At 68.9% G+C, this 888905-nt stretch carries 850 protein-coding genes, 15 tRNA genes, 6 rRNA genes, 1 other RNA gene and 2 riboswitches (2 of these 874 running past the window's edge); of the genes, 540 read left to right on the top strand and 332 right to left on the bottom strand.

Going from position 1 to position 888905, the window contains the following annotated elements; translation table 11 throughout:
- Positions 1-55 carry the beginning of a PspC domain-containing protein gene (locus MRBLWH10_RS01195; RefSeq protein WP_223585913.1) on the bottom strand. It extends 125 nt beyond the left edge of the window, so only the first 55 of its 180 coding nucleotides appear in the window; it begins with the start codon at positions 53-55; the stop codon falls past the left edge of the window.
- A 78-nt stretch (positions 56-133) separates the two neighbouring features.
- Between MRBLWH10_RS01195 and MRBLWH10_RS01200 the strand changes: the two genes are divergently transcribed.
- A complete protein-coding gene (locus MRBLWH10_RS01200) occupies positions 134-544 on the top strand; it encodes a DUF6157 family protein (protein ID WP_341941347.1) in 411 nt (136 codons plus the stop codon).
- A 27-nt stretch (positions 545-571) separates the two neighbouring features.
- Here MRBLWH10_RS01200 and MRBLWH10_RS01205 read toward each other — a convergent pair whose 3' ends face one another.
- From MRBLWH10_RS01205 to MRBLWH10_RS01220, 4 genes are read right to left on the bottom strand one after another with little or no spacing between them, the layout of a single operon-like run.
- The gene (locus MRBLWH10_RS01205) at positions 572-1906 is read right to left on the bottom strand and encodes a CHAT domain-containing protein (protein ID WP_341941348.1); all 1335 of its coding nucleotides are present in this window, start codon (positions 1904-1906) and stop codon (positions 572-574) included.
- Positions 1903-3534 (bottom strand): tetratricopeptide repeat protein, encoded by a 1632-nt coding sequence (locus MRBLWH10_RS01210; protein ID WP_341941349.1) that lies wholly within the window; start codon positions 3532-3534, stop codon positions 1903-1905. The genes MRBLWH10_RS01205 and MRBLWH10_RS01210 overlap by 4 nt, the downstream gene beginning before the upstream one ends.
- Entirely contained in the window at positions 3531-4619 is a 1089-nt protein-coding gene (locus MRBLWH10_RS01215; protein ID WP_341941350.1) for a hypothetical protein, read from the bottom strand. The genes MRBLWH10_RS01210 and MRBLWH10_RS01215 overlap by 4 nt, the downstream gene beginning before the upstream one ends.
- The gene (locus MRBLWH10_RS01220; protein ID WP_341941351.1) at positions 4616-5947 is read right to left on the bottom strand and encodes a hypothetical protein; all 1332 of its coding nucleotides are present in this window, start codon (positions 5945-5947) and stop codon (positions 4616-4618) included. Before MRBLWH10_RS01220 ends, MRBLWH10_RS01215 begins: the two co-directional genes overlap by 4 nt.
- An 81-nt stretch (positions 5948-6028) precedes the next feature.
- Between MRBLWH10_RS01220 and MRBLWH10_RS01225 the strand changes: the two genes are divergently transcribed.
- From MRBLWH10_RS01225 to MRBLWH10_RS01240, 4 genes are all read left to right on the top strand, one after another.
- Entirely contained in the window at positions 6029-7324 is a 1296-nt protein-coding gene (locus MRBLWH10_RS01225; protein WP_341941352.1) for a PA2928 family protein, read from the top strand.
- 100 nt (positions 7325-7424) lie between these two features.
- Positions 7425-8174, top strand: a complete 750-nt coding sequence (locus MRBLWH10_RS01230) for a DUF998 domain-containing protein (RefSeq protein WP_341941353.1) — start codon at positions 7425-7427, stop codon at positions 8172-8174.
- A 25-nt stretch (positions 8175-8199) separates the two neighbouring features.
- Positions 8200-9471 (top strand): sensor histidine kinase, encoded by a 1272-nt coding sequence (locus tag MRBLWH10_RS01235; RefSeq protein ID WP_341941354.1) that lies wholly within the window; start codon positions 8200-8202, stop codon positions 9469-9471.
- A complete protein-coding gene (locus MRBLWH10_RS01240; protein WP_223585922.1) occupies positions 9468-10127 on the top strand; it encodes a response regulator transcription factor in 660 nt (219 codons plus the stop codon). Before MRBLWH10_RS01235 ends, MRBLWH10_RS01240 begins: the two co-directional genes overlap by 4 nt.
- A 242-nt stretch (positions 10128-10369) precedes the next feature.
- On the opposite strand, the gene MRBLWH10_RS01245 is transcribed toward MRBLWH10_RS01240, so the two are convergent.
- Complete coding sequence (locus MRBLWH10_RS01245) at positions 10370-12055, bottom strand: ABC-F family ATP-binding cassette domain-containing protein (RefSeq protein WP_341941355.1); 1686 nt, start codon at positions 12053-12055, stop codon at positions 10370-10372.
- A 287-nt stretch (positions 12056-12342) separates the two neighbouring features.
- Between MRBLWH10_RS01245 and MRBLWH10_RS01250 the strand changes: the two genes are divergently transcribed.
- A complete protein-coding gene (locus MRBLWH10_RS01250) occupies positions 12343-12678 on the top strand; it encodes a hypothetical protein (RefSeq protein ID WP_341941356.1) in 336 nt (111 codons plus the stop codon).
- 19 nt (positions 12679-12697) lie between these two features.
- On the opposite strand, the gene MRBLWH10_RS01255 is transcribed toward MRBLWH10_RS01250, so the two are convergent.
- A complete protein-coding gene (locus MRBLWH10_RS01255; RefSeq protein WP_341941357.1) occupies positions 12698-13342 on the bottom strand; it encodes an alpha/beta fold hydrolase in 645 nt (214 codons plus the stop codon).
- Between the two features lie 29 nt (positions 13343-13371).
- Between MRBLWH10_RS01255 and MRBLWH10_RS01260 the strand changes: the two genes are divergently transcribed.
- Complete coding sequence (locus MRBLWH10_RS01260; RefSeq protein ID WP_105672819.1) at positions 13372-13974, top strand: NUDIX hydrolase family protein; 603 nt, start codon at positions 13372-13374, stop codon at positions 13972-13974.
- A 177-nt stretch (positions 13975-14151) separates the two neighbouring features.
- Here MRBLWH10_RS01260 and MRBLWH10_RS01265 read toward each other — a convergent pair whose 3' ends face one another.
- Positions 14152-15219, bottom strand: a complete 1068-nt coding sequence (locus tag MRBLWH10_RS01265; protein WP_341941358.1) for a low specificity L-threonine aldolase — start codon at positions 15217-15219, stop codon at positions 14152-14154.
- A 72-nt stretch (positions 15220-15291) separates the two neighbouring features.
- Here MRBLWH10_RS01265 and MRBLWH10_RS01270 point away from each other — a divergent pair, with 72 nt between their 5' ends.
- Both MRBLWH10_RS01270 and MRBLWH10_RS01275 read left to right on the top strand, forming a co-directional pair.
- On the top strand, positions 15292-16809 hold the full coding sequence (locus MRBLWH10_RS01270) for an MFS transporter (protein WP_341941359.1): 1518 nt from the start codon (positions 15292-15294) through the stop codon (positions 16807-16809).
- Positions 16806-17417: a GNAT family N-acetyltransferase gene (locus tag MRBLWH10_RS01275; RefSeq protein ID WP_341941360.1), complete on the top strand. Its 612-nt coding sequence runs from the start codon at positions 16806-16808 to the stop codon at positions 17415-17417. Before MRBLWH10_RS01270 ends, MRBLWH10_RS01275 begins: the two co-directional genes overlap by 4 nt.
- A 44-nt stretch (positions 17418-17461) precedes the next feature.
- On the opposite strand, the gene MRBLWH10_RS01280 is transcribed toward MRBLWH10_RS01275, so the two are convergent.
- Together MRBLWH10_RS01280 and MRBLWH10_RS01285 are read right to left on the bottom strand one after the other, a co-directional pair.
- Complete coding sequence (locus tag MRBLWH10_RS01280) at positions 17462-18103, bottom strand: SDR family oxidoreductase (RefSeq protein ID WP_223585928.1); 642 nt, start codon at positions 18101-18103, stop codon at positions 17462-17464.
- A 111-nt stretch (positions 18104-18214) separates the two neighbouring features.
- Positions 18215-19654, bottom strand: a complete 1440-nt coding sequence (locus tag MRBLWH10_RS01285) for a DUF6421 family protein (RefSeq protein WP_341941361.1) — start codon at positions 19652-19654, stop codon at positions 18215-18217.
- Positions 19655-19726: 72 nt separating this feature from the next.
- On the opposite strand from MRBLWH10_RS01285, the gene MRBLWH10_RS01290 reads away from it, so the two are divergent.
- Positions 19727-20185 carry an Lrp/AsnC family transcriptional regulator gene (locus MRBLWH10_RS01290; protein ID WP_105672814.1) on the top strand — a complete coding sequence of 153 codons (459 nt, stop codon included), beginning with the start codon at positions 19727-19729 and terminating at the stop codon, positions 20183-20185.
- 15 nt (positions 20186-20200) lie between these two features.
- On the opposite strand, the gene MRBLWH10_RS01295 is transcribed toward MRBLWH10_RS01290, so the two are convergent.
- The gene (locus MRBLWH10_RS01295) at positions 20201-21226 is read right to left on the bottom strand and encodes a DUF5937 family protein (RefSeq protein ID WP_341941362.1); all 1026 of its coding nucleotides are present in this window, start codon (positions 21224-21226) and stop codon (positions 20201-20203) included.
- 45 nt (positions 21227-21271) lie between these two features.
- On the opposite strand from MRBLWH10_RS01295, the gene MRBLWH10_RS01300 reads away from it, so the two are divergent.
- The 4 genes from MRBLWH10_RS01300 to MRBLWH10_RS01315 all read left to right on the top strand — a co-directional run bounded on the left by MRBLWH10_RS01300 (position 21272) and on the right by MRBLWH10_RS01315 (position 24312).
- Positions 21272-21634: a cupin domain-containing protein gene (locus tag MRBLWH10_RS01300; RefSeq protein WP_341941363.1), complete on the top strand. Its 363-nt coding sequence runs from the start codon at positions 21272-21274 to the stop codon at positions 21632-21634.
- A gap of 15 nt (positions 21635-21649) precedes the next feature.
- Positions 21650-21940 carry a DUF4287 domain-containing protein gene (locus MRBLWH10_RS01305; protein WP_105672811.1) on the top strand — a complete coding sequence of 97 codons (291 nt, stop codon included), beginning with the start codon at positions 21650-21652 and terminating at the stop codon, positions 21938-21940.
- Between the two features lie 22 nt (positions 21941-21962).
- A complete protein-coding gene (locus tag MRBLWH10_RS01310; RefSeq protein WP_341941364.1) occupies positions 21963-22607 on the top strand; it encodes a dihydrofolate reductase family protein in 645 nt (214 codons plus the stop codon).
- 739 nt (positions 22608-23346) lie between these two features.
- A complete protein-coding gene (locus MRBLWH10_RS01315) occupies positions 23347-24312 on the top strand; it encodes a 1,4-dihydroxy-2-naphthoate polyprenyltransferase (protein ID WP_341941365.1) in 966 nt (321 codons plus the stop codon).
- Positions 24313-24520: 208 nt separating this feature from the next.
- Here MRBLWH10_RS01315 and MRBLWH10_RS01320 read toward each other — a convergent pair whose 3' ends face one another.
- From MRBLWH10_RS01320 to MRBLWH10_RS01330, 3 genes are read right to left on the bottom strand one after another with little or no spacing between them, the layout of a single operon-like run.
- Positions 24521-25702, bottom strand: a complete 1182-nt coding sequence (locus MRBLWH10_RS01320; protein ID WP_341941366.1) for a hypothetical protein — start codon at positions 25700-25702, stop codon at positions 24521-24523.
- Between the two features lie 49 nt (positions 25703-25751).
- On the bottom strand, positions 25752-26027 hold the full coding sequence (locus MRBLWH10_RS01325) for a DUF4229 domain-containing protein (protein ID WP_341941367.1): 276 nt from the start codon (positions 26025-26027) through the stop codon (positions 25752-25754).
- Complete coding sequence (locus MRBLWH10_RS01330) at positions 26024-26941, bottom strand: hypothetical protein (RefSeq protein ID WP_341941368.1); 918 nt, start codon at positions 26939-26941, stop codon at positions 26024-26026. Before MRBLWH10_RS01330 ends, MRBLWH10_RS01325 begins: the two co-directional genes overlap by 4 nt.
- A 104-nt stretch (positions 26942-27045) precedes the next feature.
- Between MRBLWH10_RS01330 and MRBLWH10_RS01335 the strand changes: the two genes are divergently transcribed.
- The 5 genes from MRBLWH10_RS01335 (at position 27046) to MRBLWH10_RS01355 (ending at position 32846) form a co-directional block, all read left to right on the top strand.
- The gene (locus MRBLWH10_RS01335; RefSeq protein WP_341941370.1) at positions 27046-28026 is read left to right on the top strand and encodes a glycosyltransferase family 2 protein; all 981 of its coding nucleotides are present in this window, start codon (positions 27046-27048) and stop codon (positions 28024-28026) included.
- Positions 28023-29372, top strand: coding sequence for a polysialyltransferase family glycosyltransferase (locus tag MRBLWH10_RS01340; protein WP_341941371.1), 1350 nt, complete (start codon positions 28023-28025; stop codon positions 29370-29372). The genes MRBLWH10_RS01335 and MRBLWH10_RS01340 overlap by 4 nt, the downstream gene beginning before the upstream one ends.
- Entirely contained in the window at positions 29369-30517 is a 1149-nt protein-coding gene (locus tag MRBLWH10_RS01345) for an acylneuraminate cytidylyltransferase (protein ID WP_341941372.1), read from the top strand. Before MRBLWH10_RS01340 ends, MRBLWH10_RS01345 begins: the two co-directional genes overlap by 4 nt.
- Positions 30518-30600: 83 nt before the next feature.
- The gene (locus MRBLWH10_RS01350; RefSeq protein ID WP_341941373.1) at positions 30601-31473 is read left to right on the top strand and encodes an N-acetylneuraminate synthase family protein; all 873 of its coding nucleotides are present in this window, start codon (positions 30601-30603) and stop codon (positions 31471-31473) included.
- A complete protein-coding gene (locus tag MRBLWH10_RS01355) occupies positions 31470-32846 on the top strand; it encodes a DUF6716 putative glycosyltransferase (RefSeq protein ID WP_341941374.1) in 1377 nt (458 codons plus the stop codon). Before MRBLWH10_RS01350 ends, MRBLWH10_RS01355 begins: the two co-directional genes overlap by 4 nt.
- Before the next feature lie 21 nt (positions 32847-32867).
- Here MRBLWH10_RS01355 and MRBLWH10_RS01360 read toward each other — a convergent pair whose 3' ends face one another.
- Positions 32868-33470: a TetR/AcrR family transcriptional regulator gene (locus MRBLWH10_RS01360; RefSeq protein WP_341941375.1), complete on the bottom strand. Its 603-nt coding sequence runs from the start codon at positions 33468-33470 to the stop codon at positions 32868-32870.
- Between the two features lie 104 nt (positions 33471-33574).
- Here MRBLWH10_RS01360 and MRBLWH10_RS01365 point away from each other — a divergent pair, with 104 nt between their 5' ends.
- Together MRBLWH10_RS01365 and MRBLWH10_RS01370 are read left to right on the top strand one after the other, a co-directional pair.
- Entirely contained in the window at positions 33575-34288 is a 714-nt protein-coding gene (locus MRBLWH10_RS01365; protein ID WP_341941376.1) for an SDR family oxidoreductase, read from the top strand.
- A 37-nt stretch (positions 34289-34325) separates the two neighbouring features.
- A complete protein-coding gene (locus MRBLWH10_RS01370; RefSeq protein WP_341941377.1) occupies positions 34326-35324 on the top strand; it encodes an NADP-dependent oxidoreductase in 999 nt (332 codons plus the stop codon).
- Positions 35325-35328: 4 nt separating this feature from the next.
- On the opposite strand, the gene MRBLWH10_RS01375 is transcribed toward MRBLWH10_RS01370, so the two are convergent.
- Both MRBLWH10_RS01375 and MRBLWH10_RS01380 read right to left on the bottom strand, forming a co-directional pair.
- Positions 35329-36378, bottom strand: coding sequence for a hypothetical protein (locus tag MRBLWH10_RS01375; RefSeq protein WP_341941378.1), 1050 nt, complete (start codon positions 36376-36378; stop codon positions 35329-35331).
- Between the two features lie 118 nt (positions 36379-36496).
- The gene (locus MRBLWH10_RS01380; RefSeq protein ID WP_105672797.1) at positions 36497-36850 is read right to left on the bottom strand and encodes a metalloregulator ArsR/SmtB family transcription factor; all 354 of its coding nucleotides are present in this window, start codon (positions 36848-36850) and stop codon (positions 36497-36499) included.
- An 83-nt stretch (positions 36851-36933) separates the two neighbouring features.
- Here MRBLWH10_RS01380 and MRBLWH10_RS01385 point away from each other — a divergent pair, with 83 nt between their 5' ends.
- Together MRBLWH10_RS01385 and MRBLWH10_RS01390 are read left to right on the top strand one after the other, a co-directional pair.
- Positions 36934-38253: an FAD-dependent oxidoreductase gene (locus MRBLWH10_RS01385; RefSeq protein ID WP_341941379.1), complete on the top strand. Its 1320-nt coding sequence runs from the start codon at positions 36934-36936 to the stop codon at positions 38251-38253.
- Positions 38250-38378, top strand: a complete 129-nt coding sequence (locus tag MRBLWH10_RS01390; RefSeq protein WP_341941380.1) for a hypothetical protein — start codon at positions 38250-38252, stop codon at positions 38376-38378. The genes MRBLWH10_RS01385 and MRBLWH10_RS01390 overlap by 4 nt, the downstream gene beginning before the upstream one ends.
- A 70-nt stretch (positions 38379-38448) precedes the next feature.
- Here the strand turns inward: MRBLWH10_RS01390 and MRBLWH10_RS01395 are convergent, their stop codons facing one another.
- Entirely contained in the window at positions 38449-39228 is a 780-nt protein-coding gene (locus MRBLWH10_RS01395) for an ABC transporter permease (RefSeq protein ID WP_105672796.1), read from the bottom strand.
- A complete protein-coding gene (locus MRBLWH10_RS01400; protein ID WP_341941381.1) occupies positions 39225-40259 on the bottom strand; it encodes an ATP-binding cassette domain-containing protein in 1035 nt (344 codons plus the stop codon). The genes MRBLWH10_RS01395 and MRBLWH10_RS01400 overlap by 4 nt, the downstream gene beginning before the upstream one ends.
- Before the next feature lie 61 nt (positions 40260-40320).
- On the opposite strand from MRBLWH10_RS01400, the gene MRBLWH10_RS01405 reads away from it, so the two are divergent.
- Positions 40321-41304, top strand: coding sequence for a WYL domain-containing protein (locus tag MRBLWH10_RS01405; protein WP_341941382.1), 984 nt, complete (start codon positions 40321-40323; stop codon positions 41302-41304).
- A gap of 92 nt (positions 41305-41396) precedes the next feature.
- Positions 41397-41472, top strand: a tRNA-Met gene (locus MRBLWH10_RS01410).
- A 31-nt stretch (positions 41473-41503) separates the two neighbouring features.
- Here MRBLWH10_RS01410 and MRBLWH10_RS01415 read toward each other — a convergent pair.
- From MRBLWH10_RS01415 to MRBLWH10_RS01460, 10 genes are all read right to left on the bottom strand, one after another.
- Complete coding sequence (locus MRBLWH10_RS01415) at positions 41504-42394, bottom strand: siderophore-interacting protein (protein WP_341941383.1); 891 nt, start codon at positions 42392-42394, stop codon at positions 41504-41506.
- The gene (locus MRBLWH10_RS01420; protein ID WP_341941384.1) at positions 42391-44199 is read right to left on the bottom strand and encodes an ABC transporter ATP-binding protein; all 1809 of its coding nucleotides are present in this window, start codon (positions 44197-44199) and stop codon (positions 42391-42393) included. Before MRBLWH10_RS01420 ends, MRBLWH10_RS01415 begins: the two co-directional genes overlap by 4 nt.
- Positions 44192-45832 (bottom strand): ABC transporter ATP-binding protein, encoded by a 1641-nt coding sequence (locus MRBLWH10_RS01425; protein ID WP_341941385.1) that lies wholly within the window; start codon positions 45830-45832, stop codon positions 44192-44194. Before MRBLWH10_RS01425 ends, MRBLWH10_RS01420 begins: the two co-directional genes overlap by 8 nt.
- Positions 45829-46617 (bottom strand): ABC transporter ATP-binding protein, encoded by a 789-nt coding sequence (locus MRBLWH10_RS01430; RefSeq protein ID WP_341941386.1) that lies wholly within the window; start codon positions 46615-46617, stop codon positions 45829-45831. Before MRBLWH10_RS01430 ends, MRBLWH10_RS01425 begins: the two co-directional genes overlap by 4 nt.
- 10 nt (positions 46618-46627) lie before the next feature.
- Complete coding sequence (locus MRBLWH10_RS01435; protein WP_341941387.1) at positions 46628-47722, bottom strand: iron chelate uptake ABC transporter family permease subunit; 1095 nt, start codon at positions 47720-47722, stop codon at positions 46628-46630.
- Entirely contained in the window at positions 47719-48792 is a 1074-nt protein-coding gene (locus MRBLWH10_RS01440) for an iron chelate uptake ABC transporter family permease subunit (RefSeq protein WP_341941388.1), read from the bottom strand. Before MRBLWH10_RS01440 ends, MRBLWH10_RS01435 begins: the two co-directional genes overlap by 4 nt.
- Positions 48793-48800: 8 nt before the next feature.
- Positions 48801-48935, bottom strand: a complete 135-nt coding sequence (locus MRBLWH10_RS01445) for a hypothetical protein (RefSeq protein ID WP_341941389.1) — start codon at positions 48933-48935, stop codon at positions 48801-48803.
- Complete coding sequence (locus tag MRBLWH10_RS01450; RefSeq protein WP_341941390.1) at positions 48932-49867, bottom strand: ABC transporter substrate-binding protein; 936 nt, start codon at positions 49865-49867, stop codon at positions 48932-48934. The genes MRBLWH10_RS01445 and MRBLWH10_RS01450 overlap by 4 nt, the downstream gene beginning before the upstream one ends.
- 167 nt (positions 49868-50034) lie before the next feature.
- On the bottom strand, positions 50035-50877 hold the full coding sequence (locus MRBLWH10_RS01455) for an AraC family transcriptional regulator (RefSeq protein ID WP_341941391.1): 843 nt from the start codon (positions 50875-50877) through the stop codon (positions 50035-50037).
- The gene (locus tag MRBLWH10_RS01460) at positions 50874-51497 is read right to left on the bottom strand and encodes a TetR/AcrR family transcriptional regulator (RefSeq protein ID WP_105677310.1); all 624 of its coding nucleotides are present in this window, start codon (positions 51495-51497) and stop codon (positions 50874-50876) included. Before MRBLWH10_RS01460 ends, MRBLWH10_RS01455 begins: the two co-directional genes overlap by 4 nt.
- A 71-nt stretch (positions 51498-51568) precedes the next feature.
- On the opposite strand from MRBLWH10_RS01460, the gene MRBLWH10_RS01465 reads away from it, so the two are divergent.
- Entirely contained in the window at positions 51569-52876 is a 1308-nt protein-coding gene (locus tag MRBLWH10_RS01465) for an MFS transporter (RefSeq protein WP_341941392.1), read from the top strand.
- Positions 52877-53033: 157 nt separating this feature from the next.
- On the top strand, positions 53034-53474 hold the full coding sequence (arfB, locus tag MRBLWH10_RS01470; RefSeq protein WP_341941393.1) for an alternative ribosome rescue aminoacyl-tRNA hydrolase ArfB: 441 nt from the start codon (positions 53034-53036) through the stop codon (positions 53472-53474).
- A 6-nt stretch (positions 53475-53480) separates the two neighbouring features.
- Here arfB and MRBLWH10_RS01475 read toward each other — a convergent pair whose 3' ends face one another.
- Entirely contained in the window at positions 53481-55556 is a 2076-nt protein-coding gene (locus MRBLWH10_RS01475) for a DUF2156 domain-containing protein (protein ID WP_341941394.1), read from the bottom strand.
- Positions 55557-55653: 97 nt separating this feature from the next.
- Between MRBLWH10_RS01475 and MRBLWH10_RS01480 the strand changes: the two genes are divergently transcribed.
- A complete protein-coding gene (locus MRBLWH10_RS01480) occupies positions 55654-56691 on the top strand; it encodes a PQQ-dependent sugar dehydrogenase (RefSeq protein ID WP_341941395.1) in 1038 nt (345 codons plus the stop codon).
- A 4-nt stretch (positions 56692-56695) separates the two neighbouring features.
- Here MRBLWH10_RS01480 and MRBLWH10_RS01485 read toward each other — a convergent pair whose 3' ends face one another.
- On the bottom strand, positions 56696-57802 hold the full coding sequence (locus MRBLWH10_RS01485) for an LLM class flavin-dependent oxidoreductase (protein ID WP_341941396.1): 1107 nt from the start codon (positions 57800-57802) through the stop codon (positions 56696-56698).
- Between the two features lie 226 nt (positions 57803-58028).
- On the opposite strand from MRBLWH10_RS01485, the gene MRBLWH10_RS01490 reads away from it, so the two are divergent.
- From MRBLWH10_RS01490 to MRBLWH10_RS01515, 6 genes are all read left to right on the top strand, one after another.
- Positions 58029-59351 carry a M20/M25/M40 family metallo-hydrolase gene (locus MRBLWH10_RS01490; RefSeq protein WP_341941397.1) on the top strand — a complete coding sequence of 441 codons (1323 nt, stop codon included), beginning with the start codon at positions 58029-58031 and terminating at the stop codon, positions 59349-59351.
- Positions 59352-59524: 173 nt separating this feature from the next.
- Entirely contained in the window at positions 59525-60568 is a 1044-nt protein-coding gene (locus tag MRBLWH10_RS01495; RefSeq protein WP_341941398.1) for an amino acid ABC transporter permease, read from the top strand.
- Positions 60565-61356, top strand: a complete 792-nt coding sequence (locus MRBLWH10_RS01500) for an amino acid ABC transporter ATP-binding protein (RefSeq protein ID WP_223585958.1) — start codon at positions 60565-60567, stop codon at positions 61354-61356. Before MRBLWH10_RS01495 ends, MRBLWH10_RS01500 begins: the two co-directional genes overlap by 4 nt.
- Before the next feature lie 51 nt (positions 61357-61407).
- A complete protein-coding gene (locus MRBLWH10_RS01505; protein ID WP_341941399.1) occupies positions 61408-62406 on the top strand; it encodes an ABC transporter substrate-binding protein in 999 nt (332 codons plus the stop codon).
- Between the two features lie 78 nt (positions 62407-62484).
- Positions 62485-63636, top strand: a complete 1152-nt coding sequence (locus MRBLWH10_RS01510) for an LLM class flavin-dependent oxidoreductase (RefSeq protein WP_341941400.1) — start codon at positions 62485-62487, stop codon at positions 63634-63636.
- On the top strand, positions 63633-64175 hold the full coding sequence (locus MRBLWH10_RS01515) for a GNAT family N-acetyltransferase (protein ID WP_223585961.1): 543 nt from the start codon (positions 63633-63635) through the stop codon (positions 64173-64175). The genes MRBLWH10_RS01510 and MRBLWH10_RS01515 overlap by 4 nt, the downstream gene beginning before the upstream one ends.
- 60 nt (positions 64176-64235) lie before the next feature.
- Here the strand turns inward: MRBLWH10_RS01515 and MRBLWH10_RS01520 are convergent, their stop codons facing one another.
- The 4 genes from MRBLWH10_RS01520 to MRBLWH10_RS01535 are packed head-to-tail and all read right to left on the bottom strand — an operon-like array spanning position 64236 to position 68753.
- Entirely contained in the window at positions 64236-65096 is an 861-nt protein-coding gene (locus MRBLWH10_RS01520; RefSeq protein ID WP_341941401.1) for a DUF1684 domain-containing protein, read from the bottom strand.
- Positions 65093-66478 (bottom strand): NtaA/DmoA family FMN-dependent monooxygenase, encoded by a 1386-nt coding sequence (locus tag MRBLWH10_RS01525; RefSeq protein WP_341941402.1) that lies wholly within the window; start codon positions 66476-66478, stop codon positions 65093-65095. The genes MRBLWH10_RS01520 and MRBLWH10_RS01525 overlap by 4 nt, the downstream gene beginning before the upstream one ends.
- Positions 66479-66496: 18 nt before the next feature.
- A complete protein-coding gene (locus MRBLWH10_RS01530) occupies positions 66497-67693 on the bottom strand; it encodes an LLM class flavin-dependent oxidoreductase (protein ID WP_341941403.1) in 1197 nt (398 codons plus the stop codon).
- Positions 67694-67724: 31 nt separating this feature from the next.
- Positions 67725-68753 carry an LLM class flavin-dependent oxidoreductase gene (locus MRBLWH10_RS01535; protein ID WP_341941404.1) on the bottom strand — a complete coding sequence of 343 codons (1029 nt, stop codon included), beginning with the start codon at positions 68751-68753 and terminating at the stop codon, positions 67725-67727.
- A 242-nt stretch (positions 68754-68995) separates the two neighbouring features.
- Here MRBLWH10_RS01535 and MRBLWH10_RS01540 point away from each other — a divergent pair, with 242 nt between their 5' ends.
- Positions 68996-69721: a GNAT family N-acetyltransferase gene (locus tag MRBLWH10_RS01540; RefSeq protein ID WP_341941405.1), complete on the top strand. Its 726-nt coding sequence runs from the start codon at positions 68996-68998 to the stop codon at positions 69719-69721.
- On the opposite strand, the gene MRBLWH10_RS01545 is transcribed toward MRBLWH10_RS01540, so the two are convergent.
- Entirely contained in the window at positions 69718-70359 is a 642-nt protein-coding gene (locus MRBLWH10_RS01545) for a thioredoxin domain-containing protein (protein WP_341941406.1), read from the bottom strand. The genes MRBLWH10_RS01540 and MRBLWH10_RS01545 overlap by 4 nt on opposite strands.
- A gap of 66 nt (positions 70360-70425) precedes the next feature.
- Entirely contained in the window at positions 70426-70830 is a 405-nt protein-coding gene (locus MRBLWH10_RS01550) for a hypothetical protein (protein WP_341941407.1), read from the bottom strand.
- A gap of 72 nt (positions 70831-70902) precedes the next feature.
- On the opposite strand from MRBLWH10_RS01550, the gene MRBLWH10_RS01555 reads away from it, so the two are divergent.
- Genes MRBLWH10_RS01555 through MRBLWH10_RS01565 form a run of 3 tightly spaced genes read left to right on the top strand, consistent with a single transcriptional unit; the run spans position 70903 to position 73767 of the window.
- On the top strand, positions 70903-71247 hold the full coding sequence (locus tag MRBLWH10_RS01555; protein ID WP_341941408.1) for a PLD nuclease N-terminal domain-containing protein: 345 nt from the start codon (positions 70903-70905) through the stop codon (positions 71245-71247).
- Entirely contained in the window at positions 71244-72908 is a 1665-nt protein-coding gene (gene menD, locus MRBLWH10_RS01560) for a 2-succinyl-5-enolpyruvyl-6-hydroxy-3-cyclohexene-1-carboxylic-acid synthase (protein WP_341941409.1), read from the top strand. Before MRBLWH10_RS01555 ends, menD begins: the two co-directional genes overlap by 4 nt.
- A 16-nt stretch (positions 72909-72924) precedes the next feature.
- On the top strand, positions 72925-73767 hold the full coding sequence (locus MRBLWH10_RS01565) for a PPK2 family polyphosphate kinase (protein WP_341941410.1): 843 nt from the start codon (positions 72925-72927) through the stop codon (positions 73765-73767).
- 125 nt (positions 73768-73892) lie between these two features.
- On the opposite strand, the gene MRBLWH10_RS01570 is transcribed toward MRBLWH10_RS01565, so the two are convergent.
- Positions 73893-75146, bottom strand: coding sequence for an isochorismate synthase (locus MRBLWH10_RS01570; protein ID WP_105673766.1), 1254 nt, complete (start codon positions 75144-75146; stop codon positions 73893-73895).
- Between the two features lie 163 nt (positions 75147-75309).
- Between MRBLWH10_RS01570 and MRBLWH10_RS01575 the strand changes: the two genes are divergently transcribed.
- Genes MRBLWH10_RS01575 through MRBLWH10_RS01595 form a run of 5 tightly spaced genes read left to right on the top strand, consistent with a single transcriptional unit; the run spans position 75310 to position 80186 of the window.
- Positions 75310-75897, top strand: coding sequence for a hypothetical protein (locus MRBLWH10_RS01575; RefSeq protein ID WP_341941411.1), 588 nt, complete (start codon positions 75310-75312; stop codon positions 75895-75897).
- A gap of 9 nt (positions 75898-75906) precedes the next feature.
- Positions 75907-76626, top strand: a complete 720-nt coding sequence (locus tag MRBLWH10_RS01580) for a class I SAM-dependent methyltransferase (RefSeq protein WP_105673762.1) — start codon at positions 75907-75909, stop codon at positions 76624-76626.
- A gap of 34 nt (positions 76627-76660) precedes the next feature.
- Positions 76661-77722, top strand: a complete 1062-nt coding sequence (locus tag MRBLWH10_RS01585) for a polyprenyl synthetase family protein (RefSeq protein WP_105673760.1) — start codon at positions 76661-76663, stop codon at positions 77720-77722.
- Positions 77723-77778: 56 nt separating this feature from the next.
- Positions 77779-79152 (top strand): FAD-dependent oxidoreductase, encoded by a 1374-nt coding sequence (locus MRBLWH10_RS01590; protein WP_105673758.1) that lies wholly within the window; start codon positions 77779-77781, stop codon positions 79150-79152.
- 23 nt (positions 79153-79175) lie between these two features.
- Positions 79176-80186, top strand: coding sequence for an alpha/beta hydrolase (locus MRBLWH10_RS01595; RefSeq protein ID WP_223585973.1), 1011 nt, complete (start codon positions 79176-79178; stop codon positions 80184-80186).
- On the opposite strand, the gene MRBLWH10_RS01600 is transcribed toward MRBLWH10_RS01595, so the two are convergent.
- Entirely contained in the window at positions 80177-80809 is a 633-nt protein-coding gene (locus MRBLWH10_RS01600; RefSeq protein ID WP_105673752.1) for a GntR family transcriptional regulator, read from the bottom strand. The two genes, MRBLWH10_RS01595 and MRBLWH10_RS01600, sit on opposite strands and share 10 nt — an antisense overlap.
- A gap of 480 nt (positions 80810-81289) precedes the next feature.
- The gene (locus MRBLWH10_RS01605) at positions 81290-81778 is read right to left on the bottom strand and encodes a YajQ family cyclic di-GMP-binding protein (RefSeq protein WP_341941412.1); all 489 of its coding nucleotides are present in this window, start codon (positions 81776-81778) and stop codon (positions 81290-81292) included.
- Between the two features lie 186 nt (positions 81779-81964).
- Between MRBLWH10_RS01605 and MRBLWH10_RS01610 the strand changes: the two genes are divergently transcribed.
- The 3 genes from MRBLWH10_RS01610 (at position 81965) to MRBLWH10_RS01620 (ending at position 85743) form a co-directional block, all read left to right on the top strand.
- Positions 81965-83179: a maltose ABC transporter substrate-binding protein gene (locus tag MRBLWH10_RS01610; RefSeq protein ID WP_223585975.1), complete on the top strand. Its 1215-nt coding sequence runs from the start codon at positions 81965-81967 to the stop codon at positions 83177-83179.
- A gap of 70 nt (positions 83180-83249) precedes the next feature.
- Complete coding sequence (locus MRBLWH10_RS01615; RefSeq protein ID WP_223585976.1) at positions 83250-84854, top strand: ABC transporter permease subunit; 1605 nt, start codon at positions 83250-83252, stop codon at positions 84852-84854.
- 1 nt (position 84855) lies between these two features.
- Positions 84856-85743, top strand: coding sequence for a sugar ABC transporter permease (locus tag MRBLWH10_RS01620; protein WP_105673732.1), 888 nt, complete (start codon positions 84856-84858; stop codon positions 85741-85743).
- A gap of 9 nt (positions 85744-85752) precedes the next feature.
- Here the strand turns inward: MRBLWH10_RS01620 and MRBLWH10_RS01625 are convergent, their stop codons facing one another.
- Positions 85753-86964 (bottom strand): ROK family transcriptional regulator, encoded by a 1212-nt coding sequence (locus MRBLWH10_RS01625; protein ID WP_341941413.1) that lies wholly within the window; start codon positions 86962-86964, stop codon positions 85753-85755.
- A 186-nt stretch (positions 86965-87150) separates the two neighbouring features.
- On the opposite strand from MRBLWH10_RS01625, the gene MRBLWH10_RS01630 reads away from it, so the two are divergent.
- From MRBLWH10_RS01630 to rplQ, 46 genes are all read left to right on the top strand, one after another.
- Positions 87151-89766 carry a chitosanase gene (locus MRBLWH10_RS01630; protein ID WP_341941414.1) on the top strand — a complete coding sequence of 872 codons (2616 nt, stop codon included), beginning with the start codon at positions 87151-87153 and terminating at the stop codon, positions 89764-89766.
- Between the two features lie 5 nt (positions 89767-89771).
- A complete protein-coding gene (locus tag MRBLWH10_RS01635) occupies positions 89772-91040 on the top strand; it encodes an MFS transporter (RefSeq protein WP_341941415.1) in 1269 nt (422 codons plus the stop codon).
- On the top strand, positions 91037-91993 hold the full coding sequence (locus MRBLWH10_RS01640; RefSeq protein ID WP_223585980.1) for a hypothetical protein: 957 nt from the start codon (positions 91037-91039) through the stop codon (positions 91991-91993). Before MRBLWH10_RS01635 ends, MRBLWH10_RS01640 begins: the two co-directional genes overlap by 4 nt.
- Before the next feature lie 56 nt (positions 91994-92049).
- Positions 92050-92202, top strand: coding sequence for a hypothetical protein (locus tag MRBLWH10_RS01645; protein WP_181155858.1), 153 nt, complete (start codon positions 92050-92052; stop codon positions 92200-92202).
- 115 nt (positions 92203-92317) lie between these two features.
- Positions 92318-93295 (top strand): ABC transporter, encoded by a 978-nt coding sequence (locus MRBLWH10_RS01650; protein ID WP_105673725.1) that lies wholly within the window; start codon positions 92318-92320, stop codon positions 93293-93295.
- 8 nt (positions 93296-93303) lie between these two features.
- A complete protein-coding gene (locus MRBLWH10_RS01655; RefSeq protein WP_341941416.1) occupies positions 93304-93795 on the top strand; it encodes a hypothetical protein in 492 nt (163 codons plus the stop codon).
- 54 nt (positions 93796-93849) lie between these two features.
- Positions 93850-94497, top strand: a complete 648-nt coding sequence (locus tag MRBLWH10_RS01660) for a spermidine/putrescine ABC transporter substrate-binding protein (protein WP_181155857.1) — start codon at positions 93850-93852, stop codon at positions 94495-94497.
- A 121-nt stretch (positions 94498-94618) separates the two neighbouring features.
- Positions 94619-95095: a DUF2975 domain-containing protein gene (locus MRBLWH10_RS01665; protein ID WP_105673716.1), complete on the top strand. Its 477-nt coding sequence runs from the start codon at positions 94619-94621 to the stop codon at positions 95093-95095.
- Positions 95095-95316: a helix-turn-helix transcriptional regulator gene (locus MRBLWH10_RS01670; protein WP_341941417.1), complete on the top strand. Its 222-nt coding sequence runs from the start codon at positions 95095-95097 to the stop codon at positions 95314-95316. The genes MRBLWH10_RS01665 and MRBLWH10_RS01670 overlap by 1 nt, the downstream gene beginning before the upstream one ends.
- Positions 95313-99014, top strand: coding sequence for a hypothetical protein (locus tag MRBLWH10_RS01675; protein WP_341941418.1), 3702 nt, complete (start codon positions 95313-95315; stop codon positions 99012-99014). The genes MRBLWH10_RS01670 and MRBLWH10_RS01675 overlap by 4 nt, the downstream gene beginning before the upstream one ends.
- Positions 99015-99223: 209 nt before the next feature.
- Positions 99224-99592, top strand: a complete 369-nt coding sequence (gene rpsL / locus MRBLWH10_RS01680; protein ID WP_013584051.1) for a 30S ribosomal protein S12 — start codon at positions 99224-99226, stop codon at positions 99590-99592.
- A 5-nt stretch (positions 99593-99597) separates the two neighbouring features.
- On the top strand, positions 99598-100071 hold the full coding sequence (gene rpsG, locus MRBLWH10_RS01685) for a 30S ribosomal protein S7 (protein WP_045256225.1): 474 nt from the start codon (positions 99598-99600) through the stop codon (positions 100069-100071).
- 84 nt (positions 100072-100155) lie between these two features.
- Entirely contained in the window at positions 100156-102273 is a 2118-nt protein-coding gene (fusA, locus tag MRBLWH10_RS01690) for an elongation factor G (protein WP_308116172.1), read from the top strand.
- A gap of 148 nt (positions 102274-102421) precedes the next feature.
- Positions 102422-103612 (top strand): elongation factor Tu, encoded by a 1191-nt coding sequence (gene tuf / locus MRBLWH10_RS01695; RefSeq protein WP_105673709.1) that lies wholly within the window; start codon positions 102422-102424, stop codon positions 103610-103612.
- 179 nt (positions 103613-103791) lie between these two features.
- A complete protein-coding gene (locus MRBLWH10_RS01700; RefSeq protein WP_105673707.1) occupies positions 103792-104004 on the top strand; it encodes a hypothetical protein in 213 nt (70 codons plus the stop codon).
- An 867-nt stretch (positions 104005-104871) separates the two neighbouring features.
- Positions 104872-105180, top strand: a complete 309-nt coding sequence (gene rpsJ, locus MRBLWH10_RS01705; protein WP_017201594.1) for a 30S ribosomal protein S10 — start codon at positions 104872-104874, stop codon at positions 105178-105180.
- An 8-nt stretch (positions 105181-105188) separates the two neighbouring features.
- Positions 105189-105848 (top strand): 50S ribosomal protein L3, encoded by a 660-nt coding sequence (gene rplC / locus MRBLWH10_RS01710; RefSeq protein ID WP_341941419.1) that lies wholly within the window; start codon positions 105189-105191, stop codon positions 105846-105848.
- A 2-nt stretch (positions 105849-105850) separates the two neighbouring features.
- Positions 105851-106513: a 50S ribosomal protein L4 gene (gene rplD / locus MRBLWH10_RS01715; RefSeq protein WP_105673703.1), complete on the top strand. Its 663-nt coding sequence runs from the start codon at positions 105851-105853 to the stop codon at positions 106511-106513.
- A complete protein-coding gene (gene rplW / locus MRBLWH10_RS01720; protein ID WP_017201591.1) occupies positions 106510-106833 on the top strand; it encodes a 50S ribosomal protein L23 in 324 nt (107 codons plus the stop codon). The genes rplD and rplW overlap by 4 nt, the downstream gene beginning before the upstream one ends.
- Positions 106834-106853: 20 nt before the next feature.
- On the top strand, positions 106854-107693 hold the full coding sequence (rplB, locus tag MRBLWH10_RS01725; RefSeq protein WP_105673701.1) for a 50S ribosomal protein L2: 840 nt from the start codon (positions 106854-106856) through the stop codon (positions 107691-107693).
- Positions 107694-107705: 12 nt separating this feature from the next.
- The gene (gene rpsS, locus MRBLWH10_RS01730; protein ID WP_017201589.1) at positions 107706-107987 is read left to right on the top strand and encodes a 30S ribosomal protein S19; all 282 of its coding nucleotides are present in this window, start codon (positions 107706-107708) and stop codon (positions 107985-107987) included.
- Positions 107987-108385 carry a 50S ribosomal protein L22 gene (rplV, locus tag MRBLWH10_RS01735; RefSeq protein WP_105673698.1) on the top strand — a complete coding sequence of 133 codons (399 nt, stop codon included), beginning with the start codon at positions 107987-107989 and terminating at the stop codon, positions 108383-108385. The genes rpsS and rplV overlap by 1 nt, the downstream gene beginning before the upstream one ends.
- Positions 108385-109140: a 30S ribosomal protein S3 gene (rpsC, locus tag MRBLWH10_RS01740; protein ID WP_105673696.1), complete on the top strand. Its 756-nt coding sequence runs from the start codon at positions 108385-108387 to the stop codon at positions 109138-109140. Before rplV ends, rpsC begins: the two co-directional genes overlap by 1 nt.
- On the top strand, positions 109140-109559 hold the full coding sequence (rplP, locus tag MRBLWH10_RS01745; protein WP_105673694.1) for a 50S ribosomal protein L16: 420 nt from the start codon (positions 109140-109142) through the stop codon (positions 109557-109559). The genes rpsC and rplP overlap by 1 nt, the downstream gene beginning before the upstream one ends.
- Positions 109559-109876 (top strand): 50S ribosomal protein L29, encoded by a 318-nt coding sequence (gene rpmC / locus MRBLWH10_RS01750; RefSeq protein WP_017829202.1) that lies wholly within the window; start codon positions 109559-109561, stop codon positions 109874-109876. The genes rplP and rpmC overlap by 1 nt, the downstream gene beginning before the upstream one ends.
- A complete protein-coding gene (gene rpsQ / locus MRBLWH10_RS01755) occupies positions 109876-110193 on the top strand; it encodes a 30S ribosomal protein S17 (RefSeq protein WP_105673692.1) in 318 nt (105 codons plus the stop codon). The genes rpmC and rpsQ overlap by 1 nt, the downstream gene beginning before the upstream one ends.
- Entirely contained in the window at positions 110190-110558 is a 369-nt protein-coding gene (gene rplN / locus MRBLWH10_RS01760; RefSeq protein ID WP_017201583.1) for a 50S ribosomal protein L14, read from the top strand. The genes rpsQ and rplN overlap by 4 nt, the downstream gene beginning before the upstream one ends.
- 2 nt (positions 110559-110560) lie before the next feature.
- Complete coding sequence (rplX, locus tag MRBLWH10_RS01765; RefSeq protein WP_105673690.1) at positions 110561-110920, top strand: 50S ribosomal protein L24; 360 nt, start codon at positions 110561-110563, stop codon at positions 110918-110920.
- Positions 110920-111510 (top strand): 50S ribosomal protein L5, encoded by a 591-nt coding sequence (gene rplE / locus MRBLWH10_RS01770; RefSeq protein ID WP_105673689.1) that lies wholly within the window; start codon positions 110920-110922, stop codon positions 111508-111510. Before rplX ends, rplE begins: the two co-directional genes overlap by 1 nt.
- A gap of 141 nt (positions 111511-111651) precedes the next feature.
- Positions 111652-112050, top strand: a complete 399-nt coding sequence (rpsH, locus tag MRBLWH10_RS01775; RefSeq protein ID WP_105673687.1) for a 30S ribosomal protein S8 — start codon at positions 111652-111654, stop codon at positions 112048-112050.
- Positions 112051-112056: 6 nt separating this feature from the next.
- Positions 112057-112593, top strand: a complete 537-nt coding sequence (gene rplF, locus MRBLWH10_RS01780) for a 50S ribosomal protein L6 (RefSeq protein WP_105673685.1) — start codon at positions 112057-112059, stop codon at positions 112591-112593.
- Positions 112594-112595: 2 nt separating this feature from the next.
- Positions 112596-112955 (top strand): 50S ribosomal protein L18, encoded by a 360-nt coding sequence (rplR, locus tag MRBLWH10_RS01785; RefSeq protein WP_105673683.1) that lies wholly within the window; start codon positions 112596-112598, stop codon positions 112953-112955.
- 20 nt (positions 112956-112975) lie between these two features.
- Positions 112976-113650: a 30S ribosomal protein S5 gene (rpsE, locus tag MRBLWH10_RS01790; RefSeq protein WP_258132516.1), complete on the top strand. Its 675-nt coding sequence runs from the start codon at positions 112976-112978 to the stop codon at positions 113648-113650.
- Complete coding sequence (gene rpmD, locus MRBLWH10_RS01795) at positions 113650-113835, top strand: 50S ribosomal protein L30 (protein WP_067121122.1); 186 nt, start codon at positions 113650-113652, stop codon at positions 113833-113835. Before rpsE ends, rpmD begins: the two co-directional genes overlap by 1 nt.
- Complete coding sequence (gene rplO, locus MRBLWH10_RS01800) at positions 113835-114467, top strand: 50S ribosomal protein L15 (protein WP_341941420.1); 633 nt, start codon at positions 113835-113837, stop codon at positions 114465-114467. Before rpmD ends, rplO begins: the two co-directional genes overlap by 1 nt.
- Before the next feature lie 103 nt (positions 114468-114570).
- A complete protein-coding gene (gene secY, locus MRBLWH10_RS01805; protein ID WP_105673677.1) occupies positions 114571-115893 on the top strand; it encodes a preprotein translocase subunit SecY in 1323 nt (440 codons plus the stop codon).
- A complete protein-coding gene (locus tag MRBLWH10_RS01810; protein WP_105673675.1) occupies positions 115890-116486 on the top strand; it encodes an adenylate kinase in 597 nt (198 codons plus the stop codon). Before secY ends, MRBLWH10_RS01810 begins: the two co-directional genes overlap by 4 nt.
- A 1-nt stretch (position 116487) precedes the next feature.
- A complete protein-coding gene (map, locus tag MRBLWH10_RS01815) occupies positions 116488-117336 on the top strand; it encodes a type I methionyl aminopeptidase (RefSeq protein WP_341941421.1) in 849 nt (282 codons plus the stop codon).
- Between the two features lie 125 nt (positions 117337-117461).
- Positions 117462-118130 (top strand): thioredoxin domain-containing protein, encoded by a 669-nt coding sequence (locus MRBLWH10_RS01820; protein ID WP_341941422.1) that lies wholly within the window; start codon positions 117462-117464, stop codon positions 118128-118130.
- 161 nt (positions 118131-118291) lie between these two features.
- A complete protein-coding gene (locus MRBLWH10_RS01825) occupies positions 118292-119809 on the top strand; it encodes a choice-of-anchor A family protein (protein ID WP_341941423.1) in 1518 nt (505 codons plus the stop codon).
- A 161-nt stretch (positions 119810-119970) separates the two neighbouring features.
- Positions 119971-120192 (top strand): translation initiation factor IF-1, encoded by a 222-nt coding sequence (gene infA, locus MRBLWH10_RS01830; protein WP_005050493.1) that lies wholly within the window; start codon positions 119971-119973, stop codon positions 120190-120192.
- 64 nt (positions 120193-120256) lie between these two features.
- Positions 120257-120373: a 50S ribosomal protein L36 gene (rpmJ, locus tag MRBLWH10_RS01835; RefSeq protein WP_005050492.1), complete on the top strand. Its 117-nt coding sequence runs from the start codon at positions 120257-120259 to the stop codon at positions 120371-120373.
- Positions 120374-120559: 186 nt separating this feature from the next.
- Positions 120560-120934: a 30S ribosomal protein S13 gene (rpsM, locus tag MRBLWH10_RS01840; RefSeq protein ID WP_047524098.1), complete on the top strand. Its 375-nt coding sequence runs from the start codon at positions 120560-120562 to the stop codon at positions 120932-120934.
- Positions 120935-120965: 31 nt separating this feature from the next.
- Entirely contained in the window at positions 120966-121364 is a 399-nt protein-coding gene (gene rpsK / locus MRBLWH10_RS01845) for a 30S ribosomal protein S11 (protein WP_050722515.1), read from the top strand.
- A gap of 124 nt (positions 121365-121488) precedes the next feature.
- Positions 121489-122478: a DNA-directed RNA polymerase subunit alpha gene (locus MRBLWH10_RS01850; protein ID WP_017201565.1), complete on the top strand. Its 990-nt coding sequence runs from the start codon at positions 121489-121491 to the stop codon at positions 122476-122478.
- Between the two features lie 63 nt (positions 122479-122541).
- Positions 122542-123093: a 50S ribosomal protein L17 gene (rplQ, locus tag MRBLWH10_RS01855; RefSeq protein ID WP_341941424.1), complete on the top strand. Its 552-nt coding sequence runs from the start codon at positions 122542-122544 to the stop codon at positions 123091-123093.
- Positions 123094-123252: 159 nt separating this feature from the next.
- Here the strand turns inward: rplQ and MRBLWH10_RS01860 are convergent, their stop codons facing one another.
- Together MRBLWH10_RS01860 and MRBLWH10_RS01865 are read right to left on the bottom strand one after the other, a co-directional pair.
- Positions 123253-124830 (bottom strand): AMP-binding protein, encoded by a 1578-nt coding sequence (locus MRBLWH10_RS01860; protein ID WP_341941425.1) that lies wholly within the window; start codon positions 124828-124830, stop codon positions 123253-123255.
- A gap of 82 nt (positions 124831-124912) precedes the next feature.
- On the bottom strand, positions 124913-126133 hold the full coding sequence (locus tag MRBLWH10_RS01865; RefSeq protein WP_105673663.1) for a PAS domain-containing protein: 1221 nt from the start codon (positions 126131-126133) through the stop codon (positions 124913-124915).
- Positions 126134-126294: 161 nt separating this feature from the next.
- Between MRBLWH10_RS01865 and MRBLWH10_RS01870 the strand changes: the two genes are divergently transcribed.
- From MRBLWH10_RS01870 to MRBLWH10_RS01905, 8 genes are all read left to right on the top strand, one after another.
- Positions 126295-127323, top strand: coding sequence for a tripartite tricarboxylate transporter substrate-binding protein (locus tag MRBLWH10_RS01870; protein WP_341941426.1), 1029 nt, complete (start codon positions 126295-126297; stop codon positions 127321-127323).
- A 1-nt stretch (position 127324) separates the two neighbouring features.
- Positions 127325-127888, top strand: a complete 564-nt coding sequence (locus MRBLWH10_RS01875) for a tripartite tricarboxylate transporter TctB family protein (RefSeq protein ID WP_341941427.1) — start codon at positions 127325-127327, stop codon at positions 127886-127888.
- Complete coding sequence (locus MRBLWH10_RS01880) at positions 127888-129435, top strand: tripartite tricarboxylate transporter permease (RefSeq protein ID WP_341941428.1); 1548 nt, start codon at positions 127888-127890, stop codon at positions 129433-129435. Before MRBLWH10_RS01875 ends, MRBLWH10_RS01880 begins: the two co-directional genes overlap by 1 nt.
- Positions 129436-129558: 123 nt before the next feature.
- Positions 129559-130356: a sulfite exporter TauE/SafE family protein gene (locus tag MRBLWH10_RS01885; protein WP_341941429.1), complete on the top strand. Its 798-nt coding sequence runs from the start codon at positions 129559-129561 to the stop codon at positions 130354-130356.
- 26 nt (positions 130357-130382) lie between these two features.
- Complete coding sequence (locus MRBLWH10_RS01890; protein WP_105673653.1) at positions 130383-130838, top strand: MaoC family dehydratase N-terminal domain-containing protein; 456 nt, start codon at positions 130383-130385, stop codon at positions 130836-130838.
- Positions 130838-131236, top strand: a complete 399-nt coding sequence (locus tag MRBLWH10_RS01895; RefSeq protein WP_341941430.1) for a MaoC/PaaZ C-terminal domain-containing protein — start codon at positions 130838-130840, stop codon at positions 131234-131236. Before MRBLWH10_RS01890 ends, MRBLWH10_RS01895 begins: the two co-directional genes overlap by 1 nt.
- On the top strand, positions 131236-132366 hold the full coding sequence (locus MRBLWH10_RS01900; RefSeq protein ID WP_341941431.1) for a UDP-N-acetylmuramate dehydrogenase: 1131 nt from the start codon (positions 131236-131238) through the stop codon (positions 132364-132366). The genes MRBLWH10_RS01895 and MRBLWH10_RS01900 overlap by 1 nt, the downstream gene beginning before the upstream one ends.
- Before the next feature lie 32 nt (positions 132367-132398).
- Positions 132399-132800 (top strand): VOC family protein, encoded by a 402-nt coding sequence (locus tag MRBLWH10_RS01905; RefSeq protein ID WP_341941432.1) that lies wholly within the window; start codon positions 132399-132401, stop codon positions 132798-132800.
- Positions 132801-132892: 92 nt separating this feature from the next.
- Here MRBLWH10_RS01905 and MRBLWH10_RS01910 read toward each other — a convergent pair whose 3' ends face one another.
- On the bottom strand, positions 132893-134092 hold the full coding sequence (locus MRBLWH10_RS01910) for a pyridoxal phosphate-dependent aminotransferase (protein WP_341941433.1): 1200 nt from the start codon (positions 134090-134092) through the stop codon (positions 132893-132895).
- Positions 134093-134274: 182 nt separating this feature from the next.
- Positions 134275-135360, bottom strand: a complete 1086-nt coding sequence (gene ald, locus MRBLWH10_RS01915) for an alanine dehydrogenase (RefSeq protein ID WP_341941434.1) — start codon at positions 135358-135360, stop codon at positions 134275-134277.
- Between the two features lie 121 nt (positions 135361-135481).
- Here ald and MRBLWH10_RS01920 point away from each other — a divergent pair, with 121 nt between their 5' ends.
- Positions 135482-135991: an Lrp/AsnC family transcriptional regulator gene (locus MRBLWH10_RS01920; RefSeq protein WP_341941435.1), complete on the top strand. Its 510-nt coding sequence runs from the start codon at positions 135482-135484 to the stop codon at positions 135989-135991.
- 136 nt (positions 135992-136127) lie between these two features.
- Here the strand turns inward: MRBLWH10_RS01920 and MRBLWH10_RS01925 are convergent, their stop codons facing one another.
- Together MRBLWH10_RS01925 and MRBLWH10_RS01930 are read right to left on the bottom strand one after the other, a co-directional pair.
- Positions 136128-136403 carry a hypothetical protein gene (locus MRBLWH10_RS01925; RefSeq protein ID WP_341941436.1) on the bottom strand — a complete coding sequence of 92 codons (276 nt, stop codon included), beginning with the start codon at positions 136401-136403 and terminating at the stop codon, positions 136128-136130.
- Positions 136404-136414: 11 nt separating this feature from the next.
- Entirely contained in the window at positions 136415-137095 is a 681-nt protein-coding gene (locus MRBLWH10_RS01930) for a hypothetical protein (protein ID WP_341941437.1), read from the bottom strand.
- A gap of 238 nt (positions 137096-137333) precedes the next feature.
- Here MRBLWH10_RS01930 and MRBLWH10_RS01935 point away from each other — a divergent pair, with 238 nt between their 5' ends.
- Positions 137334-137585, top strand: a complete 252-nt coding sequence (locus MRBLWH10_RS01935; RefSeq protein ID WP_341941438.1) for a hypothetical protein — start codon at positions 137334-137336, stop codon at positions 137583-137585.
- Between the two features lie 189 nt (positions 137586-137774).
- Here the strand turns inward: MRBLWH10_RS01935 and MRBLWH10_RS01940 are convergent, their stop codons facing one another.
- The 3 genes from MRBLWH10_RS01940 to aceB form a co-directional block, all read right to left on the bottom strand.
- Positions 137775-138206 carry a hypothetical protein gene (locus tag MRBLWH10_RS01940; RefSeq protein ID WP_341941439.1) on the bottom strand — a complete coding sequence of 144 codons (432 nt, stop codon included), beginning with the start codon at positions 138204-138206 and terminating at the stop codon, positions 137775-137777.
- 105 nt (positions 138207-138311) lie between these two features.
- Positions 138312-139907 (bottom strand): isocitrate lyase, encoded by a 1596-nt coding sequence (locus MRBLWH10_RS01945; protein WP_341941440.1) that lies wholly within the window; start codon positions 139905-139907, stop codon positions 138312-138314.
- 32 nt (positions 139908-139939) lie between these two features.
- Positions 139940-141586 carry a malate synthase A gene (gene aceB, locus MRBLWH10_RS01950; protein WP_341941441.1) on the bottom strand — a complete coding sequence of 549 codons (1647 nt, stop codon included), beginning with the start codon at positions 141584-141586 and terminating at the stop codon, positions 139940-139942.
- Positions 141587-141726: 140 nt separating this feature from the next.
- Between aceB and MRBLWH10_RS01955 the strand changes: the two genes are divergently transcribed.
- From MRBLWH10_RS01955 to MRBLWH10_RS01980, 6 genes are all read left to right on the top strand, one after another.
- Complete coding sequence (locus MRBLWH10_RS01955) at positions 141727-143178, top strand: helix-turn-helix domain-containing protein (RefSeq protein ID WP_105673617.1); 1452 nt, start codon at positions 141727-141729, stop codon at positions 143176-143178.
- A gap of 177 nt (positions 143179-143355) precedes the next feature.
- Entirely contained in the window at positions 143356-144462 is a 1107-nt protein-coding gene (locus MRBLWH10_RS01960; protein ID WP_341941442.1) for an ABC transporter substrate-binding protein, read from the top strand.
- Positions 144462-145259 carry an ABC transporter ATP-binding protein gene (locus MRBLWH10_RS01965; protein ID WP_105673613.1) on the top strand — a complete coding sequence of 266 codons (798 nt, stop codon included), beginning with the start codon at positions 144462-144464 and terminating at the stop codon, positions 145257-145259. Before MRBLWH10_RS01960 ends, MRBLWH10_RS01965 begins: the two co-directional genes overlap by 1 nt.
- A complete protein-coding gene (locus MRBLWH10_RS01970) occupies positions 145252-146100 on the top strand; it encodes an ABC transporter permease (RefSeq protein ID WP_341941443.1) in 849 nt (282 codons plus the stop codon). The genes MRBLWH10_RS01965 and MRBLWH10_RS01970 overlap by 8 nt, the downstream gene beginning before the upstream one ends.
- A gap of 93 nt (positions 146101-146193) precedes the next feature.
- Positions 146194-147561, top strand: coding sequence for an NtaA/DmoA family FMN-dependent monooxygenase (locus MRBLWH10_RS01975; protein ID WP_341941444.1), 1368 nt, complete (start codon positions 146194-146196; stop codon positions 147559-147561).
- A complete protein-coding gene (locus tag MRBLWH10_RS01980; RefSeq protein ID WP_341941445.1) occupies positions 147554-148438 on the top strand; it encodes a ribokinase in 885 nt (294 codons plus the stop codon). The genes MRBLWH10_RS01975 and MRBLWH10_RS01980 overlap by 8 nt, the downstream gene beginning before the upstream one ends.
- A gap of 29 nt (positions 148439-148467) precedes the next feature.
- On the opposite strand, the gene MRBLWH10_RS01985 is transcribed toward MRBLWH10_RS01980, so the two are convergent.
- Positions 148468-149055, bottom strand: a complete 588-nt coding sequence (locus tag MRBLWH10_RS01985) for a PadR family transcriptional regulator (RefSeq protein ID WP_341941446.1) — start codon at positions 149053-149055, stop codon at positions 148468-148470.
- A gap of 104 nt (positions 149056-149159) precedes the next feature.
- On the opposite strand from MRBLWH10_RS01985, the gene MRBLWH10_RS01990 reads away from it, so the two are divergent.
- Together MRBLWH10_RS01990 and MRBLWH10_RS01995 are read left to right on the top strand one after the other, a co-directional pair.
- Complete coding sequence (locus MRBLWH10_RS01990; protein WP_341941447.1) at positions 149160-149672, top strand: flavin reductase family protein; 513 nt, start codon at positions 149160-149162, stop codon at positions 149670-149672.
- On the top strand, positions 149669-150064 hold the full coding sequence (locus MRBLWH10_RS01995; RefSeq protein WP_341941448.1) for a riboflavin kinase: 396 nt from the start codon (positions 149669-149671) through the stop codon (positions 150062-150064). Before MRBLWH10_RS01990 ends, MRBLWH10_RS01995 begins: the two co-directional genes overlap by 4 nt.
- Positions 150065-150084: 20 nt before the next feature.
- Here the strand turns inward: MRBLWH10_RS01995 and MRBLWH10_RS02000 are convergent, their stop codons facing one another.
- Complete coding sequence (locus MRBLWH10_RS02000; RefSeq protein ID WP_341941449.1) at positions 150085-150642, bottom strand: TetR/AcrR family transcriptional regulator; 558 nt, start codon at positions 150640-150642, stop codon at positions 150085-150087.
- Positions 150643-150697: 55 nt separating this feature from the next.
- Here MRBLWH10_RS02000 and MRBLWH10_RS02005 point away from each other — a divergent pair, with 55 nt between their 5' ends.
- The gene (locus MRBLWH10_RS02005) at positions 150698-151402 is read left to right on the top strand and encodes an MBL fold metallo-hydrolase (RefSeq protein ID WP_341941450.1); all 705 of its coding nucleotides are present in this window, start codon (positions 150698-150700) and stop codon (positions 151400-151402) included.
- Between the two features lie 2 nt (positions 151403-151404).
- Here the strand turns inward: MRBLWH10_RS02005 and MRBLWH10_RS02010 are convergent, their stop codons facing one another.
- Complete coding sequence (locus MRBLWH10_RS02010) at positions 151405-152916, bottom strand: PucR family transcriptional regulator ligand-binding domain-containing protein (protein WP_341941451.1); 1512 nt, start codon at positions 152914-152916, stop codon at positions 151405-151407.
- A gap of 94 nt (positions 152917-153010) precedes the next feature.
- Here MRBLWH10_RS02010 and gabT point away from each other — a divergent pair, with 94 nt between their 5' ends.
- The 7 genes from gabT (at position 153011) to MRBLWH10_RS02045 (ending at position 162571) form a co-directional block, all read left to right on the top strand.
- Positions 153011-154378: a 4-aminobutyrate--2-oxoglutarate transaminase gene (gabT, locus tag MRBLWH10_RS02015; RefSeq protein ID WP_105673593.1), complete on the top strand. Its 1368-nt coding sequence runs from the start codon at positions 153011-153013 to the stop codon at positions 154376-154378.
- Between the two features lie 145 nt (positions 154379-154523).
- The gene (locus MRBLWH10_RS02020) at positions 154524-155888 is read left to right on the top strand and encodes an NAD(P)/FAD-dependent oxidoreductase (protein ID WP_105673591.1); all 1365 of its coding nucleotides are present in this window, start codon (positions 154524-154526) and stop codon (positions 155886-155888) included.
- Positions 155888-156766, top strand: a complete 879-nt coding sequence (locus MRBLWH10_RS02025; protein WP_105673589.1) for a universal stress protein — start codon at positions 155888-155890, stop codon at positions 156764-156766. The genes MRBLWH10_RS02020 and MRBLWH10_RS02025 overlap by 1 nt, the downstream gene beginning before the upstream one ends.
- Before the next feature lie 3 nt (positions 156767-156769).
- The gene (locus MRBLWH10_RS02030) at positions 156770-158380 is read left to right on the top strand and encodes an APC family permease (RefSeq protein ID WP_341941452.1); all 1611 of its coding nucleotides are present in this window, start codon (positions 156770-156772) and stop codon (positions 158378-158380) included.
- 35 nt (positions 158381-158415) lie between these two features.
- Positions 158416-159882 carry an NAD-dependent succinate-semialdehyde dehydrogenase gene (locus tag MRBLWH10_RS02035; protein WP_341941453.1) on the top strand — a complete coding sequence of 489 codons (1467 nt, stop codon included), beginning with the start codon at positions 158416-158418 and terminating at the stop codon, positions 159880-159882.
- Positions 159883-159907: 25 nt separating this feature from the next.
- The gene (locus tag MRBLWH10_RS02040) at positions 159908-161272 is read left to right on the top strand and encodes an NAD-dependent succinate-semialdehyde dehydrogenase (RefSeq protein WP_341941454.1); all 1365 of its coding nucleotides are present in this window, start codon (positions 159908-159910) and stop codon (positions 161270-161272) included.
- A 687-nt stretch (positions 161273-161959) separates the two neighbouring features.
- On the top strand, positions 161960-162571 hold the full coding sequence (locus MRBLWH10_RS02045) for a DUF559 domain-containing protein (RefSeq protein WP_341941455.1): 612 nt from the start codon (positions 161960-161962) through the stop codon (positions 162569-162571).
- Positions 162572-162738: 167 nt separating this feature from the next.
- Here MRBLWH10_RS02045 and MRBLWH10_RS02050 read toward each other — a convergent pair whose 3' ends face one another.
- Positions 162739-165534 carry a hypothetical protein gene (locus tag MRBLWH10_RS02050; RefSeq protein ID WP_341941456.1) on the bottom strand — a complete coding sequence of 932 codons (2796 nt, stop codon included), beginning with the start codon at positions 165532-165534 and terminating at the stop codon, positions 162739-162741.
- A 49-nt stretch (positions 165535-165583) separates the two neighbouring features.
- Positions 165584-167398: an HSP90 family protein gene (locus MRBLWH10_RS02055; RefSeq protein ID WP_341941457.1), complete on the bottom strand. Its 1815-nt coding sequence runs from the start codon at positions 167396-167398 to the stop codon at positions 165584-165586.
- 193 nt (positions 167399-167591) lie between these two features.
- On the opposite strand from MRBLWH10_RS02055, the gene MRBLWH10_RS02060 reads away from it, so the two are divergent.
- The 8 genes from MRBLWH10_RS02060 (at position 167592) to MRBLWH10_RS02095 (ending at position 172874) form a co-directional block, all read left to right on the top strand.
- Positions 167592-167664, top strand: a tRNA-Trp gene (locus tag MRBLWH10_RS02060).
- Positions 167665-167704: 40 nt separating this feature from the next.
- A complete protein-coding gene (secE, locus tag MRBLWH10_RS02065; protein WP_105673576.1) occupies positions 167705-167980 on the top strand; it encodes a preprotein translocase subunit SecE in 276 nt (91 codons plus the stop codon).
- Between the two features lie 40 nt (positions 167981-168020).
- On the top strand, positions 168021-169046 hold the full coding sequence (gene nusG / locus MRBLWH10_RS02070) for a transcription termination/antitermination protein NusG (protein WP_341941458.1): 1026 nt from the start codon (positions 168021-168023) through the stop codon (positions 169044-169046).
- A gap of 249 nt (positions 169047-169295) precedes the next feature.
- On the top strand, positions 169296-169727 hold the full coding sequence (rplK, locus tag MRBLWH10_RS02075; protein WP_105673572.1) for a 50S ribosomal protein L11: 432 nt from the start codon (positions 169296-169298) through the stop codon (positions 169725-169727).
- Positions 169728-169738: 11 nt separating this feature from the next.
- A complete protein-coding gene (gene rplA / locus MRBLWH10_RS02080) occupies positions 169739-170428 on the top strand; it encodes a 50S ribosomal protein L1 (protein ID WP_105673570.1) in 690 nt (229 codons plus the stop codon).
- A 183-nt stretch (positions 170429-170611) separates the two neighbouring features.
- Entirely contained in the window at positions 170612-171427 is an 816-nt protein-coding gene (locus tag MRBLWH10_RS02085) for an amino acid ABC transporter substrate-binding protein (protein ID WP_223586006.1), read from the top strand.
- 3 nt (positions 171428-171430) lie between these two features.
- Complete coding sequence (locus MRBLWH10_RS02090) at positions 171431-172105, top strand: amino acid ABC transporter permease (RefSeq protein ID WP_181155856.1); 675 nt, start codon at positions 171431-171433, stop codon at positions 172103-172105.
- A complete protein-coding gene (locus MRBLWH10_RS02095; protein WP_105673567.1) occupies positions 172092-172874 on the top strand; it encodes an amino acid ABC transporter ATP-binding protein in 783 nt (260 codons plus the stop codon). Before MRBLWH10_RS02090 ends, MRBLWH10_RS02095 begins: the two co-directional genes overlap by 14 nt.
- A gap of 20 nt (positions 172875-172894) precedes the next feature.
- Here MRBLWH10_RS02095 and MRBLWH10_RS02100 read toward each other — a convergent pair whose 3' ends face one another.
- Positions 172895-173542 (bottom strand): LysE/ArgO family amino acid transporter, encoded by a 648-nt coding sequence (locus MRBLWH10_RS02100; protein ID WP_341941459.1) that lies wholly within the window; start codon positions 173540-173542, stop codon positions 172895-172897.
- 71 nt (positions 173543-173613) lie between these two features.
- On the opposite strand from MRBLWH10_RS02100, the gene MRBLWH10_RS02105 reads away from it, so the two are divergent.
- A complete protein-coding gene (locus MRBLWH10_RS02105; protein WP_341941460.1) occupies positions 173614-174483 on the top strand; it encodes a LysR family transcriptional regulator ArgP in 870 nt (289 codons plus the stop codon).
- On the opposite strand, the gene MRBLWH10_RS02110 is transcribed toward MRBLWH10_RS02105, so the two are convergent.
- From MRBLWH10_RS02110 to MRBLWH10_RS02135, 6 genes are all read right to left on the bottom strand, one after another.
- On the bottom strand, positions 174480-174944 hold the full coding sequence (locus tag MRBLWH10_RS02110) for a MarR family transcriptional regulator (RefSeq protein ID WP_105673562.1): 465 nt from the start codon (positions 174942-174944) through the stop codon (positions 174480-174482). The genes MRBLWH10_RS02105 and MRBLWH10_RS02110 overlap by 4 nt on opposite strands.
- Positions 174931-176640, bottom strand: coding sequence for an MDR family MFS transporter (locus tag MRBLWH10_RS02115; protein WP_341941461.1), 1710 nt, complete (start codon positions 176638-176640; stop codon positions 174931-174933). The genes MRBLWH10_RS02110 and MRBLWH10_RS02115 overlap by 14 nt, the downstream gene beginning before the upstream one ends.
- A 271-nt stretch (positions 176641-176911) precedes the next feature.
- Entirely contained in the window at positions 176912-178687 is a 1776-nt protein-coding gene (locus MRBLWH10_RS02120; protein ID WP_341941462.1) for a choice-of-anchor G family protein, read from the bottom strand.
- Positions 178684-179439 carry a hypothetical protein gene (locus MRBLWH10_RS02125; RefSeq protein ID WP_341941463.1) on the bottom strand — a complete coding sequence of 252 codons (756 nt, stop codon included), beginning with the start codon at positions 179437-179439 and terminating at the stop codon, positions 178684-178686. Before MRBLWH10_RS02125 ends, MRBLWH10_RS02120 begins: the two co-directional genes overlap by 4 nt.
- Before the next feature lie 5 nt (positions 179440-179444).
- A complete protein-coding gene (locus MRBLWH10_RS02130; protein WP_341941464.1) occupies positions 179445-180017 on the bottom strand; it encodes a signal peptidase I in 573 nt (190 codons plus the stop codon).
- 11 nt (positions 180018-180028) lie between these two features.
- The gene (locus MRBLWH10_RS02135) at positions 180029-180748 is read right to left on the bottom strand and encodes an acyl-CoA dehydrogenase (protein WP_341941465.1); all 720 of its coding nucleotides are present in this window, start codon (positions 180746-180748) and stop codon (positions 180029-180031) included.
- A gap of 272 nt (positions 180749-181020) precedes the next feature.
- Between MRBLWH10_RS02135 and MRBLWH10_RS02140 the strand changes: the two genes are divergently transcribed.
- Genes MRBLWH10_RS02140 through MRBLWH10_RS02160 form a run of 5 tightly spaced genes read left to right on the top strand, consistent with a single transcriptional unit; the run spans position 181021 to position 184007 of the window.
- Entirely contained in the window at positions 181021-181638 is a 618-nt protein-coding gene (locus tag MRBLWH10_RS02140; RefSeq protein WP_223586007.1) for a SipW-dependent-type signal peptide-containing protein, read from the top strand.
- Between the two features lie 7 nt (positions 181639-181645).
- Positions 181646-182263 carry a SipW-dependent-type signal peptide-containing protein gene (locus MRBLWH10_RS02145; protein ID WP_341941466.1) on the top strand — a complete coding sequence of 206 codons (618 nt, stop codon included), beginning with the start codon at positions 181646-181648 and terminating at the stop codon, positions 182261-182263.
- Between the two features lie 39 nt (positions 182264-182302).
- Complete coding sequence (locus MRBLWH10_RS02150) at positions 182303-182893, top strand: signal peptidase I (RefSeq protein ID WP_341941467.1); 591 nt, start codon at positions 182303-182305, stop codon at positions 182891-182893.
- The gene (locus tag MRBLWH10_RS02155) at positions 182890-183522 is read left to right on the top strand and encodes a hypothetical protein (RefSeq protein WP_341941468.1); all 633 of its coding nucleotides are present in this window, start codon (positions 182890-182892) and stop codon (positions 183520-183522) included. The genes MRBLWH10_RS02150 and MRBLWH10_RS02155 overlap by 4 nt, the downstream gene beginning before the upstream one ends.
- Positions 183519-184007 carry a hypothetical protein gene (locus tag MRBLWH10_RS02160; RefSeq protein WP_341941469.1) on the top strand — a complete coding sequence of 163 codons (489 nt, stop codon included), beginning with the start codon at positions 183519-183521 and terminating at the stop codon, positions 184005-184007. Before MRBLWH10_RS02155 ends, MRBLWH10_RS02160 begins: the two co-directional genes overlap by 4 nt.
- Before the next feature lie 137 nt (positions 184008-184144).
- On the opposite strand, the gene MRBLWH10_RS02165 is transcribed toward MRBLWH10_RS02160, so the two are convergent.
- A complete protein-coding gene (locus MRBLWH10_RS02165) occupies positions 184145-184825 on the bottom strand; it encodes a YqaJ viral recombinase family protein (RefSeq protein WP_105673543.1) in 681 nt (226 codons plus the stop codon).
- A gap of 377 nt (positions 184826-185202) precedes the next feature.
- Here MRBLWH10_RS02165 and rplJ point away from each other — a divergent pair, with 377 nt between their 5' ends.
- Positions 185203-185691, top strand: a complete 489-nt coding sequence (gene rplJ / locus MRBLWH10_RS02170) for a 50S ribosomal protein L10 (protein WP_105674161.1) — start codon at positions 185203-185205, stop codon at positions 185689-185691.
- A gap of 49 nt (positions 185692-185740) precedes the next feature.
- Entirely contained in the window at positions 185741-186124 is a 384-nt protein-coding gene (gene rplL, locus MRBLWH10_RS02175) for a 50S ribosomal protein L7/L12 (RefSeq protein ID WP_105674159.1), read from the top strand.
- Between the two features lie 114 nt (positions 186125-186238).
- On the opposite strand, the gene MRBLWH10_RS02180 is transcribed toward rplL, so the two are convergent.
- Positions 186239-187246, bottom strand: a complete 1008-nt coding sequence (locus MRBLWH10_RS02180) for a LacI family DNA-binding transcriptional regulator (protein WP_341941470.1) — start codon at positions 187244-187246, stop codon at positions 186239-186241.
- Between the two features lie 266 nt (positions 187247-187512).
- Between MRBLWH10_RS02180 and MRBLWH10_RS02185 the strand changes: the two genes are divergently transcribed.
- The 4 genes from MRBLWH10_RS02185 (at position 187513) to MRBLWH10_RS02200 (ending at position 192240) form a co-directional block, all read left to right on the top strand.
- A complete protein-coding gene (locus MRBLWH10_RS02185; protein ID WP_341941471.1) occupies positions 187513-188829 on the top strand; it encodes an ABC transporter substrate-binding protein in 1317 nt (438 codons plus the stop codon).
- A 91-nt stretch (positions 188830-188920) separates the two neighbouring features.
- The gene (locus MRBLWH10_RS02190) at positions 188921-190060 is read left to right on the top strand and encodes a sugar ABC transporter permease (RefSeq protein WP_341941472.1); all 1140 of its coding nucleotides are present in this window, start codon (positions 188921-188923) and stop codon (positions 190058-190060) included.
- Positions 190057-191031, top strand: coding sequence for a carbohydrate ABC transporter permease (locus MRBLWH10_RS02195; protein ID WP_341941473.1), 975 nt, complete (start codon positions 190057-190059; stop codon positions 191029-191031). Before MRBLWH10_RS02190 ends, MRBLWH10_RS02195 begins: the two co-directional genes overlap by 4 nt.
- 54 nt (positions 191032-191085) lie before the next feature.
- Complete coding sequence (locus tag MRBLWH10_RS02200; protein ID WP_341941474.1) at positions 191086-192240, top strand: cystathionine gamma-synthase; 1155 nt, start codon at positions 191086-191088, stop codon at positions 192238-192240.
- 38 nt (positions 192241-192278) lie between these two features.
- Here the strand turns inward: MRBLWH10_RS02200 and MRBLWH10_RS02205 are convergent, their stop codons facing one another.
- The gene (locus MRBLWH10_RS02205; RefSeq protein WP_341941475.1) at positions 192279-192785 is read right to left on the bottom strand and encodes a hypothetical protein; all 507 of its coding nucleotides are present in this window, start codon (positions 192783-192785) and stop codon (positions 192279-192281) included.
- Positions 192786-193089: 304 nt separating this feature from the next.
- Here MRBLWH10_RS02205 and MRBLWH10_RS02210 point away from each other — a divergent pair, with 304 nt between their 5' ends.
- From MRBLWH10_RS02210 to MRBLWH10_RS02225, 4 genes are all read left to right on the top strand, one after another.
- On the top strand, positions 193090-194319 hold the full coding sequence (locus MRBLWH10_RS02210; protein ID WP_341942617.1) for a multidrug effflux MFS transporter: 1230 nt from the start codon (positions 193090-193092) through the stop codon (positions 194317-194319).
- Positions 194320-194343: 24 nt separating this feature from the next.
- On the top strand, positions 194344-194976 hold the full coding sequence (locus tag MRBLWH10_RS02215; protein WP_341941476.1) for a phosphatase PAP2 family protein: 633 nt from the start codon (positions 194344-194346) through the stop codon (positions 194974-194976).
- Between the two features lie 26 nt (positions 194977-195002).
- Positions 195003-195602 carry a GNAT family N-acetyltransferase gene (locus tag MRBLWH10_RS02220; RefSeq protein ID WP_341941477.1) on the top strand — a complete coding sequence of 200 codons (600 nt, stop codon included), beginning with the start codon at positions 195003-195005 and terminating at the stop codon, positions 195600-195602.
- A gap of 90 nt (positions 195603-195692) precedes the next feature.
- A complete protein-coding gene (locus MRBLWH10_RS02225) occupies positions 195693-195920 on the top strand; it encodes a hypothetical protein (protein WP_341941478.1) in 228 nt (75 codons plus the stop codon).
- A gap of 116 nt (positions 195921-196036) precedes the next feature.
- On the opposite strand, the gene MRBLWH10_RS02230 is transcribed toward MRBLWH10_RS02225, so the two are convergent.
- Positions 196037-196124, bottom strand: a tRNA-Ser gene (locus tag MRBLWH10_RS02230).
- A 59-nt stretch (positions 196125-196183) separates the two neighbouring features.
- Entirely contained in the window at positions 196184-196540 is a 357-nt protein-coding gene (locus tag MRBLWH10_RS02235; protein ID WP_223586017.1) for a DUF4406 domain-containing protein, read from the bottom strand.
- 56 nt (positions 196541-196596) lie between these two features.
- Here MRBLWH10_RS02235 and MRBLWH10_RS02240 point away from each other — a divergent pair, with 56 nt between their 5' ends.
- The 14 genes from MRBLWH10_RS02240 to MRBLWH10_RS02305 all read left to right on the top strand — a co-directional run bounded on the left by MRBLWH10_RS02240 (position 196597) and on the right by MRBLWH10_RS02305 (position 208031).
- Positions 196597-197325 (top strand): DeoR/GlpR family DNA-binding transcription regulator, encoded by a 729-nt coding sequence (locus MRBLWH10_RS02240; protein ID WP_341941479.1) that lies wholly within the window; start codon positions 196597-196599, stop codon positions 197323-197325.
- A 152-nt stretch (positions 197326-197477) separates the two neighbouring features.
- A complete protein-coding gene (mpaB, locus tag MRBLWH10_RS02245) occupies positions 197478-198536 on the top strand; it encodes a daptide biosynthesis RiPP recognition protein (protein WP_341941480.1) in 1059 nt (352 codons plus the stop codon).
- Complete coding sequence (mpaD, locus tag MRBLWH10_RS02250; protein ID WP_341941481.1) at positions 198533-199786, top strand: daptide-type RiPP biosynthesis aminotransferase; 1254 nt, start codon at positions 198533-198535, stop codon at positions 199784-199786. The genes mpaB and mpaD overlap by 4 nt, the downstream gene beginning before the upstream one ends.
- Complete coding sequence (locus MRBLWH10_RS02255; RefSeq protein ID WP_341941482.1) at positions 199783-200982, top strand: iron-containing alcohol dehydrogenase; 1200 nt, start codon at positions 199783-199785, stop codon at positions 200980-200982. The genes mpaD and MRBLWH10_RS02255 overlap by 4 nt, the downstream gene beginning before the upstream one ends.
- A complete protein-coding gene (locus tag MRBLWH10_RS02260; protein WP_341941483.1) occupies positions 200979-201107 on the top strand; it encodes a daptide-type RiPP in 129 nt (42 codons plus the stop codon). The genes MRBLWH10_RS02255 and MRBLWH10_RS02260 overlap by 4 nt, the downstream gene beginning before the upstream one ends.
- A 41-nt stretch (positions 201108-201148) precedes the next feature.
- The gene (locus MRBLWH10_RS02265; RefSeq protein WP_258132543.1) at positions 201149-201274 is read left to right on the top strand and encodes a daptide-type RiPP; all 126 of its coding nucleotides are present in this window, start codon (positions 201149-201151) and stop codon (positions 201272-201274) included.
- A gap of 36 nt (positions 201275-201310) precedes the next feature.
- The gene (locus MRBLWH10_RS02270) at positions 201311-201418 is read left to right on the top strand and encodes a daptide-type RiPP (RefSeq protein WP_341941484.1); all 108 of its coding nucleotides are present in this window, start codon (positions 201311-201313) and stop codon (positions 201416-201418) included.
- A gap of 125 nt (positions 201419-201543) precedes the next feature.
- Positions 201544-202329 (top strand): daptide-type RiPP biosynthesis methyltransferase, encoded by a 786-nt coding sequence (gene mpaM, locus MRBLWH10_RS02275; protein WP_341941485.1) that lies wholly within the window; start codon positions 201544-201546, stop codon positions 202327-202329.
- Complete coding sequence (gene mpaP, locus MRBLWH10_RS02280) at positions 202326-204038, top strand: daptide biosynthesis intramembrane metalloprotease (protein WP_341941486.1); 1713 nt, start codon at positions 202326-202328, stop codon at positions 204036-204038. The genes mpaM and mpaP overlap by 4 nt, the downstream gene beginning before the upstream one ends.
- Positions 204035-204913 carry a hypothetical protein gene (locus MRBLWH10_RS02285; protein ID WP_341941487.1) on the top strand — a complete coding sequence of 293 codons (879 nt, stop codon included), beginning with the start codon at positions 204035-204037 and terminating at the stop codon, positions 204911-204913. The genes mpaP and MRBLWH10_RS02285 overlap by 4 nt, the downstream gene beginning before the upstream one ends.
- Positions 204910-205638, top strand: a complete 729-nt coding sequence (locus tag MRBLWH10_RS02290) for an ATP-binding cassette domain-containing protein (protein ID WP_341941488.1) — start codon at positions 204910-204912, stop codon at positions 205636-205638. The genes MRBLWH10_RS02285 and MRBLWH10_RS02290 overlap by 4 nt, the downstream gene beginning before the upstream one ends.
- A complete protein-coding gene (locus MRBLWH10_RS02295) occupies positions 205631-206356 on the top strand; it encodes a hypothetical protein (RefSeq protein WP_105674129.1) in 726 nt (241 codons plus the stop codon). Before MRBLWH10_RS02290 ends, MRBLWH10_RS02295 begins: the two co-directional genes overlap by 8 nt.
- A gap of 32 nt (positions 206357-206388) precedes the next feature.
- On the top strand, positions 206389-207108 hold the full coding sequence (locus MRBLWH10_RS02300; RefSeq protein WP_341941489.1) for a hypothetical protein: 720 nt from the start codon (positions 206389-206391) through the stop codon (positions 207106-207108).
- 29 nt (positions 207109-207137) lie between these two features.
- On the top strand, positions 207138-208031 hold the full coding sequence (locus MRBLWH10_RS02305) for a rhodanese-related sulfurtransferase (protein ID WP_341941490.1): 894 nt from the start codon (positions 207138-207140) through the stop codon (positions 208029-208031).
- Between the two features lie 18 nt (positions 208032-208049).
- Here the strand turns inward: MRBLWH10_RS02305 and MRBLWH10_RS02310 are convergent, their stop codons facing one another.
- Genes MRBLWH10_RS02310 through MRBLWH10_RS02320 form a run of 3 tightly spaced genes read right to left on the bottom strand, consistent with a single transcriptional unit; the run spans position 208050 to position 212469 of the window.
- Positions 208050-210290 (bottom strand): DUF3488 and transglutaminase-like domain-containing protein, encoded by a 2241-nt coding sequence (locus MRBLWH10_RS02310; RefSeq protein WP_341941491.1) that lies wholly within the window; start codon positions 210288-210290, stop codon positions 208050-208052.
- Positions 210277-211467, bottom strand: coding sequence for a DUF58 domain-containing protein (locus MRBLWH10_RS02315; RefSeq protein WP_341941492.1), 1191 nt, complete (start codon positions 211465-211467; stop codon positions 210277-210279). The genes MRBLWH10_RS02310 and MRBLWH10_RS02315 overlap by 14 nt, the downstream gene beginning before the upstream one ends.
- 12 nt (positions 211468-211479) lie before the next feature.
- Complete coding sequence (locus tag MRBLWH10_RS02320; protein WP_341941493.1) at positions 211480-212469, bottom strand: MoxR family ATPase; 990 nt, start codon at positions 212467-212469, stop codon at positions 211480-211482.
- 107 nt (positions 212470-212576) lie between these two features.
- Between MRBLWH10_RS02320 and ffs the strand changes: the two genes are divergently transcribed.
- From ffs to MRBLWH10_RS02405, 17 genes are all read left to right on the top strand, one after another.
- Positions 212577-212673: signal recognition particle sRNA small type (ffs, locus tag MRBLWH10_RS02325), an RNA gene on the top strand.
- A gap of 42 nt (positions 212674-212715) precedes the next feature.
- A complete protein-coding gene (locus MRBLWH10_RS02330) occupies positions 212716-213309 on the top strand; it encodes a rhomboid family intramembrane serine protease (protein WP_341941494.1) in 594 nt (197 codons plus the stop codon).
- A gap of 116 nt (positions 213310-213425) precedes the next feature.
- Positions 213426-214025: a hypothetical protein gene (locus MRBLWH10_RS02335; RefSeq protein WP_105674120.1), complete on the top strand. Its 600-nt coding sequence runs from the start codon at positions 213426-213428 to the stop codon at positions 214023-214025.
- 4 nt (positions 214026-214029) lie between these two features.
- Positions 214030-216147, top strand: coding sequence for a phosphate acetyltransferase (pta, locus tag MRBLWH10_RS02340; RefSeq protein WP_341941495.1), 2118 nt, complete (start codon positions 214030-214032; stop codon positions 216145-216147).
- Positions 216144-217364, top strand: a complete 1221-nt coding sequence (locus tag MRBLWH10_RS02345; protein ID WP_341941496.1) for an acetate kinase — start codon at positions 216144-216146, stop codon at positions 217362-217364. The genes pta and MRBLWH10_RS02345 overlap by 4 nt, the downstream gene beginning before the upstream one ends.
- 131 nt (positions 217365-217495) lie before the next feature.
- On the top strand, positions 217496-218242 hold the full coding sequence (locus tag MRBLWH10_RS02350; RefSeq protein ID WP_341942553.1) for a beta-phosphoglucomutase family hydrolase: 747 nt from the start codon (positions 217496-217498) through the stop codon (positions 218240-218242).
- Complete coding sequence (locus tag MRBLWH10_RS02355; protein ID WP_341941497.1) at positions 218239-220719, top strand: glycosyl hydrolase family 65 protein; 2481 nt, start codon at positions 218239-218241, stop codon at positions 220717-220719. The genes MRBLWH10_RS02350 and MRBLWH10_RS02355 overlap by 4 nt, the downstream gene beginning before the upstream one ends.
- Positions 220720-220931: 212 nt before the next feature.
- Positions 220932-223352 (top strand): DNA polymerase III subunit gamma and tau, encoded by a 2421-nt coding sequence (locus tag MRBLWH10_RS02360; protein WP_341941498.1) that lies wholly within the window; start codon positions 220932-220934, stop codon positions 223350-223352.
- A complete protein-coding gene (gene recR, locus MRBLWH10_RS02365) occupies positions 223352-223945 on the top strand; it encodes a recombination mediator RecR (RefSeq protein ID WP_341941499.1) in 594 nt (197 codons plus the stop codon). Before MRBLWH10_RS02360 ends, recR begins: the two co-directional genes overlap by 1 nt.
- Positions 223942-224865 carry a DMT family transporter gene (locus MRBLWH10_RS02370; RefSeq protein ID WP_341941500.1) on the top strand — a complete coding sequence of 308 codons (924 nt, stop codon included), beginning with the start codon at positions 223942-223944 and terminating at the stop codon, positions 224863-224865. The genes recR and MRBLWH10_RS02370 overlap by 4 nt, the downstream gene beginning before the upstream one ends.
- Before the next feature lie 115 nt (positions 224866-224980).
- Positions 224981-226261, top strand: coding sequence for an aspartate kinase (locus MRBLWH10_RS02375; protein WP_341941501.1), 1281 nt, complete (start codon positions 224981-224983; stop codon positions 226259-226261).
- A gap of 1 nt (position 226262) precedes the next feature.
- A complete protein-coding gene (locus MRBLWH10_RS02380) occupies positions 226263-226715 on the top strand; it encodes a GNAT family N-acetyltransferase (RefSeq protein WP_341941502.1) in 453 nt (150 codons plus the stop codon).
- A gap of 153 nt (positions 226716-226868) precedes the next feature.
- Complete coding sequence (locus tag MRBLWH10_RS02385) at positions 226869-227942, top strand: aspartate-semialdehyde dehydrogenase (protein WP_341941503.1); 1074 nt, start codon at positions 226869-226871, stop codon at positions 227940-227942.
- Between the two features lie 87 nt (positions 227943-228029).
- Complete coding sequence (locus tag MRBLWH10_RS02390) at positions 228030-229502, top strand: malate:quinone oxidoreductase (RefSeq protein WP_105674103.1); 1473 nt, start codon at positions 228030-228032, stop codon at positions 229500-229502.
- Between the two features lie 7 nt (positions 229503-229509).
- Positions 229510-230121 (top strand): thymidine kinase, encoded by a 612-nt coding sequence (locus MRBLWH10_RS02395; protein ID WP_341941504.1) that lies wholly within the window; start codon positions 229510-229512, stop codon positions 230119-230121.
- A 318-nt stretch (positions 230122-230439) separates the two neighbouring features.
- Positions 230440-231138, top strand: a complete 699-nt coding sequence (locus MRBLWH10_RS02400) for an FCD domain-containing protein (protein ID WP_341941505.1) — start codon at positions 230440-230442, stop codon at positions 231136-231138.
- A 22-nt stretch (positions 231139-231160) separates the two neighbouring features.
- On the top strand, positions 231161-232420 hold the full coding sequence (locus MRBLWH10_RS02405; protein WP_341941506.1) for an alpha-hydroxy acid oxidase: 1260 nt from the start codon (positions 231161-231163) through the stop codon (positions 232418-232420).
- Between the two features lie 60 nt (positions 232421-232480).
- Here the strand turns inward: MRBLWH10_RS02405 and MRBLWH10_RS02410 are convergent, their stop codons facing one another.
- The 6 genes from MRBLWH10_RS02410 to MRBLWH10_RS02435 all read right to left on the bottom strand — a co-directional run bounded on the left by MRBLWH10_RS02410 (position 232481) and on the right by MRBLWH10_RS02435 (position 239323).
- The gene (locus MRBLWH10_RS02410) at positions 232481-233236 is read right to left on the bottom strand and encodes an HAD-IIB family hydrolase (protein WP_341941507.1); all 756 of its coding nucleotides are present in this window, start codon (positions 233234-233236) and stop codon (positions 232481-232483) included.
- Complete coding sequence (locus tag MRBLWH10_RS02415) at positions 233233-233697, bottom strand: VanZ family protein (RefSeq protein ID WP_223586029.1); 465 nt, start codon at positions 233695-233697, stop codon at positions 233233-233235. Before MRBLWH10_RS02415 ends, MRBLWH10_RS02410 begins: the two co-directional genes overlap by 4 nt.
- Before the next feature lie 67 nt (positions 233698-233764).
- Positions 233765-233841: transfer RNA gene (locus MRBLWH10_RS02420), tRNA-Pro, on the bottom strand.
- Positions 233842-233967: 126 nt separating this feature from the next.
- Positions 233968-234345, bottom strand: a complete 378-nt coding sequence (locus MRBLWH10_RS02425) for a hypothetical protein (RefSeq protein ID WP_341941508.1) — start codon at positions 234343-234345, stop codon at positions 233968-233970.
- Between the two features lie 179 nt (positions 234346-234524).
- Entirely contained in the window at positions 234525-235049 is a 525-nt protein-coding gene (locus MRBLWH10_RS02430) for a hypothetical protein (RefSeq protein ID WP_341941509.1), read from the bottom strand.
- Entirely contained in the window at positions 235046-239323 is a 4278-nt protein-coding gene (locus tag MRBLWH10_RS02435) for a GDSL-type esterase/lipase family protein (protein ID WP_341941510.1), read from the bottom strand. The genes MRBLWH10_RS02430 and MRBLWH10_RS02435 overlap by 4 nt, the downstream gene beginning before the upstream one ends.
- A gap of 353 nt (positions 239324-239676) precedes the next feature.
- Here MRBLWH10_RS02435 and MRBLWH10_RS02440 point away from each other — a divergent pair, with 353 nt between their 5' ends.
- Entirely contained in the window at positions 239677-240084 is a 408-nt protein-coding gene (locus MRBLWH10_RS02440) for a hypothetical protein (RefSeq protein ID WP_341941511.1), read from the top strand.
- A 39-nt stretch (positions 240085-240123) separates the two neighbouring features.
- Positions 240124-240744, top strand: coding sequence for a hypothetical protein (locus MRBLWH10_RS02445; RefSeq protein ID WP_341941512.1), 621 nt, complete (start codon positions 240124-240126; stop codon positions 240742-240744).
- A 64-nt stretch (positions 240745-240808) separates the two neighbouring features.
- Here the strand turns inward: MRBLWH10_RS02445 and MRBLWH10_RS02450 are convergent, their stop codons facing one another.
- Both MRBLWH10_RS02450 and MRBLWH10_RS02455 read right to left on the bottom strand, forming a co-directional pair.
- A complete protein-coding gene (locus MRBLWH10_RS02450) occupies positions 240809-241741 on the bottom strand; it encodes a metallophosphoesterase (RefSeq protein WP_341941513.1) in 933 nt (310 codons plus the stop codon).
- Entirely contained in the window at positions 241738-244302 is a 2565-nt protein-coding gene (locus MRBLWH10_RS02455; protein ID WP_341941514.1) for a transglycosylase domain-containing protein, read from the bottom strand. Before MRBLWH10_RS02455 ends, MRBLWH10_RS02450 begins: the two co-directional genes overlap by 4 nt.
- A gap of 78 nt (positions 244303-244380) precedes the next feature.
- Between MRBLWH10_RS02455 and MRBLWH10_RS02460 the strand changes: the two genes are divergently transcribed.
- Both MRBLWH10_RS02460 and MRBLWH10_RS02465 read left to right on the top strand, forming a co-directional pair.
- Positions 244381-244605, top strand: coding sequence for a hypothetical protein (locus MRBLWH10_RS02460; RefSeq protein WP_105674089.1), 225 nt, complete (start codon positions 244381-244383; stop codon positions 244603-244605).
- On the top strand, positions 244602-245060 hold the full coding sequence (locus MRBLWH10_RS02465; protein WP_341941515.1) for a RidA family protein: 459 nt from the start codon (positions 244602-244604) through the stop codon (positions 245058-245060). The genes MRBLWH10_RS02460 and MRBLWH10_RS02465 overlap by 4 nt, the downstream gene beginning before the upstream one ends.
- 74 nt (positions 245061-245134) lie before the next feature.
- Here MRBLWH10_RS02465 and acs read toward each other — a convergent pair whose 3' ends face one another.
- On the bottom strand, positions 245135-247102 hold the full coding sequence (acs, locus tag MRBLWH10_RS02470) for an acetate--CoA ligase (RefSeq protein WP_341941516.1): 1968 nt from the start codon (positions 247100-247102) through the stop codon (positions 245135-245137).
- 391 nt (positions 247103-247493) lie between these two features.
- Here acs and MRBLWH10_RS02475 point away from each other — a divergent pair, with 391 nt between their 5' ends.
- The 12 genes from MRBLWH10_RS02475 (at position 247494) to MRBLWH10_RS02530 (ending at position 257915) form a co-directional block, all read left to right on the top strand.
- Positions 247494-248507, top strand: a complete 1014-nt coding sequence (locus tag MRBLWH10_RS02475) for a TadA family conjugal transfer-associated ATPase (protein ID WP_341941517.1) — start codon at positions 247494-247496, stop codon at positions 248505-248507.
- Positions 248501-249397: a type II secretion system F family protein gene (locus MRBLWH10_RS02480; RefSeq protein WP_341941518.1), complete on the top strand. Its 897-nt coding sequence runs from the start codon at positions 248501-248503 to the stop codon at positions 249395-249397. Before MRBLWH10_RS02475 ends, MRBLWH10_RS02480 begins: the two co-directional genes overlap by 7 nt.
- A 33-nt stretch (positions 249398-249430) precedes the next feature.
- Positions 249431-249628 (top strand): DUF4244 domain-containing protein, encoded by a 198-nt coding sequence (locus tag MRBLWH10_RS02485; protein ID WP_105674079.1) that lies wholly within the window; start codon positions 249431-249433, stop codon positions 249626-249628.
- Entirely contained in the window at positions 249628-249978 is a 351-nt protein-coding gene (locus MRBLWH10_RS02490) for a TadE family type IV pilus minor pilin (protein ID WP_341941519.1), read from the top strand. Before MRBLWH10_RS02485 ends, MRBLWH10_RS02490 begins: the two co-directional genes overlap by 1 nt.
- The gene (locus MRBLWH10_RS02495) at positions 249978-250307 is read left to right on the top strand and encodes a helicase (protein ID WP_341941520.1); all 330 of its coding nucleotides are present in this window, start codon (positions 249978-249980) and stop codon (positions 250305-250307) included. Before MRBLWH10_RS02490 ends, MRBLWH10_RS02495 begins: the two co-directional genes overlap by 1 nt.
- A gap of 78 nt (positions 250308-250385) precedes the next feature.
- Positions 250386-253220, top strand: coding sequence for a type I DNA topoisomerase (topA, locus tag MRBLWH10_RS02500; RefSeq protein WP_341941521.1), 2835 nt, complete (start codon positions 250386-250388; stop codon positions 253218-253220).
- Entirely contained in the window at positions 253217-253846 is a 630-nt protein-coding gene (gene tmk / locus MRBLWH10_RS02505; RefSeq protein ID WP_341941522.1) for a dTMP kinase, read from the top strand. Before topA ends, tmk begins: the two co-directional genes overlap by 4 nt.
- Before the next feature lie 49 nt (positions 253847-253895).
- Positions 253896-255053, top strand: coding sequence for a DNA polymerase III subunit delta' (locus tag MRBLWH10_RS02510; RefSeq protein ID WP_341941523.1), 1158 nt, complete (start codon positions 253896-253898; stop codon positions 255051-255053).
- 35 nt (positions 255054-255088) lie between these two features.
- Entirely contained in the window at positions 255089-256606 is a 1518-nt protein-coding gene (locus MRBLWH10_RS02515) for an alpha/beta hydrolase (RefSeq protein ID WP_341942554.1), read from the top strand.
- A 51-nt stretch (positions 256607-256657) separates the two neighbouring features.
- A tRNA-Thr gene (locus tag MRBLWH10_RS02520) sits at positions 256658-256733 on the top strand.
- A 61-nt stretch (positions 256734-256794) separates the two neighbouring features.
- Positions 256795-257376 carry an isochorismatase family protein gene (locus MRBLWH10_RS02525; RefSeq protein WP_341941524.1) on the top strand — a complete coding sequence of 194 codons (582 nt, stop codon included), beginning with the start codon at positions 256795-256797 and terminating at the stop codon, positions 257374-257376.
- Complete coding sequence (locus MRBLWH10_RS02530) at positions 257373-257915, top strand: DUF1697 domain-containing protein (RefSeq protein WP_341941525.1); 543 nt, start codon at positions 257373-257375, stop codon at positions 257913-257915. Before MRBLWH10_RS02525 ends, MRBLWH10_RS02530 begins: the two co-directional genes overlap by 4 nt.
- Here the strand turns inward: MRBLWH10_RS02530 and MRBLWH10_RS02535 are convergent.
- The gene (locus MRBLWH10_RS02535; RefSeq protein ID WP_105674063.1) at positions 257905-258105 is read right to left on the bottom strand and encodes a hypothetical protein; all 201 of its coding nucleotides are present in this window, start codon (positions 258103-258105) and stop codon (positions 257905-257907) included. The two genes, MRBLWH10_RS02530 and MRBLWH10_RS02535, sit on opposite strands and share 11 nt — an antisense overlap.
- Before the next feature lie 25 nt (positions 258106-258130).
- On the opposite strand from MRBLWH10_RS02535, the gene MRBLWH10_RS02540 reads away from it, so the two are divergent.
- A complete protein-coding gene (locus MRBLWH10_RS02540) occupies positions 258131-258652 on the top strand; it encodes a CGNR zinc finger domain-containing protein (protein WP_341941526.1) in 522 nt (173 codons plus the stop codon).
- 30 nt (positions 258653-258682) lie between these two features.
- Here the strand turns inward: MRBLWH10_RS02540 and MRBLWH10_RS02545 are convergent.
- Together MRBLWH10_RS02545 and MRBLWH10_RS02550 are read right to left on the bottom strand one after the other, a co-directional pair.
- Positions 258683-258755, bottom strand: a tRNA-Lys gene (locus tag MRBLWH10_RS02545).
- 130 nt (positions 258756-258885) lie between these two features.
- Positions 258886-259545, bottom strand: coding sequence for a fasciclin domain-containing protein (locus MRBLWH10_RS02550; protein ID WP_105674057.1), 660 nt, complete (start codon positions 259543-259545; stop codon positions 258886-258888).
- A gap of 144 nt (positions 259546-259689) precedes the next feature.
- Here MRBLWH10_RS02550 and MRBLWH10_RS02555 point away from each other — a divergent pair, with 144 nt between their 5' ends.
- From MRBLWH10_RS02555 to MRBLWH10_RS02575, 5 genes are all read left to right on the top strand, one after another.
- Complete coding sequence (locus MRBLWH10_RS02555; protein WP_341941527.1) at positions 259690-261402, top strand: cytochrome c biogenesis protein DipZ; 1713 nt, start codon at positions 259690-259692, stop codon at positions 261400-261402.
- Positions 261403-261432: 30 nt separating this feature from the next.
- Positions 261433-262032, top strand: coding sequence for an ECF RNA polymerase sigma factor SigK (gene sigK, locus MRBLWH10_RS02560; protein WP_223586041.1), 600 nt, complete (start codon positions 261433-261435; stop codon positions 262030-262032).
- Positions 262029-262880, top strand: coding sequence for an anti-sigma factor (locus tag MRBLWH10_RS02565; protein WP_341941528.1), 852 nt, complete (start codon positions 262029-262031; stop codon positions 262878-262880). The genes sigK and MRBLWH10_RS02565 overlap by 4 nt, the downstream gene beginning before the upstream one ends.
- Positions 262881-262909: 29 nt before the next feature.
- Positions 262910-263539 (top strand): DNA-directed RNA polymerase subunit beta, encoded by a 630-nt coding sequence (locus MRBLWH10_RS02570; RefSeq protein WP_341941529.1) that lies wholly within the window; start codon positions 262910-262912, stop codon positions 263537-263539.
- A gap of 181 nt (positions 263540-263720) precedes the next feature.
- Entirely contained in the window at positions 263721-264605 is an 885-nt protein-coding gene (locus tag MRBLWH10_RS02575; RefSeq protein ID WP_341941530.1) for an aminodeoxychorismate lyase, read from the top strand.
- 178 nt (positions 264606-264783) lie between these two features.
- Here the strand turns inward: MRBLWH10_RS02575 and MRBLWH10_RS02580 are convergent, their stop codons facing one another.
- From MRBLWH10_RS02580 to MRBLWH10_RS02615, 8 genes are all read right to left on the bottom strand, one after another.
- Entirely contained in the window at positions 264784-265200 is a 417-nt protein-coding gene (locus MRBLWH10_RS02580; RefSeq protein ID WP_341941531.1) for a hypothetical protein, read from the bottom strand.
- A gap of 708 nt (positions 265201-265908) precedes the next feature.
- Positions 265909-266688 carry a phosphate ABC transporter ATP-binding protein PstB gene (gene pstB, locus MRBLWH10_RS02585; protein WP_105674047.1) on the bottom strand — a complete coding sequence of 260 codons (780 nt, stop codon included), beginning with the start codon at positions 266686-266688 and terminating at the stop codon, positions 265909-265911.
- Positions 266689-266711: 23 nt separating this feature from the next.
- Positions 266712-267809, bottom strand: coding sequence for a phosphate ABC transporter permease PstA (gene pstA / locus MRBLWH10_RS02590; RefSeq protein ID WP_341941532.1), 1098 nt, complete (start codon positions 267807-267809; stop codon positions 266712-266714).
- 1 nt (position 267810) lies between these two features.
- Positions 267811-268761, bottom strand: a complete 951-nt coding sequence (pstC, locus tag MRBLWH10_RS02595; protein ID WP_105674043.1) for a phosphate ABC transporter permease subunit PstC — start codon at positions 268759-268761, stop codon at positions 267811-267813.
- A gap of 91 nt (positions 268762-268852) precedes the next feature.
- Entirely contained in the window at positions 268853-269962 is a 1110-nt protein-coding gene (gene pstS, locus MRBLWH10_RS02600; RefSeq protein ID WP_223586044.1) for a phosphate ABC transporter substrate-binding protein PstS, read from the bottom strand.
- 162 nt (positions 269963-270124) lie between these two features.
- Positions 270125-271105: an NUDIX hydrolase gene (locus MRBLWH10_RS02605; RefSeq protein ID WP_341941533.1), complete on the bottom strand. Its 981-nt coding sequence runs from the start codon at positions 271103-271105 to the stop codon at positions 270125-270127.
- A complete protein-coding gene (locus MRBLWH10_RS02610; RefSeq protein ID WP_341941534.1) occupies positions 271102-273267 on the bottom strand; it encodes an RNA degradosome polyphosphate kinase in 2166 nt (721 codons plus the stop codon). Before MRBLWH10_RS02610 ends, MRBLWH10_RS02605 begins: the two co-directional genes overlap by 4 nt.
- 52 nt (positions 273268-273319) lie before the next feature.
- Positions 273320-274003, bottom strand: coding sequence for a response regulator transcription factor (locus tag MRBLWH10_RS02615; RefSeq protein ID WP_341941535.1), 684 nt, complete (start codon positions 274001-274003; stop codon positions 273320-273322).
- Between the two features lie 96 nt (positions 274004-274099).
- On the opposite strand from MRBLWH10_RS02615, the gene MRBLWH10_RS02620 reads away from it, so the two are divergent.
- From MRBLWH10_RS02620 to MRBLWH10_RS02630, 3 genes are all read left to right on the top strand, one after another.
- A complete protein-coding gene (locus MRBLWH10_RS02620; RefSeq protein WP_105674035.1) occupies positions 274100-274390 on the top strand; it encodes a hypothetical protein in 291 nt (96 codons plus the stop codon).
- A gap of 146 nt (positions 274391-274536) precedes the next feature.
- Positions 274537-275139: an FABP family protein gene (locus tag MRBLWH10_RS02625; RefSeq protein WP_105674033.1), complete on the top strand. Its 603-nt coding sequence runs from the start codon at positions 274537-274539 to the stop codon at positions 275137-275139.
- Between the two features lies 1 nt (position 275140).
- A complete protein-coding gene (locus tag MRBLWH10_RS02630) occupies positions 275141-276259 on the top strand; it encodes a folate-binding protein (RefSeq protein ID WP_341941536.1) in 1119 nt (372 codons plus the stop codon).
- Positions 276260-276485: 226 nt separating this feature from the next.
- Here the strand turns inward: MRBLWH10_RS02630 and MRBLWH10_RS02635 are convergent, their stop codons facing one another.
- Positions 276486-277316, bottom strand: coding sequence for a class I SAM-dependent methyltransferase (locus MRBLWH10_RS02635; RefSeq protein WP_341941537.1), 831 nt, complete (start codon positions 277314-277316; stop codon positions 276486-276488).
- Between the two features lie 37 nt (positions 277317-277353).
- Between MRBLWH10_RS02635 and MRBLWH10_RS02640 the strand changes: the two genes are divergently transcribed.
- Positions 277354-278103: a phosphoglyceromutase gene (locus MRBLWH10_RS02640; RefSeq protein WP_105674027.1), complete on the top strand. Its 750-nt coding sequence runs from the start codon at positions 277354-277356 to the stop codon at positions 278101-278103.
- Positions 278104-278186: 83 nt separating this feature from the next.
- On the opposite strand, the gene phoU is transcribed toward MRBLWH10_RS02640, so the two are convergent.
- On the bottom strand, positions 278187-278897 hold the full coding sequence (gene phoU, locus MRBLWH10_RS02645; RefSeq protein ID WP_105674025.1) for a phosphate signaling complex protein PhoU: 711 nt from the start codon (positions 278895-278897) through the stop codon (positions 278187-278189).
- Positions 278898-279096: 199 nt separating this feature from the next.
- On the opposite strand from phoU, the gene MRBLWH10_RS02650 reads away from it, so the two are divergent.
- A complete protein-coding gene (locus MRBLWH10_RS02650) occupies positions 279097-280326 on the top strand; it encodes an ATP-binding protein (RefSeq protein WP_105674163.1) in 1230 nt (409 codons plus the stop codon).
- The gene (locus MRBLWH10_RS02655) at positions 280323-281006 is read left to right on the top strand and encodes a response regulator transcription factor (RefSeq protein WP_105674023.1); all 684 of its coding nucleotides are present in this window, start codon (positions 280323-280325) and stop codon (positions 281004-281006) included. Before MRBLWH10_RS02650 ends, MRBLWH10_RS02655 begins: the two co-directional genes overlap by 4 nt.
- Positions 281007-281073: 67 nt before the next feature.
- Here the strand turns inward: MRBLWH10_RS02655 and MRBLWH10_RS02660 are convergent, their stop codons facing one another.
- Complete coding sequence (locus MRBLWH10_RS02660) at positions 281074-281610, bottom strand: DNA modification methylase (RefSeq protein WP_223586050.1); 537 nt, start codon at positions 281608-281610, stop codon at positions 281074-281076.
- 135 nt (positions 281611-281745) lie between these two features.
- Between MRBLWH10_RS02660 and MRBLWH10_RS02665 the strand changes: the two genes are divergently transcribed.
- The 7 genes from MRBLWH10_RS02665 (at position 281746) to MRBLWH10_RS02695 (ending at position 289375) form a co-directional block, all read left to right on the top strand.
- The gene (locus MRBLWH10_RS02665) at positions 281746-282228 is read left to right on the top strand and encodes a CarD family transcriptional regulator (RefSeq protein WP_045255828.1); all 483 of its coding nucleotides are present in this window, start codon (positions 281746-281748) and stop codon (positions 282226-282228) included.
- Positions 282229-282286: 58 nt separating this feature from the next.
- A complete protein-coding gene (gene ispD / locus MRBLWH10_RS02670; protein WP_341941538.1) occupies positions 282287-283471 on the top strand; it encodes a 2-C-methyl-D-erythritol 4-phosphate cytidylyltransferase in 1185 nt (394 codons plus the stop codon).
- 82 nt (positions 283472-283553) lie between these two features.
- A complete protein-coding gene (locus tag MRBLWH10_RS02675; RefSeq protein WP_341941539.1) occupies positions 283554-284144 on the top strand; it encodes a short chain dehydrogenase in 591 nt (196 codons plus the stop codon).
- Between the two features lie 72 nt (positions 284145-284216).
- Positions 284217-285617 (top strand): cysteine--tRNA ligase, encoded by a 1401-nt coding sequence (gene cysS, locus MRBLWH10_RS02680; protein WP_341941540.1) that lies wholly within the window; start codon positions 284217-284219, stop codon positions 285615-285617.
- A complete protein-coding gene (gene rlmB, locus MRBLWH10_RS02685; protein WP_105674013.1) occupies positions 285610-286617 on the top strand; it encodes a 23S rRNA (guanosine(2251)-2'-O)-methyltransferase RlmB in 1008 nt (335 codons plus the stop codon). Before cysS ends, rlmB begins: the two co-directional genes overlap by 8 nt.
- A gap of 11 nt (positions 286618-286628) precedes the next feature.
- Complete coding sequence (locus tag MRBLWH10_RS02690) at positions 286629-287270, top strand: NAD(P)H-binding protein (RefSeq protein ID WP_105674011.1); 642 nt, start codon at positions 286629-286631, stop codon at positions 287268-287270.
- Positions 287271-287473: 203 nt separating this feature from the next.
- Positions 287474-289375, top strand: a complete 1902-nt coding sequence (locus tag MRBLWH10_RS02695) for a VaFE repeat-containing surface-anchored protein (RefSeq protein WP_341941541.1) — start codon at positions 287474-287476, stop codon at positions 289373-289375.
- Between the two features lie 69 nt (positions 289376-289444).
- On the opposite strand, the gene MRBLWH10_RS02700 is transcribed toward MRBLWH10_RS02695, so the two are convergent.
- Both MRBLWH10_RS02700 and ugpC read right to left on the bottom strand, forming a co-directional pair.
- A complete protein-coding gene (locus MRBLWH10_RS02700) occupies positions 289445-290752 on the bottom strand; it encodes a DUF4032 domain-containing protein (RefSeq protein WP_105674007.1) in 1308 nt (435 codons plus the stop codon).
- A gap of 86 nt (positions 290753-290838) precedes the next feature.
- Positions 290839-291945 carry a sn-glycerol-3-phosphate ABC transporter ATP-binding protein UgpC gene (ugpC, locus tag MRBLWH10_RS02705; protein WP_105674005.1) on the bottom strand — a complete coding sequence of 369 codons (1107 nt, stop codon included), beginning with the start codon at positions 291943-291945 and terminating at the stop codon, positions 290839-290841.
- Positions 291946-292174: 229 nt separating this feature from the next.
- Between ugpC and MRBLWH10_RS02710 the strand changes: the two genes are divergently transcribed.
- The 3 genes from MRBLWH10_RS02710 to MRBLWH10_RS02720 all read left to right on the top strand — a co-directional run bounded on the left by MRBLWH10_RS02710 (position 292175) and on the right by MRBLWH10_RS02720 (position 294264).
- Positions 292175-293128 carry a thioredoxin domain-containing protein gene (locus tag MRBLWH10_RS02710; RefSeq protein ID WP_341942555.1) on the top strand — a complete coding sequence of 318 codons (954 nt, stop codon included), beginning with the start codon at positions 292175-292177 and terminating at the stop codon, positions 293126-293128.
- A gap of 40 nt (positions 293129-293168) precedes the next feature.
- Positions 293169-293241 (top strand) — tRNA-Thr (locus MRBLWH10_RS02715).
- Between the two features lie 69 nt (positions 293242-293310).
- Entirely contained in the window at positions 293311-294264 is a 954-nt protein-coding gene (locus tag MRBLWH10_RS02720; RefSeq protein ID WP_341941542.1) for an aldo/keto reductase, read from the top strand.
- On the opposite strand, the gene MRBLWH10_RS02725 is transcribed toward MRBLWH10_RS02720, so the two are convergent.
- From MRBLWH10_RS02725 to MRBLWH10_RS02760, 8 genes are all read right to left on the bottom strand, one after another.
- Positions 294261-294956, bottom strand: coding sequence for a response regulator transcription factor (locus MRBLWH10_RS02725; RefSeq protein ID WP_341941543.1), 696 nt, complete (start codon positions 294954-294956; stop codon positions 294261-294263). The two genes, MRBLWH10_RS02720 and MRBLWH10_RS02725, sit on opposite strands and share 4 nt — an antisense overlap.
- The gene (locus tag MRBLWH10_RS02730; RefSeq protein WP_341941544.1) at positions 294956-296215 is read right to left on the bottom strand and encodes a histidine kinase; all 1260 of its coding nucleotides are present in this window, start codon (positions 296213-296215) and stop codon (positions 294956-294958) included. Before MRBLWH10_RS02730 ends, MRBLWH10_RS02725 begins: the two co-directional genes overlap by 1 nt.
- Before the next feature lie 9 nt (positions 296216-296224).
- Positions 296225-297037 carry an ABC transporter permease gene (locus MRBLWH10_RS02735; RefSeq protein WP_341941545.1) on the bottom strand — a complete coding sequence of 271 codons (813 nt, stop codon included), beginning with the start codon at positions 297035-297037 and terminating at the stop codon, positions 296225-296227.
- A complete protein-coding gene (locus MRBLWH10_RS02740) occupies positions 297034-297945 on the bottom strand; it encodes an ATP-binding cassette domain-containing protein (protein ID WP_105675701.1) in 912 nt (303 codons plus the stop codon). The genes MRBLWH10_RS02735 and MRBLWH10_RS02740 overlap by 4 nt, the downstream gene beginning before the upstream one ends.
- Positions 297946-298028: 83 nt before the next feature.
- Complete coding sequence (locus MRBLWH10_RS02745; protein ID WP_341941546.1) at positions 298029-299822, bottom strand: sigma-70 family RNA polymerase sigma factor; 1794 nt, start codon at positions 299820-299822, stop codon at positions 298029-298031.
- 275 nt (positions 299823-300097) lie between these two features.
- Entirely contained in the window at positions 300098-300814 is a 717-nt protein-coding gene (locus MRBLWH10_RS02750) for a hypothetical protein (protein WP_341941547.1), read from the bottom strand.
- Positions 300815-300969: 155 nt separating this feature from the next.
- Entirely contained in the window at positions 300970-301353 is a 384-nt protein-coding gene (locus MRBLWH10_RS02755) for an MmcQ/YjbR family DNA-binding protein (protein ID WP_341941548.1), read from the bottom strand.
- A gap of 1 nt (position 301354) precedes the next feature.
- A complete protein-coding gene (locus MRBLWH10_RS02760; RefSeq protein WP_341941549.1) occupies positions 301355-302011 on the bottom strand; it encodes an SOS response-associated peptidase family protein in 657 nt (218 codons plus the stop codon).
- An 80-nt stretch (positions 302012-302091) separates the two neighbouring features.
- On the opposite strand from MRBLWH10_RS02760, the gene MRBLWH10_RS02765 reads away from it, so the two are divergent.
- The gene (locus tag MRBLWH10_RS02765) at positions 302092-303003 is read left to right on the top strand and encodes a DMT family transporter (protein ID WP_341942556.1); all 912 of its coding nucleotides are present in this window, start codon (positions 302092-302094) and stop codon (positions 303001-303003) included.
- Here the strand turns inward: MRBLWH10_RS02765 and MRBLWH10_RS02770 are convergent, their stop codons facing one another.
- Positions 303004-303558 carry a nitroreductase family protein gene (locus tag MRBLWH10_RS02770; RefSeq protein WP_223586058.1) on the bottom strand — a complete coding sequence of 185 codons (555 nt, stop codon included), beginning with the start codon at positions 303556-303558 and terminating at the stop codon, positions 303004-303006.
- Positions 303555-303959 carry a peptide-methionine (R)-S-oxide reductase MsrB gene (msrB, locus tag MRBLWH10_RS02775; protein WP_223586059.1) on the bottom strand — a complete coding sequence of 135 codons (405 nt, stop codon included), beginning with the start codon at positions 303957-303959 and terminating at the stop codon, positions 303555-303557. Before msrB ends, MRBLWH10_RS02770 begins: the two co-directional genes overlap by 4 nt.
- A gap of 56 nt (positions 303960-304015) precedes the next feature.
- Here msrB and MRBLWH10_RS02780 point away from each other — a divergent pair, with 56 nt between their 5' ends.
- The 4 genes from MRBLWH10_RS02780 to groL all read left to right on the top strand — a co-directional run bounded on the left by MRBLWH10_RS02780 (position 304016) and on the right by groL (position 307666).
- Positions 304016-305008 carry a DUF2332 domain-containing protein gene (locus MRBLWH10_RS02780; RefSeq protein ID WP_341941550.1) on the top strand — a complete coding sequence of 331 codons (993 nt, stop codon included), beginning with the start codon at positions 304016-304018 and terminating at the stop codon, positions 305006-305008.
- A gap of 9 nt (positions 305009-305017) precedes the next feature.
- Positions 305018-305275 carry a DUF3263 domain-containing protein gene (locus MRBLWH10_RS02785; RefSeq protein WP_223586061.1) on the top strand — a complete coding sequence of 86 codons (258 nt, stop codon included), beginning with the start codon at positions 305018-305020 and terminating at the stop codon, positions 305273-305275.
- A gap of 68 nt (positions 305276-305343) precedes the next feature.
- Positions 305344-305922 (top strand): LytR C-terminal domain-containing protein, encoded by a 579-nt coding sequence (locus MRBLWH10_RS02790; RefSeq protein WP_308116175.1) that lies wholly within the window; start codon positions 305344-305346, stop codon positions 305920-305922.
- Positions 305923-306046: 124 nt separating this feature from the next.
- Positions 306047-307666, top strand: coding sequence for a chaperonin GroEL (gene groL / locus MRBLWH10_RS02795; RefSeq protein WP_105675629.1), 1620 nt, complete (start codon positions 306047-306049; stop codon positions 307664-307666).
- A gap of 163 nt (positions 307667-307829) precedes the next feature.
- Here the strand turns inward: groL and MRBLWH10_RS02800 are convergent, their stop codons facing one another.
- The 6 genes from MRBLWH10_RS02800 to MRBLWH10_RS02825 all read right to left on the bottom strand — a co-directional run bounded on the left by MRBLWH10_RS02800 (position 307830) and on the right by MRBLWH10_RS02825 (position 314398).
- Complete coding sequence (locus MRBLWH10_RS02800) at positions 307830-308117, bottom strand: WXG100 family type VII secretion target (RefSeq protein ID WP_105675631.1); 288 nt, start codon at positions 308115-308117, stop codon at positions 307830-307832.
- 125 nt (positions 308118-308242) lie between these two features.
- On the bottom strand, positions 308243-309943 hold the full coding sequence (locus tag MRBLWH10_RS02805; RefSeq protein ID WP_341941551.1) for a HAMP domain-containing sensor histidine kinase: 1701 nt from the start codon (positions 309941-309943) through the stop codon (positions 308243-308245).
- A 39-nt stretch (positions 309944-309982) separates the two neighbouring features.
- Positions 309983-310669: a response regulator transcription factor gene (locus MRBLWH10_RS02810; RefSeq protein WP_105675635.1), complete on the bottom strand. Its 687-nt coding sequence runs from the start codon at positions 310667-310669 to the stop codon at positions 309983-309985.
- Between the two features lie 79 nt (positions 310670-310748).
- Entirely contained in the window at positions 310749-312389 is a 1641-nt protein-coding gene (locus MRBLWH10_RS02815; RefSeq protein ID WP_105675636.1) for a DNA repair helicase XPB, read from the bottom strand.
- A gap of 28 nt (positions 312390-312417) precedes the next feature.
- Positions 312418-314121, bottom strand: a complete 1704-nt coding sequence (locus MRBLWH10_RS02820) for a helicase-associated domain-containing protein (RefSeq protein ID WP_341941552.1) — start codon at positions 314119-314121, stop codon at positions 312418-312420.
- A 7-nt stretch (positions 314122-314128) separates the two neighbouring features.
- Positions 314129-314398: a multidrug ABC transporter ATPase gene (locus MRBLWH10_RS02825; RefSeq protein ID WP_341941553.1), complete on the bottom strand. Its 270-nt coding sequence runs from the start codon at positions 314396-314398 to the stop codon at positions 314129-314131.
- Positions 314399-314489: 91 nt separating this feature from the next.
- Between MRBLWH10_RS02825 and MRBLWH10_RS02830 the strand changes: the two genes are divergently transcribed.
- A complete protein-coding gene (locus tag MRBLWH10_RS02830) occupies positions 314490-314870 on the top strand; it encodes a cold shock domain-containing protein (RefSeq protein WP_105675642.1) in 381 nt (126 codons plus the stop codon).
- Complete coding sequence (locus tag MRBLWH10_RS02835) at positions 314854-315555, top strand: DUF3027 domain-containing protein (RefSeq protein ID WP_341941554.1); 702 nt, start codon at positions 314854-314856, stop codon at positions 315553-315555. The genes MRBLWH10_RS02830 and MRBLWH10_RS02835 overlap by 17 nt, the downstream gene beginning before the upstream one ends.
- Positions 315556-315627: 72 nt before the next feature.
- On the opposite strand, the gene serC is transcribed toward MRBLWH10_RS02835, so the two are convergent.
- Complete coding sequence (gene serC, locus MRBLWH10_RS02840) at positions 315628-316740, bottom strand: phosphoserine transaminase (protein ID WP_341941555.1); 1113 nt, start codon at positions 316738-316740, stop codon at positions 315628-315630.
- Positions 316741-316839: 99 nt separating this feature from the next.
- Here serC and MRBLWH10_RS02845 point away from each other — a divergent pair, with 99 nt between their 5' ends.
- From MRBLWH10_RS02845 to MRBLWH10_RS02860, 4 genes are all read left to right on the top strand, one after another.
- Complete coding sequence (locus tag MRBLWH10_RS02845; protein WP_105675648.1) at positions 316840-317541, top strand: metal-dependent transcriptional regulator; 702 nt, start codon at positions 316840-316842, stop codon at positions 317539-317541.
- 257 nt (positions 317542-317798) lie between these two features.
- The gene (locus MRBLWH10_RS02850; RefSeq protein ID WP_105675650.1) at positions 317799-318611 is read left to right on the top strand and encodes a M23 family metallopeptidase; all 813 of its coding nucleotides are present in this window, start codon (positions 317799-317801) and stop codon (positions 318609-318611) included.
- 318 nt (positions 318612-318929) lie between these two features.
- Positions 318930-319427 (top strand): HNH endonuclease, encoded by a 498-nt coding sequence (locus tag MRBLWH10_RS02855; RefSeq protein WP_105675652.1) that lies wholly within the window; start codon positions 318930-318932, stop codon positions 319425-319427.
- 34 nt (positions 319428-319461) lie between these two features.
- Positions 319462-319538: transfer RNA gene (locus tag MRBLWH10_RS02860), tRNA-Arg, on the top strand.
- A gap of 28 nt (positions 319539-319566) precedes the next feature.
- On the opposite strand, the gene MRBLWH10_RS02865 is transcribed toward MRBLWH10_RS02860, so the two are convergent.
- The gene (locus tag MRBLWH10_RS02865; RefSeq protein WP_341941556.1) at positions 319567-321318 is read right to left on the bottom strand and encodes a 2-isopropylmalate synthase; all 1752 of its coding nucleotides are present in this window, start codon (positions 321316-321318) and stop codon (positions 319567-319569) included.
- Between the two features lie 52 nt (positions 321319-321370).
- Here MRBLWH10_RS02865 and MRBLWH10_RS02870 point away from each other — a divergent pair, with 52 nt between their 5' ends.
- Together MRBLWH10_RS02870 and MRBLWH10_RS02875 are read left to right on the top strand one after the other, a co-directional pair.
- Positions 321371-322039 (top strand): FCD domain-containing protein, encoded by a 669-nt coding sequence (locus tag MRBLWH10_RS02870; RefSeq protein ID WP_105675656.1) that lies wholly within the window; start codon positions 321371-321373, stop codon positions 322037-322039.
- Positions 322036-322833 (top strand): ATP-binding cassette domain-containing protein, encoded by a 798-nt coding sequence (locus tag MRBLWH10_RS02875; protein WP_341941557.1) that lies wholly within the window; start codon positions 322036-322038, stop codon positions 322831-322833. The genes MRBLWH10_RS02870 and MRBLWH10_RS02875 overlap by 4 nt, the downstream gene beginning before the upstream one ends.
- 1 nt (position 322834) lies before the next feature.
- On the opposite strand, the gene MRBLWH10_RS02880 is transcribed toward MRBLWH10_RS02875, so the two are convergent.
- Genes MRBLWH10_RS02880 through idi form a run of 8 tightly spaced genes read right to left on the bottom strand, consistent with a single transcriptional unit; the run spans position 322835 to position 330726 of the window.
- Complete coding sequence (locus tag MRBLWH10_RS02880) at positions 322835-325021, bottom strand: MMPL family transporter (RefSeq protein ID WP_341941558.1); 2187 nt, start codon at positions 325019-325021, stop codon at positions 322835-322837.
- Positions 325022-325044: 23 nt separating this feature from the next.
- On the bottom strand, positions 325045-325935 hold the full coding sequence (locus MRBLWH10_RS02885; RefSeq protein ID WP_341941559.1) for a prenyltransferase: 891 nt from the start codon (positions 325933-325935) through the stop codon (positions 325045-325047).
- On the bottom strand, positions 325932-326264 hold the full coding sequence (locus MRBLWH10_RS02890; protein ID WP_341941560.1) for a lycopene cyclase domain-containing protein: 333 nt from the start codon (positions 326262-326264) through the stop codon (positions 325932-325934). The genes MRBLWH10_RS02885 and MRBLWH10_RS02890 overlap by 4 nt, the downstream gene beginning before the upstream one ends.
- Positions 326261-326608 (bottom strand): lycopene cyclase domain-containing protein, encoded by a 348-nt coding sequence (locus MRBLWH10_RS02895; RefSeq protein WP_341941561.1) that lies wholly within the window; start codon positions 326606-326608, stop codon positions 326261-326263. Before MRBLWH10_RS02895 ends, MRBLWH10_RS02890 begins: the two co-directional genes overlap by 4 nt.
- Entirely contained in the window at positions 326605-328200 is a 1596-nt protein-coding gene (gene crtI / locus MRBLWH10_RS02900) for a phytoene desaturase family protein (RefSeq protein ID WP_341941562.1), read from the bottom strand. Before crtI ends, MRBLWH10_RS02895 begins: the two co-directional genes overlap by 4 nt.
- Complete coding sequence (locus MRBLWH10_RS02905) at positions 328197-329108, bottom strand: squalene/phytoene synthase family protein (protein WP_341941563.1); 912 nt, start codon at positions 329106-329108, stop codon at positions 328197-328199. Before MRBLWH10_RS02905 ends, crtI begins: the two co-directional genes overlap by 4 nt.
- The gene (locus tag MRBLWH10_RS02910; RefSeq protein ID WP_341941564.1) at positions 329105-330190 is read right to left on the bottom strand and encodes a polyprenyl synthetase family protein; all 1086 of its coding nucleotides are present in this window, start codon (positions 330188-330190) and stop codon (positions 329105-329107) included. Before MRBLWH10_RS02910 ends, MRBLWH10_RS02905 begins: the two co-directional genes overlap by 4 nt.
- Entirely contained in the window at positions 330187-330726 is a 540-nt protein-coding gene (idi, locus tag MRBLWH10_RS02915) for an isopentenyl-diphosphate Delta-isomerase (RefSeq protein WP_341941565.1), read from the bottom strand. Before idi ends, MRBLWH10_RS02910 begins: the two co-directional genes overlap by 4 nt.
- 71 nt (positions 330727-330797) lie before the next feature.
- Between idi and MRBLWH10_RS02920 the strand changes: the two genes are divergently transcribed.
- Positions 330798-331472: a MarR family transcriptional regulator gene (locus tag MRBLWH10_RS02920; protein WP_341941566.1), complete on the top strand. Its 675-nt coding sequence runs from the start codon at positions 330798-330800 to the stop codon at positions 331470-331472.
- Position 331473: 1 nt separating this feature from the next.
- Here the strand turns inward: MRBLWH10_RS02920 and MRBLWH10_RS02925 are convergent, their stop codons facing one another.
- The 4 genes from MRBLWH10_RS02925 to MRBLWH10_RS02940 all read right to left on the bottom strand — a co-directional run bounded on the left by MRBLWH10_RS02925 (position 331474) and on the right by MRBLWH10_RS02940 (position 333797).
- Complete coding sequence (locus MRBLWH10_RS02925) at positions 331474-331821, bottom strand: Lsr2 family protein (RefSeq protein ID WP_341941567.1); 348 nt, start codon at positions 331819-331821, stop codon at positions 331474-331476.
- Between the two features lie 40 nt (positions 331822-331861).
- Positions 331862-332188: a multidrug efflux SMR transporter gene (locus MRBLWH10_RS02930; RefSeq protein WP_105675679.1), complete on the bottom strand. Its 327-nt coding sequence runs from the start codon at positions 332186-332188 to the stop codon at positions 331862-331864.
- A gap of 10 nt (positions 332189-332198) precedes the next feature.
- Positions 332199-332266: riboswitch (guanidine-III (ykkC-III) riboswitch) on the bottom strand.
- A 38-nt stretch (positions 332267-332304) separates the two neighbouring features.
- On the bottom strand, positions 332305-333159 hold the full coding sequence (locus MRBLWH10_RS02935) for a LuxR C-terminal-related transcriptional regulator (RefSeq protein WP_341941568.1): 855 nt from the start codon (positions 333157-333159) through the stop codon (positions 332305-332307).
- A gap of 119 nt (positions 333160-333278) precedes the next feature.
- The gene (locus MRBLWH10_RS02940; protein ID WP_341941569.1) at positions 333279-333797 is read right to left on the bottom strand and encodes a methylated-DNA--[protein]-cysteine S-methyltransferase; all 519 of its coding nucleotides are present in this window, start codon (positions 333795-333797) and stop codon (positions 333279-333281) included.
- Between the two features lie 241 nt (positions 333798-334038).
- Here MRBLWH10_RS02940 and MRBLWH10_RS02945 point away from each other — a divergent pair, with 241 nt between their 5' ends.
- Complete coding sequence (locus MRBLWH10_RS02945; RefSeq protein WP_341941570.1) at positions 334039-337707, top strand: AAA family ATPase; 3669 nt, start codon at positions 334039-334041, stop codon at positions 337705-337707.
- On the top strand, positions 337700-337891 hold the full coding sequence (locus MRBLWH10_RS02950; RefSeq protein ID WP_341941571.1) for a hypothetical protein: 192 nt from the start codon (positions 337700-337702) through the stop codon (positions 337889-337891). Before MRBLWH10_RS02945 ends, MRBLWH10_RS02950 begins: the two co-directional genes overlap by 8 nt.
- A 169-nt stretch (positions 337892-338060) precedes the next feature.
- Here the strand turns inward: MRBLWH10_RS02950 and mscL are convergent, their stop codons facing one another.
- From mscL to MRBLWH10_RS02965, 3 genes are read right to left on the bottom strand one after another with little or no spacing between them, the layout of a single operon-like run.
- Positions 338061-338468 carry a large conductance mechanosensitive channel protein MscL gene (gene mscL / locus MRBLWH10_RS02955; RefSeq protein ID WP_341941572.1) on the bottom strand — a complete coding sequence of 136 codons (408 nt, stop codon included), beginning with the start codon at positions 338466-338468 and terminating at the stop codon, positions 338061-338063.
- Positions 338469-338496: 28 nt separating this feature from the next.
- Complete coding sequence (locus MRBLWH10_RS02960; RefSeq protein WP_105675689.1) at positions 338497-338769, bottom strand: FmdB family zinc ribbon protein; 273 nt, start codon at positions 338767-338769, stop codon at positions 338497-338499.
- 15 nt (positions 338770-338784) lie between these two features.
- Positions 338785-339381, bottom strand: a complete 597-nt coding sequence (locus tag MRBLWH10_RS02965; protein WP_105675691.1) for a 5-formyltetrahydrofolate cyclo-ligase — start codon at positions 339379-339381, stop codon at positions 338785-338787.
- A 41-nt stretch (positions 339382-339422) separates the two neighbouring features.
- On the opposite strand from MRBLWH10_RS02965, the gene galU reads away from it, so the two are divergent.
- The 10 genes from galU (at position 339423) to rrf (MRBLWH10_RS03015) (ending at position 353546) form a co-directional block, all read left to right on the top strand.
- Entirely contained in the window at positions 339423-340310 is an 888-nt protein-coding gene (gene galU, locus MRBLWH10_RS02970) for a UTP--glucose-1-phosphate uridylyltransferase GalU (RefSeq protein ID WP_341941573.1), read from the top strand.
- A 26-nt stretch (positions 340311-340336) separates the two neighbouring features.
- Complete coding sequence (locus MRBLWH10_RS02975) at positions 340337-340966, top strand: GNAT family protein (RefSeq protein WP_341941574.1); 630 nt, start codon at positions 340337-340339, stop codon at positions 340964-340966.
- Positions 340967-341039: 73 nt separating this feature from the next.
- The gene (locus MRBLWH10_RS02980) at positions 341040-341891 is read left to right on the top strand and encodes a hypothetical protein (RefSeq protein ID WP_341941575.1); all 852 of its coding nucleotides are present in this window, start codon (positions 341040-341042) and stop codon (positions 341889-341891) included.
- A gap of 50 nt (positions 341892-341941) precedes the next feature.
- Positions 341942-342014 (top strand) — tRNA-Ala (locus MRBLWH10_RS02985).
- Positions 342015-342254: 240 nt separating this feature from the next.
- Complete coding sequence (locus MRBLWH10_RS02990; protein WP_341941576.1) at positions 342255-342968, top strand: GntR family transcriptional regulator; 714 nt, start codon at positions 342255-342257, stop codon at positions 342966-342968.
- A 151-nt stretch (positions 342969-343119) separates the two neighbouring features.
- A complete protein-coding gene (locus tag MRBLWH10_RS02995) occupies positions 343120-346245 on the top strand; it encodes a LamG-like jellyroll fold domain-containing protein (RefSeq protein ID WP_341941577.1) in 3126 nt (1041 codons plus the stop codon).
- Positions 346242-347636, top strand: a complete 1395-nt coding sequence (locus MRBLWH10_RS03000; RefSeq protein ID WP_341941578.1) for a HupE/UreJ family protein — start codon at positions 346242-346244, stop codon at positions 347634-347636. Before MRBLWH10_RS02995 ends, MRBLWH10_RS03000 begins: the two co-directional genes overlap by 4 nt.
- A 631-nt stretch (positions 347637-348267) precedes the next feature.
- Positions 348268-349790 (top strand): 16S ribosomal RNA (locus tag MRBLWH10_RS03005).
- Between the two features lie 416 nt (positions 349791-350206).
- A 23S ribosomal RNA gene (locus MRBLWH10_RS03010) occupies positions 350207-353310 on the top strand.
- A gap of 119 nt (positions 353311-353429) precedes the next feature.
- A 5S ribosomal RNA gene (gene rrf, locus MRBLWH10_RS03015) occupies positions 353430-353546 on the top strand.
- The 16S, 23S and 5S rRNA genes sit together here, the layout of an rRNA operon.
- A 174-nt stretch (positions 353547-353720) precedes the next feature.
- Here rrf (MRBLWH10_RS03015) and MRBLWH10_RS03020 read toward each other — a convergent pair.
- The 5 genes from MRBLWH10_RS03020 to MRBLWH10_RS03040 form a co-directional block, all read right to left on the bottom strand.
- Positions 353721-354650 carry a HAMP domain-containing sensor histidine kinase gene (locus MRBLWH10_RS03020; RefSeq protein ID WP_341941579.1) on the bottom strand — a complete coding sequence of 310 codons (930 nt, stop codon included), beginning with the start codon at positions 354648-354650 and terminating at the stop codon, positions 353721-353723.
- Complete coding sequence (locus tag MRBLWH10_RS03025) at positions 354647-355354, bottom strand: response regulator transcription factor (RefSeq protein ID WP_105672369.1); 708 nt, start codon at positions 355352-355354, stop codon at positions 354647-354649. Before MRBLWH10_RS03025 ends, MRBLWH10_RS03020 begins: the two co-directional genes overlap by 4 nt.
- Before the next feature lie 2 nt (positions 355355-355356).
- On the bottom strand, positions 355357-355866 hold the full coding sequence (locus MRBLWH10_RS03030) for a hypothetical protein (protein WP_341941580.1): 510 nt from the start codon (positions 355864-355866) through the stop codon (positions 355357-355359).
- A 20-nt stretch (positions 355867-355886) separates the two neighbouring features.
- Positions 355887-357077: an OmpA family protein gene (locus tag MRBLWH10_RS03035; RefSeq protein ID WP_341941581.1), complete on the bottom strand. Its 1191-nt coding sequence runs from the start codon at positions 357075-357077 to the stop codon at positions 355887-355889.
- A gap of 70 nt (positions 357078-357147) precedes the next feature.
- Positions 357148-357927, bottom strand: coding sequence for an IclR family transcriptional regulator (locus tag MRBLWH10_RS03040; RefSeq protein WP_223586084.1), 780 nt, complete (start codon positions 357925-357927; stop codon positions 357148-357150).
- 52 nt (positions 357928-357979) lie between these two features.
- Between MRBLWH10_RS03040 and hutH the strand changes: the two genes are divergently transcribed.
- From hutH to hutI, 3 genes are all read left to right on the top strand, one after another.
- Positions 357980-359518: a histidine ammonia-lyase gene (gene hutH / locus MRBLWH10_RS03045; protein ID WP_341941582.1), complete on the top strand. Its 1539-nt coding sequence runs from the start codon at positions 357980-357982 to the stop codon at positions 359516-359518.
- Positions 359515-361167 (top strand): urocanate hydratase, encoded by a 1653-nt coding sequence (gene hutU / locus MRBLWH10_RS03050; protein ID WP_341941583.1) that lies wholly within the window; start codon positions 359515-359517, stop codon positions 361165-361167. Before hutH ends, hutU begins: the two co-directional genes overlap by 4 nt.
- Before the next feature lie 88 nt (positions 361168-361255).
- Positions 361256-362422 carry an imidazolonepropionase gene (gene hutI, locus MRBLWH10_RS03055; protein ID WP_105672363.1) on the top strand — a complete coding sequence of 389 codons (1167 nt, stop codon included), beginning with the start codon at positions 361256-361258 and terminating at the stop codon, positions 362420-362422.
- An 18-nt stretch (positions 362423-362440) separates the two neighbouring features.
- On the opposite strand, the gene MRBLWH10_RS03060 is transcribed toward hutI, so the two are convergent.
- From MRBLWH10_RS03060 to MRBLWH10_RS03075, 4 genes are read right to left on the bottom strand one after another with little or no spacing between them, the layout of a single operon-like run.
- Positions 362441-364306, bottom strand: a complete 1866-nt coding sequence (locus tag MRBLWH10_RS03060) for a glycogen debranching N-terminal domain-containing protein (RefSeq protein ID WP_341941584.1) — start codon at positions 364304-364306, stop codon at positions 362441-362443.
- Positions 364303-365142, bottom strand: coding sequence for a carbohydrate ABC transporter permease (locus MRBLWH10_RS03065; protein WP_258132419.1), 840 nt, complete (start codon positions 365140-365142; stop codon positions 364303-364305). Before MRBLWH10_RS03065 ends, MRBLWH10_RS03060 begins: the two co-directional genes overlap by 4 nt.
- Positions 365139-366224: a sugar ABC transporter permease gene (locus MRBLWH10_RS03070; RefSeq protein ID WP_341941585.1), complete on the bottom strand. Its 1086-nt coding sequence runs from the start codon at positions 366222-366224 to the stop codon at positions 365139-365141. Before MRBLWH10_RS03070 ends, MRBLWH10_RS03065 begins: the two co-directional genes overlap by 4 nt.
- Positions 366225-366226: 2 nt before the next feature.
- Positions 366227-367477, bottom strand: coding sequence for an extracellular solute-binding protein (locus tag MRBLWH10_RS03075; protein WP_341941586.1), 1251 nt, complete (start codon positions 367475-367477; stop codon positions 366227-366229).
- A 169-nt stretch (positions 367478-367646) separates the two neighbouring features.
- On the opposite strand from MRBLWH10_RS03075, the gene MRBLWH10_RS03080 reads away from it, so the two are divergent.
- On the top strand, positions 367647-368651 hold the full coding sequence (locus tag MRBLWH10_RS03080) for a LacI family DNA-binding transcriptional regulator (RefSeq protein ID WP_341941587.1): 1005 nt from the start codon (positions 367647-367649) through the stop codon (positions 368649-368651).
- Here MRBLWH10_RS03080 and MRBLWH10_RS03085 read toward each other — a convergent pair.
- Genes MRBLWH10_RS03085 through MRBLWH10_RS03095 form a run of 3 tightly spaced genes read right to left on the bottom strand, consistent with a single transcriptional unit; the run spans position 368626 to position 371369 of the window.
- On the bottom strand, positions 368626-369174 hold the full coding sequence (locus tag MRBLWH10_RS03085) for an AAA family ATPase (protein WP_341941588.1): 549 nt from the start codon (positions 369172-369174) through the stop codon (positions 368626-368628). The genes MRBLWH10_RS03080 and MRBLWH10_RS03085 overlap by 26 nt on opposite strands.
- A complete protein-coding gene (locus tag MRBLWH10_RS03090) occupies positions 369171-370088 on the bottom strand; it encodes an arginase family protein (RefSeq protein ID WP_341941589.1) in 918 nt (305 codons plus the stop codon). Before MRBLWH10_RS03090 ends, MRBLWH10_RS03085 begins: the two co-directional genes overlap by 4 nt.
- A gap of 3 nt (positions 370089-370091) precedes the next feature.
- The gene (locus MRBLWH10_RS03095; protein ID WP_341941590.1) at positions 370092-371369 is read right to left on the bottom strand and encodes a DUF445 family protein; all 1278 of its coding nucleotides are present in this window, start codon (positions 371367-371369) and stop codon (positions 370092-370094) included.
- Positions 371370-371495: 126 nt separating this feature from the next.
- Here MRBLWH10_RS03095 and MRBLWH10_RS03100 point away from each other — a divergent pair, with 126 nt between their 5' ends.
- The 7 genes from MRBLWH10_RS03100 (at position 371496) to MRBLWH10_RS03130 (ending at position 376648) form a co-directional block, all read left to right on the top strand.
- Positions 371496-371771 (top strand): type II toxin-antitoxin system prevent-host-death family antitoxin, encoded by a 276-nt coding sequence (locus MRBLWH10_RS03100; protein ID WP_341941591.1) that lies wholly within the window; start codon positions 371496-371498, stop codon positions 371769-371771.
- Between the two features lie 3 nt (positions 371772-371774).
- Positions 371775-372185 carry a type II toxin-antitoxin system VapC family toxin gene (locus MRBLWH10_RS03105; protein WP_341941592.1) on the top strand — a complete coding sequence of 137 codons (411 nt, stop codon included), beginning with the start codon at positions 371775-371777 and terminating at the stop codon, positions 372183-372185.
- A 38-nt stretch (positions 372186-372223) separates the two neighbouring features.
- Entirely contained in the window at positions 372224-372496 is a 273-nt protein-coding gene (locus MRBLWH10_RS03110) for a metal-sensitive transcriptional regulator (RefSeq protein ID WP_105672353.1), read from the top strand.
- Positions 372497-372632: 136 nt separating this feature from the next.
- Positions 372633-373751 (top strand): ABC transporter ATP-binding protein, encoded by a 1119-nt coding sequence (locus MRBLWH10_RS03115; RefSeq protein ID WP_341941593.1) that lies wholly within the window; start codon positions 372633-372635, stop codon positions 373749-373751.
- Positions 373748-374926, top strand: coding sequence for a spermidine/putrescine ABC transporter substrate-binding protein (locus tag MRBLWH10_RS03120; protein WP_341941594.1), 1179 nt, complete (start codon positions 373748-373750; stop codon positions 374924-374926). Before MRBLWH10_RS03115 ends, MRBLWH10_RS03120 begins: the two co-directional genes overlap by 4 nt.
- Positions 374919-375809: an ABC transporter permease gene (locus MRBLWH10_RS03125; RefSeq protein WP_105672350.1), complete on the top strand. Its 891-nt coding sequence runs from the start codon at positions 374919-374921 to the stop codon at positions 375807-375809. Before MRBLWH10_RS03120 ends, MRBLWH10_RS03125 begins: the two co-directional genes overlap by 8 nt.
- The gene (locus tag MRBLWH10_RS03130) at positions 375806-376648 is read left to right on the top strand and encodes an ABC transporter permease (RefSeq protein WP_105672349.1); all 843 of its coding nucleotides are present in this window, start codon (positions 375806-375808) and stop codon (positions 376646-376648) included. The genes MRBLWH10_RS03125 and MRBLWH10_RS03130 overlap by 4 nt, the downstream gene beginning before the upstream one ends.
- Before the next feature lie 69 nt (positions 376649-376717).
- On the opposite strand, the gene MRBLWH10_RS03135 is transcribed toward MRBLWH10_RS03130, so the two are convergent.
- Positions 376718-378106: an aspartate aminotransferase family protein gene (locus tag MRBLWH10_RS03135; protein WP_341941595.1), complete on the bottom strand. Its 1389-nt coding sequence runs from the start codon at positions 378104-378106 to the stop codon at positions 376718-376720.
- Positions 378107-378134: 28 nt separating this feature from the next.
- A complete protein-coding gene (locus tag MRBLWH10_RS03140) occupies positions 378135-379619 on the bottom strand; it encodes a CoA-acylating methylmalonate-semialdehyde dehydrogenase (RefSeq protein ID WP_105672347.1) in 1485 nt (494 codons plus the stop codon).
- Positions 379620-379716: 97 nt separating this feature from the next.
- Between MRBLWH10_RS03140 and MRBLWH10_RS03145 the strand changes: the two genes are divergently transcribed.
- A complete protein-coding gene (locus tag MRBLWH10_RS03145) occupies positions 379717-381255 on the top strand; it encodes a PucR family transcriptional regulator ligand-binding domain-containing protein (RefSeq protein ID WP_341941596.1) in 1539 nt (512 codons plus the stop codon).
- Here MRBLWH10_RS03145 and MRBLWH10_RS03150 read toward each other — a convergent pair.
- The 5 genes from MRBLWH10_RS03150 to MRBLWH10_RS03170 form a co-directional block, all read right to left on the bottom strand.
- A complete protein-coding gene (locus MRBLWH10_RS03150; RefSeq protein ID WP_105672345.1) occupies positions 381252-382637 on the bottom strand; it encodes an aspartate aminotransferase family protein in 1386 nt (461 codons plus the stop codon). The two genes, MRBLWH10_RS03145 and MRBLWH10_RS03150, sit on opposite strands and share 4 nt — an antisense overlap.
- Positions 382634-383101 carry an Lrp/AsnC family transcriptional regulator gene (locus MRBLWH10_RS03155; protein ID WP_105672344.1) on the bottom strand — a complete coding sequence of 156 codons (468 nt, stop codon included), beginning with the start codon at positions 383099-383101 and terminating at the stop codon, positions 382634-382636. The genes MRBLWH10_RS03150 and MRBLWH10_RS03155 overlap by 4 nt, the downstream gene beginning before the upstream one ends.
- 80 nt (positions 383102-383181) lie before the next feature.
- The gene (locus tag MRBLWH10_RS03160) at positions 383182-384342 is read right to left on the bottom strand and encodes an acyl-CoA dehydrogenase family protein (protein ID WP_341941598.1); all 1161 of its coding nucleotides are present in this window, start codon (positions 384340-384342) and stop codon (positions 383182-383184) included.
- Positions 384339-385097, bottom strand: a complete 759-nt coding sequence (locus MRBLWH10_RS03165) for an alpha/beta hydrolase (RefSeq protein ID WP_341941599.1) — start codon at positions 385095-385097, stop codon at positions 384339-384341. The genes MRBLWH10_RS03160 and MRBLWH10_RS03165 overlap by 4 nt, the downstream gene beginning before the upstream one ends.
- Before the next feature lie 20 nt (positions 385098-385117).
- Positions 385118-386326 carry an MFS transporter gene (locus tag MRBLWH10_RS03170; RefSeq protein WP_223586101.1) on the bottom strand — a complete coding sequence of 403 codons (1209 nt, stop codon included), beginning with the start codon at positions 386324-386326 and terminating at the stop codon, positions 385118-385120.
- A 168-nt stretch (positions 386327-386494) separates the two neighbouring features.
- On the opposite strand from MRBLWH10_RS03170, the gene MRBLWH10_RS03175 reads away from it, so the two are divergent.
- The 5 genes from MRBLWH10_RS03175 to nrdF all read left to right on the top strand — a co-directional run bounded on the left by MRBLWH10_RS03175 (position 386495) and on the right by nrdF (position 391531).
- The gene (locus MRBLWH10_RS03175) at positions 386495-387355 is read left to right on the top strand and encodes a GNAT family N-acetyltransferase (RefSeq protein ID WP_341941600.1); all 861 of its coding nucleotides are present in this window, start codon (positions 386495-386497) and stop codon (positions 387353-387355) included.
- Between the two features lie 330 nt (positions 387356-387685).
- Entirely contained in the window at positions 387686-387919 is a 234-nt protein-coding gene (gene nrdH, locus MRBLWH10_RS03180) for a glutaredoxin-like protein NrdH (RefSeq protein WP_067118559.1), read from the top strand.
- A 6-nt stretch (positions 387920-387925) separates the two neighbouring features.
- Entirely contained in the window at positions 387926-388378 is a 453-nt protein-coding gene (nrdI, locus tag MRBLWH10_RS03185; RefSeq protein ID WP_341941601.1) for a class Ib ribonucleoside-diphosphate reductase assembly flavoprotein NrdI, read from the top strand.
- Positions 388375-390519: a class 1b ribonucleoside-diphosphate reductase subunit alpha gene (gene nrdE, locus MRBLWH10_RS03190; RefSeq protein ID WP_223586103.1), complete on the top strand. Its 2145-nt coding sequence runs from the start codon at positions 388375-388377 to the stop codon at positions 390517-390519. The genes nrdI and nrdE overlap by 4 nt, the downstream gene beginning before the upstream one ends.
- 31 nt (positions 390520-390550) lie before the next feature.
- Positions 390551-391531 carry a class 1b ribonucleoside-diphosphate reductase subunit beta gene (gene nrdF, locus MRBLWH10_RS03195; protein ID WP_105672337.1) on the top strand — a complete coding sequence of 327 codons (981 nt, stop codon included), beginning with the start codon at positions 390551-390553 and terminating at the stop codon, positions 391529-391531.
- A 105-nt stretch (positions 391532-391636) separates the two neighbouring features.
- Here nrdF and MRBLWH10_RS03200 read toward each other — a convergent pair whose 3' ends face one another.
- Positions 391637-392332 carry a helix-turn-helix domain-containing protein gene (locus MRBLWH10_RS03200; RefSeq protein WP_341941602.1) on the bottom strand — a complete coding sequence of 232 codons (696 nt, stop codon included), beginning with the start codon at positions 392330-392332 and terminating at the stop codon, positions 391637-391639.
- A 236-nt stretch (positions 392333-392568) separates the two neighbouring features.
- Between MRBLWH10_RS03200 and MRBLWH10_RS03205 the strand changes: the two genes are divergently transcribed.
- On the top strand, positions 392569-393960 hold the full coding sequence (locus MRBLWH10_RS03205) for an NAD(P)/FAD-dependent oxidoreductase (RefSeq protein WP_341941603.1): 1392 nt from the start codon (positions 392569-392571) through the stop codon (positions 393958-393960).
- Positions 393961-394026: 66 nt separating this feature from the next.
- Here MRBLWH10_RS03205 and MRBLWH10_RS03210 read toward each other — a convergent pair whose 3' ends face one another.
- From MRBLWH10_RS03210 to MRBLWH10_RS03220, 3 genes are read right to left on the bottom strand one after another with little or no spacing between them, the layout of a single operon-like run.
- On the bottom strand, positions 394027-395475 hold the full coding sequence (locus tag MRBLWH10_RS03210) for an aldehyde dehydrogenase (NADP(+)) (protein ID WP_341941604.1): 1449 nt from the start codon (positions 395473-395475) through the stop codon (positions 394027-394029).
- A 1-nt stretch (position 395476) separates the two neighbouring features.
- A complete protein-coding gene (locus MRBLWH10_RS03215; protein WP_341941605.1) occupies positions 395477-396667 on the bottom strand; it encodes an acyl-CoA dehydrogenase family protein in 1191 nt (396 codons plus the stop codon).
- Complete coding sequence (locus MRBLWH10_RS03220; protein ID WP_341941606.1) at positions 396664-397821, bottom strand: CoA transferase; 1158 nt, start codon at positions 397819-397821, stop codon at positions 396664-396666. Before MRBLWH10_RS03220 ends, MRBLWH10_RS03215 begins: the two co-directional genes overlap by 4 nt.
- A 111-nt stretch (positions 397822-397932) precedes the next feature.
- Here MRBLWH10_RS03220 and MRBLWH10_RS03225 point away from each other — a divergent pair, with 111 nt between their 5' ends.
- From MRBLWH10_RS03225 to MRBLWH10_RS03245, 5 genes are all read left to right on the top strand, one after another.
- Complete coding sequence (locus MRBLWH10_RS03225) at positions 397933-398700, top strand: GntR family transcriptional regulator (protein WP_341941607.1); 768 nt, start codon at positions 397933-397935, stop codon at positions 398698-398700.
- Entirely contained in the window at positions 398684-399418 is a 735-nt protein-coding gene (locus MRBLWH10_RS03230) for a cache domain-containing protein (RefSeq protein ID WP_105672331.1), read from the top strand. Before MRBLWH10_RS03225 ends, MRBLWH10_RS03230 begins: the two co-directional genes overlap by 17 nt.
- Before the next feature lie 95 nt (positions 399419-399513).
- Positions 399514-400878, top strand: coding sequence for an NAD-dependent succinate-semialdehyde dehydrogenase (locus tag MRBLWH10_RS03235; RefSeq protein ID WP_341941608.1), 1365 nt, complete (start codon positions 399514-399516; stop codon positions 400876-400878).
- A 94-nt stretch (positions 400879-400972) separates the two neighbouring features.
- The gene (locus MRBLWH10_RS03240) at positions 400973-401938 is read left to right on the top strand and encodes an acyltransferase (protein WP_341941609.1); all 966 of its coding nucleotides are present in this window, start codon (positions 400973-400975) and stop codon (positions 401936-401938) included.
- Complete coding sequence (locus MRBLWH10_RS03245) at positions 401935-402300, top strand: cupin domain-containing protein (RefSeq protein WP_105672328.1); 366 nt, start codon at positions 401935-401937, stop codon at positions 402298-402300. Before MRBLWH10_RS03240 ends, MRBLWH10_RS03245 begins: the two co-directional genes overlap by 4 nt.
- Before the next feature lie 31 nt (positions 402301-402331).
- Here the strand turns inward: MRBLWH10_RS03245 and pgi are convergent, their stop codons facing one another.
- Positions 402332-404011 (bottom strand): glucose-6-phosphate isomerase, encoded by a 1680-nt coding sequence (gene pgi / locus MRBLWH10_RS03250; protein ID WP_341941610.1) that lies wholly within the window; start codon positions 404009-404011, stop codon positions 402332-402334.
- A 23-nt stretch (positions 404012-404034) separates the two neighbouring features.
- On the opposite strand from pgi, the gene MRBLWH10_RS03255 reads away from it, so the two are divergent.
- Both MRBLWH10_RS03255 and MRBLWH10_RS03260 read left to right on the top strand, forming a co-directional pair.
- Positions 404035-405039 (top strand): hypothetical protein, encoded by a 1005-nt coding sequence (locus tag MRBLWH10_RS03255; protein ID WP_341941611.1) that lies wholly within the window; start codon positions 404035-404037, stop codon positions 405037-405039.
- Positions 405040-405092: 53 nt separating this feature from the next.
- Complete coding sequence (locus MRBLWH10_RS03260) at positions 405093-405296, top strand: hypothetical protein (RefSeq protein ID WP_341941612.1); 204 nt, start codon at positions 405093-405095, stop codon at positions 405294-405296.
- Positions 405297-405306: 10 nt separating this feature from the next.
- Here MRBLWH10_RS03260 and MRBLWH10_RS03265 read toward each other — a convergent pair whose 3' ends face one another.
- Genes MRBLWH10_RS03265 through MRBLWH10_RS03275 form a run of 3 tightly spaced genes read right to left on the bottom strand, consistent with a single transcriptional unit; the run spans position 405307 to position 406719 of the window.
- A complete protein-coding gene (locus tag MRBLWH10_RS03265; protein ID WP_105672325.1) occupies positions 405307-405909 on the bottom strand; it encodes a GNAT family protein in 603 nt (200 codons plus the stop codon).
- A 34-nt stretch (positions 405910-405943) separates the two neighbouring features.
- Positions 405944-406327 (bottom strand): ImmA/IrrE family metallo-endopeptidase, encoded by a 384-nt coding sequence (locus tag MRBLWH10_RS03270; RefSeq protein WP_105672324.1) that lies wholly within the window; start codon positions 406325-406327, stop codon positions 405944-405946.
- Between the two features lie 8 nt (positions 406328-406335).
- Entirely contained in the window at positions 406336-406719 is a 384-nt protein-coding gene (locus MRBLWH10_RS03275; protein WP_341941613.1) for a helix-turn-helix transcriptional regulator, read from the bottom strand.
- A gap of 93 nt (positions 406720-406812) precedes the next feature.
- Between MRBLWH10_RS03275 and MRBLWH10_RS03280 the strand changes: the two genes are divergently transcribed.
- The 3 genes from MRBLWH10_RS03280 (at position 406813) to MRBLWH10_RS03290 (ending at position 408509) form a co-directional block, all read left to right on the top strand.
- Positions 406813-407064 carry a hypothetical protein gene (locus MRBLWH10_RS03280; RefSeq protein ID WP_341941614.1) on the top strand — a complete coding sequence of 84 codons (252 nt, stop codon included), beginning with the start codon at positions 406813-406815 and terminating at the stop codon, positions 407062-407064.
- 96 nt (positions 407065-407160) lie between these two features.
- Positions 407161-408090, top strand: a complete 930-nt coding sequence (locus tag MRBLWH10_RS03285) for an aldo/keto reductase (RefSeq protein WP_341941615.1) — start codon at positions 407161-407163, stop codon at positions 408088-408090.
- A gap of 44 nt (positions 408091-408134) precedes the next feature.
- Complete coding sequence (locus MRBLWH10_RS03290; RefSeq protein WP_341941616.1) at positions 408135-408509, top strand: PLDc N-terminal domain-containing protein; 375 nt, start codon at positions 408135-408137, stop codon at positions 408507-408509.
- On the opposite strand, the gene MRBLWH10_RS03295 is transcribed toward MRBLWH10_RS03290, so the two are convergent.
- From MRBLWH10_RS03295 to MRBLWH10_RS03305, 3 genes are read right to left on the bottom strand one after another with little or no spacing between them, the layout of a single operon-like run.
- Positions 408506-409465: a DUF1731 domain-containing protein gene (locus tag MRBLWH10_RS03295; RefSeq protein ID WP_341941617.1), complete on the bottom strand. Its 960-nt coding sequence runs from the start codon at positions 409463-409465 to the stop codon at positions 408506-408508. The genes MRBLWH10_RS03290 and MRBLWH10_RS03295 overlap by 4 nt on opposite strands.
- Positions 409462-410082, bottom strand: a complete 621-nt coding sequence (locus MRBLWH10_RS03300) for a DUF4166 domain-containing protein (protein WP_341941618.1) — start codon at positions 410080-410082, stop codon at positions 409462-409464. Before MRBLWH10_RS03300 ends, MRBLWH10_RS03295 begins: the two co-directional genes overlap by 4 nt.
- A gap of 9 nt (positions 410083-410091) precedes the next feature.
- Complete coding sequence (locus tag MRBLWH10_RS03305; protein ID WP_341941619.1) at positions 410092-410718, bottom strand: helix-turn-helix domain-containing protein; 627 nt, start codon at positions 410716-410718, stop codon at positions 410092-410094.
- A gap of 112 nt (positions 410719-410830) precedes the next feature.
- Between MRBLWH10_RS03305 and MRBLWH10_RS03310 the strand changes: the two genes are divergently transcribed.
- Both MRBLWH10_RS03310 and MRBLWH10_RS03315 read left to right on the top strand, forming a co-directional pair.
- Complete coding sequence (locus MRBLWH10_RS03310) at positions 410831-411637, top strand: sugar phosphate isomerase/epimerase (protein WP_341941620.1); 807 nt, start codon at positions 410831-410833, stop codon at positions 411635-411637.
- Positions 411637-412776 (top strand): Gfo/Idh/MocA family oxidoreductase, encoded by a 1140-nt coding sequence (locus MRBLWH10_RS03315; RefSeq protein WP_341941621.1) that lies wholly within the window; start codon positions 411637-411639, stop codon positions 412774-412776. The genes MRBLWH10_RS03310 and MRBLWH10_RS03315 overlap by 1 nt, the downstream gene beginning before the upstream one ends.
- Positions 412777-412789: 13 nt before the next feature.
- Here the strand turns inward: MRBLWH10_RS03315 and MRBLWH10_RS03320 are convergent, their stop codons facing one another.
- From MRBLWH10_RS03320 to MRBLWH10_RS03330, 3 genes are read right to left on the bottom strand one after another with little or no spacing between them, the layout of a single operon-like run.
- Complete coding sequence (locus tag MRBLWH10_RS03320) at positions 412790-413749, bottom strand: NYN domain-containing protein (RefSeq protein WP_341941622.1); 960 nt, start codon at positions 413747-413749, stop codon at positions 412790-412792.
- Entirely contained in the window at positions 413742-414752 is a 1011-nt protein-coding gene (locus MRBLWH10_RS03325; RefSeq protein WP_341941623.1) for a Gfo/Idh/MocA family oxidoreductase, read from the bottom strand. The genes MRBLWH10_RS03320 and MRBLWH10_RS03325 overlap by 8 nt, the downstream gene beginning before the upstream one ends.
- 29 nt (positions 414753-414781) lie before the next feature.
- Positions 414782-416074, bottom strand: coding sequence for an O-acetylhomoserine aminocarboxypropyltransferase/cysteine synthase family protein (locus MRBLWH10_RS03330; protein ID WP_341941624.1), 1293 nt, complete (start codon positions 416072-416074; stop codon positions 414782-414784).
- Between the two features lie 117 nt (positions 416075-416191).
- On the opposite strand from MRBLWH10_RS03330, the gene MRBLWH10_RS03335 reads away from it, so the two are divergent.
- The 8 genes from MRBLWH10_RS03335 (at position 416192) to MRBLWH10_RS03370 (ending at position 425016) form a co-directional block, all read left to right on the top strand.
- Complete coding sequence (locus MRBLWH10_RS03335; RefSeq protein WP_341941625.1) at positions 416192-417562, top strand: NtaA/DmoA family FMN-dependent monooxygenase; 1371 nt, start codon at positions 416192-416194, stop codon at positions 417560-417562.
- A 110-nt stretch (positions 417563-417672) separates the two neighbouring features.
- Entirely contained in the window at positions 417673-419307 is a 1635-nt protein-coding gene (locus MRBLWH10_RS03340; RefSeq protein ID WP_341941626.1) for a TIGR04028 family ABC transporter substrate-binding protein, read from the top strand.
- Entirely contained in the window at positions 419307-420254 is a 948-nt protein-coding gene (locus MRBLWH10_RS03345) for an ABC transporter permease (protein WP_341941627.1), read from the top strand. Before MRBLWH10_RS03340 ends, MRBLWH10_RS03345 begins: the two co-directional genes overlap by 1 nt.
- Positions 420251-421129, top strand: coding sequence for an ABC transporter permease (locus tag MRBLWH10_RS03350; protein ID WP_223586106.1), 879 nt, complete (start codon positions 420251-420253; stop codon positions 421127-421129). The genes MRBLWH10_RS03345 and MRBLWH10_RS03350 overlap by 4 nt, the downstream gene beginning before the upstream one ends.
- A complete protein-coding gene (locus tag MRBLWH10_RS03355; RefSeq protein ID WP_105672308.1) occupies positions 421126-422817 on the top strand; it encodes an ABC transporter ATP-binding protein in 1692 nt (563 codons plus the stop codon). The genes MRBLWH10_RS03350 and MRBLWH10_RS03355 overlap by 4 nt, the downstream gene beginning before the upstream one ends.
- A complete protein-coding gene (locus tag MRBLWH10_RS03360) occupies positions 422814-423830 on the top strand; it encodes a putative FMN-dependent luciferase-like monooxygenase (RefSeq protein WP_105672307.1) in 1017 nt (338 codons plus the stop codon). Before MRBLWH10_RS03355 ends, MRBLWH10_RS03360 begins: the two co-directional genes overlap by 4 nt.
- Positions 423827-424411 (top strand): CMD domain protein, encoded by a 585-nt coding sequence (locus MRBLWH10_RS03365; protein ID WP_341941628.1) that lies wholly within the window; start codon positions 423827-423829, stop codon positions 424409-424411. The genes MRBLWH10_RS03360 and MRBLWH10_RS03365 overlap by 4 nt, the downstream gene beginning before the upstream one ends.
- A complete protein-coding gene (locus MRBLWH10_RS03370; RefSeq protein ID WP_105672305.1) occupies positions 424408-425016 on the top strand; it encodes an alkylhydroperoxidase domain protein in 609 nt (202 codons plus the stop codon). Before MRBLWH10_RS03365 ends, MRBLWH10_RS03370 begins: the two co-directional genes overlap by 4 nt.
- A gap of 3 nt (positions 425017-425019) precedes the next feature.
- Here the strand turns inward: MRBLWH10_RS03370 and MRBLWH10_RS03375 are convergent, their stop codons facing one another.
- The 3 genes from MRBLWH10_RS03375 to hrpA are packed head-to-tail and all read right to left on the bottom strand — an operon-like array spanning position 425020 to position 430648.
- A complete protein-coding gene (locus tag MRBLWH10_RS03375; protein ID WP_341941629.1) occupies positions 425020-425823 on the bottom strand; it encodes an alpha/beta hydrolase in 804 nt (267 codons plus the stop codon).
- Positions 425820-426764, bottom strand: coding sequence for an NADP-dependent oxidoreductase (locus tag MRBLWH10_RS03380; protein ID WP_341941630.1), 945 nt, complete (start codon positions 426762-426764; stop codon positions 425820-425822). Before MRBLWH10_RS03380 ends, MRBLWH10_RS03375 begins: the two co-directional genes overlap by 4 nt.
- Before the next feature lie 53 nt (positions 426765-426817).
- On the bottom strand, positions 426818-430648 hold the full coding sequence (hrpA, locus tag MRBLWH10_RS03385) for an ATP-dependent RNA helicase HrpA (protein ID WP_341941631.1): 3831 nt from the start codon (positions 430646-430648) through the stop codon (positions 426818-426820).
- Positions 430649-430691: 43 nt separating this feature from the next.
- On the opposite strand from hrpA, the gene MRBLWH10_RS03390 reads away from it, so the two are divergent.
- A complete protein-coding gene (locus MRBLWH10_RS03390; RefSeq protein ID WP_105672423.1) occupies positions 430692-431828 on the top strand; it encodes a heparan-alpha-glucosaminide N-acetyltransferase domain-containing protein in 1137 nt (378 codons plus the stop codon).
- Between the two features lie 5 nt (positions 431829-431833).
- Here MRBLWH10_RS03390 and MRBLWH10_RS03395 read toward each other — a convergent pair whose 3' ends face one another.
- A complete protein-coding gene (locus MRBLWH10_RS03395) occupies positions 431834-432619 on the bottom strand; it encodes an SDR family oxidoreductase (RefSeq protein ID WP_105672301.1) in 786 nt (261 codons plus the stop codon).
- Positions 432620-432698: 79 nt separating this feature from the next.
- Here MRBLWH10_RS03395 and MRBLWH10_RS03400 point away from each other — a divergent pair, with 79 nt between their 5' ends.
- The 4 genes from MRBLWH10_RS03400 (at position 432699) to MRBLWH10_RS03415 (ending at position 436614) form a co-directional block, all read left to right on the top strand.
- A complete protein-coding gene (locus MRBLWH10_RS03400) occupies positions 432699-433286 on the top strand; it encodes a TetR/AcrR family transcriptional regulator (protein WP_223586110.1) in 588 nt (195 codons plus the stop codon).
- Positions 433287-433306: 20 nt separating this feature from the next.
- Entirely contained in the window at positions 433307-434143 is an 837-nt protein-coding gene (locus MRBLWH10_RS03405; RefSeq protein ID WP_341941632.1) for an aldo/keto reductase, read from the top strand.
- A 76-nt stretch (positions 434144-434219) separates the two neighbouring features.
- Positions 434220-434789: an FMN reductase gene (msuE, locus tag MRBLWH10_RS03410; RefSeq protein WP_105672420.1), complete on the top strand. Its 570-nt coding sequence runs from the start codon at positions 434220-434222 to the stop codon at positions 434787-434789.
- Between the two features lie 25 nt (positions 434790-434814).
- Positions 434815-436614 (top strand): DUF255 domain-containing protein, encoded by a 1800-nt coding sequence (locus tag MRBLWH10_RS03415; protein ID WP_341941633.1) that lies wholly within the window; start codon positions 434815-434817, stop codon positions 436612-436614.
- A gap of 1 nt (position 436615) precedes the next feature.
- Here the strand turns inward: MRBLWH10_RS03415 and MRBLWH10_RS03420 are convergent, their stop codons facing one another.
- Together MRBLWH10_RS03420 and trpS (MRBLWH10_RS03425) are read right to left on the bottom strand one after the other, a co-directional pair.
- The gene (locus MRBLWH10_RS03420; protein ID WP_341941634.1) at positions 436616-436834 is read right to left on the bottom strand and encodes a hypothetical protein; all 219 of its coding nucleotides are present in this window, start codon (positions 436832-436834) and stop codon (positions 436616-436618) included.
- A 22-nt stretch (positions 436835-436856) separates the two neighbouring features.
- Positions 436857-437906, bottom strand: coding sequence for a tryptophan--tRNA ligase (trpS, locus tag MRBLWH10_RS03425; RefSeq protein ID WP_341941635.1), 1050 nt, complete (start codon positions 437904-437906; stop codon positions 436857-436859).
- Positions 437907-438216: 310 nt separating this feature from the next.
- Here trpS (MRBLWH10_RS03425) and MRBLWH10_RS03430 point away from each other — a divergent pair, with 310 nt between their 5' ends.
- From MRBLWH10_RS03430 to MRBLWH10_RS03440, 3 genes are read left to right on the top strand one after another with little or no spacing between them, the layout of a single operon-like run.
- Positions 438217-439278: a histidinol-phosphate transaminase gene (locus MRBLWH10_RS03430; protein WP_341941636.1), complete on the top strand. Its 1062-nt coding sequence runs from the start codon at positions 438217-438219 to the stop codon at positions 439276-439278.
- Positions 439275-440663, top strand: a complete 1389-nt coding sequence (locus MRBLWH10_RS03435; protein WP_341941637.1) for an amino acid permease — start codon at positions 439275-439277, stop codon at positions 440661-440663. The genes MRBLWH10_RS03430 and MRBLWH10_RS03435 overlap by 4 nt, the downstream gene beginning before the upstream one ends.
- A 3-nt stretch (positions 440664-440666) precedes the next feature.
- Complete coding sequence (locus tag MRBLWH10_RS03440; RefSeq protein ID WP_105672295.1) at positions 440667-441149, top strand: Lrp/AsnC family transcriptional regulator; 483 nt, start codon at positions 440667-440669, stop codon at positions 441147-441149.
- Here the strand turns inward: MRBLWH10_RS03440 and MRBLWH10_RS03445 are convergent.
- Together MRBLWH10_RS03445 and MRBLWH10_RS03450 are read right to left on the bottom strand one after the other, a co-directional pair.
- Entirely contained in the window at positions 441146-442036 is an 891-nt protein-coding gene (locus MRBLWH10_RS03445) for a DUF2262 domain-containing protein (protein ID WP_341941638.1), read from the bottom strand. The genes MRBLWH10_RS03440 and MRBLWH10_RS03445 overlap by 4 nt on opposite strands.
- Positions 442036-443589 (bottom strand): phospholipid carrier-dependent glycosyltransferase, encoded by a 1554-nt coding sequence (locus tag MRBLWH10_RS03450; RefSeq protein WP_341941639.1) that lies wholly within the window; start codon positions 443587-443589, stop codon positions 442036-442038. The genes MRBLWH10_RS03445 and MRBLWH10_RS03450 overlap by 1 nt, the downstream gene beginning before the upstream one ends.
- A gap of 35 nt (positions 443590-443624) precedes the next feature.
- On the opposite strand from MRBLWH10_RS03450, the gene rsmI reads away from it, so the two are divergent.
- The 5 genes from rsmI to MRBLWH10_RS03475 are packed head-to-tail and all read left to right on the top strand — an operon-like array spanning position 443625 to position 449109.
- Positions 443625-444446: a 16S rRNA (cytidine(1402)-2'-O)-methyltransferase gene (gene rsmI, locus MRBLWH10_RS03455; RefSeq protein ID WP_341941640.1), complete on the top strand. Its 822-nt coding sequence runs from the start codon at positions 443625-443627 to the stop codon at positions 444444-444446.
- Positions 444443-445075 carry a methyltransferase domain-containing protein gene (locus tag MRBLWH10_RS03460; protein ID WP_341941641.1) on the top strand — a complete coding sequence of 211 codons (633 nt, stop codon included), beginning with the start codon at positions 444443-444445 and terminating at the stop codon, positions 445073-445075. Before rsmI ends, MRBLWH10_RS03460 begins: the two co-directional genes overlap by 4 nt.
- Positions 445076-445092: 17 nt before the next feature.
- The gene (locus MRBLWH10_RS03465) at positions 445093-446610 is read left to right on the top strand and encodes a molybdopterin-dependent oxidoreductase (protein WP_341941642.1); all 1518 of its coding nucleotides are present in this window, start codon (positions 445093-445095) and stop codon (positions 446608-446610) included.
- A gap of 42 nt (positions 446611-446652) precedes the next feature.
- On the top strand, positions 446653-448230 hold the full coding sequence (gene metG / locus MRBLWH10_RS03470; RefSeq protein WP_341941643.1) for a methionine--tRNA ligase: 1578 nt from the start codon (positions 446653-446655) through the stop codon (positions 448228-448230).
- A 3-nt stretch (positions 448231-448233) separates the two neighbouring features.
- Positions 448234-449109: a TatD family hydrolase gene (locus MRBLWH10_RS03475; RefSeq protein WP_105672288.1), complete on the top strand. Its 876-nt coding sequence runs from the start codon at positions 448234-448236 to the stop codon at positions 449107-449109.
- Here MRBLWH10_RS03475 and MRBLWH10_RS03480 read toward each other — a convergent pair.
- The gene (locus MRBLWH10_RS03480; protein WP_341941644.1) at positions 449091-450317 is read right to left on the bottom strand and encodes an MFS transporter; all 1227 of its coding nucleotides are present in this window, start codon (positions 450315-450317) and stop codon (positions 449091-449093) included. The two genes, MRBLWH10_RS03475 and MRBLWH10_RS03480, sit on opposite strands and share 19 nt — an antisense overlap.
- A 36-nt stretch (positions 450318-450353) precedes the next feature.
- Here MRBLWH10_RS03480 and rsmA point away from each other — a divergent pair, with 36 nt between their 5' ends.
- The 5 genes from rsmA (at position 450354) to MRBLWH10_RS03505 (ending at position 454746) form a co-directional block, all read left to right on the top strand.
- Positions 450354-451211 (top strand): 16S rRNA (adenine(1518)-N(6)/adenine(1519)-N(6))-dimethyltransferase RsmA, encoded by an 858-nt coding sequence (gene rsmA, locus MRBLWH10_RS03485; RefSeq protein ID WP_105672286.1) that lies wholly within the window; start codon positions 450354-450356, stop codon positions 451209-451211.
- A 9-nt stretch (positions 451212-451220) separates the two neighbouring features.
- Positions 451221-452288, top strand: coding sequence for an L-glyceraldehyde 3-phosphate reductase (gene mgrA / locus MRBLWH10_RS03490; protein ID WP_105672285.1), 1068 nt, complete (start codon positions 451221-451223; stop codon positions 452286-452288).
- A 7-nt stretch (positions 452289-452295) separates the two neighbouring features.
- The gene (locus MRBLWH10_RS03495; RefSeq protein ID WP_341941645.1) at positions 452296-453228 is read left to right on the top strand and encodes a 4-(cytidine 5'-diphospho)-2-C-methyl-D-erythritol kinase; all 933 of its coding nucleotides are present in this window, start codon (positions 452296-452298) and stop codon (positions 453226-453228) included.
- 141 nt (positions 453229-453369) lie between these two features.
- Entirely contained in the window at positions 453370-454215 is an 846-nt protein-coding gene (locus tag MRBLWH10_RS03500) for a universal stress protein (RefSeq protein WP_341941646.1), read from the top strand.
- A gap of 111 nt (positions 454216-454326) precedes the next feature.
- Complete coding sequence (locus tag MRBLWH10_RS03505) at positions 454327-454746, top strand: hypothetical protein (protein WP_105672283.1); 420 nt, start codon at positions 454327-454329, stop codon at positions 454744-454746.
- Between the two features lie 197 nt (positions 454747-454943).
- Here MRBLWH10_RS03505 and MRBLWH10_RS03510 read toward each other — a convergent pair whose 3' ends face one another.
- From MRBLWH10_RS03510 to MRBLWH10_RS03570, 13 genes are all read right to left on the bottom strand, one after another.
- On the bottom strand, positions 454944-456566 hold the full coding sequence (locus tag MRBLWH10_RS03510; protein WP_341941647.1) for a helix-turn-helix domain-containing protein: 1623 nt from the start codon (positions 456564-456566) through the stop codon (positions 454944-454946).
- 148 nt (positions 456567-456714) lie between these two features.
- Complete coding sequence (gene menC, locus MRBLWH10_RS03515; RefSeq protein WP_341941648.1) at positions 456715-457821, bottom strand: o-succinylbenzoate synthase; 1107 nt, start codon at positions 457819-457821, stop codon at positions 456715-456717.
- Entirely contained in the window at positions 457818-458693 is an 876-nt protein-coding gene (locus MRBLWH10_RS03520; protein WP_341941649.1) for a GNAT family N-acetyltransferase, read from the bottom strand. Before MRBLWH10_RS03520 ends, menC begins: the two co-directional genes overlap by 4 nt.
- Positions 458690-459805: a M20 family metallopeptidase gene (locus MRBLWH10_RS03525; RefSeq protein ID WP_341941650.1), complete on the bottom strand. Its 1116-nt coding sequence runs from the start codon at positions 459803-459805 to the stop codon at positions 458690-458692. The genes MRBLWH10_RS03520 and MRBLWH10_RS03525 overlap by 4 nt, the downstream gene beginning before the upstream one ends.
- Positions 459805-463137: a serine hydrolase gene (locus MRBLWH10_RS03530; RefSeq protein WP_341941651.1), complete on the bottom strand. Its 3333-nt coding sequence runs from the start codon at positions 463135-463137 to the stop codon at positions 459805-459807. The genes MRBLWH10_RS03525 and MRBLWH10_RS03530 overlap by 1 nt, the downstream gene beginning before the upstream one ends.
- A gap of 20 nt (positions 463138-463157) precedes the next feature.
- The gene (locus tag MRBLWH10_RS03535) at positions 463158-464201 is read right to left on the bottom strand and encodes an ABC transporter ATP-binding protein (protein WP_105672280.1); all 1044 of its coding nucleotides are present in this window, start codon (positions 464199-464201) and stop codon (positions 463158-463160) included.
- A complete protein-coding gene (locus tag MRBLWH10_RS03540; RefSeq protein WP_341941652.1) occupies positions 464198-466108 on the bottom strand; it encodes a dipeptide/oligopeptide/nickel ABC transporter permease/ATP-binding protein in 1911 nt (636 codons plus the stop codon). Before MRBLWH10_RS03540 ends, MRBLWH10_RS03535 begins: the two co-directional genes overlap by 4 nt.
- A complete protein-coding gene (locus tag MRBLWH10_RS03545; protein WP_105672278.1) occupies positions 466108-467106 on the bottom strand; it encodes an ABC transporter permease in 999 nt (332 codons plus the stop codon). The genes MRBLWH10_RS03540 and MRBLWH10_RS03545 overlap by 1 nt, the downstream gene beginning before the upstream one ends.
- 16 nt (positions 467107-467122) lie before the next feature.
- Positions 467123-468715: an ABC transporter substrate-binding protein gene (locus tag MRBLWH10_RS03550; RefSeq protein WP_223586128.1), complete on the bottom strand. Its 1593-nt coding sequence runs from the start codon at positions 468713-468715 to the stop codon at positions 467123-467125.
- 55 nt (positions 468716-468770) lie between these two features.
- Positions 468771-469694, bottom strand: coding sequence for a serine hydrolase (locus MRBLWH10_RS03555; protein ID WP_341941653.1), 924 nt, complete (start codon positions 469692-469694; stop codon positions 468771-468773).
- Entirely contained in the window at positions 469691-471079 is a 1389-nt protein-coding gene (locus MRBLWH10_RS03560; protein ID WP_341941654.1) for a serine hydrolase domain-containing protein, read from the bottom strand. Before MRBLWH10_RS03560 ends, MRBLWH10_RS03555 begins: the two co-directional genes overlap by 4 nt.
- A gap of 141 nt (positions 471080-471220) precedes the next feature.
- Positions 471221-472549 (bottom strand): serine hydrolase domain-containing protein, encoded by a 1329-nt coding sequence (locus MRBLWH10_RS03565; protein WP_341941655.1) that lies wholly within the window; start codon positions 472547-472549, stop codon positions 471221-471223.
- Entirely contained in the window at positions 472549-474036 is a 1488-nt protein-coding gene (locus MRBLWH10_RS03570; protein WP_341941656.1) for an amidohydrolase family protein, read from the bottom strand. The genes MRBLWH10_RS03565 and MRBLWH10_RS03570 overlap by 1 nt, the downstream gene beginning before the upstream one ends.
- 179 nt (positions 474037-474215) lie before the next feature.
- On the opposite strand from MRBLWH10_RS03570, the gene MRBLWH10_RS03575 reads away from it, so the two are divergent.
- The 4 genes from MRBLWH10_RS03575 (at position 474216) to MRBLWH10_RS03590 (ending at position 479429) form a co-directional block, all read left to right on the top strand.
- Positions 474216-475229, top strand: coding sequence for a LacI family DNA-binding transcriptional regulator (locus tag MRBLWH10_RS03575; RefSeq protein WP_105672272.1), 1014 nt, complete (start codon positions 474216-474218; stop codon positions 475227-475229).
- Positions 475230-475383: 154 nt separating this feature from the next.
- Positions 475384-476904, top strand: a complete 1521-nt coding sequence (mmsA, locus tag MRBLWH10_RS03580) for a multiple monosaccharide ABC transporter ATP-binding protein (RefSeq protein ID WP_263294988.1) — start codon at positions 475384-475386, stop codon at positions 476902-476904.
- On the top strand, positions 476901-478250 hold the full coding sequence (gene mmsB, locus MRBLWH10_RS03585) for a multiple monosaccharide ABC transporter permease (RefSeq protein ID WP_105672270.1): 1350 nt from the start codon (positions 476901-476903) through the stop codon (positions 478248-478250). Before mmsA ends, mmsB begins: the two co-directional genes overlap by 4 nt.
- A 60-nt stretch (positions 478251-478310) precedes the next feature.
- A complete protein-coding gene (locus MRBLWH10_RS03590; RefSeq protein ID WP_341941657.1) occupies positions 478311-479429 on the top strand; it encodes a sugar-binding protein in 1119 nt (372 codons plus the stop codon).
- Between the two features lie 89 nt (positions 479430-479518).
- Here the strand turns inward: MRBLWH10_RS03590 and MRBLWH10_RS03595 are convergent, their stop codons facing one another.
- From MRBLWH10_RS03595 to MRBLWH10_RS03605, 3 genes are all read right to left on the bottom strand, one after another.
- Entirely contained in the window at positions 479519-479989 is a 471-nt protein-coding gene (locus MRBLWH10_RS03595; protein WP_105672268.1) for a hypothetical protein, read from the bottom strand.
- A gap of 317 nt (positions 479990-480306) precedes the next feature.
- Positions 480307-480846 (bottom strand): hypothetical protein, encoded by a 540-nt coding sequence (locus MRBLWH10_RS03600; RefSeq protein ID WP_341941658.1) that lies wholly within the window; start codon positions 480844-480846, stop codon positions 480307-480309.
- 106 nt (positions 480847-480952) lie between these two features.
- Complete coding sequence (locus MRBLWH10_RS03605; RefSeq protein WP_341941659.1) at positions 480953-482338, bottom strand: DUF222 domain-containing protein; 1386 nt, start codon at positions 482336-482338, stop codon at positions 480953-480955.
- Between the two features lie 101 nt (positions 482339-482439).
- On the opposite strand from MRBLWH10_RS03605, the gene MRBLWH10_RS03610 reads away from it, so the two are divergent.
- The 6 genes from MRBLWH10_RS03610 to MRBLWH10_RS03635 all read left to right on the top strand — a co-directional run bounded on the left by MRBLWH10_RS03610 (position 482440) and on the right by MRBLWH10_RS03635 (position 489580).
- Positions 482440-483198: an alpha/beta hydrolase family protein gene (locus MRBLWH10_RS03610; RefSeq protein WP_341941660.1), complete on the top strand. Its 759-nt coding sequence runs from the start codon at positions 482440-482442 to the stop codon at positions 483196-483198.
- A gap of 27 nt (positions 483199-483225) precedes the next feature.
- Positions 483226-485019, top strand: a complete 1794-nt coding sequence (locus MRBLWH10_RS03615; protein WP_105672264.1) for an ABC-F family ATP-binding cassette domain-containing protein — start codon at positions 483226-483228, stop codon at positions 485017-485019.
- A 53-nt stretch (positions 485020-485072) separates the two neighbouring features.
- Positions 485073-486800: a Na+/H+ antiporter gene (locus tag MRBLWH10_RS03620; protein ID WP_341941661.1), complete on the top strand. Its 1728-nt coding sequence runs from the start codon at positions 485073-485075 to the stop codon at positions 486798-486800.
- Between the two features lie 91 nt (positions 486801-486891).
- Positions 486892-487803: a MetQ/NlpA family ABC transporter substrate-binding protein gene (locus MRBLWH10_RS03625; RefSeq protein WP_341941662.1), complete on the top strand. Its 912-nt coding sequence runs from the start codon at positions 486892-486894 to the stop codon at positions 487801-487803.
- 74 nt (positions 487804-487877) lie between these two features.
- Complete coding sequence (locus MRBLWH10_RS03630) at positions 487878-488921, top strand: methionine ABC transporter ATP-binding protein (protein ID WP_341941663.1); 1044 nt, start codon at positions 487878-487880, stop codon at positions 488919-488921.
- Complete coding sequence (locus tag MRBLWH10_RS03635) at positions 488921-489580, top strand: methionine ABC transporter permease (RefSeq protein WP_105672260.1); 660 nt, start codon at positions 488921-488923, stop codon at positions 489578-489580. Before MRBLWH10_RS03630 ends, MRBLWH10_RS03635 begins: the two co-directional genes overlap by 1 nt.
- On the opposite strand, the gene MRBLWH10_RS03640 is transcribed toward MRBLWH10_RS03635, so the two are convergent.
- Both MRBLWH10_RS03640 and MRBLWH10_RS03645 read right to left on the bottom strand, forming a co-directional pair.
- Positions 489567-490487, bottom strand: a complete 921-nt coding sequence (locus MRBLWH10_RS03640; RefSeq protein ID WP_341942557.1) for a pseudouridine synthase — start codon at positions 490485-490487, stop codon at positions 489567-489569. The two genes, MRBLWH10_RS03635 and MRBLWH10_RS03640, sit on opposite strands and share 14 nt — an antisense overlap.
- Before the next feature lie 16 nt (positions 490488-490503).
- Positions 490504-491442 (bottom strand): helix-turn-helix domain-containing protein, encoded by a 939-nt coding sequence (locus MRBLWH10_RS03645; RefSeq protein ID WP_341941664.1) that lies wholly within the window; start codon positions 491440-491442, stop codon positions 490504-490506.
- Positions 491443-491549: 107 nt separating this feature from the next.
- Between MRBLWH10_RS03645 and MRBLWH10_RS03650 the strand changes: the two genes are divergently transcribed.
- Positions 491550-492491 carry an NADP-dependent oxidoreductase gene (locus tag MRBLWH10_RS03650; RefSeq protein ID WP_341941665.1) on the top strand — a complete coding sequence of 314 codons (942 nt, stop codon included), beginning with the start codon at positions 491550-491552 and terminating at the stop codon, positions 492489-492491.
- Between the two features lie 18 nt (positions 492492-492509).
- Here the strand turns inward: MRBLWH10_RS03650 and MRBLWH10_RS03655 are convergent, their stop codons facing one another.
- Entirely contained in the window at positions 492510-493259 is a 750-nt protein-coding gene (locus tag MRBLWH10_RS03655; RefSeq protein WP_341941666.1) for an NAD(P)H-binding protein, read from the bottom strand.
- A 61-nt stretch (positions 493260-493320) separates the two neighbouring features.
- On the opposite strand from MRBLWH10_RS03655, the gene MRBLWH10_RS03660 reads away from it, so the two are divergent.
- Complete coding sequence (locus tag MRBLWH10_RS03660; RefSeq protein ID WP_341941667.1) at positions 493321-493785, top strand: Rrf2 family transcriptional regulator; 465 nt, start codon at positions 493321-493323, stop codon at positions 493783-493785.
- Between the two features lie 6 nt (positions 493786-493791).
- On the opposite strand, the gene MRBLWH10_RS03665 is transcribed toward MRBLWH10_RS03660, so the two are convergent.
- A complete protein-coding gene (locus MRBLWH10_RS03665; protein WP_105672254.1) occupies positions 493792-494286 on the bottom strand; it encodes a MarR family transcriptional regulator in 495 nt (164 codons plus the stop codon).
- A gap of 73 nt (positions 494287-494359) precedes the next feature.
- Between MRBLWH10_RS03665 and MRBLWH10_RS03670 the strand changes: the two genes are divergently transcribed.
- The 6 genes from MRBLWH10_RS03670 to MRBLWH10_RS03695 all read left to right on the top strand — a co-directional run bounded on the left by MRBLWH10_RS03670 (position 494360) and on the right by MRBLWH10_RS03695 (position 499904).
- Positions 494360-494431 (top strand) — tRNA-Gln (locus tag MRBLWH10_RS03670).
- A 1-nt stretch (position 494432) separates the two neighbouring features.
- Entirely contained in the window at positions 494433-495863 is a 1431-nt protein-coding gene (gene glmU, locus MRBLWH10_RS03675) for a bifunctional UDP-N-acetylglucosamine diphosphorylase/glucosamine-1-phosphate N-acetyltransferase GlmU (RefSeq protein ID WP_341941668.1), read from the top strand.
- A 6-nt stretch (positions 495864-495869) separates the two neighbouring features.
- Positions 495870-496904 carry a ribose-phosphate diphosphokinase gene (locus MRBLWH10_RS03680; RefSeq protein ID WP_105672252.1) on the top strand — a complete coding sequence of 345 codons (1035 nt, stop codon included), beginning with the start codon at positions 495870-495872 and terminating at the stop codon, positions 496902-496904.
- An 86-nt stretch (positions 496905-496990) separates the two neighbouring features.
- On the top strand, positions 496991-497461 hold the full coding sequence (locus MRBLWH10_RS03685; protein ID WP_341941669.1) for an FMN-binding protein: 471 nt from the start codon (positions 496991-496993) through the stop codon (positions 497459-497461).
- A gap of 15 nt (positions 497462-497476) precedes the next feature.
- Positions 497477-498328: an FAD:protein FMN transferase gene (locus MRBLWH10_RS03690; protein ID WP_341941670.1), complete on the top strand. Its 852-nt coding sequence runs from the start codon at positions 497477-497479 to the stop codon at positions 498326-498328.
- Positions 498329-498356: 28 nt separating this feature from the next.
- Positions 498357-499904: a flavodoxin reductase gene (locus tag MRBLWH10_RS03695; protein ID WP_341941671.1), complete on the top strand. Its 1548-nt coding sequence runs from the start codon at positions 498357-498359 to the stop codon at positions 499902-499904.
- A gap of 31 nt (positions 499905-499935) precedes the next feature.
- Here MRBLWH10_RS03695 and MRBLWH10_RS03700 read toward each other — a convergent pair whose 3' ends face one another.
- From MRBLWH10_RS03700 to MRBLWH10_RS03710, 3 genes are read right to left on the bottom strand one after another with little or no spacing between them, the layout of a single operon-like run.
- Entirely contained in the window at positions 499936-501399 is a 1464-nt protein-coding gene (locus tag MRBLWH10_RS03700) for an ATP-binding protein (RefSeq protein WP_223586144.1), read from the bottom strand.
- 26 nt (positions 501400-501425) lie between these two features.
- Positions 501426-502154 (bottom strand): response regulator transcription factor, encoded by a 729-nt coding sequence (locus MRBLWH10_RS03705; RefSeq protein WP_105672248.1) that lies wholly within the window; start codon positions 502152-502154, stop codon positions 501426-501428.
- Between the two features lie 44 nt (positions 502155-502198).
- Entirely contained in the window at positions 502199-503185 is a 987-nt protein-coding gene (locus MRBLWH10_RS03710; protein WP_341941672.1) for an acetylxylan esterase, read from the bottom strand.
- A 101-nt stretch (positions 503186-503286) separates the two neighbouring features.
- Here MRBLWH10_RS03710 and MRBLWH10_RS03715 point away from each other — a divergent pair, with 101 nt between their 5' ends.
- A complete protein-coding gene (locus MRBLWH10_RS03715) occupies positions 503287-507309 on the top strand; it encodes a hypothetical protein (protein WP_341941673.1) in 4023 nt (1340 codons plus the stop codon).
- Between the two features lie 66 nt (positions 507310-507375).
- Here MRBLWH10_RS03715 and MRBLWH10_RS03720 read toward each other — a convergent pair whose 3' ends face one another.
- Positions 507376-508536, bottom strand: coding sequence for a mandelate racemase/muconate lactonizing enzyme family protein (locus MRBLWH10_RS03720; protein ID WP_341941674.1), 1161 nt, complete (start codon positions 508534-508536; stop codon positions 507376-507378).
- Between the two features lie 91 nt (positions 508537-508627).
- Positions 508628-509431, bottom strand: a complete 804-nt coding sequence (locus MRBLWH10_RS03725) for an IclR family transcriptional regulator (protein WP_105672244.1) — start codon at positions 509429-509431, stop codon at positions 508628-508630.
- Positions 509432-509762: 331 nt separating this feature from the next.
- Between MRBLWH10_RS03725 and MRBLWH10_RS03730 the strand changes: the two genes are divergently transcribed.
- From MRBLWH10_RS03730 to MRBLWH10_RS03740, 3 genes are read left to right on the top strand one after another with little or no spacing between them, the layout of a single operon-like run.
- Complete coding sequence (locus tag MRBLWH10_RS03730; RefSeq protein WP_223586148.1) at positions 509763-510593, top strand: sugar ABC transporter permease; 831 nt, start codon at positions 509763-509765, stop codon at positions 510591-510593.
- On the top strand, positions 510593-511450 hold the full coding sequence (locus tag MRBLWH10_RS03735; protein ID WP_105672242.1) for a carbohydrate ABC transporter permease: 858 nt from the start codon (positions 510593-510595) through the stop codon (positions 511448-511450). The genes MRBLWH10_RS03730 and MRBLWH10_RS03735 overlap by 1 nt, the downstream gene beginning before the upstream one ends.
- Before the next feature lie 50 nt (positions 511451-511500).
- Complete coding sequence (locus MRBLWH10_RS03740) at positions 511501-512808, top strand: hypothetical protein (protein WP_105672241.1); 1308 nt, start codon at positions 511501-511503, stop codon at positions 512806-512808.
- Positions 512809-512881: 73 nt separating this feature from the next.
- Here the strand turns inward: MRBLWH10_RS03740 and MRBLWH10_RS03745 are convergent, their stop codons facing one another.
- Positions 512882-513601, bottom strand: coding sequence for an SDR family oxidoreductase (locus tag MRBLWH10_RS03745; RefSeq protein WP_341941675.1), 720 nt, complete (start codon positions 513599-513601; stop codon positions 512882-512884).
- Positions 513598-514515 carry a dihydrodipicolinate synthase family protein gene (locus MRBLWH10_RS03750; RefSeq protein ID WP_105672239.1) on the bottom strand — a complete coding sequence of 306 codons (918 nt, stop codon included), beginning with the start codon at positions 514513-514515 and terminating at the stop codon, positions 513598-513600. Before MRBLWH10_RS03750 ends, MRBLWH10_RS03745 begins: the two co-directional genes overlap by 4 nt.
- Positions 514516-514627: 112 nt before the next feature.
- Between MRBLWH10_RS03750 and MRBLWH10_RS03755 the strand changes: the two genes are divergently transcribed.
- From MRBLWH10_RS03755 to MRBLWH10_RS03765, 3 genes are all read left to right on the top strand, one after another.
- On the top strand, positions 514628-515512 hold the full coding sequence (locus tag MRBLWH10_RS03755; protein ID WP_341941676.1) for an SMP-30/gluconolactonase/LRE family protein: 885 nt from the start codon (positions 514628-514630) through the stop codon (positions 515510-515512).
- An 87-nt stretch (positions 515513-515599) separates the two neighbouring features.
- Positions 515600-517054 carry an FtsX-like permease family protein gene (locus tag MRBLWH10_RS03760; protein WP_341941677.1) on the top strand — a complete coding sequence of 485 codons (1455 nt, stop codon included), beginning with the start codon at positions 515600-515602 and terminating at the stop codon, positions 517052-517054.
- A gap of 29 nt (positions 517055-517083) precedes the next feature.
- Complete coding sequence (locus MRBLWH10_RS03765) at positions 517084-517809, top strand: ABC transporter ATP-binding protein (protein ID WP_341941678.1); 726 nt, start codon at positions 517084-517086, stop codon at positions 517807-517809.
- A 57-nt stretch (positions 517810-517866) separates the two neighbouring features.
- On the opposite strand, the gene gndA is transcribed toward MRBLWH10_RS03765, so the two are convergent.
- Both gndA and MRBLWH10_RS03775 read right to left on the bottom strand, forming a co-directional pair.
- Positions 517867-519315 carry an NADP-dependent phosphogluconate dehydrogenase gene (gene gndA, locus MRBLWH10_RS03770; RefSeq protein ID WP_105672235.1) on the bottom strand — a complete coding sequence of 483 codons (1449 nt, stop codon included), beginning with the start codon at positions 519313-519315 and terminating at the stop codon, positions 517867-517869.
- A gap of 119 nt (positions 519316-519434) precedes the next feature.
- Entirely contained in the window at positions 519435-519560 is a 126-nt protein-coding gene (locus tag MRBLWH10_RS03775) for a hypothetical protein (protein WP_341941679.1), read from the bottom strand.
- Positions 519561-519783: 223 nt separating this feature from the next.
- Between MRBLWH10_RS03775 and MRBLWH10_RS03780 the strand changes: the two genes are divergently transcribed.
- On the top strand, positions 519784-520386 hold the full coding sequence (locus tag MRBLWH10_RS03780) for a 50S ribosomal protein L25/general stress protein Ctc (RefSeq protein ID WP_105672234.1): 603 nt from the start codon (positions 519784-519786) through the stop codon (positions 520384-520386).
- Between the two features lie 99 nt (positions 520387-520485).
- Positions 520486-521067, top strand: coding sequence for an aminoacyl-tRNA hydrolase (pth, locus tag MRBLWH10_RS03785; RefSeq protein ID WP_105672233.1), 582 nt, complete (start codon positions 520486-520488; stop codon positions 521065-521067).
- Positions 521068-521079: 12 nt separating this feature from the next.
- On the opposite strand, the gene MRBLWH10_RS03790 is transcribed toward pth, so the two are convergent.
- A complete protein-coding gene (locus MRBLWH10_RS03790) occupies positions 521080-521832 on the bottom strand; it encodes a hypothetical protein (RefSeq protein WP_341941680.1) in 753 nt (250 codons plus the stop codon).
- 24 nt (positions 521833-521856) lie between these two features.
- On the bottom strand, positions 521857-522861 hold the full coding sequence (gene trpS, locus MRBLWH10_RS03795) for a tryptophan--tRNA ligase (RefSeq protein ID WP_341941681.1): 1005 nt from the start codon (positions 522859-522861) through the stop codon (positions 521857-521859).
- 60 nt (positions 522862-522921) lie between these two features.
- Between trpS (MRBLWH10_RS03795) and MRBLWH10_RS03800 the strand changes: the two genes are divergently transcribed.
- Genes MRBLWH10_RS03800 through MRBLWH10_RS03810 form a run of 3 tightly spaced genes read left to right on the top strand, consistent with a single transcriptional unit; the run spans position 522922 to position 524914 of the window.
- On the top strand, positions 522922-523557 hold the full coding sequence (locus tag MRBLWH10_RS03800; RefSeq protein WP_341941682.1) for an SRPBCC family protein: 636 nt from the start codon (positions 522922-522924) through the stop codon (positions 523555-523557).
- Positions 523554-524237 (top strand): DUF4166 domain-containing protein, encoded by a 684-nt coding sequence (locus tag MRBLWH10_RS03805; RefSeq protein WP_341941683.1) that lies wholly within the window; start codon positions 523554-523556, stop codon positions 524235-524237. Before MRBLWH10_RS03800 ends, MRBLWH10_RS03805 begins: the two co-directional genes overlap by 4 nt.
- Positions 524238-524239: 2 nt before the next feature.
- Complete coding sequence (locus MRBLWH10_RS03810; protein ID WP_341942558.1) at positions 524240-524914, top strand: DUF4166 domain-containing protein; 675 nt, start codon at positions 524240-524242, stop codon at positions 524912-524914.
- Here the strand turns inward: MRBLWH10_RS03810 and MRBLWH10_RS03815 are convergent.
- Genes MRBLWH10_RS03815 through sdhC form a run of 6 tightly spaced genes read right to left on the bottom strand, consistent with a single transcriptional unit; the run spans position 524908 to position 530516 of the window.
- Complete coding sequence (locus tag MRBLWH10_RS03815) at positions 524908-525747, bottom strand: exodeoxyribonuclease III (protein ID WP_341941684.1); 840 nt, start codon at positions 525745-525747, stop codon at positions 524908-524910. The genes MRBLWH10_RS03810 and MRBLWH10_RS03815 overlap by 7 nt on opposite strands.
- Before the next feature lie 10 nt (positions 525748-525757).
- Entirely contained in the window at positions 525758-526972 is a 1215-nt protein-coding gene (locus MRBLWH10_RS03820) for a YihY/virulence factor BrkB family protein (protein WP_341941685.1), read from the bottom strand.
- A 49-nt stretch (positions 526973-527021) separates the two neighbouring features.
- Positions 527022-527789 carry a succinate dehydrogenase iron-sulfur subunit gene (locus MRBLWH10_RS03825; RefSeq protein ID WP_105675371.1) on the bottom strand — a complete coding sequence of 256 codons (768 nt, stop codon included), beginning with the start codon at positions 527787-527789 and terminating at the stop codon, positions 527022-527024.
- A gap of 2 nt (positions 527790-527791) precedes the next feature.
- Positions 527792-529618, bottom strand: a complete 1827-nt coding sequence (sdhA, locus tag MRBLWH10_RS03830) for a succinate dehydrogenase flavoprotein subunit (RefSeq protein WP_341941686.1) — start codon at positions 529616-529618, stop codon at positions 527792-527794.
- A 20-nt stretch (positions 529619-529638) separates the two neighbouring features.
- Positions 529639-530082: a succinate dehydrogenase hydrophobic membrane anchor subunit gene (locus MRBLWH10_RS03835; protein WP_105675367.1), complete on the bottom strand. Its 444-nt coding sequence runs from the start codon at positions 530080-530082 to the stop codon at positions 529639-529641.
- On the bottom strand, positions 530082-530516 hold the full coding sequence (gene sdhC, locus MRBLWH10_RS03840; protein WP_105675364.1) for a succinate dehydrogenase, cytochrome b556 subunit: 435 nt from the start codon (positions 530514-530516) through the stop codon (positions 530082-530084). Before sdhC ends, MRBLWH10_RS03835 begins: the two co-directional genes overlap by 1 nt.
- A 215-nt stretch (positions 530517-530731) precedes the next feature.
- On the opposite strand from sdhC, the gene MRBLWH10_RS03845 reads away from it, so the two are divergent.
- From MRBLWH10_RS03845 to MRBLWH10_RS03890, 10 genes are all read left to right on the top strand, one after another.
- Positions 530732-531847, top strand: a complete 1116-nt coding sequence (locus MRBLWH10_RS03845) for a mannose-1-phosphate guanylyltransferase (RefSeq protein ID WP_105675399.1) — start codon at positions 530732-530734, stop codon at positions 531845-531847.
- A 148-nt stretch (positions 531848-531995) separates the two neighbouring features.
- The gene (locus MRBLWH10_RS03850) at positions 531996-533078 is read left to right on the top strand and encodes a BMP family ABC transporter substrate-binding protein (protein ID WP_341941687.1); all 1083 of its coding nucleotides are present in this window, start codon (positions 531996-531998) and stop codon (positions 533076-533078) included.
- A gap of 104 nt (positions 533079-533182) precedes the next feature.
- Entirely contained in the window at positions 533183-534697 is a 1515-nt protein-coding gene (locus MRBLWH10_RS03855; RefSeq protein WP_341941688.1) for an ABC transporter ATP-binding protein, read from the top strand.
- Positions 534694-535956 (top strand): ABC transporter permease, encoded by a 1263-nt coding sequence (locus tag MRBLWH10_RS03860; RefSeq protein ID WP_341941689.1) that lies wholly within the window; start codon positions 534694-534696, stop codon positions 535954-535956. Before MRBLWH10_RS03855 ends, MRBLWH10_RS03860 begins: the two co-directional genes overlap by 4 nt.
- On the top strand, positions 535953-537227 hold the full coding sequence (locus tag MRBLWH10_RS03865; protein ID WP_341941690.1) for an ABC transporter permease: 1275 nt from the start codon (positions 535953-535955) through the stop codon (positions 537225-537227). Before MRBLWH10_RS03860 ends, MRBLWH10_RS03865 begins: the two co-directional genes overlap by 4 nt.
- 7 nt (positions 537228-537234) lie before the next feature.
- Complete coding sequence (locus tag MRBLWH10_RS03870; RefSeq protein WP_341941691.1) at positions 537235-537633, top strand: cytidine deaminase; 399 nt, start codon at positions 537235-537237, stop codon at positions 537631-537633.
- Complete coding sequence (locus MRBLWH10_RS03875; RefSeq protein ID WP_341941692.1) at positions 537633-538925, top strand: thymidine phosphorylase; 1293 nt, start codon at positions 537633-537635, stop codon at positions 538923-538925. The genes MRBLWH10_RS03870 and MRBLWH10_RS03875 overlap by 1 nt, the downstream gene beginning before the upstream one ends.
- 51 nt (positions 538926-538976) lie before the next feature.
- Positions 538977-540092 carry an adenosine deaminase gene (locus tag MRBLWH10_RS03880; protein WP_105675350.1) on the top strand — a complete coding sequence of 372 codons (1116 nt, stop codon included), beginning with the start codon at positions 538977-538979 and terminating at the stop codon, positions 540090-540092.
- Positions 540093-540098: 6 nt separating this feature from the next.
- Complete coding sequence (locus MRBLWH10_RS03885; RefSeq protein ID WP_341941693.1) at positions 540099-541202, top strand: polysaccharide deacetylase family protein; 1104 nt, start codon at positions 540099-540101, stop codon at positions 541200-541202.
- Positions 541203-541229: 27 nt separating this feature from the next.
- Complete coding sequence (locus tag MRBLWH10_RS03890; protein ID WP_341941694.1) at positions 541230-542087, top strand: carbohydrate kinase family protein; 858 nt, start codon at positions 541230-541232, stop codon at positions 542085-542087.
- Positions 542088-542095: 8 nt separating this feature from the next.
- Here MRBLWH10_RS03890 and MRBLWH10_RS03895 read toward each other — a convergent pair whose 3' ends face one another.
- The 9 genes from MRBLWH10_RS03895 to MRBLWH10_RS03935 form a co-directional block, all read right to left on the bottom strand.
- Positions 542096-543046, bottom strand: a complete 951-nt coding sequence (locus MRBLWH10_RS03895; RefSeq protein ID WP_341941695.1) for an SDR family oxidoreductase — start codon at positions 543044-543046, stop codon at positions 542096-542098.
- Positions 543043-543984: a bile acid:sodium symporter family protein gene (locus tag MRBLWH10_RS03900; RefSeq protein WP_341941696.1), complete on the bottom strand. Its 942-nt coding sequence runs from the start codon at positions 543982-543984 to the stop codon at positions 543043-543045. The genes MRBLWH10_RS03895 and MRBLWH10_RS03900 overlap by 4 nt, the downstream gene beginning before the upstream one ends.
- The gene (locus MRBLWH10_RS03905) at positions 543981-545273 is read right to left on the bottom strand and encodes an NAD(P)/FAD-dependent oxidoreductase (protein ID WP_341941697.1); all 1293 of its coding nucleotides are present in this window, start codon (positions 545271-545273) and stop codon (positions 543981-543983) included. The genes MRBLWH10_RS03900 and MRBLWH10_RS03905 overlap by 4 nt, the downstream gene beginning before the upstream one ends.
- A gap of 93 nt (positions 545274-545366) precedes the next feature.
- Positions 545367-546524: a mannitol-1-phosphate 5-dehydrogenase gene (locus MRBLWH10_RS03910; protein WP_341941698.1), complete on the bottom strand. Its 1158-nt coding sequence runs from the start codon at positions 546522-546524 to the stop codon at positions 545367-545369.
- The gene (locus MRBLWH10_RS03915) at positions 546524-546955 is read right to left on the bottom strand and encodes a PTS sugar transporter subunit IIA (RefSeq protein ID WP_341941699.1); all 432 of its coding nucleotides are present in this window, start codon (positions 546953-546955) and stop codon (positions 546524-546526) included. The genes MRBLWH10_RS03910 and MRBLWH10_RS03915 overlap by 1 nt, the downstream gene beginning before the upstream one ends.
- Before the next feature lie 61 nt (positions 546956-547016).
- Positions 547017-548624 (bottom strand): PTS mannitol transporter subunit IICB, encoded by a 1608-nt coding sequence (locus MRBLWH10_RS03920; protein ID WP_341941700.1) that lies wholly within the window; start codon positions 548622-548624, stop codon positions 547017-547019.
- An 11-nt stretch (positions 548625-548635) separates the two neighbouring features.
- Positions 548636-550303 (bottom strand): phosphoenolpyruvate--protein phosphotransferase, encoded by a 1668-nt coding sequence (gene ptsP / locus MRBLWH10_RS03925; RefSeq protein ID WP_341941701.1) that lies wholly within the window; start codon positions 550301-550303, stop codon positions 548636-548638.
- A complete protein-coding gene (locus tag MRBLWH10_RS03930) occupies positions 550300-550581 on the bottom strand; it encodes an HPr family phosphocarrier protein (RefSeq protein ID WP_341941702.1) in 282 nt (93 codons plus the stop codon). The genes ptsP and MRBLWH10_RS03930 overlap by 4 nt, the downstream gene beginning before the upstream one ends.
- Positions 550578-550895 (bottom strand): hypothetical protein, encoded by a 318-nt coding sequence (locus MRBLWH10_RS03935; RefSeq protein WP_341941703.1) that lies wholly within the window; start codon positions 550893-550895, stop codon positions 550578-550580. The genes MRBLWH10_RS03930 and MRBLWH10_RS03935 overlap by 4 nt, the downstream gene beginning before the upstream one ends.
- A gap of 165 nt (positions 550896-551060) precedes the next feature.
- On the opposite strand from MRBLWH10_RS03935, the gene MRBLWH10_RS03940 reads away from it, so the two are divergent.
- Positions 551061-552983 carry a PTS sugar transporter subunit IIA gene (locus tag MRBLWH10_RS03940; protein ID WP_223586165.1) on the top strand — a complete coding sequence of 641 codons (1923 nt, stop codon included), beginning with the start codon at positions 551061-551063 and terminating at the stop codon, positions 552981-552983.
- A 3-nt stretch (positions 552984-552986) separates the two neighbouring features.
- On the opposite strand, the gene MRBLWH10_RS03945 is transcribed toward MRBLWH10_RS03940, so the two are convergent.
- From MRBLWH10_RS03945 to MRBLWH10_RS03955, 3 genes are read right to left on the bottom strand one after another with little or no spacing between them, the layout of a single operon-like run.
- Positions 552987-553253 carry an HPr family phosphocarrier protein gene (locus MRBLWH10_RS03945; RefSeq protein ID WP_146114333.1) on the bottom strand — a complete coding sequence of 89 codons (267 nt, stop codon included), beginning with the start codon at positions 553251-553253 and terminating at the stop codon, positions 552987-552989.
- 19 nt (positions 553254-553272) lie between these two features.
- On the bottom strand, positions 553273-554943 hold the full coding sequence (locus MRBLWH10_RS03950) for a phospho-sugar mutase (protein ID WP_341941704.1): 1671 nt from the start codon (positions 554941-554943) through the stop codon (positions 553273-553275).
- On the bottom strand, positions 554940-555773 hold the full coding sequence (locus MRBLWH10_RS03955; RefSeq protein WP_105675320.1) for a purine-nucleoside phosphorylase: 834 nt from the start codon (positions 555771-555773) through the stop codon (positions 554940-554942). The genes MRBLWH10_RS03950 and MRBLWH10_RS03955 overlap by 4 nt, the downstream gene beginning before the upstream one ends.
- 48 nt (positions 555774-555821) lie before the next feature.
- Between MRBLWH10_RS03955 and MRBLWH10_RS03960 the strand changes: the two genes are divergently transcribed.
- Positions 555822-557276, top strand: coding sequence for an NAD(P)H-quinone dehydrogenase (locus tag MRBLWH10_RS03960; RefSeq protein WP_181155917.1), 1455 nt, complete (start codon positions 555822-555824; stop codon positions 557274-557276).
- 65 nt (positions 557277-557341) lie between these two features.
- Here MRBLWH10_RS03960 and MRBLWH10_RS03965 read toward each other — a convergent pair whose 3' ends face one another.
- Both MRBLWH10_RS03965 and MRBLWH10_RS03970 read right to left on the bottom strand, forming a co-directional pair.
- Positions 557342-559108 carry a biotin carboxylase N-terminal domain-containing protein gene (locus MRBLWH10_RS03965; RefSeq protein WP_341941705.1) on the bottom strand — a complete coding sequence of 589 codons (1767 nt, stop codon included), beginning with the start codon at positions 559106-559108 and terminating at the stop codon, positions 557342-557344.
- 77 nt (positions 559109-559185) lie between these two features.
- Entirely contained in the window at positions 559186-559824 is a 639-nt protein-coding gene (locus MRBLWH10_RS03970; RefSeq protein WP_341942559.1) for a Maf family protein, read from the bottom strand.
- Positions 559825-559847: 23 nt separating this feature from the next.
- On the opposite strand from MRBLWH10_RS03970, the gene MRBLWH10_RS03975 reads away from it, so the two are divergent.
- The 5 genes from MRBLWH10_RS03975 to MRBLWH10_RS03995 all read left to right on the top strand — a co-directional run bounded on the left by MRBLWH10_RS03975 (position 559848) and on the right by MRBLWH10_RS03995 (position 565515).
- A complete protein-coding gene (locus tag MRBLWH10_RS03975) occupies positions 559848-561074 on the top strand; it encodes a TRAM domain-containing protein (RefSeq protein ID WP_341941706.1) in 1227 nt (408 codons plus the stop codon).
- 44 nt (positions 561075-561118) lie between these two features.
- Positions 561119-561781 (top strand): response regulator transcription factor, encoded by a 663-nt coding sequence (locus MRBLWH10_RS03980; RefSeq protein ID WP_341941707.1) that lies wholly within the window; start codon positions 561119-561121, stop codon positions 561779-561781.
- Positions 561771-563006: an ATP-binding protein gene (locus MRBLWH10_RS03985; RefSeq protein WP_341941708.1), complete on the top strand. Its 1236-nt coding sequence runs from the start codon at positions 561771-561773 to the stop codon at positions 563004-563006. Before MRBLWH10_RS03980 ends, MRBLWH10_RS03985 begins: the two co-directional genes overlap by 11 nt.
- Complete coding sequence (locus MRBLWH10_RS03990) at positions 563003-564013, top strand: hypothetical protein (protein WP_223586168.1); 1011 nt, start codon at positions 563003-563005, stop codon at positions 564011-564013. Before MRBLWH10_RS03985 ends, MRBLWH10_RS03990 begins: the two co-directional genes overlap by 4 nt.
- Positions 564014-564315: 302 nt before the next feature.
- The gene (locus MRBLWH10_RS03995) at positions 564316-565515 is read left to right on the top strand and encodes an ROK family transcriptional regulator (protein ID WP_341941709.1); all 1200 of its coding nucleotides are present in this window, start codon (positions 564316-564318) and stop codon (positions 565513-565515) included.
- Positions 565516-565748: 233 nt separating this feature from the next.
- Here the strand turns inward: MRBLWH10_RS03995 and MRBLWH10_RS04000 are convergent, their stop codons facing one another.
- From MRBLWH10_RS04000 to MRBLWH10_RS04025, 6 genes are all read right to left on the bottom strand, one after another.
- Complete coding sequence (locus MRBLWH10_RS04000) at positions 565749-565970, bottom strand: acyl-CoA carboxylase subunit epsilon (RefSeq protein WP_341941710.1); 222 nt, start codon at positions 565968-565970, stop codon at positions 565749-565751.
- Entirely contained in the window at positions 565970-567559 is a 1590-nt protein-coding gene (locus MRBLWH10_RS04005; RefSeq protein WP_181155916.1) for an acyl-CoA carboxylase subunit beta, read from the bottom strand. Before MRBLWH10_RS04005 ends, MRBLWH10_RS04000 begins: the two co-directional genes overlap by 1 nt.
- Positions 567560-567653: 94 nt before the next feature.
- Entirely contained in the window at positions 567654-569042 is a 1389-nt protein-coding gene (locus MRBLWH10_RS04010) for a sugar porter family MFS transporter (RefSeq protein ID WP_341941711.1), read from the bottom strand.
- A 119-nt stretch (positions 569043-569161) separates the two neighbouring features.
- Positions 569162-569464 (bottom strand): hypothetical protein, encoded by a 303-nt coding sequence (locus MRBLWH10_RS04015; protein WP_341941712.1) that lies wholly within the window; start codon positions 569462-569464, stop codon positions 569162-569164.
- Between the two features lie 77 nt (positions 569465-569541).
- The gene (locus MRBLWH10_RS04020) at positions 569542-570531 is read right to left on the bottom strand and encodes a hypothetical protein (RefSeq protein ID WP_341941713.1); all 990 of its coding nucleotides are present in this window, start codon (positions 570529-570531) and stop codon (positions 569542-569544) included.
- A gap of 84 nt (positions 570532-570615) precedes the next feature.
- Positions 570616-571308 carry a phosphocholine cytidylyltransferase family protein gene (locus MRBLWH10_RS04025; protein ID WP_105675295.1) on the bottom strand — a complete coding sequence of 231 codons (693 nt, stop codon included), beginning with the start codon at positions 571306-571308 and terminating at the stop codon, positions 570616-570618.
- Between the two features lie 251 nt (positions 571309-571559).
- On the opposite strand from MRBLWH10_RS04025, the gene MRBLWH10_RS04030 reads away from it, so the two are divergent.
- Genes MRBLWH10_RS04030 through MRBLWH10_RS04040 form a run of 3 tightly spaced genes read left to right on the top strand, consistent with a single transcriptional unit; the run spans position 571560 to position 575087 of the window.
- The gene (locus MRBLWH10_RS04030) at positions 571560-573239 is read left to right on the top strand and encodes an ABC transporter ATP-binding protein (RefSeq protein ID WP_341941714.1); all 1680 of its coding nucleotides are present in this window, start codon (positions 571560-571562) and stop codon (positions 573237-573239) included.
- The gene (locus tag MRBLWH10_RS04035) at positions 573215-574780 is read left to right on the top strand and encodes a hypothetical protein (RefSeq protein ID WP_341941715.1); all 1566 of its coding nucleotides are present in this window, start codon (positions 573215-573217) and stop codon (positions 574778-574780) included. Before MRBLWH10_RS04030 ends, MRBLWH10_RS04035 begins: the two co-directional genes overlap by 25 nt.
- Positions 574781-574820: 40 nt before the next feature.
- Positions 574821-575087, top strand: coding sequence for a DUF3039 domain-containing protein (locus tag MRBLWH10_RS04040; protein WP_028503536.1), 267 nt, complete (start codon positions 574821-574823; stop codon positions 575085-575087).
- A gap of 6 nt (positions 575088-575093) precedes the next feature.
- Here MRBLWH10_RS04040 and MRBLWH10_RS04045 read toward each other — a convergent pair whose 3' ends face one another.
- Positions 575094-576419: a nicotinate phosphoribosyltransferase gene (locus MRBLWH10_RS04045; protein WP_341941716.1), complete on the bottom strand. Its 1326-nt coding sequence runs from the start codon at positions 576417-576419 to the stop codon at positions 575094-575096.
- Positions 576420-576482: 63 nt separating this feature from the next.
- On the opposite strand from MRBLWH10_RS04045, the gene murI reads away from it, so the two are divergent.
- From murI to MRBLWH10_RS04065, 4 genes are all read left to right on the top strand, one after another.
- Positions 576483-577319 (top strand): glutamate racemase, encoded by an 837-nt coding sequence (gene murI, locus MRBLWH10_RS04050; RefSeq protein ID WP_105675289.1) that lies wholly within the window; start codon positions 576483-576485, stop codon positions 577317-577319.
- A 30-nt stretch (positions 577320-577349) separates the two neighbouring features.
- Positions 577350-578084 (top strand): ribonuclease PH, encoded by a 735-nt coding sequence (gene rph / locus MRBLWH10_RS04055; protein WP_341941717.1) that lies wholly within the window; start codon positions 577350-577352, stop codon positions 578082-578084.
- The gene (rdgB, locus tag MRBLWH10_RS04060; RefSeq protein ID WP_223586174.1) at positions 578084-578677 is read left to right on the top strand and encodes an RdgB/HAM1 family non-canonical purine NTP pyrophosphatase; all 594 of its coding nucleotides are present in this window, start codon (positions 578084-578086) and stop codon (positions 578675-578677) included. The genes rph and rdgB overlap by 1 nt, the downstream gene beginning before the upstream one ends.
- Before the next feature lie 88 nt (positions 578678-578765).
- Positions 578766-579686, top strand: coding sequence for a cation diffusion facilitator family transporter (locus tag MRBLWH10_RS04065; RefSeq protein ID WP_223586175.1), 921 nt, complete (start codon positions 578766-578768; stop codon positions 579684-579686).
- Here the strand turns inward: MRBLWH10_RS04065 and MRBLWH10_RS04070 are convergent.
- Positions 579683-580039 carry a DUF805 domain-containing protein gene (locus tag MRBLWH10_RS04070; protein WP_223586176.1) on the bottom strand — a complete coding sequence of 119 codons (357 nt, stop codon included), beginning with the start codon at positions 580037-580039 and terminating at the stop codon, positions 579683-579685. The genes MRBLWH10_RS04065 and MRBLWH10_RS04070 overlap by 4 nt on opposite strands.
- Before the next feature lie 60 nt (positions 580040-580099).
- Positions 580100-582049, bottom strand: a complete 1950-nt coding sequence (ligD, locus tag MRBLWH10_RS04075; protein ID WP_341941718.1) for a non-homologous end-joining DNA ligase — start codon at positions 582047-582049, stop codon at positions 580100-580102.
- A 58-nt stretch (positions 582050-582107) separates the two neighbouring features.
- Between ligD and MRBLWH10_RS04080 the strand changes: the two genes are divergently transcribed.
- On the top strand, positions 582108-582956 hold the full coding sequence (locus MRBLWH10_RS04080) for a Ku protein (protein ID WP_341941719.1): 849 nt from the start codon (positions 582108-582110) through the stop codon (positions 582954-582956).
- Positions 582957-582967: 11 nt separating this feature from the next.
- Here MRBLWH10_RS04080 and MRBLWH10_RS04085 read toward each other — a convergent pair whose 3' ends face one another.
- Complete coding sequence (locus MRBLWH10_RS04085; RefSeq protein ID WP_341941720.1) at positions 582968-583711, bottom strand: DedA family protein; 744 nt, start codon at positions 583709-583711, stop codon at positions 582968-582970.
- 75 nt (positions 583712-583786) lie between these two features.
- Positions 583787-583868: transfer RNA gene (locus MRBLWH10_RS04090), tRNA-Leu, on the bottom strand.
- A 150-nt stretch (positions 583869-584018) separates the two neighbouring features.
- Here MRBLWH10_RS04090 and MRBLWH10_RS04095 point away from each other — a divergent pair.
- The 4 genes from MRBLWH10_RS04095 to MRBLWH10_RS04110 all read left to right on the top strand — a co-directional run bounded on the left by MRBLWH10_RS04095 (position 584019) and on the right by MRBLWH10_RS04110 (position 587585).
- Positions 584019-585173, top strand: coding sequence for an ATPase, T2SS/T4P/T4SS family (locus MRBLWH10_RS04095; protein WP_341942560.1), 1155 nt, complete (start codon positions 584019-584021; stop codon positions 585171-585173).
- Positions 585170-586027 (top strand): type II secretion system F family protein, encoded by an 858-nt coding sequence (locus tag MRBLWH10_RS04100; RefSeq protein ID WP_341941721.1) that lies wholly within the window; start codon positions 585170-585172, stop codon positions 586025-586027. Before MRBLWH10_RS04095 ends, MRBLWH10_RS04100 begins: the two co-directional genes overlap by 4 nt.
- Positions 586024-586983, top strand: a complete 960-nt coding sequence (locus MRBLWH10_RS04105; RefSeq protein WP_341941722.1) for a type II secretion system F family protein — start codon at positions 586024-586026, stop codon at positions 586981-586983. Before MRBLWH10_RS04100 ends, MRBLWH10_RS04105 begins: the two co-directional genes overlap by 4 nt.
- 398 nt (positions 586984-587381) lie before the next feature.
- A complete protein-coding gene (locus MRBLWH10_RS04110; protein WP_341941723.1) occupies positions 587382-587585 on the top strand; it encodes a YegP family protein in 204 nt (67 codons plus the stop codon).
- A 61-nt stretch (positions 587586-587646) separates the two neighbouring features.
- Here MRBLWH10_RS04110 and MRBLWH10_RS04115 read toward each other — a convergent pair whose 3' ends face one another.
- The 13 genes from MRBLWH10_RS04115 to MRBLWH10_RS04175 form a co-directional block, all read right to left on the bottom strand.
- The gene (locus MRBLWH10_RS04115; protein ID WP_341941724.1) at positions 587647-588438 is read right to left on the bottom strand and encodes a fibronectin type III domain-containing protein; all 792 of its coding nucleotides are present in this window, start codon (positions 588436-588438) and stop codon (positions 587647-587649) included.
- Entirely contained in the window at positions 588439-588639 is a 201-nt protein-coding gene (locus MRBLWH10_RS04120; protein WP_341941725.1) for a hypothetical protein, read from the bottom strand.
- Between the two features lie 11 nt (positions 588640-588650).
- On the bottom strand, positions 588651-590795 hold the full coding sequence (locus tag MRBLWH10_RS04125; protein ID WP_341941726.1) for a carbohydrate binding domain-containing protein: 2145 nt from the start codon (positions 590793-590795) through the stop codon (positions 588651-588653).
- On the bottom strand, positions 590796-591155 hold the full coding sequence (locus MRBLWH10_RS04130; protein ID WP_341941727.1) for a hypothetical protein: 360 nt from the start codon (positions 591153-591155) through the stop codon (positions 590796-590798). It lies immediately after the preceding gene.
- The gene (locus MRBLWH10_RS04135; RefSeq protein WP_341941728.1) at positions 591148-592818 is read right to left on the bottom strand and encodes a hypothetical protein; all 1671 of its coding nucleotides are present in this window, start codon (positions 592816-592818) and stop codon (positions 591148-591150) included. Before MRBLWH10_RS04135 ends, MRBLWH10_RS04130 begins: the two co-directional genes overlap by 8 nt.
- Positions 592818-593114 (bottom strand): hypothetical protein, encoded by a 297-nt coding sequence (locus MRBLWH10_RS04140; RefSeq protein WP_341941729.1) that lies wholly within the window; start codon positions 593112-593114, stop codon positions 592818-592820. The genes MRBLWH10_RS04135 and MRBLWH10_RS04140 overlap by 1 nt, the downstream gene beginning before the upstream one ends.
- A gap of 219 nt (positions 593115-593333) precedes the next feature.
- Positions 593334-593729 (bottom strand): hypothetical protein, encoded by a 396-nt coding sequence (locus MRBLWH10_RS04145; RefSeq protein WP_341941730.1) that lies wholly within the window; start codon positions 593727-593729, stop codon positions 593334-593336.
- Between the two features lie 12 nt (positions 593730-593741).
- Complete coding sequence (locus tag MRBLWH10_RS04150) at positions 593742-594161, bottom strand: hypothetical protein (protein ID WP_341941731.1); 420 nt, start codon at positions 594159-594161, stop codon at positions 593742-593744.
- A complete protein-coding gene (locus MRBLWH10_RS04155) occupies positions 594151-594519 on the bottom strand; it encodes a hypothetical protein (RefSeq protein WP_341941732.1) in 369 nt (122 codons plus the stop codon). Before MRBLWH10_RS04155 ends, MRBLWH10_RS04150 begins: the two co-directional genes overlap by 11 nt.
- Before the next feature lie 18 nt (positions 594520-594537).
- Positions 594538-596268 (bottom strand): hypothetical protein, encoded by a 1731-nt coding sequence (locus MRBLWH10_RS04160; protein WP_341941733.1) that lies wholly within the window; start codon positions 596266-596268, stop codon positions 594538-594540.
- Between the two features lie 5 nt (positions 596269-596273).
- The gene (locus tag MRBLWH10_RS04165; RefSeq protein WP_341941734.1) at positions 596274-597278 is read right to left on the bottom strand and encodes a hypothetical protein; all 1005 of its coding nucleotides are present in this window, start codon (positions 597276-597278) and stop codon (positions 596274-596276) included.
- A 296-nt stretch (positions 597279-597574) separates the two neighbouring features.
- The gene (locus tag MRBLWH10_RS04170) at positions 597575-598885 is read right to left on the bottom strand and encodes a hypothetical protein (protein WP_341941735.1); all 1311 of its coding nucleotides are present in this window, start codon (positions 598883-598885) and stop codon (positions 597575-597577) included.
- Positions 598886-599501: 616 nt separating this feature from the next.
- Complete coding sequence (locus MRBLWH10_RS04175; protein WP_341941736.1) at positions 599502-599714, bottom strand: hypothetical protein; 213 nt, start codon at positions 599712-599714, stop codon at positions 599502-599504.
- A 1612-nt stretch (positions 599715-601326) separates the two neighbouring features.
- Here MRBLWH10_RS04175 and MRBLWH10_RS04180 point away from each other — a divergent pair.
- The 4 genes from MRBLWH10_RS04180 to MRBLWH10_RS04195 all read left to right on the top strand — a co-directional run bounded on the left by MRBLWH10_RS04180 (position 601327) and on the right by MRBLWH10_RS04195 (position 603550).
- Positions 601327-602745 (top strand): phage/plasmid primase, P4 family, encoded by a 1419-nt coding sequence (locus MRBLWH10_RS04180; protein WP_341941737.1) that lies wholly within the window; start codon positions 601327-601329, stop codon positions 602743-602745.
- Positions 602742-602909, top strand: coding sequence for a hypothetical protein (locus MRBLWH10_RS04185; RefSeq protein WP_341941738.1), 168 nt, complete (start codon positions 602742-602744; stop codon positions 602907-602909). The genes MRBLWH10_RS04180 and MRBLWH10_RS04185 overlap by 4 nt, the downstream gene beginning before the upstream one ends.
- A 226-nt stretch (positions 602910-603135) precedes the next feature.
- Positions 603136-603351: a hypothetical protein gene (locus MRBLWH10_RS04190; RefSeq protein WP_341941739.1), complete on the top strand. Its 216-nt coding sequence runs from the start codon at positions 603136-603138 to the stop codon at positions 603349-603351.
- Positions 603352-603364: 13 nt separating this feature from the next.
- The gene (locus tag MRBLWH10_RS04195) at positions 603365-603550 is read left to right on the top strand and encodes a hypothetical protein (protein ID WP_341941740.1); all 186 of its coding nucleotides are present in this window, start codon (positions 603365-603367) and stop codon (positions 603548-603550) included.
- 51 nt (positions 603551-603601) lie between these two features.
- On the opposite strand, the gene MRBLWH10_RS04200 is transcribed toward MRBLWH10_RS04195, so the two are convergent.
- Positions 603602-605101 carry a recombinase family protein gene (locus tag MRBLWH10_RS04200; protein WP_341941741.1) on the bottom strand — a complete coding sequence of 500 codons (1500 nt, stop codon included), beginning with the start codon at positions 605099-605101 and terminating at the stop codon, positions 603602-603604.
- Between the two features lie 12 nt (positions 605102-605113).
- On the opposite strand from MRBLWH10_RS04200, the gene MRBLWH10_RS04205 reads away from it, so the two are divergent.
- Genes MRBLWH10_RS04205 through MRBLWH10_RS04220 form a run of 4 tightly spaced genes read left to right on the top strand, consistent with a single transcriptional unit; the run spans position 605114 to position 606545 of the window.
- A complete protein-coding gene (locus MRBLWH10_RS04205) occupies positions 605114-605311 on the top strand; it encodes a hypothetical protein (RefSeq protein ID WP_341941742.1) in 198 nt (65 codons plus the stop codon).
- Positions 605312-605318: 7 nt separating this feature from the next.
- A complete protein-coding gene (locus tag MRBLWH10_RS04210) occupies positions 605319-605702 on the top strand; it encodes a TadE/TadG family type IV pilus assembly protein (protein ID WP_341942561.1) in 384 nt (127 codons plus the stop codon).
- Positions 605692-606126 (top strand): TadE family protein, encoded by a 435-nt coding sequence (locus tag MRBLWH10_RS04215; RefSeq protein ID WP_341941743.1) that lies wholly within the window; start codon positions 605692-605694, stop codon positions 606124-606126. The genes MRBLWH10_RS04210 and MRBLWH10_RS04215 overlap by 11 nt, the downstream gene beginning before the upstream one ends.
- Complete coding sequence (locus MRBLWH10_RS04220; RefSeq protein ID WP_341941744.1) at positions 606126-606545, top strand: pilus assembly protein TadG-related protein; 420 nt, start codon at positions 606126-606128, stop codon at positions 606543-606545. The genes MRBLWH10_RS04215 and MRBLWH10_RS04220 overlap by 1 nt, the downstream gene beginning before the upstream one ends.
- 20 nt (positions 606546-606565) lie before the next feature.
- Here MRBLWH10_RS04220 and MRBLWH10_RS04225 read toward each other — a convergent pair whose 3' ends face one another.
- Positions 606566-607828, bottom strand: coding sequence for an MFS transporter (locus MRBLWH10_RS04225; protein ID WP_341941745.1), 1263 nt, complete (start codon positions 607826-607828; stop codon positions 606566-606568).
- Between the two features lie 38 nt (positions 607829-607866).
- On the opposite strand from MRBLWH10_RS04225, the gene prfB reads away from it, so the two are divergent.
- On the top strand, positions 607867-608976 hold the full coding sequence (gene prfB / locus MRBLWH10_RS04230) for a peptide chain release factor 2 (protein WP_105672410.1): 1110 nt from the start codon (positions 607867-607869) through the stop codon (positions 608974-608976).
- Positions 608977-608982: 6 nt separating this feature from the next.
- Here prfB and MRBLWH10_RS04235 read toward each other — a convergent pair whose 3' ends face one another.
- Complete coding sequence (locus MRBLWH10_RS04235; protein WP_341941746.1) at positions 608983-610053, bottom strand: DUF2510 domain-containing protein; 1071 nt, start codon at positions 610051-610053, stop codon at positions 608983-608985.
- Positions 610054-610072: 19 nt separating this feature from the next.
- Positions 610073-611572: a DUF2510 domain-containing protein gene (locus MRBLWH10_RS04240; RefSeq protein WP_341941747.1), complete on the bottom strand. Its 1500-nt coding sequence runs from the start codon at positions 611570-611572 to the stop codon at positions 610073-610075.
- Between the two features lie 139 nt (positions 611573-611711).
- Between MRBLWH10_RS04240 and ftsE the strand changes: the two genes are divergently transcribed.
- The 3 genes from ftsE to smpB are packed head-to-tail and all read left to right on the top strand — an operon-like array spanning position 611712 to position 614221.
- Positions 611712-612779, top strand: a complete 1068-nt coding sequence (gene ftsE / locus MRBLWH10_RS04245; protein WP_341941748.1) for a cell division ATP-binding protein FtsE — start codon at positions 611712-611714, stop codon at positions 612777-612779.
- Positions 612776-613693, top strand: coding sequence for a permease-like cell division protein FtsX (gene ftsX / locus MRBLWH10_RS04250; RefSeq protein ID WP_341941749.1), 918 nt, complete (start codon positions 612776-612778; stop codon positions 613691-613693). The genes ftsE and ftsX overlap by 4 nt, the downstream gene beginning before the upstream one ends.
- Before the next feature lie 51 nt (positions 613694-613744).
- Positions 613745-614221, top strand: a complete 477-nt coding sequence (gene smpB / locus MRBLWH10_RS04255; RefSeq protein WP_060927199.1) for an SsrA-binding protein SmpB — start codon at positions 613745-613747, stop codon at positions 614219-614221.
- On the opposite strand, the gene MRBLWH10_RS04260 is transcribed toward smpB, so the two are convergent.
- Positions 614222-616057 carry a prolyl oligopeptidase family serine peptidase gene (locus MRBLWH10_RS04260; protein WP_341941750.1) on the bottom strand — a complete coding sequence of 612 codons (1836 nt, stop codon included), beginning with the start codon at positions 616055-616057 and terminating at the stop codon, positions 614222-614224.
- 194 nt (positions 616058-616251) lie between these two features.
- On the opposite strand from MRBLWH10_RS04260, the gene MRBLWH10_RS04265 reads away from it, so the two are divergent.
- Together MRBLWH10_RS04265 and metE are read left to right on the top strand one after the other, a co-directional pair.
- On the top strand, positions 616252-617193 hold the full coding sequence (locus MRBLWH10_RS04265; RefSeq protein WP_105672405.1) for a methylenetetrahydrofolate reductase: 942 nt from the start codon (positions 616252-616254) through the stop codon (positions 617191-617193).
- Between the two features lie 29 nt (positions 617194-617222).
- A complete protein-coding gene (gene metE / locus MRBLWH10_RS04270) occupies positions 617223-619535 on the top strand; it encodes a 5-methyltetrahydropteroyltriglutamate--homocysteine S-methyltransferase (protein WP_341941751.1) in 2313 nt (770 codons plus the stop codon).
- A gap of 73 nt (positions 619536-619608) precedes the next feature.
- Here metE and lexA read toward each other — a convergent pair whose 3' ends face one another.
- A complete protein-coding gene (lexA, locus tag MRBLWH10_RS04275; RefSeq protein ID WP_105672403.1) occupies positions 619609-620295 on the bottom strand; it encodes a transcriptional repressor LexA in 687 nt (228 codons plus the stop codon).
- 291 nt (positions 620296-620586) lie between these two features.
- Between lexA and MRBLWH10_RS04280 the strand changes: the two genes are divergently transcribed.
- From MRBLWH10_RS04280 to MRBLWH10_RS04305, 6 genes are all read left to right on the top strand, one after another.
- A complete protein-coding gene (locus tag MRBLWH10_RS04280; protein ID WP_341941752.1) occupies positions 620587-620949 on the top strand; it encodes a LysM peptidoglycan-binding domain-containing protein in 363 nt (120 codons plus the stop codon).
- A 93-nt stretch (positions 620950-621042) separates the two neighbouring features.
- The gene (locus MRBLWH10_RS04285) at positions 621043-622137 is read left to right on the top strand and encodes a histidinol-phosphate transaminase (protein ID WP_341941753.1); all 1095 of its coding nucleotides are present in this window, start codon (positions 621043-621045) and stop codon (positions 622135-622137) included.
- A complete protein-coding gene (hisB, locus tag MRBLWH10_RS04290) occupies positions 622134-622745 on the top strand; it encodes an imidazoleglycerol-phosphate dehydratase HisB (RefSeq protein ID WP_105672400.1) in 612 nt (203 codons plus the stop codon). Before MRBLWH10_RS04285 ends, hisB begins: the two co-directional genes overlap by 4 nt.
- A complete protein-coding gene (gene hisH / locus MRBLWH10_RS04295; protein WP_105672399.1) occupies positions 622742-623377 on the top strand; it encodes an imidazole glycerol phosphate synthase subunit HisH in 636 nt (211 codons plus the stop codon). Before hisB ends, hisH begins: the two co-directional genes overlap by 4 nt.
- 100 nt (positions 623378-623477) lie before the next feature.
- Positions 623478-624224, top strand: coding sequence for a bifunctional 1-(5-phosphoribosyl)-5-((5-phosphoribosylamino)methylideneamino)imidazole-4-carboxamide isomerase/phosphoribosylanthranilate isomerase PriA (priA, locus tag MRBLWH10_RS04300; protein ID WP_105672398.1), 747 nt, complete (start codon positions 623478-623480; stop codon positions 624222-624224).
- Positions 624208-625005 (top strand): SseB family protein, encoded by a 798-nt coding sequence (locus MRBLWH10_RS04305; RefSeq protein WP_341941754.1) that lies wholly within the window; start codon positions 624208-624210, stop codon positions 625003-625005. Before priA ends, MRBLWH10_RS04305 begins: the two co-directional genes overlap by 17 nt.
- A 292-nt stretch (positions 625006-625297) precedes the next feature.
- On the opposite strand, the gene MRBLWH10_RS04310 is transcribed toward MRBLWH10_RS04305, so the two are convergent.
- Positions 625298-625696, bottom strand: a complete 399-nt coding sequence (locus tag MRBLWH10_RS04310) for a DUF1844 domain-containing protein (RefSeq protein ID WP_223586190.1) — start codon at positions 625694-625696, stop codon at positions 625298-625300.
- A 218-nt stretch (positions 625697-625914) separates the two neighbouring features.
- Between MRBLWH10_RS04310 and infC the strand changes: the two genes are divergently transcribed.
- The 3 genes from infC to rplT all read left to right on the top strand — a co-directional run bounded on the left by infC (position 625915) and on the right by rplT (position 627262).
- On the top strand, positions 625915-626574 hold the full coding sequence (gene infC, locus MRBLWH10_RS04315) for a translation initiation factor IF-3 (protein ID WP_308116191.1): 660 nt from the start codon (positions 625915-625917) through the stop codon (positions 626572-626574).
- Between the two features lie 73 nt (positions 626575-626647).
- A complete protein-coding gene (gene rpmI / locus MRBLWH10_RS04320; protein WP_060927878.1) occupies positions 626648-626842 on the top strand; it encodes a 50S ribosomal protein L35 in 195 nt (64 codons plus the stop codon).
- Between the two features lie 33 nt (positions 626843-626875).
- Positions 626876-627262 (top strand): 50S ribosomal protein L20, encoded by a 387-nt coding sequence (gene rplT / locus MRBLWH10_RS04325; RefSeq protein ID WP_017202428.1) that lies wholly within the window; start codon positions 626876-626878, stop codon positions 627260-627262.
- A gap of 8 nt (positions 627263-627270) precedes the next feature.
- Here rplT and MRBLWH10_RS04330 read toward each other — a convergent pair whose 3' ends face one another.
- Positions 627271-627723, bottom strand: coding sequence for a DUF2809 domain-containing protein (locus tag MRBLWH10_RS04330; RefSeq protein ID WP_341941755.1), 453 nt, complete (start codon positions 627721-627723; stop codon positions 627271-627273).
- Between the two features lie 57 nt (positions 627724-627780).
- Between MRBLWH10_RS04330 and MRBLWH10_RS04335 the strand changes: the two genes are divergently transcribed.
- The 20 genes from MRBLWH10_RS04335 to argH all read left to right on the top strand — a co-directional run bounded on the left by MRBLWH10_RS04335 (position 627781) and on the right by argH (position 650624).
- Positions 627781-628593, top strand: coding sequence for an RNA methyltransferase (locus tag MRBLWH10_RS04335; protein WP_105672429.1), 813 nt, complete (start codon positions 627781-627783; stop codon positions 628591-628593).
- Between the two features lie 53 nt (positions 628594-628646).
- Positions 628647-629315, top strand: a complete 669-nt coding sequence (locus MRBLWH10_RS04340) for a response regulator transcription factor (RefSeq protein WP_105672394.1) — start codon at positions 628647-628649, stop codon at positions 629313-629315.
- Between the two features lie 3 nt (positions 629316-629318).
- Positions 629319-630695 carry a HAMP domain-containing sensor histidine kinase gene (locus tag MRBLWH10_RS04345; protein WP_341941756.1) on the top strand — a complete coding sequence of 459 codons (1377 nt, stop codon included), beginning with the start codon at positions 629319-629321 and terminating at the stop codon, positions 630693-630695.
- Positions 630692-631654, top strand: a complete 963-nt coding sequence (locus MRBLWH10_RS04350) for a TAXI family TRAP transporter solute-binding subunit (protein ID WP_341941757.1) — start codon at positions 630692-630694, stop codon at positions 631652-631654. The genes MRBLWH10_RS04345 and MRBLWH10_RS04350 overlap by 4 nt, the downstream gene beginning before the upstream one ends.
- Positions 631655-631890: 236 nt before the next feature.
- Positions 631891-632637: an amino acid ABC transporter ATP-binding protein gene (locus MRBLWH10_RS04355; RefSeq protein WP_105672391.1), complete on the top strand. Its 747-nt coding sequence runs from the start codon at positions 631891-631893 to the stop codon at positions 632635-632637.
- Between the two features lie 40 nt (positions 632638-632677).
- Positions 632678-633595, top strand: coding sequence for a glutamate ABC transporter substrate-binding protein (locus MRBLWH10_RS04360; RefSeq protein WP_341941758.1), 918 nt, complete (start codon positions 632678-632680; stop codon positions 633593-633595).
- Positions 633596-633675: 80 nt separating this feature from the next.
- Positions 633676-634323, top strand: coding sequence for an amino acid ABC transporter permease (locus MRBLWH10_RS04365; RefSeq protein WP_341941759.1), 648 nt, complete (start codon positions 633676-633678; stop codon positions 634321-634323).
- A complete protein-coding gene (locus MRBLWH10_RS04370) occupies positions 634320-635237 on the top strand; it encodes an amino acid ABC transporter permease (RefSeq protein ID WP_341941760.1) in 918 nt (305 codons plus the stop codon). The genes MRBLWH10_RS04365 and MRBLWH10_RS04370 overlap by 4 nt, the downstream gene beginning before the upstream one ends.
- A gap of 37 nt (positions 635238-635274) precedes the next feature.
- Entirely contained in the window at positions 635275-636315 is a 1041-nt protein-coding gene (gene pheS / locus MRBLWH10_RS04375; RefSeq protein WP_341941761.1) for a phenylalanine--tRNA ligase subunit alpha, read from the top strand.
- Positions 636315-638819, top strand: coding sequence for a phenylalanine--tRNA ligase subunit beta (pheT, locus tag MRBLWH10_RS04380; protein ID WP_341941762.1), 2505 nt, complete (start codon positions 636315-636317; stop codon positions 638817-638819). The genes pheS and pheT overlap by 1 nt, the downstream gene beginning before the upstream one ends.
- Before the next feature lie 37 nt (positions 638820-638856).
- A complete protein-coding gene (locus tag MRBLWH10_RS04385) occupies positions 638857-639573 on the top strand; it encodes a DUF402 domain-containing protein (RefSeq protein ID WP_341941763.1) in 717 nt (238 codons plus the stop codon).
- Positions 639574-639655: 82 nt separating this feature from the next.
- On the top strand, positions 639656-640621 hold the full coding sequence (locus tag MRBLWH10_RS04390) for an NAD-dependent epimerase/dehydratase family protein (protein ID WP_341941764.1): 966 nt from the start codon (positions 639656-639658) through the stop codon (positions 640619-640621).
- A gap of 23 nt (positions 640622-640644) precedes the next feature.
- Positions 640645-640739: riboswitch (TPP riboswitch) on the top strand.
- The gene (gene thiM / locus MRBLWH10_RS04395; RefSeq protein ID WP_341941765.1) at positions 640729-641577 is read left to right on the top strand and encodes a hydroxyethylthiazole kinase; all 849 of its coding nucleotides are present in this window, start codon (positions 640729-640731) and stop codon (positions 641575-641577) included. (Overlaps the previous riboswitch by 11 nt.)
- A complete protein-coding gene (locus MRBLWH10_RS04400) occupies positions 641574-643712 on the top strand; it encodes a bifunctional hydroxymethylpyrimidine kinase/phosphomethylpyrimidine kinase (protein WP_341941766.1) in 2139 nt (712 codons plus the stop codon). Before thiM ends, MRBLWH10_RS04400 begins: the two co-directional genes overlap by 4 nt.
- A 221-nt stretch (positions 643713-643933) precedes the next feature.
- Complete coding sequence (gene argC / locus MRBLWH10_RS04405) at positions 643934-644986, top strand: N-acetyl-gamma-glutamyl-phosphate reductase (RefSeq protein WP_341941767.1); 1053 nt, start codon at positions 643934-643936, stop codon at positions 644984-644986.
- Positions 644983-646140: a bifunctional glutamate N-acetyltransferase/amino-acid acetyltransferase ArgJ gene (argJ, locus tag MRBLWH10_RS04410; protein ID WP_341941768.1), complete on the top strand. Its 1158-nt coding sequence runs from the start codon at positions 644983-644985 to the stop codon at positions 646138-646140. Before argC ends, argJ begins: the two co-directional genes overlap by 4 nt.
- Positions 646137-647054, top strand: coding sequence for an acetylglutamate kinase (argB, locus tag MRBLWH10_RS04415; RefSeq protein ID WP_105672379.1), 918 nt, complete (start codon positions 646137-646139; stop codon positions 647052-647054). Before argJ ends, argB begins: the two co-directional genes overlap by 4 nt.
- Positions 647051-648262 carry an acetylornithine transaminase gene (locus MRBLWH10_RS04420; protein ID WP_341941769.1) on the top strand — a complete coding sequence of 404 codons (1212 nt, stop codon included), beginning with the start codon at positions 647051-647053 and terminating at the stop codon, positions 648260-648262. The genes argB and MRBLWH10_RS04420 overlap by 4 nt, the downstream gene beginning before the upstream one ends.
- Positions 648259-649194 (top strand): ornithine carbamoyltransferase, encoded by a 936-nt coding sequence (gene argF / locus MRBLWH10_RS04425; RefSeq protein ID WP_341941770.1) that lies wholly within the window; start codon positions 648259-648261, stop codon positions 649192-649194. Before MRBLWH10_RS04420 ends, argF begins: the two co-directional genes overlap by 4 nt.
- Positions 649194-650624: an argininosuccinate lyase gene (gene argH, locus MRBLWH10_RS04430; RefSeq protein ID WP_105672376.1), complete on the top strand. Its 1431-nt coding sequence runs from the start codon at positions 649194-649196 to the stop codon at positions 650622-650624. Before argF ends, argH begins: the two co-directional genes overlap by 1 nt.
- A 21-nt stretch (positions 650625-650645) precedes the next feature.
- Here the strand turns inward: argH and MRBLWH10_RS04435 are convergent, their stop codons facing one another.
- On the bottom strand, positions 650646-651242 hold the full coding sequence (locus MRBLWH10_RS04435; protein ID WP_341941771.1) for a DUF1349 domain-containing protein: 597 nt from the start codon (positions 651240-651242) through the stop codon (positions 650646-650648).
- A gap of 60 nt (positions 651243-651302) precedes the next feature.
- On the opposite strand from MRBLWH10_RS04435, the gene MRBLWH10_RS04440 reads away from it, so the two are divergent.
- From MRBLWH10_RS04440 to MRBLWH10_RS04455, 4 genes are read left to right on the top strand one after another with little or no spacing between them, the layout of a single operon-like run.
- Positions 651303-651947 (top strand): SatD family protein, encoded by a 645-nt coding sequence (locus MRBLWH10_RS04440; RefSeq protein ID WP_105672374.1) that lies wholly within the window; start codon positions 651303-651305, stop codon positions 651945-651947.
- Entirely contained in the window at positions 651944-652756 is an 813-nt protein-coding gene (locus MRBLWH10_RS04445) for a hypothetical protein (RefSeq protein ID WP_341941772.1), read from the top strand. Before MRBLWH10_RS04440 ends, MRBLWH10_RS04445 begins: the two co-directional genes overlap by 4 nt.
- A gap of 28 nt (positions 652757-652784) precedes the next feature.
- On the top strand, positions 652785-654086 hold the full coding sequence (tyrS, locus tag MRBLWH10_RS04450; RefSeq protein WP_105672372.1) for a tyrosine--tRNA ligase: 1302 nt from the start codon (positions 652785-652787) through the stop codon (positions 654084-654086).
- A gap of 25 nt (positions 654087-654111) precedes the next feature.
- Complete coding sequence (locus MRBLWH10_RS04455) at positions 654112-654906, top strand: DUF4184 family protein (protein ID WP_341941774.1); 795 nt, start codon at positions 654112-654114, stop codon at positions 654904-654906.
- On the opposite strand, the gene MRBLWH10_RS04460 is transcribed toward MRBLWH10_RS04455, so the two are convergent.
- Positions 654891-656213, bottom strand: a complete 1323-nt coding sequence (locus tag MRBLWH10_RS04460) for a CoA transferase (RefSeq protein WP_341941775.1) — start codon at positions 656211-656213, stop codon at positions 654891-654893. The genes MRBLWH10_RS04455 and MRBLWH10_RS04460 overlap by 16 nt on opposite strands.
- Positions 656214-656907: 694 nt before the next feature.
- Between MRBLWH10_RS04460 and MRBLWH10_RS04465 the strand changes: the two genes are divergently transcribed.
- From MRBLWH10_RS04465 to MRBLWH10_RS04615, 31 genes are all read left to right on the top strand, one after another.
- A 16S ribosomal RNA gene (locus tag MRBLWH10_RS04465) occupies positions 656908-658430 on the top strand.
- 416 nt (positions 658431-658846) lie between these two features.
- Positions 658847-661950 (top strand): 23S ribosomal RNA (locus MRBLWH10_RS04470).
- Positions 661951-662069: 119 nt separating this feature from the next.
- Positions 662070-662186 (top strand): 5S ribosomal RNA (gene rrf / locus MRBLWH10_RS04475).
- 163 nt (positions 662187-662349) lie between these two features.
- Positions 662350-663552 (top strand): hypothetical protein, encoded by a 1203-nt coding sequence (locus tag MRBLWH10_RS04480; protein WP_341941776.1) that lies wholly within the window; start codon positions 662350-662352, stop codon positions 663550-663552.
- A complete protein-coding gene (locus MRBLWH10_RS04485; RefSeq protein ID WP_341941777.1) occupies positions 663489-664556 on the top strand; it encodes a hypothetical protein in 1068 nt (355 codons plus the stop codon). The genes MRBLWH10_RS04480 and MRBLWH10_RS04485 overlap by 64 nt, the downstream gene beginning before the upstream one ends.
- A complete protein-coding gene (locus MRBLWH10_RS04490; RefSeq protein ID WP_341941778.1) occupies positions 664556-665593 on the top strand; it encodes an HAD-IIA family hydrolase in 1038 nt (345 codons plus the stop codon). The genes MRBLWH10_RS04485 and MRBLWH10_RS04490 overlap by 1 nt, the downstream gene beginning before the upstream one ends.
- Positions 665594-665637: 44 nt before the next feature.
- Positions 665638-665811: a hypothetical protein gene (locus MRBLWH10_RS04495; protein ID WP_181155975.1), complete on the top strand. Its 174-nt coding sequence runs from the start codon at positions 665638-665640 to the stop codon at positions 665809-665811.
- Complete coding sequence (locus MRBLWH10_RS04500; RefSeq protein WP_341941779.1) at positions 665808-666605, top strand: TlyA family RNA methyltransferase; 798 nt, start codon at positions 665808-665810, stop codon at positions 666603-666605. The genes MRBLWH10_RS04495 and MRBLWH10_RS04500 overlap by 4 nt, the downstream gene beginning before the upstream one ends.
- Positions 666602-667522 (top strand): NAD kinase, encoded by a 921-nt coding sequence (locus MRBLWH10_RS04505; protein WP_341941780.1) that lies wholly within the window; start codon positions 666602-666604, stop codon positions 667520-667522. The genes MRBLWH10_RS04500 and MRBLWH10_RS04505 overlap by 4 nt, the downstream gene beginning before the upstream one ends.
- A complete protein-coding gene (recN, locus tag MRBLWH10_RS04510) occupies positions 667519-669210 on the top strand; it encodes a DNA repair protein RecN (RefSeq protein WP_341941781.1) in 1692 nt (563 codons plus the stop codon). The genes MRBLWH10_RS04505 and recN overlap by 4 nt, the downstream gene beginning before the upstream one ends.
- 17 nt (positions 669211-669227) lie before the next feature.
- Positions 669228-670922 (top strand): CTP synthase, encoded by a 1695-nt coding sequence (locus MRBLWH10_RS04515; protein WP_105676878.1) that lies wholly within the window; start codon positions 669228-669230, stop codon positions 670920-670922.
- Positions 670915-671508: an NUDIX hydrolase gene (locus MRBLWH10_RS04520; RefSeq protein WP_341941782.1), complete on the top strand. Its 594-nt coding sequence runs from the start codon at positions 670915-670917 to the stop codon at positions 671506-671508. Before MRBLWH10_RS04515 ends, MRBLWH10_RS04520 begins: the two co-directional genes overlap by 8 nt.
- Before the next feature lie 2 nt (positions 671509-671510).
- A complete protein-coding gene (xerD, locus tag MRBLWH10_RS04525; protein ID WP_341941783.1) occupies positions 671511-672413 on the top strand; it encodes a site-specific tyrosine recombinase XerD in 903 nt (300 codons plus the stop codon).
- A gap of 114 nt (positions 672414-672527) precedes the next feature.
- Entirely contained in the window at positions 672528-673544 is a 1017-nt protein-coding gene (locus MRBLWH10_RS04530; RefSeq protein ID WP_341941784.1) for a hypothetical protein, read from the top strand.
- A gap of 3 nt (positions 673545-673547) precedes the next feature.
- Positions 673548-675158, top strand: coding sequence for a hypothetical protein (locus tag MRBLWH10_RS04535; RefSeq protein WP_341941785.1), 1611 nt, complete (start codon positions 673548-673550; stop codon positions 675156-675158).
- 35 nt (positions 675159-675193) lie between these two features.
- On the top strand, positions 675194-675916 hold the full coding sequence (locus MRBLWH10_RS04540; RefSeq protein WP_105676889.1) for an ABC transporter ATP-binding protein: 723 nt from the start codon (positions 675194-675196) through the stop codon (positions 675914-675916).
- Positions 675916-677235 (top strand): ABC transporter permease, encoded by a 1320-nt coding sequence (locus MRBLWH10_RS04545; RefSeq protein ID WP_341941786.1) that lies wholly within the window; start codon positions 675916-675918, stop codon positions 677233-677235. Before MRBLWH10_RS04540 ends, MRBLWH10_RS04545 begins: the two co-directional genes overlap by 1 nt.
- A gap of 369 nt (positions 677236-677604) precedes the next feature.
- Positions 677605-679149, top strand: coding sequence for an amino acid permease (locus MRBLWH10_RS04550; RefSeq protein ID WP_341941787.1), 1545 nt, complete (start codon positions 677605-677607; stop codon positions 679147-679149).
- Positions 679150-679158: 9 nt separating this feature from the next.
- On the top strand, positions 679159-679881 hold the full coding sequence (locus MRBLWH10_RS04555; RefSeq protein ID WP_105676869.1) for an FCD domain-containing protein: 723 nt from the start codon (positions 679159-679161) through the stop codon (positions 679879-679881).
- 26 nt (positions 679882-679907) lie between these two features.
- Positions 679908-681290, top strand: coding sequence for a glutamine synthetase family protein (locus MRBLWH10_RS04560; RefSeq protein WP_341941788.1), 1383 nt, complete (start codon positions 679908-679910; stop codon positions 681288-681290).
- Between the two features lie 280 nt (positions 681291-681570).
- Positions 681571-682971: an aldehyde dehydrogenase family protein gene (locus MRBLWH10_RS04565; RefSeq protein WP_341941789.1), complete on the top strand. Its 1401-nt coding sequence runs from the start codon at positions 681571-681573 to the stop codon at positions 682969-682971.
- Positions 682972-683017: 46 nt separating this feature from the next.
- Entirely contained in the window at positions 683018-683797 is a 780-nt protein-coding gene (locus MRBLWH10_RS04570) for a 3-oxoacyl-ACP reductase (RefSeq protein ID WP_105676864.1), read from the top strand.
- Positions 683790-684524: a gamma-glutamyl-gamma-aminobutyrate hydrolase family protein gene (locus MRBLWH10_RS04575; protein WP_341941790.1), complete on the top strand. Its 735-nt coding sequence runs from the start codon at positions 683790-683792 to the stop codon at positions 684522-684524. The genes MRBLWH10_RS04570 and MRBLWH10_RS04575 overlap by 8 nt, the downstream gene beginning before the upstream one ends.
- A gap of 44 nt (positions 684525-684568) precedes the next feature.
- Complete coding sequence (locus tag MRBLWH10_RS04580) at positions 684569-685459, top strand: ParA family protein (protein WP_105676861.1); 891 nt, start codon at positions 684569-684571, stop codon at positions 685457-685459.
- A 112-nt stretch (positions 685460-685571) separates the two neighbouring features.
- Positions 685572-686333 (top strand): ScpA family protein, encoded by a 762-nt coding sequence (locus MRBLWH10_RS04585; RefSeq protein ID WP_341942563.1) that lies wholly within the window; start codon positions 685572-685574, stop codon positions 686331-686333.
- Positions 686323-686904, top strand: coding sequence for an SMC-Scp complex subunit ScpB (gene scpB, locus MRBLWH10_RS04590; RefSeq protein ID WP_341941791.1), 582 nt, complete (start codon positions 686323-686325; stop codon positions 686902-686904). Before MRBLWH10_RS04585 ends, scpB begins: the two co-directional genes overlap by 11 nt.
- A 272-nt stretch (positions 686905-687176) precedes the next feature.
- Positions 687177-687965, top strand: a complete 789-nt coding sequence (locus tag MRBLWH10_RS04595; RefSeq protein WP_105676858.1) for a pseudouridine synthase — start codon at positions 687177-687179, stop codon at positions 687963-687965.
- The gene (locus MRBLWH10_RS04600; RefSeq protein ID WP_223586215.1) at positions 687962-689101 is read left to right on the top strand and encodes a prephenate dehydrogenase; all 1140 of its coding nucleotides are present in this window, start codon (positions 687962-687964) and stop codon (positions 689099-689101) included. Before MRBLWH10_RS04595 ends, MRBLWH10_RS04600 begins: the two co-directional genes overlap by 4 nt.
- Complete coding sequence (gene cmk, locus MRBLWH10_RS04605) at positions 689094-689801, top strand: (d)CMP kinase (RefSeq protein WP_341941792.1); 708 nt, start codon at positions 689094-689096, stop codon at positions 689799-689801. The genes MRBLWH10_RS04600 and cmk overlap by 8 nt, the downstream gene beginning before the upstream one ends.
- Before the next feature lie 40 nt (positions 689802-689841).
- On the top strand, positions 689842-691314 hold the full coding sequence (gene der, locus MRBLWH10_RS04610) for a ribosome biogenesis GTPase Der (RefSeq protein WP_223587458.1): 1473 nt from the start codon (positions 689842-689844) through the stop codon (positions 691312-691314).
- Positions 691315-691426: 112 nt separating this feature from the next.
- On the top strand, positions 691427-692323 hold the full coding sequence (locus tag MRBLWH10_RS04615) for an NUDIX domain-containing protein (RefSeq protein WP_341941793.1): 897 nt from the start codon (positions 691427-691429) through the stop codon (positions 692321-692323).
- Positions 692324-692595: 272 nt separating this feature from the next.
- Here the strand turns inward: MRBLWH10_RS04615 and MRBLWH10_RS04620 are convergent, their stop codons facing one another.
- Genes MRBLWH10_RS04620 through MRBLWH10_RS04640 form a run of 5 tightly spaced genes read right to left on the bottom strand, consistent with a single transcriptional unit; the run spans position 692596 to position 696297 of the window.
- The gene (locus tag MRBLWH10_RS04620) at positions 692596-694161 is read right to left on the bottom strand and encodes a DUF222 domain-containing protein (protein WP_341941794.1); all 1566 of its coding nucleotides are present in this window, start codon (positions 694159-694161) and stop codon (positions 692596-692598) included.
- Positions 694162-694199: 38 nt separating this feature from the next.
- Positions 694200-694583, bottom strand: a complete 384-nt coding sequence (locus tag MRBLWH10_RS04625) for an RNA-binding S4 domain-containing protein (protein WP_223586219.1) — start codon at positions 694581-694583, stop codon at positions 694200-694202.
- Positions 694583-695242 carry a lysoplasmalogenase family protein gene (locus MRBLWH10_RS04630; RefSeq protein WP_341941795.1) on the bottom strand — a complete coding sequence of 220 codons (660 nt, stop codon included), beginning with the start codon at positions 695240-695242 and terminating at the stop codon, positions 694583-694585. Before MRBLWH10_RS04630 ends, MRBLWH10_RS04625 begins: the two co-directional genes overlap by 1 nt.
- Positions 695242-695697 (bottom strand): hypothetical protein, encoded by a 456-nt coding sequence (locus MRBLWH10_RS04635; RefSeq protein ID WP_341941796.1) that lies wholly within the window; start codon positions 695695-695697, stop codon positions 695242-695244. Before MRBLWH10_RS04635 ends, MRBLWH10_RS04630 begins: the two co-directional genes overlap by 1 nt.
- 9 nt (positions 695698-695706) lie before the next feature.
- The gene (locus MRBLWH10_RS04640) at positions 695707-696297 is read right to left on the bottom strand and encodes a GNAT family N-acetyltransferase (protein ID WP_341941797.1); all 591 of its coding nucleotides are present in this window, start codon (positions 696295-696297) and stop codon (positions 695707-695709) included.
- Positions 696298-696407: 110 nt separating this feature from the next.
- Between MRBLWH10_RS04640 and MRBLWH10_RS04645 the strand changes: the two genes are divergently transcribed.
- Positions 696408-696478: transfer RNA gene (locus MRBLWH10_RS04645), tRNA-Pro, on the top strand.
- Between the two features lie 20 nt (positions 696479-696498).
- A tRNA-Pro gene (locus MRBLWH10_RS04650) sits at positions 696499-696572 on the top strand.
- A 209-nt stretch (positions 696573-696781) separates the two neighbouring features.
- Here MRBLWH10_RS04650 and MRBLWH10_RS04655 read toward each other — a convergent pair.
- From MRBLWH10_RS04655 to MRBLWH10_RS04800, 30 genes are all read right to left on the bottom strand, one after another.
- Positions 696782-697948: a site-specific integrase gene (locus MRBLWH10_RS04655; RefSeq protein WP_341941798.1), complete on the bottom strand. Its 1167-nt coding sequence runs from the start codon at positions 697946-697948 to the stop codon at positions 696782-696784.
- Between the two features lie 43 nt (positions 697949-697991).
- Positions 697992-698207, bottom strand: coding sequence for a helix-turn-helix domain-containing protein (locus MRBLWH10_RS04660; RefSeq protein WP_341941799.1), 216 nt, complete (start codon positions 698205-698207; stop codon positions 697992-697994).
- Positions 698204-698776, bottom strand: coding sequence for a hypothetical protein (locus MRBLWH10_RS04665; RefSeq protein ID WP_341941800.1), 573 nt, complete (start codon positions 698774-698776; stop codon positions 698204-698206). The genes MRBLWH10_RS04660 and MRBLWH10_RS04665 overlap by 4 nt, the downstream gene beginning before the upstream one ends.
- Positions 698777-698791: 15 nt before the next feature.
- Complete coding sequence (locus MRBLWH10_RS04670; RefSeq protein ID WP_341941801.1) at positions 698792-699247, bottom strand: single-stranded DNA-binding protein; 456 nt, start codon at positions 699245-699247, stop codon at positions 698792-698794.
- 57 nt (positions 699248-699304) lie between these two features.
- Positions 699305-701101, bottom strand: coding sequence for a TraM recognition domain-containing protein (locus MRBLWH10_RS04675; protein ID WP_341941802.1), 1797 nt, complete (start codon positions 701099-701101; stop codon positions 699305-699307).
- Positions 701098-701655 carry a hypothetical protein gene (locus MRBLWH10_RS04680; RefSeq protein WP_341941803.1) on the bottom strand — a complete coding sequence of 186 codons (558 nt, stop codon included), beginning with the start codon at positions 701653-701655 and terminating at the stop codon, positions 701098-701100. Before MRBLWH10_RS04680 ends, MRBLWH10_RS04675 begins: the two co-directional genes overlap by 4 nt.
- On the bottom strand, positions 701655-703202 hold the full coding sequence (locus tag MRBLWH10_RS04685; RefSeq protein ID WP_341941804.1) for an ATP-binding protein: 1548 nt from the start codon (positions 703200-703202) through the stop codon (positions 701655-701657). Before MRBLWH10_RS04685 ends, MRBLWH10_RS04680 begins: the two co-directional genes overlap by 1 nt.
- Positions 703199-704035, bottom strand: a complete 837-nt coding sequence (locus MRBLWH10_RS04690; protein WP_341941805.1) for a hypothetical protein — start codon at positions 704033-704035, stop codon at positions 703199-703201. Before MRBLWH10_RS04690 ends, MRBLWH10_RS04685 begins: the two co-directional genes overlap by 4 nt.
- Before the next feature lie 52 nt (positions 704036-704087).
- On the bottom strand, positions 704088-705548 hold the full coding sequence (locus tag MRBLWH10_RS04695) for an SCO6880 family protein (protein ID WP_341941806.1): 1461 nt from the start codon (positions 705546-705548) through the stop codon (positions 704088-704090).
- Between the two features lie 3 nt (positions 705549-705551).
- Complete coding sequence (locus MRBLWH10_RS04700) at positions 705552-707030, bottom strand: conjugal transfer protein TrbL (RefSeq protein WP_341941807.1); 1479 nt, start codon at positions 707028-707030, stop codon at positions 705552-705554.
- Positions 707031-707070: 40 nt separating this feature from the next.
- A complete protein-coding gene (locus MRBLWH10_RS04705) occupies positions 707071-707340 on the bottom strand; it encodes a DUF6112 family protein (RefSeq protein ID WP_020627604.1) in 270 nt (89 codons plus the stop codon).
- Positions 707341-707421: 81 nt separating this feature from the next.
- Positions 707422-707688 (bottom strand): DUF6112 family protein, encoded by a 267-nt coding sequence (locus MRBLWH10_RS04710; RefSeq protein ID WP_341941808.1) that lies wholly within the window; start codon positions 707686-707688, stop codon positions 707422-707424.
- Entirely contained in the window at positions 707688-708863 is a 1176-nt protein-coding gene (locus MRBLWH10_RS04715; protein ID WP_341941809.1) for a M23 family metallopeptidase, read from the bottom strand. Before MRBLWH10_RS04715 ends, MRBLWH10_RS04710 begins: the two co-directional genes overlap by 1 nt.
- A gap of 15 nt (positions 708864-708878) precedes the next feature.
- Positions 708879-709574, bottom strand: coding sequence for a hypothetical protein (locus MRBLWH10_RS04720; RefSeq protein WP_341941810.1), 696 nt, complete (start codon positions 709572-709574; stop codon positions 708879-708881).
- 74 nt (positions 709575-709648) lie between these two features.
- The gene (locus MRBLWH10_RS04725) at positions 709649-710722 is read right to left on the bottom strand and encodes a ParB/RepB/Spo0J family partition protein (protein WP_341941812.1); all 1074 of its coding nucleotides are present in this window, start codon (positions 710720-710722) and stop codon (positions 709649-709651) included.
- Positions 710719-711570 carry a hypothetical protein gene (locus MRBLWH10_RS04730; RefSeq protein ID WP_341941813.1) on the bottom strand — a complete coding sequence of 284 codons (852 nt, stop codon included), beginning with the start codon at positions 711568-711570 and terminating at the stop codon, positions 710719-710721. The genes MRBLWH10_RS04725 and MRBLWH10_RS04730 overlap by 4 nt, the downstream gene beginning before the upstream one ends.
- Positions 711571-711650: 80 nt before the next feature.
- The gene (locus MRBLWH10_RS04735; RefSeq protein ID WP_341941814.1) at positions 711651-712082 is read right to left on the bottom strand and encodes a hypothetical protein; all 432 of its coding nucleotides are present in this window, start codon (positions 712080-712082) and stop codon (positions 711651-711653) included.
- On the bottom strand, positions 712079-712726 hold the full coding sequence (locus MRBLWH10_RS04740; RefSeq protein WP_341941815.1) for a DUF2637 domain-containing protein: 648 nt from the start codon (positions 712724-712726) through the stop codon (positions 712079-712081). Before MRBLWH10_RS04740 ends, MRBLWH10_RS04735 begins: the two co-directional genes overlap by 4 nt.
- Entirely contained in the window at positions 712723-713637 is a 915-nt protein-coding gene (locus MRBLWH10_RS04745; protein ID WP_341941816.1) for a bifunctional DNA primase/polymerase, read from the bottom strand. The genes MRBLWH10_RS04740 and MRBLWH10_RS04745 overlap by 4 nt, the downstream gene beginning before the upstream one ends.
- Complete coding sequence (locus MRBLWH10_RS04750) at positions 713637-714725, bottom strand: ImmA/IrrE family metallo-endopeptidase (protein WP_341941817.1); 1089 nt, start codon at positions 714723-714725, stop codon at positions 713637-713639. Before MRBLWH10_RS04750 ends, MRBLWH10_RS04745 begins: the two co-directional genes overlap by 1 nt.
- 397 nt (positions 714726-715122) lie before the next feature.
- On the bottom strand, positions 715123-715794 hold the full coding sequence (locus MRBLWH10_RS04755) for a TetR family transcriptional regulator (protein WP_341941818.1): 672 nt from the start codon (positions 715792-715794) through the stop codon (positions 715123-715125).
- Between the two features lie 78 nt (positions 715795-715872).
- Positions 715873-716688 (bottom strand): oxidoreductase, encoded by an 816-nt coding sequence (locus tag MRBLWH10_RS04760; protein ID WP_341941819.1) that lies wholly within the window; start codon positions 716686-716688, stop codon positions 715873-715875.
- 30 nt (positions 716689-716718) lie between these two features.
- Positions 716719-717471, bottom strand: a complete 753-nt coding sequence (locus tag MRBLWH10_RS04765) for an SDR family NAD(P)-dependent oxidoreductase (RefSeq protein WP_341941820.1) — start codon at positions 717469-717471, stop codon at positions 716719-716721.
- Positions 717468-718523 (bottom strand): aldo/keto reductase, encoded by a 1056-nt coding sequence (locus MRBLWH10_RS04770; protein ID WP_341941821.1) that lies wholly within the window; start codon positions 718521-718523, stop codon positions 717468-717470. The genes MRBLWH10_RS04765 and MRBLWH10_RS04770 overlap by 4 nt, the downstream gene beginning before the upstream one ends.
- A gap of 203 nt (positions 718524-718726) precedes the next feature.
- Positions 718727-719689: a helix-turn-helix transcriptional regulator gene (locus MRBLWH10_RS04775; RefSeq protein ID WP_341941822.1), complete on the bottom strand. Its 963-nt coding sequence runs from the start codon at positions 719687-719689 to the stop codon at positions 718727-718729.
- A gap of 5 nt (positions 719690-719694) precedes the next feature.
- On the bottom strand, positions 719695-721302 hold the full coding sequence (locus MRBLWH10_RS04780) for an ABC-F family ATP-binding cassette domain-containing protein (RefSeq protein ID WP_341941823.1): 1608 nt from the start codon (positions 721300-721302) through the stop codon (positions 719695-719697).
- A 24-nt stretch (positions 721303-721326) separates the two neighbouring features.
- Positions 721327-722412, bottom strand: coding sequence for a radical SAM protein (locus tag MRBLWH10_RS04785; RefSeq protein ID WP_341941824.1), 1086 nt, complete (start codon positions 722410-722412; stop codon positions 721327-721329).
- Positions 722413-722441: 29 nt separating this feature from the next.
- A complete protein-coding gene (gene rpmF / locus MRBLWH10_RS04790; protein WP_341941825.1) occupies positions 722442-722759 on the bottom strand; it encodes a 50S ribosomal protein L32 in 318 nt (105 codons plus the stop codon).
- A 352-nt stretch (positions 722760-723111) separates the two neighbouring features.
- Entirely contained in the window at positions 723112-723537 is a 426-nt protein-coding gene (locus MRBLWH10_RS04795; RefSeq protein WP_341941826.1) for a hypothetical protein, read from the bottom strand.
- Positions 723538-723664: 127 nt separating this feature from the next.
- Entirely contained in the window at positions 723665-724216 is a 552-nt protein-coding gene (locus MRBLWH10_RS04800) for an ABATE domain-containing protein (RefSeq protein ID WP_341941827.1), read from the bottom strand.
- Between the two features lie 152 nt (positions 724217-724368).
- Here MRBLWH10_RS04800 and MRBLWH10_RS04805 point away from each other — a divergent pair, with 152 nt between their 5' ends.
- The 5 genes from MRBLWH10_RS04805 to mobF all read left to right on the top strand — a co-directional run bounded on the left by MRBLWH10_RS04805 (position 724369) and on the right by mobF (position 731824).
- Positions 724369-724812, top strand: a complete 444-nt coding sequence (locus MRBLWH10_RS04805) for a VOC family protein (protein ID WP_341941828.1) — start codon at positions 724369-724371, stop codon at positions 724810-724812.
- 33 nt (positions 724813-724845) lie between these two features.
- A complete protein-coding gene (locus tag MRBLWH10_RS04810; protein ID WP_341941829.1) occupies positions 724846-725208 on the top strand; it encodes a hypothetical protein in 363 nt (120 codons plus the stop codon).
- 25 nt (positions 725209-725233) lie between these two features.
- The gene (locus tag MRBLWH10_RS04815; protein WP_341941830.1) at positions 725234-726532 is read left to right on the top strand and encodes a cytochrome c biogenesis protein/redoxin; all 1299 of its coding nucleotides are present in this window, start codon (positions 725234-725236) and stop codon (positions 726530-726532) included.
- An 83-nt stretch (positions 726533-726615) separates the two neighbouring features.
- On the top strand, positions 726616-728043 hold the full coding sequence (locus tag MRBLWH10_RS04820) for an NAD(P)/FAD-dependent oxidoreductase (protein WP_341941831.1): 1428 nt from the start codon (positions 726616-726618) through the stop codon (positions 728041-728043).
- Between the two features lie 235 nt (positions 728044-728278).
- Positions 728279-731824, top strand: a complete 3546-nt coding sequence (gene mobF / locus MRBLWH10_RS04825) for a MobF family relaxase (protein WP_341942564.1) — start codon at positions 728279-728281, stop codon at positions 731822-731824.
- Positions 731825-731832: 8 nt separating this feature from the next.
- Here mobF and MRBLWH10_RS04830 read toward each other — a convergent pair whose 3' ends face one another.
- Positions 731833-733080, bottom strand: coding sequence for an ATP-binding protein (locus tag MRBLWH10_RS04830; RefSeq protein ID WP_341941832.1), 1248 nt, complete (start codon positions 733078-733080; stop codon positions 731833-731835).
- A gap of 56 nt (positions 733081-733136) precedes the next feature.
- Positions 733137-734132 (bottom strand): DNA-processing protein DprA, encoded by a 996-nt coding sequence (gene dprA / locus MRBLWH10_RS04835; protein ID WP_341941833.1) that lies wholly within the window; start codon positions 734130-734132, stop codon positions 733137-733139.
- A gap of 199 nt (positions 734133-734331) precedes the next feature.
- On the opposite strand from dprA, the gene MRBLWH10_RS04840 reads away from it, so the two are divergent.
- The 5 genes from MRBLWH10_RS04840 to MRBLWH10_RS04860 all read left to right on the top strand — a co-directional run bounded on the left by MRBLWH10_RS04840 (position 734332) and on the right by MRBLWH10_RS04860 (position 738486).
- Positions 734332-734763, top strand: a complete 432-nt coding sequence (locus tag MRBLWH10_RS04840) for a sulfate permease (protein ID WP_341941834.1) — start codon at positions 734332-734334, stop codon at positions 734761-734763.
- 526 nt (positions 734764-735289) lie between these two features.
- On the top strand, positions 735290-736129 hold the full coding sequence (locus tag MRBLWH10_RS04845; protein ID WP_341941835.1) for a hypothetical protein: 840 nt from the start codon (positions 735290-735292) through the stop codon (positions 736127-736129).
- On the top strand, positions 736126-736773 hold the full coding sequence (locus MRBLWH10_RS04850) for a hypothetical protein (RefSeq protein ID WP_341941836.1): 648 nt from the start codon (positions 736126-736128) through the stop codon (positions 736771-736773). Before MRBLWH10_RS04845 ends, MRBLWH10_RS04850 begins: the two co-directional genes overlap by 4 nt.
- 278 nt (positions 736774-737051) lie before the next feature.
- On the top strand, positions 737052-737312 hold the full coding sequence (locus tag MRBLWH10_RS04855) for a helix-turn-helix domain-containing protein (RefSeq protein WP_341941837.1): 261 nt from the start codon (positions 737052-737054) through the stop codon (positions 737310-737312).
- Positions 737305-738486 (top strand): tyrosine-type recombinase/integrase, encoded by a 1182-nt coding sequence (locus tag MRBLWH10_RS04860; protein WP_341941838.1) that lies wholly within the window; start codon positions 737305-737307, stop codon positions 738484-738486. Before MRBLWH10_RS04855 ends, MRBLWH10_RS04860 begins: the two co-directional genes overlap by 8 nt.
- 90 nt (positions 738487-738576) lie before the next feature.
- On the opposite strand, the gene MRBLWH10_RS04865 is transcribed toward MRBLWH10_RS04860, so the two are convergent.
- The 3 genes from MRBLWH10_RS04865 to dcm form a co-directional block, all read right to left on the bottom strand.
- The gene (locus MRBLWH10_RS04865; RefSeq protein WP_341941839.1) at positions 738577-743904 is read right to left on the bottom strand and encodes a DEAD/DEAH box helicase; all 5328 of its coding nucleotides are present in this window, start codon (positions 743902-743904) and stop codon (positions 738577-738579) included.
- A 23-nt stretch (positions 743905-743927) separates the two neighbouring features.
- A complete protein-coding gene (locus MRBLWH10_RS04870; RefSeq protein ID WP_341941840.1) occupies positions 743928-746891 on the bottom strand; it encodes a hypothetical protein in 2964 nt (987 codons plus the stop codon).
- A gap of 94 nt (positions 746892-746985) precedes the next feature.
- The gene (dcm, locus tag MRBLWH10_RS04875) at positions 746986-748359 is read right to left on the bottom strand and encodes a DNA (cytosine-5-)-methyltransferase (protein WP_341941841.1); all 1374 of its coding nucleotides are present in this window, start codon (positions 748357-748359) and stop codon (positions 746986-746988) included.
- A gap of 354 nt (positions 748360-748713) precedes the next feature.
- Between dcm and MRBLWH10_RS04880 the strand changes: the two genes are divergently transcribed.
- Together MRBLWH10_RS04880 and MRBLWH10_RS04885 are read left to right on the top strand one after the other, a co-directional pair.
- On the top strand, positions 748714-750327 hold the full coding sequence (locus MRBLWH10_RS04880) for a hypothetical protein (RefSeq protein ID WP_341941842.1): 1614 nt from the start codon (positions 748714-748716) through the stop codon (positions 750325-750327).
- 297 nt (positions 750328-750624) lie between these two features.
- Positions 750625-752055 carry a hypothetical protein gene (locus MRBLWH10_RS04885; RefSeq protein ID WP_341941843.1) on the top strand — a complete coding sequence of 477 codons (1431 nt, stop codon included), beginning with the start codon at positions 750625-750627 and terminating at the stop codon, positions 752053-752055.
- A gap of 507 nt (positions 752056-752562) precedes the next feature.
- Here the strand turns inward: MRBLWH10_RS04885 and MRBLWH10_RS04890 are convergent.
- On the bottom strand, positions 752563-752982 hold the full coding sequence (locus MRBLWH10_RS04890; protein WP_341941844.1) for a GNAT family N-acetyltransferase: 420 nt from the start codon (positions 752980-752982) through the stop codon (positions 752563-752565).
- 66 nt (positions 752983-753048) lie between these two features.
- Between MRBLWH10_RS04890 and MRBLWH10_RS04895 the strand changes: the two genes are divergently transcribed.
- The 4 genes from MRBLWH10_RS04895 (at position 753049) to MRBLWH10_RS04910 (ending at position 756861) form a co-directional block, all read left to right on the top strand.
- A complete protein-coding gene (locus tag MRBLWH10_RS04895; protein ID WP_341941845.1) occupies positions 753049-753615 on the top strand; it encodes a nitroreductase family protein in 567 nt (188 codons plus the stop codon).
- A gap of 119 nt (positions 753616-753734) precedes the next feature.
- A complete protein-coding gene (locus MRBLWH10_RS04900) occupies positions 753735-754334 on the top strand; it encodes a TetR/AcrR family transcriptional regulator (RefSeq protein WP_341941846.1) in 600 nt (199 codons plus the stop codon).
- Positions 754331-756190, top strand: a complete 1860-nt coding sequence (locus MRBLWH10_RS04905; protein WP_341941847.1) for an alpha/beta fold hydrolase — start codon at positions 754331-754333, stop codon at positions 756188-756190. The genes MRBLWH10_RS04900 and MRBLWH10_RS04905 overlap by 4 nt, the downstream gene beginning before the upstream one ends.
- Entirely contained in the window at positions 756187-756861 is a 675-nt protein-coding gene (locus tag MRBLWH10_RS04910; RefSeq protein ID WP_341941848.1) for a GNAT family N-acetyltransferase, read from the top strand. The genes MRBLWH10_RS04905 and MRBLWH10_RS04910 overlap by 4 nt, the downstream gene beginning before the upstream one ends.
- 61 nt (positions 756862-756922) lie before the next feature.
- Here the strand turns inward: MRBLWH10_RS04910 and MRBLWH10_RS04915 are convergent, their stop codons facing one another.
- Positions 756923-757273, bottom strand: coding sequence for a VOC family protein (locus MRBLWH10_RS04915; RefSeq protein ID WP_341941849.1), 351 nt, complete (start codon positions 757271-757273; stop codon positions 756923-756925).
- 169 nt (positions 757274-757442) lie between these two features.
- Between MRBLWH10_RS04915 and MRBLWH10_RS04920 the strand changes: the two genes are divergently transcribed.
- Together MRBLWH10_RS04920 and MRBLWH10_RS04925 are read left to right on the top strand one after the other, a co-directional pair.
- Positions 757443-759452 (top strand): MDR family MFS transporter, encoded by a 2010-nt coding sequence (locus tag MRBLWH10_RS04920; protein ID WP_341941850.1) that lies wholly within the window; start codon positions 757443-757445, stop codon positions 759450-759452.
- Position 759453: 1 nt separating this feature from the next.
- Positions 759454-760050, top strand: a complete 597-nt coding sequence (locus MRBLWH10_RS04925; RefSeq protein ID WP_105676964.1) for a TetR/AcrR family transcriptional regulator — start codon at positions 759454-759456, stop codon at positions 760048-760050.
- Positions 760051-760062: 12 nt separating this feature from the next.
- On the opposite strand, the gene MRBLWH10_RS04930 is transcribed toward MRBLWH10_RS04925, so the two are convergent.
- On the bottom strand, positions 760063-760296 hold the full coding sequence (locus MRBLWH10_RS04930; protein WP_341942565.1) for an HPP family protein: 234 nt from the start codon (positions 760294-760296) through the stop codon (positions 760063-760065).
- Positions 760297-760474: 178 nt separating this feature from the next.
- Positions 760475-761650: an NAD-dependent formate dehydrogenase gene (locus MRBLWH10_RS04935; RefSeq protein WP_341941851.1), complete on the bottom strand. Its 1176-nt coding sequence runs from the start codon at positions 761648-761650 to the stop codon at positions 760475-760477.
- A gap of 129 nt (positions 761651-761779) precedes the next feature.
- On the opposite strand from MRBLWH10_RS04935, the gene MRBLWH10_RS04940 reads away from it, so the two are divergent.
- A complete protein-coding gene (locus MRBLWH10_RS04940; protein ID WP_341941852.1) occupies positions 761780-762703 on the top strand; it encodes a LysR family transcriptional regulator in 924 nt (307 codons plus the stop codon).
- A 16-nt stretch (positions 762704-762719) separates the two neighbouring features.
- On the opposite strand, the gene MRBLWH10_RS04945 is transcribed toward MRBLWH10_RS04940, so the two are convergent.
- Positions 762720-763502: an alpha/beta hydrolase gene (locus tag MRBLWH10_RS04945; protein ID WP_341941853.1), complete on the bottom strand. Its 783-nt coding sequence runs from the start codon at positions 763500-763502 to the stop codon at positions 762720-762722.
- 119 nt (positions 763503-763621) lie between these two features.
- On the opposite strand from MRBLWH10_RS04945, the gene MRBLWH10_RS04950 reads away from it, so the two are divergent.
- Complete coding sequence (locus MRBLWH10_RS04950) at positions 763622-764269, top strand: TetR/AcrR family transcriptional regulator (RefSeq protein WP_341941854.1); 648 nt, start codon at positions 763622-763624, stop codon at positions 764267-764269.
- A gap of 5 nt (positions 764270-764274) precedes the next feature.
- Here MRBLWH10_RS04950 and MRBLWH10_RS04955 read toward each other — a convergent pair whose 3' ends face one another.
- Positions 764275-764643, bottom strand: a complete 369-nt coding sequence (locus MRBLWH10_RS04955) for a VOC family protein (RefSeq protein WP_341941855.1) — start codon at positions 764641-764643, stop codon at positions 764275-764277.
- A gap of 96 nt (positions 764644-764739) precedes the next feature.
- Between MRBLWH10_RS04955 and MRBLWH10_RS04960 the strand changes: the two genes are divergently transcribed.
- Together MRBLWH10_RS04960 and MRBLWH10_RS04965 are read left to right on the top strand one after the other, a co-directional pair.
- The gene (locus MRBLWH10_RS04960) at positions 764740-765324 is read left to right on the top strand and encodes an NADPH-dependent FMN reductase (protein WP_341941856.1); all 585 of its coding nucleotides are present in this window, start codon (positions 764740-764742) and stop codon (positions 765322-765324) included.
- 276 nt (positions 765325-765600) lie between these two features.
- The gene (locus MRBLWH10_RS04965) at positions 765601-765981 is read left to right on the top strand and encodes a hypothetical protein (RefSeq protein WP_105676952.1); all 381 of its coding nucleotides are present in this window, start codon (positions 765601-765603) and stop codon (positions 765979-765981) included.
- Positions 765982-766000: 19 nt separating this feature from the next.
- Here MRBLWH10_RS04965 and MRBLWH10_RS04970 read toward each other — a convergent pair whose 3' ends face one another.
- From MRBLWH10_RS04970 to MRBLWH10_RS04980, 3 genes are read right to left on the bottom strand one after another with little or no spacing between them, the layout of a single operon-like run.
- Positions 766001-769462: an error-prone DNA polymerase gene (locus MRBLWH10_RS04970; protein ID WP_341941857.1), complete on the bottom strand. Its 3462-nt coding sequence runs from the start codon at positions 769460-769462 to the stop codon at positions 766001-766003.
- Entirely contained in the window at positions 769462-771000 is a 1539-nt protein-coding gene (locus tag MRBLWH10_RS04975) for a DNA polymerase Y family protein (protein WP_341941858.1), read from the bottom strand. The genes MRBLWH10_RS04970 and MRBLWH10_RS04975 overlap by 1 nt, the downstream gene beginning before the upstream one ends.
- The gene (locus tag MRBLWH10_RS04980; protein ID WP_341941859.1) at positions 770997-771746 is read right to left on the bottom strand and encodes a hypothetical protein; all 750 of its coding nucleotides are present in this window, start codon (positions 771744-771746) and stop codon (positions 770997-770999) included. The genes MRBLWH10_RS04975 and MRBLWH10_RS04980 overlap by 4 nt, the downstream gene beginning before the upstream one ends.
- 154 nt (positions 771747-771900) lie before the next feature.
- Between MRBLWH10_RS04980 and MRBLWH10_RS04985 the strand changes: the two genes are divergently transcribed.
- From MRBLWH10_RS04985 to MRBLWH10_RS05010, 6 genes are read left to right on the top strand one after another with little or no spacing between them, the layout of a single operon-like run.
- Positions 771901-772404: an A24 family peptidase gene (locus MRBLWH10_RS04985; RefSeq protein WP_341941860.1), complete on the top strand. Its 504-nt coding sequence runs from the start codon at positions 771901-771903 to the stop codon at positions 772402-772404.
- A gap of 4 nt (positions 772405-772408) precedes the next feature.
- Complete coding sequence (locus MRBLWH10_RS04990) at positions 772409-772621, top strand: response regulator (RefSeq protein ID WP_105676946.1); 213 nt, start codon at positions 772409-772411, stop codon at positions 772619-772621.
- The gene (locus MRBLWH10_RS04995; protein WP_341941861.1) at positions 772614-773246 is read left to right on the top strand and encodes a CYTH domain-containing protein; all 633 of its coding nucleotides are present in this window, start codon (positions 772614-772616) and stop codon (positions 773244-773246) included. Before MRBLWH10_RS04990 ends, MRBLWH10_RS04995 begins: the two co-directional genes overlap by 8 nt.
- Before the next feature lie 52 nt (positions 773247-773298).
- On the top strand, positions 773299-774459 hold the full coding sequence (locus tag MRBLWH10_RS05000; RefSeq protein WP_341941862.1) for a type III polyketide synthase: 1161 nt from the start codon (positions 773299-773301) through the stop codon (positions 774457-774459).
- Entirely contained in the window at positions 774456-775172 is a 717-nt protein-coding gene (locus MRBLWH10_RS05005) for a methyltransferase domain-containing protein (protein WP_341941863.1), read from the top strand. The genes MRBLWH10_RS05000 and MRBLWH10_RS05005 overlap by 4 nt, the downstream gene beginning before the upstream one ends.
- Complete coding sequence (locus tag MRBLWH10_RS05010) at positions 775165-776271, top strand: NAD(P)/FAD-dependent oxidoreductase (protein WP_341941864.1); 1107 nt, start codon at positions 775165-775167, stop codon at positions 776269-776271. The genes MRBLWH10_RS05005 and MRBLWH10_RS05010 overlap by 8 nt, the downstream gene beginning before the upstream one ends.
- Before the next feature lie 57 nt (positions 776272-776328).
- Here MRBLWH10_RS05010 and lpdA read toward each other — a convergent pair whose 3' ends face one another.
- Together lpdA and MRBLWH10_RS05020 are read right to left on the bottom strand one after the other, a co-directional pair.
- Positions 776329-777726, bottom strand: a complete 1398-nt coding sequence (gene lpdA / locus MRBLWH10_RS05015) for a dihydrolipoyl dehydrogenase (RefSeq protein ID WP_341941865.1) — start codon at positions 777724-777726, stop codon at positions 776329-776331.
- A gap of 9 nt (positions 777727-777735) precedes the next feature.
- Complete coding sequence (locus tag MRBLWH10_RS05020; RefSeq protein ID WP_341941866.1) at positions 777736-778368, bottom strand: copper resistance CopC family protein; 633 nt, start codon at positions 778366-778368, stop codon at positions 777736-777738.
- Between the two features lie 99 nt (positions 778369-778467).
- On the opposite strand from MRBLWH10_RS05020, the gene MRBLWH10_RS05025 reads away from it, so the two are divergent.
- The 3 genes from MRBLWH10_RS05025 to MRBLWH10_RS05035 all read left to right on the top strand — a co-directional run bounded on the left by MRBLWH10_RS05025 (position 778468) and on the right by MRBLWH10_RS05035 (position 780284).
- Entirely contained in the window at positions 778468-778953 is a 486-nt protein-coding gene (locus MRBLWH10_RS05025) for an FHA domain-containing protein (protein ID WP_105676937.1), read from the top strand.
- A complete protein-coding gene (locus MRBLWH10_RS05030) occupies positions 778953-779639 on the top strand; it encodes a MerR family transcriptional regulator (RefSeq protein WP_223586247.1) in 687 nt (228 codons plus the stop codon). Before MRBLWH10_RS05025 ends, MRBLWH10_RS05030 begins: the two co-directional genes overlap by 1 nt.
- A 99-nt stretch (positions 779640-779738) precedes the next feature.
- Positions 779739-780284, top strand: coding sequence for a MerR family transcriptional regulator (locus MRBLWH10_RS05035; protein WP_105677517.1), 546 nt, complete (start codon positions 779739-779741; stop codon positions 780282-780284).
- Between the two features lie 60 nt (positions 780285-780344).
- On the opposite strand, the gene MRBLWH10_RS05040 is transcribed toward MRBLWH10_RS05035, so the two are convergent.
- Positions 780345-781157, bottom strand: coding sequence for a ParA family protein (locus MRBLWH10_RS05040; RefSeq protein ID WP_105677519.1), 813 nt, complete (start codon positions 781155-781157; stop codon positions 780345-780347).
- Between the two features lie 93 nt (positions 781158-781250).
- Between MRBLWH10_RS05040 and MRBLWH10_RS05045 the strand changes: the two genes are divergently transcribed.
- The 3 genes from MRBLWH10_RS05045 (at position 781251) to MRBLWH10_RS05055 (ending at position 787164) form a co-directional block, all read left to right on the top strand.
- Positions 781251-784658 carry a pyruvate carboxylase gene (locus MRBLWH10_RS05045; RefSeq protein WP_341941867.1) on the top strand — a complete coding sequence of 1136 codons (3408 nt, stop codon included), beginning with the start codon at positions 781251-781253 and terminating at the stop codon, positions 784656-784658.
- Between the two features lie 68 nt (positions 784659-784726).
- Entirely contained in the window at positions 784727-786673 is a 1947-nt protein-coding gene (locus MRBLWH10_RS05050) for an AAA family ATPase (RefSeq protein WP_341941868.1), read from the top strand.
- Positions 786673-787164 (top strand): peptide deformylase, encoded by a 492-nt coding sequence (locus tag MRBLWH10_RS05055; RefSeq protein ID WP_341941869.1) that lies wholly within the window; start codon positions 786673-786675, stop codon positions 787162-787164. Before MRBLWH10_RS05050 ends, MRBLWH10_RS05055 begins: the two co-directional genes overlap by 1 nt.
- Positions 787165-787227: 63 nt before the next feature.
- Here the strand turns inward: MRBLWH10_RS05055 and MRBLWH10_RS05060 are convergent, their stop codons facing one another.
- A complete protein-coding gene (locus tag MRBLWH10_RS05060) occupies positions 787228-789060 on the bottom strand; it encodes a long-chain fatty acid--CoA ligase (protein WP_341941870.1) in 1833 nt (610 codons plus the stop codon).
- A 128-nt stretch (positions 789061-789188) separates the two neighbouring features.
- Between MRBLWH10_RS05060 and MRBLWH10_RS05065 the strand changes: the two genes are divergently transcribed.
- Both MRBLWH10_RS05065 and MRBLWH10_RS05070 read left to right on the top strand, forming a co-directional pair.
- Positions 789189-789887, top strand: a complete 699-nt coding sequence (locus MRBLWH10_RS05065) for a lysophospholipid acyltransferase family protein (RefSeq protein ID WP_341941871.1) — start codon at positions 789189-789191, stop codon at positions 789885-789887.
- Between the two features lie 26 nt (positions 789888-789913).
- Positions 789914-791254: a 3-deoxy-7-phosphoheptulonate synthase class II gene (locus MRBLWH10_RS05070; RefSeq protein ID WP_105676486.1), complete on the top strand. Its 1341-nt coding sequence runs from the start codon at positions 789914-789916 to the stop codon at positions 791252-791254.
- 66 nt (positions 791255-791320) lie between these two features.
- Here MRBLWH10_RS05070 and MRBLWH10_RS05075 read toward each other — a convergent pair whose 3' ends face one another.
- The 3 genes from MRBLWH10_RS05075 to MRBLWH10_RS05085 all read right to left on the bottom strand — a co-directional run bounded on the left by MRBLWH10_RS05075 (position 791321) and on the right by MRBLWH10_RS05085 (position 797393).
- A complete protein-coding gene (locus MRBLWH10_RS05075; protein ID WP_341941872.1) occupies positions 791321-794083 on the bottom strand; it encodes an esterase-like activity of phytase family protein in 2763 nt (920 codons plus the stop codon).
- A gap of 126 nt (positions 794084-794209) precedes the next feature.
- On the bottom strand, positions 794210-796165 hold the full coding sequence (gene pknB / locus MRBLWH10_RS05080) for a Stk1 family PASTA domain-containing Ser/Thr kinase (protein ID WP_341941873.1): 1956 nt from the start codon (positions 796163-796165) through the stop codon (positions 794210-794212).
- A 76-nt stretch (positions 796166-796241) separates the two neighbouring features.
- Entirely contained in the window at positions 796242-797393 is a 1152-nt protein-coding gene (locus MRBLWH10_RS05085; RefSeq protein ID WP_341941874.1) for a LysM peptidoglycan-binding domain-containing protein, read from the bottom strand.
- A 131-nt stretch (positions 797394-797524) separates the two neighbouring features.
- On the opposite strand from MRBLWH10_RS05085, the gene MRBLWH10_RS05090 reads away from it, so the two are divergent.
- Positions 797525-797875: an Rv2175c family DNA-binding protein gene (locus MRBLWH10_RS05090; protein ID WP_341941876.1), complete on the top strand. Its 351-nt coding sequence runs from the start codon at positions 797525-797527 to the stop codon at positions 797873-797875.
- Here the strand turns inward: MRBLWH10_RS05090 and MRBLWH10_RS05095 are convergent, their stop codons facing one another.
- Positions 797876-798964, bottom strand: coding sequence for a polyprenyl synthetase family protein (locus tag MRBLWH10_RS05095; protein WP_341941877.1), 1089 nt, complete (start codon positions 798962-798964; stop codon positions 797876-797878).
- 97 nt (positions 798965-799061) lie between these two features.
- On the opposite strand from MRBLWH10_RS05095, the gene MRBLWH10_RS05100 reads away from it, so the two are divergent.
- The 19 genes from MRBLWH10_RS05100 (at position 799062) to MRBLWH10_RS05190 (ending at position 817377) form a co-directional block, all read left to right on the top strand.
- Entirely contained in the window at positions 799062-799436 is a 375-nt protein-coding gene (locus tag MRBLWH10_RS05100) for a DUF3040 domain-containing protein (RefSeq protein ID WP_105676479.1), read from the top strand.
- A gap of 259 nt (positions 799437-799695) precedes the next feature.
- The gene (mraZ, locus tag MRBLWH10_RS05105; protein ID WP_105676477.1) at positions 799696-800127 is read left to right on the top strand and encodes a division/cell wall cluster transcriptional repressor MraZ; all 432 of its coding nucleotides are present in this window, start codon (positions 799696-799698) and stop codon (positions 800125-800127) included.
- 102 nt (positions 800128-800229) lie between these two features.
- On the top strand, positions 800230-801168 hold the full coding sequence (rsmH, locus tag MRBLWH10_RS05110; RefSeq protein WP_341941878.1) for a 16S rRNA (cytosine(1402)-N(4))-methyltransferase RsmH: 939 nt from the start codon (positions 800230-800232) through the stop codon (positions 801166-801168).
- Positions 801165-801731: a hypothetical protein gene (locus MRBLWH10_RS05115; RefSeq protein ID WP_105676475.1), complete on the top strand. Its 567-nt coding sequence runs from the start codon at positions 801165-801167 to the stop codon at positions 801729-801731. The genes rsmH and MRBLWH10_RS05115 overlap by 4 nt, the downstream gene beginning before the upstream one ends.
- 32 nt (positions 801732-801763) lie before the next feature.
- Positions 801764-803542, top strand: a complete 1779-nt coding sequence (locus tag MRBLWH10_RS05120) for a penicillin-binding protein 2 (RefSeq protein ID WP_341941879.1) — start codon at positions 801764-801766, stop codon at positions 803540-803542.
- A 31-nt stretch (positions 803543-803573) separates the two neighbouring features.
- Complete coding sequence (murF, locus tag MRBLWH10_RS05125; protein WP_341941880.1) at positions 803574-804986, top strand: UDP-N-acetylmuramoyl-tripeptide--D-alanyl-D-alanine ligase; 1413 nt, start codon at positions 803574-803576, stop codon at positions 804984-804986.
- The gene (gene mraY, locus MRBLWH10_RS05130) at positions 804983-806095 is read left to right on the top strand and encodes a phospho-N-acetylmuramoyl-pentapeptide-transferase (protein ID WP_105676471.1); all 1113 of its coding nucleotides are present in this window, start codon (positions 804983-804985) and stop codon (positions 806093-806095) included. The genes murF and mraY overlap by 4 nt, the downstream gene beginning before the upstream one ends.
- A complete protein-coding gene (gene murD / locus MRBLWH10_RS05135) occupies positions 806085-807617 on the top strand; it encodes a UDP-N-acetylmuramoyl-L-alanine--D-glutamate ligase (protein ID WP_341941881.1) in 1533 nt (510 codons plus the stop codon). The genes mraY and murD overlap by 11 nt, the downstream gene beginning before the upstream one ends.
- The gene (gene ftsW, locus MRBLWH10_RS05140) at positions 807586-808791 is read left to right on the top strand and encodes a putative lipid II flippase FtsW (protein WP_105676468.1); all 1206 of its coding nucleotides are present in this window, start codon (positions 807586-807588) and stop codon (positions 808789-808791) included. The genes murD and ftsW overlap by 32 nt, the downstream gene beginning before the upstream one ends.
- On the top strand, positions 808788-809867 hold the full coding sequence (locus MRBLWH10_RS05145; RefSeq protein WP_341941882.1) for a UDP-N-acetylglucosamine--N-acetylmuramyl-(pentapeptide) pyrophosphoryl-undecaprenol N-acetylglucosamine transferase: 1080 nt from the start codon (positions 808788-808790) through the stop codon (positions 809865-809867). Before ftsW ends, MRBLWH10_RS05145 begins: the two co-directional genes overlap by 4 nt.
- Positions 809868-809879: 12 nt before the next feature.
- A complete protein-coding gene (gene murC, locus MRBLWH10_RS05150; protein ID WP_341941883.1) occupies positions 809880-811280 on the top strand; it encodes a UDP-N-acetylmuramate--L-alanine ligase in 1401 nt (466 codons plus the stop codon).
- A gap of 4 nt (positions 811281-811284) precedes the next feature.
- Complete coding sequence (locus tag MRBLWH10_RS05155) at positions 811285-812205, top strand: FtsQ-type POTRA domain-containing protein (RefSeq protein WP_341941884.1); 921 nt, start codon at positions 811285-811287, stop codon at positions 812203-812205.
- A 202-nt stretch (positions 812206-812407) separates the two neighbouring features.
- Positions 812408-813550 carry a cell division protein FtsZ gene (ftsZ, locus tag MRBLWH10_RS05160; protein WP_341941885.1) on the top strand — a complete coding sequence of 381 codons (1143 nt, stop codon included), beginning with the start codon at positions 812408-812410 and terminating at the stop codon, positions 813548-813550.
- Entirely contained in the window at positions 813547-814230 is a 684-nt protein-coding gene (locus MRBLWH10_RS05165) for a YggS family pyridoxal phosphate-dependent enzyme (protein ID WP_341941886.1), read from the top strand. The genes ftsZ and MRBLWH10_RS05165 overlap by 4 nt, the downstream gene beginning before the upstream one ends.
- Before the next feature lie 43 nt (positions 814231-814273).
- Complete coding sequence (gene sepF, locus MRBLWH10_RS05170) at positions 814274-814747, top strand: cell division protein SepF (RefSeq protein WP_105676460.1); 474 nt, start codon at positions 814274-814276, stop codon at positions 814745-814747.
- Positions 814748-814750: 3 nt separating this feature from the next.
- Positions 814751-815047 carry a YggT family protein gene (locus tag MRBLWH10_RS05175; RefSeq protein WP_341941887.1) on the top strand — a complete coding sequence of 99 codons (297 nt, stop codon included), beginning with the start codon at positions 814751-814753 and terminating at the stop codon, positions 815045-815047.
- Between the two features lie 153 nt (positions 815048-815200).
- Positions 815201-815803 (top strand): DivIVA domain-containing protein, encoded by a 603-nt coding sequence (locus MRBLWH10_RS05180; protein WP_105676458.1) that lies wholly within the window; start codon positions 815201-815203, stop codon positions 815801-815803.
- Positions 815804-815854: 51 nt separating this feature from the next.
- On the top strand, positions 815855-816445 hold the full coding sequence (gene lspA, locus MRBLWH10_RS05185; RefSeq protein ID WP_341942566.1) for a signal peptidase II: 591 nt from the start codon (positions 815855-815857) through the stop codon (positions 816443-816445).
- Between the two features lie 2 nt (positions 816446-816447).
- Positions 816448-817377, top strand: coding sequence for an RluA family pseudouridine synthase (locus MRBLWH10_RS05190; RefSeq protein WP_341941888.1), 930 nt, complete (start codon positions 816448-816450; stop codon positions 817375-817377).
- Here MRBLWH10_RS05190 and MRBLWH10_RS05195 read toward each other — a convergent pair.
- Complete coding sequence (locus MRBLWH10_RS05195; protein WP_341941889.1) at positions 817374-817973, bottom strand: TetR/AcrR family transcriptional regulator; 600 nt, start codon at positions 817971-817973, stop codon at positions 817374-817376. The two genes, MRBLWH10_RS05190 and MRBLWH10_RS05195, sit on opposite strands and share 4 nt — an antisense overlap.
- Before the next feature lie 98 nt (positions 817974-818071).
- On the opposite strand from MRBLWH10_RS05195, the gene MRBLWH10_RS05200 reads away from it, so the two are divergent.
- The 9 genes from MRBLWH10_RS05200 to MRBLWH10_RS05240 all read left to right on the top strand — a co-directional run bounded on the left by MRBLWH10_RS05200 (position 818072) and on the right by MRBLWH10_RS05240 (position 828324).
- Entirely contained in the window at positions 818072-818689 is a 618-nt protein-coding gene (locus MRBLWH10_RS05200; protein WP_105676452.1) for a DUF6230 family protein, read from the top strand.
- Entirely contained in the window at positions 818680-819129 is a 450-nt protein-coding gene (locus MRBLWH10_RS05205) for a DUF6114 domain-containing protein (RefSeq protein ID WP_341941890.1), read from the top strand. Before MRBLWH10_RS05200 ends, MRBLWH10_RS05205 begins: the two co-directional genes overlap by 10 nt.
- Positions 819126-819848: a hypothetical protein gene (locus MRBLWH10_RS05210; RefSeq protein WP_341941891.1), complete on the top strand. Its 723-nt coding sequence runs from the start codon at positions 819126-819128 to the stop codon at positions 819846-819848. Before MRBLWH10_RS05205 ends, MRBLWH10_RS05210 begins: the two co-directional genes overlap by 4 nt.
- 34 nt (positions 819849-819882) lie before the next feature.
- Positions 819883-820455, top strand: coding sequence for a GNAT family N-acetyltransferase (locus tag MRBLWH10_RS05215; RefSeq protein ID WP_341941892.1), 573 nt, complete (start codon positions 819883-819885; stop codon positions 820453-820455).
- A 178-nt stretch (positions 820456-820633) separates the two neighbouring features.
- Positions 820634-824152, top strand: a complete 3519-nt coding sequence (dnaE, locus tag MRBLWH10_RS05220; protein ID WP_341941893.1) for a DNA polymerase III subunit alpha — start codon at positions 820634-820636, stop codon at positions 824150-824152.
- A 67-nt stretch (positions 824153-824219) separates the two neighbouring features.
- Positions 824220-825488 carry a hypothetical protein gene (locus tag MRBLWH10_RS05225; RefSeq protein WP_341941894.1) on the top strand — a complete coding sequence of 423 codons (1269 nt, stop codon included), beginning with the start codon at positions 824220-824222 and terminating at the stop codon, positions 825486-825488.
- Between the two features lie 2 nt (positions 825489-825490).
- On the top strand, positions 825491-826795 hold the full coding sequence (gene hisD, locus MRBLWH10_RS05230; RefSeq protein ID WP_341941895.1) for a histidinol dehydrogenase: 1305 nt from the start codon (positions 825491-825493) through the stop codon (positions 826793-826795).
- Between the two features lie 9 nt (positions 826796-826804).
- The gene (gene nrdR / locus MRBLWH10_RS05235) at positions 826805-827257 is read left to right on the top strand and encodes a transcriptional regulator NrdR (protein ID WP_105676437.1); all 453 of its coding nucleotides are present in this window, start codon (positions 826805-826807) and stop codon (positions 827255-827257) included.
- A 29-nt stretch (positions 827258-827286) separates the two neighbouring features.
- The gene (locus MRBLWH10_RS05240) at positions 827287-828324 is read left to right on the top strand and encodes a quinone-dependent dihydroorotate dehydrogenase (protein WP_341941896.1); all 1038 of its coding nucleotides are present in this window, start codon (positions 827287-827289) and stop codon (positions 828322-828324) included.
- Positions 828325-828333: 9 nt separating this feature from the next.
- On the opposite strand, the gene MRBLWH10_RS05245 is transcribed toward MRBLWH10_RS05240, so the two are convergent.
- The gene (locus tag MRBLWH10_RS05245; RefSeq protein ID WP_105676433.1) at positions 828334-828903 is read right to left on the bottom strand and encodes a DUF3043 domain-containing protein; all 570 of its coding nucleotides are present in this window, start codon (positions 828901-828903) and stop codon (positions 828334-828336) included.
- 46 nt (positions 828904-828949) lie between these two features.
- Here MRBLWH10_RS05245 and MRBLWH10_RS05250 point away from each other — a divergent pair, with 46 nt between their 5' ends.
- The 5 genes from MRBLWH10_RS05250 to MRBLWH10_RS05270 all read left to right on the top strand — a co-directional run bounded on the left by MRBLWH10_RS05250 (position 828950) and on the right by MRBLWH10_RS05270 (position 833966).
- Positions 828950-830353 carry a dipeptidase gene (locus MRBLWH10_RS05250; RefSeq protein ID WP_341941897.1) on the top strand — a complete coding sequence of 468 codons (1404 nt, stop codon included), beginning with the start codon at positions 828950-828952 and terminating at the stop codon, positions 830351-830353.
- 75 nt (positions 830354-830428) lie between these two features.
- Positions 830429-830794 (top strand): iron-sulfur cluster insertion protein ErpA, encoded by a 366-nt coding sequence (erpA, locus tag MRBLWH10_RS05255; RefSeq protein ID WP_105676429.1) that lies wholly within the window; start codon positions 830429-830431, stop codon positions 830792-830794.
- 97 nt (positions 830795-830891) lie between these two features.
- Complete coding sequence (gene coxB, locus MRBLWH10_RS05260; RefSeq protein WP_341941898.1) at positions 830892-831794, top strand: cytochrome c oxidase subunit II; 903 nt, start codon at positions 830892-830894, stop codon at positions 831792-831794.
- A gap of 3 nt (positions 831795-831797) precedes the next feature.
- Positions 831798-833528 (top strand): cytochrome c oxidase subunit I, encoded by a 1731-nt coding sequence (ctaD, locus tag MRBLWH10_RS05265; RefSeq protein WP_181155957.1) that lies wholly within the window; start codon positions 831798-831800, stop codon positions 833526-833528.
- A gap of 3 nt (positions 833529-833531) precedes the next feature.
- Complete coding sequence (locus tag MRBLWH10_RS05270; protein ID WP_105676426.1) at positions 833532-833966, top strand: cytochrome c oxidase subunit 4; 435 nt, start codon at positions 833532-833534, stop codon at positions 833964-833966.
- 70 nt (positions 833967-834036) lie between these two features.
- Here MRBLWH10_RS05270 and MRBLWH10_RS05275 read toward each other — a convergent pair whose 3' ends face one another.
- The 7 genes from MRBLWH10_RS05275 to MRBLWH10_RS05305 all read right to left on the bottom strand — a co-directional run bounded on the left by MRBLWH10_RS05275 (position 834037) and on the right by MRBLWH10_RS05305 (position 839942).
- Positions 834037-834456 carry a rhodanese-like domain-containing protein gene (locus MRBLWH10_RS05275; protein WP_341941899.1) on the bottom strand — a complete coding sequence of 140 codons (420 nt, stop codon included), beginning with the start codon at positions 834454-834456 and terminating at the stop codon, positions 834037-834039.
- 41 nt (positions 834457-834497) lie between these two features.
- A complete protein-coding gene (locus MRBLWH10_RS05280) occupies positions 834498-835034 on the bottom strand; it encodes a GNAT family N-acetyltransferase (protein WP_341941900.1) in 537 nt (178 codons plus the stop codon).
- Positions 835031-835444, bottom strand: a complete 414-nt coding sequence (locus MRBLWH10_RS05285; RefSeq protein WP_341941901.1) for a RidA family protein — start codon at positions 835442-835444, stop codon at positions 835031-835033. The genes MRBLWH10_RS05280 and MRBLWH10_RS05285 overlap by 4 nt, the downstream gene beginning before the upstream one ends.
- 93 nt (positions 835445-835537) lie before the next feature.
- Positions 835538-837352 carry a cytochrome bc complex cytochrome b subunit gene (locus MRBLWH10_RS05290; RefSeq protein ID WP_341941902.1) on the bottom strand — a complete coding sequence of 605 codons (1815 nt, stop codon included), beginning with the start codon at positions 837350-837352 and terminating at the stop codon, positions 835538-835540.
- Positions 837349-838425: a Rieske 2Fe-2S domain-containing protein gene (locus MRBLWH10_RS05295; protein WP_105674384.1), complete on the bottom strand. Its 1077-nt coding sequence runs from the start codon at positions 838423-838425 to the stop codon at positions 837349-837351. Before MRBLWH10_RS05295 ends, MRBLWH10_RS05290 begins: the two co-directional genes overlap by 4 nt.
- 36 nt (positions 838426-838461) lie before the next feature.
- Positions 838462-839265 (bottom strand): cytochrome c, encoded by an 804-nt coding sequence (locus tag MRBLWH10_RS05300; protein WP_105674386.1) that lies wholly within the window; start codon positions 839263-839265, stop codon positions 838462-838464.
- A gap of 20 nt (positions 839266-839285) precedes the next feature.
- Positions 839286-839942, bottom strand: a complete 657-nt coding sequence (locus tag MRBLWH10_RS05305; protein ID WP_341941903.1) for a heme-copper oxidase subunit III — start codon at positions 839940-839942, stop codon at positions 839286-839288.
- Positions 839943-840131: 189 nt separating this feature from the next.
- Here MRBLWH10_RS05305 and trpD point away from each other — a divergent pair, with 189 nt between their 5' ends.
- The gene (gene trpD, locus MRBLWH10_RS05310; RefSeq protein WP_105674390.1) at positions 840132-841196 is read left to right on the top strand and encodes an anthranilate phosphoribosyltransferase; all 1065 of its coding nucleotides are present in this window, start codon (positions 840132-840134) and stop codon (positions 841194-841196) included.
- A gap of 8 nt (positions 841197-841204) precedes the next feature.
- On the top strand, positions 841205-842191 hold the full coding sequence (locus MRBLWH10_RS05315) for a PHP domain-containing protein (RefSeq protein WP_341941904.1): 987 nt from the start codon (positions 841205-841207) through the stop codon (positions 842189-842191).
- A gap of 1 nt (position 842192) precedes the next feature.
- Here MRBLWH10_RS05315 and MRBLWH10_RS05320 read toward each other — a convergent pair whose 3' ends face one another.
- The gene (locus MRBLWH10_RS05320) at positions 842193-843122 is read right to left on the bottom strand and encodes a 5'-3' exonuclease (RefSeq protein ID WP_341941905.1); all 930 of its coding nucleotides are present in this window, start codon (positions 843120-843122) and stop codon (positions 842193-842195) included.
- A 70-nt stretch (positions 843123-843192) separates the two neighbouring features.
- On the opposite strand from MRBLWH10_RS05320, the gene MRBLWH10_RS05325 reads away from it, so the two are divergent.
- From MRBLWH10_RS05325 to MRBLWH10_RS05345, 5 genes are all read left to right on the top strand, one after another.
- Positions 843193-843921, top strand: coding sequence for a hypothetical protein (locus tag MRBLWH10_RS05325; protein WP_341941906.1), 729 nt, complete (start codon positions 843193-843195; stop codon positions 843919-843921).
- A 189-nt stretch (positions 843922-844110) separates the two neighbouring features.
- Entirely contained in the window at positions 844111-845565 is a 1455-nt protein-coding gene (rpsA, locus tag MRBLWH10_RS05330; protein ID WP_105674396.1) for a 30S ribosomal protein S1, read from the top strand.
- 114 nt (positions 845566-845679) lie between these two features.
- Positions 845680-846279 carry a dephospho-CoA kinase gene (gene coaE / locus MRBLWH10_RS05335; RefSeq protein ID WP_105674398.1) on the top strand — a complete coding sequence of 200 codons (600 nt, stop codon included), beginning with the start codon at positions 845680-845682 and terminating at the stop codon, positions 846277-846279.
- Entirely contained in the window at positions 846276-847487 is a 1212-nt protein-coding gene (locus tag MRBLWH10_RS05340) for an MFS transporter (protein ID WP_105674400.1), read from the top strand. The genes coaE and MRBLWH10_RS05340 overlap by 4 nt, the downstream gene beginning before the upstream one ends.
- Before the next feature lie 26 nt (positions 847488-847513).
- Positions 847514-848305 (top strand): GNAT family N-acetyltransferase, encoded by a 792-nt coding sequence (locus MRBLWH10_RS05345; protein ID WP_341941907.1) that lies wholly within the window; start codon positions 847514-847516, stop codon positions 848303-848305.
- Here the strand turns inward: MRBLWH10_RS05345 and MRBLWH10_RS05350 are convergent.
- On the bottom strand, positions 848278-848895 hold the full coding sequence (locus MRBLWH10_RS05350; protein WP_341941908.1) for a DUF4126 domain-containing protein: 618 nt from the start codon (positions 848893-848895) through the stop codon (positions 848278-848280). The two genes, MRBLWH10_RS05345 and MRBLWH10_RS05350, sit on opposite strands and share 28 nt — an antisense overlap.
- A 57-nt stretch (positions 848896-848952) precedes the next feature.
- Between MRBLWH10_RS05350 and uvrB the strand changes: the two genes are divergently transcribed.
- Together uvrB and MRBLWH10_RS05360 are read left to right on the top strand one after the other, a co-directional pair.
- The gene (gene uvrB / locus MRBLWH10_RS05355; RefSeq protein ID WP_223586271.1) at positions 848953-851025 is read left to right on the top strand and encodes an excinuclease ABC subunit UvrB; all 2073 of its coding nucleotides are present in this window, start codon (positions 848953-848955) and stop codon (positions 851023-851025) included.
- A gap of 68 nt (positions 851026-851093) precedes the next feature.
- The gene (locus MRBLWH10_RS05360) at positions 851094-851426 is read left to right on the top strand and encodes a TfoX/Sxy family protein (RefSeq protein WP_341941909.1); all 333 of its coding nucleotides are present in this window, start codon (positions 851094-851096) and stop codon (positions 851424-851426) included.
- 30 nt (positions 851427-851456) lie between these two features.
- On the opposite strand, the gene MRBLWH10_RS05365 is transcribed toward MRBLWH10_RS05360, so the two are convergent.
- Entirely contained in the window at positions 851457-851705 is a 249-nt protein-coding gene (locus tag MRBLWH10_RS05365) for a hypothetical protein (RefSeq protein WP_341941910.1), read from the bottom strand.
- Positions 851706-851744: 39 nt separating this feature from the next.
- Between MRBLWH10_RS05365 and MRBLWH10_RS05370 the strand changes: the two genes are divergently transcribed.
- The 11 genes from MRBLWH10_RS05370 (at position 851745) to MRBLWH10_RS05420 (ending at position 863626) form a co-directional block, all read left to right on the top strand.
- Positions 851745-852197 (top strand): MarR family transcriptional regulator, encoded by a 453-nt coding sequence (locus MRBLWH10_RS05370; RefSeq protein WP_105674407.1) that lies wholly within the window; start codon positions 851745-851747, stop codon positions 852195-852197.
- Positions 852198-852282: 85 nt separating this feature from the next.
- Positions 852283-855171: an excinuclease ABC subunit UvrA gene (gene uvrA, locus MRBLWH10_RS05375; RefSeq protein WP_341941911.1), complete on the top strand. Its 2889-nt coding sequence runs from the start codon at positions 852283-852285 to the stop codon at positions 855169-855171.
- Positions 855171-857045, top strand: a complete 1875-nt coding sequence (gene uvrC / locus MRBLWH10_RS05380; protein WP_341941912.1) for an excinuclease ABC subunit UvrC — start codon at positions 855171-855173, stop codon at positions 857043-857045. Before uvrA ends, uvrC begins: the two co-directional genes overlap by 1 nt.
- A 30-nt stretch (positions 857046-857075) precedes the next feature.
- On the top strand, positions 857076-857948 hold the full coding sequence (rapZ, locus tag MRBLWH10_RS05385) for an RNase adapter RapZ (RefSeq protein ID WP_341941913.1): 873 nt from the start codon (positions 857076-857078) through the stop codon (positions 857946-857948).
- Between the two features lie 68 nt (positions 857949-858016).
- A complete protein-coding gene (gene whiA, locus MRBLWH10_RS05390) occupies positions 858017-858994 on the top strand; it encodes a DNA-binding protein WhiA (protein ID WP_105674413.1) in 978 nt (325 codons plus the stop codon).
- 184 nt (positions 858995-859178) lie between these two features.
- Positions 859179-859805 (top strand): superoxide dismutase, encoded by a 627-nt coding sequence (locus tag MRBLWH10_RS05395; RefSeq protein WP_105674415.1) that lies wholly within the window; start codon positions 859179-859181, stop codon positions 859803-859805.
- 104 nt (positions 859806-859909) lie between these two features.
- Positions 859910-860920, top strand: coding sequence for a type I glyceraldehyde-3-phosphate dehydrogenase (gap, locus tag MRBLWH10_RS05400; RefSeq protein ID WP_105674417.1), 1011 nt, complete (start codon positions 859910-859912; stop codon positions 860918-860920).
- Between the two features lie 11 nt (positions 860921-860931).
- A complete protein-coding gene (locus tag MRBLWH10_RS05405) occupies positions 860932-862146 on the top strand; it encodes a phosphoglycerate kinase (RefSeq protein ID WP_105674419.1) in 1215 nt (404 codons plus the stop codon).
- A 4-nt stretch (positions 862147-862150) separates the two neighbouring features.
- Positions 862151-862942, top strand: a complete 792-nt coding sequence (gene tpiA, locus MRBLWH10_RS05410; protein ID WP_341941914.1) for a triose-phosphate isomerase — start codon at positions 862151-862153, stop codon at positions 862940-862942.
- Positions 862943-863024: 82 nt separating this feature from the next.
- Positions 863025-863273 (top strand): preprotein translocase subunit SecG, encoded by a 249-nt coding sequence (gene secG / locus MRBLWH10_RS05415; protein WP_067352826.1) that lies wholly within the window; start codon positions 863025-863027, stop codon positions 863271-863273.
- Positions 863273-863626, top strand: a complete 354-nt coding sequence (locus MRBLWH10_RS05420; protein ID WP_105674423.1) for an RNA polymerase-binding protein RbpA — start codon at positions 863273-863275, stop codon at positions 863624-863626. Before secG ends, MRBLWH10_RS05420 begins: the two co-directional genes overlap by 1 nt.
- A 91-nt stretch (positions 863627-863717) precedes the next feature.
- Here the strand turns inward: MRBLWH10_RS05420 and MRBLWH10_RS05425 are convergent, their stop codons facing one another.
- Positions 863718-864914 carry a hypothetical protein gene (locus MRBLWH10_RS05425; protein WP_341941915.1) on the bottom strand — a complete coding sequence of 399 codons (1197 nt, stop codon included), beginning with the start codon at positions 864912-864914 and terminating at the stop codon, positions 863718-863720.
- 55 nt (positions 864915-864969) lie between these two features.
- Positions 864970-865040: transfer RNA gene (locus MRBLWH10_RS05430), tRNA-Gly, on the bottom strand.
- A 106-nt stretch (positions 865041-865146) separates the two neighbouring features.
- On the opposite strand from MRBLWH10_RS05430, the gene MRBLWH10_RS05435 reads away from it, so the two are divergent.
- The 10 genes from MRBLWH10_RS05435 (at position 865147) to clpX (ending at position 874495) form a co-directional block, all read left to right on the top strand.
- Positions 865147-865220 (top strand) — tRNA-Pro (locus MRBLWH10_RS05435).
- Between the two features lie 63 nt (positions 865221-865283).
- On the top strand, positions 865284-866747 hold the full coding sequence (gene tig, locus MRBLWH10_RS05440; RefSeq protein WP_341941916.1) for a trigger factor: 1464 nt from the start codon (positions 865284-865286) through the stop codon (positions 866745-866747).
- Positions 866748-866815: 68 nt separating this feature from the next.
- Positions 866816-867310 carry a tetratricopeptide repeat protein gene (locus MRBLWH10_RS05445; protein ID WP_341941917.1) on the top strand — a complete coding sequence of 165 codons (495 nt, stop codon included), beginning with the start codon at positions 866816-866818 and terminating at the stop codon, positions 867308-867310.
- 82 nt (positions 867311-867392) lie between these two features.
- Entirely contained in the window at positions 867393-867989 is a 597-nt protein-coding gene (locus MRBLWH10_RS05450) for an ATP-dependent Clp protease proteolytic subunit (RefSeq protein ID WP_105674431.1), read from the top strand.
- 20 nt (positions 867990-868009) lie between these two features.
- A complete protein-coding gene (locus MRBLWH10_RS05455; RefSeq protein ID WP_105674433.1) occupies positions 868010-868651 on the top strand; it encodes an ATP-dependent Clp protease proteolytic subunit in 642 nt (213 codons plus the stop codon).
- A 141-nt stretch (positions 868652-868792) separates the two neighbouring features.
- Positions 868793-869728: a sugar-binding domain-containing protein gene (locus MRBLWH10_RS05460; RefSeq protein ID WP_105674435.1), complete on the top strand. Its 936-nt coding sequence runs from the start codon at positions 868793-868795 to the stop codon at positions 869726-869728.
- Positions 869725-870726, top strand: coding sequence for a deoxyribose-phosphate aldolase (deoC, locus tag MRBLWH10_RS05465; RefSeq protein ID WP_341941918.1), 1002 nt, complete (start codon positions 869725-869727; stop codon positions 870724-870726). Before MRBLWH10_RS05460 ends, deoC begins: the two co-directional genes overlap by 4 nt.
- Positions 870727-870738: 12 nt before the next feature.
- Positions 870739-872181, top strand: coding sequence for an aldehyde dehydrogenase family protein (locus MRBLWH10_RS05470; RefSeq protein WP_341941919.1), 1443 nt, complete (start codon positions 870739-870741; stop codon positions 872179-872181).
- Complete coding sequence (locus tag MRBLWH10_RS05475; RefSeq protein WP_341941920.1) at positions 872178-873029, top strand: aldehyde dehydrogenase family protein; 852 nt, start codon at positions 872178-872180, stop codon at positions 873027-873029. The genes MRBLWH10_RS05470 and MRBLWH10_RS05475 overlap by 4 nt, the downstream gene beginning before the upstream one ends.
- Positions 873030-873226: 197 nt before the next feature.
- A complete protein-coding gene (gene clpX / locus MRBLWH10_RS05480; protein WP_105674442.1) occupies positions 873227-874495 on the top strand; it encodes an ATP-dependent Clp protease ATP-binding subunit ClpX in 1269 nt (422 codons plus the stop codon).
- Positions 874496-874547: 52 nt separating this feature from the next.
- On the opposite strand, the gene MRBLWH10_RS05485 is transcribed toward clpX, so the two are convergent.
- The 4 genes from MRBLWH10_RS05485 to MRBLWH10_RS05500 are packed head-to-tail and all read right to left on the bottom strand — an operon-like array spanning position 874548 to position 878608.
- On the bottom strand, positions 874548-875042 hold the full coding sequence (locus MRBLWH10_RS05485) for a GyrI-like domain-containing protein (protein WP_341941921.1): 495 nt from the start codon (positions 875040-875042) through the stop codon (positions 874548-874550).
- Positions 875039-875659, bottom strand: a complete 621-nt coding sequence (locus MRBLWH10_RS05490; protein ID WP_341941922.1) for a methyltransferase domain-containing protein — start codon at positions 875657-875659, stop codon at positions 875039-875041. The genes MRBLWH10_RS05485 and MRBLWH10_RS05490 overlap by 4 nt, the downstream gene beginning before the upstream one ends.
- Positions 875652-877703: a M3 family metallopeptidase gene (locus MRBLWH10_RS05495; protein ID WP_341941923.1), complete on the bottom strand. Its 2052-nt coding sequence runs from the start codon at positions 877701-877703 to the stop codon at positions 875652-875654. The genes MRBLWH10_RS05490 and MRBLWH10_RS05495 overlap by 8 nt, the downstream gene beginning before the upstream one ends.
- On the bottom strand, positions 877700-878608 hold the full coding sequence (locus tag MRBLWH10_RS05500) for a LysR family transcriptional regulator (protein WP_341941924.1): 909 nt from the start codon (positions 878606-878608) through the stop codon (positions 877700-877702). Before MRBLWH10_RS05500 ends, MRBLWH10_RS05495 begins: the two co-directional genes overlap by 4 nt.
- An 81-nt stretch (positions 878609-878689) precedes the next feature.
- On the opposite strand from MRBLWH10_RS05500, the gene tdh reads away from it, so the two are divergent.
- The 4 genes from tdh to MRBLWH10_RS05520 all read left to right on the top strand — a co-directional run bounded on the left by tdh (position 878690) and on the right by MRBLWH10_RS05520 (position 881801).
- Positions 878690-879733, top strand: a complete 1044-nt coding sequence (tdh, locus tag MRBLWH10_RS05505) for an L-threonine 3-dehydrogenase (RefSeq protein ID WP_341941925.1) — start codon at positions 878690-878692, stop codon at positions 879731-879733.
- 16 nt (positions 879734-879749) lie between these two features.
- Positions 879750-880928 carry a glycine C-acetyltransferase gene (locus tag MRBLWH10_RS05510; RefSeq protein ID WP_341941926.1) on the top strand — a complete coding sequence of 393 codons (1179 nt, stop codon included), beginning with the start codon at positions 879750-879752 and terminating at the stop codon, positions 880926-880928.
- Positions 880929-880989: 61 nt separating this feature from the next.
- Positions 880990-881586 (top strand): helix-turn-helix domain-containing protein, encoded by a 597-nt coding sequence (locus MRBLWH10_RS05515; protein ID WP_341941927.1) that lies wholly within the window; start codon positions 880990-880992, stop codon positions 881584-881586.
- Complete coding sequence (locus tag MRBLWH10_RS05520) at positions 881583-881801, top strand: hypothetical protein (protein ID WP_105674455.1); 219 nt, start codon at positions 881583-881585, stop codon at positions 881799-881801. Before MRBLWH10_RS05515 ends, MRBLWH10_RS05520 begins: the two co-directional genes overlap by 4 nt.
- A 115-nt stretch (positions 881802-881916) precedes the next feature.
- Here MRBLWH10_RS05520 and MRBLWH10_RS05525 read toward each other — a convergent pair whose 3' ends face one another.
- Together MRBLWH10_RS05525 and valS are read right to left on the bottom strand one after the other, a co-directional pair.
- The gene (locus tag MRBLWH10_RS05525) at positions 881917-882132 is read right to left on the bottom strand and encodes a hypothetical protein (protein ID WP_341941928.1); all 216 of its coding nucleotides are present in this window, start codon (positions 882130-882132) and stop codon (positions 881917-881919) included.
- Positions 882132-884726 (bottom strand): valine--tRNA ligase, encoded by a 2595-nt coding sequence (gene valS / locus MRBLWH10_RS05530; RefSeq protein WP_341941929.1) that lies wholly within the window; start codon positions 884724-884726, stop codon positions 882132-882134. Before valS ends, MRBLWH10_RS05525 begins: the two co-directional genes overlap by 1 nt.
- A gap of 164 nt (positions 884727-884890) precedes the next feature.
- Between valS and MRBLWH10_RS05535 the strand changes: the two genes are divergently transcribed.
- The 4 genes from MRBLWH10_RS05535 to MRBLWH10_RS05550 all read left to right on the top strand — a co-directional run.
- Entirely contained in the window at positions 884891-886501 is a 1611-nt protein-coding gene (locus MRBLWH10_RS05535) for an ABC transporter substrate-binding protein (RefSeq protein ID WP_341941930.1), read from the top strand.
- 61 nt (positions 886502-886562) lie between these two features.
- On the top strand, positions 886563-887516 hold the full coding sequence (locus MRBLWH10_RS05540) for an ABC transporter permease (protein WP_341941931.1): 954 nt from the start codon (positions 886563-886565) through the stop codon (positions 887514-887516).
- Positions 887513-888316 (top strand): ABC transporter permease, encoded by an 804-nt coding sequence (locus tag MRBLWH10_RS05545; RefSeq protein ID WP_341941932.1) that lies wholly within the window; start codon positions 887513-887515, stop codon positions 888314-888316. Before MRBLWH10_RS05540 ends, MRBLWH10_RS05545 begins: the two co-directional genes overlap by 4 nt.
- Positions 888313-888905, top strand: the 5' end (the start) of a protein-coding gene (locus tag MRBLWH10_RS05550; protein WP_341941933.1) for an ABC transporter ATP-binding protein. 898 nt of this gene lie beyond the right edge of the window; 593 of the gene's 1491 nt are visible here — the first part of the coding sequence; the start codon lies at positions 888313-888315; its stop codon lies off the right edge, out of view. The genes MRBLWH10_RS05545 and MRBLWH10_RS05550 overlap by 4 nt, the downstream gene beginning before the upstream one ends.

Consider the following 888905-nt stretch of genomic DNA (forward strand, 5'->3'; position numbering starts at 1 on the left):
CGGCGCAGACGCCGGCGAGCATGCGGTCGTCCCGGGGGCGCACGAGAGGGTTCATGGGTCCCATACTGCCCTTGCGTCGTCGTTCATGACAGATGCTCGTGCTGATGTCGGCGGGACGCGCGAGGATGGGCGCATGGGTCTCCACACGACGAACTACGTCTCGACGTTCATCGAGGTCGCCGACGACTGCCCTGCAGACGGCGCCACCGAGCCGCCGACGACCGAGAAGCCGACGATCGCCGCGCTCCACTACCGGCTGATCACCGAACAGCCCTACGCACGCACCTCGGACGACGTGGTCTTCGAGACGTTCGCGCTCCGCGCCGGCATCGCATCGGACGACGACGACGCCAGGGCGGCGTTCTTCTCGAAGGGCCAGCCCTGCTTGAGATCGTCGCCGCTGGGCAAGCGCTACGGCTGGGGCATCCTCCACGACGCCGACGGCAGGGTCGCCCTCGTGCCCCGGGAGTCCGAGGAGTACGCAGCCCTCGCCGCGGATCCCTCGCTCGCGCACACGCGGGCGATGCGGAGCCGTCGCGCATGAGTGAGGGACGCCCTCTGCGCCGATCCGTCAGACTCGCGACGGCGCCTGCACCGGCTCCGGGGCCCAAGCGGTCGCGAAGGCGCCCCACATGATCGGGGAGTGACGAGGATCCCCGGTGGAGGTCCACAGTCGGCGCTGCTCCCGCTGCCAGGCACCCAGGGCGCCGACCGGGTCGTGCGACTCGTGCGCGGCGTTCACGGCGATGACCGCGTCGGTCAGCATCCCCTCCGCACGGTCGCCGAGCGCGGGGACGAGACGGCGCAGACCCGCCTCGGTGGGCAGGGTCCACCGGGTCGCGGTCACGTACTCCGCGCCGCGGTGCAAGAACGCGGCCACGAGACCGGTCGGCTCGGCGAAGCGCAGGTCGGTGCCGGAGTCGCACGCGATGAGTGCCACGCGGTTCGGCGCGGTCAACGGCGGGAGCCCTACTCCGCCGCCCAGGGCGATCTCGGCGGCGGAGTAGGGCCGATGCGCCCCGATCGGCGGGGTGTCACCGGGGGCGTCTGCGCCGTCGGACAGGTGGAGGCGGGCGTCGAGCGCGTGCGTCGATGCGGTGACGTGCCCGACGTAGAGGAGCCGTCCTGCCCCGTCGAGGGCATTCGCCAACGCGGTTCGGTCGATGTCCGCACGGCGGAACGCGTCTCCCTGCGGCATCCGTCGCCGTCCGAGCGCGTCGATGGCCAGCGCCAGCGGGGAGTCGGGCGAGACCGGGCCGAGCACGCTCCCCAGCTCGCTCGTGTCGGAGAACCCGGGGACCACCGGATCCAGCACCGCCGCGACGGGGGAGGAGGGCGACCAGGGTGACACCGACCTGGACGGATCGTTGCGCAGAGTGGCGGGCAGCAGGACGGACGCATCGGCCATGTCGACGCCGCGTTCGCGACCGGAGGTGCTCAGCAGCTCCCACGGCAGCTGCGCGGTGGAGGGAGACAGCTGGATCCGCAGATGAGGGCGCAGCCCGGCCTCTTCGAGGGCGTCGAGCTCGGCGCCCAGCCACTGCGGGATCAGCGCGGCGGTGAGCATCCCGGCGAGCTCCTGCTCGCGCTCCGGGTCCAGGAGGTCGCCGTGGGTGAGTGCTCTGGTCAGCGCATCGACCCCGCTCTCTCCCGGCAGGGGGGAGGGCAGGGCCCGCGCGAGGCGGTCGAGCACCGGGGCGACGAGATCCCGGGCTATGAGGGTCATCCGGGGCGAGCTGCGCTGGTGCTCCCACACCCAGCTCACGAACAGATCGTCGCCGTCGACGAAGCGCAGACGGGCCGTCGGCCGCTCGCCGTCTGGCAGATCGAGGAGCACGGCGGCGCCCTCGGTGCGGGCGAGGGGCAGTGGGGCGCCGAGGTCGGGGAGCTGTCTCCAGTTGCTCACCACGCCGGCACCACAGCCTCCGAGCGCAGCGGGACGCCGTACTCGGCCTCCGCCTTCCGGATCCACGCGTCGAGCACCGGCGCGGCGCCGGGTACGGCGATGACCCGCGGCGGCGGCGCGAAGCGGAAGGATGCCGTGCCCTCTCCGCCGAGCAGGCCCGCGGCGGCCGCAGGGAGCTCGTCGCGCTCCCGCTCGTCGCGCTCCCACTCGACGGCGGAGGCCCGCGGCCGCTCGAAGGGGACGGGCGCGGTGATCTTGACCGCGGCATCCGCCTGCAGCGTCACGGACGCGGCCGCGTTCTCGACGAGCTCGAACAGCAGCGCGGAGTCGCCGAGCGTGCGGGCCAGGCGAAACGCCAGCTCGCGTGCGGGTGCGGCGACCTGCAGGCTCCAGCGCTCCCTGGTGCCACCGGGTGCGAACCCGTCGCGCAGCGCCTCGGTGAGCAGAAGGACGGGGATCGCGAGGTCGCGCGCCTTCTCCAGCCGGGCGAGGCGAGAGCGCGGGGTGATCGACATCGCCGCCCACTCGGCGTGCATCTCGGCGCGTCGCAGGTCGATCCTGCCGCGATCGTGGGGTGATCGCGCGAGCTCCCGTGCGGCGCGGTAGGCGTCGTCGGCCGCCGGATACCGATTGCGTGCCGACTCCGCGTCGCCGAGGAACGAGTAGGCCTCCAGCCGCTCGTGCACGGCGGCATCCTGGTCGAGCTCATCGAGCAGCACGCGCAGCGCCTTGGCGGCCGCCCCCGTCCGCCCCGACTGCAGCAGCACAGCGGCGAGTCCCGTCCTGCTGGCAGCCAGCCGTGTCGTGAGGCCGATCCGTCTGGCGAGCTCGGCGGCCTGACGGAAGCCCTCCTCCGCCTCACGGAGCCGTCCCTCCTGCATCGCCACGCGGGCGAGGTTCTCGACGGCATGCTGGCGGCTCGTCGCGTCGCCGGAGAGCTCCTGGGCCTGATGCGTGAGCTGCAGATACTCCCGTGCGGCGGTGTCGTCGCCGGTGCGCTGAGCGATCACGCCGAGGTTCGCGTACGCGTGTCCGGAGAGCTCGGGGCCGACGCCCAGAGCGACGGACAGGGCGCGCTGCGCCTCGTCCTGCGCCTCCTGCAGCCGGCCGGTGGTGATCAGCACCACGGTGCGCGCGTTGTGCACGGAGAACGCGAGGAGCTCGCGCTGATCGAGGTCGTCCGCGTCCAGCTGGGCCTCGGCCTCCGCGATGCCGGAGAGGGCGTCGTCGAGACGGTCCAGCTGCGTGAGGGTCTGCGCCCTCGACAGCAAGCCGTTGATCAGCACGGTGCGCGTCGCGCGTTCGTCTCCGATCAGGCCGAGCGCGTCGGATGCCGCGGCCAGGCCCTCGTCGGCCGTGCGCAGCGCCTCGGCCAGGTCGCCGCGGAACTCGTGCGCGGCCGCGAGGTTCAGCAGCGCCCTGGCGCGCATGTCCAGGCCCTCACCGTCGACGTCGGCCACACGGGTGAGGGCCACCACCTCGCGCAGCGCGACCGCGGCCTCGTCCACGCGCCCCTCGTGCAGCATCATCGCCGCCTCGTTGTTCCTGTCGCGTCCCGGCTTCCACCGAGGAGTCGCCGGGATGCGGCCGAGCACGGCGCTCGGCGGGCGCTCCTCGGGGGAGGTCATCGGCTCGACCCCGCGGCCCGTTCGGCGAGGGAGGCGTCGGGGGAGAGTATCCGCGCGGCCGCGACGGAGAGCACCCGTTCGCGGTCCGCCGCCGAGTCGGGCGCATCGGCGTCAGCGGGACTCAGCAGAGGGTCCCGCACCCAGAGCAGCCGTTCGCCTGCGGGGAGGAAGAGCGCGGACGCCGGAACCTCCGCCTCTCCGCGGAAGAGCGCCCCGTCGCGGCGGAGGGCGACGTCGACGCCGAGCTCCGCCGGTCCGAAGCGCGCGGCCAGCGTGCGCCCGGAGGACGGGGCGTCGACGGCGGGCACCTCCACCCGCAGCGTCGCGACACCGGCGCTCTGCCGCAGCGTCCACCGCGCCTCGGCCTCCGCGTCGACCGTCTGCGCCGGTACGTCGCCCCACCGCACCGCCGCCGAACCGGAGGCGACCTCGATGCCGTCGGACGCATCCCGCGCTCCACCCGCGGCGAGCGCCCACTCCTGACGGACCTGCGCGGCGTCCGCCGCAGCGGTCTCTGCCGGATCGAGGGCCACGCCGTAGTCCTCGGACAGCGCCGTCAGCGCGGAGAGGAGTCGTTCCCCCTCCGCGGCGAGCGCCGGAGGGAGCGCGGCCAGGGCGGATGCGATGCCGGCGGCGTCGGCGAGGGCCCTCTCGGTCGCCAGGTCGTCGTCGAGGAGGTGCTCCACGGCGTGCGCGGCGAGCGCGATCTCGGCGGCGAGCAGCACCGGGTCGACGGCGGGCACCCGAGCTCCGGCCGGCCACCACGCCCTCGTCCAGGTGAGGCGAGCGAGACGGAGCACGGCGTCGATGACCGTCTGATCGCCCGGTTCGATGCGGGTCGCACCGTGGACGCCGCGGATGACGGCATCCGCTGTCTCCGGCCCGTACACGTCTGCGAGCCAGGCGCTCGCCGCGTCGACGTCGTCGATGTCGGCATCCGGAAGGGCGGCAGGCCCGGTCGGGTCCCCGTGCAGCAGCCCGCCCCTGACCTCGACCACCGCGGTGAGACAGGGCGCCCGATCGAACGCTCCGTCGGCCGAGGAGAGGTGCGCGAGATCGCCCTGCACCCTGATCCGCAGGGTCATGCCGCCTCCGTCGCTTCCCGCTCGTCCGCGCCGCGGACCATCATCGTCTTCAACCGCTGGCGCTGATCCATCACGACCGAGCGCAGCACGCCGTCGAGGAGATCCCACACGTCCCGCGGATCGAGGGGCTGCTCGCGCAGCTCCCTGCCGTGCAGACGCACCCACAGCCGCCGCAGGTATCCGCGCCGCACGGTGCGGATGTCGTCGACGACGGATGCCGGCACTCCGCTCGTCCCCTCGGGAAGCCGCAGCGCCCGGCGCACGTAGGCCTCGCGGTGCCAGCGCGCCGCGAGCAGACGGTGGGCCGCGGTCGGCTGCGCAGCGCGTCCCGCGTCGAGGGCGGTGCTCGCCTCGGCGCCGAGCAGCATGGCGACCCTGCTGTCCTCCTCGCCGAGCTGCCAGGCGCTCGTCGAGCGGACGATCTCCGCGGCGATCAGCTCCTCCGCGTCGATGCCGAGATCCACGCGCGCGCCGCCCGAGAGCGCGGCGAAGAGGCGCTCGAAGATCGAGCGGTCGAAGGGCAGCGGCAGGTCGCGCTTCGACGCCGTCTCACCGAGCCGGGGTGCGGGAGGGAGCGGATGCCGGGTCAGCCCGAGCTGCTGCGCGGCTCCGTCGTCGGCGAACCGAGCTCCCGCTGCGGAACCCGCGGAGCCGTCCACGAGAAGGGAGAGGTGCGTCGACCCGTCCCCGGTCGGGCAGGCGTCGAGGGCCGCGGTGACCGTCTCCGTGGACGCGGACGCCGCCGCTGGCGCGGGCCCGGAGCCGGGGCGCCGTGCCCATGCGTCGCCGAGCTCCTGGCCGAGACGCGTCGCGGCCGTCTCGTCTCTGAGCAGCTCCCGCACCTGAGCGAGCAGCGAGTCGCCCGAGGCCTCGGCGATCTCCGTCACGACCTCTGCGGCGACGGCATCCGCATCGGCCGCCGGCGGCCCCGAGGTGCGGGCCAGCTCGAAGCAGCGCTGGAAGTACTTCTCCTGCGGGTTGCCGTCGGTGATCCGCAGTCGTCGCCGAGCGGCCTTCAGCTCCAGGAACCAGGCTGCCGCAGCGGTCAGATCGCCGCCGGCGGCCCGGATGCGGTCGTGCAGCTCGGCCGCGGCATCCGACGTCAGAGTCCCCCCGGCGAGTCCGGGATTCTGCACCGGGCGGATCACCAGCGGATCGAGGATCAGCTTCAGCGTGCGGGCGAGCGGACGACCCGAGCCGTTGCTCAGCGCAGCGACACCCGGACCGAGCTCCCGCCACGCCTCGGCGATCACGAGCGCGCGCGGGCGCCGTCCCTCTGCGGACTCCGCAGCGGGGGCCGAGGGGGAGAGCTTCAGGGGCGCGCTCATGACCGCCAGCCTATAGAGCCGACACGACGGCGCGTCGAAACCCGTGATCGGGAGACCGAGGGCGACGGGCATCCTGACGGCATGAACACGAACGAGTCGCGAGGGTATGTGCTCAACGGCAGCACGGTCGTCCCGCTGGGTTCCTCGGCGGTGCCGCCGCCGAGGTCCCACGATCCGAAGCGGGTGCGCCGCCGCCTCCGGCTCCGCTTCCTCGGCTTCCTCCTCGCGCCCGTGCTCATCGGCGGGCTGATCTTCATCGCGACGGCGCTGTTCAGTCCGTCGTCGCGCGACGTGGAGATCCTCCCCGGTGCCGCGGCGATCAGCATCGACGAGCAGGACGTGGCGCTCGTCGTCTACGCCGACGACTCCCGTCCCGGTATCGGCGAGCCGATGTTCCAGACCCGCGCGGCGGCGATCCGGCTGTCCGACGGCGCGACGCTCTGGGACCAGCGCCTGAACGAGGAACTCGGCAGCGAGGCCGCGGCGCTCGCCGGCGACTCGTCGCTCGTCTACGTCGCCACCGATGAGGGACTCGTGATCCTGGATGCCACGACCGGTGCGATCCGCGCCGAGGGGCACGGCATCGACGGCATCGGGGCGGATGCGGTGTTCTCGGCATCCGCGTACGGCTACGACGTCGAGACGAACGCGGTCGTGGCGCTCACCGGAACCGGCGCGGTCGTGCAGATCCCCGTCGGCGCCCTCGCGGCATCCCCGGCGGAGGCATCCGTCGCGAGGCGCTGGCAGGGCACGCTCAGCGCCTCGGCCTTCCTGGACACCGCCGCCCTCACCAGGCTCGTCGACACGGCGACGGCGACGGACGGCACGACCGTGGGGATCGAGACGGTGGCCGAGGCCGTGAGTCGGGACGCCCTGGTGATCACGTCGCCGGACGGTGCACTCATCCGCCGCACGGAACTCGTCGACGCCGAGATCATCCCGCTCACCGGGGCGCAGACCCGACTCGGGGTCATGCTCCCGACCGGGCAGTTCCTTGAGGGCGACTTCAGCGACATCGACCAGGACGACATCGAGGCTCTGCTCGAGGCCGCGAGTGCGCAGGCATCAGCGGGGGGTGCGCTCTCATCGCCCGCGGGGTTCGCCTCGGGATACGTGCTCGTGCAGCACCGCGAGTCGGTCAACGCCGAGCGGATGCTGCTGAGCAGCGTGTCCGTCGCCACGGGGGAGCTCGTCGACACGGTCGAGATGGGGGCCGACGCGATGAGGGCGATCGCCGGTCCGTCGGGGACGACGGCGGTCATCGCGGCTGATCCGGACGCCTGGCAGCCTGACACCCTCCGCGTGCTCGACGCCGACGGATCCCTGCGCCGCATCGAGGTCGGGTCGGTGCCGTGGTGGGTGATCTCGTTCGGATGACGCGGCTTCGTGGACGGTGTCGTACCCAGGTACGACACCGTCCACGAAGGGGCACTCCGGGGCGACGCGGCGGGTCGACCCCGAAATCTACGGTCGATTCATGCCCACGAATCCCCACCGCCCCACCGCACCAGGAGTCCCCCTCAGAGTCGTCGCCGCACTCGCGGGAAGCGTCCTGGTCGGCATCGCCCTGACGATCATCTGGATCGCGCGACTGAGCACCGACCGCACGCTGTACGTGAGCGGTCTGGGGGCTGACGGCGAGCCGACGGCGGGGTGGTTCGAGATGGCGCTGCTGCTGCTCGTCGCGGGAGGATTCTCCGTCGCGTGGGCGGCCCGTGGCCTCCGCGCGGCTGTTCCGATCCTGAGCATCGGCACGCCGTCGCTCTCCGTCGCACTGTCCTCGTCGCTGTTCCTCGTGGCCTCTCAGGTGCCCTGCACCTCGGGATGCCCGCTGCCCGTCGGGCCCACGTTCACCTGGCAGGACCTGATCCACACCAGCGTCGCGGTGCTCGCCTTCGCCCTGGCTGCGGTGGCGATGCTCCAGGCGTCTTTCGTGCAGGGCCGGCCGGTGCTGCGTGCGCTCTCGCTGGGCTCGGGGATCGCCACCGCTCTCATCGCTGCGGCGGGTGGGATCCTCTCCCTCCTGCAGTACCGCACCGACATCGGCAGCATGCTGGAGCTCGTCGCGACCACGGTCGGGATGGGGTGGCTCATGATCCTCGGGGTCTTGACGGCGCACACGCAGCGGAGCCTCCGCTCGGCCTCCGCGAGTCGGGAGGGGAAAGGCGCCCACGGCGGAGCACATCTCGGGACGGCGCGCGCCGAGGCGTTCGCGGCATCCGCGTGAGGGGCGCGGTGCGTAGAGTCGTCCCATGGCCGAGTCTCCCGTCTCCCCGCAGGCGCCGGTCCGCGAGGACGAGCTGCCACGGCCGCCCGGCGCCGTCCGCCGGTTCTGGAGCGGACACCCGCTCCTCGTCGATGCCGTGCTCGCCGGCGTCTACCTCCTCTTCGCCACGCTCTGGGCGACCGTCACCCCGCTCTCCTCTGGAGTGTGGTCGCCGCTCGGCCCGATCCTCGTGCCCCTGGTCGGCGGCATCGTGGCGACGGCATCCCTCTTCGTGCGGAGACGCCGCCCGTGGGTCACGTTCGCGGTCTTCGGAGCGGTCGCGGCCCTGTGCCTCGTCGTGGATGCGCCCGCCGAGCCGTTCGGCATCGCCATCGCCCTGTACGCGGTGTTCGTCTACCGGTCCAACCGCAGCGGATGGATCGGCTTCGGCATCGCGGCGATCGCCGGCTGCATCCTCTTCCCCGCGATCGATGCCGCGCTCCGGGGGCGTCAGGAGAGCCCGCTCTCCTCGGCGCCGACCGGGCTGCTGCTCCTCGTCGTGCTGCTCGTCTCCGCGCTGCTCGGGGTGACGGTGGGCGACCGGCGCCGCTACATCGGGGCGATCCTCGACCGTGCCAACCAGCTGGCGCGGGAGCGGGATCAGCAGGCGCGGCTGGCGACCCTGGCCGAGCGCGCGAGGATCACGAGGGAGATCCACGACGTCGTGGCCCACAGCGTGTCGGTCATGGTCTCGCTCGCCGACGGCGCCGCCGCGCTGGCGGAGAAGGACCCGACCCGCGCGCGGAGCGCCGTGCAGGAGATCGGCGCGGTGGGGCGGCAGTCCCTCCTCGAGATGCGACAGCTGCTCGGCGCGCTGGGCGATGAGGGCACCGACGGCGAGGAGCGGTCGCCGCTGCAGCCCAACCCTGGCGTCGGCGACCTCGCCGCGCTGATCGAGACCTTCCGCACCGCCGGACTGCCCGTCGTGACGCGCACGCACGGCGAGCCGCCGGCATCCCCTGCGCTCCAGAACGCGGTGTTCCGGATCGTCCAGGAGGCGCTCACGAACGTCCTCCGCTATGCCGCCGAGCCCCGTACGGTCTCTGTGACCCTCGACTTCAGGGAGGGTGCGGTCGTCGTCGACGTCATGGACGACGGGCGGGCGGGTCCCCCGGCGGAGTCGGTCGGCTCCGGGCGCGGGCTCGTCGGCATCCGAGAGCGGGTCCGCCTGTACGGGGGAACGGCGGATGCCGGTCCGATCGAGGGCGGAGGATGGCGCGTGCACGTGGAGATGCCGGAACAGGAGGCGCAGCGATGAGCGGCGAACGGATACGGGTGCTGATCGTCGACGACCACGAGCTGATCAGACGCGGCATGAGGATGGTCCTCGACGCCGAGGACGATCTGGATGTCGTCGGCGAGGCCGTGTCGGGGACGGACGCGGTGCATCAGGCGGAGCAGCTCGCCCCCGATGTGGTCCTCATGGACATCAGGATGCCGGAGATGGACGGCATCGAGGCGACCAGGCGCATCGTCAGGAGCGCGCCGTCGACCAGGGTCCTCGTGCTCACGACCTTCGACCTCGACGAGTACGCGTTCGGCAGTCTGCGCGCGGGGGCCAGCGGATTCCTGCTGAAGAACACGCCACCGGCGACGCTGACCGCGGCGATCCGCTCGATCGCCGCCGGCGATGCCCTCGTCTCCCCCCGCGTGACGAGAGCGATGCTGGACCTGTTCGCGACACGGCTGCCGCGGCAGGCCGGCGACATCGATCAGCGCGTCGGCGCTCTCACGGAGCGCGAGCGGGAGGTGTTCCTCGCCATCGCGAAGGGGCTCAACAACGCGGAGATCGGCGAGCGGCTGTTCGTCACGGAGTCGACGGTCAAGACGCACGTCGGCAGGGTCCTGCAGAAGCTCGACCTCCGCGACCGCGTGCAGGCCGTGATCATGGCCTACGAGGCCGGTCTGGTCTGACGACGAGGCCGGTCTGGTCTGACGACGAGGCCGGTCTGGTCTGACGACGCGGCGGGTCTGGTGCGGCGGCGTGAGCGGGTTGGTGCGGCTGAGGTCCCGGCTGGTGCGGCGGCGTGACCGGTCTGACGACGCGGCCGGTCTGGTGCGGCGCGTGACCGGGTAGGCGTGGCGGAGTATCGGGCTGGTTCGACGGCGCGGCCGGCCAGGGAGGCGATGCCCCCGGACCGGCCGCGTCGCTCGGGTCAGCCGACCTCGCGCAGCATCCCCTCCGCATCGATCTCGAGCGTGAGATCGAGATCGAGCCGGGCGAGGAACGCGTCGTCGTGGCTGACGATGAGCACGGCGCCGCGGTACGCGCGCAGTGCCTCGACGAGCTGGTCGACCGTGTCGAGGTCGAGGTTGTTCGTCGGCTCGTCCAGCACCACGAGTTGAGGTGCGGGGTCGGTGAGCAGCAGCGCGGCCAGCGCCACGCGGAAGCGCTCGCCTCCCGACAGCGCGGCGACAGGGCGCTCCGCTGTGGCTCCGCGGATGAGGAACCGTGCGAGCCGGTTGCGCAGCTCCTTCTCGGGCACCTGAGGCGCGGCATCCGCGATGTTCTCGAAGACCGATCGGGTCTCGTCGAGGCCGTCCACGCGCTGCGGCAGGTAGCCGATCCGGTCGGTGTGGGCCGTGGCCTCGAGCTCCGGGCGTTCACAACTCCTCAAGATTTCGCCGGAATCGTCCGAGTTCGCCGATTCTGTCTCCGACTGATCAGTTTTTGAGGAGTTATGAACATCGGCGGCGCTCGCCACCAGCCGCTCCAGCAGCGTGGTCTTGCCCGCTCCGTTGCGCCCGATCAGCGCGACGCGCTCCGGACCCTGCAGGATCCACGAGCGCTCGCCGTCGCCGATCTCGGCGATCCGGCGCGCCCGCGAGACCTCGGGGTCGGGCAGCTCGATCTTCATCGACGAGTCCGAACGCACGCGGCGCCCCGCCTCGTCGAGGGAGGCGCGCGCGGCATCCTCCTTCGCTCCGACCTCGGTGCGCAGCTTTCCCGCCGAGACCTCCGCGGCCATCTTCCGGCCGTGCGCGACGATCTTCGGCACGCGCTTCTCGACCTCGGCCTTGTTCGCCATCTTCGCGCGCGTCGCGAGCTTGGACTCGGCCTCGATCCGCTGGCGCTTCTCCTTGCGGAGCACCTGCTTGGCGGTGACCTCGGCCTGCTTCGCGGCATCCTGCTCGGCGTCCAGCCAGGCGCGCCACGCGGAGTACGGTCCGCCGAACACGCTCAGCGTCTGCGCGTACAGCTCGGCGGTGTCGTCCATCAGCTCCAGCAGCGAGATGTCGTGGCTGACCACGATGAGCGTGCCCTTCCACGACCTCACCATCGCCGCCAGCTTCGCGCGGGCGTCGCGGTCGAGGTTGTTCGTGGGCTCGTCGAGGAGCGTGATCGGCGCTCGCCGCAGGCGGATGCCGGCGATCGCGACCAGCACGGCCTCGCCGCCCGACAGCTCTCCGACGCGGCGGTCGAGGAAGTCGGGCGAGAGGCCGGCCTCGGCGAGGGACGCCTCCGCCCTGGCCTCGATGTCCCAGTCGTCGCCGACCGCGTCGAAGTGCGCCGGGTCGACGTCGCCGGCGCCGATCGCGCGGACGGCGTCGAGCGCCTCGGCCACGCCGAGCAGTTCGGCGACGCGCCGGTCGACGTCGAGGGTCAGCTGCTGCGGGAGGTAGGCGACCTCTCCGGAGGCTGAGACGACACCCGAGGTGGGCGCCAGCTCTCCGGCCATCAGGCGCAGCAGCGTGGACTTGCCGGCGCCGTTGCGTCCGACCAGTCCGGTGCGGGCCGATCCGAAGGCGCCGGACACGGCGTCGAGCGCCGTCTGCCCGTCGGGCCAGGTGAAGGTGAGGCGGTCGAGGGTGACCGATGCATGAAGGGTGGGGGTTGACATGGTGTCTCCTGTCGAGTGCGAGGGTGCACTGACACCGAGCCCTCGGGGAGTCGTCGGAAGACGACCTCGCAAGGAGGGAGATGGGCCGTGGATCAGCCGTCGTCGGGTCAGCGCGCGGAAAGAAGAGCGCGGAGGCGACGGATCAGATCAAAGGACTTCCAGACACGGCGGACAGGACTCCACGACGATACCCCCGCCTCCGCGGTGCGCGCAACCCGGGCGTGTCGCGCCGGGATGTCCACCGCGCGGGGGATGCCGCGGAGCCTCCGGACTCGTAGCGTGGAGGCATGGCACAAGACAACCCGAGCCCGGCGGAGACCATGCAGCGTGCGGGCATGGGCGCCGGCCTCGCAATAGGCATGGGAGTGGGCGTCGCGCTGGGAGTCTCTCTCGGCAACATGGCGCTGGGCCTCGGGATCGGCATCGCGATCGGTGTGGCCGTGATGGCGGGCTTCGCCACCGGCGCCTCCCGACTGCGCGCTCAGGAGCACACGGATGCGGATGCCGGCGAGGAAGGTCAGGCGGACGCGGCTGACAACGACAGCCCCGTGGCATCCACCGGGACCAGCGACCCGGCATCCGACGACGACACCGAGACCGGCCCCGGGAGTGCGCGACCCTGAGCTCGTGCGCGGCTGGCGGTCAGCCGTCGAGCCACTTCGCGATGAAGTGCCGCACGTCGCCGAGCTCCTCCTCGGAGATGCTGTGGGTGAGTCCCGTGTAGACGCGGCCGGAGAGGTCGGAGTGGCCGGGCAGCCACTCGGCGGTGTGCGCGACGAGATGCGCCGGGATGACGTCGTCGTGCGTCCCGCGCCCCCAGAACACCGGCGGGCGCAGCTCTGCGAGCTCCTCGTCGCCTGCGACGTCCCCGGGGGTCGCGTATCCGCTCAACGCCACGACGGCGCCGAAGCGCTCCGGCGCGAGCCGCATGGCCTGCAGAGAGACCGCCGCGCCCTGCGAGAATCCGAGCAGGGCGACCTTCGGAGCATCGGATGCCGCGGCGTCGAGCCAGCGGAGGAAGGCCTCCGCCGCAGCTGTGACGTGGGAGGCATCGCGTCCGTCGAGGCCGTCGATCGGGTACCAGGACCGGCCGGGCATCGGCCACGGCGGGGTCAGGGGAGCGGCGACGGATGCCACGGCGATGCCCTCGGGCAGATACGGCACCAGACCGAACAGGTCGTGCTCGTCGGCGCCGTAGCCGTGGAGCAGCACCAGCAGCGGCATCCCCTCCCGGTCGCCGGCGGACCACCGGGTCGCGGCGTCGTCGATCGTCAGGTTCTCGGTCACGCTCCTATCCTGCCTGGTAGAAAGGACACATGGCGGTTCGCACACCTGATCCCGATCCGGAACCCGAAGACTCGGGGCTCGGCTCCTTCGACGGCGCCGCGCCGGCGTCGGGGGCGAATCCCGGCTGGCTGACCGACGTCGAGCTCGAAGAGGCTCGTCGTCGCATGCCGATGCTCTACGTGGAGGCGATCCCCGTGCGCACCGACGGCTCGGGGGTGGTGACCGAGATCGGCATCCTGCTGCGATCCACGCCTCTGGGTGAGATGACCCGCACGATCGTGTCGGGCCGGGTGCGCTTCGGCGAGACGATCCGCGACGCGCTGTTCCGGCACGTCGAGAACGACCTCGGGCCGATGGCCTTCCCGCTGCTGCCGCCGCAGCCGCTGCCGTTCACGGTGGCCGAGTACTTCCCGATCCCGGGCGTGAGCGCCTATCACGACGACCGTCAGCACGCGGTGTCGCTCGCGTTCGTGGTGCCGGTGACCGGCACCTGCGAGCCCCGTCAGGACGCGCTGGAGGTGACCTGGTTCACTCCCGAGGAGGCGGGCTCAGACGCCGTCGCCGCCGAGATGGAGGGCGGCCGTGGCACGCTCATCCGGCAGGCCCTCGCGAACCTCGGCCTGCTCCGGTAGCGCGCGCCCGCGCTCCGGCTCCGTCGAGTGCGTCGAGTCCGTTGAGCGCGTCGAGCGTCGAGTGCACGGGAAGTCGCCGAGTGCACGGGAAGCAGGCGTGAACAAGCCGTGCAGTCGGCGAATTCGTGTGCGCTCGGCGGCAGGATGCGCCGCGGCGAGTGAGCGGGTGGCGGTGCGTCAGGCCTGCGTCAGGCGCGCGAGCTCCGCGACGAAGGCGTCGACGTCGTCTTCGTGCGTGTCGAAGCCGCACATCCAGCGGACCTCGTTGCGTGCGGCGTCCCAGTCGTAGAAGCGGAACGACTCGCGCAGTGCGTCGGCGACGCCGTCGGGCAGCGTCGCGAAGACGCCGTTCGACTGGGTCGGCTGCGTGAACGAGACACCCGTGATCGTGCCGTCGGCGATGCCGGCGTCGATCGCCCCGCGGAGGCGCTGGGCCATGGCGTTCGCGTGCTGTGCGTTGCGCAGCCACAGGTCGCCCTCGAGCAGCGCGATGAGCTGAGCCGAGACGAAGCGCATCTTCGAGGAGAGCTGCATGTTGAACTTGCGCGAGTAGCTCAGGCCGTCGGACGCCTCGGGGTTCAGCACCACGATCGCCTCACCCAGCATCGCGCCGTTCTTCGTGCCGCCGAAGCTGAGCACGTCGACGCCGACGTCGCGCGTGAAGGCCCGCAGCGGCAGGTCGAGCGCCGCGGCCGCGTTCGAGATGCGCGCGCCGTCGACGTGCAGCTTCATGCCGCGCTCATGCGCGTGATCGGCGAGGGCCTTGATCTCCTCGGCCGTGTAGAGCGTGCCGAGCTCGGTCGACTGCGTGATCGAGACCACGAGCGGCTGCGCGCGATGCTCGTCGCCCCAGCCCCAGGCCTCGCGGTCGACGAGCTCGGGGGTGAGCTTGCCGTCGTCGGTCGGGACGGTGAGCAGCTTGAAGCCGCCGATCTTCTCGGGGGCCCCGCCCTCGTCGACGTTGATGTGGGCGGTGGATGCCGCGATCACGGCACCCCAGCGCGGCAGCATCGACTGCAGGCCGGTGACGTTGGCTCCGGTGCCGTTGAACACCGGGAACGCCTGCACGCCTTCGCCGAAGTGCGACCGGAAGACCTCCTGCAGGCGCGCCGTGTAGGCGTCTTCGCCGTAGGCCACCTGGTGGCCGCCGTTGGCCGCGGCGATGGCGGCGAGGACGTCGGGGTGGATGCCGGAGTAGTTGTCGCTGGCGAATCCCCGGATCGCGGGGTCATGCTGAATGCTCACCGACCCAGTCTATTTGCGCGGGGGAGCGCGACAGGCCTACCGGATGTCCGTACCCCCGCCTACCCTCTTAGCATGCAGAGAACCGCGGCGAAGACGGCCTTCGCGAACGTCCTCGTCAACACGCTGATCGCCAACGTGACGACGAGCTTCCTCTGGTTCGCGCTGACGTTCTGGGTGTACATCGAGACGCAGTCCGTGCTCGCCACCGGCATCATCGGCGGCGCCTACATGCTCTTCATCGCCTTCTTCGCGATGATCTTCGGCACGATCGTCGATCGTCACCGCAAGCACACCGTGATGCTGCTGTCGAGCGTCGTCTCGGCCGCGGCCTTCCTGGTCGCCGGCATCCTCTACGTCTGGCAGGGCGAATCGGCGCTGCTCGACCTCGGCGGTCCGTGGTTCTGGGCGTTCTCGCTGGTGATCCTCTTCGGCGGGGTCATCGAGCAGCTCCGCAACATCGCCCTGTCGACGACCGTCACCCTGCTGGTCGACGAAGACAAGCGCGCCAACGCGAACGGCCTCGTCGGCACCGTGCAGGGCCTGGCCTTCCTCGTCACCAGCGTCTTCTCCGGGCTCTCGATCGGCTTCCTCGGCATGGGCTGGACCCTGGTGATCGCGATCGCCGCGATGGCGCTGACCTTCGTGCACCTGATGTTCATCCGCATCCCCGAGGGCACACCGGAGCCCGACCCGAACGCATCGAGCGCGCTCGACTTCCGCGGCAGCGTGCAGGCGATCAGGCTCGCACCCGGCCTGTTCGCGCTGATCATCTTCTCGACGTTCAACAACCTCATCGGCGGCGTCTACATGGCGCTCATGGATCCCTACGGCCTCACCCTCTTCGACGCGCAGACGTGGGGCTTCGCGCTGGCGTTCGCCTCGACGGGCTTCCTGGTCGGCGGAGGTCTCGTCGCGAAGTTCGGACTCGGACCGAAACCGATGCGCACCCTCCTGCTCATCGTCATCGCGATGGGTCTGCTCGGGGCCGTGTTCATGCTGCGGGAGTGGTGGCCGCTGTACGTCGTGGGCATGTGGGTCTACATGGCTATGGTGCCGCCGGCCGAGGCCGCGGAGCAGACCGTGATCCAGAAGGTCGTGCCGTTCGAGCGGCAGGGGCGGGTGTTCGGCGTCGCGGCGGCGATGGAGGCGGCCGCCGCCCCGATCACGGCCTTCCTCATCGCGCCGATCGCGGAGTTCCTGATCATCCCGTACATGAAGACCCCGGCCGGCGACGCGCAGTGGGGCTGGCTGCTCGGGCAGGGCGAGGCCCGCGGCATCGCCCTGATCTGCCTCTTCGCCGGGCTCATCATGGTCGTCGTGGGCGGTCTGGCCTTCCTCACGAAGTCCTACCGGCAGTTGACCGAGCTGTACGCCAACGCGCCGGCGCAGGAGATCCCCGGCGGAGAGGGCGACAGGGCGGCGGATGCCGACGACGACGCCTCGTCGACGGCTACTGACGTGACGGAGGATGCCGAATCGCGCGGGGTTCCCCGTTCGTCCGGGCCCGCGCTGATCGACCCGGTATCAGCTCGCGGTGGACGAGCAGGGGCGGACGGCAGGGAGGCGGCCGACGAGGGGCGCGATCGGTGAGCCCGCAGCACGCCGCGGGGCCGGGGGAGATCAGGATCGTCCCGGCGAATCAGGCCGGGTGGGATGACCTGCAGTCGATCCTCACGGGGTCGGCGGCGCGGTGCCAGTGCGAACGGCAACGCCTCGGTGACGGCGACTGGTGGAACATGCCCGTGGAGGAGCGGCGCGATCTGCTGAGGAGCGAGACGCACTGCGGGGATCCGCGTGCGACGGAGACGATCGGCCTCGTCGCCTACCTCGGCGACGAGGCGGTCGGCTGGTGCGCGGTCGATCGGCGCAGCGTCTACGGGCGACTCCGTGGATCGTCGGTGCCGTGGAAGGGCCGCGACGAGGACAAGAACGACGACGGCGTCTGGGCGATCGCGCGCCTCATCGTGCGACCGGGCTTCCGCCGCCGGGGTCTCACGTACCCCATGGTGGTCGCGGCGGTCGACCACGCCCGCGCGCAGGGCGCCACGGCGATCGAGGGATACCCCCTGCTCACAGGAGGCTCCACGGTCTCGTGGGGCGAGATGAACGTCGGCGCGGTCGGCCCATTCGCCGCGGCCGGATTCACCGAGGTCAGCCACCCGACGACCCGACGCGTCGTGATGCGGCTCGATCTCTGAGCGGCCGGATTCCACCCGCCGAGCGCCCGCGTCCGCAGCCGCCGTCAGGCGAGGTCGATCACGCGGTCGTTGAGCTCTGCGGCATCCGCATCCCACAGTGCGAGGACGGCGGTTGCGAGAGCGGCAGGGTCGAGCGCCTTGGCGCGGAACACGACGGATGCCGCACGCAGCGGCTCTTCGGCGTCGCGAGCCGCCTTCGCGAAGCCCTGCGCGACCGCCCGCGCCCACGCTTCACTTGCCGCCTTCACGGCCGCGTAGTTCGCCCCTCCGGCGAGCGGCCTGGCGACGGCCGTCGACGAGACGACGGCGAAGCGTCCGGCATCCGAGGTGCGCAGCGCGGCATCGAAGGCGCGGCTCGTGGCCCGCACCGCGAGCAGGGCGGGGAGAAGGGCGTCGAAGTCCTCATCGGACTGTCCTGCGAGCCCGCCGCCGCCGCGCCATCCGCCGACCAGCGGGAGCACCCCGTCGACGACGTCGAGGCGTGCGGCCAGCGAGGTCATCTCCTCCACGGAGGTCGCATCGGCGACCTCGACCTCGGCGCCGGCATCGGCGAGCGGCGCCAACCGCGACGCCGAGCGCCCGGTGGCGACGACCCGAGCTCCCGCCGTCAGGAGTGCGCGCGCGACGACGAGCCCCGCGTCGCTGGTGGCTCCGGCGAGGACGATGGTGCGACCGCTGACGCTCATGACGGGTTCCCCTTTCGACGGCATCCGATTCTCGGACGAACGCGCCCTTCTCGGACGATCCTCCCCGAATCATCCGATAAACGGGAGGGCGTCCGAGAAGGGCGCGTGTGATCAGTCGTCGGTGCCGCGGATGCCGACGGTCGACTCGATGACCGGCTTCATCTTCTTGTCGAGAGTCTCGAAGAACATCGACAGCGGGAACTCGTCGTCCATCACGGCGTCCGTGTAGCCCTTGGGGGCGCCGGCGAGGATCTCGTCGGAGAGCCCACGGGCCCACTGCGACGCCGGGTGCGGCGTGAGCGTGCCCCGGACGAGTTCGTACGCGGCCAGCCAGTGCGCGACCTTCGGGCGGTCGATCGAGTGCCAGTACAGGTCGTCGATCGCATCGCCCAGCGCCACGACGGCGTCGGGGACGTTGTCCCAGTCGAACGCGAGAGCGGTGTCGGTCCAGTGCAGCACGCCCCGCTGGTGCAGCCACGCGAACAGCAGCTGGCCGCCGACCGCGTCGTAGTTGCGGGTGCGGTTGCCGGTGATCGAGAAGCGGAAGATCCGGTCGAAGATCACGGCGTACTGCACGAGCCCGGCGTGGTCGTGCATCTCCCGCTCGGCCTCGGTCAGCTCCTCGCCGGCGGCGATGCGGGCCGCGAGGGCGCGCTCGATCTTCACCGACTCGCGGAACGCGGTCATGTCGCACCGCATCTCCTCCAGCGAGTAGAGGAAGAACGGCATCCGCTGCTTGATCATGAACGGATCGAACGGAAGGTCGCCCCGCATGTGCGTGCGGTCGTGGATGATGTCCCACATCACGAACGCGCGCTCGGTCAGCGCCTGGTCGTCGAGCATCGCCGCAGCGCGCTCCGGCAGGTCGAGGTTGGTGATCTCGGAGGCGGCGCGGGTGACCCGGCGGTAGCGGGCGGCCTCGCGGTCCTGGAAGATCGCACCCCACGTGAAGGAGGGGATCTCGCGCATCGCGACGGTCTCGGGGAACAGCACGGCCGAGTTCGTGTCGTAGCCGGGCGTGAAGTCGACGAGACGCAGCGAGACGAACAGCTTGTTGCCGTAGTCGCCCGCTTCGAGCGCCGCGATGAACTCCGGCCAGATCGTCTCGACGATGAGCGCCTCGACGAGGCGATCGCTCGACCCGTTCTGCGTGTACATCGGGAAGATCACGAGGTGGCGGATGCCGTCGACGCGGTGCTGCTGCGGCTGGAAGGCCACGAGCGAGTCGAGGAAGTCCGGCACGCCGAAGTCCTCGGAGGCCCAGCGGTCGAAGTCGACGATCGAGGCCGCGAGGTAGTCGGCGTCGTGCGGGAAGGCGGGAGCCAGGGCGCGGATGCCGGCGGTGATCGCGGCGACGAGCTCGCGTGCGACGCCGTGGTGCGCGGCATCCGGAATGGAGCCGTCCTTGATCTGGAGCGCGCGGATGGCGATCGCGGCGTCCTTGAGCTGCGCCCAGGCGGCGCTCTGCTCGGCGATCGTGGCGTCCTCGACGACCTCGGGTTCGCCGACGATGGCCTGTGCAGCGGAGCTGGTGGCGGAAATGATGGACATCGGGACCTCCGATCGGAGAATGTGGCGGAAAGATTCCGGCATATACGGAATCCTGACGATAATCTTACATCCATGGATGACTCTGTCGACCGCGCGATCCTCGCCGAGGTCTCTCGAGACGGCCGCGCCACGCTCTCCCAGCTGTCGGATGCCGTGGGCCTCTCGGTGTCGGCCGTGCAGTCGCGCCTGAAGCGCCTCGAGACGCGTGGCGTCATCACCGGCTACCGCGCGATCCTCGACCCGGAGCAGGCGGGCACGCCGCTCTCGGCCTTCATCGAGATCACCCCGCTCGACCCCGCGCAGCCCGACAACGCCCCCGAGCTGCTGGAGCACCTCGACGCGATCGAGGCCTGCCACTCCATCGCCGGAGACGCGAGCTACATGCTGTTCGTCCGGGTGGCCTCCCCCCGGGCGCTGGAAGGACTGGTCCGCGACATCCGCCTCGCCGCGAACGTGAGCACGCGCACCACGGTCGTGCTGCAGACCTACTACGAGCACCGGCCGATCATCCCCGTCGGCTCCGCGGACTGACCCGGTCGCCGCGGATCAGATCGCCGCGCCGATCATCGCCTCCCCGAGGGGCGTCCGCAGGTGCAGCATCCGGTTGCCCTCGCGCTCGCTGCCGATGAGCCCGGCGCCCCGGAGCACGGTGAGGTGGTGGGATGCCGTCGACACCGCGATGCCGGCACCCCTCGCCACCTGCGAGGTGGTGCGCGCGACTCCCGCGTGGAGCAGGATGTCGGCGCGCGCAGGACCCAGCAGGGCGCCGAGCGCGTCGGCCACCTCCGCCGCGTCGCGCGCCCAGCCCGCGGTGACGCCTCGCGCGGGGTAGTAGAGGGTCGGCTGGGCCGGCGGTTCGGTGAGCACCATGCAGCCCCACGACGACATCACCGATGGCACGAGCACGAGTCCGCCTCCGCGGCAGTCGACGTGCTCGCTGTGCCGTCGTAGCTGCACGCGCACGGCCCCTTCTCCCCAGCTCACCCGCGGGTGCAGATCTTCGGCCATGGCGGCGATGCCCGACGATGCGATGGTCCGCGACCGCACCGCGATGTCGGCGCGCAGCAGCCGCTCCAGCTGAGACCACACCGGCGCGAGCACGGCATCCCACACCTCCGGCCAGGCGTCGGCGATCATCGCCCGCGCCCGCGCTGGACGCTCCTGCATGTCTCTGAGCGCTCGCTGACGCGCCCCTGTCGACCGGTCGACCATCTTGCCGAAGTCCACGCGCATGCCGTCGAGGGGCGTCTGCCGCAGCGCCTCCCGCTCGGCGTCGGGCGTCAGATCCCACGCCGCGGCCGTCGTGAGGAAGTCGGGGAGGTAGCCGTCCTCGCCGATGACGACGGCGAGCAGTTCGAAGCTCCGGCGGGGGAGGCGCTCGCGCACCGCTCGGAGCCATCCCCACTGCAGCGGATGCTGCGCCGGGCGCAGCAGCACGCGCACGGCGTGGGCCAGCTCGTGCCCGGGGGAGATCCCGAAGCGCACGGCCTGGATGTCGCCGGGGCTCAGGTGGAACTCCACCCGGTGATCCGGATGCTCGACGCCTTCGATCGGAGCGGAGTTTCGATCCACATCGAAACTCTAGGCCGTGTCGGTGGGGGTGTCGAGACTGGACCCATGAACAGCGCACCGACGTCCGCAGGAATCGTCGCCGCGGCGGACATCCGCATCGGCACAGGTCGCAGCCGTCGCTTCGAGGGCGGCGAGCACGGCGCGGCCGTCTCGTACTTCTACGTGGAGAATCAGCCAGGACAGGGGCCGGGGCTGCACTGGCACCCCTACCCTGAGACCTGGGTGGTGCTCGAGGGCACCGCGCAGATCACCGTCGGCCACGAGACGCTGCTGGCGGTGGCGGGAGACACGGCCACCGGGCCCGCGTTCGTCCCGCACCGCTTCACCAACGTCGGCGAAGGAGTGCTGCGCATCATCGGCATCCACGCCTCGGCCACCATCATCCAGACGTTCCTCGACGAGGACTGACACACAGGAGAGCACATGTCGTTCCAGGCATACCTCGACAACATCGAGACCAAGACCGGCCTCACCCCCCGGCAGTTCATCGAACTGGCCACGGAGAAGGGATTCGGCCCCGAGACCAAGGCCACCCCGATCGTCGCCTGGCTGAAGGAGGAGTATCAGCTCGGCCAGGGTCACGCGATGGCCCTCGTGCACGTCATCACCAAGGGACCGCAGATCAGCGACAAGCACGTCGGCAAGGGCGGGGCCCACGGCGATGCGTCGGACACGCTGTGGCTCGACGGCAAGGACAGCAAGCCCGCACTCTGACCCCTCTACAAGGAGCACCGACATGGCCGTTCGCGCCGATCTGAACATCTCCCTCGACGGTTTCGCGACCACCACAGACCAGACGCCGGAGAACCCCTTCGGCGAGGACTGGGGTCGGCTCGTCGCCGCCTACACCGCCACCCGCACCTTCCGCGCCCGCGTGCTCGGCGACACCTCCGGGGAGGGCACGACAGGACTCGACGAGGACTACGCCGCCGCGTACTTCGAAGAGGTCGGCGCCGAGATCATGGGCGCCGGCATGTTCGGCCTGCACCAGCACGGCGACGACCCCGACTGGCGCGGATGGTGGGGAGACGAACCGCCGTTCCACGTGCCCGTGTTCGTGCTCACCCACACCCCGCGCGCCTCGATCGAGTTCGCGAACGGCACGGTCTTCCACTTCATCGAGGCGACCCCGCAGGAGGCGCTGGCGCGCGCGACCGAGGCCGCGGGCGACGGCGACGTCCGCATCGGCGGCGGCGCAGACGTGGTGCGGCAGTTCCTGCGGGCGGGGCTCATCGACCGGCTGCACGTGGCCGTCGCGCCCCTCGTGATCGGCAGTGGCGAACGCATCTGGGACGGCCTGCGCGGCATCGAGAACGACTACGCCGTCCGCAGCGAGGTCGCGGAGAGCGGCGTCACGCACGTCACCTTCACCCGTCGCTGAGCATCCGATCCTCCTCCGTGCGATCGCGCGGGCGAGGTCGCGCCGTCGCGGGCTCGCGTCGCGTCGCGTCTGTGCGGGCGCGGGTGCGGGCGGGGTCGCGTGGGCGCGGGCGGGGTCGCGTGTGCTCTCGTTCGGGAGGAGATATCACGTTCGGGAGGAGGATTCCGCGCGGATCCTCCTCCCGAACGTGAGTTCTCCTCCCGTCGGGAGTTTCCCCCCCTCGAACGTGAGTTCGCGTCGCGTCGCGTCGGGTCTGCGCGGGCAGGCACGTGGTCTCTGTGCGCGTGCTCGCGTGGTCGCGTGGTCGCGTGGTCGCGTGGTCGCGTGGTCGCGTCGCGTCTGCGCGGGCGCGGGCGTGGGCGTGGGCACGGGCGTGGGCGCGTGTGCTCGCGTTCGGGAGGAGATATCACGTTCGGGAGGAGGATTCCGCCCGGATTCTCCTCCCGAACGTGAGTTCTCCTCCCGTGGGGAGTCCCCCCCCGGTGGGGAGTTCTCCTCCCGAACGTGCGTTGTCCTCCCGTGGGGAGTCTCCCCCGGTGGGGAGTTCTCCTCCCGAACGTGAGTTCTCCTCCCGTGGGGAGTTCTCCTCCCGAACGTGAGTTCTCCTCCCGAACGTGAGTTCTCCTCCCGTGGGGGTTCTCCTCCCGAGGTGGCGCCGGCTCCTCGCCGGGGTGCGGCTTCGCGTCGTGTCTCGTCTCGCTCGACGGCGGGAAAAGGAGTGACCAGTAGGATTCCCTCCGTGGCAGCATCCTCGAATCGCAAGAAGAAGTCCCGTCGCGCTCCCGTCCGCACGAGCGGGAACCCGGCGAAGAAGCCCGTCGTCGAGCTCGGCCCGGTGACGGCATCCGACTGGATCGGCGCAGCCCGTCTGCGCACGCTGCCGCTCGCGATCGCGCCGGTCGTCATCGGCACCGGAGCTGCGCGCAGCACAGGACCGGAGTTCCACTGGGTCATCGCGCTGGCGTGCCTCGCGGTCGCGGTCTTCCTGCAGATCGGCGTGAACTTCACGAACGACTACAGCGACGGCATCCGCGGCACCGACGCGCACCGTGTCGGACCCGCACGCCTGACCGCCTCGGGCCGGGTGTCACCGCGCACCGTGCTGATCATCGGCCTCGTCTTCTTCGCTCTCGCGGCGGTCGTGGGTCTCGCGATCGTCATCCGCACGCAGCAGTGGTGGATGCTCGCCGTCGGAGCGGTCTGCATCGTCGCCGCGTGGTTCTACACCGGAGGAAAGCGCCCCTACGGCTACTTCGGCCTCGGCGAGGTGTTCGTGTTCGTGTTCTTCGGGCTCGTCGCCACACTCGGCACGACCTGGGTGCAGATCTTCGCGCTGCCGCAGCAGGCGTGGCTGGGTGCGGTGGCCGCTGGACTGTTCGCGTGCGCCGTGCTGCTCGCCAACAACCTCCGCGACATCGACCAGGATCGCCTCGTGGGCAAGCGCACCCTCACGGTGCTGATCGGCGCGCGGGCGACCCAGGTGCTCTACACCTTGTTCGTGCTCGCGCCGTTCGGCATCTCGACCTTCCTCGCGCTGCTCTTCCCGATCGCGTGGATCGCGCTGCTGGCACTGCTCGCCGCACTCCCGGCGCTCGTGATCGTGTGGACCTACCGCAAGCCCGGCGAACTCGTCATCGCCCTCGCCCTGACGTCGCTCGCGGCGCTCCTGTACGCGGGGGCGCTGTTCTGGGCCTTCGTCGGCTGACGCGCGTCTCAGCGGGGAGATCTCGCGTCTCAGTCGGGGAGACGTCGCGTCTCAGTCGGGGAGACGTCGCGTCTCAGCCGGGAGACCTCGCGTCTCAGTCGGGGAGACCTCGCGTCTCAGCGGGGAGACGACCTCGCGTTTCAACCGGGAGACCGGGCGTTTCAGCCACGAGACCGCGCGTCTCAGTCGGGAAGACCGCGCGTGTCACTCAGGAGACGAGGTTTCCTCCTCCTCCGTCGCTCGGATGCTCGACGGGGAGACGGTAGCCGAACTCCTCGCGGAGCGACGGCGCAGCGGCCCCGAGGCGCATCGCGAGAGAGAAGAGCGCGGCGAGCCCGAGCAGCAGGATGGCGGCCGTCACGACAGCAGGGGTGAGGTCCGGAGCGGTCAGGCCCAGCACGCCGGCGCCGATCAGCACCCACACCGCGGTGGCCGTGCGGAGGTCCGCGGCGAGCGCCGTCGTCGCTGCGGATGCTCGCCCCTGATCGGCGGCCGTCGCGACCCTGCCGGCGCGAACCCGCTGGAGGACACGACGCAACTGATCGATGCGAAGGGCTCCGAGGACGAGAAGCGCGAGCACGCAGAGCGGACCCACAGCGGCTCCGACGACCTGCGCCTGTGCGGAGACTCCCGTCGGCGGACGGAGCGAGAGGACGGCGCAGGCGAGGGCTGCCGGTGTCAGCACCATGAGGAGGGGCGTCGCAGCGCGATCCAGCGCGGAGCGCTCTCGGCGCTCCTGGGCGTCCACCCGCTTCTGAACGTCATCGTCGGCCACGCGCACTCTGGCTGGTCCCTGCTCGCCGAGCGCTGCGGTCGGGAGCCGGTCGGCCGCGACGCGGGCCCAGCGGCGGTCGGCGGCGAGCAGGACGAGCACGACAGGGATGCAGAGCGCGCCGATCACCAGCGAGACGGCGGCGATGAGGGGGAGTGCGTCGGCGGCGAGGAGGATGCCGCCCGTGCCGAGGGCGATCACGCCGATGGACGTGGTCGTGGCGACGGCGGCGACCCGCGGATCGCGCCCGATCGGTCCGCGCACTTCGACGGCGTTGCGCAGCTCGCGCGGGTCGGCTGTCCGCGCGTACATCCGGACGAGGGCGAGCTGTCGTGCGGTGGACGCGTAGCCCCACGTGATGAGAGACAGGGCGCCGCCCAGAACCGCGGCGAGGAGTGGGCCGCCGAACACCTCGATGAAGTCGGTCGGGGAGTCGGGGAAGACGAACCTGCCGAGGAGAGCCAGGAGCAGGAGCGTGCACAGGAGCAGGCCGCATCCGACGGCGGCGGCAGCGGAGAGGCCGACAAGAGCGTCGCCGATCAGCACGCCCGGGGTGGGTGGCAGCTCGCGGCCACGTCGGCGTCGTCCGTCTCCGAGAGGTCTGCGGCGTGAGGTCACGAGACCAGGCTCTCATGTGCGGACGCCGCACGAACCACGGGAAGCGGGCTCAGGACTCGGAGTCGAGTGCGTCGTCCTCGGCGTTCGCATCCGACTCGGCGCCGGTGGTGCGGGCCTGACGACGCTCGTGGAGGCGCGTCGAGGCGTCGGTGAGCGGCGTGCGCAGGAACAGCAGTGAGATGCTCACCCCGATGAGGGCGGAGAAGATCGCGGCGAGCCACCAGAACTCCCGGAAGATCGGGAAGAAGAACCAGAGGATCGCGAGCGGGACGAGGAACGCCAGCAGCCGCAGCACGGTGTAGACGATGATCGGTGCGGGCTTCACCCGTCCAGTCTACGTTCGCCGCGGGGGTGCTCGATCCCCAGGCGGGCGAAGGGGATGCCGCGCACCACGCGCCGCCAGGGGTGCTCGCCCAGCGACCACAGCATCCGCGCGTCCGGGTCGAGTGCGAGGTCCTGGCATCCCGCGGGCAGGGGCTGGGCGGCGCGGCGGAGTGCTCCGGCCGGTCCCGTCCACAGGGCACCGGGGCGCAGCTGGTCGGACTGCGACGCGAAGTAGGTGGCACCCCAGCGCACGGCTCCCTGGAGGTGCGGGATGCCGGGGGCGATGAGCCCGCCCTCGACGGCGGCGAAGCCGTCTCCCTCCTGCGCGGGCATGAGGAACTCGCCGATCCGGCCGTCTCCGCCGGTGCGGTACTCGCCGATGAGCACCCTCGGCAGCGGCTCGCCGTCGGCGTCGAACACGCGACCGAGGAACGAGCACCGCAGCGCCACAGGGTGGATCCTCGTGCGCACCGCGACGAGCGCGCTCCGCCGCAGAGACCCGGTCAGGCGTCGGGCGTCGGCGCCGCGCACGGTGCGGAGACGGGCGAGATCGAACTCCCAGATCCCCTGCATGGTGGCCGCGGCGAAGAGGCGGTCGCCGAACCACGCGAGACCGCCGACGTGGATGCGCGCGGGTTCCAGCTCTCCATCCGGACCCTCGATCACGAGGGCGACGTCGCGGTGCCGCGAGCGTTCGAGGTCGATGAAGGAGACGCGCGAGGCGAGGTGATGCCTGTCCCTGTCCTGACGGAACCAGCTGACCGCGAGGGTCCGTCGACCGTCCAGGATGCCGAGATCGACGCCCTGCGGATACCACCGGTTCGTCCACGCCCGCGCGGTGAGCCAGCGGAGATCCAACGTCTCGAGGGATCTCCGGCGCAGGGGTCTCCCCGAGGATCCGAGTGGTCGCGGCATCCCCCTATCGTGAGGGATCGACCTGGGAGCGGGCGGGCAGGACACCCCGTGTTCACCTCGACGTCGCCGGGCGGCAACGCTCGCGTGCCAGCATCCGTGGCACCATGCGCGCTCCCCTCGTCACCGTCATCCTCCCCGCCAAGGACGCCGGCCCGTACATCGCGACCACGCTGGAGACCCTCACGCGCCAGTTCGACGACCTCGCCGCGCTCAAGCTGGTCATGATCGACGACGGCTCCCGCGACGACACCGGGCAGCTCATGCGCCGCTACGCCGAGCGCTTCCCGCACTCCGCGGTGCTCACGAACCCGCGGCCGCAGGGTCTCGCGAGCGCGCGGAACCAGGGCCTCGCGCACGTCGAGGGCGAGGCCTTCTGCTTCGTCGACGGAGACGACTGGATGCAGCCGCACCGCCTCTCCGTGCTGGCGGAGCGGCTGAGGGAGCTGGACTGCGACTTCGTCCGCACCGACCACGTCACCGTCACCGGCGCCAAGCGGGCCCTGCACCGCGCCCCGCAGCCCTGGCGCGAGCGGGTGCTCTCGCCGCGCGACGCGATCCTCCCCGAGAACGAGCCGACCATGGTCGACTACCCCTTCGCGTGGGCGGGCATGTTCCACCGGCGCGTGCTCGATGCCGGCCTCGCCGCCTTCTCTCCCGGACTCTTCACGGCCGAGGACCGGCCGTGGATCTGGCGTCTGCACCTCGAAGCGGAGTCGTTCGCGGTGGTCGACGCTCCGGCGCTGCTGTACCGCCGCGGGGTCGCGACCTCCCTCACACAGATCCGCGATCGCCGCCAGCTCGACTTCGTGCGCGCGATGACGGAGGTGCTCGACGTGGTGGCGTCGGACCGGGATGCCGAGCGCTTCCTGCCCAAGGCGACGTGGACCGTGCTGGCGCTGAGCTCGCGGCATCTCGTGCGGTCACGGCGGATGACGAGTTCGCTGCGTGCGGAGATGCGCAGCGGCATCCTCGGTCTGCTGGAACGTCTTCCCGCCGACGACGTGGCGGGAGTGATCGGGCGGCTCGACGGGCCGCGGCGGCGGGTGCTGGCGCCCCTGCTGCGTCGGGTGGGGAGCGACGCATGACGCAGATCTTCGCGCTGCACAGCGCCTACGGGCTCGCCACCGCGGTCGCCGCGATCGACGCCGGACTGCTCGACGCGGATGGCCGGGCCGAACGGGTCCTCGTGCCGTTCACGTCGTCGCGGGTGCCCGAGACGATGGTCGGCATCGCCGCTGACCCCGCGCTGCGCTCGCTGCGGGAGCGGTTCGACCGCGTGGAGGACCTGGACGTGCTGCTCGGGGCCGCTCACCCCAGCGCGTGGAAGCCGAGGGAGGGCGACCTCCCGATGCTGGAGCGGCTGCTGCGTCGCGCCTGGAACCTCGATCCGCGCGGGCTCGAGCTGTTCGTGCAGAGCCCCCAGGTCGCGCCCGCGCGCACGCTGATGACGCTCTTCCCCGGCGCACGGATCACGATCATCGGCGACGGGCTCATGACCTACTCGCCGATGCGGGTCGCGCTGGGGCACACGGTGTCGGCGCGCATCGAGCGCGTGGTGCACGCCGATGTCGTGCAGGGGGTGCGGCCGCTCGTCGGGGCGCCGCACGCGGAGTTCGTCCCCGTGCCGGCGGCGCGGTTCCGCACGGTCTTCGAGGAGACCGCGGCGGGCGACGCCGCGGGACTCGACGACGGGATGCCGACCGTGCTCGTGCTCGGGCAGTACCTCTCCGCCCTCGGCCTCATGACGGCCGAGGAGGAGGTCGCGCTGCAGGCCGAGCTGATCGATCGTGCAGCGGCCTGGTCGCCCGAGCGGATCGTGTTCAAGCCGCATCCGTCGGCGCCACCCCTGCACACCGACGCGCTGCGGGCCCGCGCGGCATCCCTCGGCATCGCGTTCGCCGAGTACCGGGGGGCGCTCGCGGCCGAGATGCTCGCGGAGCGCCTCGACGTCCTCGCCGTCGTGGCCGGGTTCTCCACCGCCCTGCCGACCGTGCGCGCCCTGTTCGACCGGGAGATCGGCGCGGCCGGCACCGGCACCGTGCTGGCGAGGCTGACGCCGTTCGAGAACAGCAACCGCATCCCGGCGACCATCGTCGACGCCCTCACCCGGCCCGCATCGGGCTACGCCGATCCCGAGCGGCTGCAGCTGCTCATCGACGCCGTCGGGTACGCGATGCAGCCGGAGATCGCCGGTCACCTCCGCCCGCGCGCGGAGGAGCTGCTGCGGGGCATGGATGCCGTCGAACGCGACAGGTACTTCTCCGCCCAGCGGCTCACGGAGCTCCGGCTGCCGGGAGCCCCCGACGAGGGGACGCTGCGGCGGGTGCTGCGACCGGCCGGCGGGATCGGGCGCATGGAGGAATGGCGGTTGACGGCTCTCGGCGCGAGGCGGAGGGCCGGCAGGGCATGGAAGGCGATACGAGGACGATGACATCGACGGTGGCGATCATCCCCGCGCGGGGCGGATCGAAGCAGGTGCCGCGCAAGAACGTACAGCGCGTGGGCGGTGTCCCACTCGTGGCCAGGGCGGTGCATGCCGCGCTCGCGGCGGACAGCATCGACCTCGTCGTGGTGTCGACCGACGACGAGGAGATCGCGGCGATCGGCGCAGCGGCCGGTGCGCGGATCGTGCGCCGCCCCGCCGAGCTCTCCGGTGACACGGCGACCTCCGAGAGCGCGATCCTGCACGCGCTCGACGAACTCGCGGCGGACGGGATCGAGACGGGGGTCGTCGCGTTCCTGCAGGCGACGTCGCCGTTCATCCCCGCCGAGGCCCTCTCCGACGCCGTCGCGCAGGTCGCCGAAGGGCGCGCAGACAGCATGTTCTCGGCCTACGAGACCTACGGCTTCCTCTGGAGGAGGGATGCCGACGGCAGTGCTGCCGCGATCAATCACGACGCCGCGCGCCGACCCCTCAGGCAGGACCGGGAGCCGCACTACCTCGAGACCGGGGCCTTCTACGTGTTCTCGGCCGCGGGCTTCCGCGAGAGCCGGCACCGCTTCTTCGGCCGCACCGCGATCGCAGAGGTTCCGGAGTGGACCGCGATCGAGATCGACGACGAGCAGCAGCTGCGCATCGCGCGCTCTCTGGCGGCGCTGCACGAGCAGCGGCATCCGATCCCGGTGAAGGCCGTCGTCACCGACTTCGACGGCGTGCACACCGACGACACCGCGATCATCGACGCCGACGGCGGGGAGCGCGTGCAGGTGAGTCGCGAGGACGGCATGGGCGTCGCTCTCCTGCGAGCCGCGGGGGTGCCGATGCTGATCCTCTCCACCGAGGTGAACCCCGTCGTGCGGGCACGCGCCGAGAAGCTGCGCGTGCCGGTGCTGCACGGCATCGACGACAAGGAGACGGCGCTGCGCGGCTGGGCCGCGGAACAGGGCCTCGATCTCGCGGACGTCGCCTACCTCGGCAACGACGTGAACGACCTCCCCGCACTGCGCATCGTCGGGTGGCCCGTCGCGGTCGCGAACGCGCACCCGCTCGTCATCGAGGCGGCGCGGGTGGTGCTGTCGCGCGAGGGCGGACGGGGAGCTGTTCGCGAACTGGTCGAACGCGTGTTGTCCAGCTGACGTGCGCCGGTAACCCGGGTGTTGGGCGCAGTTCACCGTCGGCGCGTACCCAGGAGAGAAGGCATTCGCAGACCGGAGGAATCATGACTGTCAGCATCGGATCGCACGTCATCGGAGGCGGTCGTCCCGCCTACGTCATCGCGGAGATCGGCCTGAACCACAACGGCGACGTCGACATCGCGAAGAAGCTCATCGACGTGGCGGCGCGCGCGGGGGCGGATGCCGTGAAGTTCCAGAAGCGCACGCCCGAGATCTCCACCCCCGAGCACATGCGTGACGTGCCGCGCGAGACGCCGTGGGGCACCATGAGCTACCTCGACTACCGCCGCCGGGTCGAGTTCGGCCGCGACGAGTACATCGAGATCGGCGACCACGCCACGATGCTGGGTCTCGACTGGTTCGCCTCGCCGTGGGATGTGCCCAGCGTCGCGTTCCTCGAAGACCTGGGCGTCGTCGCCCACAAGGTCGCCTCGGCCAGCCTCACCGACACCGAGCTGCTGATCGCGCTGCGCGAGACCGGCAAGCCCGTCATCCTCTCCACCGGCATGTCGACGATCGAGCAGATCGACCGCGCCCTGGACACGCTCGGCACCGACCGGGTCGTGCTCATGCACGCGACCTCGACGTATCCCCTCGAGCCGGAGGAGGCGAACCTGCGGGTGATCTCGACCCTCCGCGACCGCTACGCCGGCGTGCCGGTCGGATACTCGGGCCACGAGCGCGGCCTGCAGATCTCCCTCGCCGCCGTCGCCCTCGGCGCCGTCGCGGTCGAACGCCACATCACGCTGGACCGCACCATGTGGGGCTCCGACCACGCGGCATCCCTCGAACCCACGGGTCTCGAGCACCTGGTGCGCGACATCCGCGTGATCGAGAAGGCCCTCGGCGACGGCGTCAAGCGCGTCTTCGACAGCGAGCGCGCGCCCATGGCGAAGCTGCGTCGCATCCCGGCATGAGCACCGGGCTGCGGGTCGTCGCGATCGCGGACGCCGACTCGTTCGTGAAGTGGTCGGCGTCGCTGCTCGGCGCCGTCCCCGGCATTCGACCGCATCTGCTGCTGGTGAAGACCCCGCTGACCGCGAGCGCCGCCCAGGAGCGCACGGCGCTCGCGGGCGCAGGGCTCGATCCGAGCGCCGTGTCGCGGGTGATGTTCCGCGAGACGGCGCCGTGGCTCGAGGCGCAGCGCCCCGACGTCGTGCTGCTCGCCGGCCGGGGTCCGTTCGTGCGGCTGATGGGGCGGATGATCGACGGCCTGCGGCACCGCCCCGTGACGGTGGCGGGTCTTCCGGGGATGGCGATCCCCGCGCAGCGCGGAGCCCTGGACTATCGCCGCCACGTCGACCTCCTGGTGGTGCACTCGCATCGGGAGGAGCGGGCGTTCGCCGAACTGGGCGGCCGCATCGGCGTCGACGTGCCGACCGCGCTCGCGACGCTCCCCTTCGCGAGGACGCGGGCGCGGATGCTGTCGCCCGCCGTCGCGCGCGCCAGGGCGGAGCGCGGGGTCCTGGTCGACGAGAAGCCGACGTCTTCGGCGCCCGCTCTCGCGAAGGCCGCGGCGACCGACATCGTCTTCGCGGCGCAGGCGCTCGTGCCGGCGGATCGGGAGGAGCGCGCCGAGATCGCCGCGACGCTGGTGCGGGCGGCGAAGGCCGATCCCGGTCGACGCGTGGTCGTGAAGCTGCGGTCGCGGCCGGGCGAGGTGGAGACGCACCTGGAGCGCGACGCGTACACCGAGCTGCTCGGCGAGCGCCGCCCCGACAACCTCGTGTTCTCGTACGACTCCATGGCCGCCGCGCTCTCGACCGCCGCGGGGCTCGTCACGGTGAGCTCCACCGCCGCGATCGAGGCCGTGGCCCAGGGCGTCCCGGTCATCGCTCTCGACAGCTTCGGGGTGAGCAAGTCGCTGCTGAACACCGTGTTCGTCGGCAGCGGGCTGCTCGGCGGGCGGAGCGAGGTCGTCGCAGGGCGGTTCCGGCATCCGCATCCCGACTGGCTGCGCGACAACTACTTCCATCCCGAGATCGAGTCCACGTGGTGGGAGCGGGTCGAGGAGCTCGTCGTGCGGCGTCGAGAGGGCTCGCTCCCCGCGCGACGTGTCCCTGCGGCGCGCGGTGGTGCGCTGCACGAGGCCTGGCACCGGGCGAGCGTGCTGGGCCGCGACGACCGCACTCTCGCCGGACGGGTCGCGCTGGCGGTCGGAGTGCCCGCCACACGAGCGCTCGCCGCGGTGCGCCGACGTCGTCAGCCTGCGGGTCTGGGCACGTGGGGCGATGCGGGCACCGACTTCACGCTCGAGCCGAACCCGTTCCACGACTCGATCCGTCGGTAGCGGATCGACTTCCGCGACCGGTCAACGGCCGATGACGGCGGCGATCTGTCGTCTGATGTCGTCGGCGAGGTCGTCGATGCTGCGTGTCGCGTTCACCGTGGCGGCCATCGTGAGGAACATGATCGCCGACACGACTCGCGCCTGGGTCGTCGCCCGCGCCTCCGCATCGACCATGCCCCGGCTGAGGATGCGGGCGACCGCGTCTTCCGTTGATCCCACGATCGCGAGGGCCTCGGCGTGGCGTTCGTCGTCCACGCTTCCGAAGACCATTTCGCGGAGGTAGGTTCGTCCGTTGTCGATCTGGACGCGGTTGCATTCGATGATCGGTCGAAGGAGCGCCATCACCGCATCGAGCGCATCTGTCATCGCCTCGGCGGCGTGCCGGCCCTTCTCGAGCGCCTCGGCGTAGTGCGCGTTCTGCACGAGCAGCAGCAGCTCGCCTTTCGTCTTCGCGTAGAGGAACACGGTGCCGGTGCCGACGTCCGCCTTCTCGGCGATCTGCTGGGTGGTCACGTCGTCGACGCCGTACTCGGCGAAGAGCGCAGCGGCGGCCGCCGTGATCCGCTCCAGCTTCTGCTGCTTGTTGCGCTCACGACGCCCTGCGGATGCGAGCTGGGCCGACATGTGATCCTCTCGGAATAGAAACTGAGTGCACTCAGTTATGAGTGGAGTCGCTCACGCGCACTCACCATCATCACCCATTGTCCCCACAGAAGAGAGATCTGCTCATGCCCACACTCAACGGCGCCGTCGTCCTCATCACCGGAGCGAACGGCGGGATCGGCACCCGTTTCGTCGAACAGGCGCTCGCGCGTGGGGCGGCCAAGGTGTACGCCACCGCCCGCACCCCGCGGGAGTGGACGGATCCCCGCGTGGTTCCTCTGGTCCTCGATGTGACCGATCCCGCATCGATCCGTGCGGTCGTCGAGGCGGCGCCCGACGTGACCGTGCTCGTCAACAACGCCGGTGCATCCGTGCCCACCGCCGGCATCCTCTCCCATTCCGATGAGGACATCCGCCGCAACGTCGAGACGAACTTCCTCGGCCCGCTCTTCCTCGCTCGTGCGTATGCGCCCCTCCTCTCCGGACGGCCCGGTGCTGCGATCATCGACATCCACTCGGCACTCGCGTGGTACGCGGTCGGAGGCATCTACAGCGCCACCAAGGCCGCGCTGTGGTCGGCGACCAACTCCCTTCGACTGGAACTCGCTCCGGCCGGTGTCCACGTCGTGGGGGTGCACGTCGGGTACGTCGACACGGCGATGGCCGCTCACGTCTCCGACCCGAAGACGGACCCCGCCGCGCTCGTGGCCGCGGTTCTCGATGCCACCGAGCGCGACGAGTACGAGGTTCTCGCCGACGACACCTCCGTGCAGCTGAAGGCGGGTCTCAGCGCGCCGCTCGAAGCGGTGTACCCGCAGCTTCGCACCACGACGATCTGACCCGGCTCAGACGGTCACGAGAAGACAGGAGAAGAACATGCGCGCATTCGTCGTCAAGAAGTACAGGCGACCACTGGAGCTTCAGGACGTCGCCGAGCCGGAGGTCGGCGACACCGACGTGCTGGTGCGGGTCGAAGCGGCGGGCGTCAACCAGCTCGACGAGAAGATCCGCAGCGGAGAGTTCGCGCAGATCCTTCCCTACGCGCTCCCCCTCGTGCTCGGCAACGACGTCGCGGGTACGGTGATCCGCGTCGGACGGCTGGTGCGGGGATTCCGTCCCGGCGATGAGGTGTACGCGCGACCGGACGCGGCGCGGATCGGGACGTTCGCCGAGCGCATCGCGGTCGACGAAGCCGATCTGGCTGCGAAACCGGCGAACATCTCGATGGCCGAGGCGGGGTCGTTGCCCCTCGTCGCTCTCACCGCCTGGCAGGCGCTGGTGGAGAGGGGGCGGCTCGCTCCGGGGCAGAAGGTCCTCATCCACGCCGGCGCCGGCGGAGTGGGGTCCATCGCGATCCAGCTCGCCAGGCACCTCGGGGCGCACGTGGCCACCACAGCGAGCGGCGCCAATGCCGATTTCGTCCGTGACCTCGGCGCCGACGTCGTGATCGACTACCGCCGAGAGGACTTCGCGGAGGTCCTCTCGGGGTACGACCTGGTGCTGGACAGCCTCGGAGGCGAGAACCTCGAGAAGTCGCTGCGTGTGCTGAAGCCGGGCGGGCGGGCGATCGGCATCTCGGGGCCGCCGGATCCGGCTTTCGCCAGAGCTGCGGGGCTCAACCCGCTCCTCGTCCTCGCGATCACCGCTCTCAGCCGCAGGATCCGTCGTCAGGCGAAAAGGCTCGGGGTGGCGTACGAGTTCCTCTTCATGCACGCCGATGGTGAGCAGCTCCGGGAGATCACCGATCTCGTGGAGCGGCGGATGATCCGCCCCATCGTCGCGCGGACCTATCCGTTCGCTCAGGTGCCGGAGGCTCTCGCCGATGTCGCCGCAGGGGTGAGCCGCGGCAAAGTGGTGATCACGGTGTCGACGTGACGTCTCACCGTGGGAGCGCGCCCTCGGCGGGGCCGGGCGGCGGCGCATCGGGGTCGACGAGGTAGGGCGCGTACTCGTCGTCCCACCTCTGCAGGGTCTGCACCCACCAGAACACGGCGAAGAGAGACAGCGCGAACGCCTCCCCGATCAGGACGAGCGGGAAGCCGTTCAGGTGATCGCGGATCGCGAAGGCCACGATGAGGACGACGAGGTCTCCGGCCATGCAGCGGCTGACCCAGCGGTAGAGGGTCCTCTGCCAGGGCGCGGGCGCCGTCTGCTCGTCGCTCTCGTCCTCGCGGGCATGCAGGAGGGGAACGGCCGCGAACGTGCCGAAGAACAGCAGGGTCGCCGCGAAGTGGATGCTGGAGGGGAACGGCCAGAAGTTGAACGGGAACCCGTCGCTGAGACCGGGGGCGAACGCGAGGGCGAGCATCACGACCGCGGTGGCGGCGGCGACCCACGACACGATCGCCGCTGACTTCCGGCTCCGCGCGGCATCCTCCCGCAGCAGTGTCTGCTCGGCGTGCTCCTCGGGGCTGAGCGCCGGACGGGTGCTCCGCTCGCGTCGGAGTCGGTCGTGTCTGCGGACCAGGGCCATGACGATGATCGTGGTGAACACGACCACCGCGTAGACGGTGATGCCCGCCCGTGCGCCGTCCAGGTACTCGTCCGGCACGCAGTCGCCGCTCTCGGGGCAGATCTGCTCCGGCGTGCGCTGAGACGGAGCGATGCCCGTGGGCACGAGGGCGATCAGCGGAGCGAAGAGCGCCGAGATGTCGAGGAGGGTGACGGCGCGCGAGCGGCCGGAGAGCGCGAGGAGAGCGAGGGATGCCGCGATCAGCGCTCCGACGAACACGGTGCGGACGGGCGTGTAGAAGTAGTGGCTGATCGACGGCAGCATGTTCCAGCCGAACTCCAGCGGACGCCAGGAGACCACGGCCGTCTGGATCAGCACGCTCGCCAGGATCGCGAAGACGACGAAGACCAGGGAGAGCCGCAGGTAGCGGTGGGTCTTCAGCACCGTGGAAGGCGGGCGTACCGGGTTCTCCATCATCGTCGTCCCCTCAGGGCGTCACGGGATGCGGCGGCGCTGCCGGCATCGTCGAACGGCCGCGTATGGAGGGGACGCTACACCCGGACGGGCGGCCGGAACAGGGGCGTCGCGGCGGGAGTCACGCGTCGACGAGCACCGCGGACACCGAGGTCAGAGCATCCGGCACGAGACGGTAGTACGCCCAGGTGCCCCGCTGGGAGCGAGTCAGGAACCCGGCGGTGGTGAGCACCTTGAGGTGATGGGAGACCGTCGGCTGGGACAGGCCGACCGGGTCGATGAGGTCGCAGACGCACGCCTCCTGGTCGGTGCTGGAGGCGACGATCGACAGCAGCCGCAGTCGGGCCGGATCTGCGAGGGCCTTCAGGCGGGCGGCGAGATGCTCCGCGTCATGCTGTCCGAGCGGTTCCTTCACGAGCGGAGCGCAGCAGGTGGTGCCGGCGGAGACATCGGTGACCTCGAGCAGCTGGACCATGTATCGATACTAATCGATATTGACAGTCATCGATAGATACGCCCATACTTGCATCGACATTCATCGATATATGGAGGATCCTGATGGTGACGCTGCTCGATCTCACTCCCCGGACGGTCGCTTCCGACCGGCTCTCGACGTTGCCGGTCGTGGTCATCGGCGCCGGCCCGATCGGCCTCGCGGCCGCGGCGAACCTCGCCGAGCGCGGCATCGACTTCATGATCCTCGAGGCAGGGGAGCGGGTGGCCGCGTCCGTCCAGCGCTGGGGGCACACCCGCCTGTTCTCCCCGTGGCGCCACCTGGTCGATCCCGCGTCGCGGCGACTGCTGGAGGCATCGGGATGGGCGATGCCCACGGAGGGGCGCGCGCCGACCGGGCAGGAGCTCGTCGACGACTACCTGGTACCTCTCGCGGGGCTTCCCGAGATCGGATCGCGGATCCGGTTCGCCTCCCGTGTGATCGCGGTGTCGAGGGAGGGCATGGACCGCACCCGGACGGCCGGGCGCGCGCAGGCCCCGTTCCTGCTGCGCATCCAGCGTGCAGACGGTCAGGTCGAGGAGCAGACGGCGCGGGCGGTGATCGATGCGTCCGGCACCTACTCGACCCCGAACCCCCTCGCCTCCTCCGGCCTCATCCCGCTCGGGTTCGACAGGGTCGCCGACCGGGTGCTGCATGCCCTGCCGGATGTCCTCGGGGCGGATCGGGAGCGGTTCGCCGGTCGGCATACGGTGGTCGTCGGGGCCGGGCATTCGGCGGCGAACACCCTCATCGCCCTCGGCAAGCTGGTTCGCGATGAGCCGGGGACGCAGGCGACGTGGGTGATCCGGAACCCTTCCGCGATCAGGGTGTCGTCCTCGCCGGATGACGAGCTGCCCGATCGTGCGAAGCTCGGCACCCGTACCGACCGACTTGTCGCGTCCGGAGCCGTCGCGGTGGTCGACTCGTTCGAGATCTCCGGTCTCGAACCCTCCGGTGACGGGATCCGAATCGTCGGCACGCGCCGCGGAGAGCCGGGGATGGTGGAGGCGGATCTGGTCGTCAACGCGACCGGGTTCCGTCCCGACCTGGACATGCTCCGCGAGATCCGCCTCGAGCTGGATGACATCGTCGAGGCGCCGAAGCGGCTGGCCCCGCTGATCGATCCGAACGTCCACTCCTGCGGGACGGTCGAACCGCACGGGTTCCGAGAGCTCACGCATCCCGAGCCGGGGTTCTTCGTCGTCGGGATGAAGTCCTACGGGCGGGCGCCGACGTTCCTCCTCGCCACCGGTTACGAGCAGGTCCGCTCCGTCACCGCATGGCTGGATGGAGACCTCCCCTCGGCGGCGCAGGTCGTTCTCTCGCTGCCGGCGACCGGGGTCTGCTCCACGGGAGACGCGACCGGATCGTCCTGCTGCTCATGACGATCGGCATCCGCCCGATGAGCCAGGGCGACGGAGGACGGATCTCGCGCCTCCTGCGCGGACCGAACGACGGCGCCCGGCGGCATGCGGTGCTCATCGAAGGGCTTTCCGCCTGCAGCGGCTGATCGGCGCGATCGCCGGCGGGTCGGCGGACCAGAGGCCTCCCTCATCAGAGGGAGGCCTCTGACCGATCGATCAGCTGCTGCGGCGGATCGACCGGATGCCGACAGCGAGTCCGACCACCGCGACCGCGGCCGCCGCGACCCAGCCCCACAGCACAGTGATGTCGCCGAGGTCTCCGGCGAACAGCGCGCGCTCGGCCTGCACGACCCAGTTCACGGGGTTCACCGAGGCCACGGCGCGCATCCATGCGGGTCCGTCGTCGAGCGGCAGGAGCATGCCCGACAGGATCAGCAGCGGGAAGATCAGGGCCTGCTGCACACCCCAGAACAGCCACTCTCGATCCTTCGTGGCCAGAGCCAGCGAGTAGGAGAGCGAGCCGAGCCCCACGCCGAACACCGCGAGCAGGGCCAGCCCGATGAGGAGGCCGGGCAGGTCGATCGCGAATCCGAAGGGCCAGGCGATCAGGACGATCACGATCGACTGCACGACGATCGGGGCGACCTCCTTGAGCGCACGGCCGATCAACAGCGACGACCGGGCGAGAGGGGCGACGAGAGTGCGCTCGTGCGAGCCGGTCATCATCTCGTACTGCAGATTCGAGCCGGTCGCGCCGGTGCCGAACAGGACGATCATGACGAGCACGCCAGGCACGAACCACGCCAGCGTCTCGCCGGCAGGTCGACCGGAGCCGCCGATCAGCAGCGGCGCGAACAGCCCGAGGAACACGAGCGGCTGGAGCAGGCTGAAGATCAGCGTGAACGGATCTCGTACGACGGGCCTGAGCTCGCGAGCGAGGACGTTCTTCGTGTCCCTGGCGAGGTTCGGGCGCACGAGGGTCTCGATGGTGGTCATGAGAGGACTCCCGTCCGGGTGGTTTCGCTGGGGGCTTCGGAATCGGATGCCGCGTCTGCGGCTCCCTCGCCCGCGTCCCGCAGGGTGCGGCCGGTCAGGGCGAGGAACACGTCGTCGAGCGTGGGCGGCACGCCGGTCGCCCTGCGCACCTGGATGCCGGCGGCATCCAGCTCGCGGACGATCACGGGGAGCAGGAGGTCCCCGTCCGGAACGGCGAGAGACACGGAGTCCGCGTCGACCGTGACCTCGGCGGGGCTGAGCCGGGAGATCACGGCACGAGCGCTCGCGGCATCCGCGTCATCGGCGAAGCCGAAGGTGAGGACATCCCCGGCCAGCGTCGCCTTGAGCGCGGCGGCGTCGTCGTCGGCGATGATGCGGCCCTTGTCCATCACCATGACGCGCTCGGCGTAGCGATCAGCCTCTTCGAGATAGTGCGTGGTGAGGAACACCGTCGTGCCGTGCTGGGTGCGGAGGTCGAGGATGTGCTCCCAGAGGTTGGCCCTGCTCTGCGGGTCGAGGCCTGTCGACGGCTCGTCGAGGAAGATCAGCGGCGGGGCGTGCATGAGTCCGAGGGCGATGTCGAGGCGGCGCTTCTGCCCGCCGCTGAGCTGCTGCACGGTGCGGGCGGCGAAGGAGCCGAGATCGAGGGAGTCGATGAGCTCGTCGGCCCGGCGCGCGCTGTCGCGCTTCGACATCCCGTAGAACGCTCCCTGACTGAGGAGCTCATCGCGCACCCGCTGCGAGAAGCTCCCGCTCGTGAGCTGGCCGACGTAGCCGATCCGGGCGCGGACGCCGGCGGCATCCGTGCGGATGTCGTGACCGACCACCCGTGCCGTGCCGGACGTCGGCGGGATCAGCGTCGTGAGCATCCGCAGGCTCGTGGACTTCCCGGCTCCGTTCGGTCCGAGGAACGCGACGAGTTCTCCGCGCGCCGCGGTGAAGGAGAGGTCGGTGACCGCGTCGACCGACGTCTTCTTGACGGTGAAGACCTTGGTCAGGCCCTCGGTTTCGATGATGGGTTCAGTTGCCATACCTCGAAGGTAGAAACCAACCAGGACAGATTCTGTCCGCAATATCTGCGAATCTTGAGACATGTCCGATACGACCTCCCGCGCACTCGCCCTGCTCAATCTGCTGCAGACGCACCGGCACTGGCCGGGCACCGAGCTTGCGAGCAGGCTCGGCGTCACCCAGCGCACCGTGCGGCGCGACGTCGACAGGCTGAGGGAGCTCGGCTACCGCGTGGAGTCGACGCCCGGCGCTGCGGGCGGGTACCGGCTGGAGGCGGGGAGCGCCGTGCCACCGCTGCTGCTCACGGATGACGAGGCGGTGACGATGGCGATCGGTCTGCGGGTCGCCGCGACGCAGCAGCTCGTCGGAGGAGCCGAGGTCACTCTCACCGCACTGGCCAAGCTCGAGCAGGTGCTGCCGTCGGCGCTGCGCCGAAGGGTGAACGCGCTCGCCGAGTCCGTGCAGCCTCCGCGCATCGGAGACGCGCCGGTCGTGTCGCCAGAGGTGCTCGGCGAGATCGCGCTCGCCACCAGGGATACAGAGCGGCTCCGGCTGCGGTACATCGACGGGGCCGGCGCCGAGAGCATCCGTCGGGTCGAGCCGCACGCGCTGGCGCCGTCCGGCCGCAAGTGGTTCCTGCTGTGCTGGGATCTCGACCGAGACGACTGGCGCACCTTCCGCGTCGACCGCATCGAGACGGTCGATCACACGCGCGTGCTGTTCGCCAGGAGGCTGATCACCCGCGAGGAGATCGAGGAACGCATCCTCGTGGCATCGTCGTGGTCTCCGCAGAGGGTCGAGGCCGATGCCGTCATGGAACTCCCTCTCGCCGAGATGCAGGAGCGCTTCGGCGTCTGGTCTCAGGGGGCGACGGCGGAGGGCGCCGACCGCACTCGCTGGCCGTTCGGCGGCGGCGACTGGCGCGATGCCATGTACGCGCTGCTGTGGATCCCGGAGGGCGTCGAGTACGCGACCACGTTCCCCGAGCCGGGGCGTGCAGAACTGCGCGAGGCGCTGGAACGGATGCTGCGCGCCCTCGACGCTCCGGTCCCTGGCATCGCCTGACGCCCGTCGCCGTCATCGCCGGACTCATAGCGTTATCCCAGGCAACGAGCCTGGTCATCCGCGGATCCGCCGGGTAGCGTCGAGGTCATCATCGCGGCGATCCGGGCGGTCCCGGGCTCCGGCTCATAACCGGCAGCGTGGCGGGTTCGACTCCCGCCGTCGCGTCCACGTCGCACGTCCCGCTCATCGAGAGCGGACGTCAGAGCCCGAGCTGGTCGAGCCTCTCCTCGAACCGCACCTGCACGTCCTCCGGCTCATCGTCGTCGATCTCGGCCCAGATCGCGTCGAGCTCCTTCTGCACCGACTCGGGCAGCGCGGCGAACTTCTCGTCCCACGCGGCGATCGGGGTCCAGTAGCCGACGACCTTGAAGCGCGTCGCGGGCAGCCCGAGCTCCTTGCGCAGGTACTTGCGCACATCGCGCAGTGCGACCGTCTCGCCGGCCACCCAGACGTATCCCTCGTCGAGGGCGAGGCGGTCGTCGACGATGCCGCGCACCAGCTGACCGAGCGCGCTGGGCCCGTGGCCGTTGCCGCCGACGACCCAGGTGACCTCGACGTCGGCGCCGACCTCGAACGCGACCTGATCGTGCGCGGTGGGCACCTCGAGCACGACCCGGGTGCGCACGCCCTCGGGCGCCGCAGCGGCGATGCGGGCGACGGCGGGCAGACCGGTGAGGTCGGCCACGAGCACCTGCCAGGTGATGTCGGCCGGGGTTGCGTACAGGCCGGTCGGCGCGTTCAGCCCGAGCACGTGGCCGGGTTCGGCGCGCGCCGCCCAGGGCCCGGCGACCCCCGCCTCGTGGATGACGAAGTCGATGTCGAGCTCGCCGGCCTCCGGGCGCACACCGCTGATCGTGTACGTGCGCATCGGAGCCTCCGGCGCTCCCTCCGGCGTCTCCCACCAGTCGCCCGCAGGCACGGGCAGCGAGACGTCGGTGGGGTCTTCGCCGTGCGGGAAGAACACGCGCACGTACTCGTCGCCGATGCCGGTGCTGAGGAAGTCGGCGACGCCGTCGCCGCCGAGGGTGATGCGCACCAGGTTCGGGGTGAGGGTGGCCGTGCTGCTGACGATGCCGCGGTGGATGTTCACGGAGTCTCCGTCTCTTCGTTCGGGGTGGGGGAGTGGGTGGGGGCGGTCGGGGCGTGCGCGGTCTGGGCGAGCCAGGAGTCGCGGTAGAGGCCGTCGGCGGCGAGGAGCTCCTCGTGCGTGCCGCGCTGGGTCGTTCGTCCGTCGGCGAACACGACGATCTGCTCGGCCGTGACGGCCTGCTGCAGTCGATGCGCGATGAGCAGGGCCGTACGGCCCGTGCGCAGTGCGGCGATGGCGTCCTCCACCGCGTCGCGGTGATGCAGACCGACGTCGGCGGTCGCCTCGTCGAGGATCACGATGGAGGGGTCGGCCAGGAACGCCCGCGCGACGGCGAGCTGCTGGATGCGCCCCTCGTCCATCGGCACGACGGGCCCATCCGACGGGTCCGCGTCGTCCGGCTCCCGGTTCAGTTCGTCGACCGCCCACTCCGCCCCGACCGCCCGCAGTGCGGCGACCATCTGGTCAGGAGTCGCGTCCGGGGCGACCAGCGTGAGGTTGTCGGCGATCGTGCCGCGGAACCGGTGCAGCTCCTGCGACAGGTAGTACGGCTCATCCGTGGTCGAGGCCAGGTGCACGCTGCCCGAGGTCGGCGGGTGGTGCCCGGCGATCACCCGGGCGAGGGTGCTCTTGCCCGACCCTGAGGTGCCGACCAGTGCGGCGGTCGTGCCCGGTGAGACGTGCAGGGTCACGTCGCTGATGCCGCGACCGGTGGTGGGGTAGAGGAACGTCACGTCGCGCACCTCGATGCCGGCGGATGCCGTCGGCACCGCGGTCGATTCCTCGACCCGCACACCCGAGGCCGCAGGGGTGAGGTCGATGACACCCACGAGGCGCGCGAGCCCGATCGCCGCGCGCTGGATGTCGTCGAGACCGAAGATCAACTGACCGACCGGGCCGAACAGGCGGTGGAAGAGCAGCGCGGCGGTGGTCACCATGCCGACGGTGATCGCGCCGCCGGAGTGCAGCAGGAAGCCGGTGCCGAGGATCGCGGCCAGGCCGACGAGCTCCCCTCCGTTGATCCACCGGAACAGGCGGTTCGTCACGCGCACCCCCTCGATCTGCATCCTGATCGACGCCTCGGCCCGCTCCGACACGCGGGCGAGAGCGTGCTCCTGCTCGTTGAACGCCGTGAGCGTGTCGATGCCCTCGACCGCGTCGAGCACGGCCTGGCTGCGCGCGGCCTCGCGCACGCGCACCTCACGGAACACGACGCGCGACCTGCGCAGGAACGCCAGGGTGCCGAGCACGTAGAACGGTGCGGAGGCGATGCCCGCGAGCGCGAGCCAGGGGTCGAGCGCGGTCAGAGCGGCCACCGAGACGGCGATCGCGAAGGCGGCGGACAGCAGGGTCGGAGCGACGTTCCCGCCGGCCTCCGCCACGGCGTCCACGTCGCCGGTGACGCGCGAGAGCAGGTCGGCGCTCTCGCCGTCGTCCACAGCGCCCACCGGCAGGCGCATGGCCGAGGTGAACACGTCTTCACGAAGGCTGGCCAGCATGTCCTGCACCAGTCCGGTGAGCACCCGCACCGCCCACAGCATCACGAGGGCGGCGCCGATCGCGCCGGCGCCGGCTCCGACGACCCAGCCCGCGATGGTCGCGACGCCCGCGTCGGATGACACGGCGTCGACGATGCGCCCGAGACACGCGGGCATCACGATGCCCAGAGCGGACGCCGCGAGGAACAGCACGGCGACGCCCGCCGTCCTGGCCGAATGCTGTCGCAGCAGCGCTCCGACCGCGGCGCGCACGCGGGTGCCGGAGGCGATCGGAAGCAGGGGGGTGGTGGTGTCGATGGCGTCACTCATGCGGTGCATCCGATCCGTGTGAGGGGACGTCGATGACTCTGTCGCAGGCGCCGAGCAGCACGGGGGACGTGCTGATCACGATGACGGTGTCCGTGTGCGCCGCGAGGGAGCGAGCGATGTGCGCCTCGGTGACGGCATCCACCGCAGAGGTCGGCTCGTCCAGCACGAGCACGTCGGCCTCCGCGTGCAGCGCCCGCGCGATCCCGATGCGCTGCCGCTGTCCGCCGGAGAGCCGTCGACCGGCCTCGCCCACCTGCGACTCCCAGCCGCCGACCTGAGCGACGGTGTCCTGCAATGCCGCCATGTCGACGAGCACGGGATGCGGTGACCCGTCGATGCCGTGTCCGCGCACGGCCTCGCGCAGGGTGCCGCTCACGATCGTCTGCCCGTGCGGTGGGGCGACGACGCGGCGGCGGTACTCGACAGGGTCCCACTCCGTCAGGTCGCGCCGCTCGCCGTCGACGGCGAGCTGCACCCGTCCGGGCTCGGGCGGGGTGCGCAGACCGAGGAGACGCGAGAGCGAGCGAGCGGTGTCGCTGTCGGCAGGGCGGATGCCGAGCAGCTCGCCCTCCCTCACCTCCACGAGCGAGTCCGGGGAGGTGCCGGGGCGGAAGGCCAGCACGACGTCATCCGCCGAACCCCGACGGCCCTCTCGCACGATCGGGGCCCCGAGCAGGTCGTCGGCGTCGATGACCTCGGCGAGCCTCTTGGCCGAGGCGAGCTTGTGGATCCAGTTCGAGGGGAACGACCCGGCGTACGCGAGGTAGCCGCTGATGAACTGGGCGAGGCCGAGCACGGTGACCAGCTCGCCGATGCTGATGCGGCCCTCGGCAGCGAACCACGCCGACATGCCCGCGAGCGCGGTCGTCGCGACCGCGGCCAGCGTGGTGCCGACGGCTTCATACGAGGCGAGGGACCGACCGGCGGCGGTCGCCGCACGTCGGGAGGCGTCGCTCGCGGCGACGTAGCGTCGCACGGCCTCCTCGCGGGCGCCGATGCCCACGAGCACGCGGAAACCGCTCATGAAGTCGGCGGCGACGGCCCCGGCCTCGGTGGCCGCGTGCTGCTCGGCGAAGCCGCGGCGCTCGAGCGGACGCGACACGACCTGCATCACGAACATCATCGCGATCGTGGAGCCGAACACGACGAGGGTCGCGACCGGCGAGATCCCCAGCATCGCCAGCCCCGCGCCGAGGATCGCGGCGATCGTGGACCACTGCTGCGCCACCGACCAGGCCACACCGGCCACGCGATACGTGTCGGAGGTCACGAAGGTCAGCGCCTCGCCCGGCGTCACCGCGCGGCGGGAGAGGCGGGGGCGCAGCATCCGCGACAGGGTGAGGTGACGCAGCGCCTGCTCGCCGTAGCCGTAGATCGAGACCATCAGACGGGATGCCGACTGGTAGCTCGCGGTCAGCACCAGGAACGTCGCGACCAGCACGCCGATCCAGAGCGCGAGCGCGACCGGATCGGCGGGGAGCACGGCCCGGTCGATGGTCGCGCCGATGATGACGGGGATCGTGGCCTCCGCCAGCGCGTGCACGATGAGCAGCGCCGTCGCGGCGGCGAGGGCGATCCCGCGCCCCTCCGCCCACAGCGCGATCCCGAAGAGTCTCCGCGGAGTGTTCGTCACGGCGTCCGCCGACCGAGCGGGAGCACCAGCGGGGTGCCCGAGACCGGATCGGTGATCACCCTGCAGGGCAGGTCGTACACGGCCTGCACGAGCTCGGCGGTGATGATCTCGCGCGGGTCGCCCTGCGCCACGATGGCTCCGTCGCGCATCGCCACGAGGTGGGTCGCATAGCGCGCGGCGTGATTGAGGTCGTGCAGCACGGCCACGAGGGTGGTACCGCTGCGGTGCAGATCGGCGAACAGCTCCATCAGATCGATCTGGTGCGCGATGTCGAGGAAGGTCGTCGGCTCGTCGAGCAGCAGGTGCTTCGTCTGCTGGGCGAGAGCCATCGCCACCCACACGCGCTGCCGCTGGCCGCCCGAGAGCTCGTCGACCAGTCGGCGGGACAGATCGATCACCCCTGTCGCCGCCATCGCCTCGGAGACGGCGCGCTCGTCGGCGCTGCTCCAGGTGCGCAGGGCGCTCTGGTGCGGGAATCGTCCTCGTCCGACGAGGTCGGCCACGGTGATCCCGTCGGGGGCGATGGACGACTGAGGCAGGAGCCCCAGCTTGCGCGCCGCCTCCTTCGGCGTGAGGGAGCGCAGTTCGGCGCCGTCGAGCAGCACGGCGCCGGTGGTCGGACGCAGCAGCCGGGCGAACCCGCGGAGCAGGGTCGACTTGCCGCACGCGTTCGGGCCGATGATGATCGTGAACGAGTCGTCCGGCACCTCCAGCGACAGCGCGGAGATGATCGGGGTCTCCCCGTAGCCCAGCGTGATGTCGCGGGCCAGCAGCGAAGCGGTCATGGTGTTCCTTTCAGGTGCGGCGCGCGTACTGGGCGGCCAGCAGCCAGGCGAGATAGAGTCCGCCGATCGAGACCGTCACGACGCCCACGGGGACGGCGACGAGCTGGGCGACCGCGTCGGAGACCACGACGAGAGCGGCGCCGGTGAGCATCACGGGCGCGGCGCCCATCGGGGTGTTCGAGCGGGTGAGGCGCTGCGAGATCTGAGGAGCCGCGAGCGCGATGAACGAGATGGGGCCGGCGGCCGCGGTGACCAGGGCGACGAGGGCGACGCCGCACACCATCGCCGCGAGCCGGGTGCGACCAGGGCTGATGCCCAGCGCGGTGGCTGCGTCGTCGCCCATCTCGAGCACCGGCAGCGTGCGGTTCAGCGGCAGCGACAGCAGGGTGACGATCGCGAACACGATCGCGGCGGGGATCAGCTGGTCGAACCCGAGCGAGGCGAGCGAGCCGGCCCCCCAGGTCGCGGCCATCATCGCCTTCTCGACGCTGACCGAGATCAGGATCCAGGAGGTGAGCGATCCGAGCCCGGCCGAGACGCCGATGCCGACGATGATCAGGCGGAACGACGACAGGGTGTTCTTGTTCGCCAGCACGTACACGAGCAGCGCGGTGATCAGGCCGCCGACGAGCGCGCCGACCGCCTTGAACATGTAGGTGTTGAGCTCCAGCACCACCATCATGAGCGTCACGCCGAACTGCGCGCCGATGCCGAAGCCGATGATGTCGGGGGAGCCGAGCGGGTTGCGGGTGAGCGACTGGAAGATGCCGCCGGCGAGGGCGAGAGCCGCACCGCAGAGCACCGCGAACAGCACGCGCGGCAGCCGCCACTCGAAGACGACCTGGCGGATGTCGGGGTCGGAGGACGGGTCGACGATGGCGCGGACGATCGAGCCGAAGTCCACCTCGTAGGCGCCGATCGTCATGGACGCGAGGCCCGCGGCGATGATCACGACGGCCAGCACCGCGCAGACCACGATCGAGCGCACCGGGATGAGCGTCGCGACGCGCGCGGTCTCGATCCGGACCTGCCGGCGTCCGTGGTCGACGGGGGCGAACTCCGTGCTGTCCTGCGCGGCGGCGGTGGGTCGCTGGTCGATGCTCACAGTCCGCTCACCCGCTTGCGGCGCACGAGCGCGATCAGGAGCGGGGCGCCCAACAGCGCGGTGACGATCCCGACGCGGAGCTCGCCACTGGGGAGCACGATGCGGCCGAGGATGTCGGCGAACAGCAGGAAGGACGGACCGATGATCATCGAGTAGGTCAGCACCCAGCGCTGATCCGGGCCCGTGAACCAGCGGACGATGTGGGGGATCATCAGCCCGACGAAGGCGATGGGGCCGGCGGCGGCGACGCTCGTTCCGGCGAGCAGGGTGACGGCGATGATCACTAGCACGCGGGTGACCTGCACGCGGGCGCCGAGCGCCTGTGCCAGGTCATCGCCGAGCGCCAGGGCGTTCAGGGAACGGGCGCAGAGCAGCCCGATCAGGAGACCCGCGACGATGAGGGGCGCCGCCCAGGCGAGCTGGTCGATGGTGCGTCCGCCGATCGAGCCGACACCCCAGAAGCGCATGACCTGGAGAGTGCTCAGATCGCGCAGCACGATCGCGGTCGTGAGGCCCGTGAACGCCGCGCCGAGCGCGACCCCGGCGAGCGTCAGCTTCATGGGCGTCGCGCCGGACGCTCCGAAAGAGCCCAGTGCGTACACGAGGACGGTGAGCACGAAGGCGCCGGCCAGCGCGAAGGGCACGTAGGCGCCGGGCGTGGTCAGGCCGAGCACGCCGACCGCGAAGGTGACGGCGAAGGACGCGCCCGCGTTCACGCCCAGGATGCCGGGGTCGGCCAGGGGGTTGCGGGTGAAGGCCTGGATGAGTCCGCCGCACACGGCCAGGGCGGCGCCGACGACGATGCCCAGCAACGTGCGGGGGACCCGCAGCTCCCTGACCATGAGGTGCAGCGCGTCGGCGTCGTCGTAGGCGAACAGGGCGTGCAGAACGGTGAGGGGGTCGATCGCTCGGTTGCCGACCGCGAGCGACGCGATGGCGGCGATCACCAGCACCACCGCCGAGACGATCAGCCCCAGCACGAGCGTCGCGGTGCGGTGCGGGGAGCCGTCTGCACGACCCCCCGCGCCTGAGTTCGAGACGTCCGTGCCGTCTTCCGTCGCCAGGGACATCTCGCGCGTCACTCTCCTGCGATGGTCGGCTCACCCTGCAGCGCGGCTGCGAGGTCGTCGACGTACTTCGGGAGGATGTACTTCAGTGACAGCACGGTCGGAGCGCTGATCGCGGAGGCCTCGGCGGCATCCGCGTAGATCACGTAGGAGCCGTTCGCGATCGGCCCCAGCGCGAGACGACCTTGTTCTCGACCGTGTACTCGCCCTCGGCCGCGCTGCCGCCCCACGCGGCGAACAGGTCGGCCTGCACGTCGTAGAGCTTCTCCAGGCTGACGCCGGTGTACCAGTTGTCGCCCTCGGCGCTCGCGAGGAAGCTGTCCATGGCCGAGGTGGAGGTGAAGCCGAGCGCCTCGGTGATGCGCACGCGGGGGTCGTATTCCAGGTAGACGCCGAGGTCGGTGCCGCCCTCGTTCAGGGTCAGGCCCCAGACGAAGGTCTTGTCCTGGAACTCGGGGTGCTCGCCGGCGAGCGTGCTGATCTGCTCCTCGGTCTCGGCGATCAGCTCCTCGGCCTTGGCGTCCTCCGACAGCGCCTTGCCGACGGTGCGGGTCATTCCCTCCCAGGTGCCGGGGTTCCAGGGGCCTTCGACGTAGGGCACGGTGGGCGCGATCTCGCTCAGCCGCTCGTACTCGATGTCGCTCACGCCCGAGTACAGGCTGAGGATCAGGTCGGGCTTGAGAGCCTTGATCGCCTCGTAGTTGGGGCCGTCCTCGGTGAACGGGATGATCTCGGGGGTCTCGCCGTACTCCTCGGTGACGAACTCCTCGAACCAGGGCTGGTAGCCGCTCTCGCCGGCGCCCCACACCTCTTCGATGCCGACCGGGTTGGTGCCGAGTGCGGCGACGATGTCGGGCGTCATCCATCCGAGGGCGACCACGCGCTGGGGCTTCTCGGGGATCACGGTCTTGCCGTGTCCGTGCTCGATGACCACGCCGTCGGTGGACGTCGACGACGAGGCGGACTCCGCGCCTTCTCCGGTGGTCGAGCACCCGGCCAGGGTGAGGGCGGCGGCGATGGCCGCGGCGACGAGCGCGGAGCCTCGCCGGATCTTCGGGCGCGCGAGAGCGTGCGACATGGTTCTCCTTCAGAGAGATGGGGAGGGGAGCGCCGCGTCAACGCGGCAAGAAGTTAGGTAAGCATGCCCTAACAGAACGATGCTAGAACGCCGAGAACGCGGCCAGTGTCGATCGATGGGCGACTTGTATCGCTATACGGACAGAACGCGTCGGATGGGCGCGAGGGTCAGCGCCAGTAGAGGTGGTGCGCCGAGTCGGCCTGCACGCGGGCGACGTGCTGACGCGGGGTGAGTCCGAACCGCTCCTTGAAGCTCGCGGAGAAGGCGCTCGTCGTGGCATAGCCGCACCGGTGGGCCGCGGCGCCGATGGGGGTGCCATCGACGATCAGGCGGGCGCCGAGGGTCATCCGCACGCCGGTGCGCCATCGGCCGAACGTCATGCCGACGTCGTTCTGGAAGATGCGCAGGACCGTGCGCTCGTGCAGGCCGTGCGCGAGGAACAGCTCGCCCGCGCTGCGCGGGTCGCCCGGATCGTCCAGCACCGCCTGCACCAGGGCGCGCACGCGCTCGTCGGCGGGCAGCGGGACCTCGCCCCAGCCGTCGAGTGCCTCAGGCGCCGGCTGCTGCAGCATCTCGATGAGCGTGCCCTGGATGCGGACCCGCAGATCGGTGGGCATGTCGCTGATGCCGAGGTGCAGCAGCATCTCCTGGACGGCACGCGGCACGAGCACCCGGGTGACGTCGTCGATCGGCGCGATCGCGGATGTCGCGGGCAGGTAGGTGTAGCACCCGACGGAGTCCCGCTCGTGGTGCGCCGTGTGCGGCGTCCGCGCGGGGATCCACACGCCCTGACCAGGGGCGAGGCGCCACATCGCGTCCTGCAGGTGCACCCACACGGTGCCGCGGTAGCACCACGCGAGCATCGCGTCGGCGTGGGAGTGCGGAGGGGAGAGCGGGCGGGTTCCGGTGTCCTCTCCGGTGACGACCCCCGTCCCCATCAGGTACGGCGCGACGACGGTCGACGGAAGCTCAGGGCTCGCCTCCCAGTCGTCCCGCCGATAGGAGTTCATCGTGCGTCGGTGCGCGCGCTGGCCAACCGCGCCTCGACCGGCGACCATCCGCTCTCCAGGATCGCGAATCCGGCGTCGAGCGTGCCGAGCTGATCGTCGGCGTCGTTGACGAGCAGCAGCATCTGCAGGACGAAGCGGGAGTAGACCCTGATCTCGGCGGTCGGCGCGTCGAGTCCGAGCTCGTCGGCGATCGCGTCCGACAGGGCGTCCTCGTGGCGGAGCCACATCCGAGCCGCGTACTCGCGAAGCACAGGTGTCTCGTTCAGGAACGCCATGAAGATCCGGGTGACGTCGTCGCCGTGCTCATCGACGTTGGTGCGGACGTCGGTGGAGTAGAAGTCATGGAGCGCCCGGTTGATCGAGATGCCGTCTGCGCGTCCGCGCACGGCGCTGACGAGCCGGTCGCGCTGCTCGTCGTCTTCGTCGAAGACCAGCGCCTCCTTCTGCGGGAAGTGCGCGAAGACGGTGGTGGGGGAGACATCGGCGGCGTCGGCGATCTCGCGGATGCTGACGTTGTCGAAGCCGCGATCGAGGAACATCTTCGTCGCGACGTCGGAGATGTTCTTGCGGGTCGCCGCCTTCTTCCGCTCGCGTCGACCCATCGGCTCGGTGCTCGTCACGCCGACCACTCTATCGCGGACCGGATTCATAAGTGGCTTGACACCGAAACTGGTATCGATACACTTTCGGTATGACTTCACTCAATTCGACCGGTCGCGTCGGCAACCGCGCCTGGGTCATGCTCGTCGTCCTGACGATGCTGACCGTCATCGGGATGACCGTCGTCCTCCCCGTCCTGCCCTTCGTGGTGCTGGAGTACGTCTCGAACGAGAAGGACCTTGCGATCTGGGTCGGCGTCCTCGAGGCGATCAACGGACTCTGCGCCTTCCTCGTCGCCCCCTTCCTCGGGCGCCTCTCCGACCGCTTCGGCCGACGCCCCGTGATCATCGCGGCCGCGTTCGGCGCCGCCTTCTCGATGACCCTGTTCGGCATCGGCGGAGCGATCTGGGTGCTCGTGCTCGCCCGTGTCATCCAGGGGCTGACCGCCGGCGACATGCCCGCGCTCTTCGCCTATCTCGCCGACATCACGCCGCCCGAGAAGCGCGCCCAGCGCTTCGGCCTGCTGGGCGCCCTCTCCGGCATCGGCATGATGATCGGGCCGGCCATCGGTGGCCTCCTCGCCGCGATCGACCTGCGCCTCCCCGTCTTCCTCACCGCGGCGGTCGCCCTCACCATCGCGATCCTCAGCATCTTCCTGCTCCCCGAGAGCCTCAAACCGGAGAACCGGATCTCCGCGATCTCCGCCAAGGACGTCCAGCCGTTCGCGGTGTTCACGGACGCGTTCGGCCGCAAGGAGCTCCGCGGACTCATGATCGGCTTCGGCATCCTCGCCCTGCCGTTCGGGTTCTTCGTCAACAACTTCAGCGTGCTCGCGCTCGACTCGATCCAGTGGGGCCCCACCCAGATCGGTCTGCTGACGGCCGCGGTCGGCATCATCGACATCCTCATCCAGGGCGTGCTGCTCGGCATCCTGCTGCCGCGGATGGGCGAGCGCGGGGTGATCGTCAGCGGCATCGTGGCGCAGGCTGTCGGTCTCGCCGCCCTCGCGATCGTGGCCTCCGTGCTCGCGCAGCCGTGGGTGTTCATCGTCGGTGCGCTCCTCCTCGCCGCCGGTCAGGGCGCATCGCAGGCCGCGATGGACGGCGCGATGTCGAACGCCGTGGGTGACGACGAGCAGGGCTGGCTGGGCGGGGCGACGCAGTCGCTGAACGCCGCGATGAGCACGGTCGCGCCCCTCATCGCCGCCGCCCTCTACGCCGGTGTCAGCCATGCGGCCCCGTACTGGCTGGGCGTCGTGCTCATGATCGTCGCCGCGATCGTCCTCGGACGCGCCCACATCGCGAACACCGCGAAGACACCCCCGAAGGGCGCCGTCGGGGCCGGGGATCCCGTCGCCGTTCCGCCCGCCGCGGATGCGGCCGTCGACGCCGCGGTCTGACTTCGCCATAGGAGCCCCGCGGGCCGGAGCCATCGGTTCACAACTCCTCAAGAATCGGCGTCGAACGGGGTGATCCGGCCGGAGCCCGGCCGGATCACCCCCGTTCGTGAGGAGTTGTGAACCGCGAGCCGGACACAGGGCGCGAGATGATGGATGCATGCCCTCTCCCTATCGCCCCGGACTGCGGGTCACCGCGGGCGTCACGATCCCCGAGTCCGAGCTGTCGTGGCGGTTCTCGCGGTCGTCGGGGCCCGGCGGCCAGGGCGTGAACACCGCCGACTCCCGCGTGGAGCTGGTGTGGGATGCCGCGGCTTCCGCTGCGCTGTCGCCGGTCCAGCGGGAACGCGTGCTCGACCGGCTCAGCGGTCGACTGGTCGGAGGGGTGCTGACGATCGCGGCATCCGAGCACCGCGCCCAGCTGCGCAACCGGGATGCCGCGCGCGAGCGTCTCGCGTCGGTCGTCGCCGAGGCCCTGCGCCCGCCCGCCCCGCCGCGTCGACCCACGAAGCCGAGTCGCGGCGCGAAGGAGCGCCGGCTGAAGGAGAAGCAGCGCCGCACCGACGTGAAGCAGCTGCGTCGGCCGCCTCGCGACGGCTGAGCGCGTTCAGTCGCGGGGCCCGCGCACGAGCTCCAGACCGGCTCCGGCGAACTGCCGCAGCGTCGCGTCGGGCAGGAACGCCCTCGTCAGCGCCCCGCCGATCGCGGCGAGGTCGCTCTCGTCGCGGAACAGCAGGTACATCGTCTCGTAGCGCGGGTGGAACTTCTGCTTGAAGCGGTGCAGCGACCCGAAGCCGTAGACCGGCTCGAGCGCCTCGGCGAGGCGGTCGCTCAGCGCCGCGATCATGCCGGCGTCCGGCGGGTAGTCGTGGGCGAGCGGGGCCCCGGAGAGCGACATGATCTCGCAGCCCTCCTCGGAGAACTGCTTCGCGGACGAGCCGATCAGGTACTCCATGACGGGGCCGAATCCGCCCTCCCTGCGCCGCATGAGATCGAGCGTCCACCCACGCACGACGCCGCCCTCGCCGTAGATCGGCAGCCAGGAGAGGAAGCCGTCGACGTCTCCGTTCGGCGCGACGGCGAGCGCGAGCCGCACCTCGTGCGCCTCCGCCTCGTCCAGGGTGCCGAGGGTGAAGCGCATCTCGGGGAGGTCCTTGTCGCCGACCCACGCCTCGGAGATCGCACGGAGCTGCTGCTGCACGCCCCACGGCTCCGACTTCAGGTGCGTGAGGCGGAAGGTCATCTCCTCGCGGCCGGCCTTGTTGAGGGAGGTGCGCACGGAGTTCCAGCGCTTGCCGGTGAACGACAGGCCGGGCAGGTCGACGATCGTGTCGTCGGCGACGACCAGGCTGCGCCAGGTGTCGGGCACGGCAGCGCGGGTCGCGTCGTCGGCGCTGAAGAAGCACGGCACGAGCCCCGCGTTCTCGGCGGTGTGGATGAACTCCTCCACCGCCGTGGCGCGCGTCTCGGCGGGGCCGATCGGATCGGCGAGCGCCAGGGCCACTCCGCCCCGTCGTTGATAGGCGACGATGCCGCCGGTCGTCCCGGCGTAGCTGTTGCCCTCCCACGTCGTCATCCAGGAGAGGGTGCCGCCGCCGTGGGCGCGCAGGGTCCGCAGCAGGTCGGCGAGGGTCGGGGCGGGCTGGATGCCGAGCTTCGACGACCTCTTCGCCCGGAACGCGCGCCGCACGACGATCAGGTAGATCAGCACCAACAGCCAGAGGAACGCGCTCGCGAGCGACAGCTCGGTCTCGCCGTAGATGACGGACTCGAGCTCCGCGGCGCTGGTGAGCATGATGAGCGTCAGGACGAGGACCCCGCCCAGCACGTTGAGCGCACCGAGGATGATCGCGAGCACCCAGCTCCAGCGGCGACCCCGGCGGAGCCCACGCACGATGAGGAGGACGACCGCGACATCGATCGCCACGTCGACGACACCGCCGGACACCGGTTCGGTCGGGCCGAACGGGCCGTCGGTGGGGAGGAGGATCGTGATGATCTCGGCCGCGGTGAGCGCGATCACGGCGATCACGGCGATCAGGCGCTGCTCCCGCACGGTCGTCCTGCGGACCCGCAGCGAACGGTCCGTGACGAGGATCAGCAGCACGGCGAGCAGGTGCTCCAGATCGTCGACCGCACCCCAGAACAGCATCATGACGAAGACGAAGCCCAGGAGCACGAGCCAGCCGCGCACGCGCCACGGCGCCCGGAACAGGCCCACAGCGGCGGCGATGCAGGCCATCGTGCCGCCGGACGCCCCGACATCGAGCGACTGGGCCTGCGTCTGCGCCCAGGCCCAGGGGACCTGCGACAGGAGCAGCAGCGTCAGGGCCGTGGCGAGGACGGCGAAGAGCTGGCCGACCCAGAAGTAGGCGAGGGCCACGCGCGAGCCTCGACGGAACTCGAGGTAGCCCATGCCCCAGAAGCTGGCGATCGTGATCGCATAGACCCAGGGCTGGCCGATGAAGAACGTTCCGGTGACCGGCGTCCACCACCTGCCGTCGGAGAGGTTCGGCAGCCCGTAGGCGACGGCCTCGAAGAGATCCGCATCCTCGAACGGCATCCACAGCCCTCGGGATGCGACGCCGACGAGGAGGATCAGCCCCACCATGGTCAGTGTGGCGGGGATCCTCCGCAGCGCGGAGACCGCCTGGCTCGGTGTGATGCGTCGCGACCGGGTCATGTGCTCAGCGTAACGATGCGGGCGGCGGGGCTTCCCTCGGCGCGGCGCGGGGCGTTGGATGGGACGCATGGTCGGGACGAGCGGACAGAGAACGGCGATGCTGCGTCGCACGGTCGCGTGCTGCGCGACGGCATCCGTCTTCGCGCTCGCCGCGTGCACGTCGTCGAATGGGCAGCCTGTGGCATCCGCACCGGCTCCGATCGTGTTCGCCGACGACCTCGATGCGCCCTGGTCGATGGTCCTCCACGGCGAGGCGCTCCTGATCAGCGAGCGCGACAGCGGCCGGGTGCTGGAGTTCGACGAGAGCGGAGCCCGGCACGAGGTCGGAGTGATCGGCGGCGTCGTCGCAGGCGGGGAGGGCGGGCTCCTCGGGCTCGCGGTGCGCGACGGGGACCTGTACGCCTATCTCACCGCCGACGACGGGAACCGGGTCGAACGCCGGACGCTCGTCGGCGAGCCCGGCGCCCTCTCGCTCGGCCCTCCGGCGACGGTGATCGACGGCATCCCCTCCGCGTCGAACCACAACGGCGGGCGCCTCGCCTTCGGGCCGGACGGGATGCTCTACGTCACCACGGGCGATGCGGGAGACCGCGACAGCGCGCAGGACCTCGACGCCCTCTCCGGCAAGATCCTCAGACTCACGCCCGAGGGAGGCATCCCCGACGACAACCCGTTCCCCGGGTCGCCCGTGTACAGCTACGGCCATCGCAACCCGCAGGGCATCGGGTGGGATGCCGACGGCACGATGTACGCGACCGAGTTCGGGCAGGACACCTGGGACGAGCTCAACGTCATCGAGGCAGGGGGGAACTACGGCTGGCCGGAGGTCGAGGGCGCCGCCGATGACACGGACTACATCGACCCCGTGCAGCAGTGGCGTCCGGCGGAGGCGAGCCCCAGTGGCCTCGCGGTGACGAACGGCGACATCCTCATCGCGAACCTGCGCGGTGAACGATTGCGCAGCGTGCCGCTCGACGACCTGTCCACGAGCACCGAGAGCGTCGTCGGAGAGTACGGACGGCTCCGCGACGTCGTGGTCACGACGGGGGCGATCTGGCTGCTGACGAACAACACCGACGGCCGCGGCGACCCCGCGGAGGGCGACGACCGGGTCCTCCTGTTCCCGATGGACTGAGGGCTCAGTCGAGCAGGCCCTTCTCCGTGAGCAGTGGTCGGACCCCTTCGGCGAACCAGTACGCCTCCTCGAGGTGGGGGTAGCCCGACAGCACGAACTCCGTGAAGCCGTGACCGTGGTACTCGGCGACGAGATCGGCGACCTCCTCGTAGCTGCCGACGAGCGCCGTGCCCGCCCCGCCGCGCACCAGCGACACCCCGGCCCAGAGCCCCGGGTGCACCTCCAGCTCGCTGCGGGTGAGCCCGCCGCTGCTGAGCGCGTTCTGACGCTGCTGGCCGACCGACTGCGAGCGGGAGAGCGTGGCTCTCCGCCGCGCCAGGACCTCCGGGTCGAGGCCGTCGATCAGCGAGTCCGCGATCGACCACGCCTCCTCAGAGGTCGGACGGGCGATCACGTGCAGGCGGACGCCGTAGTCGAGCCTGCGCCCGAGCGCCGCAGCCCTCGTCTGCACGCGACGGATCTTCTCGGCCGCCTGCGCCGGGGGCTCGCCCCAGGTGAGGAACACGTCGGCGTGCGCGGCGGCGACCTCGATCGCGGCATCCGATGAGCCCCCGAGGTAGATCGGCGGCGCCGGCACGGCCGTCCGGAGCTGCGCATCCTCGATCCGGAAGAACTCGCCGTCGTGGGTGACGTTCTCTCCCGCCCAGAGGCGGCGCAGGATGCCGAGGTACTCTGCTGCCCTGCGGTACCGATCGTCCTTGCCGATGGTGTCGCCGAAGCGGCGCTGCTCTGCGTCCTCGCCGCCGACGACGATGTTGACCCGCAGTCGCCCGCCGCTGATGCTCTGGAATGTCGCGGCGGTCTGCGCCTGCAGCGTCGGGGAGACGAGTCCCGGCCGGACCGCGATGAGGTAGTCGAGTGCGCGGGTGTGCTGGGTGAGAGCCGAGGCGATCGTCCAGCTCTCCTCGTTGCCGCCGCCGGAGGGCACGAGCACCGCCTCGTAGTCCAGCTGCTCGGCGGCACGCGCGATCTGCGCGAGGTAGTCCACGGTGGGCTCGCGCTGAGCCGCCACCCGACCGGCCGGGTCGTAGGCGGTCGCGCTGCCGAGGCCGATGTCGGTGCGGGAGTCCCCGGTGAGCGGCAGGAACCAGTCCAGCGAGATCGCACTCATGCCGACGCGCCTTCCGGACGGGGGAGGATGCCGCGCACGATGCCTCCGTCGTTCACAGATGCCATGCGTCGAGTGTCGCCCGTCCGCCACCTCGCCCGCACGCCGAGCGACGCTGTGAGACGCTCGATGACGTACTGCGTCGGCGTGCGGCATCCGCCCTGTGCGCCGCGGGTAGCGTGAGGCGACGCCGGGCGGGCGCCCGGGTGGACCCCGAGGAGATACGCAGATGACCGCACCCAGCCCGCTCGAGACCGAGGCGCTCGAATTCATCCGCGCGCTCATCCGCATCGACAGCGTCAACACGGGGGATGCCGCGACGATCGGCGACGGCGAGACACGAGCCGCGCTGTTCGTGAAGGAGAGGCTCGAAGAGGTGGGCTATCGGGTCGACCTCGTCGAGCCGCAGCCCGGACGCGCCAGCGTCGTCGCGCGACTCGAGGGTTCCGACCCCGATGCGGGGGCGCTGGTCGTGCACGCGCACCTCGATGTCGTGCCCGTCGAGGAGGCCGACTGGACCCACCCGCCCTTCGGGGCCGAGATCCACGACGGCATCCTGTACGGCCGCGGAGCGGTGGACATGAAGAACTACGCGGGCACGATCCTCGCGATCGCCCGCGCGTTCCGTCGTGACGGCGTCGTTCCCCGCCGCGACCTCATCTTCGCCTTCTTCGCCGACGAGGAGGCCGGTGGCGTGTGGGGAGCGCGCTGGATCGTCCGACACCGGCCGGAGCTGTTCGCCGGCGCCACCGAGGCGATCAGCGAGGTGGGCGGCTTCTCCGTGCCCCTCGCCGACGATCGCCGCGCGTATCTCGTCGCCACCGCCGAGAAGGGCGTGACCTGGGCGACGCTCACGGCGCGCGGCCACGCGGCCCACGGCTCCCGCCCGACAGCCGACAACGCGGTCGTGCGTCTCGCCCGCGCCGTCGCCGCCGTCGGCGCGCACCGGTTCCCGGTCGTCCGGACGCCCGCCCTCGACCGGTTCCTCCAGGTGTTCGAGGAGCACCGCGGCCTCCGCGTATCCGGCGCCGACAGCGAGCTCGACGAGCAGCTCGCCGAGCTCGGGTTCGTGTCCTCCCTCGTCGGAGCGTCGGCGCGCAACACGGTGTCGCCCACCGTGCTCGCCGCCGGCGGCAAGACGAACGTGATCCCCGCGGAGGCATCAGCGCGCCTCGACATCAGGGTCCTGCCCGGAGCGGATGCCGCGCTGCGCGACGAACTGGCGGCCGTGGTCGGCGAGGGGGTCGACATCTCGTGGGGCCATGCGGTCCCCGCGATCGAGGCGCCGCTGGATGCGCCGCTGATCGACGTCCTGCAGGGGGCGATCGCCGCAGAGGACCCGGGGGCGCTGGTGGTGCCGTACCTCCTCCCGGCGAGCACCGACAACAAGCACCTCGCTCAGCTCGGCATCCGCGGCTACGGCTTCGTGCCGCTGCGCGTGCCCGCCGACTTCGACGTGTTCGGCGAGTTCCACGCGGCCGACGAGCGGATCCCCGTCGACGCCCTGCACTTCTCGACGAGGGTGACAGAGCAGATCCTCCGCAGGGCCTGATCCGCCGCTTCCCGTGTTACCGGCGGAGCCGTCCGGTTACGCGACGAGCCCCTCGGTTACGGCGTGCGTCTGCCGGTTGCGACGTGTGAAACCCGGCTGTGATCAGCGATTGCGATGCCCCTACCTTGGCTTCACGCGGCACACCCGGTGCCGCTCGGAGCACGAGGATCACCATGACTGACACAGCCGCCCCACCCGTCGGCACCGCGGTCGATCTCGAGATCGACCGCCCCCAGGATGCGCGGGGGAAGGTGGATCTCGGCGCCGTCACCGTGGTGCATCCGCGCCACTGGTGGCGATGGACGATCGCCGCGATCATCATCTTCGTCCTGGCCCAGTTCGTCTGGAGCCTCTTCACGAACGACCGCTACATGTGGGACTCGTTCGCCGAGTACTTCTTCTCCGGTCCCGTGCTCATCGGCATCGGCTACACGCTCTCGATCACCGCGGTGTCGGCGGTCGTCGGCTTCGTGCTCGGCACGATCATCGCCCTCGGCCGGCTCTCGACGTCGACGCTGCTGAGCTCCGCGGCGTGGGGGTACATCTGGTTCTTCCGCTCGGTGCCGCTCGTCGTGCAGATCATCGTCTGGTACAACCTGGGCTACCTCTACCCGACCCTCGGGCTCGGCACCCCGTTCACCACCGACTTCTGGATCGTCGAGTTCCCGACCGTGCAGCTCATCAGCGCGTTCGCCGCGGCGATCCTCGGGCTCGGGCTGCATCAGGCCGCGTACTCGGCGGAGATCATCCGGGGCGGCCTCATCTCGGTCGATCAGGGGCAGCAGGAGGCCGCGGCCGCTCTCGGCATCCCGGCCAGCAGACGGCTCTTCCGCATCATCCTCCCGCAGGCGATGCGCTCGATCATCCCCAACGCGACCAACGAGGTGATCGGCCTCGTCAAGGGCGCCTCCGTCGTGTTCGTGATCGCGATCCCCGAGCTCTTCTACGCCGTGCAGGTGATCTACAACCGCAACAGCCGGGTCATCCCGCTCCTGCTCGTCGCCGTGGTCTGGTACACGATCATCACCACGATCCTCAGCATCGCCCAGTTCTACATCGAACGGCACTTCGCCCGCGGCTCCGTGCGCACCCTGCCGCCCACCCCGCTCCAGCGGGCGCGCCGTTGGGCGAACGCACAGTGGACGCGACTGGGGGATGCTCCACCCGAGGCGCCGGTCGCGTCTGCGCTCGCCGCATCCGGAGGGGGCGTCCGATGACCGCCGTCGCCGCGGAGACCGCGACCAGGGGGCTCGTCGAGATCCACAACGTCCACAAGAGCTACGGCGGCGTCGAGGTGCTCTCCGGCATCGACCTGACGGTGCAGCCGGGGGAGGTGGTCGCACTGCTCGGCCCCAGCGGTTCCGGCAAGTCCACGCTGCTGCGCACGATCAACCACCTCGAGAGCGTCGACCGCGGATCGGTCACGGTCGACGGCGAGCTGATCGGCTACGAGCTGCGCGGAGAGAAGCTGCACGAGCTGCGCGAGCGCGAGATCCTGCGGCGCCGCACGCAGGTGGGCATCGTGTTCCAGAACTTCAACCTGTTCCCGCATCTCACCGCGCTCGAGAACGTCACCGAGGCGCCCATCGCGCTGAAGCGGCTGAGCACGGACGATGCGCGGGAGCTGGCGCTGGGTCTGCTCGACCGCGTGGGTCTCGCCGACAAGGCCGACGCCTACCCGCGGCAGCTCTCCGGCGGCCAGCAGCAGCGCGTCGCGATCGCCCGCGCCCTCGCGCTGAAACCGAAGGTGCTCCTGTTCGACGAGCCGACCAGCGCCCTGGATCCCGAGCTCGTCGGGGAGGTGCTCGACGTCATCCGCGACCTCGCGCAGCTCGGCACGACGTTGATCATCGTCACGCACGAGATCGGCTTCGCCCGGGAGGTGGCCGACCGCGTGGTGTTCCTCGACGCCGGCGTCGTGGTCGAGCAGGGGCCTCCGGCCGACGTGCTCAGCAACCCCCAGAACCCCCGCACCAGGGACTTCCTGTCCAAGGTGCTGGGCTGACCTGCACGACCCGAACGCGGCCCGTCCGCAGCATCCAAGGAGAACACAGAAATGGCACTCAGCAAGAAGCAGGGCGTCGCGATCGGAGTGGCCGCCGCAGCGGTGCTCGCGATCGCCGGCGTCGTGACCGCCGTCACCCTCAACCGGCCGACGGAGGCGGCCGCCGACTACGCGACCCCCGCCCCGAAGGAGACCTCGGCCAACGTGTCGGCCGACGACATCGAATGGGTCACCGGCGAGGTCGTCCCCGAGGCCGTCGCCGCGCTGAAGGAGAGCGGCTTCGAACCGATCGAGAAGGGCAAGCTCACCGTCGCCGTCGGCGCCTTCGTGCCGCCGCTCAGCTACGTCCCCGACGGGGAGACCCTCCCTGCGGGCACCGAGCCGAACATCGGCAGCCTGATCGCGGAGGGGCTCGGGCTGGAGTACAACCCCGTCGTCGTCGCCTGGGCGGACTGGCCCCTCGGCGTGCAGTCGGGGAAGTACGACCTCATCACCTCCAACGTGACCGTCACCGAGGAGCGCAAGGAGCTCTTCGACTTCGCGAGCTACCGGCAGGACCTGCTCGGCTTCTACGTGAAGGCGGACAGCACGATCGACAAGATCGAGGAGGCGGCGGACATCTCCGGCCTCAAGATCGTCGTCGGCTCCGGCACCAACCAGGAGCAGGTGCTGCTCAAGTGGAACGAGGAGCTCGAAGCCGACGGCAAGGCCCCGGCCGAGCTGCAGTACTACGACGACAACGCCGCTGCGACGCTCGCGCTGCAGTCCGGCCGTGTCGACGCGAGCTTCGGCCCGAACGCCACGGCGGCCTGGGCGGCGCGGGAGACCGGCGACACCAGGCTCGTGGGGATCGTCCCCGGCGGCTGGCCGCTCGCGGCGACGATCGCCGCAGGGACCGCGAAGGGCAACGGCCTGATCGAACCCGTCGGCATCGTGCTGAACGAGCTCATCGCGAACGGGAAGTACGCCGAGGTCCTGAAGGCCTGGGGGCTCGATTCCGAGGGCATCGACGCGTCCGAGATCAACCCGCAGGGGCTTCCGAAGTCCTGACCCAGAGGTGCGGGCCGTGCGCGAGAGCGCCGGCCCGCACGCCTCCGCCGCACCTCCGCACCGAGAAGGACGAAGACCATGACCGACCGCGCACCACTCAGCATCCTCGACCTCTCGCCGTTCGGCGCCGGGTCGACTCCGGCGCAGGGGCTGCGCGACACGATCGCGCTCGCGAGGACGGCGGAGCGCCTCGGCTACCGCCGGTATTGGCTCGCCGAGCACCACCTGAACCCCGGTGTGGCCGGCGCCGCGCCGCATGTGCTGCTCGCCGCGGTCGCCGCGGCTACCGAGCGCATCCGCATCGGCACCTCCGCGACGATCATCGGCAACTACTCGGCGCTCCAAGTGGTCGAGGCCGCCGGCGTCGTCGCGGCCCTGCATCCAGGACGCTTCGACCTCGGCATCGGCCGCTCCGGCTCGACGACCCAGCCGACCGGCCGTGCGTCGGAGCCGGCGCCGCCGCAGGCCAGGATCGTCGACGGACTGCTCCTCCCCGCCGCGCGGCCGTTCGCCTTCGACGCCGTGCGGTTCGCCGCGCAGGCACGGCTGCTGAGACGGACCGCGGGCGACGCCGACCGCTTCGAGCAGGACGTGCTCGACATCCTCGCCCTGATCGAGGGCTCCTACGTCGCACCCGAGGGCGTCCCGATCCATGCGACGCCCGCCGAGGGGCAGCCGATCGAGGTCTGGCTGCACGGCAGCACGGCCGGACCCAGCGCCGAGCTCGCGGGCCGGCTCGGACTGCCGTTCGGTGCGAACTACCACGTCGCCGGCAGCTTCGTGCTCGACGCGGTCGATGCGTACCGTCGCGCGTTCCGCCCCGGCGTGCTGGATGCGCCGCACGTGATCGTGTCGGCCGATGTGCTGGTCGCCGACACCGCCGCCGACGCCGAGCGCGTGGGCCGCGGCTACGCTGAATGGGTGCACAGCATCCGCGCCGGTCAGGGCGCCATCGCCTATCCACGCCCCGAAGACGCTCTCGTCGAGCCGTTCGAACCCGACCTCCTGGATGCCGTCGGGGACCGCCTCGACACCCGGTTCGTCGGCGATCCCGATCACGTCTCCGAGCGGCTGGAGACCCTGCAGCGGGTCACCCGCGCCGACGAGCTGCTGGTCACCACGATCACCCACGACCCCGCGGACCGTGCGCGCTCCTACGAGCTCCTCGCCGCAGCGTGGGGGCTCGGCTCTCCCGCCGAGCGCGCCCTCGCCACGGCGGTGCGGGCGTGACGGCATCCGCATCCGGCACGCGGGCGCCCGCCCTCGTCATCCGTCTCATCGCGCCGGCCGAGCACGCTCTCGTCGGGCGCCTCACCGAAGAGGCGTACCTCTCCAGCTACACCGGTCTCTCACCCGCGTACGTCGAGTCCCTGCGTGACGTCGACGCCCGTGTCGCCCTCGGCGACGTGTGGGTCGCGGAGGACGCAGGCGGCGTCATCGTCGGCAGCGTGTGGGTGCCGCGCCCCGGGGAGCAGCTCTCCGAGCTGGCGGAGGAGGGCGAGCTCGACTTCCGGCAGCTCGCCGTGTCTCCGTCGGCGCGAGGCCGCGGCATCGGCGAGGCGCTGACGAGGCACGTGATCGCCCTGGCCGTCGAGCGCGGCGCCCAGCGCGTCGTGATGAACAGCGGTCCCGAGATGCTCGGCGCGCACGCGCTCTACGCGAAGCTCGGCTTCCGCCGCCTCCTCGAGCGCGAGCACCGCATCGAGGTGGAGCCGGGGCTCTTCCTCGACCTGCTGGCTTTCGGCCTGGACCTCGATCCGCGCAGCTGACGGGGGACGACGTGGAAGGAGGACCTGCCCCGCGGGGCAGGTCCTCCTCTCCGTTCTCCGTCAGAGTCGACCGGACGGCACGATCCCCGTGGCGGAGAAGACACCCTCCACCCGGTCGCTCGGCGTCTTCTCGCCGGCCTCGACCGCGATGCGCAGACGGTTCTCCGCCGGCGGCAGCGGGCAGGTCGCGAAGTCCGTGTAGGCGCACGGGAGGTTCACGGCCCGGTTGAAGTCGATCACCGTGTCGTCGGAGTCGTCCGCCACGTCGATCGTCACCGTGCGGTTCGCCGCGTAGGTGGTCACGCCGCTCGTCGCATCCGTGAAGAGGATGAACAGCTCGCCCGGCCGATGTCCGGGGAAGGCGAGCAGACGGAAGACCTCCCCGTCGATCGCGAACTCCGCATAGCCGGGGGAGTCGTACACGTGGCTCAGACCGTCGACCGCGGCTCCCACCTCGATCGATCGCGGCGCGATGAAGCGCACGAACCGTGCGGGAACGCGCCAGCCGGGGTCGGCCGGATAGACGGGGGTCCCCGCGTACGCGCGCAGGAATGCGACGTCCGACCGCCGGGGGCGGAGGATGCCGCGGCCGCCGCGCGTGGCGACCTCCACGACGCCTCCGGAGAAGCCGACCGTGACGCCGTCCCGCTCGGCGATCGGGCCGAAGCGGTGCGTGCCTCCCACGGTCGCGCCCTCGACGATCAGTTCCTCGTCGTGCGCGAGCTCGACCGCGGGGCCGTCGGCGCCGGTGCTCCACAGCCCGGGAAGACCCGGCACCGCGGTCGGCTCCTCCGACAGCCAGAACAGCCCGGTCACGGCGAGGAAACCGTGCGGATCGGCGCGCCGGCGCTCATGCGCGGCGTGCCAGTCCTCCCACTCCCGGGTGAAGGCCGCGGCATCGATCGTCGCGGGGATGCTCATCGCGCGCTCTCCGTCCCCGCCGAGAGCAGCTGCCCCGTGCGCTCCGGCACCGGAAGGCCGAGGTTGTCCCGCAGGGTCGTGCCCTCGTAGTCGGCGCGCAGCGATCCGCGCTCCTGCAGCAGCGGGACCACCTGGTCGACGAACTCGTCGAGCCCCGACGGCACCAGGTGCGAGCCGAGGACGACGCCGTCGCCTCCGCCCTCCTGCACGAACGTGTCGAGCTGGTCGGCGACCTGCGCGGCCGTGCCCACGTACCCGGCCCTGCCGGCGATCTCGTGGGCGAGCCCGCGCAGGGTCAGCCCCTTCGCCTCGGCGAGCTCACGCCACGCGCGCACCGTCTCGATGCGGTCCTGGAACACGAACGCACGGCCCTGGATGATGGCGGGCGCCTGGGGGTCGGGGTCGACGTCGGGCAGGGGGCCGTCGGGGTCGTACGCCGAGAGGTCGCGATTCCACACCTGCTCGAACGTGACCTGGATGGTCTTGTCCGTCAGCTGCTGCTCGCGGATGTGACGCTCTTTCTCCTCGGCATCCGCCTGCGAATCGCCCAGGACGAACCCCGCGGCGGGCAGGATCTTGATCTCGTCCGGCCCGCGGCCGAAGCGTGCGGCGCGCTCCCTGATGTCGGCGGAGAACGCCTTGCCCTCCGCGAGCGTCGCATAGGGGGAGAAGATCGCATCGGCCGTGGATGCCGCGAAGTCCCGCCCCTGCGGGGAGACGCCCGCCTGCACGATGACCGGGCGGCCCTGCGGGCTGCGCGGCACCGTGAACCGCCCGGAGATGTCGAACTGCGTGCCGCTCTGCGCGAAGGCGCCGGCATCCGCATCCGCGAGGAACACACCGGACTCCTTGTCTGCGACGATCGCGTCCTGCGCCCACGAGTCCCACAGGCGTCGGACCGCGGCGACGGTCTCCTCCGCCCTGACGTAGCGTTCGCTGTGCGGGAGGAATCCGCCGCGACGGAAGTTGGCTCCGGTGAACGCGTCGAACGACGTGACGACGTTCCACCCCGCCCTGCCCCCGGAGAGGTGGTCGAGGCTGGCGATCTGCCTGGCCAGCTCGTAGGGCTCGTTGAACGTCGTGTTCAGCGTGCCGACGAGGCCGATGTGCTCGGTGACCGCGGCCAGGGCGGCCAGCACGGGGAGCGTGTCGGGGCGCCCGGCGATGTCGTGGTCGAAGATGCGCCCGGCGCGGGCGCGCAGGGCGAGGCCCTCCGCGAGGAAGAAGTAGTCGAAGCGGCCGCGCTCGGCGGTCTGGGCGACGTGTCGGAACGTCGCGAAGTCGATCTGGCTCCCGGCATCCGGGTGCTCCCACAGCGTGTGCTCGTTCACACCGCCGACGTAGGCGGCGAGGATGATCTGCGTGCGCGGTCTGGTGGTCATGTCGTGTCCTCCGGGTTCTCAGGCGATGGCGTAGCGGTTGGGGACGGTCTCGGCGAGCCCGAGCAGCCCCCGCAGGGTGTCGGCCTCGTAGGACTCGTGGAACAGCCCGCGCGACCGCAGCTCCTCTGCGAGATCTCCCGCGATGCGCGGGAGATCGTCGGTGAGCACGCCGGGGCGCAGTCGCACGCCGTCGTAGCCGATGGCGCCGAGCTGCGCGATGAGCTCGGCGAGCTCGGCGGCCGAGCCCGTGAAGATCCGCGCATCGCTCGTGAGGGGCCGGCCGAGGGCGTCGAGCCTGCGCAGTCGATCGGCGGCGCGCTCGCCACCCGGCTCGTCGAGGAGCACGACGATGTCGGCGAAGATCCGCAGGCGCTCGCCCGTCCGCCCCTCGGCCTCCTCGGCCGCGGCGACCTCGTCGAGGATCGACCGGGCGTGCGCGGCATCCGCGGGGGTCACGAAGACCGCATCGGCCGACCGTGCCGCCAGGCGATACGGCACCTCCGCATGGGCGAGGGCCACGACGACGGGCTGCCCCTGCGGCGGGCGCGGCGTGATCGACGGCCCGCGGACGCTGAACCAGCGCCCCTCGAAGTCGACCTCGTGCACTCTGTCGGCGTCGAGGAAGCGGTCGGTGGCGACGTCGCGGATCTCGGCGTCGTCCTCCCAGCTGTCCCAGAGCCGGCGGACGACCTCGACGGAATCGGCGGCCTCGTCGAAGAGCTCGGCGACGAGCGCGTCGAACGCCGGCTCGCCCCACGCCGCATCGGCGCCGGGGTGCGATCGTCGGCCGAAGTGCGCCGCCTCGTCGTGGCGACCGGACACCTTCACCTGCCACCCCGCGCGCCCCTCGCTGGTGTAGTCCAGGGTTGCGACCCCCTTCGAGACGTGGAAGGGCTCGGTGTGGGTGGTGGTGATCGTGGGGATGAGCCCGATGCGCGAGGTCGCCGGCGACACCCGCGATGCGATCAGCAGGGCGTCCAGGCGCCCGCGCACCTCGTCGGTGCGGTCGTCCGGTCGGCCCTGCTCGGAGGACTGCAGCGCGAGCGAGTCCTCGATGGTCGCGAAATCGAGGAGGCCCTCCTCGGCGAGGCGGACGAGGTCGACCCAGTACGCGGGTGTGAACAGCTCGGCCGGGCGGGACGAGGGCTCGCGCCAGGCGGAGGGATGCCAGCCGGCGCCCTCGAGGGCGACGCCGATGCGCAGTCGTGAACTCATTGTGTGTGCTCCAGTTCTCAGGCGGTGGATGTCAGGAGGAGGGGACGAGGGCGGATGCCGCCGGCACCCAGCCGAGGCGGGGGAGGACGGCGTGGCGGATGTCGGAGAGGATCTGCCGGTAGTCGTCGAGGGCGAGCGCATAGGGCAGCGCGATGCGCAGCTCGGTGCGTCCGTCGATCGCAGGGTCGGCGAGCAGGCGCTCGACGATGTCGTCGGCGGTGCCGAACAGATCGCGCTGGAAGACGTGGCCGCCGACCGGCGCCTCGGTGCGCGCCTGGCGGCTCTCGGCGAACGCCGTGTACCGCGCGCGCTGCGAGGAGGTGGCGCTGTCGAGCGGCAGGATCACCCGCTCGACCCCCACCGACGGCGCGCCGGGACCGGAGTGATGCGCGTAGTAGTCGTCGATGTGCGCGCGCTGGGCGGTCTCGAAGTCGTCTCCGGATGCGCTCGCCGTGATGTTGCCGAGCAGGAGCTTGAGTCCGCGCTGGGCGGCCCAGTGCACCGAGCGGGCGGAGCCGCCGCCGAGCCAGACGCGGTCGCGCAGATCCGCGATGTGCGGCTGCACGCGGGGTGTCTGCGGCCCGTACGGCGTGGGGATGTCCGGACCCAGTGCGCGACCCTCCACGGCCTCCAGGAATCGGGAGATCAGCTCGTACGGATCCACGGCCTCGTCCTCGCCGCGGCCGAGGTGGCGGAGCAGGTCGCCGTGCGGCGCCGAGGAGCTGATGCCCACGTTGAGCCGGCCGCCCGACAGCGCGTCCACGGTCGCGAAGTCCTCGGCGAGCCGGAACGGCGTCTCGTAGCCGAGCGGCACCACCGCCGTCTCCAGGCGGATGGTGTCGGTGCGCTGCGTCGCGGCGGCGAGGAAGGTCAGCGCCGAGGAGACCCCGCGTTCGAGGTGCCGCTGGCGGATGCCGGCCACCTGGAACCCGATCTCCTCGGCGAACTCGAACAGCCGCAGGGTCTCCTCGAGACCTCCGGACGGATCCGCCTCCGGATAATTGCCGGCGAGCGTGAACCCGGCCTCGGAGATGGTGTGGCCGTGCGGGTGTGCGGTCATCGGTGCGGGTCCTTCCCTGCGACGTGGAGTGCCGATGGGCGATGTTCTCACCGCGCCGCGGAGCCGCCAACGCGACGGTCACGCGCTGTCGCCCACGGTCACCGCCCGACCCCGACGGTTAAGCGGTGACGCGAGACGTCACCGGGCGACACAGGACGGAGGCAATACGACGGAGCCGACCCGTGTTGCTCCTAACGTGGGTGCACGCCACCCCGAGAGCCCCTCACGAACGGACCGGTCCCATGACGCACGCACCCACCGACGACCACGTCCTCGACAACCCCGCGTGGCACGCCCTCACGGGGCCGCACGCCTCGTTCGCCGTCGGCGGCGACCTGGTGCGCCGCTACCCGGCCGACGTCGCTCCGTTCGTCGCGGTGCGGACCTGGGAGCATCCGCACGTCTGGCAGGAGCTCACCGAGCTGGTGGGTCCAGGACAGGAGGTGGGCATCTCCGCCGCCGACCCCGAACTGCCGGAGGGGTGGGAGGAGCTCGGACGCGGTGCGGGCGTGCAGCTGGTGGAGACGGATGCGCTGCGCCCCCGCCCCGATGAGGAAGCGGTGCTGCTCGGCGCCGCGGACGTCCCCGAGATGCTCGCGCTCGTCGAACGCAACCAGCCGGGGCCCTTCCGTCCGCGCACCCACGAGCTGGGCCGGTACGTCGGCATCCGCCGCGACGGCAGGCTGATCGCGATGGCGGGTGAGCGGCTGCATCCGGAGGGGTGGACCGAGATCAGCGCCGTCGCCACCGACGCGGAGCACCGCGGACAGGGCCTGGCCTCGCGGCTGGTGCTCGACGTGGCGTTCCACATCCAGGAACGAGGCGACCGGGCGCTCCTGCACGCGGCGGCGACGAACACGGGGGCGATCCGCGTCTACGAGCGTCTGGGTTTCACGCTCCGACGGCGCACCACCTTCCTCTCGGTCCGCACCCCCGTGGACGCGGACGACCGGGCCCTCGCCGGTTAGCCGTTCACGGCCTTCTCGATCGCGGCCTCCAGGTCGCCCCAGGCGGTCAGCTCGAGCTGCGTCCCGTCGAGGAAGAACGACGGGGTGCTCTGCACGCCGAGCGCGACGCCGTCCGCTTTGTCGGCCTCGATGCGCGCGAGCGTCGCCGGATCTGCGACCGCCTCGTCGTACGCGGCCAGGTCGAGACCGAGCTGCTCGGCGAACCCGCGGAACACCTCGGGGGTCTCGACGGGCTTCTCGCCCCACTCTGCCTGGGTCTCGAAGAGCATCGTGTACATGTCCTCGAAGCGGTCCTGCTGCGCCGCGGCCTCGGCGGCCAGCGCCGCCTGGGTCGAGTTGATGTGACCTGGCAGCGGGAAGTAGCGCACGACGTAGGTGATCTCGCCGTCGTACTTCTCGCGGAGGTCTTCGACGATCGGGTGGAAGGCGCCGCACGCCTCGCACTCGAAGTCGAGGAACTCGACGAGGGTCACGGCGCCCTCTCCGGCGTCGTCGAGGACGTGCGAGTCGGTGCGGACGGTCTCGCCGTCTCCCGACGGGGTGGACGCGCGCTGATTGAGGGCGAACACGATGGCGCCGATCGCGACGAGGACGATGACGGCGAGGGTGATGATGAGGGCTTTGAACGAGGTCTTCATGGGGTCTCCGAACACAGGACGAACAGGGGTGAGCACAGCGGATGCCGCAGAGAGCGGCGGCGCGGCTCAGGTTCGCGAGACGGAGAGCTGGGTGAGGGTGAGGGCGGGGACGTGCAGACGGGGGCCGGCTCTGCTCGGCAGCAGCGCGCGCACGGCCACGCCGGTGGTGACGACCAGCCTGTCGGCCGCCACGCGCAGGACCAGGAGCACCAGCAGGAAGCAGCAGATCACCGCGACGACGCCGAGGCCGGCATCCGAGGTGAGGACGTCCGCCGTCGTCGGGCCGTGGTGATCGGCCGCGGCGGTCCCCGCCGGTGCGTCCGCCGCGACGCACAGCGTCGCGTGGGCGTCGCTCTCGCCGTGCGACGACGACCAGGCCCCGACGACGAGCAGCAGTGCGAGCCCGAGCGCGCTGGCGATCCTGACGATCAGCATTCGCTCGGTCCGGGGCGGCGACGACAGACGGGGCATCGCCGGGCAGTCTAGCAACGCCGCCTCTGCGGACAGGGGCCGGTGCTCAGCCGACGCGCCTACACTGAAGACGTGGCGAGATTGTTGATCGTCGGCGGCTTCCTGGCCGCCGTCTTCTGGGTGTTCAGCATCGTCGACTGCGCAGTGCAGCCGGCGACGCGGCACCGCGGTGTGCCCAAGTCGGGGTGGATCGCCATCGTCGTCCTCATCCCCGTCGTCGGAGGCGTGCTGTGGTTCGCGCTCGGCCGGCGCCGTGGTGATGATCGCTCCGCGAGGGTGTTCGCTCCCGACGACGACCCCGCCTTCCTGCGCAGCATCGACAAGAAGGAGCAGGACGCCCGCATCGCCGAGCTCGAGGCGGAGCTCGCACGCCTCGAGGACGAGGGCGACGGGACTGCGACGGACGCGCGTCCGTGACGTCGTCTCCTGCGACGGATGCCGCGGCGTCCCTGATCTCAGACCTCATCGCGCACGGCGTGCGCGATCTCGTGCTCTCACCGGGCTCCCGCTCTCAGGCGCTCGCGCTCGCCGCGGTGGCCGCCGCCGGACGCGGGGTGCTCCGCGTTCATGTGCGCATCGACGAGCGCGTCGCCGGGTTCACGGCACTCGGGCTGTCGCGGGAGACCCGCGTGCCCACCGCTGTCGTCTGCACCTCAGGCACGGCCGTCGCGAATCTGCTGCCTGCGGTCATGGAGGCCTTCCACTCCGGCGTGCCGATGCTCCTGCTCACGGCCGACCGGCCCCCGGAGCTCCGCGGAGTCGGTGCCAACCAGGCGACGATCCAGCCGGGGATCTTCGGGCCGTTCGTGCGTGCGCAGCTCGATGCGCCGGTGCCGGGAGACGGTGACTGGACCGGGCTCGCCTCCGCGGCCGTCGCGACCGCCCTGGGCGGGGATGCCGCGCACGGACTCCCCGGCGTCGCCGGCCCCGTGCACCTGAACCTCCCCACCCGCGAGCCGCTGTCGAGCGGGTCCCCGGTCATCGACGTCGACCCCGGTGAGGCCCCGCGCCACGGCGAGGGCACGCCGATCGTCCTCGAACGCGGTCCGCGGACGGTCGTCATCGCCGGCGCCGACGCCGGGCCGCGCGCCGAGGAGATCGCCCACGAGGGCTCCTGGCCGCTCATCGCCGAGATCGTCAGCGGCGCCCGCTTCGGCAGGCGGCTCGTGCACGGCTACCGAGCGCTTCTCGGCGAGCCGGAGCTCGGCGGGCGCATCGAGCGCGCCGTGGTGCTCGGCCACCCCACGCTCAGCCGAGAGGTGTCGCGCCTGCTCTCCCGCACCGACGTCGACGTCGTCGCCGTGCGGCACGGGGGAGAGGATCTGGACCTCAACGGACGCACGCGCCCCGCGGCATCCGTCGTCGTCGCCCCGGGGGAGCCGGATCGCGACTGGCTCGGCGCGTGGCTCACGGCATCCGCCTCCCTCGCGATCGACCTCAGCGAGCGGGCCCCCGATGCCGACGGACTCGCCTCGACCGACGTCGCGGCGCGGAGGGACGCGGTGCGGGCCGAGCTCGCCGCCGTGCGTCGCCCGCTCGATCGCGAGCTGCTCGCCGACGCCGTGTGGCGCGCGACCTGGCCGCACGACCGGCTCGTGTTCGGGTCGTCGCGGCTCGTGCGCGTCGCCGACGCCGTGCTGGGCGGCAAGAAGGTGCCCGTGCACGCCAACCGCGGGCTCGCGGGCATCGACGGAACGATCGCCACCGCCACGGGCATCGCCGTGGCCAGTCAGGCCGAGGGCGCGCACGGTGTGACCCGCGTGCTGCTCGGCGACCTGGCCTTCCTGCACGACGTGGGGGCGCTGCTGCTGCCACCGGACGAGACCGCGCCCCGGCTGCAGGTCATCGTCGGCAACGACGGCGGCGGCACGATCTTCGACGGACTGGAGGTCGCGGCATCCGCACCTGCCGCCGACCTCGACCGCGCCTTCTACACGCCGCACGCCGTGCAGCTCGAGCAGCTCGCCCTCGCGTACGGCTGGGAACACCACCGCGTCACGACGCGCTCCGCGCTCGACCAGGTGCTCACCGCCCCGTCGGGAGGGCGTCAGCTCATCGAGGTGCCGCTGCCGCGCTGACTGGCATGATGTGTGCATGAACGCACACGCCTGGACACGCGAGCTGCAGGTCGGCGAGGGGTTCCGCCTCTCTGACGTCGACCCCGACGGCAAGCCCGGATTCTCCGGTGGCAAGACCGAGGGGGCGCACGCCCTGGTATCCGGACTCGACGACCTCAACCACCTGCAGGAACGGCTGTTCGCGGAGAGCCGTGCGGGGGTCGCGAAGGATGCCGTGCTGCTGGTGCTGCAGGCGATGGACTCCGCGGGCAAGGGCGGCATCGTGCGGCACGTCGTCGGCGGGGTCGACCCGCAGGGCGTCTCGCTGGCCGCGTTCAAGGCGCCGACCGCGGAGGAGCGGGAGCACGACTTCCTGTGGCGTATCGAGAAGCGCCTGCCCGAACCCGGCTTCATCGGGGTGTTCGACCGCTCGCACTACGAGGACGTGCTGATCGGACGCGTGCGCGCGCTGGCGGAGCCGGACGAGATCGAGCGCAGGTACGGGGCGATCAACGACTTCGAGGCGGAGGCCGCGGCCTCCGGCATCCGCATCGTCAAGGTCATGCTGCACATCTCGCGCGACGAGCAGAAGGCGCGGCTCATGGAGCGGCTGGAGCGCCCGGACAAGCACTGGAAGTACAACCCGGGCGACGTCGACGAGCGGCTTCGGTGGGACGACTACATGGCCGCGTATCAGACCGTGTTCGAGCGCACGTCGACCGAGGTCGCCCCGTGGCACGTGGTTCCGGCGAACGCCAAGTGGTACGCCCGGCTCGCCGTGCAGGAGCTGCTGCTCGCGGCGCTGGAGGACATCGATCCGCAGTGGCCGGCCGCCGAGTTCGACGTCGAGGCCGAGAAGAAGCGCCTCGCCGCGAGCTGATTCCGGGCGTGCCCGGAGCGGCCGGCGCGCACGCGGTGCACAACTCCTCAAGAATCCTCCTCAGAGGGCCGGATCCGGTCCGGTCGGGCGGTTTCCCCGCGTTCTGTGAGGAGTTGTGAACGCGCTCAGGCGAGGGCATCGACCAGAGGGCGGAACTTCACCCTGGTCTCCAATAGCTCGGATTCCGGGTCGGAACCGGCGACGATGCCCGCACCCGCGTACGCCGTGACGGCGATGTCGTCGGGGCCGGTCTCGAACTGGGCGCAGCGCAACGCGATCGCCCACTCGCCGTTGCCTGCGGCATCCACCCAGCCGACCGGTCCGGCGTAGCGGCCGCGGTCGAAGGGTTCGAGCTCGCGGATCGCGGCGATGGCGTCGGGGGTCGGCGTGCCGGCGACGGCGGCGGTCGGATGCAGCGCGCCGATGAGGTCGAGCGCGGACTCGCCGTCTGCCAGCTCCCCCTCGACGTCGGTCGCGAGGTGGAACAGATTGGGGAGCTTCAGCAGGAACGGCTGTTCGCTCGCAGCCAGCGCCCTGGTGTGTGGTCGGAGAGACGCGAGCACGCTCTGCACGGCGTACTCGTGCTCGTCGAGGTCCTTGGTGCTGGACGCCAGCGATGCGGCGGCAGCGGTGTCGGCATCCGCATCGGCGCCGCGCCCGATGGTGCCGGCCAGAACCCGTGCGGTCACCGTGCGGCTCCGCACGGTCACGAGGGTTTCCGGGCTCGCACCGATCAGCCCGTCGACGGCGAACGCCCAGGTGTCGGGGTATCCACTCGACAGTGCACGCACGAGGCGGCGCAGGTCGGATCCGGCGGGGATGCTGCCGGTGAGGTCGCGCGCCAGCACGACCTTGCTCAGCTCGCCGTCGGCGATGCGGCCGAGCGCCTGCCGCACGGAGTCCTGGTATCCCTGGGGGCTCTGCGCGCCCGGTCCGACCGTTCCCGCCCAGTGCGGCCCGTACTCCCGGGGCTCGGGGTCCGCGGACGTCGCCGGGTCGGACGAGCTGCGGATGCGGGTCAGCCAGGTGCGGCCGCGGTGACGGCCGATGACGGCGGAGGGCACGACGAGGATGCTGTCGACGGCGGAGTCCTCATCGAAGGAGAGGGCGCCGAAGGCGACCAGTCCGGTACCGGGGAGGCCGAGGGGATCGTCGATCTCGGCATCCTGCACCAGATCGCGCCAGAGTCGAGCGGCGATCGCCGACCGGAGCGGGCCACGGCCGGCCGGGATGCGGATGCTCTCCACGACACCGGATCCGACGGCGACGATCCCGTCGCCGCGGCGCAGCCACGCGAGCGGGTCCGCGGGGTCGGCGTACGCCAGGGGGTCTTCGACCGGGTCGATCTCGCGGGTCTCCACGACCAGCCTCGTGCTCACCCCTCCAGCCTAGTTCGTCGGTCCGGGCGGTCTCCCCGCCCGCGCCACGTCTCCGCGTCTGTCCGCTTCGTCCTCCAGGTGTCTTCGCCCAACTCCACGGGCACGAGAGCACGGCGGGGGGCGCAGCGGCGGGCGTGGGGGTGGGGGCGCATACGCTGAGGGCATGAGCGATGCACGCCCCGCACCCGGCACCGAGATGATCATGCAGTGGCGCAAGTGGGACGGCTCCCCGCACTGGCGGCACGAGTGCGTGTACCTCGGCTCCGACCGATGGGGCGACTGGATCGGACAGCCGGTCGGCTGGCGGAGTGCTCGTCCGGGTCGCGAGTTCACGGCGGACGGGCTCAATGTCACTCTCGTCCCCGCCGGTCGAGAGGACTTCGCGCTCACGGTGAATCGCGACCACCCCAAGGGCATGCGGATCTACATCGATCTGGGCTGGGACGTGCACTGGTCCGACGACCCGCTTCTCGTGACCGGGATCGACATGGACCTCGATGTCGTGCGGGTGACGGGGGAGCGCGGCACCTGGGTCGACGATCGTGACGAGTGGGCCGAGCACAGCGCCGAGTACGGCTATCCGCCCGCGGTCATGGCCCACCTCGAGGCGCTCGCGCTCGATCTCGAGGAGGGGGTGCGGGCGCAGCATCCGCCCTTCGACGACGCCACGGCGGATGCCTGGCTCGACCGCCTCGCCGCGCTCGACCTCGGGCCTGGTGGGCAGGGCGGGCGCTCAGCCGGGCGCGCCTAGACTGAACCCGTGACCCCGAACGAGCCCAACCGCGCAGATCTCGGCAAGGACCCCGCCCGCGTCAGCGGCATGTTCGACCAGGTCGCGGCGGGATACGACCGCACGAACACGGCCATGACGGTCGGCAACGACGCACTCTGGCGCGCCGCGACGACGCGCGCCGTCGCCCCGAAGCCGGGGGAGCGCATCCTCGACCTCGGCGCGGGCACCGCCTCGTCGTCGGCCTCCCTCGCCCGCAGCGGCGCCGAGGTCGTCGCCGCTGACTTCTCTCCCGGCATGCTGGCCGAGGGCAAGCGTCGGCACGGCGGCATGCGCAACCTGTCGTTCGTCGAGGCGGACGCCACCGACCTGCCCTTCGCGGATGCCGAGTTCGACGCCGTCACGATGTCGTACTCGCTGCGCAACGTGAACGACCCGAAGAAGGCGCTGCGCGAACTGTTCCGCGTGACGAAACCCGGCGGGAGGCTCGTGATCAACGAGTTCTCCACCCCGCCACGGAAGCTGTTCCGGGGTGCGTACCGCTTCTACAACGCGCAGGTGCTCCCGCGGGTGGCGCGCGTCGCCGGCACCAACGGCGACGCCTACGACTACCTGAACGAGTCCATCCGCGAGTGGCCAGACCAGCGCAGGCTCTCCGCCTGGATCCGCGAGGCGGGCTGGACGGATGTCGCGTACCGCAATCTCTCCTTCGGCATCGTGGCCCTGCACCGTGCCCGCAAGCCCGAATGATCGAGGGGTCGCGCCGCGCAGGTAGGCTGGGTTCGTGACTTCGAGCCCCATCGCCCCGGGTTCGCGACTGGCGAGCCGTCTCGGCTTCAGCGACCGCGTCTTCATCGGACCCGCCGCTCGCCGTGTCGCGCGCGCCATCGAAGACGGACTCGAGCTCGTCGAGACCGGACTGGCCGAGGACGTGCGCGTCGCCGACCCGCTCGCCGACGCGACCAGCCGCTACCTGTACGAGGCCGGGGGCAAGCGCATCCGCCCTGTGCTCACCCTCCTCGCCGCCCAGCTCGGCGACGGCAGCACGGAGGCCGTGATCGACATCGCCAAGGCGCTGGAGATCACCCACCTCGGCTCGCTGTATCACGACGACGTCATGGACGGCGCCGACCGGCGCCGTGGAGTGCCCGCGGCGCAGACCGTGTGGGGCAACAACATCGCCATCCTCACCGGCGACATCCTGTTCTCCCGCGCCAGCCAGCTCATGGCCCGCCACGGCGACCGTGCGATCCGTCTGCAGGCCGACACCTTCGAGAGGCTCGTGCTCGGCCAGATGCACGAGACGATCGGCGCCCAGCCCGGCGACGACCCCATCGAGTTCTACATCCAGGTGCTCGCCGACAAGACCGGATCCCTCATCGCCGCCGCCACGCAGGCCGGCGTCATCTTCTCGAACGCCTCCGCGGAGTACGAGGAGCCGATGCGCGTGTACGGCGAGAAGATCGGCGTGGCGTTCCAGCTCCTCGACGATGTGATCGATCTCTCGGCCAAGCCCGAAGACACCGGCAAGGTGCCGGGGACCGACCTCCGCGCGGGCGTCCCCACCATGCCGTACCTGCTGCTGAAGGCCGAGCCCGACGCGGCATCCGCCGACCTCGCCGCCCGGATCGACGAGGGGGTCGCCCTCATCGCCGACGGCGCCGACCCCTCGATCCTCGACGGACCTCTGGCCGAGCTGCGCGACCACGCCTCGACGCAGAAGACCCTCGAGCTCGCACTCTCCTGGACGCAGGACGCCATCGACGCGCTCGCGCCGCTGCCGAAGGGCACGGTCCGCGACGCGCTCACGCGCTTCGCCGAGTCGCTGGCCGAACGCTCCAGCTGACCCTCGCCGCTCCGCGCGGCCGCACCCGGATCGCCGGGCGTGACGAAAGGACACCCATGACCAAGCTCAGACTCGCCATCGTCGGTGCCGGCCCCGCGGGCATCTACGCCGCCGACATCCTGCTGAAGGCGGAGCGCAAGTTCGACGTCTCGATCGACCTGTTCGAGCAGCTCCCCGCGCCGTACGGCCTGGTCCGCTACGGCGTCGCCCCGGATCATCCCCGCATCAAGGGCATCATCACGGCGCTGCGCGATGTGCTCGACCGCGGCGACATCCGACTGTTCGGCAACGTCCGATTCGGCGAGGACATCACCCTCGAGGATCTCAAGAAGCACTACAACGCCGTGATCTTCGCCACGGGTGCGATCCGCGACACCTCGCTCGACATCCCCGGCAGCGACGCGGTGGCGTCCTACGGCGCGGCGGACTACGTGAGCTGGTTCGACGGACACCCCGACGTGCCGCGCGAGTGGCCGCTGGACGCGGCATCCGTCGGCGTCCTCGGCAACGGCAACGTCGCGCTCGACGTCGCCCGCATGCTCGCCAAGCACGCGGAGGACCTGCTCGTCACCGAGGTTCCGGAGAACGTCTACGAGGGCCTCAAGGCCAGCGAGATCACCGACGTGCACGTGTTCGGTCGCCGCGGTCCCGCTCAGGTGAAGTTCACGCCGCTGGAGCTCCGCGAGCTCGGGGAGCTGCGCGACGTCGACATGGTCGTCTACGACGAGGACTTCGACTACGACGAGGCGTCGAAGGACGCGATCGCCAGCAACAAGCAGGTCATGGTCATCGATCGCGTGCTGCAGTCGTGGCGCAAGCGCGACTCGGTCAACAACGCCGGCGGCACGGCATCCCGCCGCCTGCACCTGCACTTCTGGGCCCGCCCCGTCGAGGTCCGCACCGACGAGAACGGCCGCGTCGCCGCTCTCGTCTACGAGCGCACCGAGCCCGACGGTCAGGGCGGCGCGGTCGGCACCGGAGAGCTCCGCGAGGTCCCGATGCAGGCGCTGTACCGTGCGATCGGCTACTTCGGCTCGCCGCTGCCCGGCGTGCCGTTCGACAAGAAGCACGGCGTGATCCCGAACCGCGAGGGCCAGGTGCTCGCGAAGGACTCCAACCAGCGCGTGCCGGGCATCTACGCCACCGGCTGGATCAAGCGCGGACCCGTCGGCCTCATCGGCCACACGAAGTCCGACGCCATGGAGACCGTGCGCCACATCATCAACGACCAGGGCTCATGGTGGCAGCCGGAGGATCCATCTGAGGAAGCGATCACGGCGCTGCTCTCCGAGCGCGGCGTGAAGTGGACGGACCTCGAGGGCTGGCACCGCCTCGACGAGCACGAGATCGCCCTGGGCGCCCCGCAGGAGCGCGCCCGTGTCAAGGTCGTGCCGCGCGACGAGATGGTGCGGGTCTCCCGGGGCGAGTGAACCGCGTCGGCTAGCCTGGCGGCATGGCTGACTGGATTCCCGACGTCCTCGGAGAGGAGTTCGCGCAGCTGACGCTCGAACTCGGCGACGACGACGAGGGGCCGGTCGTCGCGACCCTGGTGAGGGCGCTGCCGATCGAGGCGGGGTGGTGGGAGCGGATGCTCGGACGCCGCCGTCCGCTGGAGGACGTGGATGTGCTCTACGTGCACGGGTGGTCGGACTACTTCTTCCAGAAGCGCCTCGCGCGGTTCTGGACGGCGCGGGGTGCGCGGTTCTACGCGCTCGACCTGCGCAAGTACGGCCGCAGTCTGCGACCCGGACAGACGCCCGGATACATCACCGATCTCGCGACCTACGACGAGGACATCGCCGCCGCTCTCGACGCGATGGGTCGCGGGGCGGATGGCGCGGCATCCGCACGTCGCCTGGTGCTGTTCGGGCACTCGACGGGTGGGCTGACGCTGAGCCTGTGGGCCTCACGTCACCAGGGGAGTGCGGACGCCGTCATCCTGAACAGTCCCTGGCTGGAGTTCCAGGTGGCCTCCGTGCGCCCGCTGATCGCCCCTGTGGCGGAGCTGCAGGCGCGGTGGGCTCCCCGCGAGGTGGCTCCCCAGGTCGACCTCGGCTTCTACACCCGTGCCCAGCAGGAGGTCGCCGATCCCGACGACCCGGTCGAGGTGAACCTCGACTGGCGCCCCGTGCAGACCATGGCGGTGCACGCGGGGTGGTTCCACGCGATCCTCCGGGGGCACACGACCGTGGCCGCCGGCCTGACGATCGCGGAGCCGGTCTGCGTGCTGCTCTCGGCGCGGTCCGCGACTCCGACCAGGTGGTCGGACGACCTCACGCGGGCCGATACGGTGCTCGTCGTCGACGACATCGCCCGCGCGGCGCTGAAGCTCGGACCGTCGGTCACCGTCGAGCGCATCGACGGCGCCCTGCACGACGTCTTCCTCTCGCGTCATGAGGCGCGCGAGGACGCGTACCGGCGTCTCGGCCGCTGGGTCAGCGGGTGGGCAGCGGCTCAGACGTAGTGCATCGCGCGGGTGAGCTGCTCGGCTCTGTCGCCGTCGGCGCTCAGCACGGCGTCGCGGAAGTCGCGGTAGACCTGCTGCATCCGCTCCTCGTCCTCCTGGGGGATCTGCCAGTCCCGGAGGTTGCGGAACAGTGCCATGCCCGTGTCCTGGATCAGCGCGCGGTGCTGAGCGTTGGCACTGCGATCGCTGAGGTAGGAGAACACCGCCCACCGCGACTCGGAGATGCTGCGCGGCTCCTGCGCCTCGTACATCTTCTCGATGAGGCCGGCCACGTGCTCGCGCTCCACCTCGGTCATGCGCGCGACGCCCATGCGCGCCGCGACGCCCGCCTGGTACCCGGCGAACTCGAGGGTCTGCGCCACGATCTCGGGTGTGACCGCGGTGACCTCCGTGTACCTGCTCGGGTACATCGTCACCAGGCCTAGGCGCTCGAGGCGCTGCAGCGCTTCACGCACGGGTGTGCGCGACACGTGGAGCTCGTCGGCGACCTCCACGTCGCGGATGCGGTGCCCCGGTGCCAGATCGCCGTTGACGATCTGCGTTGCGATGTATTGGAACACCTCTTCAGCGAGCAGCTGCTTGCTCTCGCCGATGGTGCTGTTCGAACGCTTTCCGTTCATGGATTGCCCCCAGTTGCATGTCCAGATCCCGGACGCCCCCATGATGTGCCCGGAGGGCAACTACATCACGAACTGCGGCCGGATGCCAACACTCCACGCGCAGGCGCTCGGATTACGTCTGCGCGCGGGTTTTCCCCTGATATTTCGTAAAAATCATTTCTGTGGTCGGCGGGCGTTCGGGACGCCCGCCGACCACAGGCGATGGGCATGCACGGAGCTGTCGGGTGCCCGGTCCCCACAGGGCAGGATCCGCGATCCCGAGAACGCGAATCCGAGATCGGCAGCGCGTCGTGCACGCGAACATCGTTCGTCGCTTCCGGATGCGACAGCTTCCAGTCTTGAGCAACTAAACCCGTATATCAGTATGCGATCGCTGGGATCCCTCCATAGGCGCAGCGGAGCCAGCTGTTCCCTCCTGTAGACGACGTCGGCCGGATGCCGGGGCTCACCCCTCGGCATCCGGCCGGTGTCGTCTGCGCGTCAGCGGTAGTTGATGAACTGCAGGTCGAGGTCGAGGTCGGCGCCCTTGAGGAGCGCGATCACCGACTGGAGGTCGTCGCGGCTCTTGGACTGCACGCGCAGCTCGTCGCCCTGGATCTGGCTCTTGACGCCCTTGGGGCCCTCGTCGCGGATGATCTTGTTGATCTTCTTCGCGTTCTCCGAGGAGATGCCGTCCTTGAGGGAGGAGACGATGCGGAACTCCTTGCCGCTGGCGAAGGGCTCGCCCGACTCCAGGCTCTTCAGCGAGATGCCGCGCTTGATGAGCTTCGACTGGAACACGTCGAGCACGGCCTTGGCGCGCTCTTCGGTGTTCGCGATGATCAGCACCTGCTCGCCGCTCCACGCGATCGATGCTCCGGTGCCCTTGAAGTCGTAGCGCTGTTCGATCTCCCTGTGAGCCTGGTTGAGCGCGTTCTGCGCCTCCTGGTGATCCACTTTCGAGACGATGTCAAAGGAACTGTCAGCCATAGGGAGAAGTCTACCGACACCCTCATTTCCAGGGGAGTTGGAAGCGCTTTCATCTTGATCAGCGCGCAACGACACGGTCACAGGTTGGTATCGACGCACTTTTTCATTGCGGATCACGACGATCCCGGTGCATACTGTAAGCGCTTGCAGTACCGCAGGCCACAGCACTGAGAGAGGCTCACACCAATGAAGGTGAACAAGAGGAGCATCGCTGCCGTCGGCGCGATCGCCATCGTTTCGACCCTGACGCTCGCCGGTTGCTCGACCGGTACCAGCGGCGACTCGTCCAAGGGCGAAGACGCAGGCAGCACCCTGACCGTGTGGGTCGACTCCGAGCGCGTCGACGCGCTGCAGGGCGCGGCCGACTCCTACGAGGAGAAGACCGGCGTCAAGGTCAAGCTCGTCGGCAAGTCCGTCGACGACATGAAGGACGACTTCATCCAGCAGGTGCCGACGGGCAAGGGCCCCGACGTCGTCATGGGCGCGCACGACTGGCTGGGCGAGCTCTCCACCAACGGCGTCATCGCCCCGCTGGAGCTCGGCGACTCGGCATCCGACTACCTGCCCGTCGCCCTCCAGGCAGCGACCTACGACGGCACCGTCTACATGCTCCCGTACGCGGTCGAGAACATCGCCGTGCTGCGCAACGCCGACCTCGTCCCCACGGCTCCGACGAGCTTCGACGACATGCTCTCCAAGGGCACTTTCGTCGTCGAGCAGGGCGCCGAGGGCAACCCGTACCACCTCTACCCGTTCCAGACGGCGTTCGGCGCCCCGGTCTTCGGCACCGACGACTCCGGCAGCTACGACCCGACCGACCTCCAGCTCGGCAGCGAGGGCGGCTTCGCCTTCGCCGACTGGCTCGCGGCCAAGGGCAAGAACGGCACCGGCACGCTGAACACCGACATCGACGGCGAGATCGCCAAGCAGCAGTTCCTCGACGGCACCGCCGCCTTCTGGCTCACCGGCCCGTGGAACGTCGGCGCGGCTGTCGACGCCGGCATCAACGTCGCGATCGACCCCGTCCCCAGCCCCACCGGCGAGACCGCGTCGCCGTTCGCCGGCGTCAAGGGCTTCTTCGTCAGCGCCGAGTCCAAGAACAAGGTCGCGGCCAACGACTTCCTCGTCAACTACCTCGGCACCAAGGACGTCCAGCTCGAGCTCTTCAAGGCCGGCAACGTGCTGCCCGCGCTCACCGCTGCGGCCGACGAGGCGGCATCCGACCCGATCATCGCCGGCTTCCAGGCCGTCGGCGCCGACGCCGTCCCGATGCCGGCCATCCCGGCCATGGGCTCGGTGTGGCAGTTCTGGGGCGTCGCCGAGGCGGCCATCATCAACGGCGCAGACCCGAAGACGACGTGGCAGAAGCTCGTCGACGACGTGACCGCGGCCATCAAGTAAGACACACCCAGCACCATCCTGCCGGGGCGGACGTCACCGTCCGCCCCGGCAGCTCCACGACGGGGACGAGATGACAGACACTGCCGAGCCCACGGCTCCTCCGACCAAGCGCCAGCGTCAGGCCGCGAAGATCGCCGAAGCGGCGTCCACGCCGATCGGCTGGATGCTGCTGAAGATCCTGCTGCTGGCCATCGTCGACGCGATCGCGCTCTACGCGGCCTACGTGCTCTTCACGCACCAGGAATGGCTGATCCTCGGCATCGTGGTCGTGGTCGCCGTCCTCGTCAACTGGATCTACTTCTCCCGCAAGCGGATCCCCGCGAAGTACCTCACGCCCGGCATCATCTTCCTGATCATCTTCCAGGTGTTCACGCTGCTCTACACCGGGTACATCGGCTTCACGAACTACGGCACCGGTCACAACGGCACCAAGGACCAGGCGATCTCCTCGCTGCTCGCCTCCGCGCAGGAGCGCGTCGAGGACTCGCCCACCTACCCCGTGACCGTCGTCGAACAGTTCGGCACCTACGGCCTCCTGGTCACCGACCCCGACTCCGGCGATGCGCTCCTCGGCACCGCCGAGCAGCCGCTGCAGGAGGTCGACGCGGAGTTCGACGGCGACAGGGCCGTCTCGGTCGACGGCTGGACCACGCTCCCTCTCGCCAAGGTCTTCACGCTCTCGAGCGTCCTGGAGAAGCTCTCGGTGCCGTTCAGCGACGACCCCAACGACGGGAGCCTCCGGGCGCCAGACGGGCAGAAGGGGTATCTGTACGTCTCGACGCTCGCGTACGACGCGGATGCCGACACCATCACCGACACCGACACCGACACGGTCTACTCCGACGTCGGCACCGGCGCGTTCACCTCCGACAGCGGCGAGGAGCTGCTCCCCGGATGGCAGACGACGGTCGGCTTCGACAACTTCGTGCGCGCCGTCGCCGACGAGTCCATCCGCGGCCCGCTGATCTCCGTCACGATCTGGACGTTCGTGTTCGCCCTCGTCTCCGTGGCGTCGACGTTCTTCCTCGGTCTTCTTCTCGCGCTCGTGTTCAACAACACCCGGATGCGGTTCCGCAACGGCTACCGGATCATCCTGATCCTCCCGTACGCGTTCCCCGCGTTCCTCTCCGCCCTGGTCTGGGCGGGCATGATGAACGAGAGCTTCGGCTTCATCAACCAGGTCATCTTCGGGGGCGCGGAGATCCCGTGGCTCACCGACCCGAACCTCGCCAAGGTGTCGGTGCTGATCGTCAACCTCTGGCTCGGCTTCCCCTACATGTTCCTCGTCTGCATGGGCGCTCTGCAGGGCATCCCCGAAGACGTGAACGAGGCGGCGGTGATGGACGGCGCGAACCCGTGGCAGGTCTTCCGGCGCATCAAGCTGCCACTGCTGCTCGTGACGGTGGCGCCGCTGCTGATCTCGTCCTTCGCGTTCAACTTCAACAACTTCAACCTGATCTACATGCTCACCAAGGGCGGTCCCCGCTTCGACGACGTGAGCATCCCGGTCGGGCACACCGACATCCTCATCTCGATGGTCTACAAGGTGGCCTTCACCGGTCAGAACCGCGACTACGGTCTGGCCTCCGCCTTCACCATCCTCATCTTCATCGTGGTGGCGACGATCTCGATCATCAGCTTCCGCAAGACCAAGGCACTCGAGGAGCTGAACTGACATGAGCACCGACATCCTCGCTCCGCGCAAGCGCAGCCTCGGCGCGTGGTTCGCCGACACCGGATGGCGCCACGTCGTCGCCATCGTGGTGAGCGCCTTCGCCCTGTTCCCGCTGCTCTACGTGTTCTCCGCATCGCTGAACCCGAAGGGCACGCTGACCGGATCCAACCAGCTGTTCTCCGCGATCGGCATCGACAGCTACGTGCGCATCCTCAGCGATCCGCAGAACCCCTACGGCCTGTGGTTCCTGAACACCCTCGTCATCGCCGTGGTGACGGGCGCATCGACCGTGTTCATCGGCGCCCTGGCGGCATATGCCTTCTCGCGCATGCGATTCGCCGGGCGCCGCATCGGCCTCGTCACGATCGTCGTGGTGCAGATGTTCCCGCAGCTGCTCGCGGTCGTCGCGATCTTCCTGCTGATGTCCACGCTGGGGGACTGGTTCCCCGCGATCGGCCTGAACACGCACACCGGCCTGATCCTCGTGTACCTCGGCGGCGCTCTCGGCGTGAACACCTACCTGATGTACGGGTTCTTCAACACGCTGCCGATGGAGCTCGACGAGGCCGCGCGCATCGACGGCGCCGGGCACGCGCGCATCTTCTTCACGATGATCCTCCCGCTGGTGGCGCCGATCCTCGCGGTGGTCGCCCTGCTGTCGTTCATCGGCACGGTGAACGAGTACGTGATCGCGAGCATCATGCTCGTCGACGTCGACAAGCAGACGCTCGTCGTCGGTCTCACGAAGCTCGTCGCGAACCCCCGTTACGCGGACTGGTCGGCCTTCTCCGCCGGCGCCGTGATGGCGGCCGTGCCGGTGATGATCCTGTTCCTGTTCCTGCAGAGGTACATCGTCGGCGGCTTGACCGCCGGAGCGACCAAGGGCTGACGCGGCGGGTCAGTCGTCGTCGCCCGCAGGCTTCGACTGGCCGCCGCTCACGGTGCTCAGCACCTCGTCCTGCACCCGCTCGAGCGCCAGGCGCAGGGCGCCGTCGAGAACCGGGTTCTCGTCCAGCGCCGAGAGCAGCACGGGAGGCCGTGCGACGACGGCGGCATGCAGATGGTGCTGCACCAGGCTGCGCAGGCGTTCCCCGCCCGCGAGGGCGAAGTCGCCGGCCAGGACGATGAGGTCGGGGTCGACGATCGCGACCACCGCAGACAGGCCGAGCGCCAGTCGGCTGGCGATCTCGTCGAGGGCCGCTGACGCCGCGTCGCCGTCTGCGGCGACGGCATCCGCCACCGCATCCACCGGTGTGGCCGCGTCGAAGCCGTGCTCCGCGAGCACGCGGCCGAGCGCGGGTGCGCCGGCGAGAGCCTGCATGCCGCTCGCGCCGAACTCGTTGGTCAGGCTGCCGACCGGCGCTCCGGGGAGCGGCAGGTCGGAGATCTCGCCCGCGCCTCCCGTGAGGCCACGGTGCACGCGTCCGCCGAACATCAGACCCATGCCGATGCCGTCCGAGACCCAGAGCACCGCGAAGCTGTCGTTCTCCGTCGCGACGCCGTGGGCGCGCTCGGCGATCGTGACGAGGTTCACGTCGTTCTCGATGTCGACGGGGGCGCCGATGCGCTCCTGCAGGGCGGCGGTGAGACCGGCGCGCTGCCATCCAGGGAGGTGCGACGCGAAGCGGAGGCGGTCGGAGGTCGGGTCGATCGCGCCCTGGATGCCGATGACGACGCGGCGCAGGTCGGACGGATCCACGCCGATCGGGGCGCACGCGCCGCTGAGCGCCTCGTGCACCTGCAGGGTCGGGTCGCTGACGTCGCCCTCGGGGGTCGGCAGCGCGAACTCTCCGACCTTCCTGCCGGTGAGGTCGACCACGACGGTCGCGATGCGCTCGGGCGTCACGTCGACGGCGGCGGTGTAGGCGGCCTTCTCGTTGACGCTGAAGAGCTCGGCGGCGCGTCCGATGGCGCCGTCGCGGTTGCCCTCGCTCTTGACCAGGCCGCTGTCGCGCAGCTGCATGAGCAGGTGGGATGCCGTGGGCTTCGACACGGCGAGATGGGCGGCGATCTCGGGGCGGCTCAGCGGGCCGAGATCGAGCAGGAGCCGCAGCGCCGCGCGCGCGTTGATCGCTCTGACGACGCTGGTTCCGGTCGGGGCAGTGGGCACGGAGTCCTCGATGTTCGTGGTCGGGTACTCCGAATCGTACAGACCTTGACGACCAATGAACGCGAGAAGAAGTAATCATCCGACCATTGCGCACGGCAGGCGACTGGGGTATAACTCTTCGTAAAGAATGTTTCCTAACTTTCTGAACCGACCCCCATCGGAGGAACCATGCGTCAACGTCGACCAATGCTCGCGCTGCTGGCAGCCGCGATCGTCATACCCCTCACCGGGCTCGTGGCGACCTCGGCGCAGGCAGCGACCCCCCTCTCGCTGCGCGACCCCGTCAAGCGGGAGATCGCGCAGGAGATCATCACCTCCGCCGAGAACTCGCACCTGAACTGGTACGACTACTACGACTACATCGAGGACATCGACGACGGACGTGGATACACGGGCGGCATCGTGGGCTTCACCTCGGGCACGCACGACATGCTCGTGCTCGTCGAGAACTACACGAAGAAGTACCCGAACAACCCCCTCGCCAAGTACATCCCCGCTCTGCGCAACGTCGACGGCACCGAATCGCACGCCGGACTCGGCACCGCGTTCGAGACCGCCTGGAAGGCGGAGGGCAAGAAGCCCGAGTTCCAGCGGGCGCAGCGCGACGAGACCAAGGTCCAGTACTTCGACCCGTCCGTCAACCTCGCGATCTCCGACAAGCTCGGCCCGCTCGGGCAGTTCGCCTACTACGACGCGGCGGTCGTGCACGGCTTCGACGGCCTGGAGGACATCCGCACCCAGGCGAAGAAGAAGGCGACGACCCCCGCATCCGGCGGCAACGAGACCACGTATCTCAACGCCTTCCTCGACGCCCGCGTGGTCGAGATGAAGAAGGAGGCCGCGCACGAGGACGTCAGCCGCATCGAGAACGCGCAGCGCGTCTGGCTCAACGCCGGCAACCTCAACCTCAACACCCCGCTGAGCTGGTCCGTCTACGGCGACCCCTTCAGCATCCCGACCGACCCGACACCCCGCTGGCCCAACGACGACGGCACCACGCCGACGCCGACGCCGACGCCGACGAGCACTCCGACGTCGACGCCGACGCAGAACCCCGGCACCGCGACGCTGATCTCGAAGAACAAGCCCGTGACGACCTCGTCGTCTGAGGGGTCGGGCTTCGAGGGCGCGAAGGCGGTCGACGGCAACGCGACCAGCCGCTGGTCGAGCGTCGAAGGCGTGGACCCGCAGTGGATCCGCATCGACCTCGGCGCAGGGTCCAAGGTCGACAAGGTCGTCCTGAAGTGGGAAGCCGCATACGCATCCAAGTACCGCGTCGAGGTCTCCGCCGACGGCACCACCTGGACCACCCTCGCCACGGAGGCTGCGGGCAACGGCGGCACCGACGAGTTCACGAACCTCAACGGCACCGGCCGCTACCTGCGCATCTACGGCACCGCACGCGGCACCTCCTACGGGTACTCCCTGTTCGAGGTCGAGGCCTACACCCTCACCAGCGGCGGCACCCCCACGGCGACGCCCACGCCGACCCCGACGCCGACGCAGACATCCACGCCGACGCCGACCCCGACACCGACCAGCACGGCGAACCCGGCGGCCACCCTCATCTCGAAGAACAAGCCCGCGACGACCTCCTCGGTCGAGAGCGCGGAGTTCGACGGGGCGAAGGCGGTCGACGGGAACGCGACCAGCCGCTGGTCAAGCGTCGAAGGCGTGGATCCGCAGTGGATCCGCATCGACCTCGGTGACGGCGCGAAGGTCAACAAGGTCGTCCTGAAGTGGGAGGCCGCGTACGCGTCCAAGTACCGCATCGAGCTCTCCGCCGACGGCACCACGTGGACCACTCTCGCCACCGAGGCCGCGGGCAACGGCGCCACCGACGAGTTCACCGGACTCAACGGCACCGGCCGGTACCTCCGCATCTACGGCACCGCACGAGGAACCGCCTACGGCTACTCGCTGTTCGAGGTCGAGGCCTACGGCACCGCGGGCAGCACCCCCAACCCCGGCACGGGCTTCACCGTGGTCGCCGCCGGCGACATCGCCGGCCAGGGCTGCACGACCCGAGGCAAGAAGGTGACGGGGGAGTTCCCCTCCGACTGCAAGCACTTCGAGACGTTCGACCGTGCGCAGGCGATCAACCCGGTGTTCTACATCACCCTCGGCGACATGCAGTACGACGACGCGAAGGCGAGCGATTTCTCGACCGTCTACGCCAAGTCCTGGGGCACGGTCAAGGGCAACACCTGGCCGATCCCCGGCAACCACGAGACGTACGACGACTACGACAACCTCGACCCGAAGGCCTACCGGGACTACTTCGGCAACCGTGCGACGCCCCAGGGCAAGATGTACTACAGCTACGACTACTCGAACTGGCACTTCATCGCCCTGGACTCGAACACCTTCACCGACCAGGCGCAGCTCAACTGGCTCGCGGCCGACCTCGCGTCGAACACCAAGCAGTGCGTCGTGGCGTACATGCACCACCCGGCGTTCAGCTCGGGCGATCACGGCAACGAGCCGGCGAGCCAGCCGGTGTGGAAGATGCTCGCGAACGCGAACGTCGAACTCGTGCTCAGCGGGCACGACCACGACTACGAGCGCTTCAACGCCATGAACGCCTCTGGTGCGGCATCCTCGTCGGGCACGGTCCAGATCGTCAGCGGTCTGGGCGGTCATGAGATGCGCGACTTCGGCAACACCAAGGCGAACAGCGCCAAGCGCATCAACACGGCGTACGGGGTGTCGAAGCTCGACTTCACCGACACGTCGGTCACGCACTCGTTCGTCGACATCGGCGGCACCGTGCTCGACACCAACACGATCACCTGCCACTGACGATCATGTACCTCGCCGGCAGCAAATCGCGGCAGGACGACGGAAGCACGGCGGTCCACCCTCAGGTGGGCCGCCGTGCGGCCGGAGTCGGCAGCACCGCGATCGCACTGGGGGCGGTGAGCCTGCTCACCGACCTCTCCTCCGAGATGGTCACGGCGGTCCTTCCGCTGTACCTCGTCATCGGGCTGGGCATGACCCCGCTCGCCTTCGGCTTCCTCGACGGCGTCTACAACGGCGTCACCGCCTTCGTCCGCCTTCTCGGAGGTCACATCGCCGACCGCTGGTCGCAGCACAAGCTCGTGGCGGGCATCGGCTATGCGCTGTCCGCCATCTGCAAGCCGTTCCTGCTGCTGTCGGGGACGTCGACCGTGGCGCTGTCGGCGACGCTCGCCGTCGACCGCATCGGCAAGGGCATCCGCACGGCGCCGCGTGACGCCCTGATCTCGCTCTCGGTGGACGACGCCCATCAGGGGCGCGCGTTCGGCGTGCACAGGGCGATGGACACGGCCGGCGCACTGCTGGGCCCCCTGGCCGCGTTCGGGCTGCTGTGGATGCTGGCCGACGCCTTCGACGCCGTCTTCATCGTGAGCTTCTGCGTCGCCACGCTCGGGGTCCTCGTCCTCATCGCCTTCGTCCCTGGCCGGGGAAACGTCCCCGTCGGGGCCCCGCGCCCGACGCTGCGGGAGACGGTGAAGATCCTCGGTGATCCGGCGTTCCGTCGTCTCCTCATCGCGGCGACGATCCTCGGTCTGGCCACGATCGGCGACGGCTTCCTCTACCTGGGTCTGCAGGACCGGATGCAGTTGGATGCCGTGTTCTTCCCGCTGCTGCCGCTGGGCAGCGCGCTCGTCTATCTGACGCTCGCCGTGCCGATGGGGCGTCTCGCCGATCGGATCGGACGTCGGCTGCCGTTCCTGCTGGGAAACCTCGCCCTGCTCGGCGCCTACTCGACCCTGCTGCTCCCGATCGACGGCCCCGTGCTGCTGGTGCTCCTGCTCCTGCTCCTCGGCGTCTTCTATGCGGCGACCGACGGCGTGCTGATGGCGCTGGCCGGTCCCGGCATCCCGCGCGACCGCCGCGCCGGCGGCATGGCGCTGCTGCAGACCGGGCAGGCCACCGGTCGGCTGTTCGCCGCTGTCCTGTTCGGCGCCGCCTGGACGTTCTGGGGCGTGACGGCGGCGTTCGCCGCGGCATCCGTCGTGCTCCTGGTCGTGCTCCTCGCCGCGGCCGTGCTGATCCGCCCCGAGCGCTCCACTGCGGAGGAGGTCGCGTGACCCCGATGACGAAGCGGATCGCGCTCGTGGGGTCTGCGGCGCTGGTCCTCGCGGTCGTCGGCGTCGGCTACTCGCTGTTCGCCGTGAACCGCGACGGCGCGCCCTCGCACGCCGAGGCCGCCGTCGCTCCGGCGACCGATGCGGGGCTCTACGTGCGCGGCACCGACGGATACGTCGTGCAGCAGGACGGACAGGACAGGAGCGGCACCGGTCTGGAGTGCAGCCGGTTCTACGCGGCCGCGGACACCGCCGTGTGCGTGAGCATCGAGGGCAGCCTGAAGCCGACGACCACCGTGTCGGTGAGGGATGCCGACCTCACGGAGGAGCAGACATTCACCTACAGCGGGGTGCCCTCGCGCGCACGGGTATCGCCATCGGGGCGGATGGTCGCGTGGACGGTGTTCGTGACGGGCGACAACTACGCCGGGACGAACTTCTCCACCAGGACCGGGATGTACGACCGCGAGAAGGACTTCCTCGTCGACTCGATCGAGGGGCTCCAGCTCTTCATCGACGGGCAGCGCGTGCACCGCGTCGACGCGAACTACTGGGGAGTGACCTTCACCGACGACGACAACACCTTCTACGCCACGGTCTCGACCGGCGGCAAGACCTACCTCGTCCAGGGCGACTACGAGAAGTGGACCGCGCACACCGTGCGGGAGAACCTCGAGTGCCCCTCGCTGTCTCCCGACGGGACGCGACTGGTGTTCAAGAAGCGCGTGAACGACAGCGTCGACGACCCGTGGCGACTGTACGTCCTCGATCTGGCGACCATGGAGGAGGAGCCGCTCGCCGAGGACCGCAACGTCGACGATCAGGCCGCCTGGCTCGACGACGATACGGTCGCCTATGCGGTCGGCGACGACGTCTGGTCCGTGCCGGCCGACGGCAGCGGGAAGCCCGTGCGCATCGCCGAGAACGCGTCGTCGCCGGTGATGGTGAGCCGCTGATCGTGATGTCGGCGTTGCGCCGCTCACCGGCGCATCAGCGGTCGTAGCGTGGAGTCATGGCGAAAGTGGGGGGACGCAACCTGGCGATCAGCTGGATCGCCGGGCTCCTGTGCACCGGGGTGATCGCCGTGCTCGTGTGGTTCGCGATCCCGATCGTCCCGGCGATGGCCTCGTTCGTCGGCGACAGCCTCCGCAGCGTCCTGCCCTGAGGTCCTGTCCCGGTACCGCGGAACCCCGGGTCGGCGACACGTCGGCACGCCTCCGGCAGCGCGTGAACACGCGGAGGTACCCTCGCACTGACCACATCCTATGAGAGGCGCCCCCATGAGTGACCCCGAGGTTCCCCGGCCCGAGCAGCCGAACGACGTCGATGACGTCGTCGACAGCGCGAACGCCGGTCTCGACGCCGCCGCAGCAGCGGGTGCGGATGTCCCCGGAGCGGCGTCCGACGCCGCGGAGACGACGGATGCAGCGGCCGACGCCGCCCCCGTCGCCGACCCTGATCTCGCCGCCTTCGAAGAGGCAGAGCGCGACCACCCCGGAACGTTCTCCACTCCTGCGCTGAACGACGTCTACGCCGCCGACGCGGATGAGACCGCGGTGTACACCGCGCCCGTCGCGCACGAGGAGTCGACGATCGCCGATTCCGCCTACGCGTCTGCGGACGACACCGAGACGCGCATCGTCCCGTCCGAGCCCGTGCTCGCCGAGGCGCCGGTCGTCGCCGCCTTCGCGCAGCAGCCCATCTTCGTGCAGGCCCCGGAGCCTCCTCGTGAGCGGGGCAACCGCGGCACGGCCGGCGCGATCGGCCTGCTCGCCACCCTCGCCTTCGCGATCCTCTACCTCGGGGCCACTCTGGGGCTCGGCGCGCTCTCCGGAGACGTCACGGGGAAGAACATCGGCGAGGCCGCCCTCGCCCCGCTGACGACCTTCGGCTTCTGGATCCCCGTCGTGGTCTTCTTCCTCGGCTTCTGGCTGCTGGGAGCGATCATCAACCGCGGTCGCTGGGGTCGCTGGGTGATCTTCGGCATCATCGTCGGCGCGATCGCGTACGGCGGGCACATCCTCGGCCAGCTCGTCGAGGAGCCGTTCTGGCGCCTCACGGCCTCAGAGGGCGCGGAGTTCGTCAACGGCCAGCTCCTGACCCCGCTGGCGATCGCCGCCTTCGTGTTCGCACGCGAGCTGACCATCTGGTTCGGCGCCTGGGTCGCCCGCAGCGGCGCCCGCAAGACCGAGCTCAACGCCGAGGCGCAGCGCGAGTACGAGCGCACGCTCGAGGCGGGCCCGACACTCTCCCGCTAGGACACGAGATGTCATCGTCAGACCCCCGCAGGCCTCCGTCTGCGGGGGTCTCGGCCGTCCTGGCCCTGGTCATGGCCGTGATCAGCTTCTTCGCGCTCGCCGTGTTCGGGCTCGGGGCGCTGAGCATCACGACGGATGCCGACATCATCTCCATCCAGGGTCTCGGCCAGGCACCCGGAGCGGTGGGGATGCTGTTCGGCGTGATCGCGTTCGCCGCGACACTCGGCCTCGCGCTGCGGGCTGGGCATCCGTCCTTCCTCTCCGTGCCCGTGGTCGCTCTGAGCACCGCTCTCGTCCACCTGCTCGCGGTGTGGGTCGCCGTGCTCCTCTCGACGAACGATCTGATCGTCGCGACGGCGGTCGTCGGCGATCTGGTGCGCGGCGGCCCGAGCCTCGTGCTCCTCGCCGCCGCGGCCGTGGCCGCATGGGGTGGCATCGCCCTGCGGCGCACGAGGGCGCAGCATCCGCACTGGCCGTGGGAGGGCGACGACGCGGAGTGACGCCACGGCCCGCGAATCTGGTCCGACACGCCCGGCGCGCCGTACGCTTGTGGTGTGGAGCGCTCGCTGGAGACGCAGGTCGACCAGGCCGTCGAGGCCTGGCTGCGCTGGGTGCCGCGCTGGGAGCCGGCCACCCACCGCGGACGCGTCGCGCCCTGTCGCCGGTGCCTCGGATCGCCGGTGCTCTCCGCCGCCGGGATCGCGGCGAACGCCCCGCACGGCGTGCAGCACGGCCTCTCCACCCGCATCAAGGCGATCGTCGACGCGGCGGTGGCCGAGTACACGGCACGCAACCTCCCGATGCTGCAGCGCGAGCTCGACCAGCAGTCCGCACGCAACAGGGCCCGCAGCTACCGGCCGTCGGAGGACCTCGATCCGGAGTTCGACGGACTGCCGCTCGACCCGGAGCCCGTGCCGGGTGCGCCGTTCCTGTTCACGATCGCCGGCATGGCCGATGACGCCGCCGAGGAGCTCCCTCCGCTGCCGCCGCTGAGCGACGAGGCCAAGGCCGCCCTCCGGCAGGAGGTGTCGCTGGCCGACGAGTACGCGAACATGGTCGGGCGGGAGATCTGCGGCATGCTCCTGCGTCACCGCCTGCACATCCAGGCCGCGATCTCTCAGCACGTCGAGCCGCAGATCGAGGCGATGCTCGCCGAGCTCACGCAGTCGCTGGACTCGCCCTTCGGCCCCGACACCGTCTGACCACGGCCGGTCGCGCCGGATCCTGCGCATCCCCTGGGAGAAGCGCGGCGCGAGTGGAGCGTCGAGACGGCGATGGCTATCGTTTTTCGATAGATATCCATTGCTGATCGATAGGATCGTCATGCAGCCTCACGTCACTCGCATCCTCAAGGCGTTGATCGTCCTCCTGCTCGGGCTCCTGCTCGCCAGTCAGATCCTGGTGATCCCGGAGGTCGCACGCATCACCGCGATCCGCAACCCCGACGTGGCCCAGCTGGAGGTGCCGGGCATCATCGGCGCTGTGCTGTTCCTCGGACTCGTCGAGGTGACGCTGGTGTGCATCTGGTTCCTGCTCTCCCTCGTGCAGGCCGAGCGCATCTTCCGCGTGGAGGCCTTCCGGTACGTCGACGTGATCCTCGCCGCCCTCGTCTCGGCCGGAGCCCTGATCCTCGCCTCGTTCATCGTGATCGTCGCGAGCCGCGCCGTGTCGCTCTCGCTCGTGCTCCTCGCCGTGCTCGGCATCGTGGTGAGCGCGGCGCTCGCCCTGCTCGTCGTCGTGCTGCGCGGGCTCCTCCGCAAGGCGCTGGAGCTCGAGCAGGACCTGTCAGAGGTCGTCTGATGCCCATCGTCATCGACCTCGACGTGCAGCTCGCCCGCAAGAAGATGAGCGTGCAGGAGTTCGCCGACGCGATCGGCATCACCCCCGCCAACGTCGCCGTGCTCAAGAACGGCAGGGCCAAGGCCGTGCGGTTCACCACCCTCGACGCGATCTGCCGCGTCCTCGACTGCCAGCCGGGAGAGATCCTGCGCTGGATCCCCGAAGAGGAGGAGCAGCGATGACCACGACCGGCACCATGCCGCTGTCGACCTGGGGCGAGTCCGTCGCCAGACACCTGCTCGACGACTCCAGCTGCCCCATCTGCCAGTGGACGCTGTCCGGCGGAACCTGCGCACGCTGCGGCGCCGATCTGCGCGGGCCCATCTCGGGAGACGTGTGGAAGGCGTCGCAGTCCGCGGCCGCGGCGATGCGCGCCCGCGACGAGCTCCTCCGTCAGGTCCCTGTCCTCTCACTCGCGCCGGTCGGCGCGATGCCGCGCCCAGCGGAGGATGCTCCGACCCCGGTCGTGGCCACGGACCTCTCCCCGGCATCCGCTCCCGATCCGCAGAGCAGCGCGACGCTGCAATCGGTGCTGGCGACGGCCGGGGCCGGTCTGTTCGCCGTCGCGGCGATCGTCTTCACCTACTTCAACCCCGACCTCGCCGACCGTGCGCTGCGCGGGGTGATCGTCGGTCTGGTGACCCTGCTCTTCCTCGGGGGAGCGTGGATGCTCTCCCGTCGCTCGCTGCGCTTCTCGGCGGAGGCGGTCGGCGGCCTCGGCCTGGTGTTCGCGGGGCTCGACATCCACGCCTTCGCGCAGCTCGCCGCCCCCGCGGTGGATCCGTGGTTCACGGCCGCCGCCGTGACCGCCGCCGCCGGTGCGGTGATGCTCTTCGCGGGGCGTCGCCGCGGCATCCGGATCTGGGAATGGACCGCGGTCACCGCGCTCGCGCTCACCCCGGCGATGCTGGGCGTCGCCGGGGGCACTCCGCTGTCGTCCGTGCTCGGTGCGATCGGCGTCGCAGGTGCCGGAGCAGCGCTGATCGAGTGGGTGCGACCGCCTCTGGTCGAGCAGATCACCCTCACCGCGGTGCAGCTCATCGCCTCCCTGAGCGCCCTCGCCCTCATGTGGCGGGTGGATGCCGGGAGCGACACCGCGTTCTTCCTCACGATCAGCGGGCTGCTGCTGCTCGTCGCGGTGCACGCCGTCATCGCCGCACGGCGGATGCTCGCCGGTCTCTGGGCGTACGGCGCCGGCGGCACGGGAGCGGCGGCCGTGGTCGTCGCCGTCTTCGCGCTCACCGGGGAGGCGCTGCAGAGCACGCCGTGGCTGTTCGCGATCGTCCCCGCTGCGGCATCCGTCGCGCTCGTGCTGATCGGGGCGCTCGTCCCGCAGCCCCGTGCGGTGCCCCGAGGTCTCGTGGCGGCAGGAGCCCTCACGGTCCTCGCCGTGCCCTCCGCCGTGCTGCTCGGCTTCTCCGCCATGGCAGGCGTCGCCACGGTGGGCGAGTTCGTGCGGGGCGGCGACTCCGGCTACGCGCTGGGAGACACCGCGTGGGGCGTCGTCGTCGGACTCGCCGCAGTGTGCGCAGGGCTGGCCGTCTTCAGCGGGCTCGCACGCGACCGCGACGGGCTCCGCGGGCTCTCGGTGCCCGCCGCGCGGCTGTCGCTCGTCGCCGCTGCCGTCGCGGTGCTCGTGCTGGGCTGCGCGAAGCTGGTGCCGCTTCCGGTCTCCGTCGCGGTGCTCGCCGCGGCCGTGGTGCTCGTCGCCGCCGCGCTCCGGATGCTCCCGACCGTCGTGTCCGCCCCGGGGGCCAGGCTCATCCTGCTGATCGCGGCGCATCTGGCGCTCGTCGCCGCGGTGATGGTCGCGTGGCGCGAGACCGCGGCGGTCCCGCTCGCAGGGGCGGGGGCCCTGGTCGCGCTGGCCGCGCTCGCCTCCGCGCGTCCGCAGCGGTTCCGCTTCCTCTACGTGGGCGCCGGTTTCGCGTACGCCCTGGTCCTCGTCGCCATCGCGCTCGGGCAGGGCGGCGTCTCCGGGATCGCGCAGCTGTGCCTGACGGCATCCGCCGGCCTCGGCGCCGCGATCGTCTGCACCTACCTCCCGCGGGTCGGAGCGCGCGCCTGGCAGGCCGTGCTGGTCGTCGCGACCGTGCCCTTCGGCATCGGCATCCTGCAGGTGGTCGTCGAGCGCAGCGGTTGGACGGCGCTGTCCACCGGTCTGATGTTCGCCCTCGCGATGTCTCTGCTCCTGACACGGCGTCCAGGGCTCACCCTCACCGTGCGCACCGCGGCCGCGGCGATGCTCGTGCCCGCGCTCGCCGTCGTCGTGGTGTGCCTCGGCGCGCAGCTGCTGACGTCGAGCGGATCCCCGGTGACGCTGCCGATCATCGCCGTGCTCGTCGCCCTGGTGCTGCCGTCGACGCCGATCGTGAGAGCCGCGCTCGTGACCAGGGGGCACCCGGTCGGAACGGCGGATGCCGCGCGCATCGCGATCGAGGCGTCCGCCTTGCTCACCGGGGTGATCGCGGTCGGGCTCGCGCTCTGGCGCGACGCCGCGGGGCTCGGGACGACGTTCCTCGTGCTGCTGATCCTCGGCATCGGCGCGACCGCCGGCGCGATCGTCGCCGGCCGTCGCCTGCTGTGGTGGGTCGCGGCCGCGTCCTTCACCGGGGCGCTGTGGTGCGTGTGGGGGATGACCGGTGTCGACCTGCTCGAGGCGTACCTGCTGCCGCCGAGCCTCGGCGCCGCGGCCGTCGCGACGGTGCTGACCCTACGGGGCCGGCCGGCGACCGGTCTCTACGCCGCGGGTCTCGCGCTCGCGATCGGCCCGCTGCTCGCCATCGTCGCCGTGGTGGAGCCGGATGCCGCCGGCCAGGTCTCCCTGCCCTGGCGGGTCGGCGGTCTGCTGCTCGCCGCCTGGGCGCTGCTCGGGCTCGCGGCTCTGCTCGGCCGCGAGGGCGCCGGGGTGCGGATGCGGCGGCTGCGGAGACTGCGCATCCCGACGCTCCTCGCCGCGGGCCTGGCATCCACGGTCGGCACGATCCAGGCCATCCGGATCGGGCTCGGTCAGGACGTCCCGACGCTGCACGGCGCCGCTCTCCTCCTCTCGTGCCTCGGCGTGAGCGTGCTCGGCGCCGCCGTGCTGCTGCTCGCCGCCCGCGGCATCCGACGGGCTGTCCCCGCGGAGTCCGCTGTTCGATCGAGCCGCTGGCTCGGGGCCCCGTCTGCGCTCGCGCTCGCCGCGGGGACGTGGTTCGCGATCGAGCGCGACTGGTTCTCGATCTGGGCGATGTGGTCGCTGATGCTCGTCTGGCTGCTCGCCGTGGTGGTCGCCGCATCCCGTGCGCGACGCGGGGGGACACTTCTCCCGCCGGTCTGGTTCCTCTTCGCGATCGCGTTCGTCACGGCCGTGGTCGCGTGGAGCCCGCGCGACCTGCGCGTGGAGTGGTTCTCGCTCCCGCTCGGCGCCTTCCTGCTCCTCGCCGGAGTGCTCGGCGGCTCCTCGACGCCGCCGAGCGACGGTGAGGGGGAGGCCTCCACGAGGAGCCGGCCGACGCTGAACAGCTGGCCAGGGCGGTGGAGCGGATCCTGGGCGCTCCTCGCCCCGGGGATCGTCGTGATGATGATCGCGTCCATCGTCTCGACCTTCACCGATCCGCTCACCTGGCGGGCGATCCTGGTGATGGTGCTGGCTCTCGCCGCGATCCTCGTCGGATCCCGTGGGCGGCTCGCCGCGCCCTTCCTCATCGGACTGATCGTGCTGCCGATCGAGAACGTGTTCGTGTTCTCGGTGCAGATCGGGCGCGGCATCGAGTCCATGCCGTGGTGGATCACGCTGGCGGTCATGGGGGCGGTGCTGCTCATCATCGCGGTCACGGCCGAGCGCAGGACGGGGGAGGGCGGTTCGGTGGCCGCGCGTATCAGAGACCTGCGGTGAGCGCACCTTCCATTTGACCGCCAGGTTACGCGGCATTACACTTGGTCAGGTGTGTGCACGTCTTGACGTGCGCGCTGGGCGTCGGCTCCATAGCCGGTCCGCCCCCACGGCATACCCACCACCACACAAGCACGCCGGTTCCGGCGTGCCGGTGGGTCATGATGTGAAACCCATCACGCTGTCACCGTGCAGCATTATGAGGAGAGAACGTGCCAACCATTCAGCAGTTGGTTCGCAAGGGTCGCTCGCCCAAGGTCTCGAAGACCAAGGCGCCCGCACTGAAGTCGAACCCCCAGCAGGCCGGTGTCTGCACCCGTGTGTACACCACCACCCCGAAGAAGCCGAACTCGGCGATGCGCAAGGTCGCCCGTGTGAAGCTCCGCAACGGCACCGAGGTCACCGCGTACATCCCCGGTGAGGGCCACAACCTCCAGGAGCACTCCCTGGTCCTGGTCCGCGGCGGTCGTGTCAAGGACCTCCCCGGTGTGCGTTACAAGATCGTCCGCGGCGCCCTGGACACCCAGGCCGTCAAGAACCGTAAGCAGGCTCGCAGCCGCTACGGCGCGAAGAAGGGTTGAGTTAGATGCCTCGTAAGGGTCCCGCACCTAAGCGTCCCGTCGTCAACGACCCGGTATACGGTGCTCCGATCGTCAGCCAGCTGGTCAACAAGATCCTCGTCGACGGCAAGAAGTCCCTCGCCGAGTCGATCGTCTACAACGCCCTCAAGGGCGTCGAGGCGAAGAACGGCGGCCAGGATGCCGTCGCCACGCTGAAGAAGGCGCTCGACAACGTCCGCCCCACCCTCGAGGTCAAGAGCCGCCGCGTCGGTGGCTCGACCTACCAGGTGCCGGTCGAGGTCAAGCCGCACCGCGCGAACACCCTCGCGCTGCGCTGGCTCGTCAGCTACGCCAAGGGTCGTCGTGAGAAGACGATGACCGAGCGTCTCCAGAACGAGATCCTGGACGCATCGAACGGCCTCGGTGCCGCGGTCAAGCGCCGCGAGGACACCCACAAGATGGCCGAGTCGAACCGCGCGTTCGCTCACTACCGCTGGTAACAGCTTCGCCCGCCCCCGGCCGCCCGCCGGGGGCGGGCACCCCCCTCTTCGCAGTTCGACTGCCAAAAAGATAAGGACACTCCTGTGGCACAAGACGTGCTCACCGACCTGAGCAAGGTTCGGAACATCGGCATCATGGCTCACATCGATGCTGGCAAGACCACCACGACCGAGCGCATCCTGTTCTACACGGGCGTCAACCACAAGCTCGGCGAGACGCACGACGGTGCGTCGACCACCGACTGGATGGAGCAGGAGAAGGAGCGCGGCATCACGATCACGTCTGCCGCCGTGACCTGCTACTGGAACAAGAACCAGATCAACATCATCGACACCCCCGGTCACGTGGACTTCACGGTCGAGGTGGAGCGCTCGCTCCGCGTCCTCGACGGCGCGGTCGCCGTGTTCGACGGCAAGGAGGGCGTCGAGCCCCAGTCCGAGACCGTGTGGCGTCAGGCCGACAAGTACAACGTCCCCCGCATCTGCTTCGTCAACAAGATGGACAAGCTCGGCGCGGACTTCTACTTCACCGTCGACACCATCATCAACCGCCTCGGCGCCAAGCCGCTCGTCATCCAGCTGCCGATCGGCGCGGAGAACGACTTCATCGGCGTCGTCGACCTCGTCGAGATGCGTGCGCTGGTCTGGGCCGGCGACTCCAAGGGTGACGTCACCATGGGCGCCTCCTACGAGATCCAGGAGATCCCGGCCGACCTCAAGGAGAAGGCGGACGAGTACCGTCAGCAGCTCCTCGAGACCGTCGCCGAGACCGACGACGCGCTGCTCGAGAAGTTCTTCGGTGGCGAGGAGCTCACGGTCGCCGAGATCAAGGGCGCCATCCGCAAGCTCACCGTCGCGTCCGAGATCTACCCGGTCCTCTGCGGTTCGGCGTTCAAGAACCGCGGTGTCCAGCCGATGCTGGACGCTGTCGTCGACTACCTCCCGAACCCGCTCGACGTGGGCTCGATCGAGGCGCACGACCCCAAGGACTACGACACGATCATCGAGCGTCACCCCGACGCCAACGACCCGTTCGCAGCTCTCGCGTTCAAGGTCGCCGTGCACCCGTTCTTCGGTCGCCTGACCTACGTGCGCGTGTACTCCGGCCAGCTCGACTCCGGCGCTCAGGTCATCAACTCGACCAAGGGCAAGAAGGAGCGCATCGGGAAGATCTTCCAGATGCACGCCAACAAGGAGATCCCGGTCCCCTCGGTCACCGCCGGCAACATCTACGCGGTCATCGGTCTGAAGGACACCACCACGGGTGACACCCTCACCGACCCCGCAGCGCCGGTCGTCCTCGAGTCGATGACGTTCCCGGAGCCGGTCATCGAGGTCGCCATCGAGCCGAAGACCAAGGCCGACCAGGAGAAGCTGGGTGTCGCCATCCAGAAGCTCGCTGAGGAGGACCCGACCTTCCGCACGGAGCTCAACCCCGAGACCGGTCAGACGACCATCAAGGGCATGGGCGAGCTGCACCTCGACATCCTCGTCGACCGCATGAAGCGCGAGTTCAACGTCGAGGCGAACGTCGGCAAGCCGCAGGTCGCGTACCGCGAGACGATCCGCAAGGCCGTCGAGAAGCACGACTACACGCACAAGAAGCAGACCGGTGGTTCGGGTCAGTTCGCGAAGATCCAGTTCAACATCGAGCCGCTCGAGCTCGACAACGACAAGACCTACGAGTTCGTCAACGCCGTCACCGGTGGACGCATCCCGCGTGAGTACATCGGCTCGATCGACGCCGGTTTCCAGGATGCGATGAACGTCGGCGTCCTCGCCGGCTACCCGATCGTCGGCGTCAAGGCGACGATCGTCGATGGTGCGGCTCACGATGTCGACTCCTCGGAGATGGCGTTCAAGATCGCAGGCTCGATGGGTCTCAAGGAGGCTCTCCGCCGGGCGAGCCCGGTGCTGCTCGAGCCGCTGATGGCCGTCGAGGTCCGCACTCCGGAGGAGTACATGGGCGACGTCATCGGCGACCTGAACTCGCGTCGTGGCCAGATCCAGTCGATGGAGGATGCCGCAGGCGTCAAGGTCGTCCGTGCACACGTCCCGCTGTCCGAGATGTTCGGCTACATCGGCGACCTGCGCTCGAAGACCTCGGGTCGCGCCGTCTACTCCATGGAGTTCAACAGCTACGCTGAGGTTCCCCGTGCAGTGGCCGACGAGATCGTCCAGAAGCACCAGGGCGGCGAGTAACACTTCTGGGAGCCGGGTTCCGACCCGGCTCCCAGGTCACCTACAACTTCACATTCCCTCTCTACTAAACTGAGAAACAAAACCCGTAGAGAACCGGTCGCAAACCAGTGCCCGGTCACCTCTACAACGACGTCCTGAGGAGGACCCAGTGGCTAAGGCCAAGTTCGAGCGGACCAAGCCGCACGTCAACATCGGAACCATCGGTCACGTTGACCACGGCAAGACCACGCTCTCCGCAGCGATCTCGAAGGTGCTTGCTGACAAGTTCCCGTCTGACACCAACGTGCAGCGCGACTTCGCTTCCATCGACTCGGCGCCGGAAGAGCGCCAGCGTGGTATCACCATCAACATCTCGCACATCGAGTACGAGACCCCGAAGCGCCACTACGCGCACGTCGACGCTCCCGGCCACGCCGACTACGTCAAGAACATGATCACCGGTGCGGCTCAGATGGACGGCGCGATCCTCGTGGTCGCCGCCACCGACGGCCCGATGGCTCAGACGCGTGAGCACGTGCTGCTCGCCAAGCAGGTCGGCGTTCCCTACCTGCTCGTCGCGCTGAACAAGTCCGACGCGGTCGACGACGAGGAGATCCTGGAGCTCGTCGAGCTCGAGGTTCGCGAGCTGCTCGCCGCTCAGGGCTTCGACGAGGACGCGCCGGTCGTGCGCGTCTCCGCTCTGAAGGCCCTCGAGGGTGACGAGAAGTGGACCCAGGCCATCCTCGACCTGATGCAGGCCGTCGACGACAGCGTTCCGGAGCCGGAGCGCGACCGCGACAAGCCCTTCCTGATGCCCGTCGAGGACGTCTTCACGATCACCGGTCGTGGAACCGTCGTCACCGGCCGCGCCGAGCGTGGCACGCTGGCCATCAACTCCGAGGTCGAGATCGTCGGACTCCGTCCGACCGTCAAGACCACGGTCACGGGTATCGAGATGTTCCACAAGCAGCTCGACGAGGCATGGGCCGGCGAGAACTGCGGTCTCCTGCTCCGTGGCACCAAGCGTGAGGACGTCGAGCGCGGCCAGGTCATCGTGAAGCCGGGTTCGGTCACGCCGCACACCAACTTCGAGGGCACCGCCTACATCCTCTCGAAGGAAGAGGGCGGCCGTCACAACCCGTTCTACACGAACTACCGCCCGCAGTTCTACTTCCGCACCACCGACGTCACCGGCGTCATCTCGCTGCCCGAGGGCACCGAGATGGTCATGCCCGGCGACACCACCGACATGACGGTCGAGCTGATCCAGCCGATCGCCATGGAGGACGGCCTCGGCTTCGCCATCCGTGAGGGTGGACGCACCGTCGGCGCCGGTACGGTCACGAAGATCATCAAGTAAGCATCCGCTTCCTTCGCACAGGGGTCGAGCCTTCGGGCTCGGCCCCTTTGTGTTTCCCGATTCGATGACACTCGGTGTCTCAATCGGTGCACGGGGTTCCGTATACCGGCGCCGACATGCAGAATGAGTGGGTCGGCCTGATCGGTCGGCGCAGAGCACACCTCAGAAGGGGATTCACCATGGGTATCGAGGACGCCGTCAACAAGGGCAAGGAACTCTTCGAGCAGAACAAGGACAAGATCGAAGAGGCGGTCAAGAGCGAGCAGGCCGAGGACATCAGCGACAAGGTCCTCGACGGTGTCGCCGACTTCGCCAAGAAGATCGCCCCCGGCGCGGCTGACAAGATCGACGAGATCCGCGACGGCGCCGACAAGGCCGTCGGCAACGAGTAACCCTCGCGCAGACTCGGAGCGGCGGTCCTTCCTGAGGGGAGGGCCGCCGCTTCTCTGCGTCCAGATGAGATCGGGGAGGAACCCAGTATTCCGGTCTCCGGTATCGCGTTCCTGTCGAGTCATCCCGTACAATGACATCTGACCGTCTGGGGAACTTGCGGTCTGGGACGTCGAAGGGGTTCGACCTCCCGCATCCACGCGGCTCGCCGCGTTCGAACTGGGGAACGATCTTGGGGATCATCGTGCGACGCGCGCACTCTGTGCGCCACAGCGTCTCCCTGCCTGCGCGGCAGGTTATCTGCCGCGCCCTCGGTCGGGGAGCACGGCGTCCCTTCACGCCGGGCTCCTCGCGTTCGGTGTGCCCCCTCGCACTGGACGCCCTCCCCAAGCGGGGCGAGGCATGGGGATGCCTCGCCCCGCTCTCCTGATCCGCCCGCGTCGCGGGCTGCAGAGGCCTGAAGAACGCCGTTGCGACGGCTGCGACGGAAGCGCGACACGCCCGGGTTTGCAGAAGTGAAATCCGGCATGGCAGAATAGTCAGGTTCGACATTTCGGCGTGCTTCGCGTGCGCTGGATCACCATCACGAGTGTGCATAGGCGGCGTCGTCCCGAATGGGATGGGGCGCAGGGACCTAGGCCGCGTATGGCAGAACACCCCCGACACTCCTCATCGAGGCTTCATCATGCGTGGTGGAGGTCGGCATCCGCACGTCGCGAGGCGTGCGGGATGACAGCAGAACAGTGGTGCAGCAGATCGACTCGCAAGAGCCGTTCTCGTGCCGAGGCGCAACCAGCGCCATCGTGCGTCCAATGCCCCAGGATCATCCGGTCCCGGACGGTACGACGCCTAAAGAGAGAGAGCAGACAATGGCGGGACAGAAGATCCGCATTCGCCTGAAGTCGTATGACCACGAGGTCATCGACACGTCCGCACGCAAGATCGTCGACACCGTGACCCGTGCGGGCGCGACCGTCGTCGGACCCGTGCCCCTTCCGACCGAGAAGAACGTCGTGTGCGTCATCCGGTCGCCCCACAAGTACAAGGACAGCCGCGAGCACTTCGAGATGCGCACCCACAAGCGTCTGATCGACATCGTCGACCCGACGCCCAAGGCCGTCGACTCGCTGATGCGCCTTGACCTGCCGGCCGATGTCAACATCGAGATCAAGCTCTGAGGTTCGACATGGCTGACATCAACGCAAAGATTTCCAAGGGCATGCTGGGCACGAAGCTCGGCATGACCCAGGTGTGGAACGAGAATGGCAAGCTCATTCCCGTCACCGTCATCGAGCTCGCGCCGAACGTGGTCACCCAGATCCGTACCCCCGAGAAGGACGGCTACAACGCCGTGCAGATCGCGTACGGTCAGATCGACCCGCGCAAGGTGAACAAGCCGCTCTCCGCCCACTTCGAGGCTGCAGGCGTCACGCCGCGTCGTCACGTCACCGAGATCCGCACCGCGGATGCCGGCGACTACACCCTGGGCCAGGAGCTCACGGTCGACGCCACCTTCGAGGCCGGCCAGCTCGTCGACGTCGTCGGCACGAGCAAGGGCAAGGGCTTCGCCGGTGTCATGAAGCGTCACAACTTCAAGGGCGTCTCGGCATCGCACGGTTCGCACCGCAACCACCGCAAGCCCGGCTCCATCGGCGCATCGTCGACCCCGAGCCGCGTCTTCAAGGGCATGCGCATGGCCGGCCGTATGGGTGGCGAGCGCGTGACCGTCCTCAACCTCACGGTGCACGCCGTCGACATCGAGAAGGGTCTGCTGCTCGTCAAGGGCGCCGTCCCCGGTGCTCGCGGTCGCATCGTCTACGTCCGCAACGCAGTGAAGGGTGCCTGATCATGGCTGACTCGACTCTCGCGCTCGACGTCCTCAAGGCAGACGGCAAGAAGGCAGGCTCGATCGAGCTTCCCGCCGCGCTGTTCGACGTCAAGACGAACATCCCGCTGATCCACCAGGTCGTCGTCGCGCAGCTCGCTGCCGCACGTCAGGGCACCCACTCGACCAAGCGTCGCGGTGAGGTCTCCGGTGCCGGCCGCAAGCCCTTCAAGCAGAAGGGCACGGGTAACGCCCGTCAGGGCTCGATCCGCGCGCCGCACATGACCGGCGGTGGCATCGTGCACGGCCCGAAGCCGCGCGACTACTCGCAGCGCACGCCCAAGAAGATGATCGCCGCCGCCCTCCTGGGCGCGCTGAGCGACCGTTTCCGCGGCGACCGCATCCACGCCATCGAGTCCTTCGGCATCGACGGCACGCCTTCGACCAAGACCGCGGTGAGCTTCCTCACCAACGTCGTCTCGTCGAAGAACGTGCTCGTGGTGATCGAGCGCAACGACGACGTGACGCTGAAGAGCATTCGCAACCTGTCGAACCTGCACGTGCTGACGTTCGACCAGCTCAACGCCTACGACGTGCTCGTCTCCGACGACATCGTCTTCACCCAGGCCGCTCTCGAGGGCTTCATCGCCTCGAAGACCGGCGCCAACCAGGAGGTCTCCGCATGAGCGAGCAGGCATCTGTTCTCCAGACGGCCCTGAACAAGGACCCGCGCGACATCATCCTGAAGCCGGTCGTGTCCGAGAAGAGCTACGGGCTCATCGATGAGGGCAAGTACACCTTCCTCGTCGACCCCCGTGCCTCGAAGACCGAGATCAAGCTCGCCATCGAGAAGATCTTCGGCGTCAAGGTCGCGAGCGTCAACACTCTCAACCGCGTCGGCAAGGCTCGCCGCACCCGCTTCGGCACCGGCAAGCGCAAGGACACCAAGCGCGCCATCGTGACCCTGAAGTCGGGCACCATCGACATCTTCACGGCAATCGGCTGATCCGGGGGATAAGGACAATCATGGCTATTCGCAAGTACAAGCCCACGACCCCGGGCCGCCGCGGCTCGTCGGTGGCTGACTTCGCCGAGATCACTCGATCGACGCCGGAGAAGTCGCTGCTGCGCCCGCTCTCGAAGACCGGTGGTCGCAACAACCAGGGCCGCATCACGACCCGTCACATCGGTGGTGGCCACAAGCGCCAGTACCGTGTCATCGACTTCCGTCGCAATGACAAGGACGGCGTGAACGCCAAGGTCGCTCACATCGAGTACGACCCCAACCGCACCGCACGCATCGCGCTGCTGCACTACTTCGACGGCGAGAAGCGCTACATCATCGCGCCGAACAAGCTGAAGCAGGGCGACATCGTCGAGTCGGGTGCATCGGCCGACATCAAGCCGGGCAACAACCTCCCGCTGAAGAACATCCCCACGGGTACGGTCATCCACGCCATCGAGCTCCGCCCCGGCGGCGGCGCGAAGCTGGCACGTTCGGCCGGCGTGTCCGTCCGTCTCGTCGCCAAGGACGGCCCCTACGCCCAGCTGCGTCTGCCCTCGGGCGAGATCCGCAACGTCGATGCGCGCTGCCGCGCGACCATCGGCGAGGTGGGCAACGCCGAGCAGTCGAACATCAACTGGGGCAAGGCCGGCCGCATGCGCTGGAAGGGCGTCCGCCCGACCGTGCGTGGTGTCGCGATGAACCCGGTCGACCACCCCCACGGTGGTGGTGAGGGTAAGACCTCCGGTGGTCGTCACCCGGTCTCCCCCTGGGGTCAGGCTGAGGGTCGCACCCGTCACGCCAACAAGGAAAGCGACAAGTACATCGTGCGCCGTCGCAACGCCGGCAAGAAGCGCAAGTAGGAGTAAGAGAAGATGCCTCGCAGTCTTAAGAAGGGCCCCTTCGTCGACGAGCACCTGCTTCGCAAGGTGGTCGTGCAGAACGAAGCCGGCACGAAGAACGTCATCAAGACCTGGTCTCGCCGGTCCATGATCATCCCGGCCATGCTGGGTCACACGATCGCGGTCCACGACGGTCGCAAGCACATCCCTGTGTTCGTGTCCGAGACCATGGTCGGTCACAAGCTGGGCGAGTTCGCGCCCACCCGCACCTTCCGCGGCCACGAGAAGGACGACAAGAAGGGGCGGCGCCGCTAATGGTCGAATCCATCGCACGCGTGCGACACATCCGCGTGACCCCGCAGAAGGCTCGTCGTGTCGTTGCGCTCATCAAGGGCAAGCAGGCCCAGGAGGCTCTCGCGATCCTGAAGTTCGCGCAGCAGAGCGCCAGCGAGCCGATCTACAAGCTTGTCGCGTCGGCCATGGCCAACGCGCAGGTGAAGGCGGATCGCGACGGGGAGTTCCTCGACGAGCAGGACCTGTACGTGGCTAACGCCTACGTCGACGAGGGCACGACGCTCAAGCGTTTCCAGCCCCGTGCACAGGGTCGCGCTTTCCAGATCAAGAAGCGCACGAGCCACATCACGGTCGTGCTCTCGACGCCCCAGACGGCTCCGGCCGCCTCGGGCGACAGCAACAAGAAGGCGAGCAAGTAATGGGACAGAAGGTAAACCCGTACGGCTTCCGTCTCGGCATCACCACGGACCACGTGTCGCGCTGGTTCTCCGACTCGACGAAGCCGGGTCAGCGCTACGCCGACTACGTCGCCGAGGACATCAAGATCCGCAACCTGCTCAAGACGCAGCTCGACCGCGCCGGTGTCTCGAACATCGAGATCGAGCGCACCCGTGACCGCGTCCGCGTCGACATCCACACCGCCCGTCCGGGCATCGTGATCGGTCGTCGTGGAGCCGAGGCCGAGCGCATCCGCGGCGACCTCGAGAAGCTCTCGGGCAAGCAGATCCAGCTGAACATCCTCGAGGTCAAGAACCCCGAGGCCGACGCTCAGCTCGTCGCACAGGGCATCGCCGAGCAGCTCTCTGCTCGCGTGGCGTTCCGTCGTGCGATGCGCAAGGGTCTCCAGGGCGCGCAGCGCGCTGGCGCCAAGGGCATCCGCATCCAGGTCTCCGGCCGTCTCGGCGGCGCCGAGATGAGCCGGTCGGAGTTCTACCGCGAGGGTCGTGTGCCGCTGCACACGCTTCGTGCGAACATCGACTACGGCTTCTACGAGGCCAAGACCACCTTCGGCCGCATCGGCGTGAAGGTCTGGATCTACAAGGGCGACCTCACCGCCAAGGAGCTTGCCCGCGAGCAGGCCAACGCACCGAAGTCCCGTCGTGACGACCGTGGTGGCGACCGCCGCCGCGCGCCGCGCAACGAGGCACCCGTCGCAGAAGGAGCGTCTGCCTGATGCTTATCCCTCGTAAGGTCAAGTACCGCAAGCAGCACCACCCGGGCCGCTCGGGCCAGGCCACCGGTGGCACCAAGGTGTCGTTCGGTGAGTTCGGCATCCAGGCGCTCACCCCGGCGTATGTGACCAACCGTCAGATCGAGTCCGCTCGTATCGCGATGACGCGTCACATCAAGCGTGGCGGAAAGGTGTGGATCAACATCTACCCCGACCGTCCGCTCACGAAGAAGCCGGCCGAAACCCGCATGGGTTCCGGTAAGGGTTCTCCCGAGTGGTGGGTTGCCAATGTCAAGCCGGGTCGCGTCCTCTTCGAGGTCGCCGGCGTGAGCGAGGAACTCGCTCGCGAGGCACTGACCCGTGCCATTCACAAGCTGCCGCTCAAGGCACGCATCATCAAGCGCGAGGAGGGCGACGCGTAATGGCGATCGGCACCAAGGAGCTCGCTCCGGCAGAGCTCGACACGTTCGAAGACCAGCGCCTCGTTGAGGAGCTGCGCAAGGCCAAGGAGGAGCTGTTCAACCTCCGTTTCCAGTCGGCCACCGGCCAGCTGGAGAGCCACGGCCGCATCCGCGCCGTCAAGCGCGACATCGCGCGTCTCTACACCGTGATCCGCGAGCGCGAGCTGGGCATCCGTGCGACGCCCGCTCCCGTCGAGGCTCCGGCCAAGAAGGCGACCAAGTCGAAGGCGAAGAAGGCGGACTCCGCTGACGACGCCGTGAAGGAAGAGGCTGAGTGATGGCCACCAAGAAGGAAGCCGCCGTCGAGGCTGAGCACGCCGCTCACGACGTCCGCGACGAGGATGCCCGTGGGTATCGCAAGTCGCGTCGTGGCTACGTCGTCAGCGACAAGATGGACAAGACCATCGTGGTCGAGGTCGAGGACCGCGTGAAGCACCCGCTTTACGGCAAGGTCATCCGCCGCACCTCGAAGGTCAAGGCGCACGATGAGACCAACTCCGCCGGCATCGGCGACCTGGTCCTCATCAACGAGACCCGCCCGCTGAGCGCCACGAAGCGCTGGCGTCTGGTGGAGATTCTGGAGAAGGCCAAGTGATTCAGCAGGAATCCCGACTCAAGGTCGCCGACAACACCGGCGCCAAGGAGCTGCTCACCATCCGCGTGCTCGGTGGCTCCAAGCGTCGTTACGCCGGCCTGGGCGACACCATCGTCGCGACCGTCAAGGACGCGATCCCCGGTGGGAACGTCAAGAAGGGCGACGTCGTCAAGGCGGTCATCGTCCGCACCAAGAAGGAGGTCCGTCGTCCGGACGGCTCCTACATCAAGTTCGACGAGAACGCCGCCGTCATCCTGAAGAACGACGGGGAGCCCCGCGGCACCCGCATCTTCGGGCCGGTCGGTCGTGAGCTTCGTGACAAGAAGTTCATGAAGATCGTGTCGCTGGCGCCGGAGGTCATCTAATCATGGCGAAGATCAAGAAGGGCGACCTGGTTCAGGTCATCAGCGGTCGCAAGCAGGAGAAGGGCGGCGACCGCGGCAAGCAGGGCAAGGTCCTCGAGATCTTGTCCGGCCAGAACCGCGTCATCGTCGAAGGCGTGAACTACGTCACCAAGCACACCCGCGTCGGCCAGACGCAGCGTGGCACCAAGACGGGCGGCCTCGAGACTGTCGAGGCCCCCATCCACATCTCGAACGTCGCAGTCGTCGACCCCTCGACCAAGAAGCCGACCAAGGTCGGCCACCGGGTCGAGGAGCAGACCAAGGACGGCGTCAAGCGCACCGTCCGCGTGCGTTACGCGAAGAAGAGCGGTAAGGACCTCTGATGAGCAACGCCACTGCCGCGCCGGCTGGCAAGATCCAGCCGCGCCTGAAGCAGAAGTACAACGCCGAGATCAAGAAGGCTCTGCAGGACGAGTTCGGCTACTCGAACGTCATGCAGATCCCCGGTCTGGTCAAGGTCGTCGTGAACACCGGTGTCGGTGAGGCGGCTCGCGACAGCAAGGTGATCGATGGTGCGGTCGACGACCTCACCAAGATCACCGGCCAGAAGCCGATCGTCACGAAGGCCCGCAAGTCCATCGCGCAGTTCAAGCTGCGCGAGGGTCAGGCCATCGGCGCGCACGTCACCCTCCGTGGTGACCGCGCGTGGGAGTTCGTGGACCGCCTGGTCTCGCTCGCACTGCCCCGCATCCGCGACTTCCGCGGTCTGTCGGCCAAGCAGTTCGACGGCAACGGCAACTACACCTTCGGTCTCCAGGAGCAGAGCGTGTTCCACGAGATCGACCAGGACAAGATCGACCGGGTTCGCGGTTTCGACATCACCGTCGTCACCACCGCGAAGACGGATGACGAGGGCCGGGCACTGCTCCGTCACCTCGGCTTCCCGTTCCGGTCGGACGACGCCCAGGCGTAAGCCCGGCATGTGAGAGCCGGATGCTGTGTTCACCCGCAGCATCCGGCTCCCGGCATGCCGTACAATTGAAGATTGCGTGTTCATCGCAGGCCGTCTGTCGTGTAACGGCAGCCGGAACCTCATGACCAAAGGAAAACAACAATGACAATGACAGACCCGGTCGCAGATCTGCTGACCCGTCTGCGCAACGCGAACTCGGCGCATCACGACTCCGTGACCCTGCCGTCGAGCAAGCTCAAGACGCACATCGCCGAGATCCTCCAGCAGGAGGGCTACATCGCCGGCTGGGAGACTTCTGACGCTCGCGTCGGCAAGAACCTCACCCTCCAGCTGAAGTACGGCCCCAACCGTGAGCGTTCGATCGCGGGCATCAAGCGCGTGTCGAAGCCCGGCCTCCGCGTGTACGCGAAGTCCACCGAGCTCCCCAAGGTCCTCGGCGGCCTCGGCGTGGCCATCCTGTCCACCTCCTCCGGTCTTCTCACCGACCGTCAGGCTGAGCAGAAGGGCGTGGGCGGAGAAGTTCTCGCCTACGTGTGGTAATCCGAAATGTCGCGTATTGGACGACTTCCCATCGAGGTTCCCGCGGGCGTGACCGTTTCGGTCGACGGCCGTGAGGTCGCGGTGAAGGGCCCCAAGGGTGAGCTCACCCTGACGGTGGCCAGCCCCATCGAGGTCGCGGTCGAGGAGAACCAGGTTCTCGTCACTCGTCCCGACGACGAGCGCGCGTCGCGGTCGCTTCACGGCCTGACCCGCACGCTCATCAACAACAACATCATCGGCGTGACCCAGGGCTACACCAAGGGTCTCGAGGTCGTCGGAACCGGTTACCGCGTGGCTCAGAAGGGCAGCTCGGTCGAGTTCGCCCTCGGCTTCTCGCACCCGGTCCTCATCGACCCGCCCGCCGGCATCACCCTGACGGTCGAGGGCACCAACAAGCTCACCGTCAGCGGCATCGACAAGCAGGCTGTCGGCGAGGCAGCTGCGAACATCCGCAAGATCCGCAAGCCTGAGCCGTACAAGGGCAAGGGTGTCCGCTACGCGGGCGAGGTCGTGCGTCGCAAGGCCGGAAAGAGTGGTAAGTAACCATGGCTCTCAAGTCAAAGTCTGACGCCCGCGCGCGTCGTCACGCCCGCCTTCGCAAGAAGGTCGTCGGCACCGAGGCGCGTCCGCGTCTCGTCGTCAACCGTTCGGCTCGCCACGTCTTCGTGCAGCTCGTCGACGACAGCAAGGGTCACACCGTGGCGTCGGCTTCGACGCTCGAGACCGACCTGCGCACGCTCGAGGGTGACAAGACCGCCAAGGCCCGCAAGGTCGGCGAGCTCCTCGCCGAGCGCGCGAAGGCCGCAGGCGTTTCCGAGGCAGTGTTCGACCGTGGCGGCAACCGCTACGCCGGTCGTGTCGCCGCCATCGCCGATGGCGCTCGCGAAGGGGGCCTGGCACTGTGAGTGACAACAAGGAGAACGAAGTGACCGAAGCGGCTGCTGCCACTTCCGAGACGGCCACCGGCACCACGCAGGCAGAGCCGTCTCAGCGCGACAACCGCCGCGGCGGTGGCCGTGGTGACCGCAACCAGGGTGGCCGTGACCGCAACTCGCGCGACCGTGGTGACAACCAGTTCCTCGAGCGCGTCGTCACGATCAACCGCGTGTCGAAGGTCGTGAAGGGTGGTCGTCGCTTCAGCTTCACCGCTCTCGTGGTCGTCGGCGACGGCAACGGTCTGGTCGGCGTCGGCTACGGCAAGGCCCGCGAGGTGCCCCTGGCCATCTCGAAGGGTGTCGAAGAGGCCAAGCGCAACTTCTTCCGCGTTCCGCGCGTCGGCAGCACCATCCCGCACCCGGTGCAGGGCGAGGCGGCCGCCGGTGTGGTCCTGCTTCGTCCGGCCGCTGCCGGTACCGGTGTCATCGCCGGTGGTCCGGTCCGCGCCGTGCTCGAGTGCGCCGGCATCCACGACGTGCTGTCGAAGTCGCTCGGCTCGTCGAACACGATCAACATCGTGCACGCGACGGTCGCGGCCCTGAAGCAGCTCGAGGAGCCCCGTGCGGTCGCCGCGCGTCGTGGCCTCGAGTTCGACCAGGTCGCACCTGCGCGTCTCGTCCGCGCCGAGGCTGAGGCCATCGCCGCACAGAAGGTAGGTGCCTGATGGCCGCCCGGCTCAAGGTCACGCAGATCAAGTCCAAGGTGAGCGAGAAGCAGAACCAGCGTGACACGCTGCGCAGCCTCGGTCTGAAGCGCATCGGTGACAGCACCGTTCGCCCCGACGACGCGCAGACGCGCGGCTACGTCAAGACCGTCGCCCACCTCGTGAAGGTTGAGGAGATCGACTAATGGCTGAGAAGAACGAAGCCGTCGAGGCTGAGAAGGCCCCGAAGAAGGCAGCGGCCCCCAAGGCTGCCGCCGCGAAGAAGCCCGCTGCGGCCAAGGCTCCGGCGAAGGCCGCGGCCGACGCCAAGGCCGAGGCTCCTGCGAAGAAGCCCGCCGCCAAGAAGGCTGCGCCGAAGAAGGATGCTCCGGCATCCCGCCCCGGCGTCCTGAAGGTGCACCACCTGCGTCCGGTCCCCGGATCCAACACCGCGAAGACCCGTGTCGGTCGCGGTGAGGGCTCCAAGGGCAAGACGGCCGGTCGCGGCACCAAGGGCACCAAGGCCCGCAACACCGTTCGCGTCGGCTTCGAGGGTGGGCAGATGCCTCTGCACATGCGCACCCCGAAGCTGCGCGGGTTCAAGAACCCGTTCCGCGTGGAGTACCAGGTCGTGAATCTGGAGAAGCTCGCGGAGCTGTACCCGGCCGGTGGCGACGTCACCGTCAGCGACCTGGTCGCCAAGGGTGCCGTTCGCAAGAACGAGAAGGTCAAGGTTCTGGGCAACGGCGACATCGCCGTGAAGCTCACCGTCGCGGTCGACAAGGTCTCGGGTTCTGCCGAGCAGAAGATCGTGGCTGCGGGCGGATCCGTCAAGTAACCACTGCAAGAGAGGGGTCGGAGAAATCTCCGGCCCCTCTTTTGAGTTACCCTGGTCTTTCAGCCATCCCTCAGGGATAGGCAACCTTTTCAGGAGGACGTCCTTGTTTAGCGCCATCGCGCGGATCTTCCGCACGCCCGACCTGCGTCGGAAGATCGGTTTCACTCTGGCGATCGTCGCCATCTACCGGCTCGGGTCCAACATCCCCGCTCCGTTCGTGCACTTCCCGAACGTCGAGGCGTGTCTCGCGCAGAACTCCGGTACGGAAGGCCTTCTGGGTCTCGTCAATCTCTTCTCCGGCGGTGCACTGCTGCAGCTGTCGATCTTCGCCCTCGGCGTCATGCCGTACATCACCGCGACGATCATCACGCAGCTGCTCCGTGTGGTGATCCCGCACTTCGAGGCGCTGCACAAGGAGGGTCAGGCAGGGCAGTCCAAGCTGACCCAGTACACGCGCTACCTCACCATCGCTCTCGCGCTGCTGCAGTCGACCACGCTGGTCACCGTCGCGCGCAGCGGGCAGCTCTTCGGCAACACCGACGTCGCCGCATGCCAGAACCTGCTGACGAACGACGTGTGGTGGGCGCAGCTGCTCATCATCGTGGCGATGACCGCAGGCACCGGACTCATCATGTGGTTCGCCGAGCTCGTCACCGAGCGTGGCATCGGCAACGGCATGTCGCTGCTCATCTTCACCTCGATCGCCGCGACCTTCCCCGGCGCCATGGCGCTCATCTGGGAGACCAAGGGCTTCGAGATCTTCCTCATGGTGCTCGTCGTCGGCGTGATCGTGATGGGACTCGTCGTCTTCGTCGAGCAGTCCCAGCGCCGCATCCCGGTCCAGTACGCCAAGCGCATGGTCGGGCGCCGCACCTACGGCGGCACGAACACGTACATCCCGATCAAGGTGAACATGGCCGGCGTGATCCCCGTGATCTTCGCCTCGTCACTGCTGTACATCCCGGCGCTGATCGCGCAGTTCAACACTCCGCAGGACGGTTCGACGCCTGCAGCCTGGGTGACCTGGATCACGGCGAACTTCACCAAGGGCGACCACCCGATCTACATGCTGGTGTACTTCCTGCTGATCATCGGCTTCACGTACTTCTACGTCGCGATCACGTTCAACCCGGTCGAGGTCGCCGACAACATGAAGAAGTACGGCGGCTTCATCCCCGGCATCCGCGCGGGGCGTCCGACCGCCGAGTACCTCGACTACGTGCTCACGCGCATCACGCTGCCGGGCTCGATCTACCTCGGTCTGATCGCGCTCATCCCGCTCATCGCCCTGGCCGTCGTCAACGCCAACCAGAACTTCCCGTTCGGCGGCGCCTCGATCCTCATCATCGTCGGTGTGGGTCTCGAGACGGTCAAGCAGATCGACGCGCAGCTGCAGCAGCGACACTACGAAGGGCTCCTCCGATGACCGCATCCGCTCGTCTCCTGATCGTCGGCCCTCAGGGCTCCGGCAAGGGCACGCAGGGTGTGCGCATCGCCGAGTCGTTCGGCATCCCCGTGGTGTCGACCGGAGACATCTTCCGTGCGAACATCAAGGCCGGCACCGAGCTGGGCCAGCAGGTGACCGCGATCCTCGACGCCGGCGACCTCGTGCCCGATGAGCTGACCAGCGAGATCGTCCGCGATCGACTCGCGCAGGACGACGCCGCCGCAGGCTTCCTGCTCGACGGCTACCCGCGCAACACGCACCAGGTCGAGCACCTCGACGAGTTCCTCGCTGGCCGTGGCGAGAGCCTCGACGCGGTGATCCTGCTCGACGTGCCGCGAGACGAGAGCATCTCGCGTCTGGCGCTGCGTGCGACCGAGCAGGGCCGCACCGACGACACCCCCGAGGCCATCGCGCACCGGCTGGACATCTACGAGCACGAGACCGCTCCGATCCTGTCCGTGTACGGTCCTCGCGGCATCGTGGACACGATCGACGGCGTGGGCTCGCTCGACGAGATCACCGAGCGCATCTTCGCGGCGCTCGACGCCCGCGGCCTCCGCGTCGCGGTCTGAGATGTTCCGTCGCTCGATTTACAAGACCCCCGCGCAGCTGCGGTCGATGGTCGAGCCGGGGCTCATCACGGCCGCGGCGCTCGATGCCGTCGCTCCGCTGATCCGTCCGGGCGTCACGACTCTCGAGCTCGACACCGCCGCGAACAGGACGATCCTGGATCGCGGTGCGGAGTCGAACTTCCAGCTCGTCCGCGGCTATCGCCATACGCTGTGCGTGTCGGTCAACGAGGAGGTCGTGCACGGCATCCCCGGTGATCGCGTGCTGGAGGCGGGAGACATCGTCTCGGTCGACGGCGGCGCGCAGTACCAGGGGTGGAACGGCGACAGCGCGCGCACGTTCATCGTGCCCGGCGACGCGGATGCCGAGCTCGTCGCCCGCCGCACCGAGCTGTCCCGGGTGACCGAGGGCTCGATGTGGGCGGGTATCGCCGCCATGGCGTCGGTCTCGCACATCGGCGACATCGGCGCGGCCATCCAGGGGTACATCGAAGGCCAGGGGCCCTCGGCCGTCTCCGGAGACACCTACGGCATCCTTCGCGAGTACGTGGGCCACGGCATCGGCCGGAAGATGCACGAGGCGCCCAGCGTCTTCAACTACCGGACGCCCGACCCCGGCGCCGAGATCAAGCCCGGCCTGGTGCTCGCGATCGAGCCGATGGTGACCGCGGGTGGAGAGGCGACCTTCGTCGAGGACGACGACTGGACCGTCTCGACGGTCGACGGCTCGGATGGCTCGCACTGGGAGCACAGCGTCGCTGTGCATGACGGCGGCATCTGGGTTCTCACCGCAGCCGACGGGGGAGCGGCGGGTCTCGCTGCCTTCGGCGTGACGCCGACGCCGATCGCCTAGGCGCCCCGGATGCGGTCACAACAGCCGCATAGGTTTCTCCAGGCAGAATAGAGTCGTGTGGCGCATCTGCGCCCGAGGACTTCAAGGCGGACTCACGACAGTGGGCCTCGACAGATCGGAAAGCAATGGCAGTCGCGAAGAAGAACACCAACTGGTTCGCGGTCGGCGTGTCCGCGGCCGTGGTCGTCGTGCTGATCGCGCTCGGTGGCGTCGTGTGGTTCATGAACAACCAGGCGACCAGCCCGGGCGCGACTCCCACCAGCAACCAGACGTTCGACGCCAAGACCGGCGCGATCTCGTTCGGCGAGGGCAAGGACGAGATCGCGGTCTTCGCGGACTTCCAGTGCCCGATCTGCAAGAGCTTCGAAGACCAGTTCGGCGCCGACCTCGAGGCGGCAGCCGCCGACGGGCGCATCACGCTCTCGTACCACCCCATCGCGATCCTGGACCGTTTCTCGCAGGGCACCGAGTACTCGTCGCGCTCGGCAGGAGCCGCGGTCTGCGTCGCGGAGTCGAACCCCGACAAGTACCTCGACTTCGCCAAGGCGCTGTTCGAGAACCAGCCCGCGGAGAACAGCACCGGCCTCACGAACGAGCAGCTCGTCGACATCGCGAAGCAGGTCGGCGCGGATGATGCTGCCTCGTGCATCACCGACGAGACCTACCGCAAGTTCGGCGCCGCCCAGGCCCAGGCGCACGACATCAAGGGGACGCCGACCGTCGAGGTCAACGGCAAGCGCCTCAACCTCCAGGATGCCGCGGACATGAAGACGTTCACCGACCTGATCAGCTGACCGTCGTCCGGGCGCTCCGACGCCTGAACACACACGTCCCGAAGCGGGCCCGCGAGTTATCGCAGGCCCGCTTCGTCGTGTGCAGGAGCGGCTCCGCCCAGGCGCCGCTCAGATTAGTTAGCTAAGGTAACAAAAGTCCATCATGAACCGGGGAGGGAGACATGATGAAGAGCAATTTCGCGCGCCCGAAGCGCGCTGGAGGAGCGGCCGCCGTTGCCGCCGTGGGAATCGCGATGATCGCCGGAGGCGCCGCCCCCGCGGCGTACGCCGCTCCGCTGCCTGGAGGCATCGGAGCACCGCTGGGGATGTGCACGCCGGACGGCGGGTTCCCGTGGATCGACGGGAGCGCCCCGTGGCAGCCGCAGGTGCATGACGCGGGCATCAACACCTACGTCGGCGGCGATCTCACCGTGACCGGATCGGCCGAGGCCGAAGGGCTGGTCGTGGTCGGCGGTGACATGCACATCGACCGCAGCTTCATCGTCGGCATCGCGATCGGATCCGACATCCGCCCCGCGCCGGGAGAGACCCAGCTCCAGGTCGGCGGAGACGTGACGACGGCCGACGGCGCCGTCCTGCATGTCGGCGACACGTCGAACCCCGGTGGAGCCGTCAGGATCGGCGGCTCTGCGGCTCCTGGCAGCATCCAGAACAGCGGAGCGTCCCTGGAGACGGGACTGACCGCCCCGGTGGCGCTGGACCCCCACGGCTCCTTCCAGAGCCGTGTCGAGGGGTGGTCCTCCGCGCTGAGCGACGAGACCGCCAACGGCGTCGTCACCGTGCAGGGGGCCGGCTGGGTCGACATGGAGCTCAGGGGCACCGGCACCGACGAGCTGCAGGTGTTCGACGTCACCGCGGAGCAGCTCGGATCCGCGAACGCGATCTACTTCCGCAACATCCGTCCGCACGCGCCGATCGTGGTGAATGTGAGCGGCGGCGCCGTCAGCCTGAAGGCCAACGCGTACGACTACAACGATCTGCGGGCACCGTTCGGCATCGCGATGACGTCGCCGGGAGACGGCGACATCGCCGCATCCATCCTCTGGAACCTCGAGGACGCGACGACGGCGACGATCGGGGGATCCACGCAGATCCCCGGATCGTTCCTGGCTCCCCATGCCGACGCAGAGGTGATCGCCAACACCAACGGGCGCATGTACGTCGGCGGCGACCTCCTCGCCAGCGGCGGCGGCAACGAGATGCACGCTTACCCCTGGTCGGGGACATGCGGCGATGACCCCGATCCCGGTGTGGACGCGGGCGCCGACGCTGATGCGAACGGCGCGGATGCGGGCGCGGATGCGAATGGTGCGGATGCCGGTGCGGATGCGAACGGTGCGGCTGCGGGCGCGGATGCGAATGGTGCGGATGCCGGTGCGGATGCGAACGGTGTGGCTGCGGGCGCGGATGCCGGCGCGGATGCGAACGGCGTGCACGCCGACGCGGGGGCGGACGGGGCGTCTGCGGGCGTGAGTACCGCTGCCGACGCGAACGCGGCTGCCAGCGCCGCGGCCTCAGCCACGGCGGCAGCGACCGGCGATGCGAGCGGCGCCCACGACGGAGCGCTCGCGACCACCGGCGGCCAGGCGTCGACCTGGCTGATCGGGGGAGGCGCGGTGGTGCTCCTCAGCGGTGTCGTCTTCTTCCTCGCCGCACGCGCTCGGCGCGTCGCGGAGTGATGCATCGACGGCGGGGGCGCCAGCTTGCCGGAACCCCCGCCGTCGGATACCATAGATCTTTGGTGCCTTGCGCCTTGATTCGGCGTGTCTGAATCGGTGCAGCACCGCAATCCAAATCACCCACCGCAGATCGACCGGTCTGCAGAAGCGTCAGCGAGGCTATGGCTAAGAAAGACGGTGTCATCGAGATCGAGGGCGTCGTGTCCGAGGCGCTGCCCAACGCGATGTTCCGCGTTGAGCTCACCAACGGACACAAGGTTCTGGCAACGATCTCAGGCAAGATGCGGCAGAACTACATCCGCATCATCCCCGAGGACCGCGTGGTCGTGGAGCTCAGCCCCTACGACCTCACGCGCGGGCGCATCGTCTACCGCTACCGCTGATCGGTCGAGAAGTAACACCCCAGGCATCGTGCCTGCCCGGTGAAGACAGCGAACAGGAAAAATCATGAAGGTCAACCCCAGCGTCAAGCCCATCTGCGATCACTGCAAGGTGATCCGCCGCCACGGCCGCGTCATGGTGATCTGCAAGAGCAACCCGCGCCACAAGCAGCGCCAGGGCTGATCCCTAGAGATCTGACACACAACTCAATACAGGTCGCGCGAGCGATGAGGCGTCTCGTCTCTCTTCGCTCGCTCACCGACCGCGACTAACAGGCAGGATCAGATCCCACTCCGGTGGGGGACACCTCGGGGCGGAGGCCCGGGCACCGATCCTGTTCCACACCTCCACAACACCCAGGAGAACCGCATGGCACGTCTTGCCGGCGTTGACATCCCGCGCGACAAGCGCGTGGTGATCGCCCTTACCTACATCTACGGCGTCGGCCGTACCCGCTCGGTCGAGATCCTCAAGGCTACGGAGATCGACGAGAGCATCCGCGTGAAGGACCTCAGCGACGACCAGCTGATCGCCCTCCGCGACTACATCGAAGGCAACTACAAGGTGGAGGGTGACCTGCGCCGCGAGGTTGCAGCAGACATCCGCCGCAAGGTCGAGATCGGCTCCTACGAGGGCATCCGCCACCGTCGTGGTCTCCCGGTCCGTGGTCAGCGCACCAAGACCAACGCCCGTACCCGCAAGGGCCCGAAGCGCACCGTCGCAGGCAAGAAGAAGGCCCGCTAAGCGCGGCCCCAGGGACTAGGAGAACATTTTCATGGCTGCACCCAAGGCCGCCGCGCGCAAGCCGCGCCGCAAGGAAAAGAAGAACATCGCGCTGGGCCAGGCCCACATCAAGTCGACGTTCAACAACACGATCGTCTCGATCACCGACCCGTCCGGCGCTGTCATCGCGTGGGCGTCGTCGGGTGGCGTGGGCTTCAAGGGCTCCCGCAAGTCGACCCCGTACGCCGCCGGTATGGCTGCCGAGTCCGCTGCCCGTCAGGCTGCGGAGCACGGCGTCAAGAAGGTCGACGTCCTCGTGAAGGGTCCGGGCTCCGGCCGCGAGACCGCGATCCGCTCGCTCCAGGCCGCTGGCCTCGAGGTCGGCTCGATCTCGGACGTCACCCCGCAGGCGCACAACGGCTGCCGCCCGCCGAAGCGTCGCCGCGTCTGATCCGGCTCATGCGAGGGGTGCCACGGCATCCCTCGCATGCCCGCGTGCGGGCATGACTTCCACAACTCAAGACCTCACCACACCACATGTCATATAGCGGGCATGTGATCGAAAGGAACACAGAGTGCTTATTGCACAGCGTCCCACACTGACCGAGGAAAAGATCGTCGAGAACCGGAGCCGGTTCATCATCGAGCCTCTGGAGCCCGGCTTCGGATACACGATCGGCAACGCGCTGCGTCGCAGCCTGCTGTCGTCGATCCCCGGCGCCGCGGTCACCAGCGTTCGCATCGACGGCGTGCTGCACGAGTTCAGCACCATCCCCGGCGTGAAGGAGGATGTCACCGAGATCATCCTCAACATCAAGCAGCTCGTCGTCTCGTCCGAGCGCGACGAGCCGATCACGGCGTACCTGCGCAAGACCGGTGCGGGCGAAGTGACCGCCGCCGACATCTCGGCTCCGGCCGGTGTCGAGGTGCACAACCCCGAGCTCGTCATCGCGACGCTGAACGACACGGCGAAGTTCGAGCTGGAGCTCACCATCGAGCGCGGCCGCGGCTACGTCTCGGCGACGCAGAACCGCAACGAGTACGCAGAGGCCGGTCAGATCCCGATCGACTCGATCTACTCGCCGGTCCTCAAGGTCAGCTACCGCGTCGACGCCACCCGTGCGGGTGAGCGCACCGACTTCGACAAGCTCGTCCTCGACGTCGAGACCAAGTCGGCGATCAGCCCCCGCGACGCCGTCGCTTCGGCTGCGAAGACGCTCACCGAGCTGTTCGGCCTCGCCCGCGAGCTGAACGTCGAGGCCGAGGGCATCGAGATCGGCCCGGCGCCGGTGGAGGCTGTGAACTCCAGCGAGCTGTCGATGCCGATCGAGGACCTCGACCTGTCCGTGCGCTCGTACAACTGCCTGAAGCGTGAGGGCATCAACACTGTTTCCGAGCTCGTCGCCCTGTCGGAGACGCAGCTCATGAACATCCGCAATTTCGGCCAGAAGTCGGTCGACGAGGTGCGCGACAAGCTCATCTCGCTCGGTCTGTCGCTCAAGGATTCGGTGCCCGGTTTCGACGGCGCCCACTTCTACGGCGGCAGCGAAGACGAGTCCTTCTGACCCACCCGGATTGTCATCTGGCAGAGGCCAGCTGACCCGACCTTTCCTGACCAGGAGTTAGATATGCCCAAGCCCACCAAGGGTCCCCGCCTCGGAGGCGGCCCCGCACACGAGCGCCTGCTGCTTGCCAACCTCGCGGCCCAGCTCTTCACCCACAAGTCGATCACCACGACCGAGACCAAGGCGAAGCGCCTGCGTCCGCTCGCGGAGCGTCTCGTGACGCTCGGCAAGCGCGGCGACCTGCACGCGCGCCGTCGTGCGCTCACGGTGCTGCGTTCCAACAAGGACGCCGCGCACATCCTCTTCAACGAGATCGCGCCGCTGGTCGCCGACCGTGAGGGTGGCTACACCCGCATCACGAAGATCGGCAACCGCAAGGGCGACAACGCTCCCATGGCCGTGATCGAGCTCGTCCTCGAGCCCGTCACCCCCAAGGCGAAGTCGACGAAGAAGGCTGCCCCGAAGGCTGAGAAGCCGGCCGAGGTCGTCGAGGAGGCTCCCGTCGAGGAGGCTCCCGTCGTCGACGAGGCCGCCGAGGCAGGCGCCGAGTCGCAGGCCGAGGGCGAGGCCGCCGAGGCTGCTGCCGCGGACGCCGTCGAGGAGAAGTCCGAGTAAGCACCCGCTTGCGGAAAGAAGCCCGCCGTCCCCTTCCGGGGCGGCGGGCTTCTTCGTGTTCCCGGGGGGAACTGCTCCCCTCGCGGATCCGCCGTATGGAGACTGGGGATCGACGGAATCAGCGAGGGGAGCGGGGGGACCGGGCCTGGGGGACCCGTCTCAGGTGCGGATGCGGAGGTCCTTCCGGAGGATCTTGCCGGACGCGGACTTCGGGATGACGTCGATGAACTCCACCTGGCGCACCTTCTCGTGCGGGGCGACGTGGGAGGCGACATGGGCCATGACGGCATCCGCATCCAGCTCCGCGCCCGGCTGCACGACGACGAACGCCTTCGGCACCTCCTGGCCGTCTTCGTCGAACGCGCCGATGACGGCGGCGTCGGCGATGGACGGATGCTCCAGCAGCACGGCCTCGAGCACGGCGGGAGCGACCTGATAGCCCTTGTACTTGATGAGCTCCTTGAGGCGGTCGACGATCCGGTAGATGCCGTCGTGCGTCACGGTCGCGACGTCTCCGGTGTGCAGCCAGCCGTCGGCATCCAGCATCTCGGCGGTCGCATCCGGGCGGTTCAGGTAGCCGACCATGACCTGCGGCCCGCGGACCCACAGCTCACCCGGTTCGCTCACGCCCTCGGCGGGGACCTCGACGTCGGCGCCGGACTCCGGGTCTACCAGCCGAGCCTCGGTGTTGGGCACGAGCGGACCGATGCTGGAGCGGTCGATGTCGTCTCGCGTCTCCGAGATCAGGTTCACGGCGGGGCTGGTCTCCGTCATGCCGTAGCCCTGCGTGACCGTGCAGCCCAGTCGGGAGGCGACCGCGGAGGCGAGGGCGCCGTCGAGCGGCGCCGCGCCCGAGAACACCACCTTGATCGAGGACAGGTCGTACTGGTCGACGATCGGATGCTTGGCCAGCGCCACCGCGATGGGCGGGGCCACGAACACCCAGGTCGTGCGGTGCTCGGCGATGATGCGCAGGAACTCGGCGAGGTCGAACCGGGGCATCGTCACGAGTCCGGCGCGCTGATGCAGCGCGAAGTTGAGCAGCACGGTCATGCCGTAGATGTGGAAGAAGGGCAGCACCGCGAGCACGCGGTCGGTCTCGTCGACGCCGAGCACGGGCTGGCACTGCGACACGTTGGCGACCAGGTTGCGGTGCGTGAGCATGACGCCCTTGGGTCGACCTGTGGTGCCGGACGAGTAGGGGAGCACCGCGAGGTGCGTCGCGGGGTCGAACGACACCTCGGGGGCCGGATGCCCTTCGCCGAGGAGAGCGGGCAGCGAGGGGTGGCCGTCGGCGCCGTCGAGGACGATCACGTGGTCGGCGTCGATGCCCAGCTTCTCCGCGGCCGCCTGGGCGCCGGGCAGCAGGGGTGACACCGTGACGAGCCAGGTGGCACCGGCATCCGTCAGCTGATTCGCGATCTCGTCGGCCGTGTAGAGGGAGTTGATGGTCGTCGCGGTGGCTCCGGCGTGCAGGATGCCGTGGAACACCGTCGCGAAGGCGGGGACGTTCGGGCACAGCACGCCGACGACGGTGCCGACCCCGACCCCGCGGGCGGCGAGGGCGCCGGCGAACAGGTCGATCTGACCGACGAGCTGACGGTACGTCGTCGTCGCTCCGCTCACCCCGTCGACGAGGGCGACCGCGTCCAGCCGAGGCTCGTCGAGACCTCCGAAGAGGAAGTCGTAGATCGAGACCTCGGGGATCTCGACATCGGGGTAGGTACTGCGAACCATGAGATCTCCTTCGATCCGGGTCTGCCGGTGGCGCCGTCTGATGCGATCCAGTGTCGCACATTACGGGACCGAGTCCCAGGGGTCAGTTGTTCTCGATGGTCCGGTACCGCGTGCTCGGACGCCCCTTCGTCGAGTAGTCGAGCGCCCTGACCGCCCTGCCGGAGCTCGCGAGATGCTCCAGATAGCGTCGCGCGCTGACGCGGGAGATCTGCAGGGCCTCGCCGATCTCGCTCGCCGACGCGTCGACTCGTGACCCCAGGGCACCCGCGACGCGATCGAGCGTCTCGGCGCTCAGGCCCTTGGGCAGGCCGAAGCGCTGACGGAAGGCGATGATGGCGTCGGCGGCCTCCACGCGGCGCACGACATCGTGCAGCTCGGTGTGGTCGCGCAGCAGCAGCGTCGCCTCGACGCCGGCGCCGTCGACCTCACCGCCCGTGCTGCGGGCGACGAGCACGTGCGAGCCCACGATCACCGGGCGTCCCGTCGCCTCTCCCTCGCGCAGCACCGTGTACAGCTCGTCCCCGAGCATCTCCGCGGCGTCGGCGCCGTCGAGCTCTTCGGCATCCCTCCCGAGGAACCGTGCGGCGGCGTCGTTGGCCAGGGTGATGCGTCCGGCGCCGTTCACCGAGACGACCCCCTCGCTGAGCCGGTGCAGCGTCGTCTCCTGGTTCTTCACGAGCGCCGCGATCTGGTGGGGCTCCAGACGGTAGATGCGCCGGCGGATGACGGACGTCACCCACGCCGAGCCGAAGACGCCGAGCACGGCCGCCGCGAGCATCGCGGAGATCAGCCATGCCAGCCCGCCGAGGAAGTCGGCGCTCAGATCCTCCTCCAGGATGCCGACCGACACCGTGCCGATGACCTCGCCGTCGTCGTCGCGGATCGGCACCTTCACCCGCCAGGACGGGCCGAGGGTCCCGGTCTGCGTCCCGACGTAGATCTTGCCGGAGAGGGGGATCGACGGATCGGTCGAGACGGGCTCTCCGATCAGGTCGGGATGCGGGTGGGAGTACCGGATGCCCTCCGCATTGGCCACGACGATGTACGCGAGGTCGGAGGCCTTGCGGATCACCTCCGCGACCGGCTGGATGGTCGCAGACGGGTCCTCGTCGTCGAAGGCATCGAGCACGGTGGGCAGCTGCGCGACGGACTGGGCGACGGCCTGCATCCTGTCCTTGTACGACTCCCGCAGCGCGTTCTCCTGGAACGCCCCCGCGATGATGCCCGTGGCCAGGGTCACCAGGAACACGATCAGCGCCTGCAGCGCGAGCAGCTGCATCCGGAGCGTCATCTTCGAGGCCACCCGACCATTCTCCTCGCTGCCCGCGTGCGGGGCGACACGGGGGAGGCGCCGCTCGCGACCAATAGTTTCAGAACCGCGACCAATGGTTTCCGAAGCTTGAGCGGCGGCATCCGTCCTTCGAAGGTGGACGGACAGCACCCGACGCTCAAGGAGGAGCGAAGATGAAGAAGACCCGTATCGGCACCCTGACGGCCCTGGCCGCCGCAGCCACCCTGGCCCTCACCTCGTGCGCCGGAGGTGGCGGCTCGACGGGAACCGGATCGGACGACGCCGGAGCAGACGAGGCCGTGACGATCGGCGACCTGAACATCGTCGTCCCCGCCGACCCCGGCGGAGGGTGGGATCAGACAGGGCGCGCCCTGTCGCAGCTGCTCACGGAGGAGAAGGTCGTGGACTCCGCGCCCGTCACGAACGTCGGCGGAGCGGGCGGCACCGTGGGTCTCGCCCAGCTCGCGAACGAGAAGGACGCGAACACCCTGATGGTCATGGGGCTCGTGATGGTCGGCGCAGTGGAGACCAACGCCTCCGCCGTCCGCATCGAGGACATGACCCCGATCGCCCGCCTCACCGACGAGCCGCTGGTCGTCGTCGTGCCGGCGGACTCGAAGTACGACACCCTCGAGGACCTCGTGGAGGACGTCGTCGACAACGGGCAGGCAGTGACCATCACGGGCGGCTCGGCCGGCGGCGCGGACCACATCCTCGCGGGGCTCATGCTCGAAGAAGCGGGGCTCGACGGCTCCGAGATCGCGCAGAAGCTCAACTACACGCCCAACTCCGGCGGCGGCGAGGCGACCTCGCTGATCCTCGGCGGCAAGGTCTCCGCGGGCATCTCCGGTGTGGGCGAGTTCCTGCAGCACATCGACGCAGGCACCATGAAGGCGCTCGCCGTGTCGTCGGAGGAGCCGGTCGAGCAGCTTCCCGACGTGCCGACCATCACGGATGCCGGCTACGACGTGGTGCTCACGAACTGGCGCGGCGTGATCGCCCCCGGAGGCATCTCCGACGGCGACAGGGACGAGCTCGTGCGCATCGTCACCGAGCTGCACGACTCGCAGGCGTGGACGGATGAGCTGGAGACGAGGGGCTGGGCCGACGCCTTCCTCACGGGCGCCGAGTTCGACGACTTCCTCACCGGCAACATCACGGAGGTCACCGCGACGCTGAAGAACATCGGGCTGGTGCAGTGACATGACCCCCTCCGGTTCTCTGGGGACGGGAGGGGACGCCGTGCGGGCGGGCGTGAGCCCGTCCGCACGGTCGTCGTCGCTCCCCGTCGGCGAGCTGGTGTTCGCCGTGCTCATGGTCGGACTCGGCATGTTCGCCGTCGCCGGCGTCTTCGCCATCCACGTGCCCCTCGGTGCGACCGTGGGCCCGAGGGTCTTCCCGATCTTCGTGTCGGCGATCCTGCTGGCCTCGGCCGTCGCGGTGCTCGTCGGCGTGCTCCGCGGCAAGAGGGGCGCCGCCGAGGAGGGCGAGGACATCGACACCAGCCTCCCGACCGACTGGCTCACCCTCGCGAAGCTCGCCGGCCTGATCGTGGCACACCTGCTGCTGATCGAACCGCTGGGCTGGGCTCCGGCCGCCGCCGTCCTGTTCGGCGGCGTCGCGTGGTCTCTCGGGGCGAAGAAGTGGTGGATGGCGTTCCTCGTCGGCATCCTCCTCGCGCTCGTCGTGCAGATCGTGTTCGGCGGACTCCTCGGGCTCTCGCTGCCGTGGGGCCCCGCGCTCGGCTGGCTCGGAAGGATGTTCTGATGGACAGCTGGTCCCTGCTCATGGAGGGGTTCGCGACCGCGTTGCAGCCCCAGTACCTCGTCTTCGCCTTCTTCGGCGTCTTCATCGGCACCGCCGTCGGCGTCCTGCCCGGCATCGGTCCGGCCATGACGGTCGCGCTGCTGCTGCCGCTCACGTACAGCCTCGACCCCGCCGCCGCGCTGATCACCTTCGCCGGCATCTACTACGGCGGCATGTACGGAGGGTCGACGACGAGCATCCTGCTCAACACCCCGGGGGAGTCGGCCTCGATCGTCACGGCGATCGAGGGCAACAAGATGGCGAAGCTCGGACGAGGCGCTGCCGCGCTCGCCACGGCCGCACTCGGGTCCTTCGTCGCCGGCACGCTCGCGACGGTCGGGCTCACCCTGCTGGCGCCGGTGCTCGCGCAGTTCGCCGTGAACCTCGGGCCGTCCGACTACGTCGCGCTCATCGTGATCGCGTTCGTGACGGTCGGCGCGCTGATCGGCAGCTCGATCTCGCGCGGGATGCTGTCGCTCGGCGTCGGTCTGTTCCTCGGACTCGTCGGCACCGATCTGCTCTCCGGACAGCAGCGCTACACGCTGGGGCTGCTGCCGCTGTCGGACGGCGTCGACATCGTGCTCGTCGCGGTCGGGCTGTTCGCGGTGGGGGAGACGCTGTACATCGCGGCGCGGCTGCGGCACGGCGGCGTGGAGGTCATCCCCGTCGCCAGAGGATGGCGCAGCTGGATGACCAAGGAGGACTGGCGCCGGTCGTGGAAGCCGTGGCTGCGAGGCACGGCCATCGGGTTCCCGATCGGCACGATCCCCGCCGGCGGCGCGGACGTCGCGACCTTCCTGTCGTACGCGACCGAGCGCAAGCTCTCGCGGCACCGGAACGAGTTCGGCCGGGGTGCGATCGAGGGCGTCGCGGGGCCGGAGTCGGCGAACAACGCGGCGGCGGCCGGTGTGCTCGTGCCGCTGCTGACGCTGGGACTGCCGACGACGGCGACCGCGGCCATCATCCTCACCGCCTTCCAGTCCTACGGGCTCCAGCCGGGTCCGCTGCTGTTCCAGAGCCAGTCGAGCCTGGTGTGGGCGCTGATCGCGAGCCTGTACATCGGCAACGTGATCCTGATCGTGCTGAACCTGCCGCTGGTGGGCATGTGGGTGAAGCTGCTGCAGATCCCGCGGCCGTACCTCTACGCCGGCATCCTGCTGTTCGCCGTGTTCGGGGCGTACGCGCTGCACTACTCGCCCGTCGACATCCTCATCCTGCTCGTGGTGGGCGTGCTCGGCTACTTCATGCGGCGCTTCGGCTACCCGGTCGCCCCGCTCGTCGTCGGCATGATCCTGGGGCCGATGGGAGAGGAGCAGCTGCGCAAGGCGCTGCAGCTGAGCCAGGGCGATCTCACGACGCTCGTCGCGCAGCCCTTCGCGGCGATCGCGTACGGCGTGCTGGCGCTGCTGATCATCGGCGGGCTGTGGCTGCGCCGTCGGCAGCAGCGCTATGAGCAGGCGCTCACCGAGTCGATCGCCGTGCCGGTCAGAGCGGATTCGGAGATCTGACCGCCCAGGACGCCGCGTCCCTCCCTCGCCGATGCGCGATGCGCGTTGCACGGGAGGGACGCGGCGTCCGTCCGGCGCGGGGGCGGCGTCAGGCGGAGCAGGGCCCGAGAGTAGGCTGGAACGGTGAACGACGTCCTGGCCCCGAACCGCGGGCCTCGCGCCTACGCATCCTTCATCGGCATCGGCCTCATCGCCGGGCTCCTGTCCGGCCTCTTCGGCGTCGGCGGCGGCACCGTGATCGTGCCCCTGCTCGTGCTGCTGCTGCACTTCAATCAGCGGCTCGCCGCGGGGACGTCCCTGGCGGCCATCATCCCGACCGCGACCGTCGGCGTGATCTCCTATGCCGTGCACGACTCGGTGGCCTGGATCCCCGCGATCATCCTCGCGGCCGGATCTGTCCTCGGTGCGCAGATCGGCACCAGGCTGCTCCCCAAGATCTCGCAGACGACGCTGCGATGGGCCTTCGTCTCCTTCCTCATCGTCGTGATCGTGACGCTGTTCCTCGTGATCCCCTCCAGGGATGCCGTCTTCGACCTGAACTGGCTCAGCGGCGTCTCGCTCGTCGCCCTCGGCGTCGCGACCGGCATCATCGCCGGCCTCATCGGCGTCGGCGGCGGGGTGATCGTGGTGCCGGCGATGATGATCGCCTTCGGCACCAGCGACCTCGTGGCCAAGGGCACCTCGCTGCTGATGATGATCCCCACCGCGATCTCCGGGACGATCGGCAATCTCCGCAACCGCAACGTCGACCTCGTCGCGGCGGGCCTGGTCGGCGTCTCGGCCTGCACGACGACCGCGCTCGGCGCCTGGCTGGCGACGCTGATCGACCCGCTGACGGCCAACATCCTGTTCGCCGCCTACCTCGTCGTCATCGCGGCGCAGATGGCGCTCAAGGCGATCCGGGGTCGCAAGAAGAGCTGAGCACCCCCGAGAAGTAGGATCGAAGGGTGGCAGTGAACCAAGAACTCGTCGGACGGGACTTCCCGCCGACCACCCCGTACCTCGTCGGCCGTGAGAAGATCCGCGAGTTCGCGCGCGCCGTCTTCGCGGATGCTCCGCAGCACACCGATGTCGAGGCCGCGCGCGCCGCGGGCTTCGCCGACGTCGTCGCACCGCCGACCTTCGCGATGGTCGTGCAGGATCACACGCTGCAGCAGCTGCTGAACCAGACCGACTCCGGCATCGTGCTCGCGCGCACGATCCACGCCGAGCAGCGCTTCACCTACTCGCGTCCGATCGTGGCCGGAGACGAGCTCACGGGCCAGCTGCGCGTGACCGGCATCCGCATGATGGGCGGCAACGCCATGATCACGAGCGAGGCCGAGATCACGGATGCCGATGGCGCCCACGTCGTGACCGCCACCAGCATGCTGCTCGTGGGGTCGGAAGAAGGAGCCGAGTGATGTCGTTCACCGTCGGAGACGTGATCGCCGAGCGCACCGTGCACCTGACCCGCGAGTCGCTCGTGCGGTACGCCGGAGCGTCAGGGGACTTCAACCCCATCCACTACCGCGACGACGTCGCCGCGGCCGTCGGCCTCCCCGGAGTGCTCGCGCACGGCATGCTCACGATGGGTGTGGCCTCCTCCGTCGTGGTCGCCGCCCTCGACCCCGCCGCGCTCATCCTCGACTACGGCGTGCGCTTCACGAAGCCCGTCGTCGTCGACCCGCAGGACGGCGCCGATGTGCACGTGCTGGCCACGGTCGGCGCTGTCGACGACGAGGCCGTGCGCATCGACCTGAAGGTCACGTTCGGCGAGACGACCGTGCTGGTCAAGGCGCAGCTGCGCGTCGCGATCTGATGCGCGAGGTCGAGCCGATCCGCCTGTCCGCCCTCACCACGCTGCGCACGGGCGCCGCCCCGGAGCGGATGCTGGAGGCGTCGACAGCCGACGAACTCGTCGGGGCGCTCCGCGACGTGTGGTCCCGAGGAGACGACTGGTTCGTCCTCGGAGGCGGGTCGAACCTCTTCGTCGGAGACGCTCCGTTCGAGGGCACGGTCATCCGCATCCTCACGCAGGGCATCGAGGAGCTCCCGTCGCCGCACGCCGGGCGCCTCCGCCTCCGCGCCCAGGCCGGTCATGCGTGGGACGACCTCGTCGCCTACGCGGTCGAGCACGGCTACGCGGGGCTGGAGGCCATGAGCGGCATCCCCGGCACCGTCGGCGCCGCCCCCGTGCAGAACATCGGGGCGTACGGCCAGGAGGTGCAGGAGACGCTGGTCGCGGTCGAGCTGCTCGACGAGCACGCCGACGAGATCGTCACGGTCCCGGCCTCCGAGCTCGGCCTCGGATTCCGCACCTCGGTGTTCAAGCACCACTACGGCAGCGAACCCCACCGCAGGGCGGTCATCCTCTCCATCACGGTCGACCTGCTCGTGGCGGGGGAGCGCGTCGTGCGGGGCGAGCAGCTGCGTCGGGCGCTCGCGCTCGAGGGCGACGAGCCGGTGCCGCTGCGCTGGGTGCGCGAGCGCATCCTCGCGACCCGCGCCTCGAAGGGCATGCTGCTCGACGAGGACGACCCCGACACGCACGGAGTCGGCTCCTTCTTCCAGAACGCGATCGTGCCGGAGAGCGTCGCCCGAGCGCTCCCGCCGGAGTGCCCTCGCTGGCCCGTCTCGCCCGACCTCGACGCCGTGACCGTGATCCCGCTGGCCTCCTACGACGGGCTGGTCCCGCCGTCGAAGCCGGAGCGCGCGGAGGTCAAGGTGAGCGCCGCGTGGCTGATCGAGCAGGCCGGCATCCGCAAGGGATTCAAGCTGCCGCGGTCGCGGGCCTCCGTGTCGACCAAGCACGCCCTCGCCCTCACCAACCGCGGTGGGGCGACCGCCGCCGAGGTCTCGGAGCTCGCGCGCTTCATCCAGAGCCGCGTGCACTCCGAGTTCGGTCTCGTGCTGCAGCCCGAGCCGGTGCTCGTCGGCGTCGAGCTCTGACGAGCGTCGGTGCGTCGACGTACACTCGCGGGATGAGCGGACTGATTCCCTACCTCCTGTTCCCCGGCAACGCGGCGGAGGCGCTGGGCCACTATCAGGCGGTGTTCGGCGGCGAGCTGCAGATGTTCGACTACGCGACGGCGGGGCGCCACGACGGTCCGCCCGACGCCGTCGCTCACGGTCAGCTCTCCGGTCTCGTCGACCTGGCCGGAGCCGACGCGGGGGCCGATGACGACGCGGTGCAGATGGGCGGCATGTTCCTGTCGCTGCTCGGCACCGCGGATGCCGTCACGCTGACGCGATGGTACGACGAGCTCGCCGCCGGCGGACGCGTCATCGATGCGCTGCAGAAGCGCCCGTGGGGCGACTGGGACGGCACGCTCGTCGATCGCTACGGCATCCGCTGGCTCATCGGATACCACCCCGAGGACTGAGCGGCCCGCCATCCCGACCCGCTGAACGACGACGCCCCTCCGGTCCGCGTGGACCGGAGGGGCGTCGTGTTGCCGGGGAAGGCCCCGCCGGCTCAGGAGAACAGGCGCTGGAGGCGCTGCACGCCCTCGAGGAGCTGGTCGTCGCCCAGGGCGTACGACATGCGGATGTAGCCCGACGGGCCGAACGCCTCGCCGGGGACGACGGCGACCTCGGCCTGCTCGAGGATGAGGTCGGCGAGCTCGAGGGAGGTGGTCGGCGTCACGCCGCCCCACGTGCGGCCGAGGAGGCCCTGCACGTCGGGGTACACGTAGAACGCGCCGAGGGGGTTCGGCACGATGAGGCCGTCGATCTTCGACAGCTCCGAGACGATGAGCTGGCGGCGGCGGTCGAACGCCTCGCGCATCTTCTCGGCCTCGGTCTGCGGGCCGTTGAGGGCGGCGATCGCGGCCTTCTGGGCGACGTTGTTCACGTTGCTCGACAGGTGCGACTGCAGGTTGCCCGCGATCTTGATGGCGTCGGCGGGGCCGACCATCCAGCCCACGCGCCAGCCGGTCATGGCGTAGGTCTTCGCCACGCCGTTGACGAGGATGGTCTGGTTCGCGGCCTCGGGCACGGCCTCGACGATCGAGGTGGCCTTGACGCCCTCGTACGTGAGGTTCTGGTAGATCTCGTCGGAGATGATCCAGATGCCGTGCTCGACGGCCCATTCGCCGATCGCCTTCGTCTCCTCCGCGGTGTAGACGGATCCGGTGGGGTTCGACGGCGAGACGAACACGAGCGCGGTGGTGCGCTCGGTGCGCGCGGCCTCGAGCTGCTCGACCGTGACCTTGTAGTCCTGGTCGGCGCCGGCGAAGACCTCGACGGGCGTGCCGTCGGCGAGACGGATCGCCTCGGGGTACGTGGTCCAGTACGGCGCGGGCAGCAGCACCTCGTCGCCGGGGTTCACGACGGCCTGGAACGCCTGATAGACCGACTGCTTGCCGCCGTTGGTCACGATGACCTGATTCGGCGAGACCTCGAGCCCGGAGTCGCGCAGCGTCTTCGCGGCGATCGCCTCGCGCAGCGCCGGAAGGCCGGCCGCCGGCGTGTAGCGGTAGCTCGCGGGGTCGGCCAGGGCCTCGGCCGCGGCATCCACGATGAACTGCGGCGTCGCGAAGTCGGGTTCGCCGGCGGCATACGAGATGACGGGCTTGCCCTCGGCCTTCAGAGCCTTGGCCTTGGCATCGACCTTGAGGGTCGCGGACTCGGCGATGGCGGACAGCTTGCGAGAGAGAGGTGCGCGTTCGGTCACGGTAAAAGCGTACTCGGCCCGCCGCCCGCGGCATCCTCCGGATGTCGATAAGAATGACGGAACTTTCCGTATCCGTGCACGAAGTCCACGAGGCCGCGGGGCAGCCCGTCGTGAGGGGTCGCGACACACCGGGTCAGGGACCAGGGATGCCGCGATCTCCGACCCCTCGCGCGGGGTTCGGGTCAGAGGCCGTGCGCCTGGGCGACCGCGTCGAGCACGATGCGCCCGCCCTGGACGTTCAGCCCCTTGGCGAGGGCGGCGTCGTCGGATGCCGCGCGGTCCCAGCCCTTGCCGGCGATCGCCGACACGTAGGGGAGGGTCGCGTTGGTGAGGGCGCGCGTCGCGGTCTCGGGCACGGCGCCCGGCATGTTCGCGACGCAGTAGTAGATCGAGTCGTGCACCGCGAAGGTCGGGTCGTCGTGCGTCGTCGGGCGCGAGCCCTCGAAGCATCCGCCCTGGTCGATTGCGATGTCCACGAGTACAGAGCCGGGCTTCATGGCGGCGACCATGTCGTCGGTGACGAGCTTGGGGGCAGCGGCGCCGGGGATCAGCACCGAGCCGATCACGAGGTCGGCCGTGGCGAGCTCCTCCGCGATGTCGTAGCGGTTCGAGGCCCGGGTCTCCAGAGCCCCGCCGTAGCGGTGCTCCAGTTCCCGCAGACGCGGCAGGGAGATGTCGATCACGGTGACCTTCGAGCCGAGGCCGAGGGCGTTGGCCGCGGCGTGCTCACCGGCGACGCCGCCGCCGATCACGACGGTCTTCGCACGCGGCGTGCCGGCGATGCCGCCGAGCAGCATGCCGCGGCCGCCGTTCGAGCGCAGCAGGGAGTACGACCCCATGGTGACGGAGAGCCGACCGGCGATCTCGCTCATGGGCACGAGCAGCGGCAGGCTGCGATCGGGCAGCTGCACCGTCTCGTAGGCGACCGCGGTGGTGCCGGCATCGACGAGCGCCGTGGTGAGCGCGCGGTCGGCGGCCAGGTGCAGGTACGTGAAGAGGGTGAGGTCGGGGCGCAGGAAGCCGTACTCCTGGGCGATGGGCTCCTTGACCTTGATGAGCAGATCGGCCTGGGTCCAGGCCTCCTCCGCGGTCGCGACGATCTCGGCGCCGGCGAGGCGATACGCCTCGTCGGAGATGCGCGAGCCGAGGCCCGCACCGGACTGCACGATGACGCGGTGCCCCTCGCGGACCAGGCGGTCGGCGCCGGCCGGGGTGAGCGCGACGCGGCTCTCGTTGTTCTTGACCTCAGTGGGCACGGCGATCTTCATCGATCGGATCCTTCCGGGTGGCGGCTGTTTCTGCGTCCACCAGAATCGCAGAAACATCGGCGTTCAGAAAGATTTCCTGAAGACTATTCGACAGAGACCCTGATCCTGAATAATCATTCGGATGGAGACCTCTTCCGCGGCCCCGCAGCCGAACACTCTGCGAGCCCCCGCCCTCGACGCCGTCGACACGCAGATCGTCCGGCTGCTGGCGGCCGACGGGCGCATGACCAACGCCGAGCTCGCCGTCAAGCTGGGAGTCGCCCCGTCGACGGCGCACGCCAGACTGCGATCCCTGCTCGACAGAGGGGTGATCACCGGCTTCCATGCGAGCGTGGACGAGCGGATGCTGGGCGCTGGTCTCCAGGCGATCATCGGCGTGACGCTGCGCCCGAGCGGGCGGAGGGAGAGCATCGTGGAGTTCGCGGAGAGGGTGCGCGTGCTGCCCCAGGTGATCCAGCTGTTCTTCCTCGGCGGCGACGACGACTTCCTCCTGCACATCGCGGTCGCGGACTCCTCGGAGATGCGCGAGTTCGTGCTGGAGCATCTCTCCGCGCAGTCCAGCGTCGCCTCCACGCGGACGAGCATCGTGTTCGACTACCACCGAAACTCGGTCGCCGCCTCGTTCCGCTGAGGCGGCGGCTGCCGCGCACAACGGCACCTCATCGGTGGCCGGGCAGGTCACCGCTGAGGTGCCGTTGGGGATCAGGCGTCTTCGTCGCGAACGTCACCGAGGCATCTCATCCTGGGTGCCGTCCCGAGTGCTGTGATCATGCCGACGCCATGAAAAGCGACAGGGTCACCGCCGTGCCGAACACAACCGACAGAATCGATATCGACAATGCAATCCAGAGCATCACCCGGGCCGTTGCGTTACGGCTTCGACGCAGCACGATCACAATGAACGGAATCAACACCACGCTCGCGACGAGGAACACCGGGAACAGGAGAGAAAGCACCGCGCACGAAGCGGCGCCGAGAATCAGCCACGTCGCTTGAGCGAAGTGCGTTTCGGTCCGCGGTGCAACCTGAAGCTGAGTGTTCATGGACGGGCTCCTTAGATGTTCTTCAGCCAGCGAGATACGAAGCCGGGGCCGTTGACGATCATGCCCATCTCCTTGTTCATGGTGAATCCGGACCCTTGGTAGACGAGGCTACCTCGGAACACTCCTGTGCAGTACCCCTGTCCTCCGGCCACTCGATGAGTTGACGAAGTGCTGAAGTTCCAGAATCCGCTGAGTCCCGAGTACCAGTTGGTGCACTCATAATCCTTCAGGACCTTGCCGCTACCCGTCTGATACTTGTATCTCAGATTCCATGTGCCGACGGCAACTCCGAGCAGGAGATTGTCGTTCTTGTAATTTGACGTGACTTCGTACGTCGCTGCGGCTGCAGTCGCCGTCTTTGCTGCGTTCGATGCCGTTTCTGTGGTAGGTCGAATTGTGGTCGTGACGACGGGGGCGCCGACCTCAAAGGCTGCCGCAGGGTTGTCTCCTTCGAGAACACTCACCAGGTTCGCCTTCTCTGCGACAGAAAGACGGTCGAACTTGCTCAGAAGTTGAGAGGCTACTCCATTGGAGAGATTCATTTCCTCTACGACGCCTGAGAATTCCTGGGTCAGTTCTGACGCGTCATTCGTTGGTCCCTGATCATTGGCTGATGCGGGAACGGCTCCGAGTGTACTCGCAACGAGTAGTGCGATGCCGAATGGTGCAAGCAGGGATATTGACTTCTTCAAAGATCCTTCTCATTTCGCTTGTATTCTGCGCGGAGTTCGCGCCAGGTGGAACTTTTGGACGTCGTGAGGCCACCGGTGGAGGTGCTTCCTGCGTTTATCGTCCGTCATGAATTACTGGTGCAAATTCACACTACGGTTGAGTCGAGCAAAATGTCTGTCCCCTTTTCGGGGGACAGCGGAGGTCAGTCATCTGCTGATCTGCTGTACTGCTCTCTTCGAACGCTGACGGGAGCCTGAGGTGGATCTGCTGCCTCTTTCTGCCTCGGAGATGCGCGAGTTCGCGCTGGAGCATCTCCTCACCGTCATCGCTCAACGCTCGGGCTTCGCGGACGCTGCCGCGCTGCGCGCACAGTTCGGCCGCCACATCGGGCTCAGCCCTCGGGCGTTCCGCCTCGCGGCGCTCACGCGGCAGGAGCGTCTCGCCGAGGCCATGCTCCTCAGCGACGAGCAGTCGGGGCTGTCGTCACCGGTCGGTGCCGGCGAAACGTGAATCGCGTGCCAGAGCGGACGTCCCGTGCCTGGTTCCGAGTCTGCGGTGCCGTTTTGCGCGACGACGTCCCGCACGCATCGCCTCACGCCTAGTCTGGGCCTGTCCGGTCCCCAGCCGGACGGAGGCGGTCGATGCCGTCGGCAGACGCGGAGCCGAGACGGGTATGACGCCCCCACGTGCCCGCGGGCGTCAGGCGCCGTAGGAGGCGGGCGCCGCGCAGTAGTCCGCGAAGCGGCGGAACGGATGCCGCGGATCGGTCACCTCGACGAGGGCGTCCGCCACCGTGTGCGGGGGTTCGTCTCCGGCGAGCTGCCAGAGCGCGTAGCTCCACATGCCGCGTGCCGCCTCGCTCAGCAGAGCGCCGGGGCCCGACACGATCAGCACCCGCGGAGACCGCTCGGCGCGGAACGGGGCGACGACGTCCGCGCGGAGCTGCGCAGGGTCCACCTCGTCGATGTGGGTGCGCACGACATCCTGTCCGGCCGCGCGCAGCGCATCGGCGAGCTCGTCCGCCGCGGCTCGCGAGCGCTCGGCATCCGCTCCCGCCACCGCGAGCAGGCGCGTGCCGCGGGGGTAGAGGTGCAGGAACTCGCCGGCGATGCCGGTCCACACGTCGCTCATCGCTCCAGGCTATGCCCGCCCGCCCCCGGCACGGCGATGCCCCTCACCGGATCGCGGTGAGGGGCATCGTCCTGGGGCATCCGGATCCGTCGTCCGGACTGGTCCTTAGTTGAACTGGTTCATCGTGTTGTGCTGACCGCCGGCCTTGAGCGCGGCGTCCCCGGCGAAGTACTCCTTGTGGTTGTCGCCGAGGTCGGAGCCCGCCATGTTCTGGTGCTTGACCGTGGCGATCCCGCCGCGGATCTCGCGGCGCTGCACGCCCTTGACGTAGGCGAGCATCCCCTCGTCGCCGAAGTAGCCCTTCGCGAGGTCATCCGTCGACAGCGCGGCCGTGTGGTACGTCGGGAGCGTGATGAGGTGGTGGAAGATCCCCGCGCGGGCGGAACCGTCGCGCTGGAACGAACGGATCTTCTCGTCCGCCAGCCGCGCGAGCTCGGTGTCGTCGTACTCGACGCTCATGAGCTTGTCGCGATCGTACGCCGACACGTCGCCGCCCTGCTCCGCGAGCAGGTCGTACGCCTGCTGGCGGAAGCTCAGCGTCCAGTTGAACGACGGGCTGTTGTTGTAGACGAGCTTCGCGTTCGGAATGATCTCGCGGATCGCGTCGACCATGCCCGCGATCTGCTCGACGTGCGGCTTCTCCGTCTCGATCCACAGCAGGTCGGCGCCGTTCTGCAGCGACGTGATGCAGTCGAGCACGACGCGCTCCTCGCCGGTGCCGGTGCGGAACTGGTACAGGTTGCTCGCGAGACGCTTCGGGCGCAGCAGCGCGTCGCCGCGCTTGATGACCACGTCGCCGTTGCCCAGATCGGCCTCGGAGATCTCCTCGACGTCGAGGAAGGAGTTGTACTGATCGCCGAGGTCGCCGGGCTCCTGCGAGACGGCGAGCTTCTGGGTGAGCCCCGCGCCGAGGGAGTCGGTGCGGGCGACGATGATGCCGTTGTCGATGCCGAGCTCGAGGAACGCGTAGCGGACCGCGTTGATCTTCGCGAGGAAGTCCTCGTGCGGCACGGTGACCTTGCCGTCCTGGTGGCCGCACTGCTTCTCGTCGGAGACCTGGTTCTCGATCTGGATGGCGCACGCGCCCGCCTCGATCATCTTCTTCGCGAGCAGGTACGTCGCCTCGGGGTTGCCGAAGCCGGCATCGATGTCGGCGATGATCGGGACGACGTGGGTCTCGTAGTCGTCGATCTGCGACTGGATGAACTCCGCCGCGGTCTCGTCGCCGGCGGCACGGGCGGCGTCGAGCTGGGTGAAGAGCAGGTCGAGCTCGCGGGCGTCGGCCTGGCGGAGGAACGTGTACAGCTCCTCGATCAGAGCGGGCACCGCGGTCTTCTCGTGCATCGACTGGTCGGGCAGCGGCCCGAACTCGGAGCGGAGCGCGGCGACCATCCATCCGGAGAGGTAGAGGTAGCGCTTGTTCGTCGACTTCAGGTGCTTCTTGATCGAGATGAGCTTCTGCTGCCCGATGAACCCGTGCCACACGCCGAGCGACTGCGTGTACACCGAGGAGTCCGCGTCGTACTCGTCCATGTCGCGGCGCATGATGTCGGCGGTGTACTGCGCGATCTCGAGCCCGGTGCGGAACCTGTTCTGCGCGCGCATCCGTGCGGCGGACTCCGGGTCGATGGCGTTCCAGGGGGAGCCGTGCTCCTCCTTCAGCGCCCGGATGGCGTCGATGTCGTCCTGGTACTGAGTCATGTCAAGTCCTTCGTGGTGGTGTGATGAGCGGGTCAGTTGTTCTCGATGAGGTAGCGCGAGTAGGCGCCCAGGGTGAGGAAGGTGGGGAACTCCTCGTGCAGCGCGACCTCCCGGAAGACGTCGGCGGCGTCGTCGAAGCGGTCTCCCGCCGACCGCGTGGCCTGGGCGAGGATCTCCCGGATCAGGCCCTCGACGTACTCCGCGGTGATCGCGGTGCCGTCTTCGGTGGTGCGGTCCTGGTGGATCCACTGCCACACCTGTGAGCGGCTGATCTCGGCGGTCGCCGCGTCCTCCATCAGGTTGTCGATGGCGACGGCGCCCTGCCCGCGGAGCCAGGCCTCGAGGTAGCGGATGGCCACCGAGACGTTGTCGCGCACGCCCTGCGCCGTGATCGGGCGCCCGATGTGCAGGTCGAGCAGGTCGGATGCCGAGACCGACACGTCCTCGCGGAGACGGTCGACCTGGTTCGGCCGGTCGCCGAGCACGGCGTCGAACTCGGCCTGCGCGGTGGCGATCAGGTCGGGGTGCGCCACCCAGGTGCCGTCGAAGCCGTCCGCGGCCTCGCGCTTCTTGTCGGCCGACACCTTCTCGATCGCCCGTGCGGTGACCTCGGGGTCGCGACGGTTGGGGATGAAGGCGCTCATGCCGCCGATCGCGTATGCGCCGCGCTTGTGGCACGTCTGCACGAGCAGTTCGGTGTAGGCCCGCATGAAGGGCACCGTCATGGTGACCTCGCTGCGGTCGGGGAGCACGAACCGGGCGCCGCGGCCGCGGTAGTTCTTGATGATCGAGAAGATGTAGTCCCAGCGACCGGCGTTGAGGCCGGCGCAGTGGTCGCGCAGCTCGTACAGGATCTCGTCCATCTCGAACGCCGCGGGCAGCGTCTCGATGAGCACGGTCGCGCGGATCGTGCCGTGCGGGATCCCGATGTACTCCTCGCTGAAGCTGAAGATGTCGTCCCACAGCTTCGCCTCCTCGCTCGACTCGAGCTTGGCGATGTAGAAGTACGGGCCGCGGCCCGACTCGATCAGAGCCAGCGCGTTGTGCACGAAGTAGAGGCCGAAGTCGACCAACGAGCCGGATGCCGACATCCGCCGACCTGCGCGGTCGGTGAACTCGATGTGCTTCTCGGTGAGGTGCCAGCCCCGAGGGCGCATCACGATCGTGGGCGTCCGCTCGGCGGTCACGCGGTACTCCTTGCCCTCGGGGGAGGTGAAGGAGAGCTCGCCGCGGATCGCGTCGCGCAGGGACAGCTGGCCCTCGACGACGTTCTTCCAGGTGGGGCTGGTGGCGTCCTCCTGGTCGGCCAGCCAGACCCGGGCGCCCGAGTTCAGGGCGTTGATGGTCATCTTCGGGTCGGTGGGGCCGGTGATCTCGACGCGGCGGTCCTCGAGGCCCGGGCCGGGGCCGGCGACGCGCCAGTCGGCGTCCTCGCGGATGTGCGCGGTCTCCTCGCGGAACCGCGGGTCGTGGCCGTTGCCGATCTCGAAGCGGCGGCGCATCCGGTCGGCGAGCCGGTCATGGCGACGGCCGCCGAAGCGGTGGTGCAGCTCGGTGAGGAAGGCGAGCGCATCCGGAGTGAGGATCTCGTCGTAGCGATCGCGGATGGGACCTGCGACCGTGATCGCCGGACCCTGCTGCGCCGTCTGGATCGGCGCGGTGACGGTGGGAGTGCTCATGATCAGAAGTCCTTTCTTCGAACGATCCGGCTGCGATGCCGTCTGGCTTGAGACCACTCTGCGTGAAGTTCACGACCTGAACTCACCAAATCCGGAGTGAAGATCGACGGAAATTCTGTTTCTGTGACAGAATCGCCGACATGACCACCTCAGCCGTCGAAGAAGACGCCGACGCCCTCACGATCGGCCGCCGCATCCGCCAGCTCCGCACCGCGCGCGGGATGACCCTCGACGACCTCGCCGCGGCGGTCGATCGCGCGCCGAGCCAGATGTCGATGATCGAGACGGGCAAGCGCGAGCCCAAGCTCACGCAGCTGCAGGCGATCGCGCGCGCACTGGGCGTCACGATCGACGCGCTGCTGGAGGGGGAGCCGCTCGACGAGCGCAGTGCGATCGAGATCGCGCTGGAGCGCGCGATGAAGGGGCAGACGTTCCAGGCGCTGGGCATCGAGCCCTTCCGCATCGCCAAGAGCATGCCGACGGATGCCCTCAAGGCGCTGCTGGCTCTGCACGGCGAGATCGACCGCCTCAAGGACGAGAGGGCGGCGACGCCCGAGGAGGCCAGGCGTGCGAACGTCGAGCTGCGTCACCTCATGCGACGGCAGGACAACCACTTCGCCGACCTCGAGGCCAAAGCGTCCGAGATCCTCACCGCAGTCGGCCACTCCGGCGGTCCGCTCACTCAGCGCACGGCATCCGAGATCGCCGCCTACCTCGGCTTCACCCTGCACTACGCCCCCGACCTCCCGCAGACCACGCGCAGCGTCGCCGACCTCGCCAACGGCAGGCTGTACCTCTCGAGCCGCGCGCAGGCGAAGGGCGATGCCCGCACGGCCGTGCTGCAGGCGCTGTCGAGCCGGATGCTGGGGCACGCAGAGCCGCGCAGCTACGCGGAGTTCCTCCGCCAGCGCGTGGAGACGAACTACCTCACCGGCGCCCTGCTCATGCCGGAGGGGCACGTCGTCCCGATGCTGACGGAGGCGAAGTCGCGCAAGGCGATCTCGATCGAGGACCTGCGCGACGCATACTCGGTGTCGTACGAGACGGCGGCGCACCGCTTCACGAACCTCGCGACCCGGCACCTCGACATCCCCGTGCACTTCCTCAAGGTGCACGAGTCGGGCACCATCACCAAGGCCTACGAGAACGACGACGTGAACTTCCCGACCGACCGGTTCGGCGCGATCGAGGGGCAGATGTGCTGCCGGAAGTGGACCAGCCGCGTGGTGTTCGACGAGGACGACCGGTTCAACCCGTACTACCAGTACACCGACACCGGCAACGGGACGTACTGGTGCACCGCCCGCGTCGAGGCGTCGAGCGAGGGGCTGCACTCCGTGAGCGTCGGCGTGCGCTTCGACGACACCAAGTGGTTCGTCGGGCGGGACACCCCGCACCGCGGCGTCTCGAAGCACTCGGTCGAGGTGTGCTGCCGTCGCGCTCCCGCCGAGCTCGAGGAGCGCTGGCGCGAGAACGCCTGGCCGAACGTCAAGACCCCGCGCACCCTGCTCGCGACGCTGCCCACGGGTGCGTTCCCCGGGGTCGACACGACCGACGTGTACGAGTTCCTGGAGGCGCACGCTCCGCGCTGATCCGCTCCCGGTATCCCTCCCGTCTCGAAAGATCCCGGTATCGACGTCTGATACCGGGATCTTTCGCGACGGGAGGCGTCATCGCTTCGTCAAAGTTTAGTTTGATCTTGCTTAGTCAATCTTGACTATGTTACTTTCGACGAGCCATCAACGACGAACGGCCGAGAAGGGACCCTCATGGCTACTTCCCCCGCGGAAACCCGAATCCGCATCGCTGCCACCCTGACGTGCGTTCTCGCTGCCACGCTCACCCTCGGAGCATGCTCCGCACAGAGCCCCGGCAGCGGAACCGCCCCCGCAGACGCAGCTGTCGATGCCGACAGCTGCCAGCGGAATCAGGATGCCGGCACCATCACCTACATCTCCGGCTACGGCTACTCGGCCAGCGCCGGTCAGCTCGACGTGTTCCTCGCGAAGGAGCTCGGCTACTTCGACGACCTCTGCCTCGACGTCGAGATCAACGCCTCCGGAGCGAACGGGCAGCAGCTCGTGGCATCGGGGCAGGCGCAGTTCACCGCGCTCGGCTCGGCATCCGACGTCATGCTCGCCGCCGCCAACAGCAAGAACCTCACGGCGGTGGCCACCTACGGAACCACCTCTCCCTTCTCGATCTTCGGCAACGAGAAGCTCACGAGCCTGAAGGATCTGGAGGGCGGGTCGCTGGGCTACTTCATCAACCTCACCCCGATCGCCTCCGCCATGCTCGACAACGCCGGCGTCGACGTCTCGAAGGTCGAGATGGTCAAGATGACCAACTACGACCCCACCGTCGTCGTGCGGGAGCAGGTCGACGCGATCGTCGGCTACGCCTCCAACCAGCCGGAGTCGCTCAAGGCTCAGGACCTCCCGTTCAGCGAGTTCCTCCCCGCCGACGAGGGCGTCGAGGGCACCTACAACGTGATGGAGGTCAACTCGCGCTTCCTCTCCGAGCACCGCGAGGTCGCCGCCGACTTCATGCGCGCCAGCCTCAAGGCCCTGCAGTACTGCCTCGACGAGTCGGACGCGTGCATCGACACCCTCGCGAAGCTCGCCGAGGACAACAACCAGGGCGCCGCGTTCCCGCGCGACCAGCTCGCCCGCACCTGGGCCGTCGAGTCGGAGCGGGTGCGCACCAGCACCGGCGGTCACCCCGGCGTGCAGACCGAGGCCATGTGGAAGCCCGAGTACGCGCTCGTCGAGAAGTACGGTGACGTCAAGGGCCTGCCGAAGATCGCCGACATGATGGACGTCGACCTGGTGGCCGACCTCTACGACGGCGACGAGCTGATCTGGCCGGCGAAGTGATGGCCGCCTCGCAGGGAGCGGGCGTCGAGGTCACCGGCGTCACCAAGACCTTCGGAGTGGACGGGGCGCGGGTGACCGTGCTCGACGACGTCAGCCTCACCATCGGCATGGGCGAGTTCGTCTCCGTGATCGGACCGAGCGGATGCGGCAAGTCGACGCTCCTCAAGGTGGTCGCCGGTCTCATCGACGCGGACTCCGGAACCGTCACGATCGACGGGGAGAGCGTGAGTTCGGCATCCCGCGACAAGAAGATCGGGCTGGTGCCGCAGTCTCCCGCCCTGCTGCCGTGGAAGACCGTGCGCGAGAACGTCGAGCTGCCGCTGCGGATCAACCGCGGCGCCAACGGAGGGCGCGCGCTGCGCGACCCCGAGGAGCTGCTGTCGACGTTCGGTCTCGGAAAGGCGATGTCGAAGTACCCCGGTCAGCTCTCCGGAGGCATGCAGCAGCGCGCCGCCATCGCCAGGGCCTTCGTGTTCGACCCGGCCATCATGCTGATGGACGAGCCGTTCTCGGCCCTCGACGAGATGAACCGCGACCTGCAGCGGATCGCCCTGCTGGAGTTCTGGCAGTCGAACCGCAAGGCCGTCATGTTCGTGACCCACTCGGTGCCGGAGGCGATCATGCTCTCGGACCGCATCGTGGTGATGGCCGCCCACCCCGGCCGCATCGCGCAGGTGATCGACGTGAACCTGCCGCGCCCCCGCACCGAGGAGGCGTACGCGACGGACGAGTTCCGCGAACTGGAAGGCATCGTGCGCGGTGCGCTGCGCGCGCAGACGGAGAAGGCCCATGTCTGAGATGACGATCCGCGACACCACGGCGACCCTCGCCACCGCCCGCCTGCGGGAGACGCCGCGCCGCGGCATCCCCTCCTGGCTGCGGTGGGGAGCGTGGCTGCCCACCCTCATCACCTTCGCGATCGCGGCCACGCTGTGGCAGCTCGTCGCCTGGTCGAACCCCTACGTCCTCCCCGCGCTGCAGGACATCGGCGCCAGCCTCGCCGGGGACGCGGGCATGTACTGGTCGAACTTCCTCGTCACACTGCTGGAGGTCGTGGTCGGCGCATCCGCCGGCATCCTCGCCGGATTCCTGCTGGCCGTGGTGATGGCGGAGTTCCAGATCATCGAGAAGGCGGTGATGCCGCTCGTGATCATCGTGATGGTGACCCCGATCGTCGCCATCGCCCCCGCCCTGGTGGTGGCGTTCGGCTTCGGCATGGTGCCGAAGTTCATCGTCACCGGGCTCGTGGTGTTCTTCCCGATGCTGGTGAACTCGCTCGCCGGTCTCCGCGACGTCGACCAGCGCGCGCTCGACGTGTTCACGACGCTGCACGCCTCGCGGTGGGAGATCTTCCGCGAGCTGCGCCTCCCGGGGAGCATGCCGTACGTGTTCGCGGGGCTCCGCATCGCGCTCCCGCTCGCCGTCGTCGGCGCCGCGGTCGCGGAGTTCGTCGCCGCCGGTCAGCAGGCCGGTCTCGGCTCGCTCGTCACGACGTCGGCCGCGCAGGCCAACCTGCCGGTGACCTGGGCCAGCATCGCCCTGCTCTGCCTCCTCGGCGTCCTCCTGATCGTGCTCCTCGCGGTCGTGCGCAAGCGCGTCCTGTGGTGGAGCGACGGCGAGGTCACCGCGAAGGGCTGACGCCCGCGAACTCCGATCCGGGGGCGGATGCTCCGCTCCCGGGTTCCTCCGGCATGCCCGGAGACCCTCATCACCCACAAGGAAGGCACGCACATGACCGTCAAGCAGCTGCGCCTCGGCCTCTTCGAGAACGCCCAGGCGAACGACTCCGGAACCGCGACCTGGCGTCACCCCGCCAACGGGCGCTATCTCTTCGACACGCTCGACTACTGGCGCGACACCGCGCGCATGGCGGAGGACGCCGGCTTCGACTTCCTCTTCCTCGCCGATGCGTGGGGGTGGGCTGACGTCGCAGGGGAGCGCCCCGACATCTGCTCGGTGGAGGGACTCGACCTGCCCCGCCTGGATCCCGCGATCATCCTCGGGGCGCTGATCCCCGAGACCACCCGGCTCGGGCTCGTCGCCACCGGTTCGACGCTGCTCGAGCCGCCGTACTCGTTCGCGCGCAGGATGGCGACGCTCGACATCCTGTCCGGCGGGCGCATCGGCTGGAACGTGGTGACCACCGGCACCGCCGACACGGCCGTGCAGGGGTTCGGCGTGCCGATGGTCGGGCACGACGAGCGCTACCTCATGGCGGACGACTTCATGCAGGTCGTCTACAAGCTGTGGGAGCAGGCGTGGGATGAGGGCGCGCTGGAACGCGACAAGTCCGGCCGCTTCGCCGATCCGTCGAAGGTGCACCGCATCGCGCACGACGGCCCGTACTTCCGCTCGCACGGCTACGGCAACACCTCGCGCTCGCCGCAGGGCACCCCCGTGCTGTTCCAGGCCGGGGCATCGCCCGCCGGTCGCGAGTTCGGCGGCAAGCACGGCGAGGCGATCTTCGTCGGCGCCGGCAGCGTCGAGCAGCTCCGCGCCCACTCCGTCGCGATCCGCGAGGAGGCCGTGAAGAACGGCCGCGCGGCGCACGAGGTGAAGATCATGTCGGCCTTCGCCGCCGTCGTCGGAAGCACCGAGGAGGAGGCGCGGCGCACCTACGCAGAGGTCGCCGACGCGCAGAACCCCGAGGTCACGGTCGCCTCCTACGCGTGGTTCACGGGCCTCGACCTGTCGTCGTACGCGCCGGAGACGCCGATGGCGGAGCTGAGCACCGAGCTGTCGCAGACCCAGGTCGCGCGCTTCGCCGACAAGACCGTCGGAGACGTGCTGGGCGACTGGCACGCGCACGGCGTCGGAGCGCGGCCGATCGTGGGCACGCCCGAGCAGATCGCCGACCGCATGATCGAGCTCGCCGAGGGGGCCGATCTCGACGGCTTCCTCTTCTCGCCGGTGATCCCGCCCGCCTCCACCGCGGACTTCATCGAGCACGTGCTGCCGATCCTCAAGGAGCGCGGCGCGATCGCGGAGCCCTCGAGCGAGCCGCAGTCGCTGCGCGAGCGGCTGATGGGCACGTCGAGTCCTGCTCTGGCGGAGTCGCACACCGGGTCGTCGTACCGGGGGGCCCTCTCGCGTGTCTGAGAGCCTCTCCGGCGTCGCCGTGGTGGGGAGCGCGAACCTCGACCTCGTGGTCGAGGTGGCGCGCCCCCCGCTCGTCGGCGAGACGCTGCTCGGACGAGCGGCCGGCCGCTTCTCCGGAGGCAAGGGCCTCAATCAGGCGGTCGCCGCGGCCCGCAGCGGCGCGGACGTCCGCTTCTGCGGGTCGGTCGGCGCCGACGAGGCGGGAGACCTGCTGCGACGGACGCTCGTGGACGCGGGCGTGGCAGCGGGCCTCCGGAGGACGGATGCCGTCCCCACCGGCGTCGCGCACATCCTGGCCCTGCCTGACGGCGACAACAGCATCGTGGTCGCCGCCGGTGCGAACGAGGAGCTCACCGCCGAGGACGCCGTGTCCGGCGTCGCCGGGGCCGCCGTGGTGCTCGCCCAGCTCGAGGTGCCGCCGGAGACCGTCGACGCGGCGCTGCGGGCCGGGCGGGACGCCGGTGCGCGGACGCTCCTGAACGCGGCCCCGGCGGCGGAGTCCGCACTCACGCTCCTGGCCCTCGTCGACGTCCTCATCGTCAACGAGACCGAATGCGCGGAGCTCGGCGGCGCGGATCGACTGCACGCGGCGGGCGCCGAGACCATCGTGCTCACGCGCGGCGGCGACGGGGTCGAGCTGCACAGAGCGGGGGAGCCCGTGCTGCGCATCCCGGCGTTCCCCATCGACCCCGTCGACACGACCGGAGCCGGTGACGCGTTCTGCGGAGCGCTCGCCGCGGCGCTCGCCGCCGGCGTCGCCATCGAGGAGGCCCTGCTCACGGCATCCGCTGCCGGGGCGATCGTGGCGCTGCACCGCGGCGCGAACACCACCGCGCTCGCTCCGGCGGCTCTGGCCGCTCTCGTCGCGACGCGCTGAGCGCCGCGCGCTCAGCGCCGAGGTGTGGGCTAGTCCGCTGCGGCCGCCGCGGGCTCCTCGCCGGCGAACACGTACTCGCCCTGCCGGAGGCGGTCGAGGAGATCGAGCAGCCACTGCTTCTCTGCGGTGAGCCGGGCGGTGGAGAGGTCGAAGATCTCTCGGACGTACTTCGGCGTCGTCTCCGAGCGGAGCGTGTCCTGCACGTCGAAGCCGTTGGCGGTGATGATGGCATCGCTCTTGATGAGGCGGTGCTCGAGGCCCGCGATGACCTCCTGGCGGCTCAGCACGAACATGAACGAGGCGATCGTCATGATCGCCTGGGTGTCGAACGGAGCGACGTTCCAGAGGTTCTCGCGCAGCATCCGCTGCAGCTCCACCTCCCCGGCCGGGGTGATGCGGTAGGTGGTGCGAGCGGGGCGCTTGCCCTCGGTCTCGGTGCCGCTCTCGGCGACGTAGCCGTCGACCTCGAGGGCGCGCAGGGCGTTGTAGATCGAGCCGGGCTGGATGTGCGCCCACTCGTCGACGTGCCAGGTCATCAGCTCGCGTCGGAGGAAGTAGCCGTGCACGGGCTGGAACTGCTTCACGGCGCCGAGGACGACGAGGCGGGTGGTCGACATGCCCTCATGCTAACGGCTCGATCGTCGAGAATCGGCTTGTTTGCATGGTCAAAGTTACGTACAATCTGAACTAGTCAAAGTTGACTAAATGAAAGGAACCCGAAATGACGACTGCGGCGCCCGAAGTCCTTCCCCGCGATATCGCCCTGCGTCGGGCCTTCTCGATCTACCCGACCGGCGTCGTGGCGCTGGCGGCGGAGGTGGAAGGGCGTGCCGTCGGCATGGCGGTCAACTCGTTCACGTCGATCTCGCTGGAACCCGCGCTCGTGGCGATCAGCGCCGCGCGCACGTCGAAGACCTGGCCGGTGCTGCGGGCCGTGCCCGAGCTCGGCATGAGCGTCCTCGCCGCCCACCACGAGCCGCTGAGCCGCATGCTCTCCTCCCGCGAGGGTGACCGCTTCGGCCAGCACGGGTGGCGCGCGACCGACGGCGGCGCGATCCTCATCGAGGACGCGGCGCTCTGGTTGACCTGCCGCCTGCACAGCACCTTCGACGGCGGAGACCACGAGATCGCTCTGTACGAGATCGCCGACATCAGCGTGTTCGGCGAGGTCGAGCCGCTCGTGTTCCATCAGAGCCGCTACCGCACGATCGCGACCTCCGAGATCGGGGAGTGAACCCGCCGCACCCCCGGTCGATCGCAGGCGAGGTGATCCCCGGAGACGGCAGGGGGAGGGGGCTCGGCATCCCCACGGCGAACCTCTCCTGCGACGGCGCCGACCTGCCCGACGACGGCATCTACGCGGCCAGGGTGGGGATCGACGGCGCCGATCCGCGGATGCCGGCCACGGTCAGCGTCGGCACGAACCCCACGTTCGCGGGGGAGCGGCCCCGCAGGGTCGAGGTGCACGTGCACGACGTCGACCTCGACCTCTACGGGCGGCGCCTCGACGTCGTGCTGATCGCCTTCCTGCGGCCGACCCTGCGCTTCGCCGACGTGGCCGAGCTCGTCGCGCAGTCGGAGCGCGACATCGCCGGATGCCGGCGGGTGCTCGCCGGGCAGGACTGAGCGGATCCGTCCTGCCCGGGTCACGCCCCGATGCCGCGCAGCACGATCTCGAGGCCGTGCTCGAATGCGGTGTCGACGTCGCCGCCCTGGCGGAAGCCGCCGTTCTGCTCCATCGTGCTGAAGCCGTAGGCCCACGCCGTGAGGGTGCGCGCGGACGACAGCGGATCGTCGGGGGAGATGCGGCGCACCGTGTCGAGCAGCATGGTCATGAGCGGAGCGATCGTCTCGGGCGAGGGGGTCGCGAGCGGTGCGGGGGCGCAGAACAGCAGCGTGGTGATGTTCGGGGAGCGCGCGGCCAGTGCCCGCAGCGCGCGGGCGGCTCCGGCCAGCACGTCCCGCGGCTCGTCCGACGCCGCCGCGATGGCCGAGATCTCCTCGCCCAGTTCGGTCGCCGCGTCATCGGCGGCGAGGCGCAGCAGCTCGTGCCGGTTCGCCGCGCGCTTGTACAGGCTCGGCGCGCGGACGCCGACGGATGCCGCGACCGCGCTCATGGTGACGGCATCCAGTCCGTCGCGCTCGGCGATGGATCGGATGGCGGCGACGAGCTCGGGAGTGCTCACTCTCTGCGGTGCGGGCATGCCCCCAGCATATGGCTATTGACTGTAGCCATCAAGGCTATGTATCGTAGCCAACATGACCGCACAGCTGCTCCGCATCGGCGACGACATCATCGCCATCCACGCCGTCGTGACCGACGAGGGCGTGACGCTCATCGACGCCGGACTCTCCGGCGACCTCGGCATGCTCCGCGCCGCACTCCGCGACGCAGGGCGCTCGCTCTCCGACATCCGCGGCATCGTGCTGACCCACGGCGACGTCGACCACATCGGTATCGCCGAGCAGCTGCGCGCAGAGCACGGCATCCCGATCCACATCCTCGGCCTCGACGAGGACCTGGCGACGGGCCGCACGACCAAGAAGGTCAAGGCCGGGGAGTGGCGCCTCGGTCCGGTGCTGCGGTTCCTCTGGAGCACGCTGCGCCGAGGAGGTCTGCGCACGCAGCGTCCGCTCGAACTGCACGCCGTCTCCGACGGCGACGTGCTCGACCTCCCCGGGCGCCCAGAGTTCATCGCGACCCCCGGTCACACGCGGGGGTCGGCCGCGATCCGCGTGCCGGTCGTCGACGCGCTCTTCCTCGGCGACGCCATCACCACCCGCCACGTGCTCACGGGGGAGGGAGGGGCACGACTCGCCCCCTTCAGCGAGGACACCGCCGAGACCCGCCGCAGTCTGGAGAGGCTCAGGGACCTCCCCGAGACCCGCATCTTCCCCGGCCACGGCCCCGAGTTCACCGGCACGGCAGCGGCGCTGCTCGACGCCCTCGACGCGCGCGGCTGACCTCAGTCCCGCGCGGTCTGCAGCAGCGTCCACGCCTCCGCGCGGGCGGGGAAGGACCCCAGGTCGATTCCGAGCAGGACACCGGCCTGCGAGATCCGCGAACGCAGCGTGTGGCGGTGCACGCCCAGCGCGAGCGCCGCCGGCTCGGCGCGGGCGTCGTGCTCGAGCCACGTCCGCAGCGCGTGCTCCAGGTCGCTGCCCGTCGCCGCGTCGTGGTCGCGCAGCGGGGCGAGCCGGGACTCGGCGACCAGCCGCGCCTCGTCGGTCGCGAGGGCGCTGAGGATGCTCGACCCCACCGTGTCCGCGTAGCGGAAGGCGCCGACGTCGCCCTGCTGGCGCAGTGAGGTCAGGGCCTGCGCGTGCGCACGGGTGAACGCATCGTACGACTCCGGCTCGGAGACCCCGAGGCGGATGCCGAACCGCGAGGCCGCGTCGTCGAACAGGTGCTCGTCTCCGGCGGAGACGCACATCACGACCCCCTCGACGGACTCGGCGACGAAGGACGCCGTGCCGTGGTCTGCGCGGCGGCGCTCCCACCAGTCGACGAGAGGCCCCGCGGGGGCGTCGGAGGCCACGGCGACGACCATCGGCGCCTGCGGGACACCGCCGAGCACCCTCCTGGCGAGGGCCGGGTCGTCGGTCAGGAGCGATCCGAGGAGCTGCGTGTGCAGGCGTCTGCGGCTGCGGGCGAGCTGCTCGCTCTGCTCCATCGCGAGGCCGGCCATGGCGATCACCGACGTCACGACGGTGCGCGCCTCGGAGTCGATCGCATCGACGGCGAGGGCGATCACCCCGCGGAGCTGTCCGCCCCGCCCCACGGTGAACAGCATGAACGTCTGTCCGTCGATGCTCAGCGACTGGCCGGCCTCGAGGCCCCGCGTGAGCACCTCGACGACCTGCCCGCCGAGCCCGGAGAGCACCTCGGGCGAGATGCCCTCGCGTGGATGCGACAGCGTGAGCGCACCGGCGGCGTCGTACATTCCGACCCACGCATCGAGCCGGCGGCCGAGCTCGGCGATCGTCGCGTCGAGTCCGTGCGGGCGCAGCGCGGCCAGGGCCAGCGCCCGCTGCGTGTCGAGGGCCCACGAGCGGCGCGCGTACGCCTGGGCGGCGATCGCCTCGGAGTGCGCCCGCGCGACCGCGATGAACGGGGTGCGGTACGGGACCTCGAACAGCGGCATCCCTCGTGCGGCGCACGCCGCGATCAGCTCCTCGGGGATGCCGGCCCTGTGCACCTCGGTGCCGAAGCCGAGGCCGAGCACGCCGCGGTCGGAGAGCCGACCCACATAGGTGTCGATGCTCGCCTCGTCGTCGAACTGCGTCCCCGTGGTCAGGAGCGCCAGGTCCTCGGAGAGGAACGGCGTGGGATCGGCGAGATCGGAGCTGTGGACCCAGCGCAGCGGGCGGTCGAGCGCGCCCTCCGGCAACGCTTCCTCCGCGGACACCAGGGCCAGCCCCAGGTCACGGCGGGCGAGCAGCGCGCGCAGCGCGGGGTGCTCTGTTGTGGTGGGCACGGCGCTCCTTCGATGTACACTCCGGAGAATCTTCTCCACAGATTGTACAGTTCGGCGAATGCAGCGGCATCCGGACCCGGAATACGCTCGCGGCATGGCACTCCTCGACACCGCAGCTGTAGCAGTTCCCCTCGGCGGACCCGAGCTCCCCCAGGAGCGTCGCCTCGTCACCGAGCTCCCCGGCCCCCGCTCCGCCGAGATCCTCGCCCGCAAGGCGGATGCCGTGGCGGCGGGCGTCGGACACACCGTTCCGGTCGCGGCCGTCGCCGCAGGCGGAGGCGTCGTCGTCGACGCCGACGGCAACTCGCTCATCGACCTCGGCTCCGGCATCGCCGTGACCACCGTGGGCAACGCGCATCCGAAGGTGGCCGCAGCCGTCGCCGCCCAGGCGGCGCAGTTCACCCACACCTGCTTCATGGTCTCGCCCTACGAGTCGTACATCGGCGTCGCCGAGGCGCTCAACCGCATCACCCCCGGTGACTTCGCCAAGAAGAGCGCGCTGTTCAACTCGGGCGCGGAGGCCGTCGAGAACGCGATCAAGATCGCCCGCAAGCACACCGGCCGCCAGGCCGTCGTGGCCTTCGACCACGGCTACCACGGCCGCACCAACCTGACCATGGCGCTGACCGCCAAGTCGATGCCCTACAAGAGCGGCTTCGGACCGTTCGCGCCCGAGGTGTACCGCGCCACCGCGTCGTACCCCTTCCGCGACGGACTCAGCGGCGCAGAGGCTGCGGCCCGCGCGATCCTCCAGCTCGAGAAGCAGATCGGCGCAGAGAACCTCGCCGCCGTCATCATCGAGCCGATCCAGGGCGAGGGCGGCTTCATCGTCCCCGCCGACGGGTTCCTCCCCGCGATCGTCGACTGGTGCCGTGCCAACGGCGTCGTCTTCATCGCCGACGAGGTGCAGACCGGCTTCGCCCGCACCGGAGCCATGTTCGCCAGCGAGATCTTCGGCATCGAGCCCGACCTCATCACCACGGCCAAGGGCATCGCCGGCGGACTTCCGCTCGCCGCGGTCACCGGCCGGGCCGAGATCATGGACGCCTCGCACTCGGGTGGCCTCGGCGGCACCTACGGAGGCAACCCGATCGCGTGCGCCGCGGCGCTGGCCGCGATCGACGTGTTCGAGAACGACGGCATGATCGAGCGCGCTCGCGAGATCGGCGACATCCTGAAGGCCCGCCTCGCGGAGATCCAGCAGGGCGACGCCCGCGTCGGCGACATCCGCGGACACGGCGCGATGATCGCGGCGGAGTTCGTGAACCCCGAGACCAAGGCTCCGGATGCCGCTCTCACCGCGGCCGTCGCCAAGGCCTGCATCGCACAGGGCGTCATCGTCCTGACCTGCGGCACCTACGGCAACGTCATCCGCTTCCTCCCGCCGCTGTCCATCGGCGATGACCTTCTGAACGAGGGCATCGACGTCGTCGCAGCGGCGCTCGCGGCCCACCCTGCGTGAGACGGATCGCGCTCTCGCGCGGTCCAGGCGCACAACGGGTCGCGCTCTCGCGCGGCCCAGGCGCACAACAGACGTCCGGTCGCGACTCGTGTCGGGGGATTTCGAGTCGCGGCCGGCATAACCGTTCCAACGAAGGAGTTGCACCATGGCTGAGATCACCCGTGACGTACTGATCATCGGAGCAGGAGCCGCCGGCACCACCGCCGCGAACGACCTGCGCAAGGCCGGCCTCTCTGTGGCCGTGCTCGAGGCGCGCGACCGCATCGGCGGCCGTCTCTGGACCGACGTCATCGACGGCGCCATGCTCGAGATCGGCGGACAGTGGGTCTCTCCCGACCAGGATGCGCTGAAGGACACGATCGAGGAGCTGGGCCTCGAGACCTACAGCCGCTATCGCGAGGGTGACAGCGTGTACGTCGGCCCCGACGGCCAGGTGCACCGCTTCACGGGGGAGATGTTCCCCGTGTCGGCCGAGACCGAGAAGGTCATCGCCGAGATCACCGAGCGTCTCGACGCCATGGTCGCCGAGATCGACCCCGACCAGCCCTGGGCGCACCCCCGTGCCAAGGAGTGGGACTCGGTCACGTGGGACGCGTGGCTGCGCCAGCAGACCGACGATGACGAAGCCGTGCGCAACCTCGCCTTCGCCACCGGGTCCGCGATGCTCACCAAGCCGACGCACTCGTTCTCGCTGCTGCAGTCGCTGCTGATGGCGTCCTCCGCCGGCTCGTACTCCAACCTCGTCGACGCCGACTTCATCCTCGACAAGCGCGTCGTGGGCGGTCTCCAGCAGGTTCCGCTGCTGCTGGCAGAGCGTCTCGGCGACGACGTCTTCCTGAACCAGCCGGTGCGCACCCTCGAGTGGAGCGACTCCGGCGTCGTCGCGACCACCGACGAGCTCACCGTCAAGGCCCGCTATGCGATCCTCGCGTTCGCGCCGGTGCTCTACAACCGCATCTCCTTCGTGCCGGCGCTTCCGCGCCGCCAGCACCAGATGCACCAGCACATCTCCATGGGCTTCGTCATCAAGGTGCACGCGGTCTACGACCGTCCGTTCTGGCGCGAGCAGGGCCTGAGCGGCACGGCTTTCAGCCCCTACGAGCTGTCGCACGAGGCGTACGACAACACCAACCACGGCGACGAGCGCGGCACCCTGGTCGGCTTCGTCAGCGACCAGAACGCCGACGACCTCTTCACGCTCTCGGCTGAGGAGCGCAAGGAGCGCATCCTCGAGTCGCTGTCGCACTACTACGGCCCCGAGGCCAAGAACCCGGTCGTCTACTACGAGAGCGACTGGGGCACCGAGGAGTGGACCCGCGGCGCCTACGCCGCCAGCTTCGACATGGGCGGCCTGCACCGCTACGGCGCCGACCTCCGCGCGGCCGTCGGCCCCCTGCACTTCGCGTGCAGCGACATGGCCGGCGCCGGCTACCAGCACGTCGACGGGGCGATCCGCATGGGCCACCTCGCCGCGTCGAACATCGTGGCCGCGAGCCGCGACGCCGGCTGATGGCCGGAACCATCGTCGTCGGCTACACGGCGACGGACGCGGGAGCGGATGCCGCGGCTCTGGGCGCGCGCCTGGCGCGCAGCCTCGGCGCCTCCCTGCACCTGGTGATCGTGCTGCCCTCCGAGGGCACGCGCAGTCCCATCGTGCCGCCGGAGCGCGCCTACGAGGACCACATCCGCGCGCAGGCGAAGCAGTGGCTGTCGGAGGCCATCATGGCGCTCCCGCAGAACCTCACCCGCTCGGGGCACGTGCGATTCGGCGAGTCGTTCGCCGAGGGGCTCATCGCCGCCGGCGAGGAGTTCGGCGCTCGACTGATCGTCGTCGGAGCTGCGGGCGGAGGCCTCTTCGGGCGTCATCGTCTCGGCAGCGTCGCCTCCGAGCTGCTGCACTCGTCCACCATCCCGGTGGCGCTGGCACCCGCAGGCGCCGCACAGGAGGACGACCACGTCGTCCCGCGCGTGACGGTGGCCGTCGGCACCCGGCCGGGCGCCGAGGTCCTGCTCGACGAGGCGACGTCCATCGCCGCCGACACCGGCACCGACCTCCGCCTCGTCTCCCTGGTGCCCTTCGACGTGCCCCCGGGGCTCGACACGGGCGCGATCCGCCTGGTCGGCAACGCCCACGCGCACGACGTGCTCGCGGTCGCGAAGGAGATCCTGCCCGACGACCTCGGCGCCGTGATCGAAGAGGCCCCCGGCGACAGCGTCGAGGACGCGGTCGCGAACCTGTCCTGGCTGCCCGGCGAGGTCATCCTCGTCGGATCCTCACGGCTCGCGCAGCCGCGACGCCTGTTCCTCGGCTCCACGGCGGCGAAGATGCTGCACGTGCTGCCCGTTCCCATGATCGTCGTCCCGCGCACCCGCGCGGAAGGAGTGTGACCCATGAGCGAGTCGACGAAGCCTCTGCTCCCCACCGGCCCCGGATCCTCCGCATCCGGTGAGGCGGCGCCCGACGCCGAGCATCCGGTGACCGGCGGGATCTCGCGCAAGGGACTGAGCGTCGGAACCGTGGGCGTGATGGGCGCCCTGGTGATGGGCATCTCGTGCATCGCCCCGGCGTACACCTACACGGCCGGCATCGGCGGCGCAGTGGGCGCCGTCGGATTCCAGGTTCCGGCGATCCTGCTGCTCGGATTCATCCCGATGCTGCTCGTCGCCTTCGGGTACCGAGAGCTCAACAACGCCATGCCCGACTCCGGCACGAGCTTCACCTGGGCGACCAGGGCCTTCGGCCCGTACGTCGGCTGGATGGCCGGGTGGGGTCTGATCGTCGCGACGATCCTGGTGCTGTCCAATCTCGCCGGCATCGCCGTCGACTTCCTCTTCCTTCTGATCTCGCAGATCTCGGGCAACGAGGCCATCGCCGAGATCACCCGCAACCCGTTCGTGAACGTGGCCGTGTGCCTCATCTTCGTCGCTCTCGCCGCCTGGGTGTCGTACCGGGACGTCTCGACCTCGCAGAAGCTGCAGTACGGCCTCGTGGCGTTCCAGATCGTGATCCTCGTGGTGTTCGCCGTGATGGCGATCGTCCAGACCGTCCAGGGCGGTGCCTTCGAGCCGCACATGCCCGAGCTCTCCTGGTTCAACCCCTTCGCGATCCAGGGCGGCCTGTCGGTGATCGTGATGGGGCTCTCCGCATCCGTCTTCATGTTCTGGGGGTGGGACGTCACCCTCACGATGAACGAGGAGGCCAAGGATCCCGAGCGCACGCCCGGACGCGCGGCCATGCTCACGGTGCTCTCGATCATCGCGATCTACCTGCTGCTCACGGTCAGCAGCCTGATGTACTCCGGCATCGGCGACAAGGGCCTCGGGCTCATGAACGAGGAGATCGGCGGCAACGTGTTCTTCGCGCTGTCTGGTCCGGTGATGGGCGGCCTCGCGTTCCTGCTCTCGCTGGCCGTGCTCACCTCCTCGGCGTCGTCGCTGCAGTCGACGTTCATCTCGCCAGCCAGGACCCTGCTGGCGATGGGTCACTACGGGGCGGTGCCCCAGCGATTCGCCGGGGTCAACCCGCGGTTCTTCACGCCGGGATTCGCGACGATCGCGTCCGCCATCGTCGCGGGCGGGTTCTACGCCGTGATGCGCTTCCTCAGCGAGGATGCGCTGTGGGACACGATCCTCGCGCTGGGCATGATGATCTGCTTCTACTACGGCATCACCGCGCTGTCGTGCGTGTGGTACTTCCGTCACCAGTGGTTCGACTCGGGCAAGGACTTCTTCTTCAAGCTCGCGAGCCCCCTCGTCGGCGGAGTCATCCTGCTGGTGCTCTTCGTGGTCACCGCGATCGACAGCCTCGCGCCCGACTTCGGATCGATCGCCATCGGCGCCGATGCGAACGGCGAGGGCGGCATCGGCATCGTGTTCTTCATCGGCGTCGGCCTGCTCGTCTTCGGCGCCGTGCTGATGCTCGTCCAGCGGATCGTCAATCCCGAATTCTTCCGCGGCAAGACGCTGAGCGTGGACGCCCCGCCGAGCGCCCGTCGCCGCTGACACCCCTCTGCCCGCACCCCACAGAAAGAGAACCCATGAGCACTCAGACAGAGCAGGCGCTGCTCGACAGCATCCCCACCGGCCTCTTCATCGGCGGTCAGTGGATCGACGGCGAGACCGGAGGCACCTTCGACGTGCAGGATCCGGCCACCGGAGCGGTCATCCGCACCATCGCCGACGCGACGCCCGGCGACGGCATCCGCGCGCTCGATGCCGCCGTGGCGGCTCAGGAGTCGTGGGCGGCGACCGCGCCCCGCACCCGCAGCGACATCCTGCGCCGCGCGTTCGACCTCGTGCAGGAGCACAAGGAGGACCTGGCGCTGCTGATGACGCTCGAGATGGGCAAGCCGCTCGCCGAGGCCAGGGGAGAGGTCGCCTACGGCGGCGAGTTCCTGCGCTGGTTCAGCGAGGAGGCCGTGCGCATCAGCGGTCGTTACGGCATCAACCCGGAGGGCACCGGGAACATGGTCGTCTCGCAGCGCCCGGTCGGGCCCTCGTTCTTCGTGACGCCGTGGAACTTCCCGTTCGCGATGGCGACGCGCAAGATCGCGCCCGCTCTCGCCGCCGGCTGCACGGTCGTCATCAAGCCCCCGGCACTCACGCCGCTCACCACGATGTTCTTCACCTCGCTGCTCGAGAAGGCCGGTCTCCCGGCCGGTGTCGTGAACGTCGTGCAGACCTCGCGCTCGAGCGCGCTGTCGGCACCGATCATCGCCGACCCGCGTCTGCGGAAGCTGTCGTTCACCGGATCGACCGAGGTGGGTCGCAAGCTCATCGCCCAGGCCGCCGAGGGTGTGCTGCGCGTCTCGATGGAGCTCGGCGGCAACGCCCCGTTCGTCGTCTTCGACGACGCGGATCTGGACAAGGCCGTCGAGGGCGCCCTCGCGGCGAAGTTCCGCAACATCGGTCAGGCGTGCACGGCGGCCAACCGCTTCATCGTGCACAAGGACGTCGCCGCCGAGTTCGGCCGCCGGGTCACCGAGCGCGTCAATGCGATGAAGATCGGCCGGGGCACTGAGGAGGGCGTCGCGATCGGCCCGCTCATCGATGCGGATGCCGTCGCCAAGGCCGCCGAGCTCGTGGGCGACGCCGTCGACCGCGGCGCGACGTTGCTCGCCGGTGGCAAGGCGCTCGACGGCGCCGGCAGCTTCTACGAGCCCACCGTGCTCACCGACGTCGTCGCCGGCAGCGCGATCCTCCGTGAGGAGATCTTCGGCCCGGTCCTCGCGATCGCGACCTTCGAGACCGAGGAGGAGGCGGTCCGCCTCGCCAACGACACCGAGTACGGCCTGGTGTCGTACGTGTTCACCGAGAACCTGCAGCGCGGTCAGCGGATGATCGCCGACCTGGAGACGGGCATGATGGGCCTGAACGTCGGCGTGGTCTCCAACGCGGCCGCACCCTTCGGCGGCGTCAAGCAGTCCGGCGTCGGCCGCGAGGGCGGTCTCGAGGGCATCCACGAGTACCTGTCCACCAAGTACACGCTGATCCCGGTCTCCTGACCGGACGGCTCAGACGAGGAGAGAAATGGTCGACTACGCAGTCATCAACCCCGCCACCGGAGAGACGCTGGCGTCGTTCCCGACGCTGACGGACGCACAGGTCGAGGAGGCGCTCGCCGCCGCCGACAGCGCGCACCGGGAGTGGTCGCGCGGCACCACGGTCGCGGAGCGCGCTGCTCTGCTCCGTCGCGCCGCCGAGCTGCACCGCGAGCGTCGGGAGGAGCTGGCCGACATCTTCGTGCGCGAGATGGGCAAGCCCCGCGAGGCCGCGCTCGGAGAGGTCGACTTCGCCGCCGACATCGCCGAGTACTACGCCGACCAGGCCGAGGCGATCATGGCCGACCAGCCGATCGCGATCCTCGGCGACGGGTCCGCGCTCATCCGCCGTTCCTCCCTCGGTCCGCTCATCGGGATCATGCCGTGGAACTTCCCGGCGTACCAGATCGTGCGCTTCGCGGCGCCGAACCTGATCGTGGGCAACACGATCCTGCTGAAGCCCGCGCCGCAGTGCCCGGAGTCCTCGGCCGCTCTCGAGGCGATCTACCACGACGCGGGCTTCCCGAAGGGCGCGTACCAGAGCGTGCTCGCCACGAACGAGCAGATCGCGACGATGATCGCCGACCCGCGCGTGCAGGGCGTGTCGCTGACGGGTTCGGAGCGCGCCGGCGCGGCGGTCGCAGAGATCGCCGGACGCAACCTGAAGAAGGTGGCGCTGGAGCTCGGCGGGTCCGACCCGTTCATCGTGCTGTCGACGGACGACCTCGACGCGACCGTCGAGGCCGGCGTCGCCGCGCGTCTGGACAACAACGGTCAGGCCTGCAACGGCGCCAAGCGCTTCATCATCGTCGACGGCCTGTACGACGCCTTCGTGGAGAAGTTCACGGCGGCGATGGCCGCGGTCGAGGCGACCGATCCGACGCTCGACGACACGGTGCTCGGCCCCGTCGCCTCCGAGGTCGCGGCCGAGAACCTGCAGAAGCAGGTCGACCAGGCCGTGGAGCAGGGCGCGACCCTGCTCACCGGAGGAACCCGTGAGGGGGCGTTCTTCGCGCCGACCGTGCTGGCCGACGTCACGCCCGAGATGAACGTCTACCGCGAGGAGCTCTTCGGTCCGGCGGCCGTCGTCTACCGCGTCGCGGATGAGGACGCCGCCGTGGCGCTCGCGAACGACACCACGTTCGGCCTCGGCTCGTACGTCTTCACGACGGATGCCGAGCAGGCGGAGCGTGTGGCCGACAAGATCGAGGCGGGCATGGTCTACGTCAACCTCGTCCTCGCCGACAGTCCAGAGCTGCCCTTCGGCGGAGTCAAGCGCAGCGGCACCGCCCGCGAGCTGGGCCACCTCGCCGCGGACGAATTCGTCAACAAGAAGCTCATCCGCGTCGCCTGACCGGTGCGAGGAGGGGGTGGATGCCGGCATCCACCCCCTTTCTGCGTCTCTGCGTCTCTGCGTCTCTGCGTCTCTTGCCCCTGAGTCCTTTTGTCTTTGCGTGTCCCCGCGCACCCCGCGTCCTCTCTGAGGGGGCTCTTCTTCTCTGAGGGGCCGCAAATTGCGGCATCCGTGCCTGGCGATCCCGCAGTTCTTGACCTTTCGCGCTCCCGCCAGCGTGGCAGGAAGAGCGCGCCCAGGGTCGCGGATGGTGAGAGGCCGCAAAGTGCGGCCTTCGCGTGCCCGCACCCCGCAGTTCGTGGCCTCTCGCTTCTCGTCCACAGAAAGCGAAAGAGTGCGGAACGCGACGGATGCTGTGGAGAACCCGCAGGGCCATAGGAGACGCGACAGGCTCTGAGCATGCGCCCTTCCCCGCTCCCGCCCGGTACCCCCGTCGCGTTCACCGTGCCCGCTGCCCGCGCTCGCGGGATCAGTGTCGGACGTCTGCGCGCGAAAGACCTCTCGCGGCCCTTCCACGGTGCGCGGGCGCGACGGCCTCTCGATGAGCTGACGCGGCTCCGGTTGCTCATGGACGTACTGCCTCCGCATGCGTTCGCCTGCGGAGTGACGGCGGCGGCGCTCTGGCATCTACCGCTGTCGAACGCAGATGAGGTTGCAGCCTGGAGCAGACCTCGCGTCGGCGTGCCAGTGTCGCAGACGCGGATCCGCCGCCCTGAGGTGCAGGGGAGCCGGCTGCTGGTGTCCGACGACGATGTCGCCGAGTCCGGCGGGATCGCGCTGCTCGCGGTGCCCCGACTCTGGGTGGACCTCTCGCACGAGCAGCCGCTCGGCCGGTTCGTCGCGATCACGGATGCCGTGCTCAGCCGACGGCATCCGCGTGCCTCGCTCGACGACCTCCGGGCCGCGGATGCGCGATTCGTCGGAGGACGCGGCTCGCAGCGCCGAAGGCGGGCGCGGGAACTGTGCGACGGCGGATCGGAGTCCCCTCGGGAGTCGATGGTGCGGGTGGTCCTCGTTGAGGCCGGTCTTCCCGCGCCGGAGTGTAACGTCGACGTCTTCGACGGCGACCGTTTCGTCGCTCGCGTCGACATGCTCTATCGCGACGAGAAGGTGGTCGTCGAGTACGACGGCGACTACCATCGCGACCCCGATCAGTGGAGCCGAGATCAGATACGCCGCGCGGAGCTGGAATCGCTGGGCTATCGAGTGGTGACCGTGACGAGGCGCGACTTCGACGACACGACGGCGATCGTCGCACGGGTGCGGCGGGTGCTCCTCTCCGCCGCACGTGGGCGCTGAAGGGTCGTGAATGTCTGATCAGAGGGGCCGAACCCCGCTGAGTCTGACCTCTCGACTATGGGCGAGAGCGCGCGACGCGACGAGGGTGCACGCCGGCTCGAGAGCGCGCGACGCGACAAGGGTGCACGCCGTGGCATGCGCGCCCGTACCGAGCCGGGGCGTGTGCGTCAGTCGAGGAGAGCGCGGACCTCGGCGGCCTCGGACGTGCGACCCAGGGACTCCAGCAGCGTGCCCAGCTCCAGAGCCGCGACCTCGCGCAGCTGCGGGAACTCCGCACCGTGATCGAGCGCGGCCCGGTACAGCGGCACGGCATCGGCGCCGCGCTCGTTGCCGGCGAGCAGCCGGGCGGCGAACAGTTCGGAACCGCCCGCGGACCCGACGTCTCCGAGCCCTGCGAAGCCATCGGATGCCGTCAGCGCCGCCGCGACGGCCTCGTCGATGCGCCCAAGGCTGCCGAGAGCCCGGCCGCGCGAGTCGGTCACGTCGGCGAGCAGCCATCCGGCGTCGTGCTCCTGGGCGAGCGCCGCCACCTCGTCGAAGAGGGCGAAGGCGCGCTCGTCCTGACGTCCGCCGTAGGCCTGGCCGAGGTTGTGGAGCACGTCGGCGAGCGTGCCGATGGCCTCGGGGTCCTTCCGGACGATCTCGGATGCCGATTCGAGCAGCTCGATCGCATCGTCGTGCTCGTCGAACCGGGCCAGGATCTTCGCCCGCTCCAGCAGCGACAGCGCCTGGTCTGCGTGCTGCTCGGCCTCGCCGTAGAGCTCGGCGGCGTATCCGTACGCGCCGACGGACTGCCCGAACTCACCCGCGGCAGAAAGCGCCCGCGCGAGCATGGAGGCGGTCATCGCGCGCGAACCTGCAGGGACCTCACCCTGCTCCTCGCGCTCGAGCACCGTGCCGAAGAGCTCGGCGGCCTCCTCCGCGTCGCCGACCGCGAGCATGGCGCGCGCGAGGCGGAAGTCCGCCCCCGCGCGATCGCCGTCCTCCTGCTCGGCGATCCGCGAGGTCACGCGGTAGCGGGCCAGCGCCTTCTCGGGGTCCCCGGCGTCCTCCCAGAGCGCTCCCGCGAGCAGGTGCGCCGAACCGAGGGCCGACGTCGCGCCGAGTCCGGCGAGCAGTCGGCAGGCCTCGTCGGCGTCCGCCGCACCCAGCGCGTACTCCTCGTTGCCTCCGCGCAGCCTCGCCCGCGTCTGCAGAGCACGGGCGCGATGGCCGATGCTGAGGTCGTCCTGCGCGAGGAACCGCTCGAGCAGCACGGACGCGGCCTCCAGGTCGCCCTTGCCCAGCACGGCGGACAGCGCGACCAGCGTGGTCGTGTTCGACAGGCGCGCGTCGTCGGCCGTGGCGAAGTGCCGCGCGGCGCGCTCGGCGAGGTCGAGCGCGGCATCCGTCTCGTCGGCCATGAGGTGCAGAGATGCGCGGCTGAGCGCGAGGTCTCCGCGAGACCAGGCGGGGAGGCCGTCATCGGCTCCGAGCTCGCGCTCCAGGCCCTCCGCGCTCTCCGGGGTGTTCAGGCCGAAGGTGGCGAGGCCGAGGCGCTCCTCCAGGTCGGCCTGCGCGCTCAGGCCCGCCGCACGCAGCGCCTCCAGCCGGGCGGGGAGCACCTCTGCGGCCTTGTCGGCGTGATCGAGGGCGACGAGGATGCCGATGCGCATCGAGAGCAGCTGGGCGCGTTTGGCGGGATCTTCGCTCTCCAGCGCGCGGCCGAGTGCGTCGAGTGTTTCCTTCTCCGCCCCGTACTGTCCGAGGTTCATGGCGCGCTCGAACCAGCCGTCGGCGTCGAGCGGGGTCGAGGCGGGCGCCGTCTCCACGAAGGCGTCGGAGCGGATCGGCACGTCGTACTGCACGGAACCGAGGGCTCGCATGCGCGCGAGGCTGCGGGCGTGGCCGTCGGTGCCGTCGCGCTCGTCGAAGGCGCTTCCGATGCGCTCGGCGGCGGTCCAGGATGCGGCGGCGAGCTCGGCGGCGCTCCAGACGCCCTCGTGCTCGCCGAACAGCGGCACCAGGGCGGCGGAATCCGCTCCCCGCACGGGGGTCTGTCCGTGGCCGGCCGCGGTGACGCGGTCGAGGGCGAGGGCGAACGCGGCCAGCGCGGCGAAGTGCGCATCGACGTTGAGGCCGTCGTGGGCGAGCCACGCGATGTGCCGCTCGACCATGGTGAGCGCACGGGCCTCGTTGCCGGTGATCGCGGCGAAGACGATGTTGTTCGCGACGATGCGGAGGTTGTCGGGGTTGTCCTTGGCGAGGCGGTAGCTGCGCAGGTGGGCGGTCTTCGCGTCATCGGGTCGTCCGGCGCGGAGATACGGCAGCAGTGCGCGCGACAGAGCGTGCTCGGGCTCCTCGCCGCAGGAGAATCCGCCCTCGATCATCTCCTCGACGAGCCGGATGGCCTCGTCGTCGCGGTCGGTGTCGGCGAAGAACCCGGCGAACTGGCTGCGTCCGCACGCGTCGCAGTGGCTGTGCTCGTCGCGCGGGGTGGCCTCCAGCTGCACCCTCAGCGTCTCGGCGTCGTCGATGCGGCCGGCATCCCACGCGTCCTCGAAGCGCGCGGTGAGCACCCCGCTGAGGCCGAGGCCGGCCGTGCGGTAGTGCGCCTCCATGTCGTCGAGCACCGCGGAGATCTGCTCCACCGAGAACGCGGGGGAGGAGCGCAGCGCCGAGGCCATCCACTTGAACTGCCACATGAGGTCGGCGCCGCCGTAGTCGAGGTCGGCGGGGAAGCGCTGCGGGTCGGCGTCGTGGTGCGCGAGGCACCAGGCGAACGAGTTCAGCATCACGTCGGTGGCGCCGTTCATGTTCGCGGACGCGGTCTGCCGCATCCGCGCCTCGTACTCGAGCCGCTCGTCGCCGATCTCGAGCGCGAGCGCGACGGCATCCGAGACGAGGGCCTGCTCGGCCGGACCCCAGGGGGTGCGGTCGATCTCCTCGAGCAGCTGCTGGAAGCGCTTCTTGGGACGTGCCATGAGGGTGCCTTTCGGAGGTTCTCTCGATGTGTGCGCGGTGCGGAGGGGCTCAGTAGCCCTCGAAGGGGATCGCATCGCCCTCGATGCCCGCCGAGAGCGAGACGAGATCGGCGAGTGCGCTGGTCATCAGTGCACGGTCCGCGTCGGACAGCGGATGGTGGCCGGCGAGCAGCGCCTGGATGTAGAGCAGCTGCACCGTGCGGGCGAAGACCGCGTCGTCCTGCACGCGCACGAGCGCCCGCACGACGCGATTCGACCAGTTCAGGCACAGACGTGCGCTGAGATCGTCGTCGCGGGTGGAGGAGACGGTCGAGTCGATGCGGTCGAGCACTCCGCCCCACAGCGACCCGGTGATGCCCTTGGTGCGCTTGCGATCGATGGCGCGCAGCACCTCGGGGTCGGCGACGTACAGTCCGGTGAGGTCGGTGCGATCGATCGAGCGGACGACGACGGCGCAACCGGATGCCGCGAGCACGGAGCCGGCGCGGGACTCCAGCGCCACCGCGGCCTCACGGTCGTCGAGCGGGGGAGGGTCGAGCCTGTCGAGCTCGCCCGTCACGTCCACCTGCTCGATCGTGACCCCCGGATAGAGCTCCGGGAGCAGGCGGACGAGGTCGGCGTCGAAGAGGTAGCCGCCGTTGACCAGGATCTCGGAGCTCGGCGAGATGCCCGCGACCTGGCGGAACTCGTCGACCGTGGCGGCGAAGCGCACGTGCGGATACCTCTCGGCGAGATCGCCGATGCGCATGGTGCCGTGCGTGGTCTCCAGCGTGAGCCAGCGGGTGATGAACTTCGCGAGCTCCTCGTCGTGCCGCACGAGGGACTTCAGCCCGACCTCGTGGATCGCGACGAACTGCGCGAGACGGTGGGGCTCGCTGAGGCCGAGCTCGAGCACCCAGCGGCGGATGCCGGCGCCGAGCTGCTCGCGGACGCGCTCGAGGGCCGCGTCCTCCACGAGCGACTCACGACTCGCGGTGGGGGCGAGGCCGGTGGAATCCACCACCGCGCGCACGAAGAACGCCCAGTCCGGCAGCACGTCGTCGACGCGCTCGGAGAGGAGCATGCGCCCCAGGTACATGCGCGTCGCCTGCCTGGCGCCCGGCGGCGGGGCGAAGGGGAGGACGTAGGCGAGGCCGCGGGTGCCGGTCGCGGGCTCCGCGAGCTCGATGACGTCGAGGGGGCCGGCGCCGAGCAGGTTGCGACCGTACTGCACCGCGTCCTCGGGGGTTCCGGCGAGGAAGGGTGCAGGGCGGGTGATGTCGATCTCTCCGGACGGGGTGTCGACCGTGACCCGCACAGGGAGGAACTCGCCGAAGGTCGTCGCGAGCTCGCGCACGGCGGCGGGACGGAGCAGCTCGTCGGCGTCGAAGCGGGGCACGAGGTGCACGCTGGTTCCGATCGGCAGCTCCTCATCGATCTCGACGACCTGGAAGGTGCCGTCTGCGCTGCCGGTCCACTCGACGGAGGCACCGCCGCGCGCGCTGCGGGAGCGGATCACGATCGTGTCGGCCACCATGAAGCAGCTCAGCAGGCCGATGCCGAACTGGCCGAGGTAGTCGCTGCGGGGCATGTCGAAGATGTCGCGCTTGGAGGAGCGCCCCACGGTGGCGAGCAGATCGGCGACCTCGGATGCGGTCAGACCCACCCCGTCGTCGCGCAGGACGAACTCGCCCGTGGCATCCGTCAGGGGGGAGATCGTGATGCGTCCGCCCGCCCCGTCGACGTCCCTGCGGGCCGTGATCGCGTCGCGTGCGTTCTGGAGCAGCTCTCGCAGATAGACGCGGGGGCTGGAGTAGATGTGCCTGCTGAGCAGGTCGACGACGCCGCGCAGATCGACCTGGAACTGCTGCACCTCTGCGCTCACGTGGGCTCCCTCCGCATACACCCGCCTGCCGAGCCTAACAACAACGGCATTCGGAGCAGCGGTTCGAGAGCGCCGCGCGGATGCCGTATGCTGGTGGAGCAGTTGTTGTCTGCAATCTTTCGCTGTGCCCCGATCCACCGATCAGTGCGCGGAGGAGGGCGGCGGATGACGACCCCGAGACCAACCGGTCTCTAGGGCGGTAGCTCAATTGGCAGAGCAGCGGTCTCCAAAACCGCAGGTTGCAGGTTCGATTCCTGTCCGCCCTGCGCGTCAGCGCAACGCTGACACACGAAAGGTACATTCAGGATGGATCAGGACGAACCGCGCGGCGAAGTCGTCGCGGCCGGTGCCACCCGTGAGAAGAAGCGCGGCTTCTTCGCCAGGTTCTTCGGCGGCATCGCCCTGTTCCTCCGCCAGGTCATCGCTGAGCTCCGCAAGGTCGTCACTCCGACCCGCAAGGAGCTGATCAAGTTCACCGCGGTGGTGCTCGTCTTCGTTCTCATCGTCATGGGCATCGTCTACGGACTGGACACCTTGTTCGCGTGGCTGACGCACGTGGTGTTCGGGGTTCCCGGCACTTGATGCCCCGCGGCTTCGGCCGCACACTTGGAGAAGAAACAACGTGTCTGAACGCTATTCCGACGACGCCGACTGGGCGACCGCTGCAGAGCAGTCCAGCGAGGAGGACGAAGCCCAGGAGGGCAACGTCCTCGCAGCGGAGGAGTTCTCGGTCACCTCGGCCGAGCACGTCGCCATCCACATCGAAGATGAGGACGAGAGCGACGACAGCGCTGCAGACGATATCGACATCGACATCGACGACCCGGAGGCGGACGCGATCGTGAACGACGCTCTCAACCTGGACGAAGCGGCTGAGTCTGAGGCTGCCGCTGAGGTCCTCAACGATTCCGTGGCCGAGGAGGCCGCCGACCTCGAGGCCGCTGCGGCCGAGGAGATCGCTCCCTACGACGGCCCCGACCTCGGCGCCGACGACGAGGATGAGGCATCCGACGAGGACGCCGAGGAGGACCCGTACGAGGCCTTCCGCATGGACCTCCGCATGCTCCCCGGCAAGTGGTACGTCATCCACTCCTACGCCGGCTTCGAGCGCAAGGTCAAGGCGAACATCGAGCAGCGCAAGTCGACGCTCGAGGTCGAGGACGAGATCTACCAGATCGAGGTCCCGATGGAGGACGTCGTCGAGATCAAGAACGGCCAGCGCAAGATGGTCAACCGCGTGCGCATCCCCGGCTACGTGCTGGTGCGCATGGAGCTCAACGAAGACACCTGGTCGGTCGTCCGCCACACGCCCGGTGTCACCGGCTTCGTCGGCAACGCGCACAACCCGACCCCGCTGCGCTTCGAGGAGGCCTTCAACATGCTGAAGGCGCTCGTCGAGGTCAAGGACGTCCCGACCGCCAAGAACATCGCGGCCAAGGGCGGCCTCGCCGTCGCGCGCCCCGTGCAGGCCGAGGTCGACTTCGAGGTCGGCGAGACCATCACGATCAAGGAGGGCTCGTTCGCGGGTCTTCCCGGTTCGATCAGCGAGATCAAGCCCGAGAGCGGCAAGCTCACGGTGCTCGTCTCCCTCTTCGAGCGCGAGACCCCGGTCGAGCTGTCGTTCGACCAGGTCACCAAGATGATCTGACATACGCTTCGCCGCGAACGGCCGTCCCTTCCGGGGCGGCCGTTCGTGCGTGTGCCGGCATCCTCTCCGCACGTTCGCGCGCGGCCGAGGGGAGGGCGGAGCAGCCGAGTCGCGATGGGCGTGCGCATCGGGTAGACTCATGTGGTTTGTGTGCCGCTTCGGCGTGCGCGCAGACGACCACGATCCGGAGAGGCCGGATCCGTGGGAGAAGCGGATGCCTCGGCATCCGATTCGACGAAAGGAAAGAGAATGGCACCGAAGAAGAAGGTGACCGGCCTGATCAAGCTTCAGATCAACGCCGGTGCAGCCAACCCGGCGCCGCCGATCGGCCCCGCGCTCGGTCAGCATGGCGTCAACATCATGGAGTTCTGCAAGGCGTACAACGCCGCGACCGAGTCGCAGCGCGGCAACGTCATCCCCGTGGAGATCACCGTCTACGAGGACCGCAGCTTCACCTTCATCCTGAAGACCCCGCCGGCTGCGGAGCTCATCAAGAAGGCGGCAGGCGTCCAGAAGGGCTCTGCCACCCCGCACACCGTCAAGGTCGCGAAGATCACCAAGGACCAGGTCCGTCAGATCGCCGAGACCAAGCAGGCCGACCTGAACGCGAACGACATCGAGGCCGCCTCGAAGATCATCGCCGGCACCGCCCGTTCCATGGGCATCACGGTCGAGGGCTGAGGAGAATAATCATGGCTACCAAGTCCAAGGCTTACAAGGCTGCCGCCGAGAAGATCGAGGCAGACCGTTTCTACACTCCCGCTGAGGCTGTCGCCCTGGCGAAGGAGACCGGCTCGTCGAAGTTCGACTCGACCGTCGAGGTCGCGCTGAAGCTCTCGGTCGACCCCCGCAAGGCAGACCAGATGGTGCGCGGCACCGTCATCCTGCCCCACGGCACCGGCAAGACCGCCCGCGTCATCGTGTTCGCCACCGGCCCCGCTGCCGAGGCTGCGATCGCCGCTGGTGCAGACGAGGTCGGCGGCGCCGAGCTCATCGAGAAGGTCGCCGGCGGCTGGACCGCGTTCGACGCGGCCGTCTCCACCCCGGAGCTCATGGGCCAGGTCGGTCGTCTCGGAAAGGTCCTGGGTCCGCGTGGACTCATGCCGAACCCGAAGACCGGCACCGTGACCCCGAACACGGCCAAGGCCGTCGAGGAGATCAAGGGCGGAAAGATCGAGTTCCGCGTCGACAAGCACGCCAACGTGCACTTCGTCGTCGGCAAGGCGTCCTTCACCGCTGAGCAGCTGAACGAGAACATCGGCGCAGCGCTCGAGGAGATCGTCCGCCTCAAGCCGTCCAGCTCCAAGGGCCGCTACATCCAGAAGGGTGCGGTGTCGACCACGTTCGGCCCCGGCATCCCGCTGGACGTCAACGCCATCTGAGCCTGATTCGCTCTCGAAGAGCCCCCGCCGTCACGGCGGGGGCTCTTCTGCGTCCTGGAGTAGGCTGGCACCCCGACACGGAACGTCACGAGATGCGACATATCGCGGACTCGTGCATAGGGTGAGATTCGCTCGAAAACGCGCGCACAGCATCCGCGCTCACGCACCCAGGAGGGTAAGCACATGTCCCGTCGCCTCATCGCCGTCACGGCACTCGTCCTCGCAGCATCCGCTCTCACCGCCTGCAGCGGCTCCACCGCACCGGCGTCGAGCAGCTCGTCGAGCGCGGAGGGCGCCGACTTCGGACTCGTGAAGGACGGCACCCTCACGGTGGCCACCGAGGGCACCTACCGCCCGTTCAGCTTCCACGCCGACGGCGGCACGGGCGACCTGACCGGCTACGACGTGGAGATCATCCAGGCCGTCGGCGACAAGCTCGGTCTCAAGGTCGAGTTCCAGGAGACGCAGTGGGATGCGATCTTCGCGGGGCTGGATGCCGGTCGCTTCGACGTGATCGCCAACCAGGTCACCATCAACGACGAGCGCGAGAAGCAGTACCTCTTCAGCACCCCGTACACGGTGTCGCCCGGGGTGATCGTGGTCAAGGAGGATGACGACTCGATCAGCTCCTTCGCCGACCTCAAGGGCAAGACGACGGCCCAGTCGCTGACCAGCAACTGGAACGACCTCGCCACGGAGTCGGGGGCGAAGGTCGAGGGCGTCGAGGGCTGGGCGCAGGCCGTCGCGCTGCTCCGCCAGGGCCGCGTGGACGCGACCATCAACGACAAGCTCACGTTCCTCGACTACGAGACCACCGACGGCCCCACCGGGCTGAAGATCGCCGCGGAGACCGATGAGGCCGGCAAGCAGGCCTTCGCGTTCACCAAGGACAAGAAGACCCTCGTCGCCGCCGTCGACAAGGCTCTCGACGAGCTCCGCGCCGACGGCACGCTGGCGGAGATCAGCAAGAAGTACTTCGGCGAAGACGTCACCGAGTAGCCGATGGACTCTCCCGACAGCGTCTGGCAGCTCTTCCTGGGTTCGCTGGGGCCGATCGCCCTCGCCGGGCTCACGGTGACGGTGCCCCTCGCGCTGATCTCGTTCGCGATCGGACTGCTGATCGCGGTCGGGATCGCGCTGATGCGGATCTCGGTCAATCCGGTCCTGTCGAACGCCGCGCGGTTCTACATCTCGGTCATCCGCGGGACGCCGCTGCTCGTGCAGCTGTTCGTCATCTTCTACGGGATGCCGTCGATCGGGATCACGATCGACCCGTGGCCCAGCGCGATCATCGCCCTGTCGCTGAACGTCGGCGGCTACGGAGCGGAGATCGTGCGGGCCGCGATCCTGTCGGTGCCGAAGGGGCAGTGGGAGGCCGCGTACACGGTCGGCATGAACCGCTCGCGAGCGCTCACCCGCATCATCCTCCCGCAGGCTGCGCGCGTGTCGGTGCCCCCGCTGTCCAACACCTTCATCTCGCTGGTGAAGGACACGTCGCTGGCGTCTCTCATCCTCGTGACCGAGCTGTTCAAGGTCGCGCAGCAGATCGCCTCGACGACCTACGAGTTCATGGCGCTCTACCTCGCCGCCGCGCTCGTCTACTGGGTGTTCTGCCTCGTCCTGTCCTTCGGGCAGGGCGCCCTCGAGAGGAGGCTCGACAGTCGTGTCGCGCACTAGCGGATCCACGCCCCTTCTCGCCGCATCGCAGCTGTACAAGCGGTTCGGCGACAACGAGGTGCTCCGGGGCATCGACCTCACGCTGCACCGCGGCGAGGTCGTCGTGCTGATCGGTCCGAGCGGATCGGGCAAGACGACCGTGCTTCGCTCACTGAACGGACTCGAGACCCCAGACGGGGGCACGATCCTCGTCGACGGCGGGCCCGAGGTCGACTTCTCCTCGAAGGTTCCGCAGAAGCTGAGGTTCGCGCTGCGGGACCGCTCGGCGATGGTGTTCCAGCACCACAACCTCTTCCCGCACCTCACGGTGCTCGAGAACGTGATCGAGGGGCCGTGGCGGGTGCAGGGGCGCCCGAAGGCGGAGGCGATCGCCGAGGCCAGGGTCCTGCTCGCTCGCGTGGGTCTCGAAGACAAGGCGGACGCCCGCCCGCATCAGCTCTCCGGCGGGCAGCAGCAGCGCGTCGGCATCGTGCGCGCTCTCGCCCTCAAGCCCGATCTCCTGCTGTTCGACGAGCCGACCAGCGCGCTCGACCCGGAGCTGGTCGGCGAGGTCCTCCTGGTCATCAAGGAGCTCGCCGACGAGGGATGGAGCATGGTCGTCGTCACGCACGAGCTGAGCTTCGCCCGCGAGGCCGCAGATCACGTGCTGTTCATGGACGGCGGCGTCGTCGTGGAAGAGGGGCCACCGGCCGAGGTGTTCGGGGCTCCCCGCGAGGAGCGCACGCAGCGGTTCCTGACGCGCATCCTTCGCCCCCTCGATGGCGCCTGACCGCGCCGCCCCTCTGCGCGTCAGCCGCCCAGGACGGGCAGCACGAGCGAGACGGCCAGTGCGATCATCACGACCGCGATCACGCCGTCGAGGATGCGCCAGGACCGCGCCGTGCGCAGCCAGCGTCCGAGATAGCGCGCGCCGAAGCCGAGAGCGGTGAACCACAGGATACTGGCGGCGATGGCTCCCGCCGCGAACAGCCACCGCTGCTCGCCGTGCGTGGCGGCGATCGAGCCGAGCATCAGCACCGTGTCGAGGTAGACGTGGGGGTTCAGCCAGGTGAGGGCCAGAGTGGTGAGCACCACGGGTGCGAGCCGGGTCCGGGTGAGTGTGGTGGGGCTGGAGCCGGATGCCGCGGCGCCCGGCTCGTCCACCGTGAGGTGCTCGCCGCCGCGCCAGGCTCGACGGGCCGCGAGCAGGCCGTAGGCCAGCAGGAACACGGCTCCGGCCCACCGTGCGACGACGACGAGCCACGGCGCCGCGGAGATCACGAAGCCGAGACCCGCGACGCCGGCGGCGATGAGGGCGGCGTCGGAGGCGGCGCAGATGATGACGACCGCCAGCACGTGCTCTCGGCGGATGCCCTGACGCAGCACGAACACGTTCTGGGCGCCGATGGCGACGATGAGGGAGAGGCCGAGTCCGAGACCGGCGAGCACGGTGAGCATGGTTCCACGCTACGAACGCGCAAGCGAAAGCACCAGCGAAGATTCCTTGTGAACCATTAGCATCACTTACTATGCGAATCGATCCCGAACTGGCGGCCACCGTCGCGGCGGTGGCCGACGAGGGCACGCTCGATGCGGCATCCCGACGACTGCGGATCACGCCCTCCGCCGTGAGCCAGCGGCTGAAGACGCTGGAGCAGCAGCTCGGGCGGGTGCTCGTGGTGCGCACGAAGCCCGTGCAGCTCACCGAGGCCGGCGAGGCGGTCGTGCGCCTCGCCCGCCAGGTCGCCCTGCTGGAGCACGACGCGCTCTCGGGACTCGGCCTCGACGAGGAGGGCGCGCGCATCGGCATCCCGCTGGCCGTGAACGCCGACTCGATGGCGACCTGGTTCCTGCCGCCGCTCGCCCGGCTGTCGGCGGAGCACGCGATCGACTTCGACCTGCATCGCGACGATCAGAACTTCACCGCTCGCCTGCTGGAGTCGGGCGCCGTCATGGCTGCGGTCACGAGCGAGGAGGCACCCGTCGCCGGATGCTCGGTGTCGCCGCTCGGCGTGCTCGAGTACCGGGCGATGGCCGAACCCTCTTTCGCCGCCCGCTGGTTCCCCGAGGGAGTCACCCGGGAGGCGCTGAGCGCGGCGCCGTTCGTGGACTTCGACCGCAGGGACACCCTGCAGCACGAGTGGCTCAAAGCGATGAAGGTCTCGCATCCGTCGGTGCCGCGGCACTACGTGCCCGCCTCGCACGACTACGCCCTCGCGGTGGAGCTCGGCCTCGGCTGGGGGATGCTCCCGCTGCTGCAGGGCGCGCACGGGCTGGTCCCGCTCGGAGGCCCGACGCTGCGCGTGCGGCTGTACTGGCAGCAGTGGAACCTGCGCAGCACGCTGCTCGACACGATCGCGGCCGAGATCGCCGCCGAGGCCGGTCGGGTGCTCGGCTAGCGGTTCGGCGTCGCGCCCGAGACCAGAGCGTGCAGCAGGTGCGTGAGGTTGTCGATGTCCGTGACGCTCCAGTCGGTGAGCGTCGTCATGAGCAGGCCCTCCTGCGGCAGCCGGGCCTGGGCGAGACGTTCCTCCCCGTGCGGGGTGAGCCGCAGCAGGAAGGAGCGGCCGTCGCTCGGGTCGGCGGAGCGCTCGACGAGTCCGAGGCCCTCCAGCTCGCGCACCGTGCGGCTCACCTGGCCCTTGTCCGACAGCATCCGCTCCGCGAGCGTCGACACCGTGACCTGCTCGCACCGGGCGATCGTGGTCAGCGTCTTGTACGCGCCGGGGAGCATGCCCGGACTGACCCGGTTCGCGTTCTCCAGGAGCACCCGACGGAAGTTCGTGATGAGCTCGCTGAACTCCGCCTCGAGGGCGCGGACCGCGACGGCCCGCGCCTCAGAGGACTCAGACTCTGCCATCGGATGCTGCTTCGCCGGTGCGGTGGGACACAACCTGCACTGTACCGGTCGGAGCGCCCGCGAGAGCCTCGGCGTCGGCGATCGCGACGTCGGCGGCCTCCTCCACGACACGGTGCTCGTCGTCGGAGCCGGCCTCCGCCTTGGCGCGCTCGCTGGTCGTCATGCGGGTCAGCGGCCTGTTCGGGAGGAACAGGATCGCGATCAGGCTCAGCACGGCCAGAGGGATGCCGATGAGGAATGCGTGCGAGATCGCCTGGGCGTAGAAGTCCTCGACCAGGGAGCGCACGGGCTCGGGGAGCAGGCGCACCTCGGGAACCGTGCCGCTGCTGAGCGCGGCGGCGACCTCCTGCGCCTTGTCGCCGGTCTGGGCGATCGCGGCCATCAGGTCTTCCTTGCCGTTGGTGAACAGATCGGTGATCTTGTTCGCGAGGAAGGCGCCCATGACCGAGACGCCGATGGTGCCGCCGAGGCTGCGGAAGAAGGTGACGCCGGAGGAGGCGACGCCGATCTCCGTGGGCTTGGCGACGTTCTGCACGATGAGCACGAGGTTCTGCATCGTCATGCCGACACCGGCGCCGGTGAGGAACATGTAGACGGAGACGAGCGCGAAGTTCGTGTCGTAGTGCAACGTCGAGAGCAGGGAGGAGCCGGCGATCAGCAGCACGGAGCCGAGGATCAGGTAGCCCTTCCACTTTCCGTAGCGGGTCACGAGCTGACCGACGACCATCGACGAGATGAGGAGTCCCGCCATCATCGGCAGCGTCATGAGACCGGCCTCGGTGGGCGAGGCTCCGCGCGAGAGCTGCATGTACTGCGCCAGGTAGACGGAGGTGCCGAACATCGCGACGCCGATCGAGATCGAGGCGAGCACGGAGAGCGTGAAGGTGCGTCCGCGGAACAGGGTCAGCGGGATGAGGGGCTCGCGCACCTTGAGCTCGACGATGATGAACAGGATCGTCGCGAGGAGGACCCCGCCGATCATGAGGATCGTCTCGATGCCCCACCAGTCGAAGTTCGTGCCGGCGTTGGTGATCCAGATCAGCAGGAGCGAGACGGCGGCGGAGAGCAGCACGATGCCGACGTAGTCGACCGAGACCTTGCGGGTGCGCTCGGCCTTGATGTGGAGCGTCTTCTGCAGGATGATCAGGGCCGCGACGGCGAAGGGCAGGGCGACGAAGAAGTTCCAGCGCCAGTTGATGCTGTCGGTGATCCAGCCGCCGAGCAGCGGTCCGCCGACGGTGGCGACGGCCATGACCGCGCCGAACAGGCCCATGTAGCGGCCGCGTTCGCGCGGGCTGATGATGTCGGCCATGATGACCTGGCTGAGGGCGGCGAGGCCGCCGGCGCCGAGTCCCTGCACGGCGCGGAAGGCGATGAGCATGCCGGTGTCCTGCGCGAAACCGGCGGCGGCGGTCGCGAGCACGAAGATCACGATCGCGATCTGGATCAGCAGCTTGCGGTTGAAGAGATCGGCGAGCTTGCCCCAGATCGGGGTCGAGATCGCCGTGGTGAGCAGCGTGGAGGTGATCACCCAGGTGTAGGCGGCCTGGTCGCCGCCGAGGTCGTGGACGATGACGGGCATCGAGGTGGAGACCACCGTGCCGGCGATCATCGAGACGAACATGCCGAGAAGGAGCCCTGTGAGGGCTTCGAGCACCTGACGGTGCGTCATTCCGGCGGGGGAATCCGTGGTCATGCAGAAGGCCTTTCGCAGACGGAGGGGGATGCTGCGACAGCTCTGGCGCGCACGAGATAGTTGAACTTCGTCAACTATACGCCGAATGGTTGAGATTAGTCAACTACATACGCGAGAGGCTTCGTTTCGTCTCGTCGCTGCGCTCGTCGCTCAACGACCGGGGCAGGGCCTGCGCCCCGCCGGTCGTTGAGCGAGTGCGGCGAGATGACGCGCCTCCCATCCCCGGGTCGTTGAGCGAGCGCAGCGAGACGACACGTCGGAGGCGCGGGACCTAGGGCAGCGAGATCGGCCCGGCCGAGGCGGTGCCCAGATTCACGCTCGTGGGCAATAGCGCGTCGAGCAGCCCGATGCGCAGCGCCGTGACCTTGTACTCCGCCGTCGCTGTGCTCGTCGCGTGAATGAAGGGCGAGACAGGGGGCGCGTTCGGGCGATCGGGCTGCACGTTCACGTACAGCGAGAAGATCGGAGCGAGCGCGCCGAAGACCGCGGCGACGGCATTCGCGACGACGGGCACGCCCGCGGCGAGCACGCCGTCGAGGGTGGTGACCACGGCGAAGACGTCGTCGACGACGGCCTTGATGACGTTGCGGAGCGTGCCGACGAGGGGATTGAGCAGCGCGAGAACGGGAGTGAGCAGAGCCCCGAGCACGGGGGTGAGGATGCCGAGGTCGACGATCGTGACGCTCACGCCGGCGTTCAGCAGTGACGTGCCGGAGGTGTGCAGCGCGCCGAGGTTCGCGTCGAGGTTGATCTTCACATCGGCGACCTTGATCACCACGTCGGGGATGAGCGGAGGGATCCCGGCGACGGTGGCCTTGACCTCCGCGCTCACGTCGATCTTGACCCTCGGCAGGCCGGCGACCGTGGTGAGAGCGCTGATGACCTGGGTCCGCCAGGCCGTCACCAGGTTCGTCACGCGCGTTCCGATGTTCGTCAGCACCGCGGGCGTCAGCAGGAACTGCGTGTTCGGAGCGAGGTCGTTCAGCCCGTTCGCGCCGTTCAGCAGTCGGGCGAGGTTCACCCTGATCAGACCGTCGCGGGGGCTGAGGGTGACGATGCCGTCGGCATCCGAGAAGCCTGCGAGCAGGGCGGAGACCGCCGGCGCGACCTGCGGGATGTTCGTGACCGATACCCCGGACCCCGCGGTCGACACGCTGAGGACGCCGAGGTCGAGATGGAGCTGATTGAGCACTCCGGTGATGCCGGACGAGAGGGAGGCCTGCAGTCCGTTCAGCTTGGCCTGGAGCTGGGTGACCGAGGTGTCGACCTGCCCGACGAGCCCGGAGAGCACGGGCGCCGTCAGCGTGAGGTCGAGCCCCGCGATGTCGTAGTCACGGGCGACAGCGGTCGATGCGGCCGGTACGTCCCACGTCGCCTCGCGCAGCACATCGCAGCCGTCGACGCGGGACAGGGCCGACACCGCGCCGATGTCGAGCGCGGCGTTCGTCAGGTTCGATGTGATCGCGCTGCCGAGCACGCCGTTCAGCGTCAGCGAGCCCGTGCGCGGCGGAGTGGATGCTCCGTACTCGCCGATCGTCGCGATGCCGGACTGGTTGGTCACCGCTCCTGTGGCTCCGGTCGCGAGGCCCTTCGGGGTCACCTGCGAGTACTGCGACAGGGTGCCGACGGCGAAGTCGGGCACGGCTGCCTGGATGGTCGGCAGGGACACCGTCGCCAGGGGAGCGGGGAGGATGCCGACGTTGAGCGAGGTCGCCCTGGTGAACGTCGTCGTCGAACCGGGGTCGAGGTCGTGCGCGTTCTGCGCGGGGGAGTAGGTTTCGGTGAGCGCGCCGTCGATCGCGTCGCGGACGCCGTTGACGGCGGCGACGGTGTCGAGATCGGTGCCGAGCAGAGTGCCGCTGACCTGGCGGCCGGCGGAGGTCGTCGAGAAGCCGGTGTCGGTCCCGCACTTCAGCGACGTCGTTCCGACGGGCGCGGCGTGCGCCCACTCCGCGTCCCGCCAGCTCGCCAGAGAGGTGGAGGTCGCCACGGGCACGGCGAGGATCGCGACGGCGCCGACGGCGAGCCACGCGCGCAGGCGGCTCACGTCGAATCCTCCGTCGGCTCGGTGCGGCGCAGCATCCGGATCCCGATGCCCGCGCCGACGGCCGCCAGCGCGACCCCGAGCATCTGCAGCAGGGCGACACCGTCGATCCCGGTGGCGGCGAGCGGTCCGCCGGCGGGCGGAGCGGCCGCGTCCGTGCGGGCTGCGGTGAGGCCGACGCCCACGGTCGCGTCGAGGCCCTCGCCCTCCTCGTCGGCAGGGATTCCGTCGAGCGTCGCCGTGACGAGCATGTGCTGCGCCGATCCGGCGGCGAGATCGACGAGGTAGGTGCGCGGGGAGGAGGCGGATGCCGTCGCCGGGGGCAGCGTCGTCGCACCGCCGGGAGCGGCGCACGTCGGAGCGCCGGACGGCATCCCGGTCCACTCCGTGATGCACTGCTGGAATACGACCCGCAGACCCTGCGGGTCGCGGGCGAGCTCTCCCTCGGCCGTCAGCACGACCGACAGGGTCGCGGGGCCGGAGGGGTCGTCGTGGGCGGCGCGGATCTCCCAGTACCCCCGATCGCCCGGAGACAGCACGAGGGACTCACCCGGGGAGAGCGCGTGGGCGCTCTGCGCGTCGCGGACGATCCACGGCGAGGTCTCCAGCGTGAGATGTCCGGTCGACTGGCCGGGGGCCGTGAAGAACGGCGCTGCCTGGGCTGCGGCCGTTCCGGCGAGCACCGCCCCCGCACCAGCGCACACGACGATCAGGGTCCCGCCGACGATGCGGCGGAACCGGTCTCGACGTGTCATGACCGTCATCGTCTGCTCGGCCACAGCACCCAGAGGACGGCGCCGGCGAGCACCAGGCCCAGCACCGCGAGGCCGATCGGCGAGGTCACGGCCGAGAACACGAACCCGAGTCCGGGGATCGCGAACAGCACGACCCCCGCGCGCGTGACGACGTACTGCTCGGCGTCATCGGCGTCGTTGGCGTCCCCGCGCAGCGTGAGCGTCCTGCGGTCCGCCTCCTCGTCTCCGATCGCCACGATCCGGTGGGTCACCAGCTGGTCGTCATGGGCGCGAGGCACGCTGACGACGTCGCCGACGCCGAGGTCTGCGGCATCCGCCGTCCTCTCGATCACCGCGGTGCCCGCGGGCATGGTCGGAGACATCGAGCCGGTGGCGAGGATCACCAGATGGAGGCCGAGCGCCCACGAGGCGATGAGCCAGGCGATGGCGATCGCCCCGACGGCGCCCAGCAGCCACACGAGCACGTTCTGGATCGCGGGGAGGAGGGAGCGGCGCCGACGCGGACGTGTGGAACGATCGCGTCGGCGCAGCCCCTGATCGACCCCGCGGTCTCGCAGGTCCTCTGCGGTGGAGGTCATGGTCCGAGGGGTCAGGCGGACGCGGCGTCGAACTTCCACGCGGGCGCGATGCTGCGGCCCATGTAGTCGTCGACCGTGGTGATGCCGGACGGCAGCACTCCGGGAACCGTGAAGGTCAGCTCGAAGCAGTAGAAGTTGACGTTGCCGGAGTCCGCCGCGTACGTCTGCGCTGCCGTGCCGCCGCTCGCGCCCAGATCGCCGGTCGCGATCGTGGTGTTCGCCACGTTGCCGAAGGTCGCCGCGTTGCACGCCTTCGTGGCGGCGAGGTCGGCGCCGCTCCAGGTGGATACGCGCACGTCGGTGGCGTTCCACAGGTGGCCGCCGGCATCCGCCACGGTCACGCCGGCGGCAGCGGTGGCGGCCGCGAGAGTGGCGGTGCCACCCAGCGAGTCGGCCGAAGAGCGCACGGCGACGAGGGCATAGGTCGAGTCGCCGGGCGTGAGATCCGACAGCGTGAAGGTCACCCCGTTGCCCGGGTTCGTCTCGTAGTCCGCCCATGCGGTCGAACCGGGGGCTGCTCCGGATGCCGGAAGGGCGAGCTGTTCGAGCTCGAACGAGGAGGTGCTGATGCCGGGCTCCGTCCCGGCGCCGGCGAAGAGCCATTCGGTGTCGTTCCAGGCCGCGAGGCTCAGGGACGCTCCCACCCCTGCGACGGCGGCCGCGGCGACGATCGCGACGACCTTCCGCGTTCTGTTGTTCGTGGCAGCGCGGCGCGCTCGTCTCGGTTCCATACCGTCCCCCTCAGGACTCATGTGGGCGGAGACCGTGGGTGGGGGCCTCCGTTTCCCCTAAGTTCTAGTGCACCGTCACCGCCGTCGTCCATCGAAACCGGAATATTGGTGTGAAACAGATATTCCGGTGTGCAATCGTGACCTGCGTCCCTTGTGGGAGGGCTCCCACTGGGTGATGATGTGGGGGACGAGCGGATGCCGGTCACTGAGGGGCGGCCGTCCACGATGCACTCCGCCGTCGTACACCCGGCATTCCTGAGGGGGAATCTGACATGGCAACAACGGCAACTCAGCGCAAGGTCCTGGCGGTGCTCGCGGGAGGTCTCGTGCTCGGCATCGGCACCGCGGTCACGCTCGCGGCATGGAACGACTCCGAGTTCGCGAACGGGACGTTCACGGCCGGCGCGTTCAACCTCGAGGGATCGGCGACCGGAGACGCGAACTACAGCGACCACAACGTCGACAAGGGGGACACCGCCGCGACACTGGCGTTCACCGTTCCCGTGAGCAACCTCGCTCCGGGCAACATCGTCTACTCGGGCTTCTGGGTGCGCCTCGCCGCCGGCACCACGACGGGCGCGAGCCTCTCGGCCAACGGCACCACGGCGGACGCAGCGGCGACGTCGAACAGCGACCACCTCTCGTACTCGGTCTACCAGCTGGCGCCGGGCGCGACCTGCAACGCGGCATCCGCGACGGGCACTCCTGTCGCGACGGGCGCGACGCTGGACGTGCAGACCGGCGTGACCCCGATCGCTCTCTCGCAGGGGCCGAACGTGTCGACGGCCGGCACCGCGGTGCAGCTGTGCTTCAAGGTCACCGCCGACGCGAACCTGGAGCAGACTCTCGCGACGACGGCCACCTGGAAGTTCACGGCGACCTCGAACTGAGCCTCTGATGGTGACCCGCAGGGACATGCGGGACGCGAAGCGGCTGCGTTCCCGCCGAATCCGAGCCATCCTCGCGGGTGGACTCGTGCTCGGCGTGGGCGGAGCCGCGACGCTGGCTGCATGGAACGACTCCGAGTACGGGGCGGCGACCTTCACGTCGGGGAGCTTCGACATCGTCGGCTCGACGACGGGCACGGGGACGTTCACGAACCACCCCGTCGGCTCGCCGGCCGCGCTGTCGTTCACCGCCCCGTTCAGCGGGATGGCGCCGGGCAACACGGTGTACGCGCTGTTCAGCGTCAAGACGTCAGCGAGCTCCGTCAAGGGCAATGTGCAGGTCACTGCCGGCACCACGGGCGGCACGGGTCTCGCGCCCTCCATGACGTACGGGGTCAAGACCATCGCCGGCACCACGTGCGACTCCGGCGCCTACGCGGGCGGCACGGTGGTGGTGGCCGACGGCACGGCGCTGACGGCCGGCGCCGCGTCGGCCCAGGCGCTGCTCGCGGCCGGCGGCAACCAGATCAACTACTGCTTTGCTGTGACGCTGAAGTCCGACGCCCCGAACACGGCGCAGGGCCTCACAGCCATCCAGACCTGGATACTGCTGGGGACGTCGACCTAGCGGATGCCTTCGACGGGAGAGCGGCGGGAGGACGAGACGATGAGCACGGCGGTGACGAGGCGGAGCCTGCGGGAGCAGGATCCGCCCGTCGGTGCGCCCGCGGCGGCATCCTCTCCCCGCCGCCGACCCGCGCGGCTGCTCGCCGACCTGCTGCTCTGGATCGCCGCGATCGGCGGCGTCGTCTGCATCGTGCTGGTGATCCTCGCCTACACCGCCGGGATCACGCTGATCATGTTCAAGACCGGATCGATGTCGCCGACCATTCCGGCAGGATCCGTCGCCGTCGTGCAGCGGATCCCCGCGGCCGAGGTCGAGGTGGGCGACGTCGTGACCGTGGACCGCGAGGGCGAGCTCCCGGTCACGCACCGCGTGACGACGATCGTCCCCGGGGCGACGGATGCCGAGCGCGTGATCACGCTGAAGGGCGACGCGAACGCCACGGAAGACCCCTTCCCGTACACCGTGACCTCCGTGCGGACCGTGCTGTTCTCGGTTCCGGGCATCGCCACGGTCATCGTCGCGATGGGCAACCCCTTCGTGCTCGGCGGCATCACCGTGGCTGCGGCCGTGCTCGTCGTATGGGCGTTCTGGCCGCGCGACGGACGGCGGCGAGAGCGGATGCCGACATGAGGAGCCGTGTCGTCGCCGTCGCCGCGCTGGTCGTGCTCGGCTCGATCGGCGCGGGCCCGGCGTGGGCGGCCCCGTCGACGCAGGTCGTGCAGGGGCAGGTGCTGCGGCTGGTGTCCGTCGCCGACTGGGACGCCGCGGCATCCCTGCTGCCCGGAGCGCCCGTGCAGTGGGACGTCGCCGTCAGCGCGGATGCCCCCGACCCCGGCACCGTCACGATCGGCGTGAGCGCGAGCGGAGATGCCTCGCTGGTGGTCGACGCCTCGCTCTGCATGAGCGCGTGGACCCCGAGCGGATGCCCCGGAGGCTCGACGAGCCTGCGCACCGGATGGAGCATACCGCGCGACGGGGCGGAGATCGCGCTCGCGCAGATGGCCGACACGGAGGTCGCGCACCTCAGGCTCTCCATCGCGCTCGCCGCGGACGACGAGGGCGGGCGCACCGAGGTCCGTGTCCATGCGCACGGGGGCGGCGAGTCGGCCGTCATCGGACCGGACGGCGGGCTGGCCACCACGGGTATGTCGCCCGTCGTGCTCTGGATCCTCGGCGGAGGGGCCGTGCTCGTCGTGGTCGGCGCGGTGCTCCTCGTCGCGCGTCGGCGGAGGCCGCGCGGAGAGGATGAGGACTCGTGAACGGCCGGCGGCTCACCGCGGGTCTCGCGGGTCTCGCGCTGCTCATCGGTCTGGCGATGGCGCCGCCGGTGCAGCAGACCGAGGCGTACTTCACCGACTCGGAGTACGCGACGGCGACGTTCACCGGGACCACCCTGGCGACTCCCGTCATCACGAGCTGCACGGTCACGAGCTTCCTGGGGACGTTCACCGGAGTCACGATCGTCTGGACCTCGCCGAACGACAAGGTCTTCCAGCGCCTCATGATCAAGACGGTGGTCGTGGACCAGGCGAACATCACGCAGAGCGGGACCGGACCGTACACCTACACCTCTGTCATCTCCTCCGGCCTGCTGAACACCCTCCTGGGCTCCCTCCTCGGCGCCACGAACCCCGTGAAGGTCGACACGTTCGCCGGCACGCAATGGGTCTCGCCCGGGGCGGCCACCAGGACGCTGTCGGTCGGCGGACTCCTCGGGCTCGGCGGCAACAACACCTGCACCTGAGCGACGAGCGATCGTCCGGTCGCGACGGCGCGGCCGGGGAGAGGGTGCGGGTCGACGTCCGTGCTCGCGCATGGCCTCGTCGGAGGACGCTCTTGTGCGTGGCGCCGCCGGCGGGGCGGATCAGTGCCGGAGACCGCTCAGTCGGCGAGGGCCAGCGCGCGGAACGCGTCGCGCTCGCGGAGCTGCTCGCGGCGGCTGGCCGCGGCATCCATCTCCCTGCTCGGCACCTGCTGTCCGGTGGTGCGCCGGTACAGCTCGTCGATGAGGGCGGTGGCGAGTCCGACGAGCTTCGCGATCTCGCGGTCGTCGCGGTCGATCCAGACGGACTTCGGCTCGTCGTGCACGGGCGAGAAGTCGACGTGCTCCTCCCACACGAACAGGGTGCGCTCGGCGCCCAGCACGTGCTGCTGCCACCAGATCTGTCGTAGGTAGGTGCGCGGGATGCCGCGGAACGGCTTGTTCGTGGTCTTGATCTCGGCGAGACGGATGCGCCCGTCGCCGTCCACCGCGATGCCGTCGGGGGTGGCGAGGTGGCGATGCTCGACCTCGGCGCGGAACAGCGCGGACGAGGGGAGGATGCCGTGGGTCGCCGCGACCCAGGCGGCGATCTCGGGCTCGCGCCGGCGTCCGTGATCGGTGTAGGCGTTGCCGCCGAAGCGGGGCCCTCCGCCGAGCTTGGAGTCCGCGGCGCGCGCGATCGACCTCTCGCTGGTCAGTCCGGCGACGTCGGTCGCGGTGATCCCGCGCGACCGGGCCCGCATCCACGCGACACGGTCACGGGAGTCCGCGACGATGCGTGCCTGGAGTTCGGGATTCACCCTTCGACCCTAACCCCGACCTCCGACCCTCCGCCCGCGTACACGCCGCACCCCGGCATCCCTCTCTCGTTCCCTGCGCCCCGCCTGCCGCGCTGGCGTCGACTTCCCGTGAACTCGTCGAGGACGGGGAAGGAGGGAGGGATTTGGGGGAGGAGAGGGGGTGGGGTAGAGTGGGGGCAACCGAAGACCGCTGGTCATCGTCGTGCGCGTGAGTGCAAGACGGTCGAAGCTCTGCAATGCAGGGGCCCGCGCAGGTGTCACGAACTTCTCTGAGCTCCGTGCGCTTGCGCCGGAGCTCTTCTCATTTTCAGGGCACCGGGTGGTCGAGGCCGATGCTCCACCGTCGTGGAGCATCCCGAACACATCAAGGAGTGACCATGGCGCAGAAGGATGCATCGGTTGCCGAGCTCACGAAGTCATTCGAGAACTCGTCCGCCGTTCTGCTGACCGAGTACCGCGGTCTGACGGTTGCCCAGCTCAAGGAGCTGCGCAACAGCATCCGTCAGGACGCTGAGTACGCCGTGGTGAAGAACACGCTGACCAAGATCGCCGCCAACAAGGCTGGCATCACCGCGCTGGACGACGACCTCAAGGGTCCGTCGGCCGTCGCGTTCGTGCACGGTGACTTCGTCGCCACTGCCAAGGCTCTGCGTGACTTCGCCAAGGCCAACCCGCTTCTCGTGATCAAGTCCGGCATCTTCGAGGGCAACGCCCTGAACGCCGACGAGGTCAACAAGTACGCCTCGCTCGAGAGCCGTGAGGTTCTGCTGGCGAAGGCTGCGGGCATGATGAAGGCCACGATGGGCAAGGCTGCGGCCACCATCGATGCTCTTCGCGAAAAGCTGGAGACCGCAGAGGCCGCGTAAGCGACCGGCGATCTCGTTCAACAAAAACCATCTATCTAGGAGATACATCATGGCGAAGCTCACCACCGAAGAGCTGCTCGAGCAGTTCGCTGGCCTGACCCTCATCGAGCTCAACGACTTCGTGAAGGCGTTCGAGGAGAAGTTCGAGGTCACCGCTGCTGCTCCCGTCGCCGTCGCCGGCGCTGCGGGTGGCGCAGGCGCTGCTGAGGCTGAGGAAGAGAAGGACTCCTTCGACGTCATCCTCGAGGCCGCTGGCGACAAGAAGATCCAGGTCATCAAGACCGTCCGCGAGCTCACCTCGCTCGGCCTCGGCGAGGCCAAGGCTGTCGTCGACGGCGCTCCCAAGGCCGTGCTCGAGGGCGCGAACAAGGAGACCGCCGAGAAGGCCAAGGCTGCTCTCGAAGAGGCAGGCGCCACGGTTACCCTCAAGTAATCCGTCAGGGTCGGCGCTCGCGCTCCGACCCGATCGCGTCTCGACGCTTCAACGAAGGCCCCGGGTTCATCCCCGGGGCCTTCGTGCATGCCGGGGCCGGTTCGTCGGCCGGGTTCAGGTGCGCGGCGCGGAGGTCGAGTTGCGCACCACGAGGGCGGATGCCGTGACCACGCGCTCGGGCGGGGAGTCAGGGTTCTCCATGCGCTGCTGCAGAAGTCGCACAGCCTCTGCGCCCTGCTCTCGCGGAGATTGCCTGATGGTGGTCAAGCTGAACATCGCGGCGTGCTGATGATCGTCGACACCGATGATGCTCAGCTCGGTCGGCACGGCGATGCCCAGACGGCGGGCAGCGATGGTGGCCCCGATAGCCACTTCGTCGCAGACTCCGACGATCGCGGTCGGGCGCCCTCTGCGGTCCCCGAGGAGCTCGACGGCGGTCTCGTATCCGCCGGGCATGCTCGGAGTCGCCTCCACGAAGCGCGCGGATGCCGACAGGCCCGCCGCGGAGAGAGCCTCTCGATACCCTTCAGCGCGGAGGGCGTCGCCCACGCTGAGGCGAGAGCTGTCAGCGGACCCCCCGACGAATGCGATGCGCGTGTGCCCGAGATCCAGCAGGTGCTCGGTCGCTATACGGCCGGCTGAGACATCATCGATCGATACCGCGCTGGAGTCCTCGCTGTACGCGCCGACGCATACGAGAGGGCTCTCGGAGCGCTGCAGCCTCTCCAGCTCGTGGGCGCTCGGCTGGATGCCGACGGCGATGATCCCGTCGAAGCGGCGCCGTGGTAGCACGGTGTCGAAGAGCTGCTGCCGAGTGGTCGTGCTCTCTTTTATCCCGTAGAGCGCCAGGTCGTAGTCGAGTGCGAGCAGCGCGTCCTGGATGCCGGAGAGCAGTTCGAAGAAGAACCACCGATCCACGGGGGGCATGACCACCCCTACGGTCCCCGTGCGTCCTGTGGCGAGGCTGACCGCGGAGGAATGCCCGACGTAGGCGAGTTCGGATGCGGCGTCCTGCACCCGCTTGCGGGTGTCGTCCGAGACATAGCCGTTCCCGCTGAGAGCTCGACTCGCCGTTGCCTTGGACACGCCTGCGCGAGCCGCGACATCGGCGATCGTGCTCATCCCCGGTCCTCCTCGACCCTGGTCTGCGTCGGCAGACCTTTGACAGCGTAGCCTTTCGGAGTCCTCGAAGGGAACCGGTTCCACACTTTCAACGAGGGAGCGCTCCCACAGATCTGGGGGATCCATCAGAAAGGTTGCGAGCTTGTGATAATTCCCGATTGTGTCGGGGCGTTCGCGGCCGGTAGGTTGTCCTGGAATCGGTTCCCGATCGCGCCGTGAGGGGCGCGGTCGAGGTGGGGGCCAGTTACTCGAAGAGGAGAAACCACATGGGTCTGTCACAGCGTTCACGGCGGTTCGCACCGCTGGCACTACTGGGGGTCGCTGGCATCGTGCTCGCCGGATGCGGCGCCCCGGGGGCTCCCGACAGCGGGGGTACTGACGGCTCCGACAAAACCACCGTCACCATCTACGGCACGATCGTCGACGACGAGGCGAAGCTCCTCCAGAAGTCCTGGGCTGATTTCGAGAAGAAGAACAACATCGACATCAAGTACGAGGGCAGCCAGGACTTCGAGACGCAGCTCGGCACCCGCGCACAGGGCGGCAACCCGCCCGACATCGCGATCTTCCCGCAGCCCGGACTGTTCGCGGACTTCGCCTCTCGCGACTACCTGAAGCCCGCTCCTGAGGAGGTCGTGAAGAACGGCAAGGAGTACTGGACTCAGGGCTGGGTCGATTTCGGGACCTACGACGGCACGTACTACGGTGCGCCGCTGATGGCCAACGTCAAGGGCTGGGTCTGGTACTCGCCCAAGAAGTTCCAGGAGTGGGGTGTCGAGGTCCCCAAGAGCTGGGATGATCTGCTGACTCTCACCCAGACCATCAAGGACAAGACAGGTACCGCGCCGTGGTGCGCAGGTTTCGAATCGGGTACCGCGACCGGTTGGCCCGGCACCGACTGGATCGAGGATCTGGTCCTGCGCAATTCCGGCACCGAGGTGTACGACGGCTGGGTGAAGAACGAGGTGCCGTTCACGGACCCGCAGATCAAGGCGGCCTTCGATGAGGCAGGCAAGATCCTCCTCAACCCCGAGTACGTCAACGCCGGCTTCGGAGATGTGCGTTCGATCAACTCCACCGAGTTCGGCGACGTCGCTCCGGCGCTCGCAGACGGCAAGTGTGCGCTGACGCACCAGGCCTCGTTCCTCTCTGGCTTCTTCCCGACGGGCACCGACATCTCCGAGAACGGTGATGTCTGGGCCTTCATGCTCCCGAGCAAGAGCGAGGACGAGACCTTCATCACCGGTGGCGGCGAGATTGTCGGAGCTTTCAGCGACTCGGACGCGACGAAGAAGGTGCTCGCGTACCTGTCGAGCCCGGAGTGGGCGAACAGTCGCCTCGCGCTCGGCGGAGTCACCTCTGCCAACAAGGGCGTCGACATGAGCGTCGTGACGAACCCGATCCTGCAGGAGTCGATCAAGCTGCTTCAGGACGACTCGATCACGTTCCGCTTCGACGGGTCTGACACCATGCCGGGCGCGGTTGGCTCCGGGACCTTCTGGAAGGGAATGGTCGCCTGGGTCAACGGGGACCCGACCGACGAGGTGCTTTCGCAGATCGAAACTGGCTGGCCCACGAAGTAAGGCATGACGAGGGCCGTCCCCGCAGGGGCGGCCCTCGTCCTCTCTGCGCTCTCCGAGCGCCTGATCCACTCCGCGTCATGAAGGGGAATCCGTGAACGCGAAAAACTTCTTCGGATGGGTCGGCACGCTTCCGCCGATCCTCCAAGCCCTGGTCGTCGTCATCGCATTCGCGGTGGTCGTCGCCGTCATCTTGCTCCTCGTGGACGTGGCTCCACGCAAGGGAGCCCTATACACCGGCATCCGTCTCGCGATGTGCCTGCTCATCCCGCTCGCCGTGATGTGGTTTTTCCAGTCGTACTACTGGGCTATGGGAGTCGCAGTCCTCGTCGGCGCCCTGTTCTTCTTCTTGGACTACCGATCCCGCGACGGTGCGGGGTACCTGATCCAGCTGATCGCCTTCATGGCTCCCGCCGTGCTGCTCCTGCTCGTCGGGCTGATCCTGCCCTCGATCCAGACGATGTACTCCTCGTTCTGGAGTTCAAACGGCAAGGACTTCGTGGGTCTCGCCAACTACGGATGGATCTTCACCCAGGCAGACGGAATCACCTCGGTTGTGAACTCGATCATCTGGGTGCTGCTGGTGCCGACGGTGTCGACGCTCGTCGGTCTCGCCTACGCGGTCTTCATCGACCGCACACGCGGTGAGAAGATCTACAAGATCCTGGTGTTCATGCCGATGGCTATCTCTTTCGTGGGCGCCGGTATCATCTGGCGCTTCATGTACGCGTACCGTGGACCGGAGTACGAACAGATCGGTCTGCTCAACCAGATCGTGGTCTGGTTCGGGGGCACCCCGCAGCAGTGGTTGCTCAATGGCCCGTGGAACAACCTGTTCCTCATCGTGGTGCTGATCTGGGTGCAGACCGGATTCGCGATGGTGGTGCTCTCTGCATCCATCAAGGGAGTGCCGGCTGAACTGCTTGAGGCCGCTGAGCTCGACGGCGCCAACGCATGGGAGCGGTTCTGGGCGGTGACCGTGCCTTCCATCCGCCCGGCGTTGATCGTCGTGCTCACGACGATCTCGATCGCTTCGCTGAAGGTGTTCGACATCGTTCGCACCATGACAGCAGGAAACTACGGCACCTCGGTGCTGGCCAATGAGATGTACACGCAGTTCTCGAAGTTCGAGGCCGGGCGCAGCGCAGCGCTCTCGGTCATCCTCTTCCTCCTGGTGCTGCCGATCGTCATCTACAACGCACGCCAGATCAAGAAGCAGCGGGAGATCCGATGAGTACGTCGACGAACCCGACGACCCAGGCCGTCACCGAGCAGAACACGCGCGCGATCACCACTGGAGGACGACTTGACGCGTCTGCAGGTCGCGCTCGGAAGAAGCTCTCGCGGCCGTGGGCATCCGTGGCGTCCATCGTCATCGCCGTCCTGTGGACGATTCCGACTCTCGGACTGTTCGTCTCCTCGTTCCGCCCCAAGGACGACATCACCACCACCGGATGGTGGACGTTCTTCGCGAACCCTCAGGTGACGCTGGACAACTACGTCGAGGTGCTCCAGTCAGGGACGACGCAGCTGACAATGCTCGAGTCGTTCATGAACTCCATCGCGATCACGATCCCGGCGACGATCATCCCGCTGATGATCGCCTCGATGGCGGCCTACGCGTTCGCATGGATCGACTTCAAGGGACGCAACGCGCTGTTCATCTTCGTCTTCGCGCTGCAGATCGTGCCGATTCAAATGGCCCTGGTGCCGCTGCTCAGCTCGTTCTCGAGAGGTATCAACCTCTTCGGCCTGCAGGTGACCCTCCCGCTGGGGGCGTCACAGGGGTACGCGCAGGTGTGGATCGCGCACTCGATGTTCGCGCTTCCGCTGGCTATCTACCTGCTGCACAACTTCATGTCGGAGATCCCCGGTGAGATCATCGAGGCCGCGCGCGTCGACGGCGCATCTCGCGGGCAGATCTTCTTCCGGGTGGTGCTGCCGCTGACGATGCCGGCGATCGCGTCGGTCGCGATCTTCCAGTTCCTCTGGGTGTGGAACGACCTGCTCGTGGCGCTCGTCTTCGCCGACGGCGCCGCGGCGCCGATCACGAAGCTGCTGGCAGAGATCACCGGAACGCGAGGCAACGACTGGTACCTGCTCACCGCGGGCGCCTTCGTGTCGATCATCGTTCCGCTGATCGTGTTCTTCTCGCTCCAGCGGTACTTCGTGCGCGGCCTGCTCGCGGGCTCGACGAAGGGCTGACCCGGACCGTAACGGTGGAGCTCGGGTGGCGAATGCGGACGTAGTCTGAAAGACATGTCCGATCACGCATTCGCCACCCGAGCCATCCACGCAGGTCAGGCGCCGGACCCCACGACGGGTTCGATCATCCCTCCGATCCACCAGGCGTCCACCCACGTCCAGGACGGCATCGGCGGCTTCCGCGACGGCTACGAGTACAACCGTGCGGGCAACCCCACGCGCTCGGCCCTGGAGACCCAGCTCGCCGCGCTCGAGGGGGGCGCGCACGCGCTCTCCTTCGCATCGGGCCTCGCCGCGGAGGACGCGCTGCTGCGCGGCATCCTCAAGCCCGGCGACCACGTGCTTCTCGGCAACGACGTCTACGGCGGCACGTACCGCCTGCTCACCAAGGTGCTGGCGCCGTGGGGCATCGAGACCACGACCGTCGAGCTCTCCGACGCCGACGAGGTCACGGCGGCGATCCGTCCGGAGACGAAGATCGTCTGGGTCGAGACCCCGAGCAACCCGCTGCTCAAGATCGTCGACATCGCCGCGCTCGCGGGCATCGCCCACGACGCGGGGGCCGTCCTCGTCGTCGACAACACCTTCGCCTCCCCGGCGCTGCAGCAGCCGCTTTCTCTCGGCGCCGACCTGATCGTGCACTCGACCACCAAGTACCTCGGCGGGCACTCCGACGTGCTCGGCGGCGCCGTCGTGTTCGCCGACGATCGCTTCTACGACCAGATCAAGTTCCAGCAGTTCGCGGTCGGAGCCGTGTCCGCGCCTCTGGACGCCTGGCTGACCAGCCGCGGCATCAAGACCCTCGCGGTGCGGGTGCGCCAGCACTCCGAGAACGCCCAGGCCGTCGCGGAGTGGGCGGCGTCCCGTCCCGAGTTCGAGACCGTGTACTACCCGGGTCTGGCGTCGCACCCGGGGCACGAGATCGCTGCCGCGCAGATGAGCGGATTCGGGGGGATGCTGTCGCTCGCCCTCTCCGCGGGTCCTGATGCGGCACGGGCGTTCGCGTCGTCCACCTCGGTCTTCCAGCTCGCCGAGTCGCTCGGGGGAGTGGAGTCGCTCATCAGCTACCCCTCCGACATGACGCACGCCTCCGTGCGCGGCACTGCTCTCGCGGTTCCGGAGAACGTCGTCCGCCTCTCGGTGGGCATCGAGGATGTCGCCGACCTGATCGCGGATCTGGAACAGGCCCTGGAGAAGATCACCCGCTGAGATTCTCGGCGGGTGGGGTCGTTCCCCGCGGCTTCCGGCTAAGGTTCGTCGGGACGAGGGGCTTCGAGGTCATCCTGCGTGGCCCGCACTCTCTGCACGAACTCCCGGAACTCTCCGAAGCCTGACCCGAGCGCGTTCGCGAGCTCTTCCGGCGACTCGACCCAGACGGTGTCATCGGGTTCGGGGACATCGTCCTCGCTGTGCGTGCGTCCGACGACGATGTACAGAGGGTCGCCCTGGGGGTTGACGATCATCATCCTCCCGGCGGAGCAGAGACCGTAGATGAAGGCGCACTCGGATGCCGTCAGGGTGGCGTGATCGATCCCACCGCTGACCGCATCCTCCTGGTCGAGCGGATCGATGTGCAGATCGCTCCAGAATCCATCGAAGGCGAGCCTCTGACCGGACGAGTCGACGATGGCACTGTTGCCGGCCTCCCCCTCCACGTGGAGATCTCTGGCGGTGAGGAACTCTTCGATCCCTGTGCGGTCGGCATCGACGACGTCGCCGTCGCCGAGGTTGAAGAAGTGCAGAGAGAAGCCCATAGAGAGATCATGCCAAGTCTCGGCGATGGAGGACCGACATCGACCTCGCCCGGGACCGACCATCTGCGACGGCCCGGACCGGTTTCTCGGTGATGAACTCACGGCTGTCGAGCGGTAACATGGAGTCTCGTTGTCGAATCGATTCGACGGCATCCGCTCCTCTCGAAAGCCCTCTGTGTCTGACGCGCCCACGACCGACCCCGCCTCGAACGACCCCGAGCGCACCGCGACGGGGAGCATCCGCGTCCCCTCGGCGACCGGCGCGATCCGCACCCTGGGGGCCAACCCGGCGACCGCGCCGATCATGCTGCACCCCGGCGATTCGATCTCGAACGGCCGTCGCCTTCTCTACATCGTGCTCCTCGGCGCGCTCACCGCGCTCGGCCCGTTCACGATCGATCTGTACCTGCCCGCGTTCCCCGTGCTCGAGCGCGACTTCGACACCACGGCCGCGGCGATCCAGCTGACCCTCACGGGCACCATGATCGGCTTCGCTCTCGGGCAGCTCGTCGTCGGTCCGCTCAGCGACAAGGTCGGACGCAGGGTCCCTCTCATCGCCGTCACGGCGCTGCACGTGCTCGCGAGCGTCGGCGCCGCCTTCGCCCCCGATCTGCTCCTGCTCAGCGCCGCCCGCGTGCTCATGGGTGTGGGTGCCGCGGCCGGTGGCGTCGTCGCCATGGCGATCGTGCGCGACCTCTTCGGCGGGCGTCGCCTCGTCGTCATGCTGTCGCGTTTGGCCCTGGTCTCGGGCGTCGCCCCGGTGATCGCCCCGCTGATCGGATCGTGGCTGCTCACGCTCATGCCCTGGCGCGGCATCTTCGGCGTCCTCGCCGTGTACGGGGTCGTGATGCTGGTCTCCACGATCTTCTTCATCCCCGAGACGCTCCCCGTGGCGCGTCGACAGGACCGCGGCGGCGCCACCGTGCTGCAGCGGTACCGCTCGGTGTTCAGCGATCGGGTGTTCATCGGCGTGCTGATCATCGGCGGCATGACGTTCTCCGGGCTGTTCTCCTACCTCTCCGCCTCGCCCTTCCTCTTCCAGCAGACGCACGGGCTGGATGCGCAGCAGTACGGCCTCCTCTTCGCGGTGAACTCCCTCGGCGTCGTCGCGGGAGTCCAGGTCGCAGCACGACTCGCCGCCCGGTTCGGGCCGCAGTGGGTCATGGCGTACTCCACCGGCGTGCTGCTCATCGCGGGTATCGCGATCATCGTGACCGACCAGCTGGGCCTCGGTCTGTGGGGCACCGTCATCCCGCTGTTCGTCTTCATGACTGCCTGCGGCTTCACGTTCCCGAACGTGCAGGTCCTCGCGCTCGACCGCCACGGCAAGGCGGCGGGCACGGCGGCATCCGTCATCGGAGCCACCAACTTCGGCGTCGCCGGTCTCATCTCGCCGGTCGTCGGCTGGGTGTCGAAGGGCGCGGGGATCACCGCGACCACGATGGCCTCGGTCATGGTCGGGTGCGCAGCGATCGGCGTGATCGCCCTGTGGCTCATCGTGCGTCCGCGTACGGTCGAGATGCTCGCCCCCTGATCGCCGCTCGGGGAGAATGGTCCGATGAGAAGACGGATGCTGCTGTGGTGGGGCCTCGGTCTGCTCGCCGCCGCCGTGCTGCTCGGAGCCGTGATCGTGTTCGGCTACTCCGAGCCGCCGGGATTCGACACATGGTGGAACGACTTCGTCTCCGCGCACCGGGGAGAGGCGATGGTCGACTTCGCGATGGTGCTCAACGCCATCGGCGGGGGATGGATCGCGGTTCTGGCTGTACCCCTGCTCGTCGTGCTCGCGCTACTGCTCGCTCGGCGATGGCGTGCCGCGGTGTTCGCGGCGCTGTGCTTCGCCGCCAGTGCCGGAGCCGTGCAGATCCTCAAACACCTGTTCGGTCGGGCGCGACCCGACGACATGATCGTGGCGAGCGACTTCGGGTCGTTCCCCTCCGGGCACACCGCCAACGCCGCGACGATCGCGCTCGTCGTCTGGGTGCTGTTCCCGCGGGTGTGGACGGCGATCGCCGGAGCGGTCTGGATCGTCGCCATGGCGCTCTCGCGCACCTTCCTGTCGGTGCACTGGGCCACCGACACCCTCGGCGGCGCGCTCGTCGGAGCGGCGACCGTGCTGCTCCTCGCGGCATGGCTGCTGCCGAGGGTGCAGGGGCTGCGTCCGCCGCGCGAACCCGCGCCGATAGTCTGAAAACCCGAACCCGCTGAGGAGCACCCGTGTCTGTCATCCGTCCCTATCGCCCGAGCGACCGTGCAGCGATGTACGAGATCTGCCTCAGGACGGCGGATGCCGGCACCGACGCCACCGGCATCCTCTCCGACGATGCGCTCTGGGGAGACCTGTTCGCCGTCCCGTACGTCGAACGGCACCCCGACCTCGCGTGGATCGTCGAGTCTGAAGACGGCCGAGCCATCGGGTACATCGTCGCGACCGACGACACCGACGCCTTCAACACCTGGTTCCGCGACGAGTGGTGGCCGGCGTTCCACGAGAAGCACCCGCGGCCCGACTCCGTCGTGACCCGTGAGGACCGCATGGTCGAGTACGGCTACGGCCGTGCCCCCGGCATCGACGCCAACGCCGCGGAGTACCCCGCCCATCTGCACATCGACCTGCTCCCCGAGACTCAAGGGCAGGGACTCGGACGCGCGCTCATCGAGACGCTGTTCGCCGAGCTCCGCCGCCGCGGGGTACGGGGACTGCACCTCGGCATGGACCCCGAGAACACCGGCGCCGCCGCGTTCTACGAGCGGCTGGGGATGACGGAGCTCCCCGCAGCGCCCGGCGGGAAGAGCTACGGGGTGCTGTTCGACTGAGACGCGACCGTCGGCCGCTGCAGGGCAGTGACCGGCTAACAGTCAGGGATGGGGGTGCGCGTGACGAGCAGGCGGGGATACTCTCGCGGAATGAAACCTTCTGTCTGGTACGTGCTCGGCGGAATGCTGTTCGCCTGCGCGGCAGTCTTCATGCTGCTCACCTCCGACCTGGTGCTCCGCGCGATCATCAGCATCGTCGTGTGCTTCCTTGCGGCAGGAGCGTTCTGGGCGCGCGCGGTCTTCGAGTGGCGTGGCACGAGAAGCGACGCGTCACGCGGGAAACACCGCGATGCCGGGGAGGCCGCCGAACTGAACTGAGGGGGCGGGTGGTGACGGCGGGACTCCGTCGCTCGCCTTCGGCGTGCTCCTCCCCGAATCCCACAGCACTCAATAAATGACTGAAGGGCCCCACTCCGTGAGGCCCTTCAGTCATTTGGCGGTGACGGCGGGATTCGAACCCGCGGTTGCTTGCACAACACACGCTTTCCAAGCGTGCTCCTTCGGCCGCTCGGACACGTCACCAGGGAACAACCTGAACAGTCTATCCGATCGGCCGGGTGCCCCGTGACACAGGCGAGAGGTCAGGCGGCGGGGACCTCGTCGATCGAGAAGTAGACGGGGATGCCGCGCTCCCGGGCGATCCGCACATCGTTGTCCGCACCAGACGACTCTCCGGGCAGACGCAGCACCGCATCGCAGTGCTGCAGCAGGCGGGCGGCGACCTCGTACATGACGTCACCGCGCTCCGCCTCCTCATCCGACAGGCCGCGCAGCACCGGCAGTGCCACCCACTCGCCGATCATCGGCACGTGGCCGAGACGGTGAAGGGGAGCGGCCGACTCCTCCAGACGTTCGAGGTTGCGCGCGATCGCATCCGGGTCTCCGCCCGTGCCGGAGCGATAGGGGCCGGCGATCAGGATCATCAGTGGATTCTTCATGTCCGACACTGTAGCGTTAACCGTGCAAGATCATGCAACAACAGGAAGAAGTGGGAATGCTGGGTGCGCAGCGCAAGGATCATCTCCTGACCGTCCTGCGGAAGGAGGGGAGGGTCGTCGCCAAGGAGGTCGCGGCCGACCTCGGCGTCTCCGAGGACTCGATCCGCCGCGATCTGCGCGAACTGGCGGATGCCGGCGCCTGCATCCGCGTCTACGGCGGAGCGCTGCCCGTCCCCGAGGCCGACGCCCCGGTGGCCCGGCGGCTCGCTGTCGCGTCGGAGAGCAAGGAGCGCGTCGCGCGCGCGGCCGTGGCGCTGATCCAGCCCGGCTCCACGGTGGTCCTGGATGCCGGGACGACGACGCTCGCGATGGCGAGGATGCTGCCGCACGGCGCCGATCTCACCGTGATCACTCCGAGTCCCACCGTGGCGCTGACCGCGCTGGAGCATTCGGCCGCCCGCGTGCTCATGGTCGGAGGTGAACTCGATCGGCACTCCCTCGTCGCCACGGGGGGATTCGCACTCGAAGCGATCGGGCGCCTGGGGGCGGACGCGTTCTTCCTCGGCGTGACCGGCATCCATCCGGATCACGGCTGCACGACCGGGCGCCTCGATGACGCCGTCACCAAGCGCGCGATCGCCGCTCGCTGCGCCGACGTGTTCGTGCTGGCGAGCGAGGAGAAGATCGGCGCCGTCTCGCGCTTCCCCGTGCTGGGGCTCGAGGAGATCACGAAGGTCATCGCGGATCCGCAGGATGAGAACCCGATCCTGCGTGAACTCGGATGAGAAGCGGGATTCCCCTCTAAGTGCCGGTTAATCGACCACGTCCACATGCGTATAGTCCTCATATGAGGGGCTTCGACGGAGGATGCGGAGCCCCCTGAATCTGAGTCTCCGTGTTCACGCCCCGCGGAGAACGCACTGGGGGGAGCGTGGACATGACGTCTTCGACGACGAGCACGAATCACCGGACGGCGGCCGCCTTCGAGCAGTACGTCAGCGCCCGGCGATCGATCGTGGAGGGAACCGTCTTCTTCCTGGAAGCCGGCACCCACCTCGACGAGGTCCGCCGGATCTGCACCGGATCCGACATCATCTTCGCGCCGGGCGCCGACATCGGCTCGGACGGTCACGAGGTCGGATACACCGGCTCCTTCCAGGAGGCCGGCGATGAGATGCTGCTCGACGGACGACACGCCTTCGAGCTGCAGGACTACCTGGCGGCGCCCTTCATCTCGATCGTCGGGCTGACCGTCGTGCGGCAGAACTCGGCGGCCGGCCTCGACGCGTTCCTACAGGACGCCGACACGGCCAGAGCCTCCGGTGTGTTCGTGGAGCAGCTCCTCAGCGGCGCGGTGCTCCTGGACTCGCGGGCGTCGTTCTCGGGGCACGACACCGGAGCGGAACTCGTGCGGGTGCACGTGACCGCCGCGGGAGAGTACCGCGACGGCCCGGACGGCGCGCTGCTCGGCGTCATCGGCGATCTGCGGGAGGAACTCGACGCGGCAGCCGCGGCGTCCGCAGGACCCGGCCGAGCATTCGAGCGCATCGTCGCCAGGAGCGAGTTCGACGACGCGCTCGCATCCCGACCATGGCTCGGAAGATACATCGCGGCGCTCGATCTGCTGCGGCAGTGGGACGGCGCGCAGGCACAGCCCGCGATCTCCGGCTTCGGCGGTCATCTCGTCGGGGTGCTCGACGACCGCCGGCGCGCAGCGGCTGCGACGTCACCGGAGGCGCCGTTCCTGGTGACCGGGGTCGACGGCGACTTCGTCCTCGTCGAACCGAGGACCCGTCGCCGCTTCCGGCTCGGAGCGGACGCCGCGCGCGGGGCCGAATGCCTCATCGCCACCGGAGACGAGGCGGGTGCCGCCGAGATGCTCGCCGAGGATGCCGGCAGCTCGCCCGCGTCGGCCGGCGCCGCCGTCGCCGAGATCAGGGCGCGATTCGCCGACGCGGGCGTCGATCTCCTCACCTTCTCCGGTGCGGTGGCATGACGGGCGATGCACGGCACGCGGTCTGGCAGAGCCTGACGGCCCGCCGCGCCTGGGACGACCCGTCCGCGACGGCGACCAGCGCTGAGGGCGTCCGCGTCCACGGCGCAGACGGCGTGGCGCGACTGTGCGCCACGAGCGGCCTGTGGAACGTGCCGCTCGGCTACGGGAACGCCGCCGTGGCGGACCGTGTCGCCGAGGCGCTGCGCTCAGCGTCCTATCTCTCGCTCTTCCGGTCGTCCCACACGTACGCCGAGGAAGCAGCGGAGGCACTGATCGACATCACAGGGTCCGAGAGATTCGCGCGCGTGCTGTTCTCGACATCGGGGTCTGCGGCGAACGATCTGACCATGAAACTGCTCCGCCAGGCGGCCGCGCTGAGGGGGAGCCCCGAACGCGCCATCGTCGTCGGTCTGCACGGGGGATACCACGGGCTGACGTACGGTGCGCTGAGTCTCAGCGGCGACCCACTCGGCCAGACGGTGTACTCGGCCGATCGCAGAGGCGTTCGACACGTGTCCGCGGTCGACGGGGGCGCGCAGCTCCGCCAGCTGTTCGCCAGGGAAGGGGAGCGGATCGCCGCGCTCGTGCTCGAGCCGCTTCTCGGTTCGGGAGCGTTCCCGCTCGACGACGAGTTCCTGGCAGCGGTGGCGGAGATCCGTGCGAGCCATGACATCGCCCTCGTCGCCGATGAGGTGGCCACCGGTTTCGCCCGGACCGGACCCCTCTTCGCCTCCGCATCCTGGCCGGTGGCTCCCGACATCATGGTGCTCTCGAAGGCGCTGACGAACGGAGCGGCCGCGGCAGCCGCCGTCCTCGTATCGGAGGAGATCTGCGACCTCTTCGACCGTGCCGACGCGGTCTTCGTACACGGCGAGACGCAGGCGGGAACCCCGGCATCCTGCGCCGCCATCCTCGCGACCCTCTCCGAGTTCGTGAGGATGGACGCCGCCGCGCGCGCCGGCCGTCTCGCAACCCGACTGGATGGCGCCCTCGCGCGGATCGGCGACCATCCCGATGTCACCGGCGTCCGAGGTGCCGGGTGCTTCCGGGCTATCGTCCTGTCCCGCGAAGGGGAGCCGCTGAGCGGCGAGGAGGTGGCCGGTGTCGTCACAGCCGTCCGGCGTGCGGGCGCTCTCGTGCAACCGGGGCCGAGCTGCATCCAGTTGATCCCCGCGTACGTCTACGAGCGTGCGGAGCTCGATGAGCTGGAGACCGCCGTGCTGCACGGCATCGACGAGGCCGCCGCGTGAGGGGCATCGTCGAATCCTCCGGCAGGGTGCGGGTGACCGCCGGAGCCGGTGCCACAGCGGCGGCCTTCACGCGCTTTCCGCGCGGAGACCGCCCGCTCGTCATCCGCGATGCCGCGGTCTCCCACGAAGGCCTCGCTCTGCCGCGCGATGCGATCGATGTCCCGCTGGAGGCTGCCGCCGTCGACTCCGCCGTGATCAGGACCCTCGTGGCCGCGGGAAGGGGCGCGACGTCGATCATCTCGCTGGGCGGAGGGTCGGTCATGGACGCCGCGAAGATCGTGCGGATGCTGCTCGTGACTCCGCAGTTGACCGGCCCGCTGCAGAGCCTCGCGCGGCGGAGCGGCCTGGTGCGGGTGCCGGAGCTGCTCGTGCGGAGGGGACCGGATCTGCCGCTGCTTCTGATCTCGACGACTTTCGGCACGGGCACGGAGACGAGCAGGGTCGCCTGCCTCGCGACGTCGTGGGGACGACGGCTGCTCTCCGGCTCGCGACTGCAGGCCGACGGCGCGGTCCTCGATCCCGTGCACACCGCGACGCTTCCGCGGATGCTGCAGGGCGAGGGACTGATGGAGGTGATCCTCCGCGTGCTGGGACCGGCGGTCGGGAGCGCTCCGAGTCTCGCGGCCGATCACGACGCCCGCGGCATCGTGATGGCCGCGGCGGGGCTCGCCGAGCAGCTGCGGGCAGGACGCCTCTCCCCGGAGCAGCGTCTGTTCGCCTCTCAGCTGAGCGCCGCCACGCATCGCTCCTGGGCGCTCGTCGGCCGGCGCACGTACGCGGCTCCGCACTGGTACCTCGCGAACGAGCTCTCCTGGGAGACGGCGACGCGCAAGATCCCGGCGACGCTCGCGATCCTGCCGGCGATCTGGCGGCGCATCGCCGACGGCGACCTCCGATGGGGCTCGTCGGAGCGGCTGGCGATGGGCTGGACGTGGATCCGCGAGGCGGCGCCGGGGCTCCCGGAGGACGCCAGCGACGGGCTGATCGCCCTCCGATCGAGGTGGGGCCTGCAGACGATTCCCGCTCTGGCGCCGCAGGTCCTCGATGCCGTCGTGGAGCGATGCCTCGCCTCCTGGGGCGCGCCGCTGCCTGCGCTCGGCCGCCTCGACCGCGACGCCGTCGCGAGCATCTTCGCAGAGTCCTTCGACGCCTCTGCGATTCGCCCGAGACAGGGAGAGGAGGTGATGGGGAGATGACGAACGACATGGATCTGCTGATCGAGGAGCTTCCGACGATGGATGCGCCCTCCGAATGGTCCGACTTCGTGAACGGGGTCGGCACCGGAATCATGATCGTCGCGATCGTGGCCGGACTCACCTGAGGGTCCCGACGCGACTGAGCCTCGGAGGGAGGTGAATGCACATGGAGATCTCGAACGAACTGCGCTTCGAGGAGCTGGAGTCGATGGACTCTCCCGATTTCTGGACCTGGTACGCCGCGGTCAAGATCGGCGTCGTCCTCGGCCTGATCGGCCTCGCGGCCACCTGATTCTGCTCGACCGACACCTTCGAAGGAGGTGAGCACATGGACCTGAGTTTCGAAGAGATCGAGACGATGGACGCACCCGAGCCCTGGTACATCATCGTCGGCGACATCATCCTCATCATCGGCGCGGTCGTCACCATCACCTGATGAGCATCACCTGAAGAAAGAAGTCGAGGGCGTAGCGGGTGACACACCCGCTCGACACGGAGAACCGTGCATCCGCTATGCCCCCGACCTCGCATCCAGCATCCCACGCCAGAAAGAAGGCCGCCATGACCACACAGGGCCTGAACCGCGCCGCGGCGCGACTCCTCGCGGTGATCGACCCCGACGCCGTCGTCTCCGACATCTACAGCGAGCGCGGATCGGAGGTCTACGACGCCATGATCCGCGGGGACGACAGCGAGATCCGCGAGATCCTGCGGATCTCGCGCCGCAGCACCGGGCGCATCCTCGAACTGGCCTGCGGATCGGGGCGACTCAGCCTCCCTCTGGCGCGGTCGGGGCGGGAGACGGTGGCTCTCGACACCTCGCCGCGGATGCTCGCCCTCCTCGAGGAGAGGGCTAACCGGGCCGGGCTCCCTGCGTTGCGTCCGGTGCTCGGAGACATGAGCGACTTCCGGATCGACGGGGAGTTCGGGTTGATCGTGCTCGCGACGACCTCGATCTCGCTGCTGTCCGCCGCCGAACGACGGACCCTGTACGCCGCTGTCCGCGCGCACCTCGCGCCCGACGGCCTCTTCGTCGTCTCCGCCCACGTGGCCCGGCCCCGTGACGACGACAACGAGGCGCTCGTCGTGTCCACCGGAGACTCGGAGGTGGTGTTCCTCAGCGACGAGGTGGATGCCGCGGCCGGAGTGCGCGACGTGGGCGTCGTCCATCTGCGTCGCGAGGGCGGGGTGCTCCGGGCGGAGGCCTTCTCCTCGCGGGTCGCGTTGATCGACGCCGGACAGCTCGAGGCGGAACTCCGGGAGGCGGGGTTCGTCGTCCGTGGCACGCATCCCGTGCGCTTCTCCGAGGGAGCCCGCCGCATCGCGATGATCGAGTGCTCGCTGTGACCTCCGTCCTGCCTCCGCTGCCCCTGACCGCCACGCCGAGGCTCGCGCCGGGGATCACGGTCGACGATCCGCTCGCCGACGCCGGGCAGTGGATCATCGCGCGCGACGGGGCGCCGGCCGTGCGCGTGTCGGAGCCGGTCGCCGTGGTCGCGCGGCGGTTCACGGGAGACCGGAGCATCGCCGAGATCGCCGCCGCACTCGGCGACCCGTGGACCGCCGACGATGTCGGCCTGATCGCTCGGCGTCTCGACGGGGCTGGGCTGCTCGCCGCAGACGCCGACACCCGCGGATCGCGTGCCCGCCGCCCGCGTCGGCGCGGTCGACGTCTGCAGTATCGACCTCCGCTGACGCTGCAGTGGAGCGTCGGCGACCCGTCGGCGCTCTTCGCCGCGCTGCGTCCGCTGACGCGCGCCGTCGCGGGTGCGCCCGGCGTCGTCATCGGCGCCGCGGTCGTCGTCGCCGGGGTGGTCGCGACGGCACTCGGCTGGTCCGACATCGTCGCGGTGCTGGAGAGCCCGCTCCCGCTCTCGGTGATCGCGTGGCTCGGGCTGGCGATCGTGCTGACGACGATCGTGCACGAACTCGGACACGGTGCGACGCTCAGCGCCTTCGGCGGAAGCCCGCGACGCATCGGCGTCATGCTGTTCTATCTGGCTCCTGCCTTCTTCTGCGACGTCACCGACGGCTGGCGTCTGTCGCGTCGCCGTCAGCGGGTCCTCGTCGCTCTCGCCGGGCCCGCGGTGCACCTCGTCTGCGCGGCGGCGAGCATCGTGGCCTCGCGCTTCGTGGTCGACGACTCCCTGCACGCCGGACTCGTCCTGTACGCGCTGTCGTGCCTGGCGATCGCGGCCCTCAACCTGCTTCCCTTCGTTCAGCTCGACGGCTACCTCGCGCTCATGTCCGCTCTGGACTGGCCGCATCTGCGCAGAGACGCGATGACGGCCGCCGGTCACTCGTTCCTCGGGCTCCTCGGAGGCGCGGCACGCTCCACGGGTGCGGCCGGTCCTCGTCCCGAGTCCGACGGCCTCCACCGCGCAGGGCGGCATCGCGGCCTGCTCATCGCCTACGGCATCCTGTGCCGGCTCTTCCCCGTCGGGCTCGTCGGGTTCGTGCTCTACCGGTACGCCACGTCGGTCGCGGGTCTCGGGACGGTGCCGGCGCTCTGCTACCTCGCCACACTCGGTCTGGTCGCCGCCGTCGTCTTCCGGGCGCTCCTGCGCGGGGCGAAGGCGCTCGCCGCGTCCGCGCCGAATCCGTGGCGGGTGGCCGCGGCCGCCGTCGCCACAAGCGCCCTGATCGCCGCCGTGCTCATGATCCCGGTGTCGTCGGCGCGCACCGTCGGGTTCGTCAGCGAGGGCGGCGAGGTGCGGCTCGTGGCGTCCGCGGGGGAGACGCTCCCGGAGGCAGGGACCCCCGTGGCTCTCGAGAGCAGCGGAATTCTCATCCAGAGGCGTCTCGGAACCGCGGTGGTCGGCGACGGAAAGCCCCAGCGGGGCGAGATCGACCTCGCCGCGCTCGTGCCGGTGACCCCGTCGACCCTCAGGGCGGATGGCGTCCAAGTCGCCCTGTCCGACGTCCGGAGCGGAGCCCTTCCGCGCTTCGGCAGGGCCCGCGTCGACGACGGCGATGCTCGATCGCTCGGCGCCTGGTTGTGGCGGACGTTCCTCGACGTCCCCCTCGCAGCGCTCGGATCGGAGGCGCGCGCATGACGGCCGAACCGCACACGTCAGCCCCGGAGAACGAGCTGCGGGGGATGCTGCGCTCGGCCCTGGAGAGGGAGCTCGGCGCTCTCGGCGCCGAAGCGAGCGGGGTGCCCGTCTTCGGGTGGCGCGACCGATCCCTCGGGGCCGCCGTGTCGCGGGGCGGGGAGGCGCTGTGGCTCCGACTCGTCTGGTCGAGGACGGAGTGGGCCCGCGGATCCTGGTGGACGGGCAATCAGGATGCCGGTGCGATCAGCGGCGTTCGGAAGCCGAGGGTGCTCGAGGTCCGCGAGCAGACCGACGGTCCTCTCACGGTGCGCGCCGAGCTGATGACGCTCGTTCCCGGGCACCCGGCCCAGTCGACCCCGGAGCTCCGCGCGGCTCCATCGCTCGACGAGGCATGGTGGAACGCGCTCGCGGGCGGCCTCGATGCGCTCTCCGTGGCGCCGACCGCGCGCAGGGCCGTCGACCCCGACGGCATCCGCCGCCGCATCGCGGTGTTCTTCGGCCTCGACGTCGACACGGACGTCGGCGACTGGCGGGCGGCCCACGGCGACCTGCACTGGAACAACCTGCATGCGGAGCCGTTCGCGATGGTCGACTGGGAGGCGTGGGGGCTGGCGCCGCGCGGCTACGATGCCGCCTTCCTGCTCTGCCACTCCCTTGCGCAGCCCGACGTCGTCGCGCAGATCACCCGGCGCTTCGCGGACGACCTCGACTCCGACGACGGCGTCGTCTCCCAGCTCTACGTCCTGACCAAGCTGCTCACGAGGGCGGATGCCGGAGAGCATCCCCACCTCGTGGCCCCGATCCACCGGCACGTCGATCGTCTGATCGGTCGTGCCACACGCACCCGCCCCCTATCGAGAGGAGAAGGCTCATGACAGCGGTCATCAGCTTCGACGGATTCACCAAGAGCTACGGAGGGGATGCCGTCGTCAGAGACCTCAGCTTCACGGTCGAGTCCGGAGCGATCGTGGGCCTGCTCGGCCCGAACGGCGCAGGCAAGAGCACGGCGATGCGCGGTCTCATCGGCCTGCTGCATCCGACGGCGGGTTCCGCCACGCTCTTCGGAGCCCCCTTCGCCGCCATGACGAACCCTGCGCGCCGGGTCGGCGTGCACATGGACGGCCTCGGATTCGAGACCGGGATCACCGCCCGCCGGCACCTCGACATCTACCGTCTCGCCGCGGGCATGCCGCGGACCCGTGTGGACGAGGTGCTCGCGCAGGTCGATCTCACCGCCCACGCCGGCAAGAGGGTGAAGCGGTTCTCCACCGGCATGCGGCAGCGGCTCGGCCTGGCGACCGCGCTGATCGGGAACCCGGAGCTCCTCGTGCTCGATGAGCCGGCGAACGGGCTCGACCCCGGCGGCATCCGGTGGCTGCGCGGATTCCTGCGATCCTTCGCGGAGAAGGGCGGCACCGTCCTCATCTCCAGCCACCAGCTCGCCGAGCTGGAGCAGACGGTCGACGAGGTCGTCGTGATGCGCGGGCGCAAGCTGTTCGACGGTCCGCTGGAGGCGCTGACGGCCGACGGGGCGACGACTCTCGAAGAGGGGTACTTCGGGCTCATCGACGGCGCCGAGGGAGGGAACGTCCATGTCTGACTTCCTCCGGAGTGAGCTGCTGCGCGGCGTCAGCGGGCTCGCGATGCTCGGGATCTTCTCCTTCACGCTCCTCATCCCCGCGCTGATGGTCACGGTCGGCCCGTCGTTGGACGGACTGACCGATCTCGATGACGGGAACGCGACACGGATCGTGTTCGGCCTGTTCGCCGCGATCGGCATCACGGCGATGTACCTCGGCAGCTACTCGGTGTCGCGGGAGTACTACTACCACTCCATGTCGCGATCGCTCGTCATCGGATCCATCCGGCGGGTGCTCCTCGCGAAGCTCCTCGCCAGTGCGATCACCGCCGTGGTCCTGTGCCTCGTCGGGGCGGCGATCTGGGCGGCGGCGTCCGCGGTCCTGCTCTCCTCCGTGGGGCGGAGCCTGCAGATCGACGGGGCGTTCTGGGGGATCGTCGGCGGGTCGGTGTTCGCGGCGATCTTCGGCAGTGTGATCGGGGTGTCCCTGGGCTGGGTCATCAAGGGCTACTACGCGGTGTCCGCGATCGTCCTGCTCGTGCCGATCATGATCGAGCTCCCGCTGCTGTTCAACGTGCCCGCCGTCGAGAGATACCTTCCGGTCGGCGCCTTCGCGGGCGTCACCGGGGCGCCGGTCGACGGGCTGCTTCCGTGGTGGGGGAGCGCGCTCGTGCTGCTCGGCTGGAGCGCCGTCACCGTCGTGCTCGCGGTCGGTGCGGTGCGGCGGCGAGAGCATTGAGCGCCGGCGGGGCGAGGCCGTGGGGCGGCCCGATGCGCGGGCAGGTCGTCCGCGGGCTCTCCGCGGAGCTGCGGCGGCTGCGCGGAGACCCCCTGCCCTGGGTGTTCCTCCCCGTCGCGCTGCTCTCGGCGCTGTCGATCGCGGCGTCGTTGCCGAGCGATGTACGATCGGCGCCGCCCGCCGTCGTCGATGCGCTCGGAGCCACGATGAGCGCATCTCTCGTCGGCGGGCTGGTGATCCTCGCGGCGGTGCTGGGGGCGCTGGGCCCGGCGCTCGCCGACCGATCGGGCGTGCTGGCGCGCGATCATCTCTTCACCTCCGGCGTGGTGGTCTTCGGATCACGCGCGGTCTCTGCCGTGGCCTCGACGCTCCTGTTCGGGGTGTTCGGGATCGCGATGATCGAGGCAGCGTTCCTCCTCGTCACCGGTCGCGCGTTGTTGAGCGTTCCGGAGGCTGCCGCCGCTGTCGGCATCCTCGCGGCGGCGGGGCTGTGGGGGTATCTCGTCGGCGTGCTGGTGCGCAGCCCGGTCCTCGTGCTGTTCGTGGTGCCCGCGACGCTGTCGCCGCCTCTCCTGCTGTCGGATGCCGCGCCTGACGTCGCGAGGGTCCTTCCGCTCAGCGCGCTGCTGTCGGCCGCGGGCCTCGCCGACGGAGGGCTCGCCGCTCCCGTCGCGTCGCTCGTGGCGATGGGGTGGGCGGTCGCGCTCGCCGTGGTCGTGGTCCTGGTGCTGCGTCGCCGCGACCGTCTCTGAAGGGCGTGGTCACGACGTAGGATTCCCTGGTGGCAACCCCCAAGATCGTCCTGTTCTACGTCTTCACCCCGCTCGCCGACCCCGAGGCCATCCGGCTCTGGCAGCGTGATCTCGGCGAGGCGCTCGGCCTCCGCGGGCGGCTCCTGATCTCGAAGGACGGCGTCAACGGCACGCTCGGCGGCGACCTCGTCGCGCTCAAGAAGTGGGCGCGCTCGTTCCGCTCGTACGCGCCCTTCAAAGGCGTCGACATCAAGTGGAGCGAGGGGACCGGAGTGGATGCCGAGGGTCGCAGCATCGACTTCCCCAAGCTCAGCGTGAAGGTGCGGGAGGAGATCGTGTCCTTCGGTGCTCCAGGGGAGCTCAGGGTCGACGAGCACGGCGTCATCGGAGGTGGCACCCGGCTCTCGCCGGAGGCCCTGCACGCACTGATGGACGAACGAGGAGACGAGGTCGTCTTCTTCGACGGACGCAACGCGCTCGAAGCGCAGATCGGACGCTTCCGCGACGCGATCGTCCCCGATACGGAGACCACGCGGGACTTCGTGCAGCTCCTCGACTCAGGAGCCTACGACGACCTCAAGGGCAAGCCGGTCGTCACCTACTGCACGGGCGGCATCCGGTGCGAAGTGCTGTCGAGCCTGATGGCGTCGCGGGGCTTCGGCGAGGTGTACCAGCTCGAGGGCGGCATCGTCCGCTACGGCGAGCAGTACGGAGACGACGGCCTCTGGGAGGGCTCGCTCTACGTGTTCGACAAGCGCGGCTCGGTCGACTTCTCCGACCATGCAGCCGTGATCGGAGAGTGCGCGGGGTGCGGAACGGCGACGAACCGCACGGCCAACTGCCCCGACCTCTCGTGCCGGGTCCAGCTGGTCGTGTGCGACGCATGCGCGGCGGTGCCGTGCCCGGTCCACGTGCACGCCTGAGCGCGGCCGGCACTCCCGTCAGACGAGCAGCGGGGCCTGCGAGCCGCGTCCGGCGAACAGCGAACGCGGAAGCAGCAGCGCCCTGAGCCGCGACGGCCGATCGACGCTGCGACGCAGCTGTGCGAGAACCTCGCCCAGAGCGGGGGCCAGATCCGCCGAGTCGGCAGAGCGCGCATAGGTCGCGCGCTCGACGGCATCCGTCAGCGCCCGCATCGCTTCCGGATCCACGCCGTGCTCGGACACGAGGGCGGCGCCGCGCGAGCGGGGCGAATCAGCATCCGACAGCGCGATGCCCAGGTCGATCAGCGTGGCCCGCAGCTCGGTCCACGCGGACGCCGCATCTCCCCGTCGCGCTCGGCGACGTCGCGCCGTGCCGATGCCGAGGCGGATCAGCGCCGGCAGCAGGAGCACGACCAGCGCTCCGAACGCGGTGAGCACGACCGGCATCGGGTCGAGCTGACGCAGGGCACTGGCGCCGCCGGTGTTTCCGCCCGCATCTGTCCGATCGATCTCGGGGCCGCTCGTGGCCTCCGAGGTCGGGGCCGTCGTGGGCGCGGGGGTGGCCGCGCCCCCAGGGCCGGAGCCCGTCGTCGTCGCCGATACGAACGCCGTGGGCACGCCGAGAGAGGCCGTCGGCTCGAAAGGCACCCAGCCGATGCCGGGGAAGAGGACCTCCGGCCAGGAGTGCAGCTGATCGCTGGAGACCGAGTAGATGGTCTCTTCGCCGCGCTTCTCGTCGGTGCGCGTGCCCGGCAGGTATCCGACGACGATGCGGACGTCCATCCCCAGGCTCTGCGCCATCAGGGCGAAGGCGCCGGCGAAATGCACGCAGTATCCGGATCGCACGTCGAGGAACTGCGCGACGGCGTCCGCGCCGGTGCCGTCGAAGCCCTCATCGACCGGCGTCTCCAGAGAATAGGAGAACTCGGTGCGGAACCAGGTCTGCAGTGCGATCAGACGGTCGTAGTCGCTCGTGGCATCCGCCGTGACCTCGCGCGCCGTGGTCGGGATGACGTCGGGGAGCTCCAGCGGCTCGTCGTCCGGGTCGACCACCGCCGCGGCCGCGGGCACGGCTCTGATCTGCTCCAGCGACGGATTCACCCTGAGAGACGCGACCGTGTAGTCGTTGCCGACGGCATCCGCCGTCTTCGAGACGATCGTGCGGTTCTCCGGCATCAGCTTCCAGGCGCCGCTCAGGCCCTGGACGCTCGTCGCGGGGTAGGGAACGGGCAACCACGAGCTCGACATGCGCAGCACGCGGATCGAGGTCGTGACGTCCTTCGCGGCGACGTCCTCCGTCCACTCCGCGGCCCCGAATCCGTCGCTCAGGGATTGGGTGTCACCGCGATCCGGATGCCAGACCCTGCCGTCGAAGCGGGACAGGGTGGTCAGTCGGAGGTACGGAGCGGTGTTCTCCGCCGTGGCGAGCGTGAGCACCTCGACCGGGTCGGGCTGACGCAGGTCGTTCCCCAGGCGCAGCGACGCGTCGACACTGACGCCGACGCCCGTCCCGGCGAGGGATGCCGAGACGGGCACGATGGGCGCGATGACGAGCGCCGCGGCGACGGCGGCGGCTCCGGCGCCCACCGCGATGCCCGTGGACACGCGCTGAGAGGACTCGGGGTTGCGTTTCGCGGACTGCCGGAACAGCAGCAGGATCATGACGCCGAGCATCACGAACCACACGACGTTCGCGTCGCCGAGCGTGACGATCATCGGCGTCGCGCCGACGACGGCGACGAGAACACTGGCCAGGACGGCGCTCCTCTGGGCGACGAGCTGGTCGAGGAGGAATGCGACGAGAGCGAAGCCGGCGCCCATGATCACACGGAGACCCGGCGTGCTGTCGAGCGGCGCGGTGCCGAACACGACCTGCTCCCAGGCCGTCGCTGCGAGGGCGCCGAACACGGTGAAGGTCGATGAGGTCGGCACGACTCCGAAGATGGCGGTGTCTCCGGCAACGAGCATCGTGAGGACGCCCAGCGCCGCGACCGCCTGCGCGATCATGGCTGCGGTCTCCCGGATCCAGCGCTTCCGGCGGATCAGCAGGGTGCGCACGGCGATCCCGACCGCCACGATGACGAGGACCACCGTGACGACGGCGAAGGACCAGGCGCCCGGCTTGATCACGGAGGTGTAGGGCCACGCCGCGACGAAGGCCGCCGCGGCGGCGAGGGCGCCCTGGGCGATGCGGTTCTCGCTCAGCTCGTCGTCGCGATGCCACGACAGGAGAGGGGCACGGGGCTCAGCGCGAGACATCGCCGACCCCCATCCGCTCCGGGAGCGCGTCCTCCCACGCCTCGGCGAGGTCGGGGCCGAGAGCGGCGACACGCCAGCCGTGGTGGACGGCGGTCTGCTCCACGCCCTCGTCGAGCTCGGCGGCGAAGAGCATGGGCGCCGCGGCGCCGGCAGGGCGCAGCCGTTCGGCCGTCTCCTCGTCGAGGCGCCCGGTGATGTAGACGAGCGGGCCGGGCGGGGTGCCTCCCATGACCGTCGCGAGGTCGCGCGGCTCGCCCCGCGGAGTGACCATCGCGAGAGCGACCAGCAGACCCTCCCTGTCCTCCTCGTGTCCGCGGAGAGTGCCGAGCAGGATGCCCGCGCTGTCGACCACGTCGACCCCGTAGCCCTCCTGCACGAGATGCACCGCGGCGGAGGCGCACAGTGAGACGGCGGCCTCGAAGGCCGGATCGGCGTCCTCACCGGGCGCGGCCCAGCGCGCCGAGCTGCGGTCGAGCACGACGAGGGCGTCGGGGCTCGACTCCTCCTCTTCCTGCCTGACCATCAGCTGCCCGCGGTGCGCGGTCGCACGCCAGTGGATGCGCCGCATGGAGTCGCCGGCGATGTACCGGCGCGGAGAGAGGTTGTCACTGCCCTGCCCGAGCCTGCTCGAGGAGGTGTGGGCGGTGCCGCCCGCCGCCCCCACCTTGACGGCGAGCGGGGCGAGCGTGATGATCTCGGGCACGACGGTCACGGTGCGGGTCTCGCCGAAGGCCTGCTCGCGCTGCGCGATGCCGAAGGGATCGACGGTGCGCAGCACCAGCGGTCCGATCGCCCAGACGCCGCGGCGCACGCCGGTGATGAGGTAGCTCAGCTGCCCGCTCTCGGGCGGGTACTCCCCGGCCGAGTCGCCCGACACCGCATCGGGGAGGACGTCGCGCCACAGGCCGTGCGGGATGCGGATCGCGCGCAGATCGAACCGCAGCGTCACCCGCGAGGTCTCGGCCACCGTGAGGAGATCGGTGGAGATCTGCCGGGCGACCGCGCCGTTGCGCCGCGGCAGGTGCACCGCCAGCAGCGAGAACACGGTGAGGGCGAGGAGGAGGATGCCGACGTAGATGAGGATCGGCGCCCCGACGAGGTTCGCCGCGAGCAGGCAGCCGAGACCCGCGATGAGCGCACCTGCGCCCCTGGCGGTGAGGGCTCGACGTCGTCTCATGCTGTCCGCCGCTCAGGCGCGCGACGCCACCGGCACGCGCACGCGCTCCACGATCTGACGCAGGGCCGCCTCCACCGGCTGGGCGCCGGCGCGGTGGGCTCCGCGTGCGGGGAGAAGACGGTGGGCGAGCACGGGGATCAGCAGGGCCGTCACATCATCGGGGATCACGAAGTCGCGGCCGTCGAGCGCCGCCCAGACCTTCGCGGACCGGATGAGCTGCAGGGTCGCACGCGGGCTCGCACCCAGGTGGAGGTTCGGGTCGTTCCTCGTCGCCTGGGCGAGCGCGACCGTGTACTCCTCGATGGCGGGGGCGACGTGCACCGACCGCGCCCAGGCGATCAGACCGGAGATGGATGCCGCATCGGCGACGGCCGTGACTCCCGCGAGCGGGCTCACCGTGTCGCGCTGTCGGATCATGAGCGCCTCTGCCGCGGCATCCGGGTAGCCCATCGAGATGCGCATCATGAAGCGGTCGCGCTGCGCCTCGGGCAGAGCGTAGGTGCCCTCCATCTCCAGCGGGTTCTGGGTGGCGACGACGAGGAAGGGCTGCGGCAGGGGATGCGTGGAGCCGTCGACCGTGACCTGGCCCTCCTCCATCGCCTCCAGCAGCGCCGACTGGGTCTTCGGGGACGAGCGGTTGATCTCGTCGGCGATCACGATGTGCGCGAACACGGCGCCCTGCTTGAACTCGAACTCGCGATCCACCGGGTTGTAGACGCTCACGCCGGTCACGTCTCCCGGCAGGAGGTCGGGGGTGAACTGGATGCGGCGGACGGTGGCGTCGACGCTCGCGGCGAGGGCTCGCGCCAGCATCGTCTTGCCGACGCCGGGGACGTCCTCGATGAGCAGGTGCCCCTCGGCCAGCAGGCAGACGAGGGCGCTGCGCACGGCATCCGGCTTGCCGTCGATGACCTGACCCACCGAGCCGAGGATCGCGGCTGTCTGCTCCGCGAACTGCTCGGCGGTGATCGAGGTCGTACTCAGGGGGGAGTTCTCCAGCATGCGTTCCCTCTCGCGTGAGCGCAGCGTTGCGCGCGTGATCCGATCGTAACCTCTCTGCAGGTCCCTGAACCTGTTCATCAGCCCTGCTCTCGTCGGCTAGACTTGACGACGGCTCTCCGCGCGGCGGCATCCAGGCCAATTCCCCCAGGGCGGAAACGCAGCAAGGGTAACCGGGCTCTGCTGGGTGCGCGGAGGGTCTTTTCTTTTGCCCGGCGACTCCTCAGGACGTCCTGCGAGAATCGACGGGTGAGCACCGTGGAGCAGCAGCAGCCGAGAACGCTGAGTCGATTCGCCTCTCCTGTGGCACTGCTCGCCGTGATGTGGATCGTGCAGCTGGCCGACAGCATCCTCCCCGGCTCGTTCTCCGTCTTCGGCATCCGTTCCTGGGACCCGGCGGGACTCGGCGGCATCGTGCTCGCGCCGCTCCTGCACTCCGGGTGGCCGCACCTGATCGGCAACTCGGTGCCCTTCCTCGTCCTCGGCTGCATCGTCGCGATCGAGGGCCCCCGCAGGTTCTGGGCGGTCACCGCGTTCGCGACGGTCATCGGCGGGCTCGGCACCTGGCTCGTGAACGCCCCCGGCACCCTCACGGTCGGCGCCTCCGGTCTCGTCTTCGGCTACTTCGGCTACCTCGTCACCAGGGTGTTCGCGCCGGGCCGCGTCTCGCACCGCATCCTCTACGCCGTGGTCGCGCTCGTCGTCATCGGGATCTACGGCGGCACCATGCTCACGGGCATCTTCGGCGCGGGTGCCGGCGTCTCCTGGCAGGGCCACCTGTTCGGGGCCGTCGGCGGTGCGCTCGCCGCGTTCGCCGGACGGCGTCCGGACCGCCGCACATGACGAAGACGCGCACAGGGCGAAGGCCGACGGCCCGCCGCGCCTCCGCCCGTGCTCGCCCGCGCCGACGCAGGCCGTCGCCGCGCAGGCGCGCCCAGCTCCGGTCGCAGCGCAGGCGGATGCTGCGCCGCATCTCGCTGTGGAGCGCGGCGATCGTCGTCGTGGTCGGAGCGGCCGTGCTGATCCCCCTCGGACTCGCCCACGAGCCCGCCGTCTACTGCGCGACGGAGCCCGCCGGCTTCCCCGATGCGGGGATCGCCGGCTGGGAGGGGGAGCAGCTGGACAACGCCGCGACCATCATGCTCACGGCATCCGCCCTCGGATTCGGACGCGACGGGCAGATCCTCGGGGTGATGACCGCCATGGGCGAGAGCAGCCTGCGCAACATCGACTACGGCGACTGGGAGACGTCGGGATTCCGCAACCCCGACGGGACCAGGACCACCAGCATCGGGCTCTTCCAGCAGCAGGACTGGTGGGGCAGCGCCGAGCAGCGGATGGACCCGGCGACGGCCGCCACGCTGTTCTACGGCAAGCTCTCGACGCTGGAGGGCTGGCAGCAGATGCCGGCGTCGCACGCGATCCACCGCGTGCAGGTCAACACGGATGCCGACTACTACACGCGGTACCAGGAGGACGCGACCGCCGTGGTCGACGCCCTCACGAGCGGATGCACGGCGCCGGACGCGGGCGCCGCACAGGCGGCGCGTCTAGGCTGAGCCCGTGGCGCAGAGCATCTACATCACCTCGGCCGAAGGCCATACCGGCAAGTCGACGATCGCGCTCGGAGTGCTCGACGCGCTGATGCGCGTCAGCCCGCGTGTGGGCGTGTTCCGCCCGATCGCCCGCTCGGTGGCGGATCGCGACGAGATCCTCGAGCTGATGCTCGCGCACGACGGCGTCCATCTCGACTACGACCTCTGCGTCGGCGTCACCTACGACGACGTGCGCGACGATCCAGAGCGCGCGCTGTCGACCATCGTCTCCCGCTTCAAGGCGGTCGAAGCGCAGTGCGACGCCGTCGTGATCGTCGGCAGCGACTACACCGACGTGGCGAGCCCGGCCGAGCTCGGCTACAACGCGCGCATCGCGGCGAACCTCGCCGCTCCTGTGCTGCTCGTGCTCTCGGGCCGCGACGGTCAGCGTCAGGCGGAGCAGCTCGGCACCACGACGGCCCGCTCGGCCGCCGCCGTCGGGCAGATCGCCGCCCTCGCGCTCGCGGAGCTCGAGGCCGAGCGCGCCGAGCTGTTCGCGGTCATCGTGAACCGCGCCGACCCCGATGCGCTCGACGACGTCGCCGACGCGGTCTCGGCCGTGCGTCCGGCGCGGAGCACGCCGGTGTGGGCGATCCCCGAGGACCGCACGCTCGTCGCGCCGTCGATCCGCGGCATCCTCTCCGCCGTCGACGGACGCCTCATCAAGGGCGACCCCGACCGTCTCGCCCGCGAGGCCCTCACCATCGTGGTCGCCGGCATGTCGATGGTGAACGTGCTGCCCCGCATCACGGAGGAATCGGTCGTGGTGATCCCGGCTGACCGCACCGAGGTGCTGCTCGCCACCCTCCTCGCCGACGCCTCCGGCACCTTCCCGCGTGTCTCGGGCATCATCCTCAACGGTCCGTTCCCGCTGCCGGAGCCGATCGTGCGGCTGCTCGACGGCTTCACGTCGACGGTGCCGATCATCGCGACCGATCTCGGCACCTACGACACCGCGGTGCGCGTGATGGGCGCACGCGGGCGCATCTCGCCCGACTCGAGGGCGCGCTACGACCGGGCGCTCAGCCTCTTCCAGGCGCACGTCGACGTCGCCGAGCTCACCACCCAGGTGGGCCTGGCCGAGTCGCGCGTCGTCACGCCGCTGATGTTCGAGTACGGCCTCATCGAGCGCGCCCGCGCCGACCGGCGGCGCATCGTCCTGCCCGAGGGCGACGACGACCGCATCCTCCAGGCCGCGTCCACGCTGCTCGCCCGGGAGGTGGCGGATCTGACGATCCTGGGCGACGAGGCCACGGTGCGCGCGAGGGCGATCGAGCTCGGCGCCGACATCTCGGCGGCGCAGGTGCTCAGCCCCCACGACCCCGAGCTCGTCGAGCGCTTCGCCGCCGAGTACGCGCGGCTGCGCGCGCACAAGGGCATCACGCTCGCGCAGGCCGCCGACACGGTCACGGACGTGTCGTACTTCGGCACCATGATGGTGCACACCGGCCTCGCCGACGGCATGGTCTCCGGCGCCGCGCACACCACCGCGCACACGATCCGACCGTCGTTCGAGATCATCAAGACGAAGCCCGGCGTGAAGGTCGTCTCCAGCGTGTTCCTGATGGCGCTCGCCGACCGCGTGCTCGTGTACGGCGACTGCGCCGTCATCCCCGATCCGACGAGCGAGCAGCTCGCCGACATCGCGATCTCCTCCGCGGCCACCGCGCGGCAGTTCGGCATCGAGCCGCGGATCGCCATGCTGTCGTACTCGACGGGGGAGTCCGGTTCAGGAGCCGATGTCGACAAGGTCCGCGCGGCCACGGCCCTCGTGCACGAGCGGGCGCCGGAGCTGCTGGTCGAGGGTCCGATCCAGTACGACGCCGCGGCCGACGCCGCCGTCGCCAAGGCGAAGCTCCCCGACTCGGCCGTCGCCGGACGGGCCACCGTGTTCGTGTTCCCCGATCTGAACACCGGCAACAACACCTACAAGGCCGTGCAGCGATCGGCGGGAGCGGTCGCGATCGGCCCCGTGCTGCAGGGGCTGAACAAGCCGATCAACGACCTCTCCCGCGGGGCGCTGGTCGACGACATCGTGAACACCGTGGCGATCACGGCGATCCAGGCCCAGGGAGGGGCGGCATGAGCGCCATCCTCGTCATCAACAGCGGCTCCTCGTCGCTCAAGTACAGCCTGATCGACATCGAGAGCGAGCACGAGCTCGCGAGCGGCCTGATCGAGAGGATCGGCCAGGAGTCGAGCCCGGTTCGGCACACGGTCCGACCGGACACGACAGCGGATGCCGTCGTCACGATGCTCGACGCCGACTATCGCAGCGAGCAGCACATCGCCGACCACGATGCGGCGTTCGCGGTCATGCTCGAGCAGTTCGCCGCCCACGGACCCTCCCTCGACGAGCATCCGCCCGTGGCCGTCGGTCACCGCGTCGTGCACGGCGGGGCGCGCTTCTTCGCCCCCACGCTGATCGACGCCGACGTCGAGCGCCAGATCGAGGAGCTCGCGGTGCTGGCGCCGCTGCACAACCCGGCCAACCTCGCCGGCATCCTCGCGGCGGAGGCCGTGTTCCCCGATGTGCCGCACGTCGCGGTCTTCGACACCGCCTTCCACCAGACGCTCCCGCCCGCGGCGTACACGTACGCGATCGACGCGGAGCTCGCCCGCGAGCACAGGGTGCGGCGCTACGGCTTCCACGGCACCAGCCACCAGTACGTCAGCGAGGCCGCGGCGGCCTTCCTCGGGCGCGACCTCTCGACGCTCCGCCAGATCGTGTTCCACCTCGGCAACGGGGCGTCCGTCACGGCGATCGACGGCGGCCGATCCGTCGAGACGTCGATGGGGCTCACACCGCTCGAGGGGCTCGTGATGGGCACGCGGTCGGGAGACATCGACCCCGCGGCGCTGGTGCATCTCGCGCGCCGGGCCGGGTACACGATCGACGCCCTCGACGCCCTGCTCAACACCCGCAGCGGACTGGCGGGGCTCGCCGGACGCAGCGACATGCGCGACATCCTCGCTGGTCGCGAGGCGGGGGAGGAGGCGGCGACGCTCGCCTTCGACGTCTACGTCCACCGGCTCCGCGCCTACGCGGGCGCCTACATCGCGCAGCTCGGAGGGGTCGACGTGATCTCGTTCACCGCGGGAGTCGGGGAGAACGCGGCGCCCGTGCGCGCCGAGGCGATGGCGACGCTCGGATTCGCCGGAGTCGAGATCGATCCCGCCCGCAACGCCGCCCGCGAACGCGGAATCCGGCGCATCTCCACCGACGACTCCCCGGTGACGGTGCTCGTCGTGCCGACGAACGAGGAGCTGCAGATCGCGCGTCAGACCGCCGAGATGCTCTGAGCATCCGCCCGCGCGACCCACGCGTCCGACACCGGCGTATTCGGGGGGTTACCTCACCCGGCCCTCCGCACTACGCTGGCACAGTGGCACGGAGAGGTGCCGACCCCCTCGTCCTTCTCCTGGAGGCTCCTGTGCCCGAAGCCCTTCCCGATCTGCTCGCCGCCGACGGCGTGCTCTTCGACCTCGACGGCGTGCTCACGCCGACCGCCGAGGTGCACATGCGCGCGTGGAAGGTCGTGTTCGACGATGTCTTCGCGAAATGGAGCATCGAGCCCCCCTACACGGATGCCGACTACTTCGACTACGTCGACGGGAAGAAGCGCTATGACGGCGTCGCCAGCCTGATGCGCAGCCGCAACGTCGAGATCCCGTGGGGTGCGGTCGACGACGCCCCGGACGCCGACACGATCTGCGGCATCGGCAACCGCAAGAACGACGCCTTCGCCGCGTCGCTGCGCAGCGAGGGCATCGCGCCCTTTCCGGGCTCCCTCGCCCTGATCGAGCGGTTGAGTGCCGCAGGCATCCCGCTCGGCGTGGTGTCGAGCTCGAAGAACGCGGAGGAGGTGCTGGCCGCGGCCGGCATCCGCTCCTTCTTCCGCATCGTCGTCGACGGCGTCGTCGCCGAGAACGACGGGCTGGCCTCGAAGCCGGCACCCGACATGTTCCGTGCCGGGGCCGTCGCCCTCGGCGTCGACCCTGCCCTCAGCGTGGCCGTCGAGGATGCGACGTCCGGCGCCGCGTCCGCCGCGGCCGCCGGCTTCGCGACCGTGGTCGGCGTCGACCGCGGGACCGGCGCCGACGCGCTGCGCGCCGCAGGAGCCACCGTCGTCGTCGACGACCTGTCCGCTTTCGCACCCGACTCCGAGGAGATTGCATGATCGACCGCGACCGCTTCCCCGTCGACCCCTGGCGCCTGATCGAGACGCGCTACACAGAAGACGGGGTGGGTGAGACGCTGTTCGGCGTCGGGAACGGCTATCTCGGACTCCGCGGCAACCACATCGAGGGACGCGGCGCGCACGAGCACGGCACGTTCATCAACGGCCTGCACGAGACCTGGCCGATCCGTCACGCAGAGCAGGCCTACGGCTTCGCCGAGGTGGGGCAGACGATCGTCAACGCTCCGGACGCCAAGGTCATGCGCGTCTACGTCGACGACGAGCCCATCTCCTTCGACGACGCCGACGTGCGCGAGTATCGCCGCACGCTCGACATGCGCACCGGTGTGCTGGAGCGGGTCGTCGTCTGGGAGACCCCGTCGGGCAAGCGGGTGCGCATGCGCGATGAGCGCATCGTCAGCTTCGAGGAGCGCCACCTCGCGATCCTCCGGCTCGAGGTCGTCGTGGAGAACTCCGACGCCCCCGTGACGATCAGCTGCCAGCTGCTGAACCGGCAGGACGGCGCGGGCGTCTACGCCGGCACCCCTGTGGAGGCGCAGGGCGCGGGCTTCGACCCCCGCAAGGCCGAGAAGATCGCCGAGCGGGTGCTGCAACCCGCCGAGCACTGGCAGGACGGCCTGCGCTCCGCACTGTCGTACCGCGTCGCGGCGTCGGGCATGACGGTGGCCGTCGTCGCCGACCACATCGTCGAGACGGAGAACGAGTACAGCGCCCGCACGCTGATCGAGTCCGACATCGCCAAGAACGTGTTCCGCGTGCAGGCGAAGGCGGGCGTGCCGATCACGGTCACGAAGCTCGTCAGCTATCACACGTCCCGTGGAGTGCCCCCGCGCGAGCTGGTCGACCGCTGCCGCCGGTCGCTCGACCGCGTCGTCGTCGAGGGCGTGGCCGCGCAGTTCCAGCGTCAGGCCGAATGGCTCGCCGCCTTCTGGGAGCGCAGCGACGTGCAGATCGGCGGTCACGACGACCTGCAGCAGGCGACCCGCTGGTGCCTCCTTCAGCTCGCCCAGGCATCCGCGCGCGCAGACGGCACGGGCGTCGCGGCGAAGGGCGTCTCCGGGTCCGGCTACAGCGGCCACTACTTCTGGGACACCGAGATCTACGTGCTCCCCTTCCTCACCTACACGTCGCCGCAGTGGGCGCGCAACGCGCTGCGTGCCCGTGTTCTGATGCTGCCCGCCGCGCGCCGCCGCGCCGAGCAGCTGAACGAGGCCGGCGCCCTGTTCCCGTGGCGCACGATCAACGGCGAGGAGGCCTCGGCCTACTACGCTGCCGGCACGGCGCAGTACCACATCAACGCCGACGTGAGCTTCGCGCTCGGCAAGTACGTGCGCGCCACCGGAGACGAGGAGTTCCTGCGCCGCGAGGGCGCCGACATCGCGATCGAGACCGCCCGGCTCTGGGCGACGCTCGGCTTCTGGCGGGTGTCCGACGGCCGGGAGACCTTCCACATCCACGGCGTCACGGGGCCCGACGAGTACACGACCGTCGTGAACGACAACCTCTACACGAACGTCATGGCGCGCTACAACCTGCGCTACGCCGCGAAGGTGGTGCGAGAGATCGCCGCTGACTTCCCGGAGGACTACGCCCTCCTCGTGGAGCGCACCGGCCTCGGCGCCGGTGAGGCCGACGAGTGGGAGCGCGCGGGGGAGGCGATGTTCATCCCGTACAGCGAGGGCCTCGGCATCCACCCGCAGGACTCGCTGTTCCTGGAGCGCGAGGTCTGGGACCTCGCGCACACTCCGGCGACCCAGCGCCCGCTGCTGCTGCACTTCCACCCCCTCGTGATCTACCGGTTCCAGGTGCTCAAGCAGGCCGATGTCGTGCTCGCGCTGTTCCTGCAGGGCAACCACTTCACGCCGGAGGAGAAGCGCGCCGACTTCGACTACTACGACCCGCTGACGACGGGTGACTCGACACTGTCCGCCGTCGTGCAGTCGATCCTGGCGGCCGAGGTCGGCTACCAGGACCTCGCGCTGAAGTACTTCGAGCAGTCGATCTTCGTCGACCTGCACGACCTGCACCACAACGCGGCGGACGGTGTGCACGTGGCGTCGGCGGGCGGCGTGTGGACCGCGCTGGTGAGCGGCTTCGGCGGCATGCGCGACTACGCGGGCGAGCTCAGCTTCGACCCGCGGCTCCCGGCCGACTGGCCGTCGCTCTCGTACCCGCTGCAGTGGCAGGGCTCTGCGATCCAGGTCACGGTGAGCAGGGACGCGCTGACGGTCGAGGTGCGCTCCGGCGACCCCGTGCCGTTCACCGTGCGCGGCGCCGCTTTCGTCGCCACGACGGAGGATGCCGTCGTCGTGCCGCTGGCCGATCAGGGGCCCGTCATCGCCGGTCGCCCGACGCTGCGTCAGTTCGAGGGTGCGCGCCGTGAGGACGGCACGCGCCTGTCGGCGTCGGTTCCCGTCATCACGACGTCGATCCCGGTGATCGAGCCGATCGACTGAGCCGCGCACTCCGTATCCGTCGACGCCCCCTCTGCTCGTCGGCGCAGCACCTGATTGACGACGATCAGGTGGGGCGCCGGCGGTCAGGTGGGGCGTCGTCGTCGGCGCGGGGATGAGCGGATGCCGGGGCGCGGGTGGGCGGATGCCGGGCAGGGCGCGAAGTCCCTCGAGGGGGAGCCCCGAGTGTCCGTGGTACGCCGTAGGCTGGTCTGGTGACTACAGCCCTCTATCGCCGCTACCGGCCCGAGTCGTTCGGCGAGATGATCGGGCAGTCCCAGGTGACCGATCCGCTGATGACCGCGCTGCGCGGCGACAGGGTCGGCCACGCCTATCTCTTCTCCGGTCCTCGCGGCTGCGGCAAGACGACCTCGGCCCGCATCCTGGCGCGGTGCCTGAACTGCGCCGAGGGCCCGACCGACGTCCCCTGCGGGAAGTGCCCGAGCTGCATCGAGCTGTCGCGCGCGGGCGGCGGATCCCTCGACGTCGTCGAGATCGACGCGGCGAGCCACAACGGCGTCGACGACGCGCGCGATCTGCGCGAGCGCGCGACGTTCGCACCGAGCCGCGACCGGTACAAGATCTTCATCCTCGACGAGGCGCACATGGTGACGCCGCAGGGCTTCAACGCCCTGCTCAAGCTCGTCGAGGAGCCTCCGGAGCACGTCAAGTTCATCTTCGCCACGACCGAGCCCGAGAAGGTGCTCGGCACGATCCGTTCGCGTACGCACCACTACCCGTTCCGGCTCGTTCCGCCTGCGGCGATGCTGGAGTACGTCGAGAAGCTGTGCACCGAGGAGGGCGTCGTCGTCGAGCAGGGAGTCCTCCCGCTCGTCGTTCGCGCCGGAGGTGGATCGCCCCGTGACACGCTCTCGCTGCTCGATCAGCTGATCGCCGGTTCCGACTCGCCCGCCGGCTCGGAAACCGTGACCGTCGCTTACGAGCGCGCCGTGGCTCTTCTCGGCTACACGCACGCGACCGTGCTCGACGAGATCGTCGACGCGCTCGCTGCGGGTGACGCGGCCGCCGCGTTCCCGGCGATCGACAAGGTCGTGCAGACCGGGCAGGATCCGCGTCGATTCGTCGACGACCTCCTCGAGCGGCTGCGCGACCTGATCGTGATCGCCGCCGTCGGCGCGGGTGCCTCCGCGGTGCTGCGCGGCATCGCCGCCGATGAACTGGACCGCATGCGCGAACAGGCGGCCTCCTTCGGCTCGGCCCGTCTCTCGCGCACCGCCGACATCGTGAGCGCCGCTCTCGACGACATGTCCGGCGCGACGTCCCCTCGGCTGCATCTCGAGCTCCTGGTCGCCCGCGTCCTCGCCGGGGGAGGTGCGGATGCCGCGGCGCCCGCGCCCGTCTCCGCCGCTGCTCGCCCCGCGGCGGCTCCGGCCCCTGCATCCGCGGCTCCCGCTCCGGCAGCCTCCGTCCCTGCTTCCGCTGCTCCGGCTCCTGCTCCTGTTCCTGCGGCTCCCGCATCAGCTCCGGCAGCCCCCGCACCGGCGGCTCCAGCGGCTCAGACGCCGGCCGTCCCGCCGACGCCTGCGCCCGCGGTCGCCCCGCGAGGGAGCGGAGCGGGCGAGACAGAGCGCGGTGAGATCTCCGCGGACTCGGCCGCTCAGCCGGCGCCGGATTCCCCGTCGACGTCTGAGGCTCCCGCCGCGGCATCCGCTCCGGCGCCGTCCGGCCCGGTCACCTTCGAGCGCATCTCGGGGTCGTGGTCGGCCGTCCTCAAGCGTCTCGAAGACATCAGCCGCACGTCCTGGCTGCTCGCCACCGCGGTGCAGCCGCTCGCGTTCGACACCGCGAGCGAGGTGCTGACTCTCGGATTCACGAGTCAGCACGACGTCCAGAAGTTCAAGGGGACGGTTCCGGGTTCTGGTCCGTCCGACCATCTGCGCACGGCGATCGAGCAGGAGCTCGGGGTGACGGTCAAGTACCGCCCGGCCCCTATGCCCGCCGGGGGTGCACCGCGACAGCCCGCGGCCGCCTCGTCGCCCTCTTCTCCGTCCGGCGATGCGCCCGCTTCGGAGCCTGCGTCAGCGGGGTCATCCCGTCCGCAGGTCCGCAGTGATTCCGCCGGTCCCGTCACGGAGTGGGCCGTCGCGTCGATCCCGTCGGCCGGCGGGCAGGGGGCGGCCGCGGGCGGAGGGGCGGAGACGCCGATCCCCGCAGCGTCGACGTCGGCTGCGCCGGTGCCGGTGACCGCGGCGTCGGTTCACGCTGCGCCGACTCCGGCTACTCCTTCTCCGTCCACGCCGGGATCGACGGCATCCGCTGCCCCGTCCGCGCCCGCGACGTCGGTCTCCTCATCGCCGACCGGGGCATCGCCGGTGTCCGTCGATGAGCCCCCGCTGCCCGATGAGCCGCCGTACTACGACGACGAGCCGCCCTACGACCCCGCCTACGAACCGGCGATGTCGAGCGCTCCGCCCCGGCGCCCCGAGCAGAGCGCACCGGCGCCGGCAGCGGCATCCGCCGCTCCCGAACCCCGGCGCTCCGCGCCGGCGCCTGTCGTCACCGAGCGCACCCCCGCCGGGGGAGTGCAGCGCTACGGCGAGGCCGTGATCCGCCAGGTGCTCGGCGCGACGTTCGTGCGCGAAGAGCCCTACGAGCCCCCGACGAGGTTCTCCTGATGTACGACGGCATCGTCCAAGAGCTGATCGACGAGTTCGGGCGGCTTCCGGGCATCGGCCCCAAGTCCGCTCAGCGCATCGCGTTCCACATCCTGCAGACGCCGACGTTCGACGTCGCGCGCCTTGCGGAGCTGCTCACCGAGATCCGCGTGCGGGTGCGGTTCTGCGAGATCTGCGGCAACGTGTCCGAGCAGGACCGCTGCGCGATCTGCCGCGACCCCCGCCGCAACCCGGCGCTGATCTGCGTGGTCGAAGACGCGAAGGACGTGGCGGCGATCGAGCGCACCCGTGAGTTCCGGGGGCTGTACCACGTGCTCGGCGGAGCGATCAGCCCGATCGCCGGCATCGGCCCCGACGACCTGCGCATCGCACAGCTGATGACCCGCCTCGCCGACGGCACGGTCCAGGAGGTCATCCTCGCGACCAACCCGAACCTCGAGGGCGAGGCCACGGCGAGCTACCTCAGCCGCCTCCTCACCACGATGCAGATCACGGTCTCGCGACTGGCCTCCGGGCTCCCGGTCGGCGGCGACCTCGAGTACGCCGACGAGGTCACCCTCGGACGTGCCTTCGAGGGCCGGCGCGTCCTGTGAACGCCCACACCGGCTTCACCCGCCGGGGGTGGCTGCTCTTCGCGGCGATGTGCCTGCTGTGGGGCGTGCCGTACATGTTCATCAGCGTCGCTGTCGAGTCCATCTCGCCGCCGGCCATCGTCGCCGGACGCACCCTCATCGCGGCGCTCCTCCTGCTGCCGTTCGCGATCCGCTCCGGCGCGCTCAGAGCCGCTCTCAAGATGTGGCCGTGGGTGCTCGCCTTCGGTCTCGTCGAGATGGCCGGCCCCTTCCTGCTGCTGGGGCATGCCGAGATGACACTGCCGTCGGGCATGACCGGGCTGCTCGTCGCCACGGTGCCGCTGTTCGCGGCCCTGATCGCCCTCGGCGGCGGCGACCGCGGCGTGCTGCGCCCCGCTCGCGCGATCGGTCTCGTCGTCGGCTTCATCGGCGTCGCGATCGTCGTCGCAGGACCCGGCCTGTTCGGCGGGCACGTGAGTCTGCTGGCGGCCGGCGAAGTGCTGCTCGTCGCGGTGCTCTACGCGATCGCGCCGTTCATCGTGGCGCGCAAGCTCGGCGATGTGCCGTCGATCGGCACCATCACCCTCTCGCTTCTGATGATCGGCATCCTGTACCTGCCGATCGCGCTGCTCACCCAGCACCGGATGCCCACCCTTCCGTCGATCGGGGCGCTGATCGCCCTCGCCGTCATCTGCACCGCGGTGGCGTTCCTCGCCTTCTTCGCCCTGATCCGCGAGGTCGGCCCGGTGCGCGCCCCGCTGTTCACCTACGTCAATCCGGTCGTGGCGATCATCCTGGGCGCCATCGTCCTCTCCGAGCCGCTGACGCTCGGACTCGTGATCGGCTTCCCGTTGATCATCGCCGGATGCTGGTTCGCCGGCACGGGCGGACGACTCCGCCCAGCGGCATCCGCTCCTGCGCCGCTGCCGCCCGCGCCCTGACTGCCCCCGTGATCACGGACGCCCCGAGCCCGGCCCCGTCACATGCGCGTCGGCGCATACGGGGTCTCCGTAGAATGGGCGTGGGCGGATCCGCCCGACATCCCAGGGAGTGAACGTGGCCCTCATCGTGCAGAAGTACGGCGGCTCCTCTGTCGCCGACGCAGAGAGCATCAAGCGCGTCGCCAAGCGCATCGTCGACACGCGTCGCGCGGGGCACGACGTGGTCGTCGCCGTCAGCGCGATGGGCGACACCACCGACGAGCTGCTCGATCTCGCCAACGAGGTCGCGCCGATCCCTGCGCCCCGCGAGCTCGACATGCTGCTGTCCAGCGGTGAGCGCATCTCGATGGCGCTGCTCGCCATGGCCATCCATTCGATGGGCTTCGAGGCGCGGTCGTTCACCGGCAGCCAGGCGGGCATGATCACCGATTCGCAGCACGGCGCCGCCCGCATCGTCGACGTCACCCCCGTGCGGCTGCGCGAGGCCCTCGACGAGGGGGCGATCGTGATCGTCGCCGGCTTCCAGGGCTTCAATCGCGACACCCGTGACATCACCACTCTCGGCCGCGGCGGCTCCGACACCACCGCCGTCGCCCTCGCGGCGGCGCTCGAGGCCGACGTGTGCGAGATCTACAGCGACGTGGACGGCATCTTCACCGCCGACCCCCGCGTCATCCCGAAGGCCCAGAAGCTCGACCACATCACCAGCGAGGAGATGCTCGAGCTCGCCGCGAACGGCGCCAAGGTGCTCTACATCCGCGCCGTCGAGTACGCACGCCGTCACGGCGTCCTGATCCACGCCCGTTCGACGTTCTCGTCGTCCGAGGGCACCTACGTTCTGGGCGAGGGCATGAAGAACCCCCGCGAATCCGAGGGAGCAGACATGGAAGAGCCGATCGTCGCTGGAGTCGCCACCGACTTCAGCCAGGCAAAGATCACCGTCGCCGGGGTTCCGGACGTTCCCGGCAAGGCCGCCGAGATCTTCAAGATCGTCGCCAAGTCGGGCGCGAACGTCGACATGATCGTCCAGAACGTCTCCGCGACCGGGCGCACCGACATCTCCTTCACCGTGCCCAAGGCGGATGCCGCCGCGGCGCTCAAGGCCCTGGCGGGCGACCAGACCGAGGTCGGCTTCCAGAACCTCATCCACGACGACCAGATCGGCAAGCTCTCGGTCGTCGGGGCGGGCATGCGCACGCACTCCGGTGTCTCGGCGACGCTCTTCGAGGCGCTGTCGGCCGGCGGCATCAACATCGAGATGATCTCGACCTCCGAGATCCGCATCTCGGTCGTGCTGCGCGACACCGACCTCGCCGAGGCCGCGCGCACCGTGCACACGGCCTACGGGCTCGACGGCGATGCCGAGGCCACGGTCCACGCCGGCACCGGTCGCTGACATGCCGCTCGTCATCCGGCCGATCGAGTCAGGTGACAGAGAGGCCTGGGCCCGGTTGTTCCGCGGGTACCGCGACTTCTACGCACTCGAGCCGGACGAGTCGGTCATCGACGCTGTGTGGCGGTGGCTGCTCGATGACGCACACGAGGTGCAGGGGCTCATCGCCATGCGCGACGGCGTCCCCGTCGGTCTCGCGCACTGGCGCAGATTCGCTCGCCCCTCGCGGGGTGGCGCTGCGATCTTCCTGGACGATCTGTTCACCGACTCCGACGCCCGCGGCGGCGGTGTCGGCTCTGCTCTCATCGCTCGTCTGCAGCGGATCGCCGCGCATGAGGGGCTGCTCGAGGTTCGCTGGATCACGAGCGAGTCGAACACGGCTGCTCAGCGTCTCTACGATCGTGTCGCCGTGCAAGCCCCCGTCCGCACCTACATCGCCGGGCCGTCGGCATCCTGACATCGACGGTGTGAAAACCGCCACGACGACCTGGGCGAGTTCCCCGCCGCGGTAGACTCGCGGAAACCCTGACATCGGCGCCAGGCGCGGCATCCGCATCCCGACGCTGCGCCTCGCGCTTCGCACGCAGTACGTACGACGCCAAGGAACATCATGACCCGCATCTCCGACTCAGGACTCTCCGTCGCCATCGTGGGCGCCACCGGCCAGGTGGGCACCGTGATGCGCGAGATTCTCGCCGAGAGGTCCTTCCCGATTCGCGAGCTGCGGCTGTTCTCGTCGTCGCGATCGGCGGGCACGGCTATCGAGTTCGGCGGAGCGACCGTCATCGTCGAAGACGTGGAGACCGCGGATGCCGCGGGCATCGACATCGCGCTCTTCTCGGCCGGCGCGACCGCCAGCCGCGCCTACGCCCCGCGCTTCGCCGAGGCCGGCGCCGTCGTCGTCGACAACTCCAGCGCCTGGCGCAACGACCCCGAGGTGCCCCTCGTGGTGAGCGAGGTCAATCCGCACGCGATCGACGAGCGCCCCAAGGGCATCATCGCGAACCCGAACTGCACCACGATGGCCGCGATGCCGGTGCTGAAGGTGCTGGATGCCGAGGCAGGTCTCGAGCGCCTCATCGTCTCGACCTACCAGGCGGTGTCCGGATCCGGCCTCGCCGGAGCGCAGGAGCTGCTCGGCCAGGTCGAGGGCGTGCTCGCCCAGGGCGACACCCTCCGTCTCGTGCACGACGGCTCCGCGGTCGACTTCCCGCAGCCGGAGAAGTACGTGGCGCCCATCGCCTTCGACGTCATCCCGTTCGCCGGCAGCCTCGTCGACGACGGCGACAACGAGACCGACGAGGAGAAGAAGCTCCGCAACGAGAGCCGCAAGATCCTCGAGCTCCCCGACCTCCGCGTCGCGGGAACCTGCGTGCGCGTCCCCGTGTTCACCGGGCACTCGCTCTCCATCCACGTCGAGTTCGCGCGGGACATCACCACTGCGCGCGCGACCGAGGTCCTCGCGGCGGCGCCCGGCGTCGTGCTCGAAGAGGTCCCCACTCCGCTGTACGCGGCGGGCAAGGACCCGAGCTTCGTCGGCCGCATCCGCGCCGACCAGTCGGCGCCCGAGGGCAAGGGCCTCGTGCTGTTCATCAGCAACGACAACCTCCGCAAGGGCGCGGCGCTGAACGCGGTGCAGATCGCCGAGGTCCTGGCCGAGCGACTGAGCGTCGCGGCGTCATAGCCCGAGAGCATCCTGGCCATGCGGATCCGGTCTGACCGGCCGGTCCGTGTGGTCAGCCGGGTCGTGCCCGCGAACTAGACTGTTCTGGTGACCGAAACCGTCGATGTCGTCTTGATCGGTGGTGGCATCATGAGCGCCACCCTGGGTACCCTGCTGCACCAGCTGCAGCCGGATTGGAAGATCGTCGCCTTCGAGCGACTCTCCGATGTGGCGCAGGAGTCGTCCAACCCCTGGAACAACGCCGGAACCGGTCACGCGGCGCTCTGCGAGCTGAACTACATGCCGCAGACGCCCGGTCAGCCGCTCGACCCGGCCAAGGCCGTCTCGATCAACGAGCAGTTCCAGCAGAGCCGCCAGTTCTGGTCGTCCCTCGTCGAGAAGGGCGTCCTGGACGCGCCGAAGACCTTCATCAACGCGACCCCGCACATGACGTTCGTGCGTGGCGAGAAGGACGTGGCGTACCTGAAGGACCGGTACGAGGTCCTCAAGAAGCAGCCGCTGTTCGACGGCATCGAGTACAGCGAGGACTCCCGGGTCATCAACAAGTGGGCGCCCCTGCTCATGCAGCAGCGCCGCAAGGGCGAGCCGTTCGCGGCGACCCGTGTGCCCGCAGGCACCGACGTCGACTTCGGCGCGCTCACCCACCAGCTCTTCGATCACCTCACCGCCTCGGGCGTCGACCTGCGTCTCAACCACGAGGTCAAGAGCCTGAAGAAGCAGAAGGACGGCGGCTGGCTGCTCGGCTACCGCAACACCCTCGGCCACACCCCGAACCAGATCAAGGCGCGCTTCGTCTTCGTCGGCGCCGGCGGCTGGGCTCTCAAGCTGCTGCAGCGCTCCGGCATCCCCGAGATCAAGGGCTACGGCGTCTTCCCGATCGGCGGCCAGTTCCTCAAGACCTCCAACCCGAAGATCGTCGCGCAGCACCAGGCGAAGGTGTATTCGCAGGCATCCGTCGGCGCTCCGCCGATGTCCGTGCCGCACCTCGACACGCGTGTCGTCGACGGCGAGGCCTCCCTGATGTTCGGCCCGTTCGCGACCTTCAGCCCCAAGTTCCTCAAGCAGGGCTCGATGCTCGACATCGTCACCCAGGTGCGCACGCACAACCTCTGGCCGATGCTGCGGGTCGCCTTCGCGAATCCCGACCTGATCACGTATCTGGTGAGCGAGCTGCTGAAGAACCACCGCAAGAAGGTCGAGAGCCTCCGCACCTTCATGCCCACGGCGAAGGACGAGGACTGGACCCTCATCGACGCAGGTCAGCGCGCTCAGGTGATGAAGAAGGACGCCAAGAAGGGCGGGATCCTGCAGTTCGGCACCGAGGTCGTCTCCGCGGCGGACGGCTCGATCGCGGGTCTGCTCGGCGCTTCGCCCGGCGCGTCCACGGCCGTGCCGATCATGCTCGACCTGCTCAAGAAGTGCTTCCCGGAGGAGTACCCGAGCTGGGAGCCGGAGCTGCGCGCCCTCATCCCGACGTTCGGCGAGAAGCTGAACGAGGATGCCGCCGCTGCCGAGAGGTCAACAGCGGCGACCGCCGAGGTCCTCGGCATCAACGCGTAGTCGCATCGTGGCGAAGCTCTACTTCCGCTACGGCGCGATGAACTCGGGCAAGTCCACCTCGCTGCTCCAGGCCGCGTACAACTACGAGGAGCGCGGTCAGCACGTGCTGCTCGCGAAGCCGGCGATCGACACCAAGGGCGCCTCCGAGATCTCCAGTCGCCTCGGCATGACGCGTGAGGTCGACTTCCTCGTCGGCGCCGACGACGACGCCCGCGCCCTGTTCGCCGCGCACAACCGCGACAGGGACATCGCCTGCCTCCTGGTCGATGAGGCGCAGTTCCTCACGCCGGCGCAGATCGACGACCTGTTCCGGATCGCGATCGAAGACGGCATCCCGGTGATCGCTTACGGCATCCGCAACGACTTCCTCACGCACGCGTTCCCCGGCTCTGCTCGTCTGCTGGCGATCTCGCACTCGCTGGAGGAGCTCAAGACGATCTGCCGCTGCGGACGCAAGGCGGTGTTCAACGGCCGCGTCGTCGGCGGCCGTTTCGTGTTCGACGGCGATCAGGTCGCGATCGACGAGGGCGCCGAGGGTGAGATCGCGCCCGAGGTCACGACGTACGAGTCGCTGTGCGGCGCCTGCTACCTCCAGGAGTCCGGCGGGCGCCTGGGCTGACCGGGGTCCACGCCGTCTGACCCGGGCGTATGCCGGGCCGACGCGGGCCTGTGCCGAGCTGTCGGGGTGTATGCCTGGGCTGACGCCCGCTCCGCTCTGCCCTGCCCTGCCCTGTTCTGCATCGTGCGCCTCGGTGGCGTCGTCCTCGCATGATCTCGTCTTCGCGTTCACAACTCCTCATAGACGGCAGCATTCCTGCGCCCGACGGCGCGACAGCGTGCGATTCGCGCGTTCTTTGAGGAGTTGTGAACGTCGCTTGCGTGGTCTGACCACACGCGTTACTGTGGTCAGACCACACACTCGACCTCGGGAGGACGGATGCCGGAGCAGCCGCGCGCCTGGCGCCTCGTGCTGGAGCACATCGAGCGCGACCTCCTCGACGGTCGACTCGGACCCGGTGACCGCCTCGCGTCGGAGCGGGATCTCTCCGCAGATCTCGGCGTCGGCCGATCCAGCGTCCGCGAAGCGCTGCGGGTGCTGGAGGTCATGGGGCTGATCCGCACGGCGACGGGCTCCGGGCCTCAGTCCGGGGCGATCGTCATCGCCACGCCGTCCGGCGGGCTGTCGACGCTGCTGAGGCTGCAGGTGGCCGCCCACGGCTTTCCGATCGACGATGTCGTGCAGACGCGCCTCGTCCTGGAGGCTGCGGTCGTCACGGCACTCGCCGCCGCGCCCGACCGTGACACGGAGGCCGCGCACCGCGTGCTCGAGGCGATGGATGCCGGCGGACTCACCGCCGAGGAGTTCCTCGCCCTCGACGCGCAGCTGCACCTCGCCCTCGCCGAGGCGAGCGGGAACTCCGTGATCGCCGCCATGATGGCCGGACTCCGCACGTCGATCGAGTCGTACGTGCTGGAGGGGGCGGCATCCATCGGCGAGTGGAGCGCGATGGCCGACCGGCTGCGCGCCGAGCACCGCGCGATCGTGAAAGCGATCGACGGGGGAGAGGCGGATGCCGCCCGCGCCCTGGTGCACGCGCACATCACCGGCTACTACGAACACGTTCTGGGCCGCTGAGGCCCCCGACCGAAGGAGCACCATGGTCCAGCGCCAGGTCCCCAACCCTGTGGAGCTGCTCGAACTGATGAAGTTCAAGAAGCCCGAGTTGAACGGGAAGAAGCGGCGGCTCGACGCCGCGCTCACCATCGACGATCTGCGCACGATCGCGAAGCGGCGCACGCCCAAGGCCGCCTTCGACTACACGGACGGCGCGGCGGAGGGGGAGTTGTCGCTCTCCCGCGCGCGCCAGGCTTTCCAGGACGTCGAGTTCCACCCCGGCATCCTTCGTCCCGCACCCGACGTCGACACGTCCGTCGACATCCTCGGCGGCCCCTCGGCGCTTCCCTTCGGCATCGCGCCGACCGGGTTCACGCGTCTGATGCAGACCGAGGGCGAGATCGCGGGCGCCGGTGCGGCTGCCGCGGCGGGAATCCCGTTCACGCTGTCGACCCTCGGCACGACGTCGATCGAGGGCGTCAAGGCGGCGAATCCGCACGGGCGCAACTGGTTCCAGTTGTACGTGATGCGCGACCGCGAGATCTCCTACGAGCTCACCCGCCGGGCCGCGGCATCCGGCTTCGACACCCTGCACTTCACGGTCGACACCCCTGTCGCGGGCGCTCGTCTGCGTGACAAGCGCAACGGCTTCAGCATTCCGCCGCAGCTGACCCTCGGCACCATCGTCAACGCGATCCCGCGTCCGTGGTGGTGGTACGACTTCCTCACGACCCCCAAGCTCGAGTTCGCCTCCCTCAGCACCACGGGCGGCACCGTCGGCGAGCTGCTGGACGCGGCGATGGACCCGACGATCAGTTACGAAGACCTCGCCGTGATCCGCGACCTGTGGCCCGGCCGGATCGTCATCAAGGGCGTGCAGAACGTCGAGGACTCCGTGCGGCTGAAGGAAGCGGGCGTCGACGGCATCGTGCTCTCGAACCACGGCGGTCGCCAGCTCGACCGCGCGCCGATCCCGTTCCACCTGCTGCCGTCGGTGCGCGAGGCCGTGGGCGACGACTTCACGGTCATGATCGACACCGGCATCATGAACGGCGCCGACATCGTGGCTTCCGTGGCGCTGGGGGCCGACTTCACGCTCATCGGGCGCGCCTACCTCTACGGTCTGATGGCGGGCGGTCGCGCCGGCGTCGATCGCACGATCGCGATCCTGCGCAGCGAGATCGAGCGGACCATGCGGCTGCTCGGCGTCTCGTCGCTCGCAGAGCTGGAGCCCGCGCACGTCACGCAGCTCACTCGCCTGGTGCCTGTCTCCCGCGCAGCCGTCGAGGCGAACGCTCGCTGACCGTCACCGGTCGTCGAGCGACCGGCGCGAGATGACACGCGCTGTCGCTGACGCTCGTCCTCAGAGCGTCGGCAGCAGCGCGTCGAGCTTGTCGGCCGTGTCCTCCCAGCCGTCGACGGCCACGGACGGCACGCCGAGGGCCAGCACGGGGTAGTCGTTGCCGCCCTCGTCGAGGCGGTCACCGTAGAAGAGCATGGCGGCCAAGGGGATGCCGGTGTGCTCGACGAGCTGCAGCATCCCGTAGGCCTTGTCGATGCCCGCGCGGGTGATGTCGATCGAGGTCGAGCCGCCGGCGCGCACCTCCAGTCCGGGCAGGCGGGCGGCCACGGCGTCGCGCAGGGCGAGGCGCTTCGCGCCGCTGGGGTCCCAGTCGTGCTTGGCGTCGCGCGGGGCCTTCTGCCCGAGGGCGGAGAAGGTGATCTGTGAGCCGCGGTCCTCCAGGATCTCGCCCCACGGCTCCGGCTCCCACAGGCTCAACCGTTCGGCCTCCTCGCGCAGCGCCGTCAGCGCGGCGGACTTCTCGTCGTCGGTGAGGTCGTGCGCGTAGGCGGCGGTGAAGCCGGTGCCGTCGTAGCGCAGGTAGCGGGTGCCGCACGTGGGCAGCAGGTGCAGGCGCGCGAGGTCGGCGGCATCCGCCTCGACAAGCTGGGCGATCACCTGGCTGCGGAACTGCTCTTCGTTGCCGCCGGAGATGATGGCGACGTCGACGCGGCGCAGCAGCGCGAGAAGGAGGTCGGCGATGCGAGGGCTGATGGCGCCCTTCGACGGTGCGAGCGTGTCATCGAGGTCGAAGGCGACGAGGGCAGGCGAGGTCATGATGCTTCCAGGGTAGACGGGCGTGCGGAGACGCGTGACGGGAACGCCCAGCTGCTCAGCAGGCAGAGCGCGACGCCGATCGTGGCGCCGATCGAGTTCGCGATGACGTCGTTGATCGACGGGTCGCGGTTCGGCAGGGCGAGGAGCTGTGTGAGCTCGATGGCGATGGATGCGGCGGGGCCGACGGCGAGGGCGAGCCAGCGCGCGCGTCGGGGGAGGAACACGTACGCGACGATCCCCACGGGGATGAACACCAGGACGTTGGCTGCGACCTCGAGGGTCGTGAAGTCGAGCGAGGTCCAGCCCAACCGGTGGACGGCGCCGAGGACCAGGTCGAGCACATTCGGGATCGACTGCTCCACACGGCGGGGAGTGAGCGCCAGGAACCCGATGAGGGCGAGGAAGGGGATGCCGATCACGAGGGTCGTGATGCGCGCGATGCGGCGCCGTCGTGTACTCACGTGCGTTCCCCCTCGCGTGTGTGCCGTACAGAGAAGGCCGCCCCTGGGGGCGGCCTTCCGGTGTTACTGGTCGGGGTGACAGGATTTGAACCTGCGACCTCTTCGTCCCGAACGAAGCGCGCTACCAAGCTGCGCCACACCCCGTTTTGCAACCCTCCGAGTCTACAAGAGAAGAAGCGGAAACGGCGAATCGGAGCGATGGTGCCGACGACATGAAAGCAACTGGTTCCTCGAGCGGCATAGCGGGAGGGGCACTGGCGTCGTTCTGGATCATTCAGTGCCCACGCAGTCTTCGCCCAGCGCGGTCAGAAACGAATCGTCTCCCTCTTCTGCCGCACCTATCACGTCGCGATGCCAGATCGACACGGATTCCGCGTCCACATTCGGCGCGACGGCGGGGAGCTCCGTCCATCCATCGAGCTGAGCCAGCGCGGCCGATCTCGCCGTCGCGTCGCCGGCGAGATCGGCCCTCTGATACTCCCCGATCCAGGTGCACTGCCAGATGAGGGCGGCCTGCATGCTGCCGACACCCTCTTCGAACACGCCATCCGGCTCCCACTCGCCGGGCGGGGTCGCAGGGAAGGAGGCGCCCGTCGGGAGCGACGACGCGAGGTCCTTTGTCGATGCGCGATACTCGTCGACGAACACATCGAAGGACAGAGTCGGCTTCTCCGCTTCGATGGTGTGGGGCGATGGGGTGGCCGACGCTCCTGTCGACCCTTCGTCTGCGGGAGTCGTGGAGCCTGGACTGCACCCTGTGGCTATTCCGACGACGAGGACGACGACAAAGGCGGCGGAGATCGGAGCGACGGGCAGTATCGGGCGTGTCACGAGTCCTCCTCGAATCTGCGACCTGCGATCTCGACGATCGAAACCGAGCGCGGCGGTTCCAGAACGACGGCATCCTCCGCCCACGCAATGAGTTCATCGGGGCAGGCGATGTCCTCAGCAGCGATCGTCGACGCGCCGAGCGAGCCTCTGAGTCGGGCGCAGCCATAGAGGTTGGACTCGGTATCGCTCAGACCCGTCTGGGTCCGCACGAGTGCGGGGTAGAACATGCACGCATCGATTTCGTCGCCGTGCTGTTCCAGGCAGAAGAGCGTCGACGCGGGTGCGCTCCTCGGGGCTTCGATGCGGTCTAGGAGCGTGACGTCGGCCATGTCCGAGAACACGGAAAGGTCGACTTCGCTATTCTCCTTGGTGTCAACAAGGTGCAGACGCATCATGTACACGGAAGAAGTCACTTGTTCGACGAGGACTCCCTCTGCTTCGCTTCGTACGTCTGGCACGCACCCGATAAGAATCAGCGCGACCATCGGGATCGCCACGAGAGATGAGACGCGCCGCGTCACCATTGGAGCGTCCCGCTCCAGGTCTGATTGCTTCCGCTCGGGCAGGTGTTGACCATTCGAACGTTCATCGCGTACCAGCCTGTCGGTAGATTGTAGGAACCGTCCGCCGTCCATTTGAAGTTCTTGAAACCGGAGGGCGAGGCCCACGACAGGGAGTCCGTGTGTTGCTGCCCGAGCACACCGGAGCTGTTTGCATCGTTCTTTCGGAGCCCGACCCGCAACTCACCGCCGCAGGAGCTGAAGGAGCTGACATTCATCGACGCGGGACCACCTGAATGCAAGCGGAACGTTGAGTAGTACGTCGTGGGCGCGCCGCCTGCGATCCCCGCGCTGAGGGCTACGCGGGTCGCGCTGTTCAGATCAGCCGCGACGTTGCCGTAGAACCACGCACCGAGGCGAGAAGGGTGGATGCTCTGTGCTGACGCACCGAGAGCGAGGGGCGTGTCCGGCAGGAACTGCGGCACGTCTCCCGGAGTCATCGTCGTATCCAACGCCGTGATCCCTGGCTCTGATTCGCACATCGTGTGTCCTTCGAACGCATACTCAGGGTTCGCGTAGTACACGTATGAACCAGCAGCGCCCGCCGCCGAGGTGAGTGATGAGTTGAGACCGTCAGCGACCTTGTTCAACCAGTCCCGACTGATGTCGTTGATGAACACGCACCATGCGTTTCCGGCAAAGATCTTGGGATATCCGAGGAGCAGGATCTTCGCATTCGGTGCTTTGGAATGAATCGCCTGCAGCGCAGTAGTCACCTTTCCTGTGAGAGCAGACAGCCGCTTCGGCATCTGATCGGCGAGTGAATCGCTTTCACCGTTCGGCGTTGACAAACCTTGGCATGTCGCGCCGATCACCGTCTGCTTGATGCATTCCACGAGCACCGGCCCGAACCCGATGTCGTTGCCGCCGATCGTCAGCGTGACGATCGTGGTGTTCGCGTCAAGGAAGCCGCGATCGAGCTGAGGCACCTCGGCGTACTGGCCTACCCCTCCGTCGTCAGCGGCGAGGATGTTCTTCGTGACAGCTCCTGCGCATGCGAGCATCTGGTAGTCCACTCGTGGATCATGATCCTCTGCGAGGCCGCCAACCGAAACCGCGCTCAGGCTCGGCAACGACATCTGGGACGGCCAGGAGTACGGCGAGCGGTGGCATGCGTTGCGATGCGGATTTCCAGGGGCGCCACCATCATGATCGCTGCCGCGGAAGAAGTCGTAGCCTCCCGCCTGTGAAGTCCCCTCGCCCGACGAATAGGAGTCTCCGAGCGAGACGATGAACTCGTTGGGTTTGTGAGCCAAAGGGACGAACGCGACAGCATCCCAGGCGATGTCGTCGACTCCGTTCAGTGCGCCTCGTACTTCGCCGGGGTAGGCGACGCTGTCGTTCCCAAGTGAGATTGACGGTACGCCGTCGAACTGCAATGTTCCCAGGGGCACCCATTCGTTCGCGTAGTTGCGCTGATTGATGATGCGCTCCGAAGATCCGCTGCCGGTGTCGATCACATACTTCGCCTGCTGCAGCCATGCGCCATGATCGGGCGTATGGACGTAGACCTGCGCCCAGCCGTTCAGTGCCTGGTTGAGTGTCCAGGTGCCCTTTACGTCCAGTGACCCGCCGTGGGAATTCCATTGTCCTTCCATTCGGGTGTGCGAGAACCAGAAGTGGCCGTTGAATCCGGCTCCGAGTTGATGCGTGTCGATCTTTGACGGATATGTCCCGCTGGAGCCGGAGGCGAAGTCGAACTGGAAGGTTCCAGAACTTGGTACTGGGGTGCATCCTGGTCGCACGACGGGTAGACCGCTTGGCACATCGTCAATGATGAGTGCTCCGGCCGGGAGGGCTGACGCGCTGCAGTTCGAAGGGAAACTCGTCGAACGCGCAGGCTTCGGTGCTCCTAGCGCATAGGACATGTATTCGTAGCCGCACTTCGAGGCGCAGTCCGCTTTCCACGTGGATGGCTGGTTGTACCAGCAATGGAGGTCGTAGAGTCCTGTGGCCGCGTGCACGTGGTAGCAAGGCACCTTGTAGCCGATATCGGGGACGGTGACTGATGCTGCCGGATCGCAGTCGTTGCTGTCGTCGCAGAACTGATCGATCGGCGGCTTGACGTTCGTACGATTCGTCTCGCCCTGATTGCCATCGGAGGATGTCCACCACGCGGGAGTGAAAGCGGTCGTGTACTTGTACTCGTGACCGAGGGGAGTAAGCGCGACTTCTTTGATGAAGTATGCGGAGTTGGCCGCGAAGCCGAGCACGCGTTCCGGGTACGGCCAGTCCTGAGGATGCGTGGCATCAGCGGGGTCGCCATCGAGGAAGGACCCGCGATTCGCCGGGTAGATCGGATTGATCGGGTTGTTGAGCCATCCCACCCCCCACGGTTCGGAAGAACTGCTCTGAGGATAGAAGCCGGTGTTGTACGCCCAGAGCGCGAAGAACCAGTTTTCGAGGTACTTTGGGTCTCCGTCGTTGATGAGCATCCCCGCCGATCTGGTCTGGTTCCACTTCTCGACCAGGATCTGCAGTCCACGCGCGATGTTCGCCTGGTAGTCCGTCGCGATTGCCTCCTGCAGCGCGTATGACATCTCGCCCACTCGCATCCCGTCGGTGACCTGAGCGATCCCGTAGCCGCAGTCTGCTTCGGCGAAGTCTATGGTCCACCACGCGTTGGGAGATGTGCTCGACCGGTCCGTTCCGAAGTAGTTGCCGACCAGCGGATTGCCGTACACGCCGGGAACCGCGAACTTTGATGCCTGCCAGAAGTTCGATTCCTGGGCGAGTACGCCGAGGAGGATCTGGGCCGGGACTCTGCCGCCTCCGACGAGATTCGGCCGTAGGAAAGTCGTTGCCTGTACGGGGAGCGCGCCACGCACCGCCTGGTCCGCTGCCCACTCCACTTCTGCCGGGTTGGGCTGCTGGGCGAGGATCTGAGGATCGTTCCTCGGCACCGCGCATGTGCCGATGCTCTTGGGGTCGCTTGCTTGGCCTCCGGTGATGCCTCGACTCTGGGTCCCTGACTCGAGGTACGCGTCCGGCATCTCGGAGGTCGCAGCGGGCACCGGGGTCGCATCGATCGTGAAATCCACGGGCGCATTCGTTTTCAGCACGGTTGCTGTGACGTCGATCGCTGGTGTCGTCGAAGAAGATCCTTCGGGAGCCATCTCATCAGCGGATGCGGCGACGGTCGACTCCACAGCGAGCCGGTCGGTCGAGGACAACGTGCTCGCCGGCTTGACGGTGTCGTCCTGGACGATGCCGACACTCTGCTCCACCGGTGCGTCCGTCTGACCTGCGACATGAACCACCCCGCTCGGTCCTCGGACCAGATCCACGGCGTCGAGGGATCCGGTGGCGACGACATCGACAGCCTCACCATGTCCTTCCAGGTCGGCGACGACTCGGGTCTGATCGCCGTGCCTCGCGAGGTACGCGACGCCATCGTCACCCAACGGTTGGATATCGAACGGGACCCCGTCCGATTCGGCGAGCTTCTCGAGCCCGCCGTCCTCATGGAGGGTGACGAGGCCATTGCCGAGAACCGCAGTGAGCCCAGCGCCCGTCGCGACGGCCTCGGTCACCGGCACATCGAAGTCGAGGGCGATCGGGGCCTCCTCTTCAGCAGTACGGATTGAGGTGACCTTAGTCAGTCCCGCGTCGTAAGCGGAGAAGGTCACCTGCGCGTCGATGCCGCAGGACGGCGAGAAGTGGGCGAGAGCGTAGCCCTGGCCCAGATGCTTGACGGTGCCGGTGTTGACGTCGATGAGGGCGCCGTAACCTCCGCGAAGGAAGAGGGTCTCGTCGTTTGTGAAGGTCCGCGGGGCGAAGACAGCGGCGATCGTCATCTTGTCGCTCGTCATGCAGGCGTTGCCGACCCAGAGGTCGCTGTCGATTCCCGGAATGCTCAGCGTCGCGAGAGTGCTCCAGCGATAGCCTTCACTCATCGCCGCCGTCAGAACGTGGAAGCCGCCCTGATCGCCCGTGGAAGTCCAAGCGATGTCGTCGCTGGATTCCCAGTCCTTGCCGAGCATGGTGTCGCGCTCGCTCTGTTCGATTTCGGCGGGGTTCTGGTCGTCACCGCTTTGCTCAGCGCCGTGATCCTCCGTCGTAGCAGGAGTCTCCGAATGTACCTGCGCGGACGAGGTCTCGGGCAGGGCGGATGCGACGCAGAGCCCGGTGACGGTGGCGACAACAGAAAGGAGAGCGATCGCTCGGACCGTAACTCCGGCTGAGCGCGAACGATGCGCAGAGAGGTCGCGAGTTCCCAGACGAATGGATGTCATCGGTTCTCCTATGTCGGAAGCGTTCGTCTCGTCGTGCGCGGTGCCCGGGGCGCTGGTGCGGACAAGAAGGCACTCTTGGCAGCCCGCTGCGCGAAGGGCGGCGAATGGCCGTGGGTTGCCACCTGTCGAGCGCTTCGCCATGAATATTGCAGGTCGCCTGCGGTTGTTAGCCAGGAACGATAGCAGTGGGTGCAGGCATCCCGCTGTCCCCCATTCGGCCTACAGACTCGAATTGATCAAGCCGATAGCGTTAACCACTTTCTTCGACTCGGGTGGACCTGTGCGTTCGAGCTTCGCCCCAGGCGCGGATCGAGATATGCAGCGGCATGACCCACAGAGAAGGAGAACCGGATATGGCATGGACCTACTACAACGGCATCAGTGCGACGCAGGAGACAACCTACGCGCTCCCTAACTACGCGCAGCCCTGGGCCACTAGTCGCAGTATGCGAGGCCGGGTCGAGATGCGCCTGACCGACGTCACCATCACCAAGGCATCCGAGTTCTGGGTGAAGCCATGGGTGTGGCAGAACCCAGCCACTCTCACCGTGTGGCTGCTGAACGTCAACGGTTCGGTTATCTCAGGCCCGTACTCGGTCACGAAGAACTGGGGGGTTGTCGGAGGGTGGACATATGTGGGGTTCGTCAGCCCCGCACGCGGCGTCCGTCTGCAGACCAAGATCTCGCTCAACACCAACGGCGTCCCAAACTACGAGGCAAGCTGGAAAGCTGACATCAGATTCGACGGGACCGGTCTGTAGCTCAATGCTGCAGGTCGGAAAAGGACCAGGAGAGAAGAAATGACCGCTATGTTCAGACGATCCATTGACCAGGTGAACGCTCGTCCTCATTCATCCGCGGACGAGGTGCCAGGATCTGAGTTTTCACGGCGCAGCATGTTGAAGCGGGCCGGCGTGGCTGCGGGACTGGGTGTTATCGCAGCGTTCTCATCCCTGCCGCTCGGAGAGAGCGTCGCCTCGGCGAACTCGAAGAGCCCTGACCATGCGAACCCCGTTGACAACGGGAGACCAGCTGAGGGTGGGTCCGGTCTCACTGATCTTGCGGGCATCCATGCCGAGTACCTCGCTGCCGTCGCGACCTTCCCCTTCGCGCTTCCGAAGGGGGTGATCTTCCCAGCGGCCTCCAGTATCGCAAGCGCCTCGCCGGACGCCCGTTGGGAGAGAGGTACCGGTAGGTCGGAGGCTTACTTCTTCTGGCACGAGGCGACTGTGTCGGCTGCAGAAGAAGCGTCCGCGCGTGGTGACGTGGCTGAATCCCACCGGCTCCTCGACACGTTGGACGCGGGTTACGAGTCGAATCTGCGTAAGGCGGTGTGGGAGGACGCAGTTGGATTGTTCGCCTCGAAGAAAGACCTGGCCAGAAAGGGCGACTTCAAGAGTCTGGTCCAGCTGACGATTTGAAGTCACGATCCGGCGAGAGACTTCATGGCACGGCCTCGCGGTAGTCGGCTCGACGTCGATTCGACTACCGCGAGGTCAGCGTCAGCAGCGTCGCCTCAGGCCTGCATGCGAAGCGCACGGGGGCGTAGATCGAGTGGCCGCAGCCGGCGCTGACGTTCAGCGGCACGGTGCGGTGGTCGTGCGTCCACGTGCTCAGGCCCTTCGCCTGCTTCAGCGGGATGTCGCAGTTCGCGACCAGCGCGCCGAAGCCAGGGAGGCACACCTGACCGCCGTGCGTGTGTCCGCCGAAGATCGCATCGGCGCCGAGGTCGGTGAAGCCGTTGAGCACGCGCTGGTAGGGCGCGTGCGTCACGCCGAGAACCGAGGTTCCGGCATCCCTCGGGCCGAGGGCGCCTATCGCGTCGGGGAGCACATCGAGGCGGTCCCAGTCGCGGTGCGCGTCGCTCACGCCGAAGAGGTCGACGGTCTCGCCGGCGACGGTCAGGCGTGCGGCGGCGTTGTTCAGATCGGTCCAGCCGAGCTCGTCGGTGAAGAAGCGATCCATCGCCGCAGTGTCGAGCAACGGCGACTTCTGGTGCTTCTTCGAGGGGCCCATGAAGTATCGGAACGGATTGCGCGGGGAGGGCTCCGTGACGTCGTTCGAGCCGTGCACGAAGACGCCGGGGATGCCCGCGAACGGCTCGAACGCACGGCGGATGCCGTCGAGTCCGTCCCGGTGCCCGAGATTGTCGCCCGTGTTCACGATGAGGTCGGGCTTCAGCTGGGCGAGTGACGCCAGCCAGTCCTGCTTGCGGTGCTGCCAGGGCGCCATGTGCGCATCGGAGATGTGCAGCACGCGCAGCGGAGCGGAGCCCGGAGCGAGCGCGGATGCCGTCGCCTCCCGCACCGTGAAGAGGTAGCGCTCGATGCCGATGCCCCAGACCGCGGCGGCAGCGCCAGCGGCCCCCACCGCGCCGAGCGCGATGAGGGCCGGGTGGACCGTGCGAGATGACGTCACTGGCACGAGACCTGGATCGTCGCGCTCTTGTTCGCAGCAGTGCCCGCTGCGGGGTTGGTGCTCGTCACCTTCGCATTGGGCGGGTTGCAGCTGTTGTCGAACGCCACGGCGCTGAATCCGGCGCCGAACAGCGTATTCTGCGCATCCGATCTCGATTGCCCGATCACCGCCGCCGGCACGGTCGCGCCTTGGCCGTTGCTCGGGGAGAGCGTGATGGGGGTGCCCGTCGCGGCCTGACCGGAGGGGTTCTGCGCGGCGACGACGTTCGCCGGCAGATCGCTGTCCACGGCGGCGCCGACCGAGACCGTGAATCCCGCCTCGTCGAGGATCGCGGTGGCCTCCTCGATCGATTTGCCTACGACATTCGGGATGTCACTCTGCACCTGGCGGGTGAGCTTGTCATCGGGCTTGGGGAAGGCGTCGCCGTGGTACACGGCGTTGGCCGCCCCCTGCATGGCACGTGCGATGGGGAAGCGCAGACGATTCAACGTCGTGCCGTTGTAGCTGGCACGGGTGATATTGGCCTGTCCGTCACTGCGCCCCACCCAGACCGCGGTGGTGACCTTGGTGCTGGACTCGATCATCATCGTTCCCCAGGTCTCGTGCGTTCCGGTCTTGCCGATCAACGGAGTGCCGTCGTTCGGGTTGCCTGCGGTTCCTGTTCCTCCGCTGCGCATGGGGCCCTGGAGAGCGAATGCAGCAGTGGCGGCGACTTCGGGGGTGATGGTCCCGGGTGTGCAGGTCGAGCTCGGCAGGGTCATCTCTTTGCCCTCGGCATCGACGATGCGATCGATGGCGCGCGGCGTGCAATAGGTGCCGCCGCTCGCGACCGTCGCGTAGGCGCCGGCCATGGCGAGCGGCGAAATGTACTTGGAGCCGAGCACGTCGTAGGGGACGTTCTCATCTGTGGTCTTTCCGCCGTTCGCGAGCGTCACGCCCATGCGGTCGGCGACCTTGTTGATGTCGCAGAGGTCGAGCTTCTCCGCCATCGCGAGGAAACCGCTGTTCAGCGAGGCGGCGGTAAAGCTCAGGGGGGTGCCGGGGCCGCCGCTGACGTTGCCGGAGTTGCCGATCTTCTTGCTGCCGAACGGCACGGGCGAACCATCGCACTTCATCTTCGTGAACAGTCGGTTCGTCCCGTTGACGGACTCCCTGACCGAGTGCCCCTGCTCGAGCCAGTCGATCAGGGTGAACAGCTTGTACGTCGAGCCGACCGAGAAACCGTTCGAGCCGCCATGCGCCTTGTCAGTGGCGTAGACGAGCGAGCTGTACGCCTGATCGCCTTGGATGGTCTCGCTGAACGTGGTGTTCTGAGTCAGTGCGAGCACTCGTCCGGTGCCCACCTCGACCGAGATTCCTGCTGCGCCGAGGTACTGATTGTCGAAGTTCGGCGGTACGTTGGCGGCCATTGCTTCTGCGGCCGGACCCTGGATGCGCATGTCCAGCGTCGTGTAGATCTGCATGCCGCCGCGCCGGAGGTTGGCACGGCGGTCCTCCGGGGAGTCGCCGAACGCGGGGTCGCTTTCGATGATCGACTTCACGTACTGGCAGAAGTAGGCGTTGGACCCTGCGGTGCCGCAGCCCTGGGTGGTCGTTTTGATGGCCGGCGTGATGGGCGTTGCGTAGGCCTCGTCGTACTGGGCCTTCGTGATCTTGCCGTCGATGAGCATGCGCTCGAGCACGTAGTTGCGTCGCGTCAGCGTGTCCTTATAGCCGTCTGCCTCGCTGTTGTGCGCGACGCCGTCGCTCTTCGTCGTGTAGGTTCCGGCCGGGATGTCGATGCGGAGCGTGTTGGGTTCCTGCACCATGCCGGCGATGGTCGCCGCCTCTGCGACGGTGAGGTTCGCGGCCGACTTCGAGAAGTAGCGGTTCGCGGCGGCCTCGATGCCGTAGACCTGTCCGCCGAAGCTGGAGATGTTCAGGTAACCGAGCAGGATGTCGTTCTTCGAGTAGTCCTTCTCGATCTGCAGGGCGTAGCGCATCTCGCGCAGCTTGCGCTCGATGCCCTCGCTGCCGGAGGCGACCGCGTAGTTGAGCCAGCACTGCTGGACCTGATCCTGGTAGTCCGTCGCAGCCGGGTCGACCTTCTGTTCGCATTCCTGGATCTGCACGTTCTTCACGTACTGCTGCGTGATGGTCGAAGCGCCGCGGTCGGTGGAGCCGACGACGTTGCCGAACGCGGCCTTGATGGTGGCCCCGAGGTTCACCCCTCCGTGGTTATAGAAGTTCTTGTCCTCACTGGAGAGGATGGCATCGAACATCACCGGTGCAATCTGGTCGTAAGTGACGGGGACGCGGTTCTGCTCGTAGAACGAAGCCAGCGCGAACGGCGCGCCGTCTGTGCCTGTCGCGTAGATGGTCGACTGCTCCATGGGGGCGTTGACCTTGAGGTTCTCGGGGAGATCCTCGAAGAGGGTGAGGGCCTTGGAACCGGTGATGCCCGTCATTGCGAGGACGGGGGTGGCGCTGGCCGTGACGAGGAGGCCGGCTACGACGCTGAGTCCGACGAGCCCGAGGAGGCCGCCGAGCACGCTCTTCACCGTGCGATTCTGTTGGGGCATACGCTTGATCGTAGGGGAGTTCCCTGAATACCGCCTTTGACGCGATACGGCACGGATGCCGTCAGAACGAGGAGTGCCATGACCACGTGGGAGTACCTGACCACGCCGCTGCTGATCCACAACACGGCGGCGATCCTGAACAACTGGGGCAAGCAGGGCTGGGAGCTCGTGCAGGTCGTGCAGGGGCCTGAGGGAGGGCTCGTCGCCTACCTCAAGCGCCCGGTGACGGCGGACGCCTCTGCGAACGCCGGTCTGGCCGCCGCGGCCGAGGCTGCCCGCCAGTTCGAAGGAGGCGCGGCATGACCGTCTCCGCCCGTCTCGCCGAGCTCGGCATCGAGCTCCCCGCCGTCGCGGCGCCCGTCGCGTCGTACGTCCCCGCCGTGGTGCACGCGGGTCTCGTCTACACCTCGGGTCAGCTGCCTTTCTCGGGCGGGGCGCTGCCGACGACCGGAAAGGTCGGCGCCGAGGTCACCGCCGAAGACGCGAACCTCTATGCGCGCACGTGCGCGCTGAACGCGCTCGCGGCCGCCGCGGATGCTGCGGGCGGCGTCGACCGCATCGCCGGCGTGCTGAAGCTCGGCGGCTTCGTCGCCTCCACTCCGGAGTTCACCGGCCAGCCCGGCGTCATCAACGGCGCGAGCGAGGTGCTGGGCGAGATCTTCGGCGAGGCCGGCCGCCACGCGCGTGCAGCGGTGGGCGTCCCGGTGCTGCCCCTGGACAGCCCCGTCGAGGTCGAGGTCGTCTTCATCCTCGCCTGACGGCATCCGGCATCCTGACAGAACGAGAACGCCCCTCCTGAGCTTTCAGGAGGGGCGTTCTCTTTCCGTTCGGTTTACTTCACCTGCGCGGAGATGATGCTCATGACCGCGGTGTCGGCCAGCGTCGTGGTGTCGCCGACCTCGCGACCCTCCGCGACGTCACGCAGCAGGCGGCGCATGATCTTCCCCGAGCGCGTCTTGGGGAGTTCGCCGACGATGTAGACGTCGCGCGGGCGGGCGATCGCGCCGATCTGCTCGCCGACCCACAGCCGCAGCTGCTGGGCGAGACCCGCAGGATCGTGCGCGGCGAGGTAGCTCTCCTTGATGATGACGAAGGCGACGACGGCCTGGCCGGTGGTCTCGTCCGACGCGCCGACGACAGCGGCCTCCGCCGTGGCCTCGTGCGCCACAAGGGACGACTCGATCTCTGCGGTGGAGAGGCGGTGACCCGACACGTTCATCACGTCGTCCACCCGGCCGAGCAGCCACAGGTCTCCGTCGTCGTCGAGGCGGGCGCCGTCGCCGGCGAAGTAGTACCCCTCGTCCTCGAACTTCTCCCAGTACGTCTCGCGGTAGCGCTCGGGGTCGCCCCAGATGCCGCGGAGCATGCTGGGCCACGGTTCGGTGATGACCAGCAGGCCGCCGTTGCCGTTGCCGACTTCGACGCCCGACTCGTCGACCACGTCGATCGTGATGCCGGGCAGGGGAACCTGGGCGGAACCGGGCTTGGTCGCGGTCACCCCTGGCAGGGCGGACACCATGATCGCGCCGGTCTCGGTCTGCCACCAGGTGTCGACGATGGGGGTCGTTCCGGCGCCGATCACCTCGCGGTACCACATCCACGCCTCGGGGTTGATGGGCTCGCCCACCGAGCCGAGCAGACGCAGCGACGACAGGTCGAACTTCGCGGGGATCGCGCGGCCGATCTTCATGAAGGAGCGGATGGCGGTCGGCGCCGTGTAGAAGATCGAGACCTTGTGCTTCTCGATGATCTCCCACCAGCGACCCGGGTGCGGAGCATCCGGCGTGCCCTCGTACAGCACCTGGGTCGCGCCGTTCGCGAGGGGGCCGTACGCCACGTAGCTGTGCCCGGTGATCCAGCCGATGTCGGCGGTGCACCAGAAGACGTCGGTCTCGGGGTGCAGGTCGAACACGTACTTGTGCGAGTAGGCGACCTGGGTCAGGTAGCCGCCCGACGTGTGCAGGATTCCCTTCGGCTTGCCGGTGGTCCCCGACGTGTAGAGGATGAACAGCGGGTTCTCCGCGGGGAAGGCCTGGGCCTCGTGCTCTGCGGATGCCGCAGGCACGACGTCGTGCCACCAGATGTCGCGGTCGTCGTTCCAGTCGACGTCGTTGCCGCCGCGCTTGACGACGAGCACGTGCTCGACGGTCTGCTGCTCACCGTCGCCGCGGTCGGCGAGGGCCTGGTCGACGGCGGGCTTCAGGGCGGAGACCTTGCCCTTGCGGTAGCCGCCGTCTGCGGTGATGACGAGCTTGGCTCCGGCGTCGTCGATGCGGGAGCGGAGGCTGTCGGCGCTGAAGCCGCCGAAGATGACGGAGTGGATCGCGCCGAGTCGGGCGACCGCGAGCATCGCCGCGATCGCCTCGGGGATCATCGGGAGGTAGATGGCGACGCGGTCGCCGTGGCCGATGCCGAGCCCTTCCAGGACGTTCGCCACGCGCTTGACCTCGTCGGTCAGCTCCGCGTACGTGATCGACCGGGAGTCGCCGGGCTCGCCCTCCCAGTGCAGGGCGACGCGGTCTCCGTTGCCCGCTTCCACGTGGCGGTCGAGGCAGTTGTAGGCGACGTTGAGCTCGCCGTCGTCGAACCACTTCGCGAACGGCGGCGTCGACCAGTCCAGGACCTGCGTGAACGGCGTGTGCCAGTGCAGCAGCTCGCGCGATTGTCCTGCCCAGAACGCCTCGCGATCGGCCGCTGCGCTCTCGTACAGAGCGGGGGAGGAGATGGACTGCGCCACGAACTCCTCGGACGGCGGGAACTGGCGGGTCTCATCGAGAAGATGGTCGATCTGGCTGCTCATCGGCAGGCGCTCCTTTGCGGCAAAGCTGTCGTGCACGGCAAGGCGGTGGGCGGCACGTTCAGGTCAACGAGAATCTAGTCTCGCGCATCTGCACCGCATACTGCCGAAAGTCGGTACTCGCCCTGGTTTTGTCAGGACGGTCGCCTTGCGTACACTCGACCACAGCCGAATTCTCATTCCGGCCTTGGCGTGCCAGATTCCCCCGATCGAGTGCCGCCGTGGGCGGCATCTCGTTCCCCCCGCGAGGTGCCGCCCTTCTTCGTTTGGGAGCGCTCCCTCGTCAAGGTGGTCTTCTCTGCACCGATGCGTGCTCGGAGCAGTTGTCCACAGCTCCCGGGGATGCGGCCGCTCGGGCGATCTGCGAGCACGACGACAGCCCTAGCGTCGGGGCATGAGCGATCCCTTCATCATCCGTCCACGCGGCGTCGAGCGGTCCGGTGCGGCCGCAGCGTCCACGCCTGCCGGTCCGCTGGTCGTCGATCCGCGGTTCGGTCCGCTCGTCGAGTACTGCGTCGACGAGGAGGTCACCGACATCTTCGTCAACGGCGCGTCCGGCCTCTTCGTCGATCGCGGACGGGGAGCGGAGGCCGCACCAGGATGGGCGGCCTCCGAACGCGAGGTCCGCGATCTCGCCGTCGGGCTCGTGGGGCTCGGGGGCAGGCACCTCGACGACCAGGCGCCCTGCGTCGACGTGCGCCTCGACTCCGGCATCCGCGTCCATGCGGTGCTCGCCCCCGTCTCGACGTCGGGCACGGCGCTGTCGATCCGCATCCCTCGTGTGCGTGCGGCCGATCTCGACGCCCTCGCGGCGCTCGGCGCCTTCGACGCCAGGCTGCAGGCGTGGCTGCTGCGGCTCGTCCACGAACGAGCCAACATCCTCATCACCGGAGGCACCGGCACCGGAAAGACCACGCTGCTGTCCGCGCTGCTCGCCGCCGTGCCGGAGACGGAGCGGATCGTGACGATCGAAGACGTCGCGGAGCTCCGCCCTCGGCATCCTCACCACGTCGCCCTCGAGGCGCGACAGGCCAATCTCGAGGGGGCGGGCGGTATCAGCCTCGCCAGGCTCGTGCGGGAGTCGCTGCGGATGCGCCCCGACCGGCTCGTGGTCGGCGAGTGCCGCGGCGAAGAGGTGCGCGAGCTGCTCACCGCTCTGAACACCGGGCACGACGGCGGAGCGGGAACCCTGCACGCCAGCGGGCTGAGCGATGTGCCCGCGCGATTGGAGGCGCTGGGCGCCCTCGCCGGGATGGACGCCACAGCCCTGGCGAGGCAGACGGTCAGCGCGTTCACGGTCGTCCTGCATCTGGCGAGGGCGCCGGGCGGTGCCAGGCGCATCGCGCAGACGGGGAGATTCATCATGAAAGATGATCGTCTCGACATCGAAGAGGTCATCCCGTGGTGAGGCTGCGGCGCAGGCGCCCCGTCGACGCAGGGGCGGATGCCGCGACCTCCGTGCAGACTCTCGCGGTGCTGCTCCAGGCCGGAGCGGTTCCGCTCGTCGCCTGGAGGCACTTGGCGGAGACGGGCGACGCGCATGCGGCCGCCGTGGTGGCGAGAACGGATGAGGGCACTCCGCTCGTCGCGGCGATCGAGGCGGAGGGAGGGGCGTGGCTGGATCTCGCCGCCGCCTGGGAGATCGCGACGACCGTGGGGGCGCCGCTGGCCGAGGTGCTGCGGATGATCGCGGAAACGCTGCGCGACGCGGCATCGGCCGCCGACGACGTGCGGATCGCGCTCGCCGAGCCCGCCGGCACCGCGAGGCTGCTGCTCCTCATGCCGCTGGCCGGTCTCCTGCTCGGATTCGCCCTCGGCTTCGACACTGTGGGCGTGATCGTCGGCACTCCGATCGGCGCGGCGTGCGTCGCGGCTGGTCTGCTGCTGATGTTCGCCGCGCGCACGTGGACGAAACGGCTCCTCGAGCGGGCGAAGCCGGCACCCGGGACGCCGGGCATGGAGGCTGAACTCGTCGCAGTGGCGCTGGCAGGCGGGGCCTCGGTCGAGCGCGCACTGAAGCTGGTGTCCGAGAGTCCCGCCTCGCGCCACGGCGGTCGCGACCGCATCGACACGGTGCTCGCGCTGTCGCGCGCCGCCGGTGTCCCGGCCGGCGAGCTGCTGCGGGCGTCGGCCGCCCAGGATCGTCACCAGGCGCGGATCGCCGGTCGGCTGCGCGCCGCGGCTCTGTCCACCAGGCTGCTGATCCCACTGGGCGTGTGCTCTCTGCCCGCCTTCATGCTCCTCGGCGTGGCGCCGCTGCTGCTGAGCGTGCTCACGACGACGTCGCTGTCCCTGTGAACGACAGGGACCACACAGAAAGAAAGGAACACCATGACCACCATCCCTCCTCTCACCCGTCGCCGCGCCGCGCAGCTGTTCGGCGACGACACCGGGGCCGCCACCGCCGAGTACGTCATCACGACGATGGCCGCCGTCGCGTTCGCGGGCGCACTCATCTTCGTCCTGCGCTCCGACGAGGTGCGCGGCATCCTCACCGACATGGTGCGCCGGTCGTTGACGGTGTCGTGATGACTCGTCGCCTCGGCGCCGGCTGCGATCGCGGATCCGTCGCCGCCGAACTCGCCCTCGCTCTGCCCGCGGTCGTCCTCACGATCCTGCTCGGTGCGGGAGCCCTGAGCGCCGCCGCGCGCCAGGTGTCGCTGCAGGATGCCGCGGCCGACGCCGCACGACTCCTCGGCCGCGGAGAGGGAGCCGAAGCCGCGGCCGGGGCGGTGACCGCTGCTGTTCCCGGTGCGGGGGTCGCCAGCCGCGACGACGGCGGACTGGTCTGCGTCACCGCGAGCGTCGACGTCGCGATCGGCGGCGTCCTCACACTGCCGATGCGCGCGTCGAGCTGTGCCCTGAGCGGCGGCCTCTGATGGCGGGTTCGGCCCTGGCTGCCGGCGTCCTCGTCGTCACGGCCGGGCTGTCTCTCGGGCTCGCCGCCGTCGGCGGGGCGGCCGTGACGGCGCAGCGCGCGGCCGGTGCAGCCGACGCGGCGGCGCTCGCGGCTGCGGATGCAGCCTCCGGCGCCGTCGCGGCGTCGGAGGAGCCCTGCGCCCTCGCCGCACGCGTCGCGGCGGCCTCCGACACGGAGCTCACCGCGTGCATCCTGGAGGGGCTCGTGGCGACCGTCCAGGTCGAGGCGGCGTACGCTGGACTCGCTGCCGTCTCCCGAGCCCGAGCAGGGCCACCCGAGGGGAGTTGACGGCGGAACGTACACGAACCACTGCGACGAACCCATCGCAGCGGTGTGTATGGTGTGCTTCGAAGAAAGGACGCACCCTTGGCTGAAGGCAAGAAGCTCGTCATCGTCGAGTCCCCGACGAAGATGCGGTCGATTCAGGGATACCTCGGCGACGGCTACGAGGTGCTCAGCTCCGTCGGCCACATCCGCGATCTCGCGGACAAGAAGGACATCCCGGCCGCCGACAAGCAGGCGTACGGGAAGTACTCGATCGACGTCGACAACGACTTCGACCCCTACTACGTGGTGTCCGACCGCAAGACCAAGACGGTCGCCGAACTCAAGCGAGCTCTGAAGACGGCGGACGAGCTCCTGCTCGCCACCGATGAAGACCGCGAAGGCGAGGCGATCGCCTGGCACCTGCTCGAGACGCTGAAGCCGAAGGTGCCCGTCAAGCGCATGGTGTTCCATGAGATCACCAAGGACGCGATCCAGGCGGCCGTCGGCAACACCCGTGAGCTCGACATCGACCTCGTCGACGCGCAGGAGACCCGCCGGATCCTCGACCGCCTCTACGGGTGGGACGTCTCGCCCGTGCTCTGGTACAAGGTGAAGACCGGCCTCTCCGCCGGACGCGTGCAGTCCGCCGCGACCCGCATGATCGTCGACCGTGAGCGCGAGCGCATGGCGTTCGTGTCGGCGGACTACTGGGACGTCGAGGCTCTCGCGTCCTCGGCATCCGCCTTCAAGGTGCGGTTGGTGCGCGTCGACGGCGGCCAGCTCGCCCGCGGCACCGACTTCGACGACCTCGGAAAGCTGAAGAAGGCCGTCGTCGTCCTCGACGAGAAGAAGGCCGCGGCTCTCGCGCTCGCCGTGGACGCCGCCGGCGCCGGCACGGTGACCAAGGTCGAGGCGAAGCCCGGAACGCGCAGCCCCTATGCCCCGTTCACCACCTCCACGATGCAGCAGGAGGCCGGACGCAAGCTCTCCATGAGCGCGAAGCAGGCGATGAGCGTCGCGCAGCGCCTCTACGAGAAGGGCTTCATCACCTATATGCGCACCGACTCCACGGCGCTGAGCACCCAGGCGGTGCAGGCGGCGCGGAACCAGGCGGTCTCGCTCTACGGCGACGCGGCCGTGCCGCTCAAGCCGCGCGTCTACAAGTCCAAGAGCAAGAACGCCCAGGAGGCGCACGAGGCGATCCGCCCATCGGGCGAGACCTTCCGCACTCCGGCCTCGGTCTCCTCGCAGCTCGACCGTGAAGAGCAGCGCCTCTACGACCTCATCTGGAAGCGCACCGTCGCCAGCCAGATGTCCGACGCGAAGTACGAGACCACGACCGTCACGATCGCCGTCGACGCCGCAGGGCAGAAGGCCGAGTTCACGGCATCCGGCACTGTCTACACCTTCAAGGGCTTCCTGGAGGCGTACGAGGAGGGGCGCGACGAGAAGCGCAGCGACAGCGACGCGGCCGACGACCAGTCCCTGCCGGCGGTCGCCGTCGGCGATGAGCTGCGGATGACGGACGCCGAGGCCAAGGGCCACCGCACCACCCCGAAGCCGCGCTACACCGAGGCGTCGCTGGTCAAGGCGCTGGAGGAGCACGGCATCGGTCGTCCGTCCACGTTCGCCAGCATCATCGGCACCGTGATCGATCGCGGCTACGCGACCAAGCGCGGACAGGCTCTCGTTCCGACCTGGCTCGCGTTCAGCGTCGTGCGTCTGCTCGAGGAGCACTTCGCCGACCTCATCGACTACGACTTCACCGCGGCTCTGGAAGACGACCTCGACGCGATCGCCAGGGGCGAGCAGAAGCGCGTCGAGTGGCTGAAGTCCTTCTACTTCGGCACGGAGTCGCAGGTGGGCCTGCGTCAGGTCGTCGACAACCTCGGCGAGATCGATGCGCGCGCACTCAACTCCACGCGCATCACGGACACGGCGACCCTGCGCTTCGGGAAGTACGGCCCCTACCTCGAGGTCGCGAACCCGGAGGCGCCCGACGAGAAGCCGCGAATCGTGAACGTCCCGGAGGATCTGGCGCCGGACGAGCTCACCGCGGCCAAGGCCCAGGAGCTCATCGAGGCCCCCGTCGCCGGCGACCGCGTGCTCGGCGAGAACCCGGAGAACGGCAAGATCATCGTCGTCAAGGACGGACGATTCGGCCCCTACGTCCAGGAGAACGACCCGGTGTCCGACGATGCCGGAGTCGACGCGTCGACCGGCGAGGTCGTCGAGGCGCCGAAGCCCACCCGCGGCAAGAGCGCCAAGAAGGACACGGCCCCCAAGCCGCGCACCGGCTCGCTGTTCCGCTCGATGTCCGTGGACACGATCGATCTCGACACCGCACTCCAGCTGCTGAGCCTGCCGCGCGTCGTCGGCGTCGACCCCGAGTCCGGCGACGAGATCACTGCGCAGAACGGCCGGTACGGTCCCTACCTCAAGAAGGGCGCCGATTCGCGCTCCCTCGAGAGCGAATCGCAGATCTTCGACGTCACGCTGGACCAGGCGCTCGCGATCTACGCGCAGCCGAAGTACGGCGCCGGCGCGCGTCGTGCATCGAGCGCGCTCGCAGAGTTCGACGCCGACCCCGTCAGCGGCAAGCCGATCCGCATCCGCGACGGACGCTTCGGGGCCTACGTCACCGACGGGGAGACGAACGTCACGATCCCGCGCGGACAGAAGGTCGAGGACATCACGTTCGAGATCGCCGTCCAGATGCTCGCCGACAAGCGTGCGAAGGGTCCGGCCCCGAAGCGCGGCGCTGCGGCGAAGAAGGCCCCGGCGAAGAAGGCCCCCGCCAAGAAGGCGCCAGCGAAGAAGGCGGCGGCCAAGAAGGCGCCGACGGATGCCGAGAAGGCGGCCGCTCGCTCGGCTGCGGCGAAGAAGGCCGCGGCGACGCGCGCCGCCAACGCCGCGAAGAAGGCGGGCTCGTGACCGCAGGTCGCGGGGTCTGGATCACTCTCGAAGGCGGAGACGGCTCGGGCAAGACCACGCAGGCGAACCTGCTCGCGGGTTGGCTGACGGATGCCGGGCATGCGGTGCGTCGCACCAGGGAGCCCGGCGGCTCCGAGGTGGGCGAGCTGATCCGCAACATCGTGCTGCACCACCGCGGAGACATCGCCCCTCGGGCCGAAGCGCTGCTGTACGCCGCGGATCGGGCACATCATGTCGCGACGGTCGTGCGCCCGGCGCTCGACCGCGGAGAGGTCGTCCTGCAGGACCGCTACCTCGACTCGTCCGTCGCGTATCAGGGTGCAGGGCGCGTGCTGGACGGCGACGAGATCCGCGAGCTGTCCCTGTGGGCCACCGAGGGGGCGCTTCCCGATCTGACCGTGCTGCTCGACCTCGATCCGGAGGCCGCGCGAGAGCGGCTCGACTCGGACGACAAGCCGTTCGACCGGCTCGAGGCGGAGAAGACCGAGTTCCACTCCCGCGTGCGCGACGCGTACCTCCGCCTGGCCGACGCCGAGCCCGAGCGGTTCCTGGTGCTCGACGCCGCGGCATCCGCTGACGAGATCGCCGCGGCGATCCGCGTCCGCGTGGAGTCGCTCCTCGGCTGAGGCCTGCCTCCAGGGAGTCGGTGTCGGCGCCGCAGGTTACGCTGAGTACATGCCCCAGACCGTCGCCGCCGAGTTCCCGTGGGGCGATGTGTGGGGGCAGGATGCCGCCGTCGAGACGCTCCGTGGCGCCGCATCCGACCCTGCTGCGCTGTCGCACGCGTGGCTGATCACGGGCCCCCCGGGTTCGGGGAGGTCCACCCTCGCCCACGCGTTCGCCGCGGCGCTCGTGGCCGACACCCCCGAAGACGAGTCGTCCATGCGGCAGGTGCTGGCGGGCACCCATCCCGACGTGACCGCCCTGCGCACCGACAAGGTCATCATCACCATCGCCGAGGCGCGCGCACTCGTCGAGCGCTCCTACTTCGCGCCCTCGGCCGGGCGGTACCGCGTGATCGTCGTCGAGGATGCCGATCGCATGGTCGAGCGCACCTCGAACGTGCTGCTGAAGGCCCTCGAAGAGCCGCCGGAGCAGACCGTGTGGATCCTGTGCGCTCCGAGCGAGGCCGATCTGCTGCCGACGATCCGATCGCGGGTCCGCTCGCTGCGACTGCGGGAGCCCGACGTCGCCGACGTCGCACGGCTGATCAGTCTGCGCACGGGCGCCGACGCGGCCGTCGCCGAGCAGTCCGCCCGTCACGCGCAGCGTCACATCGGCATGGCTCAGCGCCTCGCCACAGACGACGCCGCTCGACGTCGTCGCGACGAGACGCTGCGCTCGGTGCTCGGCGTCCGCGGGGTCGGCGACGCCGTGGAGGTCGCCGGGCGCATCATCCAGGCGGCCACGGAAGACGCGAAGACCCTCACGGCCGAGCGCGACGCCGCGGAGCGCGCCTCACTGCTGCGTACCGTGGGCATCGCCGAGGGGCAGGCCGTGCCGCCGGCGCTGCGCTCGCAGCTGTCCGCGCTCGAAGACGATCAGAAGAAGAGGGCGACGCGCAGCCTGCGCGACGGCATCGACCGTGTGCTCACCGATCTGCAGTCGATGTTCCGCGATGTCGTGATGCTGCAGTTCGGTCGCGGCGACGACCTCATCAACCGCGAGCTGCGCGCCGAGCTGAGCGCGCTCGCGGATGCCTGGCCGGAGACACGTACTCTGGTCGTACTTGACCACCTTGCCGAGACACGCCAGTCGCTGGAGCGCAACGTCGCACCGCTGCTCGCCCTGGAGAGCTTGCTCGTGACAGTCACGAGCGGGAGGACACCGTGAACAACAGACCGACTTCCCGTTTCCGACGCGCCGCGATGGTGGTCGCTGGGCTCGCCGCGGCATCCGTCATGCTGTCCGGCTGCCTGTACTCGATGATCCCCGAGCAGGCGTCGTCGAAGCCGTCGGCGACCAACGCTCCCGACACCGAGGGCGTGGCCGAGAACCTGCTGCGCTTTTACGGGCAGACCCTGACCTGGACCGAATGCGGCACGGGCTTCGACTGCACCGACGTCACGGCGCCGCTCGACTGGGAGAACCCCGGCGACGGCGAGATCACGCTGTCGGTGATCCGCCACCAGGCGTCGGGCACGGCGAAGGGCTCGCTGCTCACGAACCCCGGCGGTCCCGGCGCGAGCGGTGTCGACCTCATCCAGAACAGCCTCGACTACGCCGTCGGCGCCGACCTGATCACGAACTACGACGTGATCGGCTTCGATCCGCGCGGCGTCGGCCGGTCGACCGCGGTGACCTGCTTCGACGCGGCGGGCATGGACGACTACCTGTACTCCATCCCCGCGGCTCCCCGCGGAACCGCCGAGTGGGAGACCGAGCTCCTCGCCGCCCACAAGAAGTTCGCCGAAGCGTGCGAGGCGAACAGCAACGGCATCCTGCCGTTCATCACGACCATCAACGCGGCGCGCGACATGGACCTGATCCGCGGCGTCCTCGGCGACAAGAAGCTGAACTACCTCGGCTACTCCTACGGGACGTTCCTCGGCGCGACCTACGCCGAGCTGTACCCGGAGCGCGCCGGCCGACTCGTCCTCGACGGGGCCATCGACCCCGCCGTCTCCGGACTCGAGGTGAGCGCGACGCAGGCCATCGGCTTCGAGTCCGCGCTGCGTGCGTACATGAAGAGCTGCCTCGACTCGGGGAAGTGCCCCTTCAACGGCTCGGTCGATGAGGCCATGACCGATCTCGGAGCGCTGCTCGCGAGCGTCGACGCCTCGCCGCTGAAGAACGGCGACGGTCGGCGGATGGGTGCGGATGCGCTGATGACGGGAATCATCGCTGCGCTGTACTCGGAAGACAGCTGGAGCTACCTCACTGATGCGCTGAGCGGAGCGCTGCAGGGCGACCCGTCGATCGCGTTCCAGCTCGCGGACTTCTACAACGGCCGTGAGAACGGCACATACGCCGACAACTCCAGCGAGGCGTTCCGCGCGTACAACTGCATGGACTATCCGGTGGAGGACGACCCCGCGGCCGAGGCCGCGTCGACGGCGAAGATCGCCGAGGGCGCGCCGACCATCGCCAAGTACTGGGACGGCCCCGACTCCTGTTCGGTCTGGCCGTACCCGCCGACCGGCACGCGTGGGGAGATCCACGCCAAGGGTGCGGGGCCGATCCTCGTCGTCGGCACCACCAACGACCCGGCGACGCCGTACGAGTGGTCGGAGTCGCTCGCGAAGCAGCTCGACGAGGGCGTGCTGATCACCCGCGTCGGGGAGGGTCACACCGGCTACAACAAGGGCAACACGTGCGTGGACAAGGCCGTCGAGGCCTTCTTCCTGGACGACACGGTGCCCGAGAACGGCCTGCGCTGCGAGTGATGCCGGCTCGATTCGCGAGCGCGCTCCGAAACAGGTAATATCGGAGACCGCGCCGCTTTAGCTCAGTCGGCAGAGCATTTCACTCGTAATGAAAAGGTCGTCAGTTCGATTCTGACAAGCGGCTCCAGCAGGCCCCGTGATGAAGATCACGGGGCCTTTTGGTTTCCCGAGCGCGTACCCTCGGAATCATGAGCAGAGCGCTTCTCATCGTCGATGTGCAGAACGACTTCACCGAGGGCGGTGCGCTGGCCGTCGAGGGCGGGGATGCCGTGGCATCCGCGATCTCCGCGTTCCTGACCGAGCACGCCGCCGACTACCGTGTCATCGTCGCGTCGCGCGACTGGCACGACGCCGAGGGCGACAACGGCGGGCACTTCTCCGATCAGCCCGACTTCGTCGACACGTGGCCGGTGCACTGCGTCGCCGACACCGACGGTGCGGCCTACGACCCGCTGCTGACGACGGATGCCGTCACGCATCACGTCCGGAAGGGGCAGGGGCGGCCCGCGTACTCGATGTTCGAAGGGACGACGGATGCCGGTGAGACGGTGTCCGCGGTGCTGACGGAGTTCGGCGTGCTGAGTGCGGACGTCGTGGGCATCGCCACGGACCACTGCGTGCGCGCGTCGGCCCTGGACGCGATCGCACACGGCGTCCAGGTGCGGATCCTCACCGATCTCGTCGCAGGGGTCGCTCCGGAGCCCAGTGCCGCAGCTCTCGCCGAGCTCGCGCACGCCGGCGCCGTGCTCATCGAGAGCGCGGAGGCGTGACCGCGGAGCGTTGCGCACTGCTCCTGCGCGCGGTGAACGTCAGCGGGCGCAACAGGGTGCCCATGGCCGAGCTTCGTGAGCTGCTGGGCGCGCGAACGGCTCTGACGAACGTCTCCACGTACATCGCGAGCGGTAACATCCTGTGCGACGCACCCGGCGACCTCGGTGCGGCGTGTGCGGAGGTGCGGGCGCTGATCGCGGAGGCGTTCGGGGTCGACACTCCGGTGATCGCCCGTAGTCACGCCGAGCTCGAGGCCGCGCTCGCGGAGAACCCGTTTCCGGATGCGGCGCAGGACAAGATGCTGCACGCGATGTTCCTGGAGTCGGAGCCGGCCGAGGGCGCCGTCGACGCTCTGACGGAGCGGCTCGTCGCGGGGGAGCGGATCGCGCTGATCGGCCGGGACCTCTGGATCGACTACGACGAGGGCGGTGTGCAGAACACCAAGCTCACCAAGGCCGTCCTCGACCGTGCGCTCGGGGTGGCCGGCACGGCGCGGAACCTCCGCACCGTGCGTATGCTCGCCGAGCTCACGGCCTGAGAGCGCGACTGAGCGCGACCGGCGGCGTCTGCGGATGCGCCTGCACGTCGACGCGACGGACGCCGCACCCGTCGCAGCGGACGTAGAGCACGAGGCCCTCGCTGGTCGGATGCCGCGAGTCGACGAGCCAGGCGTGCTCGTGAACGGGGGCGGTCTGGCGGGGGATCGGAAGTGTGTGCAGGGAGGTCATGCATCCAGCGTGATGTAATGGCCTTATGCATCTCAACCCTTACGGTGAGTACGCAGTCCTGCTGGCGGCATCCCTCGCCAACGACTGGCCGGCCGACCGCACCGGAATCGAGGCGCGCACGCGGGAGTTCGGGATGACGATGGACTTCCCCGACGAACCCGACGACCACGAGCTGACCCGCGGGGTGATCGACGAGTGGCTGCGCGTCGTCGACGCCGAGCCCGGCCGGTCACGAGCCGAGCTGCTGAACGCGCAGATGGCGACGGCGGCCGCCTATCCGCGGCTCACGGATCATCACGACGAGGGCTGGCACCTGCACTACCGAGACGACGGCCAGCGGCTCGCGTTCGTCCTGAGGGCGGTGATCTCCGTGGGCACGGCCCTTCACCTGTCGACCCGGGGCATGACGCGTCTGCTCCGCTGCGAGGCCGAGCCCTGCACGAACGTCGTGGTCGACGTGACCCGCAACGGGCGCCAGCGATTCTGCTCGGTGCGATGCGCGAACCGCGCCGCCGTGCGCCGCCATCGCGCCCGCGGAGGAGACTAGTCGCCCGTCGCTTCGCGCACAGGTTCACGGTGGGCCCCGTGGGGCTCGAACCCACGACCCGCGGATTAAAAGTCCGATGCTCTGCCAACTGAGCTAGAGGCCCGTGTCCTCTCAGTCTAGTGTGCGCGAAAAGGGCCGCCGGCGACTCCCCGCACCGGCGGCCCTTCTTTCCTCTCGTCGTCCTCCCCCGAGGGACGAGAGGCGCCGAGAACCCCCGCTCGGCGTCCCGCGCCTTACTGGGCCGGGGGCATCAGCACGGAGTCGATCAGGTACACCGTGGCGTTCGCGGTCTGCACGCCGCCGCAGATGACCTTCGCGTCGTTGACCATGAGGTCGTCTCCGCTGCCGGTCACGGTGAGGTCGGCGCCCTGGACGGTCTTGTGCGTGCCGTCGATATCGGACGGCTCGATCTGACCGGGGACCACGTGGTAGGTGAGGATCGACGACAGCGTCGCACTGTCGGTCTTGAGTCCGTCGATCGTCGCCGCGTCGATCTTCGCGAACGCGTCATCCACCGGGGCGAAGACGGTGAACTCGCTGCCGTTGAGTGTGTCGACGAGGTTCACGTCCGGGTTGAGCTGACCGCTCACCGCGGCGACGAGCGTCTTCAGCATCGGGTTGTTGGATGCGGCGACCGCCACCGGGTCCTGAGACATCCCCTGGATGGATCCGGCTCCTGACGGAACCGCGTCCGCGTATGCCGCGCATCCGGGGCCGACGAGGTTCGCCGCCGGGTCCATCGTCTCGGGCGCCGACGACTCAGAGGACTCCGGCGCCGACGGCTTCGTCGTCTCCTCGGCCGGGGTGCTGCCCATGGTGCAGGCGGAGAGCAGGAATGCGCTCGCCAGCGTGAGGGTGACTGCTGCGGTGACCTTCTTCTTGGTGCTGAACATCTCGAGCTCCTTCAGAACTGGGCCACGGTCCGTCCGTGGCGTCGACATCTGTTCGGAGCCCCTCGCCGATCGGATGGGAGAAAGTTCCGTCCAATCCGAAACGGGGGTCGAGAGCGAACAGAGGGCGACAGAAGCGAGGACCTCATGGACCTGATCATCATCGGCCTGCTCGGCGGGCTCATCACCGGAATCTCACCGTGCATCCTGCCCGTGCTCCCGGTCATCTTCCTCACGGGGGGAGCGCAGTCGGCGAAGTTCGACGGTGAGGTCGTGCCGGCGAAGCGCAGCCGGCCGTACCTGGTGATCGCGGGCCTGGTGCTGAGCTTCACGCTCGTCACCCTCGGGGGATCGCTCCTGCTCGGGCTGCTGAACCTCCCGCAGGACATCATCCGCTGGGTCGGCATCACCGTGCTGGTCATCATCGGCGTCGGCCTCCTCGTGCCGAGGTTCGAGCGGATCCTCGAGCGCCCCTTCCAGCGCTTCGGCCAGCGGGAGGTCAAGAACCGGGGCAGCGGGTTCGGCGTCGGCCTCGCCCTCGGCGCCGTGTTCGTGCCGTGCGCGGGCCCCGTGCTCGCCGCCATCATCGTGGCCGGCTCCACGGGCCGCATCGGAATCGGGACGATCCTGCTCACCGTGTCCTTCGCGATCGGCGTCGCGGTGCCGCTCCTGGTGTTCGCCCTGGCCGGAAGGGGCGTCATCGAGCGCATCCGCGCCTTCCGCACCCGCGAGCGCGGCCTGCGCATCGCCGCGGGGATCGCGATGATCGCGCTCGCCGTGGGGCTGGTCTTCAACGTCCCGCAAACGCTGCAGCGCCTTCTGCCCGACTACACGTCATCTCTGCAGCAGGGGCTGGCCGATTCGGATCAGGTGTCGGATGCCCTCGACCTCGGCGGCCTCGTGAACGACGAGAACAAGGACCTCGACAAGTGCACGAACGGCGCCGCCGAACTCGAATCCTGCGGCGCGGCGCCCTCGATCAAGGGGATCCAGCAGTGGCTCAACACCCCTGGGGGTGAGGCCGTGGATCTGAAGAGCCTCCGCGGCAAGGTCGTGCTGATCGACTTCTGGGCGTACTCCTGCATCAACTGCCAGCGCTCGCTCCCGCACGTCGTCGCCTGGGATGCCGCGTACCGCGACCTGGGGCTCGAGGTCATCGGCATCCACTCCCCGGAGTACGCGTTCGAGAAGGATCCGGGCAACGTCGCCGCGGGAGTCGCCGACTTCGGCATCGACTACCCGGTCGCCCTGGACAACAACCTCGCGACGTGGACGAACTACCGCAACCGGTACTGGCCGGCGCACTACCTCATCGATGCGCAGGGGACCGTCCGCCACATCTCCTTCGGCGAGGGCAACTACGCCGCGACCGAGAAGCTCATCCGGGAGCTGCTCAAGGACGCCGATCCCGCTGTCCAGCTGCCCGCGGCGACGGATGTCGTCGATGAGACGCCCGACGTCGGCTCGACGACGCGGGAGACGTTCCTCGGCTCCTCGAAGGACGTGAACTACGGCGGCGGCACGGAGTACCGCTCCGGCACCCGCGACTTCGCGCTCCCCGACGAGCAGCCGGACGACAGCTTCGCTCTCGGCGGAGGCTGGACGGTCGAGACGCAGTATGCGACGCCGTCAGGCGGTTCCGGCAGCATCCGCCTGAACTATCACGCCGCCGAGGTGCGCATGGTCGTCGCCGGCTCTGGCGAGGTCGTCGTGCGCGATGACAAGGGCAACGAGCAGCGCATCCGCGTTGACGGCACTCCACGCTCCTACGCCCTGGAGAAGGCGGATGCCGTCGCCCAGGGGTCGTTCACCCTCGAGGTGCCCACCGGAGTGCAGGTCTATTCCTTCACCTTCGGGTGAGGTCTGCACGAGATCGAGAGGAGATGCGGCATGCTGGTGGAGATGGTCATCGACGGGGTGGACGTACCCGAGGACGGAACGGCGCGGGATGCCGTCGCCGATCTCCTCGGGCGCATCGCCGACGGCGACCAGGCGGCGTTCGCCGCGCTCTACGACACGCTGTCGCCCCGCGTGTTCGGTCTCATCCTCCGCGTGCTCGTCAACCGCTCGCAGAGCGAGGAGGTGCTCCAGGAGGTGTTCCTGGAGATCTGGCAATCCGCCGACCGCTTCGCTCCGAACAAAGGGCAGGGACGGACCTGGGTGATGACGATCGCCCATCGTCGAGCGGTGGACAGGGTGCGTGCATCCCAGTCCAGTGCCGATCGCGATGTGCGGGCGGGGCTCAGAGACATCGGGGTGGCGCACGACAGCGTCGCCGAGCAGGTCGAAATGGGCATCGAGGGAGAGAAGGTCGTCGATGCGCTCTCGGGGCTACCCGAGGCGCAGCGGGAGGCTCTCGTCCTCGCCTACTACGGCGGATACAGTCAGAACGAGATCGCGGTGCTCGTGGGAGCACCGCTGGGGACGATCAAGACACGGATGCGAGACGGGCTCATGCGTCTCCGCAGCGCGATGGGGGTGACGGCATGAACGAGCAGGAGTTCGCAGAGCTCTCCGCGGCGGCGGCGCTGCACGCGCTGTCTCCCGATGACGAGCGACGGTTCCGCACCGCCCTGGCCGTGCACCCCGAATGGCGGCGGATCGCCCGAGCGGATGCCGAGGCCGCTGCCGCGCTCGCGCTGCCCGTCCCTCCGGTGACGCCTCCGGCGGACATCCGCTCGGCTCTCCTCTCCGCCATCGCGGACGCGCCGCAGGGTGACCGGGAGACGGCGTCGGCTCCACCTGCTCCGACCCCGGCCGCCGAGACCCGTGACAGGACCGATGACGGCGGACGTGATGCCGCGAGCCGCCCGCACTCTTCTGCGGCTCACCCGCAGGACACGCCCGCGGGGGACCCCCAGCCGGCTCCCCGTGAACGTCGTCGCGGACTGCGGATCCTCTTCGCGCTCGCCGCATGCCTCGTGCTGCTGGTCGGCCTCGGCATGGGCGCGACCGCTCTGAGCTCCTATCTGAACCGGCCGGCGGCCGTCGTCGCCCTGGAGCAGATCGAGGCATCAGGCGATGCGCAGCAGGCGGAGGTGCCCGTGGCAACGGGCGGCAGCGCTACGGCGCACTGGTCGGCATCCCTGGGCAGGGCCGTGCTCGTCACGGAGGGCATCGCCGCTCCGGCCGACGGGCAGACGTACGAGCTGTGGTTCGTGCGCGGGGACACGGCGGTGTCGGCGGGCACCTTCTCCGTGGACGACGGGAAGGCCACCGCGGAGCTGCGCGGTGAGATGAAGGCGGGCGACGCGATCGCCGTGACGGTCGAGCAGTCGGGAGGATCACCCACCGGTGTCCCGACCTCAGACCCGGTGATCGTCATCCCCACCGCCTGAACGCCGCCCGACGCGCGTACCCTGGAGGGATGCCCGAGCAGCACCATCGCCCTGTGCGCCGCCCCACCAGCGCCTTCGACAACATCGTCGGCTCCCACGACCCCGCCGAGGAGACGCGGGTCGCGCACGCGACGGCATCCGCCCTGCTCACCAGGGTGCGTGCCGACGAGAGCGGCGTCAGCGCCGAGCGTCTCGTCGCCTTCACCGCCGAGCACGGCATCGACGAGATCGCGGAGCTGTGGTCGAAAGCCCCCTCCCGCACGCTCCCGGGCGCGCTGTGGCGGCTCTACGTGCTGCAGCTGGCGATCCACGGCGACCCGCAGACGGCGGCGTTGCTCTACGAGCGCGGACGCGTCGAGCTCGCGTCGGCTGACGCGGTCATCGCTGGAGCGCCGGTCCCGGCGAACCCCGACGAGCTCGTCGCCTTGATCGACACCATCCTGCGCGGCGCCTTCCGGGGCGACTTCGCGGTCGCGCTCGACAGGGCGGCGGCGTTCTGCCGCGTGCAGGCCTCGGGCGCGACGCACCTGGCCGACGACTACGAGGCGACGGAACCGGCGAGGGCGAGCGAGCTCACCACGAGGGCGCTGAGATTGAGCGCCTACGGGCAGGACCTGTCCGCGGCCGCGGTGCTGTGGCGGATGGACGCGCTGGCCTGACCGGAGGCGCCAGGGCGGCGGAGGCCCGATGGAACCGGGTATGAGAAGACCGGGCCGCAAGAACGCCTCTCGGCGGAAGGCCGCTCGCAGCGGCAAAAATTGGAGCCCGGGGTTATGCGGCCCGGCCGATCAAGTGTAACGCGATCTCGCCTCCGCTATTCCCGACCTCTAGGCTCGGATCATGACCCGGCGCTTCGCACTCATGATCGATCCCGTCGCCGCATCCGAGGAGCGCGCCGATTTCGCAGACACCTTCACGATGGTGGATGCCGCGGCCCCCGCGCTCAGCGTGGGCGAGCTCAGCACCCAGCGCGGAGACGGCGTGTTCGAATCGATCGGCGTGGTCGACGGGCACGCGCAGGAGGTCGTGCCGCACCTGGAGCGCCTCGCGCACTCCGCGCGGCTGTGCGACCTCCCGGCGCCCCATCAGGAGCAGTGGCGGCAGGCGGTCGCGGTCGCGGCGGCGGAGTGCGGCGAGGGGGAGGCCGTGATCAAGCTCATCCTCAGTCGCGGCGTCGAGCACGGCCCCACGCCGACGGCCTGGGTGACGGCGGCGCCCGCGGCGGACTTCTCGGCCGCGCGCGTGCACGGCATCCGCGTCGTGACGCTCGACCGCGGGTACGACCTGCACGTCGCCGAGCGTGCGCCGTGGCTGCTGCTGGGCGCCAAGACCCTCTCGTACGCGGTCAACATGGCGGCGCTGCGCGAGGCGCACCGTCGGGGAGCGGATGACGCGGTCTTCCTCTCCAGCGACGGATTCATCCTGGAGGCGCCGACCGCCTCGCTCATCCTCCGTTTCGGGGACCGCTTCGTCACGCCGGCGCCGAACGGCGGCATCCTGCACGGGACGACGCAGCTCAGCGTCTACGACCACCTCGCGGCCCGCGGTTTCGAGGCCGGGTACGCCGAGATCCCGGCATCCGACCTCGCCACGGCGGATGCCGCCTGGCTCGTCTCGAGCGTCCGTCTCGCCGCTCCGATCACCGCGGTCGACGGGGTGGAGCTGCCCGTCGACGCCGCCCTCACGGCCGAGCTGAACGCATACCTCCTGTCTCCCCGCGACTGACCCCGGGGAAGTCTGGGCTGACCCCGGGGGCTGATCCCGGGGGAGCGGGTGTGCCGATTCCGGGCACAGCTTCGGAGCGGCAGTGCGACATGCCGCCGTTTAGGGGTCCCAGACGGCGTGTCGTCTCGTCTTATCCGAAGCTGTGCCCTGACACGTCGGGAGAGGAGGCGGGATCGGATCAGGGGCGGAGCGTCATGGTGGACACGATCGACCGTTCGACGAGGTCCCAGTCGTACAGCACCATCGCGTAGTCGAAGCGCAAGGAGACGTGCCCCCAGAGAGCAGAGGAGGCATCGCGCGTGAGATCCTGGTGCCGATGCGACGTCGAGTCATGGTTGGCTCTTCCGTCCGTCTCGATGATCAGCCATCCGTCGATCAGAAGATCCACGCGGCCCGTTCCGACGACGTAGGCCTGCGTGCGGACGCTCCACCCGTACTTGCGGATACGCAGCCTGACGAGCGATTCGAGCCCGCTGTCGGCGTCCGCTCGAGAGAAGTCGATGAGATCCTTGCCCGCGCGATCGATCACTCGTCGCAGCCAGCGCAACTCCTCGTTCGTCATCAGGCCGAGTCGTCGTGCCGATTCGAGCGACACGAAGAAGGCCTCCGCACCCCTGCAGCGGTAGATCTGAAGAAGTACGCGGGGAACAGCGGGCAGGGCGAAGGTCTCGGGGGACGGACCGCGATCCCAGTGACGGATGCAGGTGCACCTCCGCGAGGAGATGCCGTGGTGGTGTCTGTCAGGACGCATCCATACATGTACGTCCACGTCATCGAGCACCCATATTCCCAGGTGTCGCGCCGCGGTCTCGCATCCGAGCGATCCGCCATGCTCTGCGGCTTCCGCTGCCGGGGCGCATGCCGTGGGCGCCGCATACACTCCGCGTCGGAGTCGGCGGAGATCCCCAACGCGCACGCGTCGCTCGATCTCTCGGCGGGACTGCGACTTTCGGAGTTCGCTCCAGGTCCAGATGTCAATCGATGTCGTACTGCACACCCGTAAAGGATGGGATCGGCGGGTGGTTGGTCCGAGCCGCCAGCCCACGATCGGTGGACGAAATCCGAGACTCTCGATCCCGTGGAGGAGAGGTGGATCCCTGGCCCAGACACAAGCTTCGGAGTCCACGAACGAGCACAGCTTCGGAGCTCAGGCGCGGGCACAGCTTCGGAACCCGTGTCCGGGCACAGCTTCGGAGCGGAACGAAGAAACGCCGTGCAGATCTCACGATCGCACGGCGTTTCTCATCCGGACTCCGAAGCTGTGCCCCCCCGAGACGGAGGACCGAGCCGGAGCGGCCGGGGCTTATCCGAAGCGGCCGGAGACGTAGTCCTCGGTGGCCTGGACGGACGGAGTCGTGAAGATGCTCGTGGTGTTGTCGTACTCGATGAGCTTGCCGGGCTTGCCGGTGCCGGCGATGTTGAAGAAGGCCGTCTTGTCGGAGACGCGGGATGCCTGCTGCATGTTGTGCGTCACGATGACGATCGTGTACTCGGTCTTGAGCTCGCCGATCAGCTCCTCGATCGCGTAGGTCGAGATCGGGTCGAGGGCCGAGCAGGGCTCGTCCATCAGGAGCACGTCGGGGGAGACCGCGATGGCCCGCGCGATGCACAGACGCTGCTGCTGGCCGCCCGAGAGGCCGGATCCCGGCTTGTCGAGACGGTCCTTGACCTCGTTCCACAGGTTCGCGCCCTGCAGCGACTTCTCCACCAGTGCGTCGGCGTCGGACTTCGAGATGCGCTTGTTGTTGAGCTTGACGCCGGCCAGCACGTTCTCGCGGATCGACATGGTGGGGAACGGGTTCGGGCGCTGGAAGACCATGCCCACCTGGCGGCGGACGGTCACCGGGTCGACGGTCGCGCCGTACAGGTCGTCTCCGTCGAGGAGCACCTGGCCCTCGACGCGAGCGCCGGGGATGACCTCGTGCATGCGGTTCAGCGTGCGGAGGAAGGTCGACTTGCCGCAGCCCGAGGGGCCGATGAACGCGGTGACGCTGCGCGGCTCGATGTCGAGAGAGACGCCCTCGACGGCGAGGAAGTCGCCGTAGTAGACGTTGAGGTCGTTGACTTCGATGCTCTTGGACACGTGAGGTTCCTTCGGGTTGTGGCTCAGCGGCCGGTCTTCGGGGCGAACACCTTCGCGACGATGCGCGCGACCAGGTTCAGCACCATGACGATGACGATCAGTGTGAGGGCGGCGGCCCAGGCGCGGTCCACGTAGGCCTCGGCGGGGATGCCCTGGTACGCGTACTGCGAGTAGATGAACACCGGCAGCGTCTGCATCCGTCCGCCGAAGAGGTTGTAGTTCATCGCGTCGGTGAATCCGGCGGTGAGCAGCAGCGGAGCGGTCTCGCCGATGACGCGCGAGATGGCGAGCATGACGCCCGTCGTGATGCCGGCGATCGAGGTGGGCAGCACGACCTTGACGATCGTGAGCCACTTCGGCACGCCCAGCGCGTACGACGCCTCGCGCAGGTCGTTCGGCACCAGACGCAGCATCTCCTCGGTGGAGCGCACGACGACCGGGATCATGAGCACCGACAGCGCCACGGAGCCCATGATGCCCATGCGCACACCGGGGCCGAAGATCAGCGCGAACACGGCGTAGGCGAACAGACCGGCGACGATCGACGGGATGCCGGTCATCACGTCGACGAGGAAGGTGATGATCCTCGACATACGCGTGCCCCGGCCGTACTCGACCAGGTAGACGGCCGTCATGAGGCCGATCGGAACGGAGATGATCGTGGCGGCGAGCGTGACGAGCAGCGTGCCCATGATGGCGTGCAGCGCTCCGCCGCCCTCGCCGAGCACTCCGCGCATCGAGGAGTTGAAGAACAGCGGATCGATGCGCGCGATGCCGTTGGAGATCACGGTCCAGCCGACCGAGACCAGCGGCACCATCGCGATGAGGAACGCGGAGGTGACGACGCCCGTGACGAAGCGGTCCAGCGCCTTGCGCGGTCCTTCGACGATGCGCGAGGTCACGTAGACGATGATCAGGTAGAGGATGGCGCCGACGACGAGGCTTCCGGCGATGTTGAAGGCGGACCCGGATGCCGCGGCCATCACGCCGAACGGTGCGGCGGCGACGACGAGCGCGATGCCGAGAAGGGCCCAGGGGGTCCAGCGGGGCAGGTGGCCGGAGGAGAGCGATGCGCGCGAGGTCTGGATCGCGCGAGGCGTCTGGGGGGCGATCACGGTCATGTCAGTTCGCTCCCGAGAATTCCTTGCGGCGGTTCACGAACCAGCGCGCGACCGCGTTCACCGCGAAGGTCACGATGAACAGGATCAGACCGGTCGCGATGAGGACGTTGATGTTCGTCTTGTAGGCCTCGGCGAAGGTGAGCGCGATGTTCGCGGCGATCGTCGAGGGGTTCGTCGAGGTGAGCATCTCGATCGTGACGGCCTTGCTCACGGAGAGGACCATGGCCACGGCCATCGTCTCGCCGAGGGCGCGCCCCAGGCCGAGCATCGATCCTGACACGATGCCGGAGCGGCCGAAGGGCAGCACGGCCATGCGGATCATCTCCCAGCGCGTGGCGCCGAGGGCGAGCGCCGCCTCCTCATGGAGGCGGGGGGTCTGCAGGAAGATCTCGCGGCAGATGGCCGTGATGATCGGCACCACCATGACCGCGAGCACGATCGCGGCGGTGAGGATGGTGCGGCCCGTCGGCGAGACGACCCCGCCGAAGAAGGGGATCCAGCCGAGGTTGGTGTTGAGCCAGACATAGACCGGCTGCACCGCGGGGGCGAGTACGAAGATGCCCCACAGGCCGAAGACGACGGAGGGCACCGCGGCCAGCAGGTCGACAACATAGCCGATGGTCTGCGCGAGGCGGCGCGGTGCGTAGTGGGTGATGAAGAGCGCCACGCCGAGCGACAGCGGCACGGCGATGAGCAGCGCGAGGAACGCGGCCCAGAGGGTTCCGAACAGCAGCGGGCCGACGTAGTCCCAGAAGCCGGTCGTCAGCAGTGATGCGGTCTCGTGGTCGGCGGTGAAGGCGGGAATGGACTGCACGATGAGGAAGATCGCGACCGCGGCGAGCGTGATCATGATCATGGAGCCGGCGGCGACCGCCGTGCCGGAGAACCAGATGTCGCCGGCGCGCTTCTTCGCGACGATGCGGGCTGGAGCCTCCGCTGTCGTGGCTGTCATGGGAGCTGCTTCCTGCTCGGTGATGTTCGGGTATCGGGTGCGGACAGACGGTGTCCGGGATGCCGTGGCACCCCGGACACCGTCTACTGGGTCACTTGATGAGGTCGATCGCGGCCTGCGCCTTGGTGCGCAGGTCGTCGGAGATCGGGGCGCTGCCGGCGTTCTTCGCGGCGGCGTCCTGGCCCTCGGCGCTGATGGCGGTCGTGAAGAACGCCTTGGTCAGGGCGGCGACGTTCTCGTCCTCGTACTCGGCGCAGGCGATCAGGTAGCTGACGAGGAGCACCGGGTAGGCGCCCTTCTCGGTCGTGGTGCGGTCGATCGCGAACGCGAGGTCGCCCTCGGTGCGGCCGTCCTCGACCTTGGAGGCGTCGAGGGTGATCGCGGCGCCCTCGGCGGAGTGCGCGACGAACTCGTCGCCGACCTTGACGCTGACCGACGCGAAGTCGGCGGCCTGCGAGGAGTCGATGTAGCCGATGAGGCCCTGGCCGCCCTTGACGGCGTTGGCGACGCCCGAGGTCTTCTCCGCGGACTCGCCGCCGAGCTCGGTCGGCCACTCCTCGACGCTGCCGAAGGTCCAGGCGTCGGGGGCGGTCTGAGCGAGGTAGTCGGTGAAGTTGCCCGTGGTGCCCGACTTGTCGGAGCGGTGCACCGGCGAGATCGCCAGGTCGGGGAGGTCGACGCCCTTGTTGGTCGCGGCGATCGCCGGGTCGTTCCACTTGGTGATCTTTCCGGCGAAGATGCCGGCGATGGTCTCGGGGTCGAGGTCGAGCGAGTCGATGCCGTCGAGCGTGAAGACGATGGCGATGGGGGAGACGTACGCGGGGACCTCGATGAGGTCGGAGCCGTCGACGCAGGCGCCGAAGCCGCCGGCCTTGACCTCGTCGGTCTTGAAGGCCCGGTCGGAGCCGGCGAAGTTCACTGCGCCCTGCTGGAAGGACTCGCGGCCTGCGCCGGAGCCGGCCGGGTCGTACTCGACCACGGCGTCGGGGTTGGTCTTCTGGAACTCAGCGGTCCACGACTGGATGGCGACCTGCTGGGCCGAGGAGCCCGAGCCGACCAGCGAGCCCGAGAGAGCGGGGGCGTCGGACGTGGGAGCGTCGGTGGAGCCGCCGGTGCCGCCTTCGTTCGCGGCACAGCCGGCGAGAGCGAGGGCAGCGACGGCGCCGATGGCGCCGATTCGGGCGATGCGGGAGATCTTCACTGTGGATCCGTTCGATCGGGAATGGGAATGGGCCCGGTGCAGGGCACACAGTGACGCTAAGCGCGGCGGTTAACGAGATTCTCCCGCCCAGGTGAACGGAAGGTGAACGGCGGGCGACTCTCTGGATTCCCCTCCAGACGGGTCGCGGCATCCGAACGGGGTTCAGACCTTGGGGATGTGCGTCTCGATCGCGATGATCCCGGAGCCGGGATTGGATGCCGAGAGGTGCACGACCGAGAACGCGGCCGGTTCGAGAGCGGCGGCGCTGCTCACGTAGGAGCCGCGGATGGTGCCGGTCGCCAAGGCGATCTCGGTCAGGAGGCCTGGCAGGACGGGACCGTGGCTGCACAGGACGGCGGGCTTGCCCGAGCGCACGCGCTTGCCGACCACGCTGCGGAGATCGTCGGATCCGTCCTCCCAGGCGTCCTGGCTGATCTTCGCGGTGAGGGTGGGCTTGCGTCCGAGCGCCTTCGCGAGAGGGGCGACCGTGGCGACGCAGCGGATCGCGTCGCTCGTGACGATGCGTCGGACGCCGAAGGCCCGCAGGGGGCCGACGATCGACGCGGCCTGCCGGCGCCCGCGCTCGGTGAGCGGCCGAGCGGCATCCGCCTCGTCCCACTCGGAACGCGAGAGGGCCTTCGCGTGCCGCAGCGCGATCACGGGGAAGGTGCGCAGCACGCCGTCGTCGACGAGCGTGGAGAAGAAGTCGAGGATCTCGTGATCCACCGGGTAGCTCAGACGCGCCCGCGCCTTCTTCACGCTCACCCATTCGATCGCGGCGATCTCGCGGTTCGGAACGAACGTCGAGGCGCGGATCGCGTCCTCCGTCGCCTCGGCCGCCCAGTAGTGCACGACCTTCTGCTTGTTCGAGGGGAGGTGATAGCGGCTGACTCCGACGGGCACCCCGAGCGAGACGCGGATGCCGGTCTCCTCGTGCACCTCGCGCACGGCCGTCTCGGCGAGCATCTCGCCGGGATCGACCTTGCCCTTGGGGAGCGTCACGTCACGGTACTTGCCGCGGTGGATCAGCAGGATGCGGAGCTTGCCGTCGACGATGCGCCAGACCACGGCCCCGGCCGCGTACACGGCCTTGTCCGTCCACTTCGCCCGCGTGGGCGACGACTTCGTCTGCGGAGACGTCATCGAACCGCCCGTGCGCGGCGGCGCCGCTGGATCAACCCCATGGTCATATCCTGCAGGTCGACGAGCGGGTTGCCGTCGGCGTCTTCGGCGTGGCGCTGCCACACTCCCTCGGCCCCGAGGTGCCACGAGCTCGTGCCGGGGTCCATGGCGAGGTCGAAGAACGCCAGCAGCTCCTGCAGATGCTGCGGATCGGTGACGCGCACCAGAGCCTCGACGCGACGGTCGAGGTTGCGGTGCATCATGTCGGCGCTGCCGATGTACACCTGGGGGTCGCCGTCGTTCTCGAAGGCGAAGATCCGGGAGTGCTCGAGATAGCGGCCGAGGATGCTGCGCACCGTGATGTTGTCGCTGATGCCTTCCAGATCGGTGCGGAGGCTGCAGATGCCGCGCACCCAGACCTCGACCTTCACGCCGGCCGCGCTCGCACGGTACAGGGCGTCGATGACCTCTTCGTCGACCATCGAGTTGACCTTGATGCGGATGCGCGCCGGCTTCCCCGCCTCGGCGTTCTTGCGCTCGCCGTCGATCTGGCGGAGCAGCCCCTTGCGCAGGTGGAGGGGAGCGACGAGCAGACGCTTGAACTTCTTCTCGATCGCGTAGCCGCTCAGCTCGTTGAACAGGCGCGTGAGGTCCTTGCCGACCTGCGGATCCGTCGTGAACAGTCCGAAGTCCTCGTAGATGCGGCTGGTCTTCGGGTTGTAGTTGCCCGTGCCGATGTGCGAGTAGTGACGCAGGACGCCGTCCTCTTCGCGGATGACGAGAGCGAGCTTGCAGTGCGTCTTCAGTCCGACGAGACCGTAGACGACGTGCACGCCCGCCTTCTCCAGCTTGCGCGCCCACACGATGTTGTTCGCCTCGTCGAAGCGGGCCTTCACCTCGACGAGGGCGAGCACCTGCTTGCCGGCCTCGGCGGCATCGATCAGGGCCTGCACGATCGGGCTGTCGCCCGAGGTCCGGTACAGCGTCTGCTTGATGGCGAGCACGTGCGGGTCGCGGGCCGCCTGCTCCAGGAACGCGACGACGCTGGTCGTGAACGACTCGTACGGGTGGTGCACGAGCACGTCGGACTTGCGGATCGCCTTGAAGATGTCGGCGCGCGTGTTGCTTCCGGTGGGCTGGAACGCGACGGCCGTGGTCGGCAGGTGGGGCGCGTAGCGCAGGTCAGGCCGATCGATGCGCGAGAGGCCGAACAGACCGCGCAGGTCCAGCGAACCGGGAAGGCGGTACACCTCCTGGTCGGTGATGTCGAGCTCGCGGACCAGCAGCTCGAGCGTGACGTCATCCATGTCGTCCGTGATCTCGAGCCTGATCGGCGGACCGAACCGGCGTCGCATGAGCTCGGCCTCGAGGGCCTGGATGAGGTTCTCGCTCTCGTCCTCCTCGATCACCATGTCCTCGTTGCGGGTGAGGCGGAACGCGTGGTGGTCGAGGACCTCCATGCCGGGGAACAGGTCGCCCAGGTGGTTCGCGATGAGCTCTTCGAGGCGGATGAACCGTGTGATCTCGCTCGTCCCCGGCACCTCGACGAAGCGGGGGAGCATCGGCGGCACCTTGAGGCGCGCGAACTCCTGGCGCCCGGTCCGGGCGTTGCGGATGCGGATCGCGAGGTTGAGCGACAATCCGGAGATGTAGGGGAAGGGGTGCGCGGGGTCGACGGCCAGCGGCATGAGCACGGGGAAGACCTGCGCCTGGAAGTACTCCGACAGGGCGGCGCGCTCGTCGGCGGTGAGCTCGTCCCAGTCGGCGATCTCGATGCCGGCATCGGCGAGAGCAGGACGGACCAGGCTCGTCCAGGCCTCGGCGTGCCGCAGCTGCAGGGCGTGCGCCTCGCGCGAGATGTCCGCGAGCGCGTCGACGGGCGAGCGGCCGATGTTGGTGGGCACGGCGAGACCCGTCATGATGCGGCGCTTGAGTCCGGCGATGCGCACCATGAAGAACTCGTCGAGGTTGCTCGCGAAGATCGCCAGGAAGTTCGCCCGCTCGAGCTCCGGAAGGCTCGGGTCCTCTGCCAGCTCCAGCACCCGCTGGTTGAACGCGAGCCAGCTCAGCTCGCGGTCGAGGTAGCGGTGGTCGGGGAGGAGCGAGTCGGGGGACTCGATGGCATCGAAGTCGTCGTCTTCGGAGTCACCGAGACCTGCGTCGGCGAGTGCGGGATCGATCATGGGGTACATCTAAGCACCGAGAGGTGACGCGCGTGTGAACGGAACGGTTCCGTTACCGCGCGGCCACCACGCTGTCGTCGTCGTACACGTTGAACCGGTAGCCGACGTTGCGCACGGTGCCGATGATCTGCTCCTGGTCGCCGAGCTTGGCCCGCAGTCGCCTGACGTGCACGTCGACCGTCCTGGTGCCGCCGAAGTAGTCGTAGCCCCACACCTCGCTGAGCAGCTGCTCGCGGGTGAACACGCGCGAGGGGTGCGTGGCGAGGAAGTGCAGGAGCTGGAACTCCTTGTAGGTGAGGTCGAGCGGCTTGCCGCGCAGCTTGGCGGAGTACGACTGCTCGTCGATCGTGACGCCGGACGCCTGCACGCGAGAGGGCTCGGCGACCTCGTCGTGGCGGGCGAGCGCCAGCCGCACCCTGGCGTCGGTCTCGGCGGGCCCCGCCGTCGACAGCAGCACGTCGTCGACGCCCCACTCGCCGGACACCGCGCTCATGCCGCCCTCCGTGACGACCAGGAGCAGCGGGGAGTCCTGCCCCGCAGCGCGCAGCAGGCGGCACAGGGACTTCGCTCCGACCAGGTCGGAGCGGGCGTCGACGACGACGATGTCGTACTCGGGCGCGTTCACGAGATGGGCCGGCTCGGCGGGGATCTGGCGAACGCGGTGGCTCAGCAGCTCCAGCGCGGGCAGGACGTGTTCTGAGTCGGGGGCGCTGGTCAGCACCAGGATCTGGGCCACGCGCTCTCCTCTCGGACGACGGACTTCGCCGTGCCGCCATGATACCGGGCGTCGAAGGTGACGACGTCTTCGAGACGGATGGGTGACAATAGAGCCATGACGGAACCCGCACTCGCGCCGCGCAACGCCTTCGTCGGCGTGTTCGTCGTCTGGGGGGCTGCGCTTCTCGCGTCGGTCGCCGTCGGCGTGTTCGTGCCGGAGGAGTGGCGGGTCTCCTGGCTCCTCGTCGCGTTCGGCGGACTCATCTTGCTGTCCTTCGCCGTGCAGCTCTGGTACGGCAGCACGCAGGGGTTCATCTTCCGCGTCGCGTGCAGCATCACCGGGGCGCTCCTGCTCACAGGGTTGATCTCAGTCGGATTCGGTCTGGCCGCCCTCGTCCCCGCCTGACCGGGCGCGGTGGGGGTAGGCTGGACGCATGGATCTCGTCGCGCTCGAATTCTTCTTCATCGGCCTCCTGGGTCTTGCGAGCCTCGCCATCGCCTTCGTCTCGGTCGTGGTGCTGCGCAACCTCTTCCGCGGCCAGCGCTGAGCGCATGCTCGAGCTGCCCACCGACCTTCCCGCAGACCTCGCGCCCCTCGCCTGGCTGATCGGCGTCTGGGAGGGCACCGGCGTCATCGACTATCCGGTCGGCGACGAACGCCTCCAGGGCGAGTTCGCGCACCGCGTGAGCTTCAGCCATGACGGCGGCCCCTTCCTCAACTACGCGGCGACGGCGACCTTCACCGGTCTCGACGAGGTCGCATCGATCCCGCTGACCGCCGAGAGCGGATTCTGGCGGCTGTCGCGACCGGCGACGGATGCGGATGCCGGACCTGCGCTGCTCCCGCCGACGGCGGAGCCCGTCGCCCGCGGCGTCGACGACGTGGAGTTGCTGCGATCGGCATCCGGAGGCTTCCCTCTCGAAGTGTCTCTCGCGCACTCCGACGGAACGCTCGAGCTGTACCTGGGCGAGATCAACGGTCCGCGCGTCGACATCGCCTCCGATGCGATCGTCCGCGGCGCCGGCGCCAAGGAGTACGGAGCGGCGTCGCGCATGTACGGACTGGTCGACGGCCACCTGCTGTGGGCATGGGATGTCGCCGCGCTCGGCACTCCGCTGCGCTCGCACGCCTCCGCGCGCCTGGCGAGGGTCTGAGATGACCGGCTTCGCGGCGATCGCCGGAGCGGTATCGGGAGAGCACGGGATCGAGCACTTCGGAGACGCGTTCCGCGAGCAGCGGCGCCTCGCCTCGGGAGACGCGCTCGCCCCCCTGGGCGACCGCACCGTCATCGAGGTCTCCGGCCCCGAGCGGCTCGGCTGGCTCGACTCGATCACCTCGCAGGCCGTCGGCCGGCTCGCACCCGGCGACAGCACCGAGCTCCTGGTGCTCGATCCGCAGGGCCGAGTGGAGCACGCGGCCGGTGTGTTCGATGACGGGTCGTCGACCTGGCTCATCGCCGACACAGCCGATGCCCAGCCCCTGGCGACCTGGCTCATCCGCATGAAATTCCGCACCCAGGCAGAGGTGGCCGTCCGCGACGATCTCGAGCTGGTCGGCTTCGTCGACGGCGGTTCGGCGGCGCAGATCGCGGTGGCCGCGGCGGCGGCTCCGAACGACCTGCCCCTCGTCTGGGCCGACCCCTGGCAGCGTGTCAGCGCCGGAGGGCACCAGTACTCCGAGGTCGCGGAGCATCCAGGAGCGGAGCTCGCCTGGCGCGTCGCGATCGTGACGACCGAGGGCGCTGAGGTGCTCGCCGCGTCCGTCGGACCGGATGCCGTGGCCGGCCTGCTCGCGACGGAGGCGCTCCGCGTCGCCGCTTGGCGTCCGCGCTGGGCCGCCGAGGTCGATGAGCGCTCGCTGCCGCACGAGTCCGACTGGATCCGCACGGCCGTGCATCTGAACAAGGGGTGCTACCGCGGGCAGGAGACGGTCGCGAAGGTGCACAACCTCGGCCACCCGCCGCGGCGCCTGGCCGCGCTGCACCTCGACGGCAGCGATGCCGTGCTCCCGACCGTCGGAGACCCTGTGTTCGCTGGCGAGGACGAGGTCGGGCGGATCACCTCGGTCGCCCGGCACCACGAGGACGGTCCCATCGCCCTCGCGATCCTGTCCCGTCGGGCCCCGTCGGGAGACCTCGTCGTGCGGACGGACGGCGCCGACATCGCCGCATCCCAGCAGGTGATCGTCCCCGCGGATGCCGGCGCCACCGCAGACATCCCGCGGCTCACGCGGCTGTCGCGCCGCCCCAGCGCGCCGGATCCGCGCGACGTCTGAGCCACGTCGTTGCGGGCGCTCAACCGTGGCGCCGTTCGGGGCCGTATCGCCCCGGGTCGTTGAGCGAGTGGAGCGAGCGGAGCGAGACACCGCCAGCAGCAGAACGTCGCCGGTCTTGAGCGGCCACGAAACGCGTCGGTCGACGCCGCGCGTCGGATGAGGCGTTTCGTCTTGGTCGCTGCGCCCCTCGCTCAACGACCGAGGGGCGCTCGACGGCAGCGGCCGCTCAACGGGCGAGGAGCGGGGTCACGGCCTCCCAGGGCAGCGTGAGTTCGCCGAGGCGCCAGCGGGTCTTACCGCCGAGAACGGGCCAACCCTGATCCTTCAGTGCCGACACCGCGGCGAGGAAGCGCTGCGTCGCGCCGAACGTCGACAGGGGAGCCGCACGGTCCCACTCGCGGTCCAGGTCGACGAGAAGAGCGTGCACGCGCTCGCCGGGGACGTTCCGGTGGATGAGAGCCTTCGGCAGCCGCTCGGCCACGATGCTCGGACGCTCCAACTCGGCAAGGCGCAGCGAGATCGTGAAGCGCACCGGCATCCCGTCGGGTCCGATGTCGATCCAGCTGGCGATGCGGCCGATCTCATCGCAGGTCCCCTCCACGAGCAGCCCGCCGGGAGACAGGCGTGCCGCCATCGTGCGCCACGCGTCCGGCACATCGGCCTCGTCGTACTGTCGGAGCACGTTCATCGCCCTGATCACGGCGGCGCGGCGTCCTGATGGCAGCGGCACCTCGAAGCCTCCGCGCCCGAACGACACGGCGAGGTCGTGGGGGAATGATGTGCGCCCCGCACGCACGTCATCGAGCTGCTCGGTCGCGAGCGCCACGCGTGCCGGGTCGATCTCGAGCCCTCTGACCTCGGCATCCGCCCTCACACGCTGGAGACGAGCGGCGAGCTCGAAGGCGGTGACGCCGCTCGCGCCGTAGCCGAGATCGACGACGAGGGGGTCGCCAGCGCGGCGGAAGGCGTCGCTCGCGGCGATCCAGCGGTCGTTGCGCCGGAGTCGATTGGTCCCCGTGGTGCCGCGCGTCGGCCGGCCGAGAGGAGATGACGCCATGAGTCAATCCTTCCAGCCCCGCCGATAAACTGGCTGCATGACTGCGACGCGCACCCTGATCCTGCTCCGCCACGGCCGGAGCGAGTGGAACGAACTGAACCTCTTCACCGGCTGGGTGGACGTCCGCCTGAACGAGCAGGGCAAGGCCGAGGCCCAGCGCGGCGGCGAGCTGCTCGCCGAGGCCGGCATCCTTCCCGACGTGCTCCACACCTCGCTGCTGAGCCGCGCGATCCAGACCGCGAACATCGCGCTCGACGCGGCCGATCGCCTGTGGATCCCCGTGACCCGCTCGTGGCGCCTCAACGAGCGCCACTACGGCGCCCTGCAGGGCAAGGACAAGGCGCAGACGCTCGAGGAGTTCGGCCCCGAGCAGTTCCAGCTGTGGCGTCGCTCCTTCGACGTGCCGCCGCCCGTGCTCGACGACGACAGCGAGTTCAGCCAGGTGAACGACCCGCGCTACGCGGGCATCGACGGCGAGGTCCCGCGCACCGAGTCGCTCAAGCTCGTGATCGACCGTCTGCTGCCGTACTGGGAGAGCGCGATCGTCCCCGACCTCGAGGCGGGCAAGACCGTGCTCGTCACCGCGCACGGCAACTCGCTGCGCGGCCTCGTGAAGCACCTCGAGGGCATCAGCGACGAGGACATCGCCGAGCTCAACATCCCCACCGGCATCCCGCTGGTCTACGAGCTCGACGAGAACAACGTGCCGACGGGCCCCGGCCGCTACCTCGACCCCGAGGCCGCAGCCGCGGGCGCGGCCGCGGTCGCCGCCCAGGGCAAGAAGTAGCAGCAGCGGGGCTCGACGCCTCACCTGAACGACGACGCCCCACCTGAGTTGAGCACTCGGGTGGGGCGTCGTCGTGAACGGGGTCAGGCGTGGCCGAGGTCGGCCTGCTCCGCCTCCTGCTGCTCGACGGCGAGGGCGATGTCCTCTTCGTCGATCTGCCAGTCGCCGGTCGCGAGGTAGACGACCTTCTTCGCGACGGCCACCGCGTGGTCGGCGAAGCGCTCGTGGTAGCGGCTGGCCAGGGTGGCGTCCACGGTCGCGGTCGCCTCGCCCTTCCAGTTGTCGCTGAGCACCTTGTCGAAGACGTTCACGTGAAGCTCATCGACATCGTCATCGGAGTTGCGGATGGCGTCCGCGAGGCGCAGATCCTGGGTGCGCAGCAGCTCGCTGAGCGTGCGCGCGATCTCGACGTCCAGCTCGCCCATGCGCTTGAAGGTGCCCTTGAGGCCCTTCGGGATGGCGCGCTCGGGGAAGCGCAGGCGTGCGAGCTGGGCGATGTGCTCGGACATGTCGCCCATGCGCTCGAGCGATGCGCTCACCCGCAGGGCGCTGACGACGATGCGCAGGTCGCGGGCGACGGGCTGCTGACGGGCGAGGATCTCGATGGCCTGCTCGTCCAGCTCGACGGCAAGCTCGTCGATCTTCGCGTCGTCGGCGATGACCTCCTCGGCCAGCGCGACGTCGCTCGTGGCGAACGCGCGGGTCGCCTTGTCGATCGAGACCGTGACGAGGTCCGCGATCTCCACGAGGCGGTTCTGCAGGTCCTCGAGGGACTGGTGGAAGACTTCGCGCATGTTGGGCGCAACCTTTCATTCGGATCTCGACGGCGAGAGCCGCGCGAGAGGGGAGGGCCGCACTCCCGCACAGGCCCGAAGCGATTGTGTGCCCCGAAGGTTAACGAACGGTGCCCAGCACGTGAATAGTACTTCTCCGGATGCCGTGGGCGCCCGGAAACCCGCCGAGCGGCCGGTGAACGCACTCTACGCTGGACTCATGACCCTGCCGCAGATCGCGCTGTTCTCGCTCGCCATCGGGCTGGCGATCGGCGTCGCGCTCTCGCTGCTCGTGGTCTGGGCCTATCGCGCTCGCGCCCGCGTCGTCGAGGAGACGTCGACCATCGTGCCCGACGGCGTCACCGATGTGCTGGGCAGCATGGACGACGCCGCGTGCGTGGTCGACACGTCGGGGCTCGTGCTCGCGGCGTCCCACGCGGCGGCGCGCTTCGGCATCGAGGTCGGCGCCACCCTCGACAACGCCGAGCTGCGACAGCTCGTGCGCGGCGTGCGCAGCACCGGGGGCACGGCCACCGAGTCGCTCCGCATCACCCGGGGAGGGCTCAGCCTCGACCCCCGTCTCGTCTCCGCGCGGGCCAGCGTGATCAGCCCGCGGATGTCGCTGCTCATCATCCGCGACGTCACGGAGCAGGAGCGGCTCGATCAGATGCGTCGCGACTTCGTGGCCAACACCAGTCACGAGCTGAAGACGCCGGTCGGCGCGGTGACCCTCCTGGCCGAGGCGATCGAGTCGGCGGCGGACGACCCCGCTCAGGTGCGCATCTTCGCGGCCCGCATCTCCGCAGAGGCGTACCGGCTCGGGCAGCTGACCGGGCGCATCATGAGCCTGTCGAGGCTGCAGGCCGACGACGGCCTCGGCGACGTCCGCCCCGTCTCGATCGACGAGGTGATCGCCGCATCCATCGAGGCGCATGCGGTCCAGGCGGACTCCGCCGGCGTCGACCTCGCCCGCGGCGGCGACCGCGGTGTGTGGGTGCGCGGGGACGCGCAGATCCTCATCGAGGCGGTCGGCAACCTCATCGCGAACGCCATCGTCTACTCGCCCAAGGGGTCGCGCGTCGGCGTCGGCGTGCGGGCCGACGGAGGTGTCGTGGAGATCGCGGTCTCCGACCAGGGCATCGGCATCGCCGAGGCTGACAGGGAGCGCATCTTCGAGCGCTTCTACCGCGCCGACGAGGCGCGTTCCCGGCGCACCGGCGGCACCGGTCTCGGGCTCTCGATCGTCAAGCACGCGACGCAGCGTCACGGCGGCGAAGTGCTGCTGTGGTCGCGCCCCGGTCGCGGATCCACTTTCACCGTCCGACTTCCCCGTATCGATTCGCCAGCGGCGGATGCGGGGAAGAAGGAGAAGAAGCGCAAGAAGAAGCGCGAGCGCAAGGCGGCCAAAGCCGCCGACGCGGTCCGCGTTCGAAACGGAGAGACAGTATGACCCGCATCCTCCTCGTCGAAGACGAGCCCGACCTCGCCGACCCCCTGGCCTATCTGCTGCGCCGGGAGGGGTACGAGGTCGAGATCGCCGAAGACGGACCCGGTGCGCTCACGGCGTTCCGCGAGCGCGGAGCGGACATCGTGCTGCTCGACCTCATGCTGCCGGGCATGCCGGGCACCGAGGTGTGCCGACAGATCCGCTCGACGTCCGCCGTGCCGATCATCATGCTCACCGCGAAGGACTCCGAGGTGGACATCGTGGTGGGGCTGGAGCTCGGCGCCGACGACTACATCACCAAGCCCTACTCCTCGCGCGAGCTCCTCGCCCGCATGCGGGCGGTGCTGCGACGGGTCGTGCAGGCCGACAGCGAGCTCGACGAGCGCGTCCTCGACGGCGGCCGGGTGTCTCTCGACATCGACCGGCACACGGTCTCGGTCGACGGAGAGCAGATCAACATGCCGCTGAAGGAGTTCGAGCTCCTCGAGGTGCTCATGCGCAACTCCGGTCGCGTGCTCACCCGGGGCCAGCTCATCGACCGGGTCTGGGGCAGCGACTACTTCGGCGACACGAAGACCCTGGACGTGCACATCAAGCGCATCCGCTCCCGCATCGAGCAGAACCCCGGCGAGCCGGTGATGCTCGTGACCGTGCGCGGACTCGGCTATCGGTTCGAGGGCTGAGCTCCGCGGATACGAGAGGGGCCGGCACCCGATGGGTGCCGGCCTCTTCTGCGTGCGCGGTGCGGCGTCAGTTCGACGGCGCGGGAGCCGCGGTGTCGGTGGGGACGGGCGTCGGCGACGGCTGGGGCTTGTCGGCTGAGGGCACCAGGTCGGAGTAGTAGGGGAGCGAGCCGTCGAGGACGGGGATCTGCGCCTTGGTGCCGGTGCTGTCGCCGGACTGGAAGTGCACCTCGACCGTGCTGCCGGGCATGGCGCCGAGGTCGGAGATGCGCAGCGCGTCGTCGGCCTTGGTGCCGAGGCTCACGGTGCTGCCGCCGGGGACCGTCACGGCGAACGGATCGTTGCCGTCGAGCGTGATCGTCATGGTGGCCTTCTCCGTGGTCGGGTTGACGATCGCGGCGACCAGGTTGCCGAGCGAGCCGTCTTCGTTCGCGACGATGAAGGCGTTGCGGACGACCAGCGGGCCGGAGGCGTCGGAGACGTTCACGCCGTCGGACGCCGCGTACTCGATCTTGGTCGACTGCGGGGTGATGAACGTGCACCCGGTCGCGCCGAGCAGAACGAGGGCGCTGATGGCGGCAGACGCGACGATGCGCGATTTCACGGGTCCTCCTGAGGTCCGGCGGGATATCCGCCTCCCATTCTATGGGTAAGTCGAGAGCGCCCGTGGATGAGGGGGCGCGAACCTTAGCGCATAATCCCTGTGGTATCCTTGAGGTTGCCGAAAGGACACGTTTTTATGCTTTTTGAGGTTGGCGAGACCGTCGTCTATCCGCACCATGGCGCTGCGACCATCATCGAGGTCAAGGAGCGCATCATCAAGGGTGAGGCGAAGAAGTATCTGAAGCTCAACGTCACCCAGGGTGATCTGATCATCGAGGTTCCTGCAGAGAACGTCGACCTGGTCGGCGTCCGCGACGTGATCGGCAAGGAGGGCCTCGACCACGTGTTCGAGGTGCTGCGCGCGCCGTTCACCGAGGAGCCCACCAACTGGTCTCGCCGTTACAAGGCGAACCTGGAGAAGCTCGCATCGGGTGACGTGATCAAGGTCAGCGAGGTCGTTCGCGACCTGTGGCGCCGTGACCAGGACCGCGGTCTCTCCGCTGGTGAGAAGCGGATGCTGGCGAAGGCTCGCCAGATCCTCATCTCGGAGCTGGCTCTGGCCGAGAAGATCGACGAGGACAAGGCGGGCGCGCTGCTCGACGAGGTCCTCGCCTCCTGAGACTCTTCGTGAAGGGCGGATGCTTCGGCATCCGCCCTTTTCTCATGCCCGGTAGCGTGTGAGCATGCTTCCCGTTCCGCACACCGCGATCATCGTCGTCGCCGCAGGCTCCGGCACCCGCCTGGCAGGGGGAGGGCCGAAGGCCTTCGTCGGCATCGACGCCCACTCGATCCTGCGCCACGCCCTCGACGGCGTGTTCGCGGCGGCTCCTGCGCAGGTCGTCGTGGTCGCGCCCGCCGGATTCGAAGGGGATGCCGAGAGCGAACTGCTCGCCGCCGCCGGCGAGCGGGCCGACCTCGGCCGTGTCGTCACGGGCGGCGCGACGAGACAGGAGTCGGTGGCTGCCGGCCTCGCGGCACTGTGGGGCGATGTGGAGACCGTGCTCGTGCACGACGCGGCCCGAGCGCTCACACCCGCTGCGGTGATCGACGCGGTCGCCGCGGCCGTCGACGACGCCTCGGGCGTGATCCCGGTCCTGCCGGTGGTCGACACCCTGAAGCGGGTCGACGAGCACGGGGTCACCGGAGCCGTCGACCGCTCCGAGCTCGCGGCCGCGCAGACGCCGCAGGGCTTCCCCCGTGCACTCCTGGAGTCGGCCTACGCCGAGGCGCGGACGGCGGGGGTCGAGTACACCGACGACGCCGCCCTCTTCGCGGCCGCCGGGCACGCGGTGCGCCACATCCCCGGGTCGGAGCGCGGTTTCAAGATCACCACACCGGCAGACCTCGAGCGGGCGCGGCATCTGCTCTCGGCACCGAGCCGGTCCGCAGGCGCGGTCCGCGTCGGCATCGGCACCGATGTGCACGCCTTCGGAGGGGAGGGTGATCTGTGGCTGGCCGGGCTTGTCTGGCCGGGGGAGCAGCCGCTCTCCGGACACTCGGACGGGGACGCCGTCGCCCACGCGATCGTGGACGCCCTGCTCGGGGCCGCCGGCCTCGGTGACATCGGCGAGCACTTCGGCACGGCGCATCCGGAGTACGCCGGAGCGCATGCGCCGGTGTTCCTCGCCCGCACCAGGGAGATCCTCGAGGCGGCGGGCTTCGCGATCGGCAACGTGTCCGTCCAGTTCCAGGGCAACAGGCCGCGCTTCAGCGGACGCAGATCAGAAGCGGAGGCCGTGCTCTCGGCCGCCCTCGGGGGCGCCCCGGTGTCGGTGACGGCGACGACGACCGACGGCCTGGGCTTCCCCGGACGTGGGGAGGGCATCGCGGTCACGGCGATCGCGATGGTCCACGCCTCCTGAACCACGGGCGCCGCGCCGTGCGGGAATGCCGGACGGCGTCCCCTCGTTGCCCGTTAGCGTGACCACGGCAGAAGGAGTCGAGTTGAAGATCCTCATCATCGGAGCATCAGGGCATGTCGGGCGTGCGGCGCAGGCCGCGCTGGAGGGGCACGAGATCATCGCCGCCTCCCGGAGCGGGAACCCCGCCGTCGACGTGACCGACCCGGCATCCATCGCGCGCCTGTTCGACGAGGTCGGCACCGTCGACGCCGTCATCGCGGCGGTCGGGAGCGTGCCGTTCGCCCCGCTGACCGAGCTCGGACGCGACGCGTACGAATCGGCCTTCCGGGGCAAGGTGCTCTCACAGCTCGACATCGTGCGGATCGGGACGCCCTTCGTGCGCGACGGCGGGTCCTTCACCCTCACCTCCGGCATCCTCGCCAGGGAGCCGATCGCGACCGGGGCTGCGGCATCCCTCGCCAACGGGGCGCTCGAGTCGTTCGTCCTCGGAGCGGCGCCTGAGCTCCCGCGCGGCATCCGCATCAACGCCGTCAGCCCGTCCGTGCTGGAGGACGCGCCGTCGTATCACTCGTCCTTCCCCGGATTCATCCCGGTGTCGTCGCACCGGGTGGGTCAGGCGTACGCGAAGAGCGTCCTGGGCGTGCAGACCGGGCAGGTCCTGCCGGTCGACTGAGGCCGCTCCACTCCGCGTGACGCATTGCGGCGCGCCCAGGCTTCGCGACGGCGCGCCCGGTAGGCTTGTGCGGTGACTCTCCGCCTCTACGACACCCGCGCACAGCTGCTGCGCGACTTCGTGCCTCTCGATCCCGAGAACGTCACGATGTACGTGTGCGGACCCACGGTGCAGTCTGGACCCCACATCGGGCACGTCCGCGCAGCGCTCAGCTTCGATCTGCTGCGTCGCTGGTTGTCGTACGACGGCACACGTGTCACGTTCGTGAGGAACGTGACCGACATCGACGACAAGGTCCTCGCGAACGCGACGGATGCCGAGCCCTGGTGGGCGCTCGCGTACCGGATGGAGCAGGAGTTCACGAGCGCGTACTCCGCGATCGGCATCCTCCCGCCCACGTACGAGCCTCGGGCGACGGCATCCGTCCCGCAGATGCAGGAGCTGATCTCGACGCTCATCGAGCGCGGACACGCGTACCCGGCGCCCGACGGCTCAGGCGACGTGTACTTCGACGTGCGCTCGTGGGCGGAGTACGGCTCCCTCACGAACCAGTCCGTCGATGCGATGGAGGCTGCGGCCGACGCCGACCCGCGCGGCAAGCGCAACCCGCAGGACTTCGCGCTCTGGAAGGGCGCCAAGCCGGGAGAGCCGGCGGACGCCACCTGGGCTTCGCCGTGGGGACCCGGTCGACCCGGCTGGCACATCGAGTGCTCGGCGATGTCGCGCCGCTACCTCGGCGACGCGTTCGACATCCACGGCGGCGGACTCGATCTGCGCTTCCCCCACCACGAGAACGAGCTGGCGCAGTCGACGGCTGCGGGCCTCGGGTTCGCGCAGTACTGGGTGCACAACGGTCTCGTGACCGTCGGCGGGCAGAAGATGTCGAAGTCTCTCGGCAACTTCACCCTGGCATCCGACGTGCTGAAGACGCACGAGCCGCTCGTGGTCCGTTACGCGCTCGCCGCCGCGCACTACCGGTCGAGCCTCGATCTCACGGACGCGTCGTGGGCCGAGGCCGAGGCGGCGCTCGGACGGATCGAGACCTTCCTGCAGCGTGCTCGGCGTCATGCCCCCGGCGATCTGGACGCGGCGGCGCAGCTTCCCGCAGCCTTCGTCGCGGCGATGGACGACGACCTCGGCGTCCCCCAGGCGCTCGCCGTCGTGCACGAGACGGTGCGCGCGGGGAACTCGGCACTCGACGCAGGACAGACGGACGCCGTGCTCGACGCCGCACGATCCGTGCTGGCGATGACGGATGTCCTCGGCCTCGGGCCGGGGGACACCGGGTCCGGGGGCGAGGGTGCCACGGCATCCGCTCTCGACGCGCTCGTGCAGACGATGATCACCCAGCGCGCCCAGGCGCGCGCTGACAAGGACTGGGCGGCGGCGGATCGCATCCGTGACGCGATCGCCGCCGCAGGAATCACGCTGGAGGACTCTCCGGCCGGAACTCATTGGAGTATCGATGGCTAAGCCAGGCAACCCCTCAGCGGGCAAGGGCAAGAAGAAGGGCCCGAGCAAGGGCACGGGCGGACTCGGACGGAAGGCCCTCGAAGGCCGCGGACCGACCCCGAAGGCGGAGGACCGCGCCTGGCACCCGGCGGGCAAGCGCAAGGCCGCCGCCGAGCGCTACGCCGCGTCCGGAGGCAAGGGAAGGCCCGGCCAGCGCCAGGCCGCTGGTGGGAACCCGAACCGCTCGGCGAGGGCGAAGGACAACACCACCGAGACCGAGTTCGTCACCGGCCGCAACTCGGTGCTCGAGGCGCTGCGCGCGAAGATCCCCGCGACGTCGTTCTACATCGCCCAGCGCGTGGAGATGGACGACCGCGTCAAGGAGATGCTGTCGATCGCCACGCACCGCGGCATCCCGGTCCTCGAGGTGACACGTCAGGAGCTCGACCGCATGGCCGGGTTCGACGGCGTGCACCAGGGCGTGGCCATCAAGGTGCCGCCGTACGAGTACGCGCACCCGCAGGATCTGCTCGAGAAGGTCATCAGCAGGGGGCAGGTTCCGCTGTTCGTCGCTCTCGACGGCATCACCGACCCGCGCAACCTCGGCGCGATCATCCGCTCGACGGCGGCCTTCGGCGGGCACGGCGTGATCCTTCCGCAGCGTCGCTCGGCCGGGGTCAACTCGGCGGCGTGGAAGACGAGCGCAGGAGCAGCGGCGCGCATCCCGGTCGCTCTCGCCACGAACCTCACGACCATGCTCAAGGAGTTCAAGAAGCAGGGCGTGTTCGTGCTGGGGCTCGACGGCGACGGCGACGTGATGCTGCCCGACCTGCAGCTGGCCGACCGCCCCGTCGTGATCGTCACCGGGTCGGAGGGCAAGGGGATCTCCCGCCTGGTCGCAGAGACCTGCGACCAGATCGTGTCGATCCCGATCTCGACCGCCGCCGAGTCGCTGAACGCCGGCATCGCGACCTCCGTCGCGCTGTATCAGGTCTCCACCACCCGCAACGCGAAGAAGTAGGAAGGCACCCCATGGCTCGCATCGTCGTCCTCGGAGGCACCGGCTACGCCGGTCGTCACATCGTCTCGGAGGCGGTGAGCCGCGGGCACGATGTGGTCGCCGTCTCGCGCTCCGTCCCGTCCGACCGGGTGGAGGGGGCCGACTACGTGCAGGGATCCGCTCTCGACCTCGCGTCGATCGCCGACGCCTTCACCGGTGCCGACGCGGTCGTCTCGGCGCTGTCGCCTCGCGGTGACATGGCCGACAGGGCGCTGGAGGCTCTCGCCAACGTCGTCGCGCAGGTCAGCGGAACCTCCACCCGTCTCGGCGTCGTGGGCGGTGCCGGCGGCAGCCTGGTGGCTCCGGGAGGCCCGCGTCTGTTCGACCTCGACTTTCCCGAGGAGTACAAGCACGAGGCGCAGGTCGGCATCGACTCCCTCGCGCTGCTGGAGGCGACGGATGCCGGAGTCGACTGGTTCTTCATCCACCCGGCCGAGGTCTTCGGCCCCTGGGCGGAGGGCGAGCGCACCGGCAGCTACCGTGATGGCGGCGACGTGATCGTGCGCGACGCGGAGGGCAAGTCGTACATCTCCGGTGCCGACTTCGCGGTCGCCGTGGTCGACGAGATCGAGCAGGGCAACCATCACCGCGAGCGGTTCACCGTCGGCTACTGACGCGTCGCCGCCGGGTCAGCGGGCGGCGCCCATTACGTGATCTGCGTCCTTTGACCCCCAGAGGGGGTCAGGAATCCTTCGTCCGTTGCTGTCCCCTGTTCGCCGCTCCCAGACTGATCGCGAGGGCTCAGTCAACGGGGGAGTCCTCTGTTCAGGGGAGAGTGCGCACTCGTGCGCCCGCGTGACAAGGATGCTGACCTATCGTGAAGAAGACCGCTTCGACTCATAAGACGAGAGCGGGGAGGGGCGCTGCGGCGCTGCTGCTCGCACTCACCGCTCTCATACCCGCCGCGTTCGCCGCACCAGCGGTCGCGGCGACCGACATCGCGCCGGGAGACCCGGTCTGGGTGGGGTCGGCTTCGCAGGGCTACTCGGGCACTGCCATCCACCCCGTGTACGTTCCCGTGCCGGCCGACACGGCCAACCCGGGGACGGCCGACTACTGGGCGTACTGCATCGAGCACGATGTCAGCCGCCGCACCGGCACCAGCGCGGTCGTCGGCGACTTCTCGTCTTATCTGGGGGCGAATCTCTTCACCGACCCGGCCGTTCAGGCGAAGGTCCACTGGGTTCTGACGCACTCCTATCCGGCGATCGACCTGGTCGCTCTGCAGACCGCCGCCGGAGTCACGAACCTCAGCGTCAGCGACGCCGTCGAGGCGACGCAGTATGCGATCTGGCGTTACACCGACCTGGGTTGGGATGCTGCCTGGGCCTGGGAGACCCCCAACTCCGAGGCGGTGTACTGGTACCTGGTGAACGGGGCCAACGCCGACCAGAATCAGACGCCCCCGACCACGGCGGACATCGATGTCTCCGTCGCCGGCCCTGCGGGCGCCGGAGCGGCGGGCTCGCTCTTCGGACCGTTCACGGTCTCGACGAACCAGGCCACCGCGGCCGTGACCTCGAGCCCCGCCCACGCGTTCACCGACGCGGCCGGGAGCCCGATCAATACGAACGCCGTCGTCGACGGTCAGCAGGTCTTCCTCGATCTGCGCGGCTCGACGGTCGCCGGTTCCGCCACGGTCACCGCGACGGTGGCAGGGGCCGACGGCACCGGTCTCGTCGTCTCGACCCCCGTCGTCGGCAGCACCACGCCCACGGCGGCGGCGCACCGTCAGTCGCAGATCCTCGTCGCGGCCTCGACTGCGACGACCTCGGCGTCGGCGCAGGGCGCCTGGGCCGCGGCCGCTGTTCCGGCCATCGGCACGACGCTGACGGATGCTGCGGATGAAGATCACATCCTCGCCTGGAACGGCGGCAGCCTGATCGACACGATCGCCTACACCGGACTGACCGTGGGCCAGCAGTACACCGTCTCCGGTGAGCTCATGCTGAAGGCGGATGCCTCCGCGACGGGTATCACGGGGGCGACGACCTTCACGCCGACCGCCGCAGACGGCACGGTCGAGGTCTCCTTCACGGTTCCGAGCGGTTACGCAGGGGAGTCCCTGGTCGCCTTCGAGGCGCTGTACGAGGGGTCGACGGCGACGGGCACTCCGCTCGCGGTCCACGAGGACATCGACGACGTGGACCAGACCGTGGCCGTGGAGGCGCAGCCTCTCGTCCCCGCGATCGGCACGACGCTCCTCGACGGCGCCGACCAGGACCACACCCTGGCCTGGGGCGGAGGAACGGTGATCGACACGATCGCGTACACCGGACTGACCCCGGGCGTGGAGTACACGGTCGCCGGTGAACTGATGCGCAAGTCCGACGGCTCTGCGACGGGCATCACGGCGACGGCGACGTTCACGCCGACCTCCTCGACGGGGAGCATCGCCGTGAGCTTCACGGTGCCCACCGGTTACGCGGGATCGACGCTCGTGGCGTTCGAGACCCTCTACCTCGGGGCGACGGCATCGGGAACCCCGGTTGCCGCGCACACCGACATCGAGGATGCCGCGCAGACCGTGGTCGTCGAGAAGCAGCCGGCGGCTCCTGCCGGTCCCTCGACCGGCTCGAACGGATCGACGGGTTCGACGGGAGGGCTCGCCGCGACCGGCGGAGCGCTGCCCGTGGTGCTGACGGCGGCGGGAGTCGTCGCGATCCTGCTCGGGACGATCGCTCTGATCCGCCAGCGCCGGACGCGCGACCAGGTCTGAGCACCTCCTGAAACGAGAAGGGCCGGTCGGTGACGAGACGTCACCGACCGGCCCTTCCGGTCTGCGCGGTCAGACGAGGTCGCGCCAGTCGACGTCGTCGTCCTCGTCGTCGGCGATGGGGGTGACCCCGGTGATCACGGGGAGGCTCATGGTCTCGGTCGGCGGACCCATGATGGTCGCCTCATCGCGCCGGTGCCTCAGGACCTCGTTGATGTAGCTCGTGAGCACCTCGGCGAGGGGGACCGACCGGCCCTGCGCCTGCGACAGGTACCACCGGTGCTCCAGAACCTGGTGGAAGACCTCCGCCGGCTCGAGCTTGGCACGCAGCTCGTAGGGGATGGCCCGCACGACGGGCTCGAAGACGCGCGTCAGCCACTCGTGCGCGTACATCTCCTCATCCGCCCACTGCTTGGTCGAGCGGGCGCGGAACTCGTCGAGGTCGTTGAGGAGGCGACGTGCCTGGTTCTCCTCGACGTCGAGTCCGGTGAGGCGGATGAGCCGACGCTGGTGGTGACCGGCATCCACGACCTTGGGCTGGATCTCCACGACGGTGCCGTCGGAGGTGGTCGACATCGACATCTCGTCGATGTCGAATCCGAGGGCGTTCAGCCGCTCCACGCGCTCGGTGATGCGCCAGGTCTCGGCCGAGGAGAACGACTCCTGGGCGGTGAGCTCGGCCCACAGCGAGCGGTAGGAGGACACGATGCCGTCGGCGATCGCGATCGCATCGACGCCCCGCTCCAGGCGCCCTCCGGCGGCGAGGTCCATGATCTCCCCGGCGATGTTCGTGCGGGCGAGGTCGAGGTCGTAGGCGCGCTGCCCGTCGGTGAGGCCCTCCTCGTGCAGTTCGCCGGTCTCAGCATCCACGAGGTAGGCGGCGAAGGCTCCCGCGTCGCGTCGGAAGAGGGTGTTGGAGAGCGAGACGTCGCCCCAGTAGAAGCCGACGTTGTGCAGGCGCACGAGCAGCAGGGCGAGGGCATCGACGAGCCGCGTGGCGGTGTCGGGGCGCAGCACGCGCGTGAACAGCGCGCGGTACGGCATGGAGAAGCGCAGGTGCGACGTCACCAGCGCCGCGGGGAGCGGCTCGCCATCGGCATCCGTCCTACCGGCGATGACCGCGACCCGGTCGACGCACGGGACGGCGAGGCGGGCGAGGTTGCCGAGCATGTCGTACTCACGCCGCGCCATCTCGTCGGTCGTCTCCTTGACCGCGACCACGCGCCCGGACAGATCGGCGAAGCGCACCAGATGGCGGGAGAGGCCCTTCGGGAGGGACACGATGTGCTCGGACGGCCACTTGGCCAGCGTGGTCGACCAGGGCAGCCCGAGCAGTCCTGGGTCCACGGTGCTGGCGGTGATGCGTAGAGCGTCCTGCATGGTTCTCCTGAGGGGGATGGATGCCGGGGGAAACGACGCGGCGCGGGGCGACCAGAAGGTCGACCCGCGCCGCGATGCTGCAGAACTCAGGAAGCCGAGACGACCGGCTTGTCGTTCAGACGCTCACCCGACTCGCTGTCGAACGCGTGCACGTGGCCCGCGTTCGCGGCCAGCGTGACGGTCTCGCCGGCGTTGGGGTGGCTGCGGCCGTCGACGCGAGCGACCAGGTCGGTGCGCTTGCCGTTGATCTCGGTGTGACCGTAGAGGTAGCCGTCTGCGCCGAGCTCCTCGACCAGGTCGACGACGACCGAGAGGCCCTTGCCGTCGGCCGGGCCCACGGTGATGTCCTCGGGACGCACGCCGACGGTGACCTGCGAGCCGTTCGCGCGGCCCACGGTGTCACGGTCGAGCGGGACGACCTCGGTGCCGAAGCGCACACCGCCCTCGGCCAGGTCGGCCGTGAAGAGGTTCATGGCCGGGGAGCCGATGAAGCCGGCGACGAACACGTTGTTCGGCTTCTCGTAGAGGTCACGCGGCGAGCCGACCTGCTGGAGCAGACCGTCCTTGAGGACCGCGATGCGGTCGCCCATGGTCAGAGCCTCGGTCTGGTCGTGCGTGACGTAGACGGTGGTGACGCCGAGGCGGCGCTGCAGCGACGCGATCTGCGTGCGGGTCTGGACGCGGAGCTTGGCGTCGAGGTTCGACAGCGGCTCGTCCATGAGGAACACCTGGGGCTGACGCACGATCGCGCGACCCATGGCGACACGCTGACGCTGGCCGCCCGAGAGCGCCTTCGGCTTGCGGGTCAGGTACTGCTCGAGGTCGAGGAGCTTCGCGGCCTCGAGGACGCGGGAGGCGCGCTCCTCCTTGCCGATGCCGGCGATCTTGAGCGCGAAGCCCATGTTCTCGGCGACGGTCATGTGCGGGTACAGCGCGTAGTTCTGGAAGACCATGGCGATGTCGCGGTCCTTCGGCGGGACGTCGGTGACGTCGCGCTCGCCGATGAGGATGCGGCCGGCGTTGACCTCTTCGAGGCCTGCGAGCATGCGGAGCGACGTGGACTTACCGCAACCGGAAGGGCCGACGAGGACGAGGAACTCGCCGTCTCCGACCTCGAGGTTCAGCTTGTCGACGGCGGGACGGGTGCCGCCGGGGTACAGGCGGGTGGCCTCATCGAAAGTGACAGATGCCATTGCATTTCTCCTTCACCGGCAGGTACGTGCCGGACGATCCGTAGTGATAGAGCGGCGGAGCGACCCGCCGTGACCCGTCGTTGGGTCGGGATCAGTATGACAGACAAACCCGCACCTGGGTATTTCCCAGACTGGCTGGTTAGCATCGAATCCGGCCGCGTCAGCGGCGATCGTCGCGTGAGGCGGCGTTCGGGGCCACCCTGCCCCCGTGAGACTGTCAAGAGGAACGATGTCGAGCGACGAGACGCCGAACGTCCCCACCCCTCGCAATTCGCGTGAGGCCGTGCGGGAGAAGGCACAGCAGGTGCACGCCCAGCAGTCGAGGGCGCGCCTGATGCGACGGATCATCATCGGAGCGGTGGCCATCGTCGCCGTCGGCGCGATCGGCACCGCCGTGACGCTCGCCGTGTCCGCGCAGGTGACCAAGCCGCAGCTGATGCCGAGCGGGCTCGAGGGCGACGGCATCCTCGTCTCCGACGTGACCGCGGCGACCGTGTCCAGCGACACCCTCGCGACGCCGAGCGCCGAGCCGTCCGAGGCGGGCACCGAGGCCGCTCCGACTCCGGAGCCGACCACCGCGAACACGGTCGACATCCACATCTACGTCGACTACCTGTCTCCCGACGCCGGGGTCTTCGAGCGCGCGAATGCCCGACAGCTCACCAACTGGATCACCCAGGGCGCGGCGACCGTCACCTACCACCCGGTCGCGCTGCTCACCGCCAGCTCGAACGGCACCAAGTACTCGCTGCGCGCGGCCGGCGCCGCAGCCTGCGTCGCGACGCACTCGCCCGCGCAGTTCTACTCGTTCAACCACGACCTCCTCGAGAACCAGCCCGAGGTCAACAGCGACGGGATCAGCGACTCCAAGCTCGCGGATGCCGCCGCCGCGGTCGGCGTGAGCAGCGCCAAGGCCGTGCGCTCCTGCATCGAGAACCAGGACTACGTGACCTGGGCGAAGGAGGCGACCTCGCGCGCGCTGGAGGGTCCGCTCGTCGGCTCCGACGACCTCGTCCTCACCGCCGCCCCGATGATCGTCGTGAACGGCGAGGCCTACGTCGGCGCTCTCGACGACCCGGCCGAGTTCTCGCAGTTCGTGTTGACCGTCGCCAGCGACGCCTACTACGAGTCGACCGCGACGCCGACGCCGACTCCCACCCCGACCGCCACCCCTGCGCAGTAGTTCGGCGCACCTCGCCGCCATCGCTAAGCTGGTGGCATCCGCCGACTTGGCGCAATTGGTAGCGCACCGTACTTGTAATACGGGGGTTACGGGTTCGAGTCCCGTAGTCGGCTCAGTTCACGGGGATCGCAACACGGCGTCACAGCGGAAATAACCGCCGCCCATCGCCGGTTGTGCCGAGCATGACCCGCATCGGAAACAGTGACCTCGACGTCTTCCCCCTCTCGCTCGGTGGCAACGTGTTCGGCTGGACCGCCGACCGCGACGCCTCCTTCGCCGTCCTCGACGCCTTCGCGGAGGGCGGCGGCGACTTCATCGACACCGCCGACGCGTACAGCGCCTGGGTGCCGGGCAACAGCGGTGGCGAGAGCGAGACGATCATCGGCGAGTGGCTCGCCTCCCGCAAGCCGGAGGGCGTCGTCGTCGCCACGAAGGTGAGTCAGCACCCCGACTTCCGCGGGCTCTCGGCCGCGAACATCCGCAACGCCGCCGAAGCCTCGCTGGGCCGCCTGGGCGTCGACGCGATCGACCTGTACTACGCGCACTTCGACGACGAGACCGTTCCGCTCGAGGAGACGGTGGGCGCTTTCGGGCAGCTCGTCGCCGACGGGCTCGTGCGTCACGTCGCCGTGTCGAACTACTCGGCCGAGCGCATCCGCGAGTGGGTGGAGATCGCACAGCGCACCGGCGTCGCCCTTCCTGTCGCGGTGCAGCCGCACTACAACCTCGTGCACCGCAACGACGTCGAGGAGAGCATCATCCCGGTGGCGGAGGAGTTCGGTCTCGGACTCGTCCCGTACTACTCCCTGGCGAGCGGATTCCTCACGGGCAAGTACCGCTCGACGGATGCCGACGGACAGGGGTCGCCGCGTGCCACGGGTGCCGCGAAGTACGCGACCGAGGCAGGTCTGCGCATCATCGACGCGCTGGAGGAGATCGGGAACGCGCACGGCGCCTCGATCGCGGCGACGTCGCTCGCGTGGCTGCGGGCGCAGCCCACGGTCGCGGCCCCGATCGCGAGCGCGAGCAGGGTGGAGCAGGTCGGCGATCTGCTCGCCGGCGCGCGGCTCGAGCTCGCCGCCGACGAGGTGGCGCTCCTGAACCGCGTCTCGGAGTGGACGCCCGCGCGCGCCTAGCTGCTCGGCGCCTCGGCATCGCCTCCGATGCCGAGGCGGTGGGCGAGGATCACCGCGTGGATCCGATCGCGTGCCCCGAGCTTCGACAGCACGCGGCTGACATGCGTCTTCACGGTGGACTCGCTCACGAAGAGCGCATCGGCGATCTCGGCGTTGCTGAGCCCCCGCGCGATCGCGAGGAAGACGTCGTTCTCACGATCGGTGAGGGCGCGGAGCATCTCGGCATCCTCCGCATGTGGTTCCTCGCTCTTCGACGCGCCCAGCTGCGGGGAGACGTGGTCGAGCAGCATCCGCGTGACCCGGGGCGACAGCGCCGCGTCTCCACGGTGCACCGCGCGGACGGCGGCGATCATCTCGTGGCGCTGGGCGTCCTTCAGCAGGAAACCGCTGGCTCCGGCGCGGATCGCCCCGAAGGCGTACTCGTCGAGATCGAACGTGGTGAGCACGAGCACGCGGGTGCCGGGATGATCGCGCACGATGGCCTCGGTCGCCGCGATGCCGTCGAGGCCCGGCATCCGGATGTCCATGAGGACGACGTCGGGCCGCAGCGCGGCGGTCTGGGCGATCGCCGTGCGGCCGTCGCCGGCCTCTCCGATCACGACGAGGTCGCTCTCCGCCTCGATCACCATGCGGAATCCGAGCCGGATCAGCTCCTGGTCATCGACGAGGAGCACGCTGATCTGCTCTGTCATCACTTCCTCTTCTCCGAATCGTCCGCTGTCCTGATGTCGAGCGGGATCGTCGCGCGCAACCGCCACCGGGAACCCTCCGCGCGACCGTAGTCGATGCGGCCCTGCACGTGCGCGACCCGCTCGGCCAGCCCCCTGAGCCCGAACCCCGACGGCGCGGTGGAGGGCACGGCTCCGTCGTTGACGATCTCGATCGTCACGTCGTCGGCGGAGTTCTCGACCCGCACGGCGATCGTCTTGGCCGTAGGGGCGTGCCTCATCGCGTTCGTCACGCCCTCCTGCACGATGCGGGAGACCGCGTGCTCGATCGCGGGGCTCAGCTCCGCGCTCCCGGAGGTGGAGAGGGTGACGGGGAAACCCGCCCGCTGCGCGTTCACCACCGTGTCGTGCGGAGCAGGTGCCGTGATGGGCGCCAGCGGCAGCGGAGCGTCATCGTCGCGCAGCACGCCGAGCATCGAGCGCATCTCGCCCAGGGCCGAGCGGGCGGTGTCGGCGGCGGCGGTCGCCGCGGCACGGGCGCGGGCGGCATCCGGCGTGGCCGCGGCTCCCTCCGAGAGGGCGACGATCACGGTGAGCGAGTGCGAGACGATGTCGTGCATCTCCCGGGCGATCCGTGCCCGCTCGGCGGCCGCAGCCAGTTGAGCCTGCTGGTCTCGTTCGATGAGCAGCTGCCGTGAGCGGTCGATGATCGCGGCGACGTAGCGTTTGCGGCCACCCACGTTGATGCCGATGAGTGTGCCGATGAGGGCGACCACCAGGTTGCCGATCAGCGCGTTCAGGGCGGTCTGGAGCGAGATCGCTCCGACCCCCGCCAGCCCTCCGGCGACGACGGCCAGACCGGCCAGCCCGTACCCGAGTCCCGCCCAGGCGGCGCGGGTCGACACGTACACGGCGAGGGAGTACGCCGCCACCGTGACCATGGGCGTCCCCCCGGGAGCACCGAGGAAGAGGAAGAGCACCTCGGCGGCGAACGCCGCCGCGAACGCGACGATCGGATGCCGGCGCCGGAAGAGCAGCGTGACGCAGGCGACGAGGACCGAGAGCGGGATCAGCACCGCGATGACGATCCCGAACGGCTCGGGGAGATCGGGGGAGGAGTCTCGGCTCGGAACGATCGAGACGAGCAGACAGAACAGGGCGATCAGCACATCCGCGAAGAGCGGGTGCCGTGCCCAGAAGCGGCGGAACAGCCCGGGAGGACGCGGCAGCCGCAGCCCGTCGTCCTCGCGGACGTCGGCGCTGCGGCTGCGCGTCTTCTTCACGGAGCGACTCTACGCGTCGCGAGTGCGCAGCACCGCCCAGGCGCCGAGCATGCCCGCGACGACCCAGCCGGCCAGCGTCAGGTAGGGCACAGGTCCCTCGAGCGTGGCGCCGTCGGGGAGGATCGCGCTCTGCGCGGCCGCGACGGGCAGGTAGGTCGCGGCATCCAGCACCCACTTCCACGTCTCGCCGGCGAAGGCGAAGAAGTTCGCCACGATCGGCAGCACGAACAGCAGACCGACCGTCGCCGCGATGGCGCCGGCGCCGGAGCGCAGGATGAATCCGAACGCCACGCCGATCAGGGCGAACACGGCCATGGCGAGCGACGAGACCAGGATCGGCAGGAGCGAGGCGGATGCGTCGGACCAGTCGATGCTCTGCTCGCGTCCGGAGACCACGACCGACACCGCGAGCGCAGCGGCGCCGAAGATGATCAGCGACGACACGAACAGGAACGCGGCGAGCACGGTGGCCTTCGCGGCGAGGACGGAGCCGCGCACGGGGTTGGCGGTGAGCGTCGAGCGGATCATGCCGGTGGAGTACTCGCCGGTGACCGAGATCGCGCCGAGGATGCCCGCGAGGAGCATCGTGAACTGGATCGGCATGACCACGGCGTTGATGGGGTCGAAGCCCGGAACGTCGATGGCCTGGGCGATGAGCATCGCGATGCCGATCGTGAGGACGGCGGTGATCGCGATCGACCACCAGGTCGAACGCACGGTCGCGAGCTTGATCCACTCGCCCTTCAGCGCGCGGAGGAACGTCAGGCGCTGGCCGGAGCTCGTGCGGACGGGAGCCGCAGGAGCGGCCTGGACGGCGGTCATGAGATCTCCTTGGTGCGGTACTCGACGGAATCACCGGTGAGCGCCAGGTAGGCGTCCTCCAACGAACCGGTGGTCGGGGTGAGCTCGTGCAGCGGGATGCCGCGATCAGCGGCGAGGTCGCCGATGCGGGATGCCGGGAGCCCGACGATGTCGAGGAGACCGGGCTCGGTGGTCACGATCTCGACCGCGGGACCGGCGACGGCCGCGGCGAGGTCGGCGGCGCGGGGGGTGCGCACGCGCACGGTGTTGGTCGTCCATGCGCGCACCAGCTCGGCGAGCGGAGCGTCGGCGAGGACCTGTCCGCGTCCCATGACGATGACGTGGTCGGCGGTCTGCGCCATCTCGCTCATGAGATGGCTCGACAGCAGCACGGTGCGCCCCTCGGAGGCGGCATGGCGGACGAACTGTCGCACCCAGCGCACCCCCTCGGGGTCGAGGCCGTTGACGGGCTCGTCGAGGATCAGGGTGTGCGGGTCGCCGAGCAGAGCCGAGGCGATGCCGAGCCGCTGCCCCATGCCGAGCGAGAACCCGCCCGCACGCTTGCGGGCGACGGGACCGATGCCGGCGAGATCGATGACCTCGTCGACCCGGGAGGAGGGGATGCCGTGCGTCGCGGCCATCGCCCGCAGGTGGTTCCGCGCCGTGCGTCCGGTATGGACGGCCTTCGCATCGAGGAGCACGCCGACCTCGGTCAGCGGCGCCTTCAGCTTGCGGTACTCGCGCCCGGCGATCGTCGCGCGGCCCGACGTCGGCTGGTCGAGACCGACGATCATGCGCATGGTGGTGGACTTGCCCGCGCCGTTCGGCCCGAGGAAGCCGGTGACGCTTCCCGGCTTGACCGTGAATGACACGTCCTGGACGGCGGTCTTGTCTCCGAACCTCTTCGTGAGGCCTTCAGCTGTGATCATGCCCTCCACGCTAGGCGGCGGCATCTCGACCTCGCGTCCTCCTCAGGTACCGTTCTCGGCGGCGGCATCCCCCGTGCGACGGACTACGGATCGACGATGTCGAACGTCATGTCCTCGGGATCAGGGCCCCACGGACCGAAGATCACGTCAGGGTCGTAGACATCGGCCGCATGCTCCTCCGGAGGCCCCCAGAAGCCGTCGGCGTCCAGGGCGCGGAAGGTGAACCAGTACCAGCCGACCGCATTCATGCGCAGCCGCTTGACCGCGTGCCCTGTCGCGTCGAGTGCGAAGACCGCCGTGTGCCCCTCCATCGTCGAGACGTAGATCCGCCCGTTCGCGGGACCCGTGGCCGAGATCACGATCCCGGTGGTGCTGGCCTCCTCGACCAGCATGTCCTCGAAACCCGTGAGCTCTTCGAACCCGGCCACGACGATGGGCAGCACGGTGAAGCTGCCCGTCGTGGCCGGCGACTGGTTCTCGGCGTCGAAGGACCAGGCGCGGTAGTCGTAGGTCCCGGCGGCGAGCTGGAGGGCGCGGGGCTCGAACGTCCAGGTGCCGTCCGCGGCGACGGGAGGTGTGTACCGTCGACCGTCGATCTCGACGGCGACGGCGGATCCGGGCGTCGCCGTGCCGGCCAGGGTCGGCGGAAGGTAGCCCGAGTACCCGGACGGAGTGGTGACACCGGGCGTCAGTCCGGGTGTCGGCTCCTCCGCCGGTCCGGGGGTCGTGCCGGGCGCGGTCTGCGGGCGATCGGGAGCCGTCGGCAGATCGGCGTCCGGATCGTTGACGAGATCGACGGAATCGATGGAGGGGTCGGCGTTGCGGCGACCGAGGGTCGGCGCGTGCGGGACCGTCGTCGGAGCCGACGACGGGAGTGCCTCCGTCCCCCCAGACCGCGGCCCTGCGGTCTGCGGGGCGGCGGCCACCGGACGCGCAGATGCTGCGTCGATCGCGGTGGGTGCCGCCTCCACCGGGGCACCCACCAGGATGGCCGCGAGGAGCAGTCCGCCGATCGAGAACGCGCCCACTCCGCCGGCGAGGAGGCTGGCCACCCCGAAGCCCGTCGACGCCGTGATGAGCGCTGCCGCTGCAGCCGTGCCGGGGGCCAGCGCGGAGCCCGACGGGATCGCGACGCCGAGGGCGCCGAAGCCGACGGCGGAGAGCGTGACGCCCTGCAGGCGGCGGGCGTCGCTGCGCAGGCTGAGCAGCAGCTCGCCGCATCGGACGCACGAGTCCACGTGGGCGGAGATCTCGGCCGTGAGCTCGGCATCGTCGGGCTCGGTGAGATGGCGGGGGAGGAGCCGCGCGACGTGATCGGGATCATCGCGCAGCAGCGCGGGGACCTGCTTCGTGAGCCACTGGAACCTCAGCCCCGATCGCGCCCTGCGATGGAGCGCGGATACGGCATTCGGTCTGATCCCGAGCTCCTTGGCGATCTCGGGGCGTGCGACGTCGGCGACCTCCGCCAGCCACAGCACGCGCTGCCAGCGCTCCGGCAGCTCCTGGAAAGCACCGAGGAGCTCGTTGGCGTCGGCTTCGCGCTCGACCAGGCTCAGGGCGTCGCGGAAGTCGATGCGATCGGCGTCGCCCGTCTCGTCGACGCGGTACGCCTCCGTGCGCCATCGGATCGCGATGTTGCGGATGACCGCCTTCAGATACGACCGGAACGCGAACTCCGGCCCCTTGTCGGTGGTCGTGACCTGCTGATAGATCGCGAGGAACGCCTCCGACACGAGGTCCTCGGCATGAGAGGGGAGCAGCCGCGACGCCTGCCGCAGGGCGGCGCCGATGTGCCGCTCCCACAGCACGACGTACGCATCGCGATCACCGTCGCGCAGGGCGCGGAGCAGTTCGGCGTCGCCACGAGAATCTTCCACGCTTTCCCTCCCAGAAAACGCACGCTCATTCCCCAGACGAGCAGACGATCGATCGATCGCTCGCGCCGGGTGGGCGACGGGCGGTCGATTGGACTTGTCCTCATGATACGAGTCGCGTGCGTCGGTGCAGCCCCGCCGGACGCCCCACGCGTCCGCCGAACGACGTCGGCCGGGGGAAGGGCTGCACCCTGGGTACCGCGGGGGGAGGGCTCCCGTGATCGATTCCCATAGGGAAGGAGCGGAGAAGGGTGGAAAGGTGATGCGCCGGTCCGCCGCTATCCTGCGGTGGCCGCCGGACCCGATCGCACGGCGCGATCGGACTCGGCGACGAGGTAGCCCTCGGCCCAGGCGATCCGCGCGAGCTCCAGCTTGGATCGGGCAGGTCGCCCGATGACCGTGTACTTGTCCCGCACGCGCTTCAGGTACTTCCTGGCGGTGTCGTGCCGCACGCCGATGCGCTCCGCCACCTCCGCGATCGTGAGGCCCGAGGCGTACAGCGCCAGCGCCCGCTCCTCCTGCCTGCTCAGTCGAAGAGTCTGATCCGCGCCGTGGATCGTCGCCTGGGCGCGTGCGGTGATCATCGTCCCCCCGCCCAACGCGGCGTCGGCGGCGAGCAGGAACTCGTCCTCCCCGTCCGAGGTCGACACCACGGCGTCGATGCCGAGTTCGACCAGCCTGCGCGCGGCGCCGCGGTTGCGCAGAGCAGAGAGCACGAGCACGCGCATGCCGGCGTCGCGCAGCGCGGCGATGAGGTCGAGATCGCGCGGCGGATCGACGTCGGTCGGCAGATCCAGCACGAGCAGATGCGGCCACCGCGTCCGATCCGTGCGCTTGAGCCAGGCCATGAACATCGGGAGCGTCGCGCCCGTATGCACCACCTCGAGCTTCAGATCGTTCGCCAGCAACTGCGCCGCGCGCGTGCGCTGCAGCACCGACTCCTCCACCACCGCGGCGCGGCGCACTCGCCGCGCGTCGACACGGTCGTTCCGCATCGATACCTCCCTGGTAGTGGGAGCATCCGTTCGGCAGGCCTCGGGTGACCTGCTGGGGACCGGATCCGGATGCTCCCTTACAGGGAAGGTGCGCGTTCGGCGTGAAAAGTGACGCGGGGGTCACGCGTGACCCCCAAAAGGGGTCAAGGACACTGTCAGGCGGGCGGTCGACCGAAGATCGCCGGGTCGACCGGACGCTGCGCTCGCGGCAGCTTCTCGACCACGAGGAGGTACGACTCCGTCACCAGCTCGGGGATGAGATCCGCCTCCAGCGATGGCCCGGGCAGCAGCGTGATCCAGTGCTTCTTGTTCATGTGGTAGCCCGGGACGATGTCGGCGAACGTCTCCCGCAGGGCCACCGCATCATCGGGGTGAGATTTCAGCGTCACCCGTCCCGTGCCGTCGAGAGGGGTCAGCAGGAACACCCTGCCGCGGACCTTGAACACGTCCCACTCCGGGCCGAACGGGTTCTCCCGCTCCGACCCGGGGAGCTCCTCGGCGCGCGCGGACGCCAGGGCGATCAGTTCTGCGGCATCCATGTCAGAAGAGCCGGTCCGTGCCCTTGTCGTCGGCACGGGGCACCGCGACGACCCGCTCATCGAGGGATGCCGCCGCCAGCAGTGCCTCGTCGATGAGCTCGCGGTCGCCCTGCGCGCGCAGCCAGTCCTGAGCGAACGCGGTGGGGATGAGCACGGGCATCCGGTCGTGGATGCCGACCAGGTGCGCGGGTGCAGGGCGCATGACGATCGAGTAGCACGTGTACCACTCGCCGTCGTCTGTGCGACCGCGCTGTGTGACGGCGGCCATGCCGAAGAGCCCGCCGCCGTCGAGCCCGAACTCGTGCCAGACCCGTTCGGGCTTCTTGAGCTCGTACCATCCCGTCGCCGGAACGAGCGCGCGCGAGCGGAGGCTGCCGGGGCGCTCCTGGAGCCGTTCCGACCGCGTGTTGATGGACGGGAACCTCGCGGGCTGGCCGTCGACAAGGAAGCCCCACCACGCCGGTTCGACGGCCGTCGAGCCGGCGTCGTCGAGGAGGATCGGATTGAGGTTGCGGAGGTTCCTCCCGGTGGGGCGCACGGTCTCGCCGGCGTTGCGGTCGGCCCAGGTGCGCAGAGCGTCGAGCACCGCCTGCTCGGCGGAGTCGAGCAGATCGTCGCTGTCGGTGAACCGGGGGTCAAGGCCGTAGCTCGCGCACATGCTGCCAGAGTAGACCCGGCCCCCGACACGGGCTCGGGTAGGGTCGACAGGTGATCGAGAAGCGCTCCCTGTCCGCTCCGCTGGCACTCGGCGGAGCGGTCGCGATCGGCGTGATGACGGCCGTCCAGGCGCGCGTCAACGGCGTGCTCGGCGTCGAGGTGGACAACGGGATCGTCGCCGGATTCATCTCGTTCTCCGTCGGACTCCTCGTGCTCGTCGTCGTGATCCCGTGCATCCCGTCGGCCCGCCGTGGCGCGGTGCGGCTGTGGACGGGCGTCCGCGGAGGCACGATCCCGTTCTGGATGCTGCTCGGTGGCGCCTGCGGCGCGCTCACCGTCTCCACCCAGGGCATCACCGCCGGAGTCCTCGGCGTCTCGCTCTTCACCGTGGGCGTCGTCGCGGGGCAGACGCTGCACGGCCTGGTGCTCGACCGCATCGGATTCGGCCCGGCCGGTGTCGTGGCGGTGACCCCTGGGAGGGTCCTCGGAGGGGCGCTGGCCCTCGCCGCCGTCGGCATCTCGCTCTCCGGCGACGTCCTCTCCACCGCGCCGCTGTGGATGCTCCTCCTGCCGTTCGCGACAGGGGTCGGCATCGCCTGGCAGGCCGCGACCAACGGCAGGCTCGCGCAGCGCGTGCAGTCGCCGATCACGGCGACGCTGATGAGCTTCATCGCCGGGACCGTGGCCCTCGCGCTCGCCGCGGGCGTCAGCATCGCCGTCAGGGGGATGCCGCAGCCGCCGCCCGCCGAGCCGTGGCTGTACCTCGGCGGATTCCTCGGCTTCGCCTACATCCTGCTCGGGGCCTTCATCGTCGCGCACACCGGGGTGCTCCTGATGGGGCTCGGCTCCGTGCTCGGTCAGCTCACGGCATCCGTCGTCATCGATCTGATCTGGCCGGTGGAGGCGGGTCCCGCTCTCTGGCAGCTCGCGGCGATGGTCGTCGTCGCCGTCGGATCGGTCGTCGTGGCCGTGCCGCGTCGGCGCGCGCGCTGACTACTTCTTCTTGTCCTTCTTCTTCGGCATCCGCGTCACGAGCTTGCGCGCGTCGACGGGCTTGCGCCGACCGGGGCGCTTGCCCGCAGGCTTGCCGCCGACGTAGAGCCAGCCGAGCAGCTCCTCGTCCTTGCCGAGACCGTGCGCCTTGGCGACGGCCTTGGAGCGCGTGTAGTGGCCGGTGCGCCACAGGACGCCCCACCCCGCCTCGTCCAGCAGCAGGCTCAGCGTGTGGGCCACACCGGATGCCACGGCCTCCTGCTCCCACCGCGGCACCTTGTCGCTCTTGCGGTAGCTGGCGACCACGGCGATCAGCAGCGGCGCGCGCAGCGGCTTGGACGACGGCGACTTGTCGCCCTCGGCCTTCGCGATCGCCGCACCCAGCACCTCGCGGTCGGCGCCGCGGAGCTCGATCAGACGCCAGGGGCGCAGCGACGAGTGGTCGGCGACGCGTCCGGCGGCCGCCACGAGCTGCAGCAGCTCCTCGCGGTTGGGCGCGAGCTCGGTGACCTTGGACCAGGACTGACGGGAGCGGACCGCCTCCAGCGCGCTCACTCGGCGTCCGGGGTGAAGTTCAGGGCGATCGAGTTCATGCAGTAGCGGTCGCCGGTGGGCGTTCCGAACCCGTCGGGGAAGACATGCCCGAGGTGCGAGCCGCAGTGCGCGCACCGCACCTCCGTGCGGACCATGCCGAGCGTCGTGTCCTCGATGAGCTCGACGGCCTCCGGACGGATGGACTCGTAGAAGCTCGGCCACCCGCATCCGGAGTCGAACTTCGTGCCGCTCTTGAACAGCTCCGCACCGCACGCACCGCACGTGTAGAGGCCAGCGCGCTTCTCGTCCAGCAGCTCGCCGGTCCAGGCGCGCTCGGTCGCCGCCTCACGCAGCACGGCGTACTGATCCGCGCCGAGCTCGTCGCGCCACTCTTCTTCTGTCTTGTCCACGCTGTACGCCATGCCTCCATTCTCGCGCGTCCGGCTGTGAACGGGGTCCGCCGCGACAGAATGGACGGATGACGGATGCCGTGCAGGAGCGCTACGCCCGATTCGCCGAGCAGGAGGCGCCAGGTCGGAGCGATCTCTACGCCGAGTGGGCGCTCGGGGTCGCCGGCGACCCGGCGGTGCGTGACGTGCTGTCGCGCATACCCGAGAACCGTCGCCAGCCGCCGCTGGTCTTCGCCGTCACGCGGATGCTCGGCGCGGATCTGACCGCGTACGGCGCCTGGCGGGGGTTCGTGCTCGCGCATGCCGAGGAGATCGTCGCGGAGTGCACGGCGAGACGGCTCCAGACCAACGAGCCCCTCCGCCTCGCGCCGCTGCTCCCCGTGCTCAGCGAGATCGAGGGCCCCATCGCGCTGCTCGAGATCGGCGCCTCGGCAGGGCTCTGCCTGTATCCCGACCGGTACTCCTATCGGTTCGTCGACGGAGAAGGGATGCCGCGGCGATCTCTCGACCCGGTGGACGGCCCGTCGGCCGTCGTGCTGGAGAGCGTGATCGACGGTGGGATTCCACCCCTGCGCCTGCCGGAGGTCGTGTGGCGTGCCGGCATCGACCTCGCGCCCCTCGACGCGTCCGACGAACGCGATCGCCGCTGGCTGCAGGGCCTCGTCTGGCCGGGGGAGGAGGGGCGCGAGCATCGCGTCACGGCGGCGCTCGACATCGCCGCATCCGACCCTCCGCACCTCATCGCCGGTGACGCCCTGGAGCGGATCGACGCGCTCGCCGCGGAGGCGCCGGACGGTGCGACGCTCGTCATCACCACCCCCGGCGTGCTGGTGCACATCCCCCGGGAGCAGAGGCTCGCGCTCGTCGAGGCCATCCGCGCGCTCCCGGCCAGATGGATCACCATCGATCCGCCGGCTCTCCTCGATGTCTGGGAGCCCCCCGTCGACGACGGATCCTGGAGCGGTTTCGTCGTCGCGCTGGACGGCAGGGTGCGGGCCGCGGCTGATCCGCTCGGACGATGGTGGGAGTGGCGCGGCGGCGATGGCGTCGCGGCGATCTAACCTGTTCTCATGCTGGGAGAGATGACCGAGCGCGATCGTGCGATCCTCGCGTTGGAGACCGTGTGGCCACGGCACAGCGGCGCGAAGGAAGAAGTGATCCGCGCGCAGCTCGGCATGAGCTCGGCGCGCTACTATCAGCTGCTCGGTCGGCTGATCGACTCCGACGCCGCTCTGGCGTACGACCCGATGCTCGTCGGCAGGCTCCGTCGGATCAGGGAGTCCCGTGCGCTGCAGCGCTCGGCCAGGACTCCCGGCTTCGTCGGCTGAGTCCGCGGTTTCGGACGCCGCCGCCGTCGTGATGCGGACGCACAGGCGGGTGCCGCTAGCATCGAGTGGTGTCCAAGCCCACTCGTGACCGATTCGACGACGTCCCCCACTCCGCAGGACGTGTAGGAGCGCATCGCGCCGAAGCCCCCGGCATGAACGGCTGGGTCGTGCTGCTCTGGTCGTTCGTGGCCGCGCTGGTGCTGATCATCGCAGGCATCTTCGGCTCGCTCGTGGTCATGGGCCGCATCACACTCTTCCCCGAGGCCGTGCCGTCGTCGACGCCGACGCCGGTCGAGACCGGTGTCGTCGACACCGCCTACTCGGTGATGATCCTGAACGCGACTCCGGAGGAGGGCCTCGAGGCTCAGATCCGGGCGAAGCTCATCGACAGCGGATGGACCGCCGACAAGGTCTCCGCCACCGAGAGCGCCAGCAAGGACTTCGCCACGACGACCGTGTACTACGTCGACGACGCGGACGAGCTCGCGGCCATCGGGCTCGCCAACCTCATCGGCGGAGCGGACGTGCAGAAGAGCGACTTCTACGCCTCCATGAACGAGACCGGGGGCAAGCAGCTGACCGTCGTCATCGGCCTCGACCGCTCGTCCTCCGCCCCGGCCACCACGGAGGAGACTCCGGCCCCCTGATCGGTCGGCGGCGCACCCTCCTCGCGGCTTGCACTCGAAGGTGTCGAGTGCCAGAATGGCGTTAGCACTCTCTCACTCTGAGTGCTAAACCCAACGTCTACGTCCAGGAGGGACGACAAAACTCATGGCAAAGATCATCGCTTTCGATGAGGAGGCCCGCCGCGGCCTCGAGCGCGGCCTCAACATCCTCGCCGACGCGGTCAAGGTGACCCTCGGCCCGCGTGGCCGCAACGTCGTGCTCGAGAAGAAGTGGGGCGCCCCCACCATCACGAACGACGGCGTGTCCATCGCCAAGGAGATCGAGCTGGACGACCCGTACGAGAAGATCGGTGCGGAGCTCGTCAAGGAGGTCGCCAAGAAGACCGATGACGTCGCCGGCGACGGCACCACCACCGCCACGGTCCTCGCACAGGCCCTCGTCCGCGAAGGCCTGCGCAACGTCGCGGCCGGCGCCGACCCGATCTCGCTCAAGCGCGGCATCGAGAAGGCCGTCGCGGCGATCACCGAGGAGCTGCTGAGCAGCGCCAAGGAGATCGAGTCCAAGGAGCAGATCGCCGCCACGGCGTCCATCTCCGCAGCCGACCCCGCGATCGGCGAGCTCATCGCCGAGGCGATCGACAAGGTCGGCAAGGAGGGTGTCGTCACCGTCGAGGAGTCGCAGACCTTCGGCACCGAGCTCGAGCTCACCGAGGGCATGCGCTTCGACAAGGGCTACCTGAACCCCTACTTCGTGACGGACCCGGAGCGCCAGGAGGCTGTCTTCGAAGACCCGTACATCCTCATCGCGAACCAGAAGGTCTCCAACATCAAGGACCTCCTGCCCATCGTCGACAAGGTGATCCAGGACGGCAAGGAGCTCGTCATCATCGCCGAGGACGTCGAGGGCGAGGCTCTCGCGACGCTCGTGCTGAACAAGCTCAAGGGCATCTTCAAGTCGGTCGCCGTCAAGGCTCCCGGCTTCGGCGACCGTCGCAAGGCGCAGCTGCAGGACATCGCGATCCTCACCGGCGGACAGGTCATCACCGAAGAGGTGGGCCTCAAGCTCGAGAACGCCACGCTCGACCTGCTCGGCCGTGCGCGCAAGGTCATCGTCACCAAGGACGAGACCACGATCGTCGAGGGTGCGGGCGAGGCGGAGCAGATCGAGGGTCGCGTGACCCAGATCCGTCGCGAGATCGAGAACACCGACAGCGACTACGACCGCGAGAAGCTGCAGGAGCGCCTCGCCAAGCTCGCCGGCGGCGTCGCCGTCATCAAGGCGGGCGCGGCCACCGAGGTCGAGCTCAAGGAGCGCAAGCACCGCATCGAGGACGCCGTCCGCAACGCGAAGGCAGCCGTCGAGGAGGGCATCGTCCCCGGTGGTGGCGTCGCGCTCATCCAGTCGGGCACCAAGGCTCTCGACGCTCTCACCCTCACGGGTGACGAGGCGACCGGTGCGAACATCGTTCGCGTCGCGATCGAGGCTCCGCTGAAGCAGATCGCTCTCAACGCCGGTCTCGAGCCGGGTGTCGTCGCGAACAAGGTCGCCGAGCTGGCCTCGGGTCACGGCCTGAACGCTGCGACCGGCGAGTACGTCGACATGTTCGCAGCGGGCATCATCGACCCGGCCAAGGTCACGCGTTCGGCTCTGCAGAACGCGGCGTCGATCGCCGGCCTCTTCCTCACCACCGAGGTCGTCGTCGCCGACAAGCCCGAGAAGGCCGCCGCCCCCATGGGCGACCCGTCCGGTGGCATGGACTTCTGATCCACACCAGCCGCACTGACAGGAACGCCCCGGCCTCGGCCGGGGCGTTCCTGCATTCCAGGGGGTGTCGGAACAGGCGTGTCGGAACTGGCGTGTCGGAACAGGCGCGTCTGAACTGGCGTGACTGAACCTCCACCCGGGAACAGGCAGGGGGCAGGTCGCCTCAGCGGAACAGGCCGGCCGAGTACTGGTCGGCATCCGCGTACTGCGTCGCGGCGCCGCCCAGTCGGCTGCCGATCGCGTCGAGGGTCTCTTCGACGTGACGGGCGGCGCCGTGCCACTCCTCAGCGCAGCCCTGGAACGCGTTGGACGCGGTGCCGATCCAGGACGACTGCAGTTGAGCGAGCTGCGCCATCAGGGTCGCTGACTCGCTCCGCAGACGCTCCATGGTGGCTCGTGCGGCAGCCTCTGCCGCGCGGACGGCCTCGGTGTCGACGGTGAAGACGGACATGGGTTCTCCTCTCGTTGGAGTCTCCGACGCTACGAGAGGCGGGGCGAGGGCAGTCGTGCTAGTCTCGCCCTTCCACGGGGTCTGTGCGCAACCCACAAGGTCACACCTTTGTGCAGGAGCACTGCTCAGAGGTCGAGCGGCTCCAGAGGCTGCGTGTCCTCCAGCAGGTGCTCGGGTGTCGCACGCGAGGGGGCGAGGGGGAACGTGACGGTGAAGGTGGCGCCGCCACCCGGCGTCTCGGACACCGTGACGCTGCCGTGCAGTGCCTTCACGATCGAGGCGACGATGGCCAGGCCCAGACCGGAGCCGCCCGTCTCCCGCGCTCGCGAGGTGTCGGCACGCCAGAAGCGCTCGAAGATCTGCTCGCGGATCTGCGGAGGGATGCCCTCGCCGTGGTCGACGATGGCGATGGAGCCCGTTCCGAGCATCCGATCGGCATCCACGACGATCTCGATCGGGCTGTCCTCGGAGGAGAACCGGCGGGCGTTGCCGAGGAGGTTCGCCACGACCTGGCGGACCTTGTTCTCCTCTCCCAGGATGATCGGGGGCGTGCGCACGGGCACGTCAGCCACCTCGGTGAAGTCGATCGCCGGCATCTGCTCGGTCGTGGTGCGGGGGCGACGGCGCAGCCTTGCGAGAGTGGCGCGCGAGAGACCACGGGGCGCGGACTGCTGCGCGGCGGGCGTCACGGGGATGCTCCGGGTCGGCGTGCTCAGCCGCGCCTTCAGGGTCTCGTCGACGACGGTGATCGTGCGACCGGGGGCCGCCGCCCGCACATCGAGAGCGGCGTCGCGGGCGATCGGGCGGAGGTCGAGGGGCACGATCTCGAGCTCGCGCTCGTCGTCGAGTCGGGCGAGAGCGAGGAGGTCCTCGACGAGAACGCCCATCCGGATCGCCTCCTTCTCGATGCGCTCCATGGCCCGCGCCGTGTCCTCCTCGCCCTTGATCGCGCCCATCCGGTAGAGCTCCGCGTAACCGCGCACACTCACGAGGGGGGTGCGCAGCTCATGGCTGGCGTCTCCGATGAAGCGGCGCATGTGCTGCACCGTGCGGTCGCGCTGAGCGAGGGAATGGTCGGCCCTGTCGAGCATCGCGTTGATGGCGGCGTTGAGCCGGCCGACCTCGGTCGTGGGCTCGAGGTCGGTGAGGCGCTGGCTGAAGTTGCCGGCCGCGATCGACATCGCTGTGGACTCGACCTGACTGAGGCGCCGGAACGTCAGGGTCACGAGTCCGCGGATGAGGAGAGCGGCGATCACGATGGTGATCAGGGCGACGGTGATGTAGATGCCGAAGAACTGGCTGATGATGCGGTCGGCGGCCGACAGTGGCATCGCCACGAGCTGGATGCGGACGGCGCCGCCCGAGACGGGCACGTTCGCGACGGCGGCATGGAAGCTCGTCCCCTTCGTCCCGTCCAATGGGAAGGTGACATCGCCCTTCGCGAGCGCCTCCTGCAGCGAATAGCTCGACGGGAAGATCGGCGAACCGCTGGACGTCGTCGTGTTGCCGGTCGTGCCCCGGAGGACTCCCTCGCCGTCGTACACGGCGAGGAAGAAGTCCCGCGGCGTCTCCTGTGACTGGGTGTACGTCGTCACCCCGTCGTCGGTTGTCGTCACCTCGAAGTAGCGTGAGACGAGATCCGACGAGGCGAGCGACGGAAGCTGGGAGTCGATGTTGCCGATCAGCGTGCCCCGCAGGATCGGCACCGTCCCGAGCCCTGCGACGAGCAGGCCGAGGGCGAGGACGGCCACCGTGACGCCGGTGACCTTGGCGCGCAGGCTGATCGCCCGCCACCAGCGGGTCACCGCGTCAGGCTTCCTCGCCATGCGGTCCTCCACGGGTGGCGTCATCGAGCGGTCGGCTGCTTACTTGCCGACCTTGAGCATGTAGCCGAAGCCGCGCTTGGTCTGGATGAGCGACTCCTCGGTGTGCGGGTCGATCTTGCGGCGGAGGTACGAGATGTAGCTTTCCACGATGCCGGCGTCGCCGTTGAAGTCGTACTCCCAGACGTGGTCCAGGATCTGCGCCTTCGACAGCACGCGGTTGGGGTTGAGCATGAGGTAGCGCAGCAGCTTGAACTCGGTGGGGCTCAGCTCGATCGACTCCTTGCCCACCTGCACGTCGTGCGTGTCCTGGTCCATCGAGAGCTCACCGGCGCGGATGATCGACTCCTCATCGGCCTGCATGGTGCGGCGGAGGATGGCCTGTGCGCGGGCGACGATCTCGTCGAGGCTGAACGGCTTGGTGACGTAGTCGTCGCCGCCGGCGTTGAGGCCCTCGATCTTGTCCTCGGTACCGTCCTTCGCCGTGAGGAAGAGGATCGGCGCGGTGAAACCGGCGCCGCGCAGCCTCTTGGTGACGCTGAACCCGTTCATGTCGGGCAGCATCACGTCGAGGATGATGAGGTCGGGCTCCTCTTCCAGCACCGCCGAGATGGTGGCGGCGCCGTTGGCGACCGTCTTCACCAGGAACCCGGCGAAGCTGAGGCCGGTGGAGAGGAGGTCGCGGATGTTCGGCTCGTCGTCGACGACCAGGATGCGCGGTGCTGTCATGTCCCCATTATGGTGACTCGGGCGATGCTCTGCCTGATTATCCGCCGGAGCGGCGGGTCAGGGTGCGGCGAGGGGCCGATCAGGCGGCGATGGCGTCCGCATCCATGATCGTGTAGCTGTACCCCTGCTCGGCGAGGAATCGCTGCCTGTTCTGGGCGTAGTCCTGATCGATCGTGTCTCGGGCGACGAGCGTGTAGAAGCTCGCCGTGTGGCCGGACTGCTTGGGACGCAGCAGGCGCCCGAGTCGCTGGGCCTCCTCCTGGCGGGAGCCGAACGAGCCGGACACCTGGATCGCGACCGACGCCTCAGGCAGATCGATCGAGAAGTTCGCGACCTTCGACACGACGAGCAGCTGGATCTCGCCGACGCGGAACTGCCGGTACAGCTCCTCGCGCTCGTCGATCGGCGTCGCGCCGGTGATCTGCGGGGCGTTCAGCGCCTCCGACAGCGTGTCGAGCTGGTCGAGGTACTGGCCGATCACGAGGATCTGCTCGCCGGGGTGCTTGGCGATCAGCTCGCGCACCGCCTCGATCTTCGCGGGGGCGGATGCCGCCAGCCGGTACCGCTCGTCGTCGGTGGCCGCGGCGTACTCCAGCCGGTCGCTCGGCGGCAGGTCCACGCGCACCTCGTAGCAGACGGCCGGGGAGATGAAGCCCTGCGCCTCGATCTGCTTCCAGGGCGCGTCGAAGCGCTTGGGGCCGATCAGGCTGAAGACGTCGCCCTCGCGCCCGTCCTCCCGGACGAGCGTGGCGGTGAGGCCGATGCGACGGCGCGCCTGGAGGTCGGCGGTGAGCTTGAAGACCGGGGCGGGCAGGAGGTGCACCTCGTCGTAGACGATGAGGCCCCAGTCGAGCGCGTCCAGCAGCGCGAGGTGCGCGTACTGCCCTTTCCTCTTGGCCGTGAGGATCTGGTAGGTCGCGATGGTGACGGGCTTGACCTCCTTGGCCTGGCCCGAGTACTCGCCGATCTCCTCCGGTGTGAGGCTCGTGCGCTTGAGGAGCTCGTCGCGCCACTGGCGGGCGGACACCGTGTTGGTCACCAGGATCAGCGTGGTCGTCTTGGTCGCGGCCATCGCCCCGGCGCCGACGATCGTCTTCCCCGCGCCGCAGGGGAGGACCACCACGCCGGAGCCGTCCTTGGAGAAGGCGTCGACGGCATCCTGCTGGTAGGGGCGGATCTGCCACCCGTCCTCGGCGAGGTCGATCTCGTGCGGGGTGCCCGGCGTGTAGCCCGCGAGGTCCTCGGCCGGCCAGCCGATCTTCAGCAGCTCCTGCTTGATCTGCCCGCGTGCCCACGCGTCGACGACGAAGGTGTCTGGTGCCGGGTGGCCGATCAGCAGCGGCTGGATGCGCTTGTTGCCCGCCACCTGGGTGAGCACGGCGGGGTCGGAGGAGCGCAGGATGAGCGTGCCCTCCTCGTCGCGCTCGATGACCAGACGGCCGTAGCGGTTCACGGTCTCGCGCAGATCGACGGCGACCGACGGCGGCACGGGGAAGCGCGACCAGCGATCGAGCGTCTCGAGCATGTCCTCGGCGGTGTGCCCGGCGGCCCGGGCGTTCCAGAGGCCGAGCCTGGTGATCCGGTAGGTGTGGATGTGCTCCGGGGCGCGCTCCAGCTCGGCGAAGATCGCCAGCTCGTGCCGGGCGCTCTCGGCATCCGCGTGGGCGACCTCGAGCAGGACGGTGCGATCGCTCTGGACGATCAGGGGGCCATCAGACATAGCTGACCAGTTTACCGCCCGTCACCGCTCAGGGGGCCACGACGGTCGCGGAGCGGATGCTGGACACGGGGAGCGTGCGCTCCACGTCGGCAGCCCGATCGCGTCCCCGCAGGCGGCCGCCTCCGAGGCCCGTGGCCTCCAGGAGGAGATTCCTGGTCGAGCCGTCCGGCATGCCGACGGTCACCTGCAGCACCGCTCTGGCCCGCACGGCGGCCTCCAGCTCACGATCCAGCCATGCGGCATCCGCGTCAGGGCCCTGTCGGGTCCGCAGCGCGGCGATGAGGGTCGAATGGTCCGGCTGCTCCGGCGTCGAGGCCTCGACGAGCGGATAGCGGTCGCCGGTGAGCACGGTCCCGTGCTCGTCGACCGGGGTCGCGGGATAGCGGGCATCGGTGAGCGCCCAGTAGACGGTGTCTCGCCCGACGCGCGTGGTGAGCGAGTCGACGTGCTTCGCGAGGGCGAGCGGTCGCAGGCCCTGATCGATCGCCATCGCCTGGATGAGGGTCTGGTCGTCGCTCTCGATCCGGGTGCGGCCCGTCTCGGGATCCGTCGACACCCTGACCAGACCGTGGCGCTGTGCCGTCTGTGCCACGAGGTAGCGCAGCGGCTGCGGGATGCCGGTGAGCGAGAGGTCTTCGAGGAAGCCGATGATCGACTCCTCCGTCTCGCCGCTGACGAGGGCCCGAGCGATGGACTCGCCGGTGAACCGGTAGGAGGAGGCCTGCGCGGCGGACTCGCGGGCCGCGATGGCACGCAGCCTCACGTCGAGCGCGGGGGCGAGCGGGCCGGGTGAGATGGCCGTGAGGTCGTTCTGCAGGAAGATGCGGTCGACCTCGGCCGGAAGCAGCTCGGCGAGTGCGGTCGCGTCGGGGGCGAGGCCGGCGCGCACGGGCTCGGCCCACATCGGCTCGGTGCCGTCGTCGGCGATCAGCCCGAGCAGCCGGGCGCGCTCGCCCAATGCGGCGCTGCGCTCGGGCCAGCCGGCGTCCCAGGGATGCGCGAACGTCCACGACGCCGGAGGCAGGTACCCGCCTGCGGGGGTGCGGATGCCGCGGGGCAGCGTGCGCAGGAAGCCCGAGACCAGGTCGCTCCAGCGGGCGGCCGCCGACGAGCGCAGCCACTCCTCTGCGGTCGTGGTGGTGCGAAGTCGCCTGTCGTCCGCCAGAGCCAGCCGCGCATCGACCGCAAGGGCGACCAGGGGGTCGACGGCGTCGGCGGGGATGCCGTTCTCCGCCAGCTGCTTCCTCTCACCCGCGCTGATGCCGCCGCCCGAGAGGAGCCCGAGGGGGTTCTCTCTCGCCAGGAGCAGCAGATCGGCGACGGCCGCGACGGTCGTGAAGGCGCGCTCGGCGGCGTGCGCGGACGCGGCCTGATCGGATGGTGAGAGTGCTGTCTCGGGTACCGGAGCGGGAGCGGGGCGGTCCAGGACAGCGGAGGCGACCGGGGCGAACGTCGTGCCGTCAGGGCGAAGCAGCGCGAGGGCGATCAGGGTCTCGCGCTCGGCGCCCGCGTCTCCGCCGTGCGCCGCGTGCGTGAGGGCGGAGGCCTCCGCGGTGGTCAGCTGCGGCAGGATGCGCGAGAGCGATCCTGCGTCGAGCAGCGCCTCGGCGGCGTCGAAGAAGTCCTGCCAGCCGGCATCCGTCCGCACGCCGCGCGCACGGAACAGCGTCTCCAGCTCGTCGTCGCTCGCCGCGGCCAGCCATTCGGCCAGTGGTCGGGCGTGCGCGCTCATGTCCGCCTCAGGGCCGCGATGCCGCGCGACCCTTCCGGATGAAGCTCATCACCAGCAGGACGATGATCAGCACGAACGCGACCGGGAGGCCCCAGTAGGGGATCGCGGCGATGAACGGCCAGGCGCCGCCGCCGAAGTCATCCTGCTTCATGCCGACCGCCGTGCCGATGATGATGGCGAAGAAGCAGATCACGGATGCCGCGGCGAGACCCAGCGCGGTGAACGCCAGGAGGCGATCGACCGGGCGGACCTCGGGTTCGGGATTCTGCGCGCTCATCCTTCTCAGCCTACTGCGTCGCCGACCGGTAGGCTTGAGGGGGCCGCCCGAGGGTGTGCCTTCTTTCCGTACGATTCAGCGAGGTTTCCCCATGCCCACCGGCAAGGTCAGGTTCTACGACGAAGACAAGGGTTTCGGCTTCATCGCCTCCGATGACGGCCAGGACGTCTTCCTGCACGCATCATCCATGCCCGCGGGCACGGTCGTGAAGGCGGGTGCTCGCGTGGAGTTCGGGGTCGCCGACGGCAAGCGCGGACTCCAGGCTCTCTCCGTGCGCGTGCTCGAGGCTCCGCCGAGTCTCGCCAAGGCGAAGCGCAAGCCCGCCGACGACATGGCCATCATCATCGAGGACCTCGTGAAGCTGCTCGACGGCATGGGCGGGGACCTCCGCCGTGGCCGCTACCCCTCCTCCTCGCACGGGCGCAAGATCGCCGCCGTGCTCCGCAAGGTCGCTGATGACCTCGAAGCCTGACGCCGACCAGCGTCTCCTCGACGCCCACGATCTCGCGCTGAACGCTCTGCGCGAGATCACTCCGGCGTCGTCCATCGGGCCCGCGGCGGGTTACCTTCCTGAAGAGGACGGCTCGGTGTCGCTGCGGTTCGAGAACCGTCTTCCCGGATACCCCGGCTGGTACTGGACCGTCACGGTCGACCGGGTCGACGACGAAGAGCCCACCGTGCTCGAAGTGGAACTGCTCCCCGGTGACGGCGCGCTGCTCGCGCCGGAATGGGTGCCGTGGGCCGAGCGCCTCGCCGAGTACCGCGCGCACCAGGTCGAACTCGCCGAGCAGGCCGCCGCTGCGGCGGTCGACGCGGATGGCGACATCGTCGACGCCGAGGAGATCGAGGACGCCGACGACGAGGATGCTGACGACGACATCGACGACATCGACGAGGACGAGCTGATCGAGGAGACGCGTGTCCTGCACGCGGGCGACCTCGACGGCGTCGACATCGACGAGCTCGACGACTCCGTCGATGACGACGATGAGTCGGATGACGATGACGACGACTCGGATGATGACGAGTCTGACGACGATGACGACGATGAGTCGGATGACGACGATGACGACGACGAGTCGGATGACGATGACGAAGACGAGTCCGACGACGATGTGACCGACTCCGAGGGCCGAGGGTCCGACGAAGAGGAGTGATCTCCGTCAGGAGCATGAAGGAGGGGGCCGCGTGAACACGCGGCCCCCTCCTTCTTTCGTCTCAGGCGGCGCTCAGGCGCTCTGGTGCTCCAGCACGTAGTCCAGGGCGCGGGTCAGCTGACGCACGTCGTCGGGCTCGATGGACACGAAGGTGGCCACGCGGAGCTGGTTGCGCCCCAGCTTGCGGTACGGCTCGGTGTCGACGATGCCGTTCGCCCGCAGGGTCTTCGCGATCGCGGCGGCGTCGATGCTCTCGTCGAAGTCGATCGTGACGACGACGGGGGAGCGGTGCGCGGGGTCGGTTACGAACGGAGTCGCCACCGGCGTCGCCTCGGCCCAGTCGTAGAGCACACCGGACGACTCCGCCGTGCGGGCGGCGGCCCAGGACAGCCCGCCGTTCGCGAGGATCCAACGGAGCTGGCTGTCGAGCAGATGCAGCGTCGTGAGCGCGGGGGTGTTCAGCGTCTGGTTGAGGCGGGAGTTGTCCACCGCGTTCTTCAGGCTGAGGAACTCGGGGATGTAGCGGTCGGATGCCGCGATCCGCTCGATCCGTTCGATCGCGGCGGGAGAGACCGCGGCGAACCAGAGACCGCCGTCGGAGCCGAGGTTCTTCTGCGGCGCGAAGTAGTAGACGTCGGCCTGCGCGGCGTCGAAGTCGATGCCGCCGGCCGCGCTGGTCGCATCGATCACGGTGAGAGCACCGTCTGCGGCGACGCGCTCGATCGGGGCGGCGACGCCCGTGGAGGTCTCGTTGTGCGGCCAGGCGTAGACGTCGACCCCGTCGACGACCTCGGCGGCCGAGCGGGAGCCGGGCGCCGACGTGCGCACGTCTGGGGCCTCCAGCCAGGGGGCCGCAGCGGCCGCGGCGAACTTGCCGCCGAACTCGCCGAACACCAGGTTCTGGCTGCGGCGCTCGATCAGGCCGAAGGCCGCGGCATCCCAGAACGCCGTGGATCCGCCGTTGCCGACGACGATCTCGTAGCCCTCGGGAAGACGGAACAGCGCGGCCAGCTGCTCGCGCACACTGCCGACGAGGTTCTTCACCGGCGCCTGGCGGTGCGAGGTGCCCAGCAGTCCTGCTCCGGCGGCGAGCAGCGCGTCGAGCTGCTCGGGGCGCACCTTTGAGGGGCCGCATCCGAAGCGGCCGTCAGCGGGCAGGAGGTCTCGGGGAATCTCGATCGCCATGGGTCGATTCTAGGGTGCGCGCTCTCCGGGGTTTCGCCGCATGACGCCTCGATGTCCCCGCGGGAATGTAGGCTTGCCTAAGAAGACCCGGAGGGCCAGATGACGGACTTGATCGACACCACGGAGATGTATCTCCGCACCATCCTCGAACTCGAGGAGGAGAACATCGTGCCGCTGCGCGCTCGCATCTCCGAGCGTCTGGGGCACTCGGGGCCCACGGTCTCGCAGACGGTCGGGCGCATGGAGCGCGACGGTCTCGTCGTCGTCTCCGAGGACCGCACCCTCGAGCTCACCGAATCCGGACGCCGCAAGGCGGTCGACGTGATGCGCAAGCACCGTCTCGCCGAGCGCCTGCTCTCCGACGTGATCGGCCTCGACTGGGCCTACGTGCACGAAGAGGCCTGCCGCTGGGAGCACGTGATGAGCGAGCAGGTCGAGCGCCGCCTGGTCGAGCTGCTCGGCCACCCGACGGAGTCGCCGTACGGCAACCCGATCCCCGGACTGGACCAGCTCGGAGACGTCCCCGCCCGCACGTTCGACGAGGGCGTGATCGGTCTCGTGCAGAAGCTCAACGCGGCAGGGGAGCCCATCAAGGGCACGGTGCGTCGTCTCGCCGAGCCCGCTCAGGTCGACCCCGAGCTCCTCGAACAGCTCAGGGATGCGGGCGTCGTGCCCGGCGCCGAGGGCGACTACCGCTTCAACGAGGGCTACGTGCTGATCCAGATGGACGGCAAGGACGAGGGGCTCGAGCTCCCCGTCGAGCTCGCGTCGCACATCTTCCTCGTCGGCGAGCCCAGCTGACCCTGCCGACGGATCACCGTTGACCCCGCCCGGAGGATTAACAGGTTCTCGGGGTGACACGACCGTTATCTTCCGGTAACCTCGGACAGGTCGTCAGCGAAGAAGCCCGTTGACGGTTACCCGCGAGGATCGCCTTCCAGGCTCGTCGTCTTCACGGTAGGAACGCACAAAGTACCCCGAGCTACATTCGTGCCACGAGAACAGAGTGCCGACGAGCCAGCGCTACCCGAAGCGTGCAGGCGCAGGAGGATTACGTTTTGGCCGCAGACATCGAACCGCCCCTGAAGACAATCGAAGACCGCGCAGTCGCCCGTCGCGGCGACGCTCGCGGCCCGGCCCGCAAGGTCGTCAAGCCGCTCCGTTCGGTCGTGATCTTCGGAGCGGTCGGCGCTCTGGTGGCGGCTGTCGCCCTTCCTGCGTACGCATCGTCGAAGCCCGCCGACACCGCGGCCACCCTGCAGCAGCTCGCGGCGGAGGATGCGCAGTCGCTCGTCGTCGCGTCCGTGGCCACGTCGGCTCCTCTCGAGCACGGCAGCTTCACCGCCACCACGCCGGAAGAGATCGCGAAGAAGAAGGCTGAGGAAGAGGCTGCTGCCCGTGCGGCGGCAGCGGCGAAGACCGCCTCGGTCGCCACAGGCGTCGATCTCAGCAAGTACGCACTCGTCTCCCCGGGATCGGGTGAGGTGCGCTATCCGCTTCCGCAGGGCTCCTACACGGTGAGCCGCACCCTCGGCGGTGCGCACAACGGCGCCGACATGTGCGCCCCCGCGATGACGCCGATCTACGCGGCGGCCGCCGGCGTCGTGCGCGTGTCCTCCGAGAACTACTACGGCTACGGCGTGGGCATCGTCATCGACAGCGTCGTGGGCGGTCAGCGTCTCGAGACCACCTACGGGCACATGACCTACGGCACTCGCCAGGTCGAGGTCGGCGCGACGGTCGCAGCCGGGCAGCTCATCGGATTCGTCGGCAGCACGGGTCGATCGACCGCGAACCACCTGCACTTCGAGGTCAAGGTGAGCGGAACCCTGCAGGAGCCGATCGGCTGGCTCGCCGCCAACGCCGGCTGATCCACGGCATCCATCGCTGACACGCCTTCGGGCGTTCACCCTCTGTTTCGCCCTGCACCCCGTGGAATGGGTTAGCCTGAACCCGTTGTCGCACTGACGGGAGAGGCTGATGGAACGAATACCGAGCATCCGCACCATGGATGCCCTCGGTCGTCACGTCCTTCAGCATCGGCCGCAGGGATGCCACGGCGTTGCCGTGCGCGAAAGGCGCTGTCTGTAGACAGCGCCTTTTTTCATCCCCGCGTCCACTCGATCATCGTGCGGCTCGTGTGAGTCGAGAGTGCCGGGAAGCCGTCCCGGCGGATCGAGAGGATGATGATGCGCACACTTGTCTTGAACGCCGGATACGAGCCCCTGGCCATCGTGTCCTTCAAGAGAGCCCTGGTCCTTGTCATGAACGACAAGGCCACGGTGATCGAGAGGGTGGACGACGATCCCGTCTGGGGGAGTCACGGCGTCTACGATCGACCGGCGGTCATCATCCTGTCGCGCTATGTGCGCGTTCCGCTCAGCAGGCGCGCGCCGGTGACGAGACGGGGCGTGCTGCGCCGGGACAACCACCGGTGCGGTTACTGCGGCAAGGCAGCGTCCACGATCGACCATGTCCTCCCTCGTTCCCGCGGCGGTGCGGACTCCTGGGAGAACCTCGTCGCCTGCTGCCTGCGCTGCAACAACGTGAAGAGCAACCGCACGCCGCAGGAGATGCACTGGGAGCTGCGGTTCACGCCGCGCCCTCCGCACGGCACGTCGTGGACGGTCCGGGGTTCCGAGCGCAGCGACCCGCGCTGGGAGCCGTACCTCGCCCTCGCCGCGTAAAGGGTGCTCGGCGGTTCCCGTAGAATCGTCGTAGGCCCTCGTAGCTCAGCAGGATAGAGCAGCCCTCTCCTAAAGGGCAGGTCGCAGGTTCGAATCCTGTCGAGGGCACCACGACGACGCAACCGGACGGCGCAGCGCGTCAGCCGACCGCCGCCCGCAGGACTGCCGCGAAGGTGGCGTCGAGCACGGACCTGGCGCGGCCGGCGGCCCATCCGCTCTCCGTTCCGATGCGGTACTCGATCAGGGTGAGCGCATCGCTGTCGCTTCCGTGTCCGATGCTGGTCTGGTGCAGCGAGAGCACGTCCACCTGGATGCCGCCGCTCGCCAGCGCGGCGATGAGGCTCTCCACGGGGCCCACCCGATCCGTGCGGTGCACGATGTCGACGCCGTCGATGCGCAGCGTGATCTCGGTCTGCCCGTCGTCGACGCGGTAGTGCGCGAGCTCCGGCGTTGCCGCCGCGCCGCCGTCGACGTAGCTCTCCGTGAACAGGGCCCAGAGCTTTTCCGCGGAGAACTCGGCTCCTGCGGCATCCGCCCGTGCCTGCACCCGGCGGGCGAAGTCGATCTGCAGCCGCCGGGGGAGCTCGACTCCGTACCCGGTCTCCAGCAGGTAGGCGATCCCGCCCTTGCCCGACTGCGAGTTCACCCGGATCACGGCGTCGTAGCCGCGTCCGAGATCGGCCGGGTCGATCGGCAGGTAGGGCACGCGCCAGGCGAGATCCTTCTCGGCCACGCCCTCGTGCGCGGCGCGCGCACGGTGCTCGGCGAGGCCCTTCCTGATCGCGTCCTGATGCGTGCCGCTGAACGCCGTGTGCACGAGATCGCCGACGTAGGGATGCCGCGCGTGCACCTCGATGCCGTTGGAGTGCTCGACCGTGCGGCGGATCTCGTCGATGTCGGAGAAGTCGATCATCGGATCGACGCCTTGCGCGTGCAGGTTGAGCGCGAGAGTGGCGATGTCGACGTTGCCCGTGCGCTCACCGTTGCCGAAGATGCATCCTTCGACCCGTTGGGCGCCGGCGAGCACGGCGAGCTCGGCGCAGGCGATTCCGGTGCCGCGGTCGTTGTGCGGGTGCACCGAGAGGATGACGCCGTCGCGCCTCGCGAGGTTGCGGTGCATGTACTCGATCTGGTCGGCGTAGACGTTCGGCGAGGCGATCTCGACGGTCGCGGGCAGGTTCAGGATGACGGGTCGTTCCGGCGTCGCGTCCCAGAGCGTGGTCATGGCGTCGCAGACGTCGAGCACGTAGTCGGGCTCGGTCAGGTTGAAGACCTCGGGCGAGAACTCGAAACGCACGTTCGAGTGGTTTCCGGCGAGTGACAGCACGTCGCGCCCGGCATCGAGGATCAGTTCTTTGAGTTCGGCACGGGATCGCCCGAGCACGACATCGCGCCAGATGGGTGCGGTCGCGGTGTAGACGTGGATGACGACAGGGTTGCGGATGCCGTCGACCGAGGCCACCGTTCGCTCGATGAGGTCGGTCCTGGCGGCGGTGAACACGACGATCGTGACGTCCTCAGGGGCCAGGTCGGTCTCGGCGAGGAGCCGGACGAAGTCGAAATCGGTCTGCGAGGCGGAGGGGTAGCCGACCTCGATCTCCTTGTAGCCCATCGCGACTATGAGCTCGAAGAAGCGACGCTTGCGGGCCGGGTCCATCGGCTCGGCGAGGGCCTGATTCCCGTCGCGCAGGTCGACGGGCACCCACAGCGGGGCGGCGGTGAGCCGGCGCATCGGCCAGCTCCGCTCGGCGAGGGGGAGCGGGACGCGGTCGTGGACGGGGAGGTAGCGGTGCGATGGCATCTGCGAGCCGCGCTGGCGGTTCCAGTGCGGTGCGTCGGCGGGCACCGGCCCTGATGGTGTGGACAGAGTGGGGAACGTGCGGGAGGTCATGCCTGAAGAACGTAGCAACTCCTCAGACAAGTTGACAAGTTATACTCGGGGCATGGCACAGATCCAGCGCACTCCGCTCGCCGATCAGGCGGCGGATCTCCTCCTCGACCGCATCCGCTCCGGCGAGTGGCAGCTCGGGCAGAAGCTCCCGGGAGAGACGACGCTCGCGCCCCAGCTGGGCGTGGGGCGGTCCACGGTCCGCGAGGCCATCCGTCAGCTCGCAGGGCGAGGAGTGCTCGCGACCCGTCAGGGCGCCGGCGTCTTCGTGACAGCGCTCGATGCGCCGGAGGACTGGGATGCCGTGCTGCGCCGAGCGGACATCGTCAGCGTGATCGAGGCGAGGATCGCGATCGAGTCCGAGGCGGCGTCGCTCGCGGCCTCCCGCCGCACTGCGGCGGATGTGCGTGCGATCCGGCGGGCTCTCGACCATCGCGGCGCCGCGGTCTCCAGCATCGAGGAGCACGTCGACGCCGACACGGCCTTCCACCGCACGATCATGGCGGCGGCGCACAACCCGATCCTGCTCGACCTGTTCGACGGTCTGACTCCGCGACTGCGTCAGACGATGGTCGAGATGCTGCGGATCCGCGTGGATTTCGGGGGAGCGGAGGACCACGAGCGGCATGTCCGTCTCGCCGCCACCGTGATCGATCGCGACGCGGACGCCGCCGCCGCGGAGAGCCGCAGCCACCTGATCGCGCTGAAGGCGGCGCTCGCGTGACCGTCGAGGTGCTGCGGCTCGACGGGGTGACCTTCCGACGCAACGGGAAGGAGATCCTGCACGGCATAGACCTCCGGGTCGGGGCCGGGGAGCACTGGGCGCTGCTCGGTCCGAACGGTGCGGGAAAGAGCACGATCCTCGGGTTCTGCGGGGCGCAGACCCACCCCACCTCGGGAACGGTCGACGTTCTCGGCCGGCGATTGGGGCGCGTCGACATGCAGGAGCTGCGCCGCCACATCGGCCACGTGAACCCGCGGCATCCGATCCGCTCCGACCTGACCGTCCTCGACGTCGTGCTCACCGGGTTCACCGGCACGATCGAGAAGATGATGCGCTGGGCGCCGAGTGACGCCGAGCGCGCGCGGGCCTACGAGCTCATCGCGCTGGTCGGCCTCGACGACCGTGTGGACGCCGAGTGGCCCACGATGTCGCAGGGCGAACGCGGACGCTCGCTCATCGCGCGCGCCCTCGCGGCGTCGCCCGCCCTGCTCCTGCTCGACGAGCCCACCACGGGGCTCGACGTCGCGGCGCGGGAGCAGCTGCTGGAGACGGTCGACGACCTCTCCCGCAGCGAGCCGGAGGTCGCATCGGTCCTGGTCACCCATCACCTCGAGGAGCTCCCGGAGAGCACGACGCACGCCATGGTGATCGCCGACGGCCGTGTACTGGCCGCCGGCGCCACCGCCGACGTCGTCACCTCCGAGACGATCAGCGAGGCGTTCCGGCATCCGATCGACGTCGCTCACGACGACGGGCGCTGGAGCGCCAGGGCGCGCAAGCGCCTCGTCGTCTGATTCAGTCCTGCCCCCTGCGCCACAGGGCAGACGGCCACCAGATGCGTCGGCCGATGTCGTACGCCAGGGCGGGGACCAGCAGGGAGCGGACGACGAAGGTGTCGAGCAGGACGCCGAAGGCGACGATGAACGCCAGCTGCACGAGGAACAGGATCGGGATCACGGAGAGCGCGGCGAAGGTCGCCGCCAGCACGAGTCCCGCCGAGGTGATCACGCCTCCCGTGATCGAGAGTCCTCGGAGGATGCCGTCGCGGGTGCCGTGCCGACGGGACTCCTCGCGGACCCTCGTCATCAGGAAGATGTTGTAGTCGATGCCGAGGGCGACGAGGAAGACGAATCCGAAGAGCGGCACGGCGGGGTCGGCACCGGGGAAGCGGAAGATCCCGTCGAAGACCAGCGCGGAGACGCCGAGGGCGGTGCCGAACGAGAGCACGGTGGTGAGGATGAGCAGCACCGGAGCGAGTATCGACCGCAGCAGCAGCATGAGGATCAGCATGATCACCACGAGCACCACCGGGATGATCAGGTTGCGATCGTGGATCGAGGCGTCGTTCGTGTCGACCGACGTCGCGGTGACGCCTCCGACGAGGGCGCCGAGCGGATCGAGCTCGGTGCGCAGATCACGCACCGTGGATGCCGCGGCATCCGAATCGGCCGCGTCGGTGAGCGTCGCCTGAAGGAGGACATCCCCGTCCACCAGCGTCGGCGAGGGGATCGGCGTGCCCGGCGCGCCGACGGCTCCGATGCCGTCTGCCGTGACCGGCGCCGTCCCGCTCGGCGAGTCGGCCGCGGTCACCGAGACACCGTCGATGCCGTCGTTCGCGAGCAGTGCATCGGCGGCATCCTGCAGGCGATCCTCCGGCACGACCACGTAGACGGGGCTGCCGGAGCCGCCGGGGAAGTGCTCGCCGAGGGCGGACTGACCGTCCCGCGCCTCGGACGACCCCAGCACCAGGTCGGACTGCGGCACACCGGTGGCGTTCAACTGCGTGAGGCCTGCGGCGCCGATGAGCAGCAGCGCGGTCGTCGCGATCCAGATCGTGCGGGGGCGCCGGCTGATCATCCGTGCGACGCCGGCCCAGAGGCCGGTCGTGGGGCGGCCGTCCTCGGCGGCGACGGCCTCAGGGTCGAACATGGGGCGGCGCGGCCAGAAGACGGCGCGACCGCACAGCATGAGCAGGGCGGGCAGCAGGGTCAGAGCGGCGAGCATGGCGAACACGATGCCGATGGCGGCGACCGGTCCGAGAGTGCTGTTGGACTTCAGGTCGCTGAGCAGCAGGCACAGGAGTCCGGCGATCACGGTGCCGCCGGAGGCGACGATCGGCTCGAACGATCCCTTCCACGCCGCGGCGAGGGCGGCGCCCTTGTCGTGGGTGCCCCGAAGCTCCTCGCGGAATCGGGAGACCAGGAGCAGGGCGTAGTCGGTCGCCGCGCCGATGACGAGGATGAACAGGATGCCCTGTGTTTGACCGCTCAGCAGCAGCACGCCGGTCTTCGCGAGCCACCACACCACGAGGAGCGCCACGCAGAGGGCGAACAGGCTGGTCGACAGCACGACCACGGGGAGAAGCAGAGAGCGGTACACGAGCACGAGGATGACCAGCACGGCCAGCAGAGCGACGCCGAGGAGGAGGCCGTCGATGCCGGCGAAGCCCGCGACGAGATCGGCGCTGAAGCCCGCGGGGCCGGTGATGTAGACGGTCACGCCCTCCGGAGCCGCCGAACGGAGGTGATCGGCGAGCGCGGACACGGCGTCGCCGAGTTCCGCGTCGCTGCTGATCGGGATGAAGGCCTGGGCCGCCTTCCCGTCATCGGAGGTCAGCGCGGGCGACACCTCGTCGGCGACGCCCTCCACCTCGGTCGCCGAGCTCACGGCATCCGAGATGGCCGTCACGTCTCCGTCGGACAGCGTGCCGTCGGCGACGAACACGGCGATCGCCGGGATCGAGTCGCTGTCGGTGAACTCGCCGAGCAGCTTCTGCACCTGGGTGGCATCGGCGGATTCGGGGAGGTACGCGGTGCGGTCGTTCGACGAGACCTCATCGATCTTGCCGAACAGCGGGCCGCCGAGTCCCGCGCCCGCGAGCCACACGAGGATCAGCGCTGCGGGGAGGAGGGCACGCAGCCAGGCGCGGTGCCGAGGGCGCGCGCGGCGCGCGGTGTCGGGGGCGCGGTCTGGTCGGGACATCGGGTTCCTCTCGGGAGGGGCGGTCAGGAGTTCCAGGCGAGGATGAGGATCATCGTCGCGAGGAATCCGGCTATGTAGTTCATGACGATGAATCGACGCCACGCCGTGTTGGTGCGTGCGGAGGTCTCATCCGTCACGCTCCACCAGGGCAGGGCGTTGACGATGTAGGGGAGGGCGAGCACGGCGCCGAGGGGCGCCGGCCAGTGGGTGAAGAGCATGGCGATGCCGGCGACGAACCACAGGATCACCGCCATCCGCACAGTGGCGCGCGCGCCGATCACGGTCGCGATCGACGAGATCCCGGCCGAGCGATCAGGGCCGACGTCCTGCACGGCGCCGAAGGCGTGGGCGGCGGCGCCCCAGAGGAAGAACGCGAGCAGCACGAGCACCGTGTCGAGGGTGATGTCGGCGCCCGCGAGGGCGAGCCCGACCACGGCGGGGGAGACGAAGTGGATGCTGGAGGTCGCGGAGTCGAGGAAGGGGCGCTCCTTGAACCGCAGCCCCGGAGCGGAGTAGGCGATGACGGCGAACACGCTCACACCCAGAGCGATCCAGGACACGGGGGATCCGACGACGGCGAGCCAGACAAGGAACGGGAGGTTCGTGACGACAGCGGCCCAGAGCGTCCAGCGGTGCAGCCGAGGCGGCAGCAGCGCCCCCTCGATTCCCCCCTTGCGAGGGTTCGCGAGATCGGAGGCGTAGTCGAAGACGTCGTTGATGCCGTACATGGCGAGGTTGTACGGGACGAGGAAGTACACGAAGCCCACGATCGCCGTCGCGTCGAGCTCTCTCGTCGTGAGCAGGTACGCGGCGCCGAAGGGGAAGGCGGTGTTGATCCAGCTCACCGGCCGCGATGACAGCAGCACCAGAGCGGCGTCGCGCACCGCGGAACGGGGGGATGCCGGGGCGGTCATGCGCTCTCCTCCTCGGCTCGCGCCCGACGGCCCCGCAGGAACTCCCACAGCGCGGGGAGCAGGAGCGCGCCGGCGAGCGGATACGCGAAGTCCTCGACGGGGGCGAGACCCACGCTCACGCCGAGGAGCTGCGCCGCGTCGTAGTGGAAGAGCCCCGCCCCGATCATGAGGTTGTCGAAGGCGGCCGTGAGGACGAAGAGGACGAGCGCCGTCAGAGCCATCGCGCCGACGCGGGCGCGGCGACGCCTCCCGGAGAGGAGGGTGAGCAGCGCGGCCAGCGCGGCGGCGATGCCGACGAACCAGAGCGCGAGTGACAGGTATGCGGTCATGACGGCTCCTCTCCTCGCGTGCTGCGCGCCCGGCGGGAGAGGATCCGTGCGGCGCCCGTGTACGCGATCATGATGCACTGCACGAGGAAGAGGAGGAACACCGGCTCCTCGATCGGCATCTCCGGGGCGAGCACCAGGCCGGTCGCGATCGTCGCGTCGCCGCGCAGGAAGAGGCCCGTCGCGATCCCGGCTGCGTCCCAGGCGAGGAAGAACGCCGCGCCGACGACCGTCACGACGAGCGCGGACAGCGGATCGCGCCAGAAGAACAGCCGATAGCGCCGGTCCACCAAGACGAGGCATCCCGCCGACACGAGGAGTGCGCCGAGGTAGATCAGGCCCGTCATCGCCCGGCCTCCCGGGAGGCGGCGACCGGGGCCGTCGCCAGCGGCCCGCTGGATCGGTCGCCCCTGACCCGCTTGAGGACGATCTCCGCGCTGATCAGGCACATCGGCACTCCGACGCCGGGTGACGTCGTGGCGCCGGCGTAGAAGAGACCGCGGACGCGACGCGACGCGTTCCCCGCACGGAACATCGCACTCTGCGAGAGCGTATGCGCGGGCCCGAGCATCCCTCCGCGCCAGGAGTGGAAGTCGTCGCGGAAGTCGGCGGGTCCCGTCGTCTCGCGCACCACGATGCGCTCGCGCAGGTCGTCGATTCCCGCCCACGTGGCGACCAGGTCGATGGCGGCATCCGCGGCCCGTTCGACCGCGGCGGAACCGGTGCCGTCCGGTCCGCCGTGCCCGATCTCGACGTCCGCGGGAACGGGCACCAGGATGAAGAGGTTCTCGTGCCCCTCCGGCGCGACCTCGACGTCCGTCGCACTCGGGCGGCAGACGTACACGGATGCCGGAGAGGGGATCGAGGGATGCGGGCCGAAGATCGCATCGAAGTTGGCATCCCAGTCGTCCGTGAAGAAGAGCGAGTGATGGGGGAGCTGAGGCAGTGCGCCACGGACGCCCAGCATCACGAGCACCGCACCGGGGCCGCTCGTGCGGCGCTGCCACCATCGCTCGGGATAGGAACGCAGCGCCGGGGGCAGCAGACGGGTCTCGGTGTGGTGCAGATCGGCGGTCGAGACGACGACATCAGCGCGCTCGACGTGCTGCGCACCGTGCTCGTCGACCCACTGCACGCCGGTGGCTCTGGCGCCCCGGCGCTCGCCGGAGGTGAGGATCGCCGTGACCTCCGCGCCCGTGCGCGTCTCCGCACCCGCCTCGGACGCCAGCGTGGCGAACCTCTCGGCGACACGGTGGAACCCGCCCTGCGGGTACAGCACGCCGTCGTCGAGATCGAGGGCGCTCATCAGGTGGTACATCGCCGGCGCGGTTCGGGGGTCGGTTCCGAGGAACACCGCCGGATACCCGAGGATCTGCCGCAGCACCGGATGCCGGAAGCGACGCGCCGCGAACGACTGGAGCCGGGTCAGCAGGAGGGGGACCAGGCGCGGCGCCGCGCGGAGCACCTCGGGGTGCGTCATCCAGGAGGCGCCCGTGAAGGGGTTGTAGAGGAAGTGCTTCTCCGCCATCGCCCCCGCGTGCACGGCGGAGTCGAGGTAGGAGCTCAGGGCCGCCCCCGCGCCGGGCTCCATGGTCTCGAACAGGTGCATGGTCGCGGCGCGGCCCGCGGTGACGGTCACCGCGGCCTCCGGGTGCGTCACAGGGTCCGTGAACACGCGATACGCGGGGTCCAGGGCGACGAGGTCGAGTTGCTCCGCGCTGCTCGTCCCCATCATCCGGAAGAAGTGCTCGAACACCTGCGGCATGAGATACCACGATGGGCCGGTGTCGAAGCGGAAGCCGTCGCGTTCCAGCGATCCGGCGCGGCCGCCGAGAGCGCCGTTCTTCTCGAGGATCAGAACCTCATGCCCGTCCTTGGCGAGCAGCGCCGCGGTGGCGAGTCCGGCGACACCCGCGCCGATGACGACGATGCGGCTCACGAGGCGCGCTCCAGACGGGTACGCAGCGTCGCACGGACCGCGAGCCAGATCTTGAGCGCATCGGGGACCCGCACGCGGCGCCGGTACAGCTCGGCCGTCGGCGTCGTCGCCACCCGGTCCGCGAGCGCGGCGAACAGGTCATGGGCGCTTCGAACGGCGGAGCGGCAGTCTCGGGGCAGCAGCGGCATCACCGCGCGGGCGTCGGCGAGCTGCGCGCGCACCGTGGCGACCCACCTGTCGCGGTCCGCGTCCGTCAGCCGGCGCTCTCCTGCGAGGTAGCCGCGGTGAAGGCGCGCGGTGTCGTCGGCGAGGTCCCGCAGGAAGTTGACGTTCTGGAACGCGGCGCCGAGCTGCCGTGCGCCGTGCTCGAGTGCCGCGAGCTCCTGCTCCGTCCGCGACTCCGCCCGGAGGAAGATCCGCAGGCACATCAACCCCACGACCTCCGCGGAGCCGTACACGTAGCGTTCGTGAGCCCCCGCGTCGTAGGCGACCAGTGCATCGGAGCCGGAGTCGGCGGCGATGTCAGCGGCCATCGACTCGAAGAACGGCCGGGTGAGATCCTCGCCGATGCCGGACGCCCGCGCGGTGCGGGCGAAGGCATGGAGCACGAGGTTGGTGCTGTAGCCGTCGCGCAGGGCGCTGTGGGTCTCGTCGACGTAGGACGACAGCGCGGCGCGCTGCCCCTCGGCATCGAGCCCCGCCTCCGCGGCGACCCCGTCGACGATCTCATCCGCCACGCGCACCATGGCGTACACGTTGCGCACGTGCCGACGGTGGCGCGTGCCGAGGAGCCGCGTCGCCAGGCCGAACGACGAGGAGTACGCCGTGATGACGTCGGCGGACGTCGCCTCCGCCGCTCGGGTGAACCTGTCGAGGGAGCTCACCTCGACGGCGTCGCCGCGGGTCATGACCGTCTCCCCTCGACGCGGTCGACGAGGCGTGCGACGCGATCGATCGCGGTCGGCGGCAGCGCTCCCGACCGCTCCGCAGTCGACAGGAGCGCGCGAGCCGTCGCGATCTCCTCGTCCACCAGCTGCTGCACGAACTCCTCGGCGCCGCAGGCGCGGAGGAGGTCGCGCACGTCCGCCTCCTCGCCCGGCTGAAGATCGGGGGAGCCGAAGAGCGGAGCGATGCGCGGCCACGTGCTCGTCGTGCGCGCGAAGGCGATGATCGCGGTCACCTTGCCCTCGCGGAGGTCGGAGCGCGGGTCCTTGCCGTGCTCGGCCGCCTCTCCGAAGACCGAGAGCAGATCGTCCTGCAGCTGATACGCCAGACCGAGGGGGCGACCGATGTCGACGAGTGCGGCCTCGGCATCCTCCGACGCGCCGGCCAGGATGGCGCCGCAGCGCAGGGGGAGCTCGAAGGAGTACGCCGCCGTCTTGTCGGCCGTCATCGCGAGGATGGTCTCGAGGTCCGGCGGGATGATCCCGTCGGCGAGGCCGACGTCGCGGTGCTCGCCCGCGACGGTCTCGGTGACGGTGCGGTCGATCACGTCCAGCAGGCGGTCCCGCACGCGGGAGGCGAGGTCAGCTCTGGCCGCGCCGAGGAGAGCGGATGCGAGGAGCAGGTCCCCCATCAGGAGAGCGCTGCTCCGGGCCCAGTGCAGTCGTGCCTCTTCGTCGATCCGCGGGTGCGCCTCGGTGCTGAGCGCGCCGATGAGGTTGGTCGTTCCGCGCCGGAGAACGTCGCCGTCGATGATGTCGTCGTGCAGGAGGAACGCGAAGTGGATCTGCTCGACCAGCGCGGCGATCTCCAGCACGGTCGGCGGCAGCGGATCGGACTCGGCGTCATCGGAGAGCGCGTGATGGATCTCGACGAGGAGCCGTGGGCGCAGCAGCTTTCCGCCCACCGCCTTCTCGGCGGCGAGCTCCCACAGGCGGGAGAACTCCGGTCCGTAGCGTCGGGCATCGGGCATGCGCTGGTCGAGCTGGCGGCGCAGCGCCTCTTCGATGGGGATCCGGAGGTCGGCCCCCAGGGCGAGGGCGTTCATGAGGCGCCGATCGGCCGGAGCAGCGGAAGGCGGCCGAGCTGCGGCAGCTGCTCCCGCAGCCACGGGCTGAAGGCGAACGGCGCCGACGCGACGGCAGTCGTGAGAGCAGCGGGATCCACCCATGCCCATTCCATGACCTCGGCCGGATCCGGGGACACGGTGCCGTCGATCGTCGCGACATGCACGGGGCAGATCTCGTTCTCGACGATGCCGCTCGCGTCGACCGCACGGTAGCGGTACTCGGGCAGAGCGAGATCGACGGCGGAGAGTCCGATCCCGAGCTCGGCGAGAGCGTGTCGGTGCACGGCATCCGACATGTCCTCCTGTGGTTGGGGGTGACCGCAGAAGCTGTTGGTCCACACGCCGGGCCACGTGCGCTTGGTGAGGGCGCGCCGGGTGACGAGGAGGTGGCCCGCATCGTCGAAGACGTAGCAGGAGAAGGCCAGGTGGAGAGGAGTGTCGGTGCTGTGCACGCTCTCCTTCGGCATCGTGCCGATGGGGGAGCCGTCTTCAGCGAGAAGCGTGACCTCGACCATCGTCCTCCTCATTTCGCTAGCTTGGCTAATAGTCAACATAGCATGAAGTAATTCGTGTGTAACATGATCGCATGGACACCGGACCTGATGCCAGCCCGTTGACCGGGGGCACGACGGAGCACGGTCCCTCCGCCGAGCGGGCGTCTCCCGACGGTCTGACGCACGCCGCCATCTACGACGTGGAGGCCAGCGATCCGCGCAGCGCGCTGATCGATCGCACCGGGGTGTCTCCGGAGGATCTCCGGCAGATCGCCGTGCTCATGGGTGCGCTGGGCGACCTCCGCGATGCCGAGCAGAAGCTCTCGCTCGCGTCTCGGCGCTTCATGCGACTCAATGAGACCGACATGCGCGCGCTGCACTACCTCATAGTGTGCGCGAACAGGGGAGTCATCGCGACCCCCTCAGGCATCGCCGGGCACCTCGGCATCTCGACCGCGTCGACGACGAAGCTGCTCGACAGGCTGGAGAAGAGCGGGCACATCGTGCGCGCGCCGCATCCGACGGATCGGCGGGCGCTGGCGATATCGATCACGGCGGAGACCCGCCATGCGGCCATGGAGACCGTGGGTCGGCAGCAGTCCAAGCGGTTCTATGCGGCCGCGCGATTGTCGGCCGCTGAGCGCGACGTCGTGATCCGCTTCCTCGTCGACATGACCGACGAGATCACCCTCAGGGATGAGCCCTGGGCGCAGAAAGGCGCCGAGGAGCCCTCCCGAGATCGGGGAGACTCCTCGGCGCCTGTGTGACTCAGTGAGCCGCGTTGTAGGCCTCGATGACAGGAGCGGGGATGCGACCGCGCTCGGAGAGGGTGTAGCCGTTGTCGTTCGCCCAGGCGCGGATTGCCGCGACCTCGGGGTTGCGCGCGGGGCGCTTGCGGGGAGCGGCAGCGCGAGACGGCGCTCCCGATGAACCCGCACGGCGCCCGGCGGAGATGTACGGAGCGAATGCCTTGCGCAATTCTTCTGCGTGCTCGGCATTCACGTCGATCTCGTATGCGGCTCCATTCAGGGAGAAGTGGATTGTCTCGCCTTCTCCGACTTCCAGGACGCTTCCGTCGACGTCATCGACCAGCTGATGCACAATTCTTTTCGCCATGGAATTGACACTACAACCTGACGGCTAATTGCACCAAGGATTATTCGTGGCCGGGGTCGATCAGTTTCAGACCGACAATGCAGCCCACGAGACCCAGGAGAAGGAGAATGCGGATCCAGGAGATCTCGCTGTCTCCGGTGATCATCGCCCAGACCACGGTCAGCGTCGCGCCGATTCCCACCCATACCGCATAGGCGGTGCCGGTGGCGATCTCCCGCATGGCGAATGCGAGACCGAACATCGACAATGCGAGTCCGCCGAGGAAGATCACGCTCGGCCAGAGTTTTGTCAATCCTTCTGATTTACCCAGGGCGGTCGCCCATACGGCTTCGAGGATGCCGGAGGCGACAAGAATGATCCACGACATGATGGTCCTTTCGGACCAGTCTTTTCGCTCACCGGGTACTGGTCTGCCTCGTCCGGGGCCGAGGTTCATCGGCCAGGACCCACCGTAGCAACAGGCGCTGGGCAGGGCCTGTGCAGTCAGGGGAGCAGGCCGGCACGCCGCGCTCTCGCCACGGCGGCGTGGCGGGTGGAGGCGTCGAGCTTCGACATCGCGGAGCCGAGATAGGCCTTCACGGTGCTTTCGCGCAGACCCAGTTGCGTCGCGATCTCCGCATTGGTGGCCCCGAGTGCCGCGCAGGCGAGAACGTCCGTCTCGCGCCGGGAGAGGTGGACGGTCGGAACGGGGCCGGTCGCGGTCGGGAGCGCATCTCCCGCGAGGGCGACGAGGCGGCTCTCCACTCCGGCGATCCGCGCCCGCAGGTCGGCGTCGTCGATCGATGCGGCGATGCTGCGCAGTTCGGCGAAGCTCTCGCGGAGCTCCTCGCGCTGCGACGGGGCGACGGCATCCGATCCCTGTGCCGCGCGCAGGCGTCGATCGACCTCGTCGCGGATCCTCAGCTCGTCTGCGACGGACTGGGCCACCTGCATCGCGGGGGCTGTGGTGACGCCGCCCACCGGGGTCTCGTCCCAGGCGCCGGCGTAGAGCACGCCGCGCGGGCGACCGCTGACCACGATCGGCAGGGCGAGCAGCGTGCGGATGCCCTCGCCGAGCACGAAACCGTCGTAGTCGTGCGTGATCTGCTGCGAGGAGCCGTAGTCGCTGGTCATGCGCGGACGCTGCTCCATCATCGCCCGTCCGCCGAGCCCTCGCTCCGGGCGGACCCGGAGGCCGTCCAGGCTGTGGGTCCGGTTGCCGACGATGCTCGTCACGCGGACGACGCCTTCTTCGACCAGGCCTCCGAAGGCGACGGGGAAGCGCGTGCGCGTGGCGAGCTCTCTCACCGCGCGGGCGACGAGCTCGGCCTCGGATTCCATTCCGGACGGAGTACTCACGACCACCTGCTTCCGGGGTGACGGCGTCGTGCCCCATTTCGTAGCGACGACGTTACCACCGGGCCGTCGTGGGCACGCGGGTCCGGCGGCCTACTCGCCGGACCCGCGTCGTCTTTCCGCTATCCCCTCCGCGATTCGAGGTCGAGCAGATAGCGCTTCCGCTCGGGGTGCGCCCCGTAGTGACCGGGGGTCCCGTCGGAGCGCACCACCCGGTGCACGGGGACGATGATCGAGAACGGTGTGAGCCGGCACGCCGTTCCCACGGCGCGTGCCGCACCCGGATGCCCTGCCAGCGCGGCGACCTCGCCGTAGCTGAGGGTCTCGCCCCACTCGATCGTGCAGATCGTCTGGAGGGCTTTGAGGGCGAAGCCGTCTGCGAGGCGCCAGTCGAGTCGGAGGTGTTCGTCGAACCGGACGGGATCGCCGTCGAAGTAGTCCTCCAGCAGATGGGCGAGCTCGTCGGCGGCGCCGGGGTCGGGCTCCGGCACGGAGCGGAGCCTGCGGGCGACGCCCTCGAGGAGCCAGGGGACCGTCGGGTCGTCGGACTCGGACAGGTCGAACTGGACGATCCCCTCGTCGGAGAACACCGCGAGTGCATCACCGAACGGTGTGGGAGCGAAGTCGTAGCGGTACGTCATGAGCCCATACTGACGGGCGACGCCGACCCTGCACGGCACGAGACCCGGGATCGGGGGAGAACCCGTCCACGCCCGGCAGGCGTGGACGAGGAGTGGAAAGAGGGAGCGGGGCGGCCGTTCAGCGGCGGAAATCCGGTGAAACCCGCCCGGGATACCGGCGCCGTGGCGTGTCGCGCTTAGGGTGTGAGGTGTGTGGCGACGTGATGGCAAGGCTGCGGAAGAAGCGGCAACGGACGCCGCAGTGACCCTCGGAGAGCTGGGCGACGGCGCCACGGGCGTCGGTGTGGCCCATGCGGCCGAGGCCGAGCGCACCCGGCTCCGCGCGGAGGCCGCCGATCTCGGCGGGCCCTCGCCCCTGGTGTCCTTCCGCGACACCGTCGAATCGGGCATCGACATCTCCAAGGCGCACCCCGGCAGCCTTCCCCAGTTCATCACCGGCAAGTCGACGCTTCTCTCCAACCTCTTCCGCGACGAGGTCGGCCTGCGCACGGCCCGCCTCGCCGCCGAGCGGATCACCGCCAAGAACACCGAGCTGCGCACCGTCCGCGGCATCGAGGCCGTGCATCTCGCGGTCGGCGTCGCGGGATGGCGCATCGGCGGCGTCGACTTCGCGGCGCCCGTGCTGCTGCGCCCGCTCGCCATCCGCCGACACCACTCGGACTTCGAGCTCAAGCTGCAGGGCGCGTTCGAGGTGAACCCCGAGCTCATCCGCATCGCGCGCGAGCACTTCGGCATCACGATCGACGCGGCGGCGCTCGCGGCGCTCGCCTACGACGGCGGCATCTTCAAACCGCAGCCGGTGATCGACAGCCTCCGGGCGACGACGCGCTCGATCGACACCTTCTCCGTCCAGCCCCGTCTGCTGGTGTCGACCTTCGCAGACGTGAGCGGGGCCATGACGCGCGACGCCCGCTCCCTCGATCACGTCGTGCTCAACGCCCTCGCAGGTCATGTCGCAGACCGCGAGCAGGTCACGGCACGGCGCCCCGATCCGCGGTACACCGGACCGGACGACCGGGCCCCGGCATCCGACAATCTGCTCCTGGACGCGGACGCGGAGCAGGAGGCCGTGCTCACTCGGATCGCGGCGGGCCACTCGCTGACCGTCGCCACGCTCCCCGGCACAGGGGGCACGCAGACCGTGATCAACGCGCTCGGAGAGCTGGTGCGTGCGGGCAAGCGCGTCCTCGTGGTGTCTGCTCGACGCTCGACCCTCGACGGCGTGCGTCATCGGCTCGCCGGGATCGGACTCGACAGCCTCGCCGTGTCGACGGCGGGAGTCCGCCGGGATCTCGTGCGGGCGATCGGCAGGAACGAGAAGGCCGCGGCGCCGAAGGTCAGCGACGTCGACGACGCCCTGGTGCGCCTGCGGACGGTCCTGCGCGACTACCGCAGGGCGCTGACCTCCGAGGTCCACGGGACAGGAGCATCGGTCCTCGATGCGACCAGGCACCTCACGGCGCTCGCCTCGCTCCCGCAGCCGCCGTCCACCACCGCTCGGTTGAGCGCGGAGACACTGCGCCGCCTGGCCGGAGACCGCACGGCGGCGGCGGAGTCCCTCGCGCAGGCCGCGCGGCTCGGCGAGTTCCGCTTCGGACCCGACGACTCGCCCTGGTACGGCGTCACGTTCACGAGCACGGATGCCGCGCGATCCGCTCACGAGCTCGCCGCACGGCTGCACTCGACGAGCGTGCCCGCCCTGCTCGAGCGCGGCTACGCGCTGATCGCGCAGACCCATATGCGGCCCTTCTCGACGATCGACGAGCTGGGGGAGTACCTGCGGCTGCTCCAGGGCATCCGCGACTCGCTCGACCGCTTCAGCCCCACCGTCTTCGAGCGTCCGCTGGGCGAGCTGATCCAGGCTCACGGCTCCCGACGCGATGCGCCGGGCATGTCCGGCGCCAACCGCCGACGGCTCCGCAAGCTGGCCAAAGAGTACGTGCGCCCCGGTGTGCACGTGACCGAGATGCACGAGGCTCTCCTGCGGATCCAGACGCAGCGGACGCAGTGGCAGCGCTGCGTCGAGGCGGGAGTGGCTCCGGAGATCCCGCTCGGTCTCGCCGACGTCTACGTCTCGTGGCAGCGGGTGCAGGCCGAGCTCGCAGAGCTCGACGCCGCCCTCGGCCGCCGCGAGCCTCTCGCCTCGATCCCGGTCGCGCGACTGGTGCGCACGCTCGCCGGACTCGCCGCGAAGTCCGACGTCTTCGACAACCTCGTCGAGCGGGCGCAGCTGCGCGACAGCCTGGCCGAGCTCGGCCTCGGCCCCCTGCTCGCCGAGCTGTCCGTCCGTCATGTGTCCGAGGCGCGCGTGGGTGACGAGCTCGAGTTCGCCTGGTGGCAGTCCCTGCTCGAGCGGGCGCTGCAGGACGACCGCGCGCTCCTCGGGGCCAACACGGCGGTCGTCGACAGGCTGGAGCGCGACTTCCGACTGGTCGACGAGGCGCACGCGGCGGCCGCGGGTCCTCTGCTGGCGTGGCAGCTGGCGAACCAGTGGAAGATCGCCATCGTCGACGAGCCGCAGGAGTCGCAGCATCTTCGCCGCGCCCTGAAGCAGCCGGGAACGACGACCGCGGAGATCGTGAGCTCCGCTCCGAGCCTCGTGAACGTGCTCGCCCCCGTGTGGATCTCGTCGCCGTATCTCGTGCCCGAGATCCCGGACTCCGTCGAGTTCGACACGGTGCTGCTGGTGGATGCCGCCGCCGTGAACCTCGCGGAGGCGACCCCGGCGATCCGCCGTGCACGCCAGGTCGTGGCGTTCGGCGACCCGGTGACGCAGAAGCCCAAGCCGTTCCACGTGGCCGTCGATCCCGCCTCCGACTGGGAAGCCGAGGTGCCGTTCGACGAGGTCTCGGTGTTCGAGCGCCTCTCCGAGGTGCTGCCGGTGATGACGCTGACCCGCAGCTATCGCGCGGGCGGCGAGGATCTGGTCGAGCTCATCAACGACGCCTTCTACGGCGGCGAGATCGTGTCGCTGCCCTGGGCGGGTTCGTACCTCGGTCGCGGCAGTCTCACCGTCGACTACGTGGAGGGCGGCACCGGCGCCCCCGATCCGATCTCCGGAGCCGTCGAGAGCCCCGAGGCCGAGGTCGCCCGGGTCGTCACCCTGGTCGTCGAGCATGCCGTGCACCGGCCGGAGGAATCGCTCATGGTCGTCACCGCGAGCGCCCGCCACGCCGAGCGCGTGCGCGCCGCCGTGACGTCGGCGTTCGCCGGGCGCTCCGACGTGGCCGACTTCGTGGGTCGCGACACGGCAGAGCCCTTCGCCGTCCTCACGCTCGAGGAGTCCGTGGCCGAGAGCCGCGACCGGGTGATCTTCTCGCTCGGATTCGGCCTGACCAAGCACGGCCGCGTCCTCAGCGACTTCGGCGACCTGTCGACCCCCGACGGAGAGAGGCTGCTCACGGTCGGGATGACGAGAGCCCGCCGCTCGATGGTGATCGTCTCGTCCATCCGTCCGTCCGCCTTCGACGACGGGCGACTGGAGCACGGCGCGGCCACGCTCATGTCGACGCTCGGCAATCTCGCCGCGCGCGGCAGGGAGGCCCGCCTCGAGGATCTCGCCGATCCGCTCACGCTGGCTCTCGCCAGGGAGCTGCGCCGCCTCGGCGCCTCCGTCGACGTCGACTACCGCGGTCTGCTGCCGCTCGTCGCCCAGCACAACGGCAAGGCCGTGGTCATCGAGTCCGACCCCGAATCGCGGGGGGAGTCGCTGCGGGAGACGCTGCGGCTGCGTCCGCACGTGCTTCGGCGGCTCGGCTGGCACTACGTGCGGGTGCACGCCTTCGATCTGTACAGTGACCCGGTGACGGCGGCGACCCGCATCGCCGGAGTGCTCGGCATCTCGGCATCCGCGCCTCGTGCTGACAACGACACGCAGCCGCTCGACGTCGACGACGCGCGAGATGACTGACGACCGCCCCCAGCGCGTCGTGCGGGTCCCCGGCTCGCGCCGCGCTCGGCTGACCCCGGTGCCCGGCACCGACCCGTCGCCGGAGACGGGGGCCGCCGACGAGGAGCGCCCGCCGCCGCCGGCATCCGCAGGGAAGGGCCCCAACGATCAGCAGCTGCTGCGCGACGTTCCGCCGCATTACTGAATCGCGAACGTGCCTCAGCCCTGTCGAATCGCGAACGTGCCTTAGCCCTGTTGGAGCGCGCACGTTCCTCAGCCCTGTCGAATCGCAGGAGTGACTCAACCCCGCAGGGCGGATGCAGCAGAACGCCCGGCTCCTCGAGGGAGGAGCCGGGCGTTCTCGCGTAGACGGGTCAGGCCCCGCGCTGCTGCTTCAGCAGGTCGCGGATCTCGGCGAGGAGCTCGCCTTCGGTGGCCTGTGCGGCCTCTTCGGCGATGGGGTTCTTCGCGGCCTTGCGCGCCTTGTACGCGTTCATCGGCAGCACGAACGCGAAGTACACGACCAGCGCGACGGCGAAGAAGCTGATGACCGCGGTGATGAGGTCGCCCAGAGGGAAGGTGACGGGCTGACCGTAGATGCCGTGGATGGTCGGCCCGAACTTGCCCGCCTTGTCGGCCTCGAAGAACAAGGCGACGAGCGGGTTGATGACGCTGGCGACGACCGCGTTGACGATCGCGGTGAACGCGCCGCCGATGACGACAGCGACGGCCAGGTCGATGACATTACCTTTGAGAATGAACTCTTTGAATCCCTGGATCACAGAAACTCCCCCAAACGGATCGAGGACCTCAGGATGAGGCCGGAGTCGACGCAGGGGCCTTTTTGGCTCCCGTCGAGGATTCCGTCTTCGATGATGCCGAAGCATCCCCAGAACTGACGGATTTGCTGCGCGAGTCCGTGCGATAGAAGCCTGAGCCGTTGAACGTCACGCCGATCGAGCCGTACTGCTTGCGCAGGGCGCCGCCGCACTCGGGACAGATGGTGAGGGCGTCCTCGGCGAAGCTCTGGACGGCGTCGAAGCGGTGTCCGCACGATGTGCAGGCGTAGGCATAGGTGGGCATGTCGTTCCTCTGAGGTCAGCGTCGCGTCTGCGACAGGATCAGGGTCTGCGTCGGCGTCACGACGCCGGTCACCGGCTGGTCGTGGATCTCGCGAGGCAGCGAGTCGAGTATCTCGGAATCATAGATGACCGCGTAGACGGGCGGGCACTTCTCCATCGAGCCGATGGTCTTGTCGAAGTACCCGCGCCCCCATCCCATGCGCATGCCGCTGCGGTCGACGGCCGCCGCGGGGATGATCATCAGGTCCACGTCGTTCACGGCCATGGGGCTCAGCACCTCGCCGGTCGGCTCCGGAAGGCCGAACAGGCCCTCGGCGACCTCGTCGTCGTCGGTGGCGACCGCCCAGTCGAGCAGACCGTCGGTTCGGGTGATGGGGAGCAGGACGCGGATGCCGCGCCGCACCGCCCGCGTGACGAAGTCCCGCGTGCCCGGTTCGGTCGTGGTCGAGAGGAAGCAGGAGATGGAGCGCGCGCCGAGGGAGTCCACGAGGTCGTCGAGCCTCTGGCCGATGGCGGATGCCGCGCTCTCGCGCTGCGCGGCGCTCAGGAGCTGGCGGCGTTCGCGGAGCTCGGCGCGCAGAGCCCGCTTGGCATGCTCGACGTCATTCGACATGGCTCAGAGTCTACGGGGATGCCCACCGCTAGGCTGGGGAGATGGGTGAGCACAAGATCAAGGCCGTCATTCCCGCAGCAGGATTGGGGACGCGATTCCTGCCTGCGACCAAGGCGATGCCGAAGGAGATGCTCCCCGTCGTCGACAAGCCGGCGATCCAGTACGTCGTCGAAGAGGCGGCGGATGCCGGCATCGACGACATCCTCGTCATCATCGGGCGCAACAAGAACGCGATCTCGAACCACTTCGACTCCGTGCCGGAGCTCGAGGTGAAGCTGATGGAGAAGGGCGACACCGGGCGCCTCGAGCGGGTGATGAAGTCGAGCGACCTCGCCGACATCCACTTCGTCCGCCAGGGAGAGCCGAAGGGACTCGGACACGCCGTGCTGCGGGCCAAGACCCACGTCGGCGACAGCTCCTTCGCCGTCCTCCTCGGCGACGATCTCATCGACGAGCGCGATCCGCTGCTCACCGAGATGATCGCCGAGCACGAGCGCTCCGGCGCCGCGGTCATCGCCCTCATGGAGGTCGACCCCGCCAGCATCCACATGTACGGCGCGGCAGCGGTGGAGGAGATCGAAGGGCAGGATGCCGTGCGCGTCACCGGCCTCGTCGAGAAGCCGGCGCAGGTGGACGCTCCGTCCAACCTCGCCGTGATCGGCCGCTACGTGCTGCCCGCGTCGATCTTCGAGATCCTCGAGCACACCGAGCCGGGCAAGGGCGGCGAGATCCAGCTCACCGATGCGTTGCAGGTGCTCGCGACCGACCCGAGCGGCCCCGGGGTCGTCGGAGTGATCTTCCGTGGTCGCCGCTACGACACGGGCGACCGCGTCGACTACATCAAGGCGATCGTGCAGCTGGCATCCGACCGTGATGACCTCGGGCCCGAGCTGCGACCGTGGCTGAAGGAGTTCGCGGAGCGCCTGTAGGCGACGCGGACGTCGGGAGTGCGCGGATGGATCTGTCGACGGGGATGCGGCACGGGCCGATCGAGCTGAGGCTGGTCCGCACGCGCGACGCGCGCGCCCTGCAGCATGAGCTGCTGGCCAACCGCTCCTGGCTCCAGCCGTGGGAGGCCACCGTCCCGTACGGATCCGTCTCTTTCGACATGCGGCTGAGCATCCGGCGTCTTCTCCAGCAGTATCGGGACGGGGCGGGATATCCCTTCGTCATGGAGTACGACGGCGAGATCGCCGGACAGCTCAACGTATGGGGCGTCGCGCGCGGCTCGCTGTGCTCGGCGACCATCGGGTACTGGGTGAGCGAGAGGTTCGCGGGCAGGAACATCACGCCGACGGCCGTTGCGCTCGTGACCGACGCGTGCTTCGTCGAGTACGGCCTGCACCGCATGGAGATCTGCATCCGTCCCGAGAACGCGGCGAGCCTGAGGGTCGTGCAGAAGCTCGGGTTCCGATACGAGGGGCTGCGGCGGCGCTTCATCCACATCGACGGGGACTGGCGCGACCACTATGCGTTCGCGCTGACCAAGGAGGACGTGCCCCAGGGGGTACTGGCTCGGTGGATCAACGGCCAGGTGCCGCCGGATGCTGCCACCATCCCTCCCGCCGACCGCTTCGCCATCTGAATAGGCGATCCGATCGCGACACGCGCCCGCGCGGTGCGAGGCGCGCCGCCCTGTTCCCCGTACCGTTGTGGCTATGGATGGGCCGGTGCTGAGCGGGGGAGTGATCGTCCTCGTCGCTGTGCTCCTGTGGATGCTCTATCTGCTGCCTTCGTGGCGCGGTCGCTTCCAGTACAACGCGGCTGAGCGCAACGCCGTCCGCCTCAATCAGGCCCTGCGCGTCCTCGCCGAGACGAGTGAGACCCCGGGTGAGGTGCATCTCGAGCTGACGGCTCGGACCGCGCTCGCCCAGCAGAAGCTCGCCAAGAGGGTGCAGTCGGAGAAGGAGTCCGCCGAACTCGTGCTCTTGCGCGAGCAGCTCGCGGCGACGAAGGCCGACCCGGTGGTCCGGCAAGCGCGCGCCCGCCGCAGGCTGCGCCTCATCGCGACCTCGGCTCTGCTCATCGGTCTCACCGCAGCGGCGTTCGGCGTGTGGCAGCTCATCGCCGTGCAGGCGTCGGGGCTGTTGTGGGGCGGCGGCGCTCTCGTCGTTGTCGCGAGCGTGATGCTCCAGCGCATGTCTTCCGTGGCCGCTCGTGCGTCGCGACGGTCGGCGGCGCCGATCGCTGAGCCGGCAGCACCGCGCACGGCACCTCCGATTCACGATCAGGGTCCGGCCACGTGGACTCCGCGTCCGCTTCCCGAGCCTCTCGTCTCGAGGGCGGGCTCGCGCGCACAGGTCGCTCTGGCGCAGATCGATGCGCAGGAGGAACTGCGCAAGGCCGCGCGCATGGCCGAGCTCCGTGATCGCGCAGAGCAGATGGCTGCGTCCACGGCGCCGGTGCAGATGCCGGCGGCCTCCTCGCCGTACACGAGGATGGGCTTCGTGGATGATGCGGAGATCGAAGCGCACGTTCGTGACCTGCTCGCCCGCCGTGCGGCAGGGTGACCCGGTCGGCGCAGACGTCTCCTTCAGCGTGATAACGTAGATGACGTCAAGGGCCTATGGCGCAGTTGGTAGCGCGCCTCGTTCGCATCGAGGAGGTCAGGGGTTCGAATCCCCTTAGGTCCACAGATGAAGGAAGCCCCCTCCGAGCGCAGCCCGGAGGGGGCTTCCTTCGTCTGTACGGCTGAGTGATTCGGGGAGGAGCCGGAGCGCAGCACCGGCGGCGGAACCTCCGAGGTCCACCGAGGCGGAATCTTTGAGCTCGACCGACGACGGAGTGCGAAGGTCCCTCCGCCTGACGGCGATAAGGTGAATCGTGTCGTCGAGACGGACCGAGCGACGGCAGGGCGCCGCCCTGACCTCGCGATGAGCACTGTGCTTCTGCGCCTGCGTGAGCGGATACTCACGGGCGAGTATCCTGTCGGCGGCGTGCTGCCGAGCGAGATGGAGCTGGCATCCGCTCACGGCGTCTCCCGTCGCACCGTGCGCACGGCTCTCGCGACGCTGGCGCGACAGGGACTCGTCGAGTCGAGGCGGGGTGCGGGCTGGTACGTGCAGCCCGGTCAGACGCAGGGATTCGACAGGATGCGGTCGTTCACACAGTGGGCGTACAGCCGTGGACGCGTCCCCGGCGGAAGGATCGTCGAGAGGACGCTCCGGCATCCGACACCGCGGGAGGCGAGGCTGCTCTCCATCGGCACGGAGGCGCAGGTGCTGTGCTTCGTCCGCGTGCGCACGCTCGACGGGCGCGCGGTGATGGTCGAACGGTCGACCTGGGCGCCGTGGGTGGTCGCAGCGATGGCCGAGGTCGAGGACGACGTCGTCTCCACGACCGCCGTGCTCGCCGACGCGGGAATCGTGGTCTCGTCCGGGAACCACCGCATCGAGGCGGTTCCTGCCGCGACGATGGATGCCTCTCTCCTCGGCGTGCGGAGATCGAGTCCCGTGCTTCAGGTGCGCCGCGAGACCTTCGCTGCCAACGGCAGGCCCGTGGAGTGCGCCGAAGACCGATACGCGCCCTACACGATCTCGTTCGAGGCGCAGGCGTTCGGCTCTGCCGCCCTGCCCGGCGGAGACTGACGGTCGGCGCCCGCTGTGCGCACCGGGCCGCTGGATTCCCCTCCGACGGGGACGTCGACATCGTCGCTTCGCGCCCCGTTCACCGGGATGTCACCTTCAGAGAGTCGATTGGGCGCTGTCCGATTCGCTTCTCGTCTCTGTGAGGATCCCCGTGTCTCGCTACAGGCCCCCCGTTCCCGACCTTCCCCGCCGCCGTGCACGTGCTGTCGTGCCCGTGACCGCCATCGCGCTCGCGGCGTGCGTGGCGGCGACCACCTTCCCCCTCGCCGCGAGTGCCTCGCCCGTGGCGGCCGTGTCGTCCCGCGTCGCATCGACGATCGACGGGCAGGAGACTCCGCGCCCCGCGGATGACGTGTCCGCGATCATCCGACTCGACGGCGAGGCTCCGACGTCCGGCCGCGTGGGTGCGGCCGTGACGCTCCCGACCGCCGCGGCCGTCGACGCGGACGGATCGGCTCTGGAGGTCGTGGTGAGCGTCGTCGATCCCACCGGCGTGGTGACGATGCTCATGGCACAGCAGACCGGCGGCTATCGGTTCGAGCCGTCGACGCCGGGGGACTACGACGTGTCCTACACCGTGACCGATGCGTCGGGAGGCGTCAGCTCCGAGACCCGGACGGTGTCGGTGGCGGGAGATCCCGAGACAGCGGCGTCGGCTGCGCCCGATGCGGAATCCGCCCGCGCATCTGCCGCAGGAGAGCCCGACGTGCGCTTCGCGGCGATCGGCGACATCCACGACAACTGGGGTGAGCTGTCCGAGGCCTACGACTTCTGGGGGCAGGAGGGGGTCGACTCGGCCCTGTTCGTGGGAGACCTCACCAACAGCGCCACCCCGGCGGAGTTCGACGGGCTCAAGCAGACCATCGACTCCAAGGCATCCCTCGGCATCCCCGCCATCGCCTCTCTCGGAAACCATGACGTCTCGGGCATCGCCTCGTACGACCTGTTCTCCCAGGCGACCGGCGGACAGAAGCCCAACGCCGACTACACCGTCAACGGCTACCACGTCATCACCGTCTCGCCCGGCAGCGGGACGCTCGATCCCGTCACGGGCAAGCCCTCCGCCGCAAACAGCGGCAACTACGCCTACGCCCAGTCATGGCTCCGCCAGCGGCTCGCCGCAGACACCGCGGAGGACCCCTCGAAGCCTGTGATGGTCCTGGTGCACCACCCGCTGCAGTGCACGCACTACGTGTCCAACGAGTGGTACGGCACGGGGCTGTCGAGCGGATGCGGCGACAGCCTCCAGTCGGTCTTCGACGACTTCCCGCAGGCCGTCGTGTGGGGCGGCCACATCCACACTCCGCAGAACATCCCCACGTCGATCTGGCAGGGCCAGGAGAATCGCGCCGGCGCCAAGTCCGACAAGGGATTCACGACCGTGAACGCGCCGCCGCTCGCCTACTACGAGTTCGAGTCCGGCGTCATCAACTCGAGCCCGACCAGCCGAGGAAACGACAGCACGCCCGATGACGCCGGAGACAATCGTCAGACTGCGATCGTGGAGATCACCGGAACGGTGGTGACGATCAAGAACTACGACCTGCTGTCCGACCAGTGGATCGATCAGACGTGGACCTGGGACGTGGCCGACTCCGTGGATACGGCGAAGAGCTACGACGAACGCTTCCCGTTCAACAACACCCGCCGCGCGAGCGAGTCCAGCGGACCTGTCTGGCCCGCCGGCGCAGCGTTGAACGTCGCAGACATCGCCGCGACGAAGGCGATGGTCTCGTTCCCGCAGGCGGTTCCGGCACCGAATACGGTCGGCGACATCGTCCACAAGTACCGCTACGCGACGGTGGACGTGCTGACGGGCGAGGAGGTGAACTCGTTCCTCCAGTGGTCGGGCTTCTACAACCTGCCCATGCCGGCCGATCGTCGTCACGAGGTGTGGAACCTCGACCCCCAGCGCGAGTACGAGGTGCGTGTGACCCCGATCAACGCGTGGGGCAAGCAGGGTGCCGCGCTCACCGCTCGGTTCACCACTCCGGCAGGATCAGGTGGGGACGTGCCCTTCGATCCCAGCTCGCTGACCTATGACGATCTGAAGGCTCCCATCCCGTCGGCGGATCTGCTCGACGTCGGCTTCGCGGGTGGTGTCGCCACCGATTCCTCCCCGGCGGCCCGGCCGCTCAGCGTGGGCTCGGCGCTCACCATCGAGGCGGATGCGGAGTTCGGGTCGGAGGTCGCCATCGGCTCCGAGGGGGCGGAGTCCGCCGTGCGCACACCGCTCTGGTCGGATGCCGAATACGACCTGCTGCAGGACGGGTTCACCCTCGACGCGACCTTCCGCATCGACTCCATCGCCGGCGGGTATGTCGACGTCTTCGGCGGGATGCAGAGCGGAGGCATCGGCCTCGAGGCCGTCGGCACGGGTGAGAGCACATACCGTTTGGAGTTCTGGTACGCGACCCCTCGTCCGACGGTCGAACTGAAGTACGGTCAGTGGTATCACGTGACCGCCTGGTACGACGGCCACGATGCGCGTCTCTACGTGAACGGCGCGAAGAAGATCGAGACGCAGGATGTCTCCTTCGCCGTGAAGCCGTCGACTCCGTCCGCGCGTTACATGGTGATCGGCGGAGACGCGAACGGCTCGGGTTCCCTGAACGATGCGACGATGAACGGACGCGTCGCAGGCGTGGAGTTGTACAGCGCGCCGCTCGCCGACAAGGACGTGTACCGGATCGCCACGCGCGAGCTGACAGCGCTCGACACGATGCCGCCGCTGGTTCGCGTCGCTCCGGAGCCCGACCCGGACGCCGTGGTGGGACGCGTCTACGCAGCTCCTCCGGCGGTCGCGGTCGACAACTCGGGTCGCGTGAACTCGACACTCGAGGTCACCGGGCCCGATGGGTCGCCGGTCCAGGTCGAACGCGCGGCTCCGGCCGCAGGCATTCTCGCGGCGGCGGCGCTGCCGGGCGGCGGCTACGCCTTCACTCCGGCGCTCCCCGGCGCCTACACGCTGAAGTACGTCGCGACCGATGCCGCGGCGCGTCAGAACCAGCAGACCTTCACGGTCACGGCCGTCGCGGCTCCCGATGGCGGCACGGATCCCGAGCAGCCGGGCGGCGGCGTCGATCCGGGCACGGGGAGCCCGAACCCCGGCGGAGGCACGGGATCCGCGGGTGCGAACGGCGCATCGGGAGGAGACGGTGCGCTGGCCGCGACGGGCGAGGCGTTGCCGACGCTCGCCATCGGCATCGCGGGGCTGCTGCTCGCCGCGGGGGCGGTTCTGATCCGACGCCGCGCAGTCTCGAGGATCCACGGATGAGCGGGTTCCGCGGACATCGACGCGAACGGCCGCGTGTCCGCGGTCTCTTCGCGGGGATGATCGCGCTCGCCGGAGTCGCCGTCAGCGTCATGCTGGCGGCGGCTCCGGCCGCGGCGCACAGCTACTCCGCGACCGTCTACGCGTCCGTGACCGAGCCGGAGCGCGGCGTGGTGCGCACGGTACTGGACGTCGAGTACGTCCTCCTCGCCACCGACGGTGCGCGGGCTATGGATGATGCGGCGTTCGAAGAAGAGGCATTCGCCGACGTGCAGGAGTCGGGCCGCGACCCCGACAAGCTCACGACGGCGATTCTGGACCGGCACTCGGAGACAGTCGACGGTTACGTCCTCCCGCGCTTCTCGATCGCACCCGTCGGTGGATCGACGGCAGTGGCCTGTCCCAGTGCGGTGACGTCGCCGTACGAGATCGTGAGCCGTGACGGCGTGCCCCACGCGCGCATCGTCATCGAGGCCGACTGCTCGGATCGCGTGCCCGCGATGCCTGTCGCGTATGAGATCACGACGCGCCTGTTCCCCGGCACGGCGCCGGGCGGGATGACGACGACGATCGTCGACTACGACGTGCGCTCCGGGTCGGGAGTCGCCAACCTCGACACCGACACGCATCCGACCATGAGCACGACCACGGATTGGGGCTCCCGGATGGGGGAGTTCCTGGTGCTCGGTGCCGAACATCTGCTGCTGGGGCCCGATCACCTGCTTTTCCTCCTCGCCCTGATCGTCGGATCACGCCGCCTTCGTGACATCGTCCTCGCGGCGACCGCGTTCACGGTCGCGCACTCGGTGACATTCATCCTCGCCGCGCTGGGAGTGGTGAGTGTTCCGTCGTGGCTCGTCGAGCCGGCGATCGCTCTCTCGATCGCGGTCGTCGCGTTCTGGGAACTGCGTGGGGTGCGCTCAGCCAGGAAGACCGGACGGGAGAGAGGTGCGGGTGCCATGCACAGCATGCCTGCGACCGGATCCGTTGCCACGGAGCCCGCGCGCAGCGGGGGAGCGAGAACGGGTGTCGCGCTCAAGGAGAGGGCGACGGCCGAGGCGGTCGCGACGCAGGGTGTACCTGTCCAGCGCGCAAGCGGCATCGGCCGAGACGACCTCGTCAGACTCGCGATCGTGTTCTCGTTCGGCCTCATGCACGGCGTGGGCTTTGCCGGCGCCCTCGGCATCGACCAACCGTTCTCGTGGTCGCTGCTCGGAGCACTGCTGGTGTTCAACCTCGGCATCGAGATGGCCCAGCTCCTGGTGATCGCCGTGGTGTTCCCGGTCTTCGTGCTGCTGCGCAGACGCGTGCCGTCGGTGGGCCTGTGGGTGGCAGGAGTCGTCGGGGTGATGGGTCTCTTCTGGTTCGTGGAGCGCATCATCGGGGCGGGGTGAGCGCCGCGGTGCTCCTCGCGCCATCGGGGAGCACCGCGGCGTCAGCGCGCGACACGCCCGGCGGACCGCCCTGATTTGCCGGAGGCCCGGGATCCACGTAAGTTATTACTTGTTCGCCCCACAGGGAAGCGGAGAGGCCGAGAGCCTTACCCCCCTCAAGCGGAGAACCACCCCCACACGATCAGCTCCTCGGAGAAGATCGCAGACATACTTCTGTCTGATGTGGGGCTCCGGATTCCGGATCGCGTCGATTTGACAGCGAAACGGAATCGGGTAAGCTAGTCGAGTTGCCTCGGCGCGGTAAGCGCCTGGCAATAACATCAGCTCCCGAGCTTCCGGCGTGTCGATTTGACAGCCTGAATTGCTCCGGTAAGATTGAGAAGTTGCCCTTCGGGCCTGGTTGTGATGACTGGGTCGGGGGAGCGTCCGATCCTTGAGAACTCAACAGCGTGCACTTGTCAAATGCCAAATAACCTCGATCTAGCTTCGGCTAGGTGAGATTCCTTTGGATCAAAGACCAGCCCTTCTTTTGGGGGGTTGGCATTCGGATGAAGTCAGCAATGAATTTGTCTCTTTGGTCAGCATCAAACTCGCTGCGTCACCGTTTTCCCGGTGGGGTATGCATTTCTTTTTTACGGAGAGTTTGATCCTGGCTCAGGATGAACGCTGGCGGCGTGCTTAACACATGCAAGTCGAACGGTGAAGCAGAGCTTGCTCTGTGGATCAGTGGCGAACGGGTGAGTAACACGTGAGCAACCTGCCCCTGACTCTGGGATAAGCGCTGGAAACGGCGTCTAATACTGGATACGAACAAGAATCGCATGGTTACTTGTTGGAAAGATTTTTTGGTTGGGGATGGGCTCGCGGCCTATCAGCTTGTTGGTGAGGTAATGGCTCACCAAGGCGTCGACGGGTAGCCGGCCTGAGAGGGTGACCGGCCACACTGGGACTGAGACACGGCCCAGACTCCTACGGGAGGCAGCAGTGGGGAATATTGCACAATGGGCGGAAGCCTGATGCAGCAACGCCGCGTGAGGGATGACGGCCTTCGGGTTGTAAACCTCTTTTAGCAGGGAAGAAGCGAAAGTGACGGTACCTGCAGAAAAAGCGCCGGCTAACTACGTGCCAGCAGCCGCGGTAATACGTAGGGCGCAAGCGTTATCCGGAATTATTGGGCGTAAAGAGCTCGTAGGCGGTTTGTCGCGTCTGCTGTGAAATCCCGAGGCTCAACCTCGGGCCTGCAGTGGGTACGGGCAGACTAGAGTGCGGTAGGGGAGATTGGAATTCCTGGTGTAGCGGTGGAATGCGCAGATATCAGGAGGAACACCGATGGCGAAGGCAGATCTCTGGGCCGTAACTGACGCTGAGGAGCGAAAGGGTGGGGAGCAAACAGGCTTAGATACCCTGGTAGTCCACCCCGTAAACGTTGGGAACTAGTTGTGGGGTCCATTCCACGGATTCCGTGACGCAGCTAACGCATTAAGTTCCCCGCCTGGGGAGTACGGCCGCAAGGCTAAAACTCAAAGGAATTGACGGGGACCCGCACAAGCGGCGGAGCATGCGGATTAATTCGATGCAACGCGAAGAACCTTACCAAGGCTTGACATATACGAGAACGGGCCAGAAATGGTCAACTCTTTGGACACTCGTAAACAGGTGGTGCATGGTTGTCGTCAGCTCGTGTCGTGAGATGTTGGGTTAAGTCCCGCAACGAGCGCAACCCTCGTTCTATGTTGCCAGCACGTAATGGTGGGAACTCATGGGATACTGCCGGGGTCAACTCGGAGGAAGGTGGGGATGACGTCAAATCATCATGCCCCTTATGTCTTGGGCTTCACGCATGCTACAATGGCCGGTACAAAGGGCTGCAATACCGCGAGGTGGAGCGAATCCCAAAAAGCCGGTCCCAGTTCGGATTGAGGTCTGCAACTCGACCTCATGAAGTCGGAGTCGCTAGTAATCGCAGATCAGCAACGCTGCGGTGAATACGTTCCCGGGTCTTGTACACACCGCCCGTCAAGTCATGAAAGTCGGTAACACCTGAAGCCGGTGGCCTAACCCTTGTGGAGGGAGCCGTCGAAGGTGGGATCGGTAATTAGGACTAAGTCGTAACAAGGTAGCCGTACCGGAAGGTGCGGCTGGATCACCTCCTTTCTAAGGAGCATCTGACACCTCTTGTAGGTGTCCAGAACCCAGATCGAAGGCATACGTTCTTCGCTGGGAGCTCATGGGTGGAACATTTGACATGGCATCGAGATCTTTTCTCGGAATGAGTACGCCGCTTGCGGTGGGAAAGTTCTGGGGGGAGGGGTCGGTGTCTGCACGCTGTTGGGTCCTGAGGGACCGGACGTCGTGGCCTTTCGGGGTTGCGTGTCTGTACCTCTGGGCCTCTTGTTGTTTCCCCTGGTGGGAAGTGGTGAGGGGTACCGCCCGTACTTTGAGAACTACACAGTGGACGCGAGCATCTTGCAACAGCCTTCGGGTTGTTGCGATAGATGATCTTAAAGATCATTAGTCAATTTCTGATCCCGCCTTCGGGTGGGGTCGAGTTTTGATTCAAACTCATGTGATTTCAAGTCTTTAAGAGCAAACGGTGGATGCCTTGGCATCTGGAGCCGAAGAAGGACGTAGCAATCTGCGATAAGCCTCGGGGAACTGATAAGCAAGTTTTGATCCGAGGGTGTCCGAATGGGGAAACCCCGCTGGGCGGCGTGCCGACCTAGTGACTCCCGCCTGAATATATAGGGCGGGTAGAGGGAACGTGGGGAAGTGAAACATCTCAGTACCCACAGGAAGAGAAAGCAACCGCGATTCCGTTAGTAGTGGCGAGCGAAACCGGAACAGGCTAAACCTAGCGTGTGTGATAGCCGGCAGGCGTTGCACGTTGGGGGTTGTGGGACTTTTCAGTCATCTCTGCCGAGGTGGCGGCGTTACACGATGGTATAGACGAACGGTCTTGAAAGGCCGGTCATAGAGGGTGCCAACCCCGTAGTCGAAATGCCAACCGTGGCGCGAAGAGTATCCCAAGTAGCACGGGGCCCGTGAAATCCCGTGTGAATCTGTCAGGACCACCTGATAAGCCTAAATACTCCCAGATGACCGATAGCGGACAAGTACCGTGAGGGAAAGGTGAAAAGTACCCCGGGAGGGGAGTGAAATAGTACCTGAAACCGTTTGCTTACAAACCGTTGGAGCACCCCTGGTAGGTGTGACAGCGTGCCTTTTGAAGAATGAGCCTGCGAGTTAGCGATATGTGGCGAGGTTAACCCGTGTGGGGTAGCCGTAGCGAAAGCGAGTCTGAATAGGGCGATTCAGTCGCATGTCCTAGACCCGAAGCGAAGTGATCTATCCATGGCCAGGTTGAAGCGACGGTAAGACGTCGTGGAGGACCGAACCCACTTAGGTTGAAAACTGAGGGGATGAGCTGTGGATAGGGGTGAAAGGCCAATCAAACTTCGTGATAGCTGGTTCTCTCCGAAATGCATTTAGGTGCAGCGTTGCGTGTTTCTTGCCGGAGGTAGAGCTACTGGATGGCCGATGGGCCCTACAAGGTTACTGACGTCAGCCAAACTCCGAATGCCGGTAAGTGAGAGCGCAGCAGTGAGACTGTGGGGGATAAGCTTCATAGTCGAGAGGGAAACAACCCAGACCACCAACTAAGGTCCCAAAGCGCGTGCTAAGTGGGAAAGGATGTGGAGTTGCTGTGACAACCAGGAGGTTGGCTTAGAAGCAGCCACCCTTGAAAGAGTGCGTAATAGCTCACTGGTCAAGTGATTCCGCGCCGACAATGTAACGGGGCTCAAGCACGCCACCGAAGTTGTGGCATTGACATTATTGGTAGGCCTTCGTGGTCCAGCCGTGTTGATGGGTAGGAGAGCGTCGTGTGGCCAGCGAAGCGGCGGTGTAAACCAGCCGTGGAGGCTACACGAGTGAGAATGCAGGCATGAGTAGCGAAAGACGTGTGAGAAACACGTCCTCCGAAAGACCAAGGGTTCCAGGGTCAAGCTAATCTTCCCTGGGTAAGTCGGGACCTAAGGCGAGGCCGACAGGCGTAGTCGATGGACAACGGGTTGATATTCCCGTACCGGCGAAGAACCGCCCAAACTAATCCAGTAGTGCTAAGTATCTGAATCCTCACATTGGATCCTTCGGGATCCGCCGTGGGGCCTAGCGTACGACCCCATGCTGGTGCGGTTAGCGTATTAACAGGTGTGACGCAGGAAGGTAGTCCAAGCCAGGCGATGGTTGTCCTGGTGCAAGTGCGTAGGCCGAGAGATAGGCAAATCCGTCTCTCACATAGGCTGAGACACGATGCGGATAAAAAGTGGATGATCCTATGCTGCCAAGAAAAGCATCGACGCGAGGTTCTAGCTGCCCGTACCCCAAACCGACTCAGGTGGTCAGGTAGAGAATACCAAGGAGATCGAGAGAATCGTGGTTAAGGAACTCGGCAAAATGCCCCCGTAACTTCGGGAGAAGGGGGGCCATCCACTTATACGGATTTACTCCGAAAAGGGTGTGGTGGCCGCAGAGACTAGTGGGTAGCGACTGTTTACTAAAAACACAGGTCCGTGCCAAGTCGCAAGACGATGTATACGGACTGACGCCTGCCCGGTGCTGGAAGGTTAAGAGGACCGGTTAGCCGCAAGGCGAAGCTGAGAATTTAAGCCCCAGTAAACGGCGGTGGTAACTATAACCATCCTAAGGTAGCGAAATTCCTTGTCGGGTAAGTTCCGACCTGCACGAATGGCGTAACGACTTCCCAACTGTCTCAACCGCGAACTCGGCGAAATTGCATTACGAGTAAAGATGCTCGTTACGCGCAGCAGGACGGAAAGACCCCGTGACCTTTACTACAGCTTGGTATTGGTGTTCGGTGTGGCTTGTGTAGGATAGGTGGGAGACTGTGAAGCAGGGACGCTAGTTCTTGTGGAGTCATTGTTGAAATACCACTCTGGTCACTCTGGATATCTAACTTCGAACCGTAATCCGGTTCAGGGACAGTGCCTGGTGGGTAGTTTAACTGGGGCGGTTGCCTCCCAAAAAGTAACGGAGGCGCCCAAAGGTTCCCTCAACCTGGTTGGCAATCAGGTGTCGAGTGTAAGTGCACAAGGGAGCTTGACTGTGAGACTGACAGGTCGAGCAGGGACGAAAGTCGGGACTAGTGATCCGGCAGTGGCTTGTGGAAGCGCTGTCGCTCAACGGATAAAAGGTACCTCGGGGATAACAGGCTGATCTTGCCCAAGAGTCCATATCGACGGCATGGTTTGGCACCTCGATGTCGGCTCGTCGCATCCTGGGGCTGGAGTAGGTCCCAAGGGTTGGGCTGTTCGCCCATTAAAGCGGTACGCGAGCTGGGTTTAGAACGTCGTGAGACAGTTCGGTCCCTATCCGCTGCGCGCGTAGGAAGTTTGAGAGGATCTGACCCTAGTACGAGAGGACCGGGTTGGACGAACCTCTGGTGTGTCAGTTGTTCCGCCAGGAGCACCGCTGATTAGCTACGTTCGGGATGGATAACCGCTGAAAGCATCTAAGCGGGAAGCCGGCCTCAAGATGAGACTTCCATACCTTCGGGTGAGAGGCTCCCAGCCAGACTACTGGGTTGATAGGCCAGATGTGGAAGTGCAGTAATGCATGCAGCTGACTGGTACTAATAAGCCGATGACTTGATAACACACCGTTTGTAGGTGCTACGCGTCCACTGAGTGGTTCTCGATGTACGGTCGAGAACCACACAACACACACGAACTTTTTCGTGCACATGTTGTGTACTGATTGAAACATCAATAGTGTTTCGGCGGCCATAGCGTGAGGGAAACGCCCGGTTACATTCCGAACCCGGAAGCTAAGCCTCACAGCGCCGATGGTACTGCAGGGGGGACCCTGTGGGAGAGTAGGACACCGCCGGACTCCTTTTAGTCAAAATGGCCACCCATCGCTGGGTGGCCATTTTGCATATACACGAACAAAACAGATCGTGTGCGCAGTACGTCGCACGCTCAGTGAGAAGAGCCACCCGTCACCGGGTGGCTCTTCTGCGTTAACGGATCTTCAGTGTCGACGCAGTGTGTGCGGCTCGAGCTGTCAGCGGGCGATCGGCAGGCGAAGCGTCAGCACGCTGCCGGCGCCTTCTGCCGAACGGATCGACACGTCGCCGCCGTGACGACGCATCACCGTCGCCACGAGCGTGAGACCGATGCCTGAGCCGCTCACATCGCGTGCGTTCTGGGCACGTGCCAGTTCGTCGAACACCGTGGACAGATCGGCGGAGGGGATGCCGCGACCGGCATCCGCCACCTCGATGACCGCCCAGCCGTCCTGTTCACGCAGACGCACCTCGATGGGGCCGGACTCGGAGTACTTCGCGGCGTTGCCCAGCACGTTGTCCAGCGCGACGGAGAGGAGATCGACGTCGACGGAGAGCGGCGGGACCGCCCACGGGACCCTGGTGACGGCGAGGACGACCCTGGCGCCGGCCGTCGGGTTCTGCTGCGCGAGCGCGGTGACGGATTCGTTCAGCAGCTGCTCAAGGTCGACCCGCTCCCTGTCGAGCGGCCGCGTCTCCAGTTCGGCGAGCTTCCGCAGATCGCGGACGAGAGTGCTGAGCTTCGCGGCCTGGGCGTCGATCGTGCGCCACGCGTCGGTCTGCGAGCCGTCCTGAGCCGCGACGGCGGTCGCACGGATCGCAGTGATCGGATTCTTCAGCTCATGATCGAGCCGGGCGAGGAAGCGCTGGTGGGTCGCGCGCTCGTGGAGGGCTGCCGCATCCGCCGCATCCCTCGCGCGCGCGTCGTTTCGGACGTCGCGGCGCCGGGCGCGGTTGCGCGCCACCAGCACGGTGAGCGGGACCGCGGACAGGACGAGCCCCGCTGCAAAGGTCGCGGCAGGAAGGGTCGTGCTCATCGTCAGGAGTCGCTCGTCTCCGGCCACCAGCATCCCGCCGGCCGCGAGCGTGCACAGCGTCACCGGCACGGCGGTCGCGATGCCCAGGGCGACGTCGCCGCGGCGGTTCATCCGGCCACGACCTTCGGGACGAACTGATAGCCCATGCTCTGCGCGGTCTCGATGAAGCGCCCGTCTCCCAGAACCCGTCGGAGCTCGGCGATCCGGTGATCGACGGCTCTGCTCGACGTGGCGAAGTCGAAGCCCCAGAGGGTGGAGAGGAGGCGCTCGCGCGTGTGGACCTCCTGCGGGTGGAGCATGAGGTACTCGAGCAGCGTCAGCGCCTTGGGCGTGAGCGTCAGCTCTGCATCACCGCGCCATACCCTGCGCGCCGTACGGTCGAGCGTCAGGTCGAGGGCGCGCAGTCGCGGCGCGGAACGGAGCGAGCCGGCGCCCTGCTCGGTACGGCGCAGCACGGCGCGGATCCTGGAGATCAGCTCGTGAGGATCGAAGGGCTTGTTCAGATAGTCGTCGGCGCCTTCGTCGAGCGCGGCACTGCGCTCCCACGATTCGCCCACCTGGGTGAGCAGGATGATCGGCAGCCAGAGCTGGCGCGCACGTACGCGGCGCACGAACTCGCGCCCGTCGACATGGGGCATGAGCACATCGCACACGACGAGGTCAGGGGCGTCGCGCTCGACCTCGAGGAGGCCTGCGCGTCCGTCCTCCGCGATGCGCACGTCGAATCCGCTGCGCCCGAGGAACGCACCGAGCGCCCCCGTGATCGCCTCGTCGTCGTCAACGATGAGGATCCGCGGGCGGTCCGGCGCGTCCATGCTCAGCCCTTTCGCAGCGTGTTGGACGAGCCGCTGTCGTGCACCGTCGGGGTGGCGCCCGACCAGAAGATCGAGCTCGCGCTGCCGGTGACCGTGACGACGCCGAGGTTCTCGGCGTACACGATGGTCCCGCTGCCCTCGAGTGTGAGCTCGTCGACGTCGTCGGCGATCACGACGCCCGCGTCGATCTCGATCACGAGCTCGGGGCATGCGCCCTCGACCCGAACGATCGCGCCGTCGGCGGTCAGCGGACCGTCAGGGCACGGCATCGTGGTGGTGGCCGTGGCGATGAGCCGATCGCGTTCCTCCTGCCCGTCGGTGCTCAGCCCGGAGGTCGCGGGCGTCTCGGCCTCCGGCGTCTCCTTCTCGGCATCCGGAGCCTGCGACGTCTGCTCCTGCGTGGGGGCCTTCTGCGAGGGTTCGGACGGATCGACGATCCCCACTGTGCATCCGGTCAACCCCGCCGCGAGAAGGGCGAGGGGGAGGAGGGGCATCAGACGCGGTGCTCGCATGGTTCTATCCTCTCGTCTTTTCAGAACGTCGCCGGGATGAAGATCTCCACCCGACGGTTGAGCTGCCGACCGGCGGGGTTGTCTGCTCCGTCCACTTCATTGGGAGCGACGGGGCGGGACTCGCCGAAGCCCTCCGCAGTGAGCGAGGCCGTCACGCCACGCTTCTCCAGCCCCGCGACGACGGACTGAGCTCGGTCCTCGGAGAGCTTCTGGTTGGCGTCGTCCGAGCCGATCGCATCCGTGTGGCCCGAGACCTGTGCCTGGGCGACGGACAGTGAGCCGAACACCTCGGCGACGGCATCCAGGGTGGCGGCCGCGTCCGGGCGGATGTCGCTCCGATCGAAGTCGAACAGGACGCCATCGTCGAACGTGAGCGTCGTGCCGCAGGATTCGATCGGGGCGAGTGCGCCCAGGGGAGGGAAGGAGCCGAGCTTCGGCACGGGAGGGAGCTTGTCGGCGTCGACCGTCTCGCCGTCGACGAGCGCGGTGCCGTCTCCGAAGTTCTGAATGCTGATCCTGCCGTCGGAGTAGTTGCCTGAGCCGTCTCCGAAGTTCTGGATCGTGACGGTCCCGTCGGAGAAGTTGCCGGAGCCGTCTCCGAAGTTCTGGATCGTCACGGCGCCGTCGGAGTAGTTGCCCGACCCGTCTCCGAAGATCTGCACCGTCTTCGTCGCGTCGGAGTAATTGCCTGAGCCGTCGCCGAAGTTCTGGATCGTGACGGTGCCGTCCGAGTAGTTGCCCGAGCCGTCTCCGAAGTTCTGGATCGTGACGCCGTTGATCGTGGAGTTGCCGGACCCGTCGCCGAAGTTCTGCACGGTTCCGTCAGCGCCGGTGAACGTGCCGGAGCCGTCGCCGTAGAGGAACGACGTGCCGTTGCCGGACACCACGCCGCCCGACGCATCGCAGTGCGCCGGGGTGGCCGTGACGCCGGGGATGTCGGAGAGCGCGTCGTTCACCTCGATCGTGAAGGCGGATGCCGAGGTGTCGAGCAGCGCCAGATCGGGGAGCACGAACAGCGGCACGGCCGGGAACTGTCCCACGTCGTACCCCGGCACCACGGAGGTGCGGGGAGCGGAGGCCGATGGAGTGGACGACGCGGGCGGCTTCTTCCCGCCGGAGGCCGGCTCGGCTGCGCAGCCGGTGACGAGGAGGGTCGCGGCCAGGCCGAGAACGAGGCCGCGGCGACGGATGGTGCTGGTCGAGGAGGTCATGCTTCGACAGTAGCCAGTGGGTGTGGCGGGACTGTCGCCATCGTGTCGCAGGTCTGCGACATTCCGATACTCAGCGCTTCAGGCGGGACTCCAGCGTCGCCGCGGTGTCGCGCACGGCATCCGCCAGAGCGCTCTCGTCGAGGTCGCCGTCCGCCCAGGTGACGGCCACGGCGGCGATCGGCCATCCGGCGTGATCGCGCACCGCGACGCCCACGCTGCGCAGCCCGTCGGCGACCTCGCTGTCTTCCGTGGCGTATCCGCGGGCGCGCACCTCGCGCAGGAGCTCGCGGAGCTCACCCGGCCTGCGGGGGCCGAGGCCGGTGCGGTCGGGGAACGAGGAGGCACTCGGGTAGAGCGCGCGCACCTGCTCACGGGGGAGGGAGGCGAGCATGGCGCGCCCCGACGCCGTCAGGTGCGCGGGGAGCCGCACGCCGACGTCGGTGATCAGCGCGGGCCGTCGCGGAGCGCGCTCCTCGACGATGTAGAGCACGTCTCCGCCGCTCATCACGGCGAGGTGCGTGCTCTCGCCGAGGCGATCGGAGAGGGAGGCCACGAGCGGACGCCCGAGACGGGCGAGGGGCTGCTGCCGTGCGTAGCCGCCGGCGAGCTCGAACGCCGAGGTGCCGAGACCCCAGCGCCGCTCCTCGCGGAGATGGAGGACGAAGCCGTGCGCGGCGAGCGTCGTCAGCAGGTGGTACACGGTCGACCGGGGGAGTGCGAGCTCCCTGGCGATGGCGGATGCCGCGACCGGCGCCGGTCGTCCGGCGAGGTAGCGCAGGATGCGGAGCGTGTTCTCCGCCGCCGGCACCTGGGCGGAGGCGGCATCCGATATGTCTGGTATCACAGACAAAGGATGGCATGAACCGGTGCCGCGCGCGACCGCGACGGTGTGGAATCGACGTATGAGTGATCAGTCCCCCGTTCTCGTCGGCGTCGAGCCCCTGCGCCACGCCGACGTCGTCGCCGTCGCCCGACACGGCGCCCCCGTCGTCATCGCCCCCGAGGCTCTCGCCCGCGTCGCCGAGACCCGCACCGTGATCGACGGCCTCGCCGCGGACCCGAACCCGCACTACGGGGTCTCCACCGGCTTCGGCGCGCTCGCGACGACGTTCATCGCCCCCGAGCGCCGCCTGCAGCTGCAGGCCAGCCTGATCCGCTCGCACGCCGCCGGCACCGGCGCGGAGATCGAGCGCGAGGTCACGCGCGGCCTTCAGCTGCTGCGCCTGCAGACGCTCGCCTCGGGGCGCACCGGCGTGCGACCGGTCGTCGTCGAGACCTACGCGGCACTCCTCAACGCGGGGATCACCCCGATCGTGCGCGAGTACGGCTCGCTCGGCTGCTCCGGCGACCTCGCTCCGCTCGCGCACATCGCGCTCGCCACCATGGGCGAGGGAGACGTCCGCGACGCCGCAGGCACGCTGCTCCCGGCATCCGAGGCGCTCGCCGCTGCGGGGATCGAGCCGCTCACCCTCGTCGAGAAGGAGGGCCTCGCCCTCATCAACGGCACCGACGGCATGCTCGGCACCCTGGTGCTCGCACTGCATGACCTGGAGGAGCTCCTGATCACCGCCGACATCGCGGCCGCGATGTCGATCGAGTCGCAGCTCGGCACCGACGCCGTGTTCGCCGCCGACCTCATGGCGCTGCGTCCGCAGGTCGGTCAGGGAACCTCCGCCGCGAACCTGCGCGCGTTCCTCGGCGACTCCCCGATGGTGCACAGCCACAAGGGCCCGGAGGACGGCCGTGTGCAGGACGCCTACTCGCTGCGCTGCACGCCGCAGGTGCACGGCACCGCGCGCGACACCGCAGGTTACGCGGCGACCATCGCCGACCGCGAGCTCGCCAGCGTCATCGACAACCCCGTGATCACGCTCGACGGACGCATCGAGTCGAACGGCAACTTCCACGGCGCCCCGGTCGCGGCGGTCCTCGACTTCCTCGCCATCTCGGTCGCCGATGTGGCCTCCGTCTCCGAGCGCCGCACCGACCGCGCCCTCGACCCCGCGCGCAACCACGGCCTCCCGCCGTTCCTCGCCGACGAGGTCGGCGTCGACTCCGGTCTCATGATCGCGCAGTACGCGGCGGCCGGCATCGTGTCCGAGCTCAAGCGCCTCGCCGTCCCGGCATCCGTCGACTCCATCCCGTCGTCGGCCATGCAGGAGGACCACGTGTCGATGGGCTGGGCAGCCGGACGCAAGCTGCGCCGTGCGATCGACGGCCTCGGTCGCGTCCTCGCCATCGAGATCCTCACCGGCGCGCGCGCCCTCGACCTGCGCGCGCCCCTCCAGGCCGGAGCGGCCACCGCCGCCGTCCGCGACCTCGTCCGCACGGTCGCCGCCGGACCCGGCCCCGACCGCTTCCTCTCTCCCGAGATGGAGGCCGTGACCGCCCTCGTGCAGTCCGGCGCCATCGCACGCATCGCAAAGGAGCACGCGAAATGAGCACCACCCACACGAACATCCGGGCGCCGCGCGGCAACGAGCGCACCGCCAAGAGCTGGGGCGCCGAGGCCGCCAAGCGGATGCTGATGAACAACCTCGACCCCGAGGTCGCCGAGCACCCCGAGGACCTCGTGGTCTACGGCGGCACCGGCAAGGCCGCTCGCAACTGGGAGGCGTACGACGCGATCGTCCGCACGCTCGACGAGCTCGAGCCCGATGAGACCCTGCTGGTGCAGTCGGGCAAGCCGGTCGGCGTGTTCCGCACGCACGAGTGGGCTCCTCGCGTTCTCATCGCGAACTCCAACCTCGTCGGCGACTGGGCGAACTGGCCCGAGTTCCGCCGTCTCGAGCAGCTCGGTCTCATGATGTACGGGCAGATGACGGCCGGGTCGTGGATCTACATCGGTTCGCAGGGCATCCTGCAGGGCACCTACGAGACCTTCGCCGCCGTCGCTCGGTCGCTCGGACGGGAATCGCTCAAGGGCACCCTGTCGCTCACCGGCGGCGCCGGCGGGATGGGCGGCGCGCAGCCGCTCGCCGTCACGATGAACGACGGCGCCGTGCTCATCGTCGACGTCGACGAGACCCGTCTGGCCCGTCGCGTCGACCACGGCTACCTCGACGTCTACTACACCGATCTCGATGAGGCCACCGCTCGGGCGGTGGCCGCCAAGGAGGCCGGCGAGGCGCTGTCCGTGGGCATCGTCGGCAACGCCGCCGAGGTCTTCCCCGAGCTGTTCCGCCGCGGCGTCCCGATCGACATCGTCACCGACCAGACCAGCGCACACGACCCGCTCGCCTACCTGCCGATCGGCATCTCGGTCGAGGACTGGAAGGCCGAGGCCGAGCGCGACCCCGAGGAGTTCACGCGTCGCTCCCGTCTCGCCATGGCGGCGCACGTCGAGGCCATGGTGGCTTTCAAAGATGCGGGGGCCGCGGTGTTCGACTACGGCAACTCGATCCGCGCGGAGGCCCAGCTGGGTGGCTTCGACAGGGCGTTCGAGTTCCCCGGCTTCGTGCCGGCGTACATCCGCCCGCAGTTCGAGGAGGGCCGCGGCCCGTTCCGCTGGGCTGCGCTCTCCGGCGACCCCGAGGACATCCGCAAGACCGACCGTGCGATCGCCGAGCTGTTCCCCGAGGATGCCGCTCTGCACCGCTGGCTGGAGAAGGCCGGCGAGAAGGTCCACTTCGAGGGTCTTCCCGCCCGCATCTGCTGGCTGGGCTACAAGGAGCGCCACCTCGCCGGACTCAGGTTCAACGAGATGGTCGCGTCGGGCGAGCTGTCGGCTCCGATCGTGATCGGCCGCGACCACCTCGATTCGGGCTCCGTCGCCTCCCCGTACCGCGAGACCGAGGCCATGAAGGACGGCTCCGACGCGATCGCCGACTGGCCCCTGTTGAACGCGCTGCTGAACACGGCATCGGGCGCCTCCTGGGTGTCGCTGCACCACGGCGGGGGCGTCGGCATCGGCCGCTCCATCCACGCCGGTCAGGTCACCGTGGCCGACGGCTCAGCGCTCGCCGCCGACAAGCTCGAGCGCGTGCTGACGAACGACCCCGGCACCGGCGTCATGCGCCACGTCGACGCCGGCTACGAGCACGCCCGCGAGGTCGCCCGTGAGCGCGGCCTCAAGGTCCCGATGCTCTGACTGTGACAACCTCATGAGAGGTCAGAGGACGTCGCCCCGGACCCCGGCAGGCGACGCTCTCTGACCTCTCACGGAAGGGAGACCCCGGATGACCGTGCTGATCACGAACATCGGCGAGCTGACGACCAACGTCCGCTCGGCCGACGGCGACCCGACCGGAACCCTGCACGACGCCGCCGTCCTCATCGACGACGGGCGGATCGTCTGGGTCGGCGCTGCGGCCGATGCCCCTCAGGCCGACGAGACGGATGACGCCGGCGGCGCCGCGGTCATCCCCGGATTCGTCGACAGCCACAGCCACCTCGTGTTCGGCGGCGATCGCGCCGTCGAGTTCGAGGCGCGGATGGCCGGGCAGAAGTACGCGGCGGGAGGCATCCGCTCCACGGTGGCCGCGACCAGGGCCGCGACGGACGATGAGCTGCGTGCGCGTCTGCGCGGCTTCATCGAGGAGCTGCGCGCTCAGGGAACGACGACCGTCGAGATCAAGAGCGGCTACGGCCTGAGCGTCGTCGACGAGGAGCGGCTCGTTCGCCTCGCCGCGGAGGTGACGCCGGAGGTCACGTTCCTCGGCGCGCACGTGGTGCCCGCCGAGTACGCGGACCGCGGCGACGAGTACGTCGACCTCGTCACGGGGCCCATGCTCGACGCCTGCGCTCCCCACGCGAAGTGGATCGACGTGTTCTGCGAGACCGGTGCGTTCTCGGTGGAGCAGTCCCGCCGGGTCCTCGAAGCGGGCATCGCCCGCGGACTCGCGCCGCGCGTGCATGCGAGCCAGCTCGGCCCCGGCGACGGTGTGCGCCTCGCCGTCGAGCTGGGCGCGGCATCCATCGACCACGGCACCTACCTGACGGATGCCGACGTCGAGGCGCTCGCAGGGTCCGACACGGTGCTGACGCTGCTGCCCGGCGTGGAGTTCTCCACGCGCCAGCCCTATCCCGACGCCCGGCGTCTCATCGACGCGGGCGTGACGGTGGCGCTCGCGTGCGACACCAACCCCGGGTCGAGCTTCACGAGCTCCATGCCGTTCTGCATCGCCGTCGCCGTCCGCGACATGGGGATGACGCCGGCCGAGGCGGTCTGGGCTGCCACCGCCGGAGGCGCGGCGGCGCTGCGCCGCGACGACGTCGGCGTCATCGCCCCCGGGTATCGTGCGGATCTCGTGCTGCTGAAGGCCCCCACGCGCATCCACCTGGCGTACCGTCCCGGCGTGCCGCTCGTGGACCAGGTGTGGAAGGACGGGGTCGTCGTCGCCTGAGTGGACGACCCCGTCCGCTCAGGCGAGCGCGCGAGCGCAGACCACTGCCGCGGCGGCCGACCAGGCCTGCGGGCGGCACGCAGCCGGGTAGGGGACAGGGCGCCCGCCGGGCACCCTCTCGTCGCCGGCGTGCAGCTCGGGGACCCGGTAGTCGAATCCCTCGGCGACGTCGATCAGCTGCGCCGCGACCGCACGCGCCTCGTCGGCGAGACCGGCGCGCAGCATGCCGTGGACGGCGATGGCCGTGTCGTGGGTCCACACGCTTCCGCCGTGATAGCTCAGCGGCCAGTAGCCGGCGGCTCCTGTCGAGAGGGTCCGGATGCCGAAGCCGCTGGACATCGACCGGCCCGTGAGCAGAGCCGCGCAGGCGCGCTCCTCCTCGGGGTCGAGGATGCCGGTGCCGATCAGGTGGCCGATGTTGCTCGTCAGGGAATCGACCGCGGCCCCGTGCGCATCGAGCGCGATGGCGGGATAGTGCCCCTCCTCGGTGCGCACCCAGTACGCGGCGCGGAAGCGGGCCCGCAGATCGGCCGCCCACTCGCGCAGCGCGGTGCCGCCCGTCTCTCCCAGCTGATCGAGCAGCCCGGCCCCGCGCATCGCCGCCTCGTAGGCGTACGCCTGCACCTCGCTGAGGGCGATCGGACCGTCGGCGAGCCGGCCGTCGCGCCACTGGATCGAGTCGCCCGAGTCCTTCCAGCCCTGGTTGGCGAGGCCGTGCCCTGACTCGTCGGCGTAATCGATGAAGCCGCTGCCCGAGGCGTCCCCGTGCACGATCATCCAGTCCAGCGCCGCACGCAGGGCGGGAAGCAGCTCGCGCAGCTCGTCGTCGGGCATCCCCGCGTCCCGCGCGTCGGCGAGGAGGCACACCCACAGCGGCGTCGCGTCCACCGTGCCGAAGTAGAGGGGCGGCAGGTGCACGCCCTCGTTCGGCAGGGAGAGGATGCCGCTGCGGAGCTCATGCGGGATCTTTCCAGGGGCCTCCGCCGAGTCGGCATCCGTCGTCGTCCCCTGCAGGCGGGCGAGCACCCGCAGCGTCGAGGCCGCCATCTCCGGCGCGGCGGCGAGAGCCAGTCGCGCCGCCCAGATCGAGTCGCGGCCGAACAGGGTGAAGAACCACGGGGCGCCCGCGGCGTAGAACGCATCGTCGGGGTGGTCGGGCAGAGCCAGCCGCAGCGCGTCGAGATCGGCGGTCGCCCTGTCCAGCCAGCGGGAAGCTCGGGGGTCGACCGGGGAGGGGAACCGGTGGGGTTCCGCGGGGTTTGCCGCGGAGACGACGAGCGTCGGATCGTCCATGGTCACCGACCAGGAGAGATCGAGCGAGCCGTGCGGCGGGATCACCGCACCCCAGGTCAACGTGATGCCGTGCTCGTCGGCGGTCACGGTCGCTCCGGCGGCGGCGAGCGTGAAGGACGCCTCGTCGGCACGGCAGACCGCGCCGTCCCACGACCAGGACGCCTCGGCGGAGAGCCCGGCCTTCACCTCCTGCATGGGCGCGAAGTCGGGGACGATGCGCACCGTGAGGTCGACGGGCACACCGTCATCGAGGTGAGCGGAGACGCGGAGACGCTCCGAGAACGCGCCGGCCGTCACGGTGCGCTCGCGGTCGAGCCGCACCTTCGGGTCGGCCGAGTCGTCGTCGATGCCGCGCAGCACGTCGACGAGGAGCACCCGGCGGGGGGTGGGGGAGGCGCAGCCGATCGATTCCAGCTCGGTGCCGCGCACGGCGACGTCGATCGCTCTGATGTGCCGCACGTCGCCGTGATAGACCCCGTGGATGGGTGCGGTTCCCATGCGCCCCTCGGCATCCGACCACACCTGGGTCGGCGCCTCGAGGGCGATCACTGCGTCGTGCAGCAGCGGTTGCAGCGGCGGGGTGGGGGTCATTCCTTGACGGCTCCTTCTGTGGTGTTCATGATGCGGCGCTGGAAGATGAAGAACATCACGGCGACGGGGATCGTCATGAGGAGCGCCGCCGCGAGCTTGATCGGGTACTGCGTGCCCTGGCTGAGCTGGCCGCTCGCGAGCGAGGCGACGCCCTTCGTCAGCGTGGTCAGAGCGGGATCGTTGGTGGACACGATGAAATGGCTCAGCTCGTTCCACGAGCCCTGGAACGACAGGATCACGATCGTCACGAGCGCCGGGGTCGCCATCGGCAGGACGACCGACCAGAACAGCCGGAACGTGCCGGCTCCGTCGATGCGCGCCTGCTCCTCGACGGAGACCGGGATCGACTCGAAGAAGTTCTTCATGATGAAGACCCCGGCGGCGTCGACGAGCAGCGGCAGGATCATCCCCGCATAGGAGTTGAAGATCCCGAGCTGGTTGATCACGAGGAACTTGGGGATCAGGAGCACGACCGCCGGCACCGACATGACGGCGACCAGAGCCGCGAAGACGACGCCCCGCCCTCGGAAGTGCAGACGTGCGAGCGCGTACCCCGCGAGCGAGTTGAAGAAGACCCGGCCCGCCGTCACGAAGATCGTCACGATCGCGCTGTTGACGAACCACGACGGGAAGTCGGAGTTCGCGAACAGGCGTTCATAGGCCGCGAAGGTCCACACCTGGGGGATGAGCGAGATGCCGCTGGATGCCGCGTCCTCGTCGGTCTTGAAGCTCGTCGCGACCTGGACCAGGAAGGGGTAGATGTAGATGAGCGCGAGCCCGATGAGCACGGCGTACAGCACGATCTGCCAGGTCAGCTGCTTGCGGGAGAGCCTCATGATGCACCGCCCTTCTCCGTGACCTGGTACGCGCGGATGCGGCGCGGGGACACGGGGCGGTCGCGCAGCACCCAGCGCTGCACGAGAGTGAAGACGACGATGATCACGAAGAGGATGAAGGCGATCGCGGCGCCCTGGCCCCACTCCTGGTTGTTGAACGCCGACTGGTAGGAGAGGTAGGCGGGCGTCAGGGTGGTCTTGCTCGGCGCGCCGCGGGTTCCGGCGTAGATCTGGTCGAAGACCTGCCAGCATCCGATGAGGCCGAGGGTCAGGACCGTGAACAGGGTCGGCCGGAGCTGGGGGAGGGTGATCCGCCAGAAGCGCTGCCAGCCGTTCGCGCCGTCCATCATCGCTGCCTCCTCGACGTCGCCGCCGAGGTTCTGGAGCCCGGCGAGGAAGAGCAGCATGAACGTCCCGGACGTCGTGAAGACCGCCATCAGGATGTAGGCGCTCATCGCGATGGACGGGCCGGAAAGCCAGTCCCACCAGGAGACCCCCAGCATCCCGCCCTGGGCGAGCGCAGCGGGTCCGCTGTCACCGAGGAGGAGATGCAGGATGCCGCGCGGATCGTTGAACCAGTTCGGCCCGTTGAGGCCGAACCAGGACAGCACGTCGTTGACCGCTCCGCTCGCCGAGAACAGGAACATCCACAGCACGGTGATCGCGACGGAGCTGGTGACGGAGGGGAAGTAGTAGGCGGTGCGGAAGAAGCCGCGGCCGCGCAGCATCGCCCTGTTGACGAGGACCGCGAGGAACAGCGCGAGCGCCGTCTGCAGCGGCACCACCAGCACGACGTACCAGGCGTTGTTGCGCAGCGCGGTGCCGAAGTCCTTGGTGGCGAGTCCGCCGTCGGTGAGGACCGCGGCGTAGTTGTCGGCGCCGACGAACGACACCGAGCCGGCGAGGGGGCTTCCGCGGCCCGCCCAGTCGGAGACGCTCACCCACAGCGCCATGAGCACCGGGACGAGGAGGAAGACGCCGAGGATGGCGATCACCGGCGCGGTGAACAGCCACCCGGCTGCGGCCTCGCCGCGGCGGAGCCCGGAGGATCCGCCGCGACGAGGCGTGGCCAGAGCGGTCATGGTTACTTGACGACCGCTTCGAGGTTGGACTGGACGGAGTCGAGGATCGTCGCGGGGTCGGCGGTCTTCAGCGACTCGAGCTGCGCGTTGAAGTCGGAGACGACGTCGGCCGCCCCGTCCTGGTTCGGCGGGAACTGCGCGTAGTCGGCGCCCGCGAGGAAGGGGGCGAGGGCGGCGTTGTCGGCCGTCCAGGCGTCGGCTGCCGACTTGATCGAGGGCATGGGGCCGAACGCCTTCGAGAAGGCCAGCTGGCTGTCGGCGCTCGTGAGGTACTCCACGAGGTCGAGGGCAGCCTTCTGGTTGGGGCTGTCGGCCGCCATGCCCCAGCAGTTGGTGAACTGCAGGGTGCCCTGGCCGCTGGGGCCGGCGGGGAGCTCCGCGACGGTGTAGTCGACGGACGAGTAGTCGTTGGTCATCGCCCCGGTGATCCAGTTGCCTTCGATCACCATCGCGGCGGAGCCCTTGCCGAGAGCCTCCCCGCCCCATCCGGCGCCGACGTCCTTGGCGAAGGCGAAGGTGCCGTCCGCGAGGTGCGACTTCACGTAGGTCAGAGCGTCGACGTTCGCCTGGTCGCTCGCGATGGCCTTGCCGTCCTTCACGAGGCCGCCGCCCGCCTGCGCCATGAAGGTGCCGACGCGCTGGTACTCGGCGCCGAACGCGAGGCCCACGTGCTCGGGCGTCGTGAGCTTCTGCGCGACGGACGCCAGATCGTCCCAGGTCTTCGGCAGATCGGCGTCGGAGAGGCCGGCATCCGCCCACATCTTCGTGTTGATGACGAGCGCGAGGGTGGAGAAGTCCTTCGGCGCGCAGTAGAAGTCGCCGTCGACGGTGAAGTTCTCGACGAGCGAGGGGTAGAAGTCGTCCTTGTTCTTCAGGTCGTCTCCGTAGGCCTTCAGAGAGCCGTTCGATGCGTAGCCGGCGATCTGGTCGGTGGAGAGGTAGAAGAGGTCGGCGGGCTTGCCCGCGGCGAACCCCTGGGAGAGCTCCTGGTTGAGGTCGCTGGCCACCTGGAGGGAGGTCTTCGTGCCGGACTTCGCGGTCCAGTCGTCCAGCGCCTTCTGCACGGCGGCGGTCTCGGCATCGCCCGAGGAGCCGATGAGGACGGTGAGCGCGTCGTCGGAGGAGGTGAGGCCGCCGGCATCCGGCTTCGCGTCTCCTCCGGAGAAGCCGGATCCGCAGCCGGTGAGCACCAGGGTGCTGCTGATCAGCACCGCTCCGGTGCCGAGGACTGCGCGTGTGATGTGCCGTGTCATGGTCTCTCTCCTTTGATGAGTCACTGCGGGCGACGGCCGCGTGCGGCTCGTGCGAGTTCGGGAAGGGTAGGAATTTGAACGATCAAATCCTGTGTGGAATAGGCTAGGGGCGAGGGCGCGGAAGTGTCAACCCCGCACCTGTGACCCAGGCCGTGAACGAGGAGGTGCGATGGCGAAGGCGCCCACTGTCGAAGACGTCGCCGAGCACGCCGGAGTCTCCCGCCAGACGGTCTCGAACGTGCTCAACACTCCAGACATCGTGCGTCCGGCCACGAGGGAGCGCGTGCTCGCCGCCATCGACGCCCTCGGCTACCGACGCCATGCCGCCGCGCGACAGCTCCGACTGCGGCGCAGCTCGACCATCGGCATCCGCCTCGACCCCTACGTCGGCGGCATCTCCGGAGTCGTGCTCGACAGGTTCGTGCACGCCATCACCGAGCACGCGAGTGAGCGGGGCATGCGCATGCTCGTCTACGCCGCTCGCACTCCGGAGGAGGAGATCGCCCGCCTCGCGGAGCTGTGGGAGGGGTCGGAGATCGACGCGGCGATCATCACCGGCACCATGCGCGACGACCCCCGCGTGGGCCGGCTCGACGATTCGGGACTGCCGTTCATCTCGTTCGGACGGCCGTGGGGAGAAGACGACATCGCCGACCCGCGGCACCTGTGGGTCGACGTCGACGGCGCGGCCGGCACCCGCGCGGCGACGGAGCACGCGCTGACCTTCGGCAGCCGTGTCGCGTTCCTCGGCTGGCCATCCGGCTCCGGCACGGGCGACGACCGCGAGCGCGGGTGGATCGAGGCGATGCGCGCGGCCGGCGCGAAGGGTGCACGGGTCGTCGCCGACGACTCGGTGCCGCAGGTGAGGGCGAGCGTCGCGCGCGCCCTCGACGAGGGACTGGATGCCGACGCCGTCGTCTGCGCGAGCGATTCGCTCGCCGTCGGCGCTCTTCTCGCGCTCTCCGACGCGCGGCGGTCGGTTCCCGTCATCGGCTTCGACAACACCCCGACCGCGGAGGCGCTGGGGTTCTCCAGCGTCGAGCAGCGCCCGGAGGACGTGGCCGCGGCCATCCTGGAGCTCATGATGGGTCCGACGGGCGACGTCGTCGCCCCGCGCCGTGTCCAGTCAGGCTCGGCGCACGCCCTGATCACCCCTGAGCTCGTGGTGCGCTGACCGCCTCGAGCACGTGCGCGAGGCGCTCCTGCGGATCGCCGGAGACGACCAGGAGAGCAGGCAGGGCTCCGTCGCGTTCGAGGTCGTCGACGATCTCCAGGAGCGCATCGTCCATCGCGTCCCTCAGCTCGGGGTCCTCATCGTCGGGGACGAGGATCGGATGCCGCCTGTCGAGGGGGAGCACGACGACGAGGTCGATCTCGCGCAGGGAGGCGACTGCGATCTCCGTGGCTCTGGCGAGAAGAGACCCGTCGCTGCGCCCCAGGGACTCCAGGGCGGTGAGGTAGGCGACGAAGTCCAGCGGCCCCCGCTCGGAGACGACGGAGGGCTCGTGCGCGGTCTCGCGCAGCCGTGCGGCGGTGACCGCCAGCTGTGCGGCGAAGCTGCGCTCTCCGGTGGGGGCGTCGTCGTCGATGTCGTCGAAGGGGTCCCCGAGCACGAGGTACTCGGGCAGCGCGGTGCGGAGGTCGGCGATCAGGGTGCTCTTGCCGCTCGCGTGGGTTCCGGAGACGACGATCCTCACCGTCGGGAGTGCAGTCCTGCGAGCAGCTCCAGCACGCAGAGCGCGGCGAGGCGGACGGTGCGGGCGTCGTCGGCGTCCGCCGTCGCGTCGACCTCCGCCAGGTCGGCGCTGACGACCCGGGGGTCCGCGGCCACGGCGCGCGTCAGCGCACGGAGCTCCCAGGCGGCGAGCCCGCCGGGGATGCTCGCAGGGCACCCCGGCGCCACCGAGCGGTCGCACACGTCCACGTCGATGTCCAGGTGCACGCGGGGCGCGGCCCCGGCCCCGGCGATCTCCAGCGCCTCCGCGACGACGTCGTCGATGCCGCGGCGGCGCAGCTCGTCGAGCGTGATCACCCGGATGCCCCAGTCGGCCGCCCGCTTCGCGTACGCCGCGGAGTTCGCGAAGTCGGCGATGCCGATCTGCACGATGCGCGCGGGGTCGATGCGCGAGGTCTCCACCGTGGCCGCAGCGGGAGCGTCTTCGACGAGTCTGCGCACGGGCGTGCCGTTGGAGACGCCGTCGCGCAGGTCGAAGTGCGCGTCGAAGGTGATGAGGCCGGTGGCCTCGGCGCCGAGGGCCACGGGGTAGGTGAGGGAGTTGTCGCCGCCGAGAGCGATCACGAGCTCGGCGGATGCCGCGAGCTCCCGCACGCGGGAGATCACATCGGACTCTCCCTCGTCGCCGTCCGGCTCGTGGACGTCGCCGGCGTCGGCGATGCGCAGAGCCTCGTTCAGATCGACGATCGGCGGCCCCATCAGCGTGGCGCCGTAGCGGGGCAGTGCCTCGCGGATCGCGGCCGGGGTCGCGTGGGCGCCGGTCGGGGAGAGCGAGGTGCGCCACACCGGCACGCCGAGCAGCACGGCATCCGCCGTGGAGTCGAGGGCCGGCCAGCCTCCTGCGCGCGGCCAGCGGGGATCGTGCGACAGTGCCATGGTTCAGACTCCGGGGATCAGGGCGTGGGCGATGGTGAAGATGGCGAGTCCGGCGAGAGCGCCGACGACGGTGCCGTTCAGACGGATGTACTGCAGGTCGCGTCCGACCATGAGCTCGATCTTCTCCGTGGTCTCGGCCGGGTCCCAGCGTTCGACGGTGTCGGTGATGATCGAGGCGATGTCGTGACGGTAGCGGTCGACGAGGAAGACCGCGGCATCCGATACCCAGGTGTCGACGCGGTGCTGCAGCGCGGCATCCGTCGTGAGGCGCTCGCCGACCTCCTGGAGCGCCTGCACGAGCCGTCGCCGCAGTCCGCTCTCGGGGTCGGCGAGGGCGGAGAGGAGCCCGTTCTTCGCCGTGTTCCACGCCTCGGCGGCGAGGGCGCCGACCCGAGGACTGTCGAACAGGGAGGCCTTCGCGTTCTCGAGCTTGGAGCGGGTCGCCGGGTCGTGCTGCAGGTTGTCGGCGAGGCGGGTGAGGTAGCCGTCGATCGCGAGCCGGGCGGGATGCCGGGGGTCGGCCTTCACCGCGTTCACGAACCGCACGGCCTCGTTGTAGGCGGTCTCGTCGACGAACCGATGCGCCAGGCGAGGCACCCACGAGGGCAGGCGGCGGGAGATGAGTCCGTTGAAGGCGACGGCGTTGGCGTTCAGCCAGGTGGCGATGCTGTCGACGGCGAGGTCGACGGCGCCGTGGTGGGCGTCGGCCGCGACGATCTTCTCCAGCCACACTCCGGCCGGTGTGCCCCACTCAGGGGCGACGAGGTGCTCGCGGGCGAGGTCGGTGATGAGGTCGCGCACGTCGTCGTCGCTGAGGGCGTTGAGCACCGCGGTGGCGACCGTCGCTCCCTCCGTGCCGACGCGTTCGGCGTGCGCGGGCTCGCGCAGCCACTCGCCGGCCCGCAGCGCGATCGGGGTGCTGGAGAGCTTCGTGCGCACGACGTCCGCCGCGAGGAAGTTCGTCTCCACGAACTCTCCGAGCGTGCGGCCGATCTCGTCCTTGCGGCTCGGGATGATCGCCGTGTGCGGGATCGGGATGCCGAGCGGATGCCGGAACAGCGCCGTCACGGCGAACCAGTCGGCCAGGGCGCCGACCATGCCGCCCTCTGCCGCGGCCCGCACATAGGAGAGCCAGCCGACGCGCTCCTGAAGGGCGAAGGCGATGACGAAGGCGAGCGCCATGAAGATCAGCGCGCCGAGCGCGACGGCCTTCATGCGGCGGAGCGCGCGCAGTCGGCCCTGGTCGGCGGGAGAGAGCTGCGTCATCGGTGTTCGCGGCATGGAGTCATCCTTTCACGCGATCACCGGGCGGGGCGTGGTCGGGGGGATGAAGCGTCTCGGCGCCCAGACAGGATCACCTGTGTAGTACCATCACTACATTCTGAATCGAGGTGCACGATGTTCACCATGAGCGCTCGAGAGTTCAATCAGTCCGTCGCGCGTGCGCAGCGCGTCGCCGACGGTGAGCCGGTGCTGATCACCAAGCACGGCGAGCCGGCGTATGTGCTGCTCAGCATCGAGGAGTACGAACGGATCGTTCCAGCCCGACCGGGGTCGATGCTCGAGCTTCTCGCGATGCATGATGACGACCTCGCGCACGACGACGGCGCGTTCGACCGCATCATCGACGAGATCGTCGCCGACCGGAAGAACGACTTCGGTCGCCCTCCGATCGAGTTCTGAGCGATGTATCTGGTCGATACGAACACCTTCTCCGAGGCGCGGCGCGGGGGAGAGATCGGAAGCGCTGCGCGGACGTGGATGGAAGGAGTGGACCCTGACGCCCTGCACATGAGTGCGATCACGGACTACGAGTTGGAGCTCGGAGTTCTCGGCCTTCACAGACGCGACCCGCAGCAGGCGAGGGCGCTCAGGCAGTGGTTGAGTGTGATCCGCCAGAGCCTCGGCCCGCGGATCCTCCCCGTCTCTCCCGAGATCGCGCGGACGTGCGCCGCGCTCAACGTGCCGAATCGGCGGCCGTGGGCGGACGCGCTCATCGCCGCCACCGCACTGCACCACGGGCTGACCGTCGTCACTCGCAACGAGAAGGACTTCGACGTCCCCGGGCTCGCGGTCATCAACCCCTTCTCGAGCTGATCGGCCGACGTCCGGCCCACGCGAGTACGCTCGATTCCGTGATCGAAGACATCAAGAAGCGCGCCCTGCACCGCACCAGCATCCTCGAGGGCCAGATGCGCGGAGTCGCGCGGATGATCGAGAACGAGGAGTACTGCATGGACATCATCACGCAGTCCCGTGCGATCCAGAAGTCCCTGGAATCCCTCAACAGGCTCCTGCTGGAGAACCACCTGCGCACGCACGTCACGCACATGTTCGAGGAGGGCGGCGACGAACGCGACAAGGCCGTCGTCGAGCTCCTCAAGGCGTTCGACTTCGATTCGAAGTAAACGACTTGATCGCACGTTGATTCGTAATCTCGCAACGGAAATCGTTGCGAGAAGCCCAACTTGCCTCGGTTTTCGCTGTACCTGGCGCGATTCGTGTGTTTGACTGTCCCCCAGTGATTCTCAATGGGGAGGCTTCATGCCCGATTCCACCGGCGGCGTCAGCATCGACGGCGTCACCAAGCTCTACGGCGCAGCCACGGCCGTCGACCATCTGACTCTCGACATCCGGCCCGGCGAGTTCCTCTCCCTGCTCGGGCCCTCCGGCTGCGGCAAGACGACGACGCTCCGGATGATCGCCGGGTTCGAGTACCCGGATGCCGGCGACATCCGCATCTCCGGTCGCAGCGTCCTCGACCTCCCTCCGCACAAGCGCGAGGTCAACACCGTGTTCCAGGCCTACGCGCTTTTCCCGCACATGACCGTCGCCGAGAACGTGGCGTACGGCCTGCAGCAGCGCAGGGTGCCCAAGGCCGAGCAGCGCGAGCGCGTCGCCGAGGCCCTCGACATGGTGCAGTTGCGCCGCTTCGCCGAGCGCAAGCCCACCCAGCTCTCCGGAGGGCAGCAGCAGCGCATCGCCCTGTCGCGCGCGCTGATCAACCGGCCCAGCGTGCTCCTGCTCGACGAGCCACTCGCCGCGCTCGACCGTCAGCTCCGCGAGGAGATGCAGCTCGAGCTCAAGTTGCTGCAGGCGAGGCTCGGCACCACGTTCGTCTTCGTCACCCACGATCAGGCTGAGGCGCTGTCGATGAGCGACCGCATCGCGGTGATGCGGGCCGGCCGCATCGAACAGCTCGCCGAGCCCGCGGAGATCTACGCCGAACCGGCATCCGCGTACGTGGCGTCCTTCATCGGACAGCAGAACTTCGTGCACGGCGCCGTGCGCGCCGACGGCTCCTCCCTCGACACCGGGATCGGCGTGATCGGCGGACGGTGGGGTGGCGAGAGGGTCGCATCGGGGCAGCCGGCGGTGGCCGCGATTCGGCCCGAGTACGTGCGCCTCGAGGCGGAGGGAGAGGCCGGCATCCCCGGTCGTGTCCTCGGGGTGTCGCACCTCGGCGAGACCCTGCAGGTCGCCGTGCAGGTCGGCGGCGAGTCCACCTTCCTCTCGAGGATGCCCGCCCCCACGGCGCCGCGGATCCAGGTGGATGACGATGTGCGCTGCGTATGGGATGCCGCGGACGTGCGGCTGTTCGCCGCCGACGGCATCCCCGCCACGGCGACGCACGTCATCGCGCTGCCGAAGGCCGCCGCATGACCGGGGCGCCCCCGGTGCGCGTGCTGGCGAACCGCGGAGCGGCGCACATCATCCGCACCGAGCTGACCAGGCGAGGGTTCCTCGCGACGGCGCTCGCCGCGACCGGGACGGTGCTCTTCACCGCGTGCGCTCCCGGCCAGGTCGGCGCAGCCCCGCAGGCTCACGGCGGTCCGCTCGAGGACAAGCTGTCGATCTACACGTGGAGCGACTACGACGCCCCCGAGATCCTCGAGGCGTTCAGCGCGAAGAAGGGGCCCAGGATCGTCGTCGATGCCTTCAACTCGAACGAGGAGCTGATCGCGAAGCTGGTCGCGGCGCGGGGCACCAGCGGATACGACATCGTCGTGCCCAGCGGCCTGTTCGTCACGCCGATGGCCGAGAACGGACTGCTCGAGGAGCTCGACCTCGACCTGATCCCGAACTTCGCCACGATGAATCCGAACTTCATCCATCGATCCTTCGACCCCGACAACAGGTACTCGATCTGCAAGGCATGGGGCACGACCGGGTTCGTCTACGACCGCCGCGTCATCTCCAGGGAGCTGACCGACTGGGCGGACTTCATCGATGCGGCGCAGAACGAGGCGTCGGGCAAGGTGTCGCTGCTCGACGATCCCGCTCCGATGTGCGGCATCTACTTCTGGTCGCACGGCATCGACTGGAACACCACGAGGAAGGCGGACCTCGACGCGTGCGAGAGATTTCTCGTGAAGGAGCTCGCCCCGCACGTCTCGACCTTCGACTCTGCGCCGGGAGGGCAGGTGATCCCGCAGGCCTCCGCCGCGCTCGTGCAGTCGTACAGCGGCGACGCGCGCACCGGCATGAACGAGTCCGACGACCCCGAACGCTGGCAGTGGGTGCTCGGCGCCCCCGCCACCGAGCTCTGGATGGACAACTGGGCGATCGCCAAGGGCGCACCGCACCCCGAGGCCGCCCACGCGTTCATCGACTTCATGATCGCGCCCGACGTGCAGCTCGCGCAGGTCGACTACATCGGCTACGACACGGGTGTGCAGGGCACGCAGAAGAAGGCGGAGGACGCCGGGCTCGAGAGGCTCGACATGGTCTACTTCGACGACACGCAGGTGGAGACGATGCACGAGCAGGAGTTCACCGAGGAGCAGGAGCGGATCGTCTCGATCTGGAACGCGACGAAGGCGGCCGCCGGTGCGTAAGCTCAGGATCCGCTTCGGCCTCGCCCTCCCCGCGTGGGTGTGGCTCATCATCTTCTTCCTCGTGCCGATCGGCGTGGTGATCTGGTACAGCTTCGGCTACAAGCCGAGCATCTTCGCCACGAACTCGAACGACAGGCTGTCGTTCGACCGCTACGTCGAGGCGCTGTCGCCGACCTTCTTCACGACGTTCCAGAACACGCTCTGGGTCGGCGTCACCGGCACGCTGCTGTGCCTCCTGATCGGCGCGCCCGTGGCCTACTGGATCGCGGTGAAGGCCGCGCCGTCGCGGAGGGGGATGCTCCTCGCCCTCGTCATGGTGCCGTTCTGGACGAACTTCCTGGTGCGGACCATCGGATGGCAGGTGATCCTCGCCCCCGAGGGGTGGCTCTCGCAGGCGCTGCAGTTCATCGGCGTCATCCCCGGCCCGCTCGAGATGCTCAACACCAGAGGGGCGGTGCTCCTCGGCGTCGTCTACAACTATCTGCCGCTGATGATCCTCCCGCTGTACGTCGCGTTCGACCGCGTCAGCGGACCGCTGCGCGAGGCGAGCAAGGACCTCGGCGCGAACAGCGTCACGACGTTCCTGCGGGTCACAGTGCCGATGGCGCGCCCCGGGATCATCGCCGGCATCCTTCTGGTGTACATCCCTCTCATGGGCGACTACATCACCGCGACCGTGCTCGGCGGCGCGAAGGGCAACATGGTCGGCCAGATCGTCGCCAGCCAGTTCCAGACGGCGCAGAACTGGGCGCTCGGTTCGGCGATGGCTGTGCTGCTCATCCTCACCATCGCCCTGTCGATCGGGGTGGCGGCGCTGCTGCTGTGGCTCGTCACGATCCCGGTGCGACGACGCAACCGGCTCATCCTCGGGGAGGCATCATGACCAGGCGCGGCATCGCACGACACCTTCTGCCGATCTGGGCGACTCTGGTGTTCCTCTTCCTGTTCCTGCCGATCATCGTGATCATCGTGTACTCCTTCAACGTCGGTCGGCTGCTCGTGTCGTGGGACCACTTCGGGTTCGACTCGTTCGCCGCCATCGTCACGAAGCCCGCGATCCGCGACGCCGTCCTGGTGTCTCTGCGCACGGGCCTGCTCGCGGCGGTCTTCGCGACCGCCCTGGGAACGCTCGCCGGCATCGCCATGGCGCGGACGCCCGGCAGGTGGGTCGGCTGGTTCCTGGCGATGCTGCTGCTGATCTCGGTGACGCCGGAGATCGTGGATGCGGTGGCGCTGCTGCCGTGGATGGTGTTCCTCGGGCAGGACCTGGGGATGAGCGTCTTCAACGACGGCACGGTGCGGCTCGTCGTCGGGCAGTCGCTGTTCTCCATCGCGATCGTGTCGTACATCGTGCGGGCGAGGCTGGTGGGTCTGGACGCGCGGCTCGAGGAGGCGTCCGCGGATCTGTACGCCCCGCCGTTCCGCACGTTCATGAAGGTGACGCTGCCGCTCGCGATGCCGGCCGTGCTCGCCGGATTCCTGCTCTCGTTCACACTCGGGCTCGACAACACCGTCGTCTCGGCGTTCGTCCAGGTCTCGGGCACGACCCCGTGGCCGGTCTACGTGCTCAGCGCACTGCGCAGCGGCCTGCGCCCCGAGATCGCCGCGGTGTCGACGATCATGCTGCTCGTGACGCTGCTGGCGCTCGCGCTGGTGGCCGTGGTGCTGAAGAAGGCCGGCGACTCCGCGACCGACATCGCCCGCACGATGGCGGGTGGCTGAGAGGTCACCTCCCGAACGCGAGAACTCCTCCCGAACCTGTGCGGCTCGGGAGGAGTTCTCTGCAACGGGTCAGCTCGCGGCGTGCTCGTCCGCGACGGTGAGGGCCTCGTCGATCGCGGACAGGCCGCGCACGAGCTCCTCTTCGGAGATGACCAGCGGGGGAGCGACGTGGACGCGGTTGAAGTGCGTGAACGGCCAGACGCCGGCCTTCTTCGCGGCGGCGGCGAAGGCGCCCATGGGCGCGGCATCCGCTCCCGAGGCGTTGAAGGGCACCAGCGGCTCTCGGGTCTCCCTGTCGCGCACCAGCTCGATCGCCCAGAACAGGCCGCGTCCTCTGACGTCGCCGACGCTCGGGTGCTTCTCGGCCCAGGATCGCAGCGTCGGCTCCACCACGCGGGCGCCGAGGTCGCGCACGCGCTCCAGGATGCCGTCACGACGGAACACCTCGAACGTGGCGACACCGGCAGCGCACGCGAGCGGGTGACCGGAGTAGGTCAGGCCGCCGGCGAAGGGCACGGTGTCGAACGCCTTCGCGATGGAGTCCGAGATGACGACGCCGCCGAGCGGGACGTAGCCCGAGTTCACGCCCTTCGCGAAGGTGATGAGATCGGGCTTCGCGTCGAACGCGTCGATGCCGAACCACTCGCCCAGACGACCGAAGCCGACCATGACCTCGTCGGCGATGTAGACGATGCCGTAGCGGTCGCACAGTTCGCGCACGCCCCGCAGGTAGCCGGGCGGCGGGATCAGGACGCCGTTGGTGCCGACGACGGTCTCGATGATGATCGCCGCGATCGTCTGCGGACCCTCGAGCTGGATGGTCTGCTCGAGGTGGGCGAGCGCGCGCTCGGCCTCCTGCTCCTGCGTCTCCGAGTGGAACGGCGAGCGGTACAGGTACGGCCCGAAGAAGCGCACGGCGCCGGAGTCGACGGTGTCGTTCGCCCAGCGCCGAGGGTCGCCCGTGAGCGAGATCGCCGTGGCCGTGGAGCCGTGGTAGCTGCGGTACATCGAGAGCACCTTGCGGCGCCCGGTCGACTGCCGCGCCATGCGCACGGCGTACTCGTTGGCCTCGGCGCCGCCGTTGGTGAAGAAGACCTTCTCCATGCCGTCCGGCGCGACCTCGGCGATGAGCCGTGCGAGCTCACCGCGCACGTCGTTCGCCACGGACGGCTGGATCGTCGCCAGGCGCCCGGCCTGCTGCTGGATCGCGGAGACGAGATCGGGATGCTGGTGCCCCAGATTCAGGTTCACCAGCTGGCTGGAGAAATCGAGGTAGGCGTTGCCCTGGTAGTCCCAGAACGTCGAGCCCTCGCCCGCGGCGACCGGAAGCGGGTCGATGAGACCCTGCGCGCTCCACGAGTGGAAGACGTGCCCGCGGTCGTCCGCACGCACCTGAGCCTCGGCAGCCGCGTCGGGCAGCGCGTGCGCGGCTCCGTGTCGGTCGGTGTAGTTCGTCATGTCGGTGCCTTTCGAGAACCGTGTCCGATCAGTGGTTGCTGGGGAAGCCCAGGTCGATCTGCGAGGGGGTGTGGTCGGGCCAGCGGGTGGTGACGACCTTGGACCGAGTGTAGAAGTGCACCGATTCGGGGCCGTAGATGTGGGAGTCGCCGAACAGCGAGTCCTTCCAGCCGCCGAAGGAGTACGCGCCGATCGGCACGGGGATCGGCACGTTCACGCCGACCATGCCGACCTCGATGTCGAACTCGTACTGACGTGCGGTGCCGCCGTCGCGCGTGAAGATCGCGGTGCCGTTGCCGTAGGAGTTGGAGTTCACGAGCTCCACGGCGTCTGCATAGCTCTCCACGCGGACCACGGAGAGCACGGGGCCGAAGATCTCGTCCTCGTAGACCTTCATGCCGGGACGGACGTGGTCGACGAGGCTCACGCCGATGAAGAACCCGTCGGAGTCGAACTGCTGAGTGGTGCCGTCGACGACGACGGTCGCGCCCTCGGCCGCTGCGCCCGTGACGTAGGAGGCGACGCGATCGCGGTGCTCGCGCGTGATGAGCGGACCCATCTCGCTCGCGGCATCCGTTCCGTCGCCGATCGTGAGCCCCTGGATGCGCGAGGAGATCGCGTCGATGAGGTCGTCGGCGACGTCGCCGACCGCGACCAGCACCGAGACGGCCATGCAGCGCTCGCCGGCGGATCCGTAGGCCGCCGAGATCGCGGCGTCGGCCGCGGCGTCGATGTCGGCATCCGGCATCACGACCATGTGGTTCTTCGCGCCGCCCAGCGCCTGGACGCGCTTGCCGGCGGCAGAGGCGCGCTGGTAGATCGAGCGGGCGATGGGGGTGGACCCCACGAAGCTGATCGCGTTCACGCGCGGCGACTCGAGCAGCGCGTCGACCGCCTCCTTGTCGCCGTTGACGACGTTGAGGACGCCGGCGGGCAGACCCGCCTCCTGGAAGAGCTTCGCGAGCCAGATCGCCGCCGACGGGTCCTTCTCGCTGGGCTTGAGGACGACCGTGTTGCCGCAGGCGATCGCGGAGGCGACCATCCACAGCGGCACCATGACCGGGAAGTTGAAGGGGGTGATCGCGGCGACGACGCCGACCGGCTGCTTCACGGAGTGCACATCGACGCCGCGGGCGACCTGCTCGCTGCGCTCGCCCTTGAGCAGGTGCACGAGACCGGCGGCGAACTCGACGTTCTCGATGCCTCGCGACACCTCGCCCGCGGCATCCGACAGCACCTTGCCGTGCTCGTTGGTGACGATCGCGGCGAGTTCGGGGGTGCGCTCCTTGAGAAGCTGGCGCAGGCGGAAGAACACGTCGGCGCGCTTGATCAGGCTCGTCTCGCGCCACGCGGGCAGAGCGGCGGCAGCGGCGGCGATGGCGGTCTCGACCTCGGCGGTCGACGCGAACGCGACCTCCCTGGCGACCTCGCCGGTGGCGGGGTTGAAGATCTTGCCGGTGCGGGCCGCCTCGGCGGTCTCCACTCCGTCGATGACGTGACGAACGATGTCCACGGTTCTCCTTCGAGCTGGAAGCGCTGATCGAACACTCTGACCGGGGTCCGATACGCTGATACTTCTCAATGATCACAGAGGGGAACAGCGATCAGCGATGTCAGAACGTCAGGACTTCGGCGCAGATCAGACAGATCGTCCGGCGCGACGGGATGCGCTGCTGACCGTGGCGGACGTGCTCGCCGAGCCGGTGCTGCAGGCAGGCTCTCCGGAGGTGATCGTCGGGGGACGAGCCCTCGATGCCGAGGTGCGCTGGGCGCATGTCTCCGACAGCGCCGCCGTCGCCCGTCTGCTCGACGGCGGAGAGCTGCTGCTCAGCACCGGGGCGGGGTGGCCGTCGGATGCGGGGGAGCTCCGCTCGTTCGCACAGGCGCTGCATCGTGCGGGGATCGCGGGCATCGTCGTCGAGCTCGGCTCCGGGCACGCGCGCGTCCCCGATCCCGTGATCGACGTGTGCGTCGAGGTGGAGCTGGCGCTGATCGCGCTGCACGCGGAGATCAAGTTCGTCACGGTCACCGAGGCCGTGCACCGGGCGCTGATCGCGGCGCAGACCGACGCGCTTCGTGAGCGCCAGCGACTGCACGAGCTGTTCACGGCGCTGAGCCTTCAGGGAGCCCCGGCCGACGTCGTGGTGTCGGAGACGGCGAAGGCGCTGGGCGCCCCTGTCGTCCTGGAGAACCTCGCTCACGAGGTGATCGCGCTGGAGGCGCTGCGGATGCCGGTGGCCGAGGCGCTGAGGGATCTCGGGGATGCCGATCGCGTCCCGGTGCAGGCGAGAGGGGTGCGGTGGGGGACGCTCCTGGCGCTGCCAGGACCCGCGCATCCTGCGGGTCGCCTCACAGTGCTGGAGCAGGGGGCGACCGCGCTCGCGTTCGGGTGCCTCGCCGACGGTGGCGACGCCGAGTGGTCGGTGCTCGCCCAGAGCGGCATCATCGACGACCTGCTGGGGGCGCGGTTCGCGAGCCCCGACGACATCGCCGCGCGCCTCGCCGCCGGGGGCTTCGCCGTCGCGGATCGACAGTGCCACGGAATCGTCGCTCGCGGCGCACGCTCGGCCAGCGAGCTCGCGTATCGCGCCAGGCAGGCGGGATGCGCCGTGGTGGCCGCCCGGGTGGGCGACGACGACGTGGCGCTGCTGTCGCTGCCGGCATCCGACATGCTCACCGATGAGCTGGTGGTCCGCATCGCGGGCGGCGAGCGGGCGGTCTTCGTCGGGCCGCCGGCCGACGGCGTGCTCGATCTGCTCTCCTCCCTCCGCGCCGCGCGCGACCTGGCGGCGAGCGATCGCTCCGACGCGGGCGCTCGGGTGCGTCGCGTCGACGATCGTCCGCTCGAGCGCCTGGTCGCCTCTCTGCGCGACGACCACCGCCTGCACGCGCACAGCGAGCGGATGCTCGCACCCCTCGTCGCGTACGACCGCGAACGCCGAGGCGATCTGCTCGACGTGCTCGGCGCACTCGTCGCTCATCCGGGAAACCGCTCTGCGGCGGCATCCGCCAGCCATCTCTCCCGGTCGGTGTTCTACCAGCGGATCACGCTGATCGGCGATCTGCTGGACGCCGACCTCGACGACGGCGAGACGCTCGCGGCGCTCCACCTCGCGCTGCTGGCGAGGCGGAGCACCGCGGGGAACTAGAGGACCCCCTGCGCGCGGGTCAGCACATCGCGAAGGATCTGCTCGATCTCGCGGAACTCGGACGGCCCGATCGTGAGCGGCGGTGCGAGCTGGATCACGGGGTCGCCGCGGTCGTCGGCACGACAGTACAGCCCCGCCTCGTAGAGCGCGGGGGAGAGGAAGCCGCGCAGCAGGCGCTCGGACTCCGCGTCGTCGAACGTCTCGCGGGTCGTCTTGTCCTTGACCAGCTCGATGCCGAAGAAGTACCCGTCGCCGCGGACGTCGCCCACGATGGGCAGGTCGCTGAGCTTCTCGAGCTCGGCGCGGAACAGGGGGGAGTTCTCCCGCACGTGCGCGTTGAGGTTCTCCTCGTCGAAGATCGCGAGGTTCTCCAGCGCGACCGCCGCAGACACGGGGTGCCCGCCGAAGGTGTAGCCGTGATAGAAGGTCGTGTCGCCCTTCGAGAACGGCTCGTAGATGCGGTCGCTGACGATGGTCGCGCCGATCGGGGAGTAGCCGCTGGTCATGCCCTTGGCACACGTGATCATGTCGGGCACGTAGCCGAGTCCCGTGCACGCGAAGGTGTGGCCGAGACGACCGAAGGCGCAGATGACCTCGTCGGACACGAGCAGCACGTCGTACTTGTCGCAGATCTCGCGGACCCTGGCGAAGTAGCCGGGAGGCGGCGGGAAGCATCCGCCGGAGTTCTGCACGGGCTCGAGGAACACCGCGGCGACCGTCTCCGGGCCCTCGAAGAGGATCATCTCCTCGATGCGGTCGGCGGCCCAGCGGCCGAACAGCTCGATGTCGTCAGACGGCGCGCCCATCTCGGCGGCGCGGTAGAAGTTCGTGTTCGGCACGCGGAATCCACCGGGGGTGACCGGCTCGAACATCGCCTTCATGGCGGGGATGCCGGTGATCGCCAGAGCGCCCTGCGGGGTGCCGTGGTAGGCGACCGCGCGCGAGATGACCTTGTGCTTGGTGGGCTGGCCCATCAGCTTCCAGTACTGCTTGGCGAGCTTGAAGGCGGTCTCGACCGCTTCGCCGCCGCCCGTGGAGAAGAAGACGCGGTTCAGGTCGCCCGGCGCCTCCTCGGCCAGCCGATCGGCGAGCTCGATCGCCGCGGGGTGGGCGTACGACCACAGCGGGAAGAAGGACAGCTCAGACGCCTGCTTCGCCGCAGCCTCGGCGAGCCGGCGACGGCCGTGACCGGCGTTGACCACGAACAGGCCGGCGAGGCCGTCGAAGTACTCCTTGCCCTTGGAGTCCCAGATGCGGTGGCCGTCGCCCTTGACGATGATGGGCACGCCCGACTTCTCCATCGTGGACTGCCGGGTGAAGTGCATCCAGAGGTGGTCTTTGGCCATCGCCTGGAGTTCGGCTTCGGTGGGTGTGGTGCTCATCTGGTCCCCCAGTTGTAGAGCTGCTTCTGCAGCTTGGCGTAGATGAAGGTCTCGGTCGACAGGACTCCGTCGATCGGTCGGATGCTGTCGTTGATCAGCGCGAGCAGATCGTCGTCGTCCTCGCACACGACCTCGGCGAGGATGTCGAACGAACCGACCGTGATCACGACGTAGTCGATCGCCTCGATCGCGGCGATCTCCTCGGCGACGACCCGGGTGTCGCCGGTCACGCGGATGCCGATCATCGCCTGCCGGCTGAAGCCGAGCTGCATCGGATCGGTCACCGCGACGATCTGCATGACCCCGGAGTCGGTGAGGCGCTGCACGCGCTGGCGGACGGCGGCCTCACTGAGGCCGACGACGCGCCCGATATCGGAGTACGAGCGGCGCCCGTCCTCCTGGAGCAGCTCGATGATCGTCTTGGAGACGTCGTCGAGGGTGGGGAGCTTCTTCGTCGAACCCATGGTGCGATCCTCGCATCACCAAGGGTCGATCGGCAACCGATTCCGCAGGAGAAATTCAGAAAATCTGCGAAATCGCGGGTTCAGGCCTCGATCGGGCCCAGCCACGCGCTCGCCGCCGTGGCGTGCGCGGACTCGGGGTCGGAGGGATGGAACGCCCCGGCGAGCACGTCGCGGTAGAGCCGCGACAGCTCGTTGGAGGAGAAGTACGATCCGCCGCCCGCCGTGAGCATCGCCTGGTCGACGACGTGCTTGGCGGTGGTGATCGCACGATGCTTCACACCGGACAGCAGCGAGAACCAGCGGGCGCCGTGGTCTGCGCTCTCGTCGACGTCGCGCGCGAGCGCGGCGATCTGCGGCGGCAGCGCATCGTAGGAGAGGGCCATGTCGGCGATCCGCCAGCGGATGTCCGGGTCCTGCGCGTAGGCGAGGCCGGTCCTCTTCGAGGTGCGCTTCTGCGCGGTCAGCACCGCGAGGTCGAGGGCGCGGCGCGCGATGCCCGTGTACACCGAGGCGAGCAGGATCTCGAACACCGAGAAGATGCCGAACACGATCGGATCGGGCGTGGGCCCCGGGTCGATGCGGCGGACCACGTGCGCGGCATCCGCCACCGCGCCCTTCAGCCGGGTGGTGCGCGACTGGGTCGCACGCATGCCCAGGGTGTCCCAGTCGTCTCCGGTCTCGACGGCCGCCGTGCGATCCACGAAGGCGAACACGAGCTTCGGGGCGTCGTCGCTCGTGGTGTCGAGCCCGTGCAGTCCGAGCTTCGTCCAGACCGGGGCCAGGGAGGTGAAGATCTTCGTCCCCGTGAAGGAGTAGCCGCCGTCTCCTGTCGGCTCGGCGGCGGTGTCGCTGCCGAACAGCACGAGGTCGTTGCCGCCCTCGCTGATGCCGAACGCGAACACCTCCCCGGCGACGGCGCCGTCCTGCACGAACTCGAGGCCAGGCACCCCACGGTCGGAGAAGACCTTCGCGACGCCCGTCCAGACGAGATGCATGTTGATCGCCAGCGCGGTCGCCGGGGCCGCACCGGCGAGCCGCTGCTGCAGGAGCGCGGCCTCGGCGAGACTCAGCCCCGCGCCCCCGCGCTCGGCAGGCACGAGGATCGAGAGGTAGCCGGCATCCCGCAGTTCGTCGAGGTCCTGCTGGGGGAAGGTGTTCTCGCGGTCGTGGATCGGTGCGCGCTCGCGGATGCGCTCCAGGAGGTCGTCCGGCAGGTACGCGGCGGGATCGAATTCGCTCATGACAGGGCCTCCAACAGATGACGCACGGACTCCTCCGGCTTGTCGCGGTGCAGCGAGTGGCCGGCTCCCTCGACCACGCTCATCGTGAGACGCGGATTGGATGCGATGATCTCTGCGGCCGAGTCTCCGCGGAACAGGCTGAAGACGGTCGGATCCGCGGCGATCACGTGCGTGGGGACGGACAGCTGCGCAGCCTCTGGGCGGACATCCCACGGCCGGTTCTGGACGCTCGTCTGCTCGACCGCCCAGCGGCTGGCGCGGTGCACGGCGTCCACCTTCAGCTCGACGTCCTGCGGGTGCCAGTGCGGATGCTCGTCGCGCACGGCGTCGATGCGGTTGTCGGCGAACGCGCGCTTCTGGCTCTTGCGGATGACGTTCGCATCGCGTCCGTCGAGCACGATGGCAGGGTCGATGAGGACGAGTCGGAGCGTCCATCCGGGAGAGGACGCCGCGGCCACCGTGCTGGAGGCGCCGCCGAGGGAGTGGCCGATCACGGCATCCCAGGCCCCGTCGCCCTCGGGGCGGGTCGCCGCGAGATCGGCGGCGTACGCCGCGATCGTGTAGTCGAGGGAGCGGGGTGCGTCTCCATGGCCGCGCAGGTCGACGGCGGTGGCGTGCCATCCGGCCCCGGCCAGGGCGTCACCCAGACGCCACATGAGAGCGGCCGAGGAGCCGAGGCCGTGCACGAGGAGCGCTCGTCTGGAGGACGCGGGATCTCCCCAGGAGATGCGAGGGAGGGTGAGCGGCGCGAGCATGAGCCCAGCTTACGATCCGCTCAGGACGGGGTGACGGCGAGCGGCTCCGTGTCGGGGCGAGGGCTCGCGTCGCGGCCGCGCAGGTCGGGGAAGGCTCGGACGAACACGATCGACACCACCAGCCCGACCGCGGCGAACAGCGTGGCCGCGAGGTACGCGCCGCGCCAGTCGGTGACGTCGACGAGGAAGCCGGCGACCGCGGAGCCCGCAGCCGCGCCGATGAGTTGACCGGTGCCCGCCCAGCCGAACGCCTCGGCGGTCTCGCTGAACTTCACGCTCGCCGAGGTGATCGCGAAGAGCATCGCGAGGGCGGGGGCGATGCCGATCCCCGCGAGGATCAGGGTGCCGCCGAGCCAGAACACGTTCAGCATCACCATCGTCAGCGCGAGGCCGACCGTGACGATCAGCAGTCGCCTGGCCATCGCCCAGGGGCCGATGGGGAGGTGGCCGAACGCGAGTCCGCCGGCCAGGCTGCCCGCGGAGAACACCGCGAGGACGAGCCCCGCCTCCAGGCTTCCGTGCTCGAAGGTGGCGACGACGCCGACCTCGACCGCGGCGCACGCGCCGATCAGGAGGAAGCCGATCACGGTCGCCAGCATCACCGGAGGCTTGAGCACGACCGTGCCGAGGGGGTTGCGGCTGCGCGGGATGCGGACGCGGCCGACCTCGGGGGAGAGGATGAACCACGAGCCGCCGCCGACCAGCACGATCGCCACGAGCAGCAGGCCCTCCACCGTGCCGATCTGCGTGGACACGAGGGTGATCACCACCGGAGCGAGGATCCAGATGATCTCCTGCAGGGAGGCGTCGAGGGAGAAGAGCGGCGTCAGCTGGGACGAGTTCACCAGCTTGGGGTAGATCGTCCGCACCGCTGCCTGGATCGGCGGGGTGGAGAGCCCGGCGATCAGACCGAGGATCATGTATCCCGGCAGGGTGAGAGGCAGCAGGGCGAGACCCAGGACGGCGACGACGCACACGCTGAGCGTGAGCGTGAGCACGCGCCGCATGCCCCAGACACCCATCCACCGGCTCGTGATCGGACCGGCGACGGCCTGACCGACGCTGGTCGCCGCGAGCACGAGACCGGCGGCGCCGTACGAGCCGGTCTGCTGCTCGACGTGCAGCAGGATCGCGAGGGAGCTCATCCCGTTCGGGAAGCGCGCGGTCAGCTGAGCAGCGATCATGCGCGCCACTCCCGGCGTGCGAAGAAGATCCCGATATCCCGCCACGGGTCAACGCTACCGGGCGGCGGGGACACGGAGGAACCCGCGTGTGCGGTCGCGCACGGCGCTTGCCTCCCGGTGAACGGCTGATCGCGTCCTCTTGCTCACTCGCGGGCATGCGCGCGAACGTGGACCGCGGACCCGGCACCCGGTCGGGTCGCCGAGGAGGACCCGATGACCGAGGTGCTGAGAGCCCGACGAGGAGCTGTTCCGGCCGAGGCGACGGCCGGATTCTCCTCCTTCCGCGCCGACGAGGCGGAGGCGCTGTGGGGCGCGCTGCGTCGCCACACCCTCGAGCTGAGCTGCGGAGACGGCGACCGGGACGCCCGCCGCGCGGCCGTGGGGGAGGTGCTCGACGTCTGGTTGGACGACGTGCTCGCCGTCGAGGAGCCCGGTGATGAGGACTCGTCCTGCACGGTGCGGCTGCCGAGCGACGACACCGACCTCGTCCTCGCCCTGCTGACGAGGGGCTTCGCTCCCGTCACGATCGACGCGGTCCGCAGGCTGTCCTCCTCCGGCCGATCGGATGCCGCGCACGGACTCGCCGACGCGCACGGACTCGGAGACGGGGCGCTGCTGCGTGCGGCCTCGGCATCCGACACCCCGGCGCTCGCCGCCTTCGACGCCCTTCTCCTCTCCCATGAGGCCGACTTCGGCGCCGTGTTCCGCAGGCCGGGGGCGGAGCAGCTGCTTCTGGCGTCGATGACGGATCGGCTGCGGTCCTGGCCGGACTGGACGTGGTTGATCGAGCAGGACGGCGCGGCGCTCGGCTACGTGCATGCCTTCCCCGAGGCGGAGACCCCCGGCTCTCCGCCTCGCGCCTACCTCGACGCCATGTACCTCGCCCCGGATGCGCGCGGCGCCGGACTCGGCCGGAGGGTGATCGACGCCGTCCACGGCATCCTCGCGGGGGAGGGGACGGGCTCCGTGCGGCTCGACTACTCGGTGGCGAATCCGCAGTCGGGGCCGTTCTGGTCGCGCCTCGGCTACCGGCCCGTCACGACCACCTGGCAGCGTCGTCCGTCGGTGCGCTGAGGTCCGTGTCGCGGACACGCCGCGACACGCCGGGACGCAGTTTCCACAGAAAATCGAATGTCGGATGCCGCGCGTAGCGTGCCCCCTGTGGATGGATCCGAGCGGGGCTCTCCGGAGCCGCGAGATTACGCGTTTCGACGCCCGGTTCGACACCCTCGGGGCTGTGGAAGAAACGGTGGAGAACCTGTGTTGTATCGGTGGAGAACGGTGGAAAACTACACGGATGTAACTACTACCCCTTGTGGTCGCCTCCAATGTCCGTCCCTATATGTAGTATTGAACTCCCGGCGGGGGTCTGCCGGATAAACCAGAGATTTGAGGGGATTCACGATGTCGATCACGGTCTACACGAAGCCTTCCTGCGTTCAGTGCAACGCCACCTATCGTGCGCTGGATGCCAAGGGCATCGAGTACGAGATCCACGACCTGTCGGAGGACCCGGCGGCGCTCGAGCAGGTCAAGTCGCTCGGCTACATGCAGGCGCCGGTCGTCGTGACCGATGAGGACCACTGGTCGGGCTTCCGTCCCGACAAGATCGACGAGCTCGCGTCCCGTCTGGCCTGATCACCCATGAGCGCCGTCGCGACCGCTGCGCCGCTCCTGGTCTACTTCTCCAGCGTGTCGGGCAACACCGCACGCTTCGTCGAGAAGCTCGGGCTTCCGGCCCGTCGTATTCCGCTTCGACCGCAGGAAGAACCGCTCGTCATCGACGAGCCGTTCGTGCTCATCACCCCCACCTATGGCGGGGGTGAGGGGCGCGGCGTCGAGCGCGGAGCCGTGCCCAAGCAGGTGATCCGGTTCCTCAACGACGAGAACAACCGGCGTCACATCCGCGGAGTCATCTCCGCGGGCAACACCAACTTCGGCGAGTCCTTCTGCCTCGCCGGCGAAATCATCAGCCGCAAGTGCCACGTGCCTCACTTGTACCGGCTCGAAATCTTCGGCACACAGGACGATGTCGATCGGGTGACCGACGGATTGGAGCGACGGTGGGTACCACAGTTGACGAGCAGGACGCAGTGACCGAGACAGTGGCGTTCAAGGCCAACCCCAACTATGAGGGCCTCGACTATCACGCGCTCAACGCGATGCTGAACCTGTACGACGCGGACGGCAAGATCCAGTTCGACGCCGACAAGCGCGCGGCGCGGGAGTACTTCCTGCAGCACGTCAACCAGAACACGGTGTTCTTCCACTCGCTCAAGGAGCGGCTCGACTACCTCGTCGAGAAGGAGTACTACGAGCCCGCCGTGATCGAGCAGTACTCGATGGAGTTCATCCAGAAGCTCAACGATCTCGCGTACGGCAAGAAGTTCCGCTTCGAGACGTTCCTCGGGGCCTTCAAGTACTACACGAGCTACACGCTCAAGACGTTCGACGGCAAGCGCTACCTCGAGCGCTTCGAGGACCGCGTCGTGATGACCGCCCTCGGTCTCGCCGACGGCGACGAGAAGCTCGCCGTCGCGCTGGTCGAGGAGATCATCTCCGGCCGCTTCCAGCCGGCGACCCCGACGTTCCTCAACGCGGGCAAGGCCCAGCGCGGCGAGCTCGTCAGCTGCTTCCTCCTGCGCATCGAAGACAACATGGAGTCGATCGCCCGCGGCATCAACTCCGCCCTCCAGCTCTCCAAGCGCGGCGGCGGAGTGGCGCTGCTGCTCTCGAACATCCGCGAGGCGGGTGCGCCGATCAAGCAGATCGAGAACCAGTCCTCCGGCATCATCCCCGTGATGAAGCTGCTCGAAGACTCCTTCAGCTACGCCAACCAGCTCGGCGCCCGTCAGGGCGCCGGCGCGGTGTACCTCAACGCGCACCACCCCGACATCATGCGGTTCCTCGACACCAAGCGCGAGAACGCCGACGAGAAGATCCGCATCAAGACGCTGTCGCTCGGCGTCGTCGTGCCCGACATCACGTTCGAGCTCGCGAAGAACGGCGAGGACATGTACCTCTTCTCGCCGTACGACGTCGAGAAGGTCTACGGGGTGCCGTTCGGCGACATCTCCGTCACCGAGAAGTACCGCGAGATGGTCGACGACCCCCGCATCAAGAAGACGAAGATCAACGCGCGCGAGTTCTTCCAGACGATCGCCGAGATCCAGTTCGAGTCGGGCTACCCGTACATCATGTTCGAGGACACGGTGAACAAGGCCAACCCGATCAAGGGCCGCATCAACATGTCCAACCTCTGCAGCGAGATCCTGCAGGTGAACACGCCGACCACGTACAACGACGACCTGTCGTACGACCAGATCGGCAAGGACATCTCCTGCAACCTCGGCTCGATGAACATCGCGCTGTCGATGGATGCCGATGACCTCGGCCAGACGGTCGAGACGGCGATCCGCGCGCTGAGCGCGGTCAGCGACCAGAGCCACATCCGCTCCGTGCGCTCGATCGAGGACGGCAACGACCGCTCCCACGCGATCGGCCTCGGCCAGATGAACCTGCACGGCTACCTCGCTCGCGAGCACGTGTACTACGGCTCCGAAGAAGGCATCGACTTCACGAACATCTACTTCTACACGGTGCTGTTCCACGCGCTGCGCGCCTCGAACAACCTCGCGATCGAGCGCAAGCAGGCGTTCGACGGGTTCGAGGACTCGACCTACGCGTCGGGGGAGTTCTTCGACAAGTACATCGATCAGGCGTGGGTGCCGGCGACCGAGAAGGTCAAGGAGCTCTTCGCGGGCAAGCACATCCCGACGCAGGAGGACTGGGTCGCGCTCAAGGCGTCGATCCAGGAGCACGGCATCTACAACCAGAACCTGCAGGCCGTGCCGCCGACCGGCTCGATCTCGTACATCAACAACTCGACGTCGTCGATCCACCCGATCGCGTCGAAGATCGAGATCCGCAAGGAAGGCAAGCTCGGTCGCGTCTACTACCCGGCTGCGTTCATGACGAACGACAACCTGGAGTACTACCAGGACGCGTACGAGATCGGCTACGAGAAGGTCATCGACACGTACGCCGCCGCCACGCAGCACGTCGACCAGGGCCTGTCGCTGACGCTGTTCTTCAAGGACACCGCCACCACGCGCGACATCAACAAGGCGCAGATCTACGCATGGCGCAAGGGCATCAAGACGATCTACTACATCCGTCTGCGTCAGATGGCGCTCGAGGGCACCGACATGACCGAGTGCGTCTCCTGCATGCTCTGACCTGTCCCTGAACCCGAGAAACGACGAGAAGATGACTCCCCACACCCCGATCAAGCTGGTCGACAGCGTGCAGGCGATCAACTGGAACCGCATCATCGACGACAAGGACCTCGAGGTCTGGAACCGTCTGGTGAACAACTTCTGGCTGCCGGAGAAGGTGCCGCTGTCGAACGACATCCAGTCGTGGAACACGCTGACCGCTGACGAGCAGCTGCTCACGATGCGCGTGTTCACCGGCCTGACGCTGCTCGACACGATCCAGGGCACCGTCGGCGCCGTGTCGCTGATCCCCGATGCGATCACTCCGCACGAGGAGGCGGTGTACACCAACATCGCGTTCATGGAGTCGGTGCACGCGAAGAGCTACTCCTCGATCTTCTCGACGCTCGCGTCGACCAAGGAGATCGACGAGGCGTTCCGCTGGTCGACCGAGAATCCGAACCTTCAGAAGAAGGCTCAGATCATCATGGACTACTACCAGGGCGACGACCCGCTGAAGCGCAAGGTCGCCTCGACGCTGCTCGAGTCGTTCCTGTTCTACTCGGGCTTCTACCTGCCGATCTACTGGTCGTCGAAGGCGAAGCTGACGAACACGGCAGACCTGATCCGCCTCATCATCCGTGATGAAGCCGTGCACGGGTACTACATCGGCTACAAGTTCCAGAAGGGGCTCGAGAACGAGACCGAGGAGCGCCGTCAGGAGCTGAAGGACTACACCTTCAACCTCCTGTTCGAGCTCTACGACAACGAGGTGCAGTACACGCAGGACCTCTACGACGGCGTCGGCCTCACCGAAGACGTCAAGAAGTTCCTGCACTACAACGCCAACAAGGCGCTGATGAACCTCGGGTACGAGGCGATGTTCCCGTCGACGGTCACGAACGTGAACCCGGCGATCCTGTCGGCGCTCTCGCCGAACGCCGACGAGAACCACGACTTCTTCTCCGGTTCGGGTTCGTCCTACGTCATCGGCAAGGCCGAGGCCACGGAAGACGACGACTGGGACTTCTAGACGGAGTCAGTCGGTCGCAGACTCTGTGACGACGGAAGGCCCCAGGGTGTTCGCTCGAGCTGAGCGAACACCCTGGGGCCTTCGTCGTGTCCGCCGTGTTCTGCGTCAGCGGGCGCGTCCGCTCGCCCCCCAGCGGTGGTGCATCCCGGTCAGGAGCGCATCGAGGCCGATCGTGAACAGCAGGTCGCGCGGGCGCAGGTCGCGTTCGGCCACCGTGGCGGCGAACGCCGTCGCCGTGCGCGCCAGCACAGGAGAGCGGCCCGGATCCTTGGGCTGGTACACGTCATCCGGGGACTCCGAGTCGGCGGTGGCGCCGAAGATGTAGGTCTCCAGGATGCTCATCGCGGTGATGATGCTCTCGTCCGGCCACCCCGCCTCGGTGAACCCGGTCACCACGCGCTGATACATCAGCGCTGTGTAGGGCGTATGAGCCAGAGGGACCGCGACGATGAGCGGCACCAGCTCCGGACGTGCGCGAAGACTCTCCAGATAGCTCCAGGCCCAGCGGGAGAGCGCCTCGCGAAGGGGGACGACGCCGAAGCCCGTCGTGTCCACGGTGGCGGCGAAGCGCTCCTGCAGCAGCGCCAGCACGTCGTCTCGGGAGGAGACGTGGTTGTAGAGGGCGCTGGGAGTCACCCCCAGTCGTCGCGCGAGCGCACGCATCGTGAGTCCGCGGATCCCCGCGGCGCGGATCTCGGCGAACGCCGCCTCGGCGATCAGGTCGCGATCGAGCACGCGCTCGCGGGGCCTTCCCGGCGCGCGCCGGACGGACGGCGCAGCGGCGGCACGCGATGTCGACATGGGCCCTCATTAATGAACGATCGGAAGTGGACTCGAGCTGATTCTATGCACTCCTGGGCCCGATAAATGTACGTTCCCGGTGATCTCATGGAGCGTGATGCGACCGCTTGCCTAGGCTCGGAGGGCCATCAGCGCTGATTCGGCTCGGTACTCCGGCCACGCTGTGAGCGGGTCCGCCCTGCGCGGTCCGGAGCGAGAGGAAGACCATGACGGGTGCACGATCCACTGCCGGAGACGTGAACGAAACGGAGGTCCTCGACCGTGACGTCGTGGTGATCGGTGCGGGCATATCCGGTCTCGTCACCGCGCGCCGCCTGACTCAGGCCGGGCATTCGGTCGCCGTGCTGGAGGCCAGGGATCGCGTGGGCGGACGCACCTGGTCTCAGACGATCGACGGCTCGTTCTTCGAGATCGGCGGGCAGTGGATCTCGGTCGAGCAGACTGCGCTGAAGGACCTGCTCGCCGAGCTGGGCAAGGAGACCTTCCACCGGTACCGAGAGGGCGACTCCGTCTTCGTGACCCCCGACGGGGTGCGCCACGAATTCGACGGGGATTTCCCGGTCGCTCCGGCCACGCTGGCCGAGATCGGGCGTCTGGTCGAGGGGCTGGACGAGCTGGCGGCGCAGATGGACGTGAGCGCGCCGTGGGCGCACCCTCGGGCGGCGGAGCTGGATCGGATCTCGTTCGCCACCTGGCTCTCCGAGCATTCCGGCGACCCTCAGGCCCGTCGCATCGTGGAGCACTACATCGCCGCCGGCATGCTCACCAAGCCTGCTCATGCCTTCTCCGTGCTGCAGGCGCTGCTGATGATCGCCTCGGCGGAGAACTTCGGAAACCTCATCGACGAGGATCTGCTGCTGGACGAGCGCGTGGTCGGAGGCATGCAGTCGGTCTCGGAGCAGATCGCCGCCGAACTGGGCGCGGACGTCGTGCGTGTGAACGCCCCCGTGCGCTCGCTGCACTGGAGTGCGGACGGCGACGGCGCACCCGGCGAGGTGCTCGCCGTCAGCGACGGACTGCGGGTGCGGGCGCGCTTCGCGGTCGTGGCGGTCCCGCCGAACCTGTACTCGCGCATCGACTACGTGCCGGAGCTGCCGAGGGAGAGGCAGATCGCTCATCAGCACGTGTCGATGGGTCTCGTGATCAAGGTGCAGGCCGCCTACGATCGTCCCTTCTGGCGCGATCGAGGTCTCAGCGGGACCGGCTTCGCCTCCCACGAGCTCGTCTGCGAGGTCTACGACAACAGCTCTCCGCACGAGAGCAGAGGAATGCTCGTCGGATTCATCGCGGGGGAGGCCGCGGACCGCGCCTGGGCGCTCCCTGAGGAGGAACGTCGCCGCGCGATCCTGAACTCGTTCGCCGCGTACTTCGGCGAGCAGGCGACGCAGCCCGTGGCCTACTACGTCTCCGACTGGGGGAGCGAGCAGTGGACCCGCGGAGCATTCGCCACGAGCTACGATCTGGGCGGTCTCAGCCGTTGGGGCCGCCAGCAGAACCAGCCGGTCGGGCCGATGTTCTTCGCGAGCAGCGACATCCAGGGCAGCGGATACCAGCACGTCGACGGCGGTGTACGGATCGGCACGGACACGGCAGCGCGGATCGTGGAGGCTCTTTCCGAACGCGTGTGACCTCGACGCGACAGGACGAAGGGCAGTGCCGATCGGCACCGCCCTTCGTCGTTCCTCCGCAGCGGGTCAGCCCCCGACCGGACGTCCGTCCTCGCGACGCGGCACCGACAGCGGGTTGCCGTCGCGCAGCTCCGCCGGGAGCACGCTCTGCGGGGCGTCCTGGTACGCGATCGGAGTGAGGAATCGTCGGATCGCCGTCGCCCCGACCGAGGTGTGCACGGACGCCGTGGATGCCGGCCAGGGGCCGCCGTGGTGCTGGCTCCACGCGATCGCGACGCCGGTCGGCCAGCCGTTGTAGAGCACGCGCCCGGCGATCCGTGACAGCGCCGTCGTCGCCGCCGAGACGAGAGCGTCATCGTCGTCGTCCGGTGCGTACCAGACCGTGCCGGTCAGGCTCCCCTCGAGCACGGCCAGGGCGGCGTCGAGCTGTGCGGGGGAGTCGTACCGCACCAGCAGGGTGAGCGGACCGAAGTGCTCCTGCTGGAACCTCTCCGGCTCTGCGAGGAAGGCGTCGGCGCCGATCGCGGCGACCACGGGCGCGGCCTCCCCGTCCACGGGCGGCGCCTGCGCGAGAACCTCCACGTCGGCTTCCGCCTCGAGCTCCGCCGCGCCCTCCCCGAACGCGGAGGAGATCCCGCTGGTGAGCAACCGCTGCCCGGCTGATTCGGCGACGGCTGCGGTCAGCGCCTCGTCGAACTCGGCGCTCGGCGGCACGAACACCAGCCCCGGCTTGGTGCAGTACTGCCCGCCGTCGCGCGTGAACGAGCCGGCCAGGCCGGCCGCGATGCCGGCGCCGGATGCCGCGACCGCCCGCGGCGTGATCACGACAGGGTTCACCGAGCCGAGCTCGCCGTAGAACGGGATCGGCGCGGGGCGCGCGGAGGCGAGGTCGAACAGCGCGCGCCCTCCGCGGGTGGATCCGGTGAATCCGACGGCGGCGATGAGCGGATGCTGGACGAGTGCGGCTCCTGCGCTGACGCCCTCCACGAGCGTCAGCGCGTCTGCGGGGCCGTTCGCGGCGACGAGCGCCTCGCGGGCGATCTCGGCCACCCGGCGGGACAACCCGGGGTGGCCGGGGTGAGCCTTCACGACGACGGGGCACCCCGCGGCCATCGCCGAGGCGGTGTCGTTCCCGAGCACGGAGAACGCGAACGGGAAGTTCGACGCGGCGAACACCGCGACCACCCCGAGCGGCCGCAGGATGCGGCGCAGGTCGGGCCGAGGCGGGATCAGCGCGGGATCAGGGCTGTCCAGCGTGGCCTCCAGGTAGGAGCCCTCGCTGATCACGTCGGCGAAGAAGCGCAACTGGGTGGCGGTGCGCACGATTTCTCCGCCGAGTCTCGCGAGGCTCAGATGGGTCTCGACGTGGGCGAGCGCGATCAGCTCGTCGGCGTGCGCGGTGAGCGCATCGGCGATCGCGCGCAGCCAGACCGCGCGATCGGCGCGCGAGGACTCGGCGAGGCCGGAACGGGCGGCGGCGAGGACGGCACGCTCCATGGCATCGTGCGCACTCATGTCAGAACGCGCTCAGGCCGGTCAGGGCGCGTCCGATGACGAGCTGGTGGATCTCGTCGGTGCCCTCGTAGGTGCGCACGGACTCGAGGTTGGCGGCATGCCGCATCACCGGGAACTCGTTCGTGATCCCGTCTCCCGCGAGGATCGTGCGGGCCTGGTGCGCGATCTTCAGCGCCTCACGCACGCTGTTCAGCTTGCCGACGGAGATCTGCGCCGCGGTCAGAGCGCCGCGCTCCTTCAGCCTGCCGAGGTGCAGCGCGAGGAGCGTGCCCTTCTCGACCTCAAGCAGCATGTCGGCGAGCTTGGCCTGGGTGAGCTGGTTCGCGCCGATCGGCTTGCCGAACACCTCGCGGGAGATCGATCGCCCGAGCGCCGCCTCCAGGCAGCTGCGGGCGGCGCCCATGGCGCCCCAGATGATCCCGTACCGCGCTTCGTTCAGGCACCCGAACGGCCCGGAGAGCCCTTCGGCGCCGGGGAGGATCGCGTCGCTCGGCAGTCGCACGCCGTCGAGCGTGACATCGCACTGCACGGATGCGCGCATCGACAGCTTTCCCGCGATCGGCGTCGCCGTGAAGCCGGGCGTGCTCGTCGGAACCAGGAAGCCGCGCACCGCGCGTCCCCCTTCGCCGTACGCGGGGTCGTCGACGCGTGCCCAGACGATCGCGACGTCGGCGAGCGACGCCAGTCCGATCCAGCGCTTGGCGCCGTCGATCACCCAGCCGTCGCCGTCGCGCCGAGCGGTGGTGGTCATCGCTGCGGGGTCGCTCCCGCCCTGCGGTTCGGTGAGGGCGAAGCATCCGACGGCCTCACCCGTCGCCATCCGCGGCAGCCACTGCTGCTTCTGCTCTTCGGAGCCGTACTTGGCGATCGCGCTCATCGCCAGCGAGCCCTGGACCGATACGAAGGTGCGCCAGCCGCTGTCTGCGGCCTCCAGCTCCAGGCACACCAGACCGTATGACACGGCGCCGGCGCCCGCGCATCCGAATCCGCTGATGTGCATGCCGAGGAAGCCCTGTGCTCCGAGCTCGGGGATCAGCTCTCGGCGGAAGTGCGCGTCCTCGAAGTCCTGCTCGATGACCGGCTGGATGCGCTCCTGCGCGAACGCTCGCGCTCGCTGCTGCCAGTCGCGTTCTTCGTCGGTGAGCAGCGCGTCGAAGTCGAACACGGTGTCGATGCGGGGGGCGTGTGTCATGGGAGTTCCTCTCCGGTGAGCCATGCGGCGGGGTGCGCGTCGTTCAGTTCAGGGGGCGCGGTGCGGTAGTCCGCGGGGGTCTCGCTCAGACCGATCGGACTCGCGATCGTGCGCGATGCGCCGAGCTCGACGACCGGGTCCAGCCCGAGCCGTTCGGCGAAGGCGATGGCCTCGGCCACGTCGTTCACGAGGCCGGCGGGGATGCCCGCGGCGCTCAGGTGCGCGACCCACTCCGTCGCCGGGGCGGTCGCCAGGCGATTCTCGAGGATGGCGGTGAGCTCGTCGCGGTGCGCGACGCGGTCGGCGTTGCTCGCGAAGCGCGGATCCGTCGGGAGATCCGGCAGGCCGAGCGCCGCGGACAGCGCGCGGAGCTGCTTGTCGTTGCCGACGGCGATCACGAGGTCGCGATCGGCGGCGCGGAACAGCGCGTACGGCGCGATCGACGGATGCTCGTTGCCGAGGCGCCGTGGGGGCGTGCCGGTGGCGAGGGTGGAGGCGGCCTGGTTGGTCAGAGCCGACAGCAGGCTGTGCAGGAGGTCGACCTGGATCCGCTGTCCGACCCCGCTGCGGTCGCGCTCGCGGAGGGCGAGGAGGATCCCCGCGACAGCGTTCTGCCCGCACAGCACATCGACCAGAGCGACACCGGCCTTGGCCGCGGGCCCGTCGGGGTCTCCGGTGATCGACATCAGCCCTCCCACGGCCTGCACGAGCAGGTCGTAGCCGGCCAGGGTGGCGCCGGCCCCGTCGCCGAACCCCGTGATCGAGCAGTAGACGACAGCCGGATTGACCGCGCGCACGGCGTCGTGGTCCAGGCCGAAACGCGCCATCACGCCTGGACGGAAGTTCTCGACGACGACATCGGCGGATGCCGCCAGCCGCAGTGCACGCGCGCGATCGGTCTCGTCGGTCAGGTCGAGCGCGACAGACCGCTTGTTGCGGTTCACGCTGCCGAAGTAGGTGGCCATCCCGTTCTCGTCGATCGGAGGCAGCCAGTGCCGGGTGTCGTCGCCGAGCGGCGGCTCGATCTTCAGGACGTCGGCGCCGAAGTCGGCCAGAGTCATCGTGGCGTAGGGGCCGGCCAGCACCCGGGAGAAGTCCGCGACGCGCACGCCGTCGAGGACTCCGTGTCGTCCGGAGCGCGCTGAATCGGTCATCGTCATCCGCCTTCGCATGTCGGGTGCAGCGTGCAACCGGTATTGATCCTATATGGAATCTTTCAAAGCACTCAAGCGTTCGGCGAGGCCGGGCTCGACTATCGTGAGGACATGCCCTCGAACCTTGGACCCGGCGTGAAGGCGGCCGTGTTCGCTCAGCTCACCGACGCCGGTCGCGCAGAGCAGGTGGCGCAGCGGCTCGCCGACGGCATCGCGCTCGGTGTGCTGCAGCCCGGTGAGCGGCTGCCCAGCGAGCCGGAGCTGGTGCGCCGCTTCGGCGTGGCGCTCATCACGGTGCGCGAGGCCCTCGGGATACTCCGCACGGCCGGGGTTCTGGAGACCCGCCGCGGTCGCGGAGGAGGGAGCTTCGTCGTCGGGCAAGGCGGAGACCAGGACGACATGCTCGCTGCCAGAGTGCGGCGTCTGAGTCCGATGGAGCTCGCCGACATCGCCGTGATCTTCGGAGCGCTCGCGTCCGCATCGGCGGCCGCCGCCGCGGGGCGCGCCACCGAGGACGAGGTCGCCAGAGTGACGCGCTGGCTGGATGCGGCGGACTACTCCTCGGCTGCGGCTGCGCGGATGAACCAGGGCGGCTTCCAGCTCGAGCTCGCCGTGCTGAGCCAGTCTCCGCGACTCGTGCGCGAGCAGATCCGTCTCCAGGCGGAGTCGGGTTCCGTGCTGCTGGCGGGTCTCGACGACGAGGCCACGCGGAGCGACGTCAGAGCAGCCGATCGGCGCATCCTCCGTGCGGTCCAGCGGCGGCAGCCGGGGGCTGCGCGCTCTGCGGTGGAAGCGCTCGAGCAGGCGCTCCTCCGGCGCGTGCTGGCCAGCCGCATCGAGGGCGCTCGGCAGGAGGTGAGCGATGGACGCGCGAGCTGACGCCGCGGCGCACGCCGACGACCTCTTCGACGGCGTCGTGGCGACCCTGCACGGCTGGCGGGAGCGCGCAGAGCAGGTGCTGGCCGAGGGGGGAGACCGCCGTGTCGAACTCGATGCCTGCGTGGAGTCTCTGGTGGTGCCGGAGCTGGCGCGCGCGAATCCGCTCCTCGTCGGTGCCGGTGCGATCGCGGACGACGCATCCGAGGGGCCGGGCGGAATGCACTTCGCGTGGTGGCTGGGGCCCCTCAGCACCAACCCGGTGCTTCGCACCACGACAGAGCCCACGCCGCTCGACCTTTCCGCCCGCGGCTACGTCGAGTACGTGCGGGACTTCCGTGATCGCGAGTGGTATCGCGTGCCCGTCGACACCAGGCGGGCCCATGTCACCGGGCCCTATGTCGATCATCTGTGCACCTGCGACTACATCGTGACGGTGACGATGCCGCTGTCGTCGGGGGCGTCGGAATCCGCGACCGTGGTCGGCGTCGTGGGCGCCGACATCGCCGTGAGCACCCTCGAGCGCGAACTCCTTCCCGGTTTCGCCGCTTCTTCCGCCCCGCTGGCGCTGGTCGGAGCGGGTGGCCGGGTGGTGCTCTCCACGGTGCCGGAGATCGTGCCGGGCTCGCGGGCTCGATGGCAGGACGGCGCCGCGCTGGCGTGCCGCAGCGCGCCGTTCGCGGTCGTCATGGACCCGCAGCCGGACCCGGTGCGAGGATGATCAGGGGTCACGCCTCCTCCTGAAACATCCTGTGTAGTATCTTTTTTCAACAGCGTGCGGATCGAGCGCGCGCCCGCATGGATCGAAGGAGCCCCATGACCTACGCAGTGACGAACCCGACGACCGGCGTCATCGAGCGCACGTACGACACCATCGGTGAGGACGCCCTCCAGCAGGCGATCGCGGATGCCGAGCGGGTGCGGCTCACCTGGACCAAGACGTCGACGGTGGCCGAGCGGGCGGCGCTGATGCGCCGCGTGGCCGAGCTGCACGCCGAGCGCGCCCAGGAGCTCGGCGAGATCATCGTCCGCGAGATGGGCAAGCCGATCGAGCAGGCCGTCGGAGAGGTGGAGTTCGCCAGCGCGATCTTCGAGTACTACGCCGACAACGCCGAGTCGCTGCTGGCGGATGAGCAGATCGAGCTCCTCGCCGGAGAGGGGTCGGCCTTCGTGCGACGCTCCGCGCTCGGCGTCCTGCTGGGCATCATGCCGTGGAACTTCCCGTACTACCAGGTCGCGCGTTTCGCGGGCCCGAACCTCGTGATCGGCAACCCGATCCTGCTCAAGCACGCCGAGCAGTGCCCCGAGTCCGCCGCGGCGATCGAGAGGATCTTCCTCGACGCGGGGTACCCGCAGGGGGCGTACGTCAACCTCTACGCCTCGCACGAGCAGATCGAGACGGTCATCGCCGATCCGCGGGTGCAGGGCATCTCACTCACCGGGTCCGAGCGCGCCGGAGCCAAGGTCGCGGAGATCGCGGGACGACACCTGAAGAAGGTCGTGCTCGAGCTCGGCGGATCCGACCCGTTCATCCTGCTCTCCACCGACGATCTCGACGCGACCGTCGAGGCTGCCGTGCTCGCCCGCGTCGACAACAACGGACAGGCGTGCAACGCGGCGAAGCGCTTCATCATCGTCGACGAGCTCTACCAGCCGTTCCTCGACAGGTTCACCGCAGCGATGAACGCTGTCGTCGAGGGCGACCCCGCGCAGGAGGGCACCGCTCTCGGGCCGCTCTCGTCGGCTCGCGCCGCCGAGATCCTCGCCGAGCAGGTCGACCGCGCGGTCGCCCAGGGGGCCACGCTGCACTCGGGCGGCACTCGTCGGGAGAACTACTACCCGGCGACGATCCTGACCGACGTGGCTCCCGGCAGCGACGCGTTCCATGAGGAGTTCTTCGGCCCGGTCGCCCAGGTCTTCCGCGTGGCCGACGAGGCGGCGGCCGTGGAGCTGGCCAACGACACGCCCTTCGGTCTCGGGTCGTACGTCTTCACCACCGACCCCGAGCAGGCACTGCGCGTCGCCGATGGGATCGAGGCCGGCATGGTCTTCGTCAACGTCGTCGGCGCCGACGGAGCCGAGCTGCCGTTCGGCGGCGTCAAGCGCAGCGGTTCCGGCCGTGAGCTCGGCCGCTTCGGGGCCGACGAGTTCGTGAACAAGAAGATGATCCGCATCGGCTGATCGGATCGGATCGGATCGGGTCGCGGGAACGGGTCGCTCGGATGCATCCGTCAAGCCCACTGCGCTCATAGGGAGCGCGGCGAATACTGGGGTGATGTTCGATCAGCTCCCCGACCGTTCCGGTGCGATCGACCTCGTGCGGCTCCTCGCGGTCGCCGCGATCGTCGCTGGGCACGCGTTCACGAAGGACGTCACGCAGGCGTGGCTGTATTCGTGGCACGTGGCCGTGTTCTTCATCCTGACGGGGTACCTCTGGAAACCCGGACGGATGCTGCGCACGGAGGTCTCCCGTCGCGCGCTCAGCCTCGGGCGCCCCTACGTGGCGGCGTTCGCCGTGCTGACCGTGGTGCTGCTGATCGTGAAGCCGGTCGATGCGCTGCACACGATCGCCGGGGGTGTGGAGGGTGGCCGGTTCGCGCAGATGCCCTACGTGACGCTGTGGTTCGTCTCGGCGCTGTTCTTCACCGCCGTCGTGTTCCGGGCGATGGAGCGGCTCCCGTACGCCGTGCAGTGGGGCATCGGCATCGCGGGCGCCCTCGCGGCGTGGGCGTGGAGCGGACCGTTGTCGCGCACGCCCCTGGGCATCGGCTACATCGCCACCTGTCTGCTCTACCTGCTGGTCGGCGATGCGCTGCGTCGGGCGCGGGACCGGATCGCGATGCCGCTGGTCTCCGGCGTGGTGGCCCTGGCCGTCGGCGCCGTGCTCGTCGCGGTCGGCGCGGCGGCGCCGCTGGACATCAAACTCGGCGACGACGGCACACCGGCCGTGTCCGCTCTCGCGTCGAGCGCGATCTCGATCGGCCTGATCCTCGTGGCCGAGAGCGTCGTGCGCCCAGGGCGCTTCTCCCGGGCGTGCACTCTTCTCGCCCTGCCGCTGCTCACCGTGGTCCTGCTGCATCCGCTCGTGCTCTGGCTGGGAGCGCCGCCGTGGGCGCAGTTCGCCCTCGGCATCCTCGTGCCGCTCGCCCTGGGGCTGGTCGCGCTGCGCACCCCGCTCTCCCCGTGGATCACCGGGCAGACCAGGGTGCCGGGTGCACGGGCGATAGGCTCCGCCGTATGACAGACGACGTTCGCAACGTGCACGACGCCCTCGCGGCCATCACCGAGCACTGGCAGCCGCATCGGCTGACCAGCGTGAACGACTACGACGTCAAGGTGGTGAAGCTGCAGGGCGAGTTCGTCTGGCACACCCACCCCGACACCGACGAGCTGTTCATGGTGATCAGCGGCACCCTGACCATCCAGCTCCGCGACGGCGACGTTGTCCTCGGCCCGAACGACGTGTACGTGGTGCCGCGCGGCGTCGAGCACTGCCCGAAGGCCGACGACGAGGTCCACGCCCTCCTGTTCGAGCCGAAGGGCACGGTCAACACCGGGGATGCCGGAGGGGACATGACCTCGGAGCTGCGCGAGCTCCGCTGACCTGACCGGTCCTCCGCACCGCGGCCGGGAACTAGTTCCGGTGCTCCGCGTAGTACTCCAGCAGCGCCTTCGTCGACGGGTCCTGCGCGGCGACGGCATCCGCGTCGCCCTCGATCGCCGGGGCGATCTGCATGGCGAGCTGCTTGCCGAGCTCGACGCCCCACTGGTCGAACGAGTTGATGCCCCAGATCGTGCCCTGCGTGAACGTGATGTGCTCGTAGAGCGCGATGAGCTGGCCGAGCACCTGCGGGGTGAGCGCCGGCGCGAAGATCGACGTCGTCGGCCGGTTGCCGGCGAAGGTGCGGGCGGCCACGAGCGCCCCTGTGGTGCCCTCGGCCTCGACCTCGGCGGCCGTCTTGCCGAACGCGAGCGCCTTGGTCTGCGCGAGGAAGTTCGCCAGGAACAGCGCGTGCACGTCCTGCCCGCCGTCGGTGAGCGGGTAGGCCGGGTTCACGAAGGCGATGAAGTCGGCCGGGATGAGCCGGGTGCCCTGGTGGATCAGCTGGTAGAACGCGTGCTGACCGTTCGTCCCGGGCTCGCCCCAGAAGACCTCTCCGGTGTCGGTGGTGACGGGCGTGCCGTCCCAGCGCACCGACTTGCCGTTGGACTCCATGGTGAGCTGCTGCAGGTACGCGGGGAAGCGGCTGAGCTGCTGCGCGTAGGGGAGCACCGCATGCGACTGCGCGTCGAAGAAGTTCACGTACCAGACGTTCAGGAGCCCCATCAGCACCGGGACGTTGCGCTCCAGGGGAGTGGTGCGCACGTGCTCGTCGACGGCGTGGAAGCCCGCGAGGAGGTCGCGGAACGTGTCGGCTCCGAGGGCGATCGCGAGCGACAGGCCGATGGCGGAGTCGACCGAGTAGCGACCGCCCACCCAGTCCCAGAAGCCGAAGGCGTTCGTCGGGTCGATCCCGAAGGCCGCGACCTTGTCGAGCGCGGTGGAGACCGCGACGAAGTGGTGCGCGACGGCGTCGGTGCGGGACTGCTCGCCGCCGTCGATCGCTCCGGATGCCGTGAGACCGGCCCACAGCCAGTCGCGGGCGAGCCGGGCGTTGGTGAGCGTCTCGAGGGTCGTGAAGGTCTTCGACGCGACGATGAACAGCGTCGTCTCGGGGTCGAGGTCCGACGTCTTCTGCGCGAGGTCGGTCGGGTCGATGTTCGACACGAAACGGGCCTGGATGCCGGCATTCGCATACGGCTTGAGCGCCTCGTAGACCATGACGGGGCCGAGGTCGGAGCCGCCGATGCCGATGTTCACGACGTGCGTCACCCTCTTGCCGGTGATGCCGCGCCAGTCGCCGGAGCGGACGCGGTCAGCGAAGGCCGAGAGCGCGCCGAGCACCTCCTGCACATCGGCATCCACGTCCTGCCCGTCGACGACGAGGGCCGGAGAGGCGTTCGCGGGGCGGCGCAGCGCCGTGTGCAGCACGGCACGGTCCTCGGTGGTGTTGAGATGCGACCCCGAGAGCATGGCGGCGTAGCGCTCGGCGACCCCTGTCTCCTCCGCGAGGCGGAGGAGCGCTGCGAGCACGTCGTCGGTGACGAGGTTCTTCGACAGGTCGACGTGCAGATCGGCGAGGGGGAGCGAGAAGCGCTCCGCACGCGCGGGGTCGGCGGCGAACCAGCCGCGAAGGTCGGGGACGAACCCGCCGCGGAGCGCGGTGAGCTCGGACCAGGCGGACGTGCGGGTCGGGTCAACGGGAGCGGTCATGGGTACATCCTAGGATTGCGAGGATGAGCGAGACGACGGCACCGGCACGGATCGTCGTGCCGCTGTGGCGGCGGATGCTGTTCAACCCCGTGCTCTGGGGGACGGCACTGCTCGCGGCCGCGACCGCGCTGACACTGGGGACGCAGGACATCGACCTCCCGCAGTTCCTCCTCATGCTCGTCGGCGGGTGGTGCTTCGGCCTCGCGTTCGTCAACGCGACCTTCGGGATGCGGCGCAACGGGCTCGTGCTGCACCTCGCCGTCGCGATCGTCCTGGTGGCGACCATGCTCGTCGTCACGGAGTACGGGTCGCGCCTGCTCGACCCGCTCCCCGACACGGTGAAGGGCGTGCTCCTCGTGCTCTGGATGGCGGCGATCCCCGCGACGGGGTGGATCGTGCTGGGTCTTCTGGGCCGGGTGACCGATGCCCTCACCCGGCGCGAGCGCAAGAGGACTCCGGTGCGCGTCCCTCCGGAGTGGGAGCGCGATGAGCGCGGCGACGGCTCGTTCGTGCGGTTCCCGGCGATCGAGATGCGGATGCGCGAGCTGACCCTGTCGATCATCGGGATCACGGTCTTCGTCGGTCTCATCGGTATCGCCCTGCTCATCTCCTTCAGCGACGTCGTGATGCGCTTCCCGCCCCGTCTGGCCATCGTCCTCATGGGGCTGGTGCTCGGGCTTCCCGCCTACCTCGTGCTCACCGCGACGCTCAGGAAGCGCACGAAGGAGTGCACGGTGGCGTTCGGGAACGACGAGATCCGCATCCGGCTCGGCGATTCGGCATCCGTCGTGCGCTTCTCCGAGCTGGAGCACCTGCGCTGGCGCTGCCGCAGCGAGTACGCGCGCATCGAGGTGCGCGGTCCCGGCGTCGACCTGTCGCTGTTCGCCGGTCTGGCCAAGGCGCCTCCCGGGCGCACCGCCGAGCTGCCGGTGCTGCCTCGACGCGTCTTCCGCAGGCTGGAGCTCGCGGGTCTCGTCGTGGCGAAGTCCCGGCGGGACGAGGTCATCACGTTCTCGCGCGCGGTCTGAGCAGCGAACGGGCGGAGGTATCCTGGTAGGCGGCCGCTACGACAGGAGACCCCGTGATCCTCAGCTTCATCTTCTTCATGATCCTCTTCCTCGGAGGCATCTACCTGATGGGTCTCGCACAGTCGCTCGAGGACTTCCAGGCGATCGTGTTCGTCGCGGGCCTGCTGATCGTGAGCCTGTCGCTCGCGTTCATGATGCGCCAGGGCGGCTCGGCCACGCGCCGCTCGAACAACTGGTCTGGCAAGGCCGCGGAGTAGCCCCCGCGCCTCAGCGCCTCTTCGCGAGACGCGCCTCGAGGTTCGCCTTGACGGCGGGCCACTCCGGCTCGATGACGGAGTACTCGACGCTGTCGCGCAGGGCGCCGTTGCGGTAGCGGCTCATCGCCCGCATCACGCCGTCCTGCTTGGCGCCGAGGCGTTCGATCGCGGCGCGCGACTGGAAGTTCACCCACTGGGTCGTCAGTCCGACGCGGAACGCGCCGAGCGTCTCGAACGCGTGCTGCATCAGGAGCAGCTTCGATTCGGCGTTCGTGCCGGTGCCGTGCGCGGAAGGACGATTCCATGTGTAGCCGATGTGCACACGGGGCACATCGGCGACCAGATCGTACAGCGAGGTGAGGCCGAGCACCCGGCCGGACGCATCGAACGCGGTGAACGGCACCATCTCACCCGACTCGATCAGACCGAGACGGCGGTCGATCTCCGCGGCGAGGCCGTCGGGAGACGGCACGGACGTGTACCAGGCGGTCTGCCACAGGTCACCCTCCTGCAGGGCGTCGAGGAGGCCGTCATGGTGCGAGCGGTCGAGCGGGCGCAGTTCGACGAGGCGTCCGGTGAGGGTGACGGGGAGCGGAGCTGTGCGGAAGGCCATGCGGCCATTCAACCAGCGCGGCGACGATGCGGCGTCACGCCGCACGGGCCCGCTGGAGCAGACGCTGGAACCCGAAGACCAGTTCGACGGTGACCCCCAGCTCGAAGGCGATGCTGGGCGCGTGGGGGCCGCGGGTCGCCTCCGCCTCGGCGTACGAGGCGGGCGTGATCAGCAGCTGAGCCGCCCATTCGTCGGCTCGACGCTCCTGTCTGTCGCGGAGCGAGGCCCTCGTCGTCGGAAGGTGCCCGAGGACGGCGTGCGCCAGCTCGTGCGCGAGCACGCTCCTCTTCATTCGCTCGCTCATGCCGGGAGCGAGGCGGATCGTGCGTGACCACGGGTCGAAACCGCCCGGGGTTCCTCCGGGCCTCTCGACGATGCGCAGGCCATGCTCCTCGATGAGGGGAAGGAGCTGGTCCATGCGCTCTCCTATTGGTAGAGGTCGTCCGTGTCGCCGTCGTGGGTGAGGCGCGATTCGAAGGCGACCTCAGCATCATCTTCGCGTCGACCGGGGACATCGGAGCGGCGGCGGATGGGCGTGACCGTTCCGGCGCCCGCTCGCCGGGCGTCGTCGGCGCGGAGCCGCTCCTCTGCGCGGGCGAGGACGACGTGCGGCTCGACGTCGAGGGCGACGCAGACGCCGTAGAGCACGGGGATCGGGATGGAGCGCTTGCCGGTGACGTAGTTGTCGAGTCCGCTTCTCGCGATGCCGACCTCGCGCGCCATCGCGGCGATGCTGCTGCCGCCGGCGGCGATCTCGGCCCGCAGCTGGCGACCCACGGCCGCGTTGAACTGCTCGCCCTGTGTCTTCACCCGTGTCACGATAGCACCGGGGTGAAGCCAAGATGCCGTCATTCTGGTTGCTGAACGCTTGATCGCTCACAGTCGGGGCGATAGTGTCGTCAGGTGACGACAGAAGTGCGACGAAAGGTGGCCGACGCCGTCAGGTCCGCGCTCGCCGCCTCCGGGCACACGGAGCGATGGCTGGCCGCGCGGGCGAGCATCGACCGTGACGACCTGCGTGACAAGCTCACGCTGCGCACCGATTTCACCGTCACTGACCTCGCAGACATCGCCGTCGCGCTCGGCATCCCGATAGGGACCCTGTTCCCGCAGTCGAGCGGCGACGTCTCGCGAGCGACTGATCATCAGCGCTGATGGTCTGCGGCGCACGGCCGCATCAGCGGGAGGGTGCGCGCGCTCCCTCACCATTCCGCCGGGTAGCGCTGCGCGCATGAGGGTAGCGTTGCACGCATGAAGACTGTGCCCTTCGGCTCCGCCGCCGCCCCCGCCGTCATCGCCGGCATGATGCGCATCGACGACAAGAATGATGCGCAGATCCGCGCGCTCTACGACACGGCCAGGGCCTCGGGGATCGACTTCTTCGACCACGCCGACATCTACGGCGGGCGAATGCACTTCTGTGAGGAGCGGTTCGCCGGAGCGCTGCAGCTCAGCCGGGCGGAGCGCGAGGAGATCGTGCTGCAGACCAAGTGCGGCATCGTCCCCGATCGAGGGATGTTCGATTTCTCCTACGAGCACATCATCGGCCAGGTGGAGGGTTCGCTGCGGGCCCTTCAGACCGAGTACATCGACGTGCTGCTCCTGCACCGCCCCGACGCCCTCGTCGAGCCCGACGAGGTCGCTCGCGCCTTCGACGAGCTGGAGTCCGCGGGCAAGGTCCGCGCCTTCGGCGTCTCGAATCACACGCCCCGGCAGATCGACCTGCTGCGCACCGCCGTTCGTCAGCCCCTCATCGCGAACCAGCTGCAGCTGTCGATCACCCACGCCCCGATCATCGCCCAGCCGATCGCCGCCAACATGGCGGGCGAGGAGCAGAGCGTCGTCCGCGACGGCGGCGGGATCGTCGACTACTGCCGCATCAACGGCATCACGATCCAGGCCTGGTCGCCGTTCCAGGGCGGCTTCTTCACCGGGGTGTTCCTCGGCAACCCCGAGTACGCCGACCTCAACGCGGTGATCGACCGGCTCGCGGCCTCCTACGGCGTCGCCCCGATCGCGATCGCGACGGCGTGGATCACCCGCCACCCGGCGAAGATGCAGGTGGTGCTGGGCACCACGACGCCCGAGCGGGTGCGGGATGCCGCGGCCGGAGCCGACGTGGAGCTGACCAGGGCGGAGTGGTACGAGCTGTTCCGGGCGGCCGGGCACCTGCTGCCCTGATCCGGTGCTGCCCTGATCCGGCGGGCGTCGTCTACCCTGAGATCATGCCGTTCCTGTTCTCGCTCCTCGTCATCGCGCTGATGGTCGGCGCGCTGATCGACATCATCACGCGCGAGGACTCGCAGGTGAAGTACCTCCCGAAGATGGTGTGGATCATCCTCGTCATCCTCCTGCCGCTGATCGGCGGCCTGCTCTGGTTCGCGCTCGGCAGGGACTACGGCGACGGCGGCATCCGGATCCCGCAGATGCGCCGCGCCGCTCCGACGACCCGCACGGCGACCGCTCCGCCGGCTCCGCCCGCCGATCTGCGGACCACAGAGCAGCAGATCGCCGACCTCGACCGTGAGATCGAGGAGTGGCGGCTCCGCGAGGAGCTCGAGAAGCGCAAGCGCGACCAGCCGCCGGCGGCAGAGAGCTAAGCCCGCGCGAAGGACTCCCGCAGCGCCTCGTCGAGAAGCGGATAGCGGAACTCGAAGCCCGCGGCGGTGAGCTTCTCGGGCAGCACCCAGCGGCTCTTCAGCACGAGTTCCGTCTCGGTGCGGATGCCGATGGCTCCGAGCTCGAGCATCCATCGCGGCATCGGCGGCCCGATGCGCGCCCCGAGCACGGCCCGGACCGCCGCCATGAAGCCGACGTTGTCGACGGGGTTCGGTGACGCCGTGTTGACCGGGCCGTCGAGCGACGGGGTCTGCTCGAGGAAGTCGATGATGCGGGCGATGTCTTCGACGTGCACCCAGCTGAACCGCTGCCGTCCACGCTTCGCCCCGGGGAAGTGGCCGGTGCCGGCCGCACGCCGCGCTCTGCTCACGGGCCAGCGACCGTCGTACTGGGGGCCGCCGAGGCCGAGCTTCGCGAGGGCGCGGAGCGGGCCGAGGACTCCGCCGTCGCCCAGCACGATCGCGCTGCGGAGGGCCACCCTGCGTGTCGACGGGAGATCCTGCGCGAACAGGGCCTTCTCCCACGCTGTGGCGACCTCGACGGAGAAGCCCGTTCCGATCTCGCCCGTGGACTCGGTCATCGGGCGGTCTTCGGCGTGGCGGTAGATCGTGGCGGTCGAGGAGTTCACCCACAGCGGCGGCGGGGTGTCGGCCCGAGCGATGGCTGTGGCGAGGGAGGAGGTCGTGTCCAGGCGCGACCGGAAGATCTCCGCCCGGTTCTCCGGGGTGTAGCGGCAGTTCACGCTCTTGCCCGCGAGGCCGATGACGAGAGCGGCGCCGTCGACGGCGCGGTCGATGCCCGCCTGGTCGCCCCAGTGGAGGTCGGCGTTCGAGCGGGAGATCGTGATGACCTCTCGCCCGGCCTCGCGCAGCCGCTGCTGCAGGTATCCGCCCATGAATCCGGTGGAACCGCCGATCACGACGTGACCCGTGCTCATCCCTGTGCCTCCTCGATGCGATAGTCGAAGTCTCCGCGGTACTCGTACACGCGTCCCATGAACGGTGCATCGACGGTCAGGGCGATGCGCTGGCGTCCGATCTCGTCGTCGAACCTCTCGGTCAGGCGCACGACGGGGGAGAGCGCGCGCGGCGCGCGAAGCCGCAGACGACCGAGGCGGACGCCGACTGCGCGGCTCGTGAGGCGGAGGGCGCCGTCTCGCACGTCCACGTCGAAGCACGCGACGACGACGCCCGGTTCGCCGAGCTCATCGACGACGCGGCCGTGGCGGGAGAGGACGACGGCATCGCGCATGGTCCAGGCGCCGGTGGGGAAGTCGAACCGGCGCATGCCGATCGCCCGCGAGGCCACGGTCACGTTCTCGACCCGGAACGGCACGTCGCGCTCCCACCGGGCGGCCACGACGCCGCGGCGCTCCAGTGTGCGCAGCAGGGGCCACAGCCAGCGGTGCGGAGTGCCGACGCGCTGGAAGACCCCTTCGCCGATGCCGACATGACCGTCGGGGACGCCGCGGAAGTACTCGCGGAGGCGCGGATGCAGCTCCTCGATGCGGTCGCCGAGCGCCCTGGCATACGGGGACTGCGGAACCGGCGTCACGCTCCGAGCCTACCGACCTCGTGCGGGAGGTCGTGCCGGGGAGCGGAGCATCCGCTCGAGCGCGGCGAGGGCGTCGTGCTGCGGGGCGCTGTCGTCGAGCAGCCACTGCGTCTGCAGGCCGTCGGATGCCGCGATGACGAGAGCGGCGACCGCGTCCGGCGGCACGTCGTCGCGGATGAGGCCCGACTCCTGCTGCAGCCGTACGCGCTCGGAGAGCTCGTCGCGCAGCCGGGCGAAGCGGGTGGTCGCGAACTCCCGCGCGGCGGGGTGCCCCTCTTCCAGGGCGGTGGCGATGAGCGAGGAGTACAGCTGCACGAGCCCCGGCACCTCGCGGTTGGTGCGGGCGGACTCGATCATGAGCTCGACCGGCGTCATGTCGTCGGGGATGGGCTGGCGCTCGTCGTCCTCATCGCCGCTGGCGAGGTAGACCGCGACGAGGAGCTCTTCCAGCGAGCCGAAGTAGTGGGTGAGGGCGGCGTGCGTGACGCCGACCTCCTTGGCGATCGCGCGCAGGCTCGTGCGGTCGGCGCCTCTCGCCGCGAACACCTCGATCGCCCTGTCCAGGATCTCCTGGCGGCGCGCGACGCCCTTGGCGTAGGCCCCCCGCTGGCGTGGGCGCTCGTTCTGTCCGGACATGACGCGAGTCTATCGAATTAAAACTTCCGCTTGGAGGTTTTCGGTGATAGCCTCCTGTGCACAGGGCGGCACCGGCCCGCGCGTCACCGAAGACCACGAAGGAGCACCACCGATGACGGTTCAGACATCCATCCAGCTGTTCACGCTCAAGAACGAGCTCGACGCCGATCTCGACGGCACGCTCGCCGCCGTCGTCGCCCGCGGATTCGTCGCCGTCGAGCCCTACGACTTCGTGCACCGCGCCGAGCCGCTCGCCGCGGCCCTCGCCGCCGCCGGCCTGGTCGCACCCAGCGGTCACGCCTTCCTCGCCTCGGAGTCCTTCGTCAACCCCGACGGCAGCGGCACCAGCGTCCCCGTGCCGACCCCCGCCGAGGTGTTCGCGGCGGCGAAGACGCTCGGCATGGGCACCGTCATCGATCCCTACACCGAGCCCGCCCGCTGGGAATCGGTCGAGCAGATCGCGGAGACCGCGCGCCTGCTCAACGCGGCCGCAGAGATCGGCGCCGCATCCGGCATCCGCGTCGGATACCACAACCACGCCCACGAGCTGGAGGCGGTCTTCGACGGCGTCACCGGTCTCGAAGTCCTCGCCGGGCTCCTCGACGAGCGCGTCGTGCTCGAGGTCGACCTGTACTGGGTCGCCCGAGGCGGCGTCGATCCCGTCGCCCTGCTGCAGCGCCTCGGCAGCCGTGTCATCGCCGTGCACGCCAAGGACGGCACGCTCGATCCTGAGCTCGTGAACGCGTACCCGCCCGCCGACCAGGTCCCCGCAGGAGACGGCGCCGTGCCGCTCGTCGCGGCGATCGCGGCCGCACCGGCGCTCGAGCTCGCGATCGTCGAGTTCGACCACTACGAGGGCGACCTCCTCGACGCCGTCGAGCGCAGCCGCGTCTACCTCGACGAGAACGTGGCCGGCTGATGGCCGCCGACAGCGCGACGGTGGGTGTCGGCATCATCGGCGCCGGCAACATCAGCGACCAGTACCTCAGCAACCTCACCACCTTTCCCGACGTGCGGGTGCTCGCCATCGGAGACGTGATTGTCGAGCGCGCCGCTGCACAGGCGGCGAAATACGGAGTGCCACGCTCCGGGGGCGTCGATGTCGTGCTCGACGACCCCGAGATCGACATCGTCGTGAATCTCACGATCCCGGCCGTGCACGTCGAGGTCTCCGAGGCGATCATCGCCGCCGGCAAGCACGTGTGGACCGAGAAGCCGCTCGGCGTGAGCCGCGAGGAGGCGCGCGGACTGCTGGAGAAGGCGGATGCCGCCGGCCTCCGCGTCGGCGCGGCGCCCGACACCGTGCTCGGCCCCGGAGTGCAGACCGCCAAGCGTTTGATCGCCCGCGGCGACATCGGCCGTCCGCTCTTCGCGCAGACCACCTTCCAGTGGCAGGGTCCGGAGATCTTCCACCCCGACCCCGCTTTCCTGTACGCCAAGGGCGGCGGTCCACTGCTGGACATGGGACCGTACTACGTCTCCACCCTCGTGCACGTGTTCGGCCCGGTCGCGACCGTGGCCGCACTCGGGCTGAAGGGTGCAGAGACGCGGCGCGTGCAGCAGGGGCCTCTGGCCGGACAGGAGTTCCCCGTCGAGGTGCCCTCGACGCTGAGCGTGCTGATGGACTTCGAGCGCGGCGGTCAGGCGCAGAGCCTGTACAGCACCGACTCCCCGATGCTCCGTCAGGGCATCGTCGAGATCACCGGCACGGAGGGGACCCTCGTGATCCCCGATCCGAACACCTTCGGCGGTGCGATCTCGATCACCCGCCCGCTCACGCGGATGTTCATCCCGCCGGAGCCCATCCAGCAGGAGATCGTCGACGTCGAGCAGGAGGGCGTGCTCTCCGGCCGCGGCATCGGACTGCTCGACATGGTGCGCTCGGTGCGCGACGGCCGTCCGCACGTGGCGACCGGCGAGTTCGGCTACCACGTGCTGGACACGCTGCTGTCGATCGAGGAGTCCGCGGCCTCGCGCTCCTTCGTCGCCGTGGAGAGCACTCTCGACGAGGTCGGGGCGCTGGACGCGTCGTTCGACCCGTACGCCAGGACGTTCTGAGGCGGGCGCCTGGTCAGGCCGCGGGTTCGCGGAGCCTGACCAGGCGCTCGTGGCCGGTCTCCTCGAGCTCGGCGATGTCATCGCGCGACTTGAGGAAGTCGGAGAACGAGCGATAACCCAGGGCCTTCTCGCTGAAGGACGGGTCCATGCGCCGCATGTGGGTCTTCACCGCCGAGCTGTGCAGCCACTCGTCGGCATCCGCCTTGTCGTGGCCCAGACGCAGCGCGCGCTGCAGCAGCGCGGTCGCCTCGCCCTGCTCGTCGAGCTTCGCGGGAGCGGGCGCATCCGCCGTCGATGCGGCCTTCGTGCGAGAGGCCTTGGCCTTGGGCGCCGTCTTGGCCTTGGCGGCGGGCTCGACCGGCTCGACGGTCTCGGGCGCGGGGGCGGGGGCGGCGATCCGCGTCGGCCTGACCACGCCAGGCAGCGAGTCGTACGACTCGAACTCGTCGCACGCGGCCGCGAGGGACTTCGCGGTCGAGCCGGCGACGCCGACGCCGATCACGTAGCGCCCCAGCCGCTTGCAGCGCTGGGCGAGGGGCACGTAGTCGCTGTCGCCGGCGACGATCACGGCGTGGGTGAGGTCGGGGAGGCGGAACATATCCTCGACGGCATCCACGGCGAGGCGGATGTCGGCGCCGTTCTTCGCGTACGCCGCGGCGGGGAAGAGCTGCACCAGGTCGACGGCGCGGGCCACGAGCTGCGTACGGTACTCGGCGTTCACCGGCGACGACCAGTCCGCATAGGCGCGCGTGAGCACGAGGGTGCCGAACGACGCGGCGTAGTCGATGATGGCGCCGACGTCGATCATCGCGGCGCGCAGGCGCTCGGTCACCTCGGGGTCGTCGGGGCGCTCGGTGATGCGCTGACGGTCCTTGCCGTAGGCGTTGCGCCCGTGCACCCGGTCGTACCAGGAGATGACGATGTTGTCGAAGTCGAGGTAGACCGCGACGCGGGCCTCCGATGCCTCAGCCATTGTGCGACTCCTCTGTGGGGTAGGTCACGCCGATCTGAGCGCGGATCTCATCGAGCGTACCCATGATCGCCACGGTCTCGGCGATCGGCAGGATGTCTCCTTCGAGGAGCCCGTCGCGCACGAGGCGCTCGGCGGCGTGGGCCTCGTGCTCCATACCGCGCGGCGCATCCGGAGCCGGCGGGCCCCCAATCTCCTCGAGGACGGTGCCGTCAGGGGCGATGAGGCGGAGGGTGGATGCCGACGACCACGCCGGCTGGATCTCGATGCGCGCCCTGGTGCCGAGGATCGACGCCGTGTTCGACCCGGCCGCTCTCGACGAGGAGAAGCTCGTCGAGACGGCGCCGCCCTCGTGGACCATGACCGTGGCGACCTCGGCGTCGGCGCCGGTCTCGACGAGACGGCCCGCGGCCTGGATGCTGGTCGGGGCGCCCAGCACGTCCCAGATGAACGAGATCGGGTAGATGCCGAGGTCGAGCAGAGCGCCACCGCCGAGTTCCAGCGCGTTGAGGCGGTGCGCGGGGTCGGAGGGGAGGAGCTGGGTGTGCGAGGCCGACACCGTGCGGATCTCGCCCAGGGCGCCAGAGGCGATGAGCTCGCGCATCCGCACCATCTGCGGGAGATAGCGGGTCCACATGGCCTCCATCACGAGCAGGCCGCGCTCGGCGCCGAGGCGCTGCAGGGACTCGGCCTCCGCCCGGTTGACCGTGAACGCCTTCTCGACGAGGACGTGCTTGCCGGCCTCGAGCGCGAGTCGCGCGTTGTCGTGGTGCATCGGATGCGGCGTCGAGACGTACACGATGTCGACGTCGGGGTCGGCGACGAGCGCCTCGTAGGTGGGATGGGTGTGCTCGGGGGCGATGCCGTGCGCGGCGGCGAAGGCGTCGGCGGACTCCTGGGAGCGTGAGCCGACAGCCACCAGATCGAGCCCTGCGCTGCGCAGATCGGATGCGAACGCGCCGGCGATGCCGCCGGTCGCGAGGATTCCCCAACGAAGACCAGTCATGGTCTCAGCGTAGAGGGTGAGGGGCGCGGTCAGGCCTTCGCGAGCGCCAGATCCAGGTCGGCGATGAGGTCGCGGGGATCCTCGAGGCCGGCGGACAGTCGGATGGTGGTGAGCGAGATGCCGGCCGCCTCGCGCTGCTCGGCGTTCAGGTGCGAGTGCGTCATCGACGCGGGGTGCGCCACCAGGCTGCGCGCATCGCCGATGTTCGCGACGAGACGGACCACCCGCAGGGCGTCGATCACCCGGCCGACGCGCTCCTGGGCGCCCTCGTCCGCGGGGCCGGCCAGGTCGAAGGAGAACACCGACGGCACGCCGTCCGGCAGGTAGCGCTGCGCGAGCCCGTGCCACGGATTGCCCTCGAGACCGGGGTGGTTGACCCTGGACACCGAGGGGTGCTCGGCGAGGAAGCGGGCGACGGCGAGGGCGGTGGCGCTCTGCCGCGACACGCGCAGGTCGAGGGTCTCGATACCCTGCAGGATCTGCCAGGCGTTGAACGGCGAGAGGGACGGGCCGAGGTCGTGCACGTACTTCGACTTCACCAGCGCCGCGAACGCCTGCCCGATGCCGAACCGCTCCCACAGCACGAGCTCGCCGAAGCGCTTGTACGGGGCGGTGAACTGCGGCCAGCGGTCGGGCTCGGCTCCGAAGTCGAACGTGCCCTGGTCGACGACGACCCCGCCGAGGGAGGTGCCGTGCCCGGAGAGGAACTTGGTCGCCGAGTGCACGACGAAGTCGGCGCCGTGCTCGCCGGGGCGCACCAGGTACGGCGTCCCCACGGTGTTGTCGATCACGAGCGGCACACCGGCCTCGTGCGCGATGTCGGCGACGAGTCTGATGTCGAGCACCTGAGCGACCGGGTTCGCGACGGACTCGGCGAACAGGGCGCGGGTCTCCGGACGGATCGCGGCCCGCCAGGCGTCAGGATCGTCCTGATCGACGAAGGTCACCCCGATGCCGAAGTCCTCGAACGTGTCCTGGAACAGGTCGACGGTGCCGCCGTAGAGCTGGTTCGCGGCGACGATGTGGCCGCGCACGCCGACGAGCGCGAGCAGGGTCACCGCGACGGCGGCCTGACCGGAGGCGACGGCGACCGCGGAGGCGCCGCCCTCGAGCGCCGCGACGCGCTCCTCCAGAACCTGCTGGGTCGGGCTGGCGTTGCGGCTGTAGAGGTTGCCCGTGGTGCGCAGCGCGAACAGGTCCGCAGCATCCGCGAGCGAGGAGAACTGGTACGCGGCCGTCTGGTAGATCGGCGGCACGGCGCTGTTCTTGGGTGTCCCTGGGACGTAGCCGGCCTGGATCTGCCGGGTCGCGAACTCGCTCATCAGACCATTGTGATGAGCGAGCGGTCCGTGCTTCGGCGTGTGTCGAACTGTTGCACCGCGTGAACCCCCGAATCGCCGCCGTGGCGCGGTGGAGCGACCGCTCGTACCGTGGCCGCCATGACCGAACCGCTCATCATCGGCGCCATGGTGCGCACTCTCGGCGCGTACCCCTCCGGGTGGCGTCACCCCGGCGCCCACCGCGACCCGTCCGCCGACCACGCCGTCCTGCGGCGCATCGCGGAGGAGGGGGAGGATGCCGGTCTCGACTACCTCTTCTTCGGCGACTGGCTGGCCACCGGGCCCGACCTCGAGTTCCGCGACCCCTACCTGCTCGCGCGGATCGACCCGGTCAGCGCCGTGCTGTTCCTCGCCGGGCTCACCTCCCGCATCGGGCTCATCGCGACGGTGAACACCACCTACGCCGACCCTTACACGACGGCGCGCTCGCTCGCCTCGCTCGACGTGCTCTCCGGGGGCCGCGCCGGCGTCAACCTCGTCACCGGCGCCGAGCCGCGGGCTGCGGGCAATCACGGCCGCGACGCGCACGCCGACAACGAGGGCCGCTACGACAGGGCGGAGGAGTTCGTCACCGCTCTCCGCCGGCTGTGGGACTCGTGGAGGGAGGACGCCTGGGTCGCCGATGCCGAGCGCGGCGTGCTCATCGATCCGGAGGGTCTGCGCCCCGCCGACGTCCGCGGCGACCACGTGCGGGTGGACGGTCCTCTCAACGTCGCCCGACCTCCCCAGGGGCAGATCCCGATCGTGCACGCCGGCACCTCGCCCCGGTCGCGTCACCTCGCCGCGACCGAGGCCGATCTCGCGCTCATCGCGGCGCCGACCCTCGCGGACGCGATCGCGACGCGCGGCACTCTGCGAGACATCGCGGCAGAGGCCGGACGCTCTCCCGACGACGTGAAGGTCATCGCCCCCGTGCTCCCGGTGGTCGCGGAGTCGGATGCCGAGGCCCACCGCATCGTCGAGAGGCTGCTCTTCCTCGTGCCGCTGGCGGAGGGGCATCAGCGGGATCGGACGGCCTTCCCTCCGAACCGCACGGTCGAGGCGGTGGCGGATGCGCTCGGGGTCGCCGCCGACGACCCGCTCAGGGCCGCGTCCTTCGATGCGCCGGTGACCGCCCACGAGGCCGCGCGGCTCGGATCGGCGGGAGAGGCGCTGATCGCCCGTGTCGCGCGCATCGCCGGGCTCGGCGTCGGCGGAGAGCGTCCGGTGACCTGGCGTCATCTCGTGGCCGCGCACGCGGTGCCGGCGGCCTTCGTGGTCGGCGGCGCCTCGGCGATAGCCGACCACTTCGAGACCTGGCGCGACGAGGGGGCGGCCGACGGATTCAACGTCCTCTCCGCCTTCCAACCCGCGCAGTTCGAGGCGTTCACCCGGCTCGCCGCCCCCGAGCTGCGCCGCAGAGGGCTGCTCGGACGCGACGGCGGCACCCTCCGCGACCGCCTGCGCATTACGTCGCATGTCGATGCGTGACAGCGGGTGACCGCTCGTGAACGGTCGTGTCCGCCGCATCGTCGCCCGGCATCCCTCGTCCCTAACGTGAGTCGCACCCTGCATACCCGAACCCTCCAGGAGGCCCCCGCATGAATCGTCGCCTTGTCCGCGCCGTCGCCGTCGCACTCCCGCTCGTCATGGCGGCCGGTCTCGCCGCCTGCGCCTCGTCTCCGGCGCCGGCGAACGCACCCTCCGCCGGCGGCGACCCCGTCACGGGCGGCACGCTCACCTACCTCGAGCACCAGACGTACACGAACCTGTACCCGCCGCAGGCCGGTTTCTACCCGAACGGCGGCATCGTCAACAACATCACCGCTCGTCTGACGTGGCAGAACCCGGAGACGCTCGAGATCGAGCCCTGGATCGCCTCCGACTGGACCGTGAACGACGACGCGACCGAGTACACCTTCGACCTCCGCCCCGGGGTCACGTTCTCCGACGGCACCCCGCTCGACGCCGCGGCGGTCGCGAAGAACTTCGACACCTACGGGCTCGGAGCCCCGGATCGGGGGCTCACGGTCTCCGAGGCGGTGAACAACTACGCCAGCAGCGAGGTCGTCGACGACGACACCGTCACGTTCCGCTTCTCCGCCCCGTCGCCCGGGTTCCTGCAGGCGACGTCGACCATCAACTCGGGGCTGCTCTCGCCGGAGACGCTGGACGGCACGATCGAGGACTTCGGCGCCGGCAACGCGGCCGAGATCATCGGCTCCGGGCCCTTCACCGTGACGGGGGAGAAGCTCGGCACCGAGTACACGCTCCAGGCGCGGAAGGACTACGCGTGGGCTCCCGAGAGCGCCGCGAACCAGGGTCGCCCGTACCTCGACGACGTGCACGTGATCGTGACGCCGGAGGACTCCGTGCGCATCGGCTCGCTGCTCGCCGGCCAGGCCGACCTCGTCCGGTACGTCCAGGCCTTCGACGAGGCCCGCGTCTCGGGCGCCGGCTTCACGCTGTACGCGCCGCAGACCCGCGGTGTGAACAACTCGATCGCCCTCCGCCCGGGGAACCCGATCCTGAGCGACATCACGGTCAGGCAGGCGCTCGTCGCGGCGGTGGACGCCAAGGAGGTGGTCGACACCCTCTTCACCGAGAACTACCCGGTGGCCACGTCGGTGCTCTCCTCCGAGGCGCTCGGCTACAAGGACGAGTCCGAGCACTACGTCTACGACCTCAAGAAGGCGAAGAAGCTCCTCGATGAGGCCGGGTGGGAGGTCGGAGGCGACGGGATCCGCGAGAAGGACGGCCAGCGACTCTCGATCACCGTCTACGAGGCCAAGCCGCAGCCGCAGTCGAAGGCCACGCTCGAGCTCGTCGCCCAGCAGCTCGCCAAGGCGGGCGTCGAGCTGATCGTCAAGCCCGGAGACGCGGGCAGCTACGCCGAGGACACGCGCGATCCGCTCAAGACGGGCTTCTACCACTCGATGGTCGGCCGCGCCGATCTCGATGTGATCAAGAGCCAGTTCTTCACGAAGAACCGCGACGTGCTCATCTCCGAGGACGCCGAGCTCGACCGCCTGCTGCTCGCCGTGGCCTCCGAGCCCGACGCCGACAAGCGCGTGAAGGCGTCGCAGGCGGTGCAGGACTACATCGCCGAGCAGGCGTACGTCATCCCGCTGTTCGAGGAGCCGCAGGTGTACGGCGCGGCGACCTACGTGCAGGGCTTCGCGTCCGAATCGGTCGGCCGCCCGACCTTCTCCGAGGTCTGGCTCCAGGAGCACTGATGGCCTTCGTCCTCCGACGAGCCGGGCAGGCCGCGATCGTTCTGATCGCGGCCTTCACGGCCACCTTCTTCCTGCTGCAGCTGCTGCCGGGGGATGCGATCCTCATCAAGTTCTCCGACCCGAGTCTGGGGCTCTCGCCCGAGCAGCTCGACGGCATCCGCGCGGCCTACGGCGCCGACGTGCCGTGGTGGGAGCAGTACCTGCACGCGGGCCTCGGCTTCGTCGCCGGGGACTTCGGCTACTCGACCCAGTTCGGCACCCCTGTGCTCAGGATGCTGGCCGAGGCGCTGCCCGCGACGCTGCTGCTGGCCGCGCTCGGTCTCGTCGTCGCCCTGCTGCTCGCCGTGCTCATCGCGGCCGTGTCGTCTCTGGCCCCGTTCGCGTGGCTCCGCGACGGACTGCGTCAGGTGCCCGGCCTCTTCGTCGCCGTGCCGGTGTTCTGGCTCGGCATCCTCCTCATCCAGGTGTTCTCCTTCGGCCTCGGCTGGGTGCCGATCGTGGGCGCCGATCCGGTGCGGGGGCTGATCCTGCCGGTGCTCACGCTCGCCGTCCCGATCTCGGCTCCGCTCGCCCAGGTGCTCGTGCGCGCCGTCGATCAGGTGCAGGCGCAGCCCTTCATCACCGTGGTGCGCGCGAAGGGCGCCCCTCCGACGTGGGTGCTCACGCGATCGGTCGCGCGCAATGCGGCCGTCCCCGCGCTCACGATCGCGGGCGTCCTGTTCGGCGAGCTCGTCGGCGGCGCCGTCGTGACCGAGACGGTGTTCGGACGCACGGGCATCGGCAGGCTCACGGAACAGGCCGTGGCGAACCAGGACATCCCGGTGCTGCAGGGCGTCGTGCTGCTGTCCGCCCTCGGCTTCGTGCTCATCTCCTTCGCCGTCGATCTGGTCACCCCGCTCATCGACCCGCGTCAGCGTGTCCGCCCCGCGATCGGAGTCCGTTCATGACCGCGCTCGTCGCTGCTCCTGCCCCTGCGCCGGTGTCCGAGGACGTCGCCCGGGTCGTCGCCAGCCGTCGGCCCCGTCGGCCTCGTCGCCCGTGGGGCCTCTACGTCGCGGTGGCCCTCGTCGCGGTGGTCGTGCTGTGGGCCGTGATCCCCGGGGTGTTCGCTCCGGGGGATCCGCTCTCCGGGGCGCCGGCCGACAAGCTCCTCCCGCCGAGCGGGTCGCACTGGTTCGGCACCGATGCCCTCGGCAGGGACCTGTTCGGGCGCGTCGTGCACGGGTCGGTGCACTCGCTCTCCGGGGCGCTCATCGCCGTCACGGTCGGGCTCGGCCTCGGCACCCTGATCGGCGCGGTCGCCGGGGCGCTCGGCGGCATCGTCGACGACATCCTCATGCGGGTCGTCGACGTGCTGCTCGCGATCCCCGGACTGCTGCTCTCGCTCTCGGTCATCATCCTCCTCGGGTTCGGGACCGTGAACGCCGCGATCGCTGTCGGTCTCGGCAGCATCGCCGCCTTCGCGCGGCTGATGCGCTCCGAGGTCGCGCGGGTGCGGCGCACCGAGTACGTCGAGGCCGCGTACGGGAGCGGGGGCACCTTCTTCGCCGTGCTCCGCCGGCACGTGCTCCCGAACTCTCTCACGCCGATCGTCGCGCTCGCCGCCCTGCAGTTCGGCACCGCGATCCTCGCGATCTCCACCCTGGGCTTCCTGGGGTACGGAGCCCCGCCGCCCACCCCGGAGTGGGGTCTGCTGATCGCGGAGGGACGCAACTACATCGGGACGTCGTGGTGGCTCACGGCCCTCCCCGGTCTCGTCGTGGTCGCCGTCGTGCTCAGCGCCAACCGCATCAGCCACCGCCTCGGAAGGAACATCCGATGACCGTCAACGCTCCCACGGGCGGGACCGTCCTCACCGCCGCCGACCTGCGGGTCTCCTATGCGGGCCGAGAGGTCGTGCACGGGGTGTCGTTCGAGCTGAACGAGGGGGAGACCCTCGCCCTGGTCGGGGAGTCCGGATCGGGCAAGTCCACGACCGCGCACGCGATCCTGGGGCTCCTGCCGGAGGGCGGCCGCGTCGACGCGGGCTCGGTGCGCCTCGGCGACCTCGACGTCTCGGGGTGGTCGGACCGGGCACTGCGCGGCATCCGCGGTCCGATCGTCGGCCTCGTGCCGCAGGATCCGGTGACCTCCCTCGACCCCGTGCGGCCGATCGGCGCGCAGGTCGAGGAGATCCTGCGCCTGCACGGTCATCGCGACCGCCGTCGGCGTCGCGCCCGCGTGCTCGAGCTGCTCGACCGGGTCGGCATCGACGACCCCGACCTGCGGGCGCGCCAGTACCCGCACGAGCTCTCCGGCGGCATGCGCCAGCGCGTGCTGATCGCCACGGCGATCGCCCTGCGACCGCGCGTGCTCATCGCCGACGAGCCGACCAGTGCGCTCGACGCCACGGTGCAGCGGCGCGTGCTCGATCTGCTCGACGAGCTGCGGCGCGAGGAGGGCACCGGCATCCTGCTCGTGACCCATGACCTCGGCGTCGCCGCCGACCGCGCCCAGCAGCTGGTGGTGCTGAAGGACGGCGCCATCGTCGAGCAGGGCGCGAGCGCCGACGTGCTGGCGGCCCCCTCCGACGCCTACACGCGGCAGCTCCTCGCCGACGCCCCGGCGTTCGTCACCGGCTTCCGTCGTCCCGAGGCGCCGCCGTTCCTGCGCGACGCCGCCGCCGTCGCCGCCGAGGATCCGTACGCGATCGTCGCCGAGGGGCTCGTGAAGGAGTTCAGGGTCAAGAGACGCGAGAGCTTCCGCGCGGTCGACGACGTCTCCTTCCGCGTGCGCCGTGGCACCACCCACGCGCTGGTGGGGGAGTCGGGGTCGGGCAAGACGACGACGGCGCGGCTGATCACGCGCTTCCAGCGGGCGGATGCCGGAACGATACGGCTGGACGGGGAGGACGTCACCGGGGTGTCCGGCGAGGGACTGCGGGCGCTGCGCCGACGGATCCAGCTCGTGTACCAGAACCCCTTCGCCTCGCTCGATCCGCGACAGCAGGTCGCCGACATCGTCGCCGAGCCGCTGCAGAACTTCCGTGTGGGGTCGAAGGCCGAGCGGCGCGAGCGCGCTCTCGCCCTCATCGACAGGGTGGCGCTGCCCGCCGATCTGGCCCGGCGGACTCCGCGCGAGCTCTCCGGAGGCCAGCGGCAGCGCGTCGCGATCGCGCGGGCGCTGGCCATCGACCCCGAGATACTCGTGCTCGACGAGGCGGTGTCCGCCCTCGACGTCACCGTGCAGGCGCGCATCCTCGAGCTGCTGGCCTCGCTGCAGGCGGAGCTCGGGCTCACGTACCTGTTCATCTCGCACGACCTCGCGGTGGTCCGCAGGATCAGCCACACGGTCTCGGTCATGCGCCGCGGCCGGATCGTCGAGGAGGGCGCCACCGAGGAGCTCTTCCGCGACCCGCAGCACGACTACACCAGGGAACTGCTCGCCGCGGTCCCGGGACGCGCTGCCGAACGCACAGCCGAACCGGCAGCCGCACTCACCGCCGCACTCACAGGAAGAGCCCTCTCATGACCGCGCCCACTGTCGCCTTCTTCACCCGGCTGCTCGACGACGCCGCCCCGGCGGAGCGCTACGCGCTCGCGACGGAGCAGATCCAGCAGGCGGAGAGGTACGGCGTCGGCCGCGCCTGGGTCGCGCAGCACCACTTCCGCGCGGCGGAGGGAGGCCTGCCGTCGCCGCTCGTCCTGCTCGCGAACGTCGCGGCGCGCACCACGAGCATCCGCCTCGGCACCGGCGTCATCACTCTGCCTCTGGAGGACCCCGTGCGGGTCGCGGAGGACGCGGTCGTGACGGATTTGCTCTCTGGTGGGCGGCTGGACCTCGGTCTCGGCAGCGGCGGCACGCCGTCGTCGTTCGCGCCCTTCGGGGAGGACGTGCGCGCGAAGGCGGCGACCTACGACCGCAAGCTCGGGGTGCTGCTGGATGCGCTGGCCGGACGCGACATCGGCGCGGACAACACGCTCTACCCGGATGCCGGCTCGCTCGCCGACCGCATCTGGCAGGCGACGTTCTCGGCGCCGGGCGGTCACAGGGCCGGCGTGCACGGTCACGGCCTGCTGCTCTCGCGCACGCAGCCGCGTCGCGCCGACGACCTGCACGCCCCGCTGTCGGCACTGCAGGACCCGATCATCGACGCGTACCTCGAGGCGCTGCCCGAGGGCGTCGCGCCGCGGATCACGGCGTCCCGCACCGTGTTCGTGGCGGATGACAGGGCCGAGGCGCTGCGCTTCGCCGAGGTCGGGCTGCGCCGGGCCGCCGAAGGCTTCCGGAGTCAGGGGCAGACGATCCCCGGCGACGACCTCGACGACCTCATCGCGGCGCTCGACACCCACCTGGGAACGCCGGACGAGGTCGCCGAGTCGCTCGCCGCCGACACCACGCTCGCGCGGGCCACGGAGGTCGCGTTCCAGGTGCACTCGGTCGACGCCCCGCACGAGCACGTGCTGCGCTCGATCGAGCTCTTCGCCGACAGGGTCGCCCCGGCCCTCGGCTACACCCTCGACACCATCAAGGAGAAGGCATGACCACCGACATCGTCGATCAGATCGCGGGGGTGACGCCCGAGCTCGACGAGCTGCGGCGCCGCCGTCCGGTGACCAGGGAGCAGCTGCAGGCGAGCTTCGACGCGCTGTTCCGGCCCGTCTCCGTCGCGCACGTCTCGCAGGAGGAGCGGGAGCTGGTCGCGGCCTTCGCGACGCGGCTCGCCGGCGACACCGACGCCACGGGCACGTTCTACGCCGACCGCGCGCTCGCCGCCGACCCGCGGCGAGCGGCGATCGTCCTCGCGGAGGCCGCCGAGGCCGCGACGACGGGCCCGTACGGCGCCTACACGGAGGAGGGGCTGCGCTCCGAGAGCACGGACGGACTCCGCTACACCCCGGACGGTGACGCCGTCGATGCGCTCGGGTCGCGGCTGGCCGCTGCGCTCGCGCACACGCACCTGCTCATGCTCCGGCCGCGCGAGGCGTCGGGCGACGACATCGAGCGACTGCTGGACGCCGGCTGGTCGGCAGACGGCATCGTCACGCTGTCGCAGCTCGTCTCCTTCCTCGCCTTCCAGCAGCGGGTCGTCACCGGCCTCCGCGTTCTGGGGGCGGCGGCATGACCGTCGCGGACTCCGTGCTCGTGCACCACGACGCCCCGCATCCGCACGCCTTCACGCGTGCCGAGGTCGGCTGGCGACCCCACCTCGCGCCGCTCGCCGAAGAGGAGCTCACCGAGCGCCACTACGACGGACTCGTCGAGGCGGCGCGCGCGAAGAACGACTACTTCCGGCTGCTGGCGCGCGACCCCGAGGTGCTGAAGGCGCGCACCCTGGTCGACAAGGACATCTTCTACAACGTCGCGGAGGGCCTTCCCCGTGCGGAGCGCGAGCTGGCGGCGACGGCCGCGTCTCGTCGCAACGGCTGCGTGTTCTGCGCCTCCGTGCACTCGCGGTTCGCGGCGCACTACGGCAAGCGGCCCGACGACGTCGACCTCCTCCTCGACGAGGGGACGGACGCCGATCTCGGCGAGCGGTGGAACGCCGTGGTCGCGGCATCCGTCGCCCTCACCGACACTCCGAGCGCCTTCGGCCCCGCTGAGGTCGCCCGGCTGCGTGCGGCGGGTCTCGACGATCTCGAGATCTCCGACGTCATCCACGGCGCGGCGTTCTTCAACTGGGCCAACCGGCTCATGCTGTCGATCGGGCGTCCGGTTGCGCCGGACTGATCCTCAACGCGCCGCAAGGAACCCCGCGACGGCGTCGAGTGCTCCGTCGTGCGCCTCCAGATGGGGGAGGTGAGCGACATCCCGCAGCTCGAGGAACGTCGCATTGGGGATGCTCGCGGCGACGTGGAGGGCGTAGCGCCGGATGTGTTCGAGGTCGAGGTCGCCGACGATGACGAGCGTCGGCACCGCTATATCGCCGAGGCGCGTCCAGGCGTCGCCAGGCTCGGACTGCTCACCTGGATCGGCTGCGCGCAGGGCCACGCCGTTCATCGCCAGAAAGCGCTCGCGGGCCGTGTGCGAGGCGCGACCGGGGCGTTCCGGCCCGTCGAGCCAGACGATCGCCTCGAGACGGTTCACCTCATCGACGTCTCCGTCGGCGTCTGCTGCGTCGATCAGTTGATCCAGCTCAGCAACCCTCGGGGCGAGCACGGGCGCGGGAGAACCGCTCACGGCTGGTGCGATGAGCACGAGCGCCGACACCCGGTCCGGGTGCCCGAGAGTCAGATCGAGCGCCGTTCTGCCGCCCATCGAGCATCCGATCACGACTGCGGCGCCCGGTTCGCAGGCATCCAAGACGGCGAGCGCGTCTGCGACGGGTGACCACCCGTCCTCGGTCTCGTAGGCGGTCTCCCCGTACCCTCGGGCGTCGAACCTGACCGTGCGGAAACCGTCTCCGAGTCGTGCGACCAGGGAGTCCCACGATGTCCTGTCGGTCACACCGGCGTGGATCATCAGCACGGCGCCGCCGCGACCGGTCGCCTCGGCGGCGAGCTGCGCGCGCCCGGAGGCGACGGTGATCAGAGTCACGGGACGAGGATGAGCTTGCCGTCGGCAGCGTGGGACTCCACGAGTTCGTGGGCCCGCGCCGCCTCGGCGAGCGGCAGCTCCTGACCGAGCTCGACCGTGAAGTCGCCCGCGGCGATGAGCGCGATCGTGGCGGGCAGCGCCTCGGCGCGCCAGGCGAGCTCCTGCTCCGTGAGCGGGATCGGCGATCCGCCGGAGAACGCGCGGATGCCGAAGGACGCGGCGTCCGGTCCGCGCACGATCGTCGCGATGCGGTCGCGGTCGGAGACGAGGGCGAGCGAGGTCTCGATCGCCTCGTCGGTGCCAGCGCAGTCGAGGGCGACGGTCGCTCCGTGCGGCGCGGCGGCGCGCACGCGGTCGAGCAGCCCGTCCCCGTAGGCGACGGGGATCGCGCCGAGCTCGCGCAGCTGATCGTGTCGTGCCGGGCTCCCGGTCGCGATGACCGTCGCACCCCAGGCCACCGCGAACTGCACGGCCGCCTGGCCGACAGCCCCGGAGCCCGCGTGGACGAGGAGGACGTCGCCGGCGGTCACGGCGAGTGAGCGCAGCGCCTGATACGCCGTACCCGCGGGGATCGCGATCGCCGCGCCCTCGGCGACGGTGACGCTGTCGGGGAGCGGGGCGAGATGAGCAGCCGGGACCGCGAGCGCCGAGGCGTAGGTGCCGAGCGTGTCGCGGATCGCGACGCGGTCTCCCACGGCGAACCCCTCCACGCCCTCGCCGATGGCCTCGACCACGCCGGCGCCGTCGAAGCCGATCCTGCGCGGCTCGGTGATCGGGGCCGAGGGCCTCCTGCCTCCGCGGAGCTTCGCGTCGATCGGATTCACCCCCGCTGCCTCGATGCGGACGACGACCTCGCCGGCGCCAGCGACCGGGTCGGGGATGTCGCTGAGGTGGAGGACGTCAGGGGAACCGAACTCTGTGTAGACGATCGCGCGAGCCATGTCTCCAGGCTAGCTCCGGCAACCGATCAAGGGGGCGGATGGCAGGCAACCCCTCAGCGGGCCGCGAGCGCCTTCGTGATGCGCTGCGGCGACACCGGCTGCGCGGTTCCGAGGCGCTGCGCGAACACGCTGATCCGGTACTCCTCCAGCAGCCACCGCGTCTCCACGAGGGCGGGCGCGGCGTCGGCGGCGAGCGGGATCGTTCCGCCGGCATCCTCGAACGCCTTCGCCATCCGCTCGAACTCGCTCATGCGCGAACGGTCCTTGCCCGGCTCGCTCGCGAGCGTCTTCAGCCGGTCGAGCATGCCGTCGAGGTAGCGCGGGAAGTGCGCCAGACGGTCGACGCCGGCCGCCGAGATGAACCCGGGGTGCAGGAGCCCTGCGAGCTGGGTGCGGATGTCGTTCAGCGGCCCGAGGAGGGAGAGGGAGTTCTGCGACTTGATGCCGCGCTCCACCTCGCGCGCCTTCGTGAGGACGCGCGCCACCAGCGACACGCACGCGAACAGGTCGTCGACCAGCGTCGCGGACACGGCGTCCCTCGCCTGCGCGAACGCGGCCTCGGTGCGCAGCGGGCCGCGCGCATCGAGCACGCGGCGGGCCACGGCGGTGCGCGCGTCCTCGATGAGCGCCGCCGCATTCTGGTACGGGGATGCCGCGAGTGCCAGCTTCTCCTGGCTGGTCAGGTGCTCCTGGATGTACGAGGAGGGCGTCGGCACGGCGAGGAGCACGAGGCGCAGCACGCCGTCGCGGGTCGCCGCCGCCGCGGCATCCGCCGTCGCCTCGACCCGCACCGCGACGGTCTTGCCCTGGTCGACGATCGCCGGGTATCCGCGCACGACTCCGCCGGCGACCCTGGTGTCGAGCACCTCGGGGAGATCGCCGAAGGTCCACGTGGTGAGCCCGCTGCGCTCGATGGAGGCCGTGGCGGCCGGTGCCGACGGTCCCTTCGCGCCCGCGGGACGGGGGGAGGCGACCGAACGAGCCACGCTGCTGCGCGCGCGGTCGGCCAGACCCTTCTGCAGCGCGGCGAGGTCGCGGTCGGAGCCGACCACGCGTCCGCGCTCATCGACCGCGCGGAAGTTCATGCGCAGATGCGCCGGCACCCGATCGTCCTCGAACTCCGCAGCCGAGACGAGCTGGTTGGCGAGCGGCTGGATGAGACGGGCCAACGCCTCCTTCAGCGTGCGCGACGGGCGGCCGTCGTGCGACTCCGGTCCCTGCCCTGCGAGCTCGACGCCGAACTTCTCCGCCCAGTCCGCTGCGGGCACCACGTGCCGTCTGATGGCCTTCGGGAGGGCGCGCAGGAGTCCGGTGATGAGCTCAGCGCGCAGTCCGGGCACCTGCCAGTCGAAGCCCGTGTCCTCGATCTGCGCGAGGAGTGCGAGCGGCACCACGACGCTCACGCCGTCGTCGGCGGCGCCGGGCTCGAAGCGATAGGCGAGCCCGAGCACCTGGTCGCCCTGCGTCCACCGGGTCGGGAACTCGCTCTGGTCCGCGCGGCCGTCGTCGTCGAGCAGATCGGCCTCGCGCATCACGAGGAGCTTCGGCGTCGCCGTCAGGGCCTCGCGCCACCACTTCTCGAAGGACCGCACGTCGAAGACGTCGGACGGGATGCGCTCGTCGTAGAAGCGGAACACCGCCTCGTCTCCGGCGAGGATGTCGCGGCGGCGCTCGCGCTCCTCCAGCTTCTCGAGGCGCTTGCGCAGTTCGGCGTTGCTGCGCCAGAACGCGCTCACCCTCTTGTCGATCCGCGTCGGGTCCCACTCGCCCTCGACGAGCGCGTGCCGCACGAACATCTCCCGAGAGGCGGCGCGGTCGATGCGGGCGAACTGCACGCGGCGCCGGGGGATGATCTCCACGCCGAACAGCGTCACCTTCTCGAAGGCGACGGCCGCTCCGGCATCCTTCGACCAGTGCGGTTCGCTGATCTGACGCTTCGCGAGGTCTCCGGCGAGGGACTCGGCCCATGCGGGGTCGATCTCGGCCACCGTGCGCGCGAACGTCCGCGAGGTCTCCACGATCTCGGCCGCCATCACGGCGCGGGGGCTCTTCTTGCGCAGCCCTGACCCGGGGAAGATCGAGAAGCGGATGCCGCGGGCCCCGCGATACTCCGACACCGTCCGCTTCTTCGGGGTGCCGCCCTTGGCGGTGCTGCGCTCGTCGATGATGCCGATCTGCGAGAGCAGCCCGGACAGGAGCGCCCTGTGGATCGCATCGGGGTCGGCGGTGCCGGAGCCGTCCTTCTCGCGCACCAGGGAGCGCAGCTGCCGGTGCACGTCGAACCACTCCCGCACGCGCACGTAGTTCAGGTGCTCGCTGCGGCACATCCGACGGAACGCGCTGGAGCCGAGCTCCCGCTGCTGCTCGCGCAGGTGGTTCCACAGGTTCAGCACGGCGAGGAAGTCGCTGGTCGGATCCGCGAAGCGCGCGTGCATCCGCTCCGCCTCGTCGCGCACCCCCTGCGGGGCGTCTGCGGACGGGCGCTCGCGCACGTCCTGGATCGTGAGGCCGGCCACGATCGGCAGCACCTGGGCGGTGACGCCGGTGCGCGAGGCCTCGACGAGCATCCGGGCGAACCGCGGGTCCATCGGCATCCGCGCGAGGTCTCGGCCGATGCGGGTGAGCCTGCCGTCGGCGACCGCTCCCAGTTCGGTGAGCAGATCGAACGCGGCCTTGACCCCGCGGGAATCCGGAGGGGTGAGGAAGGGGAACTCGGTGATGTCGCCGAAGCCGAGCGACAGCATCTGCAGCACGACGGAGGCGAGCGAGGTGCGCAGGATCTCGGGCTCGGTGAACTCCGGGCGCTTGTCGTAGTCGTCCTCGCCGTACAGGCGGATGGCGATGCCGTCGCTCGTCCGCCCTGCACGACCGGAGCGCTGGTTGGCCGACGCCTGCGACACCGGCTCGATCGGCAGCCGCTGCACCTTCGAGCGGTTGCTGTAGCGGGAGATGCGCGCGGTGCCGGTGTCGACGACGTACTTGATGCCAGGCACCGTGAGGCTGGTCTCGGCGACGTTCGTGGCGAGGATGACGCGGCGCCGCAGCCCCGCGACCGTGGAGCGCTCGAAGACCCGGTGCTGCTCGGCGGCGGAGAGCCGCCCGTACAGGGGCAGCACCTCGACCGGCGAGGTCTGCGAGCGGTAGGCGCCGCGCACCGCGTCGGCCGCATCGCGGATCTCCGCCTCACCGGGGAGGAAAACGAGCACGTCGCCCGGGGCCTCCCGGTCGAGCTCGCGCAGCGCCGTGACGATCTCGGCGACCTCGTCGTCCTCCGTCTCCTCGGTGCGCGCGCGGTAGCGGACCTCGACGGGGTACGTGCGGCCGGAGACCTCGATGATCGGCGCGGGGCGCCCGTCGGCATCGGCGAAGTGCGCCGCGAAGCTCTCCGGATCGATCGTGGCTGAGGTGATGACGACCTTGAGGTCGGGGCGTTCGGGGAGGATCCGCACGAGGTAGCCGAGCAGGAAGTCGACGTTGAGAGAGCGCTCGTGGGCCTCGTCGATGATGATCGTGTCGTAGCGGCGGAGCAGCCGGTCGCGGTGGATCTCGTTGAGCAGGATGCCGTCGGTCATCAGCGCGATGCGCGTGGCGTCGGAGACCTGGTCGGTGAAGCGGACCTTGTAGCCGACGGCCCCGCCGAGCTCGACCTGCAGCTCCTCGGCGACGCGCTCGGCGATCGTGCGCGCGGCGAGGCGGCGCGGCTGGGTGTGGGCGATGCGCTCACGGCCCAGCTCGAGGCAGATCTTCGGCAGTTGCGTCGTCTTTCCCGATCCCGTCGCACCGGCGACGATCACGACCTGGTGGTCGCGGATGGCGTCGGCGATCTCCTCCCTGGCCGCGCTGACGGGCAGCTCAGGGGGGTAGGAGATCACGGGAGAAGACATAGCCCTCCATCGTATGCCGGGATCGAGCGCATACGATCATCGGGTGACGAGAGTGCTGCGATGGTTCCGCGAGTTCGGCCTCCCTCCGCGGATCCTGGGGCTCGACATCGCCCGCGGCCTCGCAATCCTGGGCATGGCCGGCGCCCACGTCGGCGAGACGGGGGAGTTCGATCTGCTCGACCCCTCGACCTGGCTGGCGATCGTGCACGGCCGCTCGTCGATCCTCTTCGCGGTGCTCGCCGGCGTCTCGATCGCGCTCATGACCGGGCGCAGCGAGCTGCCGGATCCCGCCAGGATGCCGGCGCTGCGACTCAACCTCGTCGGCCGGGGCGCCGTCATCTTCGCGATCGGCCTGGTGCTGGAGATGTTCAACACCCCGATCGCGGTGATCCTCACCCTCTACGGCATCCTCTACGTCGCGATCATCCCGTTCCTGCGGTGGCGTCCCTCGCACCTGCTCCTGCTCGCGGGGCTGCTCGCCGTCGCCGGGCCCGCGGTGCTGGCGCTGATCACCGCCGTGACGCTGCATCCCTACGGCGCGGGGATCTCCTTCGCCCTGTACGGCTCCTATCCGATCACCGTCTGGTTGGCGTTCGTCCTCGGCGGCCTGGCACTCGGCCGTCTGCGGGTCGAGCGCGTCGAGACCGCCCTCGTCGCGTTCGGCGTCGGGCTCGGGCTCGCGGTGGTCGGCTTCGCGCTCGAGGTGGTCGGAGCGGTCGCGGGCATCGGGACGTCGGAGTCCGAGGGGGCGTGGTCGGGAGGCGATGGCTGGAGCGGATATCCGGACGCGCTGGCCGATGCTGATCCCTTCGGCGCCGTGCTGTCGGCGATCTTCGCGTCGTACCCGCACTCCGGGGGCACTGCCGAGATCCTCGGCTCCGGGGGATTCGTGCTCGTGGTGATCGCGCTGTGCCTGCTGCTGAGCCGCCCGCTGCGTCGGGTGCTGCTGCCGCTCGGCGCCCTGGGGTCCATGCCGCTGTCGGCATACAGCCTGCACGTCGTGTCGGTGTCGCTGATCGCGGGCCCCGGCGGCTTCATCCAGAGCAACGCGTTCTGGGCGCTCACGGCCATCGTTCTGCTCCTGCTCGCCACCGTGTGGTCGATCTTCTTCGGACGTGGTCCGCTGGAGCGGCTCGTCGGCACCGCGGCCACGGCGATGGCTGCGGTGCCGACGAGGTGAGCCGATCAGAAGTGCGTGCCGCCGTCGATGCGCACCTCGGTGCCGGTGATGAAGGCGCCGTCTTCGCTCGCCAGCATCGCGACGACGCCGGCGACGGACTCCGGTCCGGCGAAGCCCTGGCCGATCGCCGGGGCGAGCTTCATGAAGAGGCTCATGTCGGCGTCCTCGGGCAGGCCGGGGCCCACGCTCTGCCGGCTCTGGCCTGAGCCGTCCGTCATGCCGGAGGAGATCGAGCCCGGCTGCACGGCCGTGAAGCGGATGCCGCTCTTGGCGTACTCCGCGGCGAGCGCGTGGGTCATCGACTGCACGCCGCCCTTGCTGGCCGCGTAGGCGGCCATGTAGGGGTGCGCGAAGCCGGCCGACGTCGAGCTGAAGTTCACCACGGCCGACGAGGCGCCGTCGCGCAGCGCGGGGATCGCCTCGCGGATCACGAGGAACGTGCCGACCAGGTTGATGCGGATGATCTGCTCGAACTGGTCGAGCGTCGTCTCGTGCGTGTGCGAGGAGCGCAGGATGCCGGCGGCGTTGACGAGCACGTCGAGCCCGCCGAGGGCCTCGACGGCGGCGGCGACCCCGGCGCGGACGGACGCCTCGTCTCCGATGTCCATGGTGACGGTGGTGAGGCGGTCGGAGAGCGCCCCTGCCTTCGCGACCGTGTCGTCGAGGCCGGCGGCGCTGACGTCGGCGGCGACGACGCTGCCGCCCTCGCTCAGCATCCGCAGCACGGTGGCCTGGCCGATGCCAGAGCCTCCGCCGGTGACGAGCGCCCGACGTCCTTCGTAGCGGTTCATGATCTTCCCTTCGTCGATGTGTGATCACTTGGCAGGATATGCCTGGGTGGCACGATGTGCCAACTAGTACTCTGGGGCGGTGGAGACGCAGACCCTGACCGCGCGGCGCAAGGCTGCGACCGAGCGCGACATCGCGGGCGCGGCGGCCGCCCTCTTCGCGGAGCAGAGCGTGGCGCAGGTCACCGCCGAGCAGATCGCCCAGCGCGCCGGGGTGTCTGTGCGCACGTTCTACCGCTACTTCGCGCGCAAGGAGGACGCGATCGCGCCGATCCTCACGGTCGGCGCCGCCCGCTGGCAGGCGGCGTTCGCGGAGGCGGGGGACGGCGCTCTCCGCGAGCGCATCCCCGCCGTGATCGCCGGACAACTCGGCGCCGACGGCGAGGGAGACCTCCAGGTCATGCGCGCGCTGCTGATCGGGATCGAGTCCGACGATGCGCTGCGCGACGTGTGGCTGCGCGTCAACGACGACTCCGAACGGCGGCTGAGGGAGATCCTGCAGGGCCGAGGTGCGGCCGGAGCCGATGCGCGGATCCTCGCCGCCGTCGCGACCGACGCGATCCGCATCGCCTTCGAGGAGTGGGCCTCCACCGACGACGGACCACGGCCCGACGTGCTCGCCGTCGAGATGTTCCGGCTCATGTCCGCGGGGATCTCCGGGCTCGACTGAGCGGTCGTAGGGTGGAGATCATGACGATTCCTGCTCTCGAACTGAACGACGGCCACTCCATCCCGCAGCTCGGCTACGGCGTCTTCAAGGTGCCGCCGGCGGAGACCGAGCGCGCGGTGAGCAAGGCGCTCGAGATCGGCTACCGGCACATCGACACGGCCGCGATCTACGGCAACGAGGAGGGCGTGGGGGCGGCGATCGCGGCATCCGGCATCCCGCGCGAGGAGCTGTTCGTCACCACCAAGCTGTGGAACGACCGCCACCACGACGACGAGCCCCGTGCCGCGATCCGCGAGAGCCTCGACAAGCTGCGCCTCGACAGCGTCGACCTCTATCTCGTGCACTGGCCGACGCCGGCGAAGGACGACTACGTGCACGCCTTCGCGAAGCTGATCGAGCTGCGCGAGGCGGGGCTCACGCGCAGCATCGGCGTCTCGAACTTCCTGGTGCCCCACCTGGAGCGCACGGTGGCGGAGACGGGGGTCGTGCCCGCCGTGAACCAGATCGAGTTGCACCCCGCCTACCAGCAGCGCGATGTCGTCGCGTGGGCCGAAGCCCACGACGTCCGCATCGAGGCGTGGGGTCCGCTCGGCCAGGGTAAATACGATCTCTTCGGCGTGCCCGCTGTCGCGGATGCCGCGGCCGCCCACGGCGTCACCCCGGCGCAGGCGGTGCTGCGCTGGCACCTGCAGAAGGGGAGCATCGTGTTCCCGAAGTCGGTGCGCGCCGAGCGCCTGCGCGAGAACCTCGACGTCTTCGGCTTCGAGCTCACCGCGGACGAGATCGCCGCGATCGACGCACTCGACCCGCTGGACGGGTCGGGCCGCGTCGGCTCCCACCCCGACGACGTGAACTGAGTCCCTCTCGTTCCTTGCATGACGCCCTGTGTCGCGGCCCGCGACACAGGGCGTCGTCGCGGGTAGCTTCGTCGGCATGACAGCTGCCTACCGTGTCGTCGCCGTCTCGGGTTCCCTGCACGAACCGAGCAAGACCACCGCTCTCATCCGCGCCATCGGCGCCGCGATCGCCGAGCGCGCCGACATCGAGTTCGAGCTCATCGAGCTCACCGACATCGGTCCGGACCTCGCCGGTGCGCTGCGCCGCGACCAGCTGCCCGCGCGGGTGGAGGACAAGCTCCTCGCGGTCGAGAAGGCCGATCTGTTGATCGTCGGCAGCCCCGTCTACCGGGCGTCGTTCACAGGTCTGTTCAAGCACCTGTTCGACTTCGTGGGGCAGTACGAGCTCGTCGGCAAGCCGGTGCTCCTCGCCGCCACGGGCGGCGGCGAGCGCCACGCCCTGATCATCGAGCACCAGCTGCGTCCGCTGTTCGCGTTCTTCCAGGCGCTCACGCTTCCGCTCGGCGTGTACGCGAGCGACACGGACTTCGCGGGGTACGAGATCAGCTCCGAGGTCCTGCACAGCAGGATCGCCCTCGCCGCTGAGCGTGCGCTGCCCCTCGTCGGCTACGCGGCCACGAGACCCGTGGAGCTGCTCGCCGGCTGAGCCGACGGCGGCGTACGGTGAGGCTATGACCAACCGGCTCGCCGACACCCTCAGCCCGTACCTGCGCGCGCACGCCGAGAACCCGGTCGACTGGTACCCCTGGGGTCCCGAGGCCTTCGCCGAGGCCCAGCGACGGGATGTGCCGCTGCTGATCTCGATCGGCTACTCCACCTGCCACTGGTGCCATGTGATGGCGCGCGAGTCCTTCGCCGATCCGGCCGTCGCGGCGCTGATCGACGAGGGGTTCGTCGCGGTGAAGGTCGACAGGGAGGAGCACCCTGACGTCGACGGCGCCTACATGGCGGCGGCATCCGCCTTCACGCAGAGCCTCGGCTGGCCGCTCACCGTGTTCGCGACCCCGCGCGGCCGCGCCTTCTACGCCGGCACCTACTGGCCGCCGGAGCCGCGTCCGCCGATGCCGTCGTTCCGCGAGGTGCTGGCGGCGGTGCGGGAGGCCTGGACGCTGCGGCGCGCGCAGGCGGAGGAGTCGGCGGATGCGGTGTCCGCCGCGCTCGCGAGAGCGACGGGGTCGGCGCCCTCCGACCTGCCGACCGCCGCTGACCTGGCCGCTGCGGCCACGGCGATCGCCCATAGGGAGGACCGGGTCCACGGAGGGTTCGGCGGAGCGCCGAAGTTCCCGGTGGCGACCGCGCTGAGCTTCCTGCAGACGCCGCTGGTGCGCCGGGAGGCTCCCGAGGCGGCCGCCGCCGCCGAGAGAGCGCTCCTCGCGATGGTCGGCTCCGAACTGCGGGATCGGGACGGCGGGTTCTTCCGCTACGCCACCCAGCGCGACTGGACGGTGCCGCACTACGAGCGGATGCTGACCGACAACGCGCAGCTTCTCGACGTCGCTCTCGCCTCGGGCGACGATGCGACGGCCGAGGGAGTGGTCTCGTTCCTGCGGGGCTCCCTGCGCCGCGAGGGTGGAGGGTTCGGCGCCGCCCAGGACTCGGAGTCGTGGATCGACGGAACCCGCAGCGAGGGCGGCTACTACGCGAGGACCGCGCAGGAGCGCGCCGGTCTCGAGCCCCCGGAGGTCGACGGCAAGATCATCACGGGCTGGAACGGACTCGCGATCGGGGCGCTCTCACGGGCGGGAGCCCGCCTCGGGGAGAGCACCTGGATCGACGCCGCGGCGGAGGCGGCGGAGTCCGTGCTGCGCGCCAACCGCGCCCCGGACGGCCGGCTCGTGCGCACATCGCTCGCGGGGATCCCGTCGTCCGCCGCCGCGACGGCATCCGATCTCGCTCTGCTCGCCGACGGGCTCTTCGCGCTCGCCCTGGCGAGAGGAGAGGTCTCATGGGCGGTCACGGCGCGGGAGCTGCTCGACCAGGCGCTCGCCGGTGTCGCGGGCGATCCGCTGCTGTCCGCGCAGGGCATCGCCGCCTCACCCGATCACTCCGACGGCGACCTCCCGTCGGATGCGTCCGCCGTGGCGGCGGCCGCTCTGACGGCGTGGCGGCTGGGAGCGGGGGAGCGCTATCGGGAGGCGGCGTCCGAGATCGTGCGCGTCCACGGCGCGGCCTCGGTGGCGCAGCCCTTCGCGCACGGCAGCATGCTGCGCGCGGCCGCGGGGCTCGTCGATCCGCCGCGGCAGGTCGTCGCCGTGACATCGGCGCCGGACGGCCCTCTCGCGGTCGCGGCGCGCGCGGCGGATGCCGAGGCGGTCGCCGTGGTCTCGCCCGCGCAGGCGCGCGCCTTCGCGGAGGCCGGGTTCGAGCTGTTCGAGGGCAAGGACGCGGTGCCGGAGCGCGTGCACGACTGCCGTGCGTTCGTGTGCCGTCTCCCCGTGAGCGATCCGGCGGAGGTCGTCGCGACGCGCTGAGTCAGCTCGCGTTGCGCGGATGCCGCTTCGCCGCGCGTTCGTTGCCGCGGCGGTAGTTGCCGGTGACCCGCGCCATCAGCAGCTGCGGGTCGCCGGCGTCGACCTCGGCGAGGAAGGCGGCGGCCTTCGCTCCGCGCAGCACGGTCGCCGTCGTGCCGTGGTGGCGGATGACGACGTCGCCTCCGCGCACCACGTACTCGAATCCTGCCGGGGCCGCCATGAGGCGATCGTAGACCGTGAGATCAGACGTTGGCGTAGCCCATGCCCATCGCGGACCTGACCTCGCGCAGGGTGGCGTCGGCGATCGAGCGGGCGCGGGCGTTGCCCCTGCGCAGCACGTCGTCGACGAGACCCGGCTCCTGGGCGAGCTCGGCCCGGCGGGACCGATGCCCGGCGAGGAAGCCGTTGACGGCCTCGGTCGCGAGGGTCTTGAGTCCGGAGGAGCCCGCCGCGCCGACCTCCTCCGCGACGCGCTCCGGGGTCGTGCCGAGGCATGCCGCCGCGGCCTGGAGCAGCCCCGACACTCCGGGGCGTCGCTCGGGGTCGAAGGTGATGAGGCGCTCCGAATCGGTCGGGGTGCGGCGGATCAGGGCAGCCGTCTCGTCCGCCGTCATCGACAGGGAGATCGCGTTCCCGTAGCTCTTCGACATCTTGCGTCCGTCGAGTCCCGGCAGCTCCGGCGTCTCCGTCACGAGCGCTTCGGGTTCGGGGAACACCTCGGCGTAGCGTTCGTTGAACCGTCGGGCGATGAGCCGGGTGATCTCCACGTGGGGGAGGTTGTCCTTCCCCACGGGCACGAGGGTGCCCTTGCAGAAGAGGATGTCGGCGGCCTGGTGCACGGGGTACGTCAGCAGCAGTCCGCTCAGAGCCCTGCCGGATGCCGCGTGCTCGGCCTTCACGGTCGGGTTGCGGTGCAGCTCCGCCTCGCTGACCAGGCTGAGGAACGGCAGCACGAGCTGGTTGAGCTCCGGCACGGCGGAGTGCGTGAAGATCGTCGTGCGCTCGGGGTCGAGCCCCGCGGCCAGGTAGTCGAGGATCGCCGAGCGGACGTTCGCGGCGACGCCGTCCGACGCGTCGCGGTCGGTGATCACCTGATAGTCGGCGAGGATCACGAAGGTCTCGACCCCGAGCTCCTGGAGTCGCACGCGCTCCCTGATCGTGCCGAAGTGATGGCCGAGGTGGAGGGCGCCGGTGGGGCGCTCTCCCGTGAGGATGCGGAAGCCGGACGGGTCGTCGGCGATGCGGCGCTCCAGGGAGGGCATGCGTGCGGCGGTCGCGGTGAAGGAATCCATGTGTGCTCCAGGTCGATGGGTGCACGAACGGACATCCGCGGGTCGCGGGCCGCCGTGCAGCCCGCGAGACATGCGTCAGAGGGCTGCTACCGCAGCCACCAGCTCACCGAGAGGAGAGAACGCATGCATCCATCCTACGTCGGGGGGATCAGTGTGCAGACTGCTCAGCGATTCGAGGGAAGTACCCGCTCGGCTGCGCGCCCTGCGCAGGGAATGCTGCACCGTTTGCCCAGCGGTCGGCATCCGGTCTAGTGTTGCGCGACAGCGGCCGACGCCGGTCGCCTCCGATCTCAGCAAGGATGCTCTGACGATGACCCTCCCCACCCGTCCAGGCCTCGAAGCCGTTCCCGCCTATCGTCAGGGCCGTTCGGCTCCGGCCGGCGCGTCCAAGCTCTCCTCGAACGAGTCTCCGCACCCGCCGCTCGCCTCGGTGGTGGCCGCCGTGCAGGATCGTCTCGGCACGATCAACCGCTATCCCGACATGAGCGCCGTCGCGCTGCGCGACGCCCTCGCGGCCAGGTACGACGTCGACGCCGCGCTCGTCACGGTGGGCGCGGGCTCGGTGGAGCTCGCCGCACAGCTCATCCACGCCGTCGCGGGCGAGGGCGACGAGGTGATGTTCGCGTGGCGATCGTTCGAGGCCTACCCCTCGCTCGTGCGCATCGCCGGGGCCGTCCCCGTGGCCGTGCCCCTGGACGCCGAGCACGCGCACGACCTCGACGCGATGCTCGCCGCGATCACCCCGCGCACCCGTGCGATCTTCGTGTGCAACCCCAACAACCCCACCGGCACCGTCGTGAGCGCGGCGGAGCTGGAGCGCTTCGTCGCCGCGGTGCCGCACGACATCCTCGTCGTGATCGACGAGGCGTACGTGCACTTCGACCGCACCGACAGCTACGGCGCCGGCATCGAGCTGTTCCGACGGCATCCGCACGTCGCGGTGCTGCACACGTTCTCGAAGGCCTACGGGCTGGCCGGTCTCCGCGTCGGCTACGCGATCGCCCCGCGCGAGGTCGCCGACAATCAGCGCAAGGTCGCGGTGCCGTTCGGCGTCACCGACCTCGCGCAGACGGCGGCCAGGGCGTCTCTGGATGCCGAGGACGAGCTCGCCGTGCGCATCGAGGAGGTCGTCGCTCAGCGCGACCGCCTGCAGGCTCTCCTCGTGGATGCCGGGTGGCCGGCCGTCGCCTCTCAGGCGAACTTCGTGTGGGTGCCGGCGGGGGAGCGCACCTCGGAGCTGGAGGCGCTGCTCCACGAGGGCGGCGTGATCGCCCGCGCCTTCCCCGGCGAGGGCGTGCGCATCTCGTCCGGCAGCATCGACGACATCGACCGCGTGGCAGCCACGCTCGTTCGCAAGGAGGCGACCGTATGACCGAGGTGCCCACCACCACGACCACGACCAAGGGCCTGCATCCGGGACTCACCCGTCGGCAGATCTCCATGATGGGGCTCGGCGGCGCGATCGGCGCCGGCCTGTTCGTCGGATCCGGCCAGGCGATCAGCATCGCGGGTCCCGCCGTGCTCGTCTCCTACCTCGTCGCCGGCGGCATCGTCGTCCTCGTGATGGCGATGCTCGCCGAGATGGTCGCCGCCCGCCCCAGCTCCGGGGCGTTCAGCTCCTACGCGCAGAAGGCGATGGGCCGCAGCGCGGGCAGCGCCGTGGGGTGGCTGTACTGGATCCAGCTCGTCGTCGTGATCGCCGCCGAGGCGACGGGCGCCGGCGGCATCATCGCCCAGTGGGTGCCCGGCATCCCGGCCTGGGCCTGGGTGCTGGTCTTCGTCGTCGCCCTCACCGCGGTGAACCTGTTCGGCGTGCGCAACTACGGACGCTTCGAGTTCTGGTTCGCCGCGATCAAGGTCGCCGCGATCATCGCCTTCCTCGTGGTGGGCGTGTGCGCCATCGTCGGGCTGATCCCCGGCGTCCCCGCGACGGGCGTCTCCCACATCGTCGACCACGGCGGCTTCGCTCCGAGCGGCATGACAGGGATCGCCGCCGCGCTGCTCATCGTGGTGTTCGCGTTCGGCGGCACCGAGGTCGTGGCCATCGCCGCGGCGGAGTCCGATGACCCCTCTCGCAACATCCGCCGCATCGTCCGAGAGGTGCTCGTGCGCATCCTCATCTTCTACGTCGGCTCGATCTTCGTGATCGTCGCGGTGCTCCCGTGGAACGACCCGGCGGTGAAGAAGGGGCCGTTCTCCGCGGTGCTCGACACGCTGAACGTGCCCGGCGTGGGGCTCGTGATGGACCTCATCGTCGTCATCGCGCTGCTCTCGGCCATGAACGCGAACATCTACGGCGCCTCGCGCATGGCGTACTCGCTCGGGGAGCGCGGCCTCGCCCCCCTCGTCGCCACCCGCACGAGCGTCAAGGGCGTGCCCTACATCGCCGTGCTCGCCTCGGTGGCGTTCGGCTTCGTGACCGTGGCACTGAACTGGATCTACCCCGACGCCGTGCTGCCCGCGTTGCTCAACGTCGTCGGCTCGACGATCCTGGTCATCTGGACCGCGACGGCCGTGTCGCAGATCATCCTCCGTCGTCGCGCCGACCGCGACGGCGAGGCGATGCCGATGCGGATGTGGGGCTTCCCGTGGCTGTCGTGGGTGTGCCTGGTGCTGCTCGGCGTCGTCATCGCCCTCGCGATGATCGACGGAGGCGCCCGCGTGCAGCTGCTGCTCACGATCGGCCTCACCGCGGTGCTCCTCGTCGTCGCCCGCCTCACGCGCGGCGTCGCACGGCCCGGCGTGGTGCGGGAGTAGCCCGTGCGGATCGACCGTCTCGATGCGGCGCTGATCCGCCTGCTCACCGAGGAGCCGCAGCTGCCGATCCTCGAGTGCGCACGGCGGCTCGGCGTCGCCAGGGGCACCGCGACGAGCAGGCTCGCGCGTCTGCACGAGGGAGGCGTGATCCAGGCGATCGTGCCGCAGCTCGACCCCGCCGGCTTCGGCTACGCGGTCGTGGCGTTCTGCCTGGTGGAGATCGACCAGAAGGTCGGCCACGACGAGGTCGCGGTCGCCCTCGCCGACGCGGTGCCCGAGATCGTCGACATGCACACCGTCACCGGGGCGAGCGACATGCAGCTGCGCCTCGTCGCTCGGGACGCCGCCCAGCTGCAGGAGGTCCTCGACAGGGTGGCGCTGGTGCCGGGGGTGGCGCGCACGGCATCCTCGATCGCGATGCGCACCCACCTGTCCGGCCGCGTGCTCCCGCTCGTCGAGCACGTCGCCGAGGCGGAGAACGGCTAGATTCCCGCGTTCGAGAACTCGCCGGTCAGCGTGCCGTCCAGATGCACGCCGTGCCCGCCGAACATGTCCGCGTCATCGAACTCCAGCGAGAACGAGCCGTCGTCGTGCGCGACGTGGATCGAGATGAGTCGCAAACGGGCGGCGAACTCGTCGCCCGTCAGCCGCGCCTCCTCGGTCTCCGCCCAGCTCTCGTTGTACATCTCCAGGAGCGCCTCGGCGGCGAACCCCGTGGCCGCCGACTGCCACTCCGAGGGTGCGGAGAGGAGCGCGGCGATCGTGCCGCACATCGTCGCCATCCGTGCATCCGTCGACGAGACGATCGACACCTCGGCGTCGTGTCCCATCCACCCCCGCCGCATCGAGTACCACCCCGTGGAGCGGTCCTCGGTCAGCGCGCCGAGATCGGCGGACAGGAAGGTCTTCGGCGTCGTCCGCGCCGCGAGGAACGACTCCAGCGCGGGGACGGACCTGGTGGGAAGAACCTCGACCAGGAGGAAGCGGCGCGGGTCGGCGAACGAGAAGCCTCGCTCCTCGAGCTGGCGTCGCGCATCGGCCTCCTCGGGGGAGAGGTAGCCGTTGGAGCGCCGCACCCGCACGGTCAGGACGCTGTCGCCGGTGAGCCGCCCGCGCAGAGTGGCCAGGCCGTCGTCGTCGACGAGCTGTTCCAGTCGGCAGCTCTCGCTGATGAGGGGAGCGCCGGCGTCGATGTCCCCGTCGATCCAGGCCGCGATCTCGATCGACGCGGCCCACAGCTCGGCCGGTCCGGACGGGTGCTGTGCGCCGTGCTTCGAAGCGGAGACGCCGTTGGGGCCCGTGACGACGGTGATGTCCTCGGTGCTCTGCGCGAATTTCTGATCCTGCAGGGCGAGCTGGTGAGCCGCGTCCATCACACCCAGCCCGGCAGCCAGTTGTGCAGCAGCCAGAAGTCGTAGGGCACGCTCATGCCGGTCCACACCGGGTAGAAGAACGCCGAGACGAGCACCGCGAACGCCAGGAAGATCAGCACGGTGCGCTCACCCGACTGCCGCCGGTGCAGAGGATCCTCACGGCGCCCCGCGATCACGCGCATCGTGACGGCGAGCCCGATCACCATGAACGGCATCATCGCGACCGTGTAGAACTGGAAGATCGTGCGCTCGGGGAACAGCAGCCACGGCACGTAGGTCGCGGCCAGCCCGATCAGCGGGTAGGTGAGCGCGGGGTCGAGCGGCTGCTTCGCGATCCAGCTGCGCACCAGACGGTAGAGCAGGTAGACGGATGCCGCCACCGCCGCGTACCAGATGAGCGGGTTCGGGATGCTGGAGATCACCGCGATGCAGTGGTCGGTGCCGCACCCGCTGGGTTCGGCGCCGACCCACACCGCGGTGGGACGCAGCAGGAGGGGCCACTCCCACGCGGGGCTCGCGTACGGGTGCCCGCTGGTGAGGCCGACATGGAAGTTCAGGATCGCCTGGTGGTAGCGCCAGAGGGAGGCGAAGGGGTTCGGGTCGAGGTCGCGGTTGTAGCCGCCGGAGGTGACGAGCCAGCCCGTCCAGCTCGCGAGGTACACGGCGAACGCCGGGACCACCAGGAGCACGAACGACACGGGGCCCTGCTTGGCGGCGGCGGCGGTCGGCCACAGCACGACTCCCGCCCGGCGCCGGGCGAGGGCATCCGTCACCACGACGTAGAGTCCGAAGGCCGCGAGGACGTACAGCCCCGACCACTTCACGGCGCACGCGGCGCCGAAGGCGAGCCCGGCGGCGACGAGCCACGGGCGTCGCCAGAGCACGGGCCCCCACATCGGATCGGGGGCGTCGTCGTCCCTGCGCTCCAGGACAGGGATCGTGCGCTCCCTGTCGTACAGGATGAACAGGACGCCGAGCATGATGAAGAAGGTGAGGATGCCGTCGAGGAGGGCGATCCTCGAGAGCACGATGCTGAGCCCGTCGATCGCGAGCAGCCCGCTCGCGACCGTCGCCACGACGACCGAGCCGGTGAGCCTGCGCGCGATGAGGTAGGTGAGCAGCACGGTCCCGGTGCCGAGGAGAGCGGTGGCGAGGCGCCAGCCGACGCTGTTGTCGGGTCCGCCGAGAGCCATGCCGAGAGCGATCAGCCACTTGCCCAGAGGCGGGTGGACGATGAACGCGCCCTTCGCGTCGAGCGGGAGCTGCTGCAGCGTGATGAACGCCTCGTTCGCCTTCTCGCCCCACGTCCCCTCGTACCCCAGGGTCCACAGCGACCAGGCGTCCTTGACGTAGTAGGTCTCGTCGAAGGCCAGCTGATGGGGGTGCCCGAGGTTCACCAGTCGCAGCACACCGGCGAGCAGGGTGATGACCAGCGGCGCGAACCAGTGGATCATCCGCCCCCAGTCGGGGCTGCGCAGGATGCTGTCGCGCAGCTGTCCGTAGCGGGTGAGGCGCTCCTCGGGGGCGGGCAGCAGGGGCACGGGCGCGGTCACGGGTACAGCCTAGACAACGCGCATAGGCTGAGCGTGTGATCATCCTCGCCGCCACGCCCATCGGAAATCTCGGCGACGTCTCTCGCCGCCTCATCGAGGTGCTGGAGAACGCCGAGGTCGTGGTCGCGGAGGACACCCGCACGACCGGCCGGCTGCTGCAGGCGCTGCAGATCGCGAACCGCCCGAGGTTGATCGCCCTGCACGACCACAACGAGAAGCAGAAGGCCGGTGAGCTCGCGGCCCTCGCCCTCGAATCGGACGTCGTCGTGGTGAGCGATGCAGGGATGCCGGCCATCAGCGACCCCGGCTACGGTCTCGTCGCCGAGGCCGTCGCCCAGGGGGTCACGGTCACGGCGATCCCCGGCCCGAGCGCGGTGCTCATGGCGCTCGCGATCTCGGGCCTGCCGACCGACCGCTTCACCTTCGAGGGCTTCCTCCCTCGCAAGCCGGGGGAGAGGCGTTCGACGCTCCGCGCGCTCGCCGCAGAGCCGCGCACCATGGTGTTCTTCGAGTCCCCGTCCCGGCTCGCCTCGTCGCTGGCCGACATGGGCGGCGCCTTCGGAGACGACCGGCGGATCGCCGTGTGCCGCGAGCTGACCAAGTTCTACGAGGAGGTGCGCCGCGGCTCGGCATCCGAGCTCGCGGCGTGGGCCGCCGACGGCGTGAAGGGCGAGATCGTGGTCGTCGTCGAGGGCGCACCGCGCCGCGAGGCCTCGCCCGACGACGCGCTGGCGCAGGTGCAGTCGCTCGTGGCGTCGGGCGTCAGGCTGAAGGAGGCCGCTGCCGAGGTCGCCGGACTCACCGGCCTGTCCTCGCGCGATCTGTACCAGGCCGCGCTCGCCGCGAAGAAGCCGTGACGCCCTCCGCGGATGCCGCGGTCGGCGCCGCCTACGACGCGCGCGCGGACGAGTACATCGATGTGGCCGGCACGCTCGCGCAGATGGATCAGCGCGACCGTGACACGATCGCGCAGTGGCGGGACACGTGCTCCGGCCCGCTCCTCGACGCCGGATGCGGTCCGGGGCTGTGGACGGAGTTCCTCGCCCGAGGGGGACGCGAGGTGCGCGGCATCGACCTGTCGGCCGCGTTCATCGCCGCTGCTCGCGCCGCGCACCCGCAGCTGAGGTTCGACGTCGGCTCGTTCCGCGCGCTCCCCGTCGAGGACGGCTCGCTGGGCGGCATCCTCTCCTGGTACTCGCTGATCCACACCGGACCGGACGACGTCCCCGCCGTGCTCGCGGAGTTCGCCCGCGCGCTCGCGCCCGGCGGAGGTCTTCTGCTCGGCTTCTTCGACGGGCCGTCGCGGCAGGGTTTCGACCATCGTGTGGCGCCGGCCTGGTTCTGGACGCCGGCGACCGTGGGCGAGCTGCTCGCGGATGCCGGATTCGAGGTGACACGCACCGAGGTCCGCGGGCGCGACGCGGCGGAGATCAGCGTGCGCCCGCATGCGGCGGTCGCGGCGGTCCGCTCTCCATCGACGCGGTGAGAGCGTACGCTCTCTCCATGACGCGCAGGCGATCGGGGCTTCGGCCGGGGGTGCTCGGCATCGTCGCCGTGCTGCTCGGCGCCGGCCTCGGCGAGCTCGTCGCCGCGTTCTTCGCCGCGTCGGCCAGCCCGTTCGCCGCGGTCGGCGGCGCGCTGATCGACCTCGCCCCGGCCTGGGCGAAGGACACGGCGATCGCCCTGTTCGGCACGGGGGACAAGATCGCCCTGCTCACCGGGATCGCCATCGTCCTCGCGGCCGTCGCCTTCGGTGCGGGGATGCTGGAGCGACGGCGTCGCTCCGTCGGCGCGGCCGTCGTCGCGGCGATCGGCGTCGCCGGTGCGGTCATCGCCGTCATCCGCACCGACCTCGGCCTGCTGGCGGCGCTGCCCTCCCTCGTCGCGGGCGGCGCCGGAGCGATGACGCTGCGCGCGCTCGTGTCTCTCGGCGAGACCGAGCAGGAGAGCGCCCAGGACCAGGACCGGCGGCGGTTCCTCATCTGGACGGGAGCCGCGACGGCCGCGGGCCTCCTGGCCGTCGCGGCGTCGCGCATCGCGACGGGAGCGTCCAGGGCCGTCGAGGCCGTGCGCGCCGCCCTCCGACTGCCCGCGCCCGCGACGTCGGCGCCGGCCGTCCCTGCGACCGCGGAGCTCGGCATCCCCGGCCTGGCGCCGGTCGTCACGCCGAACGCCGACTTCTACCGCATCGACACGGCGCTCGTCGTTCCCCAGGTCGACCCGAAGGACTGGTCGCTGCGGGTGCACGGGATGGTCGATCGGGAGGTCGTGCTCACGTGGGACGAGCTGATCGCCTCGCCGCTCACCGAGGCCGATGTGACGCTCGCGTGCGTCTCCAACACCGTCGGCGGCGATCTCATCGGCAACGCGCGGTGGCTCGGCCTCCCCGTGCGAGAGGTGCTCGCCCGCGCCGGGGTGGATGCGGATGCCGACATGGTCCTGTCCACGTCGATCGACGGCTTCACGGCGTCCACCCCGCTCGAAGCCCTCACCGACGATCGCGATGCGCTGCTCGCGATCGGGATGAACGGCGAGCCGCTGCCGATCCCGCACGGCTTCCCCGTGCGGCTCGTGGTGCCGGGGCTCTACGGCTACGTGTCGGCGACGAAGTGGGTCACCGAGCTCGAGGTCACCCGCTTCGACCGCGCGACGGCGTACTGGACGACCCGGGGGTGGTCGGAGCGCGGGCCCATCAAGCTGCAGTCGCGCATCGACGTGCCGCGCGGTTCGATCGACGCGGGCGACACGGTCATCGCCGGCATGGCCTGGCAGCAGCACGTCGGCGTCCGCGGCGTCGAGGTGCGCATCGACGGAGGACCGTGGCGGCCCGCGACGCTCGCGACGGCCATCTCCGACGACACCTGGGTGCAGTGGAGCCTCCCGTGGGCGGCCGAGAGCGGGCAGCACGACATCGAATGCCGGGCGGTCGGCGCCGACGGCGTCACGCAGACCGACGCGCTCGCGCCCCCTGCTCCGGACGGCGCCACAGGATGGCACCGCATCTCGGTGACGGTGCGCTGACGCGGCGTAACCACCCTCGGCATCCCACCTAGAATTGTCCCCATGCCCGCAGGCGAATCGTTCTACATCACCACACCCATCTACTACCCCTCCGATGTGCCTCACATCGGCCACGGGTACACGTCGGTGGCTGTCGACGCGCTCGCGCGCTGGCACCGCCAGGGCGGTGACGACACCTGGATGCTGACGGGCACCGACGAGCACGGGCAGAAGATGCTCCGCGCCGCGGCGGCGAACAACGTCACGCCGCAGGAGTGGGTCGACAAGCTCGTCACCGAGGCATGGTTCCCGCAGCTGGCGACCCTCGACGTCGCGAACGACGACTTCATCCGCACCACGCAGGCGCGGCACGAGGAGCGCGTCAAGAAGTTCGTGCAGGCCATCTACGACCGCGGGTATATCTACGCGGGCGAGTACGAGGCGCTGTACTGCGTGGGCTGCGAGGAGTTCAAGCCCGAGTCCGAGATCCTCGACGGCACCGGACCGTTCGAGGGGCTGAAGGTCTGCGCGATCCACTCGAAGCCGCTGGAGCTGCTCCAGGAGAAGAACTACTTCTTCAAGCTCAGCGAGTTCCAGGACCGCCTGCTCGAGCTGTACAAGACCGAGCCCGACTTCGTGCGCCCCGAGTCGGCCCGCAACGAGGTTGTCTCGTTCGTGCGCCAGGGCCTCAAGGACCTGTCGATCTCGCGGTCCGCGTTCGACTGGGGCATCGAGGTCCCGTGGGACAGCTCCCACGTCATCTACGTGTGGGTCGACGCGCTGCTCAACTACGCCACCGCCGTCGGCTACGGCGAGGACGAGGAGATGTTCGCCCGTCGCTGGCCCGCGTACCACGTGGTCGGCAAGGACATCCTCCGCTTCCACGCCGTCATCTGGCCCGCGATGCTGATGGCCGCGGGGCTCGACGTGCCCAAGGGCGTGTTCGCGCACGGCTGGCTGCTCGTCGGCGGCGAGAAGATGTCCAAGTCGAAGCTCACCGGCATCGCGCCGACCGAGATCACCGACGTCTTCGGCTCCGACGCGTACCGCTTCTACTTCCTGTCGGCGATCGCGTTCGGGCAGGACGGCTCGTTCTCCTGGGAGGACCTGTCGGCCCGCTACCAGGCCGAGCTCGCCAACGGGTTCGGCAACCTGGCCTCGCGCACCACGGCGATGATCGAGAAGTACTTCGAGGGGATCGTGCCGCCCGCGGCCGAGTACACCGAGAAGGACCTGGATATCCAGCGGATCGTCGCGGATGCCGCGTCGAACGCGGACGCCGCGATCGAGCAGTTCCGCATCGACGAGGCCATCAAGGAGATCTGGACCATCGTCGACGCGCTCAACGGCTACATCACCGAGAACGAGCCGTGGGCGCTGGCCCGCGACGAGGATCAGCGCGCCCGCCTCGGCACCGTGCTGTACACGTGCGCGGAGGGGCTGCGCGCCCTCGCCGTGCTGCTCTCGCCGGTGATGCCGAAGTCGACCGAGAAGCTGTGGATCGCGCTGGGCGCGGCCGAGACGCTCGGACGTCTGCAGGACCAGCCGATCCGCGAGGCCGGAGCCTGGGGTGTGCTGCGCCCCGGCACGAGCGTCAACGGTCTCGCACCGCTGTTCCCGCGGGTGGAGTCGACCGTCTGACCCATGGCTCACACCTACGTGCAGTCCCGGGACGGCGACGGGCGCAAGGATCTGCGGTACCCCGCGGCTCCTGAGCCCCTCGCCGTCCCGGTGTACGACAACCACGCGCACCTGGAGATCCTCGACGGCGACGAGCCGCTCTCGTTGACGGAGCAGCTCGATCGGGCGCAGGCCGTCGGCATCGCTGGTGTCGTGCAGGCCTCGGGTGACATCGAGTCGTCGCGGTGGGCGGTTGAGGCGGCGGCATCCGACCCCCGCGTCCTCGCGGCCGTGGCGATCCACCCCAACGACGCCCCGGTGTACGCGGAGCAGGGGCGCCTCGACGAGGCGATCGCGGTGATCGACGAGCTCGCGGCGCACCCCCGCACGCGTGCGATCGGCGAGACGGGGCTCGACTTCTTCCGCACGGAGCCCGACCGCAGGGATGCGCAGTTCGAGTCGTTCGAGGCGCACATCGCGCTCGCGAAGAAGCACGGCATCGCGATGCAGATCCACGATCGCGACGCGCACGACGCCGTGCTGGAGACGCTGACGAGGGTCGGCGCCCCCGAGCGCACGGTCTTCCACTGCTTCTCCGGCGACGACGTCATGGCGAGGACGTGCGCGGATGCCGGCTACCACCTGTCGTTCGCCGGCAACGTGACCTTCAAGAACGCGCAGAACCTCCGCGATGCGCTCAAGGTCACCCCGATCGAGCGCATCCTCGTCGAGACGGACGCGCCGTTCCTCACCCCGACTCCGCTGCGCGGGCGCCCGAACGCGCCCTACCTCGTGCCGATCACGGTGCGCTTCATGGCCGCCGAGCTCGAGGTCGACGTCGACGAGCTGTGCGCGCAGCTGGCCGCCAACACGCTCCGCGTCTACGGCGCTTTCGCCTGAACGATGGCGGAGATCGGCCGCCACACGAACAGCAGCGTGAGGGCCGCTCCGGCGAAGGCGAACCACCACGGCGCGGTGAGACCCCACACCTCGGCGATCACTCCGCCGAGCGCCTGGCCGATGACCATGCCGCCGAACACCCCGACCATGTTGACCGAGGCCACCCGGCCCTGCAGGGCCGCGGGGACGAGCCGCTGCCGGACGGTCGTCGAGATCGTGCCCCACACGAACGCGTACGCGCCGAAGACGAACATGATGATCAGGGCGACCCAGCCCGCGGTGGTGAGGGCGAACGCGAGGTGCATGACCACCTCGAGCGACAGCACCACGCGCATGAGCGTCGCGAACGACACGTGGCGCTCCAGCCAGCCGAAGCTCACTGTGGCGAGCAGACCGCCGGCCGCCGACGCCGTCGTGAGGGCGCCGTAGCCCACGGGCCCCATGTGCAGGTGCTCGGTCGCGTAGAGCACCAGCACGCCCCACGGGGCGGCCCACGTGACGTTGAAGAGCAGGATGATCAGCACGAGCATCCGCACCGGGGGATTGCGCCACAGCCAGCGCACGCCCTCCGCGATGTCGGTGTGCACGGGGGCGTGGGTCTCGCGCGGCGGCACCGGCGTCTTCGCCATGCGGGAGATGAGCACGACGGCGAACCCCACGCACACGACTTCCAGCAGGAACGGCCACGCCGTGCCCGCCGCGAAGAGGAACGCGCCGAGGGGAGGACCGGCGAACTGGTTCGCCACGAGGTATCCGGCCTGCAGCCTCGCGTTGCCGATCCCGAGATCGGCCGGCTGCACCAGCATGGGCAGCAGCGTGCTGCCCGCGGTGTCGACGAACACCTCGGCCGTGCCGTACAGGAACGCCACCGCGAGCACGACCCAGATGTTCGCGGTGCCGGTCACGAGGAAGACGCACAGGGCGAGCAGCACGACGGCTCTCGCCGTGTTGGCCATCATCACCAGGCGGCGGCGGTCGAAGCGGTCGGCGATGGCCCCCGCGTGCAGGCCGAAGACCAGCCACGGCAGGAACTGCAGGATGGCGCCGGCGGCGACGAGGATCGGCGAGGACGTCATCGACGCGATCAGCAGGGGAGCGGCGGCGAGAGCCACCCCGTCTCCGACGTTGCTCGTCCACGACGACGCCAGCAGCCACCGGAAGTCCCGACCCATGCGGCGGGGCGCGATCAGTTCACCGATGGAGGGCATCCCAGAAGACTACTGAGGGTAGGGGACAATGGGAGGATGACCGTCACCCTCCTCGGCGCCACCGAGATCCGCAGTCTTGCCGCCGAGCTCGACGTCACCCCCACCAAGAAGCTCGGACAGAACTTCGTCGTCGACGCCAACACCGTGCGCAAGATCGTGCACGCGGCTCGCGTGCAGCCGGGGGAGCGCGTCGTGGAGGTCGGTCCCGGCCTCGGGTCGCTGACCCTCGCGATCCTCGAGACAGGGGCATCCGTCACCGCCGTCGAGATCGATCACCGTCTCGCCGCCCGTCTCGCGCAGACGGCCGTCGAGCACGGGGTCGACCCCGAGCGGCTGACGGTGGTGGACGCGGATGCGCTGCGCATCACCGAGCTGCCCGGCGAGCCGACGGTGCTGGTCGCGAACCTGCCCTACAACGTCTCGGTCCCCGTGCTGCTGCACTTCCTGGAGAACTTCGACTATCTGCAGCGCGGGGTGGTCATGGTCCAGGCCGAGGTCGCCGAGCGGATCGCGGCGAAGCCGGGGTCCAAGATCTACGGCGCCCCCAGTGTGAAGGCGGCCTGGTACGGCGAGTGGAAGCTCGCGGGCACCGTGTCGCGCCAGGTCTTCTGGCCCGTGCCGAACGTCGACAGCCTCCTGGTCGGGTTCGACCGCGCCGAGGGCGAGCGCGGCCCGATCGAGGAGAGACGGCGCACCTTCGAGATCGTGGACGCGGCCTTCAACCAGCGTCGCAAGATGCTCCGCCAGGCGCTGTCCGGGCTCTTCGGCAGCTCCGCCGCGGCATCCGCCGTGCTCGTCTCCGCCGGCGTCGCCCCGACGGCGCGCGGCGAGGATCTTACGGTCGATGACTATCAGCGCATCGCTCAGCACGCCCTGTCCGCCGCGGAGGACTAATCTGGCACGGTGACAGAGTCTCCGCGCTTCCGACCCGACGTCCCCGAACTGCATCGCCCGTATGCGGCCGACGAGAGCCGCTACCAGCGGTTCGGCTACCGCCAGGTCGGCAGCTCCGGCCTGTACCTCCCGCCCATCTCGCTCGGCCTGTGGTGGAACTTCGGCGACAACATCCCGCTCGACAACCAGCGCGCGCTGCTGCGTCACGCGTTCGACAACGGCATCACGCACTTCGACCTCGCGAACAACTACGGCCCGCCCTACGGATCCGCGGAGAAGAACTTCGGCCGCATCTTCGCCGAGGACTTCCGTCCGTACCGCGATGAGCTCATCATCTCGTCGAAGGCGGGATGGGACATGTGGCCCGGCCCCTACGGCGACTTCGCGAGCCGCAAGTACATCCTCGCGAGCGCCGAGCAGTCGCTGACCCGGATGGGGCTCGACTACGTCGACATCTTCTACTCGCACCGGGTCGACCCCGTGACGCCCATCGCCGAGACCGTCGGCGCGCTGGACACGCTCGTCCGTCAGGGCAAGGCGCTCTACGTCGGCATCTCCTCGTACAGCGCGGAGCGCACGGCGGAGGCCGTCGAGGTGGCGAGGGAGCTCGGCACCCCGCTGGTCATCCACCAGCCGGCCTACTCGATCCTGAATCGCTGGGTCGAGGACGGCCTGACCGACACCCTCCGGGAGAGCGGGCTCGGCGCGATCGCCTTCACCCCGCTCGCGCAGGGGCTGCTCACCGACAAGTACCTCGGCGACGGCACGGCGACCCGGGCGCAGAAGCGCGGATCGCTGCCGGACGCCCCTCTCACCGAGGAGGCCGTGCAGACGCTCCGCGCGCTGAACGAGGTCGCGCGCGAGCGCGGCCAGTCGCTGGCCCAGCTCGCGCTGCAGTGGACGCTGCGCGACCCGGTGGTGGCCTCGGCGCTCATCGGCGCCTCCCGTCCGGAGCAGCTCGACGAGAACATCGCCGCGGTGAACGGTCCGGAGCTGACCGTCGAGGAGCTCGCGCGCATCGATGAGCTGGCCGGCGCGATCGACGTGAACCTGTGGGCGAAGTCCTCGGAGCTCTGAGCGGGTCATGAGCATGGCATCGTCGTCGCCCCGCGTGCACGTGCGCGCACCGGGGAAGATCAACGTGTACCTCGGCGTCGGCGGACGGCATGACGACGGCTATCACGCGCTGGCGACGGTGTTCCAGGCGGTCTCCCTCTACGAGGACGTGATCGCGAGGCACGCGGATGACTTCTCCCTCGTCGTGCGCGGAGTGGAGGACCCGGATACGGTGCCCCTCGACGACCGCAACCTCGCGATGAGGGCGGCGAAGCTGCTCGCGGCCGCCGCCGGCTACGAGGGGGGCGTCGCTCTGGAGATCCGCAAGAGCGTCCCCGTCGCGGGCGGGATGGGCGGCGGCTCGGCGGACGCGGCGGCGGCGCTCGTCGCGTGCGATGCGCTGTGGGGCACGGGCTTCTCGCAGGCGCGCCTGCACGAGCTCGCGGCGCGGCTCGGCGCCGATGTGCCGTTCGCGCTGCACGGCGGCACGGCCGTCGGCACGGGGCGCGGCGATCAACTGAATCCGGCGCTCGCGCGCGGACGCTTCGACTGGGTGCTCGTGACCAGCGAGGAGGGGCTGTCGACGCCGGTCGTGTACGGACGTCTGGACGCCCTCCGCGATGAGGAGGGCGCGCTCGCCGACGATCCTCCGCTGTCCCTCGACGTCCCTGTCGCGGTGCTGCAGGCGCTGAGGTCCGGCGACCCCGAGGCGCTCGCGGAGTGCCTCTTCAACGATCTGGAGGCGGCGGCGCTCGACGTGCGCCCCGATCTGGAGCAGACGATCCTTGACGGCATCCGCGCAGGGGCGCTGCGGGGGATCGTGTCGGGCTCCGGCCCGACCATCGCGCTGCTGTGCGCCGATCCGGAGGGCGCGCAGCACGTCCAGGCCGCGCTGCGCGAGGCCGGAGTGGATGCGCTGCACGTGCACGGCCCTGTGCCCGGCGCCCGCATCATGGGCTGAGCCCGACCGCCGAGCCACGCCGGAGCGGGATTATCCCCGGCTCTGCGGCCCACACCTGCGACGGCCCCGAGGGTACGGTGAGGAGAGGACGTCCTTCGGCGGTCAGGTGCCGTCATGACGGCGTTCCGGACGGGAGCCATGATGTCTGAAGCGATCATCGTCGGAGCGGTGGAGTCATCGGCGGGAGCCCATGCGATCGCCTGGGCCGCCCAGCGTGCAGCGGACCGGGAGCAGCGCATCGTGCTGTACGGGATCGTCGGAGGCGCGGCAGGCGCCGTCGGCGCGTCGTCCGTGATCTCCGACGCTCTGCAGGAGACGGAGGAGTTCCTCCAGGGGCAGGCGGAGACGCTGCGCGCCCGCGGGCTGTCGGTCGAGACGCGGACGGATGCCGGAGACCCGGTCGCGCTCCTCATCGAGGCGTCGAGGTCGTCCGCTCTGCTCGTCATCGGCAGCGATTATCGCGGTCCAGGGACGGGTCCTGCGCGCGGGGTGCACGGCATCCGCATCGCCGCGGGCGCCCACTGCCCTGTCGTCGTCGTGCCGGACCACGACCTCGACGCCACGGGACGGACCGGTGTCGTCGTCGGCGTCGACGGATCGCCCGTGTCGGAGGCCGCCGTCCGCTTCGCGGCGAGTGAGGCCGACCGGCTGGGCGAGCCGCTCATCGCGGTCACGACCTGGACTCCCCTCCCCGCGCCCCGGCACAGCGGCGCCTACCCCCACGGCTATCTGGAGTCGATGAACGCGATGGCCGAGGAGACGCTCGCCCTCGCTCTCGCCGGTCTCCGCCAGGACTATCCCGACCTTCGGATCGACGCCAGGACGCAGCGCGGATATCCGTCGGAGGTGATCAACGGCATCGCGGCGACGTCCCGGCTGGCCGTTCTCGGTTCGCACGGCCGGGGGGCGATCGCGAGGTTCCTGCTCGGCTCGATCAGCCATGAGGTGCTCGCGAGGCTCGCGACCGCGACCGCGATCGTCCGGTGACCGGGCTCTCCGCCGAAGCCGGACGTTCATCGGCGGTTCATCCGGACCCGTGATCGGTAGACGCCGGAGTCTCCTAGCGTGGCGGTACGCAAACCACCACAGGGAGTGATCATGGGACTGTTCAACCGCAAGTCGCCGCAGGACCGCCAGGAGGAGGCCATGCAGATGGCCGACGACATCGCGGCCGGGCGGGGGTTCATGGGCAAGATGACGAAGGCCTTCATGGGCAGCGAGTTCACCGACGCGATGAAGCAGGCGACGTCGTCGATCCATCAGGCGGAGCACGTGGCGGCCCTGCGGGCGGCCGGCGTGCCGACGCAGGAGGCGACCGTGCTCGGGATGCAGGACACCGGGCAGACGATCAACGACAATCCGAGCATCGTGCTGACGCTCCAGGTGGGGGCGCAGGCGGTGGCGATCCAGGCGCTGGTGTCGCGACTGGAGATCCCGCGGGTGGGGGAGCAGGTGCTGGTGCTCGCGGACCCGCAGTCCGGGGGGCTGCTGTATGCGGGTCTCGCTCCCCGCGGCTGATCGGGCGCGTATCGCGCCCTCTCGGGTTTCGGGTCCCCGGGAGGGCGCGAGCCTCCTTGCGGAGTGCGTCAGTCACGCTGCGTCCCCAGAACCCAGCAGACAGCCCCAGCTGCTCTTCGAGACTAACCCGATATTCCGATGTCCCCCAAATGGGGGACACGCTTTCGACCTGGGAGATCGCTGGGAGAAATATCGGACTATCGCGGGGAGCCTGCGCTCGCGTCGGCGGCGAGCAGCCGCAGCTGCACCATCGCGGAGAACCGCGCATCGGGGTCGGAGAGATCGAGACCGCTGATCTCCGACAGCCGACGAAGCCGGTAGCGGAAGGTGTTCGGGTGCGTGTAGACGCGCGCGGCGGCGACGCTCACATCGCCGAAGGCGTCGAGCCAGGCCCGAAGCGTCTCGACGAGACGCGTGCCGCGCTCTCTGTCCTGCTCGATCAGGAGAGCGACCGGACCGGTCGGGCGCTCCCCACGTGCGCGCACGAGGTCGCCGAGCTCGACGAGCAGGGCCTCCATCTGCACCGCCGAGAAGAGCGCGACCGGCTCGCGCTGCGGTGACTGCCGCAGCACCCGCAGTGCGCGGTCGGCGTTCGCCCGCGATGAGGGGATGCCGGTGCTGTCGTCTGCGACGGTTCCGACGCCGACCCGGATCTCGCTGGTGGCCCCCAGGCGCCCGAGGAAGTCGGCGGCGACCCTGGCGGCCCGGATGTCGGCGTCGCTGTGTCCAGGGCGTATGCCGACGACGGCATAGACGACGTTGCCGATCAGGGCGACCGCGGACCGGAGGTAGACCGCGCCCAGGTGCACCGCGAACGCGTCGGCGATGCGGTGGCGCTCGGCGATGCTGCGGGCGTCCGCCGAGGCATCCGCGCCGAGCTGATCCGATGCCGACAGGGCCAGCACGACGCAGCTGTGGTCGTTCAACCGCAGCCGGGCGGTCGCGTCCGAGGCGCCGGGACCGCCCTCCAGGATGGTCGCGAGCAGGTCCGCCCGCAGGCGGCGTTCGACATCGGCGCCGGCCCGCAGACGCAGCATGTGCAGGGCGACGAGACCGGCGGAGTCCTTCAGCGCCTGCACGCGATCGAACGACAGCGGCTCCTGTACGGCGGCCCAGATCGACCCGAGGATCTCGTCGCCCGCGCGCACCGCGAGGGCGACCCGCGGATACGAGGGGAGTCCCTCGGTGTTCTCGACCGGGCCGACGTCGATGGGGTCCTCGCTGCGGTAGAGCTCCTGGAAGACGCCGCGCTCCTCGAGCTGACGCGCGAATCGCTCCGGCACCTGCCGCCCGAGCACGGTCTCGATGCGGGCCGGGTCCGCCTCGTCCTGTCGCCCGGAGAACGCGACGACGCGGGAGTTGCGGTCTTCGATCGTGACGGGGGCGTTCAGCAGCGTCGCGATCGCGTTGGCGAGCGCGAAGAGGTCGCCCGACGGCATCCCTCCGAGCGTCTGGGCCCCCTGGTCTCCGACGTCGCCCTCCGCGATGAGGGAGCGCAGCATGGCGGTCAGCTGCGCCCACGACGCGCCTCGCGTGAGCGCCAGCACGGGGATCCCGGTCTCCTCCGACGCGGCGGTGACCGAGGGCTCGGCCCTGACCGGGGCGCGCAGCACGAGCGCGGAAGCCTGCTGGGAGCCCAGGGCCCTGAGCAGCTCGGCGATCTCCTCCGGATCGCTCAGCCCGACGCCGAGGACGAGGGCGCCGCGCATCGGCATCGCGTCGTCGAGCACGTCGTGGATGATGACCGTCTCGATCTCGACGTCGCGGTCGGCCGCGCCGCTCACCACCTCGAGCAGGGTGTTGCCGAGATCTTCGATCACACGGCCGAGGCTGGCGCGGGGTCGTGTCGTCACTGACATGAGCACGGACCCCACAGTAGGTGGCGTGCGGGGAGGGGGGACCTGTGGGGCACGACGAAAGAATACCGATGTTTCGTCGTGCCCCACAGGTCCGGGTGGGATCAGCACGTCAGAACGTGATCCACTCCGTCCGGGTGGTCACGGCGTCCAGAGCGTCCGCGTGCGGCGTCACGCCGATGCCGGCGCCGGTCGGCACGCGGAGCGCGCCGTTCTCGACGACGAACGGATCGGTGATGTCGCTCGAGTAGTAGCGGCCGGACCCCGACGTGTCTCCGGGGAGGGTGAAGCCGGGGAGGGCGGCGAGGGCGACGTTGGCGGCGCGGCCGATGCCCGTCTCCAGCATCCCTCCGCACCACACGGGGATGTCGTTCGCCACGCAGACGTCGTGGATGCGGCGGGCCTCCAGGTAGCCGCCGACCCGGCCCGGCTTGATGTTCACGATCGAGCAGGCGCCGAGGGCGATCGCGTCCGCAGCGGCCCTGGCCGACACGATCGACTCGTCCAGGCAGATCGGGGTCGTCATGGCCTCGGCGAGCTGGGCGTGGCCGATCAGGTCCTCCTCGTCGAGGGGCTGCTCGATCAGGAGGAGATCGAACGGGTCCAGTCGGGCGAGGTGCCGCGCATCTCCGCGGTGGTACGCGGTGTTCGCGTCGACCTGCAGCAGCACGTCGTCGCCGAAGCGCTCCCGCACGGCGCGCACCGGCTCGATGTCCCAGCCGGGCTCGATCTTCAGCTTGATGCGGACGTAGCCCTCGTCGATGTACCCGCCCACGGCATCCAGCAGCTCGGGGATCGAATCCATGATGCCGACCGAGACGCCGCAGTCGACGGCGTCGCGCACCGCGCCCAGCTCTCGCGACAGCGGAACGCCCTTCGCACGCAGCTCGGCGTCGAGGATCGCCAGCTCGACGGCCGCCTTGGACATCCGGTGGCCCTTGAACTTCGCCAGCGTCGGCGCCACGGCGTTCGCGTCGAGGTCCTTCACCTGAGCCAGCGCGGGCAGGAGGAAGCGCGTGATCACGTCGACGCTCGCCCCGACGTACTCCGAGGAGTAGAGCGGGTCGTTCATCGCCACGCCCTCGCCCCAGCCCTCAGCCTCGTCGGTGACGGCGCGCACGATGAGCGCCTCGCGCACCGTCTGCACGCCGAACGAGGTGCGGAAGGGCGACACCAGCGGCATCTCGATGACGCGGAGCTCGAATCCGGTGAGCTTCATTGCAGTTCTCCTCTGTCGATGGTGTAGGTGCCTGTGCGATCGAAGGAGAGCACGCGCGCTCCGTCGTCGAGCAGATCTCCGAGGGTGTCGCGCAGCGCGAGACGCCAGTGCGTCGCGTGCTCGGGAGCGGTCACCCGCAGCGCCTCGATATCGCGGGGGAGCGAGACCCGCACGACGCGCGCCCCGGTCGGATGCCGCACGGGGTCCTGGTCGTCTCCGACGGTGAGCAGGGGCTCGCCCTCCGGAGCGGGGTCGGAGTCCCGCGAGGATTCGCCCCGGCAGGCCGCGGCGACCCGCGGATCGTGCACGTACCAGGTGACGAGCATCCGGTCGGTGTCGTCGTCGCCGTTGAGGGCGTCGCTCATGTGGCCGTAGAAGTTGCGGTGGTACGCGGTCGGCGTCGCGGCGAGCTTGACGAGGTTGAAGTACGCGTTCCTGCTGATCAGCGGGTCGAAGGTCCAGGAGATCTCGTCGAGCTGCTCGTCGATCGCCCAGGAGCGCTGGTGGACCTTGAGGGCGAAGCCGACGCTGCGGCCGCGCATGCGCTGCGAGACGCCCGCGATGTGACTGTGCAGCGCACGCCGCTCCGGGGCCGCGAAGAAGCCGAAGCACGCGCCGACGAGCTCGTCGCCGTCGAACGCCCCTCCGACGTAGCTGCCCGACTTCGACAGCGCGCGCAGGGTCTCCACGTTCACCGGCATCCGATCACCGCCTGCGCTCCAGATGCTCTGGAAGAGCGCGGCGACCTGCGCGAACTCGGTCACCGTCGAGAGGAGGCGGATCTCGACGCCCGCGGCGTCGGCCGCGGCCCTCGCGAGGTCGGCGGCCTCGTCGCGCGCGGACCTCTGTGCGACGTCGTCCGTCATGGTCATGCCCCTTCTCCAGCCAGGACCTCGACGACGAGCGTCTCGAGGAGGGCGAGCCGCTGGGCGATCATGTCGACCTCGACGTGCTCGTCGTCGGCGTGGGCTCCTCCGCCGACGGCGCCGAGACCGTCCAGGGTGGGCACGCCCAGCCCCGCCGTGAAGTTCCCGTCTGACGCGCCGCCCACGGCGACTCCGTCGAACGGGGTCAGGTCCAGGCGCTCCGCGATGTCGCGGGCGCGGGCGAAGAGCGCGGCCGAGGAGGAGGTCTCCATCGGAGGCCGGTTCGGCCCGCCGTCGATGCGGACGAGCGCGCCGGGGGTGCGTGGAAGGAGGGCGCGCATCGCGGCCTCGACCCTGTCCTGCTCCGCGACGGTCCGCACGCGCACGTCGACCGCGAACTCCGCATCGGCCGGCACCGTGTTGGTCGTGCTCCCCGAGCGCAGGAGCGTGGGGGTCACCGTCGTGCCGGCATCCGCGTCGCCCAGCGCCGCGACGGCGAGGACGAGATGCGCAGCCTCGATCGAGGCGTTCACGCCGCGCTCCGGTTCGAGACCCGCGTGGGCCGCGCGACCGGTGACGACGACGCGGTACAGCGACACCCCCTTGCGGGCGATCTTGAGATGACCGCCCTCGGCGGCGGCTTCGAGCACGAGCACGGCGGAGCACCCGTCGGCCTCGGTCGTGATGAGCTCCTTCGACGTTGGCGAGCCGAGCTCCTCGTCACCCGTGATGAGGATGCTCACCCCGTCGCGGTCGGGCAGCGCGGCCACCGCGTGCAGGGCCATCGCCACACCCGTCTTCATGTCGAAGCAGCCGGGGCCGCGCAGGACGCCGTCGCGCACCGCGAACGGGTGCGTCTCCAGCGAGCCCACCGGCCAGACCGTGTCGTGGTGTCCGAGCAGGAGAACCCGCGGCTCGCCGAAGCGCCAGCGCAGATGCGTCCTGCCGTCGATCACGATGCGCTCGGGGCCGACGCCCAGCACTCGTTCTCCGAGGGCGGCGACGACCTCGGCGCTGCGGGCCACGGCATCCAGGTCTCCCGAGGGAGACTCGCACCGGATCAGCTCCTCGACGTCGGCGATCAGCCGGTCGATGCCGACGACCTCTCCGACGCTCATCACGAGACCTTCGGCGCCGCGCGGACGCCGTAGTGCATGTACTGCTCACCCGTGGCGAGGCGGTAGAAGACGACGGAGCTCCAGGCCTGCATCCCCTCGGGGCGGAGCACGAACTCGTTCTCCCTGACCGGCACGAGCGGGTGCTCCTGCACGGGGTCGGGGAGGAGTGCGGCGAGGGGCCCGGTGATCGTGGTGCGCAGCCGCACGCCGTCCTCGGATGCGAAGACCTCGGAACGGACCCCTTCGCGATCGTAGGTGCCGAGCAGCTCGGAGACATCGGCGTCGTAGGGCTCCTGCGGCGGAGCCTGCTCCGCGGGCAGATGCACGTCGGCGACCTCCGAGAAGATCTCCTCGTAGAGCTCGAGGTAGAGGTCGTGCGCGTTGCCGCCGTTCGTCAGCAGCGTGACGGCGACCCCCTCGTCGGGCAGCACGCGCAGGAATGCGGACTGTCCGATCGTGTTGCCGTCGTGGCCGTAGAGCCTGCGGCCGCTCCAGTCGAAGAGGATCCAGCCGACGCCCCACGCATCGCCCAGCGTGTAGGGGTTCGGCACGTCGACCTCGCGCTGCTGCATGCGCTCCACGCTCGCGGCGGAGAGCACACGGGTGCCGTCGGCGGCGAGCCCGCCGGTGAGGTGCAGTCGCGCGAACGCGAGCACGTCGGCCGTCGTGGAGCAGACGAGACCCGCGGGGCCCATCGCCCGCGGCAGCATCCACGCGGGGGCGACCTGCGGGCCGTCCTCGCCGATCTCGGTGTGCCCGACGGCCGCGCTGTGCAGCAGCACCTCCTCGGGGAGGGTCGCCGAGTGGGTGAGCCCGAGCGGGGTGATCACCAGATCCTTCAGCGCCTGGTCCCACGTCGTGCCGGTGATCTTCTCGATCACACGGCCGGCGAGCACGAAGCCCGAGTTGCAGTACGACATCGTCGCGCCGATCGGGTGGTTCTGCGCGACCCCGTCGAGCAGCGCGACGTACTTCTCGAGCGTGTCGTCGCCTCGTCCGGTGTCGGTGAACACGTCTCCGTCGATGCCGCTGGTGTGGTTCAGCAGGTGCCGCATGGTGACCGTGCGGGTGATGTCGTCGTCGGAGGAGCGGAACTCGGGGACGTACTCCACGACCGGACGGTCGAGGTCGAGGCGTCCCTCGTCGACGAGCTTCATGACAGCCGTCGCCGTCCACACCTTGGTCATCGAGCCGATCTGGAACAGCGAGTCGTCGGTGACGGCGACCCCCGTGCGAGCGTTCAGGATGCCGTGATGCGCGTAGACCGGATCCTCGCCGAGGCGGAGGATGCCGAGGGTCGCTCCGGGGACCTTGTGCGCGGCGGCGAGGACGCTGAGCCGCTGCTGCCAGTGCCGGGCGTCGAGCCGAGCGCGGCCGCGGACTCCGGCGGCGGGGGCGTACTGCTCGACCCAGTCGATGAGCCGCTGCGAGAAGTCGGCGCGGTGGGACGGCGGACCCGACAGCGGGAACAGGTGAGCACCGCCGGGGTAGAGCACCAGGCGCGTGGGGACGTCTCGTTCGCGCAGGGCGGCGAACCACTGCTCGGCCTGTCCGACGGGGCAGCGCTCGTCGGCTGCACCGTGCAGGATCAGGGTCGGGGTGACGACCCTGTCCACGTGCGCGTACGGGGACTGCGCCGAGATGCGCTCCTCGTCGCGCCAGGGGAGGCCGCCGTTCTCCTTCGCGGAGAGGTAGTGGCCGACGTCGGAGGTGCCGCCCATCGAGAAGAGGTCGGTGACGACGCCGCCGGCGACGGCAGCCGCGAAGCGATCGTCGCGGGAGGTGAGGTAGCAGGTCATGAAGCCGCCGTAGCTGTAGCCGGTGACGGCGAGGCGGGCGGGGTCGGCCACCCCCTCGGCGACCAGCTGGTCGATCGGCTCCAGGAAGTCGTTCGCGTCGCGCACGCCCCACCCTCCGGACACGGCGGAGAAGAACGCATCGCCGTAGCCGTCGCTGCCGCGCGGGTTGATCGTGAGGATCGCCCAGCCGCGCTGCGCGAGCACCAGGTGGTACGGGTGGGTCAGATCCGCGGCGCCGTTCCAGGCGTTGTGGGGGCCGCCGTGCACATCCAGCAGCAGCGGCACCGGGCCCTCGGCATCCGGGTCCCGTCGCAGCCAGCCGGTGACCACGGTGCCGTCGGAGATGGTGAACCGGCGCTCCTCGGCGGGGAGGATCGGCAGGTCGGTCGTACCGTAGGACGTGAGGGTGCGGATCTCCCCGTCTGCGATGTCGACGACGGCCACGTCGCCGAAGGAGTCCGGCGTCGCGAGCACGATCGCCGCGGTCGGACCCGCCACCGAGAGCCCGGAGACGTTCGCGGTGCCGTCCACGAGGGGACGGATGCCGGAGCCGTCGACGGCGACCCGGTACAGGTGGGTGTACCCGTTGTCGCGCAGGCAGAACACGAGCGTCTCGTCGTCGGAGAACCGGGGCATGCCGCCCGGGTAGCCCGGCCCGCCGGGCATCACGTTGCGGTCGACCGACGAGGTCAGGTCGACCGGCGAGCCGCCGCCGACGGGGAACAGGAGGAGACCGGCGTTGCCGACCTCGGTGTTCGTGCGTCCAGCGGCGACGATGTGAAGCCCGTCGGGCGTCCAGCCGACCGCGCTCGCCTGGACGTCGTCGGCGCTGACCCGCACCGGGGCACTGTTGGGGTCGGTCGAGGACGTGACGTATACCTGGATCCGCATCGTCAGGTCGGCGTCGTCGTCGGGGGACGATGAGAAGGCGAGCCGGCCGCCGTCCGGCGACCAGAACGGGTCGGAGGCGTGCGCGTGACCGCGGGTGAGCGCGGTGACGGCGCCGGACTCCGCATCGACGACGTGCAGCTGCTGCACGAGCGTGCCCAGGTTCCCCGCGCCGTCCGCCTTGTAGCCGAGACGATCCGCGGCGCTCGGCGCCGAGCGCCTGGCGAGGATCGCCGCGGGGTCGTCACCGGGGAGCGCAGCGCTGTCGACCGGCGCGGCGAAGGCGAGCCGGGTGCCGTCGGGGCTCCACACCGGGGTTCCGGCACCGAGCGGCAGCGTCGTCAGGCCGCGCGCCTCCCCACCGTCTGCGGGCAGGAGCCAGAGCTGGGCCGGGCCGTCCTGCGCACGCAGGAACGCGAGCTGCGATCCGTCGGGGCTCCACACGGGCGACGTGTCCGCGGTGCCGCGGGTCAGCCGGACGGGATCGCCTCCCGCGGCCGGCACCTGCCAGAGCGAGCGGGTGTAGCCGTCTGCCTCCCTGTCCGCGGTGCGCAGCACGTAGACGACGCGCGACCCGTCGGGGGAGAGGGCGGGCTGCTCCGGCGAGCTGATGGACAGGAGGTCGTCGACGGTGACGCGGGTCATGAGGGGCTCCAATCGGAAGGTCAGTCCACTGTGTCCGCTGCGAGGGCGTGGCGTGTTGTGCCCGCGTCCGAAACAGCGGAGGTGCTTTGGGGTTCGGGCACAGTTCCGATCGGGAGGGTCGAATCCGTGCCGGCGAAGTGGCAGGCCGCGCCGTGCAGACCGTGGGGGCGCACGGGGGCCGACGTCAGACAGAGCTGACGGTCGGGGCGAGCGGCGGGCCCGATCGGGCAGCGCGGGTGGTACCGGCATCCGCTCGGCGGCGCATGCGGATCGGCGGGCTCGACGCCGATCGGGGCGAGGGGGTCGATCGCGAGCAGATCGCCTGTCCTGGTCGGCGCGGCCTGCAGCAGGTCCTTCGTGTACGGATGCTGCGGATCGGCGAGCACCTGCTCGGTGGGTCCGGTCTCGACGATCTGTCCGAGGTACATCACGGCGATGCGATCGCACAGGTAGCGCACCACGGCGAGGTTGTGGGAGATGAAGAGCATCGTGAGGTCGAGCTCGCCCCGCAGCTCCCGCACGAGGTTGAGCACGGAGCCCTGCACCGACACGTCCAGAGCAGAGGTGATCTCGTCGGCGATGATCACCTCGGGGCGGGCCGCGAGAGCTCGGGCGAGGGCGATGCGCTGACGCTGCCCTCCGGACAGTGCAGCGGGCAGCGAGGAGGCGCGCTCCGGGTCGAGGCTCACCAGCTCGAGCAGCCGCGCGACCTCGGCGCGGCGCGCGGCGGGTCGACGAAGCTCGCGGGGGAGGGCCTCGGAGATCGACTCGCCGATCGTCATCCTCGGATCGAGAGACGAGAAGGGGTCCTGGAACACCATCTGGATCGGCCGGCGCCGACGGAATCCGCGGACGTCGGCGCCGTCGAGGGTGATCGCGCCCTCGCTGATCGGGGCCAGTCCGATCGCCGCCCTGGCGAGGGTCGACTTGCCCGAACCGGATTCGCCGACCAGACCGACGACCGATCCGGTCGGTACGACGAGGCTCACGTCGTCGACGGCCGTGAGGCCCGACCGGTGCGAGCCGAAGCGCACGCTGACGTGGTCGAAGCGCAGTTCGCTCATCGGGTCGCCGCCTCTCGTTCGAGCCGCGGAGTCGCGGGGTCCTTCGTGACCGGATGCCAGCACGCGACCCGGTGGCCGTCGGAGGAGGCCGTCAGCTCCGGGTCGCTCTCGCGGCAGAGCGCGGATGCCATCGGGCAGCGATCCGCGAACGCGCACCCGGTGGGGAAGGCGCCGGGTGCGGGCGGTCGCCCGGGGATGGTGCGGAGGGGGATGTCGCGGTCGGTGTCGAGCTCCGGGATCACATCCAGGAGGGCACGGGTGTACGGATGCTGCGCATCGGAGTGCAGGACGCCGGCGGGGAGATCCTCCACGATGCGTCCGGCGTACATGACCAGCACGCGGTCGCACGTCTGCGCGACGACGGCGATGTCGTGGCTGATGAGCAGGATCGCGGCATCCGTGTCGCGCCGCACCGTGGCGAGCAGCTGCAGCACCTGGCGCTGGACGGTGACGTCGAGGGCCGTGGTCGGCTCGTCGGCGATGATGAGACGAGGGTGGTTCATCAGACCCATCGCGATCATCGCGCGCTGGCGCATGCCGCCGGAGAACTCGTGCGGGAACTGGCGCACCCGCCGCTCGGCCGCGGGCACGCGCACGGCCTGCAGCCGCTCCACCGCCCTGGCCATCGCCGCACGTCTGCTGAGGCCCTGATGCTCCGATGCGGCCTCCGCGAGCTGCGATCCGATCCGCCGCGTCGGGTTGAACGAGGTCATCGGGTCCTGGAACACCATGGCCAGCGACGTGCCGAGGAGCCCGCGGAGTGCACGGTCGGGTGTCGTGAGCAGCGAGGTGCCGCAGAAGTCGAGGGCTGCCGCCGATACATGTCCCGGGGTCTCGATGAGCTTCGCGGCCGCGAGCGCCGTGAGGCTCTTGCCGGAGCCGGACTCGCCGACGACGCCGATCGCCTCACCGCGTCGGATGTCGAAGGTCACGCCGCGCACCGGCGTGAGCCATCCGGCCGGGGAGGGGAAGGAGACGCGCAGGTCGTCGACGCGGAGCACCACTTCTTCGCCGTCGACCTGCGCGGGCACGGGGGCGCCGCTGCGGGCGACGAGGGGCAGTCGCGCACGGCGCCGGGCGGAGCGTCCGCCGAGCGCGGCGGCCGCGGTCTCGCCGAGGAGGTTGAAGGCGAGTCCGGCGATCACGACCGCGACCGCGGGGCCGAGTGCGGCCGCCGGGTTGAGGTAGATGCGGTTGAGGCCCTCCCCGAGCAGTCGGCCCCAGTCGTAGGCGGGGACCTGCACGCCGAGTCCGAGGAACGACAGCCCGGCGAAGGCGAGCAGGGCAGAGCCGGCGGCGACCGTGGCGTTCACGATGAGCGGCTCTCCGATGTTGGGGAGGATGTGCCTGATCAGGATCCGGAATCGGGAGACCCCCGCGACCTGCGCCGCGGAGATGAAGTCGCGCCCGGCGATCGCCGAGGAGAGCGTCTGGGTGAGGCGGGCGAAGCCCGGGGCCATCGCGAAGCCGATCGCGAGCACGGAGCCGGTCGTCCCGACGCCGAAGATCACGGCGAAGAACAGAGCGAGGAGGAGCCCGGGGAAGGCGACGGCGATGTTCACGAACCCGGCGATCGGGCGTCCTGCCCATCGGGGGAGCACGGACGGGGCCGTCCCCAGGACCGCGCCGACGGTCACGCCGATGACGACGGCGATGACGGCCAGGAGCACGGACAGCCGCGTGGCGACCATGACCCTGGCGAGCACGTCGCGGCCGAGGGCGTCTGTGCCGAGGAGATGGGCGGCGCTGGGGCCCTGCGTGATGGCGGTGGGGTCGACCTGCTCCGCCTGCGCGCCCCAGAGGAGCGGGGCGAGGATCGCGGTCAGTGCGACGAGGGTCACGAGGGCGAGGGAGGTGATCCCCAGGGGCGAGCGGACGATGCCCGCCCAGACGGTGCGCGCGGACATCAGGCCTCCCGGATGGTGGAGCGAGGATCGAGGATCGCGAGGATGACGTCGATCACGAGGTTCACGAGCAGCACGCCGATGCCGTAGACGAGCACGATGCCCTGGACGACCGAGTAGTCCTTCGACAGGATCGACTGCACGATCATGGTGCCCAGTCCTGGCCACGCGAACACGTTCTCCACGAGCACGGTGCCGGCGACCATCCCCGTCAGCAGGAGACCGGTGAGCGTGAGCGTCGCGGTCATCGCGTTGGGGAGGGCGTGGCGGGAGTAGATGCGATGAGGTGCCAGCCGCTTGGCCCTCGCGGTGCGGATGAAGTCCTGACCGAGCACGGAGAGCACCTCCACGCGGATGATCCGCGAGAACACGGCGATCGGTCCGAGCGCGAGCGCCACGATCGGGAGCACGAGAGCGAACGGCGCCGTGTTGCCCGCGACCGGGAACCAGCCGAGGGAGACGGCGAAGATGTAGACGAGCCCGACCGCGAGCAGGAACTCCGGGATGGCCGCGAGCACGACGCTGCCGGTCGCGAAGCCCAGCTCGAGGCCGCGTCGTCGGCCGCCGCGCGTGGCGACGGCCATCGTCACGCCGAGCGGGACCGAGACGAGCAGGACGAGAAGGACGGCGAGGATCGCCAGCTGGAGGGTCGCGGGCAGACGGGTGGAGATGATCTCGGAGACCGGCTGGCTCGTGAGCATCGACGAGCCCATGTCTCCCGTGAACAGTCCGCCGATGTAGCGGACGTACTGCACGGCGAGGGGCTGGTCGAGGCCGAGCGCCGCGCGGCGCGCCTCGACCAGCTCGACGGGGGCGTTCATCCCCAGCGCCGCGCGCACCGGGTCGCCCGGGACCAGGTGGATCATGAGGAAGGCAGCCGTGACCAGCACCCACACCGAGAGGATGAACTGTCCTCCGCGACGGACCAGGAAGGACACCCACGGGTTGTCCGACCGTGCGGATCTGATCAGGATCGCCTGAGTGGTGGTGGTGCTGGCCATCGGCTGCTTCCGGTCCTTACTCGTACATGCGGATCGACGTGGGGTCGATGCCGTCGCCCTCGGTGAACGTCGCCTTGTTCGCGAAGGTCGAGCGCACGATGTTCGCGTAGGGGACGACGCTCGTCGTGGAGAACAGCGCCTGCTCGGCCGCGCCCCAGTCGTCGCATCCGTCTGCGCCGGCCTTCTGCGCCGCGGCGGTGACCGCTGCCGTGTACTCGGGGTTGTCGACGCCGGCGAAGTTCGTGCCGTTCGGCGGCGTGGGGCCCGAGTAGAAGGGAACGAGCATGCTCGGCAGCGCCACGGTGAGGGGTGCGGCCGAGACGTCCCAGTCGCCGGTGGAGAACAGGGTCTCGCTGAGCTTCGGGGAGTCGACCGCGGTGACGGTGAGCGAGACGCCCAGCTCCTTCCAGGTCGACTGGATGAGCTCGGCGGCGGCGTTGCCGGCGTCGCCGAACAGCGAGGGGTAGATCATCCGCAGCTCCAGCGGGGCGCCGTCCTTGCTGCGGACGCCGTCGGCGCCGAGCGTCCAGCCCGCGTCGTCGAGGGCTGCGGCAGCCGCCTTCGCGTCGAACTTCGGCAGGAAGCCGCTCACCACATCGGCGCGGCAGGGGTTCGGCGAGACCGTGACGAGGCCGGTGGGCACCGTGCCCTCGCCGCCGGTGAGCACCTTGCGGAGCTGGTCGAGGTCGAGCGACTCGACCAGTGCCTCGCGCACGGCCTGGTCGGCGGTGGGGCGGCCCTCGTTCTGGTTGAAGACGAGCTGTCCGCCCGGCGTCGGGATCTCGGTGTGGAACAGGCCCGCATCCTGCAGCCTCTTCTTGTCAGGGCCGAGCACGAGCGCCGCGTTCACCTCGCCGGAGAGCACGAGGTTCACCGATGTCGTCTCGTTCGGCACGACGCGGAACACGACCTCGTCGGGGAGCCCCTTCTGGTCGGGGTCCCAGTCGCCGGGACCCCAGGTGAAGTCCTTGCGGCGGGTGAGGGTGTACTGGCTGTTCGGGACGATCTCGCCCATCGTGAACATCCCGGTCGACCCCTCGCCGGCGGCGAGAGCCTTCGGGTCGTCGATCACGGAGCCGCAGACGATGGAGATGCTGCCGATGTTCTCCACGAGGAACGCATCGGGGCGCCCGCTGGTGACGGTCACGGTGCGCGCGTCGTCGTCGCCCGTCGCGGTCGTGCCCGGCTGCACCTGAAGGCCGATCAGCGGTGAGCCGTTGGCCGGGTCGGTGATGTGCGTGATGTTCGCCGCGACGTCGGATGCCGTGAGCGGAGTGCCGTCCTCACAGGTGAGACCCTCGCGGAGCGTGAAGACGGCCTGGGTGGTGTCCGACTCCCATTTCTCGGCGAGGCCGGAGACGACGCTGCCGTCTTCGAGCACCTCGACGAGCCGCCCGTAGAGGAACCGGTCGATGGAGCGGGCGACCGACATCACCGTGACGAACGGATCGAGACTGCCGGGGTCGGTCGAGATGACCGAGGTGAACGTCTTGCCGTCGACGAGGGTGCCGGAGCTCCCTCCACCGCCGGTGTTCGCGCCGGCGGCGCACGAGGTGAGGGCGAGGGCCGTCACGCTCAACAGCGCGACCAGCGGGGTACGAGAACGCATCAGAAGCCTCCAGCAGTGAGTCGGGTGAGGTGTGGGGGGACAGAGGTGACGACGGTCAGTCCGCGAGTCCGCGCAGGTGCTCGACCGCGGCCAGCGCCGCACGGCCGATCGACGCGTCGACGAGTGGCTGACGGTCGGCGAGGGTATCGGCGAGCGTGAACACGGCGACGGCGAACTGCCGTCCGTCGGGGTAGGTCACGACGCCGGCCTCGTTGCGCCAGCGGGGCAGCGTGCCCGTCTTGGCCGCGATCTGCACCCCGTTCGGGAATCCGGACGAGAGCCGGTGCGGCCAGATCTGCTGCGCCATGATCGTGCGCGCCTGCTCGCACGCGGATGCCGGAGCCGCCGCATCCGTCCAGAGGGCGGTGAGAAGCGTGGTCACGTCCCGCGGCGTCGAGTGGGACGTGCGAGGGGGGTCGAGAGCGCGCAGTGCGAGCAGGTCCTCCGCGGAGGCCGAGAGGAGCAGCTCGTCGAGGTCGTCATCGGGCGAGCCGCCGAGGTCCTCCACCACCGAGGCGAACAGGTCTTCGCAGCAGCCGATGAGGGCCGTGCGATCGAGACCGAGGTCGGAGATCACGCGGTCGACGGCGTCGCCGCCGAGGCGGTGGTAGATGACGTCGGTGGCGGCGTTATCGCTCATCGTCATCATCAGGAGGGCGAGGTCGCGCCAACTGGCCTCCACGTCGTCGGCGAACCCTGCGGTCCCGACGCCGCCGATGCGGTACCGCGCCGTCACGGTGGTGCGCGCGGTCTGGTCGAGCGCGCCCGCGGCGACGTCACGGACGAAGGCCGTGAGCACGAGGATCTTGAACACGGAGGCGAGCGCGACGGGGTCGTCCGATCCCACGCCGACCTCCGGACCGTCCTCGACGCCGATCTCGCGGGCGTGCAGGAAGCCTCGGGCTCCGGCATCCGCGAAGATCCGGGCGATGTCGGCCTCCACCGCGGTGGCGGCCGTCGCCGCGGGCGCGGCGCTCACGCGTCGATCCGACGGTCGGCGCGGCCGGTGTGCAGGTAGAGAGCCCGGCCCTCTCCGTCGTCTCCGACGAAGGCGTGGGGCATGTGCATGCCGTGCTGCGGTTCGCGCGGGAGCAGGCTGTCGCCGCTCCACCCGACGAGCTCGACGGGCTCGGGTGCGGGGCCGAGCTCGGCGAAGATGCCCTTCATCGTGCGCTCGAGCCAGATCCGTCCGTCGTCGTCGACGCTCACGACCGAATCCGAGACCGACGACGAGTACGTGCCGAGGATGCGATCGAGGTCCACCTCGACGGGGGAGGCGGGAACCTCGGGGAGGGCGGGCATCGTGACCCCGGCGAGGGCGCTGAGCACCTTCGCGGTGATGGTCTGGTACGCCTCGACCGCGCGTCCTCCGTTGGTGAGGATCGCCACGGCCACTCCGGCCGACGGGACGATGCGCAGGAAGGCGCTCTGTCCGATCGTGCCGCCGTCGTGTCCGATGACCGGTGCACCGTCCCAGTCGAAGAGCTCCCAGCCCAGGCCCCATGCGTCGCCGAGGACGCCGAGGTCGGGCAGCTCGACCTGCTGCTCCTGCATGGCGCGCGTGCTCTGCTCGGAGAGCACGCGGGTGCCGTCGGCGGCGACCCCTCCGTCGATGTGCATGCGGGCGTAGCCGAGCAGGTCGCGCGGCGTCATGGCGAGCATGGAGCCCGCCGGCGCGTTCGAGCGGACCAGGCTCCAGACCGGGGCGGGGACGGGCTCGTCGCCGTCACCGGAGGGGACGTGGCCGAGTGCGGCGCGGAACATGATCGCCTCCGGCGCCGAGGTGGCGACGTGCGTGAGCCCGAGCGGGGCGATCAGGTGGGTGCGGAGGGCCTGATCGAAGGGCATGCCGCGCAGCACCTCGATGATGCGGCCGAGCACGACGAATCCGGCGTTGTTGTACGAGAAGCGCTCACCGGGTGCGAACAGCTGCGGCGCATCGGCGATGGTCGCCAGGTACTTCTCGACGGCGTCGTCGCCGACCCCGGTGTCGTTGAACAGGTCGCCCTCGAAGCCGCTCACGTGGCTGAGCAGCTGGCGGGTGGTGATCGCGGAGGCGGCGGCGTCGTCGGCGACGACGAACTCCGGCACGACGTCGCGCACGGGGGCGTCGAGGTCGAGCAGGCCGTCGTCGACCAGCTGCATGATGAGCGTCGCCGTCCAGGTCTTCGTGATCGAGCCGATCTGGAAGACCGAGTCGTCATCGGCTTCGACTCCGGTGTTCCGGTTCAGGATGCCGGCCGACGTCGTGAAGATCTCGCCTCCGGCGAGGACTCCCACGGATGCGGCGGGGATGTGCGCGTCGGCGATCAGGGCGGGAAGGTTGTCCCGCAGCCAGACGCCGATCTCGTTCAGGTCGGACATGTGCGCTCCTCTTCATCGAGTGCGCCGTCGATCGGGGTGCGACGGCGATGGGCCGAGACTATTCGCGTGTGCGGAGACGCCGTTGGTCGGCGGCGACGAGACTTGCCGGGAGCTTGGTGCTCGCGGACGAAGCCCCGCGGATCACCGTCGTCGCACGGCGCGGAGTCCGATGTGCAGCAGGTCGGGGCCGCCCTCCGCGGCATCGAGCAGCCGGCCGACGGCGACACCCTCGTCGGTCACGAGCGCCCGGTCCTCGCGGACGCCCAGTCGCAGCGGCGGACGCGGCGGGATGCCGAGGGCGGCGATGTCCTCGCGCAGCACCATCGTGAACTCCAGTGCGTCTCCGACCCGCGTGACGTCGTAGTGCCACTGGCCGGCGTCGTACCGCCCGACCGTCTCGTCGAGCGCATCGGTGGTGCGCTGGCCGACCGGCGTCTTCTCGGGAGCGATCCCGCGGAGGTGCTCGAAGCACCAGTCGATGATCCTCGTCCCCAGGGCCTTGCCCGCGCCGCTGTTGGTGAGCACCGTGATCGCGAGATCCTGGTCCGGGGCCATCACGAACTCGCTGAGCTGGGTGTCGGCGATGTTGCCGCCGTGCATCACGAGTCGGGCGGAGCCGTGGTGTGAGAGGAGCCAGGGGAAGCCGATCGCGTCGGCCGGCGGACCGGCGCTGAGCTGCGGCTGCTGCATCCGGAGCCTGGTCGCCTCGCTCACGGGCGGAGTGCCCTCGCTCTCCCCGCGCATCTGGAACCGCGCATAGCGCAGCTGATCGCCCACGGAGGAGACGAGCCCGCCCTCGGGGTCGATGTCGCGCGTGATCGGCCATTGGCCGAGGGGAGAGACGGTGCCGTCCTCCGCCGTGACGTGGCCGAGCGCGTGGGGGCGGGCGATCACCTCCCACGGGAAGAAGAAGGTGTCGGCCATCTCGAGCGGATCGAGGACGATGCGTCGCACGGCCTGCTCGAACGGTTCGCCCGCGACGACCTCGACGATGCGCCCCAGGAGGCGGATCCCGGCGTTGCTGTATGACGCGATCGTGCCGGGGGCGAAGAACTGGGGGAGCTCGGCGAAGCTCGCGATGTTGCGGGCGAGGGAGTCGGCATCCCAACCAGGCTGCTCGTCGGCATCGCCGAGGAATCCGCCGGAGTGGGTGAGGAGGTGCCGGACGCGCAGGGCGTCGAGGGCCGCGGCATCGCCGAGGCGGAAGTCGGGGAGGATGTCGATCACACGGGCGTCCAGATCGAGCAGCCCGTCGTCGACGAGGCGCATCGCCGCCGTGCCGGTGAACGTCTTCGACGTCGAGCCGATCTGGAACAGGGTGCGCGCGGTGACCGGCGCACCCGTCTCGGTGGAGGCGACGCCCGTGACGGCGATGAGCTCGTCGTCGCCGTCGAGCACGCCGACGACGGCCCCCGGCACGCCGAGCTCGGCGGCGGTCGCGTCCAGGAACGATTGCAGGTCTTCGGTCATCATGCATCTCCTCGTACCGCGCGACCGGGGAAGGCATCGGTCACGATCTCTCCGGCGTGCACGACGGGGATGCCGTGCACGTACAGCTGCCGCACGCCCTGGGAGGGCCGCGTGGGGTCGGCGTAGGTGGCGCGATCGGTGATCGTCGCGGGGTCGATCACGACGACGTCGGCGTCGGCGCCGACGTCGAGATGCCCCTTGCCGCGCATGGCGGACGAGACCTCGTCGAGGACCCGCGCCGGAAGGTAGGAGCAGCGTCGGAAGGCCTCGACCCAGGTCCAGGTCTCGGATTCCCTGACCATGAGGCGCAGGGACTTCGCGAAGGTGCCCGCCGTGCGCGGGTGCGTGTGACCGCCGGGAGGCAGCGGCCACTCCCGCTGCTCGTACGCGGTCGGGGCGCCGGCGGTGCTGGTCCAGGAGACGGGCATGGCGTCGCTCGCGACGATCGAGTCGGGGTAGGCGAGGGCCCGGTGCAGATGCGCGCGGTCGAGCGGATCTGCCTCGTCGAGGAAGGTGACGATGCACGTGGCGCCGGGGTCGGCGGCGCGCACCTCGCGGAGGCGCGCCTCGTCGGCGATGCGCTCGCCGGTGTCGACCAGGACGAGCGAGCTCGGCGTGATGCCGAGTCCCCGCAGCTTCTCGGGGGCGAGGAAGAACGCGCCGATCGCGGTGCTCCCCGCGCCGTACGGGTACGCCTCGACGGTCACGCGCGACCCGGCCGCACGGCTGCGATCGAGGAGCGCGAGCACGCGGTCGACGTGCCGCAGGGACGTGCTGTTCACGTGGCAGTGGTGCATGGCCGCCCCGGTCTCGGCGGCGGCGCGCACGAGCTCCTCCGACCCGTCGATCGGTGTCGCCGGATCGGCTTCGATGAGCTCTCGGACGTGCGTGAAGGTGGGGGCGTGCGCCGCCGCGGCCAGGCGGGAGAGCGCGAGGTACTCGTCGGGATCGGAGCGGGGCGCGTAGCCCATGAGGACTCCGATGCCGAGGGCCCCGGCGGCCAGCTCGCCCTCCAGCAGGCCGAGCCAACGCGTGCGCTCGGGGGTGCTCGACGATCGCTGCCATTCCCCGTTGCCGAGCAGGTCCATCGACGCGGTGAAGTCGGCGACCGGGACGCGGTCGAGGTGCGCGAACGCCCTCGCCTGCGCCCAGGATGCCGAGAAGCCGTAGTTCAGCGGGCGACCGTCGGCCGCGGCCCTGGCCATCGCCTCGGCCACCGGCATGAGGCCGGCCTCGAGGTCGAGCGCGGTGGTCACGCCGTCCATCGCCTGCAGCCGCTGTCCGGCGATGGAGTGGACGTGGCTGTGCAGGTCGACGAAGCCGGGGCCGACGATCAGCCCGCGGACGTCGACGACCGTGGTGCCGGGGGGAGCGATCAGATCGACGCCAACGGCGGCGATGCGTCCGTCGGACATGAGGAGGTCGGCGATCCGGTCGGCGCCGGTCTTCGGGTCGATGACCCGGCCGCCGCGCAGCAGTGTGTTCACGCGCCCAGCGTGGCATCACGGGTGCGGGGGAGTCCGGTGCGGGGGCACGAAATCAGACGGGTCATCCGGTACCGGAGCACAAGCCGCGCACCCGCCGCGCAGCTCGGAGGTGCGCCGGAGGGCGCGGAGAGACATAATGGGGACGACAGATGTGACCGTGCACATGCGAGGAGGCTGTGATGTCGACGGCCTCAGAGCGCGCACGGATGCCCAGCATCCGCGACGTCGCCCGGTTGGCAGGGGTCTCGCACCAGACCGTCTCCCGGGTTCTCAACGATCATCCGAGCATCCGTCCGGAGACCAAGGCCAAGGTCCTCGACGCGATCTCCGTGCTCGACTACCGGCCCAATCTCGCGGCCAGGGCGCTCGTGACGAGCAAGTCCAACATGCTCGGCATCCTGTCGGCGACGGTGGGGGAGTTCGGTCCCACCTCGTCGATCGTGGGGATCGAGGATGCCGCGCGCGAGGAGGGGTACTCGGTCTCGACGCTGAACCTCTCGGCCACCACGCCGGAGGCGATCGGCAATGCGCTGCGACAGCTGTCGCGGGAGCAGGTCGACGGCATCGTGGTGCTCGCCCCGCAGGTGCGGGTGTTCCATGTCCTGCGCGGCATGACCGTCGACATGCCCTTCGTGACGCTGCAGACGGCGTCCGGATCCGACGGCGTCAGCCACTCCGCAGACCAGGTCGCCGGAGCCAGGGCGGCCACGGAGCACCTCATATCCCTCGGGCACACCGACATCCTCCATCTGGCCGGGCCGCAGGACTGGATCGAGGCGGAGTCGCGCATGAGGGGCTACCTCGATGCGCTGAGGGAGGCCGATCTGCCCACGTTCCCGCCGATCCGCGGCGACTGGACGGCGGACTTCGGCTTCTTCGCCGGTCAGGAGCTGTCGCGGCGCCGGGACTTCACCGGGATCTTCGCGGCCAACGACCAGATGGCTATCGGCCTCATGCACGGCTTCCGGGTCGCGGGTGTGCGGGTGCCGGAGGACGTGAGCGTCGTCGGTTTCGATGACATTCCGGTCGCGGCACATGTCGCCCCGTCGCTGACGACGGTGCATCAGGACTTCCCCGAGCTGGGCAGGAGAGCCGTGCGGATCCTGCTCGCTCAGATCCGCGGTGAGGCGGTGCCGGAGTTCGGCGCGCTGCAGACGATGCTGCGTCCGCGGGAGTCCTCCGCGCCGCGATAAGGGCACGATTCGATCACGGGCTTGACACTGCCCCGTGGAGAGTGGACCATATAAACCAATGTGAACGGTCACATGGAAGATGACCGCAAAGGCGCGAGGAAGATCCGTGAGCACCACAGCAACGTTGCCGGTCGTGTCAGGCCCGATCCTGGAGATGCGAGACATCACCAAGGAGTTCCCGGGCGTCAAGGCACTGTCCGACGTGTCGATCACCGTCCGCGCGGGAGAGATCCACGCCATCTGCGGTGAGAACGGCGCGGGAAAGTCCACCCTCATGAAGGTCCTCTCGGGTGTCTACCCGTACGGCACCTACGACGGCGACATCCTGCTCTACGGGCAGGAGCAGCGCTTCAAGGACATCGCCGCGAGCGAGCAGGCCGGCATCGTGATCATCCACCAGGAGCTCGCGCTGATCCCCGAGCTGTCCGTCACCGAGAACATCTTCCTCGGCAATGAGATCCGCAGCTTCGGGCGCATCGACTGGCAGGCGCAGAAGCAGCGTGCGATCGAGCTGCTCGCCAGGGTCGGCCTCGACGAAGACCCCGACGCGCCGATCAAGACCCTCGGCGTCGGCAAGCAGCAGCTCATCGAGATCGCGAAGGCGCTCAACAAGGACGTCAAGCTGCTCATCCTCGACGAGCCCACCGCCGCGCTCAACGAGAACGACTCGCAGCACCTGCTCGACCTGATCCTCGGCCTCAAGGCCAAGGGGATCGCGTCGATCATGATCAGCCACAAGCTCAACGAGATCGAGCAGATCGCCGACGAGATCACGATCATCCGCGACGGACGCACGGTCGAGACCCTCGACATCTCCCGCGGGGAGATCAACGAGGACCGCATCATCCGCGGCATGGTGGGCCGCTCGCTGGAGAGCCGCTACCCCGACCGCGAGCCCGAGATCGGCGAGGTGTTCTTCGAGGTCAAGGACTGGTGGGTGCAGCATCCGACGGTCTCCGAGCGCATGGTCGTGAAGGGCTCGAGCCTCAACGTCCGCCGTGGCGAGGTCGTCGGCATCGCCGGCCTCATGGGTGCAGGACGCACCGAGCTCGCGATGAGCATCTTCGGACGCTCGTACGGCACGTTCCTCTCCGGCACGATCGTGAAGGACGGCAAGGAGATCGAGCTGCCCGACGTGGCGTCGGCCATCAAGCACGGTCTCGCGTACGTGAGCGAGGACCGCAAGGTGCTCGGGCTCAACCTGCTCGACACGATCAAGCGCTCGGTCGTCGCCGCGAAGCTCTCGAAGATCGCGAAGCGCGGGGTCGTCGACTCGCGGGCCGAGTTCGCGATCGCCGAGGACTACCGCAAGGCGCTGCGCATCAAGACCCCGTCGGTCGAGGAGGGCGTCGGCAAGCTGTCCGGCGGCAACCAGCAGAAGGTCGTGCTGGCGAAGTGGATGTTCACCGACCCCGACCTGCTGATCCTCGACGAGCCGACGCGAGGCATCGACGTCGGCGCGAAGTACGAGATCTACGCGATCATCAACCAGCTCGCCGCGCAGGGCAAGGGCGTCATCGTCATCTCCAGCGAGCTCCCGGAGCTGCTCGGCATCTCCGACCGCATCTACACCGTTTTCGAAGGTCGGGTCACCGACTGCATCCCGGCCGACCAGGCGACACCCGAGGCTCTCATGCGCAGCATGACCTCCACGAACCAGAAGGCATCCGCATGAGTACCGATCTCACTCCTACGAAGCGCCCGTTCCATTTCGGCGACATCACGAAGATGTTCGGCGGCGGACAGTCCACCCTCCGCCAGTTCGGCATCCTCGGCAGCCTGATCGTGATCCTGGTGTTCTTCCAGATCCTGACCTGGCTCGCGAAGGGGACGGGGCTCACCCTGTCGCCCGAGAACCTGATCAACGTCGTCAACCAGTACTCCTACATCCTGATCCTCGCGATCGGCATGGTGATGGTCATCATCATGGGGCACATCGATCTGTCCGTCGGCTCGGTCGCGGCCTTCACCGGCATCATCGTCGCGAAGGCGATGACCGAGTGGAGCCTGCCCTGGCCGCTCGCGATCGTGCTCGGCATCGGGGTCGGCGTGGTCGTCGGCGCCTGGCAGGGCTTCTGGGTCGCGTACGTCGGGGTCCCGGCGTTCATCGTGACGCTGGCCGGCATGCTGCTCTTCCGCGGGGCGAACCAGTTCATCGGCCAGTCCACGACGATCCCCGTGCCTCCGGAGTTCCGTGTGATCGGCGCCGGCTACCTGCCCGAGGTCGCTCTGCCCGTCCCGTTCAACGTGCCGACCATGATCCTCGCGATCCTCGGCGCCGGATGGATCGTGTTCTGGGAGATCCGCACCCGCCGCGTGCAGAAGAAGATGGGCTCTGACTCCGCGCCCCTGTGGGTGAGCGTCGTCAAGGTCGTCGTGCTCTCCGCCGTCATCCTCGTCGCAGGCTGGCTGTTCGCCACGGGGCGCCCCGGCACGAGCTTCCCGGTGTCGGGTGTCATCCTGCTCGTGCTGGTCATCCTGTACTCGTTCGTCACGAACAGCACGGTGTTCGGCCGTCACATCTACGCGGTCGGCGGCAACCGGCAGGCGGCCCGCCTGTCGGGTGTCAAGGACCGCTGGGTCGACTTCTTCGTGATGATGAACATGTCCGTGCTCGCCTCGCTCGCCGGAATGATCTACGTCGCCCGCGCTGCGGCATCCGGACCTCAGGACGGCAACGGCTGGGAGCTCGACGCGATCGCCTCGGTGTTCATCGGTGGCGCCGCGGTGTCGGGAGGCATCGGCACGGTGATCGGATCGATCATCGGTGGTCTGGTCATGGCGTTCCTGAACAACGGACTCGCCCTCATGGGCGCCGGCGCCGACCTCGTGTCGATGATCAAGGGCCTCGTGCTGCTGTTCGCCGTCGGTGTCGACGTGTGGAACAAGCGGCAGGGACGCCCCTCCGTGACGGGGTTCATCATGCGCAACATCGGTCGCAAGAACGATCCGGGCAGCGCGACCTTCGACCCCACTCAGACCTATCAGGCCCCCGCCGTCGAGAAGACGAGCGGAAAGTAGGCGGATGCTGCACGCGCCGCCCGCGTGCAGCATCTGTCCCTCACCACAGAAAGAGATCACATGAAGAAGATCATCGTCACCGCGACAGCGCTTGTCGCAGCGGCAGCCTTCACTCTCACCGGGTGCTCCTCGGAGCGCGGGGGAGACACCGGCGGGGGCACCTCGACGGAGGCCGGCAAGGGCTTCGCCGCGGACGCCACGATCGGCGTCGCCCTTCCCGACAAGACCAGTGAGAACTGGGTGCTCGCCGGCCAGCTGTTCACCGACGGTCTCGAGAAGGCCGGCTTCAAGGCCGACGTGCAGTACGCCCCGGCGAGCAACACGGTCGCCGAGCAGCAGAACCAGATCCAGGCGATGGTGACCGGCGGTGCCAAGGTCATCATCATCGGCGCCAAGGACGGCAAGCAGCTCGCGACCCAGGTCGAGGATGCCCAGTCCAAGGGTGTCACGGTCATCGCCTACGACCGTCTGATCGAGAACACCAAGGCCGTCGACTACTACGTCGCGTTCGACAACTTCAAGGTCGGCGAGCTGCAGGGCCAGGCTCTGCTCGACGGTCTGAAGGAGCGCTCGGGTCACGACGCGCCGTGGAACATCGAGCTGTTCTCGGGTTCGCCTGACGACGCCAACTCGAAGGTGTTCTTCGACGGCGCGATGAGCGTGCTGAAGCCGGAGATCGAGAAGGGCGACCTGAAGGTCGTCTCGGGTCAGACCGAGATCGCGCAGACGGCGACCGACGGCTGGAAGGCTGAGAACGCCCAGCGCCGCATGGACTCGCTGCTGACCTCGTCGTACGGCACCGAGACGCTCGACGGCGTCCTCTCGCCGAACGACACCCTGGCTCGCGCCATCATCACGTCCGTCCAGGGCGCGGGCAAGCCGGTTCCGGTCGTCACGGGTCAGGACTCCGAGGTCGAGTCGGTCAAGTCGATCATGGAGGGCATCCAGTACTCCACGATCAACAAGGACACCACGCTGCTCGTCGAGCAGTCCATCAAGATGGTCCAGCAGCTGCAGAAGGGCGAGAAGGTCGACGTCAACGACACCGAGTCGTACGACAACGGCGTGAAGGTCGTCCCGGCGTTCCTGCTGAAGCCGATCATCGTCACCAAGGCCAACGCCGCTGAGGCGTACGCGAACGTTCCGAGCCTGCTCGAGATCGTGAAGTCGTACCAGTAAGCAGCAGCGCTCCGATTCCTGGGGACGCGCGAGCCGTCCGGACCTTCTGGTCCGGACGGCTCGTCTTCTTGTATGAGGCGATGGTCGGGTCAGCAGCCGACCGCGGCGGGATTCTCGAGGCAGGTGCGTGCGACGAGGGCCGTGTGGGCCTCGAAGATGCGGATCTGCTGGCTGGGGCTGTCGATCGTGAGTTCGCCGATCACGGGGAACCAGCCGCCGCCGAGGTCGACCTGGGCGGAGTAGCGGATGCTGAGGGCGGCCGTGTAGGTGCCGCGTGCGGAGTAGACGTGGCTGGTCGGCGTCGGGGTGAACGGCGCCTGGCCGAGCTCTTCCCAGGTGCGGCCGGGGACGGTGACCGTGGCGGTGGAGCCGTCGCCGTAGGAGTAGTCGTACGCGATGGGCGTGAAGCGAACGCTGATCGGGTTGCCGAACAGCGTCCCGGTCTGCGTGCGGACGGACGCGGCCCCGAGGAGGTTCGTCGGCATGCCCGCGATTCCGGCGTTGCCGGGCTCGACGGCGAAGTCCGCGGCCGGAGGGGCGAACTGCGCGAGGTCGGTCATCGTGATCGAGGGCGCGGGGGTCCCGTCAGGGTTTGCCCGTATCCGTGCGCGGATGCAGCGGCCATCCTCGTCCGTCGTGATGAGACACCCGTCGGCGTCGTAGGACGACGAGGGCGACGAAGGTGAGTCCTTTGAGGTGTGGGAGGAGTCCAGGGTAGGAGCTCCAGGCGGAGTCGAGATAACCCCGGATACGTCGAGCTGTGTGCCGGTATTCGTAACTCCGCAGCCACCTGTTACAAGTGATGAATCTGAACAACCAGCACTTGCAGGTGATGACAAGGGCAGAAGCAGAAGCACTCCCGCGGACATGACTAGCCTCAGCACGGCGTGCCCGGTGTGACTTCGTACTCCGACACAAGTAGTGAAGAACGACTGCCGACGAATGTGACTTGGATGGCATACAGGTCGCTTCTACCGGGAGTCGTAACATCCGCTCCTGCGTCATCGATTGCCCGTGCGCTGGTGACGTCCAGACACGCAGTCGCCTCAATCGATCCAACGCTCGAATGGATGTCACTCGTGGTCCCGTTGAATTTGGTGATTCGTGTCTCCCCGACGATGCGTGTACCTGACTTTTCCATCTCCTCAGATGCCGCAATCTCAGAATCCAGAAGCTCTCCAGTTAGGAACTTGTCTGGCGATGGACCTTCCTCCCCGGCGCGGAACGCATTCAAGGCATCTATGTACGCCCGGTACACCTCCTCGGCTTTCGCAAACGCCTCCTCCTCGCTCGCGAAGGCCGCGGTGGGCGTCGGGGTCGGGGCCGGAGTGGGCGCGCATCCGGCGACTGCTCCCGCGATGAGTGCGAGGGCACCGAGTCCGCTGAGGGAGTGGGCGGCTGTTCTCTGGAGAATCACTCGCACACGGTAACCGGATTCGCGAATGCGTCGCCGGAGTTATCCACAGGCCATGATCGTGCGGGAATGCGCGCGCGTGAGCTCAGGAGATCAGAAGACCGAAAACTCAGAAGGGCGGCCGGGCGCGTGCGAGCAGTGCCGTCCCCGTCGGGGGCGCACCGTCGGCCTCGGCGACGAACACCACCGTGTGCGGTACCGGGGGAGTGTCGGTGTAGGTGCGGCCGGCGGGACTCGTCCATTCGAGCACTCCGCCGGGGTGATGTTCGACATGCCACGGCGAGGCGTGTTTGAGCGTGTGATGCCTGCGGCAGAAGCAGCAGAGGTTGCACTCGGCGGTCGCGCCACCCGTGGACGCCGGATCGTTGTGGTCGATGTCGCACTTCCTGGCGGCGATCCCGCAGGTCGGGAACCGGCACCGCTGATCGCGTGCCCTCAGGTGCCGTCTGAGCTGCTCCGACGGGCGATACCGGTCGACCGCGAGCATCGCACCCGTGATCGGATGGGTGAGCACTCGGTCCCACCCCGTCGCAGAGCCTGCGAGCGCACGAGCGGTGTCGGCGTCGATGGGCACGACACCGTCGAGCAGCGCAGGCGGCGTCGTCGAGGACGCGTCCCCGTCGGCCGAGGTCGCCTCCGCGGCATCCTCCGCCATCAGGGTGAGCACGGGCACGGTGATCTCCACACGCCCGCGGATCTCGCCGAGCAGGCCGTCTGCGCTGTCGTGGGCGACCGGGGTGCCGGAGAGCACGAGGTCGGCGAAGAGATCGGCGCGGATCTCGTCGACGGACCGGGTGTCGGGGTCGAAGGGGATGCCGTCGGCTGCTGCTTCGCGCGCCTCGCGGATGTTCTCGGTGCGGATCCGGTGGGCCATCTCGGACACGCGGCCCTTCATCGCGTGCACCAGCACGGCCGGGGCGTGCACGTGGAGATCGGCCATGCCGTCTTCGCCTTCCGTCGCCCAGACGCGCCTCCGCTCGCGGGCGGCCCGATGCCGGTCGTCGATCGTCTGCTCCTGAAACCTCTCGGCGATGCGCTTCGCGAGTGCCCGCAGCCGATTCGGAGACTCGACCTCGGCGACGGCGAGCACGGCCTCGGCGTACTCCGCCCGCTGGTCGTCGTCGGTCAGCTGGGCGCCGGCGTCGATGATGACGTGCGCGTGCGCGGCCGTGATGCGCCCCGCGCCCTGTGCCTGCCACACCGCGGGGAAGCCGTCGACCAGCCACGACGCCTCGCCGATCTTCCGCTCGACCGTGCGGTCGCTGACCCGGAGCCGCTGCCCGATCTCGGCCGCCACCGCGCGGATCGTCATGTCGCCCCGATCGGGGTGATCGCCCTGCTTCGCGATGTCGACGGCCATCCGACCCGCCAGCGCGAACAGCCCGTCGCGGGCCGCCATCATCGCGTTCACCGTCGCATCGGCGATCTCCAGCGACTCGACCAGATCGGCGAGCATCGCCATCTGGGAGTCGGTCGCGTCGATCAGTGCGGTCATGAGTCCAGTACACCAGGGGCCACCGACATTCGAACAAAGATTCCACAGCTCGCAGACTTCGAAATGTCACAGAAGGATAACGACCGTGATTGACTGACCGGATGCTCCTCCACGCCCTCGACACGGCCGACTCCGCCGACTCGGGCGGTGCGGCGACGCCCCCGCTCCGCACCGCCCTGCTCCTGCACGGAGCGATGGGATCAGCCGAGAGCTGGTGGCGCGTCATCCCGCTCCTCGTCGACCGGGGATACCGTGTGCTCGCCCTCGATCTCCCCGGCCACGGACGCTCTCCCCGTGACCCGCAGCTCACCGTCGACGAGGCCGCAGCCGCCGTCGTCGAGACGATCAGGCGGCTCGCGCCCGAGGGGCCGCTCCACGCCGTCGGGCACTCCTACGGGGCCACCGTGCTGGCAGCGGCCGCCGCGGCTCTCGACCCGAGCCTCACCGTCTACGTCGATGCCGCGCTGTCGATCGAGGGCGGTCATGACCGCGCTGAGCTCGTCGACCGGTACGAGTGCGACCGCCTCGCACGCGTGGATGCCGATGCCCTGCGCCGGAGCCGCCCCTTCTACTCCGAGAGGGATGCCGAGGTCGAGGCTCGTGCCGCCGAGCGGTTCGACCCGGAGACCTTGGCATCCGTCTCCTGCGGAACCGACGGCGAGTGGCCGCCGGCTCCGGGGTCGATCGTCGTCAGGGCCGAGCCGAGCTCGTGGGTGAGCGATGCCGACGTGCGGAGGCTCACGGAGCACGGGGTCGACGTGCGCAGCATCCCCGGCGCTGCGCACACCGTCTGGTACAGCCACTTCGAGGAGTTCACTGCCTCCCTCCCCGAGCTGTTCGGAGGCCCGGCCGTCGGGTGAGGCGAGCGCGACTACCCTTGAAGTGACATGGCACATCTTCTCGGGGCAGAAGCCCTCCAGCTCGAATACCCGACCAGGGTCGTCTTCGACTCCGTGACCCTCGGAATCGAGGAGGGCGACCGCATCGGCATCGTCGGCCGCAACGGCGACGGCAAGTCCAGCCTCCTCGGGATGCTGGCAGGCATCAAGGAACCCAACTCCGGCCGCGTGACGGTCCGCGGCGGCACCACGATCGGCGTGCTCGACCAGGCCGACACCCTCGGCGACGGTCTCACGATCAGCCAGGCCGTCGTCGGCGACACCCCCGAGCACGAATGGGCCGGCGACGCGAAGGTCCGTGACGTCATCGACGGGCTGCTGCGGGATCTGCCGTGGGATGCCGAGATCGGCTCGCTCTCGGGCGGCCAGCGCCGACGGGTCTCGCTCGCGAAGCTGCTCACCGGCGACTGGGACGTCATCGCGCTCGACGAGCCCACCAACCACCTCGACGTCGAGGCGATCACCTGGCTCGCCGGGCACCTGAAGAAGCGGTGGAGCCCGAACTCCGGGGCCCTCATGGTCGTCACCCACGATCGCTGGTTCCTCGACGAGGTCTGCACCGAGACCTGGGAGGTGCACGACCGGATCGTCGAGCCCTTCGAGGGCGGCTACGCGGCGTACATCCTGCAGCGCGTCGAGCGCGACCGGATGGCCGCAGCCACCGAGGCGAAGCGGCAGAACCTCGCGCGCAAGGAGCTCGCCTGGCTGCGCCGCGGCGCCCCGGCACGCACGGCCAAGCCGAAGTTCCGCATCGACGCCGCCAACGAGCTCATCGCCGACGTCCCCGAGATCCGCGACAAGATCTCCCTGCAGTCGCTCGCCGTCTCCCGCCTCGGCAAAGACGTCGTCGACCTTCTCGACGTGGGGGTGTCCTACGGCGACAAGGAGGTGCTGCGCGATGTGGAGTGGCGCATCGCGCCGGGGGAGCGCACCGGCATCCTCGGGGTCAACGGCGCGGGCAAGTCGACGCTGCTCGGCCTGATCTCCGGCACCGTCGAACCCACGGTCGGGCGTGTCAAGCGCGGCACGACCGTCAAGGTGCAGACGCTGACCCAGCGCCTCGACGAGCTCGACCAGCACTGGAACGACCCGGTGCGCGTGGTCATCTCGGGTCTGCGCACCTCGTACACGATGGGCAACGGCTCGAAGGCGCAGGACCTCACTCCCGGGCAGCTGCTGGAGCGCCTCGGGTTCTCGTCCGCCCAGCTCTCGACCCCGGTGAAGGACCTCTCCGGAGGTCAGCAGCGCCGTCTGCAGCTGCTGCTCGTGCTGCTCGATCAGCCCAACGTGCTGATCCTCGACGAGCCCACGAACGACCTCGACACCGACATGCTCGCCGCGATCGAGGACCTCCTCGACTCGTGGTCGGGCACGCTGCTCGTCGTCAGCCACGACCGGTACTTCCTCGAGCGCGTGACCGACCAGCAGTTCGCGATCCTCGGCGGCAGACTCCGACACCTCCCCGGCGGAGTCGACGAGTACCTGCGCCTGCGTCAGCTGCAGGACGCCGAGCCCTCCAAGGCGTCCGCCGGAGCTGCGAAGGCGGCGCCGAAGGGGCTGGACGGAGCGGCGCTGCGCACCGCGCAGAAGGAGGTCTCCGCCCTGGAGCGGCGCATCCAGAAGCTCACGGAGCAGGTGGATGCCGCCAAGCACTCGCTCGCCGACCACGACCAGTCCGACTACGCCGGACTCGGCGAGAAGATGAAGGCGATCGGGGATCGGGAGGCGGAGATCGAGGAGCTCGAACTGCGCTGGTTCGAGCTCACGGAGGAGATCGGCTGACCTGAACCCCCGAACGGGGAATATCCTTCTCTCACCGCTGTTGGGAGGTAGAGATGGAAGGTCTAGAAGTCACCGTCCTGCTCGGACTCACGATCCTCGCAGGAACCCTGCTCGCTCCGCGTATCCGCGTCGCACTGCCCCTCGTCCTCGTCGTCTTCGGGCTGCTGCTCGGCTTCGTGCCGCAGCTGCGCGAGGTGCAGCTGCCGCCGGAGACGGTGCTGCTGCTGTTCCTGCCCGTGATGCTGTTCTGGGAGAGCCTGACGACGTCGCTCCGGTCGATCCGGCGCGACTTCCGCTACATCCTGCCGATGAGCACGCTGCTCGTCGTGGCCTCGGCCTTCGCAGTCGCCGGAGTGGGCGTGCTGTTCGGGATGCCGTGGGAGATCGCGCTCATCCTCGGCGCCGCCGTCGCCCCTCCTGACGCCACGGCCGTCGCGGCCCTCGGGCGACTGCTGCCGCGGCGCATGTTCATGAAGCTGAAGGCGGAGAGCCTGACGAACGACGGCACGGCCCTCGTGCTGTACGCCATCGCGATCTCGCTCGCGGTCGGCGGTGACGTCACGCCGCTGAGCATCACCTGGACCGTCCTGGTCTCGTACGTCGGCGGCGTGCTCGCCGGCGCGGTGATCGCGGCCCTCGCGTATCTGCTGCTGCGCCGGTCGACGAGCACGGCGGTCATCAACGTGACCCTGCTGCTCGTGCCGTTCACGGCGTTCCTGCTGGCGGAGATCATGCACGCCTCGGGTGTGCTCGCGGTCGTCGTGGCCGGACTCGTCATCGCGTACGTGTCTCCGCGCATCACCACGGCATCCTCCCGCCGCCAGTCCGAGGCCGCCTTCCCGTTCGGCGTCTACCTGCTCAACGGCGCGCTCTTCGTGCTGATCGGGCTCGAGGTGCAGTACGTCGTGCACGAGATCTCTGCCGCAGCCGTGGGCCGCCTCGTGCTCATCACGCTCGGAGTGTGGGTCGCGCTGCTGGCGGTGCGCTATCTGTTCCAGCTGCTGAGCGCCGTGGTGCGCCGCCCGACCGACGCGCGACCACCACGCGGTCTCGCCGCACGCGTTCGCCTCCTCTCCACCTTCGCCGGCATGCGCGGAGCGGTGTCCCTCGCGATCGCGCTCTCCATCCCCGTCGAGATCGGTGGCGAAGGACGCGACGAGGTCGTGGTCGTCACGGCCGGCGTCATCCTGCTCAGCCTGCTCGTGCAGGGTCCGCTCCTGCCGGCCGTCGTGCGCTGGGCCAAGCTCCCCGTCGACACGGCGGAGGTCGAGGAGTACGAGCTCGCAGAGCGCACCATCTCGGGTGCGGCGCTCGCGGCGCTCGACGACCTCGCGGCCGAGCACGGCATCGGCCAGGAGATCCTCGACCGCGTGCGCAGCGAAGGCTACCTGATGCTCGAGTACGCGAACGCGCGCGCTCTCGCCAGGGAGCAGGCGGCGGTGGATGCCGAGGCCAGCGCCCTCGACGCCATGCTCGACGAGCCGGACCCCTACGGCGGCGGCAGCGCGGGCCTGAAGCTCGTGGAGCAGCGGGAGGATGCCGTCGACGGCTCGAGTCTGCAGATCATCGCGACATCGACCGAGGTCGACGTCGCGCAGCGGTCCCCGCTCATCCGCCACGAGGAGCACACGCGCCTCAAGCTCGCGCTGCTCGACCGCAAGCGCGAGGTGCTGCTGGGGCTTCGCCGTTCGGGCACGGTCGACGACGTGGTGGTGCGCCGCATCTCCGCGCGTCTCGACCTCGAGCAGGTGCGCCTGCAGGGGATCGAGGAGTTCGACTGATCCGGCTGTGACGCCGTGTGACACCCGATTCCTCGGGGCGGGGAGGCCCTGCCTACCGTTGAAGAGTCCCCCCAAGAGAGGAACTCTTCACATGACTCGTCGCACAACGTCCATCCTCGCCGCGCTGGCCGCGGTCCCGCTCTTCGTCGCCCTCGCGGGCTGCGCCACGGCATCCAGCGACGCCGGCGCCGGCAGCGGCGACTCCGCCAAGGACGAGACCGTCAAGATCGGCGTCGTCGGCAAGGGCGACGCGCAGTGGGCGCCCTTCGTCGAGGCTGCGGCGGACGAGGGGATCACGGTCGAGCTCGTCGACTTCGGTTCGTACGAGCAGCCGAACCCGGCGCTCGCCGAGGGCGAGATCGACCTCAACCAGTTCCAGCACATCGTGTACCTCGCGGAGTACAACAACGCCTCGGGCAAGGACCTGGTGCCGGTCGGCTCCACCGCGATCTACCCGCTCGGCCTGTACTCGCAGAAGTACGACGACGTGAAGGACATCCCGAAGGGCGAGACCGTCGCCGTTCCGGATGACGCGTCCAACCAGGCTCGCGCGCTCAACGTCCTGCAGTCGGCGGGTCTCGTCGAGCTGAAGAGCGGTGGCACGCCCTACTCCGACCTCGCCGACGTCGACACGGAGAAGTCGAAGGTCCAGGTGAAGGCGCTCGAGGCGGCCCTGATCCCGACGTCGCTGCCCGACGTCGCGGCCGCGATCATCAACAACGACTTCGTCAAGGACGCCGGTCTGACCTTCGACGACGCGATCGCGAAGGACGACCCGGAGTCCCCGAACGCGCTGCCGTACGTGAACATCTTCGCGGCTCGCGCCGAAGACGCCGACAACGCGACCTACAAGAAGCTCGTCGAGATCTTCCAGACGAACAAGGACGTCCAGGCCGGACTCCAGGAGTCGTCCGGGAACACGGCGGTGCCGCTGCAGACGCCCGTCGCCGACCTCGTCGCCTCGCTCGAGAAGGTCCAGAAGGACGCGAAGGACAAGAAGTAGTCAGCGACTGAGAGAATCGGGTGGCGCTCAGCGCCACCCGATTCTTCGTCGCCACGCACCACACGGAGCAGCACATGCCGATCGTCACCCTCACGAACGTCTCCAAGGCGTACCCCTCGCGGTCCGCCGGGGCGGGTGACGTCGTCGCCGTCGACGACGTGACCCTCTCGATCGAGAAGGGCGACGTCTTCGGCATCATCGGCTACTCCGGGGCGGGCAAGTCCACCCTGGTCCGACTCATCAACGCCCTCGAACCCGCGACCGGCGGCACGATCACCGTGGACGGCGTCGACATCACGGCGCTCGGCGAACGGGAGCTGCGCAGGATCCGCGGCGGCATCGGGATGATCTTCCAGCAGTTCAACCTCTTCGCCGCGAAGACGGTCAGGGCCAACATCGCCTACCCGCTCAAGCTCGCCGGCTGGTCGAAGGACGACATCGATGCGCGTGTGACGGAGCTGCTCAGCTTCGTCGGTCTCGCCGACAAGGCGAAGGCGTTCCCCGAGCAGCTCTCCGGCGGGCAGAAGCAGCGCGTGGGCATCGCCCGCGCCCTCGCCACCGGCCCCGCGATACTGCTGGCCGACGAGGCCACCAGCGCCCTCGATCCGCAGACCACCCACGAGGTGCTCGAGCTCCTCTCCAGGGTCAACAGAGAGCAGGGCGTCACGATCGTCGTGATCACGCACGAGATGGACGTCATCCAGACCATCGCGACGAAGGTCGCCGTCATGGAGAACGGCCGTGTCATCGAGCAGGGAGATGTGTTCGACGTGTTCTCCTCGCCTCAGAACCCGGCATCCCAGCGCTTCGTCGGCACGGTGGTCAAGGGCATCCCCTCGCCCTCAGAGCTGGCGGTGCTGCGTGAGCGGCACCGGGGTCGCATCGTGACCTTCTCGTTCCGCGACGGCGACTCCTCCCAGGCGCAGGTGTTCCTCGATCTCGCCGGCGCCGGACTCGACTTCGAGCTGATCTTCGGCGGCATCAACGACATCCGCGGACGCGCCTTCGGGCATCTCACGCTCGCGATCCGCGGCGACGGCGCCGCGATCGACCGGGCGCTCGCCGAGATCGGCACGCGCGTCGACGTCACCGAGATCGCCGGAGAGGAGGTCCGCTGATGGAACGTCTGATGGAACTGTGGCCGGAGTTCTGGAAGTCCGCGCTCGAGACGCTGTACATGACCTCCGTGGCCCTCGTGATCTCCGGGATCCTCGGCCTCCTGATCGGCGTGATCCTCTACGTCACGCGCCCCGGCGGACTCGTCGAGAACCGCGTCGTCTCGTTCCTCATCAACCTCGTCGTGAACTTCTTCCGCCCGATCCCGTTCGTGATCTTCATGGCGGTCGCGCAGCCCCTCGCACGCGTCGTGGTCGGGGTGGGCATCGGCACCACCGCCGGCGCCTTCATCATCGGCCTCGCGGCCTCCTTCGCCATCGGGCGCATCGTCGAGCAGCATCTCGTGTCGGTCTCGCCCGGCGTGATCGAGGCGGCGAGGTCGATGGGCGCGGGACCCCTGCGCATCCTGTTCACCGTGGCGATCCCCGAGTCGCTCGGGCCGCTGATCCTCGGGTACACGTTCATCGTCGTGGCGCTGATCGACATGACCGCGATGGCGGGTCTGATCGGCGGCGGCGGCCTCGGTGCGTTCGCCCAGATCTACGGCTTCCGGCAGTTCGAGCCGGTCGTGATGTGGGCCGCGATCATCCTCATCGTCGTGTTCGTGCACCTCGTGCAGGTGCTCGGCACCCGGCTGGCGCGCAAGGTCATGCGGCGTTAGGGGCGTCCTTCAGAGCGAGACCGGTGGCGAACTCGCGCTCGGCGCCGCTCAGCGGATCGACGAAGCGCAGCTCCCGCGCCAGCAGCTGGAGGGGGGCGTCGAAGTCGTCGGGCTTCTCCGGCTGCAGCACGGGATAGAACCCGTCGTTGAGGATGCCGAGACCGAGGGCGGCGAGATGCACGCGCAGCTGGTGCATCTTGCCGCTGTGCGGGCGCAGCAGCGTGTGCACGACGCGCTCATCGGCGGCGATCAGCTCGATCAGGGTCTCCGCGTTCGGCTCGCGCTCGGCATCCACCCGCACGCGCACCTCGCCGCGGTGCTTCACGATGTGGTTGCGGTAGACCAGGGGGAGCATCGCGGCATCCCAGTCCGCTGGTCGCGCCGACACCGCTTCGTACACCTTCTGCACCTGACGGTTCTCGAACAGCAGCTGGTACGCGCCCCGCGTCTCGGGACGCGCGGAGAACATCAGCAGACCCGCGGTGGCGCGGTCGAGGCGGTGGATGGGGGTGAGCTCCGGGATGTCGAGGAGGTTCCGCAGGCGGACCAGCGCCGAGTTCTGCAGGAACCTGCCTCCGGGTGTCGTCGGCAGGAAGTGCGGCTTGTCGACGACGACGAGGTCGCGATCCTGATGCAGCAGGACGATCTCGAAGGGGATGTCCTTCTCGGGCGGCGGATCGCGGTAGTACCAGACGAACTCCTCGGCGCCGAGCGGGGTGTCCCTGGCCAGTGCGCTGCCGTCGCGGGCGACGATCTCACCGCGGTCGAAGCGCACGAGCAGCCGCTCCGGGTCCATATGGAAGAACCGCTCGACCATGTAGGCGGAGATCGTCGGCCAGGCGCCGCTCATCGGCACGTGCAGACGGGTCGCGCCGACGCCGTCGCGCATGGGGAGGGGGGAGGGCATGCCCATTCGGTCAAGCCTACGCGGCCTGCGTGAACCGGGAGCGGTACTGCTGCGGGGCCAGTCCGATCCGGTCGCGGAAGTGCTTGCGCAGCGCCGCCCCGGTGGCGAAGCCCGAACGCGCGGCCACGTCGTCGACGAGGAGGTCGGTCGTCTCCAGCAGCTCGCGGGCGCGGTCGACCCTGGCGTCGGCGAACCAGTCGCCCACCGTCCGCCCCGTCTCGGCGCGGAAACGGCGGGTCAGGGTGCGCACGCTCATCCCGAAGCGATCGGCGACGTCCGTGAGTGACAGCGGCTCGTCGATGCGGGAGATCAGCCAGGTCTGGATGTCGCTCGCCGAGCCGACCGTCGGAGAGGACGCCACCGCCGGCCTGGCGACGAACTGCCGCTGACCGCCGCCGCGGTGCGGTGCCGCGAGCGTGACCTGGGAGACCGTCGCCGCGACCGCCGCGCCGAAGTCGTTCGCGATCAGGTGTATGGTGGCGTCGACCGCGGCAGACGCCCCGGCGGCGGTCAGCACGCGGCCGGTGTCGACGAAGAGCTCGTCCTCGCGCATGCGCACCAGCGGGAAGCGCCGAACGAACTCGTCCGACGAGCACCAGTGGGTGGTCGCCTCCTTGCCGTCGAGGAGTCCGGATGCCGCGACCGTGAACGCGCCGGTGCAGTAGCTGACGATCCGCCGGTCGCCGAACTCGGCCAGTCCGATCGGGTCGTCGGAGGTCTCTGCGGCGCTCCACGGGGGCACGATGATCGTGTCCGCGGTGTCGAGCGCGCGCCGGTCGGAGGCCGGGGTCACCGTGAAATCGGCGTTCGTGGGCACGGGGAGTCCGTCGAGGGTGCAGGTGGTGACGGAGTACAGCGGCTCGCCGTCACGGTGGGCAGCGCGGAAGAAGCGGGCGGGGATCCCCAGCTCGTACGGGAAGACTCCGGGGAGGGCGACGACGACGATGCGGTGCATGGCTATATCGTGACACATATTGACCATCCGGCCACTGTCGGGGCGATGATCGACAGGCCAGGCTGGGTGGAGCGGTCGGATCGGCCGCACGAGAGAAAGGCAGACCAGTGCGTTCAGCGAAGTACTCGGGTGCAGGGGCGGCGGCTGAGGTCGTCTCCGTCATCGACACCGAGATCCCGTCTCCCGGCCCCGGAGAAGTGCTCGTCAGGGTCGGCGCCGCCGGCCTCAACCCCGTCGACGTGAAGATCCGCGCCGCCGCCGTCGACTTCGGGCCCATCATCTACACGGACCTCCCGGGGTGGGACGTCGCGGGGGTGGTCTCGGCCGTCGGGCCCGGCGTCGACGAGTGGGCGGAGGGCGACCGGGTGTTCGCGCTCGCCGCGTTCCCCGCCGCCGCGCACACCCTCGCCGAGTACGCCGTCGTCGCCGCCGGGGATCTCGCCGCGTCGCCGAGCACATGGAGCACCGCGCAGGCAGGGGCTGCCCCGCTCGCCGCCCTGACCGCATGGCAGGCGCTCGAGACCGCGGGCGTCCGCTCGGGGCAACGGGTGCTCGTGCTCGGCGGCGCGGGCGGCGTCGGCCATCTGGCCATCCAGCTCGCCGCCGCGAGGGGCGCGGAGGTGGTCGCGACCGCGAGCCCCGCCAAGCACGAGCTGCTGCGCTCCTGGGGTGCGAGCGAGACCGTCGACTACCGCGACGAGGCCGCACTCGCGGCGATCGCCCCGGTGGATGCCGTGATCATCACGGTCGACGACACCCTGCCTCCGCGCGGGGCGGTCGCGGCCGGGACCTCCGTCGTCACGATCACCGGGCTGACGGACGAGCGCAGGGCCGAGCTCGCGTCGTGGGGCGCCGGACCGGTCGAGCGCATCCTCGTCTCCGCGAACGGCGGGCAGCTCGCGGAGATCGCCGCCCTCGCCGAGTCCGAGGCGGTGACCGTGCACCTCGACTCCGAGTTCGGCCTCGACGAGCTCGCCGCCGCGCAGGAGCGCGTCGAGTCCGGCCGTGTCACCGGCAAGGTGGTCGTGGTCGTCGATCCCCGCCTGTGAGCCGTGCGCCGGGGCGCGTCAGCGCGCCCCGGCGGCGAGCCAGTCGTCGAACGTGGTCGGCGCGATCCGGGCGTCCTCGCCGGGGAGCAGCACCTCGCCGGCGAACTCGATCCCCAGTGCGGCGCCGCGCCAGGACGCGCGCAGCGGCAGGGTGCCTCCCCTCGCGGCGAGGGTGCGGCGCGCCATGTCCACCGCATCCTCCGTTCGGGGGCCCGCGAGGTCGAACGACCCCTGGAGCGGTGCCGAGATCGCGGCGGCGACGAGGGTCGAGGCGACGTCGGCGGGGGCGATCGGCTGCAGCAGCAGCGGTGGGACGACGCCCTCGCCGTCGATGACCGACCACTCGGCGATCATCGCGGGGAAGTCGTGGAACTGGGTCGCCCTCACGATCGTGAAGGGCACGGCACCCGCCGCCACCTCGCGCTCCTGGGCGCGCTTGCCGAAGTAGTGGGCGTTGCCTCGAACCGTGTCGAGTGCGGCGATCGAGAGCGCCACGTGGTGCCCGACTCCGGCTGACCGCTCCGCCTCGAGGAGGACGCGCGAGATCGTCGTGAACGTGGCCTCCGCCTCGGCCTGGTCCGCGACCGGGGGATTCGTGGCATCGATCACCGCGTCGACGCCCTCGAGTCGTGCGGCGAGCCCGTCCCCGCTGCGCAGGTCGACGCCTTCTCCGCGGGTCAGCGACACCGCGTCGTGTCCCTCCTTCTCGAGCTCGGCGACCACCAGTCGTCCGATCCGTCCCGTTCCGCCTGCCACTGCGATGCGCATGTCCGCTCCCTAATCATGGATATTGCATGTCCACAATATGGGTGTCGCGTAGGATGAGCAAGTGAAGCTTCCCGAGACGTCGGAATGGGTGCTGCACACCGCCACGGTGATCGCACAGCTCCCGCCGGGCTCGACCGTGTCCGCGGCGCAGCTGTCCGAGCACTTCGGCGTCGCCGGCCCGTACCTCTCCAAGCAGCTCGCCAAGCTCGTGCGCGCAGGGATCCTCACCGGGAGCACGGGGCCGCGCGGCGGCTTCCGGCTGGCGCGGGAGCCGGAGCGCATCAGCATCCTCGACCTCGTCACCGCGGTCGACGGCGCGGCGGACCCCTACGTGTGCCGAGAGCTGCGTCAGCAGGGGCGCGGCGCCGCCCGCCCGGAGGACTGCCGGAACCCCTGTGCGCTGGCGTCCGCCATGCGTGCGGCGCACGAGGCCTGGCGGGCGTCGCTGGCGAACGTGACCCTCGCCGGGATCGTCGACGGACTGCCGGCGTCGGTCATCGAGAAGAACCGTCGGCTCCTCGGCTGACGGCTCTCAGGCGTCGAAGCTCAGGCTGAGCTTGCGGAGCAGCCCCGCCAGACGATCGCGGTCGCCGCGGGACAGACCCTGCAGCAGGTCGGCCTCCACATCGACGAGACGGGTGATCGCGGCATCCACCCTGATCCGCCCGTCGTCGGTCAGGATCACCAGCACGCTGCGGCCGTCGCCGGGGTCGGCCTCCCTGCGCACGAAGCGGCGTCCGACGAGCCGGTCGATGCGGTTCGTCATGGTTCCGCTCGACACCAGCGTCTGCTGGAGCAGCTGCTTGGGGGAGAGCTGGAACGGCGCCCCCGCCCGACGGAGGGCGGACAGCACGTCCCACTCCCACGGCTCCAGATCGCTGCGCCGGAACACGTCGCGGCGGGCGCGGTCGAGCAGCCGGGTCAGCCTGTCCATGCGGGAGAGGACCTCGAGGGGGGAGAAGTCGAGGTCGGGGCGCTGGGTGTTCCACGCTCCGACGATCCGGTCGACCTCATCCGCCTCGCTCATCCGTCCATTATCGCCGTACGCACAGGGGCGAGCATGGCAGACTTGACGGGCGGCCCCCACTCGGATGCCGCGGTCCGCCGTGGTGTAATGGCAGCACGACAGCCTTTGGAGCTGTGAGGTCTAGGTTCGAGTCCTGGCGGCGGAGCATGACTGGGAACAATCTCGCCATCATCATCCTCGCCGCAGGCCAGGGCACGCGCATGAAGTCGCGCCTGCCGAAGGTGCTGCACCCGATCGGGGGGCGTCCGCTGGTGGGGCATGTGCTCACCACCGCCGCACGGCTGAGCGCCGACCACATCGAGGTCGTCGTGCGTCACGAGCGCGACCAGGTGGTCGCGGCGCTCTCCGTCGACTACCCCGACGCGATCTTCGTCGACCAGGATGACGTGCCGGGCACCGGCCGCGCCGTGCAGGTCGCGGTCGACGCGCTCCCGACCGACTTCGACGGCGACGTCCTCGTGCTCTCCGGCGACTGCCCGCTCGCCGATGCCGACACGCTCTCCTCTTTCCTCGACGAGCACCGCGCGGCGGGCGCCCCGGCGACGCTGATGACCGCCGTCGTCGACGACCCGACGGGCTACGGGCGCGTCATCCGCGACGCCGACGGCGGCGTGGACCGCGTCGTGGAGCAGAAGGACGCCAGCGCCGATGAGGCCGCCGTCCGCGAGATCAACGCCGGCATGTACGTCTTCCGCGCGGAGACGCTGCGCCGCTACCTCCCCGAGATCGGGGTGGACAACGCCCAGGGCGAGATGTACCTCACCGACGTCCCCGGACTCCTCCGCCGCGACGGCGACCGAGTCGCGGCATCCGTCGTCTCCGACGTCACCGTGACCTTCGGGGTCAACGATCGTGCGCAGCTCGCCCTGGTGGGCCGGCTCCTCAACGAGCGCATCGTGCGCCGCTGGCAGCTGGAGGGCGTCACGATCATCGATCCGGCGACGACGTGGATCGACGACGATGCGACCCTCGCACCCGATGTGACGATCCTCCCGCACACGCAGATCCTGCGGGCCACCGCCATCTCCGCCGGTGCGGTGATCGGCCCCGACACGACTCTCGTCGACTGCGAGGTGGGGGAGGGCGCGATCGTCCGCCGCACCGACGCCACCCTCGCCGTGATCGGCGCGGAGGCCACGGTCGGCCCCTTCTCCTTCCTCCGTCCGGGCACCGTCCTCGGCGCCAAGGGCAAGATCGGCGCCTACGTCGAGACGAAGAACGCCGAGATCGGCGAGGGCAGCAAGGTCCCGCACCTCTCGTACGTCGGCGACGCCACGATCGGGCGGGGCGTCAACCTCGGCGCGAGCACCATCACCGCCAACTACGACGACGTCAACAAGCACCGCACCATCGTCGAGGACGAGGTGCACACCGGGTCGCACACGACCCTCGTCGCGCCCGTTAGGCTGGGGGCAGGCGCCAAGACGGGCGCCGGCGCCGTCGTCCGCAAGGACGTCCCCGCCGGATCGCTCGCCATGAGCGTCGCGCCTCAGCGCAACATCGAGGGCTGGGTCGAGAAGAACAGGGCAGGCACGGACGCTGCGGATGCCGCAGCCCGGGCCCGAGTGGCGGAGTAGGGACCAATGGCGCGCAAGAAGAAGACGGTCGAACTGGACCGCGACAACGATGTGGCCCCCGGTCTCGTCGCCAAGACGAAGAAGCGGCTGGTCATCGCCGGCGGACGCTCCCACCCCGAGCTGACAGCGGCCGTCGCCGCTGATCTCGGCACGGAGATCGCTCCGGTCGAGCACCGCACGTTCGCGTCCGGGGAGATCTACGCGCGCTTCGAGGTCTCGATCCGCGGCTGCGACCTCTTCCTCGTGCAGACGTTCGGCGAGCCGGTCAACGAGTGGCTCATGGAGACGCTCATCATGATCGACGCGGCCAAGCGCGCGTCCGCCAAGCGCATCACCGTCGTCGCCCCGTACTACCCCTACTCGCGTCAGGACAAGAAGGGCCGCGGTCGTGAGCCGATCAGCGCCCGTCTCGTCGCCGACCTGCTCAAGACGGCCGGCGCCGACCGCGTCATGAGCGTCGACCTGCACGCCGCGCAGATCCAGGGCTTCTTCGACGGCCCCGTCGACCATCTCTTCGCCAAGCCGGTGCTGCTGGATTACTTCCAGCGCACGCTGTCGAAGGAGGACCGCGAGATCCTCACGGTCGTCTCGCCCGACATGGGCCGCGTCCGCGTGGCCGACACCTGGTCGGACAGCCTCGGCGCTCCTCTCGCGATCATTCACAAGCGTCGCGACCCGAAGGTGGCCAACCAGGTCTCCGTGCACGAGATCGTCGGCACCGTCGAGGGGCGCACCTGCCTCCTGGTCGACGACATGATCGACACCGGCGGCACGATCGTGAAGGCGGCGCAGGCGCTCAAAGCCAACGGCGCGCACCGCGTCATCGTGGCCGCGACCCACGCGATCTTCAGCGACCCGGCATCCGAGCGTCTGCAGGACTCGTCGATCGACGAGGTCGTCATCACCGACACGATCCCGCTCACCGAGTCGCGTCGCTGGGACAAGCTGACGATCCTCCCGATCGCCCCGCTGCTCGCTCGCGCCATCCACGAGGTCTTCGAGGACGGCTCCGTGACGAGCATGTTCGGCGGAGACGCGTAGCAGAGGCACAGCGGCCACATAGGACGAATGCATACGGTCGAATGCATCGACAGATCGTCGACCAGCACACAGCCGGGAGGACCATCATGATCCGCACGACCGTACCGACCTCCGTCCGCAAGGGCTCCGCTCTCGTCGGCGTCGCAGGACTCCTCGTCCTGGCCGGCTGCTCCGGTGCTGCAGACGCGGACAACAGCGCCTCCACCGGGGGAGACACCGGCGCCGGCTCCTCCTCGGCGCCGAGCGACAGCAGCTCGACGACCTACAAGGACGGCACCTACACGGCCGACGGCTCCTACCAGACCCCCGAGACCGTCGAGAAGATCTCGGTGTCGCTCACCATCGCCGACGGCGTCGTGACGGAGGTCGAGGTCACGGGCGACCCGCAGGCGCGCGAGACCGAGGAGTACCAGGGCAAGTTCATCGGCGGCATCGCTGACGAGGCGGTCGGCGTCCCGCTCTCCGATCTGAAGGTCAGCCGCGTCGCGGGCTCCTCGCTCACCAGCGGCGGCTTCAACCAGGCGGTCGAGTCGATCAAGGAGCAGGCGGCCTCCTAGGCGCCTGACGGGGCGATGACGATCTGGCGTTTCGACGCGATCGGCACCCGCTGGGAGATCGAGGGGGAGCTCTCGTCCGACGATCGCGCGGCGGTCGCGGCGGAGATCGAGCGGTTCGATCGGGAGTGGTCCCGCTTCCGGTCCGACTCCGACGTCACGCGGCTGGCCGCGCACGGAGGGCGCCTGACGTCTCCCGACGCGGGGCCGATGCTGAGCCTCTACCGCGAGCTCTCCACGGCGACCGCGGGGGCCGTCGACCCGCTGGTCGGCGCCGGTCTCGAAGCCCTCGGCTACGACGCGGCGTACTCGCTGCGCGCCGGAGACCCCGTCGCCGCTCCGTCCGACTGGACGTCTCTCGTCTCGTGGAGCGACCGGGATGCTGAGGTCTCGGCTCCCGTGCTCCTCGACGTCGGCGCGCTCGGCAAGGGCCGGCTCGTCGACCTCGTGTTCGGGCTCCTGGCACACGTGCCGGGAGACCTCGTGGTCGACGCGGCGGGAGACCTCAGGGTGCGGGGGAGTGCGGTGCGCATCGGCCTCGAGCACCCGTTCGACCCCACGAAGGCCGTCGGCATCGTCTCCCTGCAGGATGCGGCGCTCTGCGCGTCCGCGATCAACCGCCGGGCCTGGGGCGACGGACTCCACCACGTCCTCGACGCGCGCACCGGCGTTCCGGTGCAGACCTGGGCGGCGACCTGGGCGATCGGCGCGGATGCGATGAGAGCGGATGCCGTCGCCACCGCGCTCTTCTTCGACGGCGGCCCCGAGCTCGCCGACGACTGGGGCGTCGAGTGGGTGCGGATGACGACCGACGGACGCATCGAGCGTTCGGCGGACTGCAGGGCCGAGCTGTTCGTCGCCCGCCCCTGACCCGGAGAAGTAGGGAAGAGTAGAAGCCGTGATCACCGCTTTCACCACTGTCAGGCAGCGAGTCCTCGCGCTCCTCGGGGCACTGTCGATGTACCGGCTCGTGCTGTTCTCGCTGCTCGCGCTGGCCGCACTCGCCGAGGTGCTCTCCTTCTTCGGGCTCGTCTCGCCGACTCCGCTCGCGCTGGTGGTCTCCTTCGCCGTGCTGGCGGTCGTGATCTCGGCGGTGGATGCCGCCGCGCAGCGGGTGCTGCGGCTGCCGTGGCGCATCGAGTCGTCTCTGGTCACGGCGCTCATCCTGCTGTTCGTGCTGCAGCCGGGCGCCGATCTCCCCTCTCTCGGCGGACTGGCTCTGGCCGGGGCGCTCGCCAGCATCTCGAAGTACGTGATCGCCTGGCGTGGCCGTCACATCCTCAACCCGGCGGCGTTCGGCGCCGCGGTGGTCACGATCACCGGTCTCGGCACCTTCTCGTCGTGGTGGGTCGGCACGCCGGCGCTGTTCGTCCCCGTGGCGCTCCTCGGACTGATCGTGCTCTGGCGCACCGAGAAGGTGCGGATCGTGCTGGTCTTCCTCCTCGTCGCGATCGTCGTCGCGCTGCTGCGGCAGTACGTCCAGCTGTCTCAGGGAGGGCTTCCCTTCGACCTCGCGACGGCGCTGTCGTTCGCGCTGATGCAGTCGCCCTACCTGTTCCTCGGCGCGTTCATGCTCTCCGAGCCGCTGACCCTGCCGCCGCGGCGGTGGCAGCAGTTCTCCGTGGCCGCGCTCGTCGGCGTCCTCGCGGGCTGGCCGATCCTGATCGGCGGGATCACCCTGGGTCAGGAGCGGTCGCTGCTGATCGGAAACCTGCTCGCCTTCGCGTTCGCCGTGCGCGGCTCGGTGCGGCTCACCCTCGAGAAGCGGGAGTTCATCACCCCGACCGTGCAGGAGCTGACGTTCCGCACCAGGAGCAGGCTGAGGTTCCTCCCGGGGCAGTACCTCGAGCTGGACGTGCCGCACCGCCGTCCCGACGCTCGCGGAACGAGGCGCGAGTTCAGCATCGTGTCGGCCCCGGGCGATCTGCCGACGCTGCGCATCGCCTACAAGGACGGCGACCAGAAGCATCCGTCCAGCTACAAGCGCGCGCTGGCGGCCGCTCAGCCCGGTGCGACTCTCGCGGTCACCGGCACCTGGGGCGACTTCCTGCTGCCGCGCTCGCAGGCGCCGGTGCTCATGGTGGCGGCCGGCATCGGCGTGACGCCGTTCGTCTCCCAGCTGCGCCAGCTGCAGCTGGCGGGGGAGACCCGAGACGTCGTGCTGGTCTACGTGGCGTCGGAGCCCGCCGAGCTGGCGTTCCGCGACGAGCTGGCCGCCACGGGCGCCCGGGTCGTCGTGTTCACGCGCGAGGAGCCGGCCGATCTCCCCGCGCACTGGACCTGGGCGCGGGGCGTGCGTCTCGACGCCGCGGAGCTCGACCGGTACGTTCCCGACATCGCGGCTCGGCACGCCTTCATCTCCGGCCCTCCGCGGCTGATCGCCGACCTCGCTCCGGCCCTGCAGAAGGCGCACAGCCTCACGACCGACGCCTTCGCCGGGTACTGAGCGTCACGAGGACGCGACGCCCGCACCGGGCTCAAGCGCCGACGACCGGCTCGATCGGGAGGCGGACGCTGAACGTCGTGCTCCCCGGAACGCTCTCGACCGTGATGTGCCCGTGGTGCCCCTCGACGATAGCCTTGACGATCGCGAGCCCGAGGCCGGTGCCTCCGGTCTGCCTGGCGCGCGAGCTGTCCCCGCGGGCGAACCGCGCGAACAGCTCCTCGCGGACGGCCGGGTCGATGCCGGGGCCGTCGTCGTGCACCCGCAGCACCGCCTCCTCGCCCTCACGGCTCACGCTGAGCGTGATCTCGGTGCCGGCGGGAGTGTGGGTGCGCGCGTTGGCGAGGAGATTCGTGACCACCTGGTGCATGCGGCCGGCATCCCCGACGATCACGACGGGCTCGTCGGGGACCTCGATGTTCCAGCGGTGATCGGGTGCGGTGGGGCGCGCATCCGACACGCCCTCCAGCCCCAGCTGCGTGAGGTCGACCGTACCGTAGACGAGCTCCCTGCCCTCGTCGAGGCGAGCGAGGAGCAGCAGATCCTCGACGAGGCGCGTCATCCGCAGCGACTGCGCCTGGATGCGTTCGAGAGACGTGGTCGTGCTCTCGATCACCGCCGGGCCCTCCTGCTGGCCGAGCGCGCGCAGAGAGAGCTCCGAGTACCCGCGGATCGACGCCAGGGGAGTGCGCAGCTCGTGGCTCGCGTCGGCGACGAAGCGCCGCATCCGCTCCTCGTTCTTCTGGCGCGCGGCCAGGGAGGTGTTGACGTGGTCGAGCAGCTTGTTCAGGGAGGCGCCGACCAGCCCCGTCTCGGTGCGGGGGTCGGCCTCGGATGCGGGTATGCGCTCGGTGATGTCGACCTCGCCGCGGTCGAGCGGCTGGTTCGCGACGCGGGTCGCGGTCGCGGCCATCGCCCGGAGCGGGCGCAGGCTCAGGCGGATGGTGATGGCCGTGGTGAGCGCGAGCAGGATCAGCCCGCCCAGCGTCGCGAGCACGATCACCGTGAACAGGGTGGCCATCTGATTCTGGATGCCGGTGCGGGGAAGACCCGCGACGACGACGGAGTGGGAGACGGGCGATGTGGCCACGACGACGCGGTACGAGCCGAGGCTCTCGATCGTCACGGTCGCGGTGCGACCGCCGTTCAGAGCATCGTTGATCTGCACCAGCTGCGCCTTGGTCAGGCTGCGGGCGCCCCCGGTGAGCTCGTTGTTCTGGCTGCTCAGCACGATGCCGCCCGTGCCTGCCTGGCTCGAGACGGCGAACAGCGACCCGTTCTCCACGGGCATCCCCGAGAGAGCCTGCTCGGTGGTGGCGAAGCTCCCGGGGAGCTGATCGATGCGTCCGACGACCTCGCTCGCGGTGGTGAACAGCTTCTGATCGAGCTGATCCTCCAGCGTCCGCCCCAGGATGGCGCTGGTGATGACCGCGACGATCACGAGGATGAGCGACACGAACCCGATCACGGCGGACATCAGCCGCGTCTGCAGGCTCATCGGGCGCCGCGGCATCCTCGCGATGCTCACTGAGGGGCCTTGATCATGTAGCCGACGCCGCGCACCGTGTGCAGCAGCGGCGTGCGGCCCGCATCGATCTTCTTGCGCAGGTAGGAGATGTACAGCTCGACGACGGAGGACTTGCCGCCGAAGTCGTAGCTCCAGACGCGGTCGAGGATCTGCGCCTTCGACAGGACGCGGCGCTCGTTGCGCATGAGGTAGCGCAGCAGCTCGAACTCCGTCGCGGTGAGCTCGATCTCGGTGCCGTCGCGGACCACCTCGTGGCTGTCCTCGTTGAGCGTCAGGTCGGCGACGCGCAGGATCGACTGACCGTCGTCGGCCGTGGCGTGCCCCGTGCGCCGGATGATCGCGCGGAGGCGGGCGATGACCTCCTCCAGGCTGAACGGCTTGGTGACGTAGTCGTCGCCGCCGGCGGTGAGCCCGGCGACGCGATCGCCGACGGCATCCTTCGCGGTCAGGAAGAGCACGGGGACGAGGCTCCCCGACTCGCGCAGCCGCCGCAGCACCGACATGCCGTCGAGGTCGGGCATCATGATGTCGAGCACGAGCGCATCGGGCTCGAACTCGCGTGCGACCTGCAGCGCTTCGAGGCCGGAGGACGCGGTGCGCACCTCCCAGCCCTCCATGCGGAGCGCCATCGCGAGCAGGTCGGTCAGCATCTGCTCGTCGTCGACGGCGAGGATGCGCAGGGGGGAGCCGTCGGGGCGGCGCAGATCGGGATGCACAGTGCTCATGCACCCATTCTGCGGAATCTCCTATGTGATTTCTATGGAGAGCGCTATGTGTTGTCTGGGAGCTCCGGCGCGAGGCGATCCGCCGGGAGCGCGAGGAAGTCGATGCCCTGCTGGAGGGCGAGGCGATCGGCCGCGGCGCCGAGGGGGCCGTCCAGGTGTCCGTTCGCCCTCACGCCGAGGCGCGAGGGCGCCGGGATCGCGTGATGCACGGCGAACTGCCCGCGCGGATCCACGGCGGGATCGAGCACCGCGGCGATCGTGAGGGTAGGGATGCGCAGCCGCCGTGCGGCGATGGCAGCATCGAAGTAGTCGATGACGGGTCGGTGCTCCGGATGCTCGCGCAGCATCCGGCGGACGGCCTCTCCGCTGCCCGTGCACCGCCGGGTGAGGCGGATCGCGTGATGGCCGAAGCTCGGGACGTCGAGGACGGCGCGGCGGAACCGCGGATCCCAGGGGAGGGCCATCGCGCCGATGCCGCCGCCGAAGCTGCTGCCGCTGAAGTCGAGGGCGGGCGCGGCGGACGGCGCGATGTCGAGCAGGATCGTCGCGGCGCGCCAGATGTCGGCGGCGGCGAAGCGGTGCGAGTACGTGTCGCGGTGCGCGATCCCGGCGATCACGTGCTCATCGGGGACGGCGGGGAAGCGGCTGGGCGTGCCGGGGTGCGTGCCGGGGGCGCACGGGAAGATCGCGGCGGTATCCGACGGGACGCGATCGGGATCCGGGGCGGTGCGGCCCCCGTAGCCGTGACCGACGACGAGACCACGGCGGATCGCCAAGGGGTCGAGGGGCAGCATCAGGTAGGCCGCTGCGGATTCGCCCGCGGACGAGGCGAAGGCCAGCGCCGAGACGCGATGCGTGTCGGTCGGGGCGAGCTCGTGCGTCGTCGCCCACTCCACGGTGCCGACGCCGAACTCCTCGTGGGTCGCCGTCCAGAACTCGTCGAAGTCGTCCGGTTCGATCGGCGGAGCCGGCGGCAGGAGCAGAGCGCTCAGTGCGTACTCCGTCAGCTCTTCCGGCGTGTCCTGGGGCACCTGGTGAGTCCTCTCGGGGGTGAGGGCGATCCGACGGCGCCATCGTATCGGCGTGTGGGCATCCGTTGACATTGTCGCATACAGATTGCATCATGTGCATCATGGATTCAATTTCGAACACGGGGCCCGGCGACGACGCCACGCTCTGGAGTCGTCGGGCGGTTCTGCGGATGCTGGTGATCGCCGGGGTGCTGCCTCCGGTCCTCGGGGGCAGCCCGTCATCAGCCTCGGCGTCGATGACGGGCGTCGGAGCCACGGTCACCGGAACCGGCGGGGCCTTTCCCGACGCGCTGCGTCGGCTGACGAAGCCCAACCTGGCACTGACGCAGGTCGCACAGCTCGTGGGGCAGAACCACCGGATGACGTTCCACCATGCCACATGGGACGGCGGGGAAACGATCGTCCGCGACCTCGAGGTCAAGCGGAACGGCGCCTGGCTGCCCATCACCGATCAGGCGCACCGCTTCGACGAGCAGTGGGTCGTGCTGACGGGCACCCTGCCGTCCGGCAGCGCTCCAGAGCTCTACGGACCGCTGGCGACGAGCTGGCTGGGCTTCACGTCGTATCAGGTGCTCGGACCGCAGGCGATCGAGCTCCGCACGAGCACGGACGACGTCGACCTGGTCGTGCGCTGGCGGCTCGAAGGCGACAACCCGGAGGCGCACTACGTGCTGACGGCGAAGACGGCGGGCGACTACATCGTCGGGTACCAGAGTCAGGACACGAGGTCGCTGGACGACGTCGACGAGGTGCTCTGCGGCTCGTACCAGCACGCGCTCTCCGTCCTCGACGGCTCGGCGCCCCTCGGCGCATGGGAGCTCTTCGCGCCGATGGCGCTGACCCAGTACGAGGTCGGCGGGGTCGCGGTCACCTCGGGGCTGTACCTCCCTGCCGAGGTCGCCGAGTTCGTGCACGAGCGTCAGCTCATGTCGGATCGCCAGCCCTACGGCATGAGCCTGCGCAACGACAGCCTCGACGTCGTGCCGAGCATGTACTCCCCGCAACCGGGGCTGCGCACCGCCATGACGGTGGGACAGCAGCGCGGGTTCGCCTTCGGCATCGCCGCCCGCGCCGACACCCTGTACGGCACCTACACCCGGCTGTGCCGCGACGAGTACGGGCTCACCGCGTATCGGCGGAACGTCTACGACCGCTCCCTGACCGACGCCGTGCACTCGATGACCGAGCTCATCGCCATCGAGCCGAACGGCGACGACTCGACCGACTACATCCCGTCGTTCTCCGGCTGGTGGAGCCGGGCCAAGGGATTCGTCGACGTCGAGAACGAGGATGCCGTCCGCACCGCCGCGAGCGGCGTCGTGCTGGCGGCGCACTACCTCACGGGCACGGCGGACAGCACCCTGTACGAGCGGCGAGCGCGACCGCTCATCGAGTACCAGCTCTCCCGCAAGGGCATCGGGCACTCGCCGGTGATCGGCAGCCCCGTGTACAACGACACGACGCAGTACCGGCTGGGCAAGGTCGCCACGGATGCCGTGAACCTCGCGTCCCTCTATCAGCTCACCCACGGGCGCAACGCGTCGATCCAGCGCCTCGCCGTGCAGGCCACGAAGGCCGGCGTCGTCGGGCAGAGCAGGGCGCCCTTCTCGAACGCCCTGGCCACGTACCGGATCACCGGAGACCCCGCGTACCTCGCGGAGGCGAGCCTGATCGGCAAGCGGTACACGCGCGAGCAGATCCTCACCCCGTACCGCAGCAACGGCCAGCCGCCCGGCGGATTCGCCTACAGCTTCTCGAAGTACTGGGTCGACCTGCTCGAGCTGTTCGAGGTCACCGGCGACACGGAGTTCCTCGACGGCGCGTACCGCGAGGCCCAGCGGTTCATCACCCAGACGGCCGTGCGTCCGGTCCCCGATCAGAACGTCACCGTCCCCGACGGTCACGTGATCACTCAGCAGTACGACTGGGAGACGCGCAGCTCGCTCCCGAGCTATCCGACGACGAGCGTCGCGACCGAGACCGTTCCCGCGTGGTACGTCTCGCCGTCAGGACTCACGTTCGAGGCCCTTTCGTCGTTCAAGCTGGGCGTCAGCTCGCTGACCGATCCGGGAGGCGGCTACGTCTTCAACCCCTGCTGGGCCGGGGCGCTGCTCCGGCTCGCGCACCACACCGGTGACGATCTGCTCGCCGATGTGGCGCACAACATGGTGATCGGACGCTTCACGACCTACCCCGGCTACTACGGACGTCAGTTCCAGGTCGCCCACATGAAGCCCGATTTCGCCACGAGCGGGCCCGTCGGGATCACCGGGTACTACTTCCATCACGCCCCCGCGCAGCTGGGGCTCGCGATGGACTACCTCATCAGCGAGAGCTTCTACCGCAGCTCGGGCAGCATCGACTTCCCGCACGTGTTCGAGGCCGACTTCGCGTACTTCAAGTTCTTCGCGTACGGTCACGCCCCCGGGACGTTCTTCGGCGAGACCGGGGTCTGGCCGTACCTCCCCGCGGGTCTCATCTCGCTCGACAACCCCCTGGTCAACTGGATCGGCGGCGTCGGCAACGACGCGCTCTACCTCAGTCTCACCAACTCCGCCGCAGGTGCGCAGCAGGTCGTGGTCGACCTGTCCAGCGACCTCACCGGAATCCCTCGCGGCTCCGCACCCGTCGTCGAACTGGTCGCGGCGGACGGAAGTCGCTCGTCCGTCACGGGGCACAACGGCAGGGTCACGGTCACGGTCCCGGGGCACGGCCTGCTCGCACTCGTCGTGCGCAATGTGACCGTCGAGCGCCCCGCGCTGCCCTCCGACGACATCGTCGACCACGGATCCGACAGCTTCAGCGAGGTCGATTCCGATCCGTCGGGGGAGTACGGGCTCGTCCGCGGGCTGCTGCTGGTGAGGCCGGGCGGGGAGGGGTACGACGCCTACGTCCAGATCGACACCGAGCAGGCGGCCACGCTGAGCTATCGCATCGGCTCGCAGCCCGTGCAGCAGGCGCCGGCCAAGGGCTACCCCTACGAATGGACGATCGGGGTCGACGACCCGACCAAGAGCTTCAGCTACACGGTCACGGCGGGTGGCGTCACCACGTCGGAGGTCACGCTGCGGCTGCCGTCGCGCATCAGCGGCGCGCACTCCGGCGTCGCGGGAGACGTCGTCGCCCAGGCCACGGGGACGGCGGGGGATCGCGTGCCGCTGACGATCGAGGTGCGCAACGCCACGAACGCGGCGATCAGCGGGTCCGTCACGGCGACCCTCCCGACCGGGTGGCAGCTCGAGGGCCCGGTGCCGGCGGTGTCCGTCCCGGCGCACGGCACCGCCCGCGTGGAGGCGGCGGCGGTCATCGCGGCGGCTGCTCCGCTCGGGGAGGTGCAGATCACGGCATCCCTGTCGGTGCCCGGAGGGGCGCCGATCGCTCTGCGTCCGGCTCCCATCGAGGTGATCGACAGGCGCCGCCTCGTGTCGCTGACCTCGGACAAGGAGATCGTGAGCGGTCCCGGCGCCGTCGCCACCCTGACCGCGCTCGTCATCAACACGGGCGTCACCCCGCTGCAGGCGACGCTGTCGCTGTACGGAACCACGGCGTGGAGCATCGCCCAGCGGGATGCCGTCGTGACGGTGCCGCCGCGGTCCGACCTCACGCACTCGTGGACGGTCACGGCGGGACCGACCGTCGCGCCCGGATCGACGATCAGGTTCGAGGCGCGGCTGGATCAGACACTGCGGCGAGGGGTGCTCGTGCGGGTCGCCGACGAGGGCGTGATCGCCCACACGCAGTCCCCGTGGCCCGGGTATCTCGAGGCGGGGCGGTGGTACCCGAGCGGGCTCTCCGGGTGGAACGGCACGCGCACCCGCTACAGCGACGCCGACTCGGTGGGCAGCACGGTCACCTGGAACGCGAACCTGCCGCAGGCGGGGCTCTACCGGGTGTCGGTGTGGTACCCGACGAACCCCACGACCACGACGTCTGCGGCCTACATCGTCCAGCACGAGTCTGGCAGCACGGAGGTGATCGTGGACCAGACCGTCGGCGCCGCGGCCTGGCGCTCGCTGGGGACGTTCCGCTACGGCGCAGGCGCGGTCGGCGTCGTGAAGCTGGAGGTGCGCAACACGAGCATCCACCGCGTGAGCGCGGCGCAGTTCGTCCGGATCGGCGACTGACACGAGAAGGGGGTGCGCCGGGAGAGATCCCGGCGCACCCCTTCTCGTGTGCGTGGTCGGCTGCGCTCAGCTGCGCACGTACCCGCGGACCGCGTCCTCGTCGACCTCGACGCCGAGGCCGGGGCCGGTGGGGACGATGAAGCCGCCGTCGGGCTGCACCTCCAGCGGAGTGGTGAGGATGCGGTTCGCCACCGGAAGCGTGAACGGCTGGTACTCGAACGCGAGCAGGGAGGCGGAGCTCGCCGCGACGTGCACGCCCGCAGCCATCGCGATGCCGAACGCGGCCGAGTGGTGAGGGGCGACCTGGGCGTGGAACGCGTCGGCGACGGCGGCGATCGCGAGACCCTCGGTGATGCCCGTGCGTCCGATGTCGGGCTGCGTGAGCCCGACCGCCCGGCGGCTGAGCCAGTCGGCGAACTCGAAGCGGCTGCGCATCGCCTCGCCCACGGCGATGGGGGTGGCGAGGCTCGCCGCGAGGTCGCGGTGCCCCTCGACGTCCTCCGGAGCCAGCGGCGCCTCGAAGAACCAGGCCCTGCGGTCGTCGAGCTCCCGGCCGAGCGCCTTCGCCTCCCCGAGGCGGTACGTCCAGTGGGCGTCGAGCGCGAGATCGAGGTCAGGGTGCACCGCCTTGATCGCGTCGAAGGTCGCGAGGTCGGTGCGGATGTCGGTGCCGAGGTGCAGCTTGATGCGGCGAACGCCGGCCTCGACGAGCGCGGCGGCCTTGTCGGCGCGCTCCACGTCGTCGTCCCCGCGGATGCCGGAGACGTAGGCGGGCAGGACCTCGGCGAAGCGTCCGCCGGCGAGTTCGGACACGGAGAGTCCGGTCGCGCGCCCCCAGAGGTCCCACAGGGCGATGTCGACCGCCGCCATCGCGTCGGCCTGATGACCGGTGAGGTGGCCGCGCTCGCGCATCGACTCCGTCATGCGGTGCCAGAGCGTCCGCACCGAACGGGGGTCCTCCCCGATGATGAGCGGCGCGAGCAGGCGATCCACGATCGCCGCGGCGACCTCGGGGGCGACGGGGGCGAGCGCCTCTCCCCACCCGACCAGGCCGTCGTCGGTCTCGATCTTCACCATCAGGGTCTCGTAGCCGGGGGAGTACAGGCTCCGCCACGGCGGTCGGATGACGTAGCCGCGATGCGCCACGCCCGTGTCGCCCGCGTAGGAGTCGTCGGCTTCCTCCCTCGACAGGAAGAGCGGGAAGGTCTGCACGCGCGCGATTTTCACAGGGGTCTCCGAAGACAGTCGTGAGGGAAGAGGCCGATGGCGGGTGCCTCGGCGGGGGATTCGAGCGTCGCGGTCGATGCCGCGCCGCGGGTCAGAGCGCGGCGAACGCCGACGCGGAGCGGGAGGGGCTGTAGCCCAGGGCCACGGAGATCTCGTCGGCCGCCTCGATCAGCTGCAGCGCGAGCTCCTGATGGGGTGCGTGCAGATCCAGCACCGAGAGCGGTCCGCTCGCGGAGAGCGCGGCGACGACCTCTCCCGCCCTGTTGCGGATCGGCGCCGCGATGCAGGCGCGGCCGAAGGCGAGCTCCTCGATCTCCGTCGCGTACCCGCGGCTGCGGGTCTCGTCGAGGGCTGTCTGCATGGCGTCGCGGTCGACGATCGTGTGGGGGGTGAAGCGCTGCGGGGACTGCTGGAAGTACTCGTCGACCGCGGCCGACGGCATCCCGGCCAGCAGAGCCTTGCCGAGGCCCGTGGCGTGCAGCGGGCCGGTGCGGCCGGCCATCGCGAACGACTTCGGTGCGAGCGCGCCCTCGAAGTTGCAGAGGTAGGTGAAGGTGAAGCCGCTGAGCTCGGCGACGTTCACGCCGATCTCGATGCGGCGGGCGAGGTTCTGCGCGATCTGCCGGGAGGCGCGGTGGATCGGAGAGCCGTTGAGGGCGATCGTGCCGAGCGCGACCGCAGCGGGGCCGAGGCGGTAGAGGCCGGTGCGTGCGTCCTGCACCACGAACTTCATGCGGTCGAGTGCCGACATCATGCGCGAGACCGTGGACTGGCCGAGGCCCGTCAGCGTGCAGAGCTCGGAGACGCGCAGCTCTCCCGACTCCTCGGTGAAGCATGCGAGCAGCGACATCGCCCGTTCGACGGTCTGGGTGCCTCCCACCGATTCCGATGCCATGTCGACTCCTCCTCCTTGCTGGCGCCGCATCAGCGGCGTCGCGGCTCCACGCCGCTGCCAGTCATCCTAATGAGAGAAGTGGCATCGAGCAAGGCAAATGTGGGTGTCTTATGCATTTTGTGGATTTCGCATCCGCATTGTGGTTGACTAGCCGCACGTCAACGTCGACGACTGTGACGACGACGCGCACGATCCCGTAAGGGATCTTCCCTACTCGAAAGTGAAAGCAATGCCACAAGCCACCCTCGAGCGGCCCGAGACACGCGAACGGGTCGAACCGCGTTCCGGGCGACGCTCGACGCTGGGCGCGAAGGATCGCACCTTCGGATTCATGATCGCACTTCCCGCGGTCCTGCTGTTCCTCGTGATCGCGATCTTCCCGCTCGTGTCGAGCATCGGCACGAGCCTGTACGACCAGTCGCTCCTCCGCCCGGAGCGGACCTTCGTCGGGTTCGACAACTACGTCGCGGTGTGGGACGAGTTCGTCGCCCGGCTGGGCACCACCCTCGTCTTCTCGTCGCTCTCCACGATCTTCCCCCTCGTGCTGGGCGTCGCGCTCGCGATCCTGCTCAACTCCCGCCTCCGCGGACGCAACATCCTCCGCGGCGCGCTCATGCTCCCGTGGCTGCTGCCCGGCGTCGTGGTGTCCTTCCTCTGGGCCTGGATCTTCAACGACAGCTACGGCGTGGTCAACCACGTGCTCGCCGTCTTCGGTCTTCCCGAGATCAGCATGCTCGGCAACCCCGTCGGCGCCATGGCCGCGGTCATCATCGCGAAGACCTGGCACTCGTTCCCCTGGATCATGGTCGTCGCGCTCGCCGTGCTCCAGACGCTCCCCAGCGAGCAGATCGAGGCGGCCACGATCGACGGCGCCACGCGGTCGCAGCGATTCCGCTACATCTCGCTCCCGCACATCGCCGGTCCCGTCGCCCTCGTCGCAGTGCTGGAGTTCATCTACAACTTCGGCAACTTCGACACGATCTTCGTGATGACCGGCGGTGGCCCCGGCGACTCGACGACCACCCTGGCGCTCAGCCTCTATCAGCTCGCGTTCGGCAGCTACGAACTCGGCAAGGCCTCCGCGATGGGCGCCCTCTGGCTCGTCCTCCTCGCGATCATCTCGAGCGGGTACCTGCTCCTCAACCGACGACTGGAGAAGTGATGAGCCGCAGCCGCGACATCGGAGAGTCGATCATCCGCCCCCGCCTCTCGCTCCCCGGACGCATCGGCCTCGTGCTGCTCGCGCTGTTCGGACTGCTGCCGATCTACTGGCTCACCGCCACGGCGTTCACGAAGAAGGAGGACGTCTTCGCGCAGGACCGTCCGTTCTTCCCGGTCGATCCGACGTTCGAGAACTTCATCGGCTTCTTCCAGAACGATGCGCTGATCAAGAACCTCGGCAACAGCGTGGTGGTCTCGACCGGCACCGCGGTGCTGGCCGTCCTGGTCGGCGGGCTCATGGCCTACTCGCTCTCCAAGTTCCGCTACCGCGGGCGCAACGCGATCATGTTCATGTTCCTCATCGGGCAGCTCATCCCCGGAGCGCTGCTGCTGATCTCCCTCTACCTGATGCTCAGCTCCGCCGGGCTGCTCTACACCTACACGGGTCTGATCATCTCGTTCACGACGTTCACACTCCCGCTCACGGTGTTCCTGCTCAAGGGCATCATCGACGGGCTGCCGGACGACATCCTCGAGGCCGCGAAGGTCGACGGACTCTCGCGCACGGGGACCATGTTCCGCATCGTGTTCCCCCTCGTCGTGCCGGGGCTCATCACCGCCGCGATGTTCGCCTTCATGCGGGGCTGGAGCGATCTGCTCTTCGCACTCACCCTCGCCGGACCGGACAAGCAGACCCTGCCCGCGGGGCTCACGCAGGCGTTCATCCGCGAGGGGACGGCCGACTGGCCGGCGCTGATGGCGGCATCGCTCATCACGTCCCTTCCCCTCGTGATCATCTTCGTCCTCCTCCAGCGCTACTTCGTCTCCGGCCTCGCCGCCGGAGCGGTGAAGGGATAGCGCCGCCATGACCATCTCGACCCGAACAACTCGATGAAGGAGCAGTCTCCATGACCATCACGAACACGCAGCTGAGCCGCCGTGCCTTCCTCGGCGGAAGCACAGCCCTGGTCGCCCTCGGCGCCCTCACCCTCGCGGGCTGCGCCACCCCCGCCGGTCCCGGCTCCGTCACCGCGACGAACGCGGCGACGAAGGCGAAGACCATCAACTTCTACGGCAACTCCCTCGGTGAGGAGGCGCTCAAGCCCGCGTGGCAGGGCATCCTCGACGGGTTCTCGTCGAAGGCCGGCGTGAAGGTGGCACCGGTCATCTACCCGTACGACCAGGCCGCGACGCAGCTCGCCCTCACCGGACGCTCCGGCAAGCTCCTCGGCGTCGGGCAGTCGGGCGGATGGCAGGTGCTCACCCCGATGAACGTGCTCGCCGACCTCACCGACCTCGCCAAGGGCCTCGGCATCCCGCAGGGCGTGCTGGACTCGTACACGATGGACGGCAAGCTGCTCGTCCTGCCGCTGACGGCGGCCGGCATCGGCCTCATCACCAACGGCGAGATCGCGAAGAGCGTCGGGATCACCTCCGGCATGTCCGTCGAGAAGTTCGCGACGGCGCTCGAGAAGATCAAGTCCCAGGACTCCTCGCTCATCCCGTACGCCGCGGTGACCAAGGCCTCGGAGCTGAAGGATGCCGTGCACTGGATGTGGGGGTTCGGCAGCGATGTCGTGACCGATGACCTCGTCTGCACGCTCGGCGACGCGGAGAGCGTCAAGGCGATCACCTGGTACAAGTCCCTGCAGGACGACGGCCTCACACAGACCAACGTGGCGCGCAGCGATGCCCGCATCCTGTTCGCCAGCGGCAGGACGGCCCTGTACGACGACGCGCCCCTCGCGTCGACCTTCGTGAAGACCAACGGCGGGGCGCAGAACATCGTCGACAACATCGGCGCGATCTCCCGTCCGACCGTCGGCAGCAAGAAGTCGTACAACCGGGCGTGGGGCAGCGGCCTCTTCGCGAGTGCGGGTGAGGGCGAGCTCACGAGCCGCGAGTTCATCACCTACGCCGCGACCAACGTGAAGGCGGCGACGGCGCTGTACGAGCGGTCGGCCGTAGCGCCGGCGGCGAAGACGGTCGCCGACCAGATCCCCGCTCTCGCCGCCGACAAGTTCCAGGCGGCGTTCCGGACCGAGGTCTCCGAGCACGCGCGAGGCGCTGCGTGGGATCGCGTGGCCGTGACCGCGCAGATCGACGCCGCGATCGGCGGTGGCATCGCCACGATCCTCGCCGGCCAGGTCGACGTGCAGGCCGGCCTCAACGCTCTGAAGAAGGAGGTGCAGGGGCTGCTCGACTCCAACAAGTAGCAGCCACCGCACACGAATGCCCCGCCGGATTCTCCGGCGGGGCATTCGTCGTCTCGATGTGAGGAGTGAGGTCTCAGAGCCAGCGCTCGCGCAGCACGGGCTTGAGCCACGCGGCGGGGGAGGAGATGGAGAGACCGCCGTCGACCGCGATCGAGGCGCCGGTCACGAACGACGCGGCGTCGGATGCGAGGAACGCGACGACGGAGGCGACCTCCTCCGGTCTGCCGATCCGTCCGAGCGGGTAGCCCTCGCTCTCTCCGGTGTCGATCGCGGAGATGCTGCCGGGCTCGACCGCGTTGACGCGGATGCCCTGGGGGCCGTACTCGAGGGCCAGCTGACGCACGAGGCCGGCCACGCCGGCTTTGGCCGCCGCGTACGCGGGCAGGCCAGGCGCGGCGAGGGAGGCGTTCACGGACGTGACGGCGACGATCGCCGCGCCGCGAGCGAGATGCGGGAGCGCCGCGCGAGCGACGAAGAACGCGGAGTCGAGGGTCGCGCCCAGCGCCCCGCGCCAGTCGTCGTCGCTCGTCGAGTGCGCGGGGCTGACCGGCATCCGTCCTGCGGCGAGCACGACCACGTCGAGGCCGTCCAGCGCCTGCACGGCGTCTGCGACAGCGGTGTCCGCGGCCTCGGGCCGACTGCAGTCGGCGACGAGGTAGCGGGCGAAGACCGGATCGTCGGAGGGCTCGAGGCCGACGCCGACGACGGCGTCGCCGTCGGACGCGAACGCGCGCGCGATCGCGAGGCCGATGTCGGAGCTGGCGCCGATGAGCAGGACGCCGCGGCCGCTCACACGCGCACCGCTGACGGGACGGCGGGAAGAGCGAGCTCCTCGATCACGAGGTCGACCGCGGCGCGGCTGCCCTCGTCGAGTCGCGATGCCGGGTACCGCACGGTCGCGTGCTCGATGATGCCGCGCGCGACGAGGATCTCCTTGTGCACCGCCCACGCGATGCCGCCCTGCAGTCCGATGAGCACGAGAGGGAGCATACGACGGAAGCCGGCGCGCGCCTCGTCGACGCGCCCCGCGACGAAGTCGGCGAGCACAGGGCCGAGCAGATCGGGGAACTCGCACGCCGGCATGGTGCCGACGGCGCCGCGGGCGTACTCCTCCAGGCAGAACTGGGCGTTCTGCCCGCCGAGCACGGCGAAGTCGGCGTCGCCGATCGCCTCGACGACGGCGCCCACCTTGGGGGCCGTGGGCGGAGCCTCGACCTTGACCGAGTCGACGTTGTCGAGGCGCGCGAGCTGCGCGATGAGCGCGGGCGGCATGACGACGCCGGTGACGCCGGGGGCGTCCTGCACCATGACCGACAGCGATGTCGCCGCGGCGACATCGCCGTAGAAGTCGACGAGGGTCGCCGCGGGGGGCTTGACCATGAACGGCGGGAGGACCATGAGGGCGTGAGCGCCCCCCTCCTCGGCCAGGAGCGCCTGCTCGATCGAGGTGGCCGTCGAGGTGCCGTTCACGCCGGCGATGACGGGGACGTGCCCGTCGACGACCTCGACGACGTCGGCGAGGATGGTGCGCCGCTCGTCGGTCGTGAGGGCGAACCCCTCGCTGGCCATCCCGAAGACGGCGACGCCGTCGACCTCGGAGGCGAGCTGGAACTCGACCAGGCGTCGGAGGCCCGGCCGGTCGAGCGCGCCCGATTCGTCGAACGGGGTCGCCAGGATCGGCATCAAGCCGTGGAGTGTCGGAGGCATTGGCCAGTTCCCTGCTTTCGCAATCGGAGTCTCGCATTCACGCAAGCGTTATGCACATTGTGAGATAGTCTGCCATATAACGGTTATGGACTACCACTGAAAGCTGGCCCCGATGTCGCGTTCCCCCCGCTCACGCCGTGTCGAGATCCTCTCCGAGGAACGCTACGTTCAGGCGGAGTCCCCGCGCTGGGACGCGCGCGACGGAACCTTGGCGTGGATCGACATGTCGACCGGCAGGTTCCATCGCGGCAGCATCGCCGACGGCAGGGTCGTGGCCGGCCCCTCCGTCGTCGTCGGCGCCCAGATCGGCGCTCCCGCTCCGCTCGCCGATGCGGGAGCGGGGTGGGCGGTCGCCGTCGACCGCGGACTCGTCCACGTTGGGGACGACGGGTCGGTCGTCCCGCTGATCGCCGACCTCGCCGCACCCGGCGACTACATGAACGACGGCGGGTGCGACCCCGCCGGACGCTTCTGGGTGGGCAGTCAGTCGATGCCCCGCGACCCGCACTGCGCGCTGTGGAGCATCGACGCCGAGGGCGTCGCCACCGAGAGGCTCGGCGGGGTCACCGTGTCCAACGGGCTCGTCTTCGACGACTCCGGTTCGACGCTCTACTACATCGACACGCTGCCCCATCGCAGCATCGAGGCCTTCGACGTCGCCCCGGACGGGCGGCTCTCCGGACGGCGCACCGTGTGCCGCGTCGACGGCGGCAACCCCGACGGCATGACCATCGACGAGGAGGGCATGCTCTGGGTCGCGGTCTGGGATGCCGCAGAAGTGCGTCGTTACTCTCCCGCGGGGCGGCTCGTGGAGACGATCGAGCTCCCCGCGAAGCGACCGACCGCCGTCGCCCTCGTCGACCGACTCCTCGTGATCACGACGGCGAGCGTGGGGCTGGAGCATCCATCGACCGCGGACGGCGCGCTGCTGGGTGTCGAGGTCGATGCTCCCGGCGCGCCCGCGCTGCCGTGGCGCGGGCGGCATCCGCGTCCATAGGCTTCCCATCGGGCGTCCCTCAGGTCCCCATAGCGGTGGTGCATACCGTCATCCTCACCCGCGAAATCGCGCGGAGGAAGGAGACACATGTACGGGACATATCTGCGGCGCGAACTGGCGGGCCGCAAGAGACAGACGCTGATCGTCGCCATCGGCCTGGCGATCGCCATCGGCCTGGTGATCGTCGTCAACGCGCTCACCACGGGAGTCCGCGATGCGCAGGCCCAGGCGCTGGAGTCGGTGTACGGGGTCGGCACCGACCTCACCGTGACCGGCGCCGCAGCAGAGCCGGGGGAGGGCGGACCCCAGCGCTTCGACTTCGGCGCTGACGACGGCAGCACAGACGGAGAGACGACGACCCTCAGTCGCTCGACGCTGCGGACCGACTTCATGCGCGGCACGCTGGAGAGCTCGGTGCTCGACACGGTGTCCTCGACGAAGGGCGTTGCCGGGGCATCCGCGGCGCTCAGCCTGACCGACTCCACGTTCACGGGCGAGATGCCGAGCGGAGGATTCTCTCCGCAGGGCGGCCAGAGTGCCCCCCAGGAGGGCGAGACCGCCCCGCAGGGCGGCGCAGACGGATCGGGCGGCGGCTCGTTCGGAATCGACTCGTTCTCCGTGCTGGGGATCGACCCGGGGACGGCATCCGTCGGACCGCTCGCCTCGGTCGAAGTCAGCGACGGCCGCGCCTTCACCAGCGGCGATGCGGGGGCGCTCGTCGCGCTCGTCGATGCGACCTACGCGGCGACGAACGAGATCGCCGTCGGCGGCACGATCGACGTCGCCGGCTCGACCGTGCAGGTCGTCGGCATCGTCGCCTCGACCTCCGACACCGCCGACACCGCGGCGAACGTCTATCTGCCGCTCGACACCGCGCAGGAGCTCTCCGGCGCGGGCGACGTCGTCTCGACGATCTACGTGCAGGCCGACTCCGCATCGGGGATCGATGCGGTGCAGACGGCGCTGACGAAGGAGCTGCCCGATGCGACGGTCACCTCGCAGTCCGAGCTCGCCTCCACCGTGTCCGCGTCGCTCTCGAGCGCGACCTCGCTGATCACGAACCTCGGCACGTGGCTGTCGGTCATCGTGCTCGCGGTGGCTGTGCTCATCTCCGTGCTGCTCACGCTCTCCGGCGTCTCGCGACGCACACGGGAGTTCGGCACGCTCAAGGCGATCGGCTGGTCCAACGGCAGGGTCGTCCGTCAGGTCGCCGGGGAGTCGATGCTCCAGGGGCTGATCGGCGGCGCGGCGGGCCTCGTCCTCGGCATCGCGGGGATCGTGCTCATCAACGTGCTGAAGCCGACGGTCGCCGCCTCGAGCGGCGGTGCACAGGGCGGTCCCGGGGGTCAGGGCGGCCCCACGGGAGGCGGCATGTTCCAGGTGCAGCAGGCGGCGGACATCGTGCTCCAGGCGCCGTTCACCCCCTGGGTGTTCGCCGCCGCGGTGGGCCTCGCCGTCCTCGGTGGACTGGTCGCCGGCGCCTTCGGAGGATGGCGGGCCGCACGGCTCAGCCCGGCCGAGGCACTGCGCTCGGTCGCATGACCGACTCATACGGACAAGGAGAATCAGACATGAGCATCGCAGAAGCAGTGCACTCGGCGGAGGACACGGAACCAGGGGTTCCGCTCTACCAGGCGGAGGGTCTCACCCGCACCTACGCGCAGAAGGGGCGCACGGTCACCGCAGTGACCGGCGTCGACCTCGCCATCATGCCGGGCGAGTTCGTCACGATCCAGGGGCCGACGGGCGGAGGGAAGTCGACGCTCCTGCAGCTCCTCGGCGCTCTCGACCGGCCGTCATCCGGATCGCTCCGATTCGGCGGAGCGGAGCTCGCCCGTGCGTCCGCGCGCGAGCTCAATCGGATTCGCGCCGAGGAGATCGGGTTCGTGTTCCAGGGTTTCAACCTGATCCCGACGCTCACCGCGTCGGAGAACGTGAACATGGCGCTGGAGCCGTTGTCGCTCGGACGAGCGGAGCGGGAGTCGCGGGTCGCCGCCGCGCTCGCCCACGTCGGCCTCGACGACCGGGGTAGTCACCTGCCGACCGAGCTCTCCGGGGGACAGCAGCAGCGGGTCGCGATCGCCAGGGCCATCGTCAAGCGCCCACGGGTGCTGCTGGCCGACGAGCCGACGGGCAATCTGGACGAGAGCATGAGGGACGAGATCCTCACGCTGCTGGAGAACCTGTGCGCCGAGGGCATCACGATGATCGTGGTCACCCACGATTCGGCCGTGGCCCGTCGGGCGACGCGGCGGCTGCGTCTGGCGAACGGACGCGTGCAGGACATCACGCGCTGAGCAGATGACGAAGGCCCCGGCGGTGAGCCGGGGCCTTCGTCATGGTGTCGGACGCGCTCAGTGCGTGTCTTCCGCCTCGATCTCGGTGCGGTCGCCCGACCACAGAGTGTGGAAGGTGCCGGGCTTGTCGATGCGCTTGTAGGTGTGCGCGCCGAAGAAGTCGCGCTGGCCCTGCACGAGGGCGGCCGGCAGGCGGTCGGCCCGGATGCCGTCGTAGTACGACAGCGACGAGGAGAACGCGGGAGCGGGGATACCGGCCTCGGCGGCGGCGACGACCACGCGGCGCCACGCCGCCTGGGCGCGACCGAAGACCTCGGCGAAGTACGGCGCCGTCATCAGCACGGGCAGACCGGGCTCGGCGTCGTAGGCGTCGGCGATGCGGTTGAGGAACTGCGCGCGGATGATGCAGCCGCCGCGCCAGATCTTGGAGATGGCGCCGAGGTCGATCTTCCAGTCGTACTCCGCTGCACCGGCGCGGATCTCGTCGAAGCCCTGCGAGTAGGCGACGATCTTCGACGCGTACAGCGCGAGGCGCACGTCCTCGATGAACGCCTCCTGGTCGGCGACGGCGAACTCCTCGTCGGGGCCGGGGAGGGCGGATGCCACGGCGCGCTGCTCGGGGTGCGAGGACAGCGAGCGGGCGAAGGTGGCCTCGGCGATGCCAGAGACCGGGACGCCGAGCGAGAGGGCCGTCTGCACGGTCCATGCGCCGGTGCCCTTCGCGCCCGCCTGGTCGACGATGACGTCGACCAGCGGCTCGCCGGTGGCGGCGTCGATCTGGCGCAGCACCTCGGCGGTGATCTCGATCAGGTAGCTCTCCAGCTCGCCCTTGTTCCACTCGGCGAAGATCTCGGCGATCTCGGCCGGCGACTTGCCCGTGCCGCGGCGGATGAGGTCGTACGCCTCGGCGATGAGCTGCATGTCGGCGTACTCGATGCCGTTGTGCACCATTTTGACGAAGTGGCCGGCGCCGTCGTGGCCGACGTGCGTGACGCACGGCTCGCCCTCGGCGACGGCGGCGATCGACTTCAGGATCGGGCCGAGGGTCACCCACGACTCGTCGGAACCGCCGGGCATGATCGACGGGCCCAGGAGTGCACCCTCCTCACCGCCGGAGATACCGGCGCCGACGAAGTTGATGCCGGTCTCGCGGACGGCCTTCTCGCGGCGGATCGTGTCGGGGAAGAAGGCGTTGCCGCCGTCGACGATGATGTCGCCGGGCTCGAAGACCGAGACCAGGGAGTCGATCACGGCATCCGTCGGGCCGCCGGCCTTGACCATGATGATCGCGGTGCGCGGCTTCTGCAGAGAGTCCGCGAACTCCTGGTAGGTGGAGGCCGGGATGAAGCCCGCCTCCGGGTGCGCGTCGAGCACGGACTGCGTCTTCTCGTAGCTGCGGTTGAAGATCGCCACGGTGTTGCCCTCGCGGCTCGCGAGGTTGCGGGCGAGGTTCGAACCCATGACGGCGAGTCCGACGACTCCGATGTTCGCTGATGCTTCGGGCACAGAGGGCTCCTCGATCGTGAAGTAGGGGATGAACCCAGATTATCGCGACGTGGAGAGCGGGAGCGCGCGTGTGTCGTGGATGCGCGGAGCATCCGACGAACGAGGAGGCGCGGGGGGAGTCAGTCCTTGCGGTAGCCCGAGCGGCCGAGGGAGAACAGCGCGGCGAAAGTGAACACCGCCGCGCAGACCGTCATCGCGCCGATCAGCCATGCGAGTGCGTGTGAGAGGAAGGCGCCGTCGAGCATGGGATTCTCCGTGATCTGGGTGGGATGATCGGTGGCTACAGCCTATCGGGTGATCGGGTACCATTGAGGATGTACCTCGGCGAGGGACGCTTCTGCGCGTGCGCAGGCGTCCGTTATCGACGCGGCGGAGCAGGCCCGGTGGCTTTCTCGCGCGTCTGCGTTCGAGATCATGACGAAGAGACCACCGCGTGGCGCACCGCTGCGTGTCCCGAAGGAGAACCACATGTCTGAAGACACCAAGGTCCAGGCCGAGCTGCGCAGCAACTTCGGCAAGGGCTTCGCCCGCCGCCTCCGCGCCGCCGGCAAGATCCCCGCCGTCATCTACGGCCACGGCACCGAGCCGGTGCACGTCGCACTGCCCGGCCACCAGGTCTCGCTCATCATCCGTCGCGCGAACGCCGTTCTCGAGCTCCAGATCGAGGGCAAGGGCGACCAGCTCACCCTGGTCAAGGACGTGCAGAAGGACCCGGTGCACCAGATCATCGAGCACATCGACCTGCTCGTGGTGAAGAAGGGCGAGAAGGTCACGATCGACATCCCCGTCGTTCTCGTGGGCGAGTCCGCTTCCGGAACCATCGCGAACCTCGACGCGACCACCCTGTCCATCGAGGCCGAGGCCACGCACATCCCGGAGAACCTCGAGGTGTCGATCGAGGGTCTCGAGGACGGCGCGCACATCACCGCCGCCGATGTCGTCCTGCCCAAGGGCTCGACGCTGCTCTCCGACCCCGAGGTGCTCGTCGTCGCGATCTCCGTCCCGTCCTCCGGCACCGCCGCGGACGATGAGGCGGACGCCGCCGCCGAGGCCGAGGCCGCCGCGGAGTAATCTCCGACCGATTCACCGCAGAGGGGGCGCGAGCAGATCGCGCCCCCTCTGTCGTATCCTGACCGAGTCCTGCGGACGCGCGGGCGAAAGGACGATGAGATGGCATCCACCTGGCTGGTGGTCGGACTCGGCAACCCGGGACCCCGGTACGAGACGACGAGGCACAACATCGGGCAGATGGTCGTCGACGAGCTCGCCTCCCGTCGGAACGAGAGCTTCCGCGAGCACAAGGGCGGAGCGCGGGTCGTGGAGACCTGGCTGCGGCCCGGCGGCGACAAGCTCGTGCTCGCGAAGCCGAACACCTTCATGAACGTGTCGGGCACACCGGTCGCGGCCCTCGCGCGCTTCTACTCGGTGCCGCCGGAGCAGATCATCGTCGTGCACGACGAGCTCGACATCCCCTTCGACACCGTGAAGCTGAAGACCGGTGGAGGCCACGGAGGGCACAACGGAGTCCGCGACATCGCGCGCGCCATCACCACACCCGACTTCCCGCGCGTGCGCGTGGGCATCGGACGGCCGGTCGGACGACAGGATCCCGCGGACTGGGTGCTGTCTCCGTTCGGCAAGGACGAGCGTGCGAACCTGCCCATCCTCGTCTCGGACGCGGCGGATGCCGTCGAGCTCCTCGTCGCAGAAGGACTGCTCGCGGCGCAGCAGAAGCACCACGCGCCGCGCTGATCCTGTCGGGGCTCAGGAGCCGCCGAGGCCCGTCGCGGTGCCGATCGAGACCGAGAACAGCAGGATCACCCAGAAGCCTCCGGCGCCGATCACGGCGAGGATCAGGCCGGCGATGCCGAGGCCACGCCGCTTCTTCTTGGCGATCGCGATGATGCCGACGACGATCGCAGCGATGCCGAGCACCGTGCCGACCCAGAACGAGATCTCCGTCCAGAGCACCTGGTCCCGCGCGGGGGACAGCAGCGAGAGGAACTCGGGATCGCTCGCGTCGAACCCCGACGAGGGGAGGTGGCGGCCGATCTCGAAGCCGGAGACTCCGGCGATGATCGGGATCACGATCGCGGCCACCACGGCGAAGATGAGCGAGAGGGTGCCGAGCAGGCCCGAGGGCTTCGCGGATGCCGCCTCCGGTGCGGCGTAGGCTCCTGCGGGGGCCGCATAGCCGCCCACCGGGACCTGATACGCACCGGGAGGAGCCTGGTACGCGGGGCCGGGAGCGGGAACGCCGGGCGCCGCCGGGTATGTCGGGGGCTGCGCCGGGAACGCCGGGGGCTGCGCCGTGAAAGCCGGCGGCTGCGCCGGGTATGCCGGAGGCTGCGCCGGGTACGCGGGCGGCTCTGCCGGGAAGGCGGGCGAAGGCTGCGCGACAGGGGGAGCGACCGGAGGAACCGGCGGCATCTGCGGTGACGTCGTATCCGCACCCTGCGGGGCAGGGGGCACGGGAGGAAGGGCGCCGGAGGGCGGGGGCAGCTGCGGATCAGTCACGCCCCCATCCTAGGGCCGCCGCGATCAGATGCGCCGCAGCAGCCCGACGCGATCATAGACGTCGCCCAGGGTGGCGTCGGCGACGGCATCCGCGCGCTGCGCATTGGCCGCGAGGATCCTGTCGAGCTCGGCGGGGTCGTCCAGCAGCTCGAGCGCGCGGGTGCGGACGGGCTCGAACTCGTTCACGACGACCTCGGCCAGACCCTTCTTGAAGTCGCCGTAGCCACGGCCCGCGTACTCGTCTTCGATCGAGGCGACCTGACGACCGGTGAGGGCCGCATAGATCGTCAGCAGGTTCGATACCCCGGGCTTGGTCTCGCGGTCGAAGCGCACCGAGCCCTCGGTGTCGGTCACCGCGCGCATGATCTTCTTCGCCGACTTGGCGGGGTCGTCCAGCATCCACAGGACGCCGGCATCGCTCTCGGCCGACTTCGACATCTTCGAGGTCGGGTTCTGCAGATCGTAGATGCGCGCCGTGTCCTTCTGGATCACGGGGCGCGGTACGACGAACGTCTCGCCGAAGCGCGAGTTGAAGCGCTCGGCGAGGTCACGGGTGAGCTCGACGTGCTGCTTCTGGTCGTCTCCCACAGGCACCACGTCGGTCTGATACAGCAGGATGTCCGCGGCCATCAGGACCGGATACGTGAACAGCCCAACGCTCGTCGCGTCGGCTCCGTAACGCGCCGACTTGTCCTTGAACTGCGTCATGCGCCCGGCCTCGCCGAAGCCCGTGATCGTGGAGAGGATCCAGGCGAGCTCGGCGTGCGCCCGCACGTGCGACTGCACGTAGAGAGTGGACTGCGAGGGCTCGATGCCGGCTGCGATGTACTGCGCCGCGGTGCGGCGCGTCTTCTCGCGGAGCTCGGCCGGGTCCTGCGCGACGGTGAGCGCGTGCAGATCGACGACGGAGAAGTACGCGTCGTAGGAGGTCTGCAGCTCTCGCCACTGCAGGAGCGCGCCGATGTAGTTGCCGATCTGGAGGGAGTCGGCGGAGGGCTGCATTCCGGAGTACAGGCGAGGTTTGTTCACCCGTCAATCCTATGCGCCGTGCGACGAGGCGCCGCGTTCCGCATCCTCTACCCTGTGGCTATGGGAGAACGACGCAGGAGGGAACGAGCGCTGTACGTCGAGATCCTCATCGATGCGCCGATCGAGCGCGTCTGGGAGTTGACGCAGACCCCGGAGCACCACGTGCGCTGGGACGGCCGCTTCACGACGATCCGGCCTACGCGTGTCCGTGACGACGGCGCGCAGGAGTTCGCGTACGAGCTCGACCTCGGCATCCACACCATCCGCGGCACCGGCGTCTCGCGAGGGGACAGGCGCGGTCGCGCGGGGGAGCGCACCTCCGCCCTCCTCTTCGACACCGCCGACCGGCTCTCGCCGCTCGGCGCCGGCCGCGGGTACTGGCGGTACGTCCCCACCGACGACGGTGTCCGCTTCATCACCGGATACGACTACGCGCCGGGGTGGGGACTGCTCGGACGCCTCCTCGACCCGCTCGTCACGCGCCCTTTCGTGTGGTGGCTCACCGCATGGAGCTTCGACAGGCTGCGGGTCTGGGCGGAGCAGGACGTGCCGCCGGAGGCCACCGGGTTCTGGCGTTCCGTCACGCCCGGTCGGCGACAGCGCGCCCACGCGAGGAGGTGCCTGTCACGTCCCGTCGCCGCAGGAGGCACGATCGTGCAGCAGGCGCCGGATTCGCTGTCGGAGCTGCACGCATGAGCGCCGACGGGATCTTCGCCAGGGCGCTCGGCGCCGATTTCGCGCGCCTGCATCCGGAGATGCAGCGCCGCTTCGGCGTGGGGGTCGCCGCAGGCTATGGCTGCGTCGGACGGGGCGTGATGAACGAGGTGCGCCGAGGCCCGTGGTGGACACTGCCGTTCCTCGCCATCGGCACGCTGCGCAACATCCTGTTCCCCGACCGAGGGACCGACATCCCCTTCCAGATCGACAACCATGCGTACGTCGACAGCCTGGGGCGCGAGACCGTCACGTTCGTGCGGACCATGGAGATCAGGCCGGGTCTCCGACGCCGTTTCGATGCCACGATGATCTACAGCGACAGCAGGGGCCGGATCGTCGACTACCTGGGTACGCACCAGCACCTGGCCGTCGACCTCGACCTCGCCGTCACCGACGACGGCGGGCTGCGGCTCACCTCGGGCTCCCAGCGTTTCTACGAGGGGCCGATCGCGTTCCGCTTCCCGATGCTGTTCAGCGGACGGGCCCACCTCACCGAGCGCTTCGATGACGAGCGGGGATGCTACGTCATCGATCTGGAGGTGCGCAACGACGTGCTGGGCTTCCTCTTCGGGTACCGGGGCACGTTCACCTGCGATTTCGTCGACGGACAGGGCATGCCGGAGACGGTGAAGCCGTACCGCGAGGAACGGCGAGAGTGATCATGTCCGGCGATCGGGAAAGCGTTCCGGTCAGGAACGGAGAGGCGTTCCTGCGGGCATTGGGCGCCGACGCCGCGCTGCTGCACCCCGAGATCGCCGCCCAGATGCGCACACCAGCGTCGCACGCCCGGGGCGAGGGCGTGTTCGCGCGCGCCGGGAGCCGATACCGTCTGCTCAACGCCCTCGCGATGCCTTTGCTGGGGAGGGATGCCGTCGTGACGCGCATCGCCTCGGACGTGCCGTTCTCGGTGCTCACCGAGTCGACCGTGACGACGGTGGCGGTCGGAGACGCTGTGATCGAGAGGGTGACGCTCCACACCACGCGGGAGTTCCGCTTCCCGAGCGGTGCGCAGCGCGTCTCCGATGTGATGACCACCAGCGTGCACCCCGGACTCGTGCGCACGCTGCTCGGCGAGCGCGGACGCGTCGAGCTCATCGAGGAGTGCGCGGTCGGAGACGGCGGGACCCTGCGCATGCGAACCCGCCGCGCGGCACTGCGTCTCGGCGGCCGCCGGATCGCCCTCCGCGGCATCCTCGCCGTGCACGTGGACGTCGAAGACGGATGGGACGACGACAACGCCCGACGCACGATCGCCGTCACCGTGCGGAATCCGCTCGCAGGAACCCTGCTCGAGTACCGGGGCTGGTATCGGTACTCGAGCGTCGAGGATCAGTAGCTGTAGTCGACGACAACCGGCGCGTGGTCGCTCCAGCGCTGGTCGTAGGCCGCGGCGCGCGCGACGTGATAGGCCGTGACGCGCTCGGCGAGGGCCGGAGTCGCGAGGTGGTAGTCGATCCGCCAGCCGGAGTCGTTGTCGAAGGCCTGGCCGCGCATGGACCACCAGGTGTACGGGCCGTCGACCTCACCGTGGAACCGGCGCCCCACGTCGACCCAGCCGAGACCGGTGCCCACGGAGCCGTCGACCCCTTCGACATCCGCACCGGCTTCGCCGAGGAAGCGGTCGAAGTAGGCGCGCTCACGGGGGAGGAAGCCCGCCTTCTTGCGGTTGCCGCGCCAGTTCTTGATGTCGAGCTCGCGGTGCCCGACGTTGAGGTCGCCGGTGACGAGCGCGAGCGCATCATCCTTCCCGAGCTCGGCGAGACGGGTCGAGAACGCGTCGAGGAACTTCCACTTCTCGTCCTGCTTCGGGGTGTCGGCCTCGCCCGTGTGGACGTACGCGCTCACCACGGTGAGCGGACGCCCGCCGATCTCGAAGTCGGCCTCGATCCAGCGGCCCTTCGAATCGAAGTCCTGGTCGCCGAAGTCGGTGCGCGAGGCGATCGCGGGGGTGCGGCTGGCGATGGCGACTCCCGCGCGACCCTTGGCGCTCGCCTCGTCGTGCACGAAGGTCCAACCGGGGAGGGCCGCTTCCAGGTGCTCGTCCTGCCCGCGGACCTCCTGCAGCGTCAGGATGTCGACGTCTGCGGTGTCGAGCCATCCGCTCATCCCGTTGCGAGCCGCTGCGCGGATCCCGTTGACATTGACCGTGGCGATGCGCAGATGAGACATGGACACAAGCCTATGGGGCGCCGCCGACATTCCGGGGGGACCTGGGCCGGTTCAGCTCGCTCAGGAGGCGCTGTGCGATCGGCGTGCTGGGCTCGGCGGGCGGGGGAGCGGCGGCCTCGAGAGCCTCGAGGTCGGCCTCGGCGGCGCGCAGGTCGCGCCCCGCCGCCCAGGCGCGGTGCCACGGAGCGGCGTCGAGCGCGGCCGTGGCCTCACGGACGCGGATCCGCGCCGCGGTCAGCAGCGCCTGGTACTCCGCCAGCCGCCTCTCCGCCTCGGTCTGCTGCAACAGCGGGACGTCACGGTCGGACGCCGCCACCGCGATCCAGGAGGAGGCCACCAGCATCACGACGCCGTTGATGCGGAACCAGAGCAGGAGGCCGATGAAGATCGCGAACGTCGCCAGCAGCGGATTCGAGGGCGTGTAGCTCAGCAGGAAGCCGGCCCCGAACTGGAGGATCGTCATCGCGCCGCCGCCGAGAAGAGCACCGGGCCAGATGATGCGCCAGTGCAGCGACGTTCCGGTGAGGAAGCGGACCATGGCGGCCAGAGCCGACGACAGCAGCACGAACGAGATGAGGACGGTGCCGATGTGGATGCTGAGGTTCAGTCCGCCGGAGCCCGTGTCCCAGCCCAGCAGGTCGAGGAGCCAGCTCAGGATCCCCGCGCTCGCCGAGCTGAGCAGCGAGCCGGCGATCAGCGCGACGCCGAAGATCAGCGCGGCCAGCAGGTCTCTCGCCTTCAGCAGCACGTAGCTGCGGCGGTCCGGCGGCAGGCCGAAGATGTCCCTCGTCGCGCGTCGGGAGAAGGTGACCCACCCGATCGCCGTCCAGATCACGGTGCCGAGGGCGATCAGACCGGTGACGCTGAGGACCCCTGTCGTGTTCGCAGCGATCTCCTGCACCTGATCGGGAGTGATGAGGCCACCATGAGGGACGATCAGGTTGGGGATATAGCTGTTGATGACCCCGATCATCCCCTCGACCGCCTCCGTGCTCCCGCCCAGCCACAGGCCGGCGATCGCGAACGCGAGGTAGATCGCTGCGAAGATCGCGAACAGCGCCTGATAGCTCACGCCTGCGGCGAGGAGGAACCCGTTGTGCTGCAGGAAGTGGCGCCAGACGCGCACGGGGAAGAGGCCGAGCGTGCGCCGGGTCAGCGCCGTGGCGCGTTCGACGGCCACATCGAGGCGACCGGCTTCGGGCGCGGCGCCACCGGAATCAGACACGCCTCCACCCTATCCAAGGGCGGAGGCGTGTCGAACAGCGCGAGAGAGGTCAGGGACGACCGCGGAGAACCGCCTGCTTGACCTCGGCGATGGCCTTGGTCACCTCGATGCCGCGGGGGCAGGCCTCGGAGCAGTTGAAGGTCGTGCGGCAGCGCCACACGCCCTCCTTGTCGTTGAGGATGTCGAGGCGCACGGCGGCGTTGTCGTCGCGCGAGTCGAAGATGAAGCGGTGCGCGTTGACGATCGCGGCCGGGCCGAAGTACTGCCCGTCGGTCCAGAACACGGGGCACGACGAGGTGCACGCGGCGCACAGGATGCACTTGGTGGTGTCGTCGAAGATCTCGCGGTCGGCGATGGTCTGGATGCGCTCCTTGCCCTTCTCGGGCACGGAGCTCGCCACCAGGAACGGCTGCACCTCGCGGTAGGAGGCGAAGAACGGCTCCATGTCGACGACGAGGTCCTTCTCCAGCGGCAGACCCTTGATCGCCTCGACGTAGATCGGCTTCGAGATGTCGAGGTCCTTGATCAGCGTCTTGCAGGCGAGGCGGTTGCGGCCGTTGATGCGCATCGCATCGGAGCCGCAGATGCCGTGGGCGCACGAGCGGCGGAAGGTCAGCGAGCCGTCGACCTCCCACTTGATCTTGTGCAGCGCGTCGAGCACGCGGTCGGTGGAGTAGAGCTCCACGTCGTAGTCGACCCAGTGCGGCTCCGCGTCGACCTCGGGGTCGAAACGGCGGATGTTGAAGGTGACGATGAAGGACTGGATGACCTCGGATGCCGAGTCTGCTGCCGGTGCTTCTGCGACTGCGTTCGCCATGCTCAGTACTTCCTCTCCATCGGCGGGTAGTTCAACTCGCCCTGTTCGTTCTTCGTGAACACGACGGGCTTCCAGTCCAGCCGGATGTGGTCGCTCGGGTCGGCGGAGTGCGCGTCTCCCGTGAGGTACGCCATCGTGTGCTGCATGTACTTCTCGTCGTCGCGCTTCGGGAAGTCGTCGCGCATGTGGCCGCCGCGGCTCTCCTCGCGGTTCTGCGCCGCGTAGACGACGACCTCGGCGATGTCGAGCAGGAAGCCCAGCTCGACGGCCTCGAGCAGATCGGTGTTGAATCGGTGGCCCTTGTCGTCGACGTGGACGTTCTTGTACCGCTCGCGCAGGTCGGCGATGACGCCGAGCACGTGCTGCAGGGACTCGTGGGTGCGGAACACCTGAGCGCCCTTGTCCATCTCGTCCTGCAGCGTCTTGCGCAGCACGGCGATGCGCTCGGTGCCCTGGTTGTTCCGCAGTCCCTCGAGCATGTCGGAGACGAATGCCGCCGGGTTCTCGGGCAGCGGGACGAACTCCGCGGTCTTGACGTACTCGACCGCGTTGCGGCCGCTGCGCTTGCCGAACACGTTGATGTCCAGCAGCGAGTTGGTGCCGAGACGGTTGGCTCCGTGCACCGAGACGCACGCGCACTCGCCGGCGGCGTAGAGACCGGGGACGACCGTGTCGTTGTCCGCCAGCACCTCTCCGTTGTTGTTCGTGGGGATGCCGCCCATCGCGTAGTGCGCTGTCGGCATCACGGGGACCGGCTCGACGACCGGGTCGACGCCCAGGTACGTGCGGGCGAACTCGGTGATGTCTGGGAGCTTGGTCTCCAGGACCTCCGCGCCGAGGTGCGTGCAGTCGAGCAGCACGTAGTCCTTGTGGGGCCCGGCGCCGCGGCCGTCGAGGACCTCCTGCACCATGCAGCGGGCGACGATGTCACGCGGAGCGAGGTCCTTGATGGTCGGGGCGTAGCGCTCCATGAAGCGCTCGCCCGAGGCGTTGCGCAGGATCGCGCCCTCGCCGCGGGCGCCCTCGGTGAGGAGGATGCCGAGGCCGGCGAGGCCGGTGGGGTGGAACTGGAAGAACTCCAGGTCCTCGAGGGGGAGGCCCTTGCGCCACACGATGCCGACGCCGTCTCCCGTGAGGGTGTGCGCGTTCGAGGTGGTCTTGAAGATCTTGCCGAAGCCGCCGGTCGCGAAGATCACGGCCTTGGCCTGGAAGACGTGCAGCTCGCCCGTGGCGAGGTCGTAGGCGACGACGCCAGAGACCTGGGTCTTGCCGTCGGCATCCTTCACCGTCAGCAGGTCGAGCACGTAGAACTCGTTGAAGAAGTTGATGCCGAGCTTGACGCAGTTCTGGAACAGCGTCTGCAGGATCATGTGCCCCGTGCGGTCCGCGGCGTAGCAGGCGCGGCGGACAGGGGTCTTGCCGTGCTCGGCGGTGTGACCGCCGAAGCGGCGCTGGTCGATCTTGCCCTCGGGGGTGCGGTTGAAGGGCAGGCCCATGTTCTCGAGGTCGATGACCGCGTCGATCGCCTCCTTGGCGAGGATCTCCGCCGCGTCCTGGTCGACGAGGTAGTCGCCGCCCTTGACCGTGTCGAAGGTGTGCCACTCCCAGCTGTCCTCCTCGACGTTCGCGAGGGCGGCGGCCATGCCACCCTGCGCTGCTCCCGTGTGGGAGCGCGTCGGGTAGAGCTTGGAGATCACCGCGGTCCTGGCCCCGGGACCCGCCTCGATGGCGGCGCGCATGCCGGCGCCGCCGGCGCCCACGATGACGATGTCGAACTGGTGGTAGTGCACGCCGTCGCGGACGACGGACTCCTGCGCCTCAGTAGTCACTTTTTCGTATGCCTTCTCTATCAGTTAGCCACGGCCTGGCAGGTGTCCCACAGGGTGCTCGACTCGGTCACTCCGAGGCACGGGTCGAACGTGAAGACCACGAGCGTGCCGAGGAGGATGAGGAGGCCGGCTGCGAGGCCCAGTGCCCAGATGAGCACCTTGCGTGCCGTGTTGTTCGTGACGTAGTCGTTGACGATGGTGCGCATGCCGTTGGCGCCGTGGATGAGCGCGAGCCACAGCATCAGCACGTCCCACCACTGCCAGAACGGCGTGGCGAACTTGCCGGCGATGAATGCGAAGTCGAGGGCGTGGATGCCCTCGCCGACCATCAGGTTGATGAAGAGGTGGCCGAAGATCAGCACCACGAGCACGATGCCGGAGCCGCGCATGAAGAGCCAGCCCCACTTCTCGAGGTTGAATCCGCGCTGACGGCGGATCGGGGCCGCGACGGTCTGAGCGGTCATCAGTGTCCTCCTCCGAAGCCGGCGAACGCGAGCGCGAGGTGGCGCGGCACGAAGCCGGCCATCAGCACGGCCCAGACGCCGATGACGACCCAGAACAGCTGACGCTGGTACTTGGCGCCCTTCGACCAGAAGTCGACCGCGATGATGCGCAGGCCGTTCATCGCGTGGAACACGATGCCGGCGACCAGTACGACCTCGCCCAGCGCCATGATCGGGTTCTTGTAGGTGCCGATCACCGCGTTGTACGCCTCCGGCGACACCCTGATGAGCGCTGTGTCGAGCACATGCACCAACAGGAAGAAGAAGATGGCGACTCCGGTGATGCGATGAAGCACCCACGACCACATGCCTTCGCGGCCCCGATAGAGGGTGCCGCGCGGGGTCTTTGACGTGGTTTCCGAAATCGACGGTGTCAAGCGAGCGCTTGTGGACACGGTCGTCCTCCCTGGATCGAAGTGACTCGGTCGCGTGCAGTGCGTGGTCCAAGTGTGAGCCTGTCATCACATCAGGCACGGCCGATCGGTGTCCATCCTATTCCTGTCAGATCGCTGAGAGCGACGAAGGGCAACCTAAGTGTCTCGATGTCGAGAGGATTTCCGCATGGTGTCGAGAGCCTGTGCGCATGATGGGCGGCGGGTACTCTGGCCAGGTGACCCAACCGATCAAGGACTTCTACGCGGTGATCCCTGCTGGCGGCATCGGGAGCAGGCTCTGGCCGCTGTCGCGGGCGGACGCCCCCAAGTTCCTGCACGACCTCACCGGCTCTGGTCATTCGCTGCTGCGTGACACGTGGGACAGGCTGGAGCCGCTCGCCGGGCACGACAGGATCGCCGTGGTCACCGGCCGCGCGCATCGCGCCGCGGTGGAGGAGCAGCTCCCCGACATCCCCGATCTCAACGTCTTCCTCGAGTCGGAGCCGCGCGAGTCGGCGGCGGCGATCGGCCTGGCCGCCGCGATCCTGCACCGCCGCGACCCCGACGTGATCATCGGCTCGTTCAGCGCCGACCACGTGATCCGCGGCACCCGCGTATTCGAGTTCGCCGTGCGGGATGCCGTCGAGGTCGCGCGCGAGGGGTACATCTGCACGATCGGCATCACGCCGACCGAGCCCGCCATCGGCTTCGGCTACATCAAGCAGGGGGAGGAGCTCGTCGTCGACGGCGCCCGCGAGGCCTCTCTCGTGGAGAGCTTCGTCGAGAAGCCCGACCTGGAGACCGCCAAGGCGTACATCGCCGACCGCAGCTATCTCTGGAACGCGGGCATGTTCATCGCCAAGGCGAGCGTGCTGCTCGACGAGCTGGCGATCAACGAGCCGGAGCTGCACGCGGGGCTCATCGAGCTCGCCGAGGCGTGGGACGACCGGGACCGTCGCGGCCCCGCCGTCGACCGCATCTGGCCCCGCCTGAAGAAGATCGCCATCGACTACGCCGTCGCGGAGCCCGCGGCCCAGCGCGGCCGCCTCGCCGTGGTGCCCGGCCACTTCGACTGGGACGACGTGGGCGACTTCGCCTCTCTCACCAAGCTCATCACCAACGGCCGCAAGAACGACCTCGCCGTGCTCGGCCCCAAGGCCAGGGTGCTGTCGGATGCGGCGAGCGGCATCCTCGTGAGTCAGACGAGCCGCGTGATCAGCCTGGTCGGGGTGAAGGACATCGTGGTGGTGGACACCCCGGACGCCCTGCTGGTGACCACCGTCGAGCATGCGCAGCGCGTCAAGGGCGTCGTCGAGTCGCTGAAGCTGACGGGGCGAGGCGACGTGCTCTGATGAGCACGCTTGCATGCTCATCTGCTGGATTGATTTCAGCTTTGTAACCATTCGCCAGCAGGTGCGGGCCGGATATGCCCAAACGTCGAAACAGTAGGTAACTTTGAGCGATCCGCGATGGCCGCGGGTTCGCTGAGGGAGGCATGAGTTGACCATCTCCACCACCAAGAAGCTGCTGAGCGCAGCCGTCGCCGCGGGCGTCATCTTCGCCCTCGCCGGCTGTGGCCAGGCTCCGACCGACAAGCCGGGCGGCTCTGACAAGCCCGCTGCATCCGACTTCACTCCGTGCATCGTCTCCGACGCCGGAGGCTTCGACGACAAGTCGTTCAACCAGCTCTCCTTCGAGGGCGCGAACAAGGCCGCCGAAGAGCTGGGCGTGACGCTCAAGAAGGCCGAGTCGAACGCCGAGACCGAGTACGGCCCCAACATCGACAACATGGTCTCCGAGGGTTGCAACACGATCGTCACCGTCGGCTTCGCGCTCTCGCAGGCGACCGTCGACGCGGCGACCGCCAACCCCGACACCGACTTCATCCTCATCGACGACGCGGGCGGCGACAGCAAGCCCGACAACGTCAAGCCGCTGCTCTACAACACGGCCGAGGCCGCGTTCCTCGCTGGCTACCTCTCCGCCGGCTACAGCAAGACCGGCAAGGTCGGAACGTACGGCGGCATGGAGTTCCCGACCGTCACGATCTTCATGGACGGCTTCAAGCAGGGCGTCGACTACTACAACACCGAGAACAGCACGGCCGTCGAGGTCATCGGCTGGGACGGCAAGACCGGCTCCTTCACGGGTGGCTTCGAGGCCAACCAGGACGCGAAGACCACCGCGACGAACATCATCGACCAGGGTGTCGACGTGCTCTTCCCGGTCGGCGGTCCGATCTACCAGTCCGGCCTCCAGGCCATCAAGGACTCGGGCAAGGACATCGCGCTGATCGGCGCCGACGCCGACCTCTTCAACACCGACCCGACCACGGCCGACTTCGTGCTCACCTCGGTGCTCAAGGCCATGGACGTCTCGACCTACGAGGCCGTCAAGTCCAGCGCAGAGGGCAAGTTCTCCGGTGAGCCGTACATCGGCACCCTCGAGAACGAGGGCGTGGGCATCGCCCCGCTGCACAACTTCGAGAGCAAGGTCGACGCCGAGCTCGTGAAGAAGGTCGACACGATCAAGGCGGACATCATCTCCGGCAAGATCAAGGTCACCTCGTACCTCAGCGAGTAACAACCACCACAGCATCGGGGAGGCCGGCCCAGTCGGCCTCCCCGATGTCGTCTGCCCGGGCGATCTCTGGGCAGCACGGCGATGTCATGAATAGGATCGGACACATGAAGCTCGAGCTGCGCGGCATAACGAAGAGGTTCGGCGCACTGACGGCCAACGACCACATCGACCTGGTCGTCCAGCCCGGAGAGATCCACTGCCTTCTCGGCGAGAACGGCGCAGGAAAATCGACCCTGATGAACGTCCTCTACGGCCTCTACCAGGCCGACGAGGGCGAGATCCTCATCGACGACGTCGTGCAGCACTTCTCCGGCCCCGGCGACGCGATGAACGCGGGCATCGGCATGGTGCACCAGCACTTCATGCTCGTCCCCGTCTTCACCGTGGCGGAGAACGTGATGCTGGGCCACGAGAAGACCACCTTCGGCGGTCGCCTCGACCTCGCCGCCGCCCGCCGCCAGGTCAAGGAGATCTCCGACCGCTTCGGGTTCGACGTCGATCCGGACGCCGTCGTCGAGGACCTCCCCGTCGGCGTGCAGCAGCGGGTCGAGATCATCAAGGCGCTGTCGCGCGAGGCCAGCATCCTGGTCTTCGACGAGCCGACCGCCGTGCTCACCCCGCAGGAGACCGACGAGCTCATGGCGACGATGCGCCAGCTCAAGGAGCAGGGCACCGCCATCGTCTTCATCACCCACAAGCTCCGTGAGGTCCGCGAGGTCGCCGACCGCATCACGGTGATCCGTCTCGGCAAGGTCGTCGGAGAGGCCTCCCCGACCGCGTCGAACACCGAGCTCGCCTCCCTCATGGTCGGCCGTGCGGTCGAGCTCACCGTCCACAAGGACGCCCCGAACCTCCGCACCAACTCCCTGGTGGTCGAGAACCTCACCGTGACGGACGTCACCGGAGCGGTCCTCGTCGACGAGGCCTCCTTCGAGGTCCGCGGCGGCGAGGTCCTCGCCATCGCCGGCGTGCAGGGCAACGGCCAGACCGAGCTCACCGAGGCGCTGATGGGCCTGCAGGACAGGGTCCGCGGCAGCATCCGCCTGAACGGCGAGGAGCTGGTCGGCCGCACCGTCAAGCAGATCCTCGACGTCGGCGTCGGCTTCGTCCCCGAGGACCGCGGCGTCGACGGTCTCGTGAAGGAGTTCTCGATCGCCGAGAACCTCATGCTCGACCGCTCCAACGGCGCCCCGTTCGTGAAAAACGGCGCCCTCCAGCTGCGCGTGCGCGATGACTTCGCCCGCGAGAAGATCGCCGAGTTCGACATCAGGACCCAGGGGCCGACGCAGGCCGCAGGGCGTCTCTCGGGCGGCAACCAGCAGAAGGTCGTGCTCGCCCGCGAGCTGAGCCGCGACCTGTCGCTCTTCGTGGCAGCGCAGCCGACCCGCGGCGTCGACGTCGGCTCGATCGAGTTCATCCACAAGCGCGTGATCGAGACGCGCGACTCCGGCGTCCCCGTGATCGTGATCTCCACCGAGCTCGACGAGGTCACCGCCCTCGCCGATCGGATCCTGGTGATGTACCGCGGCAAGATCGTCGGCATCGTCCCGGGAGACACCCCGCGCGACACCCTCGGTCTGATGATGGCAGGCGCCGCGAACGAAGGAGCCCAGGCATGACCTCCGCCCAGACCCAGCCCGACGCGGCCACGACCGCGCCGGAGGCTCCGGCGCCCTCGAAGTGGCGCGCCGCTCTCACCGAGATCGTCAGCGGCAACGCCCTCGTCTCGGTCCTCGCCGTGCTCGCGGCCATCATCGTCGGCTCGCTCATGATCGCGCTGACGGACCCCGAGGTCCAGGCGGCGTCGAGCTACTTCTTCGCGGCGCCCATGGACACGCTGAACGCGATCGGCAGCGCCGTCGGAGGCGCGTACGCCGCTCTCTTCCGCGGATCGATCTACAACTTCAACGCCGACTCCTTCCTCATCGGCATCCGTCCGCTGACGGAGACGCTGAAGTTCGCCACGCCGCTGATCGCGGCCGGCCTCGGCGTCGGACTCGCGTTCCGCGCCGGCCTCTTCAACATCGGCGGCCAGGGGCAGATGCTGATGGCGGCTGCCGCTGCCGGATACGTCGCCACCGCATGGGACCTCCCGTTCCCGCTGCACATGATCGCCGCGCTCATCGCCGGCATCGTCGCCGGTGCGATCTGGGCCGGCATCGCCGGTCTCCTCAAGGCTCGCACCGGTGCGCACGAGGTGATCGTGACGATCATGCTCAACCACATCGCGTTCTACCTCCTGGCCTGGATGCTGGCGACGCAGGGACTGCTGCAGGCGCCGGGCTCGAACAACCCGAAGACCGCGCCCATGGCGGAGAACGCGATCTTCCCGCTCATCCTCGGCCCGATGTACAAGCTGCACCTCGGCTTCCTCCTCGCCCTCGTCGCGGTGGCCATCACGTGGTGGCTGCTGGAGCGCTCGAGCCTCGGCTTCCGCTTCCGCGCCGTGGGGGAGAACCCCGCAGCCGCCCGCACCGCCGGCATCTCGGTGGGGCGCATGTACTTCACGGTCATGCTCATCGCCGGAGCCCTCGTCGGCCTCGCCGGCGTCAGCCAGGTGCTCGGCACCGAGCCGAAGGGCTTCAGCGGCGGCATCGACGCGGGCATCGGCTTCGATGCGATCACGGTCGCCCTGCTCGGGCGCTCGCGCCCGCTCGGCATCCTGGGCGCAGGACTCCTGTTCGGCGCCTTCAAGACCGGTGGATTCACGATGCAGGCGTCCCAGGGGGTGCCGATCGAGATCGTCCTCGTCGTGCAGTCCCTGATCGTGCTGTTCATCGCGGCGCCGCCGCTCGTGCGGGCCATGTTCGGTCTCCCGCAGCCCGGTCGCGCGAGCCGCCGACAGCGTCGCGCCGCGAAGAAGGAGGTGTCGGCATGAGCGTGCAGACTCTCGATGCAGAGCCCCGTACCGTCGCGGTCGTCTCCTGGAAGACACCGATCATCTTCAGCGTGGTCACCGTGTTGTTCGCGCTGCTTCCGCTGCTCGTGTCCCGTCCGGGCGACTCGACGTTCAAGCTCACCGCTGGTTCCGAGCTGATCGCGATCCCGAACCTCGTCGTGCCCGGTACCGCGACCGCGTGGATCGCCGTGATCATCGCGGCCGCGATCTCCGCTGCGGCGTGGTTCCTGGCGTCGAAGCGACGCGCCATCCCGCTGTGGCTCACCGCCGTCTTCGCGATCGCGCTGATCTTCGGCTTCCTGTCATGGGCCGCCGCAGGCAGCTCGGGCACGCTGCCGATGATCGGTCTGCTCGGCGGTGCACTGGCACTCGCCACTCCGCTGATCTTCGGTGCCCTGGGCGGCGTGATCGGCGAGCGGGCCGGCGTGGTGAACATCGCCATCGAGGCCCAGCTGCTGGCCGGCGCCTTCACGGCGGCGATCGTCGGGTCGGCCACCGGCTCCCCGTGGGCTGGGCTCATCGCCGCGATGGCGGCGGGCGTGCTCGTCGCGCTGATCCTCGGCGTCTTCGCCATCACCTACTACGTCGACCAGGTCATCGTCGGCGTCGTGCTGAACGTGCTGGTCATCGGCGTCACGACCTTCCTGTTCCGGCAGGTGCTCGCGCCCAACCAGGCGACCCTGAACACGGTCACCCCGTTCGAGGTGCTGCCGATCCCGCTCCTCAGCGAGATCCCGATCCTCGGGCCGATCCTGTTCCGACAGACGATCGTCGTGTACCTCATGTACATCGTCGTGTTCGTCGTGTGGTTCGGCATGTACCGCACCAGGTGGGGTCTGCGCATGCGCGCCGTCGGCGAGCACCCGCAGGCCGCCGACACCGTGGGCATCAACGTCGCCCGCACGCGCTACATGAACGTGCTGATCGCCGGCGCCATCGCCGGCATGGGCGGCGCGTTCTACACGCTCGTCTCCGTGCCGCGGTTCAACCCCGAGATGACCGCTGGTGCGGGCTTCATCGCCCTCGCCGCCGTGATCTTCGGAAAGTGGGACCCGATCAAGGCCACGCTGGCGGCGCTGCTGTTCGGCTTCGCGACGAACCTGCAGGGCGTGCTGAGCGTCATCGGCTCCCCGGTGCCCAGCCAGTTCATGCTGATGCTGCCGTACGTCGTCACGATCTTCGCCGTGGCAGGCCTCGTCGGACGCTCCCGTCCGCCGGCGGCCGACGGCGATCCGTACATCAAGTCCTAGGAGAGACATGACCGACATCGACTGGGACGACCTGAGACAGGTCGCGACCGATGCCATGACGAAGGCGTACGCGCCGTACTCGCGCTACCGGGTCGGCGCCGCCGCACTGGTCAGCGACGGCCGGGTCGTCGCCGGATGCAACGTCGAGAACGCCTCCTACGGAGTGACGCTGTGCGCGGAGTGCGCGCTGGTCGGCGATCTGCACATGTCGGGCGGCGGCAAGCTCGTCGCCTTCGTGTGCGTCAACAACGACGGCGAGACGATCATGCCGTGCGGCCGCTGCCGCCAGCTGCTGTTCGAGCACGCCATGCCCGGGATGCTCCTGGAGACCGTCTCCGGCATCCGCACCATCGATGAAGTACTGCCGGATGCGTTCGGCCCCCGAGACCTTGAGGACGTTCGCTGATGTCTGTTGAGCCCTTCGACGCCGTCGACGTGATCCGCGCGAAGCGCGACGGCGGGATGGTCCCCGAGCCGGCGCTGCGCTGGATGGTCGACGCCTACACCCGCGGCTACGTGTCCGACGCGCAGATGGCGTCGTTCGCGATGGCCGTGTTCCAGCGCGGCATGGAGCGCGACGAGATCCGGGTGCTGACCGACGCGATGATCGCCACGGGGGAGCGCATGAGCTTCGCGAGCCTGGGCAAGAAGACCGTCGACAAGCACTCCACCGGCGGCGTCGGCGACAAGATCACCCTTCCGCTCGCCCCGCTCGTCGCCGTGTTCGGCGTCGCGGTGCCACAGCTCTCCGGACGCGGTCTCGGCCACACGGGTGGCACGCTCGACAAGCTCGAGTCGATCCCCGGCTGGCGCGCGGCGCTCAGCAACGAGGAGATGTTCGCGCAGATGCAGAGCGACGTCGGCGCCGTGATCTGCGCGGCGGGCTCCGGCCTCGCCCCCGCCGACAAGAAGCTCTACGCCCTGCGCGACGTCACCGGCACGGTCGAGGCGATCCCGCTGATCGCGTCGAGCATCATGTCGAAGAAGATCGCCGAGGGCACCGATGCTCTGGTGCTGGACGTGAAGTTCGGCTCCGGCGCGTTCATGCAGGACATCGACCGCGCCCGCGAGCTGGCCCGCACGATGGTCGCGCTGGGCACCGACTCCGGCGTGGCGACCACGGCGCTGCTGACCGACATGAACGTGCCGCTCGGACTCGCGATCGGCAACGCCAACGAGGTGCGCGAATCGGTCGAGGTGCTCGCCGGCGGCGGCCCATCCGACGTGCGTGAGCTCACCCTCGCCCTGGCCAAGGAGATGCTCGCCCTCGCCGGACAGCCGGATGCCGATGTGGAGAAGGCGCTCGACGACGGACGTGCGATGGACAGCTGGAAGGCGATGATCCGCGCCCAGGACGGCGACCCGGATGCCGCGCTGCCGACCGCTCGCGAGACGCACGTCGTCACGGCGGACGCCGACGGCGTCGTGTCGCGCATGGATGCGCTCCCGTTCGGGATCGCCGCGTGGCGTCTCGGCGCCGGCCGTGCCAGGGCCGAGGACCCCGTGGTCTTCGAGGCGGGCATCGATCTGCACGCCAAGCCCGGCGACCGTGTCGTGGCGGGGCAGCCGCTGTTCACGCTGTCCGCGGCCGACGAGGCGCGGTTCCCCCGCGCGCTCGAGGCTCTCGCGGGCTCGTGGGAGATCGGCGACGAGGCTCCGGCCTCCGGCCCGATCGTGCGCGAGCGCATCACGGCCTGAGCGCCGACCGCTAGCCTGTACAGAGCGAACCTGCGACCGAGAGGAACTTCCATGTCGATCGACGCGAACGGCGACGTCTCCATTCAGGGAGCGTCACTGCGCAGCCTGCCGAAGGTGTCGCTGCACGACCACCTCGACGGCGCTCTGCGCCCGGCCACCATCATCGAGCTCGCGGATGCCATCGGGCTCGAGGTGCCGGAGAGCAGCCCCGTCGAACTCGGGAAGTGGTTCGCGACGAAGAGCGACTCCGGGTCGCTCGTCGAGTACCTGAAGACCTTCGACCTCACGACCGCCGTCATGCAGACGCAGGAGGGCCTGACCAGGGTCGCCCGGGAGTTCGTGCAGGACCTGGCGGCCGACGGCGTCATCTACGGCGAGGTCCGCTGGGCGCCGGAGCAGCATCTCGCGCGCGGCCTCACGCTGGAGCAGACCGTCGAGGCCGTGCAGCAGGGCATCGAGGAGGGCGAGGACGCCGTCGACCGCGCGGGTCGCAGCATCCGCGTCGGCCAGCTGATCACCGCGATGCGGCACACCGACCGTGCGCGTGAGATCGCGGAGCTCGCGGTGGACTTCCGCGGTCGCGGAGCCGTGGGCTTCGACATCGCCGGTCCGGAGGACGGCTTCCCGCCGTCCAACCACCGTGCGGCGTTCGACTACCTCGCCGAGAACTTCTTCCCGGTCACCGTGCATGCCGGAGAGGCGGCCGGTCTCGCATCGATCCGCTCTGCACTGCTCGACGGCCGCGCGCTGCGCCTCGGTCACGGCGTGCGCATCGCCGAGGACCTCGAGGTGATCACGGAGGAGGGCGACGAGGTGCAGGTGCAGTTCGGCGACCTCGCCCGCTGGGTGCGCGATCGCGAGATCCCGCTCGAGCTCTCGCCCTCGTCGAACCTGCAGACCGGCGCGATCGAGAAGTGGGGCAGGACGCTCGCCGACCACCCCTTCGACCTGCTCTACCAGCTCGGCTTCGCCGTGACGGTGAACGTCGACAACCGCACCATGAGCGCCACCTCGCTCACCCGCGAGCTGGCCCTGCTCGTCGAGGCCTTCGAGTACGACCTCGACGACCTGGAGACCTTCCAGTTCAACGCCGCTGCTGCGGCCTTCCTCCCGGTCGAGGAGCGGGAAGAGCTCGTCGAGATGATCGCCGAAGGCTTCGACATCTAGATCACGATGGCCGGGGGGAAGCGCAAGCGCAAGGTCATTGCATTCATCATCACCGCGGTGGTGCTCCTGGGAGGGGGAGCGGCCGGGGCCTACGCCTGGATTGCTGGACGCGCTCCCGAGGAGCCCGTCCCGCGCGCGGAGGCGGGGATGATCGAGCATCCGCTCACCCCTGCCCAGCAGCTGGTCGCCGATGCCGACGATCCGCAGGCGTGCGCGGTGACGTTCTCGGGAGAGGGCGCTCCCGCCGATCCCCTGCTGCAGTCGCAGGCGGGGCTGTATCAGAACCTCCCGATCCCGGCGATCGAGGGGAAGGTATTCGCGGGCTGGTATCCCACGGCGGCAGCAGCGGCGGCGTTCGACCCGGCGGCCCGTGTGAACGGCGCCGATCCCGTGGTGTGCACCGACCAGCAGGTCGAGCTTTTCGCCTCGTGGAAGACGCCGGAGGAGAACGTCGCGGAGAACGCGAAGATCCCGATCCTCATGTACCACCAGTTCACGGCGAACCCCGAGGGGGAGAAGGGCTGGCTGCGCGGCAACTACGCGTACATCGGCGACTTCGACGCGCAGATGAACCACATCGCGACGACCGGCTTCTACCTCCCCACCTGGGACGAGCTCAGCGCCTTCATCGACGGGAAGCTCTATCTGCCTGCGCGCTCCGTGATCATCACCGACGACGACGCCGACCAGACCTGGTTCGATCTCGCCGTCCCGGTGATCGACAGGTACAAGCTGCTGTCGACGTCGTTCATGATCACGGCCGCTCGACAGGATCCTGCGCCGTCGATCTACGTGCAGCGGCGCTCGCACACCCACGACATGCACCAGGCCGGCGACAACGGCAAGGGCCGCATGGTCAACTGGACGGCGGATCAGATCGCCGCCGATCTCAACACCTCGGGGGACATCCTCGGTGTGCGCCAGGTGATCGCCTATCCGTACGGACACTACAACGACACGGCGAAGCAGGGCGTGACGCAGGCGGGCTACGAGATGGCACGCACCATCGAGCCGGGACTCGTGGGGATCGGCACCGACAAGCTCGCGCTGCCGGTGGTGCGGATCGACTACGGGATGACGGTGGACTCGCTGATCAAGCGCATCGGCTGAGTGCGCCCGCTGCGGCAGGATGGGGGCATGCCCTCCGCCTCCGTCGTGATCGCCGGTCCTGCCTCCTGGAACTCGATCGTGGTGCTCGACAGGCTCCCCGAACCGGTGCCGCACATGCAGTTCGCCGAGGCGGGCTGGGACACCGTCGGCGGCACCAGCGCGGGGAAGGCGCTGAGTCTCACCGGGCTCGGTCGCTCCGTGCTGCTCTACGCGCAGTCGGGGGCTGACGAGCACGGAGACCGTGTGCGCGCCGCACTGAGCGCTGCCGGAGTGCCGGTGCGCTGGGGTATCGGTACGACCGAACGCCACATCAACCTGATGACCCGAGCGGGCGCGCGGGTCTCGCTGTACCTCTCGACCCCCGCCGCCACCGCGGGCGACGATGACGACGAGCTGCGCGCCGCGATGGCCGCAGCCGATGCGATCGTGCTCGATCTCGCCGCCGAGCCGCTGCGGATGCTGCCCCTCGCCCGAGAGAGCGGACGACCGCTCTGGGTCGACGTGCACGACTACGACGGCGAGGCGGAGTTCCACCTGCCCTTCCTGGAGGCGGCGGATGTCGTCTTCTGCAATGCCGACAGGCTCGCCGATCCTGTCGCCTTCCTGCGCTCGTGCATCGATCGTGGCGCCGGACTCGCGGTGTGCACCCTCGGCTCCGACGGTGCGGTCGGGGTGGATGCCGATGGCGTCGAGCACCGTGTGGCGGCGGAGCCCGTTGACGTGGTCGACACGAACGGCGCGGGCGACGCGTTCCTCGCGGGCGTCCTCGACGCGCGGCTGTCGGGCGCTGCGGTTCCGGAGGCGCTGGCAGCCGGGGCGCGGTCGGCGGCGACGGTGCTCGGCACGAGACACCTGCATCCGCTCCTCGACGCCGTGCTCGGCTGATCCGCTCGTCAGCGGCGAGCGACCCCCGGATGCGTCGCGAGGTACTCCTCGAAAGCCTCGGCCGACGTGCGTGAAGGAGCGAACCCGAAGACATCCTTCAGCCGTGCGTTGGCCAGCACCGGACGGTAGCGGAGGAACGGCACCTTCTCCGGGCCGTGCTCGGTGAGCCGCAGCGTCCTTCCGATCCGCAGGCCGGCCGACAACGCCCAGGCGGGCAGCACGAGCGGGGGTTTGCCGAGTCGTGCGGCGATCTCGGGCACCGTCATCCGTCCGTCGCCGGCGACGTTGAAGATCCCCGCAGGGCCGTCCGTCGCCGCGCGCACCATCGCTGCGGCCACGTCGTCGACCCAGACGAACACGAAAGGGGAGTCGGAGCCGGCGATGCGCAGGAGGCGCCGGCCGTCCCAGAGCGCGGTGATCTGGTTGCGCACGGTCGGACCGAGGATGGTGCCGATGCGGAACACCACCTGCTCCAGCTCAGGGTGCGTGTCTCGGTAGGAGGCGAGCATCTCCTCGACCAGGCGCTTGTGCCGCGAGTACGGGAAGGCGTCGTTGCCCCGCAGCGGCTGGTCCTCGTCGATCCAGTCCGGGTTATCAGGGTGGTAGCCGTAGGCCGCCCCGGAGCTGGACACGACGATCCGGCGCACACCGGTCTCGACGCAGGCCGCGAGCACCTGGGCGGAGCCGGTCACGTCGACGCGGTACTCGAGCTCGACGTCGCGTCCGGGGTTGACGATGGCGGCGAGGTGCACCACCGTGTCGATCCGGTGCGCCCGCAGCACGGGTGCGATCGCGTCGGCATCCGTGACGTCCAGCACTTCGTCGACGATGCCGTCGCGCGGAGTTCCCGCGCGGACGTCGGCGGAGACGACGAGCTCGACGTCCTCGCGAACGGCGAGAGCCGCGGCCACGTGCGACCCGAGGAACCCGCCGCCCCCGGTGATGAGCACGCGGCTCATGACGCCGCCTTCAGCGTCGCGTCTCCGGTGGCGGAGCCGGTCCGATGCTTCGTGTGCCGCGCCCAGAGACCGGCGACCACGAGGCCGGCGATGATGTCCCAGATGCCCCACCAGCCCGCGACGATCGCCATGCCGCCGAGACCGTCGAAGAACAGGAACACGAGGCCGAGACCGAGACCGGCGTTGCGGATGCCGACCTCGAAGGTCATGGCCTTGCGCTCCCGGGTGCCGAGCCCGCCGACCACGGCCGTGCCGTAGCCGAGCGCCAGCGCCACCGCGTCGTGCACCGTGACGACGAGCAGGATGATCCCGAGCACCTGCACGAAGACGGCCCAGTTGCCCACGAGCGCCACGAGGATGAAGCCGAGCAGGGCGAGCAGGCTGAACCACTTCACGAAGGGCTGCACCCGTCGGGTGAGTGCGGGGAGCTTCGCGCGGATCAGGAGCCCGACCGCGAACGGCAGACCGACGATCAGCAGGATCTCGACGAGCATCCGCCACGGGTCGAGTTCGACGGAGCGGAGCAGCGTGCGGGCCGTCGGGTGCAGAGACCCCCAGAACGTGATGCTGAGGGGCATGGCGACGATGTAGACGAGGTTGCCCACGGCGGTGAGCGAGACCGACAGCGCGACGTTGCCCCCGGAGCGGTGCGTGAGGACCTGAGAGATGTTGCCCGGTGGGCAGCAGGCGACGAGCAGCATCCCCAGCGCCATCGACGGCGCCACGGGAAGCACGAGGGTGAGCAGGAAGGTCGCGATGGGAAGCAGGAGCAGCTGCGCGAGGATCGCGATGACGAACGGCTTCGGATGCTTGGCGACGACCCGGAAGTCCTCGGGGGAGGTGTCCAGCGCGATGCCCAGCATGATGAGGCCCAGGACGATGTTGAGGATGGTGAGGGACCCGGGGGAGAACGTCAGCACGACGTCGTCGACGTTCACGCTCCGGCCTCCAGCGCGTCCTTCTCGTGGCGGACGGCTCCGCGATAGGCGTCCTTGTTGACGTAATACGCCATGCGGTCCAGGCCCAGGTAGTGGTACCCGCCGGTGAGGTCCGGCCACGGCGAGCCCGTCACGCGGTCGCGGAACCGCGCGGCGCGCGCGGGGTCGGTCTCGACGGCATCCAGGTAGGCGGCGAGCAGATCGGCCTGTTCGTAGCGCCCCTGCCAGCCGATGCCCGACGCCTCGATCATGCCCATCACGTAGAGGCCGTTGAACGAGGCGGGGAACAGGTTCAGGAACAGACGCGGCGAGGCGCCGCGCCAGTGCAGGTGCGTCTTGTCGACGAACGGGTAGTCGAGCGTGTAGCCGGTCGCCAGCATCACCAGGTCGTACTCTCCGGTGCTCCCGTCGCGGAAGCGCACGACCGGGCCGTCGAACCTCTCGATGTCGGCACGGACACGCAGATCGCCCTGCCCCAGGTGGTTGAGGATCAGCGTGTTCACGATCGGGTGCGACTCGTAGATGCGGTAGTCGGGCTTCGGGAATCCGAACCGGACGGGGTCTCCCGTGAACGCCCTCAGCACGCGGGTGTCGACAGCCTGCTTGATGCGCGCGGGGAGGGGGCGCCCCTGGTTCAGTGTGTCGCTGGGCCTGCCGAACAGGTAGCGCGGGACGAAGTAGTAGCCGCGGCGGACGCTCATGTCGACGGATGCCGCGTGGTGCACGGCATCCACGGCGATGTCGCAGCCGGAGTTGCCCGCCCCGATCAGCAGCACGCGCTTGCCGGCGAGCTGCGCCGCGCTCTTGTACGCGCTCGTATGCAGGATCTCCCCGGTGAACTCGCCGGGGAAGACTGGCACGTTCGGCTCGGCGAGGGTGCCGTTCGCGAGGACGACGCCCGCGTACCAGCGGGTGCTCGTCCCGTCGGGACCGGTGGCGGTGAGATCCCAGCCGCCGTCACGCGGCTCGAGACGCGTGACCGTGGTCTCGAAGCGGAAGAGACCGGTGAGCCCGAAGTGCTCGGCGTACTCGCGGAAGTACTCGAGCAGCACCCGGTGGCCCGGGTAGTCGACGTCCGAGCGCATCGGGAACTCGGCGAACTCGGTCGTCGTCCGGGAGGAGATGAGGTGCGCCGACTCGTACATGGTGCTGCGCGGGTTCGAGATGTCCCAGAGGCCGCCGACCCCGTGCGAGGCCTCGTAGCCGTCGACCGGGATTCCACGGCTGGTCAGGGCTCTGGCGGCGGCGAGGCCGGAGGGCCCCGCGCCGATGACGGCGTACGTGTTCATGAGTCTCCCTGCACATCGCTGTGCTCCGGTCGGGTCCGGTGAATCGATCGTAACCGTATCGCACCGCCCCGGCCGGAGCACAGGAGGAAGTCTCTAGACGACGCCGAGCTGCCCCTGGCGGGCGATCACGGCATCCCGGATCGAGCGGAACAGCGGATGCTCGGGATCGAGTCCGGTGACCTCGGCGGTCAGCGCCGTGGCGTCCTCGTCATGCAGCCTCTGCTGCAGTTCCACAGCCTGCGGATCGGCCGGTTCGACGAACTCGAGTGCAGCCGACACCGCGGCGACGAGCCCCGCTGTGGAGAGGCCGCGCTCGCTCGCCATCGCGGCGGGGCCGATGAAGCGCTCGTGGCGGGAGAGCTTGCGCAGCGGCTGACGACCGACGCGGTCGACGCTGTCCTCCAGCTCGGGGTTGCGGAAGCGCTCCAGGATCTTCGCCCGGTACGCGGCGAGATCGGCCGGGTCGAGCCCGTGCTCGGCCGTCAGGACGGCAGAGGTCTCCTCCAGGGCGGCTTCGACGCTTCTCGCCACATCGGGATCCGCCAGCGCCGCGGCGATCGAGGTGGCCCCGACGCGGGCGCCGAAGTAGGCCGTCGCCGCGTGGCCGGTGTTGACCGTGAAGAGCTTGCGCTCGATGTACGGAGCGAGATCGTCGACGAAGTGCGCCCCGGGGATCGACGGACGGTAGTCGCCGAAGGGCCCCGCCTCGATCGCCCACTCGACGTACGGCTCCACCGTGACGTCGACGCCCTGCCCCGGCGCCTGAGCGGGAACGATGCGGTCGACGGCGGTGTTCGCGAACACGGCCTTCGCCAGCAGCTCCGCGGCATCCACCCCCGCGGCCTTCTCGACCTCCGCACGCAGCTGGTCGGTGGCGCCGATCGCGTTCTCGCAGGCCATGATCTGCAGCGGAGGAGCGTCCGCGCTGCGGCGACGGAGCCCCGCGACGATCGACGGAGCCACGAATCGCAGCACCGTGGGGCCGACGGCGGTCGTCGCGATGTCCGCCGTGGAGAGCTCGTCGGCGACGGCATCCGGGTCCAGACGGCTGTTGACCGCCCGGAAGCCGGTGACGACGTGATCCACTCCGCCGGGGCCGGCCTCGTGCACGGTGTACTCCGAGGCCGCGTTGATCGCGTCGACGAGCTCGTCGGCGACGTCGGAGAACACGATCTCGTACCCGCCGTCGTGCAGCAGCAGTCCGACGAATCCGCGGCCGATGTTGCCCGCGCCGAAGTGGACCGCCTTCATCAGGCGTTCACCGCCGAGAGGAGGGCGTACAGCTCGTCGGCCGTCTGCGCCGCCGCGAGCTTCGCGACCTCGTCGTCATCGGAGAACAGGATCGCGATCTGGGAGAGGATCTCGAGGTGCTCGTCGCCCTTGCCGGCGATGCCCACCACGAAGTTGGCCTGCTCTCCCGCCCAGTCGACTCCGCCGTCGTAGCGCACGACGGACAGGGCCGACGCGAGGATCTCGTCCTTCGTCTCGTTGGTGCCGTGCGGGATCGCCAGGCCGTTGCCCATGAACGTGGACACGGTCTCCTCGCGCTGACGCATCGCCTCGACGTAGGCGGGCGTCACCGCGCCGACGGAGACGAGGATGTCGGTGGCCTCCTGGAGAGCCGCCTCCTGCGAGACGGACCCCGCGTGGATGCGGACCTGTCCGGGGGTGAGAACGCTCATGGTGTTTCCTTTCTGAGTGTGGTGGCGGGGCGGGTGCCGCAGCATCCGCCCCGCCGGTCTGTCACGCGTCGGAGGCGCGCTGTTCCTGGACCATCTCGACGACCTCTTCGTACTTCGGAGAGTTCATGAAGTTGTCGACGGAGACGTGCAGCGAGTTCGGGGACTGCGCCTTCGCGCGGTCGGTCAGCTGCTGCTGGGTGATGACCACATCGGCCGTGCCGTCGAGGTTCGCGATCGCCTGGTTGATGATCGTGAGGTCCTCGATGCCCGCCTTCTTGAACTTGTTGCGCAGCACGCTCGCGCCCATGGCGGAGGACCCCATGCCGGCGTCGCACGCGAACACGATCTTCGAGATCGGAGCGGCGAGCGTCGCGGTCGTCGAGGACTCGGACGTCGCGGTTGCGGTGGCGCCGCGCAGCGCGTCCATCGCCGCCGAGGACTTGCCCTTGTTCGCCTCGGTCTGCGCGATGGCTGCGCCGAAGTTGTCCTCGGCCTCGAGATCCCGCTTACGAGAGGCCCGAAGGATGACTGCGGTGAGCAGGAAGGTCACCGCAGCGGCGAGCAGCACGGACAGCAGCACGATGAGCACGTTGCCGACGCCGCCGGCGGCGGGGTTGGATGCCGCGAAGAACACGGCGATGATGCTGCCGGGAGCCGCAGGGAACGAGAGCCCGCCACCGAGGACCATGTTGGTGGTGACACCAGTGGCGCCGCCGGCGATCAGCGCCAGGATCGTCATCGGCTTGCTGAGCGCGTACGGGAAGTAGATCTCGTGGATGCCGCCGAAGAACTGGATGATCGCCGCGCCCGGAGCAGAAGCCCTCGCCTCCCCGATGCCGAAGAAGGTGAATGCGAGCAGCAGTCCGATACCGGGCCCGGGGTTCGCCTCGATGAGGAAGAGGATGGACTTGCCCGTCTCCTCGGCCTGCTGCAGGGCGAGCGGGGTGAAGACACCGTGGTTGATCGCGTTGTTCAGGAACAGGACCTTCGCCGGCTCGACGATGATCGAGAGCAGAGGAAGCAGGCTGTGGCCGACGAGCCAGTCCACGATGCCGCCGAGGAAGGAGCTGATCGCGATCATGATCGGCCCGAAGGCGAAGAACCCGGCGATCGCGAGCAGCATTCCGAGGATTCCGGCAGAGAAGTTGTTCACCAGCATCTCGAAGCCGGCCTTGATCTTGCCTTCCCAGATCTTGTCCATCTTCTTGGTGAGCCACCCGGCGAGGGGCCCCATGATCATCGCGCCGAGGAACATCGGGATGTTCGTGCCGACGATCACGCCCATCGTGGCGATCGTCGCCACGACGCCCCCGCGCTCGCCGTAGACCATGCGGCCGGCGGTGTTGGCGATGAGGAGCGGAAGCAGGTAGGTGATCATCGGGCCGACCAACCCGACGTACTGCGGGAAGGTCGTGCCGTCCTCGGTCGTCGCCAGCGCCGTCATCGCCCCCTGCCAGCCGATGAGGTCGGCGTTTCCAAAACCGCCGAGGATGTCGGACACCGGGTGCCAGTTGCCCAACCACCCGACTGCGATGAAGAGCATGGTGATGAAGCCCCAGGCGATGAATGCCGCGATGTTCGGCATGATCATGCCCGAGAGGAACGTGCCGAAGCGCTGCACGCCCGTTCGGAGGCTGCGCGTTGTGGCAGCCGGTGACGTCGTCGTCATGATGGTCTCTTTCAGTGTTGAGGGAGGGTAGCCGCGAGGGTGGTCACGGCGGTTCGGGCGGATGCCGCATCGTCTGCGGCGAGGGCGGCCTCGGCGAGGCTGCGCGCCTCGTCGAGGGTGCGGGTGGCGAGGATGCGACGGACGTCGGCCAGGGCCGACGGAGCCATGGAGAGACTCGTCGCTCCCAGGCCGATGAGCACGACGGCGAGCAGCGGATCGGCCGCGGCCTCTCCGCAGATCCCGACGGGCTTGCCCAGCCGGGCGCCGGCGGCGCCCACCTCGCGCACGAGGCGCAGCACGGCGGGGTGCCAGGGGTCCTGGAAGCCCGCCACCGAACCGAGCAGGCGGTCGGCGGCCATCGTGTACTGTGTGAGGTCGTTCGTGCCGATCGAGGCGAAGTCCGCGTGTGCCAGGACCCGATCGGCGAGCAGCGCGCTCGACGGCACCTCGACCATCACTCCCGCCGTCTTCAGGCCGTACTCACGCGCGAGGGTCGTGAAGTACACGGTCTCCTCGACGGTGGCGACCATCGGCGCCATGACCCAGAGGTCGGCGTCGGTCTCGGCATCCGCCTCCGCGAGTGCCGTGAGCTGCTCGCGAAGGATGTCCTCGCTGGCGCGCAGAGCACGCAGGCCGCGAAGCCCCAGTGCGGGGTTCTCCTCGTGCGAGTCGTTGAGGAACGCCAGCGGCTTGTCGGCGCCCGCGTCGAGCATCCGCACGACCACCTTCTTGCCGGGGAACGCCGCGAGCAGCTCGCGATAGGACTCGCGCTGCTGCGCGATCGTCGGAGCTTGCGCCGAGGAGAGGAACAGGAACTCCGTGCGGAAGAGCCCGACGCCCTCGGCCCCGCGCGCGACGGCATCGGCCGCGTCTGCAGGCTTTCCCAGATTCGCCAGCAGCGCGATGCGCGTGCCGTCGGCGAGGGCGCCGGGAGTCAGTGGTGCCGCATCCGCCGAGAGGCGTGCGGCGGCGCGCTCGGCGGCGCGGGTCTTCTCTTCGTCGCTCGGGTCGGCCGTGACGATCCCGGCTGCGGCGTCGACGATGACCGTCTGGCCGGTGGCGAGGTCTGCGGCCGCTGCGGCGCCGACGATCGCGACGATGCCCTTCTCCCTGGCCAGGATCGCCGTGTGGGACGTGGGTCCGCCGTCGAACGTGACGAGGGCGAGCACCTTCTCCAGGTCGAGCAGAGCGGTGTCAGCGGGAGCGAGGTCGCGGGCGACCAGGACGAACGGGTGACCGGGATCGGGCACGCCGGGGGCGTCGACCCCGCGCAGCCGCGCGAGCACCCGCTGGGCGATGTCGTCGAGGTCTGCGGCGCGCTCGCCGAGGTAGCCGCCGACAGCCTCCAGAGTCGCTCGGAAGCCGGCGAAGGCGTCGTGCACAGCCCACTCCGCGGTGCCGCCGGCGTTCAGACGCTCGTCGATCTCGTCCTGGAGGGTCGGGTCCTCGGCGATCATCGCCTGGGCCTCGAGCACCTCCTGCGCCGATCCTCCTGCGGTCGCGCCTCGGGTGGTCAGCTCCTGCGCCACGGCGGCGACGGCCTCGCGGGCGCGCGTCCGCTCGGCGTCCGCGCCGAGGGTGCTCGTGGTGTTCTGCGGCGCGGGCATGGCCTCCGTCATGCGCACCACGGGGCCCTGGGCGACGCCCAGGCCGATCCCGACTCCTCTGAGCTCGGTCATCCGGCGCTCTCCTGGTCGTGGTCGGTGGTCAGCAGCTCCGTGAGCGTGTCGAGCACGCCCTCGGCGTTCTCGCCGTCCGCGGTGAGGGTCACGTAGTCGCCGAACTCGATCGCCAGGGCGATCACCCCGAGGATGCTGGCGGCGTTGACGGCCTTGCCCGAGTCCTTCGCGATCGTGACGACGATGCCCGAATCCTTCGCCGCCTGGGCGAACAGCTTCGCGGGGCGGGCGTGCAGGCCGTGGGATGAGCCGATCCGTACGGTGCGTGTGGCGGTCATGATCTTCCTTCCGAAGAGGTGCGGTTGTCAGCGAGGAGGGCGCGGACGAGCGCGAGCGTGCGGCGCCCGTCGCGGTCGGAGAAGACGTCGTCGGGGAGCACGGCGACCGGCATCGGCAGGACCTCCTGCAGATCGGCGGCGCGGTCCTTCAGATGCGGTCCGACGAGGATCAGGTCGGCGCTGGACTCGGTGACCGCCTGAGCGGTGCCCGCGGAGGTCCCCCAGTCGAGCCCCGCAGCCTCGGCCGCGCGGCGAAGACGCTGCGCGACGAAGGTGCTCGACGCGCCTGCACCGCAAATCACGAGGATCTTCATTGATTCCGCCTTCCTGAGAACAGTCTGTGAGCCGATGGGGGTGCGCGGCCAACACGAACCTTTCCGCCCCCGCGGAACGTCGCCTTCCGCCCCTGGCTCCCCGGATGCTGACATCATGGGATGCGCGGGACAGGGCCGTCACCCGCGAGTGAGGATCGGAGGAACATGTCGCGCCAGCGCCAGGACCAGCTCCTCACCACCCTGCTCCGTCATGACACCTGGGTCACGGCGGCGAGTCTCGCCGATCAGGTCGGCGTCACCCCGCGCAGCATCCGCTCCTACGTGGCGGCTCTCAACGCGAGAGTCACCGGCGCGGACGCCGTCGAGTCGGGTCCCGCCGGCTACCGGGCAGGGGCATCCGCACGCGATGCTCTCCGCACCCGCACGGGCGCCGAGAGCACCCCACGGCATCGCCTGCACGCCGTGGTGCGCATGCTCCTGGACGACGCGGGCGGAATCGACGTCTTCCAGGCCGCAGACCGGCTGCACGTCAGCGAGGCGACGCTCGAGGCCGATCTCACCAGGGTGCGCGGCCTTCTCGACGGTTCAGGGCTCTCCCTGGAGCGGGACCGCGAGCAGGTGAGGCTCCGCGGCTCGGAGGAGGCGCGGCGCCGCCTGATCAGCAGGCTCGCCCACGACGAGTCGGATGCCGCGTCCTTCCATCCCGAGGTGTTCCGCACCGCGCTCGTCGGCAACGCGGTCGACGCGAGTGCCGTCGGGCCGTTCAAGTCCGCGCTGGTCGACGAACTGGGAGCGCTGGGCTACTTCGTCAACGAGCTCGCGATCTCCGACGTGCTGCTGCACATCGCCATCGCGGCCGACCGCGTCGCGGCGGGGCATGCGCTCGCCGCGGAGGCGGAAGGGGTCCGCGACGAGATACCCCAGGTCGGGAGAGTCCTCGCCCGCCTCGCCGAGGAGCACTTCGGCGTGCCGCTCGGCGACGGCGACAGCGCCCACCTGGCCTCGCTCGTGCTCACGCGCGTCGTCGCACCCGGCGACACGGCCACCAGAGACGTCGCACGCAGCGGCGTCGAGCCGCGCGTCGAGCGGGCCGTGCGCGAGGAGCTGCAGCGGGCGGCATCCGAGTACCAGCTCGACCTCGTCGATGACACCTTCGTGCTCCGGCTCGCGCTGCACATCCAGAATCTGCTCCGCCGCGCCGAGACGCAGGCGCTGTCGCGGAACCCGCTCACGCGGTCGCTCAAGTCGACGTATCCGATGATCTTCGAGGTCGCGGTCTCGATCGCGAGCGGGCTGCACGACCGGGTGGGTTCGCCCATCCACGACGACGAGATCGCTTACATCGCCATGCACGTCGGCGGGCGACTGGAACGCAGCCGTGCGGCGGCGTCGATCCTCACCGCGACCATCGTCTGCCCCGGCTACTACGAGCTGCACGAGCTGCTCCGCTCCAGTGTCGACCGGTCGCTGGGGTCCTCGATCGAGGTGACCAGCGTCGTGACCAGCGTCGACCCCGACTGGGCGTCCTTCGGGACCGACCTGGTGCTCAGCACGATCGAGCCGGGGATCGCGGGGGAGCGGTTCGTCCGCATCCACCCGTTCTTCTCCGACACCGACGCCGAACGCGTGCAGCAGGCGGCGGCGAGGCTCAGGAGAGCGAGGCGTCTCAACAGGCTCCGCGAGGAGCTGTCGCGCTACTTCGACGCCGAGGCGTTCGTGCACCCTCTCCCCGACGAGGGCGAGGAGCAGATCATCCGCCGCCTCGGCGATCGGCTCGTGCGCAGCGGACTGATCGGCGAGGACTACGTCGAGAACACGATCGTGCGCGAGCGCATGTCGTCCACGGCGTTCACCGACGCGCTCGCCGTCCCGCACGCGCTGCAGATGACCGCGACCCGCACCGCGATCGCGATCGGCGTCGCCGACGGATCGGTGGCGTGGGGCGACGGCCGCGTGCAGGTGGTCGCCCTCGCCGCGTTCAGCGAGAGCGACCGCGCTGCATTCCAGACCGTGTTCGAGCAGCTCGTCGAGGTCTTCAGCGAACGCGAGAGCGTGCAGAGGATCGTCCGCAGGGGTACGACGTTCGAGTCGTTCCTCGACGAGCTCGTCTCCGTCATCGACGGCTGACGGTCACCGATCTCGAGGGTCGAGCACGGCCGCCATCGAGTCGAGGAGAGCGGCGGATGCCGGGGCATCCGCCGTCTCCAGCTCGACGACGTCGCCCTCGCCGAGGGCGAGGTCCATCACCGCGAGCACACTGCTCAGGTCGGCCTCCGCGCCCGCAGCCGTGCGGACGATCACAGGGTGCGCGGACGACATCGCCAGCCGCGCCAGCTCGGCCACAGGGCGCGCGTGGATGCCGTTGTGGGCGCTGATCGTGATCCGTCTGGTCTGCATCGTCACCACCGCCGGCAGCTCAGGAGCGGTCTCCGAGCAGCGCGCGGACTCCCGTTTCGAGGTCGGCGACGGCCTGCGCCGCCGCGTCGGCGGTGTCGCCCTTCGCGTCGATGTACACCTTGAGCTTCGGCTCGGTGCCGCTCGGGCGCACGATGACACGCGACCCGTCGGCGAGCCGGTAGCGCAGCACGTCTCCGGAGGGTGCCCCCGGTGCGGCCAGGAGCAGGTCCTCGGCGGAGGCGATCGCGTGCGAGCCGATCTGGGTCGGCGGCAGGGTCCTCAGCGAGAGCATGACGTTGCCGATGACGGAGAGGTCGTCGACTCGCACCGACACCTGGCCGCTGGCGAAGTGCCCGTAGGTCTCGCCCAGCTCGGCGAGGAGCGTCGCGATGGTCGCACCCCGCTCGCGCGCCTCTGCCGCAAGGCCGAGGATCGCGATCGCCGCGGAGATGCCGTCCTTGTCGCGGACGGTCTCCGGGTTCACGAGGTAGCCCAGCGCCTCCTCGAATCCGAACGCGATCCCCGGTGCGCGGGAGATCCACTTGAACCCCGTGAGCGTCTCATGGAAGTCCAGTCCGTGATGCGCCGCGATGGCGCCGAGGCCGGGGGAGGACACCAGCGAGCACGCGAGGGACGCGCCGGGCGTTCCGGCCGCCGCGCGTGCCGCACGGGCGCCGAGCAGCAGCCCCACCTCGTTGCCGGTGAGGCGACGCCAGCCGCCCTCGGCGGTCTCATCGGGGATCGCGACGGCGAGGCGATCGGCATCCGGATCGTTCGCCAGGATGAAGTCCGCCTGCACGCGACGTGCACGCGCGAACGCCAGATCCATCGCGCCCGGCTCCTCCGGGTTCGGGAAGGACACCGTGCGGAAGGTCGCGTCGGGGTCGAGCTGCTCGCCGACCACCATGGGCTGCGGGTAGCCGGCGACGCGGAGGATGCGCGAGAGCGTCTCCCATCCGACGCCGTGCATCGCGGTGTAGACCCAGCGCAGGCCGGTCGCCGACGAGGGCGCCGGAGCGACGGCCGCGGTGGCCTCGACATACGCCGTCACGACGTCCTCACCGGCCGTCTCGTACGCCGACGACCGCGGAAGGGCCTTCACGTCGCCGGCATCCGCGATCCGCTGGATGTGCGCGGCGATCTCCGCGTCGGCGGGGGCGACGATCTGCGATCCCTGATTCCCGCCGCCCAGGTAGACCTTGTAGCCGTTGTCGTTCGGCGGGTTGTGGCTCGCCGTGACCATGACCCCGGCGTCGGCGCCGAGGTGGCGCACCGCGAAGGCGAGCACGGGCGTCGGCAGCAGACGGGGGAGCAGGATCGCGCGCAGGCCGGCCCCGGCGAAGATCTCGGCGGAATCCGTCGCGAACACCCGGGAGTTGCGTCGGCCGTCGTAGCCGATCACGACGGTCGGCGTGCGGCCATCGGCCTTCTCGCGCAGGTACGCGGCGAATCCCGCGGCGGCCTGGGCGACGAGCACCCTGTTCATCCGGTTGCTGCCCGCTCCGAGCTCGCCGCGGAGCCCTGCGGTGCCGAAGGCGAGCCGGGCGCCGAAGCGGTCGGCCAGGTCGGCGGCTGCCGCCTCGTCGCCGCTCGCGGCGCGGGTGACGATGCCGGCGAGCTCGTCGCGCGTCTGCGCATCGGGGTCCTGACGCAGCCAGGCACGGGCCGTGGCGAGAAGCTCCTCGCTCATAGCGCCTCGATGACGTCGGCGAGCAGCTTGGTGATCACCGGCTCGGCGAGCTGACCGGCTTCGATGACCTCGGCGTGGCTGAGCGGCGTCTTCTGGATGCCGGCGGCCAGGTTGGTGATGAGGGAGAACCCGAGGATCTCCATGCCGGCCTGGCGGGCGGCGATCGCCTCGAGGGCGGTGGACATGCCGACGATGTGGCCGCCCATGTGCTTCGCCATCTGCACCTCGGCGGGGGTCTCGTAGTGCGGACCGGTGAACTGCGTGTAGACGCCCTCGTCGAGGGTGGGGTCGATGGTCCTGGCGATGTCGCGCAGACGCGTCGAGTACAGGTCGGTGAGGTCGACGAACGTCGCACCCTCGAGAGGGGAGTCGGCGGTGAGGTTGATGTGATCGCTGATGAGCACGGGCTGGCCGGGCTTCCAGGTCTCGCGGATGCCTCCGGCGCCGTTGGTGAGGACCATGATCTTCGCCCCCGTGGCCGCGGCGGTGCGGACGGAGTGGACGACGCGACGGACGCCGTGCTTCTCGTAGTAATGGGTGCGCGCGCCGATGACGAGGACGTTCTTGCCGTCGGGAGTGCGGATGCTGCGCAGGGTGCCGACGTGGCCCTCGAGGGCGGGCTTGGAGAAGCCGGTGACCTCGGTGGCCGGGATGGTCGCGACCGTCTCGCCGATGATGTCGGCGGCCTTGCCCCATCCGGAGCCGAGGGTGAGGGCGATGTCGTGCTTCTCGACGCCGCTCAGCCGCGCGATGTCGGCGGCGGCGGTCGCCGCCACCTCGAACGGGTTCGCGGTGGGGTCGTCGAGGGGGTTGCTGTGAATCTCGGGCATGGATCCACTCTAGGAAGGTGGAGGGCTCCCCGCCAGGATTGCGGAAGAATGGATTCCATGTCTTCCACCACTTTCGAGCGCACTCAGCGCGTCGCCGTTCTCGGCGGCGGTCCCGGCGGCTACGAGGCGGCTCTCGCCGCCGCCCAGCTCGGAGCCGAGGTGACACTGGTCGAGCGCGTCGGCGTCGGAGGATCCGCCGTCCTCACGGACGTGGTCCCCTCCAAGAGCCTGATCGCGACGGCCGACGCCGCCGTCGCCATCTCCGAGGCCAGCGACCTCGGCGTGCAGTTCTACGCGAAGGGCGAGCACGGCAAGCCGCTCAAGCCCGAGATCGCGATCAACCTCGCCGCGGTCAACAAGCGGCTCATCGCCCTCGCGGGCCAGCAGTCCGAGGACATGCGCTCCACCCTGCTGGAGGCGGGCGTCCGCATCCTTTCCGGCCACGGTCGCATCGAAGGAGCGAACGCGATCGTCGTCTCCACCGGTCAGGGCGGAACCGACTTCGACCGCGTCGAGGCCGACACCATCGTGGTGGCGGTCGGCGCCTCTCCCCGCGAGCTGGACTCGGCGAAGCCCGACGGCAAGCGGATCCTCACGTGGACTCAGCTGTACGACATGAAGGCGCTCCCCGAGCACCTCATCGTGGTCGGCTCCGGTGTGACCGGGGCGGAGTTCGCCTCGGCATACATGAACCTCGGCGCGAAGGTGACGCTCGTCTCCAGCCGCGAGCAGGTGCTCCCCGGTGAGGACCAGGATGCGGCGCGCGTCCTGGAGAAGGTCTTCAAGCGCGGGGGGATGCAGGTGCTCTCCAAGGCGCGTGCCGACCGCGTCGAGGTCACGAAGGACGGCGTGACGGTCACGCTCTCCGACGGCCGCACGGTCGACGGCAGCCACTGCCTGATGGCGGTCGGCTCGATCCCCAACACCGCGGGCATCGGGCTGGAGGACGCGGGGGTCGAGCTCACCGAGTCCGGTCACGTCCGGGTCAACAAGGTGGCGCGCACGTCCGTGCCCAACATCTACGCGGTCGGCGACTGCACGAACTTCTTCCCGCTGGCATCCGTCGCCTCCATGCAGGGCCGCACGGCGGTGTTCCACGCGCTCGGAGACATCGTCATCCCGCTCGAGCAGATCAAGATCACCTCGAACATCTTCACGGCGCCGGAGATCGCGACGGTCGGGTTCTCGGAGAAGGACGTGGAGGACGGCGTCGCGGACGGCCTCGTCTACAAGCTGCCGCTCGCCGCGAACCCGCGCGCGAAGATGATGGGCATCAAGGACGGCTTCGTCAAGCTGATCGCGCGCAAGGGATCCGGCACCGTCATCGGCGGCGTGATCGTCGCGCCGAAGGCCTCGGAGCTGATCTACCCGATCGCTGTCGCCGTCGAGCGTCGCCTGACGGTCGACCAGGTCTCGCGCGTCTTCGCGGCCTACCCCTCGCTGTCCAGCAGCATCACCGACGCGAGCCGCGCGATGCACCTGGTCAACGCGAACATCACCTGAGCGGACCGACGCCGGTACGGAAAAGGCGCCCCGCCGGAGCGGGGCGCCTTTTCCGTACCGGTGGCTCAGCTGATCGTGAGCAGCTGGTGTCCTGCGGAGACCGTGGCGCCGGCATCCGCGTTGATGTTGCCGACGACACCGTCCTTGTGGGCCTGCAGGGGCTGCTCCATCTTCATCGCCTCGAGGACGACGACGAGATCGCCCTTGACGACCTGCTGCCCCTCCTCGACCGCGATCTTGACCACTGTGGCCTGCATCGGGGACTTCACCGCGTCGCCGGAGGCGCCCGCGTTGACGGTCGTGGAGTGGCTGCGGCGCGACGGCGGAACAGCCGCGGGGCGCCCTGCCGTGCCCACGGCGGCGGCGACACGGTCGGGGAGGCTGACTTCGAGGCGCTTGCCCCCGACCTCGACGACGACCGTGTGGCGCCCGCTGGTCTCGGCCAGCGGCTCCAGCTCGCCGTCCCAGGCGGGGATGTCGTTCACGAACTCGGTCTCGATCCAGCGCGTGTACACGCCGAAGGCGCCGTCTTCCGCGGTGAAGGCCGGGTCGTTCACGACCTTGCGGTGGAACGGGAGGACCGTGGGAAGGCCAGCGACCTCGAACTCGTCGAGAGCACGGCGCGAGCGCTCGAGCGCCTCGGCGCGGTCTTTGCCGGTGACGATGATCTTCGCGAGGAGCGAGTCGAAGGCGCCGGAGACCGAGTCTCCGGCGGTGACGCCGGAGTCGAGGCGGATGCCGGGGCCGCCGAACGTCTTGAAGACGTGGATCGGGCCCGGCTGGGGGAGGAACCCGCGACCGGGGTCCTCGCCGTTGATGCGGAACTCGATCGAGTGGCCCTGGGGCTCGGGGTCGTCGTAGTCGATGGTGCCGCCGGCGGCGATGCGGAACTGCTCGCGCACCAGGTCGATGCCGGTGACCTCCTCGGACACGGGGTGCTCGACCTGCAGGCGCGTGTTCACCTCGAGGAACGACACGGTGCCGTCGGCGCCGATGAGGAACTCGCACGTGCCGGCGCCGACGTAGCCGACCTCCTTGAGGATCGCCTTCGACGACGCGTACAGCTGGCGGTTCTGCTCCTCGGTGAGGAACGGGGCCGGCGCCTCCTCGACGAGCTTCTGGTGGCGGCGCTGCAGCGAGCAGTCGCGAGTCGAGATGACCACGACGTTGCCCTCGGCATCCGCGAGGCACTGGGTCTCGACGTGACGCGGCTTGTCGAGGTACTTCTCGACGAAGCACTCGCCGCGGCCGAAGGCGGTGACCGCCTCGCGCGTCGCGGACTCGAAGAGCTCGGCGACCTCGTCGAGCTCACGGGCGACCTTGAGGCCGCGTCCGCCGCCTCCGTAGGCCGCCTTGATGGCGATGGGAAGACCGAACTCCTGCGCGAACGCGATGACCTCGTCGGCGCCGGACACCGGACCGGGCGTGCCGGGGGCGAGCGGTGCGCCCACCTTCTCGGCGACGTGACGTGCGGTGACCTTGTCGCCGAGCGCCTCGATGGCCTCGGGGGACGGGCCGATCCAGGTCATACCAGCGCCGATGACGGCGCGCGCGAACTCGGCGTTCTCGGCGAGGAAGCCGTAGCCGGGGTGCACGGCATCCGCTCCGGCACGGCGCGCGATCGACAGGATCTTCTCGATCTGCAGGTACGTCTCGGCGCTGGTGGCTCCGCCGAGGGCGTAGGCCTCGTCGGCGAGCCGCGTGTGCAGAGCATCCCGATCCTGGTCGGCGTAGACGGCGACCGAGGCGATACCGGAGTCGCGTGCGGCGCGGATGATGCGTACGGCGATCTCGCCGCGGTTGGCGATGAGAACCTTGGCGATATCAGGCATGCTTGCCAGCCTAGCGAGAAGCCCGCCGATCTATTTGACGACTCTCCACAAGAAAAGACGAGAAACGTGTCGGGGTGCTACGACCACAGCGAGGTCCACGGCACATCCAGCTCGGCGGCGAGGCGTCGCACGGTCGACAGCGACATGCCGACCACGGTCGACGGGTCGCCGTCGACGCGGGTGATGAACGCACCGCCCAGGCTGTCGACGGTGAACGCGCCCGCGACGTGGAGGGGCTCTCCCGTCGCCACATAGTCCGCGATCTCGGCATCGGTGATGTCGTCGGCGAAGGTCACGGACGCCTCGGCGACCGCCGTCGCCTCCGTCGGCACCACGCCGGGAGAGACCCGGTACACGGAGTGGCCGGAGTGCAGGATGCCGGTGGCGCCGCGCATCTCCCGCCAGCGCCTGGTCGCCTCCTCCGCCGTGTAGGGCTTGCCGTAGACGCGCCCGCCGAGCGCGAACATCGAGTCCCCGCCGATCACGAGCCCGTCGAACCCGCCCTCGGCGGCGAGCCGGTGCGCGACGTCCGCGGCCTTCGCCCTGGCGAGGAGGAGCACGAGCTCGGCCGGAGGCAGCTCCGCACCGCGCTCGGCGGCTGCCGCTGCCGCGACCGCGTCCTCGTCCACGTCGGGAGACAGGGTGAGCGGCTCGATACCCGCCTGACGCAGCAGCATGAGGCGGGCGGGGGAGGTGGAAGCGAGGCAGACGCGCATGTCCACCACCGTATCCTCGAAGAATGACTTCTTCCGCAGGACCGCTGCTCGATCTCGACATCACGGGGATCGCTCACGGCGGCACCTTCATCGCCCGCCACGAGGGCCGCGTCGTGTTCGTCTCCGATGCGATCCCCGGCGAGCGGGTGCGGGCGCGGCTCGACCCCTCGTCGACCGACGAGTCGCGCAGCTTCTGGCGCGCGGAGACGGTCGAGGTTCTGGAGCCGTCGGAGCATCGCCGACCGCACGTGTGGGCAGAGGCCGACGTCTCGCGCGACCCCGACGACCGTGCAGGCGGCGCGGACCTCGGCCACATCGCCCTGCCGCACCAGCGGACCCTGAAGAAGCAGGTTCTCGCCGAGGCGCTCGACCGGTTCGCGGGCGGTGGTATCGAGGCGCCCGAGATCGAGGCCGTCGACTCCGGCGACGGCACCGGCTGGCGCACGCGGGTGAGCCTGCACGTCGACGACGACGGCATCGTCGGCCCCTACGCCGCGCGCAGTCACCGTGTGATCCCCGTGTCATCCCACCCCCTTGCGCGGCCGGCGGTCGCCCAGGCCGCTCTCGCGCTCCAGGGTGGCAAGCCCGGCCGCATCGATCTCGTCGAGCCCGGCGACGGGCGGGTGCGGATCATCCGGCACGAGGACTCGGGGCGGATGCCGCAGCGCGGACGCCGCCGCGACCCGGAGGTCGTCTACGAGACGGTCGGCGACCGTCGCTTCCAGGTCGACGCAGGCGGCTTCTGGCAGGTGCATCCGCGTGCCGCATCCGTGCTCGACGCTGCCGTCTACGGAGTGCTCGACGGACACGTCGACGAGGCGTCCACGCATTACGACCTCTACGGGGGCGTCGGGCTGTTCGCGGCGACACTGGGCGATCTCGGCGCCACCGACGTCGTCACCGTCGAATCGAGCAAGAGGGCCACCGCCCACGCCAGCGAGAACCTCTCGAGCATCGACGCCACCGCCGTCACCGCCCGAGTCGACCGCTACCTGGCGTCGCTCCCCTCCAACGCGAACGCGGGCGCCGTCGTGCTCGACCCGCCGCGCGCTGGTGCGGGCAGGGCGGTCGTCGACGCGCTGCACGCGCTGGCGCCCGACGCCATCGCCTACGTCGCATGCGATCCGGTCGCCCTCTCGCGGGATCTCGGCACGTTCCGGGGTCACGGATGGACCGTCTCCACGCTGCGCGCCTTCGATCTCTTCCCCCATTCCCACCACTTCGAGGTGGTTGCTCTTCTCACTCGGTGACACGAGACCGTAAAGCATCTGGACGAACTCAGTAGGCTGGACGGATGAGCAGGGTCGCACTCATCGATGATCACGAGTCCGTCCGCCTCGGACTCGAGGCGGCGTGCGCGCGCGACGGCGAGCAGTCGGTGGTCTTCTCCGGCAGCACGGTCGCCTCGTACCTCGACTGGCGTGCGGCCTCAGGAGAGGCGCCGGCGGATGTCGTCGTGCTCGATCTCACCCTCGGAGACGGCACGACCGTGACCGAGAACGTCACGGCGGTCGTCAACGACGGCGCGAGCGTGGTCATCCACAGCGTGGCCGATCGGCCCGCGGCTGTGCGGGAAGCGCTCTCCGCCGGAGCTGCGGGAGTGGTGAGCAAGTCCTCCGCGCTCGACGACGTCCTCGACGCGATCCGCACGGTGGCGCAGGGCGAAGCGCTCAACAACGTCGAGTGGGCGAGTGCGGTCGACGGGGACAGGGACTTCGCCGACGCGCAGCTCTCCTCCAGAGAGCGCGAGGTGCTGCGCCTGTACGCCACCGGTCTGCCGCTCAAGGCGGTCGCCGAACGGCTGGGCGTCGCGTACTCCACCGCGAAGGAGAACATCTCGCGCATCCGCGTGAAGTACGTCAGCGTCGGGCGCCCGGCTTCGACGAAGGTCGATCTGCTCCGGCGCGCGATGGAGGACGGAATCGTGGCCGCCGGCGGTGCGCCGAGTGCCGGCTGACACGCTCAGCATTCGCGAAGCCTGGAGCAAGATCCCTTCTCCCGGCGGGGCCGAGACCGGCTTCGAGAGGTTCACGGGCAAGCGCATGGAGCGCATCCTCGCGACCGTGGCCGCAATCGGCTCCGCCGCGCTGGGGGTTCAGGCACTGATCGCCGCGCTCGCATCGTTGTCTCTCCCGGACGCTCCGCAGGTGGCGATGCTGCTGGTGGTCTTCGTGCCGCTCATCGCGATGCTGATCGCCTGTCTGATCGGACGCGGAGTCCGCACGACATCGGGCATCTTCGCGGTCGCCTACGTGCTCGCGCTCGCCGTCTGGCCCGTGGTCGTCGACCAGCGGATCAAGGTCGCCGCGGAGCAGCCGTGGATCTTCTTCCTCGTCAACGTCGGAGTGGTGGCGGCGATGCTCGCGTTCCCGCTCTGGCTCCAGTTCACTTGGGCCGCGGGGATGCCGTTCGTCTACGGCTACGTGCGCCTCGTGCAGGGCGAGTTCTCTCGGGAGTTCTGGGTGACGACCGCGTTCGATGTGTCGTTCACGCTGATCCTCGGCATCGTGATCATCTCCCTCGGCTGGATGTTCCGCTCGGTGGCCTCCGGCGTCGACGACGTCCGCGGGCGGGCGGTGTCGGCCTATGCCGCGGCCGCAGCGGCAGCCGCGGCGGAGGAGGAGCGCGTGGCGATGTCCGCGCTCATGCACGACAGCGTGCTGGCCGCACTGATCGCCGCTGAGCGCGCGGAGGGGGAGCGCGCCAAGGATCTTGCCGTCGCCATGGCTCGGGAGGCGCTCACGAGGCTCGCCAACACCGAGGCGGCCGTCGCCCAGGAGGGCAGCGACGAACCGGTCGCCGTCGCGCAGATCGTCGCGGAGCTGCGCAGAGCCCTCTCCGAGCTCGGCGCCGATGCGATCGTCGAGGAGCGCGGCGGCATCGGGCTCCTTCCAGGGCGCGTGGCACGGGCGCTCGTCCTCGCCGCGAGGCAGGCGCTCGGCAACTCCGTCACGCACGCGGGCGGCAGGGGGCTGCACATCATCGCCGAGGGGCGCGGGGACGAGGGGATCCGGGTCACGATCAGCGACAGCGGCCCGGGGTTCGACATCGAGGCGATCGGGGCCGACAGACTCGGCATCCGCGCGTCGATCCTCGCGCGCATGGCCGGCGTCGCCGGAACCGCGTCGATCGACTCCGGTGAGGCCGGCACGGTCGTCACTCTCGGCTGGGAGCGCTCATGAACCGCACCGTGCGCAGTGTGGCGACGCTGCTCGCCGTTGGCTTCGCGATGTACTTCGCTGCCAGGGGGGTGTGGTGGATCGAGCAGCCCAGCGCGCCCCTGCTGATGGTCGCCGCGATCGCGGTGTACCTCGTCGTCGTGAACATCGCGATCCTCTGGGGTTCGGCCACGACCGTGCGGATGCCGCTCTGGGCGGGTGTCTCCGCGGCGGTGTCGAGCTTCCTGATCCCGAGCCTCGCCACCCATTCGCTGGACGCCGCCTACCGCACGGCCCCGTTCGCGACGTGGTACATCGGCGGCATCGGGCTGCTCGGCGTCGTCTGCATCGTCCGTCGACGCTTCCTCATCGGATGGATCACGCTGCTGGGGCTCGTCGTGGTCTCGTCGATCCATCTGGGTCTGCTCGTCTCGCTCTCCCTGGGGCTCGTCGGGTCGATCATGTGGGTCGTCGTGGCGCGGCTCCTCGTGCTGTTCTGGGATCGGGCGATCCGCGACACCGAGAGACTGGCCGACATCCAGCAGGCCGTTTCCGCATGGCATGCGACCCAGCAGGTCCGTCAGCGCGAACGGCGGCTTCGCACCCAGTTCGCTCTGGCCGTCGCCGGTCCGGTGCTCAGCCGCACGGTGGCCGCGCACGGCGACCTCACGGAGGAGGAACGCCTCGAGGCGAGGCTGGCCGAAGGGCGGCTCAGGGATGAGCTCCGCGGGGCGGATCTGCTGAACGACGCGGTGCGCGACGCGATCGCCGACGCTCGGCGCCGGGGCGTCGCGGTGACGGTGTTCGACGAGGGCGGTCTCGACGAGATCGGGGAGGAGCGTCGCGCCGAGATCCGCGATGAGCTCGCCAGGGTGCTCGCGGATGCTCATGCCGATCGCGTCATCGTCCGCGCCGCACGCGACGAGAGAGTCGCGGTGACGGTCGTGGGCCGTGCCAGCGCCGGCTCGTCGAGCGACGACGACTCCGTCGATCTCTGGCACGAGATTCCGCGAGACCCGGCGGCGCGATAACGGCGCCCCCATCTCGGCTCTGATCGGGGGAGGGGGTCAGAGCCGAGAGTGAAGAGAGTGGGCGAGGGGCGGCGAAGCCGCCCGCCCCTCGCCGTTGCGGCCCAGTTACCCGAAAACTGTCCGCTGGTGGCCGATCATCGTCTGTCTACCCTGGGACAGAGAGACCAGCCGAACGCGAAGCGTCCCCCTAAGTCTCTCCCTTCGGGGAAACGTTGTCTGTAGGTATTTTGGGGGACACGAATCGGCGGCGGATGCGGAAGGATAGGACGATGGGCATACGCCGAGGTACGAATCTCCCCCGCATGGGTGACTTCAATCAGTCCGTGATCCTGGAGGCGATTCGTCGTTCCGGTGAGGGGCTCAGCAGGATCGAGCTCGCCGACGCCACGGGCCTCTCGGCGCAGACGGTGACGAACATCACGCGGCGACTGCTCGAGGATGGTCTGATCACCGAAGCAGGGCGCACGATCAACGGACCAGGGAAGCCCCGGATCACCCTGCGCCTGGTCGCGGACAGCCGCTTCTCGATCGGCATCCACCTGGATCCGGCCGTGATCACCTTCGTGCTCCTTGATCTCACCGGATCCGTCGTGCGCCGCCGGGTCGTCCGGACGCCCGCGAAGGATCCGCGACGGATCGTCGATATCATGGCGCAGGCCGTGGACATGCTGATCGCCGATGCCGGTGTGGCTCGCGAGGATGTCGCAGGCATCGGCGTGGCGGCGCCTGGGCCGCTGGACGCCGCCAAGGGCACCGTCATCGATCCTCCGAAACTGCACGGATGGCACCGGGTCCCATTGCGAGCCGTCCTGGCGGAGGCGACCGGATTCGACGTGACTCTGGAGAAGGACACGACGGCGGCCGCGGTGGGGGAGCTGTGGACCGGCCACGGGCCCGCCGACGACTCGTTCCTGTTCGTGTACCTCGGAACGGGGATCGGAGCGGCCCTGGTGCGCGACGGGGACCCCGCGCGCGGCTCGACGCGGAACTTCGGCGAGATCGGGCACATCATCGTCGACCCCGACGGACCGTCCTGCCTGTGCGGGATGCGCGGGTGCGTCGAGGTGGTGTGCACCCCGCAGGCGATCGTCGAGCAGGCCGAGCGCGCCGGAGTCTTCGTCGACGACCGGGAGGGCAGCGATGTCGAGGCCGTCGAGGCGCGGTTCACGCTGCTGTGCGAGCGGGCTGCCTCCGGTGACGAGCCCGCTCTGCAGGTGCTGCGTCGTGCAGCCGAGCATCTGACGGTGCTGATCGCGGCCCTGACCAATGTCCTCGACGTCGACAGGGTCGTGCTGGGCGGCCCGTTCTGGTCTCGCCTGGCCGAGGTGTACCTGGCCGAGATCCCGACGCTCCTGGACAGGCTCAGCGCCACGAGAGCCGTGCACACGCTCCCCGTGGACGGCACGGTGGTCGGCGATGACGTCGGCGCGGTCGGTGCGGCATGCGTCGTGCTCGACTCGGTGCTCACCCCGCGGGCGTCCGACCTCTACCTGGAGGAGTGACTTCCCCTCTGCCTGGAGGAGTGAACTCCGGCGCGAGGATCTCGACGCGTCCTCTTGACATCAATAACTCTAATCGATGTATTATTGCGTGTACGCCGATCTGGGGAGACCGCGGTATCTGATTCCGCAGTCGATTCGGCGAAAGTGTGTCTGCGTGATCCGTGGGCTGGGGGGCCCGCGGATCCGCAGACTCTCTCATGCGGACGCGGAGCGCCGCGCAGGGGATCGAGGGATCACCCCGAGAAGCGCCCCCACGGGATGTCGCGGCGCAACGGCGTGCGCAGCGATCGCTGGGTGCGCGACCAGGCGGAGACGCGGGTCTCCGCCGCGACCGCGGCTTCCTCTTCGCGTGCGTAGGCGTCGCTGACGACCGCGATCAGGGCGGCGAGCTCTTCCTCGGTCGCCGTGCCGTGCGTGATCTCGACGGTCGGCGGCAGCGATTCTGACGGATCCATCACAGCGGGATGTTCCCGTGCTTCTTCGGGGGCAGCTCCGCACGCTTGCCCCGGAGCGCTCGCAGGGCCTTCGCGATCGAGACGCGCGTGTTCGCGGGTTCGATGATGCCGTCGATCTCTCCGCGTTCCGCGGCGAGGAACGGACTCGTGACGCTGTACGTGTACTCGTTCGCGAGGCGCGTGCGCACGGCCGCGACGTCTTCGCCGGCCTCTTCGGCCTTCTTGATCTCGCCGCGGTACAGGATGTTCACGGCGCCCTGGCCGCCCATGACCGCGATCTCAGCCGTCGGCCAGGCGAGGTTCACATCGGCGCCGAGCTGCTTCGAGCCCATCACGATGTACGCGCCGCCGTAGGCCTTGCGCAGGATCACGGTGACCAGCGGCACCGTCGCCTCGGCGTAGGCGTAGATGAGCTTGGCACCGCGGCGGATGACGCCCGTCCACTCCTGATCGGTGCCCGGCAGGTAGCCGGGCACGTCGACGAGCGTCACGATCGGGATCGAGAACGCATCGCAGAAGCGGACGAACCGGCTGGCCTTCTCACCGGCCTCGATGTTCAGCGTTCCGGCCATCTGCGACGGCTGGTTGGCGATGATGCCGACGGAGCGGCCCTCCACGCGGCCGAAGCCGATCACGATGTTCGGGGCGAACAGCGGCTGGACCTCGATGAAGTCGCCGTTGTCGACGACGTGCTCGATGACGGTGTGGATGTCGTAGGGCTGGTTCGCGGAGTCGGGGATGATCGTGTTCAGCGTGCGGTCGGCATCCGTGGTCTCCCACTCGAAGCCGCTCTCATACCCCGGGATCTCCGCCATGTTGTTGTCGGGAAGGAAACCGAGCAGCGTGCGCGCGTAGTCGATCGCGTCGTCTTCATCCTCTGCGAGGTAGTGCGCGACGCCGGAGCGGGTGTTGTGCGTCAGTGCGCCACCGAGCTCCTCCATGCCCACGTCCTCGCCGGTGACGGTCTTGATGACGTCGGGGCCGGTCACGAACATCTGGCTGGTCTTGTCGACCATGATGACGAAGTCGGTGAGCGCGGGCCCGTACACCGCGCCGCCGGCTGCCGGCCCCATGATGATCGAGATCTGCGGGATGACACCGGAGGAGCGGGTGTTCAGGCGGAAGATCTCGCCGTACTTGCTGAGGGCGAGCACGCCCTCCTGGATGCGCGCGCCGCCCGAGTCGAGGATGCCGATGATGGGCATGCCTCCGGTGAGGGCGAACTCCATGATCTTGATGATCTTGTCGCCGGAGACCTCTCCGAGCGATCCGCCGAAGGTCGTGAAGTCCTGCGAGTAGACCGCGACGGTGCGTCCGTGGATCGTGCCGACGCCGGTGACGACGGAATCGCCGTACGGGCGGTTGCGGTCCATGCCGAACGCGGTCGTGCGGTGGCGCACGTACTCGTCGAACTCGACGAAGCTGCCGGGGTCGACGAGGAGCTCGATGCGCTCGCGGGCGGTCATCTTGCCCTTCGCGTGCTGCTTCTCCTGCGCGACCTTCTCGGCGTCGACAACGGCTTCGTTGTAGCGCGCGCGAAGGTCTGCGATGCGGCCGGCGGTGGTCAAGAGTTCGGGCTTTTCCGTCACGATTTCCACCCTAGCGTCGGGGCGGGCATGACCGTTGGATGCTCGCCACAACGGGGCGCCGGATCCTTTGGCGACTCTCGTCGAAGGATCCGGCTCATCTCTTCGCCGTCCAGGACCCGCCGTTCTCCCAGAACCGGCCGATGTCCTCCAGCGGGCGTCCCTTGGTCTCCGGTGCCAGCCAGGTGACGAAACCGAAGGCGAGCACCGCGATCACGCCGAAGATCGCGAAGGTGCCCGCGCCGCCCGCCGACTGGAGGAGAGAGGGGAAGACGAGTCCCACGATGACGTTCGCGACGAGGTCGGCAGTGAGCATGACGGTCGCGCCGAGAGCACGCAGATGCGCGGGCATGGCCTCTCCGGCGTACACCCACACGAGGGATCCGAAGCCGAAGGTGAAACCGGCGGTGAAGAGGATCAGCCCGATGAAGCCCAGCACGGTGAGCGCTCCGTCGAACGCCCCGCCGCCGACGAGGAACACGCCGACGAGGAGGGCGTTCGCCGCGATCATCGTTCCGATGCCGATGAGGAGCACGGGGCGGCGCCCCATGCGGTCGATCACGAGCAGAGCGATGAAGACCGCGATGAGACCGGCGACCTGGACGAGGGCACTGAGCCCGAGCTGGGTCACGTGGTCGGTGTAGCCCATCGACTTGAAGATGCTCGGGCTGTAATAGACGATCGCGTTGATGCCGGTCGCCTGCACGAAGAACCCGAGGCCGACCACGAAGAGCGTGGCGCGAAGGAAGGGCGGTCGCAGCAGGTCGAGCCAGCCGGAGGTGTGGGCGGTCGCGAATCCCGCGGTGATGGTCTCGATCTCGGCATCGATGTCGATGGCGTCGCCCTCGATCTCCGTGAGGGCCTTTCTCGCCTCGGCCGTGCGCCCCTTCATGATGTACCAGCGCGCCGTGTCGGGGAGGCGCAGGAGCAGCACGGTGATGATGATTCCCGGAACGGCGGCGAGCCCCAGCATCCATCGCCAGCTCCCGGTCGGCGCGAGCGCCATGGCGATGAGATAGCCGAGGACGATGCCCGACACCGTCGCCACCTGATACAGCACGAGGAAGGCGCCTCGTGAGCGGGTCGGTGCGGACTCCGCAACGAACACCGGGACGACGACGACCGAGACCCCGATCGTGAGTCCGAGGAGGAAGCGAGCCGCGATCAGGAACTCCAGGCTCGGAGCGATGCCGCTCAGCAGCGAGAAGAGGGTGAAGGTCGATGCGACGAGGACCATCGTCGGTTTCCGGCCGATGCGGTTCGCCAGTGCGCCGCCGAAGAGTGCGCCGGCGATCTCTCCCACGACCACCGTGGTGGCCAGAAGGCCCTGTCCTGCGGCGTCGAGTCTGAACTCCTCGGTGAGGTAGATGAGCGCTCCGCCGATGTTCGACGAGTCGTAGCCGTAGATGATCCCGACGGTTGCGGCCGCGACGCCGATCATGATCGCGAGACGCGTCAACTTCGGCGTCTCCGTGAGTGCGTGCATCTCGCTGCCTTCCTTCGGCCGATGCATCAGATGCGGCCTGTGTGGTGAGAATGGCCCTCGCGACGGTTTCGTGTCAACTCGGACCGATGCCGACGGATCGGATGCGTGATCGATCGTCGTCATGCGACGAACCTCCACACGTACTCCAACCCGTCTGCCTGACGGAACCAGGCTACGGTCACGATCACCTCGTCGAGGTCAGCCGCGCACAGGCACACCTCGATCTGCTCGGCGGGGAGGACCTGCCCCCACAGCTGCGTGCGATCCCGACCGGCGTCATCGCGGAACACTCGCACGAAGTCGGCGGGTTCTGCCGCGTGGTTGATCACGAGGGGGTGGGCGGGATCCGCACGCGAGACGTGCCAGGGAACGCGGTACGCGGAGGGGAACGGAACGAAGGAAGGGACAGCGGGTCTCGGCATGCGGGTCACGCTAGGAGCGGCCGCCGACCTTCTGTCCCCGCGTCGGACCCGAGCCCGAAGGATCTGTGGAGAACGGATCAGCGATCGGTCGCTGTGGACGATGAATCGGCTCCGAGGTCATCGGGCAGGGCGTGTGAACCGAAGCTCTCCACCTCCGCTGTGTCCGACTTCGGGCGTCGACCGACGGAGAGCGCCTTGCGGCCGGCCCAGGTCACTCCGCGTGCAGCCGTGCCGGCCGCGCTCGCCACAGCGCCGCCGACGAACTGCGCGCCGTGCAGCATCCGCAACTCGAGCTTCTCCGCGCCGTCCACCGGTTCCAACTCGAGCGGCAGTCCGACAGGAGCGGCGCCGAAAGCGCGGTGCGAAGTGGTCAGCACCCTCCTGCCGAGAATGTGGTTGCCGGTGCCGCCGATGACCGCACCGACACCGAACGGCAATGCCTTTCCGATGAACGACGCCCCGCCCTTCGCTGCGAACTGCTTCACGAACATGCTCTTGAGCTGATCGACCATGGGCCCGACGGCGGCGCGGGGGAGCGACTTCGTCACGAGCTCGCCCCAATAGGCCGTTCTGGTGCCTCCGCGCCCGGCTGCCTGTCCGGCGAGCTGGCCGACCAGCGCGACGCCCTCTTTGCCGAGCATCAGAGTCATGACCAGAGCTCGCGCACGATCGGGATTCGAGACGGCGATGCCGTGCACCTCCGCGACGGACTGAGCGAAGAGTGCGGTCGACTCGACGAAGCCCAACGTCTCGACCCCGGAGAGCGCGAGCGTGACGCCTGTTCCGATGCCGGGGATCACCGCCGTCGCCCCCACGGCGGCGCCGCCGGTCGTCACGGCTGCGAGGTATCGCATCTCGAGGATGCGGATGATCTCCGCCGGCGTCGCGTGCGGGTGCCGAAGACGGATGCTCCGGATGTGCGCGAGCACGAGAGGCCGCTGGATCGACAGCACGCGATCGAGACCGCGGATCGCGAACGGATGCTCGTCCGAACCGGTCGGCGGTACTCCCTTGTCCCACGGCGAGCCGTCAGGGAGGGAATGGATCTTCTGCACCTTCGTCCCCATGACTCAGATACTAGGGAGCGCACCCGCGAAAACGCCGAATGCCCGCCCCTGGAGGGGCGGGCATTCGGACGAAGCAGCAGCGGATCAGACGAAGAGGTTCGCTCGCTCGAGGTCTTCTGCGAAGTCGACCTCGACCGCGTACAGGTCGGAGACGTCCATCGGCTCGAGCAGGATGCCGTCTTCGGCGATCGCGAGTTCGAGGCCGCGCTCGAAGTAGTCCTGGTCCTCGACACGCTGCAGCTGGCGCATGAAGGCCTTCTTGTGAGCGGAGGAGATGTAGTTGATGCCGACGGCCTCGCCGAGACCGCCCTTGACGGTCTTGGACAGCTCCTTGATGAAGCCCTCGGCGGTGACCGTGTACTTCACCTCTTCGTCGCTGACCTTGGAGGTGTTGACCGTGACGAACGACTGGTCGCGCTCGATGTACGCGGCGGCGCGGCCGAGGATCATCGGGTCGAAGACGACGTCGCCGTTCATCCACAGCACGCCGGACTTGCCCGTCGCTCCGAGTGCGCGCAGCAGGCTCTTCGACGTGTTGGTCTCGTCGTAGCGCTCGTTGTGGACGTAGTTGACGTGGGGGAACGCCTCGATGACGGTCTCGGCGCGATAGCCCACCACCGTGGTGATGCGAGCGTCGGAACCGAAGGCTGCACGGATGTTGTCGTGCTGCTGGCGCATGATCGTGCGGCCGTCGCTCAGTTCGGTGAGCGGCTTCGGCAGTGCACGGCCGAGGCGCGAGCCCATGCCTGCGGCGAGGATGACGGTCTGAAGAGTCACGAGTGCTCCTAAAGGAAAGTGTGTTCACGGTCGGTTCACCGACCAGACACTTCTTCGTGCCGAGTTCATGGTAGCGATTCGGGCTGGGAAGCCCCGGGGCTTTGGGGCCCCGTTGCCATTTCGTGATCGAGTACACACGGAACACTCAGATTCGAGCGGCATCCGTCAGGACTCAGGATATACGGCTGATTCGGAGGGCGAAATGTTGCGTCGGACCGGATATGGCGGGACCCCGTTGATACCCTCGAACAGTGACTGCTTCCCCCGACGACCGCACCGAAGAGGTGGGCGACGCCGCGAGCACGCCTGCGAAGAAGACACCGGCGCGAAAGGCGCCGGCGAAGAAGCCTCCGGTGAAGCGCGCGCCCGCGAAGTCAGCGGCCTCGAAGGCCGCCACCACCGTCGAGGCGATCGCCGAGCCGGCTCGCACGGAGGACGCGGAGACGCCGCGCACGCCGAAGAGGACGACCGCGGCCGCGGCGCGCACCGCTGCCGCGAAGAACTCGGCCGCGCGAGCGACCGCTCCGCGTGGCACCTCGTCGACGGCTCGAGCCGCGGCCGCGAAGGCCGGAACCGCCGCGGCGAAGAGCCCGGCTCCCCGGACCACGCCGGCGAAGACCGCCGCGGCGAAAGCCGCAGCCGAACGCACGGCGGCGGCGAAGACCTCCGCGCGCACGGCCACGGCGAAGACCAACTCCGCCAGGACCGCAGCTGCCAAGACCGCAGCTGCGAAGCGCGCCGAGGCGAAGGCTGCCGAGGAGGCGAAGACGGCTGAGGCGAAGGCCGCCGAGGAGGCGAAGGTCGCTGAAGAGGCGAAGGCCGTCGAAGAAGCGAAGGCCGTCGCGGAAGCGAAGGCTGCGGAGGCGAAGGTGGCCGAGGAGGCGAAGGCCGCTGAGGCCGCGGAGGCTCTCGTCGCCGTGGAGTCGACGTCGGAGCCGATCGAGGAGATCGTCGCCGAAGAGCGCGAACCTGTCGAGCACGCATCGGTGCCGGGGGAGTCTCCGACGCAGGAGGACCTCCCTGTGGCCGAGCACGTTCCGGCCGACGAGGTCGTGATCGAGGAGGCAGACAGCCCCGAGGCGGACAGCATCGAGGAGATCGCCCCCGGGGCGGCGGCATCCGATCCTGCCGAGGCCTCCGAGCCTGCGCGCGACGTGCCCGCGGATTCGGGGACCGAGGCGATCCGCATCCGCGGCCTCGTGAAGAGCTTCGGCGACCATACCGCGGTCAACGGCATCGATCTCACCGTCCCGGCCGGATCCTTCTACGGCATCGTCGGACCGAACGGCGCGGGCAAGACGACCACGCTGTCGATCGTCGCCGGGCTGCTCAGGTCCGATGCCGGCAGCGTGGTGATCTGCGGCATCGACCAGGCCGCTCAGCCCCTCGCCGCCAAGCGCGTGATGGGCGTGCTTCCCGACCGGCTCCGCACGTTCGACAGGCTCACCGGTCGTCAGCTCCTCTTCTATTACGGACTTCTCCGGGGGCTCGCCTCCGACGTCATCGAGAAGCGCGTCGGAGACCTGGCCAGGGCGTTCGATCTCGGCGACGCGCTCGGCCGTGTCGTCTCCGACTACTCAGCGGGCATGACGAAGAAGATCATGCTCGCCGGCGCGATGATCCACTCACCGCGGGTCCTCGTCCTCGACGAGCCCTTCGAGGCCGTCGACCCTGTCTCTTCCGCTGTCATCCTCGACATCCTGCGGGCCTACGTGTCGCACGGCGGAACCGTCATCCTCTCCAGCCACGGCATGGACCTCGTGGAGCGCGTCTGCTCGCGGGTCGCGATCATCGTCGGCGGCGACGTGCTCGCCGAGGGGACGATCGAGGACGTGCGCGCCGGACAGACGCTGGAAGCGCGATTCGTCGAGCTCTCCGGCGGTATCGGCGAAGTGGAGGGGCTCGAGTGGCTGCACACGTTCTCCGACTGAGGGCTGCGCTCCTGATCGGGGCGCTGCGCGGCGAACGACGGGGACGCACCCTCGTCATGCTCGCCGTCGTCGTGGCGATCACGGCGGTCGTCTGCGCCGCGGTCCTGAGCCTCGACGACGTGCCTGTCGCCGTCGCGCGCACCGTGATCGTGCTCGGCAGCGCCGCGATCCTCCTGGGCTTCCTGGTCGGTCCGATCCTCGTCGGAGCCGTCGACCAGCTCGATCCCCGTCGGTTCGCCGTGTTCGGCGTCGATGAGAAGAAGATGCCGTGGATCCTGGTGCTGGCCGCCTTCGTCAGCGTGCCGAGCCTCGCTCTCCTCGCGGTGAACGTCTGCGTGTGCGTCGTCGCGGTGCAGCTCGGCGCCCCCTGGCCCGCCGCCGTCCTGATGACCCTGCTCGGGGTGCTGACCACGCTGCTGGCCTCGCGCATCGGCATGGCCGTGAACGCGCTGGTGCTCCCGGAGCGGCGCTCCCGTGAGCTCACGGCGCTGTTCGCCCTCGCCCTCGTCATCATCGCGTTCCCCGTCGCCGTCTTCCTCGCTTCCCTTCGCTGGGACGGGCACGTGCCGGGCGCCGTCGCGTCGATCACCGACACCGTCGGCCTCACGCCGCTCGCAGCGAGCCCCGGCTTCCTCTTCGCCGTGGCCGTCGACGACACGGCAGGATCCTGGGTCGCCGGCATCATCGCCGTTCTCACGGCCGCAGTGCTCTGGGTCGTCTGGAGCTGGCTGGTCAGGCGGCTGCTCACCACAACCGAACGGCCGGTGACCTCTCGGGAGCGCACCGGACTCGGCTGGTTCGGGCTCCTGCCCTCCAACGCGTTCGGCGCGATCGCGGCCCGCAGTCTGGTCTACTGGCTCCGCGACCGCCGCTACATCATGAACCTCATCGTGGTGCCCGTCGCCGGCGTCCTCACAGTGTTCCCGCTGCTCGTCGCGGGCGTCCCGCTCGAGATCGCCGCGCTCGTCCCCGTGCCGGTGATGGCCCTGTTCTTCGGCTGGCTGCCGCACAACGACGTCGCCTACGACTCGACCGCCCTGTGGACGCACATCGCGAGCGGGGTGCGCGGCATCCCGGATCGGCTGGGACGTCTGGTGCCCGTCGTGCTCGTCGCCGTGCCCGTGCTCGCGATCGCGGTGCCGCTCACGCTGCTCTGGATCTCCGACTGGCGGCTGCTCCTGCCCCTGACGGGCCTCGCCGCGAGCCTGCTCTTCTCGGCGCTCGGCATCTCCAGCATCGTCTCCGTCGTCGCGCCCTACGCGGTGTCGCGCCCCGGCGACAGCCCGTTCCAGCAGCCGCAGCGGCCGACCTCGCGCGGAGCGTTCGGTCCGGCGGCCGCGTTCCTCGGCGCCATCGTCCTGAGCATCCCGACGATCTGGCTGTTCGTGCTCACGATCGTCGAGGGCTCGGAGTTCGCCCCCGCCACGCTGTGGGCAGGGATCGCGACAGGCGCCGGTGCGCTGGTGATCGGGGTCGCCGTCGGCGGTCGCGTGTTCGAGCGCGGAGGCGAACGTCTCATGGAGTTCGTCGAGACCGCGTGAGACCCGCCCGCTGAGCTCCTCGCGCGACTAGACTCGCGGGATGAGTACTCCGCTGGACAGCCCCGATCAGGGCGGCGTGGCAACGCTTGATCGCGAACTGGAAGAGCTCCTCCGAGAGGAGAACCTCGAACCGGGCGACCACGAGCGTTTCTCGCATTACGTGAAGAAGGACAAGATCCTCGAGTCCGCGATCACCGGCAAGCCGGTGCGCGCGCTGTGCGGCAAGAAGTGGACGCCGGGTCGCGACCCGGAGAAGTTCCCGATCTGCCCCACCTGCAAGGAGATCTACGAGTCGATGGTCGGCTGACCGACGTCAGTCGGCGTCGACGAACACCGTCGGGATCGCCGGGTCGGACTTGCTGAGCGCGAGGGCGCGAACGGGCAGTTCCTCGCGCACTCGAAGATGGTGCGCGCGAGCGGATGCCGTGCCTTCGACGCCCTCGTAAGAGGTGTCGATGTCTCCCGCTTCGACGAACGTCACCTGCAGCGGGCGGCCCTGCGGATGCTCCGACGGGGTGTCGAGCTTCTCGAAACCGTCGGAGACGACCACGGTCTCCTCCGACGCCACGCCGTCGGTCAGCGTGCGGAACGCCGCCTTCCTGCCTCCGTGTGACGCCTTGTCGGCCGAGGCCTTGGCGACGCCGATCCAGGCGCCGTCGGAGTCCTGCCGGGCGACGAGCTTGTAGACCATGCTCGCCGTGGGGTAACCGGAGCCGGTGACGACGGAGGTCCCCACGCCGTAGGCATCGACGGGTGAGGCGGCGAGTGCCGCGATCGCGTACTCGTCGAGGTCGCTGGTGACGGTGATCCTGGTGCCCGTGGCTCCGAGCTCGTCGAGCTGCGCCCTGACCTCCGCCGCGACGATCGGCAAGTCGCCGGAGTCGATGCGCACTCCGCCGAGTCCGGTGCCGGCGACGCGGATCGCGGTCTCGACGCCGGTGCGAATGTCGTAGGTGTCGACGAGCAGCGTGGTGCCGGTGCCGAGGCTGTCGATCTGCGCGCGGAAGGCGTCCTCCTCGCTGTCGTGGAGAAGCGTCCAGGAGTGGGCGGCGGTTCCCATAGTGGGCAGACTCCATCGGCGACCGGCCTCGAGGTTGCTCGTGGCGCCGAAGCCGGCGATGTACGCGGCGCGGGCGGCGGCCACGGCGGAGTGCTCGGCGGCCCGTCGCGATCCCATCTCCGCCAGCGGGCGCTCGCCCGCGGCGATGCTCATGCGCGATGCCGCGGTCGCGACGGCGGAGTCGTGGTTGAGGACGCTGAGGGCCAGAGTCTCCAGCACGACGGCGTCTGCGAAGGTGCCCTCCACCGTGAGGATGGGGGAGCCGGGGAAGTACAGCTCGCCCTCGCGGTAGCCGCGGATCGATCCGGTGAAGCGGTAGTTCTCGAGGTAGGTCAGCGAGTCGGCATCGACTACGTCGTTGTCGCGCAGGTACCGCAGCTCGTCGTCGCCGAAGCGGAAGTCCCGCAGGAGGGTCAGCAGGCGCCCTGTACCGGCGACCACGCCGAAACGGCGTCCACCCGACAGGCGGCGCGAGAACAGCTCGAACACGCTCGGGCGCGACGCGGTGCCGTCGCGGAGCGCGGCGGCGAGCATGGTCAGTTCGTAGCGGTCGGTCAGAAGCGCCGTCGACGTCGTCATGGGCTTCAGCTTAGTGAGCGCGGCGGAGAGAGCGTCGTGTGCGCGCGGGTAGGCTGGGGAGTCATGAATGACGCCCCGATCGGAATCTTCGACTCCGGTGTCGGCGGGCTCACGGTGGCGAGGGCCATCAGGGCCCAGCTGCCCCGTGAATCGTTCGTGTACATCGGCGACACGGCGCACTCGCCGTACGGTCCCAAGCCGATCGCCGACGTGCGACGCTACTCGCTCGAGGTCCTCGACACCCTGGTCGACCAGGGCGTGAAGATGCTGGTGATCGCCTGCAACACCGCCTCTGCCGCGATGCTCCGCGACGCCAGAGAGCGCTACGACGTCCCCGTGGTCGAGGTGATCGGCCCGGCCGTGCGCCGCGCCGTCTCGACCACGCGCAACGGGCGCGTCGGCGTGATCGGCACGGTCGGGACGATCGGCTCCCGCGCCTATCAGGACATGCTCGAGGTGAACGAGACCCTCGAGGTGTTCACGGCCGCGTGCCCGCGGTTCGTCGAGTTCGTGGAGGCCGGCATCACCGGCACCCCCGAGGTCCTCGCGGTGGCGGAGGAGTACCTGGCTCCGCTGCGGGATGCCGGCGTCGACACGCTCGTCCTCGGCTGCACCCACTACCCCTTCCTGCGCGGAGCGATCAGCTACGTGATGGGCGAGGGCGTGACGCTCGTGTCGAGCGATGACGAGACCGCCGGAGACGTCTACCGCCAGCTCGTGCGCGGTGACCTGCTCGCACCGCCGGACGCCACGGCGACCTACGTCTACGAGGCCACCGGAGACTCGACGGTCGAGTTCACCGCACTCGCGAACCGGTTGATGGGCCGCGAGGTCCGCGACGTCCAGCTCGTGCAGACCGGGGTCATCGACCTTCCGGCATCCGTCATCGAATCGCTCTGAACCACCGAATCCCCTGACCGAAGGAAGTCCATGTCATCCATCGTCCGCGCCGACGGCCGCTCCACCGACCAGCTCCGCGAGATCACCATCGAGCGGGGTTGGAGCGCTCAGGCCGAGGGCTCTGCCCTGATCAGCTTCGGCGGGACCAAGGTGCTGTGCACCGCATCCTTCACGAACGGCGTGCCCCGCTGGCTCACCGGCAAGGGCAAGGGCTGGGTCACCGCCGAGTACGCCATGCTCCCGCGGGCGACGAACAGCCGCAACGACCGCGAGAGCGTGAAGGGTCGCATCGGCGGCCGCACCCACGAGATCTCCCGTCTGATCGGCCGGGCGCTGCGCGCCGTCGTCGACACCAAGGCCCTGGGCGAGAACACGATCGTGATCGACTGCGACGTGCTGCAGGCTGACGGCGGCACCCGCACCGCCGCGATCACCGGCGCCTACGTCGCGCTGGTCGATGCGATCGAGTGGGGCCGGGAGAAGAAGTTCATCGGCCGGAACTCCACGCCGCTGCTCGACTCCGTCGCCGCGGTGTCCGTCGGCATCATCGACGGAGAGCCCATGCTCGATCTGGCATACGTCGAGGACGTGCGCGCCGAGACCGACATGAACATCGTCGTCACCGGTCGGGGCCTGTTCGTCGAGGTGCAGGGCACCGCCGAAGGCGCGCCCTTCGACAAGCGCGAGCTCGACGCCCTCCTCGACCTCGGCGTCGCCGGCTGCGCAGACCTCAAGGAGCTCCAGCTGAAGGCGCTCGCGGGCTGATGCAGATCGTCCTCGCCACGCACAATCCGCACAAGGTGGCGGAGTTCCAGCAGATCACGGCGTCGACCCGCCCCGACCTGGAGATCATCGGCTACGACGGCCCTGAGCCGGTCGAGGACGGCGTGACGTTCGCCGAGAACGCGCTGCTGAAGGCGCGTGCTGCTGCTGCGCACACGGGGCTCGCGGCGCTGGCCGACGACTCCGGCATCTGCGTCGACGTGCTCGGCGGATCGCCCGGCGTGTTCTCGGCGTACTGGGCGGGGCAGAAGAAGGATGCCGTGGCGAACCTCGAGCTGCTGCTCGACCAGCTGCGCGACATCGCCGACCCGCACCGCGCGGCGCACTTCACCTCCGCGATCGCGCTGGTGACCCCGGAGGGCGCCGAGCACGTCGTGGTAGGGGAGTGGCCGGGGCGGCTCGCGCACACGGCGACCGGCGGGGGCGGCTTCGGCTACGACCCGATCTTCATCCCGGACGGTCAGCCGGCGGGCGAGGAGCGTACGGTGGGCGACTTCACCGCGGAGGAGAAGCAGGCGCAGTCGCACCGCGCCCGCGCCTTCATGGAGCTCGGACCGCTGCTCGCGCAGCTGTGACGGACGACCGGGCGAACTGAGAATCATCACCATTCCCGACTAGCCGGAACCACGTCCTCGGGGCGTGGGCCCGGTCTAGCCTGGTCGTATGCACGATCACGCACCCGCAGCAGGCGGCATCCGCTCGGCAGGCCATCGACGTCTGCTGACGATCTCGCTATGCCTCACGGCGACGATCATGGTCGTGCAGGTCATCGGCGCCATCCTCACGGGTTCTCTCGCGCTCCTCGCCGATGCGGCGCACATGTTCACGGATGCCTCGGCGCTCCTGATCGCCCTCATCGCCGCGGCCGTCGCCGCGCGGCCCGCCGACGACAGGCGCACCTTCGGGTATCAGCGCGCCGAGGTGTTCGGCGCCCTGATCAACGCGGTCATCCTCATCGCGCTGGCCGGATGGGTCGGCGTCGAGGCGATCGGACGACTGATCGACCCAGGGGAGGTGGAGGTCGCCGGCGGCCTGATGCTCGTCGTCGCGGCCGTTGGACTCATCGCCAACGCGATCTCGATGTGGCTCCTCAGCCGGGCGCAGCGCACCAGCATCAACGTGCGCGGGGCGTACCTCGAGGTCATGGGCGACCTGATCGGCTCGGCCATGGTGATCGTCGCCGCGATCGTGATCGTCACCACCGGATGGATGCCGGCCGACGCGATCGCCTCGATGTTCATCGCCGTGATGATCATCCCTCGCGCGATCTCCCTGCTGCGCGAGGTCTTCTCCGTGCTGGCCGAGTCCGCGCCCAAGGGTACGGCGGTCAGCGAGATCCGCACGCATCTGCTCGGCTACGAGGGCGTCGTCGGCGTGCACGACGTGCACGTGTGGCAGCTCACACGAGGTGCGCCGGTCTTCACCGCGCACGTCACCGTCGCACCGGAGATGTTCGCGGACGGCCGTTCAGCGGCCCTGCTGAACGAGATGCAGTCGTGCCTCGCCGAGCACTTCGACGTCGAGCACTCGACGTTCCAGATCGAGCCGGCCGAGCAGTCCGACTGCGAACCGCACCACGCCTAGGCGGTCACGGCGCCCGTGTCGGGGATGCCCGGCCGGGAGAGCATGATCGCGAGCACGATGAGCCCCGCGATCGGGACGAGCAGCCAGAACGCGTGACCCCAGCCCTGGCCCGTGTCGCGCAGGCGGCGCACGAGCACGGCCAGCGTCGGCAGCAGCACGGCGATGCCCCACAGGCTCGACAGGATGGCTCCGAGGCTCGAGCCGTCGCCGACCGGCAGCACCTCGAAGACGCCGAGAGCGGCGGCGACGAGGGCGGAGAAGAGGATCCACCACCAGAACTCGGGGCGGGCGGCTCTGCCGGTGAAGTCCGCGTACTTGCGCAGCACGGTCGTGATCGCTTCGCCGAATGACATGGGCGTCCTCCTCCTGGTGGTCGCGCCCATCCTAGAGCGCGCCGCCACTCGCGCGGAGGATCACGCATCGACGACGACCTCGGCGGGGGTCTTGTCCGGGCGCAGGCCGCGCCACCGCGCGTGGCGGAGGATGGCGTCGGGCGTCCAGTTCGCGAACTCCACCTCGCCCACGAGCTCCGGACGCACCCAGAGGGCGTCAGAGGCGTCGAGGGCCGGAACGCCGTCCAGGGGCGCAGCGTCGACGCGCAGCGGGGTGAGCTGCGAGAGCAGATCGTGCAGCATCCGCTCGGTGAAACCGGTGCCGACCCGGCCGACGTAGCGCAGTGCGATCGGATCGGGCACGGCGAGCAGCAGCGAGCCGATCGTGCCCTCCCTGTCGCCCTTGCCGGGGCGGATGCCGACGATCACCGCCTCCTGCATCCGCGTGTGCTTGAGCTTGAGCCAGGACGGCGACCGCTGCCCCGGACGGTAGCGGGAGGAGGGATCCTTCACGACCACGCCCTCCAGCCCGAACTCGCGACTGGCGGCGAGGGCCGCGTCGATGTCGTCGAAGACCGGAGGGGCCCGCACCGGGGCGTCGAGATCGGCGACGACGTCCTCCAGGAGCGTACGTCTCTGTGCGAGCGGCATCGAGGTGAGGTCGTGCCCGTCGAGGCGCAGGAGGTCGAACGCGAGGTAGAGCACCGGCGTCCGCACCACCTCCCGCTCGATCTCCCGCGGCCTGGTCAGGTGCATCCGATTCTGCAGCAGGGAGAAGCTGGGGCGCCCCGTGCCGTCGAAGGCGACGATCTCGCCGTCGAGCACGGCGTCGGCGACGGGCAGGAAGGGGGCGCCGTCGGCGGTGAGCTCGGGGTAGCGCGCCGTGATGTCGGTGCCGCTGCGGGCGTGCAGCAGCATCCGTCCGCCGGACCACGTGCCCAGGGCGCGGATGCCGTCCCACTTCACCTCCACCCACGGCTGCGGGCTCAGCCCTCTCGCGATGGCGGGGGTGCCGTTCTCGGCCAGCATGGGGGCGACGGGCGCCGGAGTGCCCGGCTCTGCGGGGCGCGGGATGCGCACGTGCGCGCGGCGTGGGGCGGGGGCGGGCATCGGAGCCGCTACCGCACCCGCGGGGCCCGCGCTCGCGGGGCGGAACCCGGAGAAGGGGTCGAGGCCGTCTGCCGCGCGCTCCAGGACCTGGTCGAGGTCGAGCTGGGCGAGAGCCGGATCGTCGAGCTCGTCCCAGGTGCGGGGCGCCGCGACCCACGGCTGCGCCCGGCCGCGCAGCGAGTAGGGGGAGATCGTCGTCTTCTTGCCGTTGTTCTGGCTCCAGTCGAGGAACACCTTGCCGCCGCGGGCGGCCTTCGCCATGACGCTCGTCGCCAGCTCGGGGTGCTCGTTCTCGATCATCCTGGCCAGCTCCTTCACGACCTCGGAGATCTCCGCGCTCGTCTGCGCTCCGGGGAGTGCCGCATAGAGGTGGAGACCCTTGCTGCCGCTCGTGACGGGGACGGTGTCGAGGCCCATGCCCGACAGGATGCCGCGCGCGATCCGGGCGACCTCGGCGCACTGCGCGAGCTCGACGCCGGGACCGGGGTCGAGGTCGAGGACGAGACGGTCGGGGCGACCGGGGAGTCCGTCGGGAGTGAAGCGCCACTGCGGGACGTGCAGCTCGATCGCGGCCACCTGCGCGAGCCACACGAGAGTCGCCACCTCCTCCACGAGCGGGTACTCCTTGGGGCCGTCCGAGTGACGGATCTCCTGCCGGGGGATCCACGACGGCGCTCCCCGCTCCAGCTGTTTGGTGAAGAAGGCGTCGGCGGGCTGTGCGGCGGTGCCCACGCCCTCGACCCAGCGCTTGCGGGTGACAGGACGGCCCGCGAGCTGGGGGAGCAGGAGCGGTGCGATCCGCGTGTAGTAGGCGATGACCTCGCCCTTGGTGGTGCCCGTCTCGGGGTAGACGACCTTGTCGAGGTTGGTGACGCGCAGGCGGCGGCCGTCGACCTGCACCAGCTGAGCATCCGCGACCATGACGCCAGCGTAGTCAAGGGACTGGTCGTGACGGGTGTGACTGGTGTCTACTGGTGTGATGAGGACGATCTGGAAGGGCGCACTGACCTTCGGTCTCGTGAACGTGCCGGTCAAGGTGTACTCCGCGACCGAGGACCACGATGTGCCGCTGCATCAGGTGCATGAGAAGGACGGCGGACGCATCCGCTACCAGCGGACCTGCGAGGTGTGCGGTGAGACCGTCGCGTACGCCGACATCGATCGCGCGTACGTCGATGAGGGGCAGACCGTCGTGCTCACGAAGGACGACCTCGCCGCGCTCCCCGCCGAGAAGAGCAGGGAGATCGACGTCGTCGAGTTCGTCCCCTCCGACCAGGTCGACCTGCTCACCCTCGACAAGCCGTACTACCTCGAGCCCGACTCGAAGTCGCCGAAGGCGTACGTGCTGCTGCGCAAGACGCTCGAGCAGACCGATCGCACCGCGATCGTGCGGTTCACGCTGCGCCAGAAGACCCGGCTGGCGGCGCTGCGCGTGCGCGGGAAGGTGCTGGTGCTGCAGACGCTGCTCTGGGCGGACGAGGTCAGAGAGGCCGAGTTCCCGGTCCTCGACGAGGACGTGACGATCTCGAAGAAGGAGCTGGAGCTCTCCTCGTCTCTCGTCGAGAGCTACTCGGCCGACTTCGACCCCGAGGCGTTCGTCGACGAGTACCAGAAGGAGCTGCGCACCCTCATCGACGCCAAGATCGAGGCGGGCGACACGTTCGACGCGGCCGTGACGTTCGGAGAATCGGATGCCGAGGCGGCAGGCGGAGAGGTCATCGACCTGATGGAGGCGCTGCGCGCCAGCGTCGCGCGGTCGAAGGAAGCGCGCGCCAGCGGCGGAGAGGCCGAGGAGAAACCCGAGAAGGGCAAGAAGAAAGTCGGCTGAACCGGCCCGGCTCAGTTCTTCTTGTCGTCGCCGTCGAGGTCGAGCGCCAGCGCCCGGGCCTCGGCGGCATCCGTCACGACGTCCTCGCCGGCCGCGGCGGCTTTCTTCGCCTTGTACCGTTCGGACAGGTAGTGGTAGAGCGTGACCAGTGCAGTTCCGGCGACCGCGGCGAGGAGGATCAAGTCGATGTACTCGACGACGATGTCGCGAATCCACGGGATGTAGGCGATGAGGAAGCCGATCATCGTGAGACCGAAGCCCCAGATCATCGCGCCGATGAAGTTGTAGAGCGTGTAGCGGCGCCATGGCATGTGGCCGACACCTGCGGCGACCGGTGCGAACGTGCGCACGATGGGCACGAAACGGGCGAGGATGACCGTGATGCCGCCGAAGCGCTCGAAGAAGGAATTCGTGCGCTCGACGTTCTTCTTGCTGAAGAGCCCCGATTCCTTGCGCTCGAAGATCGCCGGTCCTCCCTTGTGGCCGATGAAGTAGCCGACTTCGCCGCCGATGAACGCGGAGAGGGCGATCAGGAGCGAGACGACCCAGATGTTCATCCCGAACACGTTGCTCGTGTGGGTGAGCAGCCCGGCGATGATCAGCAGGGTGTCACCGGGTAGCAGGAAGCCGACGAGCAGGCCCGTTTCCGCAAAGATGATGAAGCACACGACCAGGAGCGCCCAAGGGCCGGCCCAATCGATGATGTTCGCCGGGCTGAGCCAGTCCGGCAGGAACGCGGTGGGGGCGTGGAGCATGGTTTCGAACATTGATGATTCCCGTCGGTCTTTGCTGGTCGGCGGTCGACTATCCGAATGCGGCAGCATCCGTTGTGCGGAAGGTGGGACTTGAACCCACACGCCCTAGGGCACAGGAACCTAAATCCTGCGTGTCTGCCAATTTCACCACTCCCGCGCGGTGGAATCAGTCTACTGACCGCCGTCCAGAGCGATCCTGAGCATCCGCCCGGACCCGGGCTGTGGATAACTTCCGCGGCCGTTCTGCGAATCTTGCGAGGATGCTCGGGTGCTCCCACCCTCCGTCCTCGTCGCCGAACGCCTTCGCATGCGGCTGCGCGCCGAGGGCACCGATCCGTCGATCGATCCCGATGCGGCCCGCCGAGTGGCGCTCGCCGAGGTCCGCCGCTTCAACGATGCCGCGCTGTCACGCGGCGAGGCGATGATCGACGACGAGCCGGGGTGCGTGCGCGAAGTGCTCGCCGCCGTCAGCGGCTTCGGGGCTCTGCAGCCGCTGCTGGATGACCCCGAGATCGAGGAGATCTGGTGCAACGGCCCCGAACGGATCCACGTCGCGCGCGGCGGCGTCGCCGAGCGCGTCGATCTGCGCCTGACGGAGACGGCGCTGCGCGATCTCGTGGAGCGGATGCTGCAGTCGACGGGGCGCCGGGTAGACATCGGCCAGCCGTTCGTCGACGCCTCCCTTCCCGACGGCTCGCGGCTGCACGTCGCGATCGCCGACGTGGTGCGCGGATCCTGGGCGCTCAACATCCGTAAGTTCCTCCCCGGTCACCGCACGCTGGATTCGCTGACTGCGCAGGGAGCGCTTCCGGAAGGGCTCGCGACGACGCTGAGGCGGGCGATGCGCGAGGGACGCAGCGTCATCGTGTCCGGGGCGACCCACGCGGGCAAGACGACTCTCCTCGCGGCCCTGCTTGCCGCCTGCGCAGACCGGCAGCGCATCATCACCGTGGAGGAGACCTTCGAGCTCGCGGTGGACGGCCCCGATCTCGTCGCGCTGCAAGGGCGTCAGGCCAGTCTCGAAGGAACGGGCGAGATCACCCTGAGGCGACTGGTGAAGGAGGCGTTGCGGATGCGCCCCGATCGGCTCGTCGTGGGCGAAGTGCGCGACGCCGAAGCGCTCGATCTCGTCCTCGCGCTCAACACCGGCGTGCCCGGAGCGGCCACCGTGCACGCGAACTCGGCTGCCGACGCTCTCGACAAGCTGACCCTGCTGCCGCTGCTCGCCGGACGCAACATCGATCGGGCGTTCATCGCGCCGGCGCTGGCGATGGCCGTCGATCTCGTGGTGCACTGCGGGCGTGACCTCGACGGCACACGAAGGGTGCGGGAGGTGATCGCGCCGACGGGGGAGGTCGTCGACGGCCGGATCGTCTCGAGGACCCTGTACGAGCATGGTGCGGACGCGACCCGGCATACGCGCACCCGCGGGGAGCTGCGACGCGTGGAGGTCGGTGCATGACCGTGCTGCTCGGGGCCGTCCTGGCCGCCGGGGTGCTGCTCTGCGCCTCGCCGTGGTTGTGGCCCCGCCGCACGGAGGCGCCTCGAGTGGAAGGGCGTGGGCGACTCGCTCGCCTCGCGGGCGAAGCCGGGTTCGCGTCGCTGGGCACGCGGGCGATCGTCGCGGCGACGGTGGCCACGGCATTGACGGCGGCGTCGGTCGCCTGGCTGCTCACCGGTCTCTCCGCGCTCTCCGCTCTCGCCGGCGCGGCCGGCGCGGGAGTCCCGGTCGCGTTCCTGCGTTCGCGGCGTCTTCGCCTGCGCAAAGCTCGACGGCTGCTCTGGCCCGATGTCTGTGACCTGCTGATCGGTTCGATCAGGGTGGGGCTGTCGCTGCCTGACGCCGTGGCGAACCTCGCCGAGTCGGCGCCGTCCATGCTTCGTCCGGCCTTCATCGTGTTCGAGAGGGATCTTCGCGCGACCGGGCGCTTCGAGAGCAGCCTCGACCGGCTGAAGGACTCGCTCGCCGATCCGATCGCCGACCGCATCGTCGAGACGCTGCGGATGGCGAGACAGGTCGGAGGAACGGAGCTCACTGGTGTGCTGCGAGCTCTCTCCGCATCCGTGCGGGCGGACGCGGCACTCCGCGGCGAGGTGGAGGCTCGTCAGTCGTGGATCAGAGGAGCCGCCGTCCTCGGCTCCGTCGCTCCGTGGATCATCCTCGGGCTTCTCGTGATGAGACCGGAGGGCGCATCGGCATACGGCACCCCGGAGGGCATGCTGGTGATCTGCGTCGGAGCCGCGGTGTCGGTGAGCGCCTACCGCATCATGGTCCGGATCGGACGGCTGCCGGAGCCGGGGCGGTGGTTCGGATGAGCGGGTTCTCCGCGATCGCGGTCGCGATCCTCGCCGGCGGCGGCTTCGCGATCGGCGCGCTCTGCATCCTCGCGACCCTTCCGAGATGGCGTGCGGCCTCCTTGACGGTGCGGATCGCGCCGTACGTGAGAGACGTCGTCGTCGATGACGCCCTGCCCTCTGCCGTTCTTCCGCGGGTAGGTGTGCTGCCCGCGACGCGACGCACGGCCTGGCAGTGGATGCTGGCGGTGTTCGAACGGGTTCTCGGGGGCGGGGAGGCGCTGCGCCAGCGCATCGCCCAGGCGGGTCTGCGCACGGACCCGGCGGCCTTCCGCGGTCGGCAGCTGGGCTGGATGCTGGCGGGGATCGGCGCGGGCGCGGTGGTGTTGATCGCGCTGGTCCTCCTCGGGCGGATGACCGCGCCCGTGGCGATGCTGCCTCTGCTCGGCGGCGGTGCTGCCGCTCTCGGGTACGACATGCAGCTGACCGCGCGGGCGAAGGCCAGACGAGTGCGGCTCGCCGACGAGTTGCCGACCACGTTGGAGTTCCTCGCACTGTGCCTCTCCGCGGGGGAGGGACTGCTCGACTCGCTCCGTCGCGTCGCCGCGATCGGCTCCGGTGAGCTGACCGCCGAACTCCGACAGGTCGTACTGGCCGTGGGGACGGGGTCGCCTCTGGCCGATGCGCTCGGCGAGATGGCGTCCCGGCTCCAGCTGCCCGGGCTCACGAGAGCCGTCGACCAGGTCGTGTCCGCGTTGGAGCACGGCGCACCCCTCGCCGCGGTGCTGCACGCCCAGGCCGGCGATGCGCGCGAAGACGCGAAGCGCACGCTCATCGAGCAGGCGGGGCGCAAGGAGATCCTGATGCTCCTCCCACTGGTGTTCCTCATCCTCCCGCTGAGCGTTCTCTTCGCGAAAGTCAAGTTAGGGGTAGGTTCCGCTCGATTTGAGCTGGCATCCTCCACCCGCGAAGCGTGAGAACCGTTAGCGACACGCCGGAACGCAGTTTCCACAGAAAACCGAATGCCGGATGCCGCGCGTAGCGTGCCCCCTGTGGATGGAACGTCTCCCAGTCTCGAAGACCCTTGAAATCTCGCGGTACTAGCACCGAAAGGCGGGTTCGCCCGCTGTAGATGAAACGGTGCTCACGCTGTGTTGTATCGGTGGAGAACGGTGGAAAACTACACGGATGTAACTACTACCCCACTTCAAAAGCTTCGGCGTCAGTCCCCATATGTAGGCTTGTACTACCGGTCGGCGCAAAAAAGCGACCCACGTCGGACGGTGCCGGGACGTAGGTCGCATTTCTCTCTGGCGGGAGACTTGTAGCCTAACCCCTTCTCGGCTTTCTTTGGGTCACTGTAAGTGAGTTCGAGATGACTAGTTCATTCAACCTGTACAAGACGACGGGCAAGACGCAGACCAACACCCAGTACTACTGGACGCTCCAGGCGGAGAACGGCGAGGTCATCGCCGTGTCGGAGATGTACCAGACGAAGGCAGGTGCGCAGAACGGTATCGCCGCCGTGAAGCGCGTTGCACCTGGTGCGCGAATCCTCGACGTGTCCCTGTACCAGTAGGACCTAGGCCGGGGTGTGTCGGAGCGATTCGGCACCCCCGGCTTTTTCGCGTCTCCACACGCTAGCTGGCTGGTTTCCAGACCCCGCCCTTGCAGGTGTAGACCTCACCTGAGACCCATTGCCCGCCCTTGCGGACTAGGACCTCCGTAGGACGCCACTCTGACCCTCGACGAACGTAGGCACCAGAGAGCGTCTTAAAGGCCGTATCTGTGGCCTTGCCGCTGTATCCCGCTGAGTTGTGGGCGTAGACAGTCGCGTAGTACTGAGTGCCCGGAATCAGATCGGTGACCGTGTGCGAGAAGGTGGACGGTCCCAGCGGGTAGTCCGTGTACGGGACGGTGTCGGCGGGGGCCACCTTGTTGATGCGGAGGAGGTACTGGTCTATGGCAGCACCGTTGTTGTTGGTGTTCGCTGGCCATGTCATCGTGGCCGATGTCGGCGTGAGGTTGGATGCGACCGGCGAGCCGTTCACGGCGGGCGGCTTGGGGATGCGCGGCAGATCGACGTAGCCGCCTACTGACACGTTGTCCGCTACTGCACCCGCACCGTCCACTCCTTTGAATCCAGAGACATAGATTTGTGCATAGCCGTTGGCGTCGTGCCCGACCCAGGTGGAGCCGGACGCGATGAGCTTGGAGCTGGTGCTTCGGAAGTCGAAGTTGAACGTGCCGGAGTAGCCGTTACCGGCGATGCTTGTAGACCAACCTATGGTGTTGTTCAGGTGGAAAGACTGGCCGTTGTAGCAGTAGAGCCACAGTGACCAGGACACTAGTGAAGAGTTGCCGGATACAGCGGCGACGTCTGCATTGATCTGGAGGGTTGCGGCTCCTGCGGCTGCGTTGAAGGTAGCCAATCAGGTCACCTTGATCCAGACGTCCCCTTCCTGCGGGCTGGTCGGTGCGGTCGTGGAGACCGTGACCTTGCGCGGAAGGTTCTTCATGAGACGCCCGATGAAGTCGCGCGTCTCGTTTATGAGCGTTTCGAGTGTGTTCGCTGGAGCGGTACCAGGTACTAGGGGGAGTCCTGCCGCTGCTGCGTCGTCGCCAATTGCCATTTGTGCTTTCCTTACGTGAGGCTGTCGATTGATCCCGGCAGCGCGTCGATGATTCCGTTGAGGAGGTCGATAGCTCCGGGAGGGGTCTCGCGGAGTCGCGCAGATCCCAGGGTTTGAAGGCCGGTAGTCAGCTCCCACTTGACGCGGGCGAGCGTGCCTAGTTGCGGGTAGGTACCGGGGAGGTCGATCTGGATCTCCTGGCCTGGTCGCACGGTGTAGTCCGTACGCGTCGTGACATCCTGGACGCGACCCAAACCCTGAATCTTGGCGAGGTGAGCGGCAGCAACCCCAGGGCCTGGGTACGGCGTGGTGAACTCCAGCGGCTTGACCTTGCCCTTGATCCCGGCAGCGTCCTTGGCAACTTGCGTCAGGCCGTCTGCGTCGGTCCAGCGGAACGTGGCCACGACGCCGTCATAGCCGGACTCGTCGTCGTCCGCGTCGATGGTGTCCGTACCCTGGACGGTGTTGTCTGGTCGTGCGGAGAATCGACCTGGAACCGAGTAGTCAACGGGGTCAATGAGCCACCAGCGCCGCTGCTCGTCACAGAAGAGACGGAATCCAGCGGCAGCCGTCAACGGCTCCAAGAACTTCCATGCGTTCTCACCCGCGCGCCAGGTGAATAGCTCGGGCGAGCGTTCAACTAGGGCGGTGCGCTTGGACGTGGACAGGTGCGGTGTGCCATCCCAGGTGTAGGCATACAGATCCGTGCGAATCGTCGTACTTCCGTCGAAGGACGGCGTGTCCGTGGTGCCCTCGGTGATCATGACTCCGGTTATGTCCATCGTCTGCGACGCACTCCAGGTCCCACTAGACAGGTAGCAGTAGACGCCCGCCCGCACCGTGTCTGGGTACGCCTGAAAGACGAAGGACAAGCGGTGCCAGGTGTTCGCCGTAGTCGTGAAGTCAGGCCCGTTGAGATTGGTTCCGGATTGGGTGTTGCCGGTGTTGCGCTGCTGGACGCTGAGACGAATCGTCTTGGGCACGGACGTGCGCACCCACGCCGATACGCGGTAGAGCTGCTTACCGCTGAGGCGAACGTTGTAGACGCCCCCGGATACGCCGCTGTCATCGCCGCCGCTGAAGTACAGGCCACCTGTTGCGCCTGCTGTCATGGTGCCCCTGACAGCGGTCGTGATCGACGTACTCGGAACGCTCATACCAGTGAGGCGTGAGGTTGTGCCACCTGATACGGTCCAGCCGTCCAGGTTCGCTCCCGCGCTCGGGTTCGTCTGTAGGTTCTCGGCGTCCCAGGTGGCAGTGAGGTCAGCGTTTGCTGTACCGGCCTGGAGGGATGCTCCGGGGATCGCCTTGTTGAGGATGTAGTTGGTCAGGTTGCGGAGATTGGCCTCATGTGTGCGCGGTGTCGAGTCATCCGCGATGTCTGCCCATGCCTCTAGGAGCGCCTCGTCTGAGGCGAGATCCAGGCGAATCGTCTTTGCATCGTGCGAAACGGTGCGCTTACGGAGTGTGAGATTGGCAGCTATCCCCAACACATCGCCAGAGGTCGCGTTGAGCGTGACCCGCTGGCCTGTCTTGATCTGCTCCAGTAGCTCCTCATCGGTGAGGGGAACCTCCACGCTGGCCTGTGCGTACGGGTACCGCCCGGAGTCCAGAGCGAGGTCACCGTCAGACAGCTTCAGTGTGGGCGTGAGTGTCGTAACGGCAGGGACGCGGTGAACCACGCGCACGTCATCGAAGTACAGGAACGTGTCACCCGTGGATGTTCCCTTTAGCGTGAAGCTTCCGGTGGTGCTCGTCGCTGTGAAGACCGTTGTCATTAGGGTCCAGTCGTCTCCGGCGATACCCATAGTTGCGGCCTGAGCGCCCACGGTGATGCCTGCGGACTTGGGACCGAACGGCGAGAACACCCACGCGGATACCTCGTAGACGTGCCCGACGATAAGCGGGAACGTCTGAGCGGACGTGATGGACATTGCGCCCGCATCGAACTGGTAAACCTCGGCCATGCCCGCACCCGAATGGCCTTCGGAGTCACCGTGGTAGTAGGCCTCTGTGTTGCCCTGGAAGGCGGGAAGGCCTCCAATGTTCAGCTCGAAGCTCTCGGTGTAGATCGTCTCCTTGTGTGCGGGCACGATGATTACGGGCGTGCTCACCGTGATTGTTGCCGTTGCGTTCGGGTTGTTCTCGAAGGCCACTTAGACCTCCTGGAAGCCGACGCGGACATACCAGACGTCTGTCAGCTCGTCGTCTTGCTCGATGTCCAAAGAGCCGTCCAGCACGAATCGCATACCGAGTTCGGGGACGTCGCTGGAGGTCAGTGTGAAGGACGTTTCCTCTGCGTACAGGGCATATGCCGCGAAGGCCTGGACGCGGTTGGTGTAGACCGTCACCAGATCTCCGGAGCGCGGACGCGGGGCGATGTAGGACACGCCAATGGAGCCGTCCAGAAGATCGTGGATGCGATTGCGTGAGTCTCGGGAGGCGTCGTATCCGGCGACGGCCTCAGGGCTGGTGGAGCCTGCCCCGTTGGATGCGGTGATGATGTGACTAGACAAGGAGTGACCCTCCGTTTCGGGCCTTGACGGTGACGTAAACGGGGCGCGATTCCTGGTTACGTCGCATGGTGTTAATGGACGCGTTGGCGTCTGAGGTGTCGGCGCGGACGTTGATGGTCGCGTGACGTGTCTTGGCCAGTGCCTCTAGGTCGGACTTGGCCTCCGCCTTGCCGGTCGTCTTGACTTTGATCTCTGCGGTACGGTCTCGGGAGACGTCCTCTAGATCCGCCTCAGCGGCTCCGGTTTCGGCGTTGATCTCCACGTCTGCGTTCGGGTTGAAGGAGTCGTCAAACGCGACGGCTGCGGAAGAGCCACCGGAGCTACCTAGATCATTGAGGGCTGCGGCGTACGGGTCTCGGGCAGCTTCAGGGAGTGCGACGAACTGGGAGACCCATTGCATGCGGGCGTCCTCAGGCATCTCCATGAGGTTGCTCCACTGGTCTGGGCTGAGCTTCATGGACTGGAGGTTGGCCTGGTAGGTGGCGACGGCAGCGGCGTGCTGCTGCGTGTACTCCAACCAACGGTTGATATCGAGTGCGCCGTCTTCCGTCGTGGCGTACTCGGTGGCAGCATCACGCATGGAGTCGTATGCGCTCGTCACCGAGTCCTGGACAACCTGCTCAGCCGACGCGATGCGTTCGGCCTTCTCCTCCTCAGCGGCTGCGGTGGCCAGGGCCTGCTCCACGCCCGCGTCACGTTGACGCTGTGCGGATTCGGCAGACTGTTCACGAGTGTCAATCTCCTGGTCCAGCGCCTGAAGGAGATCGTCATATCCAGCAATCTCGTCCTCAAGGGCCTGGACCTTTGCCATGCCTGCCTCATCGGCAAGCGCGGTGTTTGCGGCCAGCGCCTCACCCTGCTCTACGGTCGCGTCACGCGCGTCCTGCATGGCGTCTCGGTAGTCCTGCACGGCCTCATCCGTGCTCCCCAAAACCTTGCCTAGTTCGTCGGCTCCCTGGCCGGTGATCTTGAGCGCGTCGGACCACTCTTCAAGCTGGCTCGGATCGTCTTCCCAGAACCAACGGAAGTCCGTGGACTTGGCCTCCTCCAACTCACGGATGCGTTCGACCAGACGGCCAGCGCTGGAGATCCAGGCCTCCGTTGAGACGCCCGCCTCGACGGCGTCAGAGGCGTACTCCACGGCCTTCATGCGGAGTTCTTCAGCGGCCTCCTCAGCCTCCTGGAACTTGCCCACGGCGATACCGATACCGGCAGCGATGGCCAGACCAGCAAGCGCTCCAGCCGGGCCAAACCCGGCAAAGGCGTTGGCGGCAACCTCTTGGAACGCGTCCAGGATCGATTCCGCCGAACCGTCGAAGGATGCAGCCGCCTCCTTGGCGGTGGAGTTGGCCTCTTCGCCCATCTCCTTGACGCCATCCTCCGCGCCCTTGAAGCCGCGCTTAGCGTCGTCGCCTGCGTCCTTGGCAGCAAAGCCAAGCTTCTTGAGGTCGGAGCGTGCGTCTTCCAGCTCCTCCTTCAGGTCCTCGGTGGCGTCCTGCGCCTTGTCCAGATCGCGCTCTAGGTCGCGTCCGGCGTCTACCTTGGTCAGCGCCTTGAGCGCGTCCTCCGCGTCCTCTAGAGGCTCAACTAGGCCGTTCTTGATTGACTTCTCAATGCCGCCCGTATCGACGGCCATCGGGATCTTGATTTCGCCGCGTGCCATTAGCTGACCTCCTCCAGGGCTTCATGGATGGTTCTGCGTGCGGTCTGCACCCAGAGGCTTGCCACACGCGGGATGGCCTCGCGGGCGGCTGGGAACGCGACGTTTCCGGCGCGTCGGTTGGGACCGAACGTGTTACCCGCTGAGCGGGTGTACGCCTTGCCCTTCTTGGACGTGCTGGCGATCTGCTTTCCGGAGTTCATGCCGAACTCTGCGGAGCGAGCCAGAGCAGAGACAGGGACACCACTGGATAGGCGTCCCTTGCCACCGGACTTGAAGGTGATGTTGCGGGCGGTCACGGAGACGTCAGCGGAGTTGACTAGGACACGCTGTTGGATGCGCGTGGCGGCGCGTCCTCGTGTCTCTTCAAACCAGATCGGCTTTGCAGCCGACTTGGTCTGAGAGCCAATCTGTTGCTTTATCTCGGTCGGGACCGCCCGCATTGCCAGCGCTAGGTCTCGTAGCGGACTGTCAATGAGTAGCGAGATCGAACCGGAGCCGGACAATCTCGCCATGACTTATACCGAGACTGTTGGTACTGGTCGGCCTGTGCACGGCAGCACGACCGTGCTGACACCTACGGCCTTGGTGGCTCCACCGATCTTTGGAGCAACCAGGGTGACTGTCTGTGTCCAGGTGGTGGGACCGTCCACAATCTTGAGGACAACGTTGCTGCCCTCGTCGGTGAACATCTTGCGAGCAAGGCCAGTTGCTCCGAAGTCCTGGGCGACGTTGAGCGTGACATTCCAGGCAGACTGACCGGCTAGACGGGTGGTCTTTCCGGAGACGTCAGTAAACTCCGCAGTGACCGGCGTCGGGTCAATCGAATAGTCCTGAATGTGGGCGGTGTAGTCGTCCGTACCGATGGAGATTGTTGCGGTGACGATGCGAATGTTTGCGGCAATAGCGGCCATTTTGTTCCCTCCTTAGGGAGCGGGTGTTTCAAGTGGTGTGATTGGGAGATACGTGGTGATGACGGCCACGGGCAGGCGGTATGTGCTTTCGCCTGTTTCCAGGCGGCCACGCTGCGCGTCTGCGTACGGGATTTGGTCCGTCTGGTCCAAAGCGCGGTAGAGATCAGCCATTGCGCTGGTCACTCGGAGTAGGCCCTTTACGGCGTCGGTCTCCGGCGCGATGAGGTAGAGGTCAAAGCCAACGGCGACAAACCCAGGTGTCACGTCGGTACCAAGCACGCTGGTAGTGATGTCCAACTGGTCATATGCGAGGACAATCCCGTTGACTCTGGACCCGTACTTTTCACCGTTGATCACGCGCCATTCGGGAGGGCAGGTATCGACCAAATACGCCTCTAGGTCGGCGGCGACGTTGACAAGCTCAGAAGACATCTGCGACTCCGCTCGTCGGGCGGATGATGCTGCGGATCGTCTTGTCCAGCGGGCGCGGTGTGAAGGAGTAGCCCTCTGCACCTACGCCCCCGTCCTGCTGCGCGCGTCCGGCGTTCCAGAGGTTCTTTGCCTGCTCTAGCTGCGCGTAGACGTAGCGCGCCGGTACGGCGTCGTCCTCCAGTGCAGCCAGGAACGCCTCATTCGGCGTTTGGGCAGGGGCGTAAGCCAGGACCTGGTCCTTGGCGATGTCCAGGAGAAAGCCGCATAGCTCGGCGTTTTCCACGGGCGCGTCAGACCACGCGCTGAGGAGACGTTGTGCCTCCTCAGGCGTGGCGACGGAGTACCAAGTAGTGGTCATGACTTACGCCCCGTGGCCTTACGGCTTGGTTCCGATGAGAGCCAGGCTCTCCGGACGAACCACGAAGGTCTCCAAGAAGGCGACGTGAGCGCGGTCTACACCGAACTTGGCGACCTCTAGAGCGTCGATCTCTGCAAGCTGCTCGCGGATCTCAATGGCGTTCTTTGCGCCAACGATGATCTGAGGGTTAGCGGCAACGGTGCCGGTGAAGAAGGCCTGTGGAGCCTTGACTACGCGGACCTTTCCAGCGGTGCCTTCACCTGTTCCAAGGCCAACGCCGAACTCCACGAACTCAGGAACAAGATCCTTCGGTGTGTAGAGGAGCTGCGTCCATGCGGCAGGGTTGACGATTGCGAATGACGCATCGTCGCCGTTGTCTGAAATCAGGTCAATGCCCTGGATGAGCTGGCCCATTGCAGCCGGGTACTGAGTTGGGAAGGTGCCAGGTGCAACCAGACGGTCAAGCGCGGTGCTGGTCTTTGCGGCAACGCTGAAGATGGCGCGTAGCGCATCCTCGTCTGACTCCTTGGCGTAGGAGTCAATGACGCCCTCCCAGAAGGCGGCGAGCACGTCGGCTCCACCCTCTAGGTACTGCCACTCCAACGCGATGTCAGCCGCGAAGCCGTACTTGTCGAGTGTCGAACCGTAGAGCGAAGTCGTAGCCGATCCGGTGGGAAGCTCGACCTTCTGACCCGCGTTCGCAACCTTCTTGACTAGAGCGGTGCCCTGGTCGATCTTCCAGCCCTTGCGTCCACCCAAGGAGATGCCACCGTTTGAATGCGCGATGAGATCCATGTAGCGGCGCGTGTAGCGCTTGCCCTGCCAAAGCTTGCCCGCGAAGGTCGGCGGGATCGCGCCGGACGTGACGTGTGCCGGAGTCGTGATGTCAGCCAGTGCAGCCAGGAACGTCTCCTGGTCGGCGCTCTGTCCGGGTGTGCCGCTCTTGACGGCGGACATTGCGGAATAGACCGCGTTGAGGTCTACGTCCTTGGCCTTGGCCGGGACGTTGGCCATGAGGGTTGCCGGGACCTGTGCCCCGGCGTCTGTGGTGACTTCGTCACTCATTGAGAACTCCTGTTCTTTTTCGGGTTCCTCTGCCGGGGCGGCAGTAGGCTTGGCGACCGCTGACACCTGGTCAGCGGTGGTTGATAGGCGCGCGGCGTCAGCGCGGAGCTGTTCCTCTACGGCCTGGAGGCGCTGGAGGATCTGCTCCAGCTCGTCGGCCTCTAGCTCGTCGGCGGAGCGCTCCTGTACCTCGTCGTCAGGAGCGACGGAGAAGAGTCCGGCGCTGGCAAACGCGCCCTGCTTGACGACGGCGGCACCGGTCAGGCGAGCGGCTAGGGCCTTGGCTCCGTCGCGGACGATGCCCGCCACCTCGGCGGAGAGCTTGCGAACCGGGTTCGCGAGATACGCGTCTCCCTCGTCCGTGTCGGCCACGGTGAACTCAGCGACGATTCCGGCGTCTGTGACCTCTAGAGAGGTGGCGCGGCCAATCGGCGTGAAGCGGTCATGCTCAACGTTGAGCGTGACCACGGAGGCATCTCGCGGGACGGTGATGCTGGCAGCGGAGAACTCGATAGGCGCATTGCCGGACTTGTTCGGATTGCTCAGCTCCCCGAACGGCAGGAGTAGCCCGCGAATGATGCGGGTCCCCTCCACGCGCTGGAACATGCCAGCCTCGTTTGTATCTAGCTCAGGAGCTAGAGAACTAAATTCAGCCGATACGTCGGCCTGGATCTGATCAGACATAGGGGTTACTCCGTTACTTCTGAGGTCACGGGGGATGGCTGCTCGGGAGCCGTGACCGGGGATTCAGGGGATAGCTCGCTAGGCGTTGGCACCATGAAGTCCGACAGGTCAGCGCGGACCTCAGCGTTGGGACCTACGACGCTGTCCATGGAGAGAGCTGCGGTGATGGCGTAGGCGAAACGAGCGGAGCCGAAGACCCATAGCTCAGACGCCTTGTTGTTCTCGTTCGTGTAGGTCATCTGACCTGCTGAGCCGCCCTCTTTGCCCGCCTCCAGGAAGGAAGCCGGGACGCCTGTGTGCATGGCGAGCTGGAGGCGAAGGGAGTTCATGCCTGCTTCAAAGAGGTCCACAGCCTGGCCGTTGTGTTCCTTGACCTCGATGTAGGACGGCGTGACGGAGACGGCGTGCTTTTTGCGGCTGGCCGAGTAGTTGTCTGCCAGTGCCTCCTTCTCCTCGCGAGTCATCTCGTCGTGGAGTGTGTCGGTTAGGTGTAGCTCGGTGGCAGCCGGTGGCGCGTCAATGCGGGCCTGCCTGGAGTGCTCCAGCTTGCGGGCCTGGCGGATCGAGTCGATGCCATCCACCAGAAGACCGTTAGACCCCAGCGGCACGTAGATCAGGCGCTGACGGTAACGCGCGGGGATAACGGCAGGGTCTGCCTCCACCTGGCCTGTCTCTCGGTTGATCTCCCAGTGCTCGCGCGGGATGTGGATCATGTCGCGAGGAAGGCCGAATGCGTCCAGCTCGCAACCCAGAACGGCTGAGCCGTGGAGGAAGAGGTCCCGAACTACGCCGTTCCAGCGGATGAAGGGTGAGATTCCAGAGGCGGAGTTGGAGATCCAGAGCGGCTGATCTTCGGCCTCGACGCCGTCGCGGTAGACCACGAACTTGAGCGGAGCCACCAAGGCCTGGTGAGCCTGGAGAGCGCGGTTGACCTCGGGTACGCGGAGCGCTATCTCAGGGGTGACTATCTCAGTCGGGAAGTCCCAGAGGTCACCCACGATTGCGGGCATGAGGCTATTGGGTTCAGCCCACGGGGAGGCGAGATTGGCGGGCAGAGCCTCAACCTTTGGCGGTAGGCCAATGAGGGAGCGTCCTGCGGTATTCCAAAAACCCATGCTTCTCCTGTTTGGAGGCCGCCCGCCTGGTAAACAAAGTGAGAAAAGAAACCCAGGCGGGCAGCCCTGTAGATACATATCCAGGATCGCGCGAAAAGGTCGGGGTCTATTCGGATGAGAATGCGTCAAATGCGCGTGCAGAGGCGTAAATACGCGGGTGTATTAGCGCCTAAAGTGACTGAGTTTTGCGCTTATGCGGCGTCGAAGAACTCGATAATTGCGCCGGTTGAAGCTGGGCGCTCCGTCTCCAGCGCGTATACGGCCAATGCAGCGGCCTCAATTGGTGTGATGTCGGCGTCATCTTGACCCTTGGGTGTGCCAAATCCCCAGCCGGTACCCGTGCTCCAGGCTCGTTTGACGGCGATCTCCACGGCTGAGTTCAGCTCTAGCTGGTCATAGTGGCGGAGGCGGTCCTCTTTGAGGAGAGTCATGAAGTGGACTGATGCGCGGCGCGACTCTCGCGGGGTGAGCGCGCGGGAGGCAGGGCGGGGGGACGCGGTCTCTAGCTCGGCAATGATGTTGGCGTTCGCTGCGCCACCAGCTCCTCCGCCGTCGAAGATCAGCGTGCGCTTCTGGCTGCGCGAGGTCATGACCAGCGTCTTTGCTAGGCCCTTCACGCCCGTCTGGTGATGCAGGAGCGCGACGTGCGTCCGCCCGTCCTTGTCCTTCCAAGCCTGAGCTACGGAGGCGTAGTCCGCATCGCGGTTGACCTGGAAAACAATGCTGGAGACGGCTGGTTTATCAGCCGGCGTCAGACTGTCAAGCGGGAGTGCACTGGAGATCCAGAGAGGCTGCGGAACCAAAGCGGTGCTACCGCCTTCAGCTCCAAAGAGGTTGAAGTACTCGCGTGTGTACTTCTTCACGCCTAGCCGCTCGTAGCTGTTTTGGATGCGGTCCAGCGTCGTGAGCGTCCCAATGCCGGGATGCATCTGCTCGGTCAGCTCGCGCGCTCGCGCTCGCGGGTGGTCTTCATCCGGCTCCCAGCGCTCCAGCTCATCCGGGTCTGTGTCATCCGGCAGCATGTAAGCGACACGTCCGGCGCGCTCGTCGTGCAGCGTGCTCCAGAACTCGGAGCCGCCACGGTAGTCACCGGCTGTACCGGCAAGGACTAGTTGGCCCTCAGGCCGCGTGTCGAAGGCGGGGATGACCGCGCCAATGATGTCCTCCCAGCGCTCCGGTGAGCACTCGCCCGCCTCATCGAGAAGTAACGTGTCGTACGCGCCGGAGCGCACCGCGTCACCGTCCGGCGAGAGTACGGAGAGCACGGAGCCATTCGGGAACTCGACGCGCTCAGATCCGTTCGAACGGATGAGCTTGACGGGGCGTGCGTCATCCTCCGGCCAGCGGCGCGCGATGGGTCCGTACACGTCCAGGCGGTAACGCTCGCTGGACTTCTTCTGAGTCGTGAGGAGCGTAAATGCGGCGTAGTGGACCGGCCTCAGGAAGCACCGTCCAAGGAGCACACAGAAGAGGGTTGTGGTTTTGGAGGATCGACGCGGCATGATTACAGCGTTCATGAGCTTCCCGGCGTTGAGCATATCGGCAACGCGGAGCATCTGAGGGTGCACGGTGTCCAGGAGTCCTAAGAGCCAGGCTCCAACTAGGAACTCGTCACGCGCCTGTTGGTTGGTCGAGAGGTCGGACTCATAGAGAGGTCGGATGCCGGAATCGCGGAGCGCCAGCCACGCGGCTTCCTCGCGGAGAGGATGCAGCCTGACCGGCTCGGGTAGGTCAGTCATTCCTTGCCAGCGACCCAACTACTCAGGCGTGAAAGTGACCCACCGTAATCATGGGCCTGACGGTAGACAGCCTTTCGCGCAACGGCTCGCTCCTCTAGCTCGCGCATGTAGCGGGCAATGCGGCGCTTGCGAAAGTACTTCTTTAGCTTCTTCATGGTTTCCGTTCTGGATTCGGGGAGAGAGATGCGTATTAGAGCCGAAGGCGGGGATTGCTGTGTTTCGATCTAAAAAACCGGCTCGATCTCGTACGTAATGAAGTCATCTGTCCAGGAGTAGGAGACCACCACATAGTCAGTGCCATCCTTGTGGATGAATGCGGGAGCTACGCCCTTCTCGACCTTGGCCCGTATCTCTGGCGTAAGGGCACCCACCATGTAGCTCACTCGCTCTCCTCCTCAACCTCAGGCAATGCAGCGGTCAGCGCATTGTGCTCAGCCTCTAGCGCGTCCCACTTATCCACCTCGGCGTCACGCAACATCGTGAGGCTGGATAGCTGTTGGTCATAGCTCGCGATGATCTCGTCGCTCTGCTGGATGCGTGTATCCAATTCGGATATGCGCGCCTCAATGGCTGCGCGTACTGCTGCGTTCACTTGTCTTCCTCCTTGGTCATGACCCAAACGCTTCCGTTATGGATTGGTTCACCGCACGCACACACCAATGGACGTGTCTGGCTATATGCCGCGTGAGCGGATGGGATCTCCCCAACTAGTTGATTGGTATTGCTCACTTGCTTCTCCTTGTTCACCAGGGCGGTCCCTTGAATGTGCTTATGCCCTTACCGGCATTAGTGATGCGGGCACCAGATCGGCCACCCACGTTGCGGTTGCCGGGACAAGTCCCGGTCTTGGTTCGGTGCTCGGGCGCTAGGTTCTCCAGGCCCTCACCTCCGAATGGGTCGATGTGCCCCACGTCAAAGGGCGTGGTCTCGTAGATGAGACGTCCGCACCTCCAGCACGCGACCTCATCGCCTCGGTCCCAGGCCTTGCGGACCTGAGCGCGTACGTGCTTGCTGTTGCGCTGGTACTCGGCTGAGGTGTGCTTAGCGGTCACGTTTGGCACCTCCCTGCTTGCGCTCACAGTTCGCATGGCGAGCTAGGAGGCGTCGGCGTATCCAGGCGTCAGGAGCTGCATAGAAGTCGTTGTGCACGTCACATGCGACGACAGGGCCTAGAGGTGTATCTGGGATGTATCGGCTACCCACGGCTCACCCGCCTAGCGCTGTACTCCTGCATCACACGGCCACAGTCAAAGCACCTGCATCCCCAATTCGTGTACGTCGAGACGGAGCCATGTGGGAGCGCCTGTACGGCACGGAGCCATTGGGTGCGCGTAGCTCGGTTGGCGTTCGCGTTGGCGTTAGGTCGAAGGCTCATGCGGCACCTCGCATGGCGTTGTCGTAGAGCTTGTGGCAGCTCTTGCAACGTGGCTCGTAGAAGTCGGCGCGCACGCTATACGGCAGCGCAAAGCGAGCGTCCTTCAGCTCCTCGGGGTCATTGCCCGTGTAGCTCCAGTCATCGGCTGGCCTTCCGCAATCTCGGCACTCGTACCCGGATGCAGGACCTCTGAGGCTGCGTAGACGCATGTGGACGCCCGAATAGGTAGGCGTATCAGTGCGGATAGATCCGACGTTGTCAGTGGCAACCTGTGCGGCTCGCTCAGCCCTCCAACATCCACACGATGCGATGTCGCCCGATTTCAGGTGCCTGCCCTGCACCGCTTTCTGGTTGCCGCACGTGCATGCGCACAACCAAACCGGGTGCTTACCAATATTCGAAACACGCTCAATGACGGTCAAACGTCCAAACGTTTGTCCCGTGATATCGATAGCGCGTGTTGTTGCCATGTATTAATCATGTGGCTCAACACCTCCACGCTATTTGTCACCAGCTCACGCCAAACCCTCGATATCCGCATGATTCCGGTATGTGCGAGGTGACCAAAACTGATTCGGTAACTTCTTCGATCACTTTTTCTATTTAACTCTGCAAGGGTTGTAAGGGGGTCATTGTTCCTCTCTATGCACTATTACTAGGGATGGAACGATGACCCCCTTTCACCCCCTGACATTTGATCCGAATCACCATTTGTAAAGTCCTGCATTCTTGAATTACCGCAAAGCGCGGAATTTGAATGAAGGAAAGTAAAGTGAAAGTAAATGAATCCCTCCTTATTGAGGACTCACCTCTGGCTGAGCATGTGGCAGTGCAGCTCATCGAGACATTGGCCTGGACTGGAGAACGCGGCTGGTTGAAGTGGTCGGGGAAAGTCTGGGAGCAGGTGAAGACGCCGGAGGCCGTGGAGGTTGTACGTCTTCAGCTCCTCGCGATGTTCAACGCCATCGTCACGGAACCGACGACCACAGACGCGCAACGGAAGGCAGCGATGCGCCTCCTCGGCAAGCCCAAGGCCGCTGCGGTCCTCTATTTCCTGGAGGGTCTGTTACACGTCCCTGCTGAGAAGTGGGACGCACACCCGGACTACCTGAACGTCAAGAATGGTGTCGTCCACCTCGCGACGGGCGATCTCGGCAAGCATGAAGCCCGGTTCCGCTTTACCAAGATCGCGGCAGCTCGATACATGCCGTACGCCACGCACGCGGACTGGGAGATGGCGTTGGAAGCCGTGCCGGAGGATGTGCGCGACTGGCTCCAGGTTCGCTATGGTCAGGCCGCGACCGGTCACCGCACGTCAGACGATGTGCTCCCGCTCCAGCAAGGATCTGGCTCCAACGGCAAGTCCACGCTGGTGGATGCGATTGCGGATGCTCTCGGGGATCACGCTGTCTACGTTCCGGAGAAGGTACTCCTGGCCAACCCGAATGAGCACCCGACAGACCTAATGACGCTGCACGGCGCGCGCCTTGCGATCATCGAAGAGTTGCCGGAAGGCCGACACCTACCGACGAAGCGCCTCAAGGATTTGGTCGGCACGAAGCGCATGACGGCTCGCTTGATGCGTCAGGACTTTGTGAGCTGGGATGCCACGCATTCACTCGTGGTCAACACGAACTACACGCCCTTGGTTGCGGAGACGGATCACGGTACCTGGAGACGACTTGCCTTGGTCACCTTCCCGTACCGGTTCATCCATCCCTCAGAACCCAAGCTGTTGCCGAACGATCGTCACGGAGATCCCGGAATCCGTGAGCGCATGCAGTCGGATCGTGCGGTGAAGGAGGCGGTTCTGTCGTGGATCGTCGAGGGCGCGAAGGCCTGGTATGCGATCAGCAAGGAGATGCCACCCGTACCTCTCCGCGTCCAGGAGGATACGGAAGCGTGGCGGGATGAGGCTGACGTGATCATGGCCTACGCCCGTCAGCACCTCACGTTTGATCCGGACTCGATGGTCATGAGCACCGAACTCTTTGCGGACTTCTCGGACTGGCTGAGTGACAAGAAGCGCTCACCATGGAGTGATCAGACGTTCGCCTCCCGCTTCGGAGGGCATGACCTCGCGGAGGAGAACAAGGTCAAGAAGGGACTGCGCTCGATTGATCCCAAGACCCTCTCCCGGCGTCACGGAAACAACCTGAGCACGCCGCCGCCCAAGCGCGCCACGTGCTGGGTTGGCGTCAAGTTCGCAAAGGTCGAGACCGCGCCCGCGCTGGTGGATCACACATGACCGACCGGGACCCGCTCCAGCGCACGGCTGACCTCCTACTGAGTGCAGCGGATGCAATTGCCCAAGCCAACCTGCTTATGGAGCAAATAACTACCAGATCAAACCGTGAAAACCTCACGGTTGCCGACGAAGAACTAGAAGAGAAGAGTAATGAGAATGAGTGAGCACAGGTTGAACTATCAGGGCAGAGGCGTCTACACCCTCCCACGCGATATTTGGTGGCTAGTGGCGACCAAGTATCACGTCCGCGATGACCTAGAGACGGCGGTCTATGGCGATCAGGAGGGGCATGTCTACTTTGACAGTCGCGAGGACCTTAATCAGGCCGTGGAGGAGCTGTTACTTATTCACGCGATCACATTTGAGCCGGAAGAATGTTAAGGTCCACCCATGACTAAGCGCGTAGCGGTGGCAGCCGTCCTAGCTCTCGGCCTCATCCTGACCGGCTGCGGCTCTCCGGCAGAGGAAGAACCTACCGGCGTGGAGCTGTGCATTCAGGACTACCTCAACGTGAACACAGGTGCGGAGAAGGTGGAGGCGATCCAGGCATGCGGGGATGCCCTCAACGCGGACCCAGATAAGTTCCTAGAGGTCTATGGCGAGTGAGTAACCTGATCGCATGACTGATGACCTGCACGCACGCCTTGCTATCCTCCGCGCACACCTCCGCCCTCAGGGCCTCCTCCTGATCATGGGACCGAATGATGACTATTGGCGCGTGTTTGATGCAGACGGCGCAATCGTCCTTGGAGATCCGGACGCGGTCACCCTCGATGAGGTGGAAGCGGAGTACCTGCCGAAGTAAGCAACACGAAAGCCCTAGAGTCAAGTCGTCCGCTCTAGGGCTTTCTGGTGTCTATCCCAAGTAGAAGTGCTCAACTTCACCCTGGATGGCTATCCTCTTGGCACCCTTTCCACCTTTGGCCACGGTGATCTCCAGCGTTCGAGCCAGGTCCCGTTTCTCCTCCAGCGTCAGGCTCTCAAAGTACGTGATCCACGCACCCGTAAAATTGGTGCCCGTGTCGGTCGGACCCTGCATGAGATCCGCGATCCTCGCGGCTTCACTCGACGCCGTACGGTTCTCCAGGCGCTCGCGCTCCAGGCGGGAGATCTCCTTGTCCAGGCGGCTCAGCTCTCCTGCGACGACGGCCTTATCTACCCCCTTGACGAAGAGCATCTGGGTAGCCTCCTGGCGGTCCTTCTGCGCCTCCAGAAGCTCGGCCTCAATAGCTCGCACCCGGTCCACGTCTGCGGCCTCTACTGTGCCCCACCTCGCGCGGTGATTGGCCTCGAAGTAGAGCGCCATCATGACGCGGTGCTCAGCCAGATGCTTGGCAATTGCAACATGACGCTCCTCTGTCGTCTTCTGAGTGCGTTCGGTGCTGACGCTGCACTGATAGAACTGCTTGCGCGGAAGCATCTTCTCTCCACACACTCCGCACTTCATCACGCCTGAGAGCCACGACTTGGCGAGCGGACGCCCCTGAGGGGAAGGCTGCAACTCCAGCTTGAGCCGGATCTCCTCTAGCTCGCCCCGGCTCACGATTGGCTCAATCTGGGACTTGACCTCCAGCGGCTCTCCCCGGTGCTCGACCACGCCCGCATTCCTCCAGCGTCGAAGGACGTTCTTGACGGAAGACGCAGACCAGGGCTTGCCGCTAGGTCCGAAGAGTCCGGAAGTGTTCCAGCTCTTCTGTAGTGAGAAGATCGAACCTCCCGCGAGGACATGCGCCACACCCTCGCGGATAGCGTCGGCCTCCTTCGGCTCCAGCTCCAGGCCACCCACCTTCCAACCGAACGGGGTACGCCCGCTGATCGGCTTGCCCTCTTCCAGCCGCTGGCGGTGAGCGGCCTTCACGCGCTGACCTTTCAGGTCCGACTCCTGCGCCGACACCGCGACCTTGATGCGAAGGAACATAACGCCGTTGGGGGAGCGGAGGTCCACGGTGTCAAAGACCGTGCGGACGTTGAGCGCGGCCTTCTCGTTCAGAGTGATGATGCGCTCACCGTCTACCGGCTTACGGATGAGCCTGTCCAAGTCCCATGCAAGGAGCGTGTCGAAATCCCCAGCCTCGGCACGCTCAAGCATCCGTTCGAACTCAGGCCGCGTCTTGCGGGAGTAGCGAGAGGCGCTGATGTCGTTGTCCTCAAACTCTGCCACGACGTTCAGCCCTGCTCGCGCGGCCAACTCCAGGCACTCCTTCCGCTGACGCGAGACACCGCGCCCCAGCTTCTCGGAGTCGCGAGAGATACGCAGATACAAGGCCGTCCGTGACATACCCCTAAGTATGCCGTGCCCTTCGCGATCTACCCCGGCCTCTTCATCCTCCGCCTCGGCATCGGCTGAGCGCTCCACGAAAGGACGACAATGACGACTCTTCGACGATGGTGGCGACGCCCTGGTGAGTGGGCGAACGAGCTCGCAGCTGACGAGACCGGCGACGTGCCGGGCTGGGTGCTCGTGACGCTGATGACCGCGGGACTGGTCGTTCTCATCTGGGCGGTCGCGGGGCCCGCGTTGAGCGCCCTGTTCGAGCAGGCCATCCAACGGGTCTCGGGGCTCTGACGTGTCCCTGCGGCGTGTGCTCGTCGATGAGCGCGGATCCAGTGCGGTGGAGTTCGTTCTGGTGGGCACGCTCCTCACAGTGCTCACGCTCGCCGTGCTGCAGCTCGCGCTCGCCGTGTACGTGCGCAATGTCGTGCACGATGCCGCGGTGGAGGGTGCGTACCACGCGGCACTCGCCGACACGGAACCCGAGGAGGGGGTGGAGCGCACTCGGATCGCCGTGAACCGCGCGGTCGGAGCGTCTTACGCGGAGGACGTGACGATCTCCATGACGGAGCAGGAGGCCACCGTGAGAGTTCGCACCACGCTCCCCGTGATCGGTCTGCTCGGCATCCCGCACGCTCTGGAGGTGGAAGCGCATGCGCCGGTGGAGTCGCTGGGTGAAGAATGAAGACGGCTCGGCCGCACTCGAGTTCATCACGGTCGGACTCATCCTGCTCGTGCCTCTCGTCTACCTGATCGCGGCGCTCGGGGTCATCCAGGAGCAGACCCTCGGGGTAGAAGCGGCCGCGCGGCACACGGCTCGGCTGATCGCCCAGGCATCCGACCCCGAGAGCGCCGCAGATCGGGGTGAGCAGGTGCTCGCGGCCGTCGTCGAGGAGTACGGCCTCGACCCCGAGTCCGTCGAAGTGTCGCTCGTATGCACTCCGGTCGGCGCGGAGTGCCCAGCCGCGGGAGTCACGCTGACGGTCACGGTCCGCACCCGCATCGAGCTGCCCCTGATGCCGTCGGTGCTGGGGCTCGACGAGTCCACGGCGATCCCGGTCGAGGCCGCCTCCGTGCAGAAGATCTCCCAACTGTGGGCAGGCGGCTGATGGCCGGTCGGACGGCAGGCGACGATGAGGGGAGTGTCCTTCTGCTGGCGCTCGGCTACGCTCTCCTCGCGCTCGCCCTGATCTTCGTATGCGTCTGCGCGACCGATCTCTACGTCACCCAGAAGCGGCTCGACGCGCTCGCCGACTCCGCCGCGCTCGCCGGAGCGGACGGCTTCACGCTGACCCTCGACGGTGAGGAGGCGCGAGCCGAACTCGACGACGGGGGCGTTCGCGCGCAGGTCGACGCACTGCTCGCCGCGCTGCCGACGGATGCGCGTCTCGTGTCCGCCGGCACCCCGGACGGCCTGTCCGCGCGCGTGACGGTGGAGGCGGAGTGGCGTCCGCCGCTCTTCTCCCTGTTCCTGCCGGACGGCGTCCGCCTCGAGGCGACGGGCACCAGTCGCACGGCACTGCACTGAACGCGGTCGTGCCGGATCGATCAGGTCTCGTCGGCCGCCGTCCGCGGCACGAACATCGGGATCCAGCGGATGAAGCCCACAGCCCCCAGCAGTCCGACCACCCCGATGGCGGCTGCGGCGACCGGCAGGGACGCGACCGCGATGACTCCGGAGATCAGCAACGGGGCGACGGCGCCCCCGGCATCCGTCAGCGTCCGCCAGGAACCGAGGAAGGCCGCCGGTTCGCGCTTCGGAGCGACATCGGCGCCGAGCGTGAGCAGGATGCCGCTGGACAGGCCGTTGCCGACGCCGAGCATGGCCGCGAACATGCCGAACCACAGCACGGAGGCGTCCAGGTCGTGCGTGAACGAGAGAGCGAGGAACCCCGCTCCCATGAGCACCATGGCGGGCATCGCCGCCCAGAGCCGACCGAACCGGTCCATCACCTGCCCGCTCGCGTAGAACAGGGCGAAGTCGATCGCCCCGGAGACGCCCACCACGAGGGCGATCGTGGACGCGTCGAGACCGAGGGAGAGACCCCACAGCGGCAGGAGCACCTGGCGGGCCGAACGCACCGCCGAGAGTGACGCCGCGGCCAGTCCGAGACGCCCGAGCACGGCACGCTGCTGCCACATCGTGCGGAAGACCCCGGCGCGCTCGATCGTCGGGATCGAACCGCTCACCACCTCGCCCGAGTCCTCGGTCAACACAGAGGAGGGCGGCACAGGGACGGTCTTCTCCGGGTCGGGTCCGAACACGACGAGCACGACCATCACCACGAGGCAGACGAGGAAGAACCAGAAAGCTGCCGCCTCGGTGCCGAACAGCTGCAGGAGCCCGGCAGCGACGAACGGACCGATGAAGATCCCGAGGCGGAAACTGCCACCCAGGAGCGACAGCGCCCTGGCGCGGAAGTCCACGGGCACGCGCGTCGTCATGAAGGCGTGCCGCGCCAGCCCGAACGCCGCAGCGCAGAAGCCCAGCAGGAAGACGGATGCCGCGAGCACAGCGGGCGTCGGAGCGAACAGCATCAGCACGCCCGCCGCGATCGCCACGACGCCGCCGATCACCATCGTCATCCGCTCGCCGATGCGGGCGACGGCCCATCCTGCGGGCAGATTGCCGCAGAGCTGACCGACCACCAGGGCGGAGGATATGAGCGCGGCGAGGGCGATATCGGCGCCCATCGACGCCGCGACAACGGGGATCAGCGGGATCACCGCGCCCTCGCCCAGCGAGAACAGCAGCGTCGGCAGGTACACCATGGGCCCGAACTGCCTCAGGACCACGGATGCGCTGCTCATCACTGCGACTCTACTCGGCAGGCTAGGCTGGGTGAGCCATGCTCGAACTCGATCTCTCCGCCGACATCCAGGCCCTGCGAGTCACCTACGGTGACATCCGCGAGGTCGTCGATGTCGAAGCGCTCCGCACAGACATCGCCCGCCTCAGCGAAGAGGCCGGTGCCCCCGACCTCTGGGACGACACCGAGCGGGCCCAGAAGGTGACCAGCGCGCTCAGCCACCGCCAGTCGGCCCTCGCCAGGGTTGAGGGCATCGGCAACCGCCTCGACGACCTTGAGGTGCTCGTCGGCCTCGCCAACGAGATGGACGACGAGGACTCCGCCGCCGAGGCGCGCGCCGAGCTCGCCGCGCTCACCGAGCTGATCAATCAGCTCGAGGTGCAGACGCTCATGGACGGCGAGTACGACGAGCGCAGCGCCATCATCACGATCCGCTCCGGCGCGGGCGGCGACGACGCCACCGACTTCGCCGAGATGCTCATGCGCATGTACCTGCGCTGGGCCGAGCAGCACAAGTACCCGGTCAAGGTCATGGACACCTCCTACGCGGAGGGTGCGGGCATCAAGTCGGCCACGTTCGAGATCGAAGCCCCCTATGCCTTCGGCACGCTGTCGGTCGAGGCCGGCACCCACAGGCTCGCTCGCATCAGCCCGTTCGGCTCCGCCGACAAGCGTCAGACGTCCTTCGCCGCCGTCGAGGTCATCCCGCTCATGGAGGAGGCGACCGAGGTCGACATCCCCGAGGGCGACATCCGCGTCGATGTGTTCCGCTCGTCCGGCCCCGGAGGGCAGTCGGTCAACACCACCGACTCCGCTGTGCGCCTCACGCACCTCCCGACCGGCATCGTCGTGTCGATGCAGAACGAGAAGTCGCAGATCCAGAACCGCGCCGCGGCCATGCGCGTGCTGCAGACCCGCCTCCTGCTTCTGCAGAAGGAGCAGGAAGCAGCGAAGAAGAAGGAGCTCGCCGGCAACATCACGGCGAGCTGGGGCGACCAGATGCGCTCCTACTTCCTCTACGGCCAGCAGCTCGTCAAGGACCTGCGCACCGGGCACGAGTCCGGCAACCCCGCCGCCGTGTTCGACGGCGACCTCGATGGCTTCATCTCCGCCGGCATCCGCTGGCGGAAGCGCAAAGAAGAAGACTAATCGTGCTCAGCGCGCGCTGCCGGCGAGCGAGCCGGTGACGTCCTCGTAGCTGAACAGGACGCACTGGATGGCCCGGTCGTGGCTCATCGTCCAGCTGCGTTTCGTGGGGGTGTAGTAGTAGTAGTCCAGCTCGGACTCGGCATACGTCGTCCCGACGAACGCCTCGAACTCGGCCTCGCAGCGCGTGATCGCCTCGGTCTCGAGCGCATCGTCGCCCGGGAACTCCGGCTCCTCCGCGGCGTCGAACACGAAGTACACCTCGTCGGTGTGCGGCTGATCGCACGGGACGACGGGCACCTCGTACACACCCTTATCCCCGTAATCGATGAGGGGGATGCAGTCTCCGACCGTCAGGTCGAGCACGCCCTTCATGACCGCTCCATCGATGTCAGCGGGATCGACCGGGGTCGGCTCCGCATCCGGCGCATTCGAGGGGGCGGTGCTCTCCTCGGCGACAGGACCGGTGGGGTCGACCGATCCCGTGAACGAGAGGAGCGCCACGGCCACCGCGAGGATCGCGCCGAGACCGCTGGCGCCCAGACCGAGGAAGCCCGGCCACTTGGCTCCGCGGAGGAACAGCGAGACGATCGACAGCACGAAACCGAGGCCGAGCAGCACCCAGCCGCCGACGGCGATCGGGGGGATGCACGAGACGACGATGCCGACGACGGCGACGATGAGGCCCACCAGCCCCAGGACCGACAGCCCCTTCTTCGCGGGCGCGGTCGCGGGTGCGGTCGCGTACGGGGGAGCGGATCCGGAGTATCCGGGGTACGCGGTCGGCTGTGCGGCGAACTGAGCGGCCGACGCCCCGGGACCGGGCAGCTCGAAGGGAGGGGTGAAGGGAGCCGCGTCGCTGTTCGGCGCCGTCGCGTCGACGCTGGGCGTGGACGCCACAGACGCGGCGGCGGCAGCGTCTGCGCTCTGAGCGGCATCAACGGGGTGCGCGGAAGCCGTGGAGTCTGCCGGCCCGGGGGCCGGCGTGGGCGCCTCCACGAGGTGCTCGGTCCACTGCTGGCCGTCCCACCACCGCTGACGTCCTGAACCGTCGTCGTACCAGCCTGCCGGAATCGTCATCTGTCGTCCTCCGTCTGGCTCAGCCGGCCGACGGCGTCACGGTGATGCGCGCCACGGGCTGCAGGATGCCGTCGAGCACGACGACCGTGTAGGAGTCGCTCTGCGCGATGTCGAACGTCGCCGTGCCATGCGCCGTCTCCCCGGCTGCCAGCTCTGCGTTCTCGAACTGGCTGTCGGCGAAGAAGTCGTAGGTGCCCTCGGTGCCGTCGGCGGTCTCGACCGTGAAGTAGAACGGGCCGACGTACGTGGTGCCGTCGACGCCCGTCCACGTCACATCGATCGTGAGGAATCCGCCGTTGGTGGCGTCGATGCCGCTGCCGTCGGACGTGCTCCAGGTCGCCGTGCCGATGACGATGTCGCCGGTCCCGGTCGAGTGCGGGACGGTCACCGTCTCGCCCATCGCACCCTCGACGACCGTTCCGGAGTCGGAGCCGCTGTCGCTGCTGTCCGTGCCGGAGTCCGTTCCCGAGTCGGTGCTGCTCGACGGGAGATCGGTCGGCAGATCTCTGATCGCGGAGCCGACGGCCGAGACGGCGAACACGATGGCCATCACGACGGCGAGGATCGTTCCCAGCACCGAGACGATGATTCCCGCGATTCCCGGCCACTTGCGTCCCTTGAGGAACACCGAGATCAGGGACACGACGAATCCGGCGAAGAGCAGGAACCAGCCGAAGATGGCCGTGAACGGGATGCAGGAGAGGATCGTGCCGAGTCCGGCGATGCCGAGGCCCACGAGGCCCAGGATGGAGAGCGGCACGGGGCCCGTGGGGGCGGCCGCGTAGGGGGCCTGGTAGGCGCCGGGGTAGGTGGGAGCCGCTCCAGGGTAGCCGGGAGCCGCTCCCTGGTACGTCGGCGCAGCGCCGGGGTAGGTCGGGGCCGTTCCGGGGTAGGGCTGCGCGGATGCCGAGCCAGGGTATGCGCCGGGGGCGGGGTATCCCTGGGCCGGGGCTCCCGAGGCATAGGGCGGAAGCGGAGCCGTCGGCGCCGTCGCGCCCGGTGCGATGAAGGGTGTCGTCGGCTGCTCATCCTGAGGCGTGGCTGCCGCGGGCGCGGCTGCCGCAGGGGCGGACCAGTCCTGCGCGGCTGCAACCCCGGTCTCAGCGGGCGCCGTGGTCTCTGCAGGGGCCGCAGTCTCGGGAGCGATGACCGCATCCTCGGGGGCGGCGATCGGCGTCTCGGGGGATGCGACGGCCTCGGACGCGATGACGGTGCCCTCGATGTCCGACGGCGCAGCGGCAGCGGTGCTCGTCTCCGCGTCGTCAGTGGCGGGGGCGGCCTCGGTCGGGGCGGCGTCGACCGCTGCGGGGGCCTCGACCGCGGCATCCGTCTGCAGCGTCTGCTCGACGGGCGTCTCCGAGGAGAGCTGTGTGTCCGGGGCGCTCTCGGCCACGGGGGCGGCGTCCGTCGCGGGCGCCTCGGGCTCGACGAGCGGAGCGAAGTGCTCCGTCCACTGCTCGCCGTCCCACCACCGCTGGCGTCCGGAGCCGTCGTCGTACCAGCCTGCGGGTGTGGTCATCGTGTCCCCCTCGGACCTCGGAGCCCACGCGGGCGGCGTGGATCAGCACCTTCATGTATAGCAGTGAGCGGTGACACGCTCATGGCTGCGGGGTGTCGCTCGACGGCAGACGGGAGCAGGCGCTTAGGCTCGTACCGCCATGATTCGGTTCGAGAACGTCACGAAACGCTATCGCGGGACCACCAGGCCCGCTCTGTCCGGTGTCGACTTCGAGGTCCAGCGAGGAGAGTTCGTCTTCCTCGTGGGGGCGTCGGGGTCCGGCAAGTCGTCGTGCCTGCGACTCATCCTCCGAGAGGATGTGCCGACGTCGGGCCGTGTCGCCGTGCTCGGCCGTGACCTCCGATCCCTCGCGAACCGCAAGGTCCCGTACTTCCGCCGCCACATCGGCTCGGTGTTCCAGGACTTCCGCCTGCTCCCGTCGAAGACCGTCTTCCAGAACGTCGCGTTCACGCTCCAGGTGACCGGATCCTCGCGCGGCTTCATCCAGCAGGCGGTGCCGGAGGCGCTCGCGCTCGTGGGCCTCGACGGCAAGCAGAAGCGCATGCCCCATGAGCTCTCCGGCGGCGAGCAGCAGCGCGTGGCCATCGCCCGCGCTCTCGTGAACCGGCCCCAGGTGCTGCTCGCCGACGAGCCCACCGGAAACCTCGACCCCGCGACCTCCGTCGACATCATGCAGCTGCTCGCCCGGATCAACGCCGGTGGCACGACGGTGCTCATGGCGACGCACGAGGCCGCGTTCGTCGACGCGATGCAGCGTCGCGTGATCGAGCTCCGCGACGGCGAGATGGTGCGCGACGAGGTCCACGGCGGCTACGGCGACACCTCGAACATCCCGCGTCTCGTCCCCGAGGAGGTGCGAGGAGCCGCGGCGGCCGCAGCCCTCACCGCCGTCCAGGAGGTCCAGCGGCAGACCGCCGACCTCTCGGTCGTCCGTGCGGCGCTGGCAGAGGAGCTGAGTGCTCAGCGCAAGGCAGAGGCCTCGACCCCCGACGCCGTGCCCGCTGCATCCGAGATCCCCGAAGCGCAGGCGGCACCCATCGAGCCGCAGCCGGCGCCGCAGGAGGAGAAGCCCGCAGAGGCTCCCGCCGCGGTGGGCCCCCGCACGCACCCCATCGTCCTCCCGCAGGTCGACGTCGCCGAACTCGGCGTCGCCGACAGATTGGGACTCTCCGACGACGGCGACGACGAAGTGGGGCCGACCTCATGAGAATCGGACTCATCCTCACGGAGGCCCTCGGCGGCCTTCGACGCAACATCTCGATGGTGATCTCCGTCGTGCTGGTGACCTTCGTGTCCTTGACGTTCGTCGGAGCGGCGATCCTCATGCAGGCTCAGATCGGCACCATGCGCGGCTACTGGACCGACCGCGCGCAGGTGGTGGTCTCGATGTGCTCGCCGCTGTCCGAGCCCACGAAAGCCTGCGTCGGCGGCGCGGCCGACGAGGATCAGGTCGCCGCGGTCAAGGCGACCCTGGAAGGCGACGCTCTCGCGCGACTCATCTCGAACGTCCGGTTCGAGAACAAGGATGAGGCCTACGCGAACATCGTCGCGCAGCTCGGCGAGGACAAGGCCAGCCTGTTCACCGCCGACCAGATGTCGGAGAGCTTCTACGTCACGCTCAAGGACCCGACCCAGTCGCAGGTCCTCGTCGAGGCGTTCAGCGGCACGGTCGGCGTCGAGCAGGTGAAGGACCAGCTGCAGTACCTCGAACCGCTGTTCTCGGCGCTCACCGTGGCGACGTACATCGCGGTCGGCATCGCCGCGCTGATGCTGATCGCCGCGATCCTCCTGATCGGCACCACCATCCGGCTGTCGGCGTACGCGCGGCGCAAGGAGATCGGCATCATGAGGCTCGTCGGAGCGTCGAACCGCTTCATCCAGACGCCGTTCGTGCTCGAGGGAGTGTTCGCGGCGTTCCTCGGCTCCGTGCTCGCCAGCGCGGCGGTCGTCGCAGGGGTGCACTTCGGGGTCGAAGGATATCTGCGCGGCAGGGTGCCGTTCATCACGACCTGGGTGAGCATGCAGGATGCCGCATATGTCGTGCCCGTGCTCATCGGCATCGGCGTGCTCCTCGCGGCGCTGTCGGCCGGCTTCGCGATCCGCCGGTGGCTGCGCACCTGATAAGCTGACAGGCTGTCGTGCGCCCGCACGGCACGGAATCAGGAGAGCATCATGCCCAGGGAACGCGGGGAGAAGGTCATCGCGACCAATCGTCGCGCACGTCACGACTACAACATCGAGAAGTCGTACGAGGCGGGGATGGTGCTCACCGGCACCGAGGTCAAGTCACTGCGTCAAGGACGCGCGAACCTCAGCGACGGCTACGCGTTCGTCAAGGGCAACGAGGTCTTCCTCGACTCCGTGCACATCCCGGAGTACTCCCAGGGGCACTGGACGAACCACTCGGCCAAGCGGGTCCGCAAGCTGCTGCTGCACCGTGAGGAGATCGCCAAGCTCCAGCACGCCGTGTCGGCGGGCGGGTACACGCTCATCCCGCTGAAGCTCTACTTCTCCGACGGCCGCGCCAAGGTCGAGATCGCGCTCGCGAAGGGCAAGCGCGAGTTCGACAAGCGGCAGACGCTGCGTGAGCGGCAGGACACCCGCGAGGCGGAGCGCGCCATGCGGCTGCGCAACCGCGTCGGGGAGTAGTCAGCCGAACACGCGCCGCAGGAAGGCGATCTCGCGCTCCAGGGCGTCGACGATCGTCTCGGCACGGCGGAACCCGTGCCCCTCACCGGGATACAGCACGTACTCGTGGTCGACGCCGTGTGCGGCCAGGGCGTCGCGGATGGCCTCGGACTGCGCGGGCGGCACGACACGGTCCTCCTCACCCTGCAGCAGCAGCACGGGGACGTCGATCCGATCCGCATGGGTGAGCGGCGAACGCTCGACGTAGAGGGCGTCGGATGCCGGGAGCGGCCCCACGAGGCCCTCGATGTACGACGCCTCGAAGTCGTGGGAGTGCTCGACGAGCCCGCGCAGGTCGGTCACGCCGTAGCGGCTGATCCCCGCGGCGAACGCTCCTCCGCGCACGAGGGCGGAGAGCACGGTCCAGCCTCCGGCGGACCCGCCGCGGATGGCGATGCGCGCGGGGTCGGCCAGCCCGGCATCGGCGAGACCGCGTGCGGCGGCGATCACGTCGTCGACGTCGACGACGCCCCACTGGCCGAGCAGCCTCTCCCGATAGGCGCGGCCGTATCCGGTCGACCCGCCGTAATTCACGTCGAGCACTCCGATGCCGCGACTCGTGTAGAAGGCGATGGCCGCGGACGCCGCGCCGGTGACGTGGGCGGTCGGGCCGCCGTGCACGAGCACGAGATAGGGCGGACGCCCGACCGCCGGAGTCGAGACGTCGGGGTTGGCGGGAGCGTAGGCGAAGGCGTGCACCGGTCCGTGCATCCCGTCGACCACCAGCGCACGCGCCGGCGGCATCCACGCGGCGTCCGAAGGAGCGCCTCCGGCGACGGTCGACACGGCGCCCATGTCGAGGTCGACGCACCAGACTCCCGGAGCGACGGTCGACCCGTTGCCGCTCAGCAGCACCCTGGACCCCGACACGTCGTCGACGCTCACGTGACCGTCGCAGGGCACGGCGAGAGCACGTGCCGACCCGTCACGGTCGATCAGCACGACCTCGTCGCGTCCGTTCGTCCGCACGGCGACGATCCGGCCGTCGTCGAGGAGCCCGTACCAGCGGTTGCCCAGCACCCACAGTCCGTAGCCCGTGTCGGCGTCGGCGGGCGCGATCGGCTCGGGGGTCGAGCCGTCGAGCGCGACCCTGTGCAGGTTCCAGCGACCGGAGGGATCGTCGGCGAACACGAGCTCGTCCACACCGCCCCACTCCGGTTGGAGGGCCGCGCGCGTCGGCAGTACCAGCTCGGCTCCGTCCACACCACGGACGTGCAGCCGGGCGCTGTCCCACGGCATCCGATCGCCGCTCCACTGCACCCAGGCGATCCGGTCCCCGGCGGGGGAGAGCGCGGGGTGGGCGTAGAAGTCGGAGCCCTCGACGACCGTGCCGACCCGTTCGACGTCGTCTGCGGCCGAGCCGTCGATCGGGATATCCACGATCGCGCGCAGATGAGGGTCGGCGGTGAGGTCCTCTCGTACGGCGAACAGCCTCCCGCTCTGCAGCCGCAGCCCTCCGTGGGCAGGACCGGCGGGGGTGAGCGGGCGCGGCTCTGCGCCGTCGTCAAGCCGATACACGCGCTGATCGGAGGCGTTCACGAAGAAGAGCGAACCGGCGGGGCTCGCCGTCCAGGCGCCGCCGCCGTACTCGTGCACGCGGGAGCGCGCGCTCCACGGCGCCGGAAGCACCTCACGCGCTTCTGAGCTGCGCACGGTCACGCGCCCGCCCTCGGAGGGCACCGACTCGCCCCACCAGATCTCGTCGCCGACGAAGCGGGCGCCGTCGATGCGGGGCGAGGACGCAGCGACCGAGGCGGCGGAGAAGGGAGACGGCCAGGACCCGAACGGCATCGACATGCCTCGAGCCTATTGGCGTGCGACACACGACGTCACACAGGATGCGGGCGGGCGTCGGCGTGCCATAGGTTTCTGGAAACGCCCGGTTCGCCCCGGTGCGTGGAGCGACAGCCGAGCCCGGCACCCGCCCGCGAGATCGACGCAGTCCTGCGCCGCTCGCGGCCCCGTGCCCGCCCTGTCCCCAGGAGAAGAAGATGTCTTCCGAGACGCCGAACCCTCGAGTGCCGTTCTCCTTCGAGCTCTATCCGCCGCGCTCGGCGTCCAGCCACGAGGCGCTGCACGAGACCGTCCGTCGGCTGGCGGCCGCAGGGCCCGACTTCATCTCGGTGACCTACGGCGCCGGCGGCTCGACCGGGGGACGCTCCCTGGAGGTGCTCCGCTTCATCCGCGAGCACACCGCCGTCGAGCCCCTCGCGCACCTCACCTGCGTGGGCAACACCTACGCGGGCGCCGCGACGCTCATCAGGGAGTTCCTGGATGCCGGCATCCTCAGCTTCCTCGCCCTCCGCGGGGATCCGCCCGTCGGACAGGACGAGCCGTTCCTCGGCGACCTGGAGAGCGCGGCGCAGCTCGTGCAGCTCATCGACCGCGTGCAGGCGGAGCGCGCCCCCTACGAGGAGTCGCCGGTGCCCGGCATCCCCGGCGCCGCACGCGTGAGCGCGCGCCGCAAGGCGAGCATCGCGGTCGCCGCCTTCCCCAACGGGCACCCGCGCTCCGTCCACCGCTGGCAGGATGTCGACGCGCTGCTCGCGAAGCAGGCCGCCGGCGCGACCTCCGCGATCACGCAGCTGTTCTTCCACGCCGACGACTACCTCACGTTCGTCGAGAGGGCGCGCGCCGCCGGCGTCACGATCCCGATCCTCCCCGGCATCATGCCGATCGTCTCGCCGGTTCGGCTCGCTCGTGTGCTCGAACTCACCGGCGAGACGCTGCCCAGCGAGCTCGCCATCGCCCTCGACGTAGAGCCGACCCCCGAGGGCCGGCACGAGATCGGCGTCGAGTGGGCCGCGCGCCTCGCCAGGGAGGTCGTCGCCGGCGGCGCACCCGGCGTGCACCTCTACGCGTTCAACCAGCACGACACCGTGCTCACCGTCCTCGAGGAGGCCGGCGTCCTGCCGGTGTCCCGACTCCGCTGACCCCAGAACCCCCGCTGAAAGGAACACCCATGTCCGCATTCCCCGAGGGCACCATCCTCGGCTACCCCCGTATCGGTCGCCGTCGCGAGCTGAAGAAGGCCGTCGAGGCGTTCTGGGCCGGCCGCACCGACCTCGCCGAGCTGGAGACCACCTCCGCCGAGCTGCGCGCAGCCACGCGCGAACGTCTCGCCGCGCTCGGCCTCGGCCGCACCGACTCGGCCATCCCCGAGTCGTTCTCGTACTACGACCAGGTGCTCGACGCCGCGGTGACCGTCGGCGCGATCCCCGCGCGGTTCGAGGACCTCCGGTCGGAGGACGGCACCATCGGCCTCCCGGCGTACTTCACCGTCGCCCGCGGCGAGGGGGAGCGCGCCCCGCTCGAGATGACCAAGTGGTTCGACTCGAACTACCACTACCTGGTGCCGGAGATCGGCCCCGAGACGGTGTTCTCGCTGTCCAGCGACCGCGTCGTCCGTGAGTTCGCAGAGGGCGCGGCGGCCGGGTTCACGACCCGCCCGGTCATCGTCGGTCCGGTGACCCTCCTCGCTCTGGCGAAGGCCTCGGACGACGCCCCCGAGGGGTTCGATCCGCTGTCGCGTCTCGACGACCTGCTCCCCGTCTACGTCGAGCTGCTCGCGCGGCTGAAGGACGCCGGTGCGGAGTGGGTGCAGCTCGACGAGCCCGCTCTGGTCAGCGAGTCGCTCCCTGCGTCGATCGCTGCGCTGTCGGATGCCGCCGGCCGTGCCCTCGCGGTGCTGGGCGGAGCGGCGGCGCGACCGTCGATCCTGGTCGCCGCGCCGTACGCCGACCTCGGCGAGGTGTTCCCCGTGCTGGCCGCTGCCCCGATCGAGGCGATCGCCGTCGACCTCGTGCGCGGAGGCGTGCCCGCGGCCGCAGCCGGCCTGGAGGGGAAGACCCTCGTGGGCGGCGTCGTCGACGGTCACAACATCTGGCGCGGCGACCTCGCCTCGGCCTTCGACACGCTCGAGGCGCTGCGCGCGCTCGGCGCCGCCGGAGTCTCCGCCTCCACGTCGACCTCTCTGCTGCACGTGCCGCACGACGTGTCCGACGAGACGAAGCTCGATGCGCGTCTGGTCTCGTGGCTCGCCTTCGCCGACCAGAAGGTCGAGCAGGTCGTGGCCCTGGCCCGGGGCCTCGCCGAGGGGCGTGCGGCCGTCGCCGCCGATCTCGACGCGGCATCCGCTGCCCTGCAGGACCGTCTCTCGGCTCCGGGCGTCCGCGACGGTGCCGTTCGTGCCCGTGCACTCACCGAGGCGGACTTCTCGCGCGTGTCCTATGAGGAGCGCGAGTCCGCGCAGGAGTCCCTCGGCCTTCCGGCGCTGCCGCTCACGACGATCGGGTCCTTCCCGCAGACCGGCGACATCCGTCGCGCCCGGGCGCGATTCACCAGGGGCGAGATCCCCGCCGAGGACTACGAGGAGTTCCTGCGCCGCGAGGTCGCCAGCGTCGTCTCGCTGCAGGAGGACCTGGGCCTCGACGTGCTCGTGCACGGTGAGCCGGAGCGCAACGACATGGTGCAGTACTTCGCCGAGAACCTCGACGGCTTCGACGTCACCGAGAACGGCTGGGTGCAGTCGTACGGCTCCCGCGCGACCCGCCCCTCCCTCCTGTGGGGCGACGTCTCCCGTCCCGCTCCGATCACGGTGGACTGGTCGACGTACGCGCAGTCGCTCACGACCAAGCACATGAAGGGGATGCTGACGGGACCCGTCACGATCCTCGCCTGGTCCTTCGTCAGAGACGACCAGCCGCTCGGCGAGACCGCGAACCAGGTGGCGCTCGCCCTGCGCGACGAGATCGCCGACCTCGAGGCCGCTGGCATCGCGATCATCCAGGTCGACGAGCCCGCGCTGCGCGAGCTGCTGCCTCTGAAGAAGGCGGATCAGTCCGCGTACCTGCAGTGGTCCGTGGACTCGTTCCGTCTCGCGACGGGTGGCGCGGCGGCGGGCACCCAGGTGCACACCCACCTCTGCTACTCGGAGTTCGGCGTCGTGATCGACGCGATCCGCGCCCTCGACGCCGACGTGACCTCGATCGAGGCGGCCCGCAGCCGCATGGAGGTCGTGGCGGACATCGCTGAGGTCGGCTTCGATCACGGCATCGGCCCCGGTGTCTACGACATCCACTCGCCGCGCGTCCCCTCAACGGAGGAGGTCGAGTCGCTGCTGCGCCGCGCGGTGGACGAGATCCCGACGCGCCAGCTGTGGGTCAACCCCGACTGCGGTCTGAAGACGCGTGGATACGACGAGACCGTGGCGTCGCTGCGCAACATCGTCGAGGCCACGCGTCGGGTGCGCGAGGACGTGGTCGTCGCGGTCTGACGCTCGCTCGAAGAGAGAAGCGAACCGCCCTTCCCGGAGTTCGGGAAGGGCGGTTCGCTGTCGTCAGCCGTCGTCAGACCGCGCGCAGCACCGCGACGATCTTGCCGAGGATCACGGCCTCGTCGCCCAGGATGGGCTCGAAGGCGGAGTTGCGGGGGAGGAGCCAGGTGTGCCCGTCGCGGCGGCGGAGCACCTTGACCGTGGCCTCGCCGTCGAGCATGGCCGCGACGATCTCGCCGTTCTCCGCGCTGTGCTGCGAGCGGACCACGACCCAGTCGCCGTCGCAGATCGCGGCGTCGATCATCGACTCGCCCGACACCTTGAGCATGAACAGGTCGCCCTTGCCGACGAGCTGCCGGGGGAGCGGGAAGATCTCCTCGACCTGCTGATCCGCGGTGATCGGCACTCCGGCGGCGATGCGGCCCACCAGCGGCACGAGAGCGGCGTCTCCGACCGGGGTGGCGACGTCGGCGGGGTTCTCGCCGCTCGCGCCGGGGAGGTCGATGAGCACCTCCATGGCCCTGGTCTTGCCGGGGTCGCGGCGCAGATAGCCGCTGAGCTCCAGCTGTCCGAGCTGATGCGTGACGCTGGACAGCGACTTGAGACCGACGGCGTCGCCGATCTCGCGCATGCTCGGCGGATAGCCGTGCCGGCTGATCGAGTTCTGGATGACCTCGAGGATCGCCATCTGCTTGGGGCTGAGGCTCTTGCGGCGACGGGTGCGCGGCGCCTCGGTGTCGGGGGCGGAGTTCTCGCTCATCGTGCTCCTTTGTACGCGATTCCGGCGTCGCAGTTCGAATGTCGGAGGTCCGTGGTGGGGTATCCGTATCGAAACCGTATCCGAGAAACGGCCCGATCTGGAAGATCTGTTCGAGCGTGTCGGCAGATTCTCGAATCAGGTTTCGAAGAACGCTTGACAGATGTTCGAACTCGAAGATATCTTCGGTACGTAGCTTCGCATTCCTGACTCCCGGCCGAGTCCTGGATGCGAACGCTACGCCAACTTTCTCCGGCGGGGATGATCCGTCGGAGGGCAGAAAGGGAGCACGACATGAGCACCATCACCTTCGGAACCGCAGCAGTCCTTCCGGCACGTCCGGCCGCACGCCTGCGTCTGACGGTCCGCGGTCGCCGCGTGCTCCTCGGGCTCGCCTCGATCCCTCTCGCGGCGGGCATCGCCTTCGCCGCGCTCAGCGGTGGAAGCGCTGCGGCGTCCGGCGCTCACGTCGCGGCGGCGTCTTTCGAGACCGTCACGGTGATGCCGGGGGATACCCTCTGGTCGATCGCCACCACGGTCGCTCCCGACGCCGACCCTCGCGAGGTGATCGGCGAGATCAGTCGGCTCAACATGCTCACGGGCGGCGCACTGCAGATCGGCGACGAGCTCGCCATCCCCGCGCAGTACTCCGAGTGATCTCGGAGCGCGCGTCCTGCAAGCCCCTCGTGGGAGCGGTGCATGCGCAATGCGGCGTCACCCGGTGCATCATCGGCCTTCGCGCGTCCTAGCATGGGAAGGGTGACCGCATCACTCGCTGACCTCCCGCTTCGCGACGACCTCCGCGGATTGACTCCCTACGGAGCTCCGCAGGCCCCGCTTCCCATCGCGCTCAACGTCAACGAGAACACGCATCCCATTCCGGATGCCGTCGCCAGCGACATCCTCGACGACATCGCCGTGGCGCTGCGTGACATGAACCGCTACCCGGATCGAGAGTTCACGACTCTGCGCGAGGGCTTCGCCGAGTATCTCGGACACGGCCTCACTGCCGAGCAGATCTGGGCGGGCAACGGCTCGAACGAGGTGCTGCAGCACATCCTTCAGGCCTTCGGCGGTCCCGGACGCACGGCGTTCGGCTTCGCGCCCACGTACTCCATGTACCCGCTGATCGCTCAGGGCACCGGCGCGCGCTGGGTGGCGGGCGTCCGCGAGCCCGACTACACGATCACCGCGGAAGACGCTGCTGCTCAGGTGCGCGCTGTCGACCCCGACGTGATCCTGCTGTGCTCCCCGAACAACCCGACGGGCACGCCCCTCGGGCTCGATGTCGTCGAGGCCGTCTACGCGGCGGCCAGAGGCATCGTGATCGTCGACGAGGCGTATCAGGAGTTCGCACCGCGGGAGGCGGCATCCGCGCTCTCTCTCCTCGAAGGGCGTCCGCGTCTGGCGGTGTCGCGCACGATGAGCAAGGCGTTCGCCTTCGCGGGAGCGCGGGTGGGCTACCTGGCCGCCGATCCCGCGTTCATCGACGCGCTGCGCCTCGTGCGCCTGCCCTATCACCTGAGTGCCCTCACCCAGGCGGCGGCGATCGCCGCGCTGCGCAACGCCGACGTCATGCTCGGCATGGTCGACGAGATCGTCGAGCAGCGCGACCGCATCTCGGCGACCCTGGAAGCCCTCGGGTACACGCCGCACGAGTCCTGGTCGAACTTCGTCCTCTTCGGCGGCGTCGTCGACCCGAAGGCCACGTGGCAGCAGCTGTACGACAGGGGCGTGCTGATCCGCGACGTCGGCATCCCCGGCCACCTCCGCGTCACCGCGGGTACGGAGGCCGAGACCACGGCGTTCCTCGACGCCCTCGCCTCGATAGGATCGGCATCATGAGCACCCCCGCCCCGCGTACAGCCCGCCGCGTGCGCAGCACGTCGGAGTCCACGGTCGAGCTCGAGCTCAACCTCGACGGGACGGGTGTGAGCCGCATCGACACCTCGGTGCCGTTCTTCGACCACATGCTGACCGCGTTCGCGAAGCACTCCCTCACCGACCTCACGGTGCGGGCGTCCGGCGACACGAACATCGATGCGCACCACACCGTCGAGGACGTCTCGATCGTGCTCGGGCAGGCGATCCGCGAGGCGCTGGGCGACAAGTCCGGCATCTCCCGTTACGGCGACGCGCTGGTCCCTCTCGACGAGGCGCTCGCGCAGGCGGTCGTCGACATCTCCGGTCGCCCGTACCTCGTGCACGAGGGTGAGCCCACAGGATTCGAGTACCACCTCATCGGCGGTCACTTCACGGGCGCCCTCGTGCGGCACTCGTTCGAGGCGATCACGTTCAACGCCGGACTCACCGTGCACGTCCGCGTGCTGGGCGGCCGCGATCCTCACCACATCGCCGAGGCGGAGTACAAGGCCTTCGCGCGTGCCTTCCGCCAGGCGAAGGCCCTCGATCCGCTGGTCGACGGCGTCCCGTCCACCAAGGGCGCGCTATGAGCAGCGCGCCCACGGTCGCCGTCTTCGACTACGAGTCCGGCAACGTCCACTCCGCCGTCAAGGCACTCGTCGCCGCGGGAGCGGATGCTGTGCTCACCCGCGACAAGACGCAGGCGCTGGAGGCCGACGGCCTCGTGGTTCCTGGCGTCGGCGCATTCCAGGCCGTCCGCGACGCGCTGTTCGCCCACGGCGGTGACGAGATCATCGATCGTCGGCTCGCCGGCGGGCGCCCGGTGCTGGGCATCTGCGTCGGCATGCAGGTGCTGTTCTCCCACGGCGTCGAGCGCGGACACGACACCGAGGGCCTCGGCGAATGGCCGGGTGCGGTGACGGAGCTCAACGCGCCGGTCCTGCCGCACATGGGCTGGAACACGGTCGAGCCCGGCGCCGACAGCGTGCTGTTCCGCGGCATCGAGCAGGAGCGGTTCTACTTCGTGCACTCGTACGCGGCGCAGTCCTGGGAGCTCGACGTCATCCCTCCGTTCCCGCAGCCCGTGCTCACCTGGACGACGTACGGAGATCCCTTCCTCGCAGCCGTCGAGAACGGCCCGCTCTCGGCCACCCAGTTCCACCCGGAGAAGTCCGGAGACGCGGGCATCCAGCTGCTGCGCAACTGGGTCGGCAGCCTCTGACCTCCTCGATCGGCGTCACGCATTTGAACGAGCGCCGATTGCGAGGGTAACCTCGGTTCTCGTGCCTCTCATCGGCGCACTCCCACCACTCAAGGACGTCATGAACGACTTCGCGCAGTCTCCCTCCCTCACTCTGCTCCCGGCCGTCGATGTCGCGGGCGGCAAGGCCGTCCGCCTCACGCAGGGCGAGGCCGGCAGCGAGACCAGCTACGGCGATCCTCTCGACGCAGCGGGGGAGTGGGTGGCGCAGGGCGCGAAGTGGATCCACCTCGTCGACCTCGACGCCGCTTTCGGACGGGGGAGCAACGCCCCCATCCTGCGCAAGGTGATCAAGCAGTTCAAGAACGTCAACATCGAGCTCTCCGGCGGCATCCGCGACGACGCGACGCTGGAGGCGGCGCTCGAGAGCGGCGCCACGCGCATCAACCTCGGGACCGCGGCGCTGGAGAACCCCGAGTGGGCGGCAGACGTCATCGGCCGGTTCGGCGAGGCGATCGCGGTCGGCCTCGACGTGCGCGGCACGACCCTCGCGGCCCGCGGCTGGACGAAGGACGGCGGCGATCTCTGGGAGGTCCTGGATCGTCTCGAGGATGCCGGCTGCAGCCGCTACGTCGTGACCGACGTGACCAAGGACGGCACGCTCCGCGGACCGAACCTCGAGCTCCTGCGCGAGATGACCTCGCGCACCCCGAAGCCCGTCGTCGCCTCCGGCGGCATCGCGAACCTCGACGACATCGCCGCTCTCCGCGAGCTCGTGCCGCTGGGCGTCGAGGGCGCGATCGTCGGCAAGGCGCTGTATGCCGGCGCGTTCACGCTGGCCGAGGCTCTGGATGTCGCAGGAGACTGACGCGCACTCCTGCGGGCCCGAGTCGCACAATCACGGCGACTCCGCGGGCGTGCCGTGGGAGGGTCGCAGCTTCGAGCCGAATCCGCACGCCGCGGACGACGGCTCCGCCGACCCCGCGCTGCTCGAGGCGCTGCAGAGGTTCCGTGCGGGTGAGGGCGCGCAGACCGAGGTCATCGACGCCTTCCGCTCCGCGCGCGTGCTGATCCCCCTCGTCGCCGAGAAGGGCGATGAGGGCGTTGGTCCCACCGGCCTGGTCGTCGACAAGACGCAGGAGCTGTCGATCGTCACGGTCGCGGCCCCCGACGGCCGTCGCGTGCAGCCGGTGTTCTCCTCGGTCACCGCGATGCAGCGGTGGGATGCCACGGCCCGGCCCATCCCGGTCGAGGCCGTGCGCGCCGCGCTGGCGGCCTCCGCCGACGACACCGATCTGATCGTGCTGGACCCGACGTCCGACACGGAGTTCGTGATCCGCCGGCCCGCGGTGTGGGCGATCGCTCAGGGGCACGCGTGGGAGCCGAGCTTCCTCTCGCCGGAGGTGTTCGGTGCGCTCCAGGAGAGCGTCGCGCACGAGCTCGCGGTGATCGACGTCGCCGTCGCCGCGGGCGACCCGGACGCGAGGCTCCGCGGCCCTGAGCTCGTCGTGATCCTCGAGCTCGTCGACGGACTCGAGCGCGAGGTGCTCGACGCGGTCCTCGCGCGTCTCGCCCAGCGCTGGTCCGCCGACGATCGCATCGCCGTGCTCGCCGACTCGCTCACCGTCAAGCTCCGCCGCTCCGCCTGACGACGAGCGGCACCTCGGTCGCGCGGTCCTCGCCGCGTGTCGTCTCGCTGCGCTCGCTCAACGTCCGGGGATTGCGTGTCGTCTCGCTGCGCTCGCTCAACGCCCGGGGATTGCGTTTCGTCTCGCTGCGCTCGCTCAACGCCCGGGTTGCGGACTTCGACCCCAGCCGTTCGTCAACAGAACGTGAGGGCGCAGGGTTGCCCTGTTCGGGTGAATCGGGAGGGGCCCGCGAAGCGGGAGGGTGCCCGCTCTTCACCCGAACAGGGCAACCCGGAGCCCGCCCCCAAGAGGCCTAGTTGACCGGCCCCGTCCACTTCTCGCCCGGCCCCTTGCCGATCGGATCGGGGATGACGGAGGCCTCGCGGAAAGCGAGCTGCAGGGACCGCAGTCCGTCGCGCAGCGACCGCGCGTGCATGTCGCTGATCTCGGGGGCGCCGGCCGTGATGAGTCCGGCCAGCGCGTTGATGAGCTTGCGCGCCTCGTCGAGGTCGAGCTGCGCTGCGGCATCCGGGTCGTCGGCGAGGCCGAGCTTGACGGCCGCGGCGCTCATGAGGTGCACGGCCGCGGTCGTGATCACCTCGACGGCGGGGACGTCTGCGATGTCCCGGGTGGCGGATGACGCGGCCTCCTCCTGTCGGGCCCAGCGCTCTTCGCGCTCGCGTGCAGCCTCGTCCGATGCCTGGTTCGTCACTTCGCCTTGCCTTCTGTTAGACTTTGTCGGGCTCCGGAGCGTCATGCTCCGGTACGAAAGAGGATTCACTTCCCACCCGCGCTTGCCGTTCCAGGCTACCGGGTCTTGCACTCCACCGGATCGCATCGACAGATGCCGCCGGCAGACTGGGTGCGGAGCCGGCGTCTGAATGCCGGTGGGTGGGAGACGATTCTGATTTCGCCCGGATTGCGAACAGCATCCGGTGGCCGAAACCATCGTCTAAGGAGTTCCGCATCAGCGATCCCCGCACCAATGAGCGCATCCGCGTCCCCGAGGTCCGCCTCGTCGGCCCCGCGGGTGAGCAGATCGGCGTCGTCCGCATCGAGGCGGCGCTGCGCCTTGCGCAGGAAGCCGACCTCGACCTCGTCGAGGTCGCACCCAACTCGAAGCCGCCCGTGGTCAAGATCATGGACTACGGCAAGTTCAAGTACGAAGCCGCCCAGAAGGAGAAGGAAGCTCGCCGCAACCAGGCGAACACCATCCTCAAGGAGGTCCGCTTCCGCCTGAAGATCGAGGCGCACGACTACACGACGAAGCTCAAGCGCGCCGAGGGCTTCCTCAAGGCGGGCGACAAGGTCAAGGCCATGATCCTGTTCCGCGGTCGCGAGCAGTCGCGTCCCGAGCAGGGTGTCCGTCTTCTCCGCAAGTTCGCCGAGGACGTCGCCGAGCTCGGAACGGTCGAGTCCAACCCGACCATCGATGGACGCAACATGGTCATGATCGTGGCTCCGCTCAAGAGCAAGTCCGAGGCGAAGCAGGAGCAGAACGCCGTTCGCGACGCGCAGCGCGCAGCGAACAAGCAGGCGGCCCGCGAGGCCAAGACCGATGCTCCCGCCGAAGGCGCCGCAGCGGAGTAACTCCCGCCCCACATACTCCCGCACCGCGGGTTGACACCGTCGCCTGAGAAGGCGCCATACGAAGGAAGAGAAGATGCCGAAGCAGAAGACCCACTCGGGTGCTAAGAAGCGCTTCAAGATCACCGGCAGCGGCAAGCTGAAGAAGCAGCAGGCCGGGATGCGCCACAACCTCGAGCACAAGTCGAGCCGTCGCACCCGTCGCCTCAACCAGGACCAGGTTCTGTCGAAGGCAGACTTCAAGGTCGCGAAGAAGCTTCTCGGTCGCTGACGCGATCGAACGCACGAATAGGAACACAGGAAAATGGCAAGAGTCAAGCGGGCGGTAAACGCCCACAAGAAGCGTCGCGTCATCCTCGAGCGCGCCTCCGGCTACCGCGGTCAGCGTTCGCGCCTCTACCGTAAGGCCAAGGAGCAGGTCATCCACTCCCTGGTCTACTCGTACCGGGACCGTCGCAAGCGCAAGGGCGACTTCCGTCGTCTGTGGATCCAGCGCATCAACGCCGCTGCCCGCCAGAACGGCATGACCTACAACCGCTTCATCCAGGGCCTCGGCCTCGCGGGTGTCACGGTCGACCGTCGCATGCTCGCCGACCTCGCGGTCAACGACGCTGCGACCTTCACCACGCTGGTGGAGACGGCGAAGAAGGCTCTGCCCTCCGACGTCAACGCTCCGAAGTCGGCTGCGTAAGCACCTCTTCACACAGGGCGCTCTCCTTCGGGAGGGCGCCCTGTGGCGTTTCCGGGAGCGCGTGAGCCCCGACGACGCGCCATGGTCTCGTCGACGACGGCGGCCGCGATGACGGCGACGGCGTAGACGACGAGGTCGCGCGGGTCGAAGCCGGCTCCCAGCACCAGGCCGATCGGGGGGAACTCCGTCGCCCAGAGGCGGGGGAGCCCGGTGAGCTGGAGCAGCTCGATCCCCGCGCAGATCGTGAAGGCGATGAGGGCCGGCCGCAACGGTCGCGCACGGGGGGCGACGACGGCCGCGAGCAGATAGATGAGCACGGCGTAGAGCGCATCGCCGACGACATCTCCGATGGGGCCCGAGGCCGACCGGCGCACGAGCAGCCCCAGTCCCACGGTCGCGGCGGCGAGCACCGCGAGCACGAGCCGTCGGCGGATCGGCGGCGGGGCGGCATCCGTCATCATGCACGCACCTTATCCGGATGGCGCGAGAAGGACCTCCACGTTCCCTAGACTGTGATCGTGCTGGAGAACCCCCGGTCCCCCCGAGTCCGTGCCGTCGCGAAGCTGACCAAGCGCAGCGCGCGAACAGAGACAGGGCTGTACCTCCTCGAGGGCCCGCAGGCCGTGCGCGAGGCGCTGACCTACCGACCCGAGACGATCGTCGAGCTCTTCGCGACCCCGACGGGGTGGGACAAGCATCCGGACATCAGGGCGAAGGCGGTGGATGCCGACGTCGACGTCGAGTACGTCACCGAGTACGTCCTCAACGCCATGGCCGACACCGTGACCCCTCAGGGGCTCGTCGCGGTCGTCCAGCAGACGCCGACGTCGGTGCGTGACGTCTTCGCGTCGTCGCCTCGTCTCGTCGCGATCTGCGAGGAGGTGCGCGACCCGGGCAATCTCGGCACGATCATCAGGGCAGCGGATGCCGCCGGAGCCGATGCCGTCGTGCTCACCGGCCGCACCGTCGACCCGTACAACCCCAAGGTCGTCCGCGCGACCACGGGGTCGCTGTTCCACCTGCCCGTGTCGGTCGCGGGCGATCTCGCCGAGGTCGTGGAGCGGGCGCACGACGCCGGGCTCCGCATCCTCGCCGCAGATGTGAAGGGCGACGACCTCCTCGCCGCCCGCGCGGAGGGCGTGCTCGCCGAGCCGACGGCCTGGCTGTTCGGCAACGAGGCCCGCGGTCTCGAGGACAGCGCGCTGGAACTCGCCGACCGCGTCCTCAAGCTCCCGATCTTCGGTCGTGCCGAGTCGCTGAACCTCGCGACCGCCGCCAGCGTGTGCCTGTACGAGAGCGCCTTCGCGCAGCGCGCAGCCGTGGCAGACTGATCCGGATGGAGCGGCAGGGCGCCGTTCCCGCCTGACGTGGGGACAGGGGGCCGATGCGAGTTCTGATCGTCGAGGACGACGCCGGCGTCGCGAAGGCTCTCGATGCGTTCCTGAGCCGCTCCGGATACGCCACGGTCCGGGCGGCGACCGGTCAGGAGGCGTTGGACGCGCTCGGAGCCGACACCGAGGTCGTGCTGCTCGATCTCGGCCTCCCCGATGTCGACGGCATCGACCTCTGCCGCCGGATCCGAGCGCGCACGGACGTGCCGATCATCGTCGTGACGGCTCGCAGTCAGGTCGACGAGCGCATCAGGGGGCTCAGGGCGGGAGCCGACGACTTCGTCGTGAAGCCCTACGACATCCAGGAGCTGCTGGCCAGGATCGAGGCGGTCACCCGCAGGACCCGGCCCGCGAGAGTCGAGTCGGAGGAGATCGTGCGCCTGCACGGGGGCGCCGTCGAGGTCGACTTCGTCAAGCGCCAGCTACGGGTGCGCGCCGATCCGGTCGATCTCACCAAGAAGGAGTTCGACATCATCGCCGTGCTGGCGAGATACCCCGGTGTCGCGGTGCCGCGGGACCGGCTGATCAGAGAGGTCTGGAACACCGACTGGCACGGCTTCAGCCACTCGCTCGAGGTGCACGTGGGCGCGGTCAGGCGCAAGGTCGCAGTGCCGCTCATCGAGACCGTCCGCGGAGTCGGCTATCGGCTGATCGGCGGCTGACCCATGCGGAACCGCCTCGTCATCGTCTTCCTGGTGCCCCTGATCGCGATCGTCCTCGCACTCAGCGGAGCGTACGCCTGGAGCGCGGCGCGCAGCGTGCAGCAGTCCTTCTACAGCGATCAGTTCGGCGACCTCACCTACTTCGTGACCAGTGCGCGGCAGTCGCTGCGCGCCGACACCCCCGCGGTGCTCGAGGGCGAGGTCCGCAGGTTCCAGGACGTGTACGGCATCCGCGTGGTGGTCGTCGACGTGTCTGGTGAGGTGTGGGCGGCGAGCGGTCCGGATTCGGCGGTGCTGGAGGAGGCGGAGTCCGAACGGGTGCAGCTCGCCCTCAGCGGGCGTCGCTCTGAGCCGCCGGAGCCCACTTTCCCCCTGATCGACAACGATGCGGTCATGGCCGAGCCGGTCTTCGACGACAGCGACGTGATCGGCGTCGTGCTGATCTCGTCGAGCACCGATTCGCCGAGGTCGGAGATCCTGCAGCACTGGTTCGTGCTGTCTCTCATCGTGATCGCGACGATCCTCGCCGGGCTGCTGCTCGTGTTCGGGCTGGCGAACTGGGTCCTGGCGCCGGTGCGCCGACTCGATCAGGCGATGGTCGCGATCGAGCGCGGCGAGATGGACGCCAGGGTCTCCGAAGACACGGGGCCGCCAGAGCTGCGTCGCATGACGGTGCTCTTCAACAGCATGGCCGCCGAGATCGAACGCGTGCTCGCCCGTCAGCAGGAGTTCGCCCTGAACGCCTCGCACGAGCTGCGCAATCCGCTGAACGCCCTGCTCCTGAGGGTCGAGCACCTGATGACGGGGCTCGGTCGCGAGTGGCGAGAGGACATCGAGGAGACGAGGGAGGAGGGACGGCGGATGACGCGGATCCTGGAGACCCTCCTGAGCCTCGCGAAGGGCGGCCGAGGCGATGCGAGCTTCGCCGCCGTCGACCTCGCCGGGCTCGCGCGGCGCCGAGCGGAGGCCTGGCGGGAGGTGGCCGGCCGTCGCTCGGTGACCGTGGAGGTGACCGGCGATCGGGCCGTGCCGACGATGGCGGACAGGACGGTGCTGGAGAGCGCTCTGGACGCGGTGATCGACAACGCCGTGAAGTACTCGCCCGAGGGCGGTCGCATCGAGGTCCGCGCCGTCGCGGCTGACGGTCGCACGGGGATCGCCGTGCGCGACAACGGCCCCGGTCTCGAGGCGTCCGAGGTCGGAAGCGCGACCGAGCGGTTCTGGCGCAGCTCCGAGACGGGGACCGTGAGCGGATCCGGCCTCGGGCTCGCGATCGCCACCGACCTCCTCGCCTCGATCGGCGGAGAGCTGAGCGTGGAGGCGCCGGACGACGGGGGGCTGCTCGTGTCGCTGTGGATCCCGGACGGAGCCGTCCGATGAGGAGAGGCCTGCGCGGAGTCGTCGCGCTGATCGCCGCGGCAGCCGTCGCCGTCGGGGTCGGCGGCTGCAGCGCGCCGAGCGACGAGTGGAGCACGAGCAGCACCGTGATCGCCGGGGGGAGCACGACGGGCGTCTACTACGACTACGGGGAGCATCTCGCGGGAGAGCTCTCCACCCGCCTCGGGACTCCCGTGACCGTCGCGGAGACCAACGGCTCGGTGGACAACCTGCTGCGCATCGCCTCCGGACGGGCCGTCGTCGGGTTCGCGCAGGGGGATGCCGCGGCCGACGCCGTCGCCGGGACCGGGGTGTTCCAGGAGCCCCTCGCCGTGAAGGCCGTGGCGCGGCTCTACGACGAGTACCTGCACATCGTGGTGCGCGCCGACTCCCGCATCGACGATGTGCGTGACCTCGCCGGCATGCGCATCTCCCTGGGCGCCGAGAACTCGGGCGTGCACGTGATCGCCACGAGGCTCCTCGAGGCCGCGGGGGTGGATGCCACGACGATCAGCGACCCGCAGCTCGGACTCGCCGAGTCCATCGACGCCATGCAGGGCTCGGACATCGACGGCTTCTTCTGGGTGGGCGGCCTGCCCACTCCGGGGATCGCCCAGCTCGCGGAGAACACTCCCGTGCGGCTGCTCCCGGTGGAGCAGGCCTGGGTCAACAGCGTGAACGCGAGCCACTCAGGAGCGTATCGACCAGCCGACATCCCGGCCGGCACCTACGGCATCGAGGAGCCGACGCTGACGATGGCGGTCCCGAACTTCCTGATGACCGCCACGGACACGCCGGATGCCGTGGTGGAGGACATCGTCTCCACCCTGTTCGACGCCCGCTCCCGCATCGCTCAGGAGGTGCCGGTCGCCGCGCGACTGGACCGGAGGCAGGCGATCTTCACCGAGCCCGTCGAGCTGCATCCGGGTGCGCTGACGTACTACCGGGACACCAGGAACTGAGCCGCGGAGCGCCGCACGCGCGTCGTTCTGTGTCCGTTGGGTAACACCCGTGTTACGAGCCTCAAGAAACCCTCAAGAAGTCTGACACCGCTCGTCGCGCTCTGCCATCGTGAGGTCGGTCGCGCACGATTCGATGGAGAACTCAGACGCCCGTGGGGACGGGTGGCGCGCATGAGCTCTCTGGGAGAGCACCCCCGATCGAGCACCGCTGACCACCCTGCGAGTTTGGAGAACACATGACCTCTGGTAACGCCCTTGTGGTGGTCGAGAACGTGCAGAAGCACTACGGCGACTTCCAGGCGCTGACCGACATCGACCTCACGGTCGATCAGGGCGAGGTCGTCGTCGTGATCGGGCCCTCCGGCTCCGGCAAGTCGACGCTCTGCCGCACGATCAACCGCCTGGAGACGATCACGAGCGGCAGCATCCGCATCGACGGCAAGGAGCTGCCCGCCGAGGGCAAGGGGCTCGCGACCCTCCGCGCCGACGTCGGCATGGTCTTCCAGTCGTTCAACCTCTTCGCGCACCTGACGATCCTGGAGAACGTGACGCTCGGCCCCATCAAGGTCCGCGGGATCAAGAAGGCCGACGCCGAGAAGGAGGCGATGGAGCTCCTGGAGCGTGTCGGCGTGGCCAAGCAGGCCTCGAAGCTCCCCGCGCAGCTCTCCGGCGGTCAGCAGCAGCGCGTGGCCATCGCCCGTGCGCTGGCGATGCATCCGAAGGTGATGCTGTTCGACGAGCCGACCAGCGCGCTGGACCCCGAGATGATCAACGAGGTGCTCGACGTCATGATCGAGCTCGCCCAGCAGGGCATGACGATGATCGTCGTCACGCACGAGATGGGATTCGCCCGCAAGGCCGCCCACCGCGTCGTCTTCATGGCCGACGGGCGCATCGTCGAGGAGGCGACGCCGGAGGAGTTCTTCACGAACCCGAAGAGCGACCGCGCCAAGGACTTCCTCTCGAAGCTCCTCACCCACTGACCTTTCCACCCTGCACACACAGCACACGAAGGAGACGCACATGCGACGCACACGGACACTGGCAGGAATCGGGATCGCGGCGGCTGCGCTGCTCGCGCTGACGGCCTGCAACAGCGGCACCCCGACCAGCACCGGAACCGGCGGAGGCACCGAGGAGGAGCCGTCGACGAGCAGCACGCCGTGGACGGTGGCGACCGACGTCAAGATCGACGGCAGCCCGACGTTCGACAGGATCTCGTCCTCCGGCACGGTCAAGGTCGGCGTCAAGGAGGACCAGCCCGGTCTCGGCTACCTCGACCCGGTGACGGGGGAGCGCACCGGCTTCGACGTCGACATCGCCCGCTGGATGGCGGCATCCCTCGGCGTCGACCCCGAGAAGATCGAGTTCCAGGCGATCGCGTCGGCGAACCGCGAGCAGGCGATCGTGAACGGTGACATCGACTATTACGTCGGCACCTACTCGATCACCGACAAGCGCAAGGAGCAGATCTCCTTCGCCGGCCCGTACTTCGTCACCGGGCAGGGCCTCCTCGTCGCCTCCGACAGCAAGATCAAGAGCGTCGACGACCTGAGCTCGTCGACGACGGTGTGCTCCGCGACCGGCTCGACGCCGATCCAGAACATCAAGACGAACTACCCTGAGGTTCCGACCAAGGAGTACGACACGTACTCGAAGTGCGTGGAGGACCTGAAGAACGGGCAGGTGGATGCCGTCACCACCGACGAGGCCATCCTCATCGGCTACGCGGCGCAGGCCCCCGACAAGATCAAGGTCGTCGGCAAGCCGTTCAGCGAGGAGCGCTACGGCATCGGCGTCGCCAAGGGCGACACCGCGCTGGTGGAGTACTTCAACACGCAGCTGACCGATGGCGGCGACGTCTGGCAGCAGATCTTCGACAACAACCTCGGCGCATCCGGGGTCAAGGCGACTCAGCCCAAGGTCGACCCGGTCGGCTGAGTTCCCGCGGGCGGCCGATATCCTCGGCCGCCCGCTGATCGGCAGGGGCAGCACGAGCACACGAATCGACAGGAGCAGCAGTGGGAGTCATTACAGACAACCTCGATCTCTGGGGAGAAGCACTGGGGGGCACGATCGTGCTGTTCCTGGGCGGTGGGCTCATCGCCCTGGTGCTCGGGCTGGTCGTAGGAGCAGCGAGGGTGTCCCCGGTGCCGATCGCACGGGCGGTCGGCGGCGTGTACGTGAACTGGATTCGCAACACGCCGCTGACCCTCGTGATGTTCTTCTTCGCATTCTGCCTGCCGATCCTCGTAGGCGAGCGGATGAACTACACGTTGCTCGCCATCGTCGCGCTCGGCGTCTACACCGCCACCTATGTCGCCGAAGCACTCCGGGCCGGCATCAACACGGTCCCGGTCGGGCAGGCGGAGGCGGCGCGGGCGATCGGCCTGAACTTCGGGCAGGTCATGCGGTTCGTCGTGCTGCCGCAGGCTACGCGTTCTGTCGTGCCTCCCATGATGAGCGTGCTCATCGCCCTCATGAAGAACACCACGGTCGCGGCCGGCTTCTCGGTCGTCAATCTCGGCACGATCCGCGCGTCACTCAGTGAGGTGGGTGAGAACGCGCTGGTGGTTCTGCTCTGGGTCATGGTGGTCTTCGTGGCACTGGTCCTGCTGCTCGGCTGGCTGCAGCGCTATCTCGAGAACAAGTGGAGGATCGCTCGATGAGCTCTGTACTCTTTGACGTCCCTGGACCCAGGGCGATCGCCCGGAACCGGATCATCGGCGTCCTCACCGTCCTCGTCGTTCTCGCCGCTCTCGGCTGGGTGACATGGCGGCTCTACGTCACCGGGCAGTTCAGCGCGGAGAAGTGGAACATCTTCACCTTCTCCGCGGTCTGGGTGCGGTTCGGGCAGGGTCTGCTCAGCACCCTCGGAGCTTTCGCCGCGGCGGGCGTCGGATCGCTCGTCTTCGGTTTCATCCTCGGCATCGGGCGTCTCTCCGACCATGCCTGGGTGCGTGAGCCGGTCAGATGGATCATCGAGGTGTTGCGAGCTGTTCCGGTGCTCGTTCTCATGATGCTGCTGTACTACGGTCTTCCCGTGATCGGCGTGAAGATGCCGCCGTACTTCGCCGTCGTGATCGCATTGATCGTCTACAACGGGTCCGTGCTCGCCGAGGTGCTGCGCACCGGCGTCGAGTCGCTACCGAGGGGGCAGCGGGAGGCCGGTTACGCCATCGGCCTGCGCAAGAGCGGTGTGATGCAGCTGGTCCTGTTGCCGCAGGCCATTCGCGCGATGATGCCTGTGATCATCGCTCAGCTCGTCGTCGCGCTGAAGGACACCGCACTCGGGTTCATCATCACGTATCAGGAGCTGCTGTATGTGATCAACCAGATCGGCAACCAGGCGCCCTACGGATCTCCACTGATCCAGGCCGCTATGGTCGGCGGCTCGATGTACGTGGCGGTCTGTCTCGTGCTCTCCTACATCGCCTACCGGCTCCAGCGCCGCGCGAAGCGCTCGCCGAAGCAGGTCGCGGTCGCGCACAACGCGGCCGCAGACGACGAGTCGACGATGACCGAGGTGATCGCACTGCAGAGCCGGGCCGGGAAGCACGACGCGGGTGGTGGCATCGGCTGAACGGCGCGGCGGCGTGCCCCCGGTAGACTCGACTCTCGTGTCTGAGTCTCCAGAGATCACCCCAGAAGCGGTCGAAGCCGCCGTCGCCGCAGCCCTCGAGGCCATCGGGGCGGCGCGCGACACCACCGAGCTGAAGGCGGCCCGCGCCGCACACGTCGCCGAGGGGTCGCCGCTCGCGGTCCTGAACGCGTCCATGCGGCAGGTCGCCCCCGAGAACAAGGCGGCGTTCGGCAAACTGGTCGGCCAGGGCCGCGGCCAGGTCACCCAGGCGCTCGCCGCCAAGGAGGGCGAGCTCGCCGAGGCCGAGATCGCCGCTCGGCTCGAATCGGAGCGCGTCGACATCACGGCCGTGCCGTCCCGCACGCGCGTCGGCGCCCGGCATCCGCTCACCCTGCTCAGCGAGCAGATCTCCGACATCTTCGTCGGCATGGGGTGGGAGATCGCGGAGGGCCCCGAGCTCGAGCACGAGTGGTTCAACTTCGACGCCCTGAACTTCGACGTCGACCACCCGGCGCGCCAGGAGCAGGACACGTTCTACGTCGACCCGGCCTCGCGTCACCTCGTCATGCGCACCCACACGAGCCCCGTGCAGGTGCGGTCCATGCTCGACCGCGACGTGCCGATCTACGTGCTCTGCCCCGGCCGTGTGTACCGCACCGACGAGTTCGACGCGACGCACCTGCCGGTGTTCACCCAGTTCGAGGGCCTCGTCGTCGACAAGGGCATCTCGATGGCGCACCTCAAGGGCACGCTCGACCACGTCGCGCGTCAGCTCTTCGGACCGGAGGCCAAGACGCGCTTCCGCACGAACTTCTTCCCCTTCACCGAGCCCTCCGCAGAGCTCGACCTGTGGCACCCGACCTTCAAGGGCGGCGCGCGCTGGATCGAGTGGGGCGGCTGCGGCATGATCAACCCGAACGTGCTCCGGGCGGCGGGCATCGACCCCGACGTCTACAGCGGCTTCGCCTTCGGCATGGGCGTCGAACGCGGGCTCATGTTCCGCAGCGACGTGCAGGACATGCGCGACATGGCAGAGGGCGATATCCGATTCAGCGAGCAGTACGGGATGGTGGTGTGATGCGCGTCCCGCTTTCGTGGCTGCGTGAGTACGTCGATCTGGCAGCGGATGCCACGCCCGAGGACGTCCTCGCGGCGATGGTGCGCGTCGGCTTCGAGGAGGAGGACGTCCACCGCTTCGACATCACCGGTCCCGTCGTCGTCGGACAGGTCGTCTCGCTCGAGGGCGAGCCGCAGTCGAACGGCAAGACGATCAACTGGTGCCAGGTCGACGTGGGCGAGGCGAACGGCGGCATCCGCGGGATCGTCTGCGGTGCGCACAACTTCGTCGCCGGCGACAAGGTGATCGTGACGCTTCCGGGTGCGGTGCTGCCCGGGCCGTTCCCGATCGCGGCGCGCAAGACCTACGGACACGTGTCCGACGGCATGATCGCCTCGGCGCGCGAGCTCGGCCTGGGTGATGAGCACAACGGCATCGTCGTGCTCTCCGACCTCGGCATCGATGCGCCCGTCGGCGCCGACGCGATCGCGCTCCTCGGCCTCGACGACGTCGCCGTCGACATCAACGTCACCCCCGACCGCGGCTACGCCTTCTCGCTCCGCGGAGTGGCTCGCGAGTACTCGCACGCGACGGGGGCGGCGTTCCGCGACCCCGCCGAGCGCGACTTCGCCGAGCTTCAGCCGGGCACCGGTCACACCGCGATCATCGACGACCAGGCTCCCGTGCGCGGACGCGTCGGTGCGAGCGAGTTCGTCACCCGCGTCGTGCGCGGGGTCGACCCGTCGCGTCCGACGCCGCCCTGGATGATCGCGCGTCTCACCCTCGCGGGCATGCGCTCCCTCGGCGTGCTCATCGACATCACGAACTACGTGATGCTCGAGCTCGGCCAGCCCCTCCACGGCTACGACCTCGACGCCCTGAGCGGCGGCATCACCGTGCGCCGCGCCTCCGCGGGCGAGAAGATCACGACGCTCGACGGCCAGGAGCGCACGCTCGACGCCTCTGACCTGCTGATCACCGACGACTCGGGCCCCATCGGCATCGCCGGGGTCATGGGCGGCGGCACGACTGAGATGACGGAGACCACGCGCAACGTCCTCATCGAGGCGGCGACGTTCGACCCGGTCACGATCGCGCGCTCGGCACGTCGTCACAAGCTGCCCAGCGAGGCCTCCAAGCGCTTCGAGCGCGGCGTCGACCCGCTGATCCCGTTCGTCGCGGCCCGTCGCGCCGCCGACCTCATGGTCGAGCTCGCCGGCGGCACGCTCACCGAGGAGGGCGGCGCGCTGTTCGCCGAGGTCTTCGTCGGCGAGATCGACCTGCCCGCGGGCTTCGTCGAGGGGCTCATCGGCGTGGACTACACGGATGCCGAGATCTCGGGCGCGCTCGAGACGATCGGCGCCGAGGTCACCGCGACCGACGCCGGCTGGACGGTCATCCCGCCCACCTGGCGCCCCGACCTCACGGACAAGTGGACGCTGGCCGAGGAGGTCGCGCGCATCCACGGGCTCGACCGCATCCCGTCGGTGCTGCCCACGCCGCCCTCCGGACGCGGACTCACCGCGCACCAGCAGGGTCGCCGCCGGGTCGCGAACGCGCTCGCGTCCGCAGGACTCGTCGAGACGTCCGCGTTCCCGTTCACGAACGAGGCGCAGAACGATCTGCACGGCTCCGCCGCGGGCGAGCACCTGCCCAGCATCCGCCTGGCGAACGCCCTCGACGGCCAGGCGCCGTACCTGCGGCGCTCGCTGATCCCCGGACTGCTGCAGATCGCGCATCGCAACATCTCGCGCGGCTTCACGGACCTCGCGATCTTCGAGACCGGCGTCGTCTTCCTGCCCGAACCCGGCGTCGTCTACGGCACCGACGAGGTGCCGCCGCTCGGCGTGCGTCCGTCGGACGAGACGCTCGCAGAGCTGAACGCGTCGATCCCGCCGCAGCACCGTCACGTCGCGGTGCTGTTCACGGGCAACGTGTCGGCGCGCCAGCCGGGCCGAGCGGCCGAGGCGGCCGGTCTCCCCGAGGCCCTCGACGCCGTGCGCGTGATCGCCGCGGCGGCGGGCGTCGAGATCGACGTGGTGCAGACGCAGCGCGCCGCGCTCCACCCCGGCCGCGCCGGTGCGCTCCGCATCGGGGATGTGGAGGTCGGCTACGTCGGCGAGCTGCACCCCGCGGTCTCCGAGGACGCCGACCTGCCCGGTCGCGCGACGGTGCTCGAGCTCGATCTCGACGGCATCCTCTCGCTCGCCGGGGGAGGAACGGTCGCGGCCTCGCTGTCGACCTTCCCCGCGGCGACGCAGGACGTCTCGCTCACGGTGCCCGCGGAGGTCCCCGCTGGGGATGTCCGTGCCGCTCTCATCGAAGGGGCGGGGCCCATGCTCGAGTCCCTGCGCCTGGTCGACGACTACCGCGGCGAGGGCGTTCCCGAGGGGTCCAAGAGCCTCACGTTCGCGCTGCGCTTCCGCGCCGACGACCGCACGCTGACCGCGGCGGAGGCCACGGAGGCCAAGCTCGCCGGGGTCGCGGTCGCGGCGGAACGGTTCGGCGCCGCGCTGCGCGACTGAGCCCGGTTCCGGTACGGCGCCGGGGTAGCGTGTCGGGATGAGCATCCTCCCGCACAGCACCCCGGCGGCCGTTCCCGAGGGCGTCCGCCCGCTCGGCGATGGTCCGTTCCTCGCGCCCGGAGAGCAGATCGACTGGCACTACCGGGCGCCCGGCTGGCAGCCGGGAGACCCCTCGACGATCAGCCCCATGCGCGTCGTGCGCGACGATGAGCGCGGGCTCGTGGCCTGGCTCGCCTCCGGCACGCTGCAGGAGGCTCAGGGGACGGTCACGGGCGAGCGCGTGCGCTCGATCCCGCTGGAGCGGCGCTGGCTCGACGGCCGCACGAGGATCGTCGAGGCATGGTGGGGCGGCGGCAGCCTGCGCATCGCTCCGGCCGGAGCACCCTGGTCGGTGTGCCTGTTCTGGACGCACGCGGATGACGGCGACTGGCGCTTCGACGGCTGGTACGTGAATCTGGAGAACGCCCATCTGCGCACCGACCGCGACACCTACTCCTCGGATCACATCCTCGACGTCTGGATCGCGGCGGACCGCACGGTTCATCTCAAGGACGAAGACGAGGTCGCCGCGGCGATCGTGCAGGGTCGGCTCACCCGCGAGCAGGCCGCGCAGATCGAGAGGCATGCGGATGCCGCGATCCAGTCCTTCCACGACGGCGACTGGCCCTTCGACCCGGAGTGGGTCGCATGGCGCCCCGACCCGACGTGGACCCTCCCCGAGCTTCGCGGCCTGGAGGAGCTGCGGCGCCCTTGAGGTCGGCTCCGCTGCGGTGTCTGCGCTCTGCTCTGGGCGGAGCGGGCTTCCGCGCGGAAGCGGATGCTGATGACATGGACGCATGACGACTGCTCTGATCCTCGGCGGAACCGGCTGGCTCTCCGGGCGCATCGCGCGACGGCTGATCGACGACGGCGTCGAGGTCACGTGCCTCGCCCGTGGCACACGCACGGGGCCGAGCGGGGCTGCTCTCGTGCGGGCGGACCGGGATGATCCCGACGCGTACGCGGAGGCGGCCGTGCGTGACTGGGACCGTGTGATCGACATCTCCTCCCGTGCCGACCATGTCGTCGCCGCCGTCGCGGCGCTCGGAGACAGAGCCGCACGCTGGACGTACGTCTCGTCGATGTCCGCCTACTCCGACGACGTCACGGTCGGCGCCGACGAGTCCGCTCCGCTGCACATCGCCGCGGAACCGGGGGATGAGTACGAGTACGGTCCGCAGAAGGTCGCCGCGGAGGACGCGGTGCGCACGCTCGCAGACCGGGCGCTCATCGTGCGCCCCGGACTCATCGTCGGCGCGGGCGACCCCAGCGATCGCTTCGGATACTGGGCCGCGGCGTTCGACCGCGCGGGCGACGGCACGGTGCTGCTGCCACCGACCGAGGGGCGCACGACGCAGGTGATCGACGTCGATGACCTCGCGGCGTACGTGGCCGCCACGACGTCGACCGGTGCGGTGAACACGGTCGGCGACGAGCATGCGCTCGGCGAGGTGCTCGCACTGTTCCGCGCGGCGGCGGGGCACGACGGCGACACGGTGTCCGCCGAGGAGGAGTGGCTCGTGGAGCACGGTGTCGAGTACTGGATGGGGGAGCGCTCGCTGCCGCTGTGGCTGCCGGCGGAGATGACCGGTTTCATGACGCGCTCGAACGCCGCCTATCGTTCCGACGGCGGGACGCTGCGTCCGCTCGGGGACACCGTGGACGCGGTTCTCGCGGACGAACGAGCACGCGGCGTCGACCGCGAGCGGCGCGCGGGGCTCACCCGGGCCCAGGAGCTGGAGCTGTTCGCCGAGCTCGGGTGATCCGCGCTCTTCGCTAGACTGCGAGCAGTGACACGGGGTGCCGCATCCGCGGCTGAGAACAGACCCGTCGAACCTGATCTAGTTAGCACTAGCGAAGGGAATGTCGCATGAGCGATCTTCTGCGTCCTGCATCCGCCTCCGCCCTCGTCTCCGAGGCCGCTACGCTGCTGGGGGTGCTGCGAGAGACGCCTCCTCTCACGCACTGCATCACCAACGCCGTCGTCACCGGGTTCACGGCCAACGTGCTCCTCGCCGTCGGCGCGGCCCCCGCGATGGTCGACATCGTCGGCGAGGCCGGGATGTTCGCCGGCGTCGCCTCCGGCCTGCTCGTGAATCTCGGCACGCCGAACCCCGAGCAGCGAGCGGCGAGCCTGGAGGCGGCGGCCGGAGCCGCGGCGTCCGGCACGCCCTGGGTGCTCGACCCCGTCGCCATCGGCGCGCTCCCGGTGCGCACGGCGCTGGCGCAGGAGCTCGTGGCGCTGCGCCCGACGGCCATCCGCGGCAACGCCTCGGAGATCCTGGCACTGGCCGGTCTCAGCGCAGGCGGTCGAGGGGTCGACGCCACCGACACCACGGATGCCGCCGCCGACGCCGCGGTCGCGCTCTCCTCGCGCTTCGGCAGCATCGTCGCGGTGTCGGGGCCGGTGGACCTGATCACCGACGGGGAGCGCGTGCTGCGGCTCGCGAACGGGCACGAGCTGCTCACCAGGGTCACGGGAGGCGGCTGCGCTCTCGGCGCCGTCATGGCTGCGTTCCTCGGGGCCGCACGGACCACGGGAGCCGATGCGCTCACGGCGGTCGCCTCGGCCAGCCTCGTCTACACGATCGCCGCCGAGCGCGCCGCTGCGGCATCCGCAGGCCCGGGCAGCTTCGCGGTCGCACTGCTCGATGCGCTCGCCGCCGTGCACCCTGACGATCTCGCCGGAGCGGCGCGCGTCGAGGGTGGCGCGCTGTGATCGCCGACCTCTCCCTGTACCTCGTCACCGATCCGGGGCTGTGCGGAGAACGCGGCGTCGTCGAGACCGTGCGGATGGCCGTCGACGGGGGAGTGCGCATCGTGCAGCTGCGCGACAAGCGGGCGACGGACGCCGAGACGACCGCGCAGCTCGTCGAGCTCTCCCGGGTGATCGACGGTCGAGCGCTCCTCGTCGTGAACGATCGTCTCGACGCCGCGCTCGCCGCTCGTACCGCGGGCGCCCGCGTCGACGGCGTGCACCTCGGACAGGGGGACTCCTCGGTGCTGCGCGCCCGTGCCGCACTCGGCCCCGACGCCCTCATCGGTCTCACCGCGAACAGCCCTGAGCACCTCGCCGCACTCGGAGAGCTGCCGGAGGGCACAGTGGACTACCTCGGCGTCGGCGTCATCCGACCGACCAGCACCAAGCCCGACCATCCGCCGGCACTCGGCATCGAGGGCTTCGCGGCGGTGGCTGCGGCCACTCCGCTGCCGTGCGTGGCGATCGGCGGCGTCGGCATCGACGACGCCGAGCCCCTGCGCGAGGCGGGCGCCGCCGGTCTCGCGGTCGTGTCGGCCCTGTGCGCCGCCGATGATCCGGCAGCGGCGGCGCGAGGATTCCTCCGCCGCTGGCGTGCAGCGGGGGTGCCGCGTGTGCTCAGCATCGCCGGCAGCGACCCGTCGGGAGGGGCGGGCATCCAGGCGGACCTGAAGTCGATCGCGGCGAACGGGGGATACGGCATGGCCGTCCTCACCGCTCTCACCGCGCAGAACACGCAGGGCGTCAGCGCCGTGCACGTGCCGCCGACGGAGTTCCTGCGCGCGCAGCTCGACGCGATCTCCGCCGACATCGTCGTGGACGCCGTGAAGATCGGCATGCTCGCCGACGCGGAGGTCATCGGCGCCGTGGCTGACTGGCTCGACCGGGTGCGCCCGCCGATCGTCGTGATCGATCCCGTCATGGTCGCCACCAGCGGGGACCGCCTGCTCGACGCGGCGGCCGAGCACGCGCTGCGCGGACTGCTGAGCCGTGCCGACGTCGTCACCCCCAATCTCACCGAGCTCGCCGTGCTCACCTCCCGTCGGATCACAGGTTGGGAGGAGGCACTCGCCGCGGCGGAGGAGCTGTCGGCCGAGATCGGCGCCCAGGTGCTCGTCAAGGGCGGGCACCTCACCGGTGCGGAGACCCCAGACGCGCTGATCGGCGCCGGGGTGCGGCGCGAGTTCTCCGGCGCCCGCATCGACACCCCGCACACGCACGGCACCGGCTGCTCGCTGTCCTCCGCGCTGGCTACGCTGCTCGCGCGGGGGGAGAGCCCGGCGGATGCCGTCGCCGGAGCGCGCACCTGGCTGCGGGAGGCGCTGCGTGAGAGCCATGCGCTCCGTGTCGGACGCGGACACGGCCCGGTGCACCACTTCGCAGGCCTCTGGTCCCGCGGTGGTCTCGACACCCGACCCACCCCCGGTGAGGTCCGCGCGGACTGGTGGGAGGGCATCTCCGGCATCCGCTCGGGCATCGACGAGCTCCCGTTCATCCGTGCCCTCGCCGACGGCACGCTGGATCGCGATGCCTTCGTGTTCTACCTCGCGCAGGACGCGCTGTACCTGGGGGAGTACGCCAGAGTGCTGGCGGAGGCGTCCCGCCTGGCGCCGTCGTCGGCGGAGCAGGCGTTCTGGGCGGAGTCCGCACACGGGGCGATCGTCGGAGAGCTCGAGCTGCACGCCTCCTGGCTGACCCCCGCGACGGGCGTCGGCCAGGAGACGTTCGCCGCCGCGCCCGCCCCGACCACGACGGCCTACCTCGATCACCTGCGCTCCGTCGCCTTCGGGGGCGACTACGCCGAGCTCATCGCGGCGATCCTGCCCTGCTTCTGGCTCTACACCGACCTCGGTCGGCGTCTGCACGCGGGGGAGTTCGGGGAGTACGCCCGCGATCCACGGCATCCGTACGCGTCCTGGCTCGCAACCTACGCCGACCCCGGTTTCGAAGCCGCGACGGAGACGGCGATCGCGTACGTGTCGCGGGCCGCGGCGGCATCGTCGCCCTCGCGCAGAGAGAGGATGCTCCGCGCCTTCGAGATCGCGAGCGCGCACGAGCTCGCCTTCTTCGCCGCGCCGATCCCGCAGGGCGTGTGACGCGCAGGATTTGCGGATGCCGCGGCGCTCGCGCTACTGTCGCGACATGCCTTCGGCCGCCACCGCTTATCTGACGCTCGCTCCGAGCGTCATCGCTGTGCGCCGACGCCGCGGCGGCCGCCGACTCTAGGCGACCCCGCGCTCCTGCCTGTGCACGCACGGCGGTCGAGTGCCGGTGTCGCCGCTCAGGCCTCCGACCCTCCCACCGTTAAGGTAGAAGCATGACGTACTCCGTCGCCGTCTCCGGCGCATCCGGCTACGCAGGCGGCGAGATTCTGCGCCTCCTGGCTGCCCATCCCGACATCGAGATCCGCACCGTCACCGCGCACTCGAACGCAGGGCAGCCGCTGATCCCGCATCAGCCCCACCTGCGCTCGCTCGCCCATCTCACGCTGCAGGACACGACACCCGAGATCCTGGCAGGGCACGACATCGTGTTCCTCGCCCTGCCGCACGGGCAGTCGGGGCAGTACACCGACGCGCTCGGCTCGGTGCCGCTCGTGATCGACGCGGGCGCCGACCACCGGCTCACCTCGAAGGAGTCGTGGAACGCCTTCTACGGCGGCGACTTCCACGAGCCGTGGGCGTACGGTGTTCCCGAGCTGCCCGTCGGCGGGGGGAAGCAGCGGGCGAACCTGCGCGGCGCCACGCGCATCGCGGCACCGGGATGCAACGCCTCGACCGTGAGCCTCAGCCTGGCGCCCGGCGTCGCCGCGGGAGTGATCGATCCCGGAGACATCGTCTCCGTGCTCGCGGTCGGCCCCTCCGGCGCGGGCAAGAGCCTCAAGACGAACCTCCTCGGCAGCGAGATCCTCGGCACCGCCAACCCCTACGCGGTGGGCGGCACGCACCGCCACATCCCGGAGATCAGGCAGGCGCTCGCCGCAGCGTCCGGGGCAGAGGCCGACGGCATCCGCATCTCCTTCACGCCCGTGCTCGTCCCGATGTCACGCGGCATCCTCGCCACCTCCACCGCTCCGATCGCCGAGGGCGTCACCGACGCGCAGATCCGCGACGCGTGGGAGAGCGCCTATGCGGGGGAGACCTTCGTCCAGCTGCTCCCCGAGGGGCAGTTCCCGCGCACGGCCGACGTGCTCGGGGCGAACACCGCGCTGATCGGACTCGCGATCGACCGCGCCGCGAACCGCGTCACGGTCGTCACCGCGGTCGACAACCTCGTCAAGGGCACCGCCGGTGCCGCCATCCAGTCCATGAACATCGCGCTCGGCCTCCCCGAAGACCGCGCCCTCTCCGTGAACGGAGTCGCACCGTGAGTGTCACCGCACCTGCAGGATTCGAGGCGGCCGGCGTCGCCGCAGGCCTCAAGAGCACGGGAAAGCCTGACGTCGCCGTGGTCGTCAACCGCGGCCCGCGCAAGGTCGGAGCGGCCGTCTTCACGAGCAACCGCGCCAAGGCCAACCCCATCATCTGGTCGCAGCAGGCCGTCGCCGACCGCGTCGTCGAGGCCGTCGTGCTGAACTCGGGCGGCGCGAACTGCTTCACCGGCAGCTTCGGCTTCCAGACCACGCACCAGACCGCCGAAAAGGCGGCCGAGCTCCTCGGCGTCAGCGCGGGGGATGTGCTCGTGTGCTCCACCGGACTCATCGGCACCGGTGACGAGGTCTTCCGCTCGAAGGTCCTCGCCGGCACCGCGCAGGCGATCGCCGAACTCTCCTCCGAGGGAGGGGACGCCGCCGCCCAGGCCATCATGACCACGGACACGGTCGCCAAGACCGCGGTGGTCAGCCGCGACGGCTGGACCATCGGCGGCATGGCGAAGGGCGCGGGGATGCTCGCCCCCGGTCTCGCCACCATGCTCGTCGTGCTCACCACGGATGCCGTCCTCGAACCGCTCGAGGCCGATGAGGCGCTGCGCCGGGCGACCGGTCAGACGTTCGACCGTCTCGACTCCGACGGCTGCATGTCGACCAACGACCAGGTGACGCTGCTCGCCAACGGGGCGTCCGAGGTGGCTCCCGACCTCGACGACTTCGCGACTGCGCTCTCCGAGGTCTGCCAGGAGCTCGCCGTCAAGCTGCAGGGCGACGCCGAGGGGGCGAGCCACGACATCACGATCGAGGTGCAGCACGCGGCATCCGAGAAGGACGCCGTCGAGGTCGGCCGCTCCGTCGCGCGCAACAACCTCTTCAAGGCGGCGATCTTCGGCAACGACCCGAACTGGGGGCGCGTGCTCGCCGCGATCGGCACCACGGCCGCGCAGTTCGACCCCTACGACGTCGACGTGTGGATGAACGGCGTCCGCGTGTGCAGCGAGGGCGGCCCCGACCGTCCCCGCGATGAGGTCGACCTGACCCCTCGGGCCACCCACCTCGTCATCGACCTCAAGGTCGGCGAGGCCACGGCATCCATCCTCACGAACGATCTCACCCACGAGTACGTCCACGAGAACAGCGCCTACGCCTCATGACCGACATCCAGGACACCCCGGCCGAGATCGCCGCGGTCAAGGCTGAGACCCTCATCGAATCCCTCCCGTGGCTGAAGAAGTTCCGCGACCAGATCGTCGTCGTCAAGTACGGCGGCAACGCCATGGTCTCCGACGAGCTGCAGGAGGCGTTCGCCCAGGACATCGCGTACCTGCGTTACGTCGGCGTGCAGCCCGTCGTCGTGCACGGCGGTGGCCCGCAGATCTCGAACATGCTCGATCGTCTCGACATCCCGAGCGAGTTCAAGGGCGGCTACCGGGTCACCACCACCGAGGCGATCAGCGTCGTGCGGATGGTCCTCACCGGCCAGGTCAACCCGCAGCTGGTGTCGAAGATCAACTCCCACGGCCCGATCGCGACGGGTCTCAGCGGTGAGGACGCCGGTCTGTTCGGCGGGCGTCGTCGCGGCGTCATCATCGAGGGGGAGGAGGTCGATCTGGGTCGCGTGGGCGATGTCGTCGAGGTCGACCCGACCCCCGTGCTCGATCACCTGGCCGCGGGGCGAGTGCCGGTCGTGTCGTCGATCGCGCCCGATCTGGACCACCCCGGGCAGTCGCTCAACGTCAACGCGGATGCCGCCGCCGCCGCCCTCGCGGTGGCGCTCGGGGCGCGCAAGCTCGTCATCCTCACCGACGTGCCGGGGCTCTACGCCGACTGGCCCAACAGGGACTCCCTCGTCTCGCACCTCACATCGGACGCGCTCGTCGAGATGCTGCCGAGCCTGGAGTCCGGGATGATCCCGAAGATGAGGGCCTGCCTGGACGCGGTCGAGGGCGGCGTCGACGCCGCGGCGATCATCGACGGACGGGTGCCGCACTCGGTGCTCGTCGAACTCTTCACCAGCAAGGGAATCGGAACAGAAGTGGTCATGGGAAGCGCAGGGACGACGGCATGAGCAACTGGCAGGATGACGCGGCGAGCGATCTGGTCCTCAACGCGGGGCCCCGCCTGGCCATGCTCACGCGCGGCGAGGGCTCGTATCTGTGGGACTCCGAGGGCAAGCGCCTGCTGGACTTCCTCGCGGGCATCGCGGTGACCTCCCTCGGCCACGCGCACCCCGTGTTCGTCGAGGCCGTGTCCCGCCAGGCGGCGACCCTCGCTCACGTGTCGAACTACTTCGCCACGCCGTCGCAGCTCGCGCTCGCCGCACGCCTGAAGCGGCTCGCAGGCGCGGGCCTCGACGGCCGCGTGTTCTTCTCGAACTCCGGCGCCGAGGCCAACGAGGCGGCGTTCAAGCTCGCCCGTCTGCACGGCGGAGCGGAGAAGCCGCGCATCATCGCACTGGAGAACGGCTTCCACGGGCGCACGATGGGCTCCCTCGCCATGACGGCGAAGGAGTCGATGCGCGCCCCGTTCGAGCCGATGCCCGGTGGTGTCGAGCACATCCCGGCGACGATCGAGGCGCTCGAGGCCGCGATCGACGACCGTGTCGCCGCGGTCATCGTCGAGCCCATCCAGGGAGAGGCCGGAGTGGTCGAGCTGCCCGAGGGGTACCTCGCCGCAGCCCGCTCGCTCACCCTGAAGCACGGCGCGCTGCTCATCGTGGACGAGATCCAGACCGGCGCAGGGCGCACCGGAGCCTGGTTCGGCTTCAGCCACGAGGGCATCACGCCCGATGCGATCACCCTCGCGAAGGGGATCGGCGGCGGCTTCCCGATCGGCGCCCTCGTCACCTACGGGGCCGCGAGCGCGCTCTTCACACCCGGTTCGCACGGCTCGACGTTCGGCGGCAACCCGCTGGCGACCGCCGTGGCCGATGCCGTCCTCGCCGAGATCGAGGACGCGGGTCTCGTCGAGAACGCCGCGCTGCGGGGCGCTGAGCTGCGCGATCTCATCGAGGCCGTCGACTCCCCGCTGATCGAGGGCGTCCGCGGTCGCGGTCTCCTCATCGGCGTCGCGCTGACCGCTCCCGTCGCCGGCGCCGTGGTCGCCGCGGCCCAGGAGCGCGGTCTCATCGTGAACGCCGCCAACCCCGAGACCGTGCGCATCGCGCCGGCGCTCACCATCGGCGCCGCCGAGCTCGCCGAGTTCCGCGAGCTGTTCACGGCATCCCTCGCCGACGTCCAGGCATCCCTCACCGACTCCGGAAAGGCCCCCGCATGACCCGCCACCTGCTGCGTGACGACGACCTCACCCCCGCCGAGCAGGCGGAGATCCTCGATCTCGCGCTGGAGCTGAAGAAGGACCGCTGGGCGGACAAGAGCCTCGCCGGTCCGCAGACCGTCGCGGTGATCTTCGACAAGTCGTCCACCCGCACGCGCGTGTCCTTCGCGGTCGGCATCGCGGATCTCGGCGGCTCCCCGCTGATCATCTCGACGGCCAACAGCCAGCTCGGCGGCAAGGAGACCCCCTCCGACACCGCACGGGTGCTGGAGCGCCAGGTCGCGGCGATCGTCTGGCGCACCTACGCCCAGGCCGGTCTCGAGGAGATGGCGAACGGCACCCGCGTGCCCGTGGTCAACGCGCTCTCCGACGACTTCCACCCCTGCCAGCTGCTCGCCGACCTCCTCACGATCCGCGAGCACAAGGGCGAGCTGAAGGGGCTCACCCTCACGTTCTTCGGCGACGGGCAGAGCAACATGGCGCACTCCTACGCGCTCGCCTGCGTCACGGCGGGCATGCACGTGCGCATCGCCTCGCCGGCCGACTACGCGCCGCGCGCCGACGTCGTCGAGGCCGCCGACCGCCGTGCCGCCGAGACCGGCGGCTCGATCACGCTCTACACGGACCCGGTGGAGGCGGCGGCCGGCGCCGACGTAGTCGTCACCGACACGTGGGTGTCGATGGGCAAGGAGGAGGAGAAGCTCGCGCGCATCCGCGATCTCGGGGGGTACAAGGTGACGCCGGAGACGATGACGATCGCCGACTCCGAGGCGATCTTCATCCACTGCCTCCCCGCCGACCGCGGCTACGAGGTCGACTCCGAGGTCATCGACGGCCCGCAGAGCGTCGTGTGGGACGAGGCCGAGAACCGCCTGCACGCGCAGAAGGCGCTGCTGGTCTGGCTGCTCCGGAAGAACGGGGAGGCCGCCTGATGGGCGCGGACAAGAACGAGGGCACGAACGAGGGAGCCCTGTGGGGAGCTCGGTTCGCGAGCGGTCCCTCTCCCGAGCTCGTCGAGCTGAGCCGCTCGACGCACTTCGACTGGATCCTCGCGCCGTACGACATCGCCGGATCCCATGCGCATGCGACGGCCCTCGAGGCCGCAGGGTACCTCGAAGCCGATGAGGCGACGCGGATGCACGAGGGACTGGATGCCGTGGCCCGCAAGGTCGCGGACGGCTCGCTGCGGCCGCAGCCGACGGACGAGGACGTGCACGGTGCCCTGGAACAGGCCCTGATCGCCGAGCTCGGGCCCGAGCTGGGCGGACGCCTGCGCGCGGGTCGCAGCCGGAACGACCAGATCGCGACTCTCGTGCGCATGTACCTGATCGACCACGCCCGGGTGATCGCCCGTGACATCCTCCGCGTGATCGACGCGCTCGTCGCCCAGGCCGAGGCGCACCCCGATGCGATCCTCCCCGGTCGCACCCATCTGCAGCACGCGCAGCCCGTGCTCCTCGCCCACCACCTGCAGGCGCACGGCTGGCCTCTGGTGCGAGAGCTCGAGCGGCTCGTCGACTGGCGTCGCCGCGCCGGCGTCTCGCCGTACGGCGGCGGAGCGCTCGCGGGTTCGACCCTGGGCCTCGACCCGGCGCTCGTCGCGACGGAGCTCGGACTCGACCGTCCCGCCGAGAACTCCCTCGACGGCACCTCCGCGCGTGACGTGGTGGCGGAGTTCGCCTTCATCACGGCCATGACGGGCGTCGACCTGTCGCGCCTCGCCGAGGAGATCATCCTCTGGAACACGCGCGAGTTCGGGTTCGTCACGCTGCACGACGGCTACTCGACCGGGTCGAGCATCATGCCGCAGAAGAAGAACCCCGACATCGCCGAGCTGGCCAGAGGCAAGTCGGGCCGGCTGATCGGCAACCTCTCGGGTCTCATGGCGACGCTCAAGGGGCTGCCCCTGGCGTACAACCGCGACCTGCAGGAGGACAAGGAGCCGGTCTTCGACTCCGTGCAGACCCTGGAGGTCGTGCTGCCCGCGTTCGCCGGCATGGTCGCGACGCTGCAGTTCGACACGCAGCGGATGGCCGCGCTCGCCCCGCAGGGCTTCTCCCTCGCGACGGACGTCGCGGAGTGGCTGGTCAAGCGCCGCGTGCCCTTCCGCGACGCGCACGAGATCTCCGGTGCGCTCGTCCGCGCCTGCGAGGACCGGGGGATCGGCCTCGAAGACGCCTCCGACGAGCTGCTGCTCTCGGTGTCCGCGCACCTGGCGCCCGAGGTGCGCGAGGTGCTGACGATCGAGGGATCCGTCGCCTCGCGCACGGGCGCCGGTGGCACCGCCCCCGTGCGCGTCGCGGAGCAGCGCGCCGAGCTCGTCGCACGGGCGCAGGCAGCGGCGCACGCTCTCGGGCTGTAGTCCTGCCGCGGCGGATCCGGCTCAGTGCAGGGTCGCGTCCGCCGCGGAGCGCACCCAGCGCGTGAATCGCACGGTGAGCCCGGAGCGCATGGGGGCGGCGAGGAACGGACCGGCGGATGCCGCGGCGTCTCCCTCGAACGGCGCGACCCGCACCAGGCGCCAGTCGCCGTCGTCGGCGCGAGCCCGCACGATCACGGCATCCGGCCAGCGGCTCACGCGCACGGTGATCTCGCTTCCGTGCCAGTCGTCGACGTGGCCCACCGACCAGTCCGAGCCGACGTCGGTGACGACGGCGCCGAGTCCGAGATGGTCGTCGGCATACTCGATCCCCGCCTTGATCCAGTGCTCGTCGTCGATCTTCACGAAGACACCGGCCTGGTCGAACTGGCCGTCCCACGGGGCCTGGAACGACACGTCCATGGCCTCGCCGACGGCGAGAGGTGCGAGAAGCGCGTGCTCGCTGTCGTGCACGAAGCCGTAGGCGGTGCGTCGCCAGGCGTCGCTGCCCTCGACGGCCGTGACGTCGAGGTGGGGTTCGTCGGATGCGGCCGTCGACTGGGCGAAGGGGGCATGGGTCCATGAGCCGTCGGACCAGGGGATGATGTGCGATTCAGGCATATCCTCAAGATATAACTAAATAACGCATAAGTACAGAGTTATTCGTGATACGGTTATCCGATGGTCATCGCCGTACTCGCCGACATCGTCGGCTCCCGCAGGCTCGATGATCGCACGGCCGCGCAGCACGTGCTCGACCGGACGATCGCGCAGGTCGAGGCCGACCTCCCGCTGGCCGCGCAGCCGCTGACTCCCACGGTGGGAGACGAGCAGCAGGGCGTCTACAGCGACCTCGGAGACGCGCTGATCTCGCTCCTGATGATCCAGCTCCGGCTGCCGGACGGCATCGCGTTCCGGTTCGGGATCGGCGTGGGGGAGGTGCGTCCCGTCGCATCCGTGCACGGCGAGCTCGCAGACGGACCGGGGTGGTACGCCGCGCGCGCGGCGATCGAGACCGTGCACGCGAGGGAAGGCCGCGCCGTGCCGCGCACGCGCACGTGGATTGTCGGAGCCCCCGGGCAGGATGAGGTCATGGAGACCACGATCGCGGCGTCCAACGCCTACCTCCTCGTCAGGGACGAACTGGTGGGCGCCATGAACGAGCGCGAACGGCGTCTGACCTACGGTCGCATCATCGGACGGTCGCAGCAGGAGCTCGCCGCCGAGGAGGGCATCTCCCAGCCGAGCATCTCGAAGGCGCTGCGCACCGCGGGAGCCGCCGCGATCGTCGAGGGACTGGCCGCGCTCAGAGGGGAGCTCGCATGATCGTCGCCGGATTCGTCCTGCTGGCCGTCGGCGCCGCCGACCTCGTGCGGCAGTTCGCGCCTCGCCGGTGGATCGGCTATCTCTCCGTGGTGGTGATCCTGCTCCTGCTCGGCAGCGTGAGCGACGCCCTGCTGCCGATGATCGCAGCGCTCGTCGTGGGCGCTCTGTGGGTGTGGTGCATGCCAGACGATCGACCGGCGCCCCTGGGATTCTGGCCTGCGGTCCTCTTCGGCGTCCTCAGTGTCGGCGCGGTGGTGTGGTGGGGAGCCCGCACCGACGCCGGTCTCATCGGCGGAGTCTGGAGTCTGCGCTCGCCGTTCGGCGACGTGTCCTTCGACCTGGCGGTGCTCACGCTGGGCGCCGGAGTCTTCCTGCTCGAATCCGCGAACCTCGTGGTGCGCGCCGCACTCGACGGCGAGCACACCTGGCGTCCGGCCGATCCGGTGGCGGTCGTCACCGCGCCGTCGGACTCGGCGACCCCCGTCGTGGAGGCCGAGTCGTCGGGCGCCGAGACGTCGGACGATGCGGCGGTGAAGAGCGCAGCGGCTCCTGCTGATCCGCGCGGCGGGTTCAAAGGCGGGCGGCTGATCGGACCGCTGGAGCGCACGCTCGTGATGATCCTCACCCTCGCATCGGCGTACCCGATCCTGGCGGCGATGCTCGCGGCGAAGGGCATCGTACGCTTCCCGGAGATCTCGCGCGACGGCGAGACCGGCGCCAGGGCGGAGTACTTCCTCGTCGGAAGCCTCGTCAGCTGGGTGATCGGGCTGGGAGCGGCGTTCCTCGTCTGGTGGGCCGCGCACAGCTGAGCGGTTCACCGCTGATAACCTTGATCGCGTGTCTGATCCCGCTCTGACGACTGCGGCGCCCGCGATCGATCCCACGTTCGACAACGTGTGGGACGAACTCGTGTGGCGTGGCCTCGTCCACGTGTCCACCGACCAGGAGGCGCTGCGCGCCCTGCTCGCGGGAGACCCCATCACGTACTACTGCGGGTTCGATCCGACCGCTCCGAGCCTGCACCTGGGCAACCTCGTGCAGCTGCTCACGCTGCGTCGCATCCAGCTCGCCGGCCACAAGCCCCTCGGCCTCGTCGGCGGCTCGACCGGCCTCATCGGAGATCCGCGACCGACCGCCGAGCGCACGCTGAACACGCGCGAGACCGTGGTCGAGTGGGTCGGGCGCCTGCGCACCCAGGTCGAGCGCTACCTCAGCTTCGAGGGCGACAACGCCGCACGCATCGTCAACAACCTCGACTGGACGGCGCCGATGTCGGCGATCGACTTCCTGCGCGAGATCGGCAAGCACTACCGCGTCGGCACCATGCTGAAGAAGGACGCGGTCGCCGCGCGCCTGAACTCCGACGCCGGCATCAGCTACACCGAGTTCAGCTACCAGATCCTGCAGGGGATGGACTTCCTGGAGCTCTTCCGCCAGTACGACTGCGTGCTGCAGACCGGCGGCAGCGACCAGTGGGGCAACCTCACCAGCGGAACCGACCTCATCCACCGCGTCGAGGGCGCTTCGGTGCACGCGATCGGCACCCCGCTGATCACGAACAGCGACGGCACGAAGTTCGGCAAGAGCGAGGGCAACGCGATCTGGCTGGATGCCGAGATGTGCAGCCCCTACCGGATGTACCAGTTCTGGCTCAGCACCGCGGATGCCGACGTCATCGACCGGCTGAAGGTCTTCACCTTCCTCAGCCGCGCCGAGATCGAGGAGTACGCGGCACTCGTGGAGTCCGAGCCGTTCCGCCGTGCGGCGCAGAAGCGTCTCGCGCTCGAGGTCGTCGCCACGGTTCACGGCATCGATTCCGCCGCCGCCGTGATCGCGGCATCCGAGGCGCTGTTCGGACAGGGCGACCTGACCGCTCTCGACGCCTCGACGCTGCGGACCGCGCTGGAGGAGCTGCCGAACGCCACCGTGCCTTCGGGGACTCCGGTGGTCGAGGCTCTCGTGACGACCGGTCTGGTGTCCAGTCTCAGCGAGGCCCGGCGTGCGATCACGCAGGGCGGGGTGTCGGTCGACGGCATCCGCGTCGACGACGAGTCCGCAACCGTGAGCGGTGCGCTTCCCGGCGGAGTCTCCGTGCTCCGTCGAGGCAAGAAGACTCTCGCCGGCGTCTTCGTCGGCTGACGCTCGTCCGTCGCGAGCAGAGCGGATGCCGTTCACCCCGAGTCACGCGCTGGTCGCACTGCCGTTCGTGCGCACGCCGCTCGTGCCGTCGGCGATCGCGATAGGTGCGATGGCGCCCGATCTGCCCCTGTTCCTCCGTGGAACGGGGCTGGACTACGGGTTCGCTCACACCTACGCGAACGTGATCTGGACGGCGCTCGTCGCATTCGCGCTGTTCCTGATCTGGCGAGTCGTGCTGCGCCCGGCCGTTCCGGAGCTCTCACCGGTCTGGTTGGCGCGTCGGCTTCCCGCGAGCTGGGATGACCGGGGCCTCCCCGCGCTGCGGAAGGCGATCGGCAATGGCGAGTCGCGCTTCTTCCCCCTGCTCCTCGCGGCCTCGCTGATCCTCGGCGTCCTGTCCCACATCCTCTGGGACTCCTTCACGCACGAGGGGCGGTGGGGTGTCGAGGTGCTGCCGGCGCTCGATCGGATGTGGGGACCGCTGACGGGGTTCAAATGGCTGCAGTACGGCTCGGGGGCGGGCGCGCTGGTCATCATCGGCGTCTGGGCGATCCTTCGAGTGACCAGAGCCGTGCCCCGAGAGAGCATCGTGCGGGTGCTCCCTTCGGCCGTGCGGATCTCCTGGTGGCTGTCGCTCCCGATCATCGTCGTCACGGCGTGGACCATCGGGTTCGCGGCCTACGGTCCGTTCACTGATGACTTCACCCTGCAGCATCTCGCCTATCGGGTGCTCCCACCGGCCTGTGCGGTGTGGGGTGCGCTGACCGTGATCCTCTGCCTGCTGCTGCCGGTGTTCCGCGGTCGTCACCAGCGGGGCTGATCCACGCCCCACTCGTGCGGGGCACGGAAGTCGAGCCCGGGAAGCGCGGGTCGCGCGGTGGCGAGTCGACGCCCTCCGATGTCGAAGTGCGCCGTATGGGGTGCGGGGTCGACGTCGCGTTCCGGCGCGGGTTCCGCGTTCCGCGGCATCCCGAGAAGCTCGGCGGCGATGCGACGCAAGGAGGTTCGCACCTGCCAGGTGCCGCCGTCTCGTCGTCGCCGATCGAGCAGCGCGACGACGGATGCGGCGAGCAGATAGCCCGCACTGTGGTCGAGTGCCTGCGCGGGAAGCGCCCCCGGACGGTCGCCGTCCACCGACTCGACGAGCGCGATGCCTGACTCGGCCTGCACCAGGCTGTCGAAACCGGCGCGCTCAGGGTGGTCGACACCCCAGGCGCTGAGCTGGGCGACGACGAGCCCTGGGTACCGCTCGGCGAGGGCATCTGCGGAGAGGCCGAGTCGATCCAGTGCCGCGGGGCGGTATCCGAGCACGACGACGTCCGCCTGGGCGAGGAGCGCGTGCAACTCGGACGAGCGGGCGTCGAGCAGGGCCGACCTTTTGCCGTGGCCGGTGTCGAAGTGCTGCCATTCGGGTTCCGGCAGGTGCGGCGGATCGATACGGAGGACGTCGGCGCCGAGGAGCGCGAGCGTGCGAGTGCAGACGGGGCCGGCGATCACGCGGGTGAGGTCGAGGACGCGGATGTCCGAGAGCGGGAGCGCGCGGACGGGGGAGAGGGGGAGATCCGGAGCAAGGGGTGCTCGACCGGGGCCCTCGACACCGCGGACGTCCAGCAGGGGAGTGCTGCGCAGCGCGGCATCCTCGATCGGCCGCTCGGTGGAGACGACCACGGCGAGACCTCCCTCGGAGGAGATCGCGGTGGCAGCCTCCGTCGAGGTCCGCTCGGCGAAAGCGGAGGAGATCGCGTCGAGGTCGGTGATCCCGAGACCCCGCAGCAGCGCCTCGGCGTGGTGGCGGTAGTTCCCGTGGGTGCGCACCCACCCGTCGCAGGAGCGCCAGAACCCGGAGTACGGCGACCAGACCGACGGAGCCGTGCCGTCGACGGTCAGCAGGCGGTCGCTCCGGTAGGAGAAGGCGATCCGGTCAGGGTCGAGCTCTGCGCTGATCCCCGCCACAGAGGCCACCGAGGCGACGCTCGCCCAGGCGAGATCCGCGGTCGCCAAGCGGGAGGGCAGGGGTACGCGGTGTGCCGGCGCGGGAATCGGGACCGACGCGTGATCCATGCCGAGCTCGGTGAGAACGCGATCGCGCAGGGCCTGGTCCGGCCGGGGAAGGAGGGGCGCAGACATGAGCCGATCGTACTCCGCGGCGCGTTCGACTCCGGATTCTCGATCTGGTCAGGGGGAAACAGCGGGACCGGCGACGACGACACGCCCGAGGGGTACGGCCCGATTTGCCGGAACCCCGGAATCCGCGTAACTTATTACTTGTTCGCCCCACAGGGAAGCGGAGAGGCCGAGAGCTTCACCCCCCTCAAGCGGAGAACCACCTCCCGATCCTCTCACTTGTGAGATCAGACGCTTGCGTCTAGGATGGGAGGTCCACCCCTTCTGCGGCTGTCTCCAGCTGCGCGGCGGATCTCAGATCCGCTCGACGCGCTGATTTGACAAGCGAGGCGGGGTGGATAAGCTAGTGAAGTTGCCTCGGCGCCCTGAGCGGTGAGGCTGCGAATCTGGTTCTGAGCCTCACGGCGTGTCGATTTGACAAGCCGAGCAGGACAGGTAAGATTGAGAAGTTGCCCTTCGGGCCTGGTTGTGATGACTGGGTCGGGGGAGCGTCCGATCCTTGAGAACTCAACAGCGTGCACTTGTCAAATGCCAAATAACCTCGATCTAGCTTCGGCTAGGTGAGATTCCTTTGGATCAAAGACCAGCCCTTCTTTTGGGGGGTTGGCATTCGGATGAAGTCAGCAATGAATTTGTCTCTTTGGTCAGCATCAAACTCGCTGCGTCACCGTTTTCCCGGTGGGGTATGCATTTCTTTTTTACGGAGAGTTTGATCCTGGCTCAGGATGAACGCTGGCGGCGTGCTTAACACATGCAAGTCGAACGGTGAAGCAGAGCTTGCTCTGTGGATCAGTGGCGAACGGGTGAGTAACACGTGAGCAACCTGCCCCTGACTCTGGGATAAGCGCTGGAAACGGCGTCTAATACTGGATACGAACAAGAATCGCATGGTTACTTGTTGGAAAGATTTTTTGGTTGGGGATGGGCTCGCGGCCTATCAGCTTGTTGGTGAGGTAATGGCTCACCAAGGCGTCGACGGGTAGCCGGCCTGAGAGGGTGACCGGCCACACTGGGACTGAGACACGGCCCAGACTCCTACGGGAGGCAGCAGTGGGGAATATTGCACAATGGGCGGAAGCCTGATGCAGCAACGCCGCGTGAGGGATGACGGCCTTCGGGTTGTAAACCTCTTTTAGCAGGGAAGAAGCGAAAGTGACGGTACCTGCAGAAAAAGCGCCGGCTAACTACGTGCCAGCAGCCGCGGTAATACGTAGGGCGCAAGCGTTATCCGGAATTATTGGGCGTAAAGAGCTCGTAGGCGGTTTGTCGCGTCTGCTGTGAAATCCCGAGGCTCAACCTCGGGCCTGCAGTGGGTACGGGCAGACTAGAGTGCGGTAGGGGAGATTGGAATTCCTGGTGTAGCGGTGGAATGCGCAGATATCAGGAGGAACACCGATGGCGAAGGCAGATCTCTGGGCCGTAACTGACGCTGAGGAGCGAAAGGGTGGGGAGCAAACAGGCTTAGATACCCTGGTAGTCCACCCCGTAAACGTTGGGAACTAGTTGTGGGGTCCATTCCACGGATTCCGTGACGCAGCTAACGCATTAAGTTCCCCGCCTGGGGAGTACGGCCGCAAGGCTAAAACTCAAAGGAATTGACGGGGACCCGCACAAGCGGCGGAGCATGCGGATTAATTCGATGCAACGCGAAGAACCTTACCAAGGCTTGACATATACGAGAACGGGCCAGAAATGGTCAACTCTTTGGACACTCGTAAACAGGTGGTGCATGGTTGTCGTCAGCTCGTGTCGTGAGATGTTGGGTTAAGTCCCGCAACGAGCGCAACCCTCGTTCTATGTTGCCAGCACGTAATGGTGGGAACTCATGGGATACTGCCGGGGTCAACTCGGAGGAAGGTGGGGATGACGTCAAATCATCATGCCCCTTATGTCTTGGGCTTCACGCATGCTACAATGGCCGGTACAAAGGGCTGCAATACCGCGAGGTGGAGCGAATCCCAAAAAGCCGGTCCCAGTTCGGATTGAGGTCTGCAACTCGACCTCATGAAGTCGGAGTCGCTAGTAATCGCAGATCAGCAACGCTGCGGTGAATACGTTCCCGGGTCTTGTACACACCGCCCGTCAAGTCATGAAAGTCGGTAACACCTGAAGCCGGTGGCCTAACCCTTGTGGAGGGAGCCGTCGAAGGTGGGATCGGTAATTAGGACTAAGTCGTAACAAGGTAGCCGTACCGGAAGGTGCGGCTGGATCACCTCCTTTCTAAGGAGCATCTGACACCTCTTGTAGGTGTCCAGAACCCAGATCGAAGGCATACGTTCTTCGCTGGGAGCTCATGGGTGGAACATTTGACATGGCATCGAGATCTTTTCTCGGAATGAGTACGCCGCTTGCGGTGGGAAAGTTCTGGGGGGAGGGGTCGGTGTCTGCACGCTGTTGGGTCCTGAGGGACCGGACGTCGTGGCCTTTCGGGGTTGCGTGTCTGTACCTCTGGGCCTCTTGTTGTTTCCCCTGGTGGGAAGTGGTGAGGGGTACCGCCCGTACTTTGAGAACTACACAGTGGACGCGAGCATCTTGCAACAGCCTTCGGGTTGTTGCGATAGATGATCTTAAAGATCATTAGTCAATTTCTGATCCCGCCTTCGGGTGGGGTCGAGTTTTGATTCAAACTCATGTGATTTCAAGTCTTTAAGAGCAAACGGTGGATGCCTTGGCATCTGGAGCCGAAGAAGGACGTAGCAATCTGCGATAAGCCTCGGGGAACTGATAAGCAAGTTTTGATCCGAGGGTGTCCGAATGGGGAAACCCCGCTGGGCGGCGTGCCGACCTAGTGACTCCCGCCTGAATATATAGGGCGGGTAGAGGGAACGTGGGGAAGTGAAACATCTCAGTACCCACAGGAAGAGAAAGCAACCGCGATTCCGTTAGTAGTGGCGAGCGAAACCGGAACAGGCTAAACCTAGCGTGTGTGATAGCCGGCAGGCGTTGCACGTTGGGGGTTGTGGGACTTTTCAGTCATCTCTGCCGAGGTGGCGGCGTTACACGATGGTATAGACGAACGGTCTTGAAAGGCCGGTCATAGAGGGTGCCAACCCCGTAGTCGAAATGCCAACCGTGGCGCGAAGAGTATCCCAAGTAGCACGGGGCCCGTGAAATCCCGTGTGAATCTGTCAGGACCACCTGATAAGCCTAAATACTCCCAGATGACCGATAGCGGACAAGTACCGTGAGGGAAAGGTGAAAAGTACCCCGGGAGGGGAGTGAAATAGTACCTGAAACCGTTTGCTTACAAACCGTTGGAGCACCCCTGGTAGGTGTGACAGCGTGCCTTTTGAAGAATGAGCCTGCGAGTTAGCGATATGTGGCGAGGTTAACCCGTGTGGGGTAGCCGTAGCGAAAGCGAGTCTGAATAGGGCGATTCAGTCGCATGTCCTAGACCCGAAGCGAAGTGATCTATCCATGGCCAGGTTGAAGCGACGGTAAGACGTCGTGGAGGACCGAACCCACTTAGGTTGAAAACTGAGGGGATGAGCTGTGGATAGGGGTGAAAGGCCAATCAAACTTCGTGATAGCTGGTTCTCTCCGAAATGCATTTAGGTGCAGCGTTGCGTGTTTCTTGCCGGAGGTAGAGCTACTGGATGGCCGATGGGCCCTACAAGGTTACTGACGTCAGCCAAACTCCGAATGCCGGTAAGTGAGAGCGCAGCAGTGAGACTGTGGGGGATAAGCTTCATAGTCGAGAGGGAAACAACCCAGACCACCAACTAAGGTCCCAAAGCGCGTGCTAAGTGGGAAAGGATGTGGAGTTGCTGTGACAACCAGGAGGTTGGCTTAGAAGCAGCCACCCTTGAAAGAGTGCGTAATAGCTCACTGGTCAAGTGATTCCGCGCCGACAATGTAACGGGGCTCAAGCACGCCACCGAAGTTGTGGCATTGACATTATTGGTAGGCCTTCGTGGTCCAGCCGTGTTGATGGGTAGGAGAGCGTCGTGTGGCCAGCGAAGCGGCGGTGTAAACCAGCCGTGGAGGCTACACGAGTGAGAATGCAGGCATGAGTAGCGAAAGACGTGTGAGAAACACGTCCTCCGAAAGACCAAGGGTTCCAGGGTCAAGCTAATCTTCCCTGGGTAAGTCGGGACCTAAGGCGAGGCCGACAGGCGTAGTCGATGGACAACGGGTTGATATTCCCGTACCGGCGAAGAACCGCCCAAACTAATCCAGTAGTGCTAAGTATCTGAATCCTCACATTGGATCCTTCGGGATCCGCCGTGGGGCCTAGCGTACGACCCCATGCTGGTGCGGTTAGCGTATTAACAGGTGTGACGCAGGAAGGTAGTCCAAGCCAGGCGATGGTTGTCCTGGTGCAAGTGCGTAGGCCGAGAGATAGGCAAATCCGTCTCTCACATAGGCTGAGACACGATGCGGATAAAAAGTGGATGATCCTATGCTGCCAAGAAAAGCATCGACGCGAGGTTCTAGCTGCCCGTACCCCAAACCGACTCAGGTGGTCAGGTAGAGAATACCAAGGAGATCGAGAGAATCGTGGTTAAGGAACTCGGCAAAATGCCCCCGTAACTTCGGGAGAAGGGGGGCCATCCACTTATACGGATTTACTCCGAAAAGGGTGTGGTGGCCGCAGAGACTAGTGGGTAGCGACTGTTTACTAAAAACACAGGTCCGTGCCAAGTCGCAAGACGATGTATACGGACTGACGCCTGCCCGGTGCTGGAAGGTTAAGAGGACCGGTTAGCCGCAAGGCGAAGCTGAGAATTTAAGCCCCAGTAAACGGCGGTGGTAACTATAACCATCCTAAGGTAGCGAAATTCCTTGTCGGGTAAGTTCCGACCTGCACGAATGGCGTAACGACTTCCCAACTGTCTCAACCGCGAACTCGGCGAAATTGCATTACGAGTAAAGATGCTCGTTACGCGCAGCAGGACGGAAAGACCCCGTGACCTTTACTACAGCTTGGTATTGGTGTTCGGTGTGGCTTGTGTAGGATAGGTGGGAGACTGTGAAGCAGGGACGCTAGTTCTTGTGGAGTCATTGTTGAAATACCACTCTGGTCACTCTGGATATCTAACTTCGAACCGTAATCCGGTTCAGGGACAGTGCCTGGTGGGTAGTTTAACTGGGGCGGTTGCCTCCCAAAAAGTAACGGAGGCGCCCAAAGGTTCCCTCAACCTGGTTGGCAATCAGGTGTCGAGTGTAAGTGCACAAGGGAGCTTGACTGTGAGACTGACAGGTCGAGCAGGGACGAAAGTCGGGACTAGTGATCCGGCAGTGGCTTGTGGAAGCGCTGTCGCTCAACGGATAAAAGGTACCTCGGGGATAACAGGCTGATCTTGCCCAAGAGTCCATATCGACGGCATGGTTTGGCACCTCGATGTCGGCTCGTCGCATCCTGGGGCTGGAGTAGGTCCCAAGGGTTGGGCTGTTCGCCCATTAAAGCGGTACGCGAGCTGGGTTTAGAACGTCGTGAGACAGTTCGGTCCCTATCCGCTGCGCGCGTAGGAAGTTTGAGAGGATCTGACCCTAGTACGAGAGGACCGGGTTGGACGAACCTCTGGTGTGTCAGTTGTTCCGCCAGGAGCACCGCTGATTAGCTACGTTCGGGATGGATAACCGCTGAAAGCATCTAAGCGGGAAGCCGGCCTCAAGATGAGACTTCCATACCTTCGGGTGAGAGGCTCCCAGCCAGACTACTGGGTTGATAGGCCAGATGTGGAAGTGCAGTAATGCATGCAGCTGACTGGTACTAATAAGCCGATGACTTGATAACACACCGTTTGTAGGTGCTACGCGTCCACTGAGTGGTTCTCGATGTACGGTCGAGAACCACACAACACACACGAACTTTTTCGTGCACATGTTGTGTACTGATTGAAACATCAATAGTGTTTCGGCGGCCATAGCGTGAGGGAAACGCCCGGTTACATTCCGAACCCGGAAGCTAAGCCTCACAGCGCCGATGGTACTGCAGGGGGGACCCTGTGGGAGAGTAGGACACCGCCGGACTCCTTTTAGTCAAAATGGCCACCCATCGCTGGGTGGCCATTTTGCATATACACGAACAAAACAGGGAGCATCATGTCGGAAGAGGAAGAGCGCCGTCCGCGTCGCAACGATAGCGGACCGCGCGGAGACCGATCTTCCGGCGGAGGTTCCCCCCGCAACGGCGGTGCTCCTCGTCGTGAGGGTGGTTACAGCCGTGATGGTGGTGCTCCTCGTCGCGAGGGTGGCTATAACCGTGATGGTGGTGCGCCCCGTCGTGAGGGTGGTTACAACCGCGACGGTGGTGCTCCTCGTCGCGAGGGTGGTTACAGCCGTGATGGTGGTGCTCCTCGTCGCGAGGGTGGCTATAACCGTGATGGTGGTGCGCCCCGTCGTGAGGGTGGTTACAACCGCGACGGTGCAGCGCCCCGTCGCGAAGGCGCTTACACCCGTGATGGTGGTGCCCCTCGTCGTGAGGGTGGCTATAACCGTGATGGTGGTGCGCCTCGTCGTGAGGGTGGTTACAGCCGTGATGGTGGTGCTCCTCGTCGTGAGGGTGGCTATAACCGTGATGGTGGTGCTCCTCGTCGTGAGGGTGGCTATAACCGTGATGGTGCAGCGCCCCGTCGTGAGGGTGGCTATAACCGTGATGGTGGTGCCCCGCGCCGTGATGGTGGTTACAACCGCGACGGTGCAGCGCCCCGCCGCGAAGGCGGTTACAACCGTGATGGTGGTGCTCCTCGTCGCGAGGGTGGCTATAACCGTGATGGTGGTGCCCCGCGCCGTGATGGTGGTGCCCCGCGCCGTGATGGTGGTGCCCCGCGCCGTGATGGTGGTGCCCCGCGCCGTGAGGGTGGTTACAATCGCGACGGTGCAGCGCCTCGTCGCGATGGCGGCTACAACCGTGACGGTGGTGCCCCGCGCCGTGAGGGCGGGTTCAACCGTGATGGTGGAGCGCCTCGCCGCGATGGTGGGTACAACCGTGATGGTGGTGCTCCTCGTCGTGAAGGTGGGTACAACCGTGACGGTGGTGCCCCGCGCCGTGAGGGCGGGTTCAACCGTGATGGTGGCGCCCCGCGCCGTGAGGGCGGCTACAACCGCGACGGTGGCGCCCCGCGCCGCGATGGTGGCTACAACCGCGACGGTGGCGCCCCGCGCCGCGATGGTGGCTACAACCGTGACGGCGCAGCACCCCGTCGTGAGGGTGGCTACGGCCGTGACAACGATCGTGAACGAAGCAACCGCTCGTTCCCGCAGCGCGGGGGAGCAGGACGTGACAGGACTCCGCAGGCCGGTGGAGACCGTCCGCGGCACAACGATCCGGAGGTGCCCGAGGACGTCACCGCTCGCGATCTGCACCCGTCTGCCCGCAACGAGCTCAAGACGTTGAGCAAGGAGAACGCCGAGCGGGTCGCGCGGCATCTCGCGATGGCGTCTCGTCTCATCGATGAAGACCCCCAGCTCGCGCACGAGCACGCTCTTGCCGCGTCGCGGAGCGCAGGACGCATTGCGATCGTCCGCGAGACTCTCGGCATCACCGCATACGCGACCGAGGACTTCGCGCTCGCGCTGCGTGAGCTCCGGACCTATCGTCGTATCTCCGGCAATGACGACCAGATCGCGCTCATGGTCGACAGCGAGCGCGGCATCGGGCGGCCCGACCGCGCTCTCGAGACCGGTCGAGCCGTCGACCGCACGTCGCTTGCAACCCCGGTGCGGGTCGCCCTCGCAATCGCGATGTCCGGCGCCCGCCTCGACCAGGGAGACCTCGAACTCGCCCTCGGCGAGCTGGAGATCCCCGAGCTCGACCCTGATCGTGCCTTCGACTGGAGCCCCGCCCTCTTCGCAGCCCGCGCGGCCGTGCTGGAGGACCTCGGTCGCACCGAGGAAGCCGAGTTCTGGATGAAGCGAGCCGAAGTCGCCGCAGAGGCTCTGGGCATCGATGAGGCCGGCGACGAGGAGATCTTCGTCGAGGATCACCTGATCGAGGACGAAGACGAAGACGACACTGCAGGTGATGACGCTGATGACGCTGATGACGCAGCTGACGCAGCTGACGCAGCTGACGCTGATGACGCTGATGACGCAGCTGACGCTGATGACGCTGATGACGCAGCTGATGCTGATGACGCAGCTGACGCAGCTGATGCTGATGACGCAGCTGATGCTGATGACGCAGCTGACGCAGCTGACGCAGCCGATGTCGATGCCGACGCAGACACCGCGAGCACTGACGCCGTTGTAGACGACGCAGCCGACTCCGACGTACCTGGGGATGGCGCGGCCGAGCCGTCCGTCGAGGATGAGGTCCGGGAGCTCCTCGGCGAAGACGACGACGCGCAGGCGGCAGAAGACCAGGAGGACGACTCCGCAGGCGACGGCCAGAGCGCCTGATGGGGTTGTTCTCGAAGAAGCAGTCGCTGCGCACGCCGCTGGACGGGGTCGATACCGTCCTCGCCGATCTCGACGGCGTGGTCTACGCCGGTCCTGGTGCCCTGCCGTACGCGGTGGAGAGCCTGAACCGGGCGGCGGAGCATGCACGTCTCGGCTACATCACGAACAACGCGTCCCGGACGGATGCCTCGGTCGCCGAGCACCTCACCGGGCTGGGTCTCACGGTGGCTCCGTCTGATGTGGTCACGAGCCCGCAGGCCGCCATGCGCCTGCTCACGACCATGGTCCCCGCTCCGGCGACGATCATGGTCGTCGGCGGTGACGGCCTCGTCGACGAGGTGCAGAAGGCGGGCTACGTCGTGACCCGCAGCGCGGAGGATGCTCCGGCCGCTGTGGTGCAGGGGTTCGCCCCCGAGGTCGCATGGACGGATCTCGCCGAGGCGGCCTTCGCGCTGAAGCTCCCTGAAGACGAGGGCGGCATCCCGTGGATCGCCACGAACACCGACTGGACGATTCCGCGTGAACGCGGCGTCGCCCCGGGCAACGGCACGCTGGTCTCGGCTGTGCACACTGCCATCGGTCGGCTCGCGACCGTCGCGGGCAAGCCAGAGGTGCCCATCTTCGAGGAGGCGAAGGCGCGTTTCGACGCGCATCAGGCGCTCTTCATCGGCGACCGACTGGACACCGACATCCTCGGCGCCGTGCGTGCGGGAATCGACTCCGCTCTGGTGCTCACGGGGATCGATCGGCCCAAGCACGTTCTCGCCGCCCCCGAGGGGTCTCGTCCCACGTACATCCTGAGCGATCTCCGCGAGCTTCACGAACCCTATCCGGAGAGTGTGCAGCGCGATGGCGGACACTGGGTCAACGGCGCCGGCGTGCGCGTGACCGGGGGAGACGTCGAGATCCTCGCCGAGGGCGACGCGCAGATCGACCTGCTCCGCGCCGGAGCATCCGCGATCTGGGCCTCCGGAACGCCGGTGTTCGTGCTGCGCGTCCCCGAACGTCTGTACGAGGATCCTTTCCACCGACCCTGACGTGGCGCGGACGGCGTGTCCGACCTCCCGCGTACAGTAGAAGCGTGAGCGAAGAGACGACTGCGCCGACTGACGGCCTGTGGAGCCGCCTGCGTCTGATCGAAGGACAGCCGCTCGCCGATCGCGCAGAGGCGTACTCGGCACTGCACGAAGACCTGTCACGTCGTCTGGAGAGCGGAGCCAAGCTCGACCAGCGCGAGACCACGGCGTCCCGATGACACGACTGGATGCCGCCCTCGCCGCGCGAGGCCTCGCCCGCTCGCGCTCGCACGCGGCCACTCTGATCGCGGAGGGCCTGGTCAGCGTCGACGGACGTCCCACCGTGAAGGCCTCGACGCCCGTAGCCGACTCGGCGGAGATCACCGTCGCCGGGGCCGATCACTACGTCGGTCGGGCCGCGCACAAGCTCATCGCGGGACTCGACGGCTTCGGCATCGCCGTCGACGGACGACTCGCCCTCGACATGGGAGCCTCCACCGGCGGATTCACGCAGGTGCTGCGCGAGCGCGGAGCCCGGCGCGTTCTCGCGGTCGACGTCGGCCACGATCAGCTCGCGGCATCCATCGCCGCGGATCCCGGTGTCGTGCTCGTCGAGGGGTACAACGTCCGGCACATGACTCCCGAGAACCTCGCCGCGGCGACGGGGGAGTCCGCGCGCCCCGATCTCGTCGTCGGCGACCTCTCCTTCATCTCGCTCGAACTCGTGCTCCCGGCGGTCGCCGGGGTCGCCGCCCCCGATTCCGACATCGTGCTTCTCGTGAAGCCGCAGTTCGAAGTCGGGCGCACCGCCGTGCGCGGAGGGCTCGTCACCGACCCGGCGACCAGGGCGGATGCCGTGGCCCGAACGGTGTGGAGCGCCTGGGACGCCGGACTCGGGATGCTCGGCATCCTTCCGTCGCCCCTGCTGGGCACCCATGGCAACACCGAGTATCTGGTCCACCTCGCACCCGGTCGGGGCAGCGATCCGTCAGAATGGTCAGACCGCATCAACGCACTGGCAGGGAGTCGATGAACGAGCGCAGCATCCTGGTCGTCGCCCATGCGGGCCGTGAGGACACGGTCCATGCCGCGCGGCGTGTCGTCGATGCCCTGCGAGAAGCGGGCGCTCGCCCCGTGCTCGCGGCCGACGACAGTGCGGATCTCTCCGCCGTGGATCCGATGTTCGCGGATGTCGACGTTCTCGGGAAGACGGTCGACCAGGCCGAGCTCGAGCTCGCCATCGTCCTCGGCGGCGACGGCACGATCCTGCGCGCGGCAGAGCTCGTGCGCGGGTGCGCGGCCCCCGTTCTCGGCATCAACATGGGACACGTCGGATTCCTCGCGGAGATCGACCGAGACGACATGGACGACGCGGTGCGCCGTGTGATCGCGAGGGACTACGAGGTCGAGGAGCGTCTCGCGCTCTCCGTGCGCGTGAAGGACTCCGCGGGGGCGGTGATCTACGAGACCTGGGCGCTGAATGAGGCGACGGTCGAGAAGGCCAGCCGTGAGCGGATGATCGAGGTCGTGCTCGAGATCGACGGACTTCCGCTGTCGAGCTTCGGCTGCGACGGCATGGTCGTGTCCACGCCGACCGGTTCCACGGCCTACAACTTCTCCGCCGGCGGGCCCGTGATCTGGCCCAGCGTCGAGGCGATCGCGGTGATCCCGCTGTCGGCGCATGCGCTCTTCGCGAAGCCCCTCGTGGTCAGCCCCGATGCGGCCGTCGCGATCGAGATGCTCGAGGGCACCTCCGGCTCGGGCATCCTGTGGTGCGACGGACGCCGCTCACATGAGCTGCCGCCGGGCGCGCGCGTCGTCGTCCGCCGGTCGTCCCGCCCCGTGCGGCTCGCGCGTCTGCACCCGACGGCGTTCACGAACCGGCTGGTGCGCAAGTTCCAGCTGCCCGTCGCCGGGTGGCGCGGCCAGGATGCGCAGGTGCAGTCGTGATCGAGGAGATGCGGATGCAGGGCCTCGGAGTCATCGCGGACGCGGTGCTGCCCCTCGGCCCTGGTTTCACGGCGATCACCGGTGAGACCGGCGCGGGGAAGACCATGGTCGTCACGGGGCTCGGACTCCTCCTCGGGCAGCGTGCCGATTCGGGCGCCGTCCGTGCCGGCGCCGCTCAGGCCTCCGTCGCCGGGGTGTGGATCGTTCCCGAGACCGGCGACGTGGCCGACATCGTGGCGGATGCCGGGGGCGATCTCGAACCCGTCGGCGCCGGGTCGGCCGAGCTCTACGTGTCGCGCAGCCTCAGCGCCGAGGGGCGCAGCAGAGCCAGCGTCGGTGGGCGCGCGGCACCGGCCGGCGTCCTGTCCGCTCTGGCGGAGGAGCTCGTGGTCGTGCACGGTCAGTCCGAGCAGCTGCGTCTGAAGTCCGCGTCCGCGCAGCGCGATGCCCTGGATCGGTTCGGCGGTGCGCCCATCGCGGAGGCGCTGAGGGCGTATGAGAGCTCCTTCACACGCTGGCGTGCTCTGGACGCGGAGATCACCGACATCACCGAGAATCGCGATCGGCGACTCGAGGAGGCCACGCGTCTGCGCGAGGCGCTGGCGCTGATCGAGGCGACCGCTCCCGAAGCGGGGGAGGACGTGGAGCTGACGGCCAGAGCCGAGCGCCTGGCGAACTCCGAAGAGCTGCGGCTCGCGGCATCCCTCGCCCACACGGCTCTGTCGAGCGAAGAGGGCGATCCCGACGTGTCCGGTCTCATCGGGGAGGCGCGCAGGGTGCTGGAGCGCTCCTCGGATGCGACGTTGACCGAGCTCGCGCAGTCTCTCGCCGATGTCGGCTATCGCGTGGCGGACATCGCGGGACAGCTCTCGGCCTACCTCGCCGACCTCGACGAATCGGGCCCGCATGAACTGGCCGCAGTCGAGGAGCGCAGGGCGGCGCTCGGCGTGCTCGTCCGCGCCCACGGCTCTCTCGAGGACGCGCTGGAGCTGTGGCAGACCGGTTCGGCACGGCTGGCCGAGCTCGATGACGACGGAGACCGGATCGAGCGTCTCGAGGAGGAGCGCGACGCTGCTCGAGCAGAGCTCGACGGCCACGCGCGCACGCTGACGGACGCCCGCGTCGCAGCCGCTTCGCGGCTGGGCGCCGCGGTGAGCGAGGAGTTGCATGCTCTGGCCATGCCTGACGCGCGCCTCGAGGTCTCGGTGAGCGAGGGGGCGGAGACTGCGCACGGACGTGACGACGTCGCGATCCTGCTCGCCCCGCATCCTGGCGCTGAGCCCCGCTCCGTGGCCAAGGGAGCATCGGGCGGCGAGCTGTCCAGGGTGATGCTCGCGATCGAGGTCGTGATCGCCGGAACCGACCCCGTGCCCACCTTCGTGTTCGACGAGGTCGACGCGGGCATCGGAGGCGCCGCCGCGATCGAGGTCGGTCGACGACTCGCCCGACTCGCCGAGAGATCTCAGGTGATCGCGGTGACGCACCTCGCCCAGGTCGCCGCCTTCGCCACGAACCATCTCTCGGTCGTCAAAGCCAATGACGGCGCGGTCACGGCGTCCAGCGTCCGACGCCTGGACGGCCCCGAGCGCGAGGCCGAGATGGCCAGACTGCTGTCCGGACTGACCGATTCGGATGCCGCCCTGACACACGCCCGAGAACTTCTCAGCCTCGGGGCCCCCGCCGCCTGATAGGATCGAAGCCCGTGATGAACTCTTCTTCCGCGGGGCCCAAGAACGACACGACCAAGCACATCTTCGTGACTGGTGGTGTCGTTTCGTCTTTGGGCAAGGGGCTCACGGCGGCCAGCCTGGGCAACCTGCTCACCGCGCGCGGACTGCGCGTCGTGATGCAGAAGCTCGATCCCTATCTGAACGTCGATCCCGGAACGATGAACCCGTTCCAGCACGGTGAGGTGTTCGTCACCGACGACGGTGCGGAGACCGACCTCGACATCGGCCACTACGAGCGCTTCCTCGACATCAACCTGTCGCAGGCGGCCAACGTCACCACCGGCCAGATCTACTCGCAGGTCATCGCGCGCGAGCGCCGCGGGGAGTACCTCGGCGACACGGTGCAGGTCATCCCGCACATCACCGACGAGATCAAGCGCCGCATGCGTCTGCAGGCGACCGAGGAGCCCCGCCCCGACGTGATCATCACCGAGGTCGGCGGCACGGTCGGCGACATCGAGTCGCAGCCGTTCCTCGAGTCCGCGCGCCAGCTCCGTCACGAGCTCGGCCGCGACAGCGTGTTCTTCGTGCACGTGTCGCTGGTGCCGTTCATGGGCGCTTCGGGTGAGCAGAAGACCAAGCCCACCCAGCACTCGGTGGCCGCTCTCCGGCAGGTCGGCATCCAGCCCGACGCGCTGGTGCTGCGCAGCGACCGCCCCGTGAGCGAGAGCAATCGCAACAAGATCGCCCTCATGTGCGACGTCGACGCCGAGGGCGTCATCAACACGGTCGATCTGCCGAGCATCTACGACATCCCGTCGACGCTCAACGAGCAGGGTCTCGACTCCTACATCGTGCGTCGCCTCGGTCTCGACCAGAAGGCGGCGGACGTCGACTGGTCCCGTTGGAACACGGTGCTGCACGCCGTGCACAACCCCAAGCACGAGGTCACGATCGGCCTTGTCGGCAAGTACATCGACCTCCCGGACGCGTACCTCTCTGTGACCGAGGCGCTCAAGGCCGGCGGGTTCGCGCAGGAGACCAAGGTCAACATCCGCTGGATCCCCTCCGACCTGTGCGAGACCCCCGAGGGCGCCAAGGAGCAGCTCTCGCAGCTCGACGGCATCTGCGTGCCCGGCGGCTTCGGCATCCGCGGCATCGAGGGCAAGCTCGGCGCGCTCAAGTTCGCGCGCGAGCAGGGCATCCCGACGCTGGGTCTGTGCCTGGGTCTTCAGTGCATGGTGATCGAGTACGCTCGCGACGTCGCCGGCATCGCCGGTGCATCGTCCAGCGAGTTCGACCCCGAGACCACGGAGCCGGTGATCGCGACGATGGCCGAGCAGATCGAGATCCTCGACGGCGGAGACCTCGGCGGCACCATGCGTCTCGGCCTCTACCAGGCCGCCCTCGCCGAAGGGTCGCTCGCCCGCGAGCTCTACGGCGCCCCTCTCGCCTCCGAGCGTCACCGTCACCGCTACGAGGTGAACAACGCGTACCGTGCGCGCCTCGCGGACGCGGGTCTGGTGTTCTCCGGACTGAACCCCGAGCTCGATCTGGTCGAGTACGTGGAGCTTCCGCGGGATGTGCACCCGTACTACATCGCCACCCAGGCGCACCCGGAGCTGCGCTCGCGTCCGACCGCCCCGCACCCGCTGTTCCGCGGACTGGTGGGAGCGGCGATCGAGCGGCACCGCGCCAGCGAGCTGTTCGACGTCAGCGACGATGCCTGAGCGAACCGGGGGAGTCTCGCCCGAGAGTCTTCAGGACGAGCTGTTCGAGCCCGTGGTCATTGACAGCGAGCTCGTCTACCGCGGCGCGGTCTGGGACGTCCGTTCGGACCGGATCCGCTACGGCGACGGAGAGATCGTCCGCCAGTACATCGATCACACCGGCGCCGTGGCGATCGTCGCGGTCGACGAGGACGACCGCGTGCTGCTGATCCAGCAGTACCGGCATCCGATCCGCCGTCGCGATTGGGAGCTGCCCGCCGGCCTGCTGGATGTGGAGGGCGAGGAGCCGGTGGTCGCCGCGCAGCGTGAGCTGGCGGAGGAGGCCGATCTCCGAGCCGCGCAGTGGGAGCCGCTTCTCAGCGCCTACGCGACACCAGGGGGCAGCAACGAGATCGTGCACTTCTTCCTGGCGACGGGTCTGTCGGAGCTTCCCGATGCGCACGCGCGCGAGGACGAGGAGGCGGACATCCGCGTCGAATGGATCCCTCTGGCGGATGCCGTCGGCGCTGTGCTCGACGGGCGCATGCACAACGCGCTGCTCGCGATCGGCGTGCTCGCGGCCGAACGGCACCGCGCGAGGGCGTAGCCGTGCAGCTCGACCGTGCCCTCGACGCGTACCTGCGTCATGTCACGATCGAGCGCGGGCTCAGCGCGCACACGATCTCCGCGTACCGCCGCGACCTCGGCGGCTACCTCGCGTGGCTCGAGGAAGGCGGAATCACCGACTCCGGTGAGATCTCCCAGGCCGTGGTCGGGCGCTTCATCGCCGAGAGATCCTCGGCGGTCCCTGCTCCCGCGGCGACGAGCCTCGCGCGACTGCAGTCGTCGGTGCGCGGCTGGCATCGCTTCCTCGCTCGAGAGGGCATCGAGCAGGACGATCCGACCGGACGGCTGCGGCCGCCCAAGGCGCCGCGCCGGCTGCCGAAGGCGCTCACGATCGACCAGGTCGAGCGGCTGCTGTCGGCTCCGTCCGGCGAGGATCCCCTCGGCATCCGGGACCGGGCGCTGCTCGAACTCCTCTATGCGACCGGCGCCCGGGTCTCCGAAGCCGTGGGGCTCGACGTCGACGATCTGGCGCACGGCGATGTGCTGCGTCTGCGGGGCAAGGGCTCGAAGGAGCGCATCGTCCCGATCGGCTCGTATGCGCGTGCGGCCGTCGACTCGTATCTGACGAGGGTGCGGCCGGGCCTGGCGGCGAAGGGGAGGGCGTCGGCGAAGCTGTTCCTCGGCGCGCGGGGCGCGCCCCTGTCGAGGCAGAGCGCCTGGCTCGTGATCCGAGCGGCGGCAGAGCATGCCCAGATCACGGCGGAGATCTCGCCGCACACGCTGCGTCACTCCTTCGCGACGCATCTGCTGCAGGGGGGCGCGGATGTGCGCGTCGTGCAGGAGCTCCTCGGCCACGCGTCCGTGGCCACGACCCAGATCTACACGCACGTCTCCGTCGAGGCTCTGCGGGACATCTACGCCACATCTCATCCTCGCGCTGTATAGCGCGGATCGAAATGTCCCCCATATGGGGGACGCGAGCTCTCGCGATGCTCAATTATGCTTTCTCGGTATGCAACCCTCCGGTCGTCGAACCGGGGCCGATGAAGGAGTAACGACATGCGATCCACCGGTCCTCTTGCGGTCCTCGCCGCAGCTGCGCTGGCGCTCACCCTTGCCGGATGCTCGACGGGCGGAGGGAACGGCGGCCTGACCTACGAGGACTCGCCGCTGAGCAAGTACCTCAGCGCCGCCTACGGGGGAGACCTGTCGCCGGAGGAGCAGCAGAAGAAGCTCGACGAGCAGCAGCGCAAGCAGGAAGACCTGATGGCCGAGTGCATGGCCAAGGAGGGCTTCGAGTACAAGCCGAACCTGCAGAACGGCGGCACCGTGATCTCCTCCGGCGAGGACGTCGAGTGGGAGCCCGAGAAGAAGTCCTGGGTCGAGAAGTACGGCTACGGCATCGTGAACAACCCGTTCAGCGAGCAGGGCGAGAGCGACCCCGGCGAGGAGTATGTCGACCCGAACCAGAAGTATCTCGACTCGCTCTCCGAGTCCGAGCGCACCGCGTTCTACGAGACCGCCTACGGCGCTCCTCAGGAGATGGAGGACACGGAAGAGGGCGGCAGCTACGAGTACAACTGGGAGGACGGCGGCTGCCAGGGATGGGCTCAGCACGAGCTGCAGGGCGACGACCCTTGGCAGTCCGACCAGTTCGCCGACCTCCGCGACAAGATGACCGAGCTGTGGTCGACGACGCAGGAGTCGTCTGAGCTCAAGGCGCTGAACGCGAAGTGGGCCTCGTGCATGGCCGACGGCGGCGAGCCCGGGTTCAAGGCTCAGACCGACGCCCAGCAGTCGATCTCCGACGCGCAGAGCAAGATCTACGAGGCCGCGTACGGCGACGGCACGACGGAGATCGACCCGGAGAAGGTCGAAGACCCGAACAAGAGCCCGGAGATGAAGGAGCTCGGTGAGAAGGAGATCGCTCTCGCTCTGGTCGACCTGGGATGCCGCGAGAAGACCTCCTACGCCGACGAGTCGCTGAAGATCCAGTTCGCACGCGAGGAGAAGTTCATCAAGGACAACAAGGCCGACCTCGAGGCGTTCAAGGCCGCTGCCGAGCAGAACAACTGACGCATGAAGGACGACGAGACTCCCACGACAGAGCTGCCCTCCGACTTCTCCGAGATCATCGCGGGTGACGAGACCGCGGATGCCGAGTCCTCCGCCGAGGAGAAGGACGCGGTCGACATGTCACGGGTGAGCGGCTGGCGCCGCATCCTGCGCGGCAACCGCACCCTGTGGATCGTCGCCCTGTGCGCGGTCGTCAGCCTCGTCGCGGGGCTCCTCGTCGGTCGCTTCCTGATCTCGCCCGCCGAGGCCGCGGAGGCGCCGGACGCCGGGCTGGTGACGGTGCCCGTCGAGTTCGGTCCGCTGAGCAACGACGTCACGCTGCGCGCCGACGTCGGCTATGCGGATGCCGTCGACGTGACCATCGACACCTCCGGCGGCGGCGGCAGCGTCGTGACGGGATCCGTCCCCGAGGTCGGCGCGACTCTCAACCCGCTGTCCATCGCTCTCGAGGTGGCCGGACGGCCCGTCATCGTGCTCCCCGGCGACCTCCCGGCCTACCGCACGCTGCGTCTCGGCGTCTCCGGACCCGATGTGCTGCAGCTGAAGCAGGCTCTCGTGAGCGTCGGCATCGATGCGGGCGACGTGGCCTCGAATCTGTTCGACCAGGCGACGGCGAACGCTGTCGGTCAGCTCTACGCCCAGGCGGGCTATCCGACCCCTGCCCCCGAGGAGGGTGCGGGCGATGCCGTCCGCAGCGCGGAGCAGGGCGTCCGTGACGCGCAGAGCAGCGTCACGCAGGCTCAGCAGGCGCTGACTGCGGCGGGAGCGGGACCCACCAAGCTGGAGAGCTGGCAGGCCGACGTCAAGGTCGCGCAGGCCGAGCAGGCCCTCGCTGCGGCGCGGAACTGCACGACTCCGCCCGAGGGCGAGACCTGCCCCAACGTGCAGCAGGCCGAGTGGGATCTGCAGACCGCCAAGCTCGAACGCGACCAGCTGTGGTCGTCGAAGAACACCGGCCCGGAGAAGGCGGCGCTCGACTCCGCCCGCGCCGGCGTCGACTCGGCGAACAAGGCTCTGGAGAGCGCGCGCCAGGCCGTGCTGCCGTTCCTGCCGGCCGGCGAGGTGCTGTTCCTCACCGAGCTCCCGCGGCGAGTGGATGCCGTCAACGTCAAGCGCGGCACCACGATCCAGGGCGCCGTCATGACGGTGTCCGGCGCGACCGTGCGTCTCACGGGCGCCGCGGCCGAGGCCGATGCGCGACTGCTCAAGGTCGGCGCCGAGGCGTCGTTCGAGCTGCCCGACGGCACTCCGCACCATGCGGTCGTCTCGGAGCTGAAGCCGGGCAAGGACAGCAAGGCGCGCTGGGAGGTGCTCTTCGAGCCCGACCCGCTGACCGCCGAGCAGCTGACGCAGCTCCAGGGCAACAACGTCCGCGTTCAGATCGCCGTCGGCGCGACCGAGGGCGACGTGCTGTCGGTGCCCCTCGCGGCGCTGACCGCCGGCCCCGGTGGCGAGTCGCGCGTCGAGGTCGTCGAGTCCGACCCCCGCAAGGGCAAGGACGCGAAGACCCGCACGGTCGTGGTCGAGACGGGTCTCGCGGCGAAGGGAGCCGTGGAGGTGACCCCGGTCGACGGCGACCTCGAGAAGGGCGACCTCGTGGTGGTGGGACGGTGACGGACGAGCAGACCGCGACCGCCGACGCTCCTGAGATCGGCGACGCTCCTGAGGTCGGCGACGCTCTCGAGGATGCCGGCGGGAACGACGAGCTCGTCGTCGAGCTGCGCGACGTCACCCGGTCCTTCCCGGGGCCTCCGGAGGTGCAGGCTCTCAAGGGGGCGACCCTCCAGGTGCGACCGGGGGACTACATCTCGATCGTCGGTCCCAGCGGCTCGGGAAAGTCGACGATGCTCAACATCCTCGGTCTCCTCGACCGCCCCAGCGTGGGGGAGTACCTCCTCGCCGGCGTGCGCACGGGGGACCTCTCCGACGATGAGCGCGCCGCCGTGCGTGCGCAGTTCATCGGCTTCGTGTTCCAGTCATTCCACCTGATGCCCCGGCGGACGGTGCTCGACAACGTGCTGATGCCGATGCTGTACAGCGGAGTGCCCCGCCGCGAGCGCGAATCACGGGCGCGCGAAGCCCTCGCCAGGGTCGGGCTGTCGCACCGCGTCGACTTCTTCCCGAACTCGCTCTCGGGTGGCGAGCGTCAGCGCGTCGCCGTGGCCAGGGCGGTCGTCAGCGGACCGAAGCTGCTCCTCGCCGACGAGCCGACAGGCAACCTCGACCAGCGCACGTCCGGCGAGGTCATGTCACTGTTCGAAGAACTCAACGAAGACGGACTCACTCTCATCGTGATCACGCACGACGACAACGTCGCTCGGCGGGCCCGCCGCAGCATCCGCATCGCCGACGGCCGATTGAGCGAACTGTGATGCGCCTGCCCTGGCGTCGCAAGGCGACAGCGGAGAACGCGGACCAGCCCGAGCAGGGGAGTGCACGCGCCGTCCGCAGGAAGGTCGGCGAGAAGCACGCCGACCGGTTCACCTTCCAGGACCTGGTCGCCGAGGCGACGGCGGACATCGGATCCCGCCCCGCGCGTCTCGTCATGACCATCCTCGGCACGGTGCTGGGCATCGCGTCCCTCGTCGCGACGATCGGGTTCGCCCAGACGGCCGCCGCCCAGATCGCGAGCCAGTTCAACGGCGCAGCGTCGACGCAGGTCGTCGTGACCGCCGCCGAGGCGCAGTCCGGTTCCAAGGGCAAGACCGTCGCCGCCGGCCGCCTCCCGTGGGATTCTCCGGAGCGGGTGCTGCTTCTCGCCGGTGTCGAGAGCGCGACCCTCCTCGGTGAGGTCGAACTCGCCGACGACGAGACGATCACCGCGGTGCCGGTGAACGACCCGTCAGCGGCACCCGCCGCATCGCCGCAGCTGTTCTCGTCGTCTCCCGAGCTTCTCGACACCGCGGAGGGCGAGCTGATCACCGGCCGCTTCTTCGACGCGGGGCACGACTCCAGGGGCGATCGGGTCGCGGTGGTGGGAGACCGGCTCGCCAAGGACATGGGCATCAACCGTGTCGATTCGCAGCCCTCGATCTTCATCGGCGGGGTCGCCTACGCCGTGATCGGCATCGTCGACGGCTTCGAGCGCAAGAGCGAGCTGCGGGATTCGGTGATCATCCCGAACGGAGCCGCACGCGCGGACTTCGGTCTCGCGGTGCCCACCGAGCTCGACATCCGCATCATGGTCGGCGCAGGCCCCCAGGTGGCGGAGCAGTCCGTGCTGGCGCTGCAGCCCGATTCTCCGGACTCGCTGAAGGCGCAGGCGCCGTCGGGCGCATCAGACCTCAGCCAGAACGTGCAGGCGGACGTGAACGTGGTCTTCCTCATCCTCGGAGTGATCGCGCTGCTCGCCGGCGGTCTCGGCATCGCGAACGTGACGCTCCTCGGCGTGATGGAGCGCATCGGCGAGATCGGCCTCCGTCGTGCGCTGGGGGCCACCCGCCGCCAGATCGGCGCGCAGTTCATGGTCGAGTCGATCGTGATCGGCTTCATCGGCGGCCTGATCGGTTCTGCGCTCGGCGTGCTCGCCGTGATCGTGGTGGCTGTGGTCCAGGGGTGGACTCCCGTGACGGACCCGTGGGTCGCCATCGCCGGCGCCGTGCTCGGCGCGATCGTGGGCTGGGGTTCCGGATGGTATCCGGCACGTCGCGCCGCGAGGATCGAGCCCGTCGCGGCACTGCGCGGCGCCTGAGTCGTCTGCGGGTTCGCTCGGCGTTTGTGGTGGTGCTGCGCGTCGGGTGTCGTGTTCTCTGCCCGTCGCGGCTCCGCGCGGCGCCTGAGTCGTATGCGGGTTCGCTCGGCGTTTGTGGTGGTGCTGCACGGCGGGTGTCGTGTTCTCTGCCCGTCGCGGCAGTGCGCGGCGACCGAGTGGCTCATTCGATCGGACGCGCGCCTGTGCGCCGGCATCCGCTCTCCGGGTGCCGACGGCATCCGGCGCCCCGGCATGTCTCGGCGAGCGCTTCTGGTTGAAGGTATGAAGTCAGACCATTGACAGCTGGCGTTCAGGGAGGCCAGAATCGCTGCAACTGCTCCCTCTACTCGAAAGCCAGGTAGCACCCCTATGAGTGACACGACAAAGGCGCCGGACTCACAGCCCATCGATCATGATGCGGCCGCACTCGCAGAGCTCGGCTACAAGCAGGAACTGCACCGCGGCATGTCCGGCTTCTCCAACTTCGCGGTCTCGTTCTCGATCATCTCGATCCTCGCCGGCTGCATCACCTCCTTCAACATCGCGCTGAAGTCCGGCGGTCCGATGGCGATCAACATCGGCTGGCCCCTCGTGGGTGTCTTCGTCCTCTGCGTCGCCCTCGCGATGGCCGAGGTCTGCTCCCGGTACCCCACCGCAGGCGGTCTCTACTTCTGGGCGGGTCGGCTCGCGAAGAAGAACAAGCGCCAGTGGGCGTGGTTCGTCGGCTGGTTCAACTTCCTCGGCGAGGTCGCCGTCACCGCCGCCATCGACTACGGCGCCGCGGCGACGATGATGGCCTTCGCCAACCTGATGTGGGGCGTCGAGGTCAACCCGCTCAACACCTTCGGCCTCTTCATCGTGATCATCGTGATCCACGGTCTGCTCAACACCTTCGGCGTCAATCTCGTCAGCATGCTGTCGAACGTCTCGGCGTGGTGGCACATCGTCGGCGTCCTCATCATCGTCGCGGTGCTGTGGATCATGCCCGCCCACCACCAGGATGTGGCGTGGTCGTTCACGACCTTCCACAACGAGACCGGCTGGACCTTCGGACCGTACGTGTTCCTCATGGGTCTGCTGATGGCGCAGTACACGTACACCGGCTACGACGCCTCGGCGCACGTCGCCGAGGAGACGAAGAACGCCGCTGTCGCCGCCCCCAAGGGCATCGTCATGAGCGTGCTGATCTCGATCATCGGCGGCTGGATCCTGCTCTTCACGATCGTCTCCGCGATCCAGGACGGCAGCGAGGAAGGCCTGTCCACGATCGTCAACACCACCACGGGCTCCGGACCGGCGCAGATCTTCCTCGACGCGCTGAACAACCCCGACGTGGCGAAGTTCCTGCTGTTCATCGTCTGCGGCGCCCAGTTCTTCTGCGGCATGGCGTCGGTCACGGCGAACTCGCGCATGAGTTACGCGTTCTCGCGGGACAACGCCATCCCCGGCTCCCGCCTCTGGGCGCAGGTGAACAAGCGCACCGGCACGCCGACCAACTCGATCTGGCTCTGCGTCGTGCTCTCGATCATCGTCACGCTGCCCGCGCTGTTCAACATCACGGCGTACCTCGCGGTGACCTCGATCGCCGTCATCGGCCTGTACATCGCGTATGTCACGCCTGTGCTGCTGCGCCGCCTGAACAAGGAGTTCACGCCGGGGCCGTGGAGCCTCGGCCGCTGGAGCGCCGTGGTCGGGTGGGTCGCAGTGGTCTGGGTGATCTTCATCGTCATCCTGTTCGTGCTCCCGCCGGTGACGCCGATCACGGTCGACACGTTCAACTACGCGCCCATCGCGGTCGTCGTGGTCGGCGTGCTCGCCGTCGTGCTCTGGTTCGCCTACGGCAAGCGCGACTTCATGAGCGACGCAGAGGCGGCGCACCTCACCAAGGCCGCCGACGAGCTGCTGGAGGAGTGAGGTCGCACGATGACCGATCTGATGGATTCCCCTCTGGTGGATGCTGCACTCCACCCGGTCCGCGGGCACATGGCCTTCGAGTCCTGCGTCGAGCAGCTCGGCTCCGCCATCCAGCTCGGGATCTTCCGGGTGGGGACGAAGCTGCCGGGGGAGCGTGAGCTCGCAGAGAAGCTCAACGTCTCCCGGGCCACGCTCCGGGAGGCCATCAGCGCCCTTCGCGCCGCCGGGTTCGTGTCCACGACCCGGGGGCGCGGAGGGGGCACGGTCGTCGAACCGCTCGCCGAGGTGTGGCCGGCGGGTCAGACCCCGCCGCGCCGTGCCGAGATCGACGACGTGATCGTGTTCCGCGCCGTCATCGAACCCGGAGCCGCCTACCAGGCTGCCCAGCTGGACCTCACCGAGGAGCAGCGGGCTCTGCTGGAGACGAGCCTCGCTGACCTGGCCGAGGCGCAGACTCCGGCCGACTACCGACAGGCCGACGCCCGGTTCCACCTGGCGATCAGCACCGTCTGCGGCTCCGACGAGCTCGCCCGTGCCTGCAGCGGCGTGCAGGTGCGGATCCATCAACTCCTCGCCGAGATCCCCTTCCTGAAGACGAACATCGATCATGCGGAGGACGAGCATCGTGCCATCGTCGCCGCGATCCTGGACGGCGACGCCGTTCGGGCCCGCGACGTGATGACCGCGCACTGCGAGGCCACCGCCGCCCTTCTCAAGGGCCTCCTGAAGTAGGCAATCCTGGAAATGAGTGCGCACAGATGAACATCACCCCCGCCCCGGCCCGCAACGACCGCATGCTCACCGTCGAGCAGCTGAGATCGGCGATCCTCTCCGACGAGATCGACACGGTCGTGCTGGCCTTCACTGACATGCAGGGGCGACTGCAGGGCAAGCTCCTGCACGGACGCTTCTTCCTCGACACCGTGCTGGAGCACGGCACCGAGGGATGCAACTATCTGCTCGCCGTCGACGTCGACATGAACACGGTCGACGGCTACGAGAACGCCTCGTGGGAGTCGGGTTACGGCGACATGGAGTTCATCCCCGACTACTCCACGATCAGGCGGATGCCGCATCGCCCCGGCAGCGTGATGATCCAGTGCGACCTCGCCACGACGTCCGGGCATCCGGTGCGGGTGTCGCCGCGGGAGATCCTGCGGCAGCAGGTGGAGCGCGCGGCCGGGCACGGCTGGACGGCGCTCGCGGGCACCGAACTGGAGTTCGTGATCTTCAACACGCCGTACGAGAAGGCGTGGGACGACGACTATCGCGGTCTCATCCCCGCGAACCGCTACAACATCGACTACTCGATCATCGGGTCGAGCGTGGTCGAGCCGCTGCTGCGCGAGATCCGCAACACCATGTACGCGTCGGGGTTGAACGTCGAGTCGGCGAAGGGCGAGTGCAACTTCGGTCAGCACGAGATCGCGTTCAAGTACGACGAGGTCATCACGACGGCCGACAACCACGCCGTCTACAAGACCGCGGCGAAGGACATCGCCCGCCAGCACGATCAGTCGATCACGTTCATGGCCAAGCCGAACCAGCGCGAGGGTAACTCGTGCCACGTGCACATGTCCCTGCGCGGACTCGACGGCTCTCTGGTCTTCTGGGACGCGGAGACCGGCTCCCGCACCCCGCTGTACGACCACTTCATCGCGGGCGTCCTGGCGACCATGCGCGACTTCACGCTGTTCTACGCGCCCAACATCAACTCCTACAAGCGCTTCGTCAAGGGGTCTTTCGCCCCGACATCCGTCGCGTGGGGCATCGACAACCGTACGACCTCCGTGCGGCTGGTCGGACGCGGCGCCGGTGCGCGCATGGAGAACCGTCTGCCCGGCGGCGACATGAACCCGTACCTCGGGCTCGCCGCCATGCTCGCGGGTGGTCTGTACGGCATCGAGCACGAACTCGAGCTGGAGCCGGAGACTGCGGGCAACGCCTACGAGTCGGGAGCGCCGATCGTGCCGACGACCATGCACGAGGCCAGAGACGCGCTCGCGCAGTCGGAGATCGCCCGCGAGGTGTTCGGCGAGGACGTGGTCAAGCACTACGTCCACTACGCGGACGTCGAGATCGAGGCGTTCGACGCAGCCGTCACCGACTGGGAACTCAAGCGCGGATTCGAGAGGCTGTGATCATGACGGTGACTCTGTACCTTCCGATGGGCGATGCCCTCACGCGCGGATTCGAGAGGCTGTGAGCATGATTGCGAGCGCGGTGACTCTGTACCTTCCGGTGGGCGATGCCCTCACGTGCGGATTCGAGAGGCTGTGATCATGACGGTGACTCTGTACCTTCCGATGGGCGATGCCCTCAAGCGCGGATTCGAGAGGCTGTGAGGATGGCTGCGAACGCGGTGACTCTGTACCTTCCGATGGGCGATGCCCTCACGTGCGGATTCGAGAGGCTGTGAGCATGACCTTCCAGATCCCTCTCTCTCCCTTCGACGGCGGCGGCACCTTCACGGTCCTCAACCCGTCCAACGGCCAGGCGATCGGCAGCGTCGCACTGGCCGACCTCGCGGCGACGGATGCCGCCATCGAGCGCGCCCATGCGGCCTTCCCCGCATGGCGTGCGATCGCACCCGGCGAGCGCGCGCGTCTGCTGCGCTCCTTCGCGGCGGCCGTCGACGCGCACATCGATGAGCTCGCCGCGCTCGAGGTGATCGGCTCCGGCCATACGATCGGCAACGCCCGCTGGGAGGCAGGGAACGTCCGCGACGTCCTCAACTACTACAGCGCGGCGCCCGAGCGTCATTTCGGGCGGCAGATCCCCGTCGCCGGTGGTGTGGACATCACGTTCCACGAGCCGCTGGGTGTCGTGGGCATCATCGTCCCGTGGAACTTCCCGATGCCGATCGCGGGCTGGGGCTTCGGACCCGCGCTGGCGGCGGGCAACACGGTCGTGCTGAAGCCGGCCGAGCTCACCCCGCTGACGGCGCTCCGGCTCGGGGAGCTCGCCAGGGACGCCGGCATCCCCGAAGGCGTGTTCACCGTGATCCCCGGCAAGGGGAGCGTGGTGGGCGAGAGGTTCGTGACCCACCCGCTGGTGCGGAAGGTCTGCTTCACCGGCTCGACCGATGTCGGCAAGGGCATCATGCGCGGCTGCGCCGACCAGGTGAAGAGGCTGACGCTGGAGCTCGGCGGAAAGAACGCGAACGTCGTGTTCGAGGACGCGGATCTCGAGAAGGCCGCGGCATCCGCCCCCGGCGCCGGACTCGACAACGCCGGACAGGACTGCTGCGCACGCTCGCGCATCCTCGTGCAGGCGAGCGTCTACGACAGGTTCCTCGAGCTGCTGCAGCCCGCGGTCGAAGCCTTCCGGGTGACGGACCCGTCGAGTCCCGACGCCGAGATGGGGCCGTTGATCTCCGCGAAGCAGCGCGACTCCGTGCTCGCGGGCATCGCGGACGCCGACGTCGCCTATCGCGGACAGACCGTGGAGGGCACCGGTGGGTTCTGGATGCCGCCGACCGTGGTCATGCCGCGCAGCGCCGCTGATCCGGTGTGGTCGCAGGAGCTGTTCGGCCCCGTGCTCGCGGTGATGCCGTTCACCGACGAGGCCGACGCGATCGCGAAGGCCAACGACACCGAGTACGGCCTGTCGGGATCCATCTTCACCCGTGATCTCGGGCGCGCGCTGCGCGTGGCGAGAGGGGTGGAGAGCGGCAACCTGTCGGTCAACTCGCACTCCTCCGTCCGGTACTGGACTCCGTTCGGAGGGTTCAAGCAGTCGGGACTCGGGCGCGAACTCGGACCGGACGCTCCGGACAGCTTCTCCGAGGTGAAGAACGTCTTCATCTCGACCGACGACTGACACAACACAGCACTGACACACCCCGAGAAAGGCAGCAGGACACACGATGGGCAAGCTCGAAGGCAAAGTGGGCGTCATCACCGGCGGATGCAGCGGCATCGGCCTCGCCACGGCGAAGAAGTTCGTCGCGGAGGGGGCCAAGGTCGTCATCGGCGACCTCGACGAGGTGAACGGCCCGCGCATCGCGGAGGAGCTGGGCGGCTCCTTCATCAAGGTGAACGTGACGGATGCCGCAGAGGTGGAGGCGCTGTTCGCCCACGCCAAGGAGAAATACGGGCGCATCGACATCGCGTTCAACAACGCGGGCATCTCGCCGGCATCCGACGACTCCATCCTGAAGACCGGAATCGACGCCTGGAACCTGGTGCAGGACGTGAACCTCACCAGCGTGTACCTGTGCTGCAAGGCGGTGCTGCCGTACATGCTGGAGCAGGGGAGCGGTTCGATCATCAACACCGCGTCGTTCGTCGCGATCATGGGCGCCGCCACCTCGCAGATCTCCTACACCGCGTCGAAGGGCGGCGTGCTGGCGATGACCCGGGAGCTCGGCGTGCAGTTCGCGCGCAAGGGCATCCGCGTCAACGCGCTCTGCCCCGGACCCGTGAACACCCCGCTGCTGCAGGAGCTGTTCGCGAAGGACCCGGAGCGCGCCGCGCGCCGTCTGGTGCACGTCCCGATGGGGCGCTTCGCCGAACCGGAGGAGATCGCCAACGCCGTCGCGTTCCTCGGCAGCGACGAGTCGAGCTTCATCACGGCGATGGACTTCCTCGTCGACGGCGGACTCTCCAACGCCTACGTCACGCCGCTGGATTCGGACTTTGACTGACCAGCGCCCGATCATCGGCATCACGACCTACCGCCAGGCGGCCTCCTGGGGCGCCTGGCGGGAGGTGCCGGCCGACCTGCTCCCCAGCGACTACGCCCTTGCGGTGGAGCGGGCCGGGGGCATCCCCGTGCTCGTCCCGCCGCTCGCCGATCGCGACGCCGCACGAGCCGTGCTCGGCCGGCTCGACGGTCTGCTCATCGCGGGCGGTGCCGATGTGAACCCCGCGCGCTACGGGCAGGAGCCGGACCCGAACGTCGTGCGCTGGTACGACGACCGCGACGCATCGGAGCTGTGGCTGCTCGGGGAGGCGGACGCGCTGCGGCTCCCTGTGCTGGGCATCTGCCGGGGGATGCAGCTCATGGCTGTCGCCGCCGGCGGATCGCTCGTGCAGCATCTGCCCGACGTCGTCGGCCACGATCGGCACGGGGGCGGCGAGAGCTCCTACGAGGCCATCCCCGTGGTGGTGGATCCGGGGCATCGGGTCTCCGCGCTGCTCGGTGAGCAGATCACCAGCGCCAGCCATCACCACCAGGCGGTCGCGGACCACCCCGGTTTCGTCGCGACAGCGCGTGATGCCGACGGCGTGCTCCAGGCGATGGAGGCCGAGGGGGACCGCTTCGAGGTCGGGGTGCAGTGGCATCCGGAGACCACCGACGACGTGCGGGTGATCGAGGGACTGGTCGACGCGGCGAGGGACAGCGCCGCGCGCCGACGCGACGAGAGGTGAGCCTGCGACTACAATCGAGCAAGCACGAAGGAGCAGGAGAACCGGTGGCTGAGAGAGCGGCAACGTCCAGGGCGAAGGCGAAGAAGGCCGACGACACACCCATCGGACCCACCGGTCGTCCCTATCATGGGTTCCCGACGCCGGAGCCGCTGGCGTCTCACGGCCCCGCGCGCATCATCGCACTGTGCAACCAGAAGGGCGGCGTCGGCAAGACGACGACCTCCATCAACCTCGCCGCGGCCCTCGCGGAGTACGGGCGCAAGGTTCTCGCGGTCGACTTCGATCCGCAGGGCGCTCTGTCGGCCGGTCTCGGCATCCAGACGCACGAGACGCCGACGGTCTACGACCTGCTGCTCGACACGAAGCGCGACGCACACGATGCGATCGTGCGCTCCGGCGTCGAGGGACTCGACGTGATGCCCGCGAACATCGACCTCTCCGCCGCCGAGGTGCACCTCGTCAACGAGGTCGCGCGTGAGACGATCCTCGCCCGCGTGCTCCGCCAGGTGGCGGGGGAGTACGACGTCATCCTCATCGACTGCCAGCCGTCGCTCGGACTCCTCACCGTGAACGCCCTCACCGCCGCTCACGGCGTGATCATCCCGCTGGAGTGCGAGTTCTTCGCGCTCCGCGGCGTGGCGCTCCTCATCGAGACGATCGACAAGGTGCGCGACCGGCTGAACCCGTCGATCACCATGGACGGCCTCCTCGCCACGATGTACGACCCGCGCACGCTGCACTCGCGCGAGGTTCTCGAGCGCGTGGTCGAGGCCTTCGGCGACGACGTCCTGGAGACCGTGATCGGCCGCACCGTGAAGTTCCCCGACGCCTCGGTGTCGGGTGTGCCCATCACCGAGTTCGCGCCGGAGCACGCCGCCGCCCAGGCGTACCTGCGGCTGGCGCGGGAGCTGGTCGCCCGTGGCGCCGTCGCCTGACGATACCCCTCGCCACGAGACCGACGCGACTGCGTCGTCTTCGAGTACCGCGTCGTCCGGGGAATCCTCGGACACCTCATCTCCCGAGGAGAACTCCGGTTTCCGTGTCTCCCTGTCGAACTTCGACGGCCCGTTCGACCTGCTGCTGAATCTCATCTCGAAGCATGAGATGGACATCACCGAGGTCTCGCTCAGCGCCGTGACGAACGAGTTCATCTCCTACCTGAAGGAGCTGGACGACGATGAGGAGCTCGACCAGGCGTCGGAGTTCCTCGTGGTCGCCGCGACACTGCTCGACATGAAGGTCGCCGGGCTCCTTCCGCAGGGAGAGCTGGTGGATGCCGAGGCCGTCGCACTGCTCGAGGCTCGGGATCTGCTGTTCGCGCGACTGCTGCAGTACCGGGCCTTCAAGGAGGTCTCCGCGTGGTTCTCCCGCTGCCTGCAGCGCGAGGATCGGCGGCATGTCCGCGCTGTGCGACTCGACGAGAAGCATCGCAAGAAGACGCCGGAGCTGGTCTGGTCTCTCTCCGCCGCCGACTTCGCCGCACTCGCCCTGCTCGCGTTCGCGCCGAAGGAGATCCCGCACGTCGGACTCGATCACCTGCACGCTCCGCTCGTCAGCATCCGTGAGCAGGCCGCGATCGTGGTGACGCTGCTCCGCGGCGCCGAGTCGCTGAGCTTCCGCGATCTCGTCGCCGGCATCCGCGAACCGGGTATCGTCGTCGCGCGCTTCATCTCGGTGCTGGAGCTCTACCGCCACGCGGCACTCTCCTTCGAGCAACTGGAACCGCTCGGCGAGCTGACGCTGCGCTGGGCCGCCGACCACTGGTCGGACGAATCACTCGCCACCCTGGGAGCCGACTATGACCGATGACCTCGAACCGTCAGCCGGTGTGCTGACCGAGAAGATCGAGGCGATCATGCTCATCATCGACGAGCCGATCGGACTCGTGGCGCTGGCCGCCGCCGTGGGGTCTCCCGTGGCCGCCGTGCGGCAGGCGCTCGAGACGCTCGTCGACGACTACGACGGCAAGGGCCGCGGTCCGCGTCGCGGCTTCGAGCTCCGCGAGGTCGGAGGCGGCTGGCGGCTCTACGTGCGCGAGGACCACGACGACCTCGTCGCGGAGTTCATCGGCGGCCAGGCGCCTGCTCGACTGTCCCAGGCCGCGCTCGAGACGCTCGCCGTCATCGCCTACAAACAGCCGGTCACCCGCAGCCAGGTCGCGTCGATCCGAGCGGTGAACGTGGACTCCGTCGTGCGCACCCTGCTCGCACGCGGCCTCATCACCGAACTCTTCGCCGACTCCGAGACGGGCGCCATCAACTACGGCACCACGGATGCACTGCTGCAGCACCTGGGCATCAACTCGCTCGACGAGCTGCCTCCGATCTCCCCACTGCTCGATGACGGCGCAGACGGCTTCGATGAGGGCCTGGTCCGATGAGTACGAGTGCGGTTGGCGCCATCGCGGCTCGGTGCGGGTGCGTCGATGGGGGTCTGGTCCGATGAGCGCGTGTGTGGTCGGCGCCGTTGCGGCTCGGTGCGGGTGCGTCGATGCGGGTCTGGTCCCGATGAGTACGCGTGCGGTTGACGCCGGTACGGTGCGGCTTGGGCGTATCGATGAAGGTTTGGTTCGATGAGCGCTCGTGCGGATGTCGCCGGTACGGTGCCGTGCGGGCGCTTCGATGAAGGAGTGGTTTCATGACTGATGGTTCGATGACAGACGGCTCCGCCCCCGAGGGCGTGCGCCTGCAGAAGGTGCTCTCCGGAGCGGGAGTGGCCTCCCGACGCGTGGTCGAGAATTACATCGTCGAGGGCCGCATCCGCGTCAACGGCGTGGTCGTGACCGAGCTCGGCACCCGCATCGATCCGGAGACCGACCTCGTCGATGTCGACGGCACCGCTGTGCAGCTCGATGTCTCGAAGCGCTACGTGATGCTCAACAAGCCCACCGGCGTCGTGAGCAGCATGCGCGATGAGAGCGGCCGCCCCGATCTGCGGCTCTTCACGAAGGACTATGAGGAGCGCCTGTACAACGTCGGACGGCTGGATGCCGAGACCAGCGGACTGCTGATCCTCACGAACGACGGCGCCCTCGCGCACGTCCTCGCGCATCCGTCGTTCGGCGTCACCAAGGTGTACATCGCCAAGGTCGAGGGGGAGGTCACCGCCCAGACGATCTCGAAGCTCACGAAGGGCATCGAGCTGGAGGACGGTCCCATCGCGGCCGACAAGGCGCGGCTGCTGGACACCTCGCGGGGGTCGAGTCTCGTCGAGCTCACGCTGCATTCCGGACGCAACCGGATCGTCCGCCGCATGATGGCGGCGGTCGGGCATCCCGTCACCGAACTCGTGCGACGCCAGTTCGGTCCGCTGCACCTGGGAACGCTCCCGGCGGGGAAGAGCCGCGAACTGACTAAAATCGAACTAGGCGCGCTGCTTACTCTGTCGCGCCGTGATTCCGGTGTCGCCGAGGCGCCAGGCGAGCAGCAGGAGAACGAGTGACTGACACGACGAGTGCGCCCAGCGCGCCGCGCACGGCGACCGCCGTCGCGTCGCGTCTCTCGGGCACCGTCCGCATCGTCGGCACGGGGCTGCTCGGTGCGAGCATCGGGCACGCGCTCAGCGCGAAGGGCGTCGATGTCGTGCTCTCCGACACGTCTCCCGCACAGCAGCGCCTGGCGATCGACTACGGCGCCGGTCGTGCCCCGTCTGCCGACGACGCGCCCGTCCTGATCGTCGTCGCCGTGCCGCCTGACGTCACCGCCGATGTCATCCAGGCGGAACTCGAGCGGTACCCGGATGCCGTCGTCACCGACGTCGCGAGCGTCAAGCTCGAGCCCTTCCGCGCACTGACCTCGCGCGGTGTCGATCTCGCCCGCTACATCGGCTCGCACCCGCTCGCCGGTCGCGAGCGCGGCGGGGCGATCTCGGCGCGGGCCGACCTGTTCATCGGCCGTCCGTGGGTCGTGTGCCGTGACGGTGAGACGAAGGCCGCCGATCTCGCACTCGTCGAGGCTCTGGCTCTCGACGTCGGCGCGCAGCCGATCGAGATGACACCGGAGGAGCACGACCGCTCGGTCGCGCTGACCTCCCACGTGCCCCAGGTCGTCGCGAGCCTGCTCGCCGGCCGCCTCGCCGAGGCGGAGGAGGGCGCTCTGCGTCTCGCCGGTCAGGGCGTGCGCGACACGACGCGCATCGCGGCATCCGCCCCCGAGCTCTGGGTGCAGATCCTCGGCGCGAACGCGGCACCCGTCGTGGAGATCCTCGACGCCCTCGCCGAAGACCTCCGGGAGGTGTCGGATGCGCTGCGCGCTCCCGAGGCGCCCGGTTCCCGGCGTGCAGTGGCGGAGACGATCCGTCACGGCAACGACGGCGTCGAGCGTCTGCCTGGCAAGCACGGACAGAACCGCCGCTTCGAGTCGTTGGTCGTCATGGTCGACGACACCGCAGGACAGCTCGGACGCCTCTTCGGCGAGCTCGGCGAACTCGGAGTCAACGTCGAAGACCTCCGCCTCGAGCACTCGCCCGGCGCACAGTTCGGTCTGGCGGAGATCAGCGTCGACCCGGCCGCGCTGCACGGCGCGGTCACCGGACTCACCGAACGCGGCTGGCGGATTGCGGGGAACACCAATGACTGACACGACGACCGCCACCGCTGCGCGCACTCCCGACTTCATCGCCATCGACGGCCCTGCGGGGTCGGGCAAGTCCAGCGTGTCGAAGGCCGTCGCGCGCACGCTCGGCTTCGGCTACCTCGACACCGGCTCCGCCTACCGCGCGCTGGCTTGGCACGTCCTCGATCGAGGGGCGGACACGGCGGATGCCGCAGCAGTCCTCGCCGCGGCATCCGACTTCCCCGTGCGGTTGGGGCTCGACCCCGATGACCGCACGGTGCGCGTGGGCGACGTCGACGTCACCGAGGCGATCCGCGCACCGCACGTGTCGGGCGCGGTCAGTGGCGTGGCGCGCGTGCCCGAGGTCCGCGCGCAGGTGAACGAGCTGTTCCGCTCGCTCGTGGCCGGGGCCCCGTTCGACGCGGTCGTCGTGGAGGGACGCGACATCACCACTGTCGTCGCCCCCGACGCTCCCGTCCGCATCCTTCTCACCGCTGCCCCCGAGGTGCGCGCTGCGCGCCGGGCGGGCGAGCTCGCCGGTGAGAACGCTGCCTCCGTCGCCGCCGCGCTGCACAAGCGCGACGCATCGGACAGCGCCGTCGTCGACTTCCTCAACGCCGCAGAGGGCGTGGAGGTCGTCGATTCGACGGATCTTGATTTCCCCCAGACCATCGATGCCGTACTCGCGGTGATCGAACGACTCCGAGGAGCACACAGTGGCTGACGACGAATACGAAGGCGGCCCCGACCACCTCGCAGAGAAGATGGAGGCGCTCGACGAGCACCTCGCCGAGCAGCGCGCGGAGACTCTGCGCGCGGGTCTCGCCGACTACGAGCTCGACGATGAAGACGCTGCGCTTCTCGCCGGGATCACGATGGACGAGGACGGCATCCAGTTCATGCCGGCACTCCCGGTCGTGGCGATCGTCGGACGGCCGAATGTCGGCAAGTCCGCGCTCGTGAACCGCATCCTCGGCCGTCGTGAGGCCGTCGTGGAGGACACCCCCGGTGTCACCCGCGACCGCGTCACGTACAAGGCCGAGTGGAACGACCGCCGCTTCACGCTCGTCGACACCGGCGGGTGGGAGCCCGACGCCCGCGGCATCGACCGCTCGGTGGCGGCGCAGGCCGAGGTCGCGATCGACCTGTCCGACGTCGTGCTGTTCGTCGTCGACGCCATGGTCGGAGCGACGTCCACCGACGAGCACGTCGTGAAGATGCTCCGCAAGAGCGGCAAGCCCGTGTTCCTGGTCGCGAACAAGATCGACGACGCGCGCCAGGAGCCGGAGGCCGCAGCCCTGTGGAACCTGGGCCTCGGCGAGCCCCACCCGGTCTCCGCGATCCACGGCCGCGGCGTCGCCGACCTCCTCGACGCGATCCTGAAGACGCTCCCCGAGATCTCGGCCGTCGCCAAGCAGGAGATCGGCGGCCCTCGCCGCGTCGCGATCCTCGGGCGCCCGAACGTCGGCAAGTCGTCGCTGCTGAACAAGGCCGCAGGCGAAGAGCGGGTCGTCGTGAACGACCTCGCCGGAACCACGCGCGACCCGGTCGACGAGATCGTCGAGCTGGGCGGCAAGCTGTGGCGCTTCGTCGACACCGCCGGTATCCGTCGCCGCGTGCACATGGCTCAGGGCGCCGACTTCTATGCGTCGCTGCGCACCTCTGCGGCGCTGGAGAAGGCCGAGGTCGCGGTGGTCGTTCTCGACGTGTCCGAGACGATCAGCGAGCAGGACGTGCGCATCATCGACCTCGTGCTCGAGTCCGGCCGCGCACTCGTGCTCGCGTTCAACAAGTGGGATCGCCTGAACGACGACGACCTGGAGAACCAGGACCGTCGCCGCTACCTCGAGCGTGAGATCGAGCAGGACCTCGCGCACGTCGCGTGGGCTCCGCGGGTGAACATCTCGGCGAAGACCGGTCGTCACCTCGACAAGCTGGTTCCTGCGCTGGAGACCTCGCTGGAGAACTGGGATCGCCGCATCCCCACCGGCAAGTTCAACGCGTTCCTCGCCGAGCTCGTCGCCGAGCACCCGCACCCGCTGCGCGGAGGCAAGCAGCCACGCATCCTGTTCGGCACGCAGGCGTCGACGCGCCCGCCGACGTTCGTGCTGTTCACGACCGGATTCCTCGACCCGGGCTACCGCCGATTCATTCAGCGCCGCCTGCGCGAGCTGTACGAGTTCGAGGGAACCCCGATCGTCGTCAACATGCGCGTGCGGGAGAAGCGTCAGCGCTGATCGGCCCGGGAGCTCGTTGGCTGAAAGGCTGGGACTCGTCTCTGGACCCGCTCGGTTCCCCTTCGTGTCGGGTCGGTGCGCCGCACCCCGGATGCTGTGACAGGCTGAAGGGGTGACGGTCGTACCTCCCGCAGCTGGTGAACCGCGCCGCCCCGAGGGGCCGCGCAACCCGGGCGACGCCTGGGTGATCGCGGACACGGGAGAGCGGTACTGGGGCCGGTTCGGCGCCGCGGGGCTGCTCGCCTTCGATCCCGCACGCGGCGTGCTCATGCAGCACAGGGTCGCCTGGAGCCACTTCGGCGGCACCTGGGGTCTCCCCGGCGGTGCGATGCACGAGGGTGAGAGCGCCATCGTCGGAGCTGTGCGTGAGGCGCAGGAAGAAGCGGGCGTCCCGGACGGCGCCGTGCGCGTACGTGTGACGAGCGTGCTGGACCTGTCGATCTGGTCATACACGACGGTCGTCGCCGACGTCGTAGAGCCCTTCGAACCCGTGATCAGCGACCCGGAGAGCGTGGCGCTGGAGTGGGTGCCGGTCGAGGACGTCGATGCGCGTCCGCTGCATCCGGGATTCGCTTCGTCCTGGCCGATGCTTCGGACCCTGCTCGACGAGCGTCCCGCGATCGTCGTCGACGCCGCGAACGTCGTCGGCTCGGTGCCGAACGGCTGGTGGAAGGACCGAGCCGGAGCGGCAGCGCGGCTGCGGGACCGCCTGGTCGACCTCGCCGTGCCGGCGGAGGATCTCGGCATCGGAGCGACGATCTGGTTCCCCGAGGTGTCGCTGGTCGTCGAAGGTCAGGCGCGGGCGATCGAATCCGAGGAATCTCCCGTGCGGGTGGTCAGGGCGGATGCCGCCGGGGACGACGCGATCATCGACGAGGCCGCTCGGCTGCTCTCGATAGGCCGCTCGGTCACCGTCGTCACCAGCGACCGCGGCCTCACTGCGCAGGTGGAGGCTCTCGGCGCCCGTGTGCTGTCTGCCGGGTGGCTGCTGCGCGCTCTCGATCACTGAGGTTTGTGCTCTGAGTTTCGTGACTCCTCTGCGCGCTCTCGATCGCTGGGGCTCGTGTTCTGAGCTCTCTGAGCTCTCTGAGCCGAGAGCCCTCTGAGTCGTTTGAGCCCGGTGAGTCCTCTGAGTCTTCTGAGCCCTCTGAGCGCTTTGAGCCAGGTGAGCCCTCTGAGCCGAAAGCCCTCTGAGCGCTTTGAGCCCTGTAGTCCTCTGAGCCCTCTAAGCCCTGCTTCCGAGCTCGTCCGCGGAGCCTCCGAGATCGTCCGGCGTGCAGGTCAGACGAACATCACCCGTCGCGGTGTGCGGTCGGTGTACGCGCGCCCGAGCGGACTGGTCCAGGTGATGGAGCCTCCGGGGCGCTGTTGTGCCGTCCACCTGTGCGGGTCGGGCACGTCGGGATGCTTGAGCGCGTGGTGGGTTCTGCAGAAGTGCGCCAGATTGTCTACCGCCGTCCGTCCGCCCTTGGCGTGATCGTGGTTGTGATCGATCTCGCTGCGGTGCACCGGCATCCGGCATCCCGGGAAGCGACAGTGCTGGTCACGCGCCCGCAGGAATCTCTTCATCGCGGTGGTGGGCGTGTACGTGTCGGTCTCGACGACGAGGCCGGACGGATCGAGGAACAGTCGCGTCCATCCGCTGTTCCGCCCTGCGAGCGCTCGTGCGATGTCAGCGTCGAGCGCGCCGTGACCGTCGAGCTGCGCGGGTCGATCGTCGAGCCCCGCGAGCGTGGTCGCCGCGACCGTGACCTGAATCCGGGCGTGAACGTCGTCGAGGGCATCGCCGAAGGCTGTGCTCGGAGTGGCGGTGAGGAGCATGTCGGTGAGGACATCGGCGCGGATCTCGTCCAGGGAACGCTCGTCTGCGGGGATGCGCTCGACGTCGGAGAGCGGGTCACGCGCGAAAGTCGCTCGATCGTCGCTGAAGATCATGCCGGCATCGGAATCGGCATCGGCACCGAAATCCGCGTCGGCGCCGGAATCGGTCCCCGGCGTCGAGTCGCGCTCGGCAGAAGCAGCGTCAGCGGTGGTATCGGCGCTGGTATCGGCGAGGATCGCGGGGGCGAACGGATCGGCGAGGAACGCGTCGAAGAAGGGATCGGCGAGATCGACGTCCTCGGCGTGGAGGGAGTCTGCTCCGGGGCCCATGATGGACGGGTCGAGTTGGGGCTCGCGGGTTCCCCTGGCCTCGATGACCTCTCGCGCGACGTGCGTGAGCCGGTCCTGGATCGCAAGGGCGATCCACTCCGGGAGAACCGCCGTGAGCAGGGCGAGCCCGTCGTCGAGCGACGTCACGGAGACGCTGCGATCCTTGGCGGCACGGCGATGGCGTTCGACGACCGTCTCTCCCGCGAGAGACGCGGCGACCTCTCGCGCGTGGGCACGGGTTCGTGCTGCCGTGTCGCACTCTGCCACGACGAGCGCGGCGGTCTCGAACAGGTCCATGACGGCGGCATCCGCTCTGCGGTTCGCGATCGCCTCGGCGACGACCGCTCCCGCCCGTACGATCTCGCGGACGTGGGCGGCGGTGATGCGACCGTCGGCGAACGCGGCACGGACGCCGGGCATGCTGTCTCGGAGTGAACGTGCATCGGCGAAGGCGAACTCCATCGACGACCTCGGGATGCGCGCGGCTGCCGAGAACTCCGCGATCATCGACCGGTAGATGGCGTCGCGATGGTAGGGGCTCTCCGCCACATCCTGATCGTGGATGTCGAACTGCTCGATCAGCAGTTCTGCGGCCTCGGCCTCAAGCACGGCGATCTGCCGGCGCTTCAGCGCCCAGGCGTCGAGAACACGACGTCGTTCCTCGAGATCGAGGTCGAGATCGGTGCGGTGGGCCATGCACCCAGATTAGAACAAATGTACGAAAGAGTGAACCGTCAGGAATGGGGGAACTCCTGGTCGTCTGGGTCGCGTCCGCGGAGCCGATCGATCTCCCGGCGTTCTCGCTTGGTGGGACGGCCCGCTCCGCGGTCGCGCAGCCCCAGCGCGGCCTGCGGCTCGCGCTCTGGCGTGCGGTCCTCGTAGGCGAGGGCCGCGACCGGGGCGCCGACGCGCTTGACGAGGAGCTGTCGGACGATGAGGATCCGGTCGAATCCGGAGATGCGGATGCGCAACTCATCGCCGATGCGCACGGCCTGCGCCGCCTTGACCTTGTCGCCGTTGAGTCGTACATGCCCCGCGCGGCATGCAGTCGTTGCCGCGGAGCGCGTCTTGTACACGCGGATCGCCCAGAGCCAGCTGTCGACGCGTGCGGAGTCCATCAGGTGACCTTCCGTGTGCGGAGCGCGAGGAGCGCCCCGGCGATGATGAGGCCCTGCCCGATCGTGTAGGTGAGCATGACGGCGGGGCTGCTCCACGATGGGAGCGCGTCGGGCAGGAAGAGGCGGAACGCGAGGATCGAATCGCTCGCGAGGAAGAACGCGCCGCCCATCGCGACCACGGGACCGCACCGCGTGGAGAAGGCGGCTGTGCTGCCGAGCACGAGTCCGTAGACCGCGACCGCGGGGAACAGTCCTCCCGCGTGCGGCCCGATCACGCTGACCATGGCGATCCACCAGGCGGCGTAGACGAGCCCCCACCACGGCATCCGTCGTCGAGAAAGGTGTCGTGCGAAGAGCGCGATGTAGGCGAGATGAGCGATGCCGAAGAACGCGAGCATGAGCGGCAGCTCCGGGGCTGAGGGGAAGAACGCACCGGCGCCGTCGCCGAGCCAGGAGAAGAGCAGGGCGGCGAGGATCAGCGCCACGGCGGCGCGGGGTTTCAGCCGTCCGGCCGACACCAGCACGGGAACCAGCAGGAGCGGCATCAGGATGAGCTTCGTCGGCGCGGCCAGAGAACTGTGCACGGCGAGCAGGATCACGTGAAGCGTCGACGCGACGATGTAGGGCGCGAACGCCCAGAGGAATGCGCGGTTCTTCATCAGGTCTCGACGGTGACCTGTTCGACCCGGTCATCGGCGCCGAGGTGCACCGCCGGCCAGTACCCATCGGGGAAGTGCTCGCCGCAGCCGTCGGTGAGGTGCAGGATGATCGTGCCGTCGGCCGACGCCTCGATCGTCTCGAGGGTCAGGTCGGATGCTGCCTCCTCGAGCTCGTGCGGCTCGGGGTCTCCGGTGCTGAACTGCGTGACCACGGCATCCGAGGCGACGCGTCGCAGTGCGTCGAGGCGCGAGACGACCTCGCGGAGCCGGGGGAGCAGCGGAGCGATCTCGTCGGGGCTCGTGCCTTCGATCATGAGGTCGAGCTCTCCGCCGACGGTCGTGATGCCGCCGATGTACCAGTCGGAGACGAGCACGTCGCCGTCGGTGAGCTCGGTGGTCGCGCGGATGAGGGGGCCGAGCTCGGCGTCTTCGACGATCGGATGCTGGTCGCTCATGCCTCCACGCTAGTGGTCAGGGGTGAGTTCGAGGGCGACGAGGGACCGACCCGGCTTGAGGTCTGTCTTCTCCTCGAATCCTGCCGCGAGGAAAGTGCCGAGGGTGCCGTGGAACAGCTCGTTCGAGCGCTGCTTCTCGCCACCGGTGTCGACCGGATAGCCCTCGATCACTCGGGCGCCGGACTCGCGCGCATAATCGACGGCCGCGCGGAGCAGGTCGAGGTTGAGGCCGGAGCCCCGATGCTCTCGGCGCACCACGAAGCAGGTGACCGCCCAGACCGAGGCATCGTCGAACGGTTCGGTCGACGCCGCTGCGATCATGCGCGTTCGCGGAACCCGCGCCTGTCGCGTGCGGGGCCCGATGCGGATCCAGCCCGCGGCGTCGCCGTCGACGTAGGCGATGATGCCCGGGGGAGGCCCCTCGTCGATCTCCGTGCGCAGCATCTCGGTGCGCTGGTCTTTCGTCGTCGAATTCCAGTCCTTGTTGCTGAGAACCGGCCAGATGCACTGGCAGCTCGCGCCATCCCCGCCGCCCGTGAGCGCGTGCTGCACATCGCTCCACCGGGCAGTCGTCGCCACCTCGGTCGTGATCGTCGCCATGAACGGGACGCTACGCCGGACCTCCGACACACGCAACGCTGCTCGGTTCGCGGACGGCCTCGGCATCAGGCTAAGATAGGGGAGTTGCCTGCGGCGAAAGCCACGGACAGCGGGCTGTGGCGCAGCTTGGTAGCGCACTTGACTGGGGGTCAAGGGGTTTACCCCGCTCTGGTCGGCCCGAACAACTGAAAATCCATGCCACGGGCTGTGGCGCAGCTTGGTAGCGCACCTGACTGGGGGTCAGGGGGTCGCAGGTTCAAATCCTGTCAGCCCGACAGAAAAGCCCCGATGAGAAGCCATTTTCATCGGGGCTTCGTCATGTCTGGCGACGGGTTTTTGTTGGTCCCCCTCTGGTCCCCTCGCCGAGAAGCCCGTGCGGCTCCCGGGGCTCCGAACGGCTGTTTCGGGTGTCCGAAGGTTCCAACCTGTGGATAAGGGGACCAAAAGGGGACCAGAGCCTCCGATCGTGGCTCCTGGCTACCCGTCACAGCGACCTCGACGCCTCGCGCCGGCTCGGTCTGCTGGCTTTGCCGGATCGGGCAAGGAAGGCGTTGGCCTGCTCTGCGGCCGAGGCGAGGTGGCGGTCGTCGGGGTGCAAGTATCCGCGTGTGGTCTCAACGGAGGCGTGGCCGAGGATGTCCTGGAGGACGTGCAGCGGGATGCCCGCGTCCGCCATCCAGGTCGCGCCGGTGTGCCGGAGGCCGTGCCGGGTGAGATCGGGCAGGCCGAGATCGCTGACGATCTGGTCCCAGTTCGTCGCATCCCGCACCGTCGCGGTCGTGAGCGCGCCGCCCTTCGGGCCGACCAGCAGCCGGTCCTCGGACTCCTTGCCTCCCGCGAGGCGTTCCAGGATCGGTCGGAGCGGGTCGAGGATCGGGACGCGTCGCTCTCTGCGGCCCTTGGTCTGCTTCGTGATGAGCCCGCCCTTGCCGGGGTAGGTCTGCCGGGCGATGACCACGATGTTCTTGTCGAACCGGACGTCACCGGCCTGGAGGCCCGAGACCTCGGAAGAACGCGCCGCGAGGAGCGCCGCGAGCATGACGAAGTCGGAGTAGGACTGGTGAATCTTCCCGCAGGCTTCAGCGAGCTTCGTCAGCGTGACCATGTCCGGGATCGCGTGAGAACGGGGTGAAGCATCTTCTGCAGGCTGGAGCCGGAACGCGTTGCGGTTCAGGCTGCGCTTGGCGCGGTTCTTCGCCGGGTTGATCGGGATGAGCCCATCGCGCACAGCTTCGTCGAGGACGCGCACGAGAGGCGCGATCGAGTTCTTGATCGTCGACGCTCCGTGGCGCTTCTCCCAGGCGTCGATGGTGCGGTCGATGATCCCGGCGGTGATCTGCGTCACGGGCAGGTGCCCGAGCGCGGGCAGTACGCGTAGCTTGAGCCCGTAGCCGTAAGTCTCGCCGGTTGAGGTCGGGTCGAGGCCGCGCGCCCATCGGTCGCCGATTGCCGTGACGAACTCGGTGAGCGTCATTGCCACGTCCATGCCCTTGGCCGATGACTGCCGCAGCGAGTCGAAGAACTCGTGTGCGGCCGCCTCGTCCGCGACGATCTCGGAGCGGATGATGCGGCGTTTGCTGATCGGGTCCGTCCAGCGAGCGCGGGCGCGGATGCCGTAGGAGCGACGCTCCAGGTCGGTGGAGATCCTCACGCCGACCGGAGGTACCGGCCTCGGCTTCGCTTGCGGGAGCGGCTCACCCTTCCGTGGCATGGCCGTGTTCCAGGCCGGCCAGCCAGACATCGACCGCGTCGATCCGGTACCGGGCGATCCCGCCCAGCCGCAGGAACGGCGGCCCCTGACCGGCGGACCGCCACCTCGACAAGGTCGACTCGGACACCTTGAGATAGGCGGCGATCTCGCGGCTGTCCATCAGAGGCGAGACCACGATCGTGCCGGCGTTATCGCTCATGCGACTTCTCCGGTGTTCGGATCGAGTCCGGCGTAGAAGTCATCCTCGGCCTGGCGGCGCGCGGCGACATCGTCGAGGACGAACTGCACGAAGTCCTGATCCCGGTGAGCGATGATCGTGTCCTCGACTGGGCCTGCTGGGTCCTCGCCGGGCCAGGTGGTCTGTCGGGTGGGGCGGTCTCGGTCCAGACGGGTGCCGGAAGCGGCGACCCAATCGCGCAGCCGCTGCCGGGCATCCGCGAAGTCGCGGTGCCAGCCCAGCGGGGCGGAGCCGTTCTGCTCCGGGTCGTAGGCGGACAGCCAATGCAGGTGCAGCGCGCTCAGCTCCCACAGCAGCTCTGGATGGCGGTGCCAGAACGGCGGAATCACCGAAGCAGGGAGGCCGTAGGTGCGGCGCAGCCAGTCGACCCAGCGGTTCAGTTCCAGCCACTCGGCCTCGGCTTCCTCGCTGGTCAGGAGGTTCCAGTTGATCGGGTGCGGAGGCTCCGGGATCAGTGGCCCGTCGAACGCCTCGGACTCCTCGTCCAGGTCCGGCTCATCGGGCTCGGGGGCGGTGTCGTTCTCGTTCATCGCGGTCACTGCCGGTCAGAGCCCGAGCGCCAGGGCGGCGCTGCGTGCTTCGCGGTGGGCTTCGGCATCGATCGCATGCCCTGCGGCCTCCTGCGTGACGGCGGGCTGGCGGCGGGTGCGGTCGACCTCGTAGCGGGTGCGGGCGAGGTCGTGACCGAGCTTCTTCGCCACGAACTCCTCAGCCTTGACAACCTGGCCGTCCGGCGTGGTGCGGTCGTACTCGCGGGTGTAACCCTCGGCGACGATCTTGTCGTTCTTGGCGAGCCGGGCGTGGGCGTGTTCGGCGGTCTTCTTGAACGCCACGAGGTCGTGGAAGGTCGTCTCGGTCTGCGTGAACGACCCGTCCTGCTCCTTGCGGTAGTGCTCCTGCCCGATCTTGACGTACAGGCGAGCGTCGCCGCGCTCGGTGTAGGTGAGCTGCGGGTCGGAGGCGATGAACCCGGAGAGGGATTCCTGCGTGTGGAGAGCCATCGGACTGTCCTCTTTCTGACATCGACGGGCGGCCCCACGGCCGGGGCCGCCCTTGTGTCAGGCAGGTGCGCCCGGCTCCTCCAGCGGACGGCGTTGCAGCAGCGCCTCGATGCCCGCCCGGTCCGCGCGCAGTGCCTTCGCATCGGGCCGGTCGGTCCAGGTCCGCATCCTCGTGACGATGGGCGGCGCGGAGCGCAGCAGCACGAGCGCGGTCCCGAACGGCAACGTTCTGATCGTGTCGGGTGGCATGATCGGGACGCGCCGGATGGAGCGTTGTGCGGAGCGGGAGCCGTGGTCTCCGACCGTGGTGGAGTCGGTCACCTCGTCGCGCTCGCCGATGAGGGTGGTCAGGTCGTGCAGGTCCTTGGAGTTCGATGCGCCGCCGAGGATGATCTTGACGATGCTAGCGTCCCAGATCGCGCCGGCCGCGTTCTCAGACCACTTCTCCCGCGCCTGCGCGAGCGACTGGAGCACGGGCATCGTCGTGATCCCGGTTCCGCCGCCCTCGGCCATGAGCGCCGGCAGCGACGGCAACGGGGCGAGGTTGCCGACCTCATCGAGCGCGAGCAGCAGTGGCGGGTCGAGGCGGGCGCCCGGGCTGGTCGCGGCGAGGCGGCGGGCAGCCTCTACGACGTCCTCCACGAACGCCGCCACCAACGCGGCGCTGTTGTTGGCGCCGGCTCCGGTGGCCAGCAAGTAGAGGGTTCCTCGGTCTCGCAGGAACCCTTCGGGATCGAAGTCCTCGCCCTCCCGCGGCGACACAGCGTCGAGCACGCGCGGGTCTGCCAGCGCGGCGAGGGCGAGCGAGACGCCTTGCCAGATGGAGTCGCGCGTGCGGGGGTCGGACTCGATCATCGCCTGCAACGAGTCCGCCCACCCAGTCGCGGCTCGCGGGTTCGCGGTGAGGATCGCCACCGCGTCCGCGGCGGCGGAGGGGTCGAGAGTCCACCGGAACAGTTCCGAGGGCGGCCGGTGATCGAGGGCAGCGGCGTGGAGTAGCGCTTGGAGCGCGGTCCTCGTCTTGCCCTCCCAGAACCCGCCTCCCTCGACCCCGCCGGCCGAGAGACCGGTGCCGGCGGCAAGGCCGGTCGCTCGGATCATCGCCGTTAGCGGGTCCTCACACCCGCGGATGGGCGACCACCTAAGCCCGGCGGGTAGGCCCTCGGCGAGGTGCTGCGGATCGAACACCGCGACCGGTCCGATCTTCTGCCGGGCGCGGAGCGTCGCAGTCAGGTTGTCCGGCCGCGTCGATGTGGTGACGACCGCGCCAGGCGCGTCCAAGATGGCGTTGATGACGATGTGCGCACCCTTGCCGGACCGAGGCGGGCCGATCAGCAGGATGGAGTCTTCGACGGACGCCCACACGCTCGTGCCCCGTGAGGTGCCGATCCGGTAGCCGACGTCCTCCGGCCGTGGCTGGTGGAGGGAGGGCCGCAGGTGTCCGGCCCGGCGCAGCAGCGCCGTCTCCGAGGCGGCCTTGGCGACTTCGCTGCGGGTGGCGATCCCTGCGATGCGGTACGGGTCCGTCTTGACCTGGCGGCCGTGCTCGTGGAAGAACCGCCACGCCCACCAGGCGGCCGCACCAGCCAACAGGATGAGCGCGCCCGCGGAGATCCAGTACGTGACAGCGTTCAGACCGGGTGCGCCGAGTGCCTCCGCCGGGTCGCCGGGGTTGAGCAGCACGCCAAGCCCGGCTTCGACTCCGCCTGTGGGCTGACCAACCCCGGTGATCCAGGCGGCGACGGACCCAGCGCCGCGGAGGATGGCGGCGAGGACCGCGGCGCCGATGAGGATGCCGATTCCGAGGTTGCTCAGCTCGTCCCCGAGTGCCCCCGCGGGCCGGGGCGTGCTCATTCGGGATGCCCGATCGTGAGGGTGCCGGAGACGCGGCCGAGCAGGATGACCTCGCGGGTCGAGCTCCCGGCGAGCTGGCGGGCTTCGACGAGGCCGCGCATGGTGCCGTCCTGGCCAGCATCGCCGTGGGCGATGACGACAGCGATCGCGACGTCCTCACCCGGCACGAACCCCTCCCCGTGCAGCACGACGAGATCCGTCGCCGGTCGGCGGGCCGGTTCCTCCGATGTCGGCTCTGGATCGGGTTCGGTGCGGCGGCGTCTGCTCGGGGTGATGATGTCGGTGAACACGGTCCCGTCCGCTTCGCGCACCTCGACCCGCACCGGCGAGTGGCGCAGGTCGGTGAGCTGGTCGAGGACCCGGGCGAAGTCCTCCCGCCGCCACAGCGGCGCGAACGGCTCCGGCTCGAACGCCTCGCCGTCGACGGTGACGGTCATACGGCCGTCCTCGGCGATGGCGATGGCGACGAGCGGGAGCACGACCGGCACGGCCTCGATACTCCCGTCTCGGGATGCGGGTTCGCCCCAGGATCGCTTGTAGCGGGGCCGGGGCATCATGAATCCTGCCGATCGTTCGGAATTGCTGAACGCACGTCGAGATTCCCGAACTCGCGGGAATCGCTCGTCATGCGGCCGGTGGTGTCGAACGCGGCGAGCTCGGCGGGGTGGAGCTGGTGCTGCACGACGAAACTGCGGTCCTTGATCCGCCACAGTCCCTGCCCGGTCCCGAGACCCGGGAGCAGCTTCTGCTCGGTGCCGGTGAGCCCGAGCGCGAGAGCCGTGGAGCCGAGCTGGTCCGGCTCCTGCCGGTACACGATCCTGGTCTCCGCGTTTGCTAGCAGCGATGAGGCGAGGGCGCGCATGGCGGTCCCGGCATCGCCGACGTTGTCCAAGTCGGAGAGCTTGTGGAAGATGAGCATGTTCGCGATCCCGAAATGCCTCGCCAACCGCCACTGGGCATCCATGCGGCGAAGCAGCGACGGATACTGCATGAGCCGCCACGCCTCGTCGTAGATCACCCATCGCTGCCCGCCCGCAGGGTCGGATAGGGCGGACTCCATCCATGCGGACGAGCAGGTCATCAGCACCGAGATCAGCGTGCTGTTCTCCGCGACCCGCGACAGGTCGAGCGACACCATCGGCAGCGACGGGTCGAACCTGACCGTCGAGGGGCCATCGAACAGGCCTTGGAGGTCTCCAGCGACGAGCCGACGGAGCGCGTGGCCGACAAGACGACCGTCTTCCGCGAGCCGACCGTCCTCATCGTCCGCCGCACTGGGGGTGAGGATGCGGTCGACGACCATCGGCAGGATGGGCACCTCGGCGCTGCGGACGGCGTCTCGGAGGGCGAGATCGATCGCGGTGTGCTCCAACGGTGACAGCGCCCGATCCAGCACGGTCTCCGCGAGGGCGCCGATGAGGTCGCGGCGGCGGGAGGCGACCTGCATCGCCCACTCCGCATCCGACACCGCAGACGGCCGGTGGCCCTGATCCAGCGGGTTGAGCCTGTTGCGCAGGCCGTGGCCGAGGATGATCGCCCGCCCGCCGACCGCCTCCGCGACAGCCGTGTGCTCGCCCTTGGGGTCGCCGGGGACGTAGACCCTGCGTCCGAACGGCAGGCTGCGGGTGTATAGCGACTTCGCCAGGGACGACTTGCCGGAGCCGACGATCCCGGCGAGCACCACGTTCGGCGCCGTGATGAGGCCCCGCTGATAAAGCACCCAGGGGTCGAACACGAACGATCCGCCGCTGTAGAGGTCCTGGCCGACGAAGACCCCCTGGCTGCCGAGACCGGCCTCGGCCAGGAAGGGGTACTGGCCGGCGAGCGTCGCGGAGGTGTCTTGGTGCTTGGGGAGCCGGAACCGGCCCGGCGTCCGCAACGCTGCAGGTCCTGCCTCGCCGGAGGCGGGCAGGTAGCTCGTGTTGCGGCGTTCGGCCTGCTCCGCCTCCCACTTCGCCCTAGCTTCTACCTTGCGATGCTGGCGGGCATCGGTCTCGACCTTCGCCGCCGCCTGCCGGCGGGCCTTGCGTGCCCGGCGCCGCTCGCCTTCAGGCCCGACGAGCACAGCGGTGTGCAGGCGGCTGTCGTCCTGCCCGGTCACAGCGCCAGCCCCCGGCCGTGTGCGGAGGCCGCGCCGGGGCGGTGGGTGAACCAGTCGGCCCCGGCTCGCCCCCGGCTGACCGCGGGGCCGACTGCACGCGTGGACTTGTGCGCGGCGCGTTCCGCTTCCCGCCCCGACTCCGATGCTCGTGCGGAGGCCGGGGTGTCGAGGTCGAGGAGTGCCGGGTCGGGCACGGTGTCGTGCTCGCGCAGCAGCGAGACGTGCCCGAGGAAGGGGTTGTAGGTGAGCATGTAGACGCCCCCGTTTGCCACCTTGTCGAGCACATCTGTCGGGGGCTCGTCATAGACGTATCCGTTCTCGAGCGCAGCCTGGGTGGTCTCTGCCCCGTAGTCGTGCCCGGCCAGGTGCTCGATCGCTGTATCCGTCCCGTCGCGGTCGATCAGATCCAGCATCTCGTCGGCCTCGGAGCCTTCCAGGAACACGACGCTGACCCACCTCCTTGCTGGGCCGTTCTCGACGGCAGGCGCGGGGTGCCAGGCGATGCGGCCGGAGTGCTGGGAGGCGGCGTCCAGCCGCCACTCCACGGTGTCCAGCAGGGTGCCGGCCTGGTGCAGTTCGTCGGCAGCCGCGAGGGCCGAGGTTGCGCCGGCGGCTTGATTCCCGGCGTCGTCGTGCGCCCTGACGCGGGCGTTGATGTGGGCGGCGGCGAGATGGTCGAGCACTTGCCGCAGCGACCTGACCCCGGCGAGCAGCTCTCCGATCACCGGGTAGGTGTCGGCGGGGCTCTCGAACGTGCGGGTCGCGTGGGCCAAGCCCCGCAGCGCGGCGGACGCCTCAGCGGCGTCCGCGAGCGGGGCATCGAAGGTCGGCATGATCAGGGCTCCTCACAGGAAGGCGTGACGGTTGGTGAGCAGGTGCGCAGAGTCAGACCGACCGGCACAACGGCAGTGCGGTAGCGGTGAATGCCTGCGCCTGCTGACCGACGAGCCGCCTGGTCTCGCAGGACGCTTGGATCGCCGCCTGCTCGACCGCGGCCACCGCTGCATCGAGCTCGTCCACGGTCGGCGCGGACACGGAGACGAGGCCGGAGACGCGCAGGACGCCGTGCCCGGCAGTCAGGTCCGCCTCCTGCTGGAGCACGTCGTCCAGCTCGGCGCTGCTCGCGGCGTCGTCGATCTGCCCGATCTTGCGGCGCTGGGCGGCATCGGAGATGAGTTCGGTCTTCTTCTTCCGCAGGTCCCGCGCGGCCTGGTCGGCGCGGACCGGGGTGTAGTGCAGGGCGAGGGTGCGCAGGATGCCGTTGGACAGCACGAGTGGCGCGAGGAACCCGGGATACACCTGCGAGCGAGGCCACTCGGTGATCCACAGCACCGCATGGAACGCGGAGTCCGACCGCAGCCGGTCCCAGGTCTCGGCGACCGCGACCGGTCCGGCTGTGGCGAGGTCACGGCCGAGGTCCCCGTGGCGTTCCAAGGCTGGTGCGGCGGCGGGGTCGTAGGCCGAGCGGAGGACGACGGCGACCTCGCCGGGCGTCAGCCACCCGGTCGACGTGAGCTCGGCCGCGCGCAACGCCGTGGTCAGCGTGCTCATCTCCTGCCGCAGCACCGCGGCCGCACCGTGTATCCCGCCACCGCTCGTTCTGATCTGCCGGGCGGCGGCCTTCATGTCGAGCGCGAGCGAGATGGTCGTCGCGTGGCGTTCTCCGGCGGGGCCGGCGCGGTCGATGAGCTCGGCGTAGGTGGTCGCGGCCCAGGAGCCGTCATCAGTGCCGTGAGTGCGCCACCACTCCGCCAGCCCCGTCCCGGAGTCCGGCAGGGTCCGCTCTGACACCTGAATCCGCGCGATTCGCCCGGAACGGCACGCGGCGGCCAGCACGCGGCCCCAGCCGGAGACGCGGCGCTGCTGCTCACCCGGATCAAGGAGCACGAACGCCGGATGGGCGACGCCGAGGATCGCGGTGAGGGTCTGCGCGTGCGGGTCGTGGACCATCGCCGCGCCGGTCTCGGGGTCCTCCCACTCCCGCAGGCTCGCCGCGTCCCCAGGGAGCGCGAGGGTCCCGGCGGGGCGGGGCTTGATGACGTGGCGCCGGTAGACGAGCTGCCCGAGATAAGTCCGGGCGGCCCAGCGGAACAGGACGGGTACCCACTCGATCACCTTCCGGCCCCCGGCAGGGATCACCGCGAGCAGGGCGCAGGTGCCCCACACGGGTGCGGTCCAGGCGAAGCCCATGCCTCCGGCGGCGTAGAGGGAGAAGACAACCGTGAGCACCGCGATACCGAGGACGATGAGCTGCGGCAGGGACAGCCCGAGCATGATGCCGCGCCTGGCGAGCCGGGAGAACTGCACCGGCGCCAGCGGGTAGTCGCTGTTCGAGTTGGCGACCATCGGTTACTCCTTCCCGGTCGGTGCGGACGATGGCGGAGGCGGCGGGTCCTGCCGGCGCCGAGGCGCGGGCATGGACTCTGCAGGCTCGGGAGAGGGCGGCGCGGCCGGAGGCGGTGTTGACGGTGCGGGACGCGGCGGTGTGCCCTGCGACGGAGGCGGGGATGCCTGTTCCGCCGCCGCGCCGGCCTGGCTGTCCGCCGCGCCGCCCACCGCTTTGCCTGCCTTCGGGCCGGCGGTCGCTGCGGCCTTGACCACGGCGGCTCCGACGACCACCGCGGCACCGACCGGGCCTGCGGCCGCACCGGCGCCAGCCGCACCAGCGCCGGCAGCTCCGGCGCCAGCTCCAGCCCCTGCTCCGGCTCCGGCTGATGCGGCGGCTCCGGTACCTGCCGTGCCGGCTCCCGCGCTGGCAGGGGCCGCAGCCGACGCACCGGGAGGAGGAGGCGGGGGCGGTGTCGAGCCTCCGCCCCCGCCTCCTCCACTGCTCGGCGGCTTGCTGCCGGGGTCGGTGCCGCTGTCGAGGACCTTCTTGGCCGTGTCGGCCTGCGGGGCCGACGGCACCGGCACGGGCCGGTTCAGCGCGGACTTCGCCTCCTGCTCGGACGACATCGCGTGGTACATGTCGAAGCCCACGAACGACAGGAACTTGTAGGTGATGTAGGGCGCGAACGCGGCGATGAACATCAGCACGACGCCCGCGATCGGGTCGGAGATGGAGGCCAGGTCAGCCTCGATCGGGGCCGAGACCTGCCCGATCGCGACGAGGAAGATCACGACGAGGACGAGCTTGGAGAAGATCAGGGCGATCACGAACGCCGCCCACTTGGCGAACCAGCCCTTGGTCGCATCCCACGTCGCCCCGGCCAGGGCGACCGGGCCGAACACGATCGCCACCAGCAGCAGCGCCTTGCGGATCAGCAGGGAGAACCACACGATCGCCGCCGCCGAGATGGCCAGGCCGGCGAGGAAGATCGTGAGGATCGCCCCGACTCCAGGGCCACCGATGTTGATGGCGCCGAGGGCGACGGCGAGGAGCCCGATCTGGGTCCCCATCCCTTCCATCGTGTTGCCGGTGGCCTGCACGATCCCGACCGCGAGCTGATCGGTCACCTCCAGCAGCAGCGCCGTGAGCGTGATGACGAGAAACGAGCCGAGGACGGACTTCGCGAGGCCGAGCGCGGCACGGCTGAGCGCGGTGGGGTCGCGGTGGATCAGGCCGGTGATGAGCTGGAGGCAGAAGAAGATCAGCATCACGAACACGGCGACACCGAAGAGGACGTTGTAGACGCCGACGTACTCGGGGCTCGTGACGTCGACGAGGGTCGTGGTGTCGAACACCCACCAGACGGCCTCGAACAGCCACGCCGCCGCGCCGGCCATCGCCTGGGCGAGCCAGTCGAACGGGGCCGCGATCAGGGAGGCGGTGCCCTCGCCGACGGCGTCGCAGACGGAAGAGATGACCGGGACGTCGCAGACGCTCACCGCGCCCACCCCCGCAGGCGGGCTGTCGTGGCCGGGATCATCAGACGGCCTGCCCGACGCCCCAGAAGAAGTTCACCAGCGTCACCGCGGCGCCGCAGATGATCGCCGCCCCGCAGGAGACGAGGACGCCGACCTTGCCGCGGCTGGCGAGGTGGGGGTTGCTGCTGTTCGATCCGAGACCCCAGACGATCGCGGAGACGATCAGGGCGAGGACGGAGAGGATCAGGCCCACCGTCATGACGGCGCCGACGATGATGCGCAGCTGCTCGATGCCCGGAAGGCCCGAGCTGTTGGGGTCGATGTCGATCACGGTTATGCTCCCTTGACTGGTCGAGACGGGGTTCTCGACGGTCAGGTGCGCACTCGCCCCCAGCCGCACAGGCGGGGACGGTCAGAGCCGGGTGCCGACGTCCAGCAGGAAGTTGAGCCAGGCAACCCCGGCGCCTGCCAGCGCCGCGGCGCCGACCGCGACAAGCAGGCCGGTGCGAGCCTTGGTCGCGGCCTGATAGTTGCCGGAGGCTCCGCTGATCGCCCAGATGATGGCGCAGACGATGAGCATGAGCACCGCGGTGACGAGCACGAACATCAGCAGCGCGCCGACGATGGAGCGCAGGTCTGCGGCGCCGCCCACGCCGCCGAAGTCGGGGAACACGTCCATCACGCACCCCCGGCAGTGCAGAGGGCGGGGGCGGCATCGCCGCCCGCAATCCCTTCGGCGCCGTGTTCGGTGAGCCAGGCGTCGGCGTCCACCGGGTCGGCTCCGGCGCCGCCGGGGTGGATTTGCAGGTGCAAGTGCGGGCCGGTGGAGTGCCCGGAGGAGCCGACGTCCCCGATGTGCTGCCCGGCGGTCACGGTGCCGCCTTCGGCGACGTGAATGCCGTGCTGCCACATGTGCACGTACATCGACGCGACCCGCTGCCCGCCGACGGTGTGCTCGATGACGATGACCCCGCCACCTGCGTCGGTGTAGTTCGCGCGCACCACGACGCCATCGGCGACTGCGTAGATCGGGGTGCCGTCGGGGGCGGCGAAGTCCGAACCGGCGTGGAAGCGGCGTTCGCCGGTGATCGGGTCGTTGCGCCAACCGAACGGGCTCGTGCGCACCCAGGTTCCCTCGGGAAGCGGGAACACGATCCTGGTCGTCTCGGGCACGACCGGTGCCTCATCCCCGCCGCCGTTGCCGGAGGGCGCGGGGCGGGTGAGGGCGTCGAGGATCGCCTGCGCCACCGGCTGGTAGTTCTGATACCTGTCCGGGTAGGCGCTGACCTCGACGGCCTGGGCGGCCTCGCCGGGGTCGAGCTGCTGCCAGCCGGGGATGTCGAGCAGTCCCCGCGGGGACGGATAGTTCGGGCCGGACTCGCCGCCGTAGAAGGCTCGAGCCTGGTAAGCCGAGTCCATGAGCTCGGCGACCGTGCCCCAGCCGCTGGCGGGGCGCATCTGGAACAAACCGAGGCTGTCGTGATCCGACCCGTTGCCGTCGTTCGGATAGTCCGCGGACTCGGGGTAGGCGCTGGTGTTGGCGAGCATCCGCAGGGTGGATTCGGTGAGGGCGGCCATGAGCGCGATGAGCACACCGTCGCGGCCAACGCCGGCGGTCTGCCCGCCGACCGTGATGATCGTCGCCGCGTGCGTGAACTGTTGCCGGTTCAGCGTGACCGTCTCGCCGTTGCGGGTCGTCGCGGTCAGCGAGTCCGGGATCGGGCCAACGGCAAGTGAGCCGGGCGTGCAGACGGCGGCGGTCGCGGAGGTGCCGCCGAGCGTGGCGACGCCCAGGAGGGCCGTGGAGGGTCCGATGAGCAGCAGGGTGAGAGCGAGGACGGCGAGCTTCTTCATCACGACGCTCCCGGATCAGTGCAGCGGGCTGTCGAGCTCGGACAGCCGCAGCACCTCGCACGAACCCGATGCCGCGCCGCGGCCGGGCGTGGGCGGGGTGCAAACGAGGAACACGGTGAACGCGACCGGGCGGGACGCTGCCACCGGCGTCGTGTCCCAGGTGCCGTCACGGTGCCGGGTGCCCTCGATGGTGTAGGCGATCGCCCCGGCCGGGATCTGGCCGGGCGCGGCCTGGTCGACGGCGGTCTCCCACGCCTCCGGGATGAACACCTCGTCGATGGTGAGCCACTGGCGCGTCGCGTACTGGCGGAGCTGCGCCCACGCCTCCGCAGAAGGCAGGTAGGCGCGCACGTCGCCCACGAGCGCATCCGCCTCGGCGCCGTGGGCGGCATCTGCGAGCACCTGCGCGTAGTCGGACGGTGTGAACCCGCTGGCGGTGTCCCAGGTGAACAGGGCTTCCGCGACCGCGCGGGCGAACGCTTCCGGGCCGAGGTTCTGCCGCAGCGGCTCGAGCTCACCGCTCGGCGTCGGGCCGGGCGTCACTGGCGTCGTGGTGGAGGGTCGTTCGCTCGGTGGCGGGTCGGCCGGGGCCGGGCCGCGGACGAGTCCGTAGATGCCGACGCCGACGAGGATCAGCAGGACGAGGCCTGCGGCGGTGGCGGCGATCAGCAGGCGACGACGGCGACGGTCATCGGGGGCGGCGGGGTCCATGAACAGGGGTCCTTCCCGGACGGCAACAGGGATGCGTAGTTGCCAGGAAGGTGCGTCACCGACCCCCGCCCTGTTCAGGCGGTCTGCTCGGCCCGGCCCTGCCGGGCGACGCGCGCGGCATCAGCGAACGCGACGGTGCCGGCGATCGTCTCCTCAAACCGTGCCCATTGCTCGGTGCTGAGCGCCTTGCCGACCACGGCGGGGTCGTAATGCTCCCACCACGAGGCCATGTCGTCCCACGTCGCGGTGAACACGCTCAGCGGGAACGGCACCGGGAGGCCCGGCTCCACCGCCGTCAGCGCGGGCCGCTTCGCCTTCCTGCCGGTCTTGGCTACCTTGACGCGGGCGAGCGCGGCCTGCGCCAACTGCTCCAGCTCCGCGGCCCTCGCCTCCCGCTCCGCGGCCCGCACCGCATCCGCTTCGGTACGGGCCTGCTCGCGCAGCTCGGCGGGCTGGGCCGGGTCGGCGGCGAGCTGGTCGAGCTCCGCCAGCGACAGCTCCGCGTTCACGCGCAGATGCGACGGATAGACGCTACCGCCGATCTTGATCCGCTCGACCTCCTGCGCGGCGCGCGCCCGCACCGCCTCCGGCTGGGACTCGTCCGCGGCGAGGTCTTCCAGCCGGCCGATGCGCTCCAACGTCGTGTATGAGGCGCGGCCAGTGACCATCCGAGCGGCCTGCGCGCGGGTCTTACCCTGCTCGATCTGCGGTGGTGCCAAATTGGCACCACCGTCTTCTGCGTCATCGGCGGACGCCTGGAACCGGGTGGCCTCCTGGCGGCGGGCGGCGTCCTCGGCCAGCAGGGCCTTCAGCTCGCGGTAGAGAGCGGCAGCTTCGAGCTGGGTGAGGGGCTTGTGGAGCTGGTTGTCGTCCTGCTCCGCGAGGAGCTGCCCGAGCCGGTCGGAGACCCCGGACCGCACCCACACGTTGACGGTCTTGATACCGAGCAGCTTGATCGCCGCCAGCCGTCGGGCGCCGCAGATCAGGTGCCCGTCGAGGGTGACCGTGATCGGCTGCAGCAGCCCGTGGCGGCGGATCGACTCGACCAGCGGGGTCAGGTCGCCGTGGTCGTGCCGGTGCCGAACACCGACGATGATCGAATCGACCGCGCGCTCCAGCTCGATGCGGCCCTCCAGCGGCGTGCTCATGACCCGTCGTTCCCGATGCGTGGGGCGGCGAGCCCGGCGGTGATCACGAGGTCGTCGTCCGTTAGCAAAGCTCGCAGCGGCTGGCCGATCAGCAGGCGGCGGAGCATTCCGCGACCGGCGTTCGTATGCGCGAGGGCCGGGTCGGGAACCCCGAGGACGACCCGCAGCAGCGCCGTCCAGGATGCGCCGGGGAGGTCGAGGAGGGCGCGGGCCTGCCGGTCGCGGCGCAGCACCTCGAACGCCGACGCCCGTGAGGACGCCTCCGTGAGCCGGGCAGTAACGTACTCGACCGCGGCCCGCGCGGTCTCTGGCTCCCACCCGACCCGGGTGAGGAACGCGATGGTGTCCTCGATGGCGGTGATCACGTTCACCGTCCGCTCGGGCACCGCGTCGTCGTCGTCCTCGTCGTCGGTGAAGGGGTCGAACCGGAACGCGGGGTGGTAGTCGGGCAGCGGGTTCTCCCGGTCGCTGAACCGCTCCGCATCGTGGAACACCGAGTAGCGGGGCCGGCGGGCCTGGTGGACGGAGCACAGCAGCCCGTTGCCGCGCTCCTCCGCGGTGCACGTCACCTGCACCGCCCGCGTGATCACCGCCCACGGGTCCTCCGCCCGGCGGGTCGCGGCACCGCGCATTGCCTCGAATGCCGCCGACGCCGCCTCCCACGGGTCCAGCCCGTGCTTGCGGGCCAGCGCCGCGTACTTGCTCGCCGCATGCTCCATGAGCGCAGCGGCCTCCGGGTCATGACGCCACGCGCCCCGCCCTGCCTCGTGGAGACGGGTGAGCAGGGCACGCAGCGCCTCCGAGTCCTCGAATCGTGCCCGCCGGTCACGGGCCGTGGCAGTCTCCATGACGACACCTCCTGACAGGCAGGTGCGCACACGGCCCCCAGCGGCCTCGCTTCGCGCCGTCGCGCCGGGGGCGAACATGGTTACCCCAGCCCGATCCCGGAGCGCGACACCCAGGAATAGTGCTCCCCGGACCCGCGGCCGAACGCCGTCACGGGCGGCAGCTTCCGGGCACGCTCGCTCACGAACCGGACACCAGTGCGCGCCCCGGTGCGCGTCGCCCGGTACGCCTGGCCGGGAACCCGGCGGGAGCGACGAGCCAGCTCAGCCTGGAAGTCGATACCCCGCCCCGCGATCCGGGCAGAGCGGGAGACCATCAGGTCGGTCGGGCGCACCCACTCCACGCCCGGCCGCTGCTTCTTCGCCGCCTCGGTGGCGCCTTGGGTCAGCGACGGGTCTCGGTGCCGGGCGAGCGCCGAGGTATCCCCTTCCCGCGGCGTCTCGTCGCGCTCCCGCCGGTCCGGCTCGCGCTCGACCTGCTCGTGGAGGGCGGTCGTGTGCTCGTCGTCGTTCATCGCGTCTCCTCCTCAGTCCTCGTCATTGCGGGCGGGGCCGCGAACCAGCGGCCCACGGTGGAGGGGTGCACGCCCAGGCGCCGGGCGATGGCCTTGTTCGACCAGCCCTCCTCCTCCCGCAGGCGCGCCGCGAGCTCCCGGCCCGCCCGGCGCACCGGCAGCACCGGCACGACATCAGGCACGCGCTCATCAGGCGCGGGCTCCTCGGCGGGCGCGATGCTCGCGGGGACGGGGCGGGTGAGGATCACGGTGAGGTGCGTGATCGCCAGCAGCACCAGCGGCGGCACCGCCGCCACACACGCGGCGAGCACGCCCGGCACGTCGGCGTCGGCCGCGACGACGGCGTGGATCGCGTTCGCCGTTACCGACACCAGTGCACCGGCCGCGAGCAGCAGCCACGGGTACCAAGCCGACCGCTGGCCCGCGAGGGCGACGACAGCGACCGTCGCGACAACGATGATCCCGTCGACGATGAGCGGCCACGCCCAGGCCTGCCCGGCATCCACGCCCGAGCGGCGAGCGAGGTCGGCGAGGGCGGTGAACGAGAGCCAGAACGCGCCGGCCGCGATGAACACCGTCCCGGCCACGGCCGTCACGACCGCGACCCGCCCGCCCCGCGGCCGTACGGTCGTTGGCGGATTCATGAGAGCACCTGCCCGGTGAGCTTCGTCGGCTGGCGCGGGGCATCGTCCTGTACGACGACGGATGCAGGCTGGACGTGCGTGGCGCGGTATGCAGAGCGGATCGTGGTCTCGATCTCCCGTTGCGGGAGGCCGACCTGTTCACCGGCCGGGGCGAGTGTGTCGACCATCTCGGGCAGTGACAGGCCCGCCTCCGCGAGACGGCACGATGCCCAGAACAGGCCGCGGTTGCGCTCGCCTTCGGCGCGCATTCCGACCCATGCGGCCAGCCGTGCGGCATCCTCCGAGCGGATCGGGCCGCGCACCCGGTGCGGGGCAGGGTCCGGGCGCGGGTCGAGGAAGTCCCGCAGCCGATCCGCATCGACCGGGGCGGGCGCCCGGTCGGCGCCGGCGCCGAACTCGTAGGAGCCGGTGCCGGTCACGGCCGAGGGCGGAGCGATGATGTAGCCGCCGTCGCCGCGGAAGTCCACATGCGCCTTCGCCGCCTGCCAGGACCGCTGCGGCCGGTCCGTGTCGGCCGGGAAGTAGAAGTGCGCCCCGCCCGACGCCGACCTGACCACGGCCAGCCACCCCGGCACCAGCCCGGCACGGCGAGCGCGCTCGAACGCCGCGAATCCGTCACCGCCGGGCTTGCGGTCCACATCGACGACTACGACCCCGGAGACAGCGCCGGTCGGGATGCCGATGTTCGCGGACGGCCACCGCCGCCACCACGCCTCCACCTGGCGGGCATCGGTGGTTGCCGCGTGGAACCCGCCGGGCTGCGCTTCCGGGTTCTCCTCGTCGGGCTTCAATAGCGGGTTCTTCGCGCCCGGCACGCACGGGAACACCGGCACCCCGGCGGAAGCAAACAGCACAGCGGCCTGCGACAGCGGAAGGGCCGACACCGAGGAGAGGACGCTGGCGACGCTCATCACAGGCTCCTCACCGCGACGTCCGCAGGCCGCGACGAACGCGCCGACTCGACGAGCACCGACTGGCGTGCGATCCGCTCCGAACCAGGCATACGCGAGGTCCCAGCCGGCTCACGGGATAGGCCGGGCGGATCGCCGGTGTCGACCTGGACGGTGGGCAGTGCGTCGAGAATCGTCACCGCGACCTTGCGGACTCGCTCGCCGGTGGCCTGCACGACCTCGACCGGGTCCTTGTCCTTCACCGTGCCCGCCCAGCCTGAGACATACGGGATCGTGTAGGCGGTGGTGTCCATGCCATGCGCGGCACCGATCATCAGCGCCACGGACTCGGCCTCGACCTCGCCGACGCCTCGGTGCCCGGTCGCATCCGGATTGTCAGGGCCGTGCAACATCACATGCGCGAGCTCGTGCGCGAGAGTCTTCACCTGCGCGACCTCGTCCATGTTCGTCCGCACCGCGACCGTGCGCGCCTGGAAGTCGGTCAGGCCGTTCGCGCCGTGGATCATCCCCTCGTGCTCGACCCGCAGCACCGCGAAGCCCTCGGCCGCCACCAGTGCCGATAGCCCTTCCCATAAGCCGTCCGGTGCCTGGCCTTCCATCTGAGTCGGCGCCGGGCGTTCAGGGATCGGCGGGCCGTCGGTCATCGAGACGTCCCAGACACGCACCGGAATCGCGCGGACCATCTTCGACCGGACCGTTTCTCCGGGCTTCGGCTTCTCGTACCTGTCCAGGCGGCGCCATGATCCGGGGTTCTGCGGTGTCGAGGATGCGAACCGCGCCATCAGCGGGGCGAAGATCTGCATCGACCCGCCTGCCAGCGGAGAGCGACCCAGCGCCTTCCATTGCTTGTAGCCGGCCACGAAGGTCGGCTCTGGCGCGCTTGTGCGACCTGCCTCGTAAAGGTCGAGATGCTGCGCCCAGATCAGCAGCGTGTTGTTGAACGACTTCGCCCGGAACCGGGCCCCGAACTCCAGCGCACGCTTCCAGTCCTCACCCGAGACGAGTTGATCGACCGCAGCCGTCAACCGCTCATGGAGCTGTTCGAGCCTCGCATCCCGCGACGCTCGGACCTCCTCGCCTGTCGCCATCCGTGACCTCCTCCCGGTGAGGGCCGGAGGCGTGTGCCGGTGGCCCTTGCGACCATGAGGTGCGCCGGGAGGATCAGAGAAGGCGGACGAACTGCCCCGTGCAGTTGGTCAGGTTCTGCACTGAGCCCGACGACATTCTCTGACTACTGCGACAGGTCAGAGTTCGCTAGATTTTGAGCCTCGGACGGTCGAATAGTGTTCAAGTCCGAGCAGATCGAGGTCATGTCAATGCCGTGGGGAACGCTATATTGAGGATCGACCGTAGGCCTCCCGTTGCTCGGCTTGTGGCGTGGGATGGCGAGTCTGACGCGGAAGTGAAATCCTATAAGAGAGGTTTGCGCTTTGCTTTGGCCTGGTTCTTTTCTGAAGAACCTGCTTGGCAGTTGAGGAGAGATGACTACTCGGCCCTCCGAGCGCGCATACTTTCCTGGACCATGCCGTTATAGATGAGCTTGAGGATCCGCGAAGTTCGCCTCTCGAAGTCCACCTTCGAGTGCTGAAGTCTTTCATCTTCTAGTGCCTTGAGAACGGCATTAGAGGGAATCGAGAACGGCCAGAGCCCGGCGACGACGATGATGGCAGAGGAGACCAACTCCTTAGTGGCGCTTAGCTTCAGACCAAGACGTGGCGTCAGGAGCGTAGCTAGTCGTTCTTGAGCTGCGCCATTCGCGAGCTTGAACTCGCGGACATCTGGTGTCGGGATGTTCCGTTCCAGTTGATCTCCAAGCGCCGCGACTAGCTCGCACAGCAGAGGGCGTCGTGACAGCGAACTCGCCCAACCATCGATCACCTCTTCGGGCGTGGCGTTTCGCGCTGGTAGTTCTTTGGCTAAGTCATCAATCCACAGGTCAAATTCGGTGTTGAGGACTTCGAAGAAGATTGCTTCTCGTGTCGGGAAGTAGCGAGTCACATTGGACTTAGACAGACCGATGCGGCGGCTCAGCTCCCGGAGGCTGATTTCCCGCAGCGGGGCGGTAGCAAGCATCTCGCGGGCTGCAGTCAGAATCGAGTTGCGACGCTGCTCCTTCTGCTCGGGTCTGCGTGCGCGTTCGAACTCGGTGCTTGTCATGGTCTCCATCTTCGTCGCCGGACTGGGCCGTGGGCTGATGCCAGGATATGGCGTCAGCCCACGACCCAATCGAGAAGGTCATACAGATGTGCTCACGTCGTGCCATCGTGCGTCGGATGCGGCGAGCGCTTCTGCGGCCATCGCCCCGACGCGGACTGCGTCGCGCCCGAGTAGGAGACGGACCGGGGGCTCATCCGCCTCGGAGATGTCGAGCAGGATCTGCGCGACGCGGGCAGGGTCACCGGGCTGGTTGCCGTTGGACGTACGCATCCGGTCGATCACTGGCTGGATCACCGATGCATATGCATCGCTCACCGGAGGCGTTGCCATTGAAGAACCTGCCCAGTTCGTGCGCATCGCGCCAGGCTCTGCGACAGTGATGCGGATGCCGAAGGCCCGCACCTCTTTCGCCAATACCTCAGAGAATCCGCCGACGGCCCACTTTGCTGCCTGGTAGGCGCCGAGCCCCGGGCCGCCGACGCGGCCGCCGACGGAAGAGATCTGGATGATGTGTCCCGCGCCCTGTGCGCGCATCACGGGCAGTACGGCGCGGGTGACGTTGACGACCCCGAAGAAGTTGACCTCAACCTGATTACGGAAGACGTCTTCCGCCATGTCTTCGATCGCGACGACGTCGGCGTAGCCGGCGTTGTTGACGACGACGTCGATGCGACCGAAGCGCTCGAGGGCCCTATCTATCGCGCCGCGTACGGAGGGGCCGTCTGTCACGTCGAGTGCCAGCGGCAGGATGCGGCTCCCATACTGAGCCGTTAGATCACTCAGTGAGTCGATGCTCCGAGCGGTTGCGACAAGGTTGTGGCCTGCGGCGAGGACGGCTTCGGCGATGCTTCGGCCGAGGCCGCGCGAGCTGCCTGTGAGGAACCATGTGTTCATCGTTGTTCTCCTTCTGTTGGTTCTGTTAGATCAGGACAGGTATCCGCCGTCGACGGCGAGGTGTGCCCCGGTTATGTATGAGGCGTCATCGGATAGCAGGAAGGCCACGGCAGCCGCGATCTCGCGCCCGGTTCCGACACGTCGGACCGGGATGCCGGAAGCTATCCGCGCGACTTCCTCCGGGTTGCTTTGCTGGCGCGGTACGGCGATGACTCCTGGCTGAATCTCGTTGATGCGGATGCCTTGTGCAGCCCATTCGATAGCGGCCGAGCGGGTCAGTCCTCGGATGGCGTGCTTGCTTGCGCTGTACGCCGGACGTCGCGCGAAGCCGCGGTCGGCGAAGACGCTGGAGACGTTCACGATCGACCCTCCGCCAGCACGCAGCATGGCGGGAATCTGAAACTTCAGACCGTGGAAGATCCCGGAGAGATTGATGCCGATCGTTGCATTCCATTCGGCTTCCGGCAGATCGGGCAGATCATGGAAGGTGCTGGAGACCCCCGCGTTGTTGACAGCGAAGTCCAGTGAACCGAAGTGTTCCTCGGTCGCTGCGACGGTTCGCTCGACGTCGTCGGGAATGCTCACGTCGCCCGGGAAGACTGCAGCGTCGCCACCGTGAGCCGCGATATCGTCGGCAACCTGTTGCAAGGGAGCCAGTTGGCGTCCGACCAGGCTGACTTTGGCGCCACGTTCCGCGAGCAACAGGGCGATGTCGGCCCCCATTCCGGAGCCCGCTCCTGTGACGTAGGCAACTTTGGTATCGAAGGGTTTGTTCGGAGTCACTCGCTTCTCGCTTTCGATTGATCGGTCTCTCGAGGTGGGTGCCGGGTGCCGTAACGTTCCCCGGAGATGCGTGCCGGGTCGAACATCGTGGAGAGCATCGCGATATCATCAGCGCTCAGTCGCACGGTGCTGGCTGCGAGGTTCTCCGTAATGCGTGGAAGGCTGCGGCTACCAGGGATAGGGACGATGTCGTGCGGCTGAGCGAGTAGCCAGGCGAGAGCCACCTGGCCCGGAGTGGCATCGCGTTCTCGGGCAAATCGCGACAAGCCCTCAACCAGCGCGAGATTGCGGGCCATGTGCTCCCCTTGAAAGCGCGGGAGCGTGGAACGAAAGTCCGATCTGTCGAAGACTGTCGTCGGGCCGAAGGCGCCCGCCAGCATGCCGCGTCCGAGCGGGCTGTAGGGGACAAGAGTCACGTCGTGCTGACGTGCAGCCGCAATTACTTCTGTCTCTATGCTGCGTTCCCAGAGCGAGTACTCGCTCTGGAGCACAGCAACGGGATGCACCGTGACAGCGCGCCGTAGCGTGTCTGCATCGATCTCGCTCAAGCCGATGGCGCGGACTTTACCCGTAGCGACGAGGTCGGCCATCGCCCCGACCGTGTCTTCAATCGGTACGGTCGGATCGAGTCGATGGTAGTAGTACACGTCGATGTAATCGGTACGCAGGCGGCGCAGGCTCGCCTCGATTGCCGATGAGACGTATTCCGGACGGCCATCGAACACGCTCGTTCCATCGCCCGTCGGTCGTGCGGAGAACTTCGTCGCAACCACGACCTCGCCGCGTCGCCCTTCGAGAGCGCGGCCGAGGAGGCTCTCGTTGTGCCCGAATCCCGGCACGGGCGCGCCGATCTCTGAACTGCTGGCGCCGTAGAAGTCGGATGTATCGAAGAAGTCGACCCCGAGGTCGATCGCCTCGCGGATTGTGCGTAGCGAGACGGCATCCTCGGTAGTTCCGTAGAACTGGGACATACCCATCAAACCGAGGCCGACGGCGCGAACACTAACTCCACTGCGCCCCAAGGGTCTGCGCGCGTGAATCTTCTGGCTCACATCAGTTCCTAGCGATTAAGGTCCGGTGGTCTCTAAAGTAACAGACCAATGGACTCTTAGCAAGCAGCTGATGCAGATGCGCATCGCCGGACCACTGTTCTGGTCGCGACGGGCCGACTCGGGGTGATTACGCTCGTCGTCCCCTATCCAGTCCGTGCTGGTTTGCCGGATCTTCACACGTGCCGGACACAGACTTCGGCCGATCACCACCGTCCGGCGAGTGTCCGGTATCGCCTCGGTGAGACACCAAGATGCTGCTGGAATACACGGGCTGCGTAGCTCCGGCTGTTCCAGCCGACCTCACGTGCTGCGTGCTGCACGCTCACGTCCGTGGTGCGGAGCAAGAGCGCCATGCGCTCGATTCGCAACACTGTTAGGTATGCGAGTGGCGTTCTTCCATACGCTTCGACGAAGACGCGGCTGAGTTGCGCCGGAGAGAGGTGAACTTCGCGTGCCAGGTTCACCAGAGTCCATCGATGCGAAGGTGAGGCGCGAAGCGTTGCCGCGGCCACGCGAGCCTCCTCGCGAAGCGGAACGGGTCGGCGCGCGTTTCGCTCCCCGAGTGCTGGCGCATGTCGTTGCGTGGGCGTCAACCGACTCGTGGTTACGCGAATCTGCGGCGTGACGACATCCAGAACCTCAGAGAGGAGAGCCTGGGCTCGGTAGAAGAGTGGCTCGCGGGCGGGCTGACAGAGATTGACAAGCTCATCGAGACGCGGCGCGAGGAGTGCCCCTGTCCCTTCGTCAAAGTGCAGAATCTGGGTGGGCTCGGCATAGAAGTCCGCGAGCAACTGCGATGCATCGAGACGATCGACGACTTGCCCGGCGTACTGCCAGAACACTTGGTCTACAACGTAATCGCGATTGAGATACAGAACAGTCGCGGTGAGGCTACTCATTGGCCGGGTGCCGCAGAGCGTGTTGGCGCCCAAGATCACCAGGTCTCCCCGTTCGAGCCGGCGTTCGCCGAACTCGCTGTGGAAGACTGCTGATCCCTCGTGAATGAATGCGAAGCGAACCCAGTCGTACGCAATGGGCGGAACGATGCTGGTTAGCACATGGCGAAGCGCGTGGATCGGCGTACGGCGATGCTCACGAGTAGGAGGAAGCGGGTCGAGAAGTGGATGACTCGCCTCCTCCTGCACTTGTGCTTGAGGCAGATCCAACGTGGCTAGACGTTCAGCTCTCGGCGCTGACGTATCCGCCCGTGCTCATCTAGTTCGAGGATCGTCTCGACGCCGATCCGCTCCAGGAAGGCGAAGTCGTGGCTGACGATCAGTAGTGCGCCGCGGTACGCGTCGAGGGCTTCGGCGAGTTGTTCGACGCTGGTGATGTCGAGGTTGTTCGTTGGTTCGTCCATGATCAGCAGCTGGGCGGGAGGGGCGGCCAGGAGCAGTCGCGCGAGGGAGACTCGGAACCGTTCGCCGCCGGAGAGCGTGCGCACCGGGCGGTCGGCGCTGTCGCCGCGCAGGAGCAGTCGGGCGAGCTGGTTCCGGATCGTGCCGGCCGGTGTCTCGGGCGCGACGGCTCGTACGTTCTCGATTGCGCTGGCGTCGTCGTCCAATCCGTCGAGTCGCTGGGGGAGGAAGCCGACGAGGTCGGTGACCAACCGGCCGTGGGGGCGCCCGGGAACCGGGTCGGTCCGTCGGAGGAGCTGTTCGATCAGGGTTGACTTCCCGGTACCGTTCGCGCCGATGAGCGCGACGCGTTCGGGGCCCTGGATGACGATGGTCCGCCCTTCGTCCTCGATCTCCGCCAGGCGTCGACCGCGAGGGACGTCAGGGTCGGGCAGGACGAGGTGGATGTGCTCGTCGTCGCGGACTCGCGCGTCGGCCGCGTCGACGGCGGCCTGCGCGGCCTGGACCTTGTCGTCGAGGGTCGACCGCAGCGATCCGGCGGATGCCTGTGCCTTGCTGGCCCGGTTTCCGGCGAGGATCTTGGGGATACCGCCGTCCTTCTGGGTCTTCTTGCCGGTTCGTTCGCGTCGGGCGAGCTTCGTCTCAGCTTCGACGCGTTGCTTCTTCTCCACCTTCAGCGCCTGCTGAGCGGAGCGTGCGGCCTGCACCGCGGCGGCCTGCTCCTGCTCCTGATGCTCCTTCCACGCGCTGTATGGCCCGCCGAACGTATCCAGCCTTCCGCCATAGAGCTCGGCGGTGTTGTCCATATGTTCAAGTAGTTCGAGGTCGTGGCTGACGACGACGAGGGTGCCCGGCCACTGGTCCAGGATGTCGGCCAGCTTCTCCCGTGTTGCGCGGTCGAGGTTGTTGGTGGGCTCGTCGAGCAGGGTGATCGGCGTGAGGAGAAGGCGCAGACCGGTGATCGCGATGAGCATCCCTTCCCCGCCGGAAACCTCGGCGATCCGTCGGTCAAGATCTGCGGCGGAGAACCCGATCTGGTGCAGGGCTTCGTCGGCGCGGGATTCGATGTCCCAGTCGTCGCCGATCGCGTCGAAATGGTGTTGGTCGATGTCGCCGGACTCGATCGCTCTCATCGCGTCGAGGATCGGCTGGATGCCGAGCAGATCGGCGATGGTCGTGTCTCGCTGAAGCGTGAGAGTCTGCGGCAGGTAGCCGACCTCGCCGCTGGTATCGATGTGGCCGGAGGCCGGCTGCAGTTCGCCGGCGATGAGGCGGAGCAGGGTGGATTTGCCGGCGCCGTTGCGGCCGATCAGCCCGGTTCGGCCCGTGCTGAAGGTGCCATTGACGTGGTCGAGGGCAGTGGTGCCGTCGGACCACTCGAAGGTCAGATCGCGCAGGGTGATGGCGGATTTCGTAGACATTACTGTGCTTCTCTTTCTCTGCCGTCAACCGCCGGCGGGCGTGACGGGAATCAGTTCTTTGTCGATGGGGGCAGACGCCGCTGAGGGCTGGGTGAGGTACTTCGCGTGGAGCTGGCCGCAGGCCGCATCGATGCCGGTGCCGAATTGGCGCCGCCTTGTCGCGTGGATGCCACGAGCGGTCAGTTCGTGCACGAACTCGTCCACACGGTTCGACGAGGGCGCGTGATACTCGGGAACGGCGCCGGCGGCCTCGTTGTAGCGGATGACGCTGACGTGGAACAGCTCCGGCCGGGAGCGCTTGTGTATCAGTTCTGCGAGTGCCGCGATATGGTCGTCGCTATCGTTGACGCCGGCGATCAGCAGATAGGCGAGATACACCTTTCTGTGGCTCGTGGCGACGTGCCGGTCGAGGATGTCGAGGTTCCGTGCGAGCGGGAACCGCTCCTCGAGCGGGATGATCTGCTCCCGCTGGTCCGGGAACGGCGAGTGCACCGAGAGCGTGATCGTCACTTGCGGGTGCTCGTTCACCAGACGTTCCAGGTTCGGGGCGAACCCGACCGTCGACATCGTGATCCGGCGCGCCGACATGCCGGCATACGCCTGAGCGGTCAGTAAGGTCAGCGCGTCGAACACGTGCGGGTTGGCGAGCGCCTCACCCATGCCCATGAAGGCCACGCTTGCAGGCCGTTTCAGGCCCGCTCGCGTCCACCGCGGGTGCATCACCTGCGCGACGATCTCGTCCGCCGTGAGGTTGCGAATCAGCCCGACCGCACCGGTCGCGCAGAACGTGCAACCCAGGCCGCAACCTGCCTGCGACGAGATGCACATCGAATCCCATCCGGCCCGATAGTGCGAGACGACGGTCTCGATGCGCGCGCCACTGTCCGAGGCGAACAACACCTTCTCGACCTGTTCATCGCGCTGCGCCTCCAGCGCCGTGAGCGGGTGCAGCCGTGGACCGAACCGCTCGGCGAGGTCGTCACGTAGCCGCGCCGGGAGCGCGTGGACGTCGGCGAAGGTCTCGGCGGTCGAAGCTTGCCAGGCGGTGATGAGCTGCCGGAACCGGAACGCCGGCTCGCCGGCGTGGGCGAGGTGATCGCGGATGCGCATCCAACGGCTCCTCGTAGTCAGGACGGCGTTCATGTGTCACCGCCCGTCGGGGGCAAGACCTCACGGCCTCGGTAGAAGCCGCAGTGCTGGCATGCACGGTGTGGCGGCGTGGCCTTTCCGCAGGCGGGATTGGTGCAGGTGGTGAGCGCGGGCGCGGTCGCCTTCCAGTGAGCGCGGCGATGATGCGTGCGGGAACGTGACTTGCGGTGCTGCATGGCGGTGTCTTTCGTGTGCAGGTTGCGGGCGCCAGCGGAGCTGGCAGGACAACCGACAACGGACCGTGCAGATGCATCGAGAGGGGTCGCGCCGGTGGGCGGCATGAGACCCATCCGATGACGATGAGCCATTGCTCGAATGTCACGGAGAAGACTGATGCGCTCCGAACAGGCGGACTACGCGTTCGCACTGGTGCACTCGGGACCGAAGTCGGTGCGATGCGAACATGCCGGTGACGACCGCACAGGTGTCAACGTCCCAGATCGGGACGGACGATACACGTGCGTGCGTTGAGAAACGATCGTTCACTGATGCGGATGACGTCCGCACGGGTGACAGCCACCGGCAGTTCGGTGGCTAGGCTCTGTCGACCTCAATCGTTCCCATGAACCCCACTCTACCAGCCGCGCTGTGTGTGACCACAACGCACGACAATGCGCCCCGCGCAGAGCGACGGGGCGCATTGACCGGGCAAGGGAAAAGTCACCGCGCCTGGAAGGGGACGGCGACGTTTTTCTTCAGGGACGACGCGGCGAGGGGGAGGATCGCAGCGAGAATCTTCTTGCCAAGGGCTGTGGGTGTCCGAGTGAGTTCGACGTCTACCTTGGTTCCGCCGTCGACCGGGGAGAACTGGAAGGTCCAGCCGCCGCCGGGGCCGAACACCTTCGACTCGAGCGTCGTGATCTGGACGCGTCCCGTGTTCGTGTCCCATTCGTAGCGGGCGCGTTCCCACGCCGCGGCGGTGCCCTCGGTGACTTCTGCCCAGTTCTGCCCGATCGAGTGGACCTGGAGATGCTCAGCGTCGATGGTGGGCCAGGCATCGGCTCGGGCTGGTCCGAAGTCGGTGAGTACCTTCAGTGCGTCTTCGGGCGTGAGCGGCGAGGTGAGGGAGAAGCGGACCGTGGTCATGAGGGGGCCTTTCGGAAAGTAACTGTTTAGAACGGTGACGACTATGACACAGCGTTGAGTTACCTGTCAAGACGGTGACGCATATGCGGGCAGACGTGACCGGGCATCCCCGGGCGTTGATGTGGTGTCAGGCGTCGGTGTTCGCGCGCTGGCGTGCGCGGTAGGCCTGGGCCTTCATGCGGCTCCCGCAGGTCGCCATGGAGCACCATTCGCGACGGTGGCCGCGTGAGTGGTCGAGGTAGATCTGGGTGCACTCGGGCCGTCCGCACTCGCGCAGGAGCGCGGATTGCTCGCCGCCGAGGATCTCGACGGCCTGTCTCGCCAGGTCGCAGAGCGCCTGTCCCGCGGTTCCGGTGCGCGACCATCCGTCTGCGGCCAGGACCGGACGCAGCGGTGCCCCGGAGGTGGCGGCGTTGACGACGGCGATCGCATCCTCGGGGAGCGGTCGCTCGTGAAGCCGGGCCCAGGCGAGCGCGTAGATCGCCTCGCGCAGCTCGAGCGCCGACGCGAGGTCGCGCTCGTCGGGATCGACGCCGTCGGGCATCAGCTCTGACTCGACGAACCAAGCGTCGAGATCGGAGACGGTCGCGAGCTTCTCTGTGGGCTCATCGTTTCGGCGTGCGCGCAGCGTGCCGACGAAGTCGAGGGCGAGGGTCCCGCACGGGAAGGCGTGTCGCATGTCACCACTCTAACCGGTTCTCGATAGGAAGGGCCGGAACATCGTCACCATCTTGACAGGTGACGGGACGGTGTGTCAGAGTCGTCACCAGTTAAAACAGTGACGGCGCCGGTCGGTGGCAGGCGCTCGACGAACAGAAGGAGTGAAAGATCATGGAGCTCAAGTTTGAGATCGCCGTCATCCCCGTCGCGGACGTGGATCGGGCCAAGGACTTCTATGTCGGCATCGGCTTCCGTCTCGACGCCGACTTCTCGACCGAGCGCGGTCTGCGAGTCGTTCAGGTGACCCCTCCGGGTTCGGAGGCGTCCATCATCTTCGGCGACAAGCTGACGACCGCGGAGCCGGGCTCGTCGCAGGGGCTGCACCTGGTCACGTCCGACATCGAGGCGGCCAGGAGCGAGCTGATCGCCGCGGGCGCGGAGGTCAGCGAGATCTGGCACGACGCCGACGGGATCTTCCACTGGGCGGGGGAGGTGAACCGGGTGCCGGGACCGCACCCGGATGTCGACAGCTACGGGACCTTCGCTTCCTTCACAGACCCGGACGGCAACGACTGGACGATCCAGCAGGTCGTCACCCGCGCGCCCGGGCGCTGATCGATCAACACGGACAAGGACGAGGAGAAGACGATGTCGAAGCTCACCGCTCAGGACCAGGCGGCTCTCGCCCGGTATCTGAACATCCTGCGCGATGCCGGGCCTGGGATGGACTCGCGGCTCGTCGACGCCTTCGAGAAGCTCACTCCGGCGCAGCTCGACGCGCTCGTCGAGCTGACCTTGGAGGAGGAGGCCACGGTCACGACCGAGGAACGCACGGCGCCGGCGGCGACCAGGGCGAGCACCTCCTCGTCGAAGAACGCAGTCGCTGGTCCGGGTGCGGCGCGCATCGACGCGCCGCACGCGGAGCAGCCGCAGGAGAAGGGCCGCGGCCGGTGGTGCGCGTGGTTCGGGGACAGCTGGACCTGGGCATGGGTCCTGCTGCTCCTGGAATGAACCGATCCACGAAAGGGAAACACTCATGAGCGTTCTTCTCCTCGGTCTTCTCGGAGGCCTCATCACCGGCATCTCACCCTGTGTCCTCCCGGTGCTTCCCGTGGTATTCCTCACTGCCGGTGCGGGCGCATCACGGCCGGGTGACGCGCCCGAGGTCATTCAGGCGGCACGCAGCCGACCGTATTGGGTGATCGGAGGACTGCTGGTCAGCTTCACCTTCGTCACCCTCGCCGGGTCGTCACTACTCGCACTGCTTCCGATCCCGCAGGACACGATCCGGTGGATCGGCATCGCCGCTCTGCTGCTGATCGGACTCGGGCTCCTGGTCCCGCCCGTGCAGCGCGTGATCGAACGGCCCTTCCAGCGCCTGCTGCGACGCGCGCCGGAGAACACAGGCAACGGCTTCGGAACGGGACTCGCCCTCGGCGCGGTCTTCGTCCCGTGCGCGGGCCCCGTCCTCGCAGCGATCATCGTGGCCGGTGCGACCGGCACGATCGGCGCGGACACCGCCCTGCTCGCGCTGTCCTTCGCCGTCGGCGTCGCGATCCCGCTGCTGGCATTTGCCATCGCGGGCAACCGCGTCGCGCAGCGCGTCCGCGGATTCCGGCGCCGCGAGCGCGGCATCCGCGCCCTCGCCGGCGTCGCGACCATCCTCTTCGCCGGCGCCCTCATCGTCGACGCCCCGCAGGCACTGCAGAGCATCATCCCCGACTACACGGCGAGCATCCAGAAGTCGCTCATCGGCGACGCCGGCCAGACATCCCCGGAGGGGGAGTCCCTCAGCGGATGCCTGAGCGGCGCCGCCGAACTGCAGAACTGCGGCCCGGCGCCGGAGATCACCGGCATCACCACCTGGCTGAACACCCCGGGCGGCGAACCCCTGACCGCAGAAACTATCGCGGGCACGGTCACCATCGTCGACTTCTGGACGTTCGACTGCATCAACTGCCGCCGCGCGATCCCGCACGTCGCCGCCTGGTACGACGCCTATCATGACGCCGGTCTGCAGACCATCGGGGTGCACTCGCCCGAGTACCCCTTCGAAAGAGAGGTCGCGGGGGTCAAGAGCGCCGCCGCCGACCTCGGCATCCACTACCCGATCGCCGTCGACAACGACTTCACGACCTGGGACAGCTTCTCCAACAGCTACTGGCCCGCGCTGTATCTCATCGACGCCCAGGGGCAGGTCCGCCACGTCGCATACGGCGAAGGCGCCTACGACGAGACGGAAGAACTCATCCGCGAACTGCTCGTCCACGCAGACCCCGACGTCGACCTCCCGCCGCGCACCGACGTCCCCGACCTCACCGCAACCTGGTGGTGAGAGCCGAAGAGCCGGCCTCGCGAGCGCCAACGACCGTCACATCATCCGTCGCAAAGAACCGAATCCCGAACAAGGAGAACTCCATGAACCGTAGAGAGACCGACGTGGTCGTCATCGGCGCCGGCCCGGTCGGAGAGAACGTCGCCGACCGTGTCGTCCAGGGCGGGTTGGAGGCCATCATCATCGAGGCCGAGCTGGTCGGCGGGGAATGCTCGTATTGGGCATGCGACCCGTCCAAGGCGCTTCTGCGGCCGGGACAGGTGCTCGAGGCTGCGCGTGCTGTGCCCGGCGTCGCCTCCGCCATCACCGGGAAGCTTGACGTCGCCGCAGTCTTCGCGCGACGTGACGCGATCACCGACGGATGGTCGGATGCCGGTCAGGTCGCATGGCTGGACAGCGCCGGGATCGAGCTGGTGCGCGGTCGCGGCCGCCTCAGCGGCGAGCGCGAGGTCACCGTGACCGACGCCGACGGCGAGCAGACAGTGATCACCGCGCGGCACGCCGTCGCCGTCTCCACCGGATCCGTGGCAGCCATTCCCGACATCCCGGGCCTGGCCGAGGCGAAGCCCTGGTCGAGCCGCGACGCGACCAGCGCCCACGAGGTGCCGCCCCGTCTCGCCGTGATCGGCGGCGGCGTGGTCGCGACCGAGATGGCGACCGCATTCGCGAGCTTCGGAAGCGAGGTGACCATCCTCGCCCGCCACGGCCTCCTCGGAGGAATGGAAGACTTCGCCGGAACCATGCTCGTCGAGAACTTCCGTGCGAACGGCATCACCGTCCACACCGACACCTCCATCTCCCGCGTCGATCGCGACGGTGACCAGGTGGTGATCCAGACGAGTGCGGGGGAGATCATCGCGGACGAGGTCCTCGTCGCCACAGGCCGCGCCGCAGCGACATCCGACCTCGGACTCGACAACGTCGGCCTGACGCCGGGCGCCTGGCTGGACGTCGACGACACGCTGCGCGTGCACGGCTTCGACTGGCTCTACGGGGTCGGCGACGTCAACCATCGCGCACTCCTCACCCACCAGGGCAAGTACCAGGCCCGCGCCGCGGGCGACGTGATCGTCGCACGCGCAACCGGCCGAAGGGTGTCGGATGCCGCATGGGGTGCGCACGTCGCCACAGCCGACCATCTCGCCGTCCCGCAGGTGGTGTTCACCTCACCCGAGGTCGCATCCGTCGGCCTCACCGCCGCGCAGGCCACCACCCGCGGCCTCGACGTCCGCGTCATCGACTACGAACTTGGCCACATCGCCGGCGCGAGCCTGCAACGCGAGCACTACCAGGGTCGAGCGCGCGCCATCATCGACGAGACCCGACAGGTCATCGTCGGAGCCACCTTCGTCGGCCCCGACGTCGCCGAGCTCGTGCAAGCGGCGACCATGGCGATCGTCGGAGAGATCCCCCTCAACCGACTCTGGCACGCCGTCCCCGCCTTCCCCACCGTGAGCGAGGTGTGGCTCCGCTTCCTTGAGGTATACGGACGACCGCAAGTGGAAGCTTGAGTAGTTCTCGAGTCATCGGCGCCGGATCACGAGCGAACTTCGTTCTCGAAGAACGTCCTCGACAACACTGGTGCTCGGACCGCGCTCGTCCAGGACCACCATCGAGCCGCCCGAACCGCCACGCCTCTTGCAGATCGAGGGCGCTGCGCGTTCCGGCGTGTCGCATCTGATGCGACCGGCCGCTTCCGCTCACCTCTCGAGTGAGCGGAAGGAGGCGGCCTGGGTGACGGTCTCGATGCGCGTGATGAGCGCGGGCGACGGGTACAAGTATCTGCTGCGCACCGTCGCGGCCGGCGACGGCGACCGCTCGCTCTCCACCCCGCTGACGCGCTACTACAACGCCGAGGGCACCCCGCCGGGTCGCTGGCTCGGCGCCGGAGTCGCCACGCTCGGCGGCGGACGGATCAGCGTGGCCGATCAGGTCTCCGAAGCCCAGCTCCAGCTCCTGGTCGGCATGGGCCGCGACCCCATCACCGGGGAACCGCTCGGCCGCGCGTACCCCGAGTACCGGAGCGTGGCCGAGCGGGTCGAGGCGCGCACCGGGGCACTCGATCCATCGATCGGGCCAGCATCACGCGCAGAAGCGGTCGCAGCCATCGAAACGGAGGAAGCCGAGCGCGGGACGCGGCGGGCAGTTGCGGGGTTCGACTTCACGTTCTCGATCCCGAAGTCCGCCAGCGTGCTCTGGGCGGTCGCGGATGCCGGAACGCAGGCATTGATCGCGGACGCGCACCACGCGGCGATTGCGGAGGTGATTGCGTTCATGGAGCGAGAGGTTGCAGCCACCCGCACGGGCGCAACCGGCCGCGACGGCGCGGTTGCACAGGTCGACGTCCGCGGCCTGATCGCCACGGCGTTCGATCACTACGACAGCCGGGCAGGCGACCCCCACGTGCACACGCACGTCGTCATCAGCAACAAGGTGCAGACCGTCCTCGACGGCAAATGGCGGTCGCTGGACGGGCGACCGATGCACGCCGCCGTTGTCGCCCTCTCCGAACTGCACGAGGCCGTCTTCGCTGACCACCTCACCCGGATGCTCGGCGTCTCGTGGGAGGCCCGCAACATGGGCCGCGACCGGAACCCCGCATGGGCGATCACCAGCGTGCCGGAGGCTCTGGTCAAGGAGTTCTCCACCCGTGCCCGGCACATCGACGCCGAGACCGATCGCCTCATCGAGCGCTACGTCGAGACGCATGGGCGGCGGCCGTCGCCGGCGACGATCATGAAGCTCCGCGCTCAGGCCACGCTCTCCACTCGGCCGGAGAAGGAGGTGCGGTCGCTGGCCGACCTCACCGCCTCGTGGCGGGAACGGGCCGGGCGGGTGCTCGGGGAGGATGCGACCTCGTGGGCGCGCGGCGTGACGGCGAACGAGGAGCCGTTGCTGCTGCGCGCCGACGACGTGCCTTTGGACGTGATCGACTCGCTCGGGGTAGACGTCGTGGCTACGGTCGGTGAGAAGCGCTCCACTTGGCATCGCTGGAACCTCACCGCCGAGGCCGCTCGGCAGACCATGGCCTACCGGTTCGCGTCGACCGAGGGTCGCGAAGCCGTCGTCGGAATGGTCGTTGACGCTGCCGAGGCGGCCTCGCTGCGCCTGACCCCGCCGGAGCTCGCATCCAGCCCGGCGGAGTTCCGCCGACCGGACGGCACGAGTGTGTTCCGTCCGAAGCACTCCGTACTGTTCTCCTCCGAGGTGCTGCTGGCCACTGAAGACCGCCTCCTCGAGCGCTCCCGCACCACCACGGCGCCGACCGTTCCGCTGACCACCGTCGAACGAATCACGAAACGCCCCGACAGCAAGGGGCGGATGCTCGGTGACGACCAGGCAGCCGCGCTGACGAAGATCGCGCTCTCAGGCCGGATGGTCGATGTACTGGTCGGCCCAGCCGGTGCGGGGAAGACCACGGCGATGTCGGCGTTACGGCGGGCATGGGAGCACGAGCACGGGCACGGCAGCGTGGTCGGGCTCGCGCCGTCCGCAGCCGCCGCGCAGGTCCTGGCCGATGACCTCGGCATCCCCACCGAGAACACGGCCAAGTGGCTCGACGCCCACGACCGCACCGGCGAGACGTTCCGCAAGGGACAGCTCGTCATCGTCGACGAGGCGTCCCTGGCGGGCACGCTCTCCCTCGACCGCATCACCACCCAGGCGGCCGAGGCCGGGGCGAAGGTGCTGCTGGTCGGAGATCACGCCCAGCTCCAGTCCGTCACCGCCGGAGGCGCGTTCTCCCTCCTAGTTCACGACCGCGACGACGCTCCGGAACTGGTCGACGTGCACCGGTTCGTCAACCCGTGGGAGAAGACCGCATCCCTCGCCCTGCGGTACGGCCGCACCGACATCATCGACACCTACATCGAGCACGGCCGCGTGATCGGCGGCGAGACGGAGGAGATGATCGACGCCGCCTACACCGCCTGGCGTACGGACACCCTCGCCGGGCGAGCCAGCGTCCTCGTGACCGACTCCAACGAGTCTGTCCAAGCGCTCAACAACAGGGCGCGGGCTGATCTGATCCTCGACGGCACCGTGAACGCCCGCCGCGAGGTCGAACTACACGACGGCACGAGAGCCGCGACCGGGGACACGGTCATCACCCGCCGCAACGACCGCCGCCTGCGCGCGGGCCGGTCCTGGGTCCGCAACGGCGACAGATGGACGGTCACCGAGGTCCGCGACGACGGCGCCCTCACACTCCGCCGCGCAAGCAAACGATGGGGCGCGTCGGTCGTGGTCCCGGCCAAGTACGCGGCCGAACATCTCGACCTCGGCTACGCCGTCACCTCCTACCGGGCGCAGGGCATCACGGTCGACTCCTCACACGTCCTGGCGGATGCGTCGATGACCAGAGAGACGTTCTACGTCGCCATGACCCGTGGCCGCGAAGAGAACATCGCCTACGTCGCTGTCGATAAGCCCGACCCTGCCCACGATGGCCCGCACCCCGGCGACAACACCGGAGCGACGGCCCGCTCGGTGCTGTTCGGAGTGCTGCGGCACGTCGGCGCCGAGCTGTCGGCGCACGAGACGATCACCGTCGAGCAGGACGCCTGGGCCTCGATCGCGCAGCTCGCCGCAGAGTACGAGACCCTGGCCGCTGCCGCACAACACGACCGCTGGGCCGCGCTCATCCGATCGTCGGGGCTCAGCGAAGACGACGCAGACGACACAATCGCTTCACCAGCGTTCGGCGCATTGACCGCCGAGCTGCGGCGGGCCGAGGCGAACCAGCACGACGTCGAGGCCCTGCTGCCGCGCCTCGTGGGAGCACGCGGGGTCGGGGACGCCGATGACATCGCGGCCGTCCTGCACTACCGCGTCGCTATGGCGACTGCCCGCCCTGGAGGGTCCGGTCGCGCGCGGAAGGCACCACGTTTGATTGCAGGCCTCATCCCTGAAGTCACCAGCGCCATGCCGTCCGAGATGCGGCGGGCGCTGGCGGAGCGGCGCGACCTCATCGAGACCCGGACCGATGCGCTCCTCGACACCGCGCTCACGGAGAAGCACGGGTGGATCACAAGACTCGGCGTCCAGCCGAAACAGGCACGAGCGGCCCAAGCATGGCGGAACGCGGCTCGCACCATCGCTGCCTACCGTGACCGCTACGGCATCACCGGGCCTGCACCCCTCGGGGCACCCGCCGAGGTCGAGACGCAGAAGCTTGACGCCGCCCGCGCCCGTGCCGCGCTCGACCGGGCACTGAACCTCGCCCACCCCGAACAGCCAGAGCAGGAACGCGCTCGGCGCACCGGGCCGCAGCGCGTCAGGCCGTCGTTGTAATGGCCCGGCTACTCTGTTCGATCTGGTGGTTGGATCATCCGTACGTTCGAGACGCCGCCCTGGTTCACGCAGTCCTGAGCGAGGTCGTGAACGCGCCAGTAGAAGTCAAGATCGGCAGCCGCCGCGTTCACGGTGCTCTCGACAGGTATGTAGCGGTGCAACGGCGTGGAGACACCGCCGTAGGAGTGACCGAAGTTGTCCACAGTCAGGATCATCAGGGGCTCCGAACCGGTCCACTCGATCCCAACGCGCACGTCGTACTCGTCGTTGCCCGTCGCGTCGGCGGTCGCCCGGATGAGAGCCATCAGGTCTGCGACGCCGCACTCGACCGCGTCTGACTGGACCTGCGATCCCTCGAAGTACCCGTCACTACTCATGCGATGGCCGCCGACTGCGGCTGCGAGCGTAACTGATCCGTCGTGGCGGAGGCTCGCCCATGCTTCCCTCCACAGTGATCGGTCGCCCGTGGCGGTGTTGACGGCGACCCAGCGACGCAACCCCGGTCGCGGATTGTGCCGGTCGACGTTTTCCAGCGGGTGCACCCCGCCACGTCCGGCGTAGAGCAAGGCGAAGCCTTCCGCCTTAGTCAGCACGTCGCGCGCGCCGTCGCGCGTCAGGCGGTTGTGGAGTCGAGGGACGCGCGGGTGGGCGACAGCGACCAACCAGGCGCGTTCGCTCGTGGCGCGCCCGCCCGCGGTCTCGGCATACAGGTTGTCGAGCGCTTCGCCGGCGTGGCGGCGTTCATCGAAGCGGGCTCGGTACATCGTCTCGATCTGGCGTTCCTTCATCCATACGGTGTCGGAGTCGTTGCGCACCGGAGCGCCGAAGTAGTCGTTGCGGTAGATCAGGTGCGGCCCGTCGACGCTTACCGGCACTTCCACGACGACGGCGCGGGCCCCCTCGACTCCGAGACGGTGCATGTTGAGGCCGAAGACAGGCGGGGAGATCGCGGTGATCGCCGCGGAGCGCAGGGATCGTTCGTACGCTTCATCAAACTCTCCGACGTCGACCCGCTCTGTCGCGGCCTTCTGCGACTCGCGTACTCCGAACACGATGACACCGCCGCCGCTGTTCGCCATCGCTGCAACGTCCTTGGGGAAGTCCGTTTGCGATAGGCCCTTCGCCGGCGGCAGCTCTGACTTCCAGTCCAGATCGTTCGTCTCCACGACTCCGCTGCTCACCGCCGCATCCAGCAGCTCGTCCGTCAGCGGTCCAGGAGCGACCCCGAGGGCGCGATGTAGAGCGGTGAAAGTCATGACCCCAGCGTAGGGATCACCCGCGACAACTGGCGGTGACGCCGACCGGAGGTCGCCTACAGCGCGCGCCCCTCCCGGTGAGCGGACGGGGTGATGGCCGACTCACGTGCGAGTGCCTTCCCGCTCACGCCTGCGGGCGGGTCGAGGAGCGCCGTGACGTCTATGGCATCGGTGATGAGTGACGCGATGCCTTCGCGCAGAAGCCGGTGCGTCCCAGCACTGGAAACGCTGGTCACCGGGCCGGGCACGGCGCCGACCGGACGGCCGAGCTGCGCGGCGCGAGCGGCGACGTTGAGGGAGCCGGAGCGGTAGCCGGCCTCCACGATGACGGTCGCACCGGAGAGGGCACCGAGGATGCGATTGCGGGCGAGGAACCGCCACTTGGTCGGCGCGGAACCGGGCGGCATCTCGCTAGCGAGCAGCCCGAGGTCTCCGACTCGTTCCAGCAGCGCCCGGTTGCCGGACGGGTAGAGCCGATCCAAGCCGCCGACCATCACAGCGAGGGTCTGCCCGCCAGCGGCCAACGCGGCTCGGTGTGCGGCGGCATCGATGCCGTAGGCGCCGCCGGCCACGATGACCCGCTCGGCATGCGTCAAATCGGAGGCGAGCTCGCCCGCGACATGCTCGCCGTAGCTCGTGGCAGCGCGGGCTCCGGTGATCGTCACTCGATCGCTCAGCGGAGCGGTGAGGAACGAGGTCGCACCGCGCACCCACAGGGCAGTCGGGGCACGCTCGCCCAGGTCATTCAGAGCTGTCGGCCAGTCGCTGTCGCCCGGGATGAGGATGCGCAGCCCGAGACGGTCGCTCTCCAACAGTGCCTGCGTGACCGCGTGGACATCCATTCGTGGGGCAACCTTATGGCGCCACAGCCCGGCCTCGACCGCATCGACCTTCTTCGGGAACGCGCCGGTGCCAGTTGCCAGGCGGACAGTCTCGGCGACGCCGACCGCAGCGATGAGTCGGCCGGTCACCGCATCGTCTGGCTCCAAGGTCGCCGCCAGAGCTACCCGTGCGGCGCGCTCGTCCGTGGAGAGAGAAGTGATCGTGACCATGCCGGCTCCCGTCCGTGTGCCAGACAGGTGTGCGAGTGTCACCCGAACGAGCGGGGGCAACTCTTACGGATGTCGCCGGTGGGTCGTACCCTGGGAGCGAGGCAGATTCCTCCTTGATCTGGCGTCCTCGCGGACAGGCCCTCAGGCCACTCTCTACGCACTGTCTCGTCACCTGACCGTGCCACGAGAGGACAACGCCATGATCCGCCTGCTCTGGGCGCTCGGCGCCCACGCCCGCCACTACCTGCGGCGCTACATGCCCACCAACATCGCGCTCGACGCGATCCGTACTCGCCGCGGCCTGAAATGGGGCATCCCCGTGATGCTCCTCGCCGTACCGTACTTCCTCGCCGCGAACTACTGCCTCACGCTGATCGAGGAGGGCGGCCCCGGGTGGCTGAACCTCCTCGTGCTCGTGTTCTGCTGGAACGCGCTCAAATTCCTCGCGATCGGCCCGATCAGCGTCATCCTGATCGTGCGCATCCGCATTCGGGAAGCCTTCGCAGGCCGAGGCGCGCGCCGCCAGCGAGAGGCGTTGGAGTCAGCCGAGTCCGCAACAGCAGGCACGGTTGAGGGACGGAACCACGACGGAAAAGACCTAGCCCTAACGACGAGGTTGACGGGACACTGAATACGCTCCGCGAGGCAAAGCTCACCTGTCGGAGCGTCCCAGTAGAGTGTGACCATATCCTCTACATCAACTCAGGGAGCTGCGATGAGTACCTCAGAATCTTTATTCGGGATGCTCGCCGTCAGCGGGCAACGTCCGGAGCCTGAGCCGCGCCCTCGACCCGCGCCCTCGACACTTACGGCTACGATCGAGACCTCCGATCACGGGTTCGGATACGTTCCGACGATTATCTCCAGTGTTGGCTGATGTCGCTTCGACCTGCCCGGCGATCACTGTTCGTCGAGCTCGCTCGCTCGTCGCCGATCAGAGCGGAGCGAATGCGCGGCACGGCGACGCTCACCGAGTCCATCGAAACGTCCGATTCTGACGAGTCAGTTGCTCCTCTCGTCTTGACCTCTCGCCAGTAACCTTGGCTCTTGAAGCACCGATCATCATCGGACATCGAGAAGACCCGCACGTTGTAGTAGTTGCAGATGCGCTTGTGGCGCGTGGCCACGGACCGTTCATAGTCGATCTGGAGTCGATCATGGATGATGGCGACGGTTCGGGACTCGTGATCGGCGACACCGGTTGCGTCGTGAACGCGGAGGGAGAGTCGATCGACCTCGATCGTCCCCGCGCCGGATGGTTGCGGCGTTTTCACCGTGCTGATTGGGGCCTCGGGGTTGAAACCGGTTCGGTGGAGGCTCTGGAACTGGGCACGTGGCACTCGGCCTACTCATGGCTGATAGATGCGGCCAACGTCAGCTGGGTTACAGAACCGCGTGCGCTTAGAGGCGCTGAGTCGAAACTCACCCAGTGGCGGACGGCGCGGACACTTGGTGTCCCTTACCCTCGAACGCTGGTAACCACGAGCAGAAGCGCCGTCGTGGCTGCCTTCTCCGGGGAGGTGGTGGTCAAGCCACTCGGGACCGGTCAGTTCGTTGCCGACGGCGACGTCAAGACCGTGTACGCGGAACCAATGATGCCGGACGATGATCGCTTGCGCGCCTTGAGTTCTGCGCCCTTCATCATCCAAGAACGCCTGCATGCATCTAGGCACCTCCGCGTGGTGACCGTTGGAGATCGCGTATGGGCGGCCGCTCTGGACGTGCAAGCGAGCGCTCCAGCAGATTGGCGACAGAGTTCGGCTAATCACTCGGATTTCAAAGAAGTCAACGATGTGTCGCCGATTGTTCGGGATGGGGCTGTAGCGGTCGCGCGAGAGCTGGGGTTGGGTTACACAAGTCAAGACTGGATTCAGGAGCCTGATGGCGAGACGTTCCTCATCGATGTGAATCCGGCTGGACAGTGGCTCTTCTTGCCTCGCGTGATTGGTGACGCCGTCGCCGAAGCGATCGCAGATCTATTACTCGTGACCTCATGAGTATGGCGGAGCTTCGTGACGAAGCGCGGATGGTCGCAAGCACAGTAGCTGGACTCCTCTTCGGTAGAACCGTGTGGCTACCGGAAGAGGAGGCGCCCGACACGAAGTGGATTGACGGGACCCACAAGCGAAACATCACCGTCATTCGCGATATCTATCAAGATCGTTTGAAATCCGAATCGGAAGGCGTCGAATCTGTGCGGCGCCGTGCTGAGTTCGCGCTCACCGCGATTGTCGCTGCGGTAGGGCTCAGCGCAGGTGCTTTCGAGCGACTTTGGGCTGTCACTCCGGACTCTCCCTGGCCGCTCATCATCTGGACTATTGGTGTTCTAATCGTCGTCCTTTCTATCTTGATCTTCGGGGGCGTCGCGGTATCGAAGAAGGTTCTAGGCGTCGTGGACGTCAAAGAATTCGCCCACCTCAAGGACGGACAGCGCGAGGAGCTTCGTCAGTACGTCTGGGCAGCGTACGTGACGTCAAGGACACGTCGCGCGATGGTCACGGTCTTCCGTGATGGGTTCCTGATCGCGTTGCTTGGGTTGGCATTGCTCGCAGTCGCTCACGCCGTATCGTGGGCAGTTCCGCTGGATGACACTCCCGCGCCCGTAGTCGTCAACATCATTAGTCCTTCTCCCACTCCATAAATGGACGTCGAAGTGACTACGTTCACAGGGTTTTGGGTCCTAGAAGGTGCTGGTCGGTGCCAGGAACCCGCTTCAAGTGTCAGAGGTGACATGTGACGACCTGTATCGACGGGTGGGCTGTCTGCGAAGATGGCGAACGGCGGACCTTCTGGGGGCGTGGGGTCGGACGCATCGCCCGATCTGCGTGACCCGTCCGTCCCGCAACAGCGGTTGCGTCCCTCGTCTCTAGAAGCCCCCGGACGGCATCGCCGCGTGTCATAGCCTTTGAGACTGGAGGGATGAACGAAGAACAACGGTCCAACCCTCACGGTCTCGAACCGCTCCTGAACATCGACGAACTCGCCGGCTACCTCGGCGTGCCCGTCTCCACTATCTACGACTGGCGTACCAACGGCAAAGGCCCCCGCGCCTACCGCTTCGGCAAGCGCATCATGTTCGGTATCACCGACATCCGCGCCTGGATGGACACCATGCGCGAGCCCGCCGCCCCTACCGGGGCCGCCACTTTTCCGGGAGCGGGGGAGGGCGCACGTGGGTAGGCCCCGCACGCCGATCGGCACCTTCGGAGTCATCGCCACCAGTGCCCAGTCGAACGGCAACCACGTGGCCCGCGCTCGGTACCGAGACTGGGACGGCAACAACCGGCTCGTTCAGGCCACTGGTCCCTCACGAGCTGCCGCGGAGCGCAAGCTCAAGCAGAAGCTCGCCGAACGCTCCCTCCACCAGCCCGGTTTCAACGGCATGAGCGCCGACAGCTCGTTCCCGGAGCTCGTCACCTACTGGCTGGAAGACATGGAGATCGAAGACCGCCTCTCACGAACCACAAGGAACCTCTACGAGCGCGACATGCGCGCCCTCGTCCTCCCCGCGTTCAAAGACCTCACACTCCGGGAGATCGGGGTCGCCCGCTGCGACTACTTCCTCAAGCAACTCGCCAAGCGCAGCTACAGCCGCGCCAAGCACGCCCGCGTCGTCCTCCGACTCGCACTCGCGCTCGCGGTCCGTCACGAGATCCTGCCTCGCAACCCGATGGATCACGTCTCCCGGCTCCACCGGAAGAAGACCATCCCCGACGCGTTCACGATCGGCGAGGTGCAGGACATCCGGGCGGCGATCAAGGCTTGGGAGTCCCGGCGGGTTCTGGCGGGTCCGAGGCCGGATCGGCAGCTCGGGCAGATCGTCGAGGTCATGCTCGGTACCTCTGCGCGCATCGGCGAGGTCCTCGCCATCCGACTCCAGGATCTCGATCTTGATGGCCCGATCCCGACAGCGAGGATCGCCGGGACGATCATCAGCCGCAAGGGTGAGCCGACCCACCGGCAGGATCATCCGAAGACGGATCGCTCGGTTCGCCGCGTCGCACTGCCGTCGTTCGCGCTGCAGGCGATCCGCTCACGCCTGCTGCGTAGCGGCGACACCGAAGCGGGTGACCTCCTGTTCAGCACGCGGGTCGGGACGCCGCACACGACGAACAACATCCGCCGGCTCCTGCGCGACGTGATGGACGAGGCCGGGATCGAGAACGTCACCCCGCACCGCTTCCGCCGCACCGTCGCCACTGTCGTCAACGACGCGCAAGGCGCGCTTCTCGCCTCCGAGCTCCTCGGGCACACCGACCCGCGGATCACGATGCAGCACTACATCCAGCGCAACGAGACCGTGAACCCCGTCACGGCGCAGCTGCTTGACGAGGTATTTACCCGAGCAAGCTGAGCGTGGATCGACAGCGCCGTGTACTTGGGTCAACTGATCTGCGGCAGATCGTTGCTCTTGGAGGCATGCCGAGAACTTCCGCTGTCGGCTTCACACACTCTCAAGCAACGCGTTGAACAGTTTGATCGGTGTGCGGTCTAGGACATAGGTGTCGGAAACCGTGACGTGGGACAGGCCGCGGCCCCGCAGTTCAGTCACGGCTCGTCTCACGTTCGGATTCCAATGCGCGTCCTCGTGTCGCCAGAGCGGGTGGCCAATGACGACAGCGGCACCTTGACCCTCTGGTGAAACGAGTGTCGGTAGTCCGTTGACCACATGTTGCTCGATCCGGAGGTGCGGGCCGTAGCCGTCAGTGAAGCTCTGCATCAACGCAGCGGTTCGATCAGTCCAATGGGACAGGTCGAGCCTTCTTCCGAGAACAAGATCTACGACGTCAAGCCCAAGTCGCCAGTCCAGCGCCCAGTGATTGAAGCGATTCTCGTAGTTGCGGAGGCAGCCCGGGCATGAGGAGGTGCAGGCTGTGCCGTGTGGGTCTTCACGGAGTCGTCGACCCGTTTCTTCTCGGACCGAGGTGAGGAGCTTCTCGAACGTCGCCGGTTCGCCGAGTTCCAACGCATACCCAGCGCCGTTGTCGAGCGCATCGGCAAGGAACACCCGCGCCGAGACGGTGGTGCCGTTGCGTGTGGGCTGAAGCCCGACCTCGAGTTCCGACTGCTCAATATCTAGGTATTCCTTGGCAGCGTTGCGGAGCAACTCAGCAAAGGAAAGCAACGCGCCCTTACCTGCCGGACACGCCCAGGGCAGGGTGGCGACCGCGCCCTCTGGCAGTGCCAGATCATCGAGGCCAAGCAGGAGCACATCGGTCCGACGGACTTCGCCGATCGCTGCTGGGTCGAGGGCTTGTCCGCCAGTCCGCATGAAATCTGGAAGCCGGCGACGATAGAGATCGCGATTCTGAGCAATCACCGACCCGTCCGACTGCCGGGTCAGATCGAAGAGCTTGCGGTTGTTGTCGTTCACGGCCACGACTTCCGCCTGCTCGAGTAGTCGAAGTGAAACGCCGTGGAGTCTCACTTCCTGCCCGAGTTCAGTGTTGGTCGAAAGCTCGGAGTAGCCGGCGTACATCGGCGTGATGTGTGAGTCGTCATAGTCCGGCTGGCTATAGATCGTCCGGTAGCCTTCAGGCTGATAGAGCGAGAACGCCCTCATTTCCTCGCCGCAGACTGAGCACCTGAGCGACTCGTCCATTGGCCGCGTGTCGAGGCTGCCACACTGTGCGCAACGATGAACCGGGAAGGGTGCCCCGAGAGGATCTTTTGCTCGTGTACTTTTCCCGATGATGTTGTAGGCCGCAAAGCCTACCGCGAGGTGCTCTGCACCATCCTTCACGACGACGGCTCCGGGAGCGAATGCCGTGATGGACATTCGGAGATCGCGATCGGCGACTGTATGCCTTTCTACGTCGCCAACACCGCGGAGCTGCTTTGAATAGAGCGGCCGCACCCGCGTCGGGAAACCAAACATCGGGAGCACCCCGGCGTTTGCGAGCAACTCGCTGAGCTCAGTGTGCTGGAAGTATGGGTTCCCGACAGCTTCGTCGATGTCGTTGGCGAGACCATCTCGCGCCCAGTCATTGAGTTCGTCTACATCGAGAGCCGTGTACACGCTGAACCGCGCGCAGACGACGGGGACGTCATTGGATGCCTCAAGCCATGCCACCACATCGGCTCTTCGTTGTGGCCAATCTTGGGTTAAGCCGAACGTTCCGTGGATGCTGTCACCCGTTCGCCTTGGCGGATTCTGGACGGTGAGGAAAGCCCTGCGGAGCAGTTCTGCCGCGATCACTCGACGGACAATCCGGGGCCGGGACAGGTCGATGAACGGCGGTGGAGGATCGGCTGCGGTCATCTTCTCCGGCGCCTGGAAGTAGTAGTCATCGTGGGCTCGGTCCCGCGAGACGGTGACCGCGAACGAGAACGGTTGACCTGAACGTCCAGCTCGACCGACACGCTGTTGATAGTTGAACCGTTGAGGCGGCATGTTCGCCATTGCTACGGCTCTGAGCGATCCGATATCGACGCCGACCTCCATCGTGGTTGTCACCGAAAGCAGATCGAGGGGGTCAGCCAAAGCACTCTCGGCGGGGGCAGGAAGCGTTGCGCCCTTGAATAGCCGTTGCCGGGTTCGTTGGTCGCTGAGTCTGGTCTGGCCGGTAAGCTCAGCGACCCTCATACGTCGAAGCGGTTGCGAGGCGAGCCATCCGTAGTAGTCGAACTCTTCGGACCATTCCTCCTCGTGGAGCACCCCGTTCGGGCATTCCTCATTGGTGCAGACGCCGGCAGAGGGATGCAGGTGGGTGGTTCCGCAGTTCTCGCAAACCCAGACCTTGTCTCCGGGCGTCCTGAGTTCGAGAGCGTCTTGACCGGTCTGGGTCTTCAGCGCCCAGGTCTCATCAACGATGCTGCTCGTGCGCAAGAACTCGCCGGTGTCCGACACCAGGGTCTGCCAATCGAGCTGATACCTCGCGGCGACGCGCTTCAAGTAAGTGACGACAACCTTCGGCGCCGAATTTGACTGGGCGGCATACCCGCCCTCGAAACGCTTTGCAATCCCGAGGAGACGAATCACACTGGCCAGGACATCGCTAGCGGTCTCCTCCGTGATGCCCCAGCTATTGGGCGCGGACGGCCGCGCTCGAACTACGCCCAGTCGAGTGGATTCGAGGTCTCGTGAGGCTCGGTCGAAAACTGCTTCGGCAACAGCCTTAGCCGTGAGGCGGTAGCGATCTTGGCGGATTGGACGTGCCACGGCATCAGCCAGTGGCTCCCAGGCGTAGCGGACCGGAGGTTCATAAGCGCGGTACCAAGGGGCATCGCCCTCGCTTTCAGCAACGGACGGCCCTGGTCCGGCCGGGTTCACGCCGACTTCGAGCATCACCCGCTCGGCATCGTGGATGAGTGTCGACCACGGCAGGGATTCGGCTTCTCGCTCCGCAGCGGCGATCGTCTCTTCGTCCGCTGTATCGGCTGCACCGAGACTCTCGAGCCGGAGCTTGTCGAAGAGCTCCCGGCGGCTGGAGCGCAGTTGCTCGGCCCGCCGGAGGGCATCGTCAGCGAGTTCACCATTGAGGAGCGCTCGTAGCATCGGCACTGGGTTCTCGCGGCCATGCAGAAGTTGTCGGACGACTTGCCGCACTTGGTCACGGAAGTTGTTGAGCGCAATCCCGGCGGCGATTCGTGCAGAGTCGTCCCTGCTGTCGGTGAAGACGATCGTCCTCGATTCCGCCGCCTCAGACCCCAGGCTGCGGAAAAGCTGGGACACCGCCATTTGGTTGAGCTGTGCGCGACCTGAAGTGTGTGCACGGATTGGCGACCGGACGTTTCCGGCGAAGTAAACAGATGCATCGCGGTTGTCTTGACTCCCACCGCAGCGAGGGCAGGCTTCCGGAAGCGCCGGCAGGGCCAGCCCACTGTCATCGCCCGCGTTGTGGCTAAGAACCACCGCTGGGATGCCGTCAGGAAAGTTACCAAGAGTGAGCGAGCCGAGTTTCGGATTCCAGGTTGCGGCACCGAAGTTCGTCTCGATCGTGGCCTGATTCTCGTCTATGTCGGCAGGGAGCTTGTGCCGGTTGGGGGCGTCGGGAACGGGCGAGCCGAGCCAGAGCCATCTGTACTCGTCATCGTTCCTTCGGTACACGAAGTCACCGGAATTCTCACCGGGAATGACTGGAGTGGTGGAAAGCACCACCGCGCCGCGACCGGGCCGATCGACGACGTACCCGCCGAGGCTCACGTCGCCACACTCGAAGCAGTACAGGAGTTCAAGTACGCGTGCGCCACACTCAGTGCACGTGGACCGTGGGGTGTCATACATTCGACCGACTCGCCGTGGCTCTGAAGCGGTGCCACCAGGGCAGCTGGGATCAGAGCAGGCCCAGAGGCCACGCATCCCTCGCATCATCACATGACCGCGGAACGGGATTGCGGGCTTGGCGACGTCGGCGAGGCCGCCGAGCATCGTCGCCAGCGCCGTCTGCGCCAGTGGGTCGTCCCCGAAGAGGCGGGTCGCCACTGTCTCGATACGCGTGGCCTTCGGACGGCTATCGTCCGGGTCGCTGCACGCTGCCGCGATGGTTTCCGCCCACCGATCCCTTGTTGCGACGTCTCCAAGTTCGTGCGGTGAGATGCTCAACACCTCGGCCGTAGTTGGCTGCTCTCCAGAAACGAGTGATCGGGGCTGCCCCGGTTCGATAAGGAAGGACGTACGGTCGACGCCGAAGAAGCGCTCTAGATACTCCAGACCCGAGTCGTCCCCGGGGAGTGAGGCGCTCGTTGCAATGATTCTGAATTGATCGGACGACGGTTCGAGCCCAAGGCGCGATGCCAGGTTTCTGACGACCATTCCGACTTCGGCGCCGGTGCTCCCGCGGTACAGGTGCAGTTCATCGACGACGAGAGTGAAAATATGATCGGACGATTGCTGGAGCCAAAGTCTCGTGGACTCAAAGATTGGCTCCTCGACGTCGCGCATCAGCATCACGTTGAGCATCGAATAGTTCGTTACCAGAACGTCGGGCGGAGTGGCGATCATGTCCCAGCGGGTGATGAGCTCGCCGGCATAGGGATCCTGGAATTGAGCAATGAGGTCTGGGTCGTTGAGTTCAGCAAGCTTGGCGTTCAAACGCGATAGATCGCGCATATCTCGGGCCGCGTCGGCGGTCGTCGGTCCGGATACCTTTCCAGTCGGGACTCCGCCCGAACCGGGTGTCGCACCCGTGTAGCGACCGAACCATAGGTCAATCGGTGATTCCTGATTCCGGAGACCTCGGACAGCCCGTCGAAGCCGGGCAACTTGGTCTTCGACCAGCGCGTTGGTCGGGTAGAGGATCACCGATCGGACCGCCGCCGGGCTCACGCCGACGGTTCGTGTCGGTCGCCAGTTGTCGGTCTGTCGCTTCAGATCCCACCACTCGTGAATTGGCGCTAGCGAGGTCCCCGACCGTTTCTCAGCAATAATTCGGGTCAGGAGCGGAATCAGGAAGGACTCTGTCTTTCCAGAGCCAGTGCCCGATGTCACAACGGGGTTGTGAGAGATGCTCGGCGCGAAATGCGTCGTGAGCGCGGCTGCCTGATGTTTGCGTAGCTTCACGTCCGAGAGCACGTCAGGTGTCACGCTAAAGACTGCCCGGAGTACATCACCGAGATCGCGGGCGTCGACTCCCGCCTGCCTCGCGGCCTCCTCCACAGACGCAACCCCGTCGTAGGGAAGCACGGGCTCAAGCATGAGCGGCGCGAACAGGTTCCCTTGGCCCTCGAGTAGAAGACGTCGTCGCTCGTTGCTGAGCGTCTGGTCTCGAAGTGCGTATGCAGTATCGATATAGCGAAGGAACGCGTCTCGGAGGTCGTCGGCGATCTTCACTGGAGTTGGGAACGGCATGGCTTTCACTGACTCACACGGTCGTAGATGATGTCCGCGATTTCTCGCGGTACTGATGGGTACTGAAGCATCCTGTGATTGACGATCTCTCGCGGCGCGCGCCCTGAGCAGAGAGCGAGTGCGCGCCCGTACAGCGCTGGCAGGTCTGCACCCAAGGGTGTAACTACCGAGCCGCTGCGCGAGTTGTAGCCGATCAAGGGATCGCCGGCCCACAAGTTCGCGATGTGTTTCACGATCTGTGCGTTGCCAAGCCCGATGGTTCCGTTCGCGATGTCTTCCGCTGTGCGAATCGCGTAAGTCGAACCGAAGTCTTTGAGCCGGTACGCGCCGACCTTGATGAGTGACTCTGTCTGGCGCCACGAGGCGGCGGATGTATCCCAGACCTCCGCCGATCTGTGAGTCGGCACGATGACGCGCTTGAGTGATTTCGCCACATCGCTAAGTGCAGGGAGCGCCTCGGCGATATCCTTCGCTGGCGAAGCGTCAAGCACGGTGAACCCCGCTTCCATCAGGGTTGAGACCGGCAACTCGCCTGAGACCTCGACACGGGAAAGTTCAGCGTCAACAGTCGCCGTGACTTCGGCGTAGCCGTTGATTAATCCCCTGAGCCGATCCAACAGCGCGCCAGAACGAGAGCCGATGAGAACCCACCGACCGTCACCGGTCGGGACAAGGGTTGAGGTGTTGACGGCCCACTCCGTCACCTGGAGATAGTCGTCTCTGGCCACGTCGACGTGCCCGACGACCTCAAGCCGTCGGAGGAAAGAGTCGGCGAACAAACCAGAGCCTTCGATCTGGGCAGCGATCCGCTCGAATATCCCGAACGAACCGGTCCCGACGTGGTTTAGCGCATCAAACGCGACCTCGAAGTCCGGCTCGTCCGACTCGATCACCGGAGGGATCTCCGGAAGAACGATGGCTTTAGCGGTGGCATCCTTCTTCTTCGCGGCCCACGGAGTGCCGGCGAAACGGCGCACGAGCCCGCAGGTTGTGCACTCGCCCTCGATACTCCGCGTGGGTGTTTGGCTCGCGAGTACTGGCGGAAGGAGGAAGCGGTGCATCCCAGTGACGAGACAAGAATCGCTCGTCATCGGAATGCCCACGCGAGTTCTTCGGGCCACCACGGGGGAGGAGCTTCTTTCCCGTGGCACGAACTCCGGCATCGGCGTTGTGGCTTCAACAACGAGCGAATCGAGGCCCACGATCCTCGCACCATTCACATGACTCGGCCACTCAGGCGCGCCAGCAGTTAGAGGCCAGCGCAACGAGGAGTCAGGCGAGTAGACCAGGCGTATATCGACATCCTCGACCCTGAACTGCGGAGTGTTCGCGGACCGCAGGCGGAGGAGCGCCGTCGACGAGGGCTTGCTTGCGTCGTCAACGAACATTGCGACGACATATTCGCCGTCAGATAGGTCACGATCCACGAGCGGAAGAACTGCGAGCTCGCCAGGCTGAACAGACTCAGCGACAAGCATGGCGGGGTCGACTCGTGCACCGCGGTAAACGCGGACATCGACCGAGGATGCCCCAGCGGCGAGAGCGACCGCTTCAGGCGGCTCCAACGCCGACCACTTACGAAGCAGACCGGGAAGTACGAAGCCCCCTCGCAGCGTCAAGCTCGTCCGCGCTCGCGGGGCGAGCGGCAGGAGATCGAAATGCACCTGACCTGTGGGCGCGGAGACGATCTGGACGTGCTGATAGACCAGCCATCCTTCCGGGTTGCCGGGCAGATCAGCGAGTTCATGCCAGCCCGGCCGGGCGTGGGCATCGAGGTGTGCCTCCACGCGCTGGCGTGCATCTGACCTCGCTAGGACGAGGCTATCCTCACCGAGAGAGATGCGTTCGATCTCGACAAACGCCCCCTGGAGGTCATCCCATCGGAGCGGAGTCACCCGCTTCGGGCGGCGACCGAATGGACGGCTGGCGTCGTTCCCGAACTCTCCCGCGAGTTGTTCCCCTACGAGCGAAGCCGCACTGACCCCCTCCACTCCTGAGAGCCGTGTGGAACCGCCCGGCCCGGAGATGGTCGGAACAGCCGAGTCGCCGTCCACGAGCTGAAACCGAGCGATGTCCGGCCCCTCCGAGCGGTATGGAAGCATCAGGTTGAACTCGACCGACTTGCGTGGGAAGGTCCGCAGGAATGCCAGCAGACGCGTGGTGACAGCGGGCCGCGCAGAAGCGACCGCCTCGATCCCGGACCCGTCCCACGCTTCGAGTTCAAGACAAGCGGCATCGACGATTCGCTCCCTGGCGGCCGGGACACGCCAGAGGCGCGCAAGGTGCGAACTGAGGGGCAGGCTCGGAGTGGCCGATGCATATGGGTCCATCGCGAGGCCCATGTCGTCTGGCGAGATACGAAGACCTGGGGTCATGCCCTCGAGCGCGAAGAGTTCGTGGAGGCCGGCGCGATCGTGTTGTCGGACAACCGCTTGGGACATCGGTAGCCCGATGAAGGCATGGCCCCCGACGGCGTAGGCCGTCGGGATTCCGCGCTCGCCCTCCCAGGCCTCCAGCCACGAATTCAGCGATCCCCACAGCAGGTCGGCGGTGCGGCGATAGTCATTCTCGACCCTCTGGTACTCGCTCGTCGGGACATGGAGCATCCGATGCAATCGCGAGTAGTAGTTGTGCGCGGCAAGGTCACCGTCCGCCTGCATCTGCTCTGCGGCGATCGACAGCATGACCAAGAGAGGGAGCGCAGGTGGCGTTTCGAGCGGCTGGCGCCGATGACGTCGCGCAGCCTCCGCCTGCCAATGAAACGGGGCAACGCCAGGCTCATCCACTTGAAGCGATGACCTGACTATGGACGCTAGCTCGGTCACCGTCCGGTCCTCAATCTCTGCGGCTTCGAGGACGTTACGAACCGTATCGGCCTCCGCGAGCGCATAGACGGGTCGGCCAGCCTGCGATGAGCCGAACATGACGTCAGCGATCGCCTCGCTCACGCGCTCGTACTCGGAACCCACGGCCAGCCTCCCTCGCACCACTTTGTTTTATCCCAACCTAGCGACGAGTTCCGACATCGAGGCCTCGGTAAAGGTCTGAAGCAGAGGTGGCCGATTACGCGGCAGTGTGCTGTTCGTCCTCCGAAACCGCTGACGTCTGGTGAAGGCCGCGCAGGAGTGGCTCGGCGATCGCGCGTACCACGTCGGCATTGACGGCGTTCCCCAGCGCCTTGTATGCGCGCAGATCGCCGTCGGGAAGCGAGATCGAGCCGAGGCTCTGAAGCGCGGCGCACTCCGCCGGAGTCATGTAGCGACGAACACCGACGATGTCTTTTCCGAGGATCGGAACCTGCGTATGCGTCATCGCGATGAGACTCGGAGCGGTCGAAGTGCGCTTCACCCGGAGGCCCGAGGCGCGCACTTGCAGGACGTACTCGTCAATGCGTCGTCCACCACCTTGCACGTTCCACTCGAACTTCTGAAGGCTGGAGGAGAGCTTCCACGGCTTCCACTTGTCAAGCCACGGGTCGATCCACTTTTGATTCGCCCAGTAGAACTGCCGGTTCTGTCGGATGAAGGTTTGCTTCCACGAGGGGAACTTGAGATCGGTCGGTCGGCGAGCGTGGCTCGGCAGGAGTTCGAACTGCTCGGACTGCTCCAGCCCTTTCAACTCGAACCCAAAGCTGCCAAGGGCATGATCCAGGTCGCGCGGACCGAGTTCCTTCCAGATCGCCGGGGGCGTGGCGTCTTTATAGGGATACGTTGCTCGGAACTCCATCGACCAGATCGGAAAGGACGGTAGTTTCAGTGCCGCCGGAGCGCGCTTGAGGAAGTCGTCCCACATGTCGATCGCCTGCAACGTCTGAGCCGAGATTGCGCGAGTCGGTGCTGCCTGCTTATCCAGCACGCTGCTGATGTCTGTCGTTGGCCGAGACGGGCTCGGCCACTTGAATCCGTCGAGTCCATCGAGCGATCCGACGAAATACGCCCGTTCCCGAATCTGCGGCACGCCGAATTCGTGAGGCGAGAACTTATGCACGTCGACCGCGTAGCCGAGGTCTTCAAGCTCCTTGCGAATGGTGGAGAGCGTCTCGCCGTTCTGGTGGCGCAGGATGTTTGGCACGTTCTCGAGGATGAACCGCCGCGGACGCTTCTCCTTGAGGATCGCGAGCACCTTGAAGAACAGCTTGCCCTGAAGTGTATGGCTGAATCCGAGTTGCTCGCCGGCCTTCGAGAATGGCTGGCAAGGGAAGCCTGCCGTTAGGACGTCATGCTCGGGAACCTCCCGAGCGATCATTGCTTCGTCCTCCAGGTCGTCGATGTCGGCCCAAGGCCGGATATCGAAATTTACCTTGTAGAGCTCGTTCAACGTCGCATCCCATTCGGCCGCGAACACACCTTCGCCACCGAGCTGTTGCAGCGCGACGTGGAAGCCCCCGAGTCCCGCGAAGAGATCGATGAACCGGAAGGCTGTACCCCCATCGGCCATACGTGACCCCTCTCCTCAGACGGTTCAACGATACCGGCACCCACCCACACCGGATCGGAAGCTTGCCGGCCGCCCGCGAGTGCGCTGGAGAGTCCCGACCGACGTAGCTCTTCGCCGTGCCCTATCTCTCCGCTGCGAACTACTGCGGCACCGTCATCAAGGACGGGGCCGGCTGGCCCTGCTCGCTGGTTCCCCTGTTCTGGGTGGAACGTGTTCAAGATGCTCTGGATCGGCCCCATCTCCGTGGCGCGCCCGATCGGCGCCCAAATGAACAAGCTGAGGTTCCGGCCGTCGGCGGTTCTCGGAGATGATCCTGCTTCGCGGGGGAGCCTTGGAGCGGGCGACAATGGAGACATGGTGACGTTCAACGAGCACGAAACGCTGCGGCGGTTCGTCTTGCGTGCGCGGCGGGTTCAGGCGCACTCGATCGTCCAGAACCAGGAAGAGTTACTGCGGCACGCACAGGGAAGCTTCGACGGTCGCGTCGACGTGACCGGTCAGATGACCATTACACGGCGGCTCCCGGCTAATGAGGAGATCTTCGAGTCATTGGCTTCGAGAGTGAGGCCGTTGACAGTGAAGTCCGAGCCCGTCTACTACGTGAAGGTCTTCGACGCGATCAAGCACCTCATCAGTGAAGCCGATGTCGACGACGCGCTACGAGCGCGCCTGCACGACCTTCGGCGTGCCTGGGACGCTTCCGAGATTCAAGGAACCCAAGTCCAGGCATACTCTGTGCAATCGGCCCGCATTGATGGGACCGACGTGACCAACAGGGTCTCGGACACGCAGCTCGCCGCCGCTTGGCTGTACGCCGACCTCGTCCATGCTGATGCTCAAGGATCGAAACAGGAGGCACTCGCGTTCCCCCTCCGCGAGCGATATGCCGCAGCCGTCCGCGTGTTCTCTCACATGGCAGCGCTGACGGTAGCGACCTTGCGAATCGTCGAGTCGCTACGGGATGCACAGGTGCTCGCCCTGGACCACTCGGCGTGGGAGGACGATGTCACCGTCGGTACGTCCGAACTGGTTGAAGAGGCAAGAGCATACGTTGCGCCGTTGGGTAGCGAGGTGCCGGACATGCGCGACTCTCTCGGGCTGACCGAGAACTGGAGCGCTTTCACCGTCACAGAACTGCTCAGGCAGGACCCGACCAACCATGTCCGCGTCGTGCTGCGCGACGATGACGGCAGTATCACGGAGGCTTACGATGCGGCCGTCGCTCGTCGCCGCCGTGACACTACCTTCGCTGAATGGGATGTACTAGTCGCCGGCAGTGTCATGTTCAAGTTCTCCTTCGGCATTCAAGGCGAGCGAATGACTGACGCGCAATTCCGAGGTTGGGAAGTGTTCGACTCGACCAATGACCTCAAGCTCGCATCGACGCGCTTCATGCTTCAGCTCCACCGCTCTACCGCGGTGGCCTTCGAAGTAGGAGGAAGCGAGTTGCTGTCGCTTGACCCGCCATCTATCCCCGACGAGGAACAGCGGGAGCTGGAGGTGATCGCGGAGACGGTCGAAGACATCGTCAGGATCGAGCGTCTCACTAGACAACCCCTTGAGCCCTGCAACGGCCGTTTTGATGACCGTGATCGTGTCCGGCTACGTCGCGCTCGTTTGTTGCTGGAGGGTCATGTCGTCCACGCCATGCGTCATCCGGTCACGGTAACGGCCCCCGAAGGCAACCCGCCGCAGGTAGTGGTCGCCGCTGCCGGGACACTCAACGTCGGCGGCGCAGAAGTCCCCACACCACAAATCGTTATGCGTCACCCCGAAATGACAGCCACGGAGACCGGTCTCGCTCCCGAGGCGGGGCCCGAGGCCAAGACATATCGGATGGAGGCGCCCCTTGGCGAGCAGTTCATGGCATGGGTTCCCGGGCTCGCTGAGGTCTCTGGTGACGAAGACCTCCTCGTCACTGCGTCGTGGGACCTGATCGGCATCGATGAAGAGAGTTTCAGCGGCTGACCAGTGGTAGGGAGTCCAGAAGACGCTTACGAGCGAGGTTATCCGCACAACTTGTGACTTGAGGTCGAGCCGATCGTGGATTTGGCCAACAGCAGGGGTGGGCTCTGCTCGCGGAGATAACCTCGACGAAGGCGTTGGTCAGCGTCGAGAAACTCTACGAACCGACGCTTGGACTTGTCGCTCTGGACCCGACCACAGGTGCCCCGCCAAGCTTGAGATGCAGAAGCAGGGACGCAAGCTTGTACGTTGGCGATAGGTTCTCGGCCTGCAAAGCGCGTACCCACAGATTGAAGCGACATGAGTGTTGAACTGAACTTCGGAGACAGCATGGCTGTGCTGTTGGTCGATGGAATCGAAGAGACGCCATATGTTGGCGCAACCTTGCGGATGACAGAGACAGGCGTTGAGGTCGAGGTGCCGTACATGCCTGGCTTCGCTGTGCCGCAGTTTGAGCACGTTGACCAATGGTTTCGTCGAATGACGCCACCCGAGAACGTCTTGGTGCATGCTCGCGAGGGCAATATCCTCTTGTTCGGCTGCCGCTGGAGCGGGCACTCTGACGCGACGGGTTCGCGAGTCGGAAGCGGGCGCTTTACGGCCTCTGAGACATTGCTCCACTCGCGAGACCGTAGCTTGACTGACCCGCTGACTGTCAAGCTTTGTCAAAGCAGTGCCGACGGCCTCAACCGGTGGTCACGCATCACATCGGTGACGACGGAAAGCACCCGGGGCGAGGAGAAGCGAACGAACGCGCTCGATATCCAGGTCAAGAGTCCGGAGCCGATTGAGTGGTACCAAGGTGACGCCACGCTCCGAGTGAGGGGGACATGGCGGTTTGCAGCGCGAGAAGATGGGTACGAGCGCGTCCACGAGCTTGAGGACTATGTCGTGCTGGAGAGCGAGTGGGACGACCCTCGCCCCTTCGCTGACCACCTCGTCGAGCAACGCAAGGTCCTGCACCTATTGGTGTTCCTCTTCGGAACTGCTCTCTCATTCCGTGAGCACCGGGTGCGCGATGAGGGTATCGCTGCGCATCTCATGAGTGGCGAAGTGTTCGATCATCCCTTTGCTGAGGTTGTCAGCGCTCGCACTATTCGGGAGCGTGCGCAGCCCATTCCGTCGAAGAAGAAGCTCGGGCGTCCCATGCTCGTGCTCCAAGAGCTCGGCGCAGACGGGCTCGCGGCATGGGCGGCGAGCTATGAGGCCTGGGAACGGTTCATTCTGCCGGCGGTCGCGATCATTGGACGTCGGCATCGCTTCGCAGAGGATGTTGTCATGTCGACCTCGATGAGTCTTGAAGCGGCGGGGCAGCTGCTTGGCGAACGCCTGGGCGAAGAAGCCACTTACCACCGCAATCGACCTACGACGTCGACGTATATTTACCGCTGCCTGGAGTTCCTAGGGATTCGGTGGGGTGACTATATCTACAGCCAGATTGGGCTCGCCAAAGCGATCGCGAGCAACTATAACTCGGTGAAGCACGCCGATCGTGGCTCGTTTCCTGATCACGCGGAAACCTTTCTCATCGGTGACGTGAACGAACTCGTGGTTCGGCTCCTTGCTGTCAGCCTCACTGGACAGGCGGATGAGCTGCTAGGTCGATATCGAGAAGGCTCTGAGCTCTGGGACATCAAACAACGCTTCGATGCGTACCGCGTCCGCATCGTTGACGACCGAGGGACGTGGCAAGCCATCCCCGCCGAAGAGGGAGCGGCGGCGGAGATCTGAGGGCGCGTGAGGGTGGTCGCGCGGTATGGACGTAACGGGTGCTGTTCTGAGCCGACAGATGCTTACCAGCGAAGCGCGCCGGGTAACTCGTGGCGCGAGGGGGACCAAAAGGGGACCAGAATCATGCAAACCATGCATGTCGTGACGTGTTCCGCGCGCTCAGATCCCCGGAAACACGCGGGTTCTGGTCCCAGCGAGGCCATCTGGACGCCTGGGGGTCAAGGGGTCGCAGGTTCAAATCCTGTCAGCCCGACCAGATAGCCCCGGAGAACCGCAGAAACACGCGGATCTCCGGGGCTTTTTCTCTGCCGTCTTGCATGAGGATCGACCGACTTGGTTGTTTTCGCGGTGAGTCAGGGCGTGGCATGACGACGCCTCAAGATCGCGGCGGCCGCCTAGCGCTGTACTGCGACGAGAGTCTCCGGCGGGCTCGCCGATCGTAATGGGGGAGCACCCGGCATGCCGCGCATCGCCGGTTGACGCCGTGTCGGCATCAACAAGGCGGTCTCAGGACTGCATTCGAGCCATGAATTGAGAGGGCACCGGCAGCTCGGAGAAGCCGTACTGCTCGTAGAGCCCGTGCGCATCTGCCGTCGCAAGGAGAGTCCGGCGCAACCCCAACGGCTCGAGGTCGGCGATGACACCAGACATCAGCATCTTTCCCACGCCGACGCCTCGCACCTCAGGAGCCACGAACACGTCGCAGAGCCAGGCGAACGTCACGCCGTCCGTGATGACGCGGGCATACGCGACTTGCTCCCCAGAGGTCTCGTTCCACACGCCGTAGTTGCGCGACGAGTCGATGGCTGCGTCCTGCACCGCTCGGGGGCGACCGACCGCCCAGTACGACGCCTCAGACAACCACCGGTGCACGAGCGTGCGGTCGATCCGGTCCGACTCGCTCGAGAAGAAGTACTGGCTGGTCATGATCCATGACTATCACGAAGTCGGCAGGGGGGAATCCGAAGAGCCTCCCGCTGGTTGGATGGTTCCATGCCGGCAGTCACCCACGTTCAGTTGCACCCGTTCGTGAGGGGGAGGTTCAGTCCTCTTCGGTTCGATCCGCGCAGCACTCTTTCCGGTGAAGAGGTGGATGCCCTCCTCGATGCGGCACGGCACGCGCCTTCGGCGGGCAACTCGCAACCCTGGTCGTTCATCGTGGGGCGCCGCGGTGATGATGTCCACCGACGGTTGACGGCCCACCTGGCGCGCAGTTCCTCGATCTGGGCCGCAGGCGCCGGGCTTCTCCTGGCGAATCTCGCTCACCGTCACGTCGAGGATTCTGACTTCGAGTACTCGGAGTTCGCGCACTACGACCTCGGTCAGGCGTTGGCGCACCTGACGTTCCAGGCTTACGAGATGGGGATGCACGTCCACCAGTTCCGCGCGTTCGACCGGGCGGCGGTGGCTGACGAATTCCAGGTTCCTCCGCACTGGGAAGTGACCACCATGGCGGCGATCGGTGTGCCGGAGGCCGGTGCTCGACAGCTCGCGGGCGCGGGAACGAGCCGGGAGCGGAAGCCGCTCGATGCCATCACGTGGGCGCGAGCGGTGGGCTGACGTCGGCGGTTGCGCCTGTGGAGACGCCACTCATGGCCGAGAAGCTCGAAGCCATCCGGCGCTGCGACGGTCAGCACTCCGGATTGTAAAAATATGTAGACCGGTCTATTCTGAGTCGCATGACCTCCAAAGGCGACCAGACCCGGGCGCGACTCGCGGCGTCCATGCTCGAACTCATCCAGACCAGCGGCTACAGCGGCACGGGCTTGAATGCGGTGATCGATCACGCTGACGCCCCTAAGGGGTCGATCTACTTCCACTTCCCCGACGGGAAGGTGGGGCTGGGCGTCGCCGCGGTCGAGCTCGCCGCGACGCAGTTCGAGGCGCTGATCGCCGAGGCCGCGGTCTCGACGGGCAATGCGGCCGGTGCGGCACGCGCGGCGATCGGCGCACTGGCGAGCATCGTCAGCGAAAGCGACTACCGGCTGGGATGCCCGGTCTCCGTCGTGACGCTGGAGATGGGCGCCGAGAGCGAACGGCTGCGGCAGGCCTGCGCCGGCGCGTTCGAGTCGTGGATCGCGCCGACGGCCTCGCTCCTCGAGGGGAACGGCCTCGCCGCCGAGGAGTCCCGCTCGCTCGCGACCGTCATCGTCTCGATGATCGAGGGCGCCGTCATCGTCTCCCGTGCCACGCGGAGCACCCTGCCTCTGGAATCGGCTGCCGACGTCGTCGCGGAACTGATCGAGCGGCGCGTCGAGAACGCCGGGGGATCCAGATGAGCGCCCAGGACACCCCGCGTCACGCCCTCGTGCTCGGGGCTTCGGGGCTGGTCGGCCGACACCTCGTGCTGACGCTCGCAGAGGCCGGTGTGAACGTCACCGCGGCAGTGCGGAGCGCCGCATCCGGCGCGCGCGTCGAGGCATGGCTGCGGAAGCATGGTCTGGCGCGGAGCATCGACATCGAGATCGCCGACTTCGACGCGCCGGAGATCCTGGTGGGTGGCGCGGCGGCCTTCGCGCACGTCACCGAGATCCACAATTGCGCCGGTGCCTACCGATTCGGGATGCCCGCCGAGGAAGCGCGGGCCGCGAACGTCGGCATCGTCGAGAAGCTCATCGATCTCGCCGCAGAACTCCCGATGCTGCAGCGCGTGGTTCACGTCTCGGGGTACCGCGTCGGTGGGCAGGACCCCGACGCCGTTCCCTGGTCGGAGGAGCACCGCGCGGCGGTCTACGCGGAACTGGGCGGCTACGAGGCGTCGAAGGTGGAATCCGACGCCGTCTTCCAGGCCCGGGCCCGGGAGCGCGGCGTTCCCTGGACCATCGTCAATCCGGCCAGCGTGATCGGGGACAGCGCGACGGGGGAGTCCGACCAGCACATCGGATTGGCGAGCACCGTCGAGCAGATCTGGGACGGGACTGCGACCGCGCTGCCCGGAGGCGCCGCGACCTTCCTTCCGGTCGTCACGGTCGACTATCTCGCGGCCTTCATGGCCACGGCAGCGGTCGATCCCGATGCCGTGGGCGCGGCCTATTGGATTCTCGACGACGCAACTCCGCTGCTGGCTGATCTGCTCACGGGCGTCGGACGACACCTCGGGGCGAACGTCCCAAGGCTGAAGGTGCCGGCGAGCGTCATCACACGGCTGCCTCGATGGATCACCCGGGCTGACCCCGAGACCCTCGGCTTCCTGTCCGCCGATCGCTATCCCACAGCATCCGCGATCGAGCTCGCCGACCGGCACGGGCTCCGCCTGCCCGACGTGCGGGTGTCGCTCGAACGGTGGGCTGACCATCTCGCCGCGCATCGGTTCGGTGCGGCCGCGGGTGACGAGCGCCGATTCGTCGACGTCGCCGGTGTGCGGACCTTCGAGCTGGGAGCATCGGGATCCCGTCGAGTGATCCTCCCCGGGCTGCCGGTCAACGCAGACACCTGGTCGGACGTGGCATCGGGCATCGGCGCGCGAGCGGTCGATCTGCCCGGTCTCGGGCTGAGCGGTGGAACGGGCATTCGCGACTGGGAGCGCTGGCTGCCCGCGATGCTCGGGGACGAACCCGCCGCACTCATCGGCCACTCGATCGGCGCAGCAGCGGCGGTCATCGCCGCCGACCGGTTCCCCGAACGGATCGAGTCCCTCACGCTGATCGCGCCCTTCTTCCTGCAGGCGCCGGTGCGCGGGGCGGCGCGTGTGCGGATACTCATTCGCGCCTTCTTGCGGCGTGCCGATCCCGTGCAGCTGTCACGCCGACTCACCGGCGCGGATGCGAGCGCGAAGGCTCTCGAGAGCAGCATCCGCGATCTCCGGAGAGGTCGTGCGAAGAGCGCGGCCGAGCAGCTCACCTCCGCCGGATCGACGCGATGGCGAGCCGAGCTCCGCGACGCGCTGGGGCGATTCCACGGCCCGGTGCGCATCATCACCGGAAGCGAGGACCCGCTCGACCCTGCCGCGGTCGCGCACCTGGAGTCGCTTCCCCACGTCGAGCTGATCTCTGTGCCCGGGGCCGGGCATCATCCGCAGCTCACCCACGGTGACGCGCTCATCGATCTGCTCGGTCATCCCGCGACCCTTCGGCGGGTCGGTGAGACTCGTCTGCAGACCGCCCCGCATACCCGCAACGAGATGAGGACCGCATGACACACGAGACACTCCCGCACGGACTGCGACCGGCGACGTCCGGCGACCTCGACGAGATGACGCGAATCCTCACGGCGGCGTTCTTGGACGATCCCGTCTGGGGGCCTTCGTTCCCCGATGTCGAGACGCGTCCGCAGGTGGCCGGTGCGTACTGGCGGTTCATGGTCGGACAAGCCCTGCGCTTCTCCGAGTCGCGAGTGCTCGAGGGCGGCTCCGATGGCGAGGGCGAGTCGCAGGGTGCGAGCACGCGCGGCGCTCTTCGCGCGGTCTCCGTGTGGTACCCGCCGGGTGAGGACGAGATCTCCGTCGAGGCCCATGCTGCCTACGACGCGCTGGTCGGCGAGTTGCTCGACCCGGAGGCTGCTGCCGCCTTGGAACAGGCCGGTGCCAGGTTCGCCGATGCCCGGCCCAGCGATCCGCATGCCTACCTGACACTGCTCGGTGTGGCGCCCGAGGCCCGCGGCGGCGGGCACGGCATGGCATTGCTCCGAGCGGCCCTGGCCCACTATGACGATGCCGGGATCCCCACGTACCTGGAGTCGTCGAACCCGGCGAACGATGCGCGTTACGAAAGGCTCGGGTATCGTCCCCGCGCGGTGGTGGAACTCGTCGGAGGCGTTCGGGTGCAGACCTACTGGCGTGATCCGCAGGGTGCTCGGCCGGCGCTCTGACGCGCAGCCGCTCTTCGTGCGTTGAGCGGGCGGTGTGGGCAGTGCGAGCGCGCCTGGACGCTCACGCGATGGTGTGCATGCCGACGTTCACGACCCGCCCGTCGGAACCACGGTAGAAGAAGCGCGTGACGCCCCAGGGTTCGTCCGTGAGCGGATGGACGATCTCCAACCCGGCCGACTCCACGCGGGCGAGTGCGGCGCGGGCATCGTCGACGAAGACGGAGACGTCGGGTGCGACGGATGCCGTGGCATCCCGCGTGATGAGGCTCAGCTGATGACCCTCGTCGTCGCCGAGGGTGACGATCCACCCGTGGTCCATGAGCACGCGGAGGCCGAGCGCAGTCGTGTGCTCGGCGACCGCGCGCGGGAGGTCGGTCACGGTGAGGTTCGGAACGATCCGGTGCACGTCCATGCATCCAGTCTGAGGCGCATCCGACACTCTCAGCCCGCACTAATCTTGCAGTCGTGTAATATTGCACGTCTGCAATAATCCTCACGCCTTCCGAAGGGCTGGAATGTCAACTGTCTCCACCCGCACCGGTGCCACGCCGGTCGCGAAATCTGACGCGTCGAAGCCGATCATGACGCACCGTCAGATCCTCCTCGTGATCTACGGCCTCATGGCCGGAATGTTCCTGTCGTCTCTCGACCAGACCATCGTCGGCACGGCGATCCGCACGATCGGCGACGACCTGCACGGCCTCGACCAGCAGGCCTGGGTCACCACGGCGTACCTGATCACGTCGACCATCTCCGTGCCGATCTACGGCAAGCTCTCCGACATCTTCGGGCGCCGCCCGCTGTTCATCTTCGGCATCACGGTGTTCATCATCGGCTCCGTGCTGTCGACGTTCTCGACGTCGATGCTGATGCTGGCCGGCTTCCGCGCCTTCCAGGGCATCGGCGCCGGCGCACTGATGTCGCTGCCGCTCGCGATCATGGCCGACATCCTCGCCCCGCGCGAGCGCGCCAAGTACCAGGGCTACTTCTTCGCCGTGTTCGGCATCTCCTCGCTGATCGGCCCGCTCGTCGGCGGTCTCTTCGCAGGTGCCAACGAGATCCTCTGGATCTCCGGCTGGCGCTGGGTCTTCCTCATCAACCTGCCCATCGGCCTCATCGCGCTCGGCATGGTGATCACCTTCCTGCACCTGCCGAAGGTCGCGAAGCACGACAACCCGCGCATCGACTGGTGGGGAGCGACCGCGGTGATCGTCGCGCTCGTACCGCTGCTGCTGGTCGCCGAGCAGGGTCGCGAGTGGGGCTGGGGCTCCATCGCCTCGATCGCCTGCTACGTGATCGGTGGACTCGGCGCCATCGGATTCGTGCTCATCGAGATCGCCATGAAGAACGACGCGATCATCCCGATCCGCCTCTTCCGCTCGAACACGTTCTCGTGGGCGACCATCATCGGCGTGCTCGTGGGCTTCGGCATGTTCGGCGCCATGATGACGATCCCGCTGTACATGCAGATCGTCGCCGGTCTCACCCCGACCGAGTCGGGCTTCGCGATGCTGCCGATGGTGGTGGGTCTCATGGCCTCCTCGATGGCGGCCGGCCAGATCACCGCGCGCACCGGCAAGTACGGCATCTTCCCGCGCACCGGCACCCTGACCACGGCGGTGGGCTTCCTGCTCCTGACGTTCGTCTCGTCGACCACCTCGGTGTGGTTCATGATGATCGGCATGTTCGTGGTCGGTCTCGGCCTCGGGCAGCTGATGCAGTCGCTCACCATGGCGAGCCAGAACGCGGTCGAGGCGCCCGATATGGGCGTCGCCACCAGCGCAGCGACGTTCTTCCGTCAGATCGGTGGAACGCTGGGTACCGCGATCATGCTGTCGGTGCTGTTCACCCTGCTTCCGACGAACATCACGCACAGCATGGGCGACAAGCCCACGCTGACGGCCGCTCTGAACGCCGCGCTGGATCCCGCCGTCGCCGGCGAGAAGCAGAACAAGGCCGTCATGGAGCAGCTGTGGACGCCGATCGTCGGCCCGCTGCAGGAGAACATCCAGTCGCAGCTCGACAAGGGCGTGACCGAGGCGAAGGCCTCGGCGGGCGAAGCCGTGACGACCGCGGTGACCGACTCCGTGAACCAGGCCGTCGCCGCGGGGCAGCTTCCGGCCGCCGCCGCGCAGACGGTGATCGACCAGAAGGTCGCGGAGGCCACCCCGGCCGCCGAGGCCAAGGCGCTCCAGGCTGTCGCCGACAAGGCTCACGCCTCCGTGACGGACGGCACCGTGTCTGTGGACTGGTCGGACAAGGCCCAGCGCACCTACTGGGTGGACCAGCTCGTCCCCGACATCGCCGAGAAGATCAACAAGGGCACGTCAGAGGCATCGAACGGATCGAGCAGCTCGGTCAGCGACACGTCGTTCCTGAACGGCGCGGATGCCGCGCTCACCAAGCCCTTCATGGTCGGCTTCACCCAGGCGATCGACGTGATCTACTGGGTAGGCTTCGGGGTGCTGATGCTCGCGTTCGTGCTGAGCTGGTTCTTCAAGGCTCCGCCGCTGCGCACCCGCTCGGCTCTGCAGGAGATGGCGGACGACGCCGGCATCAGCGAGACCGGGACGATCAAGGTGCAGAGCTGATATGACGAACGACCAGAGCGCAGGGGAGCCCGAGGGGCTTCGTGAGCGCAAGAAGAAGCTGCGGCGGGAAGCGCTGCACGAGGCTGCCCTGCGCCTGGTCGAACGTCAAGGGCTCGACGGAACGACCGTCGAGCAGATCTGCGAGGAGGTGGGGGTCTCGCCCCGCACCTTCTTCAACTACTTCCCGTCGAAGACGGCGGCGGCCCTCAACCTGCCGGAGCAGATCATCTCTCCGGAGGCGGCTGCGCGGTTCCGCTCGGCGACGGGGGAGCTCATGCCCGCGATCTGTGATCTCCTCGCCGACTCGATGAGCTCGGGCGTGGAGCGCACGAGGCTCAAGAAGCTCGTCACGGAGCAGCCGCAGCTCGTCGCGACGTTCACGCAGTGGATGGGAGCGCTGAAGGCCGAGTTCGGTCTGCTCATCGAGGAGCGTGCCGGGTCGCCCGAGGTGGCGGATGCCGCGATCCTCCTCGCGCTGAGCTCGCTGCGCACCCTCATGCACCGTCCGGCCGACGACACCCGACCGGATTCGGTCAGGCTCCTGGAGACGATGGACCGTCTGATCGCCGTGCGCCACGCGCCGATGGTCGGCCCGTAAGGGGCGAGGCGCTCAGTCCCGAGGTCGTGAGACCCTCCTCAGCAGCAGCCGGTACGCCAGGGCGCAGGAGCTGAGGACGACCGCCCCCACGAGCACCGGGGTGAACAGGCAGCCCCACCCCGCGTGCGTCATCATGATCGCGATCGGAGTACCGCCCGCGGGCGGATGGATAACGCGGGCGAGGGCCATCGTCGCCATAGCGAGCCCCACGGCGAGGCCGAGGCTCCACCAGGCGACGGGCATCATCGCGTGCACGACGACCCGAATGCGGCTATCAGGATCGGTGTCCCCGTGAGGTCTCCGGCAAGGCCGAGGACGGCGATGGTCAGGCCGCCGGAGACGGATGCCGCGAGCTCCTGACGGGGTGAGAGCGTGCGAGGGGCAGGGAGCCTGGAGCTCGACCCGCCCCTCGCAGGTGGTGTGCTCAGGTTCCGGCCTGGGTCGGCTGCTGCGCGTACGAGTGGGCGCCTGTGCCGCGGTAGCCGCCGCCCTCGACGATCAGGTACTCGGGGCGGATCGGGTCTCCTGCGAACCAGTCCTCGAGGATCTCCCTGGTGCCGGCCGCATATCGGGCCTGCCCTGACAAGGAGGTGCCAGACGTGTGCGTGGTCATGGCGTTGTGGGGCATCGTGCGCCACGGGTGGTCGGCCGGCGCCGGCTGGGGATCCCACACGTCGCCCGCGTACCCGGCGAGGTGGCCGGACTCGAGCGCACGCACGATCGCGTCGCGGTCGGCGATCGCCCCGCGAGCGGGGTTCACGATGTAGGCGCCTCGCGGCATCGTCGCCAGCAGGTCGTCGTCCAGCAGGCCCCTGGTCTCCTCGGTCAGCGGTGCGTGGACCGTGAGCACGTCGACGTCCTTGACAAGGTCCTCGATGCTCTCGTGGAAGGTGAGGCCGTATTTCTCCTCGTACTCCTGAGGCAGGCGGAAGCGGTCGGTGTAGCTCAGGCGCACGCCGAACGGCGCCAGACGTTCGATGACGGCGCGGCCGATGCGGCCCGCAGCGAACACGCCGACGCGCATCCCCTCCAGGTCGTACGACCGCTCCACCGCATCTGCGATGTTCCATCCGCCGTCCACCGCGATCTGGTGCTGCGTCACGAAGTCGCGCACGAGCACGAGAACCTGCATCACGGTGTGCTCCGCGACGCTGATGCTGTTGCTGTACGTCACCTCGGCGACCGTGATGCCCCGGGCGTTCGCGGCGTTCAGATCGGTGTGGTCTGATCCGATGCCCGCGGTGATGACGAGTTGGAGGTTCTTCGCGCTGTCGATCCGCTCCGCCGTCAGATACGCAGGCCAGAACGGCTGCGAGATGACGATGTCGGCATCCGGGAGCTCCCTCTCGAAGACCGAGTCCGCGCCCTCCTTGTCGCTCGTGATCACGACCGTGTGCCCCTCCGACTCCAGCCAGTCCTTGAGGCCGAGCCCCCCGGACACGCTCCCGAGCAGCTGGCCGGGAACGAAGTCGATGGCCCGGGGGGAGGGGACGGTCGCTCCGCCGGGATACGAGGTGATCGCAGGGATGCTGTCCCGCGCATACACCGGCGGATAGCCGGTCACGGGGTCGGGGTACAGGACGATGAGAATCTTGGACACAATCTCTCCATTCAGGTGAGGCGCATCTCCATCGGCGCCCGCACATCTCACGTTACGAACGCCGATAGTCGGCAACAACGAACCGTTGGTTGCTGCCTCACAAGCCATGGTTGTGGTTACGATGAGACTGTGCTCAGCCCCGCTATGCCCGACCTGAGGGCGCTCGAACTGCTCGAGGCGATCGCCCGGACAGGGTCGATCACCCTCGCCGCGAGCGAGCTCGGCATCACTCAGCAGGCAGCATCCCTCCGGCTCCGACGGCTGGAGCTGCGACTGGGCAGGCAGCTCGTGATCCGCGCAGCGCGCTCGTCGCAGCTCACAGAGGAGGGCGCGGCAATCATCGAGAGGGCCACGCCCGTTCTCGCCGCGGCCGCTGTCATGGACGCAGAGCTCGACGAGATCCTCGCCGGCTCGCGGGCGGTGACCGTCGCGGCCAGTCTCACGATCGCCGAGTACTTCCTTCCCCAGTGGATCAGGTCGTACGCCGCGAGCGGCGGCGATCAGCGCGCTGTGCGGTCGCGGGCGACCAACACGCGCGACGTCGTGCGCCTGGTCGCCGAATCAGAGGCGGATCTCGGCTTCGTCGAAGGCAGCGAGCCGCCGCGCGGCCTCCGCTACGCGTTCCTCGCGAACGATGAGCTCGCGGTGCTCGTCGCACCCGACCATCCCTGGGCGCGTCGAGGGCACATCAGTCCGTGGGCTCTCGCTGCGATGCCGCTCGTCACGAGGGAGGAGGGTTCGGGATGCCGCGATGTCGTCATGGCCGCCCTCCTCGCCCATGGTGTGGAGCGTTCCGCCCTCGCCGCGCCGGCGTTGGAGCTGCCCAGCAACACTGCGGTGCTGGAGGCGGCGGCATCAGGCGTCGCCCCGGCCGTCATCAGCACGCGTGCCGCGGAGTCGTATCTGCAGGATCGGCGGCTGATGCGCATCCGCGTGGATCACGTCGTCTTCCAGAGGCAGCTCGGCGCGGTGTGGAAGCAAGGGGCGCACCCGTCCGCCCCGGTTGCGAGGGCTCTGCTGCAGGCCGCAGCCACGATGCGACCGCGTTCCTGAGGCTGATCGCCGGCGGCTAGAGCGCCATCCCGGCGAGACGCGCGAGCCTCTCAGCCATCGCCTGCGGCTCCCAGGAGTGCCATGCGCCGGCCAGCTGCTCCGAGTAGCCGTCTGACGCGGCCTCCGCGAGCGCGTCGGCCGTGGCGATCATGCCGGGGAAGGTCTCCGTGCCGACGAGGGCGACGACGGGTGCGGCGACAGGGGCGAGCGCGTTCCGGTAGCCGCTCTCCTCGACCGCGGCCAGAGCCTCTCCGTCGGGGATCCAACTGTGGATCAACCCGGGGTAGTCGGGGGACTTCTTGAGCCCCTCGAGCCATTCCGGCGGCATCCCGACCATGTACCTCGCGACGGCCTCCTCGAGGTCACCGGCGTCGATCGACTCGCGCACGCGCGCCCACCACGACGGCGCGCCGCCCTCGAAGAGTCCGAGCGGAGCCTCCCACAGCACGAGTCCGGCCAGCTCCGCCACGCGAGAGGCCGCGAGCATCGCGATCGCGCATCCGGAGGAGTGGCCGATCAGGATGACGGGAGCCTCCGCCTCTCGGGCGAGCGCCTCGATCGCGTCGAGTTGGGCGGTGAGCTCGATCGGACCCTCCGATATGCTCTCGCCGCGCCCGAGTCTGTCGGCGATCAGGGCGCGTCCGCCGAGTGCGGCGAAGGCTTCACCTGTGGCGAAGGTGATCGGGTCGTCGGCACGTGTGGGGCCGGCGCCGGCGATGAAGACCGCCGTCGGCGCGCCCGGTGCTCCGAGGTCGTCGTAGACGATGCGATCGCCGCGTGGGGTGGTGAGCGCGCTCACGCCGCGGCCTCGACCGGGTGGGTGAGCTCAGCCTCGAACTCGAGGGGCTTTCTGCTGTCCATCGTCATCTCCAATTTCAAGACTGTTCGGTATGATTTCTATAAACTAGACTCATGAGTATGAAATCGTCAAGGGGTGCAGCGGATCTCCGCCCGAGCTCGGTGCGCAAGCGCGAGTCGATCCTCGCCGCCGCCCAGGAGCAGTTCCTCGCCCACGGGTACGAGGCGGTGACGATGGACTCCATCGCTCGGGTGTCTGGAGTGGCCAAGCAGACGCTGTACAGCCACTTCGGCGGCAAGGAGGGCCTGTTCCTCGCGCTGGTCGGATCGCAGACCAGCGCGGCGAGCGAGCGCGTGCTCGGCGCCCCTCCGGTTCTGCGCGACGGAGCGGATGCGCGCACCGTGCTCGCCCCGATCCTCGAGCAGCAGCTCTCGACCGTGCTCGACCCGGGTCTCCTCGCGCTCCGCCGACTGGTCATCGGCCTCATGCCGCAGTTCCCCGACCTCGCCCGTTCGCTGCACCTCAACGGCCCGCAGCGGGCGATCGACTCCCTCGCCGAGGTGATCGGCAGGATGGATGCCGCCGGCATCCTGCGCGCGTCCGATCCCGTCCTCGCCGCGACCCAGCTCAACTGGCTGGTGATGGGAGAGCCCGTCAACCGGGCCATGCTCCTCGGCGACGACGAGGCCCTGCCGAACGGAGATACGGCAGGGCACGTGGCACGTGCGCTCGACGTGTTCCTCGCGGCCCACCGATCCGAAGGGTGATCCGCTCAGGCGGGGCGCTGTTCGACCAGGCCGATCGTGTTGCCCTCGCTGTCGACGATGAACGCCTGCCGCTCGTCGGTGCCCGCGGGGCCGAGGGTGCCGTCCGCATGGCTGAAGATCACGTGCGGCTCGCCGACGATCGTCGTGCCCGCCGCCCGCAGCCGCTCGACGGCGCCGTGGATGTCGACGACCTCGATGTAGAGCAGCGCGCTCGCCGCTCCCGCATCGAGCAGCAGCCGCACGCCGTCGAGGTCGAAGAAGAGCAGTCCGGGCGGATCGAAGCGTGCGGCGGGTTCTGTGCCGAGCAGGTCGCTGTAGAACGCGGCGGCGCGGTCGAGATCCGTGGCGCGCTGCGCGACCTGGATGAGCTTCATGTCGACTCCCTCTGCCCGAGATCCTAGATCTTCTGGCGTCCGGTGGGCCAGAGGGCGTATACCGGAGACGACACCCCGACCGTGAAGGAGCACTCCATGACCTACCGCATCGGCTATCTCGTCGGCAGCCTCTCCCGGGACTCGATCAACCGCATCCTGTCGAAGGCGCTCGTACGGCTCGCGCCTCCGAGTCTGGAGCTGACCGAGATCTCGATCCGCGACCTGCCGCTCTTCGATCGTGACGACGAGCAGAGTCCGGCCCCTGCGGTGACCGCGTTCAAGAGCGCGGTCGAGGAGTCGGAGGGGCTGCTGTTCGTGTCGCCGGAGTACAACCGGTCCATCCCCGGTCCGCTCAAGAACGCGATCGACTGGGGATCCAGGCCCTGGGGGCACAACTCCTTCGCGCGCACCCCCACAGGGATCATCGGTGCCTCGACCGGGGCGATCGGCACCGCGGTGATGCAGTCGTCCATGCGCAGCGTCCTGAGCTTCCTCAATGCGCCGCAGCTGAACGCGCCGGAGGCGTACATCACATTCAAGCCCGACGTGTTCGGGCCCGATGGCGAGGTGGCGGATGCCGGCACGGAGGGCTTCCTCCGGCACTACATGGAGGAGTACGCAGCGTTCGTCGAGCGCGTGCTCTCCGTCACGGCGCCGGGGCACGTCGGGGACCGAGACTAGGTCGGCGCCAGGGGAACTGGTTGCCCTCCCGAGTCGCTTCGCCCCAGATCGAATCGCTCGAGAGGGCTCACCGCCCATCCCGGACGGTAGGGGAGGCGGCGAAGATCTCGCTGCTCTCGTCGGCTGTTTCCCCAGTTCTCAGCCGGTAGCCCCCGCTACTCATATCAGAATATCGCGAAAATGTCTTGTCCGCCATTTGGGGGACAAAGAAATCTACGAATATTTCTGAGCGCCCGTGGGTCTTGTCTTCTCCGCGCCGGATCATAGGGTGGTTCCATGGACAGAAAGCTCGTGCTGAACGCGCAGCTCGCCATCGCGCGCGGGCACCGCGTCGAGGTGACGGAGCAGAGGGACGACGCCGCCGACGAGGCGGTCGTCTTCGCCGTCATCGACCTCGACACCGGCATCCGCTACCGCCGCGCCGAGGATCCGCGCGGCGAGGTGAGCCGGTGGCTCGGGCGCGTCCTCGACTGCACCGTCATGATCGGCGGGCACGGCGCGCACACCGTGCTCTCCGTGATGCCCGACGGCGGCGGTGCGAGCGCCAAGGCGGCGCTGCGCGGAGCGGATGCCGCCGCCGAGGCGGCGAAGGCCGAGGCCGACCGCTGGGGTGGAGCCGATCGCACTCCGGAGCCCCCGGCCGAACGCGTCTGGTGACGTCGGCGCGGGGGCCCGTTCACTGGAAGTCCCGCGATCGGTGGGCGAGCCCGGTGCGCAGATCCTCGAAGGCATCGGCGAGCACGTTCACGACTCCCTCGGCGGATCTCTCCAGGATGCCGCGGATGATGAGGGCGGGGGAGTCTCGGGCGATGCGCCGGTAGCGCGCCCACACGCCCCGTGAGCAGATCACGTTGACCAGCCCGTGCTCGTCCTCCAGATTGATGAAGGTCACGCCGGCGGCGGTCTCCGGACGCTGCCGGTGCGTGACGAGCCCGGCGACCTCGATCCGACGCCCGCTCTCGTGCTCCCGCAGCTGCGCAGACGTGATCACCCCGCGCTCCCTCAGCTGCGCGCGGAAGTGCGTCATCGGATGGTCGTCGGTGGACACCCCCGTCGCCCAGAGATCGGCCGCGAGCTGCTCGTAGCCCGACTGGTCGGGGAACAGCGGCGGCTGCACGGCGATCGTCGTGCCGGGGAGGAAGCGCGCGCGGTCCTCGGCGGCCGCCCCGGCCAGCCAGATGGCCTCGCGTCTGGTCAGACCCAGGCAGTCGAAGGCGCCCGCGGTCGCGAGGGCCTCGAGCTGGGCGGTCGTGGCATCCGTGCGGCGCACCAGGTCGTGGAGATCGCGGTAGGGGCCGTGCGCCTCTCGTTCGCCGACGATCCTCTCGGCCAACGGCGTGCCGATCCCGCGGATGCCGCCCAGGCCGAGCCGTACGGCGTAGCCGCCGTCGCGACGGTGCGCGGCCGTCTCATCGGGGGCGGTGCGGTCGAACCGGGTCTTCAGCGGCGGCTCCGCCTGGATGAGGCAGGAGTCCCGTCCGGTGGCCGCCCGGGAATCCGACAGGGCCTCCAGGGTCTCGGTCGCTCCGGACAGGTGCAGATCGGGCCTGCGCACCTCCACGCCGTGTCGACGCGCATCGCCCGTCAGTGTCGACGCCGAATAGAAGCCCATCGGCTGAGACCGCAGGAGTCCCGCCAGGAACGCGGCGGGGTAGTGCAGCTTGAGCCAGGAGCTGGCGTAGACGAGCAGGGCGAAGGAGAGGGAGTGGGACTCGGCGAAGCCGAAGTTCGAGAACGCCTGGATCTGCGCGTAGATCCGGTCGGATGCCTCCTGCGACAGCCCGTGCCGCGCCATCCCCGCGTAGAGCTGCTTCTGGATGCTGTCGATCTTCTCCAGACCGCGCTTCGACCCCATCGCCCGACGCAGCGTATCGGCCTCGTCCGCCGTGCAGTCGCCGATGATCGTCGCCATGTGGATGAGCTGCTCCTGGAAGATGGGGATGCCGAGCGTGCGCTCCAGCACCTTCTTCAGGGCGGGATGCGGATATGGGACGTGCATCGTCAGCGGCTCCTCGCCGCGCTCCTCGCGCCGTTCGTTCTCGGCATGGGTCCTGTCCTTCTCCATCTTCAGCCGGACGAACGGGTGCACGGCTCCGCCCTGGATGGGGCCGGGGCGGATGAGGGCGATCTGGATCGCGAGGTCGTAGAAGCAGCGCGGCTGCAGACGGGGGAGCAGACCCATCTGCGCCCGCGACTCCACCTGGAAGACGCCGATGGAGTCGGCCCGGCAGAGCATGTCGTAGACCGCCGGCTCCTCCTTGGGGATCGTCTCGAGCTTCCAGACCTCGCCGGTGCTCCCCTCGATGAGGTCGAAGCAGTGCCGGAGGGCGGAGAGCATGCCCAGCCCCAGCAGGTCGAACTTCACGAGCCCCATCCAGGCTGCGGAGTCCTTGTCCCACTGGATGACGGTGCGGTTCTCCATCCGCGCGTGCTCCACGGGCACGACCTCGCCCACGGGGCGCTCGGTGAGCACCATGCCGCCGGAGTGGATGCCGAGGTGCCGCGGCGCCTTCATCAGCTGGTTCGCGTAGTCGCGGACGATCTCGGGGAGGTCGGTGTCGTCCTGCTCCGACAGCTGAGACCCCCAGCCGTCGACCTGGCGGGACCAGGCGTCCTGCTGGCCGGGGGAGAACCCCAGCGCCCGCGCCATGTCGCGCACCGCGTTCTTCGGCCGGTACTGGATGACGTTCGCGACCTGAGCGGCCCGATCGCGCTTGTACTCGTCGTAGACCCACTGGATGATCTCCTCCCGGCGGCTGGAGTCGAAGTCCACGTCGATGTCGGGCTCCTCCTCGCGGGTGGTGGCGAGGAACCGTTCGAAGGGGAGGTCGTAGAGGATCGGATCGACCGCGGTGATGCCCAGCAGGTAGCAGACCGCGCTCGCCGCGGCCGAGCCCCGCCCCTGGCAGAGGATGCCCAGCTCCCTCGCCTTCGCGACGATCCCGTGCACGATGAGGAAGTACCCGGGGAAGTCCTTCTCCTCGATGACGTTCAGCTCCCGTTCGATCCGGCTGCGGCCGCCGGCGTCGAGGTTCGGATACCTCTGGGGCACGGCATCCCACACGAGCCTGCGCAGCCAGCTCATCGGGGTGTGTCCGGCCGGCACCTTCTGCGTCGGGAGGGCGGGCCGCGCGCGTCGGAGGGGGAAGGCGGATGCCGCGGCCAGCTCCAGCCCGTGCTCGATCGCCCCGGGGTAGCGCCGGAACCGGGCGGCCATCTCCGCGCCGCTGCGCAGGTGGGCCCCGTCGTGAGCGGGGAGCCAGCCGTCGAGATCGTCCATGCTGCGCACCGCCCGCACGGCGGACATGGCCTCGGCGAGCCGGGCGCGGTCAGGGGACGCGTAGTGCACGTTGTTCGTCGCGACCACGGGCAGCCGCATCCGCCTGGCGAGGTCGGCGAGGGCGTCGTTGCGCCGGGTGTCCAGGGGATCGCCGTGGTCGAAAAGCTCGACGGCGACGTGATCGCGGCCGAACAGGTCGACGAGTCGCCGCAGCGGGGTCTCGGCGTCGCCCTGCTCCAGACCTCGGCGCACGGCGCCCTTGCGGCATCCGGTCAGGATCGCCCACTCGCCGCCCGCTCGGTCGGCGAGCGCGTCGAGGTCGTAGACCGGACGTCCTTTCTCTCCGCCGCGCAGCTGCGCCTGGGTGATCGCCCCGGAGAGGCGGTGGTATCCCTCCATGCCCCTGGCGAGGACGAGCAGATGCTCGCCCGCGGGATCGGCGGCTCCGCGCTGCGGTGCGGGCAGATCCAGGGACAGCTCGGCGCCGAACACGGTCTGCACCTGGACCTTCATGTGCTCGGCGACCTCGCCGAAGCGTGCGGCGCCGTAGAAGCCGTCGTGGTCGGTGATCGCGAGGGCGGAGAGGCCGAGCCGCTCCGCCTCGGCGAGGAGCTCCTCGGGGGAGGACGCGCCGTCGAGGAAGGAGTACGACGAGTGCGCGTGCAGCTCGGCGTAGGGCACGGCGTCTTCGGGGCGGGGGATCTCGGTCGGGAGCATGCGCTGCCGGCGCCGGCTGACCGGACCCGCGTCCTCCCTCGTGCCCTGCGGCTCGGCGGGGGTCGGCGTGGAGAGCGGCTCCTTGCCGCTCAGGGTGCGCTCCAGCTCCGTCCAGGAGAGCGGCGGGTTGTGCCAGCCCATCAGCGGTACCTCCCCTCGGCCCACCAGCGGACGCCGGTGCGGAACACGAGCCACGCCCTGTCGCTCTCGTCGACGATCTGCAGCCGATGCCCGACCCGCCCCTGCGCGAGATCCCAGAGCCGCTCGTGCACGGGCCAGGGGCCGGCCCAAGCCTGCACCGCGGCGCCGTCGATCTGCGCGGGAGGCGCCGAGAGCGCCCCGCGCTCGTCGATGTCGACGGACGCTCCGGCGGCATCGACCACTCCGATCGGCCGCGGCGGTGCGAACACCTCGGCGGGGACCGGGTCGGGGAGGCTGCCCGGCCACGGACGCTCCGGATCCCTGGGGGCGGTGCCGCGCTCTCCCCACGGCGTGAGCACCTGACGGTCGGAGAGCCAGCGGCCCCCGGAGACCGTCGCGGTGACGACCCCCTGGTGACCGAGCATCGTCTGCACGCGCGAGACGGCGTGGTGCAGCCGCTCGTCGGTGCCGGAACCGAACAGCCCCGGCTGATGATGAGCGGCGTCGTCGACCGCGGCGGGGATGATGCGCACCGCCACGATGCCGCCGAACGCCCTGGCCTCATCGATCGGCTCCTTCGCCTGCGCGGTCGCCAGCGCCTCCAGCTGCCAGCGCACCCTGTCGACGAGATCGGCGGCGTCGAAGCAGGTCGGATGCAGCCAGGTGCGGGAGAACACCTTCCCGTTGTCGTCGGTCAGATCGATGCGCACCTCGGTGCACACGACGGAGGCGTCGGCGAGCGCGAGCAGCACGGCATCCGCTGTCTGCCGCACCGCGAACGCCACCTGATCGGCGCCGGCCAGGGCTGGTTCGAACTCGACCGTCCGCACCAGCTCCGGGTCGGGAGGCAGCGGCGTCAGGGGGCGGGAGTCCGCACCGGCGGCGAGGCCGTGCAGGCGTGCCCCGCGCTCGCCGAACCGGTCGCGCACCTCGAGTCCGTCGAGTGCGGCGAACGCGCCGAGGGTGCGTACGCCGAGCCGGACCAGGAGCCCCGAGAGATGCTCGTCGCGGAGCACCTGGACGGGCAGCGGGGCGAGGAACTCCCGTGCTCTCCCCGCCGGGATGACGGCGCAGGGTTCGGCTGCCCGCGCGGCGAGCTCTGCGGTGAACGGGCCGTCGGCGATGCCGATGCGCACCTCGGGGAAGCCGGCGTCGGCGAGGATGGCGATCAGCGCGCGACCGGCTTCATCCTCTCCTCCGTGGTAGCGGGAGACGCCCCTGGCGCGGATGGCTGCGAGCCCCGGTCGCAGGATCGTCGCCCCGGGGGCGTGCCGCTCGAGGATCCGCAGCACGGGGAGGAAGGCTCGCTCGTCTGCGGCCGGGTCGTGGGGGAGCACCCGCAGCGAGGAGAGGTGGCCCTGGGCGACGCGGCGGCGCTGGCCGATGCGCACGCCGTGCTCCCGAGCCGACGCGGTGCAGGCGACGACCGTGTTCGCCTGCACGAGAGCCGTGGGCGGATGCGGCGGGGCGCCGCCCAGAGCGGCGCGCAGCGGCCAGTCGGGGAACCACAGCACGATCACGCGGAGAGGAGCCGTCATCCCGCCACCGCCCAGGACGCCTCATCGGCGGGAGCATCTGCGGTCCTGTCGCGCAGGGGAGGCAGCGCGGTGAGAGAGGGGGTCGGCGACACGGTCTCGATGGCGCCGCTGCTCCCCGGCAGCCGCACCAGCACGCTCGACGGCGCGGGGCTCCGTCTGGTCTGCGCCGTCACCGTCGCCGTGCAGTCGGAGAGCAGGCCCCAGCCGGCGCCGAGCCCGTGCCAGTGCTGATCGTGGAGACGGATGCTGCCCTCGCTCTGCGGCCAGAGGCCGAACGCGGCGGACTCGGCGACGAGCAGCGTGGTGCCGCGGTCTCGCAGTCGGGCGCTCAGACGCGAGACGTCGGCATCGCGCACACGGGAGCCGGGCTGCACGACGATCAGCGGGACGACCTCGGCGAGGGCGGAGGTCGCGGCCAGCCAGCGATCGCCGGGAGCCGGAACGAGGATCAGTCGGGCGAGATCGATGCCGAAGGCGGATGCCGCCTCCACGCCGAGCGTCGGCATGCCGATCACCGCGCACCAGTGCCCCTTCTGCGATGCCGCGCTGAGGAGGGCGAGCACGAGGGACGGGGACGGGGAGACGGTGTAGGCGCTGCCCGTCAGCAGGCCCTCCTCCGGCAGCAGGGAGGAGAGCGCGGGGGCGAGGGGGAGCAGCGGATGCTCGCTGCGGCGGCGCTGCATCCGGCTGATCTCACGGCGCAGCCGCAGCACCTCCACGGCGCGGACATCGGCGGACTGACCCATACATCCATCCTCGAACATATATACGAATAAAACAAGGTGACGTGATGACGATAGTTCGAACGTCGGACATGACGCGTGATGCCGGAGAACAGGTGCAACCGAGGTTCTCCACAGGGGCCGGGCGCGGGTGCTCCCGCTCGCCTAGCCTTCCGTCATGGATCTCCGCACTGTGCTCGTGGTGCTCGCCCACGTGGCCCTCCTCGTCATCGCCGTCGCGCTCGCCGTGATCGACGCCCGCACGCATCGACTGCCGAACCGCATCGTGCTGCCGACCTTGGCGGGGGCCGCGCTGCTCGCGGCGACCGAGGCGATGCTCACGGGGGAGAGCGCGGCGCTCATCCGCGCCGGGTGGGGGATGGTGCTCCTCGGCGGCTTCTACGCGGCGCTGCGGATCCTCGGAAGGTCGGGGATGGGCGGCGGCGACGTGAAGCTCGCCGCCCTCATCGGCCTGGTGCTGGGGTGGCACGGCTGGACCGCGCTCGCCGCGGGGGCGGCATCCGCCTTCGTCCTCGCCGCGCTGTACGCCCTGGTGCTGATGGCGCTGCGCAGGGCGGACGGGGCCACGCGCATCGCCTTCGGTCCGTGGATGCTGCTCGGGGCGCTTCTCGGCATCGCCGTGACGTGGGCGCCCCTGCCGACGGTGACGGCGCTAGGGTGAGGTCATGGCACTCGCACGACTCCACGGCGGCCCGCTGGACGGGCAGATCATCCCCCTCGGTGACGCGGACGACAAGCTGATCGTCCCCTACAGCGAGACCCAGGTGGTGTACAACCGACGGGGCGAACCGCAGAACACCGGTTCGCACGACGGCCCCACCGAGATCGACTACTGGTACGACGAGTCCCTCGAGGACATCAATCCCGCGGATGTCTGAGGCGCCGTCCGGATCCGAGCCCTCGCGCACCGTCGAGGTCGAGCGCAAGTACGACGTCGACGCGGACACGACGCTGCCCGACTGGCGGGACATCCCCGGAGTCGATGCGGTGTCGGAGGGAGAGCTGCGCGAGCTCGACGCGCGCTACCTCGACACGGCCGACGCCGCCCTCTCCCGCTCCGGCGTGGCGCTGCGACGCCGCACGGGCGGGCCTGACGCGGGCTGGCACATCAAGGGACCCCGCGAGGGTGACGGTCGGCTGGAGATCGGCTGGCCGCTCGGCGAAGATGACGGCATTCCGGACGCCGTCTCCGCTGCTCTCGCCCGGTGGACCACCGCGGAGCTGACACCCCTCGCGCGCATCGAGAACGGCCGCACGGCCTATCTGCTCACGGGGCCGGCCGGCGTCGTCGCCGAGTTCGTGGACGACAGGGTCAGGGCGACCGACCTCCGCCACGGAGTGCAGCGCGAGTGGCGCGAGTGGGAGCTGGAACTCGGCCCCGCAGCCCCCGACGATCCCGAGAGGCGGGAGGAGCTGTTCGCCGCCGCGGAGAGGGCGATCTTCGCCGCCGGTGGTCGCGACGCGGCATCCGGCTCGAAGCTCGCGCGCGCACTGGGGTTCTGAGGGCGAGCGCAACCCCCTTCCGCGCGGACCCGGCGCATGCTTGAGTGACAGCATGCGCCCACCCGCCAGGCTCCGTTCCCTGCAGACGATCGTCCCCGATACCCTCCTCGTGCAGGACGAGGTGCGCGACGTCTTCGCCGCCCAGCCCGACATCGGACGGCTGGCGCAGCGCATCGTCGGAGCCTCGTTCAACGGCTCCGGCATCGACACCCGCCACACGGTGATCGACGAGCTGTCGCTGACGGCCGACGTCGCCGACCCGGTGTTCTTCGATCGGGCGAGCGGGCGTCTGCTGTCCCCTGGCACCCGGGAGCGCAACGAGCGGTACGTCCGCGAGGCCTCGCGGCTGTTCGTCGAGGTCGCCCGGCGCGCCATCGCGGTCGACCCCGACATCGAGGCGGCCGACATCACCCACGTGGTCACCGTGTCCTGCACCGGCTTCCACGCGCCGGGCCCGGAGTACGAGATTGTCAGGGCCCTCGGTCTCCCCGACGGGGTGCAGCGGTACCACCTCGGCTTCATGGGCTGCTACGCGTCGATGCCGGCGCTGCGAGCGGCGAGTCAGTTCTGCGCCGCGGACCCCGAGGCGGTGGTCCTCGTGGTCAGCGTCGAGCTGTGCACGCTGCACCTGCGCTCCTCGGAGGACCCCGACACGATCGTGGCATCGTCGCTGTTCGCAGACGGGGCCGCCGCGGGCATCGTCACCGCGCGCGACCTGCCCACGCCGGTGACGGCGCTCAGGCTCGACCGATTCCACACGGCCATCGCCCCCGAGGGGGAGAAGGACATGGCCTGGACCATCGGAGACAACGGCTTCGAGATGATCCTCTCCACCGCGGTCCCGCAGATCATCGGGGAGGCGATCATCGGCGCCCTGCGACCGCTGTACGCGGGCGAGCAGGAGCTGCTCGAGGCCTACGACGGCGGAGAGGTCTCCGAGGCCGTGCAGCACTGGGCGATCCCCCCCGGAGGCCGCAGCATCCTCGACCGCGTGCAGGAGCGGCTGCACCTGAGCGATGACCAGCTGCACCCGGCGAGAGAGGTGCTCAGGGTGAACGGCAACATGTCGAGCGCGACCGTGCTGTTCGTGCTGAGGAGCATCCTGGAGCAGGAGGACTCCCGCGACGGCGACCGCGTCGCTGCCATGGCGTTCGGACCGGGGCTCACCGCGGAGAGCGCACTGATGACGGTCGAGTCCCCCGAGGGGTCATGAGCCCCGACCTCTCGGCCAGGGCCGTCGACGCCAGGGAGCTGATGGACGACCCCGAGGCGGACCAGCGGATGCTGGAGCGCACCTATCTGCGCTTCGAGCTGGTGAACCGTGTCGTCTCCCGTCCTGGAGCGCTGTACCGCCGCGACATCCGTCCGCGAGCCCGACAGCGACCGCTGCGGATACTCGACGTGGGATCCGGCGGCGGCGACCTCTGCCGCGGGCTCGCGGTTCGTCTCCGCCGCGACCGGCTGGATGCCGACATCACGGCTCTCGACGCCGACGACAGGGCGACCCGGTGGGCGCAGGCGCATGACGGCGGTGCGGGCGTGCGGTACCGCTGCGCGCTCACGGCCGAGCTCGTGCGCGACGGCGAGGTCTTCGATGTCGTCCTGTCCAATCATCTGCTGCACCACCTCGAACCGGGTGAGCTGCAGCAGCTGCTCCGGGAGACCAGGCAGCTCGTCGGAGAGGGCGGGGTCGTGGTGCACGGCGACATCGCGCGGAGCCGGATGGCCTATGCGCTGTTCGCGGCATCCACCCTGCCGTTCTCGCGGAACCTGCTCGCCGGATCGTTCATCCGCGCCGACGGCCTCACCAGCATCCGCCGCTCCTACTCGCCGCGGGAGCTGGTCGCGGTCGCCCCTCCGGGGTGGCTGGTGCGTCGGCGTCTGCCCGCACGGATCGAGCTGAGATGGGACGCGGCGGATGCCTGATCACGATGCCGTCGTGGTCGGCGCGGGTCCGGTGGGTCTCCTCGCCGCGTGTCTGCTGATCGGGCGCGGGCTCGACGTGGCGGTGCGGGAGAAACGGGAGGGCGTGGACCCGCGCAACAGGGCGATCGGCATCCACCCGCCCGGCCTCGGCGCGCTCGATGCGGCAGGTGTCGGAGACGCGGTGCGCGCGGAGGCGCTGGCGCTCCGCGGAGGCGACGTCCTCAGCCGGGGCCGGATGCTCGCCTCCGTCGACTTCGCCGAGGGGCGGCGGGTCCTGATCCTTCCGCAGCGTCGGACCGGGGCGCTGCTCGCGGAACGGCTCGAGGGGCTCGCGCCCGACGCTCTCCGCCTCGGGTGCGCCGTCGTCGATATGCGGGAGGAGCGCGATCGCGTGCGGGTCGTCACTGAGTCCGATGGCGCCCGTGAAGAGCTCACCGCGTCGTTGGTCATCGTCGCCGACGGAGTGCGCAGCGGCCTGCGCGACGGTCTGGGGCTCTCGTGGACGCAGCGTCCGGGAGCGGCGACGTACGCCATGGCCGACGTCGTCGACCGGTCAGGAGGAGATCGTGCGCGCCTCCACTGCGAGCCGGGGGGACTGGTGGAGAGCTTCCCGCTTCCGGGCGGCATGCGGCGATGGGTGCTGCGCGAGGACGGGCAGGGTCTCGGGGATCCTTCCGCGTTCCGGACCGCGCTCGCTCAGCGCATCGGCGCCGAGCTGGAGGCGGATCCGGCGCCCGTCGTGTTCGACGCCGCTCAGCACCGGGTCGACCGTGTCGTCGTCGGAGGGCGCATCGTGCTGCTCGGCGACGCCGCTCACGAGATCAGTCCGATCGGCGGACAGGGGATGAATCTCGGCTGGATCGATGCGCAGCGTCTCGCGGCATCCGTCAGCGCGTCGGGGGCCGCCGATCTGTCGGAGTTCGCGCGGCGCGGAACCAGAGCGGCGGGGCGGGTGCAGCGGCGAGCACGCTTCTACATGTCGATGGGCGCCCCCGCCGTGGGGATGCCGCTCCGCGTGCGGGAGAGCCTGATCCGGGCGCTCGGCGCGCCCCTGCTGCGTGAGCGCACGGCGGACATCCTGACGATGGGGCGCCTGTAGCAGACGCAGAACGGGGTGACGACGAAACCGTCGTCACCCCGTTCGATCCTGCGTCGATCAGAAGTTGATCATGTGCCCCGCGAGGCCGTGGAAGCCCTCCTGCAGCGCCTCCGACAGCGTCGGGTGGGTGTGCACGTTGCGGGCCAGCTCGAGGGCCGTGAGGTCCCACTTCTGCGCGAGGGTGAGCTCGGGAAGCAGCTCAGACACGTCGGGGCCGATCATGTGGGCGCCGATGAGCTCGAGGTGCTCGGCATCCGCGATGAGCTTGACGAAGCCGACGGGCTCGCCGAGGCCGTGGGCCTTGCCGTTGGCCATGAACGGGAAGGTCGCGACCTTGATCTCGCGGCCCTCGTCCTTCGCCTGCTGCTCCGTGAGGCCGAACGAGGCGACCTGGGGGGAGCAGAACGTGGCACGCGGCATCATGCGATAGTCGCCCAGCGTCTGGGTCTCGGCGCCGCCGATGGTCTCGGCCGCGACGACGCCCTGTGCCTCCGCCACGTGGGCGAGCTGGAGCTTGGCGGTCACGTCGCCGATGGCGTAGATGCCCTCGATGTTGGTGCGCATGTGGTCGTCGATGTCGATCGCGCCGCGCTCGGTGAGCTTCACGCCGGTGTTCTCCAGGCCGAAGCCCTCGACGTTCGGGGCGAACCCGACGGACATCAGCACCTTGCCGGCCTCGATGGAGGCCTGCTGGCCGTCCTTGCCGGTGTACGTGACGGTGACGGACGAGCCGTTGTCGACGATCGTCTCGACCTTGGTCGAGGTGAGGATGTCGACGCCGTAGTTCTTGTACTGCTTCGTGATCTCCTTCGACACGTCGGCGTCCTCGTTGGGGAGGGCGCGGTCGAGGAACTCGATGATCGTGACCTTCACGCCGTAGTTCGTCAGCACGTACGCGAACTCCATGCCGATCGCGCCGGCGCCGACGATGACGATCGACTCGGGGAGCTCGCGGGTCATGATCTGCTCTTCGTAGGTCACGACGTTCTGGCTGAGCTGCACTCCCGGCAGCAGGCGCACCCTCGAGCCGGTCGCGATGATCACGTTGTCGAACGTGACCTCCTCGGTCGTCCCGTCGGCCTTGGCGACGGAGATCGCCTTGGGGCCGGTGAAGGTGCCGCGACCGTTGTACTCGGTCACCTTGTTCTTCTTCATCAGGAAGTGGATGCCCTTGACGCGGCCCTCAGCGACCTCGCGGCTGCGGTCGAACGCCTTGCCGAAGTCGATCGTGAACTCGCCCGAGATGCCGAAGAAGTCGGCCTTGTGGTTCAGGGTGTGTGCGAGCTCCGCGTTCTTCAGGAGGGCCTTGGAGGGGATGCAGCCCACGTTGAGGCAGACACCGCCCCAGTACTTCTCCTCGATGATGGCGGTGGAGAGGCCGAGCTGCGCGCTGCGAACTGCAGCGACGTATCCGCCAGGACCTGCACCAAGGATGACGACGTCGTAGTGTGGCATGCTCCCAGCCTATCGTTCCGAGGGGGCGTCGGAGCCGGCCGGAGGCCGGTTTCCACGTCGTGAAAGAAGCACGATGACGACGGCCGCGACGACGAGGACGCCGATGATCCCGAGGACCCAGAACCCGACCGGGTCCGCGCCTTCGACGGCATCCTGCGGGGCCTGAGTCGCGACGGCCTCGGGGGTCTCCGACGGTGTCGTGGAGGCGGTGGCTGTCGGCGTGGCGGTGGGGGCCGTGACCGTGCTCGTCGTCACGGTGAAGGAGAACTCGCCCGAGGTCGGGTGGCCGTCGCTCGAGACGATCTTCCAGACGACGTGATAGACCCCGGCGTCGCCCTCGGCGGCGAGCGGCTGCGTGACGATGGCGCCGTCCACGGTCGCGGGTCCGTCGGTCACCGAGGCGCCGGCGGCATCCGTCACGACGACCTCGGTCGCGCCCTCGCCGGTGATCAGCTTCTCGCTGAAGGTGAGGGTGATCTCGCCGGGCAGCGTCTCGACCGTGCCGTCCGCGGCGGGGGATGACGCGATGAGCGCATCGTGCGCCGAGGCGGAGAGCGGCGCGAACAGCACGACGAAGGCGGTGAGCAGGGCCGCCGCCAGCGCTGCGGGGGCGAGAGGGATGCTGCGAGCTGTGGTCTTCACCGCTCCAGCCTATGAATCCTCCGTATGGGATGGCTGAGTGCACCTGCACCTCCCGGAGGCCGCCTTCGATCGGTTAGTCTGGACGATCAGGAGGGCACAGTGACAGACAACGACAGCCGACCGGCCGGCGACGCCGCGATTCACCGTTCCGGTGAGCAGAAGCACGACGTGACGCAGACGTTCGGGCACGATTCGGATCTTTCCTTCGTGCCGTTCGGCGTGGAGCTCACAGACGTGGAGCAGAGCGCCATCGCCTCCCTTCCGTCGGGATCCGCCCTGCTGCTGGTCCGCTCCGGCGCTCTCGCAGGGGCCCGCTACCTCCTCGACACCGACGTCACCACGGTCGGCCGTCACCCGGAGGCCGACATCTTCTTCGACGACGTGACCGTGTCGCGCCGTCACGCCGAGATCACCCGCACGGGGACCTCCTTCGAGATCATCGACCAGCGGTCGCTCAACGGCACCTACGTCAACGGCGAGCGGGTCGACCGCAGCCCCATCGTCGACGGCTCCGAGCTGCGCGTCGGCAAGTTCCGGCTGAACTTCTTCGCTTCACCGCTCGACCGCGTCGCGGCGAACGACTGATGGCGGCCGCTCCCGCCCGCGAACGGTCTGCGTCCGCGGGCCTGCTGAGCATCGGTCAGGTCCTCGCCCGGCTCACGCCGGAGTTCCCCGATCTGACCTCCAGCAAGCTGCGCTTCCTCGAAGTGCAGGGGATCGTCACCCCGTCCAGGACCGAGTCCGGATACCGGAAGTTCTCGACCGCCGACATCGAGCGGCTGCGCCTGGGGCTCACCCTGCAGCGCGACCACTACCTGCCGCTGAGCGTCATCCGCGAACAGCTCGACGACGCCGATGCGAGCGGCGAGGCGGCGGGAATCGTCCCGCCCCCGTCGATCACCCCCACCCCTCGGCGCTACCGCCGAGAGGAGCTGCTGGCCGCGGCGGGCGCCGGGCCCCAGCTGCTCAACGACGCGATCAGCACCGGAGTGATCACGGCGCAGGAGAACTATCCGGAGGCGACGGTCACGCTGCTGCGCAGCCTCGTGGGCCTCGATCGCCACGGCATCGAGCCGCGGCACCTCCGGTCTCTGCGACAGGGAGCCGAGCGGGAGGTCGCGCTGATCGAATCCGCGCTGTCCGCACTGCTGCGTCGCACCGATGCGGCATCGCGGGCGAAGGCGAGCGAGATGGCTCCCGAGCTCGCCGCGAAGATCGACGAAGTGCGCTCGCTCTTCGTCAAGGACGCGCTCACCAGGGTGCTTTCGTAACGAACTGATTGCGACACACCTTCGAGGTCGCACGGATGTCATTGCCGCTGCCTGGACGCTGCTCTAGCGTGGAGGTAACAGCTCCAGGGAGGACTTCAGATGAGTGCGGATGAGCGTGCAGGCGACCCGCGGTTCGTGACCGAACTCCTCTTCACCGACGGTCTTCCGGCGATGGATGACGAGGTCGGCTACCGCGGCGCGGTGGCTGCTCGCGCAGCCGGGATCACCTATCGTCAGCTGGACTACTGGGCGCGCACCGAGCTCGTGGAGCCGACCGTCCGTGGCGCCAGCGGCTCGGGTTCGCAGCGCCTCTACGGTTTCCGCGACATCCTCGTGCTCAAGCTCGTGAAGAGCCTTCTCGACACGGGCATCTCGCTGCAGCAGATCCGCACCGCGGTCGAGGAGCTCCGTCGCGCCGGCATCCGCGACCTCGCGGGCACCACGCTGATGAGCGACGGCGCCTCGGTCTACCTGTGCACCTCGAACGACGAGGTCATCGACCTCGTGAGCCGCGGCCAGGGCGTGTTCGGCATCGCCGTCGGGAAGGTCCTGCGCGAGGTGGAGTCCACTCTCGTGGAGTTCGATCCCACTGCGCCCGATCCCGTCGACGAGCTCTCGGCCCGACGGTCCAAGCGCTCCGCCTGAACGTCACCGGAAACGGAAAACGCCCGCTCATCGAGCGGGCGTTTCGCGTAGCGGTGGGGATCAGGCCTGAGGACCGGTCTCCGCGACCTGGATGCGTCCGGTGCGGATGATCCGGTCGAGCAGCTGGTCGAAGTCTGCGGCGAGCTCCTGTGCGGAGTCTCCCGGCCAGATGTGCAGCGGCTTGGCCGCACCCTGGGCCTGCTGCAGCGACGTGCGCTCCGGCAGCTGGGGGGAGAGCACGAGCGGGCCGAACATGTCGCGCAGCTCCTTGATGCGGAACTGGTGCTCGATCGACTGCGGGCGCACGCGGTTGACCACGATGCCCAGCGGCTGGAGGCGAGGAGAGAGTCCACGACGGATCTCCTCGATCGCGCGCAGGGCGCGATCCGCCGCGGCCACGGAGAACAGGCCGGGCTCGGTGACGACCATGACGCGGTCGCTCGCGGCCCACGCCGTACGGGTCAGCGCGTTCAGCGATGGAGCGCAGTCGATCAGGACGAGGTCGTAGTCGGCTTCGACGGATGCCAGCGCCTCCTCGAGCTTCCACACGTCGCGGACGCTGGGGTGCGGCCCGTCGAAGTTGATCGCCGAGGGGCTGCCGATGAGCACGTCGATCGTGCCGGGGTGCACCTTCGCCCAGCCGCTGGAGGTGATCGCCTGACGGACGACCTTCTCCTTCGGGTTCGCCAGGACGTCGGCGATGTTGAGCCGGCCGGCCACCTGGATATCCATCCCGGTGGACACGTCGGACTGCGGGTCGAGGTCGACGACGAGCGTCCGGACACCACGGGCGAAGGCCGCTGAGGCCAGGCCGAGGGTCACGGTCGTCTTGCCGACGCCTCCCTTGAGAGAGCTGACGCTGAGTACGTGCACGGACACCACGTTACCTTCCCCTAGGCTGGGGGAACACTCAGCCCCGCCCCATGCGCGTCGAAAACGCCGTGCATCGAGCTCTTAGAGGTGTGCATGTTCACGAAGATCCTTGTGGCGAACCGCGGCGAGATCGCGATCCGTGCCTTCCGTGCGGCCTTCGAGGTGGGAGCGAGGACCGTGGCGGTCTTCCCCCACGAGGACCGCGGATCCGTTCACCGGCTGAAGGCCGATGAAGCATACGAGATCGGGGAGCGCGGTCATCCGGTCAGGGCCTACCTGAACGTCGACGAGATCATCCGCGTGGCGCTGGAGGCCGGAGCGGACGCGATCTACCCCGGCTACGGATTCCTCTCGGAGAACCCCGAGCTCGCAGAGAAGGCTGCCGCCAACGGCATCGTCTTCATCGGGCCTCCCGCGAACGTGCTCGAGATGGCGGGGAACAAGGTCGAGGCCAAGCGCCACGCGATCGAGGCGGGCGTGCCCGTCCTCCGCTCCACCGAGGCGTCGGATGACGTCGAGGCTCTCGTGGCCCAGGCCGACGGGATCGGCTTCCCGCTCTTCGCGAAGGCCGTCGCCGGCGGCGGCGGACGAGGGATGCGCCGCGTGGAGACGAAGGGCGAGTTGGCCCCCGCTCTCGCGGAGGCCATGCGCGAGGCGTCCAGTGCCTTCGGCGACCCGCGCATGTTCCTGGAGCAGGCCGTCCTGCGACCTCGTCATATCGAGGTTCAGATCCTCGCCGACAAGACCGGCGAGACCGTGCACCTCTTCGAGCGGGACTGCTCGGTGCAGCGGCGCCACCAGAAGGTGGTCGAGATCGCTCCGGCACCCAACCTCGATGACGGCATCCGCACCGCCCTGCACGGTTACGCGGTCGCCTTCGCCCGCTCGATCGGGTACGAGAACGCCGGCACCGTCGAGTTCCTGCTGGAGACGGCGGGGGAGCGCGCGGGAGAGGTCGTCTTCATCGAGATGAACCCGCGCATCCAGGTCGAGCACACGGTCACCGAGGAGGTCACCGACGTCGACCTGGTGCAGAGCCAGATGCGGATCGCCGCGGGGGAGACCCTCGCCGACCTCGGGCTGCAGCAGGAGAACCTGCACCTGCGCGGTGCGGCCCTGCAGTGTCGGATCACCACGGAGGACCCGACCCAGGGGTTCCGGCCCGATACGGGCAAGATCACCACGTACCGGTCACCGGGCGGTGCGGGCGTCCGTCTCGACGGCGGCACCGTGCACCAGGGCGCGCAGATCAGCCCGCACTTCGACTCGATGCTCGCGAAGCTGACCTGTCGAGGACGCGACTTCCCCGCCGCGGTCGCCCGCGCGCGCCGCGCCCTCGCCGAGTTCCGCATCCGTGGCGTCTCCACCAACATCCCGTTCCTGCAGGCGCTGCTCGACGACGACGCCTTCGTGGCCGGAGATGTGAGCACGTCCTTCATCGACGAACGTCCTGAGCTACTCCGCGGACGGATCTCCAAGGACCGCGGGACGAAGATCCTGAACTGGCTGGTGGACGTCACGGTGAACAAGCCGCACGGGGCCCACCCCGGCGTCATCGATCCGGTGGCGAAGCTCCCTACGATCGACCTCGCAGCCGCGCCCGCTCCCGGATCACGGCAGCGGCTGCTCGAACTCGGACCGGAGGGGTTCGCGAAGAGCCTGCGTGCGCAGTCCGCCCTCGCCATCACCGACACGACGTTCCGCGACGCTCACCAGTCGCTGCTCGCGACGCGTGTGCGCACGAAGGACCTGGTCGCCGCTGCTCCCTACCTCGCCCGCCTGACCCCCGGACTGCTGTCGGTGGAGGCCTGGGGCGGCGCGACCTACGACGTCGCGCTGCGGTTCCTCGGCGAGGACCCGTGGGAGCGGCTCGACAAGCTGCGGGCGGCTCTGCCGAACGTCGCCATCCAGATGCTGCTGCGGGGGCGCAACACGGTCGGCTACACGCCGTACCCCACTGCGGTCACCGAGGCGTTCGTCTCGGAGGCGGCCGCCAGCGGCGTCGACATCTTCCGCATCTTCGACGCGCTCAACGACGTCGAGCAGATGCGTCCAGCGATCGAGGCCGTGCGTCGGACGGGCACCGCGGTCGCGGAGGTCGCTCTCTGCTACACGGGAGATCTGCTGAACCCCGCCGAGGACCTCTACACCCTCGACTACTACCTGGCGCTCGCGGATCAGATCGTCGCCGCCGGAGCCCACATCATCGCGATCAAGGACATGGCGGGCCTGCTCCGCCCCGCGGCGGCGTCGAAGCTCGTGGCCGCTCTTCGCGAGCGCTTCGATCTGCCCGTGCACCTGCACACGCACGACACGCCAGGCGGCCAGCTCGCGACCCTGCTCGCCGCGAGCGCTGCGGGCGTCGACGCGGTGGATGCAGCATCCGCTCCGCTCTCGGGCACCACGAGCCAGCCCTCGCTCTCGTCTCTCGTCGCGGCGCTCGCGCACACCGAGCGCGACAGCGGCATCGACCTCGACGGTGTCTCCGACCTCGAGCCGTACTGGGAGGCCGTGCGCCGTCAGTACGCGCCGTTCGAGTCCGGCCTGCCCGGACCCACCGGACGCGTATACCACCACGAGATCCCGGGCGGCCAGCTGTCCAACCTGCGCCAGCAGGCGAAGGCTCTCGGACTCGCCGACGACTTCGAGCTGATCGAGGACATGTACGCGGCGGCCGACCGCATCCTCGGTCGCGTGCCGAAGGTGACGCCCTCCTCCAAGGTCGTCGGAGACCTCGCGCTGCACCTCGCCGCCGTGAAGGCGGATCCGGCGGACTTCGAGGCGAATCCCGAGAAGTACGACGTGCCGGACTCGGTGGTCGGATTCATGGCCGGCGAGCTGGGCGATCTTCCCGGCGGCTGGCCCGAGCCCTTCCGCACGAAGGTGCTCGCAGGGCGCGCGGTGCGCACCGGTATGACCGAGATCTCCGCCGACGACGAGGCCGCACTCGCGGGAGACAGCGCCGCGCGTCGGGAGCGACTGAACACCCTGCTGTTCCCCGCTCCGACGAAGGAGTTCGCTCAGATGCGCGAACTCTTCGGCGATCTCTCGGTCCTCGACACGAGCGACTACCTGTACGGGCTCGTCCAGGGACAGGAGCACCTCATCGAGATCGACCGCGGCGTGCAGCTGTACGTCGGGCTCGAGGCGATCGGCGAGGCGGATGACAAGGGCATGCGCACGGTCATGACCACCCTGAACGGGCAGCTGCGCCCGGTGTTCGTGCGCGATCGCTCGATCGTCGTCGACGCCCATGAGGTCGAGAAGGCCGACACCTCCGTGCCCGGTCAGGTGGCGGCGCCGTTCTCCGGCGTGGTCACCCTGAAGGTCGAGGTAGGCTCCGCCGTCAGGGCAGGGGAGCCCGTCGCCTCGATCGAGGCGATGAAGATGGAAGCGGCGATCACGGCGCCGGTCGACGGGGTCATCGAGCGCCTCGCGATCGGAGAGACGCAGCAGGTGGACGCAGGAGATCTTTTGGTCGTGATCCGCCCCGCGCACTAATCTTGTGCGGGCGAGGGCCGCGCACGCACGTGACGCACCCGAGGCCCGCACAAGCTTGGAGTGACATCGTGACCGTGAAAAAGGGGTCCACCCCGAAAGACGAAGAGTCGAGAGGGGTGCTCGACGAAGCCGCGTCCCTGGACACGTCCGGGATCGGCATCCTCGGCGGCACGGCCCAGGTGAACGTGATCCTTCCGCAGGCGGACGATGACGATCTCGCCGACGACGGCGTCGTCGACGGCGAGGTCGTCGATCTGATCATCGACGACGAACCGGTCTTCGATCGCACAGCGTTCGTCGAGAACGAGATCGCGCCCGAGGCGGATGCCGTCATCGAGTCGATCGTCATCGAGCTGCCCGCGGACGCGGAGATGCCGCACACCGTGCCGTCCGCGGAGGCGGTCGAGATGCCGGCGTCGTCTGACGGGACCGTCGAGGAGTCCGCGCCCGAGGCCGCGCTGCCCGAGCCTCTCCAATCCGAGCCTCTCGACTCCGAGGTCGCAGAGGTCATCGTGTCGGAGGTCGTCGAGTCGGAGCCCGTCGAGGCCGCCGACGCCGAGGCCGAGATCGCAGCGGCCGATCGCATCGCCGTGGCCGATCGCATCGAGGTCGACGAGCCCACGGTCGCCGAGAGCACAGCCGCGGTGGTCTCGTCTGAGGCTCAGGCTGAGGCTGAGGCTGAGGCTGAGGCTGAGGCTGAGCCGGAGTCGGCGCCCGCGCCCACGGCTGAGCCCGAACCTGAACTCGCAGCTGAGCCCGAGCCGGAAGCCGTGACTGAGCCCGAGACTGCGACCGAGACCGGGACGGAGCCCGAGTCCGAGCCCGAGTCCGAGCCCGAGGACCTCGTCGCTGCCGAGGCGGCAGCGGCCGCTGCCTTCATCGCGCGCGCGAAGGCCGATCTCGAGGCCAAGGCGACGGCTCTCGCCCCTTCGCCGACTGCCGCATCCCGAAAGGAGATCCCCGTCGTGAACGTTGCGAAGGAGAAGTCCGTGGCGACGCAGCCCACCCGTGCGTCGCGCACCGAAGTGGCGCTCTCGTCGAAGCGCCTCGACGATCTGGGGGAGGCCTCGCGCGAGAGCGCCGATCTGCTCACCGCCGACCGTCTGCTCGACCCGAGCCGCGTCACCAGGCCCGAGCCGGAGGGCGCGTGGAGCCACTTCCTCTACACGGTCTCCGGGCGCCGCATCAACATCGGCGACGGCAGGCGTGCTCGCGAGCGAAAGGCGCTCAGCGCGAGGATCGCGGCCCCGCTGTCCGGCGGCGCGCGCTTCGTGCCCGTTCTGTCGCGCAAGGGCGGTGTCGGCAAGACGACGATCACCGCGCTCCTGGGAATGGCGCTCGCGGATGCTCGCGAGGACAGGGTCATCGCGGTCGACGCCAACCCAGACAGGGGCACTCTCGCCGATCGCGTCGTGCGGTCGGCCCACAGCCGGACGGTGCGCGACCTCGTCCGCATCCACGATGACGTGAAGGGTTACCACGACATCTCCTCGATCGTCGCACGCGACGCCACCCGTCTCGATGTGCTGGCCTCGGATTCCGACCCCCGCATCGCGGAGGCGTTCAGCGACAGCGACTACCGCGACGTCGCAGGCGTCGCGGCGCACTACTACTCCCTCGTCCTCACGGACACGGGCACGGGCATCGTCCACTCCGTGATGTCTGCGACGCTCGACCTCGCCGACCAGGTCGTGATCGTGTCGGGTCTCAGCGTCGACGAGGCGCGGTTGGCGTCCGAGACGCTGACCTGGCTGGAGACCAACGGATACGCGGAGCAGGCACGGGAGGCCATCGTGGTGCTCAACCAGTCCACGCCCGGTGCTCCGCTGGTGCGGCTGAACGAGCTCGAGGCGCACTTCCGCACCAGAGCCAAGAAGGTCGTCCGGGTGCCGTACGATTCCCAGATCGCGGGAGGCGGCACGATCGTCTTCGCGAACCTGCAGCCGGAGACCCGTGTCGCGGCGCGAGAGCTCGCGGCGCTGCTGGTCGAGGGCCTTCGGGCGAAGGCCGCCTGATGGCCGTCCGTGAGATCCGCGTGTTCGGCGACCCCGTGCTGCGCACCGTGTGCGCGCCGATCGAGGAGATCGACGACGGCGTGCGCGCCCTGGTGACCGATCTGGTGGAGACCGTGGAGCTGCCCGGACGGGCGGGCGTCGCCGCGCCGCAGATCGGCGTCGCGCTGCGCGCCTTCAGCTACAACATCGACGGCGACATCGGCTACGTGTTGAACCCGGTGCTGACGGAGGTCCGCGGTGAGGCCGTGCCGACCGGCGAGGGCTGCCTCTCGGTGCCAGGGCTCTGGCACGACGCTCTGCGGCATCCCTGGGCCCGTGCGGAGGGCATCGACCTCGATGGCAACCCCGTGGTGCTGGAGGGCGACGGTCTGCTGGCCCAGGCCCTGCAGCACGAGACGGATCACCTCGACGGCAAGCTGTACCTGACCCGCCTCGATCCGGAGACCCGCAAGGTCGCCATGCGCGAGGTGCGCGAGAGCTCCTGGTTCTGACCGGTCATGCAGAAGGGCCCCGCCGAGGCGGGGCCCTTCTGCATGACCGCGGTGGATCCGAGCTCAGCCGCCGATCGCGACGTTCGTGGTGGCGACGGGCTCGTCGTAGATCGCCGAGATCTCGTCGGCGAAGTCGCTCATGATGACGTTCCTCTTGATGGAGAGCTTGGGCGTGAGGTGGCCCGATGCCTCAGTCCACTCGCTGTCGAGGATCGTGAACTTGCGGATCGACTCCGCGCGGGAGACGCGGGTGTTCGCGGCATCCACCGCCTTCTGCACCTCGGCGCGCACGGCGGCGTTCGTCGACGCCTCCGCGAGGGACATGTCGGCCGGGAGCCCGTTGTTGCCCAGCCAGGTCGGAAGCATCTCGGGGTCCAGCGTGATGAGTGCGGAGATGAACGGCTTCTGATCGCCCACGACGACCACCTGACCGATGATCGGGTTCGCGCGGATCGGGTCCTCGAGTGCGGCGGGGGCGACGTTCTTGCCGCCCGCCGTCACGATGATCTCCTTCTTGCGACCCGTGATCGTGAGGAAGCCCTCGGCGTCGAAGGTGCCGATGTCGCCGGTGCGGAACCAGCCGCCCTCGCTGAACGCGTCGGCGGTCGCCTGCGGGTTGTTCCAGTACTCCTTGAACACGTTGATGCCGCGGACCTCGATCTCGCCGTCCTCGGCGAGACGGATGCCGACGCCGGGGAGCGCGGGGCCCACCGTGCCGATCTTCGACTTGTCCGCGAGGTTGACCGTGGCGGGCGCCGTGGTCTCGGTCAGGCCGTAGCCCTCAAGGATCACCACGCCGAGGCTGTGGAAGAAGTGGCCGAGACGCGCGCCGAGGGGGGCGGAGCCGGACACGGCGTAGACGACGTTGCCGCCCATGGCCTCGCGCAGTTTGCTGTAGACGAGCTTGTTGAAGAGCGCGAACTTCAGGCGCATGCCGAACGGGATCGGCTTGCCGGCCTCGAGGAGCTTCGAGTGCTCGATCGCGACCTCGGCGGCGGCGCGGAAGATCTTGCCCTTGCCGCCGGCCTCGGCCTTCTGTTCGGCCGAGTTGTAGACCTTCTCGAACACACGGGGCACCGCGAGGAGGAAGGTCGGTTTGAAGGAGCCGAGCGCCGGCAGCAGCTGCCGGGTGTCGGGCTGGTGGCCGGTGCGGACGCCGGCGTGCACGTCGAGGATCGAGATGAAGCGCGCGAACACGTGCGCCGTGGTGATGAACAGCAGCGTGGAGGCGCCGGGCGTCTGCACCACCTCGTTGAGGGACTTCGCCGCGTTGCGGGAGAGCTCGACGAAGTTGCTGTGGGTGAGGACGCAGCCCTTGGGGCGGCCGGTCGAGCCCGACGTGTAGATGAGGGTCGCGATGTCGCTGCCGACTGCGAGGTTGCGTCGACGCTCGATCTCGTCATCCGTCACCGCGGCACCCTGCGCGGTGAGGGCGTCGATCGCTCCGAGGTGCATCTGCCAGACCTCGCGGATCAGGGGGAGGTCGCCGCGGACCTCGTCGACCCGGGAGAAGTGCTCGGGGGACTCCACGAGGAGGGCGATGGCGCCGGAGTCCTCGAGGATCCACTGGATCTGCGACGGCGAGCTGGTCTCGTAGATCGGGACCATCACGGCCCCGGCGTAGAACAGCGCGAAGTCGACGAGCGTCCACTCGTACGTCGTGCGAGCGAGGAAGCCGACCTTCTCTCCCGGCTGGATGCCGGCGGCGGCGAACCCCTTGGCCAGGGCGATCACGGCCGTCTGGAAATCGGCGGCGGTGATGTCGCGCCAGCCTTCTCCGTCGGGCACGGAGAAGAGCGCGAGGTTCGGAGTGGCTTCGACGCGCTTCGCCAGGATGTCGGAGATGTTCGCATCTGGGTCGGCGGGGACGACGGCGGGGACTTCAAACTGGACCACGGCAGCTCCTTCGGTACCGGTCGGGCACGTGTTCACCCGAGTCTAAGGCATGGGACTGAATTTCATTCAGGGTGAAACTCAGTCGCCACCGTGAACGGAAGCCATCCACGGCGCTAGACTTCACCACGATGTTCTACTGGCTGATGAAGTACGTCGTGATCGGCCCTCTGGTGAAGGCGATCTTCCGACCATGGGTGGTGGGCCGAGCGAACGTGCCCGCCAGCGGCGCGGCGATCCTCGCCAGCAACCATCTGTCGTTCGCCGACTCGATCTTCCTGCCGCTCATGCTCGACAGGTCCATGTCCTTCCTCGCCAAGAGCGACTACTTCACCGGGCGCGGCATCAAGGGCCGGGCCACGAAGTTCTTCATGAAGGCCACGGGTCAGCTGCCGATCGACCGGTCGGGTGGCAAGGCGTCCGAGGCATCCCTCAACACGGGGCTGCAGGTGCTGGGCGGCGGCGACCTCCTCGGCATCTATCCCGAGGGGACGCGCAGCCCCGACGGAAAGCTGTACCGGGGGCGCACCGGCATCGCCCGGATGGCGCTCGAGGCCAAGGTCCCCGTCGTCCCGGTGATCATGGTCGACACCGATACGGCGATGCCGATCGGCCGGCGCATCCCGCGGATCATGCGCGTGGGGATCGTCATCGGAGAGCCGCTCGACTTCTCGCGCTACGCGGGCATGGAGAACGACCGCTACATCCTCCGGTCCGTCACCGACGAGATCATGGTCGCCCTCCAGCGGCTGGGGGAGCAGGAGTACGAAGACGTCTACGCGTCGACCGTCAAGGACCGCCTTCCGGCCGCTGCCACACGGCGCTCCTGAGCCTCAGCTCCCGCTAGGCTGGGGGCATGCTCCCGCACCACATCGACGCCCTTGACGCGTGGCGCTCGCTCCCGATCAAGCAGCAGCCGCAGTGGCCCGACGCAGAGCGCGTCGCCGAGGTCTCCCGCCAGATCTCGACCCTCCCTCCGCTGGTCTTCGCCGGTGAGGTCGACAACCTCCGGGATCGCCTCGCCCGCGCGGCATCCGGCCGGGCGTTCCTGCTGCAGGGCGGCGACTGCGCCGAGACGTTCGCCGGAGCGACCGCCGAGCAGATCCGCAACCGCATCAAGACGGTCCTGCAGATGGCCGTGGTGCTCACCTACGGGGCGTCGATGCCCATCGTGAAGATGGGACGCATGGCCGGGCAGTTCGCCAAGCCGCGCTCCAGCGACTCCGAGACCCGCGGCGACGTCACGCTCCCCGCCTACCGCGGCGACATCGTCAACGGCTACGACTTCACCGAGGGATCCCGTCAGGCCGACCCCGGCCGACTGCTGCAGGGGTACCACACGGCCGCGTCCACGCTGAACCTCATCCGCGCCTTCACGCAGGGTGGTTTCGCCGACCTCCGCGAGGTGCACTCGTGGAACAAGGGCTTCGCGCAGAACCCGGCGAACCAGCGCTACGAGCGCATGGCCGCCGAGATCGACCGCGCGATCAAGTTCATGGAGGCCGCGGGTGCGGACTTCGACGAGCTCAAGCGCGTCGAGTTCTTCACCGGTCACGAGGGCCTGCTGATGGACTACGAGCGGCCGATGACGCGCATCGACTCCCGCACGGACACCCCGTACAACACCTCGGCGCACTTCCTCTGGATCGGCGAGCGGACCCGAGAGCTCGACGGCGCGCACGTCGACTACTTCTCGAAGATCCGCAACCCCATCGGCGTCAAGCTCGGCCCGACGACGTCGCCCGACACGGCGCTCGCGCTGATCGACAAGCTCGACCCGAACCGTGAGCCCGGTCGGCTGACCTTCATCACGCGCATGGGCGCCGGCAAGATCCGCGATGCGCTTCCGCCGCTGCTCGAGGCCGTCCGTGATTCGGGTGCGCAGCCGCTGTGGGTCACCGACCCGATGCACGGCAACGGCATCACCACGCCGACCGGGTACAAGACCCGTCGCTTCGACGACGTCGTCGACGAGGTCCGCGGATTCTTCGAGGCGCACCGCGCGGTGGGCACGTTCCCCGGCGGCATCCACGTCGAACTGACCGGCGACGACGTCACGGAGTGCCTGGGCGGTTCCGAGCAGATCGACGAGGCCGCGCTCGGCACGCGCTACGAGAGCCTGTGCGACCCGCGTCTGAACCACATGCAGTCGCTCGAACTCGCCTTCCTCGTGGCCGAGGAGCTCGAGAAGCGCTGACACGCGCCGAACGCCGAATGAAGAAGGGCCGGAACCTCCTGGGTTCCGGCCCTTCTTCATGTCGGGTCAGGAACGCGTGCGGCGGCGGACGATCAGCAGCACGGCACCCGCGAGGAGCAGGATGCCGGCGCCCCCGGCCACCGGCAGGAGCCAGGATGCGTCACCGCCGGTCGTGGCCAGGTCGCCCGGTCGCACGGAGCCTCCGGTGCCGGGGGTCGTCGCCCCGCCGGACGCGGTCACCGTCAGCGGGGTGCGGGCCGTGACCTCGCCCGCGACGGCGAAGATCTCGTGCGCTCCCGGCGCGGTGCCCGCGGGGACCGCCCCGGTGAAGCGCAGGGCGCCCTGGGCGTCGGTCGAAGCGGTGCCCAGCACGACCGGATCGCTGTGCAGCTCGATGCGCACCTCCGTCGAGATGGGGAACCCCGTTCCCGTGACGGTGAGCTCAGCGCCGGCCTTCACGCTCGACGCGCTCAGGGTGAGCGAGGGCACCGCGGGCGTCGACGTGTCGGGGAACACCTCGGAGGCGGCGCCGAGGCGCAGGAACACGGTCTCGCCCGTGGCGTCCTTCAGCCCGTCGTTGTCGGTGACCCCGTACAGGCGGCCGTCCGCGGCGATCGCGAAGCCCTCGAGCTTCTCCTGGGTCCAGCCGGCCGTCGCCCTCAGCTGCGGCAGCACGTCGATCGCGGTCGTCTTCTCGAGCACGGTCAGAGGCTGCCCGAACGCGCTGGGCGCAGCATCCGCCGGGATGTCGACTCGGGTCACGCGCTTCACCGCGGCCGAGGGGCCGTTGAGCTTGTCGCGCTCGATGATCGCGAACGTGTCGTCGTCGATCGCCGTGATCTCCGACAGCCCCATCCAGTCCCCCTGGGTGGTCGTCGCGTCGAGGCGGTAGCCGAACCACTCCCACGCGCCCGTCGCCGGGTCGAGGCGGCCGATGCGGGTGATGTCGGCTCCGTCCACGGTGCCGGCGGCGAGGTTCGATGGGTCGGTCCAGAGCGGACGCTGGATGACGCTCCACACGCGGAGGTCGGCACCCTCGCCGGTCACGGTGACGCCCTCGAAGCCCCACTTGCCGACGTGCGCGGCGACCTCGGCCGGCAGCGGGTGACGCGAGAGCACGGTACCTGCGGCATCCGTGTGGACGATGGTGTTCCCGGCTCCCACCGCGCCCTCCACGGCCAGCCAGAAGGTGCCGTCCGCGGCGGCGGAGATGCCCTCCACATCCAGCGCGATGGGCGAGCCGTTCTCGGTGACGGCCGTCGAGGTGGTGATGCGAGCAGGAGTCTGCGACACGTCGACCGTGTAGATCGTCGCCGGGGAGACGACGGCGTCGCTCGCGGCGTACACGAGCGAGGAGTTCGTCGGGTGCCCGGAGAGCGCGCCGAGCGCGGACCATCCGATCGGCGCCCCGTCGACGGTATCGGACAGGATGCTCGGCTGCGCGGGAGCACCGGCGCCGAAGGAGAACAGGCTCACGGAGGCGCGGACGCCGACGCTCGCGTCGTCCGTCTCGCTGGACACGACGAGCAGGTCGCGCCCCGGCACCGGCAGGATGCCCTCGGGGCCGTTGGTCGTGAACAGGATCTGATCGAACACGGGGGAGGCAGGGTCGGTCATGTCGTACACGGCGACGAAGTTGGAGCGCTCACTGGCGACGAACACATAAGGCGTGCCGCCGAACTCGGCGAACGCGAGCCCTTCGGGCTCGGCCCCCTTCTTGGCTGCGCGGTCCTCGTTGTGCAGGCCGTACTGCACGGCGATGTTCGCGAAGCTGTTCCCCGCGTCCCACACCGGCAGACCGGTCGCGGTGTCGAACACCGTCCAGCCGCGGGTGCCGCCCTTCCAGTCGCCCTCGTTGGCCGTGGCCACCAGACCGTCGCCGACCCACGCGATCGAGTCGGGCTCGCGAGGCGTCGCCGGCAGCGATCCGGTAAGGTCGATGCGGCCGTCCTTCACGGTGTCCACGCCGCTGAGCGCGACCGTGCCCGCCGAGAAGACGGACGTGATCGTCTTGGTCTCCAGGTCGATCACGGCGATGCCGTTGTTCTCCTGGAGCGTCACCGCGAGCCGGTTGCGATCGTCGATGGTGACGTACTCCGGCTCCGGGTCCTGCGGGGTGTCGATTCCGGATGCCGCGACGATCGGCAGCGGGCTGCCGTCCTCGGCGAGGAAGCGCACGGGGGTCGTGGTCCAGGCAGCGGGGTCCTCGCCGAGGTCGAGCACCTGGACGAACCCGCCGGGCAGCTGGGGGAGATCCCCCTTCTTGCCGCCGGCGGGCTTGATCTCCTCGTCGCGCTGGTTCTCCATCGCGATCGCCGCGTACGCGCCGTCGTGCGAGATCGCGATGGAGTCGGGCTGGCCGCCCAGATCGATCGAGCGCACGAGGGAGCGGTCGGATGCGCGCAGCACGTCGAGCCGCCCGTGCGGATCGGTGAACTGCCCGCCGGTCTCGTCGATCACGACGAGGACGTAGTCGCCGTAGGAGGCGACCGACGTGGGCTGGTCGTCGGGGTGGCCGAGATCGGCGAGGGAGACCGTTCCGGTTCCGCGGGGGTTCGACGGGTCGGTCACATCGACGAAGCCGATCCGCTTTCCGAGAGCGTCGGTGTAGACGACGGTGCCGTCGGCGGTGATCGTGGAGATCTCCGCGACGGTGGCGGATGCCGGGTCCACACCTGCAGGAGCGTTGAGGTACACGGGGTAGGTCGCGGCGCGGGAGAAGACGTCGGCGGTGCGGGGGGCCGCGGACGCCGGGACGGCGGCGACGGTGATCGTGCCGGCCAGAAGGCAGGTCGCGAGCACCGCGGCGGAGAGGGGACGAGAGGGCATGGGCACACTCCGGGTCGGCGAGTACGGGGGTACTCGACAGAGTGTGGGCGTCAGGCATCCGGCAGATGCCGGGGGAGTTGCCCCGCCGTGGCCGGGAGGTGAACGGCGGGTGACGTGCGGCGGATGCTAGCCGCTGAGTCCCATCTGGAGCACGATGGTGGTGCTCTTGCGCTGCGGCTCGGTCGGGCTGTAGGAGACGACCTTGGTGTTCTTGTTGTCGAGCAGGTCCCACGCACCGTCCGGGATCATGGTGTCGCTGGTGTAGCTCCACTTGAACCCGGCGTTGGTGAGGGCCTCCTTCGCCTTGTCCCGCGTCATCCCCTTCACATCGGGGACGTCGAACAGCTCGGGCCCCTTCGAGACGATGAGCTGGATGGTGTCGCCCGGTCGCCAGGATCCCGCCTCGGCGCGGTCGGCGTACCCGATCACCTTGTCCTTGGCGACGTCCTCGCTGAACCTGAGGTCGCTCTCCGGGTTGACCACGAGGTCCTTGTCGGTCAGCGTCTTGGTCGCCTGGTTGACGTTCATGCCGCTGACGTCGGGGACAGGGCCCACCGACACCTGGATGGTCGCCGTGTCCTTCTCGTGCACCGTGCAGCCCTGGTCGCAGCCGAAGGCGTCGCCGCCGCCACGAGGGGTGATGCGCACGTTGAGGACCTTGCCGTCGTCGAGGTCGTCGAAGTACTTCTCGTCGTCGGTGATGTCGAGGTTCGCCGCGTCGAGCTGGCCGCGGACGGTCTCGACGTCCACTCCGGCGACGGGGGCGAGATCGTGCGGTGCGGGTCCGGTGGAGACGATCACCGTGACCGTCACGCCTCTGTCGAGACGCTGGCCCTCTCCGGGGTCCGTCTTGATGACCTCTCCTGCGGGGATGTCGACGGAGAACTCGTCCTTCTGCGCCGGTACGAATCCCTCGGACGTCAGCGTATCCGCGGCGTCCTGGTACGACATCCCGGCCACGCCGGGCACGGCCACGAGCGAACCGGGGCCCGATCCGAACCACCAGCCGACGCCGCCGGCGACCGCGGCCAGCAGCAGCACGAGCGTGAGCAGGAAGGCGCCGCGGGCGCGTCGCTTCAACGACCGGCGACGCAGCAGGGTCGCGTTGTCGACCGTCTGCGGCACGGGAGCCGTGGGGTCGGCGATGGGCAGAGTTCCCGGCATGACCTTGGTGAGATCGCCGGAGTCGGCGTGCGCGCGCTGCGGCGCGGTGGCCGAGGCGACAGCGGGGGCGATGCCGAGAGAACGCTCGATCTCGCGCAGGCGCTCCAGCATCTGGCCCGCGTCGTCCGGGCGGTCGTCTGGGGACTTCTCGGTGGCCCAGAGCACGAGCTCGTCGAGCTGCTCGGGGACGCCGGGGTTGCGCGCGCTCGGCCTCGGCACCGACTCCGTCGCGTGCTGGAAGGCGATCTGCATGGGCTGCTCGCCCTTGTAGGGCTGCTCGCCGACCAGCATCTCGTAGAGCATGATGCCGAGCGCGTAGATGTCGCTGCGGGCATCGGCGGTGCCGCGCGTGACGAGCTCGGGGGCGAGGTAGGCGATCGTGCCGAGCAGCTGCTGACCTGTCGCGGTGTTCGCGGTGGTTGCTCGTGCGAGGCCGAAGTCACCGATCTTGATGCGGCCGTCCTCGGCCAGCAGCACGTTCTCGGGCTTCACGTCGCGATGCACGATGCCGGCGCGGTGAGCAGCGGAGAGACCGGAGAGCACCGCATCCATGATCGTGATCGTCTGCGAGATCGTGAGGCGCTTCTGCTCGCGGAGAAGCTCGCGCAGGGTGATGCCCGGCAGGTACTCCATCACCAGATAGGCGAGCTCGCCGTCCTGGCCCTGGTCGAAGACGTTGACGACGTGCGGGTCGGCCAGACGCGCCGCCGAACGGGCCTCCTGGATGAACCGGCTCTGGAAGGCCGAGTCGTCGCTGAGGTGCGCGTGCATGACTTTGAGGGCGATGCGCCGCTCGAGGCGGAGGTCGGTGGCGACGTACACCGTCGCCATGCCGCCTCGTGCGATCCGGGCCCTGACCCGGTACCGACCGTCGACGAGCCGCCCGATGAGGGGGTCGGCCTGCTGATTGGTCGTCACGTCAAGATTCTATGGAAGACAGGCTGAAAGCCTGCGGAACGGCTCGCCCCTGAGGGCTGCGGGTTTGCCGGGAGCTTCACCCGAGGTGGGCGAGCCACTGGTATGCCTGGGACTCCCACTGGCCGTAACGCAGGGGATATGCGGAGATCTGCACCGCCTGGGCGGCGTCCGTGAACGCCATGCCGTCCCAGCCGGGGATGTCGAGCAGACCGCGGGAGTTCTGCCCGTTGGGGTCGCTCTGACCGCCGTAGAAGACGCGGGTGCTGCGGTCGGCATCCATGATCTGCTCCGCGGCACCCCACCCGGTGCTCGGGCGTTGCTGGAAGAGTCCGAGCGAGTCGCGGTCTCCGTAGGAGAGGTTGCGCATGCCCGACTCGACCATCGCGGTGGCCAGTGCGATCGCGACGCCGCGATCGGAGACCCCGAGCTGGCGGCCGATACGGACGATGAGCGCCGCGTTCGCCGTCTGCTCCGCGTCGAGGCTCGCGCTGAGCTGCTCTGTGCCGGATGCCGCTGCGGCAGGGGGAGCGGAGACGGTGATGCTCTGCCCCGGATAGATGATCGATCCCGGGCCCAGGCCATTCCAGGCGTACAGGTTCGCGGTCGAGGTGCCGTGGTTCTGGGCGATCGCGGAGAGCGTGTCGCCCGCGACCACCGTGTAGGCCTGTCCGCCCGTCGGCGCCGGTGCGGCGATGACCGCCGGAGCGGCCGCAGGGGCCGAGGCTCCGGTGACCGCAAGGGACTGGCCCGGGTAGATCACGGATGCCCTGGTGAGACCGTTGGCAGCGAGCACGGCGTCGACCGTGGTGCCGTACTTCTGCGCGATGCCGTAGACGGTGTCCCCGGCGACGACCAGGTGGCTCTGCCCGACCGCAGCCGACGGCGCGGGAGAGGCGGGCGCTGCGGCGCCCGTGAGGGTGAGCGTCTGGCCGGGGTGGATCACCGAGCGCCAGGTGAGGCCGTTCCATGCGAGCACATCCGTGGTGCGCAGACCGTGCTGCTGCGCGATGGCGGACACCGTGTCGCCAGGCTGCACGACGTAGCTCGTCGGCGAAGCCGTGGCGGGCACGATCCGAAGGCCGGAGAGATGGAGGCGCTCGATCTGCGTCGATGACGCGTCGGCGGATGCCGGGGCCGCGGCGATCGTTCCGGCGAGGGTGCCGAGCACGGCAGCGGGCACCCCCAGCTGCAGGTAGCGCATGCGTCGCGCTGCGGAGTTCGGTCTCACGGGTCCCCCTTGTTCGACGTCTGCCCACGCTGACACGTAAGTAAACAGAAGTCAACAATAGTGACTCAAGTGAAAGATGTGACGGGTGTGACGATATGCGCCGCGCGCGCAGAGGTGAGATAGTGGGCAACGTGTCTGAGAACGTCGCTGCATCCACCGAGTCCGCCTGGCTGACCATGCCCGATCTCGTCGAGGTGCTCGATGTGCCGCTCGGCCGCGTGCGCCGCCTGATCGACGAGCACTACCTCATCGGCTCCAAGCGCAGCGGCGTCTTCGCCGTTCCCGCCGAGTTCATCGTGGACGGCCACCCGCTCCCGTCGCTGCGCGGCACCATCATCGCGCTGCAGGACGCCGGATTCAGCGACGACGAGGTCATCGACTGGCTCCGCAGCGAAGAGGAGACGCTCGGCCGCTCGCCGATCGCCGCGCTGCTCGCCGGGCACAAGAGCGAGGTGCGGCGCATCGCGCGCACGCTCGCCTGATCAGGCGGATCGCGTCGTCGCCGCCCTGGCGAGGTCGCGCAGGCCGCCGACGGCGGCGTTGTCGAGCCGAGCGCCCGAGAGCGCACGGTCAGCATCCTTCGCATAGGTATCGATCATCTCCTCGACGCGGGCGAGGGCGCCGGAGCCGTCGATCGTCGCCTGCAGGAAGGACACCTGCTGCGCGTCGAGATCCGGATCCCCGAGCATCTCGTCGAACAGATTCCTGGCGGAGGCGTCGAGGGTCTGCCTCGTCAGTGCGACGAGGACGGTGCGCTTGCCCTCACGGAGATCGTCTCCGGCCGGCTTGCCGGTGACCGCCGTGTCGCCGAAGACGCCGAGGACGTCGTCCCGCAGCTGGAACGCCATCCCCACCGGATGTCCGAACCTGCGCAGCGCCCGCAGCTGCTCCTCGTCGGCGCCCGCGAGGGACGCGCCCAGCACGAGCGGCTGCTCGATGCTGTAGCGGGCCGACTTCAGGGAGACGACGCGCAGTGCGCGCTCGACGTGGGAGTCGGCGGCGTTCACGCTCCATGCCGACTCCTCCGCGATGTCCAGGAACTGGCCGACCGTGACATCGCGGCGCATCCGTGCGTACTCCCGTCGCACGCGAGCGGCGTGCGGATGCGTCTCCAGCGCGTCCTCCAGCAGATCGTCGCTCCACGCGACGAGGAGGTCTCCGAGCAGGATGGCCGCCGAGCGTCCGAACGCGGCGGCGTCTCCGGTCCAGCCCGACCTCTCGTGCGCACCCTCGAGGGCGCGATGCGCGGCCGGCCGGCCCCGTCGCGTGTCGGAGTTGTCGATCAGGTCGTCGTGGACCAGCGCGGCCGACTGGAAGATTTCCAGTGCGGCGCAGACGTCCCAGAGAGAAGGTGTCTCGGCGGCGTCGCGGTCGCGGAACCGTGCCACGGCGCTCCAGCCCGAATGGCAGAACCGGGCGCGCAGCCTCTTGCCTCCGACGAGGGTGTCCGCGGCCGAGTGGAGCATCGCGGCCGCGTCGGGGCCGTATTCGACGGACTCGACGCGCATCCTCTCGATGAAGAGATCGAGACGTTCGGCGACGGCGTCGGGGACGGGAGTGGATGACGGCACGACTCCCAGCATACGTAAAGGGAATCCGGGCACGAACGGCTACCCCGAGGCGCCGAGGCGCGCGTAGAATGGTCGGAAGAAACCCGAGGGGGACGAAATGCCACTCTCCGAACAGGAGCAGCGTCTGCTCGATGAGATGGAACGCCATCTCCTCCACAACGACGCGGATGTCGTGAGCGCGCCTACCGGCGACCGCACTCTGAGCTATCGCAATCTCGTCTACGGAGCCCTGCTGCTCCTGGCAGGCGTGGGCGGTCTGATCGTCGGCGTCATCCTCGGTGACGTCTGGGGGATCGTGGTCGGCGTCGTCGCCTTCGCCGCGATGCTCGGCGGTGTGATGCTCGCCGTCACCCCGGTTCGACGCCCCGTCTCCGCCGTTCCCCGCGAGCGCGCGAAGAAGCAGCAGCAGAACTCGGCCTCCTTCATGGATCGCATGAACGATCGATGGGATCGCCGCCAAGACGGTCACTGACCGCAGAAACTTCTCAAGGCCCGGATGCTCAGCATCCGGGCCTTTTTGTGTCCGCTAGGGGGCTGGAGCTGTCCTCCACGGGCTTCCACCCGTCCTCCACTGGCACTCCACTCTCCTCCACCGCGTCTTTCCGCGGAATCTCGGGGTGCCTTGATCGGACGATGCTGGTATTTCACCGAATTGTCGTAGGAAAGTGGAGGGAAGTGGAGTAAAGTGGGGCGCACCTCGAGTTGGCCGGACGGAGAGGGGGTGATGGCCGATGCTGCTGGGTACGCACTCACCGAAGCTGGACGACAAAGGGCGGGTCATCCTGCCCGCGAAGTTCCGCGAGGACCTGGGCGGCGGCATCGTCGTCACCCGTGGTCAGGAGCGCTGCCTCTACGTCTTCAGCACGGCCGAGTTCGAGTCCATGCACGAGCGGATCCGTCAGGCGCCGCTCGCCAACAAGCAGGCGCGCGACTTCATGCGCCTGTTCCTCTCCGGTGCGAGTGCGGAGATGCCCGACAGCCAGAACCGCATCACCATCCCCGCTCACCTGCGTCAGTACGCCGGGCTTCAGAAGGAGCTCATCGTCACCGGTGTCGGCGCACACGCCGAGATCTGGGACGCCGAGAGCTGGAACACCTACCTCGCCGCCGGCGAGGAGACCTACTCCGAGCTGGAGCAGGAGGTGATTCCGGGACTCTTCTGACCACGGCTGTGATGCCCCGCCGCTCCCGCCCCGACACACTTCCCCGGTGCCGGGTCGAGCAGCGGAGGGGGATCAGAGCCGAAGGTCACCCCGAGAAAGATCATGAACCTCCGAGACATACACACCCCCGTCCTGCTCGAGCGCTGCATCGAGCTGCTCGCTCCCGCCCTCCAGGCGGACGGAGCGGTGCTCGTCGACGCCACCCTCGGGATGGGCGGGCACTCCGAGGCTCTGCTCGAGCGGTTCCCGAACATCCGCCTCGTGGGTCTCGACCGCGACACCGACGCCCTCCGCATCGCGGGGGAGCGGCTCGCGCGCTTCAAAGACCGCATCACCCTCGTGCACACGGTCTACGACGAGATCGGCCTGCACGCGCAGGGCGCCGCGGGCATCCTGTTCGACCTCGGCGTCTCCTCCCTGCAGCTCGACGAGGCCGAGCGCGGCTTCGCGTACTCGAAGGATGCGCCGCTGGACATGCGCATGGATCAGACGAAGGGCATCACCGCCGCCGAGGTCATCGCGACCTACAACGAGGGCAACCTCCGTCGCATCTTCGAGCGGTACGGCGAGGAGAAGCTGGCCGGCCGTTACGCGCGCTTCATCATCGACGCGCGGCAGAAGCAGCCGATCACCCGATCGGGAGAGCTCGTCGAGATCCTCATCGCCGCGACACCGGCGGCCGCTCAGCGCGCGGGTCACCCCGCAAAGCGGGTGTTCCAGGCGCTGCGGATCGAGGTGAACGCCGAGCTCAACGTGCTCGCCGACGCCATCCCCTCCGCGATGGACGCGCTCGCGGTCGGCGGGCGGATCGTGGTCATGTCCTATCAGTCCCTCGAAGACCGCCTGGTCAAGCAGGCGTTCGCGGCGGGCGCGGCATCCACCGCTCCGAAGGGGCTGCCGGTCGAGCTTCCCGAGCACGCACCGAAGTTCCGCATCATCACGCGGGGAGCAGAGCTCGCCGACGACGAGGAGCGCGCGCGCAATCCGCGTGCGATCCCGGTACGGCTGCGCGCAGCCGAGAAGGTGCGGGAGAGCGCATGAGTCTGAACGCCGTCGTCCGCACGCCCAAGGTCGCCCCCGAGGCGCCGTCTCGGGCGCCCCGTGCGCGTCTCGAGCCGGTCACCGCGCCGCGGGCTCGACGCAAGCCGAAACTCGCCTACGCGCTCGTCGCGCTCGGGGGAGCGATGGCGATCGGCGCCGCGCAGATCGGGCTCTCGCTCGCGATCACCCAGGACTCCTTCACGCTGGCCTCTCTGTCGTCGCAGCAGGGGGATCTGAACCTGCGCACGCAGGCGCTGCAGGAGGAGCTCACCGGAGTGAGCTCCCCGCAGGCGCTGGCGACGGGCGCCTCCGCTCTCGGCATGGTCGTGGCGGGCGCTCCTTCGTACCTGCGGCTCAGCGACGGCGCCGTGATCGGTGCGGGCACCGGGGCGGGATGGGCCTCGACGGTCGATCCGAACGGAGCGGGAGCGGTGAGCAACTCCCTGTTGCAGGCGCCGACGAACGACGCGACCGACGGCCCCGTGACCGAGGACGCGACGACGCCCACAGAGCAGCTGCCGCCGGCGATCACCGACGGCCTTCCCAGCCCCACGACCCACTGACACCCACGACCACCATCTGACGGAGAGAGTCCATGACGACACGAGCCACCCGGAGTCCCCGGCGACGCACCGTCGTCGCACTCGCCGTCATCCTGTCGATCCTCTGCGTGTTCATCGTGCGCCTGGTCGACATCCAGGTCGTGAGCGCCGACGAGCACGTCAACCAGTCGCTGAAGTATCTCGGCGAGGGAGACTCCATCCCCGGGCAGCGCGGGGACATCGTGGACGCCGACGGCACGGTGCTCGCCGAGAGCGTCACGGTCTACGACTACGTCATGGACCCGAAGGCGATGAAGACGGTGGAGGACAACGAGAAGAACCCGCCGAAGCTCCCGTGGGCCGAGGCCTCCACGAAGATCGCCGAGATCATGGGCCTGAACGCCGACGAGCTGCGCGCAGGCGTCGCCGCCGCTCAGGCGGAGAACCCCGACACGCAGTGGTACCAGCTCGCCAAGAGCATGAACGCCGAACAGCACACGCAGCTGCGCGCACTCAAGTTGCCGTACCTCCACTTCGAGAAGCGCGAGAAGCGGGTGTATCCGAACGGCGCTGTCGCGGGCAACCTGCTCGGCTACCTCGACGGCTCCGGCACGGCTCAGGCCGGCGTCGAGAAGATGGAGGGACAGTGCCTCGCTCCCAGCAATGGTGAGAAGAGCTACCGCAAGGGCATGGACGGCGTCGTGATCCCCGGCAGCGAGCGCACGGTGGATGCGGTGAACGGCGGCACAGTGCAGCTCACGATCAACAGCGATCTGCAGTGGTACATGACGCAGATGATCGCGGAAGAGGCGCAGGCTCAGGGAGCACAGGGCGGCACCGTCACCGTCGTCGACGTCAAGACCGGCAAGATCCGCGTCGCCGCCGAGTGGCCAACGATGGACCCCAACGACCTCGATGCGTCCGCGCCGAGCACCTGGGGCAGCAAGCTCTTCACCTACCCCTTCGAGCCCGGTTCGACGTTCAAGGCGGTCACGGCTGCGGCGATCATGGAGAACGCCGGAGTGACGCCGACCAGCCCCACCGTCACCGCCTCCTCGAAGGAGAAGTTCGAGAACGGAGCCGTCATCAACGACGCCTTCGTGCACCCGACCTACAACTACACGCTCGCAGGGGCTCTGATCGACTCCTCGAACGTCGCGCTGTCGAAGTTCGGCACCATGGTCAGCCCCGACGTGCGCTACGACTACCTGCAGCGCTTCGGCGTCGGCACACCGACCGTCGGATTCCCGGCCGAGTCCAGCGGCGAACTGCACCCCACCAGCGAATGGGACAACCAGTCGCTGTACACCACGACCTTCGGCCAGCACTTCACCGTCACCGCTCCGCAGATCGCCGGCGCATACCAGGCCATCGCGAACGGCGGGGAGAAGATCGACCTCTCGCTCATCGAGTCGTGCACCGACGCCGACGGCACCGTGCACGAGGCGGCCGCGCCGAAGAAGGAGCAGATCATCAAGCCGGAGACGGCTGCGGAGCTCACGCGCATGCTGGAGAACGTCGCGGTGCAGGGCGGCAACGCCGAGCGGATCAAGGTTCCCGGCTACCGGGTGACCAGCAAGACCGGCACCGCGCAGATCCCCGACGGCAACGGCGGCTACAAGTCGGGCGTCTACTACACCAGCATGGTGGGCTTCGCGCCGGTCGACGATCCGCAGTACGTCGTGATCGTCACTCTCGACCAGCCGACTAGAGTTACATCGTCCGCTGCGACGGCATCCGCCTTCCAGAAGGCGATGACGCAGGTGATGAAGACCTACCGCGTGATGCCCTCGACCGTCCCCATGGACGCCCTTCTTCCCAAGTTCGAATAGCCGGCACCCCCATGCCGCGCCTGGAGATGTCATGATCGCCCTGTCGCTCGCTGAGATCGCCGCCATCCTCGGCGGTGAGCTGCGCCTCATCGGAACCGATACGGCGGAGACCGTCCTGGACGGTGTCGTCGACACCGACTCCCGCACGATGTCCGCGGGGTCGATCTTCGTCGCCAAGCCCGGCGCCGAGACCGACGGCCACCGCTTCGTCGGCGCGGCCGTGACCGCGGGCGCCCGCCTCGCCATCGTCGAGCATCCCGTGGACGAGCCGGTCTCGCAGATCGTCGTGGCCGACGCCGTCGCCGCCCTCGCCGACCTCGCCCGTGAGGTCATCTCGCGCGTGCGCGCGGGGGGAGATCTCAAGATCGTCGGCATCACCGGATCCAACGGCAAGACCACGACGAAGAACTTCCTCGCGCGCATCGTCTCGGACGAGGGCGAGACGGTCGCCCCGATCAACTCGTACAACAACGAGGTCGGAGCGCCGGTGACGATGCTGCGCGTCACGGAGAGCACCCGGTACTTGGTCAGCGAGTTCGGGGCTGCCGCTCCCGGCAGCATCGCGCGTCTCGCGGGACTCGTCGAGCCCGACGTCGCCGTCGTCCTCATGGTCGGCATGGCGCATGCGGGCGGCTTCGGAGGCATCGAGGAGACCGCCAAGGCCAAAGCGGAGCTGGTCGCCGCGGCGACGCCGAACGGGGTCGCCGTGCTCAACCTCGACGACCCGCGCGTCGCAGCGATGCGCGAGCTCGCCGAGTCCCGCGGCATGACCGTCATCGGCTTCGGCCAGACGGCTGCGGCAGACGTGCGGGCCCACGACCTCGTCGTGTCGGCATCCGGCACCTCCTGCATCATCGAGGCGGACGGACAGCGGATGCCGCTGCACCTGCGCGTGCTCGGAGCCCATCACATCAGCAACGCCCTCGCCGCGATCGCGGCAGCCGGAGCACTCGGCATCCCGGCCGCCGATGCGATCGCCCGCCTGGAGACGCTCGACATCGCCGAGCGCTGGCGCATGCAGCCGATGGGCAACGACAGCATCCGCATCATCAACGACGCCTACAACGCGAGCCCCGACTCGATGGCGGCCGCCCTGAGGACCCTCGCTCAGATCACCGGACCGGGGGAGCGCACGGTCGCGGTCCTCGGCGCGATGAGCGAGCTCGGCGAGACCGCGGGCGAGGAGCACGACCGCATCGGCCTGCTCGCGGTGCGACTCAACATCCAGCGCATCGTCGTGGTCGGACCCGAGGCGCGTCGGCTGTATCTCTCCGCCGTCGGCGAGGGGTCATGGGACAGCGAGGCCGTGCATCTGCCCGATCAGGATGCGGCATTCGAGTATCTGCGCACCGAGCTGCGCGACGGGGACAGGGTCCTCGTGAAGTCATCAAACTCCGTAGGCCTCAGGCATCTCGGCGATCGTCTGGGAGAATTGTTCTCGTGAGGTCTCTCATCATCGCGGCGGCGATCTCGCTCGCCTTCACCCTGTTCCTGACCCCCGTCTTCCTGAGACTCTTCCGGAAGTGGGGATGGGGGCAGGTCATCCGCACCCCCGAGGCGGTCGAGAACCCCAGCCACGAGGCCAAGCGCGGCACCCCGACGATGGGCGGCGTGATCTTCATCGTCGGCACCATGGTCGGCTACTTCGCCGGTGTCTTCGCCGGCGGGCGGGTCCCCGCGCTCTCGTCGATCCTGGTGATCTGGCTCATGGTCGGCTTCGGCGTCGTGGGGTTCATCGACGACTACATGAAGGTCCGCAGTCAGCGCAGCCTCGGCCTGTCGGGCTGGCGCAAGGTGATCGGACAGCTGCTCGTCATCGTGCCCTTCGGCATCGTCGCGCTCAACTTCCCGAACCACGCAGGGCAGACCCCGGCATCCGGGGCCGTCTCGCTGTTCCGCGACATCCCGTGGCTCAACTTCTTCGCGTTCGCCGCTGTCATCGGCTGGGCGCTCTACCTCGTCTGGATCTCTGTGATCGGCGTCGCCACGTCGAACAGCGTGAACCTCACCGACGGGCTCGACGGCCTCGCGGCCGGCGCCGGCATCATCGTCGTCGGCGCCTACGGCCTCATCTCCTTCCGACAGTTCCAGCAGTCCTGCGTCGGCGAGTCGATCGAGAAGGCCGCCCTCGGAGGCTGCTACGAGGTGCGCGATCCGCTGGACCTCGCGATCGTCGCCGCCGCCTTCGCCGCCGGCCTCATCGGCTTCCTGTGGTGGAACGCCCCCAAGGCCAAGGTGTTCATGGGTGACGTCGGTTCGATGGCGATCGGCGGCGTGATCACTGCGATGGCGATCCTCACCCGCACCGAGCTGCTCCTGTTCGTGATCGCCGGCGTCTTCGTGCTGTCCTCGGGCTCGGTCATCCTGCAGCGCACCTACTTCAAGATCACGCGCGGCAAGAGGCTCTTCCTCATGAGTCCCTTCCACCACCACCTCGAGATGCGCGGCTGGTCCGAGGTCACGATCGTCGTGCGGATGTGGATCATCGCCGGACTCCTCGCGGTGACGGCGGTGGGCCTGTTCTACGTGGAGTGGCTGACGCGTGTCAGCTGAGCGCCTCTCGACTCTGACGAGCTGGCACTCCGACTGGTCCGGTCTGCGGGTCGCCGTGCTCGGACTGTCGATGACCGGCTTCTCCGTCGCCGACACCCTCGCCGAGCTGGGCGCCGACGTCCTCGTCCTCAGCGAGTCCGCCGAGGAGGAGTACGCGCGACTGCTCCCGGTGATCGGCGCGCGCCTCGAGCTGGGCTCCCTCTCCGAGGTGCCCGAGGCGCTCGAGAGCTTCGACGCCGACGTCGTGATCGCCTCGCCGGGGTTCTCTCCGTCGCATCCGGTGATCCGCTGGGCGCAGGAGTCGGGGATCGCCATCTGGGGCGACATCGAACTCGCCTGGCGCGTGCGCGACAAGGTGACCCGTGTCGATGGCACTCCGGCAGAGTGGGTCCTGATCACGGGCACGAACGGCAAGACCACGACGACGCAGCTCACGGCTTCCCTCCTCGTCGAGGGCGGGCTGCGAGCCGCGCCGTGCGGCAACATCGGAGTGCCCGTGCTCGACGCCGTGCGCGACCCCGCCGGGTTCGACGTGCTCGTCGTGGAGCTCTCCAGTCACCAGCTCTGGTACATCGGCCAGTCGAGCGCGGAGGGCCAGCTGTACCCGTACGCATCGGTGTGCCTGAACCTCGCCGACGACCACCTCGTCTGGCACGGCAGCGCCGACGCCTATCGCGAGGCGAAGTCGTACGTGTACCGCAACACCAGGGTCGCGTGCGTCTACAACAAGGCGGATGAGGCGACGAGGCGGATGGTCGAGGACGCCGATGTGATCGAGGGGGCGCGAGCGATCGGCTTCGACCTCGGCACCCCCGGCCCCAGCGACCTCGGCGTCGTGGAGGGACTGCTCGTCGACAGGGCCTTCCTCGACGATCGCGCGCGCAGCGCCCTCGAGCTCACGACCCTGCGAGATCTCGACGATGTCGGCCTCGCCGCGCCGCACATCGTGCAGAACATCCTCGCCGCGAGCGCGCTCGCTCGGTCCCTCGGCGTGGAGCCCGAGGCGATCCACTCCGCGCTGCAGAGGTTCCGTCTGGACGCCCACCGCATCCAGGTGATCGCGCGGCACGCGGGCATCACGTGGGTCGACGACTCCAAGGCCACGAACCCGCACGCAGCGGCGTCGTCCCTGCGCGCCTACCCCGGCGCGGTCTGGGTGGTCGGCGGCGATCTCAAGGGCGTCGACATCGCTGAGCTGGTCGCCGACGTGGGCGGCACCGCCCGTGCGGCCGTGGTGATCGGCGTCGAGCGCGAGGCCGTCGTCGCGGCATTCCGGCGACACGCGCCGACGGTGCCGGTGTTCGAGGTGGATGCTGGCGAGACTGGACAGGTCATGAACCGCGTCGTGGAGATCGCTGCGGGGATCGTCGACGAGGGCACCGTACTGCTGGCCCCCGCCGCGGCATCCTTCGATCAGTTCTCCAGCTACGCGGATCGCGGCCACCGCTTCGCCGAAGCGGTGCGGGAATGGATCGACCGGGGGAGCACCGATGACGCAGGTGGCTCGCACACCTCGCTCTGATCCCGCGCGCTCCGAGTCGCGCGGTCTCGCCGCCAGGGTCTCGCTCGGTCGGCGGTTCACCCCGGTGTCGACCGAGTTCATGATGATCGCGTCGACGGCTCTGCTGCTCACGATCTTCGGCCTGGTGATGGTGCTGTCGGCGACGAGCGCCGTCGCCGTATCCAAGGGCGAGAACCCCATGGACGGCGCGCTCCGACAGGGCATCTTCGCGGTGCTCGGCATCCCGCTGATGTTCGTCATCTCACGGTTCCCGATCGACTTCATCAAGAAGATGGCGTGGCCCGCCCTGTTCGGCGCCATCGCACTTCAGTTGTTGGTCTTCACCCCACTCGGCAAGGCCGACGGCGGCAACAGGAACTGGATTCTCGTCGGAGGTTTCACCCTCCAGCCCTCGGAGTTCCTCAAGCTCGCTCTCGCTCTCTGGATCGCCTACGTGCTGCTGCGCAAGCGGACCATGCTCGGCACCTGGCATCAGGTGTTCATCCCGGTCGTTCCGGTCGGGGCGCTGGCGATCGGCACGGTCCTCGCAGGCAAAGACCTGGGCACGGCGATGGTGCTCGTGCTCATCCTCCTCGGCTGTCTGTTCTTCTCCGGGGTGAAGCTGCGGCTGTTCATCATCCCGGTGCTGCTCGGCGTGCTCTCGGTGGTTCTCCTCGCAGTGACCAGCACCGACCGCATGCGCCGCATCACCGCGGTCTGCTCCGACATGAACAACTACACCGGCGACTGCTACCAGTCGATCCACGGCATGTGGGGAATGGCATCCGGGGGGATCTTCGGCGTCGGACTCGGCAACTCCCAGGAGAAGTACGGCTGGTTGCCGGCCGCCGGAAACGACTTCATCTTCGCGATCGTCGGCGAGGAGCTCGGGCTCATCGGATGCCTTGTGGTGCTCGCCCTGTTCGCCACCTTCGCTGTCGGCGTGTTCCACATCATCCGCAAGACGCAGGATCCGTTCATCCGGGTCGCCGCCGGCGGAATCACGGTGTGGATCGTCGGCCAGGCGATCTTCAACATCGGCGTCGTGATCGGGCTCTTCCCGGTCATGGGCGTGCCGCTGCCCTTCATGTCGCAGGGCGGTACGGCGCTGCTCGCCGTGCTCATCGCGTGCGGGGTGCTGCTGGCCTTCGCGCGCACGATCCCCGCAGCCGAGCGGGGTAAAGTCACACGGTGACCACGTACCTTCTCGCCGGCGGGGGCACCGCCGGCCATGTCAATCCCCTGCTCGCCGTCGCCGATGGGCTGCGCGAGCGGGACGCCGACGCATCCGTCCTGGTGCTGGGCACGGCCGAAGGCCTCGAGGCCCGTCTCGTCCCCGCCCGCGGCTACGAGCTGCTGATCGTCGCCAAGGTGCCGTTCCCTCGTCGTCCGAACGGGCAGGCTCTCGCGTTCCCCGGACGCTTCCGCCGTGCGATCGCACAGGTGCGGGAGCACATCCGGACGCACAGCGTCGACGTCGTGGTCGGCTTCGGCGGCTACGCCTCGGCTCCGGCCTACGTGGCGGCGCGCCGAGAAGGCGTTCCGTTCGTCGTGCACGAGGCCAACGCGAAGCCCGGACTCGCGAACGTGCTCGGCGCACGCCGTGCCGCCGCGACGGGAGTCGCCTTCGACGGCACCCCGCTGCGGGGGAGCGAAGTGGTGGGCATGCCGCTGCGCCGCGAGGTCATCGAGCTCGATCGCGCCGCCCGCCGCGCCGAGGCCGCCGAGTACTTCGGCCTCGACGAATCCCGTCCCGTGCTCCTCGTCTTCGGCGGATCGCTCGGGGCGCAGCGTCTCAACGAGGCGCTGGCGGGCTCGTGGGGCGACATCCTCGCGTCCGGGTGGCAGCTGCTGCACGTCACGGGGGAGCGCAGCGACCTGGCGGACCCCGGCGTGCCCGGATACGCGCTGCGGCGCTACGTCGACCGAATGGACCTCGCGTTCGCCCTGGCCGATCTGATCGTCTCCCGCTCCGGAGCCGCGACCGTGAGCGAGGTGAGCGCCCTCGGCATCCCCGCACTCTACGTGCCGTACTCGGTGGGCAACGGGGAACAGCGCCTCAACGCCGCCTCCGCTGTGGCCGCAGGCGCCGCTGAGCTGCTGGACGACCCCACCTTCGACGCCGACGCTGTGCGCCGCATCGTCGTGCCGCTCCTCGGCGACCCCGGGCGGATCGCGCGCATGGCCGCGGCCGCGGAGCGCGTCGGAACCCGCAGCGGCACCGACAACGTCATCGCCCTCGTCGACCGCGCGCTCGACGCCTCGAACTAAACTGAGACGGACATGATCAGACCCGACCTCTCCCTCCCGATCCCCGAGAACATCACCTCCGCGCACTTCATCGGCATCGGCGGTTCCGGTATGAGCGGCCTCGCCCGGATGTTCCTCGATGCCGGCATCCGCGTCTCCGGTTCCGACCGTGCGGACAGCGACAACCTGCGCGCCCTCGCCGCGGCAGGGGCCACCGTGCACGTCGGACACGACGCCGCCCACCTGGGCGACGCCGACACCGTGGTGCACACCGGAGCGATCTGGCCGGAGAACCCGGAGTTCCTCCTCGCCAAGGAGCGCGGGCTGCACGTCATCCACCGTTCGCAGGCCCTGCACTGGCTCATCGACAAGCGTCGACTGGTCTCGGTCGCTGGGGCCCACGGCAAGACCACCTCGACCGGCATGATCGTGACGGCCCTGCAGGCCCTGGGCGCCGACCCCAACTTCGTCAACGGCGGTGTGATCGAGCAGCTCGGCCTCTCCAGCGCCACCGGAGCGGACGACCTCTTCGTCATCGAGGCCGACGAGTCCGACGGCACCTTCCTGCTGTACGACACCGCGGTGGCTCTCATCACGAACGTCGACCCCGATCACCTCGACCACTACGGCTCCGACGAGGCCTTCCACGACGCCTTCGTGCGGTTCGCCGATGCCGCGTCCGAGGCCGTCGTGATCTCCAGCGACGACGCTGGCGCTCTGCGCGTGGGTGCGGGCCTCTCGCACCGCAACGTCATCACGTTCGGGCAGGCCGACGACGCCGACGTGCGCGTCTCCGACGTCGTCGCCGCGGGGCCGGTCGCCGCGACGATCACGCGCGGTGACGACAGCGTCTGGCTGCAGCTCGCGGTCCCGGGGCTGCACAATGCGATCAACGCCGCGGGCGCCATCGCGGTGCTGGGCGCACTCGGCTACGGCCTCGAGGAGTCCGCCCGTGCCGTCGAGGGCTTCGCCGGCACGGTTCGCCGCCTCGAGAAGCACGGCGTCGAGCGGGGCGTGTCCGTCTACGACGACTACTCGCACCACCCGACCGAGGTGCGCGCCGCGCTCGAGGCGATGCGTTCCATCGCCGACGGCGGACGTGTCATCGCGATCCAGCAGCCGCACACGTACTCGCGCACGCAGCACATGTTCCGCGAGTTCGCCGAGGTCCTCGAGCACTACGCCGACCACACCGTCATGCTCGACGTGTACGGGGCGCGCGAAGACCCGGTGCCCGGCGTGACGGGCGAGCTCGTCAGCGACGCCTTCCAGGATCAGGGCAACGTGCACTACGTCGCCGACTGGCAGCAGGCGGCCGACTACACGGCGAGCGTCGCACGAGACGGCGACTTCGTGGTCACTCTCGGATGCGGCAACGTGTACCAGATCATCCCGCAGGTCCTCGAGTCTCTGCGCGCGTCGTCAGAGGACTGAGCCGATGCGTCGCCCCGCTCCGCTCCCGGCCGCGCGGGAGAACCCGGACGAGAAGGAGACACCGCTGCGGCCGGTCTCCCGCATCCGGGGGCGTGCAGAGGCGGATGCCGCATCCGAAGACCTGAACGACGTCGACGAGACGAGCTCGGGGCAGGAGCCCGAGGTGCAGCCGACATCGGCGCGCGACGTCTGGCGCGCTGCTCGCGCTCGTCGCAAGGCGCTCCGCGCCGAGATCCGCCGCTTCACTCAGCGCTCCCGGCGCCGCAGGATCATCTGGCTCAGCGTGATCGGCGCCGTGCTGCTGCTCATCGGCGGCAGCGTCGCCGCGGCGTACAGCCCCCTGTTCGCGGTGCAGCGCATCACGGTGGTCGGCGCGACGACGCTGGACCCGGCTGCCGTCGAGGCCGCGCTCGCGGACCAGATCGGCACGCCGCTGGCGCTGGTCAGCACGAGCGAGGTCAAGGCCGCTCTCCTCGCGTTCCCCCTCATCGAGACGTATGCGCTCGAGGCGAAGCCGCCGAACGATCTGACGGTCCGGATCGTCGAGCGCACGCCGATCGGCGTCATCCGCTCCGACGCCGGGTACACCCTCGTCGATGCGGCAGGGGTCGCCCTCGCGACGACGACGGATCAGCCCCCGGGGCAGCCGCTGCTCGATATCGAAGGTGGCATCGACTCCCGCGCGTTCGAGAGCACGGGGCTCGTCATCCGGTCCCTCCCCGCCGATGTCCGGGCTGCGCTGACGGGGGTTCGTGCGAGCACGGCGGACGACGTGACCCTCACGCTGAACAGCGGGCTCACGGTCATCTGGGGGAGCTCCGACGAGTCGGCGCTGAAGGGCCTGGCACTCGCAGCCGCGATGGCCGCGAACCCCGGCGCCGCATCGATCGACGTCACCTCGCCGCACGTCGCCGTCATCGGCTGACCGCGCCGCGGTCGCGTGATCGGCGAATCGGCACGCCAAACAGACGACACGCCCGTGTCGCTGCGGGCGCGCGCGTATGCGGCGCTTACCTTCGAACAAGAGAAACCAATACCGGGAAATACTTTACACCTCTAGTTGAGGTTTAAGGTTCAACCCTCGGTATTCGTCAGAAATCCAGGCTCGAATACTTCGGAGGCCGGCCATGAGCCAGAACCAGAACTACCTCGCCGTGATCAAGGTCGTCGGCGTCGGCGGTGGCGGCGTCAACGCCGTGAACCGCATGATCGATCTCGGCCTGCGCGGTGTCGAGTTCATCGCAGTCAACACCGACGCCCAGGCGCTGCTCATGAGCGACGCCGACGTCAAGCTCGACGTGGGCCGCGAGCTCACGCGCGGCCTCGGCGCCGGCGCCGACCCCGAGGTGGGTCGACGTGCGGCGGAGGACCACGCGGAGGAGATCGAGCAGGCGCTCACCGGCGCCGACATGGTCTTCGTCACCGCGGGCGAGGGCGGCGGAACCGGCACCGGCGGCGCACCCGTCGTCGCGCGCATCGCCAAGTCGATCGGCGCACTGACCATCGGTGTCGTGACCAAGCCGTTCTCCTTCGAGGGGCGTCGTCGGCAGAGCCAGGCCGAGGCCGGCGTCGCGAAGCTCAAGGAAGAGGTCGACACCCTCATCGTCGTCCCGAACGACCGACTGCTGGAGATCAGCGACCGCGGCATCTCGATGATCGAGGCCTTCGCGACGGCAGACCAGGTGCTCCTCGCCGGTGTGCAGGGCATCACGGACCTCATCACGACTCCCGGTCTGATCAACCTCGACTTCGCCGACGTGAAGTCGGTCATGCAGGGCGCGGGCTCCGCGCTCATGGGCATCGGCTCCGCCCGCGGCGCCGATCGTGCGATCAAGGCCGCCGAGCTCGCGGTCGAGTCGCCGCTGCTCGAAGCGTCGATCGAGGGCGCGCACGGTGTGCTCCTCTCGATCCAGGGCGGTTCGAACCTCGGCATCTTCGAGATCCACGACGCGGCTGACCTCGTCAAGGAAGCCGCTCACCCCGAGGCGAACATCATCTTCGGAACGGTCATCGACGACACCCTCGGCGACGAGGTGCGCGTGACCGTGATCGCGGCGGGCTTCGACGGCGGAGAGCCGTCGCTGCGCCTCGACCCGATGGTCGTGTCCCGCCCGGCGACGACGACGCTGCCGGAGGTCGCCCTCACCGAGGAGCCCGAGAGCGCATCGTCCGAGAAGGTCGACGCCGAGCCGGTGCAGCGCTTCACCACGACGAGCATCGACCCCGCCATCGTCGACGACGACATCGACATCCCCGAATTCCTGAAGTGACCGACCTGGGAGCGCGGCTGTCGGCGATCGACGAGCAGATCGCCGACGCCGCGCGCCTGGCCGGAAGGGACGCGGACGAGATCACCCGCATCGTCGTCACGAAGTTCCACCCGGCATCCCTCGTTCGGGAACTCCACGGCCTCGGCGTTCGCGAGGTGGGGGAGAACCGGCAGCAGGAGCTCAGCGCGAAGAGCGCGGAGCTGTCCGAACTGGACGACCTGCGCTGGCACTTCATCGGGCAGGCGCAGACCAACAAGGCGTCGGCGATCCGGCGCAGTGCTCAGGTCGTGCACTCCATCGATCGCGATCGGCTGGCGGATGCGCTGCACCGAGCGGCCGAGGATGACAGTGTGCTCGATGTCCTGGTGCAGGTGAACCTCACCGACGACGTCGGACGCGGAGGCGTCGCTCCCGACGCCGCTGCCGCTCTTGCCGAACACGTGATGACCCTCCCCTCCCTGCGTCTGCGCGGGGTCATGGCGGTCGCACCGCTCGACGAGGAACCGGCATCCGCCTTCGCACGTCTGCGCGACGTCGCCGATGGCATCCGCGCACTCGACCCATCCGCCACCTGGATCTCCGCCGGCATGACCGGCGACTTCGTCGAGGCGATACAGGCGGGCGCGACACACCTGCGGATCGGCTCCGCAATCACCGGACCCCGGCCAGACCGGGGTTAACCTGTCACAAGACCAACCCGAATCGTTCGAACCGGAGGACACAATGGGTAACCCGCTGAAGAAGACCATGGTGTATCTCGGCCTCGCCGACGAGGAAGAGGTCTACGAAGAAGAGACGCAGGCACCGGCCCGCTCCCACCGAGAGCGCGAGCGCGCGAGCGAAGAGCCGACCCCGGCTCCCATCACGCCGCTGCGCCGCCCGGTCGCCGTGCGTCAGCCCGCAGGAGGGGCAGTGAACGAGATCCTCACCGTGCACCCGAAGCAGTACCGCGACGCTCAGCTCATCGCTGAGAGCTTCCGCGAGGGTGTGCCGGTCATCATCAACCTCTCGCAGATGAGCGATGCCGACGCGCGGCGTCTCATCGACTTCGCCAGCGGGCTCTCGCTCGGCCTCTACGGCCGTATCGAGCGGGTCACCTCGAAGGTGTTCCTGCTGTCTCCGGAGAACATCGCGATCTCCGGTCACGGGGGAATCGCGCACGCAGACGCCGAGTCTGCGGGCTTCGATCAGTCGTAGCCCGTGGAGCTGGTCTCCGTCGTCGCCGGCATCGTCCACCTGGCTTTGCTGCTGTACCTTCTGGTGCTCTTCGCGCGCCTGATCCTCGACTACATCCCGATGTTCAACAGGGAGTGGCGTCCCAAGGGCGCCGGCCTCGTCGCCGCCGAGTTCGCCTACACGCTCACGGATCCGCCGATCCGGTTCTTCCGGCGGTTCATCCCGCCGCTGCGCATCGGCTCGATCTCCTTGGACTTCGGCTTCTCGCTGACGATCCTCGTCGTGCTGATCCTCATGAACATCGTGCGGATCTTCATCTGAGAGATTCCCGACTTTCGTCGCGCCCTGGTGTTGCGGCGTCGCGGCTGACAGGAGCGAGGACTATGCTTGGCTCCCAGGTGCGCGCCCCGGGTTCGCGCCACATCACGACCGCGCCATTCACAACTGGCAACCGAAATCATCGAAGGAGCCACCATGGCACTCACCCCGGATGACGTCGTCACCAAGCAGTTCCAGCACGTCCGCTTCAAGGACGGCTTCGACCCGGACGAGGTGGACGACTTCCTCGACGAGATCGTCATCGAGTGGCGCAAGGCCATCGAGGAGAACACCGAGCTGAAGGCGAAGCTCGCGGCCTACGAGTCCGGCGCAGCGCCCGCAGAGGCCGCACCTGTCGCCGAGGCTCCCGCCCCCGCTCCCGTCGCCGAGGTGCCCGCTCCGGTCGCCGCCGAGCCCGCTCCGTCCGGCTCCGCCACGGCCACTGCCGGCATCATCGAGCTCGCGCAGCGTCTGCACGACGAGCACGTCGCCGAGGGTGAGGCGAAGCGCAACCAGCTCATCGCCGACGCCGAGAATGAGGTCAACCGCATCCGCACCGAGGCTGAGGCAAAGCAGCGCGAAGAGACCGCTCGTCTCGAGCGCGAGCGCAACACGCTCGAGGCCCGCATCACCGAGCTCCGCAACTTCGAGCGCGACTACCGTTCGCAGCTGCGCGGCTACATCGAGGGCCAGCTCCGCGACCTCGACGAGAAGTCGGCGTCGACGGACTCCACGCCGGTCTCCGCGATCGGTCTGTAAGGCGCCCTCTTGTCAGGACGCCGTCCCCTTCGTCGGTCGGCGGCCGGTGCGATCGTTGCGATTCTCGCAGCGGTCGTGCTGGCCGCCGATCAGTTTGTGAAGCACCTCACCATCGAGAACCTCCCCAAAGAGGAGGCCGTTCCGGTCCTGGGTGACTTCCTGCAGCTCTTCTACATCCGCAACTCCGGCGCCGCGTTCTCGCTCGGCTCCGAGGTCACATGGATCTTCACGATCGCGCTCACCGTGGTCGCCGGCGTGATCGTCTGGAAGGCCTTCGGCCTGCGTTCGCGCCTGTGGGCCGTCGTGCTCGGCGCGCTGCTCGGCGGCGTGCTCGGAAACCTCACCGATCGCCTGTTCCGCGAGCCCGGCTTCGGCGTTGGGCACGTCGTCGACATGATCTCCATGCCGTGGATGCTCCCGGCGATCTTCAACGTCGCGGACATCTTCATCGTCACCGGCATGATCTCCGTCGCCCTGCTGGTCGTGTTCGGACTGCGCTTCGACGGCACGCGTGAGCGGGATCACGTCGTCGTCGAGACCGACGAGGAGGCCGAGGCGGTCGCGATCGCCGAGAGTCGTGCGGCGGGCCAGGATCGCGTCGACGGCGAGACCAGCGACGACGCGCCCTCCGAGAGTCGCTGACCGTGGAATCGCGGTCCCTCCCGGTCCCGGACGGGCTCGACGGCGTACGCGTCGATGCGGCTCTCGCGAAGATGCTGGGGTTCTCCCGCACCTTCGCCGCCGACGTCGCGGCCGCGGGCGGTGTGCGGCTCGACGGCGCGCTTCTCGACAAGTCCGACCGCCTTCGTGGCGGCGGCTGGCTGGACGTCGAGTGGCAGCCGAAGGAGGAGCCGCGGATCGTGCCGATCGCCGTTCCTGAACTCGGCATCGTGTACGACGACGATGACATCGTCGTCGTCGACAAGCCCACCGGCGTCGCGGCGCACCCTTCTCTGGGCTGGGAGGGACCGACCGTCGTCGGCGCACTGGCCGCGGCCGGCTTCCGCGTGGCGACGACGGGCGCCCCCGAGCGTCAGGGCGTCGTCCATCGGCTCGACGTCGGCACCAGCGGCCTCATGGTCGTCGCGAAGACGGAATCCGCGTACACCGCCCTGAAGCGGGCCTTCAAGGAGCGCACGGTCGAGAAGATCTACCACGCGGTCGTGCAGGGGCACCCCGACCCGCTGGTCGGGACGATCGACGCCCCGATCGGACGGCATCCGAACCATTCGTGGAAGTTCGCCGTCACGCCGGACGGCAAGCCGTCGGTGACCCACTACGAGACCCTCGAGGCGTTCCCCGGCGCCTCTCTGCTCGAGATCCATCTCGAGACGGGGCGCACGCACCAGATCCGCGTGCACATGGCCGCTCTGCGGCATCCGTGCGTGGGCGACCCGCTCTACGGCGCCGATCCGACTCTCTCCGCGCGGCTGGGACTCACCCGTCAGTGGCTGCACGCCCACCAGCTGGGGTTCACCCATCCCGCGACGGGGGAGTGGGTGCAGTTCGAGTCGCCGTACCCGGAGGACTTCCGGCACGCGCTCGCTGTGCTGCGCGGCGAAGCCGGCGTCTAGAAGCGGGCTCTCCCTGCGGCGTCCACGACGCCGTCCAATGTCTGCTCCAGGAACTCGACGACCGCGTCGTCATCGGCGCGGCGATCGACGATGAGCTCGAGCAGGGTCTCCTCGGTGAACGACACCCACGCGCGCAGCGCCACCCGGAGAGCTGCGGAGTCGGGTATGTCGAGCTCGGTGAAGGCCTCGAGGAGGCGCAGGGCGTTCAGCTCGCGCGACTCGTCGACGATCGCGCGCACGGCGGAGTCGCCGCTGGCCACGCCCCGGACGAGCGAGGAGAAGGTCCCGCTGTGCTCGCGGACGAATCCGGCGATGCGCAGGAGCGTGTCGTGGATGCGCTCGCGCGGCGGCAGGTCAGGGCGGGGCTCGCTGGCCAGGAGGAGGCTGTCGCGCGCAGTGGTCACGATCGCGCGTTCCACGCCCTGCCTGCTGTCGAAGTAGTGGAAGATCAGTGCCTTGGACACTCCCGCGCGGGCGGCGAGCTCCTCGATAGTCAGCTCCTCCAGCGGGTGCTCGGCGAGAAAGCCCACTCCGATGGCGATGAGCTGCGCGCGGCGCTGATCGGGGCTGAGGCGAGATCGCTGCTCGGAGGACATGCGAGAAGCCTAGCCAGAATGGTATTGACTCCTGGTCAATTATGCTTAGTATCGAGATATCGCGTGGACGCCGTCGTCCGTTCGAAGGAGGAGGATCGATGAAGTTCCCGAAGCTCTCTCAGGCGCTGTCGAAAGCCACGGCATCTCACGCCGGCCGGATCACGCTCGTCGCCGTCCCCGTCGGCATCGTCGCGGCATCCCTGCTCGGGGGAGTGGCGCAGGGCGCCGTTCCCGTGTCGTTCGCCGTCTCGGGCAGCCAGTTCCAGATCGGCGCCAGCCAGCTCGAGGGCACCGGCTTCTCGCAGTACGCGGGAGTGGCCACCGACTCCGAGGGCGTCGAGCACACGGTCGCGATCGCGAACATCAAGAGCGCGACGCTGAGCGATCTCTGCCAGTCCGTCATCACGGAGACGCCCCTCGGCACGGTCGGAGTGCTCATCAAAGCGGGTGGCGGCGGCAACCCGGCGACCGCGAGCGATCTGCAGATCGGAATGACCGGACTCAAGGGCGATGCCTCCTTCGGCAAGATCAGGATCGGCGTCGACGCCTCCACGGTCAACACCGAGGCCAAGGGCAGCGCCGGCGACTTCGCCCAGGACTCCGACACGGTCTCGATCAAGAACCTGCAGCAGACGGCATGGAGCACCCAGGCGTCCGTGTTCACGCTGACCGGCATGACGCTCGAGCTCACGGACGGTTCGCAGGGATGCTTCTGAACGGAGCGGATGCCGTGATCGATGAGGAAGCCGCAATGGTTCCTGCCGAGCCCGGGGGATTCCGATCCTGGCGCAGGCGGCGCCCCTTCATCGGCGGGGTGCTCGTCGCGCTCGGCGGCGTGGAGATGTTCTTCTCCGGGCAGCTGGACATCGGGCACCTGCACGTGCAGATGGGCATCGAGGGCATGCAGGCCACGATCATCCCTGTGCTCCTGCTGCTGCTCGGCATCCTCGCCATCGCGATGCCGACGCATCACATCTTCTACGGCGTCATCGCCCTCGCCGTCGCGATCTATTCGCTGATCGGGGTGAACCTCGGCGGATTCCTGATCGGCATGCTGCTCTCCACGGTCGGCGGGATCCTCGTCGTGGCCTGGATGGGACCGAAGGCGACACCCGCGGCGGCGCCGGACGGAGCGGACGAGGTGACGACGTCGTGACCTCCCGCCGCCCGAGCCTCGCCGCTCTGCTGGTGGCGTCCCTGGTCGTGATGCCGTCGATCCTCGGCGCCGCGGCGGCGCCGCAGTACCGCGACGCCGGCTTCTGCATCCCCCTGATCTACTGCCCGTCGCCCTCGCCGAGCCCGACACCCTCGGCGCCGTCCCCGACGGATCCGGCGCCCCCTGCCGCCCCGGAGGCGCCCGCGGTTCCGACGACCTCCGTCGACCCGGCGGCGCCCGTCGATCCGTCAGCGACACCGGAGCCGTCCGAGCCCGTGCCTGCGCCGATCGACGAGGGCGCGCCGGTGTTCACGGGCACGCCCGCGTCGATGGGGTCGAGCTCCCTCTCGTTCACGGGGTTGAAGGGGATATCGATCGTCAGCGTGCCGACGGTCGGCGGAGGCAGCGTTCGCGCGCTGAAGATCACCGCCGACTCCATCACGATCGAGGGCTTCTCCCTCACCGTGCGGCCACCGGACGGGCCGGGCCTGGTCACGACGGCCGACACCATGTCCCTGCAGGGCGACGTCACCGTCTACATCGGGTCGGTGACCGCTTCGTCGATGGGCGGCGCCCCGCTGACGCTCGGCACCGACACGCCGCCGCCGCTCACCGACGTCGAACCGGGGCTGCTGAACGTCAGCATGGGCCTCGTGGGCAGCATCGCCGATCGGATCACCTACTCGAACACCGACCAGCGCATCGTCGCGGCGAGATAGCAGGCATGTCGGAGGCGTGCGCGAGACTGGGCGCATGAGCATCGAGGTGCGTCCGGCTACCGAGTTCGACGATGTGGCGCTGCTCGTCGGCCCCAAGAAGCCGACGTCCAACGTGTGCTTCTGCCTGAGCTACCGGATCGGGAACAAGGAGAACGTCTCCCTTCGCGGCCCCGAGCGCGCAGAACGGGTGCGCGAGCTGTGCCACCAGGATCCGCCGCCCGGGGTCATCGCCTATCTCGACGGGGAGCCGGTGGGGTGGGCCGCGCTCCACCCGCGGCGGGACACGAGCTTCGCGACCAACCGGCTCATCCCGCACGTCGACGATCTCGACGTGTGGTCGCTGTGGTGCTTCCGTGTGCGACCAGGATTCCGCAAGCAGGGTGTCTCGTACGCCCTGATCCAGGGCGCGATCGCCTACGCACGCGAGAGAGGCGCCCCTGCCGTCGAGGGGTATCCGGTCGACAACGGCGGCGAGAAGGTGAACCTGACGATGGCCTACGTCGGCACGAGGAGCCTCTTCGAACAGGCGGGTTTCACGAAGGCCGCCGAGACCGGCTCCGTGCTCGACGGCTTCCCTCGGGTGCTGATGAGACTCGACCTGAGATGAGCGATTCGTGAAGCCGATCCCGCGATCTCCCAGGACGCACAGGGGAGCGATCATCCGACGATCGGTCGGTGAACCCGGCGGGCCCTGCCTCGCGGACGATGCGCCCCCGGCGCCGCATACCTCCATCGGAGCCCCCGCCCCGGCCTCCGGTGTCGGGGCTCCGCCGTAGACTCGAAGCATGGCATCCGACTCCTTCGTGCACCTGCATGTCCACAGCGAATACTCGATGCTGGACGGCGCTGCGAAGATCGGTGCGATGACCCAGGCGGCCGCCGACTACGGCATGCCGGCCATCGCCGTGACCGACCACGGCAACACCTTCGCGGCGTTCGAGTTCTACCGCGCGGCGCAGGCCGCGGGCGTCAAGCCGATCATCGGCCTCGAAGCCTACGTGACCCCCGGCACGCACCGCAGCGACAAGTCCCGTGTGCAGTGGGGGTCCCCCGACCAGAAGAGCGACGACGTCTCCGGCTCCGGCGCCTACACCCACATGACGCTGTGGAGCCAGAGCACCCAGGGCATGCACAACCTGTTCCGGCTGAGCTCGCGCTCGAGCATGGAGGGCTACTACTTCAAGCCCCGCATGGACCGCGAGCTGCTGCAGACCTACGGCAAGGGGCTCATCGCGACGACCGGATGCCCGTCCGGCGAGGTGCAGACGCGCCTTCGCCTGGGGCAGTACGACGCGGCTCGCGCGGCGGCGGCCGAATTCCAGGACATCTTCGGCAAGGAGAACTACTTCGCCGAGATCATGGATCACGGCCTCTCGATCGAGCGCAGGGTCATGACCGACCTGCTGCGGCTCTCGAAAGACCTCGGCATCCCTCTCGTCGCCACGAACGACTCTCACTACACGCACCAGCACGAGGCAGACGCGCATGCGGCCCTGCTCTGCGTGCAGTCCGGCTCCACTCTCGACGACCCGAACCGCTTCAAGTTCGACGGCGACGGCTACTACATCAAGACCGCCGCCGAGATGCGCCAGTTGTTCCGGGATCACCCGGAGGCCTGCGACAACACACTGCTGATCGCCGAGCGCTGCGAGGTCGAGTTCAACACCTCGGCCAACTTCATGCCGCGCTTCCCCGTGCCCGACGGCGAGACCGAAGACAGCTGGCTCATCAAGGAGGTCGAGAACGGCCTCCAGTACCGCTACCCCGGCGGCATCCCCGACAAGGTGCGCAAGCAGGCCGAGTACGAGACCGACATCATCCTGCAGATGGGATTCCCCGGCTACTTCCTCGTCGTCGCGGACTTCATCAACTGGGCGAAGGACAACGGCATCCGCGTCGGACCCGGGCGTGGCTCCGGTGCCGGATCGATGGTCGCCTACGCGATGAGGATCACCGACCTCGACCCTCTCGAGCACGGCCTCATCTTCGAGCGCTTCCTCAATCCCGATCGCGTCTCCATGCCCGACTTCGACGTCGACTTCGACGACCGTCGTCGTGGCGAGGTCATCGACTACGTCACGGCGAAGTACGGGTCTGAGCGCGTCGCGCAGATCGTGACATACGGGACGATCAAGTCCAAGCAGGCGCTCAAGGATGCCGGACGCGTCCTCGGGTTCCCGTTCAGCATGGGGGAGCGGCTGACGAAGGCGATGCCGCCGCCCGTCATGGGCAAGGACATGCCGCTCGACGGCATGTTCGACTCGGCTCACCCCCGTTACAAGGAGGCCAGCGAGTTCCGCGCGCTCATCGAGACCGACCCCGAGGCGAAGACCGTCTTCGACCGCGCCCTCGGTCTCGAAGGCCTGAAGCGCCAGTGGGGCGTGCACGCGGCCGGTGTGATCATGTCGTCCGAGCCGCTGCTCGACATCATCCCGATCATGCGCCGCGAGCAGGACGGCCAGATCGTCACGCAGTTCGACTACCCGTCGTGCGAGACCCTCGGCCTCATCAAGATGGACTTCCTCGGTCTGCGCAACCTCACGATCATCTCGGACGCGCTCGACAACATCCGGATGAACCGTGGGGAGGAGCTCGACCTCGAGCACCTCGCCCTCGACGATCAGGGCGCATACGACCTGCTGGCCAGGGGCGACTCGCTGGGCGTGTTCCAGCTCGACGGCGGGCCCATGCGCGCGCTGATGCGCCTCATGAAGCCCGACAGCTTCGAAGACATCTCGGCGCTCATCGCGCTCTACCGACCGGGACCCATGGGTGCGAACTCGCACACGAACTACGCGCTGCGCAAGAACGGCCAGCAGCCGATCACGCCGATCCACCCGGAGTTCACGGAGTCTCTCGCAGACATCCTGGAGGAGTCCTATGGTCTGATCATCTACCAGGAGCAGGTCATGGCCATCGCACAGCGCGTGGCGGGCTTCTCTCTCGGTCAGGCAGACATCCTCCGCCGCGCGATGGGCAAGAAGAAGAAGTCCGAGCTGGACAAGCAGTTCGAGGGCTTCCAAGCGGGCATGCACGCCAACGGCTATTCGGATGCCGCGGTCAACGCGCTGTGGGAGATCCTGCTCCCGTTCTCCGACTACGCCTTCAACAAAGCGCACTCGGCCGCCTACGGTGTCGTGTCGTACTGGACCGCCTACCTCAAGGCGCACTATCCCGCCGAGTACATGGCGGCGCTCCTCACGAGCGTCGGCGACTCCAAGGACAAGATGGCCCTCTACCTCAACGAGTGCCGTCGCATGGGCATCAAGGTCCTCCCGCCCGACGTCTCGGAGTCGATCAACTTCTTCGCCGCCGTCGGCGACGACATCCGCTTCGGGCTCGGCGCCGTCCGCAACGTCGGCAGCAACGTCGTCGACGGCATCGTCCAGTCGCGCAAGGACGAGCGGTTCACGTCGTTCCACCACTTCCTCGACAAGGTGCCCCTGCACGTCGCGAACAAGCGCACGGTCGAGTCCCTGATCAAGGCAGGAGCCTTCGACTCGATGGGCGACTCCCGACGAGCGCTCATGGAGATCCACGAAGACGCCGTCGAGGCCGCGGTGGACCGCAAACGCAACGAGGCACAGGGCGCCATCGGATTCGACTTCGACAGCCTCTACGACGAGATGGAGGAGGCGCCGCCGGCGAAGGTCCCCGATCGTCCGGAGTGGATCAAGAAGGACAAGCTCGCGTTCGAGCGCGAGATGCTCGGTCTGTACGTCTCCGACCATCCCCTCGCCGGACTCGAGGTGCCGCTCGCCAAGCATGCCTCGATCTCGATCCACGACCTCAACAACTCCGAGGACATGCAGGACGGAGACCAGGTCACGGTCGCAGGACTGGTCACCAGCGTCCAGCACCGCGTCGCCAAGGCCAGCGGCAATCCGTACGGCATGATCACGGTCGAGGACTTCAACGGCGAGGTCACCGTGATGTTCATGGGAAAGACCTACACCGAGTTCCAGCACATCCTGCAGCAGGACTCGATCCTCGCGGTTCGGGGGCGCGTGTCGCGACGCGACGACGGTCTGAACCTCCATGCGCAGTCGGCGTTCGCCCCGGACATCGGCTCCTTCGACGCCGCCGGACCACTCGCCCTGGTGCTCGCGGAACAGCGTGCGACCGAGCGGGTCATGAACGAGCTCGCCGAGGTGCTGCGCAGGCACAACGGTGAGACGGAGGTCGTGCTCCGCGTCCACCGCGGGGGGACCGCCAAGGTGTTCGACGTCCCGATGCCGGTCAAGGTGTCGGCTGACCTCTTCGGTGACCTCAAATCTCTGCTCGGACCTTCCTGTCTAGGGTGAGCGGGTAATATCGGGACGCGTTAGGCTCGCGGGTCCCCTCGCCGCGCGCCGTGACGAAAGGAACACCATGACCGATCTGCCGGAGACTCCCGAATCCGACACCCTCGACACCGACAGCGGATTCGTCGACGACGGCGTGCTGTACGACGACGACGTGACGCCGGAGTACGGCATCCTCGGATTCACCCTGCGCGAGCTGCTCATCGTGGGCGTGTGGCTGGTGACGTTCGTGCTGTCGTTCTTCCCTCTGGGATGGTCGCCGGCGCTGTGGGCGCAGGGGGTGGCCTGGATCCTCCCCATCGGCGTCCCCACGGCCGCGGTGTTCCTCATCGTCCTCCGACGCTTCTCGCCCGATGGCATCCGCCGGGTCGGATCCCTCGGGATCGACCAGTTCGCCTCCGTGGCCTTCTCCGTCGCCGCGGTGTGGTGGGTGCAGATGCTGTGGGAGTACCTCGCGACCGTGATCGCGACCGGACTCGACGCCGTCGTCTGGGTGCCGTGGGCGCAGCTCATCCTCTCCCTCGCACTCGTCGCGCTGACCGTCTTCGCGCCGATCATCCCCGGCCTGAAGGACGACTTCCACGGTCGGCTGGTCACGCTCGCGCACCGCAACGCCAACCCCGTCCGGCCCGTCATCCCGCGCCCCCGACCGGAACCGGTCGTCGCCCCCGAGCCGGCTCCGGTCGATGACGCCGAGGCAGGCGTGGAGCCCGCTGCGGCTGCTGAGGCCGAGCCCGCGCCGTCGGAATCCGTCACCGTCGCCTACTCGCCCGCTGCCGAGCTCGACGTCGAGCTCTCCGGCCAGCACGCGACCGACGAGATCGCCCGTGTCGACCTGGCCGCACAGGTGCCGCTGGCGGCCCACGCCTCGGGCGGGGGAACCGGCACGGAGCAGGCGACCGCAGACGAGGAGTACACCCCGGTCTACTCCCGTCGGTCGCGAGGCGAGGAGATCGTCTCGGACACCGACAGCATCGTCGCGCTCGTGACCCCCGACACCGACGCGGTCGAGCCGATCGCCGTCCAGCCGGTGCCGTCGCGACGGTCGGGGCGTGACGCGGATGCCGAGGCATCCGACGTGGACGTCGAGGCGACGAACCCCCGCGAGTCCTCGGGCGACAGTTCTCGGGAGGCCGCCGTCGAGCCGCAGCAGCCGTTCTGGGTCCTCGCCCCGAGCGAGCGCGATGTGCACGACGAGCGCGGTGACGCGATCTTCACGATCGGCCCGACCGCGTGGGCGCTGGTGATCGAAGACCGCGGCGGCGCATTCGTCGTGCGACATGACGACGGCCGCATCGGCTATCTGCACGACATCTCCGACATCACGAAGGGCTGACATTGCGCACGATCGATCTGCGGGGGCGCGAGCTCTCGCCGGCTGACATGCTCGCCGCCGTCCCTCGCGCCACGCAGGCGCGGGCAGAGGCACTGGACACGGCGGCACGCATCGTCGACGACGTCCGCGACCGTGGTGAGGAGGCGCTGCGCGAGCAGGCTGATCGCTTCGACCGCGTGAGCGGACACGACATCCGCGTCCCCGCCGCGCACATCGCCGAGGCGCTCGAGGTGCTCTCGGCAGACGTCCGCGCCGCGCTGGAGGAGGCGATCCGTCGCGTGCGGATCGCTTCGGCCGCACAGGTGCCGCAGACGCAGATCACCGAGATCGGCCCCGGTGCGCGCATCACGCAGCGCTGGCAGCCGGTGCAGCGCGTCGGCGTCTACATCCCCGGCGGCAAGGCCGTCTATCCGTCCAGCGTGATCATGAACGTGGTCCCGGCGCAGGTCGCCGGCGTCGAGCAGATCGCACTCGCCTCTCCTCCGCAGGAGGATCAGGGCGGCCGCATCCACCCCACGATCCTCGCCGCCGCCGGTCTCCTCGGCGTGACCGAGGTGTACGCGATGGGCGGTGCCGGCGCCATCGGCGCCTTCGCGCACGGCGTGCAGGGGATCGGCCTGGATCCCGTGGACGTGGTCTCGGGTCCCGGCAACAACTACGTCGCATCGGCCAAGCGCGCCGTCGCGGGAGTGGTGGGAACCGACTCCGAGGCCGGAGCGACCGAGATCCTCGTCGTGGCGGATGCGCCCGCAGATCCGCGTCTGATCGCCGCCGATCTGGTCAGCCAGGCGGAGCACGACGAGCAGGCCTCCGCCGTGTTCGTCACCGACTCTCTCGAGCTCGCGGAGCGCGTCGCGGTGGAGGTCGCGGAGCACGCGGCCAGGACGCGCCACTCGGCGCGCGTGTCCGCGGCCCTGGACGGCCCTCAGTCGGCGATCGTTCTCGTCGACGACCGCGCCATGGCGACCGCATTCAGCAACGCCTATGCGCCGGAGCACCTGGAGCTGCACCTGCAGGATGCGGAGGACGCGGCATCCGCCTTCACCAGCGCCGGCGCCGTCTTCGTCGGCGACCAGACCCCCGTGAGCCTCGGTGACTACATGGCCGGGAGCAACCACGTCCTGCCGACCGGTGGGCAGGCGCGCTACGCCCCTGGACTCGGGTCGTACACCTTCCTTCGGCCGCAGCAGGTGATCTCCTACGATCGCGATGCGCTCCGCGCGGTGCGGGAGGGTGTCGTCGCGCTCGCGAACACCGAAGTGCTCCCCGCGCACGGTGAGGCGATCGAGGCCAGGTTCACGGCGTAGGATCTTCAGGTGCATTGCCCCTTCTGCCGTCACCCAGACTCGCGCGTGATCGACTCCCGCACGAGCGATGACGGACTCTCCATCCGTCGTCGTCGTCAGTGCCCCGAGTGCGGCGGCCGCTTCACGACCACCGAGACGGCGAGCCTGAACGTGATCAAGCGTTCGGGGGTGATGGAGCCGTTCAGCCGCGACAAGGTGATCCTCGGCGTCCGCAAGGCGTGTCAGGGGCGTCCCGTGACCGAAGCCGACCTGGCGATCCTCGCGCAGCGCGTCGAGGAGGCCGTGCGTCAGACGGGGGTGTCCCAGCTCGACGCGAACGAGATCGGACTGGCGATCCTCGGTCCGCTCCGTGATCTGGACGAAGTCGCCTATCTGCGCTTCGCGAGCGTCTACCAGGCGTTCGACTCTCTCGAGGACTTCGAGAGCGCGATCAGCGACCTCCGGGCCGATCACGCCGAGTAGGCACGGCGCCGCGCGGTAATCTGGCAGTGATGTATCCGCTGCTCTTCCGCGCTGTCCTCTCGCGCTTCGATCCCGAGTTCGCCCACCACGCAGGCATGGCGGTGATCCGCGTGCTCGGCGTACCGCCCTTCTCCTGGGCGACCCGTGCGGTCACCCGGCCCGATCCGTCGCTCTCGGTCGAGGCGCTGGGTCTGACCTTCCCCTCGCCGTTCGGGATCGCCGCAGGCTTCGACAAGAACGCGGTGGGAGTGCGCGGCCTGGCAGCGCTCGGCTTCGGACACGTCGAAGTCGGAACCCTCACGGCGATCCCACAGGACGGCAACCCGAAGCCGCGGCTGTTCCGTCTGATCGCCGACCGCGCGGTCATCAACCGCATGGGATTCAACAACGAGGGAGCGGATGCCGCCGCTCGCCGACTCGCGACGCTGCGTCGCGGCGCGCCCGACACGGTGATCGGCGTGAACATCGGCAAGAGCCGCGTCGTCGAGGTGGAGAACGCCACCGCCGACTACGTCGCATCGGCTACGCGTCTCGCCCCCCTCGCCGACTACCTCGCGGTGAACGTCTCGTCGCCGAACACCCCCGGCCTGCGCGGACTTCAGGCGGTCGAGACCCTCGCGCCGCTGCTCCGCGCGGTGAAAGCGGCATCAGGCAGCACACCTCTCCTGGTGAAGATCGCCCCCGACCTCCCCGACGACGAGATCACGGCGATCGCGCAGCTCACGGTGGACGAGGGTCTCGCGGGGATCATCGCGCACAACACGACGATCTCCCGTGAAGGACTGCTGACGGATGCCGCCGTGGTCGAGGCGGCCGGCGCGGGTGGGCTCTCCGGAGCACCGCTGAAGGAGCGGTCGCTGCAGGTGCTGCGGCTCGTGCGCGATGCCGTTCCCGAGGACTTCTGCGTGATCGCGGTCGGGGGAGTGGAGACCCCCTCTGACGTGCAGGAGCGTCTGGATGCCGGGGCGACTCTGGTTCAGGGTTACACGGCGTTCCTCTACCGAGGGCCCTTCTGGGGTCGCGAGATCAACCGCGGGCTCATCGCACTTCGGCGTCGAGCACGCTGAGCCGGCGAGTCAGGCGGGGTAGTCGCCGCGCTTGACCTGCGGCTTCGGCAGGCGCATGAAGCGCATCTGCAGCGATCGCATCGCGGCGTACCAGCCGAGACCGCGCTCGAGGCGGTCCTTGCCGAACTTCGCCGCGGCCTTGCTCTTCACGCGGATGCCGAGCAGGACCATCCCGCCGATCGCGAGCACGATGTACCCCATCATGACGAGGTACGCCCAGTAGGCGATGGCGGTGACGGGGATGAGCGAGGCGACGATGACCAGCACCATGATGCCCATCACGAACTCGGCGGGGTGCCAGCCGGCGTCCACGTAGTCGCGCACCCAGCGGCGCTGAGGGCCCTTGTCGCGAGCGGGGAGGTACTTCTCCTCGCCGGCGGCCAGCCCGGCCTGAGCGCGGTTGCGGCGCTCGTTGAGGTCGGCACGGGCAGCGGCCCTGGCTTCCTTGGTGTTCGCGACGAGGGGACGGCGTCGAGCCGCCTCCTGCTCCGCGCGGGTCGGCGTCGCGCGTCCCTTGCCGACGGCAGGCGTCTCGGGGGCGTCGTCGTTCGTCGAAGGGGAGGCGGGGTTGTTGGGCACGAGGTTCCTCGGTTCGCTTGCGGTGGATCACCTTAAGATTACTCGCATGACCTCTCCCGTTCCTCCCCGTGATAATGACTCGACGATCCTCGACGCGGTGGCCACCGGCATCCCGGCGGCTCTCAGCGATCTCGGGCACCTGGTGCGCATCCCCGGGATGGCGTGGCCGGCGTTCGACCAGTCCCAGCTCGAGCGCAGCGCGGACGCCGTCGCGGCGCTGGCGACGGCGACCGGAGTCTTCGACGAGGTGCGGGTGCTTCGAGCGGCGATCCCGGGAACGGACGAGCACGGGCAGCCCGCGGTCCTCGCGACGCGCGCGGCGCGCGGCGGCAAGCCGACGATTCTGCTCTACGCCCACCACGACGTGCAGCCTCCGGGGGACGACGCGCTGTGGGAGACCCCGCCTTTCGAGCCGACCGTCCGCGACGGACGGCTCTACGGTCGCGGCGCCGCGGACGACAAGGCCGGGATCATGGCGCACATCGCATCGATCCGCGCGGTCGCCGAGGTGCTCGGAGACGACCTCGAGCTCGGCATCGCGATGTTCATCGAGGGGGAGGAGGAGTACGGCTCCCGCTCCTTCGCGCAGTTCCTCTCCGACAACAAGGAGGCTCTGCGGGCCGACGCGATCGTCGTCGCGGACTCGGGCAACTGGGACTCGGTCACCCCTGGACTGACGGTCTCGCTCCGGGGCAACGCCCGCTTCACGATGCGCGTCCGCACGCTCGACCACGCATCGCACTCCGGGATGTTCGGGGGAGCGGTGCCCGACGCGATGATGGCGACCGTCCGCCTGCTCGCGACGCTCTGGAACGAGGACGGCTCCGTCGCCGTCGCCGGGATGACCTCCAGGGATGCCGACACGCCCGAGTACACCGAGGCGACGCTGCGCGATGAGGCAGGACTCCTGCCCGGCACCTCGCCGATCGGCGAAGGCACCATCCTCAGCCGGATCTGGAACAAGCCGTCCGTCACGGTGATCGGCATCGATGCGACGAGTGTCGCCGCGGCATCCAACACCCTTCTCCCCGAGGTCACCGTCGTGATCAGCGCCCGCGTGGCTCCCGGGCAGACGGGCGAGGAGGCCTACCGCGCGCTCGAGGAGCACCTCCGGGCGCACGCCCCGTACGGCGCAGAGCTGACCTTCTCCGACGTCGATCTCGGCAACGGATTCCTCGTCGACACCAGCGGCTGGGCCGTCTCGCTCACCCGCGACGCGATGCGCGACGGCTACGGTGTTCCGGCCGTCGACCTCGGCGTCGGAGGCTCGATCCCGTTCATCGCCGATCTCGTCCGGGAGTTCCCCGCCGCGCAGATCCTGGTCACCGGGGTTGAGGACCCGCACTCCCGCGCGCACAGCCCCAACGAGTCCCTGCACCTCGACACGTTCCGCCACGCGGTCGCCACCGAAGCGCTGATGCTGTCGCGGATGAACGAGATCACCCTCTGAACCGCCCCTCCGGACACGCCGGAGGGTAAAATCGAAGCACCTGCCGTGCGAGCGGCGCCCGTCACAAGGAGCGACATGAGCGACACCACCCTGACAGCAGCAGACACCACCCGCGCACACGGCGTGAGCCTCACCGACGCCGCGGCGACCAAGGTGAAGAACCTTCTCGAGCAGGAGGGCCGCGACGACCTGCGTCTGCGCGTCGCCGTCCAGCCGGGCGGATGCTCGGGCCTGATCTACCAGCTCTACTTCGACGAGCGCTATCTCGAGGGCGACGAGACCGTCGACTTCGACGGCGTCGAGGTCATCATCGACAACATGAGCGTGCCCTACCTGGACGGCGCGTCGATCGACTTCAAGGACACGATCTCGGAGCAGGGCTTCACGATCGACAACCCCAACGCGGCGGGCAGCTGCGCCTGCGGCGACAGCTTCCACTGACCCGATGGGCCTCGGTCAACCTGCGTGGTTGGCATGAATCAGGTGTGAGGTTGCCCTAGACTTGGGTGTGCCCTGTCCGCAATCTGAAAGGTGCATCGTGCCCTCGAAACGCCGCCTTCGTTGGGCCGCACTCCCCATGGGAGTCGTGGCAGCCGTGATCCTGGCGGGATGTACCACCACCGAGCTGAACGGCTACCTGCCGGGCTTCGTGGAGGGTGAGCCTGCGGCCACCAACCAGACCGAGCGCGTGTCGTCTCTCTGGGTCAACTCCTGGATCGTCCTGCTCGCCGTCGGCGTGATCACCTGGGGCCTGATGGCCTGGGCCGCGATCGCCTACCGTCGCCGCAAGGGCCAGACGGGTCTGCCGGTGCAGATGCGCTACAACATGCCGATCGAGATCTTCTACACGATCGTGCCGCTCATCCTCGTCCTGGGCATGTTCTTCTTCACCGCTCGTGACCAGACCGAGATCGAGACGAAGTGGGAGAACCCCGACGTCGAGATCACGGCGATCGCCAAGCAATGGGCGTGGGACTTCCAGTACGACGGCGAGAAGGAGGACAACTCCGACGCCGTCTGGACCATGGGCATCCAGGCCCAGCCCGACGCCGAGGGCAACATCGACCGCTCGACGCTGCCGACCCTGGTGCTCCCGGTCGACCAGAAGGTCACGATCAACCTCCAGTCGCGCGACGTCATCCACTCCTTCTGGATCATCGACTTCCTCTACAAGAAGGACATGTTCATCGGGAGGGACAACTCCTGGTCCTTCATCCCGACCCGCATCGGCGAGTACGACGGCAAGTGCGCAGAGCTCTGCGGCGAGTACCACTCGATGATGGTCTTCAACGTCAAGGTCGTCTCCCAGGCGGACTACGAGGCCTACCTCGAGTCCCTCAAGGAAGAGGGCAACACGGGCGACATCACCGAAGCCTACGATCGCCTGTCGAACTATCCCGGAAAGACCGGCGCGACCGGCACCGAGGAAGGAGAGGAGTAAGCCATGTCGACCACTGAAGCACCCCGCACCGACGAGGCTCCTCGCTCCCGTCCGACTGCTGTTCCCGCGCGTCAGGCTGCTCTGATGAGCTCCTCGCGCGTCGAGCAGAAGGGCAACATCGTCGTCAAGTGGATCACCTCCACCGACCACAAGACGATCGGGTACATGTACCTCATCGCCTCCGTGCTGTTCTTCCTCCTCGGCGGCGTGATGGCTCTCGTCATCCGCGCCGAGCTGTTCGCGCCGGGCATGCAGATCATCCCGACGAAGGAGCAGTACAACCAGCTGTTCACGATGCACGGCACGATCATGCTGCTGATGTTCGCGACGCCGCTCTTCGCCGGCTTCGCGAACGCGATCCTGCCGCTGCAGATCGGCGCCCCTGACGTCGCGTTCCCGCGTCTGAACGCCTTCGCCTTCTGGCTCTTCCTGTTCGGCTCGACGATCGCCGTCGCCGGCTTCCTCACCCCGCAGGGTGCGGCCTCGTTCGGCTGGTTCGCCTATCAGCCGCTCGCGAGCGCCTCCTTCTCTCCGGGTGCGGGTGGAAACCTCTGGATGCTGGGACTCGGCATCTCCGGTTTCGGCACGATCCTCGGTGCGGTGAACTTCATCACGACGATCATCACGATGCGCGCCCCCGGTATGACCATGTGGCGCATGCCGATCTTCTCGTGGAACACGCTCATCACGAGCCTCCTGATCCTGATGGCGTTCCCCGTGCTCGCCGCGGCGATCTTCGCCGCAGGAGCGGACCGCGTCCTCGGCGCGCACATCTACGACCCAGCCAACGGCGGCGTCCTGCTCTGGCAGCACCTGTTCTGGTTCTTCGGGCACCCTGAGGTGTACATCATCGCGCTGCCGTTCTTCGGCATCGTCTCCGAGATCTTCCCGGTGTTCAGCCGCAAGCCGATCTTCGGATACAAGACCCTCGTCTACGCGACCATCGCGATCGCGGCACTGTCCGTGGCGGTGTGGGCGCACCACATGTACGTCACCGGTTCCGTGCTCCTGCCGTTCTTCGCCGTCATGACCATGCTCATCGCAGTCCCGACCGGTGTGAAGATCTTCAACTGGATCGGCACGCTGTGGCGCGGCTCGGTGACCTTCGAGACCCCGATGGTCTTCGCCCTCGGCTTCCTCGTCTCGTTCGTCTTCGGTGGTCTGACCGGTGTCATCCTCGCGGCTCCGCCGCTGGACTTCGCCCTCTCCGACTCGTACTTCGTGGTCGCTCACTTCCACTACGTCGTCTTCGGCACCGTCGTCTTCGCGATGTTCGCCGGCTTCTACTTCTGGTGGCCGAAGTGGACCGGCCGTATGCTCAACGAGCGCCTCGGCTACATCCACTTCTGGATGCTGTTCATCGGCTTCCACATGACGTTCCTCATCCAGCACTGGCTGGGCGTCGACGGCATGCCGCGTCGTTACGCCGACTACTCGTCGTACGACAACTGGACGTGGCAGAACCAGGTCTCGACGATCGGTGCGATCATCCTCGGCGCTTCGATGCTGCCGTTCTTCCTGAACGTCTGGATCACGGCACGCAAGGCGCCTAAGGTCACGGTCAACGACCCGTGGGGCTACGGCGGATCGCTCGAGTGGGCGACCTCCTGCCCGCCGCCGCGCCACAACTTCACGTCGATCCCGCGCATCCGCAGCGAGCGTCCCGCGTTCGACCTGAACCACCCGGAGGCGGCCGACTTCCCGGTCGCGGCCGGCGAGCGAGAGGTGCACTGAGCCATGCGCGACAACGTCATCCTCTGGTGGGTCCTCACCGCGTTCTTCGCCCTCATCGGTGTGATCTACACGGGCTGGCACATCCTGGCCACGCCGTCGGACAACTTCGCCGAGCGCATCGAGTGGGTCGGCACGGTCGCCCTGTTCTTCGCGGCGTTCATGGGCGCGATGGTCGCGTTCTACCTCGACCGCACGCACCACGCACAGCAGGGCGAGCTGCCCGAAGACATCCTGACGGCCGACATCGACGACGGTGATCCCGAGCTCGGCGAGTTCAGCCCGTGGTCCTGGTGGCCGCTGGTTCTCGCGGCTTCCGCCGCCGTGTTCGTCGTCGGCCTCGCCGTCGGGCATTTCCTGCTCCCGATCGGTCTCGCGATCTTCGTGGTCGCGATCGTCGGATGGGTCTACGAGTACTACCGCGGCAACTTCGCCCGCTGATCCACATGATGAAGGCCCCCGGAGAATTCTCCGGGGGCCTTCATCATGTGCGGGGCGTGTCCCTCGCGCGTCAGGCTCGGGTGCGTACGCGCGCGATTCCCGTGAGCGGGTCGACGGGACGCCGATGGACTCCGTCTGCGTCTTCGACGGGGTAGCCCTCTCGCACCCAGTACTCGAATCCGCCGATCATCTCGCGGACCTCGTACCCGAGCTTAGAGAACTCGAGGGCCCCCTTGGCGCCGGCGTTGCAGCCGGGGCTCCAGCAGTACACGACCACGGGCGCCCCCGCGGGGATCTCGGCAGGCGCGCGGGTGGCGATCTCGCTGTAGTGCATATGGACGGCTCCGGCGACGCGACCCTGAGCCCACGCCTCATCGGAGCGGACGTCGATCACGTAGATCGTCTCGCCGGCCAGGCGCGCAGCGTGGACATCGCTGGCATCGGTCTCATAGGCGAGCTTGGCGGCGTAGTAGTCGGCACGTTCGATCATGCCCTCAGCCTAGAGCGGGGTCCAGCGAGACGTCGCCGACTTTACGGACGCGCGAGCGAGGAATGCTGCCAGTCGCCGAGGCGAGCCGTCATCTGCACGCGCGGACCATGGTCGAAGAGTCTCAGAGCACGCTCCACGTCGACGAGAGACCGCAGGAAGTGCGTGTCAGGATCCGTCTCGATGAAGCCGCAGGAGGCGTAGAACGGTGCGTTCCAGGGGACGTCCGCGTACGTGCGAAGGGTGACCTCCTCGTATCCGCGCTTCGTCGATTCGTCGAGTGCCGCCTGGACCAGACGACGTCCCAGACCCCGACGCGAGAAGGACGGGAGAACCGAGAGCTGCTCGAGGTGGGCATGGTCGTCGATCTCCAGCACCTGCACGAATCCGACCACCTCGGCCGTGTCCTGGTTCTCGGCGACCAGGACGAAGCCGGGAGCCGCCTCGCGCTCCGCCGCACTCGTGGCGCCCGGCCAGTCCTGAGCGGCGAAGCGGTCGATCAGGAGCGCGTCGGCATCCGCCTCGATGCGTTCGGTCGCACCGTAGTCTCGGGACTCGGCGAGGCGGATGAGGACGCTCACGGCTGCCCGTCCTTCACCGCGGCGACCGCCTCGATCTCGACGAGCTGATCCGGGTATCCCAGCACGGTCACGCCCAGCAGGGTGCTGGGGACATCGTGGTCGCCGAAAGCGGCGTGCACGACGTCCCAGGCGGCGACGAGGTCGGAGCGAGACGTGGAGGCCACGAGCACGCGCGTGCTGATCACGTCCGTGAGCTCAGCGCCTGCGGCCGTCAGGGCCTCCCTGAGGTTTGTCACACAGCGTGCGGCCTGTGCGGCAAGGTCGCCGGGGGAGACAGTGCCTCCGTCGGCGTCCAGGGGGCAGGAGCCGGCGAGGAAGAGGAGCCGCGCATCCGCGGGTGCGGTGGCGGCGTAGGCATACGGAGCATCGGCGAGAGCGGGGGCGCGGAGCAACTGGACTACAGAGGTCATCGATCCATCCTGTCAGGCCGGGGCGGCGGGAACGAAGAAGGCCCCGGTCGTGCTGAACGGATCAGCGCGACCGGGGCCGGGGGAGGAGCGAGCTTACTCGCCGTCCTCCGACTTCTTGCGAGGCTTCTTCACCGGTTCGGTGGCGATCACCGTGCTCGGCGTGTTCGGCGTCTCGTCGATGTGGGTCTCGTCGGCCGGGGCGAGCGGGGCGTCCGGGAATCCGGCACGCTCATGAGCGCCCTGGATCTCGGCGGCCTCGGTCTCATCGGTGTGAGCCGTGACGTGGTGCTGGTGAGCATCCGCCTCGTCGATCTGAGCCTGCGTGAGCGGAGCCAGACGGTCCTCGAAGAACCAACGTGACATGGCGGAGCGCAGGTTCTGCGTCCACGGGATGCGGCCCTTGTCGTTCGGTCGCACCACGAGGGGCTCGTAGCCGTCGATGTCGATGAGCTTCCACCGGTCGTACGTGTCGACCGGCTGGTGCACCTCGATGAACTCGCCGCCGGGGAGGCGGACGATGCGTCCGGACTCGTAGCCGTGCAGGACGATCTCACGATCCTTCTTCTGCAGGGCGATCGCGATGCGCTTGGCGACGAAGTAGCCGAGCACCGGGCCCACGAAGAGCAGCGCCTGCAGGGTGTGGATGACACCCTCCATGGTGAGCATGAAGTGGGTCGCGATCAGGTCGGAGGACGCCGCAGCCCACAGGACCGCGTAGAAGATGACACCGGCCACGCCGATACCCGTGCGGGTCGCCGCGTTGCGGGGGCGCTGAGCGATGTGGTGCTCGCGCTTGTCGCCCGTGACCCAGGCCTCGATGAACGGGTAGATCGCCACGAGCACGATGAACAGTCCGAGGACGATCACCGGAAGCAGGATGCCGAACGACCAGGTGCGGTCGAGGAACACGACGTCGAGGTTCGACGGCGCCAGACGCAGCGCACCATCCGCGAAGCCGATGTACCAGTCGGGCTGGGTTCCGGCCGACACGGGGGACGGGTCGTACGGGCCGTAGTTCCAGATCGGGTTGATCTGGAAGAACGTCGCGATCAGCACGATGGTGCCGAACACGATGAACAGGTAGCCGCCCATCTTCGACATGTACACCGGCATCATCGGGTAGCCGACGACGTTCTCGTTCGTGCGGCCGGGGCCGGCGAACTGGGTGTGCTTGTTGACGATCATCAACATCAGGTGCACGACGATCAGACCGATCACCAGGAGCGGCAGCAGCAGGATGTGCAGCGTGTACAGGCGGCCGACGATCGCGGTCCCCGGGAACTCCCCGCCGAAGAGCAGGAAGGAGATCCAGGTGCCCACGAGCGGGAAGCCCTTGATCATGCCGTCGATGATGCGGAGGCCGTTGCCCGAGAGCAGGTCGTCGGGAAGCGAGTAGCCGGTGAAGCCCTCGGCCATCGCGAGGACGAACAGCACGAAGCCGATCACCCAGTTGAGCTCGCGAGGCTTGCGGAACGCGCCGGTGAAGAACACGCGGAGCATGTGCACGCCGATGCCCGCCACGAACACGAGGGCGGCCCAGTGGTGGATCTGGCGGACCAGGAGGCCACCGCGCAGGTCGAAGGAGATGTGCAGCGACGACTCGAGGGCCGCCGACATCTCGATGCCGCGCATCGGCGCGTAGGCGCCCGTGTAGTGCGTGGGCACCATGGAGGCCTCGAAGAAGAACGTCAGGAACGTTCCGGAGAGGAACACCGCGACGAAGCTCCACAGTGCGATCTCGCCGAGCATGAACGACCAGTGGTCGGGGAAGATCTTACGTCCGAGCTCCTTGACGAAGCCGGAGAGGCTGGTGCGCTCGTCGATGTAGTTCGACGCGGCACCGACGAAGCGGCCGCCGAGGGGCGCCTTGGTGTCCTTCTCGTCCTTGGACAGCGTTGCGGTGCTCAATGGCGCTCCCAGAAGCTCGGGCCGACGGGTTCGTGGAAGTCACTGCGTGCGACGAGGTAGCCCTCGTCGTCGACGGTGATGGGCAGCTGAGGCAGCGGACGTGCGGCCGGGCCGAAGATGACCTTGGCGTGATCCGTCACATCGAACTGCGACTGGTGGCAGGGGCAGAGCAGGTGGTGCGTCTGCTGCTCGTAGAGGGCGACGGGGCAGCCGACGTGGGTGCACACCTTCGAGTACGCGACGATGCCGTCGTAAGACCAGTCCTTGCGGTCATCGGCCTCGATCAGCTGCTCCGGGCGGAGGCGCATCATCAGGACGATGGCCTTGGCCTTCTCCTCGAGGTAGCCGTCGTGGTGGCTGAGCTCGGCCAGGTCCTCCGGGATGACGTGGAACGCCGAGCCGAGGGTGACGTCCGCCGCGCGGATCGGAGTGCCGTCGGGATCGCGCACGAGACGCATTCCCTTGTCCCACATGGTCTGCTTGAGCAGTGCCACGGGATCGCCGGCCTCGGGGTCGTCGGGTGTGGAGTGCGGTGCGAGACCGCGGAACAGCGTGACACCGGGGATGATCGACGCGACGATCGCTGCGAACAGCGAGTTGCGGATCATCGTGCGGCGTCCGAAGCCGGACTCCTCGTTGGCGTCGGCGAACGCCTTGACGGCGGCCTCGCGCGTCGAGTCCTTGCCCCGGGTGGGGTGGCGGTACTCGATGTGCTCCTTGTCGCTCATCAGGGCCTTCGACCAGTGGATCGCTCCGAGGCCGAGGGCGAGCAGCGCGAGAGCGATGCCCAGACCGATGAAGAGGTTGTTCTGGCGGATGTCGATCAGCGCGCCGCTCTCGATCGGGAACAGCATGTAGGCGGCGACCGCCCAGATGCTGCCCGCGAGGGAGAGGTAGAACAGGGTGTAGACCGTGCGCACTGCAGCCTTCTCGGCGCGCGGGTCCTTGTCGGTCATCCGCTCGCGGTGCGGCGGCAGCCCCGGGTTCTCCACGGGGTCGCTGACTGCGACGCCCAGCCCCGGAGAGGGCTGGTAGGCCCTGTCAAGAGCCTGCGAGTCGTCGTCGTGTGCCATGGTGCTCCTCGTACGTTCCTCTTCGATGATTAAGCGTCAGTTGGACTTCGCCGTGATCCACACGGTGATGGCGACGAGAGCGCCGATGCCGAAGATCCAGACGAACAGGCCCTCGGACACGGGGCCGAGAGACCCGAGCGTCGCGCCACCGACCTGCACGGACTGCTGCTGGAAGAGCAGCGCGGAGATGATGTCGCGCTTGTCCTCGTCCGAGAGGTTCATGTTGCCGAAGACCGGCATGTTCTGGGGTCCGGTGACCATGGCCGCGTACATGTGCAGCGCGCTGGTCTCGGTGAGCGCGGGGGCGTACTTGCCCTCGGTGAGCGCTCCACCGGCCGCGGCGACGTTGTGGCACATCGCGCAGTTGACACGGAACAGCTCGGCGCCGTGCGCGACGTCTCCCTTGCCGTCGAGGATGCGGTCCTCGGGGAAGGTGGGGCCGGGGGCCTCGGACTGGATGAAGGACGAGATCGCGAGGATCTGGTCCTCCGTGAACTGCGGCTTCTTCTGCGGGGCCTGCGGTCCCTGCATCTGCAGCGGCATGCGTCCGGTCGACAGCTGGAACTCAGCGGCCAGCTCGCCCACGCCGTACAGGCTCGGCCCGTTGGCGGTGCCCTGCATGTCGAGGCCGTGGCAGGTCGCGCAGTTGGCCTGGAACAGCTTCTCGCCGTCTTCGACGGTCAGCGTGGTGGACGCGGAAGCCTTGGTGTCGGTCGCAGCGAACGCCGCCGACGCTCCGGCGTACACGGCGCCGGTGATCATGAGGCCTGCTCCGATGAGGGCCGCGGCAGCCAGGGGACTGCGACGACCGTTCGAACGGCGCTTCTTCTCTCGTGCCATCTCGGGGATCAGCTCCGCTCTTATTTCAGGAAGTAGATAACGATGAACAGCACGATCCAGACGACGTCGACGAAGTGCCAGTAGTAGGACACCACGATCGAGGAGGTCGCCTCCTTGTGCCGGAAGTTCTTCACCGCGTACGCGCGGCCGATGACGAGGAGGAACGCGATCAGGCCACCGGTGACGTGCAGGGCGTGGAAGCCGGTCGTCAGGTAGAAGGCCGAAGCGTAGGAGTCGGCGCTGATGGGCATGCCCTCTGCGACGAGCTGCGCGTACTCCCAGACCTGGCCGGACACGAAGATCGCGCCGAGGGCGAAGGTGAGGAAGAACCACTCGACCATGCCCCAGCCGAAGAGGCGGCGACGGCCGGCCGCGTTCTTCTCGCCCTTGGCGATGCGGTACGGCTGCAGGTCCTCCGCAGCGAACACGCCCATCTGGCAGGTGATCGAGGAGAACACCAGGATGAGGGTGTTCACGAGTGCGTACGGGACGTTCAGCAGCTCGGTGCGCGCCGCCCACAGTTCGGGGGAGGTGCTGCGAAGGGTGAAGTAGATCGCGAAGAGTCCCGCGAAGAACATCACCTCACTGCCGAGCCACACAATGGTTCCGACAGCTACCGGGTTGGGCCGCTTGATCGTTCTCGCCGCCGGGGCATACGTCGCTGAGGTCGTCACCATTCCATTATGGCCGATCCGCGAGCGTGATTCTTGCACCGGGGACCGTCGTTTTGCCGTCCGCAGACTTAGGGGACCCTAAGAAAACACTGCGAATCCTCGGTGAATCCGCGGGAAACAGCGGATGCCGTCGGCATCCGCGATCGTCTCGAACCGCATGCACGTTTTCCCGACGCCGATAGGATCGCACACATGGCTGAATCCCTGACCTGGTCCGATGTGCTCACCACCCTTCTGGAGCGTCGCGACCTCAGCGTCTGGGAATCGACGTGGGCGATGCGGCAGATCATGCGAGGCGACGTGACCCAGGCGCAGCTCGCCGGCTTCCTCGTCGCCCTCCGCGCGAAGGGCGAGACGATCGACGAGATCGTCGGCTTCCGTGACGCCATCCTCGAAGCAGCCGTGCCGCTGCCCGTGTCGCCGAACGTGCTCGACATCGTGGGGACCGGCGGCGACCGCGTCGGAACCGTGAACGTCTCCACGACCGCGGCGATCATCATCGGTGCGACCGGCATCCCGGTCGTGAAGCACGGGAACAGAGCCGCGAGCTCGGCCTCGGGCTCCTCGGACGTCCTGGGGGCGCTGGGGCTGGAGCTGTCGCTCGACCCCGCCGCCGTGGCATCGATCCTCGATCGCACGGGCATCACGTTCGCGTGGGCCGGGGCGTTCCACCCCGGCTTCAAGCACGCGGGACCCGTGCGCGCCGAGCTCGGCGTGCCGACCGTGTTCAACATGCTCGGCCCCCTCTGCAATCCTGCGCGTGCCGAAGCCAACGCGGTCGGAGTCGCCCAGATGGAGCGCGTCCCTCTCATCACCGGTGTGTTCCGCACGCGGGGCGCCACGGCGCTGGTCTTCCGCGGCGATGACGGGCTCGACGAGCTCACGACCACCGGACACAGCCGAATCTGGGAGGTCACCCGCGGCGATATCCACGAGCACGACCTCGACCCGCGCGATCTCGGCATCCCGATCGCCGAGCTCGCCGACCTCATCGGCGGATCCCCCGAGCACAACGCGGACGTCCTGCGCCGCACTCTCTCGGGCGAGAAGGGCGCCGTTCGCGACATCGTCCTGCTCAACGCCGCAGCCGGCATCGTCGCCTTCGAACTGTCGCAGGACGCCGGACAGGTGCAGCGCCCGATCCTCGAGCGGCTGCGCGAGGGCTACGAGCGCGCGGAGGCCGCCATCGACGACGGGCGGGCCGCAGCCAAGCTCGACCAGTGGATCGGCGTGAGCCGGGAGCTGGCTTCGGCCTGAGGTCCGTCGTGGAACCGATCGCCGCGCTGCTCGAGATCGCCTCTCTGCTGGAGAGGGAGCGCGCGTCTCGCTACCGGGCGAAGGCGTTCCGTGTGGCGGCCGCAGCACTGGAGGGCCTCCCCGATGACGTGAAGGGCGATCCCACCCGCCTTCGGGCGGTGAAGGGGATCGGCGAGTCCACCTTCGGCGTGATCAGAGAGGCGCAGTCCGGCGCGGTTCCGCGGTATCTCGTGGAGCTCAGGGGAGAGGTCGAGCCGGAGATCGTCTCGACGCTCCGACCCGCGCTTCGCGGCGACCTGCACGCGCACACGGACTGGTCGGACGGGACCACGCCGATCGCGGTGATGGCGGAGGCCGCCCGCGCGCTGGGGCACGAATACCAGGCGATCACCGATCACTCGCCTCGACTGCGCGTCGCCCGCGGACTGACGGCGGAGCGTCTCCGGACGCAGATCCCTCTCGTGCGAGCGGAATCGCGAGAGGGCTTCACGCTCCTCGCGGGCATCGAGGTCGACATCCTCGAGGACGGCGCGCTGGACCAGGAGGACTCCCTCCTCGGTGAGCTCGACATCGTGGTCGCCTCGGTCCACTCGAAACTGCGGATGGAAGCGCGGCCGATGACCGCGAGGATGATCGCCGCCGTCTCGCACCCGCGGGTGAACGTTCTGGGCCATTGCACGGGGCGACTCGTGGAAGGCGAGCGCGGAACCAGACCGCCGTCCTCGTTCGACGCCGCGGCCGTCTTCGCCGCGTGCGCGGAGAACGGCGTCGCCGTCGAGATCAACTCGCGACCGGAACGACAGGATCCCCCGGACGAGCTGATCTCGATCGCGCTGGAGGCGGGGTGCCTGTTCTCCATCGACTCCGATGCGCACGCGCCCGGTCAGCTGTCGCTGCTCGACCACGGCGCCCTGCGTGCGGAGCGGACAGGTGTCCCCGCGAGTCGGATCGTCACCACCTGGGGCCTCGAGCGCCTGCTCGCATGGGCCGACTGAGTCAGCGCGACATCGTCGCGACGGCGGCGACCGCGCGCGTCATCGACCCGCCGAGGTTCCACTTCTCCGCGACGGCGGACGCCGCATCCTCCTCCGCGGGGTCGAGCGGTCGCAGGGGATCCGTCGGCGGCTCGACGTCGAGGGACCTGGCCACCTCGACCACGGTGGGGGCGACGTCGAGGTAGGCGGACGCCGCGAGGACCTTGGCCCGGACGCCGGCGCTCATGCCTTCGCCCGCCTCAGCCGCCGCGCGGATGCCGTCGAGGTCGCCGTGCGCCTGCAGCAGCGTCGCCGCCGTCTTCTCGCCGACTCCGGCGACGCCGGGGAGGCCGTCGGAGGCGTCGCCGCGCATCGTCGCGAAATCGGCGTACTGCGAGGGGAGGACGCCATACTTCGCCACGACGACGGCATCGGTCACGATCTCGAGGTTGCTCATGCCGCGCGCCGTGTAGATGACGCGGACGTCCCTGCCGTCGTCGACGAGCTGGAACAGGTCGCGGTCACCGGTCACGATGTCGACCGGGATGGCGGACTTGGTGGCGAGGGTGCCGATCACGTCGTCGGCCTCGTGCGCGGCGACCCCCACGATCGGGATGCCGAGGAGCCCGAGGGTCTCGCGGATGAGCGGGATCTGCGCCTCGAGCGGGTCGGGGATCTCTTCGACGTCGGGGCCCGCTGCCACGACCTCGACGACGCGGTGCGTCTTGTAGCTCGGAATGAGGTCGACACGCCACTGCGGGCGCCAGTCGTCGTCCCAGCAGGCGACGATGTGCGTCGGCTCGTAGAGGGTGATCAGCTTCGCGATGATGTCGAGCAGGCCGCGGGCGGCGTTGATGGGGGAGCCGTCGGGAGCGGTGACCTTGTCGGGCACGCCGTAGAACGCGCGGAAGTAGAGAGAGGCGGTGTCGAGCAGCATCAGACGATCGGTCACGGAGCACAGTCTTGCATGCGGTGCGGACAACGATGTGAGACGATCGCGGGCCGCGACACACCAGATGGGTATGAAGACCTCCGCCCGTATCCTGTCCGTCGTCGCAGCGCTCGTCCTCGCCGCATTCGTCTCGGGCTGCGCGTCGGCGCCCGGCGCTGCGCCCACGCATCAGCCGAGCACTCCGGACGGCCAGTCGTCGAAGATCAGCCCCGAGGACGCCCCGCGCGCGGCGTGGCTGGACGCCTCCTCCTTCGTGATCGCGACGCGGGGAGACGGATGCGCACCGGAGATCAGCGATCTCGTCACCGGGGAGCAGCGCATCGAGGTGACTCTCACCGCTCCTGCCGAGGGCGCGTGCGCCGATTCGGAGACGTCGTCGACGACCCACGGCGCGTACCTCGGAGTCCCCGCCGGACTCGACTCCTCGAAGCCGCTCACGATCGCGGTCACGCAGCACGGCGGCGAGGCCACGCTGATCGAGCTCCCCGGACTTCCCCAGGGGGAGATCGCGCCGGCGGACAGGATGCCGTCGCAGCTCCCCGCCGCCGCGTGGATCGGGGAGGGGGAGCTCGCGGTCCTCACCTGGGGCTCCTCGACCTGCGTGCCGGAGTCCGGAGCCGTCGAGGGGAGCGTGCTCACCCTCGACGAGCCGAAGGACGGCGTGTGCACGATGGACCTCGTGCCGCGGATCACCTTCGTGGACGCGCCGGACGTCGCTCCCGACGCCGCGCTCACGCTGGCCGGCTACACGGGGGAGGACGGCGAGCCGATCGTGCTCGCGCTCGTCCCTCGCGCATAGAGGTAACGGACCGGTATCCGTTCTCCGGGCATCCGAGATGTCTGATAGCCTGAAGTGTCACTCGTGGCGTGCCTATGCATGCCCTCGTGGCAAGGCAATCAAAATCCAACCGCTGCGAAGCATGCTGTCGGACGTGCGCGTCCGTTGCCCCGCAGCCCGAGTCTCCATTCAACAAGGACAACCCACTACATGACTACCGCAACGACCGCCCCGGCCACCAAGCAGGTCGCCATCAACGACATCGGATCTGCTGAGGACTTCCTGGCCGCGGTCGAGAAGACCCTGAAGTTCTTCAACGACGGCGACATCATCGAAGGCACGATCGTCAAGATCGACCGCGATGAGGTTCTGCTCGACGTCGGGTACAAGACCGAGGGTGTCATTCCCTCGCGCGAGCTCTCCATCAAGCACGACGTCGACCCCAACGAGGTCGTCAAGGTCGGCGACGAGGTCGAGGCTCTCGTTCTCCAGAAGGAGGACAAGGAAGGCCGTCTGATCCTCTCCAAGAAGCGTGCGCAGTACGAGCGCGCCTGGGGAGACGTCGAGAAGATCAAGGAGAACGACGGCGTCGTCACCGGTACCGTCATCGAGGTCGTCAAGGGCGGCCTCATCGTCGACATCGGCCTCCGTGGCTTCCTCCCGGCCTCGCTCATCGAGCTGCGTCGCGTCCGCGACCTCACGCCCTACCTGGGTCAGGAGATCGAGGCGAAGATCCTCGAGCTCGACAAGAACCGCAACAACGTCGTCCTCAGCCGCCGCGCGCTGCTCGAGCAGACGCAGTCGGAGTCGCGCACCACGTTCCTGAACAACCTGCACAAGGGTCAGGTCCGCAAGGGTGTCGTGTCCTCGATCGTCAACTTCGGCGCGTTCGTCGACCTGGGCGGCGTGGACGGCCTCGTGCACGTCTCCGAGCTGTCCTGGAAGCACATCGAGCACGCCTCCGAGGTCGTCGAGGTCGGCCAGGAGGTCACCGTCGAGATCCTCGAGGTCGACCTCGACCGCGAGCGCGTCTCCCTGTCGCTGAAGGCGACGCAGGAGGACCCGTGGCAGGTCTTCGCCCGCACCCACGCGATCGGTCAGGTCACGCCGGGTAAGGTCACCAAGCTCGTTCCGTTCGGTGCGTTCGTGCGCGTCGCAGACGGCATCGAGGGCCTCGTCCACATCTCCGAGCTCTCCAGCAAGCACGTCGAGCTGGCCGAGCAGGTCGTCTCCGTCGGCGAAGAGGTCTTCGTCAAGGTCATCGACATCGACCTCGAGCGTCGCCGCATCTCGCTGTCGCTCAAGCAGGCCAACGAGTCGGTCGACCCCAACGGCACCGAGTTCGACCCGGCGCTGTACGGCATGCTCGCGGAGTACGACGAGAACGGCGAGTACAAGTACCCGGAGGGCTTCGACGCCGAGACCGGTGCGTGGAAGGAAGGCTTCGACGCTCAGCGCGAGGCATGGGAGCAGGAGTACGCAGCTGCTCAGTCCCGCTGGGAGGCTCACAAGGCTCAGGTCGCCAAGGCGGCCGAGGCGGAGGCGGAGGCCGGTGCCGACTTCGGTGGCCAGTCCTTCTCCAGCGAGTCCGCCGGCGCGGGCACGCTTGCTGACGACGAGGCTCTCGCGGCTCTGCGCGAGAAGCTCTCGGGCGGCAACGCGTAAGCATTTCGCTCAGGAACGGGCCGTCACCTTTCGAGGTGGCGGCCCGTTCCGCGTATCGGGCCGACCGGCGCGCACGGGGGATGCCGACGCTCGACAGGTGCGAGGATGGACGTCATGCCTCTCATCGCGCTCACCGGCGGAATCGCGTCCGGAAAGTCGACCATCGCCCGTCGTCTCGCCGAGAAGGGCGCGGTGGTCGTCGACGCCGATCAGATCGTGCGCGACGTGCAGGCGCCGGGCTCACCCGTGCTGCGGGGCATCGAGGAGGCCTTCGGCGAAGACGTCATCGGGGCGGACGGATCACTCGACCGCCCCGCCCTCGGCGCGAAGGTGTTCGGAGACCCGGTGCTCCTCGCGAAGCTGAACGCGATCGTCCACCCCGCGGTGGGCGCCGAGTCCCGGCGCCGGTTCGAGGAAGCCCTCGCCGCGGATCCGGATGCCGTCGTGGTCTACGACGTACCGCTTCTCGTGGAGGCGCGGCCGGACGATCCCTGGGATCTGATCGTCGTCGCCCACGCGCCGGCATCCGTCCGCAGGCAGAGGCTCGTCGAGCTGCGCGGGATGGACGAGCGCGCGGCGCAGGAGCGGATCGATGCGCAGGCATCCGACGATCGGCGTCTCGCCATCGCCGACGTCGTGATCGACACCGCCGGCGACCTCGCGCACACCGAGGAGCAGACGGACGCGCTCTGGGAGCGGATCCGCGCGAAGTGACCTTCTCCGGCCACGTCCCCGGGACGCGCGAGTACCGGCGTCTCATCATCGGCCTGTTCTTCGCCGGGATCGCGACCTTCGCGCAGCTGTACTCCGCTCAGGCCGTCCTTCCGCTCATCTCCGTCGACCTCGAGGTGAGCCCCGCGACCGCGGCGATCACCGTGTCGGCCGCCACCCTCGGGCTCGCCGTCGCGGTGATCCCGTGGTCATCCGTGGCGGATCGCATCGGGCGGGTGCCGGCCATGGCGATCGGTGTCCTCACCGCCACCGCGCTCGGGCTCCTGGCTCCCCTGAGCGACGGGATCGTGCTGCTCCTGACTCTGCGATTCGCGGAGGGACTGGCGCTGGGCGCCGTGCCCGCTGTCGCCCTCGCCTATCTCAGCGAGGAGGTCGAGCCCCGTCATGCGGCGGCCGCGGCCGGGAGCTACATCGCCGGCACCACCGTCGGCGGCCTGCTCGGGCGCATCGTGTCGGGAACCGTCGGTGAGGTCGCGGGCTGGCGAGCCGGCGTCTGGGCGGTCGCCGCGGTGTGCGCCGGGGCTGCGGTGCTGTTCCTCTGGCTCACACCCCGCGCGCGCGGCTTCGTCCCGGGGAGGCTGCGCAGCGAGCGCGGTCCCGGCATCCTCGAGCGTCTCCGATCACCACTGCGCTCGTCGCGGCAGTGGGCTCTGTATGCGCAGGGCTTCCTGCTGATGGGCGCGTTCGTCGCGGTGTACAACTACCTCGGGTTCCACCTCTCGGCCGCTCCCTTCTCCCTGCCGGCGTGGCTCGTGACGCTCCTGTTCCTCGCCTATCTGGCCGGCACCGTCTCCTCGCCGTGGGCGGGGTCGTGGGCGGCCAGGATCGGCCGTTTCCCCGTGCTCGTCCTCTCGATCGCGGTCATGGCGGTCGGCGCTCTGCTGATGCTCGCGCCCTCCGCGGCGATCGTGCTCGCGGGCCTCCTCCTGTTCACGGCCGGCTTCTTCGGCGCGCACGCGATCGCCTCCGGATGGACCCCGGTCGCTGCGGGAGCGGAGAGCAGAGCACAGGCGTCGTCCCTGTACTACTTCGCCTACTACGCCGGATCGAGCCTGTTCGGCTGGGCGCTCGGGCTGGTGTTCGGAGCGGTCGCGTGGGGATGGTTCATCGTCGCCGTCGTGTCCATGTGCGCGCTGGCGGCGTCGGCCGCGGTGGCAGCGCTCAGGGCGACGCCGACGGGTCGGCCCTGACCGCGATCCTCTGCGAGCATGGAGACATGCAGACGCAGTATCTCGACGCCTACGACCGCCAGCTCCGCACAGGGCCGGAGACCGCGCACGCGGAGCGGGTCGTGCAGCTCGGACCGCTGAGCCTCGCGACCTTCCACGGCGGGCGAGGCTTCATCACGTACGCGGGCCTCGGGGGAGCGGATGCCGACGGCATCCGCGAGCTGGTGGAGGGAGCGCTCGCGCACTTCGCCGACAGGGCGCAGGTCGCGGAGGTGGAGTGGAAGACCCGAGGGCACGACACGGCTCCCGGTCTCCACGAGGCCCTGCTGGCAGCGGGATTCGTGCCGGAGGAGCCGGAGTCGATCATGATCGGCGAGGCCGCTCTGCTCGCCGAGGACGTCGTCATCCCCGGTGAGGTGACGATCCGTCGCGCGCTCTCGGAGGACGAGGTGCGCGCCGCCGGCGAGATGCAGGGACGCGTCTTCGACGATGCGGACTGGCGCTCGCGCGCCGAGTCGCTGATCGAACGCATGCGCGTCGACGACACGGTGGAGCTGTGGATCGCGGTCGTCGACGGCGAGGTGGTCAGCGCGGGGCGGTTGGAGCCCGTCGCAGGCACCGAGTTCGCCGGTCTGTGGGGCGGCTCGACCCTCGAGGAGTGGCGGGGCCGCGGCATCTATCGCGCGCTCACCGCCGAGCGGGCCCGATCCGCTCTGGCCCGCGGCGTCCGCTACCTGCAGTCGGACTCGACGGAGTTCTCCCGCCCGATCCTGGAGAGGTCGGGATTCGTGAAGGTCTCGACCACGACGCCCTACGTGTGGGCGCGCCCGGCGGACTGATCCGAGCGCTCCCGCCGGCGCCGCGCGCGGCGCCTCACCGCAGCCACGATGACCACGATCAGGCCGACGAGCAGCACCGCTGCGAGGACGGGGATCACGATCGCGGCGGCCGCGAGGGCGAAGGAGGCTCCGTCCTCTGCGGTGCTGAGGACGGGCGCGGCGAGTCCTCCGGTCGTGGCGTTCGCGGCGACGCGCGCCGTGGCCTTGACGACGTGGACGACGAGCGCGATCGCGATGCCGACGACGACGGGGACCCAGGTGTTCTCGGAGAAGAACGACGCGGGATCGTCGACGGCGATCGTCTGCGCGCTGGAGCCGGCGCCGAACGCGATGCCACCAGCCGCAGGCCGCAGGATGCTCTGGATGACGTCGTTCACCGAGTCGAGCGCGGGGATCTTGTCGGCCACGATCTCGAGCAGCAGGAGCGCTCCGATGATCCACAGTGCGAGATCGCCCGACAGCCACGACCAGGTGGGTGGGAGCTGCACCGCCGGCAGCACGCGGTCGGCGAGACCGAGCAGGAACAGCGGCATCCAGGCGTTGAGGCCGGCGGATGCCGCGAGGCTGGTGCCGATGACGAACTCGATCACCCTCTCAGACTAGGCGGAGCCGGCCTCGATGTCCGTGGTCCCGCCTACGCTGGAGGTATGCAACCCACGCGCAGTGTCCGTCCGTTCGAGGTCATCAGCGAGTACGTCCCGGCCGGTGATCAGCCGAAGGCGATCGCCGACCTCGCCGCGCGGATCAACGCGGGCGAGACCGACATCGTGCTGCTCGGCGCAACCGGCACCGGAAAGTCGGCCACGACGGCGTGGCTCATCGAGCAGGTGCAGCGTCCGACTCTCGTGCTGGCGCACAACAAGACGCTCGCAGCGCAGCTCGCCAACGAGTTCCGCGAGCTCATGCCCAACAACGCCGTCGAGTACTTCGTCTCGTACTACGACTACTACCAGCCAGAGGCCTACGTGCCGCAGACGGACACCTTCATCGAGAAGGACTCGTCGATCAACTCCGAGGTCGAGCGGCTGCGGCACTCGACGACGAACTCGCTGCTCAGCCGTCGCGACGTCGTCGTCGTGTCGACCGTGTCGTGCATCTACGGCCTCGGCGCTCCGGAGGAGTACCTCCGTGCCATGGTCGCCCTGCAGGTGGGGGAGCGCTACGACCGCGACGCCCTGATCCGCCAGTTCATCGCGATGCAGTACAACCGCAATGACGTCGACTTCTCCCGCGGCAACTTCCGGGTCCGCGGAGACACGATCGAGATCATCCCCGTGTACGAGGAGCACGCGATCCGCATCGAGCTCTTCGGCGACGAGATCGAGGCGCTGTACTCCCTGCATCCGCTCACGGGCGAGGTCATCGAGAAGCTCGACGCCGTGCCGATCTTCCCCGCATCCCACTACGTCGCCGGCACCGACGTCATCCAGCGCTCCATCGGCACGATCGAGGCGGAGCTGGAGGAGCGGCTCGCCGAGTTCGAGAAGCAGGGCAAGCTCCTCGAGGCCCAGCGCCTGCGCATGCGGACGACCTTCGACCTCGAGATGCTGCAGCAGCTCGGATTCTGCTCCGGCATCGAGAACTACTCGCGCCACATGGACGGGCGCGAGGCCGGGGAGCCGCCGCACACTCTGCTCGACTTCTTCCCCGACGACTTCCTCCTGGTCATCGACGAGTCGCACGTCACCGTGCCGCAGATCGGCGCGATGTACGAGGGCGACGCCTCGCGCAAGCGCACGCTCGTCGATCATGGCTTCCGTCTTCCGAGCGCCATGGACAACAGGCCGCTGCGGTGGGACGAGTTCAAGAACCGCATCGGTCAGACCGTCTACCTCTCGGCGACCCCGGGCAAGTACGAGATGGGCATCGCCGACGGCGTGGTCGAGCAGATCATCCGCCCCACCGGACTCGTCGACCCGCACATCATCGTGAAGCCGTCGAAGGGGCAGATCGACGACCTCCTCGAGGAGATCAGGATCCGCGCCCAGAAGGACGAGCGCGTCCTCGTCACCACCCTCACCAAGAAGATGGCCGAGGAGCTCACCGACTTCCTGGGCGAGCACGGGGTCCGCGTGCGCTATCTGCACTCCGACGTCGACACGCTCCGACGAGTGGAGCTGCTCAGCGAGCTCAGGGCGGGCGTCTACGACGTGCTGGTCGGCATCAACCTTCTTCGCGAGGGTCTCGACCTGCCAGAGGTGTCGCTGGTCGCGATCCTCGATGCCGACAAGGAGGGTTTCCTCCGCTCGGGGACCTCCCTGATCCAGACGATCGGGCGCGCAGCCCGCAACGTCTCCGGCGAGGTGCACATGTACGCCGACAACATGACCGACTCGATGGCTAAGGCGATCGAGGAGACCGATCGGCGCCGCGACAAGCAGATCGCGTACAACACCGAGCACGGGATCGATCCGCAGCCGCTGCGCAAGCGGATCGCCGACATCACCGAGGTGCTCGCCCGCGAGGGGGCCGACACGGCCGACATGATGTCGAGTCGAGGACGTGCCACGGGCAAGGGCAAGTCGCCGACGCCGAACCTGCGACGCACGGGCATCGCGGCCGAAGGAGCGCTGCAGTTGGAGGCGACCATCCAGGATCTCTCTGATCAGATGCTGGCCGCCGCTGGAGAGCTGAAGTTCGAGCTCGCCGGGCGACTTCGCGATGAGGTGCAGGATCTGAAGAAGGAGCTGCGCGCCATGGAGCGCGCCGGACACGCCTGATCGGCGGAGATCTGGACAGAGCGCGAGAGGGCACGGCCTCTCACCGGCTCGACGAGGAGAGGCACGCGATGGACGCGGCAGGAGAAGAGCTCGCCGATCGCATCCGTGCGCTCATGGGAGCGGATCCGTCGATCGAGGAGAAGCGGATGTTCGGAAGCCGGGCTTTCCTGATGGACGGCCGCATCCTGGTGGGTGCGCGCAAGGGCGGGGTGCTGCTGGTGCGGGTGTCGGAGGAGCAGGGCGCCGCGCTGGCGGTGAGGCCGGGAGTCGCCAGGGCCGTGATGGGCGCCAAGACGATGAGTGCGAGCTGGCTGGACGTCGACGTCGCCACCGTGGCCGATGACGACGCGCTCATGTTCTGGATCGACGCCGCCAGGGAGGACTCGGCGGGTCGCCCATGAACGCGCCGTCGTGCGAGAGGCCGCGCGAGTTCAGGGGCAGTGCATGAGGGGCTTCGGGCCCGAGCGGTCGATCTCGTGCTCCGTCATCGGCGCGCCGCACAGCGGGCACGCACGTTCGGCGCGTTCGGCGGCGCTGGGCGGCGGCGTCTTCTCGTACGGGCCCACCGAGGCGGGGCCGGCGAAGCGGATCAGGTTCGTGTTGAACCAGGCGTAGAGACCGCCCGCCTCGCGGATACGGGTGCGAAGGGGAGCGCGGTCGGAGTTCGTTGCCATGTTCATTAGTGTACTAACTATTAGTGCCTATGTATACTCGGAGCCGTGACGGCATCCGATGACCTGCTCAAGCTCGAGAACCAACTGTGCTTCGCCGTGGTCACGGCCGCGCGCAACGTGGTGGCGATCTACCGTCCGATCCTCGAGCCCCTCGGCCTCACGCACCCGCAGTATCTCGTCATGCTCGCGCTCTGGGAGCGGGCGCCTCGCACCCTCGCCGACCTCGCCGCCGATCTCGCCATGGAGCCGGCCACCGCGTCGCCGCTGGTCAAGCGCCTCGAGGCGGACGGACTCGTCACCCGACAGCGCAGCCCGCAGGACGAGAGGCGGCTGGAGATCGCGCTGACGGATGCCGGCGCCGCGCTGCGGGAACGGGCCCTCGACGTTCCGCATCAGGTCATGGCCGCCGTCGACATGGACATCTCGCAGGTGTCCGTCCTGAGAGACGGCCTGTCGGCCTTCGCGGGTCGGCGCGTCACGGAGCTGTCCGGGGCCTAGCCGTCGGCGGTGCCCCGCCACGGAGGAGGAGCGCACCGAGGCCGCCGGCGGAGCCGATGTCCGTGGCCCCTCGTAGACTTGACCGGTGCCTATCGTCCCGGTTGCAACCCCAGGAAAACTCAGTGTTCGCGGTGCCCGCGTGCACAACCTCAAGAACGTCGACATCGACATCCCGCGCGACTCCCTCGTCGTGTTCACCGGCCTGTCCGGCTCCGGGAAGTCCAGCCTCGCGTTCGACACGATCTTCGCAGAGGGGCAGCGCCGCTACGTCGAATCGCTGAGCGCGTACGCGCGCCAGTTCCTCGGGCAGGTGGACCGCCCAGACGTCGACTTCATCGAGGGGCTGAGCCCCGCGGTGTCGATCGACCAGAAGTCGACCAACCGCAACCCGCGCTCCACCGTGGGCACGATCACAGAGATCTACGACTACATGCGTCTGCTGTGGGCGCGCATCGGCATCCCGCACTGCCCGGAGTGCGGAGAGAAGATCCAGCGTCAGACCGTGCAGCAGATCGCCGACCAGCTCATGGAGCTCCCCGAGCGCACCCGCTATCAGATCGTCGCGCCGGTCGTCTCGCAGAAGAAGGGCGAGTTCGTCGACCTGTTCCGCGAGCTGGGGGCCAAGGGCTACTCGCGCGCGATCGTCGACGGCGACCTGATCCAGCTCGCCGAGCCGCCCACGCTGAAGAAGAGCTACAAGCACGACATCGCCGTCGTCGTCGACCGCCTCGTGGCCGCTGATGACATCCTCGGCCGCGTCACGGACTCCGTCGAGACCGCCCTCGGTCTCGCTGGCGGGGTCGTGCAGGTCAACTTCGTCGACGAGGAGGGCGACGGCGCCTGGCAGTCGTTCTCGGAGAAGCTCGCATGCCCCAACGGCCACGCGATCACGCTCACCGAGATCGAGCCGCGGACCTTCTCGTTCAACGCGCCGTTCGGCGCGTGCCCCGCGTGCTCGGGTCTCGGCACGCGCATGTCGGTCGACATCGATCTGATGCTCGGCGACGAGGAGCTCTCGATCCGCGAGGGCGCCATCATCCCCTGGACCACGCAGGGCAAGGGACTGTTCCAGTACTACGAGCGGCTTCTCGAGGGGCTCGCCTCCGACCTCAACTTCTCGCTCGACACACCATGGCAGGATCTGCGCGTCGACGTGCAGGATGCGATCCTCCGCGGTGAGAACTACAAGGTCACGGTCAAGTGGAAGAACCGGTACGGCCGCGAGATGCGCTACGCCTCCGGATTCGAGGGCGTCGTGCCCTACATCGAGCGGCAGTACGCGCAGGCGGAGTCCGACACGCAGCGGGCCCGCTGGGGCGAGTACCTCCGCGAGGTGCCGTGCCCGGTGTGCGACGGCAACCGCCTCAAGCCCGAGGTTCTCGCGGTGCAGGTGCACGGACACTCGATCGCCGAGGTCTCGCACCTCAGCCTCGCCGATGCGCGTGAGTTCATGGGCACGCTCACACTCACCGACCGCGAGGCGAAGATCGCCGCGCAGGTGCTGCGCGAGATCCGTCTCCGCCTCGACTTCCTGCTGCAGGTCGGTCTCTCGTACCTCAACCTGAGCCGATCCGCAGGGTCGCTCTCCGGCGGCGAGGCGCAGCGCATCCGGCTCGCGACGCAGATCGGCTCCGGCCTCACCGGCGTGCTGTACGTGCTCGACGAGCCGTCCATCGGACTGCACCAGCGCGACAACCGCCGGCTCATCGACACGCTGCTCAAGCTCCGCGATCTCGGCAACACCCTCATCGTCGTCGAGCACGATGAAGAGACCATCGAGGCGGCCGACTGGGTCGTCGACATCGGCCCCGGCGCCGGCGTCAACGGAGGAGAGGTCGTCCACTCCGGGCCGTACTCCGCGCTGCTGAGCGAGTCCGCGTCGATGACGGGGGAGTACCTCTCCGGACGCCGCGAGATCCCCGCCCCGAAGAAGCGCCGCAAGATCGACAAGAAGCGGATGCTGAGCGTCGTCGGAGCGCGGGAGAACAACCTCAAGAACGTGAACGCCGACTTCCCGCTCGGCCTCCTCACCGCCGTGACGGGTGTGAGCGGTTCGGGGAAGTCGTCGCTCGTCAACGACATCCTGTACCAGGTGCTCGCCTCGCGCCTCAACGGAGCGCGCACGGTCCCCGGCAAGCACACCCGCGTCTCCGGCCTCGACAACCTCGACAAGGTCGTGCATGTCGACCAGGCGCCGATCGGGCGCACCCCGCGGTCGAACCCGGCGACCTACACGGGCGTGTTCGACCGCATCCGCACGCTGTTCAGCGAGACGCCGGAGGCGAAGGTGCGCGGCTACCAGCCCGGGCGCTTCAGCTTCAATGTCAAGGGCGGACGCTGTGACGCCTGCTCTGGCGACGGCACGATCAAGATCGAGATGAATTTCCTCCCCGACGTCTACGTCGACTGCGAGGTGTGCCACGGCAAGCGGTACAACCGCGACACCCTGGCCGTGCACTACAAGGGCAAGAACATCGCCGAGGTGCTCGAGATGCCGATCGCCGAGGCCGCCGAGTTCTTCGAGCCGATCCAGGCGATCCACCGCTACATGAAGACGCTGGTCGACGTCGGCCTCGGCTACGTGCGGCTGGGGCAGTCCGCGACCACCCTGTCGGGCGGCGAAGCGCAGCGCGTGAAGCTCGCGACCGAGCTCCAGCGTCGCAGCAACGGACGCAGCATCTACGTGCTCGACGAGCCGACGACAGGTCTGCACTTCGAAGACGTCCGCAAGCTCCTCGAGGTGCTGAACGGACTCGTCGACAAGGGCAACACGGTCATCGTCATCGAGCACAACCTCGACGTCATCAAGTCGGCGGACTGGGTCATCGACCTCGGCCCCGAGGGCGGCTCGGGCGGTGGTGAGATCCTCGCGGTCGGCACGCCGGAGCAGATCGCCCGCGTCGAGGAGAGCCACACCGGTCAGTTCCTCGCGGAGATCCTCGGCGACGGGCGGGCGGCTCGGAAGGCCAGCTGATGGCCGACGTGCTGCCGTACAAGCCGCGGACCGGTGAGATCCCCACCGACCCCGGCGTGTACAGGTTCCGCGATGCGGAGGGGCGCGTGCTCTACGTCGGCAAGGCGAAGAACCTGCGCCAGCGTCTCTCGAACTACTTCGCCCCGCTGCGCACCCTGCATGAGCGCACCAGGCGGATGGTGACGACGGCGGCGTCGGTGGAGTGGACGGTCGTGTCGACCGACGTGGACTCCCTGCAGCTGGAGTACATGTGGATCAAGGAGTTCGATCCGCCCTTCAACGTGCGCTACAAGGACGACAAGTCCTACCCCTTCATGGCGGTGACCCTCGGAGACGAAGCTCCTCGCGTGATCGTGACCCGCAACCGCAAGATCGCCGGCGCGCGCTACTTCGGTCCGTACCCCAAGGTGTGGGCCGTGCACGACACGATCGACCTGATGATCAAGGTCTTCCCCATCCGCACGTGCAGCGACGCCAGTTACAAGCGCGCCATGCAGACGGGGCGTCCCTGCTTCCCCGGGCAGATCGGCAAGTGCGGCGGACCGTGCTCGATGACGGTCACGATCGAGGAGCACCGTGCCATGGTCGACGACTTCGTCGCCTTCATGGCCGGGGGCGATGAACGGTTCACGAAGGACCTGACCGCGAGGATGCTCGCCGCATCCGCAGCCATGGACTACGAGGCCGCGGCGAAGTACCGCGACCGGCTCTCCGCGATCGAGGCCGTGCTCGGCAAGAGCGCTCTCGTGCTCTCGCCCGACGAGGACGCCGACCTGTTCGGGATCGCGGAGGACGAGCTGTCGGCGGCTGTGCAGCACTTCGTTATCAGAGGAGGTCGGGTGCGAGGCGTCAGGGCGCTGGCGCTCGACAAGGAGATCGACATCTCCGGTGCGGAACTCGTCGATCAGGTGCTGCAGCGCGCCTACGGCGATGCCCAGGACGTGCCCCGCCGCATCCTGGTGCCGACGCTGCCCGACGACGCGGCGGAGCTGGAGCTCTGGCTCAGAGAGCGCCGCGGCAAGAAGGTCGAGATCGCCGTCGCTCAGCGAGGGCAGCGTGCCGACCTCATGCGCACGGCGACGCTGAACGCGCAGCAGGCGCTGATCAGGCACAAGACCAGACGCACCAGCGACTACGTCGCTCGCACGCAGGCGCTCACCGATCTGCAGGACGCCCTGGGAATGGCGGATGCTCCGTTGCGTATCGAGTGCTACGACATCTCGCATCTGAGCGGCACGAACGTCGTGGCGTCGATGGTCGTCTTCGAGGACGGCCTCCCACGCAAGGACCAGTACCGCTCGTTCAACATCGCAGAGACGACCGACGACACCGACTCGATGTACCAGGTGCTCACCAGGCGCCTCGCCTACCTCGACAGGCCGGAGCCTCTGGAGGACACCGAGGGTGAGGAGACGACCGGGCGCAGGAAGCCGCGTTTCGCGTACCCGCCGCAGCTCCTGCTCGTCGACGGAGGTCAGCCGCAGGTGGAAGCCGCCGCGCGGGCGCTCCGCGACTCGGGGCACACCGAGATCGCGGTCTGCGGCATCGCCAAGCGCCTGGAGGAGATCTGGCTGCCCGGCGAGGACTTCCCGGTGATCCTCCCGCGCACGAGCGAGTCCCTGTACCTTCTCCAGCGTCTCCGCGACGAGGCGCATCGTTTCGCGATCACGCACCAGCGAAAGCGCCGGCGCAATGACATCACGACGATCCTCGCCGAGGTCCCAGGGCTCGGCGCTGCCCGCATCAAGGTGCTGCTCAAGCACTTCGGTTCGGTCACCGCGCTGCGTGCGGCGCAGCCGGGGGAGATCGAAGAGGTCCAGGGCATCGGCCCCGTGCTCGCACAGAGCATCCACACGCATCTCTCCACTCGCTAGGCTGGTGACGGCGGGGGAGAAGGAGCAATGATGGCAGACGGGGACAAGGGCGAGTTCCTCATCGTCACGGGGATGTCGGGCGCGGGGCGCACGACCGTCGCGAACGCACTCGAGGACCTCGGCTGGTACGTCGTCGACAACCTCCCACCGCAGATCCTGCGGCCCCTCCTCGACCTGACCGACATGGGCGGTGATGCGCTTCCGAAGATCGCCGCCGTGGTCGATGTCCGCGGTCGCAACCTCTTCGACGACTTCCCCGGGGTCGCGCGCGCGCTGCGCTCGCGAGGATCCGTGCGTGTGCTGTTCCTCGACGCCTCCGACGACGTGCTCGTGCGTCGATTCGAGTCGGTCCGCCGGCCGCATCCGCTGCAGGGCGACGGCACGCTGCTCGACGGCATCCGCATCGAGCGCTCGCGTCTCGCGGCGATCCGCGAGGCGGCGGATCTCGTGATCGACACGTCCTCGCTGAACATCCATCAGCTCGCGACCCAGGTGTCCGACCTGTTCTCCGAAGAGGGCGCCGCCCGCCACCGCGTGACGCTGATGAGCTTCGGCTTCAAGTACGGTCTGCCCACCGACGTCGACCTCGTCGCAGACATGCGCTTCCTGCCCAATCCGTTCTGGAACGAGGAGCTCCGCGGACAGACCGGTCAGGATGAGGCGGTGCGAGACTACGTGCTCTCGCGGGAAGGGGCGACGGAGTTCCTCGACGCCTACACTGCCGCCCTCACGCCGGTCCTCGAGGGTTACCAGCGCGAGAACAAGAGCCACTCGACCGTCGCCATCGGATGCACCGGCGGAAAGCACCGCTCGGTCGCCATGGTGGAGGAGCTCGCTCGACGCCTCGCGGCGGTCCCCGGAGTCGCCGTCAGCGTGCGTCACAGAGACCTGGGCCGGGAGTAGCCGAGCCGCAAAGCCGGGTAGGCTGGAGGTTTGCGTCGCGACCCGGCGCGTGAACGTGAAGGAGTCCCGTGGCACTAACCACCGACGTCAAGGCTGAGCTGGTCAGCATCCGCAATGCACCCCCCACGGTGCGTGTCGCGGAGGTCACCGCCATCCTCCGGTTCGCCGGCGGACTGCACTCGATCGCCGGCCGGGTGGCCGTCGAAGCCGAGGTGGATGCGGAGGTGCTCGCACAGCGCGTCGCCAGGGACCTCGCGGAGATCTACGGCGTGCGCCCGGAGATCGCCCAGGTGCAGTCGAGCACCGCGAACGACGGCGCCCGCTGGGCCGTGCGCGTGATCGCCTCGGGGGAGACCCTCGCACGCCAGACCGGTCTCCTCGACCAGCGCCGTCGCCCCGTGCGCGGCCTGCCGAACCGTCTGACCACCGGCTCCCGCGCGGAGGTCTCCGGACTGTGGCGCGGAGCCTTCCTCGCTGCAGGTACGCTCAGCGAGCCCGGCCGTTCCGCGATGCTCGAGGTGTCCTGCCCCACGTCCGAGGCCGCCATGGCCCTCGTCGGCGCCGCGCACCGTCTCGGCGTCGCCGCGAAGGCCCGCGAGGTCCGCGGGATGCCGCGCGTCGTCGTCCGCGAGGGCGAGGCGATCCGCACGATCCTCAGCGAGATGGGTGCTCAGCGCACCGCCGTCGCCTGGGAGGAGATGCGTCAGCGCCGCGAGGTGCGGGCCGGCGTGAACCGCCTCGTGAACTTCGACGACGCGAACCTCCGCCGCTCCGCGCAGGCCGCCGTCGCCGCGTGCGCGCGCGTGGAGCGCGCACTGGAGATCCTCGCCGATGACGTGCCCGACCACCTCAAGGTCGCCGGCGAGCTGCGCCTGGCGCATCGCGATGCGAGCCTCGACGAACTCGGCCACCACGCCGAGCCTCCCATGACGAAGGATGCCGTCGCAGGGCGCATCCGCCGACTCCTCGCGATGGCCGACAAGCGCGCGCAGCAGGAGGGCATCCCCGGTACCGAGGCCGCCGTGCCGGCAGGACTCGACGTCTGATCTCACGACCGACGAAAGAGAGCCGACCCCGACGGGGCCGGCTCTCTTTCGTCATACGGCGGAAGGAACGGGTCCCTCGCCGCGTTGTCGTCAGTAGGATGAAAAGCGTCCGCTCCGCACCGCACTTCGGTGGCGCGGAGGATCGGCAAGCGCCGCGGCGCGGCGCGGATTGGATGAAAGCGAAATGGCGACCTACACGCTCCCCGACCTTCCGTACGACTTCGCAGCCCTCGAGCCGCACATCAGCGGCAAGATCATGGAGCTGCACCACGACAAGCACCACGCGGCCTACGTCGCCGGTGCCAACGCCGCGCTCGACGGTCTCGCTGAGGCCCGTGAGACCGGAAACCTCGCGAACGTGAACAAGCTCGAGAAGGACCTCGCGTTCAACCTCGGCGGTCACGTCAACCACTCCATCTTCTGGACCAACCTGTCGCCGAACGGCGGAGGCGAGCCCGAGGGCGAGCTCCGCGCCGCCATCGACGAGTTCTTCGGCTCCTTCGAGAAGTTCCAGGCGCACTTCACCGCGAACGCCCTCGGCATCCAGGGCTCCGGCTGGTCGGTGCTGAGCTGGGACTCGATCGGACAGCGACTGATCATCCAGCAGCTGTTCGACCAGCAGTCGAACACGGCTCAGGGCACGGTCCCGATCTTCCAGCTCGACATGTGGGAGCACGCCTTCTACCTCGACTACCTGAACGTGAAGGCCGACTACGTCAAGGCCGCCTGGAACATCGCGAACTGGGAGAACGTCGCACAGCGCTTCGATATCGCCCGTGAGAAGACCGCTGGCCTGCTGGTACTGTCGTAAACAAGACGGGCGTCCCGATGGACTCTTCGCCCGTCGGGACGCCGTTGTCCATGCTCTCTCTAGTTGAAACCGCGCGCGAGCGCATAAGAAATCAGGAGACCTGAGTGTCTGTCAAGATCGGTATCAACGGCTTCGGCCGCATCGGACGCAACTACTTCCGCGCGGCTCTCGCGCAGGGGGCTGACCTCGAGATCGTCGCGGTCAACGACCTCACCGACAACAAGACGCTGGCGCACCTGCTGAAGTACGACTCGGTCGGAGGCGTCCTCGACGCCGACATCAGCTACGACGACGACAGCATCACCGTCAACGGCAAGGAGATCAAGGCGTTCGCTGAGCGCGACCCCGCCAACCTCCCGTGGGGCGAGCTGGGCGTCGACATCGTGATCGAGTCGACCGGCTTCTTCACCAAGGCGGAGCTGGCCAAGAAGCACATCGAGGCCGGCGCCAAGAAGGTCCTGATCTCGGCTCCCGGCACGGGTGTCGACGGCACGTTCGTCATGGGCGTGAACGAGGACACCTACAACCCGGAGACGGATCACATCATCTCCAACGCCTCCTGCACGACCAACTGCCTCGCGCCGCTGGCTCAGGTGTTCAACGACGCGTTCGGCATCGACCGCGGCTTCATGATGACCGCGCACGCCTACACGGCCGACCAGAACCTGCAGGACGGCCCGCACGGCGACCTGCGCCGCGCACGCGCCGCCGCGATCAACATCACCCCGGCCTCCACCGGTGCCGCCAAGGCGATCGGCGAGGTGCTCCCGGAGCTCCAGGGCAAGCTGAGCGGCTCGTCGTACCGCGTTCCGGTTCCCACCGGCTCGATCGTCGACCTCACGCTGATCACCGACCGCGAGGACCTCACGGTCGACGAGGTCAACGAGGCCTACAAGAAGGCCGCTGCCGAGGGTCGCCTCGCCGGCTACCTGCAGTACAACGAGGACCAGATCGTCTCCAGCGACATCGTGCACAACCCGCACTCCTCGATCTTCGACGCGACGCTGACCAACGTCAGCGGCAACCTCGTCAAGGTCTCGAGCTGGTACGACAACGAGTGGGGCTACTCCAACCGTCTCGTCGACCTGACCGAGTACGTCGCCGAGCGTCTCTGAATCTCAGACACATGACTCTGCGCACCCTGGACTCACTGGGTTCGCTCGAGGGCAAGCGCGTCATCGTCCGTTGTGACCTGAACGTCCCCCTGCGGGACGGGGTCATAACGGACGATGGGCGTGTACGCGCCTCGCTGCCGACCCTCAACGCCCTCATCAACGCCGGCGCCCGCGTCGTCGTCTGCTCGCACCTCGGTCGTCCCGACGGTGCACCCGACCCGCAGTACAGCCTGGAGCCGGTCGCGCAGCGACTGTCCGAGCTGCTCGGCGCTCCGGTCGCGTTCGCGCGCGACACGGTCGGCGAATCCGCGAAGGATGCCGTCGCCTCGCTCGAAGACGGCGGCGTCGTCGTCATCGAGAACCTGCGGTTCAACGCGGGGGAGACCTCCAAGGACGACGAGATCCGCGGCGCGTTCGCGGCGCAGCTCGCCGAACTGGGCGACGTCCTCGTCTCCGACGGCTTCGGCGTCGTGCATCGCAAGCAGGCCAGCGTCTACGATCTCGCCGAGATCCTGCCGTCGGCCGCCGGTCTGCTGATCGCTGCCGAGCTCGATGTGCTCGACCGCCTCACGGAGAACCCGGAGCGTCCGTACGCGGTCGTCCTGGGTGGCTCGAAGGTCAGCGACAAGCTCGGCGTCATCTCGCACCTGCTCCCGCGCGTCGACCGCATCCTCGTCGGAGGCGGCATGCTGTTCACCTTCCTCAAGGCTCAGGGGCACGACGTCGCCTCGAGCCTCCTGGAGGAGGACCAGCTCGACACCGTTCGCGGATACATCGCCGAGGCGGCGGAGCGCGGAGTCGAACTCGTGCTCCCCACCGACGTCGTGGTGGCCTCGGCCTTCGCCGCGGATGCCGCGCATGAGATCGCTGCGGCCGACGCGATCGAGGACACCGCATTCGGCGCCTCGGGAATCGGCCTCGACATCGGTCCGGAGACCGCCGCGAGGTTCGCGGAGGTCGTACGCGGCTCGAAGACGGTGTTCTGGAACGGCCCGATGGGCGTGTTCGAGTTCCCGGCCTTCGCCGGTGGCACCAAGACCGTCGCGCAGGCTCTCACCGAGGTCGACGGACTCAGCGTCGTCGGCGGCGGCGACTCCGCAGCGGCCGTGCGCCAGCTCGGCTTCGCCGACGACCAGTTCGGTCACATCTCGACCGGCGGCGGCGCCAGCCTCGAATTCCTCGAGGGCAAGAAACTACCCGGACTCACCGTCCTGGGATGGGAGTGACATCGTGGCGACGAACAAGCGCACCCCGCTGATCGCGGGAAACTGGAAGATGAACCTCGACCACCTGCAGGCGGTCGCCTTCGTCCAGAAGCTGCACTGGACGCTGAAGGATGCGAAGCACGAGGACGGGTCCGTCGAGGTCGCGGTCTTCCCTCCGTTCACCGACATCCGCAGCGTGCAGACGCTGATCGACGCCGACAAGATCCCGTTCGCCCTCGGCGCGCAGGACGTCTCGGCGCACGACTCCGGCGCGTACACGGGCGAGGTCTCGGGCGCGTTCCTGGCCAAGCTCGACACGAAGTACGTCATCATCGGCCACTCCGAGCGCCGTGAGTACCACGCGGAGTCGGACGATGTCGTGGCCGCGAAGGTGAAGGCCTCGCTGAAGAACGGACTCGTTCCGGTCATCTGCGTCGGCGAGACCGCGGAGGACCTCGAGAAGTTCGGTGCGAGCGCGGTTCCGGCCGGGCAGCTGGAGGCAGCGCTCCAGGGCGTCTCGAAGGATGCCGACATCGTCGTGGCCTACGAGCCGGTCTGGGCCATCGGCTCCGGCCAGGCGGCGACGCCGCAGCAGGCGCAGGACGTCTGCGCCGCTCTGCGCGGTGTGATCGCGAAGGTCCTCGGCGACGAGGCCGCCGCGCGCACGCGCATCCTCTACGGCGGTTCGGTCAAGTCGGCGAACATCGCCAGCTTCATGCGCGAGCCCGATGTGGACGGCGCTCTGGTCGGCGGGGCGAGCCTCGTCGTCGACGAGTTCGCCGCGATCATCCGGTTCGAGAAGCACGTCGGAGTGTGAGTTGTGGCGGGGCTCCGGCCCCGCCGCACCGTATACTTGACCGTTACGGGGGCAGTCGTGCCCCAGCGAAAGGCTCTTCCTCGTGGAAATTCTCGAGTTCGTCCTGCAGGTCGTGCTGGGCATCACCAGCGTCCTGCTGACCCTCCTCATCCTGCTCCACAAGGGTCGCGGCGGCGGCCTGTCCGACATGTTCGGCGGAGGCATGTCCTCGGCGGTCGGCTCGTCCGGTCTGGCCGAGCGGAACCTCAACCGCTTCACGGTCGTCCTGGCGCTGGCCTGGTTCGTGGCGATCGTCGCGCTCGGCCTCATCACCAAGTTCGAGGTGATCTGATGGCTACCGGCGGCAACGCGATCCGAGGCACCCGGGTCGGCTCCGGCCCGATGGGCGAGCAGGACCACGGCTATCACGCAGACCGCATCGCGGTCTCCTACTGGGACGGACTCGGCAACGAGACCGTCCGCTACTTCGCCGCAGGTCTCCCCGAAGAGGAGATCCCGGAGATCATCGATCACCCGCAGTCGGGTCTGCCGGCCGGTCGAGACAAGGAGAACCCTCCTGCTCTCGCCAAGACCGAGCCCTACAAGACCCACCTGGCGTACGTGAAGGAGCGACGCACCGACGAGGAAGCCGTTCAGCTCCTCGAGGACGCCCTGACACAGCTGCGCGAGCGCCGGGGTCAGTAAGACCCCGGTTCCTTCGCGAGAGGCCGCCACGACGATCCGTCGTGGCGGCCTCTCGCGTCGTCGGGCTCGGTCCACGGTCAGGTCGGTGCGATCACCGGCATCCGGCAGCGGCGTCGATGTACGACTGCGGGGGATAGCCGTAGGCCCAGACCCCGTTCGCGTCGTCCGTGTACCCCATGCTGATCGCCCAGGCCGTCGCCCACTTCTCGATGCTGTCCTGGGTGGACGAGTCGTACATGTCCTCGCACTTGACGCTGATCGCGTGGCCGACCTCGTGCGCGACGAGCGACTTGCTGCTGTAGGAGGGCCACCGTTCCGCCACCGAGTTCGAGAGCTCGATCACCGCGCGTCCTGGCGTGTCCCACCACCAGGTGGTGAGTCCGCCCATGCTCCCGCTGCCTCCGGCTCCGCTGACGATGGGGTTCCAGTCGAACTCCAGGAGCACGCCGGGCGCCAGCGAGCGCGCGAACGCCTCGATCTCCAGCCGTTTCGACAGCAGCGGCCCCGCCTTCTCGGCCAGCTCGGCCTGCTCGGACGAGACGACCAGGGCGGCGGCGCTCTGCAGGGAGGCGAGCGACGTCGCGGCGCTGGCGTCGATGCCGGTCGCCGCGGACGCCTTCGCCGCCGCATCGCGGAGAGCGATCACCGCATCGTTCTTCGCCGAGGGATGCGCGGCCTCGAATCCGGCGGCGGTCGATGCCGCCGTCGTGAGCAGCGTCAGACCGGCATCCGACAGCGCCGTCTGCGCCTCGTCGATCGCCGGCGTCTCATCGGCGAGGTCGTCTGCCAGATCGTCGAGACCGTCGCGGTCGTCTGCGAGCCGATCGGACACGGCGAAGAGCTCCCAGAACCAGGTGGGCTTCTCGCCGGGCTCGGGGATGCGCGAGTCCAGGACGTCCTCCGCGTCGGATGCGGCGGCCTCCGCTCCGGACACGGCAGCGGCGAGCGCGTCCTTCGACGCGGAATCCACCAGTGTCCCGTCATCGCTCTGGATCAGTTGGGAGGCGTAGCCGGTGGCCGACTGCAGGTCGTCGGTGTCCGCTCGCACCTCGGCGATGGTCTCGCGTGTCGTCTGCACTGCGGCGTCGTACCGCTCGGCGGCGTCGTCGTAGTTCAGATTCGCACCCAGCTGAGCCGCGGCGAGTCCGCCGGCGACGACGAGAGCTCCGACGACCCCGAGCACCGGTCCCGTGCGCCTTCTCCTCGGACGGGTCGGGGCGACGGGCGCACTGGAGAAGAGGAGCGGAAGGTCATGTGCGCCGCGCAGAGGGGAGTCCGGGTCGGTCACGGCATCCCTCCCTGTAGAAAAGGTCCTCGCCGTGGGCGAGGACCTGATCAGATCGAGGGGGTGACGGGAATCGAACCCGCGCAATCAGTTTGGAAGACTGAGACTCTACCATTGAGCTACACCCCCGACGCGGGCCATTGCTGGCGCCGCACCGACTCATCGATCATAGCGGACAGTCAGGGGTGCTCTTGTCCGTTAGACTCGATGGGGCTGAATCTGCGCGCGGATTCCCCGGGGCGTAGCTCAGTTTGGTAGAGCGCCCGCTTTGGGAGCGGGAGGTCGCAGGTTCAACTCCTGTCGCCCCGACACGGCTTTCTCAAGCCTCAGCGCCGCGATTCAGCGCGGAAACTACAAGGAGAACAAACCAGCATGGCGAACAGCACCGTCGAGAAGCTGACCCCGACCCGGGTCAAGCTCAGCATCACGGTCACCCCGGAAGACCTCAAGCCCAGCATCGCCCACGCCTACGAGCACATCGCTCAGGACGTGCAGATCCCCGGCTTCCGCAAGGGCAAGGTCCCTGCTCCCATCATCGATCAGCGCATCGGCCGCGGTGCGGTCATCGAGCACGCGGTCAACGAGGGCCTCGACAAGTTCTTCCGTGACGCCACGGTCGAGCACAAGGTCCGCGTCGTCGGCCGCCCGTCGGCCGAGATCACGCAGTGGCCGAACGAGAAGGACTTCTCGGGCGACCTGCTCGTGGACATCGAGGTGGACGTCCGCCCCGAGATCGAGCTGCCCTCCTACGACGGCATCACCCTGACGGTCGACGCCGTCGAGGCCGACGACGCGGCTCTCGACGAGGAGCTCGAGAAGCTGCGCGCCCGCTTCGGCACGCTCGTCCCCGTCGACCGCCCCGCAGCGAAGGGCGACTTCGTCGAGCTCGACCTGGTCGCCACGATCGACGGCGCCGAGATCGACCGCGCGGAGGGCGTCTCCTACGAGGTCGGCTCCGGCGAGCTGCTCGAGGGCATCGACGACGCGATCGAGTCGCTCACCGCCGGTGAGGACACGACCTTCCGCTCCGCCCTCGTCGGCGGCGACCACGCCGGCTCCGAGGCCGAGGTCTCCGTGACCGTCAAGGCCGTCAAGGAGCGCGAGCTCCCCGAGGCCGACGACGACTTCGCGCAGATCGCCAGCGAGTTCGACACGATCGCCGAGCTCCGCGCGAGCCTGGCCGAGCGCGTCTCGCAGCAGGGCGTCTTCACGCAGGGCTCCGCCGCTCGCGACAAGCTCGTCGAGACGCTGCTCGAGAAGATCGAGATCCCCGTTCCGCCGCAGCTCATCGAGGACGAGGTGCACAACCACCTCGAGGGCGAAGGCCGCCTCGAAGACGACGTGCACCGTGCCGAGGTCACCGAGGCGAGCGAGAAGCAGTTCCGCACGCAGGTGCTGCTCGACACCATCGCCGAGCAGGCTGACGTGCAGGTCTCGCAGGAGGAGCTCTCGCAGTACCTCGTGCAGTCCGCTGCGCAGTACGGCATGGCGCCGCAGGAGTTCGTCGAGGCGCTGCAGTCGTCGAACCAGCTGCCCGCGCTCGTCGGCGAGGTCGCCCGCAACAAGGCCCTCGCGATCGCCCTGGGCAAGGTCAAGGTCGTCGACACCAACGGCAAGGCCGTGGACCTGAGCGACTTCGTCGTCGTCGACGACGAGACTTCGGACGAGGAGGCTCCCGCCGAGGAGAAGCCTGCGAAGAAGGCTCCCGCGAAGAAGGCTCCGGCCAAGAAGGCTCCGGCTGACAAGGCCGACGCCGCAGCGGAGGACAAGCCCGCCGCGAAGAAGCCGGCCGCCAAGAAGGCTCCGGCCAAGAAGGCCGCCGACAAGGCTGAGTGATCGAACGATCACGAGAAGGGGCGGATGCTGCGGCATCCGCCCCTTTTTCATCACCGGAAGGACAGGGTATGAAGAGCTGGGACCAGCGGATCGACGACGTGTGGGATGACGCCTCGGGCGAGGAGGTCGGCGACGAGACCATCGCACGCATCGACGCACTCGCCGCGGAGCGCGGGGCGGACGATGCGCGAGCGGAGTTCGAGCGCGCGGGGGCGCGGGATTCGGCGGGACGTCCTGCCGAAGCCGTGGTGCTCTACCGTCGCGCGCTCGAGCTCGGTCTCGATGAGGAGCACCGCCCGCAGTGCGTGATCCAGCTGGCGAGCTCCCTGCGCAATCTCGGAGAGTACGACGATGCTCTCGCCGTGATCACGGCGGAGGAGGAGCGCTCGCCCGACGGACCGTATCGGGATGCCGTGGCGACCGTGCACGCGCTCATCCTCGCGAGCGCGGGGCAGCCCGCACGGGGCCTCTCGGTGGCGCTGCTCGCCCTCGTTCCGCACCTGCCGCGCTACCACCGCTCCATGACCGCGTACGCCCACGAGATCGCCGACGCCGACACCTGATATGCCGACGGCGAACACGGCCTGAACGCCGCGTTGTCGCCGGTAGATTCGAAATCACTGAAACACGGAATCAGGAGCTGACATGGCTGCAGAACCCCTCCTCGCGACGAGCGTCTTCGACCGTCTGCTGAAGGACCGCATCATCTGGCTGGGGTCGGAGGTGCGCGACGAGAACGCCAACGAGATCTGTGCGAAGATCCTTCTTCTCGCGGCAGAGGACTCCGAGAAGGACATCTTCCTCTACGTCAACTCGCCCGGTGGCTCGATCACCGCGGGTATGGCGATCTACGACACGATGCAGTTCGTCCCGAACGACATCGTCACCGTCGGCATCGGCATGGCGGCGTCCATGGGGCAGCTGCTGCTGACCGCCGGCACCAAGGGCAAGCGGTACATCACCCCGAACGCCCGTGTGCTGCTGCACCAGCCGCACGGCGGCTTCGGCGGAACATCGAGCGACATCCAGACGCAGGCGCAGCTCATCACCTCGATGAAGAACCGCCTCGCGGAGATCACCGCGGCCCAGACCGGCAAGTCGGTCGAGCAGATCAACGCCGACGGCGACCGTGACCGCTGGTTCACGGCTCAGGAGGCGCTCGAGTACGGCTTCGTCGACCACATCCGCGAATCGGCTTCCGACGTCATCGGCGGCGGCGGCACCGAGCAGGACTCCAAGTAAGCGGAAAGAGAAGGAATCACATGTACACCCCCACCTTCCAGTCCGCTGGCAACCTCCCGTCCAGCCGCTACGTGCTCCCGCAGTTCGAGGAGCGCACGGCCTACGGCTTCAAGCGTCAGGACCCGTACAACAAGCTGTTCGAAGACCGCGTGATCTTCCTCGGCGTACAGGTCGACGACGCGTCCGCCGACGACGTTATGGCGCAGCTCCTCGTCCTGGAGAGCCAGGACTCCGAGCGCGACATCACGATGTACATCAACTCGCCCGGCGGATCCTTCACCGCGATGACGGCGATCTACGACACGATGCAGTATGTTGCGCCGCAGATCCAGACCGTCGTGCTCGGACAGGCGGCGTCCGCCGCGTCCGTGCTGCTCGCGGCCGGTGCCCCCGGCAAGCGTCTGGCTCTGCCGAACGCTCGTGTGCTGATCCACCAGCCGGCGATGGGCGAGGCGGGCCACGGTCAGGCTTCCGACATCGAGATCCAGGCGGCGGAGATCCTCCGCATGCGGACCTGGCTCGAGGAGACCATGGCTCACCACACCAACCGCACCGCCGAGCAGGTCAACCGCGACATCGACCGTGACAACATCCTCTCCGCCGAGCAGGCGAAGGAGTACGGCATCGTCGACCAGGTGCTCACCACGCGCAAGCGCGTCTGAGCTCCGCTCCACTCCGCAGAAGGACGCCGGTCATCAGACCGGCGTCCTTTTGCGCATCCACTCGCGCCCCGGGTGCTCATATGAGCAAACGGGTGCACGAACGCAGATGACCCTCTATCCTGGTGAAGGAAGGAGGATGCCGTGGAAGAAGAGCTGGTCATGGTTCGCGTCGCCGAGCTGTACTACGACGAGGACAAGACTCAGGACGAGATCGGCGCCCTTCTCAAGATCTCCCGCTGGAAGGTCGGCCGCCTGCTCACGCAGGCTCGCGAGCGCGGCATCGTCCGCATCGAGATCGTGCATCCGCGCGCCCGCAGACTCGGCCTCGAGCGCCAGCTCGTGGAGAAGCACGGCCTCGCCGCCGCCATCGTCGTGCCGGCGCCCGAAGGTGATGAGGGCACGCTCGAACGCGTCGCCCAGGCCGCAGCGGACTATCTCACCGCGATGCGTCCCGTTCCCCGCACGCTCGGGGTCAGCTGGGGCCGTACGCTCCGCGCGGTCGCCGAGGCGCTGCCCGACGGCTGGGCCACGGGAGTGACGGTCGTGCAGCTTAACGGGGGAGTGAGCCTCAACCGCCGTTCCGGTGGTGCCGCCGGTCTCGCGGTCACGATCGCCCAGCGGGCATCGGGACATGTGTCTCTGCTGCCGAGCCCGGCGATCCTGGAACGCGTCGAGACCAAGCAGGCGATCGAAGCCGATCGCACGGTCGCCGCGGTGCTCGAGGAGGCTGCGGAGGCGCAGGCCTTCCTCTTCACCGCCGGTCCCTGCGACGCGACATCCGCGCACGTCGAGAACGGCTACCTGACGGCATCCGATGTCGAGGAGCTGGCGCGCCGCGGAGCGGTCGGCGACGTCCTCGGCCGCTACATCGACGCCGACGGCAACATCGTCGACCCCCAGCTCGACGCCCGCACGGTGGGTGTCGAGCTCGACAGACTCCGCGCCGCCACGAGGGCGGTCTTCGTCGCCACGGGTGCGGCGAAGCATGACATCGCGCGCACGGTCGTCACCAGCGGCCTGTGCAGCGTGATCGTGACAGATGAGAACACAGCCAGAGCATTGTTGGAGGAACAATGACGACCAAAGAACTCAGCCGCCGATCGGCGGTGGACGTGCTGGGCGGTGAGCCCGACGATGCGACGCTCCGGCGCTTCCTGCACGGACTCCCCGGCGTGGATGCGGTGGGCCTGGAACAGCGAGCGGCCGGACTCGGCACGCGATCGATCAAGACGACGTCGAAGGCCTGGGCGCTCGACACGATCATCAAACTGATCGACCTCACCACCCTGGAGGGCGCAGACACGCCCGGCAAGGTGCGCTCCCTCGTCGCGAAGGCGAAGAATCCGGATGCGGCAGACCCGACCACGCCGCGCGTCGCCGCGGTGTGCGTGTACGGCGACATGGTCGGCGACGCGGTCACCGCTCTCGGCGACCTGCACGGCGACCCCGACGACGGCCGCATCTCGGTCGCGGCGGTGGCCACGGCGTTCCCCAGCGGTCGCTCATCCCTCGCCATCAAGCTCGCAGACACGGCAGAGGCCGTCGCCGCGGGCGCCGATGAGATCGATATGGTGATCGACCGCGGGGCGTTCCTGTCGGGTCGCTACGGTCTGGTGTTCGACCAGATCGCCCAGGTGAAGGAGGCCTGCCGTCGCGAGGACGGCAGCTATGCCTCGCTCAAAGTGATCCTGGAGACGGGCGAGCTCAACACCTACGACAACATCAAGCGCGCCTCCTGGCTTGGCATCCTCGCGGGCGGCGACTTCATCAAGACCTCCACCGGCAAGGTGCAGCCGGCTGCGACCTTGCCGACCACGCTGCTCATGCTGGAGACCGTGCGCGACTGGCACCGCGGCACCGGGGAGAAGATCGGCGTCAAGCCGGCCGGCGGCATCCGCTCGTCGAAGGACGCGGTGAAGTACCTGGTGACCGTCGCCGAGACCGTCGGTGAGGAATGGCTGCAGCCGCACCTGTTCCGCTTCGGCGCATCGAGCCTCCTCAACGACGTGCTGCTGCAGCGTCAGAAGCTCGCCTCCGGCCACTACTCCGGCCCCGACTACGTCACGATCGACTGAGTGGAACCGAACATGTCATTTCTGGAATACGCCCCCGCGCCGGAGTCGAAGGCCGTCCTGAACCTCAGGGACAGCTACGGCCTGTTCATCGACGGCGAGTTCGTCGACGGATCGGGGAGGAGCTTCACGACCATCTCGCCGTCGGATGAGACCCGCATCGCGGAGATCGCCACCGCGAGCGACGAGGACGTCGACCGTGCCGTCGCCGCCGCACGTCGCGCCTACGACCGGACCTGGTCGAAGATGAGCGGGCGGGACCGCGGCAAGTACCTGTTCCGCATCGCACGTCTGGTGCAGGAGCGCGCCCGCGAGCTCGCGGTCGCCGAGAGCCTCGACAACGGCAAGCCGATCAAGGAGAGCCGCGATGTAGACGTTCCTCTCGTCGCATCCTGGTTCTTCTACTACGCCGGCTGGGCCGACAAGCTCGACTACGCCGGGCTCGGCGCCAACCCGCGCGCGCTCGGCGTCGCAGGCCAGGTCATCCCGTGGAACTTCCCGCTGCTCATGCTCGCGTGGAAGCTCGCCCCTGCGCTGGCTGCGGGGAACACGGTCGTGCTCAAGCCCGCAGAGACCACGCCCCTCACGGCGCTGATCTTCGCGGAGATCCTGCAGCAGGCCGACCTCCCCGCCGGTGTGGTGAACATCATCACCGGAGCCGGTGCGACCGGCGCGGCGCTCGTCCGTCACCCCGACGTCGACAAGGTCGCGTTCACCGGCTCCACCGGAGTCGGTCGCGACATCGCCAAGGCCGTCGCGGGAACCGGCAAGAAGCTCACGCTCGAACTCGGCGGCAAGGCGGCGAACATCGTGTTCGACGATGCGCCGATCGACCAGGCCGTCGAGGGCATCGTCAACGGGATATTCTTCAACCAGGGGCACGTCTGCTGCGCGGGCAGCCGGCTGCTCGTGCAGGAGTCGATCCACGACGAGGTCATCGACAGGCTCAAGAACCGCCTGTCGACGCTGCGCCTGGGCGACCCGCTCGACAAGAACACCGACATCGGCGCGATCAACTCCGCCGCTCAGCTGGCTCGCATCCGCGAGCTCAGCGACATCGGAGAGGCCGAGGGCGCCGAGCGCTGGACCGCGGACTGCGTGATCCCCGAGAAGGGCTTCTGGTTCGCTCCCACGATCTTCACCGGCGTCGAGGCGTCGCACCGGATCGCCCGCGACGAGGTGTTCGGACCAGTGCTCTCGGTGCTCACCTTCCGCACCCCGGCGGAAGCGATCGCCAAGGCCAACAACACCCCCTACGGCCTGTCCGCGGGAATCTGGTCGGACAAGGGGTCGCGCATCCTCGCCGTCGCAGACCGTCTGCGCGCCGGCGTGATCTGGGCCAACACCTTCAACCGCTTCGACCCGTCCAGCCCGTTCGGCGGCTACAAGGAGTCCGGATACGGCCGCGAAGGCGGACGTCAGGGTCTGACCGCCTACCTCCAGGGAGCAGCATCATGAGCAAGCGACTCACCGTGCCCAAGACCTACAAGCTCGCCATCGGCGGAGCGTTCCCGCGGAGCGAGTCCGGACGCACCTACGAGGTGCTCTCCGCGAAGGGGGCGTTCCTCGCGAACGCGGCCAAGGGGTCGCGCAAGGACGCTCGGGATGCCGTCGTCGCCGCGCGCGCCGCGGTGAAGGGCTGGTCCGGTGCGACCGCCTACAACCGCGGTCAGGTGCTCTACCGTGTCGCGGAGGTCCTGGAGGGACGCCGTGCGCAGTTCGTCGACGAGATCGTCGCCCAGGAGGGCGTGTCCGCCGCCGTCGCGGGTGCACAGGTCGATGAAGCCATCGACCTCTGGGTCTGGTACGCGGGCTGGTGCGACAAGTACGCGCAGGTCGCAGGCAACGCGAACCCGGTCGCCGGCCCGTACTTCAACATCTCGGTGCCGGAGCCGACCGGCGTCGTCGCGATCGTCGCGCCGCAGGACTCCGCTCTTCTCGGCCTGGTGTCGGTCGTCGCGCCGGCGCTCGTCGCGGGCAACACGGTCGTCGTGATCGCCAGCGAACGGCATCCGCTCTCCGCGATCAGCCTGGCCGAGGTCCTCGCGACCAGCGACGTGCCAGGGGGCGTCGTGAACGTCCTCACCGGCTCGCCGGCCGAGATCGCGCCGTGGCTCGCCTCCCACCAGGATGTGAACGCACTCGACCTCGCCGGAGCCGGTGACCTGGACTGGGTCGACATGCAGATCGCCGCGGCCGAGACCCTCAAGCGGGTTCTCGCCCCCGGCGCCGTCTCGGCCTCTCCCGAGCGCATCGGGGCCTTCACCGAGGTGAAGACCGTCTGGCACACGAAGAGCATGGTCTGACCCCGCCGAAGCGCTTCGCCGACGCCCCAGCTGACCGTCCACGCCCCACCGGGCCGACGTCGGTCAGGTGGGGCGTCGTCGTTCGGCGGGAGGCGTCGATGCGTGCAGGGGACAATCGTGACCGCGCCAATGCGTCCCGGTGTCCGGTGCAGAGGTTAGGCTCGGATGACGATCTCGGCATCCTGAGGAGGACGCGCATGGCCCGTATCGGTGAAAGCGCTGACCTGTTCAAGTGCTCGTTCTGCGGAAAGAGCCAGAAGCAGGTGCAGCAGCTCATCGCTGGCCCCGGTGTGTACATCTGCGACGAGTGCGTCGAGCTGTGCAACGAGATCATCGAGGAGCGGATGGCGGAGTCCGCCGCCACAGGCACCGCCGACTTCGATCTGCCCAAGCCGCGCGAGATCTTCTCCTTCCTCGAGGAGTACGTGGTCGGGCAGGAGCCCGCGAAGAAGGCTCTCGCCGTCGCGGTCTACAACCACTACAAGCGCATCCGCGCGCACGGCACGCTTCAGACCGCTGAGCAGAAGGCCGAGAGCGTCGAGATCGCCAAGAGCAACATCCTGCTCATCGGCCCGACCGGCTGCGGCAAGACCTATCTCGCGCAGACGCTCGCGAAGCGCCTCAACGTCCCCTTCGCCGTCGCCGATGCGACGGCGCTGACCGAGGCAGGGTACGTCGGAGAAGACGTCGAGAACATCCTGCTCAAGCTCATCCAGGCAGCGGACTACGACGTCAAGCGCGCAGAGACCGGCATCATCTACATCGACGAGGTCGACAAGATCGCCCGCAAGGCCGAGAACCCGTCGATCACGCGCGACGTCTCGGGTGAGGGCGTGCAGCAGGCCCTGCTGAAGATCATCGAGGGCACGGTCGCATCGGTGCCGCCGCAGGGCGGTCGCAAGCACCCGCACCAGGAGTTCCTGCAGATCGACACCTCGAACGTGCTGTTCATCGTCGCCGGCGCCTTCGCAGGCCTGGAGGACATCGTCTCGGCGCGCGTCGGCAAGCACGGCATCGGCTTCGGTGCTCCGCTGCACGACAAGGGCAAGGATCTCGATCTGTTCAGCGAGGTCCTGCCCGAGGACCTGCACAAGTTCGGCCTCATCCCCGAGTTCATCGGCCGTCTTCCCGTGGTGACCTCAGTGTCGCCGCTCGACCAGAGCGCGCTGATCGACATCCTCACCGGTCCGCGCAACGCGCTGGTCAAGCAGTACCAGCGCATGTTCGAGATCGACGGGGTGCAGCTCGAGTTCGAGGAGGACGCGCTCCGCTCGATCGCCGACCTCGCCGTCGAGCGCAAGACCGGCGCTCGTGGTCTCCGTGCCATCCTCGAAGACGTGCTCGGACCGATCATGTTCGAGATCCCCTCGGCCGAAGACGTCGCCAAGGTCATCGTGACCCGCGCTGCGGTCGACGAGGGCGCCCCGCCCACCATCGTGATGGAGCGCAAGCGCAAGAGCGCCTGAGCGTCGAGGCGGTCTCGCCTCGACGGGAGCGTTCGTGCCCTCGTCGTGCTCGTCAGGCGACGGGCAGGATGAGATCCGTGCGCAAGGCGTCGGTCGCCGTGGACGGGTCGGAGACGTACACCTCGATCCAGATGCCCCTCGGATCGAGTCCCTCGGCGCGGGCTCGGTCGGACAGGCCCATCCAGCCGGCGCCGAGCTCGTCGTACGACCCCAGGACGGTCGTCGCGGCCGCCGGACCCGCCGGGAGAGCGGATGCCGTGACCTCGAGACCGTTCACGAGGATGGGCTGCTCGGGTGCGAGAACGACAGGGAAGCCGAGCTCGAGGTCGAACACGCGCATCGGGTCGCCGTAGTACACGGCCACCGCGGGGCCCGCCGGCACCAGGGCGCCCGAGGCGAACAACGACCCCAGTGCCGAGTAGCCCGCGTCGAACACGTCGCGGAGATCCGAGATCGTGATGCCCTCGTGGCGGATCACCGCCAGAGCCACGGCATCCAGTTCGATGCGGTCTATCAGGCCGAACGGGGTCTCGGGGAAGGCGCTCATGGTCTCGACTCTGCCACGAACTCCGCGATCAGCACAGCGTCGGTCCCGTCGGTCCAGTTTCGGTGAGCGCGCAGTCCGAAGCCGTGCGGTGCGAGGGTGGCGGAGATCGCGGGGACGCTCGCGTACGGATCGTGGTCGCTGGGATATGTCCGATTGGTGGACGCCTTCGGGATGCCGCTCCTGTACTCCGAGGAAAAGGTCGCGGTGATGAGACGTCCGCCGGGACGGAGCACACGGTGCCACTCGTCGAGCGCGGCGGGCACGTCGGGGATGATGTGCAGCGCCGTCACGCAGATCGCGATGTCCATAGAGGCCGGTAGCAGGGGCAGCTGCGTCGCCTCCGCCGTGATCCATTCCGCAACCGGCAGCGCGCGCTCAGCCACAGCCAGCATGGACGACGAGATGTCGATCCCGATCAGTCGGATGCCGTCCGCCCGCTGCGCGAGCGCGCGGAGCACGAGCCCCGTGCCGGTGGCGATGTCGAGCACGGTCCGCGCGCCGTCGAGGTCGACGGCATCGGCGACATCTGCAGCCAGTGTCCGATGCATCGTGCTGTCGTCATAGTCCGCCGCGCGTCCGTCGAAGGCGCGGCGGATCAGTTCGATGCGATCAGACATCCAGCCCTCGCCGCTTCAGCAAAGGGGCGATCTCGGCATCGCGACCGCGGAAGTCACGGTACGCCTCCAGGGGGTCCTTCGATCCGCCGACGCCGAGGAGTCGGTCGCGGAAGCGGTCGCCGTTCTCCCGTGTGAGACCGCCGTTCTCGCGGAACCAGTCGACCGTGTCGGCGTCGAGCACCTCGCTCCAGATGTACGAGTAGTAGCCGGCGCTGTATCCGCCGGAGAACACGTGCGCGAAGTACGTCGACGAGTAGCGCGTGGGGACCACCGGGTCGTTCAGGCCGATGTCGGCGAGGGCCGCCGCCTCGAACGCGGCGACGTCGTCGACGTCGGCATCCGCACCCACCCGATGCCACGCCTGATCCAGCCAGGCGGCGGCGAGGTACTCGCTGGTGGCGTGTCCCTGGTCGAAGGTCTCCGTGGCACGGAGCCGGTCGACGATCGCCGGGTCGAGCGGCTCGCCGGTCTCGTGGTGCCGTGCGTAGTTGTCGAGGACCTCCGGCCAGAGGATCCACATCTCGTTGACCTGGCTGGGGAACTCGACGAAGTCGCGGTACACGTTGGTCCCGGAGAAATGGGGGTAGGTCACGACGGCGAACAGCCCGTGCAGCGCATGCCCGAACTCGTGGAACAGCGTCGTCACCTCGTCGAGCGTCAGCAGAGTCGGCTCGCCGTCTCCCGGCTCCGGCACGTTGAGATTGTTGACGACGACCGGGGCGGTGCCGCGCAGACGCGATTGGCTGACGATGGGGTTCATCCACGCTCCACCGCGCTTCGAGTCGCGCGTGTAGAGGTCGAGGACGTACAGCCCGAGCGCGCTGCCGTCGGCGTTGAAGACCTCGAACACCCGCGCACCGCGGTGGTACGCCGTCAGATCGGGCCGCTCCTGGAACGTCACCCCGTACAGCCGCGTGGCGGCGAAGAACACCCCGTCCTGCAGGACCCGCTCCGCCTCGAACCACGGACGAAGCGCGCTGGTGTCGATGTCGTAGGTCGCCGCTCGCACCCGCTCGGTGTAGAACGCCCAGTCGTGCGCCTCGATCTCGAACGGCTCCGGCTCGGTCCCGTCGACGATGGCCTGCAGCGCCGCTCGCTCCGCGCGAGCATTGCGGGCCGACGGCGCAGCGAGCGCGCGCAGCATCCGTTCGACGGCATCGGGGGTCTTCGCCGTCTCGTCCGCGGTGACGTACGCGGCGTGGGACTCGTACCCGAGCAGTGCGGCGCGTTCGGCACGGAGACGCACGATCTCGCGCAGCACGGGGCGGTTGTCGTCGGCGTTGTCGCGCGATGCCCGGCTGCGCGACGCGTCCATGATGCGACGACGGGCGTCGCGATCGCGCAGCTGTGCGAGGTACGGATGCCCGGTGAAGAGGGGGAGGGACACGAGGAGCTTCCCGTCGAGGCCGCGGCTCTGGGCAGCCCGTGCGGCGGCGGAGAGCTCTCCGGCGCTGAGCCCGTCGAGCTCGGACGCGGAGTCGAAGACCACCGCGAGGTCGTTCGTGTCGTTGAGGAGGTTCCGCTCGAACGTGTTGCTCAGGGTGGACAGCTGCTGATTGAGGAGCGTGAGATGCGCCTTGGCCTCGTCGTCGAGCGCCGCCCCGGCGTGGGTCATCTCGCGGAACCGTCGTTCGACCAGGTAGCCCTGCTCCGCGTCCAGGTCGAGGGAGTCCCGCTGCTCGTGCACGAGCCTGACGCGCCAGTACAGGGCGCCGTCGAGGGTGATGGCGTCGGTGTGCGCGGCCATCAGCGGAGCGAGCTGTTCGTCGACGGCCTGGATCTCGGGCGTCGCATCCGCTGAGCTCACCGTGTAGAACGCGTGGGCGACCCTGTCGAGGAGCTCCCCGGAGCGCTCCAGCACCTCGATCGTGTTCTCGAACGTCGGCATGGATCTGACCATCGTGATCCGCGCGACCTCGCCCAGCTGCTCGGCGAACGCCGCCCGGAACGCGGGCAGATAGTGCTCTGGCCTGATGCGGGCGTAGTCGGGGAGGCCGTAGGGGAGCGAAGACGGCTGCAGCAGCGGGTTGGAGGCGTCGGTCATTCCTTGAGCCTAGCCATGACCCGTTCGAGCGCCTCCACGACGATCCGCACCGAGCGCCGGCGCAGGGTCTCCGGACGTGCGAGCACGTCGATGAGTCGGTGCGTGCTCACTCCGAGGAGAGGGAGTCGCACGATGTCCCGGTCGTCGACGCTGCGCGACGTGTAGCGCGGCAGCATCCCCAACACGTCGCCGGCGGCGACGACCGCGGAGACCGCGCCGTAGTCGTTGATGCGATGCCTGATCTCGAGCGCGCGCCCCGCGACGGCGGAGACGGCCCGCAGCACGTCATCGGGGGAGTAGCCGATGCGGCTGGTCACCCACGGCTGCCCCACGACGTCGTCTGGGGTCAGGGAGACGCGGGCTGCGAGGGGGTGGGATGCCGCGACCGCGACGTCGAGGGGCTCGCTGACGAGCGTGAGGCTGCGGATGCCGGCTTTCGGCCAGGGCTCGGAGTGCTCCATGCGGTGAGCGAGCACGAGGTCGTAGCGCGCCGTGAGCGCGGGGAAGTCGCTCTGAGCGACATCCTCATCGGTGAGCTGCACCGTCGGGGCGGCGTCGCTCTCGGACAGCTCGCGCACGAGGGATCCGAACAGGGCCTGACCAGCGCTGTGGAATCCGCTGATGGTGACGACGCCTGTCGGTTCGCTCTCGAACTCGTCCAAGGCGCTGCGTGCAGCGGCCATCGCGTCGATCGCCTCCGTGCCGGCCGCCGCGAGCACCTCTCCGGCCGGAGTGAGGGTGAGACGCCGGCCGTCTCTGCGAGTCAGCGGGGTGCGGACTCCCCGCTGCAGGGCGGAGAGGTGCTGGGATACGGCGGACGGTGTGACGTTCAAGGCTTCGGCCACGGCGGTGACGCTGCCGAGGGCTCCGAGTTCGCGCAGGATCTGCAGCTGGTGGAGTTCCATGTCGTCAGTTTAGTTGTAGCTACATAGATGTTGCAGAAAGTGGCGATTGCTCTACAACGTCGTGTGCGGTGTGATCGAAGCATGAAGGCTTTGTTCAAGGCAGAACGCGCGGCAGGACTCGAGCTGGTGGAGCGCCCCGATCCGGTGGCCGCGGCGGACGAGGTCGTCATCCGCGTGCTCCGCACCGGCATCTGCGGAACCGACCTGCACATCCGCCGCTGGGACGACTGGGCCGCGTCCGCGATCGACGCGCCGCTGATCCCCGGCCACGAGTTCTATGGCGAGGTCGTGGAGGTCGGTCCGCTCGTGCGCGACATCGCCGTCGGCGACCGCGTCTCCGGCGAGGGGCACATCGTGTGCGGAACCTGCCGCAACTGCCGCGCCGGCCGTCGGCAGATGTGCATCCGCACGATCGGCCTCGGACTCCAGCGCGACGGCGCCTTCGCCGAGTATCTCTCCCTACCGGCGACGAACGTCTGGGTGCACCACTCAGACGTGACGCCGGAGCTCGGGGCGATCTTCGATCCGCTCGGCAACGCGGTACACACCGCCCTCACCTTCCCCCTCATCGGAGAGGACGTCCTCGTCACGGGATGCGGCCCGATCGGGCTGATGGCGATCGCCGTGGCACGCCATGCGGGCGCACGCTTCATCGTCGCCACGGATGTCAGCGCTCCTCGCCTCGCGATGGCGCGGCAGATGGGCGCCGACGAGGTGGTCGACGTGTCGAGGAGCGACATCCGCGACGCGCAGCGGGCGCTCGCGATGCGGGAGGGGTTCGACGTCGGCTTCGAGATGAGCGGCGCGGCCACTGCGCTGCCCGCGATGATCGACAACATGAACCATGGCGGCCGCATCGCGATGCTCGGTCTGCCGAGCGCCGGCTTCGACATCGACTGGGGCAAGCTCGTCACCCACATGCTCACGATCAAGGGCATCTACGGTCGCGAGATGTTCGAGACGTGGAACGCGATGGGTGCGATGCTGCAGAGCAGCGCGACCCTGCGCGAGTCGATCGGCCGCGTGATCGCGGAGGTGCTCCCCGCGCGCGACTGGGAGAAGGGTTTCGCCGCCGCGGAGTCGGCGGGAACGGGGAAGATCATCCTCGACTGGACGCAGCTGTAGAGCGAAGGAGTTTGCGATGTACGGGACATTCCAGAACCATGTGACGGCAGAGCTCAGCGGGATCGAGGAGGCGGGGCTCATCAAGCACGAGCGCAGCATCCGCGGACCGCAGAGCGCCGAGATCGTCGCCGACGGTGCAGAGGTGCTGAACTTCTGCGCGAACAACTACCTGGGCCTCGCCGACGACGCCCGCATCCTCGACGCCGCCAAGGGCGCTCTGGACGAGTGGGGGTACGGACTGGCGAGCGTGCGCTTCATCTGCGGCACGCAGGAGCAGCACCTAGAACTCGAACGTCGTCTCGCCGGATTCCTCGGCGCCGACGACGCCATCCTCTACTCCTCGTGCTTCGATGCGAACGGGGGAGTGTTCGAGACGCTGTTCGGCGCCGAGGATGCGATCATCTCGGACGAGCTCAACCACGCATCGATCATCGACGGCATCCGTCTCTCGAAGGCCCGCCGCCTGCGCTACCGCAACCGCGACATGGCCGACCTCGAAGAGCAGCTGAAGGCGGCCGCCGACGCGCGCTTCCGCGTCGTCGTCACGGACGGCGTCTTCTCGATGGACGGCTACATCGCTCCGCTGGCGGAGATCTGCGACCTCGCGGAGCGCTACGACGCCCTCGTCTTCGTCGACGACTCCCATGCCGTCGGCTTCGTGGGCGAGAACGGACGCGGCACCCCTGAGCTGTGCGGCGTCGCGGACAGAGTGGACATCTACACCGGCACGTTCGGCAAGGCGCTGGGCGGCGCGTCAGGGGGCTACGTCGCCTCGCACGCCGACATCGTCGCCCTGCTGCGTCAGCGCTCGCGCCCCTACCTCTTCTCGAACACCCTCGCGCCGGCGATCGTCGCGGGAACCCTCACGGCGCTCGACCTCGTCGAGGGGTCGGCCGATCTCCGTGCTCGACTTCGGGAGAACGCCGCGCTGTTCCGCGAGCGGATGAGCGCGGAGGGCTTCGAGCTGCTGCCGGGGGAGCACCCCATCGTGCCGGTGATGTTCGGGGATGCCGCGCTGACAGCCCGCATCGCGAAGGAGATGCAGGCCAGGGGCGTCTACGTCACGGCGTTCAGCTTCCCGGTCGTCCCGCGGGGTCTTGCGCGGATCCGCGTGCAGCTCTCCGCTGCGCACACGCCGCAGCAGATCGAGCGCTGCGTGGCCGCATTCGTGGCGGCGCGGGCCGCCGTGAACTGACCTGGACGAACTTGCAAAGAAAAGCTTGCAAAGAAGTCTTTGCAATAGTATCTTTGCATACATGACGAACCCCCCGAAGTCCCGCAGCCTCGACCCCGGTGCGCTGAAGGCGCTCGCTCATCCGCTGCGCGTGCGGATCTTCGACCTGCTCAGCGAGAGGGGGCCGCAGACGGCGAGCTCCCTCGCGGCTCTCGTCGGCGAGACGTCCGGTTCGATGAGCTATCACCTGCGGGCGCTGGCCGCGCACGACCTGATCCAAGAGGTCGAGGGGCGTGGCACTGCGCGTGAGCGCTGGTGGGAGAGGCCCAAGGGGCGCATCGATCTGCCGGGTCCCGACGACTCGATGACGCCGTCGAACCGCGCCTCCGCGCAGATCGTCACGGCCGAGTTCTTCCGCCTGCGTCACGAGGCGCTGATGGCGTACCTGAACCGCAACGAGTCCGCAATCCCGGAGGAGTGGCGCGACGTCGGGATCATCATGACGACGTACCTCGACCTGACGGCGGCGCAGATGGAGGAGGTCAAGGCCGAGCTCAGCGCCGTCGTCGATCAGGTCGTCGACCGCTACCGCGGCCAGTCCGGCCCCGACGTCCGGCGCGTGACCCTGCGCGCTGAGCTCTTCGACCTGCCCACGACCACCAGTACGGAGGAATCATGACCAGCGCCGCTCTCCACCTCACCGCGCCGACGCAGGCCGAGCGCCGCCTCCTGCATCTGGCGGAGCACCTCACGGCCTACGTCGAACGCCGCATCGCCGCCAGGGCCGAGCGTCGGGAGATCGCGCTCGACCTGCTCCGCGAGCAGCAGGCCCGGAGACAGGATCCCCGCGCCGTCGAGCACCTCCTCGCCCAGGTCGGTCTTCCTCGGAGGTGACGGAGCCGCGTCGCCGAGAGACACGAAACGCTTCACCCGATGTCAGACATCAGGTGAAGCGTTTCGTCTCGTCGCTGCGCTCCTCGCTCGACGACCGAGCGGTGGCGAGCGGGTGTCAGTCCTCGAAAGGACGCGCCACGACGTCGCCGGACGCGGTCTGCAGCACTTCCCAGCCGGCGTCGAGCTCGGCGATCGCGCGGCCCTCGAGCCACGTGAGGGTCCAGTGGCCGCTTACATCGCGTGATTCGACCTCGGCGATGGCGGGGCGCAGCGCAGCGGGCACCGACGCCGGTGGCTCCGAACCCGTGGCCCACCGCGTGCCGAGCTGCATCACACGGCCTCGACGGGAGCGAGCTCGATCGCGGTGACCGCGAACTCGTCGCCGACGGCGAGCCCGAGCTCCGCGATACGACCCACGGCCGACAGATCGGCGGCGGCGGCCTGAAGCGCCTCGTACTTCTCGGCCGGGGCGGTGATCATGGCGCTCGCGACGGGGGTCTTCTGGGACGCCTTCGCCTCGGTCTTCGCACGACGGATGCTGATCAGGGCCTCGCTGGCCACCGACAGCACCGCGGCGTCTCCCTCGATGCCCAGCGGCTCGGGCCAGGACGCCGTGTGCACGGAGCCCTCCTCGAACCAGGACCACACCTCTTCGGTCGCGAAGGAGAGGATCGGCGCGAGCAGTCGCAGCAGCGTCGACAGAGCAAGGCGCAGCGCGAGGGCCGCGGATGCCTGACCCACGTCGTTCTGGTTGTACGCGCGCTCCTTGACGAGCTCGAGGTAGTCGTCGCAGAAGGTCCAGAAGAAGGCCTCGGTGACTTCGAGGGCCTTGGCCTGGTCGTAGTTCTCGTAGGCCCTCGTCGCCTCGGCGATGACGCCGTCGAGCGCCGTCAGCATGGATGCGTCCAGTGCGTGCGTGACCTGCGCGCCCTCCGGCACGGGGAACGAGAGCACGAACTTCGCCGCGTTCAGCACCTTGATGGCGAGTCGGCGGCCGATCTTCACCTGCGTCGGGTTCTGCGGGTCGAAGGCGGCATCCATGCCCAGTCGGCTCGACGCGGACCAGTAGCGCACGGCATCCGATCCGTGCGTGTCGAGGATGTCGGCGGGCGTCACCACGTTGCCCTTGGACTTCGACATCTTCTTGCGGTCGGGGTCGACGATGAAGCCGCTGATCGCGGCGTTGCGCCACGGCGAGCGGCCGTCTTCGAGGGTCGAGCGCAGCATGGTCGAGAACAGCCAGGTGCGGATGATGTCCTGGCCCTGCGGGCGCAGGTCGAACGGCGCGGTGAGCTCCCAGAGCTCCTCATCGCGCTGCCAGCCGCCGGCGAGCTGCGGGGTGAGCGAGGACGTCGCCCAGGTGTCGAGGATGTCGGCCTCGGCGTCGAAACCACCGGGCACGCCGCGCTGCTCTGCGGTGTACCCCGCCGGTACGTCGGTGGTCGGGTCGATCGGAAGAGCGGAGTGGTCGGGCGTGAGCACGCGGTCGTAGTCGCGGTCGCCGTTCTCGTCGAGCGCGTACCACAGCGGGATCGGCACGCCGAAGAAGCGCTGGCGGGACACGAGCCAGTCGCCGGTGAGACCGCCGACCCAGTTCTCGTAGCGCACGCGCATGAAGTCCGGGTGCCAGGCGAGCTCGGCGCCGTGGCCGATGAGCGCATCGCGCAGCTCGGGGTCGCGGGCGCCGTTGCGGATGTACCACTGCCGGGTCGACACGATCTCGAGGGGGCGGTCCCCCTTCTCGAAGAACTTCACCGCGTGGTTGAAGGGCTTGCCGACCGCGGTCATCGCGCCGGTCTCCTGCAGCTTCTCCACGATGGCCTTGCGCGCGGAGAACACGGTCTTGCCCGCGAGCTCCTCGGCATACCACTGCTGCGCCGCCGCATCCGCCACCGAGGAGGGGGCGTCGGGGAGGAACCGGCCGTCGAGGCCGATGGTCGTCATGTTGGGCAGGTGATCGCCCGACACGGTGCGCAGCTCGCGCCACCACACGATGTCCGTCACGTCGCCGAAGGTGCAGACCATGGCCGCGCCGGTGCCCTTGTCGGCGAGCGCGAGGTGGTGGCCGTGGATCTCGATCTCGGCGCCGAAGAACGGCGTGGTCACCTTCGTGCCGATCAGGTGCTTGTGCGGTCCCTCCGGGTGCGTCACGATCGCGATGCACGCGGGGAGGAGCTCGGGACGGGTGGTCTCGATGGTGATCGAGCCGGAGCCGTCGGAGAACGGGAAGTCGATGGTGTGGTACGCGGCCTGCTGGTCGCGGTCCTCGAGCTCGGCCTGCGCGATCGCCGAGCGGAAGTCGATGTCCCAGAGCGTCGGCGCGAGAGCCTGGTAGGCCTCGCCGCGCTCGATGTTGCGCAGGAAGGCGAGCTGGCTCTGCCGGATCGTGTCGTCGGAGATCGTCCGGTAGGTCTGGGTCCAGTCGACGCTGAGGCCGAGCTGGCGGAACAGCGCCTCGAAGTGCTTCTCGTCCTCGACCGTCAGCCGCTCGCACAGCTCGATGAAGTTGCGGCGGCTGATCGGCAGCTGGTCGGCAGCGCGCGAGGACTTGTTGTCTCCGCCCTCGAACGGCGGGGTGAAGTCGGGGTCGTAGGGGAGCGAGGGGTCGCAGCGCACCCCGTAGTAGTTCTGCACCCGACGCTCGGTGGGGAGGCCGTTGTCGTCCCAGCCCATGGGGTAGAACACGGTCTTGCCGCGCATGCGCTCGAACCGCGCCTTGATGTCGGTGTGCGTGTAGGAGAACACGTGCCCGATGTGCAGGGAGCCGGATGCCGTCGGCGGCGGGGTGTCGATCGAGTAGACGCCGTCACGGCCGGTCTGCGCGGCGCGGATGCGGTCGAACAGGTAGGTGCCCTGCTCCGCCCATGCGTCGTTCCACTTCGCTTCGAGACCTTCGAGTGCGGGCTTGTCGGGAATAGCGGACATGAGAGGTCTCCTCGAGCGATGTATGCGGCACTGTGTGAGCGTGCCTGAGTGTGGATTGTGCCTCCAGTGTACCGACCGCATAACAAGGGGGTCGTACATCGACCCCGTCCAAGAATCCACCGTAGAATCGAAGCATCCCGATCCGTTCTTCCTGAGGAATCGCCATGCCCGCACGCTCCCTGCGTCGCCTCCTGCCCGCCGTGGCACTCGCGGCTGCCTCCGCCCTGGTTCTCAGCGCCTGCACCTCCGCCGGCAGCGGCGACGCCTCCGACGAGATCGTCTGGTCCATCGAGGGAGCCAACCTCTCGGCGGGGCACATGGACCCGCAGGTGAGCCAGCTCGACGTCTCCGGCATGGTGCAGCGCGCCGTGCTCGACTCGCTGGTGTTCCAGGAGGACGACGGCAGCTTTACCCCGTGGCTCGCGACGAAGTGGGAGGTCTCGCCCGACAGCACGGAATACACCTTCACGCTGCGAGACGACGTCACCTTCACCGATGGAGAGAAGTTCGACGCCGCGGCCGTCAAGGCCAACTTCGACCGCATCGTCGACCCGGCGACGAAGTCCGCGCAGGCCGCGAGCATGCTCGGCGCCGACTACTACAAGGGCACCGAGGTCGTCGACGACCACACCGTGAAGGTGTCCTTCACCCAGCCCTACGCCCCCTTCCTCCAGGCGGCGAGCACTCCTCAGCTCGGGTTCTACTCGCCGAAGGTGCTGAAGGAGTCCGCCGACAAGCTCAAGGCGGGCGGTCCGGGGATCACCGTCGGAACCGGGCCGTTCGAGCTCACCGAGTACACGCCCGATCAGGAGATCGTCTACACCCGCAACGACGACTACGCCTGGGGACCGCACGACGCCACGGCGCCGAAGGTCGAGACCCTGCGCGTCGAGATCCAGCCCGAGGCGTCGGTCCGCGCCGGAGTCGTGAAGAGCGGCGAGTCCGACATCGCCAGCAACATGCCGCCGAACCTGGTGAAGGAACTGGGCGATGGCGTCACCGTGGACTCGGTCGAGTACCCTGGTCTGCCGTACTCGCTGTACCTGAACGAGAAGTACGGCGTGTTCGCCGACGAGAAGGTGCGCCAGGCGTTCTCGCGGGGCATCGACATCGACTCCGCCGTCGAGGAGATCTTCTTCGGCCAGTTCCCGCGGGCGTGGAGCATCCTCGGCTCGACGACGCCCGGGTACGACGCATCGCTCGAGGGCACCTGGCCCTACGACGAGGATGCGGCGAACGCACTCCTCGACGAGGCCGGCTGGACGGAGCGCGACGCCGACGGCATCCGCATGAAGGACGGCACGCGCCTCTCGGTGCGCTGGATCGCCTGGACTCCGATCCCCGATGACCGAGCAGCGCTCGCGAACGCCATCCAGTCCGACCTCAAGAAGATCGGCTTCGAGGTCGTCCGGGAGACGCTCGAACCGGGCAAGTACAACGAGCAGTACGGTCCGAAGACCTTCGACCTCACGGACTGGGACTTCTCCGGAGTCGACCCGGACTTCCTGCGCAATCACCTGCACACGGACGGCTTCCAGAACGCCTCGCAGGTCTCCGACCCCGCTCTCGACGCGCTCCTCGAAGAGGCGGTCGCGACGAGCGACCAGAAGAAGCGCGACGAGCTCTACACTCAGGTGCAGCAGTGGAACGCCCAGCATGTCGCCATCGTCCCGCTCTACAGCCCCTCGGCGATCACCGCGGTGGGCGAGCGGGTCGAGGGCCTCGACTACGACCTGTACGGGCGGCCGCTGTTCTACGATGTGAGCGTCGGCTGACGCCCCTCGGCCGCCGAGGGAACGAGACGAGCGCCGTCCCGAGCGAACGGAGCGAGTCGAGGTGACGAGACGGGTGAAGGCCGTGCTGCTCCGCATCGCCGGGATCGTGGCATCGGCCGCCGCCGTGCTCTGGGGTGCCGCCACGCTGGCCTTCCTCGCCTTCCGGGTGATCCCCGGAGATCCCGTCTCGGTCATGCTCGGCCCGCAGGCCCAGGTGAGCGAGGCCGTCAAGGACTCGATCCGCGCAGAACTCGGGCTGGATCGACCGCCGCTGGAGCAGTACGCGAGCTTCATCGGGAGGCTGGCCCGCGGTGATCTGGGCGAGTCGTATCAGCTGCGTCTGCCGGTGACCGAGGTCATCGGCAGACAGCTCGGGGCGACGGTGCAGTTGGCGGCACTCGCGCTGCTGATCGCGATCGTGCTCGCGCTCGCCGTGTCGTTCCTGGTACGCGGGCGGGCCGCGCGCGCCGTCGCGGCCGGAATCGAGCTCGTCGTGCTGTCCTCGCCGGTGTTCTGGATCGGCCTCGTGCTGCTGAGCGTGTTCGCGTTCGGACTGGGATGGTTCCCGGTCTCCGGCACCCGCAATCCCGCCACGATCGTGCTGCCCGCCATCACCCTCGCCCTGCCCGTGGCCGCCCTGCTCAGCCAGGTGCTGCGCGACGGGCTCGTGCAGGCGGAGCGGATGCCGTTCGCCGAGACGGTGCGCGCGCGGGGAGCGAGTCCGCTCCGGTTCACCGCACGGCACGGGCTGCGTCACGGCGCCGCCGGTGCGATCACCCTGGCCGCCTACCTCACCGGCTCCGTGCTGGGCGGGGCGGTGCTCGTGGAGACGGTGTTCGCCCGCCCGGGCCTCGGCCGTGTCACCCTCGCGGCGATCAGCGATCGCGATCTCCCCGTCATCACGGGGATCATCCTGCTCAGCGCCGTGGTGTTCGTGATCGTGAACGTGGTGGTCGAGCTGATCCATCCGCTCATCGACCCGCGTCTGCGCTCCCGATCGGCGGGTGTCCGATGAGGCGCGTTCTGCTGTGGACGGCCGTCGCCATCCTGGCCGTCATCGCGTTCGCGGCGCTGCTGCCCGACGTCCTCGCGACGCACGATCCGCTCCAGACCGACGTGCGCTCCGCGCTGCTGCCCCCGAGCGCCGAGCACCTCTTCGGCACCGACCAGAGCGGGCGGGACGTGTACTCGCGGGTCGTGCACGGAGCCGGGCGGTCCGTGGGCATCGGACTGCTCGCCACCGGCATCGCCCTGGTCGTCGGCCTCGCGATCGGCTCTCTCGCCGGCGTATCGCCCCGCGGTCTCGATATCGCGCTCATGCGGGTGAACGACGTGCTGATGGCCTTCCCGGAGTTCCTCGTCGCCCTCGTCGTGATCGCCGTGCTCGGGCCGGGACCCGTGAACATCGCGATCGCGGTGACGCTCGCCGCTGTTCCCGTCTACGTCCGACTGGCTCGGGTGCAGACCCGTACGCTGCGCCTCGCCGAGCACGTCGAGGCGGCGCGCATCCTCGGCGTCCCTCGCTTCTCGGCGTTCCTGCGGCACGTGGCGCCGGGGGTGCTCGGTTCGCTGAGCGTCCTCGCCACGATCGGCATCGGATCCAGCATCCTCGCCGCCGCAGGGCTCAGCTTCCTCGGGCTCGGCCCTGCCGAGCCGACCCCGGAGTGGGGTCTCATGCTCTCGGGAGGACGCAACGTGCTCGGACAGGCCTGGTGGATCTCGGTGTTCCCCGGGGCGGCCATCACCCTGACCGTCGTCGCTGCGACCGTCGTCGGTCGCATGCTCCGAGCGCGCGCCGACGGGGTGAGGTCATGACGGCCGCGCTGGAGGTGCAGGGGCTGCGCATCGGCTTCGGCGGGCCGGCGGTCGTCGACGGCGTGTCGTTCTCGGTGGCACCGGGGGAGTGCGTCGCGATCGTCGGGGAGTCCGGTGCGGGCAAATCCCTCACGGCGCGGGCGCTGCTCGGGCTGAGCGCGGGGAGCGTGCACGTCGATCGGCTGCTGATCGACGGCGAGGATGCCGCGGGCCTCGGCGAGCGCGCATGGCGACGGCTCAGGGGCGCCCGCATCGCGCTGGTGTCCCAGGATGCGCTGGTGTCGCTCGACCCGCTGCAGAGGATCGGCAGCGAGGTCGCCGAGCCGTTGCGCATCCACGGGCTCGACGCGGCACCCGAGCGCGTGCAGGAGCAGCTGCGCCGAGTGTGGATGCCCGATCCGGAGCGCCGCGCGCGCCAGTACCCGCATGAGCTCTCCGGGGGGCTCCGCCAGAGGGCGCTGATCGCCTCCGCCCTCGCGGCCGGACCGGCTGTGCTCGTGGCGGACGAGCCCACCACGGCGCTGGACGCCACCGTCCAGGCGCGCATCCTCGCGCTGCTGAGGGAGATCGCCGATGCCGGCACCGCTGT

The sequence above is a fragment of the Microbacterium sp. LWH10-1.2 genome (genome assembly GCF_038397765.1).
Lineage (GTDB): Bacteria > Actinomycetota > Actinomycetes > Actinomycetales > Microbacteriaceae > Microbacterium > Microbacterium natoriense.

What these genes read in the sequence shown, in the direction of transcription:
- MRBLWH10_RS01200 (WP_341941347.1), top strand. Translation starts at nt 134, where the DNA reads ATGGGTCTCCACACGACGAACTACGTCTCGACGTTCATCGAGGTCGCC.
- MRBLWH10_RS01210 (WP_341941349.1), bottom strand. Translation starts at nt 3,534, where the DNA reads ATGACCTCCCCCGAGGAGCGCCCGCCGAGCGCCGTGCTCGGCCGCATC.
- MRBLWH10_RS01215 (WP_341941350.1), bottom strand. Translation starts at nt 4,619, where the DNA reads ATGACCCTGCGGATCAGGGTGCAGGGCGATCTCGCGCACCTCTCCTCG.
- MRBLWH10_RS01220 (WP_341941351.1), bottom strand. Translation starts at nt 5,947, where the DNA reads ATGAGCGCGCCCCTGAAGCTCTCCCCCTCGGCCCCCGCTGCGGAGTCC.
- MRBLWH10_RS01225 (WP_341941352.1), top strand. Translation starts at nt 6,029, where the DNA reads ATGAACACGAACGAGTCGCGAGGGTATGTGCTCAACGGCAGCACGGTC.
- MRBLWH10_RS01230 (WP_341941353.1), top strand. Translation starts at nt 7,425, where the DNA reads ATGCCCACGAATCCCCACCGCCCCACCGCACCAGGAGTCCCCCTCAGA.
- MRBLWH10_RS01235 (WP_341941354.1), top strand. Translation starts at nt 8,200, where the DNA reads ATGGCCGAGTCTCCCGTCTCCCCGCAGGCGCCGGTCCGCGAGGACGAG.
- MRBLWH10_RS01240 (WP_223585922.1), top strand. Translation starts at nt 9,468, where the DNA reads ATGAGCGGCGAACGGATACGGGTGCTGATCGTCGACGACCACGAGCTG.
- MRBLWH10_RS01245 (WP_341941355.1), bottom strand. Translation starts at nt 12,055, where the DNA reads ATGTCAACCCCCACCCTTCATGCATCGGTCACCCTCGACCGCCTCACC.
- MRBLWH10_RS01250 (WP_341941356.1), top strand. Translation starts at nt 12,343, where the DNA reads ATGGCACAAGACAACCCGAGCCCGGCGGAGACCATGCAGCGTGCGGGC.
- MRBLWH10_RS01260 (WP_105672819.1), top strand. Translation starts at nt 13,372, where the DNA reads ATGGCGGTTCGCACACCTGATCCCGATCCGGAACCCGAAGACTCGGGG.
- MRBLWH10_RS01270 (WP_341941359.1), top strand. Translation starts at nt 15,292, where the DNA reads ATGCAGAGAACCGCGGCGAAGACGGCCTTCGCGAACGTCCTCGTCAAC.
- MRBLWH10_RS01280 (WP_223585928.1), bottom strand. Translation starts at nt 18,103, where the DNA reads ATGAGCGTCAGCGGTCGCACCATCGTCCTCGCCGGAGCCACCAGCGAC.
- MRBLWH10_RS01285 (WP_341941361.1), bottom strand. Translation starts at nt 19,654, where the DNA reads ATGTCCATCATTTCCGCCACCAGCTCCGCTGCACAGGCCATCGTCGGC.
- MRBLWH10_RS01290 (WP_105672814.1), top strand. Translation starts at nt 19,727, where the DNA reads ATGGATGACTCTGTCGACCGCGCGATCCTCGCCGAGGTCTCTCGAGAC.
- MRBLWH10_RS01300 (WP_341941363.1), top strand. Translation starts at nt 21,272, where the DNA reads ATGAACAGCGCACCGACGTCCGCAGGAATCGTCGCCGCGGCGGACATC.
- MRBLWH10_RS01305 (WP_105672811.1), top strand. Translation starts at nt 21,650, where the DNA reads ATGTCGTTCCAGGCATACCTCGACAACATCGAGACCAAGACCGGCCTC.
- MRBLWH10_RS01310 (WP_341941364.1), top strand. Translation starts at nt 21,963, where the DNA reads ATGGCCGTTCGCGCCGATCTGAACATCTCCCTCGACGGTTTCGCGACC.
- MRBLWH10_RS01330 (WP_341941368.1), bottom strand. Translation starts at nt 26,941, where the DNA reads ATGCCGCGACCACTCGGATCCTCGGGGAGACCCCTGCGCCGGAGATCC.
- MRBLWH10_RS01335 (WP_341941370.1), top strand. Translation starts at nt 27,046, where the DNA reads ATGCGCGCTCCCCTCGTCACCGTCATCCTCCCCGCCAAGGACGCCGGC.
- MRBLWH10_RS01340 (WP_341941371.1), top strand. Translation starts at nt 28,023, where the DNA reads ATGACGCAGATCTTCGCGCTGCACAGCGCCTACGGGCTCGCCACCGCG.
- MRBLWH10_RS01345 (WP_341941372.1), top strand. Translation starts at nt 29,369, where the DNA reads ATGACATCGACGGTGGCGATCATCCCCGCGCGGGGCGGATCGAAGCAG.
- MRBLWH10_RS01350 (WP_341941373.1), top strand. Translation starts at nt 30,601, where the DNA reads ATGACTGTCAGCATCGGATCGCACGTCATCGGAGGCGGTCGTCCCGCC.
- MRBLWH10_RS01355 (WP_341941374.1), top strand. Translation starts at nt 31,470, where the DNA reads ATGAGCACCGGGCTGCGGGTCGTCGCGATCGCGGACGCCGACTCGTTC.
- MRBLWH10_RS01360 (WP_341941375.1), bottom strand. Translation starts at nt 33,470, where the DNA reads ATGTCGGCCCAGCTCGCATCCGCAGGGCGTCGTGAGCGCAACAAGCAG.
- MRBLWH10_RS01365 (WP_341941376.1), top strand. Translation starts at nt 33,575, where the DNA reads ATGCCCACACTCAACGGCGCCGTCGTCCTCATCACCGGAGCGAACGGC.
- MRBLWH10_RS01370 (WP_341941377.1), top strand. Translation starts at nt 34,326, where the DNA reads ATGCGCGCATTCGTCGTCAAGAAGTACAGGCGACCACTGGAGCTTCAG.
- MRBLWH10_RS01375 (WP_341941378.1), bottom strand. Translation starts at nt 36,378, where the DNA reads ATGATGGAGAACCCGGTACGCCCGCCTTCCACGGTGCTGAAGACCCAC.
- MRBLWH10_RS01380 (WP_105672797.1), bottom strand. Translation starts at nt 36,850, where the DNA reads ATGGTCCAGCTGCTCGAGGTCACCGATGTCTCCGCCGGCACCACCTGC.
- MRBLWH10_RS01385 (WP_341941379.1), top strand. Translation starts at nt 36,934, where the DNA reads ATGGTGACGCTGCTCGATCTCACTCCCCGGACGGTCGCTTCCGACCGG.
- MRBLWH10_RS01390 (WP_341941380.1), top strand. Translation starts at nt 38,250, where the DNA reads ATGACGATCGGCATCCGCCCGATGAGCCAGGGCGACGGAGGACGGATC.
- MRBLWH10_RS01395 (WP_105672796.1), bottom strand. Translation starts at nt 39,228, where the DNA reads ATGACCACCATCGAGACCCTCGTGCGCCCGAACCTCGCCAGGGACACG.
- MRBLWH10_RS01400 (WP_341941381.1), bottom strand. Translation starts at nt 40,259, where the DNA reads ATGGCAACTGAACCCATCATCGAAACCGAGGGCCTGACCAAGGTCTTC.
- MRBLWH10_RS01405 (WP_341941382.1), top strand. Translation starts at nt 40,321, where the DNA reads ATGTCCGATACGACCTCCCGCGCACTCGCCCTGCTCAATCTGCTGCAG.
- MRBLWH10_RS01420 (WP_341941384.1), bottom strand. Translation starts at nt 44,199, where the DNA reads ATGAGTGACGCCATCGACACCACCACCCCCCTGCTTCCGATCGCCTCC.
- MRBLWH10_RS01430 (WP_341941386.1), bottom strand. Translation starts at nt 46,617, where the DNA reads ATGACCGCTTCGCTGCTGGCCCGCGACATCACGCTGGGCTACGGGGAG.
- MRBLWH10_RS01440 (WP_341941388.1), bottom strand. Translation starts at nt 48,792, where the DNA reads ATGTCCCTGGCGACGGAAGACGGCACGGACGTCTCGAACTCAGGCGCG.
- MRBLWH10_RS01450 (WP_341941390.1), bottom strand. Translation starts at nt 49,867, where the DNA reads ATGTCGCACGCTCTCGCGCGCCCGAAGATCCGGCGAGGCTCCGCGCTC.
- MRBLWH10_RS01455 (WP_341941391.1), bottom strand. Translation starts at nt 50,877, where the DNA reads ATGAACTCCTATCGGCGGGACGACTGGGAGGCGAGCCCTGAGCTTCCG.
- MRBLWH10_RS01465 (WP_341941392.1), top strand. Translation starts at nt 51,569, where the DNA reads ATGACTTCACTCAATTCGACCGGTCGCGTCGGCAACCGCGCCTGGGTC.
- arfB (WP_341941393.1), top strand. Translation starts at nt 53,034, where the DNA reads ATGCCCTCTCCCTATCGCCCCGGACTGCGGGTCACCGCGGGCGTCACG.
- MRBLWH10_RS01475 (WP_341941394.1), bottom strand. Translation starts at nt 55,556, where the DNA reads ATGACCCGGTCGCGACGCATCACACCGAGCCAGGCGGTCTCCGCGCTG.
- MRBLWH10_RS01480 (WP_341941395.1), top strand. Translation starts at nt 55,654, where the DNA reads ATGCTGCGTCGCACGGTCGCGTGCTGCGCGACGGCATCCGTCTTCGCG.
- MRBLWH10_RS01485 (WP_341941396.1), bottom strand. Translation starts at nt 57,802, where the DNA reads ATGAGTGCGATCTCGCTGGACTGGTTCCTGCCGCTCACCGGGGACTCC.
- MRBLWH10_RS01490 (WP_341941397.1), top strand. Translation starts at nt 58,029, where the DNA reads ATGACCGCACCCAGCCCGCTCGAGACCGAGGCGCTCGAATTCATCCGC.
- MRBLWH10_RS01495 (WP_341941398.1), top strand. Translation starts at nt 59,525, where the DNA reads ATGACTGACACAGCCGCCCCACCCGTCGGCACCGCGGTCGATCTCGAG.
- MRBLWH10_RS01500 (WP_223585958.1), top strand. Translation starts at nt 60,565, where the DNA reads ATGACCGCCGTCGCCGCGGAGACCGCGACCAGGGGGCTCGTCGAGATC.
- MRBLWH10_RS01505 (WP_341941399.1), top strand. Translation starts at nt 61,408, where the DNA reads ATGGCACTCAGCAAGAAGCAGGGCGTCGCGATCGGAGTGGCCGCCGCA.
- MRBLWH10_RS01510 (WP_341941400.1), top strand. Translation starts at nt 62,485, where the DNA reads ATGACCGACCGCGCACCACTCAGCATCCTCGACCTCTCGCCGTTCGGC.
- MRBLWH10_RS01520 (WP_341941401.1), bottom strand. Translation starts at nt 65,096, where the DNA reads ATGAGCATCCCCGCGACGATCGATGCCGCGGCCTTCACCCGGGAGTGG.
- MRBLWH10_RS01525 (WP_341941402.1), bottom strand. Translation starts at nt 66,478, where the DNA reads ATGACCACCAGACCGCGCACGCAGATCATCCTCGCCGCCTACGTCGGC.
- MRBLWH10_RS01530 (WP_341941403.1), bottom strand. Translation starts at nt 67,693, where the DNA reads ATGAGTTCACGACTGCGCATCGGCGTCGCCCTCGAGGGCGCCGGCTGG.
- MRBLWH10_RS01535 (WP_341941404.1), bottom strand. Translation starts at nt 68,753, where the DNA reads ATGACCGCACACCCGCACGGCCACACCATCTCCGAGGCCGGGTTCACG.
- MRBLWH10_RS01540 (WP_341941405.1), top strand. Translation starts at nt 68,996, where the DNA reads ATGACGCACGCACCCACCGACGACCACGTCCTCGACAACCCCGCGTGG.
- MRBLWH10_RS01545 (WP_341941406.1), bottom strand. Translation starts at nt 70,359, where the DNA reads ATGAAGACCTCGTTCAAAGCCCTCATCATCACCCTCGCCGTCATCGTC.
- MRBLWH10_RS01550 (WP_341941407.1), bottom strand. Translation starts at nt 70,830, where the DNA reads ATGCCCCGTCTGTCGTCGCCGCCCCGGACCGAGCGAATGCTGATCGTC.
- MRBLWH10_RS01565 (WP_341941410.1), top strand. Translation starts at nt 72,925, where the DNA reads ATGAACGCACACGCCTGGACACGCGAGCTGCAGGTCGGCGAGGGGTTC.
- MRBLWH10_RS01575 (WP_341941411.1), top strand. Translation starts at nt 75,310, where the DNA reads ATGAGCGATGCACGCCCCGCACCCGGCACCGAGATGATCATGCAGTGG.
- MRBLWH10_RS01590 (WP_105673758.1), top strand. Translation starts at nt 77,779, where the DNA reads ATGACCAAGCTCAGACTCGCCATCGTCGGTGCCGGCCCCGCGGGCATC.
- MRBLWH10_RS01595 (WP_223585973.1), top strand. Translation starts at nt 79,176, where the DNA reads ATGGCTGACTGGATTCCCGACGTCCTCGGAGAGGAGTTCGCGCAGCTG.
- MRBLWH10_RS01600 (WP_105673752.1), bottom strand. Translation starts at nt 80,809, where the DNA reads ATGAACGGAAAGCGTTCGAACAGCACCATCGGCGAGAGCAAGCAGCTG.
- MRBLWH10_RS01605 (WP_341941412.1), bottom strand. Translation starts at nt 81,778, where the DNA reads ATGGCTGACAGTTCCTTTGACATCGTCTCGAAAGTGGATCACCAGGAG.
- MRBLWH10_RS01610 (WP_223585975.1), top strand. Translation starts at nt 81,965, where the DNA reads ATGAAGGTGAACAAGAGGAGCATCGCTGCCGTCGGCGCGATCGCCATC.
- MRBLWH10_RS01615 (WP_223585976.1), top strand. Translation starts at nt 83,250, where the DNA reads ATGACAGACACTGCCGAGCCCACGGCTCCTCCGACCAAGCGCCAGCGT.
- MRBLWH10_RS01620 (WP_105673732.1), top strand. Translation starts at nt 84,856, where the DNA reads ATGAGCACCGACATCCTCGCTCCGCGCAAGCGCAGCCTCGGCGCGTGG.
- MRBLWH10_RS01630 (WP_341941414.1), top strand. Translation starts at nt 87,151, where the DNA reads ATGCTCGCGCTGCTGGCAGCCGCGATCGTCATACCCCTCACCGGGCTC.
- MRBLWH10_RS01635 (WP_341941415.1), top strand. Translation starts at nt 89,772, where the DNA reads ATGTACCTCGCCGGCAGCAAATCGCGGCAGGACGACGGAAGCACGGCG.
- MRBLWH10_RS01645 (WP_181155858.1), top strand. Translation starts at nt 92,050, where the DNA reads ATGGCGAAAGTGGGGGGACGCAACCTGGCGATCAGCTGGATCGCCGGG.
- MRBLWH10_RS01650 (WP_105673725.1), top strand. Translation starts at nt 92,318, where the DNA reads ATGAGTGACCCCGAGGTTCCCCGGCCCGAGCAGCCGAACGACGTCGAT.
- MRBLWH10_RS01655 (WP_341941416.1), top strand. Translation starts at nt 93,304, where the DNA reads ATGTCATCGTCAGACCCCCGCAGGCCTCCGTCTGCGGGGGTCTCGGCC.
- MRBLWH10_RS01665 (WP_105673716.1), top strand. Translation starts at nt 94,619, where the DNA reads ATGCAGCCTCACGTCACTCGCATCCTCAAGGCGTTGATCGTCCTCCTG.
- MRBLWH10_RS01670 (WP_341941417.1), top strand. Translation starts at nt 95,095, where the DNA reads ATGCCCATCGTCATCGACCTCGACGTGCAGCTCGCCCGCAAGAAGATG.
- MRBLWH10_RS01675 (WP_341941418.1), top strand. Translation starts at nt 95,313, where the DNA reads ATGACCACGACCGGCACCATGCCGCTGTCGACCTGGGGCGAGTCCGTC.
- rpsG (WP_045256225.1), top strand. Translation starts at nt 99,598, where the DNA reads ATGCCTCGTAAGGGTCCCGCACCTAAGCGTCCCGTCGTCAACGACCCG.
- MRBLWH10_RS01700 (WP_105673707.1), top strand. Translation starts at nt 103,792, where the DNA reads ATGGGTATCGAGGACGCCGTCAACAAGGGCAAGGAACTCTTCGAGCAG.
- rpsJ (WP_017201594.1), top strand. Translation starts at nt 104,872, where the DNA reads ATGGCGGGACAGAAGATCCGCATTCGCCTGAAGTCGTATGACCACGAG.
- rplC (WP_341941419.1), top strand. Translation starts at nt 105,189, where the DNA reads ATGGCTGACATCAACGCAAAGATTTCCAAGGGCATGCTGGGCACGAAG.
- rplD (WP_105673703.1), top strand. Translation starts at nt 105,851, where the DNA reads ATGGCTGACTCGACTCTCGCGCTCGACGTCCTCAAGGCAGACGGCAAG.
- rplW (WP_017201591.1), top strand. Translation starts at nt 106,510, where the DNA reads ATGAGCGAGCAGGCATCTGTTCTCCAGACGGCCCTGAACAAGGACCCG.
- rplB (WP_105673701.1), top strand. Translation starts at nt 106,854, where the DNA reads ATGGCTATTCGCAAGTACAAGCCCACGACCCCGGGCCGCCGCGGCTCG.
- rpsS (WP_017201589.1), top strand. Translation starts at nt 107,706, where the DNA reads ATGCCTCGCAGTCTTAAGAAGGGCCCCTTCGTCGACGAGCACCTGCTT.
- rplV (WP_105673698.1), top strand. Translation starts at nt 107,987, where the DNA reads ATGGTCGAATCCATCGCACGCGTGCGACACATCCGCGTGACCCCGCAG.
- rpsC (WP_105673696.1), top strand. Translation starts at nt 108,385, where the DNA reads ATGGGACAGAAGGTAAACCCGTACGGCTTCCGTCTCGGCATCACCACG.
- rplP (WP_105673694.1), top strand. Translation starts at nt 109,140, where the DNA reads ATGCTTATCCCTCGTAAGGTCAAGTACCGCAAGCAGCACCACCCGGGC.
- rpmC (WP_017829202.1), top strand. Translation starts at nt 109,559, where the DNA reads ATGGCGATCGGCACCAAGGAGCTCGCTCCGGCAGAGCTCGACACGTTC.
- rpsQ (WP_105673692.1), top strand. Translation starts at nt 109,876, where the DNA reads ATGGCCACCAAGAAGGAAGCCGCCGTCGAGGCTGAGCACGCCGCTCAC.
- rplX (WP_105673690.1), top strand. Translation starts at nt 110,561, where the DNA reads ATGGCGAAGATCAAGAAGGGCGACCTGGTTCAGGTCATCAGCGGTCGC.
- rplE (WP_105673689.1), top strand. Translation starts at nt 110,920, where the DNA reads ATGAGCAACGCCACTGCCGCGCCGGCTGGCAAGATCCAGCCGCGCCTG.
- rpsH (WP_105673687.1), top strand. Translation starts at nt 111,652, where the DNA reads ATGACAATGACAGACCCGGTCGCAGATCTGCTGACCCGTCTGCGCAAC.
- rplF (WP_105673685.1), top strand. Translation starts at nt 112,057, where the DNA reads ATGTCGCGTATTGGACGACTTCCCATCGAGGTTCCCGCGGGCGTGACC.
- rplR (WP_105673683.1), top strand. Translation starts at nt 112,596, where the DNA reads ATGGCTCTCAAGTCAAAGTCTGACGCCCGCGCGCGTCGTCACGCCCGC.
- rpmD (WP_067121122.1), top strand. Translation starts at nt 113,650, where the DNA reads ATGGCCGCCCGGCTCAAGGTCACGCAGATCAAGTCCAAGGTGAGCGAG.
- rplO (WP_341941420.1), top strand. Translation starts at nt 113,835, where the DNA reads ATGGCTGAGAAGAACGAAGCCGTCGAGGCTGAGAAGGCCCCGAAGAAG.
- MRBLWH10_RS01810 (WP_105673675.1), top strand. Translation starts at nt 115,890, where the DNA reads ATGACCGCATCCGCTCGTCTCCTGATCGTCGGCCCTCAGGGCTCCGGC.
- map (WP_341941421.1), top strand. Translation starts at nt 116,488, where the DNA reads ATGTTCCGTCGCTCGATTTACAAGACCCCCGCGCAGCTGCGGTCGATG.
- MRBLWH10_RS01820 (WP_341941422.1), top strand. Translation starts at nt 117,462, where the DNA reads ATGGCAGTCGCGAAGAAGAACACCAACTGGTTCGCGGTCGGCGTGTCC.
- MRBLWH10_RS01825 (WP_341941423.1), top strand. Translation starts at nt 118,292, where the DNA reads ATGATGAAGAGCAATTTCGCGCGCCCGAAGCGCGCTGGAGGAGCGGCC.
- infA (WP_005050493.1), top strand. Translation starts at nt 119,971, where the DNA reads ATGGCTAAGAAAGACGGTGTCATCGAGATCGAGGGCGTCGTGTCCGAG.
- rpmJ (WP_005050492.1), top strand. Translation starts at nt 120,257, where the DNA reads ATGAAGGTCAACCCCAGCGTCAAGCCCATCTGCGATCACTGCAAGGTG.
- rpsM (WP_047524098.1), top strand. Translation starts at nt 120,560, where the DNA reads ATGGCACGTCTTGCCGGCGTTGACATCCCGCGCGACAAGCGCGTGGTG.
- rpsK (WP_050722515.1), top strand. Translation starts at nt 120,966, where the DNA reads ATGGCTGCACCCAAGGCCGCCGCGCGCAAGCCGCGCCGCAAGGAAAAG.
- rplQ (WP_341941424.1), top strand. Translation starts at nt 122,542, where the DNA reads ATGCCCAAGCCCACCAAGGGTCCCCGCCTCGGAGGCGGCCCCGCACAC.
- MRBLWH10_RS01860 (WP_341941425.1), bottom strand. Translation starts at nt 124,830, where the DNA reads ATGGTTCGCAGTACCTACCCCGATGTCGAGATCCCCGAGGTCTCGATC.
- MRBLWH10_RS01870 (WP_341941426.1), top strand. Translation starts at nt 126,295, where the DNA reads ATGAAGAAGACCCGTATCGGCACCCTGACGGCCCTGGCCGCCGCAGCC.
- MRBLWH10_RS01875 (WP_341941427.1), top strand. Translation starts at nt 127,325, where the DNA reads ATGACCCCCTCCGGTTCTCTGGGGACGGGAGGGGACGCCGTGCGGGCG.
- MRBLWH10_RS01880 (WP_341941428.1), top strand. Translation starts at nt 127,888, where the DNA reads ATGGACAGCTGGTCCCTGCTCATGGAGGGGTTCGCGACCGCGTTGCAG.
- MRBLWH10_RS01895 (WP_341941430.1), top strand. Translation starts at nt 130,838, where the DNA reads ATGTCGTTCACCGTCGGAGACGTGATCGCCGAGCGCACCGTGCACCTG.
- MRBLWH10_RS01900 (WP_341941431.1), top strand. Translation starts at nt 131,236, where the DNA reads ATGCGCGAGGTCGAGCCGATCCGCCTGTCCGCCCTCACCACGCTGCGC.
- MRBLWH10_RS01905 (WP_341941432.1), top strand. Translation starts at nt 132,399, where the DNA reads ATGAGCGGACTGATTCCCTACCTCCTGTTCCCCGGCAACGCGGCGGAG.
- ald (WP_341941434.1), bottom strand. Translation starts at nt 135,360, where the DNA reads ATGAAGATCGCCGTGCCCACTGAGGTCAAGAACAACGAGAGCCGCGTC.
- MRBLWH10_RS01920 (WP_341941435.1), top strand. Translation starts at nt 135,482, where the DNA reads ATGGAGACCTCTTCCGCGGCCCCGCAGCCGAACACTCTGCGAGCCCCC.
- MRBLWH10_RS01925 (WP_341941436.1), bottom strand. Translation starts at nt 136,403, where the DNA reads ATGAACACTCAGCTTCAGGTTGCACCGCGGACCGAAACGCACTTCGCT.
- MRBLWH10_RS01940 (WP_341941439.1), bottom strand. Translation starts at nt 138,206, where the DNA reads ATGAGCGACGTGTGGACCGGCATCGCCGGCGAGTTCCTGCACCTCTAC.
- MRBLWH10_RS01945 (WP_341941440.1), bottom strand. Translation starts at nt 139,907, where the DNA reads ATGACTCAGTACCAGGACGACATCGACGCCATCCGGGCGCTGAAGGAG.
- aceB (WP_341941441.1), bottom strand. Translation starts at nt 141,586, where the DNA reads ATGAGCACTCCCACCGTCACCGCGCCGATCCAGACGGCGCAGCAGGGT.
- MRBLWH10_RS01955 (WP_105673617.1), top strand. Translation starts at nt 141,727, where the DNA reads ATGACCACCTCAGCCGTCGAAGAAGACGCCGACGCCCTCACGATCGGC.
- MRBLWH10_RS01960 (WP_341941442.1), top strand. Translation starts at nt 143,356, where the DNA reads ATGGCTACTTCCCCCGCGGAAACCCGAATCCGCATCGCTGCCACCCTG.
- MRBLWH10_RS01965 (WP_105673613.1), top strand. Translation starts at nt 144,462, where the DNA reads ATGGCCGCCTCGCAGGGAGCGGGCGTCGAGGTCACCGGCGTCACCAAG.
- MRBLWH10_RS01970 (WP_341941443.1), top strand. Translation starts at nt 145,252, where the DNA reads ATGTCTGAGATGACGATCCGCGACACCACGGCGACCCTCGCCACCGCC.
- MRBLWH10_RS01975 (WP_341941444.1), top strand. Translation starts at nt 146,194, where the DNA reads ATGACCGTCAAGCAGCTGCGCCTCGGCCTCTTCGAGAACGCCCAGGCG.
- MRBLWH10_RS01985 (WP_341941446.1), bottom strand. Translation starts at nt 149,055, where the DNA reads ATGTCGACCACCCGCCTCGTCGTCCTCGGCGCCGTGAAGCAGTTCCAG.
- MRBLWH10_RS01990 (WP_341941447.1), top strand. Translation starts at nt 149,160, where the DNA reads ATGACGACTGCGGCGCCCGAAGTCCTTCCCCGCGATATCGCCCTGCGT.
- MRBLWH10_RS02000 (WP_341941449.1), bottom strand. Translation starts at nt 150,642, where the DNA reads ATGCCCGCACCGCAGAGAGTGAGCACTCCCGAGCTCGTCGCCGCCATC.
- MRBLWH10_RS02005 (WP_341941450.1), top strand. Translation starts at nt 150,698, where the DNA reads ATGACCGCACAGCTGCTCCGCATCGGCGACGACATCATCGCCATCCAC.
- gabT (WP_105673593.1), top strand. Translation starts at nt 153,011, where the DNA reads ATGGCACTCCTCGACACCGCAGCTGTAGCAGTTCCCCTCGGCGGACCC.
- MRBLWH10_RS02020 (WP_105673591.1), top strand. Translation starts at nt 154,524, where the DNA reads ATGGCTGAGATCACCCGTGACGTACTGATCATCGGAGCAGGAGCCGCC.
- MRBLWH10_RS02025 (WP_105673589.1), top strand. Translation starts at nt 155,888, where the DNA reads ATGGCCGGAACCATCGTCGTCGGCTACACGGCGACGGACGCGGGAGCG.
- MRBLWH10_RS02030 (WP_341941452.1), top strand. Translation starts at nt 156,770, where the DNA reads ATGAGCGAGTCGACGAAGCCTCTGCTCCCCACCGGCCCCGGATCCTCC.
- MRBLWH10_RS02035 (WP_341941453.1), top strand. Translation starts at nt 158,416, where the DNA reads ATGAGCACTCAGACAGAGCAGGCGCTGCTCGACAGCATCCCCACCGGC.
- MRBLWH10_RS02040 (WP_341941454.1), top strand. Translation starts at nt 159,908, where the DNA reads ATGGTCGACTACGCAGTCATCAACCCCGCCACCGGAGAGACGCTGGCG.
- MRBLWH10_RS02050 (WP_341941456.1), bottom strand. Translation starts at nt 165,534, where the DNA reads ATGGCACGTCCCAAGAAGCGCTTCCAGCAGCTGCTCGAGGAGATCGAC.
- secE (WP_105673576.1), top strand. Translation starts at nt 167,705, where the DNA reads ATGGATCAGGACGAACCGCGCGGCGAAGTCGTCGCGGCCGGTGCCACC.
- rplK (WP_105673572.1), top strand. Translation starts at nt 169,296, where the DNA reads ATGGCACCGAAGAAGAAGGTGACCGGCCTGATCAAGCTTCAGATCAAC.
- rplA (WP_105673570.1), top strand. Translation starts at nt 169,739, where the DNA reads ATGGCTACCAAGTCCAAGGCTTACAAGGCTGCCGCCGAGAAGATCGAG.
- MRBLWH10_RS02085 (WP_223586006.1), top strand. Translation starts at nt 170,612, where the DNA reads ATGTCCCGTCGCCTCATCGCCGTCACGGCACTCGTCCTCGCAGCATCC.
- MRBLWH10_RS02090 (WP_181155856.1), top strand. Translation starts at nt 171,431, where the DNA reads ATGGACTCTCCCGACAGCGTCTGGCAGCTCTTCCTGGGTTCGCTGGGG.
- MRBLWH10_RS02100 (WP_341941459.1), bottom strand. Translation starts at nt 173,542, where the DNA reads ATGCTCACCGTGCTCGCCGGTCTCGGACTCGGCCTCTCCCTCATCGTC.
- MRBLWH10_RS02105 (WP_341941460.1), top strand. Translation starts at nt 173,614, where the DNA reads ATGCGAATCGATCCCGAACTGGCGGCCACCGTCGCGGCGGTGGCCGAC.
- MRBLWH10_RS02110 (WP_105673562.1), bottom strand. Translation starts at nt 174,944, where the DNA reads ATGGCAGAGTCTGAGTCCTCTGAGGCGCGGGCCGTCGCGGTCCGCGCC.
- MRBLWH10_RS02115 (WP_341941461.1), bottom strand. Translation starts at nt 176,640, where the DNA reads ATGACCACGGATTCCCCCGCCGGAATGACGCACCGTCAGGTGCTCGAA.
- MRBLWH10_RS02125 (WP_341941463.1), bottom strand. Translation starts at nt 179,439, where the DNA reads ATGACACGTCGAGACCGGTTCCGCCGCATCGTCGGCGGGACCCTGATC.
- MRBLWH10_RS02130 (WP_341941464.1), bottom strand. Translation starts at nt 180,017, where the DNA reads ATGACCTCCACCGCAGAGGACCTGCGAGACCGCGGGGTCGATCAGGGG.
- MRBLWH10_RS02135 (WP_341941465.1), bottom strand. Translation starts at nt 180,748, where the DNA reads ATGGAACCGAGACGAGCGCGCCGCGCTGCCACGAACAACAGAACGCGG.
- MRBLWH10_RS02140 (WP_223586007.1), top strand. Translation starts at nt 181,021, where the DNA reads ATGGCAACAACGGCAACTCAGCGCAAGGTCCTGGCGGTGCTCGCGGGA.
- MRBLWH10_RS02145 (WP_341941466.1), top strand. Translation starts at nt 181,646, where the DNA reads ATGGTGACCCGCAGGGACATGCGGGACGCGAAGCGGCTGCGTTCCCGC.
- MRBLWH10_RS02150 (WP_341941467.1), top strand. Translation starts at nt 182,303, where the DNA reads ATGAGCACGGCGGTGACGAGGCGGAGCCTGCGGGAGCAGGATCCGCCC.
- MRBLWH10_RS02155 (WP_341941468.1), top strand. Translation starts at nt 182,890, where the DNA reads ATGAGGAGCCGTGTCGTCGCCGTCGCCGCGCTGGTCGTGCTCGGCTCG.
- rplJ (WP_105674161.1), top strand. Translation starts at nt 185,203, where the DNA reads ATGGCGCAGAAGGATGCATCGGTTGCCGAGCTCACGAAGTCATTCGAG.
- rplL (WP_105674159.1), top strand. Translation starts at nt 185,741, where the DNA reads ATGGCGAAGCTCACCACCGAAGAGCTGCTCGAGCAGTTCGCTGGCCTG.
- MRBLWH10_RS02180 (WP_341941470.1), bottom strand. Translation starts at nt 187,246, where the DNA reads ATGAGCACGATCGCCGATGTCGCGGCTCGCGCAGGCGTGTCCAAGGCA.
- MRBLWH10_RS02185 (WP_341941471.1), top strand. Translation starts at nt 187,513, where the DNA reads ATGGGTCTGTCACAGCGTTCACGGCGGTTCGCACCGCTGGCACTACTG.
- MRBLWH10_RS02195 (WP_341941473.1), top strand. Translation starts at nt 190,057, where the DNA reads ATGAGTACGTCGACGAACCCGACGACCCAGGCCGTCACCGAGCAGAAC.
- MRBLWH10_RS02200 (WP_341941474.1), top strand. Translation starts at nt 191,086, where the DNA reads ATGTCCGATCACGCATTCGCCACCCGAGCCATCCACGCAGGTCAGGCG.
- MRBLWH10_RS02205 (WP_341941475.1), bottom strand. Translation starts at nt 192,785, where the DNA reads ATGGGCTTCTCTCTGCACTTCTTCAACCTCGGCGACGGCGACGTCGTC.
- MRBLWH10_RS02210 (WP_341942617.1), top strand. Translation starts at nt 193,090, where the DNA reads ATGCTGCACCCCGGCGATTCGATCTCGAACGGCCGTCGCCTTCTCTAC.
- MRBLWH10_RS02215 (WP_341941476.1), top strand. Translation starts at nt 194,344, where the DNA reads ATGAGAAGACGGATGCTGCTGTGGTGGGGCCTCGGTCTGCTCGCCGCC.
- MRBLWH10_RS02225 (WP_341941478.1), top strand. Translation starts at nt 195,693, where the DNA reads ATGAAACCTTCTGTCTGGTACGTGCTCGGCGGAATGCTGTTCGCCTGC.
- MRBLWH10_RS02235 (WP_223586017.1), bottom strand. Translation starts at nt 196,540, where the DNA reads ATGAAGAATCCACTGATGATCCTGATCGCCGGCCCCTATCGCTCCGGC.
- MRBLWH10_RS02240 (WP_341941479.1), top strand. Translation starts at nt 196,597, where the DNA reads ATGCTGGGTGCGCAGCGCAAGGATCATCTCCTGACCGTCCTGCGGAAG.
- mpaB (WP_341941480.1), top strand. Translation starts at nt 197,478, where the DNA reads ATGACGTCTTCGACGACGAGCACGAATCACCGGACGGCGGCCGCCTTC.
- mpaD (WP_341941481.1), top strand. Translation starts at nt 198,533, where the DNA reads ATGACGGGCGATGCACGGCACGCGGTCTGGCAGAGCCTGACGGCCCGC.
- MRBLWH10_RS02260 (WP_341941483.1), top strand. Translation starts at nt 200,979, where the DNA reads ATGACGAACGACATGGATCTGCTGATCGAGGAGCTTCCGACGATGGAT.
- MRBLWH10_RS02265 (WP_258132543.1), top strand. Translation starts at nt 201,149, where the DNA reads ATGGAGATCTCGAACGAACTGCGCTTCGAGGAGCTGGAGTCGATGGAC.
- MRBLWH10_RS02270 (WP_341941484.1), top strand. Translation starts at nt 201,311, where the DNA reads ATGGACCTGAGTTTCGAAGAGATCGAGACGATGGACGCACCCGAGCCC.
- mpaM (WP_341941485.1), top strand. Translation starts at nt 201,544, where the DNA reads ATGACCACACAGGGCCTGAACCGCGCCGCGGCGCGACTCCTCGCGGTG.
- MRBLWH10_RS02285 (WP_341941487.1), top strand. Translation starts at nt 204,035, where the DNA reads ATGACGGCCGAACCGCACACGTCAGCCCCGGAGAACGAGCTGCGGGGG.
- MRBLWH10_RS02290 (WP_341941488.1), top strand. Translation starts at nt 204,910, where the DNA reads ATGACAGCGGTCATCAGCTTCGACGGATTCACCAAGAGCTACGGAGGG.
- MRBLWH10_RS02295 (WP_105674129.1), top strand. Translation starts at nt 205,631, where the DNA reads ATGTCTGACTTCCTCCGGAGTGAGCTGCTGCGCGGCGTCAGCGGGCTC.
- MRBLWH10_RS02300 (WP_341941489.1), top strand. Translation starts at nt 206,389, where the DNA reads ATGCGCGGGCAGGTCGTCCGCGGGCTCTCCGCGGAGCTGCGGCGGCTG.
- MRBLWH10_RS02310 (WP_341941491.1), bottom strand. Translation starts at nt 210,290, where the DNA reads ATGTCTCGCGCTGAGCCCCGTGCCCCTCTCCTGTCGTGGCATCGCGAC.
- MRBLWH10_RS02315 (WP_341941492.1), bottom strand. Translation starts at nt 211,467, where the DNA reads ATGAGACGACGTCGAGCCCTCACCGCCAGGGGCGCAGGTGCGCTCATC.
- MRBLWH10_RS02320 (WP_341941493.1), bottom strand. Translation starts at nt 212,469, where the DNA reads ATGCTGGAGAACTCCCCCCTGAGTACGACCTCGATCACCGCCGAGCAG.
- MRBLWH10_RS02335 (WP_105674120.1), top strand. Translation starts at nt 213,426, where the DNA reads ATGCTGCGCCGCATCTCGCTGTGGAGCGCGGCGATCGTCGTCGTGGTC.
- MRBLWH10_RS02345 (WP_341941496.1), top strand. Translation starts at nt 216,144, where the DNA reads ATGAGCGCCATCCTCGTCATCAACAGCGGCTCCTCGTCGCTCAAGTAC.
- MRBLWH10_RS02355 (WP_341941497.1), top strand. Translation starts at nt 218,239, where the DNA reads ATGATCGACCGCGACCGCTTCCCCGTCGACCCCTGGCGCCTGATCGAG.
- recR (WP_341941499.1), top strand. Translation starts at nt 223,352, where the DNA reads ATGTACGACGGCATCGTCCAAGAGCTGATCGACGAGTTCGGGCGGCTT.
- MRBLWH10_RS02380 (WP_341941502.1), top strand. Translation starts at nt 226,263, where the DNA reads ATGCCGCTCGTCATCCGGCCGATCGAGTCAGGTGACAGAGAGGCCTGG.
- MRBLWH10_RS02385 (WP_341941503.1), top strand. Translation starts at nt 226,869, where the DNA reads ATGACCCGCATCTCCGACTCAGGACTCTCCGTCGCCATCGTGGGCGCC.
- MRBLWH10_RS02400 (WP_341941505.1), top strand. Translation starts at nt 230,440, where the DNA reads ATGCCGGAGCAGCCGCGCGCCTGGCGCCTCGTGCTGGAGCACATCGAG.
- MRBLWH10_RS02405 (WP_341941506.1), top strand. Translation starts at nt 231,161, where the DNA reads ATGGTCCAGCGCCAGGTCCCCAACCCTGTGGAGCTGCTCGAACTGATG.
- MRBLWH10_RS02410 (WP_341941507.1), bottom strand. Translation starts at nt 233,236, where the DNA reads ATGACCTCGCCTGCCCTCGTCGCCTTCGACCTCGATGACACGCTCGCA.
- MRBLWH10_RS02435 (WP_341941510.1), bottom strand. Translation starts at nt 239,323, where the DNA reads ATGACATCCATTCGTCTGGGAACTCGCGACCTCTCTGCGCATCGTTCG.
- MRBLWH10_RS02440 (WP_341941511.1), top strand. Translation starts at nt 239,677, where the DNA reads ATGGCATGGACCTACTACAACGGCATCAGTGCGACGCAGGAGACAACC.
- MRBLWH10_RS02445 (WP_341941512.1), top strand. Translation starts at nt 240,124, where the DNA reads ATGACCGCTATGTTCAGACGATCCATTGACCAGGTGAACGCTCGTCCT.
- MRBLWH10_RS02455 (WP_341941514.1), bottom strand. Translation starts at nt 244,302, where the DNA reads ATGCCCCAACAGAATCGCACGGTGAAGAGCGTGCTCGGCGGCCTCCTC.
- MRBLWH10_RS02460 (WP_105674089.1), top strand. Translation starts at nt 244,381, where the DNA reads ATGACCACGTGGGAGTACCTGACCACGCCGCTGCTGATCCACAACACG.
- MRBLWH10_RS02465 (WP_341941515.1), top strand. Translation starts at nt 244,602, where the DNA reads ATGACCGTCTCCGCCCGTCTCGCCGAGCTCGGCATCGAGCTCCCCGCC.
- acs (WP_341941516.1), bottom strand. Translation starts at nt 247,102, where the DNA reads ATGAGCAGCCAGATCGACCATCTTCTCGATGAGACCCGCCAGTTCCCG.
- MRBLWH10_RS02475 (WP_341941517.1), top strand. Translation starts at nt 247,494, where the DNA reads ATGAGCGATCCCTTCATCATCCGTCCACGCGGCGTCGAGCGGTCCGGT.
- MRBLWH10_RS02485 (WP_105674079.1), top strand. Translation starts at nt 249,431, where the DNA reads ATGACCACCATCCCTCCTCTCACCCGTCGCCGCGCCGCGCAGCTGTTC.
- MRBLWH10_RS02490 (WP_341941519.1), top strand. Translation starts at nt 249,628, where the DNA reads ATGACTCGTCGCCTCGGCGCCGGCTGCGATCGCGGATCCGTCGCCGCC.
- MRBLWH10_RS02495 (WP_341941520.1), top strand. Translation starts at nt 249,978, where the DNA reads ATGGCGGGTTCGGCCCTGGCTGCCGGCGTCCTCGTCGTCACGGCCGGG.
- MRBLWH10_RS02510 (WP_341941523.1), top strand. Translation starts at nt 253,896, where the DNA reads ATGCCCCAGACCGTCGCCGCCGAGTTCCCGTGGGGCGATGTGTGGGGG.
- MRBLWH10_RS02515 (WP_341942554.1), top strand. Translation starts at nt 255,089, where the DNA reads ATGGTGGTCGCTGGGCTCGCCGCGGCATCCGTCATGCTGTCCGGCTGC.
- MRBLWH10_RS02525 (WP_341941524.1), top strand. Translation starts at nt 256,795, where the DNA reads ATGAGCAGAGCGCTTCTCATCGTCGATGTGCAGAACGACTTCACCGAG.
- MRBLWH10_RS02535 (WP_105674063.1), bottom strand. Translation starts at nt 258,105, where the DNA reads ATGACCTCCCTGCACACACTTCCGATCCCCCGCCAGACCGCCCCCGTT.
- MRBLWH10_RS02540 (WP_341941526.1), top strand. Translation starts at nt 258,131, where the DNA reads ATGCATCTCAACCCTTACGGTGAGTACGCAGTCCTGCTGGCGGCATCC.
- MRBLWH10_RS02550 (WP_105674057.1), bottom strand. Translation starts at nt 259,545, where the DNA reads ATGTTCAGCACCAAGAAGAAGGTCACCGCAGCAGTCACCCTCACGCTG.
- MRBLWH10_RS02555 (WP_341941527.1), top strand. Translation starts at nt 259,690, where the DNA reads ATGGACCTGATCATCATCGGCCTGCTCGGCGGGCTCATCACCGGAATC.
- sigK (WP_223586041.1), top strand. Translation starts at nt 261,433, where the DNA reads ATGCTGGTGGAGATGGTCATCGACGGGGTGGACGTACCCGAGGACGGA.
- MRBLWH10_RS02565 (WP_341941528.1), top strand. Translation starts at nt 262,029, where the DNA reads ATGAACGAGCAGGAGTTCGCAGAGCTCTCCGCGGCGGCGGCGCTGCAC.
- MRBLWH10_RS02570 (WP_341941529.1), top strand. Translation starts at nt 262,910, where the DNA reads ATGCCCGAGCAGCACCATCGCCCTGTGCGCCGCCCCACCAGCGCCTTC.
- MRBLWH10_RS02575 (WP_341941530.1), top strand. Translation starts at nt 263,721, where the DNA reads ATGACCCGGCGCTTCGCACTCATGATCGATCCCGTCGCCGCATCCGAG.
- pstA (WP_341941532.1), bottom strand. Translation starts at nt 267,809, where the DNA reads ATGACCGTGATCGCCCCCCAGACGCCTCGCGCGATCCAGACCTCGCGC.
- pstC (WP_105674043.1), bottom strand. Translation starts at nt 268,761, where the DNA reads ATGACAGCCACGACAGCGGAGGCTCCAGCCCGCATCGTCGCGAAGAAG.
- MRBLWH10_RS02605 (WP_341941533.1), bottom strand. Translation starts at nt 271,105, where the DNA reads ATGACGTCTCCGCAGACGAAGTCGTCGCCCACGCGGGCGAAGTGGACG.
- MRBLWH10_RS02610 (WP_341941534.1), bottom strand. Translation starts at nt 273,267, where the DNA reads ATGATCGATCCCGCACTCGCCGACGCAGGTCTCGGTGACTCCGAAGAC.
- MRBLWH10_RS02620 (WP_105674035.1), top strand. Translation starts at nt 274,100, where the DNA reads ATGACGGAACCCGCACTCGCGCCGCGCAACGCCTTCGTCGGCGTGTTC.
- MRBLWH10_RS02625 (WP_105674033.1), top strand. Translation starts at nt 274,537, where the DNA reads ATGCTCGAGCTGCCCACCGACCTTCCCGCAGACCTCGCGCCCCTCGCC.
- MRBLWH10_RS02630 (WP_341941536.1), top strand. Translation starts at nt 275,141, where the DNA reads ATGACCGGCTTCGCGGCGATCGCCGGAGCGGTATCGGGAGAGCACGGG.
- MRBLWH10_RS02635 (WP_341941537.1), bottom strand. Translation starts at nt 277,316, where the DNA reads ATGGCGTCATCTCCTCTCGGCCGGCCGACGCGCGGCACCACGGGGACC.
- MRBLWH10_RS02640 (WP_105674027.1), top strand. Translation starts at nt 277,354, where the DNA reads ATGACTGCGACGCGCACCCTGATCCTGCTCCGCCACGGCCGGAGCGAG.
- phoU (WP_105674025.1), bottom strand. Translation starts at nt 278,897, where the DNA reads ATGCGCGAAGTCTTCCACCAGTCCCTCGAGGACCTGCAGAACCGCCTC.
- MRBLWH10_RS02650 (WP_105674163.1), top strand. Translation starts at nt 279,097, where the DNA reads ATGACCCTGCCGCAGATCGCGCTGTTCTCGCTCGCCATCGGGCTGGCG.
- MRBLWH10_RS02655 (WP_105674023.1), top strand. Translation starts at nt 280,323, where the DNA reads ATGACCCGCATCCTCCTCGTCGAAGACGAGCCCGACCTCGCCGACCCC.
- MRBLWH10_RS02665 (WP_045255828.1), top strand. Translation starts at nt 281,746, where the DNA reads ATGCTTTTTGAGGTTGGCGAGACCGTCGTCTATCCGCACCATGGCGCT.
- rlmB (WP_105674013.1), top strand. Translation starts at nt 285,610, where the DNA reads ATGGCTAAGCCAGGCAACCCCTCAGCGGGCAAGGGCAAGAAGAAGGGC.
- MRBLWH10_RS02690 (WP_105674011.1), top strand. Translation starts at nt 286,629, where the DNA reads ATGGCTCGCATCGTCGTCCTCGGAGGCACCGGCTACGCCGGTCGTCAC.
- MRBLWH10_RS02700 (WP_105674007.1), bottom strand. Translation starts at nt 290,752, where the DNA reads ATGCAGGACGCTCTACGCATCACCGCCAGCACCGTGGACCCAGGACTG.
- ugpC (WP_105674005.1), bottom strand. Translation starts at nt 291,945, where the DNA reads ATGGCATCTGTCACTTTCGATGAGGCCACCCGCCTGTACCCCGGCGGC.
- MRBLWH10_RS02710 (WP_341942555.1), top strand. Translation starts at nt 292,175, where the DNA reads ATGTCGAGCGACGAGACGCCGAACGTCCCCACCCCTCGCAATTCGCGT.
- MRBLWH10_RS02720 (WP_341941542.1), top strand. Translation starts at nt 293,311, where the DNA reads ATGACCCGCATCGGAAACAGTGACCTCGACGTCTTCCCCCTCTCGCTC.
- MRBLWH10_RS02725 (WP_341941543.1), bottom strand. Translation starts at nt 294,956, where the DNA reads ATGACAGAGCAGATCAGCGTGCTCCTCGTCGATGACCAGGAGCTGATC.
- MRBLWH10_RS02735 (WP_341941545.1), bottom strand. Translation starts at nt 297,037, where the DNA reads ATGACCGCCGTCCAGGCCGCTCCTGCGGCTCCCGTCCGCACGAGCTCC.
- MRBLWH10_RS02740 (WP_105675701.1), bottom strand. Translation starts at nt 297,945, where the DNA reads ATGATCACAGCTGAAGGCCTCACGAAGAGGTTCGGAGACAAGACCGCC.
- MRBLWH10_RS02750 (WP_341941547.1), bottom strand. Translation starts at nt 300,814, where the DNA reads ATGCGGAACGACCGTGTCGACGCGCGGCGAGTGCGCCGCGCCGCGGTG.
- MRBLWH10_RS02755 (WP_341941548.1), bottom strand. Translation starts at nt 301,353, where the DNA reads ATGGATGCCGCAGAACTGATCGCCCTGGCGTCCGCGCGCGCCGAGGAG.
- MRBLWH10_RS02760 (WP_341941549.1), bottom strand. Translation starts at nt 302,011, where the DNA reads ATGTGCGCGAGCTACGGCCTTGACCCCCGGTTCACCGACAGCGACGAT.
- msrB (WP_223586059.1), bottom strand. Translation starts at nt 303,959, where the DNA reads ATGGCGTACAGCGTGGACAAGACAGAAGAAGAGTGGCGCGACGAGCTC.
- MRBLWH10_RS02780 (WP_341941550.1), top strand. Translation starts at nt 304,016, where the DNA reads ATGACGGATGCCGTGCAGGAGCGCTACGCCCGATTCGCCGAGCAGGAG.
- MRBLWH10_RS02785 (WP_223586061.1), top strand. Translation starts at nt 305,018, where the DNA reads ATGCTGGGAGAGATGACCGAGCGCGATCGTGCGATCCTCGCGTTGGAG.
- groL (WP_105675629.1), top strand. Translation starts at nt 306,047, where the DNA reads ATGGCAAAGATCATCGCTTTCGATGAGGAGGCCCGCCGCGGCCTCGAG.
- MRBLWH10_RS02800 (WP_105675631.1), bottom strand. Translation starts at nt 308,117, where the DNA reads ATGTCCGTCTTCACCGTCGACACCGAGGCCGTCCGCGCGGCAGAGGCT.
- MRBLWH10_RS02805 (WP_341941551.1), bottom strand. Translation starts at nt 309,943, where the DNA reads ATGGCGAGGAAGCCTGACGCGGTGACCCGCTGGTGGCGGGCGATCAGC.
- MRBLWH10_RS02810 (WP_105675635.1), bottom strand. Translation starts at nt 310,669, where the DNA reads ATGACAGCACCGCGCATCCTGGTCGTCGACGACGAGCCGAACATCCGC.
- MRBLWH10_RS02815 (WP_105675636.1), bottom strand. Translation starts at nt 312,389, where the DNA reads ATGTCTGATGGCCCCCTGATCGTCCAGAGCGATCGCACCGTCCTGCTC.
- MRBLWH10_RS02820 (WP_341941552.1), bottom strand. Translation starts at nt 314,121, where the DNA reads ATGAGCGCGCACGCCCGACCACTGGCCGAATGGCTGGCCGCGGCGAGC.
- MRBLWH10_RS02825 (WP_341941553.1), bottom strand. Translation starts at nt 314,398, where the DNA reads ATGAGCGCGCAGAATCCCGAACCCGAGGTCCGCCCGGTCGATCGCCTC.
- MRBLWH10_RS02830 (WP_105675642.1), top strand. Translation starts at nt 314,490, where the DNA reads ATGCCCACCGGCAAGGTCAGGTTCTACGACGAAGACAAGGGTTTCGGC.
- MRBLWH10_RS02835 (WP_341941554.1), top strand. Translation starts at nt 314,854, where the DNA reads ATGACCTCGAAGCCTGACGCCGACCAGCGTCTCCTCGACGCCCACGAT.
- serC (WP_341941555.1), bottom strand. Translation starts at nt 316,740, where the DNA reads ATGGCGATCGAGATTCCCCGAGACCTCCTGCCCGCTGACGGCCGCTTC.
- MRBLWH10_RS02845 (WP_105675648.1), top strand. Translation starts at nt 316,840, where the DNA reads ATGACGGACTTGATCGACACCACGGAGATGTATCTCCGCACCATCCTC.
- MRBLWH10_RS02855 (WP_105675652.1), top strand. Translation starts at nt 318,930, where the DNA reads ATGCGCACACTTGTCTTGAACGCCGGATACGAGCCCCTGGCCATCGTG.
- MRBLWH10_RS02865 (WP_341941556.1), bottom strand. Translation starts at nt 321,318, where the DNA reads ATGACCTCCCGCACGTTCCCCACTCTGTCCACACCATCAGGGCCGGTG.
- MRBLWH10_RS02870 (WP_105675656.1), top strand. Translation starts at nt 321,371, where the DNA reads ATGGCACAGATCCAGCGCACTCCGCTCGCCGATCAGGCGGCGGATCTC.
- MRBLWH10_RS02880 (WP_341941558.1), bottom strand. Translation starts at nt 325,021, where the DNA reads ATGTCCCGACCAGACCGCGCCCCCGACACCGCGCGCCGCGCGCGCCCT.
- MRBLWH10_RS02885 (WP_341941559.1), bottom strand. Translation starts at nt 325,935, where the DNA reads ATGACCGCCCCGGCATCCCCCCGTTCCGCGGTGCGCGACGCCGCTCTG.
- MRBLWH10_RS02890 (WP_341941560.1), bottom strand. Translation starts at nt 326,264, where the DNA reads ATGACCGCATACCTGTCACTCGCGCTCTGGTTCGTCGGCATCGCCGCC.
- MRBLWH10_RS02895 (WP_341941561.1), bottom strand. Translation starts at nt 326,608, where the DNA reads ATGACGGGCCTGATCTACCTCGGCGCACTCCTCGTGTCGGCGGGATGC.
- MRBLWH10_RS02905 (WP_341941563.1), bottom strand. Translation starts at nt 329,108, where the DNA reads ATGACCCGCGGCGACGCCGTCGAGGTGAGCTCCCTCGACAGGTTCACC.
- MRBLWH10_RS02910 (WP_341941564.1), bottom strand. Translation starts at nt 330,190, where the DNA reads ATGAACGCCCTCGCCCTGGGGGCCGACCTCCGGATCCCCATCGAAGAG.
- idi (WP_341941565.1), bottom strand. Translation starts at nt 330,726, where the DNA reads ATGGTCGAGGTCACGCTTCTCGCTGAAGACGGCTCCCCCATCGGCACG.
- MRBLWH10_RS02920 (WP_341941566.1), top strand. Translation starts at nt 330,798, where the DNA reads ATGGACACCGGACCTGATGCCAGCCCGTTGACCGGGGGCACGACGGAG.
- MRBLWH10_RS02925 (WP_341941567.1), bottom strand. Translation starts at nt 331,821, where the DNA reads ATGGCGAAAAGAATTGTGCATCAGCTGGTCGATGACGTCGACGGAAGC.
- MRBLWH10_RS02930 (WP_105675679.1), bottom strand. Translation starts at nt 332,188, where the DNA reads ATGTCGTGGATCATTCTTGTCGCCTCCGGCATCCTCGAAGCCGTATGG.
- MRBLWH10_RS02940 (WP_341941569.1), bottom strand. Translation starts at nt 333,797, where the DNA reads ATGACGTACCGCTACGACTTCGCTCCCACACCGTTCGGTGATGCACTC.
- MRBLWH10_RS02950 (WP_341941571.1), top strand. Translation starts at nt 337,700, where the DNA reads ATGACTGACGACCGCCCCCAGCGCGTCGTGCGGGTCCCCGGCTCGCGC.
- MRBLWH10_RS02960 (WP_105675689.1), bottom strand. Translation starts at nt 338,769, where the DNA reads ATGCCCACCTATGCCTACGCCTGCACATCGTGCGGACACCGCTTCGAC.
- MRBLWH10_RS02965 (WP_105675691.1), bottom strand. Translation starts at nt 339,381, where the DNA reads ATGTCGAATGACGTCGAGCATGCCAAGCGGGCTCTGCGCGCCGAGCTC.
- galU (WP_341941573.1), top strand. Translation starts at nt 339,423, where the DNA reads ATGGGTGAGCACAAGATCAAGGCCGTCATTCCCGCAGCAGGATTGGGG.
- MRBLWH10_RS02975 (WP_341941574.1), top strand. Translation starts at nt 340,337, where the DNA reads ATGGATCTGTCGACGGGGATGCGGCACGGGCCGATCGAGCTGAGGCTG.
- MRBLWH10_RS02980 (WP_341941575.1), top strand. Translation starts at nt 341,040, where the DNA reads ATGGATGGGCCGGTGCTGAGCGGGGGAGTGATCGTCCTCGTCGCTGTG.
- MRBLWH10_RS02990 (WP_341941576.1), top strand. Translation starts at nt 342,255, where the DNA reads ATGAGCACTGTGCTTCTGCGCCTGCGTGAGCGGATACTCACGGGCGAG.
- MRBLWH10_RS03000 (WP_341941578.1), top strand. Translation starts at nt 346,242, where the DNA reads ATGAGCGGGTTCCGCGGACATCGACGCGAACGGCCGCGTGTCCGCGGT.
- MRBLWH10_RS03020 (WP_341941579.1), bottom strand. Translation starts at nt 354,650, where the DNA reads ATGAACCGCCGCGGCGACGTCGCCCTGGGCATCGCGACCGCCGTGCCG.
- MRBLWH10_RS03025 (WP_105672369.1), bottom strand. Translation starts at nt 355,354, where the DNA reads ATGGACGCGCCGGACCGCCCGCGGATCCTCATCGTTGACGACGACGAG.
- MRBLWH10_RS03030 (WP_341941580.1), bottom strand. Translation starts at nt 355,866, where the DNA reads ATGCGAGCACCGCGTCTGATGCCCCTCCTCCCCCTCGCCCTTCTCGCG.
- MRBLWH10_RS03035 (WP_341941581.1), bottom strand. Translation starts at nt 357,077, where the DNA reads ATGACCTCCTCGACCAGCACCATCCGTCGCCGCGGCCTCGTTCTCGGC.
- hutH (WP_341941582.1), top strand. Translation starts at nt 357,980, where the DNA reads ATGAGTGATCAGTCCCCCGTTCTCGTCGGCGTCGAGCCCCTGCGCCAC.
- hutU (WP_341941583.1), top strand. Translation starts at nt 359,515, where the DNA reads ATGAGCACCACCCACACGAACATCCGGGCGCCGCGCGGCAACGAGCGC.
- hutI (WP_105672363.1), top strand. Translation starts at nt 361,256, where the DNA reads ATGACCGTGCTGATCACGAACATCGGCGAGCTGACGACCAACGTCCGC.
- MRBLWH10_RS03060 (WP_341941584.1), bottom strand. Translation starts at nt 364,306, where the DNA reads ATGACCCCCACCCCGCCGCTGCAACCGCTGCTGCACGACGCAGTGATC.
- MRBLWH10_RS03065 (WP_258132419.1), bottom strand. Translation starts at nt 365,142, where the DNA reads ATGAGGCTCTCCCGCAAGCAGCTGACCTGGCAGATCGTGCTGTACGCC.
- MRBLWH10_RS03070 (WP_341941585.1), bottom strand. Translation starts at nt 366,224, where the DNA reads ATGACCGCTCTGGCCACGCCTCGTCGCGGCGGATCCTCCGGGCTCCGC.
- MRBLWH10_RS03075 (WP_341941586.1), bottom strand. Translation starts at nt 367,477, where the DNA reads ATGACACGGCACATCACACGCGCAGTCCTCGGCACCGGAGCGGTGCTG.
- MRBLWH10_RS03080 (WP_341941587.1), top strand. Translation starts at nt 367,647, where the DNA reads ATGGCGAAGGCGCCCACTGTCGAAGACGTCGCCGAGCACGCCGGAGTC.
- MRBLWH10_RS03090 (WP_341941589.1), bottom strand. Translation starts at nt 370,088, where the DNA reads ATGGCACTGTCGCACGATCCCCGCTGGCCGCGCGCAGGAGGCTGGCCG.
- MRBLWH10_RS03095 (WP_341941590.1), bottom strand. Translation starts at nt 371,369, where the DNA reads ATGCCGCGAACACCGATGACGCAGCTCTCTCCCGCCGACCAGGGCCGA.
- MRBLWH10_RS03100 (WP_341941591.1), top strand. Translation starts at nt 371,496, where the DNA reads ATGAGCGCTCGAGAGTTCAATCAGTCCGTCGCGCGTGCGCAGCGCGTC.
- MRBLWH10_RS03105 (WP_341941592.1), top strand. Translation starts at nt 371,775, where the DNA reads ATGTATCTGGTCGATACGAACACCTTCTCCGAGGCGCGGCGCGGGGGA.
- MRBLWH10_RS03115 (WP_341941593.1), top strand. Translation starts at nt 372,633, where the DNA reads ATGCCCGATTCCACCGGCGGCGTCAGCATCGACGGCGTCACCAAGCTC.
- MRBLWH10_RS03120 (WP_341941594.1), top strand. Translation starts at nt 373,748, where the DNA reads ATGACCGGGGCGCCCCCGGTGCGCGTGCTGGCGAACCGCGGAGCGGCG.
- MRBLWH10_RS03130 (WP_105672349.1), top strand. Translation starts at nt 375,806, where the DNA reads ATGACCAGGCGCGGCATCGCACGACACCTTCTGCCGATCTGGGCGACT.
- MRBLWH10_RS03135 (WP_341941595.1), bottom strand. Translation starts at nt 378,106, where the DNA reads ATGACGAACTACACCGACCGACACGGAGCCGCGCACGCGCTGCCCGAC.
- MRBLWH10_RS03145 (WP_341941596.1), top strand. Translation starts at nt 379,717, where the DNA reads ATGTCAGAACGTCAGGACTTCGGCGCAGATCAGACAGATCGTCCGGCG.
- MRBLWH10_RS03150 (WP_105672345.1), bottom strand. Translation starts at nt 382,637, where the DNA reads ATGAGCACCACACCCACCGAAGCCGAACTCCAGGCGATGGCCAAAGAC.
- MRBLWH10_RS03155 (WP_105672344.1), bottom strand. Translation starts at nt 383,101, where the DNA reads ATGGGTTCGACGAAGAAGCTCCCCACCCTCGACGACGTCTCCAAGACG.
- MRBLWH10_RS03160 (WP_341941598.1), bottom strand. Translation starts at nt 384,342, where the DNA reads ATGAGCGAATTCGATCCCGCCGCGTACCTGCCGGACGACCTCCTGGAG.
- MRBLWH10_RS03165 (WP_341941599.1), bottom strand. Translation starts at nt 385,097, where the DNA reads ATGCTCGCGCCGCTCACCCTCCCTCGCATCTCCTGGGGAGATCCCGCG.
- MRBLWH10_RS03175 (WP_341941600.1), top strand. Translation starts at nt 386,495, where the DNA reads ATGACCGAGGTGCTGAGAGCCCGACGAGGAGCTGTTCCGGCCGAGGCG.
- nrdH (WP_067118559.1), top strand. Translation starts at nt 387,686, where the DNA reads ATGTCGATCACGGTCTACACGAAGCCTTCCTGCGTTCAGTGCAACGCC.
- nrdI (WP_341941601.1), top strand. Translation starts at nt 387,926, where the DNA reads ATGAGCGCCGTCGCGACCGCTGCGCCGCTCCTGGTCTACTTCTCCAGC.
- nrdF (WP_105672337.1), top strand. Translation starts at nt 390,551, where the DNA reads ATGACTCCCCACACCCCGATCAAGCTGGTCGACAGCGTGCAGGCGATC.
- MRBLWH10_RS03200 (WP_341941602.1), bottom strand. Translation starts at nt 392,332, where the DNA reads ATGTCGACATCGCGTGCCGCCGCTGCGCCGTCCGTCCGGCGCGCGCCG.
- MRBLWH10_RS03210 (WP_341941604.1), bottom strand. Translation starts at nt 395,475, where the DNA reads ATGAGTGCGCACGATGCCATGGAGCGTGCCGTCCTCGCCGCCGCCCGT.
- MRBLWH10_RS03215 (WP_341941605.1), bottom strand. Translation starts at nt 396,667, where the DNA reads ATGACACACGCCCCCCGCATCGACACCGTGTTCGACTTCGACGCGCTG.
- MRBLWH10_RS03220 (WP_341941606.1), bottom strand. Translation starts at nt 397,821, where the DNA reads ATGACCGATTCAGCGCGCTCCGGACGACACGGAGTCCTCGACGGCGTG.
- MRBLWH10_RS03225 (WP_341941607.1), top strand. Translation starts at nt 397,933, where the DNA reads ATGCCCTCGAACCTTGGACCCGGCGTGAAGGCGGCCGTGTTCGCTCAG.
- MRBLWH10_RS03230 (WP_105672331.1), top strand. Translation starts at nt 398,684, where the DNA reads ATGGACGCGCGAGCTGACGCCGCGGCGCACGCCGACGACCTCTTCGAC.
- MRBLWH10_RS03235 (WP_341941608.1), top strand. Translation starts at nt 399,514, where the DNA reads ATGACCTACGCAGTGACGAACCCGACGACCGGCGTCATCGAGCGCACG.
- MRBLWH10_RS03240 (WP_341941609.1), top strand. Translation starts at nt 400,973, where the DNA reads ATGTTCGATCAGCTCCCCGACCGTTCCGGTGCGATCGACCTCGTGCGG.
- MRBLWH10_RS03245 (WP_105672328.1), top strand. Translation starts at nt 401,935, where the DNA reads ATGACAGACGACGTTCGCAACGTGCACGACGCCCTCGCGGCCATCACC.
- pgi (WP_341941610.1), bottom strand. Translation starts at nt 404,011, where the DNA reads ATGACCGCTCCCGTTGACCCGACCCGCACGTCCGCCTGGTCCGAGCTC.
- MRBLWH10_RS03255 (WP_341941611.1), top strand. Translation starts at nt 404,035, where the DNA reads ATGAGCGAGACGACGGCACCGGCACGGATCGTCGTGCCGCTGTGGCGG.
- MRBLWH10_RS03265 (WP_105672325.1), bottom strand. Translation starts at nt 405,909, where the DNA reads ATGGCCTTCCGCACAGCTCCGCTCCCCGTCACCCTCACCGGACGCCTC.
- MRBLWH10_RS03270 (WP_105672324.1), bottom strand. Translation starts at nt 406,327, where the DNA reads ATGGACCAGCTCCTTCCCCTCATCGAGGAGCATGGCCTGCGCATCGTC.
- MRBLWH10_RS03285 (WP_341941615.1), top strand. Translation starts at nt 407,161, where the DNA reads ATGAAGACTGTGCCCTTCGGCTCCGCCGCCGCCCCCGCCGTCATCGCC.
- MRBLWH10_RS03290 (WP_341941616.1), top strand. Translation starts at nt 408,135, where the DNA reads ATGCCGTTCCTGTTCTCGCTCCTCGTCATCGCGCTGATGGTCGGCGCG.
- MRBLWH10_RS03295 (WP_341941617.1), bottom strand. Translation starts at nt 409,465, where the DNA reads ATGAGCACGGGTCACGTCGTGATCGGCGGTTCCACCGGATTCATGGGC.
- MRBLWH10_RS03305 (WP_341941619.1), bottom strand. Translation starts at nt 410,718, where the DNA reads ATGTCCGGACAGAACGAGCGCCCACGCCAGCGGGGGGCCTACGCCAAG.
- MRBLWH10_RS03310 (WP_341941620.1), top strand. Translation starts at nt 410,831, where the DNA reads ATGACGGTTCAGACATCCATCCAGCTGTTCACGCTCAAGAACGAGCTC.
- MRBLWH10_RS03315 (WP_341941621.1), top strand. Translation starts at nt 411,637, where the DNA reads ATGGCCGCCGACAGCGCGACGGTGGGTGTCGGCATCATCGGCGCCGGC.
- MRBLWH10_RS03320 (WP_341941622.1), bottom strand. Translation starts at nt 413,749, where the DNA reads ATGGCTGAGGCATCGGAGGCCCGCGTCGCGGTCTACCTCGACTTCGAC.
- MRBLWH10_RS03325 (WP_341941623.1), bottom strand. Translation starts at nt 414,752, where the DNA reads ATGACTGGTCTTCGTTGGGGAATCCTCGCGACCGGCGGCATCGCCGGC.
- MRBLWH10_RS03330 (WP_341941624.1), bottom strand. Translation starts at nt 416,074, where the DNA reads ATGAGCGAGTTCGCGACCCGGCAGATCCAGGCCGGCTACGTCCCAGGG.
- MRBLWH10_RS03335 (WP_341941625.1), top strand. Translation starts at nt 416,192, where the DNA reads ATGACCGAACCGCTCATCATCGGCGCCATGGTGCGCACTCTCGGCGCG.
- MRBLWH10_RS03340 (WP_341941626.1), top strand. Translation starts at nt 417,673, where the DNA reads ATGAATCGTCGCCTTGTCCGCGCCGTCGCCGTCGCACTCCCGCTCGTC.
- MRBLWH10_RS03345 (WP_341941627.1), top strand. Translation starts at nt 419,307, where the DNA reads ATGGCCTTCGTCCTCCGACGAGCCGGGCAGGCCGCGATCGTTCTGATC.
- MRBLWH10_RS03350 (WP_223586106.1), top strand. Translation starts at nt 420,251, where the DNA reads ATGACCGCGCTCGTCGCTGCTCCTGCCCCTGCGCCGGTGTCCGAGGAC.
- MRBLWH10_RS03355 (WP_105672308.1), top strand. Translation starts at nt 421,126, where the DNA reads ATGACCGTCAACGCTCCCACGGGCGGGACCGTCCTCACCGCCGCCGAC.
- MRBLWH10_RS03360 (WP_105672307.1), top strand. Translation starts at nt 422,814, where the DNA reads ATGACCGCGCCCACTGTCGCCTTCTTCACCCGGCTGCTCGACGACGCC.
- MRBLWH10_RS03365 (WP_341941628.1), top strand. Translation starts at nt 423,827, where the DNA reads ATGACCACCGACATCGTCGATCAGATCGCGGGGGTGACGCCCGAGCTC.
- MRBLWH10_RS03370 (WP_105672305.1), top strand. Translation starts at nt 424,408, where the DNA reads ATGACCGTCGCGGACTCCGTGCTCGTGCACCACGACGCCCCGCATCCG.
- MRBLWH10_RS03380 (WP_341941630.1), bottom strand. Translation starts at nt 426,764, where the DNA reads ATGGCTCGCGCGATCGTCTACACAGAGTTCGGTTCCCCTGACGTCCTC.
- hrpA (WP_341941631.1), bottom strand. Translation starts at nt 430,648, where the DNA reads ATGTCTTCTCCCGTGATCTCCTACCCCCCTGAGCTGCCCGTCAGCGCG.
- MRBLWH10_RS03395 (WP_105672301.1), bottom strand. Translation starts at nt 432,619, where the DNA reads ATGAACCGCTACGAAGGACGTCGGGCGCTCGTCACCGGCGGAGGCTCT.
- MRBLWH10_RS03405 (WP_341941632.1), top strand. Translation starts at nt 433,307, where the DNA reads ATGACGATTCCTGCTCTCGAACTGAACGACGGCCACTCCATCCCGCAG.
- msuE (WP_105672420.1), top strand. Translation starts at nt 434,220, where the DNA reads ATGACAGCTGCCTACCGTGTCGTCGCCGTCTCGGGTTCCCTGCACGAA.
- MRBLWH10_RS03415 (WP_341941633.1), top strand. Translation starts at nt 434,815, where the DNA reads ATGACCAACCGGCTCGCCGACACCCTCAGCCCGTACCTGCGCGCGCAC.
- MRBLWH10_RS03420 (WP_341941634.1), bottom strand. Translation starts at nt 436,834, where the DNA reads ATGGCGGCCCCGGCAGGATTCGAGTACGTGGTGCGCGGAGGCGACGTC.
- trpS (WP_341941635.1), bottom strand. Translation starts at nt 437,906, where the DNA reads ATGGATTCCTTCACCGCGACCGCCGCACGCATGCCCTCCCTGGAGCGC.
- MRBLWH10_RS03430 (WP_341941636.1), top strand. Translation starts at nt 438,217, where the DNA reads ATGACCCTCCCCACCCGTCCAGGCCTCGAAGCCGTTCCCGCCTATCGT.
- MRBLWH10_RS03435 (WP_341941637.1), top strand. Translation starts at nt 439,275, where the DNA reads ATGACCGAGGTGCCCACCACCACGACCACGACCAAGGGCCTGCATCCG.
- MRBLWH10_RS03445 (WP_341941638.1), bottom strand. Translation starts at nt 442,036, where the DNA reads ATGGACGCGGCTCACCAGCTCGCCCTGCAGGATCAGAAATTCGCGCAG.
- MRBLWH10_RS03465 (WP_341941642.1), top strand. Translation starts at nt 445,093, where the DNA reads ATGACGCGCAGGCGATCGGGGCTTCGGCCGGGGGTGCTCGGCATCGTC.
- metG (WP_341941643.1), top strand. Translation starts at nt 446,653, where the DNA reads ATGCCCGCAGGCGAATCGTTCTACATCACCACACCCATCTACTACCCC.
- MRBLWH10_RS03475 (WP_105672288.1), top strand. Translation starts at nt 448,234, where the DNA reads ATGGCTCACACCTACGTGCAGTCCCGGGACGGCGACGGGCGCAAGGAT.
- MRBLWH10_RS03480 (WP_341941644.1), bottom strand. Translation starts at nt 450,317, where the DNA reads ATGCCCTCCATCGGTGAACTGATCGCGCCCCGCCGCATGGGTCGGGAC.
- rsmA (WP_105672286.1), top strand. Translation starts at nt 450,354, where the DNA reads ATGACCGTCACCCTCCTCGGCGCCACCGAGATCCGCAGTCTTGCCGCC.
- MRBLWH10_RS03495 (WP_341941645.1), top strand. Translation starts at nt 452,296, where the DNA reads ATGAGCATGGCATCGTCGTCGCCCCGCGTGCACGTGCGCGCACCGGGG.
- MRBLWH10_RS03500 (WP_341941646.1), top strand. Translation starts at nt 453,370, where the DNA reads ATGTCTGAAGCGATCATCGTCGGAGCGGTGGAGTCATCGGCGGGAGCC.
- MRBLWH10_RS03505 (WP_105672283.1), top strand. Translation starts at nt 454,327, where the DNA reads ATGGGACTGTTCAACCGCAAGTCGCCGCAGGACCGCCAGGAGGAGGCC.
- menC (WP_341941648.1), bottom strand. Translation starts at nt 457,821, where the DNA reads ATGAAGCTCACCGGATTCGAGCTCCGCGTCATCGAGATGCCGCTGGTG.
- MRBLWH10_RS03520 (WP_341941649.1), bottom strand. Translation starts at nt 458,693, where the DNA reads ATGACCATGACGGACGACGTCGCACAGAGGTCCGCGCGCGACGAGGCC.
- MRBLWH10_RS03525 (WP_341941650.1), bottom strand. Translation starts at nt 459,805, where the DNA reads ATGAGCGTCGGAGAGGTCGTCGGCATCGACCGGCTGATCGCCGACGTC.
- MRBLWH10_RS03530 (WP_341941651.1), bottom strand. Translation starts at nt 463,137, where the DNA reads ATGACCCGCGTCACCGTCGACGACCTCCTGTCCATCAGCTCGCCGGAG.
- MRBLWH10_RS03535 (WP_105672280.1), bottom strand. Translation starts at nt 464,201, where the DNA reads ATGAGCGAACTGCGCTTCGACCACGTCAGCGTGCGCTTCGGCTCGCAC.
- MRBLWH10_RS03540 (WP_341941652.1), bottom strand. Translation starts at nt 466,108, where the DNA reads ATGTCCGCGCGCACCGTCTGGGCGGGCATCGTCCGCTCGCCCCTGGGG.
- MRBLWH10_RS03545 (WP_105672278.1), bottom strand. Translation starts at nt 467,106, where the DNA reads ATGGCCAGCACCACCACCACTCAGGCGATCCTGATCAGATCCGCACGG.
- MRBLWH10_RS03550 (WP_223586128.1), bottom strand. Translation starts at nt 468,715, where the DNA reads ATGCGTTCTCGTACCCCGCTGGTCGCGCTGTTGAGCGTGACGGCCCTC.
- MRBLWH10_RS03560 (WP_341941654.1), bottom strand. Translation starts at nt 471,079, where the DNA reads ATGTCCGACCTGAACGAGATCGGCGTCTGGCTGCGGGACAACCTTCCC.
- MRBLWH10_RS03565 (WP_341941655.1), bottom strand. Translation starts at nt 472,549, where the DNA reads ATGACCGAAGACCTGCAATCGTTCCTGGACGCGACCGCCGCCGAGCTC.
- MRBLWH10_RS03575 (WP_105672272.1), top strand. Translation starts at nt 474,216, where the DNA reads ATGTCGACGGCCTCAGAGCGCGCACGGATGCCCAGCATCCGCGACGTC.
- mmsA (WP_263294988.1), top strand. Translation starts at nt 475,384, where the DNA reads ATGCGAGACATCACCAAGGAGTTCCCGGGCGTCAAGGCACTGTCCGAC.
- mmsB (WP_105672270.1), top strand. Translation starts at nt 476,901, where the DNA reads ATGAGTACCGATCTCACTCCTACGAAGCGCCCGTTCCATTTCGGCGAC.
- MRBLWH10_RS03590 (WP_341941657.1), top strand. Translation starts at nt 478,311, where the DNA reads ATGAAGAAGATCATCGTCACCGCGACAGCGCTTGTCGCAGCGGCAGCC.
- MRBLWH10_RS03595 (WP_105672268.1), bottom strand. Translation starts at nt 479,989, where the DNA reads ATGACCGACCTCGCGCAGTTCGCCCCTCCGGCCGCGGACTTCGCCGTC.
- MRBLWH10_RS03605 (WP_341941659.1), bottom strand. Translation starts at nt 482,338, where the DNA reads ATGACCGCACTGATCGACGCGACCGACTCCCAGATGGCGATGCTCGCC.
- MRBLWH10_RS03610 (WP_341941660.1), top strand. Translation starts at nt 482,440, where the DNA reads ATGCTCCTCCACGCCCTCGACACGGCCGACTCCGCCGACTCGGGCGGT.
- MRBLWH10_RS03615 (WP_105672264.1), top strand. Translation starts at nt 483,226, where the DNA reads ATGGCACATCTTCTCGGGGCAGAAGCCCTCCAGCTCGAATACCCGACC.
- MRBLWH10_RS03620 (WP_341941661.1), top strand. Translation starts at nt 485,073, where the DNA reads ATGGAAGGTCTAGAAGTCACCGTCCTGCTCGGACTCACGATCCTCGCA.
- MRBLWH10_RS03625 (WP_341941662.1), top strand. Translation starts at nt 486,892, where the DNA reads ATGACTCGTCGCACAACGTCCATCCTCGCCGCGCTGGCCGCGGTCCCG.
- MRBLWH10_RS03630 (WP_341941663.1), top strand. Translation starts at nt 487,878, where the DNA reads ATGCCGATCGTCACCCTCACGAACGTCTCCAAGGCGTACCCCTCGCGG.
- MRBLWH10_RS03635 (WP_105672260.1), top strand. Translation starts at nt 488,921, where the DNA reads ATGGAACGTCTGATGGAACTGTGGCCGGAGTTCTGGAAGTCCGCGCTC.
- MRBLWH10_RS03640 (WP_341942557.1), bottom strand. Translation starts at nt 490,487, where the DNA reads ATGCCCTCCCCCCTCCCCATGCGCGACGGCGTCGGCGCGACCCGTCTG.
- MRBLWH10_RS03645 (WP_341941664.1), bottom strand. Translation starts at nt 491,442, where the DNA reads ATGCACCGCATCGTCGTCGTCGCCCTCCCCGGAGTCTTCCCGTACGAG.
- MRBLWH10_RS03655 (WP_341941666.1), bottom strand. Translation starts at nt 493,259, where the DNA reads ATGCGCATCGCAGTGGCAGGCGGAACGGGACGGATCGGACGACTGGTG.
- MRBLWH10_RS03665 (WP_105672254.1), bottom strand. Translation starts at nt 494,286, where the DNA reads ATGAGCGAGGCGGATGAGGTCGACCGGATCGTCGGAGCGTGGAACACC.
- glmU (WP_341941668.1), top strand. Translation starts at nt 494,433, where the DNA reads ATGACTGGGAACAATCTCGCCATCATCATCCTCGCCGCAGGCCAGGGC.
- MRBLWH10_RS03680 (WP_105672252.1), top strand. Translation starts at nt 495,870, where the DNA reads ATGGCGCGCAAGAAGAAGACGGTCGAACTGGACCGCGACAACGATGTG.
- MRBLWH10_RS03685 (WP_341941669.1), top strand. Translation starts at nt 496,991, where the DNA reads ATGATCCGCACGACCGTACCGACCTCCGTCCGCAAGGGCTCCGCTCTC.
- MRBLWH10_RS03690 (WP_341941670.1), top strand. Translation starts at nt 497,477, where the DNA reads ATGACGATCTGGCGTTTCGACGCGATCGGCACCCGCTGGGAGATCGAG.
- MRBLWH10_RS03700 (WP_223586144.1), bottom strand. Translation starts at nt 501,399, where the DNA reads ATGAGCCTGCAGACGCGGCTGATGTCCGCCGTGATCGGGTTCGTGTCG.
- MRBLWH10_RS03705 (WP_105672248.1), bottom strand. Translation starts at nt 502,154, where the DNA reads ATGAGCACTGTGCATCCCGATCTGCGCCGCCCCGACGGCTCCCCCCTG.
- MRBLWH10_RS03715 (WP_341941673.1), top strand. Translation starts at nt 503,287, where the DNA reads ATGGATTCAATTTCGAACACGGGGCCCGGCGACGACGCCACGCTCTGG.
- MRBLWH10_RS03725 (WP_105672244.1), bottom strand. Translation starts at nt 509,431, where the DNA reads ATGGCATCGGAATCGGTGGGAGGCACCCAGACCGTCGAACGGGCGATG.
- MRBLWH10_RS03730 (WP_223586148.1), top strand. Translation starts at nt 509,763, where the DNA reads ATGATCGCACTTCCCGCGGTCCTGCTGTTCCTCGTGATCGCGATCTTC.
- MRBLWH10_RS03735 (WP_105672242.1), top strand. Translation starts at nt 510,593, where the DNA reads ATGAGCCGCAGCCGCGACATCGGAGAGTCGATCATCCGCCCCCGCCTC.
- MRBLWH10_RS03740 (WP_105672241.1), top strand. Translation starts at nt 511,501, where the DNA reads ATGACCATCACGAACACGCAGCTGAGCCGCCGTGCCTTCCTCGGCGGA.
- MRBLWH10_RS03750 (WP_105672239.1), bottom strand. Translation starts at nt 514,515, where the DNA reads ATGCCTCCGACACTCCACGGCTTGATGCCGATCCTGGCGACCCCGTTC.
- MRBLWH10_RS03755 (WP_341941676.1), top strand. Translation starts at nt 514,628, where the DNA reads ATGTCGCGTTCCCCCCGCTCACGCCGTGTCGAGATCCTCTCCGAGGAA.
- MRBLWH10_RS03760 (WP_341941677.1), top strand. Translation starts at nt 515,600, where the DNA reads ATGTACGGGACATATCTGCGGCGCGAACTGGCGGGCCGCAAGAGACAG.
- MRBLWH10_RS03765 (WP_341941678.1), top strand. Translation starts at nt 517,084, where the DNA reads ATGAGCATCGCAGAAGCAGTGCACTCGGCGGAGGACACGGAACCAGGG.
- MRBLWH10_RS03775 (WP_341941679.1), bottom strand. Translation starts at nt 519,560, where the DNA reads ATGCTCGACGGCGCCTTCCTCTCACACGCACTCGCATGGCTGATCGGC.
- MRBLWH10_RS03780 (WP_105672234.1), top strand. Translation starts at nt 519,784, where the DNA reads ATGTCTGAAGACACCAAGGTCCAGGCCGAGCTGCGCAGCAACTTCGGC.
- pth (WP_105672233.1), top strand. Translation starts at nt 520,486, where the DNA reads ATGGCATCCACCTGGCTGGTGGTCGGACTCGGCAACCCGGGACCCCGG.
- MRBLWH10_RS03800 (WP_341941682.1), top strand. Translation starts at nt 522,922, where the DNA reads ATGGGAGAACGACGCAGGAGGGAACGAGCGCTGTACGTCGAGATCCTC.
- MRBLWH10_RS03805 (WP_341941683.1), top strand. Translation starts at nt 523,554, where the DNA reads ATGAGCGCCGACGGGATCTTCGCCAGGGCGCTCGGCGCCGATTTCGCG.
- MRBLWH10_RS03810 (WP_341942558.1), top strand. Translation starts at nt 524,240, where the DNA reads ATGTCCGGCGATCGGGAAAGCGTTCCGGTCAGGAACGGAGAGGCGTTC.
- MRBLWH10_RS03815 (WP_341941684.1), bottom strand. Translation starts at nt 525,747, where the DNA reads ATGTCTCATCTGCGCATCGCCACGGTCAATGTCAACGGGATCCGCGCA.
- MRBLWH10_RS03825 (WP_105675371.1), bottom strand. Translation starts at nt 527,789, where the DNA reads ATGGCGAACGCAGTCGCAGAAGCACCGGCAGCAGACTCGGCATCCGAG.
- MRBLWH10_RS03835 (WP_105675367.1), bottom strand. Translation starts at nt 530,082, where the DNA reads ATGACCGCTCAGACCGTCGCGGCCCCGATCCGCCGTCAGCGCGGATTC.
- MRBLWH10_RS03855 (WP_341941688.1), top strand. Translation starts at nt 533,183, where the DNA reads ATGAAGCTCGAGCTGCGCGGCATAACGAAGAGGTTCGGCGCACTGACG.
- MRBLWH10_RS03860 (WP_341941689.1), top strand. Translation starts at nt 534,694, where the DNA reads ATGACCTCCGCCCAGACCCAGCCCGACGCGGCCACGACCGCGCCGGAG.
- MRBLWH10_RS03865 (WP_341941690.1), top strand. Translation starts at nt 535,953, where the DNA reads ATGAGCGTGCAGACTCTCGATGCAGAGCCCCGTACCGTCGCGGTCGTC.
- MRBLWH10_RS03870 (WP_341941691.1), top strand. Translation starts at nt 537,235, where the DNA reads ATGACCGACATCGACTGGGACGACCTGAGACAGGTCGCGACCGATGCC.
- MRBLWH10_RS03875 (WP_341941692.1), top strand. Translation starts at nt 537,633, where the DNA reads ATGTCTGTTGAGCCCTTCGACGCCGTCGACGTGATCCGCGCGAAGCGC.
- MRBLWH10_RS03880 (WP_105675350.1), top strand. Translation starts at nt 538,977, where the DNA reads ATGTCGATCGACGCGAACGGCGACGTCTCCATTCAGGGAGCGTCACTG.
- MRBLWH10_RS03885 (WP_341941693.1), top strand. Translation starts at nt 540,099, where the DNA reads ATGGCCGGGGGGAAGCGCAAGCGCAAGGTCATTGCATTCATCATCACC.
- MRBLWH10_RS03890 (WP_341941694.1), top strand. Translation starts at nt 541,230, where the DNA reads ATGCCCTCCGCCTCCGTCGTGATCGCCGGTCCTGCCTCCTGGAACTCG.
- MRBLWH10_RS03895 (WP_341941695.1), bottom strand. Translation starts at nt 543,046, where the DNA reads ATGAGCCGCGTGCTCATCACCGGGGGCGGCGGGTTCCTCGGGTCGCAC.
- MRBLWH10_RS03905 (WP_341941697.1), bottom strand. Translation starts at nt 545,273, where the DNA reads ATGAACACGTACGCCGTCATCGGCGCGGGGCCCTCCGGCCTCGCCGCC.
- MRBLWH10_RS03910 (WP_341941698.1), bottom strand. Translation starts at nt 546,524, where the DNA reads ATGAAGGCGGTCCACTTCGGCGCGGGCAACATCGGCCGCGGATTCGTC.
- MRBLWH10_RS03915 (WP_341941699.1), bottom strand. Translation starts at nt 546,955, where the DNA reads ATGAGCGTTCTCACCCCCGGACAGGTCCGCATCCACGCGGGGTCCGTC.
- MRBLWH10_RS03920 (WP_341941700.1), bottom strand. Translation starts at nt 548,624, where the DNA reads ATGACGACGACGTCACCGGCTGCCACAACGCGCAGCCTCCGAACGGGC.
- ptsP (WP_341941701.1), bottom strand. Translation starts at nt 550,303, where the DNA reads ATGACCGAGCTCAGAGGAGTCGGGATCGGCCTGGGCGTCGCCCAGGGC.
- MRBLWH10_RS03930 (WP_341941702.1), bottom strand. Translation starts at nt 550,581, where the DNA reads ATGACCGCCACACGCACCGTACGGATCGGCTCATCCCACGGCCTGCAC.
- MRBLWH10_RS03935 (WP_341941703.1), bottom strand. Translation starts at nt 550,895, where the DNA reads ATGAAGATCCTCGTGATTTGCGGTGCAGGCGCGTCGAGCACCTTCGTC.
- MRBLWH10_RS03940 (WP_223586165.1), top strand. Translation starts at nt 551,061, where the DNA reads ATGTCGCGCCAGCGCCAGGACCAGCTCCTCACCACCCTGCTCCGTCAT.
- MRBLWH10_RS03945 (WP_146114333.1), bottom strand. Translation starts at nt 553,253, where the DNA reads ATGCAGACCAGACGGATCACGATCAGCGCCCACAACGGCATCCACGCG.
- MRBLWH10_RS03950 (WP_341941704.1), bottom strand. Translation starts at nt 554,943, where the DNA reads ATGAGCGAGGAGCTTCTCGCCACGGCCCGTGCCTGGCTGCGTCAGGAC.
- MRBLWH10_RS03955 (WP_105675320.1), bottom strand. Translation starts at nt 555,773, where the DNA reads ATGCCCGAGATTCACAGCAACCCCCTCGACGACCCCACCGCGAACCCG.
- MRBLWH10_RS03960 (WP_181155917.1), top strand. Translation starts at nt 555,822, where the DNA reads ATGGATTCCATGTCTTCCACCACTTTCGAGCGCACTCAGCGCGTCGCC.
- MRBLWH10_RS03965 (WP_341941705.1), bottom strand. Translation starts at nt 559,108, where the DNA reads ATGCCTGATATCGCCAAGGTTCTCATCGCCAACCGCGGCGAGATCGCC.
- MRBLWH10_RS03970 (WP_341942559.1), bottom strand. Translation starts at nt 559,824, where the DNA reads ATGCGCGTCTGCCTCGCTTCCACCTCCCCCGCCCGCCTCATGCTGCTG.
- MRBLWH10_RS03975 (WP_341941706.1), top strand. Translation starts at nt 559,848, where the DNA reads ATGACTTCTTCCGCAGGACCGCTGCTCGATCTCGACATCACGGGGATC.
- MRBLWH10_RS03980 (WP_341941707.1), top strand. Translation starts at nt 561,119, where the DNA reads ATGAGCAGGGTCGCACTCATCGATGATCACGAGTCCGTCCGCCTCGGA.
- MRBLWH10_RS03990 (WP_223586168.1), top strand. Translation starts at nt 563,003, where the DNA reads ATGAACCGCACCGTGCGCAGTGTGGCGACGCTGCTCGCCGTTGGCTTC.
- MRBLWH10_RS03995 (WP_341941709.1), top strand. Translation starts at nt 564,316, where the DNA reads ATGGGTGACTTCAATCAGTCCGTGATCCTGGAGGCGATTCGTCGTTCC.
- MRBLWH10_RS04000 (WP_341941710.1), bottom strand. Translation starts at nt 565,970, where the DNA reads ATGGATCCGTCAGAATCGCTGCCGCCGACCGTCGAGATCACGCACGGC.
- MRBLWH10_RS04010 (WP_341941711.1), bottom strand. Translation starts at nt 569,042, where the DNA reads ATGCACGCACTCACGGAGACGCCGAAGTTGACGCGTCTCGCGATCATG.
- MRBLWH10_RS04015 (WP_341941712.1), bottom strand. Translation starts at nt 569,464, where the DNA reads ATGCCGAGACCCGCTGTCCCTTCCTTCGTTCCGTTCCCCTCCGCGTAC.
- MRBLWH10_RS04020 (WP_341941713.1), bottom strand. Translation starts at nt 570,531, where the DNA reads ATGGGGACGAAGGTGCAGAAGATCCATTCCCTCCCTGACGGCTCGCCG.
- MRBLWH10_RS04040 (WP_028503536.1), top strand. Translation starts at nt 574,821, where the DNA reads ATGAGTACTCCGCTGGACAGCCCCGATCAGGGCGGCGTGGCAACGCTT.
- MRBLWH10_RS04045 (WP_341941716.1), bottom strand. Translation starts at nt 576,419, where the DNA reads ATGACGACGTCGACGGCGCTTCTGACCGACCGCTACGAACTGACCATG.
- murI (WP_105675289.1), top strand. Translation starts at nt 576,483, where the DNA reads ATGAATGACGCCCCGATCGGAATCTTCGACTCCGGTGTCGGCGGGCTC.
- rph (WP_341941717.1), top strand. Translation starts at nt 577,350, where the DNA reads ATGTCATCCATCGTCCGCGCCGACGGCCGCTCCACCGACCAGCTCCGC.
- rdgB (WP_223586174.1), top strand. Translation starts at nt 578,084, where the DNA reads ATGCAGATCGTCCTCGCCACGCACAATCCGCACAAGGTGGCGGAGTTC.
- MRBLWH10_RS04065 (WP_223586175.1), top strand. Translation starts at nt 578,766, where the DNA reads ATGCACGATCACGCACCCGCAGCAGGCGGCATCCGCTCGGCAGGCCAT.
- MRBLWH10_RS04070 (WP_223586176.1), bottom strand. Translation starts at nt 580,039, where the DNA reads ATGTCATTCGGCGAAGCGATCACGACCGTGCTGCGCAAGTACGCGGAC.
- ligD (WP_341941718.1), bottom strand. Translation starts at nt 582,049, where the DNA reads ATGGTCGCGGATGCTCAGCTGGTGCAGGTCGACGGCCGCCGCCTGCGC.
- MRBLWH10_RS04080 (WP_341941719.1), top strand. Translation starts at nt 582,108, where the DNA reads ATGAGGACGATCTGGAAGGGCGCACTGACCTTCGGTCTCGTGAACGTG.
- MRBLWH10_RS04085 (WP_341941720.1), bottom strand. Translation starts at nt 583,711, where the DNA reads ATGCTCCACGCCCCCACCGCGTTCCTGCCGGACTGGCTCAGCCCGGCG.
- MRBLWH10_RS04095 (WP_341942560.1), top strand. Translation starts at nt 584,019, where the DNA reads ATGCGGCTGCGCGCCGAGGGCACCGATCCGTCGATCGATCCCGATGCG.
- MRBLWH10_RS04100 (WP_341941721.1), top strand. Translation starts at nt 585,170, where the DNA reads ATGACCGTGCTGCTCGGGGCCGTCCTGGCCGCCGGGGTGCTGCTCTGC.
- MRBLWH10_RS04105 (WP_341941722.1), top strand. Translation starts at nt 586,024, where the DNA reads ATGAGCGGGTTCTCCGCGATCGCGGTCGCGATCCTCGCCGGCGGCGGC.
- MRBLWH10_RS04110 (WP_341941723.1), top strand. Translation starts at nt 587,382, where the DNA reads ATGACTAGTTCATTCAACCTGTACAAGACGACGGGCAAGACGCAGACC.
- MRBLWH10_RS04120 (WP_341941725.1), bottom strand. Translation starts at nt 588,639, where the DNA reads ATGGCAATTGGCGACGACGCAGCAGCGGCAGGACTCCCCCTAGTACCT.
- MRBLWH10_RS04135 (WP_341941728.1), bottom strand. Translation starts at nt 592,818, where the DNA reads ATGGCACGCGGCGAAATCAAGATCCCGATGGCCGTCGATACGGGCGGC.
- MRBLWH10_RS04145 (WP_341941730.1), bottom strand. Translation starts at nt 593,729, where the DNA reads ATGGCCGCTATTGCCGCAAACATTCGCATCGTCACCGCAACAATCTCC.
- MRBLWH10_RS04150 (WP_341941731.1), bottom strand. Translation starts at nt 594,161, where the DNA reads ATGTCTTCTGAGCTTGTCAACGTCGCCGCCGACCTAGAGGCGTATTTG.
- MRBLWH10_RS04155 (WP_341941732.1), bottom strand. Translation starts at nt 594,519, where the DNA reads ATGACCACTACTTGGTACTCCGTCGCCACGCCTGAGGAGGCACAACGT.
- MRBLWH10_RS04160 (WP_341941733.1), bottom strand. Translation starts at nt 596,268, where the DNA reads ATGTCTGATCAGATCCAGGCCGACGTATCGGCTGAATTTAGTTCTCTA.
- MRBLWH10_RS04165 (WP_341941734.1), bottom strand. Translation starts at nt 597,278, where the DNA reads ATGCCCGCAATCGTGGGTGACCTCTGGGACTTCCCGACTGAGATAGTC.
- MRBLWH10_RS04170 (WP_341941735.1), bottom strand. Translation starts at nt 598,885, where the DNA reads ATGCCGCGTCGATCCTCCAAAACCACAACCCTCTTCTGTGTGCTCCTT.
- MRBLWH10_RS04185 (WP_341941738.1), top strand. Translation starts at nt 602,742, where the DNA reads ATGACCGACCGGGACCCGCTCCAGCGCACGGCTGACCTCCTACTGAGT.
- MRBLWH10_RS04190 (WP_341941739.1), top strand. Translation starts at nt 603,136, where the DNA reads ATGACTAAGCGCGTAGCGGTGGCAGCCGTCCTAGCTCTCGGCCTCATC.
- MRBLWH10_RS04195 (WP_341941740.1), top strand. Translation starts at nt 603,365, where the DNA reads ATGACTGATGACCTGCACGCACGCCTTGCTATCCTCCGCGCACACCTC.
- MRBLWH10_RS04205 (WP_341941742.1), top strand. Translation starts at nt 605,114, where the DNA reads ATGACGACTCTTCGACGATGGTGGCGACGCCCTGGTGAGTGGGCGAAC.
- MRBLWH10_RS04220 (WP_341941744.1), top strand. Translation starts at nt 606,126, where the DNA reads ATGGCCGGTCGGACGGCAGGCGACGATGAGGGGAGTGTCCTTCTGCTG.
- MRBLWH10_RS04225 (WP_341941745.1), bottom strand. Translation starts at nt 607,828, where the DNA reads ATGAGCAGCGCATCCGTGGTCCTGAGGCAGTTCGGGCCCATGGTGTAC.
- prfB (WP_105672410.1), top strand. Translation starts at nt 607,867, where the DNA reads ATGCTCGAACTCGATCTCTCCGCCGACATCCAGGCCCTGCGAGTCACC.
- MRBLWH10_RS04235 (WP_341941746.1), bottom strand. Translation starts at nt 610,053, where the DNA reads ATGACGATTCCGGCAGGCTGGTACGACGACGGTTCAGGACGTCAGCGG.
- MRBLWH10_RS04240 (WP_341941747.1), bottom strand. Translation starts at nt 611,572, where the DNA reads ATGACCACACCCGCAGGCTGGTACGACGACGGCTCCGGACGCCAGCGG.
- ftsE (WP_341941748.1), top strand. Translation starts at nt 611,712, where the DNA reads ATGATTCGGTTCGAGAACGTCACGAAACGCTATCGCGGGACCACCAGG.
- ftsX (WP_341941749.1), top strand. Translation starts at nt 612,776, where the DNA reads ATGAGAATCGGACTCATCCTCACGGAGGCCCTCGGCGGCCTTCGACGC.
- smpB (WP_060927199.1), top strand. Translation starts at nt 613,745, where the DNA reads ATGCCCAGGGAACGCGGGGAGAAGGTCATCGCGACCAATCGTCGCGCA.
- MRBLWH10_RS04260 (WP_341941750.1), bottom strand. Translation starts at nt 616,057, where the DNA reads ATGTCGATGCCGTTCGGGTCCTGGCCGTCTCCCTTCTCCGCCGCCTCG.
- MRBLWH10_RS04265 (WP_105672405.1), top strand. Translation starts at nt 616,252, where the DNA reads ATGTCTTCCGAGACGCCGAACCCTCGAGTGCCGTTCTCCTTCGAGCTC.
- metE (WP_341941751.1), top strand. Translation starts at nt 617,223, where the DNA reads ATGTCCGCATTCCCCGAGGGCACCATCCTCGGCTACCCCCGTATCGGT.
- lexA (WP_105672403.1), bottom strand. Translation starts at nt 620,295, where the DNA reads ATGAGCGAGAACTCCGCCCCCGACACCGAGGCGCCGCGCACCCGTCGC.
- MRBLWH10_RS04280 (WP_341941752.1), top strand. Translation starts at nt 620,587, where the DNA reads ATGAGCACCATCACCTTCGGAACCGCAGCAGTCCTTCCGGCACGTCCG.
- MRBLWH10_RS04285 (WP_341941753.1), top strand. Translation starts at nt 621,043, where the DNA reads ATGGGAAGGGTGACCGCATCACTCGCTGACCTCCCGCTTCGCGACGAC.
- hisB (WP_105672400.1), top strand. Translation starts at nt 622,134, where the DNA reads ATGAGCACCCCCGCCCCGCGTACAGCCCGCCGCGTGCGCAGCACGTCG.
- hisH (WP_105672399.1), top strand. Translation starts at nt 622,742, where the DNA reads ATGAGCAGCGCGCCCACGGTCGCCGTCTTCGACTACGAGTCCGGCAAC.
- priA (WP_105672398.1), top strand. Translation starts at nt 623,478, where the DNA reads ATGAACGACTTCGCGCAGTCTCCCTCCCTCACTCTGCTCCCGGCCGTC.
- MRBLWH10_RS04305 (WP_341941754.1), top strand. Translation starts at nt 624,208, where the DNA reads ATGTCGCAGGAGACTGACGCGCACTCCTGCGGGCCCGAGTCGCACAAT.
- rpmI (WP_060927878.1), top strand. Translation starts at nt 626,648, where the DNA reads ATGCCGAAGCAGAAGACCCACTCGGGTGCTAAGAAGCGCTTCAAGATC.
- rplT (WP_017202428.1), top strand. Translation starts at nt 626,876, where the DNA reads ATGGCAAGAGTCAAGCGGGCGGTAAACGCCCACAAGAAGCGTCGCGTC.
- MRBLWH10_RS04330 (WP_341941755.1), bottom strand. Translation starts at nt 627,723, where the DNA reads ATGATGACGGATGCCGCCCCGCCGCCGATCCGCCGACGGCTCGTGCTC.
- MRBLWH10_RS04340 (WP_105672394.1), top strand. Translation starts at nt 628,647, where the DNA reads ATGCGAGTTCTGATCGTCGAGGACGACGCCGGCGTCGCGAAGGCTCTC.
- MRBLWH10_RS04345 (WP_341941756.1), top strand. Translation starts at nt 629,319, where the DNA reads ATGCGGAACCGCCTCGTCATCGTCTTCCTGGTGCCCCTGATCGCGATC.
- MRBLWH10_RS04350 (WP_341941757.1), top strand. Translation starts at nt 630,692, where the DNA reads ATGAGGAGAGGCCTGCGCGGAGTCGTCGCGCTGATCGCCGCGGCAGCC.
- MRBLWH10_RS04355 (WP_105672391.1), top strand. Translation starts at nt 631,891, where the DNA reads ATGACCTCTGGTAACGCCCTTGTGGTGGTCGAGAACGTGCAGAAGCAC.
- MRBLWH10_RS04360 (WP_341941758.1), top strand. Translation starts at nt 632,678, where the DNA reads ATGCGACGCACACGGACACTGGCAGGAATCGGGATCGCGGCGGCTGCG.
- MRBLWH10_RS04370 (WP_341941760.1), top strand. Translation starts at nt 634,320, where the DNA reads ATGAGCTCTGTACTCTTTGACGTCCCTGGACCCAGGGCGATCGCCCGG.
- pheT (WP_341941762.1), top strand. Translation starts at nt 636,315, where the DNA reads ATGCGCGTCCCGCTTTCGTGGCTGCGTGAGTACGTCGATCTGGCAGCG.
- MRBLWH10_RS04385 (WP_341941763.1), top strand. Translation starts at nt 638,857, where the DNA reads ATGAGCATCCTCCCGCACAGCACCCCGGCGGCCGTTCCCGAGGGCGTC.
- MRBLWH10_RS04390 (WP_341941764.1), top strand. Translation starts at nt 639,656, where the DNA reads ATGACGACTGCTCTGATCCTCGGCGGAACCGGCTGGCTCTCCGGGCGC.
- thiM (WP_341941765.1), top strand. Translation starts at nt 640,729, where the DNA reads ATGAGCGATCTTCTGCGTCCTGCATCCGCCTCCGCCCTCGTCTCCGAG.
- argC (WP_341941767.1), top strand. Translation starts at nt 643,934, where the DNA reads ATGACGTACTCCGTCGCCGTCTCCGGCGCATCCGGCTACGCAGGCGGC.
- argB (WP_105672379.1), top strand. Translation starts at nt 646,137, where the DNA reads ATGACCGACATCCAGGACACCCCGGCCGAGATCGCCGCGGTCAAGGCT.
- MRBLWH10_RS04420 (WP_341941769.1), top strand. Translation starts at nt 647,051, where the DNA reads ATGAGCAACTGGCAGGATGACGCGGCGAGCGATCTGGTCCTCAACGCG.
- argF (WP_341941770.1), top strand. Translation starts at nt 648,259, where the DNA reads ATGACCCGCCACCTGCTGCGTGACGACGACCTCACCCCCGCCGAGCAG.
- argH (WP_105672376.1), top strand. Translation starts at nt 649,194, where the DNA reads ATGGGCGCGGACAAGAACGAGGGCACGAACGAGGGAGCCCTGTGGGGA.
- MRBLWH10_RS04435 (WP_341941771.1), bottom strand. Translation starts at nt 651,242, where the DNA reads ATGCCTGAATCGCACATCATCCCCTGGTCCGACGGCTCATGGACCCAT.
- MRBLWH10_RS04440 (WP_105672374.1), top strand. Translation starts at nt 651,303, where the DNA reads ATGGTCATCGCCGTACTCGCCGACATCGTCGGCTCCCGCAGGCTCGAT.
- MRBLWH10_RS04445 (WP_341941772.1), top strand. Translation starts at nt 651,944, where the DNA reads ATGATCGTCGCCGGATTCGTCCTGCTGGCCGTCGGCGCCGCCGACCTC.
- MRBLWH10_RS04455 (WP_341941774.1), top strand. Translation starts at nt 654,112, where the DNA reads ATGCCGTTCACCCCGAGTCACGCGCTGGTCGCACTGCCGTTCGTGCGC.
- MRBLWH10_RS04460 (WP_341941775.1), bottom strand. Translation starts at nt 656,213, where the DNA reads ATGTCTGCGCCCCTCCTTCCCCGGCCGGACCAGGCCCTGCGCGATCGC.
- MRBLWH10_RS04490 (WP_341941778.1), top strand. Translation starts at nt 664,556, where the DNA reads ATGGGGTTGTTCTCGAAGAAGCAGTCGCTGCGCACGCCGCTGGACGGG.
- MRBLWH10_RS04500 (WP_341941779.1), top strand. Translation starts at nt 665,808, where the DNA reads ATGACACGACTGGATGCCGCCCTCGCCGCGCGAGGCCTCGCCCGCTCG.
- MRBLWH10_RS04505 (WP_341941780.1), top strand. Translation starts at nt 666,602, where the DNA reads ATGAACGAGCGCAGCATCCTGGTCGTCGCCCATGCGGGCCGTGAGGAC.
- MRBLWH10_RS04515 (WP_105676878.1), top strand. Translation starts at nt 669,228, where the DNA reads ATGAACTCTTCTTCCGCGGGGCCCAAGAACGACACGACCAAGCACATC.
- MRBLWH10_RS04520 (WP_341941782.1), top strand. Translation starts at nt 670,915, where the DNA reads ATGCCTGAGCGAACCGGGGGAGTCTCGCCCGAGAGTCTTCAGGACGAG.
- MRBLWH10_RS04530 (WP_341941784.1), top strand. Translation starts at nt 672,528, where the DNA reads ATGCGATCCACCGGTCCTCTTGCGGTCCTCGCCGCAGCTGCGCTGGCG.
- MRBLWH10_RS04535 (WP_341941785.1), top strand. Translation starts at nt 673,548, where the DNA reads ATGAAGGACGACGAGACTCCCACGACAGAGCTGCCCTCCGACTTCTCC.
- MRBLWH10_RS04545 (WP_341941786.1), top strand. Translation starts at nt 675,916, where the DNA reads ATGCGCCTGCCCTGGCGTCGCAAGGCGACAGCGGAGAACGCGGACCAG.
- MRBLWH10_RS04550 (WP_341941787.1), top strand. Translation starts at nt 677,605, where the DNA reads ATGAGTGACACGACAAAGGCGCCGGACTCACAGCCCATCGATCATGAT.
- MRBLWH10_RS04555 (WP_105676869.1), top strand. Translation starts at nt 679,159, where the DNA reads ATGACCGATCTGATGGATTCCCCTCTGGTGGATGCTGCACTCCACCCG.
- MRBLWH10_RS04560 (WP_341941788.1), top strand. Translation starts at nt 679,908, where the DNA reads ATGAACATCACCCCCGCCCCGGCCCGCAACGACCGCATGCTCACCGTC.
- MRBLWH10_RS04565 (WP_341941789.1), top strand. Translation starts at nt 681,571, where the DNA reads ATGACCTTCCAGATCCCTCTCTCTCCCTTCGACGGCGGCGGCACCTTC.
- MRBLWH10_RS04570 (WP_105676864.1), top strand. Translation starts at nt 683,018, where the DNA reads ATGGGCAAGCTCGAAGGCAAAGTGGGCGTCATCACCGGCGGATGCAGC.
- scpB (WP_341941791.1), top strand. Translation starts at nt 686,323, where the DNA reads ATGACCGATGACCTCGAACCGTCAGCCGGTGTGCTGACCGAGAAGATC.
- MRBLWH10_RS04595 (WP_105676858.1), top strand. Translation starts at nt 687,177, where the DNA reads ATGACAGACGGCTCCGCCCCCGAGGGCGTGCGCCTGCAGAAGGTGCTC.
- cmk (WP_341941792.1), top strand. Translation starts at nt 689,094, where the DNA reads ATGACTGACACGACGACCGCCACCGCTGCGCGCACTCCCGACTTCATC.
- der (WP_223587458.1), top strand. Translation starts at nt 689,842, where the DNA reads ATGGAGGCGCTCGACGAGCACCTCGCCGAGCAGCGCGCGGAGACTCTG.
- MRBLWH10_RS04620 (WP_341941794.1), bottom strand. Translation starts at nt 694,161, where the DNA reads ATGGCCCACCGCACCGATCTCGACCTCGATCTCGAGGAACGACGTCGT.
- MRBLWH10_RS04625 (WP_223586219.1), bottom strand. Translation starts at nt 694,583, where the DNA reads ATGGACTCCGCACGCGTCGACAGCTGGCTCTGGGCGATCCGCGTGTAC.
- MRBLWH10_RS04630 (WP_341941795.1), bottom strand. Translation starts at nt 695,242, where the DNA reads ATGAAGAACCGCGCATTCCTCTGGGCGTTCGCGCCCTACATCGTCGCG.
- MRBLWH10_RS04635 (WP_341941796.1), bottom strand. Translation starts at nt 695,697, where the DNA reads ATGAGCGACCAGCATCCGATCGTCGAAGACGCCGAGCTCGGCCCCCTC.
- MRBLWH10_RS04640 (WP_341941797.1), bottom strand. Translation starts at nt 696,297, where the DNA reads ATGGCGACGATCACGACCGAGGTGGCGACGACTGCCCGGTGGAGCGAT.
- MRBLWH10_RS04660 (WP_341941799.1), bottom strand. Translation starts at nt 698,207, where the DNA reads ATGAGCGATAACGCCGGCACGATCGTGGTCTCGCCTCTGATGGACAGC.
- MRBLWH10_RS04665 (WP_341941800.1), bottom strand. Translation starts at nt 698,776, where the DNA reads ATGAACGAGAACGACACCGCCCCCGAGCCCGATGAGCCGGACCTGGAC.
- MRBLWH10_RS04670 (WP_341941801.1), bottom strand. Translation starts at nt 699,247, where the DNA reads ATGGCTCTCCACACGCAGGAATCCCTCTCCGGGTTCATCGCCTCCGAC.
- MRBLWH10_RS04675 (WP_341941802.1), bottom strand. Translation starts at nt 701,101, where the DNA reads ATGAGCACGCCCCGGCCCGCGGGGGCACTCGGGGACGAGCTGAGCAAC.
- MRBLWH10_RS04680 (WP_341941803.1), bottom strand. Translation starts at nt 701,655, where the DNA reads ATGCCCCGGCCCCGCTACAAGCGATCCTGGGGCGAACCCGCATCCCGA.
- MRBLWH10_RS04690 (WP_341941805.1), bottom strand. Translation starts at nt 704,035, where the DNA reads ATGCCGACCTTCGATGCCCCGCTCGCGGACGCCGCTGAGGCGTCCGCC.
- MRBLWH10_RS04695 (WP_341941806.1), bottom strand. Translation starts at nt 705,548, where the DNA reads ATGGTCGCCAACTCGAACAGCGACTACCCGCTGGCGCCGGTGCAGTTC.
- MRBLWH10_RS04710 (WP_341941808.1), bottom strand. Translation starts at nt 707,688, where the DNA reads ATGGACGTGTTCCCCGACTTCGGCGGCGTGGGCGGCGCCGCAGACCTG.
- MRBLWH10_RS04715 (WP_341941809.1), bottom strand. Translation starts at nt 708,863, where the DNA reads ATGAAGAAGCTCGCCGTCCTCGCTCTCACCCTGCTGCTCATCGGACCC.
- MRBLWH10_RS04720 (WP_341941810.1), bottom strand. Translation starts at nt 709,574, where the DNA reads ATGGACCCCGCCGCCCCCGATGACCGTCGCCGTCGTCGCCTGCTGATC.
- MRBLWH10_RS04725 (WP_341941812.1), bottom strand. Translation starts at nt 710,722, where the DNA reads ATGAGCACGCCGCTGGAGGGCCGCATCGAGCTGGAGCGCGCGGTCGAT.
- MRBLWH10_RS04730 (WP_341941813.1), bottom strand. Translation starts at nt 711,570, where the DNA reads ATGGAGACTGCCACGGCCCGTGACCGGCGGGCACGATTCGAGGACTCG.
- MRBLWH10_RS04735 (WP_341941814.1), bottom strand. Translation starts at nt 712,082, where the DNA reads ATGAACGACGACGAGCACACGACCGCCCTCCACGAGCAGGTCGAGCGC.
- MRBLWH10_RS04740 (WP_341941815.1), bottom strand. Translation starts at nt 712,726, where the DNA reads ATGAATCCGCCAACGACCGTACGGCCGCGGGGCGGGCGGGTCGCGGTC.
- MRBLWH10_RS04745 (WP_341941816.1), bottom strand. Translation starts at nt 713,637, where the DNA reads ATGAGCGTCGCCAGCGTCCTCTCCTCGGTGTCGGCCCTTCCGCTGTCG.
- MRBLWH10_RS04750 (WP_341941817.1), bottom strand. Translation starts at nt 714,725, where the DNA reads ATGGCGACAGGCGAGGAGGTCCGAGCGTCGCGGGATGCGAGGCTCGAA.
- MRBLWH10_RS04755 (WP_341941818.1), bottom strand. Translation starts at nt 715,794, where the DNA reads ATGACAAGCACCGAGTTCGAACGCGCACGCAGACCCGAGCAGAAGGAG.
- MRBLWH10_RS04760 (WP_341941819.1), bottom strand. Translation starts at nt 716,688, where the DNA reads ATGAACACATGGTTCCTCACAGGCAGCTCGCGCGGCCTCGGCCGAAGC.
- MRBLWH10_RS04780 (WP_341941823.1), bottom strand. Translation starts at nt 721,302, where the DNA reads ATGTCTACGAAATCCGCCATCACCCTGCGCGATCTGACCTTCGAGTGG.
- MRBLWH10_RS04785 (WP_341941824.1), bottom strand. Translation starts at nt 722,412, where the DNA reads ATGCGCATCCGCGATCACCTCGCCCACGCCGGCGAGCCGGCGTTCCGG.
- rpmF (WP_341941825.1), bottom strand. Translation starts at nt 722,759, where the DNA reads ATGGCTCATCGTCATCGGATGGGTCTCATGCCGCCCACCGGCGCGACC.
- MRBLWH10_RS04795 (WP_341941826.1), bottom strand. Translation starts at nt 723,537, where the DNA reads ATGACCACGGTCCGCTTCTCCCTCACCTCGCCGCTCACGCCCGAAGAC.
- MRBLWH10_RS04800 (WP_341941827.1), bottom strand. Translation starts at nt 724,216, where the DNA reads ATGCGACACGCCTTCCCGTGCGGGACCCTCGCCCTCGACTTCGTCGGC.
- MRBLWH10_RS04805 (WP_341941828.1), top strand. Translation starts at nt 724,369, where the DNA reads ATGGAGCTCAAGTTTGAGATCGCCGTCATCCCCGTCGCGGACGTGGAT.
- MRBLWH10_RS04810 (WP_341941829.1), top strand. Translation starts at nt 724,846, where the DNA reads ATGTCGAAGCTCACCGCTCAGGACCAGGCGGCTCTCGCCCGGTATCTG.
- MRBLWH10_RS04815 (WP_341941830.1), top strand. Translation starts at nt 725,234, where the DNA reads ATGAGCGTTCTTCTCCTCGGTCTTCTCGGAGGCCTCATCACCGGCATC.
- MRBLWH10_RS04820 (WP_341941831.1), top strand. Translation starts at nt 726,616, where the DNA reads ATGAACCGTAGAGAGACCGACGTGGTCGTCATCGGCGCCGGCCCGGTC.
- mobF (WP_341942564.1), top strand. Translation starts at nt 728,279, where the DNA reads ATGCGCGTGATGAGCGCGGGCGACGGGTACAAGTATCTGCTGCGCACC.
- MRBLWH10_RS04830 (WP_341941832.1), bottom strand. Translation starts at nt 733,080, where the DNA reads ATGACTTTCACCGCTCTACATCGCGCCCTCGGGGTCGCTCCTGGACCG.
- dprA (WP_341941833.1), bottom strand. Translation starts at nt 734,132, where the DNA reads ATGGTCACGATCACTTCTCTCTCCACGGACGAGCGCGCCGCACGGGTA.
- MRBLWH10_RS04840 (WP_341941834.1), top strand. Translation starts at nt 734,332, where the DNA reads ATGATCCGCCTGCTCTGGGCGCTCGGCGCCCACGCCCGCCACTACCTG.
- MRBLWH10_RS04845 (WP_341941835.1), top strand. Translation starts at nt 735,290, where the DNA reads ATGGATGATGGCGACGGTTCGGGACTCGTGATCGGCGACACCGGTTGC.
- MRBLWH10_RS04850 (WP_341941836.1), top strand. Translation starts at nt 736,126, where the DNA reads ATGAGTATGGCGGAGCTTCGTGACGAAGCGCGGATGGTCGCAAGCACA.
- MRBLWH10_RS04855 (WP_341941837.1), top strand. Translation starts at nt 737,052, where the DNA reads ATGAACGAAGAACAACGGTCCAACCCTCACGGTCTCGAACCGCTCCTG.
- dcm (WP_341941841.1), bottom strand. Translation starts at nt 748,359, where the DNA reads ATGGCCGATGGGGGTACAGCCTTCCGGTTCATCGATCTCTTCGCGGGA.
- MRBLWH10_RS04880 (WP_341941842.1), top strand. Translation starts at nt 748,714, where the DNA reads ATGGTGACGTTCAACGAGCACGAAACGCTGCGGCGGTTCGTCTTGCGT.
- MRBLWH10_RS04885 (WP_341941843.1), top strand. Translation starts at nt 750,625, where the DNA reads ATGAGTGTTGAACTGAACTTCGGAGACAGCATGGCTGTGCTGTTGGTC.
- MRBLWH10_RS04890 (WP_341941844.1), bottom strand. Translation starts at nt 752,982, where the DNA reads ATGACCAGCCAGTACTTCTTCTCGAGCGAGTCGGACCGGATCGACCGC.
- MRBLWH10_RS04895 (WP_341941845.1), top strand. Translation starts at nt 753,049, where the DNA reads ATGCCGGCAGTCACCCACGTTCAGTTGCACCCGTTCGTGAGGGGGAGG.
- MRBLWH10_RS04900 (WP_341941846.1), top strand. Translation starts at nt 753,735, where the DNA reads ATGACCTCCAAAGGCGACCAGACCCGGGCGCGACTCGCGGCGTCCATG.
- MRBLWH10_RS04905 (WP_341941847.1), top strand. Translation starts at nt 754,331, where the DNA reads ATGAGCGCCCAGGACACCCCGCGTCACGCCCTCGTGCTCGGGGCTTCG.
- MRBLWH10_RS04910 (WP_341941848.1), top strand. Translation starts at nt 756,187, where the DNA reads ATGACACACGAGACACTCCCGCACGGACTGCGACCGGCGACGTCCGGC.
- MRBLWH10_RS04915 (WP_341941849.1), bottom strand. Translation starts at nt 757,273, where the DNA reads ATGGACGTGCACCGGATCGTTCCGAACCTCACCGTGACCGACCTCCCG.
- MRBLWH10_RS04920 (WP_341941850.1), top strand. Translation starts at nt 757,443, where the DNA reads ATGACGCACCGTCAGATCCTCCTCGTGATCTACGGCCTCATGGCCGGA.
- MRBLWH10_RS04925 (WP_105676964.1), top strand. Translation starts at nt 759,454, where the DNA reads ATGACGAACGACCAGAGCGCAGGGGAGCCCGAGGGGCTTCGTGAGCGC.
- MRBLWH10_RS04930 (WP_341942565.1), bottom strand. Translation starts at nt 760,296, where the DNA reads ATGATGCCCGTCGCCTGGTGGAGCCTCGGCCTCGCCGTGGGGCTCGCT.
- MRBLWH10_RS04950 (WP_341941854.1), top strand. Translation starts at nt 763,622, where the DNA reads ATGAAATCGTCAAGGGGTGCAGCGGATCTCCGCCCGAGCTCGGTGCGC.
- MRBLWH10_RS04955 (WP_341941855.1), bottom strand. Translation starts at nt 764,643, where the DNA reads ATGAAGCTCATCCAGGTCGCGCAGCGCGCCACGGATCTCGACCGCGCC.
- MRBLWH10_RS04960 (WP_341941856.1), top strand. Translation starts at nt 764,740, where the DNA reads ATGACCTACCGCATCGGCTATCTCGTCGGCAGCCTCTCCCGGGACTCG.
- MRBLWH10_RS04965 (WP_105676952.1), top strand. Translation starts at nt 765,601, where the DNA reads ATGGACAGAAAGCTCGTGCTGAACGCGCAGCTCGCCATCGCGCGCGGG.
- MRBLWH10_RS04970 (WP_341941857.1), bottom strand. Translation starts at nt 769,462, where the DNA reads ATGGGCTGGCACAACCCGCCGCTCTCCTGGACGGAGCTGGAGCGCACC.
- MRBLWH10_RS04975 (WP_341941858.1), bottom strand. Translation starts at nt 771,000, where the DNA reads ATGACGGCTCCTCTCCGCGTGATCGTGCTGTGGTTCCCCGACTGGCCG.
- MRBLWH10_RS04980 (WP_341941859.1), bottom strand. Translation starts at nt 771,746, where the DNA reads ATGGGTCAGTCCGCCGATGTCCGCGCCGTGGAGGTGCTGCGGCTGCGC.
- MRBLWH10_RS04985 (WP_341941860.1), top strand. Translation starts at nt 771,901, where the DNA reads ATGGATCTCCGCACTGTGCTCGTGGTGCTCGCCCACGTGGCCCTCCTC.
- MRBLWH10_RS04990 (WP_105676946.1), top strand. Translation starts at nt 772,409, where the DNA reads ATGGCACTCGCACGACTCCACGGCGGCCCGCTGGACGGGCAGATCATC.
- MRBLWH10_RS04995 (WP_341941861.1), top strand. Translation starts at nt 772,614, where the DNA reads ATGTCTGAGGCGCCGTCCGGATCCGAGCCCTCGCGCACCGTCGAGGTC.
- MRBLWH10_RS05000 (WP_341941862.1), top strand. Translation starts at nt 773,299, where the DNA reads ATGCGCCCACCCGCCAGGCTCCGTTCCCTGCAGACGATCGTCCCCGAT.
- MRBLWH10_RS05005 (WP_341941863.1), top strand. Translation starts at nt 774,456, where the DNA reads ATGAGCCCCGACCTCTCGGCCAGGGCCGTCGACGCCAGGGAGCTGATG.
- MRBLWH10_RS05010 (WP_341941864.1), top strand. Translation starts at nt 775,165, where the DNA reads ATGCCTGATCACGATGCCGTCGTGGTCGGCGCGGGTCCGGTGGGTCTC.
- lpdA (WP_341941865.1), bottom strand. Translation starts at nt 777,726, where the DNA reads ATGCCACACTACGACGTCGTCATCCTTGGTGCAGGTCCTGGCGGATAC.
- MRBLWH10_RS05030 (WP_223586247.1), top strand. Translation starts at nt 778,953, where the DNA reads ATGGCGGCCGCTCCCGCCCGCGAACGGTCTGCGTCCGCGGGCCTGCTG.
- MRBLWH10_RS05035 (WP_105677517.1), top strand. Translation starts at nt 779,739, where the DNA reads ATGAGTGCGGATGAGCGTGCAGGCGACCCGCGGTTCGTGACCGAACTC.
- MRBLWH10_RS05045 (WP_341941867.1), top strand. Translation starts at nt 781,251, where the DNA reads ATGTTCACGAAGATCCTTGTGGCGAACCGCGGCGAGATCGCGATCCGT.
- MRBLWH10_RS05055 (WP_341941869.1), top strand. Translation starts at nt 786,673, where the DNA reads ATGGCCGTCCGTGAGATCCGCGTGTTCGGCGACCCCGTGCTGCGCACC.
- MRBLWH10_RS05065 (WP_341941871.1), top strand. Translation starts at nt 789,189, where the DNA reads ATGTTCTACTGGCTGATGAAGTACGTCGTGATCGGCCCTCTGGTGAAG.
- MRBLWH10_RS05070 (WP_105676486.1), top strand. Translation starts at nt 789,914, where the DNA reads ATGCTCCCGCACCACATCGACGCCCTTGACGCGTGGCGCTCGCTCCCG.
- MRBLWH10_RS05075 (WP_341941872.1), bottom strand. Translation starts at nt 794,083, where the DNA reads ATGCCCTCTCGTCCCCTCTCCGCCGCGGTGCTCGCGACCTGCCTTCTG.
- MRBLWH10_RS05100 (WP_105676479.1), top strand. Translation starts at nt 799,062, where the DNA reads ATGCCACTCTCCGAACAGGAGCAGCGTCTGCTCGATGAGATGGAACGC.
- mraZ (WP_105676477.1), top strand. Translation starts at nt 799,696, where the DNA reads ATGCTGCTGGGTACGCACTCACCGAAGCTGGACGACAAAGGGCGGGTC.
- rsmH (WP_341941878.1), top strand. Translation starts at nt 800,230, where the DNA reads ATGAACCTCCGAGACATACACACCCCCGTCCTGCTCGAGCGCTGCATC.
- MRBLWH10_RS05115 (WP_105676475.1), top strand. Translation starts at nt 801,165, where the DNA reads ATGAGTCTGAACGCCGTCGTCCGCACGCCCAAGGTCGCCCCCGAGGCG.
- MRBLWH10_RS05120 (WP_341941879.1), top strand. Translation starts at nt 801,764, where the DNA reads ATGACGACACGAGCCACCCGGAGTCCCCGGCGACGCACCGTCGTCGCA.
- murF (WP_341941880.1), top strand. Translation starts at nt 803,574, where the DNA reads ATGATCGCCCTGTCGCTCGCTGAGATCGCCGCCATCCTCGGCGGTGAG.
- ftsW (WP_105676468.1), top strand. Translation starts at nt 807,586, where the DNA reads ATGACGCAGGTGGCTCGCACACCTCGCTCTGATCCCGCGCGCTCCGAG.
- murC (WP_341941883.1), top strand. Translation starts at nt 809,880, where the DNA reads ATGATCAGACCCGACCTCTCCCTCCCGATCCCCGAGAACATCACCTCC.
- MRBLWH10_RS05155 (WP_341941884.1), top strand. Translation starts at nt 811,285, where the DNA reads ATGCGTCGCCCCGCTCCGCTCCCGGCCGCGCGGGAGAACCCGGACGAG.
- ftsZ (WP_341941885.1), top strand. Translation starts at nt 812,408, where the DNA reads ATGAGCCAGAACCAGAACTACCTCGCCGTGATCAAGGTCGTCGGCGTC.
- sepF (WP_105676460.1), top strand. Translation starts at nt 814,274, where the DNA reads ATGGGTAACCCGCTGAAGAAGACCATGGTGTATCTCGGCCTCGCCGAC.
- MRBLWH10_RS05180 (WP_105676458.1), top strand. Translation starts at nt 815,201, where the DNA reads ATGGCACTCACCCCGGATGACGTCGTCACCAAGCAGTTCCAGCACGTC.
- MRBLWH10_RS05195 (WP_341941889.1), bottom strand. Translation starts at nt 817,973, where the DNA reads ATGTCCTCCGAGCAGCGATCTCGCCTCAGCCCCGATCAGCGCCGCGCG.
- MRBLWH10_RS05200 (WP_105676452.1), top strand. Translation starts at nt 818,072, where the DNA reads ATGAAGTTCCCGAAGCTCTCTCAGGCGCTGTCGAAAGCCACGGCATCT.
- MRBLWH10_RS05205 (WP_341941890.1), top strand. Translation starts at nt 818,680, where the DNA reads ATGCTTCTGAACGGAGCGGATGCCGTGATCGATGAGGAAGCCGCAATG.
- MRBLWH10_RS05215 (WP_341941892.1), top strand. Translation starts at nt 819,883, where the DNA reads ATGAGCATCGAGGTGCGTCCGGCTACCGAGTTCGACGATGTGGCGCTG.
- dnaE (WP_341941893.1), top strand. Translation starts at nt 820,634, where the DNA reads ATGGCATCCGACTCCTTCGTGCACCTGCATGTCCACAGCGAATACTCG.
- MRBLWH10_RS05225 (WP_341941894.1), top strand. Translation starts at nt 824,220, where the DNA reads ATGACCGATCTGCCGGAGACTCCCGAATCCGACACCCTCGACACCGAC.
- MRBLWH10_RS05240 (WP_341941896.1), top strand. Translation starts at nt 827,287, where the DNA reads ATGTATCCGCTGCTCTTCCGCGCTGTCCTCTCGCGCTTCGATCCCGAG.
- MRBLWH10_RS05250 (WP_341941897.1), top strand. Translation starts at nt 828,950, where the DNA reads ATGACCTCTCCCGTTCCTCCCCGTGATAATGACTCGACGATCCTCGAC.
- erpA (WP_105676429.1), top strand. Translation starts at nt 830,429, where the DNA reads ATGAGCGACACCACCCTGACAGCAGCAGACACCACCCGCGCACACGGC.
- ctaD (WP_181155957.1), top strand. Translation starts at nt 831,798, where the DNA reads ATGTCGACCACTGAAGCACCCCGCACCGACGAGGCTCCTCGCTCCCGT.
- MRBLWH10_RS05270 (WP_105676426.1), top strand. Translation starts at nt 833,532, where the DNA reads ATGCGCGACAACGTCATCCTCTGGTGGGTCCTCACCGCGTTCTTCGCC.
- MRBLWH10_RS05275 (WP_341941899.1), bottom strand. Translation starts at nt 834,456, where the DNA reads ATGATCGAACGTGCCGACTACTACGCCGCCAAGCTCGCCTATGAGACC.
- MRBLWH10_RS05285 (WP_341941901.1), bottom strand. Translation starts at nt 835,444, where the DNA reads ATGACCTCTGTAGTCCAGTTGCTCCGCGCCCCCGCTCTCGCCGATGCT.
- MRBLWH10_RS05295 (WP_105674384.1), bottom strand. Translation starts at nt 838,425, where the DNA reads ATGGCACACGACGACGACTCGCAGGCTCTTGACAGGGCCTACCAGCCC.
- MRBLWH10_RS05300 (WP_105674386.1), bottom strand. Translation starts at nt 839,265, where the DNA reads ATGGCACGAGAGAAGAAGCGCCGTTCGAACGGTCGTCGCAGTCCCCTG.
- MRBLWH10_RS05305 (WP_341941903.1), bottom strand. Translation starts at nt 839,942, where the DNA reads ATGGTGACGACCTCAGCGACGTATGCCCCGGCGGCGAGAACGATCAAG.
- trpD (WP_105674390.1), top strand. Translation starts at nt 840,132, where the DNA reads ATGGCTGAATCCCTGACCTGGTCCGATGTGCTCACCACCCTTCTGGAG.
- MRBLWH10_RS05325 (WP_341941906.1), top strand. Translation starts at nt 843,193, where the DNA reads ATGAAGACCTCCGCCCGTATCCTGTCCGTCGTCGCAGCGCTCGTCCTC.
- rpsA (WP_105674396.1), top strand. Translation starts at nt 844,111, where the DNA reads ATGACTACCGCAACGACCGCCCCGGCCACCAAGCAGGTCGCCATCAAC.
- coaE (WP_105674398.1), top strand. Translation starts at nt 845,680, where the DNA reads ATGCCTCTCATCGCGCTCACCGGCGGAATCGCGTCCGGAAAGTCGACC.
- MRBLWH10_RS05345 (WP_341941907.1), top strand. Translation starts at nt 847,514, where the DNA reads ATGCAGACGCAGTATCTCGACGCCTACGACCGCCAGCTCCGCACAGGG.
- uvrB (WP_223586271.1), top strand. Translation starts at nt 848,953, where the DNA reads ATGCAACCCACGCGCAGTGTCCGTCCGTTCGAGGTCATCAGCGAGTAC.
- MRBLWH10_RS05360 (WP_341941909.1), top strand. Translation starts at nt 851,094, where the DNA reads ATGGACGCGGCAGGAGAAGAGCTCGCCGATCGCATCCGTGCGCTCATG.
- MRBLWH10_RS05365 (WP_341941910.1), bottom strand. Translation starts at nt 851,705, where the DNA reads ATGAACATGGCAACGAACTCCGACCGCGCTCCCCTTCGCACCCGTATC.
- uvrC (WP_341941912.1), top strand. Translation starts at nt 855,171, where the DNA reads ATGGCCGACGTGCTGCCGTACAAGCCGCGGACCGGTGAGATCCCCACC.
- rapZ (WP_341941913.1), top strand. Translation starts at nt 857,076, where the DNA reads ATGGCAGACGGGGACAAGGGCGAGTTCCTCATCGTCACGGGGATGTCG.
- MRBLWH10_RS05395 (WP_105674415.1), top strand. Translation starts at nt 859,179, where the DNA reads ATGGCGACCTACACGCTCCCCGACCTTCCGTACGACTTCGCAGCCCTC.
- MRBLWH10_RS05405 (WP_105674419.1), top strand. Translation starts at nt 860,932, where the DNA reads ATGACTCTGCGCACCCTGGACTCACTGGGTTCGCTCGAGGGCAAGCGC.
- MRBLWH10_RS05420 (WP_105674423.1), top strand. Translation starts at nt 863,273, where the DNA reads ATGGCTACCGGCGGCAACGCGATCCGAGGCACCCGGGTCGGCTCCGGC.
- tig (WP_341941916.1), top strand. Translation starts at nt 865,284, where the DNA reads ATGGCGAACAGCACCGTCGAGAAGCTGACCCCGACCCGGGTCAAGCTC.
- MRBLWH10_RS05445 (WP_341941917.1), top strand. Translation starts at nt 866,816, where the DNA reads ATGAAGAGCTGGGACCAGCGGATCGACGACGTGTGGGATGACGCCTCG.
- MRBLWH10_RS05450 (WP_105674431.1), top strand. Translation starts at nt 867,393, where the DNA reads ATGGCTGCAGAACCCCTCCTCGCGACGAGCGTCTTCGACCGTCTGCTG.
- MRBLWH10_RS05455 (WP_105674433.1), top strand. Translation starts at nt 868,010, where the DNA reads ATGTACACCCCCACCTTCCAGTCCGCTGGCAACCTCCCGTCCAGCCGC.
- deoC (WP_341941918.1), top strand. Translation starts at nt 869,725, where the DNA reads ATGACGACCAAAGAACTCAGCCGCCGATCGGCGGTGGACGTGCTGGGC.
- MRBLWH10_RS05470 (WP_341941919.1), top strand. Translation starts at nt 870,739, where the DNA reads ATGTCATTTCTGGAATACGCCCCCGCGCCGGAGTCGAAGGCCGTCCTG.
- MRBLWH10_RS05475 (WP_341941920.1), top strand. Translation starts at nt 872,178, where the DNA reads ATGAGCAAGCGACTCACCGTGCCCAAGACCTACAAGCTCGCCATCGGC.
- clpX (WP_105674442.1), top strand. Translation starts at nt 873,227, where the DNA reads ATGGCCCGTATCGGTGAAAGCGCTGACCTGTTCAAGTGCTCGTTCTGC.
- MRBLWH10_RS05485 (WP_341941921.1), bottom strand. Translation starts at nt 875,042, where the DNA reads ATGAGCGCCTTCCCCGAGACCCCGTTCGGCCTGATAGACCGCATCGAA.
- MRBLWH10_RS05490 (WP_341941922.1), bottom strand. Translation starts at nt 875,659, where the DNA reads ATGTCTGATCGCATCGAACTGATCCGCCGCGCCTTCGACGGACGCGCG.
- MRBLWH10_RS05495 (WP_341941923.1), bottom strand. Translation starts at nt 877,703, where the DNA reads ATGACCGACGCCTCCAACCCGCTGCTGCAGCCGTCTTCGCTCCCCTAC.
- MRBLWH10_RS05500 (WP_341941924.1), bottom strand. Translation starts at nt 878,608, where the DNA reads ATGGAACTCCACCAGCTGCAGATCCTGCGCGAACTCGGAGCCCTCGGC.
- tdh (WP_341941925.1), top strand. Translation starts at nt 878,690, where the DNA reads ATGAAGGCTTTGTTCAAGGCAGAACGCGCGGCAGGACTCGAGCTGGTG.
- MRBLWH10_RS05510 (WP_341941926.1), top strand. Translation starts at nt 879,750, where the DNA reads ATGTACGGGACATTCCAGAACCATGTGACGGCAGAGCTCAGCGGGATC.
- MRBLWH10_RS05515 (WP_341941927.1), top strand. Translation starts at nt 880,990, where the DNA reads ATGACGAACCCCCCGAAGTCCCGCAGCCTCGACCCCGGTGCGCTGAAG.
- MRBLWH10_RS05520 (WP_105674455.1), top strand. Translation starts at nt 881,583, where the DNA reads ATGACCAGCGCCGCTCTCCACCTCACCGCGCCGACGCAGGCCGAGCGC.
- MRBLWH10_RS05525 (WP_341941928.1), bottom strand. Translation starts at nt 882,132, where the DNA reads ATGCAGCTCGGCACGCGGTGGGCCACGGGTTCGGAGCCACCGGCGTCG.
- valS (WP_341941929.1), bottom strand. Translation starts at nt 884,726, where the DNA reads ATGTCCGCTATTCCCGACAAGCCCGCACTCGAAGGTCTCGAAGCGAAG.
- MRBLWH10_RS05535 (WP_341941930.1), top strand. Translation starts at nt 884,891, where the DNA reads ATGCCCGCACGCTCCCTGCGTCGCCTCCTGCCCGCCGTGGCACTCGCG.
- MRBLWH10_RS05545 (WP_341941932.1), top strand. Translation starts at nt 887,513, where the DNA reads ATGAGGCGCGTTCTGCTGTGGACGGCCGTCGCCATCCTGGCCGTCATC.